Origin of the sequence: Thiovibrio frasassiensis, assembly GCF_029607905.1 — a bacterium.
Lineage (GTDB): Bacteria > Desulfobacterota > Desulfobulbia > Desulfobulbales > Desulfurivibrionaceae > Thiovibrio > Thiovibrio frasassiensis.
Genome location: NZ_JAPHEH010000001.1, coordinates 1012053 through 1934798, shown reverse-complemented (window position 1 = coordinate 1934798; position 922746 = coordinate 1012053). Strand labels below are relative to the sequence as shown.

Below are 922746 nucleotides of genomic sequence, written 5' to 3'. Positions count from 1 at the left end.
ATCTATGCCGACATGGGCCACTTCGGCAAACGCCCCATCCAACTGGTTTGGTTCCTGATTGCCTTCCCAGCGTTGGTCTTGAACTATTTTGGCCAGGGCGCCCTGCTGCTTGTCAGACCGGAAGAAGCGTATCACCCCTTCTACGCCATGGTCCCGGACTGGGCGATGATTCCCATGGTCCTCTTGGCCACCATGGCCACCATCATCGCCTCCCAGGCTGTAATCACCGGTTCTTTTTCCCTCACCCGTCAGGCGATTCAACTGGGCTACCTGCCCCGGCTGCGGATCACCCACACTTCATCCTCCCATATAGGTCAGATCTATGTGGGCCCGGTAAACTGGGCGCTGATGCTGTGCACCATCGGCCTGGTCCTGGGTTTTCAATCGTCAAGCAAACTGGCCGCCGCCTATGGCGTGGCGGTGAGCGCCACCATGTTGATCACCTCCACCCTCTTTTTTGTGGTCGCCAGCAAACGCTGGGGCTGGAGCCGCTTGACAGCCGGACTGCTTGCCGGCCTTTTCTTCATGGTGGATCTCCCCTTCCTCGGGGCAAACATGAGCAAGATCTTCCATGGCGCCTGGTTCGCTCTGGCCATCGGCGGCTTCTTTTTCCTGATGATGCTGACCTGGGAACAGGGTCGGGAAATTCTTGGCAACAGGATGCGCAGTCTCACCCCGAAACTGGAAGAATTCAAAGAAATGCTGATAAGCACTCCGCCGCAGCGGATCAACGGTCAGGCCGTATTCCTGACCCGAGGCCATGATATCGTGCCTGCGGCGCTGATGCACAATCTGAAGCACAACAAGATTCTGCACTCCGAGGTGGTTTTTCTCAATATCCGCACCGAAGAAATCCCCCGAGTCCCGAATTTCGAGAAAATCGAAGCCGAAAAGCTGGGCGCCGGACTGTATCGGATCATTGCCCACTACGGCTTCATGGAAGAGCCAAAGATCGACACCATTTTCGCCCTGGCCAGCAGCAAGGGGCTGAATTTGGACATGAAAGAGGCCAGTTTTTTTCTTGGCCGGGAAAAGCTCTCCATCGGCGAACACCCGGAAATGTGGCGCTGGCGCTCACAACTTTTTCTCTTTCTGGCGCGCAACGCCATGGATGCCGCAGCGTTTTTCGACATCCCCTCAGATCAGGTCATCGAGGTTGGTGTCCAGCTCGAGCTGTAACTTCAGCTACTGCAGTGCCCCCCCTGCCCCTCGATTCATCCTGTAAGGACGTCAAGCTTCCGGTTACGGAAGTACAGGACGATATCTCCAACCACCATGATCCCGTTCAGGATATAGAGGCCGATCACCGGATCAGGACTGAAAAATATCTTGTGCAGGATGCCGGAAAGATACCCGAGAAGAACCACTCCCAGAAAAAAGAGGCTCTTACCGGCGTTGGTTCTGGAGCGGTAAGACTGATACAGAGAAAACGGCCAGGCCGCCCCAAAACAAACCAGCATCACAATCTCAAAAATACTCATAGTGTTCCCCAATCTGATTCCGGCGGTTTAACGCCTTTCCCTCCGGGAAATATAGCAAAAACACAACGAAGATACCGGTCAACAATATTGCATCGGTCGTAAAAGAGCTGTACTATTTTTATGAGGATTACAGGACCGGCACGTCGGCGCACCCAGTTGTCGACTCAGACCGGCCAATACGGCCAGCCGACCCATTTCCCTCTCAATAGAGACTTTTCCCATGAAAAAAAACCCTCTTCGCCTCGCCTTGATCATCAGCACAGTACTTCTCCTGACTCTTTCCCATACATCCCCTGCTCTTGCCCTCAACAAAAAACTGATATTCCGGGGCGGTCCAGCAGGAGGAACCTTCCAGTTGGTGGCCAACGCCATTGAGGCCTACCCGGGAATCAGAGCCCTTCCGAGCATGAGTCTAACAACCCAGCCTTCGGCAGGCTCTTTGGAAAATCTGTCCCAGGTCAATGCCGGTCAGGCCGATTTTAGCCTGGTCTATTCCGGCCATGCCTATCTTGGGCGCAACGGTCTGCTCCCAGACGACAGCAACACCTATGACAAGGTCCTGGCCGTGGCCTCCATGTATGGGGCGCCGGCCCAGCTTGTGGTCCGGAAAGGCTCGGGGATACACAGTCTCAAGGATCTCAAGGGAAAAAAGGTGGGGGTCGGCAGTCCCGGTTCAGGGGCCTTTGCCAACTGCGAGCTTTTTTTCAAACATCTGGGGCTCTGGGACGCCATCATCCCCATCCATATCGGCTACAATGAAGTGGCCATGGCCTTTGCCAACAAACAGCTCGACGCCTTCTGGCTCTTTACCAGCTTCCCAAGCAGCGCCGTCACCATGGCGGCGAAAACCGGCAAGATCGACCTCCTCGATCTCGATGCCGAGGCCCGGGCCAGCGGCTTCTACAAGAAATATCCCTACTTCACCGCCCGAACCCTACCTCCCGGCACCTATCGCGGGGTAAAGCACCACACCCCTTCCTTTCAGGACTCCACCCTCTGGGTGGCCAATGCCGAAGTGCCGGACGAGGTGGTGTACCGCCTGCTTTCCACCATTTACAGCAAAAAAGGGTTGCGCTACATGAGAAAACAGAATCGTGCCCTGAAGGATATGAGCACGCGCTCCGGGGCCAAGGACATCATCATCCCCATGCATCCCGGAGCCGTCAAGTTCTGGAAAGAAAAAGGCCTCCTCTAACAGGAGGCCTCAAAAAACAGCTCTTATTGTCAACCCGTCTCACCTGGGAACAATCGGCAGATACCGGGGCTGCCAGCCCATCATCTCCACCAAACGCTGCAACCGTTCCCGCTTGTAATCATGCTGATAGGTGCTGTAAACACAGGGGTGAGCCACACCCCGGCTGATCGCCGTTTCACCCACGGCTAACGCCACAGCCAGACTCACCTCGCGCAAAGTGGCCACCGATGGCAGGAGGATCCCCTTCTTGAGATCCGCCCCCGACACCTGCTCTGCCACCGCCTGGGCCGCAGCGGTGAAAAACGCAGGCAGCACCTCCTGTGCGCCTGAGGCCATGACTCCCAAGCCCACGCCCGGAAAGATAAAAACATTATTGCACTGCCCGACCCTGATCGGCAACCCACCGATGGTTATCGGTTCAAACGGACTGCCCGTAGCAACCAGAGCACTGCCGGAGGTCCATTTATGGATGTCCGCGGGCAACGCCTCGGCCTGGGCGGTGGGATTGCTGAGCGGCAGAATAACCGGCCGACGGCTGTTGCCCTGCATGGCCTGAACAATATAGCGGCTAAAAGCCCCGGGTTGACCGGAAGTGCCGATCAACACCGTAACCCGGGCTTTCTGGATCACGTTCAACAGGTTGCCGTCCGTTTTTGCAGAATACCAATCCAGGGCGGCCGGATCCTTGGCAAACTTCTGCTTATATGGCTCAAGCTCCCGCTCGGTGGTCACCAACCCTTTGCTGTCCACCGCGAAGATCCGGGCTCTCGCCTCTTCCGGACCAAGCCCCCCCTCAATGAGCGCAGTTTCGATCTGTTCGGCAATGCCAACCCCGCCGGCACCCGCGCCATAAATCAGATACACCTGCTTGGTCAGCAACTCCTTCTTGATCTTCATGGCGGAGATCAGTGCCGCCAGGGTCACCGCCCCGGTCCCCTGGATATCATCATTGAACGAAACAAGATCATGGAGATAGGCATCCCGGATGGCAAAGGCCTTCTGCTTGGAAAAATCCTCCCACTGGCAGAGGGCATGGGGAAACACCGCCTTAAACGCCTTGGCAAAACGCCGGACAAAATCAAGATACTCATCCCCGACCAATCGGGGATGCCACCAGCCGAGATAATTCGGATCATTCAAGAGCGCGGCGTTGTCCGTGCCGACGTCCAGGGAAATGGGCAGACAATGCCAAGGCGCCACCCCGGCGCCCTGGGTGTAGAGCATGAGTTTGCCAAGACAGATGGAGATCCCACCCACCCCTTGGTCGCCCATGCCGAGGATGCCCTGATTGTCGGTAACAACCGCCACCCTGATCTGTCTGGACTTGAAGCGGCGCAGGATCTCCTCGGCCTTGTCGATATTGCCGGGGAAAAAATGCAGCCCGTTTGCCTTGCGGAACATGGAAGAATACTGGCGGCAGGCCTCGCCCACGGTGGGCGTGTAGATGATCCGCATGAATCGCTCAATGTCGCTGGCGATAACGGCATGGGCCAGGGTCACATTCCGGTCATAGAGAGAGCGCAGGTAGACAAACTGCTCCAGATCGCTGCTTTTCCGCGCCAGGATTTCCAGGCAATTGTCCATCTGCTGGGTGAGGGTCCGGACGCTGGGCGGAAGGGTGCCTTCCAGCTGAAGTTGTTCCCGTTCATCCCGGGTAAAGGCAGTGCCTTTATTGGTGAACTGGTTGTCATACACTCCGAGCCAGCGGCTGAAGACCTCGATCGCCTTGGTGTTGCCATAGGGATCGTACTGAAAACCAAAGCTGTTTTGCGGCATGGACGCACTACCTGCGCTGAGATTTGGATGCATTGCCGTCAATCACGTTACCCGTCTTTTTCCGGCGGCAAAACCAACTTATTTTCTTACCATTTCTTCCTCTACCCTGACCAGTACTTTTATCTTTCCGATTATTTTTTGCTCATACCGGCTTGAGGCAGAGACAAAATATCTCGAATTGATCAGCTCTTTGAGGGAAAGGGCCATTGCAGCACCTTACGATCTTGAGTAAGCTTGGGTTTTCTGTCTCTTTCTCTTTTTTACCGGGTTTCAATAATGACACACTGGAAAAACCTGCTGGCCCGCAGCATCACCACCCCAGAACAGCTGGGCCGCCATTTCGACTTCGATGTTTCTGCCTTGAATCCCGTGTACAAACAGTTTCCCATGCGGATCAACCCCTACTATCTCGGGCTGATCAAAACCCCGGGAGACCCTCTCTGGCGGCAGGCCGTACCCGACCCGCAGGAACTGGATGACGATATCTGCCTTGTCGACCCCCTGGACGAAGAAAACCGCTCGCCGGTGGAGAATCTGGTCCACACCTACCCGGACCGGGTCCTCTTTCTGGTCTCCAGCCAATGCGCCATGTACTGCCGGTTCTGCACCAGAAAAAGAAAGGTGGGCACCAGCCGCATGCTGGTCACCCGGGAAACTATGCGGGAAGCCTTTAGCTATCTTCGCAAAAACAAAGAGATCCGAGATGTCCTCATTTCCGGCGGAGACCCGCTTCTTTTAAGCGACGAAACCCTGGTCTGGTTGCTGGACAACCTGCGGGCCATCCCTTCGATCCAGATCATCCGCATCGGCAGCCGGGTGCCCTGCACCCTGCCCATGCGGATCACCACCCGGTTGGCCGGGATCCTCAAACGGTATCACCCGCTCTACATCAACACCCATTTCAACCACCCCGACGAAATAACACCCGAGGCGGCCAAGGCATGCGCCCGTCTGGCCGGGGCCGGAATCCCCCTGGGCAACCAGACCGTCTTGCTCAAAGGGGTCAACGACAACGCCGCAACCATCACCAAACTCATGCACGGGCTGCTCATGATCCGGGTGAAGCCCTATTATCTTTTTCAGGCAGACATGACCCGGGGCACCAATCACTTCAGAACCAAGGTGGAAACAGGCCTTGAGATCATGCAAGCCATGATCGGGTACACCTCCGGGATGGCCGTGCCGACCTTCGCTCTCGACGCGCCGGGCGGAGGGGGCAAGATTCCGCTGAGCCCCAACTATCTCATCAGCCTGGGCAAGAGCGTCACCCTGACCAATTATCTCGGAGCCCCCTGCAGCTACCACAACGATCTTGAATGAAGGGGGCCTATTTCTCCTTTTTTTATCCCGAACGATTGCCTCTCCCGGCCAGGTTTGATACCCTTTATCCAGGACCATGGCACAAGGAGGCCACGCATGCAAAAAAAAATCCTCATTGCCGTTGACGGCTCGCCATACAGCACCAATTGCCTCCGCTATCTCGGCCAGCTATTCCACGACCTTCCCGACATCCATTTCCATCTACTTTCCGTTGTCCCGACAAGCAGCACCGGCTCAGCCGCAAAAGATTGGCTGACCGAAGCGGAGCTGCTCAATACCGTCAGCTCGGCAACCCGCAACCTGCTGGTAGCCCAAAAAAAATACATGCAACAGGCCACGGACACCCTCAAGCGACTCGGCATTGCCGAGGAACAGGTGCATACCTCGGTCAAACTTTCCCAGCGGAGTGTCCCCCACGACATCATCCATGAGGCCCGGCAAGGCAAGTACGACGCCCTGCTCATCGGCCGGAGGGGCATCGGCAAACTGGAAGAGATGATCATGGGCAGCGTTTCGGCAACCATTCTGGATAAATGCCATGATGTCCCTCTCTGGATCATCGATGGGCAGGTAAACTCCTGCAAATTTCTGGTTCCGGTGGACGGCACCTCCCATTCCCTGAAGGCCATTGACCATCTGGCCTTTATCCTTGCCGACAACCCCTGCGCCGAAGTGACCCTTTTTTACTCAAAAGCCCTGCTTGGCAGCCATCCCGTAATCGAGCCCAAGGATTTCCATACCCTTTGGGGCGAGGCGTGGTGCGAAGAGCACCTGCGCAGACCGGACAGCCTTTTCCATGCCCCGAAACAACTCCTCATTGACGGGGGGTTCCCTCCGGAGCGCATCTTCTGGCTGGAAACCTTCATGGGCATTGATCCCAGCCGCCAAATTCTTCGCCAGGCCCTGATCGATGATTTCGGCACCATCGTCATGGGCCGCCGGGGCGAGGAGGTCAGCAAGGGCATCTTTCGAGGGGTCTCGGACCGGGTGCTGCTCATGGCCGAAGAGGTAGCGGTCTGGATTATCGGCTGAGCCTCGGACAATAGCCGTTGACAGCCGAGACATTTGCAAATACAAAACAGAGAGTTACCTCTGATAATCCAAGGCTGGGGGTCTCATGTCCTTAAAAGTTCTTGTGGTGGACAATCACCCGATGATCCTCAAACTCCTGGCCAATTTCCTGGAAAAGGAAGGCCACGAGGTAATGACGGCCAGCGATGGCCTGGCAGCCCTCAGCGTATTGGAGGTCTACACGCCGGACATCGTTTTTGTCGACCTGGTCATGCCCAACATCGGCGGCGACAAGCTCTGCCGAATCATCCGCAGCATCCCACGCTTTGCCGATCTTTTCATCGTCATTCTTTCCGCCATTGCCGCGGAGGATGACGTCGATTACCAAAAAATCGGCGCCAATGCCTGCATCGCCAAGAGTTCGATCAAAGCCATTCAAAAACACGTTCTTGACGTCATCCACCATCTGGCGAATCACTCCCTGAGCAGCCTTGAGCCGGTGGCCAACCTTGAAGACGTCCAGTACCGGACCATCACCAGGGAACTGCTTTCCTCAAAAAATCATTTTGAAGCCATCATCAACAACATGTCCGAGGCGGTTTTTGAACTAACCCCGGAAGGCACCATAATCTTTGTCAATCTGGCCGCTCTGCACCTGTGCAGCCTGACTGAGGAAAAGCTGCTGGCCACGAACCTTGTCGCTCTGTTTGCCGAGGATGATCGCCAGAATATTTCCAGCCTGCTAGCCCACCCGGAACGTTTACCCCAACTCCTCGAAGACAATCCTCCCACACTTTTCAACGGCAAACATGTCTCCCTCCATTTTCTGGAACTCCGCCAGGACGACCAACCCACCATAATCCTCATCGCCAAGGACATCAGTGAACGGCATGAGGCGGAACAGGTCTTGCTGGCCAATGAAACACGCTTCCGGGAGCTCTTCAATAACATGAGTTCCGGGGTTGCGGTCTACGAGGCAAAAGATCTCGACGCCAGCGATTTTATTTTTGTCGATTTTAACCAAGCCGCGGAACGCATCGAAAAAATACGCAAGGATCAGGTAATCGGCAGGTCACTTCTCGAAGTTTTTCCCGGAGCAAGAGAATTCGGTCTTCTTGCCGTGCTGCAACGGGTCTGGCAGACCGGCAGGCCGGAACACCATCCACTTTCCCTCTATACCGACAACCGCTTGCGCGGCTGGCGGGAAAACTACCTCTACAAACTGCCCTCCGGCGAAGTGGTCGCCATCTTTGAGGATGTTACCGCAAGGAAACAGGCGGAAAACAATCTGGCCATTGAATCGGCCATGAACGGGGCCGTGGCCAGAATTTCCAGGATGATCATCTCCTCGGATTCCCTGAAGGATATTTCCTCGGCCCTGCTGGAAGAGCTCCTGGTTCTCACCGGCAGCAAGCACGGAATTATCGACCTGGTGGATACGAAGACAAATAAGCTGCTGGCCATGGCGTTTTCCCAAAAGATCGGGGAACTGTGCGCCGTGCAGGAGGAAAATGGGACCTTTGTGCACTCCCCCCACGGCCTGATCAACTGGGTTCTCGAAAACAAAACCTCCCTCCTCTCAAACTCGCCGCTCACCGACTACAGAGTACAGGGGAATTCCCTCGGCCCGGAATCCCCTGCCTGCCTCCTGGTGGTTCCGGCCTTGTTCAACAACGAACTCCTGGGCATCATCGCCGTGGCCGACAACCCCCGCAATTACGAAAAAAGGAATCTCGACACCGTTGAACAATTCGCCTCTCTGTTCGCCCTGGCCGCACAAAAACAACAAGCGCAGGACCATATTGCCCACCTGGCCCATCACGACCCCCTCACCGGCCTGATCAACAGACACCTTTTTCCGGACCGGCTGGCCCAGGCCATGATACTGAGCCAGCGTCACCGCAAAAAAATCGCCCTGCTCTATGTGGATCTGGACAAATTCAAGCAGATCAACGATGCACACGGACATCTGGCGGGAGACGCCGTCCTCAAAGAGATCGCCGCCAGACTGCAAGGGCTGTTGCGCGACTCCGACACAGTTGCCCGCATGGGCGGCGATGAATTCGTGGTGATTCTCCATGATATTGGGAGCAAAACCGCAATAAAAAATGTGGCAAAAAAGATTATCGACACCATCGCCGAACCCATCCTCTTTCACGAAACCCACCTCATGGTCATGGCCAGCGTTGGCATCAGCATCTATCCCGACGATGACAAACAGATTGACTCCCTGCTCCAAAAGGCAGACAGAGCGATGTATCAGGCCAAGAAAGCAAACACCTCCGGTTATATCTTTTACGAGGGGTAGTCGCCCTGCCCCCTGACAAAAGATGTTTCTTGGAAAAGCCTGACCAATTGTGTATTCTTAACTACACGTTTTTTCCATCCTGCCAGTCCATACCAGACAAAAACTCGGCGCACCCGCCGAGCACACAGACAAGTCTGCCCGGAGCCGACCATGCTTGCCAAGGTAATCAGTGGAACAGTGTTGGGGGTTGACGGACATCTCGTTGACGTAGAGGTTGATATTGCCATGGGCTTGCCGACCTTCACCATTGTAGGTCTGGCCGAAGGTGCAGTGCGGGAAAGCAAGGACCGGGTCAAGGCAGCCATCAAGAACTGCGGCTATGATTTCCCCAACCGCCGCATCACCGTCAACCTCGCCCCGGCCGATCTCAAAAAATCTGGTTCCGGCTTTGACCTGCCCATCGCTCTCGGCATCCTGGCTTCCGCGGGCCTAATCAACCCGGAAATACTCGCCCGAACCTGCGTTACCGGCGAGCTTTCCTTGGACGGCAGCCTGCGCCCTACACCGGGCATTCTTCCCATCGCCCTGACCGCCAGAAATGCAGGGTTTGCCAACTACCTGGTCCCCGAAGCCAATGGAGCGGAAGGAAGTGTGGTGGATGGAATCAACACCCTGAGCGTCGCCACCCTGCCAGAGGCAGTGGAACTCCTGGCAGGGACAAAGGAGCTCTCGCCAATATCCATCTGCCATGCCGACCTGTTCCGCCAGAGCGAAGCCCCGGAAAACGATTTTTCCGAGGTCAAAGGTCACGCCCATGTAAAACGGGCGCTGGAGGTTGCCGCGGCCGGGCGCCATAACATCCTGCTCTCAGGTCCGCCTGGCTCCGGAAAGACCATGCTGGCCCGCAGACTCCCCTCAATCCTGCCCGATCTTTCTTTTGCCGAGGCCCTGGAAACCACCAAGATCTATTCCACCATGGGACTCATCCCCAAAGAAAAAAGCCTCATCACCACCAGGCCTTTCCGTTCGCCGCACCATACCATTTCCGATGCGGGCATGATCGGGGGCGGACAGATCCCCAGGCCGGGCGAGGTCTCGCTGGCCCACAATGGCGTCCTCTTTCTTGATGAGCTGCCGGAATTCAAACGCAATGTTCTGGAAGTTCTCCGGCAACCCTTGGAAGACGGTCAGGTTACCATTGCCCGGGCCTCGCAATCACTCCGCTTTCCCGCGGACTTCATGCTCGTTTCGGCGATGAATCCCTGCCCCTGCAGTTTTCTAGGCTCTGACAAGGAGTGTCTTTGCACCCCTCCGCAAATCCAGCGCTACCGCAGCAGACTCTCCGGCCCCCTGTTGGACAGGATTGACATCCACCTCGAGGTCCCTGCCGTCAAGATAGAGGAACTCACCACCACGCAGGCCGGTGAGACCTCGGCAGCAATCAAGGCCAGGGTGAGCAAGGCGCATACCATTCAACAGGAGCGGTTTGGAGACAAAACGGCAATCTACTTCAACAGCCAGATGGGGGCAAAGGATCTCAAGCGCCATTGCTCCCTTGACCCCCACGGACAGGAACTCCTGGTTCAGGCCACGACCAGGCTGGGCCTTTCCGCCCGAGCATATCATCGCATTCTCAAGATCGCCCGAACCATTGCCGACCTGGAAGCAAGCACGAACATTCAGGCCAGCCACCTGGCCGAGGCCATTCAATACCGGCGCTTACCAAATCAGTAACGTACGGCCGTTCGTCCCACATCCCCGCGATGCCAAATGAAGCCTTAATATACTTGCACAAGCCAAGAAAACACTTTAGGTTTAAAGAAGATATTAAGGATCGGAAAATTCACCTTATTCAAGCCAGCACAGAATCCACATGAGCAATACACAAGAAAATAAAACCCGCCAACGGTTGCTGGAAATTTTTTCCCTGGTCAACATGGACTCTCTCCCTGCCATGTCGGAACATGTGACGGAACTCATCTCGTTGCTGGGCAGCAGTCGGGCCACGGCCCAAGAAGTGGCCAACACCATCCTCAAGGATTATTCGCTCACCACCAGGATTCTCCAGGTGGTCAATTCCGCCTACTATTCTCGAGGAACCCCGGTCAGCACCATATCACGGGCCATCACCGTAGTTGGCTTCGACACCCTGCGCCAAATGGCCGCCACCATGGCATTATTTGATGAATTCGTGCGGACCGGCACCGAAAAAGATGAAATTGCCGGGCTTTTTACCATGTCGCTGATCAGCGCCACCCAGAGCAGGATCTACTGTGAGCTAAAAAAGAGCCGCATCTCTCCGGAAGAGGCATACGTTTGCACCCTGCTGCACAAACTGGGAAAGCTGGTTATCCTGGTCTATCTGCCGGCCCAGTATCAGGCCATTGAACAGCAAATGCAAAAGGGGTACTCAGAGGAACGTTCAACCCGCCTTGTCCTCAAAGACCTGACCTACAGCCAGATTGGCCGAGAAATCTCGACCTTCTGGAATTTCTCCAAAAGAATCGTCGATTGCATGGAAACAGAACCGGCAAAACCCGAGAAGAACAAAGACGCTTTTCTCTTGCTCCAAAACCTGGTTGTTTTCAGCAACAATTTGACCGCTGCTTTTTTCAACGGAACCAAGGTTGAGCTTGCCGATCTCATCTACAAATTCGGCGGCATCTTCGAACTCGGTCAGGAGGAAGCCCTTACCCTGGTGGATAGAAGCCTCGGAGTATGTGAAAATTACTCAGCAGCCATGCGCGACGGCCTGACCAAGATCCAGAAAGGCCGCTCCAGTCAGATCGCTGTCACCAAAGACCCTTCCGGCCGCTGGATTCGTGTGAACTGAAAAGGAAGCACCCTCTCTCCCCCCAGGTCAAACGGCTGGGTTCCCAATGCGCTTCCGCCAGCAGCAGAAAAAGCGGAAATCTCTTATTGCCAGGAGACAAAAAATACCGCAGCAAGCAGGAAATAATGCCTGGCCGAGGAACTTCAGACCAACAAATTATCCTGGCGCATCAACGACACCATCGGAGCGGAATATGGGCCAGAGTCCCTGAAAAGGAAAAAGAATATCACCAGGAGGCCAGGTTAATCAGGGCATTGCTCTCATCTTCCCCCAATCCTTTTGGCAACAAGCTCTTGCCGTATACTGCAACCTCCCAACCAATCTCTTCCCCAAGGAGGACGCTCCATGCCACGAATTTACCCGGACATTACCGCCATCATAGGTAAAACGCCCATAGTTCGACTGTCCCGACTTGGGGCGGGGCTCCAGGCCTCACTGCTTGCCAAGCTGGAATTCCAAAACCCATTGGGAAGCATCAAGGACCGCATCGGTCTGGCCATGATCCGCGCCGCCGAGGAGCAGGGGCTTCTTACGCCAACAACCACCATTGTCGAACCAACCAGCGGTAATACCGGAATCGCCCTGGCCTTTGTCTGCGCCGCCAGGAAATACCGCCTTGTCCTGACCATGCCGGAGACCATGAGCATGGAGCGGCGAACATTGCTCAAGCATCTGGGTGCCGAACTGGTTCTCACCCCGGGCGGCGAAGGAATGAAGGGCGCAATCGCCAAGGCGGAATCTCTCCTCGCCAAGATCCCGGACAGCTTTATGCCCAACCAGTTTACCAACCCGGCAAACCCGGAGACCCATCGCCGGACCACGGCCCGGGAAATTTGGGAGGACACCGCCGGCACCATCGATATTTTTGTGGCCGGGGTCGGCACCGGCGGCACCATCACCGGGGTCTCGGAAATGATCAAAGAGCACAAGCCATCCCTGTATGTGGTGGCGGTGGAACCCGCAGACTCGCCGGTTTTATCCGGAGGCACCCCAGGCCCCCACAAAATTCAAGGCATCGGCGCAGGCTTTGTCCCCAAGATACTCAACCGGGAGATCATCGATGAAATCATCACGGTGACCAACGAACAAGCCATCGAAACCGCCCGCAGAATCGCCAAGGAAGAGGGCATTCTCTGCGGTATTTCCTCGGGCGCGAACGCCTGGGCCGCTCTGCAGATCGGTGCCAGAGCAGAAAATCGTGGCAAACAGATCGTCTTTCCGCTCTGCGACACCGGGGAGAGATATTTGAGCACCGAACTGGTGAGAACGCTTTAAACTCAGCCTTTTTGCCAACATTTGTTTGACAAACTGTCGTGGATCATATAGTTATTCCGCTGGTATCTTTAATTATAATAGCCCCCTCCATAACGCACCTCAGAGGGATCTGGCCCCCATTCTTCCGCTAAGAAACCTCATGCCTTCCTTAAGCCTTTTAAAAAATCGAAACATCCTCGTCACCGGAGGAGCCGGCTATATCGGGTCACATACAAGCAGACAACTGGTAAATGCCGGCTGCAATGTGGTTGTCGTTGACAATTTTTATTCCGGCCACCGTTGGGCTGTCCCGAAAGAGGCACTCCTCATTGAAGGAGATGCGGGAGACCTTGAACTCATCGCCAGCCTGCTATCCGAGCATCACATAGAGGCCGTAGTCCACTTTGCCGGACATATTGTTGTCCCGGAATCCGTTACTGACCCTCTCAAGTATCACCGAAACAACACCTGCTGCTCCCTCAACCTCATCGCTGCGTGCACACGCAGCGGGGTTCACAATTTCGTCTTCTCATCATCTGCGGCAGTATATGGTATTCCCTCCACAATCCCAGTAGCGGAAACGGCTCCCACCTCTCCCATAAATCCTTATGGGAGATCAAAGCTGATGACCGAATGGATGTTGGAGGACACAGCCAACAGTTTCATCTCAGTACCCGAAGTCGCCACTCAACCGCAAGACCGATTCCGTTATGTCGCATTGCGCTATTTTAATGTTGCCGGCGCAAGTCAGGACGGCTTGTTGGGTCAAGCCACCCCCAACGCCTCTCACCTTATTAAGGTTGCCTGCGAAGCGGCATGCGGCAGACGCGAAAGCGTTGCCATCTTTGGCACGGATTATCCGACCCCCGACGGGACCTGCATTCGTGACTATATCCATGTCGATGATCTGGCCCAGGCCCACCTTTTGGCCCTGGCGCACCTTTTTGCGGGCGGATCTTCCGAGATACTCAACTGCGGCTACGGCACAGGATTCAGCGTCCGGGAGATTCTTGCTGCCGTCAAAGAGGTAAGCGGCGTAAACTTTAGTATCATTGAAACGGAACGACGATTGGGCGATCCGCCAGCACTTACCTCTGACCCGCACCGCCTCAAAGAACTCTTCGCCTGGCAACCGACATTACAGGATATCCGCCAGATCTGCAAAACCGCCTACAAGTGGGAAAAAACCGGTCTAATGAATTAACATGCACGAAAAAGTTCTTGTCAAACGGCTTCTCGTCTTCCTGAAGCCGCATAAGATGAAAATTACCGCTGCCATTCTGTGCATGGCAGCGGGCTCCGGCTTAACCTCAGCGCAGGCCTATATGGTCAAGCCTTTGCTTGACGAAATCTTTGTCAATAAAGATCGCTGGATGCTGAACGTCATCCCTTTCGTGCTTATTCTGATTTTCCTGACAAAAGGCGTTTTCAGCTACTTCTCAAACTCGCTTCTTGATACGCTTGGCCAGACCATCATCAGAGATCTGCGAAAAAACATCTTTTCCCACATCCATTCTCTGCCCATATCTTTTTTCCACAACACTCCCACCGGAGAACTTATCGCCCGGGTCATCAATGACTCCGCCCTGGTTCAGCAGGCGGTCTCCCGGGCCTTAGCCGGTGTATTCAAGGATCTCTTCCAGGTTTTCGGCTTGGTCTTCGTTGTCGTGTATCTCAACTGGAAGCTTGCCGTCATAGGACTTGTCTTTCTCCCCATTGCCGTTCTACCCGTTGCCTATTTCGGCCGGAAATTCAGAAAACTGAGTACCACCAATCAGCAAACCGTTGCCCAGATATCCAACATCCTGCATGAAACAATTACCGGGCATAAAATTGTAAAAGCCTTCAGTATGGAACAATATGAAACAAAACGCTTCTCAGACACCGTGGACCGTCTCTTCAGCGTTATTGTAAAAGACATAAAAAACAACAGTCTGCAAAGCCCCATCATGGAACTGTTGGGCGGAATCAGCATCACGGCAATTATCTGGTATGGGGGCCATCAGGTAATCAACGGCAACTCAACCCCAGGCATTTTTTTCGCTTTTCTTACCTCAATTATTATGATCTACAATCCAATCAAGGGCGTCAGCAATATCAACAGTGCCCTGCAGCAGGGACTGGCTGCGACCACCCGTATTTTTTCCCTGCTGGATACCAAATCCTCCATTTGTGACAAAGCAGGCGCAATTCCCCTGCCGCCATTCCAAAAAAACATTCAATTCAACGATCTTTCCTTCAGTTATGACGGCAAAACCGATGCCCTGAAAAACATCAACCTCACCGTACCTGCCGGCGAAGTGCTGGCATTGGTTGGGACCAGTGGGGGGGGCAAGACAACCCTCGTCAACCTGATCCCGCGTTTCTTCGATACCACCTCGGGCAGCATCACCATTGATAGCCACGACTTGCGCGATGTCACCATGAAATCACTGCGGGACCAAATAGCCATGGTCTCGCAACAAACCATCCTATTCAACGACACCATCAAAAACAACATCGCTTACGGCGACACAAACCGCTCCATGGACGAGATCATCGCCGCCGCCAAGGCCGCCCATGCCCTTGATTTTATCAACGAAATGCCGGAAGGATTTGATACGATAATCGGAGAATCCGGGGCGAGACTCTCAGGCGGACAACAACAGAGAATCTCCATTGCCCGGGCACTCCTGAAAAACGCGCCGATCCTCATTTTGGATGAAGCCACCTCTGCCCTGGACAGCGAATCGGAACGAGAGGTGCAAAAGGCCCTGGAAAACCTGATGAAAAATCGCACCACCTTTGTGATCGCGCACAGACTTTCCACCATCAAAAATGCAGACAGGATTCTTGTAATCCAGAATGGGGAAATAGTCGAAGAAGGGGATCACACCTCACTGAGCGCAAAAGAAGACAGCATCTACCAAATGCTTCGGGGAAACCAATAGTGATGAACCGCGCTACATTTCCCAAGCCAGTCATTCTGGTCTTACTCCTGGCAGTTGCAGTCAGACTCTATGGCACCAGCGTTGCCCCTACCATCAATATCGACGGAACCCTGTATATCAACCAGGCCAAAGCCTTATATTTTGGCCAGTGGCAAGAACTCTTCTGCGGGCTCAATTTCCTTCCTCTCAACTCGTTACTGCTTGTTCCCTTATACTTTGTAACCCAAAATTGGATTGTGGCGGCCAAAACACTTTCTTTTGTGTGCGGGGTTGGCACCATTATCCCGATTTATCTCATTAACAGGCGTTTTTTTGAGGAAAGAATCTCTGTCGCAATCCTTTTACTGCTCAGTCTTATTCCTGTTTTTGTAAACTCCTCCGTCGAAATAATAAAAGATCCTGTCGCATGGGTTCTCTTCTCCTGGGGCCTTCTCTGCTTTATCCGTTTCATGGAAAAAAACTCCCGCAGAGATCTTCTCCTCTGCAGCATCTTATTGCTAGGTGCGGGTTGGGCAAGAGCCGAGTTTTTTCTGCTCTATTTCGCCACCGCCATTTTCCTCCTCATTTCGCAGGAAAAACATCGAATCCGCTATCTCCTGCTTTTCCTGACCCCGCTTCTCCCGCTTTCCCTTTTAGCCTTTGGCAACTTGGATTTTTTTGGAGTCCCCCCGGGACATATCCGTACCCCCGGGGCGTTTGCTCCTCAAGCAACAGAGCAAATCGGGAATGCCTATACAACTCTTAAGGAACAACTTAATGCATTAGCAGCGACCTACCCACCAAGCGGAGCAAGTCTGCAAAATTTCCTGCCTGAAGCCGCAAATCTTGCATGGCTTGTTGGACTCGGCATGATCGCAACCCGTACATGTGAAGCAATACTTCATCCCTTTGCCATTTTTTTCCTTATCGGATTTTGCTCAAAGGGCCTCTGGACTCACGACAAAAAGATCCGTTATCTGCTGTGGATCACGTCCATAGCCTTTCTTATCATTTACCTCCAAACACTCCGGACATGGGTGTTAGAGCCGCGTTGGCTTGGAGGGATGATCCTTACCGCAACGATTTTTGCCGGATTTGGTATTCAAAAAACAGATATCTTTCTGCAAGAAAGATTCAAAATGACGCGCAGAACATCAATAGTAGCGATCTGTAGCTTTTTATTGCTCTTCGGACTTGCTAAAAATATGAGTTATCCCAGCACAGCCAATGCATCCTATAAAGAAATTGCCACGACAATAGAAAAAGATTCACACGAAAGCGCCATTCACCTTGCCGGCTCGGCATCCACCAAGGCACCACTGTATCTCGTCTCTTTTTACGCCAACCTGAATAAACCCACAGCAATCTGCCCCTCGGACAATCTCATGTTAAGCGAAGCAGACCTCAACTCCCCGGCAACGCTATCAGAAACACTTGCCAAACACAGCATCAACTACGTTTTACTGGCTCCAGCCCCTCCCGGACCGGATCATCCCGTGGACCGGCAGCAATTAACAGCTTTGGGACTATGCCTCGGTGAATGGCATCATGAAAATTTAGGCCCACTCGTCCTTTACAAAGTGCAATAAGAGGTTTTCATTTCCCATGAAAAAAATCCTTATAGGTATTCCGGTACTTAACAATCTGGAAATGACTAGGGCGTGCCTGCAAAAAATGCTGGCACATACCGACGTTGAGCAGAACGCATTGCAGGTTGAAATAGTAATCATCGACAATGGCTCTTCCGAGGATATTGCCGGGTTACTGCTGCACGAATTCAATAACACAAAAATACCGATTCACTACCGGAGGAACCCATACAACATGGGGGTTGCCGTTGCCTGGAACCAAATCTTGCGTTTTTCTTCCGCGCCGATTCCACCGTCCGCTTTTTCTTACCAGTACTACGTCATTGCCAATAATGATGCCTTGGTCTGCCCCAATTGGCTTCAGCCCATGGTGCAGGCAATGGATGATGATAAAGGAATCGGCTGGATATCTTCTTTGGAAAACGGCTCGCCAATACTTGCTGAACTTATTGAAGCGCATACCATTTCAAAACAATATCGGGTTGATCCGAGCAAGCCCTTTGATACGGCCGCTATCCATGACAGTATCACCTCTATCTATGCCGAGTGGGGGGGGCATGCCGCCTTTTGCCAGCGCATAGCAGACAAACTCCCCCTCTTCATTCCCTTCACAAAAGAGGTGCGTTCAGCGGTCTGTTTCATGGTGCGCCCAGAGATGATCGAAGACTTAGGTTTTTTTGATGAAGATTTTTGGCCCATCGGGGTCTCGGAAGATCTGGAATATTTCTTACGAGTCGGAGGGGTTTTCCCGGCAACGGGAACAATACCTCGGTCTGATGCACATCAACCCAGCTGGAAGGCAGGATTTTGCGGAAAAAGCATCGTCCACCACAACTGGTGCAGCACCCATCAAGGCAAGAATTTTGATGGCAGAAAATGGGACAAAGAGCGCGAAAAAAACTGGCGGAAAAAATTCCGTAAGTCGAAAAAATATTTTACGACCCTGCTCTCATAACTTCCCTATCGCGAGGAGTCCCGGCTAAACGGCGGCCAGCCGCGCAACCACCGCGACACTGTGTCCAGAGTACAGTTGCGCTATCATCCGGGCAACAGGCTTGAGCAGCAGATATTTTTCAAGTTGTTCTTTAATGTACTCCGAATGATACGTTTTTTTCGTTTGCACTTCAAAACCATGTTTGGCAAGAAGCCTGGTCAACGTTTCCGGAGTAAAGTGCCACAAATGATAGGGCGGATCCCAGCCGGTCCACTCCCGCCCATATTTGGCCGCATCTGTTCCCAAATAATTCGGGACATCCACAACCAGCACCCCATCTTTTTTCAGCCAGCCTTTGGCTTTTTCCAAAGCAGAACTCGGGTCTGGGGTATGCTCCAGCGAATGCCACATTGTGACCACATCAAACTTATCCCCTTCCAGTTGCACTGAGTCGAGAGGCCCGACTGTCACAGGGATCTTCAAACGATTCTGCGCATGTTCCACTGCATAGCCGGAAAAATCCACGCCATGGACGAGATACCCTTTCTCCCTGCAGGCTGCCAAAAAATAACCAAAGCCGCAGCCAATATCCAGTACCTTCCCCGTTGTCTTGAATTTCTTAATAAATCGCAGCCGGGATGACTCAAGACTGAGCCTTTTCTGCAAGGTCATCGAGGTATCGCCCTCCGCCTCACAGAACCGTTCTTTGCAATATTGTTTGTCATACATCTCTGCCAGATCGGCAACAGATGGGCGCGGATCGAGGCTTCCCATGCCGCAAGCCGAGCAACGCACAACCTGCCACTCGTTAATTGTGATCAATGGCTCTTTTTCTTTTGCTCCACACACAAGACAACACTCAGGGGCGCGTTCCATTTCTCCCTCCTATTAAACACATCGACAAGCTCAACCCACACAAACTCCTTAGAGGTGCAAGCGCAACATCGCCTCAATATCCGGGCTCAACAATACATCAAGATGTTCTCTGATTTTTTCTTTTGGCCAATCCCACCAAGCAAGAGCCAATAATTGGGCAATAATTTCATCACTGAATCGCTTTTTTTTCATCCGGGCCGGGTTCCCTACCACTACACCATAAGGCTCGACATCTTTGGCAACAACACTACGGGCGCCGATCACCGCGCCATCCCCGACAGTCACCCCGGACAAAATCAGCGCATCCTCACCGATCCACACATCATTGCCGATACTGACATCCCCCTTGGTAAACCAATACTCCTTGTTATCGGCGACTTCGGGCCATTCCTCTGGAAAAGCCGGGAAGGGGAAGGTGGTTGCCCAATCCATCCGATGATTATCCCCCAAGATGATCTTCACCCCACCAGCAATGGAACAGAACCTCCCGATTTTGAGAGTTGCCCCTTGCGACTGAGCAAGGACTTCCGGATTTCCATAGGTATACTCGCCGATTTGGAAACAGTCTCCCCGCAAAAGATCTTTCGTATACGGAATTTTTTTCTTTCGTGTAAACATGTTCACCGGTGCTTTTCCGCAACTTCATCGAAGATTCCAATGAGTTGTTCATGGTTTTTCGCCAAAGGATATTCGTTTCCTTTTTGCACTGCCAAAACAGCCATGTGGTTTCGGAATTCTTTATCCAACAGCAACGCCATCTTCGAGGCGATTTCCGCACTGTCCGGAGGATGAGAAACAACAAACCCATCCTTCCCATTATCGATTATTCCTGCCGCCCCGTTATAAAACGTGGTAATGACGGGTAACCCAGACATCATCGCCTCAAATACGACCAACGAACAGGTATCATAATATGTCGGCAGGACCAACACATCACTTGCCGCAAAGACATGGTGCACGTCCTTTTTCGGCCCAGCAAAACAGACAAACTCTTGCACACCCAGTTTGGCAACCAAACGCTCTATGCGGCTGGAAGGAAGCCCCCCCACCACCATCAGTCGAAAACCATCCCCTCCCTGCTTGCGCAATTGCGCCACGGCGTGAAGCAGAGGGATAATCCCCTTCTTTTCCAGGTCATAGGAGACAAAAAGAAAAACAACCTCGCTCTCTTGAATCCCGAAAGCAGCACGAAACAAATTCCGTTCTCCACTTGTTCTCTGCGCGGTAAATCGCTCCGGGTCAACACCGTTATACACCAGATCGACCTGCTCAGGAGAAACGCCGTAATAGGCAACGTAGTCATCGCGAACCATCTCGGAAATAGCGACAATCCTCGGCAAGCGAGCCATGCGAAACGGTGCGGATTCAATCCAGTGCCGCACATAATGTTTAAGCGTCAAAGGGATCAAGAGACGCTTGATGAAACGTACGGCCGGATTGATTTCGGAATAGACCTTGCGGTAGGTCGTGAGCCAATGCACCCCACCGTGGCTTTGATAGACATTCATGACGATGGTGTTGCCAAAACCAAGGATAACATCAAAATCTCGGTCCGCCACCATGCGCTTATGTTTCAGGGCAAAAAGGAGAAGTTTGGCCCATGCGGGTAAAAAGGCAGGAATGCTGATCCGGTGAAAAATTGCCCCGCCAGGCTCCCCATCCCACCGCTCGCCAAAAAAATGCACTTCCCAGCCATTGCGCATGAGGCGGTCGGCAAGCGAAACCGCATAGGATTCTGCGCCGCCGCCGTAACGGCTAAAATTTTCCAGGGCTAAGGCAATCTTTTTCACAGGAGACACTCACCACACCTCACCTTCAATGCTGATAACGATACCGTTTTCTAATCTGCTCAAGTTCAGCAACATCCTGCGGGTGACTTTCGATATATTTTTGCAAGGCAACAGCCTGCTTGCGAAAAACGGCCTCAATATTCGCGGAGGTAAGAACTTCGCCAAAATCAGCCGCACCTTCCGGTAACGCATGCCCAGCAGGCAATACACGCGCCAGAACCAAGTCGCCGAGGGCACGTTTATAGTGCGCACTCTCCCACTGCCATTGCATCTCCCCAACCTTTCCTCCCTCGCGGGGGAGCAACTCTGTGGTATAGCTGCTTGGGCCGCTGAAATCCCAAACCGGAAACGGTTCTTTCCCATACTTCACGGCCAGCACTTGATTCATGGCAACAACCTTTCTTTTCCAGGCATTCCAAATTTCTCCCATCCCGGTCAAATTAAGCAAAACATTGCGGCGAACATGATTAGGAGGGATCAGCACAATCAATCTGATGTCATCCCGGTAACAAATCGTGATCAATTCTTGCAGGTATCCATATACCCTTTCCTGGCTTTCCCTCTCTCTCTTCTCCACGGGCAGTGCCGCAATCCCTCTCGCCAAAAATTCCTCTGTGTCTGTAAAACTTGCACCGATCCCTTTTTCATTGATCATGCCCTTCAGGAGAATATTCCAGTCCCGCATGCCATTATCCAGACAATCATCAGGCTCGGACTGTCTTCTCAAAGTGGCCAGGCTCATTTTGGTCGCCTCAAGAGAAAAAAGGGAGGAAAGCAAATCTGTTTTATAGAGGGAAATCCAAGGGGAGAAAGCATCATCACTTGTAGTCAGCCGCTCTTCATTAAAATCGCCCTGTTGCTGTACAGGATAGATTTCAAAAGAGGAAAAATCCAAGGATAACAGCACGGTATGCAAGCGCCGCGTTGCCTGCGCATGCTCGAAATTCCTTAAAATTTCATACATAGTGGCCCCGGGAATCGCAAGATTATAAACCGGACCATTTGTGAAACCTGCGTGTTCAGGAGCGAGCGCGGCTTCGGCCGTAGAATTTCCAAGAATGATGGATCGGGGCTTCTTGCGAACAACGGCATAGGCCTTGTGCATCCGCATATTTTTTGAGGCCATTATTTTATTCGTATTCACCCCGGAGATAGAAATTACGCGGAAGATATCAAACGGATCCACCACCAAATTGAAGACCCCGAGCGACATGACAAGACATGTCCCGAAGAGGATAAAACGGAAAAAATATGTCCGGTGTGCACGATCTGTCATTTTGAAAGAAAGATGCTCCTCTTTACTAAAAACGAAAATAAATAAATTCGCTTTTCTGGGTTATTGCCAAAAAACCTATCAGGAAGACAATGAGGGTAATGCATAAAAAAGGAGTATTTGGCCACCAGCGCAAAAAGCCCAGCCGAGAAGATAACGGTGAGGCCGTGACATTCAGGCATGGTTTGGACAATTCCATGATTTGCTGGGTGTTGGGCAAGAACCCGACACCCAGTCCCATCAAAGCCAGAAGCACAAGCTGCTTTTTTTCCAACAGATCATTTGCCGAGGTAAAAGGGATGCCCATGGCCGCGAGCAGATCTCCGGCGTTACAAAAGGTGTTCAATTTACCTTGAAAATCATAGGGCATCGCAAAACCATGCGTTCCAAACAAGCTTCCCAGCACAGAGAATGCAGTTTCCATATTTTCGGCACGGAAAAAAACCCACGCTATACTCACGGTCAGAAAAGTAACCAGACAGGCAAAACGATCGTACGTCCGGCCCCCCCGGAGCAATGACCATCTCTTTGCCAGAGACGCATGCCAGCCATGCCAGATATTGTTGATCACCAGGAATGCTCCATGCGCGCCACCCCAGACCACAAAGGCCCAGCCCGCCCCATGCCAGGCCCCGGCAAGCAACATGGTCGCCATGAGGTTCAGATCTTTCCGGATGCTCCCCTGGCGGTTTCCCCCCAAGGGGATGTAGATATATCGTTTTAAAAAATTTGACAGGGAGATATGCCAGCACCGCCAAAATTCGGTAATGCTTCGTGACTTGTAGGGGGAATTAAAATTTTCCGGCAAAACAAAGCCGAACATCCGCGCAAGGCCTATCGCCATGTCGCTGTACCCTGAAAAATCAAAATAGATTTGAAAGGAGTACGCCAAAACCCCGCCCCAGGCCTCAAAAAAAGAACAGTGAACCCCGCTGAAGGCCGCACCAAACAATGGATTAGCGTAACGCGCGGCCTGCTCGGCGACAATAACCTTTTTAAAAAGCCCCAAACTAAAGATGGTAACACCAACAGCGAGATTTTCAGGACGAAAGCGGCAAATATCCGGATGCCTGAGTTGAGGAAACATCTCGCCGTAGGTGACAATGGGACCGGCCGTAAGCTTGGGAAAAAATGAAACGAAGAGCAGATAGTCAAGAAAGCTGTGCACCTCTGTCTTGCCCTGAGCGGAATCAACGAGATATGCAATTTGCTGAAAGGTGAAAAAAGAGACGGCCAGCGGCAGCAGGACCTGCAGCGAGGAAAAACCGGGAGTCCAGAAAGAGGAGATACTCTCAATAAAAAAATTTGCGTACTTGCAATATCCCAGCAGGAGGAGGTTTCCCCCCACCCCCAGGCGGAGGAGCATCTTGGGCGAAAATGGGCCTGCGCTCTTTTTCGCAAGCCGTTGCCCCATGAAAAAATTGAAGGCGACTGACCCCAGTAAAACAAAGGGATAGGCTACATTCCATGCCCCATAAAACAAGAGCGAACAGCCAACCAGCCAACCAAAGGCCAAACGCGAACCACCGCTCCGGCCCAAGACAAAATAGCCCAGCAAGCATGCAGGCAAAAAGAATAGAATAAACCCGTAGGAATTGAAAAGCATTGCCTTAGAGCACCCTCTGGAGCGGTCTTAACTCAATCCAAGGCATAGACATCCCTCCACGATTCCGTTTCTCTCCAGCAGGGTTGCTCTTCTTTCTTAAAAAGAAAATCATTAATGACAAGCCAGTCCATCTCAGTCCGCATAAAACAACGGTAAGCATCCGCCGGGGTGCAGACAATCGGCTCCCCCCGGACATTAAAACTTGTATTCACCACAAGTCCGTAGCCGGTTTTTTCCTTAAAGGCGTTAATAAGGCCCCAGTAGCGTGGGTTGGTCTCCTTATGCACCGTCTGAATTCTTGCCGTATAATCAACATGGGTCACCGCCGGGATATCGGAACGGGGGTGGTACAGCCGCGCATACATTTCCATACCATCGTACCCGTCGGGAAGAGGCTTGCATCGTTGGTTCTTTACCGCGTCGATGAGCAACATATAAGGGGAGGTCCCCTGCAGATCGAAATAATCCTGAACATCCTCGGCTAACACCGAGGGGGCGAAAGGACGAAAGCCTTCCCTGTATTTGATCTTCAGATTTAATTTTTTTTGCATCTCCGGATGCCGAGGATCTCCTAGAATACTTCGATTACCTAGAGCCCGGGGCCCATATTCCATCCTCCCCTGAAACCAGCCCACGATCTGCCCCTCGGCCAAAAGCCCAGCCACCTTGGCATAGAGCATTTGCTCCTCCTCAAGATGACGGGAAACAGCCTGGTATTTCCGGCACATTCGGGCAATTTCTCTGTTGCTGAACTCCGGCCCGAGGTACGTGCCGCGCATGGCGTCAGCATCGTGCCCCGGAAGGACGCGGGACTGTTGAGCCCAGATATATTGGGCCGCATAGGCTGCACCAAGAGCCCCGCCGGCATCACCGGCAGCAGGCTGAATCCAGATTGCATCAAAAATCCCCGACCGCTGCAGCTTGCCATTGGCCACACAGTTCAAGGCTACCCCGCCGGCCATCACCAGATTTTTACAGCCGCTAATCTCTCGGGCGGTCCGCGCCAGACGCAGAACCACCTCCTCGGTGACCTGCTGCACCGCCAGAGCCATGTCCATATATTCCTGACCCAGCTCGCTTTCCGGCTCCCTTTTGGGGATACCAAAGAGAGCATGCCAGCGATCATCCCTGCACATCTTCAGCCCGGTGGCATAATCAAAATAAGCCATATTCAGCAAAAGAGAGCCGTCTGCCCGAAGATCCACGAGTTCCGCGAAAATAAGTTCTTTCAGACGGGAGACGCGCTCCCCCGTCTCGTTCCCATAGGGGGCAAGCCCCATGAGCTTGTACTCGCCGCTGTTGACCTTAAATCCGCAGTAATAGGTGAAAGCAGAGTAAAGCAAGCCCACGGAGTGCGGGAAATCAAGCTCCCGCAGCATGGAGATTTCATGGCCGCTTCCCTTGCCGATGGTAGTGGTCGCCCATTCGCCGACGCCATCGATGGTCAAGATAGCCGCATCCTGAAAGGGCGAAGGATAAAAAGCACTGGCCGCGTGGGAAAGATGGTGCTCAGGAAAAAGGAGCTGTGGCCGGACAGACAGTTTTTTGCCGTTGATCTCCTCCAAAGCATCCCACACCATCTTCCGCATGAACAATTTTTCCTTGATCCATACCGGCATGGCCGAGAGAAAGCTCTTCAGACCGCGAGGAGCAAAGGCATGGTAGGTTTCAAGAAGCCTTTCAAACTTCAGGTAGGGTTTGTCATAAAAGGCGATGACGGTAATGTCTTCCAGCTGAAGACCAGCTTCCTCGAGAACATAACGGACAGCGTTTACCGGAAAAGCGGCATCATGCTTTTTCCGACTAAAGCGCTCCTCCTGAGCAGCGGCGATTATTTCCCCGTCAATCAGAAGCGCGGCTGCGCTATCATGATAAAAGGCTGAGATTCCTAAAACAGCTTTCATCGCGGCGCGCTAGAAGAGGGTATAAATAAAGGGGGCGATGGCCGAGCCACTCGTCAAAACGATCAAAACACCGAACAAAAGCAGGGTGAGGATGATCGGCAGCAACCAAAACTTTTTACGTTCTTTCAAAAAACCCCACAGATCTGTTAAAAAATCCATCACAACTCTCCTGATAATCAATAAGGCTTTTCAAGGTCGCCCTTGGCAAAGGTATGATCCCGGTCTTTAAACACCGATTGCGTTCCTTTTTTCCAGCTCTGCATCAACATGGGGTCTGCGCCGAAAACCCGCCGTAGAAGGCCGATTGGCGTTGCCACAACAAAAAAGATCACCCCCAGCAAAACCTTGGACATGACGCTACCCAACAGGTAGGAAAAACCAAACCACATTCTGGCGATAGGGGCGAGAATCCCTGGACAAGTCATGGTCACTACCAAGACCACGATGGCGGGCAGCAACAAAAAATCATATTGAGCAAAATGCATTAAGAGCAAGCAGATAAGTATAATGGCAAGACCGGTATCCTTTGCCTGCTCTTTTGAATTATCCTGCAACATTCCACCTCTCTTCGCAGTTTTCACAATTCTTGGCGCTGGGACTCTTCTTGCCTGCCGGCAAGCTCCTTACGCATCTCCCCAAAGAGCATCTGGGCGGCAAACTCATGCCCTGCGGCAGACCAATGATCATCGAACAAGAAATAATATTTCTTGCCATCAGGAATAAGCCGCACCGAAGATTCAAAATCGAGGAAGTGCGCCTTGTGATTCATCTTGCTAAAATTGGCAAGAACCCACCGCAGGTTCCGCTCATCATCCTTACGATACAAAATTGATTTATCCGAGGTTGGCAGGAGATAGAGCGTGCCATCCACCTGCTGTGCCAGCCGCTTCAAACAGTAGGTCAAAAAACGCGCCTCCGGCAGATCGGGCGGAGTGGGCCTTTCCGTCATGGGCGGAGGAAAATCATAGCCTTGCGGCGGGGAGTCAATGTGCAACGAGGCGCGAATTCTTTTACTGATAACCGGGCGCACGAATCTGGCATAAAAGGCATGGAGATAGGACCCCTTGCGGAATTTCTCCCAAGTCCAATAGCCCGGTTGATTTCTCTCCCGCATGGTCGCAAAGGCTTCTGCCTCTCCCGGCGGAGGCTGATATTCGATGGTGTAGTCACCCTGCGCATCCTCGCTGGTCATACTTTCCGTGTCATTTGGACAGAAGATGTACACAACCGCCTCGGGTTTCAGCATCGCCTTGAAAATTTCAAAGCTGCGCACGATCTCCTTCACGGAATATCCCGACTGGGCGAGGTTGATCACCTGAAAGCGCGGATCAATTTTCTGCAGCGCCCCTTCAAGCCGCTTCCCCACACTCTCTTCAAACTGCACTCCCCAACCAAAGGCAAAGGAATCACCCAACACAACGATATTCCGCCGCCCGGGGGAGAGATCCCACTCCCCTCCCCGGAACCCCGCACTGTTTGTTTCCACGGTATAATCGAGCTTTCCCGGATAGTACAGCCGCACATTCTGCAAGTTCTTATCAAGGGTATAATGCAACTCCGGATGAAATGCACCATAGAGATACTGCACCACAGGTCGTTTCACCTGATACACGGCCTCTTCTATGGAGAATACCTTGAGATACGGCAAAACAAGCTCCATGATTCCAAGGGCTACCCCCAAGGAAAAAACCACCAGCACGATATTGATCAGTAATGATTTTATTTTTTGCAATAGCATCAACCGATAAGCCCCCCGCAGAACTTGCACATCAAAAAAATAACTAAAAAAGCGATTGGTTTACGGACAGCCAGGAGATGCCTCAAAGACGCATTCCCCCAACCTTGAGGTCTCGGATTGCCACAAAAACAGCTCCCTCCTCCGGCACGCCAGCCAAGAACCCGTATACCATAAGTTCACTGATTTATGAACCTATTATCACGACACCCCTTTCGCCGAATTACCCCCCTGTTGGGCTGCAATCATGCTTCGGACTTCATCCTGGGTCAGCTCATCCAAACAGCGGCTCTTCTCGCTATTATCACATCCTTTTTGTCGACACGGTACACAGTCCATCTTTTTCTGCACGATACGATGCGGCCCTCCCTTCGGCGCCCAAGACTCCGGCGACGAGGGCCCGAATATCCCAAGCGTTACGGTTCCCACCGCTGCGGCGATATGCAGGCCGGCGCTGTCGACGCCTACGAAAAAGTGACATTTCTGCAGCAACGCCGCATAGGTGGCAAGCGAGGTCTTGCCTGCAAGATTATAGCAACCCGCGCCACAACGTCGGACAATTTCCTCGGCCCGCTCCCTTTCCACGGCAGAACCGGTGACAAGCACCGCCACCCCGTATTCCGCCACCAGCCAGCGAATGAGAGAGATATATTTCTCCTCGCCCCACTCCTTATAGTGCCAGAGGGAAAAGGGCTGTACGGCAACGAGTTTTTTCTCCTGCGAAACCCCGGCTTCTTCAAGAAGCCCCCTGATTGCTTCCTGCTTAGTCGCCGCAACAGCAAGCTCCGGACTTCGCTGATTGGTTGTAATCCCAAACGCTTCGAGCAGCGCAAGCAAATAATCGATCACATGCTGGTCGGGGGTGTAATCATGGTGCACCAGCGAGGTAAAGAGGCGATTCCGCCACAACTTGCCGTCCGCGGCATAAAACCCGATTCTTTGCGATGCCCCCGATAAAAATGCCAGGATGGCACTGCGCGTTCCGCTTCGCAGATCAATGGCCAAATCGCAATGGGAGCTCCGCAGGGTTCGGAAAAAATCAACTTGGAATCGTAGGGCATCCCACCGCGACCGAGATCGCTTTGTCACCGCCACAACCTGATCAAGCCAGGAGCAATCCTCCAGCAATTCAGCCGCCTTATCCCATACTGCCATGACAATCCGGGCCTGCGGGTAGGTATCCCGCAAGGCTCTGGCACATGGAAGAGTCAGGACAACATCGCCGATATCGCCCAGCTGAATAAGCAGAATACTGCGCGGTGAACCTGGGATTGTTTTTTTACCTGTTATCAAGGGCGGGTTCACAAATGGCATCAGGGGCAACCCCGTAGATGCCAGGCAAGGAGTTGCAGATAAAGCCCCAACCTCCCCCGGATCCCCGCATGCAACCCCAGAGTCACGATCAGGCCCAGGCTGTTCAAGAGGACATTGATCACCAGACGCACCACCAGCAGCACGCCATGTAGCGGCCAGAGTTGCGGGAACCACTTGCGGAAATATTGATACCGCGACCGATAAAACATGATCCTGGCCCGAACATTATGCCCGGCGCTCTGGCCTTGCAGATGGTAGATGCGGGCTTCAGGGATAAAACAGGACTTCCAACCGGCCCGGTGCATGGCAAAGGCCCAATCCGTTTCTTCCATGAAGAAGAAGTACCGCTCATCCAGCAGCCCAACCGCATCCATAGCCTCTTTCCGCACCATCAGACAGGCACCGATACAAGATTCCACCGGGATCGGTGCCGCATACTCCCGCCGTTTACTGGGAAACCTTTTCGGCATCAAGGTCCGAAGCAGGGTTTCGTTGGCAAGCAGGGTCAAGAGGGAGGGGAAATTAGCCATGGAATTCTGCTTCGTGCCGTCCGCATTGAGCAACTGACCGCAGGCCATGGCCACATCGTCATGCCCTTCCATATAGCGAAACAGCCGGGCGATCGCCCCTTCGGTTACAATGGCATCGGTGTTGAGCAGGAGCGCATACTTTCCCTGCATAACCCGCAAGGCCTTGTTGTTGGCTGCGGCAAAGCCCAGATTTTCTTCATTCTGGATGACTCTGACCTGCGGATACTGTGCCCGCACCGCCTCAACGCTGCCATCGCCTGAGGCGTTGTCCACAAGGAACACCTCAAAACGCAGCTCCTTGACCATGGCATAGACCGAGGCCAGGCAATTCAGGAGCAACACCCGGGTGTTCCAGTTAACGATGACGATTGAGATGTCCATTCGATCACCCACTGCCCTTGAGCACATCCAGCGCCGCCTGCACAACTTGGTCCACGGTAATCTGCGTCATACACTGATGCTCGCGGTCGCACTGCTTTTTCAGGCAAGGGCTGCAGGCAACTTCCGCCCGCAGGATTTTATGCCCCGAGCCGAAAGGCCCGGTCCGCCAGGGTGCCGTCGGCCCGAAGAGGGCGACCACCGGGGTACCCGCGGCGGCCGCGAGATGCATGGGGCCGGTATCGGTGGTAATGAGAAGGGCCACCCTTTCATAGAGCGCGGCCAATTCTTTCAAGGTTGTCTTCCCTGCCAGACTCACGGCTTTACCGGTCATGGCAGCCCGGATCCCCTCTATGGACTGCACGTCCTGCGGGCCGCCGCTGAAGACAACCGCCATGCCCCTGTTGAGCAGATGATCTGCAACCCGGGCGAACCGCTCATTGCGCCAATGTTTGGTTTCCCAGGTGGTCATGGGGTTGATCGCCACCAGAACCTTGGCCAAATCGACCCCCTCCGCCGCCAGCAATTGTCCGACCTTCTCCCGCTGTTCTTTGCCAACCGGCAGGTCAAAAACAACCTCACTGCTCTCAACCCCAATCGCCTTGAGAAGCATCAATTCCCGGATGGCCGCATGCTGGTCCATGTTCACCGGCGGGATGGGCTCATTGAGAAAAAGGTAGCTGCCTTCGGCATGTTCCATTCCCTTACCGAATCCGACCTTTCTTTTGGCCCGGGCCAAGCCGACAAAGATCCCGCTTTTCAGTAGCCCTTGAAAATCGAGGAGCAAGTCGTACTCCGTACTCCGCAGCTCTTTGACAAAATCACTGACCCCCCCCCAGGCTGCCAGCACCTTGCCCTGCTTCAAGTCCCGGATCCAGGCCTTGCGTCGGGAAACCAGCACGGTATCAAGGGCCACATGGCCGATGACCAGATCGGCCGCCGCCTCTTCCACCAGCCAATCGATCCGCGCCTCCGGATATTTGCGGCGCAAGGCATTCAGGGCGGGCAAGGTATGGATAACGTCGCCGATGGCGCTGGTTTTAACGATGAGAATATTCACGGAACCCGGTTCAGGACAGCGTGTCTTTTTCTTTTTGCCTCTGCAGCTCACGCAGCTTGGCATACTTGAAAAATACGTTCATAAAATCGGAAACAGCCATGATAAAACCTTCACCCCGGTCGAGGAAACCGCCCCGGAGGACATAGCCGTGCAGAAAAGACCAGGCCGCCCGCAGCAGGGCCTTAACAACGGAAGCGCTTTTCCCTTGGGCAAAAAGCTCCTCAGCACCGGCGGAGGAATAGTGATTCACCTTGCTCAAGGTCTGCGCCAACCCTTTATTGGCGTAATGGATCAGCGGCTGACGCAACTCCCCAACCGGGCCATGCACCTCCAAGGACTCATGCACCGCCCGTTCGGACATCCGAGCGGAATCCTTGCGGAACAACCGGACAACCCGATCCGGCCACCAACCGGCATGCTTCAGCCACCGGCCGCAAAAATAGTTCTTCCGGGGAAAACTGTAGGCGACACTTGAACCCGCAGCCAACACCTCCCCAATCTCCACCTGGGCCTCCGGGCTGACCCGCTCATCGGCATCCAGCACCAGCACCCAGTCGTGGCGGCAACGGTCAATGGCCAACTGCTTTTGGCGGCCAAACCCCTGCCAAGGCTCGACATGCACCACCGCGCCAAATTCGCGGGCGATCTCCACGGTCCTGTCCGTGCTGTCCGAATCCACCACCACCACCTCTGCGGCAAAGGCAACGCTGGCCAGACACTCGGCCAAACGATCCTCCTCATCCTTGGTGATGATGGCCACGGATAGTGGCAGTTTTTCAGTACTCATACTGTTTTTTCAACCAATCCCGGTAGCTGCCGTTCATCACCCCCCGCCACCAGGCCTCGTTGGCCAGGTACCAGTCAATGGTCTTTCGGATCCCGGTTTCAAAGGATTCCTGGGGCGCATATCCCAGCTCGCTCCGGCTTTTCACGGCATCGATGGCATAGCGCCGATCATGGCCGGGCCGGTCTTTGACAAAGGTGATGAGGGATTCCGCCGTGTGCCCCAGGCAGACCGGAGAATGCGGAAAGCGCTGCCGCAGACTCTCGGAGGCGGCGATCCCCTCGTCCACCAGACTGCAGACCAGCCGGACGATCTCGATATTGCGCCACTCGTTGTTGCCCCCGATATTGTACACCTCGCCGACCCTGCCCTTGTGCAGGACCAGGTCGATGCCCCGGCAATGATCCTCCACATAGAGCCAATCGCGGATGTTCAGGCCATCGCCGTAGATGGGCAGCGGTTTGGCTTCCAGGATGTTGAGGATGATGAGCGGGATCAGCTTTTCCGGAAACTGGTAGGGGCCATAGTTGTTGGAACAGTTGCTGGTGGTAACCTCCAACCCGTAGGTGTGATGATACGCCCGCACCAGATGGTCCGAGGCCGCCTTGCTCGCCGAATAGGGCGAGTTGGGGGCATAGGCAGAGGTTTCCGTGAAGGGCGGTTCCTCCGAGGTGAGCGAGCCATAGACCTCATCGGTGGAAACGTGATGGAACCGGTGCGGTTGCCCGCCCCCATCCAGCCAGACCTTTTTCGCGGCCTTGAGCAGGCTGTGGGTGCCGACCACGTTGGTGGTCACGAAGGGGTCCGGACCGTGAATGGAGCGATCCACATGGGATTCGGCGGCAAAGTTGACCACGGTGTCAAGCCCTTCTTCTGCCAGCAGGGTCTCAACCAGGTCCTGATCCCCGATGTCGCCGTGGACAAAGCGGAAGTTCTCCTGTTCCAGACACCCGGCAAGACTGGCCATGTTCCCGGCATAGGTCAGGGCATCGAGTACCACCACCCGATCCTGGGGATAATGCGACAACCAGTAATGGACGAAATTGGCCCCGATAAAACCGGCCCCGCCGGTAACAAGAAGCTTATGCACCACGGTTCTCCTTATATTCAAGCAACATCTGCCGCAGGGCAACCCGCCAGTGAGACGGTGTTATCCCCAGAGCTGCCCAGGTCTCGCTCTTGTCCAACACACTGTAGGCTGGCCGCCTGGCCGGGGTCGGATACTCTGCAGTAGTAATGGGACGGATGGGAATCTCCCGGGCAAGCAGTCCGCAACCAAACCCCTCTTCCTGGATGGCCACGGCAAAATCATACCAGCTGGCCACCCCGGCATCGGTCCAGTGGTGGATGCCCTTTGGCTGCGCCCGACACATCTGCCAGAGAGCCTCGGCCAGACCACGACCCCAGGTCGGGGTCCCGACCTGATCCGCCACCACCCCGAGGCTTTCCCGCTCAGCCATGAGCCACAGCATGGTGGTGACAAAATTATTGCCAAAGACGGAATAGAGCCAGGCTGTGCGGACGATGGCCACTCCCTCAGGATAAGCGGCAAGCGCCAGTTGCTCCCCGGCCAGCTTGCTTGCCCCGTAAACGCCCAGGGGATTTGTCCGGTCCATGGGAAGATAGGGGCGGGATTGCTCTCCGTCAAAGACAAAATCCGTGGACACCTGCAAACAATAAGCGCCCACCGTGCGGGCCGCCTGGGCAAGGTTTGCCGCGCCCAGGCCGTTTACAGCAAAGGCGGCCTCCCGCTCGCTTTCCGCCCGGTCCACTGCGGTATAGGCAGCAGCATTGATGACCACCTGGGGCTGAAATCCGTTCACCCTGGCTGTCACCTCTTCCTGCTCCCGAAGATCCATCACAGAAGAGCCCAAAGCCTGCAGCTCCATATCGGCCGGTTTGCAATGCTGCAACTCCCTGCCCAGCTGGCCGCTACCGCCGACGAGCAATACCCTCATGGATACAACTCCGCCTCGGCCAGCGAGAGTCCGGCCAGATCCTTGGCCGAAAGCAAGGGCGCCTGGGCCAACAACGGCCAGACGATGCCGAGTTGGGGATCATCCCAGCGGATGCAGCACTCATGCTCCGGGGCATAGAGCTCTGTGCACTTGTAGACAAATTCAGCCTCGGGACTCAGCACGTAAAAGCCGTGCGCAAAACCCGGCGGCACCCAGAGCATCTTCTTGTTTTCCGCAGAAAGGATCTCTCCAACCCATCTGCCAAAGAAGGGGGAGCTTTTTCGCAGGTCAACGGCCACGTCAAACACCTCGCCGCTGATCACCCGCACCAGCTTGCCCTGGGGCTTTCTGATCTGATAATGCAGCCCGCGCAGGGTGCCCTGCACCGACATGCTGTGGTTGTCCTGGACAAAATCAAGATCCAAACCGGCGGCGGCGAATTTTTCAGCGTGCCAGGTCTCCATAAAGAAACCGCGACTATCCCCAAAAACCTGGGGCTCAATGAGCAACACCTCGGGAATCTCAGAGGGCAGAAACCTCATAATCCCTGATCCTCCTCGAGAATCTGCAGCAGATACTGGCCGTAGCCGTTCTTCCGCAGGGGTTCGGCTAGCCGCACCAGCTGCGCCCGATCAATATAGCCCATCCGGAAGGCGATCTCCTCGAGACAGGCGATCTTCAACCCCTGCCTGTCTTCCACGACTTTGATGAAGTTGGCCGCGTCCAGCAGAGAATTGTGGGTGCCGGTGTCAAGCCAGGCCGTGCCCCGCCCCAGGAGTTCGACCTGAAGCTGTCCCTTGGCGAGATACGCCTTATTAACATCGGTTATCTCAAGCTCCCCGCGGGCGGAAGGCTTAAGATTTCTGGCAATCTCAACTACTTGACTGTCATAGAAATAAAGACCTGTCACAGCATACCGGGATTTCGGTTTGGCCGGTTTCTCTTCAATATCAAGGACGGTCCGGTCTGGAGCAAAGGAGATCACCCCATAACGCTCCGGATCACGCACGTAGTAGCCGAAGACCATCCCGCCTTGAGGATCGGCCCCTTTATCCTGAATGGTCTGAGCCAGACCTGGTCCATAGAAGATGTTATCCCCGAGAATGAGACAGACCGGCGCGTTGCCGATAAATTTCTCCCCGATCACAAAGGCCTGGGCAATCCCCTCGGGCTTGGGCTGCACCGCATATTCCAGGCTGATGCCCCACTGGCTGCCATCGCCCAAGAGCTGCATGAACTGCCCCTGATCCTCCGGGGTGGTGATGAGCAAAACCTCCCGAATCCCCGCCAACATGAGGGTCGAAAGAGGATAATAGATCATGGGCTTATCGTAGACCGGGAGCAACTGCTTGCTCACCGAACGGGTCAACGGATATAACCGCGTGCCGGAGCCACCTGCCAGGATTATTCCTTTCACTTTCGCTCTTCTCCCAAACAAAGACCGCGTCCACGGAAAGGCTTGCTTTTCTTGGCGGGTCATTTTATCTTCAAACAGGATTTAGCCAGTACAATCCGACCACCTGAAAGGTCCGTTATCCTAGCCCATTTTGCAATAAATAGAAAGTGTTTAGATAGTCCAGACGCCTGTGTTGTTTGCCGCAAAAACAACCCCATCTGCCGCCTTTTACCATCAGCCGGAGCCCTGCCATGATCAGCCCAGAACTGCTTGATATCCTTGCCTGCCCCAAATGCAAAGGCGAGGTGAAGCTCACCGAAAAAAAAGACGGTCTGGTTTGCGAGAGCTGCCGGCTTCTCTACGAGATCCGTGAAGACATCCCCATCATGCTCATCGACGAGGCCAAAAAACTGGATGACTGATTCACGCCGACGGGTGAAAAAATGACCTACCAGCACATCACCTCGCGCTGTTTTATCAATTTCCCCTTTCGCCGGCTCCAGCAGGAGATGGATCTTGTTCTCGCCCACCGCTTTCAGCCGGAAATCAGCCTGGAAGGCGATACGCTGTACACCGCCACCGCTGCCGAATTCCGGGAGGTTGCCGAGACCCTGGCACAAGCCGGGCTTGGCTGCACCTTGCACGCCCCTTTTTTCGATCTCGCCCCGGGCGCTCTGGATGAGCATATCCTGGCCGCCACCCGCAACAAACTGGGCAAGGGTTTTGACCTCATCGAACTGTTTCAGCCGGCCGCGGTGGTCTGCCACCTGAACTACGAAGCGAACAAGCACGGCTACAAGGAATCGGCCTGGTTCAGTGCCGCTCTGGCAACCTGGCAGGAATTGCTGGCAAAAGCCGCTCTCCACCAAGTACCCCTGATGCTGGAAAACACCTATGAAACTGGGCCGGAGCAGCACGTAAAAATGCTCACCGCCCTGAACTCGCCTCTGGCGAGGTTCTGCCTGGATGTAGGTCACGTTGCCTCCTTTGCCAAAAACACCTGGCAGGACTGGCTGCCTGCCCTTGCCCCCTGGCTCGGCCATATCCATCTCCACGATAATAACGGCGATCGCGACGCCCACCTTGCACCGGGTCGGGGCAGCTTTGATTTTTCCGGCCTGTTCGGCTATCTTAAGGAACAGCACCTGCACCCCTTGGTCACCTTGGAACCCCACACCGAAGATGACCTGTGGGCAAGCCTGGACGCCCTGGACCGGATGCGCTTTTTTAGTACGGAATAGTTTGATCACTGTGAATTAAACCGTTGCTCTTCCTCTTGCCGTTATTCTTTGCACCTTTGCCTGAACCTTTTAAAACTATTTGGAACTAACCCATGCCGGAAGCCCCGCCAGCCAATTTCGTCCACCTCCATGTCCACACCCAATACAGCCTGCTCGACGGCGCCATCCGAGTCGGCGACCTGCTGGCCAAGTGCAAGGAATACAGGATGGACTCCGTGGCCATCACCGATCACGGCTCCATGTTCGGGGCCCTGGAATTTTACGTGCAGGCCAAAAAGGCAGGGATCAAGCCCATCATCGGCTGCGAGTTCTATGTCTCTCCCAGCCACCGTTTCGACAAATCGGCAAAAAGCGCCGGCAAGGCCGCCTTCCATCTCGTCCTCCTGGCCATGAACAACACCGGCTACCAGAACCTGCTCAAGCTGGCCAGCCTGGCCCAGCTGGAAGGGTTCCACTATAAGCCGCGTATCGACCTGGAAGCATTGGCCGCCCATGCCGAGGGGCTCATCGCCCTCACCGCCTGCCTGCACGGCGGCATTCCCCAGCGCATCACCGCCGGCGACATGGAGGGTGCCCGGGAAGAGGCGCGCCAGCTCATGGCCCTGTTCGGCGACCGCCTGTATCTCGAGATGCAGGAGAACAATATCCCCGAACAGGCAGTGGTCAATCAGGGGCTCAAGGCGCTCTCCAAAGAGCTGGGCATCCCGCTGGTCGCCACCAACGACTGCCATTACCTCAACCGGAATGAAGCCCAGGCCCACGAGGTGCTACTCTGCATCCAGACCGGCAAAACCATGCACGATGCCAACCGGTTCCGCTTTTCCACCGACGAACTCTTCTTCAAATCACCCGAGGAGATGAAAAAAGCCTTTGCCCATTCGCCCGAATCCATCGCCGAAACCGTCCGCTTGGCAGAGCGCTGCAATGTCGAGCTGAGCTTCGGCGAATCACACTTCCCGATCTTCCCGGTGCCCGAGGGCGAAACCCTTGACTCCCTGTTCGAGAAAGCCGCCCTGGCCGGGCTTGAGGATCGTTTTGGTGACATGCGGGAGATCGATCAGCTCACCCCGGAGATTGAAAAAACCTACCGGGAGCGGCTGGCCCACGAGATCGACGTCATCATCAAGATGGGCTTTCCCGGCTATTTTCTCATTGTCGCCGATTTTATCAACTGGGCCAAGGACCATGAGATCCCGGTAGGCCCGGGCCGCGGCTCCGGCGCCGGCAGTCTTGCCGCCTACTCCATGCGGATCACAGACATCGACCCTATTCCATACGGGTTGATCTTCGAGCGGTTTCTCAACATCGAGCGCAAGTCCATGCCCGACTTTGACGTGGATTTCTGCCAGGAGCGCCGCGGCGAGGTCATCGAATACGTGCAGCAACGCTACGGCGGCGAGGCGCATGTCGCCCAGATCGTCACCTACGGCTCCATGAAGGCCCGCGCCGTTATCCGCGACGTGGGCCGCGCTCTTGGCGTTGCCTATGGCGATGTGGACCGCATCGCCAAACTGATCCCGGAAGAGCTCAAGATCACGATCAAGAAGGCGATCGATGCCGAGCCCCGCCTCCAGGAGCTGATGAAACGCGACCCCCAGGTAGAGGAGCTCCTGCACATCGCCCAGACCCTGGAGGGGCTCAACCGCCACACCTCCATCCATGCCGCCGGGGTCGTGATCTCGCCCAGGCCCATGGTGGAATACCTGCCGGTCTGCAAGGGCCCCAAGGGCGAGGTCCTCACCCAGTACGACATGATCCACACCGAGATGACCGGGTTGATCAAGTTCGATTTCTTGGGCCTTAAGACCCTCACCGTTATCGACCGGGCCCTCAAGCTAATCGCCGCGGATATCGGCCATAAGCCCGACATCAACCGCATCCCCCTGGACGACACCAAGACCTACGACCTGCTGACCAAGGGCGATGCCTTGGGGGTTTTCCAGCTGGAAAGCTCCGGCATGCGCGGGCTGCTGATGAAAATGAAACCCGAGGTCTTCTCCGACCTCATCGCCCTGGTGGCCCTCTACCGCCCGGGGCCGCTGGAATCCGGCATGGTGGATCAGTTCGTCGACACCAAGCACGGCAGAATGCAGGCCATCTACCCGCTGCCCCAACTGGAGCCTATCCTCAAGGAGACCTACGGGGTCATCGTCTACCAGGAACAGGTCATGAAGATCGCCAACGTTCTGGCCGGCTACTCCCTGGGCGATGCCGACAACCTCCGGCGGGCCATGGGCAAGAAAAAAGAAGAGGTCATGGCCGCTGAGAAGGAAAAATTCATGGCTGGGGCCAAGAAGAACTCCATCCCCGCCGACAAGGCCGAATATGTTTTCGACCTGATGGCCAAGTTCGCCGGCTACGGCTTCAACAAGAGCCACAGCGCGGCCTACGCCCTGATCGCCTACCAGACCGCCTGGCTGAAAGCGCATTATCCCGCCCAGTTCATGGCCGCCCTGCTTTCCTGCGACGTGAGCAACACCGACAAGGTGGTGCGCTACATCATCGAATGCCGCGACCATGAGATCGAGGTACTCCCCCCGGACATCAACGAGTCGGACAAGGACTTTGCCGTGGTCAACGACCGCATCCGCTTCGGTCTGGCCGCGGTCAAGAACGTGGGCGGGCAAGCCCTGGACTCCATCATGGAGGTGCGGGCCGCGGACGGACCCTATGGCGGGCTGGAGGATTTTTGCGACCGGGTGGATTCGCGCAAGGTGAACCGGCGGGTCATTGAAAGCCTGATCAAGGCCGGGGCCTTCGATTCTTTGGGGGCCAAGCGCTCCCAGCTCTTCGCCATCCTGGATATTGCCATGGAACAGGCGCAATCCGCCCAACGGGACCGGTTAAGCGGCCAGATCTCACTCTTCTCGGCCATGCCCCAGGCTGAGGGAAACAAGGCCAACACCATCGATTTGCCCGACATCGCGGAATGGAGCGAAAAAGAACGGCTCGCCTTTGAAAAAGAGACCGTGGGTTTTTATCTCACCGGCCATCCCCTGGACAATTTTTACAAGGAGATCATGGCCGTGGCCGACACTGAACTCACCAATCTTGGCGACTGGGGCGACAACCAGCCGGTGCGGGTGGGCGGCTTGGTCCGGGAATACAAGGATCACCGCAGCAAAAAAGGCGACCGCATGGCCTTCATCGTTTTAGAAGACAGGGCCGGAGCCGTCGAGGTGGTGGTTTTCCCCGATGCCTTTGCCAAATGCGGCCATCTCCTCACCACCGATGAGCCGCTCATCATCCTGGGCACGGTCAAACAAGAAGAACAGGGGGCCAAGATCATCGCCGAATCGGTGGACAGCCTGTCCGAGGCCCGGAGCAAATACACCAACGGAGCCCGCATCCTACTCAAGTCCGATCAGGTGAGCAGGCAGAAGCTGGAAAGCCTGAAAAACAAGGTGCGCGAGTTCCACGGCACCTGCCCGGTTTCCCTGACCCTCAATTTTGCCGGGCGGGGCGAGGTGGATATCGAGCCGCCCTCGGATTTTACCGTGAGGCCTTGCAAGGAATTCGATACTGCGGTGGAAGGATTGCTGGGGTATAGCGCGGTGATGTACCTGAAAACCAAGGCGGAGATCCAGCCACGGAACGGGGGCAAGGGCGGACGCTGGCGGCAGAATGGGACGAGTTGAGATGACGGAACCAGCAATTGTCCTGTTGAACCGGACAAAGAATCAGCCAGAGATCGTTTCATCTTTGTTTCTGTGGATGGACAAAAAACATGGATGACCGGAGCATGAATCCGCAACCACTGAATATGCCCTACACCGCGGACCAGATTCTGGCGGGCGTCAGCCACGGCGTCTATGTCACGGACCTGGAGCGACGGATCGTCTACTGGAACGAAGCCGCGGAAAAGATCACCGGCTGGCGGGCTGCGGAAGTGCTGGGCAGATCGTGCAAGGACAACATCCTCCGCCACACGGACAAGGAAGGAAGGGAGCTGTGCGGCAAGGAATCCTGCCCCCTGTACCGGGCCATGGTCACCGGCAGCGGCTCGATTGCCCCTTCCCTGGTGTTCGCCCGCAAAAGGGAGGGTGGACGATTGCCGGTGCAGGTGAGCGTTTCGCCCATCTTCAACGGGCTGGGCACGGTCATCGGCGGGGTGGAGGTCTTTCAGGATCTTTCCCACCGGATGCGCGACCTGGAAAGGGCTCGGCAAATCCAAGCCCTTTCCATGACCATGCCGGCCAACGACGATCCGCGCTTGCGCTGGGCCTTCCATTATGCGCCCCACGACATCGTGGGCGGTGATTACTCCTCGGTGGAACGGCTTGACCGGGACCGCTATGCCTTCCTGATCGCCGATGTCATGGGGCACGGGGTGGCGGCGGCCCTGTATGCCATGCACCTGCATTCCCTGTGGGAAAGCAACCGCGGATTGCTGGAACAGCCCGCCATATTCATGGCCGCCCTGAACCGCAACCTCTGCCAGCTAGTCCGGGACGGAGAGTCCTTTGCCACCTGCCTGTTCGGCCTCATCGATCTGGAGACAAGGACCGTGGCCCTCTGCGGCGCGGGCAGCCCTCCCCTTTTGCTGGCGCGGGAAAAAGAAATACGGCAGATCAAGACGACCGGCCTGCCGCTGGGCATGATGCCGGACACCGAATACGAAGCGAGCCGCATCTCCTTTTGCCCCGGCGACGGCCTGCTCTTTTTCACCGACGGCGCCATCGAAATCGCCGACTCCCGCGGCACCATGCTCGGCAGCGACGGCCTGGCAAACCTGGTGCATGCGCACGGTTTCCCGGACAGCGAAGAAAAAATGCTCCAGCTTGCCGAAAAGATACTGCTCTTTTCAAACGGAATCCGCCTCCCGGACGATCTGACCATGCTGGGTGTCCGGTTTCCCACCGAGCCATGACCCTCCTTCCCTGCGACACTCTCCTTCAGGTAACGCCATGACTCCGCCACAGGAATCGCCCTCCGCCTCGCCCCTCCTCTCCCGGGAGCATTCAATCCGCACGGCGGACAGCGGAGCTATCGATTGTTTTGTCGCCGAGGTCTTTGCCGCGATGGAACCCGCTCTCAAAAAACAGGGCTTCGTCAATCCGGAATTCCGCATCACCATGGCCTTGCACGAGGCCGTAGTCAATGCTTGGCAACACGGCAACCGAAAAGACCCGAACAAGACCGTTACTGTCCGCTGGCGCATCAACGAGGATATTGTCCTTGAGGTGATGGATGAGGGGGGGGGATTCGATTTTCGAGCACCCTGCGATCCGCGGGCCGAAAAAAATGTCGGCAAACTCTGCGGACGGGGCATCGCCATCATCAAATATCTGACAGACCAGGTCTCCTGGCGGGATCAAGGGCGCCATCTGATTGTCTCCTTCGGCAGAAATCCCCGTCACTAAGGAAAGTCACCCGACAGACCCATAATATTTTCATGATACTATCAAAAGAATTATCCGAAAAAGTGTTTACACTATTCTCCTTTTCCATGCGGTCATCAGGTTTGTTCACCGTTTCTCCCTGAGAGCAAGGAAACGAGAAAGATAATCCTTCACAACTAGTGGAGTTTATGGTTCATTAGTTCTGTTGCGCTACATTCCCCATTTTTTTTTGCAACCCCCCTATTTTTCTTTGCTGGATCTCTCCCGCATCCCTGTCGCCAAGGCAGGCAGCCGGAACGGAGGAAATTGACCATGCCCATGAAATGCGACACCACGACACAGGGAGAGACGGTATGCTTCGCCTTGTCCGGGACCATCGACGAAGAAGGCGCCGCAGCCCTCAAGCAGCAGTTCAGCACCCTCCCGCACGCCCAGGTCAAGGAACTTATTATCGATCTAGCCGATGTCAGCCACATAGGCAGTTCCGGTATCGGCAAGCTGCTTCTGTTCTACAAAAACATGGCGGCCCACAAAGGCGTCATCCGCCTGGTCAGAGTGCCACAGCCCATCCATGACCTTTTCACCGAGCTGCGGCTGGACACCCTCTTTTCCATTAGTACCGGAAGATAACCCCCGGACACGGAAACAACACCCCTTCCCAACAGGAGCACGGCATGGGCTGGAACAAGCTGAGCGTCAACCAAAAAATCACCATCGGCTTCGGCTGCATTCTGGCGCTGTTTATTATCACCGGCGTGATAACCTACCTGGGCGTCAACCGCATCATCAACGGCGCCGGAGAGGTCATTGCCAGCACCAAACTGGACGGGATCCTGGCCCAGCGCGAGGTGGATCATCTGAACTGGGTCAACCAGCTCAACGCCCTGATCGTTGATGACCGTGTCACCACCCTGCAGGCGGAAACCGATGACCACAAATGCGGTTTCGGCACCTGGCTCTACGGCGAGGGCCGCAAACAGGCCGAGAAACAATTTCCGGCCCTGGCGCCGCTCCTGCTGAGCATTGAAAAACCGCACCACGACCTGCATCAGACCGCCATTGCCATCAAGGAACAGTTTCGTCCCGAGGACCGCACCCCAGCCAAGGGGATCTTTCTCACCCAAACCCTGCCGGCCCTGAGTGAGGTGCAACGGCTGCTGAAAGAAATTCGGACCACGGCCAAGAAAAACGTGCCCACCGACGAAGCCATGCTCACCGCCGCCACGGCCACCAAATACAGCGTTGCCGGCCTCACCGTCGTTTCGGTGGCCGTGGGCATGCTGCTCTCCTTCCTTACCGCTTCCGGTTTGAGCCGGCTACTTTCCCGCATCACCGATACCATCCGCGACAATTCCCACCAGGTGGCCGCCACCGCAGAAAAAATCTCCCTTACCAGCAACGCCCTGGCTGAGGATGCCTCGGAACAAGCTGCGGTGGCGGAAGAAACCGCAGCCTCCCTGGCCTCCATGACCGAAGGAAGCCGACAGACCGCGGAGCTGACCGCAGGCAGCGAAAAGCTGATGAATGAAAACATCGAGAAATCCGGCCAATCCCTCCGCGCCCTGGTGGATCTCACCCGCAACATGGGCTTGATCGAACAGGACAGCGACAAGATCGGCCATATCATCACCACCATCGGCAGCATCGCCTTTCAGACCAACCTGCTGGCCCTGAACGCAGCGGTGGAAGCGGCCAGGGCCGGCGAAGCCGGCGCCGGTTTCGCAGTGGTGGCCACCGAGGTCAAAAACCTGGCCATGCGCACGGCCACGGCGGCCAACGACACCCAGCATCTCCTGGAAGGCACCATGCAGCGCCTCAGCCAGAGCACCAGCGCCCTGAAAAGCGTGAACACCGACTTTGAGGGGATTATCGAGTCAGCCACCGGTATCGGCGACAAGAACACCGCCATCACCAAGGCCAGCCGCAGTCTGGCCGAACAGATCCGCCAGATGCAGGAAGCCACCAATTCCTTGAGCAGCGCCACCCAACGGGTCGCCGCCTCCTCCGAGGAATCGACCACCGCCTCGGAAGAGCTGTCCGCTCAGGCCGACGAACTGGAAGCGGTGGTCGACGAGCTGACCAAGGTGGTGATGGGAAGCAGGGCGGCTTAAGCGCATGTAGCAAGATTCTGTTTTCCGGCAGTCCGTGTCAAAAAGAAATGCCGAAGTCCATTAACTTTCCAGCATCCCAACCATCCTGCAGCATGGTGTTGCGCCCGTCATTGGGACATGTGACATCTCGAACAAAAACAAGACGCGCCCCCTTTAGGCTTGGCAAACCCTATACCCTCTCCACCTTTCGAGGAAAAGCAACCCAATGAGCACCGAAAAAACCCTGCATGACCGCAGCGAATCCAAATGTGAATTATGTAGTGTATCCGAAGGCTTGAGCGTGTATGCAGTTCCTCCGAGCTCAGATGGCGGTGCGGATCAGTGCGTGCTCCTCTGCCCGACCTGCCGGGGACAGATTGAAACTCCGGAGACGATCGACGTGCATCACTGGCGTTGCCTCAATGACAGCATGTGGAGTCAGGTGCCCCCGGTACAGGTGATGGCCTGGCGGATGCTCCATCGGCTGAGCGGTGAAGGGTGGGCGCAGGGATTGCTCGACATGCTTTATCTGGATGAAGCAACCCTGGCCTGGGCACAGGCTGCAGATGACGAAAAGAACCATGAACCGGGCGCCAAACATGTTGACAGCAACGGCGCAACCCTGACTGCCGGAGACTCGGTCACCCTGATCAAGGATTTGGATGTGAAAGGGGCAAACTTTACAGCCAAGCGCGGCACCCTCGTGCGCGGAATCTCGCTGATTGCGGAAAACCCCGAACATATCGAGGCCAGGGTGAACGGGCAGCGGATTATAATTCTGACCCAATTTGTCAAAAAAGCGGGGTGAGCAACTCTGCATTCGACAAAAATATGGGCGCGTCCCAGAGTTTTCCTCTGGTTTTTCCGTGTCACAAATGAGAAAAAATATTCATGAAGAAACAACTTGTCCTGATCGGCGGCGGCCATGCCCACATGACGACCCTGGCCAACCTGCATCTTTTTCTCGCCAAGGGCTACGACGCTACGGTGATCGGACCTTCACCCCATCATTACTATTCCGGGATGGGGCCGGGGATGCTGGCCAAGGTCTACCGGCCGGAAGAGATCCGTTTTAACACCCAACAGATGGTGGAAAAACAGGGCGCCACGTTTGTGCTCGGCAAGGCGGTCCGCATCGATGCCCGGGCCAAGGCCGTGCATCTTGCCGACGGTCAGGCTCTACCCTATGACGTGCTCTCCTGCAACGCCGGCAGCGCTGTGCCGCAGACCCTGCCTGGGATGGAAACGGCCAAGGAGCTCTTTTCGGTCAAGCCCATCGAAAGGCTGATGGAGGCCCAGGCGCACCTTCTTGCCCTGGCAGGCCAAAAACAGATCAGCGTCGCCATCATCGGCGGTGGCCCGTCGGCGGTGGAGGTGGCCGGCAACGTCTGGCGTCTGCTCCACGATGCCAAGGTCGCCCCGCCGCGGATCACGGTTTTTGCCGGCTCCAGACTCATGCCCAAGCAGCCGGATTCCATCCGGAGCCGGGCGCAGCGTTCGCTTGCCCGCCGCGGCATAGAAATAATCTCCCCTGCCCGGGTGCGGGAGATCAGGGATGGCCAAGTCGTCCTCGATTCCGGCTCCAGCCACGGGGCGGATCTGATCTTTCTCGCCCTGGGCATTAAGCCCTCCCCACTTTTTGCCGACTCAGAGCTGGCCATCGGCCCGGACGGCGGCCTCTTGGTAAACGAGTACCTGCAATGCCCGCAATACCCGGAGATCTTCGGCGGCGGCGACTGCATCCACTTTATGCCCCAGCCTCTGGACAAGGTCGGGGTCTATGCGGTCCGACAGAACCTGGTGCTCCTGCATAATCTCCTGGCGAGCCTGGAGGGGAAGCCGCTTGAAAAATTCGAGCCCGGCGGCGATTATCTCCTCATCTACAATCTGGGGGATGACACCGGCATCCTACGAAAACGGGGGCTGATCTTCGGCGGCCGCCTGGCTTTCTGGCTCAAGGATTACATCGACCGTCGCTTCATGCGAAAATTTCAAGCCGGCCAATGAGCAAGCATTGCCTGAAAAAACGCCACCACACGTTGGATTTCGGAGCGCCGGTTGCCCGGATACCATCTTCATATCCTCGTTATGAAAACATCAAGAGCAATACTCTTCATGCAAGCTCCCCGCTCAAACAACAGGGGGAAACAAAAAAAACGGAAAACCCATGACCCAACAGCTCACCCCAGCCAAACCCACCAAGCTGTCGGAACTGCCGGCCACCGCAATCTGCGGCAACGATATCTCCTCGTCGGTCCTCTACGTTTCCGCCCTGGCGATTATTGCCGCCGGCCAGTATGCCTGGATCACCCTTTTGATCGTGGCCGGGGTCCTCTACCTCTTCCGCAAGATTTACGGAGAGGTCGTCGGCGCTTTGCCTTTAAACGGCGGGGCCTACAACGCCTTGCTGAACACGACCAGCAAATCCATGGCCTCCCTGGCCGCCACCCTGACCCTGCTCTCCTATATGGCCACCGCGGTGATCTCCGCCTCCGAGGCCATGCATTATCTGCACGGAATCATCCCTGGTCTGCCGATCATCGGTGCCACGGTGCTCCTGCTCGCCATCTTCCTGGGCATCACCATCATGGGCATCGGCGAGTCTTCCATCGTCGCCCAGATCATCTTCCTGTTTCATCTTTTCTCCCTGATCTTTCTTTCCGGGGCGATCACCCTGTACCTGTTCCAAAACGGCATGGATGTTTTCTATGCCAACAATGCGCTGCCACTCCCGCAAGGCAGTATCACCATGGCCATCTTCTGGGGCTTTGCCGCCGCCATGCTGGGGATCTCCGGTTTTGAGAGTTCATCGAACTTCGTCGAGGAGCAACAGGACGGGGTCTTCCCCAAGACCCTGCGCAATATGTGGATCGTGGTGAGTATCTGCAATCCCCTGATGGCCTTTCTGGCCCTGGCAATCGTGCCGATCCCGGAAGTGAGTGCCCATGCGACAAATCTCCTCTCCCACATGGGCCAGATAACCGGCGGCGGCTGGCTGGCCACCATGGTTTCCATCGATGCGGTTGTTGTCTTGAGCGGTGCCGTGCTTACCGCCTATATTGGCGTCACCGGGTTGCTCGAGCGCATGACCCTGGACCGGATCCTGCCCCTCTATCTGCTAAAAAAGAACAAATGGGGCAGTTCCTATCGGATCAGCATTGTCTTCTTTCTTTTAAGCGTTTCCATCCTGCTGATCACCAACGGTGCGGTTTCGGCCCTGGCCGGCGTCTATACCATCTCCTTTCTTCTGGTCATGGGGCTCTTCGGGGTCGGCAACATTCTTCTCAAGGTGAAACGGGCCAAGCTGCCAAGGCCGGAAAGGGCTTCCTGGAGCGCCGTGTTGCTGGCGATTATCGCAGTACTTTGTGCTCTGTGGGGCAACATCCTGCAAGAGCCGCCTCCCGGCGAAAACTCCAACCTTTTCATTTTTGCCGAATATTTCGTCCCGGCCATGATTTTTGTCACCATCATGCTCAACCGCATCGCCCTGCTGGATAGCCTGATGCAGTTCATTGAATATCTTTTTGTTCCCATCCTCAAGCTGGTCACCAAAACCAACGAAGGCATCCAGCTCACCATCGACAAGATCCAGGACCAGGAATTCGTTTTTTTCACCAGGGGCGACAACCTCTCCAACCTGAACAAGGTCCTGCTCTATATCCAGGAAAATGAACATACCCGCAAGATCAAGATCGTTACCGTAAAGCCCAGTGCAGGCGAAGAGGTGTCCGAAAATCTTGCCTCGGATATCGAATTCCTAGATCGGGAATATCCAGAGATCAAGATAGAATATGTTTGCATCAATGGAGTTTTCGGACCGGGGCTGATCCAGGAACTGTCGAAAGAGTGGAACATTCCGGTCAACTTCATGTTCATCGGCTCTCCCGGCGATCACTTTCCCTACCGGGTTGCCGAACTTGGCGGAGTCAGGCTGATCATCTAGCCCCGCCTGCGCAAGCATTCCTCTTGTCAGACCAGGGGGTTGACGGCGCATTGCCCATTGGCGCAGGCGATTCCCCTTGTTGTAATTGACGGTCCCGCCATTTCTGTTTATTGTTATTACATGGCGCGAAAGAGTCTCGGGCGCCTGCGTCTGCTCCGCAAAAAGGGAGGACAACCTCCCCTCAATGGAGAGAAGACATGCCGGTTGACGACATTAACACTACCAATCCCGTCTTACCCGCAGCCTTGCAAGGTCGGACACAAACCTCCGTCCCCCTTGCCACCTCTCCGCTCAACCTCGTCAAGAATCCTGTTGCCGTAGCCACTACTGCGACCGAAAATCTGACCCCGGCCCAACAGACATCACTGCTGGGCAGTACGGCGGTGCAGACCTTGAACCTCGAACCGACTTCCCCAGCCGACCCCCTGCTAGCCACGGGGACGACTCCCGACCTCACAACGATTACTGAGTCGCCAGGATTGAGCCCGGCCCAACAAGCAGCCTTGGCGGTAAACGAAACGGTGCAAACCGCACTTGAGACCCAAAACCTGCCCCCCGCCCAACAGGCTGCCTTGGCGGCTAGCCAAGCAACGCAAACCCTCACCGCCCCTCTGAGCCAGGCAGAAGCTCCCATCACCACCGCGACCCCCGGGATTGCCGGACAAACTCCGGCCCCTGGCCCAGGGGAAACAACCGCGGGGACACCTCCCGGAGCTGCGACAACCGCAGTAACCCCAGCGAGCACTGCGGCCACGCCACCGGCGACTACCACCCCCACTACGGAATCAACAACTGCAGGCACTGGGCTGACAACCGCCCAACAGGCTGCAGCCCAAGCGATTCCGTATCAAAATGCCTTCGCGGTGTATGAGGTCAGAAATCCAACCCCTCCCCCAGCGGACCCTTTGCCGACACGAAAAGACCTCCATCCGCCGTTGCCCATCGGCAGGGTGCGGCCCGTTGACCCAATGGTGCTCAGACAGGAATGGGAAAAGAGAAAAAAGACCAAACGCAAAGAAACCGGACAGGCGGAAGAAACCGAATCTCGACCTCCGCTAGCGGAAAAAGCCATCCGGGATTTGGTACGGCAAGCCAATGAAGATTTGACCGCCAGCGGAGTGCCTCTACAATTGGTCCTTATCAAAAACGAGGAGGGGTTTGCCCTGGACATCTACGATTGTGCCGATGACGCAGTGTGCGAGGTGGAGCAAGAGGTACCGATTGATCTCAACAACCTGTTGACGGTGCTCGACAATCTTGAGCATGAAGCCGGGATTATCGTCAATATCAAAACCTGAGGGAAATGCGCCGACATGCGTCGGCAGTAATGTGTTGCCTCCTGTCCGGTTCAGGAATCAGCCGCATCCGACCCATTGAGGAAGGGGAAAAACTCCCGGTCCGCCTCAAGCATATGCCGCATCACCACCTCATAAACCAAAAACTGAAAAACATCCCCCATCGTAAGCGTGGAGGCCTTGAACCCCTCGCTCAACTCCATCCCCTTCGCCAGTAACTTGGTGTGCTCCTCGACATGGTGACTCCGGCCGGGGTACCCAATTTCCTCAAGGATACTTTCTTCATCACGAAAGTGCTGAGCGGCCTCGGCAAGCAGTCGGCTAATGATTGCGGAAATCTCCGGGGCGGGGCGAGTCAAAAGAACCGCATCGAGCAACTCGTTGGAGATACGCAAGAGGGTCTGGTGTTGCATGTCGAGCAGTTGGTTGCCGCAGCAGAAAGAATCTTGCCAGGCCAGGTGCACCAGATTGGCCTTGATTTCTTCCCCGACTTCGCGGGCAGCGACAAACTCCACCCGGTTGCGGCCGGAGGCTTTGGCCCGGTACAACAGCGCATCCACCTGAGCCAGGATATCCATGGCCGATCCATCGGCAGTGCACTCCACGGTCACCACCCCCAGACTGGCGGTAACACACGGTGCCACGCTCGACCCTGTATGGGGAATACCAAGAGCCATGATCCCCCGACGGATCTTCTCGGCGATGATCACCGCCCCGCGGCTCCCTGTTTCCGGCAAGATGCAGGAAAATTCTTCCCCGCCATAACGGGCCACCAGATCGGCGGGACGGGTTGCACAATCGCTCATCACCCGAGCAACCTCCTGCAGGCACTCGTCGCCGCTGATATGGCCGTAACAATCGTTGAACGCCTTGAATTGGTCGATGTCCAGCATGACCAACGACAGCTTCGCCCCCGAGCGCACATGCCTGGCATACTCCCTCGCCAGCACCTGATCAAAACGTCTCCGGTTGGCAACACCCGTCAAGCCATCCGTATTGCTCAGGGCCTCCAGCTTGCGGTTGGATCTTTCCAACGCCTGCTCCGCGCGCTTACGCGCGGTTATCTCCTGAAAACTTTCGACGCTTCCCACCACCTTGCCCTTGGCATCGAGAAGCGGCTTGGCGTTGATGATGAAATGCCGAGAGACCCCGTCCTTTTCCTTGACCGATTCGTAGGTGTAGGTGCCCGCCCCTTCCATGATCTTGGTAAGGGGACAATTTTCGGTACGACACGATTCCCCCGGCCGGTGGTCATAGCACCTGATCATTTTTTGCCCTTCAGAAAGAGGACCGAACGTTTCCCAATACGATTCATTGGCCATCAGAATAGTATGATTTTTATCGGTCACACTGGTCGGAACCGGGCTGTTGAAGGTGGCGTCAAAAAGCCGCTGTTTCCGCCCCAAAATAGTCCCGCCGATGAAAATGAAGATAAGACCGATGACCGCCACCGAGCCATAGCCGGCAATGAGAAAAAAGTAGGTGTGAGTGGGATAAGGCAAAGAGACACTGATCCCTCCCCGGATATCACCCTCCTTGTATCCCTGCCGGGCATGGCACTTGAGACACTCGGGCCCGGTAAGGAGAGGCGCCATGTAGCGAAACCAGGAAATGTTCCCTTCCTCGACAAACTCGCCCTGCTCCTTGACCCCCTGGGCGAAAGACTTGAGCCACCGCTCCTCCCACTCCGTCGCCTTATTCTCCGGCCTGATCGGCGTAAGACTGGTAATGTGGAACTGAATGCCGCTCGCACTCTTTTCCGCCAATTCCGCAATCTGCCTGGTCATATAAGAAGGATTGAGCTTGGTAAGCCTGAGACCGTTGTCGGCAATCAGGTCCCGGCCTTGCACCGGCAGATATGGGTTGGGTTGGGTTGTACTGGTGATGGGCACATAAACCCCGCCGTGAGAGGCATTCCACTGACGGCTGACCAAAACTTGCTGAAAAAAGGCATTGGCAGTGGTCAACGCGCGATGGTACTCCTCCCGCCGGGTATCAAGCGCAACCCAATAAGCAAAGCCGGCCAAAAGGAAAACCCAAATGACCATCGCACTCAAGGTCAGAAGCCCTTTGCCGTCTTTTCTCAAGAAGACTCCTTCTGATAACCGCCGCGCATTCAACCTGACAACTGGAGTTGCCTGTCAAATAAGGGAAGAATAATTACATCATCATAAAATAGCACGATACAGAAGTCTCGAAAAAAGAACTCGCCTCTCCGGAACAACCCCAAAATACCCTGCGCTAATCCGCGATGGATCAGAGGCAAAACAACACCGTACTCCCAGGGGCAACAAGCTTTTCCCACTCACAACCCCCGCATCGTCTCGCTCTCCGGTTCCACCGGCACATCGGTCACCACGGTAAAGGCATGGACAACCACCGGCGAAGGACAAAGGGACGTTTTTTAATTGTTTAATCTTGGCCAATTATGCTTCCAACCAATTCTGGTTCATTGCTGGATATGAGTTCTCGTATGTAACTGTAACTGGGGTCGGGCCAAGCTACTTGCTTGATATCTCAGCACAATCTTCCCAAGAATAGGTGTTTTCAACGCTTAATCCATGCTTTTCGCTGGCAAAATCATGGTGATAGAGGATTTGTATCAGCAATATTTTTTGTTTTTTTCTTAAGAAGGACAAAGGGACGTTGTTTAATTGTTTAATCTTGGTCAATTATGCTTCCAACCAATTCTGGTTCATTGCTGGATATGAGTTCTCCCCGTCGGACCGCATGGCTTACAGCAGAACGCTTAACACGAAGCACTTTGCCGACCTCGGTTCCGCTATGCCCCAAAAATCGCACCGCAATATAACAAAAGATATCCCGCGCAGCCTTCACCATCTCGTCCTGAGACCGTTGTTCTATACCCCTCTTTTCAAGGTCATAATATCGAGCAACCAGAGACCTCAGTTCGGGCAACAACATCCCGGCCATCAGTTTCTCATGTAACTCCTGCTCTTTTCGAAGGGCTCTGACAAATACGTCACTACCCAAAACACGTTCGTCGTACAGCCCAGCCTCAGGCACTGCTTGATTCTTAAGGCTTCTTCGCAATCCTCCCCCAACCAGTTCATCTCGTTTCCCCTGAGCAATACCGTCTTGCACAAAATCACGATACTTCTGCCGCCTTCTCTTCAGGTTTTCTCCAAAATGCGACAGAACCGGCTCAACTGCTTGCCCAGGAAGTTGTCTCTTGCCCATTATGACCGAATGACCGCACCAGGGATAATTGGTTAATTCATTGTAATCAGAAACCAATTTTGCCCTAAGAGGGTTGAGGTGGATATAACGAATCAATTCCAGCAGGTACGTTTCTTCTTCGCAAGCAATTGATTTATATCGATTCTGGAAAACATGACCTGATCTACGATGAAGCAAGTTGAAATTTATCGCATACCCGGTCAGCAAGCGACGCATGAACTGTTTTAATTCGATTCTGTTCGGACGAAGTAACAGATGGAAATGATTAGGTATCAGCGCCCAGGCAAAACAGTCGGTCTCAGTTTCCTCTAGCAATACCGATAAACGCCTGAGGAACACATCACGGTCATTATCATCAAGGAAAATCTTCCGCCGCTCAATCCCACGGACGATTACGTGTTGCAACAGGCCGGGTATGTCAAGTCGTGCTTTTCGTGGCATACCAATATCCTGACACAAGTAGACATTCAATTCAACAATTAAACAACGTCCCCTTTTCCGCCTCTTTTCCGCCTCGTATGACCCCGTAGCCGTAGCTCTCCCCAGATAGAGCAATATCAAGGCTGCAACGGCTCGATATTAACTGATTCAATCAAGTGACGAAACGTAGCCTTGAATCGTTCATGGGCGTCGGGGTCCTTGAGCGATTCAAGGTTAGCTCCAAGCCTAAACAAAAAAGTGTAACCAGTATCGCCTATGGGCAGCATCCAAAATTGATAGGGGCCGCTTGAAGCACCATCTGTAGATTGCGGTTCAAGGTTGAATTCAAGAACCGTCCAATCGTTTGTGCCAATACGTTGATGACTAACGCGGCCTTGTTGCTGGGAATTCTTTTTTAGCCACGCTAGATATTGGTCAACCGACCATTTACGCAACAACACCGTTAATCCGTGCTGAGTCGCGTACCAGGACTGATGGCACATTGTCTGCAACCCCGTCTCAATTTCTTTGTAACCAATGGGTTTGACAATGTCAGGAGTATCGCTCTCGTATCTCCCAGTTCTCCTGGCGCGCTCAATGCGCTCCCGCTGCGCTTTTTCTGAAGCCTGCAATTCCTCTTTGGTCGGAGTCCCATACACCGGGTTCATGACTTTAACGCTGCGAACGTAACGATCGAAATCTTTCCGATCAACTTTGCCATTTTTATCTACCGTTGCATAACTCTTATCCGACTGCCACCACACCTTGCCGCCTTCTTCATATATTGAACCAAGGCTGTCAAAAATTCTCAGCGGTACACCTTTAGGTTTTCCAAAGTAGCTTCCATATTCACATGTTCCGCCAAGGTTAATCCATTCATGACTAACCCGATATTTCCCAAAAAACGTAAAGCTATGCTTAATGTAGTAAGGATTCACGGGCATTGCTGGGTCTAATGCACCTGGCTTCAGTAGTTGCTCTTCACGCACCTTATCGGCCAGTTGTTCGGCCATGAAACCGCAACCGGTCAAACACCAAAACAGTCCCAGGCAACTCAACAACAATATATTCTTCTTCATCGTATACCTTATTCTGTTTGTTGTATGGGGTTGCCTTGGGCATCAACTTGTTGACCGCCTACATAGCGAATCAGCTTGGCATTACCATCCGGCGTCCCCTGCGGCCCGCCGGGCACCGGGAATTCCACCTGCGTGCTACCGAGAGCCCCGGTGCCAAGGCTGCTATGCATGCTGTTGTTGGTGTCAAGCACCTGCCACAAGTCCTTAAGGGTCCACACCCCTGAATTGCCGCCAGAAAGTGTGGATACCGATACCGGGTCGTTGCTGAAGTAACTGTAGGTAATATTTTTCCTTCCGACTTCCCCTGTTATTTTTACCGCCGCCTCCGTGTAACTCTGCGCATCGGCCGCCCCACCTACGCCGCGCACAGTCAGGTTCTGGTTGGTATAGGTGTTGCCATTTTCATCCGGTCTGTTGGCCAAAATCGTGAATGAACTCTTTTGCACCAGTGTGGCCCGGCTGTGGCCCAGCGAGTTGGTGGCCTTATCTCCCCGGCTGGCCAGTTCGCTGGCGTAAACCTCTGCCGCATTAGTATAACCAAAGAAATTAGCCAGCCCATAGCTCATGGAGTCAATGGCTTTCTCATAGGCCACGCCCATCAGTTCCGAAATGGTGTTGTTGGCCGGTTTGATGTACATCAGATAAATGGTGGTAGGTTTGAGGTCTTTCAGTCCTGTCTCTGGGTTGATGATGGGTTCAGCATTCTGATACGCCAGCTCCATGGCCCGCTGTTCGTCGTTCAAGATGCCGTTGACGGCCAGCACCGTGTCCGGGCTAGCGTTGGCGGCGACCTCTTGAGGAGTGGCTGGTGTTCGCTTGAGTTGGCTCGGATCGGCCACACAGTTGGCACCTACGGGGCACTCCACCTTAAAGGATTTCGGAGTTTCTAGAAACTTAGAACGGTACGCCTCGTCAGTGAAGGTGGTGACGATCTTGATTGCCTCCTCCTTGATCGCCCGCTCCGCTGCCACCCTCTGTTCCATCGCCTGCACGTCTTGCTTCTGCGCCGCAGTCTGTGCAGTGGCGGTGTCACGGTTCAGGCCGGCCACGGTTTGTTCTGCGGTTTGAGCAGTACGTTGCAGTTGCCCGGCTTCATCGGTGACGACCACCGTTCCTTCACTCACAGCGCTGCGGGTTTGCCCACTAGAACTGCCCGAGTCACTGGCGTTGTTCAGCGCATTTCCTATAACCCCCTTTGCAATCCCATACTTACCTTGGGTAACCATACTACTATCGATGTTGATCCCGCTCGACTTAGCGCTAGCTTCGGCGTAGTTAGCGATATCACGGCTAGTGAGCGTAGCCGTGATCAAAGTATTCTTGTCATCCTCAATAGCCTTATCGGTGCTAGCAATCACCGCACCTTTCAGATCGGTATTCCCTGCCACCTCGACCTGAAATCCCTCATCCCCAGCCTTGACCCCCGATTGCTCTATCACACTGGCATAATTACTGTTGACCTTGCTCTTACTGGCGTTGATGCTAGCCGATGGACTGGACCCAAAGGTAACAGAGCCGCCCATGCTTTTTTGCTTGCTGTCGTACTGGCTGGTATCTTGCAGGCTTTCGACATTGAGATTGCCGCCCACATCCGCAACTACCTGCTTGCCGTTCACCACCGCACCCTTGAGCGTGGTATCGCCGCCGGATTGCATGGCCAGCACATTACCCGCCTCGACGTGGGTATTCGTCCAGGCCACATCGCTGCCGTCGGCATTGCCCCGGCCTTGGCTGGCAGCCAGGGTGACACCGGTTTGACTGCCAAAACTCACCCCGATAGAGCCGCTGCTTGACTGGTTGGTGCTGTGTTGCTCGGCGGTGCTTTGGGCGGCAAGCAGATTAATCTTGTCGTCTGCCTTCAGTGTGATATTGTTTCCAGCCGTGATCTGGCTGCCCTGCACGGTGAGATCGCTCTCCTTGCCGACTCCTGTCGCAGAGAGGTTGACATTGTTGCCCGCCGCTACTGTCGAGCCTTGCGCGGTACTGCTGCTTTGGGTGCTGTTGCTTTGGCTGCTGCTACTCCCCAGGCTGATGCTGAGGTTGATACCGCCGACCTTATCGGCCAAATTGCCATCCTTGACAGCTTGCCCAGCCTGGACCTTGTTGTAGGCGTCGTAGCCGGCAAGTGCCGTGGTGGCCCCGGCCAGGGCCTGCATCCGGACATCCTTTGTCTGGCCTACCGCCTCGGTCATATGCTGCGCGGTCTGGATCGCGGAGATCACCGGGCTGCTAAGCGCCAACGTCAGACCGCTTTGCTTGAACTTGGTTTCCGTAGTGTTTATGCTGGTGTTTAGGGCTTCGATGATGTCGATTTTTTTGGCACTGACCTCGATATCGCCCTGAGGCGCAACCACATTACTGCCCACCTGCTTGTAGTCGTTGCCAGCCTCAATCGTCACATTACCTGCCGTACTGCCCACCGTGGAGGCGACAGCCATGGTGCTGGTGCCTTTGGCATCCGTGCTTTGTTGCTGGCTACCAATAGTAAAGCCGATGCCGCCCGAACTGAGTAAGCCGCTCTTTTTCTCTTCCCGGAAATGGCTTTCTTGCAGGGTGTTGGTGGCGGCTTCTATCTTGACGTTGTTTAAGGCCGTGAGCGTTACATCATTGGTGCCCACCACATTGCTGCCTTTAACATTGATATCTTGATTCGCCAAAACGGTGGTGGCATTGCCCGACAGAGTGCTGGCTTGAGCGGTGGTCTCGTTTAGAGAATCACGGGTAGTGGTGGTCTTACTGGAGAGGAAGCCTTTGCTGGTGTGCTGATGGGCTTCATCAAGGCTGCGTGTCGCTTCACCCGCTATCAGATTAACGTTGCCCCCGGCCGTGGCCAAGAGCGTACCCTGGTCGCTGCTGACGTTGGCAGCCTTGGCATTAAGATCGTTACCCGCTTGCAGGCGAATCTCGCCCTGGGTTTGGATGGTGGTGCCGACTTCGGTGCGACTGCTGTCTTTCCGATAGTTCTTACCGTCCCAGGCAATACTGTTGTTTGAGCTTTCCGTGACAGTGCCAAGATTGAGGTTGTTTCCAGCCACAATCATGGTGGCGCCTGCGGGTTGCTCTGCCGCAGGCGGTGCAGCATTGAGGATGGTGGCGGAATCAAAATTAATGTCACGCCCGGCGGCGGCCAGCAGGGTCCCGCTACTGCCTGTGACATATAGGCCCGCGACACGGTTGATATTGGTGCGGCTCCCTTGGGCATTGGTCTGGGTGCTGGTGGTGGAGATAACGTTAAGATCGCGTCCGGCAGTGGCGGTGAGACTATTGACGGCATCGATTGTGCCACCAATATTGTTCAGATCGTTACTGGCAGCGACACCGACATCGTTACCGGTAATGCGCCCGCCGAGATTGCGCACATTCTCGGCCGTGAGCGCGACGACGTTGCGCCCGGCGATGGTGCCGCTATTGTTCAGATCACTGCTGAGATTAAGATTGACGTTGTTCCCGGCAATCAGGGCTCCAGAATCTTGGAGATCGCCGTCTTTAACAGCTACATACAGTTGCGGAACCAGAGCCTTGGTCATTTGGCCGTCCGGCAGGATGATCTCTTTTTCGACCAACCAGACGATATCGCTGGTGAGTTGCGCCATTTGTTCGGCTGACAAGGCCACCCCCGGGCGTAACTGATAGGCTTGGGCAAAGGTGCTGGCGTTACCCATCAGCACCTGGTACTGCACTTCATCATTGGCATAACCATCAAGAAAGCGGCGACCGGTGAGCTGCGCCACCTGTTCACGGATGAGTTTTTGCTCGTAAAATCCATCTCCCAAGCGCTTTTGGCTGGTGGCAGGGTCCATGGACAAGGCGTTCAACAGGTAGTCGGAACTCAACCAGTTGCGATAATTGGCAAACCGCAAATCGGTTTCGACCAGATATCCCGAAGTCGGGCTGGAATTCAAACTGAACAGGCTGTTATTGGGGACACTGACTGCATGGGCACCACTCGGCGTTTGACTGGCGCTGGCAGGGTACAGGGTAGCAATCTGAGTACCGGTCCCCGTAGGGGCAGTGTTTTGCCGATAGACTGTAGGGGTTAACGAAATCGCCTGAATAACCGTAGCAGGATTGTAACCAGCGATGCTGCTGCCGGTGGAATCGCGCCCTTTTTGGTTATCTCGCCAGAATGAGGTGACCGTGCCGGAATCGGCGATGGTCCGCCTGCCGGCAACTTCGGTATTATTAAGGGTGGCAGTTGCAGCGGTCAACTCACCGCCGGCGATGATTTCGCTTTTATCATTGAGTAGTGTGTCGGCGCTGATACGCATGTCCGTACCGGAAAGAATCTGCGCCGGGTCGGAACTCAACACCTTTGTTTCGGTGACCGATCGATTATAGTTGTAGCTCAACCAACTTTCGTAATTTCCTTGGGGCGTGTGAAGCTGGAGAGACTCGTCAACGTATAGGTACACCCCGGGTGTGCCGGGCGTATAACGATTCGGTGAGCCGCTGCCTTGGTATTCCACGATATGCTCCGTGCCCAGAGATTGCACGGTGGTGCTGAAATGCACGTTGGTATTATTGATCTGCCGGGCGACGAGATCGACACTGCCCAGCGCTTCGATGGTGGCGCTGTTGTTATTCAGGGTGGTGGCCTGACCGGTGGCATGGTTGTCGGCATCAAGGCTGCCGCCGATGGCCATATCCCCTGCGCTGAAAAGGAGTGCGTGTTCACGGTTGGTGATTGCTTGTGCGCCTATGTCCAGTCGATTGCGGGCACCGATCACCGGGGCGACACCATTTTCGGCATCGTTGGTCACGGTGGTCGCGGCGATCGCGATGTGGTCGCCATAGATGCGACCGGTACCAAGGTTATTCAGGGTAGTCGCTTCGATAATCGTGTCTTGGCCTTCGATCAGTCCACGGTTAGTTAGGGTCTGGTTGTCGGTGGCTTTAAGTTTGACTTGATTGGCACTGATCTGGCCAGTGGCCTGGTTATCGATACTGGCAGCTTTGAGATTGAGCGCCGTCCCGGCCAGAAAAGTGGACTGATTGGTAAAAGTTCCGGTGGTCTCAATACTGGCAGTACCATTGGCTTGCAACTCGCCGTAATGGGTATAGTTTTGCGTGAGCTTGATGCTGAGGTCGCCGAGACTCAGCATCTTGCCGTCTCCGGTCAAGCCGACGCTGTCAACGTCGAGCTGTTGCCCGGCAATTACGATGCCGTCGGTGTTGGTGATGGACAAGGTCTTATCGGCGAGGTTGGCGTCCTGTAGCCTGACGCTCTTGCCTGAAGAAATCACCCCTTGCGTATTATCGATACTGTTGCCACTGCTTACAACCAAGGCATCATCAGCGCGTACAGCGCCCTGCCGGTTGTCGATTTGTTGCGCAGTGAGACTGAGCGACCGACCTTCCAACCCTTGATTGTCGCCTTGGGTGTCGGCATTCACGATATCGCCTGCGGCAATGCTCAGGGATTGGCCGGAGCGCACCAGACTGGCCGTGTTGTTCAGCGTGCCGCCGAGGTTGATATTCGCCTCTTCAAAGGCCTGGATTTGCCCTCCCTGATTATCCAGATCGCCTATGGTATTCAGGCTGGCTGTCCCATTACTGATCATATTGCCGCTGTTCCGGATGCCACTGCGGGTATCAATCTGCATATGATTGGTACTGATAATGCATCCCGCGTTTTCCAGCCGACCTTCGGCGGTGACAATCACTTCCCCAACGCTGGCGCCGATATTGCCTGCGTTGCGCACACCCACCCCTGTTTCAGTACCGACCAGGATGATTTTGCCTGCATACATCCCGCCGAGCTGAGCAACATCAATGGCAAAAGCAGGTGGCGCACCGGTTCCAGCAATCGGGGTCGCCACGGTGTGCTCCGCGTCAATCCGGTTGGCACCCGCCGTCACTTTAAGTTGATTCGCCCAGATACCCGCATTGACTTGCACCGAGCGGGCAATCAGATCGGTATAGTCGGCGGTGCTGGTGTCGAGCCCTGCACCGGCGATATTGATGACCCCGCCCTGCACGCGGTACCCTTCGAGATTGCCACCACTGAAGATGGGAGTGCCTGTCGTCAAGGTGGCACGGTTTGAGTTGATAAAACCACAACCTTCGCAAGTAACGCCGGCCGGGTTGGCTATGACCACTTGGGCACGGCTACCGGCAACTTCGACATACCCTTGCAGCAGGCTCGGATTGCTGGAGTTGACTTCATTGAGAATAACGCGCGCGCTGCCGGTGGCAAGCCAGGGATTGGCTTGCACCCATCCACCCAATTGGGTTTGCGCGTTGGTGCGCGCATTGTTGAGAATCGCCCCTTGTTGCTGGACATCGAACTGGCGATAGGTGTTCCGTGATACCCCGGCAGCGCTGGGGGTCTGAATATTAACCAGCGGCACCCCATTCGGTGCACTCAGAATAGTCGGACGTTGGGTGGCCGGGGCACTCGGATCGGCCACGATTTGCGCCTGCCCGATGGCCGGCCAAATGATGAACCCAGCAGTATTAACGACGAGTGTTGCCCAAGCACTATAGGTAACGGCACGAAAAGCACTGCCCCGCACAGCCCTTGGCACAACAGTCTTTCCCGATGTTTCGCCACTGGACTTGGTGTGACTGACCGCGATTTCAGCAACGGCCATGAGAATGCCGCGAGCTTTGTTAAAGACCATACGGTAACAATGCTTATTCATTCGCCCCCCCCTTTATGCAACGCAAATGCTAAAAATCAGAAACGGTAGCCCAGATAGACAACGGCTTGATTCGTTTCGGGCTTGCCGTCCGACTGATTGGCCGACTCGCGGTTGTAATCGATATGCTGCACTTCAAGGCGCGCCTCTATTTGCTTAGCCAGCACAGTACTGAAACCCAGACCATATCCCACCCCGTTATGGGTGGTCTCTCCCGAGCCAAGCTGGCTGTCGTTAAATTCGCCCTTGGCGTGGTGCCAGCCAAGCTTGGCATAGACAAGCCAGTTGGGCGACAGCCGGTATCCCGGAGCCACATAAAACGAGAAATGATTTTTAAGTTGGCCATCGACGCTATAGGTATTGCCACCATCGACGTAGCTTACGGTGCCGAAATCAGTTTTATTCAGATCATAGGTCGCCCCAAGCGTAACAAGACATTGCGGCGCGAGATTGATACCGTAGGAGGCATCGATTATACCGACGGTATCGGTGTCCTTACTGGTTTGCCCGGCCAAATATCCCCCGTAATCGACTTGGTTTCGTACCGAGCCAAGCCCGAGGGCAAGCGATGCCCCGGTAAAGCTGGTCTCTTCTGCTTGCACAGTTGCGCCGGCACCCAACAACAGCATTACAACACTACAGGTCACGAAAGAACGGAATGCGGGTTTCATACAGTGTCCTCAATAGAAAGATGAATGAAAAATGATGGAATCAACCATCACAGGGAATGCACAAAAGGTTGTTGCAACCGGGCTTGCGCTTCTTCGCGCGGAACAGACATGCCACGAAAGGTTTTGATCTTCAAACCTCGTTCATCTCCACGGTGGTCGAGGGAGCGAGCACAACGATCGGCAAACAATTGCCGTTTGAGCAATCGGTGCATGATTCGGGTATGTCCGAAGGGCGCGACCCAGTCTAGTATCCACATGCGTTCGCCGCTGTTCCAATCGCTCTCCGGCATGCAAACGGGATGCTGTTGCAAATAACGCTGCTCCGCTTCCGGGCTCAAGTTGGCCCAGGCCAGATAAAACACCGGCCTGCCTGCTTCGGAAGCCAGGATGAACTGCCTCTGTTTGAGAGCAGGCAACAACACTGCCGACAGGGTATGCAGGGGCCGTTCACGATGGGACGAAGAGTGCATCCACAACCAAACAGCACTGCCGAACACCTCTGCCTCAGTCCAACTTTCCTCAATCAAGCCGGGAGCGATAATATCCAAAGGGGTAGGTGTGTTGAAACGCATAGCTTCTCCTTTAAAAGGACCAATTGACATTGAAGCCTACAACACCGGCAACCGAACTGAAGCCATCGGGTTTGTTCAGCGGCTGCCCGATAAACATGTCATAGGCCAGCCCCTTGTAACCACCCCGCAGGCCCAATATTCCTCCAGTCAAACGGGTGCCGATCAAGTACTCGCTACTCGGTCCAGCCACTTCTCCGTAATCAATCCCTAGATACAGATCTTGACCCGTTTCCCACAGCGCCAATCCCAGGTCATTGCGAATCAACCAACCCCGGTCGGCTGAAAGCAAATTTTCCCCATCAAACCCACGCACGGTGTAGCGCCCGCCGATGGCAAACCGGTCTTGCGGCACCAAGGGCGTATGATTCCACTGCGCACGCCAAGTGCCGGTGTAGCGGAGGTGTTGCGCACCAACAACAAAGGGGACATTCAACTGCGCATCGGCCATGACGATTTTAGGCCGGGATGTACCTTCGTCGAAGGGTTCTTCCGGTGCGGGCAAAGCATTCAAGGCGCCCGTACCCCGGCGATATTTGGCGTTCAAATCGAGGGTGGCAGCACCGATGAATTCCCGATGCGCAATACCAGCTTCCCACCCGGCCATGCGCCGACGTTGCACTTCCACTTCAGTGTCGTCGATATAGTTTTGGGAGGAGCGCTTCCAACCACTCAAAGAAAGCGTGGTTTTACGTACGGCATCGCGGTAAACGAGACGCGACAGCTTGATGTCGCTATTGCGGCTTTCGCCGCTGTAGACATAATCTTGATTGACACCCACCACTGTTTGGTAATAGCGATTGCTGCTGGTGGTGAAGCCGAGCAGCCAATAGCCGAAGGGCAGTGAGTAGTAGGCGGTAAACCCGTGCGTACCCTGCGGGTCGGAACCGTCACCCTCCAGATCATGATTGAAACTCAGGTAGGCTTGGTCATTCAATGTCAACAAATGATCAAAGGAGAGCGTCGTTCCGCCTTGGTATTTCCCCGTTGCCTTGGCCCCGGAGTCGTCGGCAAAAACACTCAAGCGCAGGGGAACGCCTTGTTTCCATTGGATGACCAGATCGCTCTCACCCGGTTGCGCATCCGGCCCCTCGGCGGGTGTGATCTCAATGTCCGCTTCAGCGGTTGGCACCCGTTTGAAATTCTCCAACGCTTGTTCGATATCGCGCAGATTGAGCAAATCACCCGGACTGGCAGGTACTGCATTCCATTGTGTGGCCCGTGCACTGGTCCCTGGCGCAAAACGGATACTACGAAGACGGCCTGGAATCAGGGTCAGTTTGAGCGTGCCGAGACTCAGGTTTTGTGGTTCAGCCAAAACTCGGGCAGTAACATACCCACGATTTACCAAGGCATTTTGCACCCGGCGCATCACCAGATTGATGCCGCGCGTACCCAAACAGCGGCCAAAGGCGACATCATCCTGATTATCTTCTGTTTTGTTTGCTGCGGCCAACGCCCACTGAAATTTTTCGGAGGCATCCCCCTCCAACACAATTTGCTGAATTGCGAAGCAGGGCGATTCATCCAGAGGCAGTCGATTTAAATCAGGAACGATTGGAATAGGTAATCGCACATCAGGACGTTGCTCCAGTTGCTGGCGCAAGACACGCTCACGTTCTTGCTGGCGCAGGAATTCCTGATTGGCCGCGTCTGTTGGCGAAACTGTTTGTGACCAAGTCTCTTCCGCCGACATTGAGGCAATGACAAATATCAGCAGTATGCAGCGTAATGCCTGCCTGACTATCTGGGGTTTTACGAAACCAAACAGGAAGCACTTTACACGCCCAGCATGATAACAAAAAAAATTCACATTCTGAGGGACAAGCCTGTGCAAAAAGAACTTTCTTTTTTTATCCAAAAGAGAAGGAATGGAAAATTTTTCGATTTGACCGAACGATGGCTTTACTAACAAATTATCAGAGCAAGTCAGATTCGTTTTTTTTAGGCGGAGCGGATTATTCCGCAGGACAATACTCACCGTAAAAACCGTAAGTTAAACAAAGAGACCCCCCTCTTTATATTAATTTATCCGGAATACAAATGTATTTTTATAGTTAGGATTTAGCTTTGCTAGGATGCGGGAAAATCCAGTTCATTGTCAAGACAAAAAATCATTCGTGAAAAATATTTATCTGAATTTTCAAATAGATACGTAGCACTATGTATGATCGTCGAGATTAAAGAGTAGGGCGGGCGAATTTTGCTACCATTCAAAACCATATCGCCAGCAGGGGGGGGGCACTAAATTGTTAGGTGGGCGTAATGATCTTCACAGGTGTGTCTTTACATGTGCTTGGGAGAGCAAGAGGGGGCAATGGCATTTGAGATTGTTAGATGCAACTGTAGCGACCGGAAAAAAAGCAGGTTCACAACCCCCGCACCGTCTCGCTCTCCGGCTCAACCGGCACATCGGTCACCACGGTAAAGGCATGGACAACCACCGTGCGGCCATTCTCGGTTTCCACCGCCACCCGCCATTGCCCGGACGGCACCTCCTGCTTATAGGTGTAGCCGCGAAAGCCGCCGTTGCGGCCACCGAACAGGCCAAACCCCTTGCGGGAAACGGTGACCCAACCGCGGATGGGTTCGTAATGCTCCCAGCGGTGATAGAGACGGGTGCTCAAGCCGCCCGGGGCGAAGACCGAGGAGACACAGTACAGCCGCTCGCCCGGGGCAAGATGGACCTCGCCGGACAACTCCCGCCAGAACACCCACCAGGAAGCCTTTTCCAGGGTGAGACGATACTCATCCCCCACACGCGCAAAATTTCGCCCCACCTCGATATCGCGCTTCACCAAAGGGACCGGCGGGATAAGATCCAGGGGATAGGCCACAGCCAGCATCCCGGCGATGATCCAGATCGGCGCCGCCCGCCCGGGGCAGCCCCGGGTATTTTTGCGCAGCCAATGGGTGAGCCCGGCCCCGGCCAGGGTGCTGAGATAAAACCAGACCATACTGATGCTGCCGACCATAAAAGGCAGGACAAAGTTGAACAACAACATGGAACACAACCCGAACAGAGCCCAGGTGAGGGTGAATCGGTGGTACTTGTCGTCAATAAATTCGTTGGCAACCAGCAAGCCGCCGAGGCCCAAGGACCACAGCATGGCGGTCAGGTGGCTGGAGCTCTTGAAGTAGAGGATAAACAGCGCGCTGAACAGCCCCCCGAAGAGGAACTGCAGCAGCAGGAGCGGGGCGCGTTCCCACCAGATGGAGCGACCAGAGGCCGGAGCGGCGTCGCCTTCGGAGACGGCCATTGCTTGGGCGTGATGCCGATGCCCCAGCCACCAGAGGATGGCGGCCGCGCCGACAAGATAGCCGGAGAGGATCCAGAGATCCGTTGGCCCCACCGAACGGCCGATGGTGAGCGCATCCCACAGAAAACCGCCGAAAAATGCAAGGGCGGGAAGATAGGCGCGGAGGTTGGCAAGTCTGCTATGCACGGAGGTGTCCCGCAGGAAGGCAAGGGAAAGAGAGGGGGGGCCTAACGCTTCAACTGGAGGGTGGGCTTGTTAACAAGCACCAGCTTGAGCCAGTCGTAGCCGAAGGTGAGCAACGCCTCGTCATCGGTTTCGATCAGCCGTTTGCGCGCCTTATCCAGCCGGTAGACATTGAGCATATTATGCTCGGCCACATACTGCCGGAAGCGGTCGAGATTGTAGCAGACCATGAAGGCCAACTGCTGCTTGGGTCCGGCCGCGCCCTCGCCCTGCCATGGGTTTGAGGCAAAAAGGGTGTCCATCTCGGCCCATTGGTCGTCCATGGCGTTGTAATAGACCAGATTCTGGTCGCGGAGCCATTCCTTGACCGTCCACTCCTTCTGCTCCTTATGGCCCAGGCAATAAGAATGATTGGTGATGAAATAATAAGCCCGGGGCTGGCCGCGCTCGGGGTTGCGGTCAACGGCCCGCTCCAGGGGGTAGCTACGACAGGCGGAGGGTCGATCCTCATACACAAGACAGCCCCGCTCGGGGTCGAGAAAAGGACAGCTGCCTTCCTCGTCCTCCCGCATCCGCATGACAACGGAGGGAAAAAGCGGATTGCTCCCCTGGACCACCCCACCATAGGTATTGAGAAACTCCTCCGAGGTGATGCCCAGCCTTTTTTTCAAACGGATAATATCGTAGGGGTAGAGAAAAAGGGTGAGCTTGCGGCAGCAGCGGGTAAAACAGGGAACCTCGGGATGACAGGCAAACGGAAACAAGGAGTCGCCAAGGGGCTGCATACCTTCGGGAAATTTTTTCTGATCGGTCATCATCTTTTTCCTGGTGCAATCTGAAGGCTGGGCTGTAACAATACGGAGAAACCATGCCCTTGCCATAGAGTATAAAAACGATCGAGCAAAGTACCATCCCGGTGCCAAAAGGTCAACCAGGATGCCAAGAAGAGAAACGCGCATGCCCAGCCGAAAACCGTTCTGTTTCCCGCGCGCCCTGCTCCCATCCCTGGCCCTCCTGCTTCTGGTCGCAGCCTGTGCCCCACGGCTGCAAACCTCGGCCTGGGTCACCCGCTTCGATCTGGACACCCCGGAAAAGGCGGCCTCGGTGTGCAGCGAGGCGAAGCAAGCGGGATTTGACCAGCTGCTGGTACAGGTCCGGGGGAGGGGTGACGCCATGTACCAAAGTGAAATCGCGCCCCGGGCCGAAAACCTGGCCCAGGCCCCGGCCGATTTCGACCCGCTCGGACAGCTGCTCGGAGACTGCGCACCCCTGCCCCTCCATGCCTGGCTCAACACCTATTATCTCTGGGGCGACACCACCCCGCCGGACAGTGCCGAGCATCCCGGCCACCCGAGCCAGCCGTGGATCCTCACCGACAACACCGGGAGGCCGGTATCCAGCTACTCCGAACAGGAAAAACGGCTGGGCTGGATCGAAGGCAGCTATGCCGATCCGGCCTCCGCGGAATACCGCGCCCTTTTTATCCAAGCGGTCAAGGAACTGTTGACCCGCTATCCGGTGGCGGGGATCCATCTGGACTTCATCCGCTACCCCGGCGCTGGCTATGGAAAAAGCGACGCGCTGGCCGACAAATTTGCCCGGGTCTGGGGGGTTGACCCCAGGCTGCTGCCGGAGCACCTCAATACCGAGTCCATAAACGCCTGGCTTGCCGGAACACAACCGCCGGCAGACCGGATCCTGACCATGGCCGCCCTTTTCTGGAACGAGTTTCGGGCAGGGCAAGTAACGCAGCTGCTCCGAGAGGTCCGCCACGCGCTCGACCAGCACGGCGATACAACCATTTCCCTGTCAGCCGCCGTCTTTCCCGAACCCTCCGGGGCCTACCTGGAAAACGGTCAGGAATGGCAGGCCTGGGCAGGAGAAGGGCTTGTTGACGCCCTGTACCCCATGGCCTATTTCGGGGAGAGCGACCGGGTGGCCAATCAGCTCCGGGAGATTACCCTAAACACTCCCCGCCCCCCCAAGGTTGCCCTCTGGGCCGGGCTGGGCGCTTTAAGCAAGGGAAAGGAAGGACTCGGCGATGAAGCGCGGATCGCCGGAGAATACGGCTATGACGGGGTCGCCCTCTTCAGCCTGGGACATATCCTGAAAAAATCAACCGCGGCACCCTGGGTGGAATCGGTGCGCGCTCCCCGACGGAACACGGCAAGAGCTGAACACGACCGGGAGAAACCGCTCCGCACCGCGCCGCCCACATTCGCGCCTCCGAACCTGCAAAGCCTGCAGGCCATCGTCCGCAAGGGGCTGGGCGGAGCTGGCCCACCGAGAGATCTGGAAGCCAAACTCGCCCTCCGGTTAGAGGAATATGCGCAAGCCAGAGAGCAGGCCATCCCCCAAACGCTCAAACTGCTCAAAACCTGGGCAATCACTCTGCCGGAGAACCTTGACCTGGGGGGAATCTTCCGCTATGCCAGCCCCTTGGACAGCCCAGCCCGCCGGCAAGAACAGGAAAAACTCTGCGAAAAGGGATGCCAGCGGCTGTTGGCTGGGGAAGAACTGGCCACGGTGGCCCGAGAGATCTCCCAGGACAGCAGCAAAAGCATGGGCGGCCTGCTTGCCCCCCGCTTTCTCGACCCGCTCAACCCTCAGGACCGGGAGCTTGCCCGTTTGCCCCCGCACAGCGTCAGCCGGGTGATGCGGGTTGCCAACGGCTTCTGGTGCTACCGGGTACAAGGCAGCACACCCGGCAGAAAAATCCCGTTTTGCGAAGCCCCCTGGGAGGCGAAACGGATCCTCTTTCGCCGGGCGCTCAGCGAGAGAATGGGTGCAGGGGAATAGCCTCTCAGCTTTGGATGAAAACATACTCCCCAAGGTTAAAGCTAATCTTCACCCTGCCGCCGTGGCTCTCGCCGTACACCTCCCACCCCGGCCGCCCCTTGATCTCGCACTGCGCGCTGCCAGGTGAATGGCTATTGCGGCGGGCATCCAACCAAGCGAGGCAATCGGTTTCGCCATTCTCTTGTTGGGCGATGATTTTGGCCATATTTCTGGCCGTGGCAAAATCCAGATCCATCCCGGTGATTGCAATCAAAATGTCTTTCATGCTACTATCCCTCCGTTGAAGAACTCTTACTTCACCAGAAAAACAGAGCAGCGTCCTTTAGGCAACAAGAACATCAGCCAAGGCATCCCATGAAACTGCGGACCATCATTTTCATCATCCTCCTTGCCCTTGGCATCCTGCCCATCCTCACCCTGGTCGGGGTCAATCTCCGCTCGCACATCAACCAGCATGAAACGGTGGAGAAAAAACGGACCGCCGCCGGAGCGGAAAGCAGCTTTGTCTCCCTCAATGCCAGGGTAAAATGTATCAAAAAAAGCCTGCTCCAGGCCGCAGCCACCCCGGCAAGCGCCGGCCTCGACCCAGCCTCCTTGGATTCTGCCGATTGCCAGCGACTGGCGGGGCTACTTATCGGCCAGATGCAAACAGAAAAGATGATCCTCGGGGTTCGCCTATTTGATGGCTCGGGCAAGCAACGGGTCCACCTCCGCCGCAAGACCAGCTCCCTGCCGCCGGTCGCAGACTCACTGCCGCCGGTCGCAGACTCCCTGCTGGAAGCAGCCACTGCCGAAGGGGCGGATGCCCCCCCCCCTCCACCCCTGTTCCAGAAGGGGCTGAGGCTCAAGGTTTCCGAGGTCGATGCCCTCCTGAGCGAGGATCAACGCTATCCCGGGGCCAGCCTCCTCAGCCTGGCAACCCCGATCCCCGACAGGGATGGCGCTGTAGCGGGCGTGGTGGTCATGGAGATCTCCCCAGCTTTGTTCCTCGACACCCATGGCAATGCCTGCTGGGCAACCCCAAGCGGCGCCATTATCCATGCCCCCGCCTCCTTCCCGCAACTGGACCCTGACCATCCCATTGCCTCGGGCGCCAATATCCTTGGACTCATCCCCGCTCTTGCCCCCCTGATGGCGGAGAACCTCCCCTTTGTCTGGGAGAACAGTACCGGCCTCAGCCTTACTTGGCTGCCGCTCATTTTCAATGATCATCTCCCTCCACCCTTGTGGCTCGGCTCTCCGGTGGACCGCAGCGCGGCCAGGGAATGGAAGCTTTCCCTGATCTACAACATTGCCGGCATCGTGCTCTGCATCGCCATAGTCGTTTCGCTCATTGCCAATGCCATGGCCAAAAAGATCGACCGGATCAAGGATGCGATCCTCACCGGGCTGGACTCCATTTTAAACAAGGGAGAGGAGAACGTGCAATTCAGCTGGACCGGCCCCCGCGAGGTGGTCAATCTAGCGGAAGAGCTCACCACCCTGGCCCGCCATTATGCGATCACCAGGACCAAGCAACAGGAGGCGGAGGCCGACCTGCGGCAAAGCGAGGACAAATTCAGAAACCTCACCGCCTCGGCCCAGGACGCCATCGCCATGATGGACCACCGCGGCAATATCTCCTACTGGAACGAAGCCGCTGCCGAGATCTTCGGTTTTTCCGCCAGCGAAGCCCTGGGCAATCCGATCCACACCCTGATCTCCCCCCGCCTTTCCGAATCCGGGCAACGGGGCGCGATGGAAGAAAAACCGGTGAGCGACGGCCCCATCCGCGAGACCATCGAGCTGATCACCAAACGCAAGGACGGCACGGAACTGCCCATTGAGCTTTCGCTCTCCGAGGCGCGGGTCAAGGACCGGTGGAACTCCATCTGGATCATCCGGGACATCACCGAACGCAGGCGGGCAGAGGACGAAACCAAGCTCCAGCAACAGCAACTGGTCCAGGCGGACAAGATGATCTCGCTGGGCGTGCTCATCTCCGGCGTGGCCCATGAGATCAACAACCCCAACAGCATCGCCATGCTGAACACCTCCATGCTCTTTAAGGCCTGGGAAAGCGCCAAGCCCATCCTCGATGAATACTACCAGGAAAATGGCGACTTTCTTATTGCCGGCCTTCAGTACAGCGAGATGTGCGAACAAATCCCCCGCCTTTTTCTCGAGTTGGAAGAAAGCGCCAGGCGCATCAAAAATATCGTCCATGACCTCAAGGATTATGCCCGGCAGGACACCACCCGCCACATGGAACCGGTGGAGATCAACACGATCGCCAAGGCGGCGATACGCCTCAACCACAACAAAATCAAGAACGCCACCCGGAATTTCAGCACCGAACTTGCTCCGGACTTGCCTCCCATCCGGGGGAACCGACAACGGCTGGAACAGGTGCTGATTAACCTGATCCAGAATAGCTGCGAAGCCCTGACCAGCCCGGAGGGCGCCATCACCATCACCTCGCATTATAATGCAAACAGCGATGAAGTAGAGGTGTGCGTTCACGATGAAGGCACGGGAATTCCTCCGCAAATCATCAACCAGATCACAGATCCGTTTTTCACCACCAAGCGTTCTTACGGCGGCACCGGCCTGGGGCTCTCCGTTTCGGCCGGAATCATCAAGGAACATCAGGGGCGACTGTCCTTCAGTTCATCCCCGGCGGCGGGCACCACCGCCACCCTCTCCTTCCCCGCCTGGCGGGAAGAGATGGGTGACAAAATCACTCAGGCAAGGTAGGCTAGGCACCGACTCAGCTTTGCCCCGCGCCAGCCTGAAATTATAGGAGCTTTTTTCATGGATAAACAGCTTTCCCCGGTGAGCCCCATCCTGTTGGTCGATGATGAGGAGGCCTGGCTGCACAGCTTCAGCCTAACCCTGCGCTCCGTGGGCTTAAGCAATATCCGCTGCTGCGCCGACAGCCGCAAGGTAATGGAGATTCTCGCCAGCGAGGAGGTGGGGGTAATCGTTCTTGACCTTACCATGCCCCACCTCTCCGGGGAAACGCTGCTGCCGGAAATCGTCCGCGAACATCCGCAGATTCCGGTGATCATCATCACCGGCCTCGATCTGGTGGATACCGCTGTGCAATGCATGAAACTCGGGGCCTTCGATTACTACACCAAGGTCAGCGAGGAGACCCGCCTCATCGCCGGGGTACAACGGGCCGTTGATTTAAGCCGATTGCGCCAGGAAAACGACCTGCTCAAGGAGCATTTTCTCAAAGACAAACTCGATCATCCCGAGGCGTTCAGCCGGATCGCCACCCACAATAAGGGGATGCGCTCAATCTTCCAGTACATGGAATCCATCGCCAACACCAGCGAACCGGTACTGATCTCCGGGGAAACCGGGGTGGGCAAGGAGCTCATCGCCCAAGCCCTGCATGCGCTCAGCAAGCGGAAGGGCGAATTTGTCCCGCTCAACGCGGCGGGTCTTGACGACACCATGTTCGCCGACACCCTGTTCGGCCACAAGAAGGGGGCTTTCACCGGGGCCGATCAAACCCGGCGAGGACTCATCGAACAGGCAACGGGCGGCACCCTGTTTCTCGACGAAATCGGCGACCTCTCCCTGCTCTCGCAAACAAAACTGCTCCGTCTTCTTCAGGAAAGGGAATACCTGCCTTTGGGCTCGGACCTTCCCAAACGCACCGACTGTCGAATGATCTTCGCCACCCACCAAAATCTCCAGGAGATGCAGACAGAGGGAACCTTTCGTAAGGATCTCTACTACCGGCTCCACGCCCACCGCATCCATATTCCCCCCCTACGGGAAAGACTCGATGACCTTCCCCTGCTGGTCGATCTTTTCTTCGAAGAGGGGGCAGCCCGGCTCAATAAGAAAAAACCTGCCTTTCCCAAGGAACTCATCTCCCTGCTGGGCACCTATGATTTTCCCGGCAATATTCGGGAACTGCAAAACATGATTTTTGACGCCGTGAGCACCCACAAGAATCGCACTCTGTCCATGGACTCCTTTAAGGATTACCTTCGCCTCAGGCGACCCCATCTGGACGGGGAAGTCAAAAAAGTTCCGCAAACCCAGACCCCATTCAGCGATCTTCCCCAGCTCCCTTCCATCAAGGAGGCGAGCTATCTTCTGGTCCTGGAGGCGCTGAACCGGGCCAACGGCAATCAAACCATTGCCGCGGAAATGCTCGGCATCACCCGGCAGGCTCTCAACTGGCGGCTCAAACAGGCGGATCGGGAGATCTAAACGCCGAGCAGAAAACAGTCAGCCCCCCAGCATCGCCCCTCCTTCCGCAAACCTCCTTGCACCCCTAGCTGAAACACCACCCCCCCACACCAAGAACTTTCCCATAACATTACAGACAGTTACTCACACATGATCGCCCTTGGCATCCATCTTGCTTTATAAACAGAACAGCATAAACAACGGAGTTTCACCGCAAAATAACTTTACACCACCGAGCGCATGAGAACACGACACATCCTTCTCGCCGAACGCAAACCCAACCTGCAACACAGCCTCGGCCTGATGCTCAAACAGGCCGATTACCGTGTCCAGCTTACCGATACCACGGAAGAAGCATTGACCATGCTCAAAGGGTTGCACAATACCCCTTTGTCCATCGATCTGTTCATCGCAGATCTCGATACGGGCACGGAAGAAGTGTGCCGCCTCTTCATGCAGAGCCTGTCTGCCAACGATATTACAACCCCCTATCTGGTCCTGGCGGAAGAGCTCTGCGATAAAACGCTCGACGCCTTCAAAAATCACGGCTGCCTGGGTTGCATAACCAAACCTTTTGAACCGCAAACCCTGCTCCGGAGCGTACACAATGCCCTGGAGCAACTCTCTTCACAAGAGAGGCTCCCCCCAGAAAGAAAACCACTACAACCGAACACGAAAAGCGCCATAAAAGAGCAACCATCACATCTGCAAGGAGAACAATCATGCAAAACAAGCAGTTACGAAAATGGCTTCCGTTTCTTCTCGTTACGGGGCTTCTGGTAAGCGGCCCGAGCCTCACCGGCCCCCCTGCTTTTGCCGCGGATCCTGCCCCGCAAGCCGCCCAGAAGACCAACAGCCTTGCCGGTAAGGTTAGCGGGAAATCCAACAAGGCCAAAACCATCTCCATTGAGGTGAAGGGCAAAACAGAATTCCTGAAGTTCGATGACAAAACCACCGGGCTTGAGCATGCGGACGAAGGCGAAGCCGCGGTCATTCAGTTTGAAATGCGGGGGGATGAAAAATATGCCACCACCATCAAACCAAAGCTGGCCAGCCTGCCCGAAGGCGTGAAGGAAATGAAGTCCGATGAGGTGGCCAAACTCATTGCCATGGGTCCGGATGAGGGCAAGTACGTGCTGATCGACTCCCGGCCGGCACCGCGTTACCATGAAGGCCATCTTCCCACGGCCATTTCCATCCCTGATAACGTGATGAGTGAAACCGGCGCTGCCTACCTGCCCGGGGATGCCAAACTGAAAGACCTGCAACTCATTTTTTACTGCGGGGGCTACACCTGAGGCATGAGTCCTCATTCCGCCGGTCTGGCGAAAAAAATGGGTTACACCAACGTACATGTCATGCTCGAAGGCATTCCCGGTTGGAAAAAAGCGGGAAAAAGCGTAACCGCCTCCGAAAAATTTGTCCAAACAGGCAACATCGTCCTGGTGGATTTACGCACCAAGGAAGAGTATGAAGCGGGCCACATCCCAAGGGCACACAGCATCCCCATGGCTTCTTTGGCCGCGCAAGAAGACAACCTCCCGCTCAAAGCCCCGATCGTGGTCTACGCCAACTCCTTTGTTGAGGCACAGAAGGGCTATAACATGATCAAGAAGTGGGGCGCAAAAACCGTCTCCATCTGGCCGGGCGGGGACAAATCCTGGACAGCCTCCGGCAAAAAACTGGCCAGTGGCCCAACTCCTGGCGCCATTAAATGGGTTCGGCAGATGGGCAAGGGCGAGGTCGGGGTGGCTGAATTCAAAAAAGCCATGGATGGCACCACCAATCAGGTCATCCTCGATGTCCGCACCAAGGATGAGGTACAAACCGGTGCCTTCAAAAATTCCATCGCCATCCCCTTGGACCAGATTGAAAAACGCGTCGGCGAATTGCCCAAGGGCAAAGAGATGCTGATCCATTGCACCACCGGGGCCCGGGCCGAAATGGCCAAAAATGCCCTGGACAAAGCAGGTCTCAAAAGCCGTTTTCTCATTGCCGATGTTGAATGCGAACAGGGCAAGTGTGAGATCAGCGAATAACCCCGTTGCTCCTTAAGAAATAGCTGCCCTCCCGCAGCTGTTTTGCTGGGCCAGGCCCTGCCGGAACCATCTCCGGCAGGGCCTTTTTTCATCCGGACCAGGCAACATTCTTTACTTGCCCAACCCCCCCAAGCGGTCTATAATTGCTTTTCTCGTTTCATAATGGCAGGTTGCGCCTCATCTCTACAACCCTGCCCTCTTAGCAATATGACCCAGGAGCCGGTCCGTGACCCTGTCCAGCACAAAGAAAAAACAACTGCGCGCCGCGGTTGGCAAGTTCAGCTCGGCCAATATCCTGGTGCTCGGCGACATCATTGTCGATCACTTCATCTGGGGCTCTGTTTCCCGGATCTCCCCGGAAGCGCCGGTGCCGGTGGTCGACGTCACCCACGAGAACCTGCTCCTCGGCGGGGCGGCCAACGTCCTGCACAACATTTACGCCCAGAACAGCCGGGGTTCCCTTTGCGGCCTGATCGGCAACGACGCCATGGGCGATCATCTTTTGGGACTGCTGGCGGAGCTCGGCTCCCCAACCGGGGGGATTGTCCGCACCGGCAACCGCCCCACCACCCTCAAAACCCGGATCGTAGCCCAGCACCAGCAGGTGGTCCGCTTCGACCGGGAAAAAACCGGGGAGCCAAGCCCGGAACGGCTGGCGGAGATCTGCCGCTTCATCGACGATCATCTGGAGAGCTTTGACGCGATCATCGTCTCCGACTATAATAAGGGAATGATCAACCTGCCCCTGATGGAACACCTGCGGAGCAGGGCCAAGAAACGGAAGATCCCGGTGATCATCGACCCCAAGCCCCAGCACCCGGAACGCTTCCTCGGCGCCACCATCATCACCCCCAACCTGCACGAGGCCGAGCGCATGGCCGACATGGTCATCAAGACCGAGGAAGACCTGCAGACCGCAGCCCATATTTTGCAGAAAAAACTGGCGAGCGACGCGGTCCTTATCACCCGGGGCGAGGCGGGCATGGCCTTGTACGAAAAAGGCCATCCTCTCTTCACTATCCCCACCATGGCCAAGGAGGTGTACGATGTCACGGGTGCAGGCGACACGGTGATCGCTACCCTGGCCCTGGGCTTGGCCGTTGGCCTTTCCCCCGCCGATGCCGCCACCATCGCCAATTTCGCCGCCGGCATCGTCGTCGGCAAGGTGGGCACGGCCACGGCCTCCACTGCGGAACTTCTTGAGGCAATCGGATGAACAGACCGTTGAGCATGACCGGCTACGGCCGAGGCGAAGTGACCGGGGCGAAAAGCTGGACCGTGGAGGTCCGCTCGGTGAACCACAAGTTTCTTGATCTGAGCATCAAGATCCCCCGCAAGTATCTCGGCCTTGAAGACCGGATCAAAAAAGAGATCTCCAGTTACTATAACCGGGGTCATGTTGACGTCTATGTCAATCCCGGCGCAGAGGCGGGCGACACCATCCGGCTGGCCGCCAATCTGCCCCTGGCCCGCAATTATTACCAGTGCCTGGAGGAGATCCGCCAGGATCTCTCCCTGCCCGACGGACCGACCCTGGCCATGATCCAGAATTACAAGGAGATTATCGTTGCCCACGAGGAGGAGGAAGACCTTGAGGCGGTCTGGCCCGAGGTATCCCAGGCCCTAACCCTGGCGCTGACCATGGCGCAGGGTATGCGGGAGCAGGAAGGCGCATCGCTCAAGGCCGAACTAGACCAGCGTTTGCAAGAGTTTGCCAAGACCGTGGAGGGCATTGCCCAGGATATCCCCTCCATTGTCCAACGGAGGACGGAGAAGCTCAAGGAACGCTTGGCCAATCTCCTGCAGGGGGTCGATCTTGACCCGCTCCGCTTGGCCCAGGAGGTGGCGATCATGGCCGACAAAGCCGATGTCACCGAAGAGGTGGTGCGGCTTCGCAGCCATATCAGTCAGTTTTCCGGCTTTCTTGAGGCGGACGAGCCCGTGGGCCGCAGGCTTGATTTCCTCCTTCAGGAATTCCTGCGGGAGATCAATACCCTGGCCTCAAAGATCAGCGATGCGCCCACCGCCCATCTCAGCGTGGAGTTGAAAACCGAGGTGGAAAAACTCCGCGAACAGATTCAGAACCTTGAGTAAGGAAAGAGCATGGACCAGAGAATGATCAACGTGGGCTTCGGCAATTCCGTTCTCGCCGGCAGGGTGCTGGCGGTGGTGAACCCTAAATCCTCGCCCATGAAAAAACTCCGGGAAGACGCCAAGGAACAGAAACGGCTCATCGATGTGACCGAAGGCCGCCGAACCCGTTCCATCATCATCCTGGACAGCAACCACGTGATCCTCTCCTCGGTGCAGCCGGAAACCATCACCCTGCGCTTCATGACCTCCTACGACAGGCACGAGGAAGAGCAGCCGGAAAAGGCGGGCAAATGATGCGCGGCAATCTTTTCGTCATCTCCGCCCCCTCGGGGGCAGGCAAGTCCACCATCCTCAAAAAATTACTGACCACGGTAGCCAATCTTGCCTTTTCGGTGTCGCACACCACCCGAGCCCCTCGGACCGGCGAGTGCGACGGCCGGGAGTACCACTTTGTCGATCGGGCCACCTTTGAAGGGATGCGCGATGAGCAGGCCTTTCTCGAATGGGCCGAGGTGCATGGCAATCTTTACGGCACCAGTCGGGCGGCCATTGAGGCACAACAGGCACAAGGGCTTGACGTTTTTCTCGACATTGATGTGCAGGGGGCCAAACAGCTCCGGGATTGCGGACACCCGGGCGCCATCTTCCTCTTCATTGCCCCGCCCTCGTGGGCTGAGCTGGAAAAACGGTTACGGGGGAGAGGCACAGACCCGGAGGAAACCGTGCAGCTACGCTTGCACAATGCCCGAAAGGAGATGGCTGAGGCCGAGAGCTACGACTATCTGGTGATCAACGACCGTCTGGACGAGGCCGTGGATACCCTCCGTGCAGTGGTCATCGCCGAACGCTGCAAAGGGCGCCGCAATCCGAACGGCACCCCCCTCGACCTCGTGGCCATGGGCCTCGCCGCACAATAACCTCGGTCATCTTTGTATGGAGACGCCATGAGTAACCTGCCTGACAACGATGACATCCTCTGGGGCATCCATCCCATCCTTGAGCTGTTACGGCTTCAGCCCAAAAAGGTACGGGAGGTGGTGATCCAGCAGGGCAAGGCAGGCAACAAGATCCAGGAAATCATCACCCTGGCCCAGGAACAAGGGGTCAAGGTCCGCTTTTTACCGGGTCAGCGCTTTCCCAGCTCTCCGGACAAAACCCATCAGGGAGTATTGGCGAAAACAGCGCCGGTCTCCACCTGCAGCCTGCACGAGTTATTGAAGGCGGCAAAAGATGAGGAGCAGCCGCTCATCGTGGCGCTGGACTCCATTCAGGACCCGCACAATTTGGGGGCCATCATCCGCACCGCCGCGGCAGCCGGAGCAACCGGCATCATCCTGCCCAAGGACCGTTCGGCCCCGCTCAACGCCACCGCCGCCAAATCGGCGGCCGGGGCCATGGCCCACCTGAAACTCTGCCTGGTCACCAATCTGGTCACCAGCCTGCAAAGCGTGAAAGAGAAAGGATTCTGGGTCTATGGTGCGGCGGGCGAGGCGAAACGGACCGTGTTTGAAACGAAATTTGCCGGCCCCGTCTGTCTGGTGATCGGCGGCGAGGATAAGGGGATGCGGCCCTTGGTGCGCGAGCATTGCGATGAGCTGGTCGCCATCCCCATGGCCGGCAGCCTCAACTCCCTGAACGCCTCGGTGGCGGCAGGGGTCATCCTTTTTGAGATCGTCCGCCAGCGGCAGGGCAGCCACTGAGCTCCCAGACCAGGCTCACTTCCCGTCGAGCAGCCGGACAACTGCCCCGGCAACCTCTTGGAGCGCGCTCACCGGAGCATCGGCCATGGCCAGAACAACCATGCCTGAGGTGGTCGCGGTGATCGCGGCAGCCACTCCGGCGCAATCAAAGCCCGGGGGAAACTCTCCCCGTTGCACCCCTTCCCCAAGCACCTTCTCCACCACTTTCCGCTCGCGGCGAAACAATGCCGCGACCATCTCCTTGGTTTCCCGATCATGCTGATGCCGCTCAAGCGCGGAAAGAACCGCCAGGCAGCCGCCCGGTGTTTCCGGATTGAAATGAAAATCAATGACAAAGGCCAGCCACTTCTTAATCGCCTCCCGGGATGACGCCGCCGCGCCAGTGACGGTGTCAAGCATTGCCTCCACCTGGCCGATATAGAGGGAGAGGCACCGCTTGAACAGGCTGCGTTTGTTGCCAAAGGCGTTGTAGATGCTGGCCCGCTTCAGCCCTGTTCCTAATTCCAGATCGTGCAACGAGGTCGCAGCATAGCCCTTTTGCCAAAAAAGGCGCATGGCCGCTTCAAGTGCCTGGTTCTCATCAAATCCCTTTGTCCTGGCCACGGATCCCCCCGATACTTCCTTTACCGTTCGATCAAGAAAATCGATTGACACCCTTCAAAACAGGATTATATTTTATATTTATATTGTATCGTTTGGTACAAAAAAATCATGAGGCCGCCCATGAACCGTTTCGCCTTGTCCCTCGCCGCCCTGCTTCTCGTGCCCGCCTTCGTCAATCAGGCACATGGTGCCCCCAAAACCCGCTATGACGCGACCACCAAAACCTGCCGGGTTCTAAGCGATGGACCACTGGAGTGGGAAAGCCGCCCTTGGGGCGAGGGCGGCAAACTCTTTGCGAATAACTGCAAGAGCTGCCACACCCGCAACAACGACAAGGGCGCCCCCTTTCTCTGGGCAGAATCAAAAAGCTCGGCTGGCTGGAACCGGGTCTTTGAAACCCGCTCCGCGAAATGCGCCAAACAAGGCGCCTGGGACTCCATCACCCTTGAACAGCAATTGAAGCTCAACGACTATCTGTACCGTTGGGCGTCAAACAGCCTGGACACTACCGACAGCTGCTGACGCTAAGACACGCTCTCCCGGTTCGGGAGAAAAACAGGCAACAGCCCAACAAGGGGCCTATTTTGTCTGCCCCTTGCTGAAAAGATCGGCAAAGGTGCCCATGGGCTTGGACTCCTTCTTCTTTTCCGCGATGTACTGACGGAAATCTCCCTGATTTTCGCCTTCACCCCCTCCCCTCTCCTTTTTCCCCCCTGCTTTCCCGGTCTGCGCCGCCCCTTCCGCCTTGGCAGGCAGGGGCAAGGAGAGGGACAACCGTTTTTTCTCCGGGTCCACACTGTCGATCTTCACCTCAAGGGCATCGCCCACTTGGACGACCTCGCGGGGATGGCTGATACGCCGACCGGCGCCCAGCTTGGAGATATGCACCAGGCCGTCGATGCCGGGCGCGAGAGCAACAAAGGCGCCGAATTCCGTAAGGCGAACAACCTTGCCCGTGACGACGCTGCCCTCGGAAAACATCCCGCTGATCCCATCCCAGGGGTCGGGCAGGGAGTCCTTCAGACTGAAGGAGAAGCGGTCCTGATCCCAATCGAGCTTGAGCACGGTGACGGTCACCTCCTGGCCCACACTGATCCGCTCGTGAATATCCTCGATCCTCCCCCAGGCGATCTCGGAAACCGGAATCAACCCCTCAATGCCGCCGATATCGACAAAAGCGCCGAAATCACGAATGGAAGTAATGACCCCCTTGACGGTCTGGCCAATGGCCAAGGAGTCGCGCAACCCCTCCTTCTGCTGGGCCCGTTCCTCCTCAAGCAGGGCCCGGCGGGAAACAACGATATTCTTGCCGTGTTCGCTGAATTTTGTGACTTTGAAGACGAATTTATTGCCGATATACTCCTCATTGTTTTCAATCCGGCGAATATCCATCTGGGAAAAAGGGCAAAACGCCCGGACGCTCCCGGAAAACCGCACCTCAAAGCCGCCCTTGATCTCGCTGGTCACCGTGCCCTCTACCGGGATCCCGCTCTGACATGCCTCGTCCAGATGACCGGCCAACGCCCCGCCACTTACCTTGGAGGTAAACAACCGTTCGTTATTCTTCTCGGAAAGAAAATAGACCTGCACCCGGTCGCCTTCAGCAACGGTGAGGTTGCCCTCCGCATCGGTGAATTCGTTTTTGGCCACCGCCCCTTCGCTTTTGGCTCCCAGATCGAGAAAGATCCATTCCTTGGCAATCCGCACCACGGTGGCTTCGATCTTCTGGCCCGGACGCAGACGTTCCTTGGGGCCGGAGGCTGTTTCCTGGAACATTTCGGCGAAGCTTTTATTGTCATCGGTCATTGTCATCACACTCACCTGAACCTTGTTTTTTTCATGATTCTGAACCACAAAATGTGGATTTTCTCTCGTTTCACTTCAATCATCGCCAATGGCGGAACCGATCTCCACCCGTTCCACCTCTTTGGTTTCGCACTGCAGGATACAAAATCCCGGCTGCCCGTCTTTACCGAGCAACTCCCCGGGATTGATCAGCAGAGAGTCGCCGACCTTTTCCACCAGATAGCGGTGGTTATGTCCGCAGCATACCACATCGAACATCCCCTGACAGGCGATCCCCCTGGCCATCTGCGGATAATGGGTAAAGGCGATCTTGAGCCCCCCCGCCTCCACTGCGCCCAGAATCCCGTGATGGCTGATGGTGGGAAAACGGAGCCCACAGGATTGGGAGATGACATGCTGGTCGCCGACATTATTGCCGTAGATCAGATGCACCGCCCCGCTGAACCGGGCAAGTTCGTCAAGCATGAACGGGGAAATCAGATCGCCGCAATGGATAATCATGCTCACGCTGAAAGCATTGCAGTATTTCACCGCCCCCCGCAGGTTGAGGATGTGATCGTGGGTATCGGAAATTATGGCGATTCTCATGGCTTGTTCCCCAAAATCTCGGCAAGCGCGGCCAGACAGCGCGCATTGCGCTCGGGTTCTTGCAGGGAAACCCGAAAATAATGGTCGTCCAGCCCGCTGAAGTTGCTGCAATCCCGGATCATAATGCGCCAAAGAAGCATCGCCTCCCGCAACTGGGGGGCGGTCATGGACCCGGTCAAGCGGCAGAGGATAAAATTCGCCGCCCCTGGAATCACCCGCACCCCGGGCAGAGCCGAAAGCCGGGCGACAAAATCCGGGCGAACCCGGCCAATAAAATCGCGGACCGACTGCACATAAGAATCACCATGGGTAAGAAGATACTCCCCTGCCACCTGGGCCATGCGGTTCACCCCCCAGGGCTTGCGGTGCACCGCGAACCTGGCCATCTTCTCTTCGTTGGCCACAAGAAAACCGAGGCGCAGACCGGGGATGCCGTAGATCTTCGAAGAGGAACAGAGGAGAAAGAGATTGGCAGGCAGAGGAAACCCGGCAAGAGAAGGCTCGTTGACAAAGGGCAGGTACGATTCGTCGATGAGAAATTCCGAGGCAGGATGGGCAAGAATGAAGTCGAACAGTTCGCGGCTTGCCACCACCCTGCCGGTGGGATTATTGGGGTTGCAGAGAAAGACCAGCTCTCCCCCGGCCAGACGGGCGGAGAGGCGATTGAAATCAAGGGAGAAATCATCCTCTGCGGTGAGGGTGAAGAAATCAACCACGATCCCGGCCCACTCGCAGGCCGGCCGGTAATCCCCATAGGTGGGGGCAACAATCAGGGCACGCCTGCACCCAGCACTTGCCGGCACGGCATAGATAAATTCGGTGGTGCCGTTGCCCGCCAAAACCTGCTCAGGCCGGCAGCCGTATTTGCCGGCAAAGAGGTTGACCAGGGTTTCGCTGCCGCTTTCAGGGAGAAAGCCGATCTCGGGCAGTCTTTCGACCAGCACTTCCCGCAGACCCGGCACCATGCCCAGCGGGCTGAGATTGCTGCTCAGATCGACGAGTTCGCCAACCCCACAGCCCAGCCGTCTGGCCATGGAGAGAATATCCCCGCCGTGGGCGCCCTGGGCGCTGATGCTGATGGTCTCCATCTTAACCCTTGAGCCGCAGGGGCAGACCGGCGGTCACCAGCACCACCTGCCGGCAGACACCAGCCATCTGCTGATTGGTCCAGCCGGCCAGGTCGCGAAAGCGTCGTCCCAAGGGTGACTCCGGCACGATCCCCAGACCGACCTCGTTGGCAACCAGAACCACCGAGACCGAAAGAGCCGCCACGCTCTCAGATAAGCGGGCAACCTCCCCTTCAATCTTCTCGTCGCTCCAGTCCTGCATCATCATATTGGTAAGCCACATGGTCAGACAATCCACCAGGAAGACCTCGGTCCCGATCTCATTTTTAGCCAACACCCCGACCAGATCCAGCGGCTCTTCCAAGGTCAGCCAGCCACCCCCGCGGCTCTGCCGGTGCAGGGCAATACGCTGCTCCATCTCCGCGTCATCGCGGGATTCAAGGGTTGCGACAAAAACCTTGTCCGAAAAATTTTCGCCAACCCATTGCTCGGCGTACCGGCTCTTGCCGCTCCGGCAACCGCCGAGCACCAGTTTTTTCATGGGCAGCTGCCCGGGCGCTTGTGTCTGCGTCATAACTCCGTACCTGAAGCGGTGTGTACTGCCAGGGCAAGGTACCTTGTTCCCTGGGAAAAGAGCAACCGTTTTGCCGTAAGTTCGGTAAGAAAAGTTGCCAGCTGCGCCCTGCCAAGCTTGGGAAACTGGCGGGCCAGGGCCTCGAACTCGACGATTGTTTCACAGGCGAGGTAGAGAGCCCGGGAGGTCCCGCGCAACCGGTGATGCAGGGTCGCCTGGTCGGGCAATTCCTGGCGGATAATCAGGATATTCCCCGCATCACGGTAGGAAAGCAGGGGGACCAGATGGGCCGGGCAACGCCTTGCCGCATGGAACCGTTGCCAGGCCCGGATCTTTTCGACCACCGGCTGCCAAAGCCTGCGCTGCTTTGCCCGATCCCCGCGATAGTCGTTGATCAGCAGGGTCAACCCCTGAAGCATCTGCGACGGAAAGAGCTTGCGGTTATGCGGATGCTGCACAATGGCCCGGATCCCGTAATCTTGGGGCTTGCAGGCAACCTCGCAGCCATGGCCGAGAAAAAAAGAAGCTGCGGTCAGGGGGGTAAAGGGCAGGACAAAATCGAGGTTCATCAAAGTTTCCTGCACCTCCGTCTCGGTGGAGCCAGGAAAGCCAGTGATCAGGTTTCCATCCAAGCGGATCCCCAAGGCAACGCTCTCCTTCATCAAGGCCAGATTCTCCATGACCGTGGCCCCTTTGCGCATCCTCTCAAGAAGCCCCTGACTGAGGGATTCGATTCCGGCCTGCACCGCCACCAGTCCCCCCTGCCGGTACTGCTTGAGGATATCGCCCCGCTGGTTGACCCTAATTTCAGCAAAAAAACGAAAATCCTTTTTGCTGGCGTCCATCCTGGCAAAAAAATCAGGCGCTTCCCGCCCGGGCAAAACATTGTCCGTAAAGCTGAAGTCAAGACAGCCATGACGCCCAGAAAGATGCAGCACCTCCCGCTCCATTTGTTCCGCACTCTTGCCGCGATAGCCGTGCCACTGGAGATTAAGATTACAGAAAGTGCATTTCCCCCACCAGCAGCCTCGGGAAAACTCCACCGGCAGTTCCGGCACAAAGGGCTCTCCGGAAAATTCCCGGCGCAGTTCCTGAAAATATCCGTCATAGTCGGGAGTTGGCAGCTCGGAAAGCCCCTTGAGCTGGCAACCGACAAAGGGCTCACCGGTTGTCTGCCCCGTTCGCGCCATAACCTGGGGAAGCAGCGCGATCTCCCTCCCTGCCAATACCCGGCAGAGATTTGCTAGCGGGATCTCCCCCTCGCCATGCACTACATAATCAAGCCAGGGAAAAACCTCGAGCAATGAGCTGCCCATTTCCGCCACACAGGAAGAGCCGCCAAAGACGATGGGCAGTTGTGGCTGCAGCGCCTTGAGCTGTTTGGCCGCCAGAAGCGAGGCCAACAATTGGTTGAAGCAGACGGAAAACCCCACCAGCTCGAACTGACCCCAATCCTGCCCGGCGAGCCACTGGTGGAGATGCGTTTCGACCTTTGCCCAGAGGATATCTATCGTGTTGACGCCAGCCGAATCGCACTGCTTGAGCCTTTTCGCGAGAAAGCCACGCAGCACTGGGCGCTGTTCCGGAAAGAGCAGCCCGGCATAGAGGCCCTCACAGAGCCAAACATCCTGAGAAATTTCCCGATAGAGTTCAAGACCGAGGCTCTTGGTCAACCCCAGATAGGGATGCAGACAGGCAACCTGCATCTCCGGCTCGGCCTGGGACAAATAGCCCTGAAGCGCGCCCAACTGGATAGAAGGGCGATTGAAAAGGGCCCAGGGCATGGAGATCACCCCCAGACGAAATGGGGGACGCGGCTTAACTGTGTTCTCAGCCATTCCTAGTACTCTTAGTCATTAGAGACAATATTTCGCCCCCAGAATAAAAAATCTCAGCAGTGCTGCAGATGCGCGGAAGAGGTTTGCGAAGTGTGCTAGTGCACACGAGTAGACCGATGACAACGCAGATGCGGTGTTGCTAAGATTTTTTTACTGCTCGATGATTTCCGTGCCCAGCGGCGGGACGAAGACGAAGGTTTCCGGCGAGACCGCTGCGTTGCGTCTGATATTTAAAAAGGTCAAATCGGTTATGCTGCCGAAATGATCGACAATCTCAAGACGGCGAACCATGAAATTCTCATCAATCCAGACATGGAGATAATCCACCTGCGGATGCGCGGTCTTGGGCACGAGCTTGATCACCTTCAGACTCGCATCCCCCTGCCTCTCAGGCGGCAGCACCTTGAAATCGCGAACAATATTTCCGGTACCGACAAAGAAGGCATAGGTGACATCGGAATTGATATATTGCGAAACCGGCTGCACTATCATCTGGGCGGAATCGGCCATATATAAGGAAACCTTCTTGCTGTCGCTGATCAACACCTGCCGCTCCGGAGTCTGGTAATCCCAGCGGATACGCCCGGGCTTGAAGATGACCAACGTCCCGGCGCCAAGCCGCTTGCGGGTGGTCATAGGCACCGATGTCGACTGCTTAAAATCGGCGGTCATGGTTTTGGTCTCTTCATAGCGGGCCTGGAGTTTTTGCGCTAACTCTAGGGGGGTGAAAGTGGCACACTGGCCGGCGCGGGGCAAAACCGCCAGGGACATGAGGGCACCCAACAGAACAAGCAGGACTTTACAATTCATGACAAATGACTCCTGTTAAAGATGTCAGAGGCAACCTTTTCCAGGGTAATGGGGCGGCCAAAGACCTTTCTGGCAATATCAACAGCCGCATCGGTTACATCGGACACATAATAATGGCTTTCCCCGTTGCGTTCGAGCTGCTGCGCGATTGCCGGATTATTTTCCAGAAAAAGGGCCACACTTTCCGCCACCACCTCGGAGGAATCAATGATCGTCACCCGCTTGCCGATGCGCGGCTGGATCAGCTCCTTCAACAGCGGATAGTGGGTACAACCCAGGACAAAGGTGTCCACCTGCCTGAGCCGGAGCGGCTGCAGATACCGGCGGAGAATCATCTTGGTTTCCCGTTTGTTCAGCCAGCCCTCCTCAACCAGGGGAACCAGAAGGGGACAGGCCTGGGAATACACGGTGTATTCAGGCTGCTCGTCCAGAATCTTTTTTTCATACACCCCGCTCTTAATGGTGGCCCGGGTGCCGATAACGCCGATCCGGCCGGAGCGGCTGGCAGCAACCGCCTTAGTGACCGCCGGACTGATGACCTCGAAGATGGGTTCGGCAAACTCCTGCTGGAGGATCTCGGAGGCTACGCTGGCGGCAGTATTGCAGGCGACAATGATGATCTTCGCCCCCTGCCCGAGAAGAAACTCGGTATTCTGCCGGGCATAGGCGATAATGGTTTCCGGGCTTTTCGAACCATAAGGGGTCCGGGCCAGATCGCCGAAATAGGCAATGCGGTATTGCGGCAGGAGCTGCTCAACCGCCCTGGCCACCGTCATCCCGCCCACGCCCGAATCAAAAATACCAATCATGGAAATCTCACCATAAAAGTCAAAAACACAAAGGGCCCGGCCCTTGAAGCAACAGAATAAAACGGCAAAGCGGCGGGCATTGTCAGCGCAATGTTCTGCAGGAGTGACACCCATGCCGGTCTCAGCCAAAACATCTTGATTATACACCAGCCATGACAAGATGTAAAAGTGGGGCACTATGCTGCGGATTCAGGGAAAAGTCAATATCCATCCCCTCCCGGAACCGGCACAGCCCCACAGGAGAGAAGCCCGCGCCATAACAAAAAAAGGAGGGCCCCGACCATCCGGTCAGAGGCCCTCCTTGAAGGACAACTTGGCGCACCACCTGCCAGGGACTATTTTTTATCGTTGCCCGCCTTCTTGGCCTGGCCGCTTTTCTTCCGCTTGGCAATGGCCTTACGTAAATTCTCCGGCAGACCACGGTCCTTGCCCGCTTTCTTGCGCCTTTCGGAGAGGGCCTTTGCACAAAGAGGCTGGCGCAAGGGAAATCCCCATTTTTCCCGATATTCTCTGCCGGTCAGGCCATGGGAGCGCAGATGCTTTGGCGACAGCATCTTGAATTCTTGACCACATTCCAGGCAGACTATTTTATTTTTCTGGATGGATTTTTCCGGGGCCATACCTGGTGCAGTTCCCACCACACCAGCTCCTTCTGAAGTTCCAGCCTGCAATTTTGCTTCGCCTGCCTGCAACATCTGCAAGGCATTAAAAGTAGATTGCAAGGCCAGGGTTATTTCCTCAGTATTCATTGCCTTTGAAGCACACTGCGACTGAACCAGATCAGCCGCCATTTCGACAAGCGATTTACCCATTCTTATTCCCTCCGCTATTGATCGTTACCCGTGAACAACATACAGACTTATAGGTATCGCAAAACAAAATCCAAAGCAAGTTTTTTCCAAAACAAGATCAAAGAGGATCAACAGACGAACAGACAATGCTTTTTCATTACACAGTCATTTTCCGCCACTCATTCCCTACATCACCAAGAAACAATGATCAGGACAAAAAAAAGCACTTGCCGCCAAAACAGGAACAAGTGCTGCACGTTTTATTGTGTTTCCCACCGAACTGCCGCCATTTTACTGCAGCCAGCAAAGCGACTGTTATGTGTCCCGCCGATCAATCAGATAATTACTGCCATCCAGTTTTTTCACGCAATGCTTAAGCTGAGAGGCAACCGAAGAAACCTCGCCATAATGGGTGAATTTGCCGCCACCGGTAGTCACCGCCGCAATGGAAAGGCTCAATAGCCCGAAGCGGGTCTCGCGGTCCTGCCGATCACGGCCGACAAACTCACCAACCGCGATGTCTTCCGCACTCAGGAACATGTTCCGCACCAGATCAAAATTGGCCAGGATCTTTTTGCAGACCGGCTCCACCATCTCTTCCCGAACGATGAACACAAAATCATCCCCGCCGATATGACCGACGAAGCTGCCTTTCCGGGCCAACTCGTCCACAACATTGACCATGACCCGGGCCACCATAAGGATCACTTCATCACCCCGAGAAAACCCATAGCGATCGTTATAGGGCTTAAAATTATCGATATCCACATAGCAGACCGCATACCCGTCCGGCTCCCCGAGCACCCGCTGGATAGCACGGATAATCGAGGTGTTGCCGGGAAGCCGACTGAGGGGGTTATTGTCAAAGGCCCGAATCATCCTGGATTCGGCAAGGCGGATCCGGGTGAGCAAGACCTCGGGGGTAAAAGGCCGGGTGATGATATCATCCACCGGATAATTATCCCAATCCAGCTCAACCTGAAGCTGGTCCTCGTCCACGACCAGAAAAATAGGAATATTGGCCTTTTGCAGACAGGCCTTCACAGCCCGAATCAATTCGACATCACCGTTTTTTCCGGAAAAACCCTTTTCCGTAATCAACAGATCCGGCGGATCTTCCAGCACCAACGCCAAGGCATCATGCAGATTGGAGCAATGCTTCAGGGTAAACCCCTTGGCGTCGAGGAGCAGACGACATTCCGGCATGATCAGCGATTCGCTGCCCGCAATCAGGATCCGGGACATGAGCGCTGCTCCATCATCTGGGCTCGGAGAACAGGGAAAGCCCTCATGCCGCGCCTTCCGGACCGGTCTGAATATCGAGACTGAACCCCTTGACGTCCCACAATTTTTCCTCAATCTCCTGCAGCAACGGGTCAATATCTGCGGGGGCAAGAGCCAGCAGCTTCCACGCCTTGTTGTTCAAGGGCGGCACCCAGATATCTCCGGCATGACCATAGCCAAGGCCCCGGATCATGATATTGGCGAAATGAACAATGGCGCTGGCCTGCTGCTCTTGCTTGGCCAGCTGCGGATCATGATGGCAGGCGATGGGCTCGACCAGCTTGTTTGGCAGATTCCAGCTCTTGGCAAGCCAGCTTCCCACCTCGGCATGGTCCAGGCCCAGGATCTCCCGTTCCGCCTCAAGCCGGGAGATTTTTTTCTCCTGGGAGAGTTCGGTAATCTGGGCGTACTCCCGAGGCAACTCCATCTTAATGGCAACCTTGCCAAGATCATGGATAAGCCCGGCGGTGCTGATCTCTTCCGGATCCTTTACCCCCAGATGCCGCGCCAAAACGTTACAGACCACGGCACAGCCCAGGGAATGCTCCCAAAGCTCCACATCCTGCGACTCCATGACCTCAAAAATGGAGGCACTGATGATCAGACTCTTGATAACATTAAAACCCAGAAGAATGATGGCACTGTTCAAGGAGCTGATCCGCTGGGGAAAGCCGTAAAATGCAGAATTGACCAGCTTGAGCAGCTTACTGGCCAGGATATGATCCTTGCTGATCACCCTGCCCATCTGTTCCGTGGTAGTATCCGGGTTCTCCGCCATCTTGCCAAGTTTGGCTACAATTCCGGGCAGGGTCGGCAGATTTTTTATCTCCCGCAACACCTTTTTAAACTGGGCACGCTTTTGCTCATCCATCATAAACCGCCATTCAGAATGTGGACCATTGCACCATCGCAAACGGCACAAAAACCGTACCGACAGTGAAAAAAATATCTTGGTTATTTCATCGCAAGCGCTAAAAAATAATTAAAACAACTGGAACATTACGTCTGAACAAAACGACAGGAGAAGCCACAAAAGAACGGACAGAATCGGACAAATTATTCTGTCCCGGCTCCCAACTTCCGCGAGGCCGCCAGCTTTGCCTGGATCCGCTTTTTGAGATACATGAGCGGGGCAATGTCTTCAACCCGCTGAAAACGCAGATCGATCTCATGCAATTCCTCCTGCAGGGTCTTTTCGTCCCCCAGGATCACGGGATGCCCTTCCACCGTGATATCAACAACGTCCATGTTGATCAAGCGCTCGATCAGGGCCGGGGTCAACGGTGTTCCCGCCCCGCAGAGCACCATCCCCTCGGGATTAAGAATTTCCTTGCCCAGAACCATTCCCGGGCCAGCTTGGCCTATCAGTATTCTCTGCACGCCTGTTCCTCTTTGTTTTTTTCCTGGGACAAGCCATTTCCCGCGTCCCGACAGGGAATCCGTCCTCTAACATTGACAGATCAGGCAACCGGCATTAAATTATAGCCCATTTCTAAGAATGGCCATACTGTAAAGTATAGCAATTTTACAGATGTTTCGCTGGAAACAAGCAAAAAATCTGTTTCCGGTGCTTTTTTTTAACATATCACCGTACTGGACTCAAAACGGAGGGACCAGAAATGCCGATTTACGAATACCAGTGTGAGGCCTGCCAGGATATCATCGAAGCACAGCAGAGCCTGGCCGAAAAACCACTGACCACCTGCCCTGCCTGCACCGGCACGCTCAAGAAACTTATCTCCCGCAGCTCCTTCCAGCTGAAGGGCGGGGGATGGTACTCCGATGGTTACAGCAACACCGGCAAGACAACCACATCCTGCCAGACGGCAAGCTCCGAGGCAGCTCCGGCTTGCCCGGCCAAGGAAGGTTGCGCCTGCAAGTGCGACTGAACACCATCACCCTTGGGGATGCTTGGTGATCAAGACCATGGCGTCCCCGTAGCTGTAAAACCTGTACCCCTTCTCCACCGCCTCCCCGTACGCCGCAAGAATCCGTGCCCTGCCAGCCAGGGCGCTGACCAAAAACAACAGGGATGATTGCGGCAGATGGAAGTTGGTGATCAGGTTGTCCACCACCCTGAACTGATAGCCCGGATAGATATAGAGATCACAGAAGCCGCTGCGGGCCAAGACCTGCCCCATCGGCTCGGCGGCAAACTCCAGAGCCCGTACGGAAGTGGTCCCCACCGCCCAAATTCTCCCGCCTGCAGCCCGGGTTTCGTTGACCAGCGCGGCGGTTTCTTCGGAAACCTTGAGATATTCGGCGTGGATCGCATGCTCGCGGATATCCTCAACCCGCACCGGGGCAAAGGTTCCATACCCGACATGCAGGGTGACCTGGGCAATGCGTACCCCTTTCGCCTGAATCCTTACCAGAAGCTCGGGGGTAAAATGGAGCCCGGCGGTAGGCGCGGCCACCGCCCCGGGATTTTCAGCATACACCGTCTGGTACCGTTGCCGGTCTTCCTCGCTCTGCCCTTCTTCCCGACGAATATATGGGGGCAGGGGCAGTTGCCCGTGCGCTTCCAAAAGGCGCGCCAAATCTCCCCGATAGCGCAAGGTAACCCGCACCTTACCGTCACCAAGTATCTCCCGCACCGTCCCCACCAGATTCTCGGAAAAAAGCAGTTGTCCTCCGGGCTGCGGCCGCTTGGCGCTTTTCACCAGCCCTAGCACCTCGGCCTGCTGCCACCCCTCCAGATCCCCATTATAAGAATCTGCTTCCCCCACCGGATATTCCAGAATCAACAGCTCCGCCTTGCCGCCGGTTTCCTTTCTGCCAAGCAGGCGGGCGGGGAAAACCCGGGTGTTGTTCACCACCAGAAGATCCCCGGGGGCAAGATAGTCACAGATGTCGGCAAATTTCCGATCCCTGGTCTCTCCGGCCAGGCAATCCACCACCAGCAGCCGGGAGGAATCCCGGCGACTCAGGGGGCGCTGGGCGATATTCTCCTCGGGCAGCACGAACTGATAGGAGGCGAGAAAAAAATCAGCGTTGCTGGCCATGGATTCCATTCACAGAGAAAAGGTGCGGGGAAATGGGGAAAAAACGGACACAAGGCCCGCCCGTCAGGGAAAAAGCCCGGTCCGCTGGGTGAGATAGCAGAGGAGCAGCCCAAGAGCAAGGGCAAAGAGGCCCGTGGCCCGCAAGGCCCCAGCAGGCATCTGACCGATCCGGGCAAGCCACCGCTGCATGCCCTCGGGAAAAAGGACATAGGGAATCGCTTCCAGGACAAAGATAAGACCAAGCACGGTGACAAAAAGTTTCATGGCCGCACCCTACCAGTTGACCGCCGTTTTTTCAATACCAGGATACATGAACCAGAACTCCCCGAATTGAAACAATCTACTGGACATATTCCGATGCATTACGCACCGGCAAAAGAAGGATGCAGGAAGAAAAGCAAAAGTGTATACTCTCGCACCATGATCACCCGTAAAAAAACACGACAAATCAAGGTTGGCAACGTCCCGGTGGGTGGCGACGCCCCCATTGCCGTGCAGTCCATGACCAATACCGATACCCGGGATGTGGCTGCGACTGTGGCCCAGATCGAACGCCTTTCCGAGGCGGGCTGCGAGATCATCCGGGTTGCGGTCCTGGACCTGGAGGCGGCTGCGGCCATCACCCGGATCCGGGAGCAGATCACCATCCCGCTCATCGCCGATATCCATTTTGACGCGCGCCTGGCAATCGCCAGCATGGAGCACGGCGCCCAGGGGATCCGGATCAATCCCGGCAACCTGGGCGGCCCGGACAAGCTGGCCCGGGTTGTGGCTGCGGCAAAACAGCACCGGGTGCCCATCCGGGTCGGGGTCAACTCCGGCTCGGTGGAAAAAGATATCCTACAAAAATTTGGCCACCCTACACCGGAAGCCCTGGTGGAAAGCGCTCTGCGCAATGTCCAATTGCTGGAGGCACTTGATTTTGACCAAATCAAGATCTCCCTCAAGTCCTCGGACGCACTCAACACCCTGGAAGCATACCGGCTCTTGTCCAGCCAATGCGATTACCCCCTGCATCTCGGGGTCACCGAAGCGGGCGGCCTCATTGCCGGCACGGTCAAATCCAGCGTGGCCCTGGGCATTTTGCTCTACGAAGGCATCGGCGACACCTTCCGCATTTCGCTGACCCGCGACCCGGTGGAGGAAATTCGGGTCGGCTACGAACTGCTGAGGAGCCTGCACATCCGCGAACGGGGGCCGGAGCTGATCTCCTGCCCCACCTGCGGCCGCTGTCAGGTGAACCTCTTTTCCCTGGCCGAACAGGTGGAGCGCCATATCCAGAACATCGAAACCCCGCTGAAGATCGCGGTCATGGGCTGTGTGGTCAATGGCCCGGGCGAGGCGAAGGAGGCCGATATCGGCGTGGCGGGCGGCCACGGAGTCGGGATTATTTTCAAGAAGGGCCAACTGTACAAAAAGGTGGCCGAGGACAAGCTCCTGGCCGTTTTCCTGGCCGAGATCGACGCCATGATTGAAGAGGCGCGGCAGAACGCACACAAGCCATAAACGTTTGCATTTTAGAAATTGAGACACATTTTTCGTTCCCAGTGAACGATTCACCATAATCCTTAACTGCTTACCCAGGTGCCCCATGCGTTTTTCCCAGCTTCTCATCCCCACCCTGAAAGAAACCCCCTCCGAGGCCGAGGTGGTCAGCCACCAGTTGCTGCTCCGCGCCGGATTTATCCGAAAGCTTTCCTCCGGGATATACTCCTACCTGCCCCTGGGCCTTGCCGCCATCCGCAAGGTCGAACGCATTGTCCGCGAGGAGATGAACCGGGCCGGGGCCCAGGAACTGTTGCTGCCCATGGTCCAGCCCGGCGATCTCTGGAAGGAATCGGGCCGCTGGGAAAAGTATGGCCCCGAGTTGCTCCGTTTTACCGACCGGCACGGGCGGAAAAGCTGCCTCGGCCCCACCCATGAAGAGGTGATCACCGACCTGATTCGGCTCAACGTGCATTCCTACAAGGAACTCCCCCTGAATCTCTACCAGATCCAGACCAAGTTCCGGGACGAGATCCGGCCCCGTTTCGGCCTGATGCGCGGCCGCGAGTTCATCATGAAGGACGGCTACAGCTTTGACGCCAGCGAAGAAGGGGCGGACGCCACCTACCGGAAGATGCACGAAGCCTACCACCGGATCTTCAGCCGTTGCGGCCTGGCCTTCCGGGCGGTGGAAGCGGACACCGGCACCATCGGCGGCAGTTTCTCCCACGAGTTCATGGTCCTGGCCGACACCGGCGAAGACACCGTGGTGATCTGCAGCAAATGTGAATACGCAGCCAATATGGAAAAGGCCCGCTGCCTGGAACCGCCTGCCATATCGCCACCACCCCTGCTCGCCCTCACCAAGATCGAAACCCCGGGCAAAAAGAAGGTGGCTGCGGTCACGGAATTCCTCAACATTTCAGCCAAGGAGCTGGTCAAGACCCTGGTCTATATGGCAGAAGACAAACCGGTGGCGGTACTGCTCCGCGGGGACCACGAGGTGCAGACGGTCAAACTCGCCAATGCTCTGGGGGTGAACACCGACAACCTGCGCTTGGCCGAAGACAAAGAGATCTTCGACACCACGGGCACACCCAGCGGCTACCTCGGCCCCATCGGCCTGACCATCCCGGTGCTGGCGGACAACGAACTGGGCCGGATGCACAACTTCGCCATCGGGGCCAACGAAAAGAACTTCCATCTGCTCAACGCCAATCTTCATCGCGATTTTACGGTGCAGACCATCACCGACCTGCGCCAGATCACCAGCGAAGACCTTTGCCCCACCTGCGGCGGTGGCCTGGAGTTGACCCGCGGCATCGAAGTCGGGCATATCTTCAAGCTGGGCACCAAATACAGCGAGGCACTCAAGGCAACCTTTTTGGACAACCAGGGTGCCGAGCAACCCTTCATCATGGGGTGTTACGGCATCGGGGTCAGCCGCACCGTGGCCGCGGCCATCGAGCAGAACCACGACAAGGACGGGATGATCTTTCCGCTGCCCATCGCGCCCTTCCAGGTTATCCTCCTGAATCTCTCACCCAAGGATGAGGCGATCAGCGCGGCAAGCAGCCAACTGTATGATCAGCTGAACAAGAGCGGCATAGAAGTGATCCTGGACGACCGCGATGAACGGCCGGGGAGCAAGTTCAAGGACGCTGACCTCCTCGGCATCCCCTATCGGGTCATGGTCGGCAAATCCTTCAGCGAAAAGGGCGAGGTGGAGATCAAAGACCGGGCCACCGGCACCACCCTGAACCTCCCCCTGGCCGAGGCCGGAGCAAAACTCGTTGCCCTGGTTCACGACGCCCTGGCCCCGCCGCAATGAACGCGGCGCAACAACCATAATCTCCGCCTGCAATCGCATGGTTACTATAGAATCCATAAGCGAACGGGCCAGGGGCTACATGCCCGAGGAAGACCTCGCCCTGCTCACCAAGGCCCATGCCTTTGCCGATGAATTTTATTCGGGCAAGCATCGCCTTTCCGGTCGGCCTTATCTGTACCACGCCCTCATGGTTACCGACATCCTGGCAACCATGCGCCTTGATGTGCCCACCTTATGCGCCGGCCTCCTGCACGGGGTGCTCAAAAAAGCCGAAAACCTCAAAGAGACGGAAAAGACTCTGCGCGAGACCTTTGGCGACGATGTCACCAACATCGTCAAGGGTGCCACCAAGATCACCGATGTCCAGTTCAACAGCCATCTTGCCTACCAGGCGGAAAATATCCGGAAGCTGCTGCTGGCCATGTCCTCCGACATCCGGGTTCTCCTGGTCAAACTTGCCGACCGTCTGCACGATATGCACTCTCTGCAACATGTGGGGCGCGAGAAACAGCTGGAATTCGCCCAGGAGACCATGGAGCTCTATGCCCCCCTGGCCAGCCGCCTCGGAATCGACTGGCTCAAACGGGAGCTGGAAGACCTCGCTTTCGCAAATCTCCATCCCGAGGAATACGAGGATCTCGCCGCCAAGGTCCACACCTCCCTCGCCGATCGGGAAACCTATGTCGATGAGGTCAAGGCGCTGCTCAACCAGAAACTCAGCGAACATGGCCTCAAGCAGTTCCGGGTGCTGGGCCGGCCCAAACATCTGTACAGCATCTACAAAAAGCTCGTGGCCCAGAATATTCCCTTCGAACGGGTGTACGACAAGGTTGCCTTCAGGATCATCGTTCCCTCGGTCAAGGAGTGCTACGAAGCGTTGGGCATCATCCATTCGCTGTGGCCGCCGGTGGACGGGCGATTCAAGGATTTCATCAGTACCCCGAAAGGGAATATGTATCAGTCGCTGCATACCTCGGTTGTCGGGTTGCGCGGGGAATTCATGGAGGTCCAGATCCGCACCGAGGAGATGGATCAGATCGCCAAGGAAGGCATTGCCGCCCACTGGGCCTATAAGGAAGGCAAGGCCATCACCACAAAGGACGCCAAGCTTTTCAAATGGCTCAAGCAGCTGGTCTACACCCTTCAGGAATTGGAAGATCCCAAGGAATTTCTCGATGCGATCAAGGGGGAACTCTACGAGGAGGAAATCTTCGTCCTGACCCCCACCGGCGAGGTCAAGGAATTCCCCAAGGGCAGCACCCCCATTGACTTTGCCTACAGCATCCATACCGAGGTTGGCAATCACTGCACCGGCGCGAAGATCAACGGAATTATTGCCCAACTCAAAACCCAGCTCAAAAACGGCGACCTGGTCGAAATCCACACCTCGCCCAAACAAAAACCGAACCGCTCCTGGCTGGGCCTTGTCAAAACAGCCCGGGCCAAAAGCCGGATCCGGCAATGGCTCAATCAGGAAGAACGGGAAAGAACCTTGCATGTTGGCCGGGAAATCTGCGAGCGTGAGCTGAAACGGCACAACATCAGTCTGAAAAAACTGATCAAGACCGGGCATCTCAAGGAACTGCTTAAGAACATTGCCTGCAACTCCCTTGACGACCTCATGCGCCGCATCGGCTCGGGCAAGATGATGGTGCAAGCGCTCATCAAGGAGCTGCAGCCCGAGGAAATCCGCGAAACCCTGCCCGAGGATATTGTTCAGGAAGCAGCCCACCCCAGGGGTGGCAGAAAGCAAGACCGGGACAACATTATCCTGGTGAGCGGCGCGGATAATGTCCTCACCAAGATCAGCCATTGCTGCATGCCGGTACCCGGAGACGAGATCGTGGGCTTCATCACCTCCGGCAGGGGTATTTCCGTGCACAAGGCGTCCTGCCCAAATCTCTCGGCTTCGGACCAACAACGGCTTATCGCCGTCAATTGGGCCGAGAACATCAAGGCCACCCACCGGGCTCAGATTCAGGTAATCGCCCGAGACCAGAAAGGGCTATTGGCCACCCTGAGCAATGCGATCAGCCACGACGACGCCAATATCCTCACCCTCGAAGCCACCACCTCAAGCGGCGGAATAGCCAAAATCTCTATAATCCTTGAAATAAACAGCAGGGACCATCTGTTCCGTCTGCTACAGCATGTACAACAGCTTGATGGTGTCTTGGAGGCGAGAAGAACCTAAGGGCCTGTTTACACAGGCCCTCGCTCGGGAGGAGAAAACCTATAACGAGGAATCGGTGCCGACAGCCCCAGATCCCCTGCCGGCGCATTGCGCACAAAAAAAAGCCCCGACTTCACGACAGGAAGCATGGGGCTGTCAATAACCGATTTCGGAGATTGTTCAGGCAGGCTTAACCACGGCACCGGAACGGATACAACGGGTGCAAACACGAATATGCATGCCATTGCCACCGGAGGTAGCCATTCTTACACGCTGCAAATTCGGCAGCCAACGCCTTCTGTTCTTATTATTGGCATGGCTCACATTATTGCCGGTATTGGGGCCTTTTCCACAAATCGCACATTTTTTTGACATGACAAAACTCCTTTAACAAACCGCGCCAGCGGGTATCTTGAAATCACTATACAGAGAGAGCCTGAATTCTGCCGGGCTGATCCCTTTTCAAAGAGGAAAATGTATACACCTTCTCCCTGCGCTTGACAAGTGTTTTGTTCTCTTTTTTTATCAACCCCGGAAAAATCGCGGGACCAATAAAAAGACCGGAACAAACCGAGAGGGGCGCTGTCTTGTTACAAACTAAGGATACCATGCCTGTCTTTTCGACTCTCCCCAACACGACACGGCGCAGACTGACCTCGCCGCCTTCTCGGGAGTTTTTTATTGACAGCGCACAGCAAACACAGGTAGAGATTACAGACAATTATCTTATTCGTTATACTGCCACCAAGACAGGGCTATCTGCCTTTCCCAGCCAATCTTTTCCCCTTTAAAAAACACCTCGTCACAAGGGTCCTATGAAAAAAACAGATAATATGGTTTGGCGGTTTTTCGCCTCCGTCAGGCTTGCCCTCTTTAGCCTGCTGATCCTGGCCACGACCTCCATCATCGGCACGCTTATTCCCCAAAAGAACCCCGCCGATTTCTACATCGAGGCCTTTGGTCAACGCACCGCGCAGTTCTTCCAGATGCTCGATGTGCCCGACATGTACAACTCCTGGTGGTTTCTTGCCCTGCTTCTCCTGTTCAGCATCAACCTCGTGGTCTGCACCATCGACCGTCTGCCCAATGTCTGGCAGATGGTGGTGCTGAACAACCTGGACACCGAGCCGGAACGGCTGGAGAAGATGCCGCACCGCCATCTGTTTTATGGGGCCGGAGATGGTGCCGCCCTTGCGGAAACCACCACCGCCCTTCTCGCTAAAAACGGCTGGAAATCACAGAGTGACAATAAACCTACAGGCATACTTCTCTTTTCTCAGAAAAATGCTTGGAGCCGTCTAGGCGTCTATGCTGTGCACTTGAGCATCCTCATTATCTTTGCCGGAGCCATCATCGGCTCCCTGCTCGGGTTCAAGGCAGGCGTGATGATTCCGGAGGGGAGCACCACCGACACCGTTTATGAAACCGGGACCGGAAAACCTATCCCCCTTGGTTTCACCCTACAATGCGACGACTTCAACGTTACATTTTACGCCGACGGCACAACCCCTAAGGAATTTCGCTCCGATCTCTCCGTCCTGGAAAACGGGAAGCTCGCAATTGACAAGCGGCCCATCATCGTCAACGACCCCTTGGACTATAAGGGGATCACCTTCTATCAGTCCAGCTACGAACCCATGCAGGGCTTCAATGTCCTCATCACCAACAAGAACACCAAGGTCAGTCAGTTCTTCCAGATCCCCTTTGGTCAGAAAATCAGCTGGAGCGAAGGCGGCATCGACTTCGGGGTTATCAACCAGGAGGTTCGCAGCCGCATGGGTGATGTGCAAAAGCTGAAGGTGTGGTTTTCCGATGGCACTGGCGAACCCAGCATTTTTTGGATGGATAACGACACCACCCAGGCCATCACCACCCCGACAGGGACATACGAATTCCAAGCAAACCAGGTATACGCCACCGGCCTTCAAGTGGCGAAGGATCCCGGGGTCTGGACCGTCTATGCCGGATGCGCCCTTATGCTGATTGGCCTTTACGTTGCCTTCTTTCTTTCCCACCGGAGAGTTTGGGTATATATTGTACGGGAAGAGACTGCGAACCGATGCCGGATCCTGGTTTGTGGCAGCAGCAACAAAAACAAGCTCGCCTTTGAAAATGAGTTTACCGCCCTTGTCGAGAGTTTCACTCACGATACCACGTTTCAAAACGCTTAAGGATTTGCCATGAACAGTTCACAACTCCTGGGCATTACCACCCTTGCCTATCTTCTCTCCGCGATGCTCTACATCGCAATCTTTGTTTTTCGGGCCAAAAAAATCGACCTCATCGCCACACTGGTCACCATCTGCGCCTTCCTGATCAATACCGCAGGCATAGGTCTGCGCTGGTACGAATCGTATCAGGCGGGGATCGGCTACGCGCCCCTTTCGAACATGTACGAGTCCCTGGTTTTCTTTGCCTGGGCCATTGCCATCTTCTACCTTGGCCTTGAGTTCAAGTACAAGAACCGGGTGCTCGGCGCTTTCTCCATGCCATTTGCCTGCCTGAGTATGGCCTATGCCTCGCTTTCCCCCCAATTCGGCAAGGAAATCAAACCGCTGATCCCGGCATTGCAAAGCAACTGGCTCATCGCCCATGTCATCACCTGTTTTGTCGGCTATGCCGCCTTTGCGGTGGCCAGTGGCATGGGGATTATGTATCTGATCAAAGACCGGAAGACGCCGGATGACGCCGGCTCCCTCCTCGCTTCTCTGCCCGAACTCAAGGTAATCGACGACATCATCCACAAAACACTGGTGTTCGGTTTTCTCTGGCTTTCCGCCGGCATTATTACCGGCGCCGTCTGGGCCAACGCCGCATGGGGTACTTACTGGAGCTGGGACCCCAAGGAGACCTGGTCGCTGATCACCTGGTTTGTCTATGCGGCAACCCTCCATGCCAGATTCACCAGGGGATGGGGGGGGCGGCGCATCGCCTGGCTGGCGATCATCGGCTTTCTCTCCGTAATATTTACTTATTATGGTGTCAACTTCCTGCTTTCCGGCCTGCACAGTTACGGGGGCAGTTAATCTGCCGAGCCTTATGGAAAATCCGGAATGGCGTCGAACCATTCTTCCTGCTTGACAAGGCTTGGCAAGTGGGTTTATAAAAGCAATATTTGTAAGTGAATGGGGATTCATAAACCCAATTTATAAACCAACCGTATCAAGGGAGAAGGACAATGAAGAAAACCGTTATCTGTTCCGCAGCCTTCGCGCTGGTCTTCGGCTTTGCAACAGTATCTGCATTTGCTGGCGACGTTGTCGTTTACGACACTGCCAAAGCGATGGGTGGCAGCAAGGTTACATTCAACCACAAAGCCCACGGGACCAAACTTGGCGATTGCAAAAAATGCCACGAAGGCACCCCGGCCAAAATCGCCATGAGCAAAGACCTCGCGCACAAGGCTCTCTGCAAAGATTGCCATGCCAAGATGTCTGGCCCGACCAAGTGCAACGAGTGTCACAAGAAGTAATTCTTTGCTCCAATTTTAATGCAAAAAAAAAGGCTACTCGAATGAGTAGCCTTTTTTTTGCCTCTCTTGTGAACCGACATGGTACGCAGGAGACACAAGCCGCCCTTCCCTCACATAAATCTATTCCTCGCTTGGCTGACTATGAAATACCCCACACTCGCACTCGCATGCATGCTGATGACTGCTCTTGGCTCGCCGGCCCACGGCACGGGAAGTCCCTTAAAAAAAGAGATTGACCAACATTCGCCCCCTGTCGGCCCGGCCGAGATCACCTTGAAAACCGAGACAGGCAAAAAACCGGCAATGCTCCCCCACGCGAAACACCAAGCCAAATTCGACTGCGATACGTGCCACAAGAACGCCAACTTCCCGACGGATAAGAAATGGAGCCTCAAGCAAGGACATGGCCTCTGCTTGAGCTGCCACAAAGCCAGAAATGAAGGCCCGACCAAATGCAATAACGCCTGTCACGAATAAATAAACCGGCTTGTTTCACAGCATAAAAAAGGCGGCTCAGTTGAGCCGCCTTTTTTATGCTTATGCATCCCTGCAACCAAGGGTCAACCATCAGTTGCTTTTGTCGCAACTGGTCGCTCACTCCTGATCACAGAAATCATAGCCATACTCATAGCAGGGGACACATCCATTGCGTTCGTCTAACCTCAGCACATCGCCTCAGGCTCGGATCCTTCCCCCTGCTTTGCCAGGGAAATCACACTGAAGATGGCGGCAACGGCAGAAAACGGACCCAGGAGAAGAAAAAGGGCAAAAGCCGCAATACCCCATAAAGCCTCGCTCAACTGCTGAAATGAAACCCTGACCGAAACCTTTTTTGTTCCCTCTTCCACACCCAAGACACCAATATTTTTTTTATCCAGACACTGCGTGATAGTAGTCATTGCTGTTCTCCTTGCTTAAAAATAGCCGCCGCACTCCTCAGGCGGCAACATCCCCTGATCTCTGCTCAACATTGATTTTCCGGGGAACAAGCCCACTGGACATAAAGGCGGTGCACTGCTTTCTTTTCTCAAAAGGACAATCGGCAATGTTCCAGCAGGGGGTGTACTGCAGCAGCTTCTTGATGGCCGCAATGCTGATTCCATGCTCATGGATCATGTCCCGCAGGCACTGAATCCACTTGATGTCATCCATGGTGTAGTAACGCCACTGCCCCTTCCGTAAAGGCTTGACCAGATTTTCCCTTTCGTAGATCCTCAGGGTCCGCGGATGCACTTCCAGCATTTTCGCCGCGGTTCCTATGGTAAAGATTGCCTTGTTATCAGATATCATTGTCTCTACTCCGGTTTGAGCTTCCCGCGGGCAGGATTTTCTGCCCGCGGGAGGTCAGTTGTCTTTACTCAGCCTCGAGTGGGGCCAGTGATCAATGATGACCGGTGTGACGGAAGGCCTTGCCGAAAAAGCGCTCGCCAAGAAGGAACCCAAGACCGACAATACCGAAACCACCCAGAGCAATCAGGAACTCGGAGACGGAGGGGACATAGGAGAGATAGGTCGGCAGCTCATCCCAACCGTTGTAGATCGGCACGATCTGGCCGGCTACGACGATGTCATAACGCTGGAAGTATGCACCGACCAAAACCATAAGGGCAGCGGCAGAGAGCGCCTGCTGGCTCTTCATCCGGGAGAGGGTCATGATCACGATGGGGGCAAGCATACCGACCACGGTCTCAAAAACCCAAAAGTTCATGGAGAGCGGACCCTGGATCAGACTCAAGGCGGCAAGACGAGCCTCCTCGGTACCACCGGCAAAGGCGGCAATGAACTTCCAGGCAGTGGCAACAACAAGAAGCACGAGTGTACTGAACATTACCTTACCGGCGCCCTGAAGACCTTCACGGGTGGACTGACTCATCTCCTCACCGCGCATCTTATAGGCCCAGTTACTGAAAAGGATGATTGCGGCGGAACCGGTCATCACTGCGGAAGCAAGAAAATAGATGGGCAGCTGTGAACCGTACCAGAAAGGACGCGAAGAAAGGGTCGCGAACACCGCACCCAGGTTGGTGTTTGCCGCAAGCTCAGCCAGGGCGCCGAGAACGCCAAGGGTAACGGCGAGAGAGTATTTCTTGGTAAGGATCAGGTAAAACTCAACAAACATGAAGCCCACGGCCATGCTGTACAAGGTTCCCATCCACCAGATATTCGAGGTCAGATTCGGGGAAAGCACATTATAGAGGAGCATGCGGTGCGGATTTTCAAGCTCAAGACCAATAATGGTAAAGCCGCCGAAGATGACCACGATGGAGAGATATACCATGCGGTTGGCAAGCGGGGTCAGACGATTGTGCCCGAAGATGTGGCTCAGAACAGCAAGCAGGCACAGGCCGGTGGAGATGATGGCGAAATAGGCGTAGTTCGCGATCAGGATACCCCAAGGCATCTCCCGGGTGTTGTTAAAGGCATGTTCATGACCGACAACCTGTGCATACAGGCCGGCGCCGACACCAACAGCCGCCAGGACCGCGCACAGAATGATGGCTTTGGTCACGGTCGGGGTAGCAACCTTTTCCTCTGCCACCTCAGCAAGTGAGAATGTGTTCAACATGATTTTTCCTCCCTAAAATTTTTACCTACACATGTACAGTTAGTTTTCAACCCACTCCCGGCCAGGGAGTTATTTTTTGTAAGCTTCTTTCAATTTCCGATTTCAGCTTGTACCCAAAACAGTTGTTGGTTCTTATTAAAGCAGGGTCGACTTTCCGGGCCGCCACCCGTTGATTGAGGAGTTTTCCCTTCCAGAACCTTTTTTAACTCTCCCCGGACACCTCCTTTTCTGTGCATACGCTTATTCGACAATGGGCTTTTCACACAACACCCCATGACATTCCTAGTACAGAGCAAAGTGCGTGCCACACCGCCCCGACACACGTTCTTTTCTTACACGTTATATATTTTCCATAGAGAAGCAGGCAGTTAGAGTTGTGCAACAATCAATTTCATAGATATAAAGAACATATATCATTACAACTTATTTGCCGCTAAGGGCTATTTATGATCCTACAACCACCAGAACATGGACGCATAATAATCCCAACCGACAGCAGCAGATTGCCACACCAAAACCACTCAATAGAACTCTATTTTCAATGAGATAAGACACAAACGACTTCGAAGGCTCCAACCAGGCACCCCTGTCACCCCCTCTCAGTCTGGGAGTACCAGATGAAGTTTTCACGTTTAAAATCAGTCATTTAACAATAATCGGCGCAACATACGCCATGGTTAGACGCCAAAACGACCAGCAGACATGACCACCGCAGATCCACCAGAAATCCCTTTCAAGGAAACCCGATTGAACGCAGCCAGCAAAAAGAAGTGAGAATCCAGCGAGATACAGAGGTTTTTCGGCAAAGCTTCATAAAAAAAACGAGCGGAAGCGACCAGAAGAAAAGGTTTCGCCAGTAGTTAAAGCAATGACTCACCTATTATTTGACAACATGAGTTACAAGTATGCCCGAACAACCCGAGGCCGCTGGAAGCGACAAAGACACCTTGTGGGCAGGAAGCCCCAAGGAAAGAGGGGGACAAAAAAAGGAGCGGAAATAAACAAAAAAAGCGGTAAGCCTTGTAACACCAAGGCTTACCGCTTCAACAAATCAGAAGGCATCCAATCCTCTCCACCGTATCGCTTATCGCAAAAACGGACGGAGATCAACCTCTCAAAAAAAGATCAATGCTTCTTTCCGGCGTCCTTACCCTGGGGTGCGGGGCCGGTCAGACGATTATACCCTTTTACCCCGACATGACAGGTTGCGCAGCGGGTGTTGGAGGCAAAAGCCATCTGCCCGTCATGACACGCTCCGCAGTATTTCCCTTTATACAGGGAGGCCATGGTAAAATCCGCATTCCCTTCGGCAGTCCCGGCAGCCATTTCAAAAATCTTGTCATGGCAATCCTCACAAGAAAGACCGGCATCCATGGTGTGGGTTTTATGGACAAAGGCAACACCCTTCACCGGCTTTGCCCAGACAATGGGAGCCTTCGGCCCATAGGCCTCCTCATCGTAGGCTTCCTCACCAAAAGACAGGCTGGAAAAAACAAGGAGGCCAACAACCGCCACCAAGCCCACCATATTCATTACGCTCTTATTATTGCGTTTCATTACGGCCCTCTCCGCTGTTTGGTTAATCATTCATGTAAAACACGTTGGGCATGGCGCCGGTCTCAGGCCGAAGAACCCAAACAACCTTTTCAGGCTTGTGGATCAACTTATACGCCTCACTGTTATAATCGGTGAGATCACCGAATATACGAACGCCGGCCGGGCAGGCAGCAGCACAAGCCGTTTTGCTCTCACCTTTTGACAACCGGGTATCAAAGCAGAAATTACACTTGTCAACAGCCCGATTCTCTTCCTTAAAATAACGGGCATTATAGGGACAAGCGGCCATACAGGTCTTACAGCCGATACAGCGCTTGTAATCCATCATGACAATACCGTTTTTCTTGTCCTTATAGGTTGCAGTAGTCGGGCAAACCCGAACACAGGGCGGTCGGTTGCAATGGTTGCAGAGCACCGGCATGAACACCCGCTCTTTCTCACCCTTGCCGATCTCCCGCTCCTGCTGGAGAATGGTGGTACGATACCCATACGAGGGAACGCTGTTGGTCTTCACACAGGCTTCCATGCACCGCTCACAATCGATACAGCGATTCTGGCGCATAACCATGGTGTAGTGAGGGCTGTAGGGGAAACTTCCGGCAGCGGGCACCGGGCCCATGGCACTCTCGGCGTTACGCGCGGAGGTCAGGGAAAGCACGGAACCGCCCACAAATACACCGGTTACCGCCAAACCAAAGCGAAGAAACCGGCGCCGCTCCTCAGAAGGAAGGGCATCTGCCCCCTCATTCTTGAGTTTTTCAAGATCATTTATCTTCATTCTCACATCTCCTCAATGTATTTCAGAAGGGTGCTCGGCCTCTTCCACCCCTCAGGAATCGGATAATCCAGAAGGTACTTAAGCAGTTAATCGTTGGATTAATTGCCGATGGATAAATTCAGGTCATTGTAATTTGACAAACCCGCATGTCAAGATAATTTTAACGATTTCAGGGCAAACTTTCCTCTCCACTCACAACCGACAGGTTCTCTGTTTTTACAACTTTCTCCTTGCGACAAGAAAAAAACACGCTGCCACTCGCCTTTCCGCAAGCATACTTCGATTTTTTTTGCTATATCTTTAATATGATTCAATAATGATTCTTAATAATCACCTCAAATTCAATAGAAATACTATTTCATGACCATGGACTCCAAAAACACCCCTCCTTCTTCTCCGGCCGTGCAGGAAGCGGTTTTCACCGTCAATGAAACCTGGCAGATCACCTCCTTCAACGAGGCCGCCGAAAAACTTATGGGCCTCAAGCATGGGGAGACCATCGGCAAGAGCTGCCAGGACGTTTTCAGCGGCACCGGCAGGTTCGAATCCCTATGCAGCCTTTATGGCCCGCTGGCCTCTGGTCTTGCCATGCACGGACTGCGCGTGGTAATGAACAAACCGGAGAGCAATGAATCTGTCATTCTCCTGGTCACGGCAATCCCGATTCCCGACAAAAACGGCAAACTCTCCGGGGCAATCGTCACCCTCCGCGATGCCAACGATCCTGGCCAGATATATCCGCTGGTCCTAGACAGCATTGCGGACGGCGTCTTCACCGTGGACAAACTCTTCCGTATCACCTCCTTTAACAAGGCGGCCGAGCAGATTTCCGGCTGGACATCCCAAGAAGTGGTCGGCTCCCCGTGTCGCGACATCTTTCATTCCAACATCTGCGGGGCTGACTGCATCCTGGCCCAGAGCATTAATGAAGGGAAGTCCATCGTCAATCGCTCCATCTATATCAAGGGAAAGAATGGCCGGACCATTCCCATCAGCATCAGCGCCTCACCGCTTCTGGACCCGGAAGGTCAGGTTATCGGCGGGGTCGAGACCTTCCGGGATGTCACCTCCAGCCTGCAACAGGATCTCATCCTGGACAGCATTGCCGACGGCGTTTTCACCGTGGACCGAAACTGGAACCTGACCTCCTTCAACAAGGCGGCCGAACACATCACCGGCTGGCACAAGGAAGAGGTCCTCGGCAACCCCTGCAACACTATTTTTCACTCCAGCGTCTGCGGCGACAACTGCATTCTGGCCCAAAGCGTTGAAAGCGGCATGCCCATCGGCAACCGCTCCATCTTTATCAAGGGCAAGGACGGGGAGACCATCCCGATCAGCATCAGCGCCGCCCCCCTCACCGACCCGGATGGCGACGTTATCGGCGGGGTGGAAACCTTCCGCGACCTGACCTCAGTCATGACCAAGGATCTGGTGCTGGAGAGTATCGCCGATGGGGTATTCACCGTAAACCGCAGCTGGAAGATCACCTCCTTCAACCGGGCGGCCGAATTGATCACCGGCTGGAAACGCCAGGATGCCATCGGCAAATCGTGCAGCGACGTGTTCCATTCCAGTATCTGCGGCGACAACTGCGCCATTGCCCAGAGCCTTTATAGCGGCAAGCCCGTGACAAATCGCTCCATCTTTGTCAAAAACATCGATGGCAAACAGATCCCCTTGAGCATCAGTGCCGCACCACTCCTTGACCATGAAGGCAACGTTATCGGCGGAGTGGAAACCTTCCGGGACCTCAGCGTGGTCACGGAACTCCGCAAGCAGCTTTCCCGGCGCTACACTTTTGGCGAAATCCTCAGCAAGAGCGTTTCCATGCAGCGCATCTTCAGCATCCTGCCGGAAATCGCCCATAGCGAGAGCAATGTTCTTGTTCTCGGAGAGTCAGGCACCGGTAAGGAACTGGTCGCCCGCGCCATTCACACCTCGAGCCGACGCAACAAAGGCCCTTTTATGGCGGTCAACTGCGGAGCCCTTCCCGAAACCCTGCTCGAATCGGAACTTTTCGGCTACAAGGCCGGCGCCTTCACCGATGCCAAGCACGACAGACCGGGTCGCTTTGCCAGCGCCGAAAAAGGCACTCTTTTTCTCGACGAAATCGGCGACATCCCTGCTTCGCTCCAGGTCAAGCTTCTGCGCGTTCTCCAAGAAAAGGTATACGAGCCTTTAGGATCCAACAAACCGGTAAAGTCCGATGTGCGGATCATCGCCGCCACCAACCGCAACTTGCAGTCCCTTGTTCAGGAAGGGCTCTTCCGGGAAGATCTCTTCTACCGCCTGAACGTGGTAAAAATCATGCTTCCCCCCTTACGGGATCGCATGGAAGACGTTCCCATGCTTACCGAACACTTTATCAAACAATTCGGCACCCAGCAGGGCAAGGATATCGTCGGCATCTCCGATGAAGCCTTGAGCATTCTCATGCGCTACAACTTCCCCGGCAACATCCGTGAACTGGAAAACATCATCGAATACTCCTTCATCCTTTGCCACGGAGGTCTTATCAGACCGGAACATCTACCCGAACCCTTTGCCCCTAAATCACAGGACAACCATCAGCCCGGCGCCATTCCCCTCCACAAACCCCTCCCTCTGGAGGAAGTTGAAAAACAGGCGATTCTCCAGGCCCTGGAACGGAATCACTGGCGGCGGATGATTACCTGTCGCGAACTGAAGATATCCAAAGACACCCTCCGCCGGAAGATAGAGCGGTATGGCCTGATAAATCCCCTTGAGGAAGAGCTCGACTAGACCTCCGCCGTGGCGATCCAAACATAAAAAAAGGCCGAAGAGAACGCTCTTCGGCCTTTTTTTATTAACTATTGACTACCAATTGTATCAACTGCGCCCTACCTGCTTCTTGCGGCCTGAACCGGCATTTTTCTTGGCTCGGTCGGCCGCCTTGGCTTTTTTTTCGGCCACCTCATCGCCCGCGACACGCAGTGATCGCGGCACAGCCTTGTCAAAAAGACATTCACATGTTTCGTGCACCTCACTGGGGCATTCTGCAATCTCCCAGCATGGGGCAAGGGTCAACAACCTTTTCAGCCCAGGAATACTGATTCCTTGATCGTGAATCATGGACCGCACACACGACACCCACTTAATATCATTCAAAGAATAGAGCCGTCGGGATCCTGTATGCTGGGGATGAACCAGCCCTTCTGCCTCGTAGATACGAAGTGTTCTCGGATGAACATCCAACAGCTTTGCTGCCACCCCTATGGGGTAAATCGGCAAATCTGGCCGCAAAGGCTGGATGGCCGTTTTTTTCTTGGCCACCATAGTCGTTCTCCTCTGCGTGCTTAGTGATCCTCGGACAGATGCCCCCTGAAAAGCTTTTCACCCATAAAAAAGCCCATGACACAGAGGCCCATGGCCCCGGCAGTGATGACGATCTCATGCAGGGAAGGAGTATAGGTGAACAGATGGGGCATATCAACGACCCCAAGCTCATGGTACCATGGAACGATCTGCCCCACGACCACCAGGTCGTAACGCATGAAGAAGATACCGACGATCCCGGAGACAGAAGCCCAGAAGAGAATGGGCATATTCTTAGCGCGGGCGGCAAGGATCATGGCAAAAGGAATGACCATGCCAAGCATCACCTCGCCAAGCCAGAAATTCAGGGCATAGGGGCCGCTTACCAAAGCCATCATGGCCTCATACTTTCCTGGCGGCTGCCCACTGATCCCGGAGATCATCTTCCAGGTGGTAAAGAACATGATCACCGCAATCAGGGTTGCCCCTAATTTTGCCGTAGCCACAAGAGAGGACTCAAGCTTCTCGCTCATTTTCCAGCCATTGGCACGGTAGCCAAGATAGTGAAAGAAGATTACCGCAGCACAGCCGGACATCATGGCAGAGGTGATGAAATAAATCGGCATATACGGGCCATGCCAAAATTCCCGCCCACCGAGCAGGCCAAAAACCGCGCCGAGATTACTGTGTGCGGCAATACCGGAAATGACCCCCAAGAGACCCAAAGTCCCGGCGGTCTTGTGCTTGCCCATCTGCAAAAGGGCAAACTCAACCACCATAAAGAAGAGGTAGGCACCGTACAGCGTTCCCATCCACCAGATATTGGAAGTGGGATTCGGGGATAACATATTGTAGATCGGCATCCGCCAGGGATTTTCGATCTCGAACCCGATCACGAAAAAACCGGCGACAATGGTAACGATTGCCATGAATACGGAACGTTTGGCAATAGGCTTGAATGCCTCAACGCCAAAAACATGGCCGATGGAAGAAACCAGGCACAACCCGGTTGAACTGACCACGAAAAAAACATAGGTGGCGATGAGCAATCCCCAGGGAACATCCCGGGTGACCCCGAAGGTATGTTCATGTCCGGCATACATGGAATGCAGGCCGGCGGCAAGGCCAAGAGCAGCAAGCAGGCCGCCGATGGCAATAGTTACATTGTAGGAACGCGAGGGGCTGGCAACCAAGCCACCCTCTTGCGGCAACACATCAGCTAGAAAATTATTCATGGGACAACACTCCTTTTGCGTAAATGAATCGTTTTAATCTCTGATCCTACATGACGAAAACCTTACCTTCCAATCGAACCCAGCAAGCTTCATCGCAATGTTTCCTCATTGGCTTGGATCAACGGTTTGATCTTGAGATCAAATACGGTATGAAGTGTTGCACCTCCAATCCAGAAAAGTAAAAACAGTAGACCTTCCATTTTTTTCTCCTCAATCAAACGACCTGATCGCACAGGCTTTTGGTTCATCGTTGATCCGAAAGGAATGGCGGCTCCGAACGAATCACTCCAGCGACGTACCAGACTATCTTCCCCTTCTCCGTGGCCCTCCTTTGCGCTTTATTATCTGTAAAAAAACTCCAGGGAGGCTTTAAACGGAAACCACCCAAGTCCAATGCTATTAATTTCAAATTACATAATGGAAAAAGCCATTGTCAAGTTTTTATTCTTTTAATATTCCCATTTTTGGTATTTTTTTCGTGCACATTTAGCCCATTTTCTAATTACCACGAAACCGAAAGGCGCAATATCCCATTCCTTGACAACATAAACACGCAAGCATGGGCAAACAAAATAGTTCGATAAAACAAAAAGATCAAAACAAAAACAGAACAAAAAAATACCACGATAGACAAGACGCCTCCGTGAAAAAACCTATCGCGTCAAAACGGTGAAGCCATCTCAATATGGAGAAAAATGATCCGACATACTCCGCGCATGGAATCAAAATAAGCCAAGCGCATCCAACTTTATCCGCACGTAAAAATTCAAACAACCCCAAAAATATATTATTTTTCATTATCCAACCTGCCAAAATAACAGCACATTAAAATGTTCAGACGACAACAAAAGCCAAGGGATTAGAGCAATGGCACGCACATTGCTTCATACAAAACTAGGGACAACATGATTTTTCGATCATGTGAGAAAAAAGACAAACGACCTTCTGTCTTTCCGCAAAAGCGGACTCAATCAGCCCCTTCTTTGCAAAGGCTCCTCGGTGGCGGCCGAGGAGCCTTTGTTCTTTCCCTGCCCACCCCCCAAAAGAACCTACCCCAAGAAATGTAGTGACCTGGCCGGACGAACCCTGTATTATCTGTCGCTGATAAAACGTAGCGGAACCGGCTTCGCTCCCTGCCGCTCCATAAAGAATACATTTTCCAGTGTCTGCCGTGCATAACAAGACCCAGCCCACAACCAGGACCTGGACCCATGTCCAGCTCACCCTCTTCCTGCTCACCATCGGCCTCACCCTGACCATTGGCTTGGGCGCGGCCTTATATCTCTTTATCTCTCTTGATATTCCGGCAATCGGCTCACTGAAACATTACCAGCCAGCCACCACCTCCATCATCTACGACTCTGCCCAACAACCGATCACGCATGTATCAAAGGAAAACAGAACTCTTGTCCCTCTCTCCGCGATGCCGGAATTACTTCCCCAGGCCTTTGTCTCCGCGGAAGACTCCAGGTTTTACCAACACAGCGGGGTTGATACCTGGTCGATCATTCGGGCGCTTATCCACAATATTCGCTCGGGGGAACGGGGCCAAGGGGGAAGCACCATCACCCAGCAGGTTGCCAGGGCGCTCCTGCTCACCCCGGAAAAAACCTATACCCGCAAAATCAAGGAAGCAATTCTCGCCTACCGGATCGATAACGCCCTGAGCAAAGAAGAAATCCTCCATATCTATCTCAACCAGATATATCTCGGCAGCGGCGCCTATGGGGTCGAGGCCGCAGCCCAGATCTATTTTGACAAACGGGTTCAGGACCTGAATCTGGCTGAAGTCGCTCTTCTGGCCGGGTTGCCGCAAGCACCCAGCCGCTATTCCCCATTTCGCAATTTCAAACTGGCGAAAAACAGACAGCTCTATGTCTTGAATCGCATGGCCGAAGAAGGCTATATCACCCCAACCGCCGCAAAAAAAGCGTATGAGAAAACACTGCTCTGGAATCCGGCCAAGGAAGGCCCGCTGGAGAACAATTATTTTATCGAATATGTAAAGGCTTATGTCGAAAGCAAATATGGGAGCGAGGCTCTTTTGACCGGGGGGCTCCGCATCTACACCACCCTCGACCAGAACCTGCAGAAAGCGGCCAACATGGCCATTAAACGCGGCACCGCCAAATGGGCCATCCGCCAGAGCAAAAACGCCGACACCCTGCCCCAGGCCGCCTTAATCTCCATGGAGGTGAAGACCGGATATGTTCGGGCAATGGTGGGCGGTACGGATTTTGACAAAAGCCAATTCAACCGAGCCACCCAGGCCAGGCGTCAGCCAGGTTCCGCCTTCAAGCCCTTCATTTACGCCGCCGGTCTTGAAAACGGGATGACCCCGGCCACCATGATTGTTGACGAACCGATTCACTTTCGCGGCGCCACCGCGATGCAGTATTGGGAGCCCAAGAATTACAACAATAAATTTGAGGGCCCCACCACCTTTAGAAATGCGCTGGTCCATTCTCGAAACATTCCCACCATCAAGATCCTGCAACAGATCGGAGCAACCAAAACCATTGACCTGGCCAGGAGATTGGGCATCAGCTCGCCACTGGTGAAGGATCTCTCCCTGGCCCTGGGAACCTCCGGGGTCTCCCCCCTCGAACTGACCAGGGCATACGCTGCCTTTGCCAACAGCGGCCGCATGCCCCAGGCCGTCTTCATCGAAAAGATTGTGGACAGCCATGGCAAGGTCCTGGAAGAACAACATTCGTCCTTCAGCGATGCCCTTGATCCTCGGGTTGCCTACCAGATGACCCACATCATGGAGGCGGTCATTTCCGATGGCACGGCCAGGGGCATCAGCAGTTTCGGCGCTCCTGCCGCAGGCAAGACCGGAACCACCGACCAGAACGTGGATGCATGGTTTGTCGGCTACACCCCGGACCTGACAACCTGCGTCTGGATAGGACATGACCAGAATATTTCCTTGGGACGCATGGAAACAGGTGGACTGGCCGCAGCCCCGATCTGGCTTGATTTCATGAACCAGGCAAAGGCGACATATCCTCCGACCGGTGGCTTTCCCCTGCCACCCGGTATTGTCATGCTCCCCCTGGACAACGCCACCGGCAAACCCGGCATCGCAGGCGGTGCCGGTGTCAGCATGGAAGCCTTCAGGGAAGACATCCCTGCCTGGCCCCAAGAACCGCCCCCACCTCCGGCCAGCGAACTCCCCATCCCATAAAAACCATAAAAAAAGCCGTATTCCGGGCAACCCACGGAACACGGCTTACAATACGCCTTGTTTTATTCTTGCACAATCTGGCGGCGACACAGCATGCCAGCCAGGTTCGACTCCCTATTCCTGAATGATCAAACAGCCCGTTTCCGCGGCATATTTTTCAATTCGTCCTTGCCATGGTAGACCACGGTAAAGGTCTCACGCAACTCCTTGGCCATCGCCTCTTCTTGCCCGGCATCACTGATCATCACGCGGATGGCCACCCGTTTTTTCCCTTCCGGGGCATCCTCAAACGAGGTGAGGATACTGATGACCCTGACATCGAATTTACGCAGGCTCTCGATAACCTTGGTCACGGAACCGGGAGCATCCGGCAGGTCAAAAACAAATTGAATGGCACCGTCCTTGATGCCGGTGCTGTGAATAAAGCCCCGCAGAACATCGGTTTCGCTCAGCAGCCCGACGAGATGCCCCAGCTCGTCTACAACGGGCAGCCCGGAGATCTTGTCCTCCAGCATGACCAGCGCCGCCTTTTCCAAGGTCTCATCCTCGCGCAGGGTAAGCGGATTGGAGGTCATCACGTCCTTTACCTTCATTTCCGAGAGCAGATAATAAAGCTCATGAATATCCAAGGAGGTTGTCTTGGAAGGCGAGGCGTCTTTCACATCCCGATCCGTTACGATTCCGATCAATTTCCCATGGGAAACAACCGGCAGACGACGGATACTGTTTTCCTTCAGAATCCTGGTGGCACGCATCAGAGATGTATTCTCATCCACGGTCAGGACGTCTTTTGCCATCCAGTCTTTAATCAGCATAACGTACAACCCTCCATAGAAATTGTCTAACCAAGCTCCGCAAAGAGCAATTCTTGTCCACATTAGAAACATGCCGGTCGATACCCGGTATCTGTTTTTATAAAATATTCCTATTGTTCCCGCAAGACGAAGTGCGCCTGTTGCCAAAAAATCACAAAGAAAGCCGCAACTCCCTGGCCATGCCTCTTTTTTTTACCTTGCTTAACTTCCCACGAATCGGTAAAGGAGTAAGTTTCACATAAGGATACTTCCCAGATGGCCACCCTCTTCACAATTAGCAAAAACATCGCGAAAACAACTGCATGCCTTGCCCACTCCCAGACGAGACCTTAGCCCGAATCATGGCCACAGCGGCCAGAGAAGACTGCGTTTTCCTTGAGACCAGCAGGGTAACCGCGGAGGAAGCCCACACCTATTTTTTCCACAGACCGGTGGCACATCTTGTCTGCCAACCCCATGACGATCCTGCCCGATTTTTCCAGCAGGCGGAAGAGTTTCTGGCGGAGGGTTTCTATCTGGCCGGTTGGCTGGGATATGAATTCGGCTATCTGCTCGAACCCTCACTGGCCAAACGCATCCAGCCCGATCAAGAGAAACCCTTGGCACATTTGGGCGTATTCCGCGCCCCCTTGATTTTCTCGCACGAAACAGGGGCGTTGCTCAGCGGTTCCTGGCCCACGCCGCCGTTGCCGGAGATCTCCACATCCTACCGTCTCGCCGATTTGCGCCCCAACCTCTCACAAGCCGACTACACCGCAGCCCTTGCCAAAATCAAGGGGTATATCGAGAGCGGCGACACCTACCAGGTCAACTTTACCCTGAAGCTGCTCTTTGACTTCGACGGCGCTCCAGAAGGATTGTATCAGGCGTTGCGCCGCAACCAGAGTGTTTCCTTCGGCGCTTATCTCCACTCCGGCGCCCAACACATCCTCTCGTTTTCCCCGGAGCTGTTTTTCAAGCGAAGCGGTGAGCACTGCCTGGTCCGCCCCATGAAGGGGACCATGCAACGCGGCCCGTATCTCGCCGAAGACGCACGGCTGATGGAGTTTTTACAAGGTGACGAGAAAAATCGCAGCGAAAACGTGATGATCGTCGATCTGCTGCGCAATGACCTGGGCCGCGTCTGTACCCCGGGAACAGTGAGAACCCAATCCCTTTTCGACATCGAAACCTACGAGACCCTGCACCAGATGACCTCCACCATCACCGGTCATCTGCCCAAAGAGACAACAATCGAGACCTTGTTCCGTGCCCTGTTCCCGTGCGGCTCCGTCACCGGCGCCCCCAAGATCCGGACCATGGAGATCATCCACGAACTGGAAAACTGGCCGCGCGGCGTTTACACCGGAGCCATCGGCTTTATCGCCCCCTCCGGGGACGCAACCTTCAATGTGCCCATCCGGACCATCGAGCTCAACGGGTCCACAGGGGAAATGGGCATCGGTTCCGGGATCATCCATGATTCCGACCCGGAACAGGAATGGCGGGAATGCCTGCTCAAGGGGCGTTTTCTGAGCGACCCGGCCCCAACGTTCAGCCTTATTGAAACACTCCTCTGGCAACCGGGCTCCGGCTACTGGCTCCTCCCCGAACACCTTGAGCGGCTGGCCGCTTCCGCCGCCTATTTCCAATATTCCTGCAACAAGCAGGAGATCCTGACCCGGCTCGAAAGGCTGACCTTGGATTTTGCCGCCTCTCCCATGCGGGTGCGGCTGACCCTGGCAAAAAGCGGCGAGATTGCGCTGAGCGCCAGCCCCTGCCCAGCCCCGACCACCCTCACCTGGCCGAGACCGCAGATGGAACAATCCCAATTACCACGGGTTACCTTCTCCTCCCACGCCACCGACCCCGGATCTCCCTGGCTCTTTCACAAAACCACCCTGCGGGAGTTGTATGACACCGAACGGCAACGGGCCTTGGCCGGAGATTTTTATGAGGTGCTTTTTACAAACACCAGGGGAGAGGTGACGGAGGGAAGCATCACCAATATCTTTATCCAGCGACAAGACACACTCTTGACTCCCCCCATGGAGTGCGGGCTTCTGCCCGGGGTTTTCCGCCGATATCTGCTTGCACACGCACCGCTGGCGGTACGGGAATCCATCCTGAGCCGCCGTGATCTTGAGCAGGCAGAGGCAATTTTCGTGGGCAACTCGGTGCGCGGCCTGGTCCAGGTACGCTTGGCCTGAATTACCCCCGGGCCAGGGTCCGGATGATATCCGCCTTACCCACCACGCCGACCAGAGTGCCGTTTTTGAGCACCGGCAGGGTATGCACCTTTTTCTCGGACATGATGGTGGCGATCTCATCCAGCGGGGTATCCTCCCGGATGGTCACCGGTTCCCGGGAACAGATATCCCCCACCGTGGCACCGGTCATCTTGCTGATCTCCTTCTCCACTGTCTTGGCGCGGTCCAGAAAGATCACCGAGTCCAGGATAGAGATGGCGGTGGGAATATGGAACTTCTTGTTCTGATCCACCAGATCACTTTCCGTCACCACCCCGATCAACTGCCCGTCGTCGTCAACCACCGGCGCCCCGTTGATACGATGGGACCAGAGAATGCCCGCCAGTTTCTCCACCGGCAGATCCGCCTTTACCGAAACAACCTTTTTCGCCATAATCTCTTTAGCAATCCGCATCCGCTTTCTCCCGTTCTGGGGTTATTGAACTCGTCACAACGCTATAGCCAACACCGCCTGATACCTGCGCAAAAAAAACCCTTGCAAGAGATATCGTTGCCAGCTCCATCCTATACTGCACCACCGGATTGCAGAACCTCCTGAAAGGCCCCGGGAATCTCCGCAGCCAACTCACTGGCCAGAAAACCAAACGGCCGCCCTGCCCTGACAATCCGATCTGCGGCCAGACCATGGACATAGGCCCCCAGACAGGCAGCCTCCCAAGGGGGTACGCCTTGGGCCAGCAGACCGCCGATGAGACCGGTGAGGACATCCCCCATGCCGCCCGCAGCCATGCCCGGATTGCCGGTGGAGTTTATGGCCACCCTCCCATCCGGGGCGGCAATGACCGTGGAAGCCCCCTTCAGAAGCAGGACTACGCCATGCCGTTTGGCAAAATCCGCAGCCACCTCCCGCCGCTTGCCCTGGATTTCCAGGGTTGAAATCCCGGCCAGCCGCGACATTTCTCCGGGATGGGGGGTCAAGACCCTGGGCCCGGCGGCGAGCACGGCAACCTCGCCGGCCAGCAGGTTGAGGCCGTCTGCATCGACCACCATGGGCTGCCGCAATTCCCGATAGAGCTTGCGCACCACCTGGCCGGTTTCTTCCGCGGTTCCCAGACCGGGGCCAACGGCCACCGCCCCCTTACCATGGCACGCTGCCAATAGCTGCTCATAATCGGGCTCGGAAAGACAGTGCTGCGAAAAGGAGAGCACTTCGGTCATGGCCTCGGGTAATGCCCCCTGCACCAACCCATTGAGCGCCTTTGGCGTAGCGATGGTCACCAGCCCTGCCCCGGACCGCAGGCCGCCCAAGCCGCAGAGCACTGCCGCGCCTCCCTTGCCCAGCGAGCCTGCCAGGGCCAGGAGATGGCCGAAGGTTCCCTTATGGGCAGCAAGGCCGCGGGCCGGAATCAAGCCCTTGACCCAAGAATGATCCAGCCATTCAACCGCAACCCCGATCCGCTCGACAACCTCGACCGGAATGCCGATATCAATCACCTCAAGCTCCCCGACATACTCCTTGCCCGGCGGCTCAACCTGGGCAAACTTGGGCAAGCCGTAGGTGCAGGTAAGGTGCGCCCGAACACTGGTGCCCTGGGGAATGCCGGTGTCGCTGGCAAGCCCGGAGGGAATATCCACCGCCACCACCGGCACCGGGCTGGCATTGAGGCATTTGATCACCGCGGCAAAAACCCCGGAGACCCTACTGCGCAATCCCGTGCCGAAAAGAGCATCGACCAGAAAATCGCTCTCCGCCACCAGCCGTTCCACCCAGGACAACTCCTCTTCTGCAAGGCAGGTATAGAGCGGCATGGCCAGCTGCTTGACCCGCTCAAGATTTCTCGCCGCATCCCCCTGCATTTTTTCGAGAGCCACCAGACTCACCACCTGGGGCTGGGCACCCTGCGCCAGCAGCAGACGGGCGATCACCAAGCCATCGCCCCCGTTATTGCCGGGCCCGACAAAAATGAGGACCTTGCGTTCGACCAGCGAGCCAAAATGGCGGCTCATCGCCGCCACCGTCCCGCGTCCGGCATTTTCCATCAATTCCAACCCTGAAATACCATATTCCGCGCTGGTCAATCTGTCGCAGAGCAGCATCTGTTCCGCAGTGGCAATCTTCATCCCTCCCCTCCCTCAAGCGCCCGGCGAACAACCCGGGCAAAGTCGCCTATCATCACCGGCTTCAAGATATAACCGGCAAAACCAATTTCCTTGGCCTTTTCTTCACTCAATGCCTCGCTGAACCCCGTGCAGATAATGATCGGCATTTTGGGTTTCAGGGTAAAAATTTTCTGGGCCAGGACGATACCGGTCAAGCCGGGCATGGTCTGGTCGGTGACAACCAAATCAAAATCATCCGGCCTGGTGCGGAACAGGACCTCGGCCTCGGTACTGTCCGAAACGGCTGTCACCCGGTAGCCGAGGTATTCGCTCATTTCCTTGAGCAAGCCCAAGACATTTTCTTCGTCATCCACCAGCAGTATCCTTTCGGAACCCCTGGGGATAGAGGTCTCCAGTGCCCTGGGCGATTGCCCGGCAACATCACAACAAACCGGGAAATAGAGGGAAAAGGTTGTTCCTTGCCCCGGCATGCTGGAAACGGAAAGATACCCGCCATGCCCCTTAACAATACCTTGTACCAGGGCAAGGCCGATGCCTGTACCCTTGCCCTGCTCCTTGGTGGTGAAATACGGTTCAAATATCCGCTCCTGCGTGGCCTTGTCCATACCGCAGCCGGTGTCACCGACCGCCAGACGCAAATATTTTCCGGGCCGGAGATCCTGGCCGGCAACCGTCTCTCCCGGAGCCACCTGGACCTCTCGAAGAGTGACCTTCAGGGTACCCCCACTTTCTTCCATGGCATGAGCCCCATTGGTGCAGAGATTGATAAGAATCTGCTGGATCTGAGTAGGATCTGCCATAATCTGCCCGCAATCCCTGGCAATATCCTCATGAAAAACAATGGTGGAAGGAAGGGTGGACCGCAACATCTCCAGGCACTCACCCAACATCGGCGGCAAGGCCATACAGACAAGTTCCGGCCCTTTCTGCCGGCTAAAAGAAAGAATCTGCCGCACCAGATTTTTTGCCCGCAGCGCCGCCCGCTTCACCTCTTCCAGATCCTGGCGCAAGATGTCACCGCGTGGCAGCCTGGCCATGACCAGATCGGTGTAACCGAGAATAGGGGTGAGCATGTTGTTGAAATCATGGGCCACCCCGCCGGCCAGGGTACCAACAGCTTCCATCTTCTGGGACTGCCGCAGAGCCGCCATGAGACTCTCACGCTCTTCGCTGACTCGCACCCCCTTAATGGCCTGGGCGCAAGGTCTCGCCACCCGACCCAGCAGATCAAGATCCTTTTCCGTATATTCCCGCCCACTATTGGCCACCGCGATCTCACCAACCAGTTGCCCATCGAGGAGCACCGGCACGGCAAGGAACCGTTCCACCGCGACATGCCCCTCCGGGCAGCGGGATGCCGCAGGAGGGCCACCCGGATTATTGGCATAAAAGCCCTGCCTCTTATTGAGCGCCTGTCCCCACAATCCGGGATACCGTCCATCCGGGCCGGGGGAGCACGCCAGTTCCCGGGTCTCCTCGCGCCCCTGCTCTCCGCCGGGCATCATCTCCGTAAAGGCATGACAGACCAGAACGCCGGACTGCGCATCAATAATGCCCACAAAGCCGTGCGGGCTCGCGGTAAGCTCCCGGGCCGCGGCAAGAATTGTCCCGGCAATCCCGGCCACGTTTTGCCCCGACCCCACCAGTTGTCCTGCCAGATCGGCCAGGGCCTGTTTTACCGTGAGCTCGTGGGCCAGTTCCTCCTGCAGGGCATACTCCTCGGTCACATCGCGGAAAACAAGGACAACCCCAAGACAGATTCCATCCTGTTCCAGGATAGGAGCGGCACTGTCCGAAATCTGGTATTTCCTGCCATCGCGGGCAATAAGCACCGTATGGTTGCCCAAGCCGACTATCTTGCCGGTCGCAAGAACCCGGGCCACCGGATTGACGGATTTTTCCCCTGTGCCGGCATCAATAATAGCAAAGACCTCGTCGAGCTTCCGGCCAAGGGCTTCGGCCTGAGGCCAGCCGGTCAGCTGTTCGGCCACCACATTCATCCGGGTCACCAGCCCCCCGTTATCGGTGGCGATCACCCCATCGCCAATGGAGCGCAAAGTAACCAGGGCAGACTCTTTTTCCCGCCGCACCTCTTCTTCCGCCCCAACCCGGGCCGCCTTGTCCGCCAGATGGTTCTCGGCCAGCGCGTCAAGATCCGAGGCGAGCCGGGCAAGCTCTTGTGGCCACCGCCAGTTCAGCTGCGGCTTCTTGCTCCCGCCAAGAATCGAGGCAATGCCGCCCATGAGCTGGCCTTGCAGGAGATTTGCATAATGCGCCATGGCCACCGCCACCCCTACAAGCAAGAGCAACAAAACAGAAACAATAATGACAAGATTTTCCTTAAAATGTTGCAGCCAGACCTCGATGACGCTTCTGTCCACCGGTTGCCCCACCCAGAGACTGTGCGTCCCCTCGGCCTCGCTGATAAGGGGCAACCAGGCGTTGGCCTCGCCGTGCAGATCCTTCAGGATAACCGGCTTTCCATCGTGCATCGCCTGCCGCAACTGGGGAAACTCTACAAAGGCATGGTTCGGCCCGGAGCCATGCCGCCTGTGCCGATCATGAACCGCCGTGGCCAGATAGGAGCCATCCTGGCTGACCAGATCATATTTTTCCAATTTCTTGATGAGGCGGCGCAGATCCAGGACCAGCACTGCGATTCCCGAGGTTCCGTACGCCTCATTCTGCACCGGAACCCCAAAATAGACGATGAGCTGCTCCAACCGCCCTTCCTTATCCGGGCTGACAACCCCCTGAATGGCGCCGACAAAGGTCGTGCCCGGCAAAAAGCTCCTTGCCTTCCGAGACATCGCTTCTTCCATACTGTTTTGAGACATGGCGGAACTGAGTCCGAGTTCGCCGTTTTCCTGCCGGCTCACATGGAACTGTTCCTGTCCCAACCCATCAACAACAGACACCGAGAGAACCTCGGGCCGATTCTTGAACCAGCGTTTAGCGACCACATCGGAGAGACGCGTGCGCAGCTGATCAAGGGGAATCCCTGGCTCCGGCCACCCCACCAGATCCACGGTCTCAGAAAGCATTCCGAAAACACGCAGGGTTTCCCGTCCCTGCTCGACCTTGCGCCCCAGAGCAATAAACTCATCCTGCAAGCGGGCAAGACGTTGCTCTTGTACTGCCTGTTCAAGGGTTGCGAGAAGCGAGGGGAGGTTAAAAACAACGGAGGAGGCAAGGGGAAACAGTCCGATAATGAAAAAGACCAGAAACGTTATGGTTCTCAATCGCATGCGCACGCTCACCGACAACTTGTTTCCCGGCAAAAAAACGATAGATACTGCGTCATTCTAGCACATCCCGGCAGGGGAACCAATTTTTTCCACAGATTTTCCTGCGGTTCTGTTGTCACAGGCAGGAAAGGTGAGCAACCCAGGTCCGGATAAGGCCAAGGCCCGTACCACAAGCGCTTCCAGCCAAGAAAGATATTGCGCATTGACCTGCCGATGGTATAGTACTCCCCTTGTTTTGGATTAAAAAAGTACTGTAACTGCCCTCGTAGCTCAGTGGATAGAGCAACCGCCTCCTAAGCGGTAGGTCGCACGTTCAATTCGTGCCGAGGGCACCATCGCCCCCCAGACATCCCCCCTGTTCCGCCTGCCCGCGTCAAATACTCGGAGGTGGCGCAGGATTGCACTTTACCGATACCCTTTTAAGGAGAACCACCATGCAGAGATTCCTCGTACTTGTCAGTTTCGTGCTTCTCGCTGTCGGTTTGAGCGGTTGCGGCTACAATGCCATCCAGCAGAACGACGAGGGCGTGATCGCCGCCTGGGGCGATGTTGAAGCCTCTTACCAACGGCGCGCCGACCTCATCCCCAACCTGGTTGAAGCGGTAAAGGCCTACGCGGCCCACGAGAAAGATACGCTCACCGCCGTTACCGAGGCCAGGGCCAAGGTCGGCACCATTCAGGCAGGCGCCGAAGTGGTGAACAACCCCCAGGCCTTTGCCAAATTCCAGGAAGCGCAGAGCGGGCTTTCCTCCGCCCTTTCCCGCCTGATGGTGGTGGTGGAACGCTATCCGGACCTCAAGGCAAACCAGAACTTCCTCGATTTTCAACACCAGCTCGAAGGTACGGAAAACCGGATCAACGTGGCCCGGGTCCGTTACAACGAGGCGGTGCGGATCTTCAACACCTCCATCCGCACCTTCCCCAACAACCTGACCAACAACCTGCTGCTCCATCTGCCCCGCCGCGAAGCATTCAAGGCGGAAGAAGGTGCGGCCGCGGCCCCGAAGGTCAAGTTCTAACCGATGTCACAAGGCGAGCAGCATACCCCATCCCGGACCGGCAAACCGTTTTATCTCTTTTGTCTGCTGACCCTCTGCCTCCTCCTTGTTGCGGGACCCAAATCAGCCAAGGCGCTGGAGGTTCCGCAATACCAGGGGTATGTCACCGACTTGGCCGGGATGATTTCCCCTGGGGAGCGGCAAAAGCTCGAGCAGATGCTGCTCGCCTTTGAACAATCCGATTCCACCCAGATCGCGGTGCTGACCATCCCGTCGCTTGAAGGCGATTCGCTGGAGGATTTCAGCATCCGCACGGTGGATGCCTGGAAGATCGGCCAGAAGGGCAAGGACAACGGGGTGCTGCTTTTGGTCAGCAAGGGCGACCGCAAGATCCGGATCGAGGTTGGCCGCGGCCTGGAAGGGGTGCTGACCGACCTGCTTGCCGGCCGCATCGTTGACCAGATCATCTCCCCGCGTTTTAAGTCCGGCCAGCTGGACCAAGGCTTTGAGGCCGGGATCACCACGATCATCAGCGCCACGCGAGGCGAATACAAGGGTACCGGCAGCTCCCGCCGAGGAGCGCGCAAGGGGAGCCAATCCTCGCTCTTCAACTATCTGATCTTTTTTGCCATCCTGGTCGGTTTTCTCGGGCGGCTGAGCAAGCCGGTCGGGGCGCTTGCGGGGGCGGCACTCCTGCCTCTCTTTGCCTTTCTCGGAATCTCTTCGCCCCTGGGCTGGCTGATCCTGCTCCTCCTGATCCCGGGCGGCGCCCTGCTGGGCCTCCTGCTCCCGCTCTTTTTCGCCAATGCCGGGGGGGGGGGGATGTACTTGGGCGGCGGCGGTTTTGGCGGCGGCGGCGGAGGCGATAGCTTTGGCGGCTTCGGCGGCGGTGGTTTCGGAGGCGGCGGCGCCTCGGGGGGCTGGTAGATGATCCAAGCAGAGACTTTTTTTACAGAGGCGGAAAAAGAGCAGATTGCTGCAACCATCTCCGGGGTGGAGCAAAAAACCTCCGGCGAAGTTGTCGCCATGGTGGTGGCGGAGAGCGACACCTATCCTGAAGCAAGGCTCCTGGCCGGGTTCAGTATCGGCGGTCTGACCGCGCTCATTATCACCGACCTTTTTTTGGGAGACAGCCTGGGATACTTCCTCCCCCTTGCTCTTTGCGGGGCCATGCTCGTTACCGCTCTTACCCGGCTCTGCCCCCCGCTGCTCCGGCTGTTCATCCCTGCAAGCCGGCTGGAAACCAGGGTCGCCCAACGGGCACTCCGCTCCTTTTACGAAAAAAAACTCCACACCACCCGCGACAACACCGGGGTGCTCTTTTTCATCTCCCTGCTTGAGCACAAGGTCTGGATTCTGGCAGATACGGGCATCTATGCGAAAATCTCCCAGGAAACCCTGCTGACCTACGCCAACGACATTGCCACCGGCATAAAGCAAGGAGAGGGGTGCACTGCCTTGTGCCGGCAGATTGAAGCGGTGGGCGCTATCTTGGCCAGTCATTTCCCCATCAAAGCCGATGACACCAATGAACTTTCCAATCAACTGCTCACCGGCTGAACCCGCTTTTTACAGATAGCCGACACACCCTCGCCCCTTCGCCGCCCCCATATAGTCCCGCAACCAAATTCCGGCCAGAAATCCGCCAGATCCTTTTTCTTGGCCCGACCCGTATTGACAACAACAAAACATAGCTATATAGTAATTTAGCTATATGATAATTATGGGAGCGCCCCCGCGCTTTTCAGCGGGGAATCAAGACAAGGACAAACAAGCCCATGCAACCCATCAAATTGAACAACCTCGCACCACAACCAAAGCCGTCAAAGGTGCCGCCGCTTTCCCCTGGTGCCACCAGACGCTATCTCGCGACCGGCCTCTTCTCCCTGGTTGTCTGGTTTACTGTCTACAAACAGCTTTCCCCCCTTGCCGACTTCATCACCTTTACCCTGCTCAATCTCTCCCCGGACAGCCGATTGGGCAAGGCCACCCAGTTCTTCCTCTATGACACGCCCAAGGTGCTGATGCTCCTGGCCTTGGTGGTATTCGCAGTGGGCATTCTCCGTTCCTTCTTCACTCCGGAACGAACCCGAAAAATCCTCGCAGGCAAACGCGAATCCGTGGGCAATGTTCTGGCCGCCCTGCTGGGTATCGCCACCCCATTCTGCTCCTGCTCGGCCGTCCCCCTGTTCATCGGCTTTGTAACGGCCGGGATCCCGCTGGGCGTCACCTTCTCCTTTCTCATTGCCGCGCCCATGGTCAACGAGGTTGCCCTGGTTCTGCTCTATGGCTTGCTGGGCTGGAAGGTGGCACTTCTCTATCTCACCACCGGCCTTGCCATTGCCATTATCGCAGGCTGGACCATTGGTCGGCTCCACATGGAGCACTACGTTGAGGAATGGGTCAAGCATGTGCTGGCCAGCGGTACTGACACCGTGATGCCCTGCAATCTCCAGGAACGGGTGCGATATGGACGCCAAGCTGTGCAAGACATCATGGGGAAGGTCTGGCCCTATGTCATCCTCGGTATTGGGGTGGGCGCGGGGATCCACGGCTACGTGCCCGAAGGATTCATGGCCTCGATCATGGGCAAATCCGCCTGGTGGTCGGTGCCCATGGCCGTGGTCATCGGCATCCCCATGTATGCCAACGCCGCCGGCATCGTGCCGGTCCTCCAAGCCCTGCTTGGCAAAGGAGCGGCGCTGGGCACGGCCCTGGCCTTCATGATGAGCGTCGTCGCTCTCTCCCTGCCGGAAATAGTCATCCTCCGCAGGGTCTTGAAACCCGCGCTCATCGCCACCTTTATCGGCGTGGTCGGCAGCGGCATCCTGCTGGTGGGCTATCTTTTCAATATGATTATTTAGGGGATTAGAATGAAAAAAATCACGGTGGAATGGTGCCATCTGGACAAAGAGGGCAAAACCTGCGATCGTTGTGCCGAGACGGGACAGGGTATCGCGGAAACAGTACAACGGTTACAGGTCGAATGCAGAGCGAAGGGGGTGGAGATCCTGTTCACTGAAACCAAACTGAGCGAGGCGCAGATCGACCAATCGAACCTCATTCTCATCAACGGCAAACCGATTGAGACGGTCCTCCCCCGGACGACGGTCTCGAAAAGCAGTTGCTGCTCTTGCGGCGAGCTCACGGGCCAGGAGGAATCCTGCCGGAGCATCATCAGACACGGCCAGGTACATGAGGCCATTCCCCGGGAATTTATCAGGGAAGCGATTTGCAGGGTGGCCGGCTGCTGCTGACCGTAAAATCACCAAAGGATCCTTTCCCATGCACAAAATAAAAATTCTTTTTCTCTGCACCGGCAACTCCTGCCGCAGCCAGATGGCCGAGGGCTGGGGAAGACATCTCTACCCGGAGCGCTATGAATTTTTCTCGGCCGGGATCGAAACCCACGGCCTCAACCCCTTGGCTGTCCGGGTCATGGCTGAGGCCGGGGTCGACATCAGCAGCCACCATTCGAAACTGCTCTCCGAACTGGCGTCCATTACCTTTGACTACGTGATCACGGTCTGCGACCATGCCAACGAGCAATGCCCATTTTTTGCAGGCAAGGCGGTCAAGCTGCACCGGGAATTCCCAGATCCGCCGCGTCTCGCCCGGACAGCGACCAACGAAGAAGAGGCTCTCGACCATTACCGCGCTGTCCGCGACGCTATCCGGGATTACCTGACCACCCTGCCCGACGATCTGGCCGCTAACCACCTGTAACCTGCCTGCCCCCATGTCATAGGGACCAGGAAAGACCCCCCAATTCAACTAAATATATTCCTTGCGTTCCCTGGCGGATCATGGTAAAAAGGGAAATTCATTGTGTTGCCTCTGCCTGTAATCGCTATACGAACAAAAGCGCACCGCACAAAGCCTCTGCCGAGGGCGTGCGGTTTTTTTGTTTATGGGGCGTTGGGCCGCAAGGATTTCTTTTTTCCTGCACAGCAACCCTTCCCCCACACGCCCTTCAATAAGGAACACCATCATGACCACCTTTGCTGACCTTGGCATCCATCCCGACATCATCTCCGGCCTCGAAGCCCTGGGCTTCACTGCTCCCACCCCGGTTCAGGAGCAGATCATCCCGCTCCTCCTTGAAAAACCGGTGGATATCGTCGGCCTGGCCCAGACCGGCACCGGCAAAACCGCAGCCTTCGGCATCCCCCTGGTGCAGCTTTGCTCGCCGGACAGCCGCAAGACCCAGGCCCTGGTACTCTGCCCGACCCGAGAGCTGTGCATGCAGGTGGCCCGCGATCTCAATGCCTTTGCCAAAAATCTTCCCGCCATCCGGGTCTGCGCCGTTTATGGCGGTGCCAGCATCGACAACCAGATCCGCTCCTTGCGGCAGGGGGCGCCGATCATCGTGGCCACCCCCGGGCGGCTGCACGACTTGATGCGCCGCCAGGTGATCGATCTTTCCGAGATTCGCCTGGTGGTGCTGGACGAAGCCGACGAGATGCTGCAGATGGGATTTCAAGACGAGCTGAACGCCATCCTCGCCCAAACCCCGGCCGACAAACACACCCTGTTGTTTTCCGCCACCATGCCCCAAAGCGTGGCCTCCATTTCCCGGAAATACATGAAAAACCCCCTGGAGATCACGGTGGGCACCCGTAATGCCGGCTCGGAAAACATCCGCCACATGTACTATATGGTCCACGCCAAGGACCGCTACCTGGCCCTGCGCCGGCTGGTGGACATGAACCCGGATATGTACGCCATCATCTTCTGCCGCACCCGCCAGGAGGTAAACGATGTCGCGGACAAACTCTCCAAGGACGGCTACAACGCCGACCCCCTCCATGGCGAACTCTCCCAAAGCCAGCGCGATTATGTGATGCAGCGTTTTCGCAGCAAATCGGTGCAGCTGCTGGTGGCCACCGATGTGGCGGCCCGCGGCCTTGACGTCACCGACCTTACCCACGTGATCAACTACAACCTGCCCGATGACAGCGCCAACTACACCCATCGCAGCGGGCGTACCGGACGGGCCGGCAAGACCGGCATCTCCATTTCCATCATCCATATGCGCGAACAGTTCCGCATCAAGGAAATCGAGAGCAAGATGAAACGTCAGTTCGAACTGGGCAAGGTTCCATCCGGCCATGAGGTCTGCAAAAAACAGCTCCTCCACAAGATCGAGATCATCAAAAACATCGAGGTCAACACCAGCCGGCTCGCCCCCTTCATGGAGACCATCACCGAGGCCCTGGCCGATCTCGACCGGGACGAACTGATCCTGCGTTTTGTTTCCCAGGAGTTCGACAACGTCTTGGCCCATTACCAGAATGCCCCGGACATCAATGTTTCGGACAAAGGCCGCGGCCGCGATGAAGGCTACAACCGTTCGGAAAGCAGATTCGCCCGATCGGACCGCCCGGACAGCCGATACGCCAAGCCGGACCGCCCGGACAGCAAATTCGCCCTCGCCCGCCAGGAAGACCGTGGCGAACGCGTGAATTTCAGCCGCTTTTACCTCAATATCGGCCAGAAAGACGGCCTCTACCCGGCCCGGCTCATCGGCCAGATCAATGATGCCAGCGGCTCGGCCTCCATCAAAATCGGCCGAATCGAGATCCTGGACAACACCGCCATGCTCGAAGCGGACAGCCGCTTCGCCCAAAAAATCATTGAGGTGTTCCAGGGGCTCAAGGTCAACGGCAGGGACGTCGAGGTGAAAACCCTGGACGCCCCGAAAGGACGGCCCGGCAAACCAACCGGCGGGTATCCCGGCCGCAGCTCCAAGGGGCCGAAATCGTTTAAGCCCTCCAGCTCGTCCAGGCCTTCCAGCTCCGCCAAACCGTATTCCTCGGCCCGGCCTGCAGGCGCAGCCAAACCATATCCCTCGGCTCGGCCTGCAACCTCGAGCAAACCGGCGACCTCCTCCAGACCCCCGAGTGCCGGTGTTCCCAGAAGAGGAAAGAAGAAACCTTATTCCGAATAAATTGATCCGCCTCCTTCCATCGCTTCCCTCTCCCAACACGGGAGGGGGAACCGCTAATTTCCCCCACGCCCTGCTGCCAGTAAATCCGCACGCACAAGACTCTTGCCGCAGAAATATTTACTCCCCAAGAGAGATATCCTTACAATATCCTGATCGCATTCTAACAATCCCGTGCTATTCTGTTGGAGTTACCCCTATTCACTCCAACCGCCCCAGGGATTCGTATGCGCCATAAACGCCTTATCTGGCAGCTGTACCCAAGCCAGCTCCTTATCACCATTGTCGCCCTTCTGGTCGCCGCCGGCTATGGGGCTTACTCGCTGCGCGTCTTTCAGCTCTCCCAGACCGCTGTCGACCTTGAGGCCCGCGCCCGTCTGAGCCAGGAATATGTTCTTACCCTGCTGGTGAAAAACGACCTGCCCGGACTGCAATCCTTCTTCACAACCGCCGGAAAAGATTCCGGCACCCGATTGACCGTGACCACCCCCGATGGCGTGGTTCTCGCCGACTCGGATGAAGATCCGGGCCGGATGGAAAACCACGGGGACCGGCCGGAGATCATGGCCGCCCTTGATGGCAAACTCACCCCCTCCCTGCGCTTCAGCCATACCCTCCAGGAAAACATGATGTACGTCGCGATCCCCTTAATGCAAGAGGGAAAAAGCAAAGGGATCCTGCGCACCGCCCTCCCGGTCACCTTCATTAACAGCGCACTCAAGGAAATCTTTTTAAAAATTGCCTGGGGATGCCTGATTGTCGCCCTGCTCGTGGCCCTGGTCGCCTGGTTCATCTCCCGCCGGATCAGCAGGCCGCTGGAAGAGATGCGTTTAGGGGCCGAACGTTTTGCCAACGGCGCTTTTACCGGCAAACTGCGGGAAGAAGGGGCTGAAGAGGTGGCGAGCCTGGCCAGAGCCATGAATGCCATGGCCGATCAGCTCGACGGACGGATCAAAACCATTGCCCGGCAACACAGCCAGCTGGAGGCGGTCTTTTCCAGCATGGTTGAGGGGGTCATTACGGTGGACACCGAGGAGAGGATCCTTGACATCAACCAGGCCGGAGCAAACCTGTTGAACATCCCTCCGGAGAAGCTGCGGGGCAAAAAGGCCCTGGTGGCGGTACGCAATCTGGCCCTGCAACAGTTTGTCAGTCAGGCCCTTGCCTCCGCCACCCCCATCGAAGGGGAAATCGACCTGACCGATCGGGATGGGCAGGAAAAATACTTTTACGCCCACGGCACCCGCTTCCAGGACGCCGCGGAGATGACCAGCGGCGCGATCATCGTTATCAATGATGTCACCAACCTCCGGCGCTTGGAAAACATGCGCCGCGACTTCGTGGCCAATGTTTCCCATGAACTGAAAACCCCGATCACCTCCATCGAAGGGTTTGCCGAAACCCTGCTGGACGGGGCGCTGGAGAGCCCGAAGGACGCCCGGCGATTTGTGGAAATCATCGCCAAACAGTCAAAACGGCTGCACGCCATCATCGAAGATCTCCTCGCCCTCTCCCGGCTGGAACAGGAAGATGAACAGACCGAGCTGCTGCTGGCGGAGGAAAAGATCGTCACCCCGTTGCGCAGGGCCATTGAGACCTGTAGTCTCAAGGCCGCCGAAAAAAAAATCAGTATCGAACTGAATGCCGCGGATAATCTCACCGCCAAACTCAACAGCCCCCTGCTGGAACAGGCAGTGACCAACCTCATCGTCAATGCTATCAAGTACAGCGACGAAGGCAGCAGGGTGTTGGTCCGGGCCCAAGAACGCGAAGGTGAGACCATCGCCATTGAGGTTCAGGATTTCGGTGCCGGGGTTGCAGCCCAGCACCTGCCCCGTCTCTTCGAGCGCTTCTACCGGAGCGATGCCGCCCGCAACCGCAAGGTCGGCGGCACCGGCCTCGGGCTGGCCATCGTCAAACACATTGTCCAGGCCCATGGCGGCGAGGTGGATGTCATAAGCGAAGTCGGCAAGGGCACGACCTTTACCATCCAGTTGCGCAAGGAGAAAGGCCATGAAAACAGCACCCCCGCCTGACACCTCCACCCTCTACACCGCCCTGGAAAAGGCCGCCAAACACATCTGCACCACCCGGTGCGGGCTTTGCCCCCATGCGGCTTTGCAGCATCCCTGCCCCAGCGACTGCACCCTGGAGACCATGGCCTGGGAATGCTGGGTGCGGTTCTTCCTCGACCAGGCCAAGTCCTGAAGACCGTCTGCCCATTTCCGCTCCCGCCCCGATCATTTCCTCCCTATCCGCCCCTCCCTTCCGAATCAAACCCTATTGCAAATCTAACATTCCTCTGACGGAAACCCCTTATGGTTATTCGGAAAAGAGGATAATGCCAGAGTGCAAAGACTCAACCAAGGGGTGCAACGGTGAGCAGACTTTCTTTCGCAGACCTTTCGCTGTCGCTTGCCGGGGTGGGGCAAGACCAAAGACCCACGGAACGCGAGTGTATCGCCCTGCTCGCTTTGGACGCCCATCGCCCGGAAAGCCTGCCTTTTTACGGGTCCGATGCCACCACCGGCTGCGAAAACGAACTGCAGGTCGCAGTGACCGGCCGCCGCGAGGATGTGGATCTGCCCCGGGCCATCGAGCAATCGAGCTACTACGCCAACATCATCAAGCGGGCCGACCGCGGCGAAACCTCACCCCGGGCCCGGCGGAATCTGGAGCGCTACCTCGACGACAACCTCGGACAGGTCTGGGAAAACAGTTGGGTCCGTTTCCCTCTCGCCAGCCTGCACCCACACGCCATGAATATCCTGGCCGCCGACCTCAAGGCAGACAAGCAGAACCCAGGGGGCGGCGAGCGCAGCGACGCCGCCCGTTTCTTTGTGGAGGAGGGCGGGGAAAGACTGCTGCACATACCCATCAGTTATCTGCTCAAATTGGCCCTGGCCGATCTCCTCGGCGAAGCGGGCAGCCATGAAACGGTGCGGAAAACCGGGAGCCGGATGCTCACCCACCTGTTGAGCGACAACACCTCGCCGGAAACCTTTTCCTTTCATGTCACCGCCATGCATGCCCACACCGGCTATGGCAATGCGCTGGCCCGGGAAACCGCCAAGCGCTTCCTCTTTACCCAGCTGCTGATCATGTATGCCAACGAAAAATTCGAACTTCTCCGGCGGGGGCAGAAGGCGACCCTCTTTTTCTCCCCGCATCCGCCGGTACGGCAGCGGGCCTTGAACGAATGCATCTCCGACGCTTTCTACCGCAAGCTCTTCATGAGCCCCTGCCTTTCCGGCTGGGACGAAGGCGAGGCCAAGCACCAGTATATGATCCTCTGCCATCAGGTCTTGAGCCGCAGCCATCTCAACGCGGTGATGAAGATGCGCGAGGCAGGCATCATCACCACCAACCTGGTGATGATGCCCCAGACCTCCAACATCAGTCTGGCCAACAACGGCACCCATGTCAGCATGGGCAGCCTGAAATTGAGCCGATTGCTGCGCGACCCCGGCTCCGGGTTCACCGTCCGCCACGAAAAATACCTGGGCGACCTGGTGGCCAAGATCATGGAGCATTTCCTGCCCCTCTTTGTCTCCACATACAGCGCCGCCCCCTACCGGCTCGGCTTCGAGGATTTTCATCCCGAACAGGCCCTGGGCTTTCTCCCGCACCAACTGGACTATACCCACCTGCGCATGCTCTGGCGGCGCTGGCGGAAAAAGGCCCGCAACAAGTTCTGCGGGCAGGCGCTTACGCCCTTCGGGCCGCAGCGTCTCGATCAGATCATCGGCGGGGCCTGTCGCTGCAAGGGGGATTTCGTCCCCGATTTCCGACTCATCGATTACCCCGTGGCCTTGCTTTCCACGGAACAAAGCGGTAGCCAGGACGGCCGACTCCACAATGACCGCCGCCTCAAGGAAGACCTGGACATGCTCGGTATCTTTGACAAAAGGATGTCGGTGTACCTGCCTTACAAACTGCGCGAATTCGAGGTCATGGGTTTTTCCGGCTTCGAGGCACGCCAATATTCCCTTTTCGAGCAATTTGATGGCGATCTGGGCCGGGCCACCGACCTGCAGATGCTGCTCAACGCCCTGGCCTTCAAGCTCATTGCCAATGGCACCTGCAGCCATCAGCATATCCCCGACACCCCCTTTGTCGAAAGCGAGCGCCGCCAGATTCTGTTCGGCACGGCCATCGGCATCCCCACCTTTTTCGTGCGCAAGGAAACGCCCAACCGTTTTCTGCGGAACATCCTGAAAAGAACCAAGAACACCCGGAGCAGCCGCCGCTACAGCGGTTACCAAAGGGTACTGCATCAAGACTACCGCCTCGCCCTGCTGCAGTTTATTCGCAATGAGGGAGCAGAACTGGTGGAGGGTTTCGGCTTCAGCGAACTGCTCGCCGACCTTGAGCTGCGGTTGCGCGAACCCGACCGCCATGGGGCCTTGGGGAGGCTGACCAAGGGGATTCTCGCCAGCGAGGGGGCCGATTCCCCTTTCGAGATGCCGGCCAGGGATTTCAATCTGGCGGCGGAGCGCTATTACCGGGAGGAGCTGCGGCAGGAGCAGATCAAGGAGGGCTGGCAGCATGTCGTCGAGGATATCAAAACCATGGGGGCCGGCGAGGTCCCCCTTGCCCTGGAGGTGCGGGGCGAAGTGCAGTGTATCCTTGGCAGCCAGGACGTCGAGCCCTTCCTCCGCCGGACCCAGGAAGAACTCCTGAGTGATTCTCTCTCCCAGACCACCGCGACCCAACTGCTCCAACTCATGATCATTGCCGAGGATCTTGACAGCAAGCGGCAGAAACTGACCCTTTAGGAGAACAGCATGCATCAATATGTCGAGCGGCTGCACGGCACGGTCATGACCGAGAAACTCTTCGGCGACCGGATTGTGCGCTTCCTCTATTCCCGGGCGCGGGAGAAAGCCCCCTTCCTCTTTCGCCTGGCTACCTCGGCCCGGATGTCGAGCCTGCTTGGCCTCTACCATTTCGATCTGGCCCTGGCGGAGCGCATCCGCGGCAACGCACGGTTCCTGGCACGCTGCGGCGTCGATCTTGGGGAATGCCTGGACCCACCCGAATATTTCACCACCCCGCGCAAGATCTTCGAGCGGCAGATCCGCTATTGGCAGTGCCGGCCCATGCCGCACAATGAAACGGCGGTGGTTTCCCCCGCCGACGCCCGTGTCACCCTGGGAGCTCTGGCCCCGGACTCGCCGCTTTTTCTCAAGGATAAGTTTTTCTCCTTTGAGGAGCTGCTGGGCACTGAGCACCCCCGCTGGCTTGAGCGCTTTGCCCATGGAGACTACGCACTCTTCCGGCTGACTCCGGACAAATACCATTACAACCACAGCCCGGTCTCCGGCCTGGTGGTGGACCACTACTCTCTGGGCGGCGTCTATCACTCCTGCAATCCCGGCGCGGTGGTGGAAGTGATCACCCCCTACTCCAAAAACAAACGGGTGGTCACCATCATCGACACCGATGTGGCCGGCGGCACCGGCGTTGGCTGTGTGGCCATGGTGGAGGTGGTGGCGATGATGATCGGCGACATCGTGCAATGCTATAGCGATACGGGGTATGACCGCCCGCTACGGATCCACCCCGGCATGTTTCTCCGCAAAGGACAGCCCAAGAGCCTGTACCGCCCCGGAAGCAGCACCGACATCCTGCTCTTTGAAAAAGACCGGATCCGTTTTGCCGGGGATCTCCTGGAAAAAGGGAGACAGCCCGGGGTGCAGAGCCGCTTCAGCCTCGGCTTCGGCCAGCCCCTGGTAGAGATCGAGGTCCAGGCGCGCTCGCTCCTCGCCATGGCGAAAAATCAGGAGCCCATTGGCTCCCCCTCCCTCGCCGTTGACACTGCTGACGGGAGGGGGCAGGGGGGTGGGTGAAATTGCCAATGGCATCAACGCCGGCACCTTCCCCCTCACCCTATCCCTCTCCCGCAGAGGGGAGAGGGGACTTTTCTGCATTCTGCAATCCTTTAATCGGACGAGACTGAGACAAACTCCAACCAAGGAGCAACGAGATGAGCAACTCCCTTTTCATCCTGATCCTGGGCCTGACGCTGCTTCCCCTGCTGCTGTGGGCCTACACCGTGTTGCCCCGGGAAAAATGGCAGATCATCGCCGCGATCCCGACCAAAAAGGGTGAGGCGGACGGCTGCTGGCACGGCACCAACCTCACCTATTACGGGGCGCTGCTGGCCAGCGGTTCCCTTTTCGGGGCGATGGCCTTCTTTCTGCTCCTGGGCGCCCTGAGCATACCCATGTGGGCGATCCTTGCCCTGATTCTCGGAGTGATGGGGTGCTCGGTGGCTGCGGCCAAGCTGCTTGCCGTGGCGGTGGAGAAGAAACAAAACACCTTCACCGTGGGCGGCGCCGCCATCATCGGTCTTCTCAGCATGCCGCCGGCAGTGGCTGTCTATAATTCCCTGGCCCCGGCCTGGGCCGCACCGCCGCTCGCCCTTATCCCGGTGATGGCGGCCCTATCGGCTGCCTATCTGTTGGGTGAGGGGATCGGCCGGCTTGCCTGTCTCAGTTTCGGCTGCTGCTACGGCAAGCCCTTGTCCGAGCTGGGGCCGAGAACACGCCGGTTCTTCACGCCATTTGCCGCAACCTTCCATGGACCCACCAAGAAGATTGCCTACGCCTCGGGCCTGGCCGGGGTCGGGGTGGTGCCGATCCAGGCCATCACCTCATTGCTTTCGGTGACCATCGGCCTGGCGGCCATGTATCTCTTTCTGGAGGGATACTTCCGCAGTGCCTTTCTGCTCGCAGCCCTCTTCGCCCTCGGCTGGCGGATACTTTCCGAATATTTCCGCGCCGACTACCGGGGTGAGGGTAAATTTTCCGCCTACCAGCAAATGGCTCTGTGGGGCATGGGCTACTGCACGCTGCTGGCCCTGTATGCCAACAGCGGCGCAGGCAGCCGGACCGATCTGAATGCCGGGCTCGCCTCGCTCTGGAGTCCGGCCGCCCTCCTCTTTTTTCAAGCCCTCTGGCTGCTGCTCTTCATCTATACGGGCTTCAGCTCGGTGACCGGCGCCAGGCTCACCTTCCATGTGCGTGAGGAAAAGATCTGAATAAGGCCAGGCTCAAGGTGAAAGGGGCCCCCCTCATCTTGAGCCTGTTTTCTACCCTACTCCCCTGCTTCCCCCTCGCCGGCTCCCAACCACTCCATGGTGGCCGCAACCACATCTTTCACCGAATAGGGCTTGCTGAAATAGGCATTGGCGCCCAGCCCCAGCCCCTTTTCTATATCCTCGGGCGCGCCCAGCGCGGAGAGCATGACCACCGGGGTTCCGGCCAGCTCCCGGTCCGGGTGGGAGCGGATCAGCCGGCACACCTCATGCCCGTCCAGACGGGGCAGCATGACATCAAGCAAAACGAGAGAAGGTCGCATCTGTTCAACAATGGTAATGGCCGTCATCCCGTCATGGGCGACGGCAACGGGCACCTTGTTTTTTCGCAAGGCATAACAAAGCAAATAAGCGATATCCTCATCATCCTCGACAACGAGGACCAAGCCGGGTTCCTGCTGAATCTTACTCTCGCGATATTGCAATGCGTACATTCTGGACGCCCTCATCTTATGTTTTTTACGCTCATGCGGCTTGACCGCCTTCCTCCAGAACCAACTCCGAGCGGACTTCCTCCCGCCGGTTGCGGACAATGGCCGACCCCGTTTCCTGCTTGGCAGCCCGCTTGACCCCGGAGGCAAGAAAGGCCAGCTCCGCATAGGAATTTACCGGGCACTCCTCGGTGCTGACGATGCCGATGGAAAGGGAAAGCAAGGCAAACCTGCGATGTTCCCCCTGACGATCACGGGCATAATAATGCCCCTCGCTACACTCCTGCGCGCCATGGAACTCCGGCAAAAGCCCCTGCAGACCATCGATGATCTGCTGACAAATCTGCTGCGAGGCATGGGGCCGGGTGATAACGATGAAATCATCTCCTCCGATATGACCGACAAAACGAAAACGATCGTTGACCCCGGGTTGGACGATATCGACAATGAGACGACCGATCTCCCGAATCACCATGTCCCCCTTTTCAAAGCCGTAATAATCATTGTAGGGCTTGAAATCGTCGATATCGATATAACAGACGTCAAAATGAACTTTGCGCTGCAAAAAGGTGGCCACGGTGCGCTGAATAAACTCGTTGCCCGGCAGCCCGGACAGAGGGTTTGCCCCCTTGGCCAACTGGATGCTTTTCTGGGTGATGGCCTCGAGCAGAGCATTGATCGCTACTGTTCCCAAGTATTTTCCATTTCTGGCCACGCAGATATCGTCATAGAGATGCCTGCCGCGGCGGGCCTTGATCCGCCGCACCACCTCCTCCATGGGCGTTGCCGCCTCAACCAGGAGGAAATCATCCCCCAAAACGTCCTTGACCGCCCGGTGGGCGGAGAGGGCAAAGCCGTACCCATGGGGCCCGACCATCTGTTTTTCCAGAAAGTGCATCCGGTTCAACATGCCCAACACCCGTTGGTCATCGACGACCGGGATGCCCTGCAGTTTGACATCATCCATGAAACGCTGGTGGGCGGTCATCAGGGATTGCTGCGGAAAAAGCGGCTCGATGTATTTGACCGTGGCGCCGATGGTGCAGGCTTCCCCGGGAGCTTCCGGGCAATAGCCGCTATCATCCCGCACCACGACAGGAGTGAAGCGTTGCCGGGAAAGATCCGGACCGGGGTGTTCCAGCAAATAGCCTTGGAGCAAATCGATATCAAACTTTGCAATGGTTTCGAGCTCTTCCTGACGCTCAATCCCCTCCGCAATGACGGTGATGCCGAGCTTGTGGCACACCGTGGCAATGGCGTCCACCAGATTATGCTTGAAGGGATCCTTGTCGATATTGGTGATGAAATGCCGATCGACCTTCAGATAATCCGGCTCGATGACCGAAAGCATCTTCAAGCCGCCGTAACCGACGCCAAAATCATCGATGGCAATCTTGTATCCCCTTCTCCGGTAGTACTCCACCGATTTTTTAAAAAGGTCATAGTTGCGGATCGCCTCCTGCTCGGTAATCTCCAGAATAATCCGCTCCTTGGGGATGCCGCATTCGTCGGCCAGCCGATCTGTTGCCCCCCCTCGGTGATCGGGATGCATAAGGGTGGCCGGACAGATATTCACATAGAGGTAGGCGTTTTTTTCGGCAAACCCCAGCTCCCCCGCACGGCAGAAAGAATTTTCCCGGCAGACCATGTCGAGGCTTGAAATAATACCTTCGGCCTGAGCCCGTTGAAAAAGTTCCCCGATATCGAGAGAAGGAGTCCGTGGTTTCCGCAGCCTGGCCAAGGCCTCATACCCGAAGATCTCCCCGGTGCGCCTGGAAAAGACCGGCTGAAACCAGGCGGTGAGTCCGTTATTATCAAGGAGATCCAGGATCTCGCCCCGCGAGATCCTGCTCGGCTGAGATCCCTTCGCTCCTGTCTCTTTTTCCAGCATAACGATCTCCGCCGAATGACTCATGCCGCTACCAGCCGGGGAAGGAGTTGCCTGGATTCATCAACCAACCCATCTTCCTCCTCCGCTTCCTTCTCTCCGTTGATCAGGGTAATCAGCGATCCCGAGATGAACCGGAGCTCCACCGCCTGCGTTTTCAATTCGGCCGCAGTCCGGGCCGCCTCTTCCGCCTCGGCGGAAGCAGCCAGACTCACCGTATCAATTTCGCCCATGGCCGCGCTTACTTGCCTGATGCCGAGGACCTGTTCGTCACTGGCCTGGGCGATGTTCTGCACCTGCTCGTCCACCTTGGCAATACCTTGGTGAATCTCGACAAACGCCTTGTCCAACCGTTCGCAGAGAATGCTGCCTTGTTTTACCTTCTCGATATTATTCTGGATGATGTCGCCGGTTTCCTTGGCAGAAGAGGCCACATTATGAGCCAGCCTGCGGATTTCATCGGCAACCACGCCAAAACCTGCGCCGGCCTCGCCAGCCCGGGCCGCCTCCACCGCCGCATTAAGCGCCAGCAGGTTGGTCTGAAAAGCGATATCGTTGATATTTTTGATGATCTTCATGACCTCGGAAGATTGGCCTTCCATCTCCTGCATGGCCTGCAACATTCTGGTCATCTGCGCCCCGCCTTCCCGTACTACCTCTTGCATGCCCTTGGAAAGCTCGCCGGCATACCGGGCACTTTCATTGTTTGCCTGGGTCTGCCCGAGGAGCTGTTCGATGGAAGCGCCCGTCTCTTCCACCCCTGCGGCCTGACGCCCAGCCCCTTCCGCCAGACTCAGACTGGAAGCGGAAAGCAGGGTCGATTCCTCATAGACCTGTTCCACCACACCCTGCAATCTTTCCTTGATCTGCATCATGGGTTGAATAACCTTGCGGCTCAGGTACCACAAGATAAAGACAAGCACGACGAGCACCCCCAGGCCGGAACCGATGGTCACCAGGGCAGAGCGGGTTTTCGCCTGCCGGAACAAGGAATTATGATCGGTCCGTACCGCAACAATGGCCTCGCCGGTCCGCACCCCGGTCTGTTTGGCAATCTGCTCAGCAAGAGCGCGGGTCATGGTGATGGCCTCAGACCCCTTGTCGCCGGTGTACTGATCCGCAGCCCGGATCCCTTCGGAATAGGTGTCATGGAACTCCATCATCCCCCGGGCGGTACCCATCTGCCGCTTGAATCCGTCATACTCCGCGGCGATCTTCCCTATCTGTTCCAGGCTTGCCGCATCGTTGGCAAACGCTCGTTGGGCTGCGCCCAGCATGGCGGAGATCCGGGTATCCCCTTTTTCCAGCTCCAGCTCATACTTTTTCCGCATGTCCTGAAACTGGCCGCGCACCAGAAAATTTTTCCACTGCAGCATTTGGTTCAAAAGAGAGGCTTGCAGCTCACGGACCAAGAGGACATTGTCGATGCCATCCTCTCCGGAAATCTGGATATCCTCATTGGCCTGGCTCGCTCCGGAGATGAGCTGTTCCTGGGTGCTTACCGATATCATATACAATACGCTCATCCCGGCACCGGCCGCCAACATGATAAAGACAAAGAAAAAACCAAGTTTATTTTTCAAATTCCAGCGCACGATGTCTCCCCCCTATGCTGAATGGTTATGTTATGCACTTTTTTGTCGATTGCTTTGTCTGCTGCCGGTCCCGGACGGCAGTGACCTTGCGGTTCCCAGACACCCCGCATCGAAAGAAAAAAGATAGGCGGGGCAAACAATGTGGTTCCCGCACTGGCAATACCGTTCCAGCTCTTGCAAACTGGGAACGTAGGGACTGTTTTTGGCGGAACAGCTGGCAACGGACCAGATTTGCCGGCTGTGACTGTAGCGAAGAAGATGTTTGCAGGACATGGCGATAACCTCCATATGCGGTTGTGGGGATCTTGGCTCTCTCGCGGACACACTACCGCCCATTTATTAGGAGATGATTACAGGGAGATTATTTTCCGCTTCAAAAAAAGCGCCCCCCTGCCAGAGCATCGACAGGGGGGCCAAGGAGATGAGATGTGATACAGGTACTGCAGAGTCTTTCGTTTTCCGATACAGCTCCGTTATTTTCGGGGTAAGACCGCCCTGCCCCTGGGAGGAGAGGCAGGGCGGGTTACACCGCTTCGGGGAGGAGCAGAATCCCTTTAGAACTTATAGCTTACGTCGAACTGATAGATATCCACCTGGTCAACCGTATAGTTGACACTCTCCTCGTTGGGCTCAAAGCTCAACCAGGTAAGGCTTGTGCCCCAATTCTTGCTGATATCGTAGCCAAGCTGTACCCGGTGCCCCTTCTTGTTGGTCTTGGAGGCATTCAGGCCGTCGCCGAAATCGGAGTCGGAAAGGTAGCCGAAGAGCGAATCGGCCTCGACCACCGAATAGGCGTAGCCGAGCTTGAAGGAGTTATATTTGGCATCGGCGCCGAATACCCAGCCCATGTCGGCATCGCCCGGCTTCTTGGTAAAATCCTCGGCCTGACTCTCGCCGATCTCTCCGTCCGCGCCGAAGTTCTGCCAGATCTGACCGTAAAGCTTGAGCTTGACATCGCCGACCGGGAAGGAGACATCGCCGTACAGGTCGCCGATGTTGAGTTCATACTTGTCCTCATCGACCCTATCCAGTTCAAAAGCAGCGTTGCCTTCGTTGATCAGGGATTTGCTGTAGGTCTGGTAGCCCGCGGCCAGGGTATACTTGGCACTACCTACCTTGCCCTTGTACCCGGCCTGCCCGGCCACCAGGGTGGCGGTGTTGTCGTCGTTCACCAGCTTGGCGCCGTAGCCGCCCAGGGTGGCGAAGATGCCATCCTTCTGACCGTACTGAGCGGTCAGACCGGAGAGACGCACATCGCCGTCCCAGAAAACCCAGGAACTCTTGTAGGGGTTTTCAGCCTGGCCAAGGGTGAAGGCAAAATCGTTCCACTTGTGCTTGGCATAGGCGTAATCCAGACGGATATCGCCGGTTTCAAATGTTTTGGATTCGCTCCAGGTGTCGTTGGTGCTGGTCGGATCATCACTGCCAGTGGCCAGCCCGGCGCCGACCTGCCAGTTCTCGGCCTTGTTGTCCCAAATGCCGCCCAGGCGAAAACGGGTCCGCCAACGGTCACGGGAAGCATCGCTGCCCTGCCCATCTTTATAATCCTTATCGCGCTTCTCATACCGCACCCGCAGGTCGCCTTTGAGGGTCAACTGATCGATAAACTCATTGGCCAGGGCAACCTTGCCTTTCGAATCCTGCTTGCCTTCCAGAGCCTCGATGTGCTCCTGTTGAGCGGCGACCTTGTTACGCAGGTACTCCAAATCCTTCAAGATCTGCTCATCGGTTACGCCTGCGCCCGCCATTGCCGCCGCGGGCAGGGCAAGACAAACGCCCAGTGCTGCTGCCGCTGATAATACCTTCCTCATGGTGTTTCTCCTTTCTCCGTACTGTTTATAAAGATTGTTCCCTAACATAGGGAAATGGAAGGAAACAAAAGTCCAACCATCGCCGCATCCAAATGTTACGGAGAGCCTAACGGGGAAATATTAGAGGGGAATCATCATTTGATTAAAAGCGGGTTAAAAGAAGATTAGAGAAAAAGTGCTGAAAACTCGGCTTTGCCAAGAATCATCTTCTGTTCATCTCCTAATAAAACCCTAATAAAAAACTAACAATTGGGCGGCATATTGTGGGACAGATTCACCGAGCATGTCACAAACAGGCATAAGCCATCTGTAACTTCACTTTAAGGAGAGACAAACATGACGATGCAAAAAGGTTTTTTGACCAGATCACTTACCAAGGCTGCCCTGGCAGGCTGTCTGGTCGCAGTAGCCGCCACAGCCGCTTTTGCCAATCCCATTACCGTGGATCCGAAAACCCCGGTCTATAAAAAAGTAAGCGGGGTTTCCGGCAATCTCGACAGTATCGGTTCAGACACCTTGAACAATCTGATGACCTATTGGGCAGAAGGCTTCCGCAAGGAATATCCCAATGTCCGCATCCAGATCGAAGGCAAGGGCTCAAGCACTGCTCCCCCGGCCCTCATTTCCGGCACCTCCCAGCTCGGCCCCATGTCCCGGCCCATGAAGTCCGAAGAGATTGATGCCTTCACCAAGAAATACGGCTACGCTCCGACCAAGATCGGCGTGGCCTTCGACTCCTTGGCGGTCTTTGTCAATAAGGACAACCCGATCAAGGAAATGAGCCTGCAACAGGTTGATGCGGTCTTCTCCAAAAACCGCAAGGGCGGGATGGCCGAAGAGATCACCACCTGGGGGCAGCTTGGCCTTACCGGCCCTTGGCAGCAGTCGCCGATCAGCATCTACGGCCGTAACTCCGCCTCCGGCACCTACGGATATTTCAAGGAACATGCCCTGTTCAAAGGCGACTATAAGGATACCGTCAAGGAACAGCCCGGCTCCGCTTCGGTGGTCATGGGGATCACCGAGGATCGCAACGGCATCGGCTACTCCGGCATCGGCTATAAGACCTCCGGGGTTAAGGCCATCGCCCTGAGCAAGAAAACCGGGGAAAAAGCCCAGGAGGCCAATTACGAGAACGTCTTGAGCGGCAGTTATCCGCTCTCCAGGACTCTGTTCATCTATGTGGCCAAAGCGCCGAACAAGCCTTTGCCCACCCAGACCGCCGAGTTCCTCAAGTATATCCTTTCCAAGGCCGGCCAGGAGATCGTGATAAAAGACGGATTCCTGCCCCTGCCCGACAGTGTCCTCGAAAAAGAGCTGGCAAAGCTCAAGTAACTCCTCCCCGGCCTTGGCCGGGACAGTTTACCTCCCACCCCCGGCAAGGCCAAGCTTGCAAGCTGGCGCCTTCCCGGGGGCTTCTCGGTAGAACCTTCCCGCGGCACGCCCCCAGGACTTCAAGGACCACCCCATGCAGAAGCTCGACAAACAGTTCATCAAAAAAGTCCGCAGGCAAGACCGTCTTGCCACGCGAGCCATCACCCTTGGCGGGTTGCTGGTCATTGCCAGCGTCATCGCCATTCTGGTTCTGATCGTCCGGGTGACCCTGCCGCTTTTCCAGCCGGCCAGCGCCAAGATTACGCACCGCCTCCAAGTCGGCTCAGCCCTCGCCCCGGTTCTTGCCGTGGGCATGGACAATACCCAGGAGGTGGGATTCACCCTTAACGATACCGGCATGTTTTCCTTTTACGACCTCGCCTCCGGAAAAACTTTTAGCACCCTTCCCGCCTCAACCCGTACGGCGAAGGTGCTTTCCATCGAGGACACCAAGAACAACATTTTTGCCCTCCTTTGGGAGGACAACAGCGTAAGCGTTTCAAGGGTCGATTTCCGCTCGCTCTATGCCGCAAACGGGCAAAGAACCATCCAGCCCGAGATCAGCCAGCTCGGAGAGTATCCGGCCCGAACCTATCCGGCTCAGGTCAAGAGCGTAGCGATCCGCGTCCACGAAGGACGCCTGACTGAAGTGGCCCTTCTGGCCGACAACCGATTCCAGATAGATCAGGAAGTTGTCACCACCGATTTGCTGGACAATGAAACGAAAGAGAATTTTTCTTTTCTCATCGCGGAGGAGATGCCGGGCAAGATCACCGCCTTCACCGTCGATGAAAAAGGCGCCACCCTGTTTGCCGGCACCGACACCGGCAGCCTCTTGCGCTGGGACCTCCGGGAAAATGCAACCGCCACCCGCACCGACAATGTGGTGGCCGTGCCGGACAATAAGGCCGTCACCGCCCTGGCCATGGTCTTTGGCGATATCTCCGTGGCCGTGGGCGACGCCGAAGGCGGCCTGGTCACCTGGAGTCAGATCTGGACCGGGACAGGAAAGGACCGGACACAAAGACTCCGCAAAACCCATACCCTGACCGGACATCAATCGCCAGTGGAACGCATCATCCCAAGCCGCCGCTCCAAGTCCCTGGTCAGCGTCGGAGCCGACGGCAAAACCCATTTTGACCATATGACCAGCGAAAACCATCTGCTGGACCTTGCCCCCCCCATGCTTATGGTGGGCATTTCCGGCCAGGGCAACGGCCTGATCGGCCTCGGGCCGGACAACTCCCTTACCGTTTGGCAAATCGATGCCCCCCACCCGGAGATCAGCCTGAAAACCCTGTTCGGCAAGGTTTGGTACGAAAGCTACGACAAGCCGGAATATGTCTGGCAATCCTCATCCGGCTCCGATGATTTTGAAGCAAAATTCAGCTTGGTGCCGTTGCTTTTCGGCACCATCAAGGGAACCTTGTACGCCATGATCTTTGCCGTGCCGCTCGCCATCTTCGGTGCGGTCTACACCAGCCAGTTCAGCACCGCCACCTTCAAAAAGACCGTCAAGCCGGTGGTGGAGATCATGGCCTCGATCCCCTCGGTGGTCATCGGCTTCCTCATCGCCCTCTGGCTGGCGCCCATCGTGGAAAAAGCCATCCTCTCGGTGATCCTGACCGTGATTCTCCTGCCCCTGATCTTCGTGGGAATCATGGCCGCACTCAGACCTTTTTACAAAACCCCGACCCTACAGAACTTCTGCAACGGGTATGAATTTCTGATGTTGGCGCCGGTCATCCTCCTGGCAACAGCCCTGGCCATGGGGATCGCCCCCACCGTTGAGCCGCTGCTCTTTGCCGGCAACTTCAAGCAATGGCTGTATAACGATTTGGGTATGCGCTATGACCAGCGCAACTGCATCATCATTGCCTTCGGCCTCGGCATCGCCGTAATCCCCATTATCTTTTCCATCACCGAGGACGCCATTTCCAACATCCCCCCCAGCCTGACCGCCGCCTCCCTGGCCTTGGGGGCCAGCCGCTGGCAGACGATCTGGCGGGTGGTGCTGCCCTCGGCCAGCCCCGGGATCTTTGCCGCAATCATGATCGGCTTTGGCCGGGCGGTGGGGGAAACCATGATTGTGCTCATGGCCACCGGCAACACGCCCATTCTGGACTGGTCCATCTTCAACGGCATGCGGACGCTCTCCGCCAACATTGCGGTGGAAATCCCGGAAGCGCCCATGGGCGGCACCCTGTACCGGGTGCTTTTCCTCTGCGCCTCCATGCTTTTCGCCCTGACCTTTCTGGTAAACACCGGGGCGGAGCTTATCCGCGAACGACTCCGTAAAAAATACGGCCGCTATTAATATTTTGGAGCAAAGACCATGAACAAAAAATTCTGGCGGCAGGGAGAGCCATTTGTCTGGGCCACTGGCCTTGCCCTTTCCCTGATCCTTTTCTTGACCCTGCTGCTCTTCTATGTGGTGCTGGCCAACGGCCTTGCGGTTTTCTGGCCGAAAAAAGTCGCCCTGGCAACGTTGAGCGACGGCCGCCATCTCCTCGGAGAGATTGTCCAGGAAGAAATCATTCCCCACACGGAAAAGAAGCGGCTTCAGTTCAAGATCGGCAACAGGGACCTGTACGGCCTTGACTTCAAATGGGTTGATTCCAGCGAGATTACCAGCCTCAGCTATCCGGAAAATATCTATGTCCTGGAACGGTTGGAATTCGGCAATTTTTACGGATACCTCAGCGAATTCGAAGTCCACGGCATCGCGCCCCCCGCCACAGGTTCGAACAGTTTGGGACAAACCATTGCTGCCCTGGATTCTCGGAAGAAAGAGGTCAACCTCCTGGGCAAGAAAATAGCCAACCTCAACCGGCGGGTAGAACTGATTGACCACCGGTTGGCCAAGGCCCGCTATAACAAGGAAGAAAACACCCCGGCCCTGGCCGCCCTGAAAGGCGAAAAGCACGGACTCAAAACCGAGTTTGAGGAACTGGTCTCCATTCTCAGCGATAAAGCCAGGGCCCTTTCCACCAACCAGGCGATCTTCACCGATGCCAATGGTCGGCCACAGACCATCGCCCTGGTGAACATTGTCCGCAGCTACCAGCCAAACTCCATGTCGTTTCTCGCCAAATGCACCTATTACCTGGAGCGGCTGCGGGAACTCTTCTTCGACGACCCGCGGGAGTCAAACACCGAGGGCGGTTTGTTTCCGGCGATCTTCGGCACCATCATGCTGATCTTTCTCATGAGTATCCTCTCCTTTCCGCTGGGGGTGCTGGCCGGTATCTATCTGCGCGAATACGCCAGGGAGGGCTGGCTGGTGAAGATGGTCCGCATCGCCGTCAACAACCTGGCCGGCATCCCCTCCATCGTTTACGGCATCTTCGGCCTGGGTTTTTTCATCTACGGGATCGGCGGCGGCATTGACCAGCTGTTTTTCCCCGAACGGCTGCCCACCCCGACTTTCGGCACCGGCGGCATCCTCTGGACCAGCCTCACCCTGGGGCTGCTCACCGTGCCGGTGGTTATCGTCGCGACGGAAGAGGCCTTGGGCTCGATTCCCCCCGGCATCCGGGAAGGTTCTCAGGCCCTGGCCGCCACCAAACTCCAGACCCTGACCCGAATTTTGCTGCCCATGGCCTCGCCCGGCATCCTCACCGGCTTTATCCTGGCCATGGCCCGGGCCGCCGGCGAGGTTGCACCCCTGATGATCACCGGGGTGGTCAAACTCGCCCCGGCTCTGCCCCTGGACGGAGTATTTCCCTATCTGCATCTGGACCGGAAATTCATGCATTTGGGATTTCACATCTACGACATCGGCTTCCAGTCCCCCAACGTGGAAGCGGCCAAGCCCATGGTGTATGTCACCACCCTGCTGCTGATCCTGATCGTGTTGGCCATGACCAGCACGGCCATCTATCTGCGCAACAAAATGCGACAACGCCACTCCGTGGTTGATGTGTGATAAGGAGAAACAATGCAAACAAATGACACCGCCATAATCCGTATCGACAATCCCCAGGTCGAGGTCGAAAACCTGAACCTCTATTATGGCACGAGCCAGGCGCTCAAGGATCTGAGCTTCGGGATTCCAGGCCAGCAGGTCACCGCCCTGATCGGCCCCTCCGGCTGCGGCAAATCCACCCTGATCCGCTGCATCAACCGGATGAACGATCTGGTCGACGGCTTGCATCTTGAGGGATCCATCAAAATCAACGGGGAAAACATCAACGATCCCTCCCTTGATGTGATCGAGCTGCGGCGCAAGGTCGGGATGGTCTTCCAGAAATGGAACCCCTTCCCCAAGTCCATTTACGAGAACATCGTTTACGGCTTGCGGATCGCCGGCATTCAGGACCGCACCCTGCTCGACGAGGCTGCGGAAAAATGCCTGAAAAAAGCGGCCCTCTGGGACGAGGTCAAGGACCGGCTGCACCAGTCTGCCATGGGCCTTTCCGGCGGCCAGATGCAGCGGCTTTGCATCGCCAGGGCCATTGCCGTAAGCCCGGAGATCATTCTCATGGATGAGCCCTGCTCGGCCCTGGACCCGCGCTCCACCTCCCGGATCGAGGATCTCATCCGCGAATTGCGGGGGGAATACACCATTATCATCGTCACCCACAACATGCAGCAGGCGGCGCGGATCTCCGACTACACGGCATACATGTATCTCGGGGAGCTCATCGAATACGGGCCGACCCAGACCCTGTTCACCATGCCCGAGAAAAAAGAAACCGAGGATTATATCACCGGCCGGTTCGGTTGAACCACTGAACCATCCAGTAGCACCGCATCTGCTTCGCAGTCTCGCTGTGCTCGCTTAGCTGTCATCGGCATGGTCCGCATAACAGGGTGTATGGCGGACAGGCCTCTTTCGCGCATCTGCGGCACTACGGTTACGAAAAGCGCGGAAACAAAGTGACGGCCTGAGGCCACATCAAGGAATAATAAGGAGAAACTTCATGGCTAAAAATATTCAGACAGAAATCGAAAAACTTAAGAATCAGATCGTCTATCTCGGCACGGCGGTGCAGGAAAACATGCAGAAATCCGTCAAAGCGCTGTGGGGAAAAGATCCCGATATGGCCCGTGAGGTTATTGAACGGGACAAGGATGAAATCGACACCTTCGAGATCAATGTTGAGGAGGATTGCCTGCGTCTCCTCGCCCTGCATCAACCCGTGGCCGGAGACCTGCGCTTCATCGTCACGGTGCTCAAAATCAACAACGACCTGGAACGCATCGGCGACCTGGCGGCCAAGATCGCCGACAAGGTGCTCCTGCTCCATGCCATCGATCCGGTCAAGTTTGCCTCAGACGCCATGCAGATTCCGGAGATGTTCAACGCCATGTTTGAAAAAACCGTCTGGATGTTTCACAATACCATGGATGCCTTTGTCAACGAAGACACCGATCTCGCCTACCGGGTCTGCCTGGAGGATGACGAGGTGGATCGGGAAAAAGGCGCGATCCGCACCCAGATGGAGGAGATCATCATGCGCGATCCCAGCCAGCACGTCTATCTGGCCAAGCTGATCAGCGTGGCCAGAAGCCTCGAACGCATCGCCGATCACTGCACCAATATCTGCGAAGACATTATTTATATGGCGCAGGGCAAGATTGTCCGCCATCATATAACACGATAGCCCCACGCGAACTGTCAGGAGAGAGATAATGGCGAGAGAAACCATCCTTGTCGTGGAAGACGATGAAAACATCCAGCAGCTGGTGGGCTACAACCTGGCCAAGGCCGGATTCCACGTGGTCTATGCCGACAACGGCGAACAGGCACTCAGCGTCATCAAGCGGGAAAAGCCGGAGCTGATCGTGCTGGACCTCATGCTCCCGGGCTTGAGCGGCTTTGAGGTCTGCAAGCTGGTACGCAAGGACCCGAAGACCAAGAACCTGCCCATTGTCATGCTGACCGCCAAAAGCGAAGAAAACGACATGGCCGCGGGCCTCGATCTCGGGGCGGACGATTATATCACCAAGCCCTTCAGCCCGAAGATCCTCATCTCCCGGATCAAGGCTGCCCTGCGCCGCAAGGAAGGCCTGAGCGAGGAGAGTGGGGGAGCCAAGAAAAACGGCCCCCTTGCCATCCACGGAATCACCATCGATCCTAACCGCTATGAGGTTCTGGTGGGGGAGGAGGCCATCGCCCTGACGGTTACCGAATTTTCCATCTTGGAACTCCTGGCCAGACGGCCGGGCTGGGTCTTCAACCGCCAGCAGATCATCGACGGGGTCAGAGGCTATGACTATGTCATCACTCCCCGGGCCGTGGACGTGCAGGTCTTCGGACTGAGAAAAAAACTGGGCGAGGCAGGCAAATACATCGAAACCGTGCGCGGCATCGGCTACCGGATGCAAGGGTAAAGTGACCCTAAAGGCAATTCAGGGCTGTTGCTTCCGGGTGACGGCTGCGGCAATTTCTTTTTGTTGAATCCGTCCAACCATATCCAGAGGTACCTCCCGTCGCCTCATCTTGATAGACCTGCCCTGCCAAGCCGAAAGACCGTCCTCTTCTCTCCACAGACAGCTGACCAGAAAAACCAGAAAGATTTCTTTCGAGCTCTGATTTTACGCTAATACGCTCTGTATTTTTGTCCATGCTAACCCGCGCCCACCCAAGGGGTTGCACATCTTCACGACCCTGAGCTCTGTTGAAAATTATGGCCAAAGGTGGTTCTCGCGCAGGTTATTTTTTGTGTATCTGCCATAAGAAATCCTCTTCATTCTGGCCCCAAAGTTTTTTCTCAAAAAGTCGTGCCTTGCTGCCCCCTTTTTAATGCTCATCCCCTATTCCTGTCCTTCCGCTTATCCTCTCCTTCTCAACGAAAAACTAACGCACACCTAACCGATTCCTCGCATCAGCCGGATAGTATCCTAGAAAATTCAGCGCATTAAGCGCCTCGCCATCATCCACTCACAATAAGGGGAACAAATCATGTCCGGCAAAGAGCTGAAATTCGAGAAAGTGATGTCCTCCAAAAATGCTGCAGATTTCCTTCGCGCCCTGGCCCAAGAGATCGAACACGGCAACATGGATGAGTTAAAGGAATTTGACCTTGCCTTCGATGACTTCAAAAAGATGAAGCTTGAACTGAAGCGAGAGGGCGACCAGGTCCACATGAAGGCCAAGGTGAAGACTGTCGTGGCCGGGACAGGTTGCGGCGAGGGATCCTGCGAAGAGACGGAACCCGACTGCAAGCCCAAGTACAAAACGGTGAAGAAGCGGATGGACAAGTGTTTTAAGTCCATGGGCGATGCACTCAAGCAGGGCATCATGCCCGAGAAAGGTGAGATCGATTTGTTCATTGCCGATTCGGAGCTCATGGTGGCTTACCCGGGCCACGGCGACGAGCACTATGACCAATACGCCAAGCTCTGTGTCCAGCTCAACGTGACCTGCGAGAATAGTGACCTTGTGGCCATGCAGGAAAAATACGCCGAGCTCAAGGCCATGAAGAAACTCTGCCATGATCAGCACAAATAATTCCAATAACGGGTCTTTGGTATAATTTTGCAGGTGATACCAGCCGGCGCCGTGGATTTTTTTTGCGGTTTCGGTACAGCCCAAGCCACGGAGCAGGCATCATCCATGAAACTGGTCAAGCCAAAACATAGATCGGAAATGGTTCCCCACGACCTGCCGGATTTGATTCCGGAAGAGATCACCGAGAGCGATGAGCAGCGGTTTTTTGCCATTACATCGACCGAACTGACCCCCGAACAGATCCGGCAGGTTCTGACCCCGGAAACGGTCTATCCCCGGCAGCAGGGGATCATGGCCCTCCATTGGCATCCCGAATTCGTACCCATGGAGCTGATTGAGCAACGTATCAGCGCCACCTTCCCAAACCGGAAGGATGAGCTGATCATCCCTACCCAGCACAATATTTTAATGAGCTACGGTGATTACAGCGGGGTCGAGGTGGACTGCTACTCCCGGGGATTCAACCGCAAGGTGCAGTTGCTGCTTCACCTCGAAACGAGCAGGCTTGAGCGGGCCGGGGTTCTCAAGGCGCAGCTGGCCCATACCCGGAATTACCGCTCTTCCCAGCTTTTTGACTTTATCCACACCATCATCAACCCGGTGGAAGAGCGGCTCGATGAGGCCGCCGGAGAAACCGGAGCCGATGCGGAGCTGGTCGGATTTGTCCGCATCTATGTGAAAAAGCTCAATAAATTGCTGGAGCAGCACCTGGATCAGGTGCCGCAGGACAGCATCAAGAACAAACTGCTGCGCGACTTCTTCAACACCCTGCGCCCGGAATACGGTGATACGGCCATCAACCGTGCCCAAGCCTTTCTGAAGGCGGTCAAGGAGATCGTCAAGCGGAATTTTTCCCCCAAATTTTTCTATCGCACCTCGGAGATCATCGAGGAAGCCCGCGGTCTGGGGGCAGGAGTGGTTATCCCCCATCCGGAGCAGTTTTGGCCCATTCTCCTGGCCGACTATGACGTGGATGGCTATGAGGTCTGGAACCCGCAGTCCTGGGAGTACACTGATTTTCTCATCACCGTGCTCAACCGGAAGAATCGTGAGGCTAGTCTGTCACAGAAGCGGCTGCTGGTTTTCATGGGGGATGACACCCACATGAGCGAGAAGACCCGGCCGCCCCACGAGCGAAACCACCTCAAGGTTAACCGGGAGATCGGGGTGCAGCCACCCTGGAGCGACCTGGCCATCCGCAAAAAACTGGTGGTGGCCCACATGGACAAACGCGACGTGATGCAAGAATACAGGGCGAGATTGGCGGGTTGACCTGCGCTTGTACTTGTAACTGTTGAGAATTTTACCGGACCACTAAATCATTCGAGGTATGAGCATGTCCACGAAAAAATTTGATTACGAATCACTGCAGGACGCAGATTCCATCAAGACCTATCTCGTCTCCTTGACCGACTCCATCGAAAAGGGGCGCATCATCCTCAAGTCCAACGGCGAGAAGATGGTTATGCGGGTGGATGATCTGATGAAATTTTCGGTCCAGGCAAAGAAGAAGGATGGGATCAACAAACTTTCCATCAAATTATCATGGTCGGAGATCAAGCCTGTCATCAAAGACCAGCGCTCCTCCACCATGAGCATCGAGTCATGATGGCACCTGAACCATGCTGACCGCCGCACTCAAAGAAAATCTCAGTTTTATGGTTGTTGAGGTTGCCCGTCAGCTCGACGACACCCTCGATTTCCTGCAAAACGGCGATGCAGCCGCTTTCCAGCAGATCAACAGCCGGGACGACTACATCGACAACCTGAAAACGGTGATCGAAAACCGTTGCTTCACCACCTTGGGCGAGGCCAAGACCATCAGCCAACGGGAGAGGGACCGCATTCAGGCAACCCACACCATCTGCGTCAACCTGGAACGCATCGGCGACTTCTGCGTCAGCGCTGCGGATCAACTCCACTACCTCAACAAACATGCGATTCTCCAGCACTTCGATTATCAGCAGATTTTCGATATTCTTGCCGAACACCTGCAGGTGGTCATCCCGGTCCTCGAAAAGGGGGACATGGGCCAGGCCCTTGCCATTTGCCGGGCCGAGAACCAGATCGATGTCATCTACAAGGAAAACTTTGACAAGATCATGGAGGAGCTGCGGAGGGGCAAGGAGATTGAAAACCTGATCACGGTGCTGTTCATCTTCCGGTACCTGGAGCGGATGGGCGATTCGTTGCTCAATATCGGCGAGGCACTGCTCCTTTCCATCCTGGGCGAGAAGATCAAAATCGAACAGTTCCAGGCCCTTGAGGAAACCCTCAGCAAATCGGGACTGCGCACCAGCCTTGCCGAGGTGGAGTTTTCCTCCATCCTGGGTAGCCGCTCCGGCTGCCGCATCAGTAAGGTTCAGGGGAATGGCGGCCTGCCCTTTCTCGCCCCTCAGACGCAGAGCAGCATCTTCAAGGAGGGCAATCGGGAAAAGATTCTGACCGAGAAGAAGAACCTGGAGCGGTGGAACGAGATCTTCCCCGACCTGACCCCCAGGCTGTTCAGCTATCAGGAATCGGAGGAGACCGCCTCCCTGCTGGTGGAGTTTCTCCCCGGACGAACCCTCGAAGCCATTATCCTCAAGGGTGACCCCGACGAACTGCACACCGTCTGCATGCTGCTGCACGCCACCGTTCTGGAGATATGGACCCGGACCAAAAAAACGACCCCGATCAAGGCCAACTTCATCCCGCAAATCATGGCCAGAATGCACAGCGTGCTCAGTGTGCATCCCGACTTCCATCGGGCCAGCCAGGACATCGGTTCCTCGGAGGTCATGGCCACCGACGAGCTGCTGGCAAAGTGCCGCAAGATCGAAGAGGAACTGGCAGCCCCCTTCTCCGTCTTCATTCACGGCGATTTTAATGTCAACAATATCATTTACAATGCCGAGCGCGAGCGCATCCAGTTTATCGATCTCTACCGCTCCCGCGAGGCAGACTACATCCAGGATGTTTCGGTGTTTATTGCCTCTAACTTCAGACAACCGGTATTTCAGGAGCACCTGCGCGAAAGACTCAACTGGTTCACCAAGGGCATGTACCAGATGGCAAAGAACTTCGCCGTTGAGCAGGGCGATGAAACCTTCGAGTTGCGTATGGCTCTTGCCCTGGCCCGCTCATTTTACACCTCCACCCGTTTTGAGCTGAACAACGATTTTGCCAACGAGATGTTCCTGCGCTCCCATTTTCTCCTGGAAAAGGTTCTGGCGCATCAGGACAAACCATGGCAGACCTTTTCTCTGCCTTCGGGCATCATGTACTACTGATATTTTTAAAAAGAGGGGTTTCCTTGAAAAAAATTGGCGTAATTGGCATTCCTGGCGGCTGGTCATCGGAGAAACTCGCCGATTCGGTGGCGGAACGCACCGGCTTCCGCTTACTGGTGGACCCGAGCTCGGTACGACTTGACCTCCCCTCGGGCCGGGCCATGTTCGGCGAGGTTGAACTCAACTCTCTGGACGGCCTGATCATCAAAAAAATCGGCAGGAGCTACTCACCAGACCTGCTCGACCGCTTGGAGGTTTTCCGCTTTCTCGCCGAACAGGGAATGCCGATCTTTTCCAAACCCATGAGCATTATCCGGGTGCTGGACCGGCTCTCCTGCACCATCACCCTGCAGCTCACCGGAATTCCCATGCCGCCGCTGACCATCACCGAGGATGTCGATGCAGCCTTGGACGCAGTTACGACCTATGGCGAAGCGGTCTTCAAGCCGCTTTACTCCACCAAGGCACGGGGAATGTTCGTATTGCAGCCCGGCCCTGAGGCCCGAGCAATTATCGAACGACATAAAGCCGAACATCGGATCATGTACATCCAAAAAAAGATCGAACTGAATGGCCGCGACCTCGGCGTGGTATTCCTGGGTGGTCAATACCTCACCACCTACGCCCGCACCGTCCGCAACGATGCCTGGAACACCACCACCGCCTCCGGGGGCAAGTATCAGCCCCACGAACCGTCGCAAGAGATCATCGCTCTGGCCCACAAGGCCCAGGCCCCCTTTGGCCTGGATTTCACCTGCGTCGATGTGGTGGAAACAGCCGACGGACCGATGGTGTTCGAGGTCTCCGCCTTCGGGGGTTTCCGCGGCATTCAAGAGGCCTGCGGCATCAATGCGGCCCGACATTATGCGGACTATGTCTGCGGGAGGATAATGGCATGAACACGATGCTCATGAACCGCCAACAACTGGTACGGCGCATCCGCGCTGCTTTTCCTTCTGTTGCCCAGTTGATTCTCGCTTTTGATGACTGCCGGATCGGGGTGCAGACCAATTCACCCGAACTGGCCTACAACCTGCGCGAATACTTCAGTGATTTTCTCTCGGAGGACACCACGGTGGACATGCTGCTCACCGCCCATGAAGCCCCGCCGCCTGAGCTCCCGCATATCTTCATGAGCAAGGAGCCGGACCCGGGCAAGAGCAAGATCAAGGAGGAGTTTGTCGATCTGGCCGACGGCCGCCTGGTGCGCAAACGCCTCACCGGCATGGTCTTCGCCTTCGGCGGCGACGACAGCCTGGCCGTCGGACCCTGTCTGGCCAACACCAACCAGGTGATCAACTTCATCAACAATCGCTTCATCAGCTGGAAGCTCCGCCAGGGTTGCCTGCTGGGCCATGCCGCCGGTGTTGTCCTGCATGGCCGGGGCCTTGCCCTGGCCGGTTTTTCAGGCATGGGCAAATCCACTCTGGCCTTGCACCTGATGAGCCGGGGGACGGACTTTATCAGCAATGACCGGGTGATGATCCGGGAGGATGGCCCGGGACTTTTCATGTACGGGGTGGCCAAACTTCCTCGCATCAACCCCGGCACGGCACTCAATAACCCGGACCTGATCGAAGTGATTGCGCCGCAGGAGCGGGAACGTTTCCGCAACCTCAGCCCGGAAGAGCTTTGGAGCCTGGAGCATAAGTACGATGTCTTCCTCGACCACTGCTTTGGCCTTGGTCGATTCGCCCTGGCCGCACCCATGGAAGGGTTGGTGATCCTTAACTGGCAGCGAGGCCAGGCGACCACGGTGGTTCGTGAGGTGGACATCCGCCAGCGACGGGATCTCTTGCCCGCCTTCATGAAATCCACCGGCCTTTTTTTCCTGCCGGAAGATGGTGAGGAGATAGACCATTCCGAAGAAGCGTATCTGAACCGCCTCGAAAAAACGCGGGTATTTGAAGTCAGTGGCGGAGTCGATTTCGACCGGGCCTGTGATGCCTGTCTCGGTATCCTGAGCGAAGCCAGCGACCACTGAAGGCTGGACCTGAGTTCACCGGATGAAAATCAAGGTAGAAAGAGAGATAACCCTGCCCGACCCGGTCAGGGTGGAACTTTACCGACGCACCCCGGAGCTGGGACCGCGCCTGCTCTTCTTCAGCGGCGGCAGTGCCCTGCGCGGGGTGAGCCGGGAACTGATCCACTACACCCACAACTCCTGCCACATCATGACCGCAGTCGACTCCGGCGGCAGCTCAGCCACCCTCAGGCAAGCGTTTTCCATGCCCTCCATCGGCGACATCCGAGCTCGGCTCATGGACCTGGCCGATCAGAGCGTGCAGGGCAACCCGGAAATGTATCGGCTCTTTGTCTACCGTTTTCCGACGGAGGCGAAAAACGAAACGCTTCTCGCGGAGCTGCAAACCATGGCGGCGGGTCGGCATCGGTTGGTATCGGCCATCCCCGATCCCTTGCGCAAGATTGTCCGCCAATACCTGAAGATCTTCCTTGCCCGCATGCCGCAAGGCTTTAACCTGCTCGGGGCCAGTATCGGCAATCTGGTGCTCACCGCCGGGTATCTGGACAACGGTCACCACCTTGATTCGGTGATTTTCCTCTTTTCGAAACTGGTTGAGGCCAGGGGCACGGTCCGACCGGTACTCAACCGGTATCTCCACCTAGGGGCGCTACTTGACAACGGCCAGGTTGTGGTGGGACAGCACCTGCTGACCGGCAAGGAGGTCCCTCCCCTGCAGAACAAGATCCGCCACCTTTTTCTGACCATGACCACCTCACCCACCTCCAAGGGCGAAGTTTGGCCAAGGGTCCGCAACAAGCTCACCAAGCTGATCAACTCCGCCCAACTGATCTGCTACCCCATGGGCAGCTTTTACTCCAGCGTTATTGCCAGCCTGTTGCCGGAGGGAGTAACCGAGGCTATTCAAAAAAACGTCTGCCCGAAAATATATATTCCCAGCATGGGCCAAGACCCGGAGACTGTTGGCCTGAGTCTCATGGAGCAAATCGAAACCCTGCTGCGCTATCTGAAGAAAAACAATCCCAAAATTCCCACCCATCAGGTCCTGAACTGTGTCCTGGTTGACTCAAAAAATGGTGGCTACTCCGGGGAAGTCGATCCAAACAGGCTTATGGACATGGGAATTCAGTTGCTTGACTGTCCGCTGGTCAGTGAGGAAAGTACCCCTTACTGTGAGCCCAAGCTGCTGGTTCCCCTGCTGCTCTCGCTCTCGTAAGCAAATCATGGCCGAAGGGGAAAGGATGGACAAGCAAAATAGCACGCAAGATCCTGACGCAAAAATCCAGGAGCGCATTGTCGGCGATCTGGCCAGGCAACTGCAGGTGGAGCCGGAAATTATCAGACCGTTTTTGCTGCACACCTATCACGAACTTTGGACAGGAGCGGTGGTGAAGGACTTTGTCTCCATTTTTGCCATGCGCTTGGTCCGCGACAAATTTTCAGGGGAAGGGGCAAAGAAAAGCCGCCGCTTCCCCTGAAATTGACCTTCCTTCCTAAACGGGTCGTCTGGAGAAATCGTCCCCAGAAAAAGCGTTCCCCGCGCATCCCCCCCTAAACAAAGAGATCGGTCAGAACGAATTTCTCCACGTCAAAAAGGCCCAGATCGGTGATTTTAAGCGTTGGAATCACGGGCAGGGCCAAAAAAGCCATGGTCATAAAGGGCGTCTGCAGCTGGCAGCCGTTCTCCTTGACCCGCTGCTCAATTGCCCTGTAGCTTTGCGCCATCTCTTCACAGCTGCCCAGCCCCATGAGACCAGCCACCGGCAGCGCCATCCGTTTCTCCTCATCCCCGCAAACGAAACAGATCCCGCCGCTGCTTTCTTCAAGCAGGTTCACGGCCCGGGCCAGGTCCGTGTCGTTGGTGCCAACAGCAATGAGATTGTGGGAATCGTGGGCGATGGAGGAGGCCATGGCCCCGCGCTTGAGACCAAAGCCGCGGACAAAAGCGATGGCCGGAGGCGCCGGCGCATAGCGGTTCTGGACCAGGATCTTCAAAAGGTCCGTCTCCGGATTCGCCTCAACCATAACGCTGTTTGCCGGTACGGGGTGAGACCCGGCACCGGTGACAAGCTGTCCGTCCGACACCGCAATCACTTTTATCTGCGAGCCCCTCACCTTCACCTGCAGTTGCTCGGCCGTAAGCGGGGCAGCGTTGAACTGGTTGATCGCCCGAGGCCGGGCAACCTCAAAAAGTGCTTTCCCTTTCTCGCTGACCAGCTCGCCGCCGATCCAGGTACTGCGGACCTGCATCTGCGCCAAATCGTCAACCATGATGAAATCGGCGGGATCTCCCTTTTGCAGCAGCCCGACCTCGAGCTGGTAATGACGCACCGGATTGACGCAGGCGCATTGCAGGATATCAAAGAGATCATGGCCCAGGCTGAGAGCCTGTTTGACCAGCAGGTTGATGTGGCCGCGGGCCAGGTCCGCCGGTTTCAAATCATCACTGCAGAGCATGCATTGTCCGGGATGGCTGCTGATGAGCGGATGCAACACCTCAAAATCACGGGCGCTTGAGCCTTGACGCAGCATAATCTGCATCCCCAGCGCCAACTTCTCGTAACACTCGTCCAGAGTGCCCGATTCATGGTCGGTGGAGATCCCCGCCTGCACGTAGGCTGCCAGCTCTGCCCCACGCAAGCCCGGGGCGTGGCCGTCCACCCTTTTCCCCATCTTCGCGGCGGCAGCAAGTTTGGCCATGACCTCCGGGTCCCTACCGATGACCCCGGGGAAATTCATCATCTCGGCGAGAAAGAAGATATCGTCCCGCCGGAGCAATGCTTCCACCTCCCGGGCATTAAGGGTGGCACCACTGTTTTCAAAACCGGTGGCCGGCACGCAGGAGGGAGCGCCGAAATAAAACTTCAATGGCACCTGTTTGCCGCTTCCGATCATAAAATCGATCCCGGCAACACCGAGGACATTGGCGATCTCATGGGGGTCGGCCACCACCGCCACAGTGCCGTGGCACACCGCTTTTGCTCCAAAGGCGGCCGGAGTCAGCATGGAGCTTTCGATATGGATATGGGAATCGATCAGCCCCGGCAGGATGAAGGGGCCGCTTACCCCAGAGTCGGGGAGAATATCAAACACCCGACCCTGATCGATGATCAAGGTGCCAGGAAATTGTCGGCGGGCCACGGGATCAACAATAATTCCGGATATCTTTTTCATCACTGCTCCTGAAAATGGCACCGGAGAGATAAAGCTGGCATCTCGGGAAACACCTCCCGCATCCAAAACAATCAGACAGGTGTCTCCCGAGTCATTTTAACGAAACACCTTCCGCTTATTCCCGAACCCAGTTCAGGCGGATACTTTTTTCCCCGTCCCCATAGGTGAAATCGAGTTCGCCCTGGTAGGCGCTGTGCAAGGCCTCGCCAATCCGCCGGGCCAGATGGATGCCGGTTGTCGTTATGAGGGTGCAGTCCTTTTCCTCGGAAATAGCCATGAGCCGCTCCATGGGATGCGCTTTTTTCTCCTGCTCATCAAGGTTGCGGATCAGGTTGGTGATCTCCTCGCGGTGGGTTGCGAAAAATGTGCCCCGGATTTCCAGAGTGCCGGCCGGGAAATTATCCTTGATCCGCTGACAGGCTGGGCAGACGATGGCATGGGCGTTGACCGCCGGTTCCCACCACGCCCAGCGGCCTTCCAAAAACACGGCATTGCATTCGCTGCACATTGTGGGCTCGGGCAACTTGCGCCGCTCATGATAGGTGTCATGCCGCTTTTCCTGAATCAACCTGTCCCTTCTTCCATATTGGCCTTTGTCCATGAGGTTTCTCTCCTAGTTATGTACGATTCACCTTCTGGCAGCGTCACTTTCGATAAGGGCGGAGTGCTCAGTCCTTTTTTACGATCATGGCCACTCCCCATGTTTAAATTATACATCCAGGTGGCGGGTGAAACACAAGGGGCAAATGATTTTTTTTCCACCCCTCCCGCGCAGCCATACCCAACAGAGCCCATCTGCGGTATCCCCCCATTTTTCCGAAAAAAGCTCCACTTGACATTCCACCTAACAATGTCGGATTATAATTTCAGGAGAGACAACTCTTTTTTTTATGGAGGAACGACAATGAACATGACGGAAATCAAAGAAAAAGCGAAACAAATGGGCATCCAGGCCAGCAAGATGAAGAAGGTGGATTTGATCCGCGCCATTCAGAGCAAGGAAGGGAATTTCCCCTGTTTTGAAACGGCAAAGGATTACTGCAATCAATTATCCTGTGCTTGGCGGGATGCTTGTTTGCCGGCAAAGGGACTTGAAAAGAAATACGAACAGACCAAGAATCTCTATCTCAAAAAAATAAAGGGAGAGCTGAAAACCCTCACCGACAAGCTGACAGACCTGAAAAAGAAATCGCAGAAAACCATGGGCGCCGGCAAGGCAGAGGCGCTCGCCGAAATCCATAAGCTTGAGCAGAAGATTGAGTCCCTGACGAAAAACGCCCATGGACTTGCGACGGCAAGCGAAGACGCCTGGAAGATCACCAAGCAGGGGGTCGATAAGGCATGGGAAGAATTACGCGCTTCGGCCAAGAAGGCCTTGGCAAAGTTCAGCTGAGCAACTTAGGCTGATATGGGAAAATCCCAGCCCATCTCAATCGCCAGCCACTGCGGGAGAAGCATCTGCGAGCGGGAAAAATCCTGGCCTGTAGCCTCGATCTGCTCCCGGATGACCAGGGAAAACGGACTTACCGCCTCGACAACGGAATTGAGCACCTGCGGCGCGTCTTCCGCGGATTCCGGATCGTTTGCGGTGAAGCAGAAGCGGGGCGGCGAAGAGACGAAATGCGCCCGGCACACCACCGGTCGCACGGGGTAAACGCAGCATACGCCATTCACATCAAGGGGGCAGGAATGCTCGTAGAGGGAAAGATCACCCGCTACGACCATGGTGGAGGCCGGATGCCTGCCCGGCCTGGAATTATCCCAGGCATGCCATTGCAGAGTACGCAATCGCAGGTCGTTGAGCTGTTCGGCGGAAAATTCCCGCCGGATGTATTGCGCCAGGGTGTGGGCCTCGGCACTGTTTGTCAGGATATGATACCGGCAACAGTGACAGCAGCCCGGTTGACAACTTGGCACGATTCCCTCTTCGCGGCGCAGCCGATCCAGTTCGCAGGCAATTGCTTCATCCACTAAAGAGTACACGCCTTTGACGAAGGTCTCTTGCGGACCAATTGGGGTATCGGCTCCGAAATCCTTAGGGCTTATAGCCACGTTGCGATTTTCAATCAAACGTATCATTCTCCATTTTTTCACAAGGAACTTCGGGCAGACAACAGGATGAGGGGGAGCACCATACTTCAACTTGCGGGGAGGCACCACACTTAATTACGAATTATCAATCAGGTGGCACCAATTCGCTGGGCAATACTGGCAACCATTGCAGTCAGGCGGGATCGTGATAATCAGCGTACTTCTTTAGCCCCAGCAGCATCCTGTCCCGATGGCTTCCGGGCCAATAGATCTTGCTGCACCCCTGGCACTGGCGGAATGAATCATAATATTTCTTGGTGAGTGGTTCCAGTTGCGCAATGATCTGCTGCTTCGCCACGGGCTGCAACATCCCGTTGCAGCGCAAGCATCGGCTCAACGGCTTTAATTGATCTTTAAGGCCGAAAAGATGCACAACCTCAGCCAACTGATCTTCCGGATAGATTTCCCGCACAAGATAGCCGAAGACCACCTCTTTGCGTTTTAAAAGATCGGTATCCTTGCTGAGCAGGATGCGCTGTTCCCGCAGGGCAAGCGCGACCAGATCGGGATCAGCGATATCATTATGGTAAAAGGTGTCAAACCCTGCCATGCGCAGGAGGGTGGCAAGCTTGCCGACATTCATATCCACCGCAAAGGCGACGGAGGGCAAGGGTACTGGCCGAAGCAGGGTTGGGATCGAGACATCCACCGGGGGGCAGAGAGGGTACACGTCCAACCTGTCATTATTGGCGCCGGGAGCAGCAAAAGAGATCTCCTTCCCAGCAACGGTCAACCGCCCCACCTCGGTATGGGGAACTCCCAGGGCCTCGACAATATCCTTGAGCGAAGCCGCCCGGGTGAGTTCGTAGTGAATGCTCTCCAGGGTACGAAATTGCGGCCGCACCAGCGCTTTCAGGTTTCCCCAAAAGGTGATGATCATCGCTCAACGCCCAGGCAGCAGAATATTCAGCCCCACCAGTGACTCCTTCACCTTGAAGGCGAGGAAGATAAACAGCGCGAGCAGGGCGATTCTTTTGCCCCGTTCGCGCCAGGTACGGAACGAATCCTTCCGGAGTCGGGCATTATCCTTGATCAGCTGCTGATCGGCAAGGCGCGCATTCCTCTCGTCCGCCTCGCAAAGCAGACGATCCATCTGATACGAATAGCCGTCATCCTCGGCATCCCCCAGCGAATCGATAACATCGTCCAGGGGCAACCCGATGATCCGGCAAACGAACTCCTGCACCACTCGGGAGTCATGGGACCGGAGGACGATAAAGCGTAAGCCCACCCCGATCTGCCGTTCCTGACGGCGGACCGCCCGCATCACCTCGGCCTCGGCCGTAATGGGCTCAAGGAATTTCCGATTGGGCAGCTTGAAGGCAAGCGTGAGCATGGTCCCCGGCTCGATCTGCTGCGCGGTGCGGAGCATCATCCCGGTGGAGCTGACATCCTGAGAGTTGTCCTCCTGCCAATGGAGATTGTCCGCGGTCCAGCTGACCTTGGTCCCCAACAGAGCCCGATGGGCTTCCCGTTTTTCACTGCCGTCCGCCATGATCCCCCCGATATAGCTTTTCGTAAAACGTAAGCCGCGCTTCGCCTGCTTTCACCTCGCATCATCCGCCCGATGCAAACGATTTATCCTATCAAAATATCCCCCCGTCTCAAAGCAAAAACAGGTGGGTCTTAGCGGCCGATGATTGGATTTGACAATGCTTCCCCCCTTGTGCTGTACTGAAAGAAAAGAGACTTTGCTTTCGGACATGGGCGCTGCCGGCAAAATACCGTAATCCGGCATCATTTAAGGAGAAAGAGGCATGGAAGATATTTTTGCTCTCGGGGATACGCTGGGCCCGGCCAAGGTGATTCATGTCTCCCAGCCCCAACTCGGTCTACAAGGCGTGCTGGTGGTGGACAACGTGGCCTGCGGTCCCGCCATCGGCGGCTTGCGCATGGCCGAAGACGTAAGCACCGCCGAGTGCGCCCGCCTGGCCCGGGCCATGACGCTGAAGAACGCGGCCGCAGGTCTGCCGCACGGCGGCGGCAAATCCGTGCTCTATGGCGACCCGAAGATGGCTCCGGCCGACAAGGAAGAGCTGATCCGCGCCTTTGCCTTCGCCCTGCGCCGGGAAGAGGATTATATCTTCGGACCGGACATGGGGACCAACGAAGAGTGCATGGCCTGGGTCAAGGATGAGATCGGCCGCTCGGTCGGCTTGCCCTGCGAGGTAGGCGGCATCCCCCTGGACCACCTCGGCGCCACCGGCTGGGGTTTAAGCCAGGCGGTGGCGATGGCCATTCCCTATTGCGATTTTGCCCTCACCGGCGCCCGCTTGGTGGTGCAAGGCTTCGGAGCGGTGGGCAAGCATACCGCCCGCTTTCTTGCGGAACGGGGGGTGACCCTGGTGGGCGCTTCCGATTCGCGCGGCACCCTCCATGATCCGGCCGGAATCAAGGTTGAGGAGTTGATCCGCATCAAGAATCAAGGCGGCTCGGTTCTTGATTATCCCACCGGCAACAAAGCAGACCGGGATGCGGCCATCGATCTGGAGTGCGAGATCTGGGTGCCGGCTGCCCGGCCCGATGTCTTGCATGAAGACAACGTCCACCGCTTGCGCACCAAACTGGTGGCCCAGGGGGCCAATATCCCCCTGACCCTCGGGGCGGAACAGTATCTCCACAGCAAAGGCGTTCTCTGCCTGCCGGATTTCATCGCCAATGCCGGCGGGGTAATCTGTGCGGCCATGGAGTATCACGGCTCCAGCCAAACCGAGGCCTTCCGCACCATTGCCGAAAAAATCCGCGACAACACCCAGCAGGTCCTGGTGGAAGCCAACCAGGATGGAATCCTGCCCCGACAGGCCGCCATCAATCTGGCCACCCGCCGGGTTGAGCGGGCCATGACCTTTAAACGGTGGGGGATTTTCTAGCAGGGATTCAGCAGCACGACCATTTTTCAGGCAGAAAGGAGGCGCCCATGTATCGCATCCGCTTTCACGGCCGCGGCGGCCAGGGGATGAAGACCGCCGGCCGCATCCTCGGCTCTACCTTTTTTCTCGCCGGCTTTGAGGTGCAGGATGCGCCGCGTTACGGCGCGGAACGCCGGGGCGCGCCGATCTTTGCCTATGTCCGCGCAAGCAAAACCCCCATCTTCGAACGCGGCATCATCACCCGTCCCGACCTGATCATTGTCGCCGACGATCATCTCCCGGCCATCCCCGGCGCAGGCGTGCTTGTCGGCGCCGGGGAGCAGACGGTCTTCCTCATCCACAGCAACGAAAAAGCGGCACTTTGGAAGGAACGCCTCAACCTGCAAGGCCAGGTCTTCACCCTGCCGGTCTTAACCGACTCCGAACTGCGTTTTCGTGGCGCGGCTTGCGCCGGTGGTGCCGCGGCCCTGCTTGAAGAGTTGAATATAGATCTGCTTGTCGAGGCGGTACAGGAGGAGCTCGCTCCCCTGGGTTCGGTGCTGGTCGAAGCCAATTGTACCATTGCCCGCGCTGCCTACAATGCCCTGGTCGAGCATCGCGGAGCGGCGCACGAGGGTGGGCCGGTTTCCGCCACAGAGTACACCCCGCCTAATTGGCTGACCCTCCCCTGCGATGCGCCCCTGTTGAGCGCCCCGGCCATCCATGCCCCAGCCACCAGCGAACTAACGCAAACCGGACTCTGGCGCAGCGAACACCCACTGATCGACACCTCCCGCTGCAACCGCTGTTGGTGGATCTGTTCCACCTTCTGCCCGGAAGGCGCCATCCAGGTGGATGCAGCACGGCGGCCGCACATCGATTATGCCCACTGCAAGGGATGCATGGTCTGCCTGGCCCAGTGCCCGACCCATGCCATTACGGCCATACCAGAAGAAGAAGCCGCTGCACAGGGGGAGTCACCATGAACCGCAAACTGCTCACCGGCAACGGGGCTGCGGCCTGGGGAGCGCGGCTGGCCCGCATCGACTATCTGCCCGCCTTTCCCATCACTCCCCAGACCGAGATCATCGAAACCATCGGAAACTGGATCGACAATGATGCGTTGGAATGCCGGATGGTCACCATGGAGTCCGAGCATTCCATGCTCACCGCCGCCGGGGCTGCAGCGGTGACCGGGGTCAGGGTCTTCACCGCCACCTCAAGCCAAGGATTGCTCTATGCCACGGAGATGCTCTACACCGTGGCCGGCTGGCGGGTGCCCCTGGTCCTGGTCAATGTCTCCCGGGGGATCTCCTCGCCCATCACCCTGGAACCCGACCATAACGACGTGCTGGCCATGCGGGATTGCGGCTTTCTCCAGCTCCATTGCGCCACCTGCCAGGAGGTACTGGACAACATGCTCATCGCCTACCGGCTGGCGGAACATCCCCTGATACGGCTGCCGGTCCTGGTCAACCTGGACGGCTTCTACCTCTCCTTTACCCGGGAACCGGTGCAGATCCCCAGCCAGGCTGAAGTGGACCGCTTTCTCCCTCCCTTCAGCGCCGGTTCGATCCGCTTCCGGGGTGGCGAGTCCTTGAGCGAAGGGGTGGCGGTACTGGAGGGCTCGGCCTACTCCTATTTCCGTTATGAGGCGCATCTTGCCTCCCTGCAAGGGCTGGCGGTCTATGAGGAGCTGGGGCTGGAGTTTGGAGAGCTGTTCGGCAGGCAGTACACCACGCTGGAGTGTTACCGGAGCGAGGATGCCGAGATCGTCTTTGTGATGATCGGCTCCTTTGCCACCAAGGGGAAGGAGGCGGTGGACCGGCTGCGCGAGGCCGGGGCAAAGGTGGGGTTGGTGCGCCCCCGGTTGCTCCGGCCCTTCCCGGTTTCGGCCTTACGTACCGCTCTGGCAGGAAAAAAGGGCGTAGCGGTGATAGACCAGAACCTTTCCCTGGGCAAGGGCGGCATCCTGCTGACGGAGCTCTCTTCCGCTCTGTATGGGATCCCAGGGGCGCCCCCCATTCTCGCCGGTTTTGTCGGGGGGTTGGGCGGCAGGAATATCAGCAACGAAGAATTTTTTGAGATCCACAAGGTGGTGCAACGGGGAGTGGCGACCGGAGTGTGCCCAGCCCCGCAGCTGCTCTATACCGATGAGGAGCTGCGCGCCTTGCGCAAGATGCAGAGCGTGGCCCGGGCCGCCAAAACCAATCGGGGAGGGGGAGCATGAGCGAGACGACCTACCAGCGACTCAAAGATCTGCCCGCCTACCACATCCTCGGCACCGGCACCCCCATGTGCGCGGGGTGCGGCGGCCTCGCCACCCTGCACGAGGTCTACGATATCCTGGGCGAAAAATGCGTGATCGTCAATGCCGCCGGCTGCATGACCCTGCTCTCCGTCTACCCCTGCACCCCTTTTCGCGGCTCCTGGCTCTATACCGCCATGGCCTGTGCCCCCGCCGGCGCTCAAGGGGTGCGGGACGGGCTCGATATTCTGAAAAAGAAGGGGAGATTAAGCCAAGAGGAAGACCTAGAGGTGGTGGTGCTCACCGGCGACGGCTCTGCATACGGCATGGGGCTTTCCGCCACATCCGGAGCCATGGACCGCGAGCTGGATTTCCTTTACCTCTGTTACGATAACGAAGGGTACGGCAACACCGGCCAGCAGTTTTCCGCCGCCACCCCGCACGCGGCCCGCACCGCCACCAGCAAGGGATCTCTGGGCTACCCCGGCTACAAGAAGGATCTCTTTGCGATCTGGGCGGCGCACCGTCCAAGCTATGTGGCCACCGTGGTGGCAGCCGAGCCCCTGGACCTTGCCAGAAAGATTGAAGCTGCCGGAAAGCTGTCCGGCCCCCGGTTGATCTTGGCCCTGTCTCCCTGCCCCACCGGCTGGGAGTATGAACCAAGCGCTACGGTGGAGATCGGCAAGCTCGCCGTGCAAACCGGCATCTGGCCGCTCAAGGAGTATGTGGACGGAAAGGTGACCCACACCAAGATCCCGCACCCCAGGCTGCCGGTGCGAGAATACCTCAAGGCGCAGGGCCGGTTCCACCATCTCTTCGCCCCTCGGGAAAACAGGGGATTGATCGCGGAGATTCAGGCCCGGGTAGACCGCTATTGGCAGGAAGTGTTATAAACCACCCTCTGCGCAAGGAAGATCATGGGCGATAATCTCAGCTACTTCCGCACCGATGGTACCCCGCCCCTGCTGGAACAGACGATCCCGGCCCGCTTCACCGAAATCGCGGCCCGCTTTCCCGCCCAGGAGGCGGTGGTTTCCCGCACCCAAGGGAGGCGCTTAACTTACCGGGAGCTCAGCGAGGGAATCAAACAACTGGCACGGGGGCTGATGGGAGCTGGCTTTAAAAAGGGGGAGCGGATCGGCATCTGGTCCACCAACAACATCGAGTGGCTTCTGGTGCAGCTTGCCACCGCACAGATCGGCGCCATCCTGGTAAACATCAACCCCGCCTACCGCTGCAAAGAACTGGCCTTTGCCCTGCAACGCTCGGAGGTGCAAGGACTCTTCCTGATCCCCTCCTTCAAAAGCAGCAATTACGTCGCCATGTTGAGCGAGCTGGTCCCCGAACTTGAAAACTGCCCGCCCAATGCCTTGGCCAGCAAGGCCTTTCCCTTTCTCCGCCGGGTGGTGCTCTACAATCCGGGAGACCCGCTGCATATCGACCGGCCGGCCCCGGGCTTCACCCTCTGGCGAGAAATTCTGGACAATGCAACGGCAATAAGCGAAACAGAGCTGGCCGCACGCACCGCCTCCCTCGATCAGCACGAACCCATCAACATCCAATACACCTCCGGCACCACCGGCTTTCCCAAGGCCGTGGTCCTGAGCCACCGCAACATCCTCAACAATGCCTATTTCTCCGCCCTGGCCATGCATTTTACCGAACAGGACCGGCTCTGCGTGCCGGTGCCCTTTTACCACTGCTTCGGCATGGTGCTGGCCAACCTGCTCTGCCTCTCGGTGGGCGGCTGCCTTGTCATCGCCTGTGAGCATTTCGACCCCGGCCAGGTCCTAGAGGCGGTGGCGGCGGAGCAATGCACCGCCATCCACGGGGTACCCACCATGTTCATTGCCGAACTGGAGCATCCCAGCTTTGGCAAACTGGATCTCTCCAGCCTGCGCACCGGGATCATGGCCGGGGCCCCTTGCCCGCCCGCCCTCATGCAGCGGGTGATGCGTGACCTGCACTGCCACGAGATCCTCATCGGCTATGGCGAGACCGAAGCCTCGCCCCTGACCCACCTTACCACCCGGGAAGACAGTCTGGAACGGCGGATCAACACGGTGGGCAGAAATCTCCCCCACCAGGAGGTGAAGGTGGTGGATCTCACCTTCGGCCACACCCTGCCCTTGGGTGAGGTGGGAGAAATCTGCTTTCGCGGCTACCATATCATGGCGGGGTATTATCACGACCCGACAGCGACGGACAAGGCCATTGATCAGGAGGGCTGGCTCCACTCCGGCGACCTGGGCAGGATGGACAAGGACGGATACTTACAGATCACCGGCAGACTCAAGGAGATGATTATCCGGGGCGGGGAGAACATCTACCCCCGAGAGATCGAGGATTACCTCTTCACCCACCCTAAAGTCGCCGGGGTTGCTGTATTCGGAGTGCCGGACGATTATTACGGCGAGGAGATCATGGCCTGGCTCAAACCCCGGAGCGGAGAAACGCTCGGCGAAGAGGAGATCCGCAGCTTCTGCCGGGGCAAGATCGCCCATTACAAGATCCCGCGCTATATCTGGTTGGTGGAGGAGTTCCCCATGACCGTCACCGGCAAGCTCCAGAAGTACAAGATGCGAGAGCTTGCCGTGGCCAGGCTGCAAGAGGAGAGAAACGAAAAACAATAAATCATGCTGTGACGAATGGAACGGCCGGGATAAGCGGAGAACGGCTCCTTACAATTTCCCAAGCCCCATGGCCATGTGCAGCTCCGAAGAAAGACCGCGACCAAACCGGCAGCAGGCACGGTCATGCCCCAGGCCATGACCGTGCTCGGCCCCCCCAGCGCACGGCGGAGAGCCGCTTGCCGGTAGCCACCCGGAAAATGCTGCCGGAAGGCTACTCCGTATACTGAAGATTGATGATTACTGTCCGGTTGAGCGATCTCCCCTCGGGCAGGCTGTTGTCATAGGGTGGGTTGTTGGGCCCGTTGCCCACATGATTTATCTGGGCGGCAGCGGCGATCCCACTCTTGAGCGTGGTATCATACACCGCCTTTGCCCGCCGGCCGGACAGGTCGATATTGTATTTTTCCTTGCCGATGCTGTCGGTGTGCCCGGCGATATCCATGGCAACCCCCTTGAGCTCTGCCACCCTGGCAAGCACCCGGTTGACGATGACCTGATTGCGATCCTTCACCTCCGCCCGGTCGAAATCAAAGAGGATCAGACCATATTTTTCGATCACCTTATTCCCGGTTTTCTGCGCACTGCGCTCCTCCCGCCGGAGAAAATTGATGGCGATCGGGGTGGTGGTGCTGAAGGTATTACCCTCCTTATCTTTCACTGACAAATCCGCCCTGAGCTGGCCCAGTTGGGCAAGGTTGTGCAGCCCCAGCGGTGCCAAGGCAAAGACCACCTCTGCCGGCAGATCCCCCGTTCCTTCTTGGGTACCGAGGACCTTCTCCGCACCCAGCAGCTTGAGCTGCCAATGCTCGATTCCGACCTCGGCCTGCAGAGAGGGGGTGAGCCGAAGTTCCTTGGTGTCGCTTTGCTCCTGCACGTAACTACTCTTGATGGTGTCCAGGATGGCGGGATCACTGGCGAGGATCTCCACCCGTTGATTTTCCACAATACCTTCCGGCACCCGGCTGGAGCTGGGCACCAGAGGAAGATTCCGCGCCTTGATTTCCATCCGGGACGGGTCAATGCCCCAGATCCCCTTGAGGTAGGCAGCAACCGCCTCGGCCCTACTCTTTGCCAACCCAACCTTCCCCCGTTCCACGCCGGTATTGGAATTGCAGCCCACCAGGGTTATCCGGGCCTCCGGCTTGGCCAGCAACCGCTTGCCGATCACATTCAAGACCTGGTGATGTTTCTCCATGGTGTCTTTGAGTTTCTCCTCGGCAAAACCCGCAGTGGCTTCCGGACCGGACAAGGCCACGTATCGCTCGGGGATGCGGCTTTTGCCCGTATCAAAATAGACATGATTCAGCATGGGCGAGCTGTCCACCACCGTGATCTCCTCGATGTTCACGACAGGAGGAACGCTCACCAGGGTACCGGCTGGTGGGTTGAGAAAGCGGTAGGTGACCACGTAACGATGAAAGATGGTGGTGGAAAACTTCTTGAGAATGGGCAGGAAATCGCTGGCCGAGGTGGCCTTGCGGATCATGCCGTTATGGCCCTGGGCAAAGGTGGTCAGAAAGGGATCCAGGCCGGGTTTATCCATATAATCCACGGCAAAGGCGGAAAAGTTTTGCACGCCCTTGGCTGCCAGGGCGACCTCCGCTCCTTTTACCTGACTGTTGATGTCTTCCCCGTCGGAAAAAACGAGCATGAACTTCTGGCTGTCCGCAGGCATTTGGCCGATGATCTCCAACCCCTTCTGCATGCTGTCATAGAGATAGGTACCGTCGGTGGTGGCAGGGAAAAAACTGCTTCGAAGCGCTTGCCCCAAGGCCGATACCTCGTTGGCCTGAAAGGTCCGGGTGGAAACGCGGGGCTCTTTCGAACCCGGATCGACAAAGGTGACCACATGGACATTATCGATGGGCCGGACAAGGGTAAGGAAGCTGTTCATGGCGGCCAGCAGGGGTTCCACCGCCTTGCGCTGCTCCATGGAATAGGAGTTATCCACCACCAGCACGATATTGAGGCCGATGTTCCGTTGCTCCTGGACATCTTCCACCGAGAGGATCTTCGCTGTTTTAATGCCTTGCTTGATGGAAAAATCCTCTTTCTTCAAGTTCAGGATCGCCTCCCCGCCCTTATCCTGAACGGAAACCAGCACCTTGCCCTCCTCCATGGGCTGGAAGCTCACCTGTGCTTTCTGGCGCAAAGCCTGCACCTCAAGCGCATCGAGGGCCCAGCTCGGTGCCGCCCAGAAAAAAACAGACAGCAACAAACAAAGAAAACCGACGATTTTTTTCATATTCTTTCTCCTGTGGCGCATACGCCAGAACATCATTATGGCAACAATTTTTCGGGATCTTAAAACAAAAGAAGCGGGGCGGAGCCCTTATTCAGGGGGCGTGTCGGAAAGCCCCCTGCCAATGGCATACTTGATAAGGTCGGCAACGCGTTTGATATTGAGTTTTTTCATCATATTGGCCCGGTGGTGTTCAACGGTCCGTTTGCTGATATCGAGTTTTTCGGCGATATCCCGGCTGGTCACCCCTTCAGCCACCAGCTGCAGGATCTGTTTTTCCCGCGGGGTCAGGATCTCCCCCTCCCCATCACGCCAGCGGGTGCAGGAGGCGATGATATCTTCCGGGAATTCCCGGGAGAGATTGGGGGAGATGTAAAATTCGCCCTGGCGGACCTTGGCGATGGCCGGCAACAGCTCGGTATCGGAGTCCTCCTTGAGCAGATAGCCGTCCGCCCCGGAAGCAAAGGAGGAACAAAGATATTGTTCGCCCTTGTGCATGGTCAGCATGAGTACCTTGATCTGCGGACAGATCTTGCGGACCTCTCTGATTGCTTCAATTCCGCGGAGGTTCGGCATGGAGATATCGAGGATGGCAAGATCGGCAGGGGTGGTTTTTAAGAGTTCGATGAGTTCCAGGCCATCACCTGCTTCGCCGACAACCTTGAGACCGGGATCCTCTTCGATCATTTTTTTGACCCCATGCCGAATCAGGGCATGATCATCAGCAAGCACTATACGACAGATACCCATAGCTCTCCCCTTTCAGGTCAGAGGAACAAGAAAAAATCACATTATATTCCCTGGTTATATACCGTAGTCGAAAATTTATCGCTGTAAAATTTGCGACAAGAAAAAACTTACGATAAGCACAGCGGGGGGAGAAAATCGTGCAAAACCATCGTCCGCGTCACGGCCGTCGACCAGCGCCTTTGCGCAACTTTTTTCAGTTGACGTCTCTAAGCGATTCCGGCTTGGGAGCAAAGGCATTGTACGCCAGGCTGATCCCCAGGGCAAAAATGGTGGTACCCACCCCAATTACGGCACCGAGAACAATTGGCGCAATCAGGGCCAGCCTGATAAGAACCGTGGCCACTGCATAGCCGGAATTACGGAAGGACACCTGGTATTCTGCGCTGTAGCGAAGCGAAATAAGTACCACCAGGACGTCACTGAAAACAAGCAGGGTGTAGAAGGAAGAAAAGGCATTTTCCGGCAATCCCAGGGCGAAATACCCCCAGAGATCCACCACACAGATACCGACAAAAGAAAAAAGCAGCAGCAGGGCGATCATTTTTTTGGCCAAAATAAAATGACTGCGGATTTTCTCATCGGCAGTGATGGGGTGGGAGCGCTGCGCCTTGTAAAAAAAACCCAGGACCACAAAAATAAGCAACGCTCCCACGGCAGAGGCGACAATGCTGCCCAGAGAGGGGTAAATTTCCGCCCAGACCAGCGGCTCGCTGAAATGGGCAAATTCCTTGAAGGTATCCCGCAGAAGAATAAGAGAAAGGATCTCAAACTGCTTGCCCACCGACTTGGTCACCGAATGGGAAAGGCTGAAAATAAGGCTCACCACCTCCAGGGCCAGCAGCAGATTGAAAGCCTGTTCAATGGCGGCAAGGTGGGAAAGGGAAAAATGCGAGGCAAACGGCTCAGGGAGAAAATGCCGCCGATTCAATTCGATGAGAATAATGGCCGCAACAAAGAAACTCACCAGCACCGTGGCGAAAAATTTCAACCCCTGCTTGCTTTCCACATGCAGCTCGATCCAATCGAAAAGAAAGCCAGCCCGTATCATGAAAAATTCTATCACTGTCCGTCTCCGCCTTGTGGAAAAAGGGATAATTTCTCTCTATATTTTTAACTAATCTGAATTTTTAAGCGACACAAGCTTTTAGTGAACACCTCCCTCTCCCAGACCAGGGTCATCCCCCTGCCGGATCCCCGGCCAACAAAATCTTTGACTTCGGCCGGCGGAATGAGCAATCATAAAAACAGGCGCTGTTCTTGTCCAGTCAATCCCCATCCTGTTTGGATCGGAGGTGATCATGAGCACGGAAATGCTTCAGGCCATGCTCCGCACCATTGAAGAGGAATGTCGCTTTACCGGCGGCCTCACCGGCCGCTACACCCTGCGCCAACAAGTCTTTGACGCCATAGCCGCGGTACGGCGCGAGGATTTCGTTCCGGACGAATTCAAGCCCTACGCTTACGACAACACCCCCCTGCCCATCGGCAACGGCCAGACCATCTCCCAGCCTTTTATCGTCGCACTGATGACCGACCTGCTGGAGCCGGACCCGGAGGACGTTATCCTGGAAATCGGCACCGGCTCCGGCTATCAGGCCGCCGTTTTGTCCCAACTGGTCAAACAGGTGTACAGCCTGGAGATCGTTCCCGCGCTGGCGCAACAGGCGGCCAAGCGCTTGCGGCAACTGGGGTATGATACGGTGGAAGTCCTTGCCTCCGACGGCTCTTCCGGGCTACCGGAACACGCCCCCTATGACGGAATCATCGTCACCGCCGCCGCCCCGCGAATCCCCGAACCCTTGCTCGAGCAGCTGGCGCCTTTCGGCAGGCTGGTCATTCCGGTGGGGCGTCCGCATATGCCGCAGGATCTCATGCTGGTGGAAAAATTCGACAGCAAGATCAGCACCCGGAGCATTCTCTCCGTCGCCTTTGTCCCGTTCACCGGACAGATTGAACCCTGACGGAGGCAACATCCGCGCAAAAAACCACCACACTCCACCCTACTACCCAAGAAGATTTGATGAAAACAGGATTATTACACACAGGACAACTTTTTTGCTACGACGGAACGGGAACCGTTATCCCCTGCCAGGACAGCAGTCAGGACGGCGAATTCCGCCTCGGCCTGCCATGGCCGACACCACGATTTTCCCTGAGATCCCAAGTGGTTTTTGACCATCTCACTGGATTCACCTGGCCCAGGGATGCCAATCTCGGCGAGTTTCCCATGACCTGGCAGGAAGCCCTCGATTTCATCGCCGAAATGAATCGCCGAAAATGGTCCGGCTTTGATGACTGGCGGCTGCCCAACCGCCGGGAACTCCGTTCTCTTATGAGCTACCAGACCAAAAACCCCTCGCTGCCGGAGAACCATCCGTTCACCAACATTTTCTTGGGCTGGTACTGGAGCTCCACCACGGCCGCGATCCACCCGGCCTATGCCTGGTGGATTCATCTCGAAGGCGCCCGCATGTTTTACGGGCGAAAAGATCAGAACTCTCTACTCTGGCCGGTTCGCGGCACAGGATATGACCTTTTGCCAAAAACCGGGCAGAAAATTTGCCATGATCCCTTTGGCCGGGAGATTCCCTGCCAGGGCACAGGGCAGGACGGAGAACAGCAACGGGGCTTCGCCTGGCCCCAGCCGCGCTTTACAGATCTCGGCGAGACGGTCCTCGACAACCTGACCAAACTTATCTGGCTCAAGAATGCCGATGCAGGTGGAAAGACCATGAGCTGGTCCGGTGCCCTGGATCTCATAAGCGAAATAAACAGCCGCGGCCTGCACGGGAGCAATGAGTGGCGACTTCCCGACATAAATGCTCTTGAATCTCTGGTGGACTGTTCGCAGGCAGAACCCGCCCTGCCAACTGATCACCCGTTTTTGCAGGTGCGCGAGGCCTATTGGTCATCCACCACCAGTTTTTTCGAAACAGACTGGGCCTGGGCTCTGTATCTTCACAAAGGCGCCTTGGGAGTCGGACACAAAAAAGGAGAATCATTTTTTGTCTGGCCGGTCAGGGTTGCCGGCCAAGAAGACTGAACCCGGATCAAGCACAAAAAAATGCCCCGGCAAAAAAATTACCGGGGCACAGGGTGAGACGCAGTTATTGCCGGCTTAAGAGATCGCTACCAACTCCAGCTCAAAGGTGAGATCCTTTCCCGCCAGAGGCGGATTGGCATCCAGAATGACAACATCGTCGGTAACCGCCACAACCGTAACCACAACCAGCTCCCCGTTGGGGCCGCCCATCTGCAATTTCTGGTCAACCTCCGGGTTGAGATCCGGGGGAACCTGACTCAGCGGCACCTCGATGACCAGCTCCAGTTTCTTTTCGCCGTATGCTTTATGGGAAGGAATCGTGACCGTTTTCTTGTCGCCGATGGCCATACCCGTAACCGCTTCATCAAAACCCACGATTACCTGCCCGCCACCAAGGGTAAAATCCAGAGGTTCGCGCCCGGCAGAGGAATCAAAAACAGTGCCATCCTCCAGCGTGCCGGTATAATGGATCTTGACGCTATCTCCTTTTTTGGCCTGTGACATATCTTTCTCCTTTTTGTCTTCTCCCGGAAAGGGATTTTATCTCAATACAATTACGGGTATTATTGCACACCACCCACGGTGCCGTGCCATTTTTCAAGAATGGTGCTTGCCGAGGCCCGTCTTTGGCTTTAAGCTGGGCCGTGCACATACTTATCAAACAACATCATTGCCAAAGAGAAGCGCTGCGGCAACAAAGCAGCGCCGGGAAAGGACTTATCATGTACGAATGGATTCTCACCGGGCTCAGCATCCTGGGGACCCTATACAACCTACAGAAACGCGTGGCAGGCTGGGTAATCTGGAGCATCGCCAATATCGGCTGGATTGTCTGTTTTTTCCAAAAGGACATGATGGCCGAGGCCTTTCTCTTCTCGGTCTATCTGGTGCTCTCTGTGTACGGCATCTTCAAATGGTGGACACCCACTCCCGGGGAAGAAAAAGAGTGACCCCCCTGGTTGTTACGCCCCCAATTGAATGGAATCCTCAACGCCGAGGGACTGGTAAATATCCAAGGCCTGGCGGGAATGATTCAGGGTGTAAAAATGGATGCCCCGCACCTCGTTGTCGATCAAATCACGGACCTGCTCGCTGGCCCAATGCACACCGACCTTTTCCACCTGTTCATCGCTTCTGGCCCGATCCACGGCGCGCAGCAGGGGGGCCGGAATCCTGGCCCCGGCGGCAAGCTCCGCCATCCGCACCATGCCACTCTTGGTGGTGATGGGCATGAGCCCGGCAATGATGGGGACCGTGATGCCGGCCAAGGCGCAACGGTCACGAAAATCATAGAAATCCCGATTATCGAAAAAGAGCTGGGTAACAATATAATCCGCCCCGGCATCAACCTTGGCCTTGAGATAGTCCATTTCCAGCAGCCGGTTGGGGGTCGCGGGATGTCCCTCCGGGAAACCGGCCACCCCGACGCCCATCTGCGGGAAATTCTTTTTGATAAAAGTGACCAGATCGGCGGCATAGGCAAAGCCATCCTCGGGCTGGACGAAATCCGTCTGCCCCTTGGGAGGATCGCCACGCAGGGCGAGAATATTCTTAACCCCGCTTGCCGCATAGGTACGGAGGATCTCTCCTGTTTCCGTCCGGTTTGAGCCAACGCAGGTGAGATGGGAGACAACGGTGAGGTTGGTCTCCTGCTGAATCCTGACGATCAGTTTATGGGTCCGGTCCCGGGTTGAGCCGCCCGCCCCGTATGTCACGCTGACATAGGCGGGCTTGAGGGGCATCAGGTCGGAGATATTGGCAAAAAGATTTTCCCAGCCCGGCTCATCCTTGGGCGGAAAAAATTCAAAACTAAAGGAAATCCTATTGTTCTCGAGAATGTCTTTAACCAGCATCGTCTCTCTAACCCGTTGTTTTGGTGAAAAATTTCAAATATCAAAGAACCACCTATCTACCAAATATGGTCTCTGATTGCTCGAAAAATTCACGCCCAACGGGAAAAAAATACGCGTTTGCCGACAAATTCACCGCCGGGATTCAGCAAACGGACAAGTCCGGCTCTCATCTTGACTTGACAAAGTCCGGCTCAGGGTTGTAATCAGATTCTGGTGAAGTAAGTACAGTGCACCGCTTTTGCTTGCACTCTTGCGACGCTCGCTGCGCTACCATCGACCCGCTCACACAATCGGGGATAACCGCGAAACGACGTCATCACAGACCTCTCGCGCGCACCTACGAGCCCCTGCTCTCGCATACGGGTTTGGGGCAAAGCGTAGCTCACGGTTCCAGACTGTGCCCTATTGTCCGGCAAAGAATGGAAACATTGCGCCATCAGGAAGATGGCCGGGGACCACGAAACGTTGGCATATTCAAAAAGAAAAACACCTGCGGCGGCCCTGCTGTTCTGCTCTCTGTGCTTGGCTGCCTCACCCCGCCAGGCGGCGGCCTACACCCAAAAAGACCTGGAAACCCTGAAGGCGACCAACCGCTGCGTGGAATGCGATCTCGCCGGTGCTGACCTGCGCCGGACAAAGCTTGGCCAGGCCTATCTGGAACGGAGCAATCTCTCCAGGGCAAATCTGGAAGGGGCAGACCTGGAAGGGGCAAACCTCAAGGGGGTTGATCTTTCCGGAGCGAACCTGACCGACGCCAATCTGGAGGAGGCTGATTTTTACAAGGCGGATCTTACCGGAGCCTTTCTCAAGGGAGCCAAGACCAAAAACGCCTCCTTTACCAGCAGCAACTATGAGCGGGCAATCCTCGAGGGCAGCACCACTTACACCCCTCCGGAAAACGCACTGACCGTACCGGAAAAACCCTTGCCGCCGCCGGTTGCCGTCCCGCCTGTTCTTGAAGAGAAAATCGAACCTAAGGCAGCCATAACCCAACCGGAGCAGGCAGCGGCACAGACACCTGTCCCGCTGCCTGCTCCGGTTGTCGCCCCGGTTGTTGCCGCGCCGGTTGTTGCGATCCCAACGCCGCCTCCATCAGCGCCAGCCCCCATGGCCGCCCCTGAATCGTTGCCCACCCCACCGCCGGCACAAACTCCCCAGGCGAAGCCAACAACTCTTCCGCCAGCTGCCTTGCCCGAGCCGCGCGCTGTTAGCCAAGCACCGGAACCCATCGCTTCCGCCGGGATGCAACCCGCTCCTTTACGGCCTGCACCGAAGCCGGCACCTGCACCCCTGCCGTCGGGAGCCAGCTCGGAAGTGGATCGATTAATCGCCCAAAACGGTTGCCCCGGCTGCAACCTCGCCGGGGCCGACCTTGTCGGGATCAACCTGAATCGAGCAAACCTGAGCGGGGCCAACCTCAGTGGCGCCAATCTTCAAGGCGCCAGCCTCAAAACGGCAGACCTTGCCGAGGCCAATCTCAGCCAGGCCAATCTCAGCGGAGCCAATCTGGCCGGAGCCGATCTTTACAGGGCCAATCTCAGCGGGACAATCCTGACCGGGGCGGACCTCGAAGGCGCATACCTGATCGGAACAATCCTCGAGCAAGAGCGCCAGAAAGGCAACAAAGAGGATATCGATGCCTTCCTCACCGAGTACCGGGACAAAACCCCCACCCCATCGAAAAAAACAGATCCCCTGGAACAAGAGCAGGCGGGGATGGGAAACCTTTGGGCTCCCAGCTACCCGCCGACCACGGAGACAACGACCGCGCAGAGTCTTCCGGCTCCGAAAACCGAAACCGGAGAGTCTCTCGCTGCAACACCGCCCGCCCCGGCGCCGATCATCACCCCGGAGATGGCGAAATCGGCAGAAGCTCTTCCCATCCCCCCGGCGCCAGCCGCCCAGTCCGCGGCACCTTCGCCTGCCAAAACAGCTCCAGCGGAAAAGATTATGCCGGCCGCCGCAAGTGTTACCACGGCAGCCATAGCTCCCCCACCCTCTGTACCCTCTCCGGCTCCGGTCAAACCGCCGGAAGAGGTGAAACCGCCTGAGCCCCCGAAGCTTACCGACCTGGAAAAACTCCTGCAAGCAAACCGCTGCGTGGAATGCGACCTGAGCGGCCAGGATCTTTCCGGCAAAAAACTGCAAGGAGCACACCTGGAGCGAACCAATCTTTCCGGCGCGAACCTGCGTGGCGCCAATCTCGAAGGGGCAAACCTCAAGGGCGCAAATCTGAGCGGGGCCAATCTGGAAAATGCCAATCTGGAAGAGGCTGATTTCTACAAGGCCGACCTGAGTAACGCCAATCTCACAGGGGCCAAGCTCAAGAATGCTTCAGGGCTGAAACGGGCAGACGGACCACAGGAATAAAGCAAGAACCCCGGGTGCTCCTCCGCTGCAACAAAAGCGAGAATAGCACCCGGGCAAGGGGCAACAACGCCGGGCGAGCACTTTTTGTCACTTCGCCTTGGCGATCTTGATTTCCTTTTTCTGACTCTTTGTGGTCTTGGGCATGGTGATGGTGAGCACGCCCTTATCGAACTTGGCATCAATCTTGTTCTCCTGCACCTCCACCGGCAGGCGAAAAGAACGCTGAAACGAGCCGCTGTACCGCTCCATATAATAATGGTGCTCGTCTTTTTCCTCTTTTTCTTTTTTCTTCTCCCCCTCAATGGTCAACAGATTGCCCGAAAGACTCAGTTTGATGTCTTCCGGCTCAAGACCGGGCAGCTCGGCCTTGACAATCAACTTGTCCTTGGTTTCCGAGATGTCGGCCATGGGCGCCCACCCCCTGGTAAACGCGGTCGGCAATGGCCAATCATCCAGAAACCGGTTCCACAAGCGATCCATTTCATTGCGTACGGTGCTGAGTTCTGAAAACGGTTTTTTTGGGATAAGATCCATCATGATGCACCTCCTGAGATTAGTCTCCCCTGGGATCCAGGTTTTTTTTGGCCAAAGGCGGCCCGTTGCTTATTATTTTTTTCTCAAGAACCCGGATCAAGGCTTCTTCCAGGTCCTCCATGGCAAACGGTTTTTCGATGAACTCATGCACCCCGATGCGGAAGGCTTCGGAAATAACAGCTTCGGTCATGTAGGCGGTAAGGAGGATTTTCTTAAATTGGACATTGAGACGCTGCGCTCTTTTTAAAAATTCAAGGCCGTCCATGCCTGGCAGACGGTAATCGGTAATGATGATGTCGCAATCAGTGTCCTTGATAACCTCCAGCGCATCCTCCCCTGTCTCAACGGCGATAAACGGACAATTTTCATTGGCAAAAAAGCGCTGCAAAGAATCCCTGATCAACGGTTCATCCTCAACAAGCAACACCTTCATGCCCTGCAACCGCGCAAACAGGTCCATATTGTGCTCTCCTCATTCCAGAAGCCCGACAAAGGGGTGCCCCTTTATCGGGCTAAAAAGCACAAAACATGCCAAAAAGAATGGTGCGATAACCGCATGTAATACCAAGGGAAACAGGACGGGAAAGAATAAAACGCGGGAGGGTTTCTCAAAATATCAAAGAAAAATGGAACCATTGAGAAAATAAACGGAGAGCTTTTTGAACTGCGGTTAGATCTTTTTCTTCCGGTACCGGAAGGTATGATGATTCATCCGCAACAGCCTGGCCGCCATGGATTCATTCCCCCCCGCATGGCGGAGCGCCTCCTCGATAAAATGGCGCTCCATGGCATGCAGCGCCCCTTCCAAGTCGAAGCCGGCAGGGGTAAGGGGTGGATACCCCTCCTGGCAGGATTCCCTAGCCATCACACTCCCCGTAGCCTCCGGCTCCGAGATATCCAGCGGCTCAAGAAGCCTCCCTTGGCTCACCAGCACCCCGCGCTCGATCATATTTTTCAGTTCCCGGACATTGCCGACAAAATGATGCGCCAAAAGCAATTTTCGGGCTCCGGCGGAGATATCCTCCACCTTCTTGCCGAATTTTATGGAAAACCGTTTGAGAAAAAAGAGGGCCAGGGGCAGGATGTCTGCCCTCCGCGCATTGAGGGAAGGGACCTGAATCGTGACCACGCCGAGGCGATAATACAGCTCGGGGCGAAACTGCTTGCACTCGACCATCTCCTTGAGATTGTGGTTGGTGGCGGAAACGATCCGGGCCTGCACCCGGGTACTTTTCCCCGCGCCGATCCGGAAAAATTCTCCGGAATCGAGATAACGGAGCAGCTTGGCTTGGGCCTCGGGCAGGAGATCGCCGATTTCATCGAGAAACAGTGTGCCGCCATGGGCCTCTTCGATCAGGCCTTTCTTGCCACCCGGCCTGGCGCCGCTAAAGGCCCCTGCTTCGTAGCCGAACAGCTCGCTCTCGATCAGCTCCTTGGGAATGGCCGCGCAATTCACGGCCACGAACGGCCCCTGGAAATTTGGGCTCCGGAAATGGACCGCCCTGGCCACGAGCTCCTTGCCGCTGCCGGTTTCGCCCATAATAAGCACCGGGGTATCCGGGCTTTTCGCCACCATCCCCACCAGCTCCATAACCCCCTGCAGAGCGCCGCTTTCACCGAGACACCAGGGCATGTCCTCCTGCAGGCATTGCTCCTGCAAAACAAACAGCTCCCGCCGCAGCCGGACCCGTTCCATGGCATTGCGGATGGTCTGCAAAAGTCCCTCGCCGGAGAGCGGTTTCACCACATAGTCTTGGGCCCCGTGGCGCATGGCCTGCACCACGGTCTGCACATCCTCATAGGCGGTGATCATCACCACCGCCATCTCGGGAAACCGCGCCATGATTGCCTGCAGGGCCTCTATCCCGTTCATCCCCGGCAAGCCAATATCGAGCAGCACCAGATCCGGAGCACCCTCCTCCATTGCGGCAATCCCATCCTCGGCCGTGGCAAAGACCGAAACCCGATACTGCGACTGCAGCGCCAGCCTGACACTCTGGCGGATACTCTCCTCATCGTCGATAATAGAGATACTATAGGGATCCATCGTCTCTCTCCGACTCAGGGGCCAAGGAAACAACAAATTCAGCGCCGCCCCAACCGCTCTCCTCCACGATCAATGTCCCGTGATGATCATTCAGGATCCGCTGACACAGACTCAGGCCGATGCCGGTCCCGTCACTCTTGGTGGTGTAAAACGGATCGAAAACCTTATCCCGCAACCCTTCCGCGATTCCCGGCCCAGAATCAGCGACGCGGATGACCACGGCCCCCTGTTCAAGAGCGGTCCGCACCCTTATCCGTTTGGCTTCGGACTGACGCAGGGCTTCAGCCGCATTGGTCAAAAGATTGAGAACGACCTGTTCGATCAGGGTGGCATCAAGACGACAGCGGGGCAAGGTGCAGGCCAGCTCTTTTTCCAACTCCACCCTGTGTTTCCGCAAGGTGGCCCCGCACAGGGAAAGAGCATTTTCCACCGGCTGATTGATATCAGTCAGGATCAGCCGCGGATGCCCCGGCTTTGAAAAATCCATAACCCGCCGGATCACCGCCTCTATTTTTCCGGAGGCACCTTTCACCTGGGTAATGATCTCGCCCACCGTATCCAAGTTCTCCCCACGGACAAACATCTTGGCCAGGGTATCGAGATAGATATTGATGCCGGACAAGGGGTTGCGGATCTCATGGGCAATGCCCGCAGCCACCCGGCCAAGAGAAGACATCTTGTCCTGCACCCGGACAATCTGTTCCAGCTCCCGGTTCCGGGTGATGTCGACCATGCTGACCAGCACCGTTTCCCGCCCCTGATACTCGATGCGGCTGGCCCGGCAGAAGACCCATTTCATGCCCGGGGCTCCGCTATCCTTCTGCAGCGGATAAAAGCGGAAATCAAGATCCACGGTGGCAACTTCACCGCGACTGACCCTGCCATAAGCAGCCTCTACCTTTTCCAGATCCTCGGGATGCACGCCGGCAAAGGCGTTTGCCCGGAACTTGCCGGGAAGCGGGCCAAAAAGTCTTTTCTGTTCGGGATTGCGATAGATGATCGCATTGTCTTGAATCAGGAGAATCCCAGCCAGGGAATTTTCCACCAACTCCCGGAACCTGTTTTCGCTCATGAGCCGCTGTTCCTCAAGCTCCATAAGATAGAAGGCCTGTCCCACATCTCGGGCTATCTCGCCAAAGAGCAGCCGTTCTTCAGAATTGTACTTATGGGCCGCCGAGGTGGAAATACTCAATAGCCCATAATTCTGATTCCGGTGACCGAGTCTGGCGGTAAAACAAACCCTGTCCGCATCCTTTGCAGCCAGGGGGCAGTCCGGACAACGGCTTGCCTGGTCGCTCACCACCAGCCCATTTCCGGACATGGCCTTTTTCACGCAGACTGGAAAGATCCCCTGTTCCATCCCCTGGCGCACCCGGGAAAATTGTTCGGCCAAACCCACTTCACCAGAGCGGACCACCGCCCCCTCTTTGTCCAGCAAGGCAAGCCAGGCCGTGCAATAATGGGCTTCGTCAACCAAAATTCGACAAATTCCCTGGAGTAACTCGTCACGGCTCTTTCTCCCGGCCAGCAGCAGATGGATCCGGCGCACCGTCCGCACAAGCAAAAGGAGATTGGCCTCCCGGATCCTGGACTCCCAGCGCTGCACAAGCCAAAGCCGAAGGAATATCCCGCTGCAGCCGCCGAACAGCAACAACAAGCTGGTCTCCAGAGAAAAATCAGCACGCAGATGCCCGGGATGTAACAGTGAGAGGAGGGAGAGGAGCACCGCCCCTCCGAGAAAAGAAAGGATGTTCAGGATGCTTTTGCGCATCCGGAGAGAAAAGATTTCGCCCTGCTGCCACTCATTGTCCATTGGCATCAAGCACCCGCCGCACCACCTCTGCCAGCCTTCCGGTACCAAAGGGCTTGAGCAGATACTCATGCACCCCAAGTTCCTTGACCTCTTCCTCGGTAAGGATGTCGCTGTATCCGGTGGTGAGAATCACCGGAATTGCTGGGCGCAAGGCGAGGATCTTTGCGGCAAGCTGGGCCCCGGTCATGCCCGGCATGGTCAGATCGGTGATAACCAGATCAAAATCCTCGGGGTCGGCAAGAAACCGCTTCAATGCCTCCAGACTGTCGGCATAGGACTGAACCTGGTATCCCAAGGCACCAAGGGCCTGCTTCCCCAATTCGGCCAGAGCAGGCTCATCATCAACAAAGAGGATACGTTCCGTGCCCCGGGAGGGAGAAGAAGCGCTCCGGGCGATGCCTACCTCCTCCCCCACCTCCGTAATGCAGGGGAAATAAAGATCGAAAACCGTTCCCTCCCCCGGCAAGCTGGCAACCTCAATCGCGCCCTGATGATTTTTCACTATCCCGTGGACCACGGCAAGCCCCATCCCGGTTCCTTCCCCGGTTTGTTTTGTGGTAAAAAACGGCTCGAAGATCCGCCCCACCACATCCTCTGCTATTCCCTTGCCGCTATCCCGCACCCCCAAATGGACATAGCGCCCGGGCTTGAGGTCCGGATGCACAGCAGCGCGGGCCTCATCAATCACTTCGGGACCCAGGGCAACCAAAAGAGTGCCCCCTTGCCCGCGCATGGCCTGGGCGGCATTGATACAGAGATTCATCAACACCTGGTGGATCTGCACCGGATCCGCCAAAGCCCAACAGGGCTGATCGCTGATTTCCTGTTTCATTTCGATGGTGCTGGGCAAGGAAGCCCTGAGCAGCTTCATGGCCTCCTTGACGATGCTCCGCAACTCAAGGGGCTCCCGCTTCGCCTCACTGTGCCTGCTGAAGGTAAGAATCTGCGCCACCAGATCCCTGGCCCGCTTGCCGGCCAGGGTCACTTCCTCCAACTTGGCATAGGCGGGCATATCCTCTTGCAGATCCATCATGGCCAGCTCGGTGTAGCCCACCACCGCGGCAAGGATATTGTTGAAATCATGGGCAATGCCGCCGGCCAGGGTGCCGATGGCCTCCATCTTTTGGGCCTGCAGGAGCTGAGACTCCAACTTTTTCTGTTCGCTGATATCCTTGGCGAAATGGGTGACCCCGCTGATCCTCCCCTGGTCATCCATGACCGGAGTGGCGGTGAGCAGAAAGGTCTTTTTCAGTTCGGGATGAAAAAACTCTTGGCTGTAGGACTTGCGCTCCAGGGAGGCAAGATGCTCCACGCAACCCGGGCACGGTTCGCTGACTCCCCGGAACACCTCGTAACAATAGCGGCCGAGCAACTCCTCCGGTGTTTTTTGCAAAATGCGACAGGTCGCCTTGTTGACCCTGGTCAGACGCAGAGAGGCATCCTGCAGGGTAATGATGTCAGCCACGGCGTCAAAGGTCCGCTCCCACTCCCGTTGGGCCTCTCCCATCCGTTCTTCGGCAGAGCGGCGTTCAAGGCCCTCCTTGCGGAGCTGCTCATTTGTATGGGAAAGCTCTGCCGTGCGCGCCACCACCATCTTTTCCAAATGATCCCGATAGCTGGCAAGCTTCTCTTCCGCCGCCTTACGTTCGGTAATGTCCTGAATGATCACGATGGCCGTGCGCTGGCCGGCATCGACAATCGGCAAAACAATCATGGCAACCCTCCGCCCTTTCAATAACAGGACTGCCTCCTCGCCGAGGGCAATGGGACGGTCGCCCAAGCCAGCGAAAACACCTGTCACTTCCTGCCGGATGCTTGGGTCGAAAAAATCAAAAAATTTCGCCGCCAGAATGCGTTCTTCCCGGGCACCAAGGAAGGCGGCGCCGGCGGCATTGACATAGACAATCATCCCTTCGGCGTTGCACTCGACAATCCCTTCGCCGATATTGCCGAGGACAACCTCGAAATGCTTCCTTGAGCTCAACAACTCCTTGGTGATTTCCCGCTGGTACACGCTCTCTATCCCAACAACCCCGGGAAAGGCTAATTCTTCCTTGTTTTGGTGCGCGGCAAGCACCTGCGAGATGTGCTCTTCGATATCTCCGAAAGGACCCTTGGCGATGCAGGCATTGGCGCCGAAAGAGGCGTAGTCGATCTTTTCTTCTGCGGCGATGGCGGAGAGGATGATAATGCAGACGTTTTTCAATTCAGGCATGGAACGCACAATCCGACACAGCTTGTCGCCGCTGATATTGGGCATGACCATGTCCACAAACATGATATCCGGAACAAAATCGGCAAGAACGGTCAAGGCGGTCAGGCTGTCCGGCGCGGTTTTCACCGCATAGCCTTTTTTGCCCAGGAAATTGCTCATCAGCCGGAGCATCAGCGGTTGGTTGTCCACTACCAGAATTTTTTCATTCATGGTCGTCCCCAAAGCTTTTAGGCCATGCCGACACCGTTGCCGCACCGCTTATCTTGATTGTAGCACATCCTTACCAGCCGCCAGGAGGTTAAAATGTACCCATCCCGCTCCACTCCTGGAAACGATACACGGCATACCTCAACGCCGATTGCTCCGCAAATGCGTCAAAATCAAGAGAATAGATCCCATCCTCATTGCGCCAGATCCGCTCGAAATACCCGCTTGCCTGCCGGACCACCGGCGAATCCGCCGGGGCAGTCACCTCAAGGCAGGTCTCCAGGTTCAGGTCGTCAATATTCCTTCGGGTCAGATTTGCCGATCCGCCGATGAGTACGGTCTCCTCCGGCAAGCTCATTATGGTTAACTTGGAGTGAAACTGCTCGCCGTGCGTTCCATACCAGCGCACCGCGATCCGGCCCTGGGATTTATCGACCAGCTCCCGGGCCACCGGCCGGTTGGGAATCCCATTTTTCTTGCGGCCGAAAGCATCCTTGTTGGGATCAAGGAGCAGCCGGACCTCGGCCCCTCTGGCCTCCGCATCAAGAAGCCCAGCAATCACCTGACGATCGGAGAGATAGAACATGGCCATCCGCACCGAGGACCCTTTCCCGCAACGGGCAAGGGTCTGCAGAAGGCGCGACTTGATCTTCCCTTCGGTGAGCAGACGCAGATGGACCTCGCCGGATTCGGAACGTGCCGGGATCTGCCAGCGGGGGAAAGGCTCTCCGGAGAAGCTTGCCACCGCAACTTCCGAGGCTACGACATCTTGCACCACCGCCCCCTGGGCAATAAAAGCGATGTTGGAATGATACCCGCTGGCGTCATGGGGGTTGGCGGAGGTTATGAGCGCTTCTTTTTCATTGACCACAACCTTGCGATGATTGGCCTTGAAGTTGAGCAAGCTCAAATACCCCCGCATCGACATGGCAGGACCATTTTTAGCAAAGGGAGACGGCAGCCAACCAGTCCCTTCCGTTCCGAACCATTGCGCCAAAAGCCGCCACCAGGCCGAATAGATGAAGTTGGAATCGCGCAGCCTGGTGGTGTCCGTGTAAATGATCCGCACCCCGCTTGCCCGCAGCCGCTTAAAATGTTCCGGTTCCTCGGCCCCGTAACCGCGGTTGATGGTATCGGTGACCAAAACGATGTCCACCTGGGGCGAACGCTGTTTTTTTTCCACGAGCCGGCGGGTCATCTCGTCAGCCAGGGCAGGAAAAGTCTCCCCCGGGGGATGCACGGTATTGAATAAAAAAAGATCGAGCAGAACAAAACGCTCTGCCCCGTCAATGATGCGGCACATCCGCTTAAAAATGACCTGCTCGCGCACCGGCCGGCCATCCCGCTGATAGGTATAATCAGCGAGAAACTCGATATCCGGTGCTGCGCGAAGCCCCCCCTCCATTGAGATTCCTTTTGGCAGAGACTTCCCTTGTCCATAGGCCACAAGGAGCAACGAAAAAACAAGCACCACAAGCACAAGAATCTTCAATAAACGTCTCCTCCAGGAGCGTACCTTCTCCATAAATGCCTTCGGCACAATTAGAGCACAGGGTGCTGCCACCTGTTCATTATGATGGCTTTGTAAAAAATAACCCGCTCACTCAGAACGACAACGGGAAGAGAGCGGGGGGAGGCAACCGGGAACGTTCGGACTCTGGAAGCCCGGCGCGGCAATACTCACACCGTGGCCAGAAAGATATCCACCAGATTCGGATCGAAGTGGGTTCCGGCCAAGGAACGGATGTGTTCGGCAACCTTTGCCTGCGGCCATGCCTCGCGGTACCTGCGGTCCGAAATCAGAGCGTCCCAGTTATCGGCAATGGCAAAGATCCTGGCCGCCAGGGGGATCTGCTCGCCTTTCAGGCCGCGGGGATAGCCGGTGCCGTCCCACCATTCATGGTGGCAATAGGGAATATCAAGCGCCGGACGGAGATAATGGATAGGAGACAGCAGTTCAAAGGCAAAGCCCGGATGCTGCCGCATGATCACCTGTTCTTCTTCGGTGAGCGGACCGGCCTTCATCAAAACGGAATCGGGCACCGCCATCTTGCCGATATCATGGAGCACTGCGCCGCGACGGACATTATCAAGCTCATCCTCTCGAATGCCCACGGCGCAGGCGACCTTCATCGTAAGCTCGGTCACCCGCTGGGTATGGCCCTCGGTTTCCGAATCGCGCAATTCCAAGGCCTTGGCCCAACCTTCAATGGTGGTGTCATAAGCCAGGGTCAATTCGATATTCGACTCCTGGAGTTTCCGAAAAAGGGTCGCATTATCGATGGCAATTGCCGCCTGGATGGCCAGAGCCTCGAAAAAATCGGACCATTCGGGAGCGGTCTCAAACCACTGTCGGCAATAAATCTCAAAAACGCCCTTCACCTGCCCTTTGGCAATCAGGGGAACCGCATAATAGGTTATAAATCTCTCATTCTGGAGCAGCTTCCGGCGGTCAAAGGGGTTGGGCTGCTCGGTAAGATCGGGGATATGGACAACCCGCCGCTCATAGGCAGCCAGCCCCGCAGCGCCCTCGCCAAGCCGCACCTTGGATTTCCGGATGCCCATTCCCTCAAAGCCCCAGTCAGCCCCATGTTCCAGGTTCTGGGTATGGGGGTTCAGCAGGAGAATGGCTCCGGCATCCATGCCCAGTTGGGCCACGGTCTGCTCCAGGAATAATTTCATGGTCAACCGCAGGTCCAGACTCGCGGTGATCACCAAATCGATGCCGTGCAGGGTGGTCAGATGCTGAAGCCTTGCCCGGGCTCGCCCTTCCGCCTCAAGACGGGCAGCAATCTCCTTTTCAAGTTCCGTGTTTTTCTGAACAAGGGCGCTATTTGCCCGGAGGATTTCCCTGTCCGCCTCATGCACCTTGGAAATGGTGAGCCTGGACAGGCCGATAACCAGAAAGACAAAAAGGGAGCCGCCGAGAAAAATCAGACCGGTGACGATTTCCACGGGAAAAACAAGCTGCCTGACCTGAATGGCGATAAAAAAAAGGTAGCCGGCAATAAAAAAAACGTTCAGGGCCGACAAGGCCCTCCATTTCCCCACACAGGAAAGGGGAACCTCCCTCCGGGTCTGCATGCAGAGACGTGCCGCGGCAATCAGAAAAATTATCCCTGGAATAACCAGGATGATGGAGAATAATTGGCTCGAAGTCATATGCAATTTCCCGACAAGGCAAGAAGTTCCTCTGAGGCCTCCAGCTTTTCATAAGCATTTTAGCCTGGGTGCAATCAGTGTACCGAGTGACTGCGGGAAAGTCAAAATCTCTAAACAACAGGACTTCCCAAGCATACCCAATGGGAGAAAGGAATCTTTACTGCATGTTCTTCATAATAATTGGCAGTCCCGGGCCCAGCCCATAACGGCAAAGATTTCCACGACAGCCACTGTTGCAGGCACAGCTTTTTACGATTTCAACAATCATTGCTTTTCACAATGTTTTCCCTTACCATTGGCTGATGCCGCCTCTTCGGCGCTGGCATCTCACTGCGCAGCCAACTTGGCAAACAACAAGAAAGAGAGAACAGCCCAACCATGCAACCGCAGCCACTGGTCATCGAATACCTCTTCCGCCTGCGGGACAACAGCGAAGAGCTGTTTACCATCCACCTCGATCCCCTGACCCTTGCAACCATCTCCAGTACCGACACAGACACCCTGCCCCACTGGACGGCGCTCTCCTTCGCCCAGTGCGCCAGTTGCCCGTTAAGCGAGGGTGTCTCCCCCCACTGTCCGGTCGCGGTCAACCTTGCCCCCATTGTCCAGCGGGGCGAAAAGCTTCTCTCCTTTGATCTCGTTGATCTTCAGGTGACAACCGCCGAACGAGTAACTTCCCAAAAAACCACGGCGCAAAGGGCGCTCTCCTCCCTGATGGGACTTGTTATCGCGACAAGCGACTGCCCGCACACCGTATTTTTCAAGCCCATGGCCCGCTTTCATTTACCGCTGGCCAGCGAAGAGGAGACCATCTTCCGGGCCGCGGCAACCTATTTACTGGCCCAATATTTTGTGAAAAACAAGGGTGAACAGGCAGATTTTAACCTGGAAAAATTGACGGATCTCTACCGCACCATACAGGAGATCAATCTGGCCATGGCAAAAAGGGTCCGGAGTGGGTCAAAAACAGACTCGTCCGTCAATGCCATTGTACTGCTCGACATGTACGCCAAGGCCCTACCGTATGTGATCAAACAATCGCTGGAAGAACTCCGCTACCTGTTCGAGCCGTTCCTGAAAACAGTCCACTAACGGCGCGCCCCACCAAGGGCTCTATATCTGGCCGCCGCTGCCCTGCCCAGGTTGCCGCGAGAGTCCGCCGCTGCCACTTGACCGTATAAGGTCTGAGCCTTTGCCAACTCCCCTGTTTTTTCATAGCTTTCCGCAAGAAAAAAGGCGCTGCCCAGGGTAGGCATGAGCTTCATGCTTTTTTGCAGATGTTCCTTGGCCAAGGCGGGATTGTTCTCTTTCAGATAGAGGACGCCAAGGCCAAAATGGCTCTCGAAATACTCCGCGTCGAGTTGCACGGCCTTAGTCAGATATTTCTTGGCGTCGGCAAGACTGTTATTTTTCAAGTGAGCCATTCCCAGGGCATTTTGCAGCAGGGCCTGCTCCGGAGCTTTGTGAACCGCCTGCCCATACAGGGCTATGGCTCCGGGTAGGTCCTTGGCCTGTTCTTTTACCCTGCCCTTATCGTAATCACTGTACGCCGCGCTGGTTTTCATCAACGATGCCATCGCCCGCTTAAAATCCCCTTCCCCGGAGGCATATGCCTCATTGTTCATCGCCCAGCTGTATTTGCTGTCGATATAGTACTGGTTATCCCGCATCCTCTCTTGAGAAAAAGGATGGGTGCGGAACAGTCCCTGCAGCCACTGTGCTTCTCCCTCACCACTTTTCTTGGCTAAAAATTCCTGCAACTCCACCGCTCCTTTAGGGCTGTACTGGGCATTGACCATATAGTCGATGCCCAACCGATCGGCCTCCCGCTCCTGCTCCCGGCTGTATGAACTGGAGAGAATAGAGCCGGCCAACTGCCCTGCCTGTTGGGCAGCTCCGCTGTATGAAGTGCCGCTGCTCGAAGCGGATAAAACCAGCATCCCCATATTGAGGAGCATGCCCCGTTGCAGATTCTGCACCGAATGCCGGGCCGTAACATGGCCAAGCTCATGCCCCAGCACCGCGGCGAGTTGCCCCTCGCTCTCCAAGGCAACCAATAAGCCGCGGGTAATGGCGATATTACCGCCGGGCATGGCAAAGGCGTTGGGGCTTGAGTCGTTGACGATCTTAAAAGCATAGGGAAGATTCGGACGATGGCTGGTCTTGACCAACCGCATACCCACCGCAGTGACATACTTTTTCAGATGCTGGTCCTCGTATTCTCCCTGCATCTGCTGGATCGCCTCGGGAAAGGCTTTTTTGCCAAGGGAGACCTCTTCCTGTTCACTTAAGCTGTAAAAAGCCAACTCGGACTTGCCGGTGACAGGATTCACCGCACAGCTTAAGATTAAGGGCTGAACCAGGACAAGAACGGAAAGGATAAGCCATTGGATACGACGCATACGAGGATTCCTACCTGAGTTATAGCCACAGACCGTGCAACCAAGAGAAAAAACAGACATTTGCTTGCCGGGGGACAGTGACACAAGGGGTTGAATAATGTCCTGCCATTCTATTCATTCCCTCGCGCAAACGCAAGCAGCGTCGATTGCGCCAAGACCCTGACTTCCCGAAAAAACCATAAAAAAAGGGTGGCCAAATGGCCACCCTCAAAGAACCAACCAGTCTTGCTCGCGCTTTAGAAACGAACGTCAAGCAGGAAGTAGACGTTATCAAGCTCGGCGTTGGATTCACCAGGCTCGCCAAACACCTGAGACATCGACCCATAATTGTAATTGATATGGGTATACCCTAAACGGCCAAAGAGGTTGTCATTAAACGGCTGGATGTAGTAAAAATCGTAGGCATCCCCACGGGTACCCAGCTTATTGTACAATTCAGAGGGACCCCAGGTGAAGCTGGCCCAGTATTCACTGCCGTGGTTGTACTCAAAGCCAACCTTGGGGTTGTTCCAAGCCTTGTAAGGGATGTTGTAGCGCAACCCGGTGTAGACCGACCAACCGGTATGCTCGCTTGTTCCATCACTGTTCAAGAGCCCAATATCTGCACCGGTTACCGGGTGCACAAATGTCCTTCCACTTGGGTCCGTTTTATTAATACCGGTGGAAAGGAAGATATCAAACCCGGAATCCGCAACATTATTGGCCTGGGCATGGACACCGTACAGACTCATATTGCCTAACTTGTCCCCTCCGGGGATGTTCATGCCGTTGATATCTGTTGCATGAAGAGCACTCAATACCATCAAGCTATCCCGTACGCCAGGGATCTCGGTTTCAAAAAACATGGCATAGACATTGATATCATCATACGGGTTGGCCCCGTTATCAACGTAACTCACGCTATTTGTATCCTGATCCTGATACCCCTTGCCATAGGCAAAACGGATGCCGGAGTTCTTCCAACCCAAATACCGTTCCAAACCAACCGTGGCCACCACGCCATCTGCCTCGCCGTCAAAGAGCAGGGAAGGGTAGGTGGACTGCCGTAGCCTATCTTCCTTCAACTCGGAGGGAGGACCCTCGGAGGAGGGATGCCGACCAAAGGTCAATGCCAGCGGGAAGGGCATGCCCTCGGGAATCCAGTCCACATAGGCACGATCCAGCTTTACAGTGGAGTCGCCAGGCACATGGGCTTGACTGGCATCATTGCCAGCAGTATCACCTTGGTTAGAAAAATTTTTGTACACAGCAAGACGACCGGTGAACAACAGGTTCTTCTGAATCTCGGAATCAAGGTTCAAGCGGAAGCGGTTGGTCCAGTAATTATCATTGTGATCAACAGTACCGTCACCGCCAAGGATATTATCATCCTTCAACTTAAAACTGTCTACCCTGGTCCGCAGCTCGGCACCCAGGTTGATCCGGTCTTTCAACGTCTTGGTTTCAACCTTGTCCAAGGTATCGTAGATGGTTTCCACATCCTTGGCCAGCTTGCTCGGCATGGCCGCGGTTGCAGCCTTACCGGAAGGGCTTTCGGCTTTTTCCATCTGGTCAACCCGCTTCTGCAAGGTGTCCAGACGCTCCAGGATCGCTTTATAGTCCTCAGCCGGGATGGCCACAGTCTGGCCACCTGCTGCTACAGCGCAGCTTGTCCAGGCCAGTAATGCACCTGCAGTCAATAATATTTTTTTCACTTCTCTCCTCCTCCCAGTGAATATCGTTTTTCGTCAGTGCATTATTTGGGGATGACCGCGGCTGCCGGTTGATCACTGTCGGCTGCATGCGCCACCAAATACTTGATCACCGTCTGCAGATCAGCATCACTCATGCCCATATCACCAGGATGACGTCCTCGGGCAAAGTATTTTTCCCACACACTGCCGGCCTTGTCGGCAGGGTTCACAGTAGCCGCCTTGCCTCCCTTTTTGTGACATGCGCCACAGCTCTGTAAAAAGAGCGCGTCTCCGCTGGCCGCTAAGGCGACCGCGGGAAGCATCAGCGACATTGCTGTCAACATTGTTACGATTCGCTTCTGCACCAACTCACCTCCCTTTCCAAAAATTGATAACAGAAATCCTGTTTCTTGAAAGTTTATAACTGGTTACTTTAAAAAAAGTCAACATATCATCCAACTTTTTCATTTTTTCTGCCTCCCGTTAATCCCTTATTTCATTAGGTTTTGTTCCCCTTTCCCCCAAATCAGCAAATCCTGGGGAGCTGTTCGCCCACCGGCATATCGACAATTCGTTGCGCCCCTAAGGTTGTACGCATGACAACCAGGCCTTGCTTGTCCGCGACAACCTCCCCAATAATCACGGCTTCACGCCCCAAGGGATGGCTGCGCATGGCAGCCACGATCTTGTCGGCAACTTGAGCCGGGACAACGGCCACCAATTTGCCCTCGTTGGCGACATACATGGGGTCGATACCGAGGACCTCGCAGGCCCCCCGCACCTCTGGTCGCACCGGCACAGCCGCTTCCTCCAGCATGATTCCGACCCGAGAGGAGGCGGCAAACTCATTGAGCGTGGTGGCCAAGCCGCCACGGGTGGGATCACGCATGGCATGGATAAGGGGAGATACCCGCAACATCTCTGCCACCAAGCCATTCAGGGGGGCAGTATCGCTTTGCACCCGTGAAGCAAAAGAAAGCCCTTCCCGAGAGGTCAGAATCGCCATGCCATGGTCCGCAATGGTCCCGGAGAGAATAACCTTATCCCCCGCTTCGAGTTTCGCGGCGGAGATATTCACCCCTTCAGGCACCCGGCCCACCCCGGTGGTGGTGATGAAAAGCTTGTCGCAACAGCCCCGATTGACCACCTTGGTATCCCCGGTCACGATCTGCACCCCGGCACCTTTTACCGCATTTTCCATGGAGAGCAGGACTCGATGCAAAATGGATAAGGGCAACCCCTCTTCAATGATAAAGGCGGCGGCCAGATAAAGCGGGGTGGCGCCGCTCATACAGACATCGTTTACGGTTCCGTTGATTGCCAGATCGCCGATGTCGCCGCCCGGAAAAAAAAGAGGGTCAACCACAAAGGAATCGGTGGTCAGGGCCAACCGACCTTGGGAAAAATCAACCACAGCCTGATCCTCCAGCCGGTTCAGGGTTTCATTGCCGAAGCGCGGCAGAAACAACCGGCTGACAAGCTCGGCGGAGAGCCGGCCGCCGCTGCCATGTGCCAATTGGATCGTCTCATATTCCATAATGGGCAGGGGGCAGCTGAAATCTTCCGGATTCAGATTATGCATGGGATGTCCTGTGATATCTGTAGTAGGCGGCGCAGGCTCCCTCGCCTGAGACCATGGTCGCGCCCAGGGGATGTTCCGGGGTGCATTCCCGGCCAAAAGCCGGGCAGCCATCGGGCTTGATCAAACCCTGCAGCACACTGCCGCTCTGGCACAGCTCCGATTCCCGCACCCGGATACTCTCCACGGCAAACTTCCGTTCGGCATCATAACCGGCCAGATCGTCCCGGATCACCAGGCCGCTGGCAGGCAACACCCCGATCCCCCGCCAGGCACGATCACGCACCGTAAACACCTCAGCCATAACCCGTTGCGCCGCCCGGTTACCTTCCCGGCTCACCGAACGACCGTACTGATTTTCCACGACATACCGCCCCGCCTCAAGCTGACGGAGGGCCATGAGCAAACCGGCAAGGATATCGACGGGTTCAAAACCGGTGGGGACGATGGGCACCCGGAATTCCTCGGCAAGCGACTCGTATTCTTGCCAGCCCATGACTGTGCAGACATGGCCCGGAGCCAGATACCCCTGCACCCGATTGGTGGGCGAAGAGAGCAAGGCGCGGATGGCCGGCGGCACCAGGACATGGCTGGCCAGCAGGCTGAAGTTGGTCAGCCCTTCCCGCTTGGCCTGCAGCAGAGCCATACCGTTTCCCGGTGCCGTTGTTTCAAAACCAACGGCGAAGAACACCACCTCCCGCTCTGGATGCTGCCGAGCCAAGGCCACGGCCTCAAGGGGCGAATAGACCATGCGTACATCAGCCCCGGTGGATTTGGCCATGAACAGACTGGAAGCGCTGCCCGGCACCCGGAGCATATCGCCGAAGCTGGTAAAGATCACCTCAGGTCGGGCGGCGATGGCCACTGCCCGGTCGATGGTTTCCACCGGGGTCACGCAGACCGGGCATCCCGGCCCATGCACCAGCTCAAGCTGGGCCGGCAAGAGCTGATCAAGCCCGTTTTTCATGATGGCATGGGTGTGGCCACCGCAGATCTCCATGATCACCCAAGGGCGAGTCACAGTCTGACGGATTTCCGCTAGCAATTGCCCAGCCAAGGCAGGATCACGGTATTCATCAACAAATTTCATGGGGAGAAAAGCACCTCTTCACTTTTCCAAAGGATTGCCGAAAATATCCGTGCCCTGGGCTGCCACGGCCTGAACCAATTCCTGCCAGGCCGCAAAGCTCTGCCGCGCTTCTTCCTCGTCGAGCACCGACAAGGCAAAGCCGGCATGCACCACGGTGTACTGGCCCACTTCAATCTCCGGCACATACTCGAGACAGATCTTGTTGACCGTGCCGCTGTAGTCCACATGTCCCATAATCAGCCCATTTTCCTGAAATATCTCCACCACCCTACCGGGAATCGCCAAACACATAGTATCACCCTTTTTCCAACGCCTTGCGACCAATCACAGCCTGGCCCAGAGAGATGCACCCATCATTGCAGGGCAACTCTTTATGGATCAGCACCTGGAACCCGGTGCGCCCCAAAGAGGCAATCATCCCTTCCAGAAGCAACCTGTTCTGAAAAACGCCGCCGCTCAAGGCAACGGTATTGATATTTTCCCGACGTCGCGCCTCCACAGCCACCGAGGTGAAGACCGTAACCACAGCACGATGGAACCTGCGACTGATTTCCCGCCGCGCCATCCCGCCCTGCACCGCTTGCGCCACCGCCCGGACCAAAGAGCGCACCGATATTTTCAGCATAGCATCTTCTTCGTATACCTCGCAGGGAAAGGTCTCCTCGCCGAGTTGCCCTGCTGTCTGCATCAGTTCAATGGCGGCCTGAGCCTCATACTGGATAACCTGCCTGCCCCCGCTCATGGCGGCCACCGCATCAAAAAGCCTGCCGCAGCTACTGGTCAAAGGGGAGTTCAACCCCTTCTCCAGCATGCTCAGGATCGGCGCGCCCTCATGCGCCGCCATAAAAGGCAGCTCGGGGAGTTCTGCGCCGTAGGCAGCGCGGAGATAACTCAGACCGGTCCGCCACGGAGCCTGGACTGCGGCATCACCACCCGGCAGGGGAAGGGCTTCCAGGGCAGCAAATCGCTGATAACCGCTGGCATCTCCCAGCAGCACCTCGCCTCCCCAGATGGCCTGATCCACCCCGTAGCCCGCGCCATCGAGAATAATGCCGATGGCCGGGCCCTGGTGCCGATTCTCGGCCAGACAGGCGACCAGGTGGGCATGGTGGTGCTGCACCCCCATGGTGGGCAGCACCGTCTGCTCCAAGGCCCAGCGGCTTGAAAGATACTGGGGATGGAGATCGTGCACAATCAGGGATGGAGTGATTTCAAAAAGTGCTCCCAACTGACCGAGAGTTTGCTGGAAGAGTTGGTAACCCTCCAGATTTTTCAGATCCCCGATGTGCTGGCTGCAAAAAGCCTGCTTTCCCTTGAGCAGACAGACGGTGTTCTTGAGTTCCGCTCCCACCCCGAGAACCATCCCCCCGGTATCGGCAAGGGTGATGGGTTTCGGGGCAAAACCCCGACTGCGCCTAATTTGACGGATCGTTCCTGCCTGAAGAGCGACCAGGGAATCATCGCAGGGCAGGTGAATCCCCCGGTCATGCAGCAGAAACCAGTCGGCGATCCCGGCCAGCCGCTGGACCGCTTCGCCGTTTTCGATGCAGATCGGCTCTTCGCTGCGATTCCCGCTGGTCATCACCAGCGCCCGCACCGTCCCCTGCAGCAAAAGATGATGGAGCGGCGCATAGGGCAGCATGAGACCGAACTGATCGTATCCCGGCGCGACCTCTTCCGCCAAGCCATGCCCCTCTTTTTTTGTGGCCAAAACAATGGGACGTTCCGGACTTTGCAAGGAGTGTTCTTCCATGGGCTCCAGCAGACAGATCCTGCGGGCCGCCGCAAGATCATCCACCATGACCGCCAGAGGCTTGGCCGCCCTACCCTTCCTCTGCCGCAAACGGGTTACCGCCTGGGAGTTCGCCGCATCCACGGCCAGATGAAAGCCGCCAATTCCCTTGACCGCCACGATCTCCCCTGCCGCGAGCCGCTGCACAGCCTCGCACAGTGCCCCATCCCGCTCGGCCACCGGCTGTCCGTCCGGATCAAGCAGGACGAGCTGCGGACCGCAGTCGGGGCAACAATTTGGTTGGGCATGAAAGCGCCGGTTCGCGGGATCATCGTATTCCCGTTGGCAGGTCGCGCACATGGCAAAATCGCGCATGGTCGTATGGGGACGGTCGTAGGGAATGCGTTCGATGATGGTATAGCGGGGGCCGCAGTTGGTGCAGTTGATGAAGGGATAGCGAAAGCGGCGGTCATCTGGAGCAAAGAACTCGGCCAGACAAGCCTCGCACACGGCGACATCCGGCGAGATCAGGGTGGAAACCGGACCGGAAAGCGCTGAATGGCGGAGAACAAATTCGCTATCCCGGACACAGGGGATGGAAATAGAAACAATCTCGGCGACCTGGGACAAAGGGGGCGCTTGCCCCCGCAGGGCAACCAAAAAATCCTGCAGCTGCGCAGCCCGGCCCTGCGCCTCGATGGCAACCCCCTCCGGGGTATTGGCCACACAGCCGACCAGCCCGCGTTCCGTGGCCAGACGATACACATTGGGCCGGAAACCGACGCCCTGGACAATGCCGCCGACCGATATCTTCCAGCGCTCAATTGGCATGCAATCCTTAAGCGTCCACGAATCAGAGTTGCCGACGCAGCCAGGCCAGCCAGGCTGGCATGCCCGCACCGGTCCTGGCTGAGATTTCAAAAAATTCCAGCCGGGGATTCACCCGCAATCCATATTCCCGGCAACGGGCCAGATCAAAATCAACATAGGGAAGAAGGTCGATCTTGTTGATCAAACACAGCGTGGCGGCATCGAACATGGCCGGATACTTGAGCGGCTTATCCTCTCCCTCGGTGACGCTGATGATCACAACCTTGGCCGCCTCGCCCAGATCAAACATGGCCGGACAGACCAGATTGCCGACATTTTCGATAAAGAGCAGAGAGTTTGCTGCCACCTCCATCTGGTGCAGGGCCCGGTGCACCATCTCCGCATCAAGATGGCATCCGGCCCCGGTATTCACCTGAACCACGGGCACCCCGGTGGCGGCAATCCGTTCGGCGTCGAGCATGGTCTGCTGGTCCCCTTCGATTACTGCGAGGGGGATCCCCTGGGGCAGCTCCCGGATGGTCCGTTCCAGGATCGTTGTTTTGCCGGAGCCGGGAGAACTGACCAGATTAAGCGCAAGGACCCCTCTTTTCTGGAAGAAATCCCGGTTATGGACGGCAATCCCATCGTTTTTCCCGAGCACCGCCTCCTGCACCTCCAAAACCCGGCCCTGGTGCGAATGAACGGACTCTCCCGAGCCGGGGACAGGCATGGCCTGTCCTGGCCTGGTGATGGTTACGCTGTTTCCCGGCTGACTGCAGCCGCAGGAATCACACATGGCTCACCTCTTATTCATCGACGGTAAGGGATACGACCTTTAATTCCCGACCCTGTAGAGTCTCCACCCCATATCCGCCGCATTGGGGGCATTGGGCAAGCAGGGAGTCCAGCGCAAAGGAATGCCCGCACCCCTGACAACGGCCGCACCCTTCGACCTCACGCACCTCAAGGCGAGCGCCTTCAGCCAGGGTATTGCGGGCCGCAGCCTCAAAACAGAAAACCAAGGCCTCGACCATCACGCCGGAAAGCGTGCCGGCCTCCAGTTCGACCGAGGTAACCCTCTGCCCCCCGGCGTCCTGCGCCTTGGCCGAAACAAGTTCGACGATATTCATAGCCAAAGACATCTCATGCATGGATTCATGATACACAAAGGTCCGGGATTGAGCCAGGCAAGAGAGGCAACCGCACGATTTTTCGCTCTGCCGAAAGTTTATTGCGGAGTAACAGACTATGGGAGATCATCAAGCACTGGACCATGCACCGGCAGGCTAATAATGAACCGCGCCCCCATCCCCGGAGAACTCTCTGCGGTGATCGTCCCGCCATGCCGCTCGACAATCCGTTTACACACCGCGAGACCGATGCCGGTCCCCTCGTATCGGCCCCGACCATGCAGCCGCTGAAAAAGGCCGAAGATCTTCTCGGCTGACTCCGCGGCAAAACCGATGCCGTTATCCTCCACGGTAATACGACACAACTCCCCCATTCCGTCGGCATCCGGGTTGGGAATAACCCGGCTGGACACCACAACGCGCGGAGGGACCTCGGGGTGTTGATATTTCAGGGCATTGGCAATGAGGTTCTGAAAAAGTTGCCGGATCTGGAGAGGATCCGCCTTGATCCGGCAGAGACTGTCAACCGCAACCCGCCCTCCGGTCTCCGCAATGCGCACCTCCAGGTCGGCAACCACCTGTAGCACGACCCTCTCCAAATCAATTTCCTCGAAAGGCTCTGCCTTGGCGGAAACCCGGGAATAGGCGAGGACCCCGGAGATCAGCTCCTGCATCCGTCCGGCTGCCGCTTCGATCCGGCGAATATATTCCAGCCCCTGCTCGGGAATATTTTCCCCGCAGCGGGTACGCAATCTCTCACTAAAGGCCTGGACAATAACCAGCGGCTCCCGCAGGTCATGGGAGGCCATGGAAGCGAAATCCTGCAGATCCTTGTTGCTCTGGGCCAGTTCCACGGCAAACTTATTGAGGGCTTTTTCGCTCCACTTGCTGCCGGTGATATCACGATTACTCGCTCTGCTGCCGAGAAACTCGCCGGAGCGTCCATAGACGGGCTGACAGATATGGCCTATCCAGCGTTCCTGCCCGGTCCTGGTAATGATCCGAAACTCCAGCATACATACCCCGCGCTCCGGCCCCAGATCCCTGAAATGATTTTCGAGCTGGTCCTTGTGGTCCGGGTGGGCGATCTCGACGATCAACCCGGGATTTTCTTTGAATTCCGCAGGCCGGTAGCCGGTGATCCGCTCCGCAGCTGGAGACACATAGAGAAATTTTCCCGCCGGATCCAGCCAATATTCCCAGTCATAGGTGAAATCCGCAACGGTGCGGAACTTTTCCTCACTGACCAAAATCTCGGCCTCAACCCTTTTCCGTTCGTCAATCTCCTTGAGCAGCGCGGCATTAGCCTCCTCCAGCTCCTCGCCTTTTCGGGCAAGACGGTCGCGGGATTGCTGCAACGCCTCCTGCGCCTCATCACGTTCAGCAATCCGCCGCTGCAAAAGAGAGCCGCCCAAAAGCAGTCCGGCCACCCCGATGAGCCAGGTCAACCCCGAGCGGAGGAGACTGGAAAGAACCTGCTTTTTCTGGAGAGCCAGAGCTTCTGTCATTGGCAGACTGACACTGATGCCGCCCCGAACATCCCCCTCCTTATACCCTTGATGCCCATGACAGTAGAGACAGTCCCGGGTAGCAACCACCGCCTGAATCAAGCGCAGGTGAGGCACTCCACCGATCTCGGTAAATTCGATCTTTTCCGGCCGCCGGGAGTGGGAGAACTCCTCAAGGTTACGGCGTTCCCACGCATCCGGCCCATTCTCCGGACGCAATGGATTCAGGCTGGTCATCCTGGCAATAACCCCATAGAGGCTTGAAAAATCCTCGCCAACCTGCCGCATCATATAGGCAGGATTCATCAAGGTAAGTTGCCTGCCTGAGGGGGTGACCAAATCCCTTTCCGGAAGATGCGCCAGATACGGATTGGGTGGGGTGCGCGCATCGACCGGCACATACACCCCGCCATGGGACGCGCCCCAGGTGCGCAGGGCGCGATCCTTGTTGCAATAGGCCCTGATTTCACTGATCGCAATCTCTTGAGTAATCTGATGGATGCCGCTTATTGCGTTAAAGGAAAGCGCGGCGATGAAGAGGGTCCAGATCCCGACCAGAATCCAGGTAAACTGCTGGATAGGCACGGGCAGGATTTTTGAAATATGCGGCTCTGCGGAGTCGTTCACATACCCACCAAAAATTCAGGGCCCGTCACAAAACAACCATTCGTACGGCCATTGCGTTACGGATCTTTATCTCGTTCTTGCCATGTAAAAAAACCGGGATGCGAGAGAGAGCCCAGCACGAACAAATCCTGCTCCCCTTATGAATCAGGCCAGAGATCGGGATCGGCCACCCCAATCTTCATGGCAAACTTCAACATGGCCAATGGCTCGCTCATCCCGATCTTCTTGCTGATATTGGAACGGTGTTTCTCCACCGTTTTCGGGCTAAGACACAAGAGCTCGGCTATGCGTTTGGTGGGGTTTCCCTCAATGACCAGCCGGAATATCTGCTGTTCCCGATCGGAGAGCATGTCATACCTGCTCGACTCGGCGGATTTCTGCTCCTCATTGTTGAGGTAACCGCGGATAAGTTCGGAATTGATCTCCCGGCTCAGAAAATACTTGCCCTGCGCCACCATCTTTACCCCCTCAAGAATCTCGGACCAGGGGGCGGTTTTCAGCACATAGCCATGGGCTCCGGCAGACAATGCCTGATGCACATACATCTCGCGGGCAAACATGGACAGAATTACGATTGCGGTGCCGGGAGAATCTTTTTTAATAAGCGGGATGCATTCAAGGCCGCTGACCATGGGCATGGCGATATCAAGGATCGCCACGTCCGGCTGCAACCTCCGGATCTCCTTGACAGCCACCTCGCCATCCGCCGCCACGCCAACCAACGCAAGATCTTTGCTTCTGGCAAGCATCTCCCGCAGCCCTTCCCTGACGATGGAATGATCATCCGCCACAAAAACCGCGATCTTCGCCATCCTTTCTCCTAGAAAAAAACACGTCCCATGTTCCCGGAACAGACAACCCCGCATACCAGCCTTGGCCGTGCCGCCCCCTGATGCGGATAGAGTTTTTATACAATACTATTTGGAGATCAGGATCAAGCTTTTTTCCAGAGTTGGCGCGGGAAATGGATAAGACGATACCCCAGGGGGAAAACTCAACGAATTGCCGAGGCCACCTCAACCCCGAGGAGGCCAAGCTCTTTGACCACGGCCGAAACCACCCCTGCCACCGCGGAATTGACCTCAGAAGACATCTCAATGCCGGTGGACAAATCCAGAGGAACAATGCCGAAGAGGGTAATGGAGGGGGGCAGGCAATCCTGCATGGCCGCAACAGCCAAAAGCTCGGAAATCCCGATCTGGTGCGGGGAAATTTTCTGCCGGAAATAGGCTGGAGGGTCAAGCAATTTTTTTATGACCACTGAACCGGGAGGCTCAGTCGAAAGGATTGCATCGAGAATGAACAGATGGCTCTTATCATCAAGATAGCCGAGGAGATCAAGCCCCATGGTCCCGCCATCGATCAGCTCCACCTGGGGAGGAAAAACATAGCGGTGCTGGAGTTGCTCCACCGCTCGTACCCCCGCCCCCTCGTCGGCCAACAGGACGTTCCCTACGCCAAGCACCAAAATATTAAGAGCCATACTCCTCCTTATAAAAGAGGCCGTCCCGATAGCCGGGGCGGCCTCTTTTCAATAGAAACGCCAAACAACGATTTTATACCATGGTCCTGACGGTGACGATTTCCCGACTCTCGGGATCCAGAAGATGGATGGCGCAGGCAAGGCAGGGGTCAAAGGAATGGACCGTCCGCAAAACCTCAAGAGGCTTTTCCGGATCCGCCACCGGATTGCCCAACAATGAGGCCTCGTATGGGCCAGGTTCGTCTTTATTGTTTCTGGGCCCGGCATTCCAGGTGGACGGGACCACGCACTGATAATTCTTGATCTTGCCGTCCTGGATCACAACCCAGTGGGACAACACCCCGCGCGGCGCCTCATGAAAACCAACCCCGCGCTGCTCTCCTTTCGGAAAGACCGGGGCATTGAAGGTTGCATAATCCCCCCTGCCGATGTTGTCCATCAAGGATTGCCACTGGCCAAGCAGGGAGTCGTGCAACACCGCGCACCGGACCGCCCGGGCCGCATGACGGCCGATGGTGGAATGGAGGGCAGCGATCCCGACCTTGGCTCCGGCCAGCTTGCTCACTGTTGCCAAGAGAATGTCGGTATACGTTTTGGTCGGGGCGTGCCCTGCGGCATACATGCACAATACGTTGGCCAATGGTCCGACCTGGGCCGGCTTGCCGTTGAAGGTCGGGGACTTGACCCAGGAATACTTGCCGTTGTCCTGGAAATCGGTGTGCTGGGGCACGGTATCTTCCTCCCAGGGATGCCGGTCCCAGTCTCCCTTGTACCAGGAATGCTTGATCCCCTCCTTGACCCCCTGCTTGAAGAAATCATCGTTGAAGCCGGTGATCGGCTTAAACGAGCCCACCTTGCCATCCCCGATGTACCCACCAGGGAGATCAAACGCTGTCCCCTTGGTGTCCAGGGGCATATCCGGCACCGAGAGATAATTGGTCACCCCGGCTCCGTATTGGGTCCACTCCGCATAAAAAGCGCCGATGGCCGCGACATCAACCATATAGACATTCTTAATAAAATCTCCGATTTCATCGATCAGGGTTTTAATATAGAAAAGCCGCTCGATGGTCAGGGTGGACTGGCTGTCGGGGTTGATGGGATTGGCAACTCCGCCCACGGCCAGATTCTGGATATGCGGGGTCTTGCTGCCGAGAATGGCCACCACCTTGTTGATCTTCCGCTGATATTCCAAGGCCTGGAAATAATGGGTGGCGGCAAGCAGATTAACGTCCGGAGAGAGTTTCATGGCCGGGTGTCCCCAGTAGCCGCTGGCAAAGATGCCAAGCTGACCGGTACCAACAAAACTTTTCAGTTTTTCCTGCACCGCCCGGATTTCCTGCTCGCTGTTGCGGGGCCAGGGGGAAAGCTGCTGGCCAAGGGCTGCGGCCCCCTTGGGGCTGCCCTTAAGGGAGGAAACGATGTCCACCCAGTCCAGGGCGGAAAGATGATAAAAATGAACAATATGATCAAATATCCCATGGGCGCCAATGATCATATTCCTGATGTATTGGGCGTTGAGGGGCACCTCTAGGCTCAGGGCATTCTCCACGGCCCTTACCGAAGCAATGGCATGGACAGTGGTGCAGACCCCGCAGATCCGCTGGGTGAAGAGCCAGGCCTCCCGCGGGTCGCGGCCTTGGAGGATCAACTCGATTCCGCGCCACATCTGACCGGAAGACCAAGCCTTGGTCACCCTCCCGTTGTCAATCTCGCAATCAATCCGGAGATGCCCTTCGATTCTGGTGATGGGATCAACGACGATTCTCTTAGCCATGCACTCTCTCCTTCAGGTGTAACTGCCCAGCAGCACCGCATCTTGCTTCGCAGTCTCGCTGCGCTCGCTTAGCTGTCATCGGCCTGCTTGTGTGCAACAGCACACTTCGCAGACCTCTTCCGTGCATCTGCGGCACTGCTGAACAATTACGTTTCGTGTTTTATGAACCTTTCCAGCCCTGAGCTGAATAGTTACCTTCGAATTTATGCCTTAGTGAATTTGGGCAATACCGGCAAGGTCTTGACAAACCACAGGTAGGCCATCACTTCCGCGGCAATAATGCCGAAGGTGATGAACAGTTCCGGCACCGAGGGAAAATACCGCCAGCCGGTGCCGGGATCAAACCCGACAATGTAGGTATTGAAACGGTACATGCTCCCGCCCAGCAACATGGCGCAGGAAGCGATGAACAAAAGGCGCGGATTCTGTCGGTTGTTGGGATAGGCCAGGATCAGCAGGGCGGCAAGCAGCAACAGATTTTCCAGCAGGAAGAGATTGCCCAAAAGCCCGCCTTCAAAGGCAAGGGGCAGATAGCCGCGCAGATTCACATCCTCGATCCGAATTACCAGATACAGACCAAGCAGCCAGGGCATGAGCGCTGAAATCTTACTGAGCAGATGCAGCTCAAGCGGCCGCTTGAAGGCAACCGAGGCAATAAGCGACTCAAAGATCACCGCGGCATAGCCGATGACCACGGCGGTAATGAGAAAGAGCAGCGGGAGAAAGCCGCTCCACCAGAGGGGGGAAAGCTTGTGCCCGGCCATGAGCATCATGGTGCCCAGGGAGGACTGATGCATGGTGGGCAGAAGGATGCCCAGGGCGATGAAGACGAAGATGATCCGGTTGAGCCTGGCCTGCAATCTGGCTGCTTTGAATTTTTCCAGCAGGGTCGGGGCAAATTCCATCCACAATACCAGAATATAGGTGCCGATACAGAGAGCAACCTCAAACATCACCGAATGCAAGTTACTGAGCCACGGCAGAAAGATATTGTAGGCCTGCCAGTAGCGACCGATGTCGAAAATAACCGAGATTCCGGCCAGGGTGTAGCCGAACATGCTGGTCATCAAGGCGGGTCGCACCAGGGGCGAATATTCACCTTTGTTAAACACATAGACGATCAGGGCGATGGAATACCCGGCGCAGGCCAGGGCCGTACCCACCACCACATCATAGGCGATCCAGATCCCCCAAGGATAGCCGTCGTTCATGTTGGTGACCGAACCGATGCCAAAAATAAACCGTTTACCGAGAAAAAAAAGGCCAATGAGCACGATGGCTGCGCATACCTTGAAAGGCACGGTCAGTACCTTGCCTCCTAATGCTTGTCTTTCCTGCATGGGAACACTCCTTTCCGTGAGAAAACAGGATGTAAATCCCTACTCTTTTTTCTCTTCCCTGTTCCGGATGATATAGATCAAACCGCCCAGGACCACGAGGGGATAGACCATGCCCTTGTAAATCGCGTACTGGATGCCGTCCGCCAAGGCGACGTAGGAATCCTCCGGCAGTTCGGGCAAGCCGAGGGAGGCAAACGGCACTCCGGCCAGGTAAAGGACCTGAGAACCGCCAAGCTCACGCTCACCATAGATATGCTGGACATAAGCACCGGCCCGATGCTGCTGCACCTCAGTGCCATCGATATTGGCCACCGGAAAATCGTAGTACTCTCCTGGCTCCATGGCCATGCGCCGCTTGGCCTCGCTACGCAGCTTCTCAACCGGACCAAACAATGAAGCGCCGGTGGGACAAGCAGCGCAGCAGGCGGAAATCCCGCCCTTGACCAGAAGATGGGCGCACAACTGGCATTTGACGATCTCCGGGAAGGGAGAATCCCATTCAAATTTGGGAATGTTATAGGGACAGGCCACCTGACAATAACGGCAACCAATACAGGCCTTTTTATTATAGGTCACCACCCCGTTTTCGGGATTTTTCACCAGTGCCGAGGCTGGGCAGGCAGAAACACAGGCTGGATCAAGGCAGTGCATGCAGTGCCGCTTGATGAAGGCAAATCCCTCAACCGTATCTTTTGGCCCCTCAACGCCGTAGCGCTTGATGATATTCAGGGTTTTGGCGGACAAATCCTGGGGATCATCCCACATCACCTCTTTGGAGCTGGTGTGTTCCACCGGCATATTGTTGGCCTGTTTGCAGGCATACTCGCAAACCTTGCAACCGATACAGAGGGTGGAGTCGTACAGGATGCCAACAGCATTGGGGGGCAAATCCTTTCTGGCCCGTTTGGCTTGGGCCGGGCTTTGTTCCGCCGCCACCAGCAACCCGCTGGCCGCGATCCCTTTTAATAAATCCCTGCGGCGTATCTTCATACCCTATTCTCCCTCTGAGGAAGACTCTTGCTCGGTCTGGCCAAGGTTTTTGGCAACCGCCACCCCGGCTCCCAGTGCCACGCCCGCCACGCCCGCAACAAGGGCGGCAGCACCCACCGAGGCGCTTTCCCCCCGCTCGGAGACGATATGCGGATATGCGGACCCGGGGGTGATGTACTTCAGGTCAGCCTGAGCATGGAGGGGGAGAGTAAAACCCACCCCTTCCTCGGTGCAGCCGAAACAGGGATGCCCGGTACCCACCGGCCAAGCGCCTGGGCCCACATCATTAAAAAGAATGGCCGGGCAGTTGGCAAAGGTCATCGGCCCCTTGCAACCGAGCTTATACAGGCAATAGCCTTTGCGATGCCCATCGTCACCGAACTTGAGGGCAAAACGGCCCGCGTCAAAATGGGGCCGGCGTTCGCAATTTTCGTGAATGAGGCGGCCATAGGCGAATTTCGGCCTCCCTTTTTCATCGAGCGCGGGGAGTTTTTTAAAGGTCAGGAAGTGGATCACGGTGGAAAGGAAATTATAGGCATTGGGCGGACAGCCGGGGATCGTCACCACGGTCTTGCCCTTGAGAAACTCAGGCGCGCCGATGCAGCCGGTGGGGTTCGGCTTTGCCGCGGCAACCCCGCCCCAGGAAGCACAGGAGCCAATGGCAACAACAGCCGCGGCTTTGGCTGCGGTATCACGGACAATTTCACTGAAAGGCTTGCCGCCGATCATGCAGTACACCCCGCCATCTTTAACGGGAATGGCGCCTTCCACCACAAGGATGAACTTTCCTGCATTCTTGTGAATCGAATCCTGCAAAGCCGCTTCCGCCTGATGTCCGGCTCCGGCATTGAGAGTTTCGTTGTAATCAAGGGAGATAAGATCAAGAATCAGATGCTCGAGGGAGGGATGGGAGGGCCGCAGCAACGATTCGGTACAGCCGGTACAGGCCGAACCGGAAAGCCAGATCACCGGGGGCCGTTGCGGGGCGGTGACCGCCGCCGCGATCTGCGGCACAACCTCAAGGGGAAGCCCCATGCCGGCAGCCATCACCGTACAGAATTTCATAAAATCACGACGTGATATCCCGTTCAGACGGTCTCTGACCCTGGAAAAATCCTGCTCTTTCATCGTTCGCCTCTTTTACGTGTGTGGAGAGTTCTCTCCATTCTCAATAACAGCGGAACTTCAAAAGATTATTCGTTATTGCACCATAACGGCCGGTCACAAGTCAAGCCCGATAAGCATAGGTACAAACACCTAGAAAATGGTAGTGCAGTTTTCACCCGGGGGTCAAGAATTTTCTCATTGGCCGACCCGATTCTTTGCGGTATGGTGCGCAACCAAAAGGCAAAGAGGAAAACCCAACACCATGCCGCATACCGCCAAATTTAATCCGGCCGACATTATCCAGCATCTGTATGTGGAGGATGATTGCCGGGATCTCCCCCTCACCAAAAATATCCTGGCCAATCTCCCGGGACGCACGGTACGGGTTATTCCGCCCCGCTCCGGCCCGGATCTTTCACCTGCCACCTTCGGCCCCCAGAGCCTCACGAGCGGAAAGAAACATCTTGTCCTCTGCAAAAACCGGGGCCGCTTCCTCAAGCCCTGCCCCGCCACGAGGGAATACCGCTGTTGCGACTACCAGGTGCTCAATGTGGGGATGAACTGCCCCATGGATTGCGTGTATTGCATTCTGCAAGCCTACCTGAACAACCCCTGGCTTTCTTTTTTTGTGAATACCGATGATCTACTGGCCGAACTCACCACTGCCTTCGCCGAAACTCCGCAGACCTTCCGGCGCATCGGCACCGGAGAATTTACCGACTCCATGGCCCTGGACCGGGTCACGGGCTTGAGCCGAATCCTCATCGAATTTTTCAAGGATCAGCCCAATGCGGTGCTTGAGCTGAAATCAAAGGCGGTGGCTCTGGACAATCTGGAGCACAGCGAGCATGGCGGCCGCACCATCATGGCCTGGTCGCTCAACAGTACGGAAATCATGGGTAAGGAAGAACTGCGCACCGCCACCCTGGAGCAGCGGTTGGCTGCGGCGGCCCAGTGCGCCGAATGGGGCTATAAGCTGGCCTTTCATTTCGACCCGCTCATCTATCATCCCGGCTGGGAAAAGGGCTACAAAGAGACCATCGACCGGCTCTTTGCCACGGTGCCGGCCGCGAGCATCGTCTGGATCAGCATGGGAGCGTTGCGCTTTCTTCCTGCCCTGAGGGGCATCGCCACCAGCCGTTTCCCCAGCTCCCGGTTTTTCCATGAAGAGTTTGTCCTCGGGCTGGACAACAAATATCGATATTTCCGACCGCTGCGCACCGAGATGTACCGGTTCATGGCAGAACACCTTTCCCGCCACCTGGACCCGGACACCTGCCTCTATTTCTGCATGGAAAGCGATGAGATCTGGCGGGATGTTTTTGGCTTTTCTCCGGAAGAAAAAGGCGGCTTGCCCGGCATGCTCGATCTGGCTGCGCGAATAAAATGCACCCCCAGCTGAATCCGCAGCCTGCAACCACGGGTTACGCCAATTACCGAATCGCTTTTGGGTGTTGATTTTTACCCACCCCATCCTTACTATGGTATATCGTTCCCTGACAGCCAAGCGCGAGATCAAGTGAAATCCCGCCCCAGGAAAAGGTTGGTGCAGGCGCAGGGAATAGCCGTTATGATGGGCGGGCTATCACAACCGCACCTCATTTTTTTTTGCAAACCTGATCAAAAATATAAGGAGAAGAAATGGTCAATAAAGTCATCCTCATCGGCAACCTCGGCAAAGACCCGGAAGTACGTTACTCGCAGGCAGGGGCAGCCATCGCCAGCTTCAATGTGGCCACCACCGAAACCTGGAAGAAGCAGGACGGCTCCAAGGAAGAGCTGACCGAATGGCACCGGATCGTCGCCTTCGGCCGCTTGGGGGAGATTTGCGGCGAATACCTCTCAAAGGGCTCCAAGGTCTTCATCGAAGGCAGACTGCAGACCCGCAAATGGGATGACAAAGACGGCAATACCAAATACACCACCGAGATCGTGGCCCGGGAGATGAAGATGCTCTCCCCCCGCGGCAGCAGTGGAGATTCCTCCCAGTCTCAGCAGTACAACGACCAGCCTTTCCCCGAGCCGGTCATGGGCGATGACGTTCCGTTCTAGAGTTCCCTGCTGAAAAACGCGAACAACCCCAGGCAGATTATTTTCTGACTGGGGTTTGCTGATTATGAACGATTCCCTTTTGCAATGAAGGCCCAGGACAGGCAGGCAGGTATGGATTACTATAAATTACTCGGTGTGGAAAAAAGCGCTACCCCGGAGGAAATCAAGAAAGCCTACCGCAAACTTGCCCTCAAGTACCACCCGGACCGCAATAAGGACAACAAGGAGGCGGAGGAGCAGTTTAAAAAGATCAGCGAGGCGTACGCCGTTCTCTCCGACAAGGAAAAGCGGCAGCAATACGATTCCTTCGGCTCCGCAGGCTTCCAGCAGCGCTATTCACAGGAAGATATTTTCCGCAACGCCGACCTGGGCGATATCCTGCGGGAATTCGGGATCAACTTCGGCGGCGGACGCACCACCTTCCGAAGCGGCGGCTCGGGGGGCAGCATATTCGATGAGATGTTCCATCAGCCAGGAGCAACCGGCCGGAGCAGCCAGGGCTTTCAGGATTTCCGCCAGCAGCAGCCGGTGAAGGGCAATGATCTTTCCCTGGAACTGCCGATCACCCTGCTTGATGTGCTGACCGGGACGGAAAAAACCATCTCCCTTGGCCGCGGCGCTGCAGCGGAAAAGGTTTCCGTAAGAATTCCGGCCGGAATCGAAACCGGCAAGAAACTGCGGGTTTCCGGCAAGGGCTCCCCCTCCCCCATGGGTGGGCCGCCGGGCGACCTCTATCTGCTGATCAGGGTCGAACCGCACCCGACCTTTACCCGGGAAGGGGCCGACCTCAGCATGGACCTGCAAATACCTTACAGCTCCGCCGTGTTTGGCGCGGAGGTGGAAGTCCCCACCCTGGACGGCAAACAACTCAAGGTCAAGGTTCCGCCCGGCTGTCAGCCCCAGGCAAAACTTCGCCTGCGCAAACAGGGGCTGCCAGAAAGCCCGGGAGGAGCACGCGGTGACCTGCTGGTAAAAATCGTGGTGGCGGTGCCGAAGACCTTGTCGGAGGAACAGCGGGAGTTGGTGAACAGCCTGAAAGAATCCGGTCTTTAGAAGTGCCGGATTAGATAACAATGCCGAGAAACATGGTGGAAACACTGAAGATGTACTTCTCGGGCAGCCCTCCCCGCATGATGATATCATCTTCAATGCGGGTGAGGATCTGGGTCATGATAACCTCGTAGCCCATATTGATGTAGCCGTTTTCCCCGGCTTCGTTGGTGACAAACAGCAGCTTCCCGTCCTTATCCTTGTAAGTCTTCAACCGCCAGTTCACCTGACTGACATTATGATGGAGCCGCTGCAGCCGCTCCAAAGAAATCTGCAGGCCGCTGAAAAAAACCCCCTCATCCCGAACATGGTAGGCCTCCTGGATCCCCTTCCACAGGCCGAGACTCAAGAGATAGACCCGATCCGGCTCACTCACCTCCCCTTGAAAGGCCGCAGCGAGTATCTCATGGGAGGGCTTGAAGGCGTAGACCTGCTCCCCGGTGGGCAATTGGCCAAAGATGGAATCGATTTTCTGCCGTTGTCGGGACGGATCCTTTTCATACTTGGGGTTCTTGGCATACAGGCGGACGGTGAAGTCACGCAAGGAACCGCGATACAGTTGCACATGGTGACGAATAATGCTGACATCGGTCGGGGTAAAAAAATCCCTGACACCTTTGTTGCTATTGCTCCCGGACACACCGCAGCCGGCAAGTCCGAACGGAACACAGAGCAGCAGTATGAGGGCAACGTCTTTAAACAGGGCCCCGACAACGGGCCTCGGCATCACAACACCTCGCAGCACAAGGATTTTCAGCTCACAGGTCCGCCAAAAAGAAACGGCACCCCAACAACCTGCATAACGAGCAGGAATGAAACCGAAACGAATATTTCGTAACGGCTCCTAAGCCGTTCTCTCACTGAACTCAATCTTCTGCTCGACAATATCGGCATAAGGAGCCGTAACGAAACCGCAAGGCTTATTTCGTAACGGCTCCTAAATATCTCCGCCGGTTATCTTGAGCAGGGCCTCCCGATAACGGGATGCGGTTTTGTCGATGATCTCTTGGGGCAGCTTGGGCGGCGGCGGGGTTTTCCCCCAATTGAGGGTGGAAAGATAGTCCCGGAGAAACTGCTTGTCAAAACTCGGCTGGCCGGCGCCGGGCCGGTATTGATCTTCCGGCCAGAACCGGGAAGAATCGGGAGTCAGCACCTCATCGATGAGGATGATCTCGCCGTTATAGATGCCCAATTCAAACTTGGTGTCGGCAATAATGATCCCCTTGCTGCGAGCATAGTCCGCTGCCTTTTCATAAAGGCGCACACAGATCTCTTTGATCCGGGCGGTCTGTTCCTTGCCCACGATTTTTTCCATCTCGGCCACGGAGATGTTCTCATCGTGCAGGCCGAGCGCCGCCTTGGTGGACGGGGTAAAAAGCGGTTCGGGAAACTTGTCCGATTCCTGCATGCCTGCCGGCAAGGCAAAGCCGCAGACGGTGGGATCTTTTTTATATGCCTGCCAGAAGGAGCCGGAAAGATACCCGCGGACGATACACTCCACCGGCAGGGGCTTGGCCTTTTTCACCAGCAGGCTCCTGCCCGCGAGCTGATCCCGATAGGGAGCGCATATTGCCGGATATTCCTCGACATTTGCCGTAATCAGGTGATTGGGGACAATGTCTTTGAGATAGTCAAACCAGAAAAGAGAGAGCTTGGTCAAGATCGCACCCTTGTTGGGGATGGGATCGTCCATGATCACGTCAAAGGCGGAGATCCGGTCCGAGGCCACCATCAGCAGCTGGTCTTCCACCTCGTAGAGATCCCGGACCTTGCCGCGGTGCAGCAGATGGAGATTGGCAAAATTCGTTTGGCTTACCGGTGTGGTCATGACGTCTTCCTTATCGAAAAATTTACAGTGGCGCAGCAGCGGCAAGGGCATGGACATGCCTGATCCTTTGCAAAAAGGATACATTTTCCAATCCGCTTGTGCGATATTTTTTTTAGCCGGACTCAGCCGCGATAGAACCACTTCTTAATGTCATGGGCGGTAAAGCTCTTGGCCACGGGGCGACCATGGGGGCAATGGGAGAAAACCTCGGCCCGCTGCATCTCCTCAAGCAGGGCTTCGGCTTCCTTGGGGGTCAACCTTTGCCCTGCCCGGATCGCTGCCTTGCAGGCCATGTCGGAAAGCACCTCCTCGGCCCGCACCCCGCCTTTGCCGGTGCCTGGCTCAGCAAAGCGGGCAAAAATCCCGGCCAGCACCTCCTCCACCGGAGAACGGCCAAGCACCGCGGGCACGGCTTTCACCACCTGGCTGCCCCCGCCGAAATCCTCTATCTCGACCCCAAGGGCACCAATCTCCTCCGCATACTGGCTGAGGATCTGAAGCTCCTCCAGACTGCACTCCATGACCTTTGGAAACAAGAGGGTCTGGCGGACGATCTTTTTGCTGGCAAACTGTCTTTTCAGCCTCTCAAAGAGCAAGCGTTCATGGGCGGCATGCTGATCAATGGCAAGCAAGCCATTTTCCGTAGCGCATAACAGATAGGTGTCCAGCAACTGGCCGAGATAACGCAATCTGCCATGCGGCACATCCTCTCCCTCTGAGCCCCCCGGAGCCTGAGGCAGATCTGCCGCACGCCCCTCTTCCTCTGTCGGCCCAAATCCCCCCATCGCAGGCACAGGGCTCTGAGCCCCCTCTGAAGCAGAGGGGGCCTTAACCAAGGGCAGCGGCTCCTGCACCGCAAGCGCCGGATTCCCGCAAACCGGCGCATAGCTCTTGGCGGAGATGAGTGCATCCGGCACCGTACCAGATGCAGCAGGCCAGGGGCGGAAAATTTCCTGCTTCAAGGTCTGCTGATAATCCGCTATACCACTCTGCACCGCAGCGACCACGGCCTGATGCACCAGGGCCGGCTTGTGAAACCGGACCTCCTGCTTGGTGGGGTGAACGTTCACATCAACGCTCTCCAGCGGCATGCGCAGAAAAATCACCCCGCCCGGCCCCCGCCCTTTCATGAGATAGTTCTGGAGCCCTTCGTTCACCGCATGGCTTACCAACCGGTCATGGATCGCCCGCCCGTTGACAAAGATCCGCAACCGGGCAGAGGCCGGCCCGTCCGGCGGGAGAAGAAAGCCGGAAACCAGAAGAGCGTGCTCGTTGCCGATCTGATCCTGGTGGCCCACCGCCACCAGAACGGTACTTCCTTTGCCAAGAATCCGTTCCACCCTGCTTCTGGGGGTGTCCAGCCCGGCTGGAAGCTGAAGAAGCTCGCGGCCGTCCACCGTAAAACGCACCCCAATTCCCGGACGGGCCAAGGCATAATTCTTTACCACCTCTTCAATATGGGCCAGTTCCGTTCTGGTGGATTTCAAGAATTTTTTCCGGGCGGGAACATTACCGAAAAGGTCCGTCACCTCAAAAGAGGTCCCTGGACTTCCCCCCATCTCGTGCACCTTGAGAATCCGGCCAAAACGGAGATCAACCTGGGTCCCCAAAGGTTCCGTCGCCGGACGCGAGGTGATCCGCAAGCGGGCCACCGAGGCGATACTGGGTACGGCCTCTCCCCGAAACCCCAGGGTTCGGATGGAGCCAAGTTCCCCAAGGCTGGTAATCTTGCTGGTGGCATGGCGCTCCAGACAGAGCAACACATCATCCTGATCCATGCCGGAGCCATCGTCAATCACCCGAATCAGGCGCGTGCCATCCCCTTCCACCTGGATGGTGACCTGGCTGGCCCCTGCATCGATGGCATTTTCCAGCAGCTCCTTGACCACCGAGGCAGGCCGTTCGACCACCTCACCGGCGGCTATCTGGTTGGCCAGATTTTCCGGAAGAACCCTGATCCTGGACAACGTTTAGAGAACACTCAACATATGAATTTTCAACCACTCCTCATCCCACCATTCAATCGGATCGACAAAGATCCCGTTGACCAGGAGGCCGAAGTGGAGATGATCACCGCCAGCCATGCCGGTGGTGCCGGAAAGCCCTATGACGGTCCCCTTCTCGACCATGGTATGCAACGGGACCTCGATCTGGCTCAGGTGAGAATAGAGGCTGAAGATCCCCTGCCCGTGATCAAGAATAACGGTATTCCCGTAAATCCCCAGGTATTCGGCAAAAACCACCAGCCCCCGATTGGCGGCCTCGACATTGGCATGTTCGAGCGAGGCGATATCAACGCCAAGATGCACCTGCTCATCGATCTTTTCGCCGTTATAGAGGTAGGTGCGGTGATCGGCGTATCCGGCCCGGGGGCTCCCTTCCATCCGTCCGAAACGGCCATCCCATAACCGCTCGGGCTGGAACTTCGCACAAACCTCCTGGATTTTTTTATAATTCGCCGCCCGGACCTCATTGTTTACCTTGATATACTGCTCAACCGGCGTGCCGGCGAGCTCCGGATAATGACTGGCAAATTCCGGCAACTTGGCGGAAAGGAACCCATCGCTGATGGTGATCTTATCACTGACAACCTTGCGCACATGCAGAGCCATAGTAAAGGGAGCCTTGGCCTCATTGCCGGCCCGGTCCGCCGCCACGACAAAAGCCTTTTCGATGACGGCGATATCGTACGGCAACCCCAGACAGGCGCCATAGACCCCTTCTCCCCGTTTAGGCATGGCAAAACCGGGATAAAATATATCGTTGACCAACACTCCATGGCGGCCCGCTGGTTCGCTGACCCGGTAGACAACCACCCCCGCGCCGCCGCCCTTGATATAGGTAGGCGATTCCATCACACTGATCATCGGAGGCTTGGTGTCGATGGTGATCGCAGAAGCGTTAACGGTGCTATTCCCTCGCAGCCAGTTCCACCAGGAAAAATCAGCCGCCGTAACCACCAGTTCAGCCGCACCGTCCTTAAAACCAAGCTCTTTTGCCTTTATCTCGATGGTTTCTTCTATCTTTTGCGGCCCGGCTCCAGCTAAATAGCCCTTCCGGGGATAGGTTTTCCCAAACAGCAAGACTTTCTTGTTTTCCTGAACCAATGCCACCTCGATGGAACGGAGACCGCTCTTTGCATCCTTGATCTCAAAGGAAACCTGCTTGTCCAGACCGATTTGGACGCTATCCGCCGCGATGGTCACCTGCGGCTTTTCTATATCCCCCATCAACCAAAAAAACGCAGCCAGAATAAGACCAAGTAACCCTGCCCCCCCAAGAATCAACAAGGGAAATCCGTTCCTTTTTTTTACCACCTTATCAAACGGGTCAAGCTTCATACATCCATCCTTTTACACAACGTCCCTCAAATGAGACTCATTTAATGTGAAAACGTTGCCCCGCAGGGGTATCCCCAAGGCTCGCAATCGTTTTAAAATTCTTGCGATAATACCATGAACCGTTCCGTGATTCCAGAGCTCTTAATATCTTGACAGGAAAAGCTATCCTCATATAGTGTGCGATCTGTTTTTCCGCAGGGAATCGGAGGCAACGACCATGAAAAATTTCCATACCGTCATCGTCGGCGGTGGCCCGGGAGGACTGGCATGCGCCACCCATCTCGCACGACAGGGCAAAGAGGTCCTGGTCCTTGAACGCAACAGCACCATCGGCCCCAAGGTTTGCGCCGGCGGCATTCCCTCTGCGGCCCAGGGTCTCGGCTTCCCGGAAACCCTTTGGGAACGCTCCTTTGTCCAACAGCATATCCGCAGCAACTGGCAACATGCCATGGTCCAAGACGACACCCCGATTATCCGCACCGTTGACCGAGGCAGACTCGGCCGGTGGATGGCGGACAGAGCCGTGGCCGCCGGAGTCACCATCGCCACCAACACCCTGGTGCTCAAAATCAGCGACGACCGGGTCCACACCCGGGGCGGGGAAGAGTTTGGCTTTTCTTTTCTGGTGGGCGCCGATGGCAGCAGTTCCGTGGTCCGGCGTCAGCTCGGGATTCCCACCGAAAACATCGGGGTCGGCATCAATTACCAGGTGCCGGGAAACTTCCCCGAAATGCAGTGGCATCTCAACACCGATCTTTTCGGCAATGGCTACGCCTGGATCTTCCCCCATCAGGATAGCGCTTCCATCGGGGTATATGCCCGGCGCAGCACCAGCAAACCAGGGGATCTGCTGAACAGCCTGCACCATTGGGGTGCCCGCCACAACCTTGAGCTCAAATCCCGTCAGCCCCAGGCCGCCCTGATCAACTTCGATTTTCGCGGCTACCGTTTCAACAACCGCTTTCTGGTTGGCGATGCGGCCGGCCTGGCCTCGGGCCTCACCGGGGAAGGAATCTATTCCGCCATCATTTCCGGGGAAGAGGTTGCTCGCACCATCCTGCATCCAGGGTATGAAAGCAAAAAAATGACCCAGCTCATCAAGAAACACCAGCAACATGCTCGCATTCTCGAGTTGGCCTCCGGCCATCCGCTGACCGGCAAACTTATTTTGGAGGGACTGGTTTTCTGCCTGCGCACCGGTCTTCTCCCCTTCAGCTCCCTGGAAATGGGAATTGACCAACCCTCACGAAGGATCTTCCTGTGAACCCAGAGCCCAACAAAAAGAAAACCCGGTTGCTCAATCTCCTCTTTATCGCCAGCTGCAGTGCCATCCTGGTCTTTTTACTCAAGGCCCCGCCCGAATCAACCACCAAGCTGCCCCGCGATGCAAATCATCTCCAATTTTATGCCATGGAAAAAAAGGCAGCGGAAAAGCATTGCGGTACCTGCCATGCCCCCGATGGCTTGGCCCCTCTCCCCAAGGATCATCCCCCGAAATACCGGTGCCTCTTCTGCCATAAGAAATACAATTAAGATGACCCTCACCATTCCCCTGCCGGATCTACACACCACCCTCGCCTTGGGCCGCTATCTCGGAAAGGTTGCCCGCCCCGGTGAGGTGATCACCCTGGGCGGCTCTCTCGGGGCAGGGAAAACCACCCTCACCCAGGCCATCGGCCAGGGGTTACAGGTGCCGGAAGCCTACTATATCACCAGCCCCACCTTCAGCCTCCTGCACGAATATCCCGGCCGGCTGCCCCTCTATCATCTGGATCTGTATCGATTGAGCGATGAAACCGAAATCGAGGAGATCGGGCTGCTGGAGTATCTCTACGGAACAGGACTCACCGTGATCGAATGGCCCGACAGACTGGGCAGCCTCATGCCCGAGGAGCGGCTCCATATCGAGATCACCCTGCTGAACGAAACCGCACGGCTCGCGGAGATAACCGGACATGGCGGGGGATGGCGGGAAAAAATCGTAGCACTGCAGGACAGCAAGAAGTGGCTCTCGCCAAGCAGCGAGGAGTGAAAGAAAGGAAAGCGAAACGAATCAGGAAGGATCGGGGTTTTCCAGGCAGGAACTCCGCGGCATCATCTCACTGAGGATCATGGTCAGCTTCGCCTTGATAATGGGCTTGGTAAGAAAGCCGTTCATCCCGGCCTCGTAGCAGGCCGTCTCATCCTCTTTTCTGGCATGGGCCGTGAGCCCAACTATAGGTAGCGGCTGCGACAACGCCCGCAGACCGACATAATCCTGCCGGAGGGCCTGATCCGCCTCAATCTCCCTGATTCTGCGGGTGGCTTCCATGCCGTCCATAATGGGCATCTGCACATCCATCAGGACCAGGTCAAAGGTCTGATGCCGCAGATGCTCCAAGGCTTCTGCCCCATCGGAGGCCACCTCGACCTCATATCCTTGCCGGGTGATCAGGATGCTGGCCAGCCGCTGGTTGACGGCATTGTCCTCAACCAAGAGAATCCTCCCGCCGCTGAGATCCTTTTCCAGCCCTGCCTCCTTGTGCTCTTGCAAGGAGATAATCTCTGCCGGGGCCTCTTCCACGGGAATCACAAAATAAAAGGTACTGCCCTTGCCCACCTCGCTCGCCACCGTGAGATGCCCCCCCATGAGTTCCACGAGTTGGAGGCAGATGGCAAGACCCAACCCAGTGCCGCCGTACTTTCGGGTGGTCGAGCCGTCAGCCTGGGTAAATTTTTCAAAAATCGCCTCCACCCGGTCGGGGGGGATGCCTATGCCGCTGTCATGCACCGAAAAACGACTGACAATGCGACCGGCAGCTTCGCGCTCAAAGTCAACCCGGATATCAATGCCGCCCTGCTCGGTGAATTTCATCGCGTTGCCGGCAAGATTTATCAAAACCTGGCGCAACCGATTACTGTCCCCCATTATTCTTTTCGGAATGCGACTGTCAATCTTACAGGTGACCGCAACCCCCTTTTCCCGGGCAGGAATCTTGAACATGGCAGCCACGTTGTCGATCACCTCGGGAAGATCAAAAGGCATTCGCTCAAGTTCGAGTTTTCCCGCCTCAATTTTTGCCAGATCAAGGATGTCGTTGATCAGGGTCAACAGACTTGTCGCGGATTGAGCAATGGTCCGAGTATAATCGAGCTGCTCCTCGGCAAGAGGGGTCTCGGAGAGGAGTTCGCTGAACCCGATGATGGCGTTCATGGGCGTCCGCAATTCATGGCTCATATTGGCTAAAAAATCGCTCTTCAGCCGACTGATCTCCTCAAGCCGTGCATTGGCCTCTCGCAACTCTGAGGTTTGTTGCGCTATTTCACTTTCCAGCTTCCGGGCATACTCTTTTTCCCGCTCTTGGTTGAGGCGGTATTGACGGTAATTGTCCTCGATCAGCTTGCCGTGCTGTTGCTGGAGGATATTGATCTGCCGGACCGACTGCTCATGATCGGCAACAAGCACCTCCCGTTCCTGCCTGTACAGAGCAAGCTCCAGGGTATTGCGCAACAGGGAGATCATCGCGGAACCTGTCTCCCAGTCAGCACTCGGGGCCGCGGTGCAAGTAATAAGCAGCACCGCCGACATTTTGGGAAGATACACCGCATGGCAACGGCTGCCGTTATCCGCCTTTCCCACGACAAAGTCATCGGTCGATTTTGCCTCATGCACCAGACGTTCCCGTACCGGCGGGGCAAGAGCCAGGGGCCGTGCTCCCTCAAGCAGCGTACCCGACTCGCTCACTAAGAGCAGTGAGGCCTCGGGCAGCAAGCCATCAAGAATCGACAGGAAACCTTGCAGTTCCTCGTTGCCATCGATCAATTCATCGAATATGTCGTCAAACGTGGGCTCGGTCATCGGCGCTTCACTCGTCCGTTTCGTAGAGTTCTTTAGCCTTGGCCATTTCCCCAGGCAGATCCCTGATAATAATCTTGTAATCCGCCATCTTCTCCTTCACATGTGCCGAGAGTTCGGGAGGCAGCGGCTCGATGGGGCCGGGGATATGCCAGTATTTCATTTTTCCCGCCATAAATTCGGCTAGTTGCAGAATACTGCTGGTGCTGGAGACCGATTTCACCTGCTTGACAACATGATGCGACTTGATGGAACTGAGCACATCCTGGGGCAGCCCCCAAGCCTTGGTAACAAGATACCCCACCTCGGCATGATCGGCCCCGATGGCATTGCGTTCACACTCTACCAGGGGCCCCTTTCCCTCGCGGAATGCCTTGCAGGCTTCTCGTAATTGTTCGCCAACGATCTGATTTTCAACGATGAGTCCGATATCATGGATGATACCGGCCAAAAAAACATCCTCACCATCCTTACCGAAAATGCGTTTGGCGATCATGCCGGAGAGGATGGCAACGGTGGCGGAATGCAGCCAGAGTTTCTGAGCCGAAAATTCGGCATCGTCACCCTTGAACATCCCGCGCAGGGCTTCAACCGCAACCAAATTGCGAAGCTGCCGCATGCCGGAAAAAACCACGGCCTTGGAAATGGATTCAACCTTTTGGGACAAGCCGAAATAGGGACTGTTGACCAAACGCAACAGGCGGGTAACGAGCACAGGATCGAGCTTGATGATTTCCTCGAAATCCTGCATGGTGCTGCGATCGTCATTGACCAGCTGGGTCACTTTGATCGCCACATGGGGGAGCGTTTTCAGCTCGGTGAATTTTTTCAGTATATCTTTAGCGCTGGGCATGGCTCAAGCACACAAATCCAAAAAAAGATCTCCCGGCAAAGCTTTGTTGCTTGCTCTCGTGGAAGTCATCGCTGGCCATCAAAGGCTTTGAGCAGCGTACCCAGCTGGGCGGCAAGATCTCTCCCCTGAGAAAGGTCGCCCAGCCGCCCGATTCTTTCAAGCTCGGAGGCAACCTTCCGCACGCCCTCCACCCCCAGACTGGCCGAGGCGCCCTTGATGCTGTGCGCGGCGTCAGCCACCATCACCGGGTTTTCCGCAGCAAGGCCCGCATTGATCCGCGCCAGATCCGAGGCGGAAGAATCGCGAAACAGGACCAGCAGCTCCGCCAACATCTCCTCGTCGTCTCCAGACTGCTCCAGGGCAAAATTTCTATCCCACTCAAGATCTGCCATCGTTATTCCTTATCATGAAGTTAGTGGTCGCCACAGCCGGAAAACAATAATGAGCCAGCGACACAGCACCACGCACATAACTTTTTCGATTCATTGAGTTATCATACAGAAAGTGCTCCAGATCGGCAAAGGTATAAATGGAAAAAATCTCCGGTGATTTTTTATGCTCTGCTTCCTCAGGAGAAAAGATTCGATTTCTCTGCCCCGGCCAGTACGGCCTGAATCTCGGCAAAAGATACAACTCCGGCCCTGAGCAGGCAGACCTTACCCTCTTGGTAGCCGAGGAGAGTGGAGCCTTGGCCGCCGGGAGTGAGCCCGCCATCGAGGACGACATCCACCCCATGGCCCAGCTGAGCTAGAACGTCACTGGCAACCACTGCGGCGGGGTGTCCGGAAAAATTTGCGCTGGTCGCCGTTATCGGCCGGCCAAAACCCCTGACCAGCCTCCGGGCCAAGGGATGGGAGGAGACCCTGACCCCGATGGTGCCCCCGTATCCGGTAAGCAAATCCGGCAAGGACTCAGCCCCCGGAAAAACCAGGGTCAAGGGGCCGGGCCAGAACTTTTCCATCAGAATGGTGAAGGGAGGGGGAAACTCCGCAACAAGACCGGAAAGCTGGGAGGGATTTTCAATAATCAGCAAAACCGGCTTGTCGGGAGAGCGGCCTTTCAGGGCGAAAAGGCGGGAGAGAGCCGCCGGGTTGAACGGATCAACCGCCAGGCCGTAATATGTTTCCGTAGGAAAAGCAACAACCCCTCCTGCCCGAAGAACGCCACAGGCACGGGCAAGGGCCTCATCTGTCACAAGGTGTTCCACCTCACCCTGCCCGGTCACAGGCTCCCGACAAGCCGCTGCGCCTTTTCCTCTACCTCGCGGGCCATCTCTTCTTTAAAGGCCGCAAGCCTGGCGGCCAATTTTTCATCCCCAAGCGCAAGAATCTGCGCCGCCAGAATAGCCGCGTTTTTCGCCCCGGCCTTGCCGATGCCCATGGTGGCCACGGGCACCCCGGGAGGCATCTGCACCGTGGAGAGCAAAGCATCCAGGCCGTTTAGGGAGGAGGAATCCACCGGCACCCCGATAACGGGCAGGGTGGTGTGGGCCGCCAAAACTCCGGCCAGATGGGCCGCCATTCCGGCTGCGGCGATGATCGTTTTCAAGCCGCGGCCCCTGGCGCTGCTTGCATATTCCAATGCCCTCGCTGGGCTGCGATGGGCCGAAGCCACCGTAATTTCGTAAGGGATATCCATCTTCTTCAAAAAATCCATGCAACCCTGCATAACCGGCAAATCCGAATCACTGCCCATAACAATGCCAATCATAACACCCTCGCAAAGATAGAAATAGTTAACCGCGCAACAACATGCCAAGCAAAGAATTACAGCAACGAAGCAAGCAGCTTCACGCTCATTTTCGATCCATGGCCTTGCGGCCGATATCTCTCCGGTAATAACAGCCGTCCCAACGGATTTCTTCCGCCGCCTTGTAAGCCTTGGCAATGGCAGCCTGCACCGTATCACCGATGGCGGTCACTCCCAAGACCCGTCCGCCGTTGGTCACGACCGACTCTCCCTGCCATGCGGTGCCGGCGTGAAAAACCACCACATCCTTGTGTTCCCCAGCCTTGGCCAATCCCTCAATGACCTTGCCATTTTCATACTTTCCGGGATACCCACCGGCCGCCATGACCACACAAACGGTGGGACGCGGATCGATCTCCAGGGAGATCTCGTTCAGACGACCATCAATCACCGCCTCCATAACCTCCAGGAGATCGGTTTTAAGCCGCATCAACAACGGCTGGGCCTCGGGATCGCCAAAGCGGCAATTGAACTCCAGCACCTTGACCACCCCTTGGTCAATCATCAAGCCGGCATAGAGCACGCCTTTATACGGGCACCCTTCCGCCTCCAAAGCCTTGACCGTCGGCAGCATCACCGTCTCCATAACCTGTCGGTGCAGGGAGTCGGTCACCACCGGCGCCGGGGAATACGCGCCCATGCCGCCGGTATTCGGCCCCTTGTCACCATCAAAGATCGCCTTATGGTCCTGGGAGGTTGGCAGGGGCAATACCGTCTTCCCGTCGGTAAAGGCGAGAAAAGAAGCCTCCTCCCCACGGAGAAATTCCTCGATCACCACCCGGTTGCCAGCCTCGCCAAAAGCCTTCTCCTGCATGAAGAGATCAACCGCCGCCTTGGCCTCGGCAATGGTTTGGGCCACCACTACGCCCTTGCCCGCAGCCAACCCATCGGTCTTAACCACCATGGGCGCGGCCTGCGTTTCAACATAGCGAAGCGCCTTGTCCCTGTCCGTAAAGGTGGCGTAAAAGGCGGAGGGGATATGATATTTTTCAAGCAGGTCCTTCATGAAGACCTTGCTGCCTTCAAGGGTGGCCGCGTTGCGGCGCGGGCCGAAAACCCGCAACCCTTTTTCTTCAAAATGATCAACAATTCCCAGAGAAAGAGGGACTTCAGGACCAACCACGGTGAGCGCAACCCCTTCCTGCCGGGCGAAATCCGCAAGCGCGTCAATATCGCTGGCGCTGATCGTGACGCAGGTTGCCAGGCCACTGATACCGGCATTCCCCGGAGCGCAATAAATCTTTGTCACCTTGGGGCTCTGCCGCAATTTCCAGACCAGGGCATGTTCCCTGCCCCCCGACCCAACAACCAGAATTTTCATCAACAATCTCCTCGGGTTCTTTCTCAAACGCACTGTTCTCTATCCACCTGGAGTCATTGGCAAATGCCCCAATACGGAGTGCGCTATTTTACTCCAAAACGATTCGGCAAGAAAGCATTAAACCGTGGCCACTAAATAATGTCACCATATGATGGAAAGATCGGAATCGGACTATTTCGCAACGCTTCCCTAAAAATCAATTATCTCCCCTTGCCCAACAACTTCATCCCTCTGCCCAAATTCCCTTTTCGCAGGCAGCAAAAAAACTTTTGCCTTGACACCCGCCCTTCCCCCCTCTATGATAGCCCCAAAAATGAATGAATGCGCATTCATAACATAATCGGAACATCCCGCCACCTCTGCTCATCCTCCTGAAGCCATGAGAACATCCGACAAACATTCAAAGATTATCGAAGCGGCCATCACCGTTTTTGCCAGGAAAGGGTTCTTCAGCGCCCGCATTTCCGATATTGCCAAGGAAGCCCAGGTTGCGGACGGGACGATCTATCTCTATTTCAACAACAAATACGACATTCTCATTTCGCTGTTCGAGGAAGAGATCGGCAAGATCATCCTGCAGGTCAAACTCCTCATAGAAAAAGAGTCCGACCCCAGGAAGATGCTCCAGATTTTTGCCCTCCACCACATGCAACTCATGGAGGAGCAAAAAGAGCTGGCCGAAGTGCTGCAGATGGAGTTGCGGCAGAGCAACAAATTCATGAAAGAGTACAGAAATACGAAATTTATTGAATATGTGGATGTGATTTCCGCAATTATCCACAAAGGACAACAAGAGGGGGTGTTCCGAAAAACCCTTCTTCCCGGCGTATTCAAGCGGGCATTTTTCGGGGCCCTGGATGAAACATCCCGGCTCTGGGTTCTTTCCCCGGACCACAACTATACCATTGTCGAAGCAGCCAAACAGATCAGCGATATCTTTATTTCCGGGATCATGACCGAAAATCAGTCCTGATTTTCGCCCTCAAACAAATTCACTGCGACACCTTACTTTCTGACAATCCCCAAGAGCAACGCCTTGCAAATCAAGCCCGATCCGGCGGTTTGATATCCATGACTTCGAGCTGGCGTACGCCGCCCGGCGTTTTCACGGTAATCTCATCACCCACGCTTTTACCGATCATTGCCCGGCCAATCGGGGAGAGGACCGAAATACTGCCCGTACTCACGTCCGCCTCCAATGGCCCCAGCAGCTGATAACGGATCTCGTCGTCCGTGTCCAGGTCGACAAGAGAGACAACCGTGCCAAAAACCACCCGGGAACAATCCACGCTTGAGCAGTCGATAACCTCGGCCCGGCCCAGCTTGTCCTTGAGCTCCATGATCCGCCCTTCGATGTGCCCCTGGCGCTCCTTGGCCGCGTGGTATTCGGCATTTTCCTTCAAATCGCCGTGCCCCCGCGCCACCTCAATCGCCTCAATGACCGCAGGACGTTCTTTCCTCTGCAGCCGATCAAGTTCCTGACGCAATCTGGCATATCCCTCCTGAGACATGGGAATACGCTCAACCATAACACCCTCCTTGCGAGACAATAGCCCTAAAGCCGTTGTTCAAAATGGATACTATTTGAAATAATGTGAACGGCACAAACAGCCGTAGCCGCAGCGATCGCTGCTATCAACAGCTGCAGCAAAACGGCGATGGGAGTTTCGTAACGGCTTCTAAAAAAAATGGCCGTTTTCCCGGGAGATAATCACAGCAGCGATTGTCCCGGCTAAAACGGCAAGAATCTTTTCAACCCATCATCTGCCCGGCACGCCCCAAAGAATCCCGGGCGCCAGGATCGGCCTACAACAGCCTATTCAATTAGCACAGAGGCCAAAAGATTGCAAGGGAAAGCGGTCCAGGATAAGCACTCCCTACCAGCGGTAAACCGCCGAAAGAAAAAATTCCTTGGCCCGGTATTCTGGGCCCGAGGTGAGTTCTGTCGTTGCGGACAAAATGATCTGCGGGGCACACTCCACAAAAAAACCGCCCTTCCAGGTTTGCATGGCATACCCCATCTCATCGTAGACCACGACATACTCAAGGTCGTAGTATCGTGGAACCCCACGGCGAAACTGGTCATCGGAAAGCTGGTGTTTAAAATAAACGCTGAAGCGGTTCTGCCAGTAATTCATCGGAGTCCAGTACGGATGGTCGGAGGCTGCAAACCCATCCGCCAACAGGACTCCATCTCCCCTTCCCTCGATGGTGTCCTTAAAGTCGTAGGTATAGCTGAATTTCAAAAAGGCTGGATCAAAAAACAGCAGGTAGGCGGCCCATAAGTCATACCCCTTCATGGTATTATCATCGGAATACATGGAATAGAGATATCCCCCACCCGCCTGAACACTGCGGACCATATCCAAGACAAAATCCGCCTTATAATCCTGCTGGACAATCTTTCGTTCGAGGCTGGCCAGGGTGTCATGCTTCACATCCCGGCCATAGGAAAGAATCCCGGTCAAGCGATCCCCAAAGCGTCCCTCCGCCGCAAGCTGAACGAGAGCGGTGTCTGGCTGGCCGTTTTCCAAGACCTCCGCCCCTCCCCCGCCACGTAACAGCAGCTGCTCATTGATATTGGCCGCATAGGTGACCAGGGCACGGTTCCCCCGGATCTTGCCATTGGAGCCGGGATCCTGGTAATCGAGCCGGGCAAGATTCACGACAAGGTCATGTTGGAGATGGGGCGAGTATTGCAGGCTGATCTCTTCCCAGCTTTTCTTGATCGCCTTATACCCCTCCCTGCCCTCTTCGCGAAGATACCCATACCCAAGAGCGACACGGGGCCGCCGCTTCAACTCGTTTCTCTCTCTGGCCTCAGCCAGCCCGGGAAAATCGCCGCCGGTGGAGTTTATCTCCTCATAGAGCGCCGCCTCATGCCCCAGCTGACCGAACCGGCTATAAATCCCAGCCAGATCAAACTGCAAGGAGGCGACCGCAGGATATTCCCGCAGCAAGCTCCGGAAATAATTTGCCGCCGCCAGATACTCACGGTGCATCACTGCCTGCCGGGCAGTTTTCTCCAGAGCAAACTGTTTCTGCCAACGGTATTGGGCATAAAACGGAACCGCCACCTGGTTGAGCGCTGTTGCCCCAGAGCCGGAATCGAGCAGAGCGCTCGGTTCCATCAGCGCATCAATCACGGTCTGCCTGTCAATCTCGGGCACGGTCAACTGCGTCCACAAACCGGGCTTTTCGCCTTGCGGCAAAACCACGCCCAGCTCCCGCCCTCGGGCAATGACCCTCTCCGCCACCGAGGGCTGAAGAAAGGTGTCGTACACAGCCACCGCCTTTTCCCAATCATGCTCGGCCCAGAAAATCCGCGCCTTGAGCAGGAGCACGTCCGGGCGCAGCCCTCGCTCGGGGAAACGATCTGCCTCCGCCCTGGCCTCGACAAAACGGCCATGGCTGAAGAGCAGTTGCGCAAGACGCACGGCAGCAAACTCCTGTTCCGGGAAATCCAGGACAATCCCCCGCCACAGCGCAATGGCCACACCGATCTCGCCATTGACCTCCCGGCCTGAAGCCACCAGAGAACGGATGGCAACAGAATCGGGATACTCCCGACTGGCCAACTCCCCCCTCGCGCAGAGCTCCGCAACCAGACCTTCCTCTTGCAAGCCCTTCAGCAGATCAAGGACAAGCCCTTGATCCTGGGCAAACTCCCCCTGCATTCGCTGAAAAAGCACCTGCTCCTCCCGACTCTTTCCCTGGGCACGATAAACACGCAGCAAAAGCAGATCAGCCTCCGGCTTGCCGCGCTGACCCGACAAGGTCACGGCCAGCTGCTCGGCCTCAGCATACCGGCCTTCGGCAAACAGCAGCCGGACACGCAGCAGATCAATATCGCGGCGCAGCAGCACCAAGGACGACAACCCGCCGCTTCCAGCCTTGCTCGGCAACTCGCTGGTCAGTTGGCCGAGAAGTTTGAGCGCGCTCCCGGTTTCGCCCTCAGCCGCCACCAGCCGTGCCCGCAACAGTCGGTTATCAATCGATTCTTTCGCCTCCTGCCGCTTGCCGGCAGCATCCAACTGCCCAAGCCAGGCCCAGGCGGCAGCAAACCGCTTTTCCTGGAGGGCCAAGGCGAACAAGCGGCCAAGAATCACCTCATCCTGAGGAAAGCGGAGATAGGCCTGCCGTAAGGCCTGCTCAGCCTCATAGAGCAAGCCGCTTTGCCGATAAGCCTCTGCCAGGCCGAGCAGAGCAGCCCTGACCAGCTCCCCGTCCCCCTGATACTTGCCAAGAATTGCGGAATAATATTCTCTGGCCGCTGCATAGGAAGCTGTCTGTACCAGAGCTTGAGCAACGAGCAGCTGCGTCTGCGGAGAGGCATACAGCTCCGGAAATTTTTCCTGCAGCCGCACAAGGTGGCTCTGGGTTTTTCTCAGCAGACCAAGCTCCCCAGCCAGCTGGACGCAGCGCAACCGGAACATCCCTGTTGCATCGGCCCCAGCCAGCAGCTGCTCATACAGGACCAGCGCTTGGGCTAAACGGCCGAGCCGTTCACAGACCAACGCCTGCCCGGCCAAAACCTCCGGCGTCCTAACACCGAGTGCGTCAAGACGGGAAAACATCTCCAGACTTTTTGACAGTTCTCCCCGGTCAAGGTACATGCTGGCCAGTTTCTTGAGGACCGTTGTGTTTGCCGGCTCCATTTTGAACAGAACCTCCAGCACTTCCAGGAGTTTCTCCCGCCGGGCCAGATGAGTCCACATGGAGTTGGCCTCGTCCTCATTGCCGCTCGCCATGAGTGCTTTGGCCCGCTTGGCCAGGATCTTCGGGTCATCGGGGGTAACCGCCAGAATCTGGTCATACAGGGCAACAGCCTCCCGAAACTCTCCGGCGGTCTCATACAGCCCTGCCCCACGCTCCAGATTCTCAAGGTCTGGCGCAGGCTCAAGACTGAGACCGCGCCCCAGGACCATTTTTTCTGGTTTATTCCCCAAACCGGCGTGGATGTCGATCACCTGCCGCAGCACCTCTTTGTCCTCGGGCTTCAGGGAAATATACCGCTCAAAATAGGCCAGCGCCTCGGGAAGGCGGGAAAGGGCGGCATATATTTGACCAAGACGCTTGAGAAGCCTCGGCGAAGCAGGCTCCTTCTCAAGAAGAGGCAGCAGATAGGCCAAGGCATCTTCGCCCTTGCCCCCCTTGAGATAATAGGCGGTCAACCTCTCTTTTGCCTCCGGGGTCTGGGAGATCCGCGCCAGACGCTGCCAATACTCAACCGCCTGGTTCTCAAGCCCGGACTTATCATACGATTGCGCCGTCTTGAGCAAGATCCCCGGGTCGGACTGATTGTTCCCAGCCAGAACGGTGAAATGCTTCCTGGCCTTATCATAGGCACCCATATCGTAATACAGGTTGGCCAACTCTTCCCGCAAACCCACCCGTGCCGGCTCCCGCCGGAGGAGGGCTTCCAACATCGTAGCCGCCTCGCTCTTTTTCTGCTGGACCAGCAGGGCAGAAGCCGCACCACGCAAGGCCCGAAGATTGGCCGGCTCCCGCTGGAGCACCTTTTTGTATAGCTCCCCAGCCCGGGCGGCATTCCCCTGCCCCTTGCTCGCCTCTGCCAGGGCGAGCAGATACTGAAGGTTGCCGGGGGCAACCTCAATCAATGACTCAAGATGGGAAAGGGCACCCTCTTCCCGCTTCAACTGCAGGAGAATGGTGACCAACTCCCAGCGGGCAGCCTCAAGCCCCTCCCGCATGCCAAGTAATGCCTCATACACAGGCACTGCCTCCGCAAGCCTGCCGTTGCGTGCCAACTCACGGCCCTGATCCCACAAAGACTTCCAGGCGACATCCTTATCTTCCTTGAGCTGAATGGTCCGGGCAGGAACAATCTCCTTTCCTTGTGGGGCAGCAAGCTCTGCCGCAGAGCCCGAGGCAGGCAGGAGGATTTGCCCGAAGAGGCACAGAAAAGACACCCCCACGATGGCGAAGGCGCGCGCGCGGCAGGCAACCAGGAAAGGCAGGAAGGAGGGCGGGTAGATAGGCAATCTGATACGCATCAGCAGGAGGTGTCCTTTTGGCAATTATGAAAAGGACCGGCTTAAAAAGCGGGAAAAATGAAAACCTGATCTACCGGGTATAAAATTCGGCAATCTTTTCCACAACAAAACATTGCATCTCGTACGTGAGTTCAGGAAAAATCGGCAAGGCCAAGGTCTCGAGCGCAGCCCGCTCCGCTTCGGGGAAGGAGATCTCTTCGTAGCCCAGACCAGCAAGACATCCCTGCCGGTGGAGGGGAATGGGATAATAGATCTCCGCCCCGACGTCGTGACTCTGCAGATGGCGGAGCAACCCGTCACGGTCCTTGACCCTGATGACGAATTGATTATAGATATGGTAATCGCACTCTTCCCCTACCGTCAACCCCTCTGCCTGATACACCGCTTCGGGCAAAGAAACCGCACCGTTTGCAAGCAAGTCGGTCTGGGCAAAAAGCCGACGGTAGGCGGCGGCATTGCGACGGCGGGCTTTATGCCACTCGGGCAGACGGGAGAGTTTTATATCAAGAACCACGGTCTGGATGGGATCGATCCGAAAATTCCCCCCCACCACCCCGTGATGGTACTTGGGCGCTCCGCCATGCACCCGGATGATCCTGAGCCGCTCGGCAAGTTCCGGATCGTTGCAGGTAATCAAGCCGCCGTCACCGATGCCGCCGAGATTCTTACTGGGGAAAAAGGAAAAGCAACCGGCCTCGCCCATGGAACCGGCCCGGTGCCAGGCGGTATGGCCGCCCATTTTCATGGGATACACGGCGCCAATGGCCTGGGCGGCATCCTCCACCACCGGCAGACCGTACTGCTTGGCCAGAGCAAGAATCCGATCCATGTCCGCGCATTGGCCATAGAGATGCACCGGGATAATCGCCTTGATCCGCTTGTCACCCAGGGCATCCTGAGCCAGAACCTCGGCCATCCGCGCCGGGTCGATATTGTAGGTCACCGGATCGATATCAGCGAAAACCGGTCGAGCGCCCAGGCGGAGGATACAGCCCATGGTGGCAAAAAAGGAATAGGGGGTGGTCAAGACCGCATCACCGGGCCCGATACCCAGAGCCATAAGGGCGGCAAGCAGGGCATCGGTGCCGCTGGCAACCCCGATCCCATACCCGGCACCGCAGTAAGCGGCGATATTTTTCTCAAACTGTTCGACCTTGGGGCCGAGGATGTACTGGGTCGAATCAATGACCTCGATCACTGCGGCAAGGATCTCGTCACGCAGGGGAGCCATCTGGCCATGCAAATCTAGGAGGGGAACTCGCATATGTTTTTTTCCAGGGCCTCGCACAGGAAGGCGGGGAAGAATATTATCCAGCGATCAGGAGCGCCAGGGGTTGAGAAATTCGGCAAGAAAATCTTTAATATCAGGGACTTCTTTTTCAAAATATTCCCGCATCTTCTTCAGGAGATTGACCTCGATCTGCCGCACCCGTTCCCGAGAGATACCAAACTGGTCGGCAATGTCCTGCAGGGTAAGAGGCTCGTCACTCAACAGCCGGCTGGCCAGAATGGCCTTTTCCTTGTCGTTTAAGGTCTCCCGCAGTTTCTCAAGAACCGTGCCCATCCATTCCTGCACTTCCTTTTCCGCCACCCGTTCTTCCACGGTGGGCCCGACCATGGGGAGAAAATTCTTCTGCTCCTCATCGGAGCCTTCCCGCACCGGACTTTCCAGGGAGACATCCCAGTTGTCCATGCGCTGACTCATCTCAATGACTTCGCTTTCCTTGACATTGAGGCGCTCTGCCAGCAATTTGACCTCGGGCGCAAAGCCCTGCGATTCTAGCAGTTTTTTTTCTTTATTCAAGCTGAAAAACAATTTGCGCTGGGCCTGGGTGGTGCCGATCTTGACCAGCCGCCAGTTATCCATAATAAACTTCAAGATATAGGCCCGAATCCAGTAGGCGGCATAATAGGAAAACTTCACCTGCCGGTAAGGATCGAACTTTTTCACCGCCTGCACCAACCCGACATTGCCCTCCTGGATCAGATCCAAAAAGTTCTGCATCCAGTATTTCTGGAAATCCATGGCCACCTTGACCACCAACCGGAGATTGGAGGTCACCAGCTTATAGGCCGCTTCCGGGTCACCGGTTTCCTGAAAATGACGGGCCAGCTCATCGGTCTCTTCCCGGGTCATGAGCTTGTACTGGCTGATCTCCTGCAGATACCGATGGAGCCCCGCATTGCCCAGGGCCGGGAGATTCTCGTCATCGGGCAGGGCGACCAGGGGATGCAGCACTTCCTGCTCTTCTGCATCATCATTGCTTATATCAAGGAGTTCCGGGTCTTCTTTCATGAGTGCCATTATTATTAGAACCGCGCCAAAGGTCAATCTCTTTCCACAACGGCAAGACGCTTCTCTCGCATGCCGCGTATCGCATTCAATCACGAAGGGAACGCCAATCCCTTTTTTAAATTGCCTTTCCAAGGCTATCTTTTTATGATAGATACCCTCTTCTGTGGGATCAGTACCTTTTTCCCGCAGATTTCCCTGGTTGTTGAAGTCGCAGAGAAGCGCAGACTTCGAGAAACCTCGATTACAGCAGAAAGCGGAAACGACCGGCAGCGGTTATTGCCTTATACTCTTAATCTTTTGTGTTGCGGACCTGTGACCTGTTCCCCTTTTTCCCGGTCCATCTTCTTTTCTGATACAGTACAACAACTGCCCGACCGAAAAAACAGGACTTCCCCGGATTACCCATGGAAAACATTCGAAATTTCAGCATCATCGCCCATATCGATCACGGAAAATCCACCCTGGCCGACCGCTTTATCCAACTCTGCGGCATGGTTACCGACCGCCAGTTCCACGACCAGCTCCTCGACAGCATGGATATCGAGCGGGAGCGCGGCATCACCATCAAAAGCCAGGCGATCTGCCTTCCTTACCGGGCCAAGAACGGCAAGGACTACATCCTCAACCTCGTTGACACCCCGGGCCACGTCGATTTCAGCTACGAGGTCTCCCGGGCCCTCGCCTCCTGCGAAGGAGCGCTGCTCCTTGTTGACGCGGCCCAGGGCATTGAAGCCCAGACCCTGGCCAATCTCTACCTGGCCATGGAACATAACCTGGAAATAATCCCGGTCATCAACAAGATCGATCTCCCCTCTGCAAACCCGGAGGGAGTTGCCCTGCAGATCGAGGAAGACCTCGGCTTGGACGCCGACCACATCCAGCTCTGTTCCGCCAAAACCGGGTTGGGCGTGGAGAGCGTGCTGGAGGCGGTGGTCAATCTCCTGCCTCCGCCCAAGGGCGACCCGGAAAAACCTCTGGAGGCCCTGATCTTTGACGCATTCTACGATCCGTTCCGGGGGACCATCATTTCCTGCCGCCTCTTTGAAGGGAAGGTCAAGGCCGGGGACACCATCCTCTTCATGTCCAACAAGGCCGCCTACCGGGTCGAAGAGGTGGGCTTTTTCCGCCTGACCCGCGAACCCCAAAATGAATTGAGCGCAGGCCAGGTCGGCTACATCATCGCCGGGATCAAGAACATCACCGACACCAGGCCCGGCGACACCCTCACCCTGAAGGACCGTCCCTGCGCCAAAGCCTTACCGGGGTTTCAGGAAGTCAAGCAGGTGGTGTTTTCCTCCATCTATCCGGTCTCCACCGACGACTACGAAACCCTGGCCACAGCCCTGGAAAAGCTCACCCTCAATGACGCCTCCCTTTCCTTCCAAAAAGACGCATCCACCGCGCTGGGCTTCGGCTTTCGCTGCGGATTTTTGGGGTTGCTTCACCTGGAGGTGGTCCAGGAACGGTTGGAACGGGAGTTCGACCTTTCACTCATCCTCACCGTACCTTCGGTGAACTACCACCTCTTCCTCAAGGACGGGACGATGAAAGAGGTGGACAATCCGGCCCATTACCCGGACCCGACCACCATCGACCGCGTCGAGGAGCCATATATCAAGGCCACCATCCTCATCCCGGAACGCTACATGGGGGTGGTGATGACCCTCTGCATGGAGCGGCGCGGCGAAAACACCCATTACCATTACCCCATGCCCGGCCGTATCGAGTTCACCTGCGAACTGCCCTTGGGAGAAATCATCTACGACTTCTACGACCGACTCAAATCCATCACCCAGGGGTATGGTTCCTTTGATTTTGATCTCTTGGATTACCGGGAAAGCGATCTGGTCAAGCTGGACATCCTGGTGAACGGCGAGCGGGTGGACGCCCTCTCCCAATTGGTGCACCGCAACAACGCCAGAGCGCGCGGCCTCCATGCCTGCGAAAAGCTGAAAGAGGAAATTCCGCGCCAGATGTTCAAGATCGCCATCCAGGCGGCGGTGGGGGGCACCATCATCGGCAGGGAAACCATCTCCGCCCTGCGCAAGGACGTACTGGCGAAATGCTACGGCGGCGACATCAGCCGCAAACGGAAACTGCTGGAAAAACAGAAGGCGGGCAAGAAGCGGATGAAAACCGTGGGCAACGTGGAGATCCCGCAAAGCGCTTTCCTGGCGGTGCTCAAGTCAGATCAGTAAGACCCGGACCATCTTGTCTTTGCACTAGAGACCCCGGGAACATCCGCCGGAATTCAGGCGCCCCACCGTCACCTTCTTCTCATGTCCTGCGCCTGGGACATTGGGTGGCAAGCACGCACTCAATCTTGCGCTCCAAGATTTCCTGCACCTCTTCTTCGCTTAAGGCTGCGCTGTTCTCTTTTGAGATAAAGACGATACAGTCCTTGCAGACATTGAGCGCGCTCCGGTAATCGTCCAGTTCCTGGGCAACCTCCCAGCACGGCCTTTCCTCAAGCCCCTGCTTCCAGGCGAGACAGCTCTCCTCGCTCCCGCAAAGGGTAATCTGCCAACAGTGCCATTCATCCTGTATAATCATTGCTTCCATCCTCACACTTCCAAAAAAAAGAGAAGCCCCAAGCCAGAGACCGGCGGCATTGTCATCCTGATCACAACGAGAAAAAAACTACCCGAGAAAAGTGGCGATTGCCGCCATCAATGCTTCCTTTCCTTCCCCAGTTTTCGCAGAAAACAACACCCGCTCCTGCTTGTTCAGTCCGAGGGCGGCATCGAGGTTCGCGGCCTGCTTGGCCTGCTCGTTATTGGAAAGCTTGTCCCGCTTGGTATAGACGATGATAAAAGGGCGGCCCCTCATCCTGAGCCACTCGACCAATTCCCGGTCCTGGGCCTTCAGAAGGTGTCGGAGGTCGATCAGCACCACCACGCAACGCAGGGTTGGGCTGGTGGAAAGGTACTCGGTCACCAGCCCCTGCCACTCGTCCTGGAGTTTTTTGGAGACCTTGGCAAAGCCGTAGCCCGGCAGATCGACCAGATAGAGCTTTTCGTCCACCAGAAAATAATTGAGGCTCTGGGTCTTGCCTGGGCGGGCGCTGACCTTGACCAGCCCCTTGCGATTGACCAACCGGTTGATCAGACTCGATTTACCCACATTGGAGCGTCCGGCAAAGGCGATTTCCGGCAAAGGCTCCTCGGGCAATTGCGCCATTTTGAAGGCGCTTTTCACAAATTCGATCTTCGCGTAATTCACGGCAGAGTCGGTCACATTTTCTCCCTGGCGAAACACAGTCGCCACAACCTTGATTGACAGCCCTGTCCGGATGAAACTTAGGCGCCGTTACGAAACAACTGCTCGATTCGTCGCCCTCTCCGTAAACAACAGCGGAAACAACGCTGCTGCGTTACGGGTCATTATGCCGATCTACGGGACAGACCGGCAGAGCACACAGTGAACGACAGCTCAGATAACCTTGTTCAAGGAATATTCGATGATCCCTTCGGCCCCGTTCTTTAAAAGCTTCGGGATAAGATCCCGCACCTCATGCTCGGAGATGACCGTTTCCACGGAAAACCATTCGGAGTGATACAGGGGCGATACCGTGGGCCCATTCATGCTGGGCAGGATACTGATCACCTGGTCGAGATGCGTCTGGGGCACGTTCATCTTCAGACCAACAATCTTGTCGGCCCGCAGCGCCCCCTGCAACAGCAGGGCGATATTCTCGATCTTCTCCCGTTTCCAGGGATCAGCCCAGGCGGCCTTGGAGGCGATGAACTGGGTGTTGGAGGTCATCAATTCGTGGATGATCCGTAAGCCATGGGCCCGGATGGTGCTTTCCGTCTCGGTGACCTCGACGATGGCGTCGGCCAGGCCGGAAACGACCTTGGCCTCGGTGGCCCCCCAGGAAAAGGAGATCTCGACGTTGATGCCCTTTTGGGCGAAAAATTTCCGGGTATAGCCCACCAGCTCGGTGGCGATCTTCTTGCCTTCCAGATCCTCAAGTCTCTGAATCTTGGAATCCCCCGGCACGGCAAGAACCCAGCGGGTCGGGCGCTTGCTGACCTTGGAATAGATCAGGTCGGCCACCACCACGATGTCGGACTCATTCTCGAGGGTCCAGTCCTTGCCGGTAATCCCCGCGTCCAACACTTCCTTTTCCACATAGCTGGACATTTCCTGGGGGCGACAGATGGAGCACGACAACTCGAGATCATCCACCTCCGGAAAATAATTGCGCGAGGAGAGTTTGATCCGCCAGCCCGACTTCTCAAAAAGTTCGATGGTCGCTTTTTCCAGACTGCCCTTGGGAATACCCAGTTTCAAGATGTTCATTTGTTATAAACCTTCCCGGGATCAAACACCGGCGTATCGTTTACCTCTAGCTCGCTCCCCTGCACCTTCCTAAAAAAACAGCTCCGGTACCCCTTGTGGCAGGCGGCCCCGCCCAACTGTTCCACCAGAAAGACCACGGTATCGGCGTCACAGTCAACCAGGATTTCTTTTACCAACTGCACATGCCCGGAGGATTCGCCCTTGAGCCACAATTTTCCCCGGGAGCGGCTCCAGTAATGGGCCTTGCCGGTTTCCAGGGTCTTTTGCCAGGACTCTTCGTTAATATAGGCAAGCATGAGGACCTCCTTGGTCAGGTGATCCTGGGCAATGGCCGGTAACAGGCCGCCTCCTTTGTCAAATCGCAGCACACTCATAATTCTCCCGCAACGCCAGGCATCGACTCCCTGCCTGCTCCGTCCATGTCCTCCGCCCCTTTCTCCGCACCAGTTTTTTCCCTGGCCAGAAAATGGATCAAGCAGGCGCTTCTGAACTTACAATATTCCCGGGGCCTCCGGCAGACAGCCTTTCGAGAAACAACCTTTTCTTGATATTTTTCGCAGACCAGCTCCATGCCGACACCTGAAAAAAATGCAAAATATGCCGATCTTTCTATCTTGTCAAGTAGTTGCGGCAAGAGCAGGGATCCAGAAACATCTCCCCCCAGAAATTCGGGAAAATTAAAGTAGCATATCCTTGGAAAAAAGACTATTTTTTTAGGTTTCCGATGTTGCTCAACCAGACTCGACTCGAGCCCAGAAAACCTTTTTTCCCCTTTTTCTCATCAATTTAGATAAAGCCACGGACCATGATCACCCCCGTATCCTTTGCCTCCATGCAGCCCAACCTTGACCAACCCCCGGCAGGGATGGCTCATGGCCAGTCTGCCACGCTTGGCCAAGCCGAAGGGGTTATCAACCAGGCCAAAGCGACTCTGGCCGCGCAAAAAAAAGAAACACTCACCCTCTCCGCCGACCCCCGCGTGACCCAGTGGCATGATTTCAATTGCAACAGCTATCTCCAGATCATGGAGGCTCTCGGTCTGCCGAATACCATGGCCGAAGCCAGGGACCAGCATCCTGAAAAAGCAACGAGGATCCTCAAGCATATCGAACAATGCGAAAACGAGCTGGGCTCCCTGAGTATCGATATCCGCCGCAAAACCATCCAGCCCTTCAAGGCTGTCAGCCAGGCGCAAACAATTGTCACAGAATGCGCGAACTATCAAAACACCGTAAAAAACTGGCGCGAGCAGATCACCCTTTTGATCGAAGCGGACAAAACCCTTCGGGCCCACCTTTCGTTGGCCGGCCTGCTCCCCCTGACCAAGGAACTCAACAGTCGAACCGCACCAATGGTCACTGAAGGGTATGATTTTTATCGCATGGTTAAAGACAAAAACGACAAGAGCGATACCCCCTCCCTCCATAGCTATCACCTCCAGGCCATTGATCTGGAGAAAAGAATCCGCCATATCGACCTGAACAGCCTGCCCGGACTCGCACGGACCATCGTCGACCATAATCTTCAGACGGCAATCGCTGCCACCGATCAACTCAAGGAATTCATTGAGTTTTTCCTGAAAAATCTCCCAGGAGAATGTAAGGCGATTGACACACTCCAACAGGAGCTCATCGACCTGCGGGAAAAACCGGCCCGGGCAATTCTTGAAAGGATCGAGCCCATCACCGCCAGCCTGGCCAAAAATCTTATCGGCCTGCGGAATAAGGCACAGAGCCTGAAACAGATTCAATTTCTTCCCATTGTTCTGGAGGAAACGCGCACCCTGCATTACACCATAAAAAACACCATTCTGCCGGAGATGAAACGGAGGATCAGTGAACCAGGCTCCCCGGTAAATCCAAACACGGTTGCCGCCGAGAAAACCGCCGATTTTTTCATGGGCATGAAAGGTTTTGTGCGAGCGATCAAACTGCTGTTCAGCGCCGCCGGCGGCCAGAAAACCGTAAAATCCGAGGATCTGCACCATATACTCATCGATCTCCTCAACACCTGCGACATTTACTATGGCAACACCAAGGCAGACATCAGCAGGCTGCACAACTTCATCGAAGCCAAACTCTCCGACTTTGAACGCCCCTTTCCTTACGAGGGGTTGTTTCTGGCCGCCAAAGAAACCATAAGCACCTACGGCTCCAGAGTCGAAAAAATGCTCTACAGCTTTGAGACCACCGATTTCAGCACCGACGACACGGACGAAAAACCCAGCCAGGCACACAAAACCACGGTAGGCCGCCTTATCGCCAAGCTGGAAGTCCGCACCGCAAACCTCGAAAGCGCCAGAGTGTGACCATGCTCCAATTCCTTGACCAACTGCCTTTTTCGATCCTGATCGTTTTTGCGATCTTCATGTTGCTGGCCCCCTTCCACCCCATGCCGCATGTGGTGGAAAAGATTCTCATGCTAAAAAACGGCCAGCTCCATCGGCCAATTGACATCTTTGACCTCTTGTTTCATCTTGCGCCGCTGCTACTCCTTGGCCTCAAGTGGTGGCTGTCCCAGGGTCGACCTTGACCCCACGCCCCGGCGGTCTTATCTATATGCAATCAGAACACTTCCGTTACAGATAAAGGAGCAATATACCATGCAGCGAGTTTGCGAAAACGATTCCGTCACCATTGTCTACGATGGCCTTCTCTCCACCGGAGAAAAATTTGATTCCTCCCAGGATACCGGCCCCCTGCAGTTCCAGCTCGGAACCGGCAGTGTGCTGCCCGCCTTTGAACAGGCGGTGCTGGGCATGGCTGCCCAGGAAACCAAGAGCATCACCGTTGCGGCCAAGGATGCCTACGGCCTGAAAAATGAAGACCTGATCATGACCGTGCCCCGGCAGGGCTTTGCCGACCAAGCCATCGCCCCGGGGATGATCGTCGGCATGGACATGGAACAGGATGGCCAACAACACAAGATTCCGGCCACGGTACTCTCGGTTGAGGCGGAAACAATGACCGTTGACTTCAATCATCCCCTGGCTGGCCAGGATATCATCTATCAGATCACCCTGCTTTCCATTGACACTGAAGCTCCCGCGAGCACCGGCTGCGGTTGTGCCACGGGCAGTTCGGACAACAAGGGCGGCTGCACCCCGAACCGCGGCTGCGGTTGCGCCTGAACCGGGCCTTTTCCCCATGACCCAAGAAGCAGTTCTCCCGGGCCAACGACCTTCCCGGGCGATCCTGAGTATTGCCGGCTCCGACCCCTCCGGCGGGGCGGGCATCCAGGCGGATCTCAAAACCTTCACCGCCATCGGGGTCTATGGGGGAGCGGTGATCACCTGTCTGACCGCGCAAAACAGTGTCGGCGTTGCCGCCTGTCTGCCTATTGCCCCGGAGTTTGTCAAACAACAGATCCAATTGGTTCTAGCGGATCTGCCCGTCAGCCACATCAAGACCGGCATGCTTGGCACCGATGCAATCGCCGGGGCAATGGCCGAGGCCCTGCACAATTTTTCCGGTGAGATTATCTGCGACCCCGTGTTGCGGGCAAGCGACGGTCACGATCTCTTCCAAAAATCGGCAGACAATACCGGCCTGCTGGCCCTGCTCAACACCGCCACGGTTCTCACCCCCAACCTCCCCGAACTGGCGACTCTTACAGGCCGACACCTCGAAACGGTGCAGGAAGCGCTCGCTGCGGCAACCGGTTTGCTGAGCCAATACCCGAAATTACGAGCCATTGCGCTCACCGGAGGGCATATCCGGGAACAGGACGCTGAAGTGGAGGATTTTCTGATCCTCAGACAGGAAACAGGGCCCGAGATTTTCTCGGTCAATCATGCCCGGATCACCACGGTAAACACCCATGGCACCGGCTGCACCTTTGCCTCAGCCTTTGCCGCTTACCATCTGCTCCTCGGCAATGACCAGGAGGCATTCTGCAAAACGGTCTCTTTCCTGGATACCCTTTTGCGGCAGAGTGCGAACCTTACCCTCGGCCAAGGAAAAGGCCCATTGGCCCACCATCTCTTCCGAGGCAAGAGCTGACTCCATCCTGACATCAAAGGGACCTCTTCCCCCCATCACCCCAGACCGAGCCAACCCAAGAAAGACCCCCCCTAAAGCATAGCCCCCATTGACCTTTCCCTTGAGGCGTTATATCATTTAAAAAGTTGAAGGCTTCCGGGCAGCGAAGAGTACAATGACAGCGAAGAGTACAATGACAAGCGGCTCCGACGGGGTATCTTCCCTGCTGCGGCGCAAGATATGAACCAGAAGAAAAATCCCACAATATAAGGAGAACACCATGCAGAAAAAACAAGGGCTCCAGATGGCAACAGTGGCGGTTATTTTCATGCTGATCACCTCCGGCTGCGCCACCACCACCCCATCGAAAGGCACGAGCGGCGCGGCGATCGGTGCGGCAACCGGCGCCATCGCCGGCCAGGCCATCGGCCACGACACCAAGGGAACCTTGCTCGGTGCGGCAGTGGGCGGCCTGCTGGGTTATATCATCGGCAACGAGATGGACAAATACGACCAGGCGCAACTCAACCAGGTATACGAGACCTCCCCTTCCAATCAGCGCACCCAATGGGTGAACCCGGACACCAACCGGTCCTACTCCGTGACCCCTAAACCTGCTTACACGGCGCCCTCCGGCCAGGTCTGCCGTGAAGCGGAAATCCTCGCCACCGTTGACGGCCGCCCGGAAAAGGTGGTTTCCCTGGCCTGCCGAGACAATAACGGCAGATGGGTCATCCAGAAATAATCATAGTCGGAATATTACAGGCAGACGATATCCGGGGCGATATTCTCACCAGAGAGTATCGCCCCAAAATTTTTCAGGAATGAAGGAAAAGCTTAAGACCATGCGCATTTGGATTGACGCCGATGCCTGCCCCGGCCCAGTTAAGGAGATCCTGTTCCGGGCCGCGGAACGGATGCGGATAGAGAGCATCCTGGTGGCGAACCATTCCCTGAAGATCCCTCGCTCCCCTTTTATCAAGAGTGTGCAGGTCAAAGCAGGCTTCAATGTTGCAGACGCCCGGATCGTCGACAATCTTGAACCGGGCGATTTGGTGATCACCGCAGATATCCCCCTGGCGGCCGAGGTGGTCGCCGCCTTGGCAACTGCCCTGAATCCTCGGGGCACGCTCTATACCCCCGAGACCATTCAAGAACATCTGGCGCGTCGCGATTTCATGGACGAATTGCGCTCAACAGGCACCATCACCGGTGGGCCGTCACCCTTGAGCAAGGTGCATCTGCAAGCGTTTGCCAATCAGCTGGACAGATACCTGACCCGTCACGGAACTACTGCCTAGCATAACGAAAACCGGGGGAGCATATAACCCTGGGGTGTGGCTTGAGGAAAGTCGGTTTGCCCTTAACTGACAGCCTGGAGAGTGAGCAGGCCGACACAGAGATACCGAAGGAGCTTGCCGCTCAAGACCAGGGCGAAAAAAAATCCGAAGCGAACCTTGAGTATTCCGCTCACCAGGCACAGCGGGTCGCCGATGATCGGCAGCCAGGAAAAAAACAGGGACCAGGAGCCATACCGGGCAAAAATCCGTTCAGCCCTGAGTCTTGCCGACTCACTCACCCGCAGTACCCTGCCCAAGAGAAAAGAACCGCCATAGAGGCCGATCCCATGGGTGGCACAAGCCCCCAGAGTATTGCCCGCCGTGGCAACACCAACCGACAAGACGAGAGGGTGCCCGTTGAGCAGTAGGGCAACAAGAAGCCACTCCGAGCCGAGCGGCACAAGAGTGGAAGCGAGAAAACTCAAGAGAAACAGGGCCAGATAGCCCTGATGGTTGAAAAAAATATCCATAAAGAAAAAAGAGGCCGGCAAAAGTTATGGCGCTATTCGGCCCCGTCAGCCTATTTTTTTGCGGCCAAATTAACTTGGCGCACAACAGCTCCCCTATTGTTTCAGGGAAAACTCTTTTATAAAACGAGCCAGGGTAACAACCTGCTCCGGGACAAGCTCACCAAAGGCCATTCCCCGGCGCCTGACTTCACCCGCGCCTTCTCCTTCTTCTGCATCCATGACAATATCAGAGACATTGGTGAGGGGGAGATTTTCAAAAAAGAGCTTCTCCCCGCCAAAGATGATCCCGAACTCCGCAGGCTCCGTGGTCATGTCATCATACGCCGTGTAGCGGAACGACAACCCGCCGAAGCTCATTTCAATAATTTCGCCGTATACGGAATCAAGAGCAATCACCCCGCCCTTGACCGGAAACCTCCGGCACCGCCTGCTTTCCCGATTTTCAGCCATCCTCGTCCCCCCTATTTTTTTCAGGACACCCCCTGTCCTGTACAGCGCGCAGACAACAATCACATCATCCGGATCCTCCCGCAATCCGGGCAGACCCAGGTCGGACCATTGCTGATGGTCCACATATTTTCCTTGAAGCAATCATCACAGATCTGAAAGCCGCAGGGGCAGTTCCAGCAGAAGGGCAATTTCCGCCGACAGCAATGGCACTGAAACTCCTTTGGATTCCGGCGGCGACCCGCTTTTTTCGGTTTTGCCCCATCCATGTTCACGCGTGCTCCCGGACCTCGGCAGCCACCCAGGCCAAATAATCCTTGCTCCCGGCAATTATCGGCATGGCAATAATCTCCGGGATCTCGTAGGGATGGATCTCCTTGATCGCCGCTTCAATATCAGAATAAAGCGCGCCGCGGCTTTTGGCAAGGCAGAGATATTCAGCGGCCGTTTCGATCTTCCCCTGCCACCAATAATGACTGGTCATGGGACCCACCACCTGAACACAGGCGGCCAGCCGCTTCTCGAGCAGCAGCGTGGCAATGGCCCCGGCTTCCTCCGCGGAACCGACCGTGGTGGCGACCTGGATGTATTCGTTCATTGCACGCTCCTTACCATACAGACAGCCCGTTCTCTCTTCTTGTTCCCCGTCCGAAATCGGTCACCCATCGTAGCCAGACAAAGTTTTTTCTCGAGGCGACCAAGGGCATGGACAGTCAGCCCCGATCTCTGGTACATTCAGAACATTCGTTACTGCATTCCTTACCACAACCAGGGAGTCGTCCATGCTGCTGGCGGTTGATATTGGCAATACCCACATGGTGATCGGCGTTTTCTCCGGCCCGTCGCTTCGCTGCCACTGGCGGGTAAAAACCGACAAAGGCAGTACGGTGGATGAACTGGCCGCCATTTTCCATACCCTTTTTACCATGGAAGGGCTCCAATTCAACGATATTTCCGATACGATCATTTCCAGCGTGGTCCCTTCGATGCAGGCCGCCTGGGCGGCCTTTGCCACCCGATACCTGCACACTGCTCCGCTGGTGGTCGGCGGCGATACGGTGCTGACCACCATGCAGGTCCTCATCGACAACCCCGCGGAAATCGGAGCCGACCGACTGGTCAATGCCGTGGCGGCCTACGACCGGTTTAAGTGTCCCCTCATTGTCGTTGATTTTGGCACGGCCATCACCTGGGACTGCGTTTCCGGAGCAGGAGAATATCTGGGCGGCGCCATCGCCCCCGGCTTGTCCATTGCCATGGAGGCCTTGGGCAGCCGCACGGCCAAACTGCCCCAGGTTGACATCTCCACCGCGCCTGATGCCCCCATCGGCACCAATACCGTGGCGGCAATCAAGTCGGGCATCCTCTTCGGCTATGGCGGCATGGTGGACGGCCTGATCCGACGATTGCGGGAGCAAATGGCCCCGGAACTGCCCCAGACCGTGGCAACCGGCGGCATGGCCGCCCTCATCGCCCCGTACACCACCAGCCTCGATCATGTTGATCCCATGCTCACCCTCAACGGCCTGCGACTGCTCCATGAACGCAACACTTAAGCCCATCCTCGCCGCCCCCCTGAAAAAAGGGGATACCATCGGGATTATCGCCCCGGCCGGACCGGTGCGCAACGAAACCGATTTCAGCGGTGGCTTGAAGCTTCTCACCGATCTTGGCTTTAAAACCAGATACCGGAGCGACATCCTCCGGCACCACGATTACCTGGCCGGCACCGACCAGGAACGGTTGAGCGAGTTCCACGAACTCTGGCGCGACCCGGAGGTCCAGGCCATCCTGGCGGTGCGCGGCGGCTATGGCTGCCTGCGGCTCTTGCCGGACCTGGACTTCGACCTTATCCGTCAGCAGCCGAAAATGTTCATCGGTTTTTCCGACCTTACCGTCTTGCTCTCCGAAATCCAGCAGAAAACCGGACTCATCACCTTCCACGGCCCCATGCTCACCACCTTAGCCCGGAGCGACCGCGATTCGCAGGAGGGGTTTTTCGACCTGCTCACCGGCAGACCGAGGACGGAGATTAAAACAACGGGGCTGGAAATCCTTAAAGGGGGCCAGGCAACGGGGAGACTTTTAGCCGGCAACCTGACCAGTCTGGTCCACCTGCTGGGCACCCCCTTTGAGCCGGAGTGGCGGGATACTATTTTGGTCCTGGAGGACATCGGCGAAGCGCCCTACCGCATCGACCGGCTGCTCACCCATCTCTGGGCCGCCGGCAAACTGGAACAGATCGCCGGGCTTGTCCTGGGAGATTTTGACCAATGCGGCGACCGGGAAGCCATCTGGCAGCGGGCCCTTGACCTGCTGGCCCATCGAGCCATCCCGATCTGGGGCAATTTCCCCTGCGGCCACGGCAGCAGAAACCTGATCCTGCCCCTGGGCGCCCAGGCACAACTCGACTCTTCCAGCGGCCGGCTCACCATCCTCGATCAGCTGGTGCGCTAACCGATTACGCAGGGAACCCCTACTCGCCCTGGCACCCCGGTCCCCCGCCTTTCGCATCCGCAAAGGCAAGGATCGCCTCATATTCCGCGGCAACCAGCTCTCTGCCGCTGTCGGCAACCTTCTGCCAATATTCGGCAACCTCCCGATACTCTTGGGCTAACTCCGCGATCTTGGCCTGCTCGCTGGCGTCAATCGCCTTATACTCCTTCAGTTTTTCCATGTAATAGACAAAGGCAAACCCGGCGGCAACAAAAAGGACAAAGGCCGTCTCCGTAAAAATGGGCGCCTGCGCCCAATCGCAGATGACACCAAGCCCCCCCAGGATCCCGGCAAAGAGCAGGATCCCGACCAACACCTTTATCTTCCCGTGGTATTCCCGGCGACTTTTGCCAACATCATCCAACACCACGGCAGGCCTGATCTTCAACTGCCTCGCTTCTTTTCTTGGCGCAGCGTGCGCTCCCGCCTCAGCCTCCAGCAATTCCGCGACTTTGCCCTGCAACCGTTCCGCCAGCTCCTGCTTCTGCTTGACCGTATATTCACTGGTGGCAATGGGTGCGCCTACCCGGATCTCCACCCTGCCTGGCCTGGCCAGCAACCGCCCCTTGGGCAGAACCTGATGGGTGCCGAGAATGGCCACCGGCACCAACGGCACCCCAGACTTGATGGCCAGGACCATGGCCCCGGGCTTAAACTCCCCCAGCCTGCCATCGGGACTTCTCGTCCCCTCGGGGAAGATAATGACCGAAGTCCCGTCGGCAATGCGGCGGGCCGCCTCGTCCAGACTCTTGAGCGCCTTGCGGCCATGGGCCCGGTCCACCGGAATATAGCCGGCCAGCTGCATGGCCTTGCCGAAGATGGGTATCTGGAAAAGCTCCAGCTTGGCCAGCCAACGGAAATCGCAGCCCAGATAGCCCTGAAGCGCCAAGATGTCGAACTGACTCTGGTGATTGGCGGCAAAGATATACGGTCTTCCCTGTTCAAGGAGAGCCGCGCCGTGCATGCTGACGGAAACGCCGCCAAGCCGGGCGACAATCCTCCCCAAAGCCCGGGGGAGAAACTGCACATCGGCCGCCGACCGCCGGAAGATGAGAATCATGACAATGGCCACGATGCTGACCATCCCGGTGAGTATGGGGGCGAACACCAGAACCAGAACCCCTCGTAAAAAAGTAAGCACGTTGAACTCTCCGTTGTCTTTATGGTATCGTGTCGAGAAAATTGCCTGCCGTTTTTGCTTTAGTTTTCCCCCAGGCTTGGTATCTTATCATTCCCTTGTGCTTCTGCCAAGCACTGACCATGGACCCTGGACATCTGCCCGTCGAGTTAACGATGATACGTGTTACCACTACCCCAAAGCCTCGAGACAGATTCGGCTCCATCCCCATTCGCGGCGGCAAGCCGGAAAACAGCTTTTCTTCGCACCCGCATCTGCCCCGCCGCCGAAAGAATTTTTTTCTCTGGACCTGGCTGAAACGACTCGTAACCCTGCTTTTGATCTTGACGCTCCTCCTTGGGTTTGGCAGCCCGCTGTTGGTTCCCTACCTGGCCTCCACCCTTCTGGCCGAAGCGCTCTCCTCCTCCCTCAATCGTTCGGTGACCATTCCCAGAGGGGAATTCAACCCAATTTCCTGCACCCTGACCCTGCACCATCTCATTGTCGGACCAAACCGTTCCCGAGCCAATGACCCGGTGGATCCACTGCTCTCAGCGGAAAAAACGACCATCGCTTTTGCGCCCAAACGAGTACTGGAGGGAGAACTCGCATTCACTCTGAGCGCCGAACACTGCTTTCTGCACCTGGTACGCCAACAGGACGGCAACTACAACACAGGCCAGGCAATGGCGGATCTCCTGACCTCCGCGGCGGTAATTCCTCTGCGTTTTTCCTGTAAAACCGTTGCCATCAGCGACAGCCGTCTCGTTTTTGACGATGCGCAGTCCGGCAAAACCCATCGGGGTGAGGATATCTCCCTGCTTATCTCCTCCGGCGCCACTGGGTCCGCCCCGGCCAGCCCCTTCCGCCTCCAGGCGACACTCAACGGGATCCCGATCAGCCAGGATGACACCACGGGCCTGACCGCCAATCCCGGTCAAGCACCTGCCCCTGCTGAAGCCGAAAGCGAAGAAGGCCAGCCAGCCACGCCTGATGACCCGGCAGCGAAAGCAACAGAGGCCATCGCCCTGGTCCGGGATCTCAGCCAAGCAGGCAGACAATACCTGCAAAACCCCATTAAGCCGCCGGTCGTGCCCCGACCGGCAATACCCATTGCCCACTGACCTGGATACCGCCATGCTCCGCCCGCCCTATACCCATTACAACCGCCTCTACACCTACCATCTCGACCTCAAGGATATTCCGGCCATCGATGATCCGGATCTCATCGGCACCTGGATCGAGGACGACACCGCCATCCTCTTTTTCCACCGGCCCAAGGAACGGCTGGTGCAAAAACTCTGCGAGGCCTCTGGGGCCACAATTATTTATGAGGCGGATTTGGATTATACGGATTGGGAGGCGGGGCGGGAAATTTCCACCTTCACGCTGGACGGCTTCACCGTGGCCCCGGTCTGGGAAAAAGGGGCGGCGGATATCTCGCTGGACCCAAGCGTTATCTTCGGAAGCGGCTTCCACCCCTCCACCCGCCTCTGCCTGGAAGGGCTGCTCAAATATGCGCGCAGCCCGGAAATCTCCATCAATACCGCCCTGGACTTGGGGTGCGGCACCGGATTGCTGGCCATTTCTGCGGCAAAACAAGGGGTGGGCCGAATTATCGCCTGCGACAACAACCGACTGGCCTGCCAGGTGGCCCGCGCCAACTGTGAGACCAACGGGGTGGCGGGCCAGGTTACCGTGCGGGAGACGGATCTGCGTCGGCAATGCCCGGACACCCGGGTGGATCTGGTGATGGCCAATCTCTATAAGGGATTGATGCTTGAGCTGTTTGGAAATCCAGATTTCTGGCAGGCAAAACTCTACCTGCTCTCCGGCTTCATCTCCGGGATGGAAGAGGAACTGCTGGCAGCCCTGCCGCAAGAAGGGATTACCTTTCTGGAAAGAAGGCGCAACGACCGCTGGTGCTCCTGGGCCCTGTTGCGCCAATAAACCCTGGGGGCTATGCCCCTTTTCAGCGAGACTCTCTGCTGCGCCGCTGATAAACCGGACATTGGTTGCGCTTTTCCCCGTCGCATTCACCCACCTCCCAACATGGGGCATAATGCAGGAGCTTGCCGATGGAGGCAATGGTGATGCCGCCGTGGATCATTTTGAAAAGGCACCTGATCCAGGCGATATCATCGAGGCTGTAATACCGCCATTTCCCCTTGCGGCTCGGGGTGACAAGCCCTGCTTTTTCGTAATTGCGCAAGGTGCGCGGGTGCAGGGCCAGTATCTCGGCCGCCGCGGAAATCCGGTACACTGAAGGGTTGGTTTGGCATCGCATGGGCAATCCTTCTCGTTCTCTTAAAGGTGTACAAAAACCGCGCTCAATCCCCCTTTAACGGGAAACTGAAGCGTATCCTGACATATTCCTCTTCCTCACCGCCGATCACCAAGCGGCCTCCGTGCTCTTCCACAATTCGGCGGCAGACACCAAGCCTGCGCCCCCACCTGCCGGACCGTGGTTCTTGGTTGTGTCCGGACTCAAGCGGAATCACGGCCCCATGATCCATGATGGAGATCTCAAACATTCTTCCCTGGCCATTCTCCACCCTGGTGTGCGTGGTGATGCTGAGTTTTTTTCGCGGATCCCTTGCGGCAAACCTCTCGACCAGGCCAGTCCGTATTGTGCTGAGAATACTCAAAAAAACCTGCTGCATGTGCTGGGCATGCACGGGAAACGCGGGCGGCACCGCCTCAAGATCGGTCTCCAACTGGATGCCCTCGCTTTTCAGATGATAGCCGATGAGCAGCAGCGCATCCTCCAGCACCGTTGCCACCGGCAAAAACTCTCCCGCTGCTGTGACCTCGTCCTGTCCATAGAGGATGAACTTTCGGACTATTTCGGCAATCCGTTCCCCAGCCTCAATGACCTTGGCGAGCACCTCGTTCTCCGGCTGCCCAGGTCTTCTGAGCTGCTCCTCATCGGCCAACACCTGCGCATAGTTGATCAGGCCATTGCTGAGATCGCTCACCTCGTGCGAGACTCCGCCGGCCAGGTCCGCGATCATTTCCAGCCCCAAGTTCGCTTCGCAGCCGCCGACCCCTTCAACGCGGACGAGGGGATAGCCTACCAGAATCAACCGTTCAGGCTCACCGGACCCCTCTTGCTCCGGCACAATCCGACACAAGAACCGCCTGGAGCCAGTCAGGCGAGAAACCATCAGTTCAGCCCCCGCATCCGAGCGCAGTTTTTCCAAGAGATCCGATGTGTCGCCTGGTGGCGCCGCCTGAACCGGGCTAAAAAAATCGCGCCAGTCGCGGCCAACAATCTGCTCGGCACCAACCCCAGCCATGCCGGCAAAGACAGGGTTCACGCCAAGAATAGCCCCGGCCGGCGAAAGGGAGAGCTGAATCACCCGCAGGGCTTCAAAAAGCTGAGCATGCAGGTTTTCTCTGCTCAGCAGATGCTGCTGTCCCTCGATGGTGTGCAGGGCCAGGCCAAGATCCCCTGCCAGCCCTTCAAGCAGCTCCATCTCCTTGGTGTCAAAATCCGAGGGAGAGAGGGCATAGATGGAAAGCACGCCGTAAACGGTATTCTGCCAAATGACCGGCAAGGCCGCACAGGCCGCATGCCCGTCGGCCAGAGGAGTTCCCTTGAGCAATCCCTTGGGAATACCGGCCAGGATATCCACCCGCACCACCGGAGCCTTTGAACGCAGAGCCAGGGCGGCAGGATTCCGCTCGCCCCCCTTGTCCTCGGCCTCGGTGAGCAATACCGCCATGCAGGTTTCGCATTCCTTATTGCTCATGGAGGTCGCGCCGTCCGCGGTCACCGGCATGATATCCCCGGTCTCGTCGGGTTGTCCGATCCAAACCAGGCAATACTCATGGTTTGCCAGCAGGGCCCGGCATACCTCGCGAAAAAGCGAAGCCCTGCTTTTACTCCGAGCGATTGCCAGCTGCGCTCCGGTGACCGCCGAAGCCACCCGCTGGAACTTTGCCAGCCCCTGGGCGGTGATGTCGCGGGCCGTTAACAGATCATGAAACGAATAGGCCAGCTCGGAGATCTCCCCGCTCCTCCCTCCAATGGCAAGCCCACCCCTGGTTCCGGTGGCCACCTCTTTCACCTGCTGGACAAGCGCCAACAGTGGCGCAATCAAGCGCCGTTGAAAAAAAAGCAGCAGCACGATGATCAGGCTGACCACCATGGCCAGAGCCCCGATCACCACATTCTGAAAGCTGATCAGTTCGCGTTTGCCATGCTCGACCAGCACCCGATCGAAGAGCATGAGCCGCTCTCCCAGGGTGCGGATTTCCGTATTGAGTTGCCGCAGGTATTCCGGCTTGGCTGGGCCGCCGCTGATCTTGCGCACCAGCAGGACTAGGCCGGGCAGGTCAATGGCATTGGCCAAAGTGAGTTTGTAATGATCGTCTATGAACCGGTTCCCGATAACGGTTGCCAGATTGAGATTGAGTTCCTCCAGTTCCGCACCCACCGAGGCCAAGCCACCATACTGCCCTTCCAGCAGGTTTTCGGTCACATGTTCCCGGATGACGGCGAACTGAAAGACGAGTTTTTCGGTTTGTCGGCTGACCTCGGCATAATTGCGGTACAGTTGATACTGCCTGATCCCCAGGCAGAGCAGGGCCACAAGAATCACCGCGACCGAGACTGCGGTGGCAGGAATCGTTTTCTTCAGCGGAAATGCCATTTCAGTCAGCCATGAAGTTGCAGCAGGGCCGGAAATCCGGCCCTGCCATTTGCCATCAATGCTACCGCAGCGTTACTTCTTTTCCTTCCAGGTATAGAGGATCGGCATCCTGGCCAGAACCGCCCGATAGACCACGATATAGGTGGCATACACGGTGACCACGATTACCACTTCCCGCCAATGGGGAAGCTCCTGATACAATTGCCAGTTGAAGGAGATAAGCGCCGTATTCAAACGGTTCAGGGCCAGGCCGAAAACCGCCATAAAAGCGGCGAAACGGGCCAAGGAGGCGTTGCTGTTGCGCACGGCCATGGTGTAGAAAATCAACGGCAGAATGACCCCCACCACCATCTCGAACATGAACCAGGCACCCCAACCGGTGAGCAGATACGCCCAGTTATTGTCATGGGCAATACCGATGATCTTGATAACCAGATAGGTGATCAAGGCAAGGGAAGCGCCCTTGGCAAGACCCAGGGTCAATTTGCTCAGGTTGTTCAGGTAATTTTCATCACACCGCCAGCGCATGAACCATTTGGTCAGGGTGCTGACCACAATGAGCATGGACAATCCGGCAAAGACCGCTGACACAAAGAAATGGAGCCATTGAAAGGGTGAAGAATACCAGAGCGGATGCACCTTGCCCGGGGCATAGGTAAACAACGCCCCTAGCGCCCCCTGATGCAGGGTGGAAAGGATAATCCCGGCTACAGTCAAACCGAGGACGATGCTTTTGATAAACTTCTTGGCTTTGGGGAAACCCATCCACTCGGAAAAGGCGGGAACGAGCTCCGCCACCTGACAGGAAAGATAGGTGGCCACATGCCAGGCCACGAGAAACAGCACTGCCGCAGGTCCCAAGGAGACGAACATGGGGTAGATCAGACGCCAGGGCTGGCCAAGATCCACCTGGAGAAACATGACCGCAAACGTATAGCCCAGAAGGCCGTTCAACAGGCCGAGCCGCTCGATGGGCTTGAAATCCTTGCGCCCGAAAAGCTCCACCGTGGTTCCCATCATGAAGCCGGAAGCGGAGAGCGGCACCATGACGAACAAGCCCCAGCCGAGAAACAGCCCCCAGGGATAGTCATAGGAGGAATGGGTGACCCAGCCCAGGCCAAAGATAAACCGACCCACGAGGATCGGCAGCCCGATGGCATAAATGGCCCAGAGCAGCCAATTAAACGGGTTGCGGAGCTGCACAGCCCAGTACTCTTTGGGGCTGAGCCCCAGCATAATCTTCTCTTTTACGGTCCATGTACTCCCATCTTTCTTGAGATCGGAGACAACAGGGGCGAACCCTTGTGATTTTAAGCTATTCATCGTCTTCCACCTCTCCTCAGCTTTTATTATCGTCGTTTTTCAGGGCGTCTTTCCGGTTGCTCAGCAAATGAAAGCCGGTGAAGAGCGCGGGCCAGATGGTCAGCACCATCGGCACCATCGCCAGGAACTCCTTGACGTAACTGATGATCGGCTGGGTCCCGAGATGGTTGTCATAGCCGATCTTGTCGAAGGGTACATCGGACATATACAGCCAGGCCGTGCCGCCGACCTCGTTTTCGCCATAGACCTGATCCACGTATTTGTCCGGCTTCTCACTGATCCGCTGATGGGCCAGCTTGAGGAGATCCTTGCGCTTGCCGAAGGTCATTACTTCCTGGGGACACGCTTCGACACAGGCCGGAGGTCGGCCGAATTTCAGGCGGGTGTCGTAGCACATGATGCATTTTTTCACCACCGGATTGATGGCACTGGAATAGCTGTAGGCCGGGATATAGAAAGGACAGGCGATCATGCAGGTCCGGCAGCCAACGCAGACGGTTTTATCATAAATAACCGCGCCTTCCGGCGTCTTTTTGTAAGCATTCACAAAACAGGAGGTCAGGCAGGCGGGTTCATTGCAGTGGTTGCATTGCACCTTACGAAACAGCGGGTGTTCCCGACCCGGAACATCATACTTCTGCACTACGGTATAGGCCTTTTCCGTTGTCCTTCTCGGCAACCCACCCTCGCGCCTCTCTTCAAATACGGAAGGATCGTCAAAGGGTTTGTCCGGCGTCGGCAACGCCTGCTCTTTGTTGCAGGCGGCCTCACAGGTCCGGCAGCCGACACATTTGGTAAGATCAACAAGCACCCCCATGCTGTCCGGGTAGCCGCCAAAATTATGCGTCCCGGCCACGGCCTGTTTGCTTGTTCCGACGGCGGCGATGGCAGCGCCACCGGCCAGTCCGCCTTTCAAGAAACTTCTGCGGTTTAACTTTTTCATAGTGTATTCCTCTGATATCGTTTCAGCCCAAGCTCCAAGCCTCTGTGACTTTCAATCAATGCCCGCCGCCATGTCCGCCACCAGCGGTTGGGGCCGGGGCATATTTGCCCGAATTGAAAAAGGCGTCTCCCTTATCGTTTCTGGTGTGGCAATCCTGGCAACCGGTCGGTCCGCCCATGCTGGTGTGACAGCCAAGGCATTTCTGATGATAAGCCCCTTTGAGACCGGGCTTGCCCTTATGATAGCGCTGCGGATTTCCCTCGATCTTCGCCAGGTCTTCCGCGGAGAACCGCGAGTCGGAATGGCAGTCTTTGCAGGCTACGCTTTTCGCTTTTGCCCCGGCTTCATGACAGCGAGCACAGCTTGGATCGGTGGGGGCAGCCCCGGTTGTGTGGTGATGGCACTCTGCGCAGCTGGCTGCCACCGTGGTATGCATGGCATGGTCAAAGGTCACTGGGGAATAATGGTGTGCCAGAGTGCCAAGTTCCACCGTGCCCGGGCCATCTGCGGCCCAGCTCTGCGCGGCAAGCGGCGCGGTCAGGAGCATTAGCGCGGCCATGCCCAAGAGTGTCTTCTTTCTTCCTCCCATGTTGGTCTCCTTCTGAAAAAGTAATCTCGTAAAGAACAAACTTCGTTTGCATTATCTGTTCGACAGGAGGAATCCCTTTGCCAAGGCCGAGTTGACAAACCTTTCCCAGGCAGACTTCCGGGTATTCCAGCTTCTGCTTAAGCACATCCTGTGCCATGGGTTTCCTCAACCTGCATGAACGGAGGCCGCCACCTTGTAAAAGCGAAAACCAGGCTTCATTTCCCGCGGCAAAAACAGGGTACTGTTCACGATTAAAACGGGCGAAGCGGATGAAACAGGATTATTGGCTGATTGTGGAAGAGGAAAGCTTCTTCCTTGGATGAGAAAAAAATAGACCGCCCTGCTTTTTATTGTGTGGCTGGGGGTGTGTGATGCGGCGTAAAAAGTGTCGCATGCAACAGATGTGTAGCATCACATGTGTTGCATGCGACAGTGACCAAGAAATGGCGGACAAGGTCAACCGGATAGCCCGGTCTTCACTTTATTTTCTTCGGTCAACTTCGGACAGGTCACGATGATATCAACCTCTTCCGCATCAATGGTCTCATTGAGGAGAAGGACCTCGGCCAGCTTATGCAAAAAGGTGATTCGCCCTTCGAGGACGATAATCGCTTCCTGGTAGCACTCGGCGATGATCCGGTTGACCTCCTCGTCAATCGTTCGGGCAATCTCTTCGCTGTATGGACGCTGCCGCGAACCGTTGCCGAGAAACCCTTGATCCGGAGTAACAAAGGCCCGCGGCCCAAGCCGTTCGCTCATGCCAAACTCACAGACCATGCGGGTGGCGATATCCGTGGCCGCCTGCAAATCGTTGCTGGCCCCGGTGGAGAATTCGTTGAAAATGATTTCCTCAGCCGTTCTGCCGCCGAGCAGGATGGTGATCCGGTTGGTCAGATATTCCTTGGAATAGGCGTGGCGGTCATCGATGGGCACCTGTTGCATCACGCCCATGGCCTGCCCCCTGGGGATGATGGTAATCTTATGCACCGGATCGGTGTTGGGCAACACCTTGGCGATGATCGCATGCCCGGCTTCGTGGTAGGCTGTAACCTTACGCTGCTGCTCGCTGATCACCAGCCCGGTTCGTTCGGCGCCCATGAGGATCTTATCCTTGGCATCCTCGATATCGCTGAGCTGGATGCCCGCCTTGCCCTTGCGCGCCGCCATCAGGGCGGATTCATTGATGAGATTGGCAAGCTCTGCCCCGGTAAAGCCCGGGGTGGACTGGGCCACAACCTGCAGGTCAACGTCCGGGTCCATGAGGACGTGGCGGGAATGGACTTCTAAAATCTTACGCCGCCCTTTGACATCGGGAGGCATGATGGTGACCTGGCGATCGAACCTGCCCGGCCGCATCAAGGCCGGGTCGAGAACATCGGGTCTGTTGGTGGCGGCAACAATGATGACGGTTTGATCGCTCTCGAACCCATCCATCTCCACGAGCAGGGCATTGAGGGTTTGTTCCCGCTCATCCTGACCGCCCATGGCCCCGGCTGCCCCACGGCTGCGCCCCACCGCATCGATTTCATCGATAAAGATGATACAGGGCGCACTTTTTTTGGCCTGGGCAAAAAGATCCCGCACCCGTGAGGCGCCGACCCCGACAAACATCTCGACAAAATCCGAACCGCTGATGCTGAAAAAGGGCACCCCGGCTTCCCCGGCAATGGCCTTGGCCAGCAAGGTTTTTCCGGTCCCCGGAGGTCCTTGCAACAGGACGCCCTTGGGGATCTTGCCGCCGAGACGGGTGATCTTCTCGGAGTCCTTCAAGAATTCCACGATCTCAACCAGTTCCTCCTTGGCCTCCGGAATGCCCGCCACATCGGCAAAGGATACCCCTTTGGCCTTTTCCGGGGCCATGGCGACCTTTTTTTTGCCAAAACCGCTGCTGCCGCCTTTCTGGCTGCGAAGCATGAAAAACATCCAGCCGCCCATGAGCAGGAGAACCGGAAAGGTTGAAGACCAGAACGGCGACGCTGACTGGGGCTTCGCGGCGGAGATCCGGACCTTCTTGGCCTCAAGCCTGGGGAGCAGCTGCGCCACATCCGGGGCATAGGTCGAGAAAGACTGGCCGTAGCTGTCCGTCGCGATAATCTCCTGCCCCAGGAGCCGCACCCCTTGGAGCTCGTTGTTGTCCAACCTGAGCAGAAAAGCGGAGTACTCCAGCATGGACGGTCGGTTTTCCACGAGCCAGATGTTGTACCCGACCACCGCCAGGACTGCCGTCAGCATGAGCAACAGATAATTTCGCACGTATTTGGCCACGGTCTCCCTCCTTACACGATGACTGCTTTGTGTAACTGAAACATATTGCAACATCCGGACCATACCTATTGACCAGACTGCCTTTCTCCCTCAGATAAAGAGCAAAAAAAAGCCCGGGCGAACCCGGGCTCAGAGGGAGGTACTACAAGGTTAGCCGTTTATGCGGCATCAGGGGCCGTAACGGATGCTTCAGAGGACAAAGCATCCGCAATCGGCTCCTAATCAGCGTTGGCCGGGAACCGTAACCTTCGGGGTGTTGACATATTTGAAGAACACCGGGAATGCTGCAAAGAAGGCAACACAAACCAGGTACTCAACGCCCTTGATATGGGTGTAGAAATCCACCAGGGTTGCCTGCTCGCCGATCAGGCCAATGGCCACCATGTACTGGCGAACCACTTCACCCAAACCTGCCTTGGAGATGCTGAAACTCAAGGCGGCAAGTGCCCACAACCCGATCACCGCGCCAATGCCGCCCATTACTGCCATGAAAATCCCTGCGCCTTTCTTTTCTGCTGTTGCCTGTGTCATGATCCTTCTCCTTGTTGAATTCTGTTTTTCTATGATCTACAGTTGATCGCTGGTGTATTTTCCGTTTATTTACATTCCGGTTACAGCGGTAAGCCAGCCGCGGCCCAGTTCCATGATGCCGCCCATGCTGCTCATCCCGCCGATCAAACAGGCAATACCCCATAAACCGATCAAAGTTGCCAGGGCAAGAATGACACCCACACCTGCCTGGGATACTCCCTCACCGATTGCTGCCTGATCAAGTTCGCCAAGACCGAGTCCCTGTTTTTGCAATGTGTTCTTCATGGTGAGCCTCCTATGATTTTGTTTTTTCGTTCTTATCACGATGTTGATCTCATTTGATTAGGAGACATTGCACAGGGTGTGCCAACACCTCCCCGGATCGAGGAGGCAATTTTCCAATGCGTAGGCGTAACTCGCTGATTACACAGGGAATAAAAATAAATGGGATTACTGCAGGAAAGGAGGGTGGCGAGTAGCAAATATTCAAATAAAACCGTTTAATATCAATATGCTAGGAGAGCAATGCTCCGATATTCGGCACAGATCAAAAACCGGTGGTTGGCAGGAGGCATGGCAGGAAGGGGAAAATCAAAAAGTGTGGCGCCAACGATTGTGGCGCCACACTTTTGCTGTTGCATGTGTGGCAGAGTGTTGCAGATGCAACACTCTGTTATTCCAAGCCGTAGGCCTTCATCTTCCGATAGAGGGTGCTGCGGTCAATGCCCAGCAACCGGGCGGCCTTGGCCTTGTTGCCATCGGTTTGGGCGATGATGCTGAGGAGATGCGCCTTCTCGTTTTCCGGTGAGAGGGAAGATACCCCCTTGCTCTCAACAGTGGTTGGGGCTTCGACTCCCGCGCCCATAAATGTTGCACCGCCCTCACGGCCACCGCTGCGCACCTCTTCCGGAAGATTGCCCGTGGTGATGGTATCGTCTGGACACAACACACAGGCGCGCTCCACCACATGCTCAAGCTCCCGGACATTCCCCGGCCAGCGGTAAGCGGCAAGCAGCTGCAGTGCCTGATCGGAGATGCCGGTGATATTCTTGTTCAGCCGTTTGCTGAAACGGGCCAGGAACAACTCCACCAGGATGGGCAGATCCCCCTGTCTCTCCCGCAACGGCGGCAGGGTGATGTCAATCACCCGCAACCGGTAGTAGAGATCCTCCCGGAATTCTCCGCGCTGGACCTTCTGTTTCAAGTCGGCGTTGGTGGCGGCCACCACCCGCACATCAACCGTTACTGGCCTGTCCTCGCCAACCGGATAGAAGGTGCGCTCCTGGAGAAAACGAAGCAACCGCAGCTGCATGAGCGGGGAGATATCGCCGATCTCATCGAGAAAGAGGGTGCCGCCGTCCGCCTGGAGAATCCGCCCCTCGCGGTTGCGATCCGCTCCGGTGAAGGCGCCCTTCTTATGGCCGAACAGCTCGCTCTCCATGAGATTTTCCGGGATGGAAGTACAATCGAACTTCACCAGGGGCATGTCCCGGCGCGGGCTTTCCGCGTGCAGGGCCTCGGCCACCAGCTCCTTGCCGGTCCCGGATTCCCCGGTGATCAGAACCGAGGTGTCCACCTGCCCGACATTCTCGATGAGGGTGTACACGGTCTGCATGGCCCGGCTTACCCCGGCCAACCGGTGAAAATAGGTGCGCTTGCCCCGTTTTTCCAGATCTTCCAGCCGACTCACATCGCGAAACACCAGCACCGCCCCAAGAAAATCCTTGCCCTGCTGGCTTTCCAAGGGCGCCGCACAGAGCCGGAAAACAACATGCCCGCCACCATCCGGATTCACCTCAATCCGATGTTCGCTCACCGCTTCCCGACACTCCAGAACCTTCTGCGCGTCAGCGGCAAAACCGGAGAAGCACTCGGCCACCTCCGCCAAACTGGCACCGATGGCAAGACCGGGCATGTGCATGGCCGCCCAACTCTTGGCCTGATCATTCATCTGCACCACCCGCATATCATGATCGACGGTGATGATCATGTCCCGAACGCTGCGGAAGATCGTTTCAAGATATTGCTGGTAGCGCTCCTTCTCCTCGGTGAGCCGCTCCTTCTCCTTCCAGAGCCCATACTGCTGTAAGGCCATCCGCGCGGTGCGGAGCAAATCGGCCTTCTTCACCGGCTTGGCCAGATAATCAAAGGCGCCAAGACGCACCGCCTCGGAGGCGGTGTTGATATTGGGATACCCGGTGACCATGACCACCGGGCACTCCAAGCCCAGATCACGGACCCGCCGCAGCAAATCGATGCCGGAGGCCCCCTCCATGACGATGTCGCTGATGATCAGATCAAAGGTCTGCTGTTCGATGAGCTCCATGGCTTCTTCAAAGGTCGAGGCGGTCAATACCGGCCCGTACCCTTCGCGGCCGAGAAACATCTGAAAGGTCAGCCGCAGGCTTTCTTCGTCATCCACCACCAGTATTCTGGTCTCTGATTTGTCCAGATCAATCATTATTGCTGCTCCCCTGGCAATTCAATGCCAAACACGTTATCCGGTTCACTCTGCATATGCCGGCAGATCAACGGTCATGGTGGTATGCGAGCCCGGCTCGCTCTCCACCCTGAGCTGCCCTTGAAAATCCCTGACCAGCCCGGCGCTGATGGACAACCCCAGGCCTGTTCCCTCCCCCGGTTTCTTGGAGGAGAAAAACGGCTCAAAGATCCTGGTAAGCAGCTCCGGCGAGATTCCCGGGCCATAATCGGTGATTTGCGTACGCACCAGGTGCCGGCCCTGATTTTCCACGGCCTGGCAGCGGATTTCCACCTTCTTGCCGGGATCTCTGCCAGGATATCGCTGATTGAGGGCGTAACGGGCGTTGCTGAGCAGATTGAGAAAAACCTGCTGCAGCTGCTGGGGATGCACCCGGATGGATGGCAGGTCAGGGGAGATATCGGTCTTGATAGTCACCCCGTCTTTCTGGAGCTGGTGTTTGATCAGGGACAAGGAATCGTGGATGATCGCCTCGATTGCGACCACCTCCGCCTCCTCCTCACGCTGGCGGGCGAAAAACAACAAATTTCTCACGATATAGGCAATTCGCTCCCCTTCCTTAATAATCCGGCCGAGCATCTCCCGCTGCATCGGACTGCTTGCCTCGTCCTCCATGGACACCTGGCTGGAGTCGTCGAGCAATACCTGGGCGTAGTTGATGATGCCGTTGATGGGGTTGTTTATTTCGTGGGCCACTCCGGCGGCCAGCTCACCGATGGAGGCAAGCTGACCGGCCCGCATGGTTTCGGCCCGGTACATCTTTTCTTCGGTGACATCCCGCAGGAGAATCAGAGCCTTGGTCTGGCCGTCGACATCGGCAAAGGGCACATAACTCTGTTCATAGTGGCGACGGTCGGACATGATCTCCTCGGTGCGCTGGATCTCGTTGCGCTCGATGGCGGCATGCATGCGGCACACCTCGCAGGGCTTGTCGCGCTGTTTGTAGACCTCGTAGCATTTCTCGCCGATCTTGTCGCCAAAGGTCCGGCGCAGGATCTCGTTTTGATATTCGATGACATAATCACGATTGAGAATGTGCATGCCCTGGTCGAGGGCGGAGAGAATCCCGCGGAACTTATCCCGCTCGGTGCGCAGCTGCAATTCGACTTCCAACTGCTCGGTGATATCCGTAAAGGTCACCACCGCCCCGGTCACCGTGCCATCCGGATCCTTCAACAGGTCGGTATTTTTGGAAACGCTCCGCACCTTACCGTCCCGGGTTTTGATCTGGCAGACCTTGCCGATCAGGGCATTGCCCTGATCATCGATAAAAGTCTCACATTCCTGCGCGCAGGGACCCAGGGCAAATATTTCGCAGGAATGGCCCAGCACCTCTTCCCGGCTGTAACCGGTAACCCGCTCGGCTTTGTTGTTCCAGCTGGTGATCCTGCCATGGAGATCCAGGCTTAAGGCCGCGCTGGGAATAACCCGCAGGGCAAGCTCGGCCTGGACAAGCTCCCGGGCGAGCTGCGCTTCGCTCAGCCGATGCGCCTCCAGTTCTTGCTGCAAATCCCGATTGGCCTGGAGCAACCCCTTTATTTCTTGCTCCCTGGCGTCTCCGCACCCTTGCTCAAAGTTTCCCATCGTCCACCTGTTGTATTTTTCAAGGATGCGCGTCGGCCCAGAGCCTTACAACACCTTGTCCAGCGCCTCGGCCAGATAGGCAAGATGCGCTTTTTCCTCATCGGCCATTTGCAGGAAAAACGTGCGAACCTCCTGCCGACCGCTCTTTTGTGCCATGCGGTTGTATAAATCCAGCGCCTGAGTCTCAAGGCCCATGGCCAGCTGAAAAATATCCTGTGTGGTGTGCAGATGCCCCTCGACCCGGGCGAGGAACTCCTCCACCCTGGCACCGCCCTCCATGACCCCACGCTCCCCTGTGCCCGGCATGGCTTCCGGCCCATGCACCTGCCGGTACTCGGCAAGCAGCCGTGCCTTGTGCTTGTCCTCGAAGCCCATCAAGCGGATATAGAGCTGCCGTTCCTCCTCAGCCTGCGCCCGTTCACCCATGAGCCGGTAGAACTCCTGCAGACCATCCTCCATGGCATAGGCAAGAGAGACCCCGTCCGGATACTCTTCCTGACCGGTAAAAAATTCCAACCCAGCTGCTTCCGGTCCGGTGGCCTGCTGTCCCTGCCAAGCCTTAATACCGCCGGCCATATTATAAACGCTTGCAAAATCCTTGCCAGCCAGCAGCTGAGAGGCAGCTTTACTCCTGCCGCCAATAGCGCAATAGACGATAACCGGCTTTTCCTTTTCAAGCTCAGTGAGCCGAGTCGGCAATTCCTTGAGCGGGATAAGGATAGCCCCGGCCAGATGCCCCGCTTCGTATTCCTTGGGCTGCCGCACGTCCAGCAGCTGATATGCCTCCGCTCCCCGGGCGTCCATGTACTCCTTTGCCTGGGCCACGCTAAAATCCTCACCCGGCATAAACAGATTTTTCCAGTTCATTGCTCTCTCCAAGGTTTGATGTTTTCCGCCAAGCGCATCCCGGGTTCAGGGAGTATTCCGCGTGAAGGGCAGGGCCAACAACTGCCAGAACCCCAGTTTTTCGATATCCCGGTGCGAACCGATGCCGATGACGATTTTTTCCTGTTCCACCGCGGTGGTCAGGGTGCCCAGCAACCGGTCCCAGAGGGAAAAGATCACTCCGTAATTGGAATCCCGCTCCTTGATCCGCACGGAATGGTGAATCCGATGCAAAAAAGGCGGGACCAAAAGAAGCACCCAAACCCGCTCAAACCATGGTGGAACCCTGATGCTGCTGTGATGAAACTGCACGGACAGGTTCACTATAATTTCAAACAGAATGTAGGCGGTAAGCGAAATACCGAAGGTATAGATCACCGCCAGCCGGATCAAGCCGGTAAAAAGAAACTCGCCCAGGTGAAACCGATTGGCCGTGGTTACATCCATATTCATATCGCTGTGATGCACACGGTGAAAGCGCCAAAGAAAGGGGAGCACATGGGTTTGCAGATGCCAAAGATAGATAAAAAAATCCAGGATCAGGATGCCCGCGACAATCTTGAACCATTCCGGCAAGCCCCAGGCATTGAGCAGCCCGATATTTTTTCCCTGCCCGGCAAGAAGCAAGGCGACAATGGCACTGGCATAAAGGAGGTGATAGATTGCGCCATTCACGATGGAGAGCGGCAGATTGGCGAGCCAGCGCCTGGGCCGGGGGACGGTGGGCTCCCGGTAGGAAAACCCCTGTTCGCACAACAAAAAGATAAAAACCCCGCCCCAATAGATGTAGGGCTTGATCGCATAGAGTTCCATAACCTTCCCTCCTCTCCCCGCCTTGCATTGTTTAGATAGTGATGATCGTGTAACCCGCCTCCACATAGCGAGCCATGGCCGGATGCCCCTGCATCTCGTCGGCCAAGGGCAAGCCCTGCGCCTCGGCCGCAGCCAAAGCGCCCATCTTATTGGCGCAGGCCCGGCAGACGCAATCAATAAGCCCCGCCTTTTTCACCTTGTCATACAGCGGAGCAAAGGGGACGTCCGGTTCAGCCAAATCCTTGATAAGGGTTGTGGCCTTTCCTTCGATAACCAGCTTGACATCCCAGCCCCTGGCCTGCATATCCAGGCCGTTGAGCATGGCGTGGGCAAAACAGGGCGCTTCCCCGGCAAAGGCAACGATCACAATCTTATGCTCCATGACATCCTCCTTTTAAAGACAATAGTAAATGATAAGATGGGGGGCATTGCTTCTCCAAAAAAACTACCATGTTTTTTCCAAAAAACCGGAAAAAATCATGTTCCATCGCTCACGAAAAGAGCCTTGGGGATCTCATAGTAGAGAAAGGAGAACTGTCAGAGGATCACTGAAAAAAGTGCGGAACCGCACCGAAGAGATGGAGCCAGGCTGGCACCGCTAGCCACAATCATTCCCCGCGGAATTACGCCAGCATCTTGCGGAGCTTCACGGCAAGTTCACCCGGCGAAAGCGGTTTACTGATGAAATTGGCATGCGTTCGGGAAACGCCATATTCTTCGAGCATGGAATCGGTATAGCCTGACATGAACAACACCCGGATACGAGGATCAACCGCCTGTACCCTTGCGGCCAGAACGTGGCCGGTCATCCCGGGCATGACCACATCGGTGAGCATGAGGTCGATCTTTTCCTTGCCCTGTTCGACCAGAAGCAGGGCTTCCGCGGAAGATGCTGCCGTGAGCACGGTGTAGCCCATGGACTCAAGGGAGTGGCGAAGAACGGCAAGGATCTCGGGTTCATCGTCAACCACGAGAATGGCCTCATTCCCCTGCAATGCCTCCAGGGCCGCCCCTGTTACCACGGCCTCCACCGGAGCCTCTACTCTGGGAAAATAGAGGCGGAAGGTGGTTCCCTTGCCAGGCTCGCTCTCAACCGCAATGTAGCCGCTATGCTGTTTGACAATACCATAGGCCGTGGCAAGGCCAAGACCCGTTCCCTTGCCCTGGGGCTTGGTGGTAAAAAACGGCTCGAAGATATGTTCCTGCACCTCCGTGCTCATGCCTTGCCCGGTGTCGCTCACCACAAGAACAACATACTGCCCTGGTTCGATATTGGCAAAATTGGAAAATTCACTCTGCTCCAGAACTTCCTCACGGCAGGAAATGGTCAAGGCACCACCATCGGGCATGGCGTCTCGCGCATTGATGGCCAGATTCAGCAGTACCTGCTCAAGCTGGTGCTGATCGGCAAGAATCCGTCCCTGTCCGCCGGGCACCACCTCCACCGTACAATGAATGCCTGGATGGATAAGTCGCCGGATCATGCTGCTCAAACCGGAGACAAGACTGCCCAGTTCAATAACCCGCACATCCACAACCTGATGGCGGCTGAAGGTGAGCAACTGACGGGTCAGGGCCGCGCCCCGGATGCCGGCCTCACGAATAGCACGCAGGGCGTTCGCCAGGGGATCACTCTCTGGCAGCCGCCTGAGATAGAGCTCGCTGTAACTTAAAATGGTGGTGAGCAGGTTATTGAAATCGTGGGCCACGCCGCTGGTCAAACGCCCGACCGCCTCAAGCTTTTGGGATTGCAGCAATTGGGCCTGCAATTTTTTTTCCTCGGTGACGTTGCGGAAAATACAACGGGTCAAATGGGGTTTGCCCTTTTCGTACCGACAGTTGGCCGCGCCCTGGATCATAATCTTCTCGCCATTTTTCGCGACAAAGGTTGTATCGATCCTGTCGATCCGCCCCTGATCCTGAACCTTTTGAAAGGTCTCCATGCAATGATCCGTACACTCCGAGTCGATGAGATCAAAGATGGTGAGATGCTTTACCTCTTCCTCCGTATAGCCGAAGGTGGCCCGCCAGGCAGGGTTGACCTGGATAAAGCTGCCGTCCGGACGGACGAACTGAATGAGATCGCTGGCGCTTTCAAAAAGATCCCGGTATTGCTCCCCGCTTTCCCGCAGAGCTGTTTCCATGCGCTTACGCTCGGTGATATCCCGAACAAAAGCGCCGATATAATCTACCCCGTCAACGGTGATGCAGGTTGCATTGACTTCTTTCTGGACAATCTCGCCGCTCTTGGTTCGGTGCGTGGTTTCAAGATGCAGGTCCCCCTGTTTTTTCCACTCGGGCCACAGCTCCCCGACCCTGGGGCCGACTTCCGGATCAATATCGGCAAGGGTTAAGGAAAGGAATTCTGCCTCGGTATAGCCGAGGCTTCCGGCGGCAGCCCGGTTCACATAGGCAAAGCCGCCTTCGGCATTGATCAGATAAAACTCCACGTTTGCCGTATCGACAACACGCATGAATAGTGCGCTCAGTTCCTGATTATCCACGCTGTATCCAATTTTTTTAATGCCGTTGATCTTGTCCTGCCGGAAATATCCTAAGCCACAATACCCTGCCCCCTCACATTTAACGAGAATTTGAGAGCAAGAATTTCATGCTTGCTTTAGTTTGTTTCTCTTTGCCATTTACACCCAAGACTGCATTTATTCCTTCGCCCGAATAAGCGATTCAAGCTCCTGCCAGTCCACGGAGCTTTGCCGACAGTTGCAATCCTTGAGCAGACACACCTGGGGAATAACCTTCAGTCCATGCCCTCCCAGGGAGCCCTCGGGAGAGATATTGGCGGAACGGAGATATTTTTCCCGCAGATCCCGGGTACACAGACAGCCGAGGACCGCGCGCGGCTTCCGCTCTTCGATCCGACGCACGAGGAAATCCCGACTGCGCAACACCCCGTCCTTCTTATGCAGTCTGCCGCTCACCACCACGGAAACATCCAGGTACCCTAAAGCCAATGCCATCTCCCGCATCTCCCGCAACCGGCAGGGAATCCGGCAATCGGGCTGACAAGCCAACCCCTTTTCCTGATCAATAACCGTTGGACACCCTTCGCCCCGCAGACAATAGGGCAAAAAAAGCATCCTTTCTCCGTAAGGGGTACTGACAAACCTTTGCCGAAAAAAGCGGTTCCCTGCCGCCACGACCTTCCGAACATAGCCATCCTTGTCCATCTTCGGAAAAAAACGGGTCAGAGGCCGATAGAAAAAAACCAAAACGGGCAGGGTCAACCAAGAGGGAAGGGATAGCGTCATAATCTCGATGGGTCTATTGTTGTTTTTTGCACCCCATGCAGATACACGGGGTCTCTGGCCGACAACGGGAATCTTCAATAGTCTGCCCTGCACAGCTTACCAGAACATCCCCCCGCGGGAGGAGGCTTCAAGGGCTTTGCCCCGCCGGGTCCTGATCCTTCTCGGCAGAGGCAATACCCTGCCACGCCTCAAGCAATCCTGCCAGCCATTTCTCGGCCAGAGCCAGCGATTTAGGAGAATTTTCACTGTTGGCCAGACTCAACTGAGCCAAGAGCATTTGGTAGCTGTCGTGCAATATATGCGTGGCTTCCGACTCAACGGAGCCAAGGGTATTGTCCAAATAATAGAGGATATCCATGGCCTTGCGCAGACTTTCCGCCTTACGAGCAATATCCCCGGCAACCAGGCTTTCCCGGGCATTGCGCAGATGAAAGAGGCTCCTTTCGTACAGAGCGATAATGTTGCCCACCGCACTCGCGGTTTCAACCATGGTTTTCAGATACTGCGGACCGGGCTGTTTCGGACCCATCACTTCCCTTGCCTCTGCCTCACCGGAGATCTTCTCCCTGCCTCGCTCCCTCGTTTATTTTCCATCCTCGCATATTAGGCTAAAAATCCATAGCGTGTTTTTGCAAAAAAGTCTTCCCAGTTTTCGACAATACCCGCGATATTCATCCCCTGCGAACAATCGGGTGCACGGACAGCCAGCGGATATGGTATCCTGTCCAGGGAAACCATGGGCTTTATTTCACGCAGCCCCTATGAAAAACACCTCCGTGCTCGGGAGAAAAAGATGCTGAAGCTTGTCAAGACAACCTCACGCAAAGCGGGCCTCCCGCCGGGCAGCCCCGTGTTCATCGGGGAAAAAGTCACTGAAACATTCGGCTTGGACATGGTCGATTACGATACCGAGAATATCTCCCTCACCACCCCTGTCCGGCTCGAAGAGTTCCATCTGCTGAAAAAAAAACCCAGTAACACCTGGATCAGGATCCACGGGTTGCACGACGCGCAGGCCGTGGACCGATTCTGCCTCGGCTTCGGCCTGCATCCCCTGACCATCGAGGATATTCTCCATACCGGCCAACGCCCGAAGATTGATCACTATGACGACTACCTTTTTTTGGTCATCAACCTGATCAACTATAACGACGCCACCCGAGAGATGAGCATGGAGCAGATCAGCTTCGTGCTGGGCCCCAGCTACCTCCTCACCTTTCACGAAAAGGACGACGATATCTTTGACGATGTCCTGGCCCGTCTCCAAACGAATAAGGGGCGCAGCCGAAAGATGGGCGTTGATTATCTCCTCTATTCCCTGCTGGACCGGGTGGTGGACAATTTCTTTTCCGTCCTGGAAAAAATCGGCGAGGAAGTCGAAGATCTGGAAGAGGAGCTCATTGCCGAGCCAACGCCGGAAACCCTCCAGTCCATCCACACCCTGAAGCGGGAGATGATCCTGCTGCGCAAATCGGTCTGGCCGCTTCGGGAGGTGATCAACGGTCTGCAACGGGACGAGACCGCCTTTATGGGCGAAGCCATCCGGGTCTACCTCAAGGATCTCTATGACCATACCATCCAGGTGCTGGACACGGTGGAAACCTTCCGGGACATCATCTCGGGCATGATCGATATCTACCTTTCCTCGGTGAGCAACCGGATGAATGAAGTCATGAAGGTGCTGACCATCTTCGCCGTGATCTTCATCCCCCTCACCTTCATCGCCGGGTTATACGGGATGAATTTCAATACCAGCAAGAGCCCCTTGAACATGCCGGAACTCAACTGGTATTTCGGCTACCCTTTCGCCCTCTCGCTCATGGCGGGCACGGCCATTGTCATGCTGATCTATTTTAAAAAGAAAAAATGGTTCTGAACCTCCCGCAGCCTGAATAATCTCCAGCCAAGATCTCCCGAAGTTCCCGAGGGACGGATTGGCTCTACTCCTCTGTCATGTTTTACCTGACTGGCGGAATACACTTGCTCCCCTTCTTTACCTTTATGATATAATGAATTACAGCGTCGCGGCCTCGCAAAAAAAGTAGCACGACGACCGTGCGCAAACAAAAAAATTGTGGCAGATATTTCGGTTTATAATTATATAATTAAATACTGAATATCCACTGGATCCCTTCAACACCGGACGGATTCTAAAAAGAGACCACAACACATGTCCCCACAAACAACACACAACAAAAATACCGGCCGCTCCCTTGCCTTCCCGCGCATAATCAGCCTCTTCTGCACCACCCTTCTGCTGCTGGCCGGCTTTTCATTTTCCCAGGCCGCCGAAAGCAATACCGCCATGGCAACACCTGAGGTCTGGACTGTCCGCAATGCGGTACGCTTTGCCTTACAAAACAACCCGGACAGCCGGATGGGGAAAAATCGCATCGAGGCGGCCCAGGCCGCTATCACCATGGAGCGGTCTTCTTTTTTCCCAAGGCTTGACCTGAACTCCCGGTACGACCAAACCAATAATCCCATGTATTCCTTCGGCAATATCCTCAACCAGGGAACCTTTAGTAATAGTATCGACTTCAACAATCCCGGCCGCACCGATAATCTGAACATGGGTGTCCGGCTCGGCTACCGGTTTTTCAATGGCGGCCGCGACCTCGCCGGCTTGAAGGCAGCCAAGGCCCAAGCGGTTTCCTCGGAGATGGAGCTTGAAGCAGTACAAGCCCAGCTCGCCTTTGAGGTGGTCCGCTCGTTTCAGCTCATCGTTCAGGCGGAGGAACTTGTCAAGGCGCAGCAGGCAACGGTGCAAGCGATTACCGCCTCGTTGAACGTGGCTCAGGCCCGTTACCAGGAAGGGGTCCTGCTCAAATCCGACCTCCTCGACCTGGAAGTGCAACAGTCCAAGGCGCAGGAAGGTCTGAGCCAGGCCAAGCACGGCCTTGAGGTAAGCCGGAGGATATTCCTCAGCCTGCTGGGGCTTGCCGATGGCCAGGTAACCCTCGACCCGGCCCAGTCTGCGCCCCAAGAAATTCCCCAGGCCGCCGAGCATGCGCCGCGTCCTGAATTAAAAAGCATGGACGCCCTGATCCGGGCGGCAAAAGCGCGGGTCAGGCAAGCCCAAGGCGGCTATTACCCCTCCCTGGAAGGGTATGCCGGATACGATGAAGACAAGGGCTATGTCACGGACGGCTCGGGCGACTCCTGGCAGGCCGGGGTCAAATTGCAGTTCAACCTTTCCGAAGGGGGACGAACCTCCGCCGAGATCAGCCGCGCCACCGCCATGCTCGCCGAGACACAGGAGCGCAAACGCAAGACCGAACTGGCCATCGCCCTTGAGGTAAAACAAGCGGAATTTGCGGTGCAGGATGCCAAGGAACGTTTGCAGGTTACGGAAAAAAGCGTGGCCCAAGCCAAGGAAAGCGCCAGGATCAACCGCCTCCGTTTTACGGAAGGGGTGCTGCTTTCCGCGGATCTCATCGGGGTGGAAAATCGCCTGACCGATGCCCTGGTGCGTCGCATTGTGGCGGAAACCTCCCATCGGATTGCCGTGGCGGACCTGCGTCGCGCCTTGGGACTGCCCCAGTTTCCCGAAGCATTGGAAATGCCGAGCAAACCCCAGCCAGAAACAACGACGGCTTCCAGATAAGCCCTGAAACAGGATAGACAACCATGTTCCATAAATATCTTTCTTCCGCACTTCTCCTGGGATTGCTCCTCACCGCTGTCGGGTGCAAGGACCCAAACCATGCCCGGACAAAGACCCAAACACTTCCCAGTGCAGAAGTACGGGTGATCACCGTGGCCGGCCAAGCGAGCCAGCGACAAATCGAGGTGGCCGGCGCCGTCGAGGCGGTCCAGAAGGCGACCATCGCCGCCAAAATAAGCGGGGTCATCGAGGAACTGCCGGTAGCCCTCGGGGCCGTAGTGAAAAAAGGGGCACTTCTGGTAAAAATCAGCGCCGGAGAGATAACCGCCCGGCTGTCCCAGGCCGAGACGCAGCTCGCCCAGGCACAACGGAATTTTGAACGTGAAAAACGGCTGCTGGAAAAAGACGCCTCCACCCGAGAAACGGTAAAGTCCCTGGAAGACGCCTACCGGGTGGCAGAGGCCGGTGCAAGCGAGGCCAGGGCCATGCGCAACTATGCCATGATCACCGCGCCCTTTGCCGGGATCATCACCCAAAAAATGACAAACACCGGCGATCTGGCCACCCCGGGAACGCCTCTCCTGGTACTGGAAAACACCGAACAATTACAAGTGGTTGTCGCGGCTCCGGAGGGTATGGCCCTAAAAATTAAACAAGGGGATACGCTGCCGGTGAGCATCCCCGCCGCCGAGTTTTCCCAGACCGGAACCGTAACCGAGATCAGTCCCTCGGCAGACAGTGCCTCCCGCACCGCTCTGGTAAAGCTCCGGATCGAAGGCGACGCCTCCTTGCGTCCCGGCCAGTATGCGCGGGTCGCCCTCCCCGGCGGCGCTGCGGCCGATACCTTCCTGGTCCCGGAAACAGCGGTGTTCCGTTTCGGCCAGATGGAACGGCTTTTTGTAGTGCAGGAGAACACGGCCCATTTACGTCTGGTCCGCAGCGGCGAACACCGGAATGGGCAGGTGGAGATTCTTGCCGGAGTCAATGGTGGTGAGCAGGTCGTGGCCCAGGGCGGCGAGCGGCTCGTTGATGGTCAACCCGTGCGCATCGTGCAATGATGAACCCTTCCCCCAGCAACCAAGACGGTTTTGCCGGCAGGCTCGCCTCGATCTTTGTCCAGTCCAGGCTGACTCCCATCCTGATCATTGCCTCCCTGCTCCTCGGGATCATGGCCATAACCATGCTGCCACGGGAGGAGGAGCCGCAGATCAAGGTGCCGATGATCGACGTCATGGTCGCCATGCCCGGCGCCTCCGCCAAGGAGGTAGAGGAACGGGTTTCCATCCCCATGGAAAAGCTCCTGTACGAACTGGGCGGAGTGGAATACATCTACACCACCTCCATGCCGGGCCAGTGCCTGCTCATCGCCCGTTTCTACGTGGGCGAGAAGATGGAGGACGCCATTGTCCGCCTCAACCAGAAGCTGGCCACCAATTTCGACCGCATTCCCCACGGCGTTTTCCCGCCACTGATCAAGCCGCACACCATCGACGACGTGCCGGTGCTCGCCCTGACCCTGCACAGCCCGAATTATGATCACTACACCCTCCGCCGCCTCGCGGCCCAGATCGATGACGCGGTCAAGAATATCCACGAAGTGGCCGAGACCAAGCTCATCGGCGGCGCCCGGCGTCAGGTGCGGGTTCTTTTTGATCCCGCCCGTCTTGCCGCCCGGCGGCTGACCGCAACGGAGCTCATCCCCAGACTGCAACAGGGGAATCTTCAATCCTACTCCGGCACCCTGCAATCGCTGAACAAGGAAATTCTCCTGCAAACCGGCCAGTTTCTTGCCTCGGCCAAGGAAATAGGCCGTCTGGTGGTGGGCGTTTACGGCAACCGACCGGTGTATCTCGACGAGGTGGCCACCGTGCTGGACGGCCCGGAAGAGCCGACCAATTATGTCCTTTTCGGCCAGGGCAAGGGACATGCGGAAGAAGCGGCGGTTACCCTCTCGCTTGCCAAGCGGCCGGGCGCAAACGCCGTGCAGGTGGTGGAGACGGTGCTGGCCAAGATCGAGACCCTCAAGGGGTCCGTCATCCCCGGCGACGTCACCATCAGCGTGACCAGGAACTACGGGGAGACCGCGGCGGAAAAATCCAACGAGCTCCTGCTGCACATGGGGATCGCCGTCTTCGGGGTAACCCTGTTGATCCTCTTCTTCCTGGGCTGGCGGGAATCGATCATCGTCATCCTCGCCATCCCCTCGACCCTGGCCCTGACCCTGCTGCTCTTTTACCTGTACGGCTACACCCTGAACCGCATCACCCTGTTCGCTCTGATTTTTTCCATCGGTATCCTGGTGGACGACGCCATTGTCGTGGTGGAAAACATCGTCCGCCATATCCGCTTGCCGGGCAACACCCGAAAACCCCTGCTCACGATCGCCATCGAAGCGGTGAACGAGGTGGGCAACCCGACCATCCTCGCCACCTGGGCGGTAATCGCCGCCATCCTGCCCATGGCCTTTGTCGGCGGGCTGATGGGGCCGTACATGCGCCCGATCCCCATCGGTTCCTCCGCGGCGATGATCTTTTCACTGATCATCGCCTTTACCGTGACCCCCTGGGCCGCCGTCCGGATCCTGAAAAAAAATTGCTCCCCAGAGGAATGCCCCATTGATGCCGAGGAGGAGGCGGAACTACAGGAAGACGCACACGGCCACGCCCCGGACGATTTCTTTACCCGCTTGTATCATCGGGTCATGGACCCCCTCCTGGGCCAGGCCCGCTGGCGGCTGATCTTTTTTCTCAGCATTACCGGACTGCTCCTCGCCTCCTGCTCCATGGTCTATTTCGGACTGGTCAAGGTCAAGATGCTGCCCTTTGACAACAAAAGCGAGTTCCAGATCATCCTGGATCTGCCCGAAGGGGCCACCTTGGAGGAAACCACCCAGGCGGCCAGGGAGATGGCCGCGGTCATTGGCCAAGAGCCTGAGGTGATCAACTATCAGGTTTACGCCGGGGCAGCCTCTCCGTATAACTTCAACGGGCTGGTCCGCCATTACTACCTGCGCAACAACACGAACCTGGCGGATGTTCAGATCAATCTGCTGCCCAAGGGAGAGCGCAAGGCCCAAAGCCACGAAATCGCCAAACGCATCCGCCCCAAGATTGCTCCCATCGCAAAAAAATACGACGCAACCGTGGCCGTGGCCGAGGTACCCCCCGGACCTCCGGTGCTGCAAACCCTGGTCGCCGAAATCTATGGGCAAACCGATGCGCAGCGGCTGAAACTGGCCACCAAGGTCAAGGAACTCCTCAGCGGCACGGAAGGGGTTGTCGATGTTGACTGGTACCGGGAGGCGCAACGGAGCAAAACCGTTATTGCCGTGGACAAGGAAAAAGCGGCCCTCAACGGCATTTCCGAAGGGGAGATCACCCAGGCCGTTGATCTGGCGGTCAAGGGGATGGCCGTCGGCCTTTTCCACCAGCCCGAGGACAAGGAAGGGGTCAGTATTCTCCTGGAACTGCCCCGGGGGCAGCGGGCACGGGTAGAAAGCATCTTGAACCTCCAGTTGCGCTCGGGCCTGAACCCGTCCGGCCCATTGGTGCCCCTGCGGGAGCTGGTCACGGTCAGCGAGGCGCCCATTGACCAACCCATTTACCGCAAGAACCTGAAACCGGTTATCTATGTGACCGCTGACGTTGCCGGCGCGGCGGAAAGCCCGGCCTACGCCATCTTCGCCATGAACAAACAGCTGGCGCAACTCGACGGCCGCGACTACGGGGGCGACCAGAAGGAAGTCACCATCTACAACCTCAAGCAGCCTTTTTCCGAGCTGGAACCTGCCATCAAGTGGGACGGCGAGTGGCACATCACCCTGGAGGTATTCCGCGATCTGGGGCTCGCCTTCTGCGCGGTGATGATTCTCATCTACATGCTCATGGTGGGCTGGTTTAAGGATTACACCGTGCCCCTGGTGGTCATGGCCGCCATCCCCTTTTCCCTGATCGGCATCCTCCCGGCCCACTGGGGTTTCGGCGCCTTTTTCACCGCCACCTCCATGATCGGCTTCATGGCCGGAGCCGGAATCGTGGTGCGCAACTCCATCATCCTCGTGGATTTCATCGAATTGCGCATCAGCCACGGCCTGCCGCTGGAAAAGGCGGTGGTGGAAGCCGGAGCCATCCGCTTCCGGCCCATGCTCCTCACTGCGCTGGCCGTGGTGGTCGGCGCCTCGGTGATCCTGGCCGACCCGATCTTCCAAGGGCTCGCCATTTCCCTGATGTTCGGAGAGATCGCCTCTCTTTTGATCAGCCGCATGGCGGTCCCGGTGCTCTATTTCATGCTCCGCCGCCACCGCCATCAGCCCACAGAGGCGAAGCCCCAGCTTGCCGAGAAAAGCCCATGAACCCACTGCCCCTTGAAATAAGCGCCTTGACGGCATCAGCCTTTCTGCTGTTGTTTGCCTATCACCTGGGGCTACTCTTCGTAAAACTCCGTTTTCCGGAAGCAACGATCTATGCCCGCAACGCCAGAACCAGGGCCGCCTGGGTCCGGGAAATGATGGGAAAAGAACATGGCCTCCTGGCGGTACAGACCCTGCGCAACTGGACCATGGCCGCAAGCTTTCTCGCCTCCACGGCAATCCTCATCGCCCTGGCCCTGCTCAATATCGTCCTGACCCCGCCCCACCAAAACGATGCCGGCCTGCAGATGCTCAATTTCATGGGCACACGGCTCGAGAGTTTTCACCAGATCAAGCTGCTCATCCTCTCGGTGGATTTCTTCTTTACCTTCTTTAATTTCACCATGGCCATCCGTTACTACAACCATCTGGGCTTCATGATCAATGTCCCCCAGAGTTCGACCGGACTCCCCCCCGCCTCGGTGGTGCAAACGGTCCAGTACGGAGCCGCGCACTACACCCTGGGAATGCGGGGCTACTATCTCTCCGTCCCCTTGGCCCTATGGCTTTTCGGCCCTGGCTGGCTTCTCGTCGGCACCCTGATCGTCATCGCCATCCTCTGCCACGTGGATCGAACCGGCTGATTTTCTCCCACCAAACAGAGCGGCTGATTTTTTTTTGCACCCACATCCGACAATCTTCGCTATAATTTTATACTGGCAAACACCTCGAATTTCTGGTATCGGGTCAGTGCAGGAATAAATTCGTCCGCCCCCATAAAATCAAAGGGTTACAGATATCAGCCCCCCACACCTTCCCACAGTGTGGGACTTCACCAATCACTGTGTTCACCGCACACGGAGGAGATCATGAAAAAAGTCGCCCTGGCTCTTGGCCTGCTGCTCGCAACCGCGCTAACCGGCTGCGATTCCGGCCCCTCGCAGCAATCTACGCCCGTCCAATCCCTTTCCATCAAGGGTTCCGACACCATGGTCCATCTGGTCAGCTCCTGGACGGAAGAATTCATGAAGAGCCACCCCGATGTTGACATCTCCGTAACCGGCGGCGGCTCCGGCACCGGCATCGCCGCTTTGATCAACGGCACCACCGATATCTGCGCGGCCTCCAGAGACATGAAAGAAAAAGAGAGAAAACAGGCGGAAGGGAATAAGGTTTCCCCGGTGGAGCTCTCGGTGGCCCGCGACGGCATCGCTCTGATCGTGCATCCGGAAAATCCGGTAACCAGCCTGACCATTGACCAGCTGCGTCTCATCTACACAGGCAAGGTGACCAACTGGAAGGAGGTCGGCGGCAGTGATACCCCCATCCTGCTCTTGTCCCGCGAGTCCAGCTCCGGCACCTTTGTCTTCTTCCAAGAGCATGTCCTGAACAAGGAAGACTTCAGCCCCTCCGCCAGGTTGCTGCCCGGAACCTCGGCCCTGGTCCAGGCCGTAGCCGCCGACCGTGGCGCCATCGCTTATGTGGGGTTGGGTTTTGCCGCGGAAGCGCAAGGCAAGGCAAAAACCCTTGGGGTGCAGGCCAGCGACCAGCCGAGCCCGGTGATCCCCAGTGAGGAGACGGTTCGCTCCGGAGCTTACGCGGTTTCCCGGCCGCTTTTCTTCTATACCAATGGCACGCCAAACGAGACGGCAAAACAGTTCATCGATTTCTGCCTCAGTCCGGCAGGCCAGAAGATTGTGAGAGAAACGGGATATGTCCCGGTCTCGTAAACTGCACATAACCGATAAGCTGATGCGGCTGCTGCTGGTCAGCGCCGCATCGACCAGCGTCCTCATCGTCTGCCTGATTTTCCTCTTTCTTTTCAAGGAGGCGGGGCCGTTTGCGCTGCAGCCAGGCTTGGAAAAGCTCTTCGACAGCCAGTGGATTCCTGTTTCTTTTCAGGAAGAGCATTTCGGCGTTGGCCCCCTGCTTTCCGGCTCCGCCCTGGTAACCGCGCTGGCCATGCTGGTCACGGTCCCGATCTCCGTGCTGGTGGCCATCTACATCGCAGAAATTGCCCACCCCACCGAACGCGAGTTCCTCAAACCTTTCATTGAAATCCTGGCCAGCATCCCCTCGGTGGTGCTGGGCTTTTTCGGCCTGCTGGTGGTGGCCCCCCTCATCAAGGCACTCTTCGGCCTCACCACCGGCCTCACCGCCCTGACCGGCGCCCTGCTCCTCTCGCTCATGGCCATCCCCACCATCATCTCCCTTTCGGAGGATGCCCTGGTCAGCGTGCCCTATGCCCTGAAAAATGCTTCCCTGGCCTTGGGTGCCAGCCATCTGCAGACCATTTTCCGGGTTACCTTGCCTGCGGCCCTGCCAGGAATCGTGGCTGCGGTCATGCTCGGGATCGGCAGGGTTATCGGGGAAACCATGGCGGTGCTGATGGTCACCGGCAATTCCGCGATCCTCACTTTTTCCCCTTTGGCCTCGGTCCGGACCATGACCGCCACCATCGCCGCGGAGATGGGCGAGGTGCCTTTTGGCAGCGTCCATTATCAGGCGCTTTTCTGGATCGGCATCATCCTGCTCGGCATCACCTTTGCCCTTAACATCGTGGCCCAGCGCGTGCTCAAGAAATACGGCATGATGAAATGATGAACAACACTGCGGACAAATTTATTCTTCTCTCCCTGCGGCTCATCACCTACGCCATTGTCCTGGTGATCGGCTATATCCTCTTCGACATCATCAAAAACGGCGCCTCGGCCCTCAACTGGCAGTTCGTCAGCAGCTTTCCCCGACGCAGCGGGGCAGAAGGCGGCATCTATCCCGCCATTGTCGGCACCCTCTATCTGGTGGTGGGCACCATCGCCGTTTCGTTGCCGCTGGGAATCGGCGGCGCCATCTATCTTGCCGAATATGCGGATCAAGGGAGATTCAACAGCCTGATCCGCTTGGCCATTGTCACCTTGGCGGGCGTGCCTTCCATCGTTTTCGGTCTCTTCGGCCTCGGCATCTTTGTCCTCTTCTGCGGCTTCGGCCCCTCAATCCTGGCAGGCAGTCTGACCTTGGCCTGCATGGTCCTGCCCACTATTATCGTGGCCAGCGAAGAATCGCTGCGCGCCGTGCCCAAGGGGTTCCGGGATGCGAGCCTCGCCTTGGGGGCCACCAAGTGGGAGATGATCCGCACGAACATCCTGCCCTATTCCCTTTCCGGCATGATAACCGGCTCGATCCTGGGTATTGGCCGGGCGGCGGGAGAAACCGCCCCCATCCTCCTGACGGTGGCCGCCTTTTATCTCCCCAGGCTGCCCAAGTCTGTATTTGATCAGGTCATGGCCCTGCCCTACCATCTGTACATCCTCGCGACCCAGCATCCAGAAGCGGACCGGATCAGACATATGCAATACGGCACCGCCCTGATTCTCCTCTTACTGGTCTTGGGCTTAAGCCTTGGCGCGATACTCATCCGAACACATTTCAGGAAAAAATACCGATGGTAGAACAGTCGATTTACCCAAAAGATCTGGAGATGGTCATCACCACCAGCCAGGTCAACTTTTTCTACGGGGTCACCCAGGCGCTTTTTGACATCTCCCTGTTGATGCCGGCCAAACATGTCACTGCCCTGATCGGGCCCTCCGGTTGCGGCAAGTCCACCTTTCTCAGGTGCCTGAATCGGATGAACGACACCATCCCCCACAGCCGGGTGGAAGGGAATATCTCCATCAACCAAAAAAATATCTACGCGCCGGGAACCGATGTCGTGGAACTGCGCAAGGAGGTGGGGATGGTTTTCCAGAAATCCAACCCCTTCCCAAAATCCATCTTCGACAACGTTGCCTACGGCCCCAGGATTCACGGCGAAAAAGACCACAAACGTCTTACCGAGATCGTGGAACAAAGCCTGCAGCAGGCTGCCATCTGGGACGAGGTCAAGGATCGGTTGCACGCCAATGCCATGGGCCTCTCCGGCGGCCAACAGCAGCGGCTCTGCATCGCCCGTGCCCTGGCCGTAGGACCGAAGATTCTACTCATGGACGAGCCCGCCTCGGCCCTTGACCCCAAATCAACCACCCGGATCGAGGATCTCATCGGCGAGTTGCGCACCAACTACACCATCGTCATCGTCACCCACAATATGCAACAGGCCGCCCGGGTTTCCGATTACACCGCTTTTTTCTATGAAGGGCGCCTGATTGAATGTGATGCAACCCCGAAAATATTTACCAACCCTCGGCAGAAACAGACAGAAGATTACATAACCGGCCGCTTCGGATGAAAATGGAGTGCAACTATCCCGCTTGATGCCAGGACTATATGCAAAACAGGGAATGTAACTGTTAAGCAGTGCCGCAGATGCGCGAAAGAGGCCTGCGGCGTGTGCTATTGCACATAAGCAGGCCGATGACAGTTAAGCGGACAAGTGAGACTACGAAGCAGATGTGGTACTGCTTAACAGTTACAAGGGAGTAAACATCATGCCAAAACACATGCAGCACGACATCGACAAACTGAAGGCAAAGATCATCGCCATGGGAGAGGCCGTGGAAGATCGCGTCTATCAAGCCACGCTTTCCGTGATCAACCGTGATCCCTCCAAGGCCAACGCGGTGATCAAGGGAGACCGGGAGATTGACGACATGGAGGTGGAGGTCGAGGAGGATTGCCTGAAGATTCTCGCCCTGTATCAACCGGTGGCCATCGACCTGCGCTTCATCGTGGCGGTCCTGAAAATCAACAGCGATCTGGAGCGGATCGGGGATCTGGCGGTGAATATCGCCGAACGGGGATTATTCCTCGCCGGACAGGAGCAATTTGCAATCCCCTTTGACCTGACAGCCATGGTCAATCTGGCCGAAAAAATGGTCACGGAAAGCATTGATGCGCTGATCAACCATGATGTGCGCTTGGCCCACCATATCCGGGCAGCGGACGACACCATGGACGCCATGAACCGGGAGATGTACACCCAGCTCAAGGGGATGCTCACCACCGATACCGAACATGTGAACAACCTGCTGCATGTTCTCTCGGTGGGCCGCCATCTGGAACGAATTGCCGACCATGCGACCAACATCGCCGAGGATGTCATCTACCTGGTCGATGCCCAGATCATCCGGCACACCCCCGAGCTTTACGACGAGTAGACCTGAAAGCCTCTGACAGAGCGAGCCTTGCCCGCCTTAGGTTGATTGCAATTGATATCGATTGGAACAAAAGACCAGGAAAGGTAACGCCTTGGCACAGCACAGGGGGGGACAATCTCTTGAGACAGAAGCTGAATCCTTTGTTCCGCCTACATCATCCCTTTACGGATGATGTAGCCACAAAAGTTGTACCACTTGAAAAAGATCTCACAGTCGCTGAAGCCGTTCTGCAAGACGAGATCCTCGTTTTCCTGCACCCGGTAGGGGATGAGGACATTCTCCAGAGCCTCGCGCTTCTGACTGATCTCAAGCTTGCTGTAGCCGTTTGCCTCCTTGAAATCATAGTAATACTTGATAAAAAACCGGTTCAGCAGCGAATCCCGGCTCAATACCTTTTCAATGAGGATCAAGCAGCCATTCTCGTTGACTCCCTTGGCTATACTCTGAATCAAACGATCCCGGTTCAGAGGCCGGACAAACTGCAGGGAGAGGTTCATGATCACAACTGAGGCGTTTTCAACATGAACCTCTTTGTTGAGATCCATGCACTCCAAGCTGTAATCATGCTGCATGCCGTATGCCTGCAGCTTTTCTCCGGCTTTTTTCAGCATTTCCTCGGAATAATCGCAGCCCACCAGATGCACCCCGCGGGGCAATAACGGATCAAGTTGGATCAGGGTCGTTCCGGTGGAGCAGCCCAGGTCATAGACATTGGTGCCAGGCACCGCGAAATCCCGGGCCAACTCCGACACCATCCGTTGCACTTCAAGATAAAAAGGAACCGAGCGGACCAGCATGTCGTCAAAGACGGACGCGGTTTTGGCGTCAAAACTGAAATCGGCCACCGTGCCCTGTGGTGTGGCAAAAATTTTATCCTTAGCCATGCGAGTTCTTTTCCCTTCCCCCCGACACTATTCTTGATCCGACTATAAACGTCCGCTCAAATCCGGATGCGGCATGTACTTCTTGCCCAACTGTTTCCGATTATCACAATGAAGAGCGGGAGTCCACGGTTATCGCATTTTTCCCAATTCCGGAGCGGGTGGGCTTGCCCGCAGCCTGGCTCATTACGGGAAGCTTCTCGCCACCCGACCACCGGCCCAAACCTCTCTGGTACAGGAGGCTGGCCCCCTGATACGAGCAGATGGCCTTACGGCTCAGTTCCGCATTCTCGGCAACCGGCACCAGGACCGCATCATGCATTGTTTCACGGACCACCTGATACTGGGCAAGCCCCTTTCGTTCATTGAGGATAGCCAGATATCCATCCTCCAGATAGCCGAGGCGCTGGTAGTTGCCGATAAAGGCGCGGGGGGTAAAATCTGACGCCAGGATATCCTTGCCAAAAAACTTGCTGTGGTATTGCCATTTCAAAAGGCCAAACAGGGTGGGTCCCAGATCGATCTGGCTGGCCAGGGTGGTGTTCACCCCCCGGGGAACGATCCCCGGCCCATAAAAAATCATAGGGATATGGTAGCTATGCACTGGCAATTCCTGTCGACCGGCACTGCCGGCACAATGATCCGCGACAACAATGAAGATGGTGTTGTCAAACCAGGAATGGCGTCGTGCCTCTTCGATGAATTTGCCAATGGCGTAATCGGTATACTTGACCCCCCCCGCTCGCCCGGTTTTCACGGGGATGTCGATTTTCCCCTCGGGATAGGTAAAAGGCCGGTGGTTTGAGGTGGTCATGACATACCCGAAAAATGGCTTTTTCCGGCTTGCGGACTGATCAAATTCACGCAGAGCCCGGCCCAGGATATCCTCATCGCATACGCCCCAGATATTGGCAAAGGAGATCTCTTCCGCACTGAGATCACTCCGATCGGTAATATCAAACCCGTTGCCGCCGAAAAAGGCGTTCATGTTGTCAAAATAGCCGAAGCCTCCATAAAAGAACCTGGTGTCGTATCCTTTCTCGCGAAAAACAAAGCCCAGGGAAAAGAGGTTATCGTTATTGGTCCGCTTCACAATGGAGCGCCCCGGGGTCGGCGGCACCGAAAGGGTGACTGCCTCCATCCCCCGAACGGTCCGGGTGCCGGTGGCATACAGCCGATTGAAAAGCAGTCCGTCCTTGGCCAAGGCGTCAAGATTGGGGGTAAGACCTGCGGTGTTGCCAAAAGCACCGAGATACTCCGCGCTCAGACTTTCCACCATGATTAAGACGACGTTATGCCGTTTTTCCGGGGATGCTGAACCAATTACCCGCTCTATATCTGTCGGGTTGTCATCGACATAACGACTATTTTTGGTCTTCAGCAGGGTCCGCAGCTCACCGAGGGCCTCCTTCTCCTCCATGTTTTTATAAAACGTCGCATAATCGAGGCTGTTATTGCGAAAGGCGGAAAAGAGCTGGTATATCCCATTTTCCGCCAGTTCCGTTTCATAGCGGTTCTGAAAGGTTTTGCTGGCAAAAGAGCCATCCACGGCCAAAAACACCAGGACCGGCAACAACAAAAAGGTTGCGCCGGTCCCGAGCCGGACGGAAAGTTTGGCAGCGGAGCGGTCCTGTTGTCGTACCGAGGCCATCACGACCTCAAGCCGGGGCCGAAGGACAAGAAAAATCAGGGCGGCTCCAATGCCAACAATACTCATCAGCAACGGAACCGGATAGGATTCGCGAATATTGCCGATGACCTCATTGGTATAGATCAGATAGTCCACGGCGATAAAGTTGAAACGCACCCCGAACTCATCCCAGAACAGCCATTCCGCCAGAGCGGAAAAAAGCAGGCCATAGCAGATGGCAAAAACCAGGGGATAGAGGATCAGCCGGTGCCACCGGCTGACAAAGAACCGCTGGGGTATGAGCAGCAGATAGAGGACTAGGGGAATGGCGAAATAGGCCGCATTGGCCAGATCATAGAACAGCCCGACCAAAAAGATGGTGCCCACGGTCAGGGGAGAATGTCCTATCTCCGGCCAGCTGCGGATCAGCAACACCAGGCGTATGCCAAAGGCATACAGGGTGTAGCTGAGAAAAAAAAGACGGAGAAGCTGAAAACGGCCAAGAGAGGGCAGGCGGGAAAATCCTGACAACAGGGGTTGTATGATCTTTACCATGAGAGGAATACGCTGCTCCGTTGAAACGCTGTCCCTTGTTGGCGCTCGAAATGGGCGCGGATTTTCCAAGGAAGAGCAGTGAGTTGGCGGATTATAGCATGCAATAATTACCAGAAGATTTCCGGAACATTACAAACGTGAAAGGTTGGCGCCTGGAGAACGATGGCGCATCAAGAAGAAGACGCTCAAGATTGCGGTGGGGACTCCCCTGGCAACTGCAGGATGAAGGTCGTACCCTGACCTGGCGCACTTTCCACCTTGATCCTGCCCGCATGGGCCTGGATGACTGCCTTGACAAGGCTCAGACCGAGGCCAAGACCGCGCTGGCTGCGGCTGTGATCTCCCCGATACAGCCGATCAAAAATCAGGGGGAGATCATGCGGCGGAATACCTGTGCCGGAATCCCGCACCTGGATTACCACCTCTTCACCCTGACGATCACAACTGAGTTCAATGCGGCCACCGCGCGGCGTATGTTTCAGGCTGTTATCCAATAGGTTGGCGACAACCTGCCGCATCCGGTCTCTATCCGCCGACACCGTAAGATCAGCCGGACCGACCACAGAAACCTCCACCCCGTTTTCCTCTGCCACATACTGGTACAGATCGACCACCTCTCCAAGAAGCGAAACGATATCGATGGATTGGCGGTGCAGCTTCATCGCCCCGGTCTCCGCCTCGGAGATGTCCATCAGGGTATTGAGCATGGTCATGATCCGCTCCGACTCTTCGGCACAATCCAACAGGGCTTCGCGCAACACCTCTGCCGTGTTGTCGGACTGTAGGGCGGTTTCGATCCCGGCCCGCAGACGGGTCACCGGAGTGCGCAGATCATGGGCCACGTTATCCAGCGCGGCGCGCATGCCGGCAAGCAGCTGTTCAATCCTTGCCAGCATGATATTGAAGAGGCGAACCAGCTCGTCCAGCTCATCGCCGGTCTGCCGCGATGGCACCCTGGCGTCCATCTTGCCGATATCGATGCTGCGCACCACCTGAATAAGGTCGCGCACCGGCCGAAGAGAGCGGAAAGCAAGAAAAACCCCGCCGCCAAAAGCAAAAATTATTAACGGAACCATGGTCCCGGCGAAGACTCGGCCGAAATACTCGAGAATTTTTTGCCGCTCCCGAGACCCCCGCCCGATCTGGAGCAGATAGCCGCTCTGCAACCGTCGGCTGATGATCTCAAGGGCATCTTCTCTCCCTTTTGCCGGCAGCAAGATCCAACCATCGGCGCCAACTCCGCTGGGGAACAGGGGAAACGCTTCACTGTCCAACTGGTGCCATTCCGGCGGCAGGGTAACAATGAGTGACTGATTGGTGGGGTCGGCAACCCGGACAAAAAAACCTGCCTGGCTGTTCTGCCCGTCCTCCAAACGGATCTCGGCAAGCATGGACTGCAGACCGCTCTGCTCCTCCTGCAGGACATATTCGTTGAGCTTGGCCAGGATGATGTTGCGATCCTTTTCCATGATCGCGGCGCGCATGGGGAAATAGAGCAGGGAAAAAAGCAAGAGCGCACTTGAGATGAAAATAAGGGAATACCACAGGGCCAGGCGAAAGCCCGTGGTTCTTGCCAGCTGTTTAATCCTTGCCAAGGGCATAGCCTACCCCGCGAATCGTTTGAATCAGCTTGCGTTCGAAATCACGGTCGATTTTATTGCGCAACCTACAGATAAGCACATCCACCACATTGGTTTGGGGGTCAAAATTATAATCCCAGACATGCTCCAAAATCATGGCCTTGGAAATGACCCGCCCCGGATTACTCATGAGGTATTCAAGAAGGGAAAACTCTCTGGGTTGGAGCTCAATCTTGCGCTCTGCCCGATAAACCTCCCGGGTCAGCTTATCAAGAGAGAGATCCTCCACCTGTAGGATCGTTGCTTCGGGTGCGGCGCCTGCCCGACGGATCAGGGCCTGTACCCTGGCCAGCAGTTCGGAAAAAGAGAAGGGCTTGGTGAGATAATCGTCTCCGCCGGCCTGCAAACCCTTGATCCTATCCTCAACCGAACGTTTGGCGCTGAGAATGATCACCGGGGTGTTCACCTGTCGGCGGCGGAGCTGATCAAGGAGGGAAAGGCCATCAAGCCTTGGCAGCATGATATCAAGAATGGCAAGGCCATAGGCGCCATCCAACGCCCGGACAAGACCATCTTCTCCATTGTCTGCGACATCAACGGAAAAGCCCGCCTGTCGGAGCCCCATACTGATAAAAGAGGCAATTTTAGGGTCATCTTCGACTACGAGTATACGCATGCCCACCATGTCCCAAAAAATACCTGCCACGCTCAGAATCGAATAACCAAGACCGCAGGTTTATCCATTATCCCCCATCCAAGCTTGGCGTCAGCTAAAAAGCTCATATAACAGTAGCAGGCCAAGGAATAACCGGCAATCAGAACTTTCCCGAGAAAAAGAGGGGCTCCGCATCTTCTCTAAAAAAGAATATATGCGGGCAGGCCGGGCAGTATGGTATATTTTCTTTTTATTTCCGGGAGCACGCGTCTGTCCGGAAGATGCCAGGATTATCGTCGGCGAGATCTTTATTCCCCACACAATGACCATGCCCCCAACCTTACCCCCATATTTCTCCCGACTGAACGTGTTGACAAATCGCTATACCGCCTTTCTGCTGCTGCTGCTCGGCTATACCGAGATGAGCCAACAGTACGGCGGTCTGCCTTCATTGCTGCCAGCCTGGCGCCTCGAAATCCCCTTGCTCCTCTATCTCTATTTCCTGCTCAATCAGTTTCTCCGCAAATCACGCTGGCAACCGTTGGTAGCTGCCGCACCGATCCTTCTCATGTACGCGGTCTTCGATGCCTACCACATCATGTTTGGTCGGATGCTCCGCATCACCGAAATAACCGAACTGCCCGAGATGTTCCAGGTGCTTCCCCCCCTGCCCCTCACCCTGATCGCACTGTTGATCGGCCTCCCGCTCCTGGCTTTTCTGGCCGCCTTTGAATTCCGCCCCCGCCGCACCATCATGGCCTCTCTGCCGCTCCTGGCATTGCTGCTGATGGTCGAAATCACCCCCGATTTCTTCATGAACGCGTTTCAAACGACCCAGCAGGAGGTAATTCTCTATTCCGACACTGCCAGTGCCCGCAATAACGGCCGGCTGAGCATGATGCTCTACAACGAGGCCAAGCGGAAAAGTTTTCATGAAAAAATTGCCGGACATCAGATGAATTCTGCCTCGCTCGAAGATTTCGACAAGGTGATTGCCGGGCTCAAAGGCCAGCGAAGAAAAGGCAATATCCACCTCATCGTACTTGAAAGCTTTCTGGACCCGGGACTTCTCAAGGATGCCAATTTTTCGAGCAACCCCACCCATCCCGCCTTCAGAAAACTGCTCGGCCAAAAAGGGGGCATCTCCATCTCCCCGGTATTTGCCGGAGGCACGGCCCAGGCCGAGTTTGAGATTCTCTGTGGGGCCCCGGCCCTGCGGGAGTTTTCCGGCATTGAATTCGATGTATTCACCGGAGCCAAAACCCCGTGCCTGCCGCAAATTCTCTCCCAAGGCGGTTACGAGACCAACGCCACCAACTCCTACAAGCCGGATTTTTTTAATTCAACCAATGCCTACACCGGGATTGGCTTTGAAAAAAGATACTACCCGCAAGAATTCGCCGCAGGGTACGACACCTATTTCTCCACCGGGGACGTGACGGGAGAGGATTATATGTTTGACGGGGTGCTTTTCTCCCAAAACCTCGAATTCATCACCAGACGGATCAAGACAAATCCCACGCTCCCCATCTTTAACTACGTAATCGGCATGTACGGCCACAGCCCCCACGATCTCAACCTGGATAAAAGGCCAATGGTCATCAAGATGTGCGGGAAATTTCGCGACGAGGGGCTGGAAAAGGCCGCCAACCAATACTACTACCGCACCGAGGCCATCGCCGCCTATGTAAAAGGGTTGATCGCCGTAGATCCCCACTCATTGATCATCCTGGTAAGCGACCACCTGCCAAGCCTCTCTGGGAGCCAAACTTACAAGGATCTTAACTATCTCGGCGGCACCGAGGATGCCACCTTTCTCAACCGGATATTTATCATCGAAAATGGCCGCCCTGTCCGGCAGAACACCATCCACCATTTCGACATCCCCCGCATTGTTCTCAACTATGCGAGCAAAGGAAAATATTGCCAGAAGCACGACTGCGACTTCACGACCCACGATACCCCGTTCGCAAAAACCGCCTACCGGGATGACTATCTGGACATCATGTCCCAGGCCATGGATGCCGCCTCAGCCATCCGCGTGCTTGGCGCAAAGACGCAGTGCGTGCAATGAAAACCATACAATTCCGGTAAAACACTATGCCTGTTCTTTTAAATTATTGGATGATTTTCCCTCTTGTCGCAGTGGTATCCTTGCTGCTTACCGGAGTCATCCGCCGTTATGCTTTATCACGGAATCTTCTCGATATTCCCAACAACAGAAGCTCGCATGCGGTTCCAACTCCACGGGCTGGTGGGCTGGCTATTGTCTTGACCTTTTTTCCCGGATTGCTCGCCCTGTGGATGATCGGTTCTCTGCCAACAAAGGTATTATTTGCCCTCTTCGGGGCCGGAAGCCTGGTTACCTGGATTGGCTTTTTGGATGATCGCCGCCATATCCCGCCCAAATGGCGTTTAGGCGCCCACTTTCTCGGTGCGGCCTGGGGGATTTTCTGGCTCGGCGATCTGCCGCCCCTGTCTGTTTTCGGACATCTGGTGCATCTCGGCTGGGCGGGCTATTTACTGGCCGCAGTCTATCTTGTCTGGGTACTCAACTTGTACAATTTCATGGACGGCATTGATGGTATTGCCGGCATTGAGGCGATTACAGTCTGCTTGGGCGGGGGTATTGTCTCTGCTCTCTTTGCTCCGGCCAGCCAGGAATGGCTGGTCCCGGCATTACTCCTGTCTGCTGTTGCCGGCTTCCTCTGTTGGAATTTCCCGCCAGCCAAAATATTCATGGGCGATTCCGGGAGTGGATTCCTGGGCCTGACCTTGGGGCTCCTCTCAATTCAGGCCAGCCAGGTTAACCCGGAACTGTTCTGGTGCTGGCTCATTCTCCTCGGTGTCTTCATTGTTGATGCCACCACGACATTATTACGCCGAGCAATACGAGGAAAGGCCATTTACGAAGCCCATTGCAGCCATGCCTACCAACATGCCTCACGCCGTTTTGATGCTCACCGACCTGTGTCCGTTGTGGTCGGAATGATTAATCTCTTTTGGTTATTGCCTGTGGCGCTGCTGGTAACTTTCGGTTCGCTTCCTGGCTCGACCGGGCTGCTGATCGCCTATTCGCCGCTGATCTTCTGCGCGTTTCTCTTCAAGGCTGGGCTAGAAGTGCGACAAAAAAACATAAGCGCTTAATTTTCAAGTAAACAAAAAAGGGGGTTAACCGAAAACGGTTAACCCCCTTTGCTATTGCTGGTCGGGATGAGAGGATTCGAACCTCCGGCCCCTTGGACCCCATCCAAGTGCGCTACCAGACTGCGCTACATCCCGACAAAATATTTATCTCTCAACAGGTTGGCCCCTATTTAGCATGACCTGAAGCGCCTGTCAAGCTGGACTCACCCAAGGACACTTATTCCTCGAGAATTTTCTGCAAGGCCAGGAGTTCCGCCTTAACCTGCATGAAAATGTCTCGTGACGTCCCTGATGAGATTTCCTGCTCCGCTTCGAGCGCCAGAGCAGTCTGTTCCTGGCCACCGCCATCCCTTGCCAGCGCTTTTTTGGCGCCACTGATAGTAAAACCCTCGTCCTTGAGCAGCCTTTTGATCGCCAGAACCGTTTCCACGTCCGCCCGGCGATAGAGCCGCTGTTTGGACTGGGCCCGTTGCGGATGGAGGATCCTGAATTCCGATTCCCAGTAGCGAAGCACATGCTGCTTCACCCCGGTTATCGCGCACACCTCGCCGATTTTGAAATAGCGCTTCTCGGGAATCCCAGGCAGAACCTGGGCTATACCCTGAGCAGTATCAAAAGTTCCGCAAGATGGTTTGGTCACTCTGTCCCTTTATTCCTTATTCAGATTCTCCCGAACCACCTTGCTGGGCCTGAAAGAAACCATGTGTCGCTTGGAAATCTCCATGGTTTCACCGGTTCTGGGGTTACGACCCACCCGCGAGGATTTTTTCCGCACGGTAAAGGTACCGAACTGCACGATCTTGATCGCTTCGCCTTGAAGCAGGGTTTTCTTCAGCGCATCAAAAACAGCATCAACCATTTCTCCGGCGCTCCGCTGAGAAAAACCCATCTTATCATTGATGGTCTGGGCAAGCTCTTTTCGGGTAAGATTGGATCGTTTCATCTATTATGCCTCACGTAACTGACCGTTAAAACGAGAAATCATCATCTCGATAATTTTTTGGTGGACCTTGCCGACTGTTTCATCATCCAAGGTTCGTTCAAGCGCCCGATAGGTAATGGAAATAGCGACACTCTTTTTGCCCGCCTCAATATTTTTGCCCTGGAACACATCAAAGATTTCCGCCTTTTCGATAAGCTTCTCTCCACAACCATGGATGGCGGAAAGCATTTCCCCGGCGGCAACCGGTTCCGGCACGATGAGCGCCATGTCCCATTTCACAAAGGGAAATTTTGGCAACACCGCGAAACTCTTCGCCTGTGTCGGCAAACTGGAGAGTATCCCTAGGTCAAGATCAACAAAAAACGCCTGTTGTTTGACCCCAAAGCCCTTCAGCGTTTTCTGACTGAAAGCCCCACACCAGCCAAGCAATTGCTCCTCGACCCGAACGGTGAGGACACTGCCAGATTCGGCAAAGGGAAGTTCCTGCCGGACAACATCCGTCTCACGGGTAATAGTGCCGATACAGCGCAGACTCTTAAGAATCTGTTCCACAACCCCTTTGACATCAAAAATGTCCACAGGCGTTTCCCCGGCATGGAGCACAGGCGCCCCGGGATTCCGCCGCCCGGAGACAACCGCGGCCAAACGGAAAGGTTCGTTGGGCTGACCGCTTTCCTTGGGGTGAAAAACCTTGCCGACCTCAAAGAGCCGGACATCATGGTTCTGATGATTCAAATTGCGGCGGAGATTTTCAAGAAGCCCCGGCAACAAGGTGGTCCGCAATACGCTCTGATCTTCCGCCAGAGGATTCAAAAGATGCACACTCTGGCGCCGGGCATCGTCTGCCCCCAAACCCAGCAGATCACAATGCTGGGGAGTCACAAAGCTGTAATTGATAGCCTCATAAAACCCGAGGGCCGTCAAGATCCGGGCCACCTTTTGCCGAACTTCCCGCAGAGGGTCCTGTTCGGCAAAAATCATGGGCACCATGGGCAGGGTAGTCGGCAGCAAGTTGTAGCCCACGACCCGGGCCACCTCTTCAATGAGGTCAATTTCCCGCTCAAGATCGACGCGAAAACTCGGGGGGGTCACCCGCAGGGTATCTGCATCAATCTTTTCCACCCCGATTTCAATGCCGGTAAGGGCGTCACCGATCTGAGCAAGGGTCAACTCCATGCCCAGCAAGGCACGGGTCCGCTCACCCCGCAGGGTAATGGGAGAAGGGGCGATAACCCCGTCACTGTAGTCAACGCCACCGGCAACAACCTCACCGCCAGCCAGCAAGGCAATGAGCTGGACAGCCCGCTCCAAAGCCTTGGGTACGCCTTGCGGATCAACGCCCCGTTCGAAACGGTAGGAGGCCTCGGTACTCAGATTGAGCCTGCCTGCAGTGCGGCGGATACCGATCGCGGAAAAACAGGCACTCTCAAGCAGGATGTCCGTACTCTGGGCATCAACCTCGGAATTGGCCCCGCCCATGATTCCGGCCACGGCCACAGGCTTTTCCGCATCGCAGATCATCAGCATCTCACTGTCAATCTGGTGTTCAACGCCATCCAGGGTGACAAGCTTTTCGCCACTCTTCGCCCGGCGGACCACGATCCTGCCCCCAGCCAATTTGCTGAAATCAAAGGCATGCAGGGGCTGTCCATACTCCAACATGACAAAGTTGGTGATATCGACGATATTACTGATCGGACGCATACCCACCGCAAGCAACCGCTGTTGCAGCCACCACGGCGAAGGCCCGATCTTGACATTTTTGATAAGCCGAGCGGCATAACGCGGGCAATCGGCAGCAGACTCAACGGCAACGCTGAAAGGGAGGTTCTCTCCGGTCAAGGCAGGGATAGTCTCAACCGGCGGCCTGATCCGCTTGCCGATCACTCCGCCCACCTCCCGAGCAATCCCGAGGACACTGGCACAATCAGGCCTATTCGGGGTGAGATCCACCTCAATCATGGTGTCCACCAAGCCAAGGGCCTCAGTGAGCGGCAGCCCCGGTTGCAAGTCCGCGGCCAATTCCATGATCCCGATCTGGTCCTCGGTGATACCAAGCTCCTTGGCGGAACACAACATGCCGTAAGATTCCTCACCGCGGATCTTTGCCGGCTTGATGGTAAAGCCCCCCGGCATCACCGCACCCGGCAAGGCAAGAGCCGTGACCAATCCGGCCCGCGCGTTGGGTGCGCCGCAGACCACGCGCTTGCGCTCCTGGCCCACATTGACATCACAGAGAACCAGCTTGTCTGCATTGGGATGCGGGGATACCGAATCGATCCTGGCAACGACAACCCCGGTCAGGTCCGGATAACACGGAACGCAAGCGTCCACCTCAAGACCGAGCATGGTGAGATGCTCGGCAATACGTGTCGGCTCCATGTCCGTGTCAATGTATTCGCGCAACCAGTTGAGCGTAAACTTCATGGATCGTATCTTTTATGGTCGTCGTCCCGCAAGGGACTTAAAACTGGGAAAGAAAACGCAGGTCGTTTTCGTAGAAAAGCCGGATATCGGTGATCCCGTATTTCAACATGGCAATCCGCTCGATCCCGAGGCCAAAGGCAAAGCCGCTGTACTCTTCCGGATCATAGCCGACCTTTTTAAAAACCTCAGGGTCAATCATGCCGGCGCCAAGAATTTCGAGCCAACCGGTGTGCTTACAGACACGACATCCCCTACCGCTACAGATCACACAGGCGATATCAACCTCGGCGCTGGGCTCGGTAAAAGGGAAAAAACTGGGACGGAAACGGATGGGGGTGTTTTCAGCAAACATTTTGCTGATGAACACCGAGAGCACGCCCTTAAGGTCGGCAAAAGAGATACGACGATCAACAAGAAACCCTTCCACCTGATGAAACATCGGGGTATGGGTAATGTCCGAATCGCAGCGATAGACCTTGCCCGGCGCGATCATCCGCAGGGGCGGCTGCTCTTTCTCCATGATCCTGGCCTGCATGGGCGAGGTATGGGTTCTGAGCAACAGGCTGTCGCTGATATAGAAGGTGTCGTGCATGGCCCGGGCGGGATGATGCGGCGGGATGTTCAAGGCCTCGAAATTATAAAAATCGACCTCGACATCCGGCCCCTCAGCCACCGCAAAACCTAAGCCTTCGAAGATAGCGCACACCGTATCCATGACCTGGGTCACCGGATGCAGCTTGCCAAAAGGAACTGCCCGTCCGGGCAAAGTCAAATCAAAAGTCGCCGGAGCCCCGCCACCACCAACCGCGGAAAGCTGAGCTTCCCGCTCACCAAACGCGGATTCCAGCTCTTGCTTTATCTCATTTGCCAGTTGTCCGAGCCGTGGGCGATCCTCAGGAGGAGCCTGGCCCAATTGGCGCATCACAAGGGTGAACTCCCCTTTCCTGCCCAGATACTTGACCCTAAACGGTTCGAGCTCGCTGATCCGAGAGATGGCAGCGAGCTCTTCACCGGCAGCGGCTTTCAGGCGAAGGAGTTCTTCGTGCATGCTGGGCATGCTGGGCATGACGGAGGGCACGGCAACAACTAGTTGCTGACGCCGGCCAGCTTGGCAACCTGGGAAAAGGCACCCGGATCAAGAACTGCCAGATTGGCGAGAACCTTACGGTCCAACTCCACATTTACCTTTTTCAAGCTGCCCATCATCCGGCTGTAGGTGGTGCCGTTTTCATGGCACGCAGCGCCGATCCGGACAATCCACAACTTCCTGAAATCGCGCTTTTTCTGGCGACGATCACGGTAGGCGTAGCAGAGAGCCCGGTCAACGGCTTCGGTTGCCGTCCGGTACAGACGGTTGCGGCCACCAATGAAGCCACTGGCCAGATTCAAAACCTTTTTTCTTCTCCGGCGCGCTTTAAATCCACGTGTTACGCGAGGCATCGTACTTCTCCTTATTGACATTCTCCGACGCTGTCAAAGCGTCGGCAGTGTTTATACTTGGTAATCGTCTGAGGCGGACAGTCGGTCCTGCCGTTTTTTTTTACATATAGGGCAACAGCCGTTTGATTCCCTTAAGATTGGTGGCGTCAACAATCTCGGACTGTCGCAAATTTCTTTTCCGCTTGGTGCTCTTCTTGGTGAGGATATGGCTGGTGAAGGCCTTGCGGCGGACAATCTTGCCGGTACCGGTACACTTGAACCGTTTGGCAGCCCCTCTGTTTGTTTTCATCTTCGGCATGGTGTTCTCCCTTATTTCATATCTTAGCCGGCAGAAACGCCCCGGCCAGCACTCTATGTTTAGGAGCCGTACGGGACAAACATGCTTGTCAAGCTGTCCGTTACGGCTCCTTATGCCGTCCTTCCCATTCAGACGACAAAGTTTTTTTTCAACGGCTTACCCGCCAACCCTGGCAGAACTATGATTTAGGCCCAACAAACATGGCCATCTGCCGCCCTTCCATCTTGGGGGACTGTAGAATAACCGCATCGTCCTTCAATTCCTCGACCACCTTGTTCAAAACCTCCATGCCGAGAGTGTCGGCATAGACGATCTCACGGCCACGGAAGCGCAGGGTGATCTTCACTTTGTTCTTCTGCTGCAGAAACTTCTTGATATTCTTGATCTTGAATTCAAGATCATGTTTCTCGGTCTTAGGCCTGAGTTTGATCTCTTTGACCTCGATAACCGTCTGTTTTTTCTTGGCTTCCTGCTGCTTCTTGCTCTGCTCGTAGCGAAATTTGCCAAAATCCATAATCCGGCAAACCGGAGGATCGGCCGCAGCCGACAATTCAACAAGATCAAGCCCTGCCGCTTCGGACCTTGCCAGTGCATCGCGAACAGGCACAACCCCTACCTGACTTCCGTCCTCATCAATGAGACGAACTTCCTTGCAATCAATCTCATGGTTGATTCTGGCCCGCACTTCCCGCTCTGGTCGATCGCCAACTTTTTTCCCTTTGATACTCATACCTCCGCAAACATGATTCTTGAACCACCGCACACGATGCTACGCATCCGCACGCTGAAATATATCATAATACTCTGAATCACCTAGCTATTGCAAGCACCAGTTCGGCCGGCTTCATTTTCATCGGCAATCATGGCCGCAAACTCAGGGATGGACATACCGGGCAGATTATCGCCATTGCGCAGCCGCACCGTGACCTGACGGGCTTCTACTTCCTTGTCGCCGATGATCAGCATGAAAGGAATCTTCTGCATCTGGGCTTCACGAATCTTGTAATTGAGCTTTTCGTTGCGAAGATCCTTTTCCACCCGCACCCCAGCGCGGCGCAACTCGGCATACACCTCGTCCGCATAGCCCATCTGCGCATCGGTGATGTTCATAATCCTGGCCTGTGTCGGCGCAAGCCACACCGGAAAGGCGCCGGCATAATGCTCGATAAGCACCCCGATAAAACGCTCCAGCGAACCCATGAGGGCCCGATGGATCATGATCGGCTGATGCTCCTTGCCGTCTTCCCCGGTATAGCTCATCTCAAAACGTTCGGGCAGGTTGAAATCCACCTGGATGGTGGAACACTGCCAGCTGCGTCCCAAAACATCCTTGATCTTGATATCAATCTTCGGGCCGTAAAAGACCCCTTCCCCGGGATCGACCTCATAGGCCAACCCTTTTTTCTCCAAAGCGAGCTTCAGGGCGGTGGTGGCCTGCTCCCAATGCTCGTCGTTGCCCACATACTTCTCGGGCCGGGTGGAGAGATAGATGTCGTAGTGTTCGAAACCAAAGGCCTTAAGGATCTGCAGGTTCAGGTCTAGGATATTGAAGATTTCCTCTTCCAGGTTATCGGGCCGGCAGAAGATATGGGCATCGTCCTGGGTAAAACCGCGAACCCGCATCAACCCATGCAGGGCGCCGGTTTTCTCGAAGCGGTATACGGTGCCCAGCTCGCACCACCGCAAAGGAAACTCCCGGTAGCTGCGTTTCCGCGTATTATAGATGGCGATATGAAAGGGGCAATTCATCGGCTTGAGCTGATAGCTCACCTCCTCGATGTCCATGGCGGAAAACATGTTTTCCCCATAAAAATCGAGATGGCCGCTGGTCTTCCACATGTCGCGCTTGGCAATATGCGGGGTAAACAGCAGCTCATAGCCGTTTCGATAATGTTCTTCGCGCCAGTGATCCTCAATGATCTTCCGGAGGAGAGCACCCTTGGGCTGCCAGAGAATCAACCCCGGCCCGACCTGATCGGACACGGCAAACAACTCAAGTTCTTTGCCAAGCTTCCGGTGGTCGCGTTTTTTCGCCTCTTCAATCTGGTGCAGATAGGCTTTCAGATCCTTGGCATCAAAAAAAGCCGTGCCATAAAGCCGCTGGAGCATCTGGTTTTTTTCATCACCACGCCAATAGGCGCCGGCCTGCTTGATAACCTTGACTGCCTTCAGCCAACCCGCATGCGGCAAGTGCGGCCCACGGCAAAGGTCAACAAAATCTCCCTGCCGATACAACGAAACGGTCTCGGCACCCAGATCTTTAAGCAGTTCAACCTTGTAGGACTGACCGCTCTTTTCAAAAAGCGCAATCGCCTGGGCGGAGGACATGGTCTCACGGCTAAAAGGAGCTGCGGCAGCGGCAAGCTCCTGCATTTTCAGTTCAATCCGGGCAAGATCGTCGGGGGTAAACGGTTCCGCACGATCAAAATCATAGTAAAATCCATCGGCAATGGCCGGTCCGATGGCAACCTGCACCTCCGTGCCGAACAGGGCAAGAACAGCCTCGGCCATGATATGAGCCGCACTATGCCGGAGAATCTCCAAAGCCTCAGGGCTGTCAACGGTTATGGGCGCAAAGGATGCATCGGCATCGATAGGCGTAGAAAGGTCTACCAGCCTGTCAGCCAACCGGGCGGCAATGGTTTGCTTGCGCTCCTTGTTGGAAACCAGCTCTTTCAGGGCCTCGGCCACCGTGGTCCCCGCAGGAACCTTTTTCTGCTCCCCGGAAGGAAGGGTGAGGGATATTTCCATCATGGTTGTTGGAACCAGCCTTTCCGCAAATGCACAAACAAAAACAAGCACATTGACCAGGTCAATCTGCCTGCACCATACAACTTACTCTCTGCGAAGCCAAGCGACACAAAAGCTTCATGTTTTTTCTCTGGTAGGCGCGGGCGGATTCGAACCGCCGACCTCTTGCGTGTCGGGCAAGCGCTCTAACCAACTGAGCTACGCGCCTAAAAAACAAAAAAAGCACATCGCCCATGGCGACAGCTCGTTCTTTTTCAAGACATAACAAACTTTTCAGCAGCGCCGCTCCACTACTGCCACAGATGCAAGGAAGAGGCCTGCGAAGTGTGCTACTGCACATGAGCAAGCCGATGTCACTGCAGATGTGGTGCTACTGAGAAGTTACAACAAACCTTCCAAACGGCAACCAAATACCAACAATTCACCCGAGTGTCAAGGACAAATAGTTTCTTTTGCCTGCCTGCCGATGCGAAAAAAGTACGGGAAATCTCCTGCGCCGAAACCCTTCTTGCCATCACTTGCTGGTGTCTTTCCGTGCTTCAATAGCCCGACTGAGCGTGAGATCATCGGCATATTTTATGTCCATCCCCATGGGAATCCCGCAAGCCAATCTGGTTACCTTGACCTGAACCTCCTCCTGCAACCGCTTGATGAGATAAGCGGCCGTCGCCTCCCCCGGGACCGTGGAACTGGTGGCGATAAGGACCTCACGCACCTGCTGTTTGCGTATCCTCTCCACCAGGGCATCCGCCTTGATTTCCTCCGGCCCGATCCCGTCCATGGGAGAGAGAACACCATGGAGAATATGGTATTTGCCCTTGAAAACTCCGGTTTTCTCGATGGCCATAAGGTCTGCGGATTCCTCGACCACGCAGACCAACCCGCCATCACGCTCGGAATCTTTGCAGATAGCGCAGGGGTCGCTTTCCGCAAAGGCAAAACAGCCGCTGCACAAGCGGATGCTGCGGTGCAGTTCCCCAAGATCCCGGGCCAGGCTCTGCGCCTCGCTGGCGGGCCGCCGCAAAATATGGAGTGCCAGCCGGGTCGCGCTTTTGATGCCGATCCCCGGCAGACGGTTCAGGTCGGCAATGAGTCGGCTCAGTGCCGGAGGAACGACGTTCATAGAAACAAACCCACAGATGAGCAATGCACGGAGCAAGGCTCCCAATAAACAAAAAAAGGAACGAACTTTGGCAAAGACGAAGCGTCACACTTCATTTTTTCCCCAGGGACCGCACATCGTTCGTCCAGCCATTAAAACATCCCCGGAATCTTCATCCCACCGGTAAGCTTGGACATCTCACCCTCGATCATTGCCTGGGCCTTGCGCATGGCCTCATTTACCGCGGAGACGACAAGGTCTTGGAGCATCTGGGGGTCCGCAGGGTCCACCACTTCCTTATCAATGGTCAAGTTGACAAGTTCATGCCTGCCGTTCACCGTGGCGCTCACCATACCGCCGCCCACCGAGGCGCTGACCTGCCTGCCCGCCAGTTCCCCCTGCATCTCCGTCAAACGCTGCTGAAACTGCTGCGCCTGCTTCACCATCTGTTTCATATCCATCCGTATACCTCCGGCATTAACTTTCCAGCACACTGCGCCGACAGCAGGAGCAACTCCCCCCCCGTTGCCCGTCACTTTCAACTTTTCATTTTTCACTTTTACCTGGGGCCGGTTCGGATACTGCCGACCTGCCCGCCAAAAATCTCGGCCGCCATCTGCACCATGGGTTCGTTGGCAAGAACCCGCCGTTCGGCAAGAAGACTCTCCGCCTCATCGCCGCCGCCATCCTCAGCTGCCGGGGCGCCGCGCACCTTGAAAACGACGCGAAAATCGTGCTGAAAAAAATCCAGCGCAAAGGACTGCAACAATTTCAGGTTGTCATGTTCCTGCAACAGCTTACAGTCCGAGGGGTCGTCAAACTTCAGGACCAGCTCGTTTCCTTCATCGCGGGCCATGGCGCACAGTTGCAGCACCGGCGCCATCCAGCGCTTGCGCTCCTTCACATACCCAACAAACGCCTCCCAGTCCCGTTTCACCTCACGCACCGGAGGGGAGGCCGCGACCGGAGAGGAGTGCCCGAATTGCCCGGGCGAGGATGTAGGCGTATCCGCTATTTCATTTTTTTTTTGTTCCGGCTGCAACCCCGAAGAAGGAGCAGCTCCCGATGGCCGGGATGCCGGTCTGGGCGCGACTGGCTCCGGTTCCGCAGTGGAGATCGCCGGAGCAATGCCCCCGGCTGCTCTCACCGGCAGAGACACGGCGCCGGCCAATAATCCGTCAAGACGCCCCAATAAAGTGGCAGTCGGCACGATCTGCCCTGCCTGGGTGGCCCGGACAAAAGCCATCTCCAACGCAAGCCGGGGCCGGGATGAGTACTGCATCTCTTCGGTCCCCTTCAAGAGCAGAGAAAAATAATGATACAGCGTTTCCTGGCTGGCACCTGCGGCAATATCCTTAATCGCCGCCAGTTCCTGGTCGGACAGGTCAAGCAACTCCTCGGGATTGGCCTTGACCTTGGCAATCAGCAGACCCCGGAAAAATCCCAACAGGTCGTTGGCAAAACGCTTGAGGTCCATACCCGCGGCCTGGCTCTGGGCAAAGATCTCAAGACAACCTGCCAGATCCCCGACCAGAAGCGCCCGGGCCAGATTTTCATAAATCCCGCGATCAACCAAGCCCAAGACCTGCGCCACATCCCCATCGCTGACCTCAGACCCGCCAAAGGAAAATATCTGATCAAGAAGGCTCAAGCCGTCCCGCACGCTGCCTTCGGCCTCCCGAGCAATCATCTCCAGGGCCCGCGCAGAAATCGCAACCTTTTCCGCTTCGGCGATTTTGGCAAAAAATGCGACCAGTTCGGCAAAGGGAACTCGCTTGAGTTCATAGCGCTGACAGCGGGAGAGGATGGTGATCGGGATCTTGTGCAGTTCGGTGGTGGCGAACATGAAATAGACATGGGCCGGCGGCTCTTCCAGGGTCTTCAGCAGGGCGTTGAAGGCCTCGGTGGTGAGCATGTGCACTTCATCGATAATGATGATCTTGTAGCGCCCCTTGGCGGGGAAAAAGCGGATATTTTCCTTGAGCTCGCGGATCTCCTGGATGCCGCGATTGGAGGCGCCGTCGATCTCATGCAGATCAATGGCGTTGCCCGCCATGATCTCGGTGCATGACTCGCACTGGTCACAGGGCACATCCGGCTCGCCCTGTTGGCAGTTGAGAGCCTTGGCCATCAGTCTCGCCAGGGTGGTCTTGCCAACCCCGCGCACCCCGGAAAAAAGCATGGCATGGGCCACCCGGTTACGGGTGAGCGCGTTGCGCAAGGTGCGCACCACGGCCTGCTGGCCAACAACCTCATCGAAATTCTGGGGACGCCATTTTCTGGCTAAAACAAGGTAGGACATTTTCAGCCCTCGGAGATCAGCTCCGGTAAACGGGGGAAAACGAAAGATAGAGCTGCAAATGAGAAAACAAGGGGTAAGCGGTTGCAGGGTGCCGCAGGTTGCGGCAAGCGGGACGGCGATGCGTACATCAGGTACGTGAGACGGACCGATCGCTGCAAGATGTGGTGCCCTGCAACCGCTTACAAAAAAATGATAGCCAGGCACCCCTGCGGCACACAAAGTAACTCACTACCGTTGCTTCCTCCCGGACCTGGCGGGGTTCGCAAGTCTTTGTTGCGCAGGACCCGGCTATCAAACCGGAAAATATCTGGCGGAGAAGGTGGGATTCGAACCCACGGTACGTTGCCGCACACACGCGTTCCAGGCGTGCACCTTAAGCCACTCGGTCACCTCTCCAGCTTTTCCAAAGCAAACTGGCACGCTGGCCAATGGGGCACCACTTTACATCACCTGCACCCTCTTGCAAAGAACAAAATGCCCCAGAGGACGAGATGGCCGTTTCACCAAAAAATTTATCAACGATTCCAAAAAGATGCCTCTCCGAACACAGGACTCACCCTTTGGGCAAGACGGATTCACTCACCTGGGAGGTATACTCGGGGATCACCTTGCCGAGCTCGGCTTTGATCCCCTCTGCATCATGGTTTGACGCGAACTGCTTGAGCCTTTCCAGCGAATCCTGCAAGTCCTCCAGGGAAGCACCGTTTCCACGCAACACCATGATCTTTTCATGACCGGTCTTCACGATCCCCTCGCCCTCGGTGATCAACTCCTCGTACATCTTTTCGCCGGGCCTGAGCCCGGTATATTTGATCTCGATCTCCGTATCCGGCTCCTTGCCGCAAAGCTGGATCAGGTCACGGGCCATCTGGCCGATCCGCACCGGGGTTCCCATCTCCAAGATGAAAACCTCACCGCCCTCGCCCATGGTCGCGGCCTGGAGAATAAGCTGACTCGCCTCCTCAATGGACATGAAGTAGCGGGTCATATCCGGATGGGTAACCGTCACCGGGCCGCCCAGCTCAATCTGCCGCCGGAACAAGGGGATAACCGAACCGGAGGAGCCAAGAACATTACCGAAACGCACCGCCATGAAGCGGGTTCCCGAGCCGGCCCTTTTGCTCTTTTCACAAAAGCCCTGCATGAGAATCTCGGTCATCCGCTTGGTGGCGCCCATGACATTGGTGGGCCGCACCGCCTTGTCAGTGGAGATCACGATAAAACGCTCCACCCCAGACCGCGCGGAAACTTCCATCAACCGCTTGGAGGCAAAGATATTATTGTACACGCCCTCCCAAGGATTACGCTCCACCATGGGCACATGCTTATAGGCGGCGGCATGGAACACCACGGTTGGCCGATAATGCGGGAACAACGATTCCAGCAGCCCTTTATCCTGCACCTTCCCCAGCACGGCCACATAGTCCCTGAAGCCGTATTCGTGGAGCAGCTCCATCTCGATCTGGTAGAGGTTCTGTTCGCTGGCATCCATGAGAATAAGATTGGCAGGGTGGAAGCGAACGATCTGGCGACAGAGCTCCGAGCCGATGGAGCCACCTGCCCCGGTGACCAGAACCGTCTTTCCTCCCAGGACCTCACCGATCTCTTCCAACTCGAGGCGCACCGGTGGCCGGCCCAGAAGATCCTTATACGAAACATCGCGGATGGCCTTGATGGAAACCCTGTCACTGATCAGCTCCCCCAGCCCGGGCAGGGTCTTGAACGGAATTCCACAGGCGCGGCAGAGTTCGACAATCCTCTGCATTTGGTCGCGGCTGGCCGAGGGAATAGCAATAAGCACCTCATTGGCCTTGGTTTTAAACACATACTCCGACAGGTCAGCAATAGGGCCGAGAACAGGAATGCCGTGAATCTGCTGGCCGATCTTGGAAGGATGATCATCAAGAAACCCTGCCACTATGTAGGGCAAGGCCTTATTGTCGTTAATTTCCCGCGTCACCTTTTCGGCGGCATCTCCGGCCCCGATAATGAGCAACCGCTTGCGGCGCTGCCGCTTACCGGCATCATCCTGGAGAAAAGGCAGACAAAAAGCCTTTTGGCAAGAGAGCCTGAGACTGATACGAAATCCGGCAATGAACAGGAAGGTCAACAAGGCATCAAGCACGAAAACAGCCCGGGAAAACCCATCGAAACGGTTCAACAACAGAATGCCACCCAAAGTAATAAACCCGGCAACCACACAGGCCTTAAGGATGTTCAACAAATCCGCAAGGGAAGTATACCGCCACATCCCGCGATACAACCCAAAAAAATGAAACAGCACCAGCTTGACCGGAAGCAGGAACCCAAGAACGGAGATATTGGCCTGCTGTTCCTGGGGCACAACGCCGTCGAAACGAATTACATAGGCCAACAGATGCGCGGCAACTAGCAGCAGTACGTCAACCCCAAGCACAATCCAGAAATTCAATTTACGAAATTGGTATTTCATACGGCTTCCTAAGTTCTTTGACGTAAACCAAGAAGTGACTCTACTTGATTTTGACAGAATTACCCATGTTGTCGTGCAGAAATCGTAAAGCACACCTCATTTACACCGCAGCCTATTTTGAGCAGAATCACCTTTTATAAACTGTCGAGGGCGAACACGTTCAATGCGAAACTCCATCCCCCGCCACTATTTTGATAAAGGTGCGCCACAAGATCAGCACATCAAACGCCAATGAGCGCTGTTGCAAATATTCTGCATCCAACTTGACCTTCTCAGGAATCGGCAGCTCATCCCGCCCGTTCACCTGGGCCCAACCGGTCAATCCAGGCATCAACTCATGCACACCATACTGGGTGCGCAATTTAATCAGATCATCTTGGTTGAATAACGCCGGGCGAGGGCCAACAAAGCTCATATCGCCATTGAGGATACTCCACAGCTGAGGCAATTCGTCCAGACTGGACTTGCGCAAAAAGCCGCCAATCCTGGTAAGATACATAGCCGGTTTGGCAAGGAGATGTGTTGCCAGCGCGGGCGTTCCCACCCGCATACTGCGGAACTTTGGCATACTGAAAATCCTGTTATTACGCCCTACCCGGTCAGACCAATACAAAACAGGCCCCTTAGAAGTAAGCTTGACCAACAACGCAACCAGCACAAGCGGCAAACTCAGAACAAGCACTGCACAAACGGCCAGAATCAAATCAAACAGTCGTTTCATGCAAGAACCATTGCGCTGTCCGGCGTAACCCCTCGTCCACACTGATGGGAGGATTCCACCCCAAGAGGGTTCGCGCCCTGGAAATATCCACCTGCAAGGATCCGCACAGCCGTTGCGCCATATCACGCCGGCCCAATAACACAGCCCCAGCTTCCAGCAAAAAAACGGGTAACGGCATCAATCGCGCCGGTCTCCCCAGCGCATGTGCCATTCGCCGCAACAGTGCTGTAGTGGAAAGATCCTCACCGTCCGACACCAAAAAAGTTTGATCAGCCGCAGCCGGGTGATCAAGGCAGCGGATGATCAGATCGATCAGGTTATCCAGCGCGACTATGCTTCGACGATTATTGATCGAACCAAGCGGTAGCGGCACCCCTGCATGCAACCAGCGCAACATATTCAAAAAATTGGCTTTTACCCCCGGCCCATAGATCAGAGGGGGCCGAATAACCACAACCTCCATTCCTGTTCGCTGGGCAAGAGTTCGCAGCCCTTCTTCGGCTTCGCATTTGGAAATACTATAAGGGCCAAGCGGCACAGACACATCCTCCTCGGTGAAAGGTTGCCCTGACAATGTCTGCTCACCATTGACCTTGATGGAGCTGAGGTAGACAAACCGCTGCACACCCGCCTTAGCCGCCTGACGGGCGAGGTTCAACGCAGCGGCGACATTGACTGCGCGGAACTCGGTGAGCGGGTCAGTCGCCTTGTCGCGCATAATGTGGACGCGGGCGGCGAGATGAACGACAGCACCTACCCCGCGTAGTGCTTCGGCCCAATTCGTTTCGCCGTCTATTGCCCCCACTGTGACCAACTCCATGTCTTGGGGTAATCGACGAGAAGAACGGACGGCAGCCAAAACCTGCCATCCCCGAAGAAGCATTTCTTCGCATAATGGTTGCCCAACAAAGCCATTGGCCCCTGTGACAAGAGCTCGGCTCAAGATAACACCTCGCAATAAAGATTCACCCTAACTCCAGTCAGCAACATAGCCGTCAGGTGAGCGTTCACCAGCGTGACCAGACGGTGCGGTTTACATAATCGACGTAACTCAGCACAATTCGCAGCAATTGCTTGGACACCACGCCTGCCTCGTAATCCTGGACCGGCCGCATCACGCGTCTGATCTTGTCATGCTGGGCGATGATGACGCGCACCGCATCCAACACCCGCTCTCTCTTTAACCCGCTCATGATAAGCGTCCCCACGTCCATCCCCTCCGGCCGTTCATGTGCATTGCGGATGGTGACCGCAGGCAGGTTGAGCAGCGAGCCTTCCTCAGTAATCGTCCCGCTGTCGGACACAACGCACAACGCCTCCATTTGCAATTTGATGTAGTCGCAAAACCCGAACGGCTTGAGGAATTTGATCTGCGGGTTGAGTTGCCCCAATTCCAAGGCATCCAAACGCTTTTTAGTGCGCGGATGCGTGGAGACGATAACGGGGCAGTTGTAAGTTTCCGCCAGCGAATTAAGCGTTTCGACCATATCCACCAGATTCTGCGGGGTATCAACGTTCTCTTCCCGATGCGCGCTCACGATAAAGAACTTGTTCGCTTCCAGACCCATTCGCTGCAACACATCCGAGGTCTGGATCTTCGGCATGTAAAAATCCAGCACTTCACGCATGTGCGAACCGGTCTTGATGATGGTTTCGGGGCGGATCCCCTCGGCGATCAAATAACGACGGGCATGCTCGGTCAACACAAGATTGATGTCGCTCAAGTGATCCAACACCTTGCGGTTCAGTTCTTCAGGCACGCGCTGATCGAAGCAACGGTTGCCCGCCTCCATGTGGAATACCGGAATTTTGCGGCGCTTGGCGGCGATAACGGCCAGGCAGGAGTTGGTGTCGCCATACAACATGACTGCATCCGGCTTTTCTTTTTCCATGACCGCATCGGATTTCTCGATCACCCGCGCGATGGTCTGTGCAACGTTCTCGCCCACCGCCTCAAGAAAATAATCCGGCTTACGGATATCCAAATCCTCGAAAAACAGCTGATTCAGCTCGTAATCGTAGTTTTGTCCGGTGTGGACCAAAATATGCTTGGTGTATCGGTCGAACTCGGCAATCACCCGGCTCATCTTGATCAGTTCAGGACGCGTCCCGACGATGGTCATAATCTTAAACATTGAATTCTTCCTTGATGAAATCCAGGTTCACCAACAAGGCTTTGACCTGCTCGACAGTCAAACGTTCCGTGTTGTGTGAGGTATAGTCATCCTGACGGGAGATATTTTCCTCCCCCTCGCTGAAATACTTTGCGTAATTGAGGTCGCGGTTGTCAGCCGGGATTCGGTAATAGCCACCCAGGTCTTTGGCATGCGCCATCTCTTCACGTGAAATGAGCGATTCATACAACTTTTCACCATGGCGGGTCCCGATGACCCGGATCGGATTGCCCTTGCCGAAGATCTCTTTCAAGGCCTGTGCCAGTTCGGCAACGGTGGAAGCTGGGGCCTTCTGCACGAAGATATCCCCCTGCTTCGCGTGGGCAAAGGCGTACAGCACCAGATCCACGGAATCTTCCAGCGACATCAAGAACCGGGTCATGTTCGGATCGGTGACCGTGAGCGCCTTACCTTCCCGGAGCTGTGAGACGAACAGGGGAATAACCGAACCCCGCGAAGCCATAACATTGCCGTAACGCGTCGCACAAAATACCGTCTCCCCTTCACGCTGCATGCGCGCTTTAGCGACCATCAGTTTCTCTGCCATCGCTTTGGAGATCCCCATCGCGTTGATGGGATACACCGCTTTGTCCGTACTGAGCAGCACTAGGCGCGCGACGCCATTGGCTGTCGCGGCGTTCATCACATTTTCAGTGCCCAACACATTGGTGCGCACCGCTTCCATAGGATAGAACTCGCATGACGGCACCTGCTTCAACGCTGCCGCATGGAACACATAATCCACGCCCTTCAAGGCTTGGTAGATGCTGTCGTAATCCCGAACATCCCCGATATAAAATTTCAACTTCTGGTCATTCAAAGCAATGCGCATCTCTTCCTGCTTCTTCTCATCGCGGCTAAAGATCCGAATCTCACGTACATCCGTCGAAAGGAAACGCTTAAGCACAGTATTCCCGAAAGAGCCCGTGCCACCGGTGATCATTAATACTTTATCATTAAACATAACGGGTCAAACCTATTTATAAGTGTGCATTAATTGGATCAATTCAGGCCAACTTGGGGCGACATAGCCCGTGACATCCCGGAAACGATCTGCATTGAGTGAACGGTCAATCACCAACTGCTCATCCGGGACAATATCGATCGTTTTGCCATACACATCAGCAATCAATTTTAGTAGGTCGTATTTGGAAATGGGCTGCGCTGCGACATGATAAACGCCAGACAACTCTTTGCGCGGGATTACCACATCACGCACGACTTGTGCAAAAACCACCGTTGGCAACCCGGAAAAAATGGCACGAGTATACCCCTTACAACACCTTTCTTGCAATAGGAACCACTCCAGCAGACCGAATTGGCTTTGCAATTCATGACCTATGGTCGAAGTGCGCAATGTAATGGCGTGCGGATAATTCACCTCGCCTAGTGCCTTGGATTTCCCATACACATCGCGCGCATCGGCAAAATCATTTTCGACGTATCCACCTTTTTCTCCGGAGAAGATGCAGTCCGTGCTGACATGTATTAGGCGAGCACCAACTAGCTTGCACAACCCCGCAAGACGGTGTGGCATCAAAGTATTGATCGGAATGGAAACCAGCGGATCTTCAGCGTCCGGTTTGTGCTTAGTCAAGCCAGCACAATTGACGACCACATCCGGTCGTATCTCATCCAGAATCCTTACCAATAAATCATGGTGTTGGACATCAACGCCCGATATCAGGCGCTCACCGCCCAAAGCTGAAAAAAATCGTTTCACACTTCTGTCACGAACCGTGCCGAAGACTTTCCAATCATTTTTCTCGCTCAAGATGCGCAGGAACGTACTGCCTATCATTCCGCTCGCGCCGATCACCAATACTTTCACGGAATATCCTTTTCGCTCTGCGACACTCTGCACAACTGCCTGATTAACTGGTCAATCAAACGATCATGGGCGAAGTGCTCCTGGTAATACCTCCGTCCATTCTCTCCCATTTTTGCACGTTCTTCGGGCGAATGCTTATATAGATACAAGATCGCATCTGCCAAAGCCATCGAATCTTCTGCGGGTATGGCCAATCCGGCCTTGGCTTCAACGACTAGACGCGCACCCTCGCCATTCAAACAGGCAATGATCGGCTTACCTGCCGCCATATATGCCTGCACTTTGTTGGGAACAGTCGCCGCAAAGATCGGCTGGTCCGCGAGCGTCACCAACAACACCGATGCTTTCTGCATAAAGCCAGGCATCGTCTCCACGGGGAACCGTCCTGGCAGATGAAGATTGGTCAGCCCACGCTGTCGCACCTCCTTCAACATCGATTCGCGAGAACTCCCGTCTCCCAAAACAACAAAATGAATGTCCACATATTCCCTCAAAAAGGAGGCGGCCTCAACTATCACCCCAACAGCCTGCGCCGCACCGATATTACCGGCGAACATCACAGAAAACCCTTCCCCAAGGCCCTCGACTGAGGGTGTCTCATTAGTGGCGGAAATCGCAAAGGTGTCGCCCACCGAGTTAGGACAATATTCGATGGGTGTACCTGATGCCAAAGCACAGACCGGCCCCTCAAATGCCCTTGACTGCACCAAGAGCAAATCAACATGGCGATAAATAAAACGCACCACCCGCTCAACCAGCTTAAGTACCGCCCTATTTCGCACATACCCCGTCGCCGACAGACTTTCCGGCCACAGGTCCTGCACCCACAACACCACCGGACATCTCTTCAGCCACCCAAGGAAGATCGCTGGAATTGCCTGAAGTATCGGAGAAGGTGCGTAGATAAAGATCACATCGAATCTTTTTTTGCGCAACATCCAGGGAGCGAACAATAATCCAGCCAGAATGAAAGACAGGTAGTTCAGAGCCAACCACCATCCTCCGCGTCCTCTTGGCAATATTGGAATACGGTTGATATTAATACCCCGATGAGTATCTTGTTGGCATCCCCATGCCCTGTAACCAGCGAATATTTCTCCACAAGGATAGTTCGGCTTGCCAGTCAGAACCTCAACCTCAATGCCTTTTTCCAATAAAGTGCCAGCAACATCATTGATGCTGAAATTTTCCGGGTAGAAATATTGACTAACAATCAAAACCTGCAAACTATTCTACCTTTCCTAAAACAGAAGCCATAAACTGCGTAGCATCCAGTAACGGGAGAGGCCCCACCCCCTCCCCCAAGAAACGCTTCACCGCCCTGACGATGGATATGGACGACTCAGGGTTGAACGTTTGCTCCGGGTCGAGCACATCACGCACATAATCAAGCTCCGCCGCCAGCACAGGCAAGCAGGACTGGCTTGCTTCAATCAAAGGCAATCCAAATGATTCAAATAATGAAGGATAGATCAATGCCCGCGCTTGAACATAAAGCAACAGAGCTTTGTCATGAGGGAGAAACCCGACATTTTCCAATTTCAATCCATAGCGAAGTTTCTGCTCGTCTATCCAGATACACAACTCCGATGATACATTCGCATCCAGCGTCAGACACAAAGATGGAAACAGGCCTTGTTCTGCTAGTAAACACCAAGCCTTAACCAACCGCCGATGATTTTTGTGAGGATCACCGGACGCGGGGTAAAAAAAATCGTATCGTTTGTGTCCATCTTGCCGGACATGCTTCAGACTCATTGTTCGCTGGTAGCCACCTGACACTTTTACAAATGGCCTAACATGAACAGGTTGTTTCACCACACAACCTGATGACAGCAAGGCTGTTCTCATGGATGGAGTTTGCACCACAAATTCATCAACATTGCCCGCCCTCCAAGAAAGCCAAAGACGTTCCAAGCCTAGACGCAGCCTCGCTTTGATGTAGAAACTCCTCAGCGCCACCCTCTCAACCAGATAACGATTCTGAACAAATACAATCACATGTCCACGCAACTTGAATAATGGCGGAAGATTCCCAAAACAAAGCACCGTGTCTTGCGACCGCACATTCTGCCATAGCCACCACTCAGCATAAAACCGTTGCCTGATAGACGGCTGCACAAATTTTATAAACATAGTTCCGGGGATATTGGTTGGCTTCGGGATACGCCTATCAAGCAATGCAACAACTTCCTGTTCGCCTGGACATGCATCAAGCAAAGCAGACAACAAAGAGTAACCACCACCTTGGTGGATATTGGTGGCGTGGATGAACAATTTACATTTCACGCTTCACTCTTATCAGTTTTAGATTTCACCTTCTGTTTCGTCATCAACCCCCTCCAGTTTTCGGTCGAAAAAAACAGAGGCCTAATCGTCCATTCCGCACCTTGCGGTGGTAAGGGTTAAGCCACTTTGCTTTTGTTCCACCACACCAAGAAACTGCCAGTCTTAGACATAATCCAACCTAGAGAACAGAGGTCCGACTCAAGTAAGGTTAACTACACCTAGCAACAAAATATTCTAACAGTCGGCGTTGCGTGCTTTACTCGTCAACTTTATCGGTACCTACAGCCTCATCTACTGGGTACCAGCAAACAGGTGAGGGTAGCCCTTTCCCGCGATAAAAACCAAAACTCTACTTTTTCTCAAATAAAATTATTTAGGCCATCCCTATTCCATTTATAGTTTCGGTATCAATCCGCTGAATTTAAAGCACATTATTGAACAGCCTCATTCTCAAATAATTTTTTTTGCAATTAACATAAACATATCTCCGGTATTCACAGGAAGAACAATCCGCCTAAACAATGCTCCTCTTGCTTTAATTCCCACCCGGCTAAGAAGATAGGAAAGGGAAAATTTCTTTGAATAAAACTCTGTATGCACAACTTCAAACCCATTCTTTAATAGCAATGCCGATAAAGTTTTCGGCGTGAAGTGGTAGAGATGGAACCTCATTAACCACGGATACCGCTTACCCATAATCCTTGCAAAAACACTGCCTATGTCGTGGGTTGTAACAACCACTATACCCTCACGCTTTAGATAGTTATAAATATTAGAGAAACATAACGATGGATTGTCGAGATGTTCGACAACATCCCATAGAGTTACCACATCAAACTCCCCTGTCGCGAAAAACTGCTTTTCATTACAACTAGCGTTAATAATCGTCGCTCCTGTTTTTTCCCGGGCGTAATTAGAAGCCCAGGTGGACGCCTCTATACCAGCTACCTGGTATCCTCTTTTCTGAGCTTCGTCTAAGAAAATTCCGGCATAACATCCTATATCGAGAAGCATCCCATCTGGTTTATATTTAGCAATTACCTTCAGGTGATCATTAAAAGTCTCGGCACGTTCCGGCCAAGTTTCCAAATAAGCATTATCCACTACATCTTTATATAGTTCAATTACCCCGACATCACGTGGATTCATATATACAAGTCCACATTTTTTACATTTTACAATATTATTGTACACACTGTATTTGTTTGCCGTGCTAGTATAATCTTCTATGCTAGGATTAGTAAGACCGACATTAGAATGATACACAATTGTGTAGTCGTCGCTGCCACAAATATTGCAACTCTCTTTCTCATACGCAACAATATTACTATCATTGGTGTCAGACTTTTCACGCGACCATTTAGCAAGTTGCCTAAACAGTGCAATTCCCCCCATTAAATAATTTTTAAACTCATATAATGTCCGAATATGAAAAAGAAGATTTATAATTTTTCTAGGATTGGCATAATATTTAATATTTGCCTTACTGATTAAGTTTTCAATTTCTTGACCAGACACCTCGGCATTCTTGAGCACGCAATCTTCACCAATAGCGACAAATTTTTCCCAGTTTATGCTTTTAAGGGGCACCGACGAAAAGTAAAAATCAAAATCTTTTGTCCCAGGGAAAGGGACAAGCATGTTGTAAAAAGCAAGAGTTGAATCAACTTCCTGTGAAAATTTTATTGTCTCGGCCATTTGAGTTCTTGTTTCTCCTGACGAACCGAGAATATAGAAAGCCTGCGTTTTAAGGCCGATTTGATTAGCGATCTTTACGGTTTCTTTTGACCTAGCCGGTGAAATCGGCTTGCCCATCTTTCTCAAAATCTCCTCATCAGAAGACTCTAAGCCGAAACCTATACTATAGCAGCCGGCTTTTTTCATTAAACTCAGCATCTCTCGGTTAACGGTGGTAACCTGAGCGAAACAAAACCACTTAAGATTAAGTTTTTTATCAATCATACCCTTGCATATTTTTTCAAGACGGGGATGATTTATGGTAAAAGTGTCATCTGTTATGAGCAACTGCCTTGCATTATAATCTTTCTTCAACATTTGCATTTCTTCTAGGACATATTCAGCAGAATGCATTCTGTATCGTGTTCCGGAAACAATCCTTGCTGCACAAAAACTACAATTAAAGGGACATCCCCTGCTGGTGAGAATGGTTAGACAATTCCTATATCGAGCATTATGCATATTTGGGAAAAAAAGGTGCTGCGGGATAAGATGACGCGCGGGAAACGGGATACTATCAAGATCTTCAATATAAGGCCGACACGCATTACGAACAATTTTATCCTTTTTATTATACACAATGCCTTCTATGTCTCCAATGTCGGAGTTGCGCTGATAGGCCTCGACAAGTTCTAGCATTGTTATCTCGCCTTCGCCAACTACCACACAATCTATCCAATCGGCATATTCCGACATAACATACTCTGGAATAGCCGACACATGCACCCCACCGATGATAATTTTAGCACGAGAGTTGTTTCTGCACAGTTGTGCCATCTCTATCGCCCGTGTAAAATTTGCGGTTGAACAGGTTATTCCGACTATATCTGGCTGGAACTCCCGAACAACCTCTTGAATACGATGCATGGTTAAACCCTGCGCTTCCGGCTCATATAACTGGACTTCGTGTCCACCATATTTCATAAGATAAGAAGCGATATAACCTAAACCTAAAGGGAAATATCTTCCGGCAGCTTTTTTTAAATCACCATAAAGCTCTACATAGGGGGGAGATAACAATAATATTTTTGCCATTGTTATTTGTCCTTTATAGGAATGAAATTAATATCTATCTTGACTGCCGAAAAAAAATCTAACATGATACTATTATTGGCAATGCTATCAACATTATTGTCTCGGCTTGTTAATCGTCCTCATACCATCCCCAAAGCCTGCGACATGGAGCAGGACGCACTTACTTGCACTGCACAGCCCCCTATTTTTTCCGAGAGGATTTTCGACGTATAGGCCTGTTCAAATTTACAAGACGACTTCTGGGATACAGCTTGAATCAATCCGCTGCGTTGACATCCATGTCGTCGAGCAGCAGGTCGCGCAAAAGACCAAGCAACCCTCTTACTTCTTTACCCTTTGTGCCGTATGCGCCGCCCGGCAAATCCACTTTGCCGCGGCCTACGTGGGACTGAAGCGATGTCATAACCTAGAAATGCCAATACAAGTTGTAACCCCATGAGAATCGGCAAGGAAGCCAGCATAACCGTACCTGCTGGTGTTGCAACACCTTCTCGTGCCGACTCAAACCAGTGATACACACCAAAACTCGTGCCAGCCAATAACATAACCAACCCAAGTGGTAGCTCTATCGACGCCAGTGATAGGTCGCGCAGATAATAATTATAAAAAATTCGCTTCATGAAATTCCTGGCATGCTTGCCGAGAAACTCACCAATAATTTTTAAAATATTCAAGTTGCTCACTTCATCACCATATTTAGCATCCATTGGGACATCCACAACCACCGCGCGCAATGTATTTAACCGAAACAACATGTCTGTTTCAAAAAAATAACCGCAACTAATTTTCCGAAACGGCAGATGACGCGCTACATCGGCGTGAATTGCTGTATATCCGTTAGTAGGATCAAACAAATCCCAATAACCGGATGAAAGTTTTGTCATAAAGGACAACAATGCATTGCCGAACAATCGCCCCCTAGGCATGACACGAATTTCCTCAAGGTCAAAAAACCTATTACCTTTGGTGTAGTCCGCCTCACCAGCCAAAATAGGTTCCACAAAACATGGAATCAAAGCAGGATCCATCTGACCATCGCCGTCCACTTTGACGATTACATCGGCTCCATCAGCAATAGCTGCACGGTAGCCCGTCATCACTGCACCACCTACGCCTTGATTGTTTTCGTGCCGCAACACGACGACGCGCGGATCCCGACAATTTACTTCGACAAAGCTTCCTGACTCTTCAGGGCACTTATCGTCAACTACATAGATACGCCACACCTCAGGCACAATCCCATATATGACATCAAGGATGTACTTCTTGACACAAAAACTTGGAATGACAACGGCGATGCGGGGAGGATCAGAAATATAAGAATTTCTCATGTAACCTCTTGAATAAGAAAAATCCGCCCAAAAAGGATACGCTCACCGAATTGGCACCGTACGCCACAGTGCATCCCAACCAGATTACGGCGGGGCGACATCAGTTTGGTGAACCTTGTTGCTAACATTTCCATGCCAGAGACACTATAACAGAACACCCGTCAATCTGAAGACTTTACATGCCAAGATTAGGCTGCTATCAGGCCCAATTAACAAAAGAGGTCGCGCATATTATTTTCTTAAGCCGGTCAGGGCAGCGATGTGTCATACAATACACCGCATTGAAGCATTATACCTGGAGCATCTACACATAAATGCCCGCCTGCTGCTTCGAAACAGCTCAATCGGAAGGAACTCAATGTCGGCGACAAGTACGTTGGCCCGCTGATGAAAGGTATAGACTGCGAAGCGCCTTACAAACCGCCGACACCAACAAATATCCCAACAATAAATTACCCTACCTGTTGTTGCGAACCTCGCTACCATACTGGCCAATCAACTTTAGGCGCTGGACAAAACTCACATTCAAATAAACACAGGGCACATCTCCCCCCTCGAGGCCATTAAGGATTGGACCAGTCGCAAGAAAGAACCAGCTATTAATCCATTTGCTGGATTGATAGCTCAAAAGAAACACAAAAAATCAGTACAAATATTGCTATTCCTGTATCAGACATTGATTTCAGTGAAATCATCGCGCCAATAAGACATACACACAGAAATTGCCCCCCCGATAAACAGCCATAACGGAAACACCTGAAATCGCATGGCAAACCCGACAAAAAAACAAAGCATTAGAAAAGCAAGAGCATATACGCTTGAAATATCTCTTACTGCCATGTAGCGACGGAAACCCCTAGTAGCCAAAACACCCCAAAGAAAAACAACCGCAGCCAAACCAAGTATACCTGCATCATCGTACAATGCGAGGAATCCTGCATCTTTCCTCTTTCCTCTAAAGCGGCCCTCTATTGATTCATTTATTTTTGATGGATGCGAAATTGACAAGTTTGCTGAGGTTATTGACGAGGTTGCTGAGGTTATTGACGAGGTTGCGGAGTCTGTAATATTATATTTCGTGAAATTATAAATATAATTGGCAATGCTCAACGGGGCACGAGCCAACCTCTCGCCAATTACAACAAATGAATGCCAGCTAGATTCATTGGTATGATCTTGAGATTGTAAAAAACGAGCCGCAGAAAATGCCACAAAAAAAACAAAAGGCAAGAGCATCAGTGGCAACCATCTCAATTTTTTGCTGCTTTTTAGTAACAATGAAGAAATTAATAAAACCGAGATCAGCAGAAGGACGACACCTCTGGAGGCCGTAGAATATATACCAAGAGACGACAACACCATGCCTAACATCATCGCCCTTCGATGCTCTGAGAAACAATACATTCCATAAACGCAACCTAAATACACCATTGAACACCAGTATGCGAATAAGTTAGGATTGAACAAGATTGAACTCGCTCGCCAAACAACCTCACCGGAGTTTTCAACGGTATACGCCCAAGCGCGCTTAGAACATATTTCATAGAAGCCGACACAAACCGCCATGGCCAAAAAGGCATTGGCACATCCTATGGAGTTCTTCGTAATGCTCCAATGATATCCTTCTACGCTAAACCACAAATGCCCCAAATACATCAAAACCAGCATTGCTACAACACTCAAAATATTTTGCAGCTGTAGCCAATCACCAACTCTTACATTGTGAATGTACCCTATAATCACAGCCGCAATTGCGACACCAAAGTAAATCAGGGTAGGCCTATCAGAGACAATATTTTTCCTAACTCGAATAGCGAGTGAAACAAAAATAACAAGCAAGAACATTACTGTTGCCAACTTCACTAAAATTCCGCCACCTCGGACATGCAACTTAGCGAGGTAAATATTAGAGGCACCACTAATTAATGGAATTACCGCATACAAAAAGCAGGTCGAACCATATACCAACACAAGGGCGATTAAATTCTTCTTTTTTGAGAAGAAAACAACCCCAAGCAAAAAAAACACAACTACGACATTTAACAACTCTATCATATTAACTTCCATCAAACGGCACCATTATTAATCACTGGCCAGTTTATCAAGCTAGGCTTTCCAGAATAGTTAATTATTTTATACAATGATCCATCCTTAATCTCTTCTAGGCCGAATGACCCCAAATATTGCTTGCGGAATCTTTCATCAGAATGGCCAACAAACAAAAAATCATGCGCCATTAACAACGAATCGAAATCATTAGAAGATTTTTGACATGTCCAGACATCGCCTGCAGAGTATGGCGCACCTATAGACCAACACCAATTGCCAACATTTGATCTCCTGGGAAGGATCCCATAACTAAAAACATGATACTCATGCCCGGAACTATTCTGCCAAACAAAAAATATTTTTGCACCAGAGGGCGTATTTTTCGTAACCCCCCTCGCGTACTCAGAGACAATCGATACCGCCTCATATTTTTTTCCTATAATAATTCTCGCGACATCTTTCAGCATATTTATTGAATTGGGTAATGCCGCCATCAAACAAACAATAACCAGCATAACGGCCCTGAATGAACTTCGCTCCGAATGAAAGTATCGAGATACTGATATCCCAAAAAGAAAAACTATCACTCCAACCAAGAACGTGTTGACATAACGTTCGAACGAAGCCAGCCTTACCCCCTCATACGCCCCAAAAGAAAATAAATACACAAACAGTAAAAGAAGAAGATACCCGACAAAGCAAACGGCAATGAGAAAAAAAACACTTAAATCTTGCCACCATTTTCGATTATCCACATGACTTTCACGAATTATCAAGAAAATAAACAGCACACATATCAGCGCCCAAAAATACTGAGTGCTTAATCTATTGTCTCGTCCGATAAAATCAGGGAATATCTTATCCAGATAATTAGCGATGGTCGCTTTCTGCCTTTCTGTTGACAAGTTTTCATCAAAAGCGTTCAGGAGATCAGATGGTGAAATTTGTAAATTATTAAATGTTTTTTCAACATTGATGTTCTCAACATGAATACTCCAACTTGCATGTGCCAACAAAGCAAACGATATCATCAAAAATGCAACTGAAATTAATTTAAATTTATTTCTAAAATTTATTGCATTGAAACAGATATCAAAAATAACTATGGCAGCAATCGATAACGAAAAGAAAATTCCAATTTGCTTGATCACAGGAAAAACAATAACTACTGGTAACAGCATAATAATACGAACAAAATTACCAGAATTCTTAAAAAAGAAATACTCGAATAATGAAACCCCAAAAAGTAGCCCAAGAACAAGATCAACTTGTAATGTATGAAATCCTGAATCAAGAAAATAAATTATCGAAAGAATAAAAAAAGTAAAACCTACCAAAATAATTTTATTAACATCTTTATGAATAGCAGCATATAGCGGAATAACTGTCGCACTGACAAAAACTCCACGCGACAACAAGGAGACACTATCTTTATAGTCAACAAATTGATAAAATAGATAGTCAAAAAGAGCCAGCCCAGGGGGATAATCTTTACACAGCACAGCATCATCAGGCCCAACCAGTGCATGATTGAATGCCACTATTTTTGAAACCCTACCCCAATGACTAAAATCATCACCATACACAATTGAAGAATAGCATTCAGATTGAGTAATCAAGTATAGTAGACAGACAAAAAATAAAAAAACACCTAAACCTAGCGTCAGCTTATCAGTAATTGTATTTTTTCTGTAATCAATAAAGAAAATAATCAAAAATAGAAAAAACCCTACTATCAATATAGCCTGTGCCGTTAATTGTAAAAAATCGAACAGCCCACCTACATAAAGCACGGCAACCATGCTTGCGCAAACGAACAAGAAGGTTGATTCAATTGGGAATTTACAAAACCTATTCAGCGTAAAACCGTATCCCAAAATACCTACTAAGACCGGTAAAAGCGCTATTAAACTATTCATTTCGTTTTCACCACCCCCTAAAGTGATCTAATTCAGGCTATCTCTTCTGGGCAACGACAATCAGCGTTTCCCCCCCGATCAGCCTCACGCCACGATCCTTACCAAACAGGGCATAGATTATTCGCCTCAGCGGCTTAGCAATTAGTGTTTTCCACCCATGAGAGGGTGCTGTAAATGCAGCTTGCGTATACGCAGCATCAACAATTTCATAACCACACTCTCTCAGCAATGATAGAGCCAGCTCTTTAGTAAAATAATGTATATGACCAACTTTATTGCGAACATACAACAGAGGCGCTTCCCGATATACACTGAATGCAGACAAATCAAGCGGAATATGAAAGATGTAAAAGTTTGCTTTACCAAGCAGTCTTTCTAAAAAGTCATGTGGATCAGCCAGATGTTCAACGACGTCCAACATGAGCAACACATCACACTTGAGCGAAGATTCTCGCAGCGCGTCCCCCACCTCAAAATGGATATTTAGTCCGTCATACTGAAGCCAGAATGCGGCCGCATCCGGGGCAATATCAAACCCACTCAGCTCCGCTTCTGGATAGATGGTGCGTAGTTCAGCCAGACACCCACCAGACCCACAACCCACTTCACAAACCGAAGAAGGTTGTATTCCATTTCGAGTAAGGGCAGCGGCAACGATACGTGCCTTCCATGGGGTGTCTGCCAAATCCCAAGTGGGGTTGTGCTCAAAATATTCCCGGGTAAGGTACTGCAAGGTTGGGTGAGCCATCTTTGTTAATTCCTTTGATTAACGACTTATGAACGAAGCTACCATCGAACAATTATATCCTTGTCCAGTACGGTGGCAACCCCTTAATGCGCCTGCCCAAGTCAAAAATCTTCCTGGTTGGTCTCTCGCCAATCGAATCCCATAACACCAACCGCACATAAACTCTCATCATTGCCATCAACCAAAAAAAACCAGGAAAATATTGGCCATGCATCTTCTGCGCTCGCCTGACATCACGCATTGCCTGGATAGAACTTGAGGGATTGCTACTGAGTCCGCCTTGGCGCATCGCGGTTGGAATGATGTCAGGAATAAACACTGCATTGGCAGTCTTAAGCTCACGCAACATTAGCTCGTAATCACCTCCGATACGGAATGACTCATCAAATTTTCCATTCTGTTCAAACAAACTACGCCGGTGCATCACTCCTTGATGTGGCAAGCACAAGCCCTGCCTGAAGCGTACCTTCATTTTCTCCCAAGGCTCTCCGACAGGGAAAAGAGCTTCCCCACCGGCACTGAGCAACATGATTTGCGCATAGACCACGCGAATGCTTTGAGGAATTTTTTCCAAACGCGCACTTATCTGCGCCAACACTTCAGTGCCCAACAAATAATCGTCTGCACCAAGAAAACAAATCCACTCGCCTTTCGCCTTCGACAGGCCCTTATTCCAAGCGTTGTATACCCCCCCATCTACCTCAGAAACCCAATAGTCTATCTTCTCGCGACTTGCTTCAATAATAGCGACAGTCCCGTCTTCAGACCCCCCATCAATGACAATCAGCTCCTTGTTGAGATAAGTTTGCGTTGCAACACTGTCGATACATTGTTGCAATGCATCTACCCCGTTAAAAACGGCAACTATAATGGAGATTAAAGGCGGCGATTTATCACTCACAAGGTAGTCTCCCCATTTTTAAATAATGCCAGAAGTAGAGCCTAACGCACTGAGAGCCAACTTCTGTTTCGGGGCTATGCCTCCCAGCAGCAGGAATGTTCACTCAAAACTTATGGCTGTCGATAAAAAACAGCATCGACCTGAAGTGTCTGTCCATCAACAGGGTCGGTAAAACCAGGCAGTAACGACCAAAGGACAAAACCTTCAGTTTCAAGGCGATCGATAATTTCTCTCCACAAATGCTGGCCTTCGTACAATGGCACCAGGGAAAGCTCCAAAAGAACCCCTCGAATATATGGCAATGTGTCTCGGGCACCATCTAAAACTTGCCACTCAAAACCTTGCGTATCTATCTTCAAAAAAGACTTGTGCGCATTGACTAAATAATCACCTGAAACAGCATCTAGAGTCTGTAGAGGGACAACCTCCCTTCCTTGGTAGATTGACGCGGGAGCAGCACGCTGATGAGCGTCAAGCATAGGTAAAATGGAACTGCTCACAGAATTACCCGCGATATTGATATTTACCTCACCGTTATAATCACCCAATGCACATCTCGGATGAACATACCATTTTGCATCTCTTTGACTTACTCGTCGCAAAACACTATGGGCTTCAGAAAGAGGCTCAAATGAAATGATATTGCCCCTATAACCGCCACCCCGTATTTCCGAAGCAAACTGACCTTGATTGGCGCCAACGTCCAAAATCAAATCAATCCCAAATTTATGTAGAGAGGAAACTATCTGAGCAGTTGGCGACACAGATGCGGTGTATCTGTGTACTTCTAACCCTAGACGCCTAAAGATGTCTTTCATAATTCTTTTTGACACCATCATTTCCCTCCAACTCAAAAAAAACGTTATAAATTTTATTGTAGTGCCTTGGGCAAAAAACAGATTTATCATTACCATCAATAACAAAAGCTTTATATTTATATAACTTCATTACATTTACTACATCATCTATAGATGTGCCAAATAGATCAAAATTTTTATCGAAAAGCTCCATAAGAACTAAACGAGGTTTTACCAAATTATTTGATAAAATATTTCTCGCACCATCCAAGACAAGCTTCTCTGCTCCCTCAACATCGATTTTCATGATATCTATACGCGTCAAATCATTCATTTTCAAATATTCATCCAACGTTGTTATTTTTGCCTTAATTTTTTTAATCTCAGGAAAACGACCAGTGTCATGAATAGAAGAATATGCGCTGTCGCTTGCCAATGAAAACTCGATGTCACCGACAAAATCTCCGACACAACACTGATTCAAATTAACGGATTCTATTTCATTCAGACATAATGATGCCTTAAAAAGACAAGAATTAATCGGAATAGGCTCGAAAGAATGAACTTTAACCGTACAATTTTTTTTTGCTACCAAAAGGCTAAACAGCCCAATATTTGCGCCTATATCAAAAAAAGTATCTCCATCTCGTATCATTGAAAGCAAATACAGGAGATCATTTTTCTCATAGTTTCCAACTAATATCTGCAGACCGACATCTTCATTCGCTCTAACAAGAATTTTACAATTCATATATTCTGTTTGTACTACAGAATTTTTAATATGCTTATACCAAAAACGGTACATCTCAAATCTAAGGCGCGATACTAAATTTCTCATTTCGATTCTTTCTTTACCTTAAAAAAATTAATTAAAATAATCGGGCCAAATAATAATTTAGATGCAGAAAACCATATTAATCCAAGCGGTGCTAAAATTAATGATGCCGAAACCGATACTAGTCCAGCCACTAAATTAGTTACGCTAAGAAATCTTATTTCCCCTAAACCCATTAAGAAATAGTGCACTGGCACATTAAAAGCAAGAATTCCGTATGCTGAAATCAAAATTAATGCTAGCTCGATATTGTCAACATAGAACTTCTCGCCTAGCCAGACTTTTAGCAATACTGGCGCTGAGATGAACAAAACAACAGAAAGCAAAAAACATCCCCCCCCTGCATATAAAGCATATTTGCATAAAGGGAGTCGCTGAATCGATTCACCCTTTTCTTTTTTTGCACTTAACCAAGGGAAAATTACTTGCATCGCCACAGCAGGGATTGCATGCACATACTGTGCTAACTGCGAACAAATACTGTACCTAGCCAAATCTGTTGCGCCAAATACCGCGCCAATAAGGAGCCGATCAGCTACCGAAAAAAGCATCCCGCCGAAACTTTGAACCCATTGCCATTTCCCAAAAGTTACCACGCGCTTGAGATAAAGCAGATCCAAAGAAAGCTTATGACAAATAGAGACAGATAACAACCGATTAACTTGGTGCGCCTTAAACCCCGCCTTGATCACAGAAAGTAACAATATCCCGCTCAGGACAGCAACAACGGATCGATAGTGCCATGCCAACAAGCCCACACCCACGGCCCATACGATTCGTGTGAAAAATTCAATCTTAGCTGACAGGTCGAAACGTTGCGCCCCACGCAGTGCACTGGAGAATACATTATCTAATTCCTGTATAAGCATTAATACCATCCCAAGGACAAGCAGCTGCGACACAATGGCAAAAGACCCCATTTTCGCAAAGAATATCTGAGCAATAAGAGGGGCTGTAGCCGCAGCCACCAGAGTCACAAAACCACCACCCAACACCACGATAGTAACCGCCGCACGGATCGTAGCCACTGCATCCTCGACCAGTCCATTTTCCAGATCTGCAGAGACATGTTTAATAGTTGCTGTTCCAGCACCTAACGATGTGAGTTGCCCCATACCGACAATAGCCATCACCAACATCCAAAGACCAAATTGATCTACACCTAATTGTTTTAACAAATAAGGTGTCAGGGCGGTCATCAGCAAAGGACTGACGGCTTGCTCGGCGACAGCCCACGACGCTCGAGCGGCATGGGGCCGCAATCGAGCAATTACTTTCGAGGGAACCATTAATCAGTCTTCTATTATTTGTTGTGACGTTAAATATGGTCTTGTGAAACACAAAGGTTCAGTACGTGTGATACTTACGAATAGCATGGCGTTGTGTGCTCGCAGAAGGCTTAAAACATGAAATTTGTTAGCGAAAAATAAATCTCCTTAACGCGTTATGCAGCGCCCCATCATGGCGAATTCGAAAAAAACAAATCAGCCATAGCCTCAAAGACATACCTATTGCGATGCCAGACCCAAATAGGCGATTCAACCGTCTCCATCTGGCTCCTACACCCAGACAATCAGGTACACTTCTGGAATATAGCCTGGCCGCATTATCCATAATCGCCCTCCTTGCTTCCCCAACATTCTGTCGCAAGAGTTTTTTAAATATATCTTCAACACCGCTCATGTCTGTTTTCTCACGTGCATTAGCCAGGTTCAAAATTTCTTCAGCACCAACTGATCCCAGCCCATAGTATTCAGATAATGAATCCCAATATTTTCTCTGAATATCTTCTCCAAGTTTTTTCTGTATTTCCGCTGACTTTATTGAAATCTGAGAAACGTGCTTCCGATACAAAAACAAAACTTCTGGGATATTAGACATTTTCCATCCAGATATTGCAGCCTGTACCCATAAGTTATAGTCTTCAGCTTTCTCATACTTTTTATCATATTGCAATCGCATGACTGAATCTGTACGCATCATCACGGACGGATGGACAAATGGTGACCTAAACAACATATCCATTTTTATTGCCTGATCAGTTTGATATCCTTTCCAGACACGATGATCCCAGGAACCAAAAAACCTCACCCAACTACCGCAAATATCCGCACCAGTTTTCTCAAGCCAAGCCATTTGACGTTCAAAGCGAAATGGTAGAGAGATGTCATCCTGATCCATGCGTGCGATCCATTTGCCGCGCGCAAGGCCTATCAAGTCATTGAGTGTGGTTGCCAAATTTCTGTTTTCACGCGCGACCAGTCGTATCCGTGCATCTCGCTTCTGATATTGCTGCATAATTTCCAAAGACCCATCCGTCGAGCCATCATCAATCATGATCAATTCAAAATCGGTGAATGATTGCGCCAGAATCGAATCAATCGCCTCAGCAAGATATTGCTCACCGTTATAAACCGGCAAAACCACTGAAATCGACGGCACATGCGCATCAGCGACGTGATCCTCTGCCGGATTATTCATTCAGCAGTTGCCTCAACCATTCCAGCGTACACCGCAGTCCCTCGTCAAATTCGTGAACGGGCCTCCACCCTGTATGCTCGAATAACTTTGTCGAATCAAGGATATTGCTTTTCACATCGAAAGCACGCTCTGGCAAATGCTCCATTTGCACGTTCACCCCGATCTCCTGCATCAGTGGAATCAGGGCTTGGATGATATCCGTATTGGAACGCCCTATCCCCGAGCCGATATTATAGGTCTCCGAAAGACGCCCCCTATCTAAAGCACTTACAATCCCGGATGCCAGATCGCTGACATAAATATAATCACGCACTGTTCCTGTTTGACCAAATATTTTTATGGGTTGCCGACGCAACACGGAGGCGATGGCGGTAGAAACAAATCCCTGACCAACGAATGGCTGCTGCCCCATACCATAAGCATTGCCGGGCCGGACACAAATGTACTTTAATCCATGCGTTACGGCATAAAGATACGCATAGTTCTCCAAAGTGAGCTTGGTAACGCCGTAAGGAGAGATAGGTTTAGTGGGATGATCTTCTCGGATGGGAAGATTGTTTGCCTCACCATAGACAGTCCCACCCGACGAGACAAGCAGTAGTTTCCGCCCCCTGACGGCCACCTCAGAAAACAGCTCTTCCGTTGGAGGTAGGTTTTGCAACAAGTCCGCTAGCGGGTTTTCGAAAGAGGTATTGGGAACCGTGGCATAAGCTAGATGGATCACTTCCTCATGAGTGTCGAGTAGTCTGCCAATCAGATCCCGCTGAGAAAAATCACCAGCCACATAAACGGTATCAGGCGGCAGTTCGTGTAAAGGGTGCGTCCTCCTCCCAAGCACAGTCACCTGCCGACCTGTTGCAAGCAATTGGGGGACCAGGTGTGCGCCTATATACCCTGCGCCACCAATGACTAGAGTGGTGTTGATATTCATTCACATCCTATGGCTTTTATTTTGCGTTCAATCACCACACAAACACCATTGCGGTCACAAAATGTTTATAGCGCCTCCAGTTTCTCAGTACTTGCAAGCGCCCAGCAATCAACCTGAACAGTTGCCACTTCATTCTGGCAATCGATCTGGCGCCGGTTTTCCGGGCAGCCAACGCCTTCACCTGCTCCACCAGAATTTCTACATAGTTCGTCGAGGTGAACAGGCGGTACTGCGGACCATCGATGAACACTTTAGCCGCATCGAGATATTTTTGATATTCACTCTCGGACATACTTACTAGATATTTATAGAGCTGCGCATAATCCACAAAACGCCGTAAATCAATGAAACATGACGCCGGGATATAATCCTCTATATTGGGGGCGCCAAGATAAACAGGAACAGTTCCCGCAGCAAAACAGTCGAAAATTTTCTCCGTGATCAGGCCCGGCAAATTTACGACATTTTCGTAAGCAATAGAAAACTTGTATTGTTGTTGCACATCTTTTTTGTTTTCGCATTGCCCCCTATAGGCCAAATGGACAAATGGAAAAGCTGATATTTCCCAACCGATTCCATACAAATCAATCCCGGTTGGTTGCCTGCTAAAAAAATCGACAGCGTAGATACGTTCCCCAAAAAGAGAACCGGGCGCGGCTGATGGCTTATTGGCAAAAATACTACAAATAAATTTTTTTTCAGAGAATGGAAGAGAAGGAATTTGCGCTTTTTTGATCACAGGTTGTCCTATGTTGCATTTAATAACATGCAAAAACTTACCGGCGATATTATCATTCCATGTCAACACAACATCCACCGGAAGCAGCGGAAGAATTCTTTCGTCATGCAATGGCGTAACAAAAACCGGTTCGTTTGGCACATAGATCAGTTGCACAAAAGGGTTTGCTTTTATAGTTTTCAGTATCACGCCCAATTCATGCAGAATGTCGTGAAAAATTAACACATCAATCACACGCGGCTCAAACATATCTGCAGTTCGGCAAACCATGTCGGCTGACTGGAGGGTTTCCCTTAGTACATAAAAACGCTCGAGAATATTATCGCGGGTGGCAGCTGGATCAAAAAGCCGATCGGCTTGCAGATTGCCGTGAGCAATTACTGCCACATGAGTCATAACACCCATCCATACTTTTCAAGATTCAAGCCATAGCGGCTGACCAACATCCGGTTTCCCGGAACAAATACGGCGTGAAGACGCTCGCGCACATCCCCGGGAATCTCAATCTTCCTCCCAAGCCGGATCGACTCGCACCACTCAGAAAATCTCAGGTTCAGCGCCATATTGATGGCATAAAGCAGATAGGGCCGGGGATTCTCTTGAACAGATGCCCATGGTAATTGAACCATAGCACTTTTCAGCAAACTCTCCTTCTGCCGGGAAGACAGCAACAGGGCCACTAGTTTATCCAATGGTAATACATTAGCACTGGGGTTGTTGTGTGTTCTAACGAAACGATTCAGTACCTTCTGACATGTCACGCCTATTGTTGTAAGGCTCGGGTTGGTTAAACCGGCTTCCACAGGGAGGAAGTCAACATCCTGACAGCCGATAAATGAAAAAATCTCCTTCAGGAAACGTATCTTGTCATGCCGCAATTCATCGAATAACCTGACCGAGACATTTTCTGTGCCATATATTTCAACATAGGCCTGAATCTGCTTTTCATACTGGAGACGGGCAATGAGATTTCTGGCTTCCAAAGGATCCCAAATAAAATCTCGGAGCGATAGTGTTCCACCAATTTTGACATATTGACTGTATATTGACGCCAACATCGAAAATTGCTCACGAATTACTAGCACTATTTTAGTTGGCCCAAAGACCTGAAACAATCGTTCAGCAATCCTTCTGGCATGCTCACCAGAGACAAATTCACCACATAAAGCTTCTCTCGAAACAATAAGCTTTCGCCCAGCGCGATCAATTTTGTCGATCTCTGCCTTGAACCGATCACGCAAACCGATTGAGTCAAAATCCAGGTCGCGAGCACCAACAAGTTCATAGAAAAGTTTCGCAATTTCAGGATATGTAGACGGCCAATCAACATACACTAATTCAGGATGCTGTTGAAAGGAGTGGCACTGAAGCCATGAAGTGCCAGTTTTGTAATCGCCAATGTGAATGGCGTCGATCATGTGATTTTTGTTTTCCAATTAATATCCTCTAGACTGGGCCGTGCTTTGCTCTTGGCTACAAAACCACCCATCCCCAGGGAAATAAATCATGGGGGCGACATTCATCAGCGAACCAGTTTTTTGGTGCTACGACGATCTTTTCAGGGGCAGGATTCAGCCATGCACCCCACCAGCTAAAAGAACTGTTCGCGATTATGTGATGCTGGCACAAACTCATCAGACGCATGTCTTCACAACTTAATTTGTCGCGATTATGCGCAATAAATCTGTGAGGGAAAGGCATTTCCAAATGGGTGCGCACCCACTCAATATCGTCGGAAAAAACATAAAAAAACGGGTTTTGCACTTGTTCAAGCACACGTTGTATCGCCGCACGGTAATACGCCAACGAACAACTACCATGCACTTGGCTCACAGCCTGATTATGCACGTAGTCACCGCGCCTGACATGCAGGCTAATTGCAGCGCCGTTCGAGGCAGCAATCTCCTGCACCAGTTCTTTATTCACCCCTGAAGGCGGCTCACGAAACCTGAATTCATCGCGAATACATTCTGATTCGTCAGCGAAATATTTTTCGCTCTGCCAGTATCCACAAAGAAAGGTTCCATCTGGGACATGACGCATCGCGTGAGAATAATAAAAATGGGGTTCGACAATGCAACGGTTTAGAAAAAAGGATGCAAGGCCAATTTTTTTTATAATTTTTCGAACAACATCTAATCGTTGCCAACCGAGAACAGCTCGCATATCGGATTCAGTGGCAATTCGAACATCTATATTGAACACCCGGTCCAACTCGAAACCATTATGAATCGATAATGTTGGATCCGACACCTCCAGCAGCATCTCGACACCCAGATGCCTTGACGTAGCTCGCCCAAAAGCATACTGGAACATTTGATTGCCAAGCCCGCCGCTGAGACGCAGAATAATCAACGTATTTCCACCTTTCGCATTACGCCAAAAAGCGGGAAAATGAAACTAAAGTAATTCCCAACTTTCCCAGACAAATTCGTAGTTCCACATTTGGCGGTGCGTTTTCTCTAGTAATTTGCGGATACACAAACGATCTTCGACGGCACCCTCAAAAAAATTGTGAAATTGGATTTGAATATATCTGACCTGCTTGATCAAGCCAGAATCAATCATTGCAGGCAATAAATCAAATTCACCACCTTCTATATTCATTTTAATCAAATCAATCTTTCCAAGACCCAGATCAGCAAAAACTTCTGTGACAGAACGTACCTGGGCAAGCTGTGTTTCATCTCCAGCCTCGATTCTTTTGAAACTGGAGGCATTATTATCCAAGCCCATTTCAAACCAACCAGAGTTTGATGACAAGCCATAATTCAAACAAATAATCGATGGATTATTACTAAACCGATCAACACACTCTCTGTAAAATGCTGGAACAGGCTCAAACACATACACTCGACAACCATATTTCTGGTGGATAGCTCCCGCATAATCACCGACATAACCACCCACATCCAAAACAACACTCTTACTATCAAGTGGATAATCAAGCTGAAATGTGTTGTAGCCAAAATCTTTAAACCATTTCTTTACACTAACGAGGAACGAATCTCGCAAAACATAAAGCTTATATAAATAAACGATTTTATTGGCCATACGAAGAACCAAATTCTTCACTGGTTTTTTATGTAATGAGGACATAAAATAGATATCTAATATTTAACTTGCAGTAAACAAACAAATAAATTTCTTCCTCAATCGTTCAATAAAAATTACAGGTCGCTTCACCCACAAAAAAACTAAGAATAAAAATTTTTGTAAGGCTGTATAGTCTGAACTAAATCTCCTTAAAAAAACAGGGAAAAACTGCAACTCGTCTTCGCTTACTCTTAAATTATGCCAACACAAATCAAGAGGTTTTGACAAGAAAATGCTACCGTCATACCCGGAAAACGCAAACACTTTTATTGCAGAATCATCACGCAACTCATCGAGCCTCCCTTTTTCCATATTAAGATATGGCCAATATTGGGAGTCCACTAAGATCAGATTGCATTTAGTTGTGGCGGCAAGCAAGTATCCCTTTGAAATGGCTAAATTCAATATAGCTAGGGCGCTAGAACCTCGCTTAATATTAAAATCCTTAGGTTGTATGTAACTTACCTCATTGGGAATCGTTGGATTGTATTCAATACAAATAACTTTTGGTTTATACCGAACTAGAGAATCCAGGATATAGTAGTCGTTTCCATCAATATCTATAGATAAAAAATCAAAATCATCGGGTATTTTGGTTTTACTCAAAATATTATCGAGCGTATTACGCCCTTCAAACATAACAAACTTATTGACCAATACTGCGTTGAAGCCCATAAGGTTTTTCTTGAGTTCTTCAAACTTATTTTTATCTGCCTCTATCAAGACAGATTGATATCCGTTGTTTTTAATAAGACTAAAAGTATTTGACAGATGAATACCATCCCAAGCCCCAAACTCAACGCACCAATTATTTTTGTTTGGAAGATATTCAAGTATTTTTTTGATAATCCCATCCTCTCCAAATTGAGAGTACTCATTATTGGCAAATGTAGCGAATTTATCAACTTTTGAAACAGGGCTGCTTATCACGGTATCTCTCCCACATACTCGGTAAAATTCATACCGGGCTTCTTGCACTTAAGAATAATCAAATAACAGTCTGCATTTTCTTACATTCCACATTCAAGCTAATGAGGGTACCGTGTTCTTTATCCATATGTGGGATATAAGCCTGAGAGAAATCATCTATATCAGCATGCTCGGTTTGCCTCCAATCATAATGATGCACATGACCAAATCCCGTTTTTTGCAACACATCGGCCAAGTAAGGAAAATCGAACACATTGTAATGAATGTTGTATAGATAATCCTGTCGCCCGAACAATGCTCCGATTACTAAATCGATCTTACCGTAAAGCTGATACACTTCACATAGCTTAGCAAAATCTGGGACAGAAATGCGCAATACTCCACCTGGCCTCAGGACACGATACCACTCTTGCAAAACACGCTCAACATCGCGGCGCTTAAAATGCTCCAGAACGTGACAGTTGTAAATCAAATCAACGCTATTATCCGGGATAAAAGGCAAACTATCTATGGAAGAAACATGATCGACATGCGGATAGTCGACAACATCAATGTGGACAAAACCATGTATATGCCTCTTACCGCAACCAAGATGTAATTTCATTCTTTCTCCAGAGAGATGTCGGGGAGAATTTCGACAAACTATTAAAAGTAAATATTGACTGTAAATTCATATCCTGAATAATCCAATATTGATTAAAAATTTACAAAGAAAAAGTACACAAGCGGCGATAATGTTTGTTCCTAATTCGGAGACTTTAATTTCTACGGGGATGCAATGCTCCCCAGTGCCATCCAAAGGATGTTGCGTATGGGTAATCACACCCTTCAAGACTTTTCCTGCAATATGTTGCGAGAGTGCGATATCTGTCACGTAAAAAATATTCCCGCCAAATTTCATCGCCTTGTGATACCCCGATGAAATTAGAATAAAATCCAATTTAGCTTCATGGCATAATCCATCTGTCTCAATTACCATAATCGCGGGTCTATGCCTTGACAAGTCAAGGCCCTTAAGTGCTTCAATTTCATACCCTTCTATGTCCAAGGAAAGGAGATCTATTTTCGTAATTCCAAGTCGGTCAAATAGACTACTTAATCGAACCTTATTAACTTTCTGCTCCTCAAACCCAGAAAAATACTCATTATATCCTTTTTTCCATTCCTTTTCTTTGGTTTTATCCAACGTCGAAAGACTACCTCGGGCGTTCGCATAAAAAACAGTATCTTCATCAATTTCACCAGCTGCATGATGACAAATCACACTATTGGGACGATTTATTTTCAAGAGATCAATATACCCAGCATGAGCTTCTACACAAATCCCTTTCCATCCTTTCTCTTCAAATGTCAGAGTGTTGCTAAATCGTTTTCCATCTATACATCCAACTTCAACAAAAAAACCAACTTGATAGTCTTTTAACATCTCGCCGAGGATGATATCTTCACCGTGTTGGCTATAGTAAGTCATATGCTGATTGCCTTAATTTTTAATTATCAATTGCCACTATCATTCAAAAAATCAAATGGCCTAGTAACTAACTCTAAGCATACCAATAGTTTCTTTATCTGTTTTTTTGCAACCTTTTTTTCACATTTCTCCAATTTCTCAATTAATTGTTGCGTCTTCCAGCACCAGACAATCTACTGGCACATCTGTTACCTCAACGACATCGCCATGAATAGTGACACTATGGAAACACAATAACTGAAATATTTATCCAAATGCATCATCACCCGCCATTGTGACCCCAACACTCAATATTGGCAAAACTATGTCTTACTATAAACATACAACTGACGGTTTCCATCACACAACGCTTACTTAAGCGTAATCATTCGTTGATATTAGGCTATTAAATGTAGCTCAAGCCCAATTATGTCCCACAGCACAATAACAACATAATTAAAAACCACATCCTATATACAATTGGTTGATCTTTATTATGAAATAAACGAGTTATTTTAGTTATAAAAATCTCGACCAATAAAATCATATAATTTGATTTACATCACCACCGGACTTTGATTAGTCCTCTAAACTTGGTCCAGCCTGATAACACGATAACCACTGATGACACCGACGCCACTCCCCCTAGAAACAATACAAATACAACCCATGAGGAAGGATTAATCATCCTTGCCCCAAGCTCAGCAAACACGAACAAAACAAGTGTTATCACCAACGCATTGACCATCTCCTTGTTACTAATTTTTAGCTCAACGTGCCTTTGCAATTTCACGCACATAGCAATCATTGCGATGATGCTTGTAACAACCAAGGCGAGCGGCTCCCCAGGCATTCCAAGAAAACCCAACAACACCGCAGAAAGTAAGATTTTCCCTACACCCTCAAACAAAATAACGCGTGAGGAGTATTGATAATCTCCGAAACCATTCAGTACTTGCCACACCATATTACGCAAACTACTTGCGAAAAATGCTATGCCAATCATAAGAATGATTTCCTGGTTAAGCGCAAAAGCTTCCCCCACCCAAAGTGTCACAAATGAATGATTCATCGTAACATAAGTCACAAATCCGACGAGTCCAAAAACGAAGATCATGATAAGCAGTCGAGTTGCCACTTCTGAAGTTTTCTCTTTATCCCCATGACCTACAAGGTGAGAAAAGGCACTGTGAGCCGCACCATAAATCACAGCCAGCAGCTGAGAAACCATGTCTGCGGCCCTACGGGTTACCATGTAGGCTGTAGTCAGTTCTGGCCGCAAAAAGTAAGTAATTAACAAGGGGGCTGACTCTCTGGATAAAGCAGAACCCAGCCTGGCAATGAACATAGCACCACCAAGTTGGAAGTATTCCTTAATAATCGTACTATCTATTGAAATTTTTACGCGCAAGCCTCTGAACAGACTTACTGTTTGAATCAGTCCGAAAAACAGGATCAATATTTCAGCAAAAAGCATCCCCACAGGGATTGCCCAAAGCCCAGCATCTCGAAAAAGAAGAGATATTATGACTGCAATACCCACTATCCGAGATAAGGCTATCGTAACCATTGAAAAAATTGGGCGCAGAAGTGCTTGGGCAAAACTCCTCAGACACTCATTAAGAATTCCCAATCCCGCGGCAACAACAGCAAGCTGAAAACACCCTCTTAACATGACACTTTCCCCCCCAGAGACCTTCAACAATTCCGAGAAAAAAAAGGACACAAGGAGTCCAGCGGACATAAATATTAAAACTATTGCTAAATAGACAAATATACCATTAATAAAATAATCTGCCGTTTTTAAAAAGTCCTGCCGCCCATACGCATTAGCAATTCGCTGCACTAACATATTGCTGACCCCGAAGTTCAGCACCCCCAACATGCCAAGTATGCCGCCAGAGGCCATCCATAATCCATAGAGAGGGGCTCCGACAAAATGCAGATACAACGGCACCATCAACAAACCCTGAACAATCAGAATGCCGGTGTTGACGTACCCCCCAATTGCCAGCACGGCAGTGGCGCGTTTACGACTAACTGGAACTAGCGGCAATTTCTCTGTGTTTACATTCAAGCGCCAAACCCTGCCAGACTGATAACGGCTTTCATTTCGTTTTGTTTATTCACGATAATTAATCGCGGCAAACCAGAGTGATTCGGGTCCACAGCCCGACTCCGGCTTTCCAGCCCAGGCCCGCTAGAGGACCAATATCCAGTAATTGTCTGGGTGCGCCATCCGGTTTTCTTACGTCATAGACGATCTATCCTGCATATCCCACAACACTCGCGACCATCACACTCACCTTCTCGGCAATACTGGCATCCTCACCGACGGATAACCATGATTGCGATCAGCGGCCAGCAACGGCTTGAATTTTTCGTTGGACAGACATTTTCAAGGCCAAAGGGAAATCCCGGAAACCACTCCTCTCTCCCGCAACACATCCAACACCTTGCCGACACAATCCTGCAGTGCTTCCTGCCCGGTTTCCAAGCAGAGATCTGGGTGTTCCGGCGCTTCGTATGGGGAAGAGATTCCGGTATAGTTCTTAATCAGTCCGGCCCGGGCTTTTTTGTATAACCCTTTAACATCCCGCTGTTCACAGATTTTCAAGGGGCAGTCACAGTGTATTTCCAAAAAGTTATCAACCCCGACAAGGGCACGGACCTTCTGGCGATCATCACGCATGGGAGAGATGAAAGCACACAGGGCAATGACCCCGGCATCAAGAAAAAGACTGGTCATTTCGGCAATCCGGCGGATGTTCTCGCTCCGATCTTCGATGCTGAATCCCAGATCAGAACACAACCCGTGCCGCACATTATCGCCGTCAAAGACAAAGGTGCGACACCCCATGCCATGCAGTCGCTCTTCCACGGCATGGGCAAGCGTCGACTTGCCGGAACCAGAAAGCCCAGTAAACCAGACAGCGCAGGCTCGATGCCCATTCAACATCTCACGCCGTTCGCGGGTAACTGTGGCATGATGCCAGCCAATGTTGTGCATTATATCCATAAAAAGTAGCTGCCGTTCTCGCCAAGCAAAGTATTCCGGGCATGCTACCGCCCTTAAGGTGACCGTTTGTCCGATCGTTGCTCAGAGATACAGGACATTTTCAGCCAGTGTCAAACAAAAAGGGGCTTGGCATATTATGAAGGAGCGACCTTCACGCCTTATTGCCGCTGCACCCTGTCCAGTGGAAGTGTAGCCTTCACCTGGCGGTTGAGAAAACTTAAAAGCACCACCACATTTTCTTGTCCGGAGAACGAGTAAAACAGACCCTGAGCCAAGGTATCATCATCAAGCTGCACCGCCACCGCAGTACCCGGCAGCAACCCTTTTTTCTGCAGGTCCGCCAACGGCACTGCTCCACTCGCATCTTCCTTAGCCTGCGGATCGGCAATGATCCAGTCCGGTACCGACACATAGCTATCGCCAAAGCAAATCGGCCCGAGCGCACCACGGGTGGAAGAGATCGCCACCCAATTCCGTTCGTCCGGGGCAAGATGCAGAAAGAGATAGCCGGAAAAAAAGGGTTTGAGTTTCTCCTCGGTCCGTCGGGCATGCCGGACAATAGTCCGCATCATGGACAGATAGACCACATACCCCTGCCGCTCATAATGCAGCTTGGCAACCTGTTCCTGTTGGGGTTTGGTGCGGATAGCGAACCATTCTTTCGATACGTTCTGTTTCATGCGAGATGGGCGGGTACAGCTTTCAAAAGATTGCCCAGTATCCGGCATAGCGGGGAGTTTTGCATTTTTACCTTACCCTAAACAGCCCTGCCGATTTTTCTGTCAACAGAACTGGAGGAGAGGGTGGGATTCGAACCCACGGACCTGGTCTCCCAGGTCAAGCGATTTCGAGTCGCTCCCGATCGGCCACTCTGGCACCTCTCCATTTCAAGCTGATTCTCACGGCTGAATCCGCTCCTACATGTTACCTTGCACCGCCTCTTCTCCGCCGGAAGAAATCCTTTAGCAGGTTGGCGCTCTCTTCGGCCAACAGGCCGCCTTCCACAGCCAACTGGTGGTTGAGCCGCGTGTCCTGCCCGACCTGAAAAAGAGAGACAACCCCGCCAGCTTTGGGATCGACGGCCCCATAGACCAGACGGTTCACCCGGGCATGCACCAAGGCTCCGGCACACATGACACAAGGCTCCAGAGTAACATAGAGGGTGGTGTCGAGCAATCGGTAATTCCCCCGCAAACGGCCAGCCTGCCGCAGCACCAGCATCTCCGCGTGCGCTCCCGGGTCACACAGCTCGATGGTGCGGTTGCCGTCTCGGGCGATGATCTCCCCACCGCTACCCACCAATACCGCACCGATGGGCACCTCGCCACGCCCAGCCGCAAGCCTCGCCTGATCAAGGGCTACTGCCATATACTGTTCGGGGGAGTTCTCCGACAAAAGAGTTGCCACGCTATGCACTTTCCGACATTCGTTTGATCCGGTTGGCATGGTTGGCAGCCTCCCAACCGGCCACACACCCTTCGCCCACCGCCTTGGCCATCTGCCAAGGCGGTCCGGCGATGTCGCCCGCCGCATAGATGCCGGTGATATTGGTCTCCTGCTTCTTGTTGGTCTCGATAAAGGAGAATGTATCCGTGTCGAGCAGGACACCGATACTGGTGGCAAGCTCCATGGCCCCCTTGGCCCCGAGTTCGACAAAGACCCCGTCCACCGCAAGGGTCTCACCGCTGTCCAACAGGAGTCCGCTCACCGCTTTTTCACCAAGAATCTCTTTGGCCCATACGCCCTTATGCACCACCACCGAGCTGGCGGACAGCTTTTCGCCCAACTCCTTGCCAACCGCCATATCCTTGCAGACCAGATGAACCTCGGCGGCATATTTGGTAAGGGTCAGAGCCCCGTCCACCGCGGCGGATTCGTTGCCCACCACCGCCACCTTGGCGTTGCGATAGAAATTGGCATCGCAATCCACGCAATAACTGACCCCACGGCCCAGCAGCTCCTTCTCGCCCGGCACCTTAAGCTTTTTGCGCGAGGTACCGGTGGCAAGAATCAGGGTCCGGGCCATAACCTGCCGCCCGCTTTCCACGTTAACCGTAAACAACTCACCTTCCTGGCCAAGGTGCAGAACATCCTCCGGCCATACCTCTGCACCAAAACGAGTGGCCTGGGCCAGGGCGATCCGCAGCAACTCCGCCCCGTCGGTCACGCCATCGACACAGAGATAATTCTCAACGTGGGCCGAGTAAATGCTGCTGTTTTCAAGACGGCCCAAGACAAGCACCGAAGCCTTTTTCCGCACAGCATGCACGGCGGCCTGCAGCCCTGCCGGGCCAGCGCCGATAATCACCACATCTGTTATCTCTTCAACCATATCCGCCCCCATTTTCCCAATATGTTGCAATTACAGCAATTATAGAAACCACAAAAGATCATCTTGAAAGTTATATATATTTAACCGCACCTTCTTTACAACTACCCTACCTTGAACAACTCGCCGCCTTGAAATCTTCATAAGCAACCGCCAAACCATCGTGCAGTGCTGTTTTAGCAACCCACCCCCGACTCTTGAGCAGTGCTACATCAAGCAATTTGCGCATGGTGCCGTCCGGCTTGCTCTGATCAAAAACAATCTTGCCGGTGTAACCCACCACCTCACAAATCGTTTTGGCAAGCGCAGCAATGGTAACATCTTCCCCCGCCCCGATATTTATCAACGGTGGCCGGGTATCATGCAAAAAGAACTCGTACTCATCCTGAGCAAGCGTCATCAGATACACACAGGCATTCGCCATGTCTTCGCAAAAAAGAAATTCCCGGCGCGGCGTGCCCGTACCCCAGACAACGAACTCGGGCTCGCCACGAAGCTTGCCTTCATGCGCCCGCCGAATCAAGGCGGGAATGACGTGGCTGTTTTCCGGATGATAGTTGTCCCCTGGGCCATAGAGGTTGGTGGGCATCACGGCCAGATATTTCGTCCCGTATTGTCGATTATAGCTCCAGCACATCTCAATGCCGCTGATCTTAGCAATGGCGTACGGCTGGTTGGTCTGTTCCAGAGGCCCGGTGAGCAGATATTCCTCTTTGATCGGCTGTGGCGCTTCCTTGGGATAGATGCAGCTGGAGCCAAGGAACATCAACCGATCCACCCCGTTGACAAAAGAGGCGTGGATCACATTGCTTTGGATCATCAGGTTTTGATAGATGAATTCGCCCCGATAGACATTATTGGCATGAATTCCTCCCACTTTGGCGGCAGCCAAAAAAACATACCCTGGCTTTTCCGCTGCAAAAAAGGCGTTGACCGCGGCCTGGTTGGTCAAATCCAGTTCGGCGTGGGTGCGGGTAACAATATTGCTGTACCCCTGGGATTGCAATTCCCGGACAATGGCGCCGCCCACCATGCCGCGGTGGCCAGCGACATAGATTTTGGCCTCGGTGGCGATGGCTGGTTTACTCATTGGAACAAATCCTGTTGTGTCTGGCTGATTCTCGACCCGCATGACAAAAAAACAAACAAGTCCAGCATGGATTACGAACGGACATTGCTGATTACCGTTCGGTGCAGATGGAAACGCTGTAGCCGCTGGCCTTCAACAAAGCATTACGCCGGGCTTCTTCCAGGTCATGCGCCACCATTTCTGCACACATCTCCTGCACCGTGATTTCCGGAACCCAACCGAGCTTTTCCTTCGCCTTGCTTGGGTCGCCCAACAGGGTTTCCACCTCGGCCGGCCGAAAATAGCGTGGGTCCACGCGAACGATGATGTCTCCCACCTTGAGCGCCGGAGCCTTATCTCCGACAATAGCTTTCACCACACCGTGCTCCTCCACTCCCTTGCCGACAAACTCAAGGGTAATACCCAGTTCTGCTGCCGACCAGATGACAAACTGGCGCACACTGTATTGCACGCCGGTGGCAATGACATAATCTTCGGGCTGCTCCTGTTGCAGCATCAACCACTGCATCATGACGTAATCTTTGGCATGCCCCCAGTCCCGCAGAGCGTCCATGTTGCCCAGATAAAGAGATTGCTCCAGCCCTTGCGCCATATTGGCCAGGCCACGGGTGATTTTCCGGGTCACAAAGGTTTCGCCACGACGCGGCGATTCGTGATTGAAGAGGATGCCGTTACAGGCATACATGCCATAGGCTTCGCGGTAATTCACTGTAATCCAATAGGCATAGAGTTTTGCTGCCGCGTAGGGGCTGCGCGGGTAGAAGGGCGTGGTCTCCTTCTGCGGAGTTTCCTGCACCAGGCCGTAAAGCTCGGAGGTCGAGGCTTGGTAAAAGCGGGTCTTCTTTTCCAGCCCGAGAAGGCGGATGGATTCCAGCAACCGCAGGGTGCCCATGGCAACCACGTCCGCCGTATATTCCGGGGCTTCGAAGCTTACCGCCACATGCGATTGCGCGGCCAGGTTGTAGACCTCGTCGGGCTTGACTTCCTGCAGAATACGGGTCAGGTTGGAGGAATCCGTCACATCGCCGTAGTGCAGCTTGAAATGGGCATCTTGCACATGCGGGTCCTGATAAATGTGATCCACTCGCTGGGTGTTGAACGATGAGGCACGCCGCTTGATCCCGTGCACCTCGTACCCCTTTTCAAGAAGAAATTCCGCAAGGTAAGAGCCATCCTGGCCGGTAATTCCGGTAATAAGTGCTTTTTTCATGGTAAGCCTTTTGCAATAAATTGCTGCGTTCTGAGCCAATAATTAGTGAGGTTTTAAGCCTGCAGAGCAACATCCGTACACTCAATTTGCGCAAAGTGCCGGCGGTGAGCCATCAAGGTCCGGGACACGGCATACAGCTCTGTCGGGACAAACCTGCCATAACCAGGGCACTGACCCGTTCAACCATTCCCACAACCTCCTCGCTTCCACACCGTTTCAAACATAACTTTCCAATATAACGATTTCCCCCCAAGAAGACCACCCCTTTTCCTCAAAGAAATAAGGAAATACGCCATAGACAGAAATCCTGAAGCTGGGTAAGATTCATCTGCTTCTCTCAATTTTTCTTTTTTCAAGAGACAACGAACAAATGCGCTATATCGCTGACCTCCACATCCATTCCCCCTTCTCCCGAGCGACCAGCAAGGCCGGAAACCTGCAGGGCCTTGCCGCCTGGGCCAGGGTCAAGGGGATCCACCTGCTCGGCACCGGCGACTTCACCCATCCCGGCTGGTTCAGTCAGCTCAAGGAGCAGCTTGAGCCTGCCGAACCGGGGTTCTTCAAACTCAAGAATGAGGCGATCCCCCCGGCCCTGGTGCAGGCGACACCGGAAGCGCTGCCCAGCCGCTTCCTGCTCACCGCCGAGATCAGCTCCATTTACAAACGGCACGGCGCGGTACGCAAGGTCCACAACCTGCTCTATGTGCCGGATTTCGCCTCGGCGGAACGGATAAACTCCGTCCTGGCAGGCATCGGCAACATCGAGTCGGACGGCCGCCCCATCCTGGGCCTTGATTCCCGCGATCTGCTGGAAATCCTGCTCGAAAAAGCGCCGGAGGGATTCCTGGTTCCCGCCCACATCTGGACGCCGTGGTTCTCCCTGTTCGGCTCCCGCTCCGGCTTTAACACCATTGAGGAATGCTACGGCGATCTCAGCCCGCATGTCTTTGCCCTCGAAACCGGCCTTTCCTCGGACCCGGACATGAACCGGCTCATCCCTGCCCTGGACCGCTTCGCCCTGATCTCCAATTCCGATTGCCATTCTCCCGGGAAATTGGGCAGGGAGGCCAACATCTTCAATACCGGCTTCAGCTTTTCCGATCTGCGCGAAGCCCTGAAAAACCCCCTTACCGGCGGTTTTGCCGCCACGATAGAGTTCTACCCGGAAGAGGGGAAATACCATTGCGACGGCCACCGGAACTGCCAGGTCTGCCTTGAGCCCGTCGAAACCCGAAAGATCGGGGCAATCTGCCCGGTCTGCGGCAAACCCCTGACCGTGGGGGTGCTGCACCGGGTCATGGAGCTGGCCGAGCGGACAGAGCCGTACTACCCGCCGGGCTCGCCCGCGGTGCACAGCCTGATCCCGTTGCCCGAGGTGTTGGGCGAGATTCTCGGCGCCGGCCCTGCCACCAAGGGGGTCATGGCCCTCTACTCCAGGGTCATTGCCCGCTTTGGTTCGGAGTTCAACCTGCTGCTCAACACCCCGGGGGAGGAAATCAATCTCATGTCCCCGGTGCTGGGGGAGGCGGTGGCCCGCATCCGTACGGGCAAGGTGATCCGCACCCCTGGTTACGATGGCGAATTCGGGGTGATCCGCGTCTTTGCAAAAGGAGAGCGGGAGGAGTTGGCCGGCCAGATCAACCTGTTTACCGGGAAAAAGGCAAAGCACCCTGCTGCGAAAAAAGAACGCACCCCGCTGCCCCCCACAGAAAAGCCCTCTTCCGCGAGAGAAACACCCCTGCTCCCGAGAAAACCTAATCCGGAACAGCTGGCAGCCATCACCAACAGAGCCGCAAACATCCTGGTGGCTGCCGGACCGGGCACCGGCAAGACCTTTACCCTGGTGGCCAGGATCGAACATCTGCTCACCAAGGAGCATGCCCGTCCCGAAGAGATGGTGGCCATCACCTTCACCAACCGTGCTGCCAGTGAGATGCGCGCCCGTCTGGAGCGTGATCTCGGCGAGGGTGCCCGCCCCATCTTCGTCGGCACCTTCCATGCCTATTGCCTGTCTCTGTTGCGCAAAGAAACCCCCGACCTTGTGGTGGTCGGCGAGGAGGAGCGGGATTTTTACCTGCGCAAATCCTTCCCCGACTTCTCCCGGGCCGAACACCATATTCTCAAGAAACAGCTGGCCGGCTATGTCGACCAGATGAACCGGGGCATACTCCCCGCCGATGCCGAGCTGCCGGATCTCCTGGCGCGCTATCTTCCCTCGTGGATACCGAACAAGGCCATTGATCTTGATCTGGTCATTCCCTGCTGTGTGGAACGGTTTCGTAACGACCCCGACTTTGCCGCCGAGGTCACCGGCCGGGTGACCCATCTCTTTGTTGATGAATTTCAGGATCTCAACCACCCTCAGTACCAGCTGGTCCTCTTGCTCGGAAAACAAGCCCGGGTATTCGCCATCGGCGACCCCAACCAAGCCATCTACGGATTTCGCGGTAGCGACCTCACCCTGTTTCAACGGTTTCGCGAAAGGGCAGGCGTCACCACCCTGCCCCTGATCCGCAACTACCGCTCCGCCCCGGCCATTATCGATGGGGCCGCAGCCCTGATCCGCCGAAACCAGCAGAGCGGCGACACCCAACTTCTGGCCGAAAGCACCAGCCCGTCTCGCATCGAATGGCATCAGGCGCCAACTGCCCAGGCGGAGGCAGAATTTATCGCGCACCGTATCGAAGAGGGGCTGGGCGGCACCAGTAATCTTTCCCGGCATACAGCCCGAAGTGCCAATCAGGCCCAAGCCCGGAGCTTTGCCGATTTTGCCGTGCTCTACCGGTTGAGCCAGATGGCAGAACCCATTGCCGAAGCCTTGCACCACAAGGGCATCCCCTTCCAGCTTGTGGGCGGCACGCCATTCTTCTTGAAGCCCGGCCTGAAGGCCGCCACCCATTTCTTGCTGGCCAGCGCACCGGACGCGACCCTGAACGAACATCTCCAGTTACTGGCAGACCTTCCGGGGATCGGCGAAGCGACCCTCTCCCTCCTTGAACAAAAACTCCCCCTCCGTTGCCATGATTTTCCCGGCGCGGCGGCCACTCTCCCTCTTCCTGCCAACACAGCAAGGATCATCCGGGAGACAGGGGGAACCCTCACCAATTTCCGCAAAGCGGCGCAACAGGGGATTACCGACTCCCTGAGCGAGGCTTTGCCACGCATGGGTTTCGGCAATCCGCAGGACTTGGAGGTCAAGCGGTTGCTCCAGCTGGCCAATGCCTTCGGCAATGATCTCCAGGCATTTTGCGATCACCTCCGGCAAAACGCCCAGGCCACCATCTACGACGAACGGGCCGAAGGAGTTGCCCTCATGAGCATGCATGCGGCCAAGGGCTTGGAGTTCCCGGTGGTTTTTCTGGCCGGGCTTGAAGAGGATATCCTCCCCTGTACCATTGCCAACCGCCACAGCGATGTGGAAGAAGAACGCCGCCTCCTCTATGTGGCGATGACCAGAGCACAGGAAAGCCTGATCCTGAGCGGGGCTTTAAACCGCACCATCTTCAATCGCACCAGCAGCCACCGCCCCTCCCGGTTTATCCAAGAAATCCCCGCCTCCCTTGTGCTCGAGGTTGACCACCCCAGACACAAACGGCGCAATGCTGGCGGACGGCAGATGCAGCTTTTTTAGCAACCAGCAGTATAAAAAGCGCTACTTTTCGCGTAATTTCGGCAAAATCCAGAGCAGACACAGGACAGAAAGCCCATGCAGAATCAGGACCAACCCGCGCCCCGCACCATCCGTATCGGCGCGGCCAATGTCGGCTTGATCGGCCTTGATCAGGCCTTAAACAAGGCGCTTACCGAGCAGATGGAGGAAGAGGCGGCAATGGAGTTTCTTTTTGCTGCCATTGCCAGGGAGAATTACGTGCCCACGGCTGCGGAGCCGATCTACCGCGAGGCTTTGCGCGCCGAATACCGACGCCGCCAGGGATTACAGGGCACAGAGCCCGGCACCCTCACCGTCCGGGTGCTGGGTTCCGGCTGCGTAACCTGCAACAAACTCAGCGCCATGCTCTTTGAATCCCTGCAAAAATTCGGTTTGGCCGCCGACATGGAGTCGGTACACGACCTGGACGAAATCTGGCGGTTCGGGGTAACCAAAACACCGGCCCTGATCATCAACAACACGGTAAAATGCGCGGGGCGGATGCCATCTCCGGCCGAGGTCGAGGAGTGGGTACGGGAAGAAAGTGAAAAATTATGAGTGAAGAGTTTAAAATGAAACATGTTTTTCAGATATCCATCCCCCGTTTCCCCCAGAAGGACTTTTCCCATGAGCGAGCACAATCACCACGGCTACGGGCATGATGAACCGGAAGCCAGCTTCACGGTGGACATTTTCCCCCTCTACGTTATTGCGGCGTTGCACCTGATCTCGATTTAACTGGAAGACCGTTTGCGGGCAGGGATTGGGCCTTGCCCCGTCCTGCCCGCAGCCCTTTTTCACAGCAGCCCTCTAAACATTCTTCATTCTCCATTCTCACCTTTTCACTCTTCATGAGGCAACCATGGACATGACCCAGAGAATCGAAGCCGCTGAAACCCGCATCACCAAAGCGGTTTTCCCCAACACCACCAACCACTACGCCACCCTGTTCGGCGGCACCGCCCTGCAATGGATGGACGAAGCGGCCTTTATCACCGCAACCCGATTTTCCCGGCAAAAAACCGTCCCGGTCTGCTCGGACCGCATCGATTTCAAGACCCCGATCCCGGCCGGCACCTTTGTCGAACTGGTCGGCCAGGTGGTCAAGGTCGGTAACACCAGCATCCAGGTCCGGGTGACCGTTTACCTCGAGCAGATGTACGATGAAACCAGAGAGAAAGCGATCGAGGGGCTTTTCACCTTTGTCGCGGTTGACGATGCGATGCGCCCGATTCCGGTGAAAAAATAAAACAACCCCCGCTCCAGAAGGGATTGCGAAAATTTGCGCCACGACCTTTTTATTTTTTTTGCTTCACCCCGGAGAATCTGTATACTGAATTCATTAGAGCTTTAATTCCGTTGTTGCCCACCAGGCAATTATCACCCAGTGCAGAGGTTAGCCATGCCCCTCGCCAATTTTCCCCAGGCAGTAGTTTGTTTTGAACTCCAGGTCTATCATCGCCCCAGCGACGAAAAACAGCTGCGCGACACCCACATCGCCTTTTCCGGCGCGCCTCAAAAACATCCAACCAACCCGAAAAAGATCCTCCTGGTGGTCGACCCTTACAGCGACAACACCTTTTATTACGAATTCAACACCCAGGATATCTCCTACGTTGAGGAGCTGGCCAACCTCGTCACCATGGACGGCGAGGTTATCCCCATGGCCAGGCTCTGGATCAAGAAGAAAAGCATAGCCATACGCTCCACCCCCTTTGTGGTTGAAAGCACCAGACCATGAGGCTCTCCTCCTAACTTCCGTCCCTGACAAGACAAAGGGGACCCAATGTATAGTTGCCCCCCTGTCGTTTAGATTTTTCAATTTTTTTTCGTTTTTTTGGGAACTGGCAGCACAAAACTTACCCAAGGGCCTTGAGAAAGCAACCGCCCACATTGAAAACCGTGGCGCGTTATGCCATTGGCACACATCATGCTTTTCCCAAAGGCATGATCTATCCGCCTGACTGTTTCAACATTGCTCGGCAAAGGAGGCTCGACCATGAACGACATCAAAAAAATTCTGGTTCCCACGGATTTTTCCATTCATTCGAACAGAGTGCTGCAGGCCGCCATCATGATTGCCCGCAAATTCGATGCGGCCATCGAGGTGGTTTTTGTGGTGGAGAGCCTGGATGCCTATGCCGGTTTTGCGGTGCCCCACCTGCCCCTGGAAAATCTGGAAAAAGAACTGCTCGAGCGGGCCAAACGCAAGATGACCGAGTTCATCGCAGAGGATATGGCCAAGGACGTCCCCCATGCAAGCACGGTGCTCACGGGCAATGTCGCGGCAGAGATCGTCCGCCATGCCGAGGCCGAAGGGTGCGACATGATCATGATCGGCACCCAGACCTGCAAGGGGGTAGAGAAAGCACTTTTCGGCAGTGTTACCGAGCGGGTGATCAAGACCGCCCACTGCCCGGTACTCAGTATGAATCCCTGTATTTGAGAAGACGTATCCCCACTCCCCTTTCCAACACCCACGGAGGTTTTCCATGAAAATGACCGAAATCAAAACAAAGGCGACGAAGCTTGGCATTAAACCCGGCAAGATGAAAAAAGAGGCTCTCATCCGGACCATCCAGGAAGAAGAAGGCAACTTCCCCTGCTTTGGTTCAGCCATGGAGCATTGCAGCCAGGAAGATTGCTGCTGGCGGGAGGATTGCCTCCCCGTGTAACACAACCCTGCCCTCTCCCCGGACGGAAAAAAACATGCCCCTCGACACAGAACCCATTGAAGGCAACTGGTACGAGGCCATCGAGGATGGCACCCGCTTCGTTGTCGTCACCGTTGACGAGGACGAAGGGCTTGTTGAGCTCCAGCATGACAATGGGGCAACAGAAGAAATCACTCTGGAAGATTGGTATGAGGCTGATCTCACCGCCATTGCCCCCCCGGACGAAATGGGGCTCTACGATGATCTAGCGGAGGATGAGGACGAGGTACAGGGAGGACATCAGACAGAAAATCCCGAGGAGGACAACTGGGGGGAACCCTTGCCCGAGCTTGAGGAATAAGATGTTTCCGTGCGCAGCTTCTGCCGGCAAAGCATCACACAGGAGAGATGTCCCTGACCCGACATATCTCTTTCGGCAAAGACAAAACCTGACCTAGCTCCCGACCTGCCCCAAGACAAGAACCTTCTCGATGCTTTGCCGCAGATTCTCCCTGGTGAATGGCTTGACCACGTAATCGCTGACCTGGGCCCGAATCGCTTCGAGCATCAGATGCGGCTGCGCCTCGGCGGTTACCATGATAAAGGGGATGCTCCTGGTGGCCTCATTTTTTCGAACACTCCGCAAAACCTCAATGCCGTGCATTCCCCGCATGCACCAGTCGGAGAGAATAAGGTCCACCCCTTCCTTCTCCAGAATCTGCAGCGCCTTTTCCCCGCTGTCCGCCTCAAGGATCTTGGAATATCCCAATGCCATCAGGTGATTGGTGATGATCCTCCGCATGACCAGCGAATCATCAACCACCAACACCTTCATATCATTATCAGGTTCCATCATTTCACAACACGTGCCAGGTAGTAGCTTTTCGCCGGAAGATCTTGCAGGCGGAACTCTGTAATGCCCAGAATTTTTCTAAGTATAACGGAGGGTGAAACGGAAGCAAAGCAATTCATGGAACAAATCCCCTCTCCGGCAGATAAGACGGAAGACGCAAGCCAGATCCTGCCCCCACCAAGCAACTGTCCCATAAAAAAAAAGGAACCAGCCAGTTATGACTGATTCCTTATATTTTCTGGTGGGCGGAGCGGGGATCGAACCCACGACCTTTGGCTTCGGAGGCCAACACTCTATCCAACTGAGCTACCCGCCCTCGGGTTTTCATCTTCACAGTGGCAACTTACTTACCATGTATCGCTTTTTCAGTAAAGCCATTTTCACCGGGCGACAAAGGGTGCAGGCTTACGGCCAGAATCCTTCTGGTTTGACTGCCGATGGCCGCCCGCTGGTCGGGACGCACGCCGAGGATGGCAATGATTCCCTCCTGGTCCGCCAGGATGGGGATCCTTTGCCGCTGTCCCGCAGGAATCTTCTGGTCGGTGAAAAAATCGCCGACCTTTTTCCGCCCCGATGCCCCCAGGGGATGAAACCGGTCTCCCTGCCGAACAAAACGGACCAGCAGCGGAAAAGAAACCTTTTCACCATCGCAGTAGAGGACCTTCGCCCCCTCCCCTTCCCATCCCTCGGGAAGGGTTGCCAGCTGACGAACCTTGATCCGTACCCCCAGACCTTCAAGGGAATATTCCCCTGGGCCGGGAAGCGCTCGACAAAAAGACACCTCCTCCTTCCCGACAGCCATAAGATTGCCGCGCACTGGTTTCCGCCCCTGCGGATAACAAAACAACATCCGCCCCTCCGCCCGGACAACCCGCAAGCCGCGGGCCAGATGCAGACCTGCCCCCTCCCCCCCGGTTTCCGCCAGCGAGAGCAGCTGCGCAATCTGCCTGAAGGTTGGCCGACAACCCATACGCCAGCACGCGGTTTCCAAAATGCGCCGCCTGATGGCCAAAGGGTGAGCCAAAAAATTTTCCAGCTGAATCATCAGGTTCGCGGGTTCGCCTTGCTCCTCCACAACCGCCTGGGCATAGGCCTGGCTGGCCATCCCGGCCAAGAGCTCTTCTTCCCCCTGCAAAATCGTCGCCGTTTCCCGCAGGGAGTTGCCGATATTGGGGTTAAAATGCGCCTGCAGGTACGGGAGCAAATCGAGCCTGATGCGGTTGCGCAGGTAGATCCGTTCCCGGTTGGAGCTGTCGAGACAATAGGGGATATTTTCTGCCGCCAGATAGCGGAGGATCTCCGCCTTGGCGATGCCCAAAAAAGGCCGGATAACCAGACCATCGCGCACCCTTGCCATGCCGGCCAACCCCGCCCGGCCAGTCCCCCGGACAAGCCGGAGCAGAACCTCCTCGGCCTGATCGTCCGCCGTATGGGCTACGGCAATCTTGTCGGCTCGATGACGCGCGGCCAGTTCCTCTAAAAATCCGTAACGCAGATTGCGGGCACCATGCTCCCGGGACAAGCCCTGCTCCTTGGCATACGCGGCAACCTCCACCTTGCCGCATTCACAGACAAGCCCCAACCCCTGCGCCGCTTCCTGCACCAGACTGGCCTCAGCCGCGGCCTCCTTGGGGCGCAGGCCATGATCCAGATGGCCAACCACCAGAGAAACCTCAAGAAGTGGGGCCAACTGCGCCAAAGTATACAGCAAGGCCATGGAGTCCGGACCGCCGGAGACCGCCACGACACAGCGCTCTCCGGCAACAAGTTGCGCCTCGCGCTTGATAGTTTCCCCGACCTTTTTGATAAAAGAATGCATCGCTACCGTTTACGTTGGTTCAGTTCGCACAGCGGTTGCCAAGGAGTTTTCACTCTGGCTCATTATTTCCCTTGAAGTAGCAGCTATCTTTGGCTATGTGATATAACATACTGAAGCGTATCCTCTTTTTGCAGAAAAACACTCAGCAACGGGTCTTATATGAACGTACGCAAAGCTGTTATCCCGGTGGCCGGCAAAGGCACCCGCTTTCTCCCTGCCAGCAAGGCAATTCCCAAGGAAATGCTCACCATCGTTGACCGGCCGACCATTCAGTACATCGTCGAAGAGGTGGTTGCCTCCGGGATCGAAGAGATTGTTTTTGTCACCAGCCAGGGAAAATCAGCCATCGAAAATCATTTTGACTATGATTTCGAACTCGACACCATCCTCAGACAAAAGGGCAAGGATGCGCTCTGCGAAGAGATCAACCACATCTCAAACCTCATCGACATTACCACGGTCCGCCAAAAAAAACCATTGGGACTGGGGCACGCCATCTGGACCACGAGAAATGTCATCGGCAACGAGCCCTTCCTGGTTCTGCTGGGCGATGATCTGGTGTTGAGCAAGGTCCCGTGCTGCCAGCAGATGCTCACCCTGCACGAAGAAATGGACGCACCCATCGTGGCTATCCAAAAAGTACCGCAAACAGAAACCAACCAGTACGGAATCGTGGAGGGCTCCCAGATCCGGGAAGGGGTGTATCAGGTGGACCGCATGGTGGAAAAGCCCGCACCCGGCACCACCGACTCCGATCTGGCGATTATCGGCCGCTATCTCCTCACCCCCGAGATCTTTCCCCTGCTCGAAAAAACAACCCCGGGCCACGGCGGCGAGATTCAGCTCACCGATGCCCTGCTGGCCCTTGCCAAACAGCGGCCCATGTATGCCTACGAATTTACCGGAACCCGCTTCGACGCGGGAGACAAGCTCGGCTACCTCAAGGCGATCGTCGCCTATGCCCTGCGGCATCCGGTAATCTCCAAGGAATTCAAGAAACACATCAAGGAAGTTTGCGCGGATTTTTAAAGGCGTTTTCTTTTTCCCGAAGCCGGAGGGCGGCCTCTCACATCCACCGACAGCGTGCCATGTCCGCATCACCCCCCTATCTTGAAGTCGCCGTGGCTGCTCCGCTGCCGCAGACCCTGACCTACGCCGCCCTACGCGACGGAAGGGTGGCCAAACCTGGGCAACGGGTGCTGGTCCCCTTGTCCGGACGGTTGCTCACCGGCTATGTCCTGGCCCTCTCCGAGGAAAAACCCGAGTTCCGACTCAAGCCCATTGCCGACCTCCTCGACGATTTCCCGGTTTTTCCGGAAAAATTGGTCCCCTTTTTCCGCTGGGTGGCCCGCTACTATCATTATCCCATCGGAGAGGTGATCCGGGGCGCGCTGCCCGGCGGACTCACCTCGCAAAGCGGCCGCCGGCTTAAGATCACCGAGGCGGGTCTGCACTATTTTCAACGGGAACAGCCCCAGCTTATTCAGGACACCCCCTGGCTCGCCAATCTGACCGCCAATAAAAAATTGAGTGCGGCGACGGTGCGCAAACTCTGGCGGGGCAAAGAAAGACGGCTCATCGAACAGTGGGCGGAACAGGGGTTGCTCACCGTGGAGCAGATTATCTCCGGGGCGTCCATCGGCCAAAAAACAGAGTCCTGCGTGCTCCTTGCCCAAGAAGCAGCGAGTCCGGAAACCCTCGCCAGCCTCAAGCCCTCTGAAGCGAAGACCCTTGCCCTCCTCGAAGAGATGCGCACCCCTGCAGCCCAGGGTATTCCCCGGAGGGAGCTGACCGCCCTCTACCGGGGCGCGGGAAAACCCCTTGCCGCTCTGGCCGCAAAAGGCCTCATCTCCCTGGTGGAGCGCCCGGTCTATCGCGATCCCTTTGGCGAAACCCCGCCTTTTTTCCCCAGGCCCGCCCAACTCACCGTTGATCAGGAAAACGCCCTGGCCCAGCTGAACCCGGCCATTCGCCAAAAAAAATACAGTGCCTTCCTCCTGCACGGCGTCACCGGCAGCGGTAAAACCGAGGTCTACCTGCAGGCCGCGGAAACCACCCTGGCTCTGGGCCGCAGCGTCCTGGTGCTGGTGCCGGAAATCGCCCTGGCCACTCAGCTGGAGGCGCATTTTCTTTCCCGCTTCGGCGAGACCGTGGCCCTCTTGCACAGCGGCCTGGCCAGGGGCGAGCGTTTTGACCAATGGCAGCGGGTGGTTTCCGGGGAGGCGCGCATCGTCATCGGTGCCCGCTCCGCCATCTTCGCTCCCCTTGGTGACCCGGGGCTGATCATCGTCGACGAGGAACACGACGGAGCCTACAAGCAGGAAGACAGCCTCCGCTACCAGGGCCGCGATCTCGCCCTGCTCCGCGGCAGCCAGGGCGGGGCCACGGTATTGCTCGGCTCGGCCACCCCATCGCTGATCAGCTATCAGCATGCGCTCAGCGGCAAGTACACCCTGCTCACTCTGCCGGCCAGAATAGAAAACCGGCCCCTGCCCCAGGTGGAGCTGGTCGATCTCCAGGCCGTAAACACGGTCTCCGGTCGGCCGCCGCTCTTCAGCCCGCAACTCAAACAAGCACTGCGGGCGACCCTGAGCCGAGGAGAACAGAGTCTCGTCTTCCTCAACCGTCGCGGCTTTGCCGGCTGCATGCTCTGCTCCGACTGCGGCCAGGCGGTGCAATGCCCCCATTGCCGGATAACCCTGACCCTCCATAAGGGAAGGGGCGAACTGGTTTGCCATTACTGCGGCTTTGCCACCAACAGCCGCACGGTCTGCACCAATTGCCGCTCGCTCAACCTGGCGCCCATCGGTTTCGGCACGGAACGCATCGAGGAGGAACTTACCGGGATGTTTCCCAAGGCCCGGATCGCCCGCCTTGACCACGACACCACCCGCAACCGCCAGGATTTCCTCCGCATCCTCCGGGCGGTGCATGAGCGCGAGGTCGACATTCTGGTAGGGACCCAGATGATCACCAAGGGGCACCATTTCCCCCATGTCACTCTGGTGGGCATTGTCTGGGCCGATGCCGGGCTGGGCATGCCCGATTACAAGGGCGGCGAGCGCACCTTCCAGCTCCTGGCCCAGGTGACCGGGCGGGCAGGGAGGGGCGAGCAACCGGGGAAGGTCATCGTCCAGACCCACCAGCCCACCCATTATTCCATTGCCGCGGCCCGCGACCACGATTACCCCCGCTTTTTCGCAAAAGAAATGGGGTTGCGCAAAGCCCTCGGTTATCCGCCCTTCAGCCGGTTGATCAACCTTGTCCTTGACGGCGAACAGGAAGAGGGGGTGCAAAGCCGGGCCTCGCTTTTGGCCGCCAAAGGGAAATCCCTCTTGCCCCGGTATCGCAGAACCGCCATCCTTGGCCCGGCACCGGCGCCCCTTGCCAGACTGCGGGGCAGATTCCGCTGGCAGATCCTGCTCAAGGGGCCGGATCTGGAAGAGCTGCATGGCCTTTGCCTGGAGCTCGAACAGGAGCAGAGCCGCCTGGGAGCAGCGGTGAATTTGTCGGTGGACGTTGATCCGGAAAATATGTTATAAATTGCTTCTTCAGCCGCCCTGTTTCATCCCGGCGATACACAAAAAAACGCACCACCAAGGCCAAAACATTCCCGAAAACCCACAAGGAACCCTCCCATGGCTCTGCGCGAGATAGTCACCTACCCCTTTCCCATTCTCAAGACCACGGCCAAGCCGGTCACCGACTTTGGCGAGGATCTTGCAAAACTGGTGGCCGACATGGCGGAAACCATGTACGACGCACCCGGCGTCGGCTTAGCGGCCCCGCAGATAAACATCCCCCTGCAGCTCTGCGTCATTGACATCTCGCCCAAGGATGCGCCCCGGGAGTTGATTGTGCTGGCCAACCCGAAGATCATCAAGGGCGAAGGCCAAGAGATTGACGAGGAGGGGTGCCTCAGCGTACGCGAGTATTGCAGCAACGTGGTCCGCTTTGCGAAAATTTGGGTGGAGGCCCAGGATATCAACGGCCAGCCGCTGCGTTTTGAAGCGGAAGGGTATTACGCCCGGGTGATCCAGCACGAACTCGATCACCTAAACGGCACCCTGTTCATCGACCGGATCAGCTCCCTCAAGCGGACGCTCTATAAAAAGAAGATCAAAAAAATGATCAGGGCCGAAGAGGGGAAATAACCGGTGGCAACCCGCAGGTACCGCATCATCTTCATGGGCACCCCGGAATTTGCCGTGCCCTCGCTGCAAGCGCTGCTTGATCATAGGGAAGAGGTGGTCGCCGTGGTCTGCCAGCCGGACAAGCCCAAGGGAAGGGGCCGCAAGCTGAGCCCGCCGCCGGTCAAGGAACTGGCCCTGGCCGCAGGCATCCCGGTTCTCCAGCCGACCAAGGTCAGGACGCCCGAGTTTTTGGAAGAACTCCGCTCCTACCGCCCCGATCTTATGGTGGTGACCGCCTATGGCCGCATCCTGCCGGGACCGCTCCTGAGCCTGCCGCCTTTGGGCACCATCAACGTGCACGGCTCACTCCTCCCAAAATACCGGGGTGCGGCTCCGGTCCAGTGGGCAGTGCTCAATGGCGACACGGAAACGGGCATCACCATCATGCAGATGGACGAGGGCATGGACACCGGCGACATCCTCCTGCCGGGGAGCCTGGCCATCGAACCCGACGATACCGCCGGCACTCTGGCCGTGAAGATGGCCGCTCTCGGTGGCAGGCTGCTCACCGAGGCCCTGGAACGGCTCAAGGAGGGGAATCTCCCTCCGCACAAACAGGACGAAAGGCTGGTCACCCTGGCGCCCCCGCTCTCCAAGGAATTAAGCGCAATCGACTGGCAAAAAACGGCCCGGGAAATCAGCTGCCGGATCAGGGGGCTCGACCCATGGCCCATGGCCCACACCACCCTGGAGGGCAAATGGCTTCGCCTTTTTGCCCCGCAGATTATCCCTGGGCCTGTGCGCGAAGCCCCCGGTACCCTGTGCCGGGCTGACAAAACCGGGCTAACCGTGGCTACGGGCGAAGAGTATCTGCGGATTGGCGAGGTGCAGCTTGAAGGGTCCAAACGGATGAGCGCGGATGCCTTTCTCCGCGGCAGGCCTCTTGCCCCAGGCCTCAGGTTCCCCACATGATGGCCTTTTTGCGAGGCCATTCCACATGACCCGATTCCTGAAAAGCCGCATCTTCTACCTTCTGCTCATCCTTGCCGCAATCGGGGGGGTTATCTTTTACGCCTTCCAGCAGGACAACCTTTTTGCCAGGGTCCTTCACTATCTGCAGAATTCGCGGCAGCACGGGGAAGAGATCCGCGCAGCCATCCTGGCCAAGGGCGGATTTGCACCGCTTCTCTTCATAGGCCTCCAGATCCTGCAGGTCGTTATTGCGCCCATTCCCGGCGAGGCAAGCGGGGTCTTGGGCGGCTATCTCTTCGGCGCCCTGCCGGCCTTTGCCTATTCCTCCTTTGGACTCACCATCGGTTCCTGGCTGGCCTTCATGGTCGGCCGATTGCTGAGCGACCTGGTCCGCCGGCGGCTGGAACACACCGCCATCTACCATCGCTTCAACCATCTCATCAGCAAGGGAGACTTCATCATCCCCTTCGTTCTCTTTCTCCTGCCCGGGTTCCCCAAAGACTCCCTCTCCTATCTCTTGGGCATGAGCCACATGCCGCTGCCGGTCTTTCTCTTCATCTCCTTTGTCGGCCGGATGCCAGGCACCCTGCTCCTTTCTTTTCAGGGCGCCGAAATTTTCCAGGGCAACTATCTCAAACTTGTCTTTCTCCTGGGGATTTCCGCCCTGATTGCCATCCCCTATGCCTTCTATCACAAGCAGATTCTCGCCTGGCTCACCCACTACAGCAGACGGACCTTTCCCTCTAACGATATAAACAGCTCTGGCCCGCCGAAGAATAAATGACGAACCAACACACCATTGCCTATATCGACTGTTTTTCCGGAATCAGCGGCGACATGTTCCTTGGCGCCCTGCTTGATGCCGGAGTGCCGGAGAATGAATTGCGCAGGCAATTGGCCCTGCTTGACCTGGCCGGCTACACCCTGAGCGCGACCAAAAAGAGTTGCGGCTCCATCGCGGCCACCGCCCTTACGATCGAAACCGAAGAGAACCATCCCCACCGCTCCTGGGGGGAGATCCGGCAGCTCATCTCCACCAGCGAACTGGCAAAGCCGGTGCAGGAAACAGCGCTGTCCATCTTCTCCCTGCTGGCCGAGGCCGAGGCCAAGGTGCATGGCAGGCCGGTGGATACCGTCCATTTCCATGAGGTGGGGGGGATCGACTCCATCATTGACATTGTCGGCGCGGCCATCGGTCTTGAGGTCTTGAAGATCACCGGTCTGCAATGCGCCCCTTTGCCCATGCCCCACGGCTGGGTGCAATGCGCCCATGGCCGGTTGCCCCTGCCCGCACCCGCAGTCTGCGAACTGCTGCAAGGAGTGCCGACCTACGGGGTCGAGCTGAACCAGGAGCTGGTCACCCCGACCGGAGCCGCCATCGTCAAGGCGCTGGCCAGCCATTATGGACCCATGCCGGCCATGACCATGGCCGGAGTGGGCTACGGTGCCGGCAGTCAGGAGCTGAGCAATGGCCAGCCCAATCTCCTCCGGTTGATCCTCGGCACCACCCGGATTATGGCCGAAGCCCAGGAGGTGGAGGTGATCGAAACCCATCTGGACGACTGGTCGCCGGAAACATTTCCCTATCTCAGCGAACAGCTCTTTGGACTGGGCGCCCTGGATGTGGCCCTGATCCCCATCCAGATGAAAAAAGGACGACCGGGCTTTCTCCTGCGGGTAATCTGCGACCGGGCTTCCGCCTTACCAGCCAAGGAATGCATCTTGAGCGAGACCACGGCCATCGGTCTGCGTTTTCGCACGGAGCAGCGCTGGACCCTGCCCCGGGAAAACGGCACGGTACCCACCCGCTGGGGAGCGGTGCGTGTGAAGAAGGTGACCACTCCGGCCGGCGAGGTCTTGACCCCGGAATATGAGGATTGCAAACGGGTCGCCATCGCCCACGGGGTTCCGCTCAAAGCGGTGTACGGTGAGGTGGCACGCAGCCAACACAGAGAATTTAAAGGGGATACCTAAATGGATCGACTCTTCATGACCATCGCCACCGGCTTTGGCACGGGCTATCTGCCCAAAGCCCCCGGCACCTGGGGCTCCCTGCTGGCCCTGCCCCTGCATTTTTTCTTGCGGCAACTGGCACCGAACCATTATGCCCTTGCCCTGGCAGGGATCTTTTTCATCGCCGTGATCACCGCCGGGCAGGCGGAAAAGATCCTGGACCGCAAAGACCCGGGCGTGGTGGTGATCGACGAGGTCATCGGCATGCTCATCACCCTCATCGCGGCGCCGAACAACCCTCTGCTCTGGCTGCTGGGGTTCTTCATCTTCCGATTTTTCGACATCTTCAAGCCCTACCCGATCCGCCTCATCGACCAACGGATCAACGGCGGCATGGGCATCGTGCTGGATGATGTCCTGGCCGGGGTTTACAGTCTCATGGTTCTGCAACTTATCTGTTATGCTATAATCGGGTAGAAGCACCGAATAACGCTGAGCCCGGAGATTACGGGTGCGGCCTAAAAAAAATACTTTCCCGCCGCTTCAAGTGTGCCTTGCAAGGAACAAGCTATGCCCGAGAGTCCCGAAACAGGCCGACCACTATTTTCCCTGTTGCCAGTCTGGCGCCGCCGTCTCGGTATCCTGGGGCTCAGCCTCGCCTCGCTCCTGACCGTCTATGCCCTGGCCGGATTTTTCCTGGCACCTTATCTCATCACCCGCTACGCCCCGCAATATGCGGAAAAACAGCTTCATCTCCAGCTACACCTCGGCAAGGTCCGGATCAATCCCTTGCTCTTCACCTGCGAGGCAAAGGAGCTCAGCCTGCAATTTAAGGAAGAGGTGCCGATCCTTTCCGTACAACGGCTCTTCCTCGACTTCGAGCTGACGACTCTTTTCCGCCGCGCCTGGACCTTCGGGAATCTTGTTATCGAAAGCCCCTCCCTGCACCTGGTGATCGATGCGGATGGCCGCCTCAACCTGACACAACTTCTCGAGAGGCTCCCGCAGTCCGAAGCGCCGCCGACGGCGGAAAAAAAGGTCTTGCCCCGTTTGCTTCTGCAGCATCTGGCGCTATCCGGCGGCACGGTGCGGATCGTTGACCTTTCTAAAACACAACCAACCGAGACCACGATCACACCCATCGCCCTTAAGTTCAACGACATCTCCACCATTCCCGCGCATCACGGCACCTACGCTGTTTCCGCAACCTTGCCTGACGGCGGCACCCTTGACTGGCAGGGCAAAATGGCGCTCCAGCCGCTCTCGGCCACCGGCACCATCGAGATCAAGGGATTCAGCTCCGCCACGGCCTGGAACTTTTTCCAGGACCGGTTGAACCTGGAGAAACCCACCGGGACGGCCCAACTCACCGCAAGCTATAATTTCTCCTCCAAGGATGGTTCAGCCGCTTTGCGCCTGAACCCCATCAGCCTGACGCTCCAGGATATTTCGCTCCGCGAAAAAGGCGCGCCCCAGCCGCTCTTGCAGCTAAAAAACCTCTCCGCCTCGGAGGGAGAGATCGACTTTGTCACCCACAAGATACTTTTCCCTTCCATCATCCTCTCGGGTGGACAGCTCTCGGCCCAAATCAACAAGGCAGGAATCGGCAACTGGCAGAGGCTTGCCAAGAGAGCACCTACTCCCCCGCCAACCAAAGCCATCCCCGCCAAAGAGCAAACGGTTCCCTGGCGGATTGACATCAATTCTTTTACCGCCACCGACCTTAGCCTGCGCTACAGCGAGGCAAACCGCCCCGCCCCCATCAGCCTGGAAGCGGACTTGGCCATCTCCGTGACCGGGGGCAGCCTCGATCTTGGCCGCCAGGAAGCCTCGATCAAACGGCTTGCTTTTGTCGGCGGAGGAATGTCCTATATCCGAAATCCGGGCGGCCGCAGCACATCCGCAGGGCGAAAGGCCCGCCCCGAGGGCGGCGCGAAACAAACACCACCAGACGCCAGTTCCGGCAAAAAAAGTCCCTGGAAATTGGCTCTGAACCAGCTCGACGTTTCCGGGTTCCATCTTGGGTACGCTGACCAGAAAAACAAACCGCCCCTGACCTATGATCTGACCGACCTGAAGGCGCAAGTGAAGGATTTTGGCAGTCCCACCGACAAACCGGTAACCTTCGAGGCTCAGGCAGGAATACGCCAAGGCGGCTCGGCCCGCCTGAGCGGAACCATATCTCAAGCAGGCGCAGGCGGACAACTCGGCCAACTCGAAGGCCAAATCGGGATCACCGAGATGAACCTCAAGCCCCTTGCCTCCCTGATTACAGAGCATGCAGCCTTGGCCCTGGTTTCCGGCAACCTCTCGCTAAACACGCACCTGCTCTATGGTCTGGCGGAAACCCCTGCGGCGCTCACCTTGGCGGGCGAGGCAACGATTGGCAAACTGCTGCTCAACGAGGAGCATACCACCGCCCGCTTTCTGGCCTGGAAGGAACTTGCCGCCAACGGGATTGACTTCGGCCTCAACCCGGACCGCCTTACCATCAAAGAGATACGAATTGAAAAGCCTGAGGCTAAAATCACCATCTTCCAAGACAAATCCGTTAATCTTGCCAAGGTCCGTAAACAGACAACCGAACCCGAACCGGAAGAAACAGAGAAGTCCCCTTTTCCCGTTGCGGTGGAACGGATCCGTCTCAAAAACGGGGTGATTGATTTTGCCGACCTCAGCCTAGTCCTGCCCTTTGCTACCCGAATTGAGCAGTTTAAGGGCGCAGCCACCGACCTCTCCACAAAGCCAGACAGCAGCGCCTCACTCAAGTTCGCAGGGCGGGTCGGCGAGTTCGGCCAGGCCAAGGCCAAGGGCTCCCTGGTCCCGTCCAATCCCAAGCAATTCACCGACATCACGGTTACCTTCCGCAATGTCGCCATGTCCCCCCTGTCCCCATACAGCGTAACCTTCGCCGGGCGAACCATTGCCTCGGGCAAACTCAACCTCGACCTGGGCTACAAGATCAAGGAGAGCGAACTGCTGGGCGAGAACTCGGTGGTCCTGGAAGATTTCACCCTGGGCGACCGGGTCGAAAGCCCAAGCGCCATGGATCTGCCCTTGGATCTGGCCATTGCCCTGCTCACCGACAGCGAGGGCAAGATCGATGTCGCCGTGCCCATCCGCGGCAATATCGATCATCCGGAATTCTCCTACGGGCAGGTCATCCGACAGGCGCTGTTCAATCTGCTCAGCAAGGTTGTGACCTCCCCGTTTCGCGCCTTGGGCTCCCTGTTCGGCTCCAAATCCGAAAATATGGATGCGATCCTCTTCGAACCCGGCCGGGCAGAACTGGCCCCACCGGAGCAGGAAAAACTTAAAGATGTGGCCGAGGCTCTCGGCAAGCGGGATCAGCTCCAACTCATCGTCCATGGCGGCTTTGACCCTCTCCTTGACGGCAAGGCCCTGAAATCCTCGCACCTGCGGCGAACCCTGGTGCAAAAACTTGGGGTACAGCGGGGACCGCTGGCCTATGACAACGCCAAAACCCAGCGCGCCCTGGAAAAACTTGCCGGCAACGAGTTGGCGGTCTTTCAGAGCAAATATGAAGAGAGTACCGGCAAAAAGGTCAAGCGGGTCAACCCGGCGCTGGCCTTGTTCGGCAAGGGGAGCGGGGATTGCCCTTTCTACCGGGACCTGTTTGACTATTTGGTGGAGACAGCGCCCCTACCCCAGCCGGAGCTGCAGAATCTGGCGGAACAACGGGGGTTGGCGATTATCCAGGATCTTACGGCGCGGTCGGGAGAAAACTCTGACCGGATAACCGCCGGTCCATCTGTACAGAGCGAGGCACAGGACGGAGCTGTCCCTGCCAAGCTGGAATTGAGCCTGCGCTGAATGTTGCGCTTTACAAAAAAAATATCAGGACTTCCCACCCATGATCGTTGATCGTTTAGCCAATTATAATTCGTACCCCTTTGGCAACCCATGGCAATTGGCCTTCGATTTTCTCCTTTCCTTGAAACCCGATGCGGAAGAAAAGAAATACCCCTTGCAGGGCGACGACCTCTTCGCCATTGTCATGCGCTATGAAACCTGCTCTCCGGAAACAGCCGAGATTGAAGCGCACCGGAAATATCTGGATATTCAAATGGTGATTACAGGAGACGAGGGGATTGGCTGGAGCCCGGCCGATGCCCTGGAGATTGCTGTGCCCTATGACGCATCCCTGGATGCGGAATTATACAAACACCCCAGGCAGGGGTTGTTGCGGGTGGACCTCTTCCCCGGAGATTTCATGGCCCTGTTTCCCCACGATGCGCATATGCCCTCGCTCATGACCGGAGAAGCTCCTGTTTTCACCAAGAAGGTGGTGGTGAAGATCGGCATGCATCTTCTCTCGGGATATCCCCGCACCTGAAAATCCCTCACCCCTCCCCAGCCGTTGTCCTGCAAAACCGCTGGATCTCGCCAAGAAAATCCGCCCCGTACCGTTCGAGCTTATGGGCGCCGACCCCGTGGATTTGCAAGAAAGCCTCGGTATCGGTGGGCAGATGGGCCGCCATCTCCGCCAGAGCAACATCGCTGAAAATAACAAAGGGCGGCACCCCGGCCGCATCGGCCAATCCTTTCCGCACTGCGCGCAGCGAGTCGAAAAGCTCCTGATTGTACTCAATATCGCCGACCTTGCGCCGCACCGCCTTGGGCAGGGCAACCGTCTTCGCCCTGGGTTTCGCCATCCTGAGTGTTTGCTCGCCGCGCAGCACGGGCCGGGCCGACTCACTCAACTTGAGCACCGAGTAATTGGACACGTCCTGCTCCAGATACCCCTGCTGCACCAGATGCCTGAGGACGCTGCCCCAGTACTCCTGACTTTTCTCCGCGCCGATGCCGTAGGTGGAAAGGTGGTCATGCCCCAGCTGCAGGAGGCGCTCTTTTTTTGAGCCGCGCAACACCTCGATCACATGCCCGACCCCGAAACGCTGATCCACCCGAAAAACACAGGAGAGCGCCTTGCGGGCGTCTTCGGTCACATCGACAAGCTCCGGCGGGTTGAGACAGATATCGCAATTCCCACAATCCTGCTCCAGACGGTCGCCGAAATAACCGAGCAACACCTGCCGCCGACAGCTCAAGGCCTCGGCAAAGCCCACCATGGTGTTGAGCTTGTGCAGTTCAATCCGCTTCTGTTCCGGGTTATCGCTGTTCTCGATCAGGCTCCGGGCCAAAACGATGTCGCCGTAGCCGAAGAGGAGCAGCGCTTCCGCCGCCAACCCGTCCCGGCCGGCGCGGCCTGTTTCCTGATAATAGCTTTCGATGTTCTTGGGGATATCGTAATGCACCACATAGCGGATATTGGATTTGTCGATGCCCATGCCGAAAGCCACCGTGGCCACAATGATCCGAACATCGTCCCGGAGAAAATCCTCCTGCACCCGTTGCCGCTGCGCCGCCGGCAAGCCGGCGTGGTACGAGGCTGCGGAAAACCCGGCATCCCGCAGCTGCTCGCTCACCTTCTCCACCCGTTTCCGGCTCAGACAGTAGACGATTCCCGCCTCTTCCCGACGCCCCTGCAAAAAATTGCTGAGTTGGGCAAAGGGCTTCAATTTTTGCAACACGGTGTAGCGGATATTGGGCCGGTCAAAACCGGAGACATAGCACTGGGAAGGGCTTAAGCCCAGACGCTCGAGAATGTCCTTGCGGGTATGGGGCTCGGCCGTGGCGGTGAGGGCGATCAGGGGGATCTTGGGAAAGAGCTGGCGCAGTTGGCCAAGCTTGGCGTATTCCGGGCGAAAGTCATGCCCCCACTGGGAGATACAGTGCGCTTCGTCGATGGCGAACAGGGCAATGGGGATCTCGCGCAGCCGTTCGACAAACCCCTCGCTCATCAAACGCTCCGGCGCGACATAGAGCAGATCCAGCTCCTCCCGGTGCAGCAGGGCAAGAACCTGACGGGCCTCCTCGCTTTTCAGGGAAGAGTTGTAAAAAGCCGCCCGGACCCCGCAGGCGACAAGGGCATCCACCTGATCCTTCATCAGGGAAATCAGGGGAGAAACCACGATCCCCACGCCCGGACGGTGCAGGGCCGGAATCTGATAACACAGAGATTTGCCGCCGCCGGTGGGCATCAGGACAAAGGCGTCTTCACCCCGGATGAGACCCTCGATGATCTCCTGTTGCGGAGGACGAAAGGTGGTATAGCCGAAGATTTTCTTGAGGCTTTCCAGCGGGGTGCCATTCATGCGATTCAAAAATCCTCTTCCATATTTTTAAATGATCTTTGATCATACCCATCACACCAACACTCCCGCTACCATTTATCGCCTATCCAAAAAATTATCCTCGCAATGGCGTTATATCCTGGGGTTTCCCTAAAGATAACCCTGCATAATCTGCCGCAACCCTTCTCGGGAAACCTCCTGCCCGGCAAGCGGCCCGTTCTGGAGAACCGGAAATTGATCCTCAAAAAGGGCCTCTTCTTTTTTGTAAATAACGCCGAGGGGAATGCGCTCGCCGAATTCCAACGCGGTGGCGATGGCCTGTGCATGGTTGCGAGGATCATAATCCTCAGCAAGCGTATAACAATGTTCCTTGTACCATGTGTAGGTGTTGACCTTGTTGAACGACACGCACGGTTGCAGAATATCAACCAGAGCCGTGCCCCGATGATTGATGGCTTGCGCGATGAGTCCGGCAAGATGCTCCGGCAAGCCGGCATAGCCACGCGCCACGAAAGAGGCGCCCATGGTAACCGCCACCGCCACCGGATTGAAAGTCGCAGCAAAAGCGCCATGGGGCTGGGCCTTGGTCACAAAACCCTTCTCCGAAGTGGGGCTGGCCTGCCCCTTGGTGAGACCGTACACCCGGTTGTCATGCGCCAGGATGGTAAGATCGACATTCCGGCGCAATGCCGCCAGGAAATGATTGCCCCCCTCCCCGTACATGCAGCCATCGCCGCTTTCGGCAATTACCGTAAGCTCCGGATTAGCAAGCTTTGCCCCGATCGCCACCGGCAGACTGCGCCCATGCAGGCCGTTAAAAACATTTGCCTTGAGATAATGCGGAGTCTTTGCCGCCTGTCCAATGCCGGAGACCAGCAAAACCTGATGGGGTGCGAGCCCGCAGGCAACGAGGGCTTTTTTCAGGGAATTGAGAATGCCAAAATTGCCGCAGCCCGGGCACCAGGCTGTCTCATATTTGCCGTAGTCTTCAACGGATATCATATTCCGGCCTCCAGGCTTACAGTGGTTTCCAGACTGTCAAGAATATAGCGGGCAGTAAAAGGCAGGCCGTCATAACGCGCTATTCGCCTGTTCATGACAAAGCCTGCTTCCCGTTGGATGAGCCGGGCGAACTGGCCGGTGGCGTTGCCTTCTACACAGACCACTTCCCCGGCTGCCTGCAGGATGTCGAGAAACTGGGGCGGGACCAGGGGCCACACTTGGGAAAAATGCAGGCTGGCGACACTCTTCCCCTGCCCGCGGAGACTGGCGGCCGCTTCCAGGACAGGCCCCTGGCTGGATCCCCAATTAACAAAAAGAATATCCGTTCCTTTTTCCCCTGCAAGCGTGGGGGCAACAACTTCCTGCTTGAGAAGCTCTATTTTGCGAAGCCGTTTCTCCATCATGGCGATGCGCACCCCGTGGTCCTCGCTTATATGGCCGTCTTCGTCATGCTCATCACTGTCCGCCACCACCAGATGCGTTGACAGCCCCGGGAGAAGGCGTGGAGAGAGTCCATTTTCCGTGAGACGATAGCGCTGGTAGGGAATCGGCATATCACCTGGCTCGATTCCCGCCACTACCGGACTGCTGGCCGCCGTGTCAAAAAGTACGACAGGCCTGGCAGAGTCGGCGAGAAACTGATCGGTCAGGAGAAAGACCGGCGATTGGGAGCGCTCGGCCACCGCTAATGCTTTTTGGGTAAGATGGAAGCAAGACTCAATGCTGCCCGGAGCAAAAATTGCCCGGGGAAATTCACCATGACCGGCATGCAGCACGAACTCCAGATCTCCTTGCTCGGTGCGGGTTGGCATCCCGGTGGCTGGACCTGGCCGTTGGGCCACCGCGATCAGCACCGGCGTTTCGGTCATGGCCGCCAGGCTGACGCCTTCGGCCATCAGGGCAAAACCACCGCCCGAGGTGGCTACCATGGAAGGCGCTCCGGCAAAAGATGCACCGATAGCCATATTGATGGCACCGATCTCGTCCTCCGCCTGCTCGAACACGCAGCCCATGGTCTCGGCGTGGACAATCAGCTCAAGAACAATGGAGGTGGCCGGGGTCATGGGATAAAAAGCGCAGAACTTGAGCCCGCCAGCCAGAGCACCCAAGGCAATGGCCTGGTTGCCGTTAAGCAAAAGACGATCCGCAGCAAGAGCCCCGCCCGTGAGAATAAATCCATGCCCCGACACATGGGCGGCAGCCCACTCCCAGCTTTTTTCCAAAACCCCCTTATTTTCGACAAGGGTTTCCGGATGTTTTTTCCCGAGCGCAGCCTCCACGGCTTGGTAAAGCGCATCAAAAGGAAGTTCCAGTATCTTGCCAAGCAGACCGAGAGCTGCTGTATTCCACAGATGTTCCGGACCAAGCTCAACAAAAGGCACTGAAATTGTGCCCGGCAGGTTAGGAGCGAAGCTTGCATCGGCAATAAGCAGCGCCTGGCCGTTCAGCTGGCCGCGATGGATATCCACGGTTTCGGCATTGAGCGCCACCAGGATATCAATGGACTCGCGGGGCGCAAAAAAAGGCCCCGCACCCAGCCGGATGGAAAAGGTATTGTGGCCGCCGCGGATCCTGGAATGATAACTCTGGCTGACGAAAACCTCATAACCGGCCCGGACCAGCGCCTTACTGAGCAGCTGACCGATAGTCACCAGGCCCTGACCGGCTTCGCCGCCAATAAGAAGATGAATATCTGGTGGCATGATGGTGGCTCCTTGCCCTATTTTTTGACTCCTTTGTACTTGGCATACAGCTCATGGATACGGTGACGCAGTTCGCTGATCTTCTTGGAGTCCTCCTTGGAAAGCCAGCGCGGTTCGCTAATCGCGAAGACAACTTTGGCCAGCTCGTCGAGGACTCCCTCAGTGGCCAGGCACCACTCTTTGGTGCAGATATGCGCCATCTCTCCGGCCTCGTCGATGTCTTGAGCCACGAGATTGAGGGACTTTCCGAGATTTTTCAAAAAATCCCGATGCGCACGAAGCATGGTTTCTTCCATTTCAACCTGACGTTTCATGATTCTCCTCCTTGTTTGGATGGTTCATGGTCAATGGACGGGGAAAAAACCGCCCCCCAACGAGGGTGGCACAACAGAAAATCTATCGAGAACGTACAACAAAAAAACACGATTTTTTCTTTCGTCGGCAGATCTGTTCACAGCCCCAGGAGCCGGTGGTTGATCTCAATACCCACCATGGCACCCTGACCAGCGGCAATAATAGCCTGGGCCTTGCCTGCTTTGAGAGCGCCGAGGGCAAAGAGATTTTGAACAGACGTTTCGCAGCCTGGGGAGGTTGAAATCTGGGTTCCGTTGCCATCCCTTTCAAGAGAAAGCCCGGCAAGACACGAGTCGTTTAAGGTGTAATCATAACTGAGCATCACCACCTCGCAGACAATCTCCTGTCCGTCCGCCAGCTTCACTCCGGTCAACGCCGTGTCACCAAGAAACTCCTGGGGCACACCAGCAAGAAAGGCAATACCGTCTTCGGCCAGCAGTTCGGCGTGGTCGTCCGGCATGAGTCCGGCCGGGAGAATGAGGGTGATATCCGGGGTAAACATCTGCCGCATGGCAAAGGCAAGGCGCATGGCATCGAGAGAATCGCCGAGGATGACGAGTTTCTTGCCGGTGGTATGATACCCGTCGCAGTCAACACAGGTAAAAATGGCCCGGCTGAAAAATTTATTCATCCCTTTGATTTTGGGAAGATTCTCCACAACTCCGCAAGAAACGATGAGATAGGGTGCCTGATACCGGCCTTTTTCCGTGGTCACGCTAAAGCCATTTTCGGCCATCACCGAGGCGACATGCTCCCGCCGAAATTCAGCGCCGAACGATTGGATCTGCTTGATGCCGGTATCGACGAGTTCTTTGCCTGAGGTGATTTCAAGGCCGAGATAATTTTCAATGTGCAGGGCATGGCGGGTCCGACCGCCGCCCTGATCAAGGAGAATGACCTTCCGGTTATAGCGGGAAAGATGGATGGCTGCCTGCAAACCGCCAGGCCCAGCCCCGATAATGATGCAATCGCAGCTTTTTTCTTCCATAGGTCTTTCCTGGGCATCCCCCCGGTGGCAGGAAATCGTTTACAGCGTGCGGTACGGATCAGCCGGGAGCCGCACGGCCCCGGCCTTTCCGTCACGCCAGTGAATCAGAGAAGCCGATAAGGATAGGCGCGTTTTGCCCACTCGCTGTCGGGAAAAGCGGCGTTCAGCTTTTCATAGGCATCTTTCAACGGTTTGGGATCATGCGACCGTTTGTAGCTGCAGACACCGATCAGAAAAACAGCCTCCGGCGCACTGCTGCTTATGCCATATCCGGCAACCAGCTGCTCCAAACGGATCAGCGCCTCGTCAAATCGATCATTTTCATAATGATATTTGCCAAGTCCCAGCAAGAGCGAAGGAATCAACTCTTCGGAGCCAAAGAACCCAACGGTTCGATGGTGTTCCTGAGCTTCCGGACTCAGAATTATCAAGGTGGGAGTCCACTTGACATTGAACTTCGCCGAATAGGGCTTGCTATCCGACAGAAGCCGGAGCGGGATAAAATTTTCTTCGATGAAACGGACAACCTTGCTTTCGGGATACGTAACTGTATCCATCTGTTGACAGCCAATTCAGTTGGGGTTGAAAAAATCGAGCAAAATCGGTTTGCCTGCTTTTTGCCCCTGACACAGGGCATCGTCCATTTCCGTTCGCCATTGGACCTTTGCCGTCATGGTTGTCCCTCCTCGCGTTATTAGTGGATAAACACCTTGTTACACCAGCCTGCGACAAGGGCCGTCGCCCCTGCTACAATTGTTCTATATTCTTCCTGAGTTGACCGATCTGCAGCCCCAGCGACACACATTGCTTGCCGTCCATGCATTGTTGCGCCTCGGAATCTTCCAAAAAAGTTTTGAGCTCATGCTGGTCCTTCTTGAGATCAACAACCCAGGCCTTATTCGATTCGTCGTAATCAACCATAAGGTCAATGCCGCAAGCGCCTATCTCCGGGAAAACCGCCTTGATCTTCTCACACAGTTCTTCTTTGGTGTGCATGGCTTTTCCTCCTGTTGACCGGTTATTGGGGGTTCTTATTTTTTAGTATAGGTATTCTGGTTCTGAAAGTAAATGGAGAGGGGTGAGATTGTCCGGGAGGCTCGTCCCGATGGGCTTGGCTGGGGAAATTTCTTTTCACTCGCGAAAAAGAACCGTTACTCTTTCCGCAAAAAACCGGAGAAGGGGGAAATTTTGAGAACCAAAAATATGGCAGGCGTTTTACTTACTGAAACACTCGAGCGATCTCCTGCTGCATGGCTTCAATAACCGCAATGGGATCCGCCGCCCTGGAGATGGGCCTCCCCACAACCACCTGATCGGCACCGCTTGTGATGGCGCGGCCCGCGGTCATGATCCGGGTCTGATCGTCCCCGGAGTCAAGTACATTGGCCCCCGGTCGGATCCCGGGGGTGACCAGGAGCAGTCGATCACCGAGCCCCCCCCGCAGCCGAGCCGCTTCGAGCCCCGAGGAAACCACCCCGTCACAGCCAAGTTCCAATGCCCGTTTGGCCCGGAAATAGACGAGATCCTCAATGGACTGGGTCATGCCCATGGCCCGCAGGTCTTCTTCGCCAAAACTGGTGAGCACGGTCACAGCCAGCAGCTTAATCTCGCCTTTCTCCTCCAACGCCGCCCGGATGATCGCATCATTGCCGTGGACGGTGGCCAGACTCACCCCGTGTTTTCTCAGCTGGGCCACGGCCAGCTTGACGGTTTCCGGGATATCGAAGAATTTGAGATCAAGCATCACCTTATGACCCCGGTCCACCAACCAGTCAACGGTCTGAAACCAGTCGGCCATGAACAGCTGCAACCCGACCTTGTAAAAGCCCAGGTGGGATTCGGTTTTTTTTACCAGTTCCTTGGCCTGCTCCGATGTTTCCACATCAAGAGCCAGGATGATCCGTTCTTTCAAAGGGATATCTTTCACGCGCTACCTTTTTCCTTTTTTTTCGCCTTGTGCCTAGCCCCTTGGGCTCGCGGCTGCCAGCCTAATGGATATCCACCTTCACCCGGCCACGGACATCGTAGGATTCCTTCTGCATATCATAATCAATCCCCTTGCCCTGGATACCGATGCCTTTATCGGTAATCTGCACCGGCGCCGCGGTCGTGATCTTCCGGGTTTGGTCATCATAGCTGAGGGAGTCGGACTGCACCAAAAAGCCATTCTCGGCCTGCACCCTGACCTGGTTTCGCAGGATGAGGATTTTTTTCTTGCTGTTGTATTCGCCTTCCTTGCCGGTGATAACAAATTTGCGCTTATCGTTTTTAAAAACCTGCGCTTCCACTGCTTCCAGTTGCATTCTATCCTGATCTTTTCCGGTATACAGGTGTTTGGCCTGAATCTCCCAATCCCGGCTTCCGTTTTTTAGCTGAGAAAACAAGACGTTATCCATCATAAACCCCGCATCATCCTTGCCGGCTGCCTGGGGTGGGGCCAGGGTGCCGGGCGCTTCCAACCCGCCGCGCGGCGCCAGAAGCCGAGAAAGCGTACCGCCCCACACCGGCCAAAACAACAAGAGGGAGACAGGCAGCAACCACAGGAGATTACGATAGCCGGTCATCATCGCAGATACCTCGCAAACAGCTCTGCCCGCATGCCCTTGGCCTCGATGATCAATTCACACACTTCGCGCACCGCCCCCCTCCCTCCTGCCTGCCTGGTCACATAATGGGCGATCTCCCGAACCTCGACCGCTGCGTCCGCCACGGTGGCGGCAAGCCCCACCCGGCTGAGCAGAGGGAGATCCAACCAATCATCTCCCATATAAGCGATCTGTTGGGGGGTGAGATTCTGGGCGGCGAGAATCTCGGAAAATGCCTCGATCTTATTCCGCACTCCTTGATAGACATGGGCGAGCTTCAGATCCTGCGCTCGACGCGCCACCGCTTCGGATCGGCGGGCGGTAATGATGCCCACCTCCACTCCGGCTTCCCGGAGAAGGGTGATGCCGAACCCATCCTTGATGTTGAACCCCTTAAGTTCTGTCTCCCCATTGCCGTACACAATGGTGCCGTCGGTGAGCACCCCGTCCACATCAAGGAGCAGGAGCTGGATCTCTTTGGCCTTGGGCAAACAGGCCCGCCAGGCATAGCCACGCTCTTCCTGGCCCTGCCGAGACATGGCCCGCTGGCGCAGCCCCTCGGTGATCTCGCAGTCGGAAGGATACTGCCCGCCCGGAATTGAGCAGGAACCGGAATCGGTCATCCCTCCCCCTCCGCGACTTGGCGCTGGATGAGGGTATGGATCTCGAGCAAATGGGCGAGCAGGGGCTCCACCCCGGCAAGCGGCATGGAGTTGGGTCCATCGCACAACGCCTTGGCCGGATCGGGATGGATCTCCATGAACAAACCATCGATCCCGGCGGCCACCGCAGCCCGAGCCAGGGTGGGAATGAACTCCCGTTGCCCGCCGGAGCTGGAGCCTGCCCCACCGGGCAGCTGGACGCTGTGGGTGGCATCGTAGATAACAGGACAACCGAAAGAGCGCATCACCGGCAGGGCGCGCATGTCGACAACCAGATTATTGTAACCAAAAGTGGTGCCCCGCTCCATGAGCATCAGCCGATTTTTAGCCACCGCCTTGATCTTGTTCACCGCATGCCGCATATCCCAGGGGGAGACAAACTGACCTTTTTTAAGGCTCACCACCTTGCCGCTTTGGGCCGCGGCCACCAGAAGATCGGTCTGGCGACAGAGAAAGGCCGGGATCTGCAAGACGTCCAACACCTCGGCCGCAGGCCCGACCTGAGCCACCTCATGCACATCGGAAACCACCGGCACGCCAAAATCCCGGCGGATATCGGCCAGGATCTGCAACCCTTCATCCAGACCGGGGCCACGGAAGGCATCCAGCGAGGTCCGGTTGGCCTTGTCAAACGAGGCCTTGAACATGTAGGAGATGCCGAGCCGCCCGCAGATCTCCTGAAGACCGGCGGCAACTTCGCGGCAGAGAGCCGCCGATTCGATAACGCACGGGCCGCCGATCAATAAAAAAGGCCGGTTGGGACCGACCTCAAAAAATTCCGGGATACGAACTGACTCCACTTTCGTTCTCCTTCTTGGATGTATTCGCTAAACTGTAACTGTTCAGTAGTGCCGCAGATGCTAGGAAGAAGCCTGCGAAGTGTGCTGTTGCACATAAGCAGGCTGATGACAACGCAGATGCGGCGCTACTGGACAGTTACCTTAGAGTCCGGCGTTCTCCAGGGCTGCCTTGATAAAATTCGTAAACAGAGGGTGCGGTTTCATGGGGCCGGACTTGAATTCCGGATGAAACTGGCAGCCCAAAAACCACGGATGATCGGGCAGCTCAACAATCTCCACCAGCTTTTCGTCCGGAGAGGTGCCGCTGATGATGAGGCCGTTTTTCACCAACTCGTCCTTAAAGGCATTGTTGAATTCGTAGCGGTGCCGATGCCGTTCCTGGATCTCGTCTGTACCATAGGCCGTGTGGGCAAAGGTCCCAGGCACCATTTTGCAGGGATAGGCGCCCAGCCGCAAAGTGCCGCCCAAGGCCGTGGATTCATCACGGATCTGGATTTTGCCGGTGCGGTAATCATACCACTCCTTGATGAAGTAGATGACCGGATGCTTGGTGAGCTGATTGAATTCGGTGCTGTCGGCGTCTTTCATCTTGGCGATATGTCTGGCGAACTCGATCACCGCCAGCTGCATGCCAAGGCAGATGCCGAAATAAGGGATCTTTTTCTCCCGGGCAAAGGTCACGGCCTGAATCTTGCCCGCCACCCCGCGACTGCCGAAACCGCCCGGCACCAACACCCCGTGGCATCCGGCCAGCAAACCCTCGGCCCCCTTCTCTTCGATCTCCTCGGCGCTCACATAACGGAGGCGCACCTTGGCCTCATTGGCCACAGCCCCATGTACCAAGGCTTCGTGCAGGCTCTTGTACGACTCGGTCAGATCAACGTATTTGCCGATGATGCCGATCTCCACCTCGCGCTTCGGATGCTTGACCTTGTCGACCAGCTCCTGCCAGGCGTCCAGACGCGGCGCCCCGGTCCAGATATTGAGCTTGTTGAGGATGATGTCGTCGAGTCCCTCGTCGTGAAAACAGAGGGGCACCTCATAGATATTCTCCACATCGCGGGCCGTGATCACCGCCTCTTTCTCCACATTACAAAACAGGGAGATCTTGGCCTTCAGTTCATTGCTGAGCAGGCTCTCCGTCCGGCAGAGCAGGATGTCCGGCTGGATGCCGATGGCCCGCAGCTCCTTGACGCTATGCTGGGTGGGCTTGGTCTTCACCTCGCCCGCGGTCTTGATATAGGGGACCCAGGTAACGTGGATGTACAGGGAGTTTTCCCGACCCACGTCGGTGCGGAACTGACGGATCGCTTCCAGAAAGGGGAGCCCTTCGATATCGCCGATGGTGCCGCCGATCTCGATGATGGCCACATCCACCTCACCTTCAAACTGCATGATGGCTGTCTTGATCTCGTCGGTGATATGCGGAATCACCTGCACGGTGCCGCCCAGGTACTCGCCGCGCCGCTCCTTGCTGATTACCGAATGATAGATACGGCCCGAGGTGTAATTGTTGCGCTGCCCCAAAACCACGGAGGTGTACCGCTCGTAATGACCAAGATCCAGATCGGTCTCCGCCCCGTCATCGGTGACATAGACCTCGCCGTGCTGGAACGGGTTCATGGTGCCGGGATCCACGTTGATGTACGGGTCCAGCTTCTGAAAGGTGATGGACAACCCCCGGCTCTCAAGGAGGGCGCCGATGGAAGCGGCAGCCAGCCCTTTACCCAGGGAAGAGAGAACGCCTCCGGTGATAAAAATGAACTTGGTCCGATGGGTTTGATTGGTAGTTTTCATAAAATGGCGCCGGTCTCGTAAAAGAGGAAAAAAAACACGGTGGATGGTTTTCAGCATGCGCAACGCAACCCATCGCCGCAACGCAACCCAGGGGAAGCGAGGCCTGCGCCGGGATTCCACCAAGCAATCGACAAACAACAGGGGGGACAAAAACGACAGCCCTATACAACCGGACCGCATTACATTCCCATTAAAATACAGTATTCCGCCCTCTTTTGTCCAAGGGAAAATGCCTTTTTTTGCCCCGCCTTTTCCCTGTGTTTGCCGAAGGTTACAATATTGTCACCTTTATGCGTGCAATGGGGGTTTTTGAATGGCAGTAAATCGGGTAGAGTGGCGCAGAAGAGCAAAAAAATGAAAAATATACAATCCAACATAATACACCGCGAACGATGCTGTTCCAACACTCGGCCCCTCCCTGTTCTTGGACATGCAGAAAGAGTGACCGCACCGTTTTTAACCGTTTTCTTGCGCCGTTCATTCCGCGGATTGACCGTTGTTCTCTGTGCCCTGATTGTCCTGCTTCTTCACGGCTGCGGAGACCGCCAGGCCCAGGAGACAGCCGCCGCCGCCAAAACCGCGGACACTACTGGTCCCCCGATCGGCTGCCAAGGCTGCCACCCCATGGAACTCAATAGGGCGCACAGCCTCGCCTGCCCCGAATGCCACAAGGGCAATGACCAAACAAACGAACGGGATTTGGCCCATGCCGACCTCATCCCCCGACCCGCACACCCTGATCATCTGCAACAAAGCTGCGGAAAGTGTCACCCCGCAGAAGTAGCCGCAACAACCGCCTCCGCTCATTTCACCTTGCAGAAAGAGGTCAACCGTGTACGGACCGTCTTTGGCGCCCAAGCCCCCCTTGGTTCCCTCACGGAAATCCCGCTCCACGAATCAATCATCTCCCCGCTCGATCTGGCCGACGACCTGCTGCGCCGCCGCTGCCTGCGCTGCCATGTGTACAGTTCCGGCGATGGGTATCCGGAAACGGTTCGCGGGACTGGCTGTGCCGCCTGCCACCTGACATTCGCCAATGGCAAAATGACCAGCCACAACTTTGTCAAATCGCCACCGGACAGCCAGTGCCTGCACTGCCATTACGGCAACTTCGTGGGCAGTGACTATTATGGCCGCTTTGAGCACGACTTCAATCTGGAGTACCGCACCCCCTACCGCACCGATGGCCGCGAAACCCGGCCCTACGGGGTCGAGTTCCACCAGCTGGCCCCGGATATCCACCAGCAGAAAGGGATGGCCTGCATCGATTGCCACTCCGGCACGGAACTCATGGGCAAGCACGGCGGTGGTGCGAAAAAAGAAAAACCGGTAACCTGTCTTTCCTGCCACGGCTGGCGCAAAGGGTTACCCCTGCCCCTGAGCAACCTGCAGGCTGAGGCGGGCCGGCTGGTGCTTTTCACCCGGCTGAGCGGCAAAAAACTCATCGTTCCCCAACCTGTGCATCCGGCCCACAAGCAGTACGAAAAAAAGGTGCATTGCACCGTGTGCCACAGCCAGTGGACCTTTAACGATCAGTCCACCCATCTGCTCCGCACCGATAATCCCGAACATCCAGCCTGGTCCAGGCTCCTTGTGCAAGGCAGCCGCGAGGTGGAGGAACAGCTGGACTACCCTGCGCCGCAAGGACCCTCCCTGCGGGACAAGATCACCGGCACGCCAAGCCCAAGCCTGTGGCTCAAGGGCTATGAGCTGCGCCGCTGGGAAAATCCTCTGATCGGGGTTGGGCCGGATGGCATGCTCCACATCTTCCGGCCCATTCTGGATCTGCATCTCTCCATGCTTGACGCAAACAAAAAGGTTCTCTTCGACAATCTGGGGGTGGAGCCGGCGCACCGGCGCTATCTCCCCTACACCCCGCATACCGTTGGCAAGGCCGGGGCGTTCTACAACGAACGGCTCAGACCCAACCTCCCTCCTGAGACGAAACAATGATTTACGCCAGATTTCCCTTGCGAGTTTTCCCCTTTGCCCTCCTGCTCCTGTGCGGTTTTGCCTTTTCCGGCTGCACCACGGTGCTCCAAAGCACCCCGCCGTCAAAGAGCGCTTCCCCCCCCAGGACCACACCCAAATCAGGGCGCATCCCCGGAACACAAAGGCCCTACCAGATTGAGGGCAAGACCTACTATCCGCTGCCTTCCGCCGAGGGCTACAGCGAAACCGGCATTGCCTCCTGGTACGGCAATCCTTTCCACGGCCGCAAGACCTCAAACGGCGAGACCTACAATATGTATGACTGGACAGCGGCCCACAAAACCCTGCCCATGAACACCCGGCTCCTGGTGGAAAATCTCGACAACGGCCGCACCACCACGGTGCGGGTCAACGACCGCGGCCCCTTCGTGGGGACCAGAATCATTGATCTCTCCTACAATGTGGCCAGGGATCTCGGCATCATGAAGGAAGGAACCGGTAAGGTCCGAATCACCGCCTTGGGCGAGGCGGAAACCGTGCAGCTTGCCGACAACAAAACGGCAACCCGCTTCCTACCCCACGAAGATTTTCAAAAGGGTGATTTCTTTGTCCAGATCGGCGCCTTCACCGTCCAGAAGAATGCCGATCGTTTGAAGGACACAATGAACCGCGGCGGCAGAGAGGCAGAAACCGTCCGCTACGACCGAGGGGATCAGATCTTCTACCGCGTCCAGGTCAAGGCCGGGACCACTCTGGCGCAGGCCAAACAGATGGAGCAGACCATGGCTGGTTCCGGATTCTCCAAGGCGTTTGTGGTGGCGAGATAACTTCCCCGCGGACAATTGCTTGACAGCTTAAAGCCAATCGTTATATCCCATAGACATGGGACTTTCTCTTTAACGAAAGGCGTACTGCTCCCCACTCCGCCGAAGAGGGCTGTCATGATTTTCAAGGTTTTCAAAAAACAGGAACTCGCCCGCCTCTATGAGCTGCTGGCCGTCAACATCATCGTCGGTCCCGTGGCCAAGGGAAACGACCGCAACGGCAAGCCCCTCTTTGATTTCGACGTGGTCTACGACTTCAACGACCTTGCCCTTGACTACACCCAGACGGTGCATTCGCCCAAGCGCTTTGTCCTCCCCTACCACGAAACATTGTCCACCTTTGCCGTAGCCCGTGACGGCTGGGAAAAGCATGTCGACCTCAACGTCTACCGCTCCCTGGTTTTCTTCGGCATGCATGCCTGCGACATCAATGCGCTAAACAAGCTGGATCTGGTGCTGGCGCAAAGCGCCTACCCAAATCCATACTATATGGGGAAACGAAAAAATCTCTTCATCATCGGGCTGGACTGCACCCCGGAGCCCCAATGTTTCTGCCGCTCCATGGGAACAGACTCAGCCATCCACGGCTTCGACCTGTTTCTCACCGATCTGGGGGGCACTTATTTTGCCGAGATCCTCTCCGCCACGGCCTTTGACCTGCTCAATCAGATCAACTGCAAGGATCCCAGCGCCAAAGATCTCCGCCTCTACAAGCAGGCAACCAGCGAGAAAAACAAGCACTACACGGCCAGCGTGGAAACCTCGGATCTCACCAAGATCCTCGACCTCGAATTTGAATCCCCAGCCTGGGATGATTGGGGCAAAAAATGCCTTTCCTGCGGGACCTGCGCCAATGTCTGCCCCACCTGTTACTGCTATGGGGTTGAGGAGCATGTGGACCTGGACCTGAAACACGCCGGCAAGACAAGGTCCCTGCACTCCTGCAACCTCATCGACTTTGCCAAGGTGGCCGGCAATCATAACTTCCGCCCGACCAGCGCCAGCCGTCTGAAATACCGCTACTACCATAAACACCGAGGCTTCGTTGAGGCCTTTGAAGAATCACTCTGCGTTGGCTGCGGCCGTTGCGGTTCAGCCTGCCTTGCCGACATCACCCCTCCGGAGGTTATCGCCAGCGTCCGGGGCAGGGAGTAAACCATGCAGAACAAGCTCAATTTCATCGACATTCTCGGCCAAAACCCAGACTCTCGCCGCAAGGAAGACCCAAGTAGCTTCGAGTACACCCTACCCGCCGAGATCACCAACATCTACCAGCTCACCACGAACGAAAAACTCTACCAGATCCAGATCATCGATCCCGGCCAAAGGAACCGTTTTTCCTTTCGCCCAGGCCAGTTCGTCATGTTGGAGCTGCCGGGGATCGGCGAAGCGCCCTTCTCCATCTCCTCTTCCCCGGTACGGCGCGGCGACCTTGAACTATGCATCCGGGCGGTGGGCAATCTCACCAATTTTCTCGCCCGCCTGGAGCGGGGCGCCAGGGTGGGGATAAGCGGACCGTTCGGCACCTCTTTCCCCCTGGAAAAAATGCAAGGCCAAGACATCTTACTCATCGGCGGCGGATTGGGCATCGTTCCCCTGCGCTCCCCCCTCTTGTCTGTGCTGGAAAACCGAAGCAAATACGGCCGAGTGGACATCATGTACGGCGCCAAGAGCCCGGCGGAACTGCTTTTCACCTACCAGTACGAGGAATGGCGCCGCTTCGACATCAACCTCGGCATCACCGTGGATCGGGCGGACACAAGCTGGCAGGGGCGCACCGGCCTGATCACCGAGCTGTTGCAGGAACGGATCAGTCAAGCCACAAGCCTGCGGGAGAACACCTATGCCATTGTCTGTGGGCCGCCGGTGATGTTCCATTTCGTTTGCAAGATGCTCACCGAAGCGGGACTGCCCATGCAGAAGATGTTCGTTTCCCTGGAACGCCGCATGCACTGCGGCCGGGGCAAATGCTGCCGCTGCAACATCGGCTCGACCTACACCTGCCTGGACGGTCCGGTCTTTGACTACTGGTCGGTGATGAACCTCAAGGAGGCGATCTGAGATGAGCGAACAACTCTCCTACCTCGGCGTCCCCCTTACCCGGCCAAAGGTCGGTTTCTTCGAACTCTCCTCCTGCGAGGGGTGCCAACTGCAGCTGTTAAACAACGAAGCCACCCTCCTTGATTTTCTCAATCTGGTGGAGATCGTCAATTTCCGCGAAGGCATGAGCGAGCGCGCCGACACTTACGACATCGCCTTTGTCGAGGGCAGCGTCACCCGCAAGGATGAGATCGCCCGACTCAGCGAGATCCGCAAGAACGCCAAGATCCTGGTCGCCCTCGGCTCCTGTGCCTGCTTCGGCGGGGTGAACCAGCTCAAAAACCGCTTCCGCGATCTGGAATGGGTAAAAAAGGAAGTCTACGGCGATTTTCCCATCGAGAGCATGGAGGTGCATCCCCTCGCAGATTTTGTCCGGGTGGACCTCGAGATCTTCGGCTGCCCCATCAAGAAAGAGGAGGTCGAAAGAATCGTCACCAATCTGGTGCTGGGCAAGGCGGTGCACCATCCAGAATACCCGGTGTGCATGGAATGCAAGGCCAACGAAAACATCTGCCTGTTCGAGCTCGGGGAGCCCTGCCTCGGCCCGATCACCCGGGCAGGCTGCGACGCTTGGTGCACCAGCAACCGCAGGGGATGCTGGGGGTGCCGTGGCCCCGCGGAATCAGCCAACCTCACACAGCTGGAAGAGATTATGCGCACCTATGGTTTTAGCAGCGAGACCCTGCTCGACCGCTTGGAATGTTTCGGGGGCTTTGCCTCTTTTACTGAGACAATACGTTCCCGGGGAAAAAAGACCCCGAGCAAAAGGAAAAAACCATGAAGCTTTCCTGCGAGGTCAATGTCCACCACCTGACCCGAGTGGAGGGACACGGCAACATCCGCATCAGCATCAAGAACGGGGTGGTCAAAAAGGCGCAATGGGAGGTGGTCGAGACCCCGCGTTTCTTCGAGGCCATGCTGGTGGGCAAGCATTGGGAGAACGCGCCCTATATCTGCGGACGGATCTGCGGGATCTGTTCCATCGGCCACACCCTGGCCAGCATCCGGGCGGTGGAAAATGCTTTTGGCATCACCCCCTCGGCCCAAACCACGACCCTGCGGCTCCTGCTCAAGCACATGGAAACCCTGCAGAGCCATATCCTGCATCTCTATTTTCTGGCCGCCCCCGATTTTCTCGGCACCGGCAGCGTGCTTCCCCTGACCAAGACCCATCCGCAGGTCGTGCAGCAGGCCCTGCGCCTCAAATTGCTGGCCAACGATGCCTGCGACATTATCGGCGGCAGACGATTGCACCCGACCCGAACTGTGGTGGGCGGCTTTACCATGCTCCCGGAAAAAGCGGAGCTGGAAACGATCCGCCAGCGGCTGCTGTCCTCCGTTTCCGATCTGCTCGCTTCGGCCGAGCTGTTTAAGACCTTTGCCATCCCTGATTTCAGCCGGGAAACAGAATTCGTCTCCCTCAAGGGCGAGACGAACTATCCCTTTATCGGCGGCGCGCTTGTCTCCACAGATGGCGTCTTGAAAAAGGAACACCAGTACCGGGCCATGACCAACGAATACTGCAAGACAGGCTTCACCTCCAAACTGAGCAGATTGTCCCGCCCCTCCTTGGCCGTTGGTGCTCTGGCCCGATTGAACAACAACTTCCCGCTCCTCCATCCCGCAGCCCAGGAGATCTCGATTTCTTTGGGCCTTGAACCGGTGAACCACAATCCGTATATGGGCAATGTCGCCCAGTTGGTGGAATGCGTGCACGTGGTCCTTGATTCCGTCCATCTGATCGACACCCTGCTGGGCACCCCCTGGCAGGAACCACGCCAACCGGTGCACGCGAAGAAAGGGGAAGGCGTCGGCGCGGTGGAGGTCCCCCGGGGCATTCTCTATCATTATTATAAATTTGACAGCCTGGGCAAGGTCATCAAGGCGGATTGCGTTATCCCCACCAGCCAAAACCACGCCAACATTCTGCACGACATCGAGGCCCTGGCCAGCCAGTATGCCAAAGCCGGAAAAAAAGACCGGGAAATCGAGCTGCTGGCCGAGATGCTGGTGCGGGCTTACGATCCCTGCATCTCCTGTTCTGTGCACTAGTCTGTTCGTTTTGCGCCATGGTTCCGCCATCTCTCAGCAAACAACCATCATTGCCCACGCAAAAAATAATTCCAAATTTACCGCAACCGGGTATGATGTTGAGTATTTTATAGAGGATTGAATGCATGCCAACTGACAGTTCAACAAACAGCAACGATGAAAATCGCCGAGAAAACTTCCGGATCGATGATCTTCTGGCAACCTCGGTGCATAAAATCGAGAACGGCGTCCTGCCCGTGGGCAGGATAATTCCCGTGGCCCTTTCCGAATCCGGCAGGCTCGGAGGCGGGCTGAAGTCGCACCCCTCTGAAATCGATCCCTCCTTTGCCCTGATGCTTCTTGAGGCCAACGCTAAACTCGATCTCCTCTTTGATTTCTACAAACTGCCACGATACAATGAAGAAAAAGATCTCAAGCCCTCCATGACCCAACTGCTCCTCCAGATCAACACCAAGCTGGACAGCCTCCTTGATTTCCATCTCATTGCCAGACAGCAGGATGCAACCCGGGTTGGGGAGGTAAGCCTAAGCGCCAGCGGAATCAAGCTTACCTCCCATGAGCCGCTTTTGGCTGGAGATCTTGTTGAGGTGCACATCCTGCTTTCCATGGACCAACCCTGCTGGGTCGTGGTCGGCGGCTCGGTAGCACGGGCAACCCCGCTTCCGGAGGGGGGCAATCAGGTGGCTATCCAATTTGCCGCAACAAGCCCGGTCATCCAGGACACCATCGCCACCTATGCCCTCAGGAAACAAAAAGAACAACTTATGAGTCAGCGCTGGCTGGAACCATGATCTTTTCGTTTTTCATAGAAAATATTCTCCGCCGGGCAAACGACATCAACACACCACGCATTCCATAGGGAAACGTATACCAACATGTTAACAATCATCGGCATAGCAATTGTTCTCGGGTCGGTTATCACCGGCTACGCCATGGGAAAGGGCAACTTCCATATCCTGTTCCAGCCGGCCGAGGTAATCATCATCTTTGGTGCCGCTATCGGTGGCCTGGTTATTTCCTCGCCGGCCAAATCATTGAAGGTCATTGTCGCACATCTCGGCAGCATCTTTGCCGATTCCCACGTGAATAAGGCCCATTACCTTGAACTGTTGCTCCTGATGAACGCCGTCTTTTTCAAAATCAAAAAGGAAGGGTTGGTCGCCATCGAGTCCGACATAGAAGACCGTGATAAAAGCCCGCTGTTTCAAAAATATCCCGCCATCATGAAGGACCATGAGGCAGCGGACTTCATCTGCGATACAGTGCGCACCATGCTCAGCGCCAATTATCCGGCCTACGAGTTGGACAATCTCATGGAGATCGATCTGGAGGCCAACCAGCATGAACGGATGCTCCCTGCCCACAGCATAACCAAAATAGGCGACGCCCTCCCCGGCTTGGGTATTGTTGCTGCGGTTTTAGGTATTGTTATCACCATGGGATATATCAACGAATCGGCCGAGATTCTCGGCCACCATATCGGCGCTGCCCTGGTCGGGACCTTCTTTGGCGTACTCGCCTGTTACGGATTTGTCGGACCCATGGGCAGCAAGCTGGAACACCATGCCCATGAACGCGAGGCTTATCTGCGGGTGATCAAAACCTCCCTGCTCGCCGCGTATTCCACCAGCTTCATGGTACAGTTCGCCGTTGAGGCCGGCCGACGCGCCATCCCAGGAGACGATCGTCCCTCCTTTAACGAGACTGAGGAGGCCATCAAGAAATGGAAGACAAAAACATAATCATCAAGAAGGTCAAAAAGGTTCAGGGCGCCGGCGCTCACGGCGGTAGCTGGAAGGTTGCCTTTGCCGACTTCATGACGGGAATGATGGCTTTTTTCCTCCTCATGTGGCTGGTGAACATGACCACCAAACCGCAAAAGGAGAAGCTTGCCCATTATTTCCAAGAGTACAGCCTCTTTGCCGAGGGTGGTGCCGGCGGCGGTGCAGAAATTATCGCCAAGGAGCAAGTCGCCTCCGAAGCCCAGATCACCGTGACCCAAGCCCCAGCCGCCACCGGAGAGGCTGAAGGCGAAGCCAGCCCCGCCGGCCTGGAACAGTTCAAAAACAAGCTGCAACAGGAGATTGAGCAACGGCTTGCCGACCTCAAGGATCAGGTGCACATCGAGGTTTTTGAAGGCGGGGTCAAGGTGGACATTATGGACAAGGAGGGAAACCCCATGTTCCCCCTGGGCAGCACCGCCTTGACCGCCAGCGGCCAAAAAATCCTCAAGGTGCTCTGCGACAACATCAAGAGCACCTCAAGCCGCATTGAAATCGAAGGCCACACCGATGCGGTGAGCTATGCAAACAAGGAATTCGGCAACTGGGAGCTTTCCACGGCCAGGGCCTCCGCCGCCCGGGTTGAGGTGGAAAAAAACGGCATCCCCTCAAGCCGCCTGCGGAGGGTCTCGGGCTATGCCGCCACGGAACCGATCATCAAGGATAACCCTTTTGATCCCCGCAACCGAAGAATAAGCCTACGCCTCTATCCGGAAAAAAAGAGCACGCCTTCTGCAACCCAGCCGCAGCCACAGGTTCCCTTACAAACGCAAACTCCGGCCCAGATTAGCCCGCAAATCCCGCCTCAGGTTCATCCCGCACGGATGAAGTGAGCACCGGGCGATCTGGAGAGCGAACCGATCGGCAGATCGCCTCACACCAAGGACTTCCAGACCATATTTTTTTTTGCGGTTAAAATTCATTCCCACCTTGTTCTTCTCCATGCAGCAGGCTCTGCTGCTCCGACCCAGCCTTGGATTTGTCTACCGCTGGGAGCGAGAGAGAACCACACCGCTTTCTCGCTGTCGGCCACCATCGAATCGATCCCGCCTGAAAAACAAAGTAGCACCATACCCCACCTGACCTCCAGAAGCCTCAAACGCTCCAATTTCAACAACTTGCTCAGCAAGAGCATCCAACTCCTGTCCCCGGAAAACCACTTGACAAGGACCCTGCACTTTTATAATGTAAATAAGCATTCACTTAAAGGAGCCTCGATGCCGCCCAAAAAAACCACCCATATCCGCAGGGCAGAGATTATCCAGGCCGCGCTTGGGGTTATTGGAGAAAAGGGGGTGCATGGCCTCACCATCACCGAAATCGCCGGACGGGCCGGGATGAGCGACGCCAACATCTACCGTCACTTCACGGGCAAACAGGAAATTCTCCAGGCGTTGGGAGATTTTATCAGCAAGGCGGTAATGGGCAAGGCGGCGGGAATTGCGGCGGGAGAAGGAACCGCCCTCGAAAAACTCCAGGTCATTTTCCGTTCCCACACCGCCCTGATCGCCGCAAACCCCGGATTGCCCCGATTCATTTTTTCCGAAGAGATCCATCTGGGAGACCCGCACCTTGCTCAAACCATTGCGGGCAAGATGGCCGCTTATATCGAAACCCTCAGCAATCTCATTGGCGCAGGAGTCAAGAGCGGTGAATTTTGCGCAATTGCGCCACGGGAAACAGCAATCACTCTCCTTGGCATGATCCAGTTCACCGCCCTGCGCTGGTCTATCACCCGCGGCGCTTTCAGCCTGGATACCGAGACCGAACGCCTGTGGAATAATTTTTTGAGACTCATTCAAGTCCCGCCCTCCCCAGCCACCCCGGAAATATCCCTGGTAACCACATGAAAAAAACCCTCGTTTTTCTCCTCCTGTCCATCATTCTCACTGCTCAGGCCCATGCGACAGAACCGCTCACCCTGGCGGCGGCATTAGCGATCGCGGACAAAAATCACCCCCAGATCGAAGAAGCGGCTTCCAACCTCGCAGCCACAGAGGCCAGACTCGGTCAGGCCAAGGCCAATTACTGGCCACAGATCAATCTCGCGGCCGACTGGAACAAGGGTGACACCTTCTTAACCGCTCTGGGCGGGATCAAGGAAACCGAGGTCAGCACCACCTCCGTGGTGGTCAGACAGAACATCTATGATTTTGGCCGCACTGCCGGCGCTACTGCGGCGGCGCGCGGAGCCACGGCCGCTGCCGCGGAAGGGGTGACGCTCAGCCGCCAGGATGTGGCCTTTCGGGTCAAAGCCGCCTGGTATCTCGCCCTGGCCGCAGAAAAACAGGTGGAAGCCAGCCGGAAAACCGTTGTTGCCCGAGAAGGATTATCCCGGCAGGCGGAAGAATTTTTCCGACACGGCATTCGCTCCAAGGTCGAAGTGGCCAGGACCGAAGCATCCTTATACGCGGGTAAAAGTTTGCTGATCCGGGCCGAGAACAACCGCAATTTGGCCCGCCTGGAACTTGCAAACGCCATGGGGATGACCTCGCTGGAAGACCGCCCCCTTGCTGAGCCGGAAATCAACCCTGCCCCCGCTCCGCAAGATCTTGCCAGCCTGTGCGAGGAGGCCTTGCACAACAGGAGCGAACTCAAACGACTCGCTTCCCTTAAAAAATCGGCCTCAGGATCTCTGCGCTCCGCCCGCAGCGGCTATCTTCCCACTCTTTCCGGCACGGCAACCTATGGCGAGGCCGCACAAAGCATGCTTCCGGAAGGGGAGGTCTGGGCTCTGGGGGTCAACCTCACCCTGCCCATTTTCTCCGGATTCGCCACCAAGGAACAGGTGCATGAGGCCAATGCCGCCATCCGTGGCGTGGAGGCGCAACAGAGAAATCTGCAGCTGCAGATCGCCAAAGAGGTTGAATCCGCCTGGCTGGGAATTACCGAAGCACAGGCCCGCTTTGGCGCAAGCAGCAAGGAGATGATCGCAGCCCAGGAAAGCCAGCGGCTGGCCATGGAGCGCTACAGGGAAGGGTTGGGAACAATGATCGAAGCCGTTGATGCGCAAGCCCAGGCCCTGAATGCGGAAACCGCCCAGATTCAGTCGGGATACGACCAAAGAATTGCCGAGGCTCGGCTGGACCGTGCCCTGGGCAAACAATAGCTCCGGATTGAGGAGAAAAAGGATGCAGGCACCGACGATGCTGAAAATACCAAAAAAATATCTTTTGGCCCTGGCCGTTATCCTGACCGGTGGTCTTCTTCTGCGGCTCACGGTTTTGGGCCCAACCAAGATTCAAACGGTACGTGTTACACAGCGTGATCTCATCGCCCAGGTCTATGGCAACGGCACGGTGGAGGCCAAGGTTGTGGTCAACATCGCCAGCAAGATAACCGGGCGGCTTGCCGAGGTCAGCGTTGACCAGGGAGACATGGTCAAGCAAGGACAGGTCTTGGCAAAACTGGACCTCAGCGAATTGCAGGCCCAGAATCGACAGGCCAAGGCAAGTTTGGCGCTGGCGAAAAAAAATGCCGCCCGGTTCAAGGCCCTGGCGTCCAAGGAACTGGTTTCGCTGCAGGAGGCGGAGCAGTATGAAACCGCATTCCTGTTGGCCAAGGAGGCGGTGGTCGCCAGCCGCTCCCGTTTGGATGACGCCACCATTGTGGCGCCGGAAGACGGCATTATCATCCGCCGGGAGCTTGAACCCGGAGCCACGGTGACTGCGGGGTTGCCTATTTTGCTGCTGGCCAACCCGGAAACCGTCTGGGTAAAAGCGAATGTGGACGAATCGCAGCTCAAGGGCCTTACGCCCGGACAGTCGGCAACCATCACCCTCCGTTCCGCGCCCGGGGAAAAATTTCCCGGTCAGGTGGCACGACTTGCCTGGGAAAGCGACCGGGTCACCGAGGAACTTGAAGTGGATGTGGCCTTCACCCCACCCGTGGCAAATTTCCGCCTGGGAGAACAGGCCGAGGTGCTGATTACGACAGGGGCAAGAAAAGACGCTCCGTCCATCCCCAATACCGTCTTGGCAAACAAGGGAAAACAGCGCGGCGTCTGGGTGGTGGAAAACAACCGTCTCCTCTTTCGAGCAGTCTCCACCGGCATTGAAGACAGTCATGGGATGATCGAAATCACTGCGGGACTTACCGGCAACGAAGCCATCGCCCTAGCGCCTCCCGAAAAAATGTCGTTACTCACTGAAGGGCAGAAGGTCCGGGTACGCTAATGAATCTGGCACTGCGCGACATCCGGCATCAAAAAAGCCGCTTCATCCAGACCTGCCTCGGCCTCGGCCTGCTGCTCGGAGTAGTGATGAGCATGAGCGGCATCTACCGGGGCTTATTCACCGACGCCACCGGCATCCTCAACGCCACGGCCGCAGACATCTGGGTCGTGCAGCAGGACACCAGCGGCCCTTTTGCCGCCACCTCCCGCATTCCCGAGGAGATCAAGTACCGGATTCGGGCGGTTCCCGGGGTGGGACAGGCCTCTGCCCTCTCTTTTCAAAATATCCAAAGCGAACGGCATGGCCAGCCCTTTCGCTTCTTCCTTGTCGGGTACGAATTAGCAGGCATGGGCGGCCCCCCCTCCATCGTCGCCGGTAGGCCTATCCGGCAGAAACACTACGAAATCGTAGTGGACCGGGCCATGAAGATTGGCCTGGGGGAGAAATTGCGATTGGGGGGCGATGACTATACGATAGTCGGCCATACGGCCAAAATGGTTTCCTCGGCCGGCGATCCCGTAGCCTATGTGACCCTGCCCGACGCCCAGAAGATCCAGTTCAAGGATGACAACAACGCCATTCGCAACTCCCGGGAAAAGCTTTCCGGCCAGATCGAACGGTTGCCCCTACTGTCCCCGAACCAGGCGAGCCAGCTCACCCCGCAGATCGCGCGCATTGCCGGCTCGACCCATATCGTCAATACCGTGGTGGCTCGCCTTGCACCCGGCGCGGATCTGGCCCTGGTGCAAGATAGGATCAGCCGCTGGAACCACTTCCGCCCCCTGACCGGCAAAGACCAGGAGCACATTCTCACCGAGGGCATGATCAAAAAAGCCAAGATGCAGCTCGGCCTGTTCCGGGCCATCCTCCTCGTCATTTCCGGGGTTATCATCTCGCTGATTATCTACACCATGACCCTGGATAAATTGCGGGTGATCGCGACCCTCAAGCTGATCGGCACCAGAAACCGGGTGATCGTCGGGCTGATCCTCCAGCAATCGCTGCTCATGGGAGTGATCGCTTACGTTATCGGTTTCACCCTGATTGCCCTTACCCGCGACAAGTTTCCCCGCCGCTTGGATCTGGTTCCCATCGACCTGCAGCTTTTGTTCGGCATCGTGATTTTGATCTGTATCGGCGCAAGCCTGGTGGGTATCCGCAAAGCCCTGCGGGTCGAACCGGCCGAAGCCTTGGGAGGATGAAGCAGATGTATGCGGTACAGATTGAAAACCTGACCAAGATTTACGGCCAAGGCCATACCGAGGTCGTGGCCTTGGCCGATGCCACCTTCGCTGTGGCGCCCGGAGAACTGGTGGCTATCCTCGGCCCGTCCGGCTCCGGCAAGACCACGCTGCTCACCACCATCGGCCTGGTCACCGAGCCGACCCGCGGCAAGGTAGTGCTGGACGGAGAGCTGATCGCCAAGGACGGTTGGCCGGCCGGGCTCGACCTCAAGCGAATCCGGCGGGAAAAACTGGGATTCATCTTCCAGGCCCACAACCTGATTCCCTTTCTCACCGCCGTGGAAAACGTGATGATCGCTCTGGAGAACAACGGAGTCGGCGCGAAGGCAGCACGGACACGGAGCATTGAGCTTCTGGAAAGTCTGGGGCTCGGCCACCGCCTCAACCATTATCCCTCCCTGCTCTCCGGCGGCGAGTCGCAGCGCACCGCCATCGCCCGCGCCCTGGCCAACCAGCCCCGGGTCATCCTGGCCGATGAACCGACGGCGGCCCTGGACACGGAAAACGGCAAGAACGTCATGGGTCTGCTGAAAAAACTGGCGGTGGAGAACAACTCCGCCATTCTGGTGGTCACCCACGACCAGCGGATGGTGGAAGGGTTTGACCGGATCTTTACCTTCAGTGACGGCCGCATCGTTGACGAGAAGAGGAACCATGTGTAGTTGAGTCGCTCAACATAAAAAAGCCCGGCCTTTTCAGGTCGGGCTTTTTTTATATGTCCTGCTGTTTGCTTAATGCTTAAAGGAACGCTGCCCCGTGAACTTCATGGCCACCTGTGGTTTCGCCTCGTTACAGGCCTGGATCGTCTCGAAATCACGCATGGAGCCGCCCGCCTGAAGAATGGCGGAAACCCCCTGGCGGATCCCGACATCGGCGCCATCGCGGTACGGAAAGAAGGCATCGGAGATCATCACCGAGCCGGGCAGCCCGGCCTTGTCCGCCTTGGTCTGTCCGTCGATCTTCTCCTGATCCGCTTTCTTCCGCTTGCCCTGTTCGATCTCCAAGACCATATCCGCATAGGGGATGCCAAAGGTGTCGAAGCAGAGGATGTCGGCATACTTGGTATACGCCTTATAGACCGCGATGTCGGCCACGCCGACCCGGTCTTGTTCGCCGGTACCGATACCCACCGTACAGCCGTCCTTCACATAGATGACCGAATTGGAGGTAACCCCATGCTCCACGGCCCAGCCGAAAAGCATGTCGTCGATCTCCCGCTGGGTGGGCTCGCGCTCCACCTTGTACTCCTGGCCCTTTGAGATACTCACCGCCGGCTTCAGATCGGCCACGGAACGGATGGAGTTCACCGCCGACTGCTGAACAATGAGACCGCCATCGATCAGGCTCTTAAAATCGACATAACGGTATTTTTCATACTCGGCAAGCCGGTCGATGCGACTGATCCGCACCACCCGTAAATTTTTCCGGGCCGCGAGAATCTGCAAACTTCCCGCCTCAAATTCCGGAGCGCAAACCACTTCCAGATAGTTCTTGCTCAAAAGCTCGGCGGTTTCCTTGTCGCAGGGCCGGTTGAGAATAACCGCGCCGCCAAAGGCGGCGATGCGGTCGGCGCGATTGGCCCGATCGTAGGCGCGGGCCAGGGTATCCCCGCAGGCTGCACCGCAAGGGTTGTTGTGCTTAAGGATCACCGCGGCCGGACGGTCCATGAGATACTTGATAATGTTCAAACCGTTGTCGATGTCGGTAAGGTTGATCTTGCCGGGATGCTTGCCCACCTGGAGCATGTCCTCAACATTGATTCCGCTCACCAGACCCTTGCCCGGCTCAATGAACCGACAATCACCCAGCACCAAATTACCATTGATCAATTCGTAGAGAGCCGCCTCCTGATCAGGGTTCTCGCCGTAGCGCACGCCCCGCTCATCAACGCTGCCGTCCTCAGCCACGATCTTCCAGGTCTTCTTCCGGTAGACCAGTTCCTGGTCGCCAAAGGTGATTTTCATCTCCATGGGAAAGTGGTCACCAAGAATGGTGGTGTACATTTTTTTCAGATCTGCCATTGGGTTCACCCCTCCTTCCTTTTGGTTACGCCTATCGTTCAGGCAGCCTGCTGCCCGTCTCCTCGTATTTGAAAAACAGCATCCCAATCCTTGCGGACCGGGTCAAACCCCTTCTTCTGGATAGCACTGCTCACCTCGGCAAGACTCCGGCTATCCCCGACCTCAAACTGCTCCCCGCCCGCATCCTCCTGGCCGTATCCGCCCGGCGCGGTGCACGAGCCCGCCGAATAGCGGGTAGGGCCGAGACCGATCATGCCGTCGCGGTATCGGGCCTCCTCCCTGGTGGAGAGGTACAAGCCGACATCCGGATCAAACATCCGCAGGGCAAAGATCATCTGGCTGAGATTTCTTTCGCTCACCGGCTGCAGCGGCTTAAACTCCCCTTGGGCCGGACGCATACGCGGAAAAGAAACGGTGAGTCCGGTCCGCCAGTACTGCTTGCGCAACCAGGCAAGATGGAGGCCCAGGGCAAGCCCTTCCGCCCGCCAGTCGGAAAGACCAAGCAAGGCGCCGATTCCCACCTCCCGCATGCCGGCGGCCGCGACCCTGGACGGACTTTCCAACCGATAATCAAAATCAGCCTTTGGCCCGCCCAAATGCACCTGCTTATACATCTCCCGGTCATAGGTTTCCTGATACACCGCCACCGAGGTGATCCCGGCGCGAAAAAGCCGAGCATACTCTTCTGTCGCCAGAGGCTGCACCTCGATGGACAAGGCGGCAAAGCGATCGCGCAGCCGCAAGGCAATTTCTTCGAGATAGTCCACGCCAACCTTGGCCGGGGCCTCCCCGGAAACAAGAAGAAGATGGTTGAATCCTCGCTGGTGCAGGATCATGGCCTCCCTTTCCGCCTCGGCAAAGGTCAAGACCCGTCTTTCCATGATGTTGTCCGCAGAAAACCCGCAATAGGCGCAACGATTGGCACAAAAACTCGAGAGATACACCGGCGCATAGACCTGGATAGTCCGGCCAAAACGCTGGCTGGTGATGGCACCGGAGCGTTTGGCCATGGCACCGAGATGCGGCTCCGCCGCAGGCGACAGCAAGGCAGCCAGCCCTGCCAGCCCAGGACGCTCGGAGTGCAGAGCCTGCACGATCTCTGCCTCGGTGGCACGACTGACCGCCTCCTGCAATGCAGGAAATTCGGGAATAGTAAACATGGCTTAGCGCAAAAATCCCAGCCCGTCCTCGGGCGAAGAGGGGGCAGCATCCTTGCTCACCGCGCCAAGACCTGATTCATAGGCGATTCTTCCCGCCTCCACCGCCATGGCAAAGGCACGGGCCATACGCACCGGATCTCCGGCCACGGCAATAGCCGTATTGACCAGCACCGCATCGGCCCCCATCTCCATGGCTTCGGCCACGTGCGAAGGGGCACCGAGCCCAGCATCAACAATAACCGGCACCTGCGCCTGCGAAATGATGATCTCAATCTGGAATCGGGTCAGTACCCCCTGATTGGTGCCGATGGGCGAACCCAGGGGCATAACCGCTACCGCCCCCACATCCTGAAGACGCAGGGCCAGAATCGGATCGGCGTTCATATAGGGCAGGACCTTAAACCCCTCCTTGACCAATATTTCCGTGGCCTTCAAAGTCTCGATAGGGTCAGGCAGCAGGGTTCTCGGGTCGGGAGTCACCTCAAGCTTGAGCCACTCCCCGCCGCCGGATGCCCGGGCCAGCCTGGCCAAGCGCATAGCCTCATTGGCATCCCGGGCCCCTGAGGTGTTGGGCAGAAACAGGTAGCGGTCACGGTCCAGCACGCGCATGATATCATCAGCCGGATTATTGAGGTCAATGCGACGCAGAGCGACAGTGACCATTTCACAACCCGAGGCTTCAAGCGCTGCCTTCATGACCTCCGGAGAAGAAAACTTACCGGTACCACCGAAGAGCCGTGAGCGAAATTTTCTCCCTGCAATGGTCAACATCTCAACCGCCCCCCACAAACCGTATCAATTCTAGGACAGAGCCATCCTGCAATGCATGGCTCCCATATTCTTCCCGGGTCAGAATCTTCCCGTCACACTCAACCACCACCGAAGGGGGGTCCAGGCCGAGCTTATTCAGACAATCAATCACCCGGGACCCGGGGGCAATTTCCAGAGCTTCGCCGTTACAGAGAACCTTCATCTACTCAGCCTCATTTTCCGCGCCCAAGAGAAGACGGACCACCTGGTTCGCCTGATGATGAGCGGCAATCCCAACCCGGGCGGCCATAAGCCCCTCTCCCGGCGCCGCAGCGCTTATCTCATCGCCAACCAGATATACCCGCGGATACAACCGCCTGGTCCGAATCGCATTGTTTTCGCCATAGCCGGCAAGCCCGGAGGCACACACATAAAAAACCCCGGGGAGATGCTGCAGAGCGGCCCGCAATCCCGCAGCCTTCATGGCCGGATCATCGAAACACTCCACCAGGGCGTGCACATTTTTAAACAATACGGGGATATCGTCTTCAACAAGCCGTTGGTCGATGACATTCAAAGCGACATGGGGATTGACCCGCTGCAGAATGTCCCGCAGCGCCGCTGTCTTCTTCTGCCCGATCTGATCAACAAAATACTGCTGCCGATTGAGGTTGGTGGGCTCCACCACATCATAGTCGGCAAGGAGAAGGGCGCCGATGCCCATGCGCGCCAAAGCAATGGCCACCACCGAACCAAGGCCTCCCAACCCCATGATCCCGACCACGCATTCCTGAAGGCGGGCCTGCACGCCCGGGCTGTGCCGAGCATAGAGGATATGGCGCATCTCTTCCGCGGAAGGCACCTTGCCCCGCGGCCACAGCCAACATTGGTCGCCATCGAACAACACGGTTTGCAAGGTAGCCGGGTAGCCGTTCACGAGCAAAATGTCGGCGTCAGCGTAAGCCCCCCTTGCCAAGTCGGCAAGAGTCATTCCCGCTTGGAAGGAAACATCTTTTTCATTTACCCGCAGCATGCCATGATGCCCTTTTAAACAAACTCTGCAAAAGTTATAATACTAACCGACAGGCTTCCTCGATGGTATGTTTTTTTGCCTCGGCCACGCGACATCATGGCCAGACAATCCGCGCAGGAGCAACTGATTGTGGGAAATAGCGGAGATGTATCCCCAAAGTTTTCCACAAAAAAAAGCTGGCTTGAACAGAACGTTCAAGCCAGCTTTGAATTTTCACAAACAGGCAGAAAATTAATTATCTACTTTTTCCGCTTTTACCGGTTTCACTTCACTGTAATTGACCAACTCGAGGATCGCCATCTCAGCCGCATCGCCAAGACGATTGCCGGTTCTGATAATCCTGGTATACCCGCCATTACGATCCATGTACTCATCTTTGAGGACGTCAAAAAGTTTGGCAACAACCTTTTTATCCTGAATGAAGGATAACGCCTGCCGGCGGGCATGAAGGTCACCACGCTTGGCCAAGGTTATCATCTGATCAGCCACCTTGCGAACTTCCTTGGCCTTGGGGGTGGTGGTTACAATTCTCTCATGCTCTAACAGAGAGGTAACCATATTGCGAACCATGGCCTGGCGGTGGGATGTTGTCCTGCCAAGTCTTTTGCCTGCGTTTCTATGTCTCATAACTACCCTCTTCCCGGATTTATAACTGCTCGTCAGACACCTTGTCTGACACGACAGGAGGCTCCCAGCCATCTAATTTCATACCAAGCGAAAGCTCCATCTCTGACAGCAACTGCTTGATCTCATTAAGAGATTTACGACCAAAGTTTTTGGTCTTCAGCATCTCTGCCTCTGATTTTTGGACCAGTTCGCCGATATAACGGATATCAGCATTACGCAGGCAATTCGCTGAACGGACTGAAAGTTCCAGATCCTCTACGCTGCGATAGAGATTCTCATTGACAGGTGACCGATTGTCTACACGGGCATCATCAACGGCAGGCTCAACAGATTCTTCATCAAAAGCGATAAAGACCTGCAACTGTTCTTTCATGATTTTGGCGGCATACGCCAAAGCGTCTTCTGGTTTCACGCTACCGTCGGTGGTGATTTCCAGGGTCAGCTTGTCATAATCGGTCTGCTGGCCTACACGAGCCTGGCTAACCAAAGACTTCACATTCACAATCGGCGTAAAAATAGCATCGATGGGTATTACCCCGATCACCTGCTCTTCAGCCTTATTTTTCTCGGCGGGAACGTATCCCTTGCCCCATTTCACCTCAAACTCGGCCTTAAAAACACCCTCGCCGGTGATGGTGCAAATCTCCTTGTCAGGATTCATCACCTCAACCTTGCCCCCGGAGGTAATATCCCCTGCGGTTACAATGCCAAGTTTGTTCTTTTCGATTCTAACGATCTGCGAGCCAGGAGTATTCAGTTTCAGACGCACTTCTTTCAGGTTCAGGATGATCTGGGTGACATCCTCTTTAACCCCGGGGATGGTAGAAAGCTCGTGCAGAGCGCCATCAATTTTTACCGAAACAATTGCTGCACCCTGAATTGAGGACAAAAGAATCCTACGCAGGGAATTACCGATAGTTGTGGCAAAACCCCGCTCCAAAGGCTGACAGATGAATTTGCCGAAACTTTTTGTATGGCTGTCCTGGTCTACTTCCAGTCTTTCAGGAATGATAAGCTCATGCCAATTTCTGTAAAACGGATCAGACGCAAGTGTCATGGTTTCTATTGCTCCACGGTTGGCTAATTATTTGGAGTAAAGCTCTACAATCAACTGCTCCTGAATCGGCATGGTAATTTCCTGCCGGCTCGGTAATGCCTTTACAGTTCCCTTGTAGTTATCTTTATCAAGCTCCAACCAGCTTGGCACACCCCGACGCACAACGGCTTCGAGGCTCTCATTGATGGCGGCAACCTTGCGGCTTTTTTCTTTCAAGGTAATGACGTCATTAATGGAAACCCGGAAGGAAGGGATATTTACTTTCCTGCCGTTTACCTCAATATGATCATGCCGTACCAATTGGCGACCCTGATTCCTGGAATTTGCATAACCAAGACGGTAGATCACGTTATCGAGCCGACTCTCCAGAAGCATCAGGAGATTTTCGCCGGTAACACCCTTGATGCGCTCGGCAATCTCAAAATATTTCCGGAATTGACCTTCCAACATGCCATAGATCCGACGAACCTTTTGTTTTTCCCGCAGCTGAATGGCATAGTCAGAAACCTTGCGCACCCGAGCCTGTCCATGCTGACCAGGAGCAAAAGAACGCCTTTCAAAGGCACACTTGTCTGAATAGCATCTGTCGCCCTTCAAAAACAACTTGAGTTTTTCACGCCGACACTGCCGGCATTCCGCGCCTGTATATCTGGCCAATTTGGACCTCCACTCAATCTCACAAAATCATACTTTAATTATCAAACGCCCTGCAACCCAAACTGCTCTACTACACCCTTCGTCTCTTGGGTGGCTTACAGCCATTATGCGGCACTGGGGTCACATCACGGATAACGCTCACATCAAATCCATTTGTCTGGAGAGCCCGAATGGCAGATTCACGTCCCGGTCCAGGGCCATTAACCCTAACCTCAACCTTACGCATGCCATGTTCCTGGGCTTTTTTCGCCGCGGCATCAACTGTGTTCTGCGCAGCAAAAGGGGTGCTTTTCCGTGAGCCCTTAAACCCCAAACAACCGGCACTGGACCAAGAAATAACATTTCCCTGCCTGTCCGCAAACGTCACAAGGGTATTGTTAAAGGTTGAGTGAATAAAACATATTCCCTCGGGTACATTTTTCTTTTCCTTGCGCTTCGGACGACTCGCTTTCGGACTAGCCATTATGACTCCTATAAACAATCCAGAATGATTATTTAATCTCTACTTTTTACTTTTAATCGCTGACCGCCTCGGCCCTTTCCTCGTCCTGGCATTGGTCTTGGTGCGCTGCCCCCGACATGGAAGGCCCTTACGGTGACGGATACCGCGATAGCATCCCGCATCTGTCAGCCGCTTCACATCCATGGCCACTTCACGACGACGATCGCCTTCAACAACAAACTGATCATCCATGATTTTTCTGATGTTGGTCACATCACTTTCAGACAAATCATCACTGTTCGTTGTATGGGGCAAGCCAACCATATCCAGAATTTTACCAGCAGAAGTTCTGCCAATCCCATGGATATAGGTTAAAGCAATCACCATATGTTTATTTCTTGGTAAATCAACACCAGCTAAACGTGCCAAGGCATGCCTCCCTTGTTGGTCAAAATATATGAAAAAATCATCCCTGCCGCTGTTTGTGCTTTTTTATCTTACATGAGACACGCAAGACGCCTTTACGTTTGAACACCCGGCAGTCACTACAAATTTTCTTCACAGAAGATCTTACTTTCATTACGCAACCCTTTTGTTATGCGGCAAAGAAAACGCTACTTCTTCTTTGCCCTGAATGTCACTCTTCCCCGTGTGAGATCATAAGGAGATAACTCAACAGTGACACGATCTCCCGGGAGAATCTTAATAAAATGCATCCTCATCTTTCCGGAAATATGGGCTAATATCCGATGACCATTATCAAGCTCTACCCGAAACATCGCGTTGGGCAATGGCTCAACGATGGTCCCTTCAACCTGAATAGCTTCTTCCTTGGACATAAACCCCTTATTTCCCACATAGCATTTCTCTCTGACAACATTCCGACAGATAGAAAGCAGAGGATATTACCTTATTTATTTATTTTTGCCTTATTTTTTTTCATAAAGACAAAAAAAGCTATACCGACAGCTCACTGAGAATCAGCGGCGCACCCTCGGTTACAGCGATGGAATGCTCGAAATGCGCCGAAATTTTCCTGTCCCTTGTTACCACCGTCCAACCATCACGCAACACATCAACCGCATGCGTGCCAAGATTCACCATGGGCTCGATGGCAAGGACCATGCCCGGCAAAAGCTTGGGTGTCCGTTCAGCCCGGGCATAATTGGGTATTTCCGGAGCCTCATGGAGCTGGCTGCCGATGCCATGCCCGACAAACTGACGAACCACGGAAAACCCGTGCTCTTCAACATGTTCCTGCACGGCTTGCGATATATCGTTTATTCGGTTCCCTGGGATTGCCTGGGCAATTCCTTTGTACAGAGCAGCTCGCGTTACCTCAAGCAAAGTAAGACGCTCGGAAGCTACTTTTCCGACGGGAAGGCTAACCGCGGCATCGCCGTAGTATCCTTTATATTTAACGCCAAAATCAATGCTGACTATATCCCCATCCTTGACAATAACCTTCTTGGATGGAATCCCGTGCACCACCTGTTCATTAATGGAAACGCACAGACTGCCCGGAAAGCCTCGATATCCTTTAAAGGCAGGTTCGGCGCCGCATTCACGACAATATTTTTCTGCCAATGTATCCAGAAAAAAAGTGCTGCAACCAACCTCTAACTTCTCGGTAAGCAGGGCCAAGGTCCTGGCAACAATCTGATTCGCCTCCCGCAGAAGCTCTATTTCTCGAGGCGACTTCAGTATAATTGCCATGTTCCTACCACAAAAACGCTATCACCGTGACTTAAAGCCACCTGACTTCATAAAACCATCATAGTTGCGCATAACCGTATGGGACTCGATCTGCGCAATTGTATCAATTGCCACGCCAACAACAATCAGCAGTGCGGTGCCGCCGAAATAAAATGGAACATGAAGCTTATTGATCAAAATAGTCGGCAGTACACAGATAACGCTGATATAACAAGCGCCAATTACTGTAATCCGCACCACAATCTTGTCGATAAAATCAGAGGTTTTCTTTCCCGGTCTGATCCCAGGCACAAACCCACCATGCTTTTTCAAATTTTCCGCTACGTCAACCGGGTTAAAGGTTACCGCTGTATAAAAAAAGCAGAAAAAGACAATAAAACCAATAAAGAGCACGGTGTGCGGCAAACTCCCCCAACTGAGGGCTGCGCTCATTTTCTGCACCCAGTCGACCTGAATAAACTGACCGATGGTGGCAGGAAACATCATGATTGAAGAAGCAAAAATCGGTGGAATAACACCGGACATATTAATTTTCAGCGGAAGATGCGATTGCTGTCCACCGTACATCTGGCGACCAACCATCCGTTTCGCATACTGAATGGGAATTCGCCGCTGCGCCGTTTCAAAAAATATAACAAAAGCAATAACTGCCCCAATCATGACCAAGATAATCGGCAACATAATGTAGGCAATTTCACCCGCACTGGCCATCTTAAACGTGTTCACCAAGGCCGCTGGCATTCTTGCCACGATTCCGGCAAAGATGATCAGCGAAATACCGTTACCGATACCGCGCTCGGTCATCTGTTCGCCCAGCCACATGATAAAAGCGGTTCCTGAGGTCAGGGTCAACATGGTCATGAGACGAAAATGCCAGCCAGTGGCAATAACGACCATCTCCCCGGTTCCAGGGGCGGTCATGCTTTCCAGCCCAATACTTATAAACAAGCCTTGCACCAAACTCAAGACCACCGTGGCGTAACGGGTGTACTGGGTAATCTTGCGGCGACCAGCCTCGCCCTCTTTAGAAAGGGCTTCAAGCTGGGGAATAACCACGGTCAGTAATTGAAATATGATCGAGGCACTGATGTATGGCATGATCCCCAGGGCAAAGATGGAAAAATTTTCCAAAGCACCGCCGGAAAACATATTAAACATGTCAAAAAGGGAGCCAGCACTTTTTTGAAAAAATTGATTCAGCGCCTCACCGTTTATTCCCGGGGTTGGGATCTGGACCCCGGCTCTGTAAACGGCAAGCATAATAAGTGTGAAAACAATCCGGCGTCTTAACTCCGGAATATTTGCAGCATTCTGGACCCCAGCGCGCATCTAGTTATTCCTCAATCTTGCCGCCAACTGCTTCGATCTTCTGACGCGCAGAACCACTCACCTTATCGACAGAAACAGTAAGGGCATGTTGCAACTCGCCGTTGCCGAGGATTTTCACAAGAGTATCACTCTTGGAAACCAGCCCGGCTGCGATCAAGGCCTCGCGGTCAACCCTGGTATCCGGGGCAAAACGCTCGAGATCCTGAAGGTTAATTATGGCATATACTTTCTTAAATATATTGGTAAAGCCACGCTTGGGCAAACGGCGCTGAAGAGGCATCTGGCCGCCTTCAAACCCTATCTTGATGCCGCCACCGGATCTGGCTTTATGTCCCTTATGACCACGGGTCGCGGTCTTGCCATGGCCGGATCCAAGACCACGACCAATTCTCTTTCTCGGTTTTCTCGAACCTGGCTGCGGCGACAAATTGCTTAACGTCAACATAAATTAATCCTCCACCTCAACCAGATGTTCGACTTTTTTTATCATCCCGCGAATTTCAGGGGTGTCCTGCCGAATAACCGTTTTATTTATCTTGGTCAGCCCCAGGCCGATCAACGTAGCACGTATTTTTTCAGTGCTCCCGATCTTGCTTTTCTTCAGGGTAACTTTGAGCTGATTTGCCATATCAATACCTATTCACTCTTCATTGATGTCATGCTGTTTTCAGCACACATTTCAAACCTGGACCAGACCCCGACTGACAAGCATCTCCGCAATCGGGGGACAAACTGTTCAGGCAGTAATTTCCTCAACGGATTTGCCACGACTCAGAGCGATCTGCTGCGGGGTGCGCAGCCTACGCAAACCGTCCATGGTCGCTTTCACCAGATTATGAGGGTTGTGTGAGCCGATACACTTGGTCAGGATATTATGAACCCCGGCGGCTTCAAGCACGGCACGAACAGCACCGCCGGCAATAAGACCGGTTCCTTCAACGGCAGGCTTCAACATTACATTCCCAGCCCCAAATTTCCCAAAAACCTCGTGCGGAATGCTCAGGTCAGTTATGGAAACACGCTTCATGTCTTTACGCGCCTGATCAACACCCTTCCTGATTGCATCGGGAACCTGATTCGCTTTACCAAGGCCGCAACCAACTTTTCCTTTTCCATCACCAACAACAACAATGGCGCTGAAACTGAAACGACGTCCACCCTTGACTACTTTCGCAGTCCTGTTGATATGAACGATCTTTTCAATAAACTGGTCATCGCCACTTATGTTCTTATTAAAATCAGCCAAGGTTCACCCCCAAATCGCTTTGGAATTTTTTACAGGGACAAAAATTTTTTCGCGGACAACACATTAGAAATCAAGACCGCCTTCACGAGCACCTTCGGAGAGTGCCTTGACCCGGCCATGATAGATATAACCGCCTCGGTCGAAAACCACCTTTTCAATACCTTTGCCTTTAGCAAGTTCGGCTATTTTCAAGCCAACCTGCCGCGCCTTTTCAGACTTACCCTTAATGTCGGCGGCGATCATCCCTTTATCAACAGTGGACATGGCCGCCAGGGTGTTTCCGGCAACATCATCAATTATCTGACAATAGATATGTTTAGCGCTTTTAAAAACACGCAAACGAGGTCTCTCAGGAGTTCCGGAAATGTTTTTCCTGATCCGTTTCACCCGCTTTTCACGAGCACTCTCTTTCGGATTTATCTTACCCATTGTTTTGCCTTATAAATATTTATCTCTTGCAAGCCGCGAAAAGTTTACGCGTCATCTCTACTTCTTAGAAGCAGACTTGCCAGCCTTACGGGCTATATATTCATCTGCGTAACGAATCCCTTTCCCCTTATAGGGCTCGGGAGGACGCACAGCGCGTATTTTGGCGGCAGTTTCACCAAGCAACTCTTTATCAATACAATCCAAGGTGACATTGTTTGCCTTGTCGACCTCAGCGGAAACACCTTTCGGCAGGGCAAACTCAACCGGGTTTGAATAACCAACGCTCAGATTCAAGAATGAACCTTTCACCTCAGCCCGGTAGCCAACACCCTCGATAGATAGTTTTTTCTGGAAACCCTTCTCCACACCAACGATCATATTGTTGACCAAGGTACGGGTGAGGCCAGAGAAGGCCCTGGTTCTTTTACTGTTATCCTTCCGAACAACAATAAAGGTGTCGCCTTCAGCCTGCAAACCGATCTCAGGGCGGATATTCCGCTCCAGAGTACCTTTGGGCCCGACGACCTTAACAAACGATCCATTTATATCAAGCTTAACCCCTTTAGGAACAGGGATAGGTTGATTGCCAATCCTAGACATGGCGACTCTCCACTTGTTACGAAATACTCAATAGTTAGCAATTACAACTTCGATTTACCAAACTTCACAGAGCAGCTCTCCGCCAATTTTCATGGCCCGAGCTTCTTTATCCGTAAATATACCTTTGGAAGTCGAAATAATCGCGATACCAAGGCCACTCATTACCTTGGGAATCTGGTCATGCTTCACGTAAACGCGGCGACCAGGCTTACTGACACGCTTCAGGTTGGTGATAATACGATCGTTATTCTGGTCGTATCTCATCTCAATACGCAAAACACCTTGGGTGTCGGTATCAAGGACCTGATAGTCATTGATGAAGCCTTCCTTTTTCAGGATCGCTGCAACGCCGGTTTTCACTTTCGAAAGCGGCATTTCAACAGTCTCGAACTTGACCATACCGGCATTTCTTATCCTGGTCAGCATATCAGCCAGGGGGTCAGTCATGGACATAGTCCTTGCTCCCTATGATGATTTTTAAAACAAACAGTTAACATATCTAAGGTGATCACAACCAACACTGTTACCAACTTGACTTGGTAACACCGGTGATTTCACCACGATTAGCCAAAGAACGAAAACAGATACGACAAACACCGAATTTCCGATAAACGGCTTTTGATCTACCACATAAACCGCAACGGTTATAAGCCCGTACCGCAAACTTCGGGGTCCGCTTGCACTTTGCTATCAAAGACTTTTTAGCCAACTTCTTCCTCCTTACCCTGTGCTATTTCCTGAAGGGCATTCCCATTGCTTTCAAAAGAAACCGACCCTCATCATCTGTTTCGGCGGTCGTAGTAATCGCAATATTGAGTCCCTTGATCTTGTCAATTTTGTCGTAGTCAATTTCAGGGAAAATAATATGTTCCTTGATGCCCATGGCATAATTGCCACGTCCATCAAAAGCCTTCGTGGATAAACCTCGAAAATCCCGAACTCGCGGCAAGGCAATATGGACCAGTTTGGCAAAAAAATCATACATCCGATCACCGCGGAGTGTCACCCTGCAACCAATGGGCACTCCTGCACGCAGCTTAAAGCCGGCAATAGATTTTTTCGCCTTGGTAACAACAGCCTTCTGTCCAGCAATCAAGGTCAGTTCCTGAACCGCAGTGTCAATGATCTTGGGGTTCTGTACAGCTTCACCCAAGCCCATATTCAGCACGATCTTAGTGATCTTCGGCACACGCATAATGTTCTGGTAGCCGAATTCCTTCATGAGCTGCGGAACACACTCACCCTGATATATCTCTTTTACCCCAGCCATCCTTGCCTCCAAAAAAAATCAGGATCTATTAGGCTTTCGCCTCTAAAGATTCGTTGCATTTCTTGCAAACACGAACCTTGGATCCATCTTCCAGTATTTTTTTGCCTACACGTGAAGTCTTAGAACATTTCGGACAAATCACCATCAGATTAGAAGCATCAAGAGCCGCTTCCTTCTCAATGATTCCGCCTTGCTGGTTCGTTTGACTGGGCTTCGTGTGCCGCTTTATCATGTTGATCTTTTCAACAATGGCTTTGCCATCGGTGGCATTAACCTTGATGACCTTGCCGACACGACCTTTGTCCTTGCCGGCGATCACCTCAACCTGATCATTGATTTTCAGATGTGTTTTTGTTCTCATGCCTTCAGCCTCTCAACCGTCCAACAATGCAGACGGGAACTCTCTTTAAATATCAAGCTCTGGTTTCAACCGTAATTACAGAACTTCAGGGGCAAGTGAAATAATTTTCATATATCCCTTAGGCCGCAACTCACGAGCGACCGGGCCAAAAATACGGGTGCCGATCGGTTCCCCTGAATTTGCGAGCAACACGGCTGAATTATCATCAAAACGAACGATCGTATCATCCGTGCGACGAATCTCTTTGACCGTCCTGACTACAACGGCCCGGAGAACATCACCCTTCTTTACTTTTGCGTTCGGGATCGCCTCTTTAACGGTGACAACAATCAAGTCACCAACAGAGGCATATCGACGCCTAGTTCCACCCAAGACTCTTATACAAAGGACCTTCTTGGCGCCTGAATTATCTGCAACATTAAGTACGGTTTCTGTTTGTATCATCTCTTCACCAACCGCAAAACACTTTAGAAGTACCCAAACAATCAGCCTGGGACTTAGTTATCAAAAACCGCAATTAAACGGCTTTCTCGATGACTTCCATAATCCGCCACCGTTTATTCTTGCTCAGCGGACGGCACTCTTCAATTAAAACCCTATCGCCGACGCTGCAGCTGTTTTCCGGGTCATGGACCATGCATTTATTATGCTGACGCATGAACTTCCCATAGAGTTTATGGGGAACAAGGCGCTCGGTCTGCACGATAGCACTCTTGTCCATCTTGGTGCTGACAACAAAACCAACCCTTGTCTTCTTATTCGATTTTTCATCAACCATGAAAGTATCCTACAAAATATCGTTATCGATTGACGCAAGCGCTCGGAAAAGCGAGTATCTTGGTCAGAAACCAGCAGTTACTTTAGGCAGTATGCGCAGTAAGAGCGGTTTGCATCCGGGCAATCTCTTTGCGCAATTGCCGCAATTTTGCCGTATTTTCCAAAGGACGGATGCCATGCTGAAATTTCAATTTGAAATGCTCTTCAGACAAATCCCGTACCTTGGCAACAAGCTCATCTTTCCCAAGCTCGCGTATATCCTTCATTTTCATAACGTGTCCCCCACATAAATCACTTTAGTCGGGAATGGCAGCTTATTGGCGGCCAATTGCAAAGCCTCACGGGCCAAATCATCATCAACCCCGGCCAATTCGTAGAGAATACGCCCCGGCTTTACCTGGGCAACCCAATACTCTGGATTCCCCTTACCTTTACCCATCCGAGTTTCCGCCGGCTTCTTGGTAATAGGCTTATCCGGGAAAACACGGATCCAGAGCTGGCCGGTTCTTTTAATCTTTCTGTTGATTGCAATACGAGCCGCCTCAATCTGCTGGGCGGTCATCTTGCCACAGCCGACAGCCTTAAGGGCATATTCACCGAAAGAGAATCCAGACCCGCGGTATGCTGCACCAGTCAGGCGGCCCTTAAACATCTTTCTATGTTTTACTTTTTTTGGACTTAACATCTGTATATCCTATCTGTGACTGACTTATTTAAAGCCGTTTTACTCGACGACGAGTTATTCGGCAATCTTGTCGGCAGCGCTCAGAACTTCACCTTTGAAGATCCAGACCTTTACGCCGATTTTGCCATAGGTAGTATTCGCCTCTGCAATACCATAATCCACATCAGCACGAAGAGTATGCAAAGGAACACGCCCCTCACGCACCCACTCCTGACGAGCAATCTCTGCCCCGCCCAACCGGCCTGAACACGCGATCTTAACACCTTTGGCGCCGAACTTCAAGGCCATATTTACTGACTTCTTCATGGCGCGACGGAAGGCAACACGTCTTTCAAGTTGCAAAGCGATATTTTCGGCCACCAGTTGCGCATCCGCCTCAGGACGACGTACTTCCTGAATATCAAGCACGCACTCCTTGCCGGTCAACTTATCAATTTCAGCCTTCAGGACTTCGATCTCTGTCCCTTTTTTGCCAATAACAATGCCAGGCCTGGCAGTATGCAGCTTAATCCGGAGTTTATCGCCGGTTCGGGCTATCTGAATTTTGGAAATGCCAGCATGATAGAGCCGCTTTTTGAGGAACTTCCTCAGGCTCTGATCCTCTAGAAATTTTTTGGCATAATCCCTGTCGGCGTACCAGATGGAGTCCCAGGTACGTATAATATTCAGTCGTAAACCTATCGGATTAACTTTCTGGCCCAAAACCTTCCTCCATTCTCATTGAAATGCAAATCAAAGTACAAACGAATACCTTCGTGCTTCCGTATTCAGTTATTGCTCGTCCAAAACAACAGTGATATGGCTCGTTCTTTTAAGAATTCTGTTTGCCCGACCTTGAGCCCGCGGCATAATTCTCTTCAGCATGGGACCGCCATCTATAAAGATAGACTTTACATACAAGGTATCGACATCGATACTCTCATTCTGACTGGCATTGGCAACCGCAGATTCAATAACCTTTTTCAGCAAACGGGCGCCTTTTTTCGGCAAGAACCGTAGTGCGTTTATGGCGTGATCTACACTTTTTCCGCGCACCAAATCAGCAACCAGTCTGGCTTTTTGCGGCGAAATCCTTATATAACGAGCAAGCGCTTTTGCTTCCATCGAATGAACTCCTTTCTTTACCTGAAGACCGTGTCCGGCTTAGCAGCTTTTATTTCTTTTTCTTCCTGTCCGCTGCGTGACCATGATAGGTACGGGTCGGAGAAAATTCCCCGAGCTTGTGCCCTACCATATTTTCGGTCACGAAAACCGGGATGAACTTTTTGCCATTATGCACAGCAAAGGTAAGTCCAACCATGTCCGGAATTACATCAGAACGACGGGACCAGGTCTGAATAACCTTTCTGGAGCCCTCGTCTTTGGCCTTCATGACCTTTGACATCAAATGGTCATCTACAAATGGACCTTTTTTAACTGAACGTCCCACTTGTATACCCCCTAATTATGATCTTTTCTTAACAATAAATTTGTCGGATGACTTCTTGCCACGTGTTTTATAGCCCTTGGTGGGAACACCCCACGGGGTACAAGGATGGCGACCGCCGGAGCTTTTACCCTCACCACCACCCATTGGATGATCAATCGGGTTCATGGCAACACCACGAACCTTGGGCCGGTTTCCTTTCCAGCGACTGCGGCCAGCTTTGCCAAGCTTCTGGCTTTCATGCTCGTTATTTCCAACCTGGCCGATACAGGCCCGGCATTTACGATGAAATTTGCGGACCTCGCCGGAGGGTAATTTTACCGTGACATACTCACCCTCTTTAGCCATAAGCTGCGCGGAGACACCAGCGCTTCTCACAAGCTGCGCACCCTTGCCGATTTTCATCTCAAGGTTGTGGATAATGCTGCCCAAAGGCATGTTGCCCATGGGCAAACAATTACCAGGCTTGATATCAACAGCCTCACCAGCAACAACCGTATCACCAATCTTGATGCCAAGCGGAGAAAGGATATAACACTTTTCACCATCGACATAGTTCAGCAGAGCCAAATTAGCCGAACGATTCGGATCGTATTCAATGGCTGCAACCTTTGCAGGGATATCCACTTTGTCCCGCTTGAAATCGATCAAACGATATTTACGCTTATGACCCCCACCAATATGCCTGGATGTAATGCGACCATTGTTATTCCGCCCCCCGGTTTTACTAAGAGGACGAATCAACGATTTCTGCGGTTTATCCTTTGACAACTCGGGATTGACAACTGTAACAAGTGATCTTCTGCCCGGTGATGTAGGTTTATAGGTCTTTAATGCCATTTCAAACCCCGATAATATTTAAACGTATTCGTAACAAAAATTATAACTCTTACCGACGAGACTTCCCTTAAATCTTCTCAAGGAAATCGATCTTATTCCCTTCGGCAAGAGTAACAATGGCCTTCTTCCAGTCAGACTGCTGCCCGAAACTCTTGCCCACACGTTTCATCTTGCCGTGCATATTTGCAGTCCGCACCTTGAGAACCTTGACACTGAAGAGTTTCTCAACAGCATCCTTGATCTCAATTTTATTGGCTCGGGGATCAACCTTAACAACAACCTGATTGTTGATCTCCTGCAAGCCAAGAGCCTTTTCTGTCAAGCAAGGTTTCTTGATAATGCTGAACATATCTTTCATGACAATAACCTCTCTTCCAGCTGGCCAATACAAGGCTGCAGTAAGATAATATGCTTATGGAGCAAAATATCATAGACATTCAGCCCTGCCGTCGGAATAACCTTAAATCCCTGGACATTGCGAGACGAACGCTCAAGATGGTCATCGCGCTCAGGAATCACGATCAATGCATTCTCGATCTTCAGGGTATTCATAACCCCGATGAACTTCTTGGTCTTGATTTCTTCAATTTTAAAATTATCAAGCACCAGGACAAGCTTATCCTCAAAGCGTGAACTCAAGGCCATACGCAGACCGAGCTTTTTCACCTTCTTGGGCAACTTGAAGGAATAATCACGGGGCTTGGGTCCAAAAACAACACCACCACCACGCCAGAGAGGAGAGGTCCGAGTGCCGGCACGAGCCCGGCCAGTTCCTTTCTGCTTCCAAGGCTTCTTGCCACCGCCGCGGACCTCGGTCCTGGTTTTTGTGCAGGCGGTACCAGCCCGGCGAGCCGCACGCTGCATTCTCACAATTTCATGAATAATATGGGGGTTGACAGGAACGGCAAAGAGATTGTCGTTCAACTCAAGATCACCCACTTTCACATTATCTACATTGAATATTTCAGTAACTGCCATTTCCGGCACCCCCAAAATAAATCTTAAGGCAACTAAGACTCATTATTTTGTATAAATATGCAACAAACCCTGTTTTGCACCAGGCACGCCGCCTTTGACGACAAGCACATTTTGCTCAGGCCGGATATCCATAATGGTCACATTTTTCTTGGTGATCAAATTGGTGCCCATATGCCCAGGCATCTTCTTGCCTTTGATAACCCGGCTCGGCCATGCACTGCAGCCAATGGAACCCGGAGCACGATGAAACATGGAGCCATGACCACCCGGGCCGCCTTTAAAGCCATGTCTTTTTATAACACCCTGAAAACCACGACCCTTGACAGCACCGCTCACATCAATGATGTCGCCGACCTTAAAGAGATCCGAGACTACTATTTCCTGACCCACTTCAAACTGGCTGGCATCCGCAACCCGAAACTCTTTGATGTGATAAAAGCCGCCTTTTCCCGCAGTTTTGACATGTCCAGCGTCCGGCTTATTCAAGCGGGATTCTTTCTTGGAGCCAAAACCAACCTGAATGGCATCATACCCTTCATCGGCAACGGATTTTTTCTGAAGCACCACGCAGGGTCCAGTTTCAATGACCGTTACCGCGACGGCAGAGCCATCTTCGGAATAGATACGGGTCATACCAATCTTCTTACCCAGTAATCCTAATTTTTTAGGCATTGTTCCTACCTGTCTTTTTCTTCTCTGACATCAACTGTACCGTTAACCGGCACAACCGTTTCATAATCTTAAAGCTTGATTTCCACATCAACCCCGGCGGAAAGCTCGAGCTTCATAAGCGCATCAATGGTCTGCTGCGTTGGCTCAAGTATGTCCAGCAACCGTCTGTGGGTACGCATCTCAAACTGCTCACGGGACTTCTTGTCCACATGCGGAGAACGCAACACACAAAACTTGTTAATGGTGGTTGGCAGAGGGATCGGGCCAGCTACAGTTGCACCAGTACGCTTTGCCGTATCAACAATCTCTGAAGTGGATTGATCGATAAGCTTATGGTCGTAACCCTTAAGCCTGATGCGTATTTTCTGTGTCTGAATCATGCTCACTCCACCTTATTCGATAATTTTATTGATAACACCGGCGCCCACGGTACGGCCGCCTTCACGAATCGCGAAGCGCAACCCATCTTCCATGGCGATCGGGGTAATCAAGGTGCCTTCAATGGTCACGTTGTCACCAGGCATTACCATCTCAACGCCCTCTTGCAGCTTGACAACTCCGGTCACGTCCGTGGTCCGGAAGTAAAACTGAGGACGATATCCGTTAAAAAACGGGGTATGACGACCACCTTCATCCTTGGAAAGGATATAGGCTTCAGCCATGAATTTCGTATGCGGGGTGATGGAACCCGGTTTGGCCAGGACCTGGCCGCGCTCGATATCCTCACGCTTCAAGCCGCGCAGCAGGACGCCAACGTTATCGCCGGCCATACCCTCATCGAGAAGCTTACGGAACATCTCGACCCCGGTAACCGTGGTCTTGGCCGTATCGCGGATACCAACAACCTCGATCTCTTCCCCGACCTTTACCTTGCCGCGTTCAATACGACCGGTGGCAACGGTACCACGACCGGAGATGGAGAAAACATCTTCCACCGGCATCAGAAAGGGCTTATCAAGGGCACGGGCAGGCTCGGGAATAAAGCTGTCGCATGCGTCCATCAGGTCCCAGATGCACTTGGATGCAGCCTCGTCTTCCGGATTCTCAAGGGCCTTCAAGGCACTGCCCTGGATGATCGGGGTGTCGTCGCCGGGAAAACCGTACTTGGTAAGAAGCTCACGCAGCTCCATGTCAACCAACTCAATGAGTTCTGGATCGTCAACCATGTCGCACTTGTTCATGAAGACGACCATGGAGGGAACACCAACCTGACGAGCAAGCAGGATGTGCTCACGGGTCTGGGGCATGGGGCCGTCCGTTGCAGCAACAACCAGGATAGCGCCGTCCATCTGCGCCGCACCGGTGATCATGTTCTTAATGTAGTCAGCATGACCGGGGCAGTCCACATGGGCATAATGACGCAGGTTGGACTCGTATTCTACATGGGCGGTCGCAATAGTAATACCACGCTCTTTCTCTTCCGGAGCCTTATCGATCTGATCAAAAGCGGTCGCCTTGGCGAAACCCTTAAGTGACAGAACTCGGGTGATGGCCGCGGTCAAAGTGGTCTTGCCATGATCGATGTGGCCGATCGTGCCAATATTTACATGCGGTTTCTTGCGTTCAAATTTCTCTTTTGCCATGTCCTTTCCTCTTTATTTGCTTGCGTCTCGTTCGAGTTAAAGACCTCGAATCCGCTTAATTATCTTTGCACTCATATGATCCGGCACCCTGTCATATGCGGCAAATTGCATGGTAAAATTTGCTCGCCCCTGAGTGGCGGAACGTAACACCGTTGAATAACCAAACATCTCAGCCAGAGGCACCTGGGCTTTAACCGCCTGAAGGCCGCCAATCCGGTTCTCCATCCCAAGAATCTTTGCCCGCTTGGCCGTCAGGTCGGAAATGACCTCCCCGAGATACGACTCAGGCAGAGTTATCTCTACATCCATAACAGGCTCCAGCAAAACCGGAGAGGCTTCCGAAACGGCCTTCCGAAATGCCATGGCTGCGGCAACCCCAAAGGCCTGTTCGGTTGAATCATCATCGCGATAAGAGCCGTCAACCAAACTAACTTTCAAATCAACTATCGGAAAGCCGATCAAGGTCCCGGCATCGAGGCTATCGTGCACTGCTCTTTCGATGGCCGGAACAATTGCCGGAGGAATAACATCATCGGCAATACAACTTTCGAATTGAAAACCTTCACCGCGTTCAAGGGGTTCTATCTGCAACCAAACATGGCCATACTGACTTTTGCCAGCAGTCGTCGGATGCTCGAACTTCCCTTCTGCCTTCCCTAGGCTGGTTACGCTTTCTTTATACGCAACCTGCGGCTTACCAATATTTGCTCCGACCTTAAACTCTCGAATAAGTCGGTCGACAATAATTTCAAGATGAAGCTCACCCATCCCTGAAATAAGCGTCTGACCGGAATCAGGATCGATGGTCACAGAAAAGGAGGGATCTTCCAAGGCAATCTTTGCCAGGCTCTCCTTCAACTTTTCTTCGTCGGCCTTGCCTTTGGGCTCGATCGCAACACTTATAACCGGCTCGGGAAAATCCATGGTGTCGAGAGTAAATGTATCTCCCGACTCACAAAGCGAATCCCCAGTGATGGAAAAACGTAGCCCAACCACAGCCCCGATTTCCCCTGCCTTCAGCTCGCCAACCTCTTCCCGCTTATTGGCATGCATCTTGACAATTCGGCCGATCTTTTCCTTTTTTTTCTTTCCTGGGTTGTACACCCTATCCCCGACCTTCATAACGCCGGAATAGACACGCACATACGCCAAAATATCCACAAAAGGATCGGACGTCAGCTTAAAAACAAGGGCGGAAAGATTCTCATCTTCACTGGCCCTTCTCGTTTCCATCACACCATCTGCATTAACCCCCTGTACCGACGGAACATCGACAGGCGAAGGCAGATATGCAATTACTGCGTCCAGCAATGGCTGAACCCCTTTATTCTTAAAGGAGCTCCCACACAAAACGGGCACGACATCAAGATTCAGAGTTGCAGTCCTGATTGCCCGGTTGATATCATCAACCGATACAGGTTGCTCATTCAGAAATTTTTCCATGACCCAATCATCGAAGTCGGCCAACTTCTCGATAAGGGCCATTCTTGCGGCCGTAGACTCTTGTTTGAACTCTTCGGGGACAGGCTCGTACTCAACCCTGGATCCCTTTGTATCTTCATCAAAGCGCATCATTTTCTCTTCGACGAGATCAATGATACCCCTAAATGTCTCTTCCTTTCCAACCGGAAGCTGCAGAGGTAAAGGATTTGCTCCCAGCCTCTCTTCAAGCATCTCGACGCAGCGGTAAAAATTAGCCCCGAGCCGGTCCATCTTATTTATGTAGGCAATCCGGGGGATCTTATAATGATCCGCCTGACGCCAAACTGTTTCAGACTGGGGCTCAACCCCTCCCACCGCACAAAAAATTGCGATGGCGCCGTCCAAAACCCTAAGGCACCGTTCCACTTCAACAGTGAAATCAACATGCCCCGGTGTATCAATTATATTGATGGTGTGGTCTTTCCACTGACAGGTTGTGGCCGCGGAGGTAATGGTAATACCGCGTTCCTGCTCCTGCTCCATCCAGTCCATGACAGCATTGCCATCATGAACCTCGCCCATCCGGTGAGAACGCCCCGTATAATAGAGAATGCGCTCTGTCGTTGTTGTCTTCCCGGCATCAATATGGGCCATAATGCCTATATTGCGCAGGTACCGCAGCGAATCTTTCACAACCACTTGCCTTCCCCTGGACACTTATTTTACAGGCTGGAAAAACCAACCCGCCCGACAAGGATTGGTGTTAATACCCCCTCCCCGCGGTTTTGTCAACCAAGGAAAACCAAGAGCCCAATAATTACCAGCGGTAATGGGCAAATGCCTTGTTGGCATCGGCCATACGGTGCGTATCTTCGCGTTTTTTCACTGCCGCGCCACGGTTATTGTAGGCATCAGCAAGTTCTCCGGCCAGCTTATCAGCCATGGTTTTCCCAGGTCTTTTCTGAGCAAAGGCAACCAACCAGCGAATAGCCAGGGCATTTCTTCTTTCAGGACGAACCTCAACCGGCACCTGATAGGTAGCACCACCCACCCGCCGAGATTTCACCTCAAGCCGGGGGCGCACTTTCTCCAAGGCTTTTTCAAAGACCACGATCGGATCGGCCTCGGTGATACGGCTCTCGATCATATCCATGGCGCCGTAAAAAATGCCCCGAGCTATACTCTTCTTGCCACACTCCATCAGCCCGTTAACAAACTTGGAAACGAGCACACTATTAAAACGCGGATCCGGTTCGATCGGGCGTCTTGCAACAAGTCTTTTTCTAGGCATCTCTAAAACTCCTTCTCACACAGTAGGCAAACCGCTTATTTCGGGCGCTTGGCTCCGTACTTGGAACGACCCTGCTTACGGTTAGCAACACCAAGGGTATCCAAGGTACCACGAATGATATGGTAACGGACACCGGGAAGATCCTTCACCCTGCCACCGCGAATCAGGACAACGGAATGCTCCTGAAGGTTATGGCCAATACCTGGGATATACGAGGTAACCTCGATCCCGTTGGTCAGCCGCACCCTGGCAACCTTTCTCAAGGCTGAGTTTGGCTTCTTGGGGGTAGTGGTATATACACGGACGCAAACACCACGTTTCTGCGGAGAACCCTTCAACGCAGGCGTATTGGTTTTGCTGATCTTTACTTTCCGTCCGTGCCGCACCAGCTGATTAATGGTTGGCATTGAAATCGACTCCCATAGTACTGATATTAATTAGTAGCATCTTCCTCTTGCCAAACTCCACTGCGCGGCATAGGAAAACGGCATATTTACTCGAAGGGCGAATGCTTGTCAAGGCAAATATATATTATTTGTCCACTCCACCCGTATAGTCAGCAAAGCCTGTTCCCGCAGGGACCAATCGTCCCATGATCACGTTCTCTTTCAGGCCCCTTAAAGTATCGATCTTTCCGGCCATGGCCGCATTGGTCAAGACCTTGGTGGTTTCCTGGAAAGAGGCCGCGGAAATGAAGCTGTCGGTGCTGAGGGAGGCTTTTGTCACGCCAAGGAGCAACGGTTCCGCCGTTGCCGGCCGGCCATCTTCCTGGAGAAGCTTTTCATTCTCCTCCTTAAACCGCCACCACTCGACATGCTCGCCCAACATAAAGGTGGAATCACCCACCCCGGTGATCTGAACCCGACGCAGCATCTGGCGAACGATAACCTCGATGTGCTTGTCGTTGATCTTTACACCCTGGAGACGATACACCTCCTGGATCTCGTTCACCAGGAACTTGGCCAGCTCCTTGACACCCATAACGCGGAGGATGTCATTGGGATCTGGAGAGCCATCCATCAAGGCCTCACCGGCCTTAACATAATCGCCCTCGTGCACGCTGACATGCTTGCCTTTGGGGATAAGATATTCCTTGGCCTCGCCCACCTCCGGGGTAATAATAACCCGCTTCTTGCCCTTAAGATCCTTACCAAGGCTTACCTGCCCATCAATCTCGGTAATGACCGCATACTCCTTGGGCTTACGAACCTCAAAGAGTTCGGCAATTCGGGGAAGACCGCCGGTGATATCCTTTGTTTTCGTGGTTTCCCGTGGAATCTTGCCCAGCACGGTTCCCGGCTCAATGACGGTATCTTCCCCAACCGAAATCAAGGCACCAACCGGCAGGGAATATCGGGCGGGAGAACCGGTTTTGGGCAACTTTGCCGTTTTGCCGGTTTCATCCTTCAGGGTAATACGGGGGTTATGCTGCCCTGAGCGGGAAGGAACAATAACATGGCTTGATTTCCCGGTAACCGGGTCAACACGCTCCTGCATGGTGACACCCTCGAGGATGTCACCAAATTTGACCACGCCGCCGATCTCGCTGACGATGGGGATGGTATATGGGTCCCAATTGGCAATCAGGGTATCCGGTTCAATGTCCGACCCCTCCTTGACAAAGATTTGCGCGCCATAGTTGATCTGATAGCGTTCCCGTTCCCGACCCTGGGCACCAATGATGGAGACAGCCGCATTCCGGTTCATGACAATCATGGTCCCGGCAATGTTCTGCACATAATGCATGTTCTGGAACTGCACGGTCCCGCCGTGCTGGCATCGGACCTCGGCCTGTTCCACGCTCCTGCTTGCGGTACCACCGATATGGAAGGTCCGCATGGTGAGCTGGGTGCCGGGCTCGCCGATGGATTGCGCGGCGATAATACCGACCGCCTCGCCCATGTTGACCATGTGCCCGCGGCCAAGATCACGCCCATAGCACGAACTGCAGACACCGCGCCGAGCCTGACAGGTAAGCACGGAACGGATCATCACCCGGTCAATACCGGCCTGCTCGATTTGCTTGACCTTGTCTTCGGTAATTTCTTCGTTGGCCTCGACAATAATCTCGCCGTTAAACGGATCGATCACATCTTCCAGGGCGACACGCCCCAAGATACGATCGCCCACGCGCTGGATCACCTCCCCGCCTTCGAGCAGGGCTTCCATCAAAATCCCGTCCAGGGTTTCACAATCCTTCTCGATGATGGTTGCATCCTGGGCCACATCCACCAACCGTCTGGTCAGATAACCGGAGTTTGCCGTTTTAAGCGCGGTATCCGCCAAGCCTTTCCGCGCACCGTGGGTGGAAATAAAATATTCCAGAACGTTCAGACCTTCCCGGAAGTTTGCCTTGATCGGGGTCTCGATGATCGCACCGGATGGCTTGGCCATCAAACCACGCATACCTGCAAGCTGCCGGATCTGGTCACGGCTGCCGCGGGCACCGGAATCGGCCATGATATAAATGGAGTTGAAACTGGGGGACTCAAACATCTTGTTGCTCTTGTCCCGCAGGTACTGGACACTCATTTCCTGCATCATATCATTGGCCACTTCATCGGTGGCGCGCGACCAGATATCAACGATCTTGTTGTACTTCTCACCATCGGTGATCAAGCCGTCCCGGTATTGCTGCTCAACCTCCATCACCGAATTTTCGGCTTTTGCTACCTGGACCTCCTTGGTCTCTGGAATCATCATGTCGTTGATGCAGATGGAGATGGATGCTCTGGTAGAGAATTCATACCCCATATCCTTGAGACGATCGGCCAGAATAACCGTAGCCTTGGTGCCGGCGTAGCGATAGGTATGATCAATGAGCTTGGCCAGCTGTTTTTTCCCCATCACCTGATTGACGTGGCTGAAAGGGACATTTTCCGGAAGCAGTTCCCCAAGGAGAACACGACCCACCGTGGTATCCACCAATTCACCCTGCCGCCGAACCTTGATCTTGGCCTGCAGATGCACGGCACCATGATCATAGGCCATGCGAACCTCGGCCGGAGAGCTGAAAACCTTGCCTTCACCCGCGGCGAAATGACGATCGCGACTCATATAGTAGAGACCGAGAACGATATCCTGGGAAGGAATGATAACCGGCTCACCGTGCGCCGGAGAAAGGATATTATTGGTGGACATCATCAAAACCCGGGCTTCCACCTGCGCCTCAACCGTAAGAGGCACATGCACGGCCATCTGATCCCCGTCAAAGTCTGCGTTGAACGCAGCACAGACCAGGGGATGCAACTGAATGGCCTTGCCCTCGATCAGTACCGGCTCAAAGGCCTGCATACCGAGACGATGCAGGGTGGGTGCCCGGTTGAGCATGATGGGATATTCCTTGACCACATCGTCGAGGACGTCCCAGACCTCCTTGGTCCCTTTCTCCACCATCTTGCGCGCGCTTTTGATGGTCGTCACATAGCCAAGCATCTCCAGCTTGTTGTAGATAAAGGGCTTGAAGAGCTCCAAGGCCATCTTCTTCGGCAGGCCACACTGATGCAACCGAAGATGCGGACCAACCACGATGACGGTACGACCGGAATAATCCACCCGTTTGCCGAGGAGATTCTGACGAAACCGTCCCTGTTTGCCCTTGAGCATATCGGAAAGCGATTTCAGCGGCCGCTTGTTGGGCCCGGTGATCACCTTACCACGCCGACCATTATCAAACAGTACGTCCACGGCCTCCTGCAGCATCCGCTTTTCATTACGGATGATAATCTCCGGGGCATCGAGTTCCAGCAACCGCTTCAGGCGGTTATTCCGGTTGATTACCCGACGATACAGGTCGTTGAGATCAGAAGTGGCAAAACGTCCGCCTTCCAGAGGCACGAGGGGACGCAAGTCAGGAGGCAGCACCGGGATAACATCGAGGATCATCCAATCGGGCTTGTTGCCGGACTCATGAAAAGCCTCGACCACATTCAACCGCTTGGCCAATTTTTTGCGCTTGGCCTCGGAACCGGTTTCCCGCATCTCCTGGCGCAGCACCTTGGATAAGGGCTCTAGCTCGAGCTTCTGCATCATCTCCTGGATGGCCGCCGCGCCAATGCCAACGCTAAACTTACCGGGAAAATCTTCCCTGGCCTGACGATAGGCTTCTTCGGTCAGCAGAGAGCTGACTGGCAAAGAGGGCTCATCGGAGGCAGTAATCACATAGGAATCAAAATAGAGTACCTTTTCCAGCTCCTTCAGGGTCATATCGAGGATATTGCCGATTTTACTCGGCAAACTCTTGAGAAACCAAATATGGGCGACAGGCGCGGCCAACTCGATATGCCCCAACCTTTCCCGCCGGACCTTGGACTGGATAACCTCAACCCCGCACTTTTCACAGACCACGCCGCGGTGCTTCATGCGCTTGTATTTGCCGCAATTGCATTCGTAATCTTTGACCGGCCCGAAGATCTTGGCGCAAAACAGTCCTTCGCGCTCCGGCTTAAAAGTCCGATAATTAATGGTCTCCGGTTTTTTCACCTCACCATGAGACCAGTCGCGAATTTTTTCCGGCGAGGCCAAGGAGATTCGCACGGCATTGAATTTTAACGGTCCTTTCGGATTGGAAAAAAAGCTGAAAAGTTCTTCCACGGCAGCACCCTTATCTATGTTGAATAATCAAATCTCTTCGAACGGCAAGATCCTCTGGACCTAAACTTCCGGTTTCTCGTCAAGCAGTTCCATATCAAGACACAACCCCTGGAGTTCTTTCACCAAGACATGGAAAGATTCCGGCAAGCCTGCCTCAAGAAAGTTATTGCCCTTAACGATTCGCTCGTATGTCCTTGTTCTACCGCCCACATCGTCAGACTTGACTGTTAAAAATTCCTGCAAAGTATATGCTGCGCCATACGCTTCCAAGGCCCAGACCTCCATTTCGCCAAGACGCTGTCCACCGAACTGCGCTTTGCCGCCGAGGGGCTGCTGGGTAACCAGCGAATAGGGCCCTGTGGAACGGGCATGGATTTTATCATCAACCAAATGATGGAGTTTCAGAATATACATGGTGCCAACGGTGACCGGGTTGTCAAATTTTTCCCCGGTCAACCCGTCATACAAGGTAGCCTGGCCGACCTCGTCCATTCCGGCCTCAACCAGGAGACTCCGGATCTCACTTTCATGGGCCCCGTCAAATACCGGGGTAGCCATATGCACACCCGATCCCATGCGCCGGGCAAGGACTAACAGATCATCATCCGACAACCCTTCGGTCAGCTTCGTGTATTCCTCTGCAGCATACACCTTCTTCAATTTTTCCTTCACTGCGGCAACCTGTTGCAGATCGGCAAGATTTTGAATCTGCTGGCCAAGTCTTTTGGCTGCCAGACCAAGATGCACCTCCAACAACTGCCCCACGTTCATACGAGACGGAACACCCAGGGGATTCAAAACAATATCCACCGTGGTACCATCGGCAAAATAAGGCATATCCTCTTCGGGCATGATCCGGGAAACAACACCCTTGTTACCATGGCGGCCGGCCATCTTATCGCCCACGGACAACTTGCGCTTGGTGGCGACATAGACCTTAACCATCCGAATAACGCCGGGGGGCAGATCATCCCCCTTCTTAAGTCTGGAAATCCTGGCCTCATACCGGTCTCTCACGAGCTTGACCTGGCTTTCATACCGCTCGAATAGAAGCGTCACTTCGCCTTCGAACTTGTCTTTTTCCGCATAGCTGATCAGCTTAATGGTAGAGAGAGACAACTGCTCAATCACTTCGCGGGAGATCTTCTTGCCCTTGGCAAGCAGAGCCTCGCCTTTTTTATCCTTGATCGCCGCAGTCGCGGTCTTGCCTTCGAGAAGATCGGCCAGACTGTTGCGGACACCCTTTTTCAGACAGTTGACCTCGTCTTCCATATCCCGCTCAAGGGTCTTGATCTCAAACTCATCAATGGCCAGGGTGCGTTCGTCTTTCTCTACGCCTTTGCGGGAAAATACCTTGGCGTCGATGACCACCCCTTCGGCCCCAGGAGGTACGCGGAGGGAGGTGTCTTTTACATCCCCGGCCTTTTCGCCGAAGATGGCGCGCAACAATTTTTCTTCCGGAGAAAGCTGGGTTTCCCCCTTGGGGGTTACCTTGCCCACCAGGATATCTCCGGACTTGATCTCTGCCCCGATCCGGATAACCCCGGACTCGTCGAGATTGCGCAACGCTTCCTCACTGACATTGGGGATATCGCGGGTGATTTCTTCCTTGCCCAATTTAGTATCACGGGCAACGGTCTCGAACACCTCGATATGGAGCGAGGTATAGGTATCCTTTTTCAGCATCTTCTCGCTGATCAGGATGGAGTCCTCAAAGTTGTAGCCCCGCCACGGCATGAACGCGATGGTCACGTTCTTGCCCAACGCCAATTCGCCCTGATCACAGGCCGGTCCGTCGGCGAGGATGTCTCCCTTTTTCACTCGGAGTCCGGGATTTACCAGAGGTCGCTGGGTAAAACAGGTATTCTGGTTTGATTTCTTGTATTTCTCAAGACGATAGATCCCGATGCCGGTGGTAAAGCCGTCGGTTCCTGGCTCATCGTAGCGAACAACGACCCGGTTGGCATCGACCTCTTCCACAACCCCATCACCACCGGCCAGCAAGCAAACACCGGAATCCTTGGCTACCGTTAATTCAAGGCCGGTCCCGACCAAAGGAGCCTTAGGGCGCAAAAGAGGAACGCCCTGGCGCTGCATGTTGGATCCCATCAAGGCTCGGTTGGCATCATCGTTCTCCAAAAAGGGGATAAGAGAGGCGGCAACACTCACCAACTGGTTCGGAGAAACATCCATCTGGGTTACGGCATCAGCCTCGGTGGAAAGAACCTCGCCATCCTGCCGAGCAATAAGCGTATCCGGAATAATCTTGCCTTTTCCGTCCAGCTCGGTTTTTGCCTGGGCAATGACATGCTCCTGTTCATCCAGAGCTGTCATGTAGGCAATTTCCTTCGTTGCCTTACGCCCCTTGACATTCCGGTATGGCGTTTCAATAAAACCGAATTCATTGACCCGGGCATAGGTGGCAAGTGAAACAATAAGGCCGATGTTCGGACCCTCGGGGGTTTCTACGGGGCAAATCCGGCCATAATGGGTCGGATGGACATCGCGGACCTCAAAGCCCGCACGCTCGCGGGAAAGACCACCCGGTCCAAGCGCGCTCAACCGACGCTTATGGGTTACCTCGGACAAGGGGTTGGTCTGATCCATGAACTGGGAAAGCTGGCTGGTGCCAAAGAATTCCTTGATCGCGGCGGTAATCGGCTTGGGATTGATCAGGTCATGGGGCATCAAGGCCTCAACCTCCTGAATACTCATCCGCTCGCGAATTGCGCGTTCCATCCGGACAAGGCCCATGCGATACTGGTTTTCCACCAGCTCGCCAACCGTACGAACGCGACGATTGCCAAGGTGATCAATGTCGTCAATGGGGCCCTGGCTGTCTTTGAGACGCACCAGATACCTTACCGCCAACATGATGTCGTCCTTGGTCAGGGTGCGGTGCTCGATATCGGTGTTCACCCCCAACCGGGCATTGATCTTAAAACGGCCAACCTCGGAAAGGTCATAGGTGTCGGCGCTGAAAAACAAATTCTCGAAAAATGCTGAGGCGATTTCGTGGGTTGGGGGGCTGCTGGGCCGCAGTCTGCGGTATATTTCAAGCAACGCCTCTTCCGGGGTACTCACCTTGTCCAGAGCCAGGGTTTTACGGAAAGAGTCGGAAACCTTGATCCCGTCGATGAAGAGGAGTTCAAATTCCGAAATCTTGGCCGCAACAATCTCCTCAAGCATCGTCTCGGTCAACTCGGTATTGCAGGGGAAAATGATCTCGCCACTCTTGGGATCAACGATATCCCGGGCAAGAAACTTGCCAACCAGACTCTCCGCCTCTATATCAAAATGGGTGACCCCAGCTTCGAAAATCTTCTTGGCCAGTGCTTTACCGATCTTGCGGCCGTCTTTGGCAATAATTTCCCCGGTTTTCGGATCAACGATATCATGGGTTACTTTCTGCCCAACCATCAGATCGGGGGAGAATTCTTTCTTGAATTTTTTCCGGCTCACGGAGATTTTTTCCGTATCGTAATAGTAACGCAAGAGCTCATCACCACTGTAGCCAAGGGCCTTAAGCAGCGTGCTCACCGGAAACTTACGACGGCGGTCGATACGGACGTAGAGAATATCCTTGGCGTCAAACTCAAGATCAATCCACGAGCCGCGCACCGGGATAATTCTGGCCGAATAAAGAAGCTTGCCGCCGGAATGGGTTTTTCCGCCGTCATGGCTGTAAAAAAGGCCGGGCGAACGCTGTAACTGACTGACGATAACCCTTTCGGTCCCGTTGACAACATAGACCCCGGTTTTGGTCATCAAGGGCATGCTGCCCAGGTAAACCGCCTGCTCTTTAATATCACGGATATTCTGCACACCGGTTTCGGCATCGGTATCATAGGAAACAAGGCGCACTGTAATCTTAACGGGAACCTCGTAGGTCATACCCCGCTGAATACATTCATCCACGGAATATTTCGGATCTCCAAAGTTATAGCGCACAAACTCAAGAGAACAGGTGCCATTGAAATCCTGTATGGGGAATACACTCTTAAATATCCCCTGCAAACCGCTGTCCGAGCGCTGATCTGGCTCTGTAGCCATTTGCAGAAACTTTTCGTAAGACAGGCGCTGCATCTCGATGAGATGTGGGATCTCAACAATACTCTTGGTTTTAGCGAAACTTTTCCGAACTCGTTTGATAGTTTGCATGCAGCAATACCCTCATCTGTTTAGCGGTAGCGGAAGGGAACGGGCTCCCCGGTGTGGAGCGTCAGGAGGTGCTTTGTGCCATAATTCATGGTGGCCAAATCTCTCCCTTTGATAAGAACGCAAGAACGCTACGGGGTTTCCCCCGTAGCGTCGCTGCATCTCTTGTTGATCCCTGGGGCTTTTGGTCAGCCCCAGAATATGCTATTTTTTCTTGCTGAAACCTGAGCAGCTCAGCAAGAAAGCCATACGAAGTTTACACTACTTGATCTCTACAGTTCCACCGGCAGCCTCAATCTTGGCTTTGATATCGGCAGCTTCATCTTTGGATACGCCTTCCTTGATCGGGCTGGGTGCGCCTTCGACCAAATCCTTGGCTTCCTTGAGACCAAGAGAGGTGATGGCGCGAACCTCTTTGATGACGCCGATCTTTTTGTCGCCAGCGGTGACGAGGATTACGTCAAACTCGGTTTTCTCTTCGGCAGCCGCAACTTCACCGCCGGCAGCGGGGCCAGCCATCATTGCTACCGGAGCGGCAGCGGAAACGCCAAACTTATCTTCAAGTTCCTTGATGAGCTCGGAAAGCTCGAGAACGGTCATGTTAGAGATAAAATCAATTACATCTTCCTTTGATACTGCCATTGCTATATCCTCCAAATACTATTCTTGTTTAGTTGTCGCCCTGACCTTTCTGGTCTTTTATTGCCTGCAATGCATACAACGCCTTTTGTGGTACAGCGCTGAGCACCCGTACAAAACTGGTGGGAACAGCGAGCATGACTGCAAGCAGTTGCGCGCGGAGTTCGTCCTTGCCAGGCAATGTGGACAATGCCTTGAGATCGTCTGCCGTAAGCAATTTGCCATCTAAAACAGCCACCTTGATCTCAAGCTTTGGGTTCGTCTTAATAAACTCAACCAAAACTTTAGCCGGTGCCACCGGATCCCCATCCGCAAAAGTAACAGCCGTTGTTCCTTCCAGGAACTGATCCATGGGCTCAAAAGGCGTACCTTTGATAGCCCGGCGCAGCAAGGTGTTTTTTGCGACACGGATTTCGGCGTTGCTCTGCTTGAGGTCACGGCGGAGTTGTGAGATGACAGGCACGGTCAGACCACGATAATCGGAAACAACCGCAAACTTGGCATGGGCCAATCTGCTGCTGAGTTCCTCGACTACCGCAACCTTATCGTCTCGATTCAATTCCTCTACCTCCTTTAAACTAACAACATATTAGGGTTAGCGAGAAGCAGTCGAGGTCGACCGGTACAGACGAATAGGCTCTTTCCAGAAAATGAAAACAACCCATGTGACGACACTGCGAAAAGCAATGACATTCCGCCTCGGCAGGCCCGCGCTTTGAGTCTCTCAGAGAACCAAAACGCCGATTAAACCTTTAGGTACCCACGGTCTTTGACGACTTAACTGCTTAAAACAAAATATATAAAAAACGCTGGTTGCAACCAGCGGGGACAACATGCATCAGGCGTGCTTGCAAAGAACCCGCAACTCCATGGGATCAAGCCTCAAACCAGGCCCCATGGTGGTGGACAAGAAAATCGCCTTCAAATAAACGCCCTTACTGGAAGAGGGCTTGAGCTGAATAACCTTGTCAACAAAGGCCAAAATATTTTCCTGCAATTTTTCGGTACCAAAGGAGGACTTCCCAACCATACAGTGGAGAACCCCGGCCTTATCAACCTTGAAATCAACCTTGCCGGACTTGATTTCCTTGACGACCCGGCCGACATCGAAAGTGACCGTGCCAAGCTTGGCATTGGGCATCAAATTGCGGGGTCCGAGGATCTTGCCGATCTTGCCCACGGTTCCCATCATATCAGGGGTGGCAATGGTCTTATCAAATTCAAGCCAGCCGCCTTGGATCTTCTCGAGAAGCTCATCCCCGCCAGCATAATCAGCGCCGGCATCAAGAGCTTCCTGGACCTTTTCACCCTTGGCAAAAACAAGGACACGCTCGGTTTTGCCAGTACCATTAGGGAGAACTACGCTGCTCCGCACCATCTGCTCGGCATGGCGAGGGTCAACGCCAAGATTGAGAGCCAAATCAACCGACTCATCAAACTTTGCGAACTTACTCTGTAACGCGAGAGTAACAGCTTCTTCCAGATTATAAGCCTTCACCGGATCAAGCTGTGCAGCACTGTTTTTATATTGCTTGCCTTTCTTTGCCATGGCGATCTCCAAACTTTCAAGCCTTCCACATCAGAAGTGCTACGGTTAACCAATTAAAAATCTATTAAACATCGTCAACCGTAGATCAATCGACGATTGTAATCCCGCAACTTCTCGCAGTTCCTTCGATAATCCGCATTGCGGCGTCAATATCGTAGGCGTTCAGATCGGGAAGTTTTCTCTCGGCAATTTCTTTAATCTTATCGCGGGTAATCTTCGCCACACGATCACGCTTGGGATTGCTGGATCCTTTACCAAGACTGCATGCTTTAAAAAGCAGAGTTGAGGCAGGAGGGGTCTTGGTAACAAAAGTAAACGACCGATCAGCATACACAGTAATCACTACAGGGATAACCGTATCGCCTTCCGACTGGGTTTTTGCATTAAACGCCTTGCAAAACTCCATAATATTGACGCCGCGCTGGCCAAGGGCCGGTCCAACAGGGGGGGACGGATTCGCTTTGCCGGCTGGAATCTGTAACTTTATGTATCCTTCAATCTTCTTAGCCATTGCTGGGACTCCCACATGTCGAAAACCGATTCCCTGCTCGTTACCCTGCCGCAAGACCCCAGTAAACCGACATCATAAATTTAGCGGAACAACTACCTCTATGTGCTACGCAATTCATGTCGCACTTGCAAAATAGTACGACTAGCCTTTACTCACCTGAATATATTCCAGCTCTACCGGGGTTTCGCGACCAAAGATGGAAACCAACACCCGGACCCGACCCTTTTCCGGAAAAACCTCATCCACAACACCTTGAAAATTGGTGAATGGCCCATCGATAACCCGGACAACATCGCCAAATTCAAAAGAAACTTTAGGCTTTGGCTTGAGAGCGCCATCCTTGATCCGGCCAATAATCTTCATGGCCTCTTCATCGGAAAGAGGCTCCGGGCTCATATCGTTACCGACGAAACCTGTTACCTTCAGGGTGCCCCGAACTGTATGCCAGGTTTCATCATTCAGATCGACGTTTACCAGAATATAGCCTGGAAAAAACTTACGGGACGAGGTTTTCCGTGCGCCCTTCACCATTTCAACAACTTGTTCGGTAGGAACAAGAATTTCCCCAAACAGCTCTTCCTGACCAGCAGTTTTAATGCGCTCAAGCATGCTGGTTTTCACCTGCTCTTCAAAGCCGGAGTATGTATGAACAATATACCAGTGACGTGCCATAATGCTGTCTCTCTCCCGGCTTACGCTGGCTTCCTACCGCAAAACATAACCGATTATTTTCCCCAGCAGCAGATCAACAGCTCCCAAATAAAAGGAGATGATCATCACCAGAACTACAACTACCGCCGTAGTGCCAACAGTCTGTTTTTTGGCCGGCCAAACGATCTTGCCGAATTCATTTTTCACTTCATTGGCAAATTCTTTAATCCGACCCGGCCTGAATGCAGATCCCTGCTCAGGATCATTGCCCGCGACTTTTTTACTTTTAGCCAATCGGTCTTCCTTGCTTGCCATAATGATCGTCTCTTCCTGCACAGGCTGATCGTTCTTACACATGAAGGGTGGAGTTCGGGCACAATGAAAAGCACCGACTATCCAAATAACTACTTCGCCCCCTCATACCAGAAAAGGGCGAAGCAATCACAATCTCTCGTCTCTGGCAGGCCAGGAGGGACTCGAACCCCCAGCCCTCGGATTTGGAGTCCGATGCTCTACCATTAGAGCTACTGGCCTAAAAACTATTTCGTTTCCTTGTGCAGGGTATGCGATCTGCAAAAAGGGCAAAACTTTTTGAACTCAAGCTTGCTCGGAGTAGACCGCTTGTTCTTGGTCGTGGTGTAGTTACGTCTTTTGCAGGTCTGACAACCCAATGTAATAATATCTCGCATCTAATTTCCTCTATTCCAGTCAAAACCGTGCTGGCGACTATTCGATAATTTTATTGATAACACCGGCGCCCACGGTACGGCCGCCTTCACGAATCGCGAAGCGCAACCCATCTTCCATGGCGATCGGGGTAATCAAGGTGCCTTCAATGGTCACGTTGTCACCAGGCATTACCATCTCAACGCCCTCTTGCAGCTTGACAACTCCGGTCACGTCCGTGGTCCGGAAGTAAAACTGAGGACGATATCCATTAAAAAACGGGGTATGACGACCACCTTCATCCTTGGAAAGGATATAGGCTTCAGCCATGAATTTCGTATGCGGAGTAATGGAACCCGGTTTGGCCAGGACCTGGCCGCGCTCGATATCCTCACGCTTCAAGCCGCGCAGCAGGACGCCAACGTTATCGCCGGCCATACCCTCATCGAGAAGCTTACGGAACATCTCGACCCCGGTAACCGTGGTCTTGGCCGTATCGCGGATACCAACAACCTCGATCTCTTCCCCGACCTTTACCTTACCGCGCTCGATACGACCGGTGGCAACGGTACCACGACCGGAGATGGAGAAAACATCTTCCACCGGCATCAGAAAGGGCTTATCAAGGGCGCGGGCAGGCTCGGGAATAAAGCTGTCGCATGCGTCCATCAGGTCCCAGATGCACTTGGATGCAGCCTCGTCTTCCGGATTCTCAAGGGCCTTCAAGGCGCTGCCCTGGATGATCGGGGTGTCGTCGCCGGGAAAACCGTACTTGGTAAGAAGCTCACGCAGCTCCATGTCAACCAACTCGATGAGTTCGGGATCGTCAACCATGTCGCACTTGTTCATGAAGACGACCATGGAGGGAACACCAACCTGACGAGCAAGCAGGATGTGCTCACGGGTCTGGGGCATGGGGCCGTCCGTTGCAGCAACAACCAGGATAGCGCCGTCCATCTGCGCCGCACCGGTGATCATGTTCTTAATGTAGTCAGCATGACCGGGGCAGTCCACATGGGCATAATGACGCAGGTTGGACTCGTATTCTACATGGGCGGTCGCAATAGTAATACCACGCTCTTTCTCTTCCGGAGCCTTATCGATCTGATCAAAAGCGGTCGCCTTGGCGAAACCCTTAAGTGACAGAACTCGGGTGATGGCCGCGGTCAAAGTGGTCTTACCATGATCGATGTGGCCGATCGTGCCAATATTTACATGCGGTTTCTTGCGTTCAAATTTCTCTTTTGCCATGTCCTTCTCCTCCTCAGCCCGGATTTCTCAACGGTTGCGCTTTACTTCCAACCTAATAATGTTTGAAAATCACTAAAAAAATGGAGCCCACGACCGGATTCGAACCGGTGACCTCTTCCTTACCAAGGAAGTGCTCTACCTACTGAGCCACGTGGGCAACCAAACAGTCCAAACAAAAAAAAGAAGCCAGTTTGCTCACCCTATTGCTGAGCCAGGTATTTTGTGCCATCACTGGAGCGGGAAACGGGGCTCGAACCCGCGACCCTCAGCTTGGAAGGCTGATGCTCTACCAATTGAGCTATTCCCGCTTTCACGAACCACAAGCCAAATGAAAAAGCAGGAATATGACGGCAACAACTTATGTTTTACCGTGTTCCCACCATGAGCATAAATGGTGGAGGGGGGAGGATTCGAACCTCCGAAGGCATTGCCGACAGATTTACAGTCTGTTCCCTTTAGCCACTCGGGAACCCCTCCACGAAAACACAAGACTGCCCGATGGCAGCCACTTAATCAGTCGTTATATCAAGCCATCGCCAGCTTCGCATTGGTGGAGCTGACGATGGGACTCGAACCCGCAACCTGCTGATTACAAATCAGCTGCTCTACCAATTGAGCTACGCCAGCTTGATAAGACGGGCAATACTAATCGCTTCATTCCGAAATATCAACTTATTTTTTAAGCGACGCAGACAATCAGAGAAGCAAAAAACAATCAGGCGCTCCATCATGAGAAAGAGCGCCTGATTGGTCAATACGGTTTTCGCTTAGTCTTCGATATTCTTGGCAAACGCACTCTCGCGATATTTCTCAAACGCCATGGCAAACGTCCGGTATACCATGTGGGCGAATTTGGAATAGGGCATATACAGGAACAACATTAACACGGAAACCAGATGCATGAAATAGAACAGGTACGCCAGCACGGGGATTCCGATCAACCGGGTCAATTCCGCGGAAAGACCGGTGATACCGACGGTCATGATCTTAACAATCAAGAACCAATCATAAAAGGTCGGGGTGGTATTGTTTTCCTCTTCCATGTGGGCCCGGTTCATCCAGAGGATGCCTACGCCGACAATCAAGGCAATGGCACTGATGTTGGCCAGCAACTTGAAGGGGTCGGCGAGAGGAATCGGTCCATGCATACCTTCGATAAACATGCCAAGGATATCCTTGCGGATCATCCCATAGGTGGTAACGACAAACAACCCGAGAAAGGACAAGAGCAACGGCAGATGGCCATTGACCCTGTTCAGGTTCGCCCCACACTCCTTAAATCGCTTGTGGGCAAGGATCTCTTTGAGCGATGGCACCAGGAACTCGGTGACAAACTGCAGGGCGGAAGGACGGAACTCGCTCTTCACCGGCAGGTTGGCGGCCATTGCCCGCCACATGTTCGAAACCCCCTTGTACGCGGCAAAAACCGCAAAACCGAGAGCTGGGACAAAAATGGCGTCAATGAGCAGAACATTCAGGGTCAAACCACCGATCAGGGTAGGATGATCCTTGCGCGAATCAAAAAACATGCCAAAATCAATGGCATCGGCCGCAGGCAGAGCCATGCCGCCGGACAACCACCATACTGCCAGAATTACCAAGGCGGGCAAAGCAATAATGAGCGGCAGGTTACTGCCCTTGCTCACCAGCTTGGCAAGACCTGAAGGAAAACCATAATGGGTATAGGCATAGGCCCGAATCGCACCGAGAACATCGCCGGGCTTGGCGCCACGGGGACAATAAGCGGTACAATCGCCGCACTGATGGCAAAGCATGACATCAGGATCAGCAACCAGCTTATCCTTCAAGCCCCACTGCGCCCAAATCATTTCCTTTCTGGGAAATGGCTTTGTATCAGTAGACAGGGGACAAACAACCGAACAGGTGGCACATTGATAGCACTTCTTCAAGGTGTCCCCGCCAGCATTTTTTAAATACTTTATAAACTCTAAATCAGGTTCAACCTTCATTCCTTCAGCCATAACACGCCTCCAGTATTTCTCCCTCAAATTGTCAGCTCACACTGACCCATGACTCATGCGCCGAAACGCACCCCTTCCCAACATAAATCGTTCAGCAGGCACAAAGACCTGCTGAACGATTTATTTCTTACTGACCTGGCTTAAAAACCCTTGAAGGGGTTCGGGCCAAGTTCGATGATCGCCTCAACAAACTCGTTAATGACTTCATCTACTTTATTATACTCGTTAATGGCAATCTGGCGGACCGCACAGCGCTCCGGCTCAAGACCGAGGCTGCCCAGGGTTTCGCCAATGTTGGCCATACGTTTATCGGCCAGTTCACTGCCCTTAACAAAATGGCACTGATAGTCATCACCGAACTTACAGCCGAGAAGGAGCGCACCGTCCATACCGGCGGAAAGCGCATCCTTGATCCAGGCCATGTTCACCGAGCCAAGGCAACGAACAGAAATAACCCGAATGAGGGCATTCTGCGGGAGCTTACGCATAGCCGCCATATCCAAAGCAGGGTAGGCGTCGTTCTCGCAAGCAAAAACGATGATGCGCAACTTGTCCTCATCATCATCCGGGACTTCGATGCTCTTCACCATGGAGCCGACTTGGTCGATATTGTAGTTCTTGAAGCCGATGATCCGCTCGGGACAAGCACCCATGCAGGTACCACAACGGCGGCACCGGGTTGGGTTGGGCTTGGGTGTTCCCTTCTCGTCATCATCAAGGGCGCCAAACGGACACTCTTCCGTACAACGCTTACACTGGGTGCAACGCTGCATGAAGAATTCCGGATAGGTGCCGTCACCGGAACGGGGATGTACCGCCACGCCGCGATCCGCGGATTCAATGGACTGAATCGCCTTGAGCGCTGCGCCGCAAGCGTCATCCATGGTTTCTTCCATGTTCATGGCCTTGCGCACACCACCACAGGCATAAACCCCGGTACGCCGGGTTTCATAGGGAAAGCAGATAAAGTGCGAATCGGCATAGCCATCGAAGAGTTCCAGGTCAAGGAAACCAGGACCCTGACGATAGGCAAGATTGATGGTCGGCTTGTCGGAGGTGGTCGGAACCATACCTGCAGCAAGAACCACCATATCCACATTGAGAGTAACATCCTCGTTGAGCAGGGTGTCTTTCAGGTGAACTGCCAGCCCATTGCCGGATTCTTCAACCTGGGTCACTGTGGCCTTGGTCATGAAGATACCGTCGTTATTCTGGGCACCCTTGTAAAACATCTCCATATTGCCCGGAGTCCGCATGTGCTGATAGAGGACATAGGCCTTGCCTTCAGCATTGTCTTCACGGACATACTGGGCCTGCTTCAAAGCAACCATGCTGGTTACTGAGTTGCAATACGGAAAATCCTGATCATGCTCAGCGCCGCCGGGGCTCTGAACAAAGGCAACATTGGCCGGGACCTTGCCGGTCTTGGCAAGTTTTTCAAACTCGGCGTTGGTAACCACGCCTTTCAGTTTGCCATAGCCGAGATGGGCATATTCGGAAACATCCGCAGGATTCCAACCCGTGGCGAGCACAACCGCACCAAAATCTTCGGCGTCTGCATCATCTGCCATATAGGGCTTCAGGCCAGCGTTCGGATCTTCCATCTCGCCTTTGGAAATTTTATCCTGCTCGTCAACACCAACCTTTTTCGGTGCATCCCACTCACTTTTGGTGCCAGCCGCTTTAAGGGTTACCTTGTAAGCGCCGGGAGCCCCAGCAATACGGGCCACTTCCGTAGAGGTCTTCAGGGTAATTCCAGCCTCGGCCTGAACCGCATCGACCATGGCCTGAACCGTGGGCTCTTCTAAATCGGTCCACGGAGCCGACATGGGGAACTGCTTCCGCCAGCCAAGCGCTTTGCCGCCCAACTTATCCTGGGCCTCAATGATGGTTACTGCATACCCAGCCTTGGCAGCATCGATGGCTGCAGTCATGCCGGCAATACCACCACCCATTACAAGAATCTTCCGGTTCAGGGTTTCAAGCTTGTAAGGATCGGGCACATCACCTTTCTTGGCCTGAACACATGCCATGCGGATATAATCCTGTCCCTTTTCCGTGGCGAATTCCTTCACCTTCTCGGCAGTGTGTTTCTCCGTGACTGCCTCGGCACACCAGGCCACGCCTTCCCGCAGGTTGGCACGGGTGACGTACTTATCATCCCCGAAATTGAACTCATCCTTCATGACCCTGGGGGAACAGGCACAAACAACCAAGGTGTTCACCCCGTCGTTGGTGATGTCATTTTCAATCAACTCACGACCGGCCGCACTGCAAAGCGCCTCGTGGGTCTTGGCCTCCATGCCGTTCTCGCTTGCCGCCTTTGCCAGCGCCGCAATATCGAGGGCATCTCCTATACCACAACCTGTGCAGAGATATGCACCGTATTTTTTATCCATTCACCTTACCTCCTGGACGCTTGAATAGCTTTCATGGCTGCTGCCGTTGCACTCTGGCCACAGGTTACGACGTCGGCTGCTTTTTTAGCGCAACCGGCGGAAACCATCCCGCCTTCCGCATCGGCCAGAATAAATCCATTGCTGTCAACTGAAAGTCCAAGCGCTGCGGCCTGGGCCTTGGCCGCAGGCTCCATGCCGGTAGCAAGGATGGCCAGATCGACCGTTTCCTTGATCTTATCACCGGTCACAGCATTTTCAGCGATCAGGGTAACAGACCCGTCCGCTTCGGCAACAATATCGGCAACCTTGCCCTTCACCCAGGTGATGTTCGCATCAGACATCAATTTCTCACGGAACTTCTCATACTTGCCGGGAGTCCGAAGATCGATGTAGAAAACGGTGATCTTCGCTTCGGGATACTGTTCACGGATATAGTTGATGTGCTTCATGGAGGCCATGCAGCAGATATAAGAACAGTACTCCAAATGATTTTCATCACGGGAACCGGCGCACTGAACAAAGGCAAAGCTTGCGGGTTCCTTGTTATCGCCGGGACGGAGAATCTTGCCGCCGGTGGGGCCGTTGGGCGCAGCCAAACGCTCCATCATCATGTTGGTGATGATCGCGTTGCTGGAATCGTACTTAAGGTTGGTCAGCTTGGTCGGATCATAAGGATTCCAACCAGTAGCCCAAACAATGGCGCTCACGTCAACGGTGAATTCCTTGGCTGCCATATCAAGCTCAACCGCATCGTATTTGCAGGCATCTTTGACCGCCTGCAACCCGGCTGCACTACAAGCGTCTTTATCAAGCACATACTTCATGGGAAAAGCCATGTCGTGAGGCTTATACACCGCCTTGCTCTTGTTCATGCCAAAATTGAAATCATTGTCACGCTCATCGGGGCAGGCATCAGCACAAGCACCGCAAGCGGTGCAATTGTTGTTGATGAAGCGCGGCTTGCTCTCCAGAGTGACCTGATACTTGCCCGGCCCTCCGGCAACACTCTTGACCTCGGTCATGGTGTAGACGCGAACCCGACGATTGGCTTTAATCCTCTGGAAATTGATCTCCAGTCCGCAACTCGGCGGACAAAGCTTCGGGAAGTACTGATTCAGCTGCGCAACCCGACCACCCAGATACGGATTTCTCTCGATCAGAAAAACATCTTTTCCGACTTCAGCGGCTTCCAAGGCGGCCGTAAGCCCGCTTATGCCACCGCCAACGACAAGTACAGCACCTGCGGGTGCGCTGCGTTCGTCTGTCATGCCTTCCTCCATTTAAGTAAAATAGTATTTATCTGTGAAAACGAGTTTTTTTGGCTCAATCGACCAGGATACGTTGGTGCCCGTCTGGCCACCTCAACCAAAAAAACTTATGCGACCATCTCATAGAAAAATCTCCAGGCACCTTTGGGGTGCCTGGAGATTTCTTATACCGTTATACCAGGTGCGTGGTAAAACTTAGACCCACGGCTCGGTCTCAACGATGTTGATGCATTTAACCTTTTCACACTTCCACTCCTGGGTTGCAGGATTGAAAGTGGAGTTAACAAATGCCTTCCAGTTGGCATCGTCAACGGTCGGGAAGTCAGACCGGTAGTAGAACCCGGGGTAGCGGCTCTCCTGACGGAACTCGATGTGACGGATATGGGTCTCTACACACCAGATACGATGGTAGTTCTCCCAAGCGCGCATCAACTCATGCAGGTCGCCAGCAGCCATCAACTCAGCGTCTTCACGCAGCATGCGGAGAAGATCCAAGCAGATGTTCAGCAGCTTGCCGGAAGTCATGTAGTAGGTGGCAACACCGCCGCCGTACTCATCAGTGGCCTTCATCAGGCGCATCATGATACCGGCAGGCTTGCAGTAGTTGGGGTTAACGTCGGCAGCGGTGGATGCGCCAACAAACTCAAGGTAACGCCGAACCGGTGCGTATACTTCATCAGCATACTCCTGAGCGGACTTCGGCAGCTCAGGCTTGAAGGAAGCATTGTCACGGCAGAATTTAACCATCTGCTTGGCAACAATACGACCCTCGGCATGGGAACCGGAAGAGAACTTGTGACCGGAAGCGCCAACGCCGTCACCTGCGGTGAAGAGACCGTCAACGGTGGTCATGCGGTTGTAGCCCCATTTGTACTGATGGCTACGGGGACCGTCAACGGTGGGTACCCATGCTTCGTCCGGACCGGAGGTCCAGATACCACAACAGCCGGAGTGAGAACCGAGCATGTATGGTTCGGTCGGCATGATCTCGGAACCAACCTTCTCGGGCTCGATGTTCGCACCGGCCCAAAGACCAGCCTGACCAACGGACATATCCAAGAAGTCTTCCCAAGCCTCAGACTCGAGATGCTTCCAGAACTTCTTCACTTCCTTCTCGTCCATGCCGGTAGCCTTTCTGGCATCGATGAAGGCATTCAGAGCAACGTCGGTAGCCATGTAGATCGGGCCACGGCCAGCTTTCAGCTCGTTGAGCATAAGATGGTTACGCAGGCAGGTCGGGGTTACCGGAGAAGCGCCGTAAGGCATGAACTTCTCAAGCTCACCTTTCACTGAATCGCTGTTGGCGTAGAACTCACCAAGACCGTTCTGTACTTTGGCCTTGAAGAGAAGGAACCATGCACCAACCGGTCCGTACCCGTCTTTGAAACGAGCAGGCGTGAAACGGTTTTCCATCATGGTCAGGGTGGCGCCAACCTGTGCACACATGGTGTAGGTGGAACCAGCATTCCATACGGGGTACCAAGCGCGGCCCTTACCCTCACCGGTGGACCGGGGACGGAAGATGTTTACTGCGCCGCCGCATGCACACAGAGCGGTCTTGCAACGGAAAACGTGAACCTTGTTCTCACGGGTGGAGAAACCAACAGCACCTGCGATCTGGTTTGCTTTGTTCTTGTCAAGGATCAGCTTAACAATGAATACGCGCTCCATGATGTTCTCGTCGCCGAGAGCGGTTTTGGCGGGCTCAGCAACGATGCACTTGTAGGACTCACCGTTGATCATGATCTGCCACTTACCGGTACGAACGGGCTTGCCGCCTTCGGTCAGTTTCGGAGCAGGCTGTGCGCCATCGAGGTTGTTGCCGTTGGCATCGAGCTTCCAAACGGGCAGGCCCCACTCTTCGAAAAGATGTACGGAATCATCAACGTGACGGCCCAGATCGTAGATCAGGTCTTCACGAACAACACCCATGAGATCGTTACGAACCATTTTTACGTAGTTCTCGATCTTGTTGTCACCAATGTAGGTGTTGATGGCGGAAAGGCCCTGGGCAACAGCGCCGGAACGCTCCATGGATGCCTTGTCCACCAGCTTGATCTTCATGTCGGCAGGACACCACTTCTTGATCTCGAAAGCAGTACCGCATGCAGCCATACCACCACCGATGATCAGAACGTCTACATCGTGCTCGACAACCTCAGGATTGGCAACGGCTGCCAATTCACCCAGCGGCTTATTAGGTAACGCCATAGTAAATCTCCTTAAGAAATTGTATTAAATCAGTTAATTATCCAAAAACTTACTTGGCAACCATGGTCGGTACGGGCAGCTGCTTCTCGGTGGAGAGCAACTCGTCGTCCAGGTTCGTGCATTTCAGTGCAGGATATGCATTGGCAGCACCCTCAGCGGTGGTCCGCACGGGAAACTTGAAGCGCTTCATGTTGCCGTTACGGAACTTAACGGTCCACATGATGGAATCGGAACTCCGCATCGGATGAACCTGGCCACCCATGGGTACGAAGTCATTGTAGCCACGAACAGCAATGGCGCCCTGCGGACAAATCTTTACACAGGAGTAACATTCCCAACATGCATCAGGCTCCTGGTTGTATGCCTTCATCTCCTCCTTGTTCAAGACCATCAGGTCATTGGGGCAGATGTACATGCAGGCAGTTTTGTCACCACCCTTGCAGCCGTCACATTTAGAAGGATCTACGTAACTTGGCATTCACTAACCTCCTCACTTGGATTGAATTTTCCGAACTCCGATCTTACGAAATTCGCGTTTACCATATTAAATGACAACCATCAGGTTCAAAACCGCTCAAAGCAATCGCTTCTAAAGAAAGACCATGAACCCGTTGACCATCTGAACGACCACCTCGAGATATCCTCAAGAAGAGAAAAGTTCTCGCCGCCCCATATCTAAGCGGCTAATTTTGCAAATTTTTTCTTCTTTTTTACACAAAACTGAAGAGCGACTCATTTTCTAGAACATTGGTCTGTATAATTTCTCACCTGATAAAAGTCAAGAAAAAAACATTGCTTCCATTCTCCATCACAGGACCTGCACACCCTGCTTTTTTTGCTACATATCCCTTTGTTTGCAACCTCGTTGCGAACGGAACACCCGTCTATTCTTCTCAACTCGCTGAGGGGAAATTCTCCCCTTGATTTGCGCCCCTGGGAAAAATCATTTCCCCCTCCTTACCCGCTTCCATCTTCTCCTTCGAGAAATGAATTTGACAGAGAGCCATCCCGTGGTTACTGTGTTGCCAAAATCACCCCTGGCATCGTCACGCATTGTTGATATAACTGGCTAAAAGCGCAGAAACAGTCTGAATGCTTTCCTTTCTGCACCATCAGGGCCCAAGCTTTTCACGATCCTGATAGCTATAATGCGGTCGCTTTTTGTATCCTAACAACACATTCTTCGAAGGTCGTCACCATGAGCAAGTCAGAACAGACACCAGAATCCCCTTCTTTCAACAAGTCTTTGTTCGCTGCGGACAACAATCCAAGCAATATCATGCCCGCTAAACTCACGGCGGACAGCACCCTGAAATTCCGCTGCCATCCCGGAGTTTCCTGCTTTACCAATTGCTGCGGCAATATCAATATCATTTTGACCCCGTATGATATTCTCCGCATCAGGCGCCCCCTCAACCTTACAGCGGAAGAATTTCTTCTGCGTTTCACAACCCCGACCTACCTGGAAAAGACCGATCTGCCAGGGGTAAAGATCCATCTCGACGAGAATGGCCGCTGCCCCTTTGTCACCGAAGAAGGGTGCACCATCTATCCTTACCGGCCAACGACCTGCCGTTATTATCCGGTGGGGATGTCTTATTTTCATGCGGCAGGCAACGAGGGGACTGCGGCTGAGGAGTTCTACTTCCTCGTTAAAGAACCTTACTGCAAAGGGCATGAAGAACCAAAGGAGCAGACCATCCGTGAATGGCGCATTGATCAGGGAATTGATGAGTCGGACGAGATGAATCGGGAATGGATGGAAATCGTCATGCGCCGCAAGTCGTTCGGCCTGCAGGCCACCTTGAGCGAGCAAGCCCAGAAGATGTTTTTCATGGCCAGCACCGACCTTGACAAATTCCGGGATTTTGTTTTCAACAGCTCCTTTTTGGAGACCTATGACATCGACGAGGAAATCCTTGCAAAGATCAAAACCGACGATATTGCCCTGATGAAATTTTCCAGCAAATACCTGGCTTCTTCCATCTTCGGGACCAACGAACTAAAGATTAAGGAAGAAAAAGTCAAGGCGCGGGTGGAGAAGCTGAAAACCAACCAGGGCGAGGCGGAACAACAGGCCATGGAAACCTACGAAGCGCTTCGCCGCGACCGCGATCTGCTCAAGGAACAAATCGAAGGGCAGAAACCGACGGACAAGAAAAGCTGATCACTTTGCGGGGAGGGCGATCATAAAGGTTGTTCCCTCCCCTTCCTTGCTCTCCACCGAGATAGTTCCCTGGTGGCTGTCAACGATGTTTTTGGCAATAGCCAAGCCAAGTCCGGTTCCCCGGTTTTTATCGGTATAAAACGGAGTAAAGATATGCCCCTGTTTTTCCAGGGACATTCCCTCCCCGGTATCGGTAACGACAAGCAGCGCCATCCCCGTTGCTTCCTGATATTCGGTTGCCACCCTCAGCTTTCCCCCTTCCGGCATCGCCTGCACACTGTTCACCAGGATATTAAGACAAGCCCTGTAGATCAAGCCCTGATCCAAGTTTACCTTGGGCATATCTTGGGAAAGCGCGGTTTCCAAAACAATGTTCTGCCGCTCCAGTTCCGGCTCCATGAATTTGAGAATCTTACTGAAGATCTCATTGACCGAGGTCGCTGCCATCCTCGGCTCCTGGGGACGGGCAAAATCCAGAAACTCACAGACGATGCCATCCAGCCGGCCTGTTTCCTCCACGATAATCTCGGCCAGATGTTCATTGCCCGGCGCCACGCTCTTCAGCCGTTTTCCGAGAATATCAGCGGTACTGCGGACAATGCCAAGGGGATTCTTTATCTCATGGGAAACCGAGGCTACCATCTTGCCGAGGGTGGCAAGCCTCTGGCTCTGATGCAGTTGCTGCTCAAGGCGGCGCCGCTCCTCTGCCCGGGCCTCAATAATCCGGTCCGCCCTGGCCACGATAAAACCAAGGACCACAAAGAGGGCCGACATGATCAGCATGGAGGTGAGAATGATGGAGCCCTGCAATTTGGTAATCGCGACGACATCCTCCGAGAGATCCTGAACCACTTCAATAACCCCCATGATCACGTCGCGTTTTTGGTTGTTGACCTGATACTGACGAAAGGGGATAAAGGTGCTCAGCTGCGAAGTTATGGGCCGCGCACCAGGCAGCAGGTTCAGCAGCGTTCCGGTTGAGCGGACCACGGAATTGTTATTGCCGGCCAGAGCCTTGCGGTATTCAATGCCGCCCTCTCCTGTGCGGCCAATGCGCGCGGCCACCGTACTGTAGGAGATGATGTTTTCCTTGGAATCGAAGATGGTTACCGCCTGAATCCGCATGCCGTGCGTGGCAGTGCGGACCACGGCGTCAAGCCGGGCGAACTGCTCGGGCTTGCGCAGGGCGATCTTCCCATACCGGACCACCGTGGGCAGGACAAATTGCTGAAACACCTGGTGGCTGAGGTTCTCGGCCACCACAAAGGCATAGGCTTCGCTTCGTTCCAGGAGAACCTTTTTGGCGTGGTTCGAAATGATCCAGGACAGGACCAGGGTAAACAGGAGAAAAACCGCCAAGCCGCTGTAGGAAAAAAACTTCACCAAGCGAAAAGGCTTCAGATTGGCAATACTGGCCGCATCATCCATCGTTTTTTTTCTTTCAATCATGGCATACCCCGCAGCGCCTGCACCGCTTTGTGTCACAGGCAATCGTTGACTTTTCTTCCAGGGATTTCCGATACTCCGCCCAGAGATACCGTCGATCGATCCCATGATCAATAATTTCCCAGGGGAAAAGCTCTTCCTGGCCACGCTGGCGCATGGCATATCCTTCCGGCTCTATGCCGCACCCCTGCATGGTCTGCCGCCAGTTCTGCTGCCCCTGCAGCATGGCATAGAGTGCCAGGCCGACCTTGCGGTCGCCGCGGGCCAGTACCGCCTGATAAAAAGCGTTGCCGGGCTGGTCAACAACCAGACGGGTATTCGCCATACCAGCCACCCCTTTGCGCAGGAATTTTATGCTCTTTTTAAGCGATGTCAATGGCGCAAAACCATGAAACTGAAACGGGGTCCAGGCCTTGGGCACGAAGCTGTTGACACTGAGGGTTATGTTGCCCATGCGTCCCGTTTCCCGCCCTACACCGAGCAGGGTCTTGCGCACCTTGTCGGTTAAGAGCAAAAGTTCCCCCAGATCGTCCTCGGTTTCCGTGGGCAGACCGATCATAAAATAAAGCTTGAGATGATTGATCCCGGCCCGGGCCAGAGCCTCTGCCGCACACAAAACATCCTCCTCGCTGATTCCTTTATTGATTACCCGCCGGAGCCTTTCCGACCCGCCGTCCGGTGCGATTGCCGCGCTTTTCAATTTGCTTTGCGCCAGCAGATGACACAGCTCACCGCTGATAGCGTCAGCCCGCAAGGAGGAAAAAGAGAGGGCACACCCTTCGTGCAACAGATAATCGGCAATCTTGGCAAGATCCTCAACCCGGGCCATCTCCATGCCGAGCAGACCCACCCGTTGTATCTCTTCCGGCCGCTCGGCCAAGGCGGCCAAGATGCTTTCCGCCTGCCAGAGTCGGGGTGGACGGTAAACAAATCCGGCCGCACAGAACCTGCAGCCACGGCTGCAACCGCGGCCCAGTTCGGTGAGAAAAAGGTTGGCAAACTCAGCGTCCGGAGAGAGAAGTTTCGAATGTCCGGCCACCTCGGAATGTTCAAGAACCAGGCGGCGGACCCGGCTCGGCGCTGCCGAATCCACCTCGATTCTGTTCAGGATCCCGTCTTCCCCATAATGCATGGCATAGAAGCGCGGGACATAACAGCCCCTGAACTCCCGAACGATTCCTCGGAGCAGACCTTCCGGTTCTTCGTTTGCCAGGTGCTCGGCAAGATGCTCCATGAGTTGCGGGAGAATCGGCTCCGCTTCCCCCACGACAAAAAGATCCACAAAGGGGGCCAGGGGCTCGGGGTTGATAAAGGTGGCAACACCGCCTCCGATGACCAGGGGTTGCCCAGGGCGAAACCGGCTCGTCTTTGCGCTGCGTTTTTCGGCCAAGGGCTCAATGCCGCCGGTAGAAAACAGGGCCAAGAGATTGAGGAAGTCCTGTTCAAAGCTCAGCGAGCAGAGAAGGATCGGGAAATCGCGGAGGGGGCGTCCCGATTCCAGGGAAACCGGGGGCTGGCCTTCTTGATAAAAAAACCGCTCGCAAACGAAACCAGGGAGGCTGTTTACCAGAGCATAGACAAGCTGGAACCCCAGGTTGGAATTGCCCAGTCCATACCTGTTTGGAAAGATAAGGGCAACCGGCAGTAGCCCTTTCCACTTCTTCCGCTGCGTCCCTTTTTCGCTGGCAAGGAAATCACCGGATACAGGTTGGCGCTGGCGCATGGGCTCCATTTCGAGCGTGCCAGGGAGGAAGGTCCGCCCTGGCAGTGGTTGACAGCGGGCAGCCATTGCCTATCCGCTTTTTATTGGCAGTACAACAATGATGGCAACAGCCTGCGCGTTACCACCATTTTCTAAACAACTCTGTGTTTTTTCTTATTCACAAGGCGATCAGCTTTCATTCCGGCGCAAAAAGGTCGGCCGGTCGTAGTCCTGCTCGTTTAAAATATTGTTGGCATAGGATCTCTGCATACCGTTGGCCACAGCGCGGCCCGCAGCCATGCCCTGCTCCCCTTTTCTGAACGGCAGCTGCTGTGCGGCGGGCTCCCGTTTTTTCGGCATGAGCTGCACCTTGTCCGGCAACTCCTCGATCTCTTCCACGGTATCGCGGATACCGGTGGCAATAACCGTTACCTGCAACTCGTCTCCCAGATTCTCGTCAAAGATCACGCCCAGAATAATATTGGCGTCCTCATGCACCTCCTGGTAGATCTTGGTGGTTGCCTCGGTCACCTCCGGCATGGTCAAGGTCTCCCGGCTGGCCGAGATATTGACCAAAACCCCCTTGGCGCCATCGATACTGATGTCCTGCAAAAGCGGGCTGTTGATCGCCATGTTCACCGCCTCAACGGCCCGGTTTTCACCCACCCCATAGCCTGAACCCATGAGCGCCTGCCCCATCTCGTTCATGATGGCACGCACATCGGCAAAATCCGGGTTGATATAGCCGGGCAGGTTGATCAGATCGGTAATGCCTTTCACCGCCTGCACCAGAACATCGTCCGCCATCTTCATCCCGTCGATGAAGCGGGTCCCCTTCTGGCTCATGGAAATCAAGCGGTCATTGGGAATGGTGATGATGGTGTCCACATGTTCTTTGAGATTCTTCCAGCCAAGCTCGGCATTTTTCATCCGGGCTCTGCCCTCGAAAGCAAAGGGCTTGGTAACGACCGCCACGGTGAGGGCCCCAAGTTCCTTGGCAATTCTCGCGATAACCGGCGCGGCCCCGGTCCCGGTTCCGCCACCCAAGCCGGCGGTGATAAAAACCATGTCGCAGTCCTTCAACTGCTTTCTGATTTCATCGATGGACTCCTCCGCCGCCTCCCTGCCTCTTTCAGGGTTGGCTCCGGCCCCCAGTCCCTTGGCGACACTCTTGCCAAGCTGCACCTGGACATCGGCCTTGGATTTCTCCAAGTCCTGGATATCGGTGTTGCCGGCGATGAACTCCACCCCGAGGATCTTGCTGTCCACCATGGTGTTGACCGCATTGCCCCCACCGCCGCCAACGCCAAAAACCTTGATCTTTGCCCGTGACTCTGTTTCCGCGAATTTAAAAGTCATATCCTGCTCTCCCTGTTCAAGGTCATTGACCTACTCCCCTACATCGCCTGGCGCCTGATGAGCGTTTTTATACTATTCCCTTAAACCAGTCTTTCATCCGACCGGTGACTCTCCCTACTATTCCACCCTTGGGCCGTTTGAATCTCTCCCCCGGTCCATTCTTCATACCGTAGACAACCAGACCAACGCCGGTTGCCCACTGCGGTGTCCCCACCACATCCACCACCCCGCCGATATTTTCCGGCCGGCCGATGCGCACCGGCAGATCAAAGATCTGTTCCGCCAGCTCTTCCATGTTGGCCAGCAGGCAGGACCCGCCGGTCAGCACCATACCGGCGTTGACCATTTCCTTGTACTTGGAATCCAACAGTTCCTGATTGATGAGGGTAAGCATCTCCTCAACCCGGGGCTCGAGAATCTCTCCCATGACCCGCCGGGAAAGCTTCCGATTCTTTCTCCCCCCCACACTGGGCACCTCGATGACCTGATCCTTGTCGATCAGCGAGGCCAAGGCACTCCCGAACTCCTCCTTCAGCCTTTCCGCCTCTTTCTGCGGAGTACGCAGCCCTATGGAGAGATCGTTGGTGAGATTCTGTCCGCCCAGCCCAAGAACAAAGGTATGCTTGATCGTCCCATCGGCAAAGATCGCCAAATCGGCAGTGCCGCCGCCGATGTCCAGCAACCCCACCCCCAATTCCATTTCTTCCCGGGTCAGGACCGCGCCTGCCGAGGCCAAGGGTTCGAGGACCACATCCGTCACCTCAAGTCCGGCCCGGTTGCAACATTTGACAATGTTGTGCACCGCGGTTGCCGAACCGGTCACGATATGCACATCGGATTCGAGACGGACGCCGGTCATGCCGAGGGGATCCTGGATATCCGCCTGTCCGTCCACCATGAACTCCTGCGGGAGCACATGGATCACTTCCTGGTCCGGCGGGATGGGTACGGCCCGGGCCGCATCCACCACCCTGTCGATGTCGTCCTGCCGGATCTCGTTATGCTTGATGGCGATCAGACCGTGGCTGTTGAAGCTCTTGATGTGACTGCCGGCGATGCCCACATACACGGAGCCGATCTCGCAGCCCGCCATCCGCTCCGCCTCTTCCACTGCCTGCCTGATGGAATGGACGGTGCTCTCGATATTGACCACCACCCCGCGCCGTAAGCCCACCGAGGGGTGCCGGCCAATGCCGATAATATCAAGGCGGTTATCATGGACCTCCCCAACCACCACGCATATCTTGGTGGTGCCGATATCCAGCCCGACAATCAGATCGCCACGTTCTTCATGTGCCATTTATTCACCTTTAGTCGATCCCGGAACAAGTCACGCCACCGACGGTTATCACAAGCCAAACCGTTGCTTCTTTGCTCGTGTCCGCTGGTTCTTTCCGCTGGACACCTATCCATCCCCCGATGCGAGCATGTCGGGAGAAACGTTTTCAGCTCATCCTTCTTCGTCAAAACCTACCAGAACTTGGTTCCGCCCATAGTCCATTCTCACATAGGCGGCTTTGTCAAATTCCTTGCTCTTGTACAATTTGTACAGCACCTTGGTCAGCCAGTAATATTTGGTCCCGACATTGCCTGCTCCCAGATGGATCGGAAACGGCCGGTCCACCAGATAGAGGATGATATTTTCATCCCCGTCCACATGCAACTGAGAGATATTCTGCTTTGGCAGAATGGAACTCCCCTGGCCCGCATATTTAATGAGCTGCAGGGCCTCCCCCAATGGTGAATCCTTGAGGTTCCGCGGCCATTCATCCCTTTTCAACCCGGAGATGATGGGATAATCCATGTCCTCGGGCGGCAATACCTTGGCAAAGGCCACTCCTTTCTGATCAAGATAGAACAGCCCGTTATCAAGGCTGGCAATGGCCACCGGCAGTCGTTCCTTAACAACAATGGTCAAACGGTTGGGCCAGTCCCTTTCGATCTCCACCGATTCGACCCATTCATGGGCCTCAATCCCGGACTTCACCCTCTTGATATCGAGCGCCAGGAGATTGCTGTACACATCCACTCCGCTCATTTCCAGAATGAGGTTCTTAGTGGTCCTCCGGCAGCCCTGAATATTGGTGGCGGTGATCTGGAAAAAATCCGCCCGCCCCATGGCTTTATAAACGATAAAGCCAACCACAGCAAAACCTGCTACCAGCAGCAGCAAACCAACCACCAAAATGGCCAGTTTTTTCTTCAGGTCCAGGGTGCGGCTTTTCTTGCTGCTCCCGTAGCGCTGCTGTATGGGCTTTCCCTTTCGCAAAATCGTTTTTGCCCCTTTTTTGCCCAAACCGCTTAAAGAATATGTACTTCCGGCTCCAGCCAGACACCGAACCGCTCTGCAACCTTTTCCTGAACAAGCCGCATCAAACCGAGAAAATCCTGGGGTGTGGCAGTCCCGGTATTCACGAGAAAATTCGCATGCACCTCGGAAACTTGCGCGCCACCGAGGCAAACCCCTTTGAGTCCAGCGTCTTGAATAAGCTTGCCGGCGGCAGGCAACCCTGCGGGGTTCTTAAAAAACGACCCGGCATTGGCCAAACCCTGCGGCTGCTTTTCTTTCCGCTCCCGCATCAACTGAGCACATTTCCTCTCAATGAGCTGCCGATCCCCAGCCTGCAATAAAAACTCCGCCGCCACAACAATCATCCCCTCTGTCTCCAAATGGCGGTACGAAAAGAGCAGAGCCTCTTTTTCTCTGTCCACAATCTCCCCGGACTCGCGCAAGAAGGAAACCGAGAAGAGCGTCTCACCCATCTCCATGCCCCAGGCCCCGGCATTCATAACCACTGCGCCACCCACCGAGCCCGGAATGCCTGCGGCAAATTCCAAACCCTGCAATCCCTGGCGAGCACACCAGTTGACCAACTTCATCAGGCTGCATCCTGCCTCAACCCGCACCCGTCTCTCCCCGGCTTTTTCCCCGGGGTGCTGGGAAATGGCCGCGAACTTCCGGCCCAGCATTACAATGACCCCATCATAGCCCGCATCCGAGACAAGGAGGTTGCTGCCCCGGCCGATAACCCGCCAACTTACCCCGAGTCGGGCCAACAGCGCGATAAGGCTTTGCAATTCTTCCCGGCTGGCCGGCATGGCGATGGCCTTGGCCGGGCCGCCCACCTGCAGGGTGCACCAACGGGCCATGGGACTGTCCCATTCGATCTCGCCTGGCCAGAGGGTACGCAGTTGCTCCGGCCACCCCTTGTCCATCCCTTTTTGCATCTTCCTCGGTCCCGTTACAGGCAGAACCACCCCGTCTGGCCTGCCATGCAGGTTGCAGGCTCTAGCAGGCACCATGGCCCTGCTCCAGTTTCTCTAAGAGTTCCTCGCCAACCTGATAGATATTGCCGGCACCCAGCGTCAAGACGATATCGTCGGGTTCCACCATGCCCAAAACCGTGCGCGGCAGAGAGCCGACATCCGCGACAAAATGAGCGTTCTTCTGCCCGTGCAGTTTGATCTCCTGCAAGAGCGCCGCCCCGCTGACTCCCTCGATGGGGGTTTCGCTGGCCGCATATATTTCCGTGAGCAACAGGACATCCGCCTCATGGAAGGCGGTGCTGAATTCCTTGAACAACCCGGCTGTGCGCGTGTAGCGATGGGGCTGAAACATGACGATGAGCCGCTTTCTCGGCCAGGCCGAACGCATCGCCGCCAAGGTCGCCCTGATCTCGGTGGGATGATGGCCATAATCATCAATAACCATGACCCCATTCACCTCACCCTTGATCTGCAACCGCCGCTGGACGCCGCTGAAGGTTTTCAGCGCCTGCTGGATCACGGGAAAGGGGATATCCAGCTCCAGGGCCACGGTGATGGCGGCCAAGGCGTTATAAACATTATGCTGGCCGGGAACATTGAGGGTTATCTCCCCCAACACCTCCGCATTCCGGCAGACTTCAAAAACCGAGGTCAAGCCCTGTGCCGTTACTGCTCTGGCATGTACCTCGGCCTGACTGGTCAATCCGTAGGTGATCACCCGTTTCCTGATCTGCGGAAGGATCGAAGCAACATTAACATCATCCAGGCAGACAATCGCCGCCCCATAAAAAGGGAGCTTCTCGATGAATTCCAAGAAGGCGGCCTTGATCTCCTCAATATCCCGATAATGGTCCAGATGTTCCAAATCGATATTGGTTACGATCTCAAGGACCGGGGACAATTTCAAGAAGGAGCCGTCGGACTCATCCGCTTCGGCAACCAGGAACTCCCCCTCCCCCAATTTTGCGTTGGTGCCCAGGCTGTTGACCTTGCCGCCGATCACCACCGTGGGATCAAGGCCTGCCTCAGCCATTAGCCAGCCGAGCATGGAAGTGGTGGTGGTTTTCCCATGACTGCCCGCCACGCCGATCCCGTATTTCTTCAAGCGCATCAGTTCCGCCAGCATCTCCGCCCTTGGGATGACCGGGATATGCGCACCACGGGCCGCTTGCACTTCCGGGTTGTTTTCCCGTACCGCCGAGGAGGTCACCACCACGTCGGCGCCGGCAATCCATTGCCCTTGATGGCCGACGTGTACCGTGCCTCCCAGCCCGGCCAGACGCTTGGTGATCTCGCTCTCCCGCAGATCCGAACCGCTCACGACATAGCCGAGATTCAGGAGCAGTTCGGCGATGCCGCTCATGCCTATGCCGCCGATGCCCACGAAATGGATATGTTGTGTTTTCTTATACATGCAATGGTATCCTCAACCCTCGACCGCTCAGGCGGCCAACAACTCCATGCTTTTTTCCACAATGGCGTCGGTCGCTTCCGGCCGACCGTATTGCCGCATCTGCGTTGCCATCCCCTGCAACCGAGAGCCATCGTCCAGCAGACCCAGTATCGTCTCGCGCAGCTTTGAGCCATCGAGATCCCGCTCTTGAAACATCACGGCGGCCCCGCCCCGTACCAGATACGCCGCGTTGGTCGTCTGGTGGTCATCCGCGGCATACGGATAGGGAATCAAAATAGCCGGCTTGCCCAGTACCGCCAGCTCCGCCAGGGTTGTTGCCCCGGCCCGGGAGACTACAAGATCCGCGTCCCGGTACGCCACAGCCATCTCGGTGATAAAGGCAGAGACCTGGGCTGGAACCCCTGCCTCTTCGTACGCCTTGCGCACCCATGCTTCGTCGCTGTTTCCCGTCTGGTGGTGCACCCGAACGGACTCACCAGACTGGTGCGCGGTTAAGGCCTCCACCATCAAGGCATTGACCCGGTGCGCACCCTGACTGCCCCCCAAAACCAGGACCGTTTTTTCTGCCCCCTGCTCCTTCTTCTGAGCAGCCGTTGCCAGCAACTCAGCCCGCACCGGATTCCCGGTCAGCACACTCTTTCCCTTGGGGAAAAAATCCTCGGAGCCGGGGATGGAAATATATACCTGGTCAACGATTTTTCCAAGCATCCTGTTGGCCATGCCCGGAATAGAATTCTGCTCGTGGATACAGGTTTTCACTCCCATGAGGTGTGCCGCCAACACTACCGGCCCAGTCACATACCCGCCCACCCCTAAAACAAGCTGGGGTTTGAATCCACCCACAATCCGCAAGGCCTGCCACAGGCTGATGGGCAGCTGGGCCACGCTCCTGATGGTTCCCCAGAGAGACTTTCCCTTTATGGGCAGGCAGGCAATCGCCTTTTTCGCAAAGGAACGTCCGGCCAGGGCCTTATTGTCAATGGCGCGATCCGTGCTGACAAAAAGGATCTTGCCCTCGGGAAAACGGCGCAACATCTCTTCGGCCACGGCAATGCCGGGAAAAAGATGCCCTCCTGTTCCTCCTCCGGTCACGATCATCCGCATCAACATTCCTCTCTTATTCCTTACCGTCCCAGGGCCAAGCCCCGATTTCCCGCACTTCTCGCCAACAACCACCCTTGGGCCCGCTCCATGGTCCGATCAAAACAGTCCGGGCAATATCCATGGGAAACCCGACTTCCCTTACTCACCAGCTGCTCCTGTATCCATCCTGTTTGGCTCTTGGTTTTCTGGCACACACAGCACACTGTCTGCATTATCCCGTCCTCGCCTTTTGCCGCCCCAGCCGTGCCCCCTCAGACACAAAACCGTCCGGACTTTTTCCGTCAAGCACTCCTATTGTGCGTCCTGCCGCCCCAACCTGCCTACCGCCTGGGCAAACATCTCGCCCCGATGGCTGTAACTTCTGAACATGTCAAAACTTGCACAGGCCGGAGATAAAAGAACCGCATCTCCCTTCTCCGCCATACTTCCCGCCTTTCGTACCGCCTCATCCATTGATTCGGCAAAATCAATCCGGGTGCTCTGAGCAAAAGCCTTGGCCATTGCCTCCCGTGCCTCGCCGATTAAAACCATCCCTCGGACCTTTTCCTGCACCAACGGAATCAGCATCTCGTAGCCGCCACCCTTCTCCCGGCCGCCGGCGATGAGGACCACCGGTTGCTTCATGCCTGCCAGGGCGGAATAGACAGCGCCGACATTGGTCCCCTTGGAGTCGTCATAATAGGTGACACCCGCAATCTCCGCCACCAGGGCCAACCGGTGCGGCAGGGGGGTAAAACCAGCCAGGCTGTTCTGGATGGCTATCGGGCTGCACCCCATGGCCCGGGCGGCAAGGATCGCCGCCATGGCATTTTCCGTATTTGGTGCCTGGGCAAGGTGGGTACCCGACAACTCGTATTCTTCAGCCAACTTGTCCGGAGCTTCTGCGGAAGCAAGCAGCACCTTGGTTCCCTTAAGGCACGCGGCTATCCCGCTCGTACATCCACTCCGGTATTGCCTGATTTCTCCTCGAATCGGCCAAGGGCTTTTCTGTGCACCCTCTGCAGCCAACCACGCAGCGATTGCTGAATCGTCGCCATTCAAGACCGAGACATCTCCGGGCGCCTGGTTTTTAAAGAGCGACATTTTCGAATCGATATACGCTTCGTAAGAATCGTAGCGATCCAAATGGTCCGGGCTGATATTGAGCAACACCCCCACCTGGGGCCGAAACTCACCACCGCTGTCCAGCTGGAAGCTGCTCACCTCAAGGACCACCGCCTCACACTCCTGGGGGCCGGCCAGATACTCGGCCAGGGGAACCCCGATATTGCCGCCGACAAAAACCTTTTTCCCGCTGCCGGTGAGGAGATCGCCGATCAGGCTCGTCACCGTGCTTTTGCCGTTGGTACCGGTCACCGCCACCACCGGCACCTTGAGAAAATCCTTGGCCAGAGCCAGCTCGCCCAAAACAGGGATCCCTTTTTTCCTTGCCGCTGCAAGGGGTGCGATGCCCAGCGGTACGCCAGGGCTTACCAAAATACAGTCCGCCGAAGTTAAAAGCTCAGAGGTATGGCCGCCAGTTTCTACAAAAACTCTTTTCTCCTTCAGCCACCGAACCAAGTCTCCTTCAAGGTTCTCCTGACGGCCACCCTCTGAAACCGATATTTTCACGCCAAGCTTGAGCAGGAATCGCACCGCGGAAACACCTGACTTGCCCAAGCCCACCACCACTACATGGGCTCCGGGTTTCAGTATTTCCTTGAGATTCCAGTGCATCATTGCCTTTTCCGCCTGTTTGTTCTAACGCAGCTTCAAGGTTGCCAAGGCAGTCAAGCCCAGGACGATGGAGATGATCCAGAATCGGACCACAACCTTTGGCTCTGTCCACCCCTTCTTTTCAAAATGATGATGAAACGGGGCCATGAGAAAGATCCTCTTGCCGCCGGTCATCTTGAAAAAACCCACCTGGAGAATGACCGAAACCGCCTCCATGACAAAAACTCCCCCGACAATACAGAGGAGCATCTCCTGCTTGATGATGATCGCCACCATGCCGAGCGCTGCCCCCATGGAGAGGGAGCCCACATCTCCCATGAAGATCTGGGCCGGGTAGGCATTGAACCAGAGAAAGCCAAGGCTGGCGCCAACCAGGGCGCCGCAGAAGATGGCAACCTCGCCTGCCCCAGGCACATAGGGGATTTGCAGATATGCCGCCAAACCGGCATGTCCGGCCAGGTAGGAAAAGAGCAAATACACACTGCTCGTCACCACCGTAGGCCCGGTTGCCAAGCCATCGAGGCCATCGGTGAGATTCACCGCGTTCGAGGCGCCGACCACCACAAGAATGGCGAACAACACATAATAGGTGCCCAGGTCGGGCTGTATATTCTTTAAAAAGGGAAAGCTCAGGTGTCCGTCAAAATTCGGATCAAAATAGATGAGCAACCCGGCTATGGAGGCGCCGAGGATCTGCCAGAATATCTTCCCCCGGGCACTCAACCCCTTGCTGTTCTGTTTTTTAATCTTGCAGTAGTCGTCATAGGCGCCGATTGCTCCGAACCAGAGGGTCACCCCGAGGATGATCCAGACAAAACTGTTTGCCAGATCGACCCAGAGCAGGGTGGTCACGGTTACGGCAAAAAGAATGAGCACCCCTCCCATGGTGGGCACTCCCCGCTTGCTGAAGTGGCTTGCCGGGCCGTCGTCCCGCACCACCTGACCGATCTGGTTTTTCTGCAGCGCTTTGATGAATCTGTTGCCAACCAGCAACAGAATCAGAAAAGCGGTCAGCGTTGCTCCGATGGCGCGAAAGGTGATATAGCGAAAAACATTCAGCGCGCTGAAATAGGCATGGAGCGGATAGAGAAAATGGTAGAGCATGGTTTCTTATCCTTAGCCCTGCTTCTCAAGCAGATCGTGGGTTATTGTTTCCATCCGCATCCCGCGCGAGCCTTTGACCAGCACCCAATCCCCGGGGCGCAGGAAGCCCGCATCAATGCTCTCACGCAGCCAGTCCGTGATCTGTTCTTTTTTGGCAAAAAACATGGCTTTCTTCTTGCTCATCCCCGCTTTCCAGGCCGCGCTCACCAAGGTTTCGGCAAAGTCGCCGACCACCAGCAGTCCGTCGAAGCCAAGCCGCGCCACCTGTTTGCCAATGTCTTGATGCGAGGCAACACTCTGTGCCCCGAGTTCCAGCATGTCCCCGAGGATGACCACTTTTTTATGGGTGCGGTCCATCTGACGCAATGTGTCAAGGGCGGCCAGCACCGAGGAGGGATTGGCGTTGTACGCGTCGTTCACCAGCCTGATTCCGCCGGAAAGCTTCTGCACCTGGAGCCGTTTTTCAAAGGGGGCGAAACTCTCCAGCCCGGCCACGATATCCTTAAATTTCACCCCCGCCGCATGGGCCATGCCCGCTGCGGCCAAGGCGTTCTGCACATTATGGGCGCCAAGACCCCGGATATTCACCCGACCCACGTTACTGCCGATCTTCAGGGTAAAGGCCATGCCGCGCTCCCCAAGGCTGCGCAAGCGCAGACCGCGGATATCCGCCTTAGGACTGCGGCCAAAGGTAATTTTTTTCTGACTGCAGCGCCGGGCGATGCCCCGGACTCTTTTGTCGTCAATATTTACCACCAGCTTGCCCCAGGCCTTGATGCCGGCAAAGAGCTCGCCCTTGGCCCTGGCTACCCCGTTGATATCACTCAATCCGGCCAAATGGGCATCCTGAACATTGGTGATGCAGGCGATATCCGGGTCGGCAATCTCGGTGAGGCGGGCTATCTCGCCGGGCTGATTCATGCCCATTTCCAATACGGCAAAATCATGGTGCAATTCCACAGGCAAAAGAGAAAGGGGCAGACCGATCAGATTATTAAAATTTCCCTTCGTCTTCAAGACGTTGTATTCCCTTTCCAGAATCGCGGCGATCATCTCCTTGACCGTGGTCTTGCCACAGCTGCCGGTCATTGCCACCACCTGCAGATCCGGCATCAGGGATCGCCGGTAGGCGGCCAGATCCCCGAGAGCCCGGAGGGTGTCCGCTACCAAGACCACCGGCACCGGCGGCATCTTCTCGGGCATCGTTTCCACCAGCAACCCGGCGGCCCCTTTCTCCACCGCCTGGGCAAGATAGGCATGGCCGTCAAAGGTTTCCCCGCGCAGGGCGACAAAAAGATCCCCCGGCTCAACAGCCCGGCTGTCCGTGCAGACCCGCCGAAAACCGGCCTCGGTTCTGCCGGCGAGAAACCTCCCTCCCGTTGCCAAAAGAACCTGGGAGAGCGTCCAGATTGGATTCTGCATGGAGCCAACACCTGCCTCGGATTTATTTTCTCTTCTTCCGGTGTTCATCGTGCATGCCCCTGTCTTGCGTACCGCTGCCAGTTCCATCACGCTCCCCCCTGTTTTAAAAAAACCTGCCAACCTTTTTCGAACATTACCAGTTGATCACTGCCGCCTGGGCCGCAGCTTCAAGCCTGTCATCGAAAAAAAATCTCCCCTCCGGAGTTATTTGGTAGGTCTCGTGTCCTTTGCCGCACAACAACACCACATCTCCGGACCGGGCATGACGGATGGTTTCCCGGATCGCCTCTCTCCGGGAGGGCACAATATCGTAACCCTGCTGTGCTTCCCGCGTAAGAAGCGCCTCAAGCCGCATGCGCGGCAGGGCGATTTCCAAAAGCCCCGCCTCAATATCCCGCAGGATGGCAGCGGGGTTTTCACTCCGCGGATTATCCGAGGTGAGCACCACCACATCGGCCAGCGATCCGGCAACCTTGCCCATCAGGGGGCGCTTCCCCCGGTCGCGGTCGCCGCCGCAGCCGAAAATAACGAGCAACCGTCCCTTGGTGAGGCGGCGCATGGTCTGGAGCACATTGGCCAGCGCATCCGGTGAATGGGCAAAATCAACAAAAACGCTCACTCCCGGGGGAGCGGGAACCCTTTCCAATCGTCCGGGCGCGTGCTGGGCGTGGGCCAGACCGGCAACAATCTCATCTGGGGAAATCCGCAGGGCCACACCCACCCCGACCGCACCGAGGAGATTTTTCAGGTTAAAGGTGCCAACCAGATCGGAACGGACCTGCAGCTCGCCAACCGGGGTTGCCAAACTGGCTACGGTGCCGCCCAGACTCTCCCGGGCCTCTTGCACAGCCACCTTGGTTCCTGAAAAACCACAATCTAACAGAACCCGCCCCTTTTTCCCCGTGTACCCCAGCGCTTTGTCTGCCTGCAGTTCTGCCAGCAACCGATGCCCCCAATCCGTCCCGGTTTCATCGCGGTCATCACAGAAGACCACCGCCTTGCCATCCTCTTTCAGGTACTCGGTAAAAAGCATTTTTTTACTGGCGAAATAGCTCTCCATATCCCCGTGAAAATCAAGGTGATCCCGGCTCAGATTGGTAAAAAGCGCCACATCGAAGCGGAGGCCGGCCACCCTTTTTTGCTCCAAGGCATGGGAGGAGGTCTCCATGAGCACATGGGTCACCCCGTTTTCCGCCATCTCCGCCAGGATCCGTTGCAGGCTCACTGGATCAGGGGTGGTGAAGGGGGCAGGGATCTCCACCGCATTATAGCGATAGTTCACGGTGCCGATCACCCCGGGATTGCCCCCTGCCTCGCGGATCATCGACTCCAGGAGATAGGTTGTCGTTGTCTTGCCATTGGTGCCGGTAATTCCGACCATACACATCCGGCGAGCGGGATGGCCATGAAACCTTGCCGCCAACTGGCCAAGGGCTTTTGCCGGATCGCTCTGCTCCAGACAGGCAACCTTGGCATGCTTCCAGCCGCGGCACCGGCCCTTGCCAACCAGCACGGCCGCGCACCCTTTCTTTACGGCAACATCCAGATAATCATGGCCATCCACCGTCAGCCCCGGAATTGCGACAAACAAGGAACCCTCCCCGACCTGTCGGGAGTCGGCGGTGATGCTGCGTATCGCTTTATCCTCCAGCCTGTCCAGGTTCACGTTTTCCAGCTCCTCGGCCAGTTTCCTCAGAGATACTGCGGCAAGGTTCTTATTTTTTCCCATGTCCAGTACCCGGTTTCTTCCCTTACTGCATCGCCTTAAGATTCAGCACACACTCTTCCACACCCCGCAAGGCTGAGCCTGCAAGCGGATATTGACTTGCCACCTGTCCTGAGCCGGTAATCTGCAATCTTACCCCATAAGGCTGCAAAATCTGCATCGCCTTGCGCCCGCTTAAGCCCCGAACATCCGGCATGACAAGCCCCTGCGGACCCTGGCCCAAGGCAGCGGGCAGGGTGGATTTCGCCTGAATCATTTCCATTTTTTTGTAATAGCCGCCTTCCCGCACCGCCAACTCCTTGGCGCTGGGCGGCTTTACCTGATTCTGCAACGCCGCTCTCGCCTGGGGCATCATTTCTTCGGCCAGATCCCGAACCGGCGATCTGGACTGCAGGTCGAGACGGGCGTCCTCAAGGACAACGATCATGGCTATTTCCGGATGTTCCAACGGGGCCATCCCCAAGAGAATACTTTCCATCACCGCCTTCCCTGCAACCGTATTTTCGCCCCCGTCCCCGGCTGACTGCGCCTCGCTTGATACCGCACTATTTTTTTGCAGCAGCGATTCGATGAGAAAATTCCCCCGCCCGGCCCCTGCTGCCTTTTTCATTTCGTTGCGCATATTCGCGCTTACCTGGGCCGGCACAGCAAACTCGCCTATTCCCTGCCGGACCGGGACATCCCACACCTGCTCATCCTGCCAGACAGCGCGGAGCACATGGGGTGTCATCACCTGGCCTCCGTTGATCAACCGGCAAAATGCCGACAGCAACGCCAGAGGGGTTGCTGTTGCGACAGAATCTTTATCGGGATGCGGGACCATGGTTTTGCTCGGATCCGGAGAGCTTTCCTCACCAACCCCTTCGTCCTTCTTGTTCGTTACCCCTCCAGGGATATCCTTTACGGTAAACAGCGCCTCGGGCAAATCCACTTCCCCCTTGACGGTCAGACCGATTCTGTCCGCAAAGGCGTTATACTCATCACGCCCCAACACGGTCTGGCCAAAGCCAACCCCTTCCAGAGAAATATACCTGCCGCCCTGCACCTCGTTCCAGACACTCCGCTGGACCGCTTCCATCTCGGGAGCCGGCTCGTCTTCCGCCAGCACGTTTTTTTTCTGACCAATCCTCTTCTCCATGACCGCCGCCGCCTGGAAGAGCCGGTCCATGGCGCCAAGGTCAAGGACATCTTCAATGGCCCTATTTCTGCGCGCCTCAGCCCGGAATTCCCAAAAGCGATTGGGGTCATAATCCGGCAAACTTGCCAAGCCGATAATCTCCCCGGTATCCGGGACCATGAGCACCGCCACCCCACCCTTGGCCCCGGTATTTTGCACCAGAGTTTTCAGCTTTTGCTCAAGAACATTCTGGAGATGAATATCGAGAGTCAGGATAAGGCTGGCGCTGTCACTCCCCTCGGCGATTTTCCGGCTCACCCCTGCCGCCGCAAGTCTTTGGTCGTATACGCCGCCGCCCCGCAGGACACTGTCATAGTAAAACTCGACCCCGGCCAACCCCTGTTCATCCTTAATAAAACCGATGACATGGGCGCCAAGCTGATTTCCCGGGTAAAACCGCTGCACCTGGTTGATGCGGTAGACCCCCTTCAGGTTGAGATCCGCGATTTTCACCGCTTTCTCGCGGGAAAGATCCCTGCCCAACCAGGCAAAACTTCTTTCCCCCTTCAGGGCCGAGAGAATATTTTTCTCATCCAGTCCAAGAATTTTTGCAACCTCACGGGCAACTTCCTCGGGCGCTTCAAGCTCCAAGGGGCGAGCATAGAGAGAACTCCGCTGAAAACTCACGGCCAGTTCCATGAAGTTCCGATCATAGATATTTCTTCTCCCGCCGCCCCGTACGACGCTGGCCTGTTCGTCCTTTGGCCCTTCGCTCTGCTCCGGTTGTCCGCTTCCCTCAAAAAACTGACTTTTAATGGCCACCGCGACAAAGACCAGGGCCAACAAGAGAAAAAAACCGCCCACCATGGCCGGTTTTCGGTCTTTCCCCTCCATTGCCCGTTTCTTCATCCCGGGGCCTATGGCCTTCTCTTCTGCTTGTCAGACGGCGGGAACAATCCCAGCCTTGCCGCCGCAGCTTCTATCTTCCCCTGCTGCAGCAGCGCTTCCTTTTCCGCGGAGAGCGCCGCATTGGCAGCCATGAGTTCGGTTCCTTCCTGTTTGTTTTTCGCGAGTCGGCCAAGGTTGTCTTGCAAAGCCACGCCAAACCAGAGGCTGCTGGCGACCCCCAACAACATGGCGACAACCGCCACCACCCCTATAATTTTGAAAGGCACCTGCCGATCCGAACCGTTGCCCCGGCGCCCGGTTACATGTTGCCTTTTGCTACCCCCGCCGGAGTATTTATTCGCATAATCCCGCATCTCAGGTTCTTCCTCGTGCGGCAACCCGCAGCTTGGCACTTCTGGCTCGGGGATTACGCACGCATTCAGCACGACTGGGGATAATGGGCTTGGCGGTCACGACCTCGAGGAGGGGATTTTCGCGAAAGGCCTGTTTCACCAACCGATCTTCCAGGGAATGGAAGGAGATGACGCAAAATCTGGCCCCGGGCGCAAGCAGGGTAGCGCCATCGGCCAGTATCTGCTCAAGACTGTCAAGCTCCCGGTTTACGGCGATGCGCAACGCCTGAAACACCTTGGTGGCCACATGAATTTTGGGGGGATGGAAACGCTTGGGAATGGCATGCGCCACTAGAGCGACAAGCTGATCGGTGGTAACAATCTTCTCTTTCCGACGCTCTGCGACAATTTGCTCGGCGATCCTTCTCGCCTGGCGCTCTTCGCCATAGTAGAAAAAAATGTCGGCCAGCTCTTCCTCGGAGGCCTCGTTGACCAACTCGGCCGCCGTGGTGGCCTGACGCTGGTCCATCCGCATATCAAGCGGCTCGCTGCCTTTAAAACTGAAACCGCGACCACTTCCGTCCAGCTGCAACGAAGAAAGACCCAGATCGAGCAGCAGGCCATCAATTGTGCCAATGCCAAGCTCCATCAGGGTCTCCTTTATCGAGGTGAAATTTTCATGCACAAAGCGAACACGGCCTGCAAAGCGGGCCAGCCGTTCCTGTGCCAGGGTCAGAGCCGCAGCATCCCAGTCAAACCCCACAACCTGCCCGGTGGGACCGCAGGCCTCAAGAATTCCTTCCGTATGGCCACCCAACCCCAGATTGCCGTCAACATACAGACCTCCATCCTTCGGGGCCAGACAGGTGACCACTTCCTCGAGCATGACCGGGAGATGAGATGGCTGCATACCGGATCAGAACAGCCCCAATTCCTGAAGAACCTGCTCGAAATTCTGGAAATTCTGGGCGGTCGGTTTGTTTTCAGCCGCCCAAACTTCCTTATCCCAGATTTCAAAATAGGTAATCATGCCGTTCGCTACGATTTCCTTCTTGATGCCGCAATCTTCCCGCAAGGTTGCAGGAAGCAGTATTCTCCCCTGCTTGTCCAGGGCGCATTCCTCTGCGCCGCCGATCATGTACCGAATCAACTTGACTGTTTCAGGGCTTTTCTGGCCTTGCGCCAAAAGGGCCGCCTCCAGCTCTTCCCACTGCGGCAGCGGGTAGGCCCGAATGCAGTTGTGCCAGGGAATGACCATGAGCCGTTCATCGCCCTGATTGCGCAAGGACTCGCGGAACCTGGTCGCGATATTCAGCCTGCCTTTCGCGTCGAGGACATGCTCGGAGCGACTGCGGAAACGACAGACTGGATTCTTCACACTCCCTTCAACCACACGCAGCCCCCTGTTACTCCCCGATTACCCACTTTACACCACTTTATGTACCCTTATAGTGAAAATGAACGATCAGTGTCAAGGAAAAAACAAGCGGAACAGCTTATTCTTTCCCCTTAATCAAAGCCTTAAAAACACTACATATGGACACAACTTGACAGCAAAACACCACAGAAAGTATTCAGTGGAAAGATTCCCCATATTCCACCCAATCAAATATTTTTTTGTGGGGCACGGTGGGGTGAATTTTCACCACAAACCGGATTTTTCCCAGGAGCAAGCTCCCTTCCCGCCGAGACCATGGCGCGACACGCTTCACCTCTTTATCTTGCTGATTTTTTGGTTTTTCCTTGCCTTTCCCCCAACTTTCATTTAAGATGCCTCTTTTTTTCCCCAACCGGGGACGAACCCTTTTTCATGGGAAGTCAAAAAGTTATGGATCAAAGTAAAATCAGAAACGTCGCCATTATTGCCCACGTTGACCACGGAAAAACCACCCTGGTCGACCAACTGTTCCAGCAAAGCGGCATGTTCCGGGAAAATCAGGAAGTAGCCGAACGCCTCATGGACTCCATGGACCTGGAAAAGGAACGCGGTATTACCATCACCGCCAAGAATGGCTCATATTGCTTCAAGGATTACTGGATCAACATTATTGATACCCCCGGACACGCCGATTTCGGCGGTCAGGTGGAACGGGTCCTGCGCATGGCGGACGGCTGCCTTCTTTTGGTGGACGCCCAGGAAGGCCCCATGCCCCAAACCTATTTTGTTTTGAAAAAGGCGCTGGCCGCAGGGTTGCGCATCATTGTGGTGATCAACAAGATCGACAAGCCGGCGGCCCGCTGCGAGTGGGTGGTTGACCAGGTCTTCGACCTCTTTGTCAAACTTGAAGCCCCGGACCACCTCCTGGATTTCCCGGTGGTCTATGCCTCTGCCAAACAGGGCTACGCCAAGCATCACCTCGCCGATGAATCCACCGATATGGTGCCGATCTCCGAGCTGATCGCCGCGCATGTACCCCCGCCATCAGGCGACCAAAATGCCCCCTTGCAGATGCAGGTCAGCTCTCTGGACCACTCCCCCTATCTTGGGCGCTTGGGCATCGGCAAAGTAACAAACGGCACCCTGAGCATCAACAAACCCATTGCCGTGGTCAAGCGCGACGGCAGCATCCACTCGGCACGGCTCACCAAGATCTTCCGCTTCGAGTCCGACCAAAAAGTGGCCACCGATTCCGCGGGGGTTGGCGAGCTAGTTGCCGTTGCAGGTATGGATGACGTTACCGTTGGCGTGACTTTCACCGACGCAGACAACCCCATGCCCATGCCTCTGATCGAGATCGATCCGCCGACCATCTCGATGAATTTCATCCCCAACGACTCCCCGTTTGCTGGGTTGGATGGAAAATTCGTCACCTCCCGTCATATCGAAGACCGACTCCGGAAAGAGACCCTTGCCGACGTGGCCCTCCGGGTAGAACCCATGACGGAAGGCGTCGGCTATGTCGTTGCCGGCCGGGGCGAGCTGCATCTTTCCATCCTCATCGAAAAGATGCGCCGCGAGGGCTTCGAGCTCCAGGTCACCCGCCCCCAGGTCATCATGAAACAAGAAGGCAGCGTCACCCTCGAGCCTTACGAAGAGCTGACCATTGACGTGGACGAACAGTACGCTGGCGCGGTAATCGAACGGCTGGGGATGCTCAAAGGACAGATGCAGGAAATGACCCAAGCAAACGGCATGAACCGGCTGGTCTACAAGATTCCCACCCGCGGCTTGCTGGGCTACCGCTCGGAATTCATGACCGCCACCAAGGGATTGGGCATGATGAACTACGTTTTTGCCGAGTATGGTCCCTATGCCGGAGACATCATCAACCGGGTCAACGGGGTCCTCATCAGCATGGATACATGCACTACCGTGGCCTACGCCCTTTTCAACCTCCAGGATCGTGGCCGGTTGTTCCTCGGCCCGGGCAACAGGATCTATGCCGGCCAGATCATCGGCGAGAATGCCCGGAACCAGGACATGGTGGTCAATCCGGCCAAGGGCAAGAAGCTCACCAACATGCGTGCTTCGGGCTCCGATGAAAACGTGGTTCTGGTCCCGCCGGTGCAGATGAGCCTGGAAGACTGTATCGCCTATATTAATGATGACGAACTGGTGGAAGTGACCCCCAAGACCATCCGGTTGCGGAAGAGATCGCTGAACGTTAAATAAGAAGGGCGCACCCTCCCTTCCTTATCCTGAACCACAAAAAAGGCCCTGCCCGGATATTCTTCGGACAGGGCCTTTTTTTATGTTTTTCTCAGCAACAACCCGCTTACAGCACCACGGTGCGCTTGATGTATTTCACCACCTCATCCGGGTCATCCATGACCTGAAAATAGAGGAGATCGTCCTCGCTGATATAATTTTCCGCCAACAGCCGTTCCTTGATCCAATCCACCAACCCGCCCCAGTAATCAGAGCCCACCAGAATGACCGGAAAGCGCTTGACCCGCCTGGTCTGGATCAGGGTCAAGGACTCGAACAGCTCGTCCATGGTGCCAAAACCGCCGGGCATGCCGATAAAAGCCATGGAATACTTGATGAACATCACCTTGCGCACGAAGAAATACTTGAAGCTGAGCGGCACATTGGTAAAGGGGTTGGGCTCCTGCTCAAAGGGCAGGTTGATGTTGAGGCCGATGGAAAGTCCTTCAGCCATGGCCGCCCCTTTGTTGGCTGCCGCCATGATCCCGGGACCGCCACCGGTGATGATCCCGTACCCGGCCATGGCCAGATCCTGGGCGATCTGTTCGGCCAGTTGATAGTACCGGTTATCCGGGCTGGTTCTAGCAGAACCAAAGATCGACACCGCAGGCCTCCCGATGCTGGCCAGGGTATCAAAACCCTCGACAAACTCACTCATGATCCGAAACAACCGCCAGGAATCCCCGACCTGAAAACTATCCAGCGAATACTGTTGCCGCTCATCGACAACCCCAGCCTTGGTCACTCTCATCTTTGATCTCCTGTACAGAGCTTGTCTGCACACAACATGGTTCAGGAAAGAGCTGCCAACGCCTCTTGCGCCGGACCAAACTCCGGGGAGTACCGCAACACCTTCTTATAGAGCTTCCTGGCCTTGGCAGGCTTGCCCTGCTGCACGAAGATCCGACCCAGCAACAATGCTGCTTTGGCCTGACGCGGGTCCAGGCGCAAACATTCGCTCAGGGACTGCATTGCCCCCTCCTGATCCTGGCTCATCTCCTGCACCTGAGCAAAGCGATACCAGTGGTCTGCCTTGCCCCCGTCCAGTTCAACCGCCTGACCACACAGGGCAAGGGCGATATCCTGCCCCTGTTTTTCCACGGCATAGAGGTGGCCAAGCCTGCTCAACGAACCGGCGTCCCTGGGATTGCCGCTCACCGCACGCTGGTAGGCAGCAATGGCCGAACCATTGTCCCCCAAGGCCTCGCAGGCCCGTCCAAGCCAGCGCGCCACCACCATGGGCTCTCCGCCCAAGGAAGACTTCTTCCGCATCAGCTTCTCACAACCCTCCAAGGCCGCACGCCCCTCTCCATATCGTCCCTGCCGGCAATAGAGCATGCCAAGATGCTGCAAGAGATCGGGCTGGTCGCCGTCTACAGCCAGCGCCCTTTCCCAGAGCGCCAGCGCCTCTGTAGGTTCCCCGTCTTCCAGATAGATAAAACCCAGATTGAACAGGGCCATGCAATTTTCCGGCGCAACCCCAAGCGCCTTTTGGAAACAGGCCCGAGCCCCCTTGGGCCGATTGAGCTGGATGTTGGCAACCCCCATGCTGTTGAGGATGTTCACATTGCCCGGCTCAAGCAGCAGACCTTGCCGGTATTCGCCAAGGGCCTTGACCAGATCGCCTTCGTTATAATAGATATCGCCGCTGATATTGAGGCTGACCGCATCAAAAACCGCCAGGGAATCCGGGCCGAAAAAGGTGGCATGTTGCAACGCCTTCCGGCAGTTCAGGGGCAAGTCCGATTTTTTAAAGTCGTGAAAGGGAAAGGTCGCCACCCCCATGGAAAAGGAGCTGCCGCCGATACCCTCCATCTTGTCGCGGAACTCCTTGAGCCAGGCTCGGGCCGCCTCGCCATCGAGCCCATCGAGGAAGAGAAACGCCTCCCGCTGGCTGACCAGCACCAACCCCTGATCCTGGCCGACCAGGGTTCTGAGCCGTTTGGAGAAATGGTTGCTGGCCGGCTCCTGATCCATGCGGACCAAGACCAGGGAGAACCTGTTTTTCCCGCGATAGAGCGCGCGCAATTTCCTGAGCACCGATTCCGAGGTTTTCCGAAAGGGGTGCAATTCAATATCCCGGGCGGTGACATGGCCGCAGAGAGAGAAAGGCCCCCGCAAACGGGCGGTGCGCAGGGCCTGCCACGCCTGCTCGAGAAGTTGTTCCGGGGCCCCGCTCTCCTCGGGATCATGGGGCGTAACGGTGGTGATGCCGAGACGGGCCGTGACAAAATTTTCCCGCTTAAGCCGCAGGAGCAGCGAATCTCCCATCTGGCGGGCCTGTTCCATGTCCAAGCCATACCAGAGCAGACCGAAAATCCCGGCGCCGAGATGGTGGAGATGCATATCCTCGCCGAGCATGGAGGCCAGACAGCTGCCGGCCCGCACGATATAGCGGAGACTCCGGTCGGCATCGCGGGTGCGCGGATACACCTCAAGCAGGGCAAGGGTGGCCGGGACCACGAGTGCTCCGGCTTCCGCCGCTTCCTGCAGCAAAGCCTCAAGCTCACCGCGAAGATGGAAGCCGTTCACCAAACCGGTACCCGGATCCTGGCAGCTCTGCTTGAGCAGATAAAATTCCCGGGAGATGATATGGCTCTGCTCGTCAAGCCAGACCAGGGGCATCCCGTAGAGCTGGGACTCCCCGCCCCGGACCACCAACAGCCCGCAGAGTGTTTCCCCGCCCCAGATGGGCAAGAGCAGCTCCTCTCGCTCCGGATCAACCACGGGCAGATGGTTGTCACGAATCAGCTTGAGGCCCGCCTTCAGCTCGACCGGCGGCTTGCCCTCCCCTTCGCCCAAGGGGATCAGCTCCGCGCTCTCACAGGGGAAAAAATCAAAAGCGGTCTTGGTGAACAGGGTGGAAAAGCGGTGCAGATCGGCAGGGATCAGAGGCCCGGCCACAAACAGGAGGGGGATGGTCATGTATTCTTCGCCTCGAAAACTTCTTTCAAACAGTTGGCCAACAGCGGGATTTCCTTGTCCGCCACGGTACGCAAATCAAGGAGCAGCCAGTCGTCCTCGATGCGGCCGAGCACCGGCAGGGACAACTCCCGCAAGCCCTTTTCCAATTCATTGACACTCCGGTCCAGGGGAGCAAGGGCCACCGCCCGGCTGGGCAGGGGCTGTTCCGGCAGCGAGCCGCCGCCCACCATGGAGGTAATATTCTTCAGCTCCACCTTGCAGACCGAGCCAAGCTCCTTACCGATCAAGCGGCGCAAGCGCTTGGCCTTCCGGTCGATGACCGCCAAGGGCATGGCCAGCATGGCCAGGGTGGGGATGGCGGCAATGGCCTGTTCTTCATCGAAATAGAGCCGCAGCACCGCCTCCAGCCCGGCCAGGGTGAATTTGTCGATACGCAGCGCCCGGGTCATGGGGTTTTGCTTGATCTGGGCGATGATCTCTTTCTTGCCCAAAATGATCCCGGCCTGGGGGCCGCCCAGCAGCTTGTCGCCGCTGAAGGTCACCACATCGACCCCGGCCCGGACCACCTCGCCGACCGTGGGCTCCTTGCGCAAGCCGAAGCGGGAAAGATCCAGGAGACAGCCGCTGCCCAGATCCTCCATCACCGGCAGGGTGTGCTTACCAGCCAGCGTGACCAGCTCAGTAAGCGGAACCTCGGAGGTAAAGCCGATCATCCGGTAGTTGCTGGTGTGCACCTTGAGGAGCAGGGCGGTTTCCTCGCTGATCGCATTTTCATAATCGCGGAGATGGGTGCGGTTGGTGGCGCCCACCTCCACCAGCTTGGCCCCGGTGCGGCTCATCACCTCGGGGATCCGGAAGGAGCCGCCGATCTCCACCAGCTGGCCACGGGAGACGATGACCTCGCGCTCCTTGGCCAGGGTGTCCAGCACCAGCATCACCGCGGCGGCATTGTTGTTGACCACCAACCCGGCCTCCGCCCCGGTCAGCTCGCAGAGGATCTCCTCCACCAGACTGTAGCGGCTGCCCCGTTTGCCGGTGGCCAGATCAAGCTCCAAATTGGAATAACGGCTGCCCACGGCCAACAGGCTCTCCATGGCCACCTCGGGCAGCAGGGAGCGGCCGAGGTTGGTATGGATCACCACGCCGGTGCCGTTGATCACGGTGCGGAAATTGGGACGGAGCCTGGCTGCAAGCAGCTTGTGCAAGCGGGGCAGCAGGGCTGCCTGGCTCAGATCAGCGGGCTTGATCGCTCCGCCCTTGAGGATCTCCTGCCGGAGCGACTCCAGTAACTGCCGCACCGTGCTTTTCACCAGAAAAGCTGGCGCATCAAGAGCCGGGTCCAGCCAGCCTAGAAATTCGTCAACTTTGGGAATAGCCTGAAGCAACCGTTGGGTGGAAGCTGCCGGTTTTCCGGCGGACTCGAATTTTGTGGCCATTTACTCCCCAGTGCAGACAGAAAACGAAAGAAGAAACCGCGGTTTCACTCCAGGAAACCCATAACCTACTGAAAGGACTTACCGTTTTTCCGAAAAACTGTCAAGGGGAAGGCAACAACAAGCCGTCCCCCTCAAAACTCCTCGATCCGCTTCCTGAACCAGCGGATCACCGCCTCCTTCTTCTCGGCGATGTCGATCTCGTAGATATCCTGGGGGAACAGCAGCTCCGCCACCCCGGAGTCGAAGATCCGCTTCACCTCGTACTCGTCGTGGGAGACCTCCCGCTCATACATATAATTGAGGTAGGAGCGGTTGGTGTGGACGATGAACTCCACGCGCATCCCGCCCATGCGGGCGAAAAACTTGAACATCTGGGTCTTGGCGGAGCTGCCGATACTGCCGCTCTGATGCCCCCCGCCGGACAGGGTGTCGGTCACCTCCTCCAGGGTCATCAGGGAGCCGGCCCGGGTGGCGCTCTGGGTCAGGTGTTTCTGGAACGCCTTGACCTCGGCCACCGAGTCCACCACCCCCATGAGGCCCAGCTCGTCATCCACCGCCACGGCCGGATTTTCTTCGCCCTTGCGCAGGAGCTTCAGCACCTTGGCCTCGGACTGCTTCTTGCGGATGGAGACATAGATCGGCACCTCGGCCCCGTTGGCCTGGAACCGCCTCCGCTTGATCAGGGTGAGCTTCTGGTTGGCCTTGCTTTTTATGGTCCGGGCCTGCTCCCGGCTGATGATGGAAACCTTGGTGCAGGCAAAGGTCTCCGGGTCATGGTCGCTCAGGAGATAGACGATCTCCAGCTCGCCGATCCGGTTTTTTTTGCTCCAGACATGTTCGTTCAAAAAGTCGAGGAACTGGCCGAACTTGCCCTCCACCTCGGTTTCCCGTTCGCGCTGGTCGATGGAAGCGGCAAGGCTCATCAAAATCAGCTTGCGCTTGGCCTCGAACCGCGCCTTCTTGTGGTAGCGGTCGTCAAAGAGGATGAGCATCAGATCCACCGGGGACTTGCAGGAGTCGATCTCGTTGGTCATCTCGATGTAGGAGGCGTAGTTGGCCAGCACCTTGCCCTTGAGGTAGTTGATCACCCCGTCCGCGGTCCGGGAATAGGTGTTGACCCGCAGGATCACCTCCCGGGCGTTGCCCTCGATGCCGAACATATTGCCCAGCAGCCGATAGGCCCGCTCGTTGACCAGCTTCCGCCGGGCCGGATCAGCAATGATCGCCTGGATCTCGCGAAAAGAACGCACGTCGAGAAACTCAAAGATCTGGTTGCGCAGAATCCGGTAACGGGTTGCCATGTCGGCCTCGTCCAACCCCCTGGCGAACAACCGCGCCTCAGAGGAAAACGGAGCCAGGGCCGGAGGGTGATCCCCGGTGGCGAACGGACCGGTGCGGTCCAGCAGCGAGAATATATTGTCTTTATTCATAATGGGCCTCTTTGCGGTCGGCATCTCCAAGGGTGAAGCGCCTAATGCAGCTTAGAGCCGGAAGGGGAAATGTTCAAGCATTCTGTTGGTCGCAAACGAAAATGGAGACAGAACTATTTTTAGTAGTTACAGAGACAATAAATCTGTCCCCATATCTGAGCGAAAGAACAGGACAGGTATACCGACCTAACCCTCTGTCCATAAAGAACAAATTTCTTGTATTGCTCCTTGTTGTCAGGTAGACAGATAATATTCAGATTGTTTTTATACGGAATTATATACTCAGCCACATATTCGCCCATACGGGGGAATATTATCTTCGGCATTAACATCTTAAATGTTTTTCATATAGCAAACGATATCCATAACCTTTGGAGACAAATAATGACAAAAGATTTATTAAGACTACGAGCACACCTAAGCAAATCCAACAATGGCACGTCAATTTTGTTTACAGGTGCAGGATTTTCTTTTGGTTCGAAAAACATTAAAGGAGAAATGCCAAGAGACTCTATAAACTTATCTAGACAAATATGCAAAATTGCCGAAATTGACGAAGATGATGATTTATATTATTCATCTGAATATTATTTGGACAATAAGCCACCCAACAAGTTGGTTGATCTTTTGAAATCTGAGTATTCGATAAAAGAAGTATCTAAATTTCATGAATTAATTGCAAGAAAAAGCTGGCGGAGAGTTTATACAACTAATTATGATCGTGTGTTTGAAATTGCCTCAAACAACGTTGGCAAAGTTTGTGAAAGTGTCAGCATATCTTCAGCGCCATCACAGTATAGCCAGAACAATCAATGCGTCCACCTAAACGGAACAATAGAAAATTTAACCAAAGATGCCCTGTCTGAAGAGTTCAAATTATCCGACTCTTCTTATGTTACTCCAGAAACGCTAAACAACTCTAAATGGAAAAGTACTTTCTCAGTTGATATTGAGCATGCATCTGCAATATTTTTTGTCGGATACTCAATGTATGATTTGGACATAAAAAGAATCATAAAAAATGATATTGATGTTAAAAGCAAGACTTTTTTCATTGTCAAACCCGGCGAAGACAAGAAGGAAATTTTCAAATTATCTAAGTATGGATCTGTCCTTGATATTGGGATCGATGAATTCGCAAAATTGGTTTCAGAGATAATCGCTGACGATACCTCGGCGCAATCCGATGATTTAGAATTTTTTAGCAAATTCACCATTACCGAGAGAATAAAAGAACCTACAGACAATCAAATTATAGAACTTTTTTTCAAAGGGAAATTGCTTCAATCGGAGATATTTACATCTGTTACTGATGAGTCAAATTATTTGATCAAAAGAATTGATGTTGATAAAAATGCACAACTTGTTGCTGATGGTAAAAACTTTTTGGTCATCGGCGAAATAGCCTGCGGTAAAACAATTTATATAAAACAATTATCGTCAATTATATGCAGTCAAGGTAAAGATGTGTTTTTTCTCACAAATGAAGAAGGCGACTACAAAAGAGACGTAACTATTATAAACGACATCTCACCATCTCCAATATTTATAATCGATAATGCATTTCGGCATGAAGATGTCATCAAAGATTTGTATGCTTTCTTTGGAGGTAGAGCCACTTTTGTTTTGGCTGGCCGAACAGATTTCATAGAACGCACGAAAATTGCATTAGCCAATATTGATTTGAATTTTTTCGAAGAAGACTTTGACCATCTGTGTAGTGACGAAATTTCAAATTTGAATAGGATATGCAATTTTATAGGTTATTGGGGGGTAAAAAACTCGTGGTCAAACAACAAAAAAGAAAGATATTTGTCAGAAACATGTGAAGGTAAATTTTCTTCAATATTATTAGAATTTTTTAAATCAGAATATGTTCGCAACGAGCTTGATAAATTCTTATCTGATTTGCGTAACACTAAAAACAAAAATCGCGATGTGATTTTTGTAATTATCTTATTAGGAATGCTCCCTTTTTCCCCTAGAAAGTCACTTGTTTCAGACATATGCGGAAATGAACAAATATATAGTTCTGAATTTTCAAATAATCAAATCGTTAAAACTCTTCTAACTTTTAAGGATGGCCATGTCGAAATAAGCTCTGGAATCTTATCAAAATATATTCTTAATAAATATTTCTCAGGAAGAGAGATTGTGGACAAAATGATTGATATCATTGCTCATTTTGAAACAATCAAGAAAACTAGCCAAGTTAACGACAGTGTGTTTAAGGAATTACTGAGATTTAAAAATGTTAACTTTATGCTCCCAGATGACAATCGAGGCTCAAACTTAAGGACTTTCTTCAACAACTTAAAATCAACCTTAAGTTGGCTAGATAGAAGTCCACACTTTTGGTTACAATATGGCATGGCCAACATGTTCATAAATGATTTTTCGATGGCTAAACAATACTTCGAAAACGCATATGGAACTGCAGAGAACACACCTTATTATGACACCAAATATATTGATAACCAAATGGCAAGATGGCATTTGGAATTTGGTTTAACGAAAACAAAACCTTCAGATGTATTCGACCACTTACAGGCTGCATACAAGCTACTTTCTTCGCAAGATATTGATTATTATTTCTGTAAGCAAGCGAGATTTTTCGAAGAATACTTCAAGGGTTTCTATCAAAACTTCACTAATAGAAATAAGGCTAATTTTCAAAATATGTGTGAAAAAATTATTGCAAGGTTTTCAAAATCAAAAGGCTTTATTGAGCGTCATCATGGTGCTTATACTGATGAGTGTGAAGCAATGTTTGTATCCATATTAAATGAAATTAAACCTCCTAAAAAATAAGATCTTTTCCGACAATCATACTGGAGAGAACGGTGCATTAGTGCCGAAAGGAATTCCGGGGACATAATACTTAATTCCTGCCAACCAGGGGAGCAAGAAAATGGGGACGAGCCCGATTTCCTGCGGTAGGAAAATCCTGAATGCCGCCTGTTCAGTAATGATAGCGTGCTTGAAGAAAATCGATTCGGTCGTCACGGACGAGGTAGACGAGGCGGTGTTCTTGGGTTAAACGGCGGGACCATGTGCCGGGAGCAAGATACTTGAGGGGTTCCGGCTTACCGATCCCGGAGAAAGGATCGCGCATGATGGCCTCGATCAGGCTAAAGGCCCGCAGCGCCACCTTGCGGTCGGTTTCAACCCAGTGCCGCATATCCTCGCGGAACTCTTTCTGAAAGACCGCCTCGCGGGGTTTACCCTTCAAGTCCTGTTTCCTTGCGGAGTTCCGCGACGGTGGACGGCTCCCCTTCGCGCTTGAGGGCGCGGTTGAGTGCGGCCAGCAGCCGTTCGGCGTTTGCCGGAGAACGTAGCAGATGGGTGGTTTCCACAAGGCTCACCAGTTCGTCGGCCGCGATCATGGCGACACTGCCGCCCTTGCGGCGAGTGATAACGACGATCTCCCGATTCTCGGTGACCTCGTCACACAGGCTGGCTAATGTTTCCCTGGCCTTGGAATACGTTGTCTGGAGCATAATGCCCTCCCTTTTTTATTGTACAGAAAGACTGTACAACATAGACGTATCTCCGTCAAGATGGGAAGAAAAAACAGATCACGCCCCCTGTTCGGCCACCAATAGCAACACTGCCTCCTCAACTGCCCCCCTCAACCCCCTGACACCGCCACCAAACCCTCGGCACCAAGATTTTCCTTCTTCCACTGCGCCCGCCAACACACCTTACTCCGCCAGCCATCCTCCTCCGCCGACACCCCTTGGGTCTTGCGGCTGCTGACCTCTTCCACCCTGCCGTTAGCAAAAACAACCAGGGTGTCGCCAAAGACCTCCACATCGGCGGGATCATGGGTGATGACCACCAGGGGCACGGCGAACCGTTGCCGGATCTCCAGCAGCTCCATGCGCATCCGGTGGCGGAGCATGGAATCGAGAGCCGAGAACGGCTCGTCCAGCAGGAGGATGGAGGGCTTCTTGATCATGGCGCGGGCCAGGGCCACCCGCTGCTTCTGGCCCCCGGACAACTCCGCCGGGTAGCTTCCAGCCAGATGGGTGATCTCGAAGGATTCCATGATCTCCGTCACCTTGTTACGCGCCTCGGGCAGGAGAGTGAAACGGTACCCCTTCTTCAAGGGATAGCCGATGTTTTCCCGCACGGTGAGATGGGGAAAGAGGGCATAGTCCTGAAAGAGATACCCCACCCCCCGCGCTCTTGCCGGGAGATTGATCCCCTGCGAGGCATCGAACAGCGCTTCGCCGTCCACGGCAATCCTGCCCTGCTCGGGGGTGACCAGCCCGGCAATGGCCTGGACGGTGAGGCTCTTGCCCGAGCCGGAAGCGCCGAAGATCACGGTGAGATCGTCCTGGGAGGAAAAAGCCGCCTCCAGTCCAAAACGCCTCGCCCCCGAGTGCAGGGTTTTTTTGATATCCACCTCAAGCCTCATCGCCCACCCCTCCCTCTGCCGGCCAGCTTGTTGATCGTGACGAGAATGGCGACGCAGACCACCGACATGATGACCACCAGGGTATTGGCCAGGGTGTAATCCCCGGCCTGCACCGCATCGAATACGGCCATGGAGGCGGTCTGGGTCTTGCCCTCGATATTGCCCGCCACCATCAGGGTTGCGCCGAAATCCCCCATACCCCTGGCAAAGGCGAGCATGGTCCCGGCCAGCAGCCCTCGGGCGGCCAGGGGCAGGGTAATGCGGAAAAAGACCCGCAGCTCGGTGTCGCCCAGGATGCGGGCCGCCTGTTCGTATTCGGTACTGACCCCTTCAAAGGCGGCCCGGGCGGACTTGAAGAGCAGGGGGAAGGAGACCACCGTGGCGGCCAGCACCGCGCCCTGCCAGGTGAACATCAGGCTGATCCCGAAATGCGCGTTAAGCCAACTGCCCAGCCAGCCGTTTCTGCCCCAGACCACGATGAGGTAATAGCCCAGAACCGTGGGCGGCATCACCAGGGGCAGGGTCAGGATGGCGTCGAGAAAATCCCTGCCCCAGAAACTGAAGCGGGCGGTGAGCCAGGCAAAAGCCACACCAAAGACAAAGGCGATCGCCGTGGCAAATGTTGCCACCCGTAAGGTGAGCCAGAGGGGGGTGAGATCGGGCATGCTGGTTTCCTTGAGGTTCCTGAAACTATGGCTTCTTAAAACCGTATTGCGCCAAGATGGTCTGCGCCTCTTTACCTTGCAAAAAGCGGACAAAGGCCTGCGCCTCCGCTTGCTGGCTGCTCCCGGCCACCACCGCCACCGGGTAGACAATGGGGCTTACGGTGGGGATCTCCGCGGCCACCCGCACCCGCTCCTTGGCGGCCACCGCATCGGAGGCAAAGACGAAACCGGCCTCCACCTCGCCCCGCATCACATACTCAAGCGCCTGTTTTACCGAGATCCCCATGACGCATTTGGGGGCCAGATCCTGCCAGAGACCCTGCTTTTCCAGGGCCGCCTTGGCGTATCTTCCCGCCGGCACCGAGTTGGGGTTGCCCATCCCGATCCGTTGCACCTTGACGGATTTGAGATCAGCAAGGTCGGTCACCTGGACCATCTGCGCCGGGGTGATCAGCACCAGGGAATTGCCCACGAAATTGAGCCTGCTTCCGGGAACAAGCAACCCGCTCTTTTCCGCCCGGTCCATGGTCTCCTGATCGGCGGAGACAAAGAGATCCGCCGGAGCGCCTTGGGAAATCTGCTGCAGGAGGGTGCCGGAGCCGGCAAAGTTGCAGCGCACCTTCACCCCGGGGGTTTTCAGTCCATACACCCTGGTGAGCTCCTTGAACGACTCGGTCAGGCTGGCGGCGGCCGAGACGAGCAGCTCGGTTTCCGCCCTGGCCGGGGTTGGCACCCAGGAGAGCGAAGAGAGGACAACGGAGAGGGCAATGAGGGTTCGCAACACCATGGCATGGCTCCTTATAATGAATATGAAAAAGATATACGGCCTGTATTCAGGAGGAACGATCACCACTTCCCGCCTCACCCAGCACATCCCCCAACTGCGCGGTCATTTCCTGCAAAACCTCTTGAAAGCGCGCGTGGTACTGCCAGAAAACCGCGATGGCCCGCTCCCCCGTCGGGGTGAGCCTGGCCCCGCCGCCGCTCTTGCCGCCCCGTGAGGTTTCCACCAGCTTGCAGCCGGCCTGACGGTTCATGGACTCGAGGAGATCCCAGGCATGTTTGTAGGACATCTCCATGCCCCGGGCCGCCTGGGCGATGGAGCCGGACTCCCGGATCTGCTCCAGCAGCACCACCCGGCCATAGCCGAGAAAGGTGCCCTCCTGCCCTTCGAGCCAGAGCCGCCCCCGCCACGCGAAGCCCTCCCCCACTTTTTCTTGACGTGCTTTGTTTTTCATAGCGTTATATTTACCAGAATATAACGGTTGCGCAAGGGGTTTTCCGGCGTCGCATCCTTTCAGCCTGTTGCATATCAAGTTTCATGCCAGCAACCCCGCGCAGGGAAAAATAAGATAACATAATGAAAACATTCAACTAATCAGAAAGAATAACAAAAGGCCCAAAATAGGCGCCAAGGAAAACATCTACATTTTTGAAGCCTCACGCGGGCAATGGTTACATATTTGTCCGCCCTACACCTGCAAGCCCCCCAAGAAGAGCGCAGCCACCATTTTTTTTTCAGACGGACCCAGTGCTGGGGTGCACAAGAAGCGCAGACGAAAAACCAAAAAAACCTTGACGGGACCGGACGGATAAGTCAAATGTGTATTTAACTTATCCTCCACAGCACATGCCGTTCAGACAAAAAACAGAAGGATTCCCCCTTTCTTTTCCTCAAAAACCTTCGCCCAGTGAAAGAATTACGCCCATGAAAAAACGCATCCTTCTCTCCATTTTGGGCCTGCTCCTGGTGATCGGCCTCCTTGCCGGCATCAAAGGTCTGCAGATCTTCAAGATGGTGGGCAAAAAGAACAGCTTTGTCCCGCCGCCGGAAACGGTAACCACGGCTAAGGCCCACTCGGAATCCTGGGAAAGAACCCTCTCCGCGGTGGGTTCGCTGGAAGCGGCGCAAGGCGTGACCGTTGCCGCGGAACTGCCCGGCAAGGTGTCCCGCATTGACCTTACTCCAGGCACCTGGATACAGACAGGCTCCCTCCTGCTCCAGCAGGACACCTCTTCCGAGGAAGCGCAGCTCAAGGCAGCGGAAGCGCAGGCCGCCCTGGCCAAGGTCAACTTCGAGCGCCTCCGCCAACTCATCGAGACACACGCGGTTTCCCAGGCGGCATACGACGAGGGCGAGGCGAAACTCCGCGAGGCTGCGGCCCAGGCCGACACGATTCGGGCGACCATCGCCAAAAAAACGATCCGCGCCCCATTCTCCGGCCGGCTCGGCATCCGCTTGGTCAATTTGGGGCAAATCCTCAAGGAGGGGGACCCCATTGTTTCCCTCCAGGCCATGGACCCGATCTTTATCAATTTCATGCTGCCCCAGCAGGACCTGGCCCGAATCCAGCCGGGCCTGGCGGTGCGGATAACCTCCGACGCCCTGCCCGGAGAAGCCATTGCCGCCAAGATCACCGCCATCAACCCGCAGGCGGACAGCGCCACCCGCAATGTCCGGGTACAGGCGACGGCGGCCAACAAGGATGAGCGGTTGCACCCCGGCATGTTCGCCTCCGTGGCCGTGGTGCTCCCGGGGAAAAATCAGGTCGTAGCCCTCCCCGCCACCGCAATTCTGCCGGCCCCCTATGGGGATTCGGTTTTCGTGGTGGAAGAGCGCAAGGATGAAAAAACCGGCACCTCCGGCCTGGCGGTGCGCCAGCAATTTGTCCGGATCGGGGAGAAACGCGGCGACTTCGTCGCCATTGTCTCGGGTCTTGATAAAGGCGCCACCGTGGTCAGCTCCGGCGTCTTCAAGCTGCGCAACGGCCAGTCCGTCGTGGTGGACAATACCTTGACCCCGAAATTCAGCCTCACTCCCAAGCCAAACAACAGTTAAGCCGCCCAAGCCGAAATCCCATGAAATTCACCGATATCTTCATCCGCCGCCCAGTCCTCGCCCTGGTGATCAGCCTGCTCATCATCATTGCCGGGCTGCAGGCGATGCGCAGCCTCAATGTCCGCCAGTTCCCCAAGAGCGAAAACGCCTCGGTCACCGTGACCACGGTCTATGTCGGCGCCAATGCCGACTTGGTCCGGGGCTTTATCACCACCCCGCTGGAACGGGCCATTGCCGCGGCCGACGGCATTGATTACCTCCAATCCCAGAGCTCCCAAGGCGTCTCCGCCATCACTGTCCGCTTAAAACTCAACTACGATGCGACCAAGGCCCTGGCCGAGATCAGCTCCAAGGTGGATCAGGTCCGCCGCGACCTGCCGCCGGAGGCGGAGGTGCCGGTGATCAACATCGAATCGGCGGACAACCAGTTTGCCGCGGCCTATCTCAGTTTCACCTCCGATGTGCTTACCCAGAACGAAATCACCGATTACCTGACCCGGGTGGTGCAGCCCCGTCTTTCCGCCATCCAAGGGGTGCAGCGCGCCGACATCCGCGGCGGCCGCACCTTTGCCATGCGCATCTGGCTCAAGCCCGACCGCATGGCCGCCTACAACGTCACCCCGGCCCAGGTCCGCAAAGCCTTGGCGGCCAACAACTATCTTGCCGCCCTGGGGCAAACCAAGGGAGCGCTCATCCAGGTCAACCTGACCGCCAATACCGACCTGCGTTCGGTGGAAGAATTCAAGCAATTGGTGGTCCGGGAAGAGAACGGCGCCACCATCCGCTTGGCCGATATCGGCGAGGTGGCCCTGGGGGCCGAGGATTATGACAGCGAGGTGCGTTTTTCCGGCCAGACCGCCACCTTCATGGGGATCTGGCCCCTGCCCAACGCCAACTCCCTGGACATGATCAAGCTGGTGCGCACGGAAATGAAGGCCATCCAAAAGGATCTGCCCACCGGCCTCAAGGGGCGGATCGCCTATGACGCCACGGCCTACATCGACGATGCCATCCACGAGGTCACCAAAACCCTGGGCGACACCCTGCTCATCGTCATGCTGGTCATCTTTCTCTTCCTCGGTTCCTTCCGCTCGGTGCTGATCCCGATTGTGGCCATCCCGCTCTCCCTCATCGGCGGCCTGTTTCTGATGCAGCTTTTCGGCTTTTCCATCAATCTGCTCACCCTGCTGGCCATCGTGCTTTCCGTGGGGCTGGTGGTGGACGATGCCATCGTGGTGGTGGAAAACGTCGAACGCCACCTCCGGGAAGGCAAATCGCCCCTGGACGCCGCCCTGCTTGGCGCCCGCGAGCTGGTGGGGCCGATCATCGCCATGACCATCACCCTGGCGGCGGTCTATATGCCCATCGGGTTCCAGGGCGGACTCACCGGTTCGCTCTTCCGGGAATTCGCCTTCACCCTGGCCGGGGCGGTGACCATCTCCGGGATCGTGGCCCTGACCCTGTCGCCGATGATGTCGGCCAAGCTGCTCAAACCCGGCATTGAAGAACATGGGCTGGCGGGCAGGATCGCCCGCGATTTTGCTCGGCTGCGCACCGCCTACGGCCGCTGGCTCGATGCCACCCTTGCCGCCAGACCCGCGGTCTACACGGTCTGGATCGTCATCACCCTGCTCACCATCCCCATGTTCACCATGTCGGCCAAGGAGCTCGCCCCCAACGAGGATCAGGGGGTCATCTTCGGCATCGTCGATGCGGCGGCCAACTCCACCCTGGACCAGACCAGCGGCTATGCCGCCGCCGCCAACAAGATCTTTCTCGATTTCCCGGAAACGGACTTCACCTTTCAGCTCACCCAGCCCACTTCGGGCTTTAGCGGCATGGTCACCAAGCCTTGGGCCCAGCGCGAGCGTTCGGTGTTTCAGCTCATGCCCGAGGTGCAACAAAAATTACAGGGTCTGCCGGGCATCCGGATCTTCCCGGTATTGCGCCCCTCGCTCCCGGGCGGCGGCCAGTTTCCGGTGGAATTCGTCCTCGCCTCCACCGCGGAAACCCCGCAGATCCTGGAATTCGCCCAGCAGATCCAGCGAAAGGCCATGCAGAGCGGCATGTTTGCCTTTCCGCCGATCATCGACGTGAAAATCGACCAACCTCAGTCGGAGTTCGTCATCGACCGCGAAAAAGTGGCGGATCTGGGCCTCAGCCTGGCACAGGTGGGCGCTGACCTGGGGGCCATGGTGGGCGGCAATTTTGTCAACCGCTTCGACATCGCCGGCCGCAGTTATAAGGTCATTCCCCAGATCGCCCGGACCGATCGCCTCAATCCCGAACAACTGCGGAAGATCTACGTCACCGGACCAAACGGCCAGATGGTGCCGCTTTCCACCGTGGCCACCATTCAGGATTCCACGGTGCCCCGTTCCCTGAACCGCTTCCAACAGCTGAACGCGGTCAAGATCAGCGGCGTTTCCATCCGCCCTCTGGACGAGGCGTTGCGCTACCTGGAAGACGAGGCGGCGAAAATCCTGCCGCAAGGATATTCGCTTGATTACACCGGGGAATCGCGGCAGCTGCGCAGCGAGGGCAACAAGTTCCTCCCCGCCTTCGGTCTGGCCGTGGTCCTGATCTTTCTGGTTCTGGCCGCGCAGTTCAACAGCTTCCGCGACCCCTTTGTCATCCTGGCCGGTTCGGTGCCCCTGGCCATGTTCGGCGCCCTGATCTTCACCTTCCTGAAGATCCCCGACCCCAATGTGCCCTTCTGGACCCACGGCTGGACCACCACCCTGAACATCTATTCCCAGGTCGGGCTGGTGACCCTCGTCGGCCTGGTGGCGAAAAACGGCATCCTGATCGTCGAGTTCGCCAACACCCTGCAGGAACAGGGGCTGCCCAAGCTGGCCGCCATCCGGGAAGCCTCCATGACCCGGTTGCGCCCCATCCTCATGACCAGCACCGCCACGGTGGCCGGGCATTTTCCCCTGACCCTGGTCACCGGCGCCGGAGCGGCAGCGCGAAACTCCATCGGCCTCGTGCTGGTGGGGGGCATGGCGGTTGGCACCATCTTCACCCTCTTCGTGGTGCCTTCGATCTACATGCTGGTGGCCCGCGATCATGGCCAAGAGCAATTGCCGGATCCCAATCCCGGCGAAGCGGAAGTTGTTCAGCCATGAACACCGCTACCCTGTGGGATGGTCTGGGTTCCCTGCCGGAAGAAGAGGCTCCCCATGTCCTCGCCCGGCTTTTCGCCCTGTACGAGGCACGTCTGGCACAAAACCCCGAAGACCCGGAATCCTTGGTTTTTTTCCATAACCTCGACCTCGTGATTACCCAGACCTGCCAATGCAACAGCAACCGACGATAAGGTTCCGCAGAGATCTCCTGCTTGCCGGTTCACTGCTCCTCCTCTCTCTTCTTTCCGCTCAGCCCAGCCCGGCACAGGACAAGCCGGTTGATGCGATGTGCATGCTGGAAGAACACAATATCCTCCGCGCCGCAGTGGGCACTCCGGAGTTGCGCTGGTCCGATGCCCTTGCCGGACAAGCGGCCGCCTGGGCCAAGGAGCTCCAAAAAACAGGCTGCGGGATGAAACACAGCCAGTCCGGTCTCGGAGAAAATATCTACTGGGCCAGCGCCTGGAAATCCGGCACCAGAAGCCCGGGCAAGAGCAGCTGGCAGTGGCGCCTCTCCCCGCAGCCCATCACGGAAAAAAATGTCGTTGCCAGCTGGGGTGTTGAGCAATCGTGGTACTCCCAAGCCAGCAACACCTGCGCTGCCCCTTCCGGAAAAAGCTGCGGCCATTACACCCAGATGGTCTGGCGAACCACCCGGGAGGTCGGCTGCGCCAAAGCCATCTGCGAGGACAGCTCCCAGGTCTGGGTGTGCAACTACGCGCCGGCCGGAAATATCATCGGCCGCCGTCCCTATTAGCTATTGCCGCTTCTCCCTCGCCAATCGGCAAACTCAGCCGCATCCCTGCGAACCCCTCGACAGTATCCGCCAATCCCGCTATGATGGGATAGATTCCGTACGCGCCTATTCAACCGGGAGAAACAAGCATGGACCAGCAGCTTGAAGCACTGCACACCATCGTCACCAGGGGCACCGCCTTTCTGGTGGACTACAGCTTTCAGGTGGTCGGGGCGATCATCATCCTCATCGGCGGCTTCCTGCTCGGCAGTTGGGTCTCCACCGCCGTAAGCAAACTCTGCGAAAAACGGGAGATCGACGTCACCCTGGGCCATTTCCTCTCTTCCCTGGCCAAGATCGTGGTCATCGGTTTTGCGGTGATCATTGCCCTCAGCAAGTTTGGCATCACCATCGCCCCATTTATCGCGGCCATCGGCGCCGCGGCCTTCGGAGCCACCTATGCCCTCCAGGGTCCGCTCTCCAACTACGGGGCCGGACTGGCCATCATTTTGGGCCGCACCTTTCTCGTCGGCGACACCATCACGGTGGCCGGGGTCTTTGGGGTGGTGGAGACGATCACCCTGGCCCACACCACCCTGCGCACCGAGGACGGGGTCAGGATCACCGTGCCCAACAAGCACATTGTCGGGGAGATCCTGCATAATTCCGGGGAGCACCGCATTGTGGAAAGCTCGGTGGGCATCAGCTACAGTGCCGATCCCGCCCGCGCCATCGCGGTCATCAGCCAGGCCCTCGCCGGGTTTCCCCAGCTGCAGAACGGGCCTGCGCCGCAGATCGGCATCGAAGATTTTCAGGATTCCTCGGTGGCCATCGGCTACCGCTACTGGGCGCCCACCCAGCGCTACATCGAAACCATGCACGCGGTAAATCTCGCGGTGTATCAGGCACTTGGCCAAGCCGGCATCACCATTCCCTTCCCGCAACGGGTGGTCACCATTATGAAGGATCAGAACCTTTCATGAAAAGAACCATGCCCCGCGACACCGACACCCTGCTCAAGCGGGCGACCTACGCCTCCACCGCCACGGCGCTGGTCCTCATCGGGGTCAAGCTGGCAGCCTGGTTCATGACCGGATCCCTAAGCGTCATGGCCTCCCTGGTGGACTCGCTCATGGACGGGGCCGCCTCGCTGATCAATCTGCTGGCGGTGCGCTATTCGCTCAAATCCCCGGACGAGGATCACCAGTTCGGGCACGGCAAGGCGGAGGCCCTGGCCGGACTCGGGCAGGCCTGCTTTATCGCCGGCTCGGCCATCTTTTTGCTCATGCACGGTGCCGAACGGCTCAAACACCCGCAACCCCTGCAAGCAATCAATCTCGGCCTCTGGGTCATGGTTTTCGCCATTGGCGCCACCTTGATCCTTCTGGCCTTCCAGGGCTACGTCATCAAGCGGACCAATTCTTCCGCCATCCGCGCCGATGCCCTGCATTACAAAACCGATCTGCTCACCAACACGGCCACCATCGTCGCCCTCTTCTTTGCCGGCTCCGGCTACCCCCTGCTCGACCCCCTGGGCGCCCTGGCCATTGCCTGTTATATCCTTTACAGCGCCTGGCAGATCGGGCAAGAGGCCATGCGGATTCTCATGGACCGCGAGCTTCCGGAGGAAACCCGCCAGCGCATCTGCGATATCGCCCTGGCCCATGGGACGGTGCTCGGGATCCACGACCTGCGCACCCGACAATCCGGGCAGACCATGCACATCCAGCTCCATCTTGACCTGGACCAGGAACTGCCCCTTTCCGAGGCGCACCGGGTGGCAAAAGAGGTGGAAAACGCCATCCTGGCCGCCTTCCCGCTGGCCGATCTCATCATCCATCAGGACCCGCGCAATCCCTCCCGCTACCAACGCAGCCCGCAATGCCTGAACCTCCCGGAAACACCGCCGGGTTGACCGGTATCCGGCGCAAGTCTTTGCCGTTGACCGCGTCAGCCACTCAGGGTACAAGAAGAAAAATCTTCCGCGCCCCACCCAAAAAGGTGAACCTTTTGAATACAATCCTGCGCACGGCTCTTGCCTATGGCCTGGCCCTGGCCGCGATCTTCGGCTTCTGGTATGGAATCGGCCAACCCCGCCCGATCCCGGAAGCGGGAGTGGCTGATGGCCATATCTTGCAAAGCGTCTCCTATGCGCCCTTTGAAAGGGACCAGTCCCCCTTTGATTTCAGCAAGGGCATGACCATTGCCGATGCCCGGATCGACGCGGACCTGGCCCTCCTCTCCCAACGCTTTTCCTGCATCCGCACCTATTCGGTGGCCGGGCTTGAATCCCTGCCCAAGTATGCCGAGAAATACGGGATGCAGGTCCTGCTCGGTGCCTGGATCGGCGCGGATCCCAAGCTCAACCAGCAGGAGCTGGCCAAGGTGGTCGCCCTGGCCAAACAGTACCCGAAAAGCGTCCGCGCCGTGGTGGTGGGCAACGAAGCGCTGCTCCGAAGGGAGATCACCGGCCCGCAGCTCGCCGAATACATCCGTCAGGTCAAAGCCGAACTGCCCGGGGTGCCGGTCACCTATGCCGATGTCTGGGAGTTCTGGCTCAAGCACCCGGAGGTGGCCCCGGCCTGCGACTTCGTCACCATCCACATCCTGCCCTATTGGGAGGATGATCCTCTCGCGATCAGCGGGGCCATACCGCATATCAAAAAGATCCGCGAAGAGATCGGGCAAAAGATCCCGGGCAAGGAGATCCTGATCGGCGAAACCGGCTGGCCCTCCCAGGGACGCATGCGGGAAGGCGCCTTGCCCAGTCTGGAGAATCAGGCCCGCTTCATCCGCGGTTTCATCGCCCTGGCCGAACAGGAGCATTGGCAGTACAACCTGATCGAAGCCTTTGACCAGCCATGGAAACGAATCAAAGAAGGCGCGGTGGGCGGCTACTGGGGATTGTACAGCCCGGAGCGGACCGACAAGCATATCCTTTCCGGTCCGGTTTCAAGTTTTCCCAACTGGCGCATACTCTTTACCCAATCCGCGATCATTGCCCTGTTGACCCTGTTCGTTGCCCGGGGTCATGGCTCCATGGGGGCGAGCCGCTGGCTGCTGTTTTCCACGGCCATGGCTGGCGGGGCCATCCTCATCGTATTGCAGGGGCATCAATTTTCCATCATCTCCACCAACACTTATGAATACCTCTGGGGGTTTGTCGTCCTTTCACTGAGTGGCAGCCTCTATCTCCTGACCTTAAAGGCCATCGCTTCCGGTACCCCCCCCACCCATTTGAGCCTTGATGGTTCCCTGGATTTCCTGCGCTCCAAATCCCGCCTCAGCCCGGAAGCCGTGCACGGTATCCTGCGCTTAGGAGTTATCGCCTGCGCCCTGATCGCGGTCCTCGGCCTGGTCCTTGACGCCCGGTACCGGAATTTCAACAACTTCGGCTTTGCCATCCCCGCCCTGGCCTATGCTTGGTTTTCCCGCCGCCAGGGCAGGGCAAACGGCCTGTCCTGGCTCGAAAAACTCAGCGGCCTCTTGTTGGCCGCAGGGGCAGTGGCGATCTTGCTCAATGAAACCCCACTGAACTGGCAGGCGGACATATGGACGCTTCTTTGCCTGCTGCTGGCCTACCCTCTCTGGCGAGAGAATCGATTTATCTCGCTGCGCCCCTTGCTGCCCGTCGGGCTCCTGGTGCTTGGCAGTTTTGCTGCCTTTACCGCCCTGCGCCACGGGGTTTTTATTGCGGAACGGCTGGTGGGGGTCTGCGCGGATTCGCCGGACAAGACCATCTGCCTGGTCCGCGCCATGATCGGCAAGTTGATGTACAATCAGGTCTTTGCCTGGACCAGCCTGGCCCTGGCCGGACTTGCGGTCTGGCGCAACTCGGGGTGGCTCTGCGCCCTGACCCTGGTTGCCTCCCTGGCCGGACTTGCCTTTTACAATGTCAATCTATCGGCCGTGGCCTTTGTTTTGGCCGGCATCACCCTGGTGCATCTAAAAAACAGGGAGGCCGTTGTCGGATGAGCGATGCCCAGTCCAAAAAAATCCTCCAGGAAGGGCTCGCCGCCATGGGGATCCCCCTTGACGAACAGGCCCAGGGTCGGCTGGTGGCCTATTGCGGAGAGCTGCTCCGCTGGAGCGCCAAGATCAATCTGGTGGCCAAAGCGGAGCTGCGGGAGATCTGGGAGAGCCACTTTCTCGATTCCCTGAGCCTGCTCCGGGTTCTCCCGGTGCCGGAGAGTGTGCAGCCGCCGCTGCTCGACATCGGCAGCGGTGCAGGCTTTCCCGGGTTGGCCCTCAAAGCCGCCCGCCCCGAGCTGCCGGTCATCCTGGTGGAGCCGCGCCAGAAACGGGTTTCTTTTCTGCGCCACGTGATCCGGACCCTGGGGCTCAACGACATTGAGGTGCTCTGCGGCCGGCTGGAAAAAAATTCATCGGTGGTGGACGGCACAACCTTATGCGTGCCCATCGTCACCAGCCGCGCCTTCACCAACCTCGGGGAATTTCTCCTGCACACCGAGGCGGTCAACCCTGTGGGCGGCCGGGTCATCTGCATGAAGGGCCCGCGGGCCGAAGAGGAGATCGCTACCTGGCGCAGCGAACAACCGCACTCCCCCTATCGGCTGCAGGAGATCGTCACCCTGACCCTGCCCTTTTCCGGCAAGGTCCGCAACCTGGTCATCTTCAGCAAAGAAGGCGCGTAAGCTCATGCCCAAGACCCCGGCCATCATGTTCCAAGGCACCTGCTCCAACGCGGGCAAATCCGTGCTCACCGCCGCCCTCTGCCGCATCCTCTTGCAGGATGGGATGCGGGTCGCCCCGTTCAAGGCGCAGAACATGTCGCTCAACTCCTTTGTCACCCGGGACGGCGGCGAGATGGGGCGGGCCCAGGTGGTGCAGGCCCAGGCCGCCCTCCTCGATCCGGATGTGCGCATGAACCCAATTCTGCTCAAGCCTTCCAGCGATACGGGCAGCCAGGTCATTCTCCTGGGCAAGCCAGTGGGCAATATGACGGTGAACGATTATCTAGCCTACAAGCCCCAGGCCTTTCTCGCGGTACAGGCGGCCTACGATTCCCTGGCCTCCGAATACGAGGTCATGGTCCTGGAAGGGGCGGGGAGTCCGGCCGAAGTGAACCTCAAGGCCCACGACATCGTCAACATGCCCATGGCCCGCTATGCCGAGGCCAAGGTCCTGCTGGTGGGCGACATCGACCGGGGCGGGGTGTTCGCCTCCTTTGTCGGTACCATGGAGATTCTGGACCAGTGGGAGCGGGAGTTGATCGCCGGCTACATCGTGAACCGCTTCCGCGGCCAAAAATCGCTACTCGACGATGCCCTTGAGTACATGGAAAAAAGAACCGGCAAGCCGGTGCTGGGGGTGGTGGATTATCTGAAAAACCTCGGCCTGCCCGAAGAGGATTCGGTGAACTTCAAGGCCGGTCTCTTCAGCCCGCACCGCCCCGCGGGCGAGCATGTCACCCTGGCGCTCATCGACCTGCCGCATATCTCCAACTTCACCGATTTCGAGCCCTTTCTGGCCGAGCCGGACCTCTTTGTCAAGATAGCCAGAACCCCGGCCGATCTCGCGGAGGTGGACGGGGTGATCCTGCCGGGCAGCAAGAATGTGATCGGTGACCTCAAGTGGCTGTTCGGCTCCGGTCTGGCCGAGGCCCTCAAAAAATACAGCAACAAGGGGCGGGAGATCGTCGGCATCTGCGGCGGCTTCCAGATGCTGGGGACAAGCATTGAAGACCCCCATCATATCGAATCCGCCGGCGAAACCCTGGCCGGCCTCGGCTTGCTTGACCTTGCCACCGTCCTGGAAAAAGACAAGACCCTGGTTCGGCAGAGCGGCACCCATCTCGCCTCGTCCCTTGCAGTGCACGGCTACGAGATCCACCACGGCCAGAGCCGGGCCAACCGGACCTGCGACACCCTCACCTTCCGCAACGGGGAAAGCGGCGGGGTCGGCAACCCAAGCCAAACCATCTGGGGCACTTACCTGCACGGCATCTTTGACGCGGACCCCTTCCGGCGCTGGTTCATCGACCGGCTGCGGGAACGGCGCGGGCTTCCCCCGCTGAAAAAGGTGCAGGCCGCCTACGACCTGGAACCGGCCTTCGACCGGCTGGCCGAGGCGGTGCGCAGCCAGATCGACATGAACGCCATCTACCGGCTGCTCGGCAAATGATCGCACTCGAATACCAGATCCTCATTGCCATTCTTCTCGACCAGTTATTTGGCGACCCGCGCTGGCTGCCGCATCCGGTGCGGCTCATCGGTGCGGCCTGCCACTGGTGCGAACAACTCACCCGTGCCGTTTTGCCGCCATTTATTGCCGGGATCGCCTCCGTTCTCCTTGTTCTGGCGCTCACCGGGACAACGACCTGGGGGATAATCGCAGGGACAACCCTGCTCCACCCCTGGCTGGGCACGGCAATCTCCATCCTGATCCTCTACACCACCATTGCCGCCCGGGATCTGGTACGCCACAGCACCGAGGTTTACACCGCTTTGCAGGGAGGAGATCTTCCCGAGGCCCGCAAACGGGTGTCCATGATCGTCGGGAGGGACACGGCCGGTCTGGACGAAAGCGGGGTGGCACGGGCGGCGGTGGAATCGGTGGCGGAATCCATGGTGGACGGGGTGACCGCCCCGCTTTTCTTTGCCCTGCTGGGGGGGCCTGTGGGCGCCATGCTCTACAAGGCGATCAACACCATGGACTCCATGTTCGGCTATAAAAACGAGCACTATCGCAAGTTCGGCTGGGGACCGGCCCGGTTGGATGACCTGGCCAACTTTGTTCCCGCCCGGATCACCTCCCTGATGATCCCGGCCGCTGCCTTCCCGCTTGGGCTCGAGCCAAAACGCTCTCTGCTGCTCCTGCTCCGCGACCGCTTTGCCCACGCCAGCCCCAATTCCGGCCACAGCGAAGCTGCGGTGGCCGGGGCCTTGGGGGTGCAGCTGGGCGGCCCGAACAGCTACTTCGGCAGGGTAGTGAAAAAACCCACCATCGGCGATGCCACCCGGCCCATCGAACCGCAGGACATTCTCCGCGCCAACCGCTTGATGCTGCTTTCCTCCGCCTTTACCCTGCTGGCCTGCATTGCCCTGCGCAAACATCTGCTGGCCCTCCTCCCCGCCATGCTTCCCTGAGCAGTCCTCCTTTTGCCGGACAAGGACAAAGCCAAAAAACTCGGCCAGCTCGCCGAGGATATCGCTGGATTTTTCCGCCGCCAAAAGTTACGATTAAAAAAAATCTTTTCTCGCGGCATGAGACTGCACTCTCCAGGACACGGACACCGCATGGCAGACGACCTGAAAAAACCTTTTTTCCCCCGGCAGATAAACTTTGCCACCCTGGTGCTGGGCTTTCTCCTTCTTTTCAGTTTTGCCCCACTGACAGCGTTTTCATTCTTCACCCTGAATGGCATCCTCGCCCAGCTGAATGCCATTGAAGAAAACGCGGAACTTCATTTCATGAAGGATGAGCTCCATCACCTTGAAACACGGATTGAGCATTACCAGCAGATGGTCGATTTTGTCTCGCAGCTTCCGGCGGTCATGGAAATTCTGGACCACGGCAAAAGCAGGGCCGGCAGCATCGACAGAGAGACCGCCTTTCTCCGTTACACAGGCGTGCTAAACCGCGCCTTTGCCAGGAATAGCGATGTGGTGCACATCCATGTTCTGGATCGGAACTCGGTGGTGCGGTTTTCCCTCTCCAGAATTCCGGGTTCCACGAAATACCAGCAGGAGCAAAACCCTGCGCTTACCGTTGATCCGGAATCAGTAAAAAAGACGCTCGCCATGCACGACAAAGGCTTTCTCCTCGTTCCCCTGCACCAAAATCAGCAAGCAGAGCCGCACCAACCCGACCACCAGCTGCTTATCCGGATTTTCAGCCCGATCCGGGCGGAGGAAGAAACAATCGGAGCCTATATTGCCGACATCGACATGGGTGTCCTCACCCAACTCTTTCCACAGATACGGTGGGTCTTGGACGATGGCTGCTATCTGGCGGAGGCAAAGGGCAATCCCACCGCCTTTCAGGATTTTCCCGGGCTCAAACAGATTTTCGCCTCGAAAAAAACCGCCATCTGGAACATTGCCGACCAAAAGATGGCCTGGATTCCCTTCCTCCCCGGAGAAAACGACACCGTTTCACTGTGGGCCGGGAAGAGGGTTGATCTTGCCTCGGTCCAGACCGCCCGCAAAAAAATCATGCTCACCATTGCGGTGACCCTTGCTCTGCTGCTGACCGTATCGCTGCTCCTTTCCTTCTTTTTTTCAAAATATGTGCGCCGCCTTTCCGGCCAGTTCCTTGCCTGTCTGGAAGAAGCCCTTCTCCGACAGAAACAGAGCATGTGCGGCAGAAACACCAGAGTCCTGGAACTTGCCGCATTTTCCGACAAGCTGGACTCCCTCCTGTCCCGATACGGCGCCATGGAAGAGGAACGCAAGGCTGCCCAAAACAAGCTGCAGGAGAGCGAGGACATCTTCCGGGTTGTTTTCAACTCGGTACAGAGCGCCGTGATCCTCATCGACGACCAGGACACGGTCCGCTTCTTCAATCCGGCGGCAGAACGCATCTTTGGCTATACCAGCGAGGAGATCCTAGGCCAGAAACTCCACCGGCTGGTGGTCGTCGAGGAAATGCAGCAAGCCGCGCACGAGGGGTTGGCAGAGTTCTGGCAGACAGGCCATGGGCCCATCCTTGACAAATCGCGGGAACTCGTGGCCAGGAAAAAAGATGGGAGGATCTTCCCGGCCGAGGTCTTTGTCGCCCGGGTGAAAAAGGACGACGCCTATTGGGCGGTCGGCGCGGTTATGGATATCACCGACCGCAAGGTCAAGGAAGAAAAACTGGTGATGCTGGCCACCATGGACGGCCTGACCGGGGTCTTCAACCGACGCCATTTCCTGTTGCTCGCCGAGCAAGAGGCTGCCCGGAGCAAGCGGTACAACAAGGATCTTTTTTTCCTGATGTTCGATCTTGACCTTTTCAAGGAGATCAACGACACCTTCGGCCACGAAACCGGGGATCGGGTGCTGCAGGATTTTGCCGCGATCTGCACGGAGGGCTTACGAAGGGCGGATATCTTCGGCCGCATGGGAGGGGAGGAATTTGCTGCTATTGTGGTGGAGGCAAACGAAGAGGAGGCCATGGCCGTGGCCGAGCGAATCCGAAAAAACTTTGCCGAAAAAACCATTAGCCGGGACGAGACGGAGAGACACCTCAGCGTCAGCATCGGGATCAGCCGACTCGACCCCGAGGCCGGAAGCCTGGAAGCCGCCTATGCCCATGCGGACAAGGCGCTCTACGAGGCAAAGGAGCAGGGGCGCAACAGGGTGGTTATGGCCTCAAGGTAATTCTGCCTCTCAGGGAAAAAGGCGGCCGCACACCCTACTTCACCCCATAATTGCCGAGGGCTTCCAGATAAGGGCCGAACAGCTCGTTGTAATCGTTCATCCCCCGTTTCAGGATGATGGAAAAATGACCGGCATCACTGTCGTTCACCACCAGATTGGCGCTGTTGGCCAACGCCTCCAGATCGTACAGGGTCCGAAATTCCGGGCCGACCAGGATATAGAAGATATACCGCCGCCGGGACATGGCCATTTCCTGCAGATACTTGTGGACAGCGGAACCCTCCAGACTCCCCCCCTCAAACCTGCTGTGCAGTACCACCGCCTCGAAATTCATGAACTGCATCTTCTCGATGGCTTCTTCCGCCGAGCGGACATAGGTGGGCTGGTAGCCTATCTCGCCGAAGGCCATGGTCACCTGGGTGGTAATCTCATCGTCCCCGATCATGATCAGGGCGTGGGGTACGTTTTCCACCGCTTCCCTTGCGCTGTACACCCCGCTGGACAGCCAGCCAAGATCGGGCGGCTTGGGGGCGGCAGGAGGCAGACGCACCGGCTGGGGTCTTTTCTGGGCCGCAGCCACAATCCCCGCTGCCGCCTGGTCCTCATTGCCGGTGTGCTCGGCAAAAAGCACGTCCATCAAAGCGCCCGTCGGCTGACCGGCCACCGAGCCGTCAGCATTCAGCTCGATGGGCTGTTTGCATTTCGGACAACCGATCTTCAGGGTTCTGCCCACGGAGAGGGTGGCAAGAGCAGCCTTGATCTTTTCAAGCTGGGCTTCGCTCAGCATGAGGGACTGTTGGCAATGGGGACACTGGGCTAGCATATTTTTCTCCGAAAAGTGGTACGTGCCATAACGAACTGGTCAAGTCCGCAGAGATTCTTTCCTGGCCGCTTCTAAAAACCCGAGCGCCGCTTCTCTTCCTTTTTCATATCCATGGCCAGGCCGGTGATTCCGGTGGTGGACTCACCCCGGGCGGACTTGATGGAGTCCAGCCCACGGTTGACCGCGGTTTTCCGGGTGCAGTAGCTGGCCGCGGTTTCCTCGGTAATCAAGCCATCCTCATACAGTTCGAGGATATGCTGGTCAAAGGTCTGCCAGCCAAGGGCCTTGGCATCGGCGATAATCTCGTAAAAGGTCTTGTCTTCCGTTTCTCCGGTCATGATCAACTCCCGGACCCGCAGGTTCATGCCCATGATCTCGAAGGCCGCCACCCGCCCGCCGCCGACCTTGGGCAGGAGCCGCTGGCAGACGATCCAGCGGATGGTATCCACCAGCCGGTTCCGAACCTGGGCCTGTTCCTCCTGCTCGAACATGCCCAGGATACGGTTGATGGTCTGGCCCGCGTCCACGGTGTGCAGGGTGGAAAGCACCAGATGCCCGGTCTCCGCGGCGGAAAGTCCGATCTCCATGGTTTCCCGGTCGCGCATCTCGCCCACCAGGATGACCTTGGGCGCCTGCCGCAAGGCGGCCCGCAACCCCGAGGCGAAGGAGTCGAAATCGTTGCCCAACTCACGCTGGTTGAAGGTTGCCATCTTGTGCTGATGCACATACTCGATGGGATCCTCCAGGGTGACGATATGCACCGGCTTCTCGTCATTGATCTTGTCCAGCAACGCGGCCAGACTGGTGGACTTACCCGAGCCGGTGGCGCCGGTGACGAGGATGATGCCGTTGCGCTCCCCGGCCATATTATGAAAGAGCTTGGGCAGGTTCAGTTGGCTGATGGTCGGGATCTTCATCTCCAGCTTCCGCAGCACCGTGGAGAGATTGGTCTTCTGGGAGAATACGTTCACCCGGAAGCGGGCCTTTTGCCCCAGCCAATAGGAGAGATCACAGGAACCATACTTGACCAGATCATCGAGCAGCCGTTTATTGCCGCCGATGAGGTTGAGGGCAAAGACCTCGGCCTGAAAGGGGGTGAGCGCAGGGACCTGGGGCTCCACCGACACCGGCACCAATTGTCCGGAGGTTTCCACCTGCAGGGGCTTGCCCACCGTGATATTGAGGTCGGAAACATTGCCGTAGGTTTCCAACATGCTGGTGATCCAGTAATCTATTTCCGTCTGTTTCATGACCTTCCCCTCTCCAACATGTCCCGTCCCTTGATTCAGGCGCCATTACACATGGAACCCAGCCGTTGTCACCTCTCCGGCCTGATTATTGTCTTCCCCCGGCAAAACCGATGCCCTGCAAGGATTGTATAAGAACGGGCCGGATTCTGACAACTATTTCTTTTTCACCAGAAAATAGAGCACGCCCGGATGTTTCATGTTACCCGCCGCCACCTCGGCATAACGCCCCCCCCCCCAGAAGAGATCCAGCCGCCCAGGTCCGGTGATGGCCGAACCGGAATCCTGATTCACCACGAAACGGCTTAGGGGTTCCCAGCCGACAATCTCCCCGGCCGCATTGACTCTTGGCTTGCGGGTCGTGAGAAAAGCCAGACTCCCCGGCGGAAAGCACTTTTGGTCAAGGGCCACTGAGCGGCCGGGGGTAAGCGGTTCCCCCAGACACCCTTGGGGCCCAACGGCGGGCCCATCCCCCCAGCGAAAGAAGACAAAGGAATCGTTATAGTGCAGGATCGCCTCCTGTTCCTCGGGATGCTCTTTGAGGTAGCGGACAATCCTCGGCAGGGTTGCCTCTTGCCGAGGCATGACCCCTTTCTCCACCAACAATCGCCCGATGCTCCGGTATGCATGGCCGTTTTTCGCGGCAAACTGCACCCGGCGCTGCGAGCCGTCCGCAAGCTCTATCCGACCGGAACCTTGGATATGCAGAATAAAGGCGTCCACGGGATCGGCCAGATAGACCAATTCCTGCCCGGCCAGCAAGTCCCCTTTCTCGATCTCAGCCCGGGTAGGATACGGAACCAGGGTCCCGTTCTCCATCCGCCCGCTCTTCTTCTCCTCCCCTTTCCCCCTAGGGATAGTGACCAGATCCGGGGGCCTGCGATATAAGGGATAGCGGTAGCGCGCACTCTTGGTGAGGCTGGCTTTGAAAAGAGGCTCGAAATAGCCGGTGAGCAGCATCTTGCGATCAGAACCTCTGCCTGCGGCCTGACAGAGGATGAACTGTTTTTTAAGAAGAGCGGTCAAGGCCTGGGGGGAGGGTTTTTCCGCGATGATTCGTTTGAAGCTGAGCAGGGACTCGATAAGCCAGGCTACAGAATAGTGCTCCCCGCAAAGAAGAAAGGTTTTTTCCGCCGGAAGCTGCCTGAGATAATGCACGCTCCGGTCGATGGCCGGGCCAAGGGATTCATACCCCAGGTCATCCTGCAGCCACGGCAATTCCGCCACCAGGGGCGCCGTGGCCTCCGCCTGAGCGCACTGCCCTGCCACGGGCGGAATCCCGGCAAACATCACCCCGCAGCCCAGGATAAGCACCCCAACCACAATCCCTATTGTTTTCGCCAAAATCCGCATCCGCTCCCGCACCTCCCCATGATCTCTCAACGGTTTGCACCATAGCAGAAAAGAGGCCAAACCGCACCCAGGGAACTGCGCTCCGCAAAACCTCGCTTCCCTGCCGCCCGGCCTGTTGCAGGCTGGGACCTGCTCGATATCTGATAAAAAAATGTGGCAATTGTCGCCCACACTCGTTATATATTTCTACTTCCTTAGGTATATATCCCTATATCCTCGAGTTAAGAAAATTTCGGAGGCAATAATGAGCGAAGATAAAAAAATTGAAAGTACGATGCAGGAAAACCGCCTGTTCGCCCCCCCGGTCGCGGGCCAGGCCAAAGCGCATGTTAAGAGCATGGCTGAGTACGAAGCCATTTACCAGCGTTCCATGGATGACCCGGAAGGGTTCTGGGCAGATCGCACCACAGAGCTCCTCACCTGGGAAAAACCATGGACCCGGGTGCTTGAGGCGGACATGCACAAACCCGAGATCAAATGGTTTCAGGGCGGCAGGCTGAATGTCTCCGCCAACTGTCTTGACCGCCACCTGGAAAACGGCCGCCGCAACAAGGCCGCCATCATCTTCCAGGGCGAACCCGAGGAAGATGTCCGGGTTTACACCTACCAGATGCTGCACACCGAAGTCTGCCGTTTTGCCAACGTGCTCAAGAAACAGGGCGTGAAAAAAGGCGACCGGGTTGCCGTATATCTCCCCATGATCCCCGAGCTTGCCATCACCCTGTTGGCCTGCACCCGGATCGGTGCCATCCACAGTGTGGTTTTCGCAGGTTTTTCCGCCCAGAGCCTCAAGAGCCGTATCCAGGATTGCGAGGCCAAGGTGCTGGTCACCGCCGATGCCGTTCTCCGGGCCGGCAAGACCATCCCCCTGAAGCCCGCGGCCGACGATGCCTTACAGGGCTGCGATTCCGTCACCCAGTGCATCGTGGTCAAGCGGGCCGGCAATGAGATTGCCATGCAGGATGGCCGTGACCTGTGGTGGCACGAGGAAATGGCTGCCGACGGGATCAGCGGCCAGTGCGCCCCGGAAAGCATGGAGGCGGAGGACAATCTCTTCATCCTCTACACCTCCGGCTCCACCGGCAAGCCCAAGGGCGTAGTCCATACGACCGGCGGCTATCTGACCTATGTCGCCCACACCACCCAATGGGTTTTCGACATCAAAGACGACGATGTGCACTGGTGTACCGCCGATATCGGCTGGATCACCGGCCACAGCTACATCCTCTACGGGCCGCTGGCCCTGGGTGCAACCACCCTCATGTTTGAAGGGGTGCCTTCCTGGCCCGCACCCGACCGTTTCTGGCATATCTGCGAGAAATTCCGGGTCAACATCTTCTACACCGCACCCACCGTTATCCGTGCCCTGATGCGGGAAGGGGCAACGTGGACGGAAAAGTACGACCTTTCCTCCCTGCGCGTTCTCGGGTCGGTGGGCGAGCCCATCAACCCGGAAGCGTGGATGTGGTACCACGAGCATATCGGCAAGAGCAAGCTGCCCATTGTTGATACCTGGTGGCAGACTGAGACCGGCGGCATCATGATCTCCGGCCTCCCCTTTGCCACCCCGCTCAAACCCGGTTCGGCCACCCACCCTCTGCCCGGCATTGATGCGGCCATTCTCCGCGAAGACGGCTCCGAAGCGGCCCCCAACGAGGGCGGCCATCTGGTAATCCGTAAACCCTGGCCCGGCATGCTCCGCGGGGTGTTCGGCGATCCGGCCCGCTACAAAAAAACCTATTTCAGCCGATACGAAGGCATCTACGACCCGGAAGACGGCGCCCGCAAAGACGAGGACGGCTACTTCTGGATCATGGGAAGACTGGACGACGTGATCAATGTCTCCGGCCACCGTCTGGGTACCGCCGAGATCGAATCCGCCCTGGTGGCGCATCCGCAAGTGGCGGAGGCCGCGGTTGTCGGCGCGCCCCACGAGATCAAGGGCCAGACCATCTACGCCTATGTCTCCTTAAAGACCGGGATAGAACCCAGCGACGAACTGCGCGCTGCCTTGCGGACCCATGTCCGCAAGGAAATCGGCCCCATCGCCACTCCGGAGTTCATCCAATTTGCCCAAGGGCTGCCCAAAACCCGAAGCGGCAAGATCATGCGGCGGATCCTGCGCAAGATCTCCGCCGGCGAGACCGAAGCTCATGACTTTGGCGACATCTCCACCCTGGCCGACCCTTCGGTGGTTTCCACCCTGGTGGACGGCAGCAAGGATTTCGTCAAATAGACGATTGCCATTTCAAGTGTTACCAAAAAAGGAGCCGGGGAAACCCGGCTCCTTTTTTATTGCGCTTCCCGATGATTTCATCGAAAGACCCCTCTCCTCTTTACCTGCCCAGCATTATCCCCTTTGCCTCCCCTGCCTTTTCAGGTATTTTGTCCAGACAAGCTTTTGTCTCAGCCAAAAACCTCCACCGAGGGCGCGCCCATATGCATTCCATCGAGTTATTGATTTCCACTCTTTCCGGTTGGATTTGGGGCCCCCCCATGCTTGCCCTGCTTGTAGGGACCGGCCTCTACCTCACCGTAATCCTGCGGGGCATGCAGTTTCGCGCCCTGCCCCACGCCCTGCGGCTCATCTGGCACAAGGAACACGCCGGCGACGGCGACATCAGCCATTTCGCCGCGCTGATGACGGCGCTCGCCGCTACTGTGGGCATCGGCAACATTGTCGGGGTGGCGACCGCCATCAGCCTTGGCGGTCCGGGCGCGGTATTCTGGATGTGGATGACGGGGCTGGTCGGGATGGCCACCAAATACGCGGAAGCGGTGCTGGCCGTGAAATACCGGGAAAAGGGCGAACACGGCATGCGCGGCGGCCCCATGTACTATCTGGCCAAGGGCGCGGGCTTACCCAAACTGGCCTGGCTCTTCGCGCTGTTTACCGCCCTGGCGACCTTCGGCATCGGCAATATGACCCAGGCCAATGCGGTGGCCACCATTTTTCAATCGACCTTCAACATCGAACCCTGGCTGACCGGCACAACCCTGATGCTCTTGACCGGGCTGGTGATTCTGGGCGGCATCAAATCCATCGGCCGCTTCACCTCCCTGCTGGTGCCTTTCATGATCATCGGCTACGTGTCCACCTCGCTGTTGGTGCTCGCCTTGAACGCCGGGAAAATCCCCCATGCCCTCGGCCTGATTTTCTACCACGCCTTCAACCCCGCCGCTGCCAGCGGCGGCTTTGCCGGCTCAATGGTCGCCGCTTCCATGCGCTACGGCATCGCCCGGGGCGTCTTTTCCAATGAGTCGGGACTGGGTTCGGCCCCTATTGCCGCGGCCGCCGCCCGGACCCGCGATCCGGTCAAACAGGCCCTGGTGAGCATGACCCAAACCTTCATCGACACCCTGGTGGTCTGCACCATGACCGCACTGGTAATTTTGACCAGCCCTGCATGGCTGCAAGGCGTGGCACCGGGAGAATTGACCAGCGTCAGTTTCGGCGAGACCCTGGGGCATACCGGCGTGGTGATCATCGCTCTGGCTACGGCACTCTTCGCCTACTCCACCCTGATCGGCTGGAATTACTATGGGGAAAAGGCCATCGAATACCTCGCCGGCCGCAAGGCTATTGCCCCCTACCGGGTGGTCTTCGTCGCGATGGTAATCGTGGGGGCGATGATGAAACTGGAATTCGTCTGGAATTTCTCCGACCTGATGAACGGGATGATGGCCATCCCCAACATCGTCGGCTTGCTCCTGCTGGCCCAGGTGGTCAAGGCGGAAACCGAGCGGTATTTCAAACACTAAAAAGAGAGCCCGACCGCAGTCCCAGCGGGGCTACTCCTTAAATTTCTCCGCCAGTTCAACAACGGCCATGGCGTAGCGGTTGGAATTGTTCCATTTGGTGATGGCCTGGAAGTTCGGATACGCGGCCACGTAGCGCATCCCGCCGTCCTGCAGTTCCAGGCCGACAATGGTGAGATCCTTGTTTTCCGGAGAACGGGGCAGATCTATCCCCTGAATCTTTTTCACCTCCTTGCAAGAAACAAAACCTTTTCTCCCTTTGGCATAGGCTTTTTCCAGCTTCTCTCCGTTCAGGGTATTGCCAATCTCCCGATAAATCGGGGCCTGAAACGTCCACCCGAAGGTATGGAGATAGTTGGCGATACTCGCGAGGACATCGGGCACGGATTCCCAGACATCCCGGCGTCCATCCCCGTCAAAATCCACGGCATAGAGCCGAAAACTCGAAGGGATGAACTGGGTCTGGCCAAAGGCCCCGCCATAGGAACCGGTGATCGCCAGCGGATCAACCCCGTTCTCCCGGCAGAGGAGCAGGTATTCGATCAGCTGGCCCCGATAGAACTTGCTCCGCCGAGGATAGGCATCGAACATGGTGTTGAGGGTCTGGAACATGCTGAAGGCTCCCTTGTGGTCGCCGAACTTGCTTTCAATCCCCCAGATGGCCACGACAACCTCCCGCTCCACGCCGATCTCTTGTTCGATCCTGTCCAGCAACGCCCGATGTTCGACAAGAAGTCTTTTTCCCTCTTGGATTATCTTCGGGGTTATAAAACGGGGAAAGTAGTCGAAATAGGGTCTGGCCTCCCATTGGGTATCCATGAGTTCCAGCACCCGTTTCTTGATGGTGACCCCGGCAAAGATCCGATCCAGCTCTTCCTGGCTGAAGCCGTGCTGCTTCACCAGTTCCTGCATAAGCTCCTGATACCGCGGAGTGGAAAGATCAATGGCTTGTCCGTCCTCAACCAGCTCGGCGGCCAAAAGCTGCGGCTCTGCAGCCCCGGCTCCGGCATAACTCGGTCCGTAGAACAAAAAAACAGTGACACACAAGAAGGAGAGAACAACAGCGATTCTGTGGAGCACGAAAAACCTCATGGGGAAAAGACCTCATTGAATTTCTGACAAAAAGCCTCAACCTGGTCACCAGGCAAGGCATTGATCCCGGCCGCCGCAGCCCTCCCGCCGCCGGTAGGAAAAGCCCGGCACAGGCTGTCGGCCCCATGCCGCCGGGAAAGGGGGGCGCGTACGCTGACCATGAAACTACCATCGCCTTGGTCCACCAACAAGGCGTGGGCCATATCCACCTGTTCCCTGGCCTTTTCATTGCTGAAGACCCCGGCTATCCGGCTCCCCCATTTTTCTGCGGGAAAGACAAAAATACGGCCATGGGGAGTCTGCCGCAGGACCGACACCGCCTTGGCCCGCCGCAAATCATCGGCAAACCCCTGACGCAAGAGGGGGAGGATCTGACTTTCTTCACAAAAGGCCAGAGGGTCGGCATAGGGCTTGACTGCGGCATACAGCTCCTGGGGCGGCAGATGCAGATCCGCCACCGTCTGCCCGTAGCCGTTGTAATTCATCAACTCGCCCAGCTCCCGTAAGCGGGCCATCTGGTCCTCGGTCAGATGCAGGGTGGCAGCACTCTTGCGGGCCGAATCATGCAGATTGTCGCCAAAGGCGGCAACCACGGCCCAAGCTCGGAAACGCCCGCCCAGCAGGGTATCGACAATAAGGGAGGTGCAGACCTCGGGGCTGGGATCAAGGTGGGCAATGAGATTGGGGCTTACGGGAAGATCGCCGGCGTAATGGTGGTCCACATAGAAAACCCGGCAGAAATCAAGCAGCCGCACCAAGACACCCCTGTTGCTGTCCAGGGAGATATCCAGCACGGTGAGTTCTCCGCCCCGCACCTGGGCCACCTGATCAAGCAGCCGGATATCCCGCTTGACCCCGGTCACCAGCACGGCCTCCCGGGGCTCGGCCAAGCGAAGCTGGTGCAGGGCGCAGATGCCGTCCGCATCGCCATTAAAGATATCGTAATACGCTTGGGTCATGGCTTCAGCGCTCACTCCAAGACCGATCAGAGGTCACGCCCAACCCGGAAGGCCCGGCCGACACCCTCAAGGGAAAAGATGAGCATCACCCGCTGGTCATCCGAGGTGGTGCTGGTCTCCAGCTCCATGGTCCAACAGGCGGGTTGATACACCAAGCGGGCACGGGATTCCACCGTATGGTCCTCGGTAAACGACTTGACCAGATAGTAGGAGGCCGTCACCGTTTCGCTCAGACGCGCCCCCACCGAGCCGATCAGGTCATGGGAGGACTCGCCGAGATCGGTGTAAAAATAGGGGGCGACCATGCCGCTGTCCTGTAGATAGCGGTAGTTGAGGCCCAGGGTATATTCTTTGGCAAGACGGTATTGATTGATCAATTCGTAGCGGGTGATATTTTTGCCGTACATGCTCAGATTGGTCTGATACCCCACCGTCCAGTTTGCCGTCGGCGACACCGCCGTCTCCAACCGGAGATCGGACCAGTCGTAGCGTCGATCCGTGATGCTCAGCCCTAAAGATTCCGGGTTTTCCCGCCGCAGGTCATAGGTCTGCAAAAGCTTAAGCTGGCCGAGATTGCGGCTCCAGAAATCGCCGTTATCCTTAGTGCCGCCCAGGGTGAAGTAATTGTTGAGCTGCCAGGTCAGCCAGTTTTTCCGCTCCAGACGATCGACGCTGTCAAAAATATTCGTGGCCCGGTCCGAGCTTTCGGAATAAGCAGCCGTACCCACGCTCCCATCAATATTTGGCAGATCCTGGGTTCTTGTCAGGTATTCGTAGAGGAGGTTCGGCCGCACCAGATGCTCCAGCCAGCCAGCACTACCAAAGTCAAAATCACGCAGAAAGGTGGTTGCCATGTTGCCGGTAAAATCATAGGCCTGTCGGTCGTAAAAGCTGTCCTTCTCCCAGGTGGAATCGCCATAGGATTCAAGCTGATAGGCTGTTTCCCGCACCCCGCCGCTGATCTTGCCCTCGAGCCATCCGCCCCGGGGCAGAAAGGTGATCAGCTTGGGGTGCAGATCCAGCCGCTGCGCCCCGACCCCTTCTGACCGCCAGTAATTCACGTATTCCGAATCCCACGCCGCGCTCATCCGGGTTCCGCTAATGGGTACTCTCCCGGTGAAATCAAGCCTGGGCAACGCCTGCAGGGGACTGTTCGCCCTGGACAAAAAGGTGTATTCCCCCTCCTCCAACACGCCATCACCGTTGGTGTCCGAGACAAGGCGGATGTCATGGGCGGTATTCTGCCTGGTCCGCAGTTCGGCGCTGGCCACCATGTTGGACCAGGACTTGACCAGCTGCACGGAAGACTCCCGCTCACGCAGTGTTTCCTGCTGCAGATCCCGGCCAAACTCATCAAGAAACAGGAGGTTGTTCGCCGTAAAGCCCGTGACCCCGTCCCTGAACTCCTGCAGGTAATCCTGATCGGAAACAAGATCAAGATCAAGCCTGCCGATCAGGTGGTCGCCGAAATCATGGTTGGCCTTGCCCCGCAGCCAATACCGGTTGGTCTCGCGCCGGATGAGTCCGTCCTTTTTATATTCTTCCGCAAGATCTGCGCCATCGTCGAGCTTATCGCGCAAATAGTTGAGCATGAAGGTGCCATGGGAATCAAGCCCCTGCACATAACGGAACTCGCCCCCATACTGAACACCCCGCTTGGCGAGGTAGCCGGGATAGAGGGTGATGTCCGTACTCGGTGAGACATTGAGAAAAATCGGGACCATGAGGCCGAGGCCGTCCCGGCTGGAAGTCGACCACTCCGGAAAGAGCAGGCCGCTTTCCCGTTTGGTCTTGGCGGGAAAGGTCATATACGGGGTATAGGCAACGGGCGCGTCCTTCACATGAAAGACGGCGTTGGTCATCTGAGCCATGCCGTCCAGGGTGAGCTTGGTGGTGCTGCTGGTAAACGACCAGGGCGGACTTTTGCCCTCCTCGGGCTTACAGGCGGTGGCCCACCCTTTTTTCAGGGTGTAATTGAACTCCCCTGTTTTCTCCACCTCTTCCCCGGTGACATACATATGGGTGTCGGCCATGAAGATGGTGGATTCGGTAAAGGTGCCGGTCTCGGCCTCAAGATCCAGATCCGCGCGCTTGGCGGTGATCTCGTCGCGGCCGGAAAGGATGTAGACATTGCCCCGGGCCTTGACCGTGCCGCGCTCCACGTCGTAGCGAGCCCAATCCGCCCGGATATACATGCCGCCTGGCCCTTGGCTCTTGGGCCGGATCATGATGACATTGCCTTCGGCCAGGATGCTATTGGGGTCATCTAGATGGACAAGGCTGTCCGCCGTGATCTCCCAAGGAATGGGGCGAGCCGCGGCCGGGCCGGAGCCGAGGACGACGAGGGCGATCAAGGTCACCACGATACTGCACAGGACACTGCCTGGAGTTATCCGTTTATCTGCCATGTCTTCCCCGTCAGCCCCACGCTCAAACCGTGCCCTCAGCCGTTATTAAAAACAAGTGTCTCATGCGCATTGGCAAAAACAACACAAAAAGTCGTCGCGTACTGGTCCGCAAGCAACCGTTATTTCCTAACAGCTCTTCAATCCGCCTGTCGGTTGCAAGCATCCTCTCGCAAAACGGCACCGGTGCTGCCGGAGGTCACCAGCTTGGCATAACGGGCCACATAGCCGGTGGTGATCTTCGGCGCGGGCGGCTGCCAGTTGTGCGCCCGTTGGGCCAGAATCTCTTCCGCCACCACCAGTTCAATCGATTTCTGCCGGATATCAATGGTGATCCGGTCGCCTTCTTCAACAAAGGCAATGGGGCCGCCATCCGCCGCTTCCGGCGAAACATGGCCGATGCAGGCCCCCTGGGTTCCGCCACTGAAACGACCGTCGGTTATCAGGGCTACGCTCTTGCCAAGCCCCATGCCGACAATGGCCGAGGTCGGCGAAAGCATCTCCGGCATGCCGGGACCGCCCTTGGGGCCGCAGTAGCGGATGATCACCACGTCGCCTTCCTTGATCTTGCCGCCCAAAATCGCGGCCTGAGCCTCGTCTTCCGACTCGAACACCCGGGCCGGCCCACTGTGCTTGAGCATCTCTTCGGCCACCGCCGACTGCTTGACCACGCAACCGTCCGGGGCAAGATTCCCGTAGAGTACGGCGATGCCGCCGAACGCGTGGTATGGGTCATCCACGGGGCGGATGACATCGGCATCCCGCACCCGAACCTTTTCCAGGTTTTCCCCCAAGGTCTTGCCGGTAACGGTCATAACTTCAAGATTAAGCCCCTTCTCGGTATTGATCAGTTCGTGCATCACCGCAGGCACACCGCCGGCCTCGTCCAACTGCTGCAGGCTGTGCGGCCCGCCGGGGATCAGGCTGCAGAGATGGGGCACCCGCTCGCTCACCTCGTTGAACAGGGCCAGAGGCAGCGTAACCCCTGCCTCCCTGGCGATCGCAGGCACATGGAGAACGGTGTTGGTGGAACAGCCCAAGGCCATGTCGATGGCCATGGCATTTTCAAAGGCTGCGAGGGTGGCGATATCCCGCGGCCGGATGTCCTCGGCCAGCAGATCCATCACCGCCATACCCGCCTCCTTGGCCAGCCGGATTCGGGCGGCGGCAACGGCCGGAATGGTCCCGTTACCCGGCAAGCCAAGACCAATGGCCTCGGTGAGGCAATTCATCGAATTGGCGGTGAACATCCCGGCGCAGGAGCCGCAGCCGGGACAGGCGTTATCTTCGAGTTCGTCCAGTTCTTCCATGCTCAGGGTCTCGGCCTTCACCCGGCCAACCCCTTCAAAAACACTGACCAGATGCACGTCCTTGCCACGAAAGCGCCCGGTAAGCATGGGCCCGCCGCTCACCATGATGGCCGGGATATTGACCCGCAGCATGGCCATGAGCATGCCGGGCGTCGCCTTGTCGCAGTTGGGGATCAACACCATGGCGTCAAAGGGATGGGCCATGGCCATAATCTCCACCGAGTCGGCAATGATCTCGCGGCTGGCCAGGGAATATTTCATGCCCTTGTGGTTCATCGCCAGGCCGTCGCAAACCCCGATGGTCCCGAAGGCAATCGGCGTGCCGCCGGCCATGCGAACCCCGGTCTTCACCGCTTCCACAATCTTATCAAGATGGGAATGTCCCGGGACGATCTCGCTGTGGGCGTGGGCAATACCGATCAGAGGCCGCCGGATCTCCTCGTTGGTGTAGCCCATGGCCTTGAGCAGGGAACGATGCGGCGCCCGTTCCACCCCTTTCCGTATTGCATCACTGCGCATCTTTTTCATAGGTCGATTCCCGTCAATTTTCCCGAAGTTTCATACTTTCATCAAAATTGTAAATACTAGCAGGCCGCCGTCTGCTGTCAAGGCAAAAGTCTCCTGGGGCTAAATTTGCCTTGCCAAGAGCTGCGGATTGCTATATTTTAGCCATTAATGAAGAAGGCTCCCTATCAGCGGAGGAAAATACTCCTGCGACCCTTAACGCACAGACCTCTATCCTCAGCCGTTTCGCCGCGGACCCGTAAAACTCCATGAAATATGTATTCGGCCCGGTTAATTCCCGTCGCCTGGGAATTTCCCAAGGCATTGATCTCGTTCCTCCCAAGATATGCAATTTCAACTGCATCTATTGCGAGATCGGCGCCACCACTACCCTCACCTGTACCCGCAAGGAGTATATTCCCCTCCCCGATCTTCTGGCGGAAATTGACACCGTCCTGGCGGACCGCCAACTCCTGAACCATCTTGATGTTTTCACCATCACCGCCAGCGGCGAACCCACCCTGCACAGCGGCATCGGCCAGGTAATCCGCTATCTCAAGAAAAAAGCCGACAAGCCGGTGGTGGTCCTGACCAACGGCTCCCTGCTCTACCTTCCGGAAGTGCGCCAGGACCTGCTGGCGGCGGATATCGTCATCCCCTCCCTTGATTCGGCAAGGGAGGAGAGCTACCGGCGCATCAACCGACCAGCGGCCTGCTCGCCCCTTGCCGAACTGATCGAAGGAATCATCACCTTCCGGAGGGAATTTTCCGGAAAACTCTGGCTGGAAATCCTCCTGGCCCGCCAAATCAACGACAGCCCGGAAGACATCGCGGCCCTGATCGCGGCGGTGCAAAAGATCCGACCGGACAAGGTACAGCTCAACACCGTGGCCCGGCCGCCGCTGGAAAGCTTTGCCAAGCCGCTGAGCCAGACGGAACTGGAAGCTGTTGCCCGCCAGCTTCCAGGAGAGGTGGAGATCCTGGTTGATTTTACCACCCGGGAGCGGGAAAAATTCCGAAATCTTTCCGAAGATGAAATTATTGAAATGCTGAAAAGAAGACCCTGCACGAGCACCGATGTCAGCGAGGCCCTCAATCTGGACCCGGACAGCACGCAGAGCATCTTACAACAACTGGCCGCAAGCGGCCGCATCATAGAGACGATACACCATGACAAACGATACTACCAAACCAGCAGATGAACGGCCAAACGGCCAGGGACCCGAGAACAACGGAGAAGAGCGCTCCATTCTCTCCCGGGTGAGCAAATGGTTGAAAAAGCCAGGCCGCCCCGGCGAGGAAGAAGGCCAAGCCGCCGGCCAGGCTTCCCCCGCAGCAGCCCCGGCTTCCGGCCAGAGCGCACCCGCTCCCTCCTCCGGCGAAACATCCAGGGCCGAGGGCGACACCACCTCCCCCACGGGCAGCAAGCCCCGCCGGAGGAAAAGACCGCCCCGGAGAAGGTCGAAAACCCCGAGGCCGGAAGGGCAGCAAGCCGCACCGGGCGGAGAGGGCGAACACGCCGCGCCAGCCGCCCCGCACGAAGCCGAAGCGGTGAAAGAGAAGCCCGCCACCCCGGCCAGACAGCCGCGCCAACGCCCGCCCAGAAAAGCCGCGGCGCGCAGTACGGAAGCTCCGAAGGCCACGGAGAGCAGACCGCCGGCCAAGGGCAATACCACCCTGAAGCTGCTGATCAACACCGATGAACCGGAAGAATGCCGTCTGGTCCTGCTGGAAAACGGCAAGGTGGAATCCTTTTACGTGGAAACGGTCAGCCAGGCGCAGACCAAGGGCAACATCTACAAGGGACGGGTCACTGCGGTTGAGGCCAACCTCCAGGCCGCCTTTGTCGATTACGGCACGGAAAAGAACGGCTTTCTGCCCTTCGGCGACATCCATCCCGAGTACTACGCCAACGAAGTTGCCGCGGACACCCACTGGAAGGATCTGCCCATCCAGGATGTCTTGAGCAAGGGGCAGGAGGTGCTGGTTGAGGTGGTCAAGGAGGCCACCGGAAACAAGGGCGCGACTCTCACCACCTATCTCTCCCTGCCGGGACGGTACCTGGTGCTCATGCCCGGCAGCGACAGCGCCGGGATCTCCCGCAAGATCGAGTCCGAGGAAGAACGCAACAAGCTGCGGGAGATGGTGGACAGCGTCAGCATCCCCGAGGGTATCGGCTACATCGTCCGCACCGCCAGCCAGGAGATCACCAAAACCGCGCTGGCCCAGGATGTCCGCTACCTCCTCAATCTCTGGAAGGAGATCAAGAAACAGGGGCAAACCCTGAAGGCCCCGGCCCTCTTGCACAAGGAACAGAACATCGTCTCCCGCTTCTTGCGCGACCATTTCACCTCCGAGATCGAAGAGATCCTGGTGGACGATGAAGAGGCCTTGGCCCAGGTCAACAACTTCCTGGAACTGCTGCCGGCGGCTCAGCGCAAATCGACCGTGGCCAAGCTCCACAAGGGAATCCAGCCCCTGTTCCACCAATACCATGTGGAAAAACAGATCGAGCAGATCTACCAGCCCACCGTGCCCCTGCACTCCGGCGGCTCCATCGTCATCAACCCCACCGAGGCGCTGGTCGCCATCGATGTCAATTCCGGCCGTACCGGCAAGGACAAGAGCTTTGAAGACGCCATCTTCCTCGCCAACATGGAGGCGGCCGAGGAATTATCCCGCCAACTGAGGCTCCGCGACCTGGGCGGCCTCATCGTCGTGGACTTCATCGACATGCGCGATTCCAAACACATCCGCGAGGTGGAGAAAAAGGTGCGCGACTCCATGAAACGAGACAAGGCCAAGGTGGATTTCTCCAAGATCTCCAAATTCGGCCTTATGCAGATCTCCAGGCAAAAGATGGCCGCCCCGGTCGCGGTGGGCAGCTACCGGATCTGCCCCCATTGCCAAGGACGCGGCATGGTCCGATCCGTGGAAACCCAGGCCCTGGTGCATTTCAGACATATCCAGACCGGAGTTACCAGAAAGGATGTCAAGCGGGTGGTTTGCCGCCTGCCCATGGAGGTTGCCCAGTACATCCTGAACAAAAAACGGGCTGATCTGATCGAATTGGAACAAGAGAATCAGGTCGAGATCAGCATTATCCCGGAAGCAAACATGCCGCCCACCGAGAGCAAGATCGACTTTCTTAAGGAATAAACTCCCCGCCGAGGCGTATGCCCCTGAGCATGCGCCTCGGTTCCGCACTTTTCTCCACCGCCCGCCCGCCTCTACGAGGAACTTGCCGAGCAAAAAAGGGAGCAGCCATGCGGCGACAGCTGCAGCTGCTGCCCGGAGTTTTCCCCCGATTTCCCGGGAAAACCCAATCAGCGTTTGCTTCCGCCTTTTTGATACCTAAACACCGCCCGGTTATGTTCCGCCAGATCGCGGGAGAAATAATGGGTTCCGTCGTTTTTTGAAACGAAATAGAGATAGGATTCCGAGGCAGGATGCAGTACCGCCTCAATGGCGGCACGGCCCGGATTGGCGATGGGTCCTGGAGGCAGACCGTTGATCAGATAGGTGTTATACGGGGTTGGCGTTGTCAGATCTTTCCGGGTGAGATTGCCGTCAAAGTCGACCAGGCCGTAAATTACGGTGGGATCGGTCTGCAGCCGCATCCGCTGCTGGAGGCGATTGACAAAGACCCCGGCGATGAGGGGCCGCTCTTCCGGGGCGGCGGTTTCCTTTTCCACGATGGAGGCCAGGGTGAGCACCTCGTGGGGGGAAAGACCCAAAACATTCTCACGCAAGTCGCCCAATTCCTGCCGCACCTGCCTGCCCCGTTCAACCATCATAATGACAATCTCCCTGGGATTCTGCCCGCGCAGCAGCTGGTAGGTGTCGGGGAACAGATAGCCCTCCAGGCTTGCCCCCCGCACCCCATACCGGGCAAGAATCTCCGGATCACGCACCAGACCGAGAAAAATCTCCCGCTCCCCCCAGCCGCCCTTGGCCAGGATATCGGCAAACTGATAGATGTTGGCGCCTTCGGGGATGGTGACCGACCAGCGCACGGTGGAGCCGGTGGCAATAATACTGAGGATTTGATACGGGGTTTGGCCGGAAGTAAAGCGATACTCCCCGGCCTGCAAGCGCTGGCTGAGCCGGGAGATTCTGGCGAGATAATAAAAGCTGCGGCCCGGCGGGATCACCCCGTTTTCAACCAGAATGGCCTGGATCCGACTGAGGCTTGTTTTGGGAGGAATCAGGACATGCAGCTCGGCCCCTGCCCGCATGGGCAGGGGGGTGATGGCGTAGGCCCAGAGCCAGAGGCCGAAGCCAGCCAGAACCAGGAAGAGCGCGCCAGCCAGGCAGACAGCCATGCGCCGGGTACCGCTGGGCGGCCGTCTGCCTTTTTTCTGGAACCCATTTCCCTGGCCCAAGAAGGTCATCTCCTGCGGGTTTTCACCATGCAACGAGGCAGCGCCGAATCGCGCTCTGCCTGCGTCGCTGTCTTAATCCTGAAAAACGATGGAAAGAATCCGATCCATGTTCTTCACGGGGACGAATTTGATCTTCTTGCGGAGATCCTCGGGAATCTCCACCAGATCCTTCTTGTTCTGCTCCGGGATGATCACCGTGGTGATCCCGGCCCGCAGGGCGGCCAAGGCCTTCTCTTTGAGACCGCCGATGGGCAGCACCCTCCCCCGCAAGGTAATCTCCCCGGTCATGGCCACATCCTGGCGCACCTTTTTCCGGGAAAGCGCCGAATACATGGCGGTGGCGATGGTCACCCCGGCGGACGGCCCGTCCTTGGGAATGGCGCCGGCCGGTACATGCACATGGATATCGATCTCCTCGAAATAATTATCGGCAAGCTTGAGCTTTTTCAACCGTGAGCGGCAGAAGCTCAGAGCGGCCTGGGCGGATTCCTTCATCACATCGCCCAGTTGGCCGGTCATGGTCAGGTTGCCGCGCCCCTTCAAGATGGAGATCTCGATATAGAGGATCTCCCCGCCCACCTCGGTCCAGGCAAGACCGGTGGCCATGCCCGGCTGGTCGATGATCTCGGTTTCCGACTCTGGTGTAAACTTGGGCGGGCCGAGAAACTTGCTCAGGGTCCGATCCGTGAGGGGAAAAGGCCCCTTGCTGCCTTCCGCGACCTTCCTGGCATTCTTGCGGCAGATGGTGCCGATCTCCCGCTCCAGATTCCGCACCCCTGCTTCCCGGGTATAGTTGGTGATGATCTTGGCCAGCACCACATCGTCGAACTTGAGATGCTTGGCGGTGAGGCCGTTTTCCTCAATCTGCCGGGGGACCAGATAACGGCGGGCGATCTCCACCTTCTCCTCAAGGGTGTAACCGGCCAGACGAATCACCTCCATCCGGTCATAGAGCGGAGCCGGGATGGTATCCGCCATGTTGGCGGTGGTGATGAACATGACCTTGGAAAGATCAAAGGGCATGTTGAGGTAATGGTCGGTAAAATCGGTGTTCTGGGCCGGATCCAACACCTCCAGCAGGGCGGAGGATGGGTCGCCCCGGTAGTCGGCGCCGACCTTGTCGATCTCGTCGAACATGAAGACCGGGTTGTTGGCCCCCGCCGTTTTCAACCCCTGGATGATCCGACCCGGCATGGCGCCGATATAGGTGCGGCGGTGACCGCGGATCTCGGCCTCGTCGTGCATGCCGCCCAAGGAAATACGGTGGAACTTCCGGCCCATGGCCCGGGCGATGGACTGCCCGAGCGAGGTCTTGCCCACGCCTGGGGGTCCGACAAAACAGAGGATCGGCCCCTTGGTCGTCTTGTTGAGCGAACGCACGGCCAAGTATTCAAGGATCCGCTCCTTGACCTTCTCCAGCCCGTAGTGATCCTCGTCCAGCACCGCCTTGGCGAGCTTGAGATCGATGCGGTCCTTGGTGCCCTTGCGCCATGGCAGGTCGAGAATCCAGTCGATATAGGTGCGGACAATGGAGGCCTCCGAGGCATCGGGATGCATGGTCTCCAGCCGTTTCAGCTGCTTGGCCGCCTCCTTCTTCACCTCGGGCGGCATCCGGCATTTGGCCAGCCTGTCCCGCAACTCCTCCATCTCCTGGGAGCGGTCATCGATATCGCCCAGTTCTTTTTTCAGGGCCTGCAACTGCTCGCGCAGGTAATACTCGCGCTGGGTACGGCTCATCTCCTCCTTGGCCTCGGACTGGATCTTGGCCTGCATGGTGGAGACTTCCAGCTCTTTTTGCAGATAGTCGGCCACCTTTTTCAAGCGCAGGGCCGGATCAAAGGTTTCCAGCACCGACTGGGACTCGGAAACCTTGAGCTGGAGGTTCGAGACCACCAGATCGGCGAGCCGCCCCGGCTCCTCCACGTTATTGAGGATAACCATGAGATCGGAAGACATGATGCCCTTGAGCGAGAGGATCTTTTCCGTCTGCTCGCGGACATTGCGCATCAGCGCCTCCATCTCCACGGAGACCTCCTCCTCCTCTTCATCCTGGATCAACTCGATCCGGGCGATATGGTGGGGCTCTTCCTGAACAAAGGATTCGACCCGCGCCTTGCGCAGGGCTTGAACCAGCACCTTGAGGCGGCCGTCCGGCAGCTTGAGGGTGCGCATGATCATGCAGACCATGCCCACATCATACATATCCTCGGCCTGCGGCTCGTCCAGAGAGGCGTCCCTCTGGGTAACGAGCATGAGGAGTTTGTCCTTGCTCATCGCATCGTTGACCGCACCCACCGAAGCAGGCCGGCCGACAAAGAGGGGGATGATCATATAATTGAAGATAACCACATCACGTACCGCCATGAGCGGCAATTCCCCGGGGATCTCCTGCCCTTCGGAATCATGAAAATCATTCAACTCTGAGGTCATGGAATCATTAATATCCACAACATGCCTCCAGGTTATATTTTATCGACAAACCACCCTTGACGAAACAAGAGGGTGGCGAAGAGAACAAGGGTTTAAGTTTGGCAACATAAGCACGCCTCCCCATGAAGTCAAGGCGATATCCGCTGAGCGGGAGCAGCCCTGAAATCTGCTTGAAGAAATCGTGGTTTTGCACCATAGTACCCCTGCGTCCGGCAGAGTGTTCCACCCCGGGACGACAGAGAGCATTTAAGCAATCATGCCATGACGGCCAACAAAAAACAACCGGCAACCGATCCCGATGAACCTTACAAACGCTTCTTTTTTTGATCTCAGCCACTATGTGCATGCCTCTCTTTTCGTCGCGGAGGAATACCCCTGGCAGGCGCTGGCCCGGCTGAAAAGCTATATGACGGAGTATCCCTGGCCGCAAATCGCTTGGCCGCAAAACCCAGGCCCCCTTCCGGCCACCCTGGTTCTCCACGACACGCTGTTGCTTGCAGCCACCGACCTCACCATCGAATTTGGTGACGCCACCAAGGGCAGGCTCAAGGTTTTCCGCGAGGGCGTGCTTCTGGAAGGAGCCAGCGTTCTCATGGCCGGGGCGGTATTGGCCGGCGGCCCGCTCAGTATAGGGAAGGGGGTGCTGGTGGAATCCGGGGCCTTCATCAAGGGTCCGGTGATCATCGGCGATCAGAGCGAGATCCGGCAGGGCGCCTATCTGCGGGGCCATTGCCTGGTGGGTGCGCGCTGCGTGGTCGGCCATGTCACCGAGGTCAAGCACGCAATCTTCCTCGACGATGCCAAAGCCGGGCATTTCGCCTATCTGGGCGACAGCATCCTGGGCAACGAGGTAAACTTGGGGGCTGGAACCAAACTGGCAAACCTGCGCTTCACCGGCGGGGATGTCCTGGTGAAAACCCCGGACGGCCCCATCAGTTCGGGATTACGCAAATTCGGGGCAATATTTGGCGACAAGGTACAGACAGGCTGCAATGCGGTGACCAACCCCGGCACGGTGCTCGGGAAAAAATCCATTGTCCTGCCCAACACCACTGCGCCTTCCGGCTGGCACACCAGCAACTCGCTGATCCGGTAACCATTCGGCAGCACCGCATCTGCTTCGCACTCTCGCTGAGCTATCTTCGGCCTGATCCGCTCAGGCTAAACCGCCCCATTTATTTCAAAATAATGGGCCAGCCCGAGGATGAACTCCAGCGAAATAGCGATAACCAGGAAAAAACGCAGCGACCTGCTGAACGGCAGCCGCTCTTTGACCAAGCGTTGCAGAACGGCGACAATCACCAACGTGGCCCCCAGATTGATCGGCGCCACGGAGAGGATATGGATCAGGGTTTCCACGATGGAATGCATGGCCCGCCCGGGAAAATAACGGACACTGGCCAGCAGATAGACAATACCCAGGATAGCCAGGGTAATATGCTCCTGTATCTTTTGCATGTGCAGCCTGTTGTTTAATTTTATTCACATATTCCCCTTGGCTCTACCCGGGGAGATTTCCAGCCCATTGTAACAGGAATTACAAATGAGACAATCGCTCAACGCCCTTTTTTCTCCGGAAACCAGCCCCCATCCCTCTGACCTGCAACCCTTCCGGCTCCTGTGCGACGCCCTCTTCTTTTATACTCTGCCGGACGCGAACACCCCCCTGGCCGACAAAAACGAAACACCCGAGTCCAGCATAGGATACACGCCGGTGCAGCTTTCCGACAGAGAGCAGGATCGTTTCCACTCCCTGGCCAAAGAACTCAGGGGCCATGAAGCGGAATTCCACAGCGGACTTCTCGCCTCTCTTTCCGCCGGACATGCTGACCGGGACGAGGCCACGGTCGGCGCCCTGGCTGCAAGCCTGCGCTCCGGCACGCCAACCGACCGGCCGCAACAAGCAGAGAACGAAGTGCTCTGGCAGGCCATGCTCATCCTGAAGCTGGCGGAGATGTTCCGGGAGGAAGAGCGGGAAATCAACCAAGGCTTCATGGCCATCTCGGGCAAGGAAGCGGAACTCTTTGCCGCCATCCGGGGCGACGCGTCAGGGGAAGAGGAGGAAGACGAAGAAGAGGGGCAGGCCCTCCGGGAACTTGCTGCAAGCGCGGGGCCAAGCGGCCCGACGATCAACGTGGCCCGGCTGATCAAGGCCTGGGGCCGCCTCTACACCCGGGATCCCAGGGCACCGGAGTTTCCCCTGCTGGTGACGACCCACGAAGAGGTCCAGGGCCTGCTCGCCGAGAGGTATGAGGCTCTCACCGGCAAGCCTTCCAGGCTGCTGGTCAGCCTCATCCTGCCGACCCAAAAAGAAAACATGGCAGATGACGCCCAGACTGAAGCATTGAAAACCGCCATCGAGGCTGCCCGGGTCCATTTCAACCGGGAGCTGCTCGGGGTTGCCGCCAGCGGGACAATCTCTGCCGAGCAGCTTACAGCCCTGCAAGGGGCTGGGAACGAACTGAACCGGGCCTCCCTGCCGTTTTTGGAAAACCGGCCGACCGAAAAGGGTCTGCGTTTTTACGCCTACGAGGGGACCACCCTCAGAGACCTTTTTACCGAACTGACCGGAACCCCCATGGCCAAACCGAAACAAGGGCCGGCGACAACCACCGGGCTGCTCGCGGTTCTCAGCTGAATCTTCTACCGGTAAGGGTTGATGGTCAGCACCGGGCAGGGCGCGGTTTTGACAATCTTTTCCGCCACGCTGCCGAAAAGGATCTTATCCAGTCCTTTGTATCCATGGGTGCCCATGACAATCAGGTCGGCCTTCTCTGTCCCGGCATAGCGATTGAGCTCCTCGACCACGTCGCCGCTCAGGATCGCCGTGGTATGGGGAACCGAACCATTAAGGGTTTCCACCACAAAACTCTTCATCTTTTCCGTGGCGCTTTTGATCATCTCCTCTTCCAGCTGGATGATGGGCATGTGGGGCACGAAAAAACCGGAATAATCGTCAAAGCTCTGCACCACAAAAACAACCGCCAGCTCTGCCTTGAACTTGGCGGCAAAATCAGCGGCCGTAGCGAGAATCTTTTGCGAATTCTCTGAAAAATCCACGGGAACCAAAATCTTTTTAATTTCGTTCATTTCCCCTCCTTATGGTATAGATGTCACAATTCAGCCATGACCGCGACCTTGGGCCAAGCCTGGTCGCATTTCCTCTCTCCTTGATCAGGCTAGCAGAATGCTTTTCCCCTTGTCAACAGGAGAGAAATCCCCTTGAATCCTGAGCCAGAGTAAAGCCAGATGTCCACGTCCCTCTCCGATACCATGGCCGAAATCTTTGCCCAAGGCGGCATCCTGGCCCAAAAACTGCCCGGCTACGAATCGCGCCCCAGCCAGCTCCGCATGGCCGAAGCCATTGCTGCCACTCTGGAACTGTCGGAAGAGGAACGGTTGGGTCAGCCGGGGATGCTGGCGGTAGAGGCGGGTACCGGCACCGGCAAGACCCTGGCCTATCTTGTCCCGGCCATCCTCAGCGGCCAGAAAGTGGTGGTTTCCACCAATACTCTCAACCTGCAGGACCAGATTCTCACCAAGGAAATCCCCTTCATCCGAAAACACCTTGCCCCAAACCTGAACGCCCTCTGCATCAAAGGCAGACAAAACTACCTCTGCCTCTACCGCTGGCAGCAGTTCCTGGCTTCACCCCAGCGAAATCTCTTTGCCGACGACCGCGACACCCAGCGGCTCGCCGACTGGCTTGAAGAAACCGAAAACGGCGACCGGAGCGAACTCTCCTGGCTGGCGGACAATGCCCCGCTCTGGCAGGCTATCACCGCCTCGGCCAGCCAGTGCCTGGGCACCAACTGCCCGGACAATTCCTCCTGCTTCATCACGCAGCTACGCAAAAAAGCGGGCCAGGCCCAGCTGCTGGTGGTCAACCACCACCTCTTCTTTTCCGACCTTGCCCTGCGCCGTTTCGGCCATGCCGAGGTTCTGCCCCGCTACGAATCGGTGATCTTCGACGAGGCCCATCACCTGGAAAGCGTCGCAACCCAATACTTCGGCACCTCCTTCAGCCATTATCAGGTGGTGGATCTGGTTAAGGATCTGGAAACCGCAGCCCAAGCCGATCTGGTGGGCCGCGCCAAGGACGGAGTTATCCAAACCGCCCGGGCACTGGCCAAACAGGTCGATCTCTTTGCCGAGCTTTTCCCCAGGGAGCGGGGCCGTTTCTCCCTGCTGCAATTCATCGACCGCTTCCCCGGCTGGGATGAAGAACGGCAACGGTTCATCGACCAGATCAAGGGGCTCTGCAATCAACTGGCCAAAACGGCCATGAACGGGGAGTCCTGGCAAGGCATGCAGCGGAGGGCGGAAGAGATGCTGGCCTCCTTCACCACCATCACCCAAGCGCAAGACTCCTCCTCGGTCTACTGGTACGAGCGGCGGGAAAAAACCGTGGCCCTGTCCGCCTCGCCCATTGACATTGCCTCAGAGCTGCAGGATTTCCTCTACGCACAGACCCGAAGTGTGATTTTCACCTCAGCCACCCTGACCACGGACAATACCTTCACCTACTTTGCCAACCGCATCGGCTTGCCCAAAAACACCCCAACCATAACCCTGACCACCCCCTTTGATTACGCACAGCGGACCCTGCTCTTTGTGCCGGGCAAGGGGTTTCCAGAGCCCCAGGCCCGGGAGTTTCCGGCCGCTACCCAGCAACTGATGCAGGAGTTGATCATGGCGGCCAACGGGAGGACCCTCGTACTTTTCACCAGCATCAACGCCATGCGCGCGGCCCACGAGGTTTTCCTCGGCCGCCTGCCATTTCCGGTGCTGATGCAGGGGGAGGCGCCCAAGGCCCGACTGCTTGAGCAGTTTCAGGAACAGACCCATTCCGTCCTCCTGGCGGTGGCCAGCTTCTGGGAGGGGGTGGATGTGGTGGGCGAATCGCTGAGCTGCGTGATCATCGACAAACTTCCGTTTGAAGTCCCCTCGGACCCTGTTATTATGGCCCGCATGGAACGGATCAAAAATGAGGGCGGCAACCCCTTCTTCGACTTTCAAATCCCCCGCGCCATCCTGACCCTGCGCCAGGGTGTGGGCCGGTTGATGCGCAGCTCCACCGACCGGGGGGTGCTTGCCATCTGCGATGTCCGCCTCTTTAGCAAGCAGTATGGCAGACTCTTCTTGAAAAGCCTGCCCCAGAGCCCGATCTGCCGAGAACTTGGTCCGGTGCGGGATTTTTTCCAGGAGGAATCATAACCATTCAGCCGCACCGCAGCTGCTTTGTCATCACCCTGCTCGCATAGGCTGGCTATAGCTTGCAGACCTCTTCCGCGCATCTGCAGCACTGCTGAACGTTTACCATACTAGGACTAGCCGAAAATTATGAAAACGATTACGGAGAAAAGATCATGAACAACTCCGAGCTGCTTGCGCTTTTCAAAGAAAAGGCGGTGCAAATCGACGCGGTGATGGAGGCTGATCTGGCCATCGTTGAAAGCCCGCTCCTGGCCCAGATCATCCGCCATGCCATCTTCCAGGGCGGCAAGCGCATCCGCCCGCTGCTCACCCTGCTGGCCGCGAGCCTGGTCGGGACTCCCCCTGAAGATACCCCGCGCTTGGCCATTTCTTTCGAGTATCTCCATGCGGCCAGCCTGCTGCACGATGATGTCATCGATCACGCCACCCTGCGGCGGGGGGCCAAAACCGCCAATACTCTCTGGGGAATGGAGCCGGTCATCCTGGCCGGGGATTATCTGCATGCCCATGCCATGGCCCTGGCCAGCGAGGTGGGCGGCCCGACAGCCATGTCCCTAATCGGCCGCGCCACGGCGGCCATGGTCGAGTCGGAATTTATGCAGATGCACAACGCCACAGAGATGCTCATCTCCGAGGAAAAATATTTCCAGGTCCTGATGGGCAAAACCGCCGCCCTCATTGCCGCGGCCTGCGAGGCGGGCATTGGTCACAACCAGGGCTCCCCCGCCCAACGGATCGCCCTGCGCACCTATGGGACCAACCTGGGCTTGGCCTTCCAGATCGTTGACGACCTGCTGGATTATCTCGGCGACCCGGCCAAGACCGGTAAGGTGGTGGGCAACGATTTCCAGGAAGGCAAGATGACCCTGCCCCTGATCAAGACCCTGGCAAAGGCCGAAGCCCCAGATCGCGAACGGCTGATCGCTTTACTCAAGGGAACACCCCAGGAACGCAGCCGAGAACTGCCTCACGCCCAGGCCATCATCGAAAAATACCAGGGATTTTCCCTGGCCAGGGAGCAGGCGGAAGCACTGATCCAAGAGGCGCTTGCCGGACTTACCATCTTCGGCGAGGCACCGGCTAAGACGCCTCTGGCCGGCTTGGCCCACTATGTCTTAAGCCGGGACAAGTAAGCGATGCCCAAGGGCTCCTCCAAAAAACCCGCCCGGAAAGGGGCGAAAAAGAAGGGGGACCGAGGTGTCGGCTTCTTCTGCCTGTTCTTTTTTGTGGTTGCGACCCTGGCCGGTGGCGCCTATTTCATGCTGCTCTTTCCGGGCAAGTCGGGGGAAATTACCCCTCCCCAGCTGAGCGAACAGGCCAAGAAGAAACCTCTTCCCCAGGCGCAACCGGTCGTGCCCCCCCACAAAAAAACGGCAAAAAAGCCACGGTCGGACAAACCCCTTGTGGCCATCGTCATTGACGATATGGGCAATCGACAGAATACCGGCAGGGCCGCCATCGCCCTAGACCTGCCCCTTTCCTTCGCCTTCCTGCCAGGGACCCCATTTTCCGCGGAGTTGCAAAAACAGGCCCGAGCCAAAGGGAGCGATATCCTTCTCCATCTGCCCCTTGAGCCCATGGACCCAAAGTGGAATGGCAGCCCCGGCACCCTAACCACGGCCATGAGCCCGGAAACCATGCGGACCCTTTTCAATGAGGACCTGCAAACGGTGCCCAACGCCATCGGGATCAACAACCACATGGGCTCCCGTTTCACCTCCAACCCCGAGGCCATGCGGACCCTGTTGGCCCTCGTCCGGAACCGCAACCTTTTTTTCCTGGACAGTGTGACCGCACCCCAGTCCGTTGCCACGGATCTTGCCCGGGAAATGGGGGTTAAAACAGAACGCCGCACCGTCTTTCTCGACAACGACCAGAATCCGGACAAGATCAGGGCCCAACTTGAGCTTCTGGTCAAGCTCGCCGGAGAGCATGGACAGGCGGTGGGCATCGGCCATCCCTATCCGGCCACGGTAGAGGCCCTGCGCCGCTACCAGACCCAGTTGCGCAGCCGCACCGAAATGGTCGGTATCCACCGCCTCGTGCGCTGAGGCAGAGCAGGCAGAGATCTGCACAAAAAAAAAGGGGGAACGAATCCTCTCCGTTCCCCCTACTTGCCCCAATGTCCTTTGGCCATCATTCTGGCCCGGTCATCGGTTAAAAATCGGTAAAATTTTCATCCTCTCCACCGGTTGTCGGCAACATCTTCGGCGCTGACACAGCCCGGCTCTTGCCACCCTTTTGCCCCGATGGCGTCGCAAGACGCCTCGGGGCAGTGCTGCCCATTCTTTTGATCTGCGCGGTGCCCATCTTCACCTGCTTGGCCTGTGCACCATAGATCACGCCTGCCATGTCCGCGACATGCTCCTGCGCCTGACCGCACTGGGAATGCAGCTCTTCGGCCGCGGAAGCAGACTCCTCAGCACTGGCGGCAATCCGCTGCACCACCTGATCCATCTCGAAAATGGCCTTGTTGATCTGGGCGATACCGCCGGCCTGCTCCTTGGAGGCCTCGCTGATCTCGCTGATCAAGGCGCCCACCTTTTCGGTGCTGCCGGAGACCTGGGAAAAAGCGGTACTGGTCCTCTCCACCAGCTGGGCACCGGCACCGATCTTTTCCACCGTCCCCTCAATGAGGGTTGCGGTATTCTTGGCAGCCTCGGCGGCACGCATGGCCAGGTTTCGCACCTCATCCGCCACCACGGCAAAACCGGCGCCGGCTTCCCCGGCCCGGGCCGCCTCAACCGCGGCATTGAGCGCCAGCAGATTGGTCTGGAAGGCAATCTCATCGATGGTCTTGATGATCTTCTGGGTATCCTGGCTGGCCTTGGAGATCTCCGCCATGGAACGGGTCAGCTCCTCCATGGCCGCCCCAGCCTCCGCCACCACCTTGTGGGCATCCTTCATATGGCGGTCCGCTTGGCTGGCATTGTCGGCATTCTGCTTGGTCATGGAGGCCATTTCCTCCATGGAGGCGGAGGTTTCCTCGATGGCGGCGGCCTGCTGGGAGGTCCCGTCCGCCAGCATCTGGCTTGAATCGGCAATCTGATTGGAGGCCTGGTCCACCTGGGCAGACCCCTCGGTAATGCCGGAAATGGCCCGGATCAGAGGCACGGTGATGCCCCGGGTGATAAAGATGGCGGCAAGAACCCCGAAGAGTATGCCGAAAATGGAGAGACTGATGGTGGAAGCATTGATGACGGAGATAGCTTTTTCAAGCTTCTGATCTTCCTCGGCAATATCCTTATCCGCAATCTCTCTGATCTGGGTCAGCAGCCCCTTGATCTCGCCGTAGGCGGAGAGGGCCTTGGTATTGTATACCTGCTTGGCCCCGGCAATATCCCCGGCACCATAAGTGTGGCCTATTTCAATGGCCGACTCGTGCAGTTTCTTGTGCGGCCCCTCAATGGCCTTGAGCAGTTCCGCCTCTTGGCCGCCCTCCTGCAACATGGCCTGGGTCTTGTCGCTGTATAGCCATTTCCCGAAGCCGCACTTATGATCGTCGGTTTCCACCTCCAGCTTGGACACACCGTCCCGGAGGAAAATCTCGTTGACCTTGTTCAGCCAGTTGAGATGGTCGATCTGTTTTTCCAGAAGAAAACTCTTGTCCGTATTATGTTCCAGCAGGAGATGGGAATGCCCTTCAATAGTCCGCAGGCCGAAAAAGCTGCCCAACGAAATAACCCCAAGCAACACGAGAAAGATTCCAAATCCCCCACCGATCTTTACCTTTATAGAGACATTGCCGCCGATCATCTACATCCTCCCTTGTTGTTTACCCTTGCATCCCCTCTTTCTTTTCCACCCATACGGTTTATTATCAGCAGAACGCTTTTTGAATGTAAATTGTTTTTCCCCCAACCCACTGTTTTTCCTGCAATTAGCACCTTGCGAAGGTCAGGGTTCCCTAACCCTTCGTTTCCTGCTCGCCTGAGCGCAAATTCTCGATTACAGTTATTGTCGCAGTTTTTGAGAGATCAAACACTTTTCTCGCTTTGCTCCTCCGGAGGCCCTGCCGTGCAGCTCATCTCCCTCAATATCGGGATCCCCACAGTCGAAAATTTTCATGGCCGGGAGATTGTTACCGGCCTCTGCAAACTCCCTGTCCATAGGAGCCTGTTCCTCACGAAAACGGGCTTTCTCGGCGACGGGGTGCAGAAAAAAAACGCCATGGCGGGGAGGACAACAAGGCGGTTTGCGCGGACAATGGTGGCCACTCCCCCACTGGGAAACGGTGCTTGCGGCCCCGGCGCTTTCCACCTCCTGGCGGGAATCTTTTCAGGACCTGCTGAACAATTGCGCCACCGTCTGGCCTGACCAAGTCCCTGGACACCCAAGAAACCCTTGCCAATGACTCTTTTTAAACAGAATGGATGAATACGCCATGCCGCCCATCATCACCGTAACCACTGATTTCGGCCTGCAGGATGAATATGTGGGGGTCATGAAAGGGATTCTGGCCGCTCAGGCTCCCCAAGCGCAACGCATCGACCTTTGCCATACGATTGCCCCTCAGGATATTGCCCAAGGGGCCTTTCTGCTCCAGGCAGCAGCCCCGTATTTCCCTCACGGCACCATCCATCTCGCCGTGGTCGATCCCGGGGTGGGAACCGCGCGCGAGCTCCTGATTGTGCGGGCCATGGACCACTATTTTCTTGCCCCGGACAACGGGTTGCTCACCCCTTTTCTTGGTGAATCCCTTTTCCAGCATGCGATCTTCATCGACTGCCCGCACCTGTATCGTCGGCCGCTGAGCGCCACCTTTCACGGCCGGGACATCCTCGCCCCGGTCGCAGCCGCCCTGGCCAATGGTGCCGACCTCTCCCGCCTTGGCAGGCAAGCACTTAAGGAAAATCTTATAAAACTTGCATCCCCCACCTTGCAAATTGACCGGATTCATGGCAACATAGCGGGGTCCGTGATCCACATCGATCATTTCGGCAACCTGACCACCAATATCCACCAGGGTGTTCTTGCCGACCTGAAAGCTGATCCGGCGTCCATCCAGATCTTTCATAAGAATCAGCAAGTGACCGGCCTGACAAGCGCTTACGCATCGCGGCCGGACAACCGAGTTCTTGCCCTCATCGGCAGCCGCGGCTATCTTGAATTGGCTGTTAGCAAGGGGAATGCGGCAAAGATTCTTGAGGGAAAGGTGGGTGATCCCGTGCGGGTGACGCTCTCACAAGGAGCCTAACTTTTTCAGTTTACAGAGAAGAGGCCCCGCACGATTTACAGCTCAACTTCAGGGAAGGAAACAGCCCCATGCACGACCAGCATATCGAGGATATTGCCAAGCTCCTCAAGACCATGTCGCACCCCATCCGCCTGAAGATCCTCTGCCTGTTGCAGGCCGGGGAATTGACCGTGGGCGACATCCACAAAGAAGTGCACACCACCAATGCCAATGTCTCCCAGCATCTCTCCATCCTCCGCAACCAGGGGATAATCGCCTACCGCAAGGATGCGAACTTCATCTACAACCGGATCGCCGAAGGCAGGGTGACCGAATTGATCAAAAACATGCGGGAACTCTTCTGCGAAGTTCCCTGAGTTCAAACACCATTAAGGAGATGCTCCTATGATCATCACGGACTGGGTTCATGTTTTTGCCGGCGCCTTCATCCTGATCAGCCTGGCCCTGGGCACCTGGATTCACCCCTACTGGTATTTCCTCACCGCTTTTGTCGGGGCGAATCTTTTCCAATACGGCTTTTCCAAGTTTTGCCCTTTGGCCATGATCCTCAAGAAACTCGGGGTACCGGAAAGCCGTTCCGGTCAGAGCTGCTGCAGCAAATAGACCGCCCAAGCAAGTACCGGGAGGGGGAGCGCTCTATCTCCCCCCTCCATTTTCTCCCCATGCCTTGACCGTGACCGCGCTCTCGATTACCCTGCAGTTCTGTTGACTTTCCTCTTCAATCAGTATTGAAATCCCGGCAGGCTATTGACCCCCTGCTTTTTTCTGCCGTCAAGTGCGACACGGGATGCCTCGTCATTGCAGCATGCGCACCCGTGTCTTGTTTTCTTGTCAACTCAATTCCAACCAGTGTCGTTCTGCCCTCGTTTCCCCTCGCGGAAACCCTTTTTTTTTCGGGGCAGCACTGTCAGTTTCAGGAGTAGCCATGGACATCTCGATCTTTACCGCAAAATACCTCAAAAAAACCAACCCGCGGATCTTCAAGCGCATTGGCCTGGCCCAGGATATCGAAGAGCTGCGCGGCCAGCTCATTGATTTCACCTTCAACGTGGAACAGCAGGCCGTGGAAGAGGCCAGCAGCGATGACGCCAGCCTGCTGGCCCGCATCCGCGATTGCGGCTTTTCCTTTCGCACCATCCTCAAAAAAGGTTCCGAGCAGGCCGCAGGCTTCAGTATCCTCCAGGCCCTCTGGGATATCGGCCATGATCTCCCGCGGCCGGAACTCTCCCCTGCCTTTTTTGCCGATCTCCTCCATCTGCTCCTTGGCATGCAGGGCCAAGCGCTTCGCAAGGCGCCGGACGCCATCCACCTGACCGCGGTGGGATCAAGCGGGAGAAAGGCGGCAGTCAAGCGTTCCCGCCAGCTGGACAATCTCTGGGATGAAGTGGACCGCCGCATGTCCGCCTATCCGTCCGGTCTTGAGGAGAAGGCGATACTGCGGCGACAGGCACGACGGGAAAAGATCCTCTCGGTGTTGGGCGGCAGCCTGGAAAATTGGCACGATTGGCGCTGGCAGATCCGGCACATTGTCCGCGATCTTGCCACCTTGGAAAAGATGGTGAAACTCAGCGGTTCGCAACGCAACGCCCTGAAGGCGGCCAAGGAAAATCGGCTCCCCTTCGGGATCACCCCCCATTACCTTTCCCTGATGGATGATGAAATCGGGAGCAAGCGGGATGCGGCCATCCGCGCCCAGGTGCTGCCGCCCATGAGCTATGTGAAGGAAATCGCCGCGGTGGAAGATGTCTCCTGCCTCGATTTCATGGGCGAGGAGGACACCTCTCCCTTTGATCTCGTTACCCGGCGCTATCCGGCGATCTGCATCCTCAAGCCCTACAACACCTGCCCCCAGATCTGCGTCTATTGTCAACGCAACTGGGAGATCGACGATGTCATGGCCAGCGGCGCCTTTGCCGGCATGGAAAAGGTCGATGCCGCAGTCCAGTGGATCTCCGATCATCCCGCGATCCACGAAGTGTTGATCACCGGCGGCGATCCCCTGGCCATGGGCAATGAGGCCCTGGCCGCCATCCTGGCCAAGGTGGCGGAAATCCCTACGGTGGAACGCATCCGCATCGGCAGCCGGACCCTGGTCACCATGCCCATGCGGATCACGGAAGGGCTGGCCGCGCTGATCAGCCAATACCGTGAGCCGGGCCGCAGGGAGGTGACGATTATGACCCATGTCCAGCATCCCTACGAAGTGACGCCGGATACGGTTGCCGCGGTAAACAAATTCCGGCTGCGCGGCATCCCGGTCTACAACCAGTTGGTCTACACCTACTACGCCTCAAAACGGTTCGAGGCCGCCGCCCTGCGCCGTCTCCTGCGCTTGATCGGCATTGATCCCTATTACACCTTCAACACCAAGGGCAAGGACGAGACCCTTGCCTACCGCACCCCCATTGCCAGGCTTCTCCAGGAGCAGCAGGAAGAGGCCCGCCTCCTGCCGGGCTTGGCCAGAACCGACGAAGCGGTCTTCAATGTCCCCAGACAGGGGAAAAGCTACCTGCGCGACCGGGGATACCGTAATTTTCTCACCATTCTTCCCGACGGGGCGCGGGTATACGAATTTCATTCCTGGGAAAAAAAGGTCGCTCAAGACACCTCCACCTTCATCACCACGGACGTGCCGATCCTCCACTATCTGGAACGGTTGAGCAAGGACGGGGAAAGCGTTTCCGACTACGAAACCATCTGGCACTATTTTTAAGGGAAGGAAAGGTCGGAAGATCTCAATGGGGACCTAACCGGAAGCCAGCAAGACAGGGCGCTTAGCCCAGGGAAGAGCCCTTCCGGATCGCCGCAAGAATGGTCCGGCCAATCGGGATAAACCCTTCCTTGGCCCGGCCAGGATCCGGCGCATACAGCAAGCGGCCCAGGACCGCAACCTGACCCATCTCGCCGATGGTCCGCATATTATCCGCAACCAGCAGCGCATCTTCCTCCGGCGCACCATCGGAAAACACCACGCCCAGGACGGGGATCTCCCGGTGGCGCAGCGCCGCAAGGGTCAACAGGGTATGATTGATGGTGCCCAAGCCGCTCTTGGCCACCACCAGAGTGGGGATCTTCAACTCGGCAAGAAGATCGATGAGCAGCAGGTCCCGGCGCAGCGGCACCATCACCCCGCCTACCCCTTCCACCACCAGCAGTTCATGGAGACCACACATCTCCCGGAAATTCCTGCGGATCGACTCCGGCTCGACAACCCGGCCCTCCTGCTCTGCGGCAAGATGGGGCGAGGCGGGCAGGGCGAAATGATGCACCACCTGACTGCTGACCAGCTCCGGGACAAGGGACACCCCCGCCATACCCAGGCATTGCGCCAAATCGGCGGGCGGATATTCCGACCCGGTGGCCGCCCATTTCTGATAGCCGCCCTGGATTCCCTCTTTCAGAAGAAAATCCAGCAGGAGCCCGCAGAGATGGGTCTTGCCCACATCGGTTCCGGTGCCGGCGACAAAGATCGCGTTCATTGTTCCCCCTTAACGACAAAGGCCTGATAGGTGACCGGATACCCGCAATAGGTTGCCTGAAACCAGGCGTCGAGCTGCTGCAGCCGCCCCCGGGTCAATGGCGCCGGCAACTGCCCCCCCCCGGTACCGGTCTTGCGGATATGGTCCAGCAGCTCAAGCAGCGAGGGATAGTTTTTGACCCTGCTTTCTTCCTGCACGGAAAAACGGGGAAAGATCTCCGCCAACATGGACTCCAGATCCTTGCCGGGGGGAAACCCGTGGGGCGGCAGACGCACCTCCCGGCCAAAGACCTGGCTCAGCCCCTGGGCCAACTCAACAAAAGTCCTGGGGCCGAAGAGCACCCCGGCAAAGCATCCTTTCTCGGAAAGCAGCCCACCGATTCGGCGCAAGGCCCCTCCGACGTCATCAAACCACTGCAGGGTGGAGTTGGCGCAGATCAGCTCAAAATGCCCGGAGCACCCGGAGAGAAACCGTTCCCCGTCCTCGCACAGCACGGAAACATTGCGCTTCTCTGCCAACCGCTTTCCAGCCAGCCGGGCCATGCCTTCGGCAAAATCCAGGGCAGTGATCCGCGCCTCCGGATAGCGGACGGCGAGCAGAGCGGTGAAATGCCCGGTGCCGCAACCTATCTCCAGTATCCGTTCCACCCCCGTTCCCTCGGGAAGCTCCCGGAGCAAGCGAGCGGCCAGATCCTTCTGCGTCTCGGCATGGGCGTCGTAGGTCCCGGCGGCTCGGGAAAACCGTTGCCGGATTCTTTGCTTCCGCGAATCACTCACAAACAATACACTCCGGGTCAAGAAAAAGAGCATGCCCGCCATGCTCAAGGATTTTGGTGCCGGCTCCGGAGATCACTCCCTGTTCCGTTACCGGGGCGATGATGTCCCGCCGCCCATGCCAGCAGGAAACCGGGCATGACATCCCTTGCTTGGGCAACCGCCATTGGGCCAGATAGTCGAGGCCCCGGCCAAGAAGCTGCATATCGAGAGAAGCCAGCAAGGGTTCCTGTTGCTCGGCCACAAAGCGACGGGATTCTTTTTTATACCCCAAAAGACTCTTCCGGTAAAAATCCCGTAAAAAAGAGAGGGGCTCAGCCGCCAGACCCTGGCGGATGGCTTCTATTTCCGAGGCTGGCCAGGAAGACCGCATGCCCAGCAGGCTCAGGGACGCTACTTTCCTGGGAAAGGCGCGGGCACAATCCACCGCCAGGTTAGCGCCCATGGACCAGCCGACCAGATGAATGGCAGCCAGATTATGTTCGCCAAGAAAAGCGAGAATCTCCGCCTGCGCGGTGGCAGGGTCCAGCGGCGCAAGCGGCCTTGCCCAGGAAAATCGCCTTTCCGCCAGATCGAGCACCTGTCCGGGAAATCCCCAGCCGGGCAGAAAAAGGACAGGAGGGTGCAACGATGTTGCGCCCTCCTCTGCATCATAAATCCAGCGTTGCACCATCACTGTTCAGATCTCAAGGTGTTAGAAAAACGGTTTACCCCGGGGCCAGGCAAGAAAACATACCGCTCCCCTGGTGTTCCCGTGGCCGCTGTGGCAGAATAATGGGGTATACTCATGAAAAACGCATCTCGAAAGGTTGGCTCGCAAGCAGAAATTCATCGTCTCTATACTGGCCCACATCCTACTATGGAAGGCGCAAATTCTCAAGCCAACCCTGAGAGTCCCTCTTGCCCTTGCCTTAAGCCCATGGCAGTATGGCATGCAATGATCCAACAGGAGAAAGAGCATGGCTGATTATGATTATGATCTCGGCATCATCGGCGGCGGCGCGGCCGGACTCACCGTCGCCTCCGGCGCGGCGCAGCTTGGGGCCAAGACCCTGCTGGTGGAAAAAGAAGCGGCCCTGGGCGGCGATTGCCTCCACTACGGCTGCGTGCCGAGCAAGACCCTGATCAAGACGGCCCATGTCTATCATCTCATGAAAAACGGGCCGAAATTCGGCCTCCCAGCCATTACCCCGCCGGAGGTGGATTTCCGCCAGGTCGCCGCCCGGATCCAGTCGGTGATCAGCGTTATCCAGAAGCATGATTCGGTGGCGCGGTTTTGCAAGCTCGGGGCCCAGGTGGAATTCGGCAACCCGGTGTTCACCGATGAACACGCCATGCAGCTGGGAGGCAAATCCATCTCCGCCCGCGCCTGGGTCATCGCCACCGGCTCCTCCGCAACCATTCCCCCCATCGCAGGATTGGCCACAACCCCCTATCTCACCAACCGCGATATCTTCTCGCTGGAGAGACTGCCCGCCACCCTGATCATCCTCGGCTGCGGCCCCATTTCCGTGGAAATGGCCCAGGCCTTTTGCCGACTCGGTTCCAAGGTGACGGTGATCCAGCGCAGCGACCAGATCCTGAGCAAGGAAGACCGGGATATGGCCGAGATCGTCCAGCAGGCGCTGGAGGAGGAGGGGGTAACCTTTCTGCTCAACACCTCGGTGGTCCGAGTAGCCGATCTGGGCAACGAACGGGAGGTGGTGGTGAAAAATGCGGCAGGCGTTACCACGCGCCTTAAGGGTGAAGCGATCCTGGTCGCCATGGGCCGCTCCCCCAACGTGGCGGGGCTCGGACTGGAGAAAATCGATGTCCCTTTCGATCAGAGAGGGATTGCGGTGAACCGCTCTCTGCGGACCAGCCACCGCCATATCTATGCAGCCGGCGACGTCATCGGCGGCTATCAGTTCACCCATGTTGCAGGCTACGAAGGCGGGGTGGTGTTGAGCAAGGCGATCTTTCATCTGCCCAAAAAGGTTGATTACTCCCTGGTGCCCTGGTGCACCTATACCCATCCGGGTCTGGCCTCCATCGGCCTCAACGAAAAAAGAGCCCAAAAAGCCGGGATCGACTACACGGTGTGGAGCGAGGAGTTCAGCAATAACGACCGGGGGTTGGCCGAGGGAGAAAGTGTCGGGAGGATCAAGTTGTTGCTGGGCCGAAGGGGAAAACCGCTGGGCGTGCAGATTCTCGGCCCCCAGGCCGGGGAGCTCTTGGGCGAGTGGGTTGCGGTGATGAACGGCGGGATGAGCCTGTCGAAGATTGCCTCGGCCATCCACCCCTACCCCACCTTGGGGGAGATCAACAAAAGGGTGGTCGGCTCGATTTTTTCCAAAAAGATATTTTCCGCGCCGGTACGCAAGGGGCTCAAGTTCTTTTTCGGCTTCAGAGGTCCGGCCTGCAAATAGGAGGGGTCCTCCCTATTCCACCGTGACGCTCTTGGCCAGGTTCCGGGGCTGGTCCACATCACAGCCGCGCAGATTGGCAATCTCGTAGGCCAACAGCTGCAGGGGCACAACAAAGAGGATCGGGTTCAGCTCCTCGTGGCAGAGAGGCACCGTGATCACCTGCTCGGCGATGCGCCGGCAGTTTTTGTCGCCGGCATTCGCCACCAGGATGATCCTGCCGTTGCGGGCCTTGACCTCTTCCACGTTGGAAATGACCTTCTCATAGACGCTGTCCTTGGGGGCCAGGGCGAGAACCGGCATATCCCGGTCGATCAGCGCGATGGGGCCGTGCTTGAGTTCCCCTGCCGCATACCCTTCGGCGTGAATATAGGATATTTCCTTGAGCTTCAAGGCGCCTTCCAAGGCGATGGGAAAATTGCTCCCCCTGCCCAGGTAGAGAAAATCCCGGCTGTGGGTAAAGGCCTCGGCAATACGGGCCGTTTCCTCCTGCAAGCGGGGCAGCTCCTGCTCCATGAGCGCGGGCAGTTCGAGAAGGGCATGACCGATTGCCTTGCGGTTCTTGGCACTCATGGTCTTGCGGACCTCGCCTAAGAAAAGGGTGAGCAGGAGCAGGGCGGTGAGCTGGCAGGTGAAGGCCTTGGTGGAGGCCACCCCGATCTCCGGTCCGGCATGGGTGTAAATCGTGCCGTGCGCTTCCCGGGTGATGGTGCTGCCCAGCACATTGCAGATGGCGATGACCTTGGCCCCCATCTTCTTGGCAAGCCGCAGCCCCGCCAGGGTATCGGCCGTTTCCCCGGACTGGGAGATGGGCACCACCATCACGGTTTCGTCCAGCAGCAGACGCCGGTAGCGGAACTCCGAGGCGATATCCACCTCCACCGGGATACCCACCCATTTTTCCAACCAGTATTTGGCCACCAGGGCCGCATGCCAAGAGGTACCGCAAGCCACCAAGGAGATGCGGCTGATCTTTTTGAGCTCCACCGCATTCAAGCCTATCTCCGGCAGTTGCACCTTGCCGGTTTCCGGATCGAGCCTGCCGCGAAAGGTGTTAAGAATGGCCTGGGGCTGCTCAAAGATCTCCTTGAGCATGAAATGGCGGTAGCCAGCCTTCTCGGCCATGGCCGCGTTCCACTCGATGGTCTTGATCTCCTTGACCACCTTGCGGCCATTCCCAAGACCCATCACCTGCCATTCCCCCTGCTTGAGGACGGCAAGCTCCCGATCCTCCAAAAAAACCACCTGGTTGGTGTAGGGAAGCAAGGCCGGGATATCCGAGGCCATGAGGCATCCGCCCCCCTCGGCAATTCCAAGAACCAAGGGACTCTGATTGCGCACCGCCACCAGTCGGTCCGGCTGGCCGGCCCACAAAACCCCGATGGCGTACGAGCCTTCGACCTTTTTCAGAGCCTGGCGCACCGCCTTGACCAGATCCCCACCGCCGAGGTGTTCCTCAATGAGATGGGCCAGCACCTCGGTGTCGGTTTCCGAACAGAAGACATGCCCGCGCCCCTGCAACTCCTCGCGAAGGGTATGGTAATTCTCGATGATCCCGTTATGAACCACAACCAGATCGCCGCTACAATCGCAGTGCGGATGGGCATTGAGCTCGGAAGGCGCCCCGTGGGTGGCCCAGCGGGTATGGCCCAAGCCGATGTGGCTGTCGCGGTCCCGCACGGTTTCCAGCAGCTCTTCCAGCTTGCCGAGCTTGCCGGCGGCCCGATATTTCTGGAGCTTGCCACCATGGACATACACCACCCCGGCCGAATCATAGCCCCGGTACTCCAGACGCTTCAAGCCTTCAAGAAGGATGGGCACCACATGCCGCTGTCCGATATAGCCAACGATTCCGCACATACTCAACTCCGTTTTTCTTTTCTGAGGGCTATCTTAGAGGGCGAAACCCTGTCTTGCTTTAGCTACCGCGTTCGGCAAAAGGGTCAACAGGGCCGCAACCTCATCCGCCGTATTATACCGGCTGAGGCTAATGCGCAGGGTCCCGTGCAGATAGGGCTCAGGGACCCGCATGGCCCGCAGCACGTGCGAGGGGTCCACATCGCCTGTCTGGCAAGCGGCATGGGCCGAAACCGCGATGCCGCCCGCATCGAGATCCTGAATCAGCCCGGCCGAAGCCGCGTGCCGGAAACTCACGTTTGTGGTGTTGACCAGCCTGGGCGAGAGCGCACCATTGATCCGCACCTCCGGGATCGCCGCGACAATCCCCGCCTCAAGCAGATCCCGCAGCGCGGCCAGCCGCCGATGCGCTGCCTCGTCCACCCCTGCGGCCAAAGCACAGGCCTGGCCAAACCCAACGATGCCGGGCACGTTTTCGGTTCCGGACCTGCGGCCATTTTCCTGACCGGTGCCCATGATCAGGGGGGTGAAGGGTGCGGTGCGGCTCACATAGAGCGCCCCGACCCCTTTCGGGCCGTGCAGCTTATGACCGGCGATGGTGAGGTAATCCACCCCCAACGCTTCCGCCGAAAGAGCTGCCTTTCCGGCCAGTTGGATGGCGTCGCAATGCAACAAGACGCCCCGCGCCCGGCAGATGGCAGCGATTTCGGCCATGGGCCAGAGCACGCCGGTTTCGTTGTTCGCCACCATGAGGGAGACCAGACCGGTATCCGGCCGGATCGCGCCTTTGAGCGCGTCCAAGTCAAGGGTGCCGTTTTCGTCCACCCCCAGCAGCTCCACCTCGTAGCCCTGAGAGGCGAGAAATTCCAAGGGCGCCAGAACCGAACCATGCTCCACCTGCGAGGAGATGATGTGCTTTTTGCCGGGATTCCCCCAAATTGCGCTGAAGATGGCGGTGTTGTTGCCTTCGGTGCCACCGCTGTTCAAAACAATCCGGCCCGGATGGCAGCCGAGCAATCCGGCCACCTGCTCGCGGGCCAGCTCCACTGCGTGCCGGGCAGCCTCGCCGAAACGGTGGGAGCTTGCCGGGTTGCCGAAACAGTCGGCCAAATAAGGGGCCATGGCTGCTCGCACCGCAGGGTCCAGCGGGGTGGAGGCGTTGTTGTCGAAATAGATGGTGTGCATGGGCTCAGATCCGCAGCATTCTGTCCAAAGAGAGTTTGGCCTCGGCCGCTACCTCGGGGGAGACGGTGATCCGGTTGACCACCCTGCCCTGGGCCAGGTTATCGAGCACCCAGAGCAGGTAACCTGGTTTGATCCGGTACATGGTGGAGCAGAGGCACTGGAAGGGCGAGAGGGAATGGATCTCCCGATCCGGGTACTGGCTTTTAAGCCGGTTCACCAAGTTGACCTCGGTGCCTATGGCCCACTTGCTGCCCACCGGGGAGTCGCGCACCGCCGTGATGATCGCCTCGGTGGAGCCGTACTGGTCGGCCCGATTCACCACCTCGTTGCGGCATTCGGGATGGACAATGATCCGCACCTCGGGATCGCGCTCCCGCCAACCAGCGACATGGGCGGCGGTGAATTGCATGTGTACCGTGCAGTAGCCATCCCAGAGGATGACCTTCGCCTTCTCCAATTGGGCCGGGGTATTGCCGCCCAAGGGCTTGGCGCGCTGCCAGAGGACCACCTCGTCTTCGGCAATCCCCAAAGCGCTGGCGGAATTGCGCCCCAGATGCTCGTCCGGGAAAAAGAAGACCTTCTCTCCCTCAGCCAGCGCCCAGGTCAGCACCCGCTCGGCATTGGAGGAGGTGCAGACCGAACCGCCATGCTTGCCGACAAAAGCCTTGAGCAGGGCGGAGGAGTTCACATAGGTCACCGGGATAACCCGACCGCTGGTCACCTTGGCCAGATCCTCCCAGGCCCAGGCCACCTCTTCGCTGGTGGCCATGTCGGCCATGGGGCAACCGGCCCGCAGGTCGGGGAGGATGACCACCTGATCCGGGGCCGTTAGAATATCGGCGGATTCCGCCATGAAATGCACGCCGCAGAAGACGATGTACTTCCGGTCCGTGGCCTCGGCGGCATTACGGGCAAGCTTGAGGGAATCCCCGGTCAGGTCGGCGAACCGGAAGGTCGCCTCCTGCTGGTAATGGTGTCCCAAAATCAAAAGATTGCCGCCCAGCTCTTTCTTGCGGGCGGCAATCTTTTGGCAGATTATTTCTTCATTTTCCTGCAGGTATTCCGAGCCAAGCTCAACCTGCTGCAGCACGGTCATCTCTCTGTCCTTCACTCCCAGGCACCCCGGGAGAGCATCATGATATGTAAGGCAAAGGCGCAAGGATAAGAAAAAATCCTTGCGCCCGTTGCGACTCAGCGTTTGTTTCTTTTAGCGGCCGTTACTTTACCAGCTTTACCCAGGCAGCGGTCGGCCCCTTGTCCCCTTCACCCTCGCCGAAGCGGACCTCATCGCCTTCGGCCAACTGGGCCATGGTCACATCCTTGAGGGCATTCTCGTGAAAATAGACCTCCTGGCCGTCCATGGTCATGAGAAAGCCGTAGGACTCATAGGGAAACAGGCTCTTAATGGTACCCATGGCCGGACCCGCGGCAACACCCTCCGGCTCCTTGACGGTCTGCCGCCGCTTGCGCTGCAGCTCCTTCAACTGGAGGCCAAGGGTGTCAAACGCTTCCACCAGCAGGGGCCGCACCGTCTCCCCTTTTCTTTTCACAACCACGGTATCATTGGGAACGGAAGCGATGACGCGGACCTCATGCCCGCCTGCCTTATGCCCGGCGGTCTCCTCAATGGAGACACGGAGATGATGAACAAGACCGGGGTGGTGGCGATCAAGGCGCCCCTTCTCCTCTTCGATTTTGTCCTGCCAGGCCTTACGAATTTCCAGATTCCTTCCTTCAACTTGTAGTTCCATGCATTTCCTCCATCACAGTGATTAGGTTGCCGCCCGCAAGGGGCAGCCGACTGGAGAGCTTTCAATTGTATTCTACCATAATGATGGGCGAAAAACAGCTTCTCTTCGTGTGGGGGAAAATAAAAAAGCCGGGGCAAAAGAGGCGGGAATCCCCTCTCTTTTGCCCCGGTTTTAGGGGAACAACCTTATGTACCAAGAAGCACACGCAGGAAGCGAACGGAACATCCTGCGCCCACGCAACGCCAAGATTTTTTTTTGGATCCTCAGCGGAAAAATCAGCTCCCTATTTTTCACCCGCTTCCGGGAGTTGCTTGATGTACACATCCTGCTGCGGGAAGGGGATGGTTATCTTGTTTTCGGCAAAGGCCTTGTAGATCCCCTTCAAGAGGTTGTGAATCTCCAGCCCCTTGAGCCGGGGATCCTCGACCCAACAGAGCAGCTCAAAATCGACGGACGAGGAGCCGAAGGAGCGCATCCGTACCCGGGCCTCAGGCTCCTGAACCACCGCGGGATTAGCGGCGGCCACCGCCAGGAGCACCGCCTCCACCTGGGCCAAGTCGCTGCCGTAGGCAACCCCAACCGGCACCCTGATCCGGAAACGAGGGACCGGCGCGCTTTCGTTGATGATCTTGCTGTTGGCCAAAATGGAGTTGGGAATGGTGATCAGGACATCGTCCCGGGTCATGATCCGGGTGGAGCGCACCCCGATCTCCACCACCTCGCCCCGCTGATCGTTGTCGATGATGATGTAATCGCCCACCTTGAAGGTCTTGTCGGCAAAGATGCTGATGCCGCCGAAGAAATTGGCCAGACTGTCCTTGGCCGCCAGGGCCACGGCGATACCGGCGATACCGGCGGAGGCGAAGAGCGGGGCCAGGTTGACGTTCCAGATGGAAAGAAGCCAAAGCAGGGCGGAAACAAAGATAACCACCCGGACCACATTCTTAAGGAGAAGAAAGAGATCCGCCCCGATCTTGCCCCGCTCGGAAATGGAGTCCAGATAATGCTCGCCCAGGACCATGAAGAGGCGCAGCGCGGCCAGGGTCCAGATGACCAGGGCAATACTTTTTGCCACGTCCGGCACAAATTTCTCCCAGGGCGGGGAAAGTCCCGGCTCCATGCTCAAGGCATGGAGGATACCGACAAAGAAAATACTGACCACAATGGGGGTGTGGAGGATATCGATGGCCTTGTCGTCAAGGTCCGTGGTGGTATAGGCGGCAGCCAACCGCTTGAGGATGCGGTTGACAAAGATATCCACCGCCTTGGCCAGCAAAGCGTAAATCGCCACCACCATGAGCCGCTGGATGATGGGTTGCCGGGAGAGGTCTTGCAGAAAAGGGGAGAGTTCCATGTGTTCACTCAATTATTGTTGATTTAAGGATTTGGAGGGGCTTTTGCCCTATTCCCATTGTCACGCCGCCGAGCACCGCAGAGGCTGCCGAAAAAGGGCTTTGCACTGTTTGAGGCGCAGCCGAGTTTGCAAAGCCCCGGCAGCATCGAGGAGCACAGGGCATCCCGCCAACGGCGGGACAAGTGGCAGGGTGCCTTTTCTTTTTGGTACTTTTTCTTTGGGCAAGCAAAGAAAAAGTACAGAAGGGTAAAGCCTAGTTCTCTGACTACTGCGATTGGCTGATATCGCCCCGCATCACCGGGAGCGGAATTTATCGATGATCCGGCACATGCAGTGGTTATGTATGATTCTCATTGATAATGTCCGCAAGACCATTGAGGTTTTCTTTGAGCTGCCAGGCCCGCTCAGTATAAGTATGGATATCCGAATCAAGCAGTCCAGATCTTTCCAAAATAGTTTCTTCGATCAGCCCCGACAGGAGTGCGTGAATATTGTGCGTGAGATAATTGCGTTGGTCCTTCAATGTTTCCAGGGCTGGTAACATTTGATGGAGAAGTGTATGTTTTCTGGCAAACTTGATCAATTCGCCCAATGCCGCTTTTGACATATTTGTTTCTGGGGCGTGCTTGGCAATGTATTGCTTAAGAAGGCTTTCCAGCCGACCTGCAGCTAGGACGGCACGCCCGAGTTCTGCACAAAATTTGTCGTCCTCATAAAGCAATCTGAAAAAATCTGGCCCTGATATCGTTTCGCCTTTACACATCATAATGACAAAGACCCGCCGAAATTAGGCCGCAGGCCTAGTTTTCCGCTGAATTGCCTTGCTATACGGTTATCCTTATCCATATGGTTTCTGGATAGGCCGTTTGTAATACCCTCTTAAGTCTGAGGGGAACAAACAAAATAATTCAATGTTGTTGTATGCATCAAGCTCGCTAAAATCAGCCAACCATATTTCACAAAAACCATAATTTTTTAAATCTGGAAACATCTCCTCGGTAAGAGCGTTAGCCAATTCCCAAAGAGGTGACTCCTGAAGTTGCACTATGAGTATTGTGGCGTTTGGAAATTTCCAATTTTCCGAGTCACGTTTTTTCTCTTTTTCATATATGAGTGACGAGATGATGTCTAATGATTTTTCTGGATCTATCTTTATGTTTTTATTAATAAACTTATCGAAGAAAACATCGTTTGGGTGTCCCCTCCTAACTTGAACAATTTCAACCCCAACATGTAACCCATTACTGCGTTTACATATGAAATCTGGGCGTTCCGTGGCCTCGATTACTTCGAGGCAGTCATTAGTTATCTCCTCATAGACGGGATTGAAATATTCAAGAACTTCAAGTTCGAGTTCTTTTTTGTAATTGTCATCGCTCAATTTCTACACCAGATGATGAGTTACCGTATAATAAGTTATTCTGTAGTCTCTGCCCATCACCCCAAAAATCATGATGGTCGGAAATATACACAAAAACCCCACCCTCACCCCCTGGCAAACCGCCTCCGCACAGCACCAATCCGCTCCAGCGACCTCCGCACCCTCTCCCCGGAAACCACCCCGCCCACAGCCCTACTCAATAACTCATAAGCCGCAATGATCTTCACATGCTCATGGCAGATCAACAACATGTCCGCCCCGGCCTTAAAAGCAACAAGGGCGGCATCCGCCACCGTACCGTCATTTTCGATGGCGCCCATCTCCAGGTCGTCGGTAACCACCATGCCGTCGTAGCCCAGCTCGTCACGCAACACTCCGCCCAAGATCCGCGACGACAGGGTGGCGGGCTGATCCGGATCAAGTTGCGGGTACACGGTGTGGGAAGTCATCACCCCCGCCACCCCCGCCCGGATCGCGGCAGCAAAGGGCACCAAATCGCACCCGCGCAGCTCCTCCAGGGAACGATCCACCACGGGCAACACCTTATGGGGGTCCAGGGTTGCGCCGCCCAAGCCGGGAAAATGCTTGCCGCAGGCAGCCAACCCGTTCTCCTGCATGGCCGTGATCACCAACGCGCCCAGACGAGCCACCTGCTCCGGGGTGCCGCCCAGGGCGCGGCGTTCCATGAACAAGCCCAATCCGGCAGGGCTCACATCCAGCACCGGAGCCAGGTTCATGTTGATCCCCACCGCCAGCAGCTCGCGGGCGCAGGTTTTGGCATACTCGACCAGCAACTCCTCGGCCCGCTCGCTTTCCGCCAGCACCCTGGCATCGGGAAACTCGGTGAAATGGGGTCCCTTGAGCCGGGCCACGGTGCCGCCCTCCTGATCGATGGAGATCAGCGGCGCACCCAGCCCAGCGGCGCGGCAGGCCGCAACAAGCTCGAGGCAAAGGGTACGGATCTGCTCGGGGTTCTCGGCGTTTCGCTTGAACAGAATGAAGTTGTTGATCCCATACCTATTAATAAGGTCGCGGGTGGAATCATCCAGCTCCGTCCCAGGTAGGCCGACCATGAACAACCCGCCCAATGCATTCTTCATTTTGCCCTCTTCATTGTGCATTATTACTGATACTCCACCGGGTCAACCCGCCCAGCCTCGGCAAACCCCTTGAGCCGCAAGAGACAACTGTCGCAACTCCCGCAGGCCCTCCCCTGCCCGTCCGGGTCATAACAACTATGGGTCAACCCGTAATCCACCCCCAGCTCAAACCCCTTCTCGATGATCTCCTTCTTGGTCATCTTGAGAAGCGGGGCATGGACGCGCAAACGGGTCTCCCCTTCCACCCCGGCCCTAGTGGCCAAGTTGGCCACCCGCTCAAAGGCTTCCAAAAATTCCGGGCGGCAGTCGGGATAGCCGCTGTAATCCATGACATTGACCCCGATAAAGACATCGCCTGCGCCCAGCACCTCGGCCCAAGCCATGGCATAGGACAAAAAGATGGTGTTGCGACCCGGCACATAGGTGATGGGGATGGAGGCGTTCATCTCCGTCTGGCTGCGCCCCTTGGGCACCGCCGCATCCGTGGTCAAGGCCGAGCCGCCGATGGCGTCGAGGTCGAGGCGGAGAATGAGATGCTTTTCGATCCCCTGCCGGGCCACATTGGCCTTGGCCCGCTCCAGCTCCACCTGCTGGCGCTGACCGTAAGCAAAACTCAGGCAGCAACACTCATACCCCTCACCCATGGCCATGGCCAAGACCGTGGCCGAATCAAGGCCGCCGCTGAGTAAGACCACTGCTTTTGGTTTTTTCTGCATCATATTCTCCCCTGGCCGCAACAGGCGGCCGTTTTCTGTATCCACTCTATTGTAAGGGTTGCTGCGAAGCAAGCTGAGAAAATTACCCTGTGCATTTTGCTTTTTACAAGTCCAACCGCACCGGCAGCGGCCGGACAATGGTGATCGCCTCCGGACTTAACGTTGCCCCATAGGCCAGCACCTCCACCCCCTGAGCCGCCACCTCCCGCAACGCCTGGGCATAACCCGGATCAATGTGCGCGGCTGGGGCAAAATAATCCACATCCTCCCGCTGGACACAGAAAAAAACCACGGCCCGGCAGCCGGTTTGGCGCAGGGTGAGCAGCTCGGCCAGATGCTTCGCCCCCCGGGTGGTCACGGCATCGGGAAACATGGCCGCCCGATCCAGGGCCAGGCTGCAGTTTTTCACCTCCACATAGATCTGTTCCTCCCCGCGGGTGAGCAAAAAATCCAAGCGGCTCTTGTCCGAGACCTTGATCTCGGGCCGGATCATCTCAATCCCGGCCAGCTCCGCCACCACCCCGGCACGGATGGCCTCGGCGACCAAGCCATTGGTGCGGGCGGTGTTGATCCCCACCCAGGTCGTGCCGACCCGGACCATCTCCAGGGTATGGCCATACTTGCGTTTGGGGTTGTCCGCCAAGGAAACGAGCACCGGGCTTCCCGGCTCCTTGCACCCCGACATGCTGCCGGAATTCGGACAATGCACGGTGAGCAGCCGGCCATCGTCCATGGCCACGTCGGCGAGAAACCGTTTGTACCGCAAGACCAGCCTTCCCTGCTGCAAGATTTGTCCGAATTCCATTTTTTTCATCCGATCCGATTGTTGTGGGGTATACTCTTTTAAGTGAATTACCGGGGCACGCAACCATACCAACACCACTTTTCCCAAGGCATCCATAATGCCAGATAGACCAGCAAAAAAAAAGGCTGTTGCCCTCCGCTACGATACAAGCCAGGATCCCGCGCCCAAGATTATCGCCAAGGGAGCGGGAGACATTGCCCTAAAAATCATCGCCCTGGCCAAGGAACATGGCATCCCCATTCAAGAGGATGCCGATCTGGTCGAGGTTTTGGCCAAACTGGACCTGAATGCGGACATCCCCCCGGAAACCTATCTGGTGGTGGCGGAAATCCTCGCCTTTATCTACCGGGCCAACACCAAGATGACGCCCTCCTGAAAAAAAACCTCATTCATTCCCCCCGTCCGATTCACCGCGACACTAGGAAAAAAATACCGGTCCTCCCCGCCCCGCATCCATTTTTTTGACACCCGCCTCCCCAGACCAAACCAGCCACAAAAAATCACACATCTTGCTGTATTTATTTAATTTATAGCAGCACAAAAACCTCGCCCCCGCCAAGCAAAGATTCCGGCACGCCTCTTGCAACAATAGAATGCATCACACACAGAGAGGGATGCCATGTTCATCAACAACAGACTCGGATTACTGGAAAGCGTTGAAACCCTGATCAACCAGGAACAGCGGCTGAACCAGGTATCAAACAACCTGGCGAACGTTGATACCCCTGGGTTCAAGAAAGAAACCGTCACTTTCGACGAGATGCTCTACCAGGCGAATCGCTCCCGCCAACGGGTCGGCAAGGGGTTGCGGATCAACACGGTCCAGGAGCAGGGCGTTGTTCAAAAAACTGACGCACCCCTTGATTTGGCCATCTCCGGGGATGGTTTTTTCCGGGTCGAGACCCCGGCCGGGGAGCGTTATACCAGGGCCGGAAACTTCCAGCGCAACAACGAAGGGGTGCTGGTCACCGCCAATGGCTACCCGGTGCTGGGCGATGGCGGCCCCATCACCATCAACGGCAACAAGGTCAATATCGCCCGCGACGGCAACGTTTTTGTCGATGGCATCAAGGTTGACCGCCTGTCGGTAAACACCGTTGACCCGCTGGGGCTGAAAAAAGAAGGCGAAAACCTTTTCCGTCTGGTGGAGGGCGCGGCGGTGGAAACCCCGGAAAGTGTCCAGATCCTGCAAGGGCATCTGGAAAAATCAAACGTCAACACCGTCACGGAAATGACGGAGATGATCGATCTCTACCGCGCTTACGAAGGACAACAAAAAATGATCCGGGCCGTGGACGACCTGGACGACCTTGCCGTGCGCAGGGTCGGCAGCCTGGCAGGATAACCGTTACCAATTAAGACAAGGGGACCAGCATGATCCGCTCACTATTCTCCGGACGCTCCGGCATGACCGGCCAGCAATTGCAGCTGGACACCATCGCCAACAACCTGGCCAACGTCAACACCGCCGGCTTCAAGAAAAGCCGGGCCCAATTCGAGGATCTCTACTACCAGGAAATCCGGGCCATGGGCACGGAAACCGCCGATGGCGGCAGGGTGCCCTCCGGCATCCAGGTCGGCCTCGGTGTGCGCCCCACCTCGGTGCAAAAAATCTTCACCCAGGGCAGCCTGACGGAAACGGGCAACGACCTGGACTGGGCCATTGAGGGCGCCGGATTTTTCAAGGTGATCCGCGATGGCGAGGATTACTTTACCCGGGCCGGCGCCTTCAGCCTTGATGGCGACGGCAACGTAGTCACCCAGAACGGCGATCGGCTGCAGCCTGAAGTTACCGTGCCCCAGGGAACAACCTCCATCGCCATCAACAGCAATGGCCTTCTCACCGCCAAGGATGCCCAGCAGCAGGTGCTCGCCACGGTCCAGATCACCCTGCACAGCTTCATCAATCCCGGCGGCTTGCGCAGTTACGGCGCCAATCTTTTCCAGGAAACCCTGGCTTCCGGCGCCCCCACCGAGGCCAACCCCGGCACCGAGGGCTTGGGCACCATCCAGCAGCGCTTTATAGAGGTCTCAAACGTGGATGTCACCGAGGAACTGGTCAACATGATCATTACCCAGCGCGCCTACGAAGTAAACTCCAAGGCGGTCACCACCGCGGACAAGCTGCTGGAAGTGGCCAACACCCTGGTCCGTTAAAAGGAATTTAAGATGCTGCTGCGTATTACACGTCTCCTCTTGGTTGCAATGCTGTTCTGCCTTGCCTGTCCTCTTTCCGGACAGGCGGCGGAGAGCATTGCCGCCCCGGAACTTGCCGCCTTGGAAACGATCTTCAGCAAGGTTGTCCTTGGAAATGCCCCTTGGCCCAAGGAGGACGTCAAGATCACCAATTTCAACGTCCAGCCCCTGGCCATGACCATCCCGGCGGGCAGTTTTGATTACCGGGTCACCCAGAGGCCATCCGACTTCCGGCCCGGCAAAAAGAATGTCAGCATCGACATCCTGCAAGAGGGTTTGGAGCAAGGCCAGGTGAAGATGAGCGGCGATCTCCGGCTTTTCGGCACGGTGGCCAACACCACAAAACGGCTGAACCGAAACGATATCCTCAGCCGCGATGACATCGCCATGCGGCGGCAGGATATCTCCATGCTGGATGGCGGGATCATTAAAGACCCGGAGCAGGCGGTCGGGCAAAAGCTCAAAATCTCGCTGCCGGCCGGAGCCATCCTCTATGAACAATCCCTTGATGCCCCAAACTTGGTAAAACGGGGCGAGCGGGTGACCATCATGGCAAAATCGAAGGCAATTCAGATAACCGCGCCTGGAGAAGCAAAAAATTCCGGGGCACTCGGCGAAATGATCCGGGTCAAAAACCTCATGAGCCGCAGGGAGATCCATGCCCGGGTTCTGGACGTCGGCCTTGTGGAGGCAGAATTTTGAGACAGCTATCCCATCCATCAAAGGAGAAGATTATGCGCACCCTACAGCACACCACCATCGGCATCCTTCTGCTCGCCGGCCTTTCCGCCTGCGCCGGCAGCCAGCAAGCCCAGCAGTTGCCGGAGCGCTACACCCTGCCCACCCCGCCCAAAGCCGCGCAAGTCCAGCCGGAGGGAACAATCTACGCGGCCAGCACCAGCGGCTTAGATCTGTATGCGGACAGCCGGGCGAAAAAGATCGGCGACATCGTTCTGGTCCGCATCGTGGAAACCTCCAAGGCCAACAAGGAAGCCAACACCAAAACCCAGCGGACCTCCAGCGCCACCGGCGGCATTTCCAGCATGTTCGGCCTGGAGACCTGGCTGGCGGATAACAACCACCGTTTTACCCCCTCGCTCACCGAACTCCAGGCCAGGCTGACCAATGATTTCGAAGGCAAGGCCAAGACCGACCGGAAAAGCAACGTCACCGCCACCATCTCGGCCCGGGTCATCGACATCACCACAGACGGCAACCTGAACATCCGCGGCTACCAGGAGGTGAAGGTCAACGATGAAACCCAGCACATCATCCTCTCCGGCATCATCCGTCCGCAGGATGTCGCCCAGGACAACTCGGTCCTCTCGACCCATGTTGCCGACGCCCGGATCGAATACAGCGGCCAGGGGGTTCTCGGCGACAAGCAGCGACCGGGCTGGCTGGCCAGGGCCCTGGACACCGTGTGGCCGTTTTAGGAGAGCAAAGCAACGCGCTAGGCAAAATATTCCTTCCTCTCTATGGGGCGACGCCATGATAAAAAGAATATTCCCTTTGAAAATAGCACATTACAACACACCCATCTCCCGTGGCACGCTGCTTGCTAGGATTACAAGGTACAGGCTCAAAAAAATACAGGTTGAGGACAGCTCCATGCAGACGACAACCGTACCCTTCACAAATACAAGCCAGACCATACGGCGAACAACCCTGCTCTTTGTCGCCGCGCTTCTGCTCGGTTTTCTCTGGAACACCGGGTTTGCCCATGCCGTCCGCTTAAAAGATCTGGCTTCGGTAAAGGGGGTGCGGAACAACCAGCTGGTGGGCTACGGCATTGTGGTCGGCTTAAACGGCACCGGCGATGGCAACAAAGCCGCTTTTACCGGCCAGGGGCTGACCAATATGCTCAACAATCTCGGGGTCAAGGCGGACCCGGAAGCTACCAAGGTGAAAAATATCGCCAGCGTCATGGTCACCGCCACCCTGCCGCCCTTCTTCAAGGTGGGCCAGAGGATCGACGTAACCATATCTTCGGTGGGCGATGCCACATCCTTGCAAGGCGGCACCCTGCTGGTCACCCCCCTTAAGGGTCTGGACAATAATGTCTATGCCATGGCCCAGGGGCCCATCAGCACCGGAGCCGACCCCGCAGCCCGGGGCGCGGCAAAACAAGCAAATCATCTGACCGTGGCCCGGATCACCAACGGCGCCTCGGTGGAACGGGAAGTGCCGGTGAATTTTGCCAACAAGGAGAGCATCACCATCAGCCTGGCCGCCCCGGATTTCACCACGATCTCCCTGATGAAAACCGCCATTGACGCCTATCTGGGCGGCGCCTACGCCACCGCCCGGGACGGTGCCTCGGTGGATGTCGCAGTGCCGCCAAAATTCAAGGCGCAGGAGGTCGCGCTGCTGGCAGCCCTGGAAAACATCGAAATCAACCCGGAACGGCGGGCCAGGGTGGTCCTCAACGAACGGACCGGCACGGTGGTCATGGGCGACAATGTCACCATCAGTCAAATGGCCCTTTCCCATGGGAATCTGAGCCTGCAAGTCAAGCCCCCGCCCCAGCCCGGTGCTGCAGCCAATGCCCCGGTTGACACGGCCAAGGTCGGGCAAAAGGTGGTAACCCTGCAACCGGGCGTCACCCTGGGCGAGGTGGTCCGGGCCTTGAACTCGGTGGGCGTCGCGCCCCGGGAACTCATCGCCATCTTTCAGGCCATCAAGGCCGCAGGCGCCTTGCAGGCCGAACTGGAAATCATTTAGCGAGTTAAAAATTATTTTCCGGCAGAAAATAATTTCGTTAACACACTTACCCCGTTTATCGGGACTAGGAACGAAACGGCATGGATATTATCAGCGAAGCAACAAGCGGGCTTAAGGGAATCAGCAATTCTGCCGATACGCTCAAGGAGAAGAAACTCCGCGAGGCCTGCGCCGGCTTTGAAGCCCTGATGCTCAAACAGATTCTGAGCCAAGCCCGCCAGGGGATCGAAAAAAGCGGTCTGCTTGACGGCGGCTATGGCGAGGAAATGTTTCAGTCCATCCAGGATGACCAGATGACCCAGAAAATGGCGGCAAGCTCCGGCCTCGGCTTTGGCGAGATGCTCTACCGGCAACTCTCACAAGCCCATGCCCCGCAGAGCCCAACGAGTAAGGAGAAGTAAACCATGCAGCAGACAACAGAGCAACACGCCCTGCCGGCTAAATTCTTCGAAGCCCTGGAGCAGGAGATCCTCCTTTCCCAGGACCTGCTCGTCATCTTGAACGAAGAACAAAAAGCCCTGGTGATCATGGACATGCAGGCCCTCATTCTCTTGAGCAACAAGAAAGAAAACAGACTGAGCCGCCTCCAGGCCCTGGATTCTCTGCTCGCCGATTTGACCAGGGAGCTCTGCCCGGAAGCAAAGGGAAAAACTGCAAGACTTGGGGCCCTCATCCCCCTCCTCAGCCAGGAAGAGGGGGAAACGCTGAACCTGTATCGCACAAAACTGAGCGGACTGCGGGAAGAGATCCTCAGCCGCACCCAAATCAACAAGCACTTTGCCGCGGATGTAAAAACATATCTCAATGACGCCATTTCCCTTATCACCAGCGGGATAGCGGAACGCCCCATGTACGGCCTCACCGGGCGCAGCAAAAAGCCCTCCCTGAATCAACCTTCCTTTATCAGTCGGGAGGTCTAAGACCATGGCCGGCATTGGACATGTGCTGAGCATTGCCAAGGAGGCGCTCCTCACCCACCAGCTTTCTATCCAGGTGGCGTCGCACAATATTGCCAATGTTGACACCCCCGGCTACACCAGACAGTCGCTGCAGCTTGAAACCCATAATGCGACCCCCATCAGCTCCGGTATGCTCGGCGGCGGGGTTAAGGGCACAAGCATCCTGAGAAATTACGACCAGTTCATGGTGCAGCGCCTCGCCAACCAGGAATCAACCCTGGGCAGCCTGGAAGCGCAGCAGCAATCCATGCGGCTGGTGGAAACCGTGTTCAATGAAGCGCCGGGCCTGGCCATCAACGATCTGATGAACCAATTCTGGTCCAGTTGGCAGGAGCTGGCCGACAACCCGGAAATATCCGCGACCAGACAACAGGTGGTCCAGTCTTCCCAGCTGATCATTGATCAGCTGCACACCATGACCGGCGAATTGACCCAGGCCAAATTCGATATCGGGATCAGTCTCGACACAGCCATCGAAGACGTCAACTCCATTGTCACCCAGATCGCAGACCTCAATGTCCAGATTTCCGGCGCGGAATCCGCGGCTGGCGAGGCAAACGACATGCGCGACAAAAGAGACGGCTTGGTCCGGGAGCTTTCCCAGCTGCTCGACGTCTCTTTCTTCGAAGATAAAAACGGCGCCTACACCATTCTCATGGCCGACGGCCACACCCTGGTGGAAAGCAACCAATCCTGGCAGGTGGACTGGGAAAACAACGAACTCATCTGGGTAAACAAAGACAGCAATGGCCTGGAAACCCGCCGGCCCATCGGCGGCGGGGCCGAATTGGGCGGCAAGATCGGAGGCTGGCTTGAGGTCCGCGGCAATCTGGTTGAAGGCGACCCGAACAATTTCCTCGGCCGCCTCGACGCCTTTGCCAACGCGATGATCCGGGAGATCAACCAGCAACACTCCCAAGGGGTCGGACTTACCATGTTCAGCGATGCCCTGACCGGTTCGGCGCAGGCGAAAGATGTTGCCCGGCTCACCGCCACCATCGATCCGATCACCGCAAATTTGACCATTGCCCCGGACAGCATCACCATCAACAACCGCGCTGTCGGAGAAATCATTGGCGGCACCCCGCTGAATGGTCTGGCCACGATCAAGGCTTACAACGCCGTGACCGCGATCAATACAGCAGCAACCGACGTCACCGCAAGACTCACCACCCAGATGGCGGGAAGCTTGTCGGTTGACGCGAGCAACATTCAGGCGGGAGACATAATCAGCCTCACCGTCAATGGTGTTGCCGTGAATTACACGGTGGTCGGCGGCGTGGGCGGAGACTTGGGCGACAATGCCGCCTTTGCCACACACCTGGCCGCCGAAATCACCAGTGACCTTTCCACCTACAACGGCCTCGCCACCACCAGCAATCCGGTGACCATCAAAGCCACCGCCGGCACCGGCAGCAATGGCGGCGTTGCCAACTCCCTCGTCTTTTACAACGAAAATGAGGGAGACGGCTCCTCAATCACCGTGGACAACCTGAACATAACCCTTTTTGCCGCTGGCCCAGCGACCATCGCGGACCTGGGTCTCGCCACTGTCGCCGGCAACACCTACACCGCCGATGCCACCCACAACACGGGCAAGATCACCCTGTTTTCCACCAACACCTTTACCCTCAAAGCCGGGGCCACCGATTCCATCCTGGCCCAGCTCGGCCTTACCGGAACCACGGTCTCTTCTTTTGACACGCAAACCGGCGACGGCTCCATCACCTATGGCCCGGAAGTGAGTTCCCAAGGCCCCCTGCTGCCCGGCTTCGACTATTTTGACGAACTCGACACCAGCGGCAGCTTCGATATCTGGGTTTACAACACCGATGGCTCCTTGGCCCTGCCCCAGCCCGTTACCGTCTCCCTGGAGCGGGCCTACGATTTAAACGGTGTGGTCCGCGCCATCAACACCGCCATGACGAACGCCGGCGCGGTTACCGGGGGTACACGCTGGGTGGAGGCCTCCCCCTCCAACGCCAGCCTGCGCCTCACCCCGGACACCAACCACCAGTTCGTCTTTGCCAATGACACCTCCAACCTTCTGCAGGTTGCCGGGCTGAACACCTTTTTCACCGGCAGCAGCGCGGCAACCATCGGCGTTAACAGCGTGATTACGAACAATTTCAACAACCTGGCCGCAGGCACCGTTGGCGCCCAAGGGCAAATATTTAGCGGGGACAACACTAATTCCCTCAAGATCACGAGCATCCAGCACGATGAGACTATTAAGTATACCGGGGGCGCAAAAAACACTCTGGATGGCTTTTACAATACCCTGGTCGGCCAGGTTGCCAACACCACCCGCACCATCAGCCGCACTTACGATTCTACGGTGCTGGTAAACAATCAGGTGAGCGAAATGCGCGATTCGGTCTCCGGCGTTTCCCTTGATGAAGAAATGGCGAATCTGGTCAAATACCAGCACGCCTATACCGCCGCCGCCCGCCTCATCACCATGTCGGACGAAATGCTGCAGACCCTGCTTGATTCGGTACGATAGGAGATAACCCATGCGGATTACCATGCAGTCAGTCCATAACAAGACCCTGAGGGATCTCAACAACCTCACCACGTCCATGAGCCGGGTCAACTCACAGATTTCCTCGGGAAAACAAATATCAACGATCTCCCAAGATCCGGTCAATCTGATAACCGCCCTGGGGCTCAGGTCCACGCTTACCCAGATCACCACCTACCAGGACAATCTTACCTTCGGCGACAAGAGCATCTCCGCCGCGGAAAGCGCCCTCACCCAGATGAAGGACCTCACCTTGCGCGCCAAGGTTTTGGGGCTGCAACAGGCAAATGCCACGGTCAATACGCAAAACCGGGCCAGTGCGGCGGAAGAGGTCCGTCACCTCTGGGAAGAAGCCATTACCCTTGCCAACAGCGACGTGAACGGCAAATACATCTTTGGCGGCTACCGGACCACCGGCTACACGGACATTGAGCCGGAACCTTTTGTCGCCGACCTGACAGCAGGGTATCACATCAACGGCCAACCGTTACCCGCCCTCGCCGCTGCCGCACCGACACAATACAACCTGAACACCGGTGACTTGGCCATCAACGGACTCCCCATTGACGCCACCGTTGCTGATGCCGATTCCACCGCCCATGCCGATGCCTCGGCAGCAGCCAAGGCATCGGCGATCAATGCCAAATTTGCCTCTACCGGAGTAAGGGCAGACATCACTCCGGCAAACAAAGTCGCCGCTGGAGCTGTAACGCAAACGCTGCCCCTTCCACCTCTCACAAACATCGCCTCAGGCGATCTGCTGATTAACGGGCAGGATATTTTTGACGGCGTAACCAATCCTGCCGCGGCTGCCGTTCTTGGCCAGGACTCAGACAACACCTTGGTAAATGCGATCAATGCCCACTCTGCGACCACCGGCGTTATCGCTTCCCGCGACAGCAGCGGCATCCTCTCGCTCACCGCAGTGGATGGCAGGAATATCGAGGTTGCAACAAACGCCAATGGGGAAGCCATTTCCCAGCTTAACGGCGCCGCAGGCGATACTGTCTACTTCGGCACCGTACAACTTTCCTCGAATCAGCCCTTTAGCCTGCAAACCACCCCGATTACCGAACCAGGCCTCGTCGCCCTCGGCCTGGATGGGGGAACAGCCATCACCGGCGAAAGCAGCGATACCGTCGGGGATGGCCTCTTGACAATGATCACCATCCAAAAACAAGATGGCAACGTCCGCTATGCCGGGGATCCTGACCATGACCTGGCAATCAAGGTTGGCAAGATCAGCACCCTGGAGGTGGCCAAAAACGGCAAAACCGCCGTGCTGGACACCGGTATTTTTGCCATGCTGAAAAAATTGGAAGACAGCTTGCTCGGCGAGAAATTCAGCTCCGTAACGGGCCTGAACAAAGCCACCGACACCACCGCCAAGCTGGACAGCGGCAACACCGGACTTGAGAAACAGGACACCGCCTTTACCTCCGGGACAATCGCCTTTACGGTGACCGACCACTCCACGTATCCGCCCACGAATCGCACCATGGATATTGGGATCGCTCTTGCCACTGACAGCCCGGCAGATATTGCCGCGAGAATAAACGGCATCCCCGGCATGACCGCCTCCTGGAATAGTGATGGCTACCTAAAACTTGAAACCACCGACACCGAGCGATACAGCTTTACCTACACCGACACCAGCAATTTCCTGGAAATGTCGGGCATCACCCCCGACACCATGCAGGTACAGAGTATCAACAAGGCCGTTGATGATGCCAACACGGTAATGGATAACCTTTCCACCCAGGTCTCCGACTTTGGCGCCCGGGTGAATCGGATCATGGTCCAGCAGCAGATCTATTCAAAGCTCGAGCTGGCCACCACGGAAAATCTCTCGGAAAAAGAAGATACCGATTTCACCAAAGCGCTGCTGGAACTCAAGTCCAAGGAAACCGCCTACGAAGCTGCGCTGGCGGCCGCAGCCAAAACCATGCAGATGAGCCTGCTGGATTTCCTTAAGTAACCATTGTTTTCTCTTTGCAAAAAAAGGAAGATACACTCAGGGAAGAGTGTATTCGATCATCAAGCAAGCCAGGGAGGGCGACACAGTGCTGATACTTACCCGGAAACCGGGAGAAGCCATTGCCATAAGCGACGGGATTACAGTCAGGGTTCTTGAGATAAAAGGCGGCCAAGTCAAGATCGGAATCGAGGCCCCGGCCGAGGTCACGGTCCACCGGGAAGAGATTTACCTCCGCATCGTGGAGGAAAACATTCGCGCCGCAACGGAGGCCCCGGAAGATCTTGCTTCCCTCACCTCTGTCTTTGGCGACGAGAAAACACGAATCAAGCCGCCGCCTGAAAAGGGCAAATAAATTCAACCCGGGGAATGACACGATGAGAACGACCACACTCCATTATACCGATCTGCAGCCCCGAGGGAGGAAAGGATGATGCACGCCATGGCCACAACACCCTGCACTGAAAAGACAGAAAAAAAGGGAGCAATCACGGTGCCCACCAGCCGCTTTGGCGCACTGTCGGTAAACCCCGAGAAGATCATTACCATGACCTCCCCTTTTCTGGGCTTCCCGAATTCGATGCGGTTCTTTGTCAAGCCGCACGGAGAAGAATCGCCGTTTCTCTGGCTGCAGTCCCTGAACGACCCGAAGCTCGCCTTTGTGGTGATCCAGGCCGCTCTGCTGATCCCGCAATACCAAGCGGAAATCTCCGCCTCGACCCGCCAGGAGCTGCAAGCTTTGCCGGAACAAGCGCTGGAAATTCTGCTCATCCTGACCATCCCCAAGGACAACCCCGAAGGGATGACGGCCAACCTGCTCGGACCGGTGGCAATCAACCCCGAGAAACGTTTGGCCAAGCAGGTATTACAGGATCCCACGCGCTACGATGCCTGCTGGCCCGTTTTCACCACGGATGAACCGGCGGAATAGCAGGGGCAACGGCAAGGGGCAGGAATGCGCGAAAAAAGAGGGGAAACAGGAGCTGCTTTGAGGAAAACCGAAAGGGAAAAGAGAGTAACGGCCGGCCGGCCGTTACTCGACCAAGGTCTCGGAAAGGAGGCTGGCCATCATTTTATCGGCAAGACGGTAAGGATCGACCTGATACTCGCCGCGGGAAATTTCTTCCCTGAGCGCGTGAACCCTATCCGCACGAACCTCCGGAGTCTGCTCAAGAATATCCTTTGCCTTCTGCACTTCCAGGGAACCAGCCGACAGCACTACCCGATCCGTCGGAGCAGCACTCTTGGCAGCCGTGGCAGGGGCAGCGCCTTCAGATTTCTTAACCTGAACCTTCTCTGTTTTGATCGGAGGAAAAATGCCTGTTAGTTTCATGACCGGATCCTTGATTCTCTGCAGGTTTTTGTAGCCGCTGATGGAGATTGAAGCTCCGGGGGACACCCTGTCCCCTTACCCACCGACAGCTTTGTATCTATCATATCGGCCTTTTAATTACAAACTTAAAATAAAAAACATCGTCACCAAAAAAGGACCATAATTCAACCTGAAACAACACATTTCCCCTCCCGACCCAACTCTCCTTCTCCTCAAAATGATCCGACTCCGACTCCGGATGTTGTTGCCCACCAGGACGCGCGCGACATTGTTGCCAAACCACCCCGCGGCTGGTAGTATCATGCCCCATGAATCAACAAGAACCGGTTTATCTCATCGACGGCAGCGCCTATATCTATCGGGCCTACCATGCCATTGCGCCGCTTACCAACAAAAGCGGCCTGCCCACCCATGCGGTTTACGGGTTCACCAACATCCTCCTCCGGGTTTTGCGGGAAAAAGCGCCCAGGTTTCTCGGCATCGCCTTTGATGTCCGAGGGCCCAACTTCCGCCACGAGATGTACCAAGCGTACAAGGCAAATCGTCCGACCATGCCCGACGACCTTGCCTGCCAGATCCCCTATATTAAGGAGATCGTCGCCGCCCACAACATCGCCTGCCTGGAACGTCAGGGCTATGAGGCCGACGACCTGCTCGCCTCGGCGGCCAAAAAGCTTGCCGGTCAAGGCCACCCGGTGATCGTGGTCTCCGGGGACAAAGACCTGCTGCAGCTGGTTTCAGAGTCCATCACCGTCTGGGATCCCATGCGGGACGTATTCATGGACCCTGCCGCAGTGCGGAAAAAATACAATCTCGGCCCGGAGCAGCTCCTCGATTTTTTCGCCCTGATGGGCGACAGCTCGGACAACGTGCCGGGGGTGGCGGGCATCGGCCCGAAGACTGCGGAAAAGCTGATCACGCAATGCGGCTCCCTCGATGGGATCTACCAGAATCTCGAGACCATCTCCCAGGCAAAGCTTAGGGAAAAACTTCTGGCCGACCGAGAGAACGCCTTCCTCTCCCGGAAACTCATCACCCTCATTGAAGATCTTGCCACCCCGGAGTTGCAGGAATACGAGATCCCGGAGCCCAACGAAGAAAAGCTCCAGGAGCTCTATACCTTCCTCGATTTCAGCCGTCTGGTGAAAGCACCCCAGACCACCGCCGTTGCCCTCGAGACCAAGGGGTTCCATTTGGTCCAGACGGAAAAAGCGCTTCAGGATATCTGCCAACAGCTGAGCAAGGGACCCGTGCTGGTGCTGGACACGGAAACCACCTCTCTTGACCCGCTGGTGGCCGAACTTGTGGGCATCTCTCTTTGCTCCACGGCCGAAGAAGCCTATTACCTGCCCATCGGCCACCGGGACAGCGAGGGAAACCTGCTGGCCAACCAGCTCCCCCTTGCCCTGGCCCGGGAACACCTGACGCCGCTTTTTTCCGACCCCAACCTGCCCAAGCTCGGCCATAACCTCAAATTCGATCTCCCCATCCTGGAGAGCCATGGCCTCCCTCTGAGCGGTCCCCTGTGGGACACCATGCTCGCCTCGTACCTCCTGGACCCTTCTCGCCGCTCCCAGAAACTAGACGACCTGTGCCTGGAGATGCTCGGCAAACGGTTGACCAGTTTCGCTGAAGTCACCGAGGGCGACAAGCGGCCCGACAGCTTTGCCTATGTTGCCCCGGAAGCGGCCAAAAACTATTCCTGCGAGGATGTGATCGGCGCCTTTCTCCTCTGGCAACGGTTCCACCCCCAGCTCGAAGAGTTCGGCCTTTGGAAGCTTTTTTCCTCCCTGGAAATGGCGCTGGTTCCCATTCTGGTTCGGATGGAACAGACCGGGATCACCGTGGATCAGGCGCAACTACAGCGGTTGTCCGAGGATTTCGGCCTCCAGCTGGCAGAGCTGGAAAAGACCATCTATGCTTTGGCCGGGGAGGAGTTCAATATCAATTCCACCCGCCAGCTCGGCGAGATCCTTTTTGCCAAGCTGGGGTTGCCCCAGGGGCGAAAAACCAAAACCGGCTACTCCACCGATGTCAAGGTTCTGGAAAGCCTGGCCCGACAGCACGATCTGCCCGCGGCGATCCTGGCCCACCGGACCCTGAGCAAGCTTAAAAACACCTATGTGGACAAGCTGCCGGAGCTCATCCATCCCAAAACCGGCCGGATCCACACCTCGTTCAACCAGACGGTCACCGCCACCGGCCGGTTGAGCAGCAGCAACCCCAACCTGCAGAACATCCCCATCCGCACCCCAGAGGGCCAGAAGATCCGGGCCGCTTTTGTGGCCGCGCCGGGGCAGCTCTTTTTATCGGCGGATTATTCCCAGATCGACCTGCGGGTCATGGCCCATTATGCCCAGGATCCGGCCCTGCTTACCGCCTTCCGCGCAGGCGAGGACGTGCACAACCAGACCGCGGCCGAGATCTTCCGGGTCAACCCTGCCTTTATCTCGCCGGAGATGCGACGGGTGGCAAAAACCATCAATTTCGGCATCATTTACGGAATAAGCGCCTTCGGCCTTGCCGCCCAACTCAACCTGAGCCGCAAGGAGGCCGCCACCTTCATCGAAAGGTACTTCGCCCACTATGCCGGGGTGAAGCGTTTTATGGAGGAGATCGTCGAAAAGGCCCGAAAGGACGGCTTTGTCACCACCCTCCTCAACCGGCGGAGGTTGTTGCCCGACATCAACAGCTCCAACAAGGCCAGCCGCGAATTCGCCGAGCGCACCGCGATCAACACCCCCATCCAGGGCACGGCCGCGGACATCATCAAATTGGCCACCATCGCCGCCACCCAACACCTCACGGAAAAAGGGTTACACGCTAAACTTCTGCTCCAGATCCATGACGAGCTGGTCTTCGAGGTTCCGGCCGCGGAAATCGAGGCAACCGGCGCGGTGGTCAAAGAGGCCATGGAAGGGGTCATGCAACTTGACGTCCCCCTGGTGGTAAACACGGTGGTGGGAGAAAACCTGGCCAAGGTGTAAGGGGTGCGACGGTATCCCCTCCCGGTTAAATCGATTGACGGTCTTCACGAAAAAAATTAGGATAACTTCCTGAATTTTTAACAAAACACCCTTTTCATTACCACACAGGTGACACATGCTCGACTTCATGCGCCGCAAGGCCCAATCGACCGTTATCCAGGCAGCCATCCTTATCATTGTCCTGGTTTTTATCTTCTGGGGGGTGGGAACAAGCCAAAATGGCGGCCCAGACTCCATTGCCACGGTTAATGACCAGAGCATTTCCTCGCAGCAATACCAACGGACCTACAACCGAACCATCGCTCGATACCAGGAACAGTTCGGCTCCACCCTGCCCGCTGGGCTTCTTGAGGCCCTGAATCTGAAGCAACAGGTATTGAACCAGATGGTCCAGGAACTGGTCATGCAGCAAGGCGCCACGGAAGCAGGTCTGATTGTCGGCAGCGACGAAGTGCGCAAGGTTATCCAGGGCATGGACGCTTTTAAGGAAGAGGGGATTTTCAAGCTCGACCGCTACAAAAAGATGCTGGCCTCCTCAAAGATGACCACGGCGGATTTTGAAAACTCCGTCCGCAACGACCTCCTCCACAGCAAGATTATCGCCCATCTTTCCCGCTTTGCCCGGGTCTCCGACAGCGAGCTCAAAGACCGTTTCGCCCTTGATAACGACCAGCTCAAGCTTGAGTATGTCGCCTTCGGCGCAGATGATTTCCGCACCGCAGGCCCGATTGCAGACCAGGATCTGAATTCTTTTTTTGCAGGGAACAAGCAAGCCTACCTGACCGAACCGCAGGTCAAACTGCGCTACATCACCTTTCTCCAGGAGCAGGGACTGGCCGCCATCCAGGTGAGCGACCAGGAAATCGAACAGTTTTACACCTTGAACCCCGACAAATTCTCCACCCCCGAGCAACGCCAGGCCCGGCATATTCTGATCCGGTCCGACGCCAATGAGAGCCCGGAGCTGCGAGACGCCAAACGCAAAAAGCTGGCGGCCATCCTGGCGCTGGCCAAGGCAGGCAAGGATTTTAGCCAACTGGCCAGGGAGCATTCCGAAGACGCGAGCGGTAAAAACGGCGGCGACCTTGGCTTCTTCAGCAAAGAACAGATGGTCCCGCCCTTTGCCGAAGCGGCCTTTGCCCTTACGGAAGGGGAGATCAGCGGCGTGGTGGAAACACAATTCGGCTTCCACCTGATCAAACTTGAGAAAATCCGCCCGGCGAGCGTAACCCCCCTCGCTGCGGCGCGGGATCAGATTGCCGCTGAACTCAAGGCGCAGCGCGGCAAGGACCTTACCTTCCAGCTGGCAAACCAGGCCTACGAAGGAATCATCCAGGCTGGCAGCCTGGATAAGTATGCGGCCAGCGCAGGAGCAGCGGTGCAGACAACCGATTCCTTTTCCCAAGCCAATCCGCCCAAGGCCCTGACAGGACAGCCGGCGCTGCTCAAAACCATCTTCAGCCTGAAGATGGGAGAGCTGAGTTCGTTGCTCGAAATCAACGGCGGCTATGCCATTTGCTTTGTTGACGAGGTGAAGGAGCCCCAAGTACCGCCGCTGACAGAGGTTCGCGCCAGGGTGGAAAAGGATTTCCTTGACGATCAGGCCCATGCCAAGGCTAAGGATGCGGCCGTAGCCCTTTTGGACCAGACAAAGAAGGAAGGCTCCCTTATCGCTGCAGCAGAAAAGACCAAGAGCAGCGTCAGGGAAACACCTTTTTTCACGAGAAGCCAGCAGGCGACGAGCACCTTACCCGCCCCCGTGGTTGCGCAAGGGTTGAAACTCAGTGCTGCTTCGCCCTATCCCAAGGAGATCGGCGAAGACGGCAGCACCTTTTATGTGCTCCATTTCAAGGAAAGCAAGTCGGCGAGCGAGGAAGCTTTTGCCAGCCAGAAAGAAGCCCTGCGGAAAATGTTGACCCAGGAGAAACAGATGGAGGTCATGGGTGCCTGGCTCGCGTATCTGCAAAGCCGGGCCAAGATAACCATCGACAAGAAATTCATGGAGTAGGCAGGGGTTCGGCAGCAATGCCGTTCAAGAGGCTTATTCGCAGGACAGCGAGGGAGGCCGGGGCGGCGAAGTAAATGGCCGCCCTCTGATCAGGACGCATTAACTGTTGCGGCCTGGGCCCCAAAGGGGATCCTCACCAAAGCGCTCCATCCACCAGTCTTCCCCCTCAAGGGGCTGATCCTCCCCCGGCACCAGGGGAATTCTATATTTTTTCCCATATTCCAGAAGAATCTGGTACGCCTCGGTGAGGCGGTGCATTTCCAGCCGCGGCCCATCACCCTGATCTTGCCCTGCGTCCCTGTGGTGGGCAAGATCAGGGTGATGCTCCTTGGAGAGCCGGCGAAACGCCTTTTTTATCTCCGCCAGGGTCGCATGATCCGGCAAGCCCAAGAGGGTCTTGGCCTCGACGATCTTCTTCCATTCATCGTTGGTCATGGGTTGCCTGAGTCACCGTCTTTTTTCCGCCAGCTCTTTTCCTCGTGTTTCATAAGCCGTTCGATATTCTCCCGATGCTTGACCCAGATCAGCACCCCGATCCCGAACGCCAGCAAGGAGTTGCTCAGCGAGCCGGTCAGCAGCCAGACCAGCCCCGGCATCAGCAGGGCTGCGGTGAGCGAACCCAAGGAGACATACCCCCAGTTGTAGACCACTCCGACAAAGATCAGCAGATCAATGAGCGCAGCCACCGGCGTCAGATAAAGAAAGATCCCCAGCGCCGTGGCCACGCCCTTGCCGCCCTTAAACTTCAGATAGAGCGGGTAGAGATGGCCAAGAAAAGCCGCGCCGCCGCAAAGCGGTACCCAGAGTTCCCGCCCGCTGCCATCGGCCAAAAGCCAACCCGCAACCAGCATCGGCAGAATACCCTTGAGCGCATCGCAGACCAAGGTGAGGGCTCCGACTTTTTTGCCTACCAGCCGGGCGACATTGGTGGCCCCGATATTGCCGCTGCCCGCAGCGCGGACATCAACGCCCGCCACCTTTCCCAAAACCAGGCCAAAGGGGATTGAACCGATAAGATACGAACCGATAACCAAGAGATATTCCATGCCGCCCCTGTCATAATTAGGTGAAGGGAAAAAATGCTGTCCGCGCCGGTTATTCTAAACCGCAACACTACATTATTCATGCTTATTTTTTTTGCCCTCCGCATCTTTCCGTTGCCTCGTGCGACAAAAAAACAAATCGGACTAAAAAACTCTTTCTTCTTGATTTAAGTCAACGCCCGGCCGGATAATCAAGGCTATAGTCTGATCAACAAATGCACCAATACGGGTTACCCCAACCAATACAGCATACAAGGAGAATCGCCATGTTTTGCAACCAATGTGAACAGACCGCCAAAGGAACCGGCTGCACCACCATCGGTGTCTGCGGAAAAAACGAAGCAGTCGCCGGGCTGGAAGATCTGCTGACCCATGCGGTCCAGGGGTTGAGCCTTGTTGCCAGCGCCGGCCGCAAGGTCGGGGTTACAGATAACGCGGTGGACCGTTTCACCTGCGAAGCGATTTTTTCCTGCCTCACCAATGTGGATTTTGACCCCAGCCGTTTTGAGGCCCTGATCCGCAAAACCGTCACCTTGCGGGATGGACTGAAGGCGAAGGTTACGGCGGCTGGCGGCACGATTGACACCACCGCTCCGGCAGCCACCTTTACCCCGGCCGACTCCCTGAGCGGCCTGGAAGCACAGGGAGCAGCCCTGAACTTCATCAACACCCTGGATGCCAATGCTGACCTGCAATCCTTAAAGCAGATCACCATGTACGGCTTGCGCGGCCTTGCCGCCTACACCGACCACGCCGCCATTCTCGGTAAGGAAGATGACACGGTCTATGCCTACATCCATGAGGCCATGAGTGACCTGACCCGCAAGGATCTCGGTCTTGACCAGTTGGTGGCTCTTGCCCTGAAATGCGGCGAGGTGAACCTCAAGGCCATGGAATTGCTTGATGCGGGCAACACCGGCACATACGGCCACCCGGTTCCCACCCCGGTACCCCTGGGGCATATCCCCGGCAAATGTATCCTGGTCACCGGCCATGATCTCAAAGACCTGGCCATGCTCCTTGAGCAGACCAAGGGCAAGGGAATCAACATCTACACCCACGGCGAGATGCTACCCTGCCACGGCTATCCGGAGCTGAAGAAGTACCCCCATTTTTATGGCCACTTCGGCACGGCCTGGCAGAATCAGCATAAGGAGATGCCCGAGTTCCCGGGGGCCATCCTCTTTACCACCAACTGCATCCAGAAGCCCCTTGACTCCTATAAGGCCAATGTCTTCACCACCGGTCTGGTCGGTTGGCCCGAGGTGACACACATCGGCGAGAACAAAGATTTCAGCCCGGTTATCAACCGCGCCCTGGCCCTGCCCGGGTTCAGCGATACCCTGGACAAGGATTCGGTTCTCGTAGGTTTTGCCAGAAACACCGTGCTCGGCGTGGCCGACAAGGTTATCGCCGCGGTCAAAGCCAAAGCCATCCGCCACTTTTTCCTGGTGGGCGGCTGTGACGGCGCCAAGCCCGGTCGCAACTACTATACCGAGATCGTCGAGCAGATCCCCGCAGACTGCATGATTCTCACCCTGGCCTGCGGCAAGTTCCGTTTCTTTGACAAAAAATTGGGCGACATCGGCGGCATCCCGCGTCTTCTCGACGTAGGCCAGTGCAACGATGCCTACTCGGCCATTCAGATCGCCGTAGCCCTGGCCGGCGCCTTTGAGTGCGGGGTCAACGACCTGCCGCTCTCCCTGGTGCTCTCCTGGTACGAGCAGAAAGCGGTGGTCATCCTTCTGACCCTGCTGAACCTGGGCATCCAGAACATCCGGATCGGACCCAGCCTGCCCGCCTTCATCACCCCCAACGTGCTGGACGTGCTGGTGAAAAACTTCTCCATCAAGCCGGTCACCACCCCGGCCGAGGATCTGAAAGCCATCCTCGGATAAAAAAAGGCGAGTGTGGCGATCCTCTCTCCGCCGCACTCGCCTGCCCATGCAAGGAGATTACCATGCAGTGCCCTGGCCAGGATAGCCGCTACTGGGATGCCAATGCCGTCTTCGAGGCAACCTGCCCGAAATGCGGCAACAGTGTGGAATTTTTCAAAGACGACGTGAGCCGCAAATGCGGCCAGTGCTCCACCCGGATGCTGAACCCCAAAAACGATTTCGGCTGCGCTTCGTATTGCCCCTACGCCTCCCAGTGTCTGGGCTCCCTGCCCCCGGAGTTGCTGGCCAAAAAGCAGGAGCTGCTCAAGGAACGGGTGGGAGTGGAAATGAAACGCTACTTTGCTGACGACTTCCGCCGCATCGGCCACGCCAGCCGAGTGGCCCGCCACGCCGTGGAGATCGCGGCAAAAGAGGAGTGCAACCCGGCAGTCGTAGAGATTACCGCCTATCTCCACGACATCGGCATCAAAGAGTCGGAGCGCAAATACCACAGCGCCTCCCCCAAACACCAGCATCTTGAAGGTCCTCCGGTGGCCCGGGAGATTCTTCTCGCGCTTGACGCACCCCTGCCCCTCATCGACGAGGTTTGCGACATCATCGGCCACCATCATCTACCGAGGCCGGAAGAGAGCATGAACTTCAAGGTGCTGTACGACGCCGACCTGATCACCAACCTGGAAGAAAAACAGAAAGATACGCCTTCCCCCCCGGCCCATCTGCAAAAGATCATCGACCGCTCCTTCCTCACCAAGGCAGGAGCCACTCTGGCCGCCAAGGTGCTGCTGAAGGGATAACGGAGATATTGCCATGAAAATAATGAGAAAGATTATAGAGATAGACGAATCCTTGTGTAACGGCTGCGGCCAGTGCATTATCTCCTGTGCGGAAGGTGCTCTGCAGATCGTGGACGGCAAGGCAAAGATGCTGGCGGAAAAATATTGCGACGGATTGGGCGCCTGCCTGGGCGACTGCCCCACCGGCGCCCTGCGCATCATCGAGCGAGAAGCCGACGATTTTGACGAAAAGGCGGTGGAAGAGCTGCTCAGCAAAAGAGACGGGGGAAAAAACCACCCCGCCCCGCCCGTAAGCGGCTGTCCCTCGGCCAAGCTGCAGACCTTTACCCCAGCCACCCCCTGCCAGTCCGCCAATGCCCCGATTTCCCTGGGCAATAGCGGTTCCGCCCTGAGCCACTGGCCGGTGCAGATCCGCTTGGTGCCGCCCAGTGCCCCCTTTCTCAAAGGCGCCGATCTCCTGATCGCAGCCGACTGCGTGCCGGTGGCCTACCCTGATTTTCACCGCGACCTTCTGAGCGGCAAGGCAGTGATGCTTGGCTGCCCGAAATTTGACGATGTGGAAGGCGCCATCCAGAAATTCAGCGAAATCTTTGCCTCCTCCGGGATCAAGAGCATCACCATGGCGATCATGGAGGTGCCCTGCTGCGGCAACATGCGCCATATTGTCAGCCAGGCCCTTTCCCGCTCCGGCAAGACCATTCCCGTGCAGGAGGTGGTGATCTCCGCCAGGGGGGAACGTCTCAGCCGGGGGAAGATGTCCTCCTGAAATCCCTGCGCCGCCAGACCAATCTTTCCCCTTTTGTTTCCCGGAAAAAGGAGGTAAAAAGATAGTATTTTGGGAAACGATTATAGACCAACCCGGCGGCATACCTTTACCCAGGAGTCCTTCATGCAGATCATGAAAGCCATGGCGGCGAAAGCCCGCATTCTCACCATCACCCTTGCCCTTTTCACCCTGATGGTAGGCGCTGCCCAGGGTGCCACCAAGATGCCTTCCTTTGCCCTGCCCTCAGTGAAGGATGGCGCCATGGTAAAGGCCAGCGCCTATCAGGGCCAGGCAATGCTCATCAATTTCTTTGCCACCTGGTGCCCTCCCTGCCGTAAAGAAATTCCGGATTTCATCAAGCTGCAAAAAGAATACGGACCGAAAGGATTTACCGTGATCGGCATCTCCACCGACCAAGGCGGCAGCTCCCTGGTTGATAAATTCGCCCAGAAGATGGAGATCAACTACCCCGTTCTGCTGAGCGACTCGGAAACCCCCAGGGCTTTCGGGGGCATCCTCGGCATCCCCACCTCGTTTCTGGTAAACAAGGAAGGCAATGTGGTCAAACGGTATGATGGCTATGTGGATCATCAGACCCTGGTGAACGATCTCAACGCCATCCTGAAATAAAAAGGGAACTTTCGGGTTGACATCCTGTGCTCGTGCCGTATATTTAATGAACTGTCATTCATTATTTTCCTGTTGCGAACAACAGGAAATATTTCCCCAAATACCACTTAAGAGGAGATGAACATGAGCAAGAAGATGATTTCCCTGGCAATGGCTGTGGCTTTCGTAGTAAGCGGCGCTGCCGTATCTTTCGCTAGCGACTGCACCGTAACCAAGGTTGAAGGCACCAAGGTAACCGTAGATTGCGCAGGCGCTGTATCCACCGTTGAAGGCGCTGCTAAGGTTGGCGACAAAGTTGCAGTAAAAGACGGCAAGATCGTTGCTGCCAAGAAAAAGAAAGCCATCGAGGGTTGCTAATCCCCTCGTGATGACCTGTTACAGGCGCATCTAAAAAGCCCGGCCTCTGGCCGGGCTTTTTTTTATTCCCACATATCGTTTCCCATCGGTATTTACTTTTCCGCCTCCCTTTCGTATAGTGCCAAACCATGAACCTCATCGAAGCAATCATCTTTGGCATCATCCAAGGCGCCACCGAATTCCTGCCCGTTTCCAGCTCCGGCCATCTGGCCCTGGCCCATTATTTTCTCGGGGCCCAGGAATCCGACCTAGCCTTTGACGTGGCCCTGCACCTCGGCACTCTTTTGGCAATCCTCGCCTATTTTCGGGATGATTTCTGGCAGATGGGCAAGGCCGTTTTGGGCCTCCAGCAAGAGCCAAGCGAAACAGCCCGTCTGCGCAAGATGACGCTCTTCATTGCCATTGCCACCATCCCCGGAGCCTTGGCCGGCCTCTTGTTGGGACAAGCAGCGGAAAACTATTTCCGCCACCCGGCCTTGGTGGCGACCGCCCTGGCCGGGGCAGGAGTGCTCCTCCTCCTTGCGGACCGCACCGGCAAACGTACCCGTGCTTTCGAAAAAATAACCCTGATGAATGCCCTGCTGATCGGCCTTTCCCAGGCCTGCGCCATCATCCCCGGAGTATCGCGAAGCGGCAGCACCATCACCTGCGGACTTGCCATGGGACTCACCCGGCAAGCGGCGATCCGTTTTTCCTTTCTGCTTTCCGCACCCATCATCTTCGGAGCAGGGATGCACGAAATTCCCAAGATCATCAAAAATGGCATGGTGGAGGGGCAAACCATTCTCTATGTTGCCGGCTTTCTTGCCGCCGCCGTTTCCGGCTACATGTTCATTTCCTTTCTCATGCAATACATCCGGGCCAGAAGCTTTGCCATCTTCGCCTACTACCGCTTTCTGGTCGCGGCCCTGGTCTTGATCGCCCTTTTTCTGCAACGATAACTTCACCGGCGCCCCTGCGCCGCCATGGAGAACCAGATGGATCCTACCCTGCTTCCCGAAAAACAGTATGCCCGTCTGCGGGAGATCAGAAAAACATACACCGTGGACTTCCAGCCTTTACACCTGCGCGGCAAGGAAATCCAGCTCCTCCAGGTCACCGACCTTGAACCGCTTCTGGCCGGAAAAGATCCCTTCAAGAATGTGGAAGAATTTCCCTTCTGGGTAAAACTCTGGGAAGCCGCAATGGTCCTGGCGGACCTCATGCTCACCACCCCGCCGGCCAAAGAGGGGCAAAGCCTGATCGAACTCGGTGCCGGCCTCGGCGCCCCGGGTCTTGCCGCCGCCATGGCCGGCTACCGTGTGACCCTGACCGATTACGAGCCCCACATTCTCGATTTTCAACGGGTCAGCGCCGCGGCCAGCGGGCTCAAAGGGGTGGAGTGCCGGTTGCTCGACTGGCTGAAACCGCCGACCCTGCCGCGCTTCGACACCATCATCGGGGCCGAAATTCTTTTCCGGGAAGAGTTTTTCACCCCGCTTTTGAATATCTTCCGCGCATTGCTGGCGGAAAACGGGGTCATCTATCTGGCCCACGATGTCCGCCGCAAAAGCCTGCCCAAATTTCTCCTGCTGGCGGAAAAGGAATACGAAATAGCGGTAAGCGCCCGCAAGATGCGCAGCGAAGATAAGGAACTGACCATCATTGTCAACCGCCTCACCCGCCGCAGCTAAAAAATGACGATGCGCTATCAGGATATCGACTGGGACACCATGTGGCGGAAGTCCAGAGCCGACAAGTCCTGGAAAAAGAAAAAGAGCACCGACTGGGACCGGCGGGCCGCCTCGTTTGCCGAGCGCAACATCGACTCCCCCTTTGTCGCGCAATTCATGTCCCGTATCCAGACCGAACCGGACTGGAGTGTGCTGGACGTGGGCTGTGGCCCGGGCACCCTGGCCATTCCCTTGGCCCGCAAGGTGCGCCAACTCACCGCCCTCGACTATTCCGCCGCCATGCTGGCGGAACTCGACAAACGGGCCGACGCGGAGGGAATTGCCAACATCCGCACCATTCAAGGCTCCTGGGACGATGACTGGGAGAAACTCTCCATTGCTCGGCACGATGTGGCCATTGCCTCCCGTTCGCTCTCCGTGGATGACCTCGCCGGAGCTTTGCGCAAACTCAACAATTGGGCAGACAAGGGGGTCTACCTGGCAGACCGGGTCGGGGCCGGGCCCTTTGATCCGGACCTTTTTGCTGCCATTGGCCGTGATTTTCAGCCCGGCCCGGATTACATCTTCACGGTCAACATCCTTTACAGCCTCGGCATCCATGCCCATGTCGACTTTATCAGCCTGGACCCGCACCGCAGCTATGGCTCGCGGGAAGAGGCCATCCAATCATACCGCTGGATGGTGGACAATCCGAGCCCCGCCGAAGAAACCCGCCTTACCGCCTACGTGGATGCCCGCCTCCGCCAGCTTGACGAAACAACCTGGCAATTCACCCGGCAGACCGCCCCGCAATGGGCCATGATCTGGTGGCAGCCAAAGGTTGCGTTGTAAATCCGCGGAAACCCCGCTATAATGACCGCCTTTTCAAGGGCAACTCAAGGCTTCTGCCGTAACGGCAACTCAAACTTCCCCCAATTCACTCACACCCATGCCGACTTCCTCTCAATACGACATCATTATAATCGGCGCAGGCCATGCCGGCTGCGAAGCCGCCCTGGCCGCTGCCCGCATGGGTTGCCGCACCGCGGTGCTCGTTATCAACGTTGACACCATCGGCGCCATGAGCTGCAACCCGGCCATCGGCGGCTTGGCCAAGGGACATCTGGTCAAAGAGATTGATGCCCTCGGCGGGGAGATGGCGAAAAACATCGACGCCACCGGCATCCAGTTCCGCCGCCTCAACACCCGCAAGGGCCCGGCGGTCTGGTCTTCCCGGGCCCAGGCCGACCGGCTTCTCTATCGGCTGCGGATGAAGTCGGTGATGGAGCAGCAGGAGAATCTTCATATCCGGCAAGGAACCGCCGACCGTCTGCTCATAAAGAACGGGGAGATCACCGGGGTGATCACCTCTCTCGATGAGGAGATCACCGCCCGGGGCGTGGTCATCACGACCGGCACCTTCCTAAACGGCCTGATCCATATCGGCTTGAAGAATTTCCCCGCCGGCCGCATGGGCGACGTGCCATCGCTTACGCTGCCCCTGCATCTCAAGGAGCTGGGGCTGGCCATGGGGAGGATGAAGACCGGGACCACCCCGCGCCTGGACGGAACCACCATCGATTACTCAGAACTCGAAGCCCAGTACAGCGATGAGCCGCCCAACCTTTTTTCCTTTTCCAACAGGGGCAAACAGCCGGTGCTGCCGCAGCGGCCCTGCCATATAACCTACACCAACCCGACCACCCATGCGATCATCCGGGCGGGCACCGACCGCTCTCCCATGTATACCGGGATTATCGAAGGGGTGGGGGCCCGCTATTGCCCATCGGTGGAAGACAAGGTCATGCGCTTTCCGGAAAAGGAGCGGCACCAAGTGTTTCTAGAACCCGAAGGGCTGGACACCGTGGAGATCTACCCCAACGGCTTGCCCACCAGCCTGCCCATGGATGTGCAGACCGCCATGCTCCGCAGCATCAAGGGGCTGGAGAATGTCGCCATCATCCGGCCCGGCTATGCCATTGAATACGATTATGTCGATCCGCTGGAACTGCATCCCTCCCTTGAAACCAAACGGCTCCGGGGGCTCTTCCTGGCCGGGCAGATCAACGGCACCTCCGGCTACGAAGAGGCCGCAGCCCAGGGGCTGATCGCCGGAATCAATGCGGTGAAATATGTGCGCGGGGAGGACCCCCTCATCCTGGACCGCTCCCAAGCATACACCGGGGTGCTCATCGACGACCTGGTCACCAAGGGCACCAAGGAGCCTTATCGGCTCTTCACCTCCAGGGCGGAATACCGGCTGCTTTTGCGGGAAGACAACGCCGACCTGCGGCTGGGGGAGATTGGCAGAAACTTGGGATTGGTGAGGGATGAAACCTACCGATTGTTTGTGGCCAAAAAACAGGCCATAGAGGAAACCCTGGCCCTGTTCAACACCACCGCGCTCCGGCCCAAGCAGGAACTGAACGACCGGTTGGTGGCCATGGGCAGCGCCACCCTCAAAACCGTGGTGAGTGCCGCCGACCTTTTGCGACGACCGGAAATGGATCTTGTCACCGTGGCTCAGCTCACCGGCCTCTCCTTGCCGCGGCCCGAGGAAGAGGTTACCCGGGAAGTGGAACTGGCCATCAAATACCATGGCTACATCGAGCGGCAGAGCGAGCAGGTGGACCGTTTCCGGCGCATGGAGTCAGTGCTCCTGCCGGGAAATCTCCCCTACCAGAGTATGTCCGGCCTTTCCCGTGAGGTGGTGGAAAAACTCACCAAGATCCAGCCCCGAACCCTGGGCCAGGCAGCACGGATCTCCGGCATCACCCCGGCCGCTGTCTCCATTCTCCAGGTGTATCTCAAGAAAGAAAACCTCCTCTAAACTTTCTCGTCTGGCGGTTCCATCAGCACTCATCAGCCATGGAGCACATAGCGGACAAAAAGGGAGAGGATCTCCCGCCGAAAGAAGAGATAGAGCAGCGCCGCGATGGCCAGGAATGGCCCATAGGGGATAACGGTTTTGCCGCCCTTGCCCTGTTTGATCATGGCCCCGACCCCCACCACCGTACCCAGCAGCGAACTGCCGAACACCACAAAGGGCAAGGAGTGCCAGCCCAGAAAAGCGCCGATCATCCCAAGCAGCTTGATGTCGCCGCCGCCCATGCCTTCCCGCTTGGTGAGCAAGTAATACACCAGAGCAACCAGATAAAAACTCCCCCCCCCGAACAAAATCCCCAACCCGGACTCCTGCCAGGTGACAAACGGGTTGATAAAAGAGAGGCCAAATCCGAGAACGATGCCGGGCAGACTGATCACGTCGGGAATAAGCTGGTGCTGCAAATCGATGAAGATCACCGCAATGAGGGCCGCACAGAAAAGAAAATAGATGGGAAAGAGAAGAGAAAGGCCAAAGTGGAGATACAGAGCCAGGGAGAGGAGCGCCATGGCACTCTCCACCAGGGGATACCGCCAGGAGATCCGCGCTCCGCACTGGCGGCACCTGCCGCGCAGGAAGAGAAAACTCAGCACCGGGATGTTGTCGTACCAGGAAATGTTTTTTTTGCAGGCCGGGCAATGCGAGGCAGGAAAAACAACGGAGGCTCCTTCCTCGGGCAAACGGACAATGACCACATTGAGAAAGCTCCCGACCAAGGCCCCGAACAGGAGGACAAAAAAAGAAACCATATCTTCAAGCATGTCTCGTGTTTCCTTGCCCGATCACCCGGGAATCTTTTTTTAGGACCCGCGCACAGCAGTACCTGCGATGGTGCTGCCGCTTGGTATCCAACCACTGCCGGCATCGTCTCACCCCGACGAACAAGCCGCGACAGAACTGCCCTCCCGCACAACTGTCTGTTGCCAAACTCCGACAATTTCTGCTATAGTACTCTACAAAATATCCAGTCACAATAGGGCATTGGCCCCGCTTGCCCTGAGAGGGGATGAAAAAAATACCCGAGCAAGAGTTGCGCTTCACAGTCTGCGCAACTCTTGCTCTTCTTTACCCTTATAAAGCCAATGGCTGTGGAGTAATACCGGTGATTCTTTCCATCGACGAATCCATCCTGAAACTAAAAACAGAGATCCTCTCCCAGGACTGGAGCCTGTCCCAGAAAAAAATCGAACCGCTGCAGGCAGCCTTTACCTGCCTGAAAAACCGCTTCAAAAGCAGAAAAAACGCCCTGACCATTCTTACCATGGCGGACAGCGTTCTCCTCTACGCCCAAAAACGGCAGGGCCAGGTTCCCCCGGAGTTCATCGATTTCCTCAAGGAAACCATGGCCCATGTGGTCAACATGTACGAGGACTCCAAATTCGACCCGGACCGGGATGCCGAGGTGTTCAAAAGGGTGTATGGCAAGTTTGCCAAACTCAAGGAGAAGGTGGCTGCGGAAAAAGCTGCGTCTCCCGCCGGTTCTTCGGGGCAATCGCCTGAATCTGCCGCCGATTTAGATTCCTGGGAAACGCCGACTTCCTTGGAAGAAGCCCCAATAGCGCGGAACGAGCCCAATACCGTCCGCGCCGCCACAGGCATAGCTCCGGGCAAGGTTGTTTCCAAAACTACAGCGCCAAAACCCCTGCCGATTGAACCGGGGGGCTTGATCCGCCAGATTAGCATCGGCAAGCTGTCCCTCGCTATTGCCGAAGAAAACATCGCCCTCATCAAACCGCTCTCCCCCAAAAAGAGAAAGCAATACATCAAAACCAGCCAGATTCCCCTGAAAGATTTAGGAGGCTGGTTTCACAGTCTGGCCGGACAGATGCAAGGCTCGCTTGCCTTGCTGAAAAACGGAAAACTGAAAAAACTGATTCTCCCCGTTATGATCCCTCGCGGCATTGGCTTGGCCGATATCCCCGATGAAGAGGCCTCCATGCTTGTGGTGGTGAGCAGCGGGCATTGGCACGGAGTGCTTCTCTGCCGGAGCCTTGCACAGGCAGCGGTTCCGGCCCTCTCCCTGGCTCGGGCCAAAAATGGCGACCTTTTCGGCCCGGCCCGCCTCACGGAAGACCAGGAGCTGCAACTGCTGAATCTCGGCCAGTTACTGGAGCGGGAGGGATTTCTTTTCATGCCGAAATAGCAGGCGGTCGAAGGCCCCCTTTTTTCGGCAATTTATGGGGAATCAGACGATTCACTTTTGCAATTGCGAAGTAAAAAACACGGCTGTTTTTTTAACATCCTGACAGGAGCGCTGCGTACCGCAGGCAACCAGAGCACAGGACAAGAGGGTCCAACCATGAAGAACAAACGCAAAAACAGCAGGGTTCCGTTTGAAGTGCTCATCGGCCTGGACTTTCCGGACCAACGCCATGCGGAGTGCAAAACTGCGGACCTGAGTCTTAAGGGCGTCTTCGTGCTTGGCGTCACCGGACACACGATCGGCGAAAATTGCCTGGTCTCCTTGCGACTGGTTGGTTCAACCAGTCATCTGACTCTGAAAATGAAGGGCACGGTTGTCCGGGTGGAAGAAGATGGTCTGGCGCTGCACTTTTACGAGATGGACCTGGACAGCTTTTTCCATCTGAAAAACATTCTCTATTACAATAGCGAAAACCCGGATCTGTTGGACGAGGAACTTTTCGCACAGATTGAGACCTTCCAGGACAAGGAGTGATCGGCTGATACCTCCGCCAGAAGACGGCGCTGTCGTTCCGGAAAAAACCGGAGACAGGAGAAAAGCGAGACCACAGGCGAGTCGTTTTCTTTTTTGCAGGTCAAGCGTTTAGGCCCTCGATGCGCCGGTTTCGCGGCAAAAATTGCCCGATGCCAATTCGCCAGAACCCTTTACTTTGCAGCCATTACATCTCTGTGGTATGTTTTTTTATTTTTCCATTACCGGCAACATGCGTTAGGGAAAAAATCATGGCGATCATGCAACTGACCATCATCCCTCTGGGCACCCAAACCCCCAGCGTAGGCCAATACGTAGCCGATATCCAGGAGATCTTACGCAGGGAAGGTGTCCGCCACGAACTGACCGACATGGGAACGATCATCGAAGGTGAAGTCGAGGTGCTCCTCGCCCTGGCCTCCCGGTTGCATGGGCTGCCCTTCGGCCGCGGCGCCCAGCGGGTCGTGACCCAGATTATGCTCGACGAGAGGCGGGACAAGGATGTGAAGCTGGGCGACAAAACCGCCGCGGTTCAAGCCCGTCTCACCTGAAAAAACGCAGAAGGACAAGACCATGCCCCCAACCAGCCGCGAATCCCACCACAAAAGGTCACTCCGCAAAGGACCATTTGTGGTGATCCCCGCCTTTCTCTTCCTCTGGCTGATCGGCGTCGCCACCGGGGAACCGTCCCGCGTCCTGGAACAGGCGTTGCAGGTATGCCTGAGCTGTATAGGGATTGGCTGAGATGGAAAGCGTTCGCAAATGGGTCCAGGTAATCGTCGGTTTTCTCACGAACAGCTCCTGGTCCTTCCCCTTCAGCAAAACCATCTATCAGGGACCGCTCAAGGTGATCTGCGCGCCTGGGCTGAACTGCTACTCCTGCCCTGCGGCCACCAGCTACTGCCCCATGGGGTCGATCCAACAGCTGCTGGGCGGCCTGCGCATCGCCCTGGAAAACGGCCAGTATTATTTCGGTTTTTCGGTGCTCGGCACCATCGGGGTCCTCGGCGGGCTGTTCGGCAGAATGATCTGCGGCTGGGCCTGCCCCTTTGGCTTTATCCAGGAAATGCTGCACAAGATCCCCAGCCGAAAATTCGCAATCCCGCGCATGCTCTCGTATGGCAAATACATCATCCTGCTCCTTTTTGTCGTTATTCTGCCCCTGGTGCTCGTTGACGAATTCGGCACCGGCCACCCCTGGTTCTGCAAGTTTATCTGTCCGGCCGGCACCCTGGAAGCCGGGCTACCCATGCTCTTTCTCCAGCCCAATCTCCGCAACACCCTCGGCCTGCTCTTCCTCAATAAATTCGTAGTGATGGTCCTCTTTCTGCTCTGGGCCGTCTTTTCCAGTCGACCCTTCTGCCGAACAGCCTGCCCCTTGGGCGCTTTTTATGCGTTCTTCAGCAAGGTCCGGCTGGTCAAGCTGCACCTCGATAAAGCCAAATGCACCAATTGTAAGGCCTGTCACCATGTCTGCCCCATGGGGGTCAAATTCAATGAATCTCCCGATGACCCCGAGTGCATCACCTGTCTGGCCTGCATGAACAAGGCCTGCCAATTTGACGCCATCTCTCTGGAAATAGGCGGAATCCCCTTGGCCGTTCCGGACAGGGGGCTCTCCTCGGCCAGTAAACCGTAATACCACACAGCGCAAGGAGGTTGTTATGATCCGGCGACTCTGTTTCGGACTCGTTTTTCTATTCGTTTTCACCACCATGGCCCACGCGGAAATGGTGAGTATCAAACAGGCCAAGGCGAGAATGCGTTCCGGGCCGGGAGAAAAATACCCGATCAAGTGGGAATTGGGGATTGGGTACCCCTTGCAGGTGGTCAGCCGCAAGGGCAGCTGGCTCAAGGTGACGGACTATGAATCGGACACGGGCTGGATATACAAAACCCTGGTTGGCAAAACGCCCTACATGATCGTTGAAAAAGAAAAAACCATTATCCGGAAAGGACCCTCGGAAAGCGAGCGCATCATAGGCAATGCCACCCGTGGCGTGGTCCTGCGGACGATGACCCACAAAAAAGGCTGGGTCAAGGTCAAGCATGAATCCGGGCTCACCGGCTGGGTCCAGCGGGAGACGCTCTGGGGCTGGTGACCCATTTTACAACCTAAGACATCCGACCTGAGGCCAATCACCGCAATCCATTCACGAAGGAATGGGCATGAAAATTTTTCGCACCAAATCCACCACCCCGGGTGATTTCGACCATACCGGCCTCCACAAATGCCTCTCCGCCTTTGATCTCACCTTTCTCGGGATCGGGGCCATCATCGGCACCGGGATCTTCGTCCTCACCGGCATCGCCGCTGCGACCCAAGCAGGTCCCGCCGTGGTGCTCTCCTTTGTCATCGCCGGGATCGCCTGCGCCTTCGCGGCCCTGGCCTATGCCGAACTCGCTGCGGCAGTGGGCGGCTGCGGCAGCGCTTACGGCTACAGCTATGTCGCCTTCGGCGAGTTGATCGCCTGGATCATCGGCTGGGATCTGATCCTCGAATACGGGGTGGCCACCGCCGCCGTGGCCACCGGCTGGGCAGGCTACTTCAACAATGCCCTCACCGCCGTGGGCCTCGCCCTGCCGAACGCCCTGACCAAGGCTCCCATGCAGGGCGGAATCATCAACCTGCCGGCGGCGGGCATCGTCCTGATTCTCATGGTTTTGCTGATGCTGGGGATGCGGGAGAGCGCCCGCACCAATATGGTGATGGTCTTTGTCAAACTGCTGACCATTGGAGTGTTCATCTCCGTGGCTGCGTTCCATGTCAATCCGGAAAACTGGACCCCCTTCATGCCCTTTGGCTGGAGCGGCCAAAGCCCGGACGGCAAGCCGGTCGGGGTGCTGGCCGGGGCGGCCATGGTCTTCTTTGCCTATGTGGGCTTCGACGCGGTTTCCACCGCTGCCGAGGAGGCAAAAAACCCGCAACGCGACGTACCCTTCGGCATCATCTTTTCCCTGGTTTTCTGCACCGCTATCTACATCGTGGTCGCCGGGCTGCTCACCGGCATGGTGCCCTACACCCAGCTGAACGTCCCTTCCCCCGTAGCCCACTCCCTGCACCTGATCGGGGTCAACTGGGCCTCGGCCCTGGTTGCCACCGGCGTCATCGCCGGCTTGACCACGGTGATGCTCGTTCTCTATTACGGGCTGACCCGGGTATTCTTCGCCATGTCCCGAGACGGCTTGCTCCCGCCGTTCTTTGCCGAGGTGCACCCGAAAACCCAGACACCGGTCCGGGTCATCGCCATCTGCGGTCTGCTCATTTCGCTGATCGCCGGCTTCATCCCTCTGGGCGAATTGGCCGAGCTGGTCAATATCGGCACCCTGGCCGCCTTTGTTCTGGTCTGTCTTGGGGTGGTCGTCCTGCGCATCAAGCAACCGGACCTGCCCCGGCCCTTCAAAAACCCGCTCAACCCTGTGTTCCCGTTGCTCGGCGCTTTTTCCTGCAGCGGGCTGATGGCTTTTCTCCCATGGACTACCTGGGTTCGCTTCGCGGTCTGGCTGGGGATCGGGGTTCTCGTTTATTTCAGCTATTCGATCCACCACAGCAAACTGCAAAAGCACTCCGCCTGAGTCCACAGAGCCAAGGCATAAAAAAACCGCAAACCATTGCTGGCGCGGTTTTTTTTATACCTAAAAACTCAGGAGGAGCAATACCCCGGAGGCACGCTCCTTCTTCCGCCATTTTTCTCGCTATCCAGCGGAACCGAAACGATTCGGCTCCTTGCCTGCCTGCGCGAACCAGACGATAAGCAGAATCCAGCCGACCACGGGAATGAGCCACAGGAGCTGAAACCAGCCGCTCCTGTTTGTATCATGCAGTCTTCGCGCCCCCACCGCCAACCCCGGCAGGATTGTGGCCAAAGAAAAAAGAGCTGAAGCCGCTTCTCCGATAATGCCAGCAGCCATGGACGCCAACACCACAAAGAGCGTCCACCACCAAAATTCCGGCCGAGAAGCCCGGTCGTTAAACTCCGCATACTTAGAAAAACAGGTTCTGATTGCTTGGCCAAAGCTCATCACGTGCCCCCCTCACTTGGTTTATTGAACAATAATCTCATGGGCCGGGAATTGCGTTTCGCCGGACAGAAAGCTCTGCTACCACGAACCTGATAAAACCCTAGCGCACACAGGCCTGCGTGTCCTGCCCCGAGTCCACATTGCCGCTCGTCGGCTCTAACCGGGAGATAAGCTTCGCGTGGGCCAGCCGCTGGTACAACTCGATATCCTTGCGGCGGGGAAACCATTCAACCAAGAAAGTCGCCAGTGCTTCCCACAATGACACCCACGCTGCGACCGTGAGGCCCTCCGCGAAGACATTCCCCACCACCGAACGCTCTAATTCCATGGACTGGTTGACCCAGACGGAGATGAAAAGAATGGCAAGGCCGATACAGAAAAGCACAAACGACCTGCGGGTCATCTGATGAATCTTTTGCCGTTCTTTCTCGGCAAGATAGAGGAAAAAGACATTCACGCTCCGGCGGATCCGGGCGAAACGACGGTCATCGGTGATCTTTGCCAGGGTGAAACGAATGGAGAAAGGCTCCCGCCCCAACTCCCTCGCACAATCGATCAGGTAGTCGACAAGATCCTGATCCAAGTCCCTGCGAATATAAGGGGCACTCTTGTCAAAATCTTCATAGAGATCCTCCACGCCGGCGGCGGCAACATCAATGAGAATGCTGCCGTCGGGAGAGCACTCATACCGATTCAGAACGTCTCGTTTCATTGTCTCACGTCCCTGTACGGATCACCGGTGGACAAGACTGGAAAGGCCCAACCCCGCCCACAGGGAGCCATCCTCTCGATGCCAGACTAATAGCTCACAACCCCTTCTTTTCAAACCAACGGAACAGAGCGATAACCCCGCCGCCAAACAAGAGGACGATGAGCCATTGCGAAACACCAAGCGCTTCGGGCAAGCCGATCTTGCCAAAATCTTGCCAGGCCAAAACAGTTGCTTTAAAAAAGGGAAAGAGTTCCGCATAGACTGCGGCACCCACGATCATGCCGACAACGGCAAAAATCGCATGCCACCTCCCTTCCCCCAAAGCACCGATGGAGGTGCCGGGACAAAAGCCCATGATCGCCCAACCCCCGCCAAACAAGGCCCCGCCGAGCACCACAGCGCCAAGATTCATGGGCTTGTGGCTCAAGGTGATAATTCCCAGGTCGGAAAGGAGCAGAATCCCCACCATGCCCACGAGAACTGCCGAGAGCATGAACTTGAATATTGTCATGTCCTGAAACAGCAGCGCCCCGATCTGCTTATCAAAGCGGAGAACGCGACCTTTTTGCAGCAAAAACCCGAATACAATTCCTGTAACCAGGCCCAACCATTGATCGATACTCATGCTTTCCGTCCTCCATACACGAGATGCGCGACAACCATGCCGACGCCAATAAACAGAGCCAACGCGACAAAGGCACTTACCGACAACTGCATCATGCCGCTGAGTCCATGTCCGCTTGGACAGCCATCTGCCATCCGGGCACCGACCATGGCGACAACCCCACCGGCGAAAGCGCCCACCGCTCGTTTGCCGAGGGAGGGCCCAAACCGCTTCGCCCAGAGGGGCGGTACCCGTTCCAGTTTAAAACTCTTGTCAGAGAGCGAAGAAAGCAACGCCCCGGCAAAGATTCCGAGCACCAACATAAACTGCCAATCAACCCGGACCTTTTCTTTGACGAAATAGTCGTTTGCCGCAACATGTTCCGCCGCAACCGTCCGCTCCAAAAGGCCGGCAGCGCGGACAAAGGTGGTCGATGCCCCGATGTAGGTGGTTTTCCCCATCCACTGGGTCGTTGCATACACTGAAACAATCGCCAGGAGCCCGACAAGGGCTCCGGCAAGATACGGGCTCCAGCCATTATCGCCTGTTTTCTCTTGCATCCGACAACCTCCTTTTTCTCTTTATATTTTTGCTCAAAGCGAATGTGCGCGTGACACATCCAAACCTCGATACCAATATCAGGACGGCGACTGCAAAGTCGTCCCCTGGACCACCTTTTCCAGCCGGTCTTCCAGCTCACCGATGTAAGCGCTGAGCATGTTCCCCGACTGTTCCACCGAAGCGCGGAGATCCTGCTCCAGCTGATCCAGTCTTGCCAGCACGGCCCCCTTCGACTCCGCCTCGAACCCTGCCTGCCTTTTCAACTCTCCTTCCAGGAATCCGCGCAGTTCGGTAAACCGTGAAGCCTCGGCTTGGTCCGCAAGCTCTCGATTGGCCTGCAGCTCCCGCGCATGGCGGCGAGCCTCAAAGAGGACCGAGGTCTGCAGAGAGACGATAAAAATAAGAAACACCGCCGAGAGAAAAGCCAACAACCCAAGCATGATGATTCCGAGGGGTGCCTGAACGTTGGCAACCCCTAAGGATAGGGTGGTCGGCGCCATGAACGCGTTCCAATTGAGCGCAGCAAAAACGGTGATTACACCTAAGATAATCAGCAAAAACAGGGTACGCACCTTCATGTTGACCAACCTCCTGTGTCGATTTTATGGTTCCCCCCGTGCTTGCAGGTTGTTGCACCGCAACCACGAAGGAATAATTCGAAAAAAAAACTTAGGCGGCTGCCTGCTGCGCCAAGGCAATGGCTCCACACACCCCGGCATCGTCACCAAGAAGCGGCGGCACAATATAACCGCCGATCTCCTCGTGCAGGGCCGGAGAAACGATATATTCATGCAACACGAGCTGTACCTTCTCGCGGATCATCTGAAAAAACCGATCCGAACCGAGTTGCCCACCCTTTCGCACACTCCCGCCGATAATCACCCGCCGGGGCGATAAAACGCAGACGATGGTGGCAATAGCGGAGGCAATGTACTGGGTTTCCATTTCCCAGGCCTCATGCTCCGCGGGGAGGAGCTCCGCGCTCATCCCGGATCGCGCCAAAAGCGCCGGGCCGGAACACAGCCCTTCCCAGCACCCACCGTGGAAAGGACATACTCCGGCGAAGGTGTCACCGGGGATGCGCGGAAGCAGGATGTGCCCCATCTCGGGATGGACAAGGCCGTGCAGCAGCTGCCCTCCCGCCATCCCGCCTGCGCCGATACCGGTGCCGATAGTGATATAGACAAAATCGTGCAAGCCGACCGCATTGCCCCAATAATACTCGCCCAAGGCAGCCCCGTTGACATCGGTGTCGATCGCTACCGGGATATGCGGAAAAACCCTTTTTACCGCACCATGGATATTGGTATTGCTCCAGCCGGCTTTCGGCGTGGAGGTGATATAGCCGTAGGTTGGCGAACCTTTGTCGAGATCCACCGGACCGAATGAGCCGATGCCGATGGCCTGGAGCATCCCCCGCAGACGCTGTTGCTCAACAAACCAGTTCGTAACCGCGGAAAACAAGGTGTCAGGATTGTCTCCGGTAGCAAACTGCGTCCGGGTCAGGTCTTGCGGACTCGTCCCGACAGCACAGACGAATTTGGTTCCGCCGGCCTCAATTGCTCCCACCAGGGCATTCATGCCTTTCCTCTCCATGGACTGCCTCCTTGGGGCTGGGCACATGTTTGGAGAATAAGCCTGTGCTCCACGGCTTCTCCTGCCGGGATAAAAGGCGCAACGAGGTTTCTCTCCTCTTTCGACCCGTGCGAATGCTCACGTTGCCTGGGTCTGCCTCAAACAACGGATTAATGAAGCGTATCATATTTTTAAGACTTTTCCTACAGCCGTAACGCTTATACGGCCCGCCGAAGACAGATTCGCCGCAACGGTACAGTTGGGGCAGATCGACCCCCTTTACGGTATAAAAAGCCGCAATCTCTGTGCCGTGCAAGCAAGAAAACCTGTGCGCCTCCGGGGAGCTCTTGACATCCCAGAGGAAAAGGAAGAAGATTTTTCATGGTGCCGTTTTTTTACTGCATTCCAAAAATTCCCTGACCGATTGCCCGCGAAAGATACGGCAAATTAAAGAATATTACTCAGTCAACTTACAGACTATTCTTCATTCAGCACCATTTCAGCTAGACAATAAACAGACAAGATCATGATATAACAAGAAATAAACTACCTGGCATATTCCTTGCGTTGTTTCTGACCCGACCAGTGAGTCTTTACAAGGAGAGAGGAATGCATACGCCCATACGTTACTTAGCCGCCCTGCTTATTATCCTCGCCACCACAGGGGGAGCGCATGCAGCGCAAAATACCCTCCCGCCGGTTCTGGAGGAGCTGATCGCTACAGCCCTGGCCGAAAACCCCGAGCTCAAGGCAGCCGAAGCCCGCTTCCGCCTCTATGAACACAATATCATCCCCGCCGGCTCCTTGAACGATCCATCCCTCTCCTTCTCCTTCAGCAACTATCCAGTAGACTCCTTTTCCGGCAACATCTTTCCCATGAGCGGCAAGATCGTCAAACTCTCCCAGGATTTTCCTTTCCCCGGCAAACTCGCGGCCAGAACCGAGATTGCTGAACTCCAGGCCAAATGGTACCAGGCCCTTTTGGCCGAGCAGCAGTTACAGCTCAGCCGCCAAGTCAAGGAGGCGTACTATTCCCTAACCTATACCGTCCGGGCCGTGCGCATCATCGAAAAGAACATGCGGCTGCTGGATGATTTCATCCGCTTGAGCGAGGCCAACTACGAGGTGGGCAAGGGCCAACAGCAGGATGTACTCAAGGCCCAGGTGGAACGGGGCAAACTCCTTGATCGCCTCTACAGCCTGCGCCAGCAGCACCTCACCAGCCTGGCCGGTCTCAACCGTCTGGTCAACCGCCCCTCGGCCACGGCGGTGGCCGACACCCCCGATCCACCCCTTGCCGCCATCGATACCCCCCTGGAGGACCTGCAGAGTAAAGCGGAAACCCTGCGGCCCATGTATGCCGCTTACCGCTCCCTGATCGATCGCTATCAAGCCCAGCACAAACTGGCCGAGCTCGATTACAACCCGGACTTCAAGGTCGGCCTGGCCTACACCTTCCGGGAGCCCAACAATGCTGACTCCGGCACCGACTTTGCCGGAATCGAGGTGGGGATCAACCTGCCGATCTTCCGGGACAAACGCAGTGCTGCAGCCGCCGAAGCAGCGGCCGGGACACGCATGGCCCTTGCCCAGTATCAGGATTTCCGCAATCAGGTGCTTTTCAATATCCAGGATGCCTACAGCCAGGTGCAGACCAACCACGATCAGGCCAAACTGTACAAGACCGGTATCATTCCCCAGGCCAGCCAGGCCTTGGAATCGGCGATCAACGGCTACCAGGTGGGCAAGATTCCCTTCCTCACCCTGCTGGACAACCTGATGACCCTCTACACCTTTGAACTGCAATACCAGAAGGCCCTAAGCGACGGACAGCGCAACCTCGCCCGGCTGGAAGCGGAATCCGGCCAGCCCGGCAACCCGGCCGCTAATAATGCCGGACAACCGCCAGCACCTGGCCAGGAGGGCGAATAACCATGCCGCGGACCAGCACATTTTTCCTGACCGGTTTTCTCAGCCTCCTGCTCACCCTTACCGGCCCGGTGGTCTTTTCACCGCCAGCCGGCGAACACCCGCACCTGCACCTCTCGGCCGGACCCGGCGAAGCACACGCCGAAACCCAGAAATACACCTGCAGCATGCATCCCTTCATTATTCGGGATAAACCGGGCAACTGCCCCATCTGCGGCATGACCCTTACCCCGCTGAAAACCGCGGGGCCCGGCAAGGGAGCACAACCGGGAAAAGAAAACACCCAAGGCGGGGTCATCACCATCGATCCGGTGACCCAACAGAACATGGGGGTGCGGCTCGCCACCGTCAGCCGGAGGGACATGAGCCGGACCATCCGCACCGTCGGGTTGGTCGGTTACGAGGAGCCACACCAATATTCCCTCAACTCCAAGATCGACGGCTGGATCGAGCGCCTCTATGTCAATGAAACCGGCAGCCAGGTCAAAAAGGGGGCGCCGCTCCTGGAAATCTACAGCCCGGATCTGGTCACCGCCCAAGAAGAGTACCTCCTGGCCCTGCGCAACAAGGGTGCCCTTGCCAACAGCGAGGTGCCTGAAATCGCCGCCAGCGGCTCCCGTTTGCTGGAAGCCTCCCGCAAGCGCTTACGCTACTGGGATATAAGCGAGGCCCAGATCAAGAACCTGGAAAAAACCGGCACGGCCAAGAAGACCCTCACCCTTTACGCCAAAAACAGCGGGGTTATCACCCAGAAAAAGATCAGCGAGGGCATGTTTGTCAAGGCGGGGATGGAGCTGTTCCAGATCGCCGATATCTCCACGGTCTGGGTCTATGCGGACATCTATGAATATGAGCTGCCCTGGCTCAAGGTCGGCCAGACGGCGAGCATCCAGCTCCCCTACCAGCGGGAGCCGGTCCGGGGCAGAATCAGCACCATCTACCCCTACGTGGAGGCCAAAACCAGGACCGTCAAGGCCCGGATCGACCTGGCCAACCCAGGTTTCGAACTCAAGCCGGACATGTATGTCAATGTCAGCATTGAGACCCAGGCGATCAAGAACGTGCTCGCCATCCCGGTGGAGGCAGTGATCAACTCCGGAGCACAGCAGCGGGTTTTCGTCGCCCTGGGGGACGGCAAATTCCAACCGCGCTTGGTGAAGTTGGGATTGCAGACGGAGGATGGCTTTGTCCAGGTGGTACAGGGGTTGAGCGAAAAAGAGCGCATCGTGGTTTCCGCCCAGTTCATGCTCGACTCGGAAAGTACCCTGCGGGCGGCGACGCAGAAAATGACGGAGCCAGAAAAGCAGCCCCCGCCTGCGGGGAAAAAGCCCGGGCCCAAGGCCGAGGAATCCCTCGATTCTCTCTTCGCAAAATGATGGGCTCGTAAAGAAGGAGAAAAGCCACAGGTCCCCAAAAGACAGTCAAGGGCAACAGATCGACAACCGTTGGCAGCGGAGCTTGTTCGTTGCCAACCGAAATAGGCGCACCCATGCTCACCAAAATAATCGAGTGGTCCATCAACAACAAATTCATGGTCATCCTCCTCACCGCCCTGTTGATCGTGGGCGGCGGCTATGCCCTGAAGAACACCCCCATCGACGCCATTCCCGATCTCTCGGACGTCCAGGTCATCGTCTTCACCGAGTATGCCGGTCAGGCCCCCCAGGTGGTGGAAGATCAGGTGACCTATCCCCTGACCACCCAGATGCTGGCCGTGCCCCATGCCAAAGTGGTGCGGGGTTACTCCTTTTTCGGCTTTTCCTTTGTCTACGTGATCTTTGACGACGGCACCGACATCTACTGGGCCAGATCCCGGGTGCTCGAATATCTCAACTACGCCTCCAAGAAACTGCCGCAGGGGGTAACGCCGAGCCTGGGCCCGGACGCCACCGGGGTGGGATGGGTCTACGAATACGTGCTGGAAAGCGATCGCCACGACCTGCAGCAGCTCCGCTCCATCCAGGACTGGTATCTGCGCTACGAGCTCGCTGCGGTGGAAGGGGTTTCCGAAGTGGCCAGCATCGGCGGCTACGTGAAGCAGTACCAGGTTTCCGTGGATCCCAACCGCTTGCTGGCCTACCACATCACTATCCCGCAGATCCGGAAGGCCATCCAGCAGAGCAACAACGATGTGGGCGGCCGCTTGGTGGAGATGGGCGAGTCCGAATTCATGGTCCGAGGCTTAGGCTACATCAAATCGGTGACCGACATTGAACAGGTGGTGGTTTCCACCGATCGGTTGGGCACCCCGGTCCTGGTCAAGGATCTGGCCGAGGTCCGCATCGGGCCGGAACTGCGCCGCGGGGTGAGCGAACTTGACGGCAAAGGCGAGGCGGTGGGCGGGATTGTCGTGATGCGCTTCGGCGGCAATGCCCTGACCGTGATCGAAAACGTTAAAAAGAAGATTGCCGCCCTGCAGGCAGGACTGCCCGAAGGCGTCCGGATCAAAACGGCCTATGACCGCTCCGGTCTGATCAAGCATGCGGTGAGCACCCTCAAGGAAAAGCTCCTTGAGGAGAGCATTGTGGTCGCCCTGGTGACGGCGCTCTTTCTCTTCCATCTGCCCAGCGCCTTTGTCGCCATCTTCACCCTGCCGGTGGCGATCCTCATGGCCTTCATCATCATGCACGCCCAGGGGATCAACGCCAATATCATGAGCCTGGGCGGCATTGCCATCGCCATCGGCGCCATGATCGACGCCGCCATCATTATGATCGAAAACGCCCACAAACATCTGGAGCGGGACCGGGGCAAAAAACCGCACTGGGAGATCATCTTGGCCTCGGCCCAAGAGGTGGGTCCCACCCTCTTCTACTCCCTGCTGGTCATCACCGTCTCCTTCCTGCCGGTCTTCACCCTGCAGGAGCAGTCCGGCAGGCTCTTCAAGCCCCTGGCCTTCACCAAAACCTACGCCATGGGCGCGGCGGCCCTGCTCTCGGTAACCCTGGTGCCGGTGCTCATGGGCTGGTTCATCCGCGGCAAGATTAAGCCGGAACACGCCAACCCCGTCAACCGCCTGTTGATCCGGGTCTACCATCCGGTGGTCGATTTTGTCCTCCGCCAGCGGAAGGGGACCATCCTGGTGGCCCTGCTCCTGATCGCTTCCATTGCCTGGCCCATCAGCCGGATGGGCTCCGAGTTCATGCCGCCCCTCTATGAAGGCGACCTGCTCTATATGCCCACCACCATGCCGGGCATCTCCATCACCAAGGCCAAGGAAGTGCTCCAGCAGACCGACCGGATCATCGCCGCCTTTCCCGAGGTGGAGCGGGTCTTCGGCAAGATCGGCAGGGCGGAGACCGCCACCGATCCGGCCCCCTTGTCCATGCTGGAAACCACCATCACCCTGAAACCAGAAGAGCAGTGGCGCACCGTGGAGGTCCCCCGTTTTTACAGCGATTGGCCGAGCTGGCTACAAAAGCCCTTCCGCCTGCTCTGGCCGGACCAAAAAAGGATGACCCCGGAACAGCTCATCGAACGGCTCAATAACGCGATCCAGTTTCCCGGCTTGACCAATGCCTGGACCATGCCGATCAAAACCCGGATCGACATGCTCTCCACCGGCATCAAGACCCCGGTGGGCATCAAGGTCATGGGCAACGATCTCAACGAGCTCAGCCGCATCGGCGAGGAGATCGAGGCGCTGATCTCCACCCTGCCAGGCACCTTGAGCGCCTATTCGGAACGGGTGGTGGGCGGCAACTATCTCGATTTCAATGTCGACCGGGCGGCCGCGGCCCGCTACGGCCTTACGGTGGGCGAGGTGCAAGACATCATCCAGTCGGCGGTGGGGGGGATGAATATCACCCAGACCGTGGAAGGACTGGAGCGCTATCCGGTGAACATCCGCTACCTGCGCGACTACCGCAACGACCTGCAATCCCTGCACCGCATCCTGGTACCCCTGCGGGACGGCACCCATATCCCGATTTCCCAGGTGGCCACCATCTCCATGCACAAGGGGCCGCCAGCGATCAAGAGCGAAAACGCCCGCCGCACCGCCTGGGTCTATGTGGACATCACCGGCATCGACATCGGCACTTACGTGAAACAGGCGCAGGCCGCAGTGGCAGCCAAAATCAAGCTGCCCCCGGGTTACTCCATTGTCTGGAGCGGCCAGTTCGAATACATGCAATCGGCCAAAGAGCGGCTGGTGGTGATCATTCCGCTCACCATCCTGCTCATCTTCGTGATCATCTACCTGAACACCAAGTCGCTGGTGAAAACCGCCATCGTCTTTCTGGCCGTGCCCTTTTCCCTGGTGGGTGCCTTCTGGTTCCTCTATCTCCTCGGCTACCACACCTCGGTGGCGGTCTGGGTCGGAATTATCGCCCTGGCCGGGCTTGATGCCGAGACCGGGGTGGTCATGCTCCTCTATCTCGATATCTCCTATAAACTCTGGGGTGATGCCGACCGGATGCGCACCCGGGGCGATCTGGTCCAAGCCATCCACCACGGAGCGGTCAAGCGCATCCGCCCCAAGATCATGACCATCTCGGTGATCATCGCCGGTCTGCTGCCCATCATGTGGAGCCACGGCGCCGGCGCCGATGTGATGAAACGCATCGCCGCGCCCATGGTCGGCGGCGTCGTGACCTCCGGGGTCATGGAGTTGCTGGTCTACCCGGTCATCTTCTTTCTCTGGCGCAGCCGGAAATTACAAGACAGCATGACCGCCACCGCCGAGGAAGAGGTGGAAGGGGCATAAGCCTTATCAACCCTGTGCTCACACGGAATAATCCGTCCCTTGCAATAACCCATAGAGGAGAAAAACCATGAGAAAAAACCTGACGCAGCTGATAACCGCCCTGCTATTTCTGGCCCTGGCCGTTGGAGTGCAAGCAATGGAGCATGGTGCCGCGGACCATAACGCCATGGCCGGCATGGATATGGATATGGGTGGCGATCAGATCATGCTGCCCGCCGCAACGGTGAAAGGAGTCAAGGGATCGGCCCACCTGCTCGACACCAGCAAGGCCATGGCCCAGGCAGGCATGGCCATGACCCACCACCTTATGATCACCTTTACGGATGTTGCCACCGGCAAACCTATAAGGACAGGGGTAGTCGCGGTAAAGGTCGTTGATCCTGTCGGCAAAAAAACGGCGGCGATGAAGATGATGGCCATGGAGGAAAGCTTCGGCGCAGATGTTGCCCTGAGCCAGAAGGGAAAATACGTTTTTGAGGTAGGAACCAAACTTGGAAACGGCGAAAACCGGCAGTTTCTCTTCGAATATCTGGTCAAATAAAAAACCAGACAATTCGGAAAACCGCCCGAACCTCATCCCCTTGGGGAAACCACGAAAAACCCGAGGGGATGCAGGACAAAGGCATCCCTGTGCCCTGCGACAGCGGCAGCCCGAGAGGATCGGCTCCCTTCGCTGCAACAGGCGCGGCCGACCTCTCTATCGCAACGCCCTTCCCACCGCTGGCCGTCCCCCCCCTTTGATGATCAAAATGAAGATGCTTATCCGCTGAATGATAGGCAATTCGTTCATTACCAGTGCGGCTGATTGCCGATCCTGTAATTTACGACTTCCAAGGTATCGTTTATAACCACAAAAGCTGCGGGATCGATCTGCTGCACCAGTCTTTTCAACTGGCCCAGTTCTGTCAGCGGAACCACCGCATAGAGGATATGCTCCTCATTTCTGGCATACCCACCTTCCCCCTTGATAATAGTGACCCCGCGCCGGATATCCTTGAGGATCTCCCGGGATATTTCCTCCCATTGGGCAGAGATGATGAACACTGCTTTCCGTTGGCTGAGTCCGGTGACCACAAGATTGACACACTTGGAGGCAACATAAAGAACGATCAGGGTATAGAGCAGCGCCTCGATGGAATAGAAGATGGATACCAACAGGAGCACAATGGCGTTCACCGCCAAGACTGTATTGCCAATCCCCACGGAAAATCGCTGCATGAGCATCACCGACAGGATATCCGTGCCGCCCTGCGACCCCGCTGACCGTAAACACAGCCCCGCCCCGACCCCGAGAATGAGCCCGGCCAGCAAGGCATTGAGCATCTTGTCATCCAGGTTGATATCGAGATGCACAAAGGCGATGGCCAGCGTTAAGGAAAGGGCGCCAAAAATGGAGTAAAAAAAGAACCGTCTGCCTACGGCCATCCAGGCCAAGGCAAAAAGCGGCACATTCAGCACGACATAAATCCACCCCAGATGAACCCCTGGGATGAATTTATGGATTATCAACGAGATGCCGGTAATCCCGCCGGTAACGAAATTCTGACGAATCAGGATCCCATTGATTGCGGTGGCACACAGAACGCTGCCCATCACAATCAAAAGAACATCCTGCACAACCTGCTGCGGAGAAAGAAACAATGTTTGAGGGCTATTTTTCACATGCACAATAGGGTCCTGAAAAAACTAACGGTGGAACCGGCCCTTCCAATCTTGCGGCCGACATTCCGGTCACCTTACCACTTTTTCTCCGTTATCTTCCATGTGAAAATTCTTACAGCAGCCGAAGCTGTCCACCCTGTCACTCGCTTCCCTCTTCACTCTTAATGTCCTGACACACCGCCTCAATCAGCTGCGGATCTATAACCACCTCTCTTGGTATCCAGGCCGGGTCAAGCTGTTGCATTCCCTCCCTGAACGACGCAGAGGTCATGAAGAGCTGTGCTGCCGCCACCCGCAGCAGATCAACGGTTTCTCGGGGAAGGGCAAAAGAGGTGGGAAGCTCTTGCAGGCAACGTCTGAGGCGTGGGTCCTCAATCCGGTCAAAGGAGAGCTCGGCAAAGGTGAAGTCCGTGACGATCGGCTGCGGAATCCGGGCAGCATCCGGGCATCCCTCAAGTTTTTTGTTGCAGGCCTCGACACTCCGCGCCAATTGCTCCATGGAGCTGAAATGATTGTCAACATTCTCAACACTGTCAAAAGAGACATCATCCATGGGGCCGTTCATCGCCACCTCCAAGACCGCGCCGATTCCCGGAGGGGTGCTTTTCTTGTCCCAATCCCGCCTTTTCGAGGTTTTTGCATTCACGGCAATCACCATCAACCGATTGCGCTTCTTTTGATTGAGGGCTTGCAGGATACTCCATCCTGAATCGGTGGTGGTTATCGCCTGAAGCGGCCCCCGCAAGCCGAGGTTGTCCGCCAGCCCACCGTCGAGCAGATGGACAAATTGAGCATCCGGCTCGCGGTATGATCTACCGGCCACAGCATCATTATACCTCCGGTCGTAGGTTTTCCCGGCAAGCGCCAGGCCGATCCATTGCGGCAACGGGCCGCAGGCTTTTTCACTTTTATAGGCATTGATGGTCAGCGGCGCGAAGGCCACCGGAAAATTCGAGGACGCGGCCACCGCACGCGCCACATAGACATCGCTCAGATCGGAACAGACAAGATCGAACTGGTCCTGGGTGAATTCAAATCGATGGGTAATGGCGATATCCGTGGCGTTCAACACCAGAAACGGGACCTTTTTGTCTTTGTTCTTGATAAGATCCCCAAAGGTCTTCTTGCCGAAAATGGTATCCCGGTACAGTTCTTCCGCCATGTCTATCCGGCTGAAATCAGGGGAGGCGAGACGCAGCAGGTTATAGGGGTTCACCAGCCTGGCGATCAGCTCCCCCTCGATATTCCGGTAGAGAAACTTCTCCGGAAAGGTCTCGTAGAACTCTTCCGGATAGAGCGCATAGTAGGCAGAAGTAAAACTCCCTCCGGACACCGAGGAGATAATCTCAACATCATCAAGAAGCTTCCGCTTCGTCCCATCCTTGGCTGTATAGGCAATACGGTTGAGTTCTTCCATCAAGCCGAAGGAGAAGGCCGCGGCCCGCGTTCCGCCGCCGGAAAAAGCAAGCAGGACAAAGGGGCGGTCGGGATCCGGGAGGATCTCGCGGACGACCTTGTAGCGATACCCCACATTCGGATCATGCCCGGTCTGCGGCGGGTTTACGGGATAATGGGCACAACCAGACGTAAAAAAAATGGGGGCCAGGAGAAATACCGAAAACAGCTTCAGGATGCGCATCGAAAGGCCACCTCCTCGGGGCTGATTGGATTGGTCTTCGCAATCATCACGTTTCGGGGAGAATCCAGACACTGTTTCCCGTCGGCACATTCCAGAGCAATCCGGTGCAGCCCACGGCCACATTGCAAGGTACGGACGCTCCCGTCATCCTCCTTGTTGTCGCCCTGCTCGTTTCCGTCCATCATTACCCTTCCCCTGCCGGGACAAGGACATGCGAAAAATTCCATGCTTTCCCTCCTCTTGTTCAACAGATAACAACCAAGATAAACGGCACCCGGGTACTCCGAGGGACACATCCCCACCCCCGAGAAAAGTTACGACTTCTTCGGCGCAAGACTCTCAAAAATACTTGAAAATTTGTTCACAACATACGGGGCAAACAGGGTGAGTCCTGCCAAGAGATAATTCACCACCTGCTCGATTGACTCAGGCATGCTGCCCGTTTTCGCGAAAACAAACAGGGCGAAGGCGCCGAAGCCAAGGAACATCAGCAGAATCGCGATCATCCCCATGAGCGCCACCATCCGGCTCGAACTGGCGCGCAGCTCGGTGATCATCAGAGGCTTACCCGAGGCATCCAAAACCACTTTGCTTGCGCCGGCCGCATCCTTTTCCATCGCGGTAACTTCAACCTCCTCGGACAAGGCATCGGCCAAAGACCAGCTGGAGAGCGTGAGCGCAGCGCGAAGCAAGGCCATGGCCAACAGAGTTCCGATTAACACAATAAAAATTACGAGATAGACAAACCAGTCCGCCGGGGCAACCCAAAGGGTCCCTTGCTTGGTGCCTTGACTGGCAACCTCTTCAGACCACGATGGAGTTGCGGCAAGGACAAGAAGCGAAGCTGCAGATATGCGCTGAACCCAAGGACCAATGCGGTATTTCATTTTCTCCTCCTTAGACGTTTCAGTGATGCCGAGTTGCCCGGCCACCGGTTGACAGCGAGCGTGCCTGCTCAGAGCAAGGAAAAAACCTTCTCCCACCCCCGGAGCTCAAAAAACATGCAATTTTTCAGCTCCCCTTTGGCCGAAGCGGGGTTGGTTCCGGCCATACCTCTTTAGAGCGCAAACTCTCCAGCCGCATGGCCGCTTGCAGGGCCGTGAGGCTATTGCTCTCCGGCCCATGCTCCTCTTCTTTTTCCGCTCCTTCCTCAGGCGGCTTCCAGTAGCAAACATGGGAGTAGAGGGTTTTCCTGAGAAATCCTCCATGGCCTGAACGCACGGGCACATCCCGGATGCCCCTGCCGAAGCTTCCGGCAAGCGGTCCACCGATCAGATCACCAAGGATGCCCATGCGGTATGGAAAGAAGAGATTGGTCCAGCGGGTGGAGGCGAACGGCGCCCCATGGTTTGGAATGCGCACGCTTACCGGATGTGAATATTCAGGAGATTCATAGTTTTTTTGGTAATGCGTCTCCTCACTGGAGGCCGGCGGACAGCAGGGAAACTCAAACTCGATCTTGCGCTGCTCGAAACTCTGCGGGTCTTCCGCCATGAGCAGGGTGGCGTGGGTCAATGGCGAACCGACCGTAATGAAATCCGTGACAAGCCAAGGGATACCAACCTCACGATGCTCCCGCCAAAGTTCATGTTGCTTCTGTTGGAAGGCCTCCACTTCGCTGGAATCAACAGTTGGTGTTCCGTGCTGCAACTGCGCGGCCACCCCATCAAACCCCAGGGCTTCCGGCTGTTTTTTAGGGCAGGGATTGTGGGATTCCCGCAATTCCATCCAGAGGTGCCGGATCATGTCGTAACCGATAACCGACCCCAGGCTGTGTCCGACAACGATAATGCGAAAGTATTTCTCGGACTTGTGGAGCGCCCGGAGCAGCTTGATCCCTTCCGCCCTGATCTTGTTCCGTTCGTCGATATTGTCGGGAGAGGGCGTCAAATACCGGGCGGCATCAGCCACGTAGCCGAGGAGGAAACGGCTACCGATGGCCTGCAAGACAAGAACCGCCAGGGCAAAGTACAGCTGTTTCTTCTCATACAGCACCGTAAACCGAGCCATCAGCGATTGACTAGTTTGGTCGAACAGCCCCCAGATTAAAATTGCCGCCGCCAGCAGCAATCCGCTGTAGGTTACGAAATAGATCGGGAGCAGTTTCCGGGGAATCTTCCATGGTCGCCGCAGCAGCAGTCCGCCAAGCCAGGAGAATACTGAACCATACTTGGAATCGCGCATGTGATGCGCCCAATAATATTCGTAGAATTCGGTAATAGGGCGGTGTGCTTCCCGGTCCTTGGGGGCCTGCAGGCACCTGAGTTCGAAGGACTCGCTCATTTGGTCGGGCTTGCTGCGATATTTTTTCTGCGCGCTCTTCAATGTCTCGGGCAGAACAGCCTCCACGAAACTCCGGAGTGTTTCCATGGGACGCTGTTCACCGATGCCATGTATCACCACAACTGCTTGCTTAGGGCGGTTCATCTTGCAATCGCTCCGTATGCAGAAGGCTTCAGGTCGGCCCCACAACTATAACTACCCCGACCATTGAGGGAGGAAACTTGCTTTGCTTGTTAGCGCTTTGCGGCCTGCACATGCATCCAATCACGATCTTCGCAGCGCCCAAGGCTGAGCCACCCTTCCTGCTCCCATATTCCCCACCAGGGATCCAAATCGGGATGCGCAAGAGTGGCCTTGTTACTGCCCCAGGCCAATTTATTCATCGAGGGATACCAATCAATGGCTATGCCCCACGCATGGGTGGACCATGCCGACACACTCCCGCGCTTCTTTCTACAGTTAAAGCTTCCGCCGTAGCGGTCCAGCCCATGGTTCTTAAGACCTTCAAGCCCATAGACCGCATACGCTTTTTGCAGGATCCTCGCTAAACTGTCGCTGAGCTTCTCATGGATAGAAATGGTGCGGGTGGTGTTGGTGAGGTCCCAATCCAGACGAAGGGTCCACGGGCACTGGACCTGAACCAATCGCACGGCACACGGTTTCCCGTAAAAATCGCTCAGTCCATCCTCGCCTTCCATCGGGAATTGATGCGGATTGGCGCGAAGAGGAACGATATCGCCAAAGCCCCGGGGCAGGGAGCCGGTGGCATTAAGAATCCGTAAGCTCCTGGCCGCACTTTCCGTTTGCGGCCCATAGAGGCCGTCAATCTTTCCGGCATCAATGTTTCGATCGTGGCAGAGCAGTTGCAAATAGGCGACAGCCCACCTTGCCTGTGACCAACCTTGCCACTGTTCAGGAAGTTCCGCGGAGCGCAAGGCCAAAGCAAGCGCAAGGGCTTTATCTGTCTTGGGCCCACGCTTGCCGTCAATTTGACCAAAATAGAGCGCATCCTCTGCCAACCGTTTCTGAATAAGTCGCAGCTCACTTACTTTCATCGCATCACCCCTCCAATACCAGGAAGCTCCGTTCCAGACATCTGCCATGGGAGAACCAGCTGCCTAACTATCTTATCACACGCGGGCAGCAGTGTTCCACTGAGAAATTCTCGCCGGTATTTCTCCCAGCCTTTTCTTGACTGTTGTCATGCATCCGCGATAATCTTCTTTTATGGTCATAATTCAGGGAGAGGAGGGAACACTATGGGAGAGCAAACTGCGGCCGTCTGTATAAAATGCCGGAAGTCCCCCGCCAGTCTGATGCGATGCAAGGAGTGTCTTACCTGTTTTTGTCCCGACTGTTATCCGCCGTTTTGCGTCGACACCGGAGTGATCGCAGACAGGATAGATATCTGCCCAAAATGCGACAGCCGGGAGGTCGAGCATCTGCAACCGCATTAGCGGTCAAACCCCGCATTGCCCCCCAGCGGGACATAAGACACAAAAAAACCCGCTAACCATTTCTGGCGCGGGTTTTTTTGTTGTGAGACAAACGGATTGCTCCGCAAATGAACATGGCGGAGAGCGAGGGATTCGAACCCTCGGTAGAACTTTTGATCCTACACTCGCTTAGCAGGCGAGCACCTTCGGCCTACTCGGTCAGCTCTCCACAATTCGTATTCGCATGTTGTTGGCGGAGGAAGTAGGATTCGAACCCACGGTACTTGCGTACAACGGTTTTCAAGACCGCCGCCTTAAACCACTCGGCCATTCCTCCTAAAGTCCGTCAGTTATGTACCATTTCAAAAAAGGGCTGTCAATGCTTGAAGACCTCCCGGACTGCAAGAAAAGTAGCCGGTGGCCTGCCATCCTTAGCGGACTGCGGCAATGGCCTCGGCCAGTTTCCGGACCCCGATGATCTCCATGCCCGCAACCCCGCCCTTGGGCACATTGGCCAAGGGAACAATCGCCTGTTTAAAACCATGCTTCGCCGCCTCCCGCAACCGTTCCTGGCCGCTGGGCACGGGCCGGATCTCGCCGGACAACCCGACCTCGCCGAAAACCACCAACTCCACGGGCAGGGGCTTGTTTTTCAGACTGGAAAAAACCGCCAGGAGCAGGGCAAGATCGGCGCTGGTTTCGCTGACCCGCACCCCGCCCGCCACGTTGATGAAAACATCCTGGCCATAAGTGGCGATGGAGCCGTGCCGGTGCAGCACGGCCAGGAGCATGGCCAGCCGGTTCTGCTCCAGACCCACCGTAACCCGCCGAGGGTTCTCGCTGTGGCTGTCATCCACCAGGGCCTGCATCTCCACCAACAGGGGGCGGCTGCCCTCCCAGATCGCCATGACCACGCTGCCGGGCATGGGCTCGGCGTGGCGGGAGAGAAAGATGGCCGAGGGGTTGGAGATCTCGCGCAGACCCTTGTCGGTCATGGCGAAAACCCCCAGCTCGTTCACCGCCCCGTAGCGGTTTTTCACCGCCCGCATCACCCGGAAGCGGGAATCGCCGCCGCCTTCGATGTAACAGACCACGTCGATGATATGCTCCAGCACCCTGGGCCCGGCCAGGTCGCCGCTCTTGGTGACATGGCCCACCAGAAAGATGGCGATGCCGGTCTGCTTGGCGAACTGGGTGAGCAGGGCGGCGGATTCCCTCACCTGACTGACGCTGCCCGGCGCGGACTGGCTGTCCGCCACCTGCATGGTCTGGATGGAATCGATCACCACGACCTCGGGCTGCTCCTTGAGCGCCGTGGCGCAGATATCCTCCACCCTGGTTTCCGCCAGCAAAAGCAAGGCCTGATCCGGCAGACCGAGCCGCCTGGCCCGCATGGCGATCTGCTGGAGCGACTCCTCGCCGGTCACATAGAGGCATTTTCGGGTAAGGCTCAGGTTGCAGCAGACCTGGAGCAAGCCGGTGGACTTGCCCACCCCCGGATCGCCGCCGATCAGGACCACCGAGCCCGGCACCAACCCCCCGCCCAGCACCCGGTCCAGCTCGCCCATGCCGGTGGAAAAACGGACCAGCTCATCCTTGCCCACCTCGGCCATGGTCTGCACCTTGGCCAGGGAACCCGAATAGCCCTGGAAACGGCCCGCCACCCCTGCGGCGGCCTGCTGCTCGGCCAGGGTGTCCCAGGCGCCGCAGCCGTCGCACTGCCCGGCCCATTTGCTGAACACCCCGCTGCAGACGCTGCACACGTAGGATATTTTCTCTTTTGCCATTACAGGCAGCCCCACCCTTTTAATTTTTCACTCTGCACGTTTCACTGCCCCAAAGCCTTGCGCACCGTCTCGGTCAGCATCCGCATGGTAAGAGGCTTCATGAGAAAATAATTGATGCCCTGCGCTGCGGCGGATTCTTCCTCGATCGCCGCGCTGTACCCGGTGCAGAGGATCACCGGCAGGCCGGGCCGGATATCATGGACTTCCTGAACCAGTTGCAACCCGGACAGCTTGGGCATGGTTTGATCGGTGATCAACAGATCAAAGTCCCCAGGCTGGCGGCGAAACTCTTCCAGGGCCTCAAGGGGGTTGGTTCTGGCGGTCACCCGGTAGCCAAGCCCGGAGAGCATGGCCTTGCCCATCTCGGCAATGCTTGTCTCGTCATCGACAAAAAGAATCCGCTCCTGACCGCCCGAAGGAAGCGCCCATTCCTGCACGCTCTCCGGCGCATCCGCCCCACTGCCGATCCGGGGCAGATAGACGCGAAAAACCGTGCCGCTGCCCATGGTGCTGTCCACCTGCACCATGCCGCCATAATTTTTGACTATGCCATGCACCACCGCCAACCCCATGCCCGAACCCTTGCCCACACTCTTGGTGGTGAAATACGGGTCGAAGATGCGGGAGAGAACCTCCGGCGTCATCCCAGGCCCAGTGTCGCCGACACTGAACAGCACATACGCCCCGGGTTGCAGATCCCCTTCCCCGGCGAGCTCCCCTGCATCCAGCTCCACGTTTTTCATGATCACGGTCAGAACCCCTCCTGCCGCCTCCATGGCATGGAAGGCATTGGTGCAAAGGTTCACCACGATCTGGTGGATATTCGTGGCATCGGCCAGGATGGCGCCACAGTCCGAGGCAATATCCTCGCGGATTTCAACGCTTGCCGGAATCGAGGCCCGCAGAAACTTGAGCGCCTCCTTGACGATGGGCCTGGGCGAGATCGGCGCCCGCTCTTCCCCGCTTTTCCGGCTGAAGGTCAGAATCTGCTTCACCAGATCCCTGGCCCGCAACCCGGCCCGCAGAACCTGCTGGATATCGGCCTTGGCGCTGCCTGCTTCCGGGGGCAGGCTCCTTGCCGCCATCTCGGCATAGCCAAGGATCGCGGCAAGAATATTGTTAAAATCATGGGCGATTCCACCGGCCAGGGTGCCGATGGCCTCCATCTTCTGGGCTTGGCGCAACTGCTCTTCCATCTGTTTTCTCAGGCTGACGTCATGGCAGATGGTGAGAATCTCCGGCTGCCCTTCCCCTTGCACCACCGTGGCATTGAGTTCCATTGGGGTAAGCTCCCCCTGGCCATCGACATAATCGATCTGCAGATGGCGGATAAAACCAAGCCTGGCGCATTCCTGCACCGCCTCACGGTTTTTTGCCAAATCATGCTCCGCAGTCCACTCGGTCACCCTCCGGCCCAAAATCTCGGCCAAATCCCCGTGTCCGGTCATCCGCACATACTCCTGGTTGGCGTCCAACACCCTCCCCTCGCCATCTATCTTTACAAACCCGGTGCCCGTGGTATCGATCAGGACCCGATATTTTTCCTCGCTTTTGCGCAGCCCTTCTTCCATGGCCCGCCGCTCAACCAGCATCTGGTTCGCCGCCTTGGCCAGGGAGCGGAATTCCTCGAAATGCAAGCCTGAGGTCTGCATTTCCACCTTTTCCCGCGCCGCCTTGTCAAAAAAGATTTCAAAAGCGGCAAAGGCGTGCTGGATTTGCCCCGCCGTTTTCCGGACGACAAACAACCCAGCCAGAAAAATAGCAAGCATCACCAGCAGGGACAGGCCGACAATTATGGCAATCTCGCGCCGCAACTCCCGCCTGGCCCCGGCGCTGGCAGCCTCGAGATCATCCAGATAAACCCCGGACCCCACATACCATTGCCAATCCTTGACACCGCGCACGTAGCTGAGTTTCAACGAATTACGCTCCTCACCCACTTTCGGCATCACATACAAGAGAAAACCGCCTTCCTTCCGGGCCAGGGCAATGGCTTCCGCCACAACCTTCACCCCGTTGGCATCGGTCACCCCCAGCATGTTGCGGCCCTTGGTCGGGTAGGCCAGGGAAACCCCGTCCCATTGCCCGGCAAAGATATACTCGCCCCCTCCGAAACGGCTTTTTTCAATACGCTCCAGCACTTCGGCCTTGACCTCGGCCTCGGTGTCATCCAGGTATTCGCCCGCCCCGATGAAACAATCAAGCTGCGGCAGGTATTTGATAAAGGAAATTTTCTCAAACTCCTGATCCGGGGGAAACCCCGGCTTTGGCCACAGGTAGGGAACAAAACCCTCTCCCTTGCTCCGGGCAAGCTCGATCATCTCCCGGATTACGAAGGCGCCCTGGGTATCCTGCAAGGCCAGAAGGTTTTTTTGCTCAAGCTCAGGTTGGGCCGCATGGAGCAGCACCGTGCCATCCATGGCAAAGATGAAAAAATAGCCCCTGCCGTTGTTAAAACGCTGCTTGCGCAACGCCTCACGGACCAGACGGCGAAGCTCCTTGGGGCTGTGCGAATCTTTGCTTATCTCGTAGAGATGGCTTGCCACTCCATGGGCATCCCTGACCCTGGCTTCGAGACTCCCCTGCACCTTGGCGCGAACTTGGGATTTCTTGAACTCGATGTAGGAGACCACATCCGAGACCTGCATCTCGAGCTGTTTCTTGCGCGCCTCAACCTGCTGCCCCCAGAGCGCATCTACCTCGTGCCGGTAACGGCCATATTCCTGCACGATTTCAAGGCCGCCAAGGACCAGAACCAGTCCGGCAACCACCAACGACATAGTGACCAGCAATTTTCGAGCAATGCTGTTAGCGGGAAAGATCATCGCGGAGAAATACCCCTAAAAAAATCGTTCAAACAAGCCGGGCCAAGACCTGATTCGCCACGGGCAGCCCTGCCTCGGTAAGGCGCAGGCTGTCTTGCGTGACCACGATCAGCCCCTGCGCCTGCAATTCATCCAGTATATTCCCATAATAGCCCGGTGGCGTCAAACCAAACCGGCGCTGCATCCGGGCAAAGGACACCCCGTCGAGCATCCTCAACTCCATGACCACGCTTTCCCGGAACCGCGCCGCCAGCGGCAGGCATTCCCCCTCGGCCAGCGGCAGCTCTCCTTTTTGAACCAGCCCGGTAAACTCCCCGGGCTCCCGTACCGTGCCGAACCGGAATCCGGACAGGCAGGAGACCGCCCCGGCCCCCAGGCCGAGATACGAGCCGTTTCGCCAGTAATTGAGATTGTGGCGGCATTCCTTGCCCGGCATGGCGTAATTGGAGATCTCGTAGCGCTGCAAACCCGCCTGGGCCAGGAGATCGTGGGTGAGTGCGGCCATGGCCATGGCCTCCTCCTCTTCGGGCAGGATCAGCGCGCCCTTTTCCACCAAACGACCAAAGGGGGTGTCCTCCTCGATGGTCAGCTCGTAGCAGGCAAGATGCTCCGGCCCGAAGGCAAGGGCCTGGTCCAGGCTCTCCCGCCAATCCGTTGCGCTCTGGCCGGGCAGGCCGTACATCAGATCCAGGTTGATATTGGTAAAGCCACCCTTTCGCGCCGCCTTGATGGCAGCGCAGGCCTCACCCTTCGTATGGCTCCGGCCAAGCGCACCCAGCAGCCGGTCGGAAAATGCCTGCACCCCGAGGCTCAACCGGTTGACCCCTGCCCGGCGCAGGGTGGTCAGCGCCTCCACCGTGACGGTGTTGGGGTTACCCTCCACCGTGATCTCGGCATCTTCCGTAAAGCGGAACGAGGTGAGGCACAGACGGACCAGCTCGGCCAGCTCATCCCCACCATAGATGGTCGGGGTGCCGCCGCCGATGAAGAGGGTGGCAAAGACCCGCTCCCGGCACCATTGCTGATCAGCCCAATAACGGATCTGGCTGGCAAGGGCTGCCAGGTATGCGGCCGGAGGGGACTGGCAGGCATGGGAATTGAAGGAGCAGTACGCGCAGCGGCTTTTGCAAAAGGGGATGTGCAGATAGAGACCGGGCACCTCTTCACCGCTGGCGGGAGTAAAAACAGTGGATATGGCTTCGGGCACCGTCACTCTCCGGCGATAAGCGGACGGGACTGGCGACGGATATCCTCCAGCAACCCGTGATCGGCGAAGCTGAAAGGCTGCTCCCCCTCCCCCACGATGAGATGATCGAGGAGCTGAATCCCGGCAAAGCCCAGGGCGATGAAGAGATGGCGGGTGAGTTTTTTATCCTCCGCCGAAGGGGTCAGGCTGCCGGAGGGATGGTTGTGGGCGATGACCATTGAGGCGGCGTGGTGCGAAAGGGCCATCTTGATCAACTCCCTGGGATGCACGGTATTGCTGGCCAAGGTGCCTTCCGCCACCAGCTGGGTGTCGATGATCCCCAAGGAGGCGTCGAGGAAAACCGCCATCAGCACCTCGCGCTTGAGTCCGCGCATGGAATGGACCAGATACTCCCCCACCTCGCGGGAGGAGCGGAGGTACTCCTTGGCCTTCAGCCGCTGCCGCAGATAGCGCCGGGCCACGGACTGGACAAAGTGCAGGGCGAAGCCGTTCTTCGGCCCGATGCCCTCGATCAGCTCAAGCTCCGCTTGGCTGGCATCCAGGGCCTGGGCCAGGGAACCAAACTGTTTGAGCAATAGCCGAGCAGTTTCCTTGCAATCCTTGCGGGGGGTGCCCAGGGAAAGAAGCAGTTCCAACACCTCGGCATCGGTGAAGCCGTCAAGGCCGTGGTCCAGAAACCTGTCCCGCAGCCGCTGCCGGTGGCCATCGCCTTTTTTCTGCCAGTCGGTTTTATCCATGCTTGACCCGGTGGGATTCACCTACTCCGTCAACGCCTTCACAAACAGATCGTTGGCCAGCCCCGGATTGGCCTTGCCCCCGGTCTGCTTCATAAGCTGGCCGACGAAAAAGCCCATGACCTTGGTCTTGCCTTCCCGGAATTGTTGGGCCTGCTCGGGATTGGCCGCAATGATCTCCTGAACCATGGCCAGGATCTCGCCCTGGTCGCTCATCTGGACCAACCCCTTCTCCTTGACCACACTCTCCGGGTCCTTACCGGAAAGCATCATCTCCTCGAACACCGTCTTGGCGATCTTGCCGCTGATGGTGCCTGCGTCGATCATACCCAGCAGCGCGGCGAGATTCTCGGGAGAGACCGGGCACTGGCTGATATCCAAGGCCTCCTCGCCCTTCATCAACCGCATCAGCTCGGTCATCAGCCAGTTGCCGAGCTTTTTGCCGTTGGGATACTGGGCCAGGGCCGCCTCGAAATAGTCGGCCAGCTCACGGGAAGAGGTGAGCACCGAGGCGTCGTTGTCCGACAGGCCCAACTGCTCCACGAAACGCTTTTTCCGATCATCGGGCAGCTCGGGCAGGGTGGCGCGCATCTCCTCGATCCAGGCTGCGTCGATCACCACCGGCACCAGGTCCGGATCCGGAAAATAACGGTAATCGTGGGCCTCCTCCTTGGAGCGCATGGCATTGGTCACGTTGCGGTCCGCATCCCAAAGCAGGGTTTGCTGAACGATCTTCTCCCCGTCCAGCAAACGGTCGCGCTGGCGGCGCACCTCGAACTCCAACGCCTTCTGCACGTTTTTAAAGGAGTTCATGTTCTTGAGCTCGGTGCGGGTGCCGAACTCCTTCTGGCCCAGAGGCCGAAGCGAGATATTGGCGTCGCAGCGGAAGCTGCCCTCCTGCATGTTGCCGTCGCAGATGTCGAGATAGCGGAGAATGGCGTGCAATTTTTTCAGATAGGCGGCGGCTTCCTCCGGCGAACGGATATCCGGCTCACTGACGATCTCGATGAGCGGGACGCCGGTGCGGTTGAGGTCCACGTAGCTTTTGGGCTCGCGCTCGTCGTGGATGAGCTTGCCGGCGTCCTCCTCCATGTGGATGCGGGTGATCCCGATGCGTCTGGTCTTCCCCTCCACCTCGATATCCACCCAACCATGTTCGGCGATGGGCAGGTCGAACTGGGAGATCTGGTACCCCTTGGGCAGGTCGGGATAAAAATAGTTCTTGCGGGCGAACTGGTTCATGGGGCCGATGGCGCAGTTGGTGGCGATGGCCATCTTCATGGCATACTCCACCACCGTTTTGTTCAGCACCGGCAATACGCCTGGCATGCCGAGGCAGACCGGGCAGGTATTGGTATTGGGCGGGTTTCCGAAGGCGGTGGTGCAGCCGCAAAAAATCTTGCTCTTGGTTTTGAGCTGGGCATGGACCTCAAGGCCGATGACAGTTTCAAATTCCATGGTGTTCTCTCCCTTATAGAAACCGGCGGCAGGACAGTGCGGCCGGGTCAGTGCGTCTCTTTTCCTTTTCGGACCCAAGAGCAAATGCGGCCCAGCTCCTGCTCCCAGCCGGAACCGATGCGCAGATCGAGGAACATGCGAAAGAGCTGATCCATGGTGCGCACCACCATCTCGTGCAAGCTGAGATGCTCAAGCAGTCTCCCTTCCACCGCCTCGGGCTCGTTGCCCTCTTCGGAGGAGCCCATGGTTTTGGGCGGCTTGACATTGCGAAACTCCATGAGGGTGGCCTTGAAGGAAAGATTCCATTCATACTCCCCCCGGGTCAGCAGCATCCGGGCCTGCTCCAGCTTCTTGCCCATGGCCAGGCCGGTGCGCGCCTCCTGCAGCTCGGTCATCAGCCCACGGCAGATCAGCTTCTCGCGGTTTTCGCCTTCGCCGTACTCAAGCATCATATGCTTTTCAAAGACCAGCTGGATATCCTCGCCCGCCTCGGGGAGAAAGATGGTCCCACCCCGCTCCTCGCTCTTGAACCAGAGCCAGGTGAGAAATTCCTGCCCCAAAAATCGTTTTTCGTCAATAAGATCAACTAAATCCATGTGCGTAAGGCCTCTGGTTTCAAATAAAGATTGCGGGGGTGATATCGGCCAGGGCCTCGCGGCCCGGGGCATCGAGCAGATGCTCGGCGGTGAGATACGGCACCTGCAGCATCAGACTGAGATCAAAGGTTTGCTTGAAAAACTCCTCCAGCAGCTCCTGGGCCTTCTGGCTGGTGGAGAAAAACAGCAGCGTCCCCTCGGCCAGATTCCAGCAGAGGTCGTAGACCGCCGGGGTCGGGGCCGCCTTTTTCATCAGCATCAACTTGACGCTCTCCTTGATCTCCACCCGGTGAGCCCGGGCCAGCTTGGGAATCTGCCGCGCCTTTTTGAGCCGTTCTTCCTCTTTCAGGCAAAACTTGTTGAGCACCTTGGGCGAAACCCGCCGCTCGTCAAGGCGCAGGGAAAGCACGACATGGTCCGCCGCCGCATAGGAGGCATAGGCAAACTCGCTGTCGAACATATTGAGCACGGAAACCCAACCCACGGAACGCTCTTCGTAGCTCTCGTCAATATCCCGAAAGGAATTCAGGACGATCCGCTCGGCGGCGAACTCCCAAAAATTCGGGGGCAAATCCCCTTCCACCGCATAGCGGACAAAACTTGCCGATCTGGCCAACAACCCCATACCGCACCCAAAAGTAAATAGTCAGAAAAAAAAGCCCTGCTCCAGGCAGAAGCCCATCGTAATCCATAACAAACCAGAAGATATAGCAGACCCACGCCACCGTCACAAGTTATTTAAGCGGCGAAGTGTCCGAGTAAAAACCCCAATAATTACACAACCTCAGGCCGTTATCTATCACCCCGCCAAGAAAGAGGGTGATGCAAAAAAAGGAAAAAGAAGACAGCAAAGACTTGACACGGAAAACCGACTATTGTAAAAGTGCCTTTTCCTACAGGATGGGTCGTTAACTCAGCCGGTAGAGTATCTGCCTTTTAAGCAGAGAGTCGCGCGTTCGAATCGCGCACGACCCACCATTTCACTGTATGGATATTAGTCCCCATCGTCTAGCCCGGTCCAGGACACCGGCCTTTCACGCCGGCGACACGAGTTCGAATCTCGTTGGGGACGCCAGAAATTCTAAAGGGAATCGACCGTATGCGGTTGATTCCCTTTTTTAATGACCGCGCCATGGACTGCACCCAAGAATACCTTCAACTCATTACAACCCTTGACGCAGAGATCGCCCGCGTCGCACAGCGCCATGTCGCGACCCTTTCCTGCGGCCCGGGCTGCGCCTCCTGCTGCCTCGCCTTCAGCGTGCTGCCCCTTGAAGCGGCCTGGATGCGGCAAGCCATTGCTGCCCTGCCGGCAACCGACCAAGAGCAACTTGAGCGCAACCTTACGGAAGACCCCGATCGCTGCCCCCTGCTCCTTGATGATCTCTGCTCCATCTATGCGGCCCGGCCCATCATCTGCCGGACCCAGGGGTTGCCCCTGGCCTATGTAGACGCAGCACGCGAGGCCATCGAGGTCTCGGCCTGTGGGCTGAATTTCCCGGACGACCATGCCTTTACCCTGGAACACCTCCTGTTCATGGATCCCTTCAACACCCGCCTTGCCGAGCTCAATCAGGCCTGGTGCCGTAAGCGGACTCTGGACCCGCCCACACGCATCCCCCTGCGGGAGCTTGCCTGCTCCACCCCGCCAAAGCCTTAAAGATTACTGCTCCGGCAGATCCGCCCCCTCCAACAGGGCCTCGGCCACCCTCTCTTCCAGCCGCTCTTTGTCGATGGGCTTGGCACAATAGGCTACCGCCCCAAGGGAAAACGCCTGTTTGGCCATCTCGGCCTTGGGCAACCCGGTCAGCATGATCGCCGGCAGACGCGGCAACGACTTCTGCATCTCGCACAATACGTCCAACCCGTCCATCTTGCGCAGGTTCATATCGAGAATGGCCAGATCCACCTGGTTTTTCTCGACGTAGCGGAGCGCCTCATCCTCGTCATGGAAGACATGCACCTCATGGCCCTTCTTCTGCAGAATCCTCTGAATCAGAATCCCCGCGTCCAGCACATCGTCCAACACCAGAATCTGCGCCACCTATTATTGCTCCTTTTCCTGACTTGCTGAAATAATCGGCAGGAAGATGTGAAAGGTCGTATGCATGTCCAGGGTGACCAGCTCGGGCTCGAGCGGCGGGGACTTAACCTCGATCCGCCCTTTATGATCCTGGATAATGCCGAAGGAAACGGACAACCCCAAGCCAGTGCCCTTGCCAACCCCCTTGGTGGTGTAAAAAGGATCAAAGATTCTCCCCAGCTGATCCTGGGGGATACCGGAGCCGGAATCGCCGATGATGATCTCGATCTGGTCGCTCTCCTTATGCCAGCGGGTCCAGACCCCGATAATCCCTTCGCTGCCGATGGCATGGTGGGCATTGGTCAAGAGATTGACAAAGACCTGGCGCAGCCGCTCGTTGTCAAAGCAGGTATTGGGCAGATTTTCGGCAAGGCAGCGATGGATGAAAATATGGTCCATATTTAGAGTGTGATTGACAATGGCCAGCACCTCTTCCAGGCACTGATTGAGATCGCCATAGAGCTTGTTGTGCTCCTGGGTCTGTCGCGAAAAATTCAACAAATCGGCAACGATCCGCCGACAGATCTTCGCCTGTTTTTCGATGATCCCCAGAGTCTCATGCACCTCGCTCTGCTCCTCAAAATCCTCTTCGAGCAGCTGCGCATAGCCAAGGATAATCCCGAGCGGGGTATTGATTTCGTGGGCAACGCCGGCGGCAAGCTGGCCCACAGAGGTCATCTTTTCGGAATGGACCAACTGCTCCATCATCTTCTTGAAGTGGGTGAGATCCTTGGCAATCCCTTGATATCCCAGGGACCGGCCTTCCCGATCCGTAATGGCTGAGGCGGTCATCATCAGGTACAACGGACCATCCTCCCGGCCGACAAATTCCGCCTCGAAATCCTTGACCTGCCCGGTCGAGAATAACAGGGCACGATACTGCGCCCCACGCTCACGATCGAGAAAAAACTCGGCCAGGGATTGCCCGACAATATCCTGCCGCCGTGCGACTCCGAGGAGCCGCAGACCGCTTTCGTTGATGTCGGAGAATCTGCCCGCCGCATCACAAAAATAGATCATATCCTTCGAGCCTTCAAAAAAGCCGCGAAATTTCTCCTCGGACAGCCGCAAATCGTGGGTACGCTCCTCCACCTGCTGTTCCAGGGTCTGATTCAGGCGGGACAGGTCGGCATGCGCCTCGCGGAGCCTGTCATTGGCAATCTCCAAGGAAAGCGCGTCCATCTTGGCCCGGTTGATCAAAACCGCGGTACTATGATAGTGCAGGGTCAGAATCGCCACCCCGCAAAGGGCGATGGTGTTCAATCCCCCGCTATAAGGGTCGAGGGTATCCCACACCTCCGGCAGATGGGCAAGCCGGAAGGCATAGGGCAAAAGATGGCCCATGCCGCGAGAAATGGAAAAAACCACCATGACCACGGAAAACCAGAAGAAATACGCCCAGAGGATGTTTTTCGGTTCCAGCCGGGTGAGACGCCGGGCAAAAACCAGGGCGCAAAAAGCGAGAATGACCATCACGGTGGCGCCGAGATAATCCACCATGTAGACGGGGAAGAGGGGAAGATTAAAGACCTCTTCCATCAGGAAACCTGCCCGGCCCGGTTATGCCGCCGCTTCTCGATGACCTCGGAGAAATCACGCAGGGCGCTGGTAAAAAACCAAAGAGCCGGCACACAGAGCAGGTGATCAAACCTCCCCCAATAATAGATGAGATTGAGCAGAGTCCGGGAGCCGACAAAATAATCTCCCACCAGGCTGGCACCCGAATCTTTGATATCGGGGTACATCCCCCCGGCAAACCAGTGGATAAAGAGATGGTCCACATCCCAAAGAAGGAAAAAAAGCAGCGAGAGCTTGAGGGAGCGCCAGGACAATCCGGTGTCCGGCGGCCGGGTGTGCAGAACATAGAGCAACAGCAACAGGGCCACAAACAAGAGCAGATGGGCCATCAGATGCACCACCGGGCCTTCCGCCACCCCATGCCCCTGAACCGCCCACGCGGGGGTGTGCCAACAGAGCAAAAAAACGCAGCCCAGCAGGAAAGCGTGTCTTTTCATCCGAAATCCCCCCCACTCACCAGAATGTGCAGTTGCATGTTCACAATTAGCAGGTTGTCCGGGCTGACGCAAGGGATATCGGGCTGAACCGGCAGCAAAAAGAGACAAGAACATGTTGATTTTTTTAGAGAAATGGGGCATTCAAAGAGGAGCTGGCCATAAACCGTCCCCACACCATGACTCTTGCCGGAGATGCTTGCGTGACCGCAGAACAGACCAATTTTTCCTGCCCGGAAGGGGAATTTTCCCCCTCTGTCCTCATCGTTGACGATGACCTCGACATGCTCGCCATGCTGGAACGGGTCGTGCGCAAAAAATGCCGGTGCGAGGTGAAAACCGCTCCCTCCGGGGAAAAGGCCTGGGAGATTCTGCAAGAGTGGCATCCGGACCTTGTCTTGACCGATATCAAGATGCCGGGGCTGGATGGCCTGACGCTGCTGAAAAACATCAAAAAAGAGTATCCGGCCGTCGCCGTGGTCATGATGAGCGGCCACGGCACCGTGGAATCTGCTATTACCGCCCTGAAAAACGGGGCCTATGATTTTATCCAGAAGCCCTTTGACCAAGAACATCTGCTGCATATCCTGCAACGCTGCCTGGAACACCTCTGCCTGCTCGAAAAAAACCGCCGCCTCCAGAGTCGCCTGGCGGATCAGGAGTCCTTCCCCGGATTTATTGGCAGATCCTCAAAAATCAAAGAGGTCTACAGGCTGATCGGCAGGCTTGCCGATACCGATGTCACCGTGCTGATCCGAGGCGAATCGGGCACGGGCAAGGAGTTGGCCGCCCGCTCCCTGCATGGGCTGAGCGCAAGAAATAAAAAACCCATGGTCACGGTGAACTGCCCCGCTCTGCCGGAACAGATCCTGGAAAGCGAGCTCTTCGGCTATGCCAAGGGCGCTTTCTCCGGCGCGAACCACGACAAGAAAGGGTTGTTTCTCGAAGCCAACACCTCAACCATCCTGCTCGACGAAATAGGCGATCTTCCCATTGCCCTCCAGACCAAGCTGCTCCGGGTGCTCCAGGAAAAAGAGATCATGCCCTTGGGCCAGACAAAAAGCCTGGCCGTGGATGTCCGGGTGCTGGCCTCGACCAACCAGGATCTGGAGGAGAAAATGCGCCAGGGGCTTTTCCGGGAAGATCTTTTCTACCGCCTCAATGTGGTGACCATCACCGTCCCGCCGCTTCGGGAACGGCCGGAAGACATCCCTCCCCTGGCGCAACATTTTCTCGCGCTCTTTGCCAAGGAATATAACCACGAGGGGTTAATTTTTGCTGCGGATGCCCTCCCCTCCTTGGTGAAACGGCACTGGAAAGGAAATGTCCGAGAACTTCAGAATGTTATCAAGCGGGCGGTATTGCTTGCCGATGATGAGATCCCCATCTCTGCCGGACAGCTGCGGGAACCGGAAACGGAAGCCCCCGCCTCCCAAACGATTGACCATGATCTGCACGGGCTGCATTACAACCTTGCCAAACAGCAATTGGTGGAGGAGTTCTCCGCCGCTTATCTGACCCACGCCCTGCAGCAAAAATGCGGCAACGTAACGGCCGCCGCCCTGGCAAGCGGCATGAACCGGCAGGCCTTTCAAAAACTCATGCGTCGCTTTGGTCTTGTCGCGGATAAATTCCGCACTCAGCCAGACCACTAAGCTCCTCCCCTCCCGGCTTTCCAAAGCCTATAACACCCAGCATCTTTCCGCAGACCACAGGCGCCGCAATAAAGTTGCGGTGCATATTTTTTACTGCACCGCCAGACCTCTTTCCCTCCCTTTCCACACCTGCTATCCGCAGCAATAAAACAACAACTTCCGCACAAATTCAAACCGATACAAACAATCAAGCCCTCCTCCACCCAAGTGGCACTCTTATTGCTTTTCTAAAACCATGAGGAGGCATCTGCCACCCTCCTCAACTTCAACCAATACGTATCAAGCGCGTAATTCAGCAAGCATCCGCGCTTGTCGGTCAATGAAAAACACAAAGGAGGTGCAACGGCACAACAGGGGGAACTTAGGGAGAAGCCGTCTTACAAAAAATCATTCTCATTTAGACAGGAGGTGGATGGTATGAAAGTTAAGTTCAGCATGGTGCCGTTACTTGCGCTGGTGATGATGGCCTTGCCCATCACCCAGCAGGCACAGGCTAAAGAGGAAGCCCCTGCTCCAACCATTACTCTCGACAAACCCTCCCTGAACAACGGTGGCGAGATCACCGTCAGCGGCCAGGCTCCTGCAGGCGCCCAGGTTTATGTCGAGGTCTACGCAGCAGACAAGATGGTACGCGCCAACCGTTTCGACAGCAAGAAAGACCCCAAAACCGGCAAAATTCCCTACAAATTTTACCTGACCCATGAACTGCCGGCATTCTACAAAATTTTCGTACCCAAAGACATGGAACCGGAGTTGGAAGCAGCCAGGAATGCTGGCAGCGGCTGGAAATATTCAGAAGTGCTGAAGAAGATCGGCGCCGACGCCTCCTACAATGCCCCGGCTAAAATCAAGATTGACAGCTACCAGGCCACCATCATGGCCAGCATCCTCGGCTCCCGCGGCAACCTGCTGGACCCCATGAACGAGAAAGATTCCAAACGCGAATCCATGAAGCTGGTGAAAGGCCGCTTCCGCAGTGTGAACAATCTGCTAGCCGCCACAGTCGAGACCCAACCAGACGGCGCATACACGGCCAAAATGAAACTCCGCACGGGGCTGGCCCCGGGCAAATATAATGTCATCGTTACCGCGGTCACAGAGCGCATCAAGGACGGAGACAAAGAAACGGTCAAAAAGGTCAACAGCGAGGTGGCAAGCTTCGACAACATACAATCTTTTCCCATCGTCTACCTTAACACTGCAGGCACCAGCATCAACCTTCTCTGGCCCTTCCTGCTCACTCTGGGCATCTCTATTTTCGGAGTACTTATGGGCGCGGGCGGCGGCTTCATTCTCAACCCCATCCTGGTTTCCATTTTTCCGGCCCTGCCCCATACCATCGTAGCCGGAACCGTCATGCCCACCGTGCTGTTCTCTCAGGGCTCCGGCATCTACAACTACTCAAAGATCAAGTTTATCAACTGGAAACTCGGCATCGGCATCGGCTGCGCCATGATGGTGGGCGGTTTCATCGGACCAAAGCTCACCGAGTTGATCACCCTGGATCAGTTTAAATTCGCCTTCGGCTGGATTCTCCTAGTGCTCTCCGCCCTGATGTTCTGGCAGACCACCCCCGGCTATCTTGAGAAAAACAAAAAAGAACAAGCCATCCTGAAAGAATTCAAGAAACGGGCGGAAGAATGTGCCAAACGGGGCGAGGAAGGCACCAAGTCATGTCCCACGGACCAAAAATAAAAATACGATCAGGAGGAATCCGTTATGAAAGTAGATTTCTGGGGTCATGAATTTGAAGTCAACATGTGGGTCGGCTGTCTTGGCGGCTTTCTCATTGCCATAATGTCCTCGATGTTCGGTTTCGGCGGCGGCCCGTTCATGGTGCCGCTGATGACTGTCGCGCTGGGGCTGCCCATGTATATCGTAGTCGGCAGCTCGCTCTTGGCCATCTTCTTCAACACCGGCATGGCGACCATCCGGCACATGCAGTTCGGCAACTTCGACCTGCTGCTCTTTCTCTCCATGTTTCCCGCCGCTTTGTTGGGCGGCTACCTTGGCCCGCAGATCGCCAAACGATTGAGCCCCTTGGTGGTGAAGCGTGTTGCGTGCGTCGGCTTGGTACTGCTCGGCCTTAAGCTGTTGGGGTTGTATTAGGCAAAACAATCGTCCAGATCCGGTTCCGCGGCGCACTCCTCCCTTACTCGCCGCGGAGCCGAACCTGGCTCCGGCCTGGGGATACACCTTGGGCCAGCCACCCTGCGCACCAGAAAGAGGGTAAATGTATGGCACACATTTTCGTCTTGGATGATGTCCTGGATGCCGCCGTACTGACCCAGCGAATCCTTAGCAAAAAAGGGCACCAGGTAACGATCTTTACCGACGAGCAGGAAGCGATGCGGTATGCCATGGAAAACCAGGTGGACCTGGCAATTTTGGACATCAACCTGAAAAAAACCAACGGGATCAGCGTGCTGGCAGCACTCCGCCGTGCGAACCCGAAGATCCGGGTGATCATGCTCACCGGCTATCCGACCGTTGAAACCGCCCGAAAGGCCCTGCACCTTGGCGCAGCAGACTACTGCGTAAAACCCATCGACAAAAGCGAGCTGGAACAGAAGGTTTCCGCCGCGCTGGCCAATTAACCCACGCACGGCATGCAAATTTCAGAGGAGTCGTGATCATGAAAAAATCAGTCTGGAGCATGTGCGGCATGTGTACCGTCCGCTGCCCCATCCGGGTCGAGGTCGAGGGCAACACGGTGACCTGGCTCGAAGGCAACCAGCATATCCTGAAAGGCGCCCTGTGCGCCAAGGGCTCGGCCGGCCCCTCCCTGGTGGCCGACAAGGAACGCCCCCAGCAACCCTTGATCAGACGGGGCGGCCGGGGCGCCGGGCGCTGGGAAGCGGTGAGCTGGGAATTCGCCCTCGACTACATCGCGGACAAACTCAAAACCATCATTGACCGGCACGGCCCGGAATCGATCATGGCCAGCTCCAGGGGCGGCCCGTTCCAGGATCTGGTCAAGGCCTTCACCCATGCCTTGGGCTCGCCCAACTACAGCAACCACGACAGCGCCTGCGGCCGGAATGTGCACCATGCCAGCCTCTCCCTCTTCGGCTTGGGCCGCAAGGGGTTTATCTACGACATCAAGAATGCCAAACATCTGGTTTTGTTCGGCCGCAACATCCTCTCCTCCCTGAGGCCGGCCGAGGTCAACCAGGTCATGGACATGCTGGACAAAGGCGGCAAGCTCACCTATGTCGATGTGCGCCAGACCCTGACCGGGATCAAGGCAACCAATTTTTTCCAGGTGCGGCCCGGCACGGATTACGCCTTGGCCCTGGCCCTGATCCACGAGATCATCAAGGCGGAAGGGTATGACGCGGACTTCGTGGAACGCTACACCACCGGCTTTGACGAATTGGCCTATTTCGTGGAAAACTACTCGGCCGAATGGGCGGCCAAGGAGTGCGGCATCAAACCCAAGGACATCCACGAGCTGGTCGACCAGCTCATAGCCGACCGACCCAAGGTCATCTTCCATCCGGGCTGGATGCTCTCCCGCTACAACGATTCTTTTTACGCCAGCCGGGCCTTGAACTGCCTCAACGCCCTGATGGGCAATATCGAGGTAGAAGGCGGCCTCATCTTTGCCAAGGGTGCCGGAGACTGCGGCAGAAAAGGCCCCCGCAGCCTCAACGAACTCTCACCCAAGCCGACCGCCAAACGAGCCGATGGCGTGGGCGACATCTACAAACATTTCGAGAAAGGACCGGGACTCTTCCATCTTTTTTACAAGGCCATGGCCACAGGTATCCCTTATCCGATCAAGGGAATCATCTGCGTTCGCCACGATCCCTTCCTCTGCTTTCCCGACCCGCAGGCCCAGAAAGAGGCACTGGACAACTGCGACCTGATCGTTTCCATCGACACCCATTACAGCGAGTTTGGCTGGTATTCCGATGTGATCCTGCCCGAATCGACCTACCTGGAACGCGACAGCATGATCGCCCAGCAAAAGGGGATGAAGCCCCGGCTGATCATGCGCAACAAAGCTATCGAGCCGCAAGCCGACACCCTTGACCTCTGCACCATCATCAGGGGGCTTGCTACCCGACTCGGGCTTGAGCAATATTTCCCCTTCGCCACCCCCCAGGACCTTTGGGCCTGGCAGCTGGAACCCACGGGCTTCAGTATCGCCGATTTCGAGAAAAAGGGTTTTGTTGAGTACGCTGACAAACCGGTGATGTTCGACCGGGAGAAACTCGAGGGCAAGTTCAAAACCCCTTCCGGCAAGATCGAAATCATCAGCCAGAATCTTACCGAATGGGGATTTCCCTCCTGGAAGCCTTACGTGAGCCCAGCCAAACCGCCGAAAGGGCAGTATCGTCTGGTATTCGGCCGCTCACCGCTGCATTCCCACAGCCACACGGTCAACAACCCCTTGCTCAACGAGATGATGCCGGAAAACACCCTGTGGATCAACACCCGGGAAGCCAGCAAGATGGGGGTTTCCGAAGGAGATTTCGTCGATGTCATCTCCGGCGATGTCACCTGCGTGATCACGGTCAAGGTAACGGATTTCATCCATCCCGAGGCGGTCTATACCGTGCACGGCTTCGGGCGGCAGATCCCCCTCCAGACCAGGGCCTACCATGCGGGCATGAGCGACCAAAAACTCATGAAGGGCCAGTTGCAGAACATGGACCCCGTGGGCGGCGGGCTCAACCTCTGCGAAACCTTTGTCACCGTGCGAAAAAGCTCTAAAAACCATCAACGGAAGGTGGAACTATGAACACCTACAACCTGTATCTCAACAGCAAACGGTGCATAGGCTGTCACGGCTGCGTGGTCCATTGCAAGGCCAACAAGAACCTGCCGGTGGGTCCGATCCTCTGCGAGATAAGCCATGAACCGCTCAAATCCGTGCGGGGGGTTCCCAAAACCGAATTCAAGTTCCGCTCCTGCTACCACTGCGAGGACCCGTTCTGTGTCACCATCTGCCCCACAGAGGCGATGAAAAAACGGGAAGACGGCATCGTCTATGTGGATGTGCCGAAATGCATCGGCTGCATGGCTTGCGCCGGGGCCTGCCCCTGGGGTATCCCCCAGCACAATCCGGAAACAAACAAGGCGGTGAAATGCGATTACTGCATGGACCGCCTGGATGCCGGGCTGCAACCGGCCTGCGTGACCAAATGCACCACCCATGCCTTGAAACTCGTCGCCATGAAAGAAATCTGAGTCCCTCCTGGACAAAAAAAGCAGGGCGTTATCCTCCCCGGATAACGCCCTGTCCCTACAAATCCCCGAGCCAGCCGCCACTCCCCAGACAACCAACTCCCTAAGAATAGGTCAAAAAAAATAGTTGCAGAAAGACTAAAATAGAATTATTAAGCATTCAGTAAAATTACTAAATGCTTAGCATTCGCCTGTCTCCTCCTTGCGCAGTTGCTCCTGCGTTGCACAGGCAAAGTATTTCCCCTCCCCCTCAAAAAAGGGTGCCGGACACAGGTCCGGCACCCTTTTTTTTATTACTGCCCGCCTGCCATTGCCACGATCAATCAGCGCCTTGCGCCGCCAAACCTTTCTGCACCTCAAAGGGCACCGGCGCATATTCCTTGAACCGCCGCTTAAAGCTGGCCCGCCCCTGGGTAATCGATTTGAGCGCAGTGGTATACCGGTACTGCTCGGCCAGAGGGGTCAAGGCCTTGATCACCTGATAGCGGCCCTGGGATTCCATGCCGCTGATGATCGACCGCCGGGTCTGCAGATCGCCCATCACCTCACCCATCACCTCTTCCGGTACCATGATCTCCATCTCGTAGATGGGCTCAAGGATCAGTGGATCCGCCTGCTTGAACGCCTCTTTAAACGCCTGGGCTCCGGCGATCTTGAAGGAGATGTCGTTGGAATCCACCGCGTGCATCTTGCCGTCAAAAACCATGACCCGCACATCCCGCACATGGGAGCCGGTCATGGGCCCTTCCTGCATCTTTTCCATAACCCCCCGCTGGATGGACGGCAGGTACTTCCCGTCGATAACCCCGCCCACGATGCAGTTGTAAAATACCAGCTTACCGCCCCAGGGAAGATCGATCTCTTCCTTGCCGCGCACAGTGAGATCGGTGGGGTCCGGCGCCCCTTCCACATGGGGCTCGATCCGCATGTGCACCTCGGCAAACTGGCCCGAGCCGCCGGATTGCTTTTTGTGGCGGTACATGGCGGTGGCCGGCCTCTGGATCGTTTCCCGATAAGGGATCTTCGGCTCCGCAAATTCGCTCTTGATCCCGTAGACATGCTCCAAGCGCCAGCGGGCCACCTGCAGGTGCAACTCGCCCTGCCCCCAGAGGATCAACTGCTTCACCTCCGCGTTAAACTCGGCCTTGAAGGTTTGATCCTCGGTCTGCATGTCGCGCAACGCCTCGGCCAATTTTTCCTCGTCCTTTTTCTCCTTGGCCACGATGGCCGAACGGATCCGCGCTTCGGGAAATTCGATGGGAGCCAGCCCCGCCTTGTGCTCCTTGGCGTGCAGGGTATGGTTGGTGTTGGTGCCTTTCAGCTTCAAGGTCGCCCCGATATCTCCGGCGGAAAGCTTCTTCACCTGATTGCGCTCCTTACCGTCCATGATGAAGAGCTGGGCCAGACGTTCGGTCTCGCCGGTCTGGAAGTTGACCAGATCCTGCCCTTCACTCACCTCGCCGGAACAGACCTTGAAAAAGGTGATCTTGCCGAGATAGGGCTCGACCAGAGTTTTAAAGACAAAGAGCACCGGTGGCCCGGCTGGATCGCAGGCGAGCTCGCCGCCGTCCAGGGTGTGCTCGGGCAGCATCTCGTGGGCCGAAGGGGCGACGTTGTCGATGAAACCCATCATCCTCCCGCTGCCCATATTCTGTTTGGCGGAGAGGCAAAAGATCGGGAAAAGCGACCGGTTGCGCATGCCGATCTTGATTCCGGTGCGCATTTCATCCTCATCCAGACTGCCCTTGGCAAAGTAGAGCTCCATGAGCGCCTCGTCATTTTCCGCCGCCTTCTCCACCAGCTCGTTATGCAGCTGCTCCGCCCTTTCCTTCTCGCTCTCGGGGATGGGCAGTTTTTCGGGCTTGCCGCCTTCGGGCGGGAACCGGTACATGGTCATCTTGAGCAGATCGATGATCCCGTTGAAGCCGGCACCCTGGTTGACCGGATACTGCATCAGCACGGGTGCCTTGCCGAACCGTTCCTGCAGGGAAAAAACCGCCCCGTCATAATTGGCCTTGGGATGATCGACCTGATTGATTGCAAAAATGATGGGCTTTCTGAATCGTTCCACCGAATTCCAGACCAGCTCCGTACCCACCTCCACCCCATACTGGGCGTTGATCAGCATCACGCAGGTGTCGGCCACCCGCAGGGAGGAAACAATCTCGCCCACAAAATCGTCCAAGCCGGGAGTGTCGATGATGTTGATCTTGTAATCCCGCCATTCGGTATGCAGGGAGGTGGCGTACACCGAGTTGCCGCGATCGTGCTCAACCTGGTGATAGTCGGAGATGGTGTTCTTGTCCTCCACCGTGCCCCGCCGCTTGGTGAGTCCCGCCTCAAAAACCATGGTTTCGGCCAGGGTTGTCTTGCCGGTTTTGACACTGCCCAACAACACGATGTTCTTGATGTGCTTGTCGTCATAGAGTTTCATGCCCCGCCACCTCTCGAAGGTCAATATGATTACCGGCCAGCCCAACATGGACTGGGGAGATTGCATTAGATTCAGGATAGCAAAAAAGAGGGGAGTCCAGCAGATTTTTTTCCCCGGCGAAGTCCGTTACCCCCCGGCCAGCCAGGAGTGACAGAGATTGGCTTTCCATCCCGCACCATGGTATAGTGCGTCTTTGCCAAGATCGCTCACGCACCCATTTTTCCTGCACCACACAACAGAGGAGCATCCCGTTGTCTACTTCCTTCCAAGCCATGGTCGTCACGGAAACCGCCCCCGGCCTTTTTCAGCGGGCGATTGTCAGCAAAGATCTCAACGAGCTGCCTGCCGGCGAGGTCCTGATCCGGGTCCGCTACTCTTCGCTCAATTACAAGGATGGACTCTCCGCCTCGGGCAACCGGGGGGTGACCCGACGCTATCCGCACACCCCCGGCATCGACGCGGCCGGCGAGGTGGTGGAAAGCAGTGCCCCGGCTTTTACCGCCGGTGACCACGTCATGGTCTCCTGCTATGATTTCGGCATGAATACGCCGGGCGGTTTTTCCCAGTATGTCCGGGTGCCTGCCAAATGGGTCATGCCCCTGCCCGCCCCCCTCTCCCTGCGGGAAAGCATGATCTACGGCACCGCCGGTTTTACCGCGGCCCAATCCGTTGACCGGCTGCAGCGCCACCCGGTTTTGCCGGATCAAGGCAAGATCCTGGTCACCGGCGCCACCGGCGGCGTGGGCAGCATGGCCGTGGCGATGCTGGCGATGAGCGGCTATTCGGTGGCCGCCGCCACCGGCAAGCCGGAACAGGAACATTTTTTACGCGAGCTGGGCGCCCAAGACATTGTGCCCCGGGAAAACAGTATCGACCGCAGCGGCCGCATGCTCCTCAAGCAAAAATGGGCGGGGGTGATCGACACGGTGGGAGGCGAGATGCTGGCCACCGCCATCAAATCCACCCGCTATGGCGGGGCGGTGACCTGCTGCGGCAATGTCGCCTCTCCGGACCTGCCCCTGAACGTCTATCCCTTTATCTTGCGAGGAGTGAGCCTGCTGGGCATTGACAGCGCCGAATGCCCCATGTCCGTGCGTATCCCCATCTGGAACAAGATCGCCACCATCTGGCGATTGCCGAACCTGGAACAGTTGGCAACGGAAATTTCTCTCAAGGAGCTTGACCAGCAGATCGAAGCCATTCTCCATGGCAAGCAGAAGGGGAGGGTTATTCTCAATCTTGATGCCTGATCTTCACTTTTTTCCCGGCCACCAAACAGGGAGTACCATTTTGGCAAATGCTCATCCTTTGCCTTGACATTTATTCATCACACATTGCATCCTGAACCTGAGGACATCACAGTAGCAAAAATACCTAACAACACTGCGCCACACGGGAGATTACCATGCGAGATGTCCACCCCGGCAGATCGGTCACTGCACACTCCCCGCCGCGGAATCGCCTTGCCGCTCTCCTGACCGCATTGATGCTCCCACTTCTGCTGCTCGCCTGTGATTCCCCAAAAAAAGAACACTATACCCCTAGCTACACCAGCACCCCGACCGCCCAGCAAACCGTCCTGATCTTCGGGGTGCACCCGCTCCACAACCCCCAGCGCCTTTTCGAAACCTACGGCCCCCTGGTCGAATACCTGAACCGGAACTTTCCCGACATCACCATCCAGCTGGAGGCCTCGCGCTCCTATGCAGAGTTTGACAAAAAACTTTACAGTCGCCACTTCCACTTCGCCCTGCCCAATCCCTACCAAACCCTCAACTCCCTGCAACATGGCTACCGCATCTTTGCCAAGATGGGCGAGGATGACAAGTTCCGCGGCATCATCATTGCCAGAAAGGACAGCGGTATCACCCGGGTGGCCGACCTGAAGGGCAAAACCGTCAGCTTCCCCGCCCCCACCGCCCTGGCGGCCACCATGATGCCTCTCTATTTTCTGCATACCCACGGTCTGGATGTGAACAAGGAGATCAAACGCCTCTTCTCCGGCTCACAGGAATCATCGATCATGAATGTCTATCTGGGGAAAAGCGCCGCCGGTGCTACCTGGCCGCCGCCCTGGCAGGCTTTTCAGGAGCGCAACCCAAAAATGGCGGCCGAACTTGAGGTAAAATGGGAATCCTCCCCCCTGCCCAACAACGGTCTGGTGGCCAGGGATGATGTCCCGCCCGAGGTGGTGGCCAAGATGCGATCGCTCCTGATTAGCCTGCACACCCACGAAGAAGGCCGCAGCCTTCTCGCAACATTGCCGCTGGCCCGTTTCGAGAATGCGACGGAAGCGACCTACCAGCCGGTGCGCGATTTCCTGAAAATCTATTCCGCATCTGTCCATTAAGATGAAGAGCCAAATGGCAACACTGCACACAATTATAACCGGGTTCTGGCCCACCAAGATCCGTTCTCAGCTGATCTTGGGGGTGGCCCTGGTCCATCTGCTGTTGATGTCCTTTTTTGTTTTTGATCTGGTTGCCCGGCAACGGGATTTTTTGAGCCAACAGAGCCTGGAGCAGACCAAAAGCCTCGCCGATACCCTGGCCATCAACAGCAGTTCCTGGGTTCTGGCCAATGACGTGGCAGGGCTCCAGGAGATCGTCCTGGCCGTCGGCCAGTATCCCGGCCTGCATTTTGCGATGGTCATCACCACCGACGGCAAGGTCTTGGCGCACACCGAAGAAGCGCGCATCGGCCAGAAACTCAGCGACGAAAAAAGCCGCGCCCTCCTCAGCTCTGAACCGACCATCCAGATTCTTTATGCTGATCGGAGAATCCTCGACATTGCCGCGCCGATCCTGACCAACACCGGACACCTTATCGGCTGGGCGCGCATCGCCCAAGGCCAGGAGCAGATCGCGAGCAATCTGGTGCTTATTTCCCGCAACGGCCTCCTCTACACCCTGCTGGCCATTGTTGCCGGCTCGCTCCTCGCCGTACTCCTCGGCAACCGCTTGACCTCGAGCCTCAACCGGTTGCTCGGCGTATGCCGGCAGATCAAGGAGGGCCGCCGGGACCTGCGGATGGAGATCTCCCGCCATGACGAAATCGGTCTTCTGGGCGAGGGGCTCAACACGATGCTCGATGCGATCATTGCCAACGAGAACCTCATCCTCCTCAACCAGCAACGACTGGAAAGTCTCGCCAATATCTTCCAGTTTCAAGCCGCAAACCAGCAGGAGCTCCTGGACTATGCCCTGGAACAGGCGCTTCAGCTCAGCGACAGCAGGATCGGTTACATCTATTACTACGATGAGGAAACCCGCGAATTTTCCCTCAACAGCTGGTCCCGAGAGGTCATGCAGGTATGCAGCATTGTGGAGCCGAAGACCCGTTATCACCTTGACAGCTGCGGCCTGTGGGGCGAAGCGGTCCGCCAGCGCCGGCCCATCCTCGTCAATAACTATCATGCCGATAGCCCATTCAAAAAGGGTTGCCCCCAAGGGCATGCAGCCCTCCACAACTATCTGACCATCCCGGTGTTTCATGGAGAAAAAATTATCGCCGTCCTGGGCGTAGCGAACAGGGAGAGTGACTACCAGCAAGGGGATGTCGGCCAGCTCACCCTGCTGATGGATGCGGTCTGGAAGCTGGTGGAACGCAAACGTGCCGAGGAGGCGTTGCGGGAGAACCGCGCCATGCTTCAGCAAATCCTGGACACCGTTCCCCAATCGATCTTCTGGAAGGACAAGGCGCTTGCCTACCTGGGCTGCAACCGCGTTTTTGCCCAAGCCGCCGGTTTGGACGAACCGGGACAGATCACGGGTAAAACCGATTTCGACTTGCCCTGGCCGAAGGAAGAGGGCGAAGCCTATCGGGCCGATGACCGGAAGGTCATCGGCGGCAAACAAATAAAAATGCATATCGTGGAACCGCTGCAACAAGCGGATGGCAAGCGAATCTGGATCGACACCACCAAAGTCCCACTCCGGGACGGGGAGGGAACCGTCTACGGTGTTCTCGGGGTCTTCGAGGACATCACCGAGCGCATGGGGGTGGCGCAGGCCTTGGAACAATCGGCCAGGGAATGGTCCGCCGCCATGGACGCTTCCGATGACATTATCTACCTGCTGAACCTCAAGCGAGAAATCGTCCGGGCCAACAAGGCCTTTTATCTGGCCACCTCCACCAGCCCGGAAACCGCCATCGGCCGCCATATTCTTGAGATCATCCACCCACAGGGCGAACCCGTTCCCTGCCCCGTTTGCCGGGCGCAGGAGGAGAAAAGCGATCTGCAACTGATCATGGAGGCGGATAATCCGGACAATCCTGTTGCGCGCCCGCTGGAAATCACGGTGAAAATAGTCCGCGATCATGATGAGCGTCCCGTCAGCATTCTCATGACCCTCCATGACCTCAGCAGCGCCAGAAAAGAAATGGAGGAGAAGTTAACCCTGGAAAAACAGCTGCGGCAGGCACAGAAGATGGAGGCCATCGGCACCCTGGCCGGCGGCATTGCCCACGACTTCAACAATATCCTTTCCATTATCTTCGGCTACAGCGAATTGGCCATGGAGGCGACGGACCCACAAAGTTGCCGCAGCCATCTTGAAGAGGTCAAAAAAGGAGCGGAACGAGCAACAGAGCTGGTCCGGCAGATCCTGACCTTCAGCCGCAAGGTGGACCAACAAAAACTGCCCCTACAGGTCTCGCTGGTTGTCAAGGAAGCCCTGAAGATGTTGCGCGCCTCCATCCCGACCACCATCGCCTTGAAACAAAACATTATCTCCGACGCCACCGTTCTCGCCGACCCCACCCAGATCCATCAGATCATGATGAATCTCTGCACCAATGCCTACCACGCCATGCGGGAAACCGGGGGAACCCTCTTCGTCTCCCTGAACGAAGTGGAACTCGATGGAGAGGAATTTGTTGATGCCGAACTCCCCCCGGGGAAATACCTCAAGCTTGAAGTAAGCGACACCGGCTGCGGCATGGCTCCGAAAATAAAGGAAAAGATTTTCGAACCCTACTTCACGACCAAGAAACAGGGGGAAGGAACCGGCATGGGCCTTGCCGTGGTCCATGGCATCGTCAAAAGCCACCATGGCCATATTACGGTGGACAGCGAGGAGGGCAAAGGCACCAGCATCCAGGTGTATCTCCCGCTGACCGCACAGAGTCCGGACGAAATACAAACACCTGTCCCGCCGACACAACAGAGTGGCAAAGGCGAACAGATCCTTTTTGTTGACGACGAAGAGCAGATCCGCGGGGTTACCGCAACCATACTCTCCAAGCATGGCTACCAGATAACCACTCGAACCAATGGCGTGGAGGCACTGGCGGAATTCAAAAAACAACCGGATCGCTTCCAGCTGCTGATCACGGACATGACCATGCCTGCCATGACCGGGGCGGAACTCGCCCGAGAAATCCTCGCCCTCAAGCCGGAAATGCCGATCATTCTCTGCACCGGTCAAAGCGATCTGATCAACCGGGAAAAAGCCTTGGCCATGGGGATTACCGACTACCTGAACAAGCCCTTCACTATACAGACAATTCTTACTGCCATCAAAAACGCCCTTGAACAGGGATAGGCCGGCATCGACAAGACACTGAGTACCGCCCGCCCTGCAAGTTTCCGGCTCAGGGCTAAGGGAAGGTCGCCACAAGGAGAAAGAAATGAAAATCATCGAATGGCACGAAAAATTCTCCGTGGGAATCAAGGAAATCGACGACCAGCACAAGGACCTGATAGAGATCCTCGATGCGCTGTACTACGCCATGCTCAAGGCCAAGGGAAGCGAGTTGGTTGAAACCACCCTGGAAAAAGTGCTCCAGTACACCAAAACCCATTTTGCCACCGAGGAACTGCTCTTCAAGAAATACAGCTACCCCGAGGAAAAAGCGCACAAGGCGGAGCACGACGCCATGCTCAAGAAGGTTATGGCCTTCCAAAGAGACTTTACAAACGGGGAGTTGATCGGCGTGGATCTGATGCAGTTTTTAAACAGCTGGTTCGTGGAACACCTCCAGACCACGGATTATCGCTATGTGGAATTCTTCAAGAAAAAGGGGATATCCACACTCCCCTGAGACCTCCCTGCGCCCATCGGGAAGCCAACACAGCAACAAGGTCGGCTCAGACAATGCCCAAAGCCCGCAGTATGGCGGCAAAATCGCGCTGCTCAAGCCGGCTCAACCCCGCCTGACTCGCCAACGCCAGCGCTTGCCGATACTCCTCCGGCCTCAGCATACGGTCAAGGGGCGGAAAATCCATGGCCCGGCCGCAGGGCCGGTATTGATCCATGACATTGACATAGGTCCGGGACGAGATATCCCTGGCCAGAAAGCCCAAGATCTCCCGGATCTCACCCAGTCCCTCCGGCATGACCAGATGACGCACCAAGAGCCCGTGCTCGGCCAGCCCCTCCCCATTGATCACCAAGTCCCCCACTTGCCGATGCATCTCGCGGATAGCCTGCCGACCCTTCTCCGGGTAATCGCCCGCCTTGGCAAAGCGGCGGGAGCTTTCGCTTGCCCAAAACTTGAAATCCGGCATGTAGATGTCGACGATCCCCTCCAGCAGCCGCAGGGTCTCCACCTCGTCGTAGCCGCTGGTATTGTACACCAAGGGCACGGAGAGCCCTCCCTCGACGGCAAGGGGTAAGGCCTCCAGGATCTGCGCAACCACATGGCTGGGTGTCACCAGATTGATGTTGTGGCACCCCAGCTGACCAAGACGCACCATCATCGCGGCCAGCTCCGGGGCCGAGACCTCCTCCCCTTCCCCCAAATGGCTTATCTCGTAGTTCTGACAGAAAACGCACCCGAGGTTGCAGTTGGCAAAAAAAATGGCCCCGGAACCGCCCCACCCGACCAGAGGGGCTTCCTCCCCAAAATGGGGATGATGGGCCGAAACCACAGCCAGCCGACCGGTGCGGCAGGCGCCTTGCTCGCCGGCCAATCGATTCACCTTGCAGCGGCGGGGACAGAGCTGGCAGGAAGAGAGCCGCTCCAGGGCCGCATCTTTCCGCCGCTTGAGCTCGCCGCTGGCGTGGAGGGCATGATAGCTTGGCAGAAATCCCATATCAGAATTGACTCTCAAGCTTGGCGGGGCGCAAGCACAGGGAAAGAGGACTGGCGACAAAGAAACGGACCTGCCTGTGCAATGCCGCCAAAAACTGCGGTGGCGATACGAACAGCCCTTGCTTTTCAATTGTAGCAAATTATTGTTATTTGAATCTGACCCACAGTCAATAATTTCCAAAAAAATCTTGCGATTGACTGAATCTTCTTGTAATAAGAATTATTATCAAACTCGGGAGGAAGTCATGTCGGAACTCAACAATCACAGCCTGCGGATCACCAAACAACGCCAGATTATCCTCGATGAACTGTGCAGCGTCACCTCGCACCCCACGGCGGATGTGCTCTACCAGATGGTACGCAAGCGATTGCCGAAAATCAGCCTGGGCACGGTCTACCGCAATCTTGAGATCATGTCCGAATGCGGGATCATTCAAAAACTTGATATTGGTGGCACCCAAAAGCGTTTTGACGGTTCGGCCCATGTCCATTATCATGTCCGCTGCAACCAATGCGGCCGGGTTGACGACCTGGATCTCCCGCCGGATTTCAATGTGGAAAAAGCGGCCGGCAAGCTGACCTCCTTTAAAATTCTTCGGCATCGGTTGGAATTCACCGGCACCTGTCCGGAATGCCAATCCTGATTTCCGCCTGGCCTGTTTTTTTTCCCACACAGACCACGGAGAACCATGTACAATACAAAAAAACCAACCGCTTTCCCCTTACAATCATCGCGTTCCACGCAGGAGGTTTCCCATGGGCTCCTTGAAAGGCACCCGCACTGAAAAAAATATCCTCACCGCCTTTGCCGGTGAATCTCAAGCCCGCAACCGATACACCTTTTTTGCCTCCCAGGCCAAGAAGGAAGGATATGTCCAGATTTCCGAGATCTTCACCGAAACGGCCAACCAAGAGAAGGAACACGCCAAACGGCTGTTCAAGATGCTGGAAGGCGGAGAGGTCCAGATAACCGCCACCTTTCCAGCCGGGGTTGTCGGCACCACCCTGGAAAACCTCAAGGAAGCTGCGGCCGGAGAAAACCACGAACACCTGGTCATGTACCCCGAGTTTGCCGCAATTGCCCGGGAGGAAGGCTTCCCGGATCTTGCCGGAGTATTCTTGGCCATTGCTGTGGCTGAAAAACAGCATGAAAAGCGCTACCTGGATCTGATGGCCAACATCGAGAAGGGTCGGGTTTTCAAAAGAGAAGACAAGGTGACCTGGCGGTGCCGCAACTGCGGCTATCTCCACACGGGCGCGGAAGCCCCGGAGAAATGCCTGGCCTGCGCACATCCCCGTGATCATTTCGAACTACTTGGCGAAAATTGGTAAATTAAGGAGAACTGCTATGGCTGAAAAACTGCAAGTGTACAAATGTGAGTTATGCGGCAATATTGTTGAAGTTCTGCACGGCGGAGTCGGCGAGTTGGTCTGCTGCGGCCAGCCCATGACCCTGCTCACCGAAAACACCGTGGATGCCGCCAAGGAAAAACACGTGCCGGTGATCGAAAAGGTGGCGGGCGGCTACAAGGTGAAGGTCGGAGCGGTTGCCCATCCCATGGAAGAAAAGCACCATATTGAGTGGATCGAGCTTATCGCCGGGGACAAGGCCTACCGCCAATTCCTCAAACCAGGCGATGCTCCGGAGGCTTTTTTCGCCGTGGACGCACCCCAGGTCAGCGCCCGCGAATTCTGCAATCTCCACGGACTCTGGAAGGCTTAAAATGCTGAGCAAAACCATGGAAAAGGCTCTCAACGAGCAGATAAATGCGGAATTTTACTCCTCCTACATGTACCTGTCCATGTCCACCTATTTCGACTCCGTCGGCTTGCCCGGCGCGGCGCAGTGGATGCAGGCCCAGACCCAGGAGGAATGGTTCCATGGCATGAAATTCTTTCGTTATGTCAATGAGCGGGGTGGCCGGGTGGCCTTAAAGGCGATCAAGCAGCCGCCCACCGACTGGAAATCGACTCTGCACGTCTTTCAGGAAGTGCTCAGCCATGAGCAAAAGGTAACCGGGTTGATCAACAATCTGGTCAACCTGGCCCTGGACGAACGGGATCATGCCACCAACATCTTCCTGCAGTGGTTTGTCTCCGAGCAGGTGGAGGAGGAGGCCAATGTCGGTGCGGTCCTTGACAAGCTCAAACTCATCGGCAAGGACGCCACCGCCCTCTTCACCCTGGACGCAACGCTGGGACAACGGGTCTTCACCCCGCCTCCACCAAAGGGAGAGTAACGCTCTTTTCTCCTCCCGGGGAGAAGTCCAATCCGAGCGAAAAAACAAGACCCTGCCGACCGGAAACGGTCGGCAGTTTTTTTTAGGTACTGTTTCAAAATAATCATAGCCATGGCCAGTGACGTACACAACGTTGCTATCTTCTTGCTTATTTCGAAACGCCTCCTTATTATACCTTGCACGTCATTTCCCCGCCGGCAACACTGCGGTTACAGTTTTTTTTGGACAACGGCTCACAAGTGAGGACACCATGGCTGCAATAGAAATCAAGAAAGATATATACTGGGTTGGCGCCGTGGACTGGAACATCCGCGACTTCCACGGCTATTCCACGGAAAAAGGGACAAGCTACAACGCCTATCTGGTCAAGGACGAGAAGATCGCTCTGTTCGACACCGTGAAAAAAGAGGTGAAGGGCGACCTGATCCACCATCTCTATCAGGTTTTGGGAGACCCCAGCAAGATTGACTATATCATCGTCAACCATGTGGAGATGGACCACTCCGGCTCCCTGCCGGAGATGATCGACCTCATCAAACCGGAAAAGATCTTTTGCTCGCCCATGGGCAAGAAAGCCCTGATCGAGCATTTCCACCGGGAAGACTGGCCTTTCGAGGTCGTGGCCACCGGGGATTCGATCACCCTCGGCAAAAGGACCGTGCAGTTTCTCGAAACCAAGATGCTCCACTGGCCGGACAGCATGTTCTCCTATATTCCCGAGGACAAGCTGCTCATCTCCAGCGATGCCTTCGGACACCACTGGGCCACCTCGGAGCGTTTTGACGACGAGGTGGACCCCCACGAGCTCATGGTGCACGCTTCCAAGTATTATGCCAACATCCTGATGATCTTCTCGCCCATCGTCCAGAAACTGCTTGCCCAGGTCACGGAGATGGGTTTGCAAATCGATATGATCGCCCCGGACCATGGCGTGATCTGGCGCACCTCGCCGCAGACCATCCTTGAAGCCTACGACCGCTGGAGCCGCGGCGCCACAATAAATAAGGCGGTCATCATCTACGACACCATGTGGCACAGCACCGAAAAGATGGCCAAGGCCGTGATGAACAGCCTGCTCCAGGCAGGGATCACCAATGTAAAAATGCTGCATGTCCGCAAAAATCATCGTAGCGACATCATCACCGAGGTGCTCGATGCCAAGGCGGTCATTCTCGGCTCGCCAACCCTGAACAACAACATCATGCCGGCCATGGCCGACATCATCACCTACATGAAAGGGTTGCGCCCGAAAGACAAGATCGGCGCTGCCTTCGGTTCGTTTGGCTGGAGCGGCGAGGCGGTCAAGCATCTCACCGGCCACATGACAGAGATGGGTTTTGAGATCATCGGTGAGGGGATCAAGATCAAGAACGTCCCCACCCACGCAGCACTTAAGGCCTGCTCCGAACTGGGCAGTGCTGTGGCCGAAGCAATGAACAAATAGGGACTCCTCCAGTTCCCTGCCGATCCTTAGCGGCAGGGAACGCCTTGCCGGACAATAACGCCACCCCATGCCCAGCCAGAGAAGCCTCAAAAAATCCGTTCTCAGCCTGCTTTCCGGATCGGTGCCCGCCGAGATTCTTTCCGAACTGGCACGCCACCCGCCCCAAAGTCTGCTCAACGCCCTGTTCTCCGGAATCTGCCACGCAGACCAGTTGACCCGCTGGCACGCAATCACCGCCATGGGTGTTACCGCGGCCCGGCTTGCCGACCAGGACCTGGAAGCAGCCCGAATCGTGATACGCCGCTTTATGTGGAGCCTCAACGACGAATCCGGCGGTATCGGCTGGGGCGCTCCCGAAGCCATGGCCGAATGCCTCGCCTCCCACCCCGCCCTTGCCGCGGAATACACCAAAATCCTGGTTTCCTTCATGCGGGAGGACGGCTTTTATCTCGAACTCCCGGCGCTTCAGCGCGGCCTTATGTGGGGAATCGCTCGCCTGGCTCAGGTCAGCCCGGAGCTTCTCCACTCCTGGCAAGCACCCCGTTATCTTCTCCCCTACCTCGAATCCGCAGACCCCATCGTCTGTTCCCTGGCCGCCCGAGCCCTCGGTCTGCTCCGGGTTGTTGCGGCGGCAGAAAAGATCAAACACTGCCCCCAAGCAACCGTTGCATTCCCTCTCTATGCAGAGCACCGCTTAACCACCGTCACTTCGGGTCAGCTCATCCGCGAAGCCCTTGCCGCTCTCGCGACTGCTTCTGGATAACCGTGCCCTTTCTCTCTCCATTCTCTTGCCCTTTGCCCTTGCCCATTGCGCTCTCTGTGACGAAGTGGTATATTTTATAAAATTTTACTTTATCTGATTGATTCTGCGTATTTTACGCTCAGCGCGTTAGCCGGTTTTAACTAAAGAAGGGAGCTTGTGGAGCAAGACACCAGTTCGGTTGTAAAAAATCAGAAACTCACTGAGATTTTCGCCAAGATGAATTTGAGCGAACTTCCAGCCATTTCCGGACACGTGAATGAGGTCCTCAAGATAACCCTCAACAAACGCGCTTCGGTACACTGCGTTTCCGCTGTTATCCTCAAAGATTATTCCCTCACCAACAAGGTTCTTCAGGTTGCCAACTCGGCCTATTATCTTCGCGGGACACGCGTCACCACCATTGAACGGGCCGTATCGGCTCTTGGCCTCGATATTGTCCGCGAACTTGCTATCTCCATCAGCCTTATCGAAGAATTTCTCAGTTCCGGTGGCGAAAAGGAAGGGTTGAGCAAGCAGATGGCCATCTCCTTGCTCAGCGCCAATCTCAGCAAGCACCTGGTCCAGCAATACAAAATGCCAGTCTCTCCGGAAGAAGCCTATGTCTGTGCGCTTCTACACGATCTAGGCCGCATAATCATGACCATCTATTTTCCGGATGTATATCGGCGCATTGAGGCGGGGACAACAAGCGGCAGTTCTGAAGATGCCATGTGTCGGTTGATGTTCAAACAACTCACCTTCCATGAAATCGGCCAGGAAATTGCCCGTTTCTGAAATTTTTCCGAGACCATCATCGCCTGCATGGATTCCAACCCACCCGAAGCAGAATCCCTGGTTGAACCACTGCCGATCCTGCAAAATCTTGCTGTTTTCTCCAACCAGTTTATCCGGGATATTTGCGATAAAAAGCCACCCCATATCATGGCCCGCCGGTTTAAAAATCTCTTTCCCCTCAAAATGATCCCTGTCTTGGAAACGTGCCTCTCCGTGGCCGATGCGGTGGGCAACGTTTCCGGTGTTATCCGCTACGGCCTCACCAAGCTCAAGTTCCGGAGCAAATGTATCGCCACCACACATAGGTACGAGAAAAAACCCCCTGCAGCCTCGAGCGCCGCATAAAGACAGGCCCACACGCGCTCCGCCAATTTCACCGGACATCTTCTCGCATTTTTTCTTGACAACCATATCTCAAGTTCGATATAAGACTAAAAATATCTTATATATCCACATTAACCTCGGATCGCACCATGAGACTTACCCGCGCGGGTGAATATGGCATACGCTGTGTGCAGCACCTTGCCAGACATGGCAAAGGAACGCTGGTCAGCAGAAAGGAGATCGCCGTGCGCACCGATGTGCCGCCGCACTTTCTCGCCAAGATCGCCCAACAGCTGGCCAGAGCCGGAATCATTGAAATCCTGCAAGGGGCGAACGGCGGCTACCGTCTGCTGGCCGAGCCATCAGAGATCACTTTGCTGGCGGTCATCGAGGCGATCATCGGCGAAATATCGCTGAACGATTGCGTGGGCCGGCCCGAATCCTGTCATAAAAGCCCGTTCTGCACCGTGCACCAGGTCTGGGCCAAAGCCAACCGGCAGCTCCGGGCCACTCTGCAGGAGGCGAACTTTGCCACCCTGGCTGCGGAAGAGACCTGCTGCCTGACACCTTTTCCCGGGATTGACGACCATAACCGCACCGATGCAAAAAAAATAATTTGACCGGGCAAATGTCCTCCATATACAACAAAGAAGAAGATCGTTTATGTCCGCCGGGAGAAATCGCGCATGACCGCACTGCCAAAACAAGTATATTTTTTTTATCGAGACGGCTTCCGCTCCATGGTGGTGGGCAAAACCTTGTGGAAGATCATCGCCATAAAACTGTTCATTTTGTTTGCCGTTCTCAAACTTTTTTTCTTTCCCAATTACCTCAATACCAATTTCACCACCGAGAGTGACCGGGCCGGCCATGTTCTGGAAAATCTTACCCAAACATTGCCTACTCGTTGATTCAAGCATTCGACTTCGTTTTTTTTACAGCATAACTTAATCATGGCAGGCACATACTCTTGCCACCAGCACACACAAGGAGGTTATTGTGGGAGATCCAATTCTGACCACTGTGGATTGGGCCAGGGCGCAATTTGCTCTGACCGCGATGTATCACTGGATTTTTGTACCCTTAACTCTGGGGCTCTCCTTTCTCATCGCATTTTTTGAATCCATCTATGTCAAGACCGGCAATGAGGAGTGGAAGAAACTGACCAAATTCTGGACGACCCTTTTCGGCATCAACTTCGCCATCGGGGTCGCCACCGGAATCATTCTGGAATTCCAGTTCGGCACCAACTGGTCCAACTACTCCTGGATGGTGGGGGACATTTTTGGCGCCCCCCTGGCCATTGAGGGGATCTTCGCCTTCTTTCTCGAGGCCACCTTCTTTGCCGTGATGTTCTTCGGCTGGCATCGGGTTTCCAAGGGTTTTCACCTCTTTTCCACCTGGATGGTCGCCATTGGCTCCAACCTCTCGGCGGTCTGGATTCTCGTAGCCAACGGCTGGATGCAGTTTCCCACCGGCATGGCCTTTAACCCGGACAAGGCCCGTTTTGAAATGCAGAATTTCTGGGATGTCGCCCTTTCCCCGGTGGCGGTCCATAAGTTCACCCATACCACCAGCTCCGCCTTCCTGCTCGCCTCCCTCTTTGTCGTGGGCATCTCCGCCCTCTTTCTCCTGCAGGAACGGCACCAGAAAATGGCCAAGCGCAGCATGGTGGTTGCCGCGGTCTTCGGCTTCATCGCCTCCGTCTTTGTCGGCTTTACCGGCGACGAGGCTGCCTTCAACGTGGCCCAACGTCAGCCCATGAAACTGGCGGCCATGGAGGGCTTGTACGTGGGGCAGGAGAAAGCCCCCATCGTTGCCATGGGCATCATCAACTCCAAGAAAAAACCAGGGGATGACCTGCCCGCCTTCTACCAAGAGGTAAAAATCCCCGGCCTGCTCTCACTTTTGGCCAACCGCGACCCCAACAGCTTTGTCCCCGGGATCAACGATCTGGTTTTCGGTAACCCCGAGCGCAATGTTGTCGGCGCCGAACAACGCATGGTCACCGGCAAGATCGCCCTGGCCGAACTGGCCCGCTACAAATATGCCAAGGATAAAGGGGATGCCGAGGAAGCCGCAGCGGCCTTGGCCCTCTTTGACCAGCACAAAGGAGATCTTGGCTACGGCTACCTCAACAATCCGATCGAGGCCGCACCCCCGGTGGCCACGACCTTCTACAGCTTTCACATCATGGTGGTCCTGGGCACCCTGTTTCCGGTGATCTTCCTGGCGGTTCTTTACTTCGCCTTCAAGGGCACCCTGGAGTACCAGCGCTGGCTCAACCTGCTCTGCTTCTTTTCCATCTTCCTGGGCTATGTGGCCCAACAGGCCGGCTGGATCGTGGCCGAGGTGGGTCGGCAACCCTGGGCCATCTATGGACTGCTGCCGGTGGGCGTGGCAAGCACCAACATTGCCGCAAGCAATGTGCAGATCACCTTTTTCATGTTCCTGACCCTGTTTACCGCATTATTACTCGCAGAGATTCGCATCATGATGAAGCAAATCAAGATTGGACCGGAGGCATAAGACAATGATAGGAAACCTGGATCACTCAGTTTTACAGCAGCTCTGGTGGCTGATCGCCTCCGTGGTCGGCTCGCTCTTTCTCTTCCTGACCTTTGTGCAAGGCGGGCAGACCCTGATCTTTACCACGGCCAGCAGCGAAGAGGAAAAATCCTTGATTATCAACGCCATGGGCCGCAAGTGGGAACTGACCTTCACCACCCTGGTTCTTTTCGGCGGCGCCCTGTTCGCGGCCTTTCCGCTCTTTTACGCCACCAGCTTCGGCGGAGCGTACTGGGTCTGGATGCTCATCCTCTTCACCTTTATCATCCAGGCGGTGAGCTACGAATACCGCAAGAAACCGGACAACGTGCTCGGCGCCCGGACCTATGAGATATTCATGTGCATCAACGGCAGTGTCGGCATCCTCCTGATCGGCGCCGCAGTGGGCACCTTTTTCACCGGTTCCCGCTTCAGCCTGAACCTCTACAACTCCGTAACCTGGGCAACGCCTTACCACGGACTGGAAGCCGCACTCAACCCCTTCAACCTTGCCTTCGGGCTGTTCCTGGTCTTCCTGGCCCGCATCTTGGGAGCCATGTACATCGTCAACCACGTTGAGCATGAGAACTTAGTCAAACGAGCGCGCAAGGCGAGCTGGATCAACCTCCTCTGGGCGCTCCCCTTTTTGCTCTTCATCCTGATCAGTCTGGTGACCATGGAAGGGTTTGCCGTTGATCCGGCTACAGGCCTGGTCTTCATGGAGAAGGGCAAATACCTCAACAACTTACTGGGGATGCCCGTAGTCCTGGTTCTGCTGCTGGGAGGGTTGGGTTCGGTGATCTACGGCGTTGCCGCCACCGGGTTTCTCGGCAAGAACAGCGGCATCTGGTTTGGCGGAATCGGCACCGTCCTGGTGGGGCTGGCCATCTTTTCCCTGGCCGGCTACCATAACACCGCCTTTTACCCGTCGCTCACCGACCTGCAATCGAGCCTCACCATTTACAACGCTTCCAGCAGCAAGTACACCCTCACGGTCATGAGCTATGTGGCCCTGGCCGTACCGGTTGTTCTCGCTTATATCGCCTACGTCTGGAAGCTGATGGATGCAAAAAAGCTGACCGTGGCCGAGATTACCGGCGAAGACGTCAAGGAAATGTATTAAGTCGTTTGAATCTGACAAGGAGTAAGATCATGAATGCAATTCTGCTCATAAGCTGGCTGTTGGTCCTGGTTCTCTCATACCAGGGCGCCATCATTGCCCTCAAAAAAACCGATCTGCTGTAATCACAGCGAAACACGTTAGCCCAGGCCTGCACAGGATATCTTCCTGCGCAGGCCGTTTTTTTTATAGAAGCATCCGCCAGACTCTTTTCCCGCCCCGACATTGCTTGACCTTCAAACATCTTGACACTCAAGCAATGCATCTGTATCGTTCCTTTGTTTTGCCGCCCATCCGCCGTACGCCCGAAACGGCACAGACATTTTTTCACCAGAGAGAACTCATATGCACACCCATTCCCTTGACCCCTGGCAACACCCCCATGATTTTGCCGTCATCCAGGAGCACGGCGAGAAACGGACCCGACAGGTATTGATCATCACCGCCATCACCATGCTTTTTGAGATTGCTGCCGGCATGGCCTTTGGCTCCATGGCCTTGCTGGCCGACGGCTGGCACATGGGCACCCATGTCGCCGCCTTCCTGATAACGATCTTCGCCTACCGGTTTGCCAGAAAACATGCCCAGAACACGGCTTTTGCCTTTGGCACCGGCAAGGTCAGCGTCTTGGGCGGCTTTGCCAGTGCCATCGTCCTGATCCTCGTTGCCCTGATCATGCTCGTCGAGTCAGGGCAGCGCATCCTGGCCCCGCAGCCGATCCATTTCAATGAGGCCATCGGCGTGGCAGTCCTCGGGTTGCTGGTCAATATCGCCTGCGCCTTTCTCCTGCAAGGCCACCATGATCACACCCAGGGCCAGGAAGATGATGACCATCATCACCATGACCACAACCTCAAATCGGCCTACCTGCACGTCCTGGCCGACGCCCTGACTTCGGTTCTTGCCATTGGCGCCCTGCTTTTCGGCAAATATCTCGGCTGGAACTGGCTTGACCCCCTGATTGGCATCGTCGGCGCAATGGTCATCTGTCGCTGGGCCTATGGTTTGTTAAGGGAAACCGGCGCCATTCTGCTCGACGGCAGCATCAGCACCGAGGAACTTGCCGCCATAAAGGAAAAAATCGAGGGCACATTGGATAACCGCATTGCGGACATGCATGTCTGGAAGGTTGGCCCGGCCCATTATGCGGCCATCATCTCCATTGTCACCCATTACCCGCAACAGATTGAGTACTACAAGGAACTGCTGCGCGATTTCACCAATCTTTCCCATCTCACCGTTGAAATACACACCTGCGCGGGCAAGCCATGACCGGCCCCAGAAGCGAAAGAGAAAAACTCTCCCACCAGCTCGTTGAATTCTACGAAAAGCTTTCCTCCTGGGAACAGGATGTGGTGAAGAACTCCGGTCTTTCCACCCCCCAGATGCACACCATCGAGATTGTCGGACATTCCGGGTCGTTGCGCATGAAGGAGCTGGCCAAGAAGATGGGGGTGACCACCGGCACCCTCACCGTTATGATCGACCGGCTGGAGCAGCAGGGGTTGCTGCACAGAGCACCCCACGAGACGGACCGCCGTTCCTACTTGATTGCCCTAACGCCAAAAGGACAGGAGCTTTTTGCCGAACACCACCAGCACCACCTGCGCCTCACCGAAGAGATTACCGCCACCCTTTCCCAAAAGGAACAAATGCTGCTCAGCGTCGTTCTTGCAAAAATCATCGGCCGGATTTAAGCGCTTTCTCGCGTGAAATCGAGGAGCTGTCCGACCAATTCCCCATGGATCTTCCCGTTGCTCGCCACCACCTCCGGAATGTAGGGGGTATATTCTTTGCCATCATAAGTTGTCAGCCTGCCTCCGGCCTCGCTCACCAACAACATCCCAGCGGCAGTATCCCAAGGCTTGAGATTGATCTCCCAAAAACCATCGGTCCTGCCGCTGGCAAGATAGGCGAGATCGATGGCTGCAGCCCCGATCCGCCGCACACCCCGGCTTCGCAGCAGCATGCGTTTGAGGACCGCCATCACCCCCTCGATCTCCTGCTCGATGGCATAGGGAAAACCGGTGGCCAGAAGAGAATCCTGCAGGGTAGAAGCATCGGAAACATGTATCCGGCGACCATTGAGCCAGGCGCCACTGCCCTGACAGGCGCAAAAAAGCTCATCCTGCATGGGGGCGTACACCACGCCTACCTTGCTGACTGTTCCCTCACAATAGGCGATGGAGACGGCAAAAAAAGGAAAGTTATGGGCGAAATTGGTGGTTCCGTCCAGCGGGTCGATAACCCAGACCGGACCTGGGGGGATATTTTCATAGGAGGAGTGTGATTCTTCCGCGAGAAAACCGATACCGCCGCCCGCCTGCCGCAACATTTCAAGGACAATCTGTTCCGAAGCCACATCCGCCTCGGTGACCAGATCAATGGCCCCCTTGTGGGTAATCCGGTGGGGCTGATCATACAAACCACGCAAAACCTCCCCTCCGGCAAGGGCCGCCTGCACCGCGGTGCGCAGAATCTCTTTCAGCGCGGGATCCTTGCAACCCGCGAGACACGGTCCAATCCTTTCCTCATCACCTTCTCTTGAAATACCAGCCATTGTATCCCTCACAATCAATATGCTTCACTTCGTAAAATATCATCCTTCCCGCAATCCCCTTTGCAGGATCAGCCGACTTGCGATACAGTACAAAAAAATCAGCCGGCGACATTGTCTCCGGCGCGAAAACCCGCTCTTTTCCCCCGAGGCAACAGATCCCTTCCGTGTCTTCCCCTGCAAATAAATGGCCGACCTTCTTCATCGTGGCCACCGGCGTTTTCATGTCCACCCTGGACAGCAGCATGGTGAATATCGCCCTCCCCTTTATCATGAAGGACTTCCACACCTCACTGGCCGACACCCAATGGGTGGTGATGGTTTACCTGCTCACCATCACGGCCTCCCTGCTCTTCTGGGGCCATCTTTCCGACCGGCTTGGCCGGGGCAGGATCTATACCACAGGCATGTCGATCTTCGGCCTGGGCTCCCTGGCCTGCGCCTACGCCCCGACCCTCTCCATCCTCGTTTCCGCCAGATTTTTGCAAGCCCTGGGCGCTGCAATGATGATGGCCACCGGACCGGCAATCATCAAGGAAACCTTCCCCAAAGAACAGCTGGGCCGCGGCCTGGGGTTGATCGGCATGGCCGTTTCCCTCGGCCTGATGAGCGGCCCGAGCCTGGGGGGGTTCCTGCTCGAACTCGCCTCCTGGCACCTTCTTTTTTTGATCACCGTCCCGCTGGGGTTGCTCTTCGCCTTTCTTGCCATCCGAATCCTACCCGGACCAACGCACCATTATACCGGACCGCTGGACTGGCTGGGAAGTCTCTTCTGGTCTTGCGCCCTTGTCCTGCTCTCCCTGACCCTGACCCATGCCTCCTCGGCCAGCTGGTCCGTCAGCCGCTTGCTCCTTTCCGCTGGTACCGGGGCGGCAGCCCTCTGTTGTTTTATCATTATTGAAACCCGGCTGCCGCACCCGCTTCTGACAATGTCGCTTTTCCGCAACCGGCTCTTCAGCCTGGCCATCCTCAGCGCCGTCCTTTCCTTCATGGTCCTCTTTGCCGTGATTCTGCTCATCCCGTTTCATCTTGACCGGGTTCTCGGCCTGCCGCCTTCGAGAATAGGCTTGGTCATGCTGGCCATCCCCTCCTCGATCCTGGTGATCTCTCCCCTGGCCGGCTGGCTTTCCGATTCGGTCGGCGCCCGGCTCATCAGCACTCTCGGGCTCGGCATCTCCACCCTGGGGGTATTCTTGCTCACCACCATTGAGGCTTCCACCACGCCATTGATCATTGCCGGACAATTGAGCCTGCTCGGCCTGGGCCAGGCCCTGTTTCTTTCGCCAAACAGCGCCTCGGTCTTAAGCCACGTGGAGACCAGTAAGGCTGGAGCAGCCGCGGCCCTTTTGGCCACGGCACGAAACCTGGGCATGCTCCTGGGCATCGCCCAGGCCGCCCTGCTCTTCTCCTTGTCGTTTCGAGGGGTTACCAACGGTCTTGATCTCCGGGATTTCAGGCCGGAGCATACGCCATCCTTCCTGACTGCCCTGCACTACGCCTTGTTGGGCGCAGGTTTGAGCGGCTTGCTCGGCATGGCCGCCTCGTGGCTTCGAGGCAATTCCGCACCCCACCGCCCCGAAGACCCTGATCCTGCCGTCAGGCCTTCACATCAACAATCCTGACCTTATCCAGTTGCGCCGCCGCCTCAATGCCGCTTTTCAGTGATTCCAACATGCTGGTCTTGGCAACCCGGCAGGAAAAATGGACCGGCTCATAGCCGAGGTTGCCCAGCAGTTCCTCCAGCTCGGCAAGCTGCGGGGCCAGATGCTCCTGCACCGCCTCCCCGCTCACGACACATTCCCCTTGCAAGCTCTGGCCCTTGACCCGAAGTTGGATCTGTATCTCTCCCAGGCGGCTCATCTCCAGGAAAAAAGAAAGCGCATACCCCCGTTCCTCACTCTGATTTGCCTGCTCATCCCCGCGGTCCAGGGTAAAGAGCCACTGCCCCACTCCAGCGCCCATGGCAAAAACACAGGGAAACAAGAGAAACTGCGCCTGCTGTGCCGACGCAGGCCGGGCATTGAGTTCGCCCTGCAACTCCAGGAGCAACCCAAGCTTCTGCATGGCGGAGCTGTTTGCCTTCCCTAGGACCCCACCCCGATCCTCGGCCAAAAGGGCAACCAGTTGGTGGAGTTTTTCCTGGCCCACCCCCGACTGTGCCGTGCCGCTCTTCTCGGTTGCGCTGCCGCTGCCCAGCATGGTCAATAGGCGGATGATCCGGTCGGGGTCACCCTCCGGCCCCATGGCGGTATTGGCAAAATTCTGCAGCATCCCGGCCTGATCGGCGAGCATTTTTTCCGCATCCGCGAGAAAGGCAAGACCAAGCAACCCCCGCAACCCTTTGCCCATGGCAGCAGGATCACCATAGTACTGACGCAAAAATTCCTGAGCCGCCCCTTTTTTGTCGGCCACCCGCAGCCAGAGAGGCTCGCTCTGCTGCACCTCAAGCCAGAGGGTGCTGCCCACCTTAAGCGGCACCTCGCTCCTCGCTTCAATGACCTGACCGCCGATATCCAACAGGACCTTCCCCTCGGCGGTAAAGCCGGTCACCTCCCCCTTGACCAGTTGTCCCTGACCAAAGAGCAGCGTTGCCGGCAAAGCCGGTTTAGGCCCGCCATCACTCTGGCCGGAAGCCGGGAGCTGTATCCCCTGCAAAACAGGGGGTGTTCCTCCGATTTTCATCCCTACTCACCTTGCTCGCTCGACGTCGTAAACCGTTATCAACAAAAAATACCGTGAACAGGATGCCCAAACTGGTGCCGCGCCGCTTACACTGCGGGACGCGGGGTAGAGAACCACCCATTTTTGCCTGTACCCCTGCGGCTCCTTCCCTGAACAACACGGGCGGGCGAAAACCTCTGGAAAACAACAGTGACAGTTAGGGGAGAGGCAGAACCACCCTGACTTCCAGACCGCCGCCCAGGTGGGGCTTGAGAGAAAAACTGCCGCCATGGGCACGGACAATCCGTTCCACCAGGGTCAACCCCATACCGGTGCCATATGTCTTGGTGGTAAAAAACGGATCCTTGGCCTTATCCAGATAGGATTCAGGGATTCCGGGGCCGGTATCGATGACCGAGACAATGACCTGCCCTTCCTGGGTAGCCACGACAATGGTCAACCTCCCCCCATCACCCATGGCCTCCACCGCATTCTTGAACAGATGGAGAAACACCAGGCGGATCTGATGCAGATCTCCTTGGACAACCGGTTCCGGCGAGGGACATTCCATCTCCCAGGTCACGCCATGCTTCGCCATGCTCGACTGAAGCAAGAGGGCCGTTTTCCTAATCAGCGCGCAGAGCGGGAGTTCCTCCTGGTGGATCTCGCCTTGCCCCACAAAATCAAAAAGATCCTCCAGGGTGGACTCCACCCGCTCGGTTTCGTGGATAATTACATTCAGATATTTTTCCCACTCGGCATCGACATTTTTTTTCTTCAGGATCCGGGAGACCCCGCCAATGGAGGTAATGGGGTTCCTGACGATATGGACCAACTGGGCCGCCATATGACCCAAGGCGGAATAACGCTCCGCTTCGACCAGCAGATCCTTGTTCCGATCAAGCTCTTGGTTCACCGCCTCAAGCTCGGCAACCTTCTGCTGCATCTCGTTGTACAGATGACTCTGTTCGATGGCCAGGCTGGCCTGACTGGCAAAAAGCTCCAGGGCTCCGACATGACCGTCCTCAATGAACCGCCGGGTCACATAATTATCGGCAATAATCACCCCGAAGGCGCGGCCAGGGGAATAGAGCGGCACCACGACAAAGGAATCCTCATCAAGGATGTTGATGAGATCCCTGGGCACCCCAAGAACAGCAAGCGCCCCCACCTCCGCATTTTCCCGACGCTCATGCAGCGCAGCCCCGTTGTACCGCCTGTTGCCATTGCCGATCCGCCGCTCAATGGGGTTCGGCACCCAGCCGTTTTCCGGCGAAACCCTGAAACTCCTGCGGCTCAGCACGGAATTGATCAAAATATTCCCCGTCTCTTCGACCGAAATCACCAAATTCTTAACAATGGCATTGACCGCTGCGTCATGGCTTGTGGTGGTTTCCTTCAAATTATCAACGATTTCTAAAAAATTAAGGTCCCGTTCTTCGATCTCCTCCCAAACACGTCCGGCCTCTTCCCGAGAACCTGGACCAATGGCCATCTTCCCCCGCAAAAACCGTCCATCCCCATCGAACATGGCCAGAAACGCCCGGTTAAAGCCCAACCCCTCCCGAGAGGTGATCCCCACCAGAACCGCCCGTAAAATCTGATCAAGCTCCACGGTGCTCAAATAGACGCTATTCATCTTCACCGACAACTGATGCAGCAGCTGGATCCTGAAATGCGCCTCCTCCAACTCCTCCTGATATTTACGGTTTTCAAAAACCAGCCGCCGCTTCTCCAGGGCCTTGCGCGCCACATGGAATATTTCTTCAAACTGCACCGGCTTGGACAGGTAATCGGTGGCGCCCTTGCGCATGCAGTCCAGAACCACCCGCAGCTCGGAAACGCCGGTGAGCATCACCACTGCGGCATCGGGGTATTGCCCTACAATCTGGGGGAGGAGAGAAAGGCCATCGGTATCAGGAAGACCGATGTCAAGAAGAACCAGGGCCACATTCCGGGAGGCCAGCACCTGCATAAGCTCTGTCGCCGAGGCGCATTCAGCCACGGCCAACCCATGCTCTTCAAAATAGACCCTGAGCGGCTCGCGGATTGCCGCATCATCATCAACAATGGCGACAATCTCGCCGTTTTGCAGCAGTTGCCCCAAGGAAATGGAGACATGTTGGTGTAGCCCGGAAACCGCCTCGACCATAAAACCACCCTGCGGACACAAAAATGGCGCGCCTCGGCATGAGGCTTAGGGGCCGCGGAAAACCCTCTACATTTCAGAACATCGCCGCTTGACAGCTCCACAGCTTTGCTACGGCCCCTTGTGCCGGCACAAGCTTTCAATGTCTGAGGCTTGCACAACCGCCTACCACAATGCTAGGACGACAGGCAAAGCACTGTCAAGGGAAATAACCTTTCCCCGCCAGGCTACGGGGGTGGCAGACAAAAAAAATCGCACCCCCCGGAACACCGGGGAATGCGATCAATATCACCCATGCCGACCAGCGACACGACTGCGAACTTACATCTCAACCATGAGCTTGCCGGTATCCTCATTCCAGCTGGCAATCAGGTACCAGAGACACATGGCCAGCGCAATGATGGCCAGGGTGCCGCCGTAGCCCAGGGCATCAGGCATATAGACCCACTTGCCCAGCGGACCGCTTGCCTCGGCAGTGCCCTCGGTCAAACCCCACCGGTCGAAGAGAGGATTCATGATGGCATTGGTTACCCCAAAGAAAGGGACCACCAGCCACAGCTTGATCTGACCCTCACCTACCCGCCAGAGGGTGCCGGAACCGCAGCCGCCGGCCAGCATGGCGCCCAGGCCGAAGATGAAGCCGCCGAGCACGCCGCCGATCCCGAAGGTGCCGCGCACATAATGCACCGGCTCACGCAGCCCGGTGGCCTTGACCACCGCAATACCGACGGCGAGCATCAGGATGCTTACCATGACGCCCTTGGCCAAGCTCCAATCCCCGGTCATGTGCGGCTCACGGAAGCCCTGCACCATACACCAGCGACCGCGCTGCATGGTATAGCCAAGACCGGCGGCAATCAGCAACAGACCGCTCAAACCACCGGCAATGCCGAGATAGTCTTCTGCGCCGAGGTTGTCGTAATCAGCCACACTGATCACCTTATCCCCGTAGGCATAGGCGCCCCAGATCAAACCAACCAAACCGGCCACTGCCAGCAACCGACGCATGACCACCGGAACCTCGATGGTCTTGGCACCACCGGAACCCCAGGAAATATGCTCCATCTCCCAGTAGATATACTTGAGGCCAAGCACTACACCCAGGACCAACCCAAGCCACATGGCAAAGCCATTGGCCGCGAGGTTGCCGATGGCGTTATACATGCCGCCGACGTTACAACCACCGGCCAGGGTTGATCCGATACCCATGAGGATACCGGCGATCATGCCTTTAACCATCTCCAAAACCGGAGGGATGCGGATGTCGAAGTTGTCACCCAGATTGGCGGAGACAAAAGCCCCGGCAATAAAGCCGATACCGATGACCGAACCGGTGTCCAGCAGGGGGCTCTTGGGGATCGCCTTTTCCCACAGACCAAGGGTATCCCACATGCCGGCTCCGTAAATGAGCCACTCACCCCAGTTGCGCATCGCGCCGACCGCGCCCCAAGGCCGAGCCCAGACCAGAATCAGCACGCTCAAAAAGGCGACGATGATCCCGGCGGTGACGGCATTCCACTCATCCTTGCACAACTTCTTATACAGCTCCTTGACCTTGCTCCCCATAACGCTTTCTTCGCCCATCCCAAACCTCCTCTTCCCATTTTTTGCAAATGATTACAGACCGATAAGCCTTTCAACAAAAAAACAGAAAATCCCTGTTAAAACTTCCCACGCATCATGAAAATGTACCGTTACCCCCTTTACCCGCGCCATAAAATTTTGTCAAGTTTGCCATACCATTTTCCCACCATCCACCCCCCGAACTTCCTCCCAATCCGGCAGGCAAAGATCCACTAATCCTCTTGAAAAACGGTCTCTTTTCCTCCCTGGGCGAGCATGAACCGCCATTCATAAATTCCCTTGACATGCCCCATGAATATTGGTAGAGACCCAATGTTACATGAGATCTCTGGTTGTTTTTTGCGTAAAAAATCCTCCCCATTGCGGAGAGGGATTTGAGTTCAGCGCAGCGCACTATCTGCTGCCGCTTATTTTTTAGTTTTCCTAAATTACCCCTATACCCTTTTTAAGGAGGAAACCATGAGCGACGATATCAAAGTAGCCCCGGATGGTATCACCCCGACACGCACCCTGGATGCTAAAGGCCTGAGCTGCCCCATGCCCCTGCTGCGCACCAAGAAAGAAATGGACAAGATCAACGCCGGCGAGATCCTTGAGATCCTCGGCACCGATCCTGGCTCGCGTAACGATCTGCCCGGCTGGTGCACCCGTTCCGGCCATATCTATCTTGGCGAGAAAGAAGATTCCGGGTTCATCCGCTTCTACCTCCAGAAAAAGTAGGCTTTTTTACTCCATACGACGCGGTGCGGGCAAAAGCCTGTACCTCTAATTTTGCATCAGGAGACAGGAAATGGCTAAAAGTTTAGGTATTTTTGTTACCTCTCCCCAAAACATGCGCCATGTTATGGGGATCACCAAGGCCGCCAAGGCCAAGGGCTCCAAAGTAAAGGTTTTCTTCAGCTGGTTCGGTGTGCATCTGACCAAGTGCAAGGAGTTCCCGGAGCTTTGCGAACTGGCGGACGACGTGTCCATCTGCGTGGACAGCTACAAGAACGCAGGCTATGATCCCGCCGATATTCCCAAGGGTCTTGAGGCCAAGAAAATGGCCACCCAGTCCCAGCATGGCGAAATCATCGAAGACTACGAATGCTACCTGACCTTATAAGGAGAGAACCATGTCCAAGAAAGTAGGTTTTCTGTTAGTAAACAAGGAGTACACCCTGGACGGCATCCGCTCCACCCTGGGGTTGGCCGTCGAGAACATGTACTCGTATGCCTATGTTATGAACAACGAGCTTACCGACCTGAGCGACTACCACAAGGAGAACATCGAGTGGGTTCGTGACATGGAAGGCGAGGTGTACACCACCGTGGACGCCAATGTCGAAAAACACGGCATGGTGAAGATCTCCCTCGAAGAGATCGGCAAGCAGCTGCGCGACCTTGAGATCATTATCCCCTACGGCATCCTGCGTTCCGACAAGAGCTAAGTTAATTATTGACCAATCAACAAGAAGGAGTGTTCCGATGAAACTCTTGAATGTATACCGTTCTGAGCCCAATGACGACACCAAGAAATTGGTGGAGATCGTCTCCGAGGGTCGTGACTGCGAGTCTTTTGACCTCAATGTTGAGAGCCCGGACTACAGTGCATTGCTTGATAAGGTTTTCTCTGTAGACCAGACCATCTGCTGGTGGTAAGCAAGACTTTTTCAGCCGATCGCGACTGAAGCAAATCCCTGGCCATTATTGGCCGGGGATTTTTTTTTGCAGCGAACACCACGTTTTTCTGTGCAATTTCGCTTTCGATATCGTATGATTTTACTGACTCGTTGCAGAGAAACGCCCTAAGCTCCTTGCCTCACCTCAAATTTTCGACCCTATGGCGGCCCACAGACAGCGCTGCAACTGAACCTAATGATGGATATCGCATTATGATCAGAATCTCGCGACACTCCGTTATGGAGTCCTCAGCCCCACCGGCCTTTCTCTTCGCACTACTCCTCCTGCTTTTCACCTTCCTGCTCAACGGTTGCGCGACAAACCCTCCCTCCCAAACAGCCCAGCTCCCGTCGACGGAGACCAAAGACGACCATCAGGATGATGAGGATCGCGACCCTGGCCTGCCAGTCACTGCACCCCTCAAGGATCCCAAAATAGTGATCAAAAAGGCAAAAAAAAAGCTCCTCCTCTATTCCGAGGAAAAGCTGTTGCGCGCCTATCCGGTCATCCTTGGGTTCAACCCGGTTGGCGACAAGATCCGCCAGGGAGACAAACGCACCCCCGAAGGAAGCTATTATATCTGCATGAAAAACCCCCGCAGCAAATACTATCTGTCGCTGGGCTTAAGCTATCCGAGTATTCAAGACGCCGAGCGGGGGCTTGAACAAAAGCTCATCAGTCAAGGAGACTACAACCGGATCATTGAAAGGATCTCCCGCAAATCCATCCCCCCCTGGGACACCCCCCTGGGCGGCGAGATCTTCATCCATGGCGAAGCCGAAAAATGGAGCTGGACATACGGCTGCGTTGCCCTGTGCAACAAGGACATTGAGGAATTATTCAAGGTCATCGCCCTGGGCACCGAGGTTGTCATCCAGCAATAAGCCGTTTCACTCCCCCGTAACCACGGGAGGAGTTTCATGCACCCAGACCCAAGTTCCCGGATCGCTCCGGGTCGCCTCCTGCCAATTCCCCTTGCCGGCTTTCGGACTCGTCCACTCAAAGAGCCAGAGAGCATCCTTCGGCGCCAGATTCACGCAACCGTGGGAATTGGGCAGTCCGAAAAAATCATGCCAGTACGAGGTGTGCAATCCGTAGGATTGATAAAAATACATATGCCACGGCACATCTTCCACAAAATAGCGATCCGAATCATCTTCCCCGCCGCTCATCTTGCCGATTCTGACCTTGGCCCAGATGCGAAACAACCCCTTGATCGTTGGAAACCGTTCATCCCCGGAAGAGATCAGGGTGGCAAAAATCAAGCGATCCCCCTCATAGGCGGATAAGGTCTGCTCGGTAAGATTCACCTCGATCCACCGCTCCGACTCTCCAACCTCCTCCGGGCGGAGCCTCGGGATCACCATGGCGAGACGGCGATACGGCACCCAGACTCCGGTGCCGATCCTGCACCACTTGCGCTGCTCGACTTCCCGGATCTCGTGGACAATGACCAAGGACCGCGCCGGCAACACGGCCGGGTCCTCCTCTTCTAGGGGAAGTACTCCAGGGGCAGGGGAAACGCGGGTATGAAAAATCATCCAGGCAAATTGCTTGTCAAAATCCCGGGGCACCATGACCCCTTGAAAACCCGAGGGTTTGGCCAGCTTGAGTTTGTCCGCTCTAATGTATTCCCTTTCATTGACCCTGTACCACTCCTGCCCGTTCACCATGACCGGCTGAGGATCGCTGAGGCTGACCCACATAAAACCCTTTCTCGTTACCCGAACAGGGGGAACCCCGGCAGCCTCATCCTGCGCCTGAGCATAGACGGAGACCGCATCCTCCCTGATCTGGGCATAGGTCAGGGGCAAAACATCGGTGGTCATATCCGGAAACGGACAGACAAACTGTTTTTCCGTGAGATCATCTCCGGCTCCGGCCAGGCAGAGCTCGACCCGGAAAGCGAAAACCAGCCCCAGGCAGAGCCAGAGAAAAACACCTCTGCGCATGCTCAGCCCCTAAGCCTTGATATGTTCATCCGCAAGCATCCGATCGAGAAACCCGAGGAGAAACTGGCGCTGGGCCGGAGTGGAATAACTGATACACGAACAATGCAGGTTGGACTGACTGCGAACCAGAAATTCTGCGATCAACCGGCTCCGCCCCAACTCGATCCCGAAAAAAAACGGCCCGCATTGCTCGTGCCCCTGTTGGGCTTCCCCCAGCAGATCCTCCGGGACCGGCAGCCAAAACATGCCCTCCATGGGGCCTGCCTTCAAGCTCCGTTTCAGATATGAATCCAAATTATCCTGCTCTTCTTGACTCAACTCATCAACAACAAACTGACGCATCGCTTATCCTCTGAGGGTGTTCCAGTAAATCCGTATATCCAGACTCAATTTTCCATATGACCGTGCCAACCATACAGCACGATGTAACAATACCAGAATAGGCGCAAACTGTCATCAACGCGACGGCGCTCCCCATACCACGCCCAGCCGCTTTACATTTGACAGAATCCGGCCCGGACAGTATCCTGCTTCAAGCCATTACCATACGGGACAAGAAGATCAAGGAGAAGCGGATGAGCAGCCCCTGTCTTTTTTGCAGGATCATCAACGGTGAAATACCTGCAAAAAAATTGTACGAAGATGACGAGGTCTTCGCCTTCTGGGATATCTCCCCCCAGGCACCCACCCACTTTCTGGTCATCCCGAAAAAACACCTCAGCGGTCCGGGCGCAATTGCCGGCGAAGACGAGGCGCTCATCGGCAAGCTTATCCGCATCGGCGCCCAACTCGCCAAGGAAAACGGGGCGGAGCAATGCCGCCTGGTTATGAATAACGGTGCCGAGGCAGGCCAGACCGTCTTCCATCTACACCTCCACGTTCTCGGTGGCCGGACCTTGTCCTGGCCGCCCGGCTGACCGGAACTCTTCCTCTTTCATCAAAACAGCTCAAACCATGCCTCCTGTTATCGCACTCATCGGCAAACCCGACTCCGGCAAGACCACGCTTCTGGAAAAGCTCCTTCCGGAACTGCACCGCCGCGGCTACCACATCGGCACCATCAAGCACCATGTCCACGCCTTTGAAATGGACAAGCCCGGCAAGGACACCTGGCGCCACAAGCAGGCCGGAGCCAGCACCGTGGCCCTTTCTTCTCCCACCGGCCTGGGCATTATCCGCGATGTGGACAAGGATCTGAGCATCGACGAATTGGTGGGCCGCTATTACGGCGATACCGACCTGGTGATCACCGAAGGCTACAAGCGGCTGGGACTCCCCAAAATCGAGGTTTTTCGCTCCGCCTTGCATGCTGAGCCCTTGCCGAACCGGGACGACACCTGGGTTGCCATGGTCAGCGATACCACCCCCCCCGGCGACCTCCCCTGCTTCGGACTGGACGATGTCGTCGACCTGGCTGATTTTTTGGAGACCCGGTTCATCAAGTCCTTTCCCAGGCAAAAAACCAGCCTGCTGGTCAACGGCCAACCGGTCTACCTCAATTCCTTCGTGGAAAGCTTTCTCCGTCAGGCCATCACCGGCATGACCTGTTCCCTCAAGGGGTGCGAGGATCCCCAGGAGATTATCATCACCATCCGTCAGGCCCCGTCGGAATGATAGCCCAGGTTGCCGGGGTGGTTCTGGCGGGGGGGAAAAGTTCGCGCTTCGGGAGCAACAAGGCCCTGGCCCTCCATCAGGGCACCGCCTTGATCCAGACCATCACCCGCAGACTTGCCGGGCTTTTCCCGGAGATCCTGCTCATTACCAATAGTCCCGAGGCCTACGATTTTCTCGGTTGGCCCATGGCGGCAGATCGATACCGCGGCTGCGGACCCTTGGCCGGAATCCATGCCGCCCTGCAAACCATCTCCCAGCCCCGCGCCTTTGTCTGCGGCTGCGACATGCCCCTGCTCAACCCGGAGCTGATCCGTTTCCTCTGCGAACTGCCCGGCGAGCATGAGGTGGTGCTGCCCTGGCTGCCCGAAGGGCCGGAACCATTGTACGCGGTCTACAGCAAAAAGATTCTGCCGATTATTGAGGATCATCTTGCCAAAAACCAATACAAGATCGGGATGTTGTATGAAAAGCTGCGGATCCGTAAGGTCACGGCCGAAGAGATTTTGCAGATCATTCCGGACCTGACCACCTTTCAGAACATCAACCACCAGCATGACCTTGCCCGTCTTGCCGGCATGGGACACTGAGCCGTGCCGATCCTCTCGCTTAAAGATGCCCAACAACTGATTGTCAGCCAGTGCTCCGCCCTGAGCACAGAAACCGTCTCCCTGCCCGAGGCCTGTGACCGCATCGCCGGACAAGCCATCAAGGCCATCCATGCGGTGCCCGCCTTTGCCCGCTCCGCCATGGACGGCTATGCCGTCAACAGCCGCGACCTGACCGGGGGAGCAGAGCCGGTCTCTCTCAAGATAACCGGCGAGATTGCCGCGGGGACCACCGATCTGCCGAGACTTACCCGAAAAAGCGCCATCGCGATCATGACCGGCGGCGCCCTGCCGCCCGGGGCAAATCAGGTGGTCCCCTTTGAACGCTGCGAAAGAAAAGGATCCCTGGTGCTGGTGCACAGCCCGCCCCGACCCGGCGCCTTCATCCGCGCCAGAGGCACGGACCTCGCCGCCAAGCAAACCATTGTCCGGGCTGGAGCGAAGATCGAACCCCAACATCTGCCGCTCCTTGCCGAAAGCGGTCTGGCCCAGGTCTCCGTTGTTGCCAGGCCGGAACTGGCCATCATCTGCACGGGCAGCGAATTGCTCGATACGCTGGACACCCCGGAGACCGGCCAGATCATCGGCGGCAACCGTTTCCTGCTCGCTGCCCTTCTCCGGGCTGGCGGGGCTACTTCCCGCGATTTTGGTCTGGTGGCCGATGACTGCGACAGGATTGTCGCCCTGCTGCGAGAGGCCCTGGACGGTCCATCCCAGGGGGTGATTACCACCGGGGGCATGGGGCCCGGCAACTACGATCTCTTGCCCCAGGCCTTTGCCACACTCGGGATTCGTCCTCTCTACACCGCCTTGGCGGTTCGTCCCGGCCGCTCAACCATGTTCGGTCTCTACCGAGGCAAGCCGATCTTCGCCCTGCCAGGCCCGCCGCCTGCTGTTTTCCTGCTCTTCCACGAGCTTGTCCTCCCGGCCCTGCGCACGATGCAGAGACAACACCGCCCCTTGCCCCCACTTGTGCGCGCCACCCTCGCCACCCCAATCCTGCTGAAAAAAACCGGGATCCTCAACCTGAAAGGCGCGGTTGCCTCTTTAAGCGGCAAGCATCTCTCTGTCCGCCCCTGCCGCAAAAATGAAGCGGCCAACGCCATCATCCATCTGCCGCCAAACCGGAAGCATCTGCTGAGCGGGGAGGATGTCTCCCTGCGGTTCTGCAACCCCGCATTCCTCTAACGCTGTCCAGACCGCCGCCCTCTTGATTTCTGCCCTGCGCCATGATACAACCCCCTCTGAGAGATCCTTCTGAGACAAGACGCCCGTCTTCGTTCTCAAGGGAGTAAAAAAATTCAACCGTCCAAAACAGCAACCGTTCAGCAGACTGAAGGGGATATCCATGCTTGAGTTACGATTCATCAGAGAAAACCTGGATCTCGTCAAAGAAAAACTCGCCTTCCGGGGGGTCACCGATTCCCGCATTGACGATTTTGCCGCCATCGACCTGAACCGCCGCACCCTGCTCGCCGAGGTGGAATCACTCCGCAATAAACGCAAGATTGCTTCCCAGGAAATCGGCCAACTGAAAAAGGCGGGGGTTGACGCCGAAGGACCCATGGCCGAAATGCGCCAAGTGGGAGAGCGAATCACGAAAATCGAGGGCGAGCTTGTCGGATTGGAGGAGGATCTCCAGTCCATCGTCCTGACCCTGCCAAACCTCTGCGACGATTCCGTGCCGCGCGGCAGCGACGAGAAGGACAATCTGGAACTCAAGCGCTGGGGCACAGTGCCGCAATTCGACTTTGCCGCCAAACCCCACCATGAGCTGGGGGAAACGGCCGGAGTCATGGATTTTGAACGGGCGGCCAAGCTTTCCGGCGCCCGCTTTGCCGTGCTCAAGGGGTTTGCCTCCCGGTTGGAGCGGGCGCTGATCAATTTCATGCTCGATCTCCACACCCAGAGGCACGGCTACACCGAGATCCTCCCCCCGTTTCTGGTCAATTCCCAGACCATGACCGCCACCGGCCAGCTGCCGAAATTCGCGGCGGATCTCTTTGGCATCAAGGACTGGGATCTTTGGCTGATTCCCACCGCCGAGGTGCCGGTGACCAATCTGCACCGGGACGAAACCCTGGCCGAGCACGAACTCCCCATTAAATACACGGCGTACACCCCCTGTTTCCGATCCGAGGCCGGCTCCTATGGCCGGGATACCAAGGGGCTTATCCGCCAACACCAATTCGACAAGGTGGAGCTGGTGAAATTTACCACCCCGGAAACCTCCAGTGCTGAGCTGGAAAGCCTGCTCGCCGATGCGGAAGAGGTTCTGCAGCTGCTGGAGTTGCCCTATCGGGTGGTCCAGCTCTGCAGCGGGGATCTTGGCTTTTCCGCCAACAAGACCTACGACATCGAGGTATGGATGCCCGCTCAGGACACCTACCGGGAGATCTCCTCATGCAGTAATTTCGGGGAGTTTCAGGCGAGGCGGGGAGGAATCCGTTACCGGCCGAAGGGCCAGAACAAAAGCGCACTGGTCCATACCTTAAACGGCAGCGGCCTCGCGGTGGGACGGACCTTGGCCGCGATCTTTGAAAACTACCAGCAGGCGGATGGCACCATCGCCCTGCCCAAGGTGCTTGCCCCCTATTTTGAAAAAAGATTTTGATGCAAAGAAAGGACGGGCCGGCATAACCGACCCCGCTTTGAGGGGAAGTGCTTACTTCAAAACATACCGATTCTTACCGCCCTGCTTGGCCTCGTACATATTCTGATCGGCCCGCTCCAGCAGGTTTTGCCCGCTTTCCCCCATGCGGTACTGGGTTACGCCGATGCTTATGGTTTTGTGCACCGTTTCCTGGGGGGTTGGCTGAAAAATCTCCCCGGCAAAACGGGCCCTGATCCGCTCCGCAACCACAGTCGCCTGTTCACCGCTGGTCTCCGGCAGGATGATGGTGAACTCCTCCCCGCCGTAGCGACAGGGCACATCATTGACCCGAAGCGATTCCGTAACCACCTGGCCCAGCCGGGCGAGAACCCGGTCACCATCCGCATGCCCGTAAGTGTCATTGTGGTGCTTGAAATTATCGATATCCATCAATAAAAGCGAGAGCGGATGACCATGCCGGTTGGCCCGCTCCACCTCGAGCTGCAGTTGCGTGTTAAAGTAGCGCTTGTTAAAAAGCTTGGTCAACTCATCAACCAAGCTGAGTTCCTTGTAGCAATGTTCGCTTTCGGCCAGGGCCTTTTCCGCTTTCACCCGTTCGGTGACATCGGTAATATGCTCGACAACCCCGAGCAGATCCCCGGACGGCCCCTTGAAAGGCGTGGAAATGATACTGTAATAGAAGGTTCTCCCGTCCGGCCCGACCTTTTCTATCTCACTCTCAATGCGTTTCTCCCCCTTCCTGATCCGCGCCAGAGGACAAGCCTCGGTATTGCAGAGGCAGGAGTGAAAAATTTCGTAACACTTCTGATCATGCACCTTCTCCCGAGTCATTCCGGCCATCTGCAGAAATGACTCGTTGCAACGCAGGAGATTGCTGTGCGTGTCCACCAGGAGAATGCCCCCGGCAACGGTCTTGAATATCTGGTTGATCTCGATATAGGCCTGCTCCGCTTCCATGGCCATGGCATTGGCCCGGCCCAGCGCCTCTTCCAGCTGGAGGTTGTTCTCTTCCAGCTCTTCCTGAATTTTGGCCAGGGCCAGATCGTCCTCTTCCCGTTGCCGATAATCCTCCACCTGTTGCGCGGCGGCGGAGAGCCAGATATTCAGCACCTTCCTTTCCACGGGTTTGGCCATGAAATAATTGACCCCGGCGGCAATGGCCGTGGCAATATCCTCGGGGCTGTCTTTGCCGGAGATCATCAGGATGGTGAGGTATTTTCCCCGTTCGGAGGCACGGAAGGTCTTGGAGAGTTCCAGGCCGTCCATGTCCGGCAGCATCCAATCCATCAGGACAAGATGCGGAAAACTCGCGGTAAAGGATGCCTGGGCCGAGGCGCCGGTGGCGCAGACAACCGTGCTGTAGCCCTGGCTTTCCACAATCCTTTGCAAAAGATCGCAGACAGCATGGTCATCCTCGACAATCAGGGCGGTACGCCCTGCTTTTCCCGGCACAGACTCTGTCAAGACAGCTACTCCGTTCTGGATGTTCCGGCTGCATGCCGCCGGGGTCTTATCCTGCTTCTTTCCAAAGTATAGCAAACCTGTCCGCTTTGTTTCAAAAAATCTAGCGCTTGGCTTATCTCTCCGCCAAGGCCAGTTCGATCAACCGGTCGAGCAAGGCCGGAAAGGGCAAGCCATGGGCGGCCGCCGCCTGAGGCAACAGGCTGGTCGGGGTCATGCCGGGGATGGTGTTGGTCTCAAGGACATAGATGGAATCACCGGCAACAATCATGTCTGTCCGGCTGTATCCCTTAAGCTGCAAGGCCCGATGCGCGGTGAGCGCAATCGCCTGCGCCTTGGCGGTTACCTCCGGCGCCAACTCCGCCGGGCATACCTCCCGGGAGGCTCCCGGCTGGTATTTGGCCTGATAATCAAAAAATGCGTACCCCTCGCCGGGAATAATCTCGACAATGGGCAGGGCGGTGAGTTCCTTGTTGCCAAGCACCCCGCCGGTGATCTCCCTGCCCCGCACATACTCTTCAACCATGACCTCGCTGTCATAGGTGAACGCCTTGATCAGCCCCTCGCTCAGCTCCGCCTCGCTTTTGGCCAGGCTCATCCCCAGACTGGAGCCTTGGCGGATGGGCTTGATGACCAGCGGCAGGGAAAGGCACGCCAGCAGACGGCGGGGATTTGTTTGATCTTCCGGCTGCGCCATCTCCCAGTCCGCCACGGTAAGCCCGGCCTGCTTGTAGAGGATCTTGGCCAGATTCTTGTCCATGGCCAGGGCGGAGCCCAAGACCCCGGCGCCCTGATAGGGAACCCCCAGCAGATCGAGGAAACCCTGCATGGTGCCGTCCTCCCCCAGGGGGCCATGCAGCAGGATAAAGGCCATCTCGATCGTTCCGGCATCCGCAGCCAGCCGGGCCAGATCCGTGGCCGGATCATAGCGGCGGACCTCATATTTTTCCCGGCTGAGCGCCTTTTCCACCTCTTTGGCCCCGGCCAGCGAAACCTCGCGCTCGCCGGATTTGCCCCCGGCGATAAGGGCCAAACGAATCTTCTTTTCCATAGCTTTTTTCCAAATAGTTGCGTACTGATTTGTAAGGAATCCTGCGCCCACATGGAGCAACGCTGAAACAACAACACCGCTGGCCGTTCGGCAAAAATGACGATGCCAACCGAACACGTATTCTTATAATAACTTCCCTGTGTATTTTGTAGGGATTTCTACAGCCCATCGGAAAAACACGCCATGAACCAGAACACCATCGACAGACTGGGGGAAATTGTCGGCAAGGATCAGGTGAGCACCGTAGCGGAAGAGCTGGCCTGCTATTCCTATGACGGCACCGGCCGGGAATATCCCCCGGGAGCCGTGGTCTTTCCCTCCTCCACCGCGGAAATCTGCCGCATCATGGAACTCGCCTCCGCCACCCCGTTTCCCGTGGTGCCCCGGGGGGCTGGCACCGGCATGAGCGGCGGCGCCTTGCCGGTAAACGGGGGGGTGGTCATGGTCATGAGCCGCCTGAACCGAATCCTGGAGATCGACCGGGCCAATCAGATCGCCGTGGTCGAACCGGGCGTCATCACCGGAGATCTGCGCAAAGAGGCGGCCCAGCACGGCCTCTTTTATCCGCCGGACCCGGCCAGCCTGCAGTTCTGCACCATGGGCGGCAATGTCGCCGAGTGCGCCGGCGGCCCGAGCGCCGTGAAATATGGGGTGACCCGCGACTATGTCCTCGGCCTGGAAGCGGTGCTGCCCGATGGCAGCATCATCCACACCGGAGTCCGCACCGCCAAGGGGGTGGTGGGCTACGACCTTACCCGCTTACTGGTGGGCTCGGAAGGCACCCTGGCCATCATCACCAAGATCACGGTCAAGCTCCTCCCCGCCCCAGAGACCCGCACCACATTGCTGGTCCTCTGTCGCAGCATGGGTGAAGCGACCAGTCTGGTGGCAGCCATTCTCGCCCACCATACCCCCTGCACCCTGGAATATATGGACCGGACCGCCCTGGCCATTGTTCGGGAGCAACTGCCCTTCCCCTGCCCCGAGGAGGCCGAAGCGCTTCTCCTGATAGAGCTTGACGGCCGGGCAGATACCGTGCCCCTCGCCACCCGCCAGCTGAGCGAGTTTTTACAAAGCCAACCGGGGATCATCCAGAGCCGCACCGCCGAAAGCGCCGCCGAGGCCCGGCAGCTCTGGGCAGCACGGCGCGCCATCTCTCCAGCAGCCTTCAGCCTCAAACCCCATAAGATGAGCGAAGATGTGGTGGTTCCCCGCTCCCGATTGCCGGAATTGGTCTCCTGCACAGAGGCATTGAGCCGCGAGCTCGGGGTCGTCATCTTCACCTTCGGCCACGCCGGAGACGGCAATATCCATGTCAATATCATGCTTGACCGGAATGTTCCGCAGGAGGTGCGGCAGGCCAATACCGCCAAGCAGCTGCTTTTTGAGGAGGTGCTGCGCTTGGGCGGCACCCTGTCCGGCGAACATGGCATTGGCCTTACCAAGGCCCCGTATTTGTCCATGGAGCTTGACCAGCCGACCCTGACCCTCATGCGCCAGATCAAAAAACTGTTTGATCCCCAGGACATTCTCAATCCCGGCAAGATCTTTCCTCTCCAGGAGGCAGGAGAAAAAAATATTTGACAATCAGCGCAATGATCGGCTATATAAACGGTTTCTTTTTAAAAATCTGCGCCTTTTCAGCTTCTTCTGGAACAGGCGTTGGCCAAAGGTTCTGAAACGTTAAGTTGCAACCCGCATACTGGAGAGATCATGATTGAAATAGAGGTAAGAGGGGATATCGAACAGGCGATTCGGCTGCTCAAGAAGAAAATGCAGCTTGATGGGATGAAAAAAGAGCTCAAACGCCGCGAGTACTACGAAAAACCCAGCGACAAGCGTCGCCGCAAACAAGCCGAGTCCAAACGGAAAATCCGCAAGCTCATGATGCGCACCGAGCGCGATTAATTTGCCGCTCTTCCTTGTTGGCTCATTGAATAGATGAACAGCAAACGAGGAAAACCTGCTGATAATCACCCACGCTCCGACCGGGTACGGCCTCAATCGCCGTCTTCTTCCTCTCCATCCGGCGGAGCGTCTTTTTTTTCCGAGCCTTTTCTCGACCAATTCCTCCAGTATCTTACCCTGGAACGCCGTCTGGCGACCAACACCATTCTGGCCTACCAGGCTGACCTTGTCTCTTTTCTTGATTTTCTTCGTCCGAAACGCCTCAGCCAGCTGAACGAAATTGAAGCCGACCATCTCCGCGCTTATTTGGCCCATTGCCACGACCTCGGCATCTCGAACCGCAGCAATGCCCGCCGGATCTCCTCGTTGCGCGCTTTTTTCAAGTTTCTCCTGGCGGAAAAATGCATCGACACCGATCCCAGCGGTATCCTGGATCTGCCCAAACCGGGCCGGCCGCTGCCAAAGGTGCTCACCATCCCCGAGGTGAATCTGCTCCTTGCCCCCCCAGCCGATGAGAATTCCCTGGCCCTGCGCAATAACGCCATGCTGCACCTGCTGTATGCCACCGGCATGCGGGTCTCGGAGCTGGTCAACCTGCCCCTGGCCGGGGTCAATCTCATGGGCGGCTATGTCCGGGTTTTCGGCAAAGGTTCCAAGGAACGCCTCATCCCCTTTGGCGAGGCTGCCCGTGAATACCTTAAGCTCTACACCACGGACGCCCGGCCCCGCATCCTCAAAAAAAAGGCCAGCGATCTCCTTTTTGTCACCGGTCACGGCAAGTCCATGACCCGGTTGCGTTTCTGGCAGATCGTCCAGCAGAGCGCACGGTTGGCCGGAATCAGCAAGAAAATCAGCCCCCACATGCTCCGCCACTCCTTTGCCACCCACCTGCTGGAACATGGCGCCGATCTCCGCTCCGTCCAGATGATGCTCGGTCATGCCGACATCGCCACCACCCAGATTTACACCCATGTGGACAGCAACCGCCTCAAGAACGCCCACCAGAAATTCCACCCCCGGGGCTGAGCCGTCGTGCAAAATGTATCACCCTAAAACGCGGCCGTAATCGCCATAAAGAACCGTAGACCGCTAAGGCTGCTGTTAACGCGACGAAATGGTCTCTTGAATCATAATTTCGTAACGGCTCCTAAATCTCATTGCTCGCGGGGGATGATGGTCTATAATCATTCCAAGAGCTTGTCCTTGCGGCGCACCATCTCCCCGGGTCTTTTGCAACACGAAGCCGAAGAAATCATTTTTCGTGTTGCACTTCCCTCCCGCCTTCCGGACAGAGCCCCCTCCTAAGGACAGAGGCCGCACACACTATGGAAGTGATCACCACCCATGTAAACGCCGACTTTGACGGGCTGGCCTCCATGATCGCGGCACAGAAGCTCTACCCCGAAGCGGTGTTGGCTTTTTCCGGCTCCCAGGAAAAAAACCTCCGGGACTTCCTCGCCCAATCGGTGCAATACCACTACACCTTCCAGCGGCTGAAAAACATCCCCCAGGAGCAGATCCACCGCCTCATCGTGGTGGACACCCGCCAGGCTTCCCGAATCGGCGATTTTGCCCAATGCCTGCATAACCCGGGGCTGGACATCCACCTGTACGACCACCATCCCGATACCCCGGAAGATCTCCACGGCTCGGTGGAACATGTCCTGCCGGTGGGCTCCACCACCACCATCTTCGTCCAGCTTTTTCGGGAAAAAGACCTCCACCTCACCCCGGAAGAGGCCACCGTCATGGCCATGGCCATCTATGAGGACACCGGCAACTTCGCCTTCGACACCACCACGCCCGAAGATCTGCAGGCCGCCGCCTGGCTGCTTGGTCAGGGGGCAAACCTCAACGCCATCTCCCAGTTCATTGCCCAGGAACTCACCAGCCAGGAAGTCACCCTGCTCCATGCCCTGATCAAATCCGCCACCACCTATACCATCCACGGCCTGGACCTGGTGGTGGCCAAGGTGGAATCCCCCGAATATATTGATGAATTCTCCGTTATTGTCCGCCGTTTCATGGTGATGGAGAACCTGAACACCCTCTTTGCCCTGACCCACATGGGGGGGCGCACCCATCTCATTGCCCGCAGCCGGATCCCGGAGGTGAACGTCGGCGCCATTGCCCGCGATTTCGGGGGTGGCGGCCATGCCTCGGCCGCCTCGGCCACCATCAAGGATCTCACCCTGATCGAGGCGGAAGAAAGGCTGATCCAGCTCCTGCACAAGCATGTCCACCCCCAGCGGATGGCCCGGGAACTCATGTCCTCTCCGGTGATCTCCGGCCCGCCCACCCTGACAATCAACGGCGCGGATGAGTTGCTCAACCGCTACAACATCACGGTCCTGTTGATCGTCAATGACCGGCACGAGCCTATCGGCCTCATCTCCCGTCTGGTGGTGGGCAAATCCATCCACCTGGGGTTGGGCGACTCCCCGGTGAGCGACTACATGACCACCGATTTCGCCACCCTGCCGCCAACCGCCACCCTGGCCGACATCCAGGAACTCATCATCGGCAACCGCCAGCGCTTCATCCCGGTGGTGGCAGAAGGGGTGGTCCAGGGGGTTATTACCCGCACCGACCTGCTCCACCTGCTGGTCAACGATCCGGCCCACATCCCGCGGAGGCTGCTGGCCGACACCGATCAACCCTCCACCGCCCGCAACCGCAACCTGAGCGGCCTGATGGCGGAGGTCTTGAACCGCGAGATCATCTGCCTCCTGCAAACCCTGGGCGAGGTGGCGCAGGAAACCGGCTGCCACGCCTATGCGGTGGGCGGCTTTGTCCGCGACCTGCTGCTGCATATCAAGAACCTCGATCTCGATGTGGTCATCGAGGGCGATGCTTTGGCCTATGCAAAAAAACTGGGCAAGAAGCTGGGCGGCAAGGTGCGGACCCATGAAAAGTTCGGCACCGCCGTGGTAAAACTGCCAGATGGGTTCAAAATCGATATCGCCACCGCCCGCTTGGAATACTACGAATATCCGGCGGCCATGCCCACGGTGGAGCTGAGCTCCATCAAACTCGATCTCTACCGCCGCGATTTCACCATCAATGCCATGGCCATCCACCTCAACCCGGACACCTTCGGCACCCTGGTTGATTTCTTCAACTGCCAAAACGACCTGAAGGACCGACAGATCCGAATCCTGCACAACCTCAGCTTTGTCGAAGACCCGACCCGGATCTTCCGGGCCATCCGCTTTGAGCAGCGCATGGGCTTCAAGATCGGCAGGCACACGGAAAAACTCATTAAAAACGCGGTAAAGATGGAGCTTTTCGACCGCTTCTTCGGCCACCGATTTTTCAACGAACTCATCAGCATCCTCTCCGAAGAGAATCCCATCCCGGCCATACACCGCATGGCCGACCTCGGCCTGCTCCGCTTCCTCCATCCCACCCTCCGCATCGAGCCGAAACTCGCCACGATTCTGGAAGAAACCCGGCAAGCTCTGGCCTGGCACCGGCTTCTCTATCTTGACGAACCATGCCGCCAATGGCTGGTCTATCTGCTGGCCCTGATGAGCAGCCTGCCGGTGCGTGAGGTGGTGGTCTTTTGCGAACGCTTCGAGGTGCCATTACGCCACCGGCAATTTCTTGGCCGGGAAAAACTCGCGGTCACCCGAATTGCCGCAATCATGAAACGCGCCATGCCGGAAACCCCCAGCGGGATGTATCACCTGCTCAAGGATCTTTCCCCGGAAGGGCTCCTGCACCTCATGGGGCTCCTGAAGAAGAAGGGTTGCAAAAAAGCCATTTCCCTCTATGTTACGGATTGGCGCCAGCTGAAACCGGAAACCGACGGCAACGACCTGGCAGAAATGGGCTACCGGACAGGGCCGCTCTATGGTACCATCCTGCGCTGCCTGCTCGACGCACGGCTGGATGGCCTGGTCCATGACCGGGCCTCGGAAACCGCCTTCATCAAGGAACATTTTTCTCTCCCGGACCAATAACTCCCCATGAATATCCCCAAGCTCATCCAAGAAATCGCCATCCTTGCCCCCCCGTTTCTTCTGGCGCTCACGGTGCACGAATTTGCCCACGGCTTCATCGCCTACAAGCTTGGCGACCCCACCGCCCAGCGCCTTGGCCGGCTCAGCCTGAATCCGCTGCGCCACCTTGATCCCCTTGGGGTTTTGGCCTTCCTGATCATGAAGATCGGCTGGGCCAAACCGGTACCGGTGGATGCCCGCTATTTTAAAAATCCGCGGAGGGACATGATCTGGGTCTCGCTGGCCGGGGTTTCCGCCAATCTGTTGCTCGCCGTGGCCAGCGGCCTTGCGGCCCGACTGTTGATTCCCCTCGCCAACTTGCTGCCCATGGCGCTCTTCTGGCCGCTCATCCAGATGATCGCCGCCAGCGTCTGGATCAACGTGATGCTCGCCGTCTTCAACCTGATTCCCATCCCGCCCCTGGACGGCAGTCAGGTGCTCAGCAATCTTCTGCCCCGGGAAATGGCCCGGATCTACAATAAACTGGAACCCCTGGGCTTTTTCATTCTCCTGGCTCTGTTCTACACCGGCATCATCCCAAAGATCATGCGCCCGCTGATCTCCTTTGCCCAGGGGCTGATTCTGGGCTGAAACAATTGTGGCCTGGCCATTGTCTCTTCTATGCTACACTTGATGGCAGGACAACAAGCAGACCTGCTCCATTGACGAGAAAGATAAAAGAGGACGGCGATGAGCCCGTACAGCCCGGACATCCACGAAGTGCTTGCCTATGAGATAAAAAAGGAGATAGCGGACCGTTATTTCGGCTTTCGCAAGCTCATTGAAGATGACAAACTCGACTTTGCCGAAAAAACACGGCAATACTCCTTTATCCTGGAAAAACGGATCAGTTTTGACCTGATCCGTATCTACATTATCCTTAAAAACGAAGAGCTGATATACCAATTCTTCGCACTCACCGGGTTGCCGGCGGCTCTTTTCTACGACCCTTACCTCGCCGAATCCAACACCATTCGGCAAAGGGTGTTTTCCGGGGTGCATATCCACGGCCTCACCCATAGTGGTCGTTTTAAAAATATGATTTTTGACTGCTACGAACGGTTGGAGGCGCATGTGACCGAATACCGGACGAAATTCGACGAGCTCAAAAAATATCGAGCGGAAATCTCCGAAGAAATCGAAGCCTTCTACCGAAAAAACGATCTGGGCTCCATCATGGGCTTCCTCAAAACCCTGGGAGATCCTAACAAGTCCGGCAGCATGGAGGGCGGCATGGAAGTGGGGATGGCCGGAAGCCTGGAGCGCAAAATGCGCATCGATCCGCCAATGCCGCCGGAGCATTACCTGCCGGTTATCCCGCCCTTGCCCCAACTGGCAACTATCCGCTCGCCCCTCAAGGAACTTATTCGCACGGCATACGAGGATCACGGCGCGGAATTGATCCACCTCTTGTCCCAGAAAGAAAGCAAGGCTTCACGCTGATCTGGTCTCGCGCCGAATCCCCTGAAAATGCGCGCCGTTTTTTTTGGGCAAACAAAAAAGGGACAGCCATACCCTGGCTGTCCCTTTTTTGTTTAATCCGCGAAAATGGTGGAGGCGGCGGGAGTTGAACCCGCGTCCGAAAATACTCCCCTCCCGATATCTACATGCTTAGTTCTGTTTGGTTGCTTATCGTGCCTTGGCCCCTCCAGAACAAGAGGCTTTCGGCACTATCCTACTGAATTTCGCCATCGGCGCGGCAGGCGCGCACCGTAGGCTATCCCGCTAGTCGACGTTCTTTTCGGCCGCGCAGGAATAAGCCGAAAGACCGGTAGCATTAAGCTGCTACAGCGTAAGAATAGTCGTCTGCGACTATATTTTGCTCTACCTATTTTACGAGGTGGGTAGAAACCTCGGCATGCAACCTGAGCTTACATATCCCCGTCGAATCCGTTTCGCCCCCATGTTTGAATTAAAGATTAAAAGTTACAAGAAAAACTATAAGTTAACGAAATCTATCTATATTTTAGCATGGCCCGGTCAATCTCGCGGTCCGTATCTTTCTTCTTGAGCGATTCCCGCTTGTCGTAGAGCTTCTTGCCCTTGGCCAAGCCAAGCACAACCTTGGCCAGCCCCCGCTCATTAAAATACATCTTCAGGGGGATCAAGGAGTACCCTTTTTCCTTGATCTTGCCAACAAGCTTGAGAATCTCGCGCTTCTTGAGCAGCACCTTGCGCTCCCGCACGGGATCCGGCGCATCGTAGGTGGCGTGGCTGTATGGCGAGATATGCACCCGCTGGAGAAAAACCTCGTCGTTTTTGATCTTGGCAAAGCCATCACGCAGATTGGCCTTACCGGCCCGGAGCGACTTCACCTCCGAACCCAACAATTGGAGCCCTGCCTCGATCTCCGACTCAATGGTGAAATCGTGATAGGCTTTTTTATTGGTGCAGACAACCTTCACAGCCACATGTTCACCCGCAGGGACTTACCCACAAAACTTCAAGAAAAAACCCTTGCTCCAGAGGAACAAGGGGAATTGTTATTTTAACTATAATACATCCTGCCTGAAAAAGCGAGGGGCACACGCTCGCGGCTAATCCCCTCCGGTTACCCGCAAGGCCTCCTCCGGGGTGGTGATGCCGCTTTTCACCTTGCACCAGGCATCCGCCTTGAGGGTGGTCATGCCCTCCTCCATGGCGGTTTGCCGGATCTCTGTTTCAGAGTTCCCCCCGCTGATCTGCTTGCGGATCTTGTCGCTCATCACGAAGATCTCAAAAATGCCGCTCCGGCCAAGGTAGCCGGTAGCCCGGCATTGCGGACACCCCTTGCCCCGCCGCAGCTCGATCTCACCCTCCTCGGTCACCGGCAAGCCGAAACCGCGCAACTCGTCGGTCGAGACACGGTAGCTCTCGCTGCAATGGGGGCAAATTTTCCGCACCAGCCGCTGGGCCATGGCCCCAAGGAGGGTCGAACCGATCATGAACGGCTGCACCCCCAGATCGAGCAAGCGACTGATGGAGGCCACGGCATCGTTGGTGTGGAGGGTGGAAAAAACAAGATGGCCGGTGAGCGCCGCCTGCACGGCATTCACCGCCGTATCCAGATCGCGGATCTCGCCGATCATGATGATGTCCGGGTCCTGGCGCAGGATATTGCGGAGGATGGTGGAAAAGGTCACATCCAGCAAAGGCTGCACCGGAATCTGGTTGAACTCCTCATGCACCATCTCCACCGGATCCTCCACGGTAACCACGTTCTTCTCCGGGGTGGCGATCTGCTTAAGGGTCGAATAGAGGGTGGTGGACTTGCCGCTGCCCGTTGGCCCAGTCACGAGAAAAATCCCATGGGGCGCAGACATGAAGCTTTGGTACACTTCAAGATCGCGCGCAGAGAAACCGATATTTTCCACATCCTGAAAAAGGATATCCGGATCCAGGATTCGCAGCACCGCCTTTTCGCCAAAGGCCACCGGCACGGTGGAGACCCGGATCTCCGCCTCCTGACCACCGCGATCCACCTTGATTCTCCCGTCCTGGGGCCGCCGCTTCTCGGCAATGTCCATCCGGGCAAGGGATTTGATCCGGGAGATGACTGCGGCATGAACCACCTTGGGCAGCTTATAGATGGTATGCAGCACCCCATCGATGCGCAAGCGGACCTGCGCCTGCTCACGCTTGGGCTCGATGTGGATATCGCTGGCCCGCTGCTCAAAGGCATAGTTGAACATATGGTCCACCGCCGAGGTCACATGCTGGTCCGAGGAGGCCGCCTCCTCGGTGGAGGAGATGCGCACATACTGCTCGAGATTGCCCAGATCCACCAAGGGCCGGGCCAGATGGGTTTCCGCTGCGGTGATGGAAGACTGGAAACCGAAGAACTCGGCCAGGGTCTTACGGATGTCGCTCTTGGTGGCCAAATACGGCTTGACCGTGAGCTGGTTGGCCCGCTCGATCTCAGCCAGGACCGTTTTGTTGTCCGGGTTGCAGATGGCAACCTCAAGCACGCCATTGGCAATGGAAAACGGCAACAGCAGATGCCGGAAGGCAAAGGTGCGGGGGATGGTCTTGGTAACGGTCTTCAGATCCAGCTCAAGGGGGTCGAGCTTTTTAAACGGCAGCCCCAGATCCTTGGCCACGGCCCGAAAAATCAGCTCCTCGGTGAGCGCCTGCCCTTTTTTCCCGGGCAGTTCCAGATTCAACGAGACGATGATATCAACAAAGCTCAGGGAATCATCCCTTTCCCTGCCCGTATCACTCTTGCGCCGGGCGCTGTGCTGCCGGAGCAGAAGCTGACGCTGTTGGGCCTTGCGGTTTTCGACAAGGGTGCGTTGCTCGGCATTGATCAACCGATTTTGCAGCAAGAGGTCGAGGAGATAGCCCTCGTCATTCAGACATCCCATGCGACCAGACACCCCCTCCCTACTCTCGTGGTGGCGCATACTGCCACACTGAGACCAGTTCATTTTTTTCGTTCACTTCAAAATTGACTTTCTGCCCCTTGGCAAAAGCCCCTCGGCCGATCTCTTGGTTGTTGGCAGTGAAAAACCGTACTGCTGGGCCAAGTTTATGTTCATGGTCGTCAATGACGATGCTTTCCTGCCTAATCTCGTCGATGGTTGCTTGATGGAAGAATTTATTCGCGTATGCGGGCTGAAGCCCCATCCCGAAAAGTAAACCGCACGATAATACCATGATCGCTAGGGTACGCATGAGAATTCTCCCCTTAATTCATTTCCTGCCAGAGGACGACCCCCTGCCGGGGTGCTTTACCAACAATCGGCGGAGTTCCTGTTCCATCACCTCCGTCGGTCCCCACCTCAAAATAAATATTCTCCGTTTTGGTTTTCACATCATACAACCGGCCCGGCATGTACACCCGTTTATCAACTTTAAAGCCGGTTATGGAAACCCACTCTGTCCCAATCTGGATTAAATCTTCCGAATTGATTCTCCGATCATAATTGATATCAAAGATGGAGGCATCGGTGCGTCCTCCGCTTGCGGCATCAAGAGCCATGACCCAGGAATAACCCTCGGCACTGCACATGGTTTCCTGCGGGATATGGGAAATAATCCAGGCGACTCCCCCCCCGATATCCGCATTAACCACCACCCGTTCCCTCGGGGTGGGCAGATTGAAATACCAGCCCAGATGCACTGGATATACTGCGGGGTCATTTTCGTTGATGCTGACGGTGTCTGGATCATCTGGACACGGCCCGGGATTCTTATGCTGCCCGGTGGTCGCATCAGCTTCAGTGCAGTAATGAGCCACATTGTTGCTAAAGACCCTCACATCGCTCCAGGTCGTGGCCCCAGTTCCTTCGTTCTGATCGATGGCGACCACCCATGGGTGCGAGATGCTGATATAGTTAGAATTCGTTCTGGTGTCCCCCCCTTCATCCGAACTGACGATCAAGGTAACAGTATAATCCCCAATTGCCGTATAGGTATGCGCCGGAGCAGCAAGAGTGCTTGTGTCGCCATCGCCGAAATCCCACAAGTAGGCAGGGTTGGTCACAAGCCCTTGCGAGAGGTTACTGAACTGCACGGTAACCCCGGAGGTTGTCGCGGTGCTGACCGCACTTTCGAAATAGGCCAATACCGTGCTGGCATCCGGAAGCTCGGGATTGTCATGGAGATCCGTGGCAATAACGCCAACCATGTCGTGCTTAACGGTTATGGTGGCCACTTTGGCGCTCGACACCACCGGCGTGGGTGTTGTTCTGGTTACGGTAAGACTGACATCATAGATCCCGGGCACGGTGAAGGTATGATCAGGGCTGGTTGCCGTACTCGTGGTGGTGTCTCCGAAATCCCACAGGCGGGAAGTAATGGTACCCGAGGAATGGTCCTCAAAAGTGACCGTCGCCGCATCCGTTGTGGTGGGAGGAATAGCGGAAAAATTGGCGACCACGGTCTCCGATTCATAGATATCGGTCTGCTCAAGCAGGGTATATCCAACCGGCTGATTGCTCAGCTTTTGGGCTGCCCCCGGAGCAAACCGGCCAAGAAATTCAGCGTTATCGGCATCATCGCCATAATCCCAGATCCCGTAAACGGATTGCTGGCTGGTATCGGAGATATCGGACACACCCAAGTATTTCCCCGTCCCGAAAATTACCATGTATCCAGGATTGGCTTCCCCGGTGTTCTCATTGTTGGGGGCATACATAACCTCCGGTCTTGAGGTTATGGGCTGCCCCGGGCTTTGCGTTCTGAACACCGGTTCGGGCACACCGCCAATCTTATAGGCAACATCCCAGTTTGCCGGGTCGGCAGAGGAGAGATCGAATTTCCAGAGGTTCCCCTTCAGATCCCCGGCGTACGCATAATCAACTCTAAAATCACCATTACCATCAAACACTACCGGAGTGGTAAGCCCGTTGCCGGGACCGCTCTGGGTGTCGATCTTTTTGATCACCGCGCCCGTTTCCGGATTGAGACAGTACAAAACCGCGCTGCCGTTCGGGCTGCTGTAGCCGTTACCGAAAAACAGCACATATCCGGCGACGGGCAGACCGCTGTTCACAGAGGTGGCATTTGATCGCAGCATGTCGGCATCACTGAATGTATAGCCAAGGTCATTATCCAGGGTGGGACATGCGCCGGAATATTCCCATTTCACCATGGAGTTGAGCTGCGTTTCCTTTGCCACCTGGGAGGCGGACAGATCCTGAAAGGTAGCTGTTTTTGCCGGAGAGATATCCAGGCAATAGTATCCCTTGCCCCCTTTTCCCAGACCACCGAAGAGATAGGTTGTCGAAGTACCAACCCGCCTAACAGTGGGACTGGCATTTACAAAGAAGTTATGGGTATACGTGGTCTGCGTGAGATTATACATATTCCCCAGCACCAGATTGGGGACATAGGCAAACAACTCCTCCCCGGATGTAGCGCTGAAGGCGTGCAACATACCATCGTTGGCACCGACATAGAGCACATCATCATTGTAGACTGCCATGGAATTAACAATATCCCCCAGATGCCATACCCGGTCGCGAAAAGAGCCGCCTTTCTGTACTTCCAGCGAGCTATCGCCCCGGAGATAATCCACCGCAGTGCTATCACTGTGCATTAATGCCTGCTGCGTAGCGGTAAGATATGCATACTTAAACGGAATCCCTCGGCTGCCAAGGGCACGGCTACCGTCATAGGTGGCAATAATCCGGGTGGTGTGGGCCGTCGAAGCACTGTCCAGAAAATCTTCCAGGAGCTGCCGGGTAGACCACAGCGCAGGGAGCTGCGGAACTCCGGTAATATAATCAACGCTGTAGGCTTTCACATCGCCGGACCAGTCCCCGGGGTTGTAGGTTGTTTCGTACAAGCGGCTGCCAACCTGAAGATCCCCGCTCAAGCCATCGCTGTTCAGGGTCAGTGAGGACTCCGAGCCCGCCTTGGAAGAGATGTTCTGCACCACGGCAGTCAGTGCATCGACCAACTCCTGCGGGTCCCCGGCGCTCAGGAAGGAACCGCGGCCATTGACCGAGGCATGCCAGAGGTCGTCGATCTTCTGCAAGCTCCCGGCAGTCGGGTTCGGCCAAACCGGATACGCCCCGGCAGCATTCTTAAAGTTATTGCTTTCCGGATAGGAGTCCGGGTTGAGCGTGCCGGTAACGCCAAAGGCAACGGAATAGGTCGACATATGTTGCCAGGTTGCGTTGTCGTAGGCACTGATTTCCTTGACCTTGTTGACCAGATTATTCGCCAAGTCGTTTTCATAATAATACATGGCGACATCCGACAGGGTATCCGAATAGCCATCGGCAAAGGGGGCGCCATTATTGCCATCCACGTTACCAACAGCAGGACTATTTCCATTGTAATAGCCGTCCGTCATCATGATGCAAAAGTTCTGCTGGCAGGCTCCGCCATTGATTTCAGTGGCGATGGGCGAGGCGCCTATGCCCCCATCTTGCCCATCATCGACGTCATAGTATTGGCCTACGCTTTTCAGGCCCAACCGCAACGGGGTACCCATCGCCGTGATATTTAGGGCATAGAGGGTGCTATACAGGGTGGCGGTCTGGTCGCTCGCCCCCACATGCACATCCACTACGGGCTGATGGATCTTGTTGTTGATACTTTTGATCCCGACCCGCATCTGGGTAATGCCGCTGATTACCCGGGAAATGGCGGCAGTGGCGGTCAACTCCCGCCGTCGATAAAAGGAATACCAGTTGGCGAAACTCTGCCTCTCCGTCGTATAGGCACTGGCCGAGGTTGGCAGGGCGGTGGTGCGAACGGTTGCCGGAACTGATGCGGCGGCGGTAACGATCAACTCGCCTGATTCAACCCGGTCGTTGGCATTTGCATCGTTAAACCGGTAGTAGGCGATGGGGTCGGTGAGATTGACCAACCAGATGCTCTCGCCCGCATCGCGCACCCCGTTGCTGTTCACATCATCCCAGGTATAATAGTGGGCATTGAGGATATTTATCGATGCGCTGGCCGCAGGCACAAACTTGACCGCATCGGCGCTGGTACTGCTCCCGTTTCCGGATCTGGTCAGCTTCACCGACCCCTTGGCGGTGCCCGCGAAAGTATATGTCCCCAACGATATCCATTGCCCTCCGTTTACCGTCTGGTTTTTGAACACGGTATTTTTTAACCCTGCGCCGTCAAATATCTCATATTTGGCATTATTATCCCGGGTTCCGGAGATGGTCCACCACACCCACACCTCATGATCTCCAGCCAGATTAGCCGGCGTGGTCCAAGTCGCCCATTGCCCGGTCACATCCAGGTAATACGAACTGCTCAGATATTCATAGGAAGCGCTGGATTCTTTGACCGTGCCGCTTTGGGCATACGCCGCCGCATCCTTGTTATCAAGAACGATATCACTACTTATCGCATAGTAGGTTGCATCAAGATTGATGGTATACGCCGCACTCATGGGGTGGGATCTGGGCGTGGTGGTTGAGGCATTGCCCAAGCTTGGCCATGGGGTATAGGTTGTTTTCGGATTATAGTACAGCCTGTTGTACCCGGACCATTGGGCCTTGAATTTGGCCCGATCCGTACCAGTCAGAATATAGGTACTGGAGTAAACATTATCACCGGGATTATCGAACACATAATATTCAGAAGCAAAGATGCCATCAGCTTCAGGAGTTAAAAACTCCCAGTCCATGCTCCCCGAGTCGTCAAGGAGAAACATGAGGTTGGGGGGGGCGGATTGAATTTGACTGGCCAGCGGTAGATCGGAAATATCAAGCGTTACGGGCGCTGTTTCGGTGGTCGGCACCAGCATGATGGCATCGGCTGAGGCCAGATTCCCGGCGCTGGCTGTATGGGTCAGCTTTACCCTGCTTGAGGAATTCAGGGTGAAAACGCCAAGAAAATTATCAGAACTTCTGTTGCCTGCGCCAAAATACGGGGGAGTATCCGGCGTACTCTGATTGACCTTCTTCGAGGTGGTTCCCGCCGCATGGGTGACATCAAACTGCACACAGGTCCCGTAGGTACTCAAGGTTCGCCAGTTTGCCCAGACCTCATAGTTGCCGGTAGCCAGAGTGGCCGGCATGCTCCAAGTGGCGGTTACCGCACCAATCCCCGACTCCTTAAAGCTCCCCGGCGTAGGGTAGGCCTCCGAATGGCTGGAGATGGTCGTCCAGGTACCGGTTGAAGAAAACTGGGCACTGGTTTCATCAATATAGGTCGGCGCAGCCCACGCCTTGCCCGTGGGCACAACCAGGGAAAAAACTCCCAGGGCAAGAATAGCGAACAGCTTGCCAATCCGAACCATCTTAAGGTCATAGGCTTTCATGGGACTCTCCTTCCTTGCTCTCTGCCTGCGGTTTGGCCAGATCTTTGATTCACTTATTGTTTCAATATTTTTCTGAATTCAATCCGGATGGTGACATTGCCGCTGTCTTCTTGAGATTTGCCATAGCACATATAGCTTACCATTACATCGCCGCTGAGTTTTTGTCCGGGAGGAACCCCTTGATCAACACACATATACCGTGCCGGAGTAACCCAGGAGACCTGGGAAACAGCTCCAGCGGTGGCAGGGTCCCATTCAGGGCTGGTCCGTACCTCAGCAGGGCTCACGATGCCGTCCGCGTCTGTATCATTCCCCGGGCGGATGGCCAGTTGATCCTTGTAGATCAAGCCGGGAAGCGTTCTATCGGCCAGCGCATCGTAGTTGGCATCTTCGATCTCTTGCGCCCCATCAAAAACCGCGGTCTCCGCCCGATACAGGTTTTCCTTATAGTTTTTTTCAACCCCGGAGATCATGGTTTCCGTGTTACTCTGTCGGGAGGCGAAGATGCCTATTGCCAGCACGATCAAAAGCATGACCATGGCCGCAACCAGCACAAAGCCCTTTTCATTTTGTCCGATCATAATTCCGGCCTTTTTATTATAGAGCAAACGCTGCGATCGTTCATTGTGGCGGCACCAGGATGCCAATTTTCGGGAAAAGGCATCCATCAGGGCACCTTGGTTCCACGTACGCTGTTCAAAACAATCTGCCGCCGAATACCGAGAATACCCTGCCATTGCATAATGGCCCGGATCCGGTGGCGAACATTCGGCACAGCCGGAGCTGGGGGAGTATAGCTCCAAACATTGACAAACAGCGTATAACGCCCCTGGGCAACGTTGTAATCCGCAGTTGCCACGGTATTGTCGTTCAAACCCGCCTGACCATCCCCATCCATGTCCACCAAGGTTCCCATGGGAACCCCCATCATGGTTGACAGCTGAGTCGAAGTCAGCCCCCCTGCCGCGTATGACTCCGCCAGCAATGATTCCAAAGAAGCTGCATCAAGCGCTCCGGCTTCGTTCATCTCAAAGGCGGAACTGTTTCCCCGGATCGAGGTAATCTGCAAGACAGCCGCGCCAAGAATGCCGGTGGCCAGCACCAACATGGCAATGAGGACCTCGATAATGGTAAAGCCACGCTCTCCGTTTCGCATTGCGCCTCCTTACAGATTCCGAAGGTTCCGACACAACACGGAACTCCGGTAGAGACGACGACGGAAATTATCGCCTGGAGGACCCAAGATCGTCGTCCCTTGCAGATTGGTATAGGTGTTGGTGTCCACATATTTCTGATCCGGGGTCTCCGCCCGCACCACTAAAGCAAATTGTATGGTGCGGATATCACCGAGGGCGGCGGTAACTGTGCCACTGCCGTTCAGATAGACAAAATCAAGGACTTCGATATTTTCGGCAACCGGTGTCTGTGCGCCCCCATTGAGAATTCGCCCCAAATCATTATCATTATCGCCATAAGCGTCATACAGCGAGTAGGTTATGGTTTCAAGCGCGCCGGCGGCATCGTCTTCTCTCGTAAACGTGAGGCTGTTGGCTGCGGCAGCGGTGATGCCCGCGCCGAGTCCGTCCGGGTCATAACCGATCATGCGCAAATCCCGGGTCATTATTTCCACGGCAGAGCGCAGATTTTCCTGCATGAACACATTGTCGTCCTGCACAAGATAGCTTTTATGCTGGGCAAGAAAGGCCGAGACGACACCTGCCATGATCACTCCGCCGATGAGCAGAGAGATCATCAACTCCACAATGGTAAAACCCTCTCTGGAGAGCAAAGCCAGAGTCCTTTTCTGTTGAATATTTTGCATCAGAAAACTCCCAAACGAATATACCCGGCGGTGGAAAGGGCTGCGGTATAAGTTCTCGTACCATTACCCAGGGTAATGGTGCCCGCATCGGCCACGCTTGGCAAAATACCCCGCGCATTGTAGCGGGTAAACCTCGTCCCCGCTGCGGCGAGAGGGTCGGCCGCCGCCGTGAAACCGGCCAGCCCGATAAGAGAGACCCGGTCGGGCATGATTTCTGTATAAATGATGCGCTCCGCGCCATCACGGATGTTGTTTGCGGAAACACCGCCTCCCGCGCCGTCATCCACGAAGGCCCGATAGCCCCCAACCCGGCCAGTAACAGTGAGCACACCGGGGGTCATCTCGACCACCACATTGGCACTTGACCGAATCGCCTCTATCCGGGCCAACTGCAAATTGGCCACCAGATTGCGAGCCGCTCCCCTGGCCTGATAATCCGGGTAATAGCGAAGCCCCATGGTGATGGCAATCATCGACATGATACCGATAATGGCAATCACCATCATCAGCTCAGCCAGAGTAAAGCCGGCTCGCCTATGTTGTCTCTTGAGCGAATTCATTGTGTTATCGACGACCATTTTTAATTTTTCCTAATAACTACTTGCTTCCTGACATATACAAAAAGCATGCCCGGAAACACCCCCCACCCCAACAAGCACAAAAAGTATCGGTATTACAACATATTACGATAACCAATAAACCTGGACCGCTTTCGCTTGATCCCCAAAAACCATGCCTGCTTGTTATTTTTTTTTATAGCACACACTCTTTGCACGGAACAATTATAAACTTTTTTAATAGTTTTCCTGGTATCCCACTACAGACCGTATTCTTTCATTTTACTGAGCAGGGAAGGATAGCTGATTTCGAGCAGGAGGCCAGCCTTGCTCTTGTTGCCCCCGGTTGCATCCAGGGCCCGTCGGATCAAAACCCGCTCCATCTCGCGCTGCCCCTTTTTCAACGAAAATGTTCCCAACACTCCTTCCAGGCAATTTTCTGATTCCTGCCCCAGCAGATTTTCAGGCAGATGCTCCGGCAGGATAATTTTATCCGCAAGCACTACCGCCCGCTCCAGGGCATTCTCCAACTCCCGCACATTTCCCGGCCATTGGTGACGCAACAACAACGCCAAGGCGGCGGGGGATAACTCCGGAACGCTTTTCCCGAATTTTTTGCCGATCTTGGCGAGCAGATGCATACAGAGAAGGGGGATATCATCCTTCCGCTCCCGAAGAGGCGGGACATGCAAAGGAATCACATTTAAGCGGAAGAAAAGATCCTCCCGAAAGGTCCCGGATCTCACCTCTTCCTGCAAATCCCGGGCTGTCGCCGCCAGGACCCGCACATCGACCGGCACCGTCCGTGCCCCGCCCACCGGCCGTACCTCCCGCTCCTGCAGGACCCGCAGCAATTTCACCTGGGCATCAGCCGGAAGTTCGCCGATCTCGTCGAGAAACAGCGTTCCGCCCTCAGCCTCCTGAAAAATCCCCTTTCGGTCTTTTTCCGCCCCGGTAAAGGCACCCCGCACATAGCCGAACAATTCGCTTTCCAGAAGGGTTTCCGGCATCCCCCCGCAATTGACGGCAAGGAATGGTTTTTGCGCCCGGTTGCTTTTGGCGTGGATCCCCCGCGCCAAAAGCTCCTTGCCGGTCCCGCTCTCTCCGGTAATGAGAACCGTGATGTCGTGCTGTGCAACTCTGGAGGCAGTCTTGAGGAATGCCGTCATGACCGGGCTTTGTGCGATAATCCCACCAAGCCCCTGCGAAACCTGCAAATCATCGATCTGCCGCCGCAGCAGGAGATTTTCCCGCCGTAACCGCATATGCTCCGCAGCCCTTCCCAGGGTCAGGAGCACTTCATCCGCCTTAAAAGGCTTGGTGATGAAATCATAGGCGCCACCCTTTATCGCGGCCACGGCATCCTCGATGGCCGCATAGGCGGACATCATTATAATGGGTGCATCAACGCCCTGCTCCCTGGCTTTTCCCAGAAACGCCATCCCATCCAACCGGGGCATCTTCAAATCGCATAAAATCAGGGAAAAAAGCCCCTTCTCGATGGCGGCCAACCCTTCCTCGCCGTTTCTGGCGAGGGTTACCTCATATCCGGCTTTAGAGGTGACGATGGAAAGCATCTCCAGCATGGTTTCCTCATCATCGATTATCAATAACCGCCCAATCTCACCCATGCCTATCTCCTGTTACGCCGCCATGCCATTGTCCGACGGAGAATCCCCCCCACTCGCGGAAGGAGCCAGAGGCAAGGAAATCCAGATGGCCGCGCCCCTCCCCTCTTCACCACGCCCGCTTTCCGCCCACATCCTCCCCCCCCATTTCTCGACAAGCGAACAGGACACGGCCAACCCCAGGCCTGTCCCACTGCCCGGCTCCTTGGTGGTGAAAAAAGGCTCGAACACGCTCTCCAGATGTTCTTGTGCAATTCCCGGACCGTTGTCCTCGATAACAACCCGGACGTATCGCCGATCCCCCTCCTGCTCGTTGAAGCACCGCGCGAGGATCCTTCCTTTTGGCAGCGGACCAATGGCATCAACCGCATTCATCAGACAATTCACAAAGATCTGACGCAGACCATCCCCATCGGCCAGCACCAGATCTTCGTCCGCCTCAGAAATAAAAGAAAACTCTATGTGTCCATCTACCTTCCCCTGGCGAAACAGCTCCAGGCAATCCGCCAACAGCTCCCGCACCCGCAACGGCGCCGGGGCGCCTTCAACCGGTCGGGCATAATCAAGCAACTGCCGGATCAGTCTGCCCACCCGCGTCACCTCCTGTTCGGCACGCCTTGCGAACTCCTTCCGTTCGTCGGAGGTCACCTCCCCTTGCCCGAGAAGATCCAAATATCCCTGCACCACCCCAAGGGGATTGCCAATCTCATGGGCAAGACCGGCAGCCAGCCTGCCGATGGAGGCCATCTTTTCCGCCCGGACCATTTCGCGCCGGTTTCGATCCAGTTCCTCGTTGGCAAGCCGCAACGAGTCCACCTTTTGCATAAGCGCCCCCCGATCCTCTTCAAGTTGCGCAATCATCCGGTTCAAGCTTGAGGAAAGACGACCGAACTCATTCCCCACCCGCCCTGAAAAGGGCAAAAAATCATGGCGGAGCGAATAGGTGTCCGCCTGTTCGGCAAGTCGCTCCAGGGGACGGACCACAAGCTTGACCATGCGGAAAAAACCCACAACCGCAAGGACCACCGCATTGGCAAGGATATAGACCAAGATGATCTTTTCATTTTCCCACAACTGCCCATCGATCGGTTCGGTGGAGCGGACCATGGCCACACCACCCCTTGACCCATCCGGCGACCGGAAGGGCTGGGCAACGAGGAGCACATTGTTTTGCAGGTTTGAATCGTTACCAGGAGGAGGAGAAAGCAGCCGGCTGTTCGCAGCCCCAGAGTGCACAGCATTGGCCAAGGCACCCTCCAAGGCTTTTGTGAAGTGTTCACATCCCCCGGAGATGTTGATGATTTTTCCCTGTGCGTTTGCCGCAGCGACGCAGACAACAGCCGCATCCGACTGCACTATCTGCTCGACTTCTGTGCTGAACCGTTCTGCGCCGCCAACTGCAGGCAGGTTCCTGGCCATGGCCGCAAGCAGGCTCCGGCCATGATCCAGATCGGCGGACAGGGCCTGCCGTTTCCAGAGCTGCATGGACACGGCATTGAGCAGCAACATGCCGATTCCAAGAACCAGAAAAAAGGCCAGAATCGTCTGCGCCTTCAAATTCCAGACCCGCATGCATCGCCTCCAAGGTTCATCACGGTATTATCAACAAATACAATCGGGCTTTCCAAACAGGCCATGCACGAGGCTAACCTACTGAGAAAAAAAAGAAAAACTATTCTCAACACCTGTCCAGAATACACGGTATCCGCTTTTCTTAGAACAAAAAATCCATTGCCCCTGCCCAGACTGACACATACCGTCATCAATAACTGACAAAATATGTCAACCGGCTGCATGCACCTAGTTAGTTTTTTTTGTCTCTCGAGACAACACCATAAAATCAAACCACAAATTCCAATTTTCAAAATAATCCTCGTGCTGGCATGAAAATTGGAATTGACCCAAGCCATGGCTAGACCATATAACGGAGTAAGTTTTTAATTTTGCAAGGCACCACACACACAAAGGAGCGTATCATGAAGAACCAAAAAGGTTTCACCCTCGTAGAGTTGATGATCGTTGTCGCGATCATCGGCATCCTGGCGGCCATCGCCATCCCGCAGTTCGCCGCCTATCGCCAGCGGGCCTTCAACTCCTCGGCCACCAGCGATGTGGTCAATCTCCAGAAATCCCAGGCTGCTTACTTTGTTGACTGGCGTGGTTTTGGCTATACCGCCGCAACATCGAATGCAGCAATTGGTGCCAACGTAGTTCTGGCCGGTCCGGCCACCGCCGCCGACCACTGGATTACCGATGGCGGCACGGGCCTGAACATCGGCGTGAGCAATGGTGTGAACATTGGCTGCGTAGTTGGTCTTGGCAACGCTGCTGCTCCCTTCCAATATAGTGCCTTTACCGCAGTGGCAAAACATCGCACTGGCCCCCGGACCTTTGGCGTGGACAGTGATGTTACCGCAGTATACTGGAACGCCACTGGAAACTTTGGCCTCGATCCCTATACTCTTGTAATCGGTGATGTTCCCGCCGTTGGCGCCGCAGGGGTCAACGTTCTTACCACTGCCGCTAACTGGACCGCACTGTAATCAACGAGAATCTTCGTGCCATTCGGCGGCTCCTTTCTGGAGCCGCCGAATTTTTTTATGCTGTTTCCTTTTTTTTTTGCTTTTTCCCCTTCCTTGACAGACAGGTGCAGACGTTGGCAGATCCGATTGTCGCATTCCGCTCCGTTTCCAAAACCTATGCCAAGGAGCTTGGCACCCAGGCCCTTGCCGCCCTTGCGGAGGTTTCCTTCTCCATGCAGGCCGGGGAAACCCTCGGCATGATCGGCGCCAACGGCGCGGGCAAGTCCACGGCCATCAAGTTGATCATGGATTTCATCCGGCCCGATGCCGGCGCCATTACCATCCTCGGCAAAAATCCGACACACCGCCCAGTCAGAACCCGGATCGGCTACCTGCCGGAGACCGCCAATTTTCCCGCGAACCTCACCGTCTTGGACATGCTGCGTTTTACCGGCAGTTCCTGCAACATGGCACAACAGGAGGTCCGCACCAGTTCCGAGAAATGGCTCCGCCGCCTCGGACTGTGGGAGGCCCGCAACCGACCGCTGCGGAACTACTCCAAAGGCATGCAGCAACGGGCCAACTTTGCCATTGCCCTGCTCAATGACCCGGAGCTGTTGATCCTGGACGAGCCCATGAGCGGCTTGGACCCCATTGGCCGGGCGGATATCCTTGCGCTTATTACCGATCTGAAAGGGCAGGGCAAATCCATCCTCTTCTGCTCGCATATCCTGGAAGACGTAGACCGGTTGGTGGATCGGGTTCTGGTGCTGCACAAAGGCCGTAAGCTTTTTGAAGGCCAACCCCACGCCCTGGCCGAACAGCAGGGGTGTTCCAGCTTTGTGGAGGGGTATCTCAGCCTTGTGGAACAGGTGCAACAATGACTGACGCCCTCAAACGCATAAGCGCTCTGGCGCGCCTCGTCCTGCTCGACGGCCTCCGCCGTCATGCCCTCATGGGCCTCATCGTCCTTTCCATGGCGGCCCAGGCAGGCGCCCTCCTGTTCCTTGACTTTATTCCCAGGGATATCGGCAGGGCTTCCAGTGATTTCATCCTCTCCATGGCATGGCTTTCCGGCTTTATCTTTCTTTTTTTCCACGGGGTCCAGGTTATTGCCCTGGATGAAGAACGGAAGGTCATTTATTCTTTGCTGGCGCGCCCGATCTCGCGGGGAGAATATGTCCTCGGCATCTTTTCCGGTCTCGCCGGACTTCTTCTCCTTTTAAACCTGCTCCTGTGCGGACTGGGCTTCGGCGCCCTGCTGATCATCAAACAGATGACCCCGGCCTATTTCAGCCAGTTCAACACCCTGCCCTATCTGCTCTCCTGGCTTGGTCTTTTTTCCATGGAGCTGATGCTGCTTTCCGTCATTCTTTTGTTTTCCGGCCTGGTACGCGGCAGTTTTCCAGTGCTGCTCATCTCCCTTTCCTTTTATGCCATCTGCTCCGGCTTGCCCGTGGTGCGGGAAGCCATAGGGCTTCAGGTCTTGCAAACCGAACCGCAACCAAGGCTGGAAGCTGCCTTGCGCTGGCTGACCTCGGTTTTCCCGGATTTTGACCGGTTGGATTTCAAGAACATGATCGCCTCGTCGGCCCTGCTCCCGGATCTTTCGCTCCTGCTGATAAATTTCGGGCTGACCATCTCCTATGTTGGCCTTTTTCTCTGGCTTGCCTGCCTTGTCTACCAGCGCAAGGATCTGCAATGAGCGCCAAGCTGCCTCTTTTTTTTCTGCTCCTGTTCCTCTACGGGGCATTATTTTCCCTCCAGGAGAGTCGTTTTTCCGAAGGGAGCCTGCAACTCTCCCACCCCTTGCACCCGACAGCCCAGAAAATCGCCCTCGGTTATCTCCACCAACTCGGCGGGGAGGCACAATTTATCAAGGCCAGTGTTTTCTTCGGCGGCCTGAGCTATAAACCGAGCAAACCCCTTGAGTATGCCGAACCCCTCTCACGGCGCCTTAACGCCGCAGCCGCGTTACATCCGCAATTCATCGACACCTATTTTCTCTGCCAGGCAACCCTGCCCCATATCAATGATGAATATGCTCGGTATACAAACAGGGTGATCAGCCAAGGGATGACCGCCCTGCCGGATAACTTTGTCCTGCCTTTTTTTGTCGGCTTCAACCATTTTTACTATCTTGACGAACCATTGGAGGCAGCACAGCTCTTTCATCTTGCCGCAAAAAAACCCAATGGCCCGATCATGCTCGAGCATCTTGCCAACATCCTCTCGGCCGAGGGGGGGAATATTTATGCCGCCCTGATCGGGTTACGAGGATTATACGCTAACGAAAAAGATGAGCAGGTCAAAAAGCGGTATGCCGAGGAAATTACCGCGTTTGAAAAAGCGGTTACGGTTCTAGAGGCCATCCAGCGTCACGAAAAAATGACAGGGGCGCCCCCTGCCGCCTTAAGCGACCTTGTCCCGAATTATCTCCCCGCAATCCCCGATATTGGGCCAATTTTCACCCTTGAATGGCAACCGCCCCATCTTGGCGTTGTGCGCGTCGACAAGAAAAAAGTCTCCCACCGATAAGCTACCTCTCGAGCTCAGCCCTGCAGGACCAGCTCCCCCCTTTTCTCCTCTGCTGCGCTGCCGCACAGTTTCCAAACCCTTCTTCCTCTGGTATAGTGACCTCGTACACGACGATAGGCACACTCCGAAAAGCCCTCCACCCTATTCCCGAGCCCATGACAACCGTAAACAAAAAGATCCAGATACAAGAAATTATTGACGGCCAAACAATCCACGACCTTTTCCTGGTCCGCGAGATGAGCCGTGGCGAAACCAAGGCCGGCAAGCCCTATCTAAGCCTGGTCCTGATGGACGCCAGCGGCGAGATCTCGTGCCGGGTCTGGGAGAATGCCGAGCAACTCATGGACGAATGCCCGGCCGGAGCCATAGTTTCCGTTACCGGTCAGGCCCAGGGTTACAGAGGAATCCTCCAACTCCGAATTGACACCCTCAGCCGGGTGCAGGAGAGTGAGGTGGACCTGGCCCTCTTTGTCCCAAGCACCAAGGGCAACATTGGACTCATGGCCAAGGAGTTGCTCAAGCTGGTGAACAGCGTGGAAAACCCCTTTTTAAAGGAACTGCTCCTCTCCCTGTTCGGGGAACGGAGACTCATGCAATCCTTTAAAAAGGCGCCGGCCGCCAAGATGATGCACCATGCCTATGTGGGCGGCTTGCTGGAACACACCCTCGCCGTGGCCCGGCTGGCGGAGAGCATCAGCACCCTCTATCCGACCTTGGACCGCTCCTTGCTTATCGCCGGGGCGCTTCTCCACGACATCGGCAAGCTCCGGGAATTCAGCTTCGATTCCTTTCCCTTCGACTACACGGACCGGGGGAGGTTGGTGGGGCACATGGTATTGGGCATCGAGATGATGCAGGAAAAAATCAATGCAATCTCCGGCTTTCCGGAAGATCTGGGTGACCGGCTCAAACACCTTATTCTGAGCCATCACGGTCGGCATGAGTTCGGCTCCCCCTCCCTGCCCATGATGCAAGAGGCGTTTGCCTTGAATTTTTTGGACGATCTTGACGCCAAGATCAATTACCTGGATCGCTTGTCCGGCCAGGTAAAAGGGGAAGGATATCAGTGGACGGAATTCCAGCGCAACCTGGAGCGTTTTCTCTTTGTCCGAGGCCATCAGGCTGAAGATGGCTTGCCCGCCGATCAGGGGCAGGATAATGGGGTGGACCCGCGCCAACGGACGCTTTTCGGTCTGTAATTGCAGACACGGCGAGCAATCTGTTTTCACAATCTATCCAGACATACGAGCCTCTTCCAAAATAACCAATATGTCATTCCCGAATGTTTTTATCGGGAATCTATTTTTGTAAATTCAGTGCGTTATGAATTCCCGCCTACGCGGGAAGGACAATTATTGGGCTTCATTCGTCGTTTTGCAAGAGGCTCACACAACAAAAAAGGGGGGCATCTCAACGAGATGCCCCCCTTTTTTGCCTACAATTCCCAATTATTCCCGATCAATCGTCGTGCCCATGACCCTTACGATGCTTGTACTGGCCACGATGCCGGCCATTGTCATGGTGGCCATCTTCATGAATAACCACTACTTTCTTGGCCGGTTTGTCATCGGCGGCAATGGCCGCACCAGTCGCACCGCCTAAGCCGGCCCCCACAATGGCGCCGGTCTTCCCGCCAACCACGGAACCAACCGCGGCGCCAGCCGCGCCGCCGATGGCGCCGCCGAGAACGGCCTTGCCATCGATGCCCTCGGCCAACGCCGAGGTGGAGATACTGGAAATCATCACGCAAAACGCCAAAATTCCCACTCGCTTCATCATAATTCGGTCTCATCAAGAAGATTATACGAAATCGCTTGCGCCAACAGGCGGCAAGCGGACTCAATCACGCATTGATATACCATTTCACAGCGCAGCCGTACATATTTTCGCTACTTCATACACCACGCATAGGCATTCTGGAACATCCGCAGCCAGGGCGAGACCTCAAGCTGCTTCATCTCCTCGGGCAGCCAGTGACATTGCCAGGGCAGGAAGGCCCGTTCCGGATGCGGCATCATGGCCAGATGGCGGCCATCGGGCGAACAGAGGCCGGTGAGGCCGCCGGGCGAACCGTTGGGGTTGAAGGGATACGCCTCGCTGGGCTGGCCCGCGTCGTCCACATAGGCAAGAGTGGCAAGGTTCCCTGCCAGCACCTGCTCCTTGATGGCCGGGTCTGGGAAATGGAGGAACCCTTCCCCGTGGTCCACGTGGATGCCGAAGGTCAGATCCTCCATGCCCTTGAGCATCATGGCCGGGCTCTTGAGCACCTTGACCGTGACCCAGCGCGACTCGAACCTGCCTGAAACGTTATGGATGAAGCGGGGCTGCTGCTCAGCCGGGAGCCGCCCCTGCCAAGGGACCAAACCCAGCAAACCGAAGAGCTGGCAGCCGTTGCAGATCCCCAGGGTGAAGGTATCAGGCCGGTCGTAAAAGGATTGGAACATCCCTTTGAGCCGTTCGTTGAAAAGAATGGTGGCGGCCCAGCCCTTGGCGGACTCGGGCACGTCGGCGTAGGAAAATCCCCCCACCGCAGCCAGACCCCGGAAACCGTCCAGGGTGATGCGCCCGTCCAAAAGGTCGGTCATGGTCACGTCCCAGGGCTCAAAACCGGCGGCATAAAAGGCCGAGCTCATCTCCCGATCGGAATTGGAGCCCTCGTCCCGCAGGATGGCGACCTTGGGCTTGTTCGTTTTCGCCAGCACCTCGGCACCGGTTTTTTCCGGGGCGAAGCTCAAATGGTAGGTCGGCCCCTTGCGGTCGTAGATATTCCGCTTTTCCTCGTCGGCGCAGGAGGGCTTGATCTGGAGCCGCTCCAACTGGTAGCTGGTTTCCTCCCACCACTGGCGGAGAAGACGCATATCCTCACCGAGAACCATTGCCCCGTTATAGCTGATCCGGATCTCTTTTACCGGGGTGGTTGTGCCGAGCAGCACACAGGGAACCCCGTACTTGGCCAGGGTCGCCTGCACCGCCGCTTCCTGCCCGGCCGCGCATTCCAGCGCCAGCCCCAGTTCTTCGCTGAAGAGCGCTTCGATGGCGGTGGATGTGCCGGTCAGGGCCAGCTCCAGGCCGCAGTTGCCGCTAAAGGCCATCTCCAGCACGGTGGTGATCAGGCCGCCGTCGCTGCGGTCGTGACCTGCCGCAATCATGCCATTCTCGATCAGCTCCTGCACCGCGCAAAATGCCTGTTTCACCTGGGCCGGGTTGTCCATGTCCGGCGAGTCGTTACCGAGCTGGCCCAAGATCTGGGCCAGGGCCGTGCCGCCGAGCCGGTTTTTGCCGTTACCCAGATCGATAAACAGTAGGGTGGAGCCGGGCTGCTTGATGTCCGGGCTCACCACCTTGGAGATATCCGCCACCGCCCCGTATACCGAGATCACCAGCTCCCGGGGCGACTTGACCGTTTCCTTGCCCACCTTGGTGGCCATGGAGAGGCTGTCCTTGCCGCCGTCCACGGCGATACCCACGCCGATCATGGCCTCGCGCATGGCCAGGGCCGCGTCGTACATGGCCGCGCCCTCGCCTTCGAGCTTGGGGGCCCACATCCAGTTGGCCGAGCATTTCACCTGCTCAAGCTCTACCACCTTGGCCCAGACCAGATTGGTCAACGCCTCGCCCACCGCCATCCGCGCCCCGGCGGCAGGACTCACCAGCATCTTGATGGGCTGCTCGCCGATGGCCGTGGCCACCCCGGATTTGGCAAAATGGCTTTGGGCCAGGACAGCCACATCGCTCACCGGCAGCTGCAAGGGGCCGCAGCATTGCTGGCGCACGATAAGGCCGGTGACGGCCCGGTCCACCTTATTGGTGAGAAAACGCTTGGAGCCCACGGACACCAGACGCAGGACATTGTGCAGAGCGTCTTTGACGCTGAGATCCTGCACCACCAAAGGCTTGAGGCCCGGCTGGCGGCGGTTGTCGCTGAAGGTCTTGATCGGCACATTGCCCAGCAGCTCGTTGAGCTCGATATCCACCGGGGTGGAGCCATCCAAATTGTCATGCACCACAAAGCGGAGATCGCCGGTCACCTCGCCCAACACCTCGCAGGCCACCTTTTCCCGGGCGCAGATCGCCTGGAACTTTGCGATATTTTCTGGCCGGATCAGAAACCCGTTGCGCTCCTGGTACTCGGCCACGTAGATCTCCAGCACGCTCATGGTGGGGTCGCCCACCCGGATGTTGCGGATCTCGATGCGGCCGCCGGATTTCTCCACCAGCTCTTTTAAGACATTGGCCGGGCCGCCCGCGCCCTGGTCGTGGATCACGTCGATCAGGGTCTTGTCGCCCATCTCGTTGCAGGCCCGGATCACCCGGTTCATCTTCTGCTCCATCTCGGCGTCGCCGCGCTGGACCGCATCGAAATCAAGCTCGCTGACATTCTCGCCCTGGAGCATGCTGGAGGCGGCGCCGCCGCCAAAACCCACCCGATAGGCCGGGCCGCCCACCTGGACGATGAGCATGCCCTTTTCCTCCTTGGCCTTGGCGGTGTGCCGGGCATCGATCTGCCCCACGCCGGCGGTGAACATGATGGGCTTGAGAAAGCCCCACCGCTCGCCGCTCTCCAGACGCAGGTCAAAGGAGCGGGTAAACCCCAGGACCAGGGGCTCGCCGAATTTGTTGCCGTAATCCGAGGCACCGTTGCTGGCCTCGATCTCGATGGTCAGGGCCGAGGCCAGATTATCCGGGCAGGGGTAGCGGTTCTCCCAGGGCAGGTCGTAGCCGGGGATATGGAGATTGGCCACGCAATAGCCCGCAGTCCCGGCCATGACAAAGCCGCCCTTGCCGGTGCCCTGCACGTCGCGAATCCTGCCGCCGGTACCGGTCTCGGCTCCCGGAAAAGGGGCGACCCCGGTGGGGAAGTTATGGGTCTCGGCGGTGAGGAGCACATGGTAGACCACCTCCTGGGGAGCAAGGGGGGACGGGGCGCCCGGCTCATTCGGAAGAAGAGTGGTCAGCCGATGCCCCACCACGGCGCTGGAGTTGTCCTTGAAGGCGATGACGCTGCCCTTGGGATGGGCGGTGAGGGTGTCGGTGACCAACTCAAAGAGGTTTGCCTGCTGTTCCTCGCCGTCGATGATCTGCCTGCCCCGGAAAAAGCCGTGCCGGGAATGCTCGGAGTTGGCGTTGTTGAGATCCATGATCTCGACGATGGTGGGATTGCGCTTGTGCTTGGTGACAAAGTAGTCGTAGTAGAAATTCCGGTCCCATTCGTCCATGGAGATGCCGGGGATGGCCAACAGCCCGTCCGGCCCTTGGCCGATGAGGTCGATTGCATACACCGCCTCCGGGGTCACCCCGGTTTCAAAGGTAGTGAGCGGCGCGGGGTAGAGGCACTCGGTCATCCGGTCGTGATTGGCCGCAACAAAGGCGGGAATATCATCCCCCTGATCCACCAGAAATCGGCGGGAACGCTCCACCCGGGTCACCGAGTCCAGGCCGATGGCCCGGCAGATGGAGACCAGGTTCGAGGACCAGGCCGTGGCGAAATTGAGCCGCGGCCCCAGCTCCACCACCCTCTCACCGCCAAGATTGGGGGTGTCGGTGACCGTTTCGGCAAGAAAACCGTCCGCCAGCACAAGCCGCAGTCGGTCCAGCTCGGCTGCGCTCAGGGAGGCAGTGCTTTCGATATTGAAGCAGTATTCACGGTTGCCATCAATGGCGCGGTATAACTGGCGGACTGTCGTTCCCATGGTCGTATCCTAAAAGTGTGTGTGCACAGTAGCGGCGAAATAAAACAAGCATTCAACCTATCATTAAACCACACTTTTTTCCGCAGGAAATTGCGTTGCTTCGGCAAAAAGAATTTTTTACCCCGCAACCCTTTCCCCAGGCCGGCAGACCCTTGGCCATCTTTTTCCTTAAATCTCCTCCTGCCGCTTGACGAACCTTTCCGGTCACGGTACAAGAATTTCATGAAATCGCCTTTCCCAATAGCGGCACCCGCCGCATCAACCACGGCACCGACAAGCTCTCCCTCTTGATCGTGACCGTGAAACCCCACCGCATAACCTGGACCCTGGCCGGCCTTCTCGCTCTCCTTCTGGTCGGCATCTTCGGCTATATGTGGCTTGAAGATTTTACCCTGATCGAAGCCCTGTACATGTCGATCATAACCCTGACCTCGGTCGGTTTCGGCGAGGTGCGGCCGCTGTCCGATACCGGGCGGCTTTTTACCACGGGCTACATTCTCCTGGGTTTTAGCGGCCTGGCCTTTGCCAGCCACGCATTGGTGGGATCAGTCGTTGAATCGGTCTGGACCGGAGGCAAGGAGACAAAAAAAATGCAGAAAAAAATTGCTCAGCTCAAGTCACATTTCATCCTCTGCGGCTATGGGCGAGTTGGCGCGGCGGCGGCGGAACATTTCAAGGCCAACCAGGTTGATTTCGTCATCATTGAAAACTCCGCGGAACACTGCCAGCACATCATGGAACAAGGACATCTCCATATTCACGGCGACGCCACCCATGAAGAGACCCTGCGGGCTGCCGGGATCAAATCGGCCACGGGACTGATCGCCCTGCTGAACAAAGACCCGGATAATCTCTTTGTCGTTTTATCGGCCAGGGAACTCAACCCCACCCTCCACATCATCTCCCGGGCCGAAGATCTTTCCTCGGAACATAAGATCCTGCGGGCAGGCGCCGACAATGTCATTTCGCCCTTTGCCTCGGCAGGCATCCGCATTGCCGAAGACCTCCTTGTCGCCACCGGCAGACAGGCAGACAAAGAACCTCTGATCAGCCAGTGGGTTGAGGTGCAAAAAGGGTCGAGCATGGCCGGGATTACCATCGAAGAGGTTTCGCGGCAAATGGGAGCGAGAATATTCGGTTTGCGCCGTGACGGGCAGGACACCATCTTTCCCGAAGCGGAAATCTCTCTCCTCCAAGGGGACCAACTCTTGGTCCTGCAAGATTCCAAAGAACCACAAACAGCCGGCGAGTCCATGTCCCCGCACAAGGTCGTGATCGTCGATGACAACCCCGTTATTTTACGGCTCTACAGCCGTCTCCTGCAAAAAGCGGGGTTCATCCCCCTGCCCGCGACAAACGGCCAGGAAGGGCTCGCCCTGATTCTTAAAGAAAAGCCCGCGGTCGCCGTGATCGACTTCATCCTGCCGCTTCTCTCCGGCATTGAAATCTGCAAGAAAATCCGCAACCAGCCGGAATACGCCGAGGTGAAGCTGCTGCTCTTTACCGCGGATGAACGGGCGGAAATCAAGCAACAGGCCCTGGATGCCGGCGCCGATCTGGTGATCCGCAAGGGACCGGAATCTTCCGAGATCATTGAAGCGGTGCAGCTGGTCATCAAAAATCGCCACTCTCCGACCAGCTAACCTCTTTCCGGCTTGCCCTTGCGCATCGCGCCTCGCTCACCTTCCCGCCTTTTGCCTTTTTCATCCCTCCCGCATCGGGTATGATACCTGGCATGAAAACACCCCAGGAAAACATCCCCCTTGGTTTTGCCGAAATCATCGGCCAGGACAAGGCCAAACAGCTCTTGCACCGCGCCGTGGCACAAGGCCGGCTGAGCCATGCCTTTCTCTTCAAAGGGGCCATGGGGGTCGGCAAAAAGACCTTTGCCCGCACCTTTGCCACCTTTCTCAACTGCCAAAATCCGCTGGAGCACGAATCTTGCGGCCAATGCCCCTCCTGCCGGAAATTTCATGCCGGCAGCCACCCGGATTTTCTCGTGATCGAGCCGGAGGGTGCGGCCATCAAGATCAATCAGGTGCGGGAACTGAAAAAGACCTTGGCCTTCCCGCCCTTTGAGGCGAAGCTCCGGGTGGTGCTGCTCTGCGATATCCACACCATGCGGCGGGAGGCGGCCAACTCCCTGCTCAAGACTCTGGAAGAACCGCCCGGACAGACCATGCTGATCCTCACCGCTGACGAGGCGGGGATTATTTTGCCCACCATCCTCTCCCGCTGCCAGACCGTGCCGTTTTTTCCGCTCCCCCAGGATGAAGTGGCAAAAATCCTCAGCCGGGAGGCAACCATCGAGCCGGAAAGCGCGGCCACCTTGGCGGCCATGGCCGAAGGCAGCCTGGGCCGCGCCAGACTCCTGCTGGCCAAGGACTTGCTCGGCCAGCGTCGGGAGATTATCGACAACCTGCTGCAGCTTGCGCCCGACACCCCGGCCACGATCCAGGCCCTGGGCAACCTCGCCGAATCAGCGGCCAAGCTGAAGGAGGACCTTCCCGAGCTCCTGGACCTGCTCACCACCTGGCTCCATGATCTTCTCCTCCACCTCCATGGGGCCCCCGACAAAATCATCAACCACGATCTCCGGCCGACCTTCCCGGCAGCCTGCCGCCGCTGGTCCAGCCCCCAGCTCACCGAGCGGCTCGGGATGATGGAGACGGCACGAAAACAACTGGCCCGCAACTGCAACCCCACTGCGGTGTGCGAAGTACTTTTCTTTGCTCTGCTTTAATGGTATGATTGCCTTTTGTAACTGTTCAGCAGCACCACATCTGCTTCGGAGTCTCACAGGTTCGCTTACCTGTCATCGGCCTGCCCATGTGCAACAGCACACTGCGCAGACCTCTTGGTCGGCACTGCTGCCGACAATTGACACTCGCAGAGGTGGCAGCAGCGAAGCGGCGCTTCCGAACAGTTACACTCCGTAAACATTATTATTTTTCAGCCTCCGGGCTGTTTGAGCGCAAGACATGAACGAAACTCCGGAAACACCCCCTGAAGAGCTGGTGCATGAAGACCAGCACAATGCGGCGGAAACCTGCTATACCGTCCATTTCCGCCCAGGGGACCAATTTTTCTCCGCCGTCTCCCGCATCCAGAACCTCAAGGTCAATGAGCTGGTCATGGTCCAGACCGAACACGGCCTGGAGCCGGCCACCGTCCATGCCCGGACCCTGCCCTGCCCAGGACGGACCGAACCGGAACGATTGGGCAGCCACCTGATCGTCCGGCGGGGAACCCGGGACGAAACAGAAAAATTCGCCCGCCTCCTTGAACGCGAGCAGGAAGCCTTTAGTGTCTGCACCCGTTTCATCGGCAGCCATGGCTTGCCCATGAAGCTCATCAAGGTGGAACGGTTTTTAAACGGCAGCAAGATCATCTTTTACTTTACCGCCGACACCCGGGTTGACTTTCGCGAACTGGTCAAGGATCTGGTCCAGGAATTCCGCACCCGGGTGGAGATCCGCCAGGTCGGGGTCCGCCACGAAACCAAGATGATCGGCGGCCTGGGCTGCTGCGGCCGGGAACTCTGCTGCTCGTCCTATCTCAAAAACTTCGCCCCGGTTTCCATCAAGATGGCGAAGGAACAGGGGCTGCCCCTCAATCCGGCCAAAATCTCCGGCATCTGCAACCGGCTGCTCTGTTGCCTCACCTACGAGTACGAAACCTACCACGCCATGCGCAAGAAGATGCCCAAGCCGGGCAAGATCATCACCATCGGCGAGAAAAATTACAAGGTTATCAAGGTAAACGCCTTGGAAGAGACCCTGGAAGTCAACTGGCTGGAAGGCCAGGAAAGAAACATCCTCCTCTCCAAGGAGGAATGGAGCCAGGCCAAAGCGGCACTCCCCGCCCCGGGACAGTCCCAACCCAGAGCCCAAGCCCCGGAAGCGGATACCCAGCCGAGAAAGAAAAAGCCCAAACAGCACAAAGCCCCGGAAGGGCCGGACCAATGACCCCTTATTACCTCACCACCCCGATCTTTTACGTCAACGCCCAGCCCCATCTGGGCCATGCCTATTCCACCGTGGTGGCGGACACCGTCTGCCGGTACCAGCGGCTGCTCGGCAAGGATGTCCGTTTCCAGACCGGCACCGACGAACACGGCGACAAGATCGTCCATGCCGCGGCCGACGCCGAGGTTTCCGTAAAGGAGTATGTGGACAAGATCAGCGCCATGTTCCGCGCGGCCTGGCCGGGGCTTGCCATCGTGCCGGACGCCTTTGTCCGCACCACCGACCCGGCGCACATGGCAACAGTGCAGGGCATCCTGCAGCAGGTGTACGACCAGGGCGACATCTATTTCAGCGAGTACACCGGCCTCTACTGCAAGGGATGCGAACAGTTTCTCACGGAAAAAGAGCTGGTGGACGGCAAATGCCCGGATCATCTCACCGAACCGGAACAGATCAGCGAACAGAATTATTTTTTCCGGATGAGCAAGTACCAGGAGTGGCTCATCGACCACATCAACACGCACCCGGAATTTATCACCCCGGAACGTTACCGCAACGAGGTGCTCTCCTTCCTTAAGGAGCCCCTGGAGGATCTCTGCATCTCCCGGCCCACCACCCGCCTCACCTGGGGCATCCCCCTGCCCTTTGACAACCGTTTTGTCACCTATGTCTGGTTCGATGCGTTGATCAACTACCTTTCCGGCCTCGGCTATCCGGGGGGGGAGGATTTTGCCCGCTACTGGCCCGCGGCCGAGCATGTGATCGCCAAGGATATTCTCAAACCCCACGCCATTTACTGGCCCACCATGCTCAAGGCCATGGGCCTTGAGCCGTATAAGCGGCTGCATGTCCACGGCTACTGGAACATGGGGGAAACCAAGATGTCCAAAAGCCTAGGCAACGTGGTGCGCCCCGGCGAGCTGGCGGCCGAGTTCGGCGCGGATTCGGTGCGCTATTTCCTGCTCCGCGAGATGTCCTTCGGTCTGGACGCCGGCTTTTCCCCGGAAGCGTTACTGGCGCGACACAACTCCGATCTGACCAACGACCTGGGCAACCTCCTTTCCCGCTCGCTGACCATGGTGAAGAACTTCGCCGCTAGCGCCGTGCCGCAGCCGGGCACCCCCTCGGAGCAGGACAACGAACTGCGCGAGGCAACCCTGGCCATGCTGGGTCAGTACCGCGAACACATGGAGCATTTCGCCTTCCATCGGGCCCTGGGTGCGGTGTGGGAGGTGATCAGCCGGGCCAATAAATACATCGTCAGCACCCAACCCTGGGAACTGGCCAAGGATCCGCAACAGGGTGCGCGGCTGGCCACGGTACTCTACACCCTGCTGGAAACGTTGAGGCTCATCACCCTGACCCTGCGACCGATCATGCCGGAAACCGCGGCAAAGATGGGGGCAGCGCTGGGCACTGCCGATGAAATGAATTTCTCCGCCTGTTCCGTTTGGGGAAGGCTTGTGCCGGGCAGCAGCATCACCCCCGGGGCGCAGCTTTTCCCCAGGCTGCAACGGGAAGCAAAAGAAAAACCCCAACCGCAGACAAAGAAAGCCATGAAAGAATCGGACAAAGAAGCTGCTCCCACCCCGGAGAATGCGGCGGAAGATGAGGGGCTCGTCTCCTTTGACGCCTTCCAGAAGCTGGAATTGCGGGTGGCGGAGATCATCGCTGCCGAAAAGATCGCCAAATCAGACCGGTTGCTCAAGCTGACGGTCAAGGCGCCGGAGGAACGCACCATTGTCGCGGGCATTGCCCAGCATTACCAGCCGGAAGAGCTGGTGGGGCGTCAGGTGATCATTGTCGCCAACCTCAAGCCCGCCAAACTGATGGGCGTCGCCTCCCACGGCATGGTCCTGGCCGCCAAGGACGGCGACCGGCTGGTGCTTTCCTCCCTTTCCGGCCCGGTAACTCCGGGCAGCAGGGTGGCATGAGTCGAAAAACCTCCTCGGATACGGCGCTGCTCTATCGCAGCCTTGAGAAACAGGCGAGCCGGCATCCGGTGCGCACCATCAGGCTCAACGGCAAACGCCCCGAACCCCTGGGACTGCTGCTCATCGATGCGGACATCCCCGTACCGGAGGTGGCTTCAGCCCTGGCCGGGCTGCGGTTGGCAGACCAGCTTCGCCCGGCAACGGCGGTGGCTTCGGGCGACGCCTCGCTGCCTGACCAGGCCTGGCTGCACCAGCAACTGACAGCGGAACTGGCCAGAGTCCAGCAGACCAGACTGCCCTGCGCCCTTCTCCTCATCACTCTTTCCGGAAAAACCCCAGCAAAAAACGGGGCGACCACCTTGATCGGCCAAGCGGCAACAGCGCTTGCTTCCAGCCTGCATCCGGTGGATGTCCTCGCCAGCTTCCAAAATACCGGGCTGGCCCTGATCATGCCGGGCGCCACGATGGGCAAGGCGCGGAAACGAGCGGAAGAAATCCGGACCACCCTGCGCACCACCACCTTCACCACGGGTGCGACCACCATTACCCCCAAGCTGGCCCTCGGGATCGCCGTCTGTCATGCCTATGAGACCATTGCCCCGGAGCAACTTCTGCTCCTCGCCGAAGCGGAACTGAGCCGGGCCGCCAAGCTCGGCGGCGACGCCATCTGTCAAAGAGCCGCCAGCCAGACAGAGGATTCCTGCCAGGTGACGGTGGAAGAACGCGCCCAGCTTTGGCTGCAACCACGAAAACCCTCGCGGGCTACGGCGGGGATGGCGGCATAATTTGTTCCCTACTTTTACGGACTTCCCTGTGAGGCGTCCGTCACACTTACAGCTTCTTGCAGAGGTAAATCGTTTATGACCGCGAAAACCAAGCGCTCTCCGAAAATCATCTGTATCAGCAGCGGCAAAGGCGGGGTCGGCAAGACCTCCTTTTCGGTAAACGTGGCCACCGCTCTTTCCCAGAAAGGTAAATCCGTCCTCCTGATCGATGGCGATCTGGGCCTGGCCAACGTTGATGTGGTCCTGGGACTCAATGTCCGGCATACCATCCAGGAAACCATCGAAGAGGGCCGTGAGCTCGCGAGCTCCCTGGTGGAGATCAACCCCAGATTTCACGTCTTGCCGGCCAGCTCGGGCGTACCGGAAATGGCCACCCTCTCGTACGAGGAACAGGCTTTTCTCACCAACAGCCTGGAGGAGATCATCGACCGGTTCGACTATGTCCTCATCGATACCGCCGCCGGAATCGGCGATTCGGTCCTCTGGTTCAATACCTGGAGCCAGATAAACATCGTGATCCTGACTCCGGATCCGACCTCGCTCACCGACGCCTACGCCCTGATCAAGGTGCTCAATTCCCGCCACGAGAGAAAGCACTTTCACCTGCTGATAAACAGTGTACAATCCAAAAAAGAAGGCCAGGATGTCTTCACCAATATGCGCATGGTGCTCGAGCGATTCCTCAAGATCACCCCCCTGGCCTTGGGGGCCATGCCGCAGGACAAAAATGTCTCCATGGGCATCCGTCAGCAGAGGCCGTTCCTGCTCGGTGCGCCGGAGAGCAAGGCCAGCCTCGAGATTATCGCCGTGGCTGACCGAATCATCGCTCTGTAACCTAACCGGACTTTTCGCGGAGTAAGGCGCAACCCGGTTGCATATTTTTTTTCAACAAAGAGGCATGTTATGTTTGTTATCGGTAATTTTTTAGGTGCCTTGGCCACCCTGGTGGACTTTGCCTTGAGCGCCTACATGTGGGTTATCATCGGCAGGGCCATTATCTCCTGGGTAAACGCCGATCCCTACAACCCCATTGTCCGTTTTCTCCACGAAATCACCGAGCCGGCGCTCTCCCGCATCCGTCGGCTGGTGCCGATTTTTGGCGGCGGGCTCGACCTTTCCCCCATGATCCTCATTCTCGCCCTGATTTTTTTGCGGAGCTTTCTGGTCCCAACCCTGCAGCACTTGGCACGGTCCATGGGGTAAGGCCGGAGCTTTTCGTGGTCTCATATCAACCTGCGCCCGGCGCAGGAAGCGATCGAAGACGGTGGCTGTTTTACCGCTTGGCGGCTGGCACTCTTTAACTGCGAAATATCGCGAATTCGCTTTGCCATGTTGCACCCCTATGGCTTTTTTCCATTTTTTTGAGTCCATTTGTTTTTGAGGCACACACAAGGAGCCGAGGCATGATACTCACAGCGCAAGACATTCAATCCCAGCAGTTCCATGTTCGTTTTCGCGGCTTTGACGTGGAAGAGGTGGACGATTTTCTCGAGAAAATCGCCACGGCTTTCCAAGCGGTTTCCGAAGAGAATCAGAAGCTCAAAGGCCGCTTGGAAACCATGGAAAAGGATCTGGCCACCTACCAGAACCAGCAGAAATCTTTCCAGAGCGCCATCATCGCGGCCCAGAATGTCGCCGACGGAATGAAGGAGAAAAGCCGGGAAGAAGCGGAAGCCATCGTCACAGAAGCCCAGGAAGAAGCGCGGCGGCGGCGGGAAGAGGCCAATTACGAGATTGCCGAACTGAAAAGAAAAATTGACGACCTCAAATCCCTCCGGGCACAGGCCAAGGATGAGCTGCGCCAGCAACTGAAATCCTACCTGCACATGCTGGAAACAGAACCCGCCGACAGTGCGCGGGCGGTGGAGCATTTCAGTGGTTCGGCCCGGCAACAGGAAGAGGTGCGCAGCAACTTCTCGAACTCCGCCCCCCGAGCCCGCGCTGCAGTCAAACCGGAGCCCCTCCCCCAGCAACAGAACCTCTCCTCCGAGGAAGCTGACCTTGCAGACCTCTATGTCAAAATCGACATCCCGGAGAGCGGCTTGGAAGGAATGGCTGACGACTTTTCGCCCCGGAACATCGCCCTGGCCTCCGCAATCTCGGTGCCACAAGATATGCTGGTCATGGATGAGGACGAGGAACCAGATGCGATTCTCCCCGACCTTGACGGCGACATGGCCTTCAGCCTTGAAGATCCGCTGGAAACCCATGGACCGGCTGTTTCTTTCGCCGGCAATCTGGAGGAAGCCGAGAAGGAGGTCAAGACGAATCGTTTCAATCCCGACGAATCGCCCCTATGACCTATCTGCGGGAGCGGGCTGACGGCATTTCGGTCAGCCTGTCCATCCATGTGCAACCCAAATCATCCCGCACCCGCATCGCCGGGCTCCACGGCGACGCGGTCAAGCTCTGCATCACCTCGCCCCCGGTGGATGGCAAGGCAAATGCTGCGGTCATCCAGTTTTTCGCCAAGCTTTTCAAGATCCCCAAGGCAGCCGTAACCATTGCCAGCGGGGAAACCAGCCGGGACAAGCGGATTATTCTCGCCGGCATCTCAGCACCCCAAGCCGAGGCGGTGCTGCAACCTCTCCTTATCGCATAGGAGGTTTGCTCAAACGATGAACCCCGTCAAGATTGGCATCATTTCCGACACCCACCTTTCCCAGCCCACCGAGACCTTCAAAAAAATCGTGGACACCTGCTTCCATGACACGGAGATCATCCTCCATGCCGGGGATCTCACCGATCCTGCAATCCTGACGGTATTTGCCGGCAAGGAGGTGCATGCGGTGCACGGCAATATGTGCTCTGCCCAGGGGTGCCAGCTTCTCCCCAGCCACAAGGAAATACAGGTGGGCGGCTTCACCATCGGCCTGATCCATCGCTTTGGCAACACCTATGATTTTGAGCAACGCCTCATCGAGATCTTTCCGGAGGCGGACTGCATTGTTTATGGCCACACCCATAGACCGGTCTGCCATAGTCTGGGCGGAATTCTCTACATCAATCCCGGCAGCTTTACCTCCACCGGCTCTACCGGGGTGGGAGGCACCTTTGCCATCCTTGAAGTCGGGGAAACCCTGCACGGCCAAATTTATCAGCTTCAGGCGAAACTATGAAAACGCTTTGGACACCCTGGCGGATGGAATATATTAAGACCAAGCCCCCCACCACCGGCTGTTTCTTTTGCGCCGCGCAAGACAAGCCTTTTTCCGCCCCAGACCTTATCCTTTACCGGGACCAGCAACTGGTCGTACTCATGAATCGTTTCCCGTACGCCAACGGCCATCTCCTGGTGGCCCCGACCCGGCATCTGGCCGATATCACCGAGCTGACCCCCGAGGAAAGCAACGGCCTGGCCGCCATGCTCCAACGCTGCACCAAAATCCTGCGGCGCCAACTCCGGCCGGACGGCTTCAACCTCGGCCTGAACCTGGGCGAGGTGGCCGGGGCCGGAGTAGCCTCCCATCTGCACTGGCACATCGTGCCCCGCTGGCATGGCGACCACAACTATATGACCGTGCTGGCCGAGGTACGCACCATCCCGGAACATATCGAGAAGACCTTCTCCCGTCTCCTCCCGGAGTTTCAAAAACAATAAAAAAGCCCCGGAACAGCGGGGCTGCCGAGGCTTTTTTTATTCTCGTTTGCAACAATTTTTTTTGCCGCTGCTCTGCCAAGATGAAAGCGCACCACTGCCTACGCAAACATCCTTTAGATCTGAATCTCTACCCGGTAGATATTGAAGGCCTCGTCGCCATCGGTGTACTGAAACTCCACCCGGTACTGACCGGGCTGCTTGACCTGGCTTGAGATATCCGCGCTGATCGGTTGCACATCGGTGTAGGATTTAAAATCAGAGACCTTCGGGCCCCTGAGAAGATCGGGCTGCCACTGGGCCACCTCGGTTCGACTCCCATCCGGCCCGAGCAGATACACCTTGCCATGGGAATCACCGGTCCGGTTGCCATAGCCGTAAAAAACCAGCTTGGCCTGGCTGCCGATGCGATCCAGGGTAAAGACGTAGATATTGTTGGCGATATTGCCTGCGGCTCCGGCAAGCCCGCGAACCGAACTCACATGCACCGCATTGCCCTTGCCCGCAGCGGAAGCGGTCTTGACAATCGCGGCCACGGGGGCGCCGCTCATCTTCTGGCGCTCGACCTGCACCACCAGGGCGCCAGCCAGATCATTCTTGCCGACCAGTTCCTTTTCCAATTTCTCCAGCTTGGCCTGATAGCTGTTGCTGGTCTTGGCCACGCCCCGGTTCTTCAGTTCGGCGAGCTTTTTTTCAAATCTCTCCTCAATCGCTTTGCGGGTGGAGGCGTCCAGCTTTGCCTGCTCCTTAAGATACTTGCCATTGATTGCCTCGATCTCTTTCTGTTTCGCCGCTTCCAAGGAAGAAAGCTTCTGCCCGTATCCCTCGGCAGCGGAAAGATTTTTCTTGGCCTGCTCGTATTCCTCCTGCGTTGTTGCGATATCCTCCGGGGTGGCGGCGGTTTTCAGCTCCGCCTCATACGCCTTGCGCAGTTCGACAAGCTGCACCGGCTCCTTATCGATGGTGATGACCGACGCCGAGACATTATCCGCGCCAAGCAACAGCAACGCGCCTAAAACCAACATTCCTTTCCAGCCCATATCTTCCTCCCGATTCGTAAAAAAACATCCTTTCCTACCGTCCCGATTGACACTCTACCCTAGCGTATCAGTACGGCAAATACAACCTCTACCCCTTTGTATTTGCGGGCTATGCTTGACTTTTCTCCAAAAACCTCCTATCAATCGCTACAGGACGCCAACAGGAACGCTGCCGCCGAGACAATACAGCGCAAGGATGCCCCCTTCTCGAAGATATGGCCAAGACCACACCCGCTCCAGTAAAAATCACCCCCATGATGCAGCAGTACCTTGAAATCAAGGCACAGCACCAGGATGCCATTCTTTTTTACCGGCTGGGCGATTTCTACGAGATGTTCTTTGACGACGCCGTGACCGCCTCCAAGGTCCTGGGCATCACCCTCACCTCCAGAAACAGCAAGGATGACGAAAACCGGGTGCCGCTCTGCGGGATTCCGTACCATGCGGTTTCCTCCTATCTGGCCAAGATGATCAAGGCGGGTTTCAAGGTGGCGATTTGCGAGCAGGTGGAGGATCCGAAAGAGGCCAAGGGGATTGTCCGACGCGAGGTGGTCCGAGTAGTGACCCCAGGGCTGGTCACCGATGAACAGCTCCTGGATGATAAGGACAACCGATATCTTGCCGCCATCTGCCAGAAGGGCAAGAATTGGGGCCTGAGCCTGCTTGATCTTTCCACCGGTGAGTTTCTGGTGAGCGAGAAGGAAGATCTCGCCGGGTTACTGGACGAACTCGTCCGCCTTGGGCCCTCGGAGATCCTCCTTCCCGAAGAGCCCGGGGAAGCGTCGATTCTGGCAGACCAGCTCCTGGCCTTTCTTCCCCAAAGCTGCCTGACCAGACGGTCGCCCTCCGTTTTCTATCCCGAGATGGCGCGCCAGAGGCTGCTGGAACATTTTCGGGTGGCCAATCTGGCAGGGTTTGGCTGCGAGGAGCTGAAATCCGGGATTGCCGCGGCTGGGGCGCTGCTCCTCTACCTGCAGGAAACCCAGAAGACCGCCCTCGACCATATCGAACGGCTCACCCCCATCGAATTTGACAACGTCCTGCTCATGGACGAATCCTCCCGCCGCAACCTGGAACTCACCCAGACCATCACCGGCGGCGCCCGGGAGGGTTCGCTGCTCGACACCCTCGACCTCTGCGAAACCCCCATGGGGGCACGGTTGCTTAAGAAGAACCTGCTGTTTCCCCTGCAGGAGGTCGAAACTATCCGGCAACGGTTGAACACGGTGGAAGCGCTCTACCTCGCCCCCCGCTTGCGCGAGGATCTCCGCCAGCTGCTGGCCAAGGTTTATGACCTGGAGCGCTTGAACGGCCGGGTGGTGCTGGGTACGGCCAACGGTCGTGATCTCACGGCCCTGAAGTGCTCCCTGGCCCAGCTCCCCCAGCTCAAGGAAAAAATGCTCGAGGAGGGTGGCCCCCTGCTCCCCGCACTCGGCGCCTCCCTGGACGAACTGACCGAGCTCCACGCCCTGCTTGAAGCCGGAATCCGAGAAGATGCCCCGGTAACCGTGCGGGAAGGCAATCTCATCAAGCCCGGCTACCATGCCGAGCTTGACGAACTGGTCTCCCTCCTGCGCGACGGCAAGGAGCTGATCCTCACCCTTGAGGCCCGCGAACGGGCCCGGACCGGCATCAACAACCTCAAGATCGGCTTCAACAAGATCTTCGGCTACTATATCGAGATCAGCCGCGGCCAGCTTGCCAATGTGCCCGAAGATTTCATCCGCAAGCAGACCCTGGTCAATGCCGAACGCTTCATCACCCCGGAACTCAAGGAGTTCGAAGAAAAAGTCACCGGCGCACAGGAGAAACGGCTGGAACTGGAATACCGTCTTTTCAGCGCGATCCGGACCACGGTGGCAGAGTCATCCTCCCGGATTCTCCTTACCGCCGCCCGGTTGGCCCAGATCGATTTTTTCTGCTGTCTGGCCGAGGGGGCCCAGAAATACCGCTACACCAAACCGGTGATCAACAGCGGGGAGGCGATCATCATCAAGGAAGGCCGCCATCCCGTGATCGAGCGCGCCCTGCCGCCCGGCCGCTTTGTGCCCAACGATATCCATCTTGACCAGGAGAGCGAAGAGGTTCTGATCATCACCGGACCCAACATGGCCGGTAAATCAACGGTATTGCGACAGACCGCGCTCATCACCCTCATGGCCCAGATGGGCAGCTTCGTCCCAGCAGCATCGGCGGAGATCGGCGTGGTGGACCGCATTTTCACCCGGGTCGGCGCCTCCGACAACCTGCGCCGCGGCCAGTCCACCTTCATGGTGGAGATGAACGAAACAGCCAATATCCTCAACAACGCCACCCAGCGGAGCCTGGTGATCCTCGATGAAATCGGCCGCGGCACCTCTACTTTTGACGGCCTCTCCATTGCCTGGGCCGTGGCCGAGGAGCTGGTCAACAAAAACGGCCGTGGGGTCAAGACCATCTTCGCCACCCACTACCACGAGTTGACCGAGCTGGCCGCCACCAACCCGCGGGTCAAGAACCATAACATTGCGGTGCGGGAGTGGAACGACACCATCATCTTTCTCCACAAGCTGCTGCCCGGCGGAACCAACCGCAGCTACGGCATTCAGGTGGCCGCCCTGGCCGGGGTGCCGGCCAAGGTGGTTGCCAGGGCCAAGGAATTATTGCATAATATCGAGCAGGGCGAATTCAACCGGCAGGGCGAACCCAGGATCGCCACCTCACCGAGAAAAAATAAACCCCGGCAAGGTGGCCAGCTCTCCCTGTTCGGTGCCGGAGAAACCCAGGCTGCACGCAGGTTGCGGGACATCAATCCCGACACCCTCTCCCCCCGAGAGGCGTTGGATCTCCTCTATGAACTCAAAGGGCTGAGCGATGTGGAGTAATTTGAGACAAGGCGCAGGACGATCAGGCGAGCGGACAAGACTCCGCGCCTGCACCTGCGATTCTCGCCATACTGCCAGGCAGGCACCTTTTTTTTCACTTTCCCGCTTCCGCTGTCCGCTTTTTATTCTCGTCCTGCTCCTGATCGCCTCCCCAACCTGGGCCAATCCTGAGCAAAACCAGGACAATATCGGCAGACAATACGAACAGGCCAAGGCCTATTACCAGGATCTCACCAACAAAGACAAGGGGGGGGACCGAAAAAGCTGGCTCACCTCTGTGACCGCCTTCCGCAGCATATACAAGGCCGCGCCCGACCATCAAGCGGCGCCGAAATCCCTGTTCATGCTCGGGAAGATCTACCAGACCATGTTCCAGCACAGCGGCAAGAGCAAGGATCTTGACCAGGCCATTGCTGCCTACGAAGAACTGAGCACCCGCTATCCAGGAAACTTCCTGGCCGATGACGCCTTTTTTATTCTGGGCTCCATCTATCTTGTCGACAAAAAAGATCCGAGCAAAGCCGCCCGGGCCTATACGAAGATCATCGCCATTTACCCGGAGAGCGACATGGCTGCGGGGGCCGAAGAACAGCTGTTGCTGATCAAGGGGTTTGCCTCCACCCCAAGCCAAACTACGACCCAGGAAGACGCCGGAGAGAAATGCATTTCCCCCCAGGTTGCCAGTGACTCCCCGAAAAAAGATCCTGCTGCTAAAAAAAGCGGCAAGGCGATGGTCCTCCCCATCCGCCACTGGTCCAACAACCGCTACACCCGGTTGGTTGTAGAAACCACCGGCCCGGTTACCTTCAAACACCAGACCCTTTCCGGCGACAAGACGAACCAGCGGAGGATTTACATCGACCTGGAAAACAGCCGCCTCAGCCCGGAAACAGAGCGAACCATCCCCATCGAGGACGGCCTCTTACGACAGGTCAGGAATGCCCAGTTTGATCCCAATACAGTCCGGGTCGTCCTGGACACCCAGTCCAATATTTCTGACTACAAGGTGTTTACCCTTGCTGATCCCTTCCGGGTGGTGATAGACGTGATGAGCAGCGATGGGGTCGCAAAGAAGAAGAGTGACACCCCCCCTGACGACATCGGCAAAATCATTGCCGGAAAAGGCAAGGAAAAGAGACAGGCGAGCAAGGTGGGAACCCACTCCCTGGAACGGCAATTGGGCTTGGGCATAAAGAAAATCGTCATCGACCCGGGGCACGGCGGCAAGGATCCAGGGACCTGCAGCCCAAGTGGCCTCAAGGAAAAAGACATTGTCCTTGATGTGGCTCTGAGGGTTGCCAAGATTCTCAAGGAAACGCTTGGCTGCGAGGTGATCCTCACCCGAACCCGCGACGTCTTTATCCCGTTGGAAGAACGAACGGCCATTGCCAATTCCAAGGAAGCGGACCTGTTCCTTTCCATCCATGTGAATGCCGCGCCGAATCATGAGGCCCGGGGGATTGAGACCTATGTGCTCGACCTGGCCAGCAACAAGGACGCCATGCGTCTGGCAGCCATGGAAAATGCCACCTCGGCCAAGCAAATCAGCGACCTGCAATCCATCCTCCTGGATCTCATGCAGAATTCAAAGATAAACGAATCCCTCAAATTGGCGGGGCTGGTCCAGGAAGAGATGGTGACCGGCCTGAACAAAAAATTCAGCGCTGTTTCGAATCTTGGGGTCAAGAAAGCGCCGTTTGTGGTGCTCATCGGCGCCCAGATGCCTGCCGTCCTCACCGAAATCGCTTTTTTGAGCAATCCAGAGGAAGAAAAGCGGCTTAGGGATGATGCCTACCTAGCCGGCGTTGCCAATCACATCTCCGGCGGGGTGGCCCAATACGTGCAAAGCATGAGCTTGGCAAACAATTTCCACCGCTGAGCCCGCCAGCTCTTTGTCTAATCCCGCCTGTTTACTCGTCCCTTAGCGGCTGTACAGGGGCGAATCATTATCCCGAAACTCTTCTTTTATTCTGATAAATTCTGCTTCCTGTCGAAGAAAGGCCTCAACAATCTTGGGATCGAACTGCTTGCCATTGTTTCGCAAAATCTCCCGTTTCGCCTCCTCGTGACTCAGGCCCACACTGTAGCTCCGCTTGCTGGTCATTGCGTCATAGGCATCTGCCAGGGCAACAATCCGGGCACAGAGGGGGATCTTATCTCCCGCCAGTCCGTGGGGGTATCCCTTGCCGTCCCAGCGTTCGTGATGGAGCTGGGCTATTTCCTGGGCAAGAAAAAGATATTCTGATTCGGTCTGCGCGTACACATCCTGGATAAGGTTACCTCCCACCAAAACGTGATCCTGCAGAGATTGCACCTCCTCATGATTCAATTTCTCCACCTTATGCAGGAGCTCCACCGAGATGCCGACCTTTCCCAGATCATGCATCGGGCTGACCTTGGCTATCTCTTCCGCCACGGCGAGGGTCAGGCCGAGTTCCGGCACATTTTCGGCAATATCCCTGGCCAACACCCGGGTAAAATGATACATCCTGTCAAGATGGCTCCCTGTTTCCTTACTCTGCAAGGCGGCGAGCTTGGTAAGAAAAAAGATAAGTTCCTCAAATTTTTCTATCTTCAGTACCCTGAACCCTCCAGCGACCCGGAGACACAATTCGACCGGGCGCACGGGTTTTCTTAAGAAATCGTCCGCTCCAAGGGAAAGTGCCTTTTCCAGGGTCTCTGCATCATCTCGGTGTGTCTGGACCAGAATATAGATATAGTGCAGTTGTTTTTTTCTGACTTGCCTGATGAGCTCAAAACCATCCATCCGAGGCATCTTCAGATCGGTAATGACGACCCGGATCTCAGGGTCAACGGCTAATTGCGCCATCGCCTCCTGACCATCAACCGCTTCAACCACCTCATATCCCGCCTCGCTCAAGTACTCCCGCAATAAATGACGCTGCAAAGATTCATCTTCGACAATGAGAATTTTATTGTGGTTGTTCCAGCCAATGTTACAGCGCAGATTTTCGGTCATGGTTATCCCCGGTGGATTTACTAAAATCAGACGGTTACATATTGTATGGTATCCATTCTCAAAAATGCAAACATTGATTTTAACAGGGACTTTAGCCGTTCTAAAAAATTTATTTCCCGCGCAAATTTGTCAGTAAACAAAAAAAAGGCCCACCGATGAAAAACCGGCAGGCCTTTTTTGGTATTTCTGCGCCAAAAACTGTTACTCAAGAGAAAAGGGGTGACGCCCTTCCTTGAGGTCCTTGCCCTCAAGATACCGCTTGATGGACTCGGCCGCCTCTTTGGCCTGATACACCGCCTTGGCCACCGTCTGGGGACCAAGCACGGCATCGCCTGCGGCAAAGATCCACTCTTCGGAAGTCTGCATGGTCACCTCATCCACCACATAGGTACCCCAGCGGCTCAAGGCCAGATCGAGGCCAGAACCAGCCGTAACATCCACATCCTGACTGATGGCCGGGATGATGGCATCGGCGGCAAGCATGAAGTTCGAACCCTCCTTGGGTACCGGACGACAACGGCCCGAGGCGTCGCAGGCGCCAAGCTCCATCCGAATGCACTCTATCTTACTCAGTCTGCCATTCTCGCCGTGGATCGCAACCGGAGCGGCAAGCATCTCGATGCGCACCCCTTCTTCTTCCAGATGATGGATCTCCGCTTGGGAAGCGGGCATCTCCGCCTTGCTGCGCCGGTAGAGGATGAAAACATTATCAGACCCGGTCCGCAGGGCTGTGCGGGCGCAGTCAATGGCCACGTTCCCGCCGCCGACCACCACCACGTTTTTTCCAAGATTCAGTGTTTCACCGACATTGACCTTGCGCAGGTAATCAACGCCGTGCACTACTCCCGACAAATCTTCCCCTTCCACGCCAAGTTTCCGGCTCCGATGCGCACCCGGACCGAGAAATACCGCGGCAAAACCCTCAGCACGCAGATCGCTCAGACTTTTATCCTTGCCGATGGTCACGCCATGCTCCATAGTCACCCCGCAATTTTTCAGGGCTTCAAATTCCGCAGCGATAACCTCCCGCGGCAGTCGGTATGCCGGGATGCCGACCGCCAGCATGCCGCCGAAAACAGGAAGGCTTTCAAAAATTGTGCAATGGTACCCCTCATGGGCGAGGTAATATGCGGCAGACATTCCTGCCGGCCCGGAACCGACAATGGCCACTTTTTTACTCTTGGGCAGAGCACAGGGCTGGAGCAGATTCTTGTTATTGGCCACCATCCAATCAACAATATAACGCTCGAGCATGCCAATGGCCACCGGCTCGCCCTTTTTCCCGCGGATACAATGCCCTTCACACTGGAACTCATGGGGACAGACCCGCGAACAGATAGCGGGAAGTGAGTTGGTTTCGCGGTCCAACCAGTACGCCTCCTCGATCTTTCCTTCGCGGAGCAGCTTAATAAAGCCGGGAATATCGTTATGGACGGGGCATCCCTCCCGGCATTTTGGCTTTTTGCATTGCAGGCAACGCTCTGCCTCAAGCTGGGCATTTTGGGCATCATAGCCGGAAACTACCTCATCAAAATTCGTGATCCGCCCGGCAACGGGCAATTCCCGTGAAAATTGACGGGCAATATTCATTCGTTCTTTTGTCTCCATCACTGCCTCCTACCCGAAAAATTGAACGCCATCGGTACAAGTACCGATATTTATCGCAATAACGACAAGTTAGACCATAACTTGATATGTTAATCTGTTTTCGTGAGCATTTCATGCATAAATTATTATTCCCCACTTTATCTGCCTGAAAAAACAACCGTTGGTTGCTGGTTTCAAGCTGAGGATAAAACCTGTAACATTGAAGCATAATACGGCAAATGACCCTTGACAATTAAAGGGATATCCCGCAAGTTGTATTAATACCTTCCAATAATCAGTATAAAAAATTGTGAGCAAAATACTCCCATGAAAGCAGAGTTTATTAATCCATTTTTATCTGCCGCAAAAAATGTTCTGGAAACAATGGCACAAACGCAGGTCACTCCGCAAAAACCACGTCTCAAAGAGGGCAATACCTCCTATGGCGAGGTAACAGGCATCATCGGCATGACTTCCGAAGATATAACCGGCTCCATGATTGTAAGTTTTACGGAAAAATGCATCCTCAAAATCGTGGCAAACATGCTGATGGAAGATCCCAAGGAAAAGATTGACGACGAGGTTGTTGATGCTGTCGGTGAGCTGACCAATATGATCTGTGGCGGCGCCAAGGCCCAGCTGGCCAAGCTTGATCATAAGTTTGCCCTTGCCACCCCCAACATGGTCGTCGGCAAGGGGGTGGAAATCTCCTATTATTCCAAGGCGCCGACCATTGTTATCCCCTTCGAAACCGCAGCCGGTTCCTTTGTCGTGGAGGCAAATCTCAGCGAGAAGTAATGCTCTTCCCCACCAGCACCGACAAAAAAAGCCGCTCGTTTCCGAGCGGCTTTTTTAATGTCCATTGTCTGCTACGTCTCAGGAAGGCTTCCGCCTCTCCGCAACCCGCAGCCGACTCATAGCCCGCTGCAAAGCTGCTTCGGCTCTGGTCCGATCCATTTTTTCCTTCTGGGCCTGGGCTTCTGCCAAACGTTTCTCAGCCCGTTCCTTGGCCCGCATCGCGCGTTCGACATCAATGTCTGCACCCCGCTCGGCGGATTCAACAAGAAAGGTTAATTTGTTATTGGACACTTCACAAAAACCGCCACTCACCATCAGGGTTTCTTCCTGAGCCCCAGACTTATAGGTCAGAACACCAACCTTAATCGTACTCAAGAAGGGAGCATGGTTGGCGAGAACACCAAATTCACCGCCGTAGCCAGGAGCAGTGACAATATCAACGTCCTTGCTCACTACAGCCCCTTTGGGAGTTACCACTTCCAACTTTAATTTTTCAGCCATGGGTAATCCTCAAGTCCTTCCCGACCCGCAAGGGATCGGGAAGTCAGTCAATTCCTTAAGCAGCAGCCTTCTCTTTATTGGCCTTCTCAACAGCTTCTTCAATGCTGCCAACCATGTAGAAAGCGATCTCGGGCAGCTCATCGTGCTTGCCTTCCAGGATCTCTTTAAAGCCGCGGACAGTGTCCGCAACCTTGACGTACTTACCGGCCATGCCGGTGAAGGTCTCGGCAACGGTGAAAGGCTGGGACAAAAAGCGCTGGATCTTCCGCGCACGGGTAACGAGGGTCTGATCCTCTTCGGAAAGCTCGTCCATACCCAGAATCGCAATAATATCCTGCAGGTCTTTATATTTCTGCAGGCTGGTCTGCACACCACGGGCAACCAGGTAATGCTCTTCACCCAAAACATTGGGATCGAGAATCCGGGAGGTGGAGTCCAAGGGATCAACCGCCGGGTAGATACCAAGCTCGGCGATCTGCCGGGAAAGAACAACGGTACCATCCAGATGGGCAAAGGTGGTGGCCGGTGCCGGGTCGGTCAAGTCATCCGCTGGTACGTAAACGCACTGTACCGCGGTGATGGAACCCTTATTGGTGGAGGTAATCCGCTCCTGGAGCGCACCGAGATCGGTGGCCAGGGTGGGCTGATAACCAACCGCCGAAGGAATACGGCCAAGAAGCGCGGAAACCTCGGCGCCGGCCTGGGTAAACCGGAAGATGTTGTCAACGAAGAAGAGCACGTCCTGGCCTTCCTCATCACGGAAGTACTCTGCTGCGGACAAGCCGGTCAGCGCAACACGAGAACGGGCTCCGGGAGGCTCGGTCATCTGCCCGTAAACCAAGGCAGCTTTCGGCAAAACGCCGGACTCTTTCATCTCGTGGTACAGATCGTTACCCTCACGGGTACGCTCGCCAACCCCGCAGAATACGGAGATACCACCATGATGCATGGCGATGTTGTTAACCATCTCCATCATGATAACGGTCTTGCCGCAACCAGCGCCGCCGAACAGACCCATCTTACCGCCGCGTGGGAAGGGAACCAGCAGATCGATAACCTTGATCCCGGTTTCCAAAACATGCACCTCGGTGGACTGATCGGTAAAAGCAGGAGCAGCACGGTGAATGGTGCGCATCTTATCAGAAGCAATGGGCCCCATGCCGTCAACCGGACGACCGACGACGTTCATGATCCGGCCCAGAGCCGGAGCTCCGCAGGGGATCTCAATGGGCTTGCCGGTATCGGTACACTCCTGGCCGCGAACCAGACCATCGGTCTGATCCATGGCAACGCAACGAACAACGTTGTCGCCAAGATGCAGGGCAACCTCGATGATCAGGTTGCCGGGCTCGTCACTGATACCCTTATTGCTAACCTGCAGGGCATTCATGATCTCCGGCAGGTTGTCCGGCTCAAACTCGACGTCAACAACAGGTCCGATGACCTGAACAATTTTACCAACTCTTGCTTCACTCATTGAAAAGCCTCCTCAGCTAGTACGTACATTGACAATCTATGACAGAGCTGAATGCATCAGCCTGATTTCACCTGTTTACTTCAACGCCTCGGCACCGCCGACAATATCCATCAATTCCGCGGTAATACCAGCCTGCCGCGCCTTATTGTAAATCAGGGTCAGGCTGTGGATGATATCCTTACAGGCATTGGTGGCGTTATCCATGGCGCTCATCCGGGCAGCATGTTCACTGGCGCTGACTTCAAGCATGGCATGATACACCATGACATTCATGTACAGCGGCAGAAGCACTTCCATGATTTCCTCGGTGCTCGGTTCATAGATGTATGCCCCGGCAGAAGAAGAAACTGCCTCAGTCGCCGCCACGGCATCCGGCTGAATAGGCAAAAACATCTGCTCGGCCGGACGCTGCACGGCTACGCTTTTAAATTTACCGTAGACAATGCGAACTTCATCGCTATCACCGGAGAGAAAATTCCCGGCAATATCCTGAGCAATGGTCCGGGCATTGAACATCTGGAAGGTGCCCATCAGGTCGGTGTAACGGACCCGAACCTTACCGGTTTTCCGGAAATAACTCGCACCCTTCTTGCCGACGCAGACCAAAGAAACCTTCTTGCCTTCGGCCTCCAAGCTCGCGATGAGCTTCTCGGCCATCTTCATGATATGGGCGTTAAAACTACCGCACAGACCACGATCCGAGGTGACCACCAGGATCTCGACATTCTTAACCTCACGCTTTTCCATGAGGGGAAAAGCGCCGGAATCCATGGCGGAGGAAAGATTGCCCATGGCCGCGTTGAACTTCTCGGCATAGGAACGGAAATCTTCCATCTTCTGCTGCGCCCCGCGAAGCTTGGCCGCGGCAACCATATTCATAGCCTTGGTGATCTGGGCAGTTTTCTTCACCCCACCAATCTTCGTTTTTACATCTTTTAGGCTCGCCATGAGACCTTACCCCCCTTATTTGAGGCCCTTGGCAGCCTTGAAAGATTCACCAAAAGCCTGCAGAGTAGCCCGGATTTTTTCTTCCAAGGGAGCATCAATGGCTTGCTTTTCTTTCAGGTCATCATAGATGCTGGGCTGGTTTTTCTCGATATGGGCATAGAGCTGCTGCTCATACTCAGCCAAGCTGTCAATGGGCAGGGTATCGAGATAGCCGCGGGTACCGGCAAAGAGGATACAGATCTGTTTTTCCATGGGCAGCGGCTGATACTGGGGCTGCTTCAAGATCTCGACCAAACGGGCGCCACGGGTCAACTGAGCCTGGGTGGCGGCATCAAGATCGGAACCGAAACCGGCAAAGGCGGCGAGCTCACGATACTGGGCCAGATCCAGACGCAAAGTACCTGCCACCTGCTTCATGGCTTTTACCTGAGCCGCACCACCTACGCGGGATACGGAGAGGCCGACGTTGATCGCGGGACGAACACCGGCGAAAAAGAGGTTGGGCTCAAGGTATACCTGACCGTCGGTGATGGAGATAACGTTGGTCGGGATGAAGGCGGAAACGTCACCAGCCTGGGTCTCGATGATGGGCAGAGCGGTAAGAGAACCGGCGCCCAGGGCATCATTAACCTTACAGGACCGCTCCAGCAGACGGGAGTGGTTGAAGAAGATGTCGCCGGGGTATGCTTCACGTCCCGGCGGACGACGGAGGAGCAGGGAGAGCTCACGGTAGGAAACCGCCTGCTTGGAAAGATCGTCATAGATGATCAGGGCGTGCTGGCCGTTGTCACGGAAGTACTCGCCCATGGCGCAACCGGCAAATGCGGCAACATACTGCATGGGTGCCGGATCGGAGGCGCAGGCTGCTACCACGGTGGTGTATTCCATGGCGCCGTGCTTACGGAGCGCTTCAACAACCAGGGCCACCGTTGATTTCTTCTGGCCGATGGCCACATAGACACAATGTACGTCGGTGTATTTTTGGGCGATGATCGCATCAACGCAAAGGGCAGTCTTGCCGATCTGGCGATCGCCGATAACCAATTCGCGCTGACCGCGGCCAACCGGAGTCATGGCGTCAACCGCCTTGGCGCCGGTGTAACAAGGCTCATGTACGGACTTTCTGGCGATAACGCCGGGTGCCAGCACTTCGATCTTGGAACTATGCTTGGCATTCAGGGGTCCCTGGCCGTCAATGGGGCTGCCCACGCCGTCAACGACGCGGCCTTCCATCTCGGGGCCGACGGGAACCTCGGCAATACGACCGGTACGTTTGACGGTGTCGCCTTCCTTAATCTTCCGCACGTCACCAAGAAGCGCACAACCAACGTTGTCGGCTTCAAGGTTCAAGGCAATGCCCAGAACGCCACCGGGGAACTCCAGCAGCTCCATGGCCATGCACTTTTCAACCCCGTACACACGAGCAATACCGTCACCAACGGAGATTACGGTGCCGGTTTCACTCAGATCAACTTTACTTTCGTAATCCTTGATCTGCCCCTTAATGATTTGACTGATCTCTTCGGCTTTGATCTGCATTTGTCTTATACACTCCCCTTAATGGATTCTTTTAAACCAGCCAGCTGTGACTTGATGCTTCCATCGAGCACCAGATCACCGACCTTGGCCACGATCCCACCGATAATGGACGGATCGACCTGGGCCGTAAGGACGACCTGCTTGCCGGTTATTTTTTCCAATGTTGCCTGAACCTTTGCACTGAGTTCCGGGGTCAGCTCCATAGCCGAAACCACCGTCCCTTGACACATATTGTTATCCGCATCGACCATCGCCTGAAATACCGCGGCAATATCGGGGAGGATATTCGCACGTTTTTTCTGCACCAGCAGCTTGAAGAAGTTGCCCAAAACCTGGGTAACCTGCATGGAGGTGAGAAGATGCTCCATGACCTTCTCCCGCGCCTCAACCGGATACAACGGGTTGGTCAGGGCATCGGAGACCTCGGGCATGCCGACAAAGAGCTCGGCCATGGCGTTGAGGGTCTTGGTGAATTCCGCGAAGGCATTGCCTTCCTTGCCAACCGCAAAGAGCGCCTTGGCGTACCGTTTGGCTAATACTGTGTTCTTCACTGAATACCTCCCACCTTTTCAAGAGACAGCTCAACCATCCTGCTCTGATCCGCAGGCTGAATATTCTTTTTCACCAGTTCTTCCGCCAGCAGCACGGCTTGTTCGGCTATCTCGCCCTTCAACCGGGTCTTGGCCTCGGCAAGCTCGTGCGCGATCGCCATTTCGGCCTGCCGCTTGATGTCTCCGGCATTACGCTCGGCATCGGCAACGATCTTTGCCTTCTCGGCCTCACCCTGCTTCACCGCCTCGGTGATGATGCTGTTCACCTCTTCATCGAGCCTGGCTAGTTTGGCCTCGGCCTCTTTATACAACTGTTCTGCTTCAGCCTTGCGTGACTCCAGAGCTTCCAACTGGTCCTTGATCCCTGCCCGACGACTGCTCAAGCCATCAGAAAATGGCTTCTTCAGGAAAAAGACCAGAATGAATGCCAGACCGGCGAAATTCATTGCCCGGTACAAAAGATCCATCCACTTCTCTCTGGGGATTGCCCCATCTCCCGAAGCATATGCCGCTGCGGCACAGCTCAGGACTAGAAACAACGCCAGGGCTGCCGTTGCATTTTTTTTCCATTTTGTATTTTTCATTTACAGAGCCCTCCCCAAAACCTTGCCCGCCATATCGCCGGCAAACCCGGAGATCTGCCCCTGCAACTCGGACTGGGCTGTGGCAAACTGCTTTTCTATTTCAGCAAGCTGACCGGTTTTCTGCGCGTCAACCTCCTTGCGGATCCCAGCCAGCTTTTCGCTGCTTTCGGCGAGGGCGGCATTCCGGGCAGTCTCATACTCTTTTTTGGCCCGAATCCTGGCATCCTTCATCTTCTGACCAAACTCATCGAGGCGCAGCACGGCATTCTTCTTGAATTGGTCAATGCCCTCATCAAGGCCGCCGATCTTCTTCTGCCGCTCTTCAATAATTGAGCGGATCGGTTTGTACAACACTGCATTCAGGACGACAATAAGCAAGAGCATATTGGCAATCTGAATGAGCATGGTCAGGTCGATGGTAATCATTACTGGCCCCCGTTTTTCTTAACAATTTAATATGTGAAAAATTCTTGATATGTGCGTATGAAATGAATAGCTGTTCATTAACAATTGAACGGTTCTAATCGAATTTATTTTGCCTGTCAATACATTTTCCCGTTGCTTTTTTCCCTGTTTTCCCCTGGGTATTTCTACCGAAAGAAAAGCCAACCGGTTATTTTTTCATGGGTATTTGTTTTTAAGCAGAAGCTTTCGCACCCTGACCGCTGATAATGCCAGGTACCGCCGCGAGCGCCTCCGGCAATTTATCCGCCATGGTCCCCCCGGCCTGGGCCATGTCCGGTCGCCCGCCCCCGCTGCCGCCCACCATGGCAGCGACCTCTTTGACAATCTGGCCGGCATGGAACCGGGAGCTCAGATCCTTGGTGACCATGGCCAACAGGCTCACCTTTCCCTCAAAGACCCCGCCGAGAACGGCGATGCCGCTGCCCAAACCGTCCCGCAGCTTATCGCCGACCTCGCGCATGGTTTTCGGCGAATCCATGGCGATCTGCGCGATCACCACCTTGACCCCCGCGATCTCCTGCGCCTTGCCAAGCATGGATTCCAGATCATTGACGGAAAGATCCGCGGTCAGCCGGCCCACCTCCCGCTCCAACTCCTTCTGGCGGGCCAGAATTTTGTCCAGTTTCCCGGACAGTTCCTCGGGCGTGGTCTTGAGTTTACCGGCAAGCGTTGCCAGTTGCGCCTCAACCTGCTGGAAGCGCTCCATGGCCCCAGGGCCGGTGACCGCCTCAATCCTCCGCACCCCGGCAGCAATGCCGCCTTCGCTCAGGATCTTGAACATCCCGATCTCCCCGGTTGCCCCCACATGGGTACCGCCGCACAATTCCTTGCTGATCTCTCCCACGGAAACAACGCGGACTTTTGTCTCGTATTTCTCGCCAAACAGGGCCGTGGCCCCGCCCCGGATTGCCTCTTCCCGGCCCAGAACCGCGGTAGACACCTGCGCGTTGGCCCGGATTGCGTCGTTGACAATCTTTTCCACCCGGAGAATCTCTGCCCGGGAGAGGGGAGAAAAATGGGTGAAATCGAAGCGAAGCCGATCCGGGTTGACCTGGGAGCCGGACTGCTTCACATGCTCGCCCAGCACCTCACGCAAAGCAGCCTGCAAGAGATGGGTGGCGGTATGATTGTTTGCCGTGCGCTGGCGCTTGCCTTCCGCCACCTTGAGCTCTACGCTCTCGCCAAGGGCCAGACTCCCTTCCATAACCTCGGCCTGATGGAGGATGAGTCCCTCCCCCACCGCCACGGTATTTACCACCCTTGCCTTGCCATGGGGCCCGATGACCATGCCCCGATCGCCGCTCTGCCCGCCGGATTCTGCATAAAACGGAGTTTCCGGGCAGAACAGGGAGATCTGCTCGCCGGTGCCGGCCTGCTCAAGGGTGGCACCGGCAGCATTCACCAGCCCGCCGATGAGCCCACGATGATGGCGCATCTCATAACCGACAAACCGGGTGCGCACTCCCTTGTCAAGCAAGGCCCGGACCCCAGGGCCCATTTCGGCAAGCGAGGTAGACTTCCATGATTTTTTAGACTGGCTGCGCTGCACCTCCATGGCCGCGTTGAATCCCGGCTCATCCGCCAGCATGCCTTTTTCAATGGCGATATCCTTGACGATATCCACGGGAAACCCGTAGGTATCGTAGAGCTTGAAGATGAAGTCGCCAGACACTTCTTTCTCCCCTGCCTCCTGCAACCGCTTCATTTCCTGATGGAGCATGGCCAGGCCATGGTCCAGGGTTTCCAGGAAACGGACCTCTTCGTTGTACACCACCTTGGCCAGAAGCTCGCGTGCCCCATGAAGATGGGGATACGGTTCACCCATCTCCGCGATGACCGCTTCGATGATCCCTCCAAGAAAGGGCTTTTTCAGCCCGAGGGAGCGGCCGTATCGAATGGCCCTCCGCATGATGCGACGGAGCACGTAGCCCCGCCCCTCGTTGGAGGGCAACACCCCGTCGGCCACCAGAAAGGTGGTGGCCCGGCTATGGTCGGCGATAACCCGCAGAGCCGTATTGACTGCCGGTTCCGATCCGTACCGGACTCCGGCAACATCGGCGATGGCCGTGATGATGCCGCTAAAAAGATCGGAGTCGTAGTTGGTGAATTTCCCCTGGGTTACAGCGGTAATGCGCTCCAAGCCCATGCCGGTGTCGATGCTCGGTTTGGGCAACGGGGTCAGGCTCCCGTCTTCGGACCGATTGAACTGCATGAACACCAGATTCCAGATCTCGAGAAAACGGTCGCAGTCACAGCCGAGCTTGCAATCGGGCCTGCCGCACCCCGCCTCCGTCCCCTGGTCGATATGGATCTCCGAGCAGGGACCGCAGGGGCCGGTATCGCCCATGGCCCAAAAATTGTCTTTTTCTCCCATCCGGACAATGCGGCCCGGGGGCAGCTCTTTAACCTTTTCCCAGAGTCCAAAGGCCTCGTCATCGTCATCAAACACCGAGACCCAGAGCTTCTGCGGATCTAACCCCACCTCTTTGGTGAGAAAATCCCAGGCATAATGGATGGCGTCTTTTTTAAAATAATCGCCAAAGGAAAAATTACCGAGCATCTCGAAAAAGGTATGGTGGCGGGCGGTGTAGCCCACATTCTCCAGATCGTTATGTTTGCCCCCGGCCCGGACGCAACGCTGGCTGGTCACGGCCCGAACATAGTCCGGCTTCTCCTCGCCCATGAACACCCGCTTGAACTGAACCATCCCGGCGTTGGTGAAGAGCAGGGTCGGATCATCGTGGGGGACCAAGGGTGAACTTTCCACCACCGTATGGCCCTTATCGGCAAAGTAGGCCAAAAATTGTTTGCGTATGTCGTTTCCGGTCATTGGGACATTCCTTCAAATTACAGAAGCGGAACGCATCCGCATCCCGCTTCTTACAAAGATATTTTTCCGTAACCCTAATCAGTCGGCGGCAACCGGTGCCGGAACCGCGACCTTTTCTCCCGGTGCGGGCAGACCATAGCCAAGGCGCACCTTTCTTTCAAGGTCATCGCACATCTCCGGATGCTCCTTCAAAAAGAGCTTGGAGTTCTCCCTGCCCTGACCGATGCGTTCTCCATTATAGGAGTACCAAGCACCGCTTTTCTCGACAATATCCTGGGCCGTGGCCAAATCGAGCAGATCGCCGACCTTGGAGGCGCCTTCGCCATAGATGATATCGAACTCCGCCTCCTTGAAAGGCGGAGCCATCTTGTTTTTCACCACCTTGACCTTGGTCCGGTTGCCGATCACCTCCACCCCGTCTTTAATCGCGGCCTGGCGCCGGATATCAAGACGCAGCGAACTGTAAAACTTAAGGGCGTTGCCGCCGGTGGTGGTTTCCGGGCTCCCGAACATGACCCCGATCTTCATCCGGATCTGGTTGATAAAGATAATCGAGGTATTGGTGCGTTTCAGTACCCCGGTGAGCTTGCGCATGGCCTGAGACATGAGCCGCGCCTGGAGCCCGACATGGGAGTCCCCGGCGTTGCCGTCGATCTCCGCCTTGGGGACCAGAGCCGCCACCGAGTCGACCACGATGACATCCACCGCCCCGCTGCGGATAAGGATCTCGACAATCTCCAGGGCCTGCTCGCCGTAATCGGGCTGGGAGACCAGAAGATCGTCAACCTTCACCCCGAGGCGCTCGGCATAGCCGATGTCCAGAGCATGCTCGGCATCGATGAAGGCCGCGCTGCCTCCGGCTTTTTGAGCCTCGGCAATAATGTGCAGGGCCAGAGTGGTCTTGCCGGAAGATTCCGGACCGTAAATCTCCGTGATCCGGCCCCGGGCCACGCCGCCGACCCCGGTGGCGATATCAAGACTCAGGGTGCCGGTGGAGATAACCGACACCGCCTCCCGCTCGTCGGTGCCGAGGCGCATGATCGATCCCTTGCCGAACTGCTTTTGGATCTGGAAAATGGCGGTATCAAGGGTTTTGTTCTTATCGTCGGCAACGGCCATATTTTGAGTCTCCCAAGTATGAGGAATTGTATAAGTCGGTTCGTTTTACACTGTCCTGCATCCATTATCAAGACCAAGCAGATGTCGACGCAAAAGATCAAGTCCCGTTTGGCTGGCAAGGGCCTGCACCTGGGTGCGCTCCCCGGAAAAACGAAAAAGAAAGGTCTGGGTTTTTTCCGGAGTGGCCAGGCCGAAATAAACCGTGCCCACCGGCTTATCTTCGCTGCCGCCTGCTGGGCCGGCAATACCGGTGACAGCAAGGGCATGGTCAACGGGGGTCACCCGCCGCAGCCCTTCGGCCATAGCCCTGGCACACTCCGCACTGACCGCGCCGGAGCGGAGAATGATCTCCCGGTTGACTCCGAGCAACCGCTCCTTCAAACCATTGCTGTAAGCCACCACCCCACCCAAAAAATAGGCGGAGCTCCCGGCAACCTTGGTCAGGGTATGCCCGATGAGCCCGCCGGTACAGGATTCCGCCACGGCCACCGTCTGGCCCCGCCCGGCAAGCAACCTCCCGACCACACCTTCCAGGGTATCGGCGCCGGAGCCGTAGCAGCAATCACCAAGAAACCCAGCCACCTGGCCAGCATATTTGTGCATCGCCGCCTCGGCCTCTTGGCTGGAAACGCCGGTAACGGTCAGGCTGACATGCACCTCGGGAAATACGGGATAATAACCGAGCCGAACCCGAGGATCGCGCCCCTCCAGATGGGCAAGCCGCCGATTGATCTCGGACTCAGCCAAACCCACCACCTTGTATACCTTCTGGCGCACCTGACGGACCTCCTCCCCATCCCAAACCGCGAGCCGGGTAATCACCGTTTCCAAGAGCAGGTCCTTCATCTCCTGCGGCACCCCAGGGAGAAAGAAGATGGGTTTGCCGTCCTGAACCAGAAAATATCCGGCCATCTTTGCTTCCGTATGCAGGGCATGGGCACCCTCCGGCAACCAAGCCAGTTTTTCAAGGGAAACCTGCTGACCGGCGGGCAGGCTCTTGCCATACGCCTGAATTTTCTTGAATATTTCCGGATAAAAGGTGGCGGGACGGGCAAGGGCCGAGGAAACGGCGGCATTGGTCAAGTCGTCGGTGGTAGGACCTAAGCCCCCGGTGACAATCACAAAATCCGCCCGCTGCAAAGCCCGTTGCAGGGTACGGCCAATGAGATCCGGCGCATCGCCGATGGTGGTCATGGCCAGGATCTCGTGGCCCGCGGCAAAAAGCTGGCCGGCCGCGAAATAGCTGGTGGTATTCAGCACACTCCCGGAGGTAAGCTCATCGCCGATGGCAATTATTTCCCCAAGCATGATGGTCTCGTAAAAAAGGAAAAAACCCACATATCAGTGACACACAAGCAAAGAATTACAAAGCGACAACCCGGCCCAAAACCCCGTCTTCGCAGAGTTTTTCAAGGCGCACGGTAACCAGCTGATTCACCAAAGCAGAGTCTCCCTCAAAAAAGACCGGAATATAATTGCCGGTATACCCCCGCAACAGGCACCCCTGCTTGCGTCTTTCCACCAAGATCTGCCGGGTGGAGCCCAGATGGCGTTGGTAAAAGGCGGTCCTTTTTTTATGATCCAAATCCCTAAGAAGCGCAACCCTTTCCTCCTTGTCCGCCTTGGCGACCTGATCAACCATGCTGGCGGCCGGGGTTCCCGGCCGGCGCGAATAGGGAAAGACATGGAGATAGCTCACCGGCAGCGACTCAAGCAGATTGTAAGTATTGCGGAAGGCAGCCTCGTCCTCGCCGGGAAACCCGACCAACACATCCACGCCGATGGCCACATCGGGCAGCCGCGCCACGCTCTGCTCCACCACCCTGGCAAAGGTGGCAGCGGGATAACGGCGATTCATCTTCTGCAAGATCCGGTCATCCCCGCTCTGCAAGGGGATATGCAGATAGGGCATGACTGCGGGTGATTGGGCCATGAGGTGCAGGAGTTCGTCCGTAATCTCGGTCGGTTCCAGGGAGCTCAAGCGGTACCGCACCGGCAGGTTCCGGGCGACAAGCAACGCCAGCAACTCGCGCAGATGACTCTTGGGGCTCAGATCGTGGCCATAATGGCCGAGATGGATGCCGGTGAGCACCTGTTCCTTGTACCCCTGGTCGGCAAAGATCTCGGCCTGGGCCAGAACCAAGTCCTGCGCCAGGCTCCGGCTGCGCCCCCGAGCATAGGGGACGATGCAATAGGAGCAGAAGCTGTTGCAGCCATCCTGCACCTTAAGATACGCCCTGGTTCGCGCCCCGAAGCTGGTGACAGTCAGGGGACAAATTTCCTTTTGCCCGCCAATATCGCCCAGATGCATTTCCAGATCACAGTGGCGGTCGGCCAGGGCCACTTCCACCAAGCGGTGCTTGCAGCCGTTGCCCACAATGCAGATGGGAGAGTCGGCGATCTCAAGGATCTCCTGGGCCGCAATCTGCGCATAGCAGCCGGTCACGATCAGCCTGGCCTTCGGGTTGGTGCGCAAGGCTCTTCGAATCAGCTGGCGCGACTGCGCTCCCGCCCTGGCCGTCACCGCGCAGGTATTGATGATGTAGACCTCTGCCGACTGAGAAAACGGGACCAGCTCCACTTCCCGCAGGGCCAGCTCCGAAAGAAAGGCGGCGGACTCAAACTGGTTGACCTTGCAGCCGAGGGTGGTGATGGCAATCTTTTTTCTGCTCTGGCCTATAATGTTCATGTCTGTGGCATACTGTTTTCAGTCAAAATTTACAACAAGCCCTATTCCGAATACTCAGAAAACATCGATAATCTTCAGGCTGTTGGTGGTGCCCGCCACCCCCAACAAGGAGCCGGAGGTGATCACCAGCCGCCGCGTTCCGGGCCGGAGCAGGCCGGCGTCCTTGATCCGCTTGGCCAATTCAAAGTCCGAGAGGGCAACGGACGGAACGCCCAGAGGAAAAACCCCGGAGGAAAGGGCGAGGATATTGCGGGCCGTCGGATTATCGGTGATTGCCACAATCCAGGGCCGCGGCCGCAGCCGGGCGATTCGCCGGGCCGTGGTTCCGGTGGCGGTCGGGGTTACGGCCAGGTCCACCGTCCGGTTCTCCAGAACATCACAGGTGGCACTGCTGATCAGATCATCAATGCTGTCTTCGGAGCGGATCGCGGCCCGAACCTCCAGGGCGACGCCGCCGCTCTTGACCAGCCGCCGTTCTGTCTGGCGGGCAATTTTCTTGGCGATCCGGACCACCGCCACCGGATCATGGCCAATAGCGGTCTCCTCGGAAAACATGATGGCGTCGGCGCCATCAAGGATGGCGTTGGCCACGTCGGTTACCTCCGCTCTGGTGGGTCGGGCATTATCGACCATGGAGAGCATCATCTGGGTGGCGACGATCACCGGCTTTGCCGCCACGTTGGCCCGGTGGATGATATCCTTCTGCAACCCCGGGATCTCCTCGATGGGCAGTTCGATGCCGAGATCGCCCCGGGCCACCATCACCGCATCGGCCTCGGCCAGAATATCGTCGAGATGGTTCACCGCCTGTCGCCGTTCGATCTTGGCCAGCAGGCAGGGGCAGTAGTTCCCGCTCTGCGGCAGAAGCGCACGAGCGGCCAGCATGTCGTCGGCGTTGCCGACAAAAGAGATGCAGATCACATCGGCCTTGTGTTTGACGGCAAAGGCGATACCGCGCTTGTCCTGCTCGGTGAGCACTCCGGCTGGCGCATTGTAGCCGGGGAGATTGACCCCCTTGTTGGAACGGACAACCCCGGCCACCAGGGCTTCGGTTTCAACAATCTCCCCCTGTATGGCCTTGACCCTGAACTGCATCATGCCGTCGCCGACAAAAATAATGGAGCCCGGTCGCAGCCCCTGGGCCAAGCCGGAAATTTCGTGGGGCAGAAAGATCCCCGGCCCCGGACGAGAAACCCCTTCCGGCAAAAAGCGGACCTTAGCGCCGCGCCGCACGGTAATCGGCTTGGGAATTTTGCCCAGTCGCATTTTCGGGCCGGGAAGATCAACGATGATGGCCACCGGGTGCCCTGTTTCCGCACTGATTTTACGGAGACTAACGATCACCGCGGCATGCTCCTCAAAATCTCCATGGGAAAGATTCAGGCGGAAACCATCGACCCCGGCAGCCATCAACCGCCGTTGCACGGAGGTTGAAAAGGATGCCGGCCCCAGAGTGGCCACAATCTTGGTTTTGGAGAAAAAAGGATTCATAATGCTCCTTGGCTTTTCAAGGCAAACAGCGGAACTTTTCACCCCCTCGGGAGGCAAAGGCTTAACAGAGACGGTATCCCGATCAGTGTATCGTTTTTCCTCGACATCTTCCAAACACAAATTGCAGGTTATTTTGCAATCTCGCCACAGCCAAGCACCACCTCTCCTTGATAAAAGACGGCAAACTGGCCCGGGGTTACTGCCCGCTGCGGCTGAGAAAATTTCACCAGCCCCCCGCCATCGTGCTGGCTGATCTCTGCCTGGCTTGCCGGATGCCGGGAACGTATTTTCACCATACAAACACAGGGCAAGGGCGGAGCCTGCCCGCTCAACCAATGCGCGGAAGACAACAGGACCTCCTGCTGCCAGAGATCCGCGTCCTTGCCGACCACCACCGCGTTTCGCGCCGGATCAAGCTCCACCACATACCAGGGGGTGGCGTCGGGCAAGCCAAGGCCCCTGCGCTGGCCGACGGTATAATGATGGATGCCCGCATGATGCCCAATTTCTTCCCCTTGCAAGGTCAGCATCGGGCCTGGCCGACCCTGACCGGGAGAGTGGGAGGCCAAAAACGCCGCCACCGATTGCTCTTTCAAAAAACAAATATCCTGACTCTCCGGGGTCTGGCCAAAAGCCAGGCCAAACTCAGCGGCAAGCGTGTAGACCTCCCCTTTCCGATACCCGCCCAGTGGGAAGCAAAGTTGTCCCAGCTGTTCCTGGCTGAGAAGTCCGAGGAAGTAGGATTGATCCTTTTGGGGATCAACACCCTGCAACAGCCGATAGCCGGTTGTCACGTCCCCGTTGATCCGGGCATAATGACCGGTGGCAAGCAGCTCCGCCCCCAGGTTTTTCCGTACCTGCTCCAGCAGACGGCCGCACTTGATGGTTCTGTTGCAGACCACGCAGGGATTTGGGGTTTTACCGGCAAAATAACTGGCGGAGAAATAATCCACCACCAATCGCTGGAAGGGTTCGGCCAAATCCACCACGGTCAGGGGAATCTTTAAAAAATCGGCAACCTGGCGGACCCGCTGCAGCTGCTCCGCCAGGTCGGGCTGGGCCAGGGCCATGAAAACCCCCTCTACCTGCGCCCCCCGCCTTTGCAAGAGGGCCGCGGCCACCGAGGAATCAACGCCGCCGCTCATGGCGACAACAATCTTTTTTTGTTGTATAGTGTCGAAACTTTCTGCCATCCGATCCCCAGCACAAAAAGGTTTGTCGATGAAACTCCCGGAACTTCTTGCCCCTGCCGGCAATTTTGAAAAAATGCAGACCGCCATCCACTATGGCGCGGATGCTGTCTATCTCGGCGGGAAGAAATTCAGCCTCCGGGCCCATGCCACCAATTTTTCCGAAGAGGAAATCCGCCAGGGGGTGGCCTACGCCCATGAACGAGGTGTGCAAGTATACACCACCCTCAACATCTTTGCCCACAATGACGATCTTGCCGAACTGCCCGATTATCTGGCCGAGCTCCGCGAGGCGAAGGTGGACGGGTTGATCATCTCCGACCCGGGGATCTTCGCCGTTGCCAAGCGGCTGGTGCCGGAAATTCCGATCCATCTCAGCACCCAGGCCAATGTCACCAACCTGGAGTCCGTCCGTTTCTGGGCAAGTCAGGGGGTCAAACGTCTCAATCTGGCCCGGGAACTTTCCCTGGCCGAAATCACCCAGATCCGACAGGCCACCGAAACGGAACTGGAGATCTTCGTACACGGCGCCCTGTGCATCTCTTACTCGGGCCGCTGCCTCTTGAGTCTCTACCTCACCGGCCGCGACGCCAACCAGGGCAACTGCGCCCATCCCTGCCGCTACCACTACCGATTGGAAGAAGAAAAGCGGCCGGGCCAATTCTTCCCGGTGGAAGAAGACAGCCGCGGCACTTACATCTTCAACGCCAAGGATCTCTGCCTGCTCAACCGCTTGCCCGAACTGCTCCGAGCCGGAGCAAACAGCCTCAAGATCGAAGGCAGGATGAAAAGCGTCTACTATGTGGGGGCCATAACCCGCCTCTACCGAGCAGCCCTTGATTACTGGAAACAAGAAGGACTTGACGCCATTCTCCCCGAATCCTTCCGGCAGGAGTTGCTGAAAATCGGCTCCCGGGGCTACACGGAAAACTTCTTCGACCAACCGCCCAGCTCCGGTGACATGCTCTACAACGGACCGCTGATCAGTTACGATTACGCGCCGGTGGGCATCGTCCGCCAAGCCTCCCCCCAGCCGGTTATTGAAACCCGCAACCCCATCACCGTGGGCGACCGCCTCGAATACCTGGGCAAAGGCCTTGTAAATACCGAGCACACCGTAGTGAGCTTGACCGGCCAGAACGGAACCCAGCTCCCCAATGTGAATCCGAACAATCTCATCACCCTCACCCTTAACCCTGCTCCGGCAAGCTGCGAGAACAACGGCCTGTTCAGAAAAAAAATGGCGTCCTGAACAAAAAATGTCTTATACTTGAAGGAGATAGCGTGAATCTCAAGGAGCACCGCCAACACCATGCAACACATCCTAAGCATCATCATGATCCTGATCGGAGCAGTGATCATGCTCTTCAGCCTTGTTAAGGCTCGAGAACTGCACATCCTCACCCCCTTCATCCCCGAGCGCAGCAAGTCGGCAATCATCCGTTCCCTGCGTCTGCATCGCGGGCTGATGCTCTTTTTCTTCCTGGTTTACTGCGCGGTGGCCGGGGTCTTCTTCCTTGGCCTCCCCTTTGTCGGTGAGATCCTGGTCGGCTTTGTCTTTCTTTCCGGCGCCATCTTCGTCCTCCTTGGCCTGCATCTCCAAAGCAGTATGCTTTTGGAGATAAAAAATACCCTGCACGGGTTGTTGCCCATCTGTGCTTCCTGCAAAAAAATCCGCAGCGCTGATGGCGATCCCCATGATCCGGCCGCGTGGAGTAGCGTCGAAGCATTCATCTCCGCCAAGACCTCCGCCGATTTCACCCACAGTATCTGCCCGGACTGCCTGAAAAAGCTCTACCCGGACATCTATAAATAAGTACCGCCATGAACTCCCCTCGTTTTGAACCGTTTCAGGACCGCCTGAGCCGCGATATCCGCAACGAACTTTCCGCCTCTCTGCCCCTGGCGCTGGCCCAAAATGACCTGGCTCCGGCCAGGGCTGTTGCCGCCCGCTACCTGCATCAAGATCTGGCGCCACCCTACGTCGCCTATATTGAAACGCGACTGGCAGGGTATGCCAAGGCCCTGGCGATGATCACGCAACTCCCCGCCGAAACGGCCTTGGCCAAGGCCCTGGTATTTTGGGATCTGGGGCTTTTTTTCGAGGTCCACGAAATTCTCGAACAGGCGTGGCATGGGGCGCGTGGCACGGAAAAAGAGATGCTTCAGGCCATGATCCGAGCGGCGGGCTTTTATATCAAGGGGGAGTACGGCTATAACGAGGCTGGGGCCAAAATGGCTGCCCGGGCCGTGGCGGCCCTGGAAAAAAACCGGCAGGCATGCACGGGTTTTGAGTTGGATACACTTCTAGAACGCTTGCGAAACCTGGATCCCAATCCGCCAAAACTGATGCGCTCGTAAAGCGGACGCGGAAAGGGTTGTCTCATTGAATAACCTGGAGGATTTTTCGCTCGAGAATCTCCAGGGTGAATGGCTTTAAGATGAGTTCATCCACCTTGAGCCGCAGGGCCATACAGATCCTGTCCTGCGTTGCCTCCGCGGTCACCATGATAAAGGGGGTGTGTTTCAAGGCCTCGTTGGCGCGTATTTCCCGCAGCAGTTCAAACCCGTTCATCACCGGCATGTTCCAATCGGAGATCACCAGATCTATCTTCTGGGCGTAAAGAATTTTCATGGCCTCGCTGCCATCCGTGGCCTCGTGAATATGGAAAAAGCCCATCCGCTGCAGCTGCATTTTCATGATATTGCGGAGCACCGCCGTATCGTCCACAATGAGGATCGTTCTGTTCACCTGGGTCATTTTCCCCTTCCTTTCCGGCTGGTTGCTTCCTTCTTCCCTCACTTTTCTTCTCGGCATTCTTTCGTGAAAGTATGAACCGTTTTTTTCCCCACCCTGTTCATGCCGGGTGAATCCGCCCCCCATCCCCGCCTACTGCTCAAGGTTTACTCCCCGCAATGATTCTGTTATGATCAGCATTTTTCTTATCCTGTCTCTTTGCTATCGTCGCCGAAGATCGGCGCACAGAACATTTTCCGGAGGTTTTTTATGGCCGATGCATCCCTACCGCCCTTTATCCAGGCTTTGCTCAAGCCTGAAGCATATCCCCATCCGGCCCCGGAAATATCCCTGGTGCAGACGCATATTTCCTATGTGTTGCTGGCAGGATCCTTTGTCTACAAGATCAAAAAACCCGTGGACTTCGGCTTTCTCAACTTCACCACCCTGGAAAAAAGAAAACATTTCTGCGAGCAAGAGCTGCTCTTAAACCGGCGCTTGTGCCCCTCCCTCTACCTTGGCCTGGTTCCGATCACCCTGCAGGACGCAGCCTTTTCCTTGGACGGTCCGGGAACCCCGGTGGAGTATGCGGTGAAAATGGCGCGGATGCCGGAAGAGCGGATGATGGCCAAGGTCATTGACCGGGGCGAACTGAGCAAGGAAACCCTGGACCGGATTATCGCCATCCTGGTTCCTTTTTACGCCAAGGCAGAGAGCACCCCGGCCATTGCAGCATTCGGCACCGCCCAGGCGGTGAGCGTCAATGTGCTGGAGAACTTTGACCAGACCCAAGGCTTCATCGGCTGCCCGGCCCTGAGCCGCGAACAGTTCGAGGCGATCAGCGGTTACGCCCGCGCTTTTCTCAGCACAGAGGAGCTCTTTGCCGAACGCATCAAGGCGGGACGGGTTCGTGACTGCCATGGCGATCTCTATTCCGCCAACATCTGCCTGGCCAACGGAATATACATCTACGACTGCATCGAGTTCAACGAGCGCTTCCGGTACTGCGATGTGGCCAGCGATGTGGCTTTTCTCGCCATGGACCTCGATTTCCATGACCTTTCCGACCTCTCCGACTATTTCATCGAACAATTTTGCCAGGCGGCGGAGGACCACACCTTGCTGCCCATGCTCAACTTCTATAAATGCTACCGGGCCTTTGTCCGGGGCAAGATCGGCCTCTTTACCGCCCATGCCCCGGAGGTTGATCCGGCTACCGCCGAAAACTGCCTGGCACTCGCGAAAAAATATTTCACCTTGGCCCAACGCTATGCCGCGTCCTGATCTCTTTGTTTTTTTCGGTCTGATCGCTACCGGCAAGAGCACTGTGGCCCAAGCCTTTGCCGAAGCCCATGATCTTACCTATTACAACTCCGATGTGGTGCGCAAGGAATTAGCCGGCCTCTCGCCGCAGGCCCACCAGCTTGAGACCGCCGATCAGGGGATCTATACCTCCGAGTTCAGCGCGAAAACCTATGCGGCCCTGCTTGCGCGGGCGGAACACGATCTGAGCCAAAACCGCGGCGTGGTGCTTGACGCCTCATACCAGCGCAAAACCGACCGCGATCAGGTTCGCAAGCTTGCGCAGCGTCTCTCCGTTCGGCTATACTGTATTCTCTGTGTCTGTCCGGAAGAGGAAATGAAACGCCGCATGGCCAAGAGAGCTCTTGACCCGCAGGCGGTGTCCGATGGGCGCTGGGAGATTTATCTGAAACAAAAGGAACGGTTCGAGGCGCCGGCGGAACTTTCTCCGGATCAACTCATCACCCTGCCCACCAATTTGCCGCTGGACACCGTATTACAACAGCTTGCCGCCCAGCTGGAGACGCGACCATGAATACTCGAATCTATGTCCTGAAGTTCCCCAAGGAAGTCATTGACCAGCCCATCATCAGCAATCTGGTCAAGAAATATGACCTGGAGTTCAACATCCTCAAGGCAACGATCCTCCTCCAGCAGGAAGGGGTCATGGTCCTTGAATTCCTCGGCCATAAAGCCAATGTCAAGAAGGGCATCGCCTATCTCAATGAAATGGGGGTGACGGTGAAAAGCATGGCGGGCAACATCCACCGCGATGATGAAAAATGCTACCAGTGCGGAGCCTGCACCGGGATCTGCCCAACCGGCGCGCTCTCTCTCCACCGCCCCGACATGGCGGTGCTCTTTGACGAAGCAAAATGCACGGCCTGCGGCCTGTGTGTTCCCGTCTGCCCGGCGCGGGCAATGGAGGTTTCGCTCAACGGCAACGTCGATCTGGCCGCCTAATCCCCTTTGTGAATCTCCGCCAGCCTTTCCGCTACCCTGGGAAAAAGGCTGAGGTCCGTGTGGGGCAGGAAATGGGAGGCAATGTACTGCTCCTGAAAATATCCCATCTCCGACAGCTCGAAGCTGGTCATTTTTCTGACCACCTCCACCACGTCTTGCCTGATATGATTGCTCATCTCACTCATCCAGGCGCCCATGAGCGAACCGTTCCCGACATAGAGCACCCGCTCGGCATCCACCTGCGGCAATAAGCCAACGGTCATGGCCGAATCAAGATCAATGTAGCTGCCAAAGGCACCGGCCAGGATGACCTGCTCTATATCGGTGATGGCCAGCCCCACCTGTTCCACCAGGGTTGTGATCCCGGCATAGATCGCCGCCTTGGCCCGGATAAAATTTTCAATGTCCACCTCATTGATGACGATGTCGTGCTCCGTACCCGCCTCTTCCCGCCAGACCAGCACATACTCATGGCCGCTTCGCCCCTCCCGGATCCGCTCCGTACCAAGATTCCGGCGAAATTTCCCGCTGCGCTCAACAACCCCCTGCTCAAAAAAGGTCGCGATGACGGCCAACAAACCGGAGCCGCAGATCCCCACCGGCGGCTTGTTGCCCACGGTAATATTCATCGGCTCAAGGGTCTGTGGATTGAGGCTGAAATCTTCAATGGCACCGAGCGCCGCCCGCATTCCGTGGGTAATGCCTCCCCCTTCAAAAGCCGGGCCGGCGGAACAGGCCGCGCACACCAGCCATTCCCGGTTGCCGACCACAATCTCGGCGTTGGTCCCGATATCAATGTAGAGGGTGATCAACTCGGTGCGGTACATGCCGGAACCCATAACCCCGGCAACAATATCTCCCCCCACATAACTGGAGATAGACGGGTAGACCAGAGCCACCGCCGATTTCGGTAGATTGATCCCCAGATCGGTGGCCCGGATGGGGGGGAGAAAGGTGGTGACCGGCACATAGGGAGCGCGCCGGATATTGTCCGGCTCAAGCCCAAGGAGCAGATGGGTCATGGTGGTATTGCCCGCCAGGGTTATGGAGGTGATCTCCTCGCGGCTGATGCTCCCTTTTGCGCCGTTCCCCTCAGGAGTGGCCATGCCCAGCAATCTCTCAAGAATACTGTTGATGGTGTTGGCCACCAGTTCCTGCATCTTGGCGAGACCTTCTTTTTTCTCGGCTACGATGATCCTGGAGATCACATCCTCGCCATAGCCCAGCTGGCTGTTGTATTCCCCGGCACGGGCCAGAACCTTGCCCGAGTTCAGATCTACCAGCACCCCATACACCGAGGTTGTCCCGATGTCAAAAGCCAACCCGAAGCTCCGGTGGCTCCAATCCCCGCCCTGAATATTGGTAAGATAGGATTTTCCCAGGGCATTCACCGGACGCGCGCAGGTTACGGTGATGCGAAAATCGTCCTCCCGCAGCGCCTTACGCAGCATCCGCAAGACCGCCAGATTAAACACCACCCGATGTTCATTGTACTGACTGCTGAGCAGATGAATAACCCGGCCGGCATCGGCCATGTTGTCCTTGGCTGAGGGCGGAGGGATATCCAAACAGATTTTCGTGACCGGCGGAACAAAGATCCCCTGCTCGCGCAGATCCTCGATGTCGTACACATGCATCCGGGCCCGATGCCTGAGCGGTACCGCAGTGCCCAACCCCCCGCTTTTCAAGCCGGATGATTCAGGGACCCGGATCACTGCATCGCTGCTAATTGTTGCCGTGCAGGCTTGGCGATACCCGCCCTCTTTCTCCTGGGTACTGAATTTTTCGCTGAGCCCGCCCTCAACCGCACCCTTTTCAACAATCACCTTGCATTTGCCGCACACCCCGCTGCCACCGCAGGAGGCGTTGATATGAATGCCCGCCTCGCGGGCCGCTTTGATGATCGACATCCCTGCCCCCACCTGCACCGTCCGACCGCTGGGCTCAAAAATGATTACGTGGGTTGCCTGACTGTTAGTCTCTATCATCTTCCTGCCCCCTTCCCTGCCCGATGGATATCCCTGCGACACGCACGCTACTGTGCGCCTGGCCTCTTTCATATCCTATACGTGCACGCACCATCCCGCAATGGTCGTTTGCGCCCCTCCCCTTCGGAAATTACGACAAAAAAAGCCCCCGCGCTATCGCAACGGGAGCCGTCTAACCATACTTTGTGCAGGGTGGTTATTTTTTGCCCTTGCAGCTGCACCCACACCCGCAGCCAGAGGATTGCTCCTCTTTTTTGATCATACAGTCGCTCCCGCCGCAATCAGCACATTTTTTAGGCTTACACCTGCCTTCCTTCGTTGAACCACATTTTTCACATTTGAATATCGCCATCCTGCCACCTCCTGTTCTTATTAATCTGTTGTTTTGGCAAGAGGATACGCTCCTCCGGCCAGATGCCTTACATTGAAAATAAACCACTCATTTCCTGCTGGCCTGCCAACCCTCGTCCTCTCTTTCAGAAAGATAAATTTCTCGCGTGGTCGGGCCAGGTGCATTATTCTTTTCCTGTCACTCTTAACGTTTTTTTTTCCGCGGCAATTCCGAACTGGGTATAATCCTTTCTTCTTGTTTAGGAATTATTACTATTAATAATATATTTCATTCTCCACCGCAACATATAAAGAGAGGTAGTGATATGACTATCAACAGAGACCGCCTTGCCCGGATCTTTACCACCATGTGCGGTATTGATAGCCCTTCCGGCGAAGAAGCCCGCATGGCCGTTTTCATTAAAGAACTCTTCGCCCGGGAATTTCCTGAGGCCATTATCAACGAAGATAGTTCGGCCAGTACAACGGGCTCTGACGCCAACAACCTGGTGATTCACTTCCCCGGCGACCTTGAGGGAGACCCGATTTTTTTCAATTGTCATCTGGATACGGTCGAGCCTGGCCGCGGGATACAGGTCTCACTTGAGGGTTCCCGGTTCTCCAGCAAGGGAGACACCATTCTCGGCGGAGACGATAAAGCAGGCATCGCAATCCTCATCGAGGCCATCAGAACCATCAAAGAGGCAAGAACTTCCCATCTCCCCTTCGATCTTGTTTTCACCACCAGTGAAGAGATCGGTTTACGCGGCGCCAAGGCGCTGGACCTCTCGCTTCTTCGCGCCAAGGAAGGATACGCTCTTGACAGCACCGGGGTAGACCTGCTGATTATCGGGGCGCCTGCCGCCAACCACTTCCACTTCACCATCACCGGTGCCGCAGCGCATGCCGGCTTGCACCCCGAACGAGGCATCAACGCCATTCAACTTGCGGCCCGTTGCCTCGCCGACCTCCCGCTTGGCCGCCTCGACGGAGAAAGCACCGCCAATATCGGCCGGATCTCCGGCGGCACAGCAACAAACATTATTCCGGAAACCGCCTTGGTGGCAGGGGAAGTCCGAAGCCACTCCCCGGAAAAGCTCACCAAGTTTTCCCACGAGATCAGAGATACAGTTCAGTCCATCATTGACGGCTGGACCCCTGAACCCGGTGCACAGCTTGGGGCCGAGGTCAGACCCCACCTCGATTTTCAGCTCAGCCAGGAATACCCGGCCATGTCCATTGACCGCAACGCCTCTGTTCTTCAGCGGGTTGACAAGGCCGCGGCAATCCTGAAACGGGAAATCCGCTACGAACGTGCCGGGGGCGGAAGCGATGCCAACATTTTTAACGGAAAAGGGATACCGACTGCCATCATCGGCATCGGCATGGACCATGTGCACAGCACCGAAGAATCCATCGACCTCAGCGATATGGAACGCACCGCCGAACTCGTTATTGCCTTGCTAACTAACTAGAATCAAACAACAAAACCACACATGTTTCACGTGAAACATGTGTGGTTTTCCCAGGTTTCCCCTCCCAAAAAATATACCCACCGCCACAAAAACAAGAGGCTTCCGCGAGGAGAGTGTGTTACTATTGCTCCTAAGCGAGGGGCCGAAGGCTCATTGCCACCCTCAGAAGAGATGCCCGCGAGAAAAATCTGGCGAAATTCGGCCAGAAACCCACATCCGGCGGAGGTTTTTCAACATGGGAAACGGCGCGAAAATTGTGGCCTTGGCCAACCAGAAGGGCGGCGTGGGCAAGACAACCACCGCAATAAACCTGGCCGCCTCAGTGGCGTTGCTGGGCAGAAAGGTCCTGGTGGTCGATTCCGACCCACAAGGAAACACCTCCAGCGGGCTCGGGGTCAGTCGCGCCAATGGCGGAACCCACCTCTATCATTGCTTTATGGGAGAGGCGGAAACCAAAGCGGTTGTACAGCCGGTGCCCGGGTTTAAAAAACTCTCTGTTCTTCCGACCCATATCGACCTGATCGGGGTCGAGGTTGAGCTGATGACCGCGGTGAAACGGGAACGGTACCTGGGCAATCTCCTGGCGGATGTCCGCCAGGAGTATGACTACATCTTCATCGACTGCCCCCCATCCCTTGGCCTGTTAACGATCAACGCGCTCACCGCCGCAGACACTGTTCTCATCCCTCTCCAATGTGAATATTTTGCCCTTGAGGGTTTGAGCCAGCTGGTTAGGACCATCCGCCTGGTAAAAAACTCGTACAATCGGGACCTTGCCATAGAAGGGCTGCTTCTGACCATGTACGATGGCCGCAACAAGCTGACCCATCAGGTGGTTACCGAGGTTAAAAATCATTTTCAAGGGCGGGTGTATGACACGGTGATTCCACGGAATGTCCGCCTCAGCGAGGCCCCAAGCCACGGACAGGCCGCGATCGTGTACGATAAGCGCTCAAGCGGTGCGCTCAGTTATTACCAGCTTGGAAAAGAGTTTCTCCGCAAGCAACCGAAGCTTGCGACAAAAGAGGAGGGAAAACCATGATAAAAAAATCAACCTCGGCACTCGGCAAAGGGCTGGACGCCCTCTTGCCGTCCAGCGGTTCCGATGGACGGGAATATTTCTTATGCCCCATTGGGGCCATTGAACCCAACCCAAATCAGCCGCGAAAAGATATTAATGATGTCGCCCTGGCCCAACTTTCGGCCTCTATCCACGAGAAGGGTGTTTTGCTGCCACTCGTTGTCTGTGCGCATGGTGAGGAAGGGAAATACCAGATCATCGCAGGAGAAAGGCGCTGGAGGGCCGCCAAGATGGCCGGACTGGACGAGGTTCCGGTTTTGCTCAAAGACGTCACCCCTCTTGACCGCCTCGAACTCGCGCTGATCGAAAATATCCAGCGTCAGGATCTGAATCCGCTGGAAGAGGCAGAAGCCTACCTCCGCCTGGTAAAGGAATTTCACCTGACCCAGGAAGAGGTGGCAAAGCGGGTCGGCAAAGAGCGCTCAACCGTAGCCAACGCCCTGCGGATCAACCAGCTCCCCGATTTTGCCAAGGAGGATCTGGCCCGCGGCACCTTAAGCATGGGCCATGCCAGAGTATTGCTCAGCGTTGGCGATGAAGCAGTCATGCGAGAGGTCAGAAACGAGATTGTCCAACAAGGGCTTACGGTTCGCCAGGCCGAAGCCTTGGCGCAAAAACAGAAGAAAAAAATGGCCGGCGCAAGCAGCGGGGCAAAACGACAGCCCCGGAAATCGGCCAATGAATTGCCCGAGTCCTATTGCAAGTCACTGGCCAACGGGCTCATCAATTACCTGGATACCAAGGCCCGGATCATTCAAAGCGGCACCCGGGGCAAAGTGGAAATCGAGTACTACTCACACGATGACCTCGAGCGGGTATTGTCGCTCTTGATGCCAGGATCAGCAAAATAATCTTTATTTTCGAATAGTTAACCATGAATCAATTTGAAGAACAGGCCGAAATCGTCCGACAGGAACAGCTCACTCCGGAAATATTCCGCCTGTCGCTGAAGGCCCCGGAAATTGCGAGCCAGGCGCGGCCCGGACAATTTGTCATGGTGCAAACCGCCTCGTGCTATGACCCCCTTCTCCGCCGCCCTCTTTCCATCCACCAAACCATCGGCAATGAGCTGGTACAGCTTCTTTATAAGGTTGTAGGGAAAGGAACCCGGATGCTCGCCGCTTTGACTCCGGGGCAAAGGCTGAAGCTGACCGGTCCCCTGGGGCACGGTTTCGATTTTTCCGACCAACAAGCACTTTGCCTAGTGGGCGGAGGGATGGGCATTGCTCCCCTCTATTTTCTTGCCAAAGAGATCCTGCGCACCGCCAATCCCCCCAAATGCGTGGTCCTGCTCGGCGCTCGTACTGCCGCCGAATTTGGCCCGCTGCCCCGGGATTTCATGGATATCGGGGTTACCCAAACCCATCTTGCCACCGACGATGGGAGTCTCGGCCACCAAGGGTTTGTGGCTGAACTGCTTCTCCAGCACCTTGCGCCTGGAAACCAATGGTCGGTGTGCACCTGCGGCCCGCATCCGATGATGAAGGCGGTGGTCAAGGCATGCCGACAGCAGGAGTGGCAATGCCAGGTCTCCCTGGAAACCATGATGGCCTGTGGAATCTCCGCCTGTCTCGGCTGCGCGATACCTCGGGCCGATCTCTCCGGCCCCTATCTCCATGTCTGCAAGGATGGCCCGGTATTTAATGCAAACGAGGTGGCCTGGCTATGAATCAACCGGATTTACGCGTCACCATTGGCGACCTCGTTTTCAAGAATCCCGTCCTTACCGCCTCCGGAACCTTCGGCTACGCCAAGGAGTTCGCCCCCTTCGTTAATCTCCATCACCTGGGCGGGGTGGTGGTTAAAGGCATCTCGCTGGCACCGCGCCGGGGCAATCCTCCGCCCCGCATCGTGGAAACAGCAGGAGGGATGCTCAACGCCATCGGCCTTGAAAATGTGGGGCTTGACCGCTTTATTAGCGAGAAAATGGACTATCTGCGGGGAATAGGGACCAGGGTTATCGTCAATATCCTGGGAGACAGCCTGGAAGAATATCAGACCTTGGCTCAACGGCTCAGCGAGGTTGAGGGGATCAGCGGGCTGGAGGTCAATATCTCCTGCCCCAATGTGAAAAAGGGCGGGGTTGCCTTTGGCACCGATCCGGCCATGGCCGAGGCAGTAACCCGGGCGGTGTGCGCCCACACCACCCTGCCGGTAATCGTCAAACTTTCCCCCAATGTCACGGACATAACCCAGATCGCCAGGGGTGTGGAAGCGGGCGGGGCACAGGCGGTCTCTCTGATCAACACCCTGCTGGGCATGGCCATTGATGTGAAAAGCCGCAGACCGAAGCTGGCCAATATCGTAGGCGGCCTCTCAGGCCCGGCGATCAAACCCATTGCCCTGCGCATGGTCTGGCAGGTGGCCCAGGCCGTAAAGATACCGGTGATCGGCATCGGCGGCATCACCACCACCGAGGATGCCCTGGAATTTCTTTTGGCTGGGGCAACAGCCATCGAGGTTGGCACCGCCAACTTCATCAACCCCCGTGCCAGCCAGGAGATCGTCGAAGGACTTGGCCGGTATGTGACGGAAAATAAACTTTCCGGGATCAGTGAGGTGATTGGCGGACTTATTGTGGGATAATTATTAGAAAACCCAAGAAGCGGAAAGTGACCATCACATCTCCACCGTAGTCCCTCCCGTATCATCCCGCACCAGAGTAACGACTTGGGCATTCCCCACCTTGATTGCCCGAAACTCCCCAAGGGGTCGCGCCAGATAATGGAGCAGCAGCGCCCGAACCACGATCAAATGCGAAACCACCAACAAGGTCTGCCCTGGAAATTCAGCACAGAGTGATTCAATAAAAGCGACCGCCCTCCCCTGCACCTCGGCAATGGTCTCACAGCCCGAAACGCTAAAGCCAGCCGGGTCGGCTAGCCAGGTTGGATATTCAGAGGCAAACCTCGCCCGAATCATCTCCTTGGTCAGGCCATCCCAATGGGGAATGCGGATCTCGTTTAACGCATCCTTCGCTTCAACCGGCACGGAGAGCAAGTCGCCAACAATCCCGGCCGACTGCCTGGTCCTCGCCAAAGGACCAGAGAAAATCTTGTTGATCGCGCAAAGAGCAAGTCTTTTCCCAACCTCCAAAAGCTGGGACTCTCCCTCCGGATGCAAGGGCTCCTGGGTGCGTCCGGCAAAGAGATCATTCTTGTTTGCCGCAGTAACCCCATGCCGAATAAGATAGATGGTGGTTTTCATATATATCCTTTCACTCGTTCGTCCGAACCGTCTTGCTTCGCAAAAGAGACCGATTCCAGTAAGCATCGCAGCCGCATGGTTTACAAAAAACTCTTGCCCTCCCACGTTTCTTCGGGGTAAGCTTCAAGTTTTAAACTCTACGGAAAACTACCCTTCTTTTCAATAAGGAAACAGGTCATGCTCAAACAAATCCAGCGTACAATCTTCCCGGCAATGCTTGCCGCACTGATTTTCGCCATGCAGCTCGCCTTGCCGAGCACCGGCACCGCCCAGACCGGACGCATCGCCTTCCTGCCCTTCAAGGCCAACGCCCCCCAGGACATGAGCTATCTCACCAGCGGCATCCGCAATATGCTGGCAAGCCGGCTTGCCTCGGAGATCGGCCTCACCGTAATCGACAACGCCACGGTGGACAAGGCCCTGGCCAGCGCCGGGAACCCGACCCAGAACGAGGCGTATCTCAAATTGGCCAAATCGCTTCAGGCCGACTACCTGGTGGCCGGCAGCCTCACCTCCCTGGGCGGCAGTCTTTCCCTGGATGCCAAGTTTTTTGAGGTGGCCAAGGGGCAGACACGGAATTTTTATGCCACAGCCAAGAACGAAAGCGAGATTATCCAGAGCATCGACTCGCTCGCTTGGGATATAGGCGAGAAGATCTTCGCCCACAAACGCCCCGCCACCGCGCTGGTCCAACCCCAAGCAGCCGGGCAGGCTGCCCAGCCCCAGTATGCTACGGCCCATCCGGACCGGGCCTTTGCCGGCCGCACCGGCGCGGGAGGCGGCTCACCCTTTATCTATCCGAAAGGCATCACCAGCGAGTTCCAGAAAACCCAGAACATGAAGCTTTCCCTGCAGTACATGGAAACGGCCGATCTTGACGGCGACGGCCAGGACGAGGTGATTTTTGCCGACATCGACTCCGTGCAAATCTATAAGCGCGACGAGAATCGCTTACGCAAGGTTGGCCAAATCCAAGGCAAGGCAGGATACCGCATTCACGCCATCACCGTGGCCGACTTGGACAAAAACGGCAAGCCGGAAATCTATGTCAGCGCGGCAGACGCAAAACAACCCAACTCCTTTGCCTTCGAGTGGCTTGGGGCAGACAAGGGCAACTATCTGTTCCAGGATGCCAGATGGTACATCCGGGCCATGCCCATCCCGGGCGAAGGCATGGTCCTGGCCGGCCAGCGGGCAGGATCGAACAAAGCGGTTGACCCGGGGATCTTCCGTCTTGACCAGGGCAATAAGGATCTAAAAGCAGGCAGCGCCATGGAGGTTCCGGAGAGCCTCAACCTGTTTGATTTCACCATTGCCGATCTCGATAACGACGGCAGCCGGGAGATCATCGCCATCGACCAATACGACCGCCTCAAGGTCATGCGCTCCAGCGGCACCGTCCTCTGGAAGAGCGATGAGTTTTACGGCGGCACCACCCGCTACATCGGGGGCACCGATGCCTTTGGCGCAAGCAAAGAAAGTAGCCAGGATAGCTCCGCCCGCATCTACATCCCCTCGCGGATCATCGCCTATGACGTCAATGGCGACGGCCAACTGGACATCATCATCAACAAAAACCTCTCCACCTCGTCGCGGTTGTTCACCAACATGAAAAATTACCCCTCCGGCGAGATCCACGCCCTGAGCTGGAACGGCATCGCCCTCTCCGAGCTGTGGCGGACAAGAAAGATCGACGGCTATATCGTGGACTACCTTCTCCGCCCCAATGCGGACAAGAAGGGTGCTGAGCTGCTGGTGGGACTGGCGCTCAACGCCGGTTCGCTGGACATGTTCAGCGAACAGACCTCGACCATGCTCATCTACCAACTGGATTTCAGCAAAAAGCAGGAGCAGTAAGACCGTAAAGAAATATGAAGAGCGCATGGAAACACAGGAAATTCTTGCCGCCCACAAGACCATGAAAGTGATGGCCGCCGCAATCGAGAATGCAAAGGGTGACAGGTGGGTGGCGGAAACCGAAGTGTTGCGTGCCCTACAGGCATAGAGCAGAAGACAAGCGCCGTTCGTGGTGAGCCTGTCAAGCCAAACGCATTTCACACGTGGTCCAGGTCATAGCGTAAGGGTGAGGATTGGTTCCTCTCCCGGTAAAAAAAATTAGACTGCGGTAAAAAAAACTTGACATTGCGTCTAAGAATTTGCTTTAACGGACTTGAGTCTTTTTTTTATTAACACTTATCAAGGAGATAAGAGATGAAAAAAGTATTATCTACAGTCGCAGCTTTGGGCCTGGTCGCGGGACTGGCCACCACTGCCTCCGCCGTTGAATTTAAAATGAGCGGCATGTACCTGGTTGAAGGCGCATATCTGTCCGATGGTTCCGGCAATGGCGTTAATCCCACCGAAGAAGTTGGCGAAGATAACCTCTCCGACAACTACTACCTGCACACCTTTGAGATGAAGCCCACCATGAAGGTCAACGACAAGATCTCCATGACCTCGGTTATCCGTCTCGCAGACGACACCTTCTGGGGCAACCAGGTTGACGGCGATCTTGCTGCTGACCGCAACATTGGTGGAGCCAATAGTGATGTCGAAGTTTGGCAGCTGTACATGGACTATGCCTCCCCCATCGGCAAGATGAAATTGGGTCGCACCTCTGCCGGCGCATACGGCACCGGCTTCCGTGATTTCGATTCCCGCGCCAACCGGGTTATGCTCTACCCTTCCTTCCTGGCAGACGGCCCTTGGTCCACCCTGTTCTACGTAGAAAAGGTTACGGAGAACAGTGTTACTGCCAACTCACAGACCGCTAACGATTCCGACAAGTATGTTGGTCGTGTGTACTACAAGAACGAAAATCTTGATTCCGGCCTGCACTACGGCTACTACAACGACAATGACACTGCTGCGCATCCAACCTACACCACCAGCAAGCAAGAGTTGACCGCCTATGGCAAGTACAAGATGGACAACTACTTTGTTAACGCCGAGTTGACCCACTTCTTCGGCGAGAAAGATTTTGTTGCCGCTGGCACCGCTGACCGAGATTACGATTCTTGGGCAGGCATGCTGCAGGTAGGTGCCAAGGTTGACGCCCTGACCCCGAGCCTCATGTACTTCTACGGCCAGGGCCAGGATGCTACCTCCACTGATATCGAGAATGCTCTGGGCGAAACCGGCACCGGCGATCTCTTCGAGCCCCTCTACATCCTCACCGGCCGTCACACCGGCCTGTTGAACAACGATCTCTTCAACGGCATGACCGGCGGCATGAGCACCAATGGCGTACACGCCATCGTTGCTGCTGCCGACTATGCGGTTTCCAACCAGTTGTCCCTGCACGGCGCAATCGGCTGGGCCAAGGCTGACGAGGTTGCTGCAGGTGCAGATGATTCCTACGGCTGGGAGTACAACGTCGGCGCTGCTTACAAGCTGCTCGACAACCTGACCTACGAGGCACATTTCGGCTACCTGGATGCCGGCGAATACTTCGAGAGCGCCATCAATGCTAACGATGAACAGAGCATCTACATCCTGACCCACTCGCTGACCATGACCTTCTAATCCTGTCTATGCCTTACGCATAGCAGTTTAGTTGGAAGCTGTTCACATCAAGCCCTGCCGGATTTCCGGCAGGGCTTTTTTTTATTAGTATTTGACTGGGGGAGAATTGCCTGTCCGGACAAACACCGGCGAATTACCCATTCACTATCCTTGCTTACCTTCTCCCCTCTTGCCTCTCTTGACTTTTTGCCGGAGAAGGGATAAGAATACCTGTTTTTCTGCCATTATTTCTGATTGACGTATTTTCCCCGCGATACATCGCTGGGTGTTTTTTATCTCTTCCGTGCAGGCGAGGCAAACGATGACCATTCAGGCCCTCAAAGGCTTCAAGGATATTCTCCCCGATGAGGTCGGGGTCTGGCAGCATATCGAGGCCACGGCCAGGGATATCTTTCAGCGCTTCGGCTTCACCGAGATCCGGGTGCCGATCCTGGAAAAGACCGAGCTCTTTGCCCGCTCCATCGGTGAGGCCACCGATATCGTCGAAAAAGAGATGTACTCCTTTCCCGACCGCAACGGCGATTCGGTCACCATGCGGCCGGAAGGCACCGCTTCGGTCCTGCGGGCCTTTATCGAGCATGGTCTGCAGACCAGGCTGCCGGTGCAGCGCCTCTATACCATCGGCCCCATGTTCCGGCATGAACGCCCGCAAAAGGGGAGGCTGCGGCAGTTTCACCAGATGAGCGTCGAGGTGTTGGGCTTGGATCATCCCCGTCTGGATGCCGAGCTGATCGCCATGGCCTGGTTGATCCTGCAAGAGCTTGGTCTTACCACGAGCCTGCAGATCAACTCCCTGGGTTGCCCGGCCTGTCGGCCCGGTTACAAAGAGGCCCTGGTACAATTTCTGGCCGCCCGCAAAGAGCATATCTGTGAAGATTGCCAGCGGCGCAGCCAAAGCAACCCGCTCCGAGTACTGGACTGCAAGAGCAGCCATTGCCAGGAGCAGTATGTGAACGCGCCCTCCATCCTTGAGCATCTCTGCCCGGGCTGCGCGGACCATTTCAGCCAGGCCAAGGCAAGCCTTGATCTCCTCGCAATTCCCTACGCGGTGAACCCCTTCATGGTCCGCGGCCTTGATTATTACACCCGCACCACCTTTGAGCTCGTCACCGATGCCCTGGGCGCGCAGAGCGCGGTGGGGGCAGGCGGCCGCTACGACGGGCTGGTGGCACAGTTGGGCGGGGCCAAGAACATGCCCGGCATCGGCTTTGCCATGGGCATGGAACGGCTGGCCCTCCTGCTGGGCCAGCAGAACGCAGGGTCCTGCCCTGAGACCGCCACAGACCTTTTTGTCGCCGCCCTGGGCGAGGAGGCTGCGGTCAGGGCGTTTCCCCTGGTGCACCTGTTGCGGCGCAAAGGGCTGCAGGTGGGTATGGATCTTGAGGGCAAGAGCCTGAAAAGCCAGATGAAGCAAGCAGACCGCGCCAAGGCGCGCTTTGTCCTCATTCTGGGCGAGGAGGAGCTCGCCAAGGGCGAAGCGATGCTGCGCGATATGAGCAGCAAGGAGCAGCAGCAAGTGGCTCTGGCGGGGACGGAAGAGGCTTTCTGCGCGATGCTGATTGAGGCTATCGCGAAAACCAAACAATAGGCTACAGAAAGGATGTTTTCTTGGTCCTCTCGGGAAAAATCGTCACCCCGACGAAAACCAGGGTTCAACCTTTCCGCCGATACTTGAAAAAACTGGATCGGAGTCTCGCTTGGCTCGCTTACCTCCGGCTTTCGCCGGAATGACGGAATAATACTACGGTCTATCTTGGTTACGCACACCCGCGCCTCTGCGCCGTTGCGTTAATTTTTTTCACTTTTCACTATTCATTTTTCACTACCTAAAAGGAGCAGTCCTATGGAATCCATGGGAGGACTCAAACGTACCCACAACTGTAATGCCCTGACCCAAGCCGATGTCGGCAAGGAGATCGTTCTCATGGGGTGGGTGCTCAGGCGCCGGGACCATGGCGGGGTTATTTTCATCGACCTGCGGGACCGCTGGGGGCTCACTCAGGTGGTGTTCAACCCCGAGATCAATGCCGAGATCCATGCCAAGGCCCATAACATCAGAAGCGAGTGGGTCCTGGCCATCCGGGGCGTTGTCGAAGCGCGGCCCGATGGGATGCGCAACCCCAAGCTCCCCACCGGCGAGATCGAGGTGCGGGTCACGGAGTTACGGATCCTCAACCAGAGCAAGACCCCGCCCTTTCCGCTGGACGAGGAGACCGAGATCTCCGAAACCCTGCGCCTCAAGTACCGCTACATCGACCTGCGGCGTCCCCGCATGGCCGAGAGCCTCATCATGCGGCACAAAGCGTCCCAGGCCATTCGCACCTATCTCAACGGCGAGAATTTTCTTGAGATCGAGACCCCGGTGCTCACCCGCTCCACTCCGGAAGGGGCCAGGGACTATCTGGTGCCGAGCCGGGTCAACCAGGGGAAATTCTTTGCCCTGCCCCAGTCGCCGCAGCTGTTCAAACAGCTCCTGATGGTGGCCGGCATGGACCGCTACTACCAGATCGTTCGCTGTTTCCGCGATGAAGATCTGCGCGCCGACCGGCAGCCCGAGTTCACCCAGGTGGATATGGAGCTCTCTTTTGTCGAAGAAGAGGACATCTACACTATCGCCGAAGGGCTGATGCAACTCCTGTTCAAGGAAACCATCGGCCTTACGCTCAGCCTGCCCTTCCCGCGCATGACCTATGAAGAGGCGATGAACCGCTACGGCTGCGACAAACCGGATACCCGTTTCGGCTTTGAGCTGATCAGCCTCACCGAAGAGGTGCGCAATTGCGGCTTCCAGGTGTTCCGCACCGTGGTGGAAAAGGGCGGCATGGTCAAGGCCATCAACGCCAAAGGGTGCGCCCATTTTTCCCGCAAGGACCTCGACGATCTCACCGCTTACGTGGCCAATTTCGGAGCCAAGGGGTTGGCCTGGGTCAAGGTCAAGCCGGATGGCGAATGGCAGTCGCCCATTGCCAAGTTCTTCTCCGACGAGGAGCGGGCCGGCATGAGCAAAACCCTGGGCGCCGAAACCGACGACCTGCTCTTTTTTGTCGCCGACCAGCCAGGGGTCGTGCACCAGGCGTTGTCCGAGCTGCGCCTTGAGATGGGGCGCAGGCTCAACCTCATCGACAAAAAGCAGTTCAACTTCCTCTGGGTCTGCGACTTTCCGCTCCTGGAGTATGACCATGACCAGAAGCGGCATACGGCCGTGCATCACCCCTTTACCGCCCCCAACGAGGAAGATATCCCCCTCATGGATACGGAGCCGGGCAAGATGCGAAGCCGGGCCTACGACCTGGTTTTAAACGGCACCGAGATCGGCGGCGGCTCCATCCGGATCCATCAGAAGGAGATGCAGGAACGGGTTTTTGCCGCCTTGGGCATTTCGGAAGAGGAAGTGACAGACAAATTCGATTTTCTCGTCAAGGCGCTTGAGCTGGGCGCGCCGCCGCACGGCGGCATGGCCTTTGGTCTGGACCGTTTGATGATGATCCTGCTGGGCCGCGACTCCATCCGCGACGTTATCGCCTTCCCCAAAACCCAGAAGGCGACCTGTCCGCTCACCGATGCTCCGTCCGCCGTAGCGAGAAAGCAGCTGACCGAGCTGGGGTTACGGCCCGACTGGAAGGAGTAGGAGAACAGTGAAAAATGAAGAGTGAAAAGTTAAAAATTAAAAGTTCTCCGCTTTTCACTCTTCATTTTCAACGCTTCACTTTTCACTGAGAATATCCCCCACCATCTCCCGGATCTGCGGCTCCGGGTCATCGGCCAGGGGCTTGAGGTGGGCCAACGCCTCGGTGGTGCCGATGATGCCCAGCAGGGTCACGGCCTCCCCCCGCATCCACACCGTCTCCTCACTGAGCACCGGAAGCAAGGAGGGAATAGCGAGCGCCACCTCCTGCGGGTGGATAGCCATCATCTCTTCAAAAAGCACCGCCATCCCCATCCGCACCCGAAAGCGCTCATCACGCAGCAGCTCGCCGCTGAGCGCGTAGAGAGAAGGGTCCTGCCTGAACATGGCCATGATGTTCTCCACATGGCCCAGCTCCAAGAAATCGCCAATAACCGCGATCATTTCCGCCCGTTCTTTTTCGTGCATGATTGTTCCTTTGGGGTTCACAGATTCAAGGCTGGGATACGCAGGGACAGGTGCATGCGACAAAACCCTTTAACAATAGCCGCAAAACAGCGATCCTTCGACGGGGTCAGGATGAACGGAAATCACTTAATTCATTGAGATTCCGTTCGTGCTGAGCCCTTCGACCATGCTCAGGAGAGCCCTGTCGAAGCACTTGTTTAAAACAATTCCGATTCATTCCAGAGAGATTGAGCTGAATCCTGGAACATATCCCTTGTGTGTCTCAGGGATCAGCTCCTTAAAGTCGACCACCGAAGGGAACTCCTCTGAACGGGCAACCGGCTTGCGGCTGCTGGGGCGGGCAACAAAGACAAGAAAGCCCATGCCGTACTGCCGGGCAGAGGCCAACACCTTTGCGGTGTCATCGGCCAGCATGGTTCTTTCTTTCTCATAGCCCAGCATCGCTTCCAGCCCTTGCCAGAAGCGCGGATCTTCCTTGGCCATCCCAACCTCTTCCGCACAGATGATCCGGTCAAAATATCCGGTCAGCGCCGTTTTTTCCATCTTGATGGCCAGGGTCTTGCTGTGGGCGTTGGTCACCAGATAGATCTTCTTGCCGGCCGCGCGACAAAACCTGAGAAAGACCACCACATGGGGATGTACGCCGATAAGGTGATTGATCTTCATTTTAAGGGCCGGGATATCAAGCCCCAGCTCATTGGACCAGAAATCCAGATCGGTCCAGGCGAGGGTGCCCTCCCTGCCCTTATAGCGAGACAACAGCTCTTGCCTTGCCTCGTCGATGGAAAGGTCATGCTCCAGAGCATAGTGCTCCGGCACATAATGCTCCCAGAAATAATCGTCAAAATGCCGGTCCAGCAAGGTGCCGTCCATGTCCAACAGGACCGTGTCTATTGCCTGCCAATCCAATAGTGGTGTTTCCATCATATGCGCTCATCAGGCCCAGGTCGCTTGTGCGCCTTTCGCCTTGTTTTTTTATTTGACAACGATCCAGCTTAAAGCAAAAAAATAGCAAATCAATAAGGGGGGGGGTAAATGTTCAGCAGCGCCGCTTCGCTGCTGCCGCAGATGCGCGAAAGAGGCCAGCGAAGTGTGCTATTGCAATGAGCAGGCCGATGACAAAGCAGATGCGGTGCTGCTGGACAGTTACCCTATTTGTCCAGATCACGATGGAAGAGCTTCACCACCCATTTGCCCCCGGCAAGATGGCGATGAACCTCCTCGGCCACCGCGACGGAGCGGTGTTTCCCGCCGGTACAGCCAACGGCGATGGTGAGATAGGCCTTGCCAGCCTGTTCGAATTCCGGCAGCAAAAAATCAAGCAGCCCGGAAAGGTGGGCGAAAAATTTGCGGCCGCTCTCATTTGCCAAGGCATGCGCAGCCACCGCCGCATCGCGCCCGGTTTTTTCCTTGAGCTCTGCCACATAATAGGGGTTTGGCAAAAAACGGACATCAAACAACAAGTCTGCCTCGCTTGGCAAGCCATGTTTATGGCCAAAAGAAAGGATGTTCACCCGCATGTCGGCAACCGGAGAAGCATCGTGCTGCAGGAGCTTATGCCGCAGCTCGGTGGGGGTGAGATTGCTGGTGTCGATCACCCGGTCAGCCAGGTGGCGAAGACCGGCCAAACGCGTCTTTTCGGAGGCAATCCCGTCCTGAACCAAACCGACCTGAGCCAGGGGGTGGGCGCGGCGCAGCTGACTGTAACGCCGGAGCAGAACCGTGTCATTGGCCTCGAGAAAAACGATCTGCGCCAGCGTGACCTTGGGCTTCACTTCCTTCAATACTCCGGCCAGAGCGGGGGCAAGCTCGGCATCCCTGGCATCCATGACCAGAGCCAGGCGGTGGGGCCCATCAGCTTTCCGGGCCATGCCGTCGAGCAGGGGCAGGAGGAGAAAAACAGGGAGGTTATCGATACAGAGAAACCCGGCATCCTCAAAAACATTGAGGGCCGTGGACTTGCCTGCCCCGGAAAGGCCGGTGATGATGGTCAGGGTTAGTGGCGGGATGGCGGGTTCAGACATGGCGTGACAAGGCTCCGGCAAAGGGGAAGACAGGCATCCGGGTCAGCTCAGTTTGGGTTTTTTTCGGAACTTGGACGGGAGAATCCCAATCTGCTCCCGGTACTTGGCCACGGTCCGCCGCGCCAGCTTGATATCCTCTTTGGCGAAGATCTCGGCAATGGCATTGTCGCTCAAGGGGTCTTGATGGTCTTCACCAGCAATAATACTACGGATCCGCTCCTTAATGCTTTCCGAGGCCATGGCGTCGCCGCCGTCATGGCGGCTGATGGCGGAGTTGAAGAAATATTTCAACTCAAAGGTGCCTTGGGGGGTATGCACGTACTTGTTACTCGTCACCCGGCTGATCGTCGATTCGTGCATGCCGAGATCCTCGGCCACATCGCGCAAGACCAGGGGCTTCAGATGGGCGACCCCTTTCTCAAAAAAATCGTGCTGAAACTTAAGGAGCGATTCCACCACCCGGTAGATGGTGCGTTGCCGCTGATGGATACTTTTTATCAGCCAAAGGGCCGATTTGAGTTTCTCTTGCACGTAATTCTTGGTGTCGGCCGGGGCGCCGGAATCTTTTTTCAGGATATCCTTGTAATAGTTGCTGACCTTGAGCCGGGGCAGCCCTTCATCGTTTAGAAGAATGACATATTCCCCGCCGATCTTGTGCACATAGACATCGGGGATGATGTACTGGGGCTCCTCTTCGGAATAGATCCTGCCCGGATGCGGGTCCAGGGCGGTAATCACCGTGATCGCGCTGAGGATTTCCTCGATGGGCCGGCCCGTAGCCCTGGCAATGGCCCCGAAATTTCTGTTTTCCAGGGTATGCAGATGCTCCCGGACGATGGTCGCGGCCAGGGAAACCCCAAGCCCCAAACGGGCAAGCTGCAAGAGCAGGCAATCCTTAAGATCCCGCGCCCCGACCCCGGCCGGGTCCATCTCCTGGACCACACTGATCATGCGGTGGGCCAACTCAGCGTCACAGCCCGTGCCTTCGGAAATTTCCGCCTCCGTCACCACCAGAAAACCATCCCGGTCCAGGTTGCCGATAACGAAATGGCCGACCTCCTGCTCCTCTGCCGTAAGATGGGACAGAGTCAGTTGCCAGGAAAGATGGGAATGCAGGTCCGGTTTGGCGGTCAGGATGTCAAGGCGGGAGGGCAGGTCGTTGTCATCCCGGCCCCGGCTGGAGAAACCGCTTTCATATTCGTTGCTGTAATTTTCCCAGTCGATCTCCCGCAAGGAAGAGTCGTTTTCCATCTGGACCTCGGTGGTCCGTTCCGGCTCGACCACGGCAATGTCCATCTGATCCGGGCCATTGCCTTCATGCTCTGCCTCGCCCTGATCCTGGGTGTCCGTCGCTTCTTCCAGCACCGGGTTGATCTCGATTTCCTGCTGGATGGTTTCGGCAAGCTCAAGCCGGGAAAGCTGCAGCAACTTGATCGCCTGCTGCAACTGGGGGGTCATCACCAGTTGCTGGCTGAGTTTCAGTTGCTGTCTCAGTTCAAGAGCCATGTTCGCCGAAATCCTTTACTGCAAAAGACACACAGGGTGCGGCGCGGGATTGCGCGGCCCTTGTGTGAGTATAATACTCCATGACGGCAAGGTTTTTGCAAGAAGAATTTAAGGGAACGAAGAAAGAAAGGGTATTTTGTTGCGATGGCTGTCAGGAAGAAATCATTCCACAAGGCACCAAAAACCAGCCGCGCCGCTTCGCTGCTGCCGCAGATGCGCGTGTCAAGTGTCGGCAGAAGTGTCCGACAAAGAGGCCTGCGAAGTGGCTATTGCACATGAGCCGGCCGATGAAAGCTAAGCGAGCGAGACTGCGACGCGGATGCGGTGCTGCTGAACGGTTACTACAAGGTGAAGTTTTCACCGAGATACATCCGCCGGGCTTCCTCACTGCCGACAATCTCATCGGCGCCGCCATGGATGAGGATCTTGCCCTGGCTGACGATATAGGCCTGATCGCAGACGGAAAGGGTTTCCCGGACATTGTGATCGGAGATGAGCACCCCCAGGCCGCGGGTTTTCAGATTCCCGATGATCTGCTGCAGATCGGCCACCGATAACGGATCGATGCCGGCAAACGGCTCATCCAGGAGAATAAAATGCGGATTCGTAGCCAGGGCCCGCATGATCTCCACCCGGCGGCGTTCGCCTCCGGAGAGCGAATGCCCCCGGTTGCCGGCCAAATGGGAGATCTTCAGATCTTCCATGAGCTGGCCCACCCGGCTGTTGATCTCGGCCTTACCAAGGCCAAGCGGCTCCAGGACGATGCGGACATTTTCTTCCACGGTGAGTTTTTTAAAAACCGAAGATTCCTGGGGCAGATAGGAAAGTCCTCTGCCGGCCCGCTGGTGGATGGGCAGATCGGTGATATCCTCCCCGTCCAGCAGGATAACGCCGGCATCCGGCCGGACAAAGCCGGCAATGGCATAGAAGGTGGTGGTTTTCCCGGCGCCGTTTGGCCCGAGCAACCCGACCACCGTGCCGGTTTCAACCCGCAGACTGATCCCGTCGACAACCGTCCGGGCCTTATACCGTTTGACAATATCTTTTGTTTCTAGAACAGACACGGAAGCCTCCGGGGGAATAATGAGCAAGGAAAAGTTAAGAAGGAAAAGTTAAAAAATAACGAGGGTCCCGCACAACCGACAGTGCGCATGGGGTAGTCTGTTGATTGTGCACTCTTCACTTTGCACTCTTCCCTTCTTTCTCCGGGCCTTGGCCGCCGGGATAGAAAAAGGCCTTGACCCGCTCGCCCTTCTTCTCGCCCCGCTCGGCGATGCTCTTGCCCTGGTCGAGAAACACGACAACGGTATGGCCGGTAACGAGGTTGTTGTCCTGCCAGACCTTGCTGTTGCCGATGAGAATCATTTTGCGCTCGGCTTCATAGTACTCCATTTTGTCGCCGGTGCCGGTCATCCCCTCATTCTGGATTTCCACATTGCCCGAGGCAAAAAGCTTCTTCAGACTCCGCTCCTCGCTCTGGGGCCTGCTGGCTTTTTCTTCGCTGGAAAGATAGTACACCGTCATTTCCGCGGCGCGGATCACCAACTGGCCCTGCTTGGCATCGACGTTTCCGGAAAAAAGAACCGCGTTATCGTCTTTCAGCGAAACCATCCTATCCGCCTCAATATGAATCGGCGGTTTGGCGGTCGCAGGGTTGGAAGCTGGCGCGGCCAGGCCTGGACCGGCAACCAGAAAGGGACACAGGATCACAAGTCGGCATAAAAAACGGGGCAAAGGGTTCATACTTTTTTAGTTTCCTTTTCTGCTGATGGACTCTGAAAAATAAGGATACCAGCATCGAGGTTTCTCGGCAATCGCTTTGCCGGAAGAGACCCCCTGTTTTTTTGCCCGCCTATCTTCTTTACAGATTGACGCGGACGGTATATGTTTTGCGCACTATCAGGACAATACGGCGCCTTTTCCCCGAAAAGAGCCGCCCCGACCATTCAACTTCTACAGACAGACTGCCATGCTCACAGGTATCGAAAAAGCCAAAACCCTCATCGAGTCCTTGCCCTATATCAAGAAGTTCTACGGCAAAACCGTGGTCATCAAATATGGCGGCCACGCCATGGTGGATGAGGAGTTGAAAAAGAGCTTCGCCCTTGACATCATTCTGATGAAGTACGTCGGCATCAACCCGGTGGTGGTGCATGGCGGCGGCCCGCAGATCAACAAATTCCTGAACAAGATGAACATCAAGAGCGATTATGTTCAGGGCATGCGGATCACCGACGGCGAAACCATGGATGTGGTGGAAATGGTCTTGGTGGGCAAGGTGAACAAGGAGATCGTCGGCCTGATCAATTTCCACGGAGGCAAGGCGGTCGGTCTTTCCGGCCGGGACGGTGACCTGATCAAGGCAAAGAAGATGCAGATCATGAAACCCCAGGCCGAAAACACCCCGCCGGAAATCATCGACATCGGCAGGGTAGGGGAGGTGACCACGGTCAACCCGCAGATCCTGCACACCCTGGACGCCCAGGACTTCATCCCGGTCATCGCCCCGGTCGGAGTAGGGGAAGACGGGCAGGCTTACAATATCAATGCCGATCTCGTGGCCGGGGCCATCGCCACCCATCTCAAGGCGGAAAAACTCATCCTGCTCACCGACGTGGCCGGGGTTTTGGACAAGGAGGGCACCCTCATCTCCTCCATGAGCTGCGATGCAGCCGATCAATATATCAAGGACGGGGTCATTGGCGGCGGCATGATTCCCAAGGTCAAATGCTGCCAGGGCGTGGTCCGGGCAGGGGTCGGCAAGGCGCATATCGTGGACGGGCGGGTGGAGCACGCTATTTTGCTTGAGATGTTCACCCAGCAGGGTGTCGGAACCGAGGTGGTATAATGGCGAATGCGGAATGGATCGAAAAAAGCACTGCTTCCTTTATGACCACCTATGGGAGGTATCCGGCGGTGATGGTCGAAGGAAAGGGATGTCTGCTCAAGGACGCCGACGGCCGAGAATATCTGGACTGTCTCGCCGGCATCGCGGTCTGCAGCCTGGGCCATTGCCATCCGGCGATCACCGAGGCTATCTGCCGCCAGGCCTCCACCCTGGTCCATGTTTCCAACCTCTACCACACGATTCCGCAAACCGAGCTGGCCGAACTGCTGATCAGCCATTCCTTTGGAGACCGGGTTTTTCTCGCCAACTCCGGGGCGGAGGCCAATGAGGCCGCGATCAAGCTGGCGCGCAAGGCAAGCCCTCCCGGAAAATACGAGATCATCTCCCTGGCCGGCTCTTTCCATGGCCGCACCCTGGCCACCGTGGCCGCCACGGGGCAGGAGAAATTCCATAAGGGGTTCGAACCGCTGCCCCAAGGGTTCCGGCATGCGCCCTTCGGCGATCTCGCGGCACTCGAAACGATGCTGGCCCCGGAGACCTGTGCCATTCTCTGCGAGCCCCTGCAGGGAGAAGGCGGGGTCCGGCCCCTGGCGCCGGAGTATCTCGCCGGTATCCGCCGACTCTGCGACAAACATGGCCTGCTCTTGATTTTTGATGAAATCCAGGTGGGCATGGGCAGAACCGGCACCCTCTTTGCCTACGAGCAGTGCGGGGTAACCCCGGACATCCTTACCCTGGCCAAGGCCCTGGGCAACGGCTTACCCATCGGCGCCATGCTGGCCACGGAGTCGGTGGCCAAGGCCTTCGAGCCGGGGAGCCACGCCTCGACCTTTGGCGGCAATCCGGTGGCCTGCGCCGCCGCGGTTACGACCTTGCGGATCATGCTGGCCGATACTTTTCTTGCCGAGGTGCAGGCCAAGGGCGCCTATCTGAACGAGCAGCTCAGCGCCTTGGCCGCCAAATATCCGGCCATCGCAACCCCAGCCCGCGGCTTGGGCTTGATCCAGGGGCTGCCCCTGACTGAAGCCTGGATTGAGAAAGGTCCGGCCATGGTCAACCTCCTTTTTGAAAAAGGGGTCCTTCTGAACTTTGCCGGCAACAAGGTCCTCCGCTGTCTGCCGCCGCTTATCATCAGCCGGGCCGAGATAGACCGCCTGATCCAGGCCCTGGACGAGGTTTTTGCCGAGCTGAGCCAATAGCCCCCCATAGATTTTCCCTGAAAAATCCCTTTGCAAAAAAAAAGTTTTTTTGTATGAATTATAGTTTGGCCCAACCAAAGGGAGGCATTGTCCGTCACCCCGCCGGCAATGGTTGGGCTGACATTTTTTTGAGCCGGTCTCTACAATCCTGCCCCGCGCCGAGTCGCCGGCAGGACGCCCTGAACAGAGAGAGGTCTTCTTACCTCGAGGGAGTGTGGGGGAGGCTGGCAGAGAGAGCAAAACCATGACACAGCATCTATTGGCATTACAGGATTTCAGCAAAGAACAGCTTGCTGCCTACATCGATCAGGCCCTTTTGCTTAAAAAAGAAGCCAAGGCAGGGATCCGCCACCAGCACCTGGCCGGAAAAACCGTGGCGCTTATCTTTGAAAAGCCCTCCACCCGGACCAGGGTCTCCTTTGAGGCCGCCATGTATGGGTTGGGTGGCCGGGTGATTTATCTCTCCGGTCGGGACACCCAGCTGGCCCGCAATGAGCCGCTCAAGGATATGGCCCGGGTCATGTCCCGCTATGTCGACGGCATGGTGGTCCGCACCTATGGCCAGAACATTGTCGATGAACTGGCCGGGTACTCTTCGGTGCCGGTGATCAATGCCCTCACCGACCTGCACCATCCCTGCCAGATATTGAGCGACATCATGACCGTGGTCGAGCACAAGGGGGAGGTGGAAAACCTCCATATCGCCTGGCTGGGCGACGGCAACAACATGGCCAACTCCTGGATTCAGGCGGCCGCCCGTTTCGGCTTTGCCCTGACCCTGGCCTGCCCGGAAGGCTATGAGCCCAACCCAGCCATTCTCGCGGCAGCCCAGAGTGAGGCGAGCAAACCCATCCGGGTGGTGCGCGATCCAATCGAGGCGGTGCGGGAGGCGGATGTGATCAATACCGACGTCTGGGCCAGCATGGGCCAGGAGTCCGAGCAGGAAGAACGGATCGGGGTCTTCCGCCCCTATCAGGTGAACAATGCCCTGGTGGCCCAGGCCAAACCGGGGGCCATTGTCCTCCACTGCCTGCCGGCCCACCGCGACGAGGAGATCTCCGAAGAGGTCCTGGAAGGACCGCAATGCGTCGCCTTTGACCAGGCGGAGAACAAGCTCCATATCCACAAGGCCATACTGGCCATCCATCTGGGGCAATGAATAATTAAAAGGGAAGAATGAAAAGTGAAACGCTTTTCCCTCATCCCTGATTCCTTGCTTCTTAGTGGTTAATTTTTCATTATGCATTTTTCATTCTTCACTTACCCAGGGAGTACACAGTGGCTGCCAATATAAACAAGATCGTCCTCGCCTATTCCGGCGGGCTGGACACCTCGGTTATCCTCAAATGGCTGCGGGAAGAGTATCAGGTCCCGGTCGTCGCCTTTGCCGCCGATGTGGGCCAGGAGGAAGATTGGGACAAGGTGCGGGCCAAGGGCATGGCCACCGGCGCCGAAAAGGTGATCATCTCCGATCTGCGCGAAGAGTTTGTCCGCGACTATGTCTTCCCGGCCTTTCGGGCCAACGCCATCTATGAAGGCTCCTACCTGCTGGGCACCTCCCTGGCCCGGCCGGTCATCGCCCGGGAACAGGTGCGGATCGCCGAGGCGGAAGGGGCGGATGCCGTAAGCCACGGCGCCACCGGCAAGGGCAACGATCAGGTCCGCTTCGAGCTGACCTATCTCGCCTTGAACCCGAAACTGACCATCATCGCCCCCTGGCGGATCTGGGACCTCAATTCCCGGACCAAGCTCATGGCCTATGCGGAACAGCACTCCATCCCCGTGCCGGTGACCAAGGCGAAGCCTTACAGCTCCGATGAGAACCTCCTGCACATCAGCTTCGAGGGCGGCATCCTCGAAGATCCGTGGAACGAGCCGGAGGAGTCCATGTTCAAGCTTTCCGTCTCCCCGGAAAAGGCCCCGGATGTCCCAACCTACATCGAGATGGAATTTGCGGGCGGCAATCCGGTGGCCATCAATGGCGAAAAGCTCAGCCCGGCGGCCATGCTGGCCCGGCTGAACACCCTGGGCGGCGCCAACGGCATCGGGAGGCTGGACATGGTGGAGAACCGCTTCGTGGGCATGAAATCCCGCGGGGTGTACGAAACTCCGGGCGGCACCATCTTGCGCTGCGCCCATCGCGATCTGGAGACCATCACCCTGGACCGCGAGGTCATGAAGATCCGCGACAGCCTGATCCCCCGTTATGCCGAGCTCGTCTACAACGGCTTCTGGTTCTCGCCGGAGATGAAGCTTTTGCAAAGAACCATGGACAACGCCCAGGAAACGGTGAACGGCACGGTCCGCCTCAAGCTGATCAAGGGCAACTGCATCCCGGTGGGGCGGAAGTCCGAGCAATCGCTCTACCAGGAAAGCTTCGCCACCTTTGAAGAAGATCAGGTCTACACCCAGTCGGATGCCGGCGGTTTTATCCGCCTCAACGCCCTGCGCTTGACCATCCAGGCCCTGGTGGAAAAGAAGAAGAAATAATCCGGCACAAAGCAGAGACGACAATGGCATCCTCTTCAAAAGAGAAAAATAAGGCTCCGGCCAAGCTGTGGGGCGGCAGGTTCGCGGAAAAAACCGCCGCCTCGGTGGAGGCCTTCACCGCCTCCATCCATTACGATGCCAGGCTGTACAAGCATGACATCGCCGGCAGCCGGGCGCACGCCAAGATGCTCGCCAAGCAGGGGTTGATCAGCGCCAAGGAGCGCGATCAGATTCTCAAGGGGTTAGGCCAGATCGAGCGGGAGATCGAGGCCGGCACCTTTGTCTTTCGGCCCGAGCTTGAGGATATTCACATGAATATCGAAAAGACTCTGGTGGAAAAGATCGGCCCGGCCGGAGAAAAGCTGCACACCGCCCGGAGCCGCAACGATCAGGTGGCGCTCGATGTCCGTCTCTATCTGCGGGAGGAATGCCGCAATCTCATCGCGCTGCTCGCCGGGCTGCAAAAGGCCTTTGTCGTTCTGGCCCGGACATACCAGCATGCGGTGATGCCCGGCTACACCCACCTGCAGCGGGCCCAGCCGGTCCTGGTGGCGCACCACATGCTGGCCTATTACGAGATGTTCGGCCGCGACCGGGAGCGGTTGAGCGATGCCTTGAAGCGAATCAACGTCATGCCCCTGGGTGCTGCGGCCCTGGCCGGCACCGGCCTGCCCATTGACCGCGCCTTTGTCGCCAAGGAGCTTGATTTCCCGAAGATAACCGCCAACAGCATGGACACGGTGGGGGATCGGGATTTCATCATCGAGTTCATGTCCGCGGCCAGCCTGGTCCAGATCCACCTGAGCCGTCTCTCCGAGGAGCTGGTCCTCTGGACCACCGAGGAGTTCTCCTTCGTCACCCTGGCGGACAGCTTCTGCACCGGCAGCTCCATCATGCCCCAGAAGAAGAACCCCGATATCCCCGAGTTGATCCGGGGCAAGAGCGGCAGGGTGGTGGGCAATCTCATGAGTCTGCTGATGCTGCTTAAAGGTCTGCCCATGACCTACAACCGCGACCTGCAGGAAGACAAGGAGCCGCTCTTCGACACGGTGGATACGGTTTCCCAGTCCGTGGCGATCATGAGCCAGCTGCTCGGCAACCTGCAATTCAACGAGGCCCGGTTGGCCGCAGGCCTGGGCGGGGGGTATATGACCGCCACCGACCTCGCCGATTATCTGGTACTGAAGAACATTCCCTTCCGACAGGCCCACGCCATTGTCGGGCGCACCGTGGCCTTTTGCCTCAGCAAGGGCAAGGAGCTCACCGAACTGACCTTGAAAGAACTGCAGAAATTCTCCGAGGTCATTGAGGGTGACGTCTTCAAGGTGCTTTCCATCGAGGGCTCGGTTGCGAGCAGGGTCTCTCCGGGAGGAACCTCGGGCAAGATGGTGGCCAAGGCCTTGAAGCGGGCGGAAAAAGAGATGGGGATTTCGGCATGAGACCTGGATCGTTGCGGAGACAAATGCTTCTCCTGGCCCTGGCGGCGGTTTTCGCCGCAGGCTTGGGAGGCTGCGGCAAAAAAACTCGCCCGGTGCCGCCCGATACCGTTATGCCCGCGCCCATCTCCGACCTGCGCTATCAGCTTGACGAAAAAGGGGTGGAGCTCAGCTGGTCCTACCCCAGGGCAACCGTCGAAGGCGACCGCTTGCCGTATCGGATTGAGAAATTTGAACTCTTGCGAGCCGTTATCCCGGCCAAGGACTACTGCCCGGACTGCCCCATCCCCTTTGGCCCGCCCATCGAGATCACGGCGGAAAGCGGGGATAAGGGCAAGGTTTTCTACCAAGAGACCCTGCTCAGGCCCAATCATCGCTATGTGTATCGGGTCCGCAGCAAGGCCGGCTGGTTTGTCAGCAGTGATGATTCAAACACCGTTTCGGTGGTCTGGGATACGCCGCTCCTGCCCCCTGTAAATTTCAGGATCGAGGAAGCCGACAAGACCCTCACCCTGCACTGGCAGCCGCCCGCAGGACTTTTGGACGGAACGCCGGTTTCCGACCCCATCCAGTATCAGATTTCCCGCTCGACCGACGATGGAGAAACCTTTAGCGAGATGCCGGGCAAGCTGATTGAAACCCTTACCTACACGGACAGAGGATTGCGCAATGGCAAGGCTTACCTATACAAGGTCCGCGCCATCCGGTTGCATGCGGATACCGTGGCCGCGGGCATGCCCAGCCCCAGCTTGAGCGCGGTTCCGCGCGACCTTACGCCTCCGGCGCCGCCCCAAACGATACGGGTGGTGGCCTCCGCCAGCGGGGTCAAGATTTTCTGGGAAACGGTTGCCGAGCCCGATCTGGCAGGTTTTCGCATCTACCGCCGCGCAGCCAATAGCCAAACGCCGGTGCGGATCGGCGAGGTGGGCGGGGCAGGCCTTTCTTTCCTGGATGCAAAACCGCCCAAGGGAAGAGGTCTCTGGTATTATTCGGTCACCGCCTTTGACCAGGCCAGACCGGCCAACGAAAGTACCTACTCCATGGAAGCCACGTATAATGAAGAGTGAAAAATGAAAAGTGCATAATTGTGAACACAGTGCAATCCTGTAATTTTACCTTCTCAATTTTTCATTTTTCATTGCAAAAGCGGATAACAAACCATGCATGATTTTCAGTACAAGAATGAGACCCTCTTTTGCGAGGATGTCGCCATCCCAAAGATGGCAGAGGCGGTGGGCACCCCTTTCTATCTTTACAGCACCGCCACCCTGACCCGCCATTTTGCCGCCTTTGACCGCGCCTTTGCCGGGATCCCCCACATCACCTGTTTTGCGGCAAAATCCTGTGCCAACATCGCCATCCTCCGTCTTTTCGCGAGCCTGGGCGGCGGGGCGGACATCGTCTCCGGCGGCGAGCTGTTCCGGGCCCGCACCGCCGGGGTTGATCCGCAAAAGATCGTCTATTCCGGGGTGGGCAAAACCGCAGACGAAATCCGCGAAGCATTGAGCGCCGGCATCCTCATGCTCAATGTGGAGTCCGAGCAGGAGCTGGCTATGATCCAGACGGTGGCTGCAGACTTGGGAGTCAAGGCCCCTGTCTCCTTCCGGGTAAACCCGGATGTGGACCCAAAAACCCACGCCTATATCTCCACCGGCCTTGCCAAGAACAAGTTCGGCATCCCCATCACCGAGGCGCTGCGGGTCTATCTCGCGGCCAGCAAGCTCTCCAACATCACCATCAAGGGGGTGAGCTGCCATATCGGCTCCCAGCTCACCCAAGTGGCCCCATTTGTCGAATCGTTGGCCAAGGTGAAACGCTTCATCGGACAGCTTTCCGAACAGGGGATCTCCATCACCCATCTTGACCTGGGCGGCGGGCTGGGCATCCGCTACAACGCCGAAGAGCCGCCCGAGCCGGCGGAGTATGCCCGCGCCATCAAGCAGGAGCTGGCAGGGCTTGCCTGCACCCTGATTCTCGAACCGGGCCGCGTCATCGTGGGCAACGCCGGGGCGCTGATCACCAAGGTGCTCTATACCAAGGAAGGACTCAAGAAATTCATCATCGTCGATGCCGGGATGAACGACCTGGCCCGCCCCAGCCTCTACGACGCCTTCCACCTCATCCAGGCCGTGGAGCGACCCAACCGGGAACAGGCAGTGGCCGACGTGGTGGGCCCCATCTGCGAAACCGGCGATTTTCTCGCCCGGGAAAGAGCGATGCCCAAGGTGGAGGCCGACGATCTCCTGGCCGTCATGAGCGCCGGAGCCTACGGCTTTTCCATGTCGTCGAACTACAACTCCCGGCCGCGGGTGGCAGAGGTGCTGGTGCATGGGGACGCATTTCATGTGATCCGGACCAGGGAAACCTATGAAACCTTGATCCAGGGAGAAAGCATCCCGGAATTTTTAGTAAGTTAGAAATTATCCCGTTTAGCGGGACTTAGGAAGCACGACGCATGAACATCAAGTTTCCCATTAATTTCACCAAGATGAGCGGAACCGGCAATGACTTTATCCTCATTGACCACCGCACCCCGTTTCTGAGCAGGGAAGAAATGCCCGGTTTTGCCAAGGCTGTTTGCGAGCGCCGTGTTTCCGTGGGCGCCGACGGCCTGATCTTGATCGAAAAGAGCGAGAGCGCGGATTTCCGCTGGCAGTTCTTGAACGGTGACGGCAGTTGGGCCGAGATGTGCGGCAACGGCGCCCGCTGCGCCGCCCGCTTTGCCCATAGTCAAGGCATTGCTCCGGCACGGATGCGCTTTGAAACCGTGGCCGGACTCATCGAGGCCGAGGTAACAGGGTCCTCGGTCAAGCTGAAGATGACCCCGCCCAACACCCTGCGCCTGGCGGAGAAAATCGAAGTCAACGGAGCAGAACAGCTGGTGCACAGCCTCAATACCGGGGTGCCCCACGCCGTACTCTTCATGGAAGACATCCAACAGGCGCCGGTGCTGGATTGGGGGAGGACGCTTCGCTTCCACCAGCACTTTCAGCCGGCCGGTACCAATGTCAATTTCGTGCAGCCGCAGACCGGCAAGGGGTTGATCGTCCGCACCTATGAGCGCGGAGTCGAAGGGGAAACCCTGGCCTGCGGCACCGGGGCCGTGGCCTCGGCGATCATCGCCGGACTTCTCGGTCAGGTGCAGCCGCCGGTGACCGTAACCACCTCGGGCGGCGAACAGCTGATCATCCATTATGCCCTGAGCGGTCAGGAGATTTCCGAGGTCTACCTGGAAGGCCCGGCCCATTTTATCTACGAAGGGCAGCTGCACGAAGAAGCAATACGGACGAAATCGTAAGGGGGATCCCCCTTTTTTTTGCCTTTGAGAGACACACAGGAGGAAGTTATGAGCAAGTTTCGCGGAGCCTTTGTCGCCATCGTCACCCCTTTCACTGATGGCCAGCTGGATGAGCAGGGGTTGCAGGATCTCATCGAATTCCAGATTGCCAATGGCACCCATGGCATTGTTCCCTGCGGCACCACAGGCGAATCCGCCACCTTGACCCATGCCGAACACCGCCGGGTGGTGGAGCTGACCGTCAAGACCGTGGCCGGGCGAGTGCCGGTGCTGGCCGGAACCGGCTCAAACTCCACCGCCGAATCCATCGAGCTGACCCGCGCGGCCAAGGAAGCCGGGGCGGATGGCGCCCTGCTGATCACCCCCTATTACAACAAACCGTCCCAGGAAGGGCTCTACCAGCACTTCAAGGCGGTGGCCGCAGCGGTGGATATCCCAATCATCCTCTACAACGTGCCGAGCCGGACCGCAGTAAACATGCTGCCAGAGACCGTGGCCCGCTGCGCCCAAATCGCCAATATCGTGGGGGTCAAGGAAGCCACCGCCGATCTCAACCAGATCAGCCAGGTCATCCGCCTCTGCCCCAAGGGTTTCGCCATCATGTCCGGCGATGATTTCACCTCCATGCCCACCGTGATGATCGGCGGCACCGGGGTCATCTCCGTCACCTCCAATGTGGAGCCCAAGGATATGGCCGCAATGATGGACGCCGCCCTGGCTGGGGATATCGCCAAGGCCCAGGAGCTGCACTACAAACTGCTTCCGTTGATGCAGGCAATGTTCATCGACACCAACCCGGTCCCAGCCAAGACCGCCTTAATGATGATGGGCAAGATCAAATCCGGGTTGCCGCGGTTGCCCCTGTACAAGATGAACGAGGCGAACGAGGAAAAGCTGAAGAAGGTTCTCGTAGGCTACGGATTGGTATAATTTGCATGGTCAGCTGACAGCTGCAAGCTGATGGCTGACCACTGATTTTAAGGAGAAGAGTATGACCAGAGTTATTGTCGCCGGGGCAGCAGGCCGCATGGGCCGCCGGATCAGCTATATGGTACACCAGCAGGAAGGGTTGACCCTGGCTGCCGGCTTTGAGCGCCCCGATGGGCCCGAACTTGGCAAGGATCTTGGCGAGCTGGCCGGGATGGGCACTTTGGGGGTCCCGCTGGCGGACAGCTTCGAAACGGTCATGGGACAAGGAGATGTGGTCATCGATTTCACCTTCCACGAGGCGACCATGGCCTTGGCCCGCAAAGCGGCAAAGGCAAAAAAACCCATGGTCATCGGCACCACAGGGCTCAGCCCCGATAACCTGGCCGAGCTCGCCGAATTGAGCCGGAATTTCCCCTGTGTCCAATCGCCCAACATGGCGGTGGGTGTCAATGTCCTGTTCAAAATCGCCAGAAAAATGGCCGCCCTCTTGGGGGATGCCTACGATATCGAAATCATCGAGGCCCACCACCGGATGAAAAAAGACGCCCCCAGCGGCACGGCCCTGAAGCTTGGGGAAATGGTGGCGGAAGGCGTACAGCGGAATCTGGACGAAGTGGGGGTCTATTGTCGACACGGGATCATCGGCGAGCGGGGCGAGAAGGAGATCGGCATCCAGACCATCCGGGCCGGAGATATCGTGGGCGAGCATACCGTCTATTTTGCCGGGGCAGGGGAGAGGCTGGAGCTCAGCCACCGGGCGCATAGTCGGGACAACTTTGCCCGGGGCGCGGCCTTGGCCGCCGCCTGGGTGGTGAACCAGCCCAACGGCCTCTACACCATGTTCGACGTCCTGGGCTTGCAGGATATCTAAGTCACTCCGTGGAAAAACCGCAACAGGCCTTTATCGGGCTGGGCTCCAATCTTGGAGACGGTCAAAAGAATCTGCTCGAGGCGTGGCAACAGTTAGGCACGGTGCCGGGGATTACCCTGAACAGGCTGTCGAGCCCATACCGCACAGAGCCGGTAGGGATGGAGACGGAGCACTGGTTTACCAATGCGACAGGGGAAATCAGCACCACCCTGTCGCCCACCGAGCTGCTGACCGCCATGCTCGCCATTGAGAAAACCCTGGGCCGGGATCGGACCTTGACCAAGGACAGGCCCGTTGATCTGGACCTGCTCTATTACGGAGACCTGATGATAGACAGCCAAACCCTGACCGTGCCCCATCCGCAGATAGCCAACCGGCTTTTCGTCCTTGCCCCGTTGGCGGAACTGGCCCCCGAGCAGGTGCATCCGCTCCTGGGTCGGACAAGTCTACAAATGTATCGGGAACTGAAAATACAGACAGGGGTGGAGCGCCAGGAATGGCTTGGCAAGGAGCACTCCGGTGTTTAAACTCCTCATTTACGCGGTTTTTCTCTATGTCATCTACCGGCTGCTGACCGGGGGCAGAAAAAAGAAGCCGGTTGGCCACGGCAGCGGCAAGCAAGAAGCTGGAGGTGGCGCACTTACCGCCCATGATGAGCTGGTGGAAGACCCGGTCTGCCATATCTATATTCCCAAAAAGCAGGCAATTGTGTTACAAGATGCAAATACAGCTGTATTTTTTTGCAGTGACCAATGCCGGAAAATGTATATCGAAGCCCAGACAACCACTCGGCAGGAGAACGGCTGAACCGTTTTCCCTGCCCTTAAAGGAGACTGCATGAAGTTTTTTATTGATACCGCCAACCTTGAAGAAATCAAAAAAGCCGTGGACATGGGCATGGTGGACGGGGTAACGACCAACCCCTCGCTGATCGCCAGGGAGAACAAACCGTTTGTTGAAATCATCAAGGATATCTGCAAGATAGTGGACGGCCCGATCAGCGCCGAGGTTATCGCCCTCGATGCCGAAGGCATGGTTCGGGAAGGCCGCGAGCTTGCCGCCATCCATTCCAACATCGTGATTAAGATCCCCATGACCACCGAAGGCCTCAAGGCGGTCAAAACGCTTGCCGATGAGAAGATCAGAACCAACGTGACCCTGATCTTCTCCGCCAGCCAGGCCCTGATGGCGGCCAAGGCCGGGGCCAGCTATGCGAGCCCCTTTGTCGGCCGGTTGGATGATATCTCCCAGAACGGTATGGACCTGATCAGCGATATCATGAATATCTACGACAACTACGGCTATGCCACCGAGGTAATCGTCGCCAGCATCCGCAACCCCATCCATGTGGTGGATGCGGCCCTGCTGGGGGCGCATATCGCCACGATTCCTTTCAAGGTTATCGCCCAGCTTGCCCGGCATCCGCTTACCGATCTGGGCATGGAGCAATTTCTGGCCGACTGGGAAAAAAGAACAAAAGCGTAGTATCGTGATACAATAGCGAAAGCACCGAAGGATAGCAGGCGCATCTGCCCGGAGACCAGAACATGGCGCGGACACGGAAACCATCCCGGGACAAGGGAATAGCCAGAACACGGAGAACAGGACCACTCCTGGCCGTGCTGCTCTGGGCATTACTGCTGGTGCCGGATGGCGCTCAGGCGGCGATCTATACCTTTGTCGACCAGCATGGCACCGTGCATTTCACCAACGTGCCCAACGATCCCCGTTACCGCCGGGGAGTAATCCGGCCCCAGTCCCGACAGGGCAGAGCGTCTCGAGCCGGTGATCCCCGCCTCTATGAAGAGCATATCCAGAGGGCGGCCAGCCGTTACGAGATGGACCCCCTCTTGATCAAGGCCGTCATCAAGACCGAATCCAACTTCGACTGCCTGGCCGTTTCCTCCAAAGGGGCCCAAGGGCTCATGCAGCTGATGCCGGGAACCGCCGCCGACCTCAATGTCTGGAACCCATTTGACCCCAAGGAAAACATCTATGGCGGCACCAATTATCTCTGCCAGATGATGGCCCGCTTCGGCGGCAACCTCCGACTGGCTCTGGCCGCCTACAATGCCGGGCCGGGCAGGGTCGAGGCGGCCCAAGGCGTTCCCTTGATCCCGGAAACCCAGCAGTATGTGGCCAAGGTCCTGCACCATTACCGACAACTAACAGCCGCGGCGTCCCCGTCCTCCCGCTGGCTGGGGGCGGCCAATTAACGCATGAGCCGACACGCGATCTTCACCATTCCCAATATGCTCACCGGCTATCGCTTTGCGGTGGCGCCGGTGCTCCTCTTTTTTCTCTATCCCGAGCCAAGCATCGGGGTGAGCCTGGTGGCCTTTTTTCTTTTTCTCACCGGCGCCCTCACCGATCTTGCGGACGGCTACTACGCCCGCAAGCACAAGATCGAAACGGTGCTGGGCAAATTGATGGACCCGGTGGCCGACAAGGTCCTGGTCTGTGCGGCCTTGGTCATGCTGATCCCCATGGGCAAGATCCCGGCCTGGCTGGTCTTCGTCATCCTGGCCCGGGAGTTGGTAATCACCGGGCTCCGCGGCGTGGCCGCCTCTTCGGGCATCGTGGTCGCGGCCAGCGGCATGGGCAAATTGAAGAGCATCTTGCAGTACACCGCGCTCTGCGTCCTGATCTTCCCCTTGGGAGTGCTGCCCATTCCCTTCCTGCATGACCTTGGCAAAGTCATCCTCTATGTTTCCGCCGTCATGACGGTGTGGTCCGGGGTGGATTATTTTTACCGGTTCCAGAAAATCTTCCTGGGCACTCCCCACTAAAAAAGAGAGAAGGGCGCCATTCTTTAGGGCTTGACAGGGCTCGGGAAGGCTTCTATAGTGTTCGTCCGTGCGGCCCCATCAGGGCCGTATCGCCATTCTGCCGGAGTGGTGAAACTGGTAGACGCACGGGACTCAAAATCCCGCGGGGGCAACCCCATGTCGGTTCGATTCCGACCTCCGGCACCATTTGAACATTTCAAGACGTTTCAAGAAGTACATATAACCCGCACTCCGACAAGGTTTGCGGGTTTTTTGTTGTCCGCAGAAGGCCGAAGAAATTTAATAGCGTCTTCCCGTTAAAAGGGTAAGATAACGGGTATGGATTTTACCCGCTCACTTCTTTACCCGTTAGGAGGTAGGCGCTATGCCTAAAATAGGGAAAGATTTACTGTCAGACGTTTCAATCAAGACCGCCAAGACCAAAGACAAGACATATTCCTTGCGTGACGGGGGAGGCTTGTGGCTTGTTATTGAACCGACCGGGAAAAAGTGGTGGAAGTTGAAAACCGTCTTTGTCAAAAAGGAAAATTCTTTTTCCCTTGGAGAATATCCTACGGTCACTTTATCCCTTGCCAGAGAGCAGCGCAACGGGATACGGAAACAAATAGCGACAGGGATTGACCCGGCAGTCTCGAGGAAAAGTGAAAAGGCCAAAGCTGCCGGGGATGGTACCTTTGAGGCTGTAGCCAGAGAGTGGCACAATAGATTTAAGAATAAATGGACTGTAGGCCATGCCGAATCCATAATGACTAGACTCGGAAAAGACGTTTTCCCCTTCATTGGTATCAGACCGATGAATGAAATCACCCCACCTGAAATGTTAGCCGTCATACGCCGTATCGAATCCAGAACCCTTGAAACAGCACATCGCGCAAAGATTACTTGTGGTCAAGTCTATCGTTACGCTATCGCCATCGGCAAGGCCACGCATAACCCCGTTGACGCATTGCGCGGAGCATTACCCCCGGTCAAGCCAAAGCACATGGCGGCACCAACAGACCCGAAAGAAGTCGCCCCACTCCTGCGCATGATTGCTGGGTATGACGGTTCTTTTGTAGTCGCCTGCGCCTTGCGGCTGGCACCGCTTGTCTTTGTCCGTCCAGGAGAACTACGCCATGCAGAATGGGCGGCGATTGATTTGGATAGCGCCGAATGGCGTTACATGGCCACAAAAACTAAGGCTGAACACCTTGTTCCATTATCCCGACAGGCAGTAGAAATATTGAGAGAGGTACACGACTTGACCGGATCAGGAAGATATGTTTTCCCCTCCGCGCGATCCGCTTCAAGACCGATGAGCGACAACACCATCAATGCCGCACTGCGGCGCATGGGGATTGATACCAAGTTAGAGCTGACTGGCCATGGATTCCGGGCAATGGCGCGAACGATTCTTGATGAAGTGCTTGGTTTCCGTCCTGAGTTGATAGAACATCAACTTGCGCACGCTGTTCGCGATCCGTTAGGCAGGGCCTATAATCGGACAACCTATCTTCCTGAGCGTAAAGCCATGATGCAGGCCTGGGCTGACTATTTGGACAAGATCAAGATTGGCGCTGAGATCATACCTATTAGGGATGCTGGCTAAAAATGCGAATCTGAATTTGGGTGCCACTGGCTAGACCACGGACCATAAAGCCCTTACCCTGACGGCCGACACGCCGTTTTTTTCAGGGAAACCAAGACGGAGGTGTGCCAATGGTTTTACCCGAAAGAAGTTTTTACAAACTGACTGAATTGGCTGAACATTGGGGCATAGGCGAAGACATCCTTTTAGACTGGGGAAAGCAGGGCCGACTTAAATTCTGGTTTTATTATCATGGTTCAGTCATAAATAAATATATAACAATATCAAAATATGGGGTGGATACCTTTAATAATTCGAGAAAAGTAATTCGACTTTCAAATAAGTATTGCCGTGATTTTTGTGGACCTATCAAATTATTTACATCGAATATCACTGACTTAATTTTCTTAAAAACAATAGAGATAGATTCTGTGATAATGAATAAAACCGAATGGATTTTTTCGGAAAGGCTTGATGATGAAGGATTATACAAATTTAACACCATAATCTTGTCAAAATCAGAATTAATCGTCATGAACAGAGAAGCTGTCCGCATGGAAAATAAGTACCAAGAGCTAGCAGAACGACCTGTAAAAATGACCACCCAGCCCAGGTCTCAGGAGACAAGTTCCAGCCAAGATAATAAGTTGATCAACCAGAGCAATGAAGCAGAAGAGGCCATGGTCAAACAACTGAAAGAGGCAGGGATGACCGATAAGGCGATTGCACAAGAATTAAAAAGAGCATTCCCCAAAATTAACCCTTCCCGAATAGGTAGGCTAATCACAGGGAATGGGTCTATTGTTACGACTGATGCATTCAGAAAAAGAGGTGAACGGCTTTTGAAATAGTCCATCTTGTCCGCAATTTGTCCGCCTTGTCCACCTTGACAGTCCACTAGTGGACACATGGTTAAACCTCCTTAACCGCCACCGCACCTTATAGGCTGGCGATAAATTTTAAGGAGGTATTACCATGCAGACAGCAACACCCTTTCCCCCCACCGGCTTTTTGCGCCTTGCTCAAATCGTCGGCAATCCCAAGACCGGCACCCCCCCAATCATCCCAGTCAGCAAAACCACATGGTGGCAGGGAGTCAAGTCTGGCCGTTACCCCAAGCCAATCAAGCTAAGCAAAAGGTGCACCGGTTGGCGAGTTTCAGAGATTCTAGGCTTACTTGAATCCATGGCAAAGGAGGTGGTAGCATGATTGCCTTTTCCCTTGAAAACACTGAAGCATCCTCAGAGAAACTAAAAATGATGGCAGTGAAACTTAACGAATTCTGGATGCATCTCAGAAAATTCCATAAGCTTTTTCATAGAGAAACGATCAATTTTCATGCCCCCGAATTCAAGTCACTCCAAGAATCCTTGGGGCGGTTGCGTGGACGGCGGAATTTTCTCAAATCTCGACTGGAAGGCGCGATAGAGGCAAGAAAAGCCTCCTGAAAATTCTTAACGATTATGCTAGAAAATCGAAAATTAAGAACCCAGGTGGCCCTAATTACCTAAAAGGATGTCATGGGCAATATAACTAGCCAGGAGGCCAGAAAATATGACCAATAATGACGGATTACGAAAGGCGCGCGAAGCAAAAGCGGCACGGATAATAGCCGGGGAGAAGATTACCTTCGCGAACCCGATGCAAAAGGCAAGTAAAAACCCAAAGTCACTACGGCTCGCGATTAACGCAAAATGCTATAATTGTAGCAACGATCAAAAAGGCGAAGTACGAGTTTGCCCTGTTAAGAGTTGCCCACTCTGGCCGGTTCGACCGTACCAAGGAAAAAGCCAAGAGGAAGATCGCGTCCAGAAGTAACAAAATACTGCCCACAGCCTCCCAGTGTCAGCAAAAATCAATATCTCGGAGGCAGTGGGCAGTCCTCCTTTGTGAGGCAAAGAGCTGAAATCGCCCTCCCCGCTTTCGAAAAAGTCCAAACACGGCCTTGCAAGACAGGCAACATAGTCTTTGGTGGGATCGTCCGCATCACACCTAAAAATATCAAATTGGGGGGATAGGTGAAGGGTAGCTCCCTGAACCAACAAGGATTGTTTCCCTGACAATCATTCCCCACAATATTTTAATCAGGGATTACGCGCCCAAGGGAAGTGCGGAAAATGTCAAAATACAGGTCATTGCATGAAATTGTTAGGGAAATTGCCCGCCGGCAAGTTGAGAATCAAAAGGGCACAGGGTGGTGGCTCTATGAAAGATCGGTGCGATTTGATACCTCGTACAGACTCAAAGGAAAGAGTCTTGTGGTGGTCAAAGAAATACATAATGTGTGCGAATTAGCGAAACGACAGGACACCAGTCAGAAACTTGAGATCATCATTGCAAATCTTTTACGTTATCGTGACCGGCGGCCAATCGAGATGGCACTAAAAACGATAGAAGCCACAATGGCCCCTCTGGTTCGCAAGTTGAAAGATCACGGGTTCCTGGATATCAGAAGAGGAACCAAAATTATTGCCCGTTACAGCAAAGTTTGGCCGACAGAAAAACTACTGGCCCACTTCGAGAAAGTACATTCACCTGATATTGTCGTTGATCCCCCGTTTTCTGAGCTGGTCATTTTGAAGGACAAAAATGGAAAACCCAAAGACTACAAAGACACAGCCCGAACCATCCAAATCAAGAGGATTTTGAAAAAAGCCAACGAGGTCAACCGAGCCGCTGAAATCCTTTACGGAAAACAAGCTGTAAGCACTGCTCTAACGGCCATCTTCCACCACAAATTCACGTTGTATGGTCGCCTGCATACTAAGGGCTGTTTTCATTGCCAGGGGCTCAGTGAGGATAAGCGGGGTAGGATCGCTATAAATGGCGAGGAGGTCGTTGAACTGGACTTTAGCGCTCTGCATCCCCATATACTTTACGCAGCTGAAGGGAAGCAACTAGATTTCGACCCATATTCCGTCGTACTGGACGCTCCTGAACTACGGGACTTCCTTAAACAATGCCTCCTCGCCCTCCTCAATGCAAAAAATGGGTGGGTCAAGCCAAAAGGAAAGAAAGGCTACCAGCGCACAGCAGAGGCTAACGCTGAAGGTGGCATCAATCAGCGCATCGGCGAGAATCCAAAATGGAAAACGCGGCTGGAGAAGTACGGTATCACCAAGGCCCGTCAGATCATTGACCTTTTCAAGGATGCCCACAAACTCATCGCCCATCACTTTTGCGCTGATAACGACAATGGCCTACGTGTGATGAATAAGGACGCATCCATTGCCCTAGATGTGATTGCATACTTCACAGGCAAAGGCGTCCCGATCCTAGCCATTCACGATAGTTTTATCGTCCAGGAAAAATACAGAGATGAACTGCATCAGGTCATGGGTGACGCCTACAAAAAGCACTCAGGGGGCTTCTCATGCCCCATAAAATAAATTGCTATATTAACTATCTGTTTTTTGGGAATTACTTCCCGACTTATAGCCCTTATATACGAGGAGGAAGGGAGGAGTGCCATACTATGGGTATCCTTGGTTCCTGGTTTGGTTAAGGGGGAGGAGATAAGCAACATTGCATCGGTTTAGCTAATAAGATGCTCCAATATGGGGACTGAGGCGAAGACTCAGTCCCCAATCCACTATGTTACGAAGTAACATAGTGTAGATCAGCTAACAGAGTGAATCTTGAGTATAGCATCCTCAACATTGCGTGTTGATTTCAAGTCAGAACCCGTCATTAAGCAAAATAAGTTAGTATTTGGAGTATTCGAGGATAGTGGACTGGACATGTTCTGTTTGAAGCAATTTAGGACGTTAAGCCTGAGATGCGTGATGATGGTCAATGACACTGATGTAAAGAAAACCAGATATTGAGGGAGCATAATCTTTTTAAAAACCGATCAGAGGGCAGAGCCGGGCACAACACAAAGACCATGGGGGTTTAGCCACGCGAGTAATAGCGTTTGTTTTGGCGATAAGCGGCGTTAAGGGTTTGCTCTAGAGCAAGGGGGTGGGTTTCGAGGAAAACGTCGGAGCTTTGGTTTAAAGCCAATTGTACACGATGGGTTTTGGGCAGCACCAAAGCTACGGGTAATTTTCCTACCCCCGGAATGGCCATTTACACAATCTATTTTACACCCTCAAAAGAAGCGGCAACTTCTTCCAGCAACTGCTGGTATTCGTGAGCATTCTTGCTGTTTTGGCTTAAATCCGTTACGCGCTCTAGCCCACTTCCAGGGTTGGTGACGACCTCGAGAGTTCCAATGACACGAACACCTTTAGTGGTATCCACAATGTTATAACTGATCCTTCCTTCTGGGGTTGTGTTAAATTGGGAGCCAAATAAAATAGCCGCCCCTGTAGACTGTAATGGTTTTCCAAATACTGCACTGTATTCATTGATATTTTTAATTTTATATCCCCGCCCGAGCATCATGTTCGTAATTTTATCGATGACAGCTTTCTTTTGCCCATTGGGAATTGTGACTTCTGGTTTTGAACTGGGGGTGTTTAATGGCTGAACACTTGCACATCCTGTTAACCCGACAAGAAAAAATAAAACGAGAAAAATTCTGTTCATTAAATCCTCCGCTGATTTTTTGGGATCGATCAAGATCGATAATATTCTATCCTCAAGTTATCTTTTTTAAAAGGTATTTTTTGATAGGCAAATTGTCGAAAAAAACAACTTTTTTGTTTATTCTAGACGCTCGAGTCAATTCATTTCATTCCTTATTAACTTTTAACTAATAGTTAATACGTTGTTTTTTACTATTTTTCTTTTACTTTTCATTAGTTAAGGGCAACCATCACTTTCGGTTGCCCTTCTGTTAGAATACCGATTTTTTATCAAGATTGCCGAGGCTAAAATGGTCGAGTTTAGCCGTACAGGGGAAATTCATTATTTTCAGTCAGATCGCGATGTTGGAAGCAAAGCAGCGCACAAAGTAACGGGTAAAATAACGGGTAAAAGAAATTTTTCAAACGATATTCAGGTAGCAAAACAGCTAATTACATGCTCAGTTAGATACCGACCTCCGCACCAACGCACATTCAAGGGTCAGCGGTATTTCCGCTGACCCTTTTTGTTTTCCGGACCCACGCTCTGCCTCGTAATTTTGCGCGACTCCCTCTTCGCGTTCCTCCCCTCCCCTCTTTTTTTCGCATTGGTTTCCGCCAATTCCGGCGGTATGATAAGAAAAAACTGGGACGGACAACTCCCTTGCTTGGGATTACCCAAAAAAACTACCCCGTTTCGCCAACACCGCAGAGCAAGGCATAACGCACACAGGATTTGCCATGATCACAAACCCGGACCGCCGCCTATTCCTGCGAGGTGGACGCCCCCTGGCCATCCGCCCGCCCTGGAGCCTGTCGGAAGATGATTTTGTAAAGCGCTGCAACCGGTGCAGAGATTGCTGTAGCCACTGCCCCCAAGGGATTCTTGCCCCCGACCTCCTTGGCTTCCCCCGGGTGAATTTCAGCAAAGGGCCATGCACCTTCTGTGGCGCTTGCGCCCAACATTGCACCCCGCAGGCTCTCGTCATGGATACCGCTGCTCCACCATGGCTCCACAAGGCGGTCTTTGCCAAAACCTGCCTCAACGGCCAAGGTATCCCGTGTCGGACCTGCGGCGAGCAATGCGACAGCAACGCCATCATCTTCCCCCCCTCCCCCGGCGGACGCATCCTTCCCCAGCTGGTCACGGCCGATTGCACCGGCTGCGGTGCCTGCTATGCGGTATGCCCGGTCCAAGCCATTGATCTTCTCACCTGAGCACTTTTTTCCAAAGGCAGTATTTGTCAGAACCCCACCGTTACCTTTAAGTAACATTGATATCGTATTAACGAGATCTTCCGGTAACACTGCTAATCTTAAGGCCACAATTTTCACGTAAATTCAAGGGTTGACTTTGCTGGCACACCTGTTGCTATATTAAATAAAGAAGGCCTGAAAATGAGATCCGCCCAGGCATTTCCGCCCGATAGATTGCGCTCAGCAATGCTTCACAATAAGGGGATAAAATGAATATTGCCGGCGTTCTTGTCCATGCCAGGCCAGATTCCAGTGCACAGGTTGCCGTCGCACTGGGGCAAATGCCAGGCCTTGAAATCCATGCCCGCACCGAAGACCACCGTTTTGTCATCACTATCGAGGAACATGAGCAGGCCGTAATCTCCGAGACCCTGCTCGCGCTGTACCGTGTCGAGGGGGTGTTGTCCGCATCCATGGTCTACCAACATTGCGAACAGGAAGAAGGCGCAACGCCTTAAAATAAGCATGCTTTATCCTTTCGTTCTTCTGTAAGGCCGTCTCCAGACCCACCAGAAGGATCACTCGAGAGCAAGCGAAGAAGGAGGAACGTTTATGAAACTGACCCGGCGTAACTTTATTAAAACAAACGCCATAGCGGCCACTGCCCTGGCGGCCGGTATCTCGCTCCCTGAAATGCCGGCCGTGGCAGCCACCGAAGACCCCAGCATCCGCTGGGACAAGGCTCCCTGCCGGTTCTGCGGCACCGGCTGCAGCGTGCTGGTGGGCACCAAGGAGGGACGGGTGGTGGCCACCCAAGGAGATCCCGATGCTCCGGTCAACAAGGGACTGAACTGCATCAAGGGCTACTTTCTCTCCAAGATCATGTACGGCAAGGACCGTCTCACCAAGCCGTTGCTGCGCATGCGAAACGGCCAGTTCGACAAGAACGGCGAATTCACCCCGATCAGCTGGGATCAGGCCTTTGACATCATGGCCAGCAAATGGAAAGAAGCCCTGAAAAAAAAGGGCCCAACCGCGGTGGGGATGTTCGGCTCCGGCCAGTGGACAGTCTGGGAAGGGTATGCCGGGGTCAAGCTGTGCAAGGCAGGATTCCGCTCCAACAACATCGACCCCAATGCCAGACACTGCATGGCCTCGGCCGTGACCGGCTTTATGCGCACCTTCGGTTCCGATGAGCCCATGGGGTGTTACGACGATCTCGAATACGCCGATGCCTTCGTGCTCTGGGGCGCCAACATGTCGGAGATGCACCCCATCCTCTGGTCGCGCCTCACCGACCGCAGGCTCACCGCCTCCCATGTCAAGGTGGCGGTCCTCTCCACCTTTGAAAACCGCTGTTTCGAGCTGGCCGATGTGAAACTGGTGATGAAGCCGCAGTCGGATCTGGCCATTCTCAACTATATCGCCAACTACATCATCCAAAACGGCAAGGTCAACGAAGCCTTTGTCAAGAAATCGGTCAATTTCAAACGCGGGGTCACCGACATCGGCTATGGCTTGCGCCCCAATGATCCCCGGGAGCAGAAGGCGAAAAACGCGGCCAAGGCCAACGATGCCGAGCCCATGAAATTTGAAGAGTATAAGGCCTTTGTCGCCGAATACACCCTGGACAAAACCCACCAGATCTCAGGGGTGCCCAAGGAACAGTTGGTGGCTCTGGCAAAACTCTACGCCGACCCGAAGATCAAGGTGGTTTCCTACTGGACCATGGGCTTCAACCAGCACAGCCGCGGCACCTGGGCCAACAACCTAGTCTACAACATCCATCTCCTCACCGGCAAGATCTCCCAGCCCGGCAACGGTCCCTTCTCCCTAACCGGCCAGCCTTCCGCTTGCGGCACGGCCCGCGAGGTCGGCACCTTTGCCCACCGTCTGCCCGCGGATCTGGTGGTCAACAAGCCCGAACACCGCGCGGTGGCCGAGGCCATCTGGAAGCTGCCGGAAGGCACCATCCCGGACAAGCCTGGGTTCCACGCGGTGCTGATGCAGCGCAAGCTGCGCGACAAGGAGATGAACTGCTACTGGCAGCTCTGCAACAACAACATGCAGGCCGGCCCCAATATCAACAACGAGATGTATCCGGGCTGGCGCGACCCGGAAAACTTCATCGTGGTTTCCGACCCTTACCCAACGGTGTCCGGAATGGCCGCCGACCTTATCCTGCCCACCTCCATGTGGGTGGAAAAGGAAGGCGCCTACGGCAATGCCGAACGCCGCACCCAATTTTGGCGACAGCAGGTCAAGGCGCCGGGCGAGTCACAGTCCGATCTCTGGCAGATGGTGGAGTTTTCCAAACGCTTCAAGGTCGAAGAGGTCTGGCCCGCGGAGCTCATTGCCAAAAAACCGGAATACAAGGGCAAAACCCTGTATGACGTCCTTTTTGCCAACGGCCAGGTGAACAAATATCCCAAACAGGTGGTCAAGGATCTGGCCAACATCCCCTACGACAACTCCGAGATGGACCATTTCGGCTATTATCTGCAAAAAGGTCTTTTCGAAGAGTACCGGCGCTTCAGCCTGGAAGGCCCGAAAAAAGGCCACGAGCTGGGCGAATTCGACCAATACCATAAGGCCCGCGGTCTACGCTGGCCGGTGATCGGCGGCAAGGAAACCCTCTGGCGCTATCGGGAAGGCTACGACCCCCATGTCAAGGCGGGGGAGGGGGTGGTCTTTTACGGCAACCCGGACGGCAAGGCCAACATCTTTGCCCTGCCCTACGAGCCCCCGGCCGAAATACCGGACAAGGAGTACGACCTCTGGCTCTCCACCGGCCGGGTGCTGGAGCACTGGCATTCCGGCTCCATGACCCAGCGGGTCCCGGAGCTGCACCGGGCGGTGCCCAACGCCGTGGTGTTCATGAACCAAACCGATGCGGAAAAACGGGGGCTGCGCCGGGGCATGACGGCAAAACTGACCACCCGCCGCGGCGAGATCCTGGCCACCGTGGAAACCAAGGGTCGCAACAAGATGCCCGAAGGGCTGATCTTTATCCCGTTTTTCGATGAGAGCCGGTTGGTCAACAAACTGACCCTGGACGCCACCTGCCCCATTTCCAAGGAAACAGATTTCAAGAAATGTGCGGTCAAGGTGAGCAAGGCATAGGGGCACAGCCTTATGACTGAGACAAAATACCATGACGGTCAAAGCAGCGAGCGGCGAAAGTTTCTCCTGGAAACAGCGCGTACCGCCTGCGGGGTAGCCCTGTTCGGCCTGGGCCTCGGGTTGTACGGCAACAAACAGGCGGTGGCCCGGCCGGTCTATACCATGCGGCCGCCGGGGGCGCTGCCCGACAAGAAGTTTCTTGCCGCCTGCATCCGTTGCGGCCAGTGCGTTCGGGCCTGTCCCTACAAGACCCTGCGCTTGGCCAAACCGGAAGAGGAGGTCGCCACCGGCACCCCGTATTTCAGCGCCCGTCAGATCCCCTGCGAGCTGTGCGAGAAACGGCCCTGCATCCGCGCCTGTCCCACCGGCGCCTTGGATCCGTTGCTCACCGATATCTATAAGGCACGCATGGGGTTGGCCGTACTCATTGACCGAGAAAACTGCCTGAACTTTCTCGGGCTGCGCTGCGATGTCTGCTACCGCAACTGCCCGCTGATCGACAAGGCGATCACCCTCAACCCGCTCCATAACCAACGGAGCGGCAAACACACCCTGTTTTTGCCGGAGGTGCACTCCAAACACTGCACCGGCTGCGGCAAATGCGAAAAGTCCTGCGTTCTGGAAAAGGCGGCGATCAAGGTAGTGCCTTTGGCGCTGGCCCAGGGGGAGCTCGGGCACCACTACCGCCTGGGCTGGGAAGAAAAAACAAAAGCAGGCAAGAGTCTGATCCCTGAACAGCTGGACCTGCCGGACCGGATGCCCGAGTTCACCACCCCCATTACCCCGGAGTGGAAGCCATGAGCAAGGATACCTATGCCGGCACCTTGGCTGCGGCGAAAAAGGGTTGGCTTTCCGCGCACCGCTATCTCTTGCTGCGTCGCGCAAGCCAGCTGAGCATGCTCGCCCTCTTTTTGTGCGGGCCGCTTACCGGGCTCTGGATTTTCAAGGGCAATCTGGCGGCGAGCCGTTTTCTCGACACCATCCCGTTGAGCGACCCCTTTATCCTGCTGCAAAGCCTTGCCACCGGCACCATTGCCGGAAGCACCGCCTTGCTGGGAGGGGCGCTCATCGCCACCTTTTACCTGCTGAGCGGCGGCCGCGTCTATTGCGCCTGGGTCTGCCCGGTCAACATCCTTACCGATTGTGCGGCTTGGTTGCGACTGCGCTTTCGGTTGCGGGAGGGAATCTCCCTCAACCGGAACACCCGCTACTGGATGATCGCCATGGTCTTGGCGGTCACCGCCCTGACCGGCTCGCTGGCCTGGGAACTGATCAATCCCGTGACCATGCTGCACCGGGGCCTGGTCTTCGGCCTCGGCCTGGCCTGGACCATTCCCTTGGGGATCTTCGCTTTTGATCTTTTGGTGAGCAAACGCGGCTGGTGCGGCCACCTTTGCCCGGTGGGCGCTTTTTACAGCCTGCTTGGCAGATTCAGCCTCCTCCGGGTTCGGGCAGAGAGGCGAGAACATTGCAGCAACTGCCTGGACTGTTATGCGGTCTGCCCGGAACCCCAGGTGATTTCCCCGGCCCTCAAGGGGGAAAACGGCCGGGGGCCCGTGATCACCGGAGCAAACTGCACCAACTGCGGCAGATGCATTGATATTTGCGCCGAAAGGGTGTTTTCCTTCGGCCGCCGTTTTTAGACAAGGACAGCAAGAGCCTTCCGACCGCGATTAACCCTGCACGAGGAGTTGACGAGATGAAAAACAACAAAACCGTAATTCTGCTGAGTCTCATCGGTTGCTTGGCCATCCTGCCCCAAACCGCCTCTGCCGAAGTAGTGCAATCATTGCGCGGTGGCCTGGAAATCACGGCCCCCCCGCAGGTCCCGGAGGTGGATAAGTTGATTCCCGACCAAAAGCCGATCAAGCGTGATTTTGTCCACCAACCCCCCCTGATCCCCCATAATATCGAGGGATACATCATCGACAAGAACTACAACAAGTGCCTCAGCTGCCATAGCTGGGCCAACGCCAAGGCCGCAGGCGCCACCAAGATCAGCCCGGACCATTTTATTGACCGCAACAACAAAAAGCTGACCACTTTGGCGCCGCGGCGCTACTTCTGCACCCAGTGTCATGTGGTGCAGACCGATGCTCCGCCCCTGGTCGATAACACCTTCCAGCCCAGCCCGCCCCTCCCCCCCCAGAAGTAAGGCGGGAAGAAAGAGGCGTGCAGAGGAAAATCGGACGCGGGGTCTGATTTTTCAGCAGAAAATTATCTCCGCTTGCAATTCTGTCGGGAGAACGTTCTGATGAGCGGCCAAGAAAGCAACCCCAGGAATTGGCATCGGAAAAACAGCGGGAGTCTATTATGAAAACAAAGAGCAAAGGATTCTGGGAGAAACTGAAAAGCCCCAGTGCCCGTTATTCGGTCCTCACTCTCTTGGGCCTCGGCTTTATCGGAGGAATCGCCGTCCTCTCAGGATTTCTCGGCGAACTGCACGCCTCGGCCCAGGAATCGTTCTGCATCTCCTGTCACGAGATGGAGGAAAACGTCTACATGGAATATAAAAATACCGCCCACTTCAGCAACAAATCCGGAGTACGGGCAACCTGCGCCGACTGCCATCTGGCCCGGGACCTCGGTCCGAAACTGGCCCGCAAGACTGTGGCCGCAAGGGAGCTGTTCAACAAGATCAAGGGCACCATCGACACCAGGGAAAAATTCCTGGATCATCGCTTGACCATGGCGACCAGGGTATGGAAGGAGATGAAGGCTAATGACTCCCGCGAATGCCGCAGCTGCCACGATGCGCAGGCCATGGATTACTACAAACAGTCTCGCCGAGCCAGACTTGCCCACATCCGGGGGGACAACGAGAAACTGACCTGCATCGATTGCCACAAAGGAATCGCCCATCTCCTCCCCGATATGACGGGAATCGATCCCTCGGCGGTCATCGGCAACAGGCCCTAAAAACCGCACCTCTCTCCCTAAAACGAGGAAGGGGCTCACGGGCTCCTTCCTCGTTTTACTGCCTCCGCGCCGTATATTTCCCCTTTTTCTCAAACAAACGTTTTGCCAATTAGCATGTCCAACTTTTTGGCACACGCCAATTTCCCACTTTCCCATCCCTGCTTGCAACCGCTCTCGATTCGGGCCAGCCCCTTCTTTCTTTTCCCTGGGCTGCGCCCTATCAAAATATGATATAACAGAGAAAGAAGGAGGGGCGACAAGTAAAACGTATGCTCTCCTCTCGCCCCACTTGCCCTGAAACATGACAAGGAATACCCTCGCATGATTGACCCCGCTTTCCTCGGCCTGATCCAGAACGCCGCTCTGCTGTTGGCCATGGCCTTCATCTATGACGTAATGACCAGCCGCTACCGGTTCGGGGTGAGCCCCCCGCTTATGCAGGTGGGGATCGGGGCGCTGCTCGGTATTCTCGGCGGCATTCTCATCCTTACCCCCTGGACCTATGTGCCGGGTGTTGTCTTCGACACCCGCTCGGTGCTGCTCAGTATCTCCGGGCTCTTTTTCGGGGTGATCCCCACCGGGATAGCCATGATTATAACCAGTGCCTTGCGTCTCTCCCTAGGAGGGGCCGCAGCCTGGACCGGAGTCGCGGTAATCCTGGCCACCGGCTCGCTGGGCATTCTCTGGCGCCATTTGCGCCGCCACCCCCTGACCGAGATCTCCTGGCAACAATTCTACCTCTTTGGCCTCCTCGTGCATCTGGTCATGCTGGCCTTGATGTTCATCCTCCCATGGGATACGGCCCTGCGGGTCCTTTCCCAGATCAGCCTGCCGGTTTTGTTGATCTACCCCCTGGCCACAACCCTGTTGGGCATACTCATGGTCAACAGGCTGGGGCGGGAGGATTTCAGTACCCAACTGCAAGTCAGCGAGGAGAGGCTTCGCTTGGCGCTCATGGCCGCCAATCAGGGGCTTTACGATCTCAATGTCCAGACCGGCGAGGCCAAGATCAGCCCGGAATACGCCACCATGCTCGGGTATGATCCGGTAGGATTCCAGTTGACCGTAAACAAATGGATCGAACGGATGCACCCGGACGACCGCGAACCCGTGGCCATGGCCTATCGGGACTACATCGCCGGCAAGATCCCGGAGTACCGCGTGGAGTTCCGGCAACGGACCAAGGCAGGCGACTGGAAATGGATCCTTTCCCTGGGCAAGGTGGTGGAATACGACAACGCCGGCCGTCCCCTGCGGATGATCGGCACCCACACCGATATCACCGAACGCAAACAGGCGGAAGAGGCTTTGCGGGAAAACGAAATCTTTATTCGCACGGTTTTGGACAATCTCCCCATCGGCATTGCGGTCAACGCGGTTGCTCCGGCGGTGGAATTTCTCTACATGAACGACAATTTCCCCAAATTTTACCACACCACCCGCGAAGCACTCGCCACTTCGGACGCATTTTGGGAGGCGGCATACGAGGATCCGATCTTCGGGAAGCCATCAGGAAGCAAGTGATGGAGGCCTGTGCCAGTGGTGACCCGAGCCGGATGCAGTGGGAAGACGTACCCATTTTCCGAGCGGGGGAGGAGACCGCGTATATTGTCGCGAGAAACATGTCGATCCCCGGTCAAGAGATGATGATCTCAACCGTCTGGGATGTTACCGACCGCAAGCGCAACGAAGCGGAAAAGGAGAAACTGCAGGCGCAGCTCCTCCAGTCCCAGAAGATGGAATCGGTGGGCCGGCTGGCCGGCGGCGTGGCCCACGACTTCAACAACATGCTCCAGACCATTCTCGGCTACTGCGATCTCTCCCTCTCCGAATTGGAAGCAACCAATCCGCTCCATGAAAACCTCCGGGAAATCCACAAGGCGGCCATGCGTTCCGCGGATCTCACCCGCCAGCTCCTCGCCTTTGCCCGCAAACAGACGGTGAGTCCCAAGATCCTCGACCTCAACGACACCGTCGGGGGCATGCTGAAAATGCTCCAGCGGCTCCTCGGCGAGGACATCGACCTGGCTTGGCTGCCGGGACACGACCTCTGGCCCGTGAAGATGGATCCTTCCCAGCTCGACCAGATTCTGGCCAATCTTGCGGTCAATGCCCGCGATGCCATTGCCGATACCGGCAAGATCACCATCGAAACGGAAAATGTCTCGCGGGATGCGGCCTATTGCGCCGACCACCCGGACTGTCTCCCCGGTGAATACGTCCTGCTGGCGGTGAGCGACAATGGCTGCGGCATGGACAAGGAGATCCTGGCCCAGATCTTCGAACCCTTCTTCACCACCAAGGAAAAAGACAAGGGCACCGGCTTGGGGCTGGCCACCGTCTATGGCGTGGTCAGGCAGAATAACGGCTTTATCAACGTGTACAGCGAACCCGGCCAGGGAACCACCTTCAGCATCTATCTGCCCAGCTTCAGCAGCGAAGAAGTGACACCCACGGAGACCAGGCTGGCGGAAGAACCGACCGGCGGCACGGAAACGGTTCTGCTGGTGGAAGACGAGGCCACGCTCCTGCATCTGGGCAAAACCATCCTGCAACGCTTGGGCTACACGGTGCTCGCCGCCAGCACACCGATGGCGGCGATTGAGCTGGCCCAGGAACACCCAGGGGAAATCCATCTCCTCATCACCGATGTGGTGATGCCCGAGATGAATGGGCGGGATCTGGCCAAACGGCTCGTGTCCCTGCGTCCGACAATGCACTGCCTCTTTATGTCGGGGTATACGGCTAATGTTATTGCCCATCACGGCGTGCTGGACACGGACATCCATTTCATCCAGAAACCTTTTTCCATAGACGACCTGGCCCGCACGGCACGCGAAACCTTGCGGGATAAGAAAAATAACCCGTAAACAGTGGGGGAGCAGGTCCGGTCTGATTCTCCCCTTCCTTCCAACAAGGGAACGTGATAAACTTTTCTGGCTCAGCGAAAAACCGGACCCGAAAAAAAGCTTCTTCCGGATACAATCGACACCCTCAGGGCAAAGAGATGACAGAGGAATACGCACAAAAAATTTTCGTGAAAGAGGATAGCAGCGCGAAAATACACTGCGAGTCATGCGGACTGGTGAAAACGGTGCAGCTGCAAAATCTTACCTCCCTTGCACCCGTAGTCCGGATACGATGCACCTGCACCGCCGTGTTTCCAGTGCGCTTCGAATACCGGAAATTTTATCGCAAGGCCACCAATCTTGAGGGGACCTATCAGGTGCTGTTCGATGAAAGGGATATCCCAGACCTCTCCCAGGCCAGAAAAACCATTAACTGCCGGATTGAGAACATCTCCATGCATGGGGTCGGGGTCGCCATTCTGGGCAGACACAGGATCATGAAAAATGCCCGGATTGTCCTGGGTTTTACCCTGGATAATCCGCAGAAAACGTGGATAGAAAAAACCGCGGTTGTCCAGCTTGTCGAGGGCCCCTACCTCGGGCTGCGTTTTGACGAGCCGGCCACCACCGACAGGGAACTGGGTTTTTATCTGATGCCTTAACCTCTTCTCCTGGGCCAGAGCACCGCATCCTCTCTCTTTACCCCGCGGCCCGCCCAATCGAACGCTTCCCCATAACCACTTTGACCCTTGCCAGGACTCAGCGACGTGCTGCCCCATGATCTGCTCATAACAAACGCTACCCTCCTGGCAACTCCGGCAGACGGACATGTGCAGGAGGCGAGCTATCTTGCCGTACAGGAGGGAACCATTGTCGAGATTGGGACAATGGCCGATCTGCCCCCGCGACCTGCGGCGGCAAGGGCCATTGATGCCGCAGGCAACCTGCTCCTGCCTGGGCTGGTCAACTGTCACTGTCATGGCGCCATGACCCTGTTCCGGGGTTTGGCCGATGACCTGCCCCTCATGACCTGGCTCAACGAGCATATCTTTCCGAGCGAGGCGCGGCTGGTCGATGCGGAAATGGTTTACTGGTGCAGCAAGCTTGCCGCCGCCGAGATGCTCATGGGCGGGACCACCACCGTGGCCGATGCCTATTTCCATGAGGATGCCGCGGCACAGGCCTTTTGTGCCACAGGCCTGCGGGCAGTGGCAGCCCAGGGGATCATCGATTTTCCGGCGCCCGGGGTCCCGGACCCGACCCAGAACATTGCGGCGGCGGCGGAGTTTCTTGCCACTTGGCAGGGGAAAAACTCCCTGCTCACCCCGGCCCTCTTCTGCCATTCCCCTTACACCTGCAGCCCGGACACCCTGCAACGGGCCAAAGCCTTGGCCCGCGAAGCCGGGAGCCTTTTTTTCATCCATCTGGCCGAAACCCGGGAAGAGGGGAGACAGATCAAGGAACAACACGGCCACACCCCGGTGGGGTTGCTCCACGACCTTGGCTTGCTGGATGCAGAAACAATCTGCGTGCACTGTGTCTGGCTGGACGAGGAGGATATCGGGCTGCTTAGGGAGAGCGGCGCCAAGGCGGTAACCTGCCCGGAAAGCAACATGAAGCTCGGTTCGGGTATCGCTCCCCTGGCCGCACTGCGCGGGGCCGGAGTGCGGGTTGGCTTGGGCACGGACGGCTGCGCCAGCAATAACGATCTGGACCTTTTTCAGGAGATGGGGATTTGCGCCAGGCTGCACAAGATTGCCGCCCATGGGCCAAGCCACCTGCCGGCCACAACCCTGCTCGGCATGGCCACGGGGGAGGGCAGCGGGATTCTCGGTCTAACCGGGCAGACCGGTCGACTTGCTCCAGGCCTGCGGGCAGACTGCATCATCGTCGAGAGCAAGCAGCCACACCCGAACGCCGTGCATAATCCGGAGCGCTTGGTCTATGCGGGGAGAGGCAGCGATGTTTCCACCGTAATCATTGACGGCAGGGTGGTCATGGAGGAGAGACGGCTTCTTTCCTTTGATCTGGCGGAAACCCTGAACGAAGTAAGAAGGTTGGCCAGGCGGGTGAGAGCAGGGACGTAAAAAGGGGGAGAAAACCAGAAGTTCAGGCGGCCTTCCAGCCGTGGGTGCCAACCAGTTTGACAAAACGAACGCTTTCCACTGGGGTGATCGTCACCGCCCCCCCTTCTTTTTTGACCACCATGAGGGTCTGCCCTTCCAAATCAGCTACCGGCAACACCATAACGCCTGGGTCCGCCAACTGATCCACCAACGGCTGCGGAATCTGCGGCCCCGCCGCGGTAACAATGATCGCCGGGAAGGGCGCATGCTCCGGCCAGCCTTCGGTCCCATCCGCCACCTTACTCATGATATTGTATATCTGGAGCCGGTCAAAAGTCTTTCGGGCGCGGGCCAGCAGCGGCTTGAGCCGTTCAACCGTATAGACCCGCTCGCAAAGGGCGGCAAGAATCGCGGATTGATAGCCGCAACCGGTGCCGATTTCAAGCACCTTCTCCTGCCCGGTGAGCTGCAGCAACTGGGTCATGAGGGCCACAACATAGGGCTGGGAGATGGTCTGGCCATTGCCGATGGGCAGGGGGAAATCGCCATACGCTTGGGCATGCAGGGCATCGGAGACAAAAAGATGGCGCGGGACCACCTCCATGGCATGGAGCACCGCCGGATCTTCAATCCCTCGGGGGAGCAGTTGCTCCTCAACCATGCGCGCCCGAAATTTTTCGTACTTGTTAATCCGCACGCGGCCCACTGATGGCAGTGCCGCTTTTCTTAATTTCTTCCTCGTTATAGGCGCGATAGAGGCAGGTGGACACCATGTCCCCGGCAAAGGTTATGGTCACCACATCATATTTTTCCGAACCAAGCTTATCCCCTATATACGGGGTCTTCCGCAGGAAGCTTTTGTTCACCTCCCGGTAGAGCCAGACCTCGCCCTGATCTCCTTTCTGTTTTTGATCGGGCTCGCCAAGCGTGGCCAGAACCTCCTTCTTGGTGAGATTAGGCGTAATCAGGCAAATATCCGAAGAGAGATGGCGCACCGGGTCATGGTAAAAACACCCTGACCCGACAAAGCCCAGCAGGCAGAGGCAGACGACAAAACGCAAGGGGGTGGCACATCTCATTTTTCTCTCCTCCGAGAAAAGGGGGTTGACGGAAACGCACGAGCAGGGGGAAAAGTAGCGCGATTCGCTGTATTTTGCAAGAAACCGTGCCCCGGACTTTTTTTCTCCCGGACAAACTGCGATTGCTTTTTTGCTATGGATACAGGAGAATGTCTTGACCACCTGTGAAGATATATAATAAAGTTGTAGCGTTATCCATACTTTTTTTCTTGATCGGCCCGCGGAATGCGTGCCGGCCCACCGTGCAAGGGGAGATCCACCATGCGTTGCCCGAAATGCGGCTACATCTCGTTTGACCGGCAAAGATCCTGCGGCAAATGCAGCAATGACTTAACGGCTGCGGCCGAGCAGATCACCGGTACGGTGAGCAAGGCTGCAGCTCCTTTTTTCCTTGGCGCTGTCCTCGGCAAAAAAACTCCCGCCTATGATGAGCCCAGCCCAACACTTTACGAGGAAGAAGAGACCCTTTCCCTAGACGAGTTGGATGCCGAAACTCTGCCAACGGACGAGGAGGAGCTCGATTTCTCCGGGGTGCCCCTCAACGAGGATGACCTGGACGAGCAGCCCCTGCCATCGCTTGGTCTCGAAGATATTGATGTTTCCGACCTTATCCCTCCACAAGAAGAAAAAGAAGAAGCGCTGGAGCTGACCCTGGGAAGCGAGCAAGAAGAGGGCGAGACAAGCATAAGCGCGCACGAGGAGGCAAAAGAGGAGGAAGAGCTTCTCTCCGGCATCGAGTTTTCCGGCTTTGAGTTTGATGATACGTTGAGCGCTGCGGAGAAAGAACACCCCCTGGGCGGATTTGAAGATGAGCCCAGGGAATCTCCGGACAATGAAGAAGAGGAGATTATCGATCTCTCCTCTCTGATGGATTTTGACGATGCCCCGGCGGAAAAGGAAGATGAGCACGATATTATGGATCTCTCCCTTGGCGAGGCGCCGGAAGAACTCCATTTAAGTCTAGAAGATGGCGAGCCTGCCCCAGCCCCGGACGGTGCGGCCAAAAAATCGACAAACACCCTGGCCGAGATCCCGGACCTCGACCTGACCCTGGAAAACGATGACCAATAAGGGGAACGACATGCCCATGAACGGGGAAACCACCCCCCAACCCCAATATGCAGGCTTCCTGGCCCGCGGAATGGCCATGGGTATCGATATCCTTCTGATCCACCTGCTCTATTTTGCTTGCCTGTGTGCGACGGCGGCGGTTCTCTGGGTGCATTCTCCCCACTGGCTCGTCCTGATCCCCTCCCTCCTCTTCTGCCTGCTCCTCTTCCTGCTCACCTTTCCCCTGTTCATCGCGGTCTATTTTCTCGCCCTGCATGGCTGGCAGGGGCAGACCCTCGGCAAGATGTTCATGGGCCTGAGGGTGATCCGGTCCGACGGCGGGGAGGTCACCCCGGGTATCGCCTTTCTGCGTTTTATCGGCTTTGCTCTTTCGATCCTCCCCGTGGGACTCGGACTTTTCTGGAGTATTATCGACCGGGAGAAATGCGGATGGCACGACCACGTAGCCGACACCCGGGTGGTTCTGAAGGTCTCCTCGTGAAATAGGTTGACAAGCGGGGCAGATTTCAATATATGATAGCTACTTTTTTGCCGGGATAGCTCAGTCGGTAGAGCATCGGACTGAAAATCCGAGTGTCCCTGGTTCGAATCCTGGTCCCGGCACCAGTAAAATCAATGGGTTACGGTAATTTACCGTAACCCATTTTTTTTATCATAATCATTGCAAAGCCCCCCCAGCGATGCAGCTGCACAGCCTGTCACACAGAGAATCCTGCGCAATGATCTCGCTGTTCAATCATGCTCCTCTCTCTTTAAAAAATATATCTATGCACCCGTGCTTGATTTATTATATCTTTTGAAAAGCAAAACACCAATCATCAGACCCCTTCAGCACATTTTCCCTGCACGTATTCATCCTGACCATACGAGGTAATGCTCTTCATGATTACGGAAATATCCAAAACCATCCTGCCTGCACTGGGATTGACCCTTGCCCTCGCGTTGCCTGCCCAGGCGGCAAACGATTCGAAAGAGCTGAGCCTGGAACAATTGCTGAACACCACGGTGACCAGCGCCTCCAAGTACGAACAGAAGCAAAGCGAAGTGGCCGCCGTGGTCAGCGTCATCACCCGTGACGAGATCAAGGCCTTCGGTTGGCGCACCCTGGACCAAGCCCTGGCCAGCCTGCCCGGCATTCACCTTACCTATGACCGTCAATACAGCTATTTGGGCGCCCGTGGTTTCGGGCTGCCCGGAGATTACAACACCCGGATGCTGCTCGCCATCAACGGCAATCGCATCAATGAGACGGTCTATGCCGGCGCTTCAATCGGACGCGATTTCCCCCTGGATCTGGACCTGGTCGAACGTATTGAATTCATCGCCGGACCGGGTGGCGCGGTCTATGGTCAGAATGCCATGTTCGGTGTTGTCAACGTAATCACGCGCAGTGGAGCCACGGTCGATGGCGGCGAGTTGTCCGCCGGCTGGACAAGTCCCCAATCCCTCCGGGAAGGCCGCATCAGCTGGGGAAAGGTGCTTGGAAACGGCGTTAACGTGCTGGCTTCCGCCTCCGGCATGTACTCCCGGGGTGAAGATCTGCTCATGGACTACCCGAGTGCGGGTCCTGGCGAAAGCGACATCTCCGGCCTGGCCGTTAATCAGGACGGCGAGCGGGACAAGGAATTCTTCACCCGCATTATCCGCGGCCCCTTGTCCCTTGATTTCATTTACGGCAATCGCCGCAAGGATGACCCCACGGCATCTTTCTTTTCCGATGCGCTGGCCCCGGACCACTATGAACGGGACAAATCCATGTTGAGCCAACTGGCATATCAGGACAGTTTCGCCCGCAAGACCCTGGACGTGCTGGGTCGAATGTTTCTGGGACAGTATCGCTACACCGGCTTGTTTCATTATGCCACCGCCCCGAATCTCGCCACTGCCGCAGGTGACTGGCTGGGCGCCGAACTGCGCCTGCTCTATAAGGGACTGAACAATCACAAACTCATGCTGGGAATGGAAGGGCAGAACAATAGCCGCATCGACCAGACCAACGACGACCTCACCACCCCGGGGATGGAAACGCAAATCAACGGATCAGGCACCCGGTTCGGCATTTACACCCAGGACGAATGGCGCCTCAGCGACACCTGGTCGACGACCCTCGGCGTGCGGGTGGACCGCAACAATAATACGGACACCTTATTTAGCCCCCGGGCAGCGCTCATCTGGCAGGCCTTGCCGGAAACCACGCTGAAAGCGATGTACGGCCGCGCCCACCGCGCTCCCAACGCCTACGAGCGAGACTACGACGACGGAGTAGCGCAGGTTGCCAATCCAACCCTGGAAAATGAGACCATCGATACCCTGGAGCTGAACATAGAGCAACGGTTGACGCGTGATTTCAGTGTGCGCACCTCGATATATCAGTGGAGCATGCTGGATATCGTGACCTTGGGCATTGATCCCCTCAGTGGGCTGCCGCAATACCAGTCCGGCGACAAGCTCACAGCCCGGGGCGTCGAGCTCTCGGCCGACAAGACCTGGGAATCCGGCGGGCGCGTCCGCGGTAGCGTGGCCTATCAGGATATCGCGTACGCCAACAACGAAGAACCGCTCAATTCCCCCCAATGGCTTGGAAAACTCAACCTGTCCCAGCCCCTGCCCTGGCCGGGTCTGCGTCTGGGCTATGAACTCCGGTACGACGCAAAACGCCAGACGATAGATGGTTCTTACCTTAAGGGGTATTGGCTTTCCAACCTGACTGTGACCGCGAGCAAATGGCTCCCGAGGATGGAGATATCGCTGGGCATTCACAATCTATTCGATCAATACTACGAGCACCCGACCTCAGACATCAACTGGCAGAACGCGCTGGCCCAAGACGGCCGGAGCGTCTGGGCCAAGATGGATTACCGCTTCTAATGCTTTTTTCTCGCCATCATTCTTCCGCATCCCCCCAAATGCGCGGAACCACCAAACCCCGGCTCAAAAAGGGTTTTCGCTCTCTTTGCTGCACGCTTGCCCTGATCTGCTGGGTTTCTTTGGCACGTGCAGAGGGAATGGCGGAGTATACCCTCAAGGCGGCTTTCCTGTATAACTTCGTCGCCTTCACCAAATGGCCTGCCGAAGTGGGCTCCCCCCTGAACGTTTGCGTATACGGCCCGGACCCCTTCGGCCAGGACCTGGACAATAAAATCCAAGGCCAGAGCGTCAACGGACGCAGTCTGGCCGTAAAACGCATCACCAGCGTGGATGGTTTGGGAAATTGCCAGATTGTATTCATCTCCCGCCCGGTGATTGGCAATCTGCCGCGGGTGCTTGACAGTCTGCACAACAAGCCGGTGCTGACTGTGGCCGACTCGCCGGGAGCCATCCTGGAGGGGGTTGTGCTGAACATGGATACAAATATGGGAAAAGTGACTTTCAAAGCGAATCTGCTCGCAGCGCAGGGCAATGGCCTGAGTCTCAGCTCCAACCTGTTGCGCCTGGCCACCGAGGTGATCAAATGAAATTTCCGCTGTTACAAACTGCATGCCTGATTTTTAGTGGGCGCCTGACCCGCCTCCGACAGAAACGTCCATGACACCACACAACAACACGACCCTTCGCCAAATCTTCAGCCTGCCGGTCATTGTCGCCGCCTTGGGCTATTTCGTCGACATCTACGACCTGGTGCTCTTCAGCATCGTCCGGGTGCCGAGCCTCAAATCCCTTGGCTTCTCCGGGCAGGCGCTCATCGATAACGGCGTTTTTTTATTGAATATGCAGATGGCCGGGATGCTGGTCGGCGGGATTCTCTGGGGTATTCTCGGAGATCGCAAGGGGCGGCTCACGATCATGTTCGCCTCGATCTTCCTCTATTCCCTCGCCAACCTGGCAAACGGGCTTGCCACCACACTGCCGGCTTACGCAACCCTGCGCTTTATTGCCGGTATCGGCCTGGCCGGAGAGTTGGGCGCAGGCATCACCCTGGTCTCCGAGATCCTGCACAAGAGCATCCGCGGGTACGGCACCATGCTGGTCGCCTCGGTGGGCGTCTCCGGGGCCATCCTGGCCAATCTCGTCGCCACCACCTTTGACTGGCGCACCGCCTTTGTCATCGGCGGGGTGCTCGGATTACTGCTGCTCGTTACCCGGATCCGGGTGGCCGAGTCGGGGATGTTCCGGGCCATGGATGACCGGACCGGGGTACGGCGGGGAAACTTTTTGGCCCTGTTCACCGATTGGTTGCGATTCCGCCGCTACTGCAACTCGATTCTGATCGGCATCCCAATCTGGTTCGTGGTCGGGGTCCTGATCACCTTTTCCCCGGAGTTTGGTGTCGCGCTGGGTATCAGCGGCCCGGTCTCGGCGGGCAATAGTGTGATGTTCTGTTATCTGGGCTTGATCGCGGGCGATTTGTCCAGCGGCCTGGTGAGTCAGCTCCTGCGCAGCCGAAAAAAGGCGATCTTGATCTTCCTGTTCCTGACCGTGGCCGGGATCACCCTCTATTTTCTCCAAGGCGGCCAAAGCCCGGCTTTTTTCTACGGAGTCTGCGGATTCCTTGGCTTTGCCGGCGGCTACTGGGCCATTTTCGTCACCGTTGCCGCGGAGCAATTCGGCACCAACCTGCGGGCCACGGTGGCCACCACCGTACCCAACTTCGTCCGGGGGATGGTGGTGCCGATCACCATGCTTTTCCAACTGGGCCGCAATTATCTCAGCCTGGAGTCCAGCGCCCTGTTGGTCGGCGCGATCTGCCTAATCGCAGCCTTTCTTGCCCTGGCCGGGCTTGAAGAGACCTTTCACAAGGACCTGGACTATTTCGAGGAGTTTCTCTAGGCGCCCCTTCAGACCAGAGCAAACTTTTTCATCTGGTACCGCAGGGTGTCATAGGAAATACCCAACAACTTGGCGGCCTTGGTCTGGTTGGCGCCTGTCCTTTCCAACGCCTGGCGGATAAGATCCTTTTCCAACCCCTCGAGAGAAAGCCCTTCTTCCGGCAGGATGATTCTCGCGGATGCGACCGCCGCAGCATCCGCCCAACCGGCCAGATTCGGGAGAAGATGCTCCCGGGTGATGGTTTCCATCTCCTCAAGCACCACGCACCGCTCGATGATGTTGCGCAACTCCCGCACGTTCCCGGGCCAAGCATAGGCCAGCATGGCCCGTTCGGCATCGACGGAAAAGCCCTTGATCCCTTTTTTGAGATATTTACTGGAAAAATAGCGTAAAAAATGCCGGGCAAGGAGGAGGATGTCATCCTCCCGTTCCCTCAGGGGCGGCAACTCCAAGGCAAAAGCGCTCAGCCGGAAAAACAGATCCTTCCGAAAGCCCCCCTGTTCCGAAGCGGCCTGAAGATCCTTATTGGTGGTGACGATCACCGTCGCCTGCACGGGCAGATCAACACTCCCCCCCAGCCGCCGGACCGTCCTCTCCTCCAGAACCCGCAGCAGTTTTGCCTGGAGATCCAACCGCATGTCCCCAATTTCATCAAGAAGCAGGGTGCCATCCCCAGCCAGCTCAAAAATCCCCTTTTTGTCGGTCCGGGCGTCGGTGAAAGCGCCTTTCACATGGCCGAACAGCTCGCTTTCGATGAGATTTTCCGGCAAGGCCGTGCAGTTGACGGCAAAGAACGGGCTCTGCCCCTGACCAACGCCCTCCTCCTTCTGCCGCCGGCAATGGAGATGCCGGGCCAGAACCTCCTTGCCGCTTCCGGACTCGCCGGTGACGAGGATAGTCTCCGCCCTGGCCTGAACCAGCTTTTCCGCTTTCCGGATGATTTCCATTATGCAGGGAGATTCGCCCACCAATCCGTGTTCAAAATAGGGGCAGGTATTTTTCCGGTGATAGTCGATCTCGGCCTTCCGCCGGATGTTATCGATGATATTGCCGGTGATGATTTTTATCTCATCGAGATTGAACGGCTTGGTGAAATACTCAATCGCCCCGAGTTTCATGGCCCGGATGGCCGATTCCGCCGAATCATCGGCGGTCAACATAACCACCTCCGCCTCAAGCCCTTCCTTCTTGATGGCGGCAAGGATATCGAAACCAGTCATCTCCTCGGCCAGATCCACATCCAAAAAGACAATGTCCGGCTGCCAGGCAATAATGTTGGCGACAACATCCTGGGGAGTGGTTTGAAAATGCACCGCATACCCCTCTTTTTTCAAACCCCTGGCAAGCATGGAGACAATGAGTTCATCATCATCCACGGCAAAAATTCTTCCCCTAATCTTCATGGGTTTGCATCCTCGTTTTTTTGTTCAATTGGCAGGGTAACGGTAAATGCGGCGCCCTCGCCCAAAATGCTGGCAACCTCGATCTCACCATGGTGTTGTTCAACAAGACGCCGGGTTATTGCCAGCCCCAACCCACTCCCCTTGGGTTTGGTCGTGTAAAACGGCTGAAAAACACTGGTGCACGCCTCTTCGCTCAAGCCTTTTCCTGTATCCGCAATCACCACCTCCACGATTCCGGCCCGAGCAAGCCTGGTACTCACGGTGATTCTCCCGCCGGCTGGGGTCGCCTCCATGGCATTGAGCAGCAGATTCAGGATCACCTGCTGCATCTGGGAGGGGTCCGCCATGATCATGGGAAGATCCGGATCAAGGTTACGGACAAATGCCAGCCCCTTACTGCGGACCGCAAGGTATTCCGGCGCTTTGAGCAACAGGTTTGCATTTTTCATGGCGTTTTCAAGCTGCCGGTTCAGCCCGATCCGGGAAAAGACCGGTCGGGGCGTCCGGGCGTAGTTGAGGAGATTTTTCAACAATGCTTCAATTCTCTGCACCTCCCCGACAGTCCGGACAAAAATCTCCTTGTCTTCCAAGGAAAGGGGCAACTCGTTCATCAGTACTTCCATGGAAACCTTGATCCCGGCCAGAGGGTTTTTGATCTCATGGGCCAGACCGGCAGCCATCTGCCCGACCATGGCCAGTTGCCGTGAGCGGTGCAAGGCCGCCTCGGTCTGGTTGCGCACCGTCACATCCCGGTCAAAGGCATGGATATATTTTCGCCCTTCAATTTCAAGCAGCCCGGCCCGAACCTCCACCGGAAAAACAGTGCCGTCCTTGCGTCGATGCTCCACCATCACCTCAATACGGGCTCCAGCCATCATCTGCCGGAACCGCTCAGGCGCTTGCGCCGCACTTTCAACGGTGTCCAATTCCTGGATGTAGAGATTGCACAACTCTTCCACCGTGTAGCCGTGCATATCCGCCGCCGCCTGATTGGCTGCGATGATTCTCCCTGCTCCCTCGCCTTCTCCCTCAATAATAAAGATGGCGTCATCCGCCGACTCGAAAAGCACCTGGTAGCGATTCTGCTCGGCCACAACCGCAGCGCACTGTTTTTTCAAGGAGCGCGCCATCTCATTAAAGGCGGTGGCCAGAACGTTAAATTCATCTGGAAGAGGTTCATCAATGGTGTGGGTCAATTCGCCCGCCTTGATTTTTTCCGTGGCCCGAAGGAGTACGGAAAAAGAACTGGAAAATCGTTTGATAAAAAGGAAGGTGAAAATAAGGAAAATCAGGGGCGCGACAGTGACAAGAATCAGCAAGATATTCTTCATGAGGGAAATTTGTTGCCGGGCATTAAAAACCTTCTGGGAAATCGTGTCGGAGGAAAGAACCACCAGACTGTCAATTTCCTCAAGCAGCCGGCCGCCCGCAGAAGAGGCAATGTCTTCCGCAATGGCGCGTCGCTCCTGGTTTGCTCTGAGGGTATAGACCCTGCTCGCCTTTTTCAGATAGCCATCAACGCCTTGCCGAAGATGGTTTAACCGTAACACCACCGGTTCGGCATGATGACAGCCGAAGCACTTTTCTCCGGCGAGCTGCAGCCCCTCACCGTGCTCGACAAAAGCCCCAACGCTTGTACTGCGCGGCGAGGTGGTGAGATAGAGATCCGCCTGAATGATTTGGACCTTGTTGAGCAGATCCTCGCGCAAAAATTCCATCTGATTGAGGGCGAGGATTTTTTCGAGATTTTGGAGGGCTTTGGCATTGGTCTGGGCAATATACAAGCCGCCGACACCGAAAAAAAGAATCAGCAGGATAAAGCCGAAGAGTACTTTTTTTCTCATACAACCCCTATTCCGAGAATGGAAGGGTTCCGACGCCCAAGAAGGATACTTTCAATCATTGACATAATCATAGGTTGCCAGATCCAAGCCAATGCGTTTGGCATATTCAATAACCGGCTGGTAATCCTGCACTCGGGTTTCAATAAATCGGCTGGCCCCGAATTGGACCAATGCTTGGCGACCTTCCGCATCCTGATCCATGGCCAGCAAGCTGGTTTGCATCACCTTTTTCAGGGCAGGATCCAGATCGTGCCGCACCGCCAGGGTATTGGCCGGAACCGCCGGAGAAGTGGTGAGGATATTCAGCTCTGCCGCAATTCGGGGGTCCTCCTTGGCAAGGCGGTTAAAAACAAGATCCTTGGCCGCGCCCAGGTCCGCCTTGCCACTCAAAACATCATGGATCGCATCTTCATGGGTACCGCTGAAATAGGTCTCCCTGAACCAGGCGCGGTAATCCGCGATGCCTAGGGTCCGAAAAAAATAGAGGGGCAGCAGCCATCCTGCGGTGGTCGCCTTGTCCACGAAAACAAAGACCTTACCCTTCACATCCCGCGCCGTCTTTATACCGCTGTCCTTTCGGGCAAATACCATTCCGTAATAGCTGGAGACCCCGCCTTCATATTCGGGCCGGGCCAAGGGCTCAACCCCCAACCTCTTGATGGCCAGTGCTCCGGTAAAGCTGCCGAAAAAGGCACCGTCCAGCCCCTCGCTCTGAAAATTATTCAAGATATTGCCGTAGCGGGAAAGGATCTTGAGTTCAACCTGGGCGCCTGTTTTTTGGGAAAGATAGCGGGCAATGGGCTCGTAGCGTTTCTTCTGCACAAAGATGTCCATCTCCGGAATAAGGCCGATGACAATCTTTGTGGCCGGGGCAGGTGAGGGGGGGGAGGCGGAGGCAGGGGCAGCGCTCTGCTCATCGCTGCAACCCGCCCAAAAAAGCAGGAAAAAACCGCACAGCAGGATTCGGATTCCGTCTCGGACACAACACAACCGCATACTCCCCTCCGGCTCAATATGATGGACTTGCAAAAAGACTACCAGCCGCCCTGCATCTGTGCAAGTTGCAATTCATCCCAGAGATCCATGCCTTGCCGCACTCCAATCCAGCCGCCAATCTGCTATCTGGCCATATGACCAAACCGATCTGGCCATTCCACCGGAATACCCCACTAGGCCAGAGAGACCAGCCGGGCAGCGCCCACCTATCTTATTGTATTCTTTGTATTTATTTTTTCTGCCCCCTCTGGCATCTTTTTCGCATTAACAAAAAGATGCTTAGCTGGAAACGCTCGTTGTAAAGGGGGCTTCCGAACAAAAACAGGAGAAAAGGGAGAGGAGGAAGGATATGCGTAAACGAAACAGGCTGTTGCCAAAAGTCGTGGTGTCGGCATGGTCTTTGACCATGATAACAATGGGATGGGGCCTTTGGGGGCAATTTTTAGCACCGGACGCGGCCCAGGCAGCCGAACTCGGTGCCGCATGTGTCAGCTGCCATGAAAAACCGGTGGCAAGTTTTAAGGACTCATACCATGCAAAAATCTGGCAGGGCAAAAACGATTGCCAATCCTGCCATGGAGCAACCGACAAGCATGTAAACGACCCGTCCAAACAAAATGTTGTTTCCTTCGGCAAGGGCGGCGGGCGCACCGCCGAGGAGCTCAGCAAGCAATGTTTGGGCTGCCATCAGAAATCGGCCCATATGTCTCTCTGGGAGATGGGTGCGCACAAGAAGAACGACGTGACCTGTATCGCCTGCCACGATATCCATTCCCCGCGCTCCACCGTAAAGCAACCCACGGTCTGCTTCACCTGCCATAAGGATGTCCGTTCCGATGCCAACAAGATGTCGCATCACCCCATCATCGAAGGCAAGGTCAAGTGTTCCGACTGCCACAACACCCACGGCACCCTGACAAAACACATGCTCAAGGCCGAAAACGTCAACCAGCTCTGCTACAAGTGCCATGCCGACAAGCGCGGCCCCTGGATCTGGGAGCATCCACCGGTGGAAGAGAACTGTGCCACCTGTCATACCCCGCACGGGAGTCGGCATGAAACACTGCTGGTGGAGAAGGTCGTTAACCTCTGCCAGAACTGCCATGACGACAGACAGCACCACGACGGACCATATGACAACACTTCCGGATTTGGCGGCGCCGCTTCCGCAAGCCAATTTAGAGCACGGGCCTGCTTGGAATGTCATCATGCAATTCATGGCTCCGCAAATTTCCGTCGTTCCTTCAGCCGATAAAGGAGGCAAGCAATGAAGAAAATTTATTCTGCTGTAATCGTGTTGTCGCTTGTCGTACCTGCTTTGGCAGTTGCGGCGGATGCGAATAAAAGCGAAATCCATGGCACTGTAGAACTTGGTGCCCGAGGGGTTGATATCAGTGGCAACAAGGCCCTTTTCCAGGAATTTCGCGATCTGGATGATTCCATTTTGGGAGGGATACAGCTCGACTACCTAAAAAGCGCTTATCATTTCCAATTCGACGCCGACAAAATTGGCCTGGATGATCAGTCTTTCCATTTAAAGGGAGGAGAGTACGGCAACTTCAAATACAAGTTCAATTATGACGAGATGGTCCACAACTACGGCTTTGATGCCATAACGCCGTACACCGGGCTGGGCACACAACAGGTCAACGTTGTTGCCGTCCCAGCGGACACCTCCACCTGGACCAAATTTGATTCTGCAGTCGAACACAAAACTTATGGGGGCGAACTGGAGCTCTCGCTGCACTCCCCCTTCTATGTCAATGTCGGCGCAGAGAAACGAGAACAAAGCGGCTTAAGGCCATACACCTTAAAAACCGGATTTGGTGGCTTTGCTGAAGGTCCGGAACCTATTTCAACCACCACCGACAATCTACATCTGAAAGGCGGTTACCTGGGTGAGTCGGTTACGGTTTCACTCACCGGCTCCTTGAGTTCCTTTAAAAACGACAACAAGTATGTTTACCGCGATAATGTCGCGGATCTTGTTGATAACAATATCGTTCTTGCGCCGGATAACGACTACAGCAAGATGGCCGCAGACCTCAGTTGGTGCGATCTCCCCCTTGGCTCTGTTCTGGCCGCCGGCTTGAGCCGTGCCCATTTAGAAAATGATTTCACCGCAAATGATATCAATTACAGCCCTGTCATGCTGGCAACACTTGCCAACCTGAACCGCACGACCTTTGAGGGCGATATTGATTACACCAATGTCTCCATTGCCCTAAGCTCAAGGCCTCTGGATAAGTTAGATACCAAGATCTATTACAATTATCGCGATCGCGATAATAATTCGTCCTTTATTTCATACGGCGCAACAACAGCATCCACCAACAACGCCAAGGAACTGCTCAGTTACGAAAAAGATACCACTGGCATCGATATCGGCTACCGGCTACCCAACAAAACCAAGCTGAATGCCGGGTATGAATACATGAAAATGGACCGCTCAACTGCTCTGCCCGCTTATTCGGGCGCTACTAATTTTTATCGGTATGACAACCCCGAATCGACCACGGACGACACCCTGTATGTCGGGCTCAAAAACAGCGCCCTGGACTGGCTCACCGCCAAGATCCGCTACAAAAAATTGGAGCGCAATTCGGATATTAATACCGCCGCGGTAGTTGCCGACGGGAATGATCCGACCATCTACACAACCCGCTTCGATGCCGCGGACAAGAGCATGGATGAGTGGAAATTGTCCTTTGACTTTATTCCTGCGGACAATCTTGATCTGGGGTTGAGTTACACCTACACGCACAATGATTATGATGAGAATAATTCGAGTATCAACGACGACAAACGGCAGAGTGTGTATCTCGACCTTGGCTGGCGGGCAGTTGAATCGGTCAGATTGAGCGGCTTTCTCGGTTTCGAAAAAAAGGAAGTCGATTCCAACAAGCGGCTCAATTTGGCGCTCGACGTCGACCATGTTGAAAAAACCGATGACGATTTCTGGACCTATGGCCTCGCTGCCAACGTGACGGCCACTGAGAAATTGACCTTTGATCTGTCATGGCAATATCAAAAATCCGACGGCGCAGTGAATTACGACAACAGCTTGAACAACACCACGTATGAAAGTATCAGCGCGACGGATGACTATACCAAAAAGACCTTGGAGGCCAAGGCCACCTATGCCATTGACCCCAAGCTGGGACTGACTCTCGGGTATCTCTATGAAAAAATGGAATATTCCGATATCAGCTATGCAAATTTTACCAACGTGGTCGGCAACTTTTATTACAGCGGAGTGTATGCCGACCCGAATTACGAGGCTAATGTGGGCTACGTAATGGTCAAATACGGTTTTTAACCTGAACCACCGGAAGCATTATAATAAAAGGGGATGCCTCAATGGCATCCCCTTTTATTGTTTTCTTGTTATTTTACCCATCCTACTTCATTGCCTCAAGGACCCCCCAATAGGTTGACCAAGCCACCGAATCAAATAGACCGATTCCGACGGTATGAAACGCTGACTGCTCCATGGTTCCTCCATCCACAATTTCCCCCTCACCGCCACAAGTAACTGCGTGCGAATGCGCCGAATTTTTCCCTTGACAGCCGCAGGCCTTAGGGGTAAAAGTGCCTGTTCTGAAAAAGACTGTCCATACGGCCCCCGATACGGGCCGTTTTTTAATGCCGGTTTGCCAAGGTATGGTGCCTTGACCGGCGCCAGGCGTAACCGCGCAACTGCACGAATGGAGTGGAAAATTTACCATGAGAGACATTACGAAAGTCCGCAATATTGGAATCAGCGCCCATATCGACTCGGGAAAAACTACCCTGACCGAGCGCATTCTTTTTTATACCCAGCGTATTCATGCCATCCATGAAGTACGCGGCAAGGATGGCGTCGGCGCCAAGATGGATTCCATGGAGCTGGAGCGGGAGCGGGGCATCACCATCTGTTCCGCCGCGACCTATTGCGACTGGAAGGACCATGCCGTCAACATCATCGATACCCCCGGCCATGTGGATTTCACCATCGAGGTTGAGCGGGCCCTGCGCGTACTCGACGGCGCGGTATTGATCCTCTGCTCCGTTGGCGGGGTACAATCCCAGTCCATCACGGTAAACCGGCAGATGACCCGTTACCGGGTTCCCCGCGTCGCCTTCATCAATAAATGCGACCGGACCGGCGCCAATCCGGACCGGGTTATCAAGCAGATCCGCGAGAAGCTGGGCCTCAACGCGGTGCCCATCCAGGTGCCCATGGGTCTCGAAGGCGACATGCAGGGGCTTATCGATCTGGTCCAGATGAAGGCCGTCTATTTTGACGGGGAAAACGGCGACAAGATCCGCATAGAAGAGATTCCCGCCCAGTACAAGGAAGAGTGCGACATCAAGCGGGAAGAGATGCTGGACGCGGTTTCCATGTTTTCCGACGAATTGATGGAGGCGGTGCTGGAAGGCACGCCCACCGAAGAGATGATCATGGCCGCGATCCGCACCGGCACGCTGTCCATGGAGTTCACCCCGGTTATGATGGGCACCGCCTACAAGAACAAAGGGGTGCAGCTTTTGCTGGATGCGGTAGTCTCCTATCTCCCTTGCCCGACCGATGTTGACAACTTCGCCCTGGATCTGGATCATGAGGAAGCCGAGGTCAAGGTGAGCAACGTTTCGAGCGATCCCTTGCTGGCCCTGGCCTTCAAGCTTGAGGATGGTCGCTACGGACAGCTGACCTACGTGCGCACCTACCAGGGCACCCTGAAAAAGGGCGATTCCATCGTCAATGTCCGGACCGGCAAGAAGGCCAAGGTTGGCCGCTTGGTGCGGATGCATTCCGACGATATGGAAGAGATCGACGAAGCAGGGGCCGGCGATATCGTCGCCCTGTTCGGCATTGATTGCGCCTCCGGCGATACCTTCACCAGCGGCAGCGATTACAACTTCTCCATGACCTCCATGCATGTCCCGGCCCCGGTTATCTCGCTCTCCATCACCCCGATCGACAACAAGGCCCAGGACAACATGTCCAAGGCCTTAAACCGCTTCACCAAGGAAGACCCCACCTTCAAGACCTATGTGGACCAGGAGACCTTGGAAACCATCATCTCGGGTATGGGCGAGCTGCATCTTGACGTCTACGTCGAACGGATGAAGCGCGAATACAAGGCCGAGGTCACCGTGGGTGCGCCCCAGGTTGCTTACCGCGAGACGATCACCCAGCGGGCCGAGTTCAACTACACCCACAAGAAGCAGACCGGCGGCTCCGGCCAGTTCGGTCGGGTTGCCGGCTTCATCGAGCCCATGGAAGAGGGCGAATATGAATTTGTCGATCAGATCGTCGGCGGTTCAGTGCCCCGGGAATATATCCCCTCCTGTGACAAGGGCTTCCAGAAATGCCTGGACAAGGGTGCTCTGGTCGGCGCCCATGTCACCGGCGTCCGCTGCGCCATCAACGACGGCGCCTCCCATGCCGTGGACTCTTCGGATATCGCCTTCCAGCTGGCCGCCCAGGGCGGTTTCAAGGAGGCATACATGAAAGCCAAGCCGGTGATCATGGAGCCCATCATGAAGGTCGCGGTCGAGGGCCCCACCGAGTTCCAGGGCTCGATCATGGGCAGCCTGAACCAGCGCCGCGGCATGATCATCGGCACCAACGAGGAAGACGCTTACACGGTCATCGAGGCCGAGGTGCCGCTTTCCGAGATGTTTGGTTATTCAACCGATCTTCGCTCCTTGACCCAGGGCAAGGCAGAGTTTACCATGGAATTTGCCACCTACCGACAGGTACCCAAGAGCGTTGCCGAAGAGTTGATCGCCAAGGCCCTGAAAAACAAAAAACAGTAACTACTTAGGGGGATAGACTGAAGGTTTCTTTGAGTATACTTCCGCCTTCAGTCTCAATAGCCACGGTAGTTGCTACAAAAATAGGATACCATCATGCTGAAACAAGACCTGATTGAAAAGAATCCCATCCGCCACCTGAAGGGTGAAAGCGATGCCAAGGAATCCAGCCGGATGGGTTTGGTCATGGCCCGCCCCGGCGTGGGCAAAACCGCCCTGCTCGTGCAGATCGCCTTGGACAGCCTGATGAACGACAAGCAGGTGGTCCATGTCAGCGTAGGCCAGTCCCTGGACAAAACCAAGCTCTGGTACGACGACATGTTCAAGGATATCGCCGACGGCTGCAAGCTTGAGAATGCCGGGGAAATCCATGACTCGATCATGAAGAACCGGATGATCATCACCTTCAACGAGTCCAAGTTCAGCCTGGCCAAACTGGAAGAGCGGCTGCATGATCTTGTCCAGCAGAACGTAATCACCCCGAGCTGCATGGTGGTTGACGGCTTTGATTTTGCCCAAACCGACCGGAAGGTGCTGGAAGAAATGCGGGAATTGGCCAAGACCATGGACCTGCAGATCTGGTTTTCCGCCGTCTGCACCGATGGGAACGAATGCCAGTGTGCGTCCGGAGTGCCTGCCCCCTGCAAGGGAATGGAGGATCTTTTCAATACCGTGGTCCTTCTCCAGCCGGTTCCGCAAAGCGACTGCATCGACCTCAAGGTTCTCAAAGGGTCTGCGGCGGTCAGCAAATGCGGCAAGCTCCTCAAGCTTGACACCAGGACCTTCATGATCCGGGAAGACTGCAAGTAATTATTACCGGTACTGTATCGATCTGCACAAGGTGGACGGCGAAAGCTGTCCGCCTTTTTTATTGACCTTTTTCCGGAGAAACGGCTACTCTTGCTAAAAAATAGCCGCATATATCCAGGACAGATGACGCCCCATGAAATTCAGACCGTGCATTGACCTCCACCATGGCCGGGTAAAGCAGATCGTCGGCTCCACCCTCTCCGACACACAAGAGGGGAGCCTGACCACCAACTTTGCCTCGGATCAGCCCGCCTCCCATTATGCCGCCATGTATCAGCATGACCGGCTGTTCGGCGGCCACGTGATCATGCTGGGGCAAGGCAATGAAGCGGCGGCGACCGAGGCCTTGCAGGCCTTCCCCGGCGGCTTGCAGGTGGGCGGGGGAATTACGGCGGAGAATGCCGCTCATTGGCTGGAGCAGGGGGCGAGCGCGGTCATCGTCACCTCGGCGGTGTTCAAGGACGGGACGGTGCACGAAGACCGCCTCAATGAGCTGGTCCGGGCCGTGGGCAAGGAACACCTGGTCCTCGACCTGAGCTGCCGGAAAAGAGAGAATGCCTATCATATCGTTACCGATCGCTGGCAAAAATTCACCCAGGTGACGGTTTCCGAACAATCCCTTGCATACTTTGCCGAACACTGCTGCGAATTTCTCATCCACGCCGTGGATGTGGAAGGCAAATGCGGTGGGATCGAAGAAGAGCTCACCGCGCTGCTCGGCCGGTTCAGCCCCATCCCCACCACCTATGCGGGCGGGGTGAAAAATCTGGCCGATCTCTATCGGGTCAAGGAATTGGGAGAGAACCGATTGGACGCCACCATCGGCAGCGCCCTGGATATCTTTGGCGGAACCGGCATCACCTATGCGGAAGCCGTGGCCTTTAATCGGCGGGAAGGATACTGAGCGTGGGACAAGACAGCAACCAGCATCCGGACTCCCCGAACAGAGGTGCGGGAGATCCGGACCATGGCACGAGCGAGCAATTGACCCTCCTGGTGGACCGTGATCTTTTCCGGGCCTTTCAACGCTGCACCTGGATCATTGTCCATGATACCGGCAGGCCTAGAATCGAGATCATGAACGAAATGGTCCGCGATTTTCTCATAAAGCATGGGTGTTGAACAAAACCCCGCCTTGACCGCAGGGTCCGCCTCAGCTACTATGGTTTACGCCGCTGTAACAAATACTATCTTCAGCTCAACTGACCAAACGGCAGCAATGCGAACGGCATAAGGAACTGGTCAAAAAAGAAGATAATAATTCGTAACGGCTCCTAAATTTTAACAATAGGTCTGCTGATGCCTGGGGCTCCCCTGACCAACGAACAGCGCTTCGCGCTGATCCAAAAATATATCGAGCGGATGCCGAGCCTCTCCACCACGGTGACCAAGGTTCTGGAGGTCTGCAATCGTCCCAACACCTCGCCCAACGACCTGAACAGGGTTATCGCCCTGGATCCAGTCCTGACCGGCCAGGTGCTCAAGCTCATCAACTCAGCCTATTACTCCCTGCCCAATCAAATCAGTTCCCTCACCCGGGCGATCATCATGCTCGGGATCAACACGGTTAAAAATCTGGCCTTAAGCACTGCGGTTGTCGGCAGCATGGGGAGGGAAGACTCCTTCCGCTCGCTGTCCATGGATGCGTTCTGGACCCATTCCCTCTGCGTGGGGGTCATGGCCAAGGCCCTGGCCAAGCTCAAAAAAATCCCCGGCATGATGCAGGAGGAATTCTTTGTGGCCGGGTTGCTCCATGATCTGGGGAAGATCCCGTTGAACAACTGTTTTGCCGAAGAATACCGCCAGGCTCTGGAATTGTCCGCCATCGAGCAGGGGCCCTTGCCGAAAGCCGAGGAGATGCTGCTGGGCTTCGATCATGGCCGGGCAGGGAAGATGATTGCCGACAAATGGCAGCTCAATCAGGGGCTCACCGAAATGCTCCGCTTCCACCATACCCCGGAAAAAGCCTCGCCGGACAACCAGCAGCTGATTGGCGTAGTAGCCCTGGCAAACACCTATGCCAATCTCTTTGACGTCGGTTCGGCCGGCGATCGCTACCCGGAAATGTCCAGGGTCGATGATCTTCTCACCCAGGTCGGCCTGAAATGGCATGACCTTTCAAACCTGCATTCGGTTGTGGAGCAGGAAATCGAAAAGGCCCAGGTTTTTCTCCAGGTTGCCAGGGAGACCTCATGAGCATCAAGGTCAAATTTTGGGGGGTCCGGGGCTCCATCCCCTGTCCCGGGCCAAAAACCATGAAGTATGGCGGAAACACAGCCTGCATAGAAATACGTTTCCCGGAAATAAATCGTCTGATCATCATCGATGCCGGTTCCGGTCTTCGGGAGCTGGGCAATTTCATGATGGCCAACGATTTCAAGAATGGCCCGATCAACACGGATATCTTTCTCACCCATACCCACTGGGATCATATCATGGGGTTTCCCTTCTTCACCCCGATCTACGTACCGGGCAGCACCCTCCGGGTCTATGGCCCGGTCAGTTTCGAGGGCGACACATTGGAAAAAGTGGTGGGCGGGCAGCTGACCTATCGGTATTTCCCGGTTCGCCAGGCAGAGCTTGCCGCCCAGATTGAATATTTCGACCTCAAGGAAGGAGAGATTGATCTGGGCGACGGCATTACCGTGACGGCAAAATATCTGAACCACCCTCTGCTTTGCCTCGGCTACCGCATTGCCTGGCGGGGGAAGACGGTCTGCACGGCCTATGATACCGAACCCTTCCGCAATGTTTTCTGCACCGACCCGGAAGACCCGTCCTATGACGAAGGCATGGCCAGCGAGGGCGAACTGGTGGCCCAGGAACAAAACAACGTTTTGGAGCAGTTTTTTTCCGGGGTGGACCTTTTGGTGCACGACTCCCAGTACACCCAGGAAGAATACCTGGCCAAATTTCTTGGTTGGGGCCACTCCTCCTTCGAGCATGCCGTTGCCACGGCCGAGCGCGCCGGGGTGAAAGCCCTGGCCCTATTCCATCATGATCCCATGCGCAGCGATGACCAGATCGACTCTCTGTCAAAAAAATATTGCGTCCGCGCAGGGGAGGGGGACACCGAGATTTTCTTTGCCAGGGAAGGGGCGGAAAGAGAAATTTAAGGCAAACAGCAAAAATGTCGATGGGTATTGTGACAGAATATCGAGGAGAAGCAATACTGCCAAAAAAGGAAGCAACCACGGGCAGGGGGAGACAATGGTTATTTCCGATGAGATCAAATTTCCACGCCCCATAAGAATCGATCCGTATCGCAAGGAAAAAAAGGTCGATCCCGTTGACGGCCTCTCCCCGATAGCGCGCATCGGCGCTTTCCGGCGCGATTGGCAGCGGAACAAGGACCGCCGCCAGCAGCGAGAAGTCCTGCTTCCCTCGCCGGAGGAAGCATCAATCCGCCGCCTGGTGGAACAGGTCAACACCCACCTGGAAAACCAAAACATCCTCATCCATCTTGTGCTCATCAAAGACGAGCACGGCTATTCCCTTGATGTCTATGACTGTACCTTCGATGACCAATGCGCCATTATCGGCGATGTGGTCATCGACCTCGACGACCTGCCGGCTCTCCTCAAAAACCTCCAGCAGGAAGCCGGGATTCTCCTCGACACCATCTCATAATCCACCCTTTTCCCCACATATTTTTCTTGTTGAAATCTGGATTGAAACATGCTACCAATGCCATTCATATTCTGAATGGTCATTCAGGATAGAGATGTTTACCCCTGAAAAATGGGGGTCCAAGAGGGGAAATCATGCTGCTGCAAGAACTGCTCATCGAAAATAAAGGCGAGATTCTGGATGCTTGGGTCGAGCAGGTACTGACGACCTACCCGGCAGATGGCGCCCGGATCTTTAAAAAAGAGAAGGACCAGTTTGCCAACCCGGTGGGCTTTGCGGTAAAAAGCAGCCTTTGGGAAGTATACGGTTTGCTGTTCGAAAAGAACGAGGCCGAGAAAATCGTCGCCTCCTTGGAGCAACTGGTCAGGATCCGCGCCGTACAGACCTTTGTTCCCTCTGAAGCGGTCTCCATGGCCTACACCCTGAAAAAAGTGGTTAAAGCAGTCTGCCTCAAAGAAAAAGTGGCGGACCTGGACGGCTGGCATGCGTTTGAAGAAAAGGCCGATATCCTGGCCTACACCTTGTTCGACCTCTATGCCGCAAGTCGGGAAAGGCTGTACCAGACCCGGATCGCGGAGATTAAGAGTGGAAACAGCATCACCACGGATCGCGGCTGCCCGTCAAAGCTGATGGACGGGAATACCGCTCTGAAGGCGGAGATGAAACCCATTGTTGTGTGAGTAAGTCGGTATAACAAACAACCTTGCCGCTTTCCTGGCAAGGGACGGCATAAAGAACCGGACCGGAATAGCCAAAAAACAGAAGTTAACGGCACGGGATATTCCGCAACGGCTCCTAAACTTGAGGCGAGGTAACAGTAAATGAGAATCCTGACTCCATTCATCGCAGTGTTGGCGCTTATCGCGGTTGGCCTGGTGGCCGCGCAGGTGCCGGGTGGGCAGGCATTGATAGGGATCGTTTTGCCCTATCTTGCTTTTGCCCTCTTTTTAGGAGGGTTTGCTTATCGCGTAATGCAATGGGCAAAATCTCCCGTTCCCTTCCGGATCCCGACCACCTGTGGTCAGGCCAACTCCCTGCCCTGGATCAAACAAAACAAGATCGACTGCCCCTCCACCAAACTCGGGGTCATTGCCCGGATGTTCCTGGAGGTCTTTCTCTTCCGTTCGCTGTTTCGTAACACCAAGGCGGAAATGCATGAAGGCCCCAAGCTGGTCTACGGCTCGAGCAAGTTCCTCTGGCTCTTCGCCCTGCTCTTCCACTACTCTTTCCTGGTCATCGTTCTCCGCCATATGCGGCTGTTCATGGATCCGGTCCCCGGTTTTGTCGCCGCCCTTGAATTCGGCGACGGCTTCCTGCAGATCGGCGCTCCGGTCTTCTATCAGACCGATGCAATCTTTCTCGGGGCCATTGCCTTTTTGTTCCTGCGCAGGGTGATGCTTTCCAATATCCGCTACATCTCCCTGCCCGCCGACTACTTCCCGCTCTTCCTGATCTTCGGCATCGCCCTTACCGGCATCCTGATGCGCTATGTCTTCAGGGCCGACGTGGTGGCAATCAAGCAGCTCACCCTTGGCTTGGCCACCCTGAGCCCGGCCATCGTCGGACAGATCAGCCCGGTGTTCTTTATCCATGTCTTCCTGGTCTGCGCCCTGATGGTCTACTTCCCCTTCAGCAAGCTGATGCACATGGCCGGTGTCTTCATGAGCCCCACCCGGAACATGATCAACAACAGCCGGATGGTCCGGCACATCAATCCGTGGAATGATCCCAACATCAAGCCGCATTCTTACGCTGCCTACGAGGACGAGTTCAGGGAGTTCATGAAGGATGGCGGAATACCCGTTGAGAAGGAATAAGAACAATGGCAATCATGAAAGCAGATAAACTCGGTGTAAGCGTAGCGAAGGCCCCGTCCATGATGACCGGGGCCATTCCGAAAAAGGACTGGTGGGATGTTCCGGCTGATTTCAAGCCCGGCAATTATGCCTACCCGGCCAAACAGGAAATTGTCGAGTACCACAAGTTCCCCAACCCCAGATTATGGGATCCGGAGAGCGATGACTGGAAGTTGCCCGAGAACTGGAAGGAGATAATCCTCCAGGGTCTCAAGGAACGGCTGGACAAGTTCCGCTCCCTCAAGATCTTCATGGACTGCTGCGTGCGTTGCGGCGCCTGCGCCGACAAATGCCACTTCTTCCTCGGCACCGGCGATCCCAAGAACATGCCGGTTCTTCGAGCCGAACTCCTGCGTTCCGTCTACCGGAACGACTTTACCCTGGCCGGCAAGCTCCTGGGCAAGATGGCCGGCGGTCGCGAGATGACCTTCGGAGTGCTGAAAGAATGGTTCATGTACTTCTACCAGTGCACCGAATGCCGTCGTTGCTCGGTATTCTGCCCCTATGGCATCGATACCGCCGAGATCACCATGATGGGCCGCGAACTGCTCCATCTGGTGGGGGTCAACATCAATTGGATCCTGGAGCCGGCTGCCAACTCCAACCGCACCGGCAACCACATGGGACTCCAGCCCCACACCTTCAAAGACAACATCGAGTATCTCTGCGACGACATCGAGGAGATCACCGGCATCCGTTGCAACCCGACTTTTAACCGCAAGGGCGCGGAAGTGCTGTTCATCACCCCTTCGGCGGATGTCTTCGCCGAACCGGGCATCTACACGGCCATGGGCTACCTGCTCCTCTTCGAGCACATCGGCCTGGATTACACCTGGTCCACCTACGCTTCGGAAGGCGGCAACTTCGGGCTCTTTACCAACAACGAGATGATGAAGAAACTCAACGGTAAGATGTATGCCGAAGCCAAGCGTCTGGGGGTCAAGTGGATCCTGGGCGGCGAATGCGGCCACATGTGGCGGGTGCTCCATCAGTACATGGATACCATGAACGGCCCGGCCGACTTCCTGCAAGTCCCCACCTCGCCGATCACCGGGACGGTCTTCGAAAACGCCGCCTCCACCAAGATGGTCCATATCAGCGAGTTCACCGCGGATCTGATCAAGCACGGCAAGTTGAAGCTTGACCCGAAACGCAACGATCACCGGATTGCCACCTACCATGACTCCTGTAACCCGGCTCGCGCCATGGGCTTGCTGGAAGAGCCCAGGTATGTGCTGAAAAATGTGTGCAATAATTTCCACGAAATGCCGGAAAACACCATCCGTGAGTCAACCTTCTGCTGCGGCAGCGGCACCGGCTTGAACACCGATGAGATCATGGAACTGAGAATGCGGGCAGGGTTGCCAAGGGCAAATGCGGTCAAGTATGTACGGGAAAAGCATGCGGTCAATATGCTCTCCTGTGTATGCGCCATCGACCGCGCCACCTTGACGAGCCTGAACAACTACTGGAATCCCGATGTGGAGGTCTGCGGCGTGTCCGAGCTGGTTGGCAACGCCCTGGTCATGGAGGGAGAAAAAGAGCGTGAAACGGGTCTCCGTTTTGAGCCACTTGCAGGAATGGAGGGCTGATAGCCATGTACGGGAAAGGAAGAATCATACCTGCGTTGATATTGTTTTTGGGCGTTATGACATCCCCGATGTGGTTTAAATCGGCAGATGTCAGCAAAATGCCTAAACCTGAAAAACCAAAAGACTACACGGAGTGCGTTGCGCCGGTCCAGGAGATGCGCACCTCGCACATGGTGCTGCTCAACCAGTGGCGCGATGACATCCTGCGCGAAGGCGGCTCCCGCATCGGGAAAACCGCCAACGGCACCGAATATGTACGGAGCCTGCAGAATGGCTGCATGAAATGTCACAGCGACAAGAAGAAGTTCTGTGACGAGTGCCACAACTATACCTCCGTGAAACCGTATTGTTGGGATTGTCATCTCCAGCCGAAGGAGGCGATGTAACATGGATAGCAAGAGAAGAGATTTTTTGAAGATTGCCGGGCTTAGCGCCATTGCCGGCATTGCCGTACCGTCGGCCTTTAACTCGCTGCTCAAGGGCGAGGCTTTGGCCTCCGAGCATGGCGCCGCAGCAGCTGGTGCGCATGGGGCAGTTGCCCCCACCGGCAAGCGCTGGGGCATGGTCATTGACGTTAAAAAATTCAGCGCAAATCCAGGGCTGGCAGAGAAATGCGTCTCCACCTGCCACGCCGTCCACAATGTGCCTGATTTCGGCAACAAGAAGGATGAGATCAAGTGGGTCTGGGTGGACTCGTTTAATCATGTTTTCCCGGATGACAGCAGCCAGTACAAGAAGCCGGAAGCTCTTGATTCCATGCCCATCTTGACCCTGTGCAACCACTGCGACAACCCGCCCTGTGTCCGCGCCTGCCCGACCCAGGCAACGTTCAAGACCAAGGACGGCATTGTCGCCATGGACTACCATCGCTGCATCGGCTGCCGGTTCTGCATGGCTGCCTGCCCCTATGGCGCTCGGAGCTTCAACTGGCGTGATCCGCGCGGTAAGGATGCAAACGGTCAGCCCTTCATCAAGGCCGAAAATCCCAAGTTTCCCACTCGGATGCGCGGGGTGGTCGAAAAATGCAATTTCTGCACCGAACGACTGGCCATCGGCCAGATTCCGGCCTGTGTTGAAGCTGCGGCCGAATCCAAGGCCCTTGTCTTTGGCGATCTCAACGACCCCGCTTCCGAGGTCAGTCAGATGTTGAAGACAACCTTTACCATTCAGCGGAAACCCTCCGCAGGGACACATCCATCCCTCTTCTATATTATTTGAGGTACAGACCATGATTGAAAAAGCATTAAAAGGAAGCACAGGGTACTGGGTTTGGATGCTCTTCCTGCTCTCCCTGATGGGCGTAGGCGGCCTCTGTTACGTGCAGCAGTTTAACTATGGCTTGGGCATCACCGGCATGAGCCGGGATGTGACCTGGGGTATTTACATCTCCCAATTCACCTTTTTGGTTGGTGTGGCCGCCGGCGGCTTGATGCTGGTACTGCCGTATTATATCCATAACTACAAGGCCTTTGGCCGCATCGTCATCCTTGGCGAATTCATGGCCATTGCCGCCATCGCCATGTGCCTGATGTTCATTATCGCCGACCTGGGCCAGCCCATGCGGGCCATGAACGTGCTGCTCCATCCCACCCCGCATTCCATGCTGTTCTGGGACATGATCGTGCTCAACGGCTATCTCTTTCTCAACGTCCTCTGTGGTTGGGTGGTCTTGCAGTCCGAATACAAAGGGATCAAGTATCCGAAATGGATCAAGCCCTTTATCTACCTCTCCATCCCCTGGGCGATCAGCATCCACACCGTTACCGCCTTTTTGTACTGCGGTCTGCCGGGCCGTCATTTCTGGCTCACCGCCATCCTGGCCCCCCGCTTCCTGGCCTCGGCCTTTGCCGCAGGACCCTCTTTGCTGATGGTCATCGCCATGATCCTCAAACGGACCACCAAGTTTGACGTGGGCCGTGAGGCGCAGGACAAACTGGTGACCATCATCGGCTACGCCGCGATGCTCAACTTTTTCTTCCTGGGCTGCGAATTTTTTGTCGCGTACTACAGTCAGATCCCTGGCCACATGCACACCCTGGATTACCTCTTCTTTGGCCTTGGCCATGGCGAGCAGGTATACAACAACCTGGTGCCCTTCATGCGCGCCTCGGTGGTTATGGGATTGGCCGGTATCGCCCTGATCTTTGTCTCTCGGGCCAAACAGTCCGACGGGCTCCTGGTGATTTCCTGCCTCCTGATCTTCTTTGCTTTCTGGATCGACAAGGGCCTTGGCTTGGTACTGGGCGGTTTTGTTCCAAACATGCTGGACCAGGTTACCGAATACTACCCCAGCGCCCAGGAGATTGGCATTACCGCAGCCATCTGGGCCACGGGCTTCTTTATTCTCTCCATCCTGTACAAGGTGGCGATCAGCGTCAAGCTTGAGAAGGAAGCCTAATCGGGTTCGTTTTACCCTGTAGCTGTGTGTTCAAGGCAAGCCCCCCAACAGGGGGAGCTTGCCTTTTTTTGTGCTGTACAGAGAAGAAGCACTCCCGCCGGGGGCAATAATATGGCTGGTTTGCCCGGCGGTTATATTGTATTCTGCCGATATCCTTGATAATTGATCCCTCTCTTTGTATGTTTTCCTGGATGCATTCCCGAGACAGGACACTAAAAGCTGAGTCCACCATGACGACATCAAAAACACCCAACAAGCCACCGATACACTCCATCCTCGACAAGATCGGCAATACCCCGCTGGTGCCCATCAAGCGGCTGAATCCCCTGAAAAAGGTGGCGATTTACGCCAAGCTTGAGGCCTTTAACCCCGGCGGCTCGGTCAAAGACCGGGTTGCCCTGAACATGATCGAAACCGCCGAGGCCGATGGCGAACTGACCCCGGACAAGATCGTCCTTGAGGCCACCAGCGGCAACACCGGTATCGGTCTGGCCATGGTCTGCGCGGTCAAGGGGTATAAATGCCAGCTGATCATGCCGGAATCGGCGAGTATCGAGCGCCGCAAGATCATGCAGGCCTTTGGCGCCGAGATTCTCCTGACTCCCGGCAAACGCGGCACCGATGGGGCCATTGAGCAGGCCTATGCCCTGGCCCGGCAGTATCCGGATCGCTATTTCCTGACCGACCAGTTCAACAATACCGCGAACTGGCTGACCCATTACAAGACCACCGGCCCAGAGATCTGGGAACAAACCGAAGGCAAGGTGACGGATATCATCGCCACCCTGGGCACCTCCGGCACGGTCATGGGGTTGTGCAAGTATTTTGCCGAGTTCCATCCCGAGGTCCGCATCACGGCGGTGGAACCCTTTCTCGGCCACAAGCTGCAGGGGCTCAAGAACATGAAGGAGTCCTATACCCCCGGGATCTTCGACAAAAAACTTCCCTTCCAGATCATCAACATCCCGGACGAAGAGGCCTTTACCTCGGTCCGTCTGCTCGCCAGAAAAGAAGGGATTTTTGCCGGAATGAGTTCCGGGGCCGCCATGTCCGCAGCCCTGACCCGCGGCGCCCAGTTGAAGGAAGGGGTGTTGGTGGCGATCTTCCCCGATGGCGGCGAAAAGTATCTGAGCACCGAGCTTTTCAGCAAACAAGAAACCGAGGAATCCCAACTGGCGGAACTGCGTTTTTTCAATACCATCTCCAGGAAAAAAGAGGTGTTTAAGTCCCTGGTCCAGAACACCGTGACCTTTTACGCCTGCGGCCCCACCGCCCACGAACTGGCCCATCTGGCCCATTGTCGTCGCTTTATCGTTGCAGATCTCGTGCATCGTGTCCTGACGCTTAAAGGGTATCAGGTCAGATTCTATATGAACTTCACCGACCTGGACGACAATACCATTCAGGGCGCACAACGTGCAAAAGAGACACTTGAGGAGTTCACCGGGAGATACATTCAAGCTTTCAACGAGGACATTGCTGCACTGGAGGTGGAGGAAGCCACCGGGTACCCCAGAGCCTCCGAGCATGTGGCGGGGATGATCGCTCTGGCACAGAAACTGGTCGATAAAGGGTACGCTTACGAAAAACACGGTTCCATCTATTTCGACATCTCAAAATTTGCCAAGTACGGCAAGCTTTCCGGGGTGGACCTCAGCAAGATCCAAGTCGGTAAAACCGTTGATCTGGACGACTATGAAAAGGAAAATCCGGTTGATTTCACCCTGCTCAAGCGTTCAACCTTGAGCGAGCTGAAAAGCGGCATCTTCTTTTCCACCGACTGGGGGAACATGCGTCCCGGCTGGCACATCGAATGCGCCGCCATGACCCTGGATCTGCTCGGCGAAACCATGGATATCCACACCAGTGGCCGCGATCTGCTGTTCCCGCACCACGAGAATGAGAATGCCATTGCCGAGGCGCTCACCGGCAAACCCCTGGCGAATTTCTGGCTGCACAGCGAACTGCTGCTGGTGGACGGCAAAAAGATGTCCGCGGACAACCAGAATATCATCACCCTGCGGGATGTGTTGGCCAAGGGGTACACCGGCCGGGAGATGCGCTATTTCCTGATCCGCACCCATTACCGGAAACCGATCAATTTCTCCTTCCGCAGCCTGGACGCAGCCCGCAAAAACCTCCGCCGCCTTGACGGCTTTATCGGCAAGCTGCTCTGTCTGCCGCCGGGATTGCCCCACCCGGAGGTTGCCTCCTATCTCTCCGACATGGAGGACCGTTTTTTTGCAGCCATGGACGATGACCTGAACGTTTCCAAAGCCTTTGCCGCGTTGTTCGATTTTGTTAAAAAGACCAACCCGATCTTGAGCCAAGGGCTCCTGGACCGCGAGCAAAAAGACTATATTCTGGAAACCCTGCGGCGGATCAATTCCGTACTTCGCATAATGAAGCTGGAAGAATGCCCCCTGGCGCCGGAAATCGACAAACTGATCCGAGATCGGGAAGAGGCGCGCAAACAAAAGGATTGGCCCAAGGCAGACGGGGTACGGCAGGAATTAGCGGACAAGGGGATCGAAGTGCTCGATACCGCCAAAGGCCCGGTCTGGAAAGAGGTTCCGAAAAAAGAGTAAGAGCCAGACGCAGGAGGCCGGGACGAAAACGGTATTGCTTTCTTGGCCCGATCGTTCTAATATCGTCGCACATGGGCGCCCGTAGCTCAGCCGGATAGAGCACCGGCCTTCTAAGCCGTAGGTCAGAGGTTCGAATCCTCTCGGGCGCACCAATAAAACAACATGAATCCGACAAGTTAGTTGCTAGTCGGATTTTTTCGTTTTAGGCCGGAAATCCTCATTTTTTGCAACTCAGTGTCCCAAATGTGTCCCAAGGAAATCACAAGTTCTTTAATGCGTTTTTTTGTTCTATTTTTCACTGTCCCGCCTGGAGCCCAAAGCTTTCATCTCTCTCCGCCTAACCTTTTCCGATTGTCTTCTTTGCAAGCGCCTTTCTAAAATCTCTTTTGGCAATGTTCTTGGTAAAATTATAGTTATGTTTGAGGCGGTACCAGTGGAGCAATGTCAACCCCGCAACGAGAAAAGTAATGAAGATATAAACACCAAATAACCAAACATCAAATGGTGTTTTTTTCCCCCAAAAAAACCAAATCCATTGACCAATTACCAGTATCCATAAAGCAATAATACAATATGTGACTGTCTTAGGAAGCATGGGGTCTAAATGAAACTGATATTTTTCTTTGTTTAATTCAATCTCGCTCAATCTGCTCATATCAAAATCCTCCCCATTTTATGATGGATTTCTTCTTCAATATTCTCCCGCTGAATGCCCGCATTTTTTTCTTCTAAAAAATCTTCATAAAAAGCCACTATCCATTTCACTTTTATTTCTTGGGTCATCCCCAAATTATGATTCTTTGCCAGTTCCAGAAAGCTCTCCACAGCCATAATCACGTCTTTTAGTAAATCGGCATCAACTGTTATCCGCTCTGGAATATGCATTAGCCCCTGCCCTGTAAGAAGCCAGTTGGGGTTAAGCCTCTTTTCCGTGCTAAGCTTCAGAAACCACTCAGGAGGAACCTTGCCCTTCCTTTTTGCCAAAGAGATGCTCGTCTGCGAAATCCCTAATATCTTGCCCAAGTCTCCTTGAGTTTTTCCGCCGATTGCCCCGATCATTCTGTCGAGAATATTGTCAGCATCCACGATTTATCCCCACTAGAAAATATAGTAATTTTATCATTGCATATTATTATCAATGTATATATTATCTTACCAGGATACATATCTTATGTTCTCATTATACAGGAGTGTGCTAATGCCACAAGCGAAACTTATATCAGTCAAAGATGCGGCAGCCATGACCGGAATGTCTCAACAGTGGTGGCGTGGCGCTCTAGCTGGCCGCAGGCCTATGCCACCTGTTCGGGTCGTCCGCATTGGCCGTGCGATCCGGCTACACTTGGACGACCTTGAGGTCTGGATCAACCAGACAAACGGGCAAAACGGAGAATGAGAGGCCAACGATGACCACCACCATGGATATCATCCGCACCATGTACCCCGACCGGATCACCTTATCGGTGGAGGAACTGGCCCCACTGATCCATTTATCAACCTGCTACATCCGCAAAGAAGTACGCGCAGGCAGATTTCTCATCCCCTGGCGACGGATCGGAAGCAGGATCATGTTTCCGGTTTCAGCGGTGGTCACAACCCTTGATGGCAGCGACAGCCCACCAATACCCCGCCGACGTGGCAGGCCCACTAAAGCGGAGTCGATTGCACATGAACGCCAATCCTCCACACAGGAGTAAATAGCCGAAAATGAGCATCAAGCTGATGACAGCAGTTTGGGCATCAAATCTTCCGAGTGGCAAAAAACTCGTCGCTCTGGCGTTGGCTGATTGTGCGGATGATGATGGCCGGTGCTGGCCATCGGTAGATCCTCACCTGGTCCAAAAATGCAGGATGTGCGCTCGCGCAATTCAAGGCCACTTGGCCGCTCTTGTAAACGAAGGCATCCTTACCCGTACAGACAGACCAGGCCGATCAACTCTCTATATTTTCGACCCCCGCAAAATATGCACCCCCGCAGTTTCTGCACCCCCGCAAAATATGCGCACCCCCCCGCAGAATGTGCACCCCACCCCCGCAGATTCTGCGGGAGCCCCCGCAAAATCTGCGGGCATAACCATAAAGAAACATCAATTACCCCAAAAGAACCAACGCGCAAGGAGTGAAAAAAATGTCATCAAATACATCTGAACCCCCTGACCCACCAGAAGAAAAGTATTATGAAGAATGCCCTAGTCACGGCCCATGGTTGCGGTCGGTATATAACCAGGAGAAACAGGAATGGCTTGCTGTGACGCCGATAGGTTGCCCGGCTTGCCGCCGCGATACGCAACTGCAGACCCTTTTGCAACGCACATTAATCCCTCCTCGCTTTGCGAACTGCACCTTCGACACCTTTAGCGTGGAATTACCTGAGCAAGAAGCCGCCCTATACTCCTGTAGAAAATATGCAGATGACTTCAAACAAATGCATGAAAAAGGCGTGTGCATGGTGCTGCAAGGAAATGTCGGGACAGGCAAAAACCATCTGGCATGCGCCATAGCGCGCCAAGTAAGCCAACAAGGGTATTCCTCCCTCCTTCTCACTGTCGCGGAGGTAATACAGCGCGTCCGGGCTACATGGGACCCCCAATCATCTGAGAAAGAAACAGAAATTATCGAGCGGTTCGCCGATGTAGACCTGCTGATTCTTGATGAAGTCGGTCGCCAATATGGCTCAGGGGCGGAAAAAATCACACTATTCCAAGTGATCGATGCTCGATATCGGGCAATGCGGCCAACCATCGTAATCTCCAACCTGCTTCCCACAGAAATGGGTAGCTATCTCGGGGGTGCCGCATATGACCGCCTCCGTGAAAATCATGGGGTATTGGTCGAATTTTATTGGGAAAGTCACAGGGGGCGGCGGCAATGCGGCGAGTAACTATCTTGTGTAAGGCAATAAGCGCTCTCCTGGTGGTGGCCCTCGCCCTGCCTGTGCCGTCTGCGTGGGCTGCAATGCCAACAACTGATGTCCAGGCGTACACCTATTACGTCAAGCAGATTGCCGAAGCGCAAAAGCAGCTTGCCGAAGCACAAAAGCAGGTTGACACCTTGGGCGGGATCAAAACCACGGCGGACAAGACGCAACGGGCAGTAATGGGCAATTACAACCGGGCCAAGGGGCTTGTTGACGACTTGCAGCGGGTCAGGAAAAAGCTGGAAGCAACCCCCACCACCATTCAAGGATCAGCCAAAAAATGGCTTTCCGTTGGCGACGCGGGCCTTGAGGTTGGGGAAGACGGCTTTTACGCTGTGGGCAAGATTCTTGACACGCATTGGGTGGACCCGCGCGACCTGAAAAAGAGCGCGGAAAAATTGAAGCACCTTGACCAGATTTATCAGGTCAAACAAGCCTCCTTGCGGGGCAACATTGAGGCCAGCGACGAAATATTAAGGACCATGCCGCAACGGTTGAAAACGATAGAAGGGCTGGTTGAACAGATAGACCAGACCGAGAACATCAAGGACGCCCAGGATTTGAGCAACCGTTTTCTGGCTGAAATCCTCAAGGTGCTTGCGGAAATGTCGGCCATAGCCGCCAAGATCGGGGAGAGCTACGCCTTGATGAATTACCAGGGGGTAAGTGAAGCAACCATGCAACAGCGGATGCAAACGCAAAGCGGCGGCTCTGGATCAACCGAGGGATGGGCAGCAAGGGATTTAAGAAAAAAGGGGTACGACCCTCAGAACATGACAGGGAAGGATTTCCGTAAAATATTGAATGCGGAGGAATGAAGATGATGCGCAAGTTTATTTTCGTATTGACGATTGTGGCAATGATAGCAGCGTATTCCAACGGTCCGGCCATGGCTGTGGGACAAACCACCACGCAGGAGAAAGATTCGCCCCAGCCTGCACCGCCGGAGAAAAAACCGAAAAAGAATATTTTTGGGGAAAACTCACAAAAAAGCAAAAACCAGGAAGGGTGGGCGGCAAGGGATTTAAGGAAAAAGGGATATGACCCTCAAAATTTGACCGGAAAGGATTTCCGTAAAATATTGGGGGCGGAATAATGCGAATTTTCTTGTTGTTCATGCTTCTGTTCTCCCTGTCCGTGGCGGTTGTACATGTGCCGTCGGCCTTCGCCATTGACGAAGGTTATTCAGCTTCATCTGATGATTGGAGCGGGGAGAGCGACGCCGATTCCGGGACAACGCAGAGCTTTAAGGGCTTTTCAGGTGAACTTTTTGCAAGGATGAGCGATCAGCTTCAAGAATTTCATAACGCTGTTTATCCTGCCCTTATGCAGTCGTTCGGTGGGTTCATAAGGGTCTTTGTTACCCTGTACATCGTCTTGGGTGGATATGGGGTTGCAGTGGGTTGGTTCAAGGAAGCCACGAAGCAAACGATCGTGAGTATCCTTCTTGTGGTTTTTATACATAGCTTCGTCCTGGAATCAAATGTGTATAGCAGTTGGTTTACTCCGCACATCACCGGCTTTTTTATGGGTCTTGCGGATTTTTTTGCGACAAAAGCTCTGGCTGCGGGTGGCATGAACCACGCGACAGATTCTTTTAGCGTCTTCAACGCTCTGGATGAAATGATTTCCAGGCTTAACGGCGCAACCAATGCCATTGAATCAAGCGTCGGGATGCTCGATTTTCTCAAAGTGAAGATGTGGTTTGCCGTTATCACTCTAACGGTCATCTATGCCTTTTTGTATGGGGCATTTATGGCAATCATCGTCATAGGATATTTCAGCCTGAATATTCTTTATCTGGTGGGCGGCATCTGTATTTTCTTTGCCGCCTTCAGTCAAACCCGGTTTGTCTTTTACTCATGGCTGCGCGGAGTCTTTAACTACGGCCTGCTCATCGTTTTTGCTTCCATCGTAATGTCCATCTGCATTTTCGGCCTCAACGAAAGCCTCGCGCGCTTGATAGCATCCGCCCAAGAAACACGGGAAATATTCACCCGCGATTATTTCTTTGCCATTTTCTGGGCATTGGTTTCCATCGCGCTTATCCTCAAAGCACCAGATTTTGCGGCAATGTTTTCCGGTGGCCAAGCTGGCTCGACCGCCGGGATCGCGGCAGGCATGGGGCTTGTCGCTGGAGCAATGGGACAAGGAATGAAGGGGGGTATAAGGCCAGCCGGAAAATTTGTTGGAAATTTAGCAGATCGTGGCCTTTCAAGTCTTCCGGGCGGTGCTGGCCGGGCATATAGCCGACTCAAAGGAATTTATAAGGGAGAGTAGACATGGAACAGACACGCGGAAACTATTACAAGATGACGGGCCTGTGCATGGCTGTATTAACTGTCGGCGTAACAATCGCCGTCTTATTGCCCCCCGCTTGGAAAGCGGTTGTGCCCGTTCCTCAAGGCCGCCCTGGGCTATTTGACTTTGTTATGATTGTTCTCGCAACGAGCGCCGGCCTCGGCGGCTTTAGGGCAGCATTGGCAATACAAGCACACTGGCTGCCTAAATGTGAAATTAGCGAAGAACAGCGCAGTGTAATTGAAAAAAACGTGCTTCCTCTTCGTGAATCCATTGACCGCCTTATCAAGTGGCTGGCAATAGGCTGTGTCGTTGTTGTGCTGTTCAATTACTTTTGAGGATCTTTGATATGGCAACCACCAAGAAAAAAAAAGTCCCGTTCCAGCCCGTTTTCCCTGAGCAGTATCCCCAGGAGTGCCAATCATGCAAGACCCCAACCGTCTGCGAAAAATTCATGGTAGCGGGCCTAAAGGCTGATTCCGGGTGTTGTATTTTTATTTGCCACTGGAGGCATAAAAAAAGTCGCCCAAAAAATGATGCCAACATGGTGACGGATTCGGCCCCTGGAGCATCACATTTTATCACGGAAAGAAACAGGAAAATTCTTCTCCTTCGCGCTTTCCTCCTTTCATGCCCCCCTGTAACCGGAAAACCGCAGGGAATCAGACCCCGGAAAGCCTCTTGCAATCAAGCTCTTCCGGGGATGCGCATACCTACCAGGGAAATTCTGAAAAAGTGAATAAAAAATATCATAATTCTAGATGGTTATGGATTTCATGGAATGATGCGCATACCTACCAGGAAAATTTCTAAAATATACGCACAGGCCAAACAAGATGAACCCATCGGTTTGGTTTTTGGTATAGCAGGGACTTTTGGGCTTCTAGCGGGTTGATACTTGGTTCTAGCGGGTTGAAATGACCTTCTAGCGGGTTGAAATAGCCTTATAGCAGTCTGGCCAATCTGAAAAAGCACAAGGAAAAGCCCCCTAAAGGATAAAAGTGGTCTCAAAGCGACGCTTTTGATCGTTGTTTTCAAAAGGCGGGATACCCTAATTGTGGCACAATTAGGTGTCGCCTTCGGCTTTTTCCCGCTTTTTCGGGGGACAGCACCCGAAAAAGATTGGCCTTCCCTGAAGGGAACCCGGCCAAAGGACAAGACAAATGGCACAGACAAAAAAAGGATATTCGGCCACGCCGAGCATCCGGCTAAACGATTTAGCCGGGCCTTTGCTGAAACGTGCCGAGCAGGAAAATGTCAAACCTGCCCAGGTAATTCGCCGCGCCCTCAAGTTATATTTGCAGGACAACGCCCAGCGGATTGAAGACACGGCGGGCCTTCGGGTGGACCTCCTGGCCTTGCGGGCTGAATTTCACAGGGCCGGGAACAATCTCAATCAACTTGCCCATTTCTTCAATGTGCATGACACGCTGGACACCTCGGAACTAGCCCAAGTCCATTTTGATTTGCGGCGACAATTTTGGGAGGCACGACAACTCTTGGAGGCAGTGATTGAAGACCTCAGAAAGAGCGCGTGAGGACCACGAACAGGAGGCCCCGCACGCGAAGAGGGGAGGCAAAAGTCACAACAGCGCTGCTGCGGCTTTGCGGCTCAGGCTGTCCTCGCCGAACTACGTAAAGGCGACTCACCAGGGCGGACCTGAGGCCGTTGTTAAGGTGGTTTCTTTCGCACGAGGCTCTCAGGCTCGTTTGCTCATGGAATACATTGGGCGCATCGGCAAGGACATCGACCCAAGTCAGGAGATAGAACTTGAAGATCATGGTGGCTTTATCTATCGCGGGCAAGGGGATATTCAAAAGATTTTTGAGGAATGGGCTAAGGACTTTGAACGGGCCAACCCGGGAACCAAACGCCCACCCCGCGATGTAACGCACATTGTTTTTTCTGCCGGTGCGGACAATACGCCACGGAATCGGCGCCGTACCCTGGCCGCTGCCCGCGAGGTTGCTCAGGAGCATTTTGGCGCGAAGGGATACGATTACCTGATAGGGCTGCACCAGGATGCGGACAAGCCGCACGTTCACATCCTGGTGAGAAACCACCACCGGGAAGGTGGAAAAAAATTCAAGCTTAACCCTGCGGACTTGTTTGTGATCCGTGACCACTTCGCCCGAGCGCTTCGGGAGGTTGGCCTTGACCATGTGGCGACCTTGCAACGGGATAGACCGAAGGACACGGCGGCGATACGCGCGGAAATCGACACTGGCATAAAAAAACTACGGCAGAAAGAAAACTGGCTAAGAATCCAGATGGAAAAGGCAGCACCGGACGTAAACGCATTGAAGCATCGGGAGGCTATTCTTGAGACCGTCATACGGCTTAACGAGCAGATCAAGAAAATTACCAAATCCAAAAGCCCAGAACGCGCCATGCTTATGGGTGAAACACGAAATATCAAGCGGGCGCTCTTAAAGTCCGAGCCGGACTTGCAAACCCAAATTGAAAGCACTGTCCGCAGCCTAGGCAGAGAGGCATTGCAATATCGGGAACTGATAAACGAATTGACCAACCCGAAGCCCAAGGCTGCTGCTATCCATCTTTCCAGACAAGAATTGAAAAGCCGAGAGAAATATCTTGCGGGCCTGGAACAACGCACGGCCCGCGATATTGCCCTTGCGCGGGAAGCGATCAAGAAAAGTGAGGCCAGTAAGCCTGATAAGGAGCTTGCTCTTGACGTACTGCGTCAGCATAGTAGATTGATGAAAGGGGTTTCGATTGATAGGGAAACTGACAAATTCCTTGACCGGCTGGCCAAAGAAGTGGAGAATTTCGGTGAGCGATACAGGGAATTGCGAAATCCGATTTCCGGGGAATTGCCTAGGGGCGCTTTGGATCGGGTACAGAATCGTCGGATTTTGGAAAAGCAGGCCCTCGGAATCGAAAAAGGCATTCTTCAGGCGCAAAAAATGGTACGGCTGGCACCGGTCAGACCTAAGGTTAGGGAAGCGGCCCAAACGATGCTGAAACAGCACCAACAGACCTTGAGTCGCAGCTTGGGCAAGACACAAGGAAAATAGAAAAAGGGGAGAGTATGCTGTCAACCCACACGGGTGATTATAATATTTTTATCGGGCAAAATGCAGGGGACGATATTTATCATTGTATTAAATCCGCCAAAAGAACCATTAAGATGGTTTCTCCCTATGTTTCTCCTGAGTATATTGACTTGTTGCTTGACGCTACTGCTAGAGGAGTTCGGGTGTTGCTTCGGACGGGGAGCGACATGGCGAATAATGTCGAAAAACGCGGCGAAATTTATAAGAAAATTATTACACAACAACAACACCTAGACACCGACAGCCAGAAAAGAAGAAAGGACTGGATGCTCTTTTCTGCACTATTGATTGTTACTTCAATTGTTGTTGGGGTTGTCGGTTACAACACAAACCACCATAAATTATTATGGTCTTTTGCTACTACACCAGTATTTTTGTTCTTTTTCAATTCAGTCAAGCAAATACGCATATTCAATTATACATATGACACAAGATTTGATTTTGGAGTATTTGTTTCTCCCTATGATCAAAAAATAGACGATAAACATTTCTTCATACATTCTAAGCTATATGTAATAGATGAAGAAGTAGCTTTTGTCGGTTCTGTAAATTTTACCAAAGTTGCCTTTAGGCACAACTACGAATGTTGTGTAAAGTTAAATGATGATCTGGTTGTCTCTGGGATTTCCAATGAGATTGATCATCTGACTCGAACAGAGGGTATTTTCTATAGAGACATAAGCGAGATTGGCCGGATAATTTATCCTGAGCCGCCTAATTGAAAACATTGTAGTGAGTAAACATAACCGCCAAGATGCCACGGAAGAAAAGACATGGAAACTCTCAGAGAAGCTTACAAACAGGCCCTGGCAAGTGCAGCTTTAGAAGGAATTGAGCCGCCGAATGGTCCTCCTGAGCTTATCGCCTCTCAGGAAGATTGGCTCTCCGGCAAGATCACGGGAGAGCAGTACTTCGAACGGCTTAACGAGCATTATCGTGCGGTTGCGAAGTCTTCATCTGAGAAGTAAGGGGGAAAGTTAGCTTTGACAGCGCCATACCGCGCTTGATTGCTTCGGCCATAGTCCGCTTTTGGCGGTGCCTGAAAAGGGAGACATGCGGTTGTGGGGAGGCCAGAGGAAGAAACTGGAGAAAATCCGACAGGGGAAAGCCTGTTGACGCTCCGCTGCCTCGCCTGCGGCTCAGCTTGTAAGGAAGGGGCATAGATTTTAAAAGCAGAGAAGGGAGAGGATAACCACGGATTACTTTTGAGTTTCCGCAAATACAATATCAGCCACCCAACAAGGGAAGCTCTCTGTGTCGTAATCTTTCCGAACGCAATTCACCTTTTCAATCTTCCTTCCAGTTGCTCGCTGAAATCGCATAAGTTGCACAGCGATTTCGGCCTCCAGGTCTTGCGGATCACTAAAGCCTGGGGACTCGGCAAGGCCCTGGTTAATAATCTTGATTATTTGCTCCCGAGATAGCGGCCCTTTTTGCAGAGCGTCTTCAACCACCCCAAACAACTCCAGAAGCCGCTTCGCGCCTTCATGTTGGTAACAAAGATATTCACGGACAGCATTGCGGAGTATGACTTCTTGGCCCATAATCTACTCCTTTCTATCGAAAAAGCCTTTCTCTCACTTCAATCTGTTGCGCTTCATTAGCCTCGTTTTTCTTTTCAACCGCCACTCGCAAAGAAGAGATTGTAATAATAAGAAAAGAAACGATGGCAATGCCGATGCCAATATTAAAAAGAACAGGCGGTGGCATCTTCCTATTGTAATTAATTAAAATATCATTCTTTTTTTTCCATAAAAATATCACGAACCCCAACAATAATACAGATGAAACCCAATAACCAAAATTAATATAACCAAGAATATCAATCATTATTCACCTGAAAAAATAATTTCGCCAAGGTCTGCTGGTCAGCTATAAATGTCTTTCCGGTGCCCGATTGTGATTGCCGCAATTACAAAATCTCCATCTTGGATATCGCAGATTATCCGATAATTCCCTACTCGATATCGCCAGAGGCCACGTTTGTCGCCAACCAAGGCTTTTCCCCGTGTGCGAGGATCGTCCAATATGGCAATCTCATCCTCAAGATAATCCAATATCTTCTCTTGCCAAGCCCTGTCGATCTTTTTTAGCTGCCGTTTGGCGCTCTCAAGAAATTCAACGCGCCAAGCCAAGTTCTTTCCTCACATCAGCAAGACTGGTGCGCGGCTCTTGCCGCTCCAAGGCAGCAAGAGCAAGCAGATAATCTGCATGATCCTGAAGATAAGAGGTCAACGCCTCTTTTACATAGTAGCTCTTGCTGCGTCCAGTTGCGACGGCAAGCTTTGTGAGCTCGGCTTCCAATTCCTGTTCAAGTCTTACCGCAAGCATTTTCGTCCTCCTTATCGATGCTTTTTGTATAACAAGTATAACAACTGATAAGGGCGGTGTAAAGTGTAAAAAATGAGGCTAAAAGGAAATGGCTATCCCATCTTCACCGCCAAATCCTCAGCGCGTAGATGGGTATAGCGTTTCAGCATAGTAAGGGTTTTGTGACCGGTGACACTAGCCACCTCCATTATTCCCCATCCCGGCCTCTCGAAAAGGCGACTGGTCGCTTCGTGACGAAGATCATGAAAACGCAGGTCGTCAATTCCCGCCCGCTGGCATATCCGGCCAAAGGCTTGGGTGATGCTGTCCTCTGCCATCCCCCAGACGCTTCCATCGATCCGACGGGGAAGGCTTTCTAAAATTTCCTTGGCCTTTGGAGAAAGAGGAACTGTCCTGGGACTTTTTTTCGTTTCTAAAAAAGGGATGACCCATATTCGCCTTTTGAGATCAACGTGCTCCCATCGCATGGCGGCAATCTCGCTACGCCGCGCTGCCGTTTCCAGGGCAAACAAGATGATGTTTTCAATTTCCTTGCTTTTACAGGCTATTGCCGCCTCAATGAGACGCTGTTCTTCGCTGTCACGTAACCGACGATCCCGACCGGCCGGCAACTTGGGCATACGGATTTGGGTGGTCGGCAGACCGTGCGGAATATGGATGCCGCAGTCGATTTGGGCAAATTTCAGAGTTCGATTGAGAAGGCCCAACTCGTGCTTTACTGATTGTGCAGAAACTTGCTTGAGACGCTGATCGCGAAAAGCCGCAACATGGTTACTGCGCAGGGCAGCAAGAGAGAGGGGGCCAAAGTGGGCTTTGAGGAGGGTTAAGCGGAAGCTTTCTCTTTTCCCGCCATCGGCCAAACGCGGAAAAACTTCCCTTTCATAACGGTCGAGAACCTCAGCAATTGTGGTTTGCTCTGCAGCGCTACTAGAAATGAAAACGCCGCGCTCTATTTCGGATTCAACCTTACGCGCCCAGGCCTCGGCTTCTTTTTTTGATTTCTTGGTTATAGTTTGGGTGGGGCAACCCTTTTTACGAATTTTGACCCGCCATTGGTAGGGTCCTCTTTTTTCGATAACTGCCATAATGGAAAGCCTTGTTTTTGAAGTCTAGTGTCCCATGAGTGTCCCAATAAATATTTTTTATTTTATCAAATCACGAAAAATCAGCAAGTTATTTTATTTTAAAACCGGCCTTCTAAGCCGTAGGTCAGAGGTTCGAATCCTCTCGGGCGCACCACCAAATACCAAGGGGTTCATGACACGTTCACAGGCCCTGTGTTTGTTCAGCTGCCATTGTCTCCAATCCCCATCCTACTTGTAAGTATCGAATCCTGCCAATCACATACCAAAACCGCTTTGGATGTACTCTCTGCCTGGAGGAGGACAAAATGAAGCTAAAACAGATGCCCCCAATCGTGTACCGTCTGGCTATTGCGTGTTGGCTTGGCGGCGCATCCTTGTTCACCTTTCTCCTGACTCCAACCCTTTTTAAGTCCTTCAACAGAGATGTGGCTGGTGACATTGTTGGCGTGCTTTTCCCAGGATATTTCCTGTGGGGCTTAGCTTGCGGAGTTGTCGCGCTCATCTGTCTTGCTGGCATCAAAAGCCGCGCACGCACTGTTTCTGCAATCATCATCGCTGTCATGCTTACTATCAGCTCAGTACAGGCCTTCGTGATTGAGCCAAAAGCAGCAGCGCTAAAAAAGGAAATCCCCTCCTTCGCAACCACCCCCACTGATCACCCAAGCCGAGTCCTGTTTCGCAAGCTCCATGCCATCTCTGCCTCCGGCAACCTTGCTGTCATCGGGGGCGGGATCGCTCTGGTCGTCTTGCTCTAATCAGCTCTGGATTTTTTAGACAAACTTCCAAGGGATTGTTGCAGCGGAGATGAAGGACTGAAGGAATTGCAGCGGAAAATCGCGGCCCGGGGGAACAAGAAAAGGAAAAACAAACAATCAGATGTCCATCATCTGCCAGAGCGTCTGACCCAGTGCGATGAGCGGGGCGACGAACAGCGTAATAATGAGCAGGGCCTGTTTCTGAAGCCACGAATTTGTCAGCAGCCCGATCATGCCACTGGAGTTGTCAGCAAGCATGTAGGCGAGAAAGGGGAAAAACAACGCCCCGCCCGTCAGCAAAATAACCTCGGTCAAGAGCAATTTCCGACCAAAAAGCTTCGCACCGTCACAGAAAATCCTCACCCAGGCCATCCTCGCAGAGAGTGGCTTCAAGGCATCGCAACTCCCCCGCACCACCGCCAGCCCCTCCTGAATAGTCAAATAGAGCTGACCATGCATGTTCTGCTGGGCAAGAGCTTCTATCTCGCTGAGCTTTGCCCGAGCCGCCTGGAGAATTTCCTGAAAATTAGGAAAAAAAGATTGGTAGGGATACGTCTCCCAGTAACGCCGGAACCCCTCCCAGGCAGCGAGCATTCCGAGGATATCCGTCTTCATTGCATCTAGGGCGTTTTCCTGCAGCCGATAGCAGGCACGCAACAACGCCTGACCCTTGTGCGCCACCTCAAGGAGGTCGTAATAACTGCCTTGGGCAAACTGCTTTTCAAGCCCCTCTAAATCGGCCAAAAGGGCCAAGGGGCTTGCCTCCCCGGCAAACCAGGCCTGGAGATCCTGGCAGACCGCCCGGGCCTTGAACAGGGCTTCTTCGGCCTCCTGATACTTGACGTGCAAACGGACCGAGAGGAGATCTTCAACCGGGCCGACAACAGGCTGCAAAAGGGGATCCATAAGCGCGATCAAAAAGTACTCTTTCCGATCGGAAACCAGGGCCCGAAGCTGGCGGAGGGCTTTATCCCCCATATCCCCGAGGACCATAAGCTGAACCTGCCGATACAATCCTTCGGCAAGATCGCGGCGTATTGCAAAAACACGATCCAGCGCATGTCCTGCCTTCCAATGATCATCGTGCAGGGCATAGTACCTCGACTGCAACAGGGAAATATAGATCTTTTCCTTGTCGGAATTGGCGATGATCGCGGCATGTTCCAGAAAATGCTCAAGATCGCTGTCCCGCTCGAGCTCCAACGCGACAAAAGCACGACCGATGGTGGCATAAAACTGCTTGCCCTTAGGCCTTCTGCTTTCCTCAACAAAAAGTTCCTCGGCCTGGGCGTGCTGGCCAACCCGCAGACAATCAAGGCCAAGATGCAGGCTGTGGCTGTCCACCGAGACCATCTCCGGCTTGGTCAATTCTTCCCATTTGGAGCTGGTGTTAAAAGCAATATTCCACAAAAATCTGGGCTGATAAATGAGAGTGAGGTCAAAATAGGCAAGATACACCTGAAGAATCGGGCTCTGCCGGATCTCAGAGACGGTGAGCCCGGCCGCCATTGTGTTGGCCAGCTTAGCCTGAACCGACAGGGCCTTGCCAAACAGTTCGCTCAATGTCTCAAACGGCAGATACCCTGCCACCGAGAGTCCCTGGGTGGCCATGGTCAACATTTTTCCCGGACAGTCCGCAGGCTTGTGGGTGGTCATCCCGCAATAAAAACAGGGAGCAAGAGGGCCGGCAAGGGGAAGGGCGCGGTGCGGAAAGAGCTCAATCCGCGGACTTTCCTGAATTGACAAGGAAAGAGTATACAAGCCGTTCTCAGCCGCGGCAAAGGTGTGGGACAACAAATTCGTCCCGGACGGAACTTCAGCCCAATACTGTTTCAAGGGAAGGGTTGCATAAGGCTGTTCGCGCAGGAGAACATCCCAGAAAGAGGCGGTGGGGTCGTGCACAGGACCCGGCGGTTCACCATCTTTTTCAAGATGCAAAACAATCTGCAGGGGCAGGGGACCACTGTTCTCGTTCCACTCATACAACTTTTTTAAGCGGGACAAGCTTTCCAGAAGCACTAACCCGACGGTATCCGGCTGGGAGAAATGAAAAAGCAGCAGACCCTCGGTGCTGGCAGGATCTTCTTTCCCTTTTATGGCAAGGGCCTGACGCAGATCAAGAAGAAAATCCGCCCAGGCTTCTCCCAAGATATTCTGGCCCTCGTGGTTCAGGGCATGAAGAGCAAGAAGAATGGAAAATTCTGCTGCCATGGATGGATTAACCTGTTTCTTATCGGAAAACTTGAGGGCTCGGTCTAGAGACATTTATCCAGAATGGCACGGGCTTCCTTGTGTTTGGGGTCAATACGAAGCACCTTCGAAACCCACTGGTCGGCCCGCACCAACTGCTTCATATTAAAATAGGCTTTGCCCAGAGTAAGAAACAACTCAAGATCATCGGAGGATTTCTCCGCCGCCTTTTCCATCACCTTGACTGCTTCATTGGGATCGCCGGCGGTATACAGGGCCATGCCGATTTTCTTGTTCAGGTAGATGCGTTCCGGATCCGCCTTCAACACCTCACGGTAGCATTTAACCGCCAGCTCCCCCAGGCCGCAACCAATACAGGTCTCGGCAATATCTTCCTTAAAATCGATATCGTTACCCTTTGATTTCAACACCAGGCGCAGAACTTTTTCCGCCTCGGGAAGCTGGTTCTTCTTGATGAGCAGCTTGGCGAAATTCATGGCCCGGTCCGCATGCCTCGGACTGATCTCCATGGCCCGGTTGAAATTTTCCATGGCCATTTCCATCTTGCCGAGACGGTAATAAATCTGGCCCAGGGCATGATAGGAACTGACGTCGAGCCGATTGATCTCAACCGCCTTTTCAAAGCAGAGCTGGGCTTTTTTCAGGTCGCCCTTTTTCCCGAAGAGCTTCCCAAGTTCCCGATACGGTTTGGAAGAACGGTCATTGAGCTTGGCGGCCTCCGTGGCTTTGGCAATGGCACCGTCGAGGTCGCCCTTTTCCTCAAGGGTGCGCGCCTGGAGTAATAGCTGGTTGAAGAGCGAGGGGTTGTTGATCTGTCCCAGCAACTCCATAACCTTCTGCTCCAATGTCGCGGTGACAAAGGGTTTGGTCATGTAAGCGTCAACATCATGCTCGGCCGCTTCCGCGACAATATCCATGTTGGCTTCGGCGGTGACCATGAGAAAGGGGATATCGCGCCATTTCTTGGTGGCCCGAATCAAGCCCAGCAGCTCGGTGCCCGACATATAGGGCATGTTATAATCACAGATAATAAAATCGATGACGATATTTTCGGTCTGGAGAAGCTTCCAGGCATCCCGCCCATTGGCCGCCTCATAAAATTCCTTGCCGAAATGGACCAACTTCAGCATGGCCTTGACCGAACGGCGCATATTGTCGATGTCGTCCACGACAAGAAAAACCATATCTTTTGGCGCTTTAAGCTTCATCCTGCTTTTCTTCCCTTTGCTGCGCGTATCAGCTCTGTATTACAGGGGCAAGGTAAAATTAAAACGAGACCCTTTCCCCGGCTCGCTCTCGACGAAGATCCTGCCCCGGTGAATCTCCACAGCCAGTCGGCAAAAATAGAGGCCAAGCCCGGTACCGACCAGGGCATCCTGCTTGTTGGAAATTCTGGCGTACTTCTCAAAAATGGCGCGGTGCTTCGATGCGGGTATTCCAGGACCTTGATCCTGCACATAAAATTCAAGCTGCTTTTTGCCCACCACCCGACGACAGCCGAAACGGATCGTGGTGTTGCTCGGGCAATACCCCAAAGCATTGGTCAGCAGATTCTGCAATACCCGCAAGATGAGGATGCGGTCCAGGGCAATCTGGGGCAGATCCTCTTGCACCTCCAAGATCAGCGCCACATCCTTGATCCTGGCCATGCCCTTGATGCTGCTCAGGCATTCAGCCAGCATGGGCCCAGGGGCGACAACCTCCTTGATGGGCGTAAGCTTACCGTCTTCGATCTTGCCGATGCTCACCAGATTGGAAACCATGCGCACCGCCCGGTCGCACCCTATCTGGGCCGACTCCAGAAACTCGCGGTTTTCCTCGGAAACGGTGTAGGAAAGGATATCAAGGTTGGCCACCACCTCGGAAAGGGGGCCCTTGAGGTCATGGACCAGCATACTGGAGAGTTCGGCACGCAAGGTCTCCTGATGACGCAGTTCCTTGTTGCGCTCCCGGAGGATGCGCTGCTGACGGCGGAGGTCCTGCTGGAGATTTTCCTGAACCAAGAGGGAGAGGATGACGCTGCTGAAATCAAAAAGACGGGTGATGTCCTCCTTGAGCAGATCCCGATCCCCGATTTTATCGGTGACATTGATGACCCCGAGCACCTTGCCCTTATGGAGGATCGGCATGGAGAGCAGCGAATTGCGCCGATAGCTGCCGCGGCACATGGTGTCAAAACGGCTATCCTTGGCAATATCCTTGATAAAAAGGGGCTCCTGATGCCTGGCTACCCAAGCCGCCACGGAGCGCTCCTTCTCGATGGTCTGCTCATGACCAATAATCTCAGGCCGGCTCGCCGCCCGGACCACCAGGTATTTTTTTCGCTCAAGGACCATGAGGGAGCCTTGCTCCACCCGCAGATACTCGAGAATGACCTCGAGTATCCGGCCAAGGCGCGCAGCATAGTCAAGGCGGGGGGTATTGATCACCCCGGAAATCCGGGAAAAACTGTCCAGAAGCCGATTGACCAGCTCCAAATCCCGCAACTCTTTTGCTCCACCCTTCACGGCAGCCCCTTTCCCTGTGTGATTTGTCGGCAACAATCCGGTGCCCCTCAGAAAAGCATCTTACCTTGCATGCTATCATAAAAAAAACGGCATGGTAAAGCGGCAACTGGGGTTATTCCCACTCGATGGTTCCAGGCGGCTTGCCGGTGATGTCATAGACCACCCGGGAAATGCCGCGCACCTCGTTACAGATGCGCCTGGTGACGTGATCGAGGAAATCGTAAGGAAGATGCGCCCAGCGGGCGGTCATGAAATCGATGGTCTCCACGGCCCGCAAGGCGACGACATGGGCGTACTGCCGATTGTCGCCGACCACCCCCACCGATTTGATCGGGAGGAAAACGGTGAAGGCCTGGGAGACCTTATCGTAGAGCTCGTTCTTGCGCAGCTCCTCGATGAAGATATCATCGGCCAAACGCAGGGTGTCGGCGTAATCCTTGCGCACCTCGCCCAAAATACGTACCCCGAGCCCCGGCCCGGGGAAGGGATGACGGTAGACCATCTCATAGGGCAGGCCCAATTCGACGCCGATGGTGCGGACCTCGTCCTTGAACAACTCGCGCAGGGGCTCCACCAGGCCAAGCTTCATATGCTCGGGCAGCCCGCCCACGTTATGGTGGCTCTTGATCACCTTGGCCTTGCCGCTTTTCGCACCGGCCGACTCGATGACATCCGGGTAGATGGTGCCCTGGGCCAGCCACTTGGCATTGGCGAGTTTCGCCGCCTCCTCCTCGAAAACCTCAATGAAGGTGTTGCCGATGATCTTGCGTTTCTTTTCCGGGTCTTCCTCGCCCTTGAGCCCGTCGAGAAAGCGTTGCTCCGCATCCACCCGCAAAACCTTCACCCCCATGTGCTTGGCAAAGGTGGTCATGACCTGATCGCCCTCATGCAAGCGCAACAAGCCGTTGTCCACGAAGACACAGGTGAGCTGGGTGCCGATGGCCCGGTGCAACAGGGCTGCAACCACCGAGGAATCAACCCCCCCGGAAAGCCCCAGCAAGACCTCCTCTTCGCCCACCTGGCTGCGGATCTGGGCAATGGCATTCTCAATGATGTTGCTCGGCGTCCAGAGACGGCTGCAGCCGCAGATCTCGTGGACAAAGCGCTCGATGATCCGCTGCCCTTGGCGGGTGTGGGTCACCTCCGGGTGAAATTGAAGGCCGTAGAAGTTGCGGCTCTCGTCGCCCATTCCGGCCAGCGGCGCGTTGTCGCTCTCGCAGATGGCGTGGAACCCCTCGGGCAGCCGATTGACCCGGTCGCCGTGGCTCATCCAGACGTCGAGCAATCCGTACCCCTCGGGACTGGTATGATCCTCGATATCGCGCAGCAGCCGGGAGTGATGGCGGGCCCGCACCTGGGCATAGCCGTATTCACGATGACTGGCCGCCTCAACCTCGCCGCCCAACTGGGCGGCCATGGTCTGCATGCCGTAACAGATGCCGAGCACCGGCACCCCCAGGGTAAATACCACCTCGGCCGCACGGGGGGTTTGCGCCTCATGCACGGATTGCGGACCGCCCGAAAGAATGATCCCGTTGGGAGCAAAAGCCCGAATCTCCTCGGAGGTCAGGTCCCAGGGATAGAGTTCGCAATAGACCCCGGCCTCCCGGACCCGCCGGGCAATGAGCTGGGTGTATTGGGAGCCGAAATCAAGGATCAGGATCTTTTCGCTGTGGATATCCATTTTTCACCTTTGGTGAAGAAAATTAAGAGTGAAAAGTGGAGAGTGAAAAATGAAGGACAACTTCCCGACTTTCCGTCTCGCTTTTCATTACCTACCTTTTCATTTTTAACTTTTAATTTTTAACTGCCGTTCAGCCCATCCGATAATTCGGGGCCTCTTTGGTGATGATCACGTCGTGGACATGGCTTTCCTTGAGGCCGGCGGCTGTGATCTTGACAAACTTCGCCTTCTGGCGCAGCTCCTCGATGGTCGCCGCGCCCAAATAGCCCATGCCGGATCGCAGCCCGCCCATGAGCTGATAGATCATATCGGAAAGCGGCCCCCGGTACGGGACCTTGCCTTCGATTCCCTCGGGCACGAATTTGGCCTGGCTTTCCACCCCTTCCTGGAAGTAGCGATCGCTGGAGCCCTGCTTCATGGCGCCGAGCGAACCCATGCCCCGGTATCCCTTGTAGGTTCTCCCTTGGTACAGAAAGGTTTCGCCGGGGGATTCATCGGTGCCGGCAAAAAGGCTGCCGATCATCACCACCCTGGCGCCGATGCCGATGGCCTTGGCGATCTCGCCGGAATATTTGATGCCGCCGTCGGCAATCACCGGAATACCGAATTTTTCCGCCGCCTGAGAACAATTATGGATCGCGGTCATCTGCGGCACCCCAACCCCAGCCACGATCCGGGTGGTGCAGATGGAGCCGGGCCCAACCCCGACCTTGACGCAATCGGCCCCCGCCCGGATCAGGGCCTCGGCCCCTTCCGCCGTGGCCACGTTCCCGGCAATGACCTGCAACTCGGGAAAGGCATCCTTGATCCGGGTCAAAGCATTCAAGATGTTGCGGGAATGGCCGTGCGCTGAATCAAGGACCACCACATCCACCCCGACGTTGATCAATTTCTCCACATGCTCCAGGCTGGAATTCACGCCGATGGCTGCGCCCACCCGGAGTCTGCCCAGATCGTCCTTGGCGGCATTGGGATATTTGCGCACCTTTTCAATATCCTTGATGGTGATCAACCCCTGCAGGTCGCCATCATCATCCACCACCAGGAGTTTTTCGATCCGGTGCTCATGGAGCAACGCCTTGGATTGCTCCAAAGTGGTGCCGACCTTGGCGGTGACCAAATTCTTGCTGGTCATGACCTCGCGAACCAACAGATCTTCGTCGGAAACAAAGCGCAGGTCGCGGTTGGTGACAATCCCGACCAGCTTGGTGCCCCGCAAAACAGGGACCCCGGAGATCCGGTAGTTGCGCATGATTTCGTTCACTTCCCGCACGGTCTGCCCGTCGGTCACGGTGATCGGATCGATGACCATGCCCGATTCGGATTTCTTTACCTTACGGACTTCGCGGATCTGTTCTTCCACGCTCATGTTCTTATGGATGATGCCGATCCCGCCTTCCCGTGCCATGGTGATGGCGGCCCGGTGCTCGGTGACCGTATCCATGGCCGCGCTGACCAGGGGAATATTCAAGGTGATCGATTTGGTCAGCTGGGTGACCAGGCTCACTTCGTTGGGCAACACTTCAGAAGCGGCGGGTACCAGGAGCAAGTCATCAAAGGTATAGGCGTGTTCGATTGTATCGAGTGACATCAGCGGACTCCCAAAAATAATTATGACAGGTAATGCGCCTCGCTTGCCAAGGCAACCTGGGAATACTCAGCACTACCCCGAAAAAGGGGAAGCAAAAAACGGTAGAGTCTTCACTATAAAAAACTTTCAATCCGGAGGTCAATGACGAGTTTGCAAAGACCCCGCTTCTCCGGTCGAACCTGTGCCGGCCTGATCATCCGGCGGAGGCCCCGCTCAGGACAACACCCTCCAACAACCCGGTATCGCTCACCAGCACGGGGCTTGCCAACGCCTGCTGCACCTCCTGCAGAATCAGGGAACCGGCGACGATAATCTCCCCACGCCCTTCAGCCAAGCCGGGCAGGGTATTACGCTCCCCCGGAGAATAGGCGGCAAGCCTGGCAACCAGACGAGTCAATGCGGCCTGACTCATCGTATAATTCTGCACCCGCTGGGGGTCATACCGGTCCAGGCCCAAGGCAAAAGCGGCCAGACTCGTTGCCGTCCCCCCGGAAGCCATGAGCAGAGATTTTTCCCCGCCGCCGGCTCCCTTAGCGATACTGTCATGGACCGGCACCAGAATCGTTCCGATCTTCTTACGCATACCAGAAAGATCCGCGCCAAACTCCTCGCTCAAGCCGACCGCACCCAAAGGGAGAGTGATCAACCGAGGCTCGCTCTCCGCAGTGGCCTGGAGAATGACCTCGGTGCTGCCTCCCCCCACATCCACCAAAACGAGAGGGTAACACCGTTGTTCTTCAGGCAGGGCAGACAATGCCCCCAAAAGAGCAAGACGACCTTCCTCTGCGCCGGAAAGCACCTCCAGCGAAAACCCGAACAGAGATTGGACCCGCTGCAGAAACTCCTGACTGTTGGCCGCGGCCCGCAGGGCATGGGTGGCACAGGCCCGGACTTGATGTACGGGATAGGGGGCCATTATTGCAACGAAACGCGCCAGGGCCGCTTCCCCCCGCAGCATGGCCGCCGAGGAGAGGTAGCCGGTACTGGCAAGCCCCTCGCCAAGCCGGACCGTAACAAGATCGTGGGCCAGGGGACGCAAACGCCCCCCTGCCACGTGGGCCACCAAGAGACGGAAGCTGTTGGTCCCGATATCCATGCCGCAGGCTATGATCATCGCTGCTTCCCTGTCACCGCTTCGCTGTCACCGCTTCGCTGTTGCGTTTTTTCGGGTCGTACCGTACAATATGACAGGAAGAATGCCAATCTCCTTAGGGGGTTATCCTCTGCCGCCTGCCCCGTATCCCAGCACAAAAAGGATCGCCGCGTGATACTTGCCATCAATCCGGACAACCCGCAACCCCGCCTGATCCAGCAAGCCGCGGAGGCCCTGCGCAAAGGGGCGGTGATCTGCTATCCCACCGATACCGTCTACGGCATCGGCTGTGACATGTTCAATCAAAAGGCAATCAAGCGAATCCATCAAATAAAAAAGAGGCCGATACACCAGCCTTTCAGCTTCATGTGCTCAAGCCTCAAAAACGTCAGCACCTATTGCCATGTTTCAAACATGAGCTACAGGATCATGAAAAAAGATCTGCCCGGCCCCTACACCTTTATCCTGCAGGCGGCAAAACTGGTGCCCAAGATCATGCTCAGCCGACAAAAAACTGTGGGGATCAGGGTGCCGGACAATGCCATCTGCCTTGCGCTCATCGAAGCCCTGGGCAACCCGATGCTCAATACCAGCGCCATCCAGAACCCGGAAGATCCACCCATGAGCGAGGCATACGAAATCGAGGCGCGGTTTGGACGGCAGGTGGATATCATCATCGACGGTGGCACAATATACCCGGAGCCATCATCCGTTGTCTCGCTTATCGACGATCCCCCCGAGGTGCTTCGCCAGGGGAAGGGGGATACCAGCCATTTTTGAAGTGGGGGTGCAGCCCGACCGTTTACTTCCCGTTTTGAATCAGAGCGTCTTTCAGCGATTTGCTCATGGTGAAATGCAGATTTTTGCGGGAGGTAATCTTCATGACCTTTCCGGTCCTGGGGTTCTTGGTTGTCCTCGCCTTGCGCTGGCGCACGGAAAAACTGCCAAAGCCGCGGATCTCAACACGACGGTCCTCAGCCAGGGCCTCCACTATAGTGTCCAGCATGATATCAACGGCCTGACTCACATCTTTTTTCAGATACGCGCCCATCTCTTCGGCCACCGCATTTACCAAATCCCTTTTCAACATCGTTTAATACACTCCTATCGAAAGGTCCCTGTCCATTCATAAGCCAGCATCGGACCAGATAAACCTGTCTGCTGTAACAGCGATTCACTTTTTTTACCGGTCATCAATCGCAGGAAGGAAAAATCATCTCCCTGGGGATAGATAAGCTCCGGCATCTTCTCATCCTTCATTCCGGCCAACTCCGCGGCCAGCATGACCGCATCGCTGAAATTGCCCAGCTGATCAACCATGCCGTACTCCTTGGCCTGCTGTCCGGAAAAAATACGGCCATCGGCAATCTTTCTGACCTCGGCCACAGGCAAAGAGCGGCTTTCGGAAACGGCCTGGACGAACTGCGTCTGAACGATATCGATCATGCCCTGCAGCATCTGCCGCTCCTCTGCGGTCATGGACCGGGACGGGGAGCCGATATCTTTCAACCTGCCGCTTTTAACCACCTCGTTCTTGTAGCCGATCTTGTCAAACAACCCTTCAAGATTGGCAAACTTGAGAATAACCCCCATGCTTCCGGTCAGGGTGCCGGGGTTGGCGACAATCTTGCTGGCACCAAGGGAAACATACAAGCCACCCGAGGCAGCCACCGAACCCATGGAAGCGACCACCGGCTTTACGGTACTGGTGCGCCGGACCTCGTCGTAGATCTCCTGGGAAGCGCCCACCGCCCCGCCAGGGCTGTCAATCCTCAGGACAATAGCCTTTATCTTGGGTTCTTCCCGAAAGGCCACCAGATTTTGAAGGATCTCCTCGGATTCGAGGATAACGCCCTTAACCTCGATAACCCCGATTCCCTCCTTGAGGAAAAGCTCGGACTTGGAAGGACTGGTGAGACTGGTAATAAAAAAGGTTATCCCGCCCCAAAAGAACAGCATGATACCTCCCAGGACCAATAATCCCGTGAGAACCGGATGCTTGTGGCGGAATAACCCTTGTGACATGACAAAAACTCGGAATAAAAATTTAGGGGCCGTTCCGAAAGAGAGCACTATAACCGACGCTGCTCTCTTTCGTCCCTTTTCGGTACGGCCCCTTTCGCCGTCGCAGCAGGGCAATGACCCTGCTGCCGTTCACGACATTGTCTTGAACAACAACTTCAACCCGCTTACTCTTGGGCCTTATTGTCCATTTCTTCCTTCAAAAGGTCGCCAATGGTGGACGGGCCACTCTTGGCTTGCTTCTGCTTGTATTCCTCTAAAGAGCCTTCGGAAGACTCCTCGGTCAACGCCTTAATCGAGAGACCGATCTTGCGATCCTTGGCAGAAACATTGATCACCTTGGCCTCCACGGAATCACCGGCATTGTACAAGCCAACCGGGGTGGCAACCTTGTCCTTACTGATCTCGGACACATGGATCAACCCTTCGATACCCTCTTCCACTTCCACGAAAATGCCGAACTCGGTCACATTGGTGATCTTGCCCTGCACGGTGGTTCCCACCGGGTATTTCTCGATGGCGGCCTGCCAGGGATCCGGCTCCAGCTGCTTGACACCGAGAGAGAAGCGCTCGTTCTCACGGTCGATCTTGAGTACCACGGCCTGGATGGTTTCACCCTTGGCGTATTTCTCGGAAGGATGCTTGATCCGTTCGGTCCAGGAGAGATCGGAGACATGGATCAGACCATCGATGCCTTCCTCGATGCCGATGAAGACGCCGAAGTCGGTGATGTTCTTGATCTTGCCCTCGATAATGGAGCCCACCGGGTAATTCTCGCTGACCAGATCCCAAGGATTGGGCTGCAGCTGCTTCATGCCCAAAGAGATGCGCTTGGCATCCACGTCGATATTGAGGATGACCACCTCGGCCGCCTCACCAACGCCGACGATCTTGGAGGGATGCCGGGTCTTCTTAGACCAGGACATCTCGGAAACATGGATCAGGCCTTCAACGCCCTCTTCCAGCTCGGCGAAGACGCCGTAATCGGTGATGGAGACCACTTTACCCATGGCCTTGGCGCCGATGGGGTAGCGCTCCTGTACAGTGGCCCAAGGATCTTCCTTGAGCTGCTTGACGCCAAGGGAAACCTTGTCGTTTTCGCGGTCGTACTTGAGGATCTTGACCTGGATCTCTTCGCCCACCTTGAACAGCTTGGAGGGATGGGAAACACGGCCCCAGGAGAGATCGGTGATATGACAGAGACCGTCCATGCCGCCCAGATCGATGAACACACCGTAATCGGTGATATTGGTGATGGTACCGGTAACCACCTGGCCCTCCACCAGATTGGACTGCATGTCTTCCCGCAGCTTCTTGCGCTCGTCCTCGAGGATGGCGCGCCGGGAGATGACGACATTGTTGCGCTTACGGTTGTATTTGAGGACCTTGAATTCAAAGGTCTGGCCGATGAGGCTGTCCAGATCCTTGACAGGTCGGAGATCGATCTGCGAGTAAGGCAGGAAGGCGGGAACGCCGATATCGACGGAAAGGCCGCCCTTGACCCGGTTGTCGATCCGGCCCGAGATGGTGCCGTCCGCTTCCTGAATCTTGGCGATGTCTTCCCAGACCTTGATGCCAATGGCCTTTTCGCGCGAAAGCTTCAGGCCGCCTTCGGCCTCACGCTTCTCCACGAAGACGTCAAAGATGTCGCCAACCTTGACCTCGATTTCGCCATTTTCGTTTTTGAATTCGGAACAGTGAATGTCACTTTCCGACTTGTCGCCGATATCCACAACGACATAATCGTTGGTCATGGCGATAACGGTACCGGGCACGACTTCACCCACCTCCGCTACCTTGAGGCTTTCCTCGAAAAGCTGAGCAAAGCTCATTTCCCCTACTTCGACATCGGACTTCGTTTTGGTTGCTGTTGTGCTAGTTGCCATGGAAACAATCCTCCTTTAATAGATCGAGCTTATATACCAGAGAATATGGGCAAATACAAACTTTTTATCTGCACCGGAGGGAGAAGAAGCACGCAGAAAAGAGAACGGTATTTCCCTGAGGAATGCCCGTATAACTATCTATAAATAAAGGGGATACGGAGAGAAACAGAAGGGGAGGGACAAGGGCCATGCCAGGAAGAGATTTCGAGTCGCGATATTTTTTTACTTTTTCAGGGGATCTCCCGGCCGACCACCTCATCGGGACACGGCGAAGAGGCATCGACAATCACCCGATTGCCCCCTTGCGCCTTGCCGGAATAGAGCGCCTTGTCGGCGCGAGCCACCAAATCGGCGATATCCTCAGGCCAGGAAGTGTCCGGGCGGCGAAAAAACTGGGCCAAGCCGATGGTGAGGCTGGTTACTCCGTAACGGGCTTCATGCCCATACCGCTCCTGGATGCGATCAGCAACCAACCCGACCTGGGCGGCGTTGGCATAAGGGATGATGATGGCGAACTCATCGCCGCCGAAGCGGAAACACCAATCCACATTCTCCCGGGTGCACTGCACGAGGATTCTCCCGATATCATGGAGAACCCGGTCTCCGGCCTGATGCCCGTACTCATCGTTGTACTCCTTGAAGCGGTCCACATCGAGCAGAACCAGAAAAACCGGATATCCCTGGCGGTGGGCCCGCGGCACCTCCTCGTGCAGCTTCAACTCGAAACAGCGACGGTTATAGAGGTCGGTGAGCATGTCACACATGGAGAGATGCTCAAGTTTCCGGATCAGGGTCTGCTCGCGGATAACCCGGCTGATCTTCGCCTCAAGCTCGTCCATGCCGAAGGGCTTGGTGATAAAATCGCTGGCGCCGGCCCGGATAACATCGGTATAGCCATGGGTCTCGGCATGACCGGTAATAACAATGACCTCAACCTGGGGATATTCCGCCTTGACATGCTTCAAAAGCTGCATGCCGTCACAGCGCGGCATGGTGAGATCGGTGAGGACCATGCTGAACTCACCTTCCTTGAGCTTACCCTTGGCCGCCTCACCGTCCATGGCCGTATCAAAGGCATGCCCAAGAGCGGTCATGGAAACCTTCAGCATCTCGAGGATGAACGGGTCATCATCCACGAGCAGGATACGGGTCTTCATTTCAGGCGGAAACTCGTTGTGCAGCAAAATAGTCACCCAAAATCCTTGCATGATCAAAGGCCAGTGGCGGCAGCGACTCCTCTTGGAAGATCGCGACCTCGCCCGCATCATCGCCAGCCACCGGCGCACCTTCCGCCGTGGCAAGAAAAACCGTGCTCACCGTGTGCTGCCGCGGGTCGCGCTCCGGATCGGAATAGGTATGAAACTGGCGGCCAAGACGAACCGCGAGCCCGGTTTCCTCGCACGCTTCCCGCACCGCCGCCTGCTCCAGCGATTCCCCGTAATCCACAAAACCGCCGGGCAAAGCCCAGAGACAAGGCGGATTCTTCCGCTTCACCAAGACAACTCCGGAGTCAAAACGGATGATGATATCCACCGTCGGCACCGGATTTCTATAGGCAGGGATCGCCTGACCGCAGGCGGGGCAGTGGTTCACCAAGCACCCTCCCCATAACAGAGGGCCTGGATGGTTTGCCAGCTCTCCACCTCCGGCAGATCATGTTTGCCCTGGTTCCAAGGCTGCCGATAGACAATGGGCTGAATACCCTCCTCCCGAGCCAACTGCAAGCAGGTCTGGGCCCGGTCATCCACAAAAAAATCGAGGCCCATTTCCCGGATGTGGACAGCCTTGCTGTCGTGCTCGCCGGTGGCAACCAAACGCACCCGCCCATACACCTGCGGGCCCAGTTCTTTTTTCAACCATCGGGCAATGGGCTTTTTTTGCGGGCGGGCCGTTATGAAGGTAAGGGGTCCGTGCTCCGCAAATCGGCTCAGCACCTGTCGGGCATGACTCATGAGCCGCAGACCGCAGGCAATGGGCTCTTCCATCAGACGGGCAAAGATTGTCTCCACCATCACCGGGTCCAGGTCGAGACAATCCTCCACCTGAAACTCGGTGATCTCCTCCGGGCGCACCCTGGCGCCATAATCGCTCCGCGCCAAACGGATAAAGGCTTCCATGGTGTCGGCGACCACGCCGTCGATGTCAAAGCCGATGCGGCTTGGGTGAATATGCATGCAGCATTCCCTGGTCCGCGCATATATATGTTGCGGAAAAGAATAAAAATCGGGTACATCTTCGCGCCACAGCGAAGTTGTTGTATTAGAATTACGTTAAACCAAAAAACGACAAAAAAGGCAAAAATTCTTCTCTCCCGAGGTGAGAGAGCCCCTTTTTTAGCCGGAGGGTTTATTGAAATCGCAACACGCTGCGTTTTCAATAATTGCCGCTACTCAGCTGTATTTTTTTTGAGTTTACGTCACGGAGAGATGCCCTTTTTCCTTAATTTCAAGAACCCGCCAGGTTTTCTTGACAAAAAAAACGAAAAAAAGCATACTTGCACATTCGACCCTAGCCGTCGAGAAGCACTGCTAGCGCTACAGTGAACGGCATAAGGAGCCGCAGCGAAATGGTTCCAGCAATAATGGTTATTTCGTAACGGCTCCTCAATTTAAACGGAGCACCAGACATTCATGAAGCTACCCCCCCTTACCATCGGCAAGTTCACCGCCCAGGTACCTCTTGTACAGGGAGGCATGTCCATTCGCGTTTCTACCTCGGCTCTGGCCATCCCTGTTGCCGAATGCGGCGGCATCGGCACCATCGGCGGCTCGGCTATTCCGGTGGAGGAACTCCAAGCTGACATCCGCAAGGCCAAGGCAGCAACCAAAGGGATCATCGCGGTGAACATCATGTTCGCCATGAAAAATTTCTACACCTTGGTTCAGGGCTCCATCGATGCCGGCGTTGACATGATCGTCACCGGCGCCGGTTTTTCCCGGGATATCTTCAAGATCGGCAAAGAGACCAATACCCCCATCGTTTCCATCGTTTCCTCGCCCTCCTTTGCCATGCTTGCCGAGAAACTGGGCGCTTCGGCCATCGTGGTCGAGGCCAAAGAGGCCGGCGGCCATCTGGGCACCACCGTGCCCCTGCGCGAGCTTTTCCCCGAGATCCGCAAGGTGGTCAAAAAGGTCCCTCTGATCGCGGCCGGCGGCATCACCAACGGCTATGAAATGGCGGAAATGATGGACAAATACGGCGCGGACGGAATCCAGATCGCCACCCGCTTTGTCCTCACCAAGGAATGTTCGGTGGCGGAAAGTTTCAAACAGGCCATGCTCCATGCCCACAAAGAAGACATCGCCCTGATCAAGTCTCCTGTCGGCTTGCCGGGCCGGGCCATCAAGACCCCCTTTGTGGAAAAACTGTTGCGCCATACCGACCTCAAAGCCAAGGAATGCAAATACAAATGCCTGAAAAAATGCGACCATGTGTATTGCATCAGCGACCGCCTCACCGCAGCCTGCGAGGGCAACATGGAAGACGGTCTCGTTTTTTCCGGAGAAAACGTCTTTAAGATCAAAGAAATCCTCACCGTCCGCGAGGTTTTCGACCAGTTTGTTTCGCAGGCCGAGTCCATGTACAAGGAACCTGCGGCGACGTATTAAGCAGGAGCATTATTACTTTGCTCTCCTGCCCGGAAGATCCCATGGACCCATCCACTGACTTGGCCGACCTGCCGGAACCCCTCATTATTCCACGGGCGGATCATCCCATCTCCCGCAAGGATATCGACCGCGAGGCCCTGAAGGTGATGCACCGCCTCCGGGACGCGGGCTATTCCGCCTACTTGGTGGGCGGCGCGGTACGCGATCTCTACCTCGGCAAAAAACCCAAGGATTTCGACATCAGCACCAACGCCCGGCCCGGGCAGTTGCGCACCCTTTTTCGCAACAGCCGCATCATCGGCCGCCGCTTTCGCTTGGTTCAGGTCTTTTTCTTCGGCGGCAAAATCGTTGAGGTTTCCACCCTGCGCTGCCGCAGCGAGTTTGAAGAAGGCGAACGGGAAGAGGACGAGGTGCTGGCCCACAACAACACCTTCGGCTCCGAGGCGGAAGACGCCTTCCGTCGGGATCTCACCATCAACGCCCTGTTCTATGAAATAGAAAATTTCACCATCATCGATTATACCGGCGGGGTGGCGGACCTCAACAACCGGATTGTCCGCATTGTCGGGGAGCCGGACCGGCGGATTGTCCGCGATCCCGTTCGCATGATGCGGGCCATCCGCCACGCGGCCCGAAGCAATTTTACCATTGAAGAGCGCACCTGGCAGGCCATTATCGCCAATCTGGACACCCTGCGCCTCTGCCCGGATTCCCGGGTCCGGGACGAGTTTTTCAAAGATCTGAACAGTGGGGCCTGCGCTCCCTGGTGCCGGCTTGCCGTGGCCAGCGGGATGTTCTTTCTCCTCCTCCCCTGCTATGAGGGGATTATCAGTCGCGAGCCGGAAGCACCCACGGAGGAAACCCAACTGCTTTTCTCCCTCTGCCAGGTGATTGACCGTTTGCATTCCGAAGGCACCCCGCTGCCGGAACATCTCCTGCTCGCAACCCTCCTGCTCCCTTGGGCCCAGGCGCGCTTCAATCTCTTACACCTGCCTGCCGAAGGCCGCGAGTCCTTTGTCTTTTCCCGCAATCTCCGCGCGGAGATTGATTCCCAGTTGGTGCATCTCAACGTCAAGCGGGCCTCCAGAGAGGATATCACCTCGCTGCTGGTCAACCTCCCGGTTTTTGTCCGCCACGGCGCAGAGCAGACTTGGCCTGCATGGCTGAAACGGAAGAGTTATTTCCCCGACGGGCTGCTCTTTTTTCAGCTTTACCAGGAAGCCCTTGGCGGCTCGCCTGCCGATCTCGCCCCCAGGCCCGAGCCTTCCCTTCCTCCCCGGCACGGTAAGCCCAGAACCGGGAAAAGCCGGAAGCCCAGGACAGAGAGCCGCACCCCGTCGTTTTCCGGCAAAAAGGGCGGGATTTTTGGCCTGAAATAGGCCTCTCCCTGCTGCTGCTTGATTTCAAAAGACAAGGCCATCCCGTGAACCAGCCGCCCGACATCACCGAACTCCAAGCACTGCCTCTGGCCGAACTCATGGGGCAGGCCCTGGCAACAAAGCTGGCCCGACGCGGAACATCCTTTTCTCTCTGCAGCATCATCAACGCCAAATCAGGCCGGTGCAGCGAAGATTGCCGTTTTTGCACGCAATCCGCCCATTACCAAACCGAGGCACCGGTCTATCCCCTGCTGGACAAAGCCCAGATCCTGACCGCTGCCCGGGAGGCCAAAAAAAACGGGGCCGGGCGTTTCTCCCTGGTGACCAGCGGCAGGGGGCTGGCCAGCGCTGATCTTCCCCAGATGCTGGAGATCATCCGCACCATCCGGGAAGAAGTGGGGATCAAGGTGTGCGCCTCCCTTGGCATCTTGGGCGAGGCAGAGCTCCGCCAGCTTAAAGAAGCGGGGGTTTCCCGTTACCACCACAATCTGGAAACCTCCAACGAGTTCTTCCCCCAGGTCTGCACCACCCACAGTTTCTCCGACCGGGTCGCAACCATCAAGGCCGCTCAGAACGTCGGCCTCTCAGTCTGCAGCGGCGGCATCTTCGGCTTGGGAGAATCCGAGACGGATCGACTCTCCATGGCCATGACCCTGGCCGAATGCGGGATTGACTCGGTGCCCATCAATGTCCTCATCCCCTTGCCCGGCACGCCCTGCGGCGAACTGCCGCCCATGCCCATCGCGGAAATCCTCCGCTCCATCGCCCTCTACCGTCTGATCCTGCCCCAGGCAGCCATCCGCTTAGCGGCCGGCCGCGAATCCGCCCTGAGCGATTTTTTAAGCTCCGCCTTCATGGGAGGCGCCGATGGCATGATGATCGGCGGCTATCTCACCCAGCGGGGACGTTCCCCGGAGGCAGACCGCAAATTTGCCGAAGATATCATCCAATTATGGTCGATCTGAAGACCTGGCTCAGCCAGCAACAGGAAAAGGGGGGCCTCCGCAGCCTGCGGCCTGTCAGCTCCCGGGCAAAAGGACGGCTCACCCTTGCCGGGGATGGAAACCGGGAGCTGATCGATTTTTCTTCCAATGACTACCTGGCCCTTGCCGAACACCCGGCCCTCATCGCGGCCGCCCAACAGGCCCTCCTCCGGTTTGGCACCGGATCCGGGGCTTCCCGGCTGATGAGCGGCGACCTTGCGGTGCATCATGAGCTGGAGGAAGCAATGGCCACGCTCAAGGGCAAGGAAGCTGCCCTCACCTTCGGCTCCGGCTACATGGCGAACACCGGTATCATTCCCGCCCTGATGAATCGCCACGATTGCGTCTTCAGCGACCGGCTGAACCATGCCAGCATCCATGACGGCTGCCGCCTTTCCGGCGCCCGCGTGATCCGTTTCCGGCACAACGATCTCAATCATCTCGAAGAGTTACTCATGGAAAAACGGGGCACCGGCACGGCCCTGATCGTGGTGGAGTCCATCTACAGCATGGACGGCGACCGCTGCCCGCTGCGTGAACTGGTGGCAATCAAGGAGCGCTTCGGTTGCCTGCTCATGGTGGACGAGGCCCATGCCACGGGAGTTTTCGGCGCAAAGGGCGGCGGGATTATCGAAGAAGACGGGGTGAGCAGCGGGGTGGATCTGGCCATGGGCACCTTCGGCAAGGCCCTTGGCAGCTATGGCGCCTATGTGGCAGGAAACAGGGAGATGATCGATTATCTGCTCAATCGGGCCAGAAGCTTCGTCTTTTCCACCGCTTTACCACCGGCGGTAGCCGCAGCCTCCCTGGCCGCGGTGCAGCTTATCCAGCAGGAGCCCGAACTGCGCCACGACCTGCAGGCAAAAATGGCCTATTTCAAGGGAATGTTGCGTGCCGGGGGCTATCTGGCGGACCTTGGTCCCTCACAGATCATTCCCATTCAGGTCGGAGAAAGCAAGGCAGCACTGGCCAAAGCGGAACTCCTCCGGAAAGAGAGGATCTTTGCCACGGCTGTTCGCCCGCCCACCGTGCCGGAGGGCACCGCGCGACTCAGGTTCTCCATTACCCGCCACCACAGCACAGCGGATCTCGCCCAAGCAGCCAAGGCGTTGCTGGAGGTCATGGAGCTTTAGCGTTTATTTCTGAAAACGAACAGAGGAACTGCAGGGGAGAGGGAAGAAAGTGAAAACTTCCGGGCTGGGAAAACCCAGCCCGGAAGGGGAACAGCAATTACTTTGCAGCAGGAGCAGCCTCAGGAGCAGCAGCAGGAGCAGCCTCAGGAGCAGCAGCCTCGGGTGCAGCAACAGGAGCAGCGGGCTCCATAACAGGAGCGGCGGGCTCAACAGCGGGAGCAGCCTGCTCAACAGCGGGAGCAGCTACTTCTGCTTCTTCAGCTTTCTTGCAAGCGATCAGGCCGGTGGCAAGAAGCAGCATCAGGGCAAGGGCAACAGTTGCTTTTACAGATTTCATGGTTCTCTTCCTCTCTTGGTGTTTTTAATAATTGCGACAATGCGCAGTACACTTTGGCAGTGATCACGCCTGGATCAGCCAGACAACTCTTCCCTCGGTCAGGGGTGACAAATATCCCCCTTATACCTCCGCTCTTCGCCCGAGTAAAGAAAAAATTTATCTCCCCCCCGAAAAAAACCAACCCTTCGCTCCTTTATTTTTGACACCCCGGGCACCAAAAGGTGGCCCGCCCGCCCAAGACAGTACGGACAACCGGCTGACCGCACTGCGTGCAGGGCTGCCCCTGACGTCCGTACACCGCCAATTCCAGTTGAAAATAACCGGCCTCGCCGCTGACGTTCTCGTAATCGGAGATAGTGGAGCCTCCCATGGCAATCGCCTTCTTCAGGATAAGCCGACTCTTGTTGACGATCAGCTGCCAATCCAGCTTCAACAAACGATGAACCGGGGTTTGCGGGTGGGTGCAAGCGGCAAAGAGCGTTTCGTTGGCGTAGATATTGCCAAGCCCCACCACCACCCGGTTGTCCATGAGAAAACTCTTCACCGGTGTTTTTTTGCCCCGGGCCTTTTCCAGCAGATAGTCGGCGGAAAAATCCTCGGAAAAAGGCTCCGGTCCCAAACCGGCAAAGGGATCGCTCTCTTGCAATTCTTTTTCCGAATACACCTCGACACAGCCGAACCTCCGCACATCGTTAAAACGCATCTCCTTGCCGTTATCCAATAAAAAGCGGAGATGATCATGCCTGCGGCGGGGAGAATCGCTGGGAAAGATGCCGATCTTACCGGTCATGCCGAGATGAAAAAGCAGGATCGCCTTGCCGGTCAAGCGCAAGAGGATATATTTGGCGCGGCGCTCCACCCCCAGAATAAAGGCGCCCTCGACGTGTCGGTACATCTTGGCCCTGGGGAACGGCTTGCGCAGCTTCTTGTTGCTGAAGGAAACCGAGAGGATTTTCCGCTTGAGCACCAAGGGAGCAAGGCCCCGGCAGACCACTTCCACTTCAGGCAGTTCAGGCATGACACGACTCCTTCTTTTAGCCTGCCGCCTCGGGCTTGATTTTTTGAATCACCCTGGGGATGAAGAAGGAGCCGACAAAGAGGGCCAGAGAAAAAAGAGTCCTCCAGCTCAGCAGCTGCCACCAGTCGCCGGATCTCCACACCTCGGCCAGGGTGGCAAAAAAGAACGTGAGGACGAAGCCGCCGGCGATGATGCCGAACAGGGTACCGAAGAAATACTCCCGAAAGGTCACCCTGGTCAGACCCATGCCGAAATTGAGCGGGGTGAAGGGGAAAAAAACCAATCGGAGGTAGAGCACCGTCGAGAAACCGTTGGCGGCGATCCGGTCATCGTATTTTTTCAGCCGATCGCCGATTAAGCCTGCGGCAAAATCCCGCCCCAGGTACCGGCCGATGAAAAAAGCCATGGAGGCGCCGAGCATGGCGCCCAGTTCATTGTAGAGAAACCCGTAGAAGGTGCCGAACAACAGGGCACCGATGCCGGTGAACATGGTGGCGGGCAGAAAAAGGCAGATGCCGCCAGCATAGAGAAGCACAAAGACCACCGGACCCCAAGGGCCATAGGAATGCACCAGGCTTTGCAGATAGTCCGGGGCAATGTATTCCCGCACCGGGCTGAAGCGAAACAGTCCGATCATGCCGGTAATAAACAACCCAAAAACAACCGCCTTGCCAACCCCTTTTTTATCATGCCTTCCCGGTGTCATTGTCGGCCCCCTACCTGTAATACCGCCTTGGGCCACAAGGAACACTGGCCAGCGATACATTCCCGATTGGTGGAAAACTGTTTACAGAAAAAATCGGCCTCGGCCAGAAGGGATATCGGCAGAAGGTGGCGGGAGAGAAGCGCGGCCTCCCGCAGGGCCGTGACCGTTTCCCGCTGGCAGCAACGCGCTCCCTGCGTCAATGCGATCTCACCCAACACCCGGGAAGTGATTTCCTGCACCTGTTGGCGGGGTTTAGGAGTCAGCGGTGTGGCCGCAAGCAGAACGCTGAAGGCAATGCCAACCCCGGCGGCCGCCCCGCAATTGCCCCAGAAACCGCAGACCCCGCCCGGCACCTTGCTGCCCCGCTCAATGCCGGTAAGGATGTCTTCCCGACTGATCTGGCCACCGAGGTTCCGGTAGGTGGCCAGGATAATACCGGGGACCATGGCATGGTGTTCCGGGCCATGCAGGGGGATGGCGGGATGGCGGCGGATCGTATCCAACAAAAGCAGCATATCCTGTTCTTTTGTTTCAGCGCAGAGCAGCCGGATGGCGGAGAGGCCGTCCTGCTGATGACACCCATCGCAGATGTAATGGCCTTCAACGCAGACAGCATTGGTTCTCTTGACCCCGCCGCAATAATGGCAGGCAACCTCCCGCTCATGGGCGAGATAGCCGATCTCCTTGCCGCAGGCCATGCAGCCGGAATGATGCCGGCCGCCAACGGGCTGGCGCAGAGAGGGAAGGGCAATAATCTTACTTGGCGCCTCCTTCTGCCCGGTGTCGCAACAGCTGCCGCTTTGCCGCAGAGGTCCCTCGCTTGATGGCGCACAGCAGCTATTTTCCTGGGCCAGGTTGGTCACCGCCCCCTGCCCATCGAGGACAAACAGGGACTCCGCCAGGCTTTCCGCCTCGCTTAAGGCCACCTGCGTGCGCTCCCCCTTAAGGAGCAGCGCCCCGCTTTCCGTCCACACCGCCGCAAACGGGCCCCGGTAGATGACCTCGACCTTCCGCTCCTCTTCCGGCCTATAGGCCCGAAAGGTGAGGGAATAGAAGCGGGTTTCGCCTTCCACCCGATAGGGGAACCGCTTGATCAGGCTGACTCCAGCAAATCCGGCCCCCCGAAGCATAGCCAGCAGATCCTCCTGCCTGAGCGCCCCGCCCAGGCATTCGCCCCGGAACTGCTCGTTATTCTTGATCGCCACCGGAATGGGTTCGTCGGTGACAATATCGGATACCACCAATCTGCCGCCCGGCTTCAAAATCCGAAAGATCTCGTGCAGGGTTTGCCGCTTGTCCGGACTGAGATTGATCACGCAGTTGGAAATCACCACATCGGCAGTGGTGTCCGGCAGGGGAATATCTTCGAGAAACCCTTTTTTGAACTCCACATTGTCATAGCCCAGTCGGCTCGCCACCGTTGCCTTGGCCACCCCGGCCAGATGGAGCATCTCCTCGGTCATATCGATGCCGATCACCCGCCCGGATGGCCCCACCTTGGCTGCGGCCATGAAGCACTCGACCCCGCTGCCGCTCCCCAGGTCCACCAGCACCTCACCGGGTTGCGGCTCGGCATCCTTGACCGGACTGCCGCAACCGTAGGATTTCTTCCGGGAATCGGCCGGGATAAAATTGGCCAGGGCCTGGTCCGGGGCAAAGGGATTGACGATCTCCTCGTTGGCGGTTATGGCGGCCCTCCCGTAAAACTCCCGCACCATGGCGTGTCCTTGGTCATCGGAGAGAGAGAGCACGCAGTTGCAATGGGTGAGCGCCACCTCCTGCCCACCATCCGGGCAATCGTAGCGCACCTCGCCCATGCGCAGGAGGATTTCCCCCTGGGTGCGCACGGGATATTGACGGGCCTGCCTGCTGATCAGCCAAAGGGCCAGGGTATTGTATAACTCCACATAGGGATCGTGCCCAACCAGAGCAACGCCGGCCAGGTAGCTGTGATCCAGATCACCTCCGCCCACCAAAAAACGCAAGGGGTTTGCCAGATAACGCTCGCTTGCCAGCAGGCTTGCCTTACGAATCTTCTCCAGCACCGGGCTCTGGCGCCAAACCGTTTCCAACCCATCGGCCAAAGCGCCGCAGGCCAAGTCCGCCATGCCCACCAGGGCTGGAGAGGGGTAGATCATGCCGTCCGGCCCCACGGCCAGTGATTCCCAAGCCGTGTTGGAGAGATCATGCCGAGTGGAGGGGGTGCTGAATACCTGACTGCGCAGGGTTTCCACATTGTCGATGCGCACCCCGCATTTTTCCGCCATCTCCTGGGCCCGGATCAGCTCGGGGAGAATCTGGGCAGGGGAGACGAACTGCTCCAGACTCCCCTTGCCCCGGACAAAATGCCAGAGCAGATGGATATTATCGATCCCCCGATCGGCGGCAAAGGCGACAAGCTCAGCCAATTCGCCAACATTGCTCCGGTTCACCGCCACGGACAGAGTCACCGGAAAACCCGCTTCCTTGAGCAATTCCAAATTCTCCAGCAATCCGGCAAAGGTGCCCTTGCCGCGTAAGGCATCATGCTGCTCCGCCAGCCCATCCATGCTGAGCTGCAGATGGAATCGTTCCCTGGGCAAGGATATAAGCGCGCCGAGGTGTTCCCGGATCAGCAACCCATTGCTGAGCACCACCACATGGACCTCTGGCTCAGCAAGCACCTCGGCCACCATGGGGACAAACCCCTGATAGACAAAAGGTTCGCCGCCGGTGAAATAGAAGAGGGTGCAACCAAGATCTCTGGCCTCCCCGATACCCTGGGCCAAGGCCTCCGGGGTAAGGGTGGCCGCCTGGGCCGGGGAAGCGCCGAACAGACAATGACGACAAGCCAGATTGCAGCGGTCGGTGAGGTGAAACCAGCATTCCTTCAGACTGTTCAGGGCAAGAAGTGGGTATCGGCCAGGGTACGGAGCAACCGCCCCGTCACCAAGCTGGGAGACAAGTCGTTGGCGCGTCAGTCTCCGGAGAGAAAGATCTTTTTCAGATGACTCGTTATCGGCACCATAATTCCCCCCCTGTTGCAGTTCCTGCAACAAGCAGTCGGCCAGGTGATCGGGCACGAACCAGTCCGGCTTTTCCGGCTGCACATATACCGGGATTCCGTCCTGCTCCAATCGTTGCCATTCTTCAAACATGGATGCGTCTCCCGCTCTTTCCGTCTGGAATTTAATCATTTCCTTCAATATACCGCAAAGCAGCAATCCGCGCAAAGCACAAAACAAAAAAGTTCGCCTCTGCACGCTGTTGCGTTATAATCCGAGGGATTGAGACAAGGAGCAATAATGGCAGAAGAGCGAACCACCCTGCGGACAAAGATATTGGCCGCCCGCGATACCCTCTTGGCGGGAGAAAGACAGCGTAAAAGCCGGGCTATTACCGAACGCCTTCTCGCTCTGCCGGAATTTGCCGCTGCCCGCACCATTTTCACCTATGTCAGCTTCCGGAGCGAAGTGGAAACCCTGGGGCTCATCACGCATTGCCTGGACAGGGGGGTAACGGTGAGCGTGCCCCTGACCCTGCCTGCGGAACACCGACTGCTGCCCTATGCCATCACCGATATAATCCGGGATCTTGCCCCGGGCTATTGCTCCATTCCGGAACCATTAGAATCTTTGCCCCTGGTGGACCCTGCCTCCATCGAGGTGGTGGTGACGCCGGGCAGCGTCTTTGACGCCAAGGGAGGACGGCTGGGTTACGGCGGCGGCTATTATGACCGCTTTCTCCAGACGGCGGCGCCCCAGGCCCTGCGGATCGGCCTGGCCTTTGATCTCCAGGTGGTTGCGGCGGTGCCCCTTAAAAACCACGATGAGCAGCTCGATTATCTTGTCACCGAAACCCGCACCATCCAGTTTAGCCGTGTACAACAATAATGTCGTCATCTGGATGGCCAAAACACTATTAAGGAAACAAACACCATGCGCCGAAAAACCGCGGTTCTGAAGGATCCGCTCTTTCTTGAACATGATCCGGGTTACGACCACGTGGAAAGCCCGGAGCGCCTTACTGCCATTTACCAGGCCTTGGCCCGGCCGGAAGAGACTGGGGCCTATCTTTTCCCCGAATGCGAGCCTGCCGGCTACGATGATCTGGCCCTGAACCATACCCCCGCTTACATCGAACGGGTGGCCGAAACAGCGGGCAAGCAGTTCGATGCGCTGGACCCCGATACCCACACCTCGCCCCGTTCCTACGAGGCGGCGGTGCTTGCCGCCGGTGCGGTGATCACCGGCCTCAAACTGGTGGCCGCCGGCCAGGCCGACAATGCCGCAGCCCTAGTGCGTCCCCCCGGACATCATGCCGAAGCGGACATCGCCAGAGGTTTCTGCCTGTTCAACAATGTCGCCATCGGCGCCCGCTATGGCCTGAAACATCTCGGCATGGAGCGGATCCTCATCTTCGACTGGGATTTGCACCACGGCAACGGCACCCAGCACTCCTTTTACGACACCGACGAGGTGCTGTACTGCTCCACCCACCAGTACCCGTATTATCCCGGCACCGGCTCCCTTGCGGAAACCGGCGCGGGCAAGGGCAAGGGCTACACCCTCAATGTCCCGTTGCCAGGCGGCCAAGGCGATCAGGACTTTGCCCGAATCATGAACGAGCTCATTGCCCCGGTGGCCCGCCAGTACAAGCCGGACTGCCTCATGGTCTCCGCCGGTTACGATACCCATGTCTCCGACCCCCTTGGCACCATGGCGGTTACCACCACCGGCTTTGCCTACATGACCAAGGTGATGGTCGACCTGGCCGCGGAACTCTGCGATGGCAGGCTGGTCTTGGTGCTGGAGGGAGGCTACTTTCTGCAAGGCCTTGCCGATGGCGTGCTGGCCAGCCTCCATGAAATGGCCGGAACGGGAGAACTCAGCCCCGCGGCATGCACCGCCCTAACCCAGACAAAAAGGGCCTTACCCGCACTGGATGCGGCCCTGGCTACGGCAAAAAAACACTGGACTTTTTAAAGGAAACTCTGTGTTATAAAAATGATAGTCATTGCGGCCAGACGGGCCGTGGTTATACACACCCCTAAGGATCACTTCACCATGGCACAGGCAAAAATCCTCATCGCAGACGACGACACCCTGGTTCGGGAGGCCGTCTACAAGATCCTCACCATGTTCGGCCACTCGGTCGTACCCTGCGCCAGCGGCGAAGATGCCCTGGCAGCCCTGAACGGCGATTTCGATCTCATCATCCTCGACATCAACATGCCCGGCTTGGACGGCTTTGAAACCCTCAAGTTCATCAACGAGCGGAATTACGGGATCCCGGTGATCTTTCTCACCGGCGCGGGCTCCATGGAGTATGCGGTCAAGGCCATCAACCTGGGGGCCTACGACTTCATCCCCAAGCCCATCGAAGATCTGGACATCTTCAACATCAAGGTCAAACGGGCCATTGAAAAACGGATGTACGTCCTCCAGGAGAAGGCCTACAAGGAAAACCTGGAAACCGAGGTGCGCAACAAAACCAAGGAGCTGGCGGAAAAAAACAGGCTGCTGGAAGAATACAACGAAAATCTGGAAATCTCCGCCCTGAACACCATGCTCACCCTGCAAACCGCCCTGGAAGAAAAGGACATGTATACCGCGGGCCATACCACCCGGGTCAATCTCTATGCCATGGAGATTGGCCGGGCCATGCGGTTGGGGCAGGACGATATGACCGTCCTGGATCGGGCCTGCAAGGTGCACGACATCGGCAAGCTGGTGGTGGATGTCAACTACATCCGCAAACCCGGGCCGCTCACCGATGAAGAATGGCTGCTGATGAAAAAACATCCGGAGGTCGGGGCCAACATCATCAAGCCCCTGACCTTCATGAAAGAAGAGCTCTTCCTCGTCCGCCACCACCACGAACGCATGGACGGCAAGGGGTATCCCGACGGTTTGGGTGGCGATGAGATCAACCTGTTGACCAAGATCATCACCGTGGCGGACAGCTATGACGCCATGACCTCCAAGCGCAGTTACAAACAGAACCTGGAGCTCAAGGCGGCCATTACCGAAATGCGGCGCTGCGCCGGGAGCCAGTTTGACCCCGAGGTGGTGCGGGTCTTTACCGAGGTTCTCGAGAACCAAGCGAAAATGAGCACAAACTAACCCTCTGGGCTTCGCGGGAAAACGACCAAGCCCCGCACGGCATTGTTGAAATCGCAGACTTCGCAACAGCCGCGCTTCCAACAGGAAGTAAAAACCACCGGCGACAGTGGCCACTTTGGCTTCTTTAAATTTATATCGCGGACCTGTCTCATCATCCCCTCTTGCAAAGCCATCAGGGATTGACTTGCCCGGCTGAATACGTTACAAATCAGAGCATGAAAATCACCCCGGAAGAAGTACGATATGTCGCCAAACTGGCGCGGCTTTCCCTGTCGGAAGCAGAGGTGGAAAAAACCACCCTGCAGCTGGATGGCATTCTCAGCTATGTGGAAAAACTGGGCGAGCTGGACACCACCTCTGTTCAGCCCACGACCCATGCCCTGGCCATCCATAATGCCTTCCGCGCAGATGAAACCCGAGAATCCTTGCCCCAGCAAGAAGCCTTGGCCAATGGTCCGCTGCAGAACGGCGAGGCTTTCGTGGTGCCCAAGGTTATTTAGACGCCGTGACAGTCAGTGTTAACGGCAACGAAATACGTGTTTGCCTGCCCGTTACGGACCTCCTTTCCGAGGTCCGTTTTTATTCGCGCTCTCCGCGCCAATAGCGGACATCCGGAAAATCAGCAGCGGTACGGTGCATTATGGAACTCCACGCCTTAACCATTCATGCCTTGCAGGATCTCCTTGCCTCCGGAGAGATCTCCTCCCTGGAGCTGACCCGTTCGGTGCTTGACCGCATCGACGGGGTGGAACCAAAGGTCAACGCCTATATCACCCTGGACCGCGACGGCGCTCTCGCCCAAGCCGCGGCCGCGGATACCCAGCGGCAACGGGGCGAGGGCGGAAGCCTGTGCGGCATCCCCCTCTCCATCAAGGATGTCCTCTGCACCAAAGGGCTGCGCACCACTGCCGGCTCCAAGATCCTTGAACCCTTCATCCCCCCCTACGACGCCACGGTGGTGGAAAAACTCCGCAACAATGGCGCGGTGATCCTCGGCAAGGTAAGCATGGATGAGTTTGCCATGGGCTCGGCCAATGAAAACTGCGCCTACGGGACACCGAAAAATCCCTGGAACCTCGCCCATGTCTGCGGCGGTTCCAGCGGCGGCTCGGCGGCCTCGGTGGCGGCGGACGAATGCATCGCCTCCCTGGGCTCGGACACCGGCGGCTCCATCCGCCAGCCCGCCTCCCACTGCGGCATCGTCGGGATCAAACCCACCTACGGAAGGGTCTCCCGCTTTGGGTTGCTGGCCTATGCCTCGTCCCTGGATCAGGTCGGGCCGCTCGCCAAGGATGTGCGCGACGCCGCCATCATGCTGGGCGCCATCAGCGGCTACGACCCGCGTGATTCCACCTCGGTCAACCAGAAGGTCCCGGATTACACCGCGGCTCTTGCCCCCGATTGCAAGGGGTTGACCATCGGCATCCCCAAGGAATACTTCGGGGCCGGTCTTGACCCCGAGGTGGATGAGGCCGTGCGCCGGGGCATAGCCCTGCTCGAAGAGGCGGGGGGTAAAACCGTGGAGATCTCGCTGCCCCACACCGAATACGGGGTGGCGGCCTACTACATCATCGCCCCGGCCGAGGCCAGCTCCAATCTGGCCCGCTACGACGGGGTCCGATACGGCTTCCGCGACCATGACCAGGACGAGCTGCTGGAGATGTACCGCCACAGCCGCTCCCAGGGCTTCGGCGAGGAGGTAAAACGGCGGATCATCATCGGCACCTACGCCCTCTCTTCCGGCTATTATGACGCCTACTACAAGAAGGCTTCCCAGGTCCGCACCCTGATCGTGCAAGATTACGCCAAGGCCTTCAGCCAGTGCGATCTGCTGGTCTCCCCGGTCACGCCGGCGCCGGCCTGGAAAATCGGGGCAAAGATCGATGACCCGCTGAGCGTCTATCTCTCCGATATCCTGACCATTTGCACCAATCTGGCCGGTTTGCCCGGCATGTCGGTGCCCTGCGGGATGAGCAGCAGCGGGTTGCCCATCGGCCTCCAACTCCAGGCTTCTCATTTTAGTGAGGAAAAAATCTTCCGGGCCGCTTATGCCCTGGAACAACGCCTCGGTCTTGCAGGGAACAAACCGCAATTATAAAAGAAACTAGCCACGGGGTCCAGGGAGGGATCGTACACTCCTCACCGGTTTCGTGGCCCTGTCCGAGAAGTGAGGATTTACCCCATGAAACTCCCTGTCCGCGACAATATCGCCAGCCTCATCCCCTATCCTCCGGGCAAACCTCTGGAAGAGTTGGAGCGTGAGTACGGCATCACCGGCTCCATCAAACTGGCCTCCAATGAAAACGCCCTGGGCCCGTCGCCCAAGGCCGTTGCCGCCGTGACCGACAGCCTGAAAAACCTGCACCGCTATCCCGACGGCAGCTGCTACTACCTGGCCCAGGCCCTGGCCGAGAAAATCGGCGTCTCCCCCAACCAGCTGGTTTTCGGCAACGGCTCCAACGAAGTGATCCAGCTGCTGATCGCCGCCTTTCTCGCTCCGGGCGAAGAGGTGATCACCAGTCAGCCCACCTTTCTCGTCTACCAGAAGGCGGTCCAGGCCCAGGGCGGCGTCAACCGGGTGGTGCCCCTGGTCGACATGCACCATGACCTGGACGAAATCGCGCGCCAGATCAACGAGAAGACCCGGCTCATCTTTCTCGACAACCCCAACAACCCCTGCGCCACGGTATTCAGCAACGAATCCTTTGCAGCCTTTCTCGACAAGGTGCCGGATCAGGTGATCGTCGCCCTGGACGAGGCGTATGTGGATTTTGTCGAGCCGAGCCTGCGGCTCGATGCCCGGGACTTCCTCAAACACCGGGTGCCGGTGGTGGCCCTGCGCACCTTTTCCAAGGCCTACGGCTTGGCCGGCTTAAGGGTGGGCTACGGCTTGATGCACGCCGATATCGCCGACTATCTGCACCGGGTCCGGCAGCCGTTCAACGTCAATCTCCCGGCCCAGGCAGGCGCCTTGGCCGCTTTGAGCGATGACGAACATTACGAGAAAACCATCGCCTTTACCCGGGAGGGGATCAGTTGGCTGAGCCGCGAGGTGGAAAAACTCGGCTGCCACGCCTTTCCCTCCCAGACCAATTTCTTCCTCATCGATGTCAAGGCCGACGGCAAGAAACTCTACGAAGCCCTGCTCCATCAAGGGGTCATCGTCCGGCCCATGAACGCCTACGGCTACCCCACCTATATCCGGATCACCGTGGGGCTGCCCGCGGAAAACCAACGCTTCATCAAGGCGTTGACCACAGCCCTGGGCGAGGTGGAGCGTGTTTGAGCCAAAGGGGATCATCACCATCGACGGCCCCTCGGGCGCCGGAAAAAGCACGATCAGCCGGGGGCTGGCCGCGAAGCTCCATTTTACCTATCTGGACACCGGCGCCATGTACCGGGCCGTGGGCTTGGCTCTGGAACGGCAGGGGATCGATCTGGCCGACACGGAATCGCTGACACAATGTTTGGCCGCCATCGAGCTGACCCTCAGCCCCAACGGCGATGAGGATGTGCGGGTGGCGCTCAATGGCGAGGATGTTTCCCAGGCCATCCGCACCCCGGAGATGGGCATGGTTGCCTCGCGGGTTTCCGCCCACCCGCTGGTGCGGGAAAAGCTCACCGCCCTGCAGCGACAATTGGGAGAAGAGGGCGGAATTGTCGCCGAGGGCCGCGACATGGGAACGGTGGTCTTCCCCAAGGCGTTTTGCAAGTTCTTTCTCAACGCCTCGGCCGAGGAACGGGCCCGTCGCCGGCAAAAGCAGCTGGCGGAAAAAGGGCAAAGTGTTGACTATCAGGAAATTCTGGACCAGATCAGCAAACGGGACTATGATGACTCCATGCGAGAGCACGCCCCGCTCAAGCCCGCAGCGGACGCGATTATTGTCGATTCTTCCAGCATGAATCCTCAGGCGGTCATCGAGTACATGCTGGCCTGCATTGCCAACCCAGCCCCCTAGGAGAATAGCATGGCGGATGAAACCCGGTCCCTGAAGCGCAGACACCTTGTCTACTACCTTGAGGTCTACGATGATGACGCCAACGAACTCCTCGGACACCTCGTCGATCTGACCACCAGCGGCCTCAAACTGGTGAGCAAGCAGCGCATTCCCACCAACCGGAACTACAGGCTGCGGATGATGCTGCCGGAGGGATATTTCTCGCAAAAGGATCTCTATTTCGAGGCCAAGAGCATGTGGAGCTCCAACGATATCAATCCTGATTTTTACGACACCGGCTTCGCCGCACCAGAGCTTGCCCCAGCCGCCCAGGACATCATTCGCGATCTGGTCAGCCAGATAAGCTTTAACGACTGAAGGGTAGCCAGAGGCACACTATGAATACGGTCCTCGACTGCAGGGGCTTGGCCTGCCCGCAACCCGTGATCCGGGCTAAAGAGCTGCTCGACTCTCTGAGCCAAGGCTCGGTGGAGGTGCTGGTTGACAACGAGGCAGCCCAAAGCAACCTGGAACGCTTCGGCAAAAGCATGGGGTGCGCAGTGGCAGTTCGCTCCTCTGGAGAGACCCGCCACATCACGATCAGCAAGGGTACAGATGAAGGCGCGGCCAAGACGCCAGCCCCGGAGGAGGAGTACCGTTGCGACCTGCCCGGCAACGCCTTGATCTACGTCATTCCCGCCGAGACCATGGGCAGGGGCGACGATGCACTGGGCAACATCCTCATGCGGGCCTATATCAAGACGATCAAGAGCCTCAGCCCTCTGCCCGGCAAGATCTTCTTTTACAACACCGGGGTGAAAATCACCGCCTCCGAATCCGACCTGATCGCGCCCCTTCGCGAGCTGGCCGATCTGGGGGTGGAAATTTATTCCTGCGGTACCTGCCTGGATTTTTTGCATCTCAAGGACTCCCTGCTGGTGGGCCAGGTCACCAACATGTTCGAAATCATGGACGCCATGGCCCAGGCCAACAAAGTGGCCAGCCCCTACTGAAGGCGGCAGACCTCTTCCCCCCTCATTATGCCCGATTCATCTTCCCCCATCTATCTCGACAACGCCGCCACCTCCTTTCCCAAGCCCCCGGAGGTGGCAGAGGCCATGCACCGGCTGATCCAGGAGATTTCCTTAAGCCCCGGCCGCTCGGCGCACCGCTTTTCCCTGGCCGCCAGCCGGGTGATCTTCGAAGCGCGTGAACGGATTGCCGAATTTTTCGACTGCCCGGACTCAAGCCGGGTGGCATTCACCAGCAATGTGACCGAGGCCCTTAACGTAGGGATTTTCGGGCTGCTCGAACCCGGCGACCACGTGCTGACCACGGGCATGGAACACAACTCGGTGATGCGCCCCCTGCGGTACCTGGAAAAAACCCGGGGCATCCGCCTTGAGATTCTCCCCACCGATATCACCGGCGGTATCGATCCGGACGATATCCCCAACCACCTGCACGACAAAACCCGGCTGCTCATCATCAACCATGTCTCCAATGTGACCGGTGCCATGGCCGATCTTGCCGCCATCGGGGTCCGCAAGGGCGGGGCGCTGCTGATGGTGGACGCGGCGCAGTCCGCCGGGGTTTTCCCCCTCAAGATGGAGGGGATGGGCATCGATTTTCTCGCCTTCACCGGGCACAAGGGGCTATTCGGCCCCCCCGGCACCGGCGGCTTTCTCCTCCGGGAAGGGATTATGGCCCCGCCGCTCAAGATGGGCGGCACGGGCAGCAATTCGGAACTCGAGGAGCAGCCGCAACAGATGCCGGACTGTTTTGAGTCGGGAACGCCCAATACCCTCGGGATCGGCGGGTTGGCCGCGGGTTTGGCCTTTATTCAAAAAACCGGCCGGGAAACGATCCGGCGCCACGAAGCGCATCTCACCCGGCTGCTGCTGGAGGGGTTAAGCCAGATAGAAGGCATCACCGTGCACGGGCCAGCGGCCAGCGCCAACAGAGGCTCGGCCGTTTCCCTGACCATGGCAGGCAAAAGCGTATCCGATCTCGCCTTTCTCCTCGACCGCAATTACGCAATCATGGCCAGGGCCGGGCTCCATTGCGCGCCTGCGGCCCACCGCAGCATCGGGACCTTTCCCCAGGGCACCCTGCGGCTTTCCCCCGGCTTTTTCAACACCGAAGCCGAGATCCAGACCGTGCTCGCCGCTTTAAAGCAAATCAGCACAACCTGAGAGCCATTGGCCCCCCATGAAACGATATCTCCACCTGAGCGCCGTCCTGATCCTGCTTCTGCTCACCGCCGCCTGCTCCGACCATAACCCGCCGGAAAACCAAGAGGTCCCTGCCGGTTCAGAAGCGCCTCCCATCTTCCGCTCCCTGTCCCCGCCGGAGGCCAAGGCCCTCATCGAAAGCCGCAAGGACTTGGTGCTGGTGGATGTCCGCTCGCCGCAGGAGCTGAACGAGGGGTCCATTGCCGGCTCGCAGCTCATGCCGTTTGGCGAACTGGCCCAAGGCAGAATGACTCTGCCCACCGGGCAGCCCCTTTTGTTGATCTGCGCCGTGGGCGGGCGCAGTTATGCGGTGGGCCAGTATTTTTCCGGGAAGGGGTACGGGGAGATCTATAACCTGGGGGGCGGCATCAGCGCCTGGAAGGGTGCGGGGCTTCCCCTGCAGTCGCGATAATATGCTGATAATTCCAGAGAACATCACTCAGCCTTGACTTAAGTCAGTTCGGTTGTTTCGTGGGCATGCTACGGTGATCACGTTGAGGGGAAACGCACACCAGACCACAAGGATCCCACGCCCATGAATTTCGTCAAACAACTCACCATCAAAGGCATGTTGCGGCTGCTTGTTTGTCTGCCTCTGCTGTTTCTGGTCGCCAGTCTCCTCCTCAACAGCGCCGAGAGCTACACCAATCTCCGGCAAGCCGAGTCCCTCAAGGAGCTGGCCGCCATCGCCGCCCTCAACACGGAGATTGCCCACGAAGCTCAGAAGGAGCGGGGCATGACCGCCGGTTTTCTCGGCAGCAAGGGGCTGAAATTCGCGGACCGCCTTCCGGCCCAGCGCGGGGAAACCGACCAACGGATCGCGGCGCTCCAGGATTTTCTCGCCCATTCCAAGGCCGACAAAGCAGATCCCGCCCTGCGCGAAAAATTGCAAACCGCGCTGGCCGGAATCGGCACAATCACCACGCTCCGCCAGCAGGTCGATGCCCAGGCCATTGCCGGATCCGAGGCCATCGGTTTTTACACCGGGGTGATCCATGACTTTCTGAGCACCATCCCCATGATCGCCCGGACCAGCCCGGACCAGAAAATCATGAAGGCCCTCACCGCCTACTACAATTTTGTGGAGGCCAAGGAACGAATGGGAATCGAGCGGGCGGTGCTGAGCAACACCTTTGCCAACGACAGCTTCGCCCCCGGGATGTACCGGCAATGCGTGGAAATCCTCTCGGCCCAGAAGGTTTTTCTCGATACTTTTCAGGCCTTTGCCGAGGACCAAGCCAAGGAATTTTACAAGGAAAAGATGACCGCCCCGGCAGTGGGGGAGGTTGCCGCCATGGAGACCGTCGCCCTGGACAGACATCTGGAGGGCGGCTTCGGCATCCAACCGGAGCACTGGTTTGACACCATAACCAAAAAAATCGAACTGATGAAAGAGGTGGAAACCTGGCTCGGGGCGGATCTTGTAGCCCTGGCGGACAGCCATATGCAGGAGGGCAGGTCCTCGCTGATCAGCACCGCAAGCTCGGCCCTGATCGTCATTGCCCTCAGCGTTTTGATGGCGGCCTATCTTTCCTCGCTCATCGTAGGCACCCTGGAACAGATCAGCGATGAGCTGACCAACGGCGCGACGGAGGTGAACGCAGCGGCGGGCCAGGTCTCTTCCGTGAGCCAGTCCCTGGCGGACGGCGCCGGGAATCAGGCCGCCGCCATCGAGGAAACCTCGGCCTCCCTGGAAGAAATAGCCGCCGTCACCAAACAGAACGCCGACAATGTCGCTCAGGCCAATACCCTGGCGGGCGAGGCCCGACAAGTGATCGACACGGCCAATGAATCCATGGGCTTGCTGACCCAGTCCATGGGTGAGATTGCCAAGGCCAGCGAAGAGACCTCCAAGATCGTCAAAACCATTGACGAGATCGCCTTCCAGACCAACCTGCTGGCCCTGAATGCGGCGGTGGAAGCGGCCCGGGCCGGGGAAGCCGGGGCCGGCTTTGCCGTGGTGGCCGACGAGGTGCGCAATCTGGCCATGCGGGCCTCGGAGGCGGCAAAAAACACCGCCGGGCTGATCGAGGGCACGGTGAGCAAGGTGCAGGCAGGCTCCAAACTGGTGTCGGCCACCAACCTCTCTTTCCGGGAAGCAGCCGAGAGCACCGCCAAGATTGCCATGCTGATGAGCGAGATCGCCAATGCCTCACAGGAACAGGCCACCGGGGTCGGCCAGGTGAATCTGGCGGTTACCGAGCTGGATACGGTGACCCAGCAGAACGCGGCCACTGCCGAAGAAACGGCCAGCGCCTCGGAAGAGCTGAACGCGCAGGCGGAACAGATGAAGGAAACGGTGCGAACCCTGACCGCCCTGGTGCGGGGCACCGACTGATGCAGGCCCGGCTGTCTGGACGGGAACACGGCTCAATCCCTTGAAGCCGAAGGCCCTATGATTCCAGATCCTTTTTTATCCGGTCGAATTCGTCCTTGTCGATCTCGCCCTGGGCATAACGCTTTTTCAGAATGTCCAGAGGCGTCTCCCCATGGCGGGGTAATTTCCTCTTTCTAATCCAGTCAACGAACATAACGATACCGGCAATAATCAGCGCCCAAAACACCAACATCATGATCATCCCGCCAAACCCCGGGCCATGTCCCCAGCCGGCCCAACAATCCTGATTCCACATAGTTTCACCTTGTGACCAAATAGAAGCGCGGAACAATCTCTGCGTTGTTGCAACATTCCGTAGCCATCAGCCGCTTTTTCCGCCCCTGACCAACAAAACAATACCGGCCACCAGCGTAACCGCCCCCACAATCGGCGGCAGCGGAAGCGTTTTCGTCTTCTCCGCCGTCATCTGGATAGGACCGAGATCGACGACCTTCTCTTCTGTCGTGTAGGTGATCCCTTGATAGGTAAGGGCCAGAATCCCAATGGCGATGAGCGTGATGGCGAGCACCGTGTTTGTTTTCATTTCGTTCCTTTTTGTTATCAAATGGACTAAAAAAAGATCCTCTCCCGCCGGTTACCTGCGACGCCGACCCTGGATGATGTTGAGCAGCACAACAACAATGGCAATGACCAGCAGGAGATGAATAAAACCGCCCATCGTGTGGCTGCTGATCAACCCCAGGGCCCAAAGAATTATCATGATCACCGCAATCGTCCGCAACATATGCTCTTCCTTTATTTCGTCTGTTGGTGAAAACGGAAAGGGTGGAGTGCGGCGCGGCGGGCCAAAAATCAACGGTCGTTTTCACCGATTTATTCCTACGGGAAACAGCTCCTGTCCCAAGCAGGACCCGGCAAACAGAACATTGTCGATTACTCTGGCCAAGTCCTACTGTGCTTCCCAGAAGAACCCTTCGGAAAGCACCGTAGGACTTGGCGCAAAACAGAGCCGCGTTACTGCCTGCTTAAGGTGCCTGTTGTTTCCGGTCGAGGTCGCACTCAGCAACCCTCAATAACCTTTTTCTTCGACTGCTTAACCAACATGTTGTTCTTAACCGAGGAGACCCCCTTAACGGTACGGGCAACTGCGACCGCCCGATTAATATCGGCCTGGGAATTGACGAAGCCACTCAACTGCACCACGCCTTTGAACGTTTCCACGTTGATCTCGCTGGACTTCAGGGATGCGTCGTTGAAAATTTCCGCCTTTACCTTGGCGGTAATGACCGAGTCGTCAAAATACTCTCCGGTTCCCTCTTGCTTTGCCGTGGAGGCACAGCCGAGAAATGATACCAGCAGAGTAACGAGAAGAACGTTAACAAACAGGCTCAATAGCTTCATGAGGCTCCCCCTTGTGAGTGAATTTATGCTTGATTTTTCTCCGGCCGGAAAAGCTGCTTCCGGCTCTGCCAGACCATGACCAACCCGATTCATGCCCGTTTCCGCATTCTTTTTCCTCCTCTGTGTATTGGCTGATTGTACGAACAAACACCCGCCAAAGATATAATGAGTGTATCATAAAATAGTTGCCCGAGGGCACCGCAATTTTTGTTAGGCCAGCCTGCGGGCCGCGGACAAAAAAAGGGGAAGTCCTCCCGGACCTCCCCTTGCGACATCATTTTTTCTTGCGGTGCAATTAGATAATGGGCTTCATGGCTCCCATGTAGGAGCGCAGTTCCGCGCCGACCTCTTCGACCCCGGTATAACGGATCGCCTCGTTGACCTGGACCAGCTCCACGTTGCTCACCCCGTTGTCCTTGACGGCCAGACCCTTGCCGATCACATCGGTGTCGATCTTCTTCATGAATTTGGCCAGCATGGGCACGGCGGCGTGGGCAAAGAGGTAGCAGCCGTACTCGGCGGTGTCGGAGATGACCACGTTCATCTCGTAGAGCTTCTTCCGCGCGATGGTATTGGCGATGAGCGGCACCTCGTGCAGCGACTCGTAGTAGGCGGACTCTTCCTTGATCCCGGCGGAGACCATGGTGTCGAAGGCCAGCTCAACCCCGGCCTTGACCATGGCCACCATCAGGATGCCGTTATCGAAGTATTCCTGATCATTGATCTTCTTCTTGGTGGAGGTGGACTTCTCAAAGGCGGTTTTGGCGGTGGCCGCCCGCCATTTGAGGAGGTTTTTGTCGTCCTTGGCCCAGTCTTCCATCATGGTCTTGGAGAAATGGCCGCTCATGATGTCGTCCATATGCTTTTCAAAGAGCGGCTGCAGGATCTCCTTGAGGTCCTCGGCGAGATAGAACGCCTTGATCTTGGCCGGATTGGAGAGGCGGTCCATCATGGTGGTGATGCCGCCGTGCTTCAAGGCCTCGGTAATGGTCTCCCAGCCGAACTGAACCAGCTTGGAGGCATAGCCGCTCTCCATGCCCTTTTCGATCATCTTGTCGTAGCACAGCAAGGAGCCGGCCTGGAGCATGCCGCAGAGGATGGTCTGCTCGCCCATCAGGTCGGACTTGACCTCGGCAACAAAGGAAGACTCCAGGACGCCGGCCCGGTCGCCGCCGGTGCCGCAGGCATAGGCCTTGGCCAGATCCCACCCCTTGCCTTGGGGGTCGTTGGCACGATGCACCGCGATCAGGGTGGGCACGCCGAAGCCGCGCTTGTACTCCTCCCGCACCTCGGTGCCGGGGGACTTGGGCGCAACCATGATGACCGTGAGATCCTTGCGGATCTCCATGCCCTCTTCCACGATGTTGAAGCCGTGGGAGTAGGAGAGGGTTGCCCCTTTCTTCATCAGCGGCATGATAACGGAGACCACCTTGGTGTGCTGCTTGTCCGGGGTGAGGTTGATGACCAGATCGGCCTTGGGGATCAACTGCTCGAAGGTGCCCACGGTAAAGCCGTTGCCGTGCGCATTCTTATAGGACTGACGCTTGGTTTTGATCGCTTCCTCGCGCAGGGCATAGGAAACATCGAGGCCGCTGTCCCGGAGATTCAACCCCTGGTGCAGCCCTTGGGCGCCGCAGCCGACAATGACGATTTTCTTGCCCTTGAGCGCCTTAACCCCGTTGAACTCGGAAGAGTCCATGAAGCGGCACTGACCAAGCTCATCAAGCTGCAAACGCAGCGGCAGGCTGTTGAAGTAATTCTCTCCCATTGTCTTCTCCTTATCGTATTGGAAATATGTTTTTTCTTATACCTCGCCCCATCATAGCGGTATTTTCTGTTGCGTCAAGTGACTTGTTCGCGATATTGTATTGCGCAAATTGCAACAATTGGAGATATGCCATGGACATGGAGGAACTCAAGCTCTTTCGCCACCTGGCCGAATCCCTGCACTTCGGCCGCACCAGCCGCGCCTGCCATGTGACGCCCTCGGCCCTGACCCGCACCATCCAGCGCATCGAGGCGGAGGTGGGGGAACGCCTCTTTGACCGGGACAACCGCTCGGTGCGCTTGACCAAGGCTGGCGAGGCCATGAAGCAGTATGCCGAGGAAACCATCGACCGCTGGCAGGAACTCAAAGAGAGTCTGGCCGACAATACAACCCTGCACGGCGACATCTCCCTCTACTGTTCGGTCACCGCGGCTTACTCCATCCTGCCCGAAATCCTCGACCGCTTCCGCTCCTCCTGCCCGGAGGTGCACATCAAGCTGCAGACCGGCGACGCGGCCCAAGGACTGACTCGGTTACGCAACGGCGAAGTAGAGGTGATCATCGACGCCCTGCCGGACAAGCAGGCAAACACCCTGGAATTCATGGCGCTCACCGAAACGCCCCTGGTCTTCATCGCACCGCTGGCCTTTCCCGAGACGGTTATTTATGAAGACTCGGAGATCGACTGGCGGAAAACCCCGGTGATTGTGGCCGAACAGGGGTTAGGCCGAGAGCGGCTCGACCGCTGGTTTACCGCAAAAAAGATCCTGCCCAACATTTACGCCCAGGTGGCGGGCAACGAGGCGATCATCGCCATGGTCAGCCTGGGCTGCGGGGTAGGAGTGGTGCCTGGGTTGGTCTTGGAAAAAAGCCCCCTTCAGGAGCAAATCACGGTACTCGATATCTCCCCCCAACTCGCTCCCTTCTCCCTGGGAGTCTGCACCGCGAAAAAGAACCTGCGCAACCAAAAAATTCTGGCCTTCTGGGAGATCGCCGCCCCGCCCCGATAAATATCCCCTTAAAAATTTCCGGCGAACATTTCATTGCATGTTTTCGCCATCTTCTCCACAATAAAGTCATACCACGCAGAACATGCAAGAGAGGTGAAACCACACGCTCAATCGTTCAAACTCAAGGAGAAACTGCTCATGCAGAAATATCTGGTTGCCATTTTGCTCCGCTTCCCCCCCCTGCTTTCTGCGCAAGGACTGCGGCGCATTCTGACTCTCCTGCTTCTGCTCTTGTCCCTGAGCCAAACAGGGGAGGCGGCCGACAAACCGCGACCGATTCAGATCGCCATCACTCCCTGCACCGACATCCTCAAAACCTTCAAAGAGTATCAACCCCTGGCGGCCTACCTGCAGCGACAGCTCCGCCAGCCGGTCAAGCTGATCATCCCCAAGGATTTCCCGGAATTCGAACGGCTCATCACGGCAGGAGGGGCGGAATTCGCCTTCCAGGCACCCCATACCTATGTGCGCTTGAGCCACCTCTACAACCGTAAGATGCTGCTCAAAGCACTGACCCCGGAAGGCGAAAGCAGGCACCGGGGGGTGATCATTGTTCGCAAAGACAGCCCCCTGCAACGCATAGAGGATCTCAAGGGCAAGTACGTCATCTTCGGCGCGGAAAACGACATGGCAAAAAACCTCTCGGCAAAACGGTTGCTGACCGCAAAGGGCATCAACCCGGACACGAATCTCCGGGGCTACAAGCACGATGGCAGCTGTGAATCCATCGCCCTCAACGTCTTTCTGAAAACCGCCGATGCCGGCGCGATCTGCGATTACTCCTTTAAAAATATCAACGCATCAAAAGAGGGTACCGAAACCGAACTCCCGCCCAACCAGCTGCGCATTCTCGGCGAGACCGAGGAGATTCCCACCTGGGTCTTTGCCGCCCGCGCCGAGGTCGATCCCAAGCTCATTGCCCGACTCAACGAGGCGCTGACCGCCCTTACCCTGAAAAACAACAACCACGAAGAGATCCTGGAGTCCGCAGAGATCGGCGGGTTTGTAAAGGCTCAGGACCAGGACTTCGCTGAAATCAGAAAAATTATGTCCATGGCCCGCTAGCCTGCATGCGAACCCTCAAGGCCAAGATAATCCTTCCGCTCATCGGCCTGGTTGTCGGCGTCCAGCTTGCCACCGGCCTGTTCATTGCCTACCGGGTGAAAGAGGCAATGCACCACGAAAACCACCGCCGCGCCTTGGCGGTGGCCTATGACCTGGCCCATGTCAGCGCCAGATCACTGATCAGCAGGGATCTGGCGGAACTCCGCACCTACATCCGTTACACCATGACCCAGGAGTATGTGACCCAGGCGATGGTGGTGGATGAAGATTGCCGGATCGTCATGCACAGCAACCTTACAAAAATCGGCGAACAATACGCAGGGACTTGCCCGGAGCAGGGACAATCACTGATCAGCGCGCATTATCGCAATGAGAAGGGGGAAAACGTGGTGGATGCCCTGGCGCCGATCGAGGCCGCAGGGGTGCACCTGGGCACAGCCATCCTCACCTACTCGCATATCGGGATCGAGAATGAAATCAGACTCCTCAGCGGGAAGATCGCCCTTATTCTCGGCCTCGGCTCAGCGATCGCCATCCTTTTCGCACTCCTGCTTGCCGAATATATTGTCCGTCCCATCCGCCACCTGTCCCGGGCAGCCGAAGCGCTGGGCACCGGCCACTTCAATCTCAAGAAAATGGAGACGGACTACAGCGACGAGATCGGCGAGCTGGCCAAATCGTTTTACGAGATGGCGGGCAAGCTGGAGACGGAGGTTTGCCACGATGCCTTGACCGGTCTATTCACCCGCAATGTTTTCCAAATACAACTGTCCGAGGAATGCGCTCGCAGTCAACGCCACAAAAGCTCCCTTGCCGTGCTGATGCTCGACGTAGATCATTTCAAAAAGGTAAACGACACCCATGGCCATGGGGTCGGCGACGAGGTCCTGCGGCATATTGCCGCAATCTTGAGCAGGGAGACCAGGAGCAGTGATTGCCCGGCCCGCTATGGCGGAGAAGAATTTGTTGTCCTGCTCCCGGATACCCGGCAATCGGCAGCGCTGCATGTGGCGGAGAAAATCCGCAGCAGGATCGAGGCGGATTCCTTTCGGCTTCCGGACGGCCGCACGATCCCGCTCACGGTCAGCATAGGCGTAGCCCTGTTTCCGGAAGACACCGCTGACCACACCTGGCTCGTCGAGTTTGCCGATCAGGCGATGTACGAAGCGAAAAAACTCGGGAGAAACAACGTATTTCCGGCAACCCGCTTAAAAAGAGCGCAACCGTAAACCGGGGAGAATATCAAGAGCAGGTCACGGTCTCTTTCGCTGCACAAAAAAAACGGGCCTCCCGCTAGGGAAGCCCGTTTTTTTGTGCTTTTCTCAAACAGCCTGAAACCTACCAGCCTTTCCCTGCGTACCCTTCGATCCGGTGGAAGTTGAGGTAGCGGTAGACCTCGTCCGCCTTGGGGGTGACCCGCTCACCAAGGATGGTGTTGTATTCCGCCATGGTGGGGATCCGCCCCAATACGGCGCAGACCGCGGCCAGCTCGGCGGAACCCAGAAAGACCTTGGTGGAGGTGCCGATGCGGTTATCGAAGTTGCGGGTGGAAGTGGAGAAGACCACGGCGTTGTCGCGGGTTCTTGCCTGATTGCCCATGCACAGCGAACAGCCTGGGATCTCGGTGCGCGCCCCGGCCTTGGCCAGAATACTGTACACCCCTTCGGATTTGAGCTGCTCCTCGTCCATCCGCGTGGGCGGCGCCACCCAGAGGCGGCCCGCCACCTGGGGTCCATTGTCGAGAATCCTGGCCAGGGCCCGGAAATGGCCGATGTTGGTCATGCAGGAGCCGACAAAAACCTCGTCTATCGGTGTACCCGCCACCGCAGAGAGCAACTTCACATCGTCCGGGTCGTTGGGGCAGGCCAGCACCGGCTCGGTGATCGCGTTGAGATCGATCTCCAGCACCGCCTTGTATTCGGCGTTCGCATCCGGGGCCAGCAATTCGGGCGCAGCCAGCCACGCTTCCATGGCCTTGATCCGGTTACGGATGGCAGTACCGTCCTGATAGCCGCGAGTCAGCAAGTTTTTCAACAACTCCACGTTGGAACGGAGGAATTCGGCCACCGGCTCCTTGTTGAGCCGCACGGTGCAAGCGGCAGCGGAGCGTTCCGCCGAGGCGTCGGCCAACTCGAAGGCCTGTTCCACCGCCAAGTCCGGCAACCCCTCGATCTCAAGGACCGTGCCGGCAAAAAGGTTCTTCTTGCCCTTCTTCTCCACGGTGAGCAACCCCTTCTGGATGGCCACATAGGGAATGGCATTGACCAGATCCCGCAGGGTGATGCCGGGCTGCATCTTTCCCGTAAAGCGGATCAGCACCGACTCCGGCATAACCAGGGGCATGGAGCCGGTGGCAGCGGCAAAGGCGACCAGGCCGGAGCCGGCCGGAAAGGAGATGCCGATGGGGAAACGGGTATGGGAGTCGCCGCCGGTGCCCACGGTATCGGGCAGGACCATGCGGTTGAGCCAGGAATGCACTACCCCGTCACCCGGACGCAGGCTGATGCCGCCCCGCTCGCTGATGAACCCGGGCAGGGTCTGGTGGGTCTTCACATCCACCGGCTTGGGGTAGGCAGCGGTATGGCAGAAGGACTGCATGACCAGGGGGGCGGAGAATTTCAGGCAGGCCAACTCCTTGATCTCGTCGCGGGTCATGGGGCCGGTGGTGTCCTGGGAACCCACCGAGGCCATTTTGGGCTCGCAGTATGTCCCGGGCCGCACCCCTGGGAGATTGCACGCCTTGCCCACCATCTTCTGGGCCAGGGTGTACCCCTTGCCGCTGTCCGTGGGCACCTCCGGTTCCCGGAAGAGGGTGGAGGGGGAGAGACCGAGGGCCTCGCGGGCCTTGGCCGTCAAGCCGCGGCCGATGATGAGATTCACCCGGCCGCCGGCCTGAACCTCGTCGGGCAGGGTAGCCGGAGAGAGGCTGAAGCTGGTAACCATCCGCCCGTCCCGGCTGATCGTGCCGGTGGCGGTATTGATGGTGATGATGTCCCCGGTCTCAAGGCTGCTGACATCGCACTGGATGGGGAGCATGCCCGAATCTTCGGCGGTGTTGAAGTAGATCGGCGCAATGGTGGAACCCATGACCACCCCGCCCGTCCGCTTGGCAGGGACATAGGGGATATCACGCCCCATATGCCAAAGCATGGAATTCACCCCGGACTTGCGGGAGGAGCCGGTACCCACCACGTCGCCCACATAGGCGATGGGATGCCCCTTTTTCTTCAACTCCTCGATAACCGGCAAGGAGCCGGGAAGCCGGTTGCTCAGCATGGACTGGGCATGCAGAGGAATATCCGGGCGGCTCCAGGCCTCGGAGGCCGGAGAAAGATCGTCGGTGTTGGTCTCACCCGGAACCTTGAACACCGTAACGGTGAGTTCCTCGGGCATGGGCGGCCGGGAGGTGAACCAGGTCGCCTCTGCCCAGTTGGCCACCACCTGCTTGGCATGCGGATTATTCTTCGCCTTGGCCACCACCTCCTGAAAGGCATCGTAGACCAGCAGGGTACCGGAAAGTGCCGCCGCCGCCGCAGGGGCCAGGGCAGCATCATCGAGCAGAGCGATGAGCGGCTGCACATTGTAGCCGCCAAGCATGGTGCCCAACAGCTGCACCGCCGCCTGCTTATCAAGGAGCGGCGAAGTGACTTTTCCCTGGGCTATGCCGGCAAGAAATTCGGCCTTGACCTTGGAGGCCTCATCCACACCCGGCGGAACCTGATTGGTGATCAAATTGAGCAGGGTCGCTTCCGTTCCCGCCGCCGGTTTTTGCAGCAGCGCAACCAAGGAAGTGGTCTGGTCGGCGGAAAGGGGAAGGGGGGGCAACCCCTGGGCCGCCCGCTCGGCAACATGTTTTTGATACGCTTCAAGCATGGGAAATACCTCCTTGCACCATAAGAAACCGGGTTGTTCCGGAAATTTTTTTCAAACCAGATTCCTACCCTTGCCGAACACGACCTGTCAAGGAGAACCTGAAGGGCCGAGACTAGAGAAAAATGGTTCGGTCAGGAATTACGGAGAAGAAGGCGCTGGCCTTTCTGCTGCGCCCTCTTTCTTCTTTTGCGTGCCCAAAAGAAGAAACAAGAAAAAGGCACCCCAGCCAGCCCTGGCCCTTCGGGCTTCCCTTGCTTCTCGCCAGGAGCGGGACGCTAAAAAACTCGGGCTTCGCCCTCAAACAGTTTTAGCGTTTTTCCCCGCCCCCGTCTGCGAGGCGCGGCAGGACAAATGGGGGAGGATGAGACTCCCATTGGCACGCAGCCGAGCACCGGAGAGGCTGCCGAAAAAGGGCTTTGCACTGTTTGAGGCACCCTTACGGGTATAAACTCCGCGAGTTTGCAAAGACCCGGCAGCATCGAGGAGCACAGGGAATCCCGCCAGCGGCGGGACCAGTGACACGGGTGCCTTTTCTTTGGTTCGTTTCTTTGGGCAAGCAAAGAAATGAACATACTCCCAGAACAACAAAAAAGGCGGCAGGAGTTTCCCCTCTGCCGCCGACAAATTGTGCTTTTATTTCTTCCTACTGCCCAGCCGCCATCAACCGCTCAATATCCTCGCCGCTGATGGTTTCCTTTTCCAGCAACGCATTGGCCATGGCCTCCATGATCGGCCGATTTTCATTGAGCAGCCGGGTCGCCGTCTCCCGGGCCTCGGTCACCAACCCGATCACGGCCTGGTCGATACGCACCGCGGTTTCTCCGCTGTAGGGCTGCCGGCTCCGCCCCATTTCATCGGGCCCGGCAAAGTTCATCGGACCGATGGCCTCGCTCATCCCCCATTCGCACACCATCTTCCGGGCGATGGCCGTGGCCCGTTCGATGTCGTTGCCCGCCCCGGTGGTAATGTCGCCGAAGACGATTTCCTCGGCCACCCTGCCGCCCAAGAGGATACAGAGGTTGTTCTGCAGCCACGACCTGGACTGGGAGTGTTTCTCGTCGGTGGGCAGCTGCATGGTCAACCCCAGCGCTCTCCCCCGGGGGATGATGGTCACCTTGTGCACCGGATCGGTGCCGGGCAGCAGCCGGGCGACCAGGGCATGGCCCGCCTCGTGGTAGGCGGTGAGCTCCTTGTCCTTGGCGGTGAGGATCATGCTGGTGCGCTCCGCCCCCATCATCACCTTATCCTTGGCCTTTTCCATCAGGGCCATGGAGATCTTGCCCACCTCGAAGCGGGCCGCCATCAGGGCTGCCTCGTTGACCATGTTGGCCAGCTCGGCCCCGGAAAAACCCGGGGTGCCCTTGGCAATGATGGACATATCCACATCACTGTCCAGCTGAACCTTGGCGGCATGGACCTTGAGGATCTTCTCCCTGCCCCGCACATCGGGCAGGGGCACGATGATCTGCCGGTCGAAGCGGCCCGGCCGCTTGAGGGCCGGATCCAAGATATCGGGGCGGTTGGTGGCGGCGATGATGATGACCCCCGCATTGGCCTCGAAGCCGTCCATTTCGACCAGCAGCTGGTTCAGGGTCTGTTCGCGCTCATCGTTGCCGCCGCCGCTTCCTGCTCCGCGCTGCCGACCCACCGCGTCGATCTCATCGATGAAAACGATACAGGGCGCCTTTTTCTTGGCCTCCTTGAAAAGATCCCGCACCCGGCTGGCGCCGACCCCCACATACATCTCGACAAAATCCGAGCCGCTGATGGAGAAAAACGGCACCTGGGCCTCTCCGGCAATGGCCCTGGCCAGCAAGGTCTTGCCCGTGCCCGGCTCACCGGAGAGCAGCACCCCCTTGGGAATCCTGGCGCCCACCCGGGTGAAGATCCCCGGGTCGCGGAGGAAATCCACAATCTCGCCCAACTCCTCACGGGCCTCCTCAATCCCGGCCACATCGGCAAAGGTGAGCTTGGACTCCTCACCCTCGATGAGGCGGGCCCGGCTCTTGCCGAAGGTCATCAACCCCTTGCCGCCTCCGCCCTGCTGCTGACGCATGAAATAAATGCCAAGGCCTACCAGGACGATCATGGGTAGCCAGGAGCCGATAATACTCGCCAGCCAGTGCGGCTCTTTCTTCTTTTCCACCCGCAGGGCAATTCCCTCTTTCAAGAAGGGCTTCACCTGATCCAGATTGTCCGGCAGCACGGTCTGAAAGCGGTTGCCCACCAGATCCTTGGCCTCGGCCACATTTTCCCTGATGGTGATCCGGCTCACCTTGCCCGAGTTGACGCTGTCGAGAAAATCGTTGTAGCTGATCTGATTGACGGGCTCGTCCTTGGGACTAAAAAGATTGACCAGCACCAGGCCCACCAGGGCAATGACCAGCCAGATGGACAGGTTCTTATAAAATTGGTTCAAGGGGTACCTCCGGGTTGGATTTTACCATGTTGTACACGATGCGGGGAGAAAGACGCAAGCGATCAGGCAGAGATCGACTGGTCGCCGGACAATCCGCTGCGCCGCTCGATCTTTTTCGGCACCAGACCGCTGGACATGAAAGCCGTGCAGAGCTTGCGTTTTTCAAAAGAACAGCCGGCAATGTTCCAGCAGGGGGTATATTGCAGCAATTTACGGATGGCGGCCAGGCTGATCCCGTGCTCGTGGATCATACTGCGCAGACAGGAAACCCATTTCAGGTTGTCCAGGCTGTAATAACGCCACTTGCCATGCCGGACCGGGGCAAGCAAGCCATCTTGCTCATAGCTCCGCAGGGTGCGCGGGGTAACGGACAGCATCTCGGCCGCGGCGCCGATGGTGAAGACAGCCTGGTCATCGGCCAGCAATGGCTTTGCAAAAGGCTCGGGTGTCAAGGAAGGTGCGTTCATGGCGTGTTCCTCCGCAATCAAGAGAGTTCCAAAGGCATGGGCCCGTCAATCTTCAGCGAAAAAATCGCGATGATGGCAGGCAAGGCGGCAAAAGGGCCCATGAGAAGGGACATGACAAAGGAGCTGACAAACCAGAAGGTTTCGGCTAGCTTGCCAGTGGTCTCGGCAAGGATTGGGGCTGCGGATCTTTTTTCGCTGCGGAATGTTTTCTTCATGGCCGACCTCCTGTCTCGGATGTCCTGGGCGGCGCAGAATCATTTCATGCGCCGCTTTGTCTTGATGTATACGCAAGGGGTATGCCATGGGAGACGGAAGCAAATCAAGGGAGCAGCGCACAGGTCATTTTTTTCGTATAAAAACAACACCATGCTGGATGTATAAAAAACTATTTATATGGTATCCTGCCATAGAATAACGTAATTTATCATGGACAAACAGACTAACAATGCTCCCATCTCATGGCCGGCAAGGATCATCTTGCGCCCAAACTACCCTTACGCCCTTCGCCCCTGAACCATGAGCGATCCCAAACAGTGCAAGCAATGCGGCACCTGTTGCCGGAAAGGCGGACCAGCCCTGAGCCGGGGGGATCTCGATCTGGTCCGCCAAGGGGTTATTCACCACGATCAGCTGGCCACCGTTCGGCGCGGGGAGACAGGGTACAATCCGGCCACCGGTAAGCTTGAGCCGGTTCCGGTGGAGCTCCTGAAGATCCGAGGCACCGCCAACGGCTGGACCTGCCTTTTCTTCAATGAAGAAGCAAACAGCTGCTCCATCTATGCACACCGCCCAACAACCTGCCGGATTCTCCAGTGCTGGCAGCCGGAAGCGCTCCTGGCCACCATCTACCGGAACACCCTGCGCCGCACCGACCTGATCAACCCCAACGACCCGATCCTTGCGGAGATCGCGCGCCACGAACAAGCATGTCCCGGCCACCTTACCGGTCAACTCGCGGCCTCAGGGAAACCGGAAGATCTCTTGCGACTCACCGAACTGGTGCGCACGGATCTCGCCATCAGAAAAGAGGCTGCCCACAAGTTCGGACTTTCGCTGGAGATGGAATTTTTTCTTTTTGGCAGGCCACTGTTCAAGCAGCTGGCTGGGTATGGGATAGCATGTGTTGAAGAAAACGGAGAGCTCCGTTTGCAGAGGCGAAACAAGTCATCGTGAAACGAGGCGAACATGGAGTACGTGCACACAATTTCCCTCCCCCTCGGCGGATAACGCGGACCTGAGGGGAGGGTTGGGCAAGGAAGGGAAGCGATCCCTTACTTCACCTCCCGCACCATGATCTCTTCAGACCAATCATTGTGTTCAAACTGCTCATGCTCCGGTTTGGCAGGTTTTGCCTCGGTCAGCCGCTGCTTCACCCACTTGAGCACCTGCTCGAATTCAGCGGCCATCTCGGCCATGGCCTTCCCCCGGTGACTCACCTTGTTTTTTTCCGCCATGGACAATTCGGCAAAGGTCTTGCCCAGCTCCGGATAATAAAAAATCGGATCATAGCCAAAACCATCCTCGCCCCGTGGGGCGGTGAGCAGCTCCCCTTGGCAGGTTCCCTCATAGGTCAAGGCCGGGCCGGAAGGCACGGCGATGGAGATGACACAGTGGAAGGCGGCCTTGCGGTTGCTCACCCCTTCCATCTCCTTGAGCAACTTGGCGCTATTCTCCGCATCGCTGGCATTATCCCCGGCATAGCGGGCGGAATACACCCCGGGCGCACCACCCAGCGCCTCCACCGCCAGCCCGGAATCATCGGCAATGCAGGGGAGCCCCAGAACCTTGGCGGTAAAATGCGCCTTTTTGTAGGCATTGTCATCAAAGGTTTCCCCGTCTTCAACCACCTCGGGGATGGGGCCGAAATCGGCCAGGCTGCGGATCTCCACCGGAAAATCCTTAAGCAACTCCTTAAACTCCTTGAGTTTGCCCTTATTCGTGGTGGCCAAAACCAATATATTGAACATACTTTTTCTCCTCACAAAAAATCTGTGGCCTGATAGTATCGATAAGAGACACATTTAAACCCTGCGCGCCGGGAAGTCAAGACAGGCGGCGACAGGAAACTATTTCGGCGGATACTTGTCCTAGGTCAAGGACCCAAGCAAACTAAAGGGGTAAAAAAAAAGAGGCAATCCAGCCCCCCTTTTTCAATAAACAAGGAAGATCGCTATGACTACAGAAAACGAGAGACCCAAGAGCTATAATGTCGTCCCCGGCCCGAAAATGGGGGTTGTCACCCCGGAGTTCCTAGAAAAAATAGCGGCCATCGCCAGAAAGCACAGCATTCCCATGCTGAAGATCACCGAGGCGCAGCGGCTTGCCCTGCTCGGCCATGATCCGGAACAGGTGGCGCAGATCTGGCAGGAGCTGGGCCTGGAGGCGGGGCCGCAGAAACCGGTGGGCATCCATTACATCAAGTCCTGTCCCGGGATGAAATGGTGCAAGTTCGGGCGCCAGGATTCCCTGGCCCTGGGAGAAAAAATCGGTGCGGCGCTGCTCTCCATGCCTTTGCCGGCCAAAACCAAGGTCGGCATCTCCGGCTGCCCCATGAACTGCTGTGAGAGCTTTGTCCGCGACATCGGAGTGTTCGGCAAGAAGAACGGCTGGACCCTGATCTTTGGCGGCAACGGCGGGGGGTTGCCAAGAATCGGCGACATCATCGCCCAGGACTTGAATGATGAGGAAGTAATCTCCCTGGCGAAACGGTGTCTGGAGTACTACGCGGCAAACGCCAGGAACAAGGAACGATCCGCCCGCTTCATGGAACGCACCGATCTCGCCCAGTTCAAGGGAGCAGTGCAGGCCGGGTAGCCGAACCATCCGGACTCACGCTTCCGGCGCACCCTCGTCGCTGTGCCCGGTGAGCCAGAGCGGCACCGGGCAGCTGAGCGCCTCGGCAATGGCCCGGAAGAGCTCCGCCTCGCGAATGGTTATCTTTTCATCATAGGTAATGCAGTCCAAGGCGGCAGCAAGAACCAGCTGTCTGGTTTCAATCCCACCCTGAGCCAGAATTTTCAGGGCATTATCAAACCCCTTCAGCGAACACTCCCGGGCGGGCCGGTAGCTGAACCGCTTCATCTCCTTGCCGAAAACCCGCACCGCCTGCATCAGCGACTTGCGGGCCAGATTCTCGTCCCCATGGCCCAATCGGGAGAGCAGAGAGAGCACGCAGGAGATCTCGTCGCCCATCTGGGCGAGCGGGCGGGACAGCGCCAGGGAGGGGGGGTGCGGGTGGAAGCGCGGCTCCAGATGCCGCAACAGCACATGGCGCAGGGCGTACTCGAACAGGTCGATCCTGCCGTCGGCCCCCATCAACTGATCCACCCCCCGTTTAAACGCTGCATACTGATCAGGAGAAAGACTTTTTAAGGCGGGCATGGCCATATCCACCAAGGGCAACCGCATCTCCGGGAAAAGCTCTGCAAAGTCGGGGAGCAGCCGCGCCAACTCCTGCCGCACCTCCGGATCCGTTTCCCTTTCCAGCAGGCCAAGCTGTTTTGCCCGGATGGCGGGATCCCCGTCGAGGAGAAGGCCGAAAACCATCGCCCTGGCCCCGAAGCCATTCCTGGCCGCATCCCGGATCGGGGGCGGGAGGGAGACGATCATCTCCCGGGCCAGGCGCAGGTGATCCCCGTGCGGGCCAACAATTACCTCCCTTAGGGGGCGGCCGGCGGCCAAGGAGTGGATGAAAACATGCCGCCCCTCTCCCCCGGCCGGTATTTCGCCGGGCAGTGACCCTGGCTGACCGGCTGAAGCCGCATACATCATGGCCTCTTCCTCGCTGACCGGCGCAAATTCTACCCGCGCCGGGAAATCCCCCTTAAATTCCGGATCGAGCTTCTGGATTCGAGACAGCAGGGGGGGGTGGGTGGAAAAGACGTTGAACCAACTTTCCTGCAACCCATTGCCGAAAAACATATGGCTGATCTCGGAGGCGTGCGGATCCCGGATTTTCGAACCGGCAGCCAAGCCGCCGATCTTTTTGAGCGCCCCGGCGAGCCCCAGGGGATTTCGGGTGAACTGCACCGCCGAGGCATCCGCGAGAAATTCCCGCTGCCGCGCCACCGCGCTTTTGATCAGCCTGGCAACAAACACCCCGGTGTAACCGACAACAAGGAGAACCAGGCCGACCAGCACCGCATAAAAACCGCCCCCTTTGCCCCGATCCCGACCCTGATCCGACGCAAACCCGCTTTTGAGCAGGATCTCGCCCAAGAGACCGATGACCAGAATGCCGTGCAGGATGCCCTGCAACCGAACGTTGATCAGCATATCGCCATTGAGGATATGGCTGAACTCATGGGCGATCACCCCCTGCAACTCTTCCCGGGTGAGATACTGCACCGCCCCTCTGGTGACGCCGAGCACCGCGTCCTCGCGCGAAAAACCGGCGGCAAAGGCGTTGATCCCGCCTTCCCGGTCGAGCAGATAGACGGTGGGCACCGTAACCCCCGAGGCAATGGCCATCTCCTCGATGATATTCAGCAGGCGGCGTTCGTAAAAATCGCGGGTATCGGGATAGATGACCCGCCCACCCAAGAGCTGGGCGATGAGGCTGCCGCCGCCGCTGCGCAACCGCAGGTACTTATAACCAGTGCCCACCAGAATCAGGGCCAGAACAACACCGGCGATTTTGCCCATGATGGCAAGATTCCACTGGCGCGGAGAGAGGTTGAAGGGGGTCAGCGAAACATAGAGACGGCCGAGATTGAAGGTGGTCAACACATAAAGGAAAACCGTGACCAGAGCAACAATCACCGCCACCGCCGCGGTAAAATAGAGGATCAGCCAGAAGGTGTTCCTCCGGGCCATGTACTGCTGTGCAAAAAAATCCCGCATCGTCTTACCCTGGGATGTTCAGAAGGCGACCTTGGGGGCTTCGCGCTCATTTTTCTCCTCGAGCTCCAGGAACTGCGCGGGGAGAAAACCGAAGATCCCGGCAAAGAGCACGGCGGGAAACAGCTCTCGGCCGGTATTGTAAGTCATGACCGCGTCGTTGAAGGCCTGACGGGCAAAGGCGATCCGGTTTTCCGTGGAACTCAGTTCCTCGCTGAGCTGCATCATGTTCTGGTTGGCCTTAAGGTCGGGATAGTTTTCCACCAGGGCGAAAAGACGCCCCAAGGTGGCGGAGAGTGCGCCCTCCGCCGCAATCACCCCCTGGATCGCCGCAGCGTTGCCCGGATCGGCCGCGGCCTGTTGCACCGCACCCGAGGCCTGATTGCGAGCACCAATGACCGCCTCCAGGGTTTCCCGTTCGTGCTTGATGTACTCCTTGGCCACGGCCACCAGATTGGGGATGAGATCGTACCGCCGCTTCAGCTGCACATCGATTTGGGCAAAGCTGTTTTTGAAACGGTTCCGCAACCCCACCAGCCGGTTGTAGATCCCGACCACCAGCAAAACCAGCACCACAAACACTACCAAAAAGACTATCCCGCCCATACGCAGACCTCCCTTTGCACCATGCTTTTTTTGTGTCCCTTTACGGGTGACACGTTGTGAAAAGTGTATCTGGGCTCCGCTCTAAAACCAGAGGTTGCAAACCGTCACCGCAGCAATGAGCCCGGCCATCTCGCCACAGAGCGCGGCAGGCAGGGCATGCCGCGTCCGCCGGACGCCGACGGCGCCGAAATACACGGCCAAGACATAGAGGGTGGTTTCGCTGGAACCCTGGATAACCGAAACCATGGCGGAAAGGAGACTGTCCGGCGACTGCTGGATGATCTCGCTCATGAAGGCAAAGGAACCGCTGCCGGAGAGGGGCCGGAGAAGCCCCATGGCCAAAGCCTCGGCCGGCATACCCACGGCGGAGGTCAGGGGCGAGAGGACGGAAACCAGAATATCCATGGCGCCGCTGGCCCGAAACATGCCGATGGCGACAAAGATCGCCACCATGAAGGGGATGATCCGAATCGCAGTGGTGAAGCCCTCCTTGGCCCCGTCGGTCAGGGTTTCATAGATCCGCACCCCCCGAAGATAGCCGAAGATGAGCAAGCCGGAAATCAAGGCAGGAATCAGCCAACTCGACACGCTGTTGAGGCTGGCGGCGGAAAAGGCCAGCGGCTCGGAAGCGGTGGCCAGCTGATAGAGCGCCCCTCCGAAAAAGGCGGCGATCAGCAGCCAGATGAACCATTTCCCGGCCGCGCTCGGCGGAAACAACTCCGGCGCAACACAGACCTCGGGCTCGAGTGTTGCAGCCTCGCGGATTTGCTGGACAGCGGCCGATTCCAGCCCGCTGTTTCTGCGGACCAGCATCTTGGCCGCCACGATGGCCGTGATGGTGGAGCAGGTGGTGGCGATGAGGGAGGGGATGAAAATGGCGGCCGGGCTGGCGGCACCCGCAGCGGCCCGGATGGTGATCACCCCCAGGGGCAGGAGAGTGACGCAGGAGGTGTTGATCGCCAGGAACAGGCACATGGCGTTGGTGGCCGTCCCCTTTTCCGGGGCAAGCTTGTCCAGCTCCTGCATGGCCTTGATCCCCATGGGCGTGGCCGCATTGCCCAAACCCAGGGCGTTGGCCGCCATGTTCATGATCATGGCGCTCATGGCCGGGTGATCGTGGGGCACGTCCGGAAAGAGACGAACCATCAGGGGGCGCACCCAGCGGGCCACTATCCGCATGAGCCCCCCCGCTTCGGCCACCTTCATGATCCCCAGCCACAGGGCCATGGGGCCGATCAGGCCGATGGCCAGAACAACCGCGTCCTTGGCCGACTCGAACGAAGCCCTGGTAAGGGCGTCCATCCGATTGGTATAGGCGGCGGTTACCGTGGCCAAAACGACCAGGGACAACCAGATAATATTGATAACCGAAGCTTTCTGTTGCATGTCTCTCCCGTCTGCTCTGCGTGGAAAACAAGGTACTCAAAACCCCGGACAAAAAGCCAGGCTTTATTTTTCCATTTGCGCCCAACTTCTGATACGCTTAAAGGATAAATGCGGGATCCAAACACAGTGGAGATTTTCTTTCCCGGCGACACTTGGAAAACCATAAGCCAACATTCTACTACTTGCCTATGATAGGGGAAAAAAGTAGAATTACAATAATTGCTTCCAGCAAGTATGGCCGCAACTTCCTTCTGCCGCAAGGCTCACGAAAAAAAGAGGCGCACCGATGGCAGCTTTCCGCTCAGCCAAAAAAAGAAAACCGAGCCTATCCCGCAAAGCAACTACCCTTACAGCCATCTCCATCCTGATGGCCAGCAGCCAGCCTTGCTGGGCGGCACACCCCAAAATCACCGCGCTTTCCCTTGAAGAGCTGCTTTCCGTGGACATCACCTCGGTTTCCAAAAAAACCGAAAAGGCCAGCGATGCGGCAGCCGCCGTTTTCGTGGTCAGCCAGGAAGACATAAAACGCTCGGGTGCCACCTCCATTCCGGAAGTACTGCGCATGGTACCCGGCCTGCAGGTGGCCCGGATAGACGCCAACAAATGGGCAGTAAGCAGCAGAGGGTTCAACGCCTTTTCCTCCAACAAACTGCTGGTGCTCATGGATGGCCGCACCCTGTACAATCCGCTTTTTTCCGGCGTCCTTTGGAATGCCCAGGACACCATGCTCGATGACATCGAGCGGATCGAGGTGATCCGCGGTCCTGGAGCCAGCCTCTGGGGGGCCAATGCGGTCAACGGCGTCATCAATATCATCACCAAGCACTCGGCGGATACCCAGGGCGGGTTGCTCACCGCCGGAACCGGCAGCGAGGAAAAAGGGTTCGGGTCCGTTCGCTATGGCACCAAGATCAATGAGCATACTACCTACCGGGTATACGGAAAAAATTTCTATCGCGACGACCTGGAATTCGCTAACGGCAGCGAGGCCAATGACGACTGGCACCAAGCCCGCGGCGGCTTTCGACTGGACAGCGCAGCCCCCGATTCCCCCTATTCCTATACCATCCAAGGAGACGGATACAACGGCTATGCCGACGCCGCAACCAACATCCCCACACTAATCCCACCCTTCACTACCGACATCAGCAACCCAAGCCACATCCGGGGCGGGAATCTCCTGGGCCGGTTGACCAGAAAAGGTCCCAACAACTCGGAGATGTCACTCCAGGGGTATTACGACCTGGCCAAAAGCAACGACCGGCTTTTGGGCGACGACCGGGGTACGGGTGACATCGAATTCCAACACCGCTTTCAGGCCACGGAGAGACAGGAACTGACCTGGGGGTTGGGCTACCGCTATAGCCATGATACTTTGGAAAACAGCGCGACCTTCTCCTTTGCTCCAGCCAGCAGAACCGATCAACTGCTCAGCGCCTTTGTCCAGGATGAAATCACCCTGATCGATGACCTGCTCCGGCTCACCTTGGGCTCCAAGTTCGAGCACAATGACTTCACCGGCTATGAGGCCCAACCCAACGCTCGGTTACTCTACACCCCGCACAAGCACCATACCTTCTGGGGTGCGGTGAGCCAGGCGGTGCGCACCCCCTCCCAGGCAGAGCACGACATCCGGATCAGCAGCGCCATTGTTCCCAGCACATATATTCCCCAACTTTCACTTTTTCCTGCTGGCTTGGCGGAGTTTGTCATCAACGGCAACGAGGAGTACAAATCCGAAAAACTCACGGCCTACGAGATCGGCTACCGAACCCAGGTCCACGAAAAACTCGCCTTTGATCTGACCGCCTTTCTCAACGACTACAGCCGATTGCGGACCACCCCTCCGTTTCCGGCAGCAAATTTTATAACCGCCAACAGCACCCCTGGCATACTCTATCAGCTCAACTATGAAGCCGGCAACACCATGGAAGGACAAACCTACGGCTTCGAGCTGGTCGCAGACGCCAAGCCCTTGGAATGGTGGCGTTTGCAATTGGCCTACACCTTCCTGCGCCTGGATTTGCAGGAAACCGGCCAGGGGCTTTATGCAAGCGAGGATGCCGAAGGGGAGAGCCCCCGCAATCAGGTATCGCTCAGGTCCATGATGGATCTCGGCTCCCGCCTCACCCTGGACACCTGGCTGCGCTATGTGGACAATCTCCCGACCTATGGCATCGCCAGCTATGTCACCCTCGATGCCAGAATCGGCTGGCAGCTCAACCCCCAGGTCGAACTCTCCCTGGTAGGCCAGAATCTGCTCGATAACGCCCAACCCGAATTCGGTTCGTTGTTCATCAACACCATCCCCTCGGAAATTGAGCGCAGCGTCTATGCGCAAGTACGCATGACCTTTTAGGCAAGGGTTCCATGAAGCCTGAGATTTTACAAAAAAAAAGTATCCCTGGCCGCAAGCGCGTCTTCGCGCTTTTCGCGCTCCTCTGCCTCTTTTGCCTGCCTTGTGACAAGGCCTCCGGCGCAAACTATGAAGAGTACGAGCTCAAGGCCGGCTTTCTCTATAATTTTTTCAATTTCATCAAGTGGCCAGAGCGCTCTTTTGACTCCGCCAAGAGTCCTTTTGTTCTGGTTATTGTCGGTGGCGGGGAAAAAGACCGCACCATTGAACATGCCTTGCAAAACAGCGTTATCGGCGCACGCCCCCTCAAGGTTATCGTCACCAGCTCTGCCGAGGATCTCGACAAGGCACACATGATCTTTTTCATGGAATCGTATAAAAATTCGGACCTGCCGAAGATCCTGGCCCAACTCCAGGGAAAACCGGTGATCACCGTGGGGGAAGGAAAAAACTTCATTTCCCTGGGCGGCGATATTAATTTTGTCCGAAAAGGAGCAAAGATCAAGTTTCAAATCAATCCGGCTGCAACCGAAAAAGGAGACCTCAAAATCAGCTCCCGGCTTCTCATGCTTGCCGTTGGCCCTGACCAGTCGGCCATCGAGGAGAACAGACCCATCCGCGTGACCGCGCCAAACACCATGACCTCAGACCTAAACCAGGAAACAACAAAGGAAGATGGAATACTTTAACGCGCTCCCGATCAGAAAAAAGCTCCTGCTGATAATCATGCTGGTTACCGGCGGGGTGTTGATTTTTGTCAACAGCGTCATGTGCGCCTATGATTTTTTCACCTTGCGTCATCTCCTGATAAAAAACCTGGCTGTCTTGACCAAAGCCATCGCCGACAATGCAAAATCCACCGTGGTTTTTTCCGATCAGGACGCCGCCAGGGAAACCCTGCTGGCGTTGCGCGCCGAACCGTGTATCGTATATGCTGCCATCCTCACCCCGGACCACCGAGTCTTTGCCACCTATACCACGAACAAGGCGATGACCGAAACCGAGTTTCAACCACCGACCATCCCGCTCAATACCCCGGTCTTTGGCAACGATTCCATCGATTTTCTTACGGAAATAAAGCTCCAGGATAAAACGGTGGGGATGGTCTTTGCCCGCTCCGATCGCCATGATGAACCACTCCTGCTCCAACGGTATCTCCTGGTCGCCCTCCTGGTCATGGGAGTAACCTTTTTTCTCGTCTGGCTTATCACCGGAAAACTGCAACGGGTCTTCACCCGCCCCATTGAACAGCTTGCCGCAACCATCCGCGGGATTACGCGCAATCAGGATTACTCTCTGCGGGCCTCGGTGAAAAACAAGGACGAGATCGGCGCGCTGACCATGGGCTTTAACGAAATGCTTGGTGAGATTGAACTCCGGGATCACGCCCTCATCCAAGCACATAGCGATCTTGAAGAAAAAATTGAGGAACGGACCAAAGACCTTGTCCTGGCGAAAGAGGCCGCCGAGGCGGCAAGCCGGGCAAAATCAGAATTTCTTGCCAACATGAGCCATGAAATCCGCACCCCCATGAACGGGGTCATCGGCATGACCCAGCTGGCCCTGCAAACGGAACTGACGGAAGAACAGCGGGATTTCCTGGAAACCATCGACCTTTCGGCCAACCGCCTCATCCAGGTCATTAACGATATCCTGGATTTTTCCAAAATCGAGGCGCAGAAGCTGGACATCACTTACAACGACTTCAATCTTCGGGAAACCGTCGAGGATACCACGCAAGAACAAGCGGTCCGGGCACACGAGAAAAAACTGGAGCTGTTGTGCCAGATCGAGGAGGATGTCCCGGAATTTCTGGTTGGCGATGCCTTTCGTCTCCAGCAGATTATTACCAACCTCATGGGAAACAGCATTAAATTCACCGAATCCGGCCAGATTCTGCTGAAGGTACAGCGAAAAGCGGAGTACGACGGCGTGGTTGAATTACTCTTTGCGGTCTCCGACAAAGGCATCGGCATACCCGAAGAGCAGCAGCAACGGATTTTTGAGGCCTTCAGCCAGGTAGACAGCTCCATGGCAAGAAAATTTGGTGGCACCGGTCTGGGACTCTCCATCTCGTCCCGCCTTGTTCATCTCATGGGAGGGCGCATCTGGCTGGAAAGCACACCCAATGTCGGCTCCACCTTTTACTTCACCATCCTCTGCGAGAAACAATCGCAAGCAAAAGTCATCCCCCAAGCCTCTCCGGCCTTTTTGGCAGGAAAATCCGTTCTGGTTGTGGACGACAACCCCATCAACCAAAAAATCCTGCTCCAGAAACTGGGGCAATTGAACATGCAGGCACAGGCTGCTTCCGGCGGGGCAGAGGCGCTGGAGATGTTGCAGAAGCACCTTGCGGCGGCAGACCCCTTTGCCCTTGCCATTATCGATATCCAGATGCCGGAAATGGACGGTTTCACCCTGATTGAAAAAATCCGCCAACAGCAACAGCTGGCTGAGCTGCCGGTGATCATCCTCACCTCCGCCGGTCTGCCGGAAGATAAGGTTAGAAGCCAGCGCCTCGGGGTGCACGCCTATCTGCTCAAACCCTGTCGGCAAAAGGATCTGCTCAGGAGTATCTCCACCGTTTTTGTCCAGGCGGAACACCCTGCCCCCCAACAGGCAACACCACAGGCGGGAAAGAAGGAAAAACTCCATATCCTGCTGGCGGAAGACAACCTTGTGAACCAAAAGGTGGCGCAAAAACTGCTGGAGAAGGAGGGGCATTCCGTGGTGATCGCCAATAATGGGCTGGATGCCTTGGAAAAATATGGGGCCGAACATTTCGACCTGATTCTAATGGATGTGCAGATGCCGGAAATGGACGGCTTTGAGGCAACCGAAAAAATCCGCGCCCTGGAACAAGGAACAACGCGCCATATTCCGATCATCGCCTTAACCGCCCATGCCATGAAGGGGTATAGCGAGAAATGCCTGGCCGCGGGCATGGACGATTATGTCTCAAAACCCTTCACCATCGCCAGTCTCATGGAGCGGTTAGACCACTTCTCTTTCCCCCAGTCCGGGGAATAACGCTGACACAGGCCTCCTCCCGCGCAGAAGAGAGCATCGCAACACAACAGGGGGCACCGCTCAACAAAGGCCAGGCAAAATTCTGATCATGGACGATGAAGAACTCATCCGCAATGTTTCCACCGCCAGGCGCCAGAAACTCGGCTATGGACCCCACACCGCCAAGGACGGGGCAGAAGCCATTACCCTTTACCTGGAGGCCAACGGACAGCCCTTCGATCTGGTCATTATGGATCTGACCGTGCCCGGCGGCATGGGCGGCAAGGAAGCCATTGCCCGGCTCCGCCAGCTCGACCCCCAAGTAAAAGCCGTTGTCTCCAGCGGATATGCCGATGATCCGAGCATGGCCAACTTCAGCGAACATGGCTTTTGTGGGGTTACCCCCAAGCCCTTCAGCTTCCGAGACCTCTCTGAATTATTACAAATTATTTTAGGTAGTTAACCTGCATCCTCCTTCCACCCCCGCTCCGACAACGGCACGGGCAAACAGAGACCGACAAAAATTTACGTAAAAACAATAAGTTAAAAAAAATACCCCTCCTGCTTTTTTTCTTGACACTTTCTTGCGCAATGAGCATAAACTGGTTCCATCAAATACACTGACCCGCTTGCGGGGATCAGCGGTATCCTTTTGAAATTATTTAATCTTTTTAATGGATCCATCGACCATCCAGCAAGGAGACGCACAATGCAGCAAAAGGTTGTCCACATTGAGGAGCAAGAGGAACCTCCAGGTTGTTGCCCCACCAACGCCTTTCCCTTTTCCAACCACCCCCCCAGCCCCACCTTCCGGCAACGCCATTTCCCCCTCGCCACCGATGACGACTGGCACGACTGGCACTGGCAGCTCCGCAACCGCATCACCAGCCTCAAAAAACTCGGCAAGCTCATAGACCTCTCGGACAGCGAGCGGCAGGCCATGGCCTTTAATGGCGCCACTCTGCCCCTGGCCATTACTCCCTACTACGCCAGCCTCATTTCCCCTGACAATCCGCAGCAGCCGCTCCGGCGCACCATGGTGCCGACCTTGAGTGAGTTGCTGGTTTCCCAGGGCGAGGAACACGATCCCCTGGGCGAGGACAATCACTCTCCGGTGCCGGGCTTGGTGCACCGCTATCCCGACCGGGTCCTCTTTCTGGTCACCGACTACTGTTCGAGCTACTGCCGCTACTGCACCCGCTCCCGCATGGTCGGCCGGCGCAAGAGCCACAGCCCGGCCCGCTGGCAGAAAGCCATCGCCTATATCGCCGCCAACCCGGGGATCCGCGATGTCCTCCTTTCCGGCGGCGATCCGCTGACCATGGGTGACGAGCAGATCGAATGGCTGCTGAGCCGGTTGCGCCGGATCCCGCACGTGGAGATGATCCGCATCGGCACCAAGGCCCCCATGGTGCTGCCCCAGCGCATCACCCCGGAACTGGTAGCCATGCTGAAAAAATATCACCCGCTGTGGATGAGCATCCACTGCACCCACCCCGACGAACTCACCCCGGAAGCGACCAAGGCCTGCGCCATGCTCGCCGACTCAGGCATCCCCCTGGGCAGCCAGACCGTGCTCCTTTCCGGGATCAACGATTCCCTGGACACCATGCGCACGCTCATGCACGGCTTGGTCAAGATCCGGGTCAAGCCCTATTACCTGTACCAGTGCGATCCCATCATCGGCTCGGCCCATTTCCGCACCCCGGTTTCCAAGGGGTTGGAGATGTACCAAGGGTTGCGAGGCCACACCTCCGGCTATGCCGTGCCCAACTATGTGATCGACGCGCCGGGCGGCGGCGGCAAGATCCCGCTCATTCCCGAAACCGTGGTTGGCCGGGAGGGCAACGATCTTTTGATCAGGAATTACGAAGGCAAGGTCTACCGCTACCCCGACGTGATCGGCGCGGCAAGCCGGGCAAGCTGAGCGTAAACGGTTACCATGTTTCGCCTAGCCCTGAGCCACTTGCAAAATTCTGCCAAATTGAATCCCCCCTCCCTTGACGGGAGGGGCCAGGGGGCGGGTGAAGCTGCAACCCAGCGGTCCAGCTATTTCCCCCTCTCCCTAACCCTCCCCCCTCGGGGGGAGGGAACTTGTTAGCCATTTGCTAATCGCCCTGAAAACAAGGAACTCTCTCATGCTGATTGGAATGACCTACGACCTGCGGAGCGACTATCTCGCCGCTGGCTACGGGGAAGAAGAAACCGCCGAGTTCGACCGGGAATCAACCATCGCGGCCATTGACCAGGCCCTGCGGGATATGGGCCACGAAACCGTGCCCATCGGCAATTTCATGAGCCTCATGCCCCGGCTGCTCGGGGGGGAACGCTGGGATCTGGTTTTTAATATCTGCGAAGGGCTGTACGGCTTCGGCCGGGAAGCTCTGGTGCCCGCCCTGTTGGAGGCGCACCGGATTCCCTACGTCTTTTCCGACCCTCTGGTCCTGGGGTTGACCCTGCACAAGGGAATGAGCAAACACGTGGTCCGGGATCTCGGCATCCCCACCCCCGCCTTCAGTGTGGTGAAAAGCAGCGAAGACGTGGCTGGGGTGACGCTGCCCTATCCGGTCTTTGCCAAGCCGGTGGCCGAGGGCACCGGCAAGGGCGTGACCCCTGCCTCCAAGATCAGCACCGGCGAAGAGCTGCACGTGGTCTGTGCCGAGCTCTTGCAAACCTTCCACCAGCCGGTACTGGTGGAGGCCTATCTGCCGGGGAGGGAGTTCACCGTAGGCATCGTGGGCAACGGCGCGAAAGCCCGCTCCATCGGGGTCATGGAGGTGGTGCTGCTGCCCGACTCCGAGCCGGAGGTCTATTCGTATCACAACAAGGAGTTCTGCGAAGAGCTGGTGGAATACCGCAAGGTGGACGATGCGGAAGCGCACCAGGCGGAAGCAACCGCCCTGGCCGCTTGGCAGGCTCTGGATTGCCGGGACGGGGGGAGGGTGGACCTGCGCTCCGACGCCAACGGCATCCCCAATTTCATCGAGGTCAACCCCCTGGCCGGGCTGCATCCCGAGCATTCCGACCTCTGCATCATCGCCGCCAAATACGGCATCACCTACCAGGAGCTGCTCAGCGAGATCGTCGAAGCCGCCATTGCCCGGCTCGGGCTGGCCCCATGAAACACCTCAAAGTCGGGATCATCCATAACCAGCCCATCCCCAAGGGTGAGCCGAACTGGGAATCCTCCGTCGATGTCCTGGCCCAGGTGGAGGCCATCGAGACCGCGCTCACCGAACTGGGCCAGCCCCGGGTGCGCATCCCCTTCAGCCGCGATCTGGCCGCTTTTGTCGCCACCGTAAAAGAAGAAGGGATAGACCTTGCCTTCAACCTCTGCGAGTCGGTGGACGAAGATCCGCTCCTCATCGGCCACCCGGCCGCAGTCCTCGAACTGCTGGGGATTCCCTTCACCGGCTCCTCGGCCATGGCATTGCTGCTCTCCACGGACAAACTCACCCTCAAACGACTCCTCGGTGCCTCGGGGCTGCACACCCCCGCCTTTTTCCTCTACGAGGGCGGTGAGGTACTGCGGCCCGCAGGCCTTCATTTCCCGGTGATCCTCAAGCCCCGCTTCCAGGATGCCTCCATCGGCATCGAGCAGGAATCGGTGGTTGCGGAAATCGCCGACCTGCTTCCCCGACTGGAAGCACTCTATGGACAGTACGGCGCCATCCTGGTGGAAGAGTATATCGCCGGAAGAGAGTTCAATATCTCGCTTTTCGGCTATCCCCAGCCCCGGGTCATGCCCCTGGCGGAGATCGATTTTTCCGAATTTCCCGCCGATCTGCACCGCATTGTCAGCTACAAGGGTAAATGGGACGAGGAATCCTTTGAATACAACCATTCTCCCCGCTGCTTCCCCAACAACCTGCCCGCGCCCGTGCAACAGGCCATGCGGAGCATGTCCCAGGAGTGCTTTACTCTCTTCGGTCTGCGCGATTACGCCCGGGTTGATCTGCGCCTCGACGACCAGGGGGGTCTGTACATCCTTGAGATCAATGCCAACCCCTGCCTCAGTCCGGATGGAGGTTTTGCCGCAGCCGTGGCCGAAAACAAGATGAACTATACGGAGATGGTCGGCGAATTCATCCGGCTGGTCGCCCTGCGAGTACCCCTATGATCACCATCCAGCCCATTGCAGCCAAAGACCGCAGCCAATTGCTCGCACTGGTCCGCAAGCAAAAAAATTTCAATGCCCAGGAGGTGGAGGTGGCCATCGAGGTCATCGACGACACCTTGAATCCGGAAAAGAATGACTATCAAATCCTGATTGCCAAGACCGGCGAAGATAAGGTGGTCGGCTTTATCTGTTACGGGGAGATCCCCATGACCGACCGCCGCTTTGACCTCTATTGGGTCGCCGTGGACCCACACCTTGGCAGACAGGGGATCGGGCTGCTGCTGCTCACGCAGATGGAGACCGAGCTTACCGGCCAAGGATCGGCCAAGGTTTACGTGGACACCTCATCCACCCCGGGCTATGATTCGGCCCGTGGATTTTATGAAAAAAACGGCTATCGGGTGGCCTGCGTTTTCCCTGATTTTTACCGGGACGGTGATGACAAGGTCGTCTACCTAAAAGAACTCTGACCATTTTTTAACAGGGGTATCATGTTTCGCATCCGCAGAATCTATGACAATACCCTGGCCATCGACCGCGAGGCCATCGAGCAGGTGCAGCAGATCCTGCGCAGCCAGTTTTCAGCCATCTCGGAAAGCGAGATCACCAGCCTTGCCCAGAAGCTTTCCAACCCCTTAAAATACCGCTTCCGCACCATTCTCTTCATTGCCGACGACATGAAGCTCCGGGTCAAGGGGTTTGCCCTGCTCAACCATGCTCCGGATCTTGGTTTCTGCTTTCTCGACTTCATCTCGGTGGACCCGAAAGCCGCAGCCAGCGGGGTCGGCGGCGCCCTCTACGAGCGGGTTCGCGATGAGGCCCGCACCCTCGGGGACAACGGGATCTTCATGGAATGTTTGCCCGATGACCCGAAGATCTGCCAAGAAGAGGCCACGGTGAAACAAAGCCGGGCGCGGCTGAGATTTTACGAACGCTACGGCGCCCTGCCCATCATCCATACCGCCTACGAAACCCCGCTCAAGCCGGAGTACGATTGCCCGCCCTATCTGGTTTTCGACGATCTGGGCAGCGGCCAACCCCTGGCCCGGGCCACGGCCCGCGAGGTGGTGCGCGCCATCCTGATCCGCAAGTACGGCAAGGCTTGCCCCGCCGGCTACATCGAGATGGTGGTGGCATCGTTTGCCGACGACCCGGTACAGCGCCGTGGACCCCGCTATATCAAGAAAGAGCCGATCAAGGTCCATCCCGTCAAGTCCCTGGAAAAATTGATCGGGCTCATCGTCAACGAAAAGCACGATATCCACCATATCCGCGAGCGGGGCTACGTGGAGGCGCCGGTGCGCATTGCCTCCATCCTCAAGGGCATTGAGCCCACCGGCTTATTCGAGCGGCTGCCGGCCCGTCATTTTTCCGAGCGGCACATCAAAAAGGTCCATGACCCGAAATTTGTCGATTACCTCAATCAGGTCTGCACCAGCCTTGAGCCCGGGAAATCGGTCTACCCCTATGTCTTCCCCATCCGCAACGCGGCCAGACCGCCCAAGGATCTGCCGGTGCGGGCAGGGTATTACTGCATCGATACCTTTACCCCCCTGAACCGCAACGCCTACCGGGCAGCCAAGGGCGCGGTGGACTGCGCCTTGACTGCGGCCCAGCTCCTGGAAAAGGGCTACCGCTTGAGCTACGCCCTGGTCCGACCGCCGGGGCATCATGCCGAAAGCAGGGTATTCGGCGGTTTCTGCTATTTCAACTCGGCCGGGATCGCCGCCAATTATCTCAGCCGCGAAGGCAGGGTGGCGGTGCTCGATATCGATTACCACCACGGCAACGGCACCCAGGATATCTTTTATCAGCGCAACGATGTCCTGACCCTTTCGATCCACGGACACCCCAGCTTTGCCTATCCCTATTTTTCCGGTTTCAGTGAAGAGGTGGGGGAGGGGGCAGGCAGGGGATTTAATCGCAACTATCCTCTGCCGGAAGCGCTGGACGGCATCGGCTACCGGCCGGTGCTGGCGCGGGCTCTCAAGCGGATCCGCGCCTTTAAGCCGCATTTTCTCGTGGTGGCTCTGGGACTTGATCCGGCGAAAAATGACCCCACCGGCACCTGGTCGCTCTCTGGCGCGGATTTTGAGGAAAACGGCCGGATGCTCGGCAACCTGCGGTTACCCACCCTGGTCGTGCAGGAAGGCGGCTACCGGACCCGCTCCCTGGGGACCAATGCCCGCCATTTTTTTCTCGGCCTCTGGACGGGCATGCACGGAAACAATCGCCGCTGAGAAGGGAAAAAAGAAGCCCCCCATTCCAAGGGAGGGAGGAATGGGGGGCTTCAAGGGGAGGAGGAAGAAAAGCAACTCTCCCCCTCTGCTGGAGTTGCAGCGGAGGAGAGGGTGTTCCGTGTTTTGGCAATCAATCAACCCGCGATTGCAACGGGCTTACTGCATTACTTCAGGGCGTCGTACACCTTGCCCACCAGTTTGGCCCCAGGAGTCAGGGTCTTGTCGCCTGCTTCCCAGCGGGCCGGACAGGCCTCGGCAGGATGGGCGGCCACATAAACGCTGGCTTTGAGTTTTCGCAAAAGCTCCTTGGCACTGCGGCCGACGTTGTAAAAATTCACCTCGGAGGCGACCAGTTTGCCCTCGGGGCTGATGATAAAGGTGCCGCGCAACGCCAGACCTGTTCCGTAATCGTAGACCCCGAACAGCTTGGACACCGCGCCGGTTGGGTCGGCCGCCATGGGGTATTTGGCGTTTTCGAGAAATTTCTCTTCCCGCTTCCAGGCGAGATGGGTGTAAACGGTATCGGTGCTCACCGTGACCACCTCAGCGCCGGCTGCCTTGATATTGTCATATTCATCAGCCAGGTCGCCCAATTCGGTGGAGCAGACAAAGGTAAAGTCCGCCGGATAAAAAACCAGCACAGTCCACTTGCCTGCTTTTTTCAGCTGCTCCAAGGACGTGGTCGCGAAGCCGTAATCGGTCGGCTCATAGGTATCCATAGTAAAATCGGGAACATTCTGCCCAACCTGCAAACAACCGCAACAATTCTCACCCATGACATATCTCCATTCTCAAAAGGAATTAGCAAAGAAAGCACCTCGTATTTGATAAAAATTATCATTTTAAAAAAGCAAAGTCAAACCTTTTTTGTCCTATTTGACAAGAAAGTAAATTATGTTTGTATTTCAACAGGTTACGAGATAACTCTATTGACTGAAATGCAAAACCTGCTCTCCAGCCGGATAAAACGCTTGTGCTTTTTCCTGCTTCGCGGTCTATCACGGAAAAGAAACCGAGGCCGCCCTTGACACCCTCCCTCTCTTTCCCGTAAATTTACTATATGTTTATACCCAAAAGAAAAATTATCCTGACCGGCTACCGGGCCACCGGCAAAACCCTCGTCGGCTTGACCCTGGCCGAGCACCTGGGCTTGGAATTTATCGACATGGACGAGCTGCTCGTGGCCAGGGCAGGGAAGTCCATCCGTCAGATCGTCGCCCAACAGGGGTGGGGACAGTTCCGCCTCCTTGAACGCGACCTGCTGGCGGAAATGGTCTGCCGCAAGGACGTGGTCCTCTCCACCGGAGGCGGAGCGATCCTCCATCAGGATATCTGGAACCTCTTGCGACAGACCGGCCTTGTCGTCTGGCTCACGGCGGATATCGACACCATCTGCCGACGCCTCTCCGAAGACCCAAACAGCTCGGCCCAGCGGCCAACCCTCACCGATTCGGACATCTATGCCGAGGTGGCCCAGGTCCTGGCCGAACGGGACCCACTCTACGAAAAAGGATCGCACCTCGCCGTGGATACCAGCAACAAAAGCGCGGGCGAGATCGTGCATATTATTGAAACGGCCTTGGGAGACGATGCCTTTCTTCGCGCAGTCGAAGCCTCGCTTCCCAAAGACCCCATATACTGTTAGGGACGAATATCATGGCAGGAAATACCTTTGGCTCTGTTTTTCGCGTAACCACCTGGGGCGAATCCCACGGCACCGCAGTGGGCGCCACCATCGACGGCTGCCCTCCCGGACTCCCGCTCACCCCCCAGGATATCCAGGCGGAGCTCGACCGCAGACGGCCCGGCAAGGGGGGACCTGCCGCGAGCCCCAGAAAAGAGCCGGATGCGGTGGAGATCCTTTCCGGACTCTTTGAAGGGAAAACCACCGGCACCCCCATTGCCCTGGCGATCTTCAACAAGGATGCCCACAGCAAATCCTACGACAACCTCAAGGATATCTTCCGGCCGGGGCATGGCGACATCAGCTATCTCGCCAAATACGGCCTCCGCGACCACCGGGGCGGCGGCCGGGCCTCGGCTCGGGAAACCGCAGGCAGGGTGGCCGCCGGGGCGGTGGCCAAAAAGCTCCTCTCCCTGCACGGCATCACGGTCAGGGCCTACACCGTGGCCTTGGGCGAGATCAGCACCGGCAAACGGAATCTGGCTGAGATCAACGACAACCCGCTGTTCTGCCCGGACAACGAGGCGGCGGTCAAGATGATCACCCATATCGAGGCGGTTCGCAAAGAGGGCGACACCCTGGGCGGCATTGTCGAAATTCTCGCCACCGGCTGCCCGCCGGGCTTGGGCGAACCGGTGTTTGAAAAGCTCGATGCCGCCCTGGCCGGGGCGCTGATGTCCATCGGCGCGGTCAAGGGCGTGGAGATCGGCGCCGGCTTTAGTGCCGCCGAGATGCGGGGTTCGGAGAACAACGATGTCATCCTGCCCGAGGGTTTTGCCAGCAACAACAGCGGCGGCATCCTGGCCGGGATCTCCAACGGCGACGCCATCGTCGCCCGGGTCGCGGTCAAGCCCATCCCCTCCATCAGCCGGGAGCAGCAGACCATCAACCTGGCCCACGAGCCGGTCACGGTCAGCATCGGCGGCCGGCACGATATCTCCGCCATTCCCCGGATCATCCCGGTCTGTGAGGCCATGGTGGCTCTGACCCTGGCCGATCATCTCCTGCGCCAGAAAGCCATCGCCTAAGGAGAAAGGAATCTGCTCGCAAGCCGGAGCCGCCTCCGCCAATGGACTTCGCGCAATAATGCATTCTGCCTGTACAGAAACACACTTACCCACTTTTGGCCGGAGAAGACATGGCCCCTCAATCTCGCGCTGACAAAAAAATCAACAACGTCTGGATGCTGACCCGCGAATACGACGGCCTGGCCGGGGCCGGCGGCGTCAAGGATGTGGCCCGGCAGCTGGCCGAGGCCCTGGCGCGCTCCGGGTGCAAGGTCAGCGTGGTTCTGCCGCGCTACGGCTTCATGGACCCAACCCTGCTGGGCTTCAACCCCCTGGATCTCTCCTTTGACATCGATCTGGACTATACCGGGGAACCGCGCCGGGAATATGTGCGGATCTTTGCCAAAACGGAAAAACCGACCGCAAAAAAAGGGGCGCTCACCATCTACCTGATCGATGCGGCCCGCTATCTGGAAAAAAAGAGCGTTTACACCTATACCGCCGAGGACGAGGCGGCAAACCCTTTCCACCAGCAGGGCTCCGGTCATTTTGACTACTTCGCCATGAACGTCCTCCTGCAAAAGGCCGCCGCCGCCCTGATGATCCGGCTGGCCGAACACCCCGAGATCATCCACTGCCACGACGGCCACACCGCTATCCTGCCGGCCATCCTCCGCGAAAACGAAGGCTTCCGCCATTATTTTGCCAAAACCGGCTGCGTGGTCACCATCCACAACGCCGGCATCGGCTACCACCAAGAGGTGGGCGACCTGCCCTTTGCCGAGGCGATCACCGGCTTGCCCACCACGCTGATCACCAACAATCTGCTGGACGAGAAATTCGACCCCTTTCTTGCCGCTTCGCCCTATGCGGTCCTGAACACGGTGAGCGAAAACTACGCCCGGGAACTGCGGGAAACCGACGACGATGCGCTTACCGGCTTCCTCGGCCACCGGCTCCTGGCGCGGGGCGTGGTACTCAAGGGCGTGACCAACGGCATCAACCCGGCGGATTTTGACCCGCGCAAACCAAAGGAATTGGGCCTTGCCGCCGGATTTGACCCAGCAAGCGGCGATCTGGCCGGCAAGGCAAAATGCCGCCAGAGCCTGATCAAGGAACTGAACCGCCGCAGCCTGAAAACGGTGCGCCAGACCGGCACCCTGGACGACCGGCCCGACAACCCCCTCTTCACCTTTGTCGGCCGCTTCTCCTCCCAAAAGGGGGTGGACAAGCTCTTGGGGGCGCTGGAAACCCTGCTGCCCCTGGACCAGAACTTCCAGGTTCTGATCCAGGGCTCGGGCAGCAAGGAAATTGAGAAGGCCCTGGCCGGTTTGACCGCTTCTCCAAAAAACCAGGGACGCATCTGCCTGCTCCGGGGCTACGACCAGCAGCTTGCCAACCGCATTTACGCGGCCGGCGACTTCTTTCTCATCCCCTCCCGCTACGAGCCCTGCGGCCTTACCGACTATATCGCTCAACTCTTCGGCAACCTACCCATCGTCCATCACATCGGCGGGTTGGTCAAGGTGAAGGACGGAAAAACCGGCTTTTCCTATCCGGAACACAAGTCCGCTGCCCTAATGGGCGCCATGCAGACAGCCCTGCACACCTTCCGGACCAATCCCAAAAAAATCCAGGCCATGCAACAGGCCGCCGTTCGTACGATCCACGAGACTTACACCTGGGATAAAGTGCTGACCCATTATTTATCGCTTTATCGCGAGGCACTTTCCCAGGTACAATAATTTCGTGCCTTCGGGAAAAACGACAGGAAAAACCACGAACCGTAACTGTTCAGCAGCGCCGCTTTACTGCTGCCGCAGATGCGCGAAAGAGGACTGCGAAGTGTGCTATTGCACATGAGCAGGCCGATGACAGCTAAGCGAAGCACAGCGAGACTGCGAAGCAGGTGCGGTGCTGCTGAACAGTTACACAGAAAGGAGACCGGCATGGCGATACGGATAGGCATCAACGGTTTTGGCCGCATTGGCCGCAACATCTTTCGGGCCATTGACAAGGACCCCCTCTTTGCCGATATCGAGGTCATTGCCATCAATGACCTGACCAACAATGCCACCCTGGCCCATCTGCTCAAATACGACTCGATCATGGGCGTCTACGATAAAAGCGTGCTCGCCGCCGAGGATGGCATCGTGGTCAACGGCCGCTCGGTCAAGATCTTCAACCACCGCAACCCCGCCGATATTCCTTGGGGCGAGCTGGGAGTCGAGTATGTGGTCGAATCCACCGGCCTCTTCACCGACGGAGAAAAAGCCTCCCTGCACCTTGAGGCCGGCGCCAAAAAAGTAGTGATCTCGGCCCCGGCCAAGGGCAAGGTCAAGACCATCGTCATGGGAGTCAACGAAGACGAATACGACCCCACCGAAGACCACATTATCTCCAACGCCTCCTGCACCACCAACTGCCTGGCCCCCATGGCCAAGGTCATTCTCGACCGCTTCGGGATCAAAACCGGCTTGATGACCACGGTGCACGCCTACACCAACGACCAGTCCATTCTTGATTTCCCCCACGGCGACCTGCGCAGGGCCAGGGCGGCGGCGCTTTCCATGATCCCCACCAAAACCGGAGCCGCGGCGGCGGTCTCCCTGGTAATCCCCGAGCTCAAGGGCAAGTTCGACGGCTTGGCGGTACGGGTCCCCACCCCCAACGTCTCTCTGGTGGATGCGGTCATGGAGGTGGAACGGCCGACCACGGTGCCCGAGGTGAATCAGGCCCTCAAAGAGGCGGCCAACCGCTATCTCGGCTATTCCGAAGAACCCCTGGTCTCCATCGATTACCAGGGCAACCCGCATTCCTCGGTGGTTGATGCCCTCTCCACCAAGGTGATCGGCACCTCGGTCAAGGTCCTCTCCTGGTACGACAACGAATGGGGCTACTCCAACCGGGTCCTGGACCTGATCCTGATGATGGAGAGCCAAAAACCACTGTAAGCGATACTATCCGGAACGGCCGAATCATTGCATTGCGGCATGGACTTCCATGCCGCCTTTACAGGAGGGTTCCCATGGAAAACAACGATCAGGAAAAAGACAAACTGGCCCAGAAATACGATATGCTGGCCAGTAAATTCCATGAATTCTACCTGGCGGGAAAGCAACGGGGGCGCGAATCAATGTCCGCGGCGCTGGAAAAAGCCCAGGAGAAATTGACCAGCCTCGGGGAGTTCAGCGCCGAACAGGGGGAAGAATTGAAACAATTCCTGGCCCGCGACCTGGACCAGACCATAGCCGATGCCCAGAGGCTGGGGGAAGAAGCCAAAGAGCGGTTTCACCCCTCCCGCCTGGGCGCAGGCGCGCTTGCCTCCCTCGCCACCGTCCTGGAATTGACCGGCAATGCCCTGCATTCCCTGAGTGACAAAACAAAAGAAACGCTTACCTACAAGACCGGGGAGATGACCTCCGCCGGCACCTTGACCTGCCAGGCGTGCGGAGAGAAAATGCAGCTTAAAAAAACAGGCCACGTCCCGCCTTGCCCAAAATGCACAGGCACCCTGTTCAGCAAAGGCTATTGAAGCGGGCATCGCTTGTTGACAAAGCACGCGCCTTTCACGCATCCAGCCTCACCCTGTGGTCCATCGGGAGGTAACGAGAGACTTGGCATCCATGGCGATTTTACCAATATTTTCTTGCGACAAAAAAATTGCCCTGAAAATTTCACTCACCTATGCCGTGATTGCCCTATGCTGGATCTTTTTTTCGGACCAGCTTTTATTATTACTGGCACGTGACCCACAGGAATTAACCAAGCTCCAAAGTATTAAAGGTTGGTTTTTTGTTTTTTTCACCGCACTTCTTTTGTTTTTTCTTTTCCAAAAAGAGATCCGAAAACAGCTTGTGATAGAAATTTTATTAAGAAAAAATGAGGCACGACTCAACAAAACAGAACGGATTGCGGGTGTAGGAAGCTGGGAGCTGGATGTTGGCAAAAACAAGCTCTGGTGGTCGGATGAAACCTATCGGCTGTTTGGCTTCACAAAAGGGGATGTCTCCAAATTATTTGAAAAATTTAAACAGTCAATCCACCCGGAAGATAAACACATTTTTGCGGAGATGATCAATCGAGCGATTCAAGAAGGTGCCCCTTTAAAAATTGATTATAGAATTGTTTTGCCGAATGGTGATATCCGATATCTTCATGAAGAATCACAAGCTGTATATGACGAGGCACTTCGGCAAGTCACAAAAAGAACAGGCTCGGTGCAAGACATCACCCAACAAAAGAAATTGGAAGAATCCCGAGAGGCTCTTATCACGGAACTACAAAAATCCCTCGCTGAAATAAAGGCTCTCAAGGGCATCCTGCCTCTCTGTTCCCATTGCAAGAAAATCCGTGATGCCAAGGGGAACTGGGAAGACGTTGATGTGTACATCTATAAACATTCAGAGGCCGATATAAGCCATAGCATTTGCCCGGATTGCCTGAAAACGCACTACCCTGAATAGGAACAACTCTGCCACCAAAGCACTTCGACCGTGGGCATCTCATGCAACCAGTAGCAAGAAAAGCCAAGATACTTATCCCCCAAGGCAGGAACCCGTACCGCAGCAGAGCGCGCTCTGCCTTCCCTGTCTCCTCTCCCCAAGGATTTTCATGACCACTGACCACACCCCGCCGGAACTGGAATCGGACGCGCTCAAGGCCAATCTCCTTGAAACCGCGGTGGATTCGGTGACCATCGATGATTCCTTGCTGCCGCTCCTTGATATCGTCAACAATTACAGGGGGATAAGCAAAAACATCGAGACCCTGCTTTACGAGATCAGCCATCCCTTCCGCAACTGGAAGATGATCCTGCCCAGGCTCCGCTCCTTTGTCCTCAAGAATATCGACCATTATTTCCGGCATGCGCAAGGACCGACGGCATTCAGCCTTTTTTCCGCCATCTTTCTCACGGCGGTGGAGGACTGTCGCAAGAACGAGGAGCTGATGGCCACAGCCATGGAAGGGTTGTTGGCCTACCTGGACAAAGAGACCTCCCTGCTCACCAGCGAGAGCCTGCCCCGTTATGAGGACGCCCTGGGAGAGTGTTTCGCCCGGCTCCATGCGCTCGATGACGAGACCCTGCTTTTTCTGGTGCAGGGCCACCATCCCCTGGGCAAGATCCTGACCCGGCTGCATGAGCTCTCTCTTGCCCTGCCGGGTTGTACCGTTGAAGCCAGCGCCGCCCGCCTTCTGCAGCGGGTGCTCACCCTCAATTACCGGTACTGGCTGGGCGAGGAAGATCCGCTCACCTGGTTTACCGAACAATGCGGCGATCTCTGTACCGGCTGGCGCGCCGGTTCCCTGTTCAACGCCATTTCCCACCAGAGGCTGGACGAGCATCTGCAGGCGGCCACCCGGATTGATCCGGCCGCTCCGGGAGCTTTGTCTGCGCTGCTTGCCCTGCCCAACCACATGGATATCGTCCGCCTCTACAAACAGGCGCCGGATCACCTCGGGGAAGAGATCGCCAGCGACGCCCTGGCCGTGGACCGCTTTGCCGAAAACCGCAAGCTGCTCTTTCTTTTCCGGATCATGGATACGGCGGGACTGGGACTGATCCACGAGGAAACCCTGCGCGAGATCAACCGGGGGCTGGTCCAGCTCATCCGCCAGCAGACCTTTGAGGAGATCGAGCGCTTCCTGCTCACCACCCTCCAGCTCCTCAAGAGCAATGTTAAAAAATACCCGCACACCTCACTGCAATGCATCCAGGTTCTGGGCAGCGAGGTCTTCCAGCGCGGCAACAGCCGGCTGGTGGAAACCTTCCTCTTTGAAACGGTGCGCTTCGGCTTTCAGTACGCCAATTTTCAGGGGCTCAACGATGACTGGCAGCCCATTACCAATCCAGCCCATCTGGACAACATCCGGGTCTGGCTCAGCCTGATCATGCAGGAGCCCAAGTGGTGCTCCACCCTGTTTTCCGCCCTGATCATCAATCTCAAGCTCTCGGGGACCTGCGTCAAGGATACCGATCTCTTTCAGCGCGACATCACCCAACTCTTGAACCACCCCATCGAACCCATCTACAACCTGGCCAAACAGTTTGCCAAGCTGATGCCGGTTTTCTTTAATGAAATCGGGGCGGAAGGACAGCTCCGCGATGTCTCCACCGAACTCGACGAGATGCACAAACGCCATGATCGGCTCATCCATTTCCTGCGCAAACAGAGCCATGTGGAGTCGAGCAACCTGATCGTCGATTTCATCGAGGCGATCTTCCGCTTCTGGCAGACCCTGGACAAATCCATTTTGGAAGGGTATCTGCCCGAGGAGGTGCTCCGGGAGGTGACGACCACGGGACTGTTTGTCGACGATCTCCATACCCTGATGGAGCGACTGTTGCGCGATGGTCCCATCCGAACGATCGAAGAGCTGCTGACCTGGGACGACCGCCGCCGGGAGGCCTGGCTGGCAGCCCAGCAGGATCTCCGGCCTCAGGAGGTCCGGCGCTTCACCCTGCTCATCGAGATGTACCGGCTCTGCCATCAGAAATACAATCTGGGGGTGGAGGAGATCCGCCATCAGCTCCATCTGGCGGCCAACTCCGGCTTTCCGGAAATGGAGCAGCTCTTGGGGGATCTGGAGATCTGCGACACCTTCCAGTGCCTGGAGGCCCTGCTCGATACCCTGGAGAACCTGAAGGAAACCATCCAGAGCCCGGAATCCTTCGAGGCCAAGGAGGATATCTACTACAAACGGCACATCGCCGTGGACATCCCCTCGGTCTACGGCCGTTACCGGGAGAAAAAATTCGACGCCCTGGGCCTCACCTTCCGCTTGGAAAACCTGGCCAACGTCTATCTGGAAAAACTGCCCGAGACCGTCAACCTCTCCTTCATCACCAAGGCCACCTTCATCCGGATCATCAAATGTTTGCGCCTCTATCTCCGGGCCCTGAAAATCGACGGCATCACCAGTCGGCGGCTGGAAACCTACATGTCGCTCCTGACCAGCTCTTTTAATATCAAACGGTTCTCCTACACCCAGTACCTCGACATCTTCCGGGGCTTCACCGAGGGGGTGAAGGACATCATCTACACCTATTACACCAACATCCACGAAAACAACCTCTCCATCATCATCCCCAAGATCGGCGAGGCCAATCTGCTCCCCAAACACCGCTCTCTCTGGGAAAAGAAGGATCTCTCCGGCAATATCATGCGCCTTTCCGAGTCTTTCATGCGGGATCTCATCGCCACCACCTTCGGCCTCCAGCATCTGGACAACTTCATCACCCGCATCTACCAGACCCTGGAGCACCAGAAGGAGATCCTGAGCGAAGAGGATCTCGACCTTTTGATGACCTATAACCCGGACCGGGCGGTGAGCAGTCTGCATATCAAGAACCACCACACCAACAACCTGATCCTCCTCGGCAACAAGGGGTTCAACCTGACCGTCCTGGCCACGGACAACAACCCGGTACCGCCGGGCTTCATCATCACCACCGAGATCTTCCGCTGCTGGCCGGTGATCAAGGATTTTTACAAGGCCCGCGACGAGTTCATGGCCCGGATCAGAGATTCCCTGTCCGAGTTGGAAAAAAAGACCGGCCGGCGCTTCGGCGACCCGAACAACCCGCTGCTTCTTTCCGTGCGCAGCGGCGCAGCCATCTCCATGCCGGGGATGATGGCCACCATCCACAACGTGGGGCTCAATACCGAGATCAGCCGGGGCTTTGCCGGCTCTTCGGGCGAGGGCTATCCCGCCTCCTGCCAGATCGATTACCTGGCCTGGGACAACTACCGCCGCTTTCTCCAGTCCTGGGCCATGGCCGAGGGCATGGCCCGCGAGATCTTCCAGACCCTGATGGACGAGACCAAGACCCGGTATGGAGTTTTGGTGAAAAAGGATTTTTCCGCCGCCCAGATGCAGGAACTGGCCCTTGATTATGAGAAAAAGATCCGGGAGGAGGGCATCGCAATTCCCGCCGATCCTTGGCAGCAGCTGACCGGCGCCGTGGAGCTGGTGCTCAACTCCTGGTATACTGAAAAGACCCAGGAATACCGGAGCCTGATGAATGTCTCCGAGGCTTGGGGCACGGCGGTCATCGTCCAGGCCATGGTTTACGGCAATCTGGGGCCGGAATCGGGCAGCGGCGTGCTCTTCACCGCCCATCCCTACCGCAAGGTGAGCCGGGTGGCCCTGTGGGGCGATTATGCCCCGGGCGATCAAGGCGAGGATATCGTCAGCGGCCTGGTCGCCACCCAGCCCATCTCGGTGGAACAGGCGGAACTGGACGGCCGCTCCGAAGAAAACAGCCTGGAACGAAGGTTTCCCAAGGTCTATGAGCGGCTGCTCGCCATTTCCCGGGAGCTGGTCTATGAAAAACGCTGGAACCCCCAGGAGATCGAGTTCACCTTCGAAGGCCCGGCGGAAGAGGATCTCTTTCTCCTCCAGACCCGGGATATGATCACCATCAAGAAGCGGGAAAAATTTGCGGTCTTCAAGGAAGGCAAGGGGTTCAAGAAAGCCTTGCTCGGCTACGGAATCGGCGTTTCCGGCAGCGCCCTCTCGGGACGTGCCGTATTCACCGCGGCCAATATCCTCCGGCTCAAGGAAGAAGACCCCGAAACCCCGCTCATCCTGATCCGCCAGGACACCGTGCCCGAGGATATCAAGGAGATCGCCATGGCCGAAGGGCTGCTCACCGCGCGCGGCGGTCAGACCTCCCATGCGGCGGTGGTCACCATCCGTCTGGAAAAAACGTGTGTGGTGGGCTGTAACGCCCTGAAGGTATACGAGGCGGAGGAGCGGTGCGAGATCAATGGCCGCGAGATCCGTTTCGGGGATCCCATCAGCATTGACGGCCGCAAGGGGATGTTTTTAGAGGGCGGCCACCCCATCAGGGAGGAGGTGCAGATCCTGCCGCTCTAGGAGAGTTTTTTGACTTTTTTGTGCTGGCGGTGATACCCGACCACGGTCTCGGCCAGGGTTTTTACCTGAAAGGGCTTGAGCACATAGCCCTGGATGCCGAGCTTGAGACAGGCCATGATATCCTGCTTGTCGGCAACGGAGCTGACCATGATCACGGTGGTCGCGGTGTCTTTCAGGGTCTGGCGGATGGTCTTGAGGGCGGTGAAACCATTCATGTGCGGCATCATGATATCCATTAAGAGGATATCGGGCTGCCACGCCTTGAAGGCGGCCAAGGCATCCTCGCCGTCGGTGGCCAGCCGGGTTTCAAACAGCTCCCCGTCGCGGAAGGCGATCTGGAAAAGCTGCCGGGTTACTTCTTCGTCTTCGGCGATCAGAATTTTCAATTTTTCAGGCATCTTCCTGCAACTCCGGCAGCCAAAACAGCGTTATAAAAAAGGTGGGGCGGCCGCCTCTTTTTTTTTGGGAAAACCATCGGGCGATTATGCCTCTTTTTTTCGCAAAGGCAAGCCGTATTTATCAACGCCAGCCACATGCGAGTCGGAACCGAGCCACGGTCTCGCGCCTCTGGCCCTAATCGTCATCGGCACACAAGGTTTCCCGCACCGCTCCGTCCCCGTCAAGCTTGCAGGCCAGGATTTCCGGATCATGATAGAAAAGAAACCAGGCATCCTTGCCAAGCGCCTCCTCCAAAAACTGCTCCTTGGCCACAACGGAATCCAGGGGAAAATTATCGTAGGCCGTAATCCAGAGCGGATTGCCGTAGGCTGGCATGGGCAGGAGATCGCCCAGATGCAGGGCCGACTCTCCCCCCGACTCAAGCCACACGGCCTGGTGGCCCCTGGTGTGGCCACCGGTGCGCACCAAGCGGACGCCCGGAAGAATTTCCTCCTCCCCATCGATCAAGCGCAGGTTCTTCCCCTCGACCAACCCCGAGAAATTCTCCGGCCAATAGGCACTGGCCGACCGTTTATTGGGGGCCAGCACATCCTCCCATTCCCGACGCTGAAGGTAGTGCATGGCCGCGGGAAAGGTGAGCTCCAACCCGCCTGAGCCGTTCAGCATGGTCACCCCTCCGGCATGGTCAAAATCGCCGTGGGTGAGGACGACATGCGTAATGGCCTCGCGGGACATTCCCAGCCGGGCCAAGCCGCCCAAAACATCCCATTCCCTGCGCAGTCGGAAGATCGCTTTCTGCTTTGGGGTCAGCTTATTGCCTAACCCCGTCTCAATAAGCACCATGCCGTGGGGAGTTTGCACCAGCATGGGCGAATCCGCCAGATGCACGTAATTATCCTCGGTGGAGGCGCATTTCTTCTCCCAGAGCAGCCGCGGCACCACGCCAAACATCGAGCCGCCGTCGATCTCGAACTCCCCGCCTTGCAACCAGTGGACTGTAAAGGCACCAAGACTGAATCCATGAGACATCTTTTGAAACCTCCTAATTTTTGCTGTCATCGAAAAGACACGATGCAACAGCTCCGACAACATGGCGTGTTGATTTTTTATCACACCCTTCCGGGTTTCAAGGCTTTCACAATACCGACTGATATTTTTTATGCTACAATACCTCCATGGACACCCCAACTACAATCGGAATCAGCGCCTGCCTGATTGGCCTCAAAACCCGCTACGATGGCGGCCATCGGCGTGAGCAGGGACTGATGGAGTTCTTGGCCGGAAAGGTGACACTGATACCGCTCTGCCCGGAGGCGGAGTGCGGCCTGGGCATCCCCCGCGAGCCCATGCAGCTTGAGGGAAAGCCGGAAAACCCGAGGCTGATCACCATCACCAGCCGATGCGACCGAAGCGAAGAGATGCTGGCTTGGACGACACGGAGGCTGGAGACCCTCGGCAAGGAGTCCATCGTGGGCTTGATCCTCAAGGCCCGCTCCCCTTCCTGCGGCAAACGAGTGCCGGTACACGGAGCAGGGAAAAATGGATACAGCCCAGGACTCTTTGCCCACGGGGTTATGGCGCGCTTTCCCGACCTGCCCATCGCCGATGAGGAAGAGCTGCGCGACCCAGCCCGGCTGGCGGATTTTCTCAAACACGTAACGGCAGAAAAAAAGAACACCCGGGAGAAACCGAGATGATCGTCGGTGTACCGAAGGAGATCAAGGAAAAGGAGTTCCGGGTGGGGATCGTGCCCTCCGGGGTCAAGGCGCTGGTCCTGGCAGGGCATACGGTGCTCATCGAGCAGGGCGCCGGCCTCGGCAGCGGCATTCCCGATAGGCAGTACCTCGAGGCCGGGGCAGGGGTGGCCTCTTCAGCCGCCGAGGTCTGGGCAAAAGCCGAGCTGCTCATGAAGGTCAAGGAACCGTTACCCCCGGAATATCCGCTGCTGCGCCCGGGGTTGATCCTTTACACCTATCTGCATCTGGCCCCGCTCCCGGAGCTGACCCAGGTGCTCCTCGACGCCCAGGTGACCGGAGTGGCCTACGAGACCGTGCAGCTTGAAAACGGCGCACTTCCGCTCCTCATTCCCATGAGCCAGGTGGCGGGGCGCATGGCCATTCAGGTGGGAGCCCATTTTCTCGAAAAAGAAGCAGGCGGGCGGGGGGTGCTGCTGGCCGGAGTGCCCGGCGTGGCGCCTGGGCATGTGACCATCCTGGGGAGCGGCACCGTGGCGACCAACGCGGCCCAGATGGCGGTGGGGCTGGGTGCGGAAGTGACCATGCTGGGCCGCAATCTGCGCCGTCTGGCTGAGCTGGACGACCTCTTCCGGGGCCGAATCACAACCCTGGCCTCCAGCCAGCACACCATCGAAGCAGAGCTGGGTCAAGCCGATCTGGTGGTCGGCGCGGTGCTCTCTCCCGGGGCCAGGGCTCCCAAGCTGATCCGCCGGGGGATGCTCGCCCTGATGCGGCCGGGCTCGGTCATCGTCGATGTGGCCATCGACCAGGGCGGCTGCGCGGAAACCTCCCGCCCCACCTATCATTCCGACCCGGTCTATACCGTGGACAACATCATCCATTACTGCGTGGCCAACATGCCCGGCGCGGTGCCGCGCACCTCCACCTTTGCCCTGACCAACGCCACCCTGCCTTACTGCCTGGCCATGGCCAACAAAGGGCTTACCAAGGCAGCAGCCGCAGACCCGGCCCTGGCGCGGGGCATCAATGTCTGGCAAGGGAAACTGGTCAACCGCGAGGTGGGCGAAGCGCAGCAGCTGAGCTGGGAACCCCTGGCGCTCTCGGGGGAATAGTCAGGGCCAACCGACGGGCCGGTGTATCAACGGGCAGCATTGCTTGGCGGGGGGGAACCGGTTATATTTTATTTCGCGGCTGTCCTGGATAATGAAAATTATTTAGGATGGCCGCCCCGCTTACAACAGCATGCCCGGCAGGCAGGGATGCTTCCTCCTCCAACCCGAATCGGGGTTCCGAATGAAATTTAAGACCCAGATAACCCTCCTTCTTTTCGGCACCGGGCTTTTTTCCATCGCCCTGCTCGTTGGGGTTTCCATCTTCTTCAATGCCCAACAAATCGAAGAGGATGCGCTGAAGCTGGGCAATGAGATGACCATCTCCTGCGCCAGGGAACTTTCCGGATACCTGCAGACCCGTAAGGCGGAAATCTCCACCTACGCCCATACCCCCATCGTCCGCTCCATGGACTGGCGGAGGATCGGACCATTTCTCAAACAGGAAGAGGAGCGGCACAAGGGGATCTACGAAAAGATGCTGCTGGGGCTGCCCGACTATCCTGGCAACTATTACATCACCACCGAGGGCAATCCCCATTTCGGCGGCTTGCTCTCCTTTGACAACCTCTCGCCCACCGCCAAGCTCAAATCCATTGCGAAGCGCGACTACTGGCTGTACACGGCCGGCAACAACCCGGCAGCCGAAGCGCGGGTCTATGTTTCAAACCCCATGGTCTCCTACTTTACCGGGGTGCGGCAAATCATGGTCTCGGGCTCCATCGAGTGGAGCGAGCTGGAACGGGTCATCAATGCAATCAAGGCCACGGTTCTCACCAACTTCGGCCAGGAGGCCAAGGTCTTCCTTGTTTCCCGGGACGGCACCTATGTCTATCACCATGACCCGAAAAAAGCGATCCACCTGCTCAGCGACGAAAACAACCGGCCAATCCTCAATAAAATCGGGGAAAAAACCACCGTAACCCATAGGATCAACGACGAAAAGTCTCCGGAACTGGTCATGGCCGGCGCAGAGATGCTGGCCGGCAGAAGCGGCCATATCCACCTCCGCAACGCGAAGGGCGCACCGGAGCATCATCTCTTCTATGCTCCGGTACCCGCGGCCAATTACGGACTTGGCGTCATCGTCCCCATGGAGGTGGTTCTGGCGCCACTCTACCATTTTTACACGATCCTGAGCGCCATTTCACTCCTGGCCCTTGGCCTGCTCGCCACCATCTCGGTACTCACCGCCCGCCGGGCGACCCACCCCCTGAAAATCATCAGCGACAAAGCCGAGCAGCTCTCCGCCGGGGACTGGAACACCCGGATGGAGTACCGGGAGGAGAATGAGCTGGGCATTGTCTCCCGCTCCTTCAACCACATGGTGGACCAACTCCATGACCGAAGCAAAGAGATCAGCGAGGCCCATGAGAGGCTGCTGACCATTCTCGACGGACTCGAGGCCATTGTCTATGTCGCTGACATGGAGACCTTCGAAGTGCTCTACACCAACCGGGAAACCCGGGAAAAACTGGGGGATATCATCGGCAAGACCTGCTGGCAGACCATCCAGAAGGGACAGAGCGGTCCCTGCCCCTTCTGCACCAACAACCGGCTGGTGAATGCCGCGGGGGAATTGCAGCCCCCATATGCCTGGGATCACTTCAACGAACAGCTTGATCGCTGGTTTCACTGCGTCGACCGGGCAATCACCTGGATGGACGGCCGCATCGTCCGCATGGAAATCGCCACGGATATCTCCGCCCGAAAACAGTCGGAAGAGCAAAGGACCAAGCTTGCCGCCATCATCGAGCACAGCACCTCCTTGATCGCCATCTGCTCGCTAACGGGAGAAATCCAGTACCTCAACCGGGCCGGCCGCGACCTGATAGGTCTGGCGGATTCAGAAAAACCGGAGATAACCCTTGGCCAACTGCTCCCCGACAATGGCGAAATTCTCTTCAGCCAAACGATCCTTCCGACAAGCCTGAATAGCCCCGGCTGGCAGAAGGAAACGGAACTCGTCCACCGCCGGGACAACCGGATGATTCCGGTGACAATGAACGCCTTCACCCTCAAGCAGGGAGATGGACGCCCCGTTTCCCTGGCCATTATTGCCCAGGATATCAGCGAACGGAAACGCCATGAAGAGCAGCTGCGGCAGGCGCAAAAGATGGAGGCCATCGGCACCTTGGCCGGCGGCATTGCCCACGATTTCAACAACCTGCTCTGTGCCATCCAGGGGTACGGGGAGCTGTCGCTGGCCATGACCCCTCCCGACGGGGTCAACAGGAGCAACCTTCAGGAAATCATCACGGCATCCAGACGGGCAGCCGAACTGGTCAAACAAATCCTCACCTTCAGCCGACAAATGACTCCGGAAAAAAAACCCCTTTCCCTGCACTCTCTTGCCAAGGAATCCCTGAAGCTGCTCCGAGCCACGCTGCCATCCACCATTACCATACGCTCGAGCATCGACAACAGCTGCAGGCCCATTCTCGCCGACGCCACTCAGATCCATCAGGTCATCATGAATCTCTGCACCAATGCCTCCCATGCCATGCAGGAAAAAGGAGGCACCCTCGAGATGAGCCTTGGCGAGGTGCAACTCGATGCCGACCTTGCCGCCAGTGTCGAACTTGAGCCGGGACCTTATGCGAAACTCTCCGTAACCGATAGCGGTACCGGCATCTCCCCGGAAAACCTGAAACGAATCTTTGAACCCTACTTCACCACCAAGGAGCTGGGACGGGGCACCGGTCTGGGGTTGGCCACGGTTCAGGGCATCGTCAAAAGCCACCGCGGCTCCATCCGGGTGCAGAGCACCCTTGGCCAGGGCACCACCATGGAGATCTACCTGCCGATCACCATAGCGAGTGAACCCGAAGCGGAACCGCTTCCACAACTGCCATTACCGGAACAATCCGGGCACGCCATGGTGGTGGATGACGAGAACGCCCTGATGAATCTTGAGAAAAAAATCCTCGAAAACCTGGGCTGGCGGGTTTCCTCCTTTGCCAGCAGCACTGAGGCCCTGGCCGCCTTTGAAAAAAACCCCTCCCGCTTCGATCTCATCATGACCGATCAAACCATGCCGCAACTGACCGGCGCCGATCTGGCACGGAAAATCCTGGCCATCCGCCCGGAGATTCCCATCATTCTCACCACCGGATACAGTGAGAGCATTGACGAAAAGCAGGCCGCTGAACTGGGGATCAAGGCATTTCTCATGAAGCCGTTTTCCGGCAGCGAGCTGACCAAAATCCTGCAGAATCTGGAAGAGTAACGAGAAAGAAAGGGACCGCCTCAAGCACAAGAGAGCAGGATTGGGACCGCCGGGATTCTAAAGGGCTGCTGCATCCAAAATCCTGCGCGCTTGGCAGGCCAAGTCAACGCCGGTCAGGGGCTTCAGGACACTGGCGGAAATGCCCGCCTCCTGCAATACCGCATCCTCAACCTTCTGGTTGTTCCCGCTGCAGAGGATAATCGGCATCTGCGGACTGATGGCTCGCACCTCCCGGGCCAACTCCAGACCGGTGAGATCGGGCATGGTGAGATCGGTGATGAGCAGATCAAAATCGGCCGGGTTGCACCGGAATGCCTCATACGCTTCCAGACTGGAGTATTTTGCCGTCACCGCATAGCCGTATTTTTCCAGGAGACGCTTGCCCACGTCGGCAAGGGATGGCTCATCATCCACCAGCAAGATTCTTTCCGTGCCGGTGGGAATTTCTGCTGTAGAAACGCACTCCACCGTACTCGTCTTTTCCGCCCGGGGGAAAAAAACCTGAAAGGTGGTGCCCTGGCCGGGTACGCTCTCCATCTGGATCAGACCGTGATGGCTCTTGACAATGCCATGCACCACGGCCAGCCCCATGCCCGTGCCCCTACCCAAACCCTTGGTGGTAAAATAGGGATCAAAAATCCTTTTCTGCAGCTCCGGCTCGATGCCCATGCCGCTGTCGCTGACCGAGAGCTGCACATAACAGCCCGGACCAAGATCTCTTCTTCCTGTAGAGGTGTTGTCCACATTCTGCAGCCGGACAAAAAGAACGCCGCCGTCCGGCTCCATGGCCTGGACCGCATTGGTGCAGAGATTCATGATCACCTGATGGATCTGGGTTGGATCGGCAAGGATATCCCAGAGATCCTCGGAAATTTCCTGCTTCATCTCGATGGTGGTAGGAATCAAGGCGCGGAGCAGCTTCAAGGCCTCCTTGACCAAGGGGGCGATCTGCACGCCACCCATCTCCTGCTCGCTCTTGCGGCTGAAGGCAAGGATCTGCTGCACCAAATCCTTGGCCCGCAACCCGGCCTTGAGCACCTCCTGCAACGATTGCTGGGCCGGATGCTCCGCCTTGCCGATCTCCAGGCGGGCGAGCTCGGTGTAGCCCAATATGGCCGCGAGAATGTTATTGAAATCATGGGCGATGCCGCCGGCCAAGGTGCCGATGGCCTCCATCTTGTAGGCCTGACAGAGCTGCGCCTCCATGTTTTTCCGCTCGGAGATGTCCCGATCTATACCGCGATAGCCGCGGAAAGTACCCTCCCCGTCAAAAACCGGCACCCCACTGGACTCGATGCTGACCAGATGTCCATCCTTGTGCCGGTTGACGTTCAACAGGTTGCTGAAGGGAAGGCGCGCCTCCTTTGCCAGCAAAAAATCCCGGGCCACCGCTTCCCGCTCCCCCTCTGGAATAAAGAAAAAAGCGGATTTGCCGATGACCTCATCCGGTTCGTAGCCGAGCAGCTCCCGCACCCGGGGGCTGGAAAAGGTGAAGATCTCGTTTTCATCGAACTCCCAGATCCAATCGCTGGAGTTCTCCACCAGGGAACGAAACCGCTCCTCGCTTTGGAGCAGGGCCATTTCCACAGCCCGCCGCTGCTCCATGTCGGCGCTCATCCTGGCATTGGCCTCGCGCAGCTCCACGGTTTTCCGGTTGATCTGCCAACGGAGAAAAATGGCAAAAATCGCCAGCACCGTAATAACCCCGCAGAACCCGAAAAAAGCGACCTTGATCCACTCAGGCACCCGAACCGCGTGAGCATCTGCGCCAATCGCTTGGGCAACGGCCTTATGGTAGCTGGAATTGGGCGTCTCCTGCAGGGTTTTGAAATGACGGTCCAGGGCCCGGATCAGGGCGGGGGTGTCGGGGCTGTTTTTATTGAGGGCAAAACGGACATTCACCGGGGCAAAGACGATACCGGTCTGCACCAGCCCTTCCGCCGCCGCGGAGTTGAGACCAGTGAGGCGATTGACCACCGCCGCATCGGCCCGCCCTTGCCGCACCGCCTTCAAGGCCAGCCCATATTCCGCCAGAGGCAGCAGCTCTATCTTCAGCTGAAAGCGATCGCTCAGGCTCATGATGCTTTCGGGGCCGCTGGTGAAGATACCCCGGGCAAGGCCGGCAACCCGCTTTCCCTTGAGGTCGAGGAGGGAATGGATGTCCGCGCCATTTTTCGCGTAGACCACCGCCCAATTATTAAAGACATTGCTTTTGTTAAAGGCGTAGAACTGGGATCGTTCTTCTGATACCGCCATGGAAAGAAAGATATCGATTTCTCCCCGGGCAAGCCTGGTGAAAAGCTCAGGAAAGGTTCCCCGCACATATTCTACCCGCCACCCCTCCTGCTTGGCCGCATACTCCAGCACGGTAACGAAGATGCCTGCGGGTTTCCCGGCAGCATCGGTGTAGCACATCGGCTTGTTTTCAAAGAGACCGACCCGCACCGTGCCATCGGCAAGGCCTGCCTGGGATAGGGGAACAGAGGTGAAAAAAAGGAAGAGCAGGAGAAGGCATGAAAAAAGACTCCGCAACAATCTGTCGCGCCGGGGTATCGAAATCACCTCATGGACCTCCATTGACTTGGCTTGCTGCAACCGGGGATACCTCTATCTTCGCGAATCCGGCGGAAAAAAGCAAGAATCAACGCCAGGCCTAAGCCGATTTCTGGAGAGCCGCCCTGTCTCTTCGATTACAAAAGAGCGCAGGCAAAAAATGGGAGAGGAACTCCGGCTGCTTTCCCCCTTCACCAGAGGCGAAACACCTTCTGACCGTCCTGCATATCCCCCCGGATCTTTTCCATGTGGCGCAGGGTGGCGATCTCCCGCTGCACATCGGCCTCTTTCAGCGCAAGCCGCTCCGCAAGGGTGCGCATGCTTACCCCGCCGGTTTCCGAAAGGATAGCAAGGATTCCGCCTTGCCGCACCGTAAGGCTGGGTGCCGCGCAGCCACCTGCCTCCCCAAACCGGCTGGCACTGCGTACCGCCCAAGGATCACAGGTGCGGACCGGAGAAAAGGCGTCCATAAAGCAATCCTCGCACAGAGTCTGTCCACAAAAATCCTCTGCTTCGCCTTGCGGGATAACATCCTTACATCGATCGCAGTTCATCCTTGCCTCCTCAGTTCCGCCAATTGCCGATCATGGGTTTTTGCCAGCAGAAGCAGGGCCAGCAGGGCGCCCAGCAAGGCAAAAGCCATATCCGACTGGGTGTCCCAGACATAACCCTGGGTGGCGAGAAAAGCATCCGCCCCCGTGCCGGAAAGGACTGCCACCCACCACTCGATCAATTCATACACAGCGCTGATCGCCAGACAGACACAGACCACCAGAAAATGGAGCCAGCCGCGTCCGCAAACCACCGCCTTGCGGAGCAGGATTTCCCTGGCCACCATGGCCGGGATAAACCCTTGGGCAAAATGGCCCAACTTGTCGTAGTTGTTGCGCGACCAGCCGAACACCTCCTTGAGCCCGTTAAAAAAAGGCTCCTCGGCATAGGTGTAATGGCCGCCCTGCATGAGAATCAGACAATGAATCAGAATAAGACCATAGACAAGGGGCGTCAACGGAAAGCGGCGGCGGGTGGAGGCAAGCAGCCCGGCTGCGAGCAGCGCGGGCAAGACCTCCAAAAGCCAGGTGAAAAAATCTTTTGGCCCAATGGCCGAACAAACCAAGGCCGCCAGATATATGCCTACCCAGGCAATGGTTCTCATGGGGCCTCGTCTTTTTCAAGGTCGGCAAAGGCTCGCCGCACCTCCTCCTGATGCCTCCGATACCCTTCGGCATCGCCGTACTCCATAAATTTTCCATAACGGCTGTGCATGGCGGCCAGCCGTCGGGCATGTTTGATCGGACACCAAAACTGCTCGGTGCGAGCCGCCACCTCCTGAACATAAGCGACCAACCCGTTGAAATAGCCGCAGTACATGCAGTTGATTTTTTCGATGATGTTCAGATAAGCCAGGGAATGGCGGTCGATAACGATGTAAAGGCTCCGCTTCACCCTGGGAATGCCGTAAATCCTAAAGCACGTAGCCTGAAAAGCCGTGACCGACAGGTCGAGAAACAGGGCCGGAATCAGCATGAACCAAATAAACGGCGCGGTAAGGAGATTGAAGAGCGAGGCTTCGGAGAGATACGGGGACAATTGCTGCATCAGAGCCCGATGCTGTTTTTTGACCTCCGCCTCAAACCGAACCTTTTTGCCGATAACCGTATAATAAAAATCCGCTTCTTTTTTTTCTATTTCGAGCAAAAGCTCTTGTTGCAGCTTCTTAATCGCCGCAAGCAGTTCCGCTATTCTGGTATCCATCGCTCTCCCGTGCACCTAGTATATTCCGCGCATACCCCACACAAAACACAAAAAAAAGCAGGTGGACCAATTGGCCCTACCTGCTTTCCGTGATATCTCACCAAACTGCGTTTCCGTTTCCAGATCAATAGCTGGGACGACGCCGCTTTTTGTCTTTCTTCTTCACCTCGGCCTGATTCACCTTCAGTTCGCGATTCTTGAGCATCGTCTTGTTCAGGGCCTTGATCGCCTTATCCGCCTCGGAGTTGCTGGGCATTTCGATAAAACCAAACCCCTTGGACTGCCCGGAAAAGCGATCTTTGACCAGACTGATGCTGGCGACCTCGCCATATGCGGAAAAAAGTTCTTTCAGCTCTTCTTCGGTGACCCCAAAAGCAAGATTGCCGATATACATATTCATTGATCCATCCTCCCTCATGTGCATACATAACAACCGCTATCAAAAAACCCAACGCACAGAGTTGGCGGATAGCGCCCCGGCCAACGATTGGCCCATCAGGAGACGTGTAAAAAAATTAAGGGACCGGTGCGCGGTCCCTCTTCACACATCTTCAGGTAATCTCACAGGGGGCTCTGGCACCTCGAAAAACAGGAAACAATCCAGAACCGAACCTGCCTTATAGCACGGATTGGGGTAAACACTCAAGCTTTTTCACAATTTAACACATAATGACAAGCATTTACGAAGATTAAGCAAGCCATTGCCCCATAAGCTTACGCAACAGCTCTTTTTTCACCGGCTTGGCAAGATAGTCATCCATCCCCGCATCCAGGCATTTCTGCCGGTCTCCTTCCATGGCGTGGGCGGTCATGGCGATAATCGGCAACCGTTTTTCGCTCGCAAGCTCACGGCTTCGGAAGGTTCTTGTTGCCTGATAGCCATCCAGCACCGGCATCTGGCAATCCATGAGCACCAGATCGTAGTGCTTCGCCGCCAATGCGGCCAGCGCCTTTTCTCCGTTTTCGGCAAGATCGACGGTCAACCCCATACCAGCAAGCATCTTGCTGGCCACCATCTGATTGACCTTGTTATCCTCCACCAGCAGGATATGGCCCTGCAAGGGGCCCAGATCCACCTCAATTGCCTCTTCTTTCGGCTCCTCGGTCGCCACGGCCTTGGCCGCAACGGGAAAATCCAACTCGCACCAAAAGGCGGAACCCTTGCCCGGCTCACTCTCCACCCCGATCTTACCTCCCATCAACAGGACAAGCTGGCGGACAATAGCCAAACCCAGACCGGTGCCGCCATACTTTCTGGTGGTGGAACCATCGGCCTGGGTAAAACTCTGGAAGAGGTCTTTCTGTTTTGCCTCGGCGATCCCGATGCCGGTATCCCGAACCTCAATGCGCAAAATCACGCGGGAGGCAAAGGCGGAGAGGCACAGGACCCGAACCCGAACCTCGCCCTGCTCGGTGAACTTGATCCCGTTGGTCATGAAATTGATCAACACCTGGCGCATCCGGGTCGGGTCGCCAAGCAGCATCTCCGGCACCTGCGGATCGATCTCCGCTACCAGGGTGACATTTTTGGCCTGGGCCTGGCTGGTGAGCAGGGTGATCAGCTCTCCCACCACGTTCCGGAGGTTGAAGGGAATATCCTCAAGCACCATCTTGCGGGCGGCGATCTTGGAAAAATCAAGGATATCGTTCAGGATGGAGAGCAACGACTCGCCCGAGGAATAGGCGGTTTTCACATAGTCGATTTGGCCTGCATCCAACGCGGTATCCTGCAAGAGCTGCAGGGTGCCGAGGATCCCGTTCATGGGGGTCCGGATCTCATGGCTCATGTTGGCGAGAAACTCATCCTTGGCCCGGCTCGCAGCCTCGGCGGCGTCACGGGCCTGAATCAGTTCGCCTTCCGTGTCCTTGCGCCGTTCATTCTCGGTAATCAACTCCAGATTGAGGGCTTCGCTTTCCTCGCTGGCCTGGCGAAGATCCGCCACCAGGGCTTCGTTGACAAAACGCGTTTCCAGGGTGGTAACCAGGGCTTCCTGCATGCTGGCTGCTGATTTAGTGAGCATGAGGGTAAAGACCACGATAACGATGGCCATGATATTGTACTGTTGCCCACCGTGCTGCAGAAGCAAATAAAGAAAGGGCAGCAAGGGGCAACCCACATAGACGAAATAGAGATTGCGCAGTGGAGAGAGGATGGGGATGGCACCGGCGGTGAGTCCGGAAATGATGAAAAAAAGCGCCGTCTGTTCCAAGGCGGCACTGGGGGTAAAAAAGAAAATCACCGCCAGCCCCCACATGATGCCGGTGAGAAATAACATGTACAGATAGGTATGCACACAGCGCAGGGCCATGGGCTCGCCGTTTTTTTCCTTGCGGCTGTAACAAAAAACGGCAGCGAGCTTGACGAGAAAAAGCACGGCCATGCCGGTCAACCAGGGTTTCCAGACAGAGGGTGCAATCACCGGCCGCACCATGAGGCACAGGGCAACACTCAGGATAAAGGCCGTAATGTTGCTGGAGTAACCCGACTCAAGCACCAGCTTGATCAGTTCCTTCCGCACCAACCCGCGGCTGTCTTTTTCCTTACCGCTGTGATCGAGAAAAAATTTGAGCATACCTGATGCTATACCCTGTCCATCAGATGATTTCAATGGTTCCCGGCCTACCCGCCACCACCTCGCCGATGATGCCGAAATCCAAGGGATAATCGCGTTTGCCCAGCCGCTCGGCAATGGAGTTGACCCCCTCGGCGGAGGCGGCAATGAGCAGCCCGCCGGAGGTTTGCGGATCGAGGAGGACCATCTCCATGGGATCCATCTCCTCCAACGCGCTTTTCATGTGCGGCGCGTAGAAGGCCTTGTTTTTATGGGCCCCCTCCGGGATGATGCCCATGGAGGCGTGGTGCAGGGTTTCGGGCAATATGGGAACGGAGCGGGAATCGATGCGGATGGCCACGCCCGAGGCACACGCCATCTCGTGGAGATGCCCCACCAAGCCGAAGCCGGTGATGTCGGTGCAGGCATGAGCCCCCACGGTCTGCATGAGCTGGGACGCCTCCCGGTTCAGGGTGGCCATGACCTGGGTGATCATGGCCTCGGTGCCTTTTGCCGCCAGACCGCCTTTGAGGGCGGTGGAGAGGATCCCGGTGCCCAACGGCTTGGTCAGGAGGAGAAGATCGCCCACCCGGGCCCCGGCATTGAGAACCACCCGGTTAGGATGGACCACCCCGGTTACGGAGAGCCCGTATTTCAATTCGGCGTCTTCGATGGAGTGGCCACCCACCAGCAAGGCCCCGGCCTCCTTGATCTTGTCCAGCCCGCCGCGGAGAATCTCCTGCAGGACGGCACGGCCCAGCTCCTTGATGGGAAAGGCCACTAGGTTCATGGCCAGGAGCGGTTTGCCGCCCATGGCGTAGACGTCGGAGAGCGCATTGGCCGCGGCCACCTGCCCGAACTGGTAGGGGTCGTCGACAATGGGGGTGAAAAAATCCACCGTCTGGATGAGGGCGGTATCGTCGTTGAGACGGTACACCCCGGCATCCTCGCCCGTTGCCGCGCCCGCGATCAGATTCGGATCGGTGGGCAGGTCAAGGCCGCACAGTAATTGGTCCAGGTCCCCCGGACTCAATTTGGCAGCTCAACCGGCGGCTTTAACGGTGCTGGTCAGTTTCAGTTTGGTCATTGTTCCTTCCGTAAATTGGGGCGGCGCAAGCCGTCCCTCCATTTGCCCCATTGTCACGCAGCCGAGCACCGGAGAGGCTGCCGAAAAAGGGCTTTGCACTGTTTGAGGCGCAGCCGAGTTTGCAAAGCCCCGGCAGCATCGAGGAGCACAGGGCATCCCGCCTCAGGCGGGACAAGTGGCGGGGTGCCCTTTCTTCGCCGCTTCGCTGCTGGTTCGTTTCTTTGGGCAAGCAAAGAAATGAACAAAGACCGAGTTACCGGAATACACGCCTAAAGCATTCCAAAATTCTTACGAATCCGTCTTCCAAGGGATCTCGCGAAAAACCCCTTCCGCATCCTTACAAAAAATCCGGGCAATAGCGATATCAGCCGCAGCCAAAATAGACTGCACCGCTGCCAATTGCTCCGGGGCAAAGGTGATGGCCATGCCGCAATCCCCGCTGATTTCCCGGGGCACCGGCACCACATCCAGAGAGATGTTAGCGGCTTTCAAAAGCTGTTCCGCCTTGAGCACGTAGTGGATGGAAAAAAAAATAGCCACATACGCTTCCATCAGACTCCCCCTCCCTCGATGGGAGGGGGTTGGGGGGCGGGTGACCGCACATCCAGCATATTCCCCCTCACCCTAACCCTCTCCCGCCAGGGGAGAGGGGACTTTCTTGGTTTCTGCAATTTTCTTACCGAACAATGGGTGGTTGTTGTCTTCATGGGGACACAAAAAAATCAGAGGCGGGTCAATCAACCCTCTGCAATTTCCTCTTTCTGATCCCGGCTCAGCAGGGATTGAACCGCCTCACCACAGGGCTTGTCCTCGTAGATCATGGCATAGACCTGCTCCAGAATGGGCATCTCAACCCCGATCTTTTTCGCTAGGGCCATGGCGGAACGGGTGGTTTTAATACCCTCGGCAACCATCTTCATCTCGGCAAGGATCTGCTGCAAGGTCTTGCCCTGCCCAAGTTTGAGGCCCACCTGACGATTGCGGCTCAGATCCCCGGTGCAGGTGAGGACCAGATCGCCCATCCCCGCCAAGCCGGAAAAGGTGAGGGGGTTGGCGCCCATGGCCACCCCGAGGCGGGTGATCTCAGCCAGCCCCCGGGTGATGAGGGCGGCGCGGGTGTTGGTGCCGTAGCCCAGACCGTCACAGATGCCGGCGGCGATGGCGACAATGTTCTTCAGCGCCCCCCCCAGCTCCATGCCGATCACATCGGTGCCCGCATAGACCCGGAAGCGCTCGGTGTGAAAGATATCCTGAAAAAACTTGGCTCCCTCCATGGTGGGGGCGGCGACCGTTACTGCCGTAGGGATACCGGCGGCCACCTCCTTGGCAAAGCTGGGACCGGCCAGCACCCCGAGCTGCCCCTTGAAGCCGGGGTTTTCCTTACCCAAGACCTCCACCATCACCTGGTTCATGGTGAGCAGGGTCTCGTTCTCCACCCCCTTGGTGGCGGAGATGATCGCAGCATTGGAAGACAGATGGGGGGCAAGGAGGGTGAACACCTCCCGGTAGACATGGGAGGGAACCACCATGACCACCACCGCTTTCCCGGAAACAGCCTGGGGTAGATCCGCGGTGGGGTGCACCGTTGCGGGCAGGGGAAAGCCGGGCAGGTAGGCGGTGTTCTCCCGATCCCGCAGGAGCCCGGCCACATGGTCCGGACGATGGGCCCAAAGATCCACGCTGAACCCCTTGTCGCCAAGGAGCTTGGCCAGGGCAGTGCCCCAACTGCCGGCACCGATTACGGCTATGTTTTCAGGAGGGGTCATGGGAATCCTGTGGGTATTTGCTGTATATAATCATCAGTGGAGATAACAACTAAGTTCATCTGTGACAATGAAGCGCGGAAAAATCTCCGTCCGATACAAAACCTTATTTGGCCGGCTATACGGTCGGAATGCGAGCAGGAAATTCATAAATAAATTTCAAGAGCATTTCAGCAAAAGAAATTAGTTCCTCAGCATCTTCTTTTTTCATAAGAACGATTTCGTGCGTGGCCTCATTCCCTTTCTTTCGAATGTGGTCTACCCAACCTTTTCCATTTGGAGGGACAAAACCATTGTTGGCTAGATATTCCACGTAATATATAAAGTTCTTCCCTTGATCCGCTTTCTGCTCGACTCCTATATGCATGAGCAATTTTCGACAGGCTAAAACCGAAGCGGTATAGGCCGTTACAGAAACACACTGCCTTGCCTCGTTATAAAGGGTTTCCAACTCCGAAGGAAGATGCCCAATATTATTGCCAGGTGCAACACCAGGAACTTGAGAACCAAATCCATCGAAGAAAGACGGTTTGTCACAATGAGGGCAGAGAAATATCCTTTTTATAGCTTGATTATCTTGGAACCCTCTGTCAGAAGCAACGATGCTTCCACAGAAACCGCAATGGAATTTAAACGATCCAATGTTGTATTCGCCACCCCAGCCCATTTCTACTCCTCAGCACCGCCTTCTTCGTCCTCGCCTTCCTCATCCTCGGAAATAATCTCAGCCATGCGATCAACCGCCATGACCTTCTCACCCTCATCCAACTTGAAGAGCCGTACACCCTGGGTGTTACGGCCGATGACCCGCAGATCGCGCATGGAGATACGGATGATCTTGCCGCCGTTGGTGATCATCATCAACTCGTCTTCGTCGGTCACCTGCATGGCCCCGACCACCAGGCCGTTGCGCTCGCTGGCCTTGATGGCGAAAACGCCCTTGCCGCCGCGCTTGATCAGCCGGTATTCATCGACCTCGCTCCGCTTGCCGTAGCCGTTTTCCGTGACCACCACCACCGAGGAGCCCTCGTGCACCACATCCACGGAGACCACCTCGTCGCCCTCGGCCAGATTGATGCCCTTAACCCCGGTCGCCGTGCGGCCCATGCTGCGGACGTTCTGCTCGTTGAAGCGGACCGACATGCCCTTTCTCGTTACGACCAGGATATCGTTGGTGCCGTTGGTCAGCACCGCGCCCAAGATCTCGTCGTCCTCGCGGATGGTGAGGGCGATCTTGCCGCGCCGGATGGGGCGGCGGAACTCGGAGAGCACGGTTTTCTTGACGATGCCCTTCTTGGTGATCATCATCACATGGCATTCCTGACCCTCTGGGATATCAAAGCTTGATACCGGCAGGATGGCCGCTACCTTCTCGCCCTCGGTGAGCTCCAGGAGATTGACCACTGCCTTGCCACGGGCGATGCGGCCAGCCTGCGGGATCTCGTAGACCTTGCGCCAGAAGACCTTGCCGTAGCTGGTGAAGAAGAGGAAGGTATCGTGGGTGGAGGCCGTGTACATGTTGGAGACGAAATCATCCTCGATGGTGTTGGCCCCCTTGACCCCCTTGCCGCCGCGCCGCTGGGAGCGGTAGAGGTCCACCGGGTTGCGCTTGATGTACCCCTCGTGCGTTACGGTTACCACCATCTCTTCCTGCATGATCATGTCTTCGGGGAGGATCTCGTCCGGGGCCTCGATGATCTCGGTGCGCCGCTCATCGCCGTACTGCTCGATGATCTCGGTGAACTCGTCGCGGATGATCTTCATCACCAGATGCTGGTCAGCCAGCACCTGCTTGAACCAGGTGATCTGCCGCATCAGCTCCTCGTATTCGCTGACGATCTTTTCCCGCTCCAAGCCGGTGAGCCGGTGCAACCGCATCTCCAAAATAGACTGGGCCTGGATCTCGGAGAGGGAGAAGCGGGCGATCAGCCCAATCCTCGCTTCCTGCGGGTTAGCCGACTGTTTGATCAGCTCCACCACCTCGTCGAGGTTGGTGATGGCGATCTTGAGCCCTTCCAGGATATGGGCCTTTTCCTCGGCCTTTTTGAGATCATAGGCGGTGCGGCGGTAGACGATGGTCTTGCGGTGCAGGAGGAAATATTCCAAAATCTGCCGCAGATTCAAGATCTCGGGCCGGTTGTTGACGATGGAGAGCAGGATGATGCCCATGCTCCGCTGGAGCGGGGTCAGCTTGTACAACTGGTTGATCACCACCTCGGCGATGGCGTCCTTTTTCAGATCCAGAACGATGCGCATGCCGTGGCGGTCGGACTCGTCGCGCACCTCGGCGATGGTCTCGATCCGCTTATCCTTGACCAGGAGGACGATCTTCTCGATGAGGAACGCCTTGTTCTGCTGGTAGGGAATCTCGGTGATGATGATGGATTCCCGGCCGTTCTTGTTCTTCTCCACCTCGGTCTTGGAGCGCATGAGGATGGAGCCGCGCCCGGTTTCATACGCCTCGCGGATCCCGGCCCGGCCGCAGATAAAGGCGCCGGTGGGGAGATCCGGACCGGTGATATGGTCCATGAGCTGATTGACCGTGATGTTCGGGTCGTCGATCATGGCGATGAGGCCGTTCATCACCTCCACCAGATTATGGGGGGGAATATTGGTGGCCATGCCCACGGCAATACCGGAGGAGCCGTTGATCAACAGATTGGGGATCTTGGAGGGGAAAACCACCGGCTCCATGTGGGAGTTGTCGTAGGTGGGAACAAAATCAACCGTCTCCTTTTCCAGATCGGCAATGATCTCCTGATCGATCTTGGTCATCCGCGCTTCGGTATACCGCATGGCCGCAGGGGAATCACCGTCCACCGAACCAAAGTTGCCCTGGCCGTCGACCAACGGGTAGCGCATGGAAAAATCCTGGGCCATGCGGACGATGGTGTCGTAGGCCGCGGTATCGCCGTGCGGATGGTACTTACCGATAACATCACCGACAATACGGGCCGACTTGAGATGGGGCCGGTTGTGGAAATTGCTCAGTTCCCGCATGGCAAAGAGGGCGCGGCGATGCACGGGTTTGAGACCATCCCGAACATCCGGCAGGGCCCGGCCGATGATGACGCTCATGGCGTAATCGAGATAGGATTTTTTGAGTTCCTTTTCGATGGAAATAGAGGAGATCGGCAATTCTTGGGTCGTTTCTTCCGCCATATTAAAAATCCTTGTTCAGTGGATGGAGACCATCCTGAATGTGTTTCAACTGAGCCATGTTGCAAAAACTTCAATAATTCCCTCCCCCCTCGCGGGGGAGGGTTAGGGAGAGGGAGGGGGAGTATTGTTAGATATCGAGGTCCGCAACCTCAAGAGCGTGATTCTGGATAAACTCGCGCCTTGGCTCCACCTTATCGCCCATCAGGCAGGTAAACATATCGTCGGCCAGGGCCGCATCGTCGATACTCACCCGCAGCAGGGTCCGTTTGTCCGGATTCATCGTGGTATCCCAGAGCTGCTCGGGATTCATTTCACCAAGACCCTTGTAGCGCTGGAGGTTGCTCCCCCGGAAGGACTCCTGCCGGACAATGGTGAGCAGCTCCAGCCAATTGGGCACCGCGATCTCTTTGTTGGCGGTCTCCACGGTGAAATCGGTGGTGAGATACTGTTTGATCTGCCCATACTGACGCATGGCGGAACGGTATTCGCTGATCAGCGGGATCTGCGGGCCAACGGTGATCATCATGTGGGCCTTGTCCTTGATCGCCGCATCGAACTCCCAGCAGCTCGGACGCCAGCGACAGGCACGGACAGTGCCGAGGATCAGATCCTTGCTGTGCAGCTGTTCCCTGAGGTGCTCCACCAGGTTCTGGTCTTCAAACTGATCCGCCGAGCTGATGTCGTTGTCCAGGAGAAAATGGACCATCTCTTCCCAGAGGTTGATGCGGGTCAGGTACTCGATGATCTTCTGGTAGCCGGAAAGGTTTTTCAGCAGGGTGATGAGATCCTCGCCCGCCATCTTCTCCTTGCTCGCGCCCACCGTCACCTGGACGCTGGTGCTGGCCTGGGCGAAGAGATACTGGTTGAGCTCTTGCTCGTCGGAAAAATACTGCTCTTTCTTGCCGCGGCCCAAGCGAAACAGGGGCGGCTGGCCGATGTAGATATTGCCGTTTTCCACCAGGGGCAGCATCTGCCGGTAGAAAAAGGTGAGGAGCAGGGTGCGGATATGGGCGCCGTCGACGTCCGCATCGGTCATGATGATGATCTTGTGGTAGCGGAGTTTATCGAGATCGAACTCATCGCGGCCGATGCCGGTGCCGAGCGCGGAGATGATCTGCTTGATTTCCTCGCTGGAGAGGATCTTGTCGAAGCGGGCCTTTTCCACGTTCATGATCTTGCCGCGCAGAGGGAGGATCGCCTGTACGGAACGATCCCGTCCCTGTTTGGCCGAGCCGCCGGCGGAATCACCCTCGACCAGGAAGATCTCCCTGGCCTTGGGATCCTTGGACTGGCATTCGGCCAGCTTGCCCGCCATGAGCAGATCAAGGCCGGAGCCTTTCTTGCGGGAAAGTTCCTTGGCGCGCCGGGCCGCTTCGCGGGCCCGGGCCGCATCCACCACCTTGGTGAGAATCTTCCTGGCTATCTGGGGGTTCTGTTCCAGGTAGATGGAGAGCTTTTCGTGACAGACCGCTTCCACGATGGATTTGACCTCGCTGTTGCCCAGCTTGGTCTTGGTCTGCCCTTCGAACTGCGGGTCGGGAACGCGGACGGAAACCACGCAGGTCAACCCCTCTCGCACATCGTCCCCGCCCATCTTCTCCTTCATGTTCTTGGGCACCACGTCGTCGCTGGCATACTTGTTTATGCACCGCGTCAACGCCCCCCTAAAACCGGCGACATGGGTGCCGCCTTCCTTGGTGTTGATATTATTAACAAAAGAGAACAACCGCTCGGAGTAGCCGTCGAAATACTGAAACGCTACCTCCACCTGGACATTGTCCCGTTCGCCGGCAATAAAGACCGGATCGGGATGGATATGGGTCCGGTTGCGGTTGAGGTATTCGATATAGGAAATGATCCCGCCTTCGAAGTGAAAGATATCCTCGGCCCCGGTCCGCTCGTCGTGGAGGAGGATCTTGACCTCCTTGTTCAAAAAGGCCACTTCCCGCATGCGGGCCTGGATGATGTCGTATTTGAACTCGGTGGTTTCCTTGAAGATCTCCGGGTCCGGCATGAAGGTGATCTTGGTGCCGGTCTTATCCGACTCGCCGAAGGTTTCCATGTCGCCTTGGCGGATCCCAAGATGGTAGGTCTGGCGATGGATCTTGCCGTTTCTTTTTACCTCGGCCGTGGCCCATTTGCTCAGGGCGTTGACCACCGAAACACCCACGCCGTGCAAGCCGCCGGAAACCTTGTAGGTGTCGTGGTCGAACTTGCCGCCCGCATGCAGGGTGCACATGACCAATTCCAGGGCGGACATCCCTTCTTCGTGCATCTCCACCGGGATGCCGCGTCCGTTATCCTCGACGCTGCAGCTGCCGTCTCGGTGAAAAATAACTTTGATGTCCGTGCAATGGCCGGCCAGGGCTTCGTCGATACTGTTATCCACCACCTCGTAAATCAGATGGTGCAGACCCTCTTCCGCCGTATTGCCGATGTACATGGCCGGCCGCATCCGGACGCCTTCAAGGCCGGAAAGAACCTTGATCTGATCCGCTCCGTAATTTTTCTGTCCTTCAGTCAAAGTGTAAGTCCTCTTCTAGTTTATCTTAAAATGCACTGTGGCCCGGGATGGCACATACTGTATCTTGTTGAAATCGCTTACAACCGCGATTTCAACGGTTGCCACTTTGTATATCTTTACTTATTTCGCGGACCTGTGACTTCTTTTCTACGACTCCTCTATATCTTCATGGGCATGATGATACTGGCAAAACCTGGATCATCGTCGCCTTGAATCATACAGGGGCTTTCTTCGGAATTGATATACGCCTTGATAATGTCACTGGACATGACCTGCATGGTTTCAATGAAATATTTGCCATTGAAACCGAGTTTTAATGGAGAAGCATCATAACTTATCTCTATTTCATCCTTGGCGCTGCCTATATCCATGCTTTGTGAAGAAAGAACCAATTTATCTGGTTTAATGTGAAACTGGACCGCATTGTAACGATCTTCCGTAAAAAGATTCATTTTCTTCATCGAATTCATGAATTGAATTCTTTTTAATGCAATAAATTTTTCTTTTTTAATCATATTGAAGATATTTTTATAATCAGGGAAATCACCATTCATCAAACGGACAACGATGAGAGAATGATCTGTTTTTATAACTGCCTGTTTTTCTTCAAATGATATTTGTATCTCTGCTGCGTTTTCGGAAAATTTACGGATCTCCTGCATCCCCTTCCGGGGGATAAGAATGATCTTTTCCATTTTTAGGCCGCTTAAATCATTCTCCACCGTGGTTTCACACAGGGAGAGGCGATGGCCGTCCGAGGAAACCATACGGAGCATGTTTTTTCCGTCCGCAACATCCTTTTCCACCAGAATACCGGTGAGGTTGAATTGGGATTCTCCTTCCGGGGCCACGGAAAAAATCGTTTTATCGATGAGTTCCTTAATTTTGTCGCTTGCCAGGGAAACAAGATTGTTTTCATCGTATTCCGGAAAAGCGGGAAATTCTTCACTGGGCATACCGGCCAGCTTATAGTCCGTTGAATCGGCAGTGATCTTTGCCCAATTGTTTTCCAATATTTCGATATGGATCTGATCCGCACCGGATTCCCTTACGATTTCAAAAATCTTTTTCGCAGGGAGAGTAATGGAACCGGGGGAGAGAATCTCTGCAGGCAGGGAGTTGCGAATGCCTATTTCAAGATCCGTGGCGGTTAAAAGAAGTGAGTCGGTTTTTGACTCGATCAGGATGTTGGAGAGAATAGCAATATTTCCCTTTTTACCGGTTACATTTTGCAGGGAAGCAAGGCCTGCTAAAAAATCATCTCGGGAGATATTAAAAATAAGGGACATAAGAGGCACTCCATAGAGTAGTAGTTGTTTTCTTTATTTTTAAAAGATTATGGTTATTAGGGGTGTTGATATGTTGAAAAAGACATTAACCTCCTGAATATTTTAACTATTTTTTCATTCACCAGGGATGGAGAAAAACTGGAAAAAATTAAAAAACAAGTTATCAACAGGTTTTAAAAATAGAATGAACAGCATACCGGGAAAAAGGGTTGAAAAGGTGTTGAAAAAAGATTGTCCGGGCCTTGACGGAAACAAGATAATAAAACCTCTTTAATTTATTGATTTTATTATAAAATATAAAAAATAAGACTGCGGACTGAATTTTTTAAAAAACAACTACAAAAAGATAGTGCAAAATCAAAAAAAATTCAATGATAATAAATAAAAAGATACTGTATTATGGGAATTTTCGAGCCGCCAAAACACCTCTTTTGTTGATGGTGGGGTGGAGAAAGAGGAATATGCGTATATTATATGGAAAATAATAAAAAAAATATATTAATAACAAGATGTTATGAGATATTTGCCAAGGCGATAGAGCTTCATACGTTTCCCGGGGCTGCAATGGGTGTTGCCTGGGGATTGGGGGAGAAAAGAAAGAGCCTGATCCAGCCGTACGGATACACCGATTATAGCCAGGAAAAACGGGTTACTGCTGTCACGGTTTACGACCTGGCCTCCTTGACCAAACCGCTGGCTACAGTCTTGGCGGTGCTCACCTTGTTGCAAGAGCAGCGGCTGCAAATTTCCGACCTGGTCTCGGACATCTTCCCCCAGGCAAGCAATTCCTTTCTGCACAGGGTCTCGATTAAAGATCTTCTCTGTCATTGCTCGGGTTTTCCTGCCCATAAACCCTATTATCTCGAATTGATCCGGCTGCCTGCGGAAAAAAGAAAAGAGATGCTTCTCAATCTGCTTTTTACGGAAGCACCGGCCTATGAAACAGGCACTGCCTCCGTTTACAGCGATCTTGGTTTTATGTTGCTCGGATTGATTGTGGAGAAGAAAAGCGGTTGCAGGCTGGACCATTTTTTTCGAGAAAAGATCGCCGAGCCGTTGGGGATTGCGGAAAAGATCTTCTATGGCACCACAGGGCCAGAGGGAAAAGGGGAGATCTCTAAAGCACTCTATGCCCCCACGGAGGAGTGTCCTTTTCGGAAGCGGCTTCTCTGTGGAGAGGTGAGCGATGAGAACTGTCATGCCCTGGGAGGGGTGGCAGGGCATGCTGGGTTGTTCGGTACCATCGAGGGGGTGTTGGAGATGGGGGTGCAGCTGCTCGAGCAATGGCAGGGGCGCAAGGAGCATTCCAGCTACCGGGCAAGCGATCTGCAGCGATTTTTAATCCCTCGGAATATCCCGGGCTCCACCTGGGCCCTCGGCTTTGATACCCCATCCGCCACAGGTTCCAGCGGGGGCAGATATCTTGCTCCCACCAGCGTCGGCCATCTCGGCTTTACCGGAACCTCCTTGTGGATCGACCCGACCCGTGATCTGGTCATGGTGCTCTTGAGCAATCGGGTGCATCCCAGCCGGGAGAATATTCGGATTAAGCAGTTTCGCCCTCTGTTTCACGAGACGGTGATGGAGAGTCTGGGTTTGGTGTAACTCAAGCGCTGTTTCACCTCTGTTCCGGGTACAACCGCAGGATATCCTCTTCGTTGGCCGCCATGATCCCGCGTTCGCTGATCAACCCTGTGATCAAGCGGGCCGGGGTGACGTCGAAGCCATAGTTCAAGGTAGGTGTATCCGGCGGGGCAATGGCGATGGTGGTCATTTCCGCCGTCTCGCTCAAGCCCCGGATATGGGTGATCTCCTCGCCGCTCCGCTCTTCGATGGCAATTTCAGTAAGACCGTCTCGAATCGTCCAGTCAAAGGTGGAGGAGGGCAGGGCCACATAAAAAGGGATTCCGTTGTCGTGGGCGGCCAGAGCCTTGAGGTAGGTGCCGATCTTGTTGGCCACATCGCCGCGGCGGGTGGTGCGGTCCGTGCCGACGATGACCAGATCCACCATCCCGTGTTGCATGAGATGGCCGCCGGTATTGTCGGCGATCAGGGTGTGGGGTATCCCTTCCTCTTTCAGCTCCCAGGCGGTGAGCTTGGCCCCCTGCAGCCAGGGGCGGGTTTCATCCACCCAGACATGCACCTTAATCCCTTCGCGATGGGCGGCATAGATGGGAGCGGTGGCGGAGCCGTAATCCACAAAGGCGAGCCAGCCCGCATTGCAGTGGGTGAGGATATGCACCACTCCCCCTTTTTTCTTCCGGCTGATCTCGGCAATGATCTCCTTGCCGTGCTCGCCGAGCCTCCGGCAGAACTCCGCATCCTCGTCGGCAATCTCGCAGGCAACCGCAAAGGCTCGGGCCCGTTTCGCGGCCAGGGTGGTTTCCTGGCCGATGGCGTCAAGCTGCCGGTTCACAGCCCAGGCCAGGTTGCTGGCGGTGGGCCGGGTCCGGATCAGATCCTCGGCCGCCTTCCGCAGAAACCCGGCAAAATCATGCTCCGGCGCGCTCAGGGCCGCAAGGTGCATGCCGAAACCCGCCGTGGCGCCGATGAGCCCGGCCCCGCGGACATGCATCTCCCGGATGGCTGTGCAGACCTCGGTAACCGTGCGCAGCTCCTCGATCACAAAACGGTGGGGCAGGTGACGCTGGTCGATAATCTTGACCACGGCTGGCTCTGTGGGAGAAGGCCAGATGGTTCGGTGGGGTGTGTCGGCAACGCGCATTTCAGCTCCGGGAAATCAAAGAAAAAAGGTGAAAAGATAATATGATATGAGACCCATACCAATGGTTGCGTAGATCAGCAGTCAGGAGGGGCAATCGCTTTCCCGCTGTTTTTTTACCATAAAGGCAAAGGTCAGACCGGCGACAACCAGGGAGGCGATAGTGGCAAGGGTATGGAGATTCATGGGCTTGGTTCCTTAGGTTTATGGTGACCACAGGGTAATCGGGAATTTTTCCGCTGCCAAGGATTTAGTAGTCTTAACAAGATAGCCAAATAAGATAAAAGCGAGCCACATTCCCCGGAATTGTAACTATTCAGCAGCGCCGCTTTGCTGCTGCTGCAGATGCGAGGAATAGGCCTGTGAGCAATAGCCAAGCTATGTGAACAGGTCTATGACAAAGTAGATGCGGTGTTGCTGATTAGTTACTAGTAGTCCTCCTTGACCCTGGCCAACGTCAGCACCATCACATCGGCCGCACCCGCTTTTTTCAAAACCCTGGCGCATTCGTTCACCGTGGTGCCGGTGGTGAAGACATCATCGATGAGGAGAATCTTTTTCCCGGGAATGTGTTGAGGTTTTACAACCCCAAAGGCATTTTTGAGATTGGTGCGGCGGGCCTTCCCGTTGAAACGGGTCTGCGGCTCGGTCACCCTGGTTCGGACCAGGAGATCGTGGGTGATCCGTCGGTCTTTTGGGAAGAAGGCGCGGGCCAGGAGCAGGGCCTGGTTGAAGCCGCGCTCCCGCAGACGTTTCGGGTGCAACGGCACGGGTACGATCCAGTCGGCCCCAGCCACCGCCGCCAGTTGGGGCATGAGGCAGTGGCCGCAGTGGTGATCGGGGCCGGCGGCCACGAGAAAGGTGCGGCCGCAACAGGGGCAGAGCGGGCTCTGGATAACATGAATCTTCCCCAGACAGTCCGGACAGAAGAGGAGCTCCGGCGAGAAACCCAGCGGTTTGGTGCAGGCAAGACAAAACGAGGGAAGCAGGAGATCGAGGAGGGATTGAAAAAACCGTTTGCCGCAATGGCAAAAAGCTGCGAGTGCAACAGCGGTTGCTTGGTAACTTCTGGAATTTCTGTTGCGGACCTGTGTCATCGTTTCCTTTTCAGGAGAGCAGCAGGGTTCATTCGGCCATAAATCTTTTGAGCACCATCAGGCCATCCGGGGTAAATTGTGCGGCAGCGGCGAGGGATTGCAGCTCATCCATCCCGAGAAAAAACCCGTCTTCCACCTCTTCCGGCTGCAGGACGAAGGGGCCCTCTGCCAAGCAGGAAAAGACGCGACCCCAGACCCGGTTGTTGTCGGCTTCATGATAAAAATCGAAATGGCTGGTCAGACCAACCTTGTGCACGCCCAGCTCTTCGGCCAGTTCGCGTTTTGCCGATTGCTCGTAGGATTCCCCGGCCAGGACCACGCCGCCGGTGGCGACATCCAGGTAACCGGGATAGATATCCTTGCTCATGGTCCGTTTCTGGACAAAGATTTCCTGCTTCCGGTTAAAGACCAGGATGTAGCAGGCCCGGTGGATGAGGCCCCCCTCCCGCATCACCCGTCGGGGCACATGCGCCACCTCGTGGTTCAGCTCATCAACGATCAGAACAATTTCATCACCTGGATTCATTTTTCAAGGGCTCCACTCCGCGGCTGTGCAAAAAAAAATAGGCTGTTGCGCTAAAATAACGGTACCATTGAGAGGTAGGTACGGCAACAGTGGTGTGTAGGCACCTGTGCACCACACCACCTAACTCTTGTATACCATGAAAAGCGAAGCCGGGGCAGGGAAGATCACGCATGCTGCTGCCGGAGGAACCATAATCTAAAGGACACCGTCGGCATGGAAAAAAAATTCCAGTTTTCTCTCAGCTATCTCTTCATCGCCCTGGCCATCTTCATCCTGCTCCAGAACTGGCTTTCTCCGCAGATCAACAATGTTTCCTACACCCAGTTCAAGAGCTACGTGGCGGATAAAAAGATCAATTCCGTGGTCATTTCCTCGACCCTGCTCAAGGGGTATGAAAAGGTTGAGACGGACATGAAGGAGCCCATGTTTCCCAAGGCGCTGTATGTGACCCCGCGCATTGATGACCGTAACCTTGTGGATTTTTTGGAAAAATATGGGGTCGACATCATTGCGGCCAATGAAAATACCTTTCTCCGCACCCTGCTCTCCTGGATTCTGCCCACCCTCTTTTTTGTCGGGATCTGGATGTTCATGATGAAACGCATGGGTCAGGCGGGCGGAGGCATGATGACCCTGGGCAAGTCCAAGGCCAAGATCATCGCCCAGACCGATCTGGGCGTTGATTTTAACTCGGTGGCCGGGCAGGACGAGGCCAAGGTGGAATTGGCCGAGGTGATCGAATTCTTGAAGACCCCGGAGAAGTTCACCCGTCTGGGGGCCAAGATTCCCAAGGGCATCCTCCTGGTCGGCCCTCCGGGCACGGGCAAGACCCTGCTGGCCAAGGCGGTGGCCGGGGAGTCCGGGGTGCCGTTTTTCTCGATCAGCGGTTCGGATTTCATCGAGATGTTCGTGGGGTTGGGCGCGGCCAGGGTGCGGGATCTTTTCGAGCAGGCCAACGCCAAGGCGCCCTGCATCGTCTTCATCGACGAGCTGGATTCCCTGGGCAAGGCCAGGGGCAGCGGCATGATGGGGGGGCATGATGAGCGGGAACAGACCCTCAACCAGCTGCTCGCCGAGATGGACGGCTTTGAGGTGAACAAGGGGGTGGTGATCCTGGCCGCCACCAACCGGCCGGAGATCCTGGATCCGGCCCTGCTGCGGCCGGGCCGCTTCGACCGGCATATCCTGGTGGACCGGCCCGACCTCAAGGAGCGGGTGGCGATTCTGGCGGTGCATGCCAAGGGAATCAAGCTGGACCTGGAGGTCGATCTTGAGATCATCGCCCGCCGCACCCCGGGGTTTACCGGGGCGGATCTGGCCAATCTGGTCAACGAGGCGACCCTGCTCGCGGTGCGCAAGGGCAAGGAGCAGGTGGAGGCGACGGAATTTGAAGAGGCCATCGACCGGATCGTGGCCGGCTTGGAGAAGAAAAATCGGGTGCTCAACGAGACCGAGAAGAAGACCGTTGCCTATCACGAAACCGGGCATGCCCTGGTGGCCACCTTCCGCAAGACCGCGGAAAAGGTGCACAAGATCAGCATCGTGCCCCGCGGGATCGGCGCCCTGGGCTACACCATGCAGCTGCCCACCGAGGACCGTTTTCTGATGTCCAAGACCGAGCTGCTGGAGAAGATCGATGTGCTGCTGGGGGGCAGGGCCGCGGAAAAGATTGTTTTCAACGAGATCACCACCGGCGCCCAGAACGATCTGCAGCGGGCCACGGATATCGCCCGCAGCATGGTGGCCATGTATGGGATGAACGAAAAGCTCGGCCAGGTAACCTACCTGCAGCAGGCCAACCAGTTTCTGCAGCAGGGTCAGGGTTTGTTTCAGCAGAAGGAGTTCAGCGATCAGACCGCCCTGCTCATTGACGAGGAGGTGCGCAAGATCATCGATGCGCGCATGGTGTTGGTGGAAGAGACCCTAGCCGAACAGCGCCCCTTGCTGGAAAAGATCGCCAAGGTCCTGCTTGAGAAAGAAGCCCTGGACGATGAAGAGTTCAAGGCCCTGGTGGGGGAAGGGGTTTAGCCCGCCAGATCCGCCAGCACCTTTTTCACCACATTGCCGTCCGCTGCCTTGCCGAAATGCTTCATGATCGGGCCCATGGCCTGCATGGCGCTCTTGAACTGGGAGAGGTCGATGTTTTCCTTGGCCCAGGCGGCGATCTCCTCTTCCGTGGCCATCTTGGGCAGGTATGCCTCCAGGATCTCAAGGTACTCGGAGCTGGTCTCTTTTTTGTACTCCAGGGTCTGCCGTTCCGACTTGCACAACCCCATGATCAGGCTGATGATGTCGTCGTCGGTGATCTCGTCGTCCCGCTTGGCCCGGGTGCTTTTTTTGCCGCTCTCCAGGGTGATGGGGGTGGTGATCTTGGTGGGAAATTCGCTGATGATGATGCGAAGAGCGCCCTTGGCCACCGCATCTTTTTTCAGCATGGCATTTTTCAGGTCGCTTTTCAGTTTGGCCAGCAGGGTCATGCCCATGGCCGCGTTCCAGCCGTAATCGCTCTCCGCACTCATAAATCTTCCTCGTTCTTAATTTTTACAGACAAACTCGGCGCCGACCGGGGCTGCGTTGAGGCATTGTGCGAGAATTTTTCCTTCCGCCTCGGTAATCTTGGCGCCGTAACGCATCATATTCCCGATACTTCTTTTCCATTCTCCCTTGCTTTTTTGTCCAAGCCTTTGGCAGATGCGCGATTTGTAATGGCAGACCTGACAGCGGCTGTTGAGAAGTTCCGTACATTGTGTACCGCCGGCAAAGGCAGCGGTGGTTGCACCAAGGGAAAACAAGAGCAGAAGGGCAAGAAGGGCGAAGGGTTTCATGGCACGCTCCCGGTCAGTGGAATTTCCAGAGCAGAATCAGGCCAAGGGCGAGAAGAAACGGGCCGTTGGCAATATAGACCACATAGAGGATGGGGTATTTCGAGCCGAGCATCTCCCTGAGTCGTGCCCTGTTGCAGAGCCTGGGAAACCAGAAGGCCACGGAGATGAAGAACCCGACAATGGCAAGAATAAGACCGGTGGTGGCAAGAATGGTATGCATGGCTCGGTTTAGGGGCTATTCGCTTTCAATTTCGGCGATGCGATTGGTGAGGATGGCCACACAGGCACCGGCACGTGTCATGCCTTGCTCGTTGCCCTTCTGCTCATAGTACATCTGACTGAGTTCCAGGGATTCCAGGGCAAGCCTCAGGTTTTTGAGCTGGGCTCTGGCCGGGTCTGTCTGCCAAAGGGCGATGGCCTCACGGGCCTGGTCTTCGCTGTTGATGTTCATGGGCGGGTTATTCTGTCGCGTTGGGGCTGAAATTTGCAATGAATCGCTGTGCGGATCATTGGACATCGTTAGAGAAGAGATTGTACCTCTTTTTCAAAGAATGAAAAGCAAAAGGATAGGCGAGACGGTGCAGAAGGTTCAGGTTGTAGCAATCATGAAAAAATTTACGATGGTCTCGGCTGCGGTCGATCCGGTCCATGATGTGGCTGTAGTTGTTGCGGCCGAATCGCTCCCAGAGATAGCGGTTGACGAAGCTGGCTTTCTGTTTGTCTAAGAATCGGCGACGGGCTAACTCCTGGTAGCTCGTACCCTCGATGAGGCTTTGCGCCGCCAGAGCGCCGGAAAGCACGGCGGTGCGGATGCCGAAACCCCAAAGCATATCCTGCAGCCCTGCCGCCTCCCCGACCAGCAACTGCTGTTTGTCTTGAAAAACAGGGGCCAGGAGAAAACCGCCCAGCCCGCCCACCGGTTTTGGTTCTTCCATGTCGAAGTCGACAAATTTCTTGAAGAGTCGTTCCGTTTCGGCCAGGCAGCGGTTTACCTCGGAAAAGTTGTCAAAGAGGACGGTGCAGAGGCAGCCATACCCCTTGGCGGCCAGGAGGTAGGCATACCCCTTGTACGCCGCCCGGTCATTGACCAAGCCGTAGGCCGCATCGGGCAGAGAGGTCTTGAAGACGAACCCCTTGTCGATGGCAAAGCGGTGGTGCACCAGGGGGCCGCTGGCGACGATATCCGCCTCTGCGGGGGCGAGGGGCTGGTTAAAGAAAATGTCGACCCCGGCCGCCAGGGCCTGCTCCTTGAGACCCTGGTCCAGGCTGCCCGCCATGGCTCCGCGCCGGATCAGATAAAAGCCGGGGCGCGAAGAGGTGAAGGGCCAAGCTTTTTCGCCATTGAAGACGGTGAGGGCGGAAAAGGGGGTGCAGTCAAAGTTGATCGCCAGACCAAGGGCTTGGAACTCGTCGAGTACGTCGCGTTCTTCCGACCAGTTTTCCAGCCCCTGCAGGTCGCCGTAAAACACCCTCCCCACATCATGGTTTTTCTCATGGACCTGGGCCTGGTACCCAGCCTTTTGCAGGACGATGGCGGCCGTGAGTCCTGAGGGCCCACCGCCGAGAATTTTTATGGTTTTGGCCATGGGGCACGACCTCGCTCGCCTGTGTACGCAACATCTGTCTAAAAAGGGGAGAATCCGCTCTGGCTCTGTAAAGAGTATGCAGGCAATTGGCGGGATTGGCAAGGGCGAGAAAAAAATACCCCCTGAAGACCAGAGTGCGTGGCTTCAGGGGGTGGATGGTCCGGGGATCGAGCTGGGGTCGGTTTACACCTTATAAAAATTTTCCTTTTCCGCGCCGCACTTGGGGCAGACCCAGTCATCGGGAAGATCGGCAAAGGCAGTGCCCGGCTCAATGCCGTTTTCGTAATCGCCTTCCGCCGGGTCATACACATATCCGCAGGGGCATTCATACTTGTCCATAATAGCTCTCCTTTTTTTGCCTTCCAAGACTCAGGGGATGGATCAGTCCATGGTTTCCATGTCTCTGCCGCAGCATTTGGGGATCTCGCTGCCCTGTTTCACATTCATGTACTTGTTGCAGACGGAACAGTAATAGGTGTTGTCCGCCGTGGCTTTCAGGTCCGACCACTGGGTTTTGCCGCCGGGGATTCCCTCGATCACAAAACGGGCCAGGTTTTCCTTGGCCGGGATGTACTCGCCGATGGGCACCAGCTTTTTGTTTTCCCGCAGGCAGTCGACAATGACCCGCCAAAGAAGCTCCATGGCAGCGGTTTCCTGGGCATTGCCCGGCTTGAACTCCACAACGTTTCTGTCAACACTGATATCCATGCGTCACCTTTTTTAATTAGTAATAATTCCTAATATAATAATTTTTGCAGAAAAATCCACGGAAAAAACAGGGGGCAATTTCCCAGAAGTTGGCGATGGTGTCCGCTTCGGTGTTCCTAGTGTTTATAGCCGTCCAGGTGGAGGGTTTTTTTCTCTCCCTTGTTTTTGTACATGGCTTGGTCTGCCTGGCGGAGGAGGTCGTCGATGGAGCAGGGGCTCAGATGTTCGAAGCGGCCCACCCCGACACTGAGGGAGAGCGGGTATTGCCGATTTGTCATCCGGTTGGTTTTTTCGATGGTTTCGTTCAGGCGGATCAGAATGTTTCGCTCATTGCCCAGTGCCGAGTTGTCCGTGCAGAGAATGACAAATTCGTCTCCGCCCAGCCGTGCGACAATATCGGCGAGACGGAAGGTGTCTTGCAGCAGGGTGGCGGCTTCAATGAGTGCTTGGTCGCCCACGGAGTGGCCCAGGGTGTCGTTGATCCATTTCAGGTTGTCAAAATCCACATAGACGAGCAGGAGGTCGTTTTTGTCGCGCACGCTGATCTTGATCAATTTGTCGGCCAGGGTCATGAAGCCGCGCCGGTTGAACAGGGAGGTAAGCTCATCGGTCATTGCCGATTCCCGGAGCTTTTCCTCCATTTTCTTGCGTTCGGTAATATCGGCAAAGGTGACCACTGTGCCCGTGATTTCATAGTCTTCCTGAATCGGGGTGGCGGTATAGCGGACGGGAAAACTCTCCCCATTTTTTCGCCAGAATGTTTCGGTGCCCTTGCGGACAATGCCATCCTGACCCGTCGCATGGATCGGGCAATCGGTCAGGGGATACGCCCTGCCGTCAGGCTTGTGGTAATGGACGATTTCATGCAGTTTGTTGCCCAGGGCCGCCAGGTCATGGGGCTCATAGCCAAGCATGGCAAGGGCGGCGGGGTTGACAAAGGTGACGTGGTTTTCCTGGTCGAGGCCGAAGATCCCTTCGCTCACCGTATTGAGGATGCGTTCCTGCTGGTGGCGCAGCAGCTCGAGTTCCCGCGCCGCAGTGATTTTTTCGGTGAGATCCCGCATGATGGCGATGATAAAGGTGTGTTCCTCATCCTGGCTGGGGAGAAAATGGATGGTGATCATCTTGCCGTTGAGCAGGATGGGCGCGGTGTCATCGATGATCACCGGATCTTGGCCAGGGCTGTGCAGCAACGCGCGCACCCGCTCCCGGTGTTCTCCGGTGAAAAGATCAAAAAAGCTGGAGGCGAGCAGGTTTTCTTCCTGCAAGCCGCACAGCCCCATGGCGGCAGCGTTGGCATGGAAGATCTTGCCCTCCAAGGTGAACTCCATCACTCCCTCGGGCATGCTGTTGAAGATGATTTCATAATGCCGTTTGGAACATAAGAGCTCCGAGGTGATATGGCGTTTGTAGAGGTCTTCGCCGCCGAGAATCTTGCCCTGCAATGCAGGGAGGGTGCCATTGTCGATATGTTCGATAACCTGGGCGATATGCGCTTCGGTATTCTTAAAAGGTCCCTTGGCGATGCAGGCAGCGGCCCCGAGGCTGAGAATATGGGCTTCATCCTCAAGCATGGTGGATGAATAGATGATGATATGGACCTCTTTGAGTTCGGGACGGCTGCGGATAACCTGACAGAGCTTTTCCCCGCTGATATTGGGCATGATCAGGTCGGTGAAGACGATGTCCGGGGTTACCTTTTTGAGAATCTCCAGGGCCGCAAGTCCGTCTTCCGCGCTGATCACCTCGTGGCCCATTCTTTTCAGGAATTCCACCAGCAGTTTCAAGACAACAGGGTGGTTGTCCACCACCAGAATCGTTTTCATGGCTCTCGGTATCCAGTATCCAAAGATTTTCACGTCGGGGAAAGTCCCTTTTATAACGGAAAAACCGCAAAAATCAACTAATTTGGCTCATCCCAACGGGTGCATAGAGCGGGCTGGATTATTATCGGTCAATGCCCCTGAAGGGCCAGGATGACATCCACAGCCACTGCAACAATGGAAAGGATAAAGATGAAGAGATAGTTGAGGTGTTCCTTGGATTTGATGATGGAGGAGAGCACGTAGTCGATGAGTTCTCTGTCCGTGGAGCTGATTGCTTCCGGGGAGCGGATTTTTTCCAGCAGCCGGTTTTCGCGGATGGCCTTTTTGCGTTTTTCGGAAATGTAATAGCGGTAGGCGAAAAAAAAGATGTAGCCGATGACCCCGAAATACCAGACCGGTCGCAACAGTTCCGGCCTGAAGGTGTTGATGATGGTCACCAGCCGGAAGGCTACGGCGGAAAGCAGGCCGATCACCAGAAAAAGGTAGATGACAAAAGGGGGAACGGTGTGGGGTTTGTTGCGCATGGAAATTCCGTAGGGTTGTAATGGGTTCAGTCGCTGCAGCCGCAGGACTCTTTTTCCGCCAGACAGAGGGGACAGAGCAGCTCGCCGCTTACCCGGACCAGCTCTGCCGACCGGAATGCTTTACCGCAAACAGTACAGTGTGCAAGCTCCTTCGCCTTCGGTTGCGGCGACTCGCTCTTTTTCACTCAACGCGAACCGCGGTGCCGCTGGCGCTGACCATGAGCATGCCGTTTTTTTCGCCAAGCACCTCGTAATCGAGGTCCACCCCGACGATGGCATTGGCTCCGAGCTGGCTTGCGGCCGCGCGGAGTTCTTCCAGGGCAATTTCTCGGGCCTGGCGCAGCTCTTTTTCGTAAGCGCCGGAACGGCCGCCCACGATATCGGTGATGCCGGCAAAGAGATCGCGAAACAGGTTGGCGCCGACAATGGCTTCGCCGGCGACCACGCCAAGATAGGCGGTGATTCTTTTTCCGTCAAGGGAGGGGGTGGTGGTAATGATCATCCGCGGTTTTCTCCTGTTGGTAATGCATCGATTTCCTTCGCCTTTTTTGGCGGCCCGATTGGGGAATCATCGTCCCGGATATGTTCCAGCACCCAGATATGCATCAAGCGCTTGAATTTATACAACCAGAGCATCCAGCTTGCCGCTCTGCTTCATGATGGTGTTCATCTTGGCGATGATCCTCTCATGCCTTTTTTTATGTTCCTCAAATTGCGGGTAGCCAAGCGCGAGCATGTATTCTTCTTCGTGCTGAAAACAGGTTTTCACATAGTCGTAGAGGGCAACGATGTCCCCCTTGATCTTCGCGACTTTTTCCCCGCTGGCGGCGATATCGTTGTCCAACTCGATCAGGTGTTGGTGTTCGGCGTCGATCTCTTCGTTGCCGATGCTGTATGTGTCGCGCCAGATAATTCGCCCAGGCAGAACCTCACCCCTGCGGCGTGCAGGAAGATGGTACATTGTATGGCGGAGGGATGCGGAAAACAACCGGTAAAATCAGGGTCAGGCGTTGGCAAAGCGCAGGGAGGCGGACAAGATGCTATTTGCAATCCCAGACGGTATGTGCTAATTCTTTTCACTTTCCACCCCGGGTTTGGTGCTTGGTTTTTCAGCGGAAACCCTCCTTTTTTCAGGGGAACCCGGATTCTCTTTCAGCTCCGGCATTGTCGAGCCAGATATAAGCCGGCACACGCAATGGTAACGGCGACGAATTAATGCGCAACACCGCCTAAAAAAGAAGGAAAAAATATGACCAGCCAAAAGATTATCTATACGGAAGTCGACGAAGCGCCTGCCCTGGCAACCTATTCCCTGCTCCCGATCCTGCAGAGTTACACCAGGGGCTCGGGTATTGCCGTGGAAAAAAATGATATCTCCCTGGCCGGGAGAATCATCGCCAACTTCCCGGAAAATTTGAGCGAGAGTCAGAGAGTCCCTGATTATCTGGGCGAGTTGGGCAAGCTGGTCAAGCTGCCGACGACCAATATCATCAAACAGCCCAATATCTCCGCGTCGATTCCCCAATTGCAAGGGGCGATCAAGGAGCTGCAGGAACAAGGATATGCCATTCCGGACTATCCCGAGGCGCCGAAAACCGAGGCGGAGAAAGCGCTGCAGCTGCGGTTTGCCAAGGTCTTGGGCAGCGCGGTCAATCCGGTGTTGCGGGAAGGAAATTCCGACCGCCGGGCAGCGGCATCGGTCAAACGGTTTGGCCAGAAAAATCCGCATCGGATGATGAAACCCTGGCCCGCCGAGTCGAAAACCCGGGTCGCCCATATGACGGCAGGGGATTTTTACGGCAGTGAAAAGTCGGTAACGCTTAACAAGCCATGCGAGGCACGGATCGAGTTTGTCGGCGCGGATGGCGCGACCACGGTACTCAAGGAGCGGACCGCCTTGCTTGCCGGGGAGATTATCGATGTTTCGGCGATGCAGGTGGCCAGCCTGCGCACATTTTACGCAGAGCAGATCCAGGCGGCGAAGCAGGAAGGGGTGTTGTTGTCGCTCCATCTCAAGGCGACCATGATGAAGGTTTCGGACCCGGTCATGTTCGGCCACTGTGTTTCCGTTTTTTATCGGGATGTTTTTGCCAAGCACGCTGCGGCGATCAACGAGCTGGGGGTGAACGTCAACAACGGTCTGGGGGATCTTTACGCCAAGGTCCAATCCCTGCCCGAGGTGCAGCGGCAGGAGATCGAGGCTGATATCCAGGCGGTCTATACGAAAAATTGCCAGCTGGCCATGGTGGATTCCAGTAAGGGGATCACCAACCTGCATGTCCCCAACAATATCATTGTCGACGCCTCCATGCCGGTGGTGATCCGGGACGGCGGCCGGATGTGGGGCGCCGACGATCAGCTGCACGACACCATCGCCATGGTGCCGGACCGCTGCTATGCCACGATCTACCAGGAGGTTGTGCTCGATTGCAAACAGCACGGCGCTTTTGACCCGGCCACCATGGGCTCGGTGGCCAATGTCGGGCTGATGGCGCAAAAGGCCGAGGAGTACGGCTCCCACGACAAGACCTTTATGGCGCCGGGGAAGGGCATAATCCGCATGGTCGACACGGCTTCCGGCGAGACCCTCCTTGCCCAAGAGGTGGCAGAGGGCGACATCTTCCGGGGCTGCCAGACCAAGGATGCGCCGATCCGGGACTGGGTAAAACTGGCGGTGAATCGTGCCAGGGCCACCAATACCCCGGCGATCTTCTGGCTGGATGCAAACCGGGGTCACGATGCCGAGCTCATCGCCAAGGTGCGGGCATACCTGCCCAACCACGATACCACCGGCCTCGACATCCGGATCATGCAGCCCGTGGAGGCGATGCGCTTCTCGCTGGCCCGGATCCGCAAGGGGGAGGATACCATCTCCGTGACCGGCAATGTCTTGCGCGACTATCTCACCGATCTTTTCCCCATTCTCGAGCTGGGCACCAGCGCCAAGATGCTCTCCATCGTGCCGTTGATGAACGGGGGGGGGATGTTCGAAACCGGGGCGGGCGGTTCAGCGCCCAAGCATGTGGAGCAATTCTTGCGGGAAGGGCATCTGCGCTGGGATTCCCTCGGGGAGTTTTGTGCGTTGGTCCCCTCCTTTGAGCATATCCATGCCACCTTCAAAAACGAAAAAGCCCAGCTTTTAGCGGAAACGCTCGATGCGGCCATCGGCAAGTTTCTTGAAAACGAACGCTCCCCCTCCCGCAAGGTGGGCGAGCTCGATACCCGGGGCAGCCATTTCTACCTGGCCCTCTATTGGGCAGAGGCGTTGGCCGGCCAGAGCAAGGATCAGGAGATGCAGGCGCGGTTTGCCAAGGTGGCGCAGGCCCTTGCCGCCAACGAGGCAAGAATTGTCGCTGAGCTGAACTCGGCCCAGGGCAAGCCGATGGATATCGGCGGCTATTACCGGCCGGATGTGGCGAAGACCACGCGGGCCATGCGCCCCAGCCCGACCTTGAATGCAATAATAGATGGGGTTTGATTGCAGTTAAGAGGAAGCGGCAGGAAAGGCCAAGGATCTTGGCTGAGGTCTTTCGTGCCGCAACGGTCTGTTCGGGAATCATGCCATGAACAGGAGGTGCTGTATGCTGGCTGATCAGCGGGGGAGCAAGCGGCTCCTCTTCGTTTTTTGTCTCCGCACCCTTCTGCTGCTGGTAGGGGCCGGGCTTTTTTCCGGTTGCGCCCAGCAATTCGCCCTGAAGAGTGAGACGGCCAACACCATCTTTATTGCCGAGCAGGGGGAGGATGTGTTCCACCGCCATGCGCCGGCCTTTCTTGTTTACGAAGCAGACCTCTCCCATAACTGCATAGGCATGGCCGGGGCCCGGTACGATACCGCGGGCGCACCGGAGGTCTTTGTCGATCCGGACCGTCCCGCGATCTATGTGGGCGAGTATTCTTTTGCCACCGAAAAGGGGAACTACCGCAACCTGGTGTATCGGGTGCATTTTTCCAGGGTGCCTTTCCGCCATATAACGGCAGGAAAGCACGGCGGGATCCTGGTGCTGATTACCCTCAACGCAAACAAGCAGCCGGTTCTGGTCAGCACCGTCGGTACTTGCGGCTGCTATCTCACCATGACCCCCACCAATTTTTTACCGGACAGCTGCCTGCCGGAAGGGTTTAAGCGAGAAGCCCCCCTCAGGGTGTACGGCGAGACCCTGCCGGGCAGCCTGGACTACGCGGGGCGAGAGAATCCCCGTCTGCTGGTCTCCATCCGGCCGGAGGTCCACAGGGTAATGGACCTGCGCCTGGTGGATGACGACAGCGCGTTGGGGAGCCAAGGGGTTCCCCGGGAAAAAACAGATCTTCTCTCCGTGGAGACCCTGGAGCGGCTGGAGCTGCCCGGGGGAACGGAAACAACCAGCTTTTTCCATGAAAAAGGCGTGGCGCAGGGGTATGTCAAGGGAGCGCTCAAGCCTTGGGAGAGTCTGTTCATGAGCCCTTTGGCCCTGGATTTTCTGGTGGGCATGGATAAAGCCTACTACGGAGATCCGGCCAAGGGGCAACCCTTGTATACCAGTCTTAAACCCTGGGCCCAAGATGATTCCGACCTCCGCGATTTCCGCCGGTTTTTGTCATACTGGGGCTGGCGGCTCTGAAAATACCTCATTTCCTACCGGGAGTACTACCCCGCAGCAAAGATCATGATTGCGGCGTGGTGCCGTCCAACACCTTGCGGACCAGACCTGCCACTTCTTGTGCCTGAAACGGCTTGAGAAGAAAGGCACGGATCCCGAGTTGCTTCGCGCTCTCCGCATTGATCTGCTCGCTGAATCCGGTACAGAGGATGATGGGAATCTCCGGCTGCACCGCCAGAATTTTCTTGGCAAGCTCCTTGCCGGTGAGATGCGGCATGGACATGTCGGTGATGATCAGATCCACCTCCTGCGGATTGGCCTGGAACCAGGCCAATGCAGCGAGGCTGTCCGAGAGGCTGGTAATCCTGTAGCCATAGTCGGAGAGAAAGAGTTCGAGGAGGTGGCCGATTTCCCGTTCATCGTCCACCACCAGAATCCGTTCTGTTCCGCCCGGGATCTCTTGGGGTTCCGACTTTTCCTTGAGCTCCATTGGCGGTTGTTTGTACAGGGGCAGGTAAATGCTGAAGGTGGTGCCCAGGCCGGTGGTGCTGACCACCCGAATGTGGCCGCTATGGCTTTCGACGATGCCGTGGGTCACGGCCAAGCCGAGGCCGGTGCCCTTGCCCGCTTCCTTGGTGGTAAAATAGGGTTCAAAGATCCGCTCAAGCAACCCGGTATCCATGCCGCAGCCGGTGTCGCGCACCATCAGTTGCAGATAGTCGCCGGGTGGTAGGGGGGGAGAAATATCTGCCGCAGCCGGTTCGGAAAGCGAAACGGTGAGGGTGCCGCCCTTTTCCTCCATGGCATGGTAGGCATTGGTACAGAGGTTCATGACTATCTGATGGATCTGGGTGGGATCGGCGAGCACGGCTCCGGAGCGGGCCGGAATATCCTGAACGATTTCGATATTGGCCGGCAGGGAAGCGCGCAGCAGCTTCAAGGCCTCCTTGACGATCAGATGGATCTCGATGGGTTTTTTCTCCTGCTCGCTTTGCCTGCTGAAGGTGAGGATCTGGTGGACCAGCTCCTTGGCCCGTTGCCCGGCAAGAAAAACCCCGTCGAGATAATTGCGGCAGGTGACATCCGAGTTCACCCGTTCCATGGCCAGCTGGGTGTAGCCGATGATGGCCGTGAGGATGTTGTTGAAATCATGGGCAATGCCGCCGGCCAGGGTGCCGATGGCCCGCATCTTTTGGGCTTGGCGCAACTCTGCTTCCGCCCGTTTGCGTTCCGCCATCTCCCTGGTCAGGGCGGTGTTTGTTTCAGCCAGCTCACGGGTGCGCTCGATAACCCGTTGTTCCAGCAGACTATGCGCCTCGCGCAGGACGGTTTCCGCCCGTTTGCGTTCGGTGATATCGGTGACGATGCAGACAATGCCGATGAGGCTGCCGTCCTGGTCCGCAAGAGAGGTTGCCGAGAAGAGCACCGGCACGCGATGCCCGTCCTTGGTGAGGAGCTGACGTTCTACCTTGCTGATCTCGCATTTCTGTGGTCCGCAGGGAGCAAAACGTGCCTCTATCTCCGCCGGGCTTTCAAAGAAGGAAAAGATCTTGTTTTCCACCAGCTCCTCTTCCGAGTAACCGAGCAGTTGGCAGAATGCTTCATTTGCCTGGCTGATTCTGCCGTCGGCGGTGGTTACCAGCAGGCCGTCACTCATGGAGGCAAGGATATTGTCCACATAGGCCTTGGCTGTGGTGAGATTTTGGTTGCTCCTGTTTAGGGAGGTGTTGAGACCCACAATCCGGTTCAACAGCTGACCAAAGCTGAAGTAGAGAAACAGGCTGGAAAGCACGAGAAGAAACAGGGCGAGCAGGATGACCTTAATGATGAAATTTTTGGAGTTGGCCAGTTCCTGGCTGATGTCCAGGGCAACGAGAATCTTGGCAATGGGTTTCTTTTGGAAATTGCGCAGTTCGATGTTGGAGAAAAGGATATAGGTCTTGCCATCGACGGCGAAGCGGTCTGGGGCATGCTCCAGTAGAATCGTGGGGGCAATTTTTGCGAAAAGGCCGTTTTGCAGGGGCAAAAAGGTATATTCTCCCTGTTCGATCCGTTTGCCTCCAACCAGGGTCGCCTTCTGCCAGCTCTCTGTTTTGACGGCAATGGCGATCTCGGGGCTGATGTGTTGCTGCAAGAGGGTGACAAGTTGTTTATGGCTGATGCCGAACTCCAGGGCGCCGATATACTCTTCGCCGGCGAACATCGGTTGCACAACCCGGTAGAAAAGTCCCATTTTGCCGACTTCGTAGCCGATCCGTTGTTTGTGGAGTGTGTTCACCTCACGGATAATGGGGCGGATCTCGACGAGATCGTCGCTATGCAACTCCGGCAGATGCATGCGCAGGAAG

The 922746-nt window shown here is 56.0% G+C and carries 838 protein-coding genes, 18 tRNA genes and 2 other RNA genes (2 of these 858 running past the window's edge); 399 read left to right on the top strand and 459 right to left on the bottom strand.

The genetic code is table 11. The features are described from left to right. Window positions 1–1179, top strand: partial view of a potassium transporter Kup gene (locus OLX77_RS09090; RefSeq protein ID WP_307633281.1) — the 3' portion only. Its footprint begins 708 nt before the window's first position; the window shows 1179 of its 1887 coding nt (coding positions 709–1887); its start codon lies off the left edge, out of view; it ends in the stop codon at window positions 1177–1179. A gap of 35 nt (window positions 1180–1214) precedes the next feature. Here OLX77_RS09090 and OLX77_RS09085 read toward each other — a convergent pair whose 3' ends face one another. Beyond that, window positions 1215–1481, bottom strand: coding sequence for a hypothetical protein (locus OLX77_RS09085; protein WP_307633280.1), 267 nt, complete (start codon window positions 1479–1481; stop codon window positions 1215–1217). Window positions 1482–1701: 220 nt separating this feature from the next. Between OLX77_RS09085 and OLX77_RS09080 the strand changes: the two genes are divergently transcribed. Further along, window positions 1702–2676: a TAXI family TRAP transporter solute-binding subunit gene (locus tag OLX77_RS09080; RefSeq protein ID WP_307633279.1), complete on the top strand. Its 975-nt coding sequence runs from the start codon at window positions 1702–1704 to the stop codon at window positions 2674–2676. 39 nt (window positions 2677–2715) lie between these two features. On the opposite strand, the gene OLX77_RS09075 is transcribed toward OLX77_RS09080, so the two are convergent. After that, on the bottom strand, window positions 2716–4452 hold the full coding sequence (locus OLX77_RS09075; RefSeq protein ID WP_307633278.1) for an NAD-dependent malic enzyme: 1737 nt from the start codon (window positions 4450–4452) through the stop codon (window positions 2716–2718). Window positions 4453–4728: 276 nt separating this feature from the next. Between OLX77_RS09075 and OLX77_RS09070 the strand changes: the two genes are divergently transcribed. The 10 genes from OLX77_RS09070 to OLX77_RS09025 all read left to right on the top strand — a co-directional run bounded on the left by OLX77_RS09070 (window position 4729) and on the right by OLX77_RS09025 (window position 18571). Further along, window positions 4729–5772, top strand: a complete 1044-nt coding sequence (locus OLX77_RS09070) for a KamA family radical SAM protein (protein WP_307633277.1) — start codon at window positions 4729–4731, stop codon at window positions 5770–5772. A 96-nt stretch (window positions 5773–5868) separates the two neighbouring features. Next, on the top strand, window positions 5869–6804 hold the full coding sequence (locus tag OLX77_RS09065; RefSeq protein ID WP_307633276.1) for a universal stress protein: 936 nt from the start codon (window positions 5869–5871) through the stop codon (window positions 6802–6804). Between the two features lie 85 nt (window positions 6805–6889). Continuing rightward, the gene (locus OLX77_RS09060) at window positions 6890–9091 is read left to right on the top strand and encodes a diguanylate cyclase domain-containing protein (RefSeq protein ID WP_307633275.1); all 2202 of its coding nucleotides are present in this window, start codon (window positions 6890–6892) and stop codon (window positions 9089–9091) included. Window positions 9092–9241: 150 nt separating this feature from the next. Further along, window positions 9242–10765 carry a YifB family Mg chelatase-like AAA ATPase gene (locus OLX77_RS09055; RefSeq protein WP_307633274.1) on the top strand — a complete coding sequence of 508 codons (1524 nt, stop codon included), beginning with the start codon at window positions 9242–9244 and terminating at the stop codon, window positions 10763–10765. A gap of 139 nt (window positions 10766–10904) precedes the next feature. Next, entirely contained in the window at window positions 10905–11864 is a 960-nt protein-coding gene (locus OLX77_RS09050) for an HDOD domain-containing protein (protein ID WP_307633273.1), read from the top strand. 345 nt (window positions 11865–12209) lie between these two features. After that, window positions 12210–13139, top strand: coding sequence for a cysteine synthase A (cysK, locus tag OLX77_RS09045; protein ID WP_307633272.1), 930 nt, complete (start codon window positions 12210–12212; stop codon window positions 13137–13139). A gap of 139 nt (window positions 13140–13278) precedes the next feature. Further along, entirely contained in the window at window positions 13279–14322 is a 1044-nt protein-coding gene (galE, locus tag OLX77_RS09040) for a UDP-glucose 4-epimerase GalE (protein WP_307633271.1), read from the top strand. Between the two features lies 1 nt (window position 14323). Beyond that, window positions 14324–16048: an ABC transporter ATP-binding protein gene (locus tag OLX77_RS09035; protein ID WP_307633270.1), complete on the top strand. Its 1725-nt coding sequence runs from the start codon at window positions 14324–14326 to the stop codon at window positions 16046–16048. A 2-nt stretch (window positions 16049–16050) separates the two neighbouring features. Further along, window positions 16051–17616, top strand: a complete 1566-nt coding sequence (locus tag OLX77_RS09030) for an ArnT family glycosyltransferase (protein WP_307633269.1) — start codon at window positions 16051–16053, stop codon at window positions 17614–17616. Between the two features lie 16 nt (window positions 17617–17632). Further along, window positions 17633–18571, top strand: a complete 939-nt coding sequence (locus tag OLX77_RS09025; protein ID WP_307633268.1) for a glycosyltransferase — start codon at window positions 17633–17635, stop codon at window positions 18569–18571. Between the two features lie 24 nt (window positions 18572–18595). Here the strand turns inward: OLX77_RS09025 and OLX77_RS09020 are convergent, their stop codons facing one another. From OLX77_RS09020 to rfbA, 17 genes are all read right to left on the bottom strand, one after another. Further along, window positions 18596–19426 carry a class I SAM-dependent methyltransferase gene (locus OLX77_RS09020; protein WP_307633267.1) on the bottom strand — a complete coding sequence of 277 codons (831 nt, stop codon included), beginning with the start codon at window positions 19424–19426 and terminating at the stop codon, window positions 18596–18598. A 48-nt stretch (window positions 19427–19474) separates the two neighbouring features. Next, window positions 19475–20044, bottom strand: a complete 570-nt coding sequence (locus OLX77_RS09015) for a CatB-related O-acetyltransferase (RefSeq protein WP_307634070.1) — start codon at window positions 20042–20044, stop codon at window positions 19475–19477. 2 nt (window positions 20045–20046) lie between these two features. After that, window positions 20047–21225 carry a glycosyltransferase family 4 protein gene (locus tag OLX77_RS09010; protein ID WP_307633266.1) on the bottom strand — a complete coding sequence of 393 codons (1179 nt, stop codon included), beginning with the start codon at window positions 21223–21225 and terminating at the stop codon, window positions 20047–20049. A 16-nt stretch (window positions 21226–21241) separates the two neighbouring features. Next, window positions 21242–22492, bottom strand: a complete 1251-nt coding sequence (locus tag OLX77_RS09005) for a hypothetical protein (protein ID WP_307633265.1) — start codon at window positions 22490–22492, stop codon at window positions 21242–21244. 25 nt (window positions 22493–22517) lie between these two features. Continuing rightward, a complete protein-coding gene (locus tag OLX77_RS09000) occupies window positions 22518–23855 on the bottom strand; it encodes an MBOAT family O-acyltransferase (protein ID WP_307633264.1) in 1338 nt (445 codons plus the stop codon). A 272-nt stretch (window positions 23856–24127) separates the two neighbouring features. Beyond that, window positions 24128–25999, bottom strand: a complete 1872-nt coding sequence (locus OLX77_RS08995) for a carbamoyltransferase family protein (RefSeq protein WP_307633263.1) — start codon at window positions 25997–25999, stop codon at window positions 24128–24130. Window positions 26000–26008: 9 nt separating this feature from the next. Next, window positions 26009–26158: a DUF5989 family protein gene (locus OLX77_RS08990; protein ID WP_307634069.1), complete on the bottom strand. Its 150-nt coding sequence runs from the start codon at window positions 26156–26158 to the stop codon at window positions 26009–26011. Between the two features lie 17 nt (window positions 26159–26175). Continuing rightward, window positions 26176–26580 carry an SxtJ family membrane protein gene (locus OLX77_RS08985; protein ID WP_307633262.1) on the bottom strand — a complete coding sequence of 135 codons (405 nt, stop codon included), beginning with the start codon at window positions 26578–26580 and terminating at the stop codon, window positions 26176–26178. Next, window positions 26577–27737, bottom strand: a complete 1161-nt coding sequence (locus OLX77_RS08980) for an SGNH/GDSL hydrolase family protein (protein WP_307633261.1) — start codon at window positions 27735–27737, stop codon at window positions 26577–26579. The genes OLX77_RS08985 and OLX77_RS08980 overlap by 4 nt, the downstream gene beginning before the upstream one ends. Window positions 27738–27935: 198 nt before the next feature. Next, window positions 27936–28889 carry a glycosyltransferase family 9 protein gene (locus tag OLX77_RS08975; protein ID WP_307633260.1) on the bottom strand — a complete coding sequence of 318 codons (954 nt, stop codon included), beginning with the start codon at window positions 28887–28889 and terminating at the stop codon, window positions 27936–27938. 158 nt (window positions 28890–29047) lie between these two features. Beyond that, window positions 29048–29959 (bottom strand): glycosyltransferase family 2 protein, encoded by a 912-nt coding sequence (locus OLX77_RS08970; protein ID WP_307633259.1) that lies wholly within the window; start codon window positions 29957–29959, stop codon window positions 29048–29050. 4 nt (window positions 29960–29963) lie between these two features. Next, entirely contained in the window at window positions 29964–31016 is a 1053-nt protein-coding gene (gene waaC / locus OLX77_RS08965; protein ID WP_307633258.1) for a lipopolysaccharide heptosyltransferase I, read from the bottom strand. A gap of 10 nt (window positions 31017–31026) precedes the next feature. Then, complete coding sequence (locus OLX77_RS08960) at window positions 31027–31803, bottom strand: glycosyltransferase family 2 protein (protein WP_307633257.1); 777 nt, start codon at window positions 31801–31803, stop codon at window positions 31027–31029. Beyond that, window positions 31793–32890 carry a dTDP-glucose 4,6-dehydratase gene (rfbB, locus tag OLX77_RS08955; protein WP_307633256.1) on the bottom strand — a complete coding sequence of 366 codons (1098 nt, stop codon included), beginning with the start codon at window positions 32888–32890 and terminating at the stop codon, window positions 31793–31795. The genes OLX77_RS08960 and rfbB overlap by 11 nt, the downstream gene beginning before the upstream one ends. After that, window positions 32883–33758 carry a dTDP-4-dehydrorhamnose reductase gene (rfbD, locus tag OLX77_RS08950; protein WP_307633255.1) on the bottom strand — a complete coding sequence of 292 codons (876 nt, stop codon included), beginning with the start codon at window positions 33756–33758 and terminating at the stop codon, window positions 32883–32885. The genes rfbB and rfbD overlap by 8 nt, the downstream gene beginning before the upstream one ends. Beyond that, window positions 33755–34300, bottom strand: coding sequence for a dTDP-4-dehydrorhamnose 3,5-epimerase (gene rfbC / locus OLX77_RS08945; protein ID WP_307633254.1), 546 nt, complete (start codon window positions 34298–34300; stop codon window positions 33755–33757). The genes rfbD and rfbC overlap by 4 nt, the downstream gene beginning before the upstream one ends. Beyond that, window positions 34297–35175: a glucose-1-phosphate thymidylyltransferase RfbA gene (rfbA, locus tag OLX77_RS08940; protein ID WP_307633253.1), complete on the bottom strand. Its 879-nt coding sequence runs from the start codon at window positions 35173–35175 to the stop codon at window positions 34297–34299. Before rfbA ends, rfbC begins: the two co-directional genes overlap by 4 nt. Before the next feature lie 230 nt (window positions 35176–35405). Here rfbA and OLX77_RS08935 point away from each other — a divergent pair, with 230 nt between their 5' ends. From OLX77_RS08935 to OLX77_RS08885, 11 genes are all read left to right on the top strand, one after another. Next, on the top strand, window positions 35406–35576 hold the full coding sequence (locus OLX77_RS08935; protein ID WP_307633252.1) for a Trm112 family protein: 171 nt from the start codon (window positions 35406–35408) through the stop codon (window positions 35574–35576). Between the two features lie 21 nt (window positions 35577–35597). Next, window positions 35598–36395, top strand: a complete 798-nt coding sequence (locus OLX77_RS08930; protein ID WP_307633251.1) for a sugar phosphate isomerase/epimerase family protein — start codon at window positions 35598–35600, stop codon at window positions 36393–36395. 92 nt (window positions 36396–36487) lie between these two features. After that, window positions 36488–40033, top strand: coding sequence for a DNA polymerase III subunit alpha (gene dnaE / locus OLX77_RS08925; RefSeq protein ID WP_307633250.1), 3546 nt, complete (start codon window positions 36488–36490; stop codon window positions 40031–40033). 104 nt (window positions 40034–40137) lie between these two features. Continuing rightward, the gene (locus tag OLX77_RS08920) at window positions 40138–41265 is read left to right on the top strand and encodes a SpoIIE family protein phosphatase (RefSeq protein WP_307633249.1); all 1128 of its coding nucleotides are present in this window, start codon (window positions 40138–40140) and stop codon (window positions 41263–41265) included. Window positions 41266–41302: 37 nt separating this feature from the next. Then, window positions 41303–41758, top strand: a complete 456-nt coding sequence (locus OLX77_RS08915; protein WP_307633248.1) for an ATP-binding protein — start codon at window positions 41303–41305, stop codon at window positions 41756–41758. Between the two features lie 291 nt (window positions 41759–42049). Next, the gene (locus OLX77_RS08910; protein WP_307633247.1) at window positions 42050–42367 is read left to right on the top strand and encodes an STAS domain-containing protein; all 318 of its coding nucleotides are present in this window, start codon (window positions 42050–42052) and stop codon (window positions 42365–42367) included. A 44-nt stretch (window positions 42368–42411) separates the two neighbouring features. After that, a complete protein-coding gene (locus tag OLX77_RS08905) occupies window positions 42412–43848 on the top strand; it encodes a methyl-accepting chemotaxis protein (RefSeq protein WP_307633246.1) in 1437 nt (478 codons plus the stop codon). A gap of 205 nt (window positions 43849–44053) precedes the next feature. Beyond that, a complete protein-coding gene (locus OLX77_RS08900) occupies window positions 44054–44635 on the top strand; it encodes a PhnA domain-containing protein (protein WP_307633245.1) in 582 nt (193 codons plus the stop codon). A gap of 83 nt (window positions 44636–44718) precedes the next feature. Then, window positions 44719–45834, top strand: a complete 1116-nt coding sequence (locus OLX77_RS08895) for an NAD(P)/FAD-dependent oxidoreductase (protein WP_307633244.1) — start codon at window positions 44719–44721, stop codon at window positions 45832–45834. 160 nt (window positions 45835–45994) lie between these two features. Further along, window positions 45995–47770 (top strand): APC family permease, encoded by a 1776-nt coding sequence (locus OLX77_RS08890; RefSeq protein WP_307633243.1) that lies wholly within the window; start codon window positions 45995–45997, stop codon window positions 47768–47770. 197 nt (window positions 47771–47967) lie between these two features. Next, the gene (locus tag OLX77_RS08885; protein ID WP_307633242.1) at window positions 47968–49068 is read left to right on the top strand and encodes a hypothetical protein; all 1101 of its coding nucleotides are present in this window, start codon (window positions 47968–47970) and stop codon (window positions 49066–49068) included. Window positions 49069–49118: 50 nt separating this feature from the next. Here OLX77_RS08885 and OLX77_RS08880 read toward each other — a convergent pair whose 3' ends face one another. The 9 genes from OLX77_RS08880 to OLX77_RS08840 all read right to left on the bottom strand — a co-directional run bounded on the left by OLX77_RS08880 (window position 49119) and on the right by OLX77_RS08840 (window position 65907). After that, window positions 49119–51152, bottom strand: coding sequence for a diguanylate cyclase (locus OLX77_RS08880; protein WP_307633241.1), 2034 nt, complete (start codon window positions 51150–51152; stop codon window positions 49119–49121). Between the two features lie 571 nt (window positions 51153–51723). Next, on the bottom strand, window positions 51724–52707 hold the full coding sequence (locus OLX77_RS08875) for a transposase (protein WP_307633240.1): 984 nt from the start codon (window positions 52705–52707) through the stop codon (window positions 51724–51726). A gap of 116 nt (window positions 52708–52823) precedes the next feature. Then, window positions 52824–53699 carry a hypothetical protein gene (locus OLX77_RS08870; protein WP_307633239.1) on the bottom strand — a complete coding sequence of 292 codons (876 nt, stop codon included), beginning with the start codon at window positions 53697–53699 and terminating at the stop codon, window positions 52824–52826. 74 nt (window positions 53700–53773) lie between these two features. Beyond that, on the bottom strand, window positions 53774–60409 hold the full coding sequence (locus tag OLX77_RS08865; RefSeq protein ID WP_307633238.1) for a hemagglutinin repeat-containing protein: 6636 nt from the start codon (window positions 60407–60409) through the stop codon (window positions 53774–53776). A gap of 35 nt (window positions 60410–60444) precedes the next feature. After that, the gene (locus OLX77_RS08860) at window positions 60445–61053 is read right to left on the bottom strand and encodes an outer membrane beta-barrel protein (RefSeq protein ID WP_307633237.1); all 609 of its coding nucleotides are present in this window, start codon (window positions 61051–61053) and stop codon (window positions 60445–60447) included. A 71-nt stretch (window positions 61054–61124) separates the two neighbouring features. Continuing rightward, a complete protein-coding gene (locus OLX77_RS08855; protein ID WP_307633236.1) occupies window positions 61125–61649 on the bottom strand; it encodes a toxin-activating lysine-acyltransferase in 525 nt (174 codons plus the stop codon). Between the two features lie 10 nt (window positions 61650–61659). Further along, window positions 61660–63342: a ShlB/FhaC/HecB family hemolysin secretion/activation protein gene (locus tag OLX77_RS08850; RefSeq protein ID WP_371877506.1), complete on the bottom strand. Its 1683-nt coding sequence runs from the start codon at window positions 63340–63342 to the stop codon at window positions 61660–61662. A 673-nt stretch (window positions 63343–64015) separates the two neighbouring features. Further along, window positions 64016–65092 (bottom strand): DUF2914 domain-containing protein, encoded by a 1077-nt coding sequence (locus OLX77_RS08845; protein ID WP_307633234.1) that lies wholly within the window; start codon window positions 65090–65092, stop codon window positions 64016–64018. 41 nt (window positions 65093–65133) lie between these two features. Continuing rightward, window positions 65134–65907, bottom strand: a complete 774-nt coding sequence (locus tag OLX77_RS08840; protein ID WP_307633233.1) for a YkgJ family cysteine cluster protein — start codon at window positions 65905–65907, stop codon at window positions 65134–65136. Window positions 65908–66046: 139 nt separating this feature from the next. Between OLX77_RS08840 and OLX77_RS08835 the strand changes: the two genes are divergently transcribed. After that, window positions 66047–67888 carry a family 10 glycosylhydrolase gene (locus tag OLX77_RS08835; RefSeq protein ID WP_307633232.1) on the top strand — a complete coding sequence of 614 codons (1842 nt, stop codon included), beginning with the start codon at window positions 66047–66049 and terminating at the stop codon, window positions 67886–67888. 4 nt (window positions 67889–67892) lie between these two features. Here the strand turns inward: OLX77_RS08835 and OLX77_RS08830 are convergent, their stop codons facing one another. Further along, the gene (locus OLX77_RS08830) at window positions 67893–68153 is read right to left on the bottom strand and encodes an AF1514 family protein (RefSeq protein ID WP_307633231.1); all 261 of its coding nucleotides are present in this window, start codon (window positions 68151–68153) and stop codon (window positions 67893–67895) included. Between the two features lie 89 nt (window positions 68154–68242). Here OLX77_RS08830 and OLX77_RS08825 point away from each other — a divergent pair, with 89 nt between their 5' ends. The 10 genes from OLX77_RS08825 to rlmB all read left to right on the top strand — a co-directional run bounded on the left by OLX77_RS08825 (window position 68243) and on the right by rlmB (window position 77915). Next, entirely contained in the window at window positions 68243–70624 is a 2382-nt protein-coding gene (locus tag OLX77_RS08825; protein WP_307633230.1) for a two-component system sensor histidine kinase NtrB, read from the top strand. 57 nt (window positions 70625–70681) lie between these two features. Further along, the gene (locus OLX77_RS08820; RefSeq protein WP_307633229.1) at window positions 70682–72103 is read left to right on the top strand and encodes a sigma-54-dependent transcriptional regulator; all 1422 of its coding nucleotides are present in this window, start codon (window positions 70682–70684) and stop codon (window positions 72101–72103) included. A gap of 219 nt (window positions 72104–72322) precedes the next feature. Continuing rightward, entirely contained in the window at window positions 72323–72865 is a 543-nt protein-coding gene (locus tag OLX77_RS08815) for a response regulator (protein ID WP_307633228.1), read from the top strand. Then, a complete protein-coding gene (locus OLX77_RS08810) occupies window positions 72805–73380 on the top strand; it encodes a rhodanese-like domain-containing protein (RefSeq protein ID WP_307633227.1) in 576 nt (191 codons plus the stop codon). Before OLX77_RS08815 ends, OLX77_RS08810 begins: the two co-directional genes overlap by 61 nt. A 3-nt stretch (window positions 73381–73383) precedes the next feature. Continuing rightward, window positions 73384–74121 (top strand): rhodanese-like domain-containing protein, encoded by a 738-nt coding sequence (locus OLX77_RS08805; RefSeq protein WP_307633226.1) that lies wholly within the window; start codon window positions 73384–73386, stop codon window positions 74119–74121. Window positions 74122–74347: 226 nt separating this feature from the next. Then, window positions 74348–75337 (top strand): D-glycero-beta-D-manno-heptose-7-phosphate kinase, encoded by a 990-nt coding sequence (gene rfaE1, locus OLX77_RS08800; RefSeq protein WP_307633225.1) that lies wholly within the window; start codon window positions 74348–74350, stop codon window positions 75335–75337. Beyond that, window positions 75334–76215 (top strand): YicC/YloC family endoribonuclease, encoded by an 882-nt coding sequence (locus OLX77_RS08795; protein ID WP_307633224.1) that lies wholly within the window; start codon window positions 75334–75336, stop codon window positions 76213–76215. The genes rfaE1 and OLX77_RS08795 overlap by 4 nt, the downstream gene beginning before the upstream one ends. 9 nt (window positions 76216–76224) lie before the next feature. Beyond that, entirely contained in the window at window positions 76225–76509 is a 285-nt protein-coding gene (locus OLX77_RS08790) for a DUF370 domain-containing protein (protein WP_307633223.1), read from the top strand. Beyond that, entirely contained in the window at window positions 76506–77132 is a 627-nt protein-coding gene (gene gmk, locus OLX77_RS08785) for a guanylate kinase (RefSeq protein ID WP_307633222.1), read from the top strand. Before OLX77_RS08790 ends, gmk begins: the two co-directional genes overlap by 4 nt. A 27-nt stretch (window positions 77133–77159) precedes the next feature. After that, entirely contained in the window at window positions 77160–77915 is a 756-nt protein-coding gene (gene rlmB / locus OLX77_RS08780; protein WP_307633221.1) for a 23S rRNA (guanosine(2251)-2'-O)-methyltransferase RlmB, read from the top strand. Window positions 77916–77930: 15 nt separating this feature from the next. Here rlmB and OLX77_RS08775 read toward each other — a convergent pair whose 3' ends face one another. Then, window positions 77931–78518 carry a TetR/AcrR family transcriptional regulator gene (locus OLX77_RS08775; RefSeq protein ID WP_307633220.1) on the bottom strand — a complete coding sequence of 196 codons (588 nt, stop codon included), beginning with the start codon at window positions 78516–78518 and terminating at the stop codon, window positions 77931–77933. Between the two features lie 120 nt (window positions 78519–78638). Between OLX77_RS08775 and OLX77_RS08770 the strand changes: the two genes are divergently transcribed. Next, window positions 78639–79040: a c-type cytochrome gene (locus OLX77_RS08770; protein WP_307633219.1), complete on the top strand. Its 402-nt coding sequence runs from the start codon at window positions 78639–78641 to the stop codon at window positions 79038–79040. A 57-nt stretch (window positions 79041–79097) separates the two neighbouring features. On the opposite strand, the gene rpsA is transcribed toward OLX77_RS08770, so the two are convergent. The 11 genes from rpsA to OLX77_RS08715 form a co-directional block, all read right to left on the bottom strand. After that, window positions 79098–80330 carry a 30S ribosomal protein S1 gene (rpsA, locus tag OLX77_RS08765; protein WP_307633218.1) on the bottom strand — a complete coding sequence of 411 codons (1233 nt, stop codon included), beginning with the start codon at window positions 80328–80330 and terminating at the stop codon, window positions 79098–79100. 69 nt (window positions 80331–80399) lie between these two features. Next, on the bottom strand, window positions 80400–80912 hold the full coding sequence (locus OLX77_RS08760) for a YfcE family phosphodiesterase (RefSeq protein ID WP_307633217.1): 513 nt from the start codon (window positions 80910–80912) through the stop codon (window positions 80400–80402). Beyond that, on the bottom strand, window positions 80909–82000 hold the full coding sequence (locus OLX77_RS08755; RefSeq protein WP_307633216.1) for a pyridoxal phosphate-dependent aminotransferase: 1092 nt from the start codon (window positions 81998–82000) through the stop codon (window positions 80909–80911). The genes OLX77_RS08760 and OLX77_RS08755 overlap by 4 nt, the downstream gene beginning before the upstream one ends. Window position 82001: 1 nt before the next feature. Continuing rightward, window positions 82002–82553, bottom strand: coding sequence for a bifunctional adenosylcobinamide kinase/adenosylcobinamide-phosphate guanylyltransferase (gene cobU / locus OLX77_RS08750; protein WP_307633215.1), 552 nt, complete (start codon window positions 82551–82553; stop codon window positions 82002–82004). Next, entirely contained in the window at window positions 82550–84391 is a 1842-nt protein-coding gene (locus tag OLX77_RS08745; protein ID WP_307633214.1) for a RiPP maturation radical SAM C-methyltransferase, read from the bottom strand. Before OLX77_RS08745 ends, cobU begins: the two co-directional genes overlap by 4 nt. Window positions 84392–84541: 150 nt before the next feature. After that, complete coding sequence (gene lolA, locus OLX77_RS08740; RefSeq protein ID WP_307633213.1) at window positions 84542–85201, bottom strand: outer membrane lipoprotein periplasmic chaperone LolA; 660 nt, start codon at window positions 85199–85201, stop codon at window positions 84542–84544. Beyond that, the gene (gene murI, locus OLX77_RS08735) at window positions 85198–86010 is read right to left on the bottom strand and encodes a glutamate racemase (RefSeq protein ID WP_307633212.1); all 813 of its coding nucleotides are present in this window, start codon (window positions 86008–86010) and stop codon (window positions 85198–85200) included. Before murI ends, lolA begins: the two co-directional genes overlap by 4 nt. Window positions 86011–86345: 335 nt before the next feature. Then, window positions 86346–86822, bottom strand: a complete 477-nt coding sequence (locus OLX77_RS08730) for a Ros/MucR family transcriptional regulator (protein ID WP_307633211.1) — start codon at window positions 86820–86822, stop codon at window positions 86346–86348. A gap of 294 nt (window positions 86823–87116) precedes the next feature. Then, window positions 87117–88046, bottom strand: coding sequence for a GGDEF domain-containing response regulator (locus tag OLX77_RS08725; RefSeq protein WP_307633210.1), 930 nt, complete (start codon window positions 88044–88046; stop codon window positions 87117–87119). A gap of 43 nt (window positions 88047–88089) precedes the next feature. Further along, window positions 88090–88959, bottom strand: a complete 870-nt coding sequence (locus OLX77_RS08720; protein ID WP_307633209.1) for an HDOD domain-containing protein — start codon at window positions 88957–88959, stop codon at window positions 88090–88092. A gap of 182 nt (window positions 88960–89141) precedes the next feature. After that, on the bottom strand, window positions 89142–89465 hold the full coding sequence (locus OLX77_RS08715) for a hypothetical protein (RefSeq protein WP_307633208.1): 324 nt from the start codon (window positions 89463–89465) through the stop codon (window positions 89142–89144). Between the two features lie 239 nt (window positions 89466–89704). Here OLX77_RS08715 and OLX77_RS08710 point away from each other — a divergent pair, with 239 nt between their 5' ends. Further along, entirely contained in the window at window positions 89705–89974 is a 270-nt protein-coding gene (locus OLX77_RS08710; protein ID WP_307633207.1) for an FmdB family zinc ribbon protein, read from the top strand. Between the two features lie 6 nt (window positions 89975–89980). Here the strand turns inward: OLX77_RS08710 and queA are convergent, their stop codons facing one another. Further along, the gene (gene queA, locus OLX77_RS08705; protein ID WP_371877470.1) at window positions 89981–91099 is read right to left on the bottom strand and encodes a tRNA preQ1(34) S-adenosylmethionine ribosyltransferase-isomerase QueA; all 1119 of its coding nucleotides are present in this window, start codon (window positions 91097–91099) and stop codon (window positions 89981–89983) included. Between the two features lie 54 nt (window positions 91100–91153). After that, the gene (locus tag OLX77_RS08700; protein ID WP_307633205.1) at window positions 91154–91354 is read right to left on the bottom strand and encodes a DUF2065 domain-containing protein; all 201 of its coding nucleotides are present in this window, start codon (window positions 91352–91354) and stop codon (window positions 91154–91156) included. 93 nt (window positions 91355–91447) lie between these two features. Between OLX77_RS08700 and ispG the strand changes: the two genes are divergently transcribed. The 3 genes from ispG to OLX77_RS08685 all read left to right on the top strand — a co-directional run bounded on the left by ispG (window position 91448) and on the right by OLX77_RS08685 (window position 96600). Next, complete coding sequence (gene ispG, locus OLX77_RS08695) at window positions 91448–92596, top strand: flavodoxin-dependent (E)-4-hydroxy-3-methylbut-2-enyl-diphosphate synthase (protein ID WP_307633204.1); 1149 nt, start codon at window positions 91448–91450, stop codon at window positions 92594–92596. 85 nt (window positions 92597–92681) lie between these two features. After that, window positions 92682–94406, top strand: a complete 1725-nt coding sequence (locus tag OLX77_RS08690; RefSeq protein ID WP_307633203.1) for a proline--tRNA ligase — start codon at window positions 92682–92684, stop codon at window positions 94404–94406. Between the two features lie 37 nt (window positions 94407–94443). Then, window positions 94444–96600: a RelA/SpoT family protein gene (locus OLX77_RS08685; protein ID WP_307633202.1), complete on the top strand. Its 2157-nt coding sequence runs from the start codon at window positions 94444–94446 to the stop codon at window positions 96598–96600. Between the two features lie 159 nt (window positions 96601–96759). Here OLX77_RS08685 and rpmB read toward each other — a convergent pair whose 3' ends face one another. Beyond that, a complete protein-coding gene (gene rpmB, locus OLX77_RS08680; RefSeq protein WP_307633201.1) occupies window positions 96760–96954 on the bottom strand; it encodes a 50S ribosomal protein L28 in 195 nt (64 codons plus the stop codon). 440 nt (window positions 96955–97394) lie between these two features. On the opposite strand from rpmB, the gene resB reads away from it, so the two are divergent. From resB to OLX77_RS08660, 4 genes are all read left to right on the top strand, one after another. After that, entirely contained in the window at window positions 97395–98750 is a 1356-nt protein-coding gene (resB, locus tag OLX77_RS08675; RefSeq protein ID WP_307633200.1) for a cytochrome c biogenesis protein ResB, read from the top strand. A gap of 9 nt (window positions 98751–98759) precedes the next feature. Beyond that, the gene (gene ccsB / locus OLX77_RS08670) at window positions 98760–99605 is read left to right on the top strand and encodes a c-type cytochrome biogenesis protein CcsB (protein WP_307633199.1); all 846 of its coding nucleotides are present in this window, start codon (window positions 98760–98762) and stop codon (window positions 99603–99605) included. A 152-nt stretch (window positions 99606–99757) separates the two neighbouring features. After that, window positions 99758–100051 (top strand): cytochrome c3 family protein, encoded by a 294-nt coding sequence (locus OLX77_RS08665; RefSeq protein WP_307633198.1) that lies wholly within the window; start codon window positions 99758–99760, stop codon window positions 100049–100051. Window positions 100052–100222: 171 nt separating this feature from the next. After that, the gene (locus OLX77_RS08660) at window positions 100223–100528 is read left to right on the top strand and encodes a hypothetical protein (RefSeq protein WP_307633197.1); all 306 of its coding nucleotides are present in this window, start codon (window positions 100223–100225) and stop codon (window positions 100526–100528) included. Window positions 100529–100713: 185 nt separating this feature from the next. Here the strand turns inward: OLX77_RS08660 and OLX77_RS08655 are convergent, their stop codons facing one another. From OLX77_RS08655 to OLX77_RS08635, 5 genes are all read right to left on the bottom strand, one after another. After that, complete coding sequence (locus OLX77_RS08655; RefSeq protein ID WP_307633196.1) at window positions 100714–100950, bottom strand: hypothetical protein; 237 nt, start codon at window positions 100948–100950, stop codon at window positions 100714–100716. 37 nt (window positions 100951–100987) lie between these two features. Further along, the gene (locus tag OLX77_RS08650; RefSeq protein WP_307633195.1) at window positions 100988–101341 is read right to left on the bottom strand and encodes a MerR family transcriptional regulator; all 354 of its coding nucleotides are present in this window, start codon (window positions 101339–101341) and stop codon (window positions 100988–100990) included. A 91-nt stretch (window positions 101342–101432) separates the two neighbouring features. After that, complete coding sequence (gene nrfD, locus OLX77_RS08645) at window positions 101433–102617, bottom strand: NrfD/PsrC family molybdoenzyme membrane anchor subunit (protein WP_307633194.1); 1185 nt, start codon at window positions 102615–102617, stop codon at window positions 101433–101435. Between the two features lie 1125 nt (window positions 102618–103742). Beyond that, entirely contained in the window at window positions 103743–104174 is a 432-nt protein-coding gene (locus tag OLX77_RS08640) for a cytochrome c3 family protein (protein WP_307633193.1), read from the bottom strand. A 22-nt stretch (window positions 104175–104196) separates the two neighbouring features. After that, on the bottom strand, window positions 104197–104952 hold the full coding sequence (locus OLX77_RS08635) for a 4Fe-4S dicluster domain-containing protein (RefSeq protein ID WP_307633192.1): 756 nt from the start codon (window positions 104950–104952) through the stop codon (window positions 104197–104199). A gap of 360 nt (window positions 104953–105312) precedes the next feature. Here OLX77_RS08635 and OLX77_RS08630 point away from each other — a divergent pair, with 360 nt between their 5' ends. After that, window positions 105313–107718, top strand: coding sequence for a sigma 54-interacting transcriptional regulator (locus OLX77_RS08630; protein WP_307633191.1), 2406 nt, complete (start codon window positions 105313–105315; stop codon window positions 107716–107718). An 87-nt stretch (window positions 107719–107805) separates the two neighbouring features. On the opposite strand, the gene OLX77_RS08625 is transcribed toward OLX77_RS08630, so the two are convergent. From OLX77_RS08625 to OLX77_RS08615, 3 genes are all read right to left on the bottom strand, one after another. Beyond that, complete coding sequence (locus OLX77_RS08625) at window positions 107806–108252, bottom strand: MerR family transcriptional regulator (RefSeq protein ID WP_307633190.1); 447 nt, start codon at window positions 108250–108252, stop codon at window positions 107806–107808. A 20-nt stretch (window positions 108253–108272) separates the two neighbouring features. After that, on the bottom strand, window positions 108273–109466 hold the full coding sequence (gene nrfD / locus OLX77_RS08620) for an NrfD/PsrC family molybdoenzyme membrane anchor subunit (RefSeq protein ID WP_307633189.1): 1194 nt from the start codon (window positions 109464–109466) through the stop codon (window positions 108273–108275). A gap of 89 nt (window positions 109467–109555) precedes the next feature. Next, on the bottom strand, window positions 109556–109714 hold the full coding sequence (locus OLX77_RS08615) for a hypothetical protein (protein ID WP_307633188.1): 159 nt from the start codon (window positions 109712–109714) through the stop codon (window positions 109556–109558). 923 nt (window positions 109715–110637) lie between these two features. On the opposite strand from OLX77_RS08615, the gene OLX77_RS08610 reads away from it, so the two are divergent. Next, window positions 110638–112656 (top strand): penicillin-binding protein 1A, encoded by a 2019-nt coding sequence (locus OLX77_RS08610; protein ID WP_307633187.1) that lies wholly within the window; start codon window positions 110638–110640, stop codon window positions 112654–112656. Between the two features lie 128 nt (window positions 112657–112784). Here the strand turns inward: OLX77_RS08610 and OLX77_RS08605 are convergent, their stop codons facing one another. Beyond that, on the bottom strand, window positions 112785–113471 hold the full coding sequence (locus tag OLX77_RS08605; RefSeq protein ID WP_307633186.1) for a CBS and ACT domain-containing protein: 687 nt from the start codon (window positions 113469–113471) through the stop codon (window positions 112785–112787). A 302-nt stretch (window positions 113472–113773) separates the two neighbouring features. On the opposite strand from OLX77_RS08605, the gene pabB reads away from it, so the two are divergent. Beyond that, a complete protein-coding gene (gene pabB, locus OLX77_RS08600; RefSeq protein WP_307633185.1) occupies window positions 113774–115660 on the top strand; it encodes an aminodeoxychorismate synthase component I in 1887 nt (628 codons plus the stop codon). Between the two features lies 1 nt (window position 115661). On the opposite strand, the gene OLX77_RS08595 is transcribed toward pabB, so the two are convergent. The 3 genes from OLX77_RS08595 to OLX77_RS08585 form a co-directional block, all read right to left on the bottom strand. Next, entirely contained in the window at window positions 115662–116114 is a 453-nt protein-coding gene (locus tag OLX77_RS08595) for a CBS domain-containing protein (RefSeq protein ID WP_307633184.1), read from the bottom strand. Between the two features lie 110 nt (window positions 116115–116224). Next, a complete protein-coding gene (locus OLX77_RS08590) occupies window positions 116225–117781 on the bottom strand; it encodes an NAD(P)H-hydrate dehydratase (protein WP_307633183.1) in 1557 nt (518 codons plus the stop codon). Continuing rightward, the gene (locus OLX77_RS08585; RefSeq protein ID WP_307633182.1) at window positions 117778–121029 is read right to left on the bottom strand and encodes an ATP-binding protein; all 3252 of its coding nucleotides are present in this window, start codon (window positions 121027–121029) and stop codon (window positions 117778–117780) included. The genes OLX77_RS08590 and OLX77_RS08585 overlap by 4 nt, the downstream gene beginning before the upstream one ends. A 259-nt stretch (window positions 121030–121288) precedes the next feature. Here OLX77_RS08585 and OLX77_RS08580 point away from each other — a divergent pair. The 13 genes from OLX77_RS08580 (at window position 121289) to OLX77_RS08520 (ending at window position 135019) form a co-directional block, all read left to right on the top strand. After that, window positions 121289–121364, top strand: a tRNA-Arg gene (locus tag OLX77_RS08580). Window positions 121365–121463: 99 nt separating this feature from the next. Further along, window positions 121464–122048 (top strand): LemA family protein, encoded by a 585-nt coding sequence (locus OLX77_RS08575; protein ID WP_307633181.1) that lies wholly within the window; start codon window positions 121464–121466, stop codon window positions 122046–122048. A 3-nt stretch (window positions 122049–122051) separates the two neighbouring features. Next, window positions 122052–122954 carry a TPM domain-containing protein gene (locus tag OLX77_RS08570; protein ID WP_307633180.1) on the top strand — a complete coding sequence of 301 codons (903 nt, stop codon included), beginning with the start codon at window positions 122052–122054 and terminating at the stop codon, window positions 122952–122954. Further along, window positions 122955–123587, top strand: coding sequence for a TPM domain-containing protein (locus OLX77_RS08565; protein WP_307633179.1), 633 nt, complete (start codon window positions 122955–122957; stop codon window positions 123585–123587). It begins immediately after the preceding gene. 218 nt (window positions 123588–123805) lie between these two features. Beyond that, window positions 123806–124891 carry a permease gene (locus tag OLX77_RS08560; RefSeq protein ID WP_307633178.1) on the top strand — a complete coding sequence of 362 codons (1086 nt, stop codon included), beginning with the start codon at window positions 123806–123808 and terminating at the stop codon, window positions 124889–124891. Window positions 124892–124900: 9 nt separating this feature from the next. Beyond that, window positions 124901–125284 (top strand): DUF2703 domain-containing protein, encoded by a 384-nt coding sequence (locus tag OLX77_RS08555; protein WP_307633177.1) that lies wholly within the window; start codon window positions 124901–124903, stop codon window positions 125282–125284. A 28-nt stretch (window positions 125285–125312) separates the two neighbouring features. Then, on the top strand, window positions 125313–125753 hold the full coding sequence (locus OLX77_RS08550) for an arsenate reductase ArsC (RefSeq protein ID WP_307633176.1): 441 nt from the start codon (window positions 125313–125315) through the stop codon (window positions 125751–125753). Window positions 125754–126018: 265 nt separating this feature from the next. Next, window positions 126019–127977, top strand: coding sequence for a DEAD/DEAH box helicase (locus OLX77_RS08545; RefSeq protein WP_307633175.1), 1959 nt, complete (start codon window positions 126019–126021; stop codon window positions 127975–127977). A gap of 224 nt (window positions 127978–128201) precedes the next feature. Beyond that, on the top strand, window positions 128202–130010 hold the full coding sequence (locus OLX77_RS08540) for a sensor histidine kinase (RefSeq protein WP_307633174.1): 1809 nt from the start codon (window positions 128202–128204) through the stop codon (window positions 130008–130010). Next, entirely contained in the window at window positions 129988–130182 is a 195-nt protein-coding gene (locus OLX77_RS08535) for a hypothetical protein (protein WP_307633173.1), read from the top strand. The genes OLX77_RS08540 and OLX77_RS08535 overlap by 23 nt, the downstream gene beginning before the upstream one ends. Before the next feature lie 170 nt (window positions 130183–130352). Beyond that, complete coding sequence (locus OLX77_RS08530) at window positions 130353–132752, top strand: hypothetical protein (protein WP_307633172.1); 2400 nt, start codon at window positions 130353–130355, stop codon at window positions 132750–132752. A 9-nt stretch (window positions 132753–132761) separates the two neighbouring features. Further along, entirely contained in the window at window positions 132762–133826 is a 1065-nt protein-coding gene (locus OLX77_RS08525) for a phosphatidylserine decarboxylase (RefSeq protein WP_307633171.1), read from the top strand. Window positions 133827–133963: 137 nt separating this feature from the next. Next, a complete protein-coding gene (locus OLX77_RS08520; protein ID WP_307633170.1) occupies window positions 133964–135019 on the top strand; it encodes a hypothetical protein in 1056 nt (351 codons plus the stop codon). 56 nt (window positions 135020–135075) lie between these two features. Here the strand turns inward: OLX77_RS08520 and OLX77_RS08515 are convergent, their stop codons facing one another. The 4 genes from OLX77_RS08515 to OLX77_RS08500 all read right to left on the bottom strand — a co-directional run bounded on the left by OLX77_RS08515 (window position 135076) and on the right by OLX77_RS08500 (window position 140801). After that, window positions 135076–135510, bottom strand: coding sequence for a response regulator transcription factor (locus OLX77_RS08515; protein ID WP_307633169.1), 435 nt, complete (start codon window positions 135508–135510; stop codon window positions 135076–135078). A 31-nt stretch (window positions 135511–135541) separates the two neighbouring features. Then, a complete protein-coding gene (locus OLX77_RS08510; protein WP_307633168.1) occupies window positions 135542–137422 on the bottom strand; it encodes a bifunctional diguanylate cyclase/phosphodiesterase in 1881 nt (626 codons plus the stop codon). Beyond that, window positions 137419–138990, bottom strand: a complete 1572-nt coding sequence (locus OLX77_RS08505) for a methyl-accepting chemotaxis protein (protein WP_307633167.1) — start codon at window positions 138988–138990, stop codon at window positions 137419–137421. The genes OLX77_RS08510 and OLX77_RS08505 overlap by 4 nt, the downstream gene beginning before the upstream one ends. Window positions 138991–139544: 554 nt before the next feature. Then, entirely contained in the window at window positions 139545–140801 is a 1257-nt protein-coding gene (locus OLX77_RS08500) for a putative porin (protein WP_307633166.1), read from the bottom strand. Between the two features lie 342 nt (window positions 140802–141143). Between OLX77_RS08500 and OLX77_RS08495 the strand changes: the two genes are divergently transcribed. From OLX77_RS08495 to OLX77_RS08430, 14 genes are all read left to right on the top strand, one after another. After that, window positions 141144–142136, top strand: a complete 993-nt coding sequence (locus OLX77_RS08495) for a PstS family phosphate ABC transporter substrate-binding protein (RefSeq protein ID WP_371877505.1) — start codon at window positions 141144–141146, stop codon at window positions 142134–142136. Between the two features lie 133 nt (window positions 142137–142269). Continuing rightward, window positions 142270–144492 (top strand): ABC transporter permease subunit, encoded by a 2223-nt coding sequence (locus OLX77_RS08490; protein WP_307633164.1) that lies wholly within the window; start codon window positions 142270–142272, stop codon window positions 144490–144492. Window positions 144493–144510: 18 nt separating this feature from the next. Further along, on the top strand, window positions 144511–146103 hold the full coding sequence (gene pstA, locus OLX77_RS08485) for a phosphate ABC transporter permease PstA (protein WP_307633163.1): 1593 nt from the start codon (window positions 144511–144513) through the stop codon (window positions 146101–146103). Between the two features lie 12 nt (window positions 146104–146115). Then, the gene (gene pstB / locus OLX77_RS08480) at window positions 146116–146904 is read left to right on the top strand and encodes a phosphate ABC transporter ATP-binding protein PstB (protein ID WP_307633162.1); all 789 of its coding nucleotides are present in this window, start codon (window positions 146116–146118) and stop codon (window positions 146902–146904) included. 196 nt (window positions 146905–147100) lie between these two features. Then, window positions 147101–147784, top strand: coding sequence for a phosphate signaling complex protein PhoU (gene phoU, locus OLX77_RS08475; RefSeq protein WP_307633161.1), 684 nt, complete (start codon window positions 147101–147103; stop codon window positions 147782–147784). Between the two features lie 28 nt (window positions 147785–147812). Continuing rightward, window positions 147813–148514: a response regulator gene (locus OLX77_RS08470; RefSeq protein WP_307633160.1), complete on the top strand. Its 702-nt coding sequence runs from the start codon at window positions 147813–147815 to the stop codon at window positions 148512–148514. Between the two features lie 604 nt (window positions 148515–149118). Then, window positions 149119–149634 (top strand): GAK system XXXCH domain-containing protein, encoded by a 516-nt coding sequence (locus OLX77_RS08465; RefSeq protein ID WP_307633159.1) that lies wholly within the window; start codon window positions 149119–149121, stop codon window positions 149632–149634. Window positions 149635–149739: 105 nt separating this feature from the next. Continuing rightward, window positions 149740–150906, top strand: a complete 1167-nt coding sequence (locus tag OLX77_RS08460) for a hypothetical protein (RefSeq protein WP_307633158.1) — start codon at window positions 149740–149742, stop codon at window positions 150904–150906. Window positions 150907–150970: 64 nt separating this feature from the next. Beyond that, complete coding sequence (locus OLX77_RS08455; protein ID WP_307633157.1) at window positions 150971–151243, top strand: amphi-Trp domain-containing protein; 273 nt, start codon at window positions 150971–150973, stop codon at window positions 151241–151243. Between the two features lie 13 nt (window positions 151244–151256). Further along, the gene (locus OLX77_RS08450; protein WP_307633156.1) at window positions 151257–152906 is read left to right on the top strand and encodes a PhoU domain-containing protein; all 1650 of its coding nucleotides are present in this window, start codon (window positions 151257–151259) and stop codon (window positions 152904–152906) included. Window positions 152907–152929: 23 nt separating this feature from the next. Continuing rightward, on the top strand, window positions 152930–153805 hold the full coding sequence (locus tag OLX77_RS08445) for a GAK system ATP-grasp enzyme (protein WP_307633155.1): 876 nt from the start codon (window positions 152930–152932) through the stop codon (window positions 153803–153805). Continuing rightward, on the top strand, window positions 153802–154890 hold the full coding sequence (locus OLX77_RS08440) for an HprK-related kinase B (protein ID WP_307633154.1): 1089 nt from the start codon (window positions 153802–153804) through the stop codon (window positions 154888–154890). Before OLX77_RS08445 ends, OLX77_RS08440 begins: the two co-directional genes overlap by 4 nt. 22 nt (window positions 154891–154912) lie before the next feature. Then, window positions 154913–156106: a GAK system CofD-like protein gene (locus OLX77_RS08435; RefSeq protein ID WP_307633153.1), complete on the top strand. Its 1194-nt coding sequence runs from the start codon at window positions 154913–154915 to the stop codon at window positions 156104–156106. A 25-nt stretch (window positions 156107–156131) separates the two neighbouring features. Then, complete coding sequence (locus tag OLX77_RS08430; protein WP_307633152.1) at window positions 156132–156368, top strand: hypothetical protein; 237 nt, start codon at window positions 156132–156134, stop codon at window positions 156366–156368. A 73-nt stretch (window positions 156369–156441) separates the two neighbouring features. On the opposite strand, the gene ade is transcribed toward OLX77_RS08430, so the two are convergent. Together ade and OLX77_RS08420 are read right to left on the bottom strand one after the other, a co-directional pair. Then, window positions 156442–158064, bottom strand: a complete 1623-nt coding sequence (ade, locus tag OLX77_RS08425; RefSeq protein ID WP_307633151.1) for an adenine deaminase — start codon at window positions 158062–158064, stop codon at window positions 156442–156444. Window positions 158065–158179: 115 nt separating this feature from the next. Continuing rightward, window positions 158180–158665 (bottom strand): BCAM0308 family protein, encoded by a 486-nt coding sequence (locus tag OLX77_RS08420; protein ID WP_307633150.1) that lies wholly within the window; start codon window positions 158663–158665, stop codon window positions 158180–158182. Window positions 158666–158968: 303 nt separating this feature from the next. Here OLX77_RS08420 and OLX77_RS08415 point away from each other — a divergent pair, with 303 nt between their 5' ends. After that, window positions 158969–159457, top strand: a complete 489-nt coding sequence (locus OLX77_RS08415) for a sll1863 family stress response protein (RefSeq protein WP_307633149.1) — start codon at window positions 158969–158971, stop codon at window positions 159455–159457. Between the two features lie 5 nt (window positions 159458–159462). Here OLX77_RS08415 and OLX77_RS08410 read toward each other — a convergent pair whose 3' ends face one another. The 3 genes from OLX77_RS08410 to OLX77_RS08400 form a co-directional block, all read right to left on the bottom strand. Continuing rightward, complete coding sequence (locus OLX77_RS08410) at window positions 159463–160134, bottom strand: hypothetical protein (protein WP_307633148.1); 672 nt, start codon at window positions 160132–160134, stop codon at window positions 159463–159465. A 154-nt stretch (window positions 160135–160288) separates the two neighbouring features. Beyond that, window positions 160289–161035 (bottom strand): Mut7-C RNAse domain-containing protein, encoded by a 747-nt coding sequence (locus tag OLX77_RS08405; RefSeq protein WP_307633147.1) that lies wholly within the window; start codon window positions 161033–161035, stop codon window positions 160289–160291. A gap of 3 nt (window positions 161036–161038) precedes the next feature. After that, window positions 161039–161650: a PilZ domain-containing protein gene (locus OLX77_RS08400; RefSeq protein ID WP_307633146.1), complete on the bottom strand. Its 612-nt coding sequence runs from the start codon at window positions 161648–161650 to the stop codon at window positions 161039–161041. Between the two features lie 262 nt (window positions 161651–161912). On the opposite strand from OLX77_RS08400, the gene OLX77_RS08395 reads away from it, so the two are divergent. Genes OLX77_RS08395 through OLX77_RS08375 form a run of 5 tightly spaced genes read left to right on the top strand, consistent with a single transcriptional unit; the run spans window position 161913 to window position 167885 of the window. After that, complete coding sequence (locus tag OLX77_RS08395) at window positions 161913–163025, top strand: Glu/Leu/Phe/Val family dehydrogenase (protein ID WP_307633145.1); 1113 nt, start codon at window positions 161913–161915, stop codon at window positions 163023–163025. Between the two features lie 47 nt (window positions 163026–163072). Then, the gene (locus OLX77_RS08390; RefSeq protein ID WP_307633144.1) at window positions 163073–163990 is read left to right on the top strand and encodes a 2-oxoacid:acceptor oxidoreductase family protein; all 918 of its coding nucleotides are present in this window, start codon (window positions 163073–163075) and stop codon (window positions 163988–163990) included. Then, window positions 163987–165234, top strand: a complete 1248-nt coding sequence (locus OLX77_RS08385) for a pyruvate synthase (RefSeq protein WP_307633143.1) — start codon at window positions 163987–163989, stop codon at window positions 165232–165234. The genes OLX77_RS08390 and OLX77_RS08385 overlap by 4 nt, the downstream gene beginning before the upstream one ends. Next, window positions 165231–166145, top strand: a complete 915-nt coding sequence (locus OLX77_RS08380; protein ID WP_307633142.1) for a thiamine pyrophosphate-dependent enzyme — start codon at window positions 165231–165233, stop codon at window positions 166143–166145. The genes OLX77_RS08385 and OLX77_RS08380 overlap by 4 nt, the downstream gene beginning before the upstream one ends. 24 nt (window positions 166146–166169) lie before the next feature. Next, window positions 166170–167885 (top strand): AMP-binding protein, encoded by a 1716-nt coding sequence (locus tag OLX77_RS08375; RefSeq protein ID WP_307633141.1) that lies wholly within the window; start codon window positions 166170–166172, stop codon window positions 167883–167885. 211 nt (window positions 167886–168096) lie between these two features. Here OLX77_RS08375 and OLX77_RS08370 read toward each other — a convergent pair whose 3' ends face one another. The 3 genes from OLX77_RS08370 to OLX77_RS08360 all read right to left on the bottom strand — a co-directional run bounded on the left by OLX77_RS08370 (window position 168097) and on the right by OLX77_RS08360 (window position 171940). Then, complete coding sequence (locus tag OLX77_RS08370) at window positions 168097–170130, bottom strand: OmpA family protein (RefSeq protein ID WP_307633140.1); 2034 nt, start codon at window positions 170128–170130, stop codon at window positions 168097–168099. A gap of 87 nt (window positions 170131–170217) precedes the next feature. Continuing rightward, window positions 170218–170877 (bottom strand): response regulator, encoded by a 660-nt coding sequence (locus tag OLX77_RS08365; protein ID WP_307633139.1) that lies wholly within the window; start codon window positions 170875–170877, stop codon window positions 170218–170220. Window positions 170878–171070: 193 nt separating this feature from the next. Next, window positions 171071–171940, bottom strand: coding sequence for a hypothetical protein (locus OLX77_RS08360; RefSeq protein WP_307633138.1), 870 nt, complete (start codon window positions 171938–171940; stop codon window positions 171071–171073). 235 nt (window positions 171941–172175) lie between these two features. Between OLX77_RS08360 and OLX77_RS08355 the strand changes: the two genes are divergently transcribed. Next, window positions 172176–172838 (top strand): protein-L-isoaspartate(D-aspartate) O-methyltransferase, encoded by a 663-nt coding sequence (locus OLX77_RS08355; protein ID WP_307633137.1) that lies wholly within the window; start codon window positions 172176–172178, stop codon window positions 172836–172838. A 59-nt stretch (window positions 172839–172897) separates the two neighbouring features. After that, entirely contained in the window at window positions 172898–173920 is a 1023-nt protein-coding gene (locus OLX77_RS08350) for an Lcl C-terminal domain-containing protein (protein ID WP_307633136.1), read from the top strand. Between the two features lie 75 nt (window positions 173921–173995). On the opposite strand, the gene OLX77_RS08345 is transcribed toward OLX77_RS08350, so the two are convergent. Then, the gene (locus tag OLX77_RS08345; RefSeq protein WP_307633135.1) at window positions 173996–174424 is read right to left on the bottom strand and encodes an FKBP-type peptidyl-prolyl cis-trans isomerase; all 429 of its coding nucleotides are present in this window, start codon (window positions 174422–174424) and stop codon (window positions 173996–173998) included. 218 nt (window positions 174425–174642) lie between these two features. On the opposite strand from OLX77_RS08345, the gene OLX77_RS08340 reads away from it, so the two are divergent. Next, window positions 174643–174870 carry a nicotinamide mononucleotide transporter gene (locus OLX77_RS08340; RefSeq protein ID WP_307633134.1) on the top strand — a complete coding sequence of 76 codons (228 nt, stop codon included), beginning with the start codon at window positions 174643–174645 and terminating at the stop codon, window positions 174868–174870. A gap of 12 nt (window positions 174871–174882) precedes the next feature. Here the strand turns inward: OLX77_RS08340 and metF are convergent, their stop codons facing one another. Then, window positions 174883–175773 (bottom strand): methylenetetrahydrofolate reductase [NAD(P)H], encoded by an 891-nt coding sequence (metF, locus tag OLX77_RS08335; protein ID WP_307633133.1) that lies wholly within the window; start codon window positions 175771–175773, stop codon window positions 174883–174885. 465 nt (window positions 175774–176238) lie between these two features. On the opposite strand from metF, the gene OLX77_RS08330 reads away from it, so the two are divergent. Further along, window positions 176239–178143, top strand: coding sequence for a pentapeptide repeat-containing protein (locus OLX77_RS08330; RefSeq protein WP_307633132.1), 1905 nt, complete (start codon window positions 176239–176241; stop codon window positions 178141–178143). Window positions 178144–178230: 87 nt separating this feature from the next. Here the strand turns inward: OLX77_RS08330 and OLX77_RS08325 are convergent, their stop codons facing one another. The 7 genes from OLX77_RS08325 to OLX77_RS08295 form a co-directional block, all read right to left on the bottom strand. Then, window positions 178231–178680: an Hsp20/alpha crystallin family protein gene (locus OLX77_RS08325; RefSeq protein WP_307633131.1), complete on the bottom strand. Its 450-nt coding sequence runs from the start codon at window positions 178678–178680 to the stop codon at window positions 178231–178233. Between the two features lie 16 nt (window positions 178681–178696). Next, a complete protein-coding gene (locus OLX77_RS08320) occupies window positions 178697–179137 on the bottom strand; it encodes a response regulator (protein WP_307633130.1) in 441 nt (146 codons plus the stop codon). A 210-nt stretch (window positions 179138–179347) separates the two neighbouring features. Beyond that, window positions 179348–180724, bottom strand: coding sequence for a sigma-54-dependent transcriptional regulator (locus OLX77_RS08315; protein WP_307633129.1), 1377 nt, complete (start codon window positions 180722–180724; stop codon window positions 179348–179350). Beyond that, window positions 180711–182543 (bottom strand): sensor histidine kinase, encoded by a 1833-nt coding sequence (locus tag OLX77_RS08310; RefSeq protein ID WP_307633128.1) that lies wholly within the window; start codon window positions 182541–182543, stop codon window positions 180711–180713. Before OLX77_RS08310 ends, OLX77_RS08315 begins: the two co-directional genes overlap by 14 nt. Further along, window positions 182527–184962, bottom strand: a complete 2436-nt coding sequence (locus tag OLX77_RS08305) for a hybrid sensor histidine kinase/response regulator (RefSeq protein ID WP_307633127.1) — start codon at window positions 184960–184962, stop codon at window positions 182527–182529. Before OLX77_RS08305 ends, OLX77_RS08310 begins: the two co-directional genes overlap by 17 nt. A gap of 88 nt (window positions 184963–185050) precedes the next feature. Beyond that, entirely contained in the window at window positions 185051–186451 is a 1401-nt protein-coding gene (locus OLX77_RS08300; RefSeq protein ID WP_307633126.1) for a phospholipase D family protein, read from the bottom strand. Between the two features lie 188 nt (window positions 186452–186639). Then, window positions 186640–188121 (bottom strand): HD domain-containing phosphohydrolase, encoded by a 1482-nt coding sequence (locus OLX77_RS08295; RefSeq protein WP_307633125.1) that lies wholly within the window; start codon window positions 188119–188121, stop codon window positions 186640–186642. 378 nt (window positions 188122–188499) lie between these two features. On the opposite strand from OLX77_RS08295, the gene OLX77_RS08290 reads away from it, so the two are divergent. Next, on the top strand, window positions 188500–189213 hold the full coding sequence (locus OLX77_RS08290; protein ID WP_307633124.1) for a DUF6901 family protein: 714 nt from the start codon (window positions 188500–188502) through the stop codon (window positions 189211–189213). On the opposite strand, the gene OLX77_RS08285 is transcribed toward OLX77_RS08290, so the two are convergent. The 16 genes from OLX77_RS08285 to OLX77_RS08210 form a co-directional block, all read right to left on the bottom strand. Continuing rightward, a complete protein-coding gene (locus OLX77_RS08285; protein ID WP_307633123.1) occupies window positions 189210–190523 on the bottom strand; it encodes a M48 family metalloprotease in 1314 nt (437 codons plus the stop codon). The two genes, OLX77_RS08290 and OLX77_RS08285, sit on opposite strands and share 4 nt — an antisense overlap. Before the next feature lie 236 nt (window positions 190524–190759). After that, window positions 190760–192217 carry a DUF3373 family protein gene (locus OLX77_RS08280; protein WP_307633122.1) on the bottom strand — a complete coding sequence of 486 codons (1458 nt, stop codon included), beginning with the start codon at window positions 192215–192217 and terminating at the stop codon, window positions 190760–190762. Between the two features lie 41 nt (window positions 192218–192258). Further along, window positions 192259–192561, bottom strand: coding sequence for a c-type cytochrome (locus OLX77_RS08275; protein WP_307633121.1), 303 nt, complete (start codon window positions 192559–192561; stop codon window positions 192259–192261). Window positions 192562–192722: 161 nt separating this feature from the next. Next, window positions 192723–193778 (bottom strand): hydrogenase expression/formation protein HypE, encoded by a 1056-nt coding sequence (gene hypE / locus OLX77_RS08270; protein WP_307633120.1) that lies wholly within the window; start codon window positions 193776–193778, stop codon window positions 192723–192725. Next, window positions 193771–194865, bottom strand: coding sequence for a hydrogenase formation protein HypD (hypD, locus tag OLX77_RS08265; RefSeq protein ID WP_307633119.1), 1095 nt, complete (start codon window positions 194863–194865; stop codon window positions 193771–193773). The genes hypE and hypD overlap by 8 nt, the downstream gene beginning before the upstream one ends. Before the next feature lie 18 nt (window positions 194866–194883). After that, window positions 194884–195156 (bottom strand): HypC/HybG/HupF family hydrogenase formation chaperone, encoded by a 273-nt coding sequence (locus tag OLX77_RS08260; RefSeq protein WP_307633118.1) that lies wholly within the window; start codon window positions 195154–195156, stop codon window positions 194884–194886. Window positions 195157–195160: 4 nt separating this feature from the next. Further along, window positions 195161–197428, bottom strand: a complete 2268-nt coding sequence (gene hypF / locus OLX77_RS08255; RefSeq protein ID WP_307633117.1) for a carbamoyltransferase HypF — start codon at window positions 197426–197428, stop codon at window positions 195161–195163. Between the two features lie 22 nt (window positions 197429–197450). After that, the gene (gene hypB, locus OLX77_RS08250) at window positions 197451–198203 is read right to left on the bottom strand and encodes a hydrogenase nickel incorporation protein HypB (RefSeq protein ID WP_307633116.1); all 753 of its coding nucleotides are present in this window, start codon (window positions 198201–198203) and stop codon (window positions 197451–197453) included. A 10-nt stretch (window positions 198204–198213) separates the two neighbouring features. Further along, on the bottom strand, window positions 198214–198549 hold the full coding sequence (locus OLX77_RS08245; RefSeq protein ID WP_307634068.1) for a hydrogenase maturation nickel metallochaperone HypA/HybF: 336 nt from the start codon (window positions 198547–198549) through the stop codon (window positions 198214–198216). 104 nt (window positions 198550–198653) lie between these two features. Next, window positions 198654–200672: an ATP-binding protein gene (locus OLX77_RS08240; RefSeq protein WP_307633115.1), complete on the bottom strand. Its 2019-nt coding sequence runs from the start codon at window positions 200670–200672 to the stop codon at window positions 198654–198656. 137 nt (window positions 200673–200809) lie between these two features. Continuing rightward, the gene (locus OLX77_RS08235; protein WP_307633114.1) at window positions 200810–201484 is read right to left on the bottom strand and encodes a response regulator; all 675 of its coding nucleotides are present in this window, start codon (window positions 201482–201484) and stop codon (window positions 200810–200812) included. Window positions 201485–201666: 182 nt separating this feature from the next. Further along, window positions 201667–202155 carry a HyaD/HybD family hydrogenase maturation endopeptidase gene (locus tag OLX77_RS08230; protein ID WP_307633113.1) on the bottom strand — a complete coding sequence of 163 codons (489 nt, stop codon included), beginning with the start codon at window positions 202153–202155 and terminating at the stop codon, window positions 201667–201669. A 73-nt stretch (window positions 202156–202228) separates the two neighbouring features. Further along, entirely contained in the window at window positions 202229–203932 is a 1704-nt protein-coding gene (locus OLX77_RS08225) for a nickel-dependent hydrogenase large subunit (protein WP_307633112.1), read from the bottom strand. A gap of 203 nt (window positions 203933–204135) precedes the next feature. Further along, window positions 204136–205272: a Ni/Fe-hydrogenase cytochrome b subunit gene (gene hybB, locus OLX77_RS08220; RefSeq protein ID WP_307633111.1), complete on the bottom strand. Its 1137-nt coding sequence runs from the start codon at window positions 205270–205272 to the stop codon at window positions 204136–204138. A gap of 39 nt (window positions 205273–205311) precedes the next feature. Continuing rightward, a complete protein-coding gene (gene hybA / locus OLX77_RS08215) occupies window positions 205312–206262 on the bottom strand; it encodes a hydrogenase 2 operon protein HybA (RefSeq protein WP_307633110.1) in 951 nt (316 codons plus the stop codon). Between the two features lie 3 nt (window positions 206263–206265). Next, complete coding sequence (locus OLX77_RS08210; protein WP_307633109.1) at window positions 206266–207390, bottom strand: hydrogenase small subunit; 1125 nt, start codon at window positions 207388–207390, stop codon at window positions 206266–206268. 241 nt (window positions 207391–207631) lie between these two features. On the opposite strand from OLX77_RS08210, the gene OLX77_RS08205 reads away from it, so the two are divergent. The 3 genes from OLX77_RS08205 to OLX77_RS08195 all read left to right on the top strand — a co-directional run bounded on the left by OLX77_RS08205 (window position 207632) and on the right by OLX77_RS08195 (window position 210474). Continuing rightward, a complete protein-coding gene (locus OLX77_RS08205; RefSeq protein ID WP_307633108.1) occupies window positions 207632–208771 on the top strand; it encodes an SPL family radical SAM protein in 1140 nt (379 codons plus the stop codon). 239 nt (window positions 208772–209010) lie between these two features. Next, window positions 209011–209421: a single-stranded DNA-binding protein gene (locus tag OLX77_RS08200; RefSeq protein WP_307633107.1), complete on the top strand. Its 411-nt coding sequence runs from the start codon at window positions 209011–209013 to the stop codon at window positions 209419–209421. Window positions 209422–209532: 111 nt separating this feature from the next. Beyond that, complete coding sequence (locus OLX77_RS08195) at window positions 209533–210474, top strand: DnaJ C-terminal domain-containing protein (RefSeq protein WP_307633106.1); 942 nt, start codon at window positions 209533–209535, stop codon at window positions 210472–210474. Between the two features lie 10 nt (window positions 210475–210484). Here OLX77_RS08195 and OLX77_RS08190 read toward each other — a convergent pair whose 3' ends face one another. From OLX77_RS08190 to OLX77_RS08175, 4 genes are all read right to left on the bottom strand, one after another. Continuing rightward, window positions 210485–211198 carry a hypothetical protein gene (locus OLX77_RS08190; protein WP_307633105.1) on the bottom strand — a complete coding sequence of 238 codons (714 nt, stop codon included), beginning with the start codon at window positions 211196–211198 and terminating at the stop codon, window positions 210485–210487. Between the two features lie 210 nt (window positions 211199–211408). Then, window positions 211409–212299 (bottom strand): phosphoribosylaminoimidazolesuccinocarboxamide synthase, encoded by an 891-nt coding sequence (locus tag OLX77_RS08185; RefSeq protein ID WP_371877504.1) that lies wholly within the window; start codon window positions 212297–212299, stop codon window positions 211409–211411. A gap of 122 nt (window positions 212300–212421) precedes the next feature. Further along, on the bottom strand, window positions 212422–214266 hold the full coding sequence (mutL, locus tag OLX77_RS08180; protein WP_307633103.1) for a DNA mismatch repair endonuclease MutL: 1845 nt from the start codon (window positions 214264–214266) through the stop codon (window positions 212422–212424). Window positions 214267–214269: 3 nt separating this feature from the next. Beyond that, complete coding sequence (locus OLX77_RS08175; RefSeq protein ID WP_307633102.1) at window positions 214270–215640, bottom strand: M23 family metallopeptidase; 1371 nt, start codon at window positions 215638–215640, stop codon at window positions 214270–214272. 217 nt (window positions 215641–215857) lie between these two features. On the opposite strand from OLX77_RS08175, the gene OLX77_RS08170 reads away from it, so the two are divergent. From OLX77_RS08170 to tsaE, 3 genes are read left to right on the top strand one after another with little or no spacing between them, the layout of a single operon-like run. After that, window positions 215858–216904, top strand: a complete 1047-nt coding sequence (locus OLX77_RS08170; RefSeq protein WP_307633101.1) for an NAD(P)/FAD-dependent oxidoreductase — start codon at window positions 215858–215860, stop codon at window positions 216902–216904. After that, complete coding sequence (locus OLX77_RS08165; RefSeq protein WP_307633100.1) at window positions 216901–217173, top strand: hypothetical protein; 273 nt, start codon at window positions 216901–216903, stop codon at window positions 217171–217173. The genes OLX77_RS08170 and OLX77_RS08165 overlap by 4 nt, the downstream gene beginning before the upstream one ends. Before the next feature lies 1 nt (window position 217174). After that, on the top strand, window positions 217175–217672 hold the full coding sequence (gene tsaE / locus OLX77_RS08160; RefSeq protein ID WP_307633099.1) for a tRNA (adenosine(37)-N6)-threonylcarbamoyltransferase complex ATPase subunit type 1 TsaE: 498 nt from the start codon (window positions 217175–217177) through the stop codon (window positions 217670–217672). A gap of 21 nt (window positions 217673–217693) precedes the next feature. Here tsaE and OLX77_RS08155 read toward each other — a convergent pair whose 3' ends face one another. The 6 genes from OLX77_RS08155 to purD form a co-directional block, all read right to left on the bottom strand. Further along, window positions 217694–219478 (bottom strand): ATP-binding protein, encoded by a 1785-nt coding sequence (locus OLX77_RS08155; RefSeq protein ID WP_307633098.1) that lies wholly within the window; start codon window positions 219476–219478, stop codon window positions 217694–217696. A gap of 7 nt (window positions 219479–219485) precedes the next feature. After that, window positions 219486–220328: an HDOD domain-containing protein gene (locus tag OLX77_RS08150; protein ID WP_307633097.1), complete on the bottom strand. Its 843-nt coding sequence runs from the start codon at window positions 220326–220328 to the stop codon at window positions 219486–219488. A gap of 65 nt (window positions 220329–220393) precedes the next feature. Next, window positions 220394–220720 (bottom strand): Hpt domain-containing protein, encoded by a 327-nt coding sequence (locus tag OLX77_RS08145; RefSeq protein ID WP_307633096.1) that lies wholly within the window; start codon window positions 220718–220720, stop codon window positions 220394–220396. A 176-nt stretch (window positions 220721–220896) separates the two neighbouring features. Further along, window positions 220897–221523, bottom strand: a complete 627-nt coding sequence (locus tag OLX77_RS08140) for an L-threonylcarbamoyladenylate synthase (protein ID WP_307633095.1) — start codon at window positions 221521–221523, stop codon at window positions 220897–220899. A 26-nt stretch (window positions 221524–221549) separates the two neighbouring features. Beyond that, a complete protein-coding gene (gene purE, locus OLX77_RS08135) occupies window positions 221550–222038 on the bottom strand; it encodes a 5-(carboxyamino)imidazole ribonucleotide mutase (RefSeq protein ID WP_307633094.1) in 489 nt (162 codons plus the stop codon). 85 nt (window positions 222039–222123) lie between these two features. Then, window positions 222124–223398, bottom strand: coding sequence for a phosphoribosylamine--glycine ligase (purD, locus tag OLX77_RS08130; RefSeq protein WP_307633093.1), 1275 nt, complete (start codon window positions 223396–223398; stop codon window positions 222124–222126). Between the two features lie 379 nt (window positions 223399–223777). On the opposite strand from purD, the gene OLX77_RS08125 reads away from it, so the two are divergent. Then, entirely contained in the window at window positions 223778–224371 is a 594-nt protein-coding gene (locus OLX77_RS08125; RefSeq protein ID WP_307633092.1) for a TetR/AcrR family transcriptional regulator, read from the top strand. 70 nt (window positions 224372–224441) lie between these two features. Here the strand turns inward: OLX77_RS08125 and greA are convergent, their stop codons facing one another. From greA to OLX77_RS08105, 4 genes are all read right to left on the bottom strand, one after another. After that, window positions 224442–224927, bottom strand: coding sequence for a transcription elongation factor GreA (greA, locus tag OLX77_RS08120; RefSeq protein ID WP_307633091.1), 486 nt, complete (start codon window positions 224925–224927; stop codon window positions 224442–224444). Window positions 224928–225275: 348 nt separating this feature from the next. After that, window positions 225276–229415, bottom strand: a complete 4140-nt coding sequence (locus tag OLX77_RS08115) for a tetratricopeptide repeat protein (protein ID WP_307633090.1) — start codon at window positions 229413–229415, stop codon at window positions 225276–225278. 70 nt (window positions 229416–229485) lie between these two features. Continuing rightward, window positions 229486–230679: a DegT/DnrJ/EryC1/StrS family aminotransferase gene (locus OLX77_RS08110; RefSeq protein WP_307633089.1), complete on the bottom strand. Its 1194-nt coding sequence runs from the start codon at window positions 230677–230679 to the stop codon at window positions 229486–229488. 54 nt (window positions 230680–230733) lie between these two features. Next, window positions 230734–231711 carry a sigma-70 family RNA polymerase sigma factor gene (locus OLX77_RS08105; RefSeq protein WP_371877503.1) on the bottom strand — a complete coding sequence of 326 codons (978 nt, stop codon included), beginning with the start codon at window positions 231709–231711 and terminating at the stop codon, window positions 230734–230736. 404 nt (window positions 231712–232115) lie between these two features. Here OLX77_RS08105 and lepA point away from each other — a divergent pair, with 404 nt between their 5' ends. Next, window positions 232116–233909: a translation elongation factor 4 gene (lepA, locus tag OLX77_RS08100; RefSeq protein ID WP_307633087.1), complete on the top strand. Its 1794-nt coding sequence runs from the start codon at window positions 232116–232118 to the stop codon at window positions 233907–233909. A 79-nt stretch (window positions 233910–233988) separates the two neighbouring features. On the opposite strand, the gene OLX77_RS08095 is transcribed toward lepA, so the two are convergent. The 4 genes from OLX77_RS08095 to hisI all read right to left on the bottom strand — a co-directional run bounded on the left by OLX77_RS08095 (window position 233989) and on the right by hisI (window position 236390). Next, complete coding sequence (locus OLX77_RS08095) at window positions 233989–234264, bottom strand: hypothetical protein (RefSeq protein WP_307633086.1); 276 nt, start codon at window positions 234262–234264, stop codon at window positions 233989–233991. Window positions 234265–234351: 87 nt separating this feature from the next. Further along, window positions 234352–234933, bottom strand: coding sequence for a ribosome biogenesis GTP-binding protein YihA/YsxC (gene yihA / locus OLX77_RS08090; protein WP_371877502.1), 582 nt, complete (start codon window positions 234931–234933; stop codon window positions 234352–234354). A gap of 210 nt (window positions 234934–235143) precedes the next feature. After that, window positions 235144–236016 (bottom strand): ATP phosphoribosyltransferase, encoded by an 873-nt coding sequence (hisG, locus tag OLX77_RS08085; RefSeq protein WP_307633084.1) that lies wholly within the window; start codon window positions 236014–236016, stop codon window positions 235144–235146. Further along, on the bottom strand, window positions 236013–236390 hold the full coding sequence (gene hisI / locus OLX77_RS08080; RefSeq protein WP_307633083.1) for a phosphoribosyl-AMP cyclohydrolase: 378 nt from the start codon (window positions 236388–236390) through the stop codon (window positions 236013–236015). Before hisI ends, hisG begins: the two co-directional genes overlap by 4 nt. 431 nt (window positions 236391–236821) lie before the next feature. Here hisI and OLX77_RS08075 point away from each other — a divergent pair, with 431 nt between their 5' ends. The 6 genes from OLX77_RS08075 (at window position 236822) to OLX77_RS08050 (ending at window position 241297) form a co-directional block, all read left to right on the top strand. After that, window positions 236822–238324 (top strand): hypothetical protein, encoded by a 1503-nt coding sequence (locus OLX77_RS08075; RefSeq protein ID WP_307633082.1) that lies wholly within the window; start codon window positions 236822–236824, stop codon window positions 238322–238324. 2 nt (window positions 238325–238326) lie between these two features. Continuing rightward, window positions 238327–238548, top strand: coding sequence for an RND transporter (locus OLX77_RS08070; protein ID WP_307633081.1), 222 nt, complete (start codon window positions 238327–238329; stop codon window positions 238546–238548). A gap of 70 nt (window positions 238549–238618) precedes the next feature. Continuing rightward, a complete protein-coding gene (locus OLX77_RS08065) occupies window positions 238619–239146 on the top strand; it encodes an FKBP-type peptidyl-prolyl cis-trans isomerase (RefSeq protein ID WP_307633080.1) in 528 nt (175 codons plus the stop codon). A 16-nt stretch (window positions 239147–239162) separates the two neighbouring features. Further along, the gene (gene thiD / locus OLX77_RS08060) at window positions 239163–240017 is read left to right on the top strand and encodes a bifunctional hydroxymethylpyrimidine kinase/phosphomethylpyrimidine kinase (protein ID WP_307633079.1); all 855 of its coding nucleotides are present in this window, start codon (window positions 239163–239165) and stop codon (window positions 240015–240017) included. A 259-nt stretch (window positions 240018–240276) separates the two neighbouring features. Next, on the top strand, window positions 240277–240741 hold the full coding sequence (locus OLX77_RS08055) for an RT0821/Lpp0805 family surface protein (protein ID WP_307633078.1): 465 nt from the start codon (window positions 240277–240279) through the stop codon (window positions 240739–240741). A gap of 100 nt (window positions 240742–240841) precedes the next feature. After that, entirely contained in the window at window positions 240842–241297 is a 456-nt protein-coding gene (locus OLX77_RS08050; protein WP_307633077.1) for a YaiI/YqxD family protein, read from the top strand. 62 nt (window positions 241298–241359) lie between these two features. On the opposite strand, the gene OLX77_RS08045 is transcribed toward OLX77_RS08050, so the two are convergent. The 3 genes from OLX77_RS08045 to cutA all read right to left on the bottom strand — a co-directional run bounded on the left by OLX77_RS08045 (window position 241360) and on the right by cutA (window position 242851). Next, window positions 241360–241806 (bottom strand): YqaA family protein, encoded by a 447-nt coding sequence (locus tag OLX77_RS08045; protein ID WP_307633076.1) that lies wholly within the window; start codon window positions 241804–241806, stop codon window positions 241360–241362. A gap of 93 nt (window positions 241807–241899) precedes the next feature. Further along, window positions 241900–242379 (bottom strand): hypothetical protein, encoded by a 480-nt coding sequence (locus tag OLX77_RS08040; RefSeq protein ID WP_307633075.1) that lies wholly within the window; start codon window positions 242377–242379, stop codon window positions 241900–241902. Window positions 242380–242524: 145 nt separating this feature from the next. Beyond that, entirely contained in the window at window positions 242525–242851 is a 327-nt protein-coding gene (cutA, locus tag OLX77_RS08035; protein ID WP_307633074.1) for a divalent-cation tolerance protein CutA, read from the bottom strand. Between the two features lie 184 nt (window positions 242852–243035). On the opposite strand from cutA, the gene OLX77_RS08030 reads away from it, so the two are divergent. Continuing rightward, window positions 243036–243809, top strand: coding sequence for a type III pantothenate kinase (locus OLX77_RS08030; protein WP_307633073.1), 774 nt, complete (start codon window positions 243036–243038; stop codon window positions 243807–243809). Further along, window positions 243793–244710, top strand: a complete 918-nt coding sequence (locus OLX77_RS08025) for a S66 peptidase family protein (protein ID WP_307633072.1) — start codon at window positions 243793–243795, stop codon at window positions 244708–244710. Before OLX77_RS08030 ends, OLX77_RS08025 begins: the two co-directional genes overlap by 17 nt. 19 nt (window positions 244711–244729) lie before the next feature. Here OLX77_RS08025 and OLX77_RS08020 read toward each other — a convergent pair whose 3' ends face one another. Then, window positions 244730–245890 carry a lysophospholipid acyltransferase family protein gene (locus tag OLX77_RS08020; RefSeq protein WP_307633071.1) on the bottom strand — a complete coding sequence of 387 codons (1161 nt, stop codon included), beginning with the start codon at window positions 245888–245890 and terminating at the stop codon, window positions 244730–244732. A 152-nt stretch (window positions 245891–246042) separates the two neighbouring features. Here OLX77_RS08020 and OLX77_RS08015 point away from each other — a divergent pair, with 152 nt between their 5' ends. Both OLX77_RS08015 and OLX77_RS08010 read left to right on the top strand, forming a co-directional pair. Beyond that, on the top strand, window positions 246043–246990 hold the full coding sequence (locus OLX77_RS08015) for a DUF748 domain-containing protein (RefSeq protein ID WP_307633070.1): 948 nt from the start codon (window positions 246043–246045) through the stop codon (window positions 246988–246990). A gap of 13 nt (window positions 246991–247003) precedes the next feature. Continuing rightward, entirely contained in the window at window positions 247004–247816 is an 813-nt protein-coding gene (locus tag OLX77_RS08010) for a 50S ribosomal protein L11 methyltransferase (RefSeq protein WP_307633069.1), read from the top strand. Between the two features lie 22 nt (window positions 247817–247838). Here the strand turns inward: OLX77_RS08010 and OLX77_RS08005 are convergent, their stop codons facing one another. The 16 genes from OLX77_RS08005 to OLX77_RS07930 all read right to left on the bottom strand — a co-directional run bounded on the left by OLX77_RS08005 (window position 247839) and on the right by OLX77_RS07930 (window position 265755). Then, entirely contained in the window at window positions 247839–248153 is a 315-nt protein-coding gene (locus tag OLX77_RS08005) for a MerR family transcriptional regulator (RefSeq protein WP_307633068.1), read from the bottom strand. Window positions 248154–248196: 43 nt separating this feature from the next. Then, the gene (locus tag OLX77_RS08000; RefSeq protein ID WP_307633067.1) at window positions 248197–250524 is read right to left on the bottom strand and encodes a GAF domain-containing protein; all 2328 of its coding nucleotides are present in this window, start codon (window positions 250522–250524) and stop codon (window positions 248197–248199) included. A gap of 72 nt (window positions 250525–250596) precedes the next feature. After that, a complete protein-coding gene (gene nrfD, locus OLX77_RS07995; RefSeq protein WP_307633066.1) occupies window positions 250597–251847 on the bottom strand; it encodes an NrfD/PsrC family molybdoenzyme membrane anchor subunit in 1251 nt (416 codons plus the stop codon). A gap of 16 nt (window positions 251848–251863) precedes the next feature. Next, the gene (locus OLX77_RS07990; protein ID WP_307633065.1) at window positions 251864–252790 is read right to left on the bottom strand and encodes a 4Fe-4S dicluster domain-containing protein; all 927 of its coding nucleotides are present in this window, start codon (window positions 252788–252790) and stop codon (window positions 251864–251866) included. 55 nt (window positions 252791–252845) lie between these two features. Continuing rightward, window positions 252846–253379: a cytochrome c3 family protein gene (locus OLX77_RS07985; RefSeq protein ID WP_307633064.1), complete on the bottom strand. Its 534-nt coding sequence runs from the start codon at window positions 253377–253379 to the stop codon at window positions 252846–252848. Window positions 253380–253835: 456 nt separating this feature from the next. Beyond that, window positions 253836–255644 (bottom strand): ATP-dependent zinc metalloprotease FtsH, encoded by a 1809-nt coding sequence (gene ftsH / locus OLX77_RS07980; RefSeq protein ID WP_307633063.1) that lies wholly within the window; start codon window positions 255642–255644, stop codon window positions 253836–253838. 222 nt (window positions 255645–255866) lie between these two features. Further along, on the bottom strand, window positions 255867–256175 hold the full coding sequence (locus OLX77_RS07975; RefSeq protein ID WP_307633062.1) for a hypothetical protein: 309 nt from the start codon (window positions 256173–256175) through the stop codon (window positions 255867–255869). 69 nt (window positions 256176–256244) lie between these two features. Further along, the gene (locus OLX77_RS07970) at window positions 256245–256460 is read right to left on the bottom strand and encodes a hypothetical protein (protein ID WP_307633061.1); all 216 of its coding nucleotides are present in this window, start codon (window positions 256458–256460) and stop codon (window positions 256245–256247) included. 388 nt (window positions 256461–256848) lie between these two features. Continuing rightward, window positions 256849–258636: a sigma-54 dependent transcriptional regulator gene (locus OLX77_RS07965; protein WP_307633060.1), complete on the bottom strand. Its 1788-nt coding sequence runs from the start codon at window positions 258634–258636 to the stop codon at window positions 256849–256851. A 45-nt stretch (window positions 258637–258681) separates the two neighbouring features. Continuing rightward, the gene (locus OLX77_RS07960; RefSeq protein WP_307633059.1) at window positions 258682–260259 is read right to left on the bottom strand and encodes a PAS domain-containing sensor histidine kinase; all 1578 of its coding nucleotides are present in this window, start codon (window positions 260257–260259) and stop codon (window positions 258682–258684) included. Window positions 260260–260304: 45 nt separating this feature from the next. Beyond that, window positions 260305–261126, bottom strand: coding sequence for a rhodanese-like domain-containing protein (locus OLX77_RS07955; protein ID WP_307633058.1), 822 nt, complete (start codon window positions 261124–261126; stop codon window positions 260305–260307). A 45-nt stretch (window positions 261127–261171) separates the two neighbouring features. Further along, a complete protein-coding gene (locus OLX77_RS07950; RefSeq protein ID WP_307633057.1) occupies window positions 261172–261957 on the bottom strand; it encodes a sterol desaturase family protein in 786 nt (261 codons plus the stop codon). A 31-nt stretch (window positions 261958–261988) separates the two neighbouring features. Continuing rightward, entirely contained in the window at window positions 261989–262339 is a 351-nt protein-coding gene (locus OLX77_RS07945; protein ID WP_307633056.1) for a cytoplasmic protein, read from the bottom strand. 241 nt (window positions 262340–262580) lie between these two features. Then, window positions 262581–264461 (bottom strand): PAS domain S-box protein, encoded by a 1881-nt coding sequence (locus tag OLX77_RS07940; protein WP_307633055.1) that lies wholly within the window; start codon window positions 264459–264461, stop codon window positions 262581–262583. Between the two features lie 156 nt (window positions 264462–264617). Further along, window positions 264618–265226 carry a DUF116 domain-containing protein gene (locus OLX77_RS07935; RefSeq protein WP_307633054.1) on the bottom strand — a complete coding sequence of 203 codons (609 nt, stop codon included), beginning with the start codon at window positions 265224–265226 and terminating at the stop codon, window positions 264618–264620. Window positions 265227–265353: 127 nt separating this feature from the next. Next, window positions 265354–265755: a flagellar export chaperone FliS gene (locus OLX77_RS07930; RefSeq protein ID WP_307633053.1), complete on the bottom strand. Its 402-nt coding sequence runs from the start codon at window positions 265753–265755 to the stop codon at window positions 265354–265356. Window positions 265756–266019: 264 nt separating this feature from the next. Here OLX77_RS07930 and corA point away from each other — a divergent pair, with 264 nt between their 5' ends. The 10 genes from corA (at window position 266020) to phoU (OLX77_RS07880) (ending at window position 278277) form a co-directional block, all read left to right on the top strand. Beyond that, entirely contained in the window at window positions 266020–267102 is a 1083-nt protein-coding gene (corA, locus tag OLX77_RS07925) for a magnesium/cobalt transporter CorA (RefSeq protein ID WP_307633052.1), read from the top strand. A 294-nt stretch (window positions 267103–267396) separates the two neighbouring features. After that, complete coding sequence (locus tag OLX77_RS07920) at window positions 267397–268833, top strand: TolC family protein (protein WP_307633051.1); 1437 nt, start codon at window positions 267397–267399, stop codon at window positions 268831–268833. Between the two features lie 23 nt (window positions 268834–268856). Then, window positions 268857–269891, top strand: a complete 1035-nt coding sequence (locus OLX77_RS07915) for an efflux RND transporter periplasmic adaptor subunit (protein WP_307633050.1) — start codon at window positions 268857–268859, stop codon at window positions 269889–269891. Next, entirely contained in the window at window positions 269888–273184 is a 3297-nt protein-coding gene (locus tag OLX77_RS07910; protein ID WP_307633049.1) for an efflux RND transporter permease subunit, read from the top strand. Before OLX77_RS07915 ends, OLX77_RS07910 begins: the two co-directional genes overlap by 4 nt. Further along, complete coding sequence (locus tag OLX77_RS07905; protein WP_307633048.1) at window positions 273181–273825, top strand: DUF599 domain-containing protein; 645 nt, start codon at window positions 273181–273183, stop codon at window positions 273823–273825. The genes OLX77_RS07910 and OLX77_RS07905 overlap by 4 nt, the downstream gene beginning before the upstream one ends. A 225-nt stretch (window positions 273826–274050) precedes the next feature. Beyond that, window positions 274051–274911: a phosphate ABC transporter substrate-binding protein gene (locus tag OLX77_RS07900; RefSeq protein ID WP_307633047.1), complete on the top strand. Its 861-nt coding sequence runs from the start codon at window positions 274051–274053 to the stop codon at window positions 274909–274911. Beyond that, entirely contained in the window at window positions 274895–275782 is an 888-nt protein-coding gene (gene pstC / locus OLX77_RS07895) for a phosphate ABC transporter permease subunit PstC (protein WP_307633046.1), read from the top strand. The genes OLX77_RS07900 and pstC overlap by 17 nt, the downstream gene beginning before the upstream one ends. After that, entirely contained in the window at window positions 275779–276630 is an 852-nt protein-coding gene (gene pstA / locus OLX77_RS07890) for a phosphate ABC transporter permease PstA (RefSeq protein WP_307633045.1), read from the top strand. The genes pstC and pstA (OLX77_RS07890) overlap by 4 nt, the downstream gene beginning before the upstream one ends. Next, on the top strand, window positions 276624–277409 hold the full coding sequence (pstB, locus tag OLX77_RS07885; RefSeq protein ID WP_307633044.1) for a phosphate ABC transporter ATP-binding protein PstB: 786 nt from the start codon (window positions 276624–276626) through the stop codon (window positions 277407–277409). Before pstA (OLX77_RS07890) ends, pstB (OLX77_RS07885) begins: the two co-directional genes overlap by 7 nt. Window positions 277410–277608: 199 nt before the next feature. Continuing rightward, window positions 277609–278277: a phosphate signaling complex protein PhoU gene (gene phoU, locus OLX77_RS07880; RefSeq protein WP_307633043.1), complete on the top strand. Its 669-nt coding sequence runs from the start codon at window positions 277609–277611 to the stop codon at window positions 278275–278277. A 149-nt stretch (window positions 278278–278426) separates the two neighbouring features. Here the strand turns inward: phoU (OLX77_RS07880) and cmoA are convergent, their stop codons facing one another. The 4 genes from cmoA to OLX77_RS07860 all read right to left on the bottom strand — a co-directional run bounded on the left by cmoA (window position 278427) and on the right by OLX77_RS07860 (window position 283599). Next, entirely contained in the window at window positions 278427–279161 is a 735-nt protein-coding gene (gene cmoA, locus OLX77_RS07875) for a carboxy-S-adenosyl-L-methionine synthase CmoA (RefSeq protein WP_307633042.1), read from the bottom strand. Window positions 279162–279264: 103 nt separating this feature from the next. After that, window positions 279265–281343: an LTA synthase family protein gene (locus OLX77_RS07870; RefSeq protein ID WP_307633041.1), complete on the bottom strand. Its 2079-nt coding sequence runs from the start codon at window positions 281341–281343 to the stop codon at window positions 279265–279267. A 185-nt stretch (window positions 281344–281528) separates the two neighbouring features. Next, window positions 281529–282938: a sensor histidine kinase gene (locus tag OLX77_RS07865; RefSeq protein ID WP_307633040.1), complete on the bottom strand. Its 1410-nt coding sequence runs from the start codon at window positions 282936–282938 to the stop codon at window positions 281529–281531. Beyond that, entirely contained in the window at window positions 282925–283599 is a 675-nt protein-coding gene (locus tag OLX77_RS07860) for a response regulator (RefSeq protein WP_307633039.1), read from the bottom strand. The genes OLX77_RS07865 and OLX77_RS07860 overlap by 14 nt, the downstream gene beginning before the upstream one ends. A gap of 346 nt (window positions 283600–283945) precedes the next feature. On the opposite strand from OLX77_RS07860, the gene OLX77_RS07855 reads away from it, so the two are divergent. After that, window positions 283946–285652 (top strand): sulfatase-like hydrolase/transferase, encoded by a 1707-nt coding sequence (locus OLX77_RS07855; RefSeq protein WP_307633038.1) that lies wholly within the window; start codon window positions 283946–283948, stop codon window positions 285650–285652. Between the two features lie 26 nt (window positions 285653–285678). Continuing rightward, entirely contained in the window at window positions 285679–286725 is a 1047-nt protein-coding gene (locus tag OLX77_RS07850; RefSeq protein WP_307633037.1) for an MraY family glycosyltransferase, read from the top strand. 58 nt (window positions 286726–286783) lie between these two features. Here the strand turns inward: OLX77_RS07850 and OLX77_RS07845 are convergent. From OLX77_RS07845 to gmd, 49 genes are all read right to left on the bottom strand, one after another. Beyond that, window positions 286784–286860, bottom strand: a tRNA-Pro gene (locus tag OLX77_RS07845). An 82-nt stretch (window positions 286861–286942) separates the two neighbouring features. Then, entirely contained in the window at window positions 286943–287365 is a 423-nt protein-coding gene (locus OLX77_RS07840; RefSeq protein WP_307633036.1) for a MerR family transcriptional regulator, read from the bottom strand. Window positions 287366–287374: 9 nt separating this feature from the next. After that, the gene (locus tag OLX77_RS07835) at window positions 287375–287668 is read right to left on the bottom strand and encodes an integration host factor subunit alpha (RefSeq protein WP_307633035.1); all 294 of its coding nucleotides are present in this window, start codon (window positions 287666–287668) and stop codon (window positions 287375–287377) included. A 3-nt stretch (window positions 287669–287671) separates the two neighbouring features. After that, a complete protein-coding gene (pheT, locus tag OLX77_RS07830; protein WP_307633034.1) occupies window positions 287672–290095 on the bottom strand; it encodes a phenylalanine--tRNA ligase subunit beta in 2424 nt (807 codons plus the stop codon). Between the two features lie 37 nt (window positions 290096–290132). Further along, a complete protein-coding gene (gene pheS / locus OLX77_RS07825) occupies window positions 290133–291143 on the bottom strand; it encodes a phenylalanine--tRNA ligase subunit alpha (protein ID WP_307633033.1) in 1011 nt (336 codons plus the stop codon). A 38-nt stretch (window positions 291144–291181) separates the two neighbouring features. Then, window positions 291182–291535, bottom strand: coding sequence for a 50S ribosomal protein L20 (gene rplT, locus OLX77_RS07820; RefSeq protein WP_307633032.1), 354 nt, complete (start codon window positions 291533–291535; stop codon window positions 291182–291184). A 100-nt stretch (window positions 291536–291635) separates the two neighbouring features. Beyond that, window positions 291636–291833 carry a 50S ribosomal protein L35 gene (rpmI, locus tag OLX77_RS07815; protein ID WP_307633031.1) on the bottom strand — a complete coding sequence of 66 codons (198 nt, stop codon included), beginning with the start codon at window positions 291831–291833 and terminating at the stop codon, window positions 291636–291638. A gap of 178 nt (window positions 291834–292011) precedes the next feature. Then, window positions 292012–292563 carry a translation initiation factor IF-3 gene (infC, locus tag OLX77_RS07810; RefSeq protein WP_307633030.1) on the bottom strand — a complete coding sequence of 184 codons (552 nt, stop codon included), beginning with the start codon at window positions 292561–292563 and terminating at the stop codon, window positions 292012–292014. Between the two features lie 83 nt (window positions 292564–292646). After that, on the bottom strand, window positions 292647–294587 hold the full coding sequence (gene thrS / locus OLX77_RS07805) for a threonine--tRNA ligase (RefSeq protein ID WP_307633029.1): 1941 nt from the start codon (window positions 294585–294587) through the stop codon (window positions 292647–292649). A 128-nt stretch (window positions 294588–294715) separates the two neighbouring features. Continuing rightward, window positions 294716–294792 (bottom strand) — tRNA-Val (locus OLX77_RS07800). A gap of 306 nt (window positions 294793–295098) precedes the next feature. Next, the gene (gene recR, locus OLX77_RS07795) at window positions 295099–295707 is read right to left on the bottom strand and encodes a recombination mediator RecR (RefSeq protein WP_307633028.1); all 609 of its coding nucleotides are present in this window, start codon (window positions 295705–295707) and stop codon (window positions 295099–295101) included. A gap of 131 nt (window positions 295708–295838) precedes the next feature. Continuing rightward, the gene (locus OLX77_RS07790; RefSeq protein ID WP_307633027.1) at window positions 295839–296147 is read right to left on the bottom strand and encodes a YbaB/EbfC family nucleoid-associated protein; all 309 of its coding nucleotides are present in this window, start codon (window positions 296145–296147) and stop codon (window positions 295839–295841) included. A 98-nt stretch (window positions 296148–296245) separates the two neighbouring features. After that, a complete protein-coding gene (gene dnaX / locus OLX77_RS07785; RefSeq protein ID WP_307633026.1) occupies window positions 296246–297988 on the bottom strand; it encodes a DNA polymerase III subunit gamma/tau in 1743 nt (580 codons plus the stop codon). A 191-nt stretch (window positions 297989–298179) separates the two neighbouring features. Then, window positions 298180–298278: signal recognition particle sRNA small type (gene ffs, locus OLX77_RS07780), an RNA gene on the bottom strand. Between the two features lie 18 nt (window positions 298279–298296). Then, window positions 298297–298384 (bottom strand) — tRNA-Ser (locus tag OLX77_RS07775). A gap of 157 nt (window positions 298385–298541) precedes the next feature. Next, window positions 298542–300440 (bottom strand): polysaccharide biosynthesis protein, encoded by a 1899-nt coding sequence (locus OLX77_RS07770; protein ID WP_307633025.1) that lies wholly within the window; start codon window positions 300438–300440, stop codon window positions 298542–298544. Window positions 300441–300600: 160 nt separating this feature from the next. Then, window positions 300601–301161 (bottom strand): sugar transferase, encoded by a 561-nt coding sequence (locus OLX77_RS07765; RefSeq protein WP_307633024.1) that lies wholly within the window; start codon window positions 301159–301161, stop codon window positions 300601–300603. Then, a complete protein-coding gene (locus OLX77_RS07760) occupies window positions 301145–302107 on the bottom strand; it encodes a UDP-glucose 4-epimerase family protein (RefSeq protein ID WP_371877501.1) in 963 nt (320 codons plus the stop codon). The genes OLX77_RS07765 and OLX77_RS07760 overlap by 17 nt, the downstream gene beginning before the upstream one ends. Window positions 302108–302168: 61 nt before the next feature. Next, the gene (gene wecB / locus OLX77_RS07755) at window positions 302169–303296 is read right to left on the bottom strand and encodes a non-hydrolyzing UDP-N-acetylglucosamine 2-epimerase (protein WP_307633022.1); all 1128 of its coding nucleotides are present in this window, start codon (window positions 303294–303296) and stop codon (window positions 302169–302171) included. Beyond that, on the bottom strand, window positions 303289–304299 hold the full coding sequence (locus OLX77_RS07750; protein ID WP_307633021.1) for a nucleoside-diphosphate sugar epimerase/dehydratase: 1011 nt from the start codon (window positions 304297–304299) through the stop codon (window positions 303289–303291). The genes wecB and OLX77_RS07750 overlap by 8 nt, the downstream gene beginning before the upstream one ends. Window positions 304300–304311: 12 nt before the next feature. Then, entirely contained in the window at window positions 304312–305166 is an 855-nt protein-coding gene (locus OLX77_RS07745) for a dTDP-4-dehydrorhamnose reductase family protein (protein ID WP_307633020.1), read from the bottom strand. Next, the gene (locus OLX77_RS07740) at window positions 305163–306392 is read right to left on the bottom strand and encodes a glycosyltransferase family 4 protein (RefSeq protein ID WP_307633019.1); all 1230 of its coding nucleotides are present in this window, start codon (window positions 306390–306392) and stop codon (window positions 305163–305165) included. Before OLX77_RS07740 ends, OLX77_RS07745 begins: the two co-directional genes overlap by 4 nt. Before the next feature lies 1 nt (window position 306393). Further along, window positions 306394–307455: a glycosyltransferase gene (locus tag OLX77_RS07735; protein ID WP_307633018.1), complete on the bottom strand. Its 1062-nt coding sequence runs from the start codon at window positions 307453–307455 to the stop codon at window positions 306394–306396. A gap of 450 nt (window positions 307456–307905) precedes the next feature. Next, on the bottom strand, window positions 307906–310227 hold the full coding sequence (locus OLX77_RS07730; RefSeq protein WP_307633017.1) for a B12-binding domain-containing radical SAM protein: 2322 nt from the start codon (window positions 310225–310227) through the stop codon (window positions 307906–307908). 329 nt (window positions 310228–310556) lie between these two features. Further along, the gene (locus OLX77_RS07725; protein ID WP_307633016.1) at window positions 310557–311558 is read right to left on the bottom strand and encodes a glycosyltransferase family 2 protein; all 1002 of its coding nucleotides are present in this window, start codon (window positions 311556–311558) and stop codon (window positions 310557–310559) included. 669 nt (window positions 311559–312227) lie between these two features. Further along, window positions 312228–313625: a hypothetical protein gene (locus tag OLX77_RS07720; protein WP_307633015.1), complete on the bottom strand. Its 1398-nt coding sequence runs from the start codon at window positions 313623–313625 to the stop codon at window positions 312228–312230. Beyond that, window positions 313625–315526, bottom strand: coding sequence for a hypothetical protein (locus OLX77_RS07715; protein ID WP_307633014.1), 1902 nt, complete (start codon window positions 315524–315526; stop codon window positions 313625–313627). Before OLX77_RS07715 ends, OLX77_RS07720 begins: the two co-directional genes overlap by 1 nt. A 37-nt stretch (window positions 315527–315563) precedes the next feature. Then, window positions 315564–316274, bottom strand: a complete 711-nt coding sequence (locus OLX77_RS07710; RefSeq protein WP_307633013.1) for a class I SAM-dependent methyltransferase — start codon at window positions 316272–316274, stop codon at window positions 315564–315566. Between the two features lie 52 nt (window positions 316275–316326). Next, window positions 316327–317175: a glycosyltransferase family 2 protein gene (locus OLX77_RS07705; RefSeq protein WP_307633012.1), complete on the bottom strand. Its 849-nt coding sequence runs from the start codon at window positions 317173–317175 to the stop codon at window positions 316327–316329. Between the two features lie 110 nt (window positions 317176–317285). Continuing rightward, entirely contained in the window at window positions 317286–318014 is a 729-nt protein-coding gene (locus OLX77_RS07700) for an FkbM family methyltransferase (RefSeq protein ID WP_307633011.1), read from the bottom strand. Next, complete coding sequence (locus OLX77_RS07695; RefSeq protein ID WP_307633010.1) at window positions 317977–318810, bottom strand: FkbM family methyltransferase; 834 nt, start codon at window positions 318808–318810, stop codon at window positions 317977–317979. The genes OLX77_RS07700 and OLX77_RS07695 overlap by 38 nt, the downstream gene beginning before the upstream one ends. Continuing rightward, complete coding sequence (locus OLX77_RS07690; protein WP_307633009.1) at window positions 318807–320096, bottom strand: lipopolysaccharide biosynthesis protein; 1290 nt, start codon at window positions 320094–320096, stop codon at window positions 318807–318809. Before OLX77_RS07690 ends, OLX77_RS07695 begins: the two co-directional genes overlap by 4 nt. A 127-nt stretch (window positions 320097–320223) precedes the next feature. After that, complete coding sequence (locus OLX77_RS07685) at window positions 320224–321288, bottom strand: glycosyltransferase family 2 protein (RefSeq protein ID WP_307633008.1); 1065 nt, start codon at window positions 321286–321288, stop codon at window positions 320224–320226. Continuing rightward, on the bottom strand, window positions 321281–322219 hold the full coding sequence (locus OLX77_RS07680) for an NAD-dependent epimerase/dehydratase family protein (RefSeq protein WP_307633007.1): 939 nt from the start codon (window positions 322217–322219) through the stop codon (window positions 321281–321283). Before OLX77_RS07680 ends, OLX77_RS07685 begins: the two co-directional genes overlap by 8 nt. A 31-nt stretch (window positions 322220–322250) precedes the next feature. Beyond that, window positions 322251–323354 carry a glycosyltransferase family 10 domain-containing protein gene (locus tag OLX77_RS07675; protein WP_307633006.1) on the bottom strand — a complete coding sequence of 368 codons (1104 nt, stop codon included), beginning with the start codon at window positions 323352–323354 and terminating at the stop codon, window positions 322251–322253. Further along, window positions 323351–324394 (bottom strand): hypothetical protein, encoded by a 1044-nt coding sequence (locus OLX77_RS07670; protein WP_307633005.1) that lies wholly within the window; start codon window positions 324392–324394, stop codon window positions 323351–323353. Before OLX77_RS07670 ends, OLX77_RS07675 begins: the two co-directional genes overlap by 4 nt. A gap of 37 nt (window positions 324395–324431) precedes the next feature. Further along, window positions 324432–325313: an alpha-1,2-fucosyltransferase gene (locus OLX77_RS07665; RefSeq protein WP_307633004.1), complete on the bottom strand. Its 882-nt coding sequence runs from the start codon at window positions 325311–325313 to the stop codon at window positions 324432–324434. A 45-nt stretch (window positions 325314–325358) separates the two neighbouring features. Beyond that, window positions 325359–326012: an FkbM family methyltransferase gene (locus tag OLX77_RS07660; protein WP_307633003.1), complete on the bottom strand. Its 654-nt coding sequence runs from the start codon at window positions 326010–326012 to the stop codon at window positions 325359–325361. 63 nt (window positions 326013–326075) lie between these two features. Next, window positions 326076–326984, bottom strand: coding sequence for an FkbM family methyltransferase (locus OLX77_RS07655; RefSeq protein ID WP_307633002.1), 909 nt, complete (start codon window positions 326982–326984; stop codon window positions 326076–326078). A 58-nt stretch (window positions 326985–327042) separates the two neighbouring features. Continuing rightward, window positions 327043–327588, bottom strand: coding sequence for a class I SAM-dependent methyltransferase (locus OLX77_RS07650; RefSeq protein WP_307633001.1), 546 nt, complete (start codon window positions 327586–327588; stop codon window positions 327043–327045). Window positions 327589–327654: 66 nt separating this feature from the next. Further along, window positions 327655–328455: an FkbM family methyltransferase gene (locus OLX77_RS07645; protein ID WP_307633000.1), complete on the bottom strand. Its 801-nt coding sequence runs from the start codon at window positions 328453–328455 to the stop codon at window positions 327655–327657. Between the two features lie 541 nt (window positions 328456–328996). Continuing rightward, a complete protein-coding gene (locus OLX77_RS07640; protein ID WP_307632999.1) occupies window positions 328997–330511 on the bottom strand; it encodes a lipopolysaccharide biosynthesis protein in 1515 nt (504 codons plus the stop codon). A 321-nt stretch (window positions 330512–330832) separates the two neighbouring features. Further along, entirely contained in the window at window positions 330833–331453 is a 621-nt protein-coding gene (gene cysC, locus OLX77_RS07635) for an adenylyl-sulfate kinase (protein ID WP_371877469.1), read from the bottom strand. Between the two features lie 158 nt (window positions 331454–331611). After that, entirely contained in the window at window positions 331612–332133 is a 522-nt protein-coding gene (locus tag OLX77_RS07630) for a transcriptional activator RfaH (protein ID WP_307632997.1), read from the bottom strand. A gap of 112 nt (window positions 332134–332245) precedes the next feature. After that, window positions 332246–332337, bottom strand: a tRNA-Ser gene (locus OLX77_RS07625). Window positions 332338–332377: 40 nt separating this feature from the next. Further along, a complete protein-coding gene (tadA, locus tag OLX77_RS07620; RefSeq protein WP_371877500.1) occupies window positions 332378–332848 on the bottom strand; it encodes a tRNA adenosine(34) deaminase TadA in 471 nt (156 codons plus the stop codon). Between the two features lie 13 nt (window positions 332849–332861). Further along, window positions 332862–333785: an NAD(P)/FAD-dependent oxidoreductase gene (locus OLX77_RS07615; RefSeq protein ID WP_307632995.1), complete on the bottom strand. Its 924-nt coding sequence runs from the start codon at window positions 333783–333785 to the stop codon at window positions 332862–332864. 106 nt (window positions 333786–333891) lie between these two features. Next, entirely contained in the window at window positions 333892–334872 is a 981-nt protein-coding gene (locus OLX77_RS07610) for a GDP-L-fucose synthase family protein (protein WP_307632994.1), read from the bottom strand. Window positions 334873–334963: 91 nt separating this feature from the next. Next, a complete protein-coding gene (gene gmd / locus OLX77_RS07605; RefSeq protein WP_307632993.1) occupies window positions 334964–336082 on the bottom strand; it encodes a GDP-mannose 4,6-dehydratase in 1119 nt (372 codons plus the stop codon). Window positions 336083–336452: 370 nt separating this feature from the next. Between gmd and OLX77_RS07600 the strand changes: the two genes are divergently transcribed. The 7 genes from OLX77_RS07600 to OLX77_RS07570 all read left to right on the top strand — a co-directional run bounded on the left by OLX77_RS07600 (window position 336453) and on the right by OLX77_RS07570 (window position 342746). Next, a complete protein-coding gene (locus tag OLX77_RS07600; RefSeq protein ID WP_307632992.1) occupies window positions 336453–339713 on the top strand; it encodes a UvrD-helicase domain-containing protein in 3261 nt (1086 codons plus the stop codon). 75 nt (window positions 339714–339788) lie between these two features. Beyond that, entirely contained in the window at window positions 339789–340289 is a 501-nt protein-coding gene (locus OLX77_RS07595) for a thioredoxin family protein (RefSeq protein ID WP_307632991.1), read from the top strand. A 304-nt stretch (window positions 340290–340593) separates the two neighbouring features. Next, window positions 340594–340980 (top strand): acyl-CoA thioesterase, encoded by a 387-nt coding sequence (locus OLX77_RS07590; protein WP_307632990.1) that lies wholly within the window; start codon window positions 340594–340596, stop codon window positions 340978–340980. A 153-nt stretch (window positions 340981–341133) separates the two neighbouring features. Continuing rightward, a complete protein-coding gene (locus OLX77_RS07585; protein ID WP_307632989.1) occupies window positions 341134–341472 on the top strand; it encodes an inorganic pyrophosphatase Ppa in 339 nt (112 codons plus the stop codon). Between the two features lie 258 nt (window positions 341473–341730). Next, window positions 341731–342177, top strand: coding sequence for a universal stress protein (locus OLX77_RS07580; RefSeq protein WP_307632988.1), 447 nt, complete (start codon window positions 341731–341733; stop codon window positions 342175–342177). Window positions 342178–342223: 46 nt separating this feature from the next. Continuing rightward, a complete protein-coding gene (locus OLX77_RS07575; RefSeq protein WP_307632987.1) occupies window positions 342224–342406 on the top strand; it encodes a hypothetical protein in 183 nt (60 codons plus the stop codon). Between the two features lie 34 nt (window positions 342407–342440). Continuing rightward, window positions 342441–342746, top strand: coding sequence for a DUF6763 family protein (locus tag OLX77_RS07570; RefSeq protein ID WP_307632986.1), 306 nt, complete (start codon window positions 342441–342443; stop codon window positions 342744–342746). 93 nt (window positions 342747–342839) lie between these two features. On the opposite strand, the gene OLX77_RS07565 is transcribed toward OLX77_RS07570, so the two are convergent. From OLX77_RS07565 to tilS, 3 genes are all read right to left on the bottom strand, one after another. After that, the gene (locus OLX77_RS07565; RefSeq protein WP_371877499.1) at window positions 342840–343238 is read right to left on the bottom strand and encodes a response regulator; all 399 of its coding nucleotides are present in this window, start codon (window positions 343236–343238) and stop codon (window positions 342840–342842) included. 239 nt (window positions 343239–343477) lie between these two features. Continuing rightward, window positions 343478–343554, bottom strand: a tRNA-Arg gene (locus OLX77_RS07560). A gap of 27 nt (window positions 343555–343581) precedes the next feature. Beyond that, window positions 343582–345057: a tRNA lysidine(34) synthetase TilS gene (tilS, locus tag OLX77_RS07555; protein ID WP_307632984.1), complete on the bottom strand. Its 1476-nt coding sequence runs from the start codon at window positions 345055–345057 to the stop codon at window positions 343582–343584. A 159-nt stretch (window positions 345058–345216) separates the two neighbouring features. On the opposite strand from tilS, the gene galU reads away from it, so the two are divergent. The 9 genes from galU (at window position 345217) to OLX77_RS07510 (ending at window position 356472) form a co-directional block, all read left to right on the top strand. Then, a complete protein-coding gene (gene galU, locus OLX77_RS07550; RefSeq protein ID WP_307632983.1) occupies window positions 345217–346086 on the top strand; it encodes a UTP--glucose-1-phosphate uridylyltransferase GalU in 870 nt (289 codons plus the stop codon). Window positions 346087–346145: 59 nt separating this feature from the next. Beyond that, a complete protein-coding gene (gene priA, locus OLX77_RS07545) occupies window positions 346146–348599 on the top strand; it encodes a replication restart helicase PriA (RefSeq protein WP_307632982.1) in 2454 nt (817 codons plus the stop codon). Window positions 348600–348695: 96 nt separating this feature from the next. Next, window positions 348696–349211, top strand: a complete 516-nt coding sequence (def, locus tag OLX77_RS07540) for a peptide deformylase (RefSeq protein ID WP_307632981.1) — start codon at window positions 348696–348698, stop codon at window positions 349209–349211. A gap of 33 nt (window positions 349212–349244) precedes the next feature. Beyond that, window positions 349245–350162, top strand: a complete 918-nt coding sequence (fmt, locus tag OLX77_RS07535; RefSeq protein ID WP_371877498.1) for a methionyl-tRNA formyltransferase — start codon at window positions 349245–349247, stop codon at window positions 350160–350162. A gap of 25 nt (window positions 350163–350187) precedes the next feature. Continuing rightward, window positions 350188–350946: a TVP38/TMEM64 family protein gene (locus tag OLX77_RS07530; protein WP_307632979.1), complete on the top strand. Its 759-nt coding sequence runs from the start codon at window positions 350188–350190 to the stop codon at window positions 350944–350946. Next, window positions 350943–352136 (top strand): nickel pincer cofactor biosynthesis protein LarC, encoded by a 1194-nt coding sequence (larC, locus tag OLX77_RS07525; RefSeq protein WP_307632978.1) that lies wholly within the window; start codon window positions 350943–350945, stop codon window positions 352134–352136. The genes OLX77_RS07530 and larC overlap by 4 nt, the downstream gene beginning before the upstream one ends. After that, on the top strand, window positions 352137–352592 hold the full coding sequence (locus OLX77_RS07520; RefSeq protein ID WP_307632977.1) for a phosphatidylglycerophosphatase A family protein: 456 nt from the start codon (window positions 352137–352139) through the stop codon (window positions 352590–352592). It abuts the gene before it with no gap. Between the two features lie 93 nt (window positions 352593–352685). Beyond that, window positions 352686–355949 (top strand): DUF748 domain-containing protein, encoded by a 3264-nt coding sequence (locus OLX77_RS07515; RefSeq protein ID WP_307632976.1) that lies wholly within the window; start codon window positions 352686–352688, stop codon window positions 355947–355949. Window positions 355950–355989: 40 nt separating this feature from the next. Then, entirely contained in the window at window positions 355990–356472 is a 483-nt protein-coding gene (locus tag OLX77_RS07510) for a NanQ anomerase/TabA/YiaL family protein (protein WP_307632975.1), read from the top strand. A 7-nt stretch (window positions 356473–356479) separates the two neighbouring features. On the opposite strand, the gene recQ is transcribed toward OLX77_RS07510, so the two are convergent. The 12 genes from recQ to pyrG form a co-directional block, all read right to left on the bottom strand. Beyond that, on the bottom strand, window positions 356480–358294 hold the full coding sequence (recQ, locus tag OLX77_RS07505; protein WP_307634067.1) for a DNA helicase RecQ: 1815 nt from the start codon (window positions 358292–358294) through the stop codon (window positions 356480–356482). Between the two features lie 129 nt (window positions 358295–358423). After that, window positions 358424–359275: a 2-oxoacid:ferredoxin oxidoreductase subunit beta gene (locus OLX77_RS07500; RefSeq protein WP_307632974.1), complete on the bottom strand. Its 852-nt coding sequence runs from the start codon at window positions 359273–359275 to the stop codon at window positions 358424–358426. Then, a complete protein-coding gene (locus OLX77_RS07495; RefSeq protein WP_307632973.1) occupies window positions 359272–360978 on the bottom strand; it encodes a 2-oxoacid:acceptor oxidoreductase subunit alpha in 1707 nt (568 codons plus the stop codon). Before OLX77_RS07495 ends, OLX77_RS07500 begins: the two co-directional genes overlap by 4 nt. Window positions 360979–360995: 17 nt before the next feature. Next, complete coding sequence (locus OLX77_RS07490) at window positions 360996–361292, bottom strand: hypothetical protein (RefSeq protein WP_307632972.1); 297 nt, start codon at window positions 361290–361292, stop codon at window positions 360996–360998. Between the two features lie 137 nt (window positions 361293–361429). Continuing rightward, the gene (locus OLX77_RS07485; protein ID WP_307632971.1) at window positions 361430–362320 is read right to left on the bottom strand and encodes an NAD(P)/FAD-dependent oxidoreductase; all 891 of its coding nucleotides are present in this window, start codon (window positions 362318–362320) and stop codon (window positions 361430–361432) included. Between the two features lie 104 nt (window positions 362321–362424). After that, window positions 362425–362877, bottom strand: coding sequence for an outer membrane protein assembly factor BamD (locus OLX77_RS07480; RefSeq protein WP_307632970.1), 453 nt, complete (start codon window positions 362875–362877; stop codon window positions 362425–362427). A gap of 190 nt (window positions 362878–363067) precedes the next feature. Then, window positions 363068–363316: a hypothetical protein gene (locus tag OLX77_RS07475; RefSeq protein ID WP_307632969.1), complete on the bottom strand. Its 249-nt coding sequence runs from the start codon at window positions 363314–363316 to the stop codon at window positions 363068–363070. 223 nt (window positions 363317–363539) lie between these two features. After that, on the bottom strand, window positions 363540–364247 hold the full coding sequence (gene pyrF / locus OLX77_RS07470; RefSeq protein WP_307632968.1) for an orotidine-5'-phosphate decarboxylase: 708 nt from the start codon (window positions 364245–364247) through the stop codon (window positions 363540–363542). 61 nt (window positions 364248–364308) lie between these two features. Further along, window positions 364309–364887 (bottom strand): LPS export ABC transporter periplasmic protein LptC, encoded by a 579-nt coding sequence (gene lptC / locus OLX77_RS07465; protein WP_307632967.1) that lies wholly within the window; start codon window positions 364885–364887, stop codon window positions 364309–364311. Next, a complete protein-coding gene (locus OLX77_RS07460; protein ID WP_307632966.1) occupies window positions 364884–365528 on the bottom strand; it encodes a KdsC family phosphatase in 645 nt (214 codons plus the stop codon). Before OLX77_RS07460 ends, lptC begins: the two co-directional genes overlap by 4 nt. Next, window positions 365525–366367: a 3-deoxy-8-phosphooctulonate synthase gene (gene kdsA, locus OLX77_RS07455; protein WP_307632965.1), complete on the bottom strand. Its 843-nt coding sequence runs from the start codon at window positions 366365–366367 to the stop codon at window positions 365525–365527. The genes OLX77_RS07460 and kdsA overlap by 4 nt, the downstream gene beginning before the upstream one ends. Window positions 366368–366508: 141 nt before the next feature. Next, a complete protein-coding gene (gene pyrG, locus OLX77_RS07450; protein ID WP_307632964.1) occupies window positions 366509–368164 on the bottom strand; it encodes a CTP synthase in 1656 nt (551 codons plus the stop codon). Window positions 368165–368605: 441 nt separating this feature from the next. On the opposite strand from pyrG, the gene OLX77_RS07445 reads away from it, so the two are divergent. The 14 genes from OLX77_RS07445 (at window position 368606) to OLX77_RS07380 (ending at window position 382934) form a co-directional block, all read left to right on the top strand. Beyond that, on the top strand, window positions 368606–370117 hold the full coding sequence (locus OLX77_RS07445; RefSeq protein ID WP_307632963.1) for a hypothetical protein: 1512 nt from the start codon (window positions 368606–368608) through the stop codon (window positions 370115–370117). Beyond that, entirely contained in the window at window positions 370114–370923 is an 810-nt protein-coding gene (locus OLX77_RS07440) for a septal ring lytic transglycosylase RlpA family protein (protein ID WP_307632962.1), read from the top strand. Before OLX77_RS07445 ends, OLX77_RS07440 begins: the two co-directional genes overlap by 4 nt. 114 nt (window positions 370924–371037) lie before the next feature. Further along, on the top strand, window positions 371038–372075 hold the full coding sequence (locus OLX77_RS07435) for a 4Fe-4S dicluster domain-containing protein (protein WP_307632961.1): 1038 nt from the start codon (window positions 371038–371040) through the stop codon (window positions 372073–372075). A 3-nt stretch (window positions 372076–372078) separates the two neighbouring features. Continuing rightward, entirely contained in the window at window positions 372079–372981 is a 903-nt protein-coding gene (locus OLX77_RS07430) for an FAD/NAD(P)-binding protein (protein WP_307632960.1), read from the top strand. A 1-nt stretch (window position 372982) separates the two neighbouring features. Then, a complete protein-coding gene (locus tag OLX77_RS07425; protein WP_307632959.1) occupies window positions 372983–373801 on the top strand; it encodes an NADH-quinone oxidoreductase subunit B family protein in 819 nt (272 codons plus the stop codon). After that, entirely contained in the window at window positions 373798–375072 is a 1275-nt protein-coding gene (locus tag OLX77_RS07420; RefSeq protein WP_307632958.1) for a Ni/Fe hydrogenase subunit alpha, read from the top strand. The genes OLX77_RS07425 and OLX77_RS07420 overlap by 4 nt, the downstream gene beginning before the upstream one ends. A 125-nt stretch (window positions 375073–375197) precedes the next feature. Then, complete coding sequence (locus OLX77_RS07415) at window positions 375198–375863, top strand: PilZ domain-containing protein (RefSeq protein WP_307632957.1); 666 nt, start codon at window positions 375198–375200, stop codon at window positions 375861–375863. Window positions 375864–375947: 84 nt separating this feature from the next. Then, window positions 375948–376814: a flagellar motor stator protein MotA gene (motA, locus tag OLX77_RS07410; RefSeq protein ID WP_307632956.1), complete on the top strand. Its 867-nt coding sequence runs from the start codon at window positions 375948–375950 to the stop codon at window positions 376812–376814. Continuing rightward, window positions 376796–377686, top strand: coding sequence for a flagellar motor protein MotB (locus tag OLX77_RS07405; RefSeq protein ID WP_307632955.1), 891 nt, complete (start codon window positions 376796–376798; stop codon window positions 377684–377686). The genes motA and OLX77_RS07405 overlap by 19 nt, the downstream gene beginning before the upstream one ends. 384 nt (window positions 377687–378070) lie before the next feature. After that, window positions 378071–378703 carry a TetR/AcrR family transcriptional regulator gene (locus OLX77_RS07400; protein WP_307632954.1) on the top strand — a complete coding sequence of 211 codons (633 nt, stop codon included), beginning with the start codon at window positions 378071–378073 and terminating at the stop codon, window positions 378701–378703. Continuing rightward, the gene (locus OLX77_RS07395) at window positions 378700–379962 is read left to right on the top strand and encodes a TolC family protein (protein ID WP_307632953.1); all 1263 of its coding nucleotides are present in this window, start codon (window positions 378700–378702) and stop codon (window positions 379960–379962) included. Before OLX77_RS07400 ends, OLX77_RS07395 begins: the two co-directional genes overlap by 4 nt. A 22-nt stretch (window positions 379963–379984) precedes the next feature. Continuing rightward, complete coding sequence (locus OLX77_RS07390; RefSeq protein WP_307632952.1) at window positions 379985–381028, top strand: efflux RND transporter periplasmic adaptor subunit; 1044 nt, start codon at window positions 379985–379987, stop codon at window positions 381026–381028. Beyond that, window positions 381028–382230 (top strand): ABC transporter permease, encoded by a 1203-nt coding sequence (locus OLX77_RS07385; RefSeq protein ID WP_307632951.1) that lies wholly within the window; start codon window positions 381028–381030, stop codon window positions 382228–382230. Before OLX77_RS07390 ends, OLX77_RS07385 begins: the two co-directional genes overlap by 1 nt. 5 nt (window positions 382231–382235) lie before the next feature. Further along, the gene (locus tag OLX77_RS07380; protein ID WP_307632950.1) at window positions 382236–382934 is read left to right on the top strand and encodes an ABC transporter ATP-binding protein; all 699 of its coding nucleotides are present in this window, start codon (window positions 382236–382238) and stop codon (window positions 382932–382934) included. A gap of 69 nt (window positions 382935–383003) precedes the next feature. Here the strand turns inward: OLX77_RS07380 and OLX77_RS07375 are convergent, their stop codons facing one another. From OLX77_RS07375 to aprB, 59 genes are all read right to left on the bottom strand, one after another. Continuing rightward, window positions 383004–384293: an IMP cyclohydrolase gene (locus tag OLX77_RS07375; protein WP_307632949.1), complete on the bottom strand. Its 1290-nt coding sequence runs from the start codon at window positions 384291–384293 to the stop codon at window positions 383004–383006. 38 nt (window positions 384294–384331) lie between these two features. Beyond that, window positions 384332–385453, bottom strand: coding sequence for a 2-iminoacetate synthase ThiH (thiH, locus tag OLX77_RS07370; protein WP_307632948.1), 1122 nt, complete (start codon window positions 385451–385453; stop codon window positions 384332–384334). 3 nt (window positions 385454–385456) lie between these two features. Then, window positions 385457–386224, bottom strand: coding sequence for a thiazole synthase (locus OLX77_RS07365; RefSeq protein ID WP_307632947.1), 768 nt, complete (start codon window positions 386222–386224; stop codon window positions 385457–385459). 1 nt (window position 386225) lies between these two features. Next, window positions 386226–386426, bottom strand: coding sequence for a sulfur carrier protein ThiS (gene thiS / locus OLX77_RS07360; protein WP_307632946.1), 201 nt, complete (start codon window positions 386424–386426; stop codon window positions 386226–386228). Next, window positions 386427–387236 carry a sulfur carrier protein ThiS adenylyltransferase ThiF gene (thiF, locus tag OLX77_RS07355; protein WP_307632945.1) on the bottom strand — a complete coding sequence of 270 codons (810 nt, stop codon included), beginning with the start codon at window positions 387234–387236 and terminating at the stop codon, window positions 386427–386429. 231 nt (window positions 387237–387467) lie between these two features. Beyond that, window positions 387468–387863, bottom strand: coding sequence for a 50S ribosomal protein L17 (rplQ, locus tag OLX77_RS07350; RefSeq protein WP_307632944.1), 396 nt, complete (start codon window positions 387861–387863; stop codon window positions 387468–387470). Window positions 387864–387882: 19 nt separating this feature from the next. Continuing rightward, a complete protein-coding gene (locus OLX77_RS07345; protein WP_307632943.1) occupies window positions 387883–388920 on the bottom strand; it encodes a DNA-directed RNA polymerase subunit alpha in 1038 nt (345 codons plus the stop codon). Window positions 388921–388947: 27 nt separating this feature from the next. Beyond that, window positions 388948–389577 carry a 30S ribosomal protein S4 gene (gene rpsD / locus OLX77_RS07340; protein ID WP_307632942.1) on the bottom strand — a complete coding sequence of 210 codons (630 nt, stop codon included), beginning with the start codon at window positions 389575–389577 and terminating at the stop codon, window positions 388948–388950. Window positions 389578–389647: 70 nt separating this feature from the next. Then, entirely contained in the window at window positions 389648–390040 is a 393-nt protein-coding gene (gene rpsK / locus OLX77_RS07335) for a 30S ribosomal protein S11 (RefSeq protein ID WP_307632941.1), read from the bottom strand. A gap of 39 nt (window positions 390041–390079) precedes the next feature. Continuing rightward, window positions 390080–390448, bottom strand: a complete 369-nt coding sequence (gene rpsM, locus OLX77_RS07330) for a 30S ribosomal protein S13 (RefSeq protein ID WP_307632940.1) — start codon at window positions 390446–390448, stop codon at window positions 390080–390082. Window positions 390449–390485: 37 nt separating this feature from the next. Then, the gene (rpmJ, locus tag OLX77_RS07325; RefSeq protein ID WP_307632939.1) at window positions 390486–390599 is read right to left on the bottom strand and encodes a 50S ribosomal protein L36; all 114 of its coding nucleotides are present in this window, start codon (window positions 390597–390599) and stop codon (window positions 390486–390488) included. Window positions 390600–390633: 34 nt separating this feature from the next. Next, window positions 390634–390858, bottom strand: coding sequence for a translation initiation factor IF-1 (gene infA, locus OLX77_RS07320; RefSeq protein ID WP_307632938.1), 225 nt, complete (start codon window positions 390856–390858; stop codon window positions 390634–390636). A gap of 118 nt (window positions 390859–390976) precedes the next feature. Beyond that, entirely contained in the window at window positions 390977–391735 is a 759-nt protein-coding gene (gene map, locus OLX77_RS07315; protein WP_307632937.1) for a type I methionyl aminopeptidase, read from the bottom strand. A gap of 21 nt (window positions 391736–391756) precedes the next feature. Beyond that, window positions 391757–393064 carry a preprotein translocase subunit SecY gene (gene secY, locus OLX77_RS07310; protein WP_307632936.1) on the bottom strand — a complete coding sequence of 436 codons (1308 nt, stop codon included), beginning with the start codon at window positions 393062–393064 and terminating at the stop codon, window positions 391757–391759. A 4-nt stretch (window positions 393065–393068) separates the two neighbouring features. After that, window positions 393069–393509, bottom strand: a complete 441-nt coding sequence (rplO, locus tag OLX77_RS07305; protein ID WP_307632935.1) for a 50S ribosomal protein L15 — start codon at window positions 393507–393509, stop codon at window positions 393069–393071. Between the two features lie 3 nt (window positions 393510–393512). Continuing rightward, window positions 393513–393692 carry a 50S ribosomal protein L30 gene (rpmD, locus tag OLX77_RS07300; protein WP_307632934.1) on the bottom strand — a complete coding sequence of 60 codons (180 nt, stop codon included), beginning with the start codon at window positions 393690–393692 and terminating at the stop codon, window positions 393513–393515. Between the two features lie 108 nt (window positions 393693–393800). Next, on the bottom strand, window positions 393801–394310 hold the full coding sequence (gene rpsE, locus OLX77_RS07295) for a 30S ribosomal protein S5 (RefSeq protein WP_371877468.1): 510 nt from the start codon (window positions 394308–394310) through the stop codon (window positions 393801–393803). Window positions 394311–394373: 63 nt separating this feature from the next. Continuing rightward, on the bottom strand, window positions 394374–394739 hold the full coding sequence (rplR, locus tag OLX77_RS07290; protein ID WP_307632933.1) for a 50S ribosomal protein L18: 366 nt from the start codon (window positions 394737–394739) through the stop codon (window positions 394374–394376). A gap of 57 nt (window positions 394740–394796) precedes the next feature. Beyond that, complete coding sequence (gene rplF, locus OLX77_RS07285) at window positions 394797–395339, bottom strand: 50S ribosomal protein L6 (RefSeq protein ID WP_307632932.1); 543 nt, start codon at window positions 395337–395339, stop codon at window positions 394797–394799. A gap of 54 nt (window positions 395340–395393) precedes the next feature. Then, the gene (gene rpsH, locus OLX77_RS07280) at window positions 395394–395792 is read right to left on the bottom strand and encodes a 30S ribosomal protein S8 (RefSeq protein ID WP_371877467.1); all 399 of its coding nucleotides are present in this window, start codon (window positions 395790–395792) and stop codon (window positions 395394–395396) included. Between the two features lie 70 nt (window positions 395793–395862). Next, entirely contained in the window at window positions 395863–396048 is a 186-nt protein-coding gene (locus tag OLX77_RS07275) for a type Z 30S ribosomal protein S14 (RefSeq protein ID WP_307632930.1), read from the bottom strand. Window positions 396049–396069: 21 nt separating this feature from the next. Then, window positions 396070–396609: a 50S ribosomal protein L5 gene (gene rplE / locus OLX77_RS07270; protein WP_307632929.1), complete on the bottom strand. Its 540-nt coding sequence runs from the start codon at window positions 396607–396609 to the stop codon at window positions 396070–396072. A 28-nt stretch (window positions 396610–396637) separates the two neighbouring features. Beyond that, the gene (rplX, locus tag OLX77_RS07265; protein ID WP_307632928.1) at window positions 396638–396970 is read right to left on the bottom strand and encodes a 50S ribosomal protein L24; all 333 of its coding nucleotides are present in this window, start codon (window positions 396968–396970) and stop codon (window positions 396638–396640) included. Between the two features lie 75 nt (window positions 396971–397045). Further along, window positions 397046–397414: a 50S ribosomal protein L14 gene (rplN, locus tag OLX77_RS07260; RefSeq protein ID WP_307632927.1), complete on the bottom strand. Its 369-nt coding sequence runs from the start codon at window positions 397412–397414 to the stop codon at window positions 397046–397048. A gap of 73 nt (window positions 397415–397487) precedes the next feature. Continuing rightward, window positions 397488–397748 carry a 30S ribosomal protein S17 gene (gene rpsQ, locus OLX77_RS07255; protein WP_307632926.1) on the bottom strand — a complete coding sequence of 87 codons (261 nt, stop codon included), beginning with the start codon at window positions 397746–397748 and terminating at the stop codon, window positions 397488–397490. Between the two features lie 82 nt (window positions 397749–397830). Further along, window positions 397831–398019 (bottom strand): 50S ribosomal protein L29, encoded by a 189-nt coding sequence (gene rpmC / locus OLX77_RS07250; protein ID WP_307632925.1) that lies wholly within the window; start codon window positions 398017–398019, stop codon window positions 397831–397833. After that, entirely contained in the window at window positions 398016–398432 is a 417-nt protein-coding gene (gene rplP / locus OLX77_RS07245) for a 50S ribosomal protein L16 (protein ID WP_307632924.1), read from the bottom strand. Before rplP ends, rpmC begins: the two co-directional genes overlap by 4 nt. 54 nt (window positions 398433–398486) lie before the next feature. Beyond that, window positions 398487–399134 carry a 30S ribosomal protein S3 gene (gene rpsC / locus OLX77_RS07240; RefSeq protein WP_307632923.1) on the bottom strand — a complete coding sequence of 216 codons (648 nt, stop codon included), beginning with the start codon at window positions 399132–399134 and terminating at the stop codon, window positions 398487–398489. 69 nt (window positions 399135–399203) lie between these two features. Further along, window positions 399204–399536 carry a 50S ribosomal protein L22 gene (gene rplV, locus OLX77_RS07235; protein WP_307632922.1) on the bottom strand — a complete coding sequence of 111 codons (333 nt, stop codon included), beginning with the start codon at window positions 399534–399536 and terminating at the stop codon, window positions 399204–399206. 49 nt (window positions 399537–399585) lie between these two features. Continuing rightward, window positions 399586–399861, bottom strand: a complete 276-nt coding sequence (rpsS, locus tag OLX77_RS07230; protein WP_307632921.1) for a 30S ribosomal protein S19 — start codon at window positions 399859–399861, stop codon at window positions 399586–399588. A 15-nt stretch (window positions 399862–399876) separates the two neighbouring features. After that, window positions 399877–400698 (bottom strand): 50S ribosomal protein L2, encoded by an 822-nt coding sequence (gene rplB / locus OLX77_RS07225; protein ID WP_307632920.1) that lies wholly within the window; start codon window positions 400696–400698, stop codon window positions 399877–399879. Window positions 400699–400765: 67 nt separating this feature from the next. Continuing rightward, the gene (locus OLX77_RS07220) at window positions 400766–401056 is read right to left on the bottom strand and encodes a 50S ribosomal protein L23 (protein WP_307632919.1); all 291 of its coding nucleotides are present in this window, start codon (window positions 401054–401056) and stop codon (window positions 400766–400768) included. After that, window positions 401053–401676, bottom strand: coding sequence for a 50S ribosomal protein L4 (gene rplD / locus OLX77_RS07215; RefSeq protein ID WP_307632918.1), 624 nt, complete (start codon window positions 401674–401676; stop codon window positions 401053–401055). The genes OLX77_RS07220 and rplD overlap by 4 nt, the downstream gene beginning before the upstream one ends. Before the next feature lie 42 nt (window positions 401677–401718). Further along, on the bottom strand, window positions 401719–402348 hold the full coding sequence (gene rplC / locus OLX77_RS07210; protein WP_307632917.1) for a 50S ribosomal protein L3: 630 nt from the start codon (window positions 402346–402348) through the stop codon (window positions 401719–401721). A 68-nt stretch (window positions 402349–402416) separates the two neighbouring features. After that, window positions 402417–402725, bottom strand: a complete 309-nt coding sequence (gene rpsJ, locus OLX77_RS07205; RefSeq protein WP_307634065.1) for a 30S ribosomal protein S10 — start codon at window positions 402723–402725, stop codon at window positions 402417–402419. Window positions 402726–402740: 15 nt separating this feature from the next. Further along, window positions 402741–403931 carry an elongation factor Tu gene (gene tuf / locus OLX77_RS07200; RefSeq protein ID WP_307632904.1) on the bottom strand — a complete coding sequence of 397 codons (1191 nt, stop codon included), beginning with the start codon at window positions 403929–403931 and terminating at the stop codon, window positions 402741–402743. A gap of 36 nt (window positions 403932–403967) precedes the next feature. Continuing rightward, window positions 403968–406052: an elongation factor G gene (fusA, locus tag OLX77_RS07195; protein WP_307632916.1), complete on the bottom strand. Its 2085-nt coding sequence runs from the start codon at window positions 406050–406052 to the stop codon at window positions 403968–403970. A 118-nt stretch (window positions 406053–406170) separates the two neighbouring features. Then, on the bottom strand, window positions 406171–406644 hold the full coding sequence (rpsG, locus tag OLX77_RS07190; protein ID WP_307632915.1) for a 30S ribosomal protein S7: 474 nt from the start codon (window positions 406642–406644) through the stop codon (window positions 406171–406173). 35 nt (window positions 406645–406679) lie between these two features. After that, entirely contained in the window at window positions 406680–407051 is a 372-nt protein-coding gene (gene rpsL, locus OLX77_RS07185) for a 30S ribosomal protein S12 (protein WP_307632914.1), read from the bottom strand. Between the two features lie 124 nt (window positions 407052–407175). Then, window positions 407176–411237 (bottom strand): DNA-directed RNA polymerase subunit beta', encoded by a 4062-nt coding sequence (gene rpoC / locus OLX77_RS07180; protein WP_307632913.1) that lies wholly within the window; start codon window positions 411235–411237, stop codon window positions 407176–407178. 60 nt (window positions 411238–411297) lie between these two features. Beyond that, the gene (gene rpoB / locus OLX77_RS07175) at window positions 411298–415398 is read right to left on the bottom strand and encodes a DNA-directed RNA polymerase subunit beta (RefSeq protein WP_307632912.1); all 4101 of its coding nucleotides are present in this window, start codon (window positions 415396–415398) and stop codon (window positions 411298–411300) included. Window positions 415399–415656: 258 nt separating this feature from the next. Continuing rightward, window positions 415657–416037 (bottom strand): 50S ribosomal protein L7/L12, encoded by a 381-nt coding sequence (rplL, locus tag OLX77_RS07170; protein WP_307632911.1) that lies wholly within the window; start codon window positions 416035–416037, stop codon window positions 415657–415659. 28 nt (window positions 416038–416065) lie between these two features. Further along, on the bottom strand, window positions 416066–416593 hold the full coding sequence (gene rplJ / locus OLX77_RS07165; RefSeq protein WP_307632910.1) for a 50S ribosomal protein L10: 528 nt from the start codon (window positions 416591–416593) through the stop codon (window positions 416066–416068). A 279-nt stretch (window positions 416594–416872) separates the two neighbouring features. Then, entirely contained in the window at window positions 416873–417583 is a 711-nt protein-coding gene (gene rplA / locus OLX77_RS07160) for a 50S ribosomal protein L1 (RefSeq protein WP_307632909.1), read from the bottom strand. 85 nt (window positions 417584–417668) lie between these two features. Continuing rightward, a complete protein-coding gene (gene rplK / locus OLX77_RS07155) occupies window positions 417669–418094 on the bottom strand; it encodes a 50S ribosomal protein L11 (protein ID WP_307632908.1) in 426 nt (141 codons plus the stop codon). A 141-nt stretch (window positions 418095–418235) separates the two neighbouring features. After that, on the bottom strand, window positions 418236–418766 hold the full coding sequence (gene nusG / locus OLX77_RS07150; RefSeq protein ID WP_307632907.1) for a transcription termination/antitermination protein NusG: 531 nt from the start codon (window positions 418764–418766) through the stop codon (window positions 418236–418238). A 33-nt stretch (window positions 418767–418799) separates the two neighbouring features. Further along, the gene (secE, locus tag OLX77_RS07145) at window positions 418800–419060 is read right to left on the bottom strand and encodes a preprotein translocase subunit SecE (RefSeq protein ID WP_307632906.1); all 261 of its coding nucleotides are present in this window, start codon (window positions 419058–419060) and stop codon (window positions 418800–418802) included. Between the two features lie 143 nt (window positions 419061–419203). Beyond that, a tRNA-Trp gene (locus tag OLX77_RS07140) sits at window positions 419204–419279 on the bottom strand. A gap of 5 nt (window positions 419280–419284) precedes the next feature. Then, window positions 419285–419434, bottom strand: coding sequence for a 50S ribosomal protein L33 (rpmG, locus tag OLX77_RS07135; RefSeq protein ID WP_307632905.1), 150 nt, complete (start codon window positions 419432–419434; stop codon window positions 419285–419287). A 37-nt stretch (window positions 419435–419471) separates the two neighbouring features. Continuing rightward, a complete protein-coding gene (gene tuf / locus OLX77_RS07130; protein ID WP_307632904.1) occupies window positions 419472–420662 on the bottom strand; it encodes an elongation factor Tu in 1191 nt (396 codons plus the stop codon). Window positions 420663–420743: 81 nt separating this feature from the next. After that, window positions 420744–420819 (bottom strand) — tRNA-Thr (locus OLX77_RS07125). 75 nt (window positions 420820–420894) lie between these two features. After that, a tRNA-Gly gene (locus OLX77_RS07120) sits at window positions 420895–420970 on the bottom strand. Between the two features lie 84 nt (window positions 420971–421054). After that, window positions 421055–421139 (bottom strand) — tRNA-Tyr (locus OLX77_RS07115). A 74-nt stretch (window positions 421140–421213) separates the two neighbouring features. Next, window positions 421214–421289: transfer RNA gene (locus tag OLX77_RS07110), tRNA-Thr, on the bottom strand. A 140-nt stretch (window positions 421290–421429) separates the two neighbouring features. Further along, window positions 421430–422632 (bottom strand): quinone-interacting membrane-bound oxidoreductase complex subunit QmoC, encoded by a 1203-nt coding sequence (gene qmoC, locus OLX77_RS07105; RefSeq protein ID WP_307634064.1) that lies wholly within the window; start codon window positions 422630–422632, stop codon window positions 421430–421432. Between the two features lie 152 nt (window positions 422633–422784). After that, complete coding sequence (locus OLX77_RS07100; protein WP_307632903.1) at window positions 422785–425043, bottom strand: hydrogenase iron-sulfur subunit; 2259 nt, start codon at window positions 425041–425043, stop codon at window positions 422785–422787. A gap of 5 nt (window positions 425044–425048) precedes the next feature. Next, complete coding sequence (locus tag OLX77_RS07095) at window positions 425049–426311, bottom strand: FAD-dependent oxidoreductase (protein ID WP_307632902.1); 1263 nt, start codon at window positions 426309–426311, stop codon at window positions 425049–425051. Window positions 426312–426506: 195 nt separating this feature from the next. After that, a complete protein-coding gene (gene aprA / locus OLX77_RS07090; RefSeq protein ID WP_307632901.1) occupies window positions 426507–428522 on the bottom strand; it encodes an adenylyl-sulfate reductase subunit alpha in 2016 nt (671 codons plus the stop codon). 49 nt (window positions 428523–428571) lie between these two features. Next, entirely contained in the window at window positions 428572–429000 is a 429-nt protein-coding gene (gene aprB / locus OLX77_RS07085) for an adenylyl-sulfate reductase subunit beta (RefSeq protein WP_307632900.1), read from the bottom strand. A gap of 720 nt (window positions 429001–429720) precedes the next feature. On the opposite strand from aprB, the gene OLX77_RS07080 reads away from it, so the two are divergent. Then, window positions 429721–430689, top strand: coding sequence for a YkgJ family cysteine cluster protein (locus OLX77_RS07080; protein WP_307632899.1), 969 nt, complete (start codon window positions 429721–429723; stop codon window positions 430687–430689). Here the strand turns inward: OLX77_RS07080 and OLX77_RS07075 are convergent, their stop codons facing one another. From OLX77_RS07075 to mraZ, 17 genes are all read right to left on the bottom strand, one after another. Beyond that, complete coding sequence (locus OLX77_RS07075) at window positions 430690–432138, bottom strand: two-component system sensor histidine kinase NtrB (protein WP_307632898.1); 1449 nt, start codon at window positions 432136–432138, stop codon at window positions 430690–430692. It abuts the gene before it with no gap. Further along, the gene (locus OLX77_RS07070; RefSeq protein WP_307632897.1) at window positions 432131–433858 is read right to left on the bottom strand and encodes a radical SAM protein; all 1728 of its coding nucleotides are present in this window, start codon (window positions 433856–433858) and stop codon (window positions 432131–432133) included. The genes OLX77_RS07075 and OLX77_RS07070 overlap by 8 nt, the downstream gene beginning before the upstream one ends. A gap of 168 nt (window positions 433859–434026) precedes the next feature. Beyond that, window positions 434027–435196, bottom strand: coding sequence for a cell division protein FtsZ (ftsZ, locus tag OLX77_RS07065; protein WP_307632896.1), 1170 nt, complete (start codon window positions 435194–435196; stop codon window positions 434027–434029). A 67-nt stretch (window positions 435197–435263) separates the two neighbouring features. Further along, complete coding sequence (ftsA, locus tag OLX77_RS07060; protein ID WP_307632895.1) at window positions 435264–436496, bottom strand: cell division protein FtsA; 1233 nt, start codon at window positions 436494–436496, stop codon at window positions 435264–435266. Window positions 436497–436646: 150 nt separating this feature from the next. Beyond that, a complete protein-coding gene (locus OLX77_RS07055) occupies window positions 436647–437465 on the bottom strand; it encodes a cell division protein FtsQ/DivIB (protein ID WP_307632894.1) in 819 nt (272 codons plus the stop codon). Window positions 437466–437497: 32 nt separating this feature from the next. Further along, window positions 437498–438499 (bottom strand): UDP-N-acetylmuramate dehydrogenase, encoded by a 1002-nt coding sequence (murB, locus tag OLX77_RS07050; RefSeq protein WP_307632893.1) that lies wholly within the window; start codon window positions 438497–438499, stop codon window positions 437498–437500. Further along, complete coding sequence (gene murC, locus OLX77_RS07045) at window positions 438486–439877, bottom strand: UDP-N-acetylmuramate--L-alanine ligase (protein WP_307632892.1); 1392 nt, start codon at window positions 439875–439877, stop codon at window positions 438486–438488. The genes murB and murC overlap by 14 nt, the downstream gene beginning before the upstream one ends. Window positions 439878–439904: 27 nt before the next feature. Beyond that, window positions 439905–440981: an undecaprenyldiphospho-muramoylpentapeptide beta-N-acetylglucosaminyltransferase gene (murG, locus tag OLX77_RS07040; RefSeq protein ID WP_307632891.1), complete on the bottom strand. Its 1077-nt coding sequence runs from the start codon at window positions 440979–440981 to the stop codon at window positions 439905–439907. 20 nt (window positions 440982–441001) lie between these two features. Beyond that, entirely contained in the window at window positions 441002–441127 is a 126-nt protein-coding gene (locus tag OLX77_RS07035) for a hypothetical protein (RefSeq protein WP_307632890.1), read from the bottom strand. Between the two features lie 145 nt (window positions 441128–441272). After that, window positions 441273–442700: a UDP-N-acetylmuramoyl-L-alanine--D-glutamate ligase gene (gene murD, locus OLX77_RS07030; protein ID WP_307632889.1), complete on the bottom strand. Its 1428-nt coding sequence runs from the start codon at window positions 442698–442700 to the stop codon at window positions 441273–441275. 21 nt (window positions 442701–442721) lie between these two features. Further along, on the bottom strand, window positions 442722–443801 hold the full coding sequence (mraY, locus tag OLX77_RS07025) for a phospho-N-acetylmuramoyl-pentapeptide-transferase (protein WP_307632888.1): 1080 nt from the start codon (window positions 443799–443801) through the stop codon (window positions 442722–442724). A 12-nt stretch (window positions 443802–443813) separates the two neighbouring features. Then, window positions 443814–445223, bottom strand: coding sequence for a UDP-N-acetylmuramoyl-tripeptide--D-alanyl-D-alanine ligase (locus tag OLX77_RS07020; protein WP_307632887.1), 1410 nt, complete (start codon window positions 445221–445223; stop codon window positions 443814–443816). A 133-nt stretch (window positions 445224–445356) separates the two neighbouring features. Next, window positions 445357–446952: a UDP-N-acetylmuramoyl-L-alanyl-D-glutamate--2,6-diaminopimelate ligase gene (locus OLX77_RS07015; protein ID WP_307632886.1), complete on the bottom strand. Its 1596-nt coding sequence runs from the start codon at window positions 446950–446952 to the stop codon at window positions 445357–445359. A 22-nt stretch (window positions 446953–446974) separates the two neighbouring features. Beyond that, complete coding sequence (locus tag OLX77_RS07010) at window positions 446975–448975, bottom strand: penicillin-binding transpeptidase domain-containing protein (protein ID WP_307632885.1); 2001 nt, start codon at window positions 448973–448975, stop codon at window positions 446975–446977. 8 nt (window positions 448976–448983) lie between these two features. Then, entirely contained in the window at window positions 448984–449241 is a 258-nt protein-coding gene (locus OLX77_RS07005) for a hypothetical protein (protein ID WP_307632884.1), read from the bottom strand. Between the two features lie 88 nt (window positions 449242–449329). Continuing rightward, window positions 449330–450217: a 16S rRNA (cytosine(1402)-N(4))-methyltransferase RsmH gene (gene rsmH, locus OLX77_RS07000; RefSeq protein WP_307632883.1), complete on the bottom strand. Its 888-nt coding sequence runs from the start codon at window positions 450215–450217 to the stop codon at window positions 449330–449332. Between the two features lie 6 nt (window positions 450218–450223). Next, window positions 450224–450700, bottom strand: a complete 477-nt coding sequence (mraZ, locus tag OLX77_RS06995; protein WP_307632882.1) for a division/cell wall cluster transcriptional repressor MraZ — start codon at window positions 450698–450700, stop codon at window positions 450224–450226. Window positions 450701–451135: 435 nt separating this feature from the next. Between mraZ and typA the strand changes: the two genes are divergently transcribed. Further along, window positions 451136–452920 carry a translational GTPase TypA gene (gene typA, locus OLX77_RS06990; RefSeq protein ID WP_307632881.1) on the top strand — a complete coding sequence of 595 codons (1785 nt, stop codon included), beginning with the start codon at window positions 451136–451138 and terminating at the stop codon, window positions 452918–452920. A gap of 103 nt (window positions 452921–453023) precedes the next feature. Here typA and OLX77_RS06985 read toward each other — a convergent pair whose 3' ends face one another. From OLX77_RS06985 to OLX77_RS06970, 4 genes are all read right to left on the bottom strand, one after another. Next, window positions 453024–453707 carry an LOG family protein gene (locus OLX77_RS06985; RefSeq protein ID WP_307632880.1) on the bottom strand — a complete coding sequence of 228 codons (684 nt, stop codon included), beginning with the start codon at window positions 453705–453707 and terminating at the stop codon, window positions 453024–453026. Window positions 453708–453748: 41 nt separating this feature from the next. Beyond that, window positions 453749–455881: a tetratricopeptide repeat-containing diguanylate cyclase gene (locus OLX77_RS06980; protein ID WP_307632879.1), complete on the bottom strand. Its 2133-nt coding sequence runs from the start codon at window positions 455879–455881 to the stop codon at window positions 453749–453751. Continuing rightward, entirely contained in the window at window positions 455878–457317 is a 1440-nt protein-coding gene (gene selA, locus OLX77_RS06975; RefSeq protein WP_307632878.1) for an L-seryl-tRNA(Sec) selenium transferase, read from the bottom strand. The genes OLX77_RS06980 and selA overlap by 4 nt, the downstream gene beginning before the upstream one ends. Before the next feature lie 131 nt (window positions 457318–457448). Further along, window positions 457449–458747 carry a hypothetical protein gene (locus OLX77_RS06970; protein ID WP_307632877.1) on the bottom strand — a complete coding sequence of 433 codons (1299 nt, stop codon included), beginning with the start codon at window positions 458745–458747 and terminating at the stop codon, window positions 457449–457451. Between the two features lie 384 nt (window positions 458748–459131). Between OLX77_RS06970 and OLX77_RS06965 the strand changes: the two genes are divergently transcribed. Beyond that, window positions 459132–461558, top strand: coding sequence for an SIR2 family protein (locus tag OLX77_RS06965; protein WP_307632876.1), 2427 nt, complete (start codon window positions 459132–459134; stop codon window positions 461556–461558). 151 nt (window positions 461559–461709) lie between these two features. On the opposite strand, the gene OLX77_RS06960 is transcribed toward OLX77_RS06965, so the two are convergent. The 6 genes from OLX77_RS06960 to OLX77_RS06935 all read right to left on the bottom strand — a co-directional run bounded on the left by OLX77_RS06960 (window position 461710) and on the right by OLX77_RS06935 (window position 465073). Next, window positions 461710–461979, bottom strand: a complete 270-nt coding sequence (locus OLX77_RS06960) for a Txe/YoeB family addiction module toxin (protein ID WP_307632875.1) — start codon at window positions 461977–461979, stop codon at window positions 461710–461712. Next, window positions 461969–462247 carry a type II toxin-antitoxin system Phd/YefM family antitoxin gene (locus OLX77_RS06955; RefSeq protein WP_307632874.1) on the bottom strand — a complete coding sequence of 93 codons (279 nt, stop codon included), beginning with the start codon at window positions 462245–462247 and terminating at the stop codon, window positions 461969–461971. The genes OLX77_RS06960 and OLX77_RS06955 overlap by 11 nt, the downstream gene beginning before the upstream one ends. Before the next feature lie 131 nt (window positions 462248–462378). Next, on the bottom strand, window positions 462379–463170 hold the full coding sequence (locus tag OLX77_RS06950) for an ATP-binding cassette domain-containing protein (protein WP_307632873.1): 792 nt from the start codon (window positions 463168–463170) through the stop codon (window positions 462379–462381). Continuing rightward, window positions 463167–463835: a molybdate ABC transporter permease subunit gene (gene modB, locus OLX77_RS06945; protein WP_307632872.1), complete on the bottom strand. Its 669-nt coding sequence runs from the start codon at window positions 463833–463835 to the stop codon at window positions 463167–463169. Before modB ends, OLX77_RS06950 begins: the two co-directional genes overlap by 4 nt. 25 nt (window positions 463836–463860) lie before the next feature. Further along, complete coding sequence (modA, locus tag OLX77_RS06940) at window positions 463861–464622, bottom strand: molybdate ABC transporter substrate-binding protein (protein ID WP_307632871.1); 762 nt, start codon at window positions 464620–464622, stop codon at window positions 463861–463863. Window positions 464623–464668: 46 nt separating this feature from the next. Next, window positions 464669–465073: a winged helix-turn-helix domain-containing protein gene (locus OLX77_RS06935; RefSeq protein WP_307632870.1), complete on the bottom strand. Its 405-nt coding sequence runs from the start codon at window positions 465071–465073 to the stop codon at window positions 464669–464671. Window positions 465074–465543: 470 nt separating this feature from the next. Here OLX77_RS06935 and OLX77_RS06930 point away from each other — a divergent pair, with 470 nt between their 5' ends. The 11 genes from OLX77_RS06930 (at window position 465544) to OLX77_RS06880 (ending at window position 479864) form a co-directional block, all read left to right on the top strand. After that, a complete protein-coding gene (locus tag OLX77_RS06930; protein ID WP_307632869.1) occupies window positions 465544–466674 on the top strand; it encodes an efflux RND transporter periplasmic adaptor subunit in 1131 nt (376 codons plus the stop codon). Between the two features lie 20 nt (window positions 466675–466694). Next, entirely contained in the window at window positions 466695–469802 is a 3108-nt protein-coding gene (locus OLX77_RS06925; RefSeq protein ID WP_307632868.1) for an efflux RND transporter permease subunit, read from the top strand. Continuing rightward, window positions 469799–469993 (top strand): hypothetical protein, encoded by a 195-nt coding sequence (locus OLX77_RS06920; protein ID WP_307632867.1) that lies wholly within the window; start codon window positions 469799–469801, stop codon window positions 469991–469993. The genes OLX77_RS06925 and OLX77_RS06920 overlap by 4 nt, the downstream gene beginning before the upstream one ends. After that, on the top strand, window positions 469972–470559 hold the full coding sequence (locus tag OLX77_RS06915) for a CAP domain-containing protein (RefSeq protein ID WP_307632866.1): 588 nt from the start codon (window positions 469972–469974) through the stop codon (window positions 470557–470559). The genes OLX77_RS06920 and OLX77_RS06915 overlap by 22 nt, the downstream gene beginning before the upstream one ends. Before the next feature lie 128 nt (window positions 470560–470687). Continuing rightward, window positions 470688–471521, top strand: a complete 834-nt coding sequence (locus tag OLX77_RS06910) for a mechanosensitive ion channel family protein (protein WP_307632865.1) — start codon at window positions 470688–470690, stop codon at window positions 471519–471521. Continuing rightward, window positions 471518–472453 carry a cation diffusion facilitator family transporter gene (locus OLX77_RS06905; RefSeq protein ID WP_307632864.1) on the top strand — a complete coding sequence of 312 codons (936 nt, stop codon included), beginning with the start codon at window positions 471518–471520 and terminating at the stop codon, window positions 472451–472453. The genes OLX77_RS06910 and OLX77_RS06905 overlap by 4 nt, the downstream gene beginning before the upstream one ends. Before the next feature lie 95 nt (window positions 472454–472548). Further along, entirely contained in the window at window positions 472549–474513 is a 1965-nt protein-coding gene (locus OLX77_RS06900; RefSeq protein WP_307632863.1) for a glycoside hydrolase family 17 protein, read from the top strand. Continuing rightward, window positions 474510–475193 (top strand): 16S rRNA (guanine(527)-N(7))-methyltransferase RsmG, encoded by a 684-nt coding sequence (gene rsmG / locus OLX77_RS06895; protein WP_307632862.1) that lies wholly within the window; start codon window positions 474510–474512, stop codon window positions 475191–475193. Before OLX77_RS06900 ends, rsmG begins: the two co-directional genes overlap by 4 nt. Before the next feature lie 4 nt (window positions 475194–475197). Further along, window positions 475198–476682: a cobyric acid synthase gene (locus OLX77_RS06890; protein WP_307632861.1), complete on the top strand. Its 1485-nt coding sequence runs from the start codon at window positions 475198–475200 to the stop codon at window positions 476680–476682. Further along, entirely contained in the window at window positions 476679–477647 is a 969-nt protein-coding gene (gene cbiB / locus OLX77_RS06885; RefSeq protein ID WP_307632860.1) for an adenosylcobinamide-phosphate synthase CbiB, read from the top strand. Before OLX77_RS06890 ends, cbiB begins: the two co-directional genes overlap by 4 nt. A 150-nt stretch (window positions 477648–477797) precedes the next feature. After that, a complete protein-coding gene (locus OLX77_RS06880) occupies window positions 477798–479864 on the top strand; it encodes a GGDEF domain-containing protein (protein WP_307632859.1) in 2067 nt (688 codons plus the stop codon). Between the two features lie 34 nt (window positions 479865–479898). Here the strand turns inward: OLX77_RS06880 and OLX77_RS06875 are convergent, their stop codons facing one another. The 3 genes from OLX77_RS06875 to mltA all read right to left on the bottom strand — a co-directional run bounded on the left by OLX77_RS06875 (window position 479899) and on the right by mltA (window position 483278). Then, window positions 479899–480687 (bottom strand): zinc ribbon domain-containing protein, encoded by a 789-nt coding sequence (locus OLX77_RS06875; RefSeq protein ID WP_307632858.1) that lies wholly within the window; start codon window positions 480685–480687, stop codon window positions 479899–479901. Window positions 480688–480758: 71 nt separating this feature from the next. Further along, window positions 480759–481937, bottom strand: a complete 1179-nt coding sequence (locus OLX77_RS06870; RefSeq protein WP_307632857.1) for a type IV pilus twitching motility protein PilT — start codon at window positions 481935–481937, stop codon at window positions 480759–480761. A gap of 153 nt (window positions 481938–482090) precedes the next feature. Further along, a complete protein-coding gene (gene mltA / locus OLX77_RS06865) occupies window positions 482091–483278 on the bottom strand; it encodes a murein transglycosylase A (protein WP_307632856.1) in 1188 nt (395 codons plus the stop codon). Between the two features lie 253 nt (window positions 483279–483531). Here mltA and acs point away from each other — a divergent pair, with 253 nt between their 5' ends. Then, on the top strand, window positions 483532–485523 hold the full coding sequence (acs, locus tag OLX77_RS06860; RefSeq protein ID WP_307632855.1) for an acetate--CoA ligase: 1992 nt from the start codon (window positions 483532–483534) through the stop codon (window positions 485521–485523). 203 nt (window positions 485524–485726) lie between these two features. Continuing rightward, complete coding sequence (locus OLX77_RS06855) at window positions 485727–487049, top strand: alanine/glycine:cation symporter family protein (protein ID WP_371877466.1); 1323 nt, start codon at window positions 485727–485729, stop codon at window positions 487047–487049. Window positions 487050–487079: 30 nt separating this feature from the next. Here the strand turns inward: OLX77_RS06855 and OLX77_RS06850 are convergent, their stop codons facing one another. From OLX77_RS06850 to ilvD, 4 genes are all read right to left on the bottom strand, one after another. Continuing rightward, a complete protein-coding gene (locus OLX77_RS06850; RefSeq protein ID WP_307632853.1) occupies window positions 487080–488126 on the bottom strand; it encodes a lytic murein transglycosylase in 1047 nt (348 codons plus the stop codon). Window positions 488127–488134: 8 nt separating this feature from the next. Further along, on the bottom strand, window positions 488135–489097 hold the full coding sequence (locus tag OLX77_RS06845) for an acetyltransferase (protein WP_307632852.1): 963 nt from the start codon (window positions 489095–489097) through the stop codon (window positions 488135–488137). Window positions 489098–489123: 26 nt separating this feature from the next. Beyond that, window positions 489124–491505 carry an LPS-assembly protein LptD gene (locus OLX77_RS06840; protein ID WP_307632851.1) on the bottom strand — a complete coding sequence of 794 codons (2382 nt, stop codon included), beginning with the start codon at window positions 491503–491505 and terminating at the stop codon, window positions 489124–489126. Between the two features lie 137 nt (window positions 491506–491642). Then, on the bottom strand, window positions 491643–493331 hold the full coding sequence (gene ilvD, locus OLX77_RS06835; protein WP_371877497.1) for a dihydroxy-acid dehydratase: 1689 nt from the start codon (window positions 493329–493331) through the stop codon (window positions 491643–491645). 254 nt (window positions 493332–493585) lie between these two features. On the opposite strand from ilvD, the gene OLX77_RS06830 reads away from it, so the two are divergent. Together OLX77_RS06830 and OLX77_RS06825 are read left to right on the top strand one after the other, a co-directional pair. Further along, window positions 493586–494518 (top strand): radical SAM protein, encoded by a 933-nt coding sequence (locus tag OLX77_RS06830; RefSeq protein ID WP_307632849.1) that lies wholly within the window; start codon window positions 493586–493588, stop codon window positions 494516–494518. Further along, entirely contained in the window at window positions 494487–496475 is a 1989-nt protein-coding gene (locus OLX77_RS06825; protein WP_307632848.1) for an Rne/Rng family ribonuclease, read from the top strand. Before OLX77_RS06830 ends, OLX77_RS06825 begins: the two co-directional genes overlap by 32 nt. Window positions 496476–496642: 167 nt before the next feature. Here OLX77_RS06825 and mltG read toward each other — a convergent pair whose 3' ends face one another. Together mltG and lon are read right to left on the bottom strand one after the other, a co-directional pair. Then, entirely contained in the window at window positions 496643–497701 is a 1059-nt protein-coding gene (gene mltG, locus OLX77_RS06820) for an endolytic transglycosylase MltG (protein WP_307632847.1), read from the bottom strand. A gap of 72 nt (window positions 497702–497773) precedes the next feature. After that, on the bottom strand, window positions 497774–500131 hold the full coding sequence (gene lon, locus OLX77_RS06815) for an endopeptidase La (protein WP_371877496.1): 2358 nt from the start codon (window positions 500129–500131) through the stop codon (window positions 497774–497776). A 298-nt stretch (window positions 500132–500429) separates the two neighbouring features. Between lon and OLX77_RS06810 the strand changes: the two genes are divergently transcribed. Then, window positions 500430–501227: an acyltransferase gene (locus OLX77_RS06810; RefSeq protein ID WP_307632845.1), complete on the top strand. Its 798-nt coding sequence runs from the start codon at window positions 500430–500432 to the stop codon at window positions 501225–501227. 65 nt (window positions 501228–501292) lie between these two features. Here OLX77_RS06810 and OLX77_RS06805 read toward each other — a convergent pair whose 3' ends face one another. Continuing rightward, window positions 501293–501589, bottom strand: coding sequence for a hypothetical protein (locus OLX77_RS06805; protein ID WP_307632844.1), 297 nt, complete (start codon window positions 501587–501589; stop codon window positions 501293–501295). Between the two features lie 85 nt (window positions 501590–501674). Here OLX77_RS06805 and OLX77_RS06800 point away from each other — a divergent pair, with 85 nt between their 5' ends. Further along, window positions 501675–502769 (top strand): hypothetical protein, encoded by a 1095-nt coding sequence (locus OLX77_RS06800; protein WP_307632843.1) that lies wholly within the window; start codon window positions 501675–501677, stop codon window positions 502767–502769. A gap of 5 nt (window positions 502770–502774) precedes the next feature. On the opposite strand, the gene OLX77_RS06795 is transcribed toward OLX77_RS06800, so the two are convergent. After that, complete coding sequence (locus OLX77_RS06795) at window positions 502775–503221, bottom strand: universal stress protein (protein WP_307632842.1); 447 nt, start codon at window positions 503219–503221, stop codon at window positions 502775–502777. A gap of 159 nt (window positions 503222–503380) precedes the next feature. Here OLX77_RS06795 and yoaA point away from each other — a divergent pair, with 159 nt between their 5' ends. The 3 genes from yoaA (at window position 503381) to OLX77_RS06780 (ending at window position 507399) form a co-directional block, all read left to right on the top strand. Further along, complete coding sequence (gene yoaA / locus OLX77_RS06790) at window positions 503381–505348, top strand: DNA repair helicase YoaA (protein ID WP_307632841.1); 1968 nt, start codon at window positions 503381–503383, stop codon at window positions 505346–505348. A 152-nt stretch (window positions 505349–505500) separates the two neighbouring features. Further along, complete coding sequence (locus OLX77_RS06785; protein ID WP_307632840.1) at window positions 505501–506481, top strand: polyprenyl synthetase family protein; 981 nt, start codon at window positions 505501–505503, stop codon at window positions 506479–506481. A 3-nt stretch (window positions 506482–506484) separates the two neighbouring features. Further along, entirely contained in the window at window positions 506485–507399 is a 915-nt protein-coding gene (locus tag OLX77_RS06780) for a divergent polysaccharide deacetylase family protein (RefSeq protein ID WP_307632839.1), read from the top strand. Between the two features lie 106 nt (window positions 507400–507505). Here the strand turns inward: OLX77_RS06780 and OLX77_RS06775 are convergent, their stop codons facing one another. After that, complete coding sequence (locus OLX77_RS06775; protein WP_307632838.1) at window positions 507506–509104, bottom strand: methyl-accepting chemotaxis protein; 1599 nt, start codon at window positions 509102–509104, stop codon at window positions 507506–507508. A 310-nt stretch (window positions 509105–509414) separates the two neighbouring features. On the opposite strand from OLX77_RS06775, the gene OLX77_RS06770 reads away from it, so the two are divergent. From OLX77_RS06770 to OLX77_RS06750, 5 genes are all read left to right on the top strand, one after another. Beyond that, window positions 509415–509702 (top strand): 3-alpha domain-containing protein, encoded by a 288-nt coding sequence (locus tag OLX77_RS06770; protein WP_371877465.1) that lies wholly within the window; start codon window positions 509415–509417, stop codon window positions 509700–509702. A gap of 30 nt (window positions 509703–509732) precedes the next feature. Continuing rightward, the gene (locus OLX77_RS06765) at window positions 509733–510545 is read left to right on the top strand and encodes an SAM hydrolase/SAM-dependent halogenase family protein (RefSeq protein WP_307632836.1); all 813 of its coding nucleotides are present in this window, start codon (window positions 509733–509735) and stop codon (window positions 510543–510545) included. A 68-nt stretch (window positions 510546–510613) separates the two neighbouring features. Then, window positions 510614–510901: an ArsR/SmtB family transcription factor gene (locus OLX77_RS06760; RefSeq protein ID WP_307632835.1), complete on the top strand. Its 288-nt coding sequence runs from the start codon at window positions 510614–510616 to the stop codon at window positions 510899–510901. A 28-nt stretch (window positions 510902–510929) separates the two neighbouring features. Beyond that, the gene (locus tag OLX77_RS06755; RefSeq protein ID WP_307632834.1) at window positions 510930–511148 is read left to right on the top strand and encodes a YgaP family membrane protein; all 219 of its coding nucleotides are present in this window, start codon (window positions 510930–510932) and stop codon (window positions 511146–511148) included. Window positions 511149–511470: 322 nt separating this feature from the next. Continuing rightward, complete coding sequence (locus tag OLX77_RS06750; RefSeq protein ID WP_307632833.1) at window positions 511471–513258, top strand: KamA family radical SAM protein; 1788 nt, start codon at window positions 511471–511473, stop codon at window positions 513256–513258. Between the two features lie 61 nt (window positions 513259–513319). Here the strand turns inward: OLX77_RS06750 and bioD are convergent, their stop codons facing one another. Genes bioD through OLX77_RS06735 form a run of 3 tightly spaced genes read right to left on the bottom strand, consistent with a single transcriptional unit; the run spans window position 513320 to window position 515425 of the window. Beyond that, window positions 513320–514024 (bottom strand): dethiobiotin synthase, encoded by a 705-nt coding sequence (gene bioD / locus OLX77_RS06745; protein WP_307632832.1) that lies wholly within the window; start codon window positions 514022–514024, stop codon window positions 513320–513322. Beyond that, window positions 514021–514800: a methyltransferase domain-containing protein gene (locus OLX77_RS06740; RefSeq protein WP_307632831.1), complete on the bottom strand. Its 780-nt coding sequence runs from the start codon at window positions 514798–514800 to the stop codon at window positions 514021–514023. Before OLX77_RS06740 ends, bioD begins: the two co-directional genes overlap by 4 nt. After that, window positions 514793–515425 carry an alpha/beta fold hydrolase gene (locus OLX77_RS06735; RefSeq protein WP_307632830.1) on the bottom strand — a complete coding sequence of 211 codons (633 nt, stop codon included), beginning with the start codon at window positions 515423–515425 and terminating at the stop codon, window positions 514793–514795. The genes OLX77_RS06740 and OLX77_RS06735 overlap by 8 nt, the downstream gene beginning before the upstream one ends. A gap of 331 nt (window positions 515426–515756) precedes the next feature. On the opposite strand from OLX77_RS06735, the gene OLX77_RS06730 reads away from it, so the two are divergent. Continuing rightward, window positions 515757–517205, top strand: a complete 1449-nt coding sequence (locus tag OLX77_RS06730) for a dihydrolipoyl dehydrogenase family protein (protein WP_307632829.1) — start codon at window positions 515757–515759, stop codon at window positions 517203–517205. 12 nt (window positions 517206–517217) lie between these two features. On the opposite strand, the gene glmS is transcribed toward OLX77_RS06730, so the two are convergent. The 10 genes from glmS to sfsA all read right to left on the bottom strand — a co-directional run bounded on the left by glmS (window position 517218) and on the right by sfsA (window position 527351). Further along, entirely contained in the window at window positions 517218–519062 is a 1845-nt protein-coding gene (gene glmS, locus OLX77_RS06725) for a glutamine--fructose-6-phosphate transaminase (isomerizing) (protein ID WP_307632828.1), read from the bottom strand. A 33-nt stretch (window positions 519063–519095) separates the two neighbouring features. Continuing rightward, window positions 519096–520244, bottom strand: coding sequence for a cysteine desulfurase family protein (locus OLX77_RS06720; RefSeq protein WP_307632827.1), 1149 nt, complete (start codon window positions 520242–520244; stop codon window positions 519096–519098). A gap of 4 nt (window positions 520245–520248) precedes the next feature. Further along, window positions 520249–521340 carry a quinolinate synthase NadA gene (nadA, locus tag OLX77_RS06715; protein WP_307632826.1) on the bottom strand — a complete coding sequence of 364 codons (1092 nt, stop codon included), beginning with the start codon at window positions 521338–521340 and terminating at the stop codon, window positions 520249–520251. 121 nt (window positions 521341–521461) lie between these two features. Further along, window positions 521462–521995, bottom strand: coding sequence for an HPF/RaiA family ribosome-associated protein (locus OLX77_RS06710; protein ID WP_307632825.1), 534 nt, complete (start codon window positions 521993–521995; stop codon window positions 521462–521464). A gap of 283 nt (window positions 521996–522278) precedes the next feature. Then, window positions 522279–523349 carry a mechanosensitive ion channel family protein gene (locus OLX77_RS06705; protein ID WP_307632824.1) on the bottom strand — a complete coding sequence of 357 codons (1071 nt, stop codon included), beginning with the start codon at window positions 523347–523349 and terminating at the stop codon, window positions 522279–522281. A gap of 337 nt (window positions 523350–523686) precedes the next feature. Continuing rightward, complete coding sequence (locus OLX77_RS06700; RefSeq protein ID WP_307632823.1) at window positions 523687–524115, bottom strand: hypothetical protein; 429 nt, start codon at window positions 524113–524115, stop codon at window positions 523687–523689. Window positions 524116–524187: 72 nt separating this feature from the next. Beyond that, entirely contained in the window at window positions 524188–524730 is a 543-nt protein-coding gene (locus OLX77_RS06695) for a hypothetical protein (RefSeq protein ID WP_307632822.1), read from the bottom strand. A 104-nt stretch (window positions 524731–524834) separates the two neighbouring features. Next, a complete protein-coding gene (nagZ, locus tag OLX77_RS06690; protein ID WP_307632821.1) occupies window positions 524835–525830 on the bottom strand; it encodes a beta-N-acetylhexosaminidase in 996 nt (331 codons plus the stop codon). A 23-nt stretch (window positions 525831–525853) separates the two neighbouring features. After that, complete coding sequence (gene queC / locus OLX77_RS06685) at window positions 525854–526549, bottom strand: 7-cyano-7-deazaguanine synthase QueC (protein WP_307632820.1); 696 nt, start codon at window positions 526547–526549, stop codon at window positions 525854–525856. 100 nt (window positions 526550–526649) lie between these two features. Then, window positions 526650–527351, bottom strand: coding sequence for a DNA/RNA nuclease SfsA (gene sfsA, locus OLX77_RS06680; protein WP_307632819.1), 702 nt, complete (start codon window positions 527349–527351; stop codon window positions 526650–526652). A 97-nt stretch (window positions 527352–527448) separates the two neighbouring features. Between sfsA and OLX77_RS06675 the strand changes: the two genes are divergently transcribed. The 12 genes from OLX77_RS06675 (at window position 527449) to fliW (ending at window position 538660) form a co-directional block, all read left to right on the top strand. Then, on the top strand, window positions 527449–527727 hold the full coding sequence (locus OLX77_RS06675; protein ID WP_307632818.1) for an EscU/YscU/HrcU family type III secretion system export apparatus switch protein: 279 nt from the start codon (window positions 527449–527451) through the stop codon (window positions 527725–527727). A 243-nt stretch (window positions 527728–527970) separates the two neighbouring features. After that, window positions 527971–528696 carry a flagellar basal-body rod protein FlgF gene (gene flgF / locus OLX77_RS06670; protein ID WP_307632817.1) on the top strand — a complete coding sequence of 242 codons (726 nt, stop codon included), beginning with the start codon at window positions 527971–527973 and terminating at the stop codon, window positions 528694–528696. Window positions 528697–528725: 29 nt separating this feature from the next. After that, a complete protein-coding gene (flgG, locus tag OLX77_RS06665; RefSeq protein ID WP_307632816.1) occupies window positions 528726–529508 on the top strand; it encodes a flagellar basal-body rod protein FlgG in 783 nt (260 codons plus the stop codon). A gap of 12 nt (window positions 529509–529520) precedes the next feature. Beyond that, window positions 529521–530249 carry a flagellar basal body P-ring formation chaperone FlgA gene (gene flgA, locus OLX77_RS06660; protein WP_307632815.1) on the top strand — a complete coding sequence of 243 codons (729 nt, stop codon included), beginning with the start codon at window positions 529521–529523 and terminating at the stop codon, window positions 530247–530249. A gap of 32 nt (window positions 530250–530281) precedes the next feature. Then, window positions 530282–530983: a flagellar basal body L-ring protein FlgH gene (locus OLX77_RS06655; protein WP_307632814.1), complete on the top strand. Its 702-nt coding sequence runs from the start codon at window positions 530282–530284 to the stop codon at window positions 530981–530983. Window positions 530984–531158: 175 nt separating this feature from the next. Then, window positions 531159–532271 carry a flagellar basal body P-ring protein FlgI gene (locus OLX77_RS06650; protein ID WP_307632813.1) on the top strand — a complete coding sequence of 371 codons (1113 nt, stop codon included), beginning with the start codon at window positions 531159–531161 and terminating at the stop codon, window positions 532269–532271. Between the two features lie 80 nt (window positions 532272–532351). Next, window positions 532352–532672 (top strand): rod-binding protein, encoded by a 321-nt coding sequence (locus OLX77_RS06645; RefSeq protein WP_307632812.1) that lies wholly within the window; start codon window positions 532352–532354, stop codon window positions 532670–532672. A gap of 3 nt (window positions 532673–532675) precedes the next feature. Further along, window positions 532676–533191, top strand: a complete 516-nt coding sequence (flgN, locus tag OLX77_RS06640) for a flagellar export chaperone FlgN (protein ID WP_307632811.1) — start codon at window positions 532676–532678, stop codon at window positions 533189–533191. A 4-nt stretch (window positions 533192–533195) separates the two neighbouring features. Beyond that, the gene (flgK, locus tag OLX77_RS06635; RefSeq protein WP_307632810.1) at window positions 533196–535736 is read left to right on the top strand and encodes a flagellar hook-associated protein FlgK; all 2541 of its coding nucleotides are present in this window, start codon (window positions 533196–533198) and stop codon (window positions 535734–535736) included. A gap of 10 nt (window positions 535737–535746) precedes the next feature. Beyond that, a complete protein-coding gene (locus OLX77_RS06630) occupies window positions 535747–537732 on the top strand; it encodes a flagellin N-terminal helical domain-containing protein (RefSeq protein ID WP_307632809.1) in 1986 nt (661 codons plus the stop codon). 85 nt (window positions 537733–537817) lie between these two features. Then, window positions 537818–538084 carry a carbon storage regulator CsrA gene (gene csrA, locus OLX77_RS06625; protein WP_307632808.1) on the top strand — a complete coding sequence of 89 codons (267 nt, stop codon included), beginning with the start codon at window positions 537818–537820 and terminating at the stop codon, window positions 538082–538084. A gap of 75 nt (window positions 538085–538159) precedes the next feature. Further along, window positions 538160–538660 carry a flagellar assembly protein FliW gene (gene fliW / locus OLX77_RS06620; protein ID WP_307632807.1) on the top strand — a complete coding sequence of 167 codons (501 nt, stop codon included), beginning with the start codon at window positions 538160–538162 and terminating at the stop codon, window positions 538658–538660. Window positions 538661–538762: 102 nt separating this feature from the next. On the opposite strand, the gene flgM is transcribed toward fliW, so the two are convergent. Beyond that, window positions 538763–539062: a flagellar biosynthesis anti-sigma factor FlgM gene (gene flgM, locus OLX77_RS06615; RefSeq protein WP_307632806.1), complete on the bottom strand. Its 300-nt coding sequence runs from the start codon at window positions 539060–539062 to the stop codon at window positions 538763–538765. Between the two features lie 308 nt (window positions 539063–539370). Between flgM and polA the strand changes: the two genes are divergently transcribed. Next, window positions 539371–542049, top strand: a complete 2679-nt coding sequence (gene polA / locus OLX77_RS06610; RefSeq protein ID WP_307632805.1) for a DNA polymerase I — start codon at window positions 539371–539373, stop codon at window positions 542047–542049. Between the two features lie 115 nt (window positions 542050–542164). Then, window positions 542165–544057 (top strand): SurA N-terminal domain-containing protein, encoded by a 1893-nt coding sequence (locus tag OLX77_RS06605; RefSeq protein ID WP_307632804.1) that lies wholly within the window; start codon window positions 542165–542167, stop codon window positions 544055–544057. A gap of 99 nt (window positions 544058–544156) precedes the next feature. Here the strand turns inward: OLX77_RS06605 and OLX77_RS06600 are convergent, their stop codons facing one another. After that, complete coding sequence (locus OLX77_RS06600) at window positions 544157–544492, bottom strand: J domain-containing protein (RefSeq protein ID WP_307632803.1); 336 nt, start codon at window positions 544490–544492, stop codon at window positions 544157–544159. Next, window positions 544489–545103 carry a glycerol-3-phosphate 1-O-acyltransferase PlsY gene (gene plsY, locus OLX77_RS06595; RefSeq protein WP_307632802.1) on the bottom strand — a complete coding sequence of 205 codons (615 nt, stop codon included), beginning with the start codon at window positions 545101–545103 and terminating at the stop codon, window positions 544489–544491. The genes OLX77_RS06600 and plsY overlap by 4 nt, the downstream gene beginning before the upstream one ends. Before the next feature lie 263 nt (window positions 545104–545366). Here plsY and hcp point away from each other — a divergent pair, with 263 nt between their 5' ends. The 9 genes from hcp (at window position 545367) to mnmG (ending at window position 554027) form a co-directional block, all read left to right on the top strand. Further along, window positions 545367–546998 carry a hydroxylamine reductase gene (hcp, locus tag OLX77_RS06590; RefSeq protein WP_307632801.1) on the top strand — a complete coding sequence of 544 codons (1632 nt, stop codon included), beginning with the start codon at window positions 545367–545369 and terminating at the stop codon, window positions 546996–546998. 62 nt (window positions 546999–547060) lie between these two features. Further along, complete coding sequence (locus OLX77_RS06585) at window positions 547061–547792, top strand: HD domain-containing protein (protein ID WP_307632800.1); 732 nt, start codon at window positions 547061–547063, stop codon at window positions 547790–547792. A 13-nt stretch (window positions 547793–547805) separates the two neighbouring features. After that, entirely contained in the window at window positions 547806–548558 is a 753-nt protein-coding gene (locus OLX77_RS06580; protein ID WP_307632799.1) for an ATP-binding protein, read from the top strand. Window positions 548559–548681: 123 nt separating this feature from the next. Then, window positions 548682–549188: a TlpA disulfide reductase family protein gene (locus OLX77_RS06575; protein ID WP_307632798.1), complete on the top strand. Its 507-nt coding sequence runs from the start codon at window positions 548682–548684 to the stop codon at window positions 549186–549188. A 123-nt stretch (window positions 549189–549311) separates the two neighbouring features. After that, complete coding sequence (gene extJ / locus OLX77_RS06570; RefSeq protein ID WP_307632797.1) at window positions 549312–549545, top strand: selenite/tellurite reduction operon protein ExtJ; 234 nt, start codon at window positions 549312–549314, stop codon at window positions 549543–549545. Between the two features lie 128 nt (window positions 549546–549673). Beyond that, on the top strand, window positions 549674–550486 hold the full coding sequence (uppP, locus tag OLX77_RS06565) for an undecaprenyl-diphosphatase UppP (RefSeq protein ID WP_307632796.1): 813 nt from the start codon (window positions 549674–549676) through the stop codon (window positions 550484–550486). Window positions 550487–550522: 36 nt separating this feature from the next. Next, on the top strand, window positions 550523–551218 hold the full coding sequence (locus OLX77_RS06560; RefSeq protein WP_307632795.1) for a class I SAM-dependent methyltransferase: 696 nt from the start codon (window positions 550523–550525) through the stop codon (window positions 551216–551218). Between the two features lie 3 nt (window positions 551219–551221). After that, the gene (locus OLX77_RS06555) at window positions 551222–552049 is read left to right on the top strand and encodes a class I SAM-dependent methyltransferase (RefSeq protein WP_307632794.1); all 828 of its coding nucleotides are present in this window, start codon (window positions 551222–551224) and stop codon (window positions 552047–552049) included. A gap of 97 nt (window positions 552050–552146) precedes the next feature. Beyond that, window positions 552147–554027: a tRNA uridine-5-carboxymethylaminomethyl(34) synthesis enzyme MnmG gene (gene mnmG, locus OLX77_RS06550; protein ID WP_307632793.1), complete on the top strand. Its 1881-nt coding sequence runs from the start codon at window positions 552147–552149 to the stop codon at window positions 554025–554027. Window positions 554028–554059: 32 nt separating this feature from the next. Here mnmG and OLX77_RS06545 read toward each other — a convergent pair whose 3' ends face one another. Further along, complete coding sequence (locus OLX77_RS06545; protein ID WP_307632792.1) at window positions 554060–554842, bottom strand: prepilin peptidase; 783 nt, start codon at window positions 554840–554842, stop codon at window positions 554060–554062. A gap of 245 nt (window positions 554843–555087) precedes the next feature. Between OLX77_RS06545 and OLX77_RS06540 the strand changes: the two genes are divergently transcribed. The 7 genes from OLX77_RS06540 (at window position 555088) to OLX77_RS06510 (ending at window position 560331) form a co-directional block, all read left to right on the top strand. Beyond that, on the top strand, window positions 555088–556224 hold the full coding sequence (locus OLX77_RS06540) for a hypothetical protein (protein ID WP_307632791.1): 1137 nt from the start codon (window positions 555088–555090) through the stop codon (window positions 556222–556224). 156 nt (window positions 556225–556380) lie between these two features. Then, window positions 556381–556758, top strand: a complete 378-nt coding sequence (locus OLX77_RS06535; protein WP_307632790.1) for a PilZ domain-containing protein — start codon at window positions 556381–556383, stop codon at window positions 556756–556758. Window positions 556759–557006: 248 nt separating this feature from the next. Further along, a complete protein-coding gene (locus OLX77_RS06530) occupies window positions 557007–557306 on the top strand; it encodes an MTH1187 family thiamine-binding protein (RefSeq protein ID WP_307632789.1) in 300 nt (99 codons plus the stop codon). 22 nt (window positions 557307–557328) lie between these two features. Then, window positions 557329–557499: a CD1871A family CXXC motif-containing protein gene (locus OLX77_RS06525; protein WP_307632788.1), complete on the top strand. Its 171-nt coding sequence runs from the start codon at window positions 557329–557331 to the stop codon at window positions 557497–557499. 1 nt (window position 557500) lies between these two features. Beyond that, window positions 557501–558394, top strand: coding sequence for a 4Fe-4S binding protein (locus OLX77_RS06520; protein ID WP_307632787.1), 894 nt, complete (start codon window positions 557501–557503; stop codon window positions 558392–558394). A 25-nt stretch (window positions 558395–558419) separates the two neighbouring features. Further along, complete coding sequence (locus tag OLX77_RS06515) at window positions 558420–558857, top strand: SH3 domain-containing protein (RefSeq protein ID WP_307632786.1); 438 nt, start codon at window positions 558420–558422, stop codon at window positions 558855–558857. A 61-nt stretch (window positions 558858–558918) separates the two neighbouring features. Continuing rightward, window positions 558919–560331, top strand: coding sequence for an amino acid permease (locus OLX77_RS06510; protein WP_443098685.1), 1413 nt, complete (start codon window positions 558919–558921; stop codon window positions 560329–560331). 120 nt (window positions 560332–560451) lie between these two features. Here the strand turns inward: OLX77_RS06510 and OLX77_RS06505 are convergent, their stop codons facing one another. From OLX77_RS06505 to OLX77_RS06480, 6 genes are all read right to left on the bottom strand, one after another. After that, the gene (locus OLX77_RS06505) at window positions 560452–560778 is read right to left on the bottom strand and encodes a DUF805 domain-containing protein (RefSeq protein WP_307632784.1); all 327 of its coding nucleotides are present in this window, start codon (window positions 560776–560778) and stop codon (window positions 560452–560454) included. A 100-nt stretch (window positions 560779–560878) separates the two neighbouring features. After that, entirely contained in the window at window positions 560879–561490 is a 612-nt protein-coding gene (locus OLX77_RS06500) for a hypothetical protein (RefSeq protein ID WP_307632783.1), read from the bottom strand. A gap of 94 nt (window positions 561491–561584) precedes the next feature. Continuing rightward, complete coding sequence (locus tag OLX77_RS06495; RefSeq protein WP_307632782.1) at window positions 561585–562115, bottom strand: YeeE/YedE thiosulfate transporter family protein; 531 nt, start codon at window positions 562113–562115, stop codon at window positions 561585–561587. Then, a complete protein-coding gene (locus OLX77_RS06490) occupies window positions 562112–562654 on the bottom strand; it encodes a YeeE/YedE thiosulfate transporter family protein (protein WP_307632781.1) in 543 nt (180 codons plus the stop codon). Before OLX77_RS06490 ends, OLX77_RS06495 begins: the two co-directional genes overlap by 4 nt. A 78-nt stretch (window positions 562655–562732) precedes the next feature. Next, window positions 562733–563233 carry a LapA family protein gene (locus tag OLX77_RS06485; RefSeq protein ID WP_307632780.1) on the bottom strand — a complete coding sequence of 167 codons (501 nt, stop codon included), beginning with the start codon at window positions 563231–563233 and terminating at the stop codon, window positions 562733–562735. A gap of 91 nt (window positions 563234–563324) precedes the next feature. Next, complete coding sequence (locus OLX77_RS06480; protein ID WP_371877495.1) at window positions 563325–564236, bottom strand: ROK family protein; 912 nt, start codon at window positions 564234–564236, stop codon at window positions 563325–563327. Between the two features lie 603 nt (window positions 564237–564839). Here OLX77_RS06480 and OLX77_RS06475 point away from each other — a divergent pair. The 4 genes from OLX77_RS06475 to OLX77_RS06460 all read left to right on the top strand — a co-directional run bounded on the left by OLX77_RS06475 (window position 564840) and on the right by OLX77_RS06460 (window position 571408). Further along, a complete protein-coding gene (locus OLX77_RS06475; RefSeq protein ID WP_307632778.1) occupies window positions 564840–566162 on the top strand; it encodes a TolC family protein in 1323 nt (440 codons plus the stop codon). A 2-nt stretch (window positions 566163–566164) separates the two neighbouring features. Continuing rightward, entirely contained in the window at window positions 566165–567535 is a 1371-nt protein-coding gene (locus OLX77_RS06470; protein WP_307632777.1) for an efflux RND transporter periplasmic adaptor subunit, read from the top strand. Window positions 567536–567648: 113 nt separating this feature from the next. Further along, on the top strand, window positions 567649–570867 hold the full coding sequence (locus OLX77_RS06465; protein WP_307632776.1) for an efflux RND transporter permease subunit: 3219 nt from the start codon (window positions 567649–567651) through the stop codon (window positions 570865–570867). A 67-nt stretch (window positions 570868–570934) separates the two neighbouring features. Next, the gene (locus OLX77_RS06460) at window positions 570935–571408 is read left to right on the top strand and encodes a hypothetical protein (protein ID WP_307632775.1); all 474 of its coding nucleotides are present in this window, start codon (window positions 570935–570937) and stop codon (window positions 571406–571408) included. Between the two features lie 248 nt (window positions 571409–571656). On the opposite strand, the gene OLX77_RS06455 is transcribed toward OLX77_RS06460, so the two are convergent. The 14 genes from OLX77_RS06455 to rdgC all read right to left on the bottom strand — a co-directional run bounded on the left by OLX77_RS06455 (window position 571657) and on the right by rdgC (window position 587119). Continuing rightward, complete coding sequence (locus OLX77_RS06455; protein ID WP_371877464.1) at window positions 571657–572484, bottom strand: YitT family protein; 828 nt, start codon at window positions 572482–572484, stop codon at window positions 571657–571659. Between the two features lie 184 nt (window positions 572485–572668). Beyond that, window positions 572669–574168, bottom strand: a complete 1500-nt coding sequence (locus OLX77_RS06450) for a patatin-like phospholipase family protein (protein WP_307632774.1) — start codon at window positions 574166–574168, stop codon at window positions 572669–572671. A 314-nt stretch (window positions 574169–574482) separates the two neighbouring features. Then, complete coding sequence (locus tag OLX77_RS06445; protein WP_307632773.1) at window positions 574483–575055, bottom strand: hypothetical protein; 573 nt, start codon at window positions 575053–575055, stop codon at window positions 574483–574485. A gap of 124 nt (window positions 575056–575179) precedes the next feature. Next, window positions 575180–576595 carry a hypothetical protein gene (locus OLX77_RS06440; RefSeq protein ID WP_307632772.1) on the bottom strand — a complete coding sequence of 472 codons (1416 nt, stop codon included), beginning with the start codon at window positions 576593–576595 and terminating at the stop codon, window positions 575180–575182. Window positions 576596–576684: 89 nt separating this feature from the next. Beyond that, window positions 576685–577506, bottom strand: a complete 822-nt coding sequence (locus OLX77_RS06435) for a M15 family metallopeptidase domain-containing protein (RefSeq protein ID WP_307632771.1) — start codon at window positions 577504–577506, stop codon at window positions 576685–576687. A gap of 516 nt (window positions 577507–578022) precedes the next feature. Continuing rightward, window positions 578023–578116, bottom strand: a tRNA-Ser gene (locus OLX77_RS06430). Between the two features lie 22 nt (window positions 578117–578138). Beyond that, window positions 578139–578224, bottom strand: a tRNA-Ser gene (locus OLX77_RS06425). Window positions 578225–578318: 94 nt separating this feature from the next. Further along, window positions 578319–579674: a DNA repair protein RadA gene (gene radA / locus OLX77_RS06420; protein WP_307632770.1), complete on the bottom strand. Its 1356-nt coding sequence runs from the start codon at window positions 579672–579674 to the stop codon at window positions 578319–578321. A gap of 41 nt (window positions 579675–579715) precedes the next feature. Beyond that, window positions 579716–582499 carry a cache domain-containing protein gene (locus OLX77_RS06415; RefSeq protein ID WP_307632769.1) on the bottom strand — a complete coding sequence of 928 codons (2784 nt, stop codon included), beginning with the start codon at window positions 582497–582499 and terminating at the stop codon, window positions 579716–579718. A gap of 28 nt (window positions 582500–582527) precedes the next feature. Then, window positions 582528–583706: a radical SAM family heme chaperone HemW gene (gene hemW / locus OLX77_RS06410; protein ID WP_307632768.1), complete on the bottom strand. Its 1179-nt coding sequence runs from the start codon at window positions 583704–583706 to the stop codon at window positions 582528–582530. Window positions 583707–583708: 2 nt separating this feature from the next. After that, window positions 583709–584443, bottom strand: coding sequence for a RadC family protein (gene radC / locus OLX77_RS06405; RefSeq protein WP_307632767.1), 735 nt, complete (start codon window positions 584441–584443; stop codon window positions 583709–583711). A gap of 21 nt (window positions 584444–584464) precedes the next feature. Then, window positions 584465–585898 (bottom strand): Asp-tRNA(Asn)/Glu-tRNA(Gln) amidotransferase subunit GatB, encoded by a 1434-nt coding sequence (gatB, locus tag OLX77_RS06400; RefSeq protein WP_307632766.1) that lies wholly within the window; start codon window positions 585896–585898, stop codon window positions 584465–584467. A gap of 47 nt (window positions 585899–585945) precedes the next feature. After that, entirely contained in the window at window positions 585946–586494 is a 549-nt protein-coding gene (locus OLX77_RS06395; protein ID WP_307632765.1) for a hypothetical protein, read from the bottom strand. Window positions 586495–586513: 19 nt separating this feature from the next. After that, the gene (gene rdgC / locus OLX77_RS06390; RefSeq protein ID WP_307632764.1) at window positions 586514–587119 is read right to left on the bottom strand and encodes a recombination-associated protein RdgC; all 606 of its coding nucleotides are present in this window, start codon (window positions 587117–587119) and stop codon (window positions 586514–586516) included. Window positions 587120–587396: 277 nt separating this feature from the next. On the opposite strand from rdgC, the gene OLX77_RS06385 reads away from it, so the two are divergent. The 3 genes from OLX77_RS06385 (at window position 587397) to OLX77_RS06375 (ending at window position 588154) form a co-directional block, all read left to right on the top strand. Next, window positions 587397–587472: transfer RNA gene (locus OLX77_RS06385), tRNA-Lys, on the top strand. A gap of 19 nt (window positions 587473–587491) precedes the next feature. Next, window positions 587492–587569: transfer RNA gene (locus OLX77_RS06380), tRNA-Glu, on the top strand. 24 nt (window positions 587570–587593) lie between these two features. Continuing rightward, window positions 587594–588154 carry a YkgJ family cysteine cluster protein gene (locus OLX77_RS06375; protein ID WP_307632763.1) on the top strand — a complete coding sequence of 187 codons (561 nt, stop codon included), beginning with the start codon at window positions 587594–587596 and terminating at the stop codon, window positions 588152–588154. A gap of 3 nt (window positions 588155–588157) precedes the next feature. Here the strand turns inward: OLX77_RS06375 and OLX77_RS06370 are convergent, their stop codons facing one another. Genes OLX77_RS06370 through OLX77_RS06360 form a run of 3 tightly spaced genes read right to left on the bottom strand, consistent with a single transcriptional unit; the run spans window position 588158 to window position 590592 of the window. Then, complete coding sequence (locus tag OLX77_RS06370) at window positions 588158–588538, bottom strand: response regulator (RefSeq protein ID WP_307632762.1); 381 nt, start codon at window positions 588536–588538, stop codon at window positions 588158–588160. Window positions 588539–588541: 3 nt separating this feature from the next. Beyond that, window positions 588542–590116, bottom strand: coding sequence for a two-component system sensor histidine kinase NtrB (locus tag OLX77_RS06365; RefSeq protein ID WP_307632761.1), 1575 nt, complete (start codon window positions 590114–590116; stop codon window positions 588542–588544). Continuing rightward, entirely contained in the window at window positions 590116–590592 is a 477-nt protein-coding gene (locus OLX77_RS06360; protein WP_307632760.1) for a hypothetical protein, read from the bottom strand. The genes OLX77_RS06365 and OLX77_RS06360 overlap by 1 nt, the downstream gene beginning before the upstream one ends. Window positions 590593–590792: 200 nt before the next feature. Here OLX77_RS06360 and OLX77_RS06355 point away from each other — a divergent pair, with 200 nt between their 5' ends. The 6 genes from OLX77_RS06355 to OLX77_RS06330 all read left to right on the top strand — a co-directional run bounded on the left by OLX77_RS06355 (window position 590793) and on the right by OLX77_RS06330 (window position 597443). Further along, complete coding sequence (locus tag OLX77_RS06355) at window positions 590793–592244, top strand: sigma-54-dependent transcriptional regulator (RefSeq protein ID WP_307632759.1); 1452 nt, start codon at window positions 590793–590795, stop codon at window positions 592242–592244. A gap of 417 nt (window positions 592245–592661) precedes the next feature. Further along, window positions 592662–593939, top strand: coding sequence for a sulfite exporter TauE/SafE family protein (locus OLX77_RS06350; RefSeq protein ID WP_307632758.1), 1278 nt, complete (start codon window positions 592662–592664; stop codon window positions 593937–593939). A 24-nt stretch (window positions 593940–593963) separates the two neighbouring features. After that, entirely contained in the window at window positions 593964–594353 is a 390-nt protein-coding gene (locus OLX77_RS06345) for a sulfite exporter TauE/SafE family protein (protein WP_307632757.1), read from the top strand. Window positions 594354–594481: 128 nt separating this feature from the next. Next, window positions 594482–594841 carry a response regulator gene (locus OLX77_RS06340; RefSeq protein ID WP_307632756.1) on the top strand — a complete coding sequence of 120 codons (360 nt, stop codon included), beginning with the start codon at window positions 594482–594484 and terminating at the stop codon, window positions 594839–594841. 38 nt (window positions 594842–594879) lie between these two features. Next, window positions 594880–596994, top strand: a complete 2115-nt coding sequence (locus OLX77_RS06335) for a molybdopterin-containing oxidoreductase family protein (RefSeq protein ID WP_307632755.1) — start codon at window positions 594880–594882, stop codon at window positions 596992–596994. Then, window positions 596991–597443 carry a 4Fe-4S dicluster domain-containing protein gene (locus tag OLX77_RS06330; RefSeq protein ID WP_307632754.1) on the top strand — a complete coding sequence of 151 codons (453 nt, stop codon included), beginning with the start codon at window positions 596991–596993 and terminating at the stop codon, window positions 597441–597443. Before OLX77_RS06335 ends, OLX77_RS06330 begins: the two co-directional genes overlap by 4 nt. Before the next feature lie 316 nt (window positions 597444–597759). On the opposite strand, the gene fusA2 is transcribed toward OLX77_RS06330, so the two are convergent. Then, window positions 597760–599874, bottom strand: coding sequence for an elongation factor G2 (fusA2, locus tag OLX77_RS06325; protein WP_307632753.1), 2115 nt, complete (start codon window positions 599872–599874; stop codon window positions 597760–597762). 272 nt (window positions 599875–600146) lie between these two features. Here fusA2 and OLX77_RS06320 point away from each other — a divergent pair, with 272 nt between their 5' ends. From OLX77_RS06320 to OLX77_RS06305, 4 genes are all read left to right on the top strand, one after another. After that, the gene (locus OLX77_RS06320) at window positions 600147–601124 is read left to right on the top strand and encodes a YhdH/YhfP family quinone oxidoreductase (protein ID WP_371877494.1); all 978 of its coding nucleotides are present in this window, start codon (window positions 600147–600149) and stop codon (window positions 601122–601124) included. A 155-nt stretch (window positions 601125–601279) separates the two neighbouring features. Further along, complete coding sequence (locus tag OLX77_RS06315; RefSeq protein ID WP_307632751.1) at window positions 601280–602224, top strand: phosphate/phosphite/phosphonate ABC transporter substrate-binding protein; 945 nt, start codon at window positions 601280–601282, stop codon at window positions 602222–602224. A gap of 13 nt (window positions 602225–602237) precedes the next feature. Continuing rightward, window positions 602238–605420, top strand: a complete 3183-nt coding sequence (locus OLX77_RS06310) for a GAF domain-containing protein (RefSeq protein WP_307632750.1) — start codon at window positions 602238–602240, stop codon at window positions 605418–605420. A gap of 85 nt (window positions 605421–605505) precedes the next feature. After that, complete coding sequence (locus tag OLX77_RS06305; RefSeq protein ID WP_307632749.1) at window positions 605506–605919, top strand: bacteriohemerythrin; 414 nt, start codon at window positions 605506–605508, stop codon at window positions 605917–605919. Between the two features lie 46 nt (window positions 605920–605965). On the opposite strand, the gene OLX77_RS06300 is transcribed toward OLX77_RS06305, so the two are convergent. Then, entirely contained in the window at window positions 605966–606913 is a 948-nt protein-coding gene (locus OLX77_RS06300) for a radical SAM protein (protein WP_307632748.1), read from the bottom strand. A 244-nt stretch (window positions 606914–607157) separates the two neighbouring features. Here OLX77_RS06300 and OLX77_RS06295 point away from each other — a divergent pair, with 244 nt between their 5' ends. The 14 genes from OLX77_RS06295 to OLX77_RS06230 all read left to right on the top strand — a co-directional run bounded on the left by OLX77_RS06295 (window position 607158) and on the right by OLX77_RS06230 (window position 617821). Continuing rightward, complete coding sequence (locus tag OLX77_RS06295) at window positions 607158–607556, top strand: Fur family transcriptional regulator (RefSeq protein ID WP_307632747.1); 399 nt, start codon at window positions 607158–607160, stop codon at window positions 607554–607556. A gap of 112 nt (window positions 607557–607668) precedes the next feature. After that, window positions 607669–608244 (top strand): rubrerythrin, encoded by a 576-nt coding sequence (gene rbr, locus OLX77_RS06290; protein WP_307632746.1) that lies wholly within the window; start codon window positions 607669–607671, stop codon window positions 608242–608244. 16 nt (window positions 608245–608260) lie between these two features. Next, a complete protein-coding gene (locus OLX77_RS06285) occupies window positions 608261–608635 on the top strand; it encodes a desulfoferrodoxin (RefSeq protein WP_307632745.1) in 375 nt (124 codons plus the stop codon). A 1-nt stretch (window position 608636) separates the two neighbouring features. Further along, window positions 608637–609152, top strand: coding sequence for a ferritin (locus OLX77_RS06280; protein WP_307632744.1), 516 nt, complete (start codon window positions 608637–608639; stop codon window positions 609150–609152). 250 nt (window positions 609153–609402) lie between these two features. Beyond that, window positions 609403–610596, top strand: coding sequence for an FprA family A-type flavoprotein (locus OLX77_RS06275; RefSeq protein WP_307632743.1), 1194 nt, complete (start codon window positions 609403–609405; stop codon window positions 610594–610596). A gap of 67 nt (window positions 610597–610663) precedes the next feature. Beyond that, window positions 610664–611359: a DVU0298 family protein gene (locus OLX77_RS06270; RefSeq protein ID WP_307632742.1), complete on the top strand. Its 696-nt coding sequence runs from the start codon at window positions 610664–610666 to the stop codon at window positions 611357–611359. Between the two features lie 156 nt (window positions 611360–611515). After that, a complete protein-coding gene (locus OLX77_RS06265; protein WP_307632741.1) occupies window positions 611516–612133 on the top strand; it encodes an HDOD domain-containing protein in 618 nt (205 codons plus the stop codon). A gap of 27 nt (window positions 612134–612160) precedes the next feature. After that, complete coding sequence (locus tag OLX77_RS06260) at window positions 612161–612478, top strand: hypothetical protein (protein ID WP_307632740.1); 318 nt, start codon at window positions 612161–612163, stop codon at window positions 612476–612478. A 128-nt stretch (window positions 612479–612606) separates the two neighbouring features. Further along, window positions 612607–613077: an RrF2 family transcriptional regulator gene (locus OLX77_RS06255; RefSeq protein ID WP_307632739.1), complete on the top strand. Its 471-nt coding sequence runs from the start codon at window positions 612607–612609 to the stop codon at window positions 613075–613077. Window positions 613078–613143: 66 nt separating this feature from the next. Continuing rightward, on the top strand, window positions 613144–613368 hold the full coding sequence (locus OLX77_RS06250; protein ID WP_307632738.1) for a DUF4492 domain-containing protein: 225 nt from the start codon (window positions 613144–613146) through the stop codon (window positions 613366–613368). Window positions 613369–613456: 88 nt separating this feature from the next. After that, entirely contained in the window at window positions 613457–614986 is a 1530-nt protein-coding gene (locus OLX77_RS06245; protein ID WP_307632737.1) for a cytochrome ubiquinol oxidase subunit I, read from the top strand. A gap of 4 nt (window positions 614987–614990) precedes the next feature. Beyond that, window positions 614991–616127: a cytochrome d ubiquinol oxidase subunit II gene (gene cydB, locus OLX77_RS06240; protein WP_307632736.1), complete on the top strand. Its 1137-nt coding sequence runs from the start codon at window positions 614991–614993 to the stop codon at window positions 616125–616127. A gap of 342 nt (window positions 616128–616469) precedes the next feature. Further along, window positions 616470–617396: a CDF family Co(II)/Ni(II) efflux transporter DmeF gene (gene dmeF / locus OLX77_RS06235; protein ID WP_307632735.1), complete on the top strand. Its 927-nt coding sequence runs from the start codon at window positions 616470–616472 to the stop codon at window positions 617394–617396. After that, on the top strand, window positions 617393–617821 hold the full coding sequence (locus OLX77_RS06230; protein WP_307632734.1) for a MarR family winged helix-turn-helix transcriptional regulator: 429 nt from the start codon (window positions 617393–617395) through the stop codon (window positions 617819–617821). Before dmeF ends, OLX77_RS06230 begins: the two co-directional genes overlap by 4 nt. On the opposite strand, the gene OLX77_RS06225 is transcribed toward OLX77_RS06230, so the two are convergent. Next, entirely contained in the window at window positions 617818–618684 is an 867-nt protein-coding gene (locus tag OLX77_RS06225; RefSeq protein WP_307632733.1) for an inositol monophosphatase family protein, read from the bottom strand. The two genes, OLX77_RS06230 and OLX77_RS06225, sit on opposite strands and share 4 nt — an antisense overlap. 164 nt (window positions 618685–618848) lie before the next feature. Between OLX77_RS06225 and OLX77_RS06220 the strand changes: the two genes are divergently transcribed. Next, on the top strand, window positions 618849–620303 hold the full coding sequence (locus tag OLX77_RS06220) for an MFS transporter (RefSeq protein WP_307632732.1): 1455 nt from the start codon (window positions 618849–618851) through the stop codon (window positions 620301–620303). Here OLX77_RS06220 and fliK read toward each other — a convergent pair. The 3 genes from fliK to OLX77_RS06205 form a co-directional block, all read right to left on the bottom strand. After that, a complete protein-coding gene (fliK, locus tag OLX77_RS06215; protein WP_307632731.1) occupies window positions 620278–621363 on the bottom strand; it encodes a flagellar hook-length control protein FliK in 1086 nt (361 codons plus the stop codon). The genes OLX77_RS06220 and fliK overlap by 26 nt on opposite strands. Before the next feature lie 196 nt (window positions 621364–621559). Beyond that, window positions 621560–623494, bottom strand: a complete 1935-nt coding sequence (locus OLX77_RS06210) for a response regulator (protein ID WP_307632730.1) — start codon at window positions 623492–623494, stop codon at window positions 621560–621562. Window positions 623495–623812: 318 nt separating this feature from the next. Next, a complete protein-coding gene (locus OLX77_RS06205; protein WP_307632729.1) occupies window positions 623813–625075 on the bottom strand; it encodes a YeeE/YedE thiosulfate transporter family protein in 1263 nt (420 codons plus the stop codon). A gap of 459 nt (window positions 625076–625534) precedes the next feature. Between OLX77_RS06205 and OLX77_RS06200 the strand changes: the two genes are divergently transcribed. The 5 genes from OLX77_RS06200 to OLX77_RS06180 all read left to right on the top strand — a co-directional run bounded on the left by OLX77_RS06200 (window position 625535) and on the right by OLX77_RS06180 (window position 627621). Further along, complete coding sequence (locus tag OLX77_RS06200; RefSeq protein WP_307632728.1) at window positions 625535–625795, top strand: sulfurtransferase TusA family protein; 261 nt, start codon at window positions 625535–625537, stop codon at window positions 625793–625795. 70 nt (window positions 625796–625865) lie between these two features. Next, complete coding sequence (locus tag OLX77_RS06195; RefSeq protein WP_307632727.1) at window positions 625866–626180, top strand: peroxiredoxin; 315 nt, start codon at window positions 625866–625868, stop codon at window positions 626178–626180. Between the two features lie 10 nt (window positions 626181–626190). Beyond that, window positions 626191–626505: a hypothetical protein gene (locus OLX77_RS06190; protein WP_307632726.1), complete on the top strand. Its 315-nt coding sequence runs from the start codon at window positions 626191–626193 to the stop codon at window positions 626503–626505. A 37-nt stretch (window positions 626506–626542) separates the two neighbouring features. Continuing rightward, on the top strand, window positions 626543–626716 hold the full coding sequence (locus OLX77_RS06185) for a hypothetical protein (protein WP_307632725.1): 174 nt from the start codon (window positions 626543–626545) through the stop codon (window positions 626714–626716). Window positions 626717–626949: 233 nt separating this feature from the next. Beyond that, window positions 626950–627621, top strand: a complete 672-nt coding sequence (locus OLX77_RS06180) for a L,D-transpeptidase family protein (RefSeq protein WP_307632724.1) — start codon at window positions 626950–626952, stop codon at window positions 627619–627621. Between the two features lie 6 nt (window positions 627622–627627). Here OLX77_RS06180 and OLX77_RS06175 read toward each other — a convergent pair whose 3' ends face one another. Both OLX77_RS06175 and OLX77_RS06170 read right to left on the bottom strand, forming a co-directional pair. Beyond that, on the bottom strand, window positions 627628–628689 hold the full coding sequence (locus OLX77_RS06175) for a L,D-transpeptidase (RefSeq protein WP_307632723.1): 1062 nt from the start codon (window positions 628687–628689) through the stop codon (window positions 627628–627630). 9 nt (window positions 628690–628698) lie between these two features. Continuing rightward, the gene (locus OLX77_RS06170) at window positions 628699–629031 is read right to left on the bottom strand and encodes a hypothetical protein (RefSeq protein ID WP_307632722.1); all 333 of its coding nucleotides are present in this window, start codon (window positions 629029–629031) and stop codon (window positions 628699–628701) included. Between the two features lie 233 nt (window positions 629032–629264). Between OLX77_RS06170 and OLX77_RS06165 the strand changes: the two genes are divergently transcribed. From OLX77_RS06165 to serS, 5 genes are all read left to right on the top strand, one after another. After that, a complete protein-coding gene (locus tag OLX77_RS06165) occupies window positions 629265–629606 on the top strand; it encodes a histidine triad nucleotide-binding protein (RefSeq protein ID WP_307632721.1) in 342 nt (113 codons plus the stop codon). A 37-nt stretch (window positions 629607–629643) separates the two neighbouring features. After that, window positions 629644–630303 (top strand): molybdopterin-guanine dinucleotide biosynthesis protein B, encoded by a 660-nt coding sequence (gene mobB / locus OLX77_RS06160; RefSeq protein WP_307632720.1) that lies wholly within the window; start codon window positions 629644–629646, stop codon window positions 630301–630303. Beyond that, the gene (mobA, locus tag OLX77_RS06155; protein WP_307632719.1) at window positions 630300–630890 is read left to right on the top strand and encodes a molybdenum cofactor guanylyltransferase; all 591 of its coding nucleotides are present in this window, start codon (window positions 630300–630302) and stop codon (window positions 630888–630890) included. The genes mobB and mobA overlap by 4 nt, the downstream gene beginning before the upstream one ends. Before the next feature lie 3 nt (window positions 630891–630893). After that, window positions 630894–632096, top strand: coding sequence for a molybdopterin molybdotransferase MoeA (locus OLX77_RS06150; RefSeq protein ID WP_307632718.1), 1203 nt, complete (start codon window positions 630894–630896; stop codon window positions 632094–632096). Between the two features lie 160 nt (window positions 632097–632256). Continuing rightward, complete coding sequence (gene serS / locus OLX77_RS06145; protein ID WP_307632717.1) at window positions 632257–633522, top strand: serine--tRNA ligase; 1266 nt, start codon at window positions 632257–632259, stop codon at window positions 633520–633522. 51 nt (window positions 633523–633573) lie between these two features. Here the strand turns inward: serS and OLX77_RS06140 are convergent, their stop codons facing one another. Then, a complete protein-coding gene (locus tag OLX77_RS06140; protein ID WP_307632716.1) occupies window positions 633574–634986 on the bottom strand; it encodes a GGDEF domain-containing response regulator in 1413 nt (470 codons plus the stop codon). A gap of 112 nt (window positions 634987–635098) precedes the next feature. Beyond that, a complete protein-coding gene (locus OLX77_RS06135) occupies window positions 635099–636034 on the bottom strand; it encodes a D-alanine--D-alanine ligase family protein (RefSeq protein WP_307632715.1) in 936 nt (311 codons plus the stop codon). Between the two features lie 183 nt (window positions 636035–636217). On the opposite strand from OLX77_RS06135, the gene OLX77_RS06130 reads away from it, so the two are divergent. The 6 genes from OLX77_RS06130 (at window position 636218) to OLX77_RS06105 (ending at window position 643389) form a co-directional block, all read left to right on the top strand. Then, window positions 636218–637618 carry an FAD-binding oxidoreductase gene (locus OLX77_RS06130; protein ID WP_307632714.1) on the top strand — a complete coding sequence of 467 codons (1401 nt, stop codon included), beginning with the start codon at window positions 636218–636220 and terminating at the stop codon, window positions 637616–637618. Window positions 637619–637747: 129 nt separating this feature from the next. Then, entirely contained in the window at window positions 637748–637942 is a 195-nt protein-coding gene (rpsU, locus tag OLX77_RS06125) for a 30S ribosomal protein S21 (RefSeq protein WP_307632713.1), read from the top strand. A gap of 33 nt (window positions 637943–637975) precedes the next feature. Continuing rightward, window positions 637976–638968: a site-specific tyrosine recombinase XerD gene (gene xerD, locus OLX77_RS06120; protein ID WP_307632712.1), complete on the top strand. Its 993-nt coding sequence runs from the start codon at window positions 637976–637978 to the stop codon at window positions 638966–638968. Between the two features lie 299 nt (window positions 638969–639267). Continuing rightward, the gene (locus OLX77_RS06115) at window positions 639268–641907 is read left to right on the top strand and encodes a CBS domain-containing protein (RefSeq protein ID WP_307632711.1); all 2640 of its coding nucleotides are present in this window, start codon (window positions 639268–639270) and stop codon (window positions 641905–641907) included. A 6-nt stretch (window positions 641908–641913) separates the two neighbouring features. Further along, window positions 641914–642537 carry a site-2 protease family protein gene (locus OLX77_RS06110; protein ID WP_307632710.1) on the top strand — a complete coding sequence of 208 codons (624 nt, stop codon included), beginning with the start codon at window positions 641914–641916 and terminating at the stop codon, window positions 642535–642537. A 99-nt stretch (window positions 642538–642636) separates the two neighbouring features. Next, a complete protein-coding gene (locus tag OLX77_RS06105; protein ID WP_307632709.1) occupies window positions 642637–643389 on the top strand; it encodes a hypothetical protein in 753 nt (250 codons plus the stop codon). Between the two features lie 106 nt (window positions 643390–643495). Here OLX77_RS06105 and ssrA read toward each other — a convergent pair. The 11 genes from ssrA to OLX77_RS06050 all read right to left on the bottom strand — a co-directional run bounded on the left by ssrA (window position 643496) and on the right by OLX77_RS06050 (window position 657240). Continuing rightward, window positions 643496–643849: a transfer-messenger RNA gene (gene ssrA, locus OLX77_RS06100) on the bottom strand. Between the two features lie 52 nt (window positions 643850–643901). Beyond that, on the bottom strand, window positions 643902–644357 hold the full coding sequence (gene smpB, locus OLX77_RS06095) for an SsrA-binding protein SmpB (protein WP_307632708.1): 456 nt from the start codon (window positions 644355–644357) through the stop codon (window positions 643902–643904). Window positions 644358–644483: 126 nt separating this feature from the next. Continuing rightward, window positions 644484–646289 carry a GspE/PulE family protein gene (locus OLX77_RS06090; RefSeq protein WP_307632707.1) on the bottom strand — a complete coding sequence of 602 codons (1806 nt, stop codon included), beginning with the start codon at window positions 646287–646289 and terminating at the stop codon, window positions 644484–644486. Between the two features lie 19 nt (window positions 646290–646308). Then, window positions 646309–646599 carry a hypothetical protein gene (locus OLX77_RS06085; protein WP_307632706.1) on the bottom strand — a complete coding sequence of 97 codons (291 nt, stop codon included), beginning with the start codon at window positions 646597–646599 and terminating at the stop codon, window positions 646309–646311. Window positions 646600–646612: 13 nt separating this feature from the next. Further along, window positions 646613–651661: a PilC/PilY family type IV pilus protein gene (locus tag OLX77_RS06080; RefSeq protein WP_307632705.1), complete on the bottom strand. Its 5049-nt coding sequence runs from the start codon at window positions 651659–651661 to the stop codon at window positions 646613–646615. A gap of 53 nt (window positions 651662–651714) precedes the next feature. Then, a complete protein-coding gene (locus OLX77_RS06075; protein WP_307632704.1) occupies window positions 651715–652242 on the bottom strand; it encodes a pilus assembly PilX family protein in 528 nt (175 codons plus the stop codon). An 86-nt stretch (window positions 652243–652328) separates the two neighbouring features. After that, window positions 652329–652817, bottom strand: coding sequence for a type IV pilus modification PilV family protein (locus OLX77_RS06070; protein ID WP_307632703.1), 489 nt, complete (start codon window positions 652815–652817; stop codon window positions 652329–652331). Between the two features lie 9 nt (window positions 652818–652826). Beyond that, the gene (locus OLX77_RS06065) at window positions 652827–653483 is read right to left on the bottom strand and encodes a PilW family protein (RefSeq protein WP_307632702.1); all 657 of its coding nucleotides are present in this window, start codon (window positions 653481–653483) and stop codon (window positions 652827–652829) included. Next, window positions 653483–654061, bottom strand: coding sequence for a GspH/FimT family pseudopilin (locus OLX77_RS06060; RefSeq protein WP_307632701.1), 579 nt, complete (start codon window positions 654059–654061; stop codon window positions 653483–653485). The genes OLX77_RS06065 and OLX77_RS06060 overlap by 1 nt, the downstream gene beginning before the upstream one ends. 239 nt (window positions 654062–654300) lie before the next feature. Next, on the bottom strand, window positions 654301–655671 hold the full coding sequence (locus OLX77_RS06055) for a sigma-54-dependent transcriptional regulator (protein WP_307632700.1): 1371 nt from the start codon (window positions 655669–655671) through the stop codon (window positions 654301–654303). Between the two features lie 12 nt (window positions 655672–655683). Beyond that, window positions 655684–657240 (bottom strand): sensor histidine kinase, encoded by a 1557-nt coding sequence (locus OLX77_RS06050; RefSeq protein ID WP_307632699.1) that lies wholly within the window; start codon window positions 657238–657240, stop codon window positions 655684–655686. A 404-nt stretch (window positions 657241–657644) separates the two neighbouring features. Between OLX77_RS06050 and OLX77_RS06045 the strand changes: the two genes are divergently transcribed. From OLX77_RS06045 to OLX77_RS06025, 5 genes are all read left to right on the top strand, one after another. Continuing rightward, complete coding sequence (locus tag OLX77_RS06045) at window positions 657645–658211, top strand: type IV pilin protein (RefSeq protein ID WP_307632698.1); 567 nt, start codon at window positions 657645–657647, stop codon at window positions 658209–658211. Window positions 658212–658324: 113 nt separating this feature from the next. After that, on the top strand, window positions 658325–659074 hold the full coding sequence (locus tag OLX77_RS06040; protein WP_307632697.1) for an ABC transporter ATP-binding protein: 750 nt from the start codon (window positions 658325–658327) through the stop codon (window positions 659072–659074). Next, complete coding sequence (locus OLX77_RS06035) at window positions 659071–659895, top strand: hypothetical protein (protein ID WP_307632696.1); 825 nt, start codon at window positions 659071–659073, stop codon at window positions 659893–659895. Before OLX77_RS06040 ends, OLX77_RS06035 begins: the two co-directional genes overlap by 4 nt. After that, window positions 659892–660728 carry a hypothetical protein gene (locus OLX77_RS06030; protein ID WP_307632695.1) on the top strand — a complete coding sequence of 279 codons (837 nt, stop codon included), beginning with the start codon at window positions 659892–659894 and terminating at the stop codon, window positions 660726–660728. The genes OLX77_RS06035 and OLX77_RS06030 overlap by 4 nt, the downstream gene beginning before the upstream one ends. Window positions 660729–660883: 155 nt before the next feature. Next, on the top strand, window positions 660884–661927 hold the full coding sequence (locus tag OLX77_RS06025; RefSeq protein WP_307632694.1) for a 3'-5' exoribonuclease YhaM family protein: 1044 nt from the start codon (window positions 660884–660886) through the stop codon (window positions 661925–661927). Between the two features lie 259 nt (window positions 661928–662186). On the opposite strand, the gene OLX77_RS06020 is transcribed toward OLX77_RS06025, so the two are convergent. Both OLX77_RS06020 and purL read right to left on the bottom strand, forming a co-directional pair. Then, window positions 662187–662507 (bottom strand): YMGG-like glycine zipper-containing protein, encoded by a 321-nt coding sequence (locus OLX77_RS06020; protein WP_307632693.1) that lies wholly within the window; start codon window positions 662505–662507, stop codon window positions 662187–662189. 110 nt (window positions 662508–662617) lie between these two features. Continuing rightward, complete coding sequence (gene purL, locus OLX77_RS06015) at window positions 662618–666418, bottom strand: phosphoribosylformylglycinamidine synthase (protein ID WP_307632692.1); 3801 nt, start codon at window positions 666416–666418, stop codon at window positions 662618–662620. Window positions 666419–666717: 299 nt separating this feature from the next. On the opposite strand from purL, the gene OLX77_RS06010 reads away from it, so the two are divergent. From OLX77_RS06010 to OLX77_RS05960, 11 genes are all read left to right on the top strand, one after another. Further along, window positions 666718–668061 carry an NAD-binding protein gene (locus tag OLX77_RS06010; RefSeq protein ID WP_307632691.1) on the top strand — a complete coding sequence of 448 codons (1344 nt, stop codon included), beginning with the start codon at window positions 666718–666720 and terminating at the stop codon, window positions 668059–668061. A gap of 92 nt (window positions 668062–668153) precedes the next feature. After that, a complete protein-coding gene (gene holB / locus OLX77_RS06005) occupies window positions 668154–669161 on the top strand; it encodes a DNA polymerase III subunit delta' (protein WP_307632690.1) in 1008 nt (335 codons plus the stop codon). 238 nt (window positions 669162–669399) lie between these two features. After that, window positions 669400–670386, top strand: coding sequence for a PSP1 domain-containing protein (locus OLX77_RS06000; protein WP_307632689.1), 987 nt, complete (start codon window positions 669400–669402; stop codon window positions 670384–670386). Continuing rightward, entirely contained in the window at window positions 670383–672320 is a 1938-nt protein-coding gene (gene metG / locus OLX77_RS05995) for a methionine--tRNA ligase (protein ID WP_307632688.1), read from the top strand. Before OLX77_RS06000 ends, metG begins: the two co-directional genes overlap by 4 nt. Next, window positions 672317–673105, top strand: a complete 789-nt coding sequence (locus OLX77_RS05990; protein WP_307632687.1) for a diguanylate cyclase domain-containing protein — start codon at window positions 672317–672319, stop codon at window positions 673103–673105. The genes metG and OLX77_RS05990 overlap by 4 nt, the downstream gene beginning before the upstream one ends. A gap of 75 nt (window positions 673106–673180) precedes the next feature. Continuing rightward, window positions 673181–673939, top strand: a complete 759-nt coding sequence (locus OLX77_RS05985; RefSeq protein WP_307632686.1) for a MinD/ParA family protein — start codon at window positions 673181–673183, stop codon at window positions 673937–673939. 69 nt (window positions 673940–674008) lie between these two features. Further along, complete coding sequence (locus tag OLX77_RS05980; RefSeq protein ID WP_307632685.1) at window positions 674009–674308, top strand: YggT family protein; 300 nt, start codon at window positions 674009–674011, stop codon at window positions 674306–674308. A gap of 200 nt (window positions 674309–674508) precedes the next feature. Continuing rightward, window positions 674509–675405 carry a DivIVA domain-containing protein gene (locus tag OLX77_RS05975; protein ID WP_307632684.1) on the top strand — a complete coding sequence of 299 codons (897 nt, stop codon included), beginning with the start codon at window positions 674509–674511 and terminating at the stop codon, window positions 675403–675405. After that, on the top strand, window positions 675402–675707 hold the full coding sequence (locus OLX77_RS05970) for a DUF167 domain-containing protein (protein WP_307632683.1): 306 nt from the start codon (window positions 675402–675404) through the stop codon (window positions 675705–675707). Before OLX77_RS05975 ends, OLX77_RS05970 begins: the two co-directional genes overlap by 4 nt. Before the next feature lie 16 nt (window positions 675708–675723). Continuing rightward, on the top strand, window positions 675724–676224 hold the full coding sequence (locus tag OLX77_RS05965) for a metallophosphoesterase family protein (RefSeq protein WP_307632682.1): 501 nt from the start codon (window positions 675724–675726) through the stop codon (window positions 676222–676224). Window positions 676225–676247: 23 nt separating this feature from the next. Further along, entirely contained in the window at window positions 676248–676706 is a 459-nt protein-coding gene (locus OLX77_RS05960) for an HIT family protein (protein WP_307632681.1), read from the top strand. Window positions 676707–676819: 113 nt separating this feature from the next. Here OLX77_RS05960 and OLX77_RS05955 read toward each other — a convergent pair whose 3' ends face one another. Next, window positions 676820–677743 carry a hypothetical protein gene (locus OLX77_RS05955; RefSeq protein ID WP_307632680.1) on the bottom strand — a complete coding sequence of 308 codons (924 nt, stop codon included), beginning with the start codon at window positions 677741–677743 and terminating at the stop codon, window positions 676820–676822. Between the two features lie 215 nt (window positions 677744–677958). Here OLX77_RS05955 and mutS point away from each other — a divergent pair, with 215 nt between their 5' ends. Together mutS and OLX77_RS05945 are read left to right on the top strand one after the other, a co-directional pair. Further along, window positions 677959–680607, top strand: a complete 2649-nt coding sequence (gene mutS / locus OLX77_RS05950) for a DNA mismatch repair protein MutS (RefSeq protein ID WP_307632679.1) — start codon at window positions 677959–677961, stop codon at window positions 680605–680607. 1 nt (window position 680608) lies between these two features. Further along, the gene (locus OLX77_RS05945) at window positions 680609–682486 is read left to right on the top strand and encodes an N-acetylmuramoyl-L-alanine amidase (RefSeq protein ID WP_307632678.1); all 1878 of its coding nucleotides are present in this window, start codon (window positions 680609–680611) and stop codon (window positions 682484–682486) included. 42 nt (window positions 682487–682528) lie between these two features. On the opposite strand, the gene OLX77_RS05940 is transcribed toward OLX77_RS05945, so the two are convergent. Together OLX77_RS05940 and OLX77_RS05935 are read right to left on the bottom strand one after the other, a co-directional pair. Further along, a complete protein-coding gene (locus OLX77_RS05940; RefSeq protein ID WP_307632677.1) occupies window positions 682529–683587 on the bottom strand; it encodes an HD-GYP domain-containing protein in 1059 nt (352 codons plus the stop codon). Window positions 683588–683788: 201 nt separating this feature from the next. Next, on the bottom strand, window positions 683789–685195 hold the full coding sequence (locus tag OLX77_RS05935; RefSeq protein ID WP_307632676.1) for an NAD(P)-dependent oxidoreductase: 1407 nt from the start codon (window positions 685193–685195) through the stop codon (window positions 683789–683791). A 363-nt stretch (window positions 685196–685558) separates the two neighbouring features. Between OLX77_RS05935 and OLX77_RS05930 the strand changes: the two genes are divergently transcribed. Continuing rightward, window positions 685559–685972 carry a chemotaxis protein CheX gene (locus tag OLX77_RS05930; RefSeq protein ID WP_307632675.1) on the top strand — a complete coding sequence of 138 codons (414 nt, stop codon included), beginning with the start codon at window positions 685559–685561 and terminating at the stop codon, window positions 685970–685972. Window positions 685973–686050: 78 nt separating this feature from the next. Here the strand turns inward: OLX77_RS05930 and OLX77_RS05925 are convergent, their stop codons facing one another. The 13 genes from OLX77_RS05925 to mnmA form a co-directional block, all read right to left on the bottom strand. Then, window positions 686051–686473: a F0F1 ATP synthase subunit epsilon gene (locus tag OLX77_RS05925; protein WP_307632674.1), complete on the bottom strand. Its 423-nt coding sequence runs from the start codon at window positions 686471–686473 to the stop codon at window positions 686051–686053. A 55-nt stretch (window positions 686474–686528) separates the two neighbouring features. Beyond that, window positions 686529–687950 (bottom strand): F0F1 ATP synthase subunit beta, encoded by a 1422-nt coding sequence (gene atpD / locus OLX77_RS05920; RefSeq protein ID WP_307632673.1) that lies wholly within the window; start codon window positions 687948–687950, stop codon window positions 686529–686531. 75 nt (window positions 687951–688025) lie between these two features. Continuing rightward, window positions 688026–688898, bottom strand: coding sequence for an ATP synthase F1 subunit gamma (gene atpG / locus OLX77_RS05915; protein WP_307632672.1), 873 nt, complete (start codon window positions 688896–688898; stop codon window positions 688026–688028). Between the two features lie 15 nt (window positions 688899–688913). Next, window positions 688914–690437, bottom strand: a complete 1524-nt coding sequence (gene atpA / locus OLX77_RS05910) for a F0F1 ATP synthase subunit alpha (RefSeq protein WP_307632671.1) — start codon at window positions 690435–690437, stop codon at window positions 688914–688916. 5 nt (window positions 690438–690442) lie between these two features. After that, window positions 690443–690988 (bottom strand): F0F1 ATP synthase subunit delta, encoded by a 546-nt coding sequence (locus OLX77_RS05905; protein WP_307632670.1) that lies wholly within the window; start codon window positions 690986–690988, stop codon window positions 690443–690445. Beyond that, window positions 690985–691572, bottom strand: a complete 588-nt coding sequence (locus tag OLX77_RS05900) for a F0F1 ATP synthase subunit B (protein WP_307632669.1) — start codon at window positions 691570–691572, stop codon at window positions 690985–690987. Before OLX77_RS05900 ends, OLX77_RS05905 begins: the two co-directional genes overlap by 4 nt. Then, on the bottom strand, window positions 691573–691998 hold the full coding sequence (locus tag OLX77_RS05895; RefSeq protein ID WP_307632668.1) for a F0F1 ATP synthase subunit B: 426 nt from the start codon (window positions 691996–691998) through the stop codon (window positions 691573–691575). A gap of 211 nt (window positions 691999–692209) precedes the next feature. Beyond that, window positions 692210–694867, bottom strand: a complete 2658-nt coding sequence (gene alaS / locus OLX77_RS05890; RefSeq protein ID WP_307632667.1) for an alanine--tRNA ligase — start codon at window positions 694865–694867, stop codon at window positions 692210–692212. A 78-nt stretch (window positions 694868–694945) separates the two neighbouring features. Next, window positions 694946–695986 (bottom strand): recombinase RecA, encoded by a 1041-nt coding sequence (gene recA, locus OLX77_RS05885; protein WP_307632666.1) that lies wholly within the window; start codon window positions 695984–695986, stop codon window positions 694946–694948. Window positions 695987–696031: 45 nt separating this feature from the next. Then, a complete protein-coding gene (locus OLX77_RS05880) occupies window positions 696032–697294 on the bottom strand; it encodes a CinA family nicotinamide mononucleotide deamidase-related protein (protein WP_307632665.1) in 1263 nt (420 codons plus the stop codon). 55 nt (window positions 697295–697349) lie between these two features. Beyond that, window positions 697350–698675, bottom strand: coding sequence for a tRNA (N(6)-L-threonylcarbamoyladenosine(37)-C(2))-methylthiotransferase MtaB (gene mtaB, locus OLX77_RS05875; protein WP_307632664.1), 1326 nt, complete (start codon window positions 698673–698675; stop codon window positions 697350–697352). Between the two features lie 54 nt (window positions 698676–698729). After that, window positions 698730–700166: a pyruvate kinase gene (gene pyk / locus OLX77_RS05870; RefSeq protein WP_307632663.1), complete on the bottom strand. Its 1437-nt coding sequence runs from the start codon at window positions 700164–700166 to the stop codon at window positions 698730–698732. Window positions 700167–700294: 128 nt separating this feature from the next. After that, the gene (mnmA, locus tag OLX77_RS05865) at window positions 700295–701359 is read right to left on the bottom strand and encodes a tRNA 2-thiouridine(34) synthase MnmA (RefSeq protein WP_307632662.1); all 1065 of its coding nucleotides are present in this window, start codon (window positions 701357–701359) and stop codon (window positions 700295–700297) included. A gap of 28 nt (window positions 701360–701387) precedes the next feature. On the opposite strand from mnmA, the gene OLX77_RS05860 reads away from it, so the two are divergent. From OLX77_RS05860 to OLX77_RS05850, 3 genes are read left to right on the top strand one after another with little or no spacing between them, the layout of a single operon-like run. Further along, the gene (locus tag OLX77_RS05860) at window positions 701388–702608 is read left to right on the top strand and encodes a U32 family peptidase (RefSeq protein ID WP_307632661.1); all 1221 of its coding nucleotides are present in this window, start codon (window positions 701388–701390) and stop codon (window positions 702606–702608) included. 60 nt (window positions 702609–702668) lie between these two features. Further along, window positions 702669–703172, top strand: a complete 504-nt coding sequence (locus tag OLX77_RS05855) for a hypothetical protein (protein WP_307632660.1) — start codon at window positions 702669–702671, stop codon at window positions 703170–703172. An 8-nt stretch (window positions 703173–703180) separates the two neighbouring features. Then, window positions 703181–703717 carry a DUF309 domain-containing protein gene (locus OLX77_RS05850; protein WP_307632659.1) on the top strand — a complete coding sequence of 179 codons (537 nt, stop codon included), beginning with the start codon at window positions 703181–703183 and terminating at the stop codon, window positions 703715–703717. A 22-nt stretch (window positions 703718–703739) separates the two neighbouring features. Here the strand turns inward: OLX77_RS05850 and OLX77_RS05845 are convergent, their stop codons facing one another. After that, window positions 703740–704117, bottom strand: coding sequence for a response regulator (locus OLX77_RS05845; RefSeq protein ID WP_307632658.1), 378 nt, complete (start codon window positions 704115–704117; stop codon window positions 703740–703742). A 246-nt stretch (window positions 704118–704363) separates the two neighbouring features. Between OLX77_RS05845 and OLX77_RS05840 the strand changes: the two genes are divergently transcribed. Genes OLX77_RS05840 through OLX77_RS05830 form a run of 3 tightly spaced genes read left to right on the top strand, consistent with a single transcriptional unit; the run spans window position 704364 to window position 706358 of the window. Beyond that, the gene (locus tag OLX77_RS05840) at window positions 704364–705377 is read left to right on the top strand and encodes a hypothetical protein (protein WP_307632657.1); all 1014 of its coding nucleotides are present in this window, start codon (window positions 704364–704366) and stop codon (window positions 705375–705377) included. Next, complete coding sequence (locus tag OLX77_RS05835; RefSeq protein WP_307632656.1) at window positions 705364–705930, top strand: P-loop nucleotide/nucleoside kinase family protein; 567 nt, start codon at window positions 705364–705366, stop codon at window positions 705928–705930. The genes OLX77_RS05840 and OLX77_RS05835 overlap by 14 nt, the downstream gene beginning before the upstream one ends. Beyond that, a complete protein-coding gene (locus tag OLX77_RS05830) occupies window positions 705927–706358 on the top strand; it encodes an NIL domain-containing protein (RefSeq protein WP_307632655.1) in 432 nt (143 codons plus the stop codon). Before OLX77_RS05835 ends, OLX77_RS05830 begins: the two co-directional genes overlap by 4 nt. On the opposite strand, the gene OLX77_RS05825 is transcribed toward OLX77_RS05830, so the two are convergent. Next, window positions 706355–708346 (bottom strand): ASKHA domain-containing protein, encoded by a 1992-nt coding sequence (locus OLX77_RS05825; RefSeq protein ID WP_307632654.1) that lies wholly within the window; start codon window positions 708344–708346, stop codon window positions 706355–706357. The two genes, OLX77_RS05830 and OLX77_RS05825, sit on opposite strands and share 4 nt — an antisense overlap. Before the next feature lie 196 nt (window positions 708347–708542). Beyond that, window positions 708543–708698 (bottom strand): RCKP-type rubredoxin-like domain-containing protein, encoded by a 156-nt coding sequence (locus OLX77_RS13265; RefSeq protein WP_371877462.1) that lies wholly within the window; start codon window positions 708696–708698, stop codon window positions 708543–708545. 304 nt (window positions 708699–709002) lie between these two features. Between OLX77_RS13265 and OLX77_RS05820 the strand changes: the two genes are divergently transcribed. From OLX77_RS05820 to OLX77_RS05800, 5 genes are all read left to right on the top strand, one after another. Continuing rightward, on the top strand, window positions 709003–710151 hold the full coding sequence (locus OLX77_RS05820) for a M20/M25/M40 family metallo-hydrolase (protein ID WP_307632653.1): 1149 nt from the start codon (window positions 709003–709005) through the stop codon (window positions 710149–710151). A 235-nt stretch (window positions 710152–710386) separates the two neighbouring features. Next, window positions 710387–711193 carry a ParA family protein gene (locus tag OLX77_RS05815; protein ID WP_307632652.1) on the top strand — a complete coding sequence of 269 codons (807 nt, stop codon included), beginning with the start codon at window positions 710387–710389 and terminating at the stop codon, window positions 711191–711193. Beyond that, window positions 711190–712083, top strand: coding sequence for a ParB/RepB/Spo0J family partition protein (locus OLX77_RS05810; protein WP_307632651.1), 894 nt, complete (start codon window positions 711190–711192; stop codon window positions 712081–712083). Before OLX77_RS05815 ends, OLX77_RS05810 begins: the two co-directional genes overlap by 4 nt. A 23-nt stretch (window positions 712084–712106) precedes the next feature. Beyond that, window positions 712107–712901, top strand: coding sequence for a dihydroorotate dehydrogenase electron transfer subunit (locus OLX77_RS05805; RefSeq protein WP_307632650.1), 795 nt, complete (start codon window positions 712107–712109; stop codon window positions 712899–712901). Further along, complete coding sequence (locus OLX77_RS05800; protein WP_307632649.1) at window positions 712898–713818, top strand: dihydroorotate dehydrogenase; 921 nt, start codon at window positions 712898–712900, stop codon at window positions 713816–713818. The genes OLX77_RS05805 and OLX77_RS05800 overlap by 4 nt, the downstream gene beginning before the upstream one ends. Window positions 713819–713851: 33 nt before the next feature. On the opposite strand, the gene OLX77_RS05795 is transcribed toward OLX77_RS05800, so the two are convergent. Continuing rightward, window positions 713852–714439, bottom strand: coding sequence for a histidine phosphatase family protein (locus tag OLX77_RS05795; protein WP_307632648.1), 588 nt, complete (start codon window positions 714437–714439; stop codon window positions 713852–713854). A 177-nt stretch (window positions 714440–714616) separates the two neighbouring features. Between OLX77_RS05795 and OLX77_RS05790 the strand changes: the two genes are divergently transcribed. The 5 genes from OLX77_RS05790 to aspS all read left to right on the top strand — a co-directional run bounded on the left by OLX77_RS05790 (window position 714617) and on the right by aspS (window position 721592). After that, the gene (locus OLX77_RS05790; protein WP_307632647.1) at window positions 714617–716296 is read left to right on the top strand and encodes an FG-GAP repeat domain-containing protein; all 1680 of its coding nucleotides are present in this window, start codon (window positions 714617–714619) and stop codon (window positions 716294–716296) included. 25 nt (window positions 716297–716321) lie between these two features. Continuing rightward, on the top strand, window positions 716322–716444 hold the full coding sequence (locus tag OLX77_RS05785; protein WP_307632646.1) for a hypothetical protein: 123 nt from the start codon (window positions 716322–716324) through the stop codon (window positions 716442–716444). A 206-nt stretch (window positions 716445–716650) separates the two neighbouring features. After that, on the top strand, window positions 716651–717964 hold the full coding sequence (locus tag OLX77_RS05780) for a hypothetical protein (RefSeq protein WP_307632645.1): 1314 nt from the start codon (window positions 716651–716653) through the stop codon (window positions 717962–717964). A 301-nt stretch (window positions 717965–718265) separates the two neighbouring features. After that, window positions 718266–719552 (top strand): histidine--tRNA ligase, encoded by a 1287-nt coding sequence (gene hisS / locus OLX77_RS05775; RefSeq protein WP_307632644.1) that lies wholly within the window; start codon window positions 718266–718268, stop codon window positions 719550–719552. A 255-nt stretch (window positions 719553–719807) separates the two neighbouring features. Then, complete coding sequence (gene aspS, locus OLX77_RS05770) at window positions 719808–721592, top strand: aspartate--tRNA ligase (protein WP_307632643.1); 1785 nt, start codon at window positions 719808–719810, stop codon at window positions 721590–721592. A gap of 75 nt (window positions 721593–721667) precedes the next feature. On the opposite strand, the gene OLX77_RS05765 is transcribed toward aspS, so the two are convergent. From OLX77_RS05765 to lptA, 6 genes are all read right to left on the bottom strand, one after another. Further along, the gene (locus OLX77_RS05765; protein ID WP_307632642.1) at window positions 721668–722057 is read right to left on the bottom strand and encodes a HEAT repeat domain-containing protein; all 390 of its coding nucleotides are present in this window, start codon (window positions 722055–722057) and stop codon (window positions 721668–721670) included. A gap of 213 nt (window positions 722058–722270) precedes the next feature. After that, a complete protein-coding gene (yrfG, locus tag OLX77_RS05760; protein WP_307632641.1) occupies window positions 722271–722984 on the bottom strand; it encodes a GMP/IMP nucleotidase in 714 nt (237 codons plus the stop codon). 224 nt (window positions 722985–723208) lie between these two features. Further along, window positions 723209–724081 (bottom strand): RNase adapter RapZ, encoded by an 873-nt coding sequence (gene rapZ, locus OLX77_RS05755; protein WP_307632640.1) that lies wholly within the window; start codon window positions 724079–724081, stop codon window positions 723209–723211. A gap of 42 nt (window positions 724082–724123) precedes the next feature. Next, window positions 724124–725587: an RNA polymerase factor sigma-54 gene (rpoN, locus tag OLX77_RS05750; protein WP_307632639.1), complete on the bottom strand. Its 1464-nt coding sequence runs from the start codon at window positions 725585–725587 to the stop codon at window positions 724124–724126. A 341-nt stretch (window positions 725588–725928) separates the two neighbouring features. Further along, complete coding sequence (gene lptB, locus OLX77_RS05745) at window positions 725929–726651, bottom strand: LPS export ABC transporter ATP-binding protein (RefSeq protein ID WP_307632638.1); 723 nt, start codon at window positions 726649–726651, stop codon at window positions 725929–725931. 115 nt (window positions 726652–726766) lie between these two features. Continuing rightward, window positions 726767–727330 carry a lipopolysaccharide transport periplasmic protein LptA gene (gene lptA, locus OLX77_RS05740; RefSeq protein WP_307632637.1) on the bottom strand — a complete coding sequence of 188 codons (564 nt, stop codon included), beginning with the start codon at window positions 727328–727330 and terminating at the stop codon, window positions 726767–726769. Between the two features lie 226 nt (window positions 727331–727556). Here lptA and argB point away from each other — a divergent pair, with 226 nt between their 5' ends. The 21 genes from argB (at window position 727557) to OLX77_RS05640 (ending at window position 746404) form a co-directional block, all read left to right on the top strand. Next, on the top strand, window positions 727557–728435 hold the full coding sequence (gene argB, locus OLX77_RS05735; protein ID WP_307632636.1) for an acetylglutamate kinase: 879 nt from the start codon (window positions 727557–727559) through the stop codon (window positions 728433–728435). Next, entirely contained in the window at window positions 728435–729634 is a 1200-nt protein-coding gene (locus OLX77_RS05730; protein WP_307632635.1) for an aspartate aminotransferase family protein, read from the top strand. The genes argB and OLX77_RS05730 overlap by 1 nt, the downstream gene beginning before the upstream one ends. Window positions 729635–729878: 244 nt before the next feature. Then, complete coding sequence (argF, locus tag OLX77_RS05725; RefSeq protein WP_307632634.1) at window positions 729879–730793, top strand: ornithine carbamoyltransferase; 915 nt, start codon at window positions 729879–729881, stop codon at window positions 730791–730793. A gap of 119 nt (window positions 730794–730912) precedes the next feature. Continuing rightward, window positions 730913–732124 carry an argininosuccinate synthase gene (locus tag OLX77_RS05720; protein WP_307632633.1) on the top strand — a complete coding sequence of 404 codons (1212 nt, stop codon included), beginning with the start codon at window positions 730913–730915 and terminating at the stop codon, window positions 732122–732124. 23 nt (window positions 732125–732147) lie between these two features. Then, entirely contained in the window at window positions 732148–733563 is a 1416-nt protein-coding gene (argH, locus tag OLX77_RS05715) for an argininosuccinate lyase (RefSeq protein ID WP_307632632.1), read from the top strand. A gap of 23 nt (window positions 733564–733586) precedes the next feature. After that, window positions 733587–734627, top strand: a complete 1041-nt coding sequence (locus OLX77_RS05710) for a fibronectin type III domain-containing protein (protein ID WP_307632631.1) — start codon at window positions 733587–733589, stop codon at window positions 734625–734627. Window positions 734628–734720: 93 nt separating this feature from the next. Next, complete coding sequence (gene lysA / locus OLX77_RS05705) at window positions 734721–735977, top strand: diaminopimelate decarboxylase (RefSeq protein ID WP_307632630.1); 1257 nt, start codon at window positions 734721–734723, stop codon at window positions 735975–735977. Window positions 735978–736015: 38 nt separating this feature from the next. Next, window positions 736016–736858 carry a diaminopimelate epimerase gene (gene dapF, locus OLX77_RS05700; protein WP_307632629.1) on the top strand — a complete coding sequence of 281 codons (843 nt, stop codon included), beginning with the start codon at window positions 736016–736018 and terminating at the stop codon, window positions 736856–736858. A 48-nt stretch (window positions 736859–736906) separates the two neighbouring features. Further along, window positions 736907–737788 carry a 4-hydroxy-tetrahydrodipicolinate synthase gene (gene dapA, locus OLX77_RS05695; protein WP_307632628.1) on the top strand — a complete coding sequence of 294 codons (882 nt, stop codon included), beginning with the start codon at window positions 736907–736909 and terminating at the stop codon, window positions 737786–737788. Window positions 737789–737849: 61 nt separating this feature from the next. Further along, window positions 737850–738659 (top strand): 4-hydroxy-tetrahydrodipicolinate reductase, encoded by an 810-nt coding sequence (dapB, locus tag OLX77_RS05690; protein WP_307632627.1) that lies wholly within the window; start codon window positions 737850–737852, stop codon window positions 738657–738659. An 8-nt stretch (window positions 738660–738667) separates the two neighbouring features. Beyond that, window positions 738668–739186 carry a 2-amino-4-hydroxy-6-hydroxymethyldihydropteridine diphosphokinase gene (folK, locus tag OLX77_RS05685; RefSeq protein WP_307632626.1) on the top strand — a complete coding sequence of 173 codons (519 nt, stop codon included), beginning with the start codon at window positions 738668–738670 and terminating at the stop codon, window positions 739184–739186. Beyond that, the gene (locus tag OLX77_RS05680; RefSeq protein ID WP_307632625.1) at window positions 739179–739466 is read left to right on the top strand and encodes a hypothetical protein; all 288 of its coding nucleotides are present in this window, start codon (window positions 739179–739181) and stop codon (window positions 739464–739466) included. Before folK ends, OLX77_RS05680 begins: the two co-directional genes overlap by 8 nt. 30 nt (window positions 739467–739496) lie before the next feature. Further along, entirely contained in the window at window positions 739497–740144 is a 648-nt protein-coding gene (gene fsa, locus OLX77_RS05675) for a fructose-6-phosphate aldolase (protein WP_307632624.1), read from the top strand. Between the two features lie 62 nt (window positions 740145–740206). Beyond that, entirely contained in the window at window positions 740207–740875 is a 669-nt protein-coding gene (locus OLX77_RS05670) for a transglycosylase SLT domain-containing protein (protein WP_307632623.1), read from the top strand. A gap of 3 nt (window positions 740876–740878) precedes the next feature. After that, on the top strand, window positions 740879–741448 hold the full coding sequence (gene pgsA, locus OLX77_RS05665; protein WP_307632622.1) for a CDP-diacylglycerol--glycerol-3-phosphate 3-phosphatidyltransferase: 570 nt from the start codon (window positions 740879–740881) through the stop codon (window positions 741446–741448). A gap of 99 nt (window positions 741449–741547) precedes the next feature. Beyond that, window positions 741548–741634: transfer RNA gene (locus OLX77_RS05660), tRNA-Leu, on the top strand. 178 nt (window positions 741635–741812) lie between these two features. Beyond that, window positions 741813–743036, top strand: coding sequence for a tyrosine-type recombinase/integrase (locus tag OLX77_RS05655; protein WP_307632621.1), 1224 nt, complete (start codon window positions 741813–741815; stop codon window positions 743034–743036). Between the two features lie 110 nt (window positions 743037–743146). Continuing rightward, on the top strand, window positions 743147–743866 hold the full coding sequence (locus OLX77_RS05650; protein ID WP_307632620.1) for a hypothetical protein: 720 nt from the start codon (window positions 743147–743149) through the stop codon (window positions 743864–743866). Window positions 743867–743990: 124 nt separating this feature from the next. Next, complete coding sequence (locus OLX77_RS13260; protein ID WP_371877461.1) at window positions 743991–744224, top strand: helix-turn-helix transcriptional regulator; 234 nt, start codon at window positions 743991–743993, stop codon at window positions 744222–744224. Beyond that, window positions 744221–744463, top strand: coding sequence for a hypothetical protein (locus tag OLX77_RS05645; RefSeq protein ID WP_307632619.1), 243 nt, complete (start codon window positions 744221–744223; stop codon window positions 744461–744463). Before OLX77_RS13260 ends, OLX77_RS05645 begins: the two co-directional genes overlap by 4 nt. A gap of 669 nt (window positions 744464–745132) precedes the next feature. Then, entirely contained in the window at window positions 745133–746404 is a 1272-nt protein-coding gene (locus OLX77_RS05640) for a hypothetical protein (RefSeq protein ID WP_307632618.1), read from the top strand. A 691-nt stretch (window positions 746405–747095) separates the two neighbouring features. On the opposite strand, the gene OLX77_RS05635 is transcribed toward OLX77_RS05640, so the two are convergent. After that, window positions 747096–747581 carry a hypothetical protein gene (locus OLX77_RS05635; RefSeq protein ID WP_307632617.1) on the bottom strand — a complete coding sequence of 162 codons (486 nt, stop codon included), beginning with the start codon at window positions 747579–747581 and terminating at the stop codon, window positions 747096–747098. Window positions 747582–748267: 686 nt separating this feature from the next. On the opposite strand from OLX77_RS05635, the gene napF reads away from it, so the two are divergent. The 11 genes from napF to OLX77_RS05580 all read left to right on the top strand — a co-directional run bounded on the left by napF (window position 748268) and on the right by OLX77_RS05580 (window position 759701). Further along, window positions 748268–748744 carry a ferredoxin-type protein NapF gene (gene napF, locus OLX77_RS05630; RefSeq protein ID WP_307632616.1) on the top strand — a complete coding sequence of 159 codons (477 nt, stop codon included), beginning with the start codon at window positions 748268–748270 and terminating at the stop codon, window positions 748742–748744. A gap of 248 nt (window positions 748745–748992) precedes the next feature. Beyond that, entirely contained in the window at window positions 748993–749241 is a 249-nt protein-coding gene (locus OLX77_RS05625) for a chaperone NapD (protein WP_307632615.1), read from the top strand. Window positions 749242–749335: 94 nt separating this feature from the next. Further along, a complete protein-coding gene (gene napA / locus OLX77_RS05620; protein ID WP_307632614.1) occupies window positions 749336–751846 on the top strand; it encodes a nitrate reductase catalytic subunit NapA in 2511 nt (836 codons plus the stop codon). 12 nt (window positions 751847–751858) lie between these two features. Continuing rightward, window positions 751859–752647 (top strand): ferredoxin-type protein NapG, encoded by a 789-nt coding sequence (gene napG, locus OLX77_RS05615; protein WP_307632613.1) that lies wholly within the window; start codon window positions 751859–751861, stop codon window positions 752645–752647. Beyond that, window positions 752644–753489, top strand: a complete 846-nt coding sequence (gene napH / locus OLX77_RS05610; protein ID WP_307632612.1) for a quinol dehydrogenase ferredoxin subunit NapH — start codon at window positions 752644–752646, stop codon at window positions 753487–753489. The genes napG and napH overlap by 4 nt, the downstream gene beginning before the upstream one ends. A 56-nt stretch (window positions 753490–753545) precedes the next feature. Beyond that, window positions 753546–754001: a nitrate reductase cytochrome c-type subunit gene (locus OLX77_RS05605; RefSeq protein ID WP_307632611.1), complete on the top strand. Its 456-nt coding sequence runs from the start codon at window positions 753546–753548 to the stop codon at window positions 753999–754001. 158 nt (window positions 754002–754159) lie between these two features. Beyond that, the gene (locus OLX77_RS05600) at window positions 754160–754765 is read left to right on the top strand and encodes a NapC/NirT family cytochrome c (protein WP_307632610.1); all 606 of its coding nucleotides are present in this window, start codon (window positions 754160–754162) and stop codon (window positions 754763–754765) included. 321 nt (window positions 754766–755086) lie between these two features. Beyond that, on the top strand, window positions 755087–756289 hold the full coding sequence (locus OLX77_RS05595) for a LytS/YhcK type 5TM receptor domain-containing protein (RefSeq protein ID WP_307632609.1): 1203 nt from the start codon (window positions 755087–755089) through the stop codon (window positions 756287–756289). Next, window positions 756289–757635 (top strand): ATP-binding protein, encoded by a 1347-nt coding sequence (locus OLX77_RS05590; protein ID WP_307632608.1) that lies wholly within the window; start codon window positions 756289–756291, stop codon window positions 757633–757635. Before OLX77_RS05595 ends, OLX77_RS05590 begins: the two co-directional genes overlap by 1 nt. Before the next feature lie 137 nt (window positions 757636–757772). Continuing rightward, entirely contained in the window at window positions 757773–758276 is a 504-nt protein-coding gene (locus tag OLX77_RS05585) for a PilZ domain-containing protein (protein ID WP_307632607.1), read from the top strand. Window positions 758277–758381: 105 nt separating this feature from the next. Continuing rightward, window positions 758382–759701 carry an amidohydrolase gene (locus tag OLX77_RS05580; protein ID WP_307632606.1) on the top strand — a complete coding sequence of 440 codons (1320 nt, stop codon included), beginning with the start codon at window positions 758382–758384 and terminating at the stop codon, window positions 759699–759701. A 22-nt stretch (window positions 759702–759723) separates the two neighbouring features. Here OLX77_RS05580 and OLX77_RS05575 read toward each other — a convergent pair whose 3' ends face one another. Both OLX77_RS05575 and OLX77_RS05570 read right to left on the bottom strand, forming a co-directional pair. Next, window positions 759724–760341, bottom strand: a complete 618-nt coding sequence (locus tag OLX77_RS05575) for a protein-L-isoaspartate(D-aspartate) O-methyltransferase (RefSeq protein WP_371877493.1) — start codon at window positions 760339–760341, stop codon at window positions 759724–759726. Window positions 760342–760366: 25 nt separating this feature from the next. Beyond that, on the bottom strand, window positions 760367–760759 hold the full coding sequence (locus tag OLX77_RS05570; protein ID WP_307632604.1) for a hypothetical protein: 393 nt from the start codon (window positions 760757–760759) through the stop codon (window positions 760367–760369). A 261-nt stretch (window positions 760760–761020) separates the two neighbouring features. Between OLX77_RS05570 and OLX77_RS05565 the strand changes: the two genes are divergently transcribed. From OLX77_RS05565 to OLX77_RS05540, 6 genes are all read left to right on the top strand, one after another. Then, on the top strand, window positions 761021–761830 hold the full coding sequence (locus OLX77_RS05565; protein ID WP_307632603.1) for a hypothetical protein: 810 nt from the start codon (window positions 761021–761023) through the stop codon (window positions 761828–761830). Beyond that, complete coding sequence (locus tag OLX77_RS05560) at window positions 761820–762311, top strand: RDD family protein (protein ID WP_307632602.1); 492 nt, start codon at window positions 761820–761822, stop codon at window positions 762309–762311. Before OLX77_RS05565 ends, OLX77_RS05560 begins: the two co-directional genes overlap by 11 nt. A 49-nt stretch (window positions 762312–762360) precedes the next feature. Beyond that, window positions 762361–762436: transfer RNA gene (locus OLX77_RS05555), tRNA-Phe, on the top strand. 276 nt (window positions 762437–762712) lie between these two features. Next, window positions 762713–764698, top strand: coding sequence for a TonB-dependent receptor plug domain-containing protein (locus OLX77_RS05550; RefSeq protein WP_307632601.1), 1986 nt, complete (start codon window positions 762713–762715; stop codon window positions 764696–764698). A 137-nt stretch (window positions 764699–764835) separates the two neighbouring features. After that, on the top strand, window positions 764836–765285 hold the full coding sequence (locus OLX77_RS05545) for a YfiR family protein (protein ID WP_307632600.1): 450 nt from the start codon (window positions 764836–764838) through the stop codon (window positions 765283–765285). A 70-nt stretch (window positions 765286–765355) separates the two neighbouring features. Then, on the top strand, window positions 765356–766597 hold the full coding sequence (locus tag OLX77_RS05540) for an MFS transporter (protein ID WP_307632599.1): 1242 nt from the start codon (window positions 765356–765358) through the stop codon (window positions 766595–766597). Window positions 766598–766605: 8 nt separating this feature from the next. On the opposite strand, the gene OLX77_RS05535 is transcribed toward OLX77_RS05540, so the two are convergent. Genes OLX77_RS05535 through OLX77_RS05525 form a run of 3 tightly spaced genes read right to left on the bottom strand, consistent with a single transcriptional unit; the run spans window position 766606 to window position 770840 of the window. Next, on the bottom strand, window positions 766606–768000 hold the full coding sequence (locus tag OLX77_RS05535; RefSeq protein ID WP_307632598.1) for a sigma-54-dependent transcriptional regulator: 1395 nt from the start codon (window positions 767998–768000) through the stop codon (window positions 766606–766608). Next, window positions 767997–769844, bottom strand: coding sequence for a sensor histidine kinase (locus tag OLX77_RS05530; RefSeq protein WP_307632597.1), 1848 nt, complete (start codon window positions 769842–769844; stop codon window positions 767997–767999). The genes OLX77_RS05535 and OLX77_RS05530 overlap by 4 nt, the downstream gene beginning before the upstream one ends. A 51-nt stretch (window positions 769845–769895) precedes the next feature. Next, window positions 769896–770840, bottom strand: coding sequence for a phosphate/phosphite/phosphonate ABC transporter substrate-binding protein (locus tag OLX77_RS05525; RefSeq protein WP_307632596.1), 945 nt, complete (start codon window positions 770838–770840; stop codon window positions 769896–769898). A gap of 349 nt (window positions 770841–771189) precedes the next feature. On the opposite strand from OLX77_RS05525, the gene OLX77_RS05520 reads away from it, so the two are divergent. The 17 genes from OLX77_RS05520 (at window position 771190) to OLX77_RS05440 (ending at window position 789668) form a co-directional block, all read left to right on the top strand. Further along, window positions 771190–772095 carry a DmsE family decaheme c-type cytochrome gene (locus tag OLX77_RS05520; protein WP_307632595.1) on the top strand — a complete coding sequence of 302 codons (906 nt, stop codon included), beginning with the start codon at window positions 771190–771192 and terminating at the stop codon, window positions 772093–772095. Window positions 772096–772107: 12 nt separating this feature from the next. Further along, the gene (locus OLX77_RS05515) at window positions 772108–774159 is read left to right on the top strand and encodes an MtrB/PioB family outer membrane beta-barrel protein (protein WP_307632594.1); all 2052 of its coding nucleotides are present in this window, start codon (window positions 772108–772110) and stop codon (window positions 774157–774159) included. A gap of 407 nt (window positions 774160–774566) precedes the next feature. Next, a complete protein-coding gene (gene fusA, locus OLX77_RS05510; RefSeq protein WP_307632593.1) occupies window positions 774567–776645 on the top strand; it encodes an elongation factor G in 2079 nt (692 codons plus the stop codon). A 93-nt stretch (window positions 776646–776738) separates the two neighbouring features. Further along, entirely contained in the window at window positions 776739–777452 is a 714-nt protein-coding gene (locus OLX77_RS05505) for an AAA family ATPase (protein WP_307632592.1), read from the top strand. 133 nt (window positions 777453–777585) lie between these two features. Beyond that, window positions 777586–778356 (top strand): phosphoribosylformimino-5-aminoimidazole carboxamide ribotide isomerase, encoded by a 771-nt coding sequence (gene hisA, locus OLX77_RS05500; RefSeq protein WP_307632591.1) that lies wholly within the window; start codon window positions 777586–777588, stop codon window positions 778354–778356. Window positions 778357–778358: 2 nt separating this feature from the next. Further along, window positions 778359–778574 (top strand): hypothetical protein, encoded by a 216-nt coding sequence (locus OLX77_RS05495; RefSeq protein ID WP_307632590.1) that lies wholly within the window; start codon window positions 778359–778361, stop codon window positions 778572–778574. 177 nt (window positions 778575–778751) lie between these two features. Beyond that, window positions 778752–779648: an HDOD domain-containing protein gene (locus OLX77_RS05490; RefSeq protein ID WP_307632589.1), complete on the top strand. Its 897-nt coding sequence runs from the start codon at window positions 778752–778754 to the stop codon at window positions 779646–779648. After that, window positions 779645–780568 carry an MBL fold metallo-hydrolase gene (locus OLX77_RS05485; protein WP_307632588.1) on the top strand — a complete coding sequence of 308 codons (924 nt, stop codon included), beginning with the start codon at window positions 779645–779647 and terminating at the stop codon, window positions 780566–780568. The genes OLX77_RS05490 and OLX77_RS05485 overlap by 4 nt, the downstream gene beginning before the upstream one ends. 94 nt (window positions 780569–780662) lie before the next feature. Further along, on the top strand, window positions 780663–781082 hold the full coding sequence (locus OLX77_RS05480; RefSeq protein WP_307632587.1) for a hypothetical protein: 420 nt from the start codon (window positions 780663–780665) through the stop codon (window positions 781080–781082). Window positions 781083–781216: 134 nt separating this feature from the next. After that, the gene (locus tag OLX77_RS05475; protein ID WP_307632586.1) at window positions 781217–781762 is read left to right on the top strand and encodes an RsbRD N-terminal domain-containing protein; all 546 of its coding nucleotides are present in this window, start codon (window positions 781217–781219) and stop codon (window positions 781760–781762) included. 141 nt (window positions 781763–781903) lie between these two features. Continuing rightward, window positions 781904–782899, top strand: coding sequence for a sulfate reduction electron transfer complex DsrMKJOP subunit DsrM (gene dsrM / locus OLX77_RS05470; RefSeq protein ID WP_307632585.1), 996 nt, complete (start codon window positions 781904–781906; stop codon window positions 782897–782899). 5 nt (window positions 782900–782904) lie between these two features. Next, a complete protein-coding gene (gene dsrK, locus OLX77_RS05465) occupies window positions 782905–784530 on the top strand; it encodes a sulfate reduction electron transfer complex DsrMKJOP subunit DsrK (protein WP_307632584.1) in 1626 nt (541 codons plus the stop codon). A gap of 5 nt (window positions 784531–784535) precedes the next feature. Next, entirely contained in the window at window positions 784536–784916 is a 381-nt protein-coding gene (gene dsrJ, locus OLX77_RS05460) for a sulfate reduction electron transfer complex DsrMKJOP subunit DsrJ (protein ID WP_307632583.1), read from the top strand. 1 nt (window position 784917) lies between these two features. Further along, a complete protein-coding gene (gene dsrO / locus OLX77_RS05455; RefSeq protein ID WP_307632582.1) occupies window positions 784918–785748 on the top strand; it encodes a sulfate reduction electron transfer complex DsrMKJOP subunit DsrO in 831 nt (276 codons plus the stop codon). A 10-nt stretch (window positions 785749–785758) separates the two neighbouring features. Further along, on the top strand, window positions 785759–786928 hold the full coding sequence (gene dsrP / locus OLX77_RS05450; RefSeq protein WP_307632581.1) for a sulfate reduction electron transfer complex DsrMKJOP subunit DsrP: 1170 nt from the start codon (window positions 785759–785761) through the stop codon (window positions 786926–786928). 230 nt (window positions 786929–787158) lie between these two features. Further along, on the top strand, window positions 787159–789516 hold the full coding sequence (gene cysS / locus OLX77_RS05445; RefSeq protein WP_307632580.1) for a cysteine--tRNA ligase: 2358 nt from the start codon (window positions 787159–787161) through the stop codon (window positions 789514–789516). Window positions 789517–789591: 75 nt separating this feature from the next. Then, window positions 789592–789668: transfer RNA gene (locus OLX77_RS05440), tRNA-Arg, on the top strand. 185 nt (window positions 789669–789853) lie between these two features. On the opposite strand, the gene OLX77_RS05435 is transcribed toward OLX77_RS05440, so the two are convergent. After that, on the bottom strand, window positions 789854–790171 hold the full coding sequence (locus OLX77_RS05435) for a hypothetical protein (protein WP_307632579.1): 318 nt from the start codon (window positions 790169–790171) through the stop codon (window positions 789854–789856). Next, entirely contained in the window at window positions 790168–790602 is a 435-nt protein-coding gene (locus OLX77_RS05430) for a helix-turn-helix domain-containing protein (protein ID WP_307632578.1), read from the bottom strand. Before OLX77_RS05430 ends, OLX77_RS05435 begins: the two co-directional genes overlap by 4 nt. Window positions 790603–790654: 52 nt before the next feature. Here OLX77_RS05430 and OLX77_RS13255 point away from each other — a divergent pair, with 52 nt between their 5' ends. The 12 genes from OLX77_RS13255 to OLX77_RS05380 all read left to right on the top strand — a co-directional run bounded on the left by OLX77_RS13255 (window position 790655) and on the right by OLX77_RS05380 (window position 798780). After that, window positions 790655–790912 carry a helix-turn-helix domain-containing protein gene (locus tag OLX77_RS13255; RefSeq protein ID WP_371877460.1) on the top strand — a complete coding sequence of 86 codons (258 nt, stop codon included), beginning with the start codon at window positions 790655–790657 and terminating at the stop codon, window positions 790910–790912. A 10-nt stretch (window positions 790913–790922) separates the two neighbouring features. Continuing rightward, complete coding sequence (locus tag OLX77_RS05425; protein WP_307632577.1) at window positions 790923–791213, top strand: hypothetical protein; 291 nt, start codon at window positions 790923–790925, stop codon at window positions 791211–791213. A 10-nt stretch (window positions 791214–791223) separates the two neighbouring features. Then, a complete protein-coding gene (locus OLX77_RS13250; RefSeq protein WP_371877459.1) occupies window positions 791224–791664 on the top strand; it encodes a helix-turn-helix domain-containing protein in 441 nt (146 codons plus the stop codon). Further along, entirely contained in the window at window positions 791645–792397 is a 753-nt protein-coding gene (locus OLX77_RS05420) for an ATP-binding protein (protein ID WP_307632576.1), read from the top strand. Before OLX77_RS13250 ends, OLX77_RS05420 begins: the two co-directional genes overlap by 20 nt. A 74-nt stretch (window positions 792398–792471) precedes the next feature. Further along, window positions 792472–793251 carry a type IV secretion system protein gene (locus tag OLX77_RS05415; protein WP_307632575.1) on the top strand — a complete coding sequence of 260 codons (780 nt, stop codon included), beginning with the start codon at window positions 792472–792474 and terminating at the stop codon, window positions 793249–793251. 2 nt (window positions 793252–793253) lie between these two features. Then, entirely contained in the window at window positions 793254–793529 is a 276-nt protein-coding gene (locus tag OLX77_RS05410) for a hypothetical protein (protein WP_307632574.1), read from the top strand. Continuing rightward, window positions 793529–794713, top strand: a complete 1185-nt coding sequence (locus tag OLX77_RS05405; protein ID WP_307632573.1) for a TrbL/VirB6 family protein — start codon at window positions 793529–793531, stop codon at window positions 794711–794713. Before OLX77_RS05410 ends, OLX77_RS05405 begins: the two co-directional genes overlap by 1 nt. A gap of 2 nt (window positions 794714–794715) precedes the next feature. Further along, entirely contained in the window at window positions 794716–795072 is a 357-nt protein-coding gene (locus OLX77_RS05400; RefSeq protein ID WP_307632572.1) for a hypothetical protein, read from the top strand. Between the two features lie 825 nt (window positions 795073–795897). Next, window positions 795898–796272: a plasmid mobilization relaxosome protein MobC gene (gene mobC / locus OLX77_RS05395; RefSeq protein ID WP_307632571.1), complete on the top strand. Its 375-nt coding sequence runs from the start codon at window positions 795898–795900 to the stop codon at window positions 796270–796272. Beyond that, a complete protein-coding gene (locus OLX77_RS05390) occupies window positions 796247–797773 on the top strand; it encodes a relaxase/mobilization nuclease domain-containing protein (protein ID WP_307632570.1) in 1527 nt (508 codons plus the stop codon). Before mobC ends, OLX77_RS05390 begins: the two co-directional genes overlap by 26 nt. A 14-nt stretch (window positions 797774–797787) precedes the next feature. Further along, complete coding sequence (locus OLX77_RS05385) at window positions 797788–798534, top strand: phospholipase D-like domain-containing protein (RefSeq protein ID WP_307632569.1); 747 nt, start codon at window positions 797788–797790, stop codon at window positions 798532–798534. Window positions 798535–798585: 51 nt separating this feature from the next. After that, entirely contained in the window at window positions 798586–798780 is a 195-nt protein-coding gene (locus tag OLX77_RS05380) for an antitoxin VbhA family protein (protein ID WP_307632568.1), read from the top strand. Window positions 798781–799011: 231 nt separating this feature from the next. Here the strand turns inward: OLX77_RS05380 and OLX77_RS05375 are convergent, their stop codons facing one another. The 5 genes from OLX77_RS05375 to OLX77_RS05355 form a co-directional block, all read right to left on the bottom strand. Beyond that, the gene (locus tag OLX77_RS05375; protein WP_307632567.1) at window positions 799012–799356 is read right to left on the bottom strand and encodes a hypothetical protein; all 345 of its coding nucleotides are present in this window, start codon (window positions 799354–799356) and stop codon (window positions 799012–799014) included. Between the two features lie 13 nt (window positions 799357–799369). Then, window positions 799370–799642: a hypothetical protein gene (locus OLX77_RS05370; RefSeq protein WP_307632566.1), complete on the bottom strand. Its 273-nt coding sequence runs from the start codon at window positions 799640–799642 to the stop codon at window positions 799370–799372. Window positions 799643–799680: 38 nt separating this feature from the next. Beyond that, window positions 799681–799947, bottom strand: coding sequence for a type II toxin-antitoxin system RelE family toxin (locus OLX77_RS05365; RefSeq protein WP_307632565.1), 267 nt, complete (start codon window positions 799945–799947; stop codon window positions 799681–799683). Further along, on the bottom strand, window positions 799931–800143 hold the full coding sequence (gene relB, locus OLX77_RS05360) for a type II toxin-antitoxin system RelB family antitoxin (protein ID WP_307632564.1): 213 nt from the start codon (window positions 800141–800143) through the stop codon (window positions 799931–799933). Before relB ends, OLX77_RS05365 begins: the two co-directional genes overlap by 17 nt. 92 nt (window positions 800144–800235) lie before the next feature. Next, entirely contained in the window at window positions 800236–801228 is a 993-nt protein-coding gene (locus OLX77_RS05355; protein ID WP_307632563.1) for an integrase, read from the bottom strand. Window positions 801229–801533: 305 nt separating this feature from the next. Between OLX77_RS05355 and OLX77_RS05350 the strand changes: the two genes are divergently transcribed. Beyond that, entirely contained in the window at window positions 801534–801983 is a 450-nt protein-coding gene (locus OLX77_RS05350) for a DUF4149 domain-containing protein (protein ID WP_307632562.1), read from the top strand. A gap of 117 nt (window positions 801984–802100) precedes the next feature. Here the strand turns inward: OLX77_RS05350 and OLX77_RS05345 are convergent, their stop codons facing one another. From OLX77_RS05345 to OLX77_RS05320, 6 genes are all read right to left on the bottom strand, one after another. Further along, on the bottom strand, window positions 802101–804194 hold the full coding sequence (locus OLX77_RS05345) for a hypothetical protein (RefSeq protein ID WP_307632561.1): 2094 nt from the start codon (window positions 804192–804194) through the stop codon (window positions 802101–802103). Between the two features lie 44 nt (window positions 804195–804238). After that, complete coding sequence (locus tag OLX77_RS05340) at window positions 804239–805402, bottom strand: tetratricopeptide repeat protein (RefSeq protein WP_307632560.1); 1164 nt, start codon at window positions 805400–805402, stop codon at window positions 804239–804241. A 39-nt stretch (window positions 805403–805441) separates the two neighbouring features. Further along, entirely contained in the window at window positions 805442–806701 is a 1260-nt protein-coding gene (locus tag OLX77_RS05335) for a GAF domain-containing sensor histidine kinase (protein WP_307632559.1), read from the bottom strand. A 112-nt stretch (window positions 806702–806813) separates the two neighbouring features. Beyond that, window positions 806814–808385 carry a glutamine-hydrolyzing GMP synthase gene (gene guaA, locus OLX77_RS05330; RefSeq protein ID WP_307632558.1) on the bottom strand — a complete coding sequence of 524 codons (1572 nt, stop codon included), beginning with the start codon at window positions 808383–808385 and terminating at the stop codon, window positions 806814–806816. Between the two features lie 130 nt (window positions 808386–808515). Continuing rightward, window positions 808516–809976 (bottom strand): IMP dehydrogenase, encoded by a 1461-nt coding sequence (gene guaB / locus OLX77_RS05325; protein ID WP_307632557.1) that lies wholly within the window; start codon window positions 809974–809976, stop codon window positions 808516–808518. Between the two features lie 193 nt (window positions 809977–810169). Next, complete coding sequence (locus OLX77_RS05320) at window positions 810170–811090, bottom strand: Ppx/GppA phosphatase family protein (protein WP_307632556.1); 921 nt, start codon at window positions 811088–811090, stop codon at window positions 810170–810172. A gap of 150 nt (window positions 811091–811240) precedes the next feature. Between OLX77_RS05320 and OLX77_RS05315 the strand changes: the two genes are divergently transcribed. Then, the gene (locus tag OLX77_RS05315) at window positions 811241–811849 is read left to right on the top strand and encodes an L-threonylcarbamoyladenylate synthase (RefSeq protein WP_307632555.1); all 609 of its coding nucleotides are present in this window, start codon (window positions 811241–811243) and stop codon (window positions 811847–811849) included. 22 nt (window positions 811850–811871) lie between these two features. Here OLX77_RS05315 and OLX77_RS05310 read toward each other — a convergent pair whose 3' ends face one another. The 6 genes from OLX77_RS05310 to OLX77_RS05285 form a co-directional block, all read right to left on the bottom strand. Beyond that, a complete protein-coding gene (locus tag OLX77_RS05310; RefSeq protein WP_307632554.1) occupies window positions 811872–812159 on the bottom strand; it encodes an HU family DNA-binding protein in 288 nt (95 codons plus the stop codon). A 14-nt stretch (window positions 812160–812173) separates the two neighbouring features. Continuing rightward, on the bottom strand, window positions 812174–813028 hold the full coding sequence (sppA, locus tag OLX77_RS05305) for a signal peptide peptidase SppA (protein ID WP_307632553.1): 855 nt from the start codon (window positions 813026–813028) through the stop codon (window positions 812174–812176). A gap of 230 nt (window positions 813029–813258) precedes the next feature. Beyond that, the gene (locus tag OLX77_RS05300) at window positions 813259–814977 is read right to left on the bottom strand and encodes a 30S ribosomal protein S1 (protein ID WP_307632552.1); all 1719 of its coding nucleotides are present in this window, start codon (window positions 814975–814977) and stop codon (window positions 813259–813261) included. A 230-nt stretch (window positions 814978–815207) separates the two neighbouring features. Beyond that, window positions 815208–816134, bottom strand: coding sequence for a GGDEF domain-containing response regulator (locus OLX77_RS05295; protein WP_307632551.1), 927 nt, complete (start codon window positions 816132–816134; stop codon window positions 815208–815210). A gap of 1 nt (window position 816135) precedes the next feature. Further along, complete coding sequence (locus OLX77_RS05290; RefSeq protein ID WP_307632550.1) at window positions 816136–816570, bottom strand: NUDIX domain-containing protein; 435 nt, start codon at window positions 816568–816570, stop codon at window positions 816136–816138. Further along, window positions 816567–817151, bottom strand: a complete 585-nt coding sequence (locus OLX77_RS05285) for a 5' nucleotidase, NT5C type (RefSeq protein WP_307632549.1) — start codon at window positions 817149–817151, stop codon at window positions 816567–816569. Before OLX77_RS05285 ends, OLX77_RS05290 begins: the two co-directional genes overlap by 4 nt. A gap of 456 nt (window positions 817152–817607) precedes the next feature. Here OLX77_RS05285 and OLX77_RS05280 point away from each other — a divergent pair, with 456 nt between their 5' ends. The 4 genes from OLX77_RS05280 to bioF are packed head-to-tail and all read left to right on the top strand — an operon-like array spanning window position 817608 to window position 822080. Then, a complete protein-coding gene (locus OLX77_RS05280) occupies window positions 817608–818585 on the top strand; it encodes an NAD(P)H-dependent flavin oxidoreductase (protein ID WP_307632548.1) in 978 nt (325 codons plus the stop codon). Between the two features lie 41 nt (window positions 818586–818626). Further along, window positions 818627–819964, top strand: a complete 1338-nt coding sequence (locus OLX77_RS05275) for a tRNA nucleotidyltransferase/poly(A) polymerase-related protein (RefSeq protein WP_307632547.1) — start codon at window positions 818627–818629, stop codon at window positions 819962–819964. Window positions 819965–820008: 44 nt separating this feature from the next. After that, the gene (gene bioB / locus OLX77_RS05270; RefSeq protein WP_307632546.1) at window positions 820009–820929 is read left to right on the top strand and encodes a biotin synthase BioB; all 921 of its coding nucleotides are present in this window, start codon (window positions 820009–820011) and stop codon (window positions 820927–820929) included. Then, window positions 820917–822080 carry an 8-amino-7-oxononanoate synthase gene (gene bioF, locus OLX77_RS05265; protein WP_307632545.1) on the top strand — a complete coding sequence of 388 codons (1164 nt, stop codon included), beginning with the start codon at window positions 820917–820919 and terminating at the stop codon, window positions 822078–822080. The genes bioB and bioF overlap by 13 nt, the downstream gene beginning before the upstream one ends. 97 nt (window positions 822081–822177) lie before the next feature. On the opposite strand, the gene OLX77_RS05260 is transcribed toward bioF, so the two are convergent. The 4 genes from OLX77_RS05260 to OLX77_RS05245 all read right to left on the bottom strand — a co-directional run bounded on the left by OLX77_RS05260 (window position 822178) and on the right by OLX77_RS05245 (window position 827278). After that, the gene (locus OLX77_RS05260; protein WP_307632544.1) at window positions 822178–822417 is read right to left on the bottom strand and encodes a hypothetical protein; all 240 of its coding nucleotides are present in this window, start codon (window positions 822415–822417) and stop codon (window positions 822178–822180) included. 193 nt (window positions 822418–822610) lie between these two features. Continuing rightward, window positions 822611–823435, bottom strand: a complete 825-nt coding sequence (gene mutM / locus OLX77_RS05255) for a bifunctional DNA-formamidopyrimidine glycosylase/DNA-(apurinic or apyrimidinic site) lyase (protein WP_307632543.1) — start codon at window positions 823433–823435, stop codon at window positions 822611–822613. A 16-nt stretch (window positions 823436–823451) separates the two neighbouring features. Further along, window positions 823452–824141, bottom strand: coding sequence for a TVP38/TMEM64 family protein (locus OLX77_RS05250; protein WP_307632542.1), 690 nt, complete (start codon window positions 824139–824141; stop codon window positions 823452–823454). Then, the gene (locus tag OLX77_RS05245) at window positions 824138–827278 is read right to left on the bottom strand and encodes a DUF5714 domain-containing protein (RefSeq protein WP_307632541.1); all 3141 of its coding nucleotides are present in this window, start codon (window positions 827276–827278) and stop codon (window positions 824138–824140) included. The genes OLX77_RS05250 and OLX77_RS05245 overlap by 4 nt, the downstream gene beginning before the upstream one ends. 147 nt (window positions 827279–827425) lie before the next feature. Between OLX77_RS05245 and OLX77_RS05240 the strand changes: the two genes are divergently transcribed. From OLX77_RS05240 to OLX77_RS05185, 12 genes are all read left to right on the top strand, one after another. Continuing rightward, window positions 827426–828013, top strand: a complete 588-nt coding sequence (locus OLX77_RS05240; protein ID WP_307632540.1) for a 5-formyltetrahydrofolate cyclo-ligase — start codon at window positions 827426–827428, stop codon at window positions 828011–828013. Window positions 828014–828058: 45 nt separating this feature from the next. After that, on the top strand, window positions 828059–829105 hold the full coding sequence (locus OLX77_RS05235) for a histone deacetylase family protein (RefSeq protein WP_307632539.1): 1047 nt from the start codon (window positions 828059–828061) through the stop codon (window positions 829103–829105). Window positions 829106–829186: 81 nt separating this feature from the next. Further along, complete coding sequence (locus OLX77_RS05230; protein ID WP_307632538.1) at window positions 829187–830245, top strand: HD domain-containing phosphohydrolase; 1059 nt, start codon at window positions 829187–829189, stop codon at window positions 830243–830245. A gap of 215 nt (window positions 830246–830460) precedes the next feature. Next, the gene (gene gatC / locus OLX77_RS05225) at window positions 830461–830745 is read left to right on the top strand and encodes an Asp-tRNA(Asn)/Glu-tRNA(Gln) amidotransferase subunit GatC (RefSeq protein WP_307632537.1); all 285 of its coding nucleotides are present in this window, start codon (window positions 830461–830463) and stop codon (window positions 830743–830745) included. Between the two features lie 140 nt (window positions 830746–830885). Next, window positions 830886–832343 (top strand): Asp-tRNA(Asn)/Glu-tRNA(Gln) amidotransferase subunit GatA, encoded by a 1458-nt coding sequence (gatA, locus tag OLX77_RS05220; RefSeq protein ID WP_307632536.1) that lies wholly within the window; start codon window positions 830886–830888, stop codon window positions 832341–832343. 84 nt (window positions 832344–832427) lie between these two features. Then, window positions 832428–833531, top strand: coding sequence for a histidinol-phosphate transaminase (gene hisC, locus OLX77_RS05215; protein WP_307632535.1), 1104 nt, complete (start codon window positions 832428–832430; stop codon window positions 833529–833531). Continuing rightward, window positions 833524–834204, top strand: a complete 681-nt coding sequence (gene cmk / locus OLX77_RS05210; protein ID WP_307632534.1) for a (d)CMP kinase — start codon at window positions 833524–833526, stop codon at window positions 834202–834204. The genes hisC and cmk overlap by 8 nt, the downstream gene beginning before the upstream one ends. Before the next feature lie 9 nt (window positions 834205–834213). Continuing rightward, window positions 834214–834561, top strand: a complete 348-nt coding sequence (locus tag OLX77_RS05205) for a PilZ domain-containing protein (RefSeq protein ID WP_307632533.1) — start codon at window positions 834214–834216, stop codon at window positions 834559–834561. 20 nt (window positions 834562–834581) lie between these two features. Continuing rightward, window positions 834582–835196 carry a sulfurtransferase-like selenium metabolism protein YedF gene (yedF, locus tag OLX77_RS05200; protein ID WP_307632532.1) on the top strand — a complete coding sequence of 205 codons (615 nt, stop codon included), beginning with the start codon at window positions 834582–834584 and terminating at the stop codon, window positions 835194–835196. Window positions 835197–835223: 27 nt separating this feature from the next. After that, window positions 835224–836378: an aminotransferase class V-fold PLP-dependent enzyme gene (locus OLX77_RS05195; protein WP_307632531.1), complete on the top strand. Its 1155-nt coding sequence runs from the start codon at window positions 835224–835226 to the stop codon at window positions 836376–836378. A gap of 16 nt (window positions 836379–836394) precedes the next feature. Next, on the top strand, window positions 836395–836829 hold the full coding sequence (locus OLX77_RS05190; RefSeq protein WP_307632530.1) for a rhodanese-like domain-containing protein: 435 nt from the start codon (window positions 836395–836397) through the stop codon (window positions 836827–836829). 123 nt (window positions 836830–836952) lie between these two features. After that, the gene (locus OLX77_RS05185) at window positions 836953–838755 is read left to right on the top strand and encodes a methyl-accepting chemotaxis protein (RefSeq protein ID WP_307632529.1); all 1803 of its coding nucleotides are present in this window, start codon (window positions 836953–836955) and stop codon (window positions 838753–838755) included. A gap of 55 nt (window positions 838756–838810) precedes the next feature. Here the strand turns inward: OLX77_RS05185 and OLX77_RS05180 are convergent, their stop codons facing one another. The 5 genes from OLX77_RS05180 to ilvC form a co-directional block, all read right to left on the bottom strand. After that, entirely contained in the window at window positions 838811–839050 is a 240-nt protein-coding gene (locus OLX77_RS05180) for an SHOCT domain-containing protein (RefSeq protein WP_307632528.1), read from the bottom strand. 66 nt (window positions 839051–839116) lie between these two features. Beyond that, entirely contained in the window at window positions 839117–839338 is a 222-nt protein-coding gene (locus tag OLX77_RS05175) for a DUF3185 domain-containing protein (RefSeq protein WP_307632527.1), read from the bottom strand. 51 nt (window positions 839339–839389) lie between these two features. Then, entirely contained in the window at window positions 839390–839539 is a 150-nt protein-coding gene (locus tag OLX77_RS05170; protein ID WP_307632526.1) for a lmo0937 family membrane protein, read from the bottom strand. Between the two features lie 275 nt (window positions 839540–839814). Beyond that, entirely contained in the window at window positions 839815–840156 is a 342-nt protein-coding gene (locus OLX77_RS05165; protein ID WP_307632525.1) for a BON domain-containing protein, read from the bottom strand. Between the two features lie 295 nt (window positions 840157–840451). Then, the gene (gene ilvC, locus OLX77_RS05160; RefSeq protein WP_307632524.1) at window positions 840452–841924 is read right to left on the bottom strand and encodes a ketol-acid reductoisomerase; all 1473 of its coding nucleotides are present in this window, start codon (window positions 841922–841924) and stop codon (window positions 840452–840454) included. A gap of 131 nt (window positions 841925–842055) precedes the next feature. Between ilvC and ilvY the strand changes: the two genes are divergently transcribed. The 3 genes from ilvY (at window position 842056) to OLX77_RS05145 (ending at window position 845228) form a co-directional block, all read left to right on the top strand. Further along, a complete protein-coding gene (gene ilvY / locus OLX77_RS05155) occupies window positions 842056–842934 on the top strand; it encodes an HTH-type transcriptional activator IlvY (protein WP_307632523.1) in 879 nt (292 codons plus the stop codon). A gap of 138 nt (window positions 842935–843072) precedes the next feature. Beyond that, window positions 843073–843999: a phosphate/phosphite/phosphonate ABC transporter substrate-binding protein gene (locus OLX77_RS05150; RefSeq protein ID WP_307632522.1), complete on the top strand. Its 927-nt coding sequence runs from the start codon at window positions 843073–843075 to the stop codon at window positions 843997–843999. Between the two features lie 5 nt (window positions 844000–844004). Then, on the top strand, window positions 844005–845228 hold the full coding sequence (locus tag OLX77_RS05145; RefSeq protein WP_307632521.1) for a GGDEF domain-containing protein: 1224 nt from the start codon (window positions 844005–844007) through the stop codon (window positions 845226–845228). Between the two features lie 109 nt (window positions 845229–845337). Here the strand turns inward: OLX77_RS05145 and acnB are convergent, their stop codons facing one another. The 4 genes from acnB to OLX77_RS05125 all read right to left on the bottom strand — a co-directional run bounded on the left by acnB (window position 845338) and on the right by OLX77_RS05125 (window position 850973). Further along, entirely contained in the window at window positions 845338–847872 is a 2535-nt protein-coding gene (gene acnB / locus OLX77_RS05140; RefSeq protein ID WP_307632520.1) for a bifunctional aconitate hydratase 2/2-methylisocitrate dehydratase, read from the bottom strand. Window positions 847873–848515: 643 nt separating this feature from the next. After that, on the bottom strand, window positions 848516–850291 hold the full coding sequence (gene ftsH, locus OLX77_RS05135) for an ATP-dependent zinc metalloprotease FtsH (RefSeq protein WP_307632519.1): 1776 nt from the start codon (window positions 850289–850291) through the stop codon (window positions 848516–848518). Window positions 850292–850353: 62 nt separating this feature from the next. After that, window positions 850354–850758 carry a MerR family transcriptional regulator gene (locus OLX77_RS05130; protein WP_307632518.1) on the bottom strand — a complete coding sequence of 135 codons (405 nt, stop codon included), beginning with the start codon at window positions 850756–850758 and terminating at the stop codon, window positions 850354–850356. 17 nt (window positions 850759–850775) lie between these two features. Next, a complete protein-coding gene (locus OLX77_RS05125) occupies window positions 850776–850973 on the bottom strand; it encodes a hypothetical protein (RefSeq protein ID WP_307632517.1) in 198 nt (65 codons plus the stop codon). A gap of 301 nt (window positions 850974–851274) precedes the next feature. Between OLX77_RS05125 and OLX77_RS05120 the strand changes: the two genes are divergently transcribed. Then, the gene (locus OLX77_RS05120; RefSeq protein WP_307632516.1) at window positions 851275–851931 is read left to right on the top strand and encodes a YkgJ family cysteine cluster protein; all 657 of its coding nucleotides are present in this window, start codon (window positions 851275–851277) and stop codon (window positions 851929–851931) included. A 98-nt stretch (window positions 851932–852029) separates the two neighbouring features. Here the strand turns inward: OLX77_RS05120 and OLX77_RS05115 are convergent, their stop codons facing one another. Beyond that, window positions 852030–852725, bottom strand: a complete 696-nt coding sequence (locus tag OLX77_RS05115) for an XTP/dITP diphosphatase (protein ID WP_307632515.1) — start codon at window positions 852723–852725, stop codon at window positions 852030–852032. Window positions 852726–852930: 205 nt separating this feature from the next. On the opposite strand from OLX77_RS05115, the gene OLX77_RS05110 reads away from it, so the two are divergent. After that, window positions 852931–853572 carry a ferredoxin-like domain-containing protein gene (locus tag OLX77_RS05110; RefSeq protein ID WP_307632514.1) on the top strand — a complete coding sequence of 214 codons (642 nt, stop codon included), beginning with the start codon at window positions 852931–852933 and terminating at the stop codon, window positions 853570–853572. A gap of 15 nt (window positions 853573–853587) precedes the next feature. Here OLX77_RS05110 and OLX77_RS05105 read toward each other — a convergent pair whose 3' ends face one another. From OLX77_RS05105 to OLX77_RS05095, 3 genes are all read right to left on the bottom strand, one after another. Then, window positions 853588–855600 carry a M48 family metallopeptidase gene (locus tag OLX77_RS05105; protein ID WP_307632513.1) on the bottom strand — a complete coding sequence of 671 codons (2013 nt, stop codon included), beginning with the start codon at window positions 855598–855600 and terminating at the stop codon, window positions 853588–853590. Window positions 855601–855618: 18 nt separating this feature from the next. Continuing rightward, window positions 855619–856203, bottom strand: coding sequence for a LemA family protein (locus OLX77_RS05100; RefSeq protein ID WP_307632512.1), 585 nt, complete (start codon window positions 856201–856203; stop codon window positions 855619–855621). A gap of 81 nt (window positions 856204–856284) precedes the next feature. Further along, complete coding sequence (locus OLX77_RS05095; protein WP_307632511.1) at window positions 856285–857589, bottom strand: spore maturation protein; 1305 nt, start codon at window positions 857587–857589, stop codon at window positions 856285–856287. A 286-nt stretch (window positions 857590–857875) separates the two neighbouring features. Between OLX77_RS05095 and OLX77_RS05090 the strand changes: the two genes are divergently transcribed. From OLX77_RS05090 to OLX77_RS05050, 9 genes are all read left to right on the top strand, one after another. Beyond that, window positions 857876–859948: a TOL_0244 family TonB-dependent receptor gene (locus OLX77_RS05090; RefSeq protein ID WP_307632510.1), complete on the top strand. Its 2073-nt coding sequence runs from the start codon at window positions 857876–857878 to the stop codon at window positions 859946–859948. Window positions 859949–859959: 11 nt separating this feature from the next. Continuing rightward, window positions 859960–860634, top strand: coding sequence for a YfiR family protein (locus OLX77_RS05085; RefSeq protein WP_307632509.1), 675 nt, complete (start codon window positions 859960–859962; stop codon window positions 860632–860634). After that, window positions 860621–862975 (top strand): response regulator, encoded by a 2355-nt coding sequence (locus tag OLX77_RS05080; protein ID WP_307632508.1) that lies wholly within the window; start codon window positions 860621–860623, stop codon window positions 862973–862975. Before OLX77_RS05085 ends, OLX77_RS05080 begins: the two co-directional genes overlap by 14 nt. A gap of 88 nt (window positions 862976–863063) precedes the next feature. Beyond that, on the top strand, window positions 863064–863417 hold the full coding sequence (locus tag OLX77_RS05075; protein ID WP_307632507.1) for a response regulator: 354 nt from the start codon (window positions 863064–863066) through the stop codon (window positions 863415–863417). Between the two features lie 246 nt (window positions 863418–863663). After that, window positions 863664–864881, top strand: a complete 1218-nt coding sequence (locus OLX77_RS05070; protein ID WP_307632506.1) for a KamA family radical SAM protein — start codon at window positions 863664–863666, stop codon at window positions 864879–864881. A gap of 211 nt (window positions 864882–865092) precedes the next feature. Continuing rightward, the gene (locus OLX77_RS05065) at window positions 865093–866076 is read left to right on the top strand and encodes a D-alanine--D-alanine ligase family protein (protein WP_307632505.1); all 984 of its coding nucleotides are present in this window, start codon (window positions 865093–865095) and stop codon (window positions 866074–866076) included. Beyond that, window positions 866073–867074, top strand: coding sequence for a D-alanine--D-alanine ligase family protein (locus tag OLX77_RS05060; protein ID WP_307632504.1), 1002 nt, complete (start codon window positions 866073–866075; stop codon window positions 867072–867074). The genes OLX77_RS05065 and OLX77_RS05060 overlap by 4 nt, the downstream gene beginning before the upstream one ends. Then, window positions 867071–867544, top strand: a complete 474-nt coding sequence (locus OLX77_RS05055) for a GNAT family N-acetyltransferase (protein WP_307632503.1) — start codon at window positions 867071–867073, stop codon at window positions 867542–867544. The genes OLX77_RS05060 and OLX77_RS05055 overlap by 4 nt, the downstream gene beginning before the upstream one ends. 21 nt (window positions 867545–867565) lie before the next feature. Continuing rightward, entirely contained in the window at window positions 867566–869314 is a 1749-nt protein-coding gene (locus OLX77_RS05050; protein ID WP_307632502.1) for an acetylpolyamine amidohydrolase, read from the top strand. A 164-nt stretch (window positions 869315–869478) separates the two neighbouring features. On the opposite strand, the gene OLX77_RS05045 is transcribed toward OLX77_RS05050, so the two are convergent. After that, window positions 869479–870090: a peroxiredoxin gene (locus OLX77_RS05045; RefSeq protein ID WP_307632501.1), complete on the bottom strand. Its 612-nt coding sequence runs from the start codon at window positions 870088–870090 to the stop codon at window positions 869479–869481. 284 nt (window positions 870091–870374) lie between these two features. Between OLX77_RS05045 and OLX77_RS05040 the strand changes: the two genes are divergently transcribed. The 7 genes from OLX77_RS05040 to OLX77_RS05010 all read left to right on the top strand — a co-directional run bounded on the left by OLX77_RS05040 (window position 870375) and on the right by OLX77_RS05010 (window position 880888). Next, complete coding sequence (locus OLX77_RS05040; protein ID WP_307632500.1) at window positions 870375–870959, top strand: shikimate kinase; 585 nt, start codon at window positions 870375–870377, stop codon at window positions 870957–870959. A gap of 11 nt (window positions 870960–870970) precedes the next feature. After that, on the top strand, window positions 870971–872026 hold the full coding sequence (gene aroC, locus OLX77_RS05035) for a chorismate synthase (RefSeq protein ID WP_307632499.1): 1056 nt from the start codon (window positions 870971–870973) through the stop codon (window positions 872024–872026). 110 nt (window positions 872027–872136) lie between these two features. After that, window positions 872137–873750 carry a glycogen synthase gene (locus OLX77_RS05030; RefSeq protein ID WP_307632498.1) on the top strand — a complete coding sequence of 538 codons (1614 nt, stop codon included), beginning with the start codon at window positions 872137–872139 and terminating at the stop codon, window positions 873748–873750. 204 nt (window positions 873751–873954) lie between these two features. Then, on the top strand, window positions 873955–874959 hold the full coding sequence (gene gap, locus OLX77_RS05025) for a type I glyceraldehyde-3-phosphate dehydrogenase (RefSeq protein ID WP_307632497.1): 1005 nt from the start codon (window positions 873955–873957) through the stop codon (window positions 874957–874959). A 74-nt stretch (window positions 874960–875033) separates the two neighbouring features. Next, window positions 875034–875540, top strand: a complete 507-nt coding sequence (locus OLX77_RS05020) for a zinc ribbon-containing protein (RefSeq protein ID WP_307632496.1) — start codon at window positions 875034–875036, stop codon at window positions 875538–875540. 91 nt (window positions 875541–875631) lie between these two features. Further along, window positions 875632–876471: a PAS domain-containing protein gene (locus OLX77_RS05015; protein WP_307632495.1), complete on the top strand. Its 840-nt coding sequence runs from the start codon at window positions 875632–875634 to the stop codon at window positions 876469–876471. Window positions 876472–876619: 148 nt separating this feature from the next. After that, a complete protein-coding gene (locus OLX77_RS05010; protein ID WP_307632494.1) occupies window positions 876620–880888 on the top strand; it encodes a PEP/pyruvate-binding domain-containing protein in 4269 nt (1422 codons plus the stop codon). On the opposite strand, the gene OLX77_RS05005 is transcribed toward OLX77_RS05010, so the two are convergent. Beyond that, window positions 880885–881286 (bottom strand): response regulator, encoded by a 402-nt coding sequence (locus OLX77_RS05005; protein WP_307632493.1) that lies wholly within the window; start codon window positions 881284–881286, stop codon window positions 880885–880887. The two genes, OLX77_RS05010 and OLX77_RS05005, sit on opposite strands and share 4 nt — an antisense overlap. Window positions 881287–881461: 175 nt before the next feature. Further along, the gene (locus OLX77_RS05000; protein WP_307632492.1) at window positions 881462–882316 is read right to left on the bottom strand and encodes an MBL fold metallo-hydrolase; all 855 of its coding nucleotides are present in this window, start codon (window positions 882314–882316) and stop codon (window positions 881462–881464) included. Between the two features lie 146 nt (window positions 882317–882462). On the opposite strand from OLX77_RS05000, the gene OLX77_RS04995 reads away from it, so the two are divergent. From OLX77_RS04995 to OLX77_RS04985, 3 genes are all read left to right on the top strand, one after another. Beyond that, entirely contained in the window at window positions 882463–882984 is a 522-nt protein-coding gene (locus tag OLX77_RS04995; protein ID WP_307632491.1) for a 2-thiouracil desulfurase family protein, read from the top strand. Then, a complete protein-coding gene (gene ald, locus OLX77_RS04990; protein ID WP_307632490.1) occupies window positions 882981–884096 on the top strand; it encodes an alanine dehydrogenase in 1116 nt (371 codons plus the stop codon). Before OLX77_RS04995 ends, ald begins: the two co-directional genes overlap by 4 nt. 181 nt (window positions 884097–884277) lie before the next feature. Then, a complete protein-coding gene (locus tag OLX77_RS04985) occupies window positions 884278–887322 on the top strand; it encodes an ATP-binding protein (protein WP_307632489.1) in 3045 nt (1014 codons plus the stop codon). A gap of 57 nt (window positions 887323–887379) precedes the next feature. Here the strand turns inward: OLX77_RS04985 and OLX77_RS04980 are convergent, their stop codons facing one another. The 13 genes from OLX77_RS04980 to dnaN all read right to left on the bottom strand — a co-directional run bounded on the left by OLX77_RS04980 (window position 887380) and on the right by dnaN (window position 904007). Beyond that, complete coding sequence (locus OLX77_RS04980; protein WP_307632488.1) at window positions 887380–889884, bottom strand: PAS domain S-box protein; 2505 nt, start codon at window positions 889882–889884, stop codon at window positions 887380–887382. A 182-nt stretch (window positions 889885–890066) separates the two neighbouring features. After that, entirely contained in the window at window positions 890067–890429 is a 363-nt protein-coding gene (locus OLX77_RS04975) for a hypothetical protein (RefSeq protein WP_307632487.1), read from the bottom strand. Then, on the bottom strand, window positions 890426–891031 hold the full coding sequence (locus OLX77_RS04970) for a DUF2238 domain-containing protein (protein WP_307632486.1): 606 nt from the start codon (window positions 891029–891031) through the stop codon (window positions 890426–890428). The genes OLX77_RS04975 and OLX77_RS04970 overlap by 4 nt, the downstream gene beginning before the upstream one ends. Then, window positions 891028–891630: a hypothetical protein gene (locus OLX77_RS04965; protein WP_307632485.1), complete on the bottom strand. Its 603-nt coding sequence runs from the start codon at window positions 891628–891630 to the stop codon at window positions 891028–891030. The genes OLX77_RS04970 and OLX77_RS04965 overlap by 4 nt, the downstream gene beginning before the upstream one ends. 124 nt (window positions 891631–891754) lie before the next feature. Further along, window positions 891755–892030, bottom strand: a complete 276-nt coding sequence (rbp, locus tag OLX77_RS04960; protein WP_307632484.1) for an RNA-binding regulator — start codon at window positions 892028–892030, stop codon at window positions 891755–891757. A 289-nt stretch (window positions 892031–892319) separates the two neighbouring features. Beyond that, window positions 892320–894203, bottom strand: a complete 1884-nt coding sequence (locus OLX77_RS04955; protein ID WP_307632483.1) for an ATP-binding protein — start codon at window positions 894201–894203, stop codon at window positions 892320–892322. A gap of 22 nt (window positions 894204–894225) precedes the next feature. Continuing rightward, complete coding sequence (selD, locus tag OLX77_RS04950; protein WP_307632482.1) at window positions 894226–895269, bottom strand: selenide, water dikinase SelD; 1044 nt, start codon at window positions 895267–895269, stop codon at window positions 894226–894228. 288 nt (window positions 895270–895557) lie between these two features. Continuing rightward, entirely contained in the window at window positions 895558–895821 is a 264-nt protein-coding gene (locus OLX77_RS04945) for a putative Se/S carrier protein (RefSeq protein ID WP_307632481.1), read from the bottom strand. Window positions 895822–896006: 185 nt separating this feature from the next. Further along, window positions 896007–897035: an NAD(P)H-dependent glycerol-3-phosphate dehydrogenase gene (locus tag OLX77_RS04940; protein ID WP_307632480.1), complete on the bottom strand. Its 1029-nt coding sequence runs from the start codon at window positions 897033–897035 to the stop codon at window positions 896007–896009. A gap of 115 nt (window positions 897036–897150) precedes the next feature. Beyond that, on the bottom strand, window positions 897151–897699 hold the full coding sequence (locus tag OLX77_RS04935; protein ID WP_307632479.1) for a DUF4145 domain-containing protein: 549 nt from the start codon (window positions 897697–897699) through the stop codon (window positions 897151–897153). Window positions 897700–897701: 2 nt separating this feature from the next. Then, complete coding sequence (gyrA, locus tag OLX77_RS04930) at window positions 897702–900194, bottom strand: DNA gyrase subunit A (RefSeq protein WP_307632478.1); 2493 nt, start codon at window positions 900192–900194, stop codon at window positions 897702–897704. Between the two features lie 127 nt (window positions 900195–900321). Beyond that, a complete protein-coding gene (gyrB, locus tag OLX77_RS04925; RefSeq protein ID WP_307632477.1) occupies window positions 900322–902718 on the bottom strand; it encodes a DNA topoisomerase (ATP-hydrolyzing) subunit B in 2397 nt (798 codons plus the stop codon). Between the two features lie 158 nt (window positions 902719–902876). Further along, the gene (dnaN, locus tag OLX77_RS04920; protein WP_307632476.1) at window positions 902877–904007 is read right to left on the bottom strand and encodes a DNA polymerase III subunit beta; all 1131 of its coding nucleotides are present in this window, start codon (window positions 904005–904007) and stop codon (window positions 902877–902879) included. 564 nt (window positions 904008–904571) lie between these two features. Here dnaN and OLX77_RS04915 point away from each other — a divergent pair. Then, window positions 904572–905612, top strand: coding sequence for a serine hydrolase domain-containing protein (locus OLX77_RS04915; RefSeq protein WP_307632475.1), 1041 nt, complete (start codon window positions 904572–904574; stop codon window positions 905610–905612). A 13-nt stretch (window positions 905613–905625) separates the two neighbouring features. Here OLX77_RS04915 and mtnA read toward each other — a convergent pair whose 3' ends face one another. From mtnA to yfcD, 3 genes are all read right to left on the bottom strand, one after another. Then, entirely contained in the window at window positions 905626–906732 is a 1107-nt protein-coding gene (gene mtnA, locus OLX77_RS04910; protein WP_307632474.1) for an S-methyl-5-thioribose-1-phosphate isomerase, read from the bottom strand. A 425-nt stretch (window positions 906733–907157) separates the two neighbouring features. Next, entirely contained in the window at window positions 907158–907826 is a 669-nt protein-coding gene (locus OLX77_RS04905) for a ComF family protein (protein ID WP_307632473.1), read from the bottom strand. 28 nt (window positions 907827–907854) lie between these two features. Next, window positions 907855–908352 (bottom strand): NUDIX hydrolase YfcD, encoded by a 498-nt coding sequence (yfcD, locus tag OLX77_RS04900; RefSeq protein ID WP_307632472.1) that lies wholly within the window; start codon window positions 908350–908352, stop codon window positions 907855–907857. A gap of 213 nt (window positions 908353–908565) precedes the next feature. On the opposite strand from yfcD, the gene ftsH (OLX77_RS04895) reads away from it, so the two are divergent. Beyond that, window positions 908566–910380, top strand: coding sequence for an ATP-dependent zinc metalloprotease FtsH (gene ftsH, locus OLX77_RS04895; protein ID WP_307632471.1), 1815 nt, complete (start codon window positions 908566–908568; stop codon window positions 910378–910380). Here the strand turns inward: ftsH (OLX77_RS04895) and OLX77_RS04890 are convergent. The 11 genes from OLX77_RS04890 to OLX77_RS04840 form a co-directional block, all read right to left on the bottom strand. Continuing rightward, window positions 910377–910871 carry a GatB/YqeY domain-containing protein gene (locus tag OLX77_RS04890; protein ID WP_307632470.1) on the bottom strand — a complete coding sequence of 165 codons (495 nt, stop codon included), beginning with the start codon at window positions 910869–910871 and terminating at the stop codon, window positions 910377–910379. The two genes, ftsH (OLX77_RS04895) and OLX77_RS04890, sit on opposite strands and share 4 nt — an antisense overlap. A gap of 15 nt (window positions 910872–910886) precedes the next feature. Continuing rightward, window positions 910887–911177, bottom strand: coding sequence for a hypothetical protein (locus tag OLX77_RS04885; protein ID WP_307632469.1), 291 nt, complete (start codon window positions 911175–911177; stop codon window positions 910887–910889). A gap of 13 nt (window positions 911178–911190) precedes the next feature. Next, the gene (locus tag OLX77_RS04880) at window positions 911191–911397 is read right to left on the bottom strand and encodes a hypothetical protein (protein WP_307632468.1); all 207 of its coding nucleotides are present in this window, start codon (window positions 911395–911397) and stop codon (window positions 911191–911193) included. 15 nt (window positions 911398–911412) lie between these two features. Continuing rightward, the gene (locus OLX77_RS04875; protein ID WP_307632467.1) at window positions 911413–911628 is read right to left on the bottom strand and encodes a hypothetical protein; all 216 of its coding nucleotides are present in this window, start codon (window positions 911626–911628) and stop codon (window positions 911413–911415) included. A gap of 55 nt (window positions 911629–911683) precedes the next feature. Continuing rightward, window positions 911684–912763 (bottom strand): NAD(P)/FAD-dependent oxidoreductase, encoded by a 1080-nt coding sequence (locus OLX77_RS04870; protein ID WP_307632466.1) that lies wholly within the window; start codon window positions 912761–912763, stop codon window positions 911684–911686. A gap of 183 nt (window positions 912764–912946) precedes the next feature. Next, complete coding sequence (locus tag OLX77_RS04865; protein ID WP_307632465.1) at window positions 912947–913102, bottom strand: rubredoxin; 156 nt, start codon at window positions 913100–913102, stop codon at window positions 912947–912949. 42 nt (window positions 913103–913144) lie between these two features. Next, a complete protein-coding gene (locus OLX77_RS04860; protein WP_307632464.1) occupies window positions 913145–913471 on the bottom strand; it encodes a hypothetical protein in 327 nt (108 codons plus the stop codon). A gap of 116 nt (window positions 913472–913587) precedes the next feature. Then, window positions 913588–915297 carry a diguanylate cyclase gene (locus OLX77_RS04855; RefSeq protein WP_307632463.1) on the bottom strand — a complete coding sequence of 570 codons (1710 nt, stop codon included), beginning with the start codon at window positions 915295–915297 and terminating at the stop codon, window positions 913588–913590. Between the two features lie 128 nt (window positions 915298–915425). Further along, the gene (locus OLX77_RS04850; protein ID WP_307632462.1) at window positions 915426–915821 is read right to left on the bottom strand and encodes a hypothetical protein; all 396 of its coding nucleotides are present in this window, start codon (window positions 915819–915821) and stop codon (window positions 915426–915428) included. A gap of 181 nt (window positions 915822–916002) precedes the next feature. Then, window positions 916003–916323: a heavy metal-binding domain-containing protein gene (locus OLX77_RS04845; protein ID WP_307632461.1), complete on the bottom strand. Its 321-nt coding sequence runs from the start codon at window positions 916321–916323 to the stop codon at window positions 916003–916005. Window positions 916324–916440: 117 nt separating this feature from the next. Further along, window positions 916441–916782 carry a hemerythrin domain-containing protein gene (locus tag OLX77_RS04840; RefSeq protein WP_307632460.1) on the bottom strand — a complete coding sequence of 114 codons (342 nt, stop codon included), beginning with the start codon at window positions 916780–916782 and terminating at the stop codon, window positions 916441–916443. Between the two features lie 288 nt (window positions 916783–917070). Between OLX77_RS04840 and OLX77_RS04835 the strand changes: the two genes are divergently transcribed. Beyond that, window positions 917071–919299, top strand: a complete 2229-nt coding sequence (locus OLX77_RS04835; protein WP_307632459.1) for an NADP-dependent isocitrate dehydrogenase — start codon at window positions 917071–917073, stop codon at window positions 919297–919299. A gap of 103 nt (window positions 919300–919402) precedes the next feature. After that, entirely contained in the window at window positions 919403–920419 is a 1017-nt protein-coding gene (locus OLX77_RS04830) for a hypothetical protein (RefSeq protein ID WP_307632458.1), read from the top strand. Between the two features lie 43 nt (window positions 920420–920462). Here OLX77_RS04830 and OLX77_RS04825 read toward each other — a convergent pair whose 3' ends face one another. Next, window positions 920463–922746, bottom strand: the 3' portion of a protein-coding gene (locus OLX77_RS04825) for an ATP-binding protein (RefSeq protein ID WP_307632457.1). The gene runs 347 nt beyond the window's last position; only the last 2284 of its 2631 coding nucleotides appear in the window; its start codon lies off the right edge, out of view — the gene reads right to left on this strand; the stop codon is at window positions 920463–920465.

Excerpts from the sequence above, each read along its gene's own strand:
- OLX77_RS09085 (WP_307633280.1), bottom strand. The coding sequence starts at position 1,481 with ATGAGTATTTTTGAGATTGTGATGCTGGTTTGTTTTGGGGCGGCCTGG.
- OLX77_RS09080 (WP_307633279.1), top strand. The coding sequence starts at position 1,702 with ATGAAAAAAAACCCTCTTCGCCTCGCCTTGATCATCAGCACAGTACTT.
- OLX77_RS09075 (WP_307633278.1), bottom strand. The coding sequence starts at position 4,452 with ATGCCGCAAAACAGCTTTGGTTTTCAGTACGATCCCTATGGCAACACC.
- OLX77_RS09070 (WP_307633277.1), top strand. The coding sequence starts at position 4,729 with ATGACACACTGGAAAAACCTGCTGGCCCGCAGCATCACCACCCCAGAA.
- OLX77_RS09065 (WP_307633276.1), top strand. The coding sequence starts at position 5,869 with ATGCAAAAAAAAATCCTCATTGCCGTTGACGGCTCGCCATACAGCACC.
- OLX77_RS09060 (WP_307633275.1), top strand. The coding sequence starts at position 6,890 with ATGTCCTTAAAAGTTCTTGTGGTGGACAATCACCCGATGATCCTCAAA.
- OLX77_RS09055 (WP_307633274.1), top strand. The coding sequence starts at position 9,242 with ATGCTTGCCAAGGTAATCAGTGGAACAGTGTTGGGGGTTGACGGACAT.
- OLX77_RS09050 (WP_307633273.1), top strand. The coding sequence starts at position 10,905 with ATGAGCAATACACAAGAAAATAAAACCCGCCAACGGTTGCTGGAAATT.
- cysK (WP_307633272.1), top strand. The coding sequence starts at position 12,210 with ATGCCACGAATTTACCCGGACATTACCGCCATCATAGGTAAAACGCCC.
- galE (WP_307633271.1), top strand. The coding sequence starts at position 13,279 with ATGCCTTCCTTAAGCCTTTTAAAAAATCGAAACATCCTCGTCACCGGA.
- OLX77_RS09035 (WP_307633270.1), top strand. The coding sequence starts at position 14,324 with ATGCACGAAAAAGTTCTTGTCAAACGGCTTCTCGTCTTCCTGAAGCCG.
- OLX77_RS09030 (WP_307633269.1), top strand. The coding sequence starts at position 16,051 with ATGAACCGCGCTACATTTCCCAAGCCAGTCATTCTGGTCTTACTCCTG.
- OLX77_RS09025 (WP_307633268.1), top strand. The coding sequence starts at position 17,633 with ATGAAAAAAATCCTTATAGGTATTCCGGTACTTAACAATCTGGAAATG.
- OLX77_RS09020 (WP_307633267.1), bottom strand. The coding sequence starts at position 19,426 with ATGGAACGCGCCCCTGAGTGTTGTCTTGTGTGTGGAGCAAAAGAAAAA.
- OLX77_RS09015 (WP_307634070.1), bottom strand. The coding sequence starts at position 20,044 with ATGTTTACACGAAAGAAAAAAATTCCGTATACGAAAGATCTTTTGCGG.
- OLX77_RS09005 (WP_307633265.1), bottom strand. The coding sequence starts at position 22,492 with ATGACAGATCGTGCACACCGGACATATTTTTTCCGTTTTATCCTCTTC.
- OLX77_RS09000 (WP_307633264.1), bottom strand. The coding sequence starts at position 23,855 with ATGCTCCTCCGCCTGGGGGTGGGGGGAAACCTCCTCCTGCTGGGATAT.
- OLX77_RS08995 (WP_307633263.1), bottom strand. The coding sequence starts at position 25,999 with ATGAAAGCTGTTTTAGGAATCTCAGCCTTTTATCATGATAGCGCAGCC.
- OLX77_RS08990 (WP_307634069.1), bottom strand. The coding sequence starts at position 26,158 with ATGGATTTTTTAACAGATCTGTGGGGTTTTTTGAAAGAACGTAAAAAG.
- OLX77_RS08980 (WP_307633261.1), bottom strand. The coding sequence starts at position 27,737 with ATGCTATTGCAAAAAATAAAATCATTACTGATCAATATCGTGCTGGTG.
- OLX77_RS08975 (WP_307633260.1), bottom strand. The coding sequence starts at position 28,889 with ATGGCAGTATGGGATAAGGCGGCTGAATTGCTGGAGGATTGCTCCTGG.
- OLX77_RS08970 (WP_307633259.1), bottom strand. The coding sequence starts at position 29,959 with ATGGACATCTCAATCGTCATCGTTAACTGGAACACCCGGGTGTTGCTC.
- OLX77_RS08960 (WP_307633257.1), bottom strand. The coding sequence starts at position 31,803 with ATGAGTACTGAAAAACTGCCACTATCCGTGGCCATCATCACCAAGGAT.
- rfbD (WP_307633255.1), bottom strand. The coding sequence starts at position 33,758 with ATGAGGGTATTGCTCGTCGGCGGTAGCGGCCAGCTGGGCAGGGAGTTG.
- rfbC (WP_307633254.1), bottom strand. The coding sequence starts at position 34,300 with ATGAGGTTTCTGCCCTCTGAGATTCCCGAGGTGTTGCTCATTGAGCCC.
- OLX77_RS08935 (WP_307633252.1), top strand. The coding sequence starts at position 35,406 with ATGATCAGCCCAGAACTGCTTGATATCCTTGCCTGCCCCAAATGCAAA.
- OLX77_RS08930 (WP_307633251.1), top strand. The coding sequence starts at position 35,598 with ATGACCTACCAGCACATCACCTCGCGCTGTTTTATCAATTTCCCCTTT.
- dnaE (WP_307633250.1), top strand. The coding sequence starts at position 36,488 with ATGCCGGAAGCCCCGCCAGCCAATTTCGTCCACCTCCATGTCCACACC.
- OLX77_RS08920 (WP_307633249.1), top strand. The coding sequence starts at position 40,138 with ATGAATCCGCAACCACTGAATATGCCCTACACCGCGGACCAGATTCTG.
- OLX77_RS08915 (WP_307633248.1), top strand. The coding sequence starts at position 41,303 with ATGACTCCGCCACAGGAATCGCCCTCCGCCTCGCCCCTCCTCTCCCGG.
- OLX77_RS08910 (WP_307633247.1), top strand. The coding sequence starts at position 42,050 with ATGCCCATGAAATGCGACACCACGACACAGGGAGAGACGGTATGCTTC.
- OLX77_RS08905 (WP_307633246.1), top strand. The coding sequence starts at position 42,412 with ATGGGCTGGAACAAGCTGAGCGTCAACCAAAAAATCACCATCGGCTTC.
- OLX77_RS08900 (WP_307633245.1), top strand. The coding sequence starts at position 44,054 with ATGAGCACCGAAAAAACCCTGCATGACCGCAGCGAATCCAAATGTGAA.
- OLX77_RS08895 (WP_307633244.1), top strand. The coding sequence starts at position 44,719 with ATGAAGAAACAACTTGTCCTGATCGGCGGCGGCCATGCCCACATGACG.
- OLX77_RS08890 (WP_307633243.1), top strand. The coding sequence starts at position 45,995 with ATGACCCAACAGCTCACCCCAGCCAAACCCACCAAGCTGTCGGAACTG.
- OLX77_RS08885 (WP_307633242.1), top strand. The coding sequence starts at position 47,968 with ATGCCGGTTGACGACATTAACACTACCAATCCCGTCTTACCCGCAGCC.
- OLX77_RS08875 (WP_307633240.1), bottom strand. The coding sequence starts at position 52,707 with ATGCCACGAAAAGCACGACTTGACATACCCGGCCTGTTGCAACACGTA.
- OLX77_RS08870 (WP_307633239.1), bottom strand. The coding sequence starts at position 53,699 with ATGGCCGAACAACTGGCCGATAAGGTGCGTGAAGAGCAACTACTGAAG.
- OLX77_RS08865 (WP_307633238.1), bottom strand. The coding sequence starts at position 60,409 with ATGAATAAGCATTGTTACCGTATGGTCTTTAACAAAGCTCGCGGCATT.
- OLX77_RS08855 (WP_307633236.1), bottom strand. The coding sequence starts at position 61,649 with ATGCGTTTCAACACACCTACCCCTTTGGATATTATCGCTCCCGGCTTG.
- OLX77_RS08850 (WP_371877506.1), bottom strand. The coding sequence starts at position 63,342 with ATGTCGGCGGAAGAGACTTGGTCACAAACAGTTTCGCCAACAGACGCG.
- OLX77_RS08840 (WP_307633233.1), bottom strand. The coding sequence starts at position 65,907 with ATGATGACCGATCAGAAAAAATTTCCCGAAGGTATGCAGCCCCTTGGC.
- OLX77_RS08835 (WP_307633232.1), top strand. The coding sequence starts at position 66,047 with ATGCCCAGCCGAAAACCGTTCTGTTTCCCGCGCGCCCTGCTCCCATCC.
- OLX77_RS08830 (WP_307633231.1), bottom strand. The coding sequence starts at position 68,153 with ATGAAAGACATTTTGATTGCAATCACCGGGATGGATCTGGATTTTGCC.
- OLX77_RS08825 (WP_307633230.1), top strand. The coding sequence starts at position 68,243 with ATGAAACTGCGGACCATCATTTTCATCATCCTCCTTGCCCTTGGCATC.
- OLX77_RS08820 (WP_307633229.1), top strand. The coding sequence starts at position 70,682 with ATGGATAAACAGCTTTCCCCGGTGAGCCCCATCCTGTTGGTCGATGAT.
- OLX77_RS08815 (WP_307633228.1), top strand. The coding sequence starts at position 72,323 with ATGAGAACACGACACATCCTTCTCGCCGAACGCAAACCCAACCTGCAA.
- OLX77_RS08810 (WP_307633227.1), top strand. The coding sequence starts at position 72,805 with ATGCAAAACAAGCAGTTACGAAAATGGCTTCCGTTTCTTCTCGTTACG.
- OLX77_RS08805 (WP_307633226.1), top strand. The coding sequence starts at position 73,384 with ATGAGTCCTCATTCCGCCGGTCTGGCGAAAAAAATGGGTTACACCAAC.
- OLX77_RS08795 (WP_307633224.1), top strand. The coding sequence starts at position 75,334 with ATGAACAGACCGTTGAGCATGACCGGCTACGGCCGAGGCGAAGTGACC.
- OLX77_RS08790 (WP_307633223.1), top strand. The coding sequence starts at position 76,225 with ATGGACCAGAGAATGATCAACGTGGGCTTCGGCAATTCCGTTCTCGCC.
- gmk (WP_307633222.1), top strand. The coding sequence starts at position 76,506 with ATGATGCGCGGCAATCTTTTCGTCATCTCCGCCCCCTCGGGGGCAGGC.
- rlmB (WP_307633221.1), top strand. The coding sequence starts at position 77,160 with ATGAGTAACCTGCCTGACAACGATGACATCCTCTGGGGCATCCATCCC.
- OLX77_RS08770 (WP_307633219.1), top strand. The coding sequence starts at position 78,639 with ATGAACCGTTTCGCCTTGTCCCTCGCCGCCCTGCTTCTCGTGCCCGCC.
- rpsA (WP_307633218.1), bottom strand. The coding sequence starts at position 80,330 with ATGACAATGACCGATGACAATAAAAGCTTCGCCGAAATGTTCCAGGAA.
- OLX77_RS08760 (WP_307633217.1), bottom strand. The coding sequence starts at position 80,912 with ATGAGAATCGCCATAATTTCCGATACCCACGATCACATCCTCAACCTG.
- OLX77_RS08755 (WP_307633216.1), bottom strand. The coding sequence starts at position 82,000 with ATGGAGACCATCAGCATCAGCGCCCAGGGCGCCCACGGCGGGGATATT.
- cobU (WP_307633215.1), bottom strand. The coding sequence starts at position 82,553 with ATGACGCAGACACAAGCGCCCGGGCAGCTGCCCATGAAAAAACTGGTG.
- OLX77_RS08745 (WP_307633214.1), bottom strand. The coding sequence starts at position 84,391 with ATGGCTGAGAACACAGTTAAGCCGCGTCCCCCATTTCGTCTGGGGGTG.
- lolA (WP_307633213.1), bottom strand. The coding sequence starts at position 85,201 with ATGAATTGTAAAGTCCTGCTTGTTCTGTTGGGTGCCCTCATGTCCCTG.
- murI (WP_307633212.1), bottom strand. The coding sequence starts at position 86,010 with ATGATTGGTATTTTTGATTCGGGCGTGGGCGGGATGACGGTGGCCAGG.
- OLX77_RS08730 (WP_307633211.1), bottom strand. The coding sequence starts at position 86,822 with ATGGGTAAATCGCTTGTCGAAATGGCGGCTGATCTGGTTCAGTCGCAG.
- OLX77_RS08725 (WP_307633210.1), bottom strand. The coding sequence starts at position 88,046 with ATGTCCCGGATCCTGATTGCGGGCAGCGAATCGCTGATCATGCCGGAA.
- OLX77_RS08720 (WP_307633209.1), bottom strand. The coding sequence starts at position 88,959 with ATGATGGATGAGCAAAAGCGTGCCCAGTTTAAAAAGGTGTTGCGGGAG.
- OLX77_RS08710 (WP_307633207.1), top strand. The coding sequence starts at position 89,705 with ATGCCGATTTACGAATACCAGTGTGAGGCCTGCCAGGATATCATCGAA.
- queA (WP_371877470.1), bottom strand. The coding sequence starts at position 91,099 with ATGGAATCCATGGCCAGCAACGCTGATTTTTTTCTCGCCTCCTATCAG.
- OLX77_RS08700 (WP_307633205.1), bottom strand. The coding sequence starts at position 91,354 with ATGAAACTTTTTGTCACCGTGCTTGGTCTTATCTTTGTCCTGGAAGCG.
- ispG (WP_307633204.1), top strand. The coding sequence starts at position 91,448 with ATGCATTACGCACCGGCAAAAGAAGGATGCAGGAAGAAAAGCAAAAGT.
- OLX77_RS08690 (WP_307633203.1), top strand. The coding sequence starts at position 92,682 with ATGCGTTTTTCCCAGCTTCTCATCCCCACCCTGAAAGAAACCCCCTCC.
- OLX77_RS08685 (WP_307633202.1), top strand. The coding sequence starts at position 94,444 with ATGGTTACTATAGAATCCATAAGCGAACGGGCCAGGGGCTACATGCCC.
- rpmB (WP_307633201.1), bottom strand. The coding sequence starts at position 96,954 with ATGTCAAAAAAATGTGCGATTTGTGGAAAAGGCCCCAATACCGGCAAT.
- resB (WP_307633200.1), top strand. The coding sequence starts at position 97,395 with ATGAAAAAAACAGATAATATGGTTTGGCGGTTTTTCGCCTCCGTCAGG.
- ccsB (WP_307633199.1), top strand. The coding sequence starts at position 98,760 with ATGAACAGTTCACAACTCCTGGGCATTACCACCCTTGCCTATCTTCTC.
- OLX77_RS08665 (WP_307633198.1), top strand. The coding sequence starts at position 99,758 with ATGAAGAAAACCGTTATCTGTTCCGCAGCCTTCGCGCTGGTCTTCGGC.
- OLX77_RS08660 (WP_307633197.1), top strand. The coding sequence starts at position 100,223 with ATGCTGATGACTGCTCTTGGCTCGCCGGCCCACGGCACGGGAAGTCCC.
- OLX77_RS08655 (WP_307633196.1), bottom strand. The coding sequence starts at position 100,950 with ATGACTACTATCACGCAGTGTCTGGATAAAAAAAATATTGGTGTCTTG.
- OLX77_RS08650 (WP_307633195.1), bottom strand. The coding sequence starts at position 101,341 with ATGATATCTGATAACAAGGCAATCTTTACCATAGGAACCGCGGCGAAA.
- nrfD (WP_307633194.1), bottom strand. The coding sequence starts at position 102,617 with ATGTTGAACACATTCTCACTTGCTGAGGTGGCAGAGGAAAAGGTTGCT.
- OLX77_RS08640 (WP_307633193.1), bottom strand. The coding sequence starts at position 104,174 with ATGAAACGCAATAATAAGAGCGTAATGAATATGGTGGGCTTGGTGGCG.
- OLX77_RS08635 (WP_307633192.1), bottom strand. The coding sequence starts at position 104,952 with ATGAAGATAAATGATCTTGAAAAACTCAAGAATGAGGGGGCAGATGCC.
- OLX77_RS08630 (WP_307633191.1), top strand. The coding sequence starts at position 105,313 with ATGACCATGGACTCCAAAAACACCCCTCCTTCTTCTCCGGCCGTGCAG.
- OLX77_RS08625 (WP_307633190.1), bottom strand. The coding sequence starts at position 108,252 with ATGGTGGCCAAGAAAAAAACGGCCATCCAGCCTTTGCGGCCAGATTTG.
- nrfD (WP_307633189.1), bottom strand. The coding sequence starts at position 109,466 with ATGAATAATTTTCTAGCTGATGTGTTGCCGCAAGAGGGTGGCTTGGTT.
- OLX77_RS08615 (WP_307633188.1), bottom strand. The coding sequence starts at position 109,714 with ATGAACCAAAAGCCTGTGCGATCAGGTCGTTTGATTGAGGAGAAAAAA.
- OLX77_RS08605 (WP_307633186.1), bottom strand. The coding sequence starts at position 113,471 with ATGCTGATTAAAGACTGGATGGCAAAAGACGTCCTGACCGTGGATGAG.
- pabB (WP_307633185.1), top strand. The coding sequence starts at position 113,774 with ATGCCTTGCCCACTCCCAGACGAGACCTTAGCCCGAATCATGGCCACA.
- OLX77_RS08595 (WP_307633184.1), bottom strand. The coding sequence starts at position 116,114 with ATGCGGATTGCTAAAGAGATTATGGCGAAAAAGGTTGTTTCGGTAAAG.
- OLX77_RS08590 (WP_307633183.1), bottom strand. The coding sequence starts at position 117,781 with ATGAAGATTGCCACTGCGGAACAGATGCTGCTCTGCGACAGATTGACC.
- OLX77_RS08585 (WP_307633182.1), bottom strand. The coding sequence starts at position 121,029 with ATGCGATTGAGAACCATAACGTTTCTGGTCTTTTTCATTATCGGACTG.
- OLX77_RS08575 (WP_307633181.1), top strand. The coding sequence starts at position 121,464 with ATGCAGAGATTCCTCGTACTTGTCAGTTTCGTGCTTCTCGCTGTCGGT.
- OLX77_RS08570 (WP_307633180.1), top strand. The coding sequence starts at position 122,052 with ATGTCACAAGGCGAGCAGCATACCCCATCCCGGACCGGCAAACCGTTT.
- OLX77_RS08565 (WP_307633179.1), top strand. The coding sequence starts at position 122,955 with ATGATCCAAGCAGAGACTTTTTTTACAGAGGCGGAAAAAGAGCAGATT.
- OLX77_RS08560 (WP_307633178.1), top strand. The coding sequence starts at position 123,806 with ATGCAACCCATCAAATTGAACAACCTCGCACCACAACCAAAGCCGTCA.
- OLX77_RS08555 (WP_307633177.1), top strand. The coding sequence starts at position 124,901 with ATGAAAAAAATCACGGTGGAATGGTGCCATCTGGACAAAGAGGGCAAA.
- OLX77_RS08550 (WP_307633176.1), top strand. The coding sequence starts at position 125,313 with ATGCACAAAATAAAAATTCTTTTTCTCTGCACCGGCAACTCCTGCCGC.
- OLX77_RS08545 (WP_307633175.1), top strand. The coding sequence starts at position 126,019 with ATGACCACCTTTGCTGACCTTGGCATCCATCCCGACATCATCTCCGGC.
- OLX77_RS08540 (WP_307633174.1), top strand. The coding sequence starts at position 128,202 with ATGCGCCATAAACGCCTTATCTGGCAGCTGTACCCAAGCCAGCTCCTT.
- OLX77_RS08535 (WP_307633173.1), top strand. The coding sequence starts at position 129,988 with ATGAAAACAGCACCCCCGCCTGACACCTCCACCCTCTACACCGCCCTG.
- OLX77_RS08525 (WP_307633171.1), top strand. The coding sequence starts at position 132,762 with ATGCATCAATATGTCGAGCGGCTGCACGGCACGGTCATGACCGAGAAA.
- OLX77_RS08520 (WP_307633170.1), top strand. The coding sequence starts at position 133,964 with ATGAGCAACTCCCTTTTCATCCTGATCCTGGGCCTGACGCTGCTTCCC.
- OLX77_RS08515 (WP_307633169.1), bottom strand. The coding sequence starts at position 135,510 with ATGTACGCATTGCAATATCGCGAGAGTAAGATTCAGCAGGAACCCGGC.
- OLX77_RS08510 (WP_307633168.1), bottom strand. The coding sequence starts at position 137,422 with ATGAGTCATTCGGCGGAGATCGTTATGCTGGAAAAAGAGACAGGAGCG.
- OLX77_RS08500 (WP_307633166.1), bottom strand. The coding sequence starts at position 140,801 with ATGAGGAAGGTATTATCAGCGGCAGCAGCACTGGGCGTTTGTCTTGCC.
- OLX77_RS08495 (WP_371877505.1), top strand. The coding sequence starts at position 141,144 with ATGCAAAAAGGTTTTTTGACCAGATCACTTACCAAGGCTGCCCTGGCA.
- OLX77_RS08490 (WP_307633164.1), top strand. The coding sequence starts at position 142,270 with ATGCAGAAGCTCGACAAACAGTTCATCAAAAAAGTCCGCAGGCAAGAC.
- pstA (WP_307633163.1), top strand. The coding sequence starts at position 144,511 with ATGAACAAAAAATTCTGGCGGCAGGGAGAGCCATTTGTCTGGGCCACT.
- pstB (WP_307633162.1), top strand. The coding sequence starts at position 146,116 with ATGCAAACAAATGACACCGCCATAATCCGTATCGACAATCCCCAGGTC.
- phoU (WP_307633161.1), top strand. The coding sequence starts at position 147,101 with ATGGCTAAAAATATTCAGACAGAAATCGAAAAACTTAAGAATCAGATC.
- OLX77_RS08470 (WP_307633160.1), top strand. The coding sequence starts at position 147,813 with ATGGCGAGAGAAACCATCCTTGTCGTGGAAGACGATGAAAACATCCAG.
- OLX77_RS08465 (WP_307633159.1), top strand. The coding sequence starts at position 149,119 with ATGTCCTCCAAAAATGCTGCAGATTTCCTTCGCGCCCTGGCCCAAGAG.
- OLX77_RS08460 (WP_307633158.1), top strand. The coding sequence starts at position 149,740 with ATGAAACTGGTCAAGCCAAAACATAGATCGGAAATGGTTCCCCACGAC.
- OLX77_RS08455 (WP_307633157.1), top strand. The coding sequence starts at position 150,971 with ATGTCCACGAAAAAATTTGATTACGAATCACTGCAGGACGCAGATTCC.
- OLX77_RS08450 (WP_307633156.1), top strand. The coding sequence starts at position 151,257 with ATGCTGACCGCCGCACTCAAAGAAAATCTCAGTTTTATGGTTGTTGAG.
- OLX77_RS08440 (WP_307633154.1), top strand. The coding sequence starts at position 153,802 with ATGAACACGATGCTCATGAACCGCCAACAACTGGTACGGCGCATCCGC.
- OLX77_RS08435 (WP_307633153.1), top strand. The coding sequence starts at position 154,913 with ATGAAAATCAAGGTAGAAAGAGAGATAACCCTGCCCGACCCGGTCAGG.
- OLX77_RS08430 (WP_307633152.1), top strand. The coding sequence starts at position 156,132 with ATGGACAAGCAAAATAGCACGCAAGATCCTGACGCAAAAATCCAGGAG.
- ade (WP_307633151.1), bottom strand. The coding sequence starts at position 158,064 with ATGAAAAAGATATCCGGAATTATTGTTGATCCCGTGGCCCGCCGACAA.
- OLX77_RS08420 (WP_307633150.1), bottom strand. The coding sequence starts at position 158,665 with ATGGACAAAGGCCAATATGGAAGAAGGGACAGGTTGATTCAGGAAAAG.
- OLX77_RS08415 (WP_307633149.1), top strand. The coding sequence starts at position 158,969 with ATGAACATGACGGAAATCAAAGAAAAAGCGAAACAAATGGGCATCCAG.
- OLX77_RS08405 (WP_307633147.1), bottom strand. The coding sequence starts at position 161,035 with ATGATCATCACCTTTTGGGGAAACCTGAAAGCGCTGGTGCGGCCGCAA.
- OLX77_RS08400 (WP_307633146.1), bottom strand. The coding sequence starts at position 161,650 with ATGGCGGACGGCAGTGAAAAACGGGAAGCCCATCGGGCTCTGTTGGGG.
- OLX77_RS08395 (WP_307633145.1), top strand. The coding sequence starts at position 161,913 with ATGGAAGATATTTTTGCTCTCGGGGATACGCTGGGCCCGGCCAAGGTG.
- OLX77_RS08390 (WP_307633144.1), top strand. The coding sequence starts at position 163,073 with ATGTATCGCATCCGCTTTCACGGCCGCGGCGGCCAGGGGATGAAGACC.
- OLX77_RS08385 (WP_307633143.1), top strand. The coding sequence starts at position 163,987 with ATGAACCGCAAACTGCTCACCGGCAACGGGGCTGCGGCCTGGGGAGCG.
- OLX77_RS08380 (WP_307633142.1), top strand. The coding sequence starts at position 165,231 with ATGAGCGAGACGACCTACCAGCGACTCAAAGATCTGCCCGCCTACCAC.
- OLX77_RS08375 (WP_307633141.1), top strand. The coding sequence starts at position 166,170 with ATGGGCGATAATCTCAGCTACTTCCGCACCGATGGTACCCCGCCCCTG.
- OLX77_RS08370 (WP_307633140.1), bottom strand. The coding sequence starts at position 170,130 with ATGAAAAAAATCGTCGGTTTTCTTTGTTTGTTGCTGTCTGTTTTTTTC.
- OLX77_RS08365 (WP_307633139.1), bottom strand. The coding sequence starts at position 170,877 with ATGGGTATCTGTCGTATAGTGCTTGCTGATGATCATGCCCTGATTCGG.
- OLX77_RS08355 (WP_307633137.1), top strand. The coding sequence starts at position 172,176 with ATGAGCACGGAAATGCTTCAGGCCATGCTCCGCACCATTGAAGAGGAA.
- OLX77_RS08350 (WP_307633136.1), top strand. The coding sequence starts at position 172,898 with ATGAAAACAGGATTATTACACACAGGACAACTTTTTTGCTACGACGGA.
- OLX77_RS08345 (WP_307633135.1), bottom strand. The coding sequence starts at position 174,424 with ATGTCACAGGCCAAAAAAGGAGATAGCGTCAAGATCCATTATACCGGC.
- OLX77_RS08340 (WP_307633134.1), top strand. The coding sequence starts at position 174,643 with ATGTACGAATGGATTCTCACCGGGCTCAGCATCCTGGGGACCCTATAC.
- metF (WP_307633133.1), bottom strand. The coding sequence starts at position 175,773 with ATGCTGGTTAAAGACATTCTCGAGAACAATAGGATTTCCTTTAGTTTT.
- OLX77_RS08325 (WP_307633131.1), bottom strand. The coding sequence starts at position 178,680 with ATGATGGATCTTATCCCAAAAAAACCGTTTTCAGAACTCAGCACCGTA.
- OLX77_RS08320 (WP_307633130.1), bottom strand. The coding sequence starts at position 179,137 with ATGGACCTGTTTGCGCGGTTGCAGGGCATGAAGGTGTTGCTTGTTGAG.
- OLX77_RS08315 (WP_307633129.1), bottom strand. The coding sequence starts at position 180,724 with ATGGATCCCTATAGTATCTCTATTATCGACGATGAGGAGAGTATCCGC.
- OLX77_RS08310 (WP_307633128.1), bottom strand. The coding sequence starts at position 182,543 with ATGCCAATGGACAATGAGTGGCAGCAGGGCGAAATCTTTTCTCTCCGG.
- OLX77_RS08305 (WP_307633127.1), bottom strand. The coding sequence starts at position 184,962 with ATGAATGAAAAAATTCTGGTAGTGGACAACCAACCGCTGATGCTCCGG.
- OLX77_RS08295 (WP_307633125.1), bottom strand. The coding sequence starts at position 188,121 with ATGACTTCGAGCCAATTATTCTCCATCATCCTGGTTATTCCAGGGATA.
- OLX77_RS08290 (WP_307633124.1), top strand. The coding sequence starts at position 188,500 with ATGCAACCGCAGCCACTGGTCATCGAATACCTCTTCCGCCTGCGGGAC.
- OLX77_RS08285 (WP_307633123.1), bottom strand. The coding sequence starts at position 190,523 with ATGCGTCGTATCCAATGGCTTATCCTTTCCGTTCTTGTCCTGGTTCAG.
- hypE (WP_307633120.1), bottom strand. The coding sequence starts at position 193,778 with ATGCATAATCTGAATCCGGAAGATTTCAGCTGCCCCCTGCCCATTATG.
- hypD (WP_307633119.1), bottom strand. The coding sequence starts at position 194,865 with ATGAAATTTGTTGATGAATACCGTGATCCTGCCTTGGCTGGGCAATTG.
- OLX77_RS08260 (WP_307633118.1), bottom strand. The coding sequence starts at position 195,156 with ATGTGTTTGGCGATTCCCGGTAGGGTGGTGGAGATATTTCAGGAAAAT.
- hypF (WP_307633117.1), bottom strand. The coding sequence starts at position 197,428 with ATGCCAATTGAGCGCTGGAAGATATCGGTCGGCGGCATTGTCCAGGGC.
- hypB (WP_307633116.1), bottom strand. The coding sequence starts at position 198,203 with ATGTGTGATTCCTGCGGCTGCAGTCAGCCGGGAAACAGCGTAACCATC.
- OLX77_RS08245 (WP_307634068.1), bottom strand. The coding sequence starts at position 198,549 with ATGTCTTTGGCTATGAATATCGTCGAACTTGTTTCGGCCAAGGCGCAG.
- OLX77_RS08235 (WP_307633114.1), bottom strand. The coding sequence starts at position 201,484 with ATGGCGAAGATCGCGGTTTTTGTGGCGGATGATCATTCCATCGTCAGG.
- OLX77_RS08230 (WP_307633113.1), bottom strand. The coding sequence starts at position 202,155 with ATGGCTCTTAATATTTTGGTGCTTGGCGTAGGGAACGTCCTGTTGGCC.
- OLX77_RS08225 (WP_307633112.1), bottom strand. The coding sequence starts at position 203,932 with ATGGCTAAGAGAATCGTCGTTGATCCCATCACCAGAATCGAAGGGCAT.
- hybB (WP_307633111.1), bottom strand. The coding sequence starts at position 205,272 with ATGCAGGAAAGACAAGCATTAGGAGGCAAGGTACTGACCGTGCCTTTC.
- hybA (WP_307633110.1), bottom strand. The coding sequence starts at position 206,262 with ATGAAGATACGCCGCAGGGATTTATTAAAAGGGATCGCGGCCAGCGGG.
- OLX77_RS08210 (WP_307633109.1), bottom strand. The coding sequence starts at position 207,390 with ATGAAAGAGCAGGATTTTTCCAGGGTCAGAGACCGTCTGAACGGGATA.
- OLX77_RS08205 (WP_307633108.1), top strand. The coding sequence starts at position 207,632 with ATGCCGCATACCGCCAAATTTAATCCGGCCGACATTATCCAGCATCTG.
- OLX77_RS08200 (WP_307633107.1), top strand. The coding sequence starts at position 209,011 with ATGGTCAATAAAGTCATCCTCATCGGCAACCTCGGCAAAGACCCGGAA.
- OLX77_RS08195 (WP_307633106.1), top strand. The coding sequence starts at position 209,533 with ATGGATTACTATAAATTACTCGGTGTGGAAAAAAGCGCTACCCCGGAG.
- OLX77_RS08190 (WP_307633105.1), bottom strand. The coding sequence starts at position 211,198 with ATGCCGAGGCCCGTTGTCGGGGCCCTGTTTAAAGACGTTGCCCTCATA.
- OLX77_RS08185 (WP_371877504.1), bottom strand. The coding sequence starts at position 212,299 with ATGACCACACCGGTAAGCCAAACGAATTTTGCCAATCTCCATCTGCTG.
- OLX77_RS08175 (WP_307633102.1), bottom strand. The coding sequence starts at position 215,640 with ATGAAGCTTGACCCGTTTGATAAGGTGGTAAAAAAAAGGAACGGATTT.
- OLX77_RS08170 (WP_307633101.1), top strand. The coding sequence starts at position 215,858 with ATGAAAAATTTCCATACCGTCATCGTCGGCGGTGGCCCGGGAGGACTG.
- tsaE (WP_307633099.1), top strand. The coding sequence starts at position 217,175 with ATGACCCTCACCATTCCCCTGCCGGATCTACACACCACCCTCGCCTTG.
- OLX77_RS08155 (WP_307633098.1), bottom strand. The coding sequence starts at position 219,478 with ATGACCGAGCCCACGTTTGACGACATATTCGATGAATTGATCGATGGC.
- OLX77_RS08150 (WP_307633097.1), bottom strand. The coding sequence starts at position 220,328 with ATGCCCAGCGCTAAAGATATACTGAAAAAATTCACCGAGCTGAAAACG.
- OLX77_RS08145 (WP_307633096.1), bottom strand. The coding sequence starts at position 220,720 with ATGGCAGATCTTGAGTGGGATAGAAATTTTGCCCTGGAGCAGTCTGGA.
- purE (WP_307633094.1), bottom strand. The coding sequence starts at position 222,038 with ATGATTGGCATTGTTATGGGCAGTGATTCGGATTTGCCGGTTATGCAG.
- purD (WP_307633093.1), bottom strand. The coding sequence starts at position 223,398 with ATGAAAATTCTGGTTGTTGGGTCGGGGGGCAGGGAACATGCCCTGGTC.
- OLX77_RS08125 (WP_307633092.1), top strand. The coding sequence starts at position 223,778 with ATGAGAACATCCGACAAACATTCAAAGATTATCGAAGCGGCCATCACC.
- greA (WP_307633091.1), bottom strand. The coding sequence starts at position 224,927 with ATGGTTGAGCGTATTCCCATGTCTCAGGAGGGATATGCCAGATTGCGT.
- OLX77_RS08115 (WP_307633090.1), bottom strand. The coding sequence starts at position 229,415 with ATGCGTATCAGATTGCCTATCTACCCGCCCTCCTTCCTGCCTTTCCTG.
- OLX77_RS08110 (WP_307633089.1), bottom strand. The coding sequence starts at position 230,679 with ATGCGAGTTCCCCTCCTAGATTTGCATGGCCAGATGGCTCCCCTGCGT.
- OLX77_RS08105 (WP_371877503.1), bottom strand. The coding sequence starts at position 231,711 with ATGAAAGAAGACCCGGAACTCCTTGATATAAGCAATGATGATGCAGAA.
- lepA (WP_307633087.1), top strand. The coding sequence starts at position 232,116 with ATGGAAAACATTCGAAATTTCAGCATCATCGCCCATATCGATCACGGA.
- OLX77_RS08095 (WP_307633086.1), bottom strand. The coding sequence starts at position 234,264 with ATGATTATACAGGATGAATGGCACTGTTGGCAGATTACCCTTTGCGGG.
- hisG (WP_307633084.1), bottom strand. The coding sequence starts at position 236,016 with ATGAACATCTTGAAACTGGGTATTCCCAAGGGCAGTCTGGAAAAAGCG.
- hisI (WP_307633083.1), bottom strand. The coding sequence starts at position 236,390 with ATGAGTGTGCTGCGATTTGACAAAGGAGGCGGCCTGTTACCGGCCATT.
- OLX77_RS08075 (WP_307633082.1), top strand. The coding sequence starts at position 236,822 with ATGATCACCCCCGTATCCTTTGCCTCCATGCAGCCCAACCTTGACCAA.
- OLX77_RS08070 (WP_307633081.1), top strand. The coding sequence starts at position 238,327 with ATGCTCCAATTCCTTGACCAACTGCCTTTTTCGATCCTGATCGTTTTT.
- OLX77_RS08065 (WP_307633080.1), top strand. The coding sequence starts at position 238,619 with ATGCAGCGAGTTTGCGAAAACGATTCCGTCACCATTGTCTACGATGGC.
- thiD (WP_307633079.1), top strand. The coding sequence starts at position 239,163 with ATGACCCAAGAAGCAGTTCTCCCGGGCCAACGACCTTCCCGGGCGATC.
- OLX77_RS08055 (WP_307633078.1), top strand. The coding sequence starts at position 240,277 with ATGCAGAAAAAACAAGGGCTCCAGATGGCAACAGTGGCGGTTATTTTC.
- OLX77_RS08050 (WP_307633077.1), top strand. The coding sequence starts at position 240,842 with ATGCGCATTTGGATTGACGCCGATGCCTGCCCCGGCCCAGTTAAGGAG.
- OLX77_RS08045 (WP_307633076.1), bottom strand. The coding sequence starts at position 241,806 with ATGGATATTTTTTTCAACCATCAGGGCTATCTGGCCCTGTTTCTCTTG.
- cutA (WP_307633074.1), bottom strand. The coding sequence starts at position 242,851 with ATGAACGAATACATCCAGGTCGCCACCACGGTCGGTTCCGCGGAGGAA.
- OLX77_RS08030 (WP_307633073.1), top strand. The coding sequence starts at position 243,036 with ATGCTGCTGGCGGTTGATATTGGCAATACCCACATGGTGATCGGCGTT.
- OLX77_RS08025 (WP_307633072.1), top strand. The coding sequence starts at position 243,793 with ATGAACGCAACACTTAAGCCCATCCTCGCCGCCCCCCTGAAAAAAGGG.
- OLX77_RS08015 (WP_307633070.1), top strand. The coding sequence starts at position 246,043 with ATGATACGTGTTACCACTACCCCAAAGCCTCGAGACAGATTCGGCTCC.
- OLX77_RS08010 (WP_307633069.1), top strand. The coding sequence starts at position 247,004 with ATGCTCCGCCCGCCCTATACCCATTACAACCGCCTCTACACCTACCAT.
- OLX77_RS08005 (WP_307633068.1), bottom strand. The coding sequence starts at position 248,153 with ATGCGATGCCAAACCAACCCTTCAGTGTACCGGATTTCCGCGGCGGCC.
- OLX77_RS08000 (WP_307633067.1), bottom strand. The coding sequence starts at position 250,524 with ATGGCATTTCCGCTGAAGAAAACGATTCCTGCCACCGCAGTCTCGGTC.
- nrfD (WP_307633066.1), bottom strand. The coding sequence starts at position 251,847 with ATGAATAGCTTAAAATCACAAGGGTTCGCCCCTGTTGTCTCCGATCTC.
- OLX77_RS07990 (WP_307633065.1), bottom strand. The coding sequence starts at position 252,790 with ATGAAAAAGTTAAACCGCAGAAGTTTCTTGAAAGGCGGACTGGCCGGT.
- OLX77_RS07985 (WP_307633064.1), bottom strand. The coding sequence starts at position 253,379 with ATGGGAGGAAGAAAGAAGACACTCTTGGGCATGGCCGCGCTAATGCTC.
- OLX77_RS07975 (WP_307633062.1), bottom strand. The coding sequence starts at position 256,175 with ATGACACAGGCAACAGCAGAAAAGAAAGGCGCAGGGATTTTCATGGCA.
- OLX77_RS07970 (WP_307633061.1), bottom strand. The coding sequence starts at position 256,460 with ATGAAGAACACATTGCAAAAACAGGGACTCGGTCTTGGCGAACTTGAT.
- OLX77_RS07965 (WP_307633060.1), bottom strand. The coding sequence starts at position 258,636 with ATGATTGATCTGGACAAATCAGAGACCAGAATACTGGTGGTGGATGAC.
- OLX77_RS07960 (WP_307633059.1), bottom strand. The coding sequence starts at position 260,259 with ATGGGAAACTTTGAGCAAGGGTGCGGAGACGCCAGGGAGCAAGAAATA.
- OLX77_RS07955 (WP_307633058.1), bottom strand. The coding sequence starts at position 261,126 with ATGAACTGGAAAAATCTGTTTATGCCGGGTGAGGATTTTAGCGTGGCC.
- OLX77_RS07950 (WP_307633057.1), bottom strand. The coding sequence starts at position 261,957 with ATGGAACTCTATGCGATCAAGCCCTACATCTATTGGGGCGGGGTTTTT.
- OLX77_RS07945 (WP_307633056.1), bottom strand. The coding sequence starts at position 262,339 with ATGGAGCATAAGATTGTGATCGTTGCCTTTGCCGGGGAAGCGCCCTGT.
- OLX77_RS07935 (WP_307633054.1), bottom strand. The coding sequence starts at position 265,226 with ATGACGCTATCCCTTCCCTCTTGGTTGACCCTGCCCGTTTTGGTTTTT.
- OLX77_RS07930 (WP_307633053.1), bottom strand. The coding sequence starts at position 265,755 with ATGGGTCCGAAACAGCCCGGTCCGCAGTATCTGAAAACCATGGTTGAA.
- corA (WP_307633052.1), top strand. The coding sequence starts at position 266,020 with ATGCTGAAGCTTGTCAAGACAACCTCACGCAAAGCGGGCCTCCCGCCG.
- OLX77_RS07920 (WP_307633051.1), top strand. The coding sequence starts at position 267,397 with ATGTCCCCACAAACAACACACAACAAAAATACCGGCCGCTCCCTTGCC.
- OLX77_RS07915 (WP_307633050.1), top strand. The coding sequence starts at position 268,857 with ATGTTCCATAAATATCTTTCTTCCGCACTTCTCCTGGGATTGCTCCTC.
- OLX77_RS07910 (WP_307633049.1), top strand. The coding sequence starts at position 269,888 with ATGATGAACCCTTCCCCCAGCAACCAAGACGGTTTTGCCGGCAGGCTC.
- OLX77_RS07905 (WP_307633048.1), top strand. The coding sequence starts at position 273,181 with ATGAACCCACTGCCCCTTGAAATAAGCGCCTTGACGGCATCAGCCTTT.
- OLX77_RS07900 (WP_307633047.1), top strand. The coding sequence starts at position 274,051 with ATGAAAAAAGTCGCCCTGGCTCTTGGCCTGCTGCTCGCAACCGCGCTA.
- pstC (WP_307633046.1), top strand. The coding sequence starts at position 274,895 with ATGTCCCGGTCTCGTAAACTGCACATAACCGATAAGCTGATGCGGCTG.
- pstA (WP_307633045.1), top strand. The coding sequence starts at position 275,779 with ATGATGAACAACACTGCGGACAAATTTATTCTTCTCTCCCTGCGGCTC.
- pstB (WP_307633044.1), top strand. The coding sequence starts at position 276,624 with ATGGTAGAACAGTCGATTTACCCAAAAGATCTGGAGATGGTCATCACC.
- phoU (WP_307633043.1), top strand. The coding sequence starts at position 277,609 with ATGCCAAAACACATGCAGCACGACATCGACAAACTGAAGGCAAAGATC.
- cmoA (WP_307633042.1), bottom strand. The coding sequence starts at position 279,161 with ATGGCTAAGGATAAAATTTTTGCCACACCACAGGGCACGGTGGCCGAT.
- OLX77_RS07870 (WP_307633041.1), bottom strand. The coding sequence starts at position 281,343 with ATGGTAAAGATCATACAACCCCTGTTGTCAGGATTTTCCCGCCTGCCC.
- OLX77_RS07860 (WP_307633039.1), bottom strand. The coding sequence starts at position 283,599 with ATGCGTATACTCGTAGTCGAAGATGACCCTAAAATTGCCTCTTTTATC.
- OLX77_RS07850 (WP_307633037.1), top strand. The coding sequence starts at position 285,679 with ATGCCTGTTCTTTTAAATTATTGGATGATTTTCCCTCTTGTCGCAGTG.
- OLX77_RS07835 (WP_307633035.1), bottom strand. The coding sequence starts at position 287,668 with ATGAAACGATCCAATCTTACCCGAAAAGAGCTTGCCCAGACCATCAAT.
- pheT (WP_307633034.1), bottom strand. The coding sequence starts at position 290,095 with ATGAAGTTTACGCTCAACTGGTTGCGCGAATACATTGACACGGACATG.
- pheS (WP_307633033.1), bottom strand. The coding sequence starts at position 291,143 with ATGCACGAAGAACTCCTTCGCCTGAAAGCCGCTGCCGGTGAAGAGCTC.
- rplT (WP_307633032.1), bottom strand. The coding sequence starts at position 291,535 with ATGCCTCGCGTAACACGTGGATTTAAAGCGCGCCGGAGAAGAAAAAAG.
- rpmI (WP_307633031.1), bottom strand. The coding sequence starts at position 291,833 with ATGCCGAAGATGAAAACAAACAGAGGGGCTGCCAAACGGTTCAAGTGT.
- infC (WP_307633030.1), bottom strand. The coding sequence starts at position 292,563 with ATGAGTATCAAAGGGAAAAAAGTTGGCGATCGACCAGAGCGGGAAGTG.
- thrS (WP_307633029.1), bottom strand. The coding sequence starts at position 294,587 with ATGATGGAAATATCCCTCACCCTTCCTTCCGGGGAGCAGAAAAAGGTT.
- recR (WP_307633028.1), bottom strand. The coding sequence starts at position 295,707 with ATGAACGTCGTTCCTCCGGCACTGAGCCGACTCATTGCCGACCTGAAC.
- OLX77_RS07790 (WP_307633027.1), bottom strand. The coding sequence starts at position 296,147 with ATGGATATGAAACAGATGGTGAAGCAGGCGCAGCAGTTTCAGCAGCGT.
- dnaX (WP_307633026.1), bottom strand. The coding sequence starts at position 297,988 with ATGTCCTACCTTGTTTTAGCCAGAAAATGGCGTCCCCAGAATTTCGAT.
- OLX77_RS07770 (WP_307633025.1), bottom strand. The coding sequence starts at position 300,440 with ATGAAATACCAATTTCGTAAATTGAATTTCTGGATTGTGCTTGGGGTT.
- OLX77_RS07765 (WP_307633024.1), bottom strand. The coding sequence starts at position 301,161 with ATGAAACGACTGTTTGATTTGATTCTGGCCGTTTGTGCAGTGCTTGTT.
- wecB (WP_307633022.1), bottom strand. The coding sequence starts at position 303,296 with ATGTTTAAGATTATGACCATCGTCGGGACGCGTCCTGAACTGATCAAG.
- OLX77_RS07750 (WP_307633021.1), bottom strand. The coding sequence starts at position 304,299 with ATGTTTAATGATAAAGTATTAATGATCACCGGTGGCACGGGCTCTTTC.
- OLX77_RS07730 (WP_307633017.1), bottom strand. The coding sequence starts at position 310,227 with ATGGCAAAAATATTATTGTTATCTCCCCCCTATGTAGAGCTTTATGGT.
- OLX77_RS07725 (WP_307633016.1), bottom strand. The coding sequence starts at position 311,558 with ATGAGAAATTCTTATATTTCTGATCCTCCCCGCATCGCCGTTGTCATT.
- OLX77_RS07720 (WP_307633015.1), bottom strand. The coding sequence starts at position 313,625 with ATGGAAGTTAATATGATAGAGTTGTTAAATGTCGTAGTTGTGTTTTTT.
- OLX77_RS07715 (WP_307633014.1), bottom strand. The coding sequence starts at position 315,526 with ATGAATAGTTTAATAGCGCTTTTACCGGTCTTAGTAGGTATTTTGGGA.
- OLX77_RS07710 (WP_307633013.1), bottom strand. The coding sequence starts at position 316,274 with ATGGCTCACCCAACCTTGCAGTACCTTACCCGGGAATATTTTGAGCAC.
- OLX77_RS07700 (WP_307633011.1), bottom strand. The coding sequence starts at position 318,014 with ATGATGGTGTCAAAAAGAATTATGAAAGACATCTTTAGGCGTCTAGGG.
- OLX77_RS07695 (WP_307633010.1), bottom strand. The coding sequence starts at position 318,810 with ATGAGAAATTTAGTATCGCGCCTTAGATTTGAGATGTACCGTTTTTGG.
- OLX77_RS07690 (WP_307633009.1), bottom strand. The coding sequence starts at position 320,096 with ATGGTTCCCTCGAAAGTAATTGCTCGATTGCGGCCCCATGCCGCTCGA.
- OLX77_RS07685 (WP_307633008.1), bottom strand. The coding sequence starts at position 321,288 with ATGAATAATCCGGCAGAGGATCACGTCGCTGATGCGCATGTGCCGTCG.
- OLX77_RS07680 (WP_307633007.1), bottom strand. The coding sequence starts at position 322,219 with ATGAATATCAACACCACTCTAGTCATTGGTGGCGCAGGGTATATAGGC.
- OLX77_RS07675 (WP_307633006.1), bottom strand. The coding sequence starts at position 323,354 with ATGACTCATGTGGCAGTAATTGCTCACGGCAATCTGCAAGCCGATCGG.
- OLX77_RS07660 (WP_307633003.1), bottom strand. The coding sequence starts at position 326,012 with ATGGCCAATAAAATCGTTTATTTATATAAGCTTTATGTTTTGCGAGAT.
- OLX77_RS07650 (WP_307633001.1), bottom strand. The coding sequence starts at position 327,588 with ATGAAATTACATCTTGGTTGCGGTAAGAGGCATATACATGGTTTTGTC.
- OLX77_RS07645 (WP_307633000.1), bottom strand. The coding sequence starts at position 328,455 with ATGACTTACTATAGCCAACACGGTGAAGATATCATCCTCGGCGAGATG.
- cysC (WP_371877469.1), bottom strand. The coding sequence starts at position 331,453 with ATGGATATAATGCACAACATTGGCTGGCATCATGCCACAGTTACCCGC.
- OLX77_RS07630 (WP_307632997.1), bottom strand. The coding sequence starts at position 332,133 with ATGAAACAGAACGTATCGAAAGAATGGTTCGCTATCCGCACCAAACCC.
- OLX77_RS07615 (WP_307632995.1), bottom strand. The coding sequence starts at position 333,785 with ATGGTTGAAGAGATAACAGATGTGGTGATTATCGGCGCTGGCCCGGCA.
- OLX77_RS07610 (WP_307632994.1), bottom strand. The coding sequence starts at position 334,872 with ATGAGTAAACCAGCCATCGCCACCGAGGCCAAAATCTATGTCGCTGGC.
- gmd (WP_307632993.1), bottom strand. The coding sequence starts at position 336,082 with ATGAAAAAAGCACTTATTACCGGAATTACCGGCCAGGATGGCTCTTAC.
- OLX77_RS07600 (WP_307632992.1), top strand. The coding sequence starts at position 336,453 with ATGCGCTATATCGCTGACCTCCACATCCATTCCCCCTTCTCCCGAGCG.
- OLX77_RS07595 (WP_307632991.1), top strand. The coding sequence starts at position 339,789 with ATGCAGAATCAGGACCAACCCGCGCCCCGCACCATCCGTATCGGCGCG.
- OLX77_RS07590 (WP_307632990.1), top strand. The coding sequence starts at position 340,594 with ATGGACATGACCCAGAGAATCGAAGCCGCTGAAACCCGCATCACCAAA.
- OLX77_RS07585 (WP_307632989.1), top strand. The coding sequence starts at position 341,134 with ATGCCCCTCGCCAATTTTCCCCAGGCAGTAGTTTGTTTTGAACTCCAG.
- OLX77_RS07580 (WP_307632988.1), top strand. The coding sequence starts at position 341,731 with ATGAACGACATCAAAAAAATTCTGGTTCCCACGGATTTTTCCATTCAT.
- OLX77_RS07575 (WP_307632987.1), top strand. The coding sequence starts at position 342,224 with ATGAAAATGACCGAAATCAAAACAAAGGCGACGAAGCTTGGCATTAAA.
- OLX77_RS07570 (WP_307632986.1), top strand. The coding sequence starts at position 342,441 with ATGCCCCTCGACACAGAACCCATTGAAGGCAACTGGTACGAGGCCATC.
- OLX77_RS07565 (WP_371877499.1), bottom strand. The coding sequence starts at position 343,238 with ATGGAACCTGATAATGATATGAAGGTGTTGGTGGTTGATGATTCGCTG.
- tilS (WP_307632984.1), bottom strand. The coding sequence starts at position 345,057 with ATGCATTCTTTTATCAAAAAGGTCGGGGAAACTATCAAGCGCGAGGCG.
- galU (WP_307632983.1), top strand. The coding sequence starts at position 345,217 with ATGAACGTACGCAAAGCTGTTATCCCGGTGGCCGGCAAAGGCACCCGC.
- priA (WP_307632982.1), top strand. The coding sequence starts at position 346,146 with ATGTCCGCATCACCCCCCTATCTTGAAGTCGCCGTGGCTGCTCCGCTG.
- def (WP_307632981.1), top strand. The coding sequence starts at position 348,696 with ATGGCTCTGCGCGAGATAGTCACCTACCCCTTTCCCATTCTCAAGACC.
- fmt (WP_371877498.1), top strand. The coding sequence starts at position 349,245 with ATGGGCACCCCGGAATTTGCCGTGCCCTCGCTGCAAGCGCTGCTTGAT.
- OLX77_RS07530 (WP_307632979.1), top strand. The coding sequence starts at position 350,188 with ATGACCCGATTCCTGAAAAGCCGCATCTTCTACCTTCTGCTCATCCTT.
- larC (WP_307632978.1), top strand. The coding sequence starts at position 350,943 with ATGACGAACCAACACACCATTGCCTATATCGACTGTTTTTCCGGAATC.
- OLX77_RS07520 (WP_307632977.1), top strand. The coding sequence starts at position 352,137 with ATGGATCGACTCTTCATGACCATCGCCACCGGCTTTGGCACGGGCTAT.
- OLX77_RS07515 (WP_307632976.1), top strand. The coding sequence starts at position 352,686 with ATGCCCGAGAGTCCCGAAACAGGCCGACCACTATTTTCCCTGTTGCCA.
- OLX77_RS07510 (WP_307632975.1), top strand. The coding sequence starts at position 355,990 with ATGATCGTTGATCGTTTAGCCAATTATAATTCGTACCCCTTTGGCAAC.
- recQ (WP_307634067.1), bottom strand. The coding sequence starts at position 358,294 with ATGAATGGCACCCCGCTGGAAAGCCTCAAGAAAATCTTCGGCTATACC.
- OLX77_RS07500 (WP_307632974.1), bottom strand. The coding sequence starts at position 359,275 with ATGATATCCGTTGAAGACTACGGCAAATATGAGACAGCCTGGTGCCCG.
- OLX77_RS07495 (WP_307632973.1), bottom strand. The coding sequence starts at position 360,978 with ATGCCACCAGATATTCATCTTCTTATTGGCGGCGAAGCCGGTCAGGGC.
- OLX77_RS07490 (WP_307632972.1), bottom strand. The coding sequence starts at position 361,292 with ATGAAACGTCAGGTTGAAATGGAAGAAACCATGCTTCGTGCGCATCGG.
- OLX77_RS07485 (WP_307632971.1), bottom strand. The coding sequence starts at position 362,320 with ATGGAAGAAAAAAGCTGCGATTGCATCATTATCGGGGCTGGGCCTGGC.
- OLX77_RS07480 (WP_307632970.1), bottom strand. The coding sequence starts at position 362,877 with ATGGATACAGTTACGTATCCCGAAAGCAAGGTTGTCCGTTTCATCGAA.
- OLX77_RS07475 (WP_307632969.1), bottom strand. The coding sequence starts at position 363,316 with ATGCACACCAAAGAAGAACTGTGTGAGAAGATCAAGGCGGTTTTCCCG.
- lptC (WP_307632967.1), bottom strand. The coding sequence starts at position 364,887 with ATGATGACCGGCTATCGTAATCTCCTGTGGTTGCTGCCTGTCTCCCTC.
- OLX77_RS07460 (WP_307632966.1), bottom strand. The coding sequence starts at position 365,528 with ATGACCGATTCCGGTTCCTGCTCAATTCCGGGCGGGCAGTATCCTTCC.
- pyrG (WP_307632964.1), bottom strand. The coding sequence starts at position 368,164 with ATGAAAACTACCAATCAAACCCATCGGACCAAGTTCATTTTTATCACC.
- OLX77_RS07440 (WP_307632962.1), top strand. The coding sequence starts at position 370,114 with ATGATTTACGCCAGATTTCCCTTGCGAGTTTTCCCCTTTGCCCTCCTG.
- OLX77_RS07435 (WP_307632961.1), top strand. The coding sequence starts at position 371,038 with ATGATTTTCAAGGTTTTCAAAAAACAGGAACTCGCCCGCCTCTATGAG.
- OLX77_RS07430 (WP_307632960.1), top strand. The coding sequence starts at position 372,079 with ATGCAGAACAAGCTCAATTTCATCGACATTCTCGGCCAAAACCCAGAC.
- OLX77_RS07425 (WP_307632959.1), top strand. The coding sequence starts at position 372,983 with ATGAGCGAACAACTCTCCTACCTCGGCGTCCCCCTTACCCGGCCAAAG.
- OLX77_RS07420 (WP_307632958.1), top strand. The coding sequence starts at position 373,798 with ATGAAGCTTTCCTGCGAGGTCAATGTCCACCACCTGACCCGAGTGGAG.
- OLX77_RS07415 (WP_307632957.1), top strand. The coding sequence starts at position 375,198 with ATGCCAACTGACAGTTCAACAAACAGCAACGATGAAAATCGCCGAGAA.
- motA (WP_307632956.1), top strand. The coding sequence starts at position 375,948 with ATGTTAACAATCATCGGCATAGCAATTGTTCTCGGGTCGGTTATCACC.
- OLX77_RS07405 (WP_307632955.1), top strand. The coding sequence starts at position 376,796 with ATGGAAGACAAAAACATAATCATCAAGAAGGTCAAAAAGGTTCAGGGC.
- OLX77_RS07400 (WP_307632954.1), top strand. The coding sequence starts at position 378,071 with ATGCCGCCCAAAAAAACCACCCATATCCGCAGGGCAGAGATTATCCAG.
- OLX77_RS07395 (WP_307632953.1), top strand. The coding sequence starts at position 378,700 with ATGAAAAAAACCCTCGTTTTTCTCCTCCTGTCCATCATTCTCACTGCT.
- OLX77_RS07390 (WP_307632952.1), top strand. The coding sequence starts at position 379,985 with ATGCAGGCACCGACGATGCTGAAAATACCAAAAAAATATCTTTTGGCC.
- OLX77_RS07385 (WP_307632951.1), top strand. The coding sequence starts at position 381,028 with ATGAATCTGGCACTGCGCGACATCCGGCATCAAAAAAGCCGCTTCATC.
- OLX77_RS07380 (WP_307632950.1), top strand. The coding sequence starts at position 382,236 with ATGTATGCGGTACAGATTGAAAACCTGACCAAGATTTACGGCCAAGGC.
- OLX77_RS07375 (WP_307632949.1), bottom strand. The coding sequence starts at position 384,293 with ATGGCAGATCTGAAAAAAATGTACACCACCATTCTTGGTGACCACTTT.
- thiH (WP_307632948.1), bottom strand. The coding sequence starts at position 385,453 with ATGTTTACTATTCCCGAATTTCCTGCATTGCAGGAGGCGGTCAGTCGT.
- OLX77_RS07365 (WP_307632947.1), bottom strand. The coding sequence starts at position 386,224 with ATGTTGACCATTGCAGGGAGAAAATTTCGCTCACGGCTCTTCGGTGGT.
- thiS (WP_307632946.1), bottom strand. The coding sequence starts at position 386,426 with ATGAAGGTTCTCTGTAACGGCGAAGCTCTGGAAATTGCCCCCGGGTCC.
- thiF (WP_307632945.1), bottom strand. The coding sequence starts at position 387,236 with ATGCTGCGGGTAAATGAAAAAGATGTTTCCTTCCAAGCGGGAATGACT.
- rplQ (WP_307632944.1), bottom strand. The coding sequence starts at position 387,863 with ATGAGACATAGAAACGCAGGCAAAAGACTTGGCAGGACAACATCCCAC.
- OLX77_RS07345 (WP_307632943.1), bottom strand. The coding sequence starts at position 388,920 with ATGACACTTGCGTCTGATCCGTTTTACAGAAATTGGCATGAGCTTATC.
- rpsK (WP_307632941.1), bottom strand. The coding sequence starts at position 390,040 with ATGGCTAGTCCGAAAGCGAGTCGTCCGAAGCGCAAGGAAAAGAAAAAT.
- rpmJ (WP_307632939.1), bottom strand. The coding sequence starts at position 390,599 with ATGAAAGTAAGATCTTCTGTGAAGAAAATTTGTAGTGACTGCCGGGTG.
- infA (WP_307632938.1), bottom strand. The coding sequence starts at position 390,858 with ATGTCCAAGGAAGAAGCTATTCAGGTTGAAGGGACCATCGTTGAGCCA.
- map (WP_307632937.1), bottom strand. The coding sequence starts at position 391,735 with ATGGCAATTATACTGAAGTCGCCTCGAGAAATAGAGCTTCTGCGGGAG.
- secY (WP_307632936.1), bottom strand. The coding sequence starts at position 393,064 with ATGCGCGCTGGGGTCCAGAATGCTGCAAATATTCCGGAGTTAAGACGC.
- rplO (WP_307632935.1), bottom strand. The coding sequence starts at position 393,509 with ATGTTGACGTTAAGCAATTTGTCGCCGCAGCCAGGTTCGAGAAAACCG.
- rpmD (WP_307632934.1), bottom strand. The coding sequence starts at position 393,692 with ATGGCAAATCAGCTCAAAGTTACCCTGAAGAAAAGCAAGATCGGGAGC.
- rplR (WP_307632933.1), bottom strand. The coding sequence starts at position 394,739 with ATGGGTAAGATAAATCCGAAAGAGAGTGCTCGTGAAAAGCGGGTGAAA.
- rplF (WP_307632932.1), bottom strand. The coding sequence starts at position 395,339 with ATGTCTAGGATTGGCAATCAACCTATCCCTGTTCCTAAAGGGGTTAAG.
- rpsH (WP_371877467.1), bottom strand. The coding sequence starts at position 395,792 with ATGTCCATGACTGACCCCCTGGCTGATATGCTGACCAGGATAAGAAAT.
- rplE (WP_307632929.1), bottom strand. The coding sequence starts at position 396,609 with ATGGCTGGGGTAAAAGAGATATATCAGGGTGAGTGTGTTCCGCAGCTC.
- rplX (WP_307632928.1), bottom strand. The coding sequence starts at position 396,970 with ATGAGAACAAAAACACATCTGAAAATCAATGATCAGGTTGAGGTGATC.
- rplN (WP_307632927.1), bottom strand. The coding sequence starts at position 397,414 with ATGATACAAACAGAAACCGTACTTAATGTTGCAGATAATTCAGGCGCC.
- rpsQ (WP_307632926.1), bottom strand. The coding sequence starts at position 397,748 with ATGGTTGATGAAAAATCGAATAAGAAGACAAGGGTTGGTTTTGTTGTC.
- rpmC (WP_307632925.1), bottom strand. The coding sequence starts at position 398,019 with ATGAAAATGAAGGATATACGCGAGCTTGGGAAAGATGAGCTTGTTGCC.
- rplP (WP_307632924.1), bottom strand. The coding sequence starts at position 398,432 with ATGTTAAGTCCAAAAAAAGTAAAACATAGAAAGATGTTTAAGGGCCGC.
- rplV (WP_307632922.1), bottom strand. The coding sequence starts at position 399,536 with ATGGAAGCAAAAGCGCTTGCTCGTTATATAAGGATTTCGCCGCAAAAA.
- rplB (WP_307632920.1), bottom strand. The coding sequence starts at position 400,698 with ATGGCATTAAAGACCTATAAACCTACATCACCGGGCAGAAGATCACTT.
- OLX77_RS07220 (WP_307632919.1), bottom strand. The coding sequence starts at position 401,056 with ATGAAAGATATGTTCAGCATTATCAAGAAACCTTGCTTGACAGAAAAG.
- rplD (WP_307632918.1), bottom strand. The coding sequence starts at position 401,676 with ATGGCAGTTACTGAAATATTCAATGTAGATAATGTGAAAGTGGGTGAT.
- rplC (WP_307632917.1), bottom strand. The coding sequence starts at position 402,348 with ATGCCTAAAAAATTAGGATTACTGGGTAAGAAGATTGGTATGACCCGT.
- tuf (WP_307632904.1), bottom strand. The coding sequence starts at position 403,931 with ATGGCAAAAGAGAAATTTGAACGCAAGAAACCGCATGTAAATATTGGC.
- rpsG (WP_307632915.1), bottom strand. The coding sequence starts at position 406,644 with ATGCCTAGAAAAAGACTTGTTGCAAGACGCCCGATCGAACCGGATCCG.
- rpsL (WP_307632914.1), bottom strand. The coding sequence starts at position 407,051 with ATGCCAACCATTAATCAGCTGGTGCGGCACGGACGGAAAGTAAAGATC.
- rpoB (WP_307632912.1), bottom strand. The coding sequence starts at position 415,398 with ATGCAAACTATCAAACGAGTTCGGAAAAGTTTCGCTAAAACCAAGAGT.
- rplL (WP_307632911.1), bottom strand. The coding sequence starts at position 416,037 with ATGGCAGTATCAAAGGAAGATGTAATTGATTTTATCTCTAACATGACC.
- rplA (WP_307632909.1), bottom strand. The coding sequence starts at position 417,583 with ATGGCAAAGAAAGGCAAGCAATATAAAAACAGTGCTGCACAGCTTGAT.
- rplK (WP_307632908.1), bottom strand. The coding sequence starts at position 418,094 with ATGGCTAAGAAGATTGAAGGATACATAAAGTTACAGATTCCAGCCGGC.
- nusG (WP_307632907.1), bottom strand. The coding sequence starts at position 418,766 with ATGGCACGTCACTGGTATATTGTTCATACATACTCCGGCTTTGAAGAG.
- secE (WP_307632906.1), bottom strand. The coding sequence starts at position 419,060 with ATGGCAAGCAAGGAAGACCGATTGGCTAAAAGTAAAAAAGTCGCGGGC.
- rpmG (WP_307632905.1), bottom strand. The coding sequence starts at position 419,434 with ATGCGAGATATTATTACATTGGGTTGTCAGACCTGCAAAAGACGTAAC.
- tuf (WP_307632904.1), bottom strand. The coding sequence starts at position 420,662 with ATGGCAAAAGAGAAATTTGAACGCAAGAAACCGCATGTAAATATTGGC.
- qmoC (WP_307634064.1), bottom strand. The coding sequence starts at position 422,632 with ATGAAGGTTGAACCTGATTTAGAGTTTATAAAGTATTTAAAAAATGCT.
- OLX77_RS07100 (WP_307632903.1), bottom strand. The coding sequence starts at position 425,043 with ATGGATAAAAAATACGGTGCATATCTCTGCACAGGTTGTGGTATAGGA.
- OLX77_RS07095 (WP_307632902.1), bottom strand. The coding sequence starts at position 426,311 with ATGACAGACGAACGCAGCGCACCCGCAGGTGCTGTACTTGTCGTTGGC.
- aprA (WP_307632901.1), bottom strand. The coding sequence starts at position 428,522 with ATGGCGTTACCTAATAAGCCGCTGGGTGAATTGGCAGCCGTTGCCAAT.
- aprB (WP_307632900.1), bottom strand. The coding sequence starts at position 429,000 with ATGCCAAGTTACGTAGATCCTTCTAAATGTGACGGCTGCAAGGGTGGT.
- OLX77_RS07080 (WP_307632899.1), top strand. The coding sequence starts at position 429,721 with ATGAGCAAGTCAGAACAGACACCAGAATCCCCTTCTTTCAACAAGTCT.
- OLX77_RS07075 (WP_307632898.1), bottom strand. The coding sequence starts at position 432,138 with ATGATTGAAAGAAAAAAAACGATGGATGATGCGGCCAGTATTGCCAAT.
- OLX77_RS07070 (WP_307632897.1), bottom strand. The coding sequence starts at position 433,858 with ATGCGCCAGCGCCAACCTGTATCCGGTGATTTCCTTGCCAGCGAAAAA.
- ftsZ (WP_307632896.1), bottom strand. The coding sequence starts at position 435,196 with ATGACTTTTAAATTCGCGGAAACAGAGTCACGGGCAAAGATCAAGGTT.
- ftsA (WP_307632895.1), bottom strand. The coding sequence starts at position 436,496 with ATGGCACATGAAGAACGTGGCGATCTGATTGTCGGGCTGGATATCGGC.
- murB (WP_307632893.1), bottom strand. The coding sequence starts at position 438,499 with ATGGTGCCTGCTAGAGCCTGCAACCTGCATGGCAGGCCAGACGGGGTG.
- murC (WP_307632892.1), bottom strand. The coding sequence starts at position 439,877 with ATGTATAAGAAAACACAACATATCCATTTCGTGGGCATCGGCGGCATA.
- murG (WP_307632891.1), bottom strand. The coding sequence starts at position 440,981 with ATGCGGATGATCGTGACCGGAGGAGGAACAGGAGGGCATCTTTTTCCC.
- murD (WP_307632889.1), bottom strand. The coding sequence starts at position 442,700 with ATGATGCACTGGAATCTCAAGGAAATACTGAAACCCGGAGCCCATGTA.
- mraY (WP_307632888.1), bottom strand. The coding sequence starts at position 443,801 with ATGCTCTACCATTTTCTCTATCCGCTCCATGCCTATTTCAGCGCGCTG.
- OLX77_RS07020 (WP_307632887.1), bottom strand. The coding sequence starts at position 445,223 with ATGCAGAATCCAATCTGGACGCTCTCCCAGGTTCTTTTGGCAACGGGA.
- OLX77_RS07015 (WP_307632886.1), bottom strand. The coding sequence starts at position 446,952 with ATGGGAAAAAATAAGAACCTTGCCGCAGTATCTCTGAGGAAACTGGCC.
- OLX77_RS07010 (WP_307632885.1), bottom strand. The coding sequence starts at position 448,975 with ATGAAGAAACGGGCAATGGAGGGGAAAGACCGAAAACCGGCCATGGTG.
- rsmH (WP_307632883.1), bottom strand. The coding sequence starts at position 450,217 with ATGCAGCCATCTCATCTCCCGGTCATGCTCGAGGAAGTGGTCACCTGT.
- typA (WP_307632881.1), top strand. The coding sequence starts at position 451,136 with ATGGATCAAAGTAAAATCAGAAACGTCGCCATTATTGCCCACGTTGAC.
- OLX77_RS06985 (WP_307632880.1), bottom strand. The coding sequence starts at position 453,707 with ATGAGAGTGACCAAGGCTGGGGTTGTCGATGAGCGGCAACAGTATTCG.
- OLX77_RS06980 (WP_307632879.1), bottom strand. The coding sequence starts at position 455,881 with ATGACCATCCCCCTCCTGTTTGTGGCCGGGCCTCTGATCCCTGCCGAT.
- selA (WP_307632878.1), bottom strand. The coding sequence starts at position 457,317 with ATGGCCACAAAATTCGAGTCCGCCGGAAAACCGGCAGCTTCCACCCAA.
- OLX77_RS06970 (WP_307632877.1), bottom strand. The coding sequence starts at position 458,747 with ATGAATAAAGACAATATATTCTCGCTGCTGGACCGCACCGGTCCGTTC.
- OLX77_RS06965 (WP_307632876.1), top strand. The coding sequence starts at position 459,132 with ATGACAAAAGATTTATTAAGACTACGAGCACACCTAAGCAAATCCAAC.
- OLX77_RS06955 (WP_307632874.1), bottom strand. The coding sequence starts at position 462,247 with ATGCTCCAGACAACGTATTCCAAGGCCAGGGAAACATTAGCCAGCCTG.
- OLX77_RS06950 (WP_307632873.1), bottom strand. The coding sequence starts at position 463,170 with ATGAGGCTTGAGGTGGATATCAAAAAAACCCTGCACTCGGGGGCGAGG.
- modB (WP_307632872.1), bottom strand. The coding sequence starts at position 463,835 with ATGCCCGATCTCACCCCCCTCTGGCTCACCTTACGGGTGGCAACATTT.
- modA (WP_307632871.1), bottom strand. The coding sequence starts at position 464,622 with ATGGTGTTGCGAACCCTCATTGCCCTCTCCGTTGTCCTCTCTTCGCTC.
- OLX77_RS06935 (WP_307632870.1), bottom strand. The coding sequence starts at position 465,073 with ATGAAAAACAAAGCACGTCAAGAAAAAGTGGGGGAGGGCTTCGCGTGG.
- OLX77_RS06930 (WP_307632869.1), top strand. The coding sequence starts at position 465,544 with ATGAAAAAACGCATCCTTCTCTCCATTTTGGGCCTGCTCCTGGTGATC.
- OLX77_RS06925 (WP_307632868.1), top strand. The coding sequence starts at position 466,695 with ATGAAATTCACCGATATCTTCATCCGCCGCCCAGTCCTCGCCCTGGTG.
- OLX77_RS06920 (WP_307632867.1), top strand. The coding sequence starts at position 469,799 with ATGAACACCGCTACCCTGTGGGATGGTCTGGGTTCCCTGCCGGAAGAA.
- OLX77_RS06915 (WP_307632866.1), top strand. The coding sequence starts at position 469,972 with ATGCAACAGCAACCGACGATAAGGTTCCGCAGAGATCTCCTGCTTGCC.
- OLX77_RS06910 (WP_307632865.1), top strand. The coding sequence starts at position 470,688 with ATGGACCAGCAGCTTGAAGCACTGCACACCATCGTCACCAGGGGCACC.
- OLX77_RS06905 (WP_307632864.1), top strand. The coding sequence starts at position 471,518 with ATGAAAAGAACCATGCCCCGCGACACCGACACCCTGCTCAAGCGGGCG.
- rsmG (WP_307632862.1), top strand. The coding sequence starts at position 474,510 with ATGAGCGATGCCCAGTCCAAAAAAATCCTCCAGGAAGGGCTCGCCGCC.
- OLX77_RS06890 (WP_307632861.1), top strand. The coding sequence starts at position 475,198 with ATGCCCAAGACCCCGGCCATCATGTTCCAAGGCACCTGCTCCAACGCG.
- cbiB (WP_307632860.1), top strand. The coding sequence starts at position 476,679 with ATGATCGCACTCGAATACCAGATCCTCATTGCCATTCTTCTCGACCAG.
- OLX77_RS06880 (WP_307632859.1), top strand. The coding sequence starts at position 477,798 with ATGGCAGACGACCTGAAAAAACCTTTTTTCCCCCGGCAGATAAACTTT.
- OLX77_RS06875 (WP_307632858.1), bottom strand. The coding sequence starts at position 480,687 with ATGCTAGCCCAGTGTCCCCATTGCCAACAGTCCCTCATGCTGAGCGAA.
- OLX77_RS06870 (WP_307632857.1), bottom strand. The coding sequence starts at position 481,937 with ATGAAACAGACGGAAATAGATTACTGGATCACCAGCATGTTGGAAACC.
- acs (WP_307632855.1), top strand. The coding sequence starts at position 483,532 with ATGAGCGAAGATAAAAAAATTGAAAGTACGATGCAGGAAAACCGCCTG.
- OLX77_RS06855 (WP_371877466.1), top strand. The coding sequence starts at position 485,727 with ATGCATTCCATCGAGTTATTGATTTCCACTCTTTCCGGTTGGATTTGG.
- OLX77_RS06845 (WP_307632852.1), bottom strand. The coding sequence starts at position 489,097 with ATGACCCAAGCGTATTACGATATCTTTAATGGCGATGCGGACGGCATC.
- OLX77_RS06840 (WP_307632851.1), bottom strand. The coding sequence starts at position 491,505 with ATGGCAGATAAACGGATAACTCCAGGCAGTGTCCTGTGCAGTATCGTG.
- ilvD (WP_371877497.1), bottom strand. The coding sequence starts at position 493,331 with ATGCGCAGTGATGCAATACGGAAAGGGGTGGAACGGGCGCCGCATCGT.
- OLX77_RS06830 (WP_307632849.1), top strand. The coding sequence starts at position 493,586 with ATGAAATATGTATTCGGCCCGGTTAATTCCCGTCGCCTGGGAATTTCC.
- OLX77_RS06825 (WP_307632848.1), top strand. The coding sequence starts at position 494,487 with ATGACAAACGATACTACCAAACCAGCAGATGAACGGCCAAACGGCCAG.
- lon (WP_371877496.1), bottom strand. The coding sequence starts at position 500,131 with ATGACCTCAGAGTTGAATGATTTTCATGATTCCGAAGGGCAGGAGATC.
- OLX77_RS06810 (WP_307632845.1), top strand. The coding sequence starts at position 500,430 with ATGAACCTTACAAACGCTTCTTTTTTTGATCTCAGCCACTATGTGCAT.
- OLX77_RS06805 (WP_307632844.1), bottom strand. The coding sequence starts at position 501,589 with ATGCAAAAGATACAGGAGCATATTACCCTGGCTATCCTGGGTATTGTC.
- OLX77_RS06800 (WP_307632843.1), top strand. The coding sequence starts at position 501,675 with ATGAGACAATCGCTCAACGCCCTTTTTTCTCCGGAAACCAGCCCCCAT.
- OLX77_RS06795 (WP_307632842.1), bottom strand. The coding sequence starts at position 503,221 with ATGAACGAAATTAAAAAGATTTTGGTTCCCGTGGATTTTTCAGAGAAT.
- yoaA (WP_307632841.1), top strand. The coding sequence starts at position 503,381 with ATGTCCACGTCCCTCTCCGATACCATGGCCGAAATCTTTGCCCAAGGC.
- OLX77_RS06785 (WP_307632840.1), top strand. The coding sequence starts at position 505,501 with ATGAACAACTCCGAGCTGCTTGCGCTTTTCAAAGAAAAGGCGGTGCAA.
- OLX77_RS06780 (WP_307632839.1), top strand. The coding sequence starts at position 506,485 with ATGCCCAAGGGCTCCTCCAAAAAACCCGCCCGGAAAGGGGCGAAAAAG.
- OLX77_RS06775 (WP_307632838.1), bottom strand. The coding sequence starts at position 509,104 with ATGATCGGCGGCAATGTCTCTATAAAGGTAAAGATCGGTGGGGGATTT.
- OLX77_RS06770 (WP_371877465.1), top strand. The coding sequence starts at position 509,415 with ATGGCCGGGAGATTGTTACCGGCCTCTGCAAACTCCCTGTCCATAGGA.
- OLX77_RS06765 (WP_307632836.1), top strand. The coding sequence starts at position 509,733 with ATGCCGCCCATCATCACCGTAACCACTGATTTCGGCCTGCAGGATGAA.
- OLX77_RS06760 (WP_307632835.1), top strand. The coding sequence starts at position 510,614 with ATGCACGACCAGCATATCGAGGATATTGCCAAGCTCCTCAAGACCATG.
- OLX77_RS06755 (WP_307632834.1), top strand. The coding sequence starts at position 510,930 with ATGATCATCACGGACTGGGTTCATGTTTTTGCCGGCGCCTTCATCCTG.
- OLX77_RS06750 (WP_307632833.1), top strand. The coding sequence starts at position 511,471 with ATGGACATCTCGATCTTTACCGCAAAATACCTCAAAAAAACCAACCCG.
- bioD (WP_307632832.1), bottom strand. The coding sequence starts at position 514,024 with ATGAACGCGATCTTTGTCGCCGGCACCGGAACCGATGTGGGCAAGACC.
- OLX77_RS06730 (WP_307632829.1), top strand. The coding sequence starts at position 515,757 with ATGGCTGATTATGATTATGATCTCGGCATCATCGGCGGCGGCGCGGCC.
- glmS (WP_307632828.1), bottom strand. The coding sequence starts at position 519,062 with ATGTGCGGAATCGTTGGCTATATCGGACAGCGGCATGTGGTGCCCATC.
- OLX77_RS06720 (WP_307632827.1), bottom strand. The coding sequence starts at position 520,244 with ATGCACACCATCTATTTCGACAACAACGCCTCCACCCCGCTGGACCCT.
- nadA (WP_307632826.1), bottom strand. The coding sequence starts at position 521,340 with ATGACCGTGCTGCAGCAGGTTGAGCTTGGCTCGGAATACCTGCAGGAA.
- OLX77_RS06710 (WP_307632825.1), bottom strand. The coding sequence starts at position 521,995 with ATGGAACTACAAGTTGAAGGAAGGAATCTGGAAATTCGTAAGGCCTGG.
- OLX77_RS06705 (WP_307632824.1), bottom strand. The coding sequence starts at position 523,349 with ATGGAACTCTCCCCTTTTCTGCAAGACCTCTCCCGGCAACCCATCATC.
- OLX77_RS06700 (WP_307632823.1), bottom strand. The coding sequence starts at position 524,115 with ATGATGTGTAAAGGCGAAACGATATCAGGGCCAGATTTTTTCAGATTG.
- nagZ (WP_307632821.1), bottom strand. The coding sequence starts at position 525,830 with ATGAAGAATGCATTGGGCGGGTTGTTCATGGTCGGCCTACCTGGGACG.
- queC (WP_307632820.1), bottom strand. The coding sequence starts at position 526,549 with ATGATGCAGAAAAAACCAAAAGCAGTGGTCTTACTCAGCGGCGGCCTT.
- sfsA (WP_307632819.1), bottom strand. The coding sequence starts at position 527,351 with ATGGAATTCGGACAAATCTTGCAGCAGGGAAGGCTGGTCTTGCGGTAC.
- OLX77_RS06675 (WP_307632818.1), top strand. The coding sequence starts at position 527,449 with ATGCCAGATAGACCAGCAAAAAAAAAGGCTGTTGCCCTCCGCTACGAT.
- flgF (WP_307632817.1), top strand. The coding sequence starts at position 527,971 with ATGTTCATCAACAACAGACTCGGATTACTGGAAAGCGTTGAAACCCTG.
- flgG (WP_307632816.1), top strand. The coding sequence starts at position 528,726 with ATGATCCGCTCACTATTCTCCGGACGCTCCGGCATGACCGGCCAGCAA.
- flgA (WP_307632815.1), top strand. The coding sequence starts at position 529,521 with ATGCTGCTGCGTATTACACGTCTCCTCTTGGTTGCAATGCTGTTCTGC.
- OLX77_RS06655 (WP_307632814.1), top strand. The coding sequence starts at position 530,282 with ATGCGCACCCTACAGCACACCACCATCGGCATCCTTCTGCTCGCCGGC.
- OLX77_RS06650 (WP_307632813.1), top strand. The coding sequence starts at position 531,159 with ATGCAGACGACAACCGTACCCTTCACAAATACAAGCCAGACCATACGG.
- OLX77_RS06645 (WP_307632812.1), top strand. The coding sequence starts at position 532,352 with ATGGATATTATCAGCGAAGCAACAAGCGGGCTTAAGGGAATCAGCAAT.
- flgN (WP_307632811.1), top strand. The coding sequence starts at position 532,676 with ATGCAGCAGACAACAGAGCAACACGCCCTGCCGGCTAAATTCTTCGAA.
- flgK (WP_307632810.1), top strand. The coding sequence starts at position 533,196 with ATGGCCGGCATTGGACATGTGCTGAGCATTGCCAAGGAGGCGCTCCTC.
- OLX77_RS06630 (WP_307632809.1), top strand. The coding sequence starts at position 535,747 with ATGCGGATTACCATGCAGTCAGTCCATAACAAGACCCTGAGGGATCTC.
- fliW (WP_307632807.1), top strand. The coding sequence starts at position 538,160 with ATGATGCACGCCATGGCCACAACACCCTGCACTGAAAAGACAGAAAAA.
- flgM (WP_307632806.1), bottom strand. The coding sequence starts at position 539,062 with ATGAAACTAACAGGCATTTTTCCTCCGATCAAAACAGAGAAGGTTCAG.
- polA (WP_307632805.1), top strand. The coding sequence starts at position 539,371 with ATGAATCAACAAGAACCGGTTTATCTCATCGACGGCAGCGCCTATATC.
- OLX77_RS06605 (WP_307632804.1), top strand. The coding sequence starts at position 542,165 with ATGCTCGACTTCATGCGCCGCAAGGCCCAATCGACCGTTATCCAGGCA.
- OLX77_RS06600 (WP_307632803.1), bottom strand. The coding sequence starts at position 544,492 with ATGACCAACGATGAATGGAAGAAGATCGTCGAGGCCAAGACCCTCTTG.
- plsY (WP_307632802.1), bottom strand. The coding sequence starts at position 545,103 with ATGGAATATCTCTTGGTTATCGGTTCGTATCTTATCGGTTCAATCCCC.
- hcp (WP_307632801.1), top strand. The coding sequence starts at position 545,367 with ATGTTTTGCAACCAATGTGAACAGACCGCCAAAGGAACCGGCTGCACC.
- OLX77_RS06585 (WP_307632800.1), top strand. The coding sequence starts at position 547,061 with ATGCAGTGCCCTGGCCAGGATAGCCGCTACTGGGATGCCAATGCCGTC.
- OLX77_RS06580 (WP_307632799.1), top strand. The coding sequence starts at position 547,806 with ATGAAAATAATGAGAAAGATTATAGAGATAGACGAATCCTTGTGTAAC.
- OLX77_RS06575 (WP_307632798.1), top strand. The coding sequence starts at position 548,682 with ATGCAGATCATGAAAGCCATGGCGGCGAAAGCCCGCATTCTCACCATC.
- extJ (WP_307632797.1), top strand. The coding sequence starts at position 549,312 with ATGAGCAAGAAGATGATTTCCCTGGCAATGGCTGTGGCTTTCGTAGTA.
- uppP (WP_307632796.1), top strand. The coding sequence starts at position 549,674 with ATGAACCTCATCGAAGCAATCATCTTTGGCATCATCCAAGGCGCCACC.
- OLX77_RS06560 (WP_307632795.1), top strand. The coding sequence starts at position 550,523 with ATGGATCCTACCCTGCTTCCCGAAAAACAGTATGCCCGTCTGCGGGAG.
- OLX77_RS06555 (WP_307632794.1), top strand. The coding sequence starts at position 551,222 with ATGACGATGCGCTATCAGGATATCGACTGGGACACCATGTGGCGGAAG.
- mnmG (WP_307632793.1), top strand. The coding sequence starts at position 552,147 with ATGCCGACTTCCTCTCAATACGACATCATTATAATCGGCGCAGGCCAT.
- OLX77_RS06545 (WP_307632792.1), bottom strand. The coding sequence starts at position 554,842 with ATGCTTGAAGATATGGTTTCTTTTTTTGTCCTCCTGTTCGGGGCCTTG.
- OLX77_RS06540 (WP_307632791.1), top strand. The coding sequence starts at position 555,088 with ATGAAAAAAATACCCGAGCAAGAGTTGCGCTTCACAGTCTGCGCAACT.
- OLX77_RS06535 (WP_307632790.1), top strand. The coding sequence starts at position 556,381 with ATGAAGAACAAACGCAAAAACAGCAGGGTTCCGTTTGAAGTGCTCATC.
- OLX77_RS06530 (WP_307632789.1), top strand. The coding sequence starts at position 557,007 with ATGGCGATCATGCAACTGACCATCATCCCTCTGGGCACCCAAACCCCC.
- OLX77_RS06525 (WP_307632788.1), top strand. The coding sequence starts at position 557,329 with ATGCCCCCAACCAGCCGCGAATCCCACCACAAAAGGTCACTCCGCAAA.
- OLX77_RS06520 (WP_307632787.1), top strand. The coding sequence starts at position 557,501 with ATGGAAAGCGTTCGCAAATGGGTCCAGGTAATCGTCGGTTTTCTCACG.
- OLX77_RS06515 (WP_307632786.1), top strand. The coding sequence starts at position 558,420 with ATGATCCGGCGACTCTGTTTCGGACTCGTTTTTCTATTCGTTTTCACC.
- OLX77_RS06510 (WP_443098685.1), top strand. The coding sequence starts at position 558,919 with ATGGGCATGAAAATTTTTCGCACCAAATCCACCACCCCGGGTGATTTC.
- OLX77_RS06505 (WP_307632784.1), bottom strand. The coding sequence starts at position 560,778 with ATGAGCTTTGGCCAAGCAATCAGAACCTGTTTTTCTAAGTATGCGGAG.
- OLX77_RS06500 (WP_307632783.1), bottom strand. The coding sequence starts at position 561,490 with ATGAAACGAGACGTTCTGAATCGGTATGAGTGCTCTCCCGACGGCAGC.
- OLX77_RS06495 (WP_307632782.1), bottom strand. The coding sequence starts at position 562,115 with ATGAGTATCGATCAATGGTTGGGCCTGGTTACAGGAATTGTATTCGGG.
- OLX77_RS06490 (WP_307632781.1), bottom strand. The coding sequence starts at position 562,654 with ATGCAAGAGAAAACAGGCGATAATGGCTGGAGCCCGTATCTTGCCGGA.
- OLX77_RS06485 (WP_307632780.1), bottom strand. The coding sequence starts at position 563,233 with ATGAAGGTGCGTACCCTGTTTTTGCTGATTATCTTAGGTGTAATCACC.
- OLX77_RS06480 (WP_371877495.1), bottom strand. The coding sequence starts at position 564,236 with ATGAATGCCCTGGTGGGAGCAATTGAGGCCGGCGGAACCAAATTCGTC.
- OLX77_RS06475 (WP_307632778.1), top strand. The coding sequence starts at position 564,840 with ATGCATACGCCCATACGTTACTTAGCCGCCCTGCTTATTATCCTCGCC.
- OLX77_RS06470 (WP_307632777.1), top strand. The coding sequence starts at position 566,165 with ATGCCGCGGACCAGCACATTTTTCCTGACCGGTTTTCTCAGCCTCCTG.
- OLX77_RS06465 (WP_307632776.1), top strand. The coding sequence starts at position 567,649 with ATGCTCACCAAAATAATCGAGTGGTCCATCAACAACAAATTCATGGTC.
- OLX77_RS06460 (WP_307632775.1), top strand. The coding sequence starts at position 570,935 with ATGAGAAAAAACCTGACGCAGCTGATAACCGCCCTGCTATTTCTGGCC.
- OLX77_RS06450 (WP_307632774.1), bottom strand. The coding sequence starts at position 574,168 with ATGCGCATCCTGAAGCTGTTTTCGGTATTTCTCCTGGCCCCCATTTTT.
- OLX77_RS06445 (WP_307632773.1), bottom strand. The coding sequence starts at position 575,055 with ATGAAATACCGCATTGGTCCTTGGGTTCAGCGCATATCTGCAGCTTCG.
- OLX77_RS06440 (WP_307632772.1), bottom strand. The coding sequence starts at position 576,595 with ATGAACCGCCCTAAGCAAGCAGTTGTGGTGATACATGGCATCGGTGAA.
- OLX77_RS06435 (WP_307632771.1), bottom strand. The coding sequence starts at position 577,506 with ATGAAAGTAAGTGAGCTGCGACTTATTCAGAAACGGTTGGCAGAGGAT.
- radA (WP_307632770.1), bottom strand. The coding sequence starts at position 579,674 with ATGGCAAAAGAGAAAATATCCTACGTGTGCAGCGTCTGCAGCGGGGTG.
- OLX77_RS06415 (WP_307632769.1), bottom strand. The coding sequence starts at position 582,499 with ATGATCTTTCCCGCTAACAGCATTGCTCGAAAATTGCTGGTCACTATG.
- radC (WP_307632767.1), bottom strand. The coding sequence starts at position 584,443 with ATGGATAAAACCGACTGGCAGAAAAAAGGCGATGGCCACCGGCAGCGG.
- gatB (WP_307632766.1), bottom strand. The coding sequence starts at position 585,898 with ATGGAATTTGAAACTGTCATCGGCCTTGAGGTCCATGCCCAGCTCAAA.
- OLX77_RS06395 (WP_307632765.1), bottom strand. The coding sequence starts at position 586,494 with ATGGATTTAGTTGATCTTATTGACGAAAAACGATTTTTGGGGCAGGAA.
- rdgC (WP_307632764.1), bottom strand. The coding sequence starts at position 587,119 with ATGGGGTTGTTGGCCAGATCGGCAAGTTTTGTCCGCTATGCGGTGGAA.
- OLX77_RS06375 (WP_307632763.1), top strand. The coding sequence starts at position 587,594 with ATGCGGTTGATTCCCTTTTTTAATGACCGCGCCATGGACTGCACCCAA.
- OLX77_RS06365 (WP_307632761.1), bottom strand. The coding sequence starts at position 590,116 with ATGGAAGAGGTCTTTAATCTTCCCCTCTTCCCCGTCTACATGGTGGAT.
- OLX77_RS06360 (WP_307632760.1), bottom strand. The coding sequence starts at position 590,592 with ATGAAAAGACACGCTTTCCTGCTGGGCTGCGTTTTTTTGCTCTGTTGG.
- OLX77_RS06350 (WP_307632758.1), top strand. The coding sequence starts at position 592,662 with ATGAAAGTTAAGTTCAGCATGGTGCCGTTACTTGCGCTGGTGATGATG.
- OLX77_RS06345 (WP_307632757.1), top strand. The coding sequence starts at position 593,964 with ATGAAAGTAGATTTCTGGGGTCATGAATTTGAAGTCAACATGTGGGTC.
- OLX77_RS06340 (WP_307632756.1), top strand. The coding sequence starts at position 594,482 with ATGGCACACATTTTCGTCTTGGATGATGTCCTGGATGCCGCCGTACTG.
- OLX77_RS06335 (WP_307632755.1), top strand. The coding sequence starts at position 594,880 with ATGAAAAAATCAGTCTGGAGCATGTGCGGCATGTGTACCGTCCGCTGC.
- OLX77_RS06330 (WP_307632754.1), top strand. The coding sequence starts at position 596,991 with ATGAACACCTACAACCTGTATCTCAACAGCAAACGGTGCATAGGCTGT.
- fusA2 (WP_307632753.1), bottom strand. The coding sequence starts at position 599,874 with ATGAAACTCTATGACGACAAGCACATCAAGAACATCGTGTTGTTGGGC.
- OLX77_RS06320 (WP_371877494.1), top strand. The coding sequence starts at position 600,147 with ATGGTCGTCACGGAAACCGCCCCCGGCCTTTTTCAGCGGGCGATTGTC.
- OLX77_RS06315 (WP_307632751.1), top strand. The coding sequence starts at position 601,280 with ATGCGAGATGTCCACCCCGGCAGATCGGTCACTGCACACTCCCCGCCG.
- OLX77_RS06310 (WP_307632750.1), top strand. The coding sequence starts at position 602,238 with ATGGCAACACTGCACACAATTATAACCGGGTTCTGGCCCACCAAGATC.
- OLX77_RS06305 (WP_307632749.1), top strand. The coding sequence starts at position 605,506 with ATGAAAATCATCGAATGGCACGAAAAATTCTCCGTGGGAATCAAGGAA.
- OLX77_RS06300 (WP_307632748.1), bottom strand. The coding sequence starts at position 606,913 with ATGGGATTTCTGCCAAGCTATCATGCCCTCCACGCCAGCGGCGAGCTC.
- OLX77_RS06295 (WP_307632747.1), top strand. The coding sequence starts at position 607,158 with ATGTCGGAACTCAACAATCACAGCCTGCGGATCACCAAACAACGCCAG.
- rbr (WP_307632746.1), top strand. The coding sequence starts at position 607,669 with ATGGGCTCCTTGAAAGGCACCCGCACTGAAAAAAATATCCTCACCGCC.
- OLX77_RS06285 (WP_307632745.1), top strand. The coding sequence starts at position 608,261 with ATGGCTGAAAAACTGCAAGTGTACAAATGTGAGTTATGCGGCAATATT.
- OLX77_RS06280 (WP_307632744.1), top strand. The coding sequence starts at position 608,637 with ATGCTGAGCAAAACCATGGAAAAGGCTCTCAACGAGCAGATAAATGCG.
- OLX77_RS06275 (WP_307632743.1), top strand. The coding sequence starts at position 609,403 with ATGGCTGCAATAGAAATCAAGAAAGATATATACTGGGTTGGCGCCGTG.
- OLX77_RS06270 (WP_307632742.1), top strand. The coding sequence starts at position 610,664 with ATGCCCAGCCAGAGAAGCCTCAAAAAATCCGTTCTCAGCCTGCTTTCC.
- OLX77_RS06260 (WP_307632740.1), top strand. The coding sequence starts at position 612,161 with ATGGATTCCAACCCACCCGAAGCAGAATCCCTGGTTGAACCACTGCCG.
- OLX77_RS06255 (WP_307632739.1), top strand. The coding sequence starts at position 612,607 with ATGAGACTTACCCGCGCGGGTGAATATGGCATACGCTGTGTGCAGCAC.
- OLX77_RS06250 (WP_307632738.1), top strand. The coding sequence starts at position 613,144 with ATGACCGCACTGCCAAAACAAGTATATTTTTTTTATCGAGACGGCTTC.
- cydB (WP_307632736.1), top strand. The coding sequence starts at position 614,991 with ATGATAGGAAACCTGGATCACTCAGTTTTACAGCAGCTCTGGTGGCTG.
- dmeF (WP_307632735.1), top strand. The coding sequence starts at position 616,470 with ATGCACACCCATTCCCTTGACCCCTGGCAACACCCCCATGATTTTGCC.
- OLX77_RS06230 (WP_307632734.1), top strand. The coding sequence starts at position 617,393 with ATGACCGGCCCCAGAAGCGAAAGAGAAAAACTCTCCCACCAGCTCGTT.
- OLX77_RS06225 (WP_307632733.1), bottom strand. The coding sequence starts at position 618,684 with ATGGCTGGTATTTCAAGAGAAGGTGATGAGGAAAGGATTGGACCGTGT.
- fliK (WP_307632731.1), bottom strand. The coding sequence starts at position 621,363 with ATGAAAATCGGAGGAACACCCCCTGTTTTGCAGGGGATACAGCTCCCG.
- OLX77_RS06210 (WP_307632730.1), bottom strand. The coding sequence starts at position 623,494 with ATGGTCGAGGCGGTTTCCGGGCTACACCAACATGTCTCCATTTCCTTG.
- OLX77_RS06205 (WP_307632729.1), bottom strand. The coding sequence starts at position 625,075 with ATGGGCGAAGAAAGCGTTATGGGGAGCAAGGTCAAGGAGCTGTATAAG.
- OLX77_RS06200 (WP_307632728.1), top strand. The coding sequence starts at position 625,535 with ATGAGCGACGATATCAAAGTAGCCCCGGATGGTATCACCCCGACACGC.
- OLX77_RS06195 (WP_307632727.1), top strand. The coding sequence starts at position 625,866 with ATGGCTAAAAGTTTAGGTATTTTTGTTACCTCTCCCCAAAACATGCGC.
- OLX77_RS06190 (WP_307632726.1), top strand. The coding sequence starts at position 626,191 with ATGTCCAAGAAAGTAGGTTTTCTGTTAGTAAACAAGGAGTACACCCTG.
- OLX77_RS06185 (WP_307632725.1), top strand. The coding sequence starts at position 626,543 with ATGAAACTCTTGAATGTATACCGTTCTGAGCCCAATGACGACACCAAG.
- OLX77_RS06180 (WP_307632724.1), top strand. The coding sequence starts at position 626,950 with ATGATCAGAATCTCGCGACACTCCGTTATGGAGTCCTCAGCCCCACCG.
- OLX77_RS06175 (WP_307632723.1), bottom strand. The coding sequence starts at position 628,689 with ATGCGCAGAGGTGTTTTTCTCTGGCTCTGCCTGGGGCTGGTTTTCGCT.
- OLX77_RS06170 (WP_307632722.1), bottom strand. The coding sequence starts at position 629,031 with ATGCGTCAGTTTGTTGTTGATGAGTTGAGTCAAGAAGAGCAGGATAAT.
- OLX77_RS06165 (WP_307632721.1), top strand. The coding sequence starts at position 629,265 with ATGAGCAGCCCCTGTCTTTTTTGCAGGATCATCAACGGTGAAATACCT.
- mobB (WP_307632720.1), top strand. The coding sequence starts at position 629,644 with ATGCCTCCTGTTATCGCACTCATCGGCAAACCCGACTCCGGCAAGACC.
- mobA (WP_307632719.1), top strand. The coding sequence starts at position 630,300 with ATGATAGCCCAGGTTGCCGGGGTGGTTCTGGCGGGGGGGAAAAGTTCG.
- serS (WP_307632717.1), top strand. The coding sequence starts at position 632,257 with ATGCTTGAGTTACGATTCATCAGAGAAAACCTGGATCTCGTCAAAGAA.
- OLX77_RS06135 (WP_307632715.1), bottom strand. The coding sequence starts at position 636,034 with ATGGAAAAGAAGATTCGTTTGGCCCTTATCGCCGGGGGCAAATCCGGC.
- OLX77_RS06130 (WP_307632714.1), top strand. The coding sequence starts at position 636,218 with ATGAACCAGAACACCATCGACAGACTGGGGGAAATTGTCGGCAAGGAT.
- rpsU (WP_307632713.1), top strand. The coding sequence starts at position 637,748 with ATGATTGAAATAGAGGTAAGAGGGGATATCGAACAGGCGATTCGGCTG.
- xerD (WP_307632712.1), top strand. The coding sequence starts at position 637,976 with ATGAACAGCAAACGAGGAAAACCTGCTGATAATCACCCACGCTCCGAC.
- OLX77_RS06115 (WP_307632711.1), top strand. The coding sequence starts at position 639,268 with ATGGAAGTGATCACCACCCATGTAAACGCCGACTTTGACGGGCTGGCC.
- OLX77_RS06110 (WP_307632710.1), top strand. The coding sequence starts at position 641,914 with ATGAATATCCCCAAGCTCATCCAAGAAATCGCCATCCTTGCCCCCCCG.
- OLX77_RS06105 (WP_307632709.1), top strand. The coding sequence starts at position 642,637 with ATGAGCCCGTACAGCCCGGACATCCACGAAGTGCTTGCCTATGAGATA.
- OLX77_RS06090 (WP_307632707.1), bottom strand. The coding sequence starts at position 646,289 with ATGGGATGTCTGAATGACGAGGGCTATCTCCTCGACCTCTTGCTGCAA.
- OLX77_RS06085 (WP_307632706.1), bottom strand. The coding sequence starts at position 646,599 with ATGCGTACCCTAGCGATCATGGTATTATCGTGCGGTTTACTTTTCGGG.
- OLX77_RS06080 (WP_307632705.1), bottom strand. The coding sequence starts at position 651,661 with ATGAAAGCCTATGACCTTAAGATGGTTCGGATTGGCAAGCTGTTCGCT.
- OLX77_RS06075 (WP_307632704.1), bottom strand. The coding sequence starts at position 652,242 with ATGATCGGACAAAATGAAAAGGGCTTTGTGCTGGTTGCGGCCATGGTC.
- OLX77_RS06070 (WP_307632703.1), bottom strand. The coding sequence starts at position 652,817 with ATGCGAAACGGAGAGCGTGGCTTTACCATTATCGAGGTCCTCATTGCC.
- OLX77_RS06065 (WP_307632702.1), bottom strand. The coding sequence starts at position 653,483 with ATGCAAAATATTCAACAGAAAAGGACTCTGGCTTTGCTCTCCAGAGAG.
- OLX77_RS06060 (WP_307632701.1), bottom strand. The coding sequence starts at position 654,061 with ATGGTCGTCGATAACACAATGAATTCGCTCAAGAGACAACATAGGCGA.
- OLX77_RS06055 (WP_307632700.1), bottom strand. The coding sequence starts at position 655,671 with ATGGGTGAGATTGGGCGGTTATTGATAATCGATGATGAGGAAACCATG.
- OLX77_RS06050 (WP_307632699.1), bottom strand. The coding sequence starts at position 657,240 with ATGCGGGTCTGGAATTTGAAGGCGCAGACGATTCTGGCCTTTTTTCTG.
- OLX77_RS06045 (WP_307632698.1), top strand. The coding sequence starts at position 657,645 with ATGAAGAACCAAAAAGGTTTCACCCTCGTAGAGTTGATGATCGTTGTC.
- OLX77_RS06035 (WP_307632696.1), top strand. The coding sequence starts at position 659,071 with ATGACTGACGCCCTCAAACGCATAAGCGCTCTGGCGCGCCTCGTCCTG.
- OLX77_RS06030 (WP_307632695.1), top strand. The coding sequence starts at position 659,892 with ATGAGCGCCAAGCTGCCTCTTTTTTTTCTGCTCCTGTTCCTCTACGGG.
- OLX77_RS06025 (WP_307632694.1), top strand. The coding sequence starts at position 660,884 with ATGACAACCGTAAACAAAAAGATCCAGATACAAGAAATTATTGACGGC.
- OLX77_RS06020 (WP_307632693.1), bottom strand. The coding sequence starts at position 662,507 with ATGATGAAGCGAGTGGGAATTTTGGCGTTTTGCGTGATGATTTCCAGT.
- purL (WP_307632692.1), bottom strand. The coding sequence starts at position 666,418 with ATGGGAACGACAGTCCGCCAGTTATACCGCGCCATTGATGGCAACCGT.
- holB (WP_307632690.1), top strand. The coding sequence starts at position 668,154 with ATGAAAACACCCCAGGAAAACATCCCCCTTGGTTTTGCCGAAATCATC.
- OLX77_RS06000 (WP_307632689.1), top strand. The coding sequence starts at position 669,400 with ATGAACGAAACTCCGGAAACACCCCCTGAAGAGCTGGTGCATGAAGAC.
- metG (WP_307632688.1), top strand. The coding sequence starts at position 670,383 with ATGACCCCTTATTACCTCACCACCCCGATCTTTTACGTCAACGCCCAG.
- OLX77_RS05990 (WP_307632687.1), top strand. The coding sequence starts at position 672,317 with ATGAGTCGAAAAACCTCCTCGGATACGGCGCTGCTCTATCGCAGCCTT.
- OLX77_RS05985 (WP_307632686.1), top strand. The coding sequence starts at position 673,181 with ATGACCGCGAAAACCAAGCGCTCTCCGAAAATCATCTGTATCAGCAGC.
- OLX77_RS05980 (WP_307632685.1), top strand. The coding sequence starts at position 674,009 with ATGTTTGTTATCGGTAATTTTTTAGGTGCCTTGGCCACCCTGGTGGAC.
- OLX77_RS05975 (WP_307632684.1), top strand. The coding sequence starts at position 674,509 with ATGATACTCACAGCGCAAGACATTCAATCCCAGCAGTTCCATGTTCGT.
- OLX77_RS05970 (WP_307632683.1), top strand. The coding sequence starts at position 675,402 with ATGACCTATCTGCGGGAGCGGGCTGACGGCATTTCGGTCAGCCTGTCC.
- OLX77_RS05965 (WP_307632682.1), top strand. The coding sequence starts at position 675,724 with ATGAACCCCGTCAAGATTGGCATCATTTCCGACACCCACCTTTCCCAG.
- OLX77_RS05960 (WP_307632681.1), top strand. The coding sequence starts at position 676,248 with ATGGAATATATTAAGACCAAGCCCCCCACCACCGGCTGTTTCTTTTGC.
- OLX77_RS05955 (WP_307632680.1), bottom strand. The coding sequence starts at position 677,743 with ATGGGCTGGAAAGGAATGTTGGTTTTAGGCGCGTTGCTGTTGCTTGGC.
- mutS (WP_307632679.1), top strand. The coding sequence starts at position 677,959 with ATGGCCAAGACCACACCCGCTCCAGTAAAAATCACCCCCATGATGCAG.
- OLX77_RS05940 (WP_307632677.1), bottom strand. The coding sequence starts at position 683,587 with ATGACCGAAAATCTGCGCTGTAACATTGGCTGGAACAACCACAATAAA.
- OLX77_RS05935 (WP_307632676.1), bottom strand. The coding sequence starts at position 685,195 with ATGGAGACAAAAGAACGAATGAATATTGCCCGTCAATTTTCACGGGAA.
- OLX77_RS05930 (WP_307632675.1), top strand. The coding sequence starts at position 685,559 with ATGGCACAAACGCAGGTCACTCCGCAAAAACCACGTCTCAAAGAGGGC.
- OLX77_RS05925 (WP_307632674.1), bottom strand. The coding sequence starts at position 686,473 with ATGGCTGAAAAATTAAAGTTGGAAGTGGTAACTCCCAAAGGGGCTGTA.
- atpD (WP_307632673.1), bottom strand. The coding sequence starts at position 687,950 with ATGAGTGAAGCAAGAGTTGGTAAAATTGTTCAGGTCATCGGACCTGTT.
- atpG (WP_307632672.1), bottom strand. The coding sequence starts at position 688,898 with ATGGCGAGCCTAAAAGATGTAAAAACGAAGATTGGTGGGGTGAAGAAA.
- atpA (WP_307632671.1), bottom strand. The coding sequence starts at position 690,437 with ATGCAGATCAAAGCCGAAGAGATCAGTCAAATCATTAAGGGGCAGATC.
- OLX77_RS05900 (WP_307632669.1), bottom strand. The coding sequence starts at position 691,572 with ATGAAAAATACAAAATGGAAAAAAAATGCAACGGCAGCCCTGGCGTTG.
- OLX77_RS05895 (WP_307632668.1), bottom strand. The coding sequence starts at position 691,998 with ATGATTACCATCGACCTGACCATGCTCATTCAGATTGCCAATATGCTC.
- alaS (WP_307632667.1), bottom strand. The coding sequence starts at position 694,867 with ATGACCGGAAACGACATACGCAAACAATTTTTGGCCTACTTTGCCGAT.
- recA (WP_307632666.1), bottom strand. The coding sequence starts at position 695,986 with ATGGCCGTTGCCGACGATAAGAACAAAACCCTTGATACCGCCATTTTC.
- OLX77_RS05880 (WP_307632665.1), bottom strand. The coding sequence starts at position 697,294 with ATGCTTGGGGAAATAATTGCCATCGGCGATGAGCTTACCTCCGGGAGT.
- mtaB (WP_307632664.1), bottom strand. The coding sequence starts at position 698,675 with ATGAACATTATAGGCCAGAGCAGAAAAAAGATTGCCATCACCACCCTC.
- pyk (WP_307632663.1), bottom strand. The coding sequence starts at position 700,166 with ATGAATCCTTTTTTCTCCAAAACCAAGATTGTGGCCACTCTGGGGCCG.
- mnmA (WP_307632662.1), bottom strand. The coding sequence starts at position 701,359 with ATGGCAGAAAGTTTCGACACTATACAACAAAAAAAGATTGTTGTCGCC.
- OLX77_RS05860 (WP_307632661.1), top strand. The coding sequence starts at position 701,388 with ATGAAACTCCCGGAACTTCTTGCCCCTGCCGGCAATTTTGAAAAAATG.
- OLX77_RS05855 (WP_307632660.1), top strand. The coding sequence starts at position 702,669 with ATGCAACACATCCTAAGCATCATCATGATCCTGATCGGAGCAGTGATC.
- OLX77_RS05850 (WP_307632659.1), top strand. The coding sequence starts at position 703,181 with ATGAACTCCCCTCGTTTTGAACCGTTTCAGGACCGCCTGAGCCGCGAT.
- OLX77_RS05845 (WP_307632658.1), bottom strand. The coding sequence starts at position 704,117 with ATGACCCAGGTGAACAGAACGATCCTCATTGTGGACGATACGGCGGTG.
- OLX77_RS05840 (WP_307632657.1), top strand. The coding sequence starts at position 704,364 with ATGGCCGATGCATCCCTACCGCCCTTTATCCAGGCTTTGCTCAAGCCT.
- OLX77_RS05835 (WP_307632656.1), top strand. The coding sequence starts at position 705,364 with ATGCCGCGTCCTGATCTCTTTGTTTTTTTCGGTCTGATCGCTACCGGC.
- OLX77_RS05830 (WP_307632655.1), top strand. The coding sequence starts at position 705,927 with ATGAATACTCGAATCTATGTCCTGAAGTTCCCCAAGGAAGTCATTGAC.
- OLX77_RS05825 (WP_307632654.1), bottom strand. The coding sequence starts at position 708,346 with ATGATAGAGACTAACAGTCAGGCAACCCACGTAATCATTTTTGAGCCC.
- OLX77_RS13265 (WP_371877462.1), bottom strand. The coding sequence starts at position 708,698 with ATGGCGATATTCAAATGTGAAAAATGTGGTTCAACGAAGGAAGGCAGG.
- OLX77_RS05820 (WP_307632653.1), top strand. The coding sequence starts at position 709,003 with ATGACTATCAACAGAGACCGCCTTGCCCGGATCTTTACCACCATGTGC.
- OLX77_RS05815 (WP_307632652.1), top strand. The coding sequence starts at position 710,387 with ATGGGAAACGGCGCGAAAATTGTGGCCTTGGCCAACCAGAAGGGCGGC.
- OLX77_RS05810 (WP_307632651.1), top strand. The coding sequence starts at position 711,190 with ATGATAAAAAAATCAACCTCGGCACTCGGCAAAGGGCTGGACGCCCTC.
- OLX77_RS05805 (WP_307632650.1), top strand. The coding sequence starts at position 712,107 with ATGAATCAATTTGAAGAACAGGCCGAAATCGTCCGACAGGAACAGCTC.
- OLX77_RS05800 (WP_307632649.1), top strand. The coding sequence starts at position 712,898 with ATGAATCAACCGGATTTACGCGTCACCATTGGCGACCTCGTTTTCAAG.
- OLX77_RS05795 (WP_307632648.1), bottom strand. The coding sequence starts at position 714,439 with ATGAAAACCACCATCTATCTTATTCGGCATGGGGTTACTGCGGCAAAC.
- OLX77_RS05790 (WP_307632647.1), top strand. The coding sequence starts at position 714,617 with ATGCTCAAACAAATCCAGCGTACAATCTTCCCGGCAATGCTTGCCGCA.
- OLX77_RS05785 (WP_307632646.1), top strand. The coding sequence starts at position 716,322 with ATGGAAACACAGGAAATTCTTGCCGCCCACAAGACCATGAAAGTGATG.
- OLX77_RS05780 (WP_307632645.1), top strand. The coding sequence starts at position 716,651 with ATGAAAAAAGTATTATCTACAGTCGCAGCTTTGGGCCTGGTCGCGGGA.
- hisS (WP_307632644.1), top strand. The coding sequence starts at position 718,266 with ATGACCATTCAGGCCCTCAAAGGCTTCAAGGATATTCTCCCCGATGAG.
- aspS (WP_307632643.1), top strand. The coding sequence starts at position 719,808 with ATGGAATCCATGGGAGGACTCAAACGTACCCACAACTGTAATGCCCTG.
- OLX77_RS05765 (WP_307632642.1), bottom strand. The coding sequence starts at position 722,057 with ATGCACGAAAAAGAACGGGCGGAAATGATCGCGGTTATTGGCGATTTC.
- yrfG (WP_307632641.1), bottom strand. The coding sequence starts at position 722,984 with ATGATGGAAACACCACTATTGGATTGGCAGGCAATAGACACGGTCCTG.
- rapZ (WP_307632640.1), bottom strand. The coding sequence starts at position 724,081 with ATGTCTGAACCCGCCATCCCGCCACTAACCCTGACCATCATCACCGGC.
- rpoN (WP_307632639.1), bottom strand. The coding sequence starts at position 725,587 with ATGGCTCTTGAACTGAGACAGCAACTGAAACTCAGCCAGCAACTGGTG.
- lptA (WP_307632637.1), bottom strand. The coding sequence starts at position 727,330 with ATGAACCCTTTGCCCCGTTTTTTATGCCGACTTGTGATCCTGTGTCCC.
- argB (WP_307632636.1), top strand. The coding sequence starts at position 727,557 with ATGCTCACAGGTATCGAAAAAGCCAAAACCCTCATCGAGTCCTTGCCC.
- OLX77_RS05730 (WP_307632635.1), top strand. The coding sequence starts at position 728,435 with ATGGCGAATGCGGAATGGATCGAAAAAAGCACTGCTTCCTTTATGACC.
- argF (WP_307632634.1), top strand. The coding sequence starts at position 729,879 with ATGACACAGCATCTATTGGCATTACAGGATTTCAGCAAAGAACAGCTT.
- argH (WP_307632632.1), top strand. The coding sequence starts at position 732,148 with ATGGCATCCTCTTCAAAAGAGAAAAATAAGGCTCCGGCCAAGCTGTGG.
- OLX77_RS05710 (WP_307632631.1), top strand. The coding sequence starts at position 733,587 with ATGCTTCTCCTGGCCCTGGCGGCGGTTTTCGCCGCAGGCTTGGGAGGC.
- lysA (WP_307632630.1), top strand. The coding sequence starts at position 734,721 with ATGCATGATTTTCAGTACAAGAATGAGACCCTCTTTTGCGAGGATGTC.
- dapF (WP_307632629.1), top strand. The coding sequence starts at position 736,016 with ATGAACATCAAGTTTCCCATTAATTTCACCAAGATGAGCGGAACCGGC.
- dapA (WP_307632628.1), top strand. The coding sequence starts at position 736,907 with ATGAGCAAGTTTCGCGGAGCCTTTGTCGCCATCGTCACCCCTTTCACT.
- dapB (WP_307632627.1), top strand. The coding sequence starts at position 737,850 with ATGACCAGAGTTATTGTCGCCGGGGCAGCAGGCCGCATGGGCCGCCGG.
- fsa (WP_307632624.1), top strand. The coding sequence starts at position 739,497 with ATGAAGTTTTTTATTGATACCGCCAACCTTGAAGAAATCAAAAAAGCC.
- OLX77_RS05670 (WP_307632623.1), top strand. The coding sequence starts at position 740,207 with ATGGCGCGGACACGGAAACCATCCCGGGACAAGGGAATAGCCAGAACA.
- pgsA (WP_307632622.1), top strand. The coding sequence starts at position 740,879 with ATGAGCCGACACGCGATCTTCACCATTCCCAATATGCTCACCGGCTAT.
- OLX77_RS05655 (WP_307632621.1), top strand. The coding sequence starts at position 741,813 with ATGCCTAAAATAGGGAAAGATTTACTGTCAGACGTTTCAATCAAGACC.
- OLX77_RS05650 (WP_307632620.1), top strand. The coding sequence starts at position 743,147 with ATGGTTTTACCCGAAAGAAGTTTTTACAAACTGACTGAATTGGCTGAA.
- OLX77_RS13260 (WP_371877461.1), top strand. The coding sequence starts at position 743,991 with ATGCAGACAGCAACACCCTTTCCCCCCACCGGCTTTTTGCGCCTTGCT.
- OLX77_RS05645 (WP_307632619.1), top strand. The coding sequence starts at position 744,221 with ATGATTGCCTTTTCCCTTGAAAACACTGAAGCATCCTCAGAGAAACTA.
- OLX77_RS05640 (WP_307632618.1), top strand. The coding sequence starts at position 745,133 with ATGTCAAAATACAGGTCATTGCATGAAATTGTTAGGGAAATTGCCCGC.
- napF (WP_307632616.1), top strand. The coding sequence starts at position 748,268 with ATGATCACAAACCCGGACCGCCGCCTATTCCTGCGAGGTGGACGCCCC.
- OLX77_RS05625 (WP_307632615.1), top strand. The coding sequence starts at position 748,993 with ATGAATATTGCCGGCGTTCTTGTCCATGCCAGGCCAGATTCCAGTGCA.
- napA (WP_307632614.1), top strand. The coding sequence starts at position 749,336 with ATGAAACTGACCCGGCGTAACTTTATTAAAACAAACGCCATAGCGGCC.
- napG (WP_307632613.1), top strand. The coding sequence starts at position 751,859 with ATGACTGAGACAAAATACCATGACGGTCAAAGCAGCGAGCGGCGAAAG.
- napH (WP_307632612.1), top strand. The coding sequence starts at position 752,644 with ATGAGCAAGGATACCTATGCCGGCACCTTGGCTGCGGCGAAAAAGGGT.
- OLX77_RS05605 (WP_307632611.1), top strand. The coding sequence starts at position 753,546 with ATGAAAAACAACAAAACCGTAATTCTGCTGAGTCTCATCGGTTGCTTG.
- OLX77_RS05600 (WP_307632610.1), top strand. The coding sequence starts at position 754,160 with ATGAAAACAAAGAGCAAAGGATTCTGGGAGAAACTGAAAAGCCCCAGT.
- OLX77_RS05595 (WP_307632609.1), top strand. The coding sequence starts at position 755,087 with ATGATTGACCCCGCTTTCCTCGGCCTGATCCAGAACGCCGCTCTGCTG.
- OLX77_RS05590 (WP_307632608.1), top strand. The coding sequence starts at position 756,289 with ATGGAGGCCTGTGCCAGTGGTGACCCGAGCCGGATGCAGTGGGAAGAC.
- OLX77_RS05585 (WP_307632607.1), top strand. The coding sequence starts at position 757,773 with ATGACAGAGGAATACGCACAAAAAATTTTCGTGAAAGAGGATAGCAGC.
- OLX77_RS05575 (WP_371877493.1), bottom strand. The coding sequence starts at position 760,341 with ATGGTTGAGGAGCAACTGCTCCCCCGAGGGATTGAAGATCCGGCGGTG.
- OLX77_RS05570 (WP_307632604.1), bottom strand. The coding sequence starts at position 760,759 with ATGAGATGTGCCACCCCCTTGCGTTTTGTCGTCTGCCTCTGCCTGCTG.
- OLX77_RS05565 (WP_307632603.1), top strand. The coding sequence starts at position 761,021 with ATGCGTTGCCCGAAATGCGGCTACATCTCGTTTGACCGGCAAAGATCC.
- OLX77_RS05560 (WP_307632602.1), top strand. The coding sequence starts at position 761,820 with ATGACCAATAAGGGGAACGACATGCCCATGAACGGGGAAACCACCCCC.
- OLX77_RS05550 (WP_307632601.1), top strand. The coding sequence starts at position 762,713 with ATGATTACGGAAATATCCAAAACCATCCTGCCTGCACTGGGATTGACC.
- OLX77_RS05545 (WP_307632600.1), top strand. The coding sequence starts at position 764,836 with ATGGCGGAGTATACCCTCAAGGCGGCTTTCCTGTATAACTTCGTCGCC.
- OLX77_RS05540 (WP_307632599.1), top strand. The coding sequence starts at position 765,356 with ATGACACCACACAACAACACGACCCTTCGCCAAATCTTCAGCCTGCCG.
- OLX77_RS05535 (WP_307632598.1), bottom strand. The coding sequence starts at position 768,000 with ATGAAGATTAGGGGAAGAATTTTTGCCGTGGATGATGATGAACTCATT.
- OLX77_RS05530 (WP_307632597.1), bottom strand. The coding sequence starts at position 769,844 with ATGAGAAAAAAAGTACTCTTCGGCTTTATCCTGCTGATTCTTTTTTTC.
- OLX77_RS05525 (WP_307632596.1), bottom strand. The coding sequence starts at position 770,840 with ATGCGGTTGTGTTGTGTCCGAGACGGAATCCGAATCCTGCTGTGCGGT.
- OLX77_RS05520 (WP_307632595.1), top strand. The coding sequence starts at position 771,190 with ATGCGTAAACGAAACAGGCTGTTGCCAAAAGTCGTGGTGTCGGCATGG.
- OLX77_RS05515 (WP_307632594.1), top strand. The coding sequence starts at position 772,108 with ATGAAGAAAATTTATTCTGCTGTAATCGTGTTGTCGCTTGTCGTACCT.
- fusA (WP_307632593.1), top strand. The coding sequence starts at position 774,567 with ATGAGAGACATTACGAAAGTCCGCAATATTGGAATCAGCGCCCATATC.
- OLX77_RS05505 (WP_307632592.1), top strand. The coding sequence starts at position 776,739 with ATGCTGAAACAAGACCTGATTGAAAAGAATCCCATCCGCCACCTGAAG.
- hisA (WP_307632591.1), top strand. The coding sequence starts at position 777,586 with ATGAAATTCAGACCGTGCATTGACCTCCACCATGGCCGGGTAAAGCAG.
- OLX77_RS05490 (WP_307632589.1), top strand. The coding sequence starts at position 778,752 with ATGCCTGGGGCTCCCCTGACCAACGAACAGCGCTTCGCGCTGATCCAA.
- OLX77_RS05485 (WP_307632588.1), top strand. The coding sequence starts at position 779,645 with ATGAGCATCAAGGTCAAATTTTGGGGGGTCCGGGGCTCCATCCCCTGT.
- OLX77_RS05480 (WP_307632587.1), top strand. The coding sequence starts at position 780,663 with ATGGTTATTTCCGATGAGATCAAATTTCCACGCCCCATAAGAATCGAT.
- OLX77_RS05475 (WP_307632586.1), top strand. The coding sequence starts at position 781,217 with ATGCTGCTGCAAGAACTGCTCATCGAAAATAAAGGCGAGATTCTGGAT.
- dsrM (WP_307632585.1), top strand. The coding sequence starts at position 781,904 with ATGAGAATCCTGACTCCATTCATCGCAGTGTTGGCGCTTATCGCGGTT.
- dsrK (WP_307632584.1), top strand. The coding sequence starts at position 782,905 with ATGGCAATCATGAAAGCAGATAAACTCGGTGTAAGCGTAGCGAAGGCC.
- dsrJ (WP_307632583.1), top strand. The coding sequence starts at position 784,536 with ATGTACGGGAAAGGAAGAATCATACCTGCGTTGATATTGTTTTTGGGC.
- dsrO (WP_307632582.1), top strand. The coding sequence starts at position 784,918 with ATGGATAGCAAGAGAAGAGATTTTTTGAAGATTGCCGGGCTTAGCGCC.
- dsrP (WP_307632581.1), top strand. The coding sequence starts at position 785,759 with ATGATTGAAAAAGCATTAAAAGGAAGCACAGGGTACTGGGTTTGGATG.
- cysS (WP_307632580.1), top strand. The coding sequence starts at position 787,159 with ATGACGACATCAAAAACACCCAACAAGCCACCGATACACTCCATCCTC.
- OLX77_RS05435 (WP_307632579.1), bottom strand. The coding sequence starts at position 790,171 with ATGAGCAGATTGAGCGAGATTGAATTAAACAAAGAAAAATATCAGTTT.
- OLX77_RS13255 (WP_371877460.1), top strand. The coding sequence starts at position 790,655 with ATGTATATATTATCTTACCAGGATACATATCTTATGTTCTCATTATAC.
- OLX77_RS05425 (WP_307632577.1), top strand. The coding sequence starts at position 790,923 with ATGACCACCACCATGGATATCATCCGCACCATGTACCCCGACCGGATC.
- OLX77_RS13250 (WP_371877459.1), top strand. The coding sequence starts at position 791,224 with ATGAGCATCAAGCTGATGACAGCAGTTTGGGCATCAAATCTTCCGAGT.
- OLX77_RS05420 (WP_307632576.1), top strand. The coding sequence starts at position 791,645 with ATGTCATCAAATACATCTGAACCCCCTGACCCACCAGAAGAAAAGTAT.
- OLX77_RS05415 (WP_307632575.1), top strand. The coding sequence starts at position 792,472 with ATGCCAACAACTGATGTCCAGGCGTACACCTATTACGTCAAGCAGATT.
- OLX77_RS05410 (WP_307632574.1), top strand. The coding sequence starts at position 793,254 with ATGATGCGCAAGTTTATTTTCGTATTGACGATTGTGGCAATGATAGCA.
- OLX77_RS05405 (WP_307632573.1), top strand. The coding sequence starts at position 793,529 with ATGCGAATTTTCTTGTTGTTCATGCTTCTGTTCTCCCTGTCCGTGGCG.
- OLX77_RS05400 (WP_307632572.1), top strand. The coding sequence starts at position 794,716 with ATGGAACAGACACGCGGAAACTATTACAAGATGACGGGCCTGTGCATG.
- mobC (WP_307632571.1), top strand. The coding sequence starts at position 795,898 with ATGGCACAGACAAAAAAAGGATATTCGGCCACGCCGAGCATCCGGCTA.
- OLX77_RS05385 (WP_307632569.1), top strand. The coding sequence starts at position 797,788 with ATGCTGTCAACCCACACGGGTGATTATAATATTTTTATCGGGCAAAAT.
- OLX77_RS05380 (WP_307632568.1), top strand. The coding sequence starts at position 798,586 with ATGGAAACTCTCAGAGAAGCTTACAAACAGGCCCTGGCAAGTGCAGCT.
- OLX77_RS05375 (WP_307632567.1), bottom strand. The coding sequence starts at position 799,356 with ATGGGCCAAGAAGTCATACTCCGCAATGCTGTCCGTGAATATCTTTGT.
- OLX77_RS05370 (WP_307632566.1), bottom strand. The coding sequence starts at position 799,642 with ATGATTGATATTCTTGGTTATATTAATTTTGGTTATTGGGTTTCATCT.
- relB (WP_307632564.1), bottom strand. The coding sequence starts at position 800,143 with ATGCTTGCGGTAAGACTTGAACAGGAATTGGAAGCCGAGCTCACAAAG.
- OLX77_RS05355 (WP_307632563.1), bottom strand. The coding sequence starts at position 801,228 with ATGGCAGTTATCGAAAAAAGAGGACCCTACCAATGGCGGGTCAAAATT.
- OLX77_RS05350 (WP_307632562.1), top strand. The coding sequence starts at position 801,534 with ATGAAGCTAAAACAGATGCCCCCAATCGTGTACCGTCTGGCTATTGCG.
- OLX77_RS05345 (WP_307632561.1), bottom strand. The coding sequence starts at position 804,194 with ATGGCAGCAGAATTTTCCATTCTTCTTGCTCTTCATGCCCTGAACCAC.
- OLX77_RS05340 (WP_307632560.1), bottom strand. The coding sequence starts at position 805,402 with ATGAAGCTTAAAGCGCCAAAAGATATGGTTTTTCTTGTCGTGGACGAC.
- guaA (WP_307632558.1), bottom strand. The coding sequence starts at position 808,385 with ATGGATATCCACAGCGAAAAGATCCTGATCCTTGATTTCGGCTCCCAA.
- guaB (WP_307632557.1), bottom strand. The coding sequence starts at position 809,976 with ATGTCACTCGATACAATCGAACACGCCTATACCTTTGATGACTTGCTC.
- OLX77_RS05320 (WP_307632556.1), bottom strand. The coding sequence starts at position 811,090 with ATGATCATAGCCTGCGGCATGGATATCGGGACCAACAGCTTCCGTCTC.
- OLX77_RS05310 (WP_307632554.1), bottom strand. The coding sequence starts at position 812,159 with ATGTTGAAAAGGGATTTGGTAAATGCGGTGGCCGAAGAGATGGGCGCG.
- sppA (WP_307632553.1), bottom strand. The coding sequence starts at position 813,028 with ATGCTGTTCTTTTGGGGCGGGATAACCTTTTTTATTACCAGTCTCACC.
- OLX77_RS05300 (WP_307632552.1), bottom strand. The coding sequence starts at position 814,977 with ATGGCAACTAGCACAACAGCAACCAAAACGAAGTCCGATGTCGAAGTA.
- OLX77_RS05295 (WP_307632551.1), bottom strand. The coding sequence starts at position 816,134 with ATGAAGACCCGTATCCTGCTCGTGGATGATGACCCGTTCATCCTCGAG.
- OLX77_RS05285 (WP_307632549.1), bottom strand. The coding sequence starts at position 817,151 with ATGCATATTCACCCAAGCCGCATCGGCTTTGACATCGACGGCGTGGTC.
- OLX77_RS05280 (WP_307632548.1), top strand. The coding sequence starts at position 817,608 with ATGAAGCTACCCCCCCTTACCATCGGCAAGTTCACCGCCCAGGTACCT.
- OLX77_RS05275 (WP_307632547.1), top strand. The coding sequence starts at position 818,627 with ATGGACCCATCCACTGACTTGGCCGACCTGCCGGAACCCCTCATTATT.
- bioF (WP_307632545.1), top strand. The coding sequence starts at position 820,917 with ATGGTCGATCTGAAGACCTGGCTCAGCCAGCAACAGGAAAAGGGGGGC.
- OLX77_RS05260 (WP_307632544.1), bottom strand. The coding sequence starts at position 822,417 with ATGAAATCTGTAAAAGCAACTGTTGCCCTTGCCCTGATGCTGCTTCTT.
- mutM (WP_307632543.1), bottom strand. The coding sequence starts at position 823,435 with ATGCCTGAACTGCCTGAAGTGGAAGTGGTCTGCCGGGGCCTTGCTCCC.
- OLX77_RS05250 (WP_307632542.1), bottom strand. The coding sequence starts at position 824,141 with ATGACACCGGGAAGGCATGATAAAAAAGGGGTTGGCAAGGCGGTTGTT.
- OLX77_RS05245 (WP_307632541.1), bottom strand. The coding sequence starts at position 827,278 with ATGTTTGAAGAATGGCAACGATTGGAGCAGGACGGAATCCCGGTATAT.
- OLX77_RS05240 (WP_307632540.1), top strand. The coding sequence starts at position 827,426 with ATGGCAGAAGAGCGAACCACCCTGCGGACAAAGATATTGGCCGCCCGC.
- OLX77_RS05235 (WP_307632539.1), top strand. The coding sequence starts at position 828,059 with ATGCGCCGAAAAACCGCGGTTCTGAAGGATCCGCTCTTTCTTGAACAT.
- OLX77_RS05230 (WP_307632538.1), top strand. The coding sequence starts at position 829,187 with ATGGCACAGGCAAAAATCCTCATCGCAGACGACGACACCCTGGTTCGG.
- gatC (WP_307632537.1), top strand. The coding sequence starts at position 830,461 with ATGAAAATCACCCCGGAAGAAGTACGATATGTCGCCAAACTGGCGCGG.
- gatA (WP_307632536.1), top strand. The coding sequence starts at position 830,886 with ATGGAACTCCACGCCTTAACCATTCATGCCTTGCAGGATCTCCTTGCC.
- hisC (WP_307632535.1), top strand. The coding sequence starts at position 832,428 with ATGAAACTCCCTGTCCGCGACAATATCGCCAGCCTCATCCCCTATCCT.
- OLX77_RS05205 (WP_307632533.1), top strand. The coding sequence starts at position 834,214 with ATGGCGGATGAAACCCGGTCCCTGAAGCGCAGACACCTTGTCTACTAC.
- yedF (WP_307632532.1), top strand. The coding sequence starts at position 834,582 with ATGAATACGGTCCTCGACTGCAGGGGCTTGGCCTGCCCGCAACCCGTG.
- OLX77_RS05195 (WP_307632531.1), top strand. The coding sequence starts at position 835,224 with ATGCCCGATTCATCTTCCCCCATCTATCTCGACAACGCCGCCACCTCC.
- OLX77_RS05190 (WP_307632530.1), top strand. The coding sequence starts at position 836,395 with ATGAAACGATATCTCCACCTGAGCGCCGTCCTGATCCTGCTTCTGCTC.
- OLX77_RS05185 (WP_307632529.1), top strand. The coding sequence starts at position 836,953 with ATGAATTTCGTCAAACAACTCACCATCAAAGGCATGTTGCGGCTGCTT.
- OLX77_RS05180 (WP_307632528.1), bottom strand. The coding sequence starts at position 839,050 with ATGTGGAATCAGGATTGTTGGGCCGGCTGGGGACATGGCCCGGGGTTT.
- OLX77_RS05175 (WP_307632527.1), bottom strand. The coding sequence starts at position 839,338 with ATGAAAACAAACACGGTGCTCGCCATCACGCTCATCGCCATTGGGATT.
- OLX77_RS05170 (WP_307632526.1), bottom strand. The coding sequence starts at position 839,539 with ATGTTGCGGACGATTGCGGTGATCATGATAATTCTTTGGGCCCTGGGG.
- OLX77_RS05165 (WP_307632525.1), bottom strand. The coding sequence starts at position 840,156 with ATGAAGCTATTGAGCCTGTTTGTTAACGTTCTTCTCGTTACTCTGCTG.
- ilvC (WP_307632524.1), bottom strand. The coding sequence starts at position 841,924 with ATGGGAGAGAATTACTTCAACAGCCTGCCGCTGCGTTTGCAGCTTGAT.
- ilvY (WP_307632523.1), top strand. The coding sequence starts at position 842,056 with ATGGACATGGAGGAACTCAAGCTCTTTCGCCACCTGGCCGAATCCCTG.
- OLX77_RS05150 (WP_307632522.1), top strand. The coding sequence starts at position 843,073 with ATGCAGAAATATCTGGTTGCCATTTTGCTCCGCTTCCCCCCCCTGCTT.
- OLX77_RS05145 (WP_307632521.1), top strand. The coding sequence starts at position 844,005 with ATGCGAACCCTCAAGGCCAAGATAATCCTTCCGCTCATCGGCCTGGTT.
- acnB (WP_307632520.1), bottom strand. The coding sequence starts at position 847,872 with ATGCTTGAAGCGTATCAAAAACATGTTGCCGAGCGGGCGGCCCAGGGG.
- OLX77_RS05130 (WP_307632518.1), bottom strand. The coding sequence starts at position 850,758 with ATGAACGCACCTTCCTTGACACCCGAGCCTTTTGCAAAGCCATTGCTG.
- OLX77_RS05125 (WP_307632517.1), bottom strand. The coding sequence starts at position 850,973 with ATGAAGAAAACATTCCGCAGCGAAAAAAGATCCGCAGCCCCAATCCTT.
- OLX77_RS05120 (WP_307632516.1), top strand. The coding sequence starts at position 851,275 with ATGAGCGATCCCAAACAGTGCAAGCAATGCGGCACCTGTTGCCGGAAA.
- OLX77_RS05115 (WP_307632515.1), bottom strand. The coding sequence starts at position 852,725 with ATGTTCAATATATTGGTTTTGGCCACCACGAATAAGGGCAAACTCAAG.
- OLX77_RS05110 (WP_307632514.1), top strand. The coding sequence starts at position 852,931 with ATGACTACAGAAAACGAGAGACCCAAGAGCTATAATGTCGTCCCCGGC.
- OLX77_RS05105 (WP_307632513.1), bottom strand. The coding sequence starts at position 855,600 with ATGCGGGATTTTTTTGCACAGCAGTACATGGCCCGGAGGAACACCTTC.
- OLX77_RS05100 (WP_307632512.1), bottom strand. The coding sequence starts at position 856,203 with ATGGGCGGGATAGTCTTTTTGGTAGTGTTTGTGGTGCTGGTTTTGCTG.
- OLX77_RS05095 (WP_307632511.1), bottom strand. The coding sequence starts at position 857,589 with ATGCAACAGAAAGCTTCGGTTATCAATATTATCTGGTTGTCCCTGGTC.
- OLX77_RS05090 (WP_307632510.1), top strand. The coding sequence starts at position 857,876 with ATGGCAGCTTTCCGCTCAGCCAAAAAAAGAAAACCGAGCCTATCCCGC.
- OLX77_RS05085 (WP_307632509.1), top strand. The coding sequence starts at position 859,960 with ATGAAGCCTGAGATTTTACAAAAAAAAAGTATCCCTGGCCGCAAGCGC.
- OLX77_RS05080 (WP_307632508.1), top strand. The coding sequence starts at position 860,621 with ATGGAATACTTTAACGCGCTCCCGATCAGAAAAAAGCTCCTGCTGATA.
- OLX77_RS05075 (WP_307632507.1), top strand. The coding sequence starts at position 863,064 with ATGGACGATGAAGAACTCATCCGCAATGTTTCCACCGCCAGGCGCCAG.
- OLX77_RS05070 (WP_307632506.1), top strand. The coding sequence starts at position 863,664 with ATGCAGCAAAAGGTTGTCCACATTGAGGAGCAAGAGGAACCTCCAGGT.
- OLX77_RS05065 (WP_307632505.1), top strand. The coding sequence starts at position 865,093 with ATGCTGATTGGAATGACCTACGACCTGCGGAGCGACTATCTCGCCGCT.
- OLX77_RS05060 (WP_307632504.1), top strand. The coding sequence starts at position 866,073 with ATGAAACACCTCAAAGTCGGGATCATCCATAACCAGCCCATCCCCAAG.
- OLX77_RS05055 (WP_307632503.1), top strand. The coding sequence starts at position 867,071 with ATGATCACCATCCAGCCCATTGCAGCCAAAGACCGCAGCCAATTGCTC.
- OLX77_RS05050 (WP_307632502.1), top strand. The coding sequence starts at position 867,566 with ATGTTTCGCATCCGCAGAATCTATGACAATACCCTGGCCATCGACCGC.
- OLX77_RS05045 (WP_307632501.1), bottom strand. The coding sequence starts at position 870,090 with ATGGGTGAGAATTGTTGCGGTTGTTTGCAGGTTGGGCAGAATGTTCCC.
- OLX77_RS05040 (WP_307632500.1), top strand. The coding sequence starts at position 870,375 with ATGTTTATACCCAAAAGAAAAATTATCCTGACCGGCTACCGGGCCACC.
- aroC (WP_307632499.1), top strand. The coding sequence starts at position 870,971 with ATGGCAGGAAATACCTTTGGCTCTGTTTTTCGCGTAACCACCTGGGGC.
- OLX77_RS05030 (WP_307632498.1), top strand. The coding sequence starts at position 872,137 with ATGGCCCCTCAATCTCGCGCTGACAAAAAAATCAACAACGTCTGGATG.
- gap (WP_307632497.1), top strand. The coding sequence starts at position 873,955 with ATGGCGATACGGATAGGCATCAACGGTTTTGGCCGCATTGGCCGCAAC.
- OLX77_RS05020 (WP_307632496.1), top strand. The coding sequence starts at position 875,034 with ATGGAAAACAACGATCAGGAAAAAGACAAACTGGCCCAGAAATACGAT.
- OLX77_RS05015 (WP_307632495.1), top strand. The coding sequence starts at position 875,632 with ATGGCGATTTTACCAATATTTTCTTGCGACAAAAAAATTGCCCTGAAA.
- OLX77_RS05010 (WP_307632494.1), top strand. The coding sequence starts at position 876,620 with ATGACCACTGACCACACCCCGCCGGAACTGGAATCGGACGCGCTCAAG.
- OLX77_RS05005 (WP_307632493.1), bottom strand. The coding sequence starts at position 881,286 with ATGCCTGAAAAATTGAAAATTCTGATCGCCGAAGACGAAGAAGTAACC.
- OLX77_RS05000 (WP_307632492.1), bottom strand. The coding sequence starts at position 882,316 with ATGTCTCATGGATTCAGTCTTGGTGCCTTTACAGTCCACTGGTTGCAA.
- OLX77_RS04995 (WP_307632491.1), top strand. The coding sequence starts at position 882,463 with ATGGACACCCCAACTACAATCGGAATCAGCGCCTGCCTGATTGGCCTC.
- ald (WP_307632490.1), top strand. The coding sequence starts at position 882,981 with ATGATCGTCGGTGTACCGAAGGAGATCAAGGAAAAGGAGTTCCGGGTG.
- OLX77_RS04985 (WP_307632489.1), top strand. The coding sequence starts at position 884,278 with ATGAAATTTAAGACCCAGATAACCCTCCTTCTTTTCGGCACCGGGCTT.
- OLX77_RS04975 (WP_307632487.1), bottom strand. The coding sequence starts at position 890,429 with ATGAACTGCGATCGATGTAAGGATGTTATCCCGCAAGGCGAAGCAGAG.
- OLX77_RS04970 (WP_307632486.1), bottom strand. The coding sequence starts at position 891,031 with ATGAGAACCATTGCCTGGGTAGGCATATATCTGGCGGCCTTGGTTTGT.
- OLX77_RS04965 (WP_307632485.1), bottom strand. The coding sequence starts at position 891,630 with ATGGATACCAGAATAGCGGAACTGCTTGCGGCGATTAAGAAGCTGCAA.
- rbp (WP_307632484.1), bottom strand. The coding sequence starts at position 892,030 with ATGAATATGTATATCGGCAATCTTGCTTTTGGGGTCACCGAAGAAGAG.
- OLX77_RS04955 (WP_307632483.1), bottom strand. The coding sequence starts at position 894,203 with ATGCTCAAATTTTTTCTCGATCACAGCGGTAAGGAAAAAGACAGCCGC.
- OLX77_RS04945 (WP_307632481.1), bottom strand. The coding sequence starts at position 895,821 with ATGGAAGCGTATGTGGCTATTTTTTTTTCCATCCACTACGTGCTCAAG.
- OLX77_RS04940 (WP_307632480.1), bottom strand. The coding sequence starts at position 897,035 with ATGACCCCTCCTGAAAACATAGCCGTAATCGGTGCCGGCAGTTGGGGC.
- OLX77_RS04935 (WP_307632479.1), bottom strand. The coding sequence starts at position 897,699 with ATGGGCTGGGGTGGCGAATACAACATTGGATCGTTTAAATTCCATTGC.
- gyrA (WP_307632478.1), bottom strand. The coding sequence starts at position 900,194 with ATGGCGGAAGAAACGACCCAAGAATTGCCGATCTCCTCTATTTCCATC.
- dnaN (WP_307632476.1), bottom strand. The coding sequence starts at position 904,007 with ATGTCCCTTATTTTTAATATCTCCCGAGATGATTTTTTAGCAGGCCTT.
- OLX77_RS04915 (WP_307632475.1), top strand. The coding sequence starts at position 904,572 with ATGGGTGTTGCCTGGGGATTGGGGGAGAAAAGAAAGAGCCTGATCCAG.
- mtnA (WP_307632474.1), bottom strand. The coding sequence starts at position 906,732 with ATGCGCGTTGCCGACACACCCCACCGAACCATCTGGCCTTCTCCCACA.
- OLX77_RS04905 (WP_307632473.1), bottom strand. The coding sequence starts at position 907,826 with ATGACACAGGTCCGCAACAGAAATTCCAGAAGTTACCAAGCAACCGCT.
- yfcD (WP_307632472.1), bottom strand. The coding sequence starts at position 908,352 with ATGAATCCAGGTGATGAAATTGTTCTGATCGTTGATGAGCTGAACCAC.
- ftsH (WP_307632471.1), top strand. The coding sequence starts at position 908,566 with ATGGAAAAAAAATTCCAGTTTTCTCTCAGCTATCTCTTCATCGCCCTG.
- OLX77_RS04890 (WP_307632470.1), bottom strand. The coding sequence starts at position 910,871 with ATGAGTGCGGAGAGCGATTACGGCTGGAACGCGGCCATGGGCATGACC.
- OLX77_RS04885 (WP_307632469.1), bottom strand. The coding sequence starts at position 911,177 with ATGAAACCCTTCGCCCTTCTTGCCCTTCTGCTCTTGTTTTCCCTTGGT.
- OLX77_RS04880 (WP_307632468.1), bottom strand. The coding sequence starts at position 911,397 with ATGCATACCATTCTTGCCACCACCGGTCTTATTCTTGCCATTGTCGGG.
- OLX77_RS04875 (WP_307632467.1), bottom strand. The coding sequence starts at position 911,628 with ATGAACATCAACAGCGAAGACCAGGCCCGTGAGGCCATCGCCCTTTGG.
- OLX77_RS04870 (WP_307632466.1), bottom strand. The coding sequence starts at position 912,763 with ATGGCCAAAACCATAAAAATTCTCGGCGGTGGGCCCTCAGGACTCACG.
- OLX77_RS04865 (WP_307632465.1), bottom strand. The coding sequence starts at position 913,102 with ATGGACAAGTATGAATGCCCCTGCGGATATGTGTATGACCCGGCGGAA.
- OLX77_RS04860 (WP_307632464.1), bottom strand. The coding sequence starts at position 913,471 with ATGGATATCAGTGTTGACAGAAACGTTGTGGAGTTCAAGCCGGGCAAT.
- OLX77_RS04855 (WP_307632463.1), bottom strand. The coding sequence starts at position 915,297 with ATGAAAACGATTCTGGTGGTGGACAACCACCCTGTTGTCTTGAAACTG.
- OLX77_RS04850 (WP_307632462.1), bottom strand. The coding sequence starts at position 915,821 with ATGCGCAACAAACCCCACACCGTTCCCCCTTTTGTCATCTACCTTTTT.
- OLX77_RS04845 (WP_307632461.1), bottom strand. The coding sequence starts at position 916,323 with ATGATCATTACCACCACCCCCTCCCTTGACGGAAAAAGAATCACCGCC.
- OLX77_RS04840 (WP_307632460.1), bottom strand. The coding sequence starts at position 916,782 with ATGTACCATCTTCCTGCACGCCGCAGGGGTGAGGTTCTGCCTGGGCGA.
- OLX77_RS04835 (WP_307632459.1), top strand. The coding sequence starts at position 917,071 with ATGACCAGCCAAAAGATTATCTATACGGAAGTCGACGAAGCGCCTGCC.
- OLX77_RS04830 (WP_307632458.1), top strand. The coding sequence starts at position 919,403 with ATGCTGGCTGATCAGCGGGGGAGCAAGCGGCTCCTCTTCGTTTTTTGT.